Here is a 913,015-nt window from a genome sequence, read left to right as displayed (position 1 = left end):
CGCCGGCGATAGTGCCCCAACTGTCGGTCGACCTCGTCGCGGCGCCGCTCAGCCGCTGGCGTCGCGGACAGCCGACTGCGACTCCACCCGCGATTTGATCCGGATTCGCGCGCGGTCGGATCGGTGGTAGTCGCGGGAGAACTCGACTGCGACTCCGTCCTCGGTGAACGACGTACGGGTGATCAACAGCAGCGGACTTCCCGTTGCGACACCGAGGATTTCGGCCTGCTCGTCGGTGGCCTGCGTCGCCTCGAGTTCCTCATCAGCGGCGAACGGGGACGCGTTGTACTCGCGCATCACCGCGTACAGCGAGCCGGTGAGATCGGCGGACAACAGCCCCGGGAACACCGCCGCGGGCAGGTAGGCCTCCTCCAACACGATCGGCTCACCGTTGGCCAGTCGCGCGCGCAGCACCTCATGCACCTGTGCTTTGCGGTTGAGCCCAAGGGCCTCTCGTACATCGGCCTCGGGCCTGCGGGTGGTGGCGCGCAAGACCCGCGCGCCCGCTTCGACACGGATTCGGCGCATCTGCTCGGTGAAGCCGGGCAGACTCGCGTGGTCGAACTCGAACCGCGGCGCGGCCACGAAGTTGCCGCCGAACCGGCCGCGTCTGCGGTCGATCAGGCCCTTGGCTTCGATGGCGCTGAGCGCCTGGCGAAGGGTCATTCGGCTGACGCCAAGCGCGTTGGCGATCTCCACCTCGGAGGGCAGCTTGTCGCCGGGCTTCAATGTGCGGGACACGATCAGCTGCTCGAGCCAACTGCCGATGCGGGAGTGGGCGGGCAATTCGGCTGCCCCCGCCAGGTCGGGCCGCTCCGCCAGCAGCGGATCGTCCATCGTCAACACGCGCATATCGCAGCTTTCAGCCGTGCCTGGCGCCGATCCGGTGCAGCAGGTCGTGCACGATCTCGTCTTCGAGCCGATAGCTGACGAGCCGACCCACGCGAGTCGAGGAGACCCAGCCCTGTTGCCTCAGTACCCGCAATGCCTGGGACACCGCGTTCTCCGATCGGCCAAGGGCCGCCGCCAGGTCGCCGACGCAGATTCCCGGCGTGCGGTGCAGGACCAGCAGTATCTCCAGGCGGTTGGGGTCCGACAGCAGGTCGAAGCGCTGCGCCCAGCCGGCGGTGTCGACATCGGCGAGCGCCGACGACGCCCGTCGCACCGTCTTCTGGTCACCGGGTTGCGCCACCCGTCAAGGCTAATCCCTCGCACGTGCCAGACGCTGTAACCACGAGCGGCTCCCGTCGGGATGGCTAGGCTGGATGATCGGCTTCGGCATAGGAGAAGCTCGTGGTCACCTTGGACCGCCTGGTCAATGTGCTGGGTAACTATGGCGTGCGGCTGCGGTTCTGTCCGGTACCCCGGACCACCGAGTTGCGCAGCGTGGTCATGCATGAGCGCACCGAAGATCGCGTCGTTGTCGGTGACGTGCTGTTGGGTGTCGGTGCACGCTCGGTCGCCGAAGCGGTGCGCTGGGCGGCCTCGGCACGCGCGGTCGTCGTGCTGTTTCGCGGCGAGGACGACAGCGCCTTCGAGGGTCTCGCCGAGGGCGTCGCTGTCATGCTGGTCGACCCCGCGATGTCGTGGAGCGAGTTGGCCGCCGTCATTTACGGATTGGTGCTGGAGGGCCGTGAAACCGAATCCGGCCGCGGCCCAACGGACTTGTTCGCGCTTGCCGACAGTCTGGCTGAGGCCACCGGAGGTGCGGTGACCATCGAGGACCGACTCTCGCGGGTGCTGGCATATTCCCGGTTGCAGCACCAGGCCGACCCGGCGAGGGTGCAGACCATCATGGATCGGCAGGCGCCATCGCAATTGCGCGAATTCTTCGACGGCCGGGGCGTTTTCAAACATCTTGCGGTCTCAGACGAGCCGCTCTTCGTAGCTGCCGACACCGAGCATGGCGTGACCGGTCGCATGGTGGTGGCTGCGCGCTCCGGTCGAGAACTGATCGGCTCGGTGTGGGTCGCGTGTTCGGCGCCATTGGAAGGCGCCGCGCTCACCGCTTTGGCCGACGGAGCCCGCATTGTGGCCTTGCATTTGTTGCGGTCACGAGCGAGTGCGGATCTGGAGCGACAGGTGGAGTCCGAGCTGGTGATCCGGCTGCTGGAGGGCCACCCGGATGCCGCCACCGCCGCCAGCCGACTGGGCCTGCAGCGCGGTCAGCTGCGGGTGATCGCGGTGCAGGCGTTCATCGGCGCCGATCGCGATGCCGCGCTGTTGTTGGCGTTCGAGCGTGCCACTGCCGGGTTCGGCTGGTCTAGGCCCGGGCGCAGCGCGCTGGCCGGCAACACCGTCTACACCTTGCTGCCCGGCGAGCCGTCCGCTGCGGCGCGACGCTGGGTCGCAGGCCTGCAGGCGGCGCTTCCTGAAGACGCGACTGTATCGGCCGGCATCAGTGGACCCGCGGAAGCGGCCGATCTGGTCGCGGCGCGCCACGAGGCCGATGAATGTCTGGCCCTGCAGGAGGGGCGGTCTCCGGGCACGCCGCCTCCGGTTTATGACGAATCGTGGGACGACATCCTGCTGCAACGGCTGCGCACGGCGGCGCGGACGGGTCGGATGCCGGACCGCGGCCCAGTCGCGGAGCTGTGCCACCACGATCGCGCGAACGGCACCGAGTATGTGCTGACGCTTCAAGCGTGGCTGGAGGCGCAGGGAGATCCAGTGGCGGCGGGTAAGCGGTTGGGGGTGCACGAGAACACCGTGCGCTACCGGCTACGCAAGATGGCTGAGATCACCAACCTCGCGCTCGACGACGCCAACAAGCGGCTGGCGATGATGATCGAATTAGCCGCCACCGACGCCGATCAGCGGTAGACGCTGTCGAGATCCGACAAAGCGCGACGAGGTCTTTGTCCGACGCGGGCAAGCCCGGACAACCGCATCCCGCACACCATGGACTTAGGGCTGCAGGCGGTGCAACTGCCGCAGCCGGCAATCAATCCAAGGCGAGAAGGGGCTATTCGATGCTGGGTAAAGAGAGGCGATGGATCGGGTGGGCCGCGGTCGCAGTGGGCGTGTGCGCCGTCGTGGCAGCTGTCACCACAAGTTCCACCCGGGTCGGCGAAGGTTTTGCGCTCGGTTTCGGCGCGTTCATCGCCTTCTTCGGGATGCTGACCGTGCTGGCGCGCAACCGCAGGCCCGATCACTGGGGCCTTGTCGTCGTCGGCCTCGCGATGTTCATCGTTCCGTTCCTCGGTAACGGTTACACGGCCGATCCCGCGGCGTCGTGGACGTGCTGGGTCGCAGGCAGCGCTGCGATGGTCCTCGGCGGTATCGGCTGGACCAGCAGTCAGTCACCAATTGCCAACGGCCTCAACAGAATCGGTAGCGGCCAGGCTCTGCGCAGCGCGTCGAGTTTCTGGGTCGGGCGCGTGGCTCTGGTGATCGGCCTGACCTCGGTTGTTTTGGGGTTGACGAGGACCAACACGACCGGGACCGCCGTGACGATTGGGCTGGGCGGGTTGATTGCGGTGATCGGTCTCTGGTCGTTGCTTGCAGTGGATCCGACTTACGACTTCCTGACGTTGGCTATCACAGGCTTCGCACTGTTCTTGTCGCCGTGGGTCGCCGGCTTCCTCGGGGACGGCGCCGCAGCGACGGCCTGGGTCGTCGGCGCACTGGTGACGATGCTCGGCGCCGCCAGTTATCTGCGTGGGGAACACTTGAATTTCGCGGCGATCCTCCGCCGCGATGCAGCGCAGCGATACGAGACGCGGTTCCGCTGAACCGCCGTTACTTTTCAACGAATTTCAACTATGGAGGTATGTCATGACAGGCGTTGCGCGCCTTGACGGCGGACCGCGATCGGTGATCGTGGTCGGTGCGGGAATCGTGGGGTTGTCGACGGCGTGGTTCCTGCAGGAGCGCGGAGTCGACGTCACCGTCGTTGACCGCAGTGGGGTGGCGGCAGGTGCGTCGTGGGGTAACGCCGGATGGGTCGCGCCGGCATTGACGATTCCGCTGAACTCCCCTGCGGTGCTGCGCTATGGACTGCACTCGCTGCGAAATCCGGCTTCACCGCTCCACATTCCGCTGACCGCCGACTCGTCACTCGCTGTCTTCTTGATTCAGTTCGCCGCGAACTGTCGGCGGTCGTCGTGGAAGCGGGCGGTACGGGCCAACGTCCCGCTTAACGAGGAATGCATCGAAACATTCGACGTCCTCGTCGCCAACGGCGTCGACGCGCCAGTGACCGACGCACCAATCACCGCGCTGTTCCGCAATACGGATGAAGCGGAGCACATGTTGCGTGAGCTTCGCCAACTCGAGAAGGCGGGCCAGACAATCGATGTCACCGGTCTATCCGGTGAAGCGCTGCGTGAGCAGGTGCCGCTTGCCTCGCCTGCAATCGCAGCGGGCCTGAACATCAACGGTCAGCGCTTTGTCGACCCGGGGCGGTTCGTGCATGCGCTTGCGCGCGCAGTCGTCGACCGTGGCGCGGTGATCAACACACTGGAGATCAACGGCGTATTCAGCTCCGGCAGCGGCGTTTCCGTGTACCCGCGCAGCGGTCCGCCGTTGACCGCGGACGCCGTTGTCCTCGCCACCGGCGCATGGCTACCGCGGTTGGCGGGCGGTCGGGTACGCGTTCCGGTACAAGCCGGCCGCGGTTATTCGTTCACCGTCCCCGTGGACCGCCCCATCCCAGGCCCCATTTATCTGCCTGATGTTCGGGTGGCGTGCACGCCGTACAACGGCGAATTGCGGGTGTCGGGCACGATGGAGTTCCGCGATCCAGCTGAGCCGGTGCTGCCCGAACGGGTCGGGGCCATCGTCGCCTCAGCCAGTCCATTGCTAGACGGCGTGCAATGGGCAGAGCGCCGTGACGTCTGGGTTGGGCCTCGACCAGTCACTCCCGATGGCAGACCCCTGATCGGCGAGGTGTCGCGCGGCGTCTATGTCGCCGGGGGCCATGGCATGTGGGGACTGGCACACGGCCCCGTGACGGGCCGTCTGCTGACCGAACAGATCACCACCGGCAAGCAGCCTGAAGCTCTGCGCGAGTTCAACCCGCTACGCCGCGTCGGCCGCTGAGCGCCGATGAAGTTTCGAAGGAGATGTCCAAAATGACTGACAGCGAACGTGTTTGGATGACACGGAAGGCATACATCGGCCTCCAGATGGAGCTCGCCGCGTTACGTTCTCAACCCACCGTCGAGGTGCCCGATGACTTGATGGAGTGCGATGACTCGCTGGTCGCGGGTCAGCGGGCAAGGCAGGCGCGCATTCATCAGATTCACGAGTTGTTGATGAATGCGGATGTCGGCGAAGATCCGCCCGACGATGGCATCGCCGAACCCGGCATGGTGCTGACCGTCCGCTTCGACAGCACCGGCGAGATCGAAACGTTCCTCCTCGGCCTGCGGGGTGCCGAAGAAGCCGATATCGAGGTCTACTCGCCGCGGTCTCCGTTGGGCGCCGCCATCATCGGAGCACGCACGGGCGAACAACGCACATATGCCCTTCCGAGTGGCATCAACGTGCCGGTGACGCTGCTGGAAGCGGTGCCCTATCGCGCCAGATCCCTCACCTATGCGTAACGAAAGGACAATGACAATGACTGAGACGCAACGCGTCTGGATATCGCCACAGGCCCATGAGCGGCTGCACCGGGAGCTGGCGACCCTGCGCCAGTTGTGCGCAGGAACCGTTGACGACGGCGTGGACGAGAACACGGCTGCCGTCAAACGTGGCTGGCAAGCGCGCATTCAACAGATTCACGATCTGTTGATAAATGCCGTCGTCGGGGAGGATCCACCCGACGACGGGATAGCCGAACCCGGAATGGTCGTCACCGTCCGCTACGACGACACCGGCGACACCGAAACCTTCCTCCTCGGCGTGCGTGGCGCCGAATACGGCGAGATGGAGGTCTATTCCACCCATTCGCCGCTCGGCGCAGCCATCGCAGGAGCGCGGCCCGGCCAGAAGCGCTCCTACAGCTTGCCCAGCGGGGTCACGCTCACGGTCACCGTGCTCAGCGCCGTGCCTTACGGCCTTCACACCGCGGAGCTGAACTGATGTGCCCCGCAGGCGAAGTCGCTCTGCACCGCTGGGAGTCGGAAGGAGGCGCTTTGCCTACACCACGGGTCCGACATTTGGGTGAGGTTATCCCCAGGCGTGAATTCATCCACAGACTGGCGGGTGGTGGTGGCGAGATGTCAATGGCGCCAGAAGAATCGGATATGTGTTCGAGGGGTGTGGTGATGGCGAGTTGCTTGATCTGATGGGTGATGCCCAGCAGGTCGAGCGGGCCGCGTCGGCTCAGCGGTTGCTGGCCATCGGCCAGTACACCGTGCGCCGCATCGCCGAGCAGACCGATGAACACAACTTCTGGGCAGTCGATGGCTGGGAGCAGATCGCCGCGGAGATCAGCGCGCAGTTGGGCATCAGCCGCAAACGCGCGTCGTCTCAGATGAGCGACGGGCAAAGCCTCATCGAACGCCTGCCCAAACTGGCCGCAGTGTTCGCCGCAGGGCAGGTGGATTTGCGGGTGATCGCGGCCGCCATTTACCGCACCGATTTGATCGTTGACGAGGCCGCGTTGGCGAGCGTTGATGCGCAGTTGGCGGTCAAGGCGCCCTCGTGGAACAAGCTGTCCCGTGAGAGGGTCGCCGAGTTGGTCGACTGGATGGTCATCGCCGCCGACCCCGAGGCGATCCGGGTCGCCAAACAGGCCGATGCCGATCGCCACATCGCGGTGCGCCCCGGCGCCAACGGGACCGCCGAAATCTATGGCCAGGTCCGCGGCCCGGACGCCGCGGTCTTCGACACCGCGTTAGACGAACTAGCGGCCACGGTGTGCCCCGATGATCCACGCACCCACAAACAGCGCCGCACCGACGCACTGACACCGCTGGCCGCCCGCGCAATGAACATGGCGTGTCTGTGCGGATCCCCGGACTGCCCCGCCACCGCCGAGGTGCCCTCGAGTCCGATGGTGATCAATGTGATCGCCGAGGCCGCCACCGTCGACGGCACCAGTAGCAAGCCGGGGTATCTGCCCGGCTACGGCGCCGTCCCGGCGGCCACGGTCGCCGAGTTGGCCAACAGCGCCTCGGTGCGCCCGATCCCGAGTGCGAAAGACCTAGTTGCTGAACCCCATTACCGCCCGTCGGCGGCACTGACGCGGTTTGTTCAGTCCCGGGATCTGACGTGCACGTTCCCCGGGTGTGATCAGCAGGCGGTGGGTTGCGATATCGACCACAGCGTGCCCTACCCGCACGGCCCGACTCATCCCTCCAACACCGGGCTCAAATGCCGCATCCATCACCTACTCAAAACCTTCTGCGGCTGGCGCGATCGCCAACTGCCCGACGGCACCATCGAGTGGACCTCACCACGCGGGCGCACCTACACCACCGCACCGGCCGGCGCCCGCTTCTTCCCCCAACTCGGCCAACCCACCGAAACACTGACCCTGCTCAACAGTCCACCGCCCGACCCGAACCGCGACCTGGCCATGCCCAAACGCAAACGCACCCGAACCCAAGACCGCCAATACCGCATCGACTACGAACGCGGCCTCAACCGCGCCCGCTACGAAGCCGACCCACCACCGTTCTGAGTGGTTGGCGCGTCGAGGAAGGCTTCTTTGATCTCCTTGGGCCCGAACGGCCAGGTGTCTTCGGCCTTGGCGTAGATCAAGAACGCGATGGCGCCCACCACGATCCAGCCCAGCGACAGCCCGATCGACAGCCAGCTGGCGGAGACGTAAATGTAGAACCACCCCACAAACGCGATGATCGTCGGCAGCGGATACAGCCATTGCCGGTATGGGCGAACAAGATTCGGCTGGCGAACCCGCAGTACGACGATCGCGGCGACCTGAGCCAACGATTGGATGAGCACCAGCGTTGCAACGGCAGCGTTGATGATGGTGGTCAGCGTGAACAGCGAACCGATCATCGTGATCGCGCCCATCGTGAGCACACCCGCGGTGGGCAGGTTCAGCTTGGGATGAAGCTTGCCGAACACCGGCAGGAATACCTTGTCGCGGGCGGCTTCGAACGGGACGCGCGAACCGCCGAGCAATCCGGCGAAAACCGAACCGATGGCCGCGATCACGATCAGCGCGGTGATCGCTTGCGCGACACCGGATCCCCACGCCTGTTCCAGCACCGTGGACGCGACCGACGTGGCGCTCTTCAACTCGTCCAGCGGCACTGAACCGAGTACACCGATCTGCAGCAGGAAGTACAGGCTCATGATGCCGAGGATCGAGAAGACGATCGACCGTGGGATGTTGCGGCCGGGATCGCGGATCTCGGCGCCCAGGTAGGCCGTCGTGTTGTAGCCGAGGTAGTCGTAGATCGCAATGATCAAGCCGGCGCCCAGTCCTGCCCAGAACGTGCCATGGCTGCCGAACGCGCCCGGCGTGAATGCGAACGCCTGCGCTCCGCTGAAGTGGCTGAACGCCGCGACGATGGTGCTGAGCACCGCGATCAGCATGACAACGAACAGTGCCGTCGTGAGCTTGCCGATCTGCCCGATCTTGCGGAACAGCGCCACCATGATCAGCAGCGTGATGCCGACTCCGATGATCTTGCCCAGCGCGGTGTTCCCGGACGCATCAGTCACGCCGGGTATCAGGTAGCCCAGGTACTGGACCAGCCCGATGATGCCCGTCGACATGATCAGCGGAATGAAAAGGACTGCGCTCCAGACGAATAGGAACGGCGCCAACCGTCCGGTCCGGTACTGAAATGCCTCGCGCAGGTAGATGTAGGTACCGCCGGCACCGGGCATGGCGGCGCCGAGTTCGGCCCAGATGAGGCCGTCGGCCAGCGCCACGATGGCCCCGATGATCCAACCGAACATCGCCTCCGGCCCGCCGATGGTCGCGACCATCGCCGGGATCGTGACGAACGGACCGATGCCGCACATCTGCGTCATGTTGATGGCCGTGGCCTGCAACGGCCCGATCTTGCGTTCGAGCGCCGGCTGACCGGACACCGACACGGAGTCGAGGGATGGGGAACTCACGAGATCCTCCTAAACACTTTGTTAGGAAAGTTTCTTAACATACTATCGGCGGGTCTGGAAGAGTCGGTTTGTAAATTCCCTGCGACTGGAACGGAGACGGTCACGGTGGTGGGTCAAGCCGCGCCGCAGGCGGGCACGCCGGCGAGCATGCGGGCACTGAACCAGCGACTGGTGTTGGAGCGACTCCGGGTGCATGGCGAAGCAACCCGTCCTCAGATCGCCAACGACACCGGCCTATCGAAACCAACAGTCGGTCAGGCGCTGCTGGATCTGGAGCAGCATGGCCTGGTGCGCGCGATCGGACGAAGCACCTCGGGTCCCGGGCGCGCCGCGGTCATCTACCAAACCGCCCCTGACGCCGGACATATCGTGGGTGTCGACATCGGGCGTCGCGTGATCCGGGTCGCGGTCGCCGACCTCGACGGCACGGTCGTCGCCAGGGTTGATCAGCCGAACCAGAGCCGCTCTGGCGCTATGTTGCAGCGCACCGCATGCGAATCCGTCGAGCGTGCAATCGCCGACGCCGGGCTGAAGCCCGACGGCATCGTCGTCACTGTGGTTGGCACACCGGGCATTCCCGACGTCAGTGCCGGAACCGTGCACCGCTCGCCAAATCTGCCCGGTTGGGAACGCCGCGGACTCCTCGGCCAGTTGGTCGACGCGCTCGGCGCGGCGGGCTCCGAAGTGATCGTGGAGAACGACGCGAATCTCTGCGTGGTCGGTGAGCACGCGCGCGGCGCCGCGCAGGGCGTCGACGTCGTCGCGTGCCTGACGGTCGGCACCGGCATCGGAATGGGCCTGCTGCTCAACGGAAAACTCTTCCGCGGCGCGCACGGCGCCGCAGGCGAGATCGCGGATCTACCGTTCGACAGGGTGCCCGCGGGGGTGGCGCAACACCGACCGGGACCGGTGGAGACCGCGGCCGCGGCAGAGGCGGTGGTTTCGGCCGCCAACGAGGCCGGCTTGAAGCAGGTGCGCTCTGCGAAGGCGGTCTTCGACCTGGCTCGCGAAGGCGATCAGCTGGCCATGCAGGTCGTCGCGGAGGAAGCCGCCAAACTCGCCCATGTGGTTTCGATCGTCACCGCGGTCCTCGACCCCGGTCTTGTCGTGCTGACAGGCGGCATCGGCCGCAACGCCGACCTGCTGGCCGGGCCGATGCGCCGCGAGTTGGCCCAGAAGATCCCTGTCGTCCCCGACATCGTCGGAGGCCATCTCGGCGCGGATGCCGTCCTCGTCGGCGCGATCGCGTCGGCGAAGAACACCGCGTGGGACCTGGTCTTCGACCGCCGGGTACGCAAAACCGCGAGTGGGGAATAGCCAATGGAAGTCGTCATCAGGAATCACGAAACGCAGTGCGGCGCAACTGCAGCCGACATCATCGCCGACGCGATCACCTCGGGTGCTGCGACGCTGGGGCTGGCCACCGGCTCATCGCCATTGTCGGTCTACCGCGAGCTGATCCGCAGGCATCGCGAGGAGGGCCTCAGTTTCGCCGACGCACAGGCGTTTCTGCTCGACGAGTACGTCGGCTTGCCGCCTAGCCACCCGCAGTCCTACGCACATGTCATCCGCACCGAGTTCACCGACCACGTCGACATGGATTCCGAGCGGGTGCACAGCCCCAACGGCGTCGCCGACGACATCTTCGCCGCCGCAGAGGAATACGATGCGCTGATTCGCGACTTCGGCCCGGTCGACGTTCAACTGCTCGGCATCGGCGGCAACGGCCACATCGGATTCAACGAACCGGGATCGTCGTTGCGCTCGCGCACCCGGGTCAAGACCTTGACCGAGCAGACACGGCGCGACAACGCCCGATTCTTCACCGGCATCGACGAGGTGCCACGGCATGTCATCACTCAAGGTCTCGGAACCATCTGCGACGCGCGCCATCTTGTGCTGATCGCGACCGGCGGCCATAAGGCTGAGGCCATCGCGGCCGCCGTCGAAGGTCCGTTGACCGCGAGTTGCCCGGCGTCCGTGCTGCAGCTACACCCACACGTCACGGTAGTGGTCGACGAGGCCGCCGCCGGTCAGCTCAAGAACGCCGACTTCTACCGGTATGCGCTGAAACACAAACCGCCCCAACAGAAGTACTGAGCCATTCAGTCCAGGAAGCCATGCAGCAGTGCGGCCGAACCCGCGACGTGCGCACGCATCGCCGCGGCCGCACCGTCACCGTCGGCGGCCAGTATCGCGACGACGATCGCCTCATGCTGTTCGTCGGAGTGCGCGATATTGCGGGGCAACAACGGAATCTGGTCCAGCAGTCCGTTCAGTCGCATCCGGTTCTCGGCAACCAGCGGAACCAACGACGGCGAGCCTGCCGCCTCCGCGATCGCCAGGTGCAGCCGCGAATCCAGCCGACGGTAGTCGTCCGGCGGCGCACCGCGGACATCGGTCATCCGCGACCACAACACTTCCCGCTCCGCCGCGGTCAGCGTGCGGCTGGCGGCCATCCGCGCCGCCCCGACCTCGAGAATTTCACGCAGCCGCAGCGCGTCGTCGATTTCGTCGCGGGTGACACGCGGGGTTTCGGTGTGCCGAGGCAACGCGTCGGCCAGGAAAGTGCCGCCGTACCGTCCCCGGCGCGAAACCAGGTAGCCCGCGTCAGCCAATGACTTGATGGCTTCGCGGACCGTGTCACGGCTTACTCCCAACCGCGAGGCCAATTGTCGTTCGGGCGGAAGTGATTCGCCCGGCTGCAGCACACCGAGCCGGATGGTCTGCAGCAGCCGTTCGACGGTGTCCTCGAAGGGGTTCCCGGGCCGCACCGGGCGCAGCAATGCCTCGCTGGCCAATGGGACGTCCGGGTCGGCGGTCATTAGATCGGCGTGACGTAGTGGCCGCTGATGCCACCGTCGACCAGGAAGGTGGCCCCGGTGATGAACGACGAGTCGTCGCTGGCCAGAAATGCGACCGCGGCCGCCAATTCCTCCGGTTCGGCGAACCGGCCCATCGGCACGTGCACCAGGCGACGCGCCGCACGCTCGGGATCCTTGGCGAACAGCTCCTGCAGCAGCGGGGTGTTCACCGGTCCCGGACACAGCGCGTTGACCCGGATCCCGCTGCGCGCGTACTGAATTCCGAGCTCGCGCGACATCGCCAGCACCCCGCCCTTGGACGCCGTGTAGGAGATCTGCGAGGTCGCCGATCCCATCACAGCGACGAACGAGGCGGTGTTGATGATCGAGCCCTTCTTGGCGGGCACCATGTAGCGCAGCGCCGCCCGGCAGGACAGGTAAACCGACTTGAGGTTGATGTCCTGCACCTTCTGCCACGCCGGCAACTCGGTGGTCTCGATGACGTCGTCGTCGGGCGGCGAGATGCCCGCGTTGTTGAACGCGATGTCGACCGAGCCGTACGTGTCTGCGGCGGTGTCGAACAGGTTGTCGACGGCCGCTTCGTCCGAGACATCAACGGGGACAAACAATCCGTCGAGCTCGTCAGCCGCGGCCTTGCCGGCCGTCGGGTCGATGTCACCGACCACGATTCGCGCGCCCTCGGCGTGCATCCGCCTGCCGGTGGCCAGGCCGATGCCTCCGGCCCCGCCGGTGATCACCGCAACCTTGCCTGCCAGTCGTTGGGTCAAGTCCATCTAGCTATCTCCGATCGCGTAAAAGACGTTCTTGGTTTCGGTAAACGACAGTGGCGCGTCGGGGCCGAGCTCGCGACCCAATCCGGACTGCTTGAACCCGCCGAACGGCGTGTTGTAGCGCACCGACGAATGCGAATTCACCGACAGATTGCCGGATTCCACGGCGCGCGACACCCGAAGCGCCCGCGACAGGTTGTCGGTCCAGATCGATCCCGACAGGCCATAGGGGGTGTCATTGGCAAGCGTGATCGCGTCGGCCTCGTCCTCGAACGGCAGCACCGTCACCACCGGGCCGAAGATCTCTTCGGTGACGGTGCGGTCGGTGCGCGACGGCGTCAACACCGTCGGAGGGAACCAGTAACCCGGGCCGGACGGCGCATCGCCGCGGAACGCAACCGGTGCGTCGTCGGGTACATAGGAGGCCACGGTGGTCCAATGCGGTTTCGACACCAGTGGACCCATCTCGGTCTTCTTGTTGCGCGGGTCGCCGACGACCACGCCCTTGACGGCAGGCTCGAGCAGTTCCATGAAACGGTCATAGACGCTGCGCTGCACCAGTATTCGGGACCGCGCGCAGCAGTCCTGCCCGGCGTTGTCGAACACCCCGTACGGCGCGGTGGCCGCGGCCTTCTCCAGATCGCAGTCGTCGAACACGATGTTGGCGCTCTTGCCGCCGAGTTCCAGCGTGACCCGCTTGACCTGGGCCGCGGCACCGGCCATCACCCGGGTGCCGACCTCGGTCGACCCGGTGAACACGATCTTGCGGATGTCGGGGTGGCTGACGAAGCGCTCCCCCACCACCGAACCCTTGCCCGGCAACACCTGGAACAGGTCGGCAGGCAGACCGGCCTGCACAGCGAGCTCGCCGAGCCGGATCGTGGTCAGCGGCGTCCACTCCGCCGGCTTGACCAGGACCGCGTTACCCGCGGCAAGCGCGGGCGCGAACCCCCATGAGGCGATCGTCATCGGGAAATTCCACGGCGTGATCACGCCGACGACACCCAGCGGCTCGTTGAACGTGATATCGAGCCCGCCCGCTACCGGAATCTGCTTGCCGGACAACCGCTCCGGAGTCGCCGAATAGTACTGCAACACATCGCGAACGTGGCCGGCCTCCCACTCGGCATTGCTGATCGGGTGCCCGGAGTTGGCGACCTCCAGCTGCGCGAGCTCGTCGACGTGCGCGTCGACCGTTGCAGCGAACGCCCGCAGCGCGCCCGCCCGCTCGGCGGGGGCCAGCCGCGCCCACTCGCGTTGTGCCGACTTGGCGCGGGCCACCGCATCGTCGACTCCCGCCTCATCGGTCTGCTCGACGGTGCGCAGTACCTCTTCGGTGGCCGGGTTGATCAATTCGCTTGCAGTCACGCGTTCACTTTCTCCTCGGCGTATACGGCGGCCGCCTGCACCACCGCTGCGAACAGTCGCAGGTCATCCAGGCGCTCCTCGGGATGCCACTGCACCGCCAAAACGAAGTCCTCGCCGGGGATTTCGACACCCTCGATGACGCCGTCCGAATCCTGGGCCGACACGATCAGGCCGTTGCCCAACTTGTCGATGGCCTGGTGGTGATAGCACTGCGCGTCCGACGACTCGCCGATCAGCGAGGCCAGCCGGGTTCCCGGCACAGTGCGCACTGCCGAGGTGGCGAACACCGCGTTGCCCTGCTGGTGGTGTGTGTGCCCGATGACGTCGGGCAGATGTTGGTGCAGCGTCCCGCCCAGCGCGACGTTGATCACCTGTGCCCCGCGACAGATTCCCAACACAGGAATGCCCCGCCGGATCGCCTCGCCGACCAAGGCGAACTCCAGTGCGTCCCGCATGCGGTTATCGGCCACCGCCTCATCTGTAGCCGGATGTGGTTGCTGCCCATAGCTTTCCGGACCGACATCCCGGCCCCCGGTGACGATCAACCCGTCCAGTCCGTCGAGGATCCGCGATGCGATCTCGCCATCGACGGGCTGCGGCGGAAGCAACGCCGCAATGCCGCCCGCCAGGTTCACCCCTTCGATGTAGATCGCAGGCAGGAAGCTGGCCCGCACATCCCACACCCCGGTCTGCGCCTGCTGCAGGTAAGTCGTCAACCCGAGAACGGGTCTAGAGCCGCTCAAAACCACGCACCCTTTCCCAATCCGTCACCGCCCCGTTGAACGCGTTCAGCTCGATCCGTGCGTTGTTCAGGTAGTGCTCGACCACGTCGTCGCCGAAGGCCTCACGGGCCACCTCGGACTTGCCGAACAGCGCCGCCGCTTCGGCCAGCGTCGTGGGCAGCCGCTCCGCGCCCGACGTATACGCGTTGCCCTCCAACGCTTCCGGCAGGTCGAGTTCGCGCTCGATGCCGTACAGCCCGCCCGCGATCAGCGCCGAAACGGCGAGGTACTGATTGACGTCGCCGCCGGGCGCCCTGTTCTCCATCCGCATGCCGTAGCCGTGGCCGACGACCCGCAGCGCACAGGTCCGGTTGTCGAGGCCCCACGCGATCGCGGTCGGCGCGAAGCTGCCCTCCACGAATCGCTTGTAGGAGTTGATGTTCGGTGCGTATAACAGCGTCAGCTCGCGCATCGTCGCCAGCTGCCCGGCGATGAAGCTGCGGAACATCGGCGACATGCCGAGCTCGTCATCTGAGTCGGCGAACACCGCAGCGCCGTCGTCGCCACGCAGCGAGATGTGGATGTGGCAGCTGTTGCCTTCACGCTCATCGAATTTGGCCATGAAGGTCAGGCTCTTGCCGTGCTGATCGGCGATTTCCTTGGCGCCGTTCTTGTAGATCGTGTGGTTGTCGCACGTGACGCGCGCGTGGTCGTAGCGGAATGCGATCTCCTGCTGGCCGTAATTGCACTCGCCCTTGACGCCTTCGCAATACATGCCCGCGCCGTCCATCCCCACCCGGATGTCGCGCAGCAGCGGCTCCATCCGGGTCGACGCGAGCATCGCGTAGTCGACGTTGTAATCGGTGGCCGGGGTCAGCCCGCGGTAACCCTTCGCCCAGGCTTCGCGGAAACCGTCGTCGAACACGATGAATTCCAGCTCGGTGCCGACGTAGGGCACCAGTCCCCGCTCGGCGAGCCGGTCGATCTGGCGGTTGAGAATGCTGCGCGGCGCCTGGGTGACGGGGTTGCCGTCGGTCCAGGACAGGTCGGCCATCACCATTGCGGTGCCGGGCAGCCACGGCAGCAGCCGCAAAGTGGTGAAATCGGGCGTCATCACCATGTCGCCGTAGCCGGTCTCCCAGCTCGAGATCGCATAGCCGTCAACCGTGTTCATATCGACGTCGACGGCGAGCAGATAGTTGCAACACTCGGCGCCGTGGGCGGCGACATCCTCGACGAACAACCGGGCCGACACCCGCTTGCCGGTCAGCCTGCCCTGCATGTCACAGAAGGCGACGATGACGGTGTCGATGTCGCCTGCGGCCACCAGCGACTCGAGCTCGGATTGCGACAGCATGCCAGTCATGACGAGAAGTCAACCATTAGAAACCGCATCTCGCCTGCCTGACCTTGGACATTTACCGAATTCTCACCCTAAAGGTAGGGCATCAGACCATTAGAATTCAATAACGCTGCTCAGACCGTCGTCGATGAGGGGGCAGTGCGCACCGTGTTGGCCCTCCGGTTGATCCGGACGTCGAAGGCTTCGGACACATGCCACTCCCGTGACAGCATGACCGGAGTGCCGTCGCGGCCGTAGTCGACCTCCTCGATGTAAAGCAGCGGTCTGCCCCGCCGCACACCGAGCACCTTCGCGGTCTGGCCGGTGCTTGCGACTGCGCGAAGCGTCGCGGTGGCGTGGTCCGCGGCGTGGCCGCAGGCGCTCAGCAACGCGAACAGCGACGGGTCCAGGTTCTGCAGATCGAGCTCGGTGCGCAGCAGTCGCGCCGGGATGCGATCGAGCGAGTAGATCACGGGCTGCTCGTCGGCGGTACGCACTCGTTCGACCGCCAATACGGTCTCCCCCGGTTCGAGTTGAAGTGGTGCATCGTCGAGCCCACCCGGCTCGAAGGCCGCTTGCAGGATGCGCATGCCGGCGCGGGCACCGGCCGTCTCGATCATCGCCAGGTAGCTCAGCGTCGCGTCGAGTCCGTGCGGCATGCGCTGACGCTCGGTGACGTAGCTGCCCGATCCACGACGACGGCTGACGTATCCGGCCTCGACCAGTCCACGCACCGCTTCTCGCACCGTCGCGCGAGATACGTTGAAACGCTTGGCGAGTTCGCCCTCGCTCGGCAACTTGGCTCCCGGCTGCAACTGCGAACTGGAGATCTCCTCCAGCAACTCGTCACGCAGCCGATCGGCGAGCAGAGTACGGCCGGACACGCTACAAAGCCTACGTCCGGCCCTCGCGTGCGGCACCCGCGGTCGTCGCCTCCATGACGTAGCGAACCTGGTCCACCACCGACGGCGCACCGGGCAACAACCCGTCGAAGATGGCGCTGCCGATGGTGAAGCCCCACGCCCCCGCGTCGCTGACCGCGAGCACTCGGTCGATGGTCGCGATCGATCCCGCGACGATCACCGGGCCACTCGAGCGCCCCACCACTTCACGGATCAGCTGCTCGTGATCGGCGCTCGGATGGCGATACGCCAGCAGGTCGAGCCCGCTGACGTGGTCAAGCGCGGTGAGCCGTGCGGCATCGCCTGCGATTTCGTCGATGCTGCCGAGCAGCACGCTCGGATGGTCGACGACCTTGCCAGGGAACGGGCAGTACCGCACGCCATCCGGCAGCAGACCGGCCGCGTCTGCCGCGTGGGTGCCTCCGAGCACCCAGTCCACGCCCGCTGCGGCCGCCGCGTTCAGCGATGCCAGCTCGTCTTCCTTGCTGGTCGAGACCACCTCCAACATCACCTCGAAGCCCGTGTCGTGGGCCAGCGCGGTGAGCTCCCGCTGCCGTGCGGCATCCGCGCCGACGTCCTTGAAGCCGATGTAGCGCAGCCCGGTGTCGGCCAACTGCGGCACCACCTCGGCGGCGTTTTCGATGGTCCGGTCACCGTGGGTGAGCATGAACACGAATTCAGACACGGCAGCGCTCCTATTCCATTGCTTTCGCGGCGTCGGCCACGATCGACCGCGCCGTCTCGTCCGACCACACGCCGAGCACGTCGGCGAGGTCCGCGATCGAAATCCGTTCCCGCAGCAGGTGGGAATTCCGCAGCGCCCAGAACAACAGGTCGTCGTCATAGCCTGCGCCCAGATCTTCCGCCCGGGTGGGCAGGCCGCTCGCGTGGCTGATCTCGTCGAACTGTTCCGGTGAGGACAGTCGCAGCGACCGGGCAAAGCCATCCCACTCCGAAACCACCGACTCGAGCTCGGATCGATTCGCCAGCAACCAGTCTCGTTTGGCCGAATACGCCGTCCAGCACTCTTCGGCGGTCTGCGGGTCGAATTCGGCGAATGCCCGACTCACGGCGTCGCGGCTCTTCTCTTCGTCGGGTATCCGCACCTTCGCATCGCCAGACCGGATCGTGGCATCGACGAGTTGCCAGACCCGAACGGCCAGCCGGGTCGCGACCGTGACCTGCATGCCGTGCGCCGCGGCAGGACGGCCCTGGCGACTGCGTGCCATTTCCATCAAATGCGAGACCGCATGCTCGGTACCCGAGGCAGGCGCCGTCGAACCGACTATCCCCATCGACAATCCGCTTGCCGCCAGAAGCCGGGCCAGATCGGCGATTCCGCCGGGCTCGGCGTCACGCGCCGCCCTGGCAAGCCTCGGCAGCACCGGGTTGGCACCGAGGATGTCCTCGACGACCGCTGCGTTGTACGGCGGTCCGTGGCCGAGCCGGGCGGCCAGCCGCCACTCGGCGACCGCGTTGGGGACCGTCGAAAGATCGCCAACCCCGGCGAGATTCAATTGCCATGGCGCCGAGGCGAGGATATCGGTGTCGGCGACCAGCACGTCGGGCCACCTCGACTGCACCGTTCGCTTCGCCCCTGCGATGACGAGCACACTGCGGTCAGCGATGAAACCGTTGATACTGCAAGCGGTTTGGACGGCGACGTGATGGTTGCCGGTGCGCTGTGCGGTGACCTTGGCGATGTCGGTGAGCGTGCCGGACCCGACCGAGATCAGCAGCCGGCGCTCCCCCACTTCGGCGACGGCCCGCTCGACGGTCACCTCGTCGGCCCTGACCGTTCCCGCGCCGAGCTGAACCACCCGGCAGCCGAGCCGGCCTGCAAGCCGCTCCACCACCGGCCCGGCCGGGGTGCGATACGGCGCGCCGTCGCTGAGGATCAGCGGATCCCTTCCGATGAATCTCTCGACGCTGTCCGCAATCGCGCCGTCCAACACCGACGCGCCGACCCGGACATCGACATTGGGCAGGCCGTCGTGGCCGTCGGCGCGCAGCGTCGACAACAGCGATGCCGGATCGGGGACGGTGATCACGTTGGCCCAGCCGATGAACGAGGCTGCGCCAACGCCGATTCCACGGCATCGAAGGCAGCGAGGTAGCGGCGGTAGGCCTCCGCGTAGGTCTTGGTGGCCTCCGGCTCGGGCTCGATCGCGGCCGGAGCGAGCCGGACGGCGACCGATGCTTCGGCGAAGTCAGCGAAGAATCCGCTGCCGACGCCTGCGACCATCGCAGCGCCCACGGCGGTGGCCTCCTCGGTGAGCACCCGGCGCACCGGTCGCCCGAGCACACTGGCCTTGATCATCGCCCACAGGTTGTCGCGGGCGCCGCCGCCGACGATCCGCACCTCGCCGCGACCGAGACCCAGCGCGTCGAGGCGTTCGACGATGTCGCGCAACGCAAATGCGCAGCCTTCCAGTACTGCGCGGGCGACGTGAGCCGGGGTGTGGTTCATCGCAAGGCCGAGCAGCGCGCCGCGCATCTGGTCATTCCACCGCGGTGCCGTGGCCCCCGACAGGGCAGGCAGGAACAACACGCCTTCACTGGCGGGCGGCGCCTTGCACGCCAACGGAAACACCTCTGCCTGCGGCATGCCGAGCACGCCGGCAAGCCAGAGGGTGCTTCCGCCGCTGACGAATCCGGGATTCTCGATCAGCCATGCGCCGGGAACCGCGTGGCCGTGCGTCTCGACCAGACCGAGCGGGTCGCGCACCGGCGTCGCCGAAACCGTCGTCACCGGTTCGGCGGTGCCGGTGACGTCGACGACGACGCCGGCCTCGATCGCGCCTGCCCCCACCGATGCGGCGTGCTCGTCACCGGTGCCGACGACCACCACGCATTCCGCGGGCAGGCCGAACGCTGCGGCGATGCCCGGCAATAGCGTGCCAACCACGTCGGTGGAGCGGCGCACCGGGGCGAACATGGACGGATCCAGATCGGCTGCGGTGCAAAGCGATTGGTCGAAGCAGCCGCGGGTGACGTCATACATCATCGTTGACGACGCATTCGCGGCGTCCTGGGCGTGAGAACCGGTCAGGCGATGCAGCAGATACGACCCGACGGGCGCCAGCGTCGCGGTGCGCTGCCAGACCTCGGGTTCGTGGTCGCGGATCCACATCATCTTCGGTGCGCTGTGCGAGGCGTCGGCCACCAGGCCCGTTCGCTCGGCCAGCGCCTCCTCCCCGACCGCAGCGACCAGCCGGTCGCACTGCTCGGTCGCGCGTTTGTCCAGCCAGATGATGGCCGAACGCAGCGGCTCGCCATTGACGTCGCAGGCGACGATGCCGTCGACCTGGCTGCCGAGACCCATCGCAACGACCCGGGAAGGATCGACGCCGTCCATTGCCGTCCGTACGGCGTCTTGCAGTGCAGCGCAATAACTCTGGGGGTCCTGCTCCGCCCAGCCGTCGTGCAGGTGCGTCATGCTCAGCGCTGCCGACCCGGTGGAGACGACGTCGCCTGCCTCGTCGACGAGGACGACCTTGATGCTCTGCGAGCCGACGTCGACTCCCAGCACTAAAGACACGGCTGTCCTCAGCTCACGGCGAGCGGGTCGGCGTCTCGTCGGCCGCGATCTGGGTCGCGGACATCGTGCCGTAGCCCTCCTTTTCCAGGTTCACGCCGTACTGCCCATGCGAAAGCGCGAACTCCTCTTCAGGTGAGAGCACCAGCTTGTGCCGGCCCACGATCCCGAAGTACAGCAGACCGATCACGAAATAGATCAGTGTTCCGACGACACCGGGCCGATAGTCCGGATTGAAGAACAACGAGACCAACGCGACGAGCGCAATGAAAGCGGCGACGGCCGCACCCCCGACGCCCCACGGACTGCGGTATGGCCGTTCGATGTTCGGCAGCTTGCGCCGCAGCATGATGAACGCGGTGCACTGCATGAAGTACGAGATCACCGCACCGAAGACGGCCATGTACAGCAGTGCACCGACGATCTTTCCGGCGAGGGCATTCTCGCTCTGGCCGAGCAGATACATCAGCCACACGAGCAGGAACCCGACAACCGCTCCCGCGATCAACGCGACGTACGGCGTATTCCGCTTCGGGTGTGTTATCGAAAGGACCTGCGGGAAATAGCCTGCGCGCGAAAGCGAATACGTGTTGCGCCCGTAGGCGTAGATGATCGTGAAGAAGCTCGCGATCAACCCGATCAGCCCGATCGTGGCGAGAATCGCGGCCCCGGTGCCTTCGCCGAAGACCGCCTTGAACCCGTCGAACAACGGGGTCGCCGACGTGCCGATGCTCGCTGCGCCACCCCCGACACCGGTATTCAGGAACAAAGTCAGCACGGCGAACAGCACCAGCGTGTTGAGACCCCAGATCGTGGCACGCGGGATGTCGCGCTTCGGATCGTGCGACTCCTCGGCGGCCAGCGGCAGTTCCTCGATCGCCAGGTAGAACCAGATCGCGAACGGCAAGGCCGGGAAGATGCCCCAAAGTCCCTTGGGCAGGAAGCTGTTTCCGCCCTCGTCCGGGGGGATGTTGGTGAGCAGGCCGAAGTCGAACTTGCCCGAGAAGAGCACGGCGAGGAAGAAGAACCCGAGGATGCCGAGCGCCAGCAACGTGATCACCACGGTGAACCGCATCGTGATCTCGATGCCCATGATGTTGATGCCGACGAAGATGATGTAGAAGACCGCCGCCCACAGCACCGGACTGTTCCACCACCCGTCGGCACCGGCCAACTCGAAAACGATGTCGTGGGACAGGAAGCCCATGGCACTGACGACCACCGCGGGTGTGATCACGTATTCCATGTTCTCGGCAAGGCCGGTCACGAATCCGCCCCACGGTCCCATCGCCGACCGGGAGAAGGAATAAGCGCCACCTGTGTGAGGCAAGGCGGGTGACATCTCGGCGATGCTGTAACACAGGCCGTAGTACATGACCGTGATGATGACGCCCGCGATGAGCAGGCCGCCGAACCCGCCGGCGTCCAGACCGACGTTCCAGCCGTAGAAATCTCCGGAGATGACGGCGCCGACACCGAGCGCCCACAGCGACCAGAACGCGGCGTGACGGCGCAGCTTGCGCCGTTCGAAGTAACCGTGTTCTGCGTCCCGATAGGTGACCGATCCGACTGCCCGCTTGTTATCCGCCATGGCGGCCTCCTCGGCAATTGGCCAAAGTTGTCAGACAACTTGGACAATAATGACGGTGAATCCCCACGTCAATATCGAGACGGAGACAGTTCGGAAACAGCCGAAATACCAGCTAGCTGCCCCGCCGGGCCACCTGCGGGGAAGTTTTACGCGGCCGTCATCTCCAAAGGTAGGACGCCAGACCAATAGCGGCCTATTGTCTCCTACGGAACTGCGCTGTCCCCATCGGTGAAGGAGAACCGTCGTGCCAGAGGGCCATGAGCATTTGAATGACGACGAGCAGCATCTCGCCAAGCTCGGTTACGTGCAGGAGTTGTCGCGGTCGTGGTCGGGCTTCTCCAACTTCGCCATCTCGTTCTCGATCATCTCGATCCTGGCGGGCTGCTTCACCTCATTCGGCCTCGGCTGGAACAACGGCGGCCCCGCGGCGATCGCATGGGGCTGGCCACTGGTTTCGGCGTTCATCCTCGTCATCGGGCTGTGCATGTCGGAGCTGGTGTCGGCATACCCCACCTCGGGTGGAATCTATTGGTGGGCAAGCAAACTCGGCGGGGCGAAGGCCGGCTTTTACACCGGCTGGCTGAACCTGATCGGGTTGATCGCCATCCTGGCATCGGTCGCGTACGGCTGTGCGACGTTCCTGGACCTGACGCTGAGCACCTTCAGTGAGAGTTGGGCCGCCGGCTACAGCCTGACCAGGGTGTTCTACATGTTCGTCGGCATCCTGGTGATCTCGGCGCTGATCAACATCTTCTCGTCGCACCTGTTGGCGGTCATCAACAACATCTCGGTGTGGTGGCACGTGGCAGGCGCCGCGGCCGTCATCCTGATCCTGTTCCTGATTCCCAAGCGGCACGCCAGCTTCAGCGACGTCTTCGCCACCACCGTCAACAACACCGGGATGTTCAACGGCGAGAAGGGCTTTGGCTGGCTGATCTTCGTGCTGCCGATCGCGGCGATCCTGACGCAGTACACGATCACGGGCTATGACGCGTCCGCGCACCTGTCCGAGGAGACCAAGAGCGCCGCCGACGGTGCGGCCAAGGGCATCTGGCGTTCGATCTTCTACTCGGCCATTGGTGGCTGGATTCTGCTGCTGTCATTCCTGTTCGCGGTCCAAGACGTGGACGCGGTGACCAAGGGCGGCGGCCTCGTGCAGGTCATCTTCGCGCAGGCCCTGGACAGCAAGTGGGTCGCCATCGTCTTGCTGATCTCGACCGCGGGCCAGTTCTTCTGCACGACCGCCTGCCAGACCAGTGCGTCGCGGATGTTGTTCGCGTTCAGCCGCGACCGGGCGGTGCCGGGTCATCAGCTCTGGTCGAAGGTGAGCTCGAACAAGATCCCCGCAAACGGTGTCATGGTCACCGCGTTGCTCGCCGGGATCATCACCCTGCCGGCCCTGAAGAACGTGGATATCAACGGAGCGCCGGCGCCGATCGCGTTCTACGCGGTGGTCTCCATCGGCGTCGTCGGGCTGTACCTGTGCTTCGCGGTGCCGATCTATTACCGGTGGAAGATGGGCGACTCGTTTGAGGTCGGTCGATGGAACCTGCGGGGGCACCACAAGTGGATGGCGCCCGTCGCGCTGATTGAGATCGCTATCACATCGCTGATTGCGCTCTTCCCGACATCGATCGGCGGCGTGCCGTTCGGCGGCAGCTTCGATTGGAAATTCGTCAACTACACCCCGCTGCTGGTCGGCAGCGTGTTGATCCTGCTGTGGATCTACTGGCACGCCTCGGTGAAGAACTGGTTCACCGGGCCGATCAAGCAGGTCGACGAGACGGGCGAACAGCTCGAGGGCGTGTCCTAGCCGCGGCGCAGAGGTTTGACAATCCTCGCCAGTGGGTAGGGTCGGCTGAGTGTGCGGAGCCGCTGGCGAGGTGCGTCTGGACGGTCGGACACCCGATGTTGCTGCCGTTTCGGCTATGGCCGAGGCGATGGCTCCCCGGGGTCCCGACGCCGCCGGAGTGTGGTCTCAGGGCCGGGTGGCGCTCGGCCACCGACGCCTGAAAATCATTGACCTGTCCGAAGCGGGCGCGCAGCCGATGGTCGATTCCGACCTGGGCTTGGCGGTCTGCTGGAACGGCTGCATCTACAACTACAAGCAGTTGCGGCGCGAACTGAGCGAGCAGGGCTATCGGTTCTTCTCGCACAGCGACACCGAGGTATTGCTGAAGGCCTACCACCACTGGGGCGATCGCTTCGTCGACCGCCTCTACGGCATGTTCGCGTTCGCGATCGTCGAGCGCGACAGCGGCAGGGTGGTGCTCGGCCGCGACCGTCTTGGCATCAAGCCGCTGTATCTCAGCGAGGATGCCAAGCGCATCCGGTTCGCGTCGTCGCTGCCCGCGCTGCTCGCGGGCGGCGATGTCGATACCCGCATCGACTCGGTAGCCCTGCACCACTACATGACCTTCCACTCCGTGGTCCCCGCGCCCCGCACGATCTTGCGTGGCGTGCGGAAGGTGCCGCCCGCGTCGCTGGTCGCCATCGAGCCGGACGGGCGCTGCACCACCACGACCTACTGGGAACCGGACTTCACGCCGTGCGACGACCGCGCCGATTGGTCCGAACGTGATTGGGAGGACGCGGTTCTCGAGGCGTTGCGGGTGGCCGTCGATCGCCGGTTGGTGGCCGACGTGCCCGTGGGGTGCCTGCTGTCGGGCGGCGTCGACTCGAGCCTGATCGTCGGCCTGCTCGCCGAGGCCGGCCAGCACGGGCTTGCCACGTTCTCGATCGGCTTCGAGTCCGTTGGCGGCGTCAAGGGCGACGAGTTCCGCTACTCCGACATCATCGCCGAGCGCTTCGGCACCGACCACCATCAGATCCGCATCGGCACCGATCGCATGCTGCCTGCGCTCGACGGCGCGATCGGCGCCATGAGCGAACCGATGGTCAGCCACGACTGCGTCGCCTTCTACCTGCTCAGCCAGGAGGTCGCCAAACACGTCAAGGTCGTGCAGTCCGGGCAGGGCGCCGACGAGGTGTTCGCCGGCTACCACTGGTATCCCCCGATGGCCGACGCCACCTCGGTCGAGGGGTCCGTTCGCAAGTATCGCGAGGCGTTCTTCGACCGCGATCCGGCCGGCTACCAGGCGCTTGTCGCACCGACCTATCTGGTCGACGGTGATCCCAGCGAGCAATTCGTCACCGAGCACTTCGCCAACCCCGGCGCCGCGACCGGTGTTGACCGCGCGCTGCGGCTCGACACCACGGTCATGCTGGTGGACGACCCGGTCAAGCGCGTCGACAACATGACCATGGCGTGGGGCCTGGAGGGCAGGGTCCCGTTCCTCGACCACGAGCTGGTCGAGCTGGCCGCCACCTGCCCGCCCGATTTGAAGACCGCACACGACGGCAAGGGTGTGCTGAAACAGGCTGCGCGCAAGGTGATTCCGGCCGATGTCATCGACCGCCCCAAGGGTTATTTCCCCGTGCCCGCGCTGACTCACCTGGAAGGCCCCTATCTGGACCTCGTCCGTGACGCGCTCTACGCGCCCGCCGCCAAGGAGCGTGGCCTGTTTCGGCCGGAGGCCGTCGACCGGCTGCTCGCCGACCCCAACGGCAGGCTCACCCCGTTGCGGGGCAACGAGCTTTGGCAGATCGCGCTGCTGGAACTGTGGTTGCAGCGCCACGGCATCGCCGGTGCCGCGGCATGACGGCGCTGGATCCCGACCATTCCGAGGCGATCACCCTCGGCCTGCACGATGCGTCGCCGCAGCACATGGTCGACGCCATGGCCGACGATGTCGTCGTCGAATTGGGTTGGGGGCGGCTGATTTTCGGTCAGACGTTCGCCGATCCACACAAGCTTGCCGAGGTGCTGCGGCACGAGGGGCAGGGCAGACGCGACATCTGCATGTACGCCCGCGAACCGCAGGTCCTCGTCGCGCTCGCACCCGCCGAATTGTTCATCGACCCGAGCCACACCTATCGGCTGCGGTTCTCCGATGACGAACCGGATGGCGCGCCAACCGGTTTCTCGGTGCGCACGCTGCAAGGCATCGAGGACGCCGACGCGATGAACCGCGTGTACCTGCAATGCGGGATGGTGCCCGCACCTGTCGATGTCATCTGGGACAACCATCTTCATCGCGATCCCGTCGACTATCTCGTCGCCGTCCGCGACGACGACGGGACCATCGTCGGCACCGTGACAGGCGTCGACCATCAGCGACTGTTCTCCGATCCGGAGAACGGCTCGAGCTTGTGGACACTGGCCGTCGACCCCACGTCGAGCCTGCCCGGCGTCGGCGCCGCCCTGACCCGCGCTCTCGCGGCGATATACCGTGACCGCGACCGGGCATACATGGATTTGTCTGTGGCGCATGACAATGCGGCAGCGATCGCGTTGTACGAGAAGCTGGGATTCACGCGTGTCCCGGTGATGGCGGTCAAGCGCAAGAACGCGATCAACGAACCGCTGTTCACTCACCCACCGGAGACCGTCGACGACCTCAACCCGTACGCCCGCATCATCGCCGACGAAGCCATGCGACGCGGTATCTGGGTGGAGGTGCTCGACGCCGAGGCCGGCGAGATGCGGCTGAGCCACGGCGGGCGCAGCGTCGTCACGCGAGAGTCGTTGTCGGAGTTCACTTCCGCGGTTGCGATGGCCCGGTGCGACGACAAGCGACTGACCCGGCGCCTGGTCGCCGAGGCCGGAATCGCCGTGCCGAAGGGCCGATTGGCCACCTTCGACGACGAAGACTACGCATTCCTCGAAGAGGTCGGCGACGTCGTGGTCAAGCCGACCCGAGGCGAGCAGGGCAAGGGCATCACGGTCGGCATCGACGGCCACGACGAACTCGACGCCGCCCTGGCCAGGGCCCGCGAACAACACCCGGACGTGCTCATCGAGCAGCGGGCACCCGGCGACGATCTTCGGCTGGTGGTGATCGACCACAAGGTGGTGGCAGCCGCGCTGCGGCGCCCGGCGGAAGTGATCGGCACCGGGCATCACACGGTCCGCGAGCTGATCGAGGCGCAGAGTAGGCGCCGGGCGGCGGCCACCGGCGGCGAATCCCGCATCCCCATCGACGAGGTCACCGAAGCGACGGTGGCCGAAGCCGGTTGGTCGTTTTCCGATGTGCTGCCCGAAGGCGTGCGGCTGCGTGTTCGCCGGACCGCGAATCTGCATCAGGGCGGCACCATTCACGACGTCACCGCCGAGGTGAACCCGGAATTGTGCGCGGTCGCGGTGACCGCCGCCGAGGCGATCGGCATCCCCGTGACCGGCATCGACCTGCTGGTTCCCGACGTCACCGGAGCCGACTACGTGTTCATCGAGGCCAACGAGCGGCCAGGCCTTGCCAACCACGAGCCGCAGCCGACCGCACAGGCGTTCGTCGACTTCCTGTTCCCCCAGAACCCCGGCCTGCCGCAGGCGTGGACGCCGGATCAACCGCCGCAGTAACCCGCTACCAGGTGCTGGTGCGCATCACGATCTCGGCGGCCAACTGTGCGGTCGACTCCTGGGCATTGCGCCTGCCGAGCAGATCGACCAGCCGGAAGTCGCCGTACACGTAGCGCTGGCTGGCCTTGGCGACGGCTCGCGCCGCAGGGGTGCTGACCAGGGCGGTCGTGTTCATCTCGACGGGCGGGCAGTGCTCGTCGCGGATCACGCCGGTGAGGTCGGCGACCCGCGGATGGCCGCGGTCGATCACCACCAGCCCGATGAACCGGTCCAGTCGGGTGGCGGCCAGCTCCCACGCCAGTTCGCCGCCGATGCGGTCGCCGACCAGCAGCGCCCAGCGCACATCGAGCGAGTCGAGGATGCCGACCACGGATTTGGCAGTCAGCCGCGGATCGGGGCCGATCACGACGGTCCGCAGCGAGGCCGTGTGCAGTCGCTGGCATATCGCCTCGTAGGCCGAGGGTGCGTGATGCGCTGCGCCGAGCACCACCACTACCGACCCCTTGTCGGGGCCTGCGACGTCGACAGGCACGGGAATCCCGTCGACGGTCACCATGGTGGGAGGCATTCGGTCACGCTACAGTGACCGACCGCGTTGGCGGGCGGATTTTCCCGGTCTCAACCCGTGCATCAGACGGCTTCGGCACGCTCGGCCTGCTTTGCCGCGATGTCCAGAAACGTCTGTGGCAGCGTGGCTTTGACGGTGATCGAGGGGTTCGGTGTCGCGAACACAACCCCGAAGACGGCCATCCGCCCGACGTTCTCGAACGAGAAATAGGCGCTGTTGCTCTGGTTGCCCAGCCGCATCGTCTGCTCGTACACGAGCGCGTCCGGGCGCGAGGTCTTGAGCCGGGTGGTCGTCATCGGGATGCCGGGTGTCGACGGGTCGAAGAACGTCTGGAACCGCGAACAGCGCTCGGCGGTCGCGGCCAACCGGTCGAGGTCCAACCGCGAGGTCAACACCGTCACCACCATCCGGGCGCCGTCGTAGGCCGCCACGTACTCGGCCGCGGCGCCAGGACCCCGCTCGGCCGTGTCTGCGATGGCGCGAGTCAGCCCGTCCGAGCAGCCTTCGGGGTCGGACAGCATGGCGGGTGGACCACCGGCGCCGTCGGACTGACCGGGCGACCTGGTGATGCGGTCGTATTGCACGCCAGGCGGGAAGTCCGCCGCGGTCAGCACCACTCGTTCCAGCGTGGCTCCGGGCCACGTCGGCGTGCCCGACACCACGTGTCCGCAGCCGGTGGCCAGCGTGACGAGCAGCGCCAGCACTGTTCGTCGCATCATGAAATCAGGCTACCGACGCTAGCGACAGGAATAGCCGCCGTCGACCGGCAGGCAGGCCCCGGTGACCATCGACGCGTCGTCGCTGAGCAGGAAGCAGATGGGAGCGGCGACCTCGTCTCCGGTGGCCCACCGACCGAGGGGCATCTGCTCCAGGAACCGGGGACCGACGTCCGGCCGTCCCCAGTACGAGGCCGACATGTCCGTCATGACCACCGTCGGGTTGACACTGTTGACCCGAATGTTGTGTCTGCCGAGTTCCAGTGCGGCCACGCGGGTGATGTTGTCCAGCGCCGCTTTGGACGAACCGTAGGAGATGTGGCCCGGCAACGCGACCAGGCTCGCTTGGCTGGACACATTCACGATCGACCCGCCAACACCGCGCTCGATCATGCCGGGCGTCGCGTGCTTGATGACCAACAGGCTTCCCCTGGCGTTGATACTGATCACCTTGTCGAATACCGCGATGTCGGTGTCTTGCGGCGTCGCGATCTCCCCGCCGAAGCCGCCACAGTTCACCACGCCCCACAGTTCGAGGCCCGCGACCGCGGATCGGATCTCGTCTTCCGAAGTCAGATCGAACGGAAGAGGCCGGGCGCCCGTCTCGTCACACAGCTTTGTCAGCTGCTCGACGTTGCGTCCGCCGGCATAGACCATCGCACCCCGATCGACCAGCCTGCGCACGGTCGCGGCTCCGATCCCACCGCTCGCGCCCGTCACCAGAACCCCGCGACCCGTGAAATCAGCCATACCAATGTCATACCCTGCTTGCTCGTGACCGGGAACGCGCTGCGAGTCGACGGGCTGTTACTCGACTGCGACGGCGTCCTCGTCGACTCGCACAACGCGGCGGCGGTCGCATGGAACCAGTGGGCGCGACGCTGGGCGCCGGGCTTCGACTTTCATCGCGATATCGAACACGGCAGGCGAATACGCGACGTCGTCGCCGAATTGGTAAGCGCCCCAAGCGATGTCGAAGCGGCCACCGCTGAGCTGATTCAGCTGGAGGTGGACAACGCCGCCGACGTAGTACCGATACCGGGCGCACGCGAACTGCTCGCGTCGATTCCGGCGGGGCGCTGGGCCGTGGTCACCTCCGGCGGTCGGGCCATCGCCACCGCACGCATGGCGTCGGCCGGTCTGGCGCCCGCCCACGTGCTGGTCACGGGCGAAGACGTCGAACGCGGTAAACCCTTCCCCGATCCCTATCTGCTCGCCGCCGAGCGCCTGGGCCTACCGCCCGAACGCTGTGCGGTGTTCGAGGACGCCCCCGCCGGCATCGCAGCGGCGCGCGCCGCCGGCGTCGAAACCATCGTCGGCGTCGGCACCGCAGCGGCCGCCGAGAATGTGACCGTCACGATCGCCGACCTGCGTGGTGTCCGCTTCGACGGACGGTGCCTGCGGGTGGATCAGCAGCTGGACTTGTAAGCCGCCGCGCCGCCGTCACCGTTGAGGTTCTGCTGCGTGATGATGGTGAAGCCGGTCTGCACCTTCTTGGTGTTCTGGCCGCCGTCCAAAGCGGAGACCGCCTCGTCGACACCGTATTTGCCGATGATTCCGGGCTCCTGCGCGACGAGCGCCTGCACGGTGCCGTCCCGCAGCGCCTGGATCTGGTTCGGGCCTGCGTCGAAACCGACGATCTTCACCTGACCGCTCTTGCCTGCCTGCTTGACGCCGGTCGCCGAGCCCTCGGCAGAGAAGATGTTCGTCGCGAACACCCCGATGAGGTCGGGGTCCTTCTGCAGCTGCGCACCGATGAGTTGTGCTGCCGTCGCCGGGTCGTCGTGGCTGTACTGCACGCCGACGTAGGTGAATTTGCCGTCGGCCTTGACCGCGTCCTCGAAGCCCTTCGCCCGCGCGTCGGTGGTCGAGATACCGGGATCGACGTTCATGACCATGACCTTGCCGCCCTCGGGATGCAGTTGCTTGATCGCGTCGAAGGCCGCCTTGCCGCCGCCTTCGTTGTCGCTGGCGATCGACGAGACCGCATAGGACGGGTCCTTGGTCGTGGTGTCGACGAGTACGACTTTGATTCCGGCGGCGGCGGCCTGCTGCAGCGGCTGCTGCATGGCCTGGACATCGGTTGGCGCGACGAGCAGCGCGTCCGGCTTGCCCGCGACGATGGAGTCGAGGATCGGCTTCTGCAGCGTCGGATCGAACTTCTGTGGGCCCTGGGTGTTGAGCGTGACGCCGAGCTTGGCCGCCTCCTCCTGCGCGCCGCATTGCATGGTGATGTAGAACTGATCGCCGACCACACCCTGCAGGAGTTGGATCTTGTAGTTCTTGCTGGCCTTCGCAGGCGCGGTGACGGTGGTGGCTGCGGCCGCAGAAGTCGTGCCCGTCGCGCCGTTCGAGGTTTCGCCCGAGCCGCCCGATTGCGGCTTGGAGGATGTGCAGCTCGTCATCGACAGGGTGAGCACTACCGCCCCGAGAGCACCGGCAACTGACGTTACGCCCTTGCGGTTCACTGGTTTTCCTTTCATTTGGATCAGTTGGATCGTTTGCGTTTGAAGAGCCCTCGCGATTTCGCGCTGCGCATCGCGGCGGCGCGGCGCGTCTGGTCGACATAGACGGCCGCGATCAACACCGACCCCACCGCAACGCCCTGCCAGAACGGTTGGACACCGATGATCACGAAACCGGATTGCAGCACGGCGGGGATGAAAAGGCCGACGACCGTGCCGAAGATCGTGCCGAAGCCGCCGAAAATCGAGGTGCCGCCGATGACCACGGCCGCAATGACATTGAGGTTGGTCAACGACTGACCGGCGATCGTGGTGGTGCCGTACTGCGCGAGCGACAGCAGCGCGCCGAGTCCGGCGAGAGTTCCCGCCAGGGCATAAACGGCGACCAGGTGGCGCGTCACCTTGATGCCGGTCCGGCGCGCGGCCTCCTCGTTGCTCCCGATGGCATACGTGTAGCGACCGAATCTCGTTTTGTGTAACAGCACCGCGCCGGCGATGATCACCACCAGCGCGACGAACGGCAGGCCCGGGATGCCCAACACCTTTGTGTAGGCGCTGAAGTCGGTCAGTTCGCTTGGCACCGAACGGATGTCGATGCCGCCGGTGAGGACCTGCGCGAGGCCGAGCGCAACCGACAGCGTCCCGAGCGTGACGATCAACGCGGGCACCTTGGCCATCGCGACAAGCACGCCGTTGACGACGCCCCATGCCGTACCCGACAGAATCGCAGCGGCGATCCCGGCCGCCGCGACACCAATTCCACTGCCGCCCATCGCTTCCATCACCTTGGCTGCGACCACGGAGGAGAACACCAGCACGGAACCGACTGAAAGGTCGATGCCCGAGGTGATGATGACGAACGTCATCCCGACCCCGAGCACCGCCCAGACAGCGACGTTCTGCGAGATGAGCGAGAAGTTACCCGCGGACAGGAAACGGTCACCGGCGATGATGGTGAAGAAGACGCAGATGACGATCAGCACGCCGAGGATCCAGAACGCCTGCAGCCCCACAACGCGTTTCAACAGCGACTGGGTGCCGTCGAACCCGTTCTGCTCGTCTGCGACGACGGCCTGCTGATCGGCCACCGCGCTCACGCCGCGCCTTCCTTCGTGTCGAGCGCACCGGTCATGGCGCCGACGAGCGTCTCGACTGTCGTGGTGCGGCCGGGAAAGGTGGCGACACGCCTGCCCAGCCGCAGCACCTGGATGCGATCGCACACCTGAAGCACATGTGGCATCGAGTGGCTGATGAACACCACCGCGATTCCCTTGTCGCGCACCCGTTTCACCGACTCGAGGACGTTCTTCGTCTGGACGACACCGAGCGCGGCGGTCGGCTCGTCGAGGATGACGACCTTGTCCGCCCACGCGATGGCCCTTGCAATCGCGATGCCCTGGCGTTGCCCACCGGACATCGAACCGACCGGCGAATTGAGCGAACGCACCGTGGCTCCGAGCGCCTTGAACGACGCGGCGGCTTGGCGACGCATCTCCTTTTCGTCCATGAAGCCGAGCCTGCCGAGAACGCCTTTGCGCGAGATCTCCCTGCCCAGGAAGACGTTCTGGACGGGGTCGAGATGCGGTGCGAGGGCCAGGTCCTGATAGACCACCTCGATGCCGAGATCATTCGCCTGCCGCGGAGAGGACAGTCGCACCGGCTTGCTGTCGAAGTAGATCTCGCCCTCGTCCAACTCGAGGCTGCCCGACAACGCCTTGATGAGCGTCGATTTGCCTGCGCCGTTGTCGCCGATCAGTCCGACGACCTCGCCGGGGTTGATGTCGAAGTCGGCGCGGTCGAGCGCGCGGACGTGACCGAAACTCCGCGAGACGGCGCGCGCCTCCAGCAAGGTCATGCTGCGTCTTCCTTCGTGTTCGGCGGCCAGGTGGTACCCGGCCTGCAGACGAGTAGCCGTGCGTCGCCGTCGACGTGCCAATCCCCCGAAGCCGCTGGCACGACGAGCGTCTGGCCGCGTTCGACGTCGACGGGGTCGCTGTTCGTTGCCCTCAGCGCACCGGCGCCCGACACCACCACGGCGACCGCGAACCCGCACGGCACGTCGGCACCGGGCGTCAGCAAGTTCATCAGGAAGAAGGGCTGCGCCTCCTCGGGCAGCACGTCGACGAGGCCGTCGGCGCCGGCGCCGGTGTGGCGCGTCAGCACGGCGACATCGACGCGGCCGGTGGTCTCGACCACCGAAAGCGCCACGTCGCGGGCGAGGCCGAGAAAGACTTCGTCATCGGAAGCGGCGGTGTTGGTGCGCTCCAACAGAATTGACTGATCGGTGGGTTCCTGTGCCTCCACGAGCAGGATGCCTGCCCCGATGGCGTGCGGCGCTCCGCCCGGCACCAGCACGCTGTCGCCCGGTCGCACCCGAATCCGGTTCATGAGCGCCAGCATCGCCTCGGCGTCCTGCGTTTCCACCAGCATCGAGAGCCGGTCGTGACCGACCTGCTCGCGCCAGCCGACCCACACCGCGGCGTCCTCGTCGGCTTCCAGCACGTACCACGCCTCGGTCTTGCCGTAGACACAGCCGAGGTGTTGGGAGGCGTAGGCCCGGGTGGGATGCACGTGTACCGGCAGGCGTTGGCCGGCATCCAAGAGCTTGACGAGCACGCCGGTGTCACCTGGGTCAGCGTCGTCACGGCCGAGCCAGCCGAGCGGGTCGGCGCTGACCGCGTCGCGCAGCAGCGTGCCGTCGGCCAGGCGCGCCGGCCCGAGTTCTGGCTCGCCGAAGCGGGCCACCGTCGCGCCTATCCACTCTTCGGGCGAACGGTCACCGACTGGTGGCAGCCCGCGCCAGGCAGCCAGCGCAGGCCCGCCCGCATACCAGTGCCGCACCACGTTGGGAGGCAGGAGCTGAGGCTTCACGGTCGTCGTGGTCTTCTCCTCGGTGTTACCTGAGTCACGCCGGACAGTACGCCACAAACGGGTCTATGTCACCGGTGTCAGAGAATCTCGCTCCGCCGATATGACATCGGTGACATACTGGCCGCTGACCGACCCGCGAAAGGATGCTCGATGGCGACCATGCGCGACGTTGCCGACCGGGCGGGGGTGAGCGCCAAGACGGTCTCGCGCGTGGTCAACAACGACCGCTACGTCTCCGCGGACGTCAGGGAACGCGTCGAGCGCGCGATCGACGAACTGCAGTACGTGCCGAACATGCTTGCGGTGACGTTTCGCAGCGGCCGGGACGCCGCGATCGGCGTTGCGGTGCCCGGAGTGGCCGACCCGTTCTTCGCAAGCATCATCGGCGCGGTCGAGCGCGAGGCCAGCAGAAGGGGCGTCGCTGTCATCGTGACCGCAGTCGGCTGGGAACCGTCACACGAGCAACAGTCCATTGAAGCCGTGCTGAAGCGTCAGGTGGCTGGCATGATCATCTGCCCGGTCGGCAAGGACATGTCGTATCTGCGACCGTGGCAAAAACGCACACCGCTGGTGTTCGTCGACCGTGAACCCGTTGGGGTGACGGCGGATACGGTCCTGCAGGACGACGTCGGTGGCGGGTATGACGCGGCGCGGCACCTGATCTCGCACGGACACCGCAGCATCGCGTTCATGGGAGACGACACGTTCACCGGCTTGTTGCGGCTGAAGGGTCTGCAGAACGCACTGGATGAGGCGGGGCTGCCGCAGCGCAGCGATCTGGCGCATGTCGGTGCGATCGATGCCGCCACGCTGACGGCGGTGCTGCGTCGCATGCTGGCGACACCGGACCCGCCGAGCGCGGTGTTCTCTTCGAACGCACGCGTCACGATCGCGATGGTGACGGCGTTGCAAGCGTTGCGCCGCAAGGACATTGGGTTGGTGGGCTTCGGCGACTTCCCGACCGCGGCCGCGCTCAAACCTGCCGTCACGGTCATCCATCAGGACGGTGACGAGATGGGCCGCTTCGCCGCCGACCGGCTGTTCACGCGGCTGGACCACCCGACCCGGCGGCTGCGCCGACGGACCGTGCTGCCGGTTTCACTGGTGACGCGGGCGTCCTGCGCGGCACCAGGCGAGAAAGTCAGCGCCGGCCACGGCGACGTCGTCAGCCCTGCAGCGTCGTGATGATGGTCGGGCGTTGCGGCGCAGCGCCTTCCAGCAGCGCCAGGACGGCGTCGATGTCGAGGTGGGCCGTCAGCAGATCGGCCATCAGATCGAGCTGAGCTTCGCGGCGCGCGCCGACGTCGACGTCGTCGGCGACGACGAATCCCCGCTTTCCGAGGTCTGCCAGCCACTGGCGGCGCACGTCGTCGTTGTCGAACAACCCATGCCAGTGGGTGCCGTAGACGTGACCGCGCCGGATCCCGACACCGAGCCAGTCGTCCTCAGTGTGACGTTCGAGTTGGCCGTGGTGGATCTCGTAGCCGTGCAGCGGGTCTTCCCAGTGCCGCAGGGTTTTGTCCGGCGCGAAGGCGATGTCGGCGTCGAGCAGGCCAAGACCCTCGACCTGTCCTGCCTTGGATTCCACGGGGTCGTCGATGCGCTTGCACAACATCTGGAAGCCGCCGCAGATGCCGAGCACCGACTTGCCAGCCGCGGCGTGGGCGGCGATGCCGTCGGCGAGACCGCCGTCGCGCAGCCACCCCAGGTCGGAGACGGTCGCCTTGCTGCCCGGAAGCACCACGACGTCGGCGTCGGCGACGTCGGCGGGATCGGTCACCCACCGCACCAGCACGCCGGGCTCGCAGGCCAGCGCCTCGACGTCGGTGGAATTGGAGATGCGCGGCAGCCGGATCGCTGCCACCCGCAGCCAGGCCGTCCCTCGCGGTGGCTGAGGAACACCGAGCGAGCCGTGCACCGAAAGCGAATCTTCGGTGTCCAGCCACAGCCCGTCGGCAAACGGAATGACGCCGTATGTCGGCCTGCCGGTCAGCTGTCTCAGTTGATCGAGTCCGGGCTGGAGCAGCGCGGCGTCGCCGCGAAACTTGTTGACTACGAAGCCGGAGATGAGTCGCTGGTCGTCGGGCTCGAGAACGGCGACCGTGCCGTGCAGGTGCGCCAGTAGCCCCCCGCGGTCGATGTCGCCGACCAGAATGACGGGCAGCTCCGCTGCGCGGGCCAGCCCCATGTTAGCTAAATCGGTTGCCCGCAAGTTGATTTCGGCCGGCGAGCCGGCGCCTTCGCAGATGACCGCTTCGAATTCGCTTCGTAGCGAATGTAATTCGTCGGCCACGAGCGCGGCGAGGCGGTCACGATGGGTGAAGTAGTCTGCTGCGCTGACGGTGTCGACGACATGACCGCGTAGCACCAGCTGTGACGTACGGTCGCTGCCCGGCTTGAGCAGGATGGGATTGAACCGCACGCTGGGCGCAAGTCCTGCGGCGCGGGCCTGCATGGCCTGCGCGCGGCCGATCTCCCCGCCTTCGACGGTGACCGCCGAATTGTTGGACATGTTCTGCGCCTTGAACGGCGCCACCCGAATACCCTTGCGCGCCAACAGCCGGCACAGTCCCGCCACGACCATGGACTTCCCGGCGTCGGAAGTGGTGCCCGCGACCAGCAGCGCGCCGCTCACAACTGGGTCAGGATCTCCGCGCCGTCGTCGGTGACAACCAGCGTGTGCTCGAACTGCGCGGTCCACTTCTTGTCGATCGTGGCGACGGTCCAGCCGTCGTCCCAGATCTCGTAGTCCAGCGCGCCGAGGTTGATCATCGGCTCGATGGTGAACGTCATCCCCGGCTCCAACACGGTCTCGACCGCAGGCTGGTCGTAGTGCAGCACCACGAGCCCGTTGTGGAAGGTGGTACCGATGCCGTGCCCGGTGAAATCGCGAACCACGTTGTAGCCGAACCGGTTTGCATACGACTCGATGACCCGGCCGACGACCGAGAGCTGCCTGCCGGGTTTGACGGCCTTGATCGCGCGCATCGTCGCCTCGTGGGTGCGCTCGACGAGCAGGCGGTGCTCCTCGGACACATTACCCGCCAGGAACGTGGCGTTGGTGTCGCCGTGCACACCGTCGAGATATGCGGTGACGTCGATGTTGACGATGTCGCCGTCCTCGATCACCGTCGAGTCCGGGATGCCGTGGCAGATGATCTCGTTCAGCGACGTGCAGCAGGACTTCGGGTAGCCCTTGTAGCCGAGCGTCGAGGGGTAGGCGCCGTGGTCGACCATGTACTCGTGGGCGATGCGGTCCAGCTCGTCGGTCGTGACACCGGGCGCGACGGCCTTACCCGCCTCCGCAAGCGCGCCCGCCGCGATACGTCCGGCGACGCGCATCTTCTCGATCACCTCGGGCGTCTGCACCCAGGGTTCGCTGCCCTCCTTGACCGTCGGCTGCCACGCGTACTCGGGAGGCGCGATCGAGCGGGGCACCGGCAGTGTCGGCGAGACGACGCCGGGGCGAAGTGCAGTGCGAACAGGCATGACGCCAGAGTAGCTGGACCCGGTGAGTGGCAAAAACGGACGGCGACCCCAGAGATCCGGACAACTTCGTCTTCGGCCAAGCACCGCGTCACTAGATTCGGGTGCCATGACCATCGACGCGGTCGACGAGAAGTTCGCGACGGAGTTCGCCGCACGATTCGCCGACACCTGGCGCACACCCGACCTGGCCAAGCATGAGGCGCTGTGGAGCGATGACATCGTGCTCATCCAGCCGATGATGGGCACCCTGCGCGGCAAGCAGGCGTGCCGGGAATCGTTTCAGCGGTTGTTTGCGCTCGTGCCCGATCTACACGCCGACGTGCATCGGGTCGGCCACGGCAAGCACGAGGTGTTCATCGAGTTCACGTTGAGTGGAACCTATGGCGGCAAGCCGATCGCGTGGGACGCCGTCGACCGTTTCATGTTCACCAACGGCCTGATCGCCGAACGGGTTTCATACTTCGACTCGACGCCGTTGATCGGCAAGTTGGTCGCCCGCCCTGCCGGTTGGGACCGGCTGGTGCGTATCGGTTCTGCGCTGTTCAAGCGCTGATCACTAGACGCGCACGGACGATATCGCCGCGCGCACCCGAGATGGCAGCGGGCCGCCGTGGGCCAGCCAGTCGTCGAGTGCGATCCGGATCGACGCCATTGCCAGCGCGCCGAGTAGTCGCGGCCGCGGATCGTCGGGCACGGCGTCGCCAAGCCGCGGGGCAACCAGGTCCGCGATGGCCGCCTCGTACCGAAGGTAGATCTGCAGAGTCCACGCGGACAGCACGGGCGACGACCGCGTCAACGCCGCGAGCTCGCGGACCTGGCCGCTGATCGCGTCGAAGCCGTCGCCCAGATCCTCGAATGCCGCGACGACGGCTTCCGTGGCCGACAGTTCGGCCGGCTGCTGTGCGATCGCGGCGGTGATCAAGTCCAGCCAATGCGTCGTCAGCCCTTCGGCGACTGCGTCCTCTTTGGAGCTGAAGTACCGGAAGAAGGTCGCGCGGCCGATCTCCGCTGCGTGCGCGATCTGCTCGATGGTGGCCCCTGCCAGGCCGTTTTCGGAGACGGACTGAGCCGCCGCGGCGGCGATCCTGGCGCGGGTTGCCTTCTGCTTGCGCGCGGTCAGGCTTTCGCGCGGATTCTGCCGTGAGACGACGTCCATGGTGAGACTATGTCTCACCATGGAGAAGATTGGCAACGATTGGGCGCCGAAAACACTCGAGGCGTGGCGCTTCGTGCAGCAGATGCTGGCCGATGTCACCCAGATGGTCAGCGACGATGCGGTGGACGAACGCGAACTACTGGACGGGCTGCGTGTCATCGCCAAGGTGACCGGCCTGTGCTCAGAACTGTCGGTACAGGCCGACGCCGAGCGCCCGCACTTCTTCGACATGTGCTCGCCAACCCGGATGGTCGGCGGACCCAACCCCGACGGCAGATACCTGCTGGCGATGATCCGCGGCGACCGCACCTACCGAGTCACCGGAACCCGCGGCAGCACCGCCTATCTCGGGTTCCAGGTGCTCGCGGGCACGGGCCTGACGCCGCGACGGATGGCCGCCTATCTCAGCGACACCGACCTCAAGCTCGACTCCGGATCGTTCACGCTCGTGTTCGCCGCGACCGAGCCTGCCGATCTAGCCGACGCGCAGTGGGTACCCATCCCGGCCGACGCCTCGTCGATCGTCGTGCGCGAGTACATCGGCGACGCCGCCACCGAGGAACCCGCAACCATGCACATCGACTGTATCGACGCCGCACCGCTGCAACCCGTCACCGACGCCGACGCGGCCGAGCAGTTCACCGCGATGGCATGGACGATCGTCAAGCTCGCGACGCTGCACCGCACCGTGAAACCCGAGTTGATGACGCGGCCCAACGAGCTACTGACCGCGGAGGCCGCCGAATTGGGCAGCGCCGACACCACACCCGACAACCTGTACATGATCGGCACATTCGCATTGGAGCCCGACGAGTCGCTGGTGCTGGAGTTCCGCCCGCCCCAGACGCGGTACTGGAACATCACGCTCGAAAGCATCTGGCACGAATGTCTGGAGCCGCGGCATCGGCACAGCTCAGTCACCAACAAAGGTCTACAGCCGGACGCGGACGGCAGTACGCGAATCGCGATCGGCGCCAACGATTTCGGGCGAGGACACTGGCTGGATACCGGGGGTCGGCGCCGCGGCTTCGTCGTGCTGCGCTGGCTCGACAACCCGGAACCGTTCGCGGTGCGCACCACGGTCGTGACAGCGTGACCGCCGAGCGCTTTCGATCCGACCGCCTCATCGAGCAGGCGTGCGAGCTTGTCGGCAGCGATGACTTCGGCACCGACGACACCTGGCGCGACGGGCTGAGTCGGCTGTGCGAGGGGTTCGTCTCGGAGGCCCGGTTGAACGACATCGGCGTCGAGATCGCGGTTCTCGACATCGTCCGCGCAATGACGAGCCGTCTGCAGATCATCAAGTGGCGCAACGAGAATCCCGACGTCGCTGCCCAGCCCATCACCCGGCCGATCTTCATCGTCGGTCAACCGCGGACCGGGACGACGATCCTGTTCGACCTGCTCGCCCAGGATCCCGCGCTACGCCCGCCGCTGACGTGGGAGGTCGACAATCCGTTCCCGCTGCCCCAACCCGATACCTATGCGACCGACCCACGAATCGCCCAGACACAGGCCAGTATCGAGATGTCCGAACAGATTGTTCCCGGTTTGCTGACGTGGCATCCGATGGGTGCGCTGGTCGGTCAGGAGTGTGTCCGCATCACCGCCGGCCAGTTCTGCAGCATGATCTTCTCGGTGCAATACCACCTGCCCAGCTACTACCGGTGGCTGCTCTACGAGGCCGATCATCACCCGGCCTACGCCTATCATCGAATGTTCTTGCAGCACTTGCAGTCTGGCGTGCCGGGACAGTGGCTGCTGAAGTCGCCCGCGCACCTGTGGCAGCTCGATGCGCTGGTGGCCGAGTACCCGGACGCGCTGATCGTCCAGACCCACCGCGATCCGCTCAACGTCATCTCGTCGATCAGCGCGCTCACCCACCACCTTCGGCACCTCGCGTCGGACGAAAGCTCGATCACCGAATGTGCCGCGCAGTCGCGAGAGGAGATCGTCGTCGGCCTCGAGCGCGGCATGAAGCTGCGGGATTCGTTGGCGCAGCGGGTAGTCGACGTGCAGTTCGCCGACTTCGTCCGCGATCCATTCGCGACGATCCGGGCGCTGTACGGCGAACTCGGCCGTGAGCTCGAGCCGGTCGCCGAGCAGAACATGCGCGCATTTTTGGCGGCCCATCCGGGTGACGGTGGTGGCGGCCGGTATTCGTGGGCCGACACCGGGCTGGATGCGGGGCTGGTGCGCGAGGAGGTCAGGGCGTACCAAGAGCGCTATTCAGTGCCTGACGAGCCGCTCAAGTAGACCGGCCGAATCGAAACGAGCGGCGGGGGCCGCGGATGTCGACCGACCCGCAGACCACCTTGCCGGTGAGGATGACATGCGGCCTGCCCTCGGCGGGCGCGTCCTTGCGGTGATCGTGTGCGCTGCCGACGATGACCTCGACGTCGTCGATCGAGGCGCTGGCGCCGTCGGGCAGCCGCAGGTCGAGACCGCCGAATTTCAGGTCGAGTTCGACGACGACCATCGGGCCCGCGAACCGGGCCCGAGTCAGATCCAGGTCGACGGAGCCCATCCGCCGATGTAGGGCCAGCCGGGTCGGCACGATCCACTCCCCCTGGCGCTTGAGCGAGCCGAGCACGCCACGCAGTTCCACCCGGTCGGTGGCGGTGGTGACGATCGCGCCGGGTCCTGGCAGATCGCCGACGAGCGAATCCAGGTCGGTCCGCAGCCGCGCCTGCGACACCAACGCCGAACGCTCCTCGAACTCGTCGATGTCGATCAAGCCGAGGGCAACCGCGTTGTGCAACCGCCGCAGCGTGCCGTTACGGTCCGCATCGGAGATGCGCATCGCGTACTCACCGTTGATGTCCGTCATAGCCGCCACCAACGGTACCGCCCGTCAGCCCGGGCTCAAGACCTCCACCGTCGCACCCGTGGAATATGCACGTCGAGCACGACCGAGCGCATCGGCCTTAGAGAACGTGCTGACCAATCAGCTTGCCGATGGTCTGGATATCGACGCGGCCCTTGAAGTCGAGATGGACTTTCCCCAGCCCGGAGAACCACAACTCCAGTTCGGCGTCGAGGTCGAAGGTGCCTGCCGTCTCGACACTCCAGGCCTGAATCTTGTTGTAGGGCAACGACGAGTAGTCCCGCTTCTTTCCGGTCAGCCCCTGCACGTTGACTGCGATCAATCGCTTGTTCGTGAAAGCAACGAAATCGCGGACGCCCTTGAAGCTCAGGTACACGCCCTCTCCGTCGACCAGAAGCGGCGCCAACTGCGCTTGTATCTCCTGCGGGTTGCACGGGCTGAGCTTGAAGACCGCACCGTTCTGGAAGTCAATCATGTTCGGTCACGCCAGATAGTCCGGCGGCAGCTGGGCGAACATGCCTTTGAGCATCCGCACCGCGTACTCCGACGATCCGCCGCCGACGATCAGCGCGGCGAACGCCATGTCGCCACGGTAGCCGGCGAACCACGAATGCGAACCGCCTTCGAATTCGGCCTCACCGGTCTTGCCGCGGACGTCGCCGGAACCATCGAGATCCTTGGCGGTGCCGTTGGTGACCACCAGCCGCATCATCGGCCGCAGCCCGTCGAGCATCTTCGACGTGATCGGGGTGCGGTCCCCGGTGATGACCGTCTGCCGACCCTCGATCAATTGCGGCACAGGCGTTTTCCCGGCAGCGACGGTAGCGGCGGCCAGCGCCATCCCGAAGGGGCTGACCAACACCTTGCCCTGCCCGAAGCCGTCCTCGGTGCGCTCGGCGAGGTTCACCGTCGGCGGCACCGAACCGGAAACCGTGCTGATGCCCTCGATCTGATAGTCGGGTCCGATGCCGTACTGCGCCGCAGCCATGGTCAGCCCGCGCGGCGGCATCCTGCTCGCAAGCTCGGCGAACGTGGTGTTGCACGAACTCGCGAACGCCCGCGACATCGGGACCGTGCCGAGATCGAAGCCGCCGTAGTTGGGGACCGTGCGGTGCCCGATGTCCAGCGTGCCGGGACAGCCCAGCAGCGTGTTGGGCGTAGCCATGTCGCGGTCGATCGCCGCACCCGCGGTGATGATCTTGAACGTCGACCCCGGCGGGTAGAGCCCCGTCGTCGCCAGCGGTCCCTCGGTATCGGCGCTGCCGTTCTGGGCGACGGCCAGGATCTCGCCCGTCGACGGCTTGATCACGACGATCATCGCCTTCTTGCCGGTGGTGTTGACGGCGTTCTGCGCGGCGTTCTGCACTGCCCGATCCAGGCTGATGGTCACCGACGGCGCAGGCGCACCCGCGACTTCGTTGAGCACGTCGACGTCGGCACCGTTCTGGTTGACGGTGACCACGCGCCACCCGGCCTGGCCGTCGAGATCGTCGATTACCGCGGTCTTGACCTGATTGATGATGTCGGGCGCGAACGAGTCGTCAGTGGGCAGCAACTCGGCCTGCGGCGTCACCACGACACCGGGCAGCGCCCCGATCGCCCCTGCCACCCTGTCGTGGTCGGACTGACGCAACGTGATCAGGTCCAGCGGGGTCTTCGACGAACTGGCCTGCTCGGCGAGCCGCTGCGGATCCAACGAGTTGTCGAACGGCCGCAGCGCGTCGACCACTGCCCTGGCCGTCGACATCAGTGCTGCGCCAGCCGATTTCGCGTCCAACGCGAAGTGATACAGGTTGCCGGGCACCAACACGTCGCTGCCGCCCCGCTCGTTGACCGACGCCCGCCGGGGCGGGTCGGCGCGCAGCGCGAAGGTCTGGTGTTCGCCGAGCCGCGGGTGCAACCCCGTGGTGCTCCACCGGACCTCCCACTTGCCTTCCTCGCGGACCATGTTGAGCTGGCCGTCATAGCTCCACGTCCGGTTCTTCGGCAGGTGCCAGGTGTAGCGGTACGTGATGCTGCCGGTGTCGTCGGCGTACTTGGACCCGAGGATCTGCGCGTCGAGCCGCTGCGCCTGCAGCCCGGCCCATGCTTCGTTCAGCGCGGCCCGGGCGTCGGCCGGCTTGTCGCTCAGCTCGGATGCGGCCGCGGTGTCACCGGTTGCCAGGGCGGCGAAGAACTTTTCGGCGATCGGTTCGGGACCGTTCGGTTTCGGGGTGCACGCGTTGAGCGACCCCGCCAATGCCACGGCCATCAACAGGCTGGCCGTGCGTGTTGCAGTTGAGAGCCAAGTTGCCATTGAGGCAGATGTTACGAAGTCGAGACCTGAATCTCAGGTAGGCGCACCGAGTGCAGCGCCGACTAAGCCCCTGCGGCAGGAGCGCGGACGACCAACGGGACCGCCGGGAAGTAGGCGGCCATTTCCGAGCGTGACTTGCGGAGCGCAGCCGTGCCGTAGCCGAGCTTCCGGAACGCTGGGTGAATCCAGATCCGGACATTGACTTCGCCGCCCGCCAATTCGCCGAACACCATGCCGACCTTGTCCGAACCGTCAACGGCCACCAGCCACGCCGCCTCTTCGGCGTCGACTCGACTGATGGCTGCGCGGATCTCGTCATCGAGATCACCTGCGGGCGCCCCCGAGCCGTCGCCTGCCGCGCGCACGTCGTCGGTCCGTGCGGCGAAGATGTCGCGATCCTTGTCCGCAGCGAACGGCCGCAGCACCAGGTTGTGGCCATGGCGCGCCGGCTGCTCCGACATGAAGCTGAGCTGGCTGTTCAGGTCATCGAGTTCGGCCGCGATCCTGTCGCGCGAAACCCTGGTGAGCCGATCGAACGACAAACGCAGGACCGCTTCGGCAGCGACCAGCGACGTGCCGACCAGCGTGGCGATCGCCTCGATCGCGGCGTCGTAGTCCTCTGACTCGACGACCGCGTCGAGCAGCTCATGTCTGCATTCAAGCGCCCGTACCATCGCGCGGGCGATCTCCCTGCGCTCGACCTTGTTGTCCGACTCCGCCATGACGCCAGACTAGCCAGCGGCACGCGTGACCCAAGTGGGACTTCGAAAACCGGGGGTCACGGCGTGTAGGCGTATTGCCGGGCCCACGCAATCTTGAACTTGCCGCCTGCGGCGATGTCGGACCCGCCGACGTCGAGCTGCATGGCCAAATGCATCGGCCCCGGCGGGAAGTGGCTGGTGTCGGTCGACGTGAAGTACGGCACTCCGTCGACATAGGCCGTGATCTCGGTCGGCGTCCATTTGACGGCGTAGTTGTGCCACTGGGTGGCGTCAACCTGCACTGAGCTTGTTTCCCAAAGGTTTTGCGCCGAATAGTGAAGGGCCGTACTGGTATAGGTCCGGTTCGGGTCGTTCTGGATCTCCATGAAATCGATCTCGCCGCCCTGGGGCCAATTCTCCGCGTCGGGCCATGTCAACAGCACCGGGTTGTAATTGGCCGCGCCTGCAGGCGCTTTGGCCCGTACCTCCCACATGCCGTACTGCTGGCCGGTGCCGCCGGGCCAGTACGCCAAGCCGCCCGTATTGCCTTGTGCGTCACCGGTGATCACCAAGGTGTGGCTGCTGAACGTCAGCGCATTCGGGGTGCGACGCCATTGGCCCCCGTCCATCGGGCCGTCGTAGATGGACCAACCCGAAAGATGTGACGAGTCAATGAAATTGGTCATCGTCGGCGTTGAGCCCCAACCGAATTTCGCCGCGGCGGTGGTGGACTTGTCGACGGTGACCCAGGTGGTTGCCGACTTGCCGAGGTAGGTTTCCTTGACCGTGACCTTGAACACGTCCGTGCTACCCATGTTGCCCCAGCCGGACGGGGGCGTGTAGACGAACTTGCCCGTCTTGTCGATGACGACCGAGCCGCCGTTGGCCCGCGCCCCGACGGAGTACTTCAACGCATCACCGTCGGGGTCGAAGCCATGCACGACACCGCGAATCTTGCCGTCGGTGCCTACGACGTTCTCCGACGGGTTGAACGTGATCGTCGGGGCCCGATTGGCCGTCGCCGCGGCGCGTTGGCTCGTGGTGAGCATCGCTGCCGGCTGCACGGTCGCGGCTTGCGCGGATCCGTCGAATTGGCGGCGAACTGCGTCGAAGAAACCCCAGACCATGCCCATCAAGTCGATCGGGGCCGCCGGCGTACCGCTGGTCGCCGACGGGTTGTGACCGAACACCGACAACAGACTCGTGACGAGAGTCGTCAACGGGTTCGTTGCGGGGGCCGTCTTAGGGACAACGGTTAGCGACTCGGTCTGCGTTGTCGGTGCTGCGATTCGTTGGAGTCCCGACGATGACGACATTGTTTGCGTTGTCGCGCCTGCCGATTCGCCCGTGGATTGTGTGGTCACCGTTGTATTGGCCGACGGCCCAGGCGTTCTGGCAGTCACCGTGTTGGCGCTGAGAGAGGTCGGGACAGACGGGCCGGGATCGGAGACGGCCGCCGCGGATGACCGCCGCGATTTCTTGTTCGTCGTCGATTGGGTGACCGCGGATTCACCGGACGTCTTGGTGGTTTTCTTGCGTGTTCCGGTTGGCGGACCCGGCGGTGTGGTGGTGGTGTCCTTCGCAGTATCGCCCGCGGGCGCCGTCTGATCATCGGCACCCGAAGCGCTTGGGCCGGCAGCACCTGCAGTGGATGCGGTCGAGTCCGTCGACGCCGATGCAGTCGTATCCTTCGTGTCCGTTGTTGCCGCGCCATCTGCCCAGGCGACGGCCGCTCCCCCTGCGCCCGCAGCACCGATTCCCAGTGCGACAGCTAATCCACCAACCCGACCGACGAAAGATGCGGCATTCACGACGCCCCCTACTTGCCTCGCTTGCTCGATGTAACCACGGTCGCGATTGACGTATCGGTCATTTCACCGTTTCGAGACAGATTGGCCCAGCTCTCACGCCATGCGCAGCGGAGATAAGCGGGAGATCTGTGAATTGTCAACAGCTGGCGCACATTTCGCCGGATGATCACCGGCCCGCGTTCCGCGGTCCTGCAGTACTTGCCGAGGCAATCAGTCCAGCAACACTGTCGAGAAGCTGCCGACCTGTTTGAAACCGATGCGCGCATAGGTCGCGCGGGCGACGGTGTTGAAGTCGTTGACATACAGGCTCGCGATGCGGCCGCTGCGCACCACCGCCGATGCGAGTGTCGCAGTGCCTGCCGTGCCGAGACCGTGCCCGCGCCAATCCGGGTGCACCCAGACGCCTTGAATCTGTCCGACCGACGGCGACTGCGATCCGACCTCGGCCTTGAACACCACCTTGCCGCGCTCGAAGCGCGCCCACGCCCGGCCCGCGGCGATCAGGCCTGCGACCCGGCGCCGGTAGCCGCGGCCGCCATCGCCGAGTCGCGGGTCGATGCCGACCTCGCCGATGAACATGTCGATGGCAGCCACCAGATAGGCGTCGAGTTCGTCGACACGCACCGGGCGCACCGCGGGATCCATTGCTGATTGCGGTGCCCCGTCGAGCGCCATCAGCGGCTGGTGCTCGCGGACATCGCGGGCCGGACCCCAGGCGTGCTCGAGTCGGCGCCACATCGGCATCACATGTTCGGCGCGGCCCACCAGCGACGAGCAGCGCCGCGCGGTACTCATCGCCTTGTCCGCGAACGCATTCAGATCGGTGAGGTCGCCGCGCAGCGGGATCAGGTTCGCTCCCGCGTAGCACAGCGATTCGCTGACCCGCCGCCGCGTCCATAGCTCGCCGCCGATCGCCGAGGGTTCGACGCCGTGCTCGGCAACCCGCGAGGCCACCATGCAGCTACCCACGGGATCCTCGTCGAGCACTTGGCGCACCGCCGCGGCGTCACGCACCACCGACACCCGTCGCTCATCGACGAGGCGGAATAGCGGCGGAGCCGACATGGAGACTCTTTTCAACCGGTCCCGGGGGCGGTGACCCCGCTCACGGGGTCATGCTCAGCTTACGGTGACAATCGGCGAACCGCTGGCAGATGCCTCGTCGCCCCGCTCTTCTGCGATTCGCAGCGCCTCTTCGATCAACGTCTCGACAATCTGCGCCTCGGGCACGGTCTTGATGACCTCGCCCTTTACGAAGATCTGACCCTTGCCGTTGCCGGATGCGACACCGAGGTCCGCCTCACGTGCCTCCCCGGGACCGTTGACAACGCAACCCATCACGGCAACGCGCAGCGGGAAGTCGAGCCCATCGAGTCCGGCGGTGACCGCATTGGCCAGTGTGTAGACGTCGACCTGCGCGCGCCCGCACGATGGGCACGACACGATCTCGAGTCCGCGTGGCCGCAGGTTCAGCGACTCCAGGATCTGGTTGCCGACCTTGACCTCTTCGATCGGCGGCGCCGACAGCGACACCCGGATCGTGTCGCCGATGCCCTTGCTCAGCAGTGCGCCGAATGCGACGGCGGACTTGATGGTGCCCTGGAACGCAGGGCCTGCCTCGGTCACGCCGAGGTGCAGCGGGTAGTCGCACTGTGCGGCCAACTGCTCGTAGGCAGCGACCATGACGACCGGGTCGTTGTGCTTGACGCTGATCTTGATGTCGCCGAAGCCGTGCTCCTCGAACAGCGACGCCTCCCACAGCGCGGATTCGACGAGCGCCTCGGGCGTCGCCTTGCCGTACTTCTCCATGAACCGCTTGTCGAGGCTGCCGGCGTTGACCCCGATGCGGATCGGGATGCCTGCGGCGCCCGCGGCCTTGGCCACCTCGCCGACCCGGCCGTCGAATTCCTTGATGTTGCCGGGGTTCACGCGCACGGCTGCGCAGCCCGCGTCGATCGCGGCGAAGATGTACTTCGGCTGGAAGTGGATGTCGGCGATCACCGGGATCTGGCTGTGCTTGGCGATCTCCGACAGGGCGTCGGCGTCCTCCTGCCGCGGGCAGGCCACCCGGACGATGTCGCAACCGGACGCGGTCAGTTCGGCGATCTGCTGAAGTGTGGAGTTGACGTCATGCGTCTTGGTGGTGCACATGGACTGCACCGCGATCGGATGGTCGCTGCCGACGCCGACGTTGCCGACCATCAGCTGGCGGGTCTTGCGACGCGGCGCGAGAGTGGGAACAGGCGGAGCCGGCATGCCCAGCCCGATTGTCTGGCCAGTCATTGTGTCTCCTACTGGAACGGTCTGATCGGGTTGACGAAGTCAGCGGTCACCGTGAGCGCCATGTAGCCGATCACCACGACGAGGATGACGTAGGTGGCAGGCATGAGCTTGAGGTAATTCACCGGCGGTGCAGCGTCGATGCGGCGCGCCTTGCGAATCATATTGCGGATCTTCTCGAACACGGCAATCGCGATGTGGCCGCCGTCGAACGGCAGCAGCGGGACCAGGTTGATGGCGCCGAGCACGAAGTTCAGCTGCGCCAGGAAGAACCAGAACGCCATGAAGTAGCCATGCTCGAACGCGTCGCCGCCGATGATCGACGCGCCGACGACGCTGATCGGCGTCTCGGGGTCGCGCTCGCCACCGCCGATGGAGTGCACCAATGCGCCGATCTTGGTGGGGATCTTCGCCAGCGACTTGCCCAGTTGGACGGCGAGGTCACCGGTGAACGCGACGGTGCCCGGTATCGCCGTCACTGGGTTGAAGTGCTCGTACTTCACGGGGCCGAACTCGGCGGCGGAGACGCCTACCGCTCCCACAGTGGACGGAGCCTGGGCGTCCTTCGAGGTCCACCGCTGGGTGCGGGTGACGTCGACCATCGTGGTGATCTTGGTGCCGTCGCGTTCTACGACGAACTGCGTCGGACCGGTGAGCTCGCGCACCGCAGCGACCATCTCGTCGGGGTTGCTCACGTCCTTGTCGCCGACCTTGACGATGATGTCGCCGGCCTTGATGCCCGCCGCTGCCGCCGGACCGATCCCCTCGCAATGGCCCATCTGGTCCTTGCTCAGTTGTGGTGCGACGCAAGAAGTTTCGGCGACATGGGCGGCGGGCTGGGGATGCAGGTTGGGCAGTCCCCACACCAGGGCCATGCCGTAGATCAGCACCAGCCCGATGACGAAGTTCATCGCGGGGCCCGCGAATAGCACCAGCACCCGCTTCCAGGTCTTCTGCTTGTACATCGCGTAGGGCTGGTCCTCGGGCGCGATCTCGTCGATAGCGGTCATGCCCGCGATATCGCAGAAGCCGCCGAGCGGGACCGCCTTGACGCCGTACTCGGTGTAGCCGAGCTTGTTGGGCCGCCGCGTCGACCACAGCGTCGGGCCGAAGCCGACGAAGTAGCGGCGCACCTTCATCCCGGTCGCGCGGGCCGCCCACATGTGCCCGCATTCGTGCAGCGCCACCGACACCAAGATGAACAGCGCGAACAGCGCGACGCCGATGATCCACATCATTTGGTGGTGACGACCTCCCGGGAAACTGCGCCCTTTGCCCGGTCGCGGGCCCAGTGCTGCGCATCGAGTACGTCTTCCACGGTAGCGGGTTCGGCGGCCCACTGGTCGGCAGCGCGCAGGACCTCGGCAATCGTTCGCACGATCGCCGGGAATCTGATCCGACCGTCGAGGAAGGCCTTGGCGGCCTCTTCGTTGGCGGCGTTGTAGACCGCAGTCAGGCAGCCGCCCTTCGTGCCCGCTTCTTTGGCCAGCTCGACGGCGGGGAACACCGCGGCATCGAGCGGCTCGAAGTCCCACGTCGAGGCGGTGGAGAAGTCGCAGGCCAGCGCCGCCCCGGCGACGCGCGACGGCCAGCCCAGCGCGAGCGCGATGGGCAGCTTCATGTCCGGCGGGCTGGCCTGCGCCAGGGTCGACCCGTCGGTGAAGGTCACCATCGAGTGCACGATCGACTGGGGGTGCACGACGACGTCGATGCGGTCGTACGGAATGCCGAACAGCAGGTGGGTTTCGATCAGCTCCAGTCCCTTGTTGACCAGCGACGCCGAGTTCAGCGTGTTCATCGGGCCCATCGACCAGGTGGGATGCGCGCCGGCCTGTTCGGGCGTGACGTCCTCCAGTCGCTCGGCCGGCCAACCGCGGAACGGTCCACCCGATGCGGTCAGCACGATCTTGGCGACCTCGTCGGGGGTGCCGCCGCGCAGGCATTGGGCCATCGCGGAGTGTTCGGAGTCGACGGGCACGATCTGGCCCGGCTTGGCGGCCTTGAGCACCAGCGGGCCACCCGCGACCAGTGACTCCTTGTTCGCCAGCGCCAGGCGGGCGCCGGTCGCCAGCGCCGCCAGCGTCGGCTTGAGACCGAGAGCGCCCACCAGGGCGTTGAGTACCACGTCGGCCTCGGTGCTCTCGACGAGCTGGGTGGCGGCATCGGGACCTGCGTAGGTGACGTCACCGACCTCGGCGGCCGCTGCGTCGTCGGCGACGGCGATCGACGTCACACCGGTCTGGGCGCGCTGCTGGGCCAGCAGAGCGGGGTTTCCGCCGCCGGCCGCCAGCCCGACGACCTCGAACCGGTCGGGGTTGGCGGCGATGACCTCCAGCGCCTGGGTTCCGATCGAGCCGGTGCTGCCGAGTATCAGCACGCGCGTTCTGCTCACCGACCCATTGTCCCGCATCCACAACCCCCGCGAACGTGGGTTACCCGCACGCAAAAAGCCGCTGAGGCGTGCGGGTAACCCACGTTCGCGATTGGGAGAAAGAGAAGTGTGACGCAAATGTGACGTCAGCGGTCCGCTTCCATCCGTGAGGCGCCTCACGCCGAATCCCCCTTGTCAGCACAAAGGCGGGCACCACGCCCGTCACGACAAGGGAGTCACAACGTCATGAAAATTACTCACCGTCAAGCAATCTCGGTGGCAGGCCTGACCGCCGTCGCGGTTCTCGGCCTCTCGGCGTGTTCGAGCGACCCGTCCACCGCCGCTCCGGCGTCCGTCACCAGCTCGACGATGGCGGCCAGCAGTCCGGCGCCAAAGCCCATGGATCAGCCAATGGATCCCGGCGCAGGCCTGGTCGGACCGGGTTGCGCCGATTACGCCGCGCAGAACCCCACCGGCCCCGGCTCGGTGACGGGCATGGCGCAGGATCCGGTGGCGGTGGCGGCGTCCAACAACCCGCTGCTGACCACGCTGACCGCGGCGTTGTCGGGCAAGCTCAACCCCAACGTGAACCTCGTCGACACCCTCAACGGCAGCGAGTTCACGGTGTTCGCACCGACCGACGCGGCGTTCGCGAAGATCGACCCGGCCACCATCGAGAAGCTGAAGACCGACTCGAATCTGCTCAGCAGCATCCTGACCTATCACGTGGTGCCCGGACAGGCGAGCCCCGCGCAGGTCGTCGGCATGCACAAGACCGTGCAGGGCGGTCAGGTCGACGTGACCGGCATGGGCAACAACCTGAAGGTCGACAATGCAAGCGTGGTGTGCGGCGGCGTCCGCACGGCCAACGCGACCGTGTATCTCATCGACACCGTCCTGATGCCCCCGGCCGCCTAGGTCACCCACTCCCCGAGCTGGGCCTCGCGCGAGCAGGCCCAGCTCGGTCATGAAAAAGAGCGGACATGTTCACCCTCGTGCTCATCGGCTTTCTCGGTGGGTTGATCACCGGAATCTCGCCGTGCATCCTGCCGGTACTGCCGGTCATCTTCTTCTCGGGCGCCCAGGCCGGCGAGCCGAAAGCGCGGCCATACCGCGTGATCGGCGGCCTGGTGCTGAGCTTTTCAATCGTCACGCTTGCCGGCTCGGCGCTGCTGTCACTGCTGCACCTGCCGCAGGACGCGATCCGCTGGGTCGCGTTGGTGGCATTGGCAGCGATCGGAGTCGGCCTGATCTTCCCGAGAGTCGAAGCGCTGCTGGAGAAGCCGTTCTCACGGCTGCCGCAGAAGCAATTCGGTTCCGGCAGTAGCGGTTTCGGGCTCGGTCTGGCGCTTGGCGTGCTGTACGTGCCGTGTGCGGGTCCCGTGCTGGCTGCCATCGTCATCGCTGGCGCGACGGGCACCATCGGTCTGCCGACGGTGGCGCTGACACTGTCGTTCGCGGTCGGCGCCGCGCTGCCGTTGTTGTTCTTCGCCTTGGCAGGTCGCCGTGTCTCAGAACGCGTGGCGGCGTTTCGCCGACGTCAGCGCGAAATCCGCATCGCCGCAGGCATTGTCACGATCCTGCTCGCCGTGGCGCTGGTGTTCAACCTGCCCGCCGCGCTACAACGCGCCATTCCCGACTACACCGCCAAACTTCAGGAAACCGTCGGCGGCGACGAGCAAGTGCGCGAAAAGCTGAATCTGGGCGGCCTTGTCAACGACCAGAACAAGGAGCTGTCCAACTGCACCAACGGCGCGCCCGAGCTGGAAAACTGCGGGCCCGCCCCGGATCTCACCGGGATCACCGGCTGGCTGAACACGCCGAACGAAGCCGCCGTCGATCTGAAATCGCTGCGGGGCAAGGTGGTTATCGTCGATTTCTGGGCGTACTCGTGCATCAACTGCCAGCGCGCCATCCCCCACATCGTCGACTGGTATCGGGCCTATAAGGACGCCGGCCTGGAGGTGATCGGTGTGCACACACCGGAGTACGCATTCGAGCGCGTACCCGCCAACGTGGCCAGCGGCGCCAGGGATCTGGGCATCACCTATCCTGTGGCGCTCGATTCCAACTACTCGACGTGGAGCAATTACCGCAATCGGTATTGGCCCGCCAAGTATCTGATCGACGCCAATGGAGCCGTGCGCCACATCAAGTTCGGCGAGGGCGACTACGCGCAGACGGAAACCCTTATCCGCCAACTCCTTTCCGAAGCGCACCCCGGCATCACACTGCCGGCTCCCACCGATGCGTCCGACACGACTCCCCCATCGGACTTGACGCGGGAGACCTATCTGGGCGTCGGCAAGGTGGTGAACTACGGCGGGGCCGGTGGCTATGACGAGGGCACAACGACCTACGACTATCCAACGCTCCTGCCCGACGACACGTTCGCCTACAAAGGCGATTGGAAGCTGGACTACCAGGGCGCGACGGCCAGCGGTCCGAACTCGGCCATCGAACTGAACTACCGCGCGCGCGATGTCTACCTGGTGGTCGGCGGGACCGGCACGGTGACTGTCACCCGCGAGGGCGAGTCCAAGCAGATACCGGTCAGCGGTCCGCCTACCTTGCGCCAGATCGCCGCCGACGGCGAGGTCGACCGCAAGACGCTCGAGGTGCAGCTGAGCCAAGGGCTGCAAGCGTTTTCATTCACCTTCGGGTAGGTCAGAGGGCACGGAAGTTCATCGCGACGCCGTTCATGCAGTAGCGCAGCCCGGTCGGTTGCGGACCGTCGTCGAACACGTGGCCGAGGTGACCACCGCAGCGCCGACAGAGCACCTCGGTGCGTGCCATGCCGATGCTGTCGTCCTGGCGCTCCAATACTGCATTGTCGAGCGGCCGCCAGAAACTCGGCCAGCCGGTGCCGCTGTCGAACTTGGTGTCAGAGGAGAACAGGTCGAGCGCGCAGCCCGCACAACCGAACACCCCATGCCTGTGCTCATCGTTGAGCGGGCTGCTGTACGGCATCTCGGTGCCTGCCCTGCGCAACACGTTATACTGCTCGGTGGTCAACAGCTGCTTCCACTCAGCGTCGGTATGAGTCACCTCGAAATCGGCCGGCGGACTAGCCGACGCCGCCCGCGCGCACGCCGCGGTCGCAACGAGGGTCGCCGACGCCGCGCCGACCAGGAATTGCCGTCGCTTCAGGCTCATCAGAGGAATCTATGCCCGCAGTGGCGGCCATAACCGTTGTCCTAGAAGCAGTGTCACAGTTCGGTAAGGAATGATCCGATCGCTTGCGCAACTAGAGTCGCTAGCCTGAACCGATGAGGTTGACCGCCAAGACGGCCGGAATCACCGCGCTCGCCGTGCTCGTGGCACTGGGTTTCGCGCTGTTCCCGGCAAGCGCCTCGACAACGGTTCCGAGTCCTGTGCTCGACGAGCCTGTGGGTAGCCAGGGGGCGAGCGAGACCGCGGTGCTGGCAGGCGGCTGCTTCTGGGGTGTTCAGGGCGTATTTCAACACGTGAAGGGCGTATCGGCGGCGGTCTCCGGCTACGCGGGTGGCGACGCGTCGACGGCCCAGTACGAGACGGTCAGCAATGGTTCCACCGGGCACGCCGAGTCCGTTCGCATAACCTACGACCCCAGCCAGGTGACGTTCGGCCAGCTGCTGCACGTGTTCTTCGCCGTTGTCCATGATCCGACGGAACTGAACCGGCAAGGGCCCGACGTCGGCGAACAGTATCGCTCGGCGATCTTTCCCCAGAACGACATGCAACAGCGGGTTGCCGACGCCTACATCGCTCAACTCAATCAGGCGAAGGTCTTCGATAATCCCGTCGTCACGCAGACCAAACCGGACTCCGGTTTCTTCCCCGCCGAGGATTACCACCAGGATTACCTCAACTCGCACCCGACCGCGGCGTACATCGCGGTCAACGACATGCCGAAGCTAGCCGCGCTGCGGCAACAGTTTCCGCAGCTGTACCGCGACCAGCCTGTGCTGGTGCACGCGGTCACCCACCAATAGCTGCGGACGGATCGACGGTCGCCTCGATCTTGATGATCCGGTCACCGCGGACCGTCAGCACCAGCACCACGGCGAGCCTGCGGTCGGTGAAGCCAAGCACCTCGCCGGCTGGCCCGGCGACGAGCGTCGCACCATGGCCGAGGAAATGAAGAAGGTTGGGCGCCACCGAATCCCGCCCGTGGTTGATCTGCGGGGGCGCACCGCTGACAAAGGTAGCCATCCCCCACACCGCGGGATCCAGTACCGCCGTCAAGGCTTGTAAGTCGCCGTTCGCGCACGCGGTGATGAACTTCTCGGTGACGATCCGGTGCTCGACATCTGTCACATCGGCGGGCCGAGGCCGTGAGCCCGCCGAATCTGCGAATTTCGCTCTCGCACGTCTGGCAAGCTGACGACAGGTGCCGACCGGCCTGCCCACCGTCTCGGCGACCTCTTCGAACGGCATCTGAAAGACGTCGTGCAGCACGAACGCCACCCGCTCGCCGGGGCTCAGCCGCCGCAACACCTCCAGCAGCGCGGAGCGCACCTCGTCGTCGAGCGTGACCCGGTCGGCCGGATCGGCGTCCCGCGACACGGCGGCGTCGAGCGCCCCTGACTCATCGGGTTGTTCGTGGCGGGCGCGCGCGGACCGCATCTGGTCCAGGCACAGCCGACCGGCGACCACTGTCAGCCAGGCGCGGACGTCGTCGACTTGCGACGCGCGTGACAGCCGAAGAAACGCCTCCTGTGCGACGTCCTCGGCGTCGCCGACGTCGCCGAGCATCTGGTAGGCGAGATTCACCAGGTACGGACGGTGGCTGCGCCACGCCGCGTCCACCTCGGGTGCAGAACTCATGAGACTAAGACGAAACGTCGGTGCGAAAAGTTACAGCCGCCTGTGCACGGACGCCTGTGTAACTTTTCTCGACGCGACGTCGTCCTTGACTCCATGAACGCAATTCTCGTCACCGGCGCAACCGGCAACGTCGGCCGCCCACTCGTCAACGAACTCGCAACAGCCGGCGTGGAGGTGCGCGCCGTCACCCGACAACCCGATGCCGCCCGCTTTCCCGATGGCGTCAAGGTGGTGCGCACCGCAGCAGAGGGACTGGCCGGCGCCTCGGCGGTATTCCTGAACTCGCGTGCGTTGGGCGACGAGTTGGAGGCGGTCGTCCGCCAGGCGCGCTTCGAAGGTGTCAGCCGACTCGTGGCGTTGTCGGCGATCAACGCCGACGACGACTTCGCGCGTCAGCCCTCACGGTTTCGCGGCGACCGCAACAAGGAAGTCGAGCAACTCGCGGTCGACTCGGGCTTGGAGTGGGTCAGCCTTCGTCCAACGGTGTTCATCACCAACTTCTTTGGCATGTGGGCGCCGCAGATTCAGACGGGCGACGTGGTCAACGGACCGTATGCGACGGCATCGACAGCACCGATCGTCGACCGCGACATCTCCGCCGTGGCGGCCAAGGCCCTGCTCACCGATGAACTCGTCGGCCGCAAGATTCCGATGACCGGACCGCAGGCTTTCACCAACACCGAAATGGTCGAGATCATCGGATCGGTGATTTCCCGACCGCTGCGCTATCAGGAAGTCCCCGCGGACCTTGTTCGTCAGCGCTTCATCGGACTCGGTTTCTCGGCCGAATTCGCCGACGCCTATATCGCGTTTCTGGAGGCGACCGTCGAAAAGCCGGCGTTGGTCACGCACGAGGTGGAGAAGATCCTCGGCAGGCCCGCCCAGACATTCGCCGACGCGGTATCCGCCAATCAAGACCTGTTCATCAAACAGTAAGGGAGACAAGCCATGTCCGACTTTCGCCCGCCGCGGTATCTCAAACCGATGAACAAGTTCATGATGGCCGTGCAGAAGCTCGGCATCCCTACCGGCCCGGCGATGGTATTGACAGTGCCGGGACGGAAAAGCGGAAAGCCGCGCAGCACGCCGATGACGCCGTTCGAGCATGACGGCGGCCTCTATGTCGTCGCCGGTTATCCGGGGGCCGACTGGGCGTCCAACGCGCGCGCCGCAGGCGCGGGGACGCTGTCGCGAGGACGCAAGTCGCGGCGCGTAAAGATCGTCGAACTGGATCCGGCGCAGTCGCGGCCCGTGCTGCGAGCGTTCGCCGTCAAGGTGCCGGTCGGTGTCGGCTTCGCCAAACGCGCGGGCCTGGTGCGCGACGGCGCCCCTGAGGAGTTCGCGGGCTTGGCGGGCCAACTCGCGGTGTTCCGGTTCGACCCCGGCGACTAGCCTCGTCTGGGTGGAGCTGACGACCGCCCGGCTGTCGTTGACTCCGTTGGATCCAGACCGCGACGCCGAGGCGCTGCACGTGGCCTACAGCGATCCGGACGTAATGCGTTGGTGGGACGCACCGCTATGCGTCGACGTCGCTGAAACCCGCGAACACTTGGCGCGCTACGTCCTGGGCGACGGCGCCCAGGCGTGGACCGTGCGGGAGGCAACCACTCCCGTCGGCGTGGTCGGGCTGCTCGGCGACGTAGCAGTGCCCGGTCTGAGTTGGATGTTGTGCAGGCGAGCGTGGGGTCGCGGGCTGATGACCGAGGCGGCGACGGCGGTCATCGAGTATGCATTCGGCCCGCTGGGACTTGCCCGCGTCGAGGCCTGGGTCGACACCACGAACGTCCGATCGCTGGCCACTGCCCGCAGGCTGGGCCTGACCGAACACGGCAGACTGGCGCAACGGTACCCGCATCGCGAGGATGCGCACGAGTCGATCGTCCTGGGTCGGTCGCGTGCACCGGAGCCCACCGCCGTGCTCGGTGTCGAGGTCACGCTTCCGGTGCACGATGTCACCGCCGAGCTCGAGCTACTGCGGTGTGTGCTCGGCGCCAGGACGCGCTACCACGTGGGCGATCCACCGACGATGGTCGGCGTGGTATTCGGTCCGTGGAGCGTCGGCCCTGTCATACGGCTGGTGGCGGCGTCGTCGAGTGCGCCCATCACCGTAAGCGTCGATGTTGGCATCGAGTTCGATGCGTCGTATGCCCGCGCCGTTACCGCAGGAGCATGCATAGCCTCGCCTCCCGTCGAACAGCCTTGGAGCATGCGGGAATTCGTTGTCCGGCTGTCGAACGGGCATCAGCTGGTGGTAACCGGGCCGTCCTGAAGCGCGCGCTGAATGACGACGTCGCCGGAGCGGGTCCGCGCGTGCACGACTAGCGTCTGATCACCATCGGCCGGACCGTCGGTCGACGCCAGCGAATTGCGCACTTCGCCCGATCCCGTCGTCAAATCCAGTTGGGCCGCCGTACCTTCGGCGACACCGACGAGGAGTTCACCGCTGGCGGTATGCACGGACACACCGCCGTTGACGGCCGTTGCCACATTGATGTCACCGGAAGCCGTCTGCGCGTCGACCTTGCCCTGTAGGCGTTTGACGGTCAGCGAACCGCTTGCGGCGCGGAATTTGATATCGGCATGCAGGTCTCCGATCACAACATCACCGGATGCCGTCGAGACGGCCGCCGAGCCGTTGATCTCGCGAACGGATAATCCTCCAGATGCGCTGTCCGCCTTCAGGTTTCCGTGTACACTGCCGACCTCGACATTCCCGCTCGCCGACGCGAACTTGCAGTCGGCGTATCGACCCTCGGCGGTGATGCACGCCGACGCCGACGATGCGTTGACCCGCGAACCGGCGGGCAGCGCGATGTCGACAACGACCGCTCCCCGGCGCGGGAACGCGAACCCGCGCTGACTCGACACCCGCAGCGCACCGTTGCTGAAGTCGACCGACACCTGTTCGGCCGCCTTGACGTCATGGCTGCGGGATTCATCGCGAGGCCGCACCTCGACGACCGTGTCGTCGCGGTCACTGGCGACCAGTTGCACAGCGCCTGCGGAAATTTCGACCGTCGCGGTGATCGGTTGGGGCGTAGCGAAAGTGGGCATCGTTTCTCCTCCTGGGTGTTGTGGGCTAGCGGACCCAGCCGCTGAAGTGCTTGCCGGAATCGCCGCGTGGACGCCGGGACCCCCCGAGCGCCGCCGACACCGCGCGGACAAGCCACGCGTTCACCGAGAGGCCGTCGCCGCGCGCGGCAGCGTCGACGCGGGCACGCAGGTGTTCGGGAAGCCGCAGCGTCACCCGCCAGGTGCCGCCGTCGTCGTCGGATTCGGGTACGACGGCGGGCATGTCCGGCCCGTCCTCTATGCCGGTCGACACACTGAACTCGGGATCGCGCCCCCGCAGTCGCACGTCGACCGAGCGGGGCGCGAGGTCGCGGGTGATCTGTTGCGCCGCCTCCGACAGCGCCTCGAGCAGGGCCAGCCGAATCGCCGATTCCAGGGGTGCGGTCAGTCGCTCGGCAAGCGCCTGCGCATCCTGTCCCCCGGCGGCTGCCGCCACAGACAACTCGTGGCGCACCGAATCCACATATGGCTGCAAGTCCATGGTGTCATGATGACACCACTATGGTGTCACTGCAAGCGTCAGTTTGACGCAACAGCCAGCTAGGACCCCTTGAGCTGCTCCAATAGCCCGTGCAGATCGAGTTGGCCGCGATGCGCCACCAGCGAATCCCCCTGGAAGCGGTCGATGTGAATGCCCGCGATCGAGACTTTGGTGCCGGTCGGCGCGATGCCACGGAATTCACCGGTATGGGTGCCGGTGAATCGGCAGCGCGTTATGCCGTGCGAGCCGTCGACGAGGACTTCCTCGATTTCGTGTTGACCATCGGGAAAGCCCCGAATGAACTCCTCCAGATTCGCCCGCCACTCGGCCCACCCGAGGGGTTCCGAACTACCGACCTCAGCGATCAACCGAGGCGAGACCAACGCCTCGATGGTGTCCCAGTCACGTCTGTCCAGCGCCGCGTAGAAGCACTCCACCAGTTCCCGGACCGCGTCATCGTTCGAATCAGGCACGAGGCCAACGATATTTACCCACGAACCTTGGCGATGATCGTTTCGGCGAACCGCTCGATCGGTGCGCGGTAACGGTCGACGCCGCCGGGCGCCAACTCCGCCCCCATCCACGGCGCCGACATCACCTGGGTGATGCCGACATCCTCGGCCCGCTTGTACAGGTCAGGCGTCGGCGGTTCGAGCAGCGCCAGCAGGACGTCGAACGGCTCGTTCTCGCGGCCGTATTCGCGGCGCAGTTTCGTCAGCCTCTCGGCGTAATGGACCGCGTCGTCCCATGCGTACGCGTAGCCGACCCAGCCGTCGCACAGTCTGGCCGCGCGCCGCAGCGCGGCTTCGGATTCACCGCCGCACAGGATAGGCACCGGCGCCTCGGGATGGGGTTCGATCATCAGCTCGGGAACCTGGTAGTACTCACCGCTCCAGGACACCCAGCCGCCGCGCCACAGCGCCCGCAGTGCGGGGATCATTTCGTTGAGCCGCTTGCCACGGGTTTCGAAGTCCTGGCCCAGCAGGTCGTATTCCTCGCGCATCCACCCGACGCCTACACCCAGTGACACCCTGCCCTCCGACAGCACCGCGGCCGTCGCGACCTGTTTGGCGACCTCGATCAACGGCCGTGCGGGCGCCACGTAGACCGCGTTCGAAAAGCGCAGCCGATGCGTCACCGCCGCCATCGCACCAGTCAGCACCCACGAATCCGGCCAGGCGGTTTCGGGTGCCCACCCTGGCCTTCCCGTCGATGAGTCCGGGTACGGCGAGGACAGCTCGCGGGGATAGATCAGGTGGTCGGAACAGATCAGCCCGTCAAAGCCGGCCTCGTCGAACATCCGGGCCACCGCGATGATCTCGGTGGTCTTCATGAACGGTGTGCCGCTCCAAAACTGCATCCTGTTTCTTTATCTCGAAATTCGGGCAGCATCAATGGATGCCAACACTGCTGTGGTTTCGGCGCGATCTGCGGCTGCGTGACCTGCCTGCGCTGCTCGACGCCGCCGCCCAGGACGGCGAGGTGCTGGCCTGCTACGTGCTGGACCCTCGACTGACGGCTTCGGCTGGATCGCGCCGGCTGCAGTATCTGTACGACGCGCTACGGGATCTGCGTGGCTCCCTCGATGGGCGGCTGCTTGTCACGCGCGGTCGTCCGGAGAAGCGAATTCCCAAGCTAGCCAAGGATATTGGTGCCCCATCCGTGCATGTGTCGGCGGAGTATTCGCCGTTCGGCCGCCGACGCGACGACGCGGTTCGCGACGCGCTGGGTGACGTATCGCTCGAGGAGGCCGGGTCGCCGTATCTGGTTTCGCCAGGCCGGGTCGTCAAGAGCGACGGCACGCCCTACAAGGTGTTCACCCCGTTCTACGACGCTTGGCGGCGGCACGGCTGGCGTCCGCCCGCCGACTCGAGCGCGAGCTCAGCGCGCTGGATCGACCCGGCCGACGTGCCCGGCGGGGTGGACATCCCCGACGCCGGGGTGGAGCTGGAGCTGCCTGCCGGCGAGACGGCCGCCCGCAAGCAATGGGCGAAATTCGTTGACAGCGAACTGGACAATTACGCCGAGCAACGCAACCGGCCCGACCTCGACGCCACCAGCCGGATGTCGGCGCACCTGAAGTTCGGCGCGATCCATCCGCGCACCATGGCCGCCGATCTCAACGGCACCACGGGCGCCCAGGCTTATCTACGCGAACTGGCGTTCCGTGACTTCTATGCCGCGGTGCTTCACGAGTGGCCCGACAGTGCGTGGTGGAATTGGAACAAGTCGTTCGACGCGATCCAGGTCGACGATGACCGAGAGCTGTTCGAGGCGTGGAAGGCGGGCCGCACCGGTTTTCCGATCGTCGACGCCGGCATGCGCCAACTCGCTCAGACCGGCTTCATGCACAACCGGGTCCGGATGATCGTCGCGTCGTTTCTGGTCAAGGATCTGCACCTGCCCTGGCAGTGGGGCGCCCGGTGGTTCCTGGAGCAGTTGGTTGACGGCGATATCGCCAACAACCAACACGGTTGGCAGTGGGCCGCCGGCTGCGGCACCGACGCCGCGCCGTACTTCCGCGTGTTCAACCCCGCTACGCAGGGCAAGAAGTTCGATCCGGACGGTGCCTATGTTCGCCGTTGGGTGCCCGAGGTGGACGACGACGACTATCCCGAACCGATTGTCGACCATGCGGCAGAGCGGAAGGAAGCGCTGCGCCGCTACAGCCAGCTCACCTGACCAGAAAGCCCGCGTCGATGGGAAGCTGGATGCCGGTGATGTAGCGGCCCGACGGTCCGCAGAGGTAGAGCATGGCCTCACTGATGTCACTGGCCTCGATGAGGGGGACCGGCAGCAGGTTTTCGAATGCCGCGGCGTACTCGGGCTGCTCGGCCAGCAGCTGTTCGACTTGCGGGTTGACGATCATCCCGCTGTTCAACCCCGTCGGGTGGACGGTGTTTACGCGAATGTTCTTCTCGGCGAGCATGTTTGCGTAGCCGCGCATGATGCCGACAACCCCATGCTTGGCGGCTAGATAGCCTGCCCCGCCGTGAGTCTTCTGGCTCAGCTTGACATGCATACCGGACAGCCCGGCAACGGAGCTGGTGATCACGATCGCTCCGCCATCGTCGTGGGCGAGCAGTGCGGGCAACGCCGCCTCGATCGTGTAATACACGCCGTTGAGCATCACGGCGATCGCGTCGTTGAAAGCCGAAATGTCCTGTGCCTGTTGACCGACCATCGGCAGAATCCCGGCGTTGGCGAGAACGAAGTCCAGCCGACCGAGTTCGGCTACGCCGTTGGCGACCGCCGCCTTCAGCCGTTCGAAATCACGGACGTCGCCCTGTTCGGCGACGATGCGGCGACCCGTCTTCTCGACCAGGTTCACTGTTTCGTCGAGATCCTCCGGCGTGGCCATCTGATAAGCGACGCTGTCGATCTGGTCGCACAGGTCGAACGCGATGATGTCGGCGCCCGCTTCGGCGAACCGAACCGCATGCGAGCGGCCCTGCCCCCTGGCGGCGCCGGTGATGAACGCGACTTTCCCCTCCAACTGCAATGCCATCAGACTCCCCCTTCGGCGCGAAGACGACGCTACGCTCCGCCAGTCCGCGATGCCGGCAAACGGAAAAGGCGACGTCAACGGGTGTACTGCCGCGCGTAGTAGGCCTGTGCCAGAATGTCTGCAGACTCAGCCCGACCATGAGGAGTAGCCGTGGCCAACACCGAGGTGGAACGACACACCGGCAGGGAAGCTCCGGACGTCGAAGATGTGCCCTCCGCGGAGTGGGGTTGGTCCAAGGAGAACCACAAGGTGATCCACATCGGGGGGCTGCTGGCCGCCGGATTCATGCTGCTGATGCTGCGGGGCAATCACGTCGGCCACGTTGAGGACGGCTTCCTGATCGCGTTCGCGATCCTCATCCTGATCGCGGTGGCGCGTGACTGGTGGTTGCGCCGCCGGGGCTGGATTCGGTAGCGCCCTCAGACCGAGTACAGCGGGCGGAAGGCCCCCGAGCCGATCCGGAAGAGCGTCTCGCTCGATGTGGCGTTGTCGCCTGAGACGTCGGCGGCGACAAGCGCCTGCGATTTGAAGGCCCGCGCAGCCGAACTCACCCGATGGTGGATCGCATCAGTCTGGCGACCCAGCTCGGCCGGCCACGGCGAACCCCACACGGTGACTTCGGTGAGTCCGCGCTTCAGCACGTGGACAACCTCGTCGCGGACCAGCTGATCGGCAGCCAGCAGTTCGGCGCTGACGGCCAGTGCACCGACGCGCGATGAGCTGCGAACCATCGACAGGAAACCCTCGTTCGCGTCTCGTGCCGTCGCACCCAGAATCGTCAGCGGCCGGGGGTCGGCTCCGTCGGCGACCATCACATTGACATCCCAGCCGGCCCTCGCGCGGTCATACAGCCAACCGCCCGCCGACCGCACGACATCCTCCGCGCTGGCTGCGAGAACGTTGAGTTGGTACCGGAGCACCCTGCTTGCGGCCGCGCGATCGATACCCGCGGCGGTCTTGTCGTCGGCGATGACGGATCGGGTAGCCATGCCTAGAGCGTGACACTTCTGTCATGATCTGTAAAGGTTAGATTTTCCTGGCCAACCGCCGTCCGGCCAACCGGCTGGTCGAAAATCCTGGCTTGTGCCGAGCGGTCAGCCGGCCGCAGCAGCCAGCGGCATGGCCGCACCGATCCGTGTCAGGTCGGTGGATAGCCCTGCCGCGCTGCGTATTTCGATGAAGGCGTCGACCATTGCGTCGGTGGCCTCATGCGGGTCGTCGAGAGTGAGATCGTCGGTCAACACCGAGATCGCGAGCTGGTCGACATAGCTCCATACCGTGATGTTCATCCCGCTGCCCACGACCACCGGTCCAACGGAATAGATTTCACTGACCGTCGCGCCCTCGATGTTGCCGCGTTCCCGCGGACCGGGCACATTCGAGATGACCAGATTCATGACGCTGGCCGACTCGAGCCGGCGGGCCTGGCTACGAAACAGTCCCGGCGCGAGCGCAGGAGGAAGATAGGACAGCCACGCGGGCAGGACTGTCGGCCCCAGAAGTTGGTTGTTTTCCTTCGCGATGGCGGTCGCCACCGACGTCAACTCCACCCGCTTGAGCGGATCCTCGATGTGCACCGGCAACGACGGCGTCATATATGTGAATTCGTTGCCCACCAACCGCTCCGGCGAAGGGTTGTAGCTCACCGGGACTCCGGCGATCAGTGGTGAATCGGCCGTACCGTCGTAGCGCAGCAGCAGCTGACGAAGGGCTCCCGCCGCGGTCGCCAACACGATGTCATTGAGGGTGACGCCGAGATGCTTGCTCGTTTCCTTCACGTCGGCCAGCGCCAGCGGTGCCGTCGCGAACCGGCGGCCAGGGGACACGACATGGTTGATGAAGCACTGGGGTGGCGCGAAGTTGCGGGCGAGATCCGGATGCTGACCGCGCTCCTTCGAGCGACTCCGGACCCGCGACACGCCGCGGGCCGTTTCGCGCACCAGCCGAGGCAGTTTTCCGATCAGGCGCAGGTGATCGCGACCGGCCGCCTTCAGCAGGCTGCCGCTCGCCTGCGCCGACGAGGGAGGTGCCGTGACGGGCAGCGCTTCCGGCGGCGCCATCGCCTTGGCCATCTGGTTGGCCGAGGCCACCCCGTCGGCCAGCACATGGTGGACCTTGTGAATGATCGCGATGCGGTTGTCGGCCAGCCCCTCGGCGACATACATCTCCCACAGGGGACGGCTGCGATCCAGCGGCGCACTGGCGATCTCGCCGATCAGCTGATCGAGTTCGCGGCGTCCACCGGGAGCGGACACCCGCGCGCGGCGCAAGTGATAGTCGAGGTCGATGTCGTCGTTCTCCACCCACATCGGGTGATGCAGCTTCAGCGGTATGTCGACCAGTTGGTAGCGAAGCGCGGGCAACGTCATCAACCGCGGATAGGCGACTTCGCGGAACAGATCGAAGGTGAATCCGCCCTCGACGCCGGACACGTCGAGGATGCCGATCTTGAGCGTGTGCATATGAACCTCGGGCGTCTCGCTGTACAACATCAACGCGTCGACGCCATTGAGTCGCCTCATACCCCACCCCGTTCTCCCTTGCCCTATTGCACTCCCTACAGCTGCCCGCCATGCGGCTTCGGCGAACATTCACCACGGCAGTGACACTGCACGCGCACTCTGTAAAGCTTTGGCAATGAGTCTCGTCGCCGGACGCGGTCCACTCAGTAAGGACCCCGCAGGCTGGTTCTCGCCTCCCCTACCCGGAGAGGTGGTCTTCGTCGAGCCGCACCCGCGCCGTGTGCAGGCCATCCGCAACGGGCAGACGGTGATCGACACCGAGCGGGCGTTGCTCGTGCATCGGCGCGATCACCCACTGAGCTACGCGTTCCCGGCCGACGACGTCGGCGACCTGCCCACCGAAGCCGAACCGCAGGCGCCCGGATACGTCCACGTGCCGTGGGACGCGGTCGACACCTGGCTCGAGGAAGGCCGCCAACTCGTCCATTACCCGCCCAACCCGTACCACCGCATCGACTGCAGACCGACTCATCGCCAGTTGCGGGTCGACGTCGCAGGCGCCACCCTGGTCGACACCGCGGACACGGTGATCGTGTTCGAGACCGCGCTTGACCCTCGCCTCTATGTCGACCCTTCGCTCGTTCGCACCGACCTGTTGCGCCGCACGACGACGACGTCCTATTGCAACTACAAGGGCCACGCGACGTACTGGGCGGCGGTCGTTGGCGACACCGTGGCCGACGACGTGGCGTGGAGCTACGAGGATCCCCCACCCGAATGTCTGCCCATCAAGGGATATCTGAGCTTCGACGCGGCCCGAGCCGAGGTAGTCGCCGAGCTTCCCGCTATGTGACGCCCATCACAGCAAGCTGCCTGACCTCGTACCCTACGGTTCCGTCACCGTAGGTTGCCGTGGTTACGGTTGCGTACGTTTTGCCTGGCCCGCCACACTTTTCGCAGTTTGCCAAGCGAAGGGAAAAGCGTTGGGCCACTACCTCACCAACCTCCGTGACATCGAGTTCAACTTGTTCGAGGTGCTGAACCTCGGCGGTGTTCTCGAGTCCGGGGGCTATGGCGATCTGGACGCCGACACGGTGCACACGATGCTCGACGAGGTCGCGCGGCTTGCAGAGGGACCGGTGGCCGAATCCTTCGCCTCGGCTGACCGCAAGCCGCCGGTCTTCGACCCTGAGCACCACACCATCAGCGTGCCAGGCGAATTGGCCAAGTCGGTGCAGGCAGTCAAGGACGCCGAGTGGTGGCGTATCGGTCTGCCCGAGGAGATCGGCGGGGTGCCCGCGCCCAGGGCATTGGTGTGGGCGGTCAACGAAATGCTGCTGTGCGCCAACCCGTCCGCCGCGTTTTGGTGGGCGCTGGGGCCCGCGATGGCGCTCGCGCTGTACGAAGAGGGCAACGACCAGCAAAAGCATTGGGCTGCAGTGGGTTTGGAGCGCGGCTGGGCGGCCACCATGGTGTTGACCGAGCCTGACGCGGGCTCCGACGTCGGCGCTGGGCGTGCCAAGGCAATTGCCCAACCCGACGGCACCTGGCACATCGAGGGCGTGAAGCGGTTCATCTCCGGTGGTGACGTCGGAGATAGCGCTGAGAACATCTTCCATCTGGTGCTGGCCCGGCCGGAGGGCGCCGGCCCGGGGACCAAGGGCCTGAGCCTGTTCTATGTGCCGCAGTTCCTGTTCGACCCAGACACCTTCGAGCTCGGCCCACGCAATGGCGTCTTCGCAACAGGGCTGGAGCACAAGATGGGGTTGAAGTCCTCCCCCACATGCGAATTGACGTTCGGCGGCCATGGCATCCCTGCCGTCGGTTATCTGGTTGGCGACGTCCACAACGGCATCGCGCAGATGTTCACCGTCATCGAGAACGCCCGGATGACAATCGGTGTCAAAGCCGCGGGCACATTGTCGACGGGCTACCTCAACGCGCTGGCGTTCGCGAAGGAGCGCATCCAGGGTGCCGACCTCACTCAGATGACCGACAAGTCGGCGCCGCGAGTGACGATCATCCACCACCCGGATGTGCGCCGCAGCCTGATGACGCAGAAGGCGTACGCCGAGGGGTTGCGGGCACTGTATATGTACGCCGCCGCGCATCAGAATGATGATGTGGCTCAGCAGGTTTCGGGCGCGAGTGCCGAGATGGCGCACCGCGTCGACGACCTGTTGCTTCCGATTGTCAAGGGCGTGGGATCCGAACGCGCATATGAACTGCTCACCGAGTCGCTGCAGACGCTCGGGGGTTCGGGCTTCCTGCAGGACTACCCGATCGAGCAGTACATCCGCGACGCCAAGATCGACTCGCTGTACGAGGGCACCACCGCGATCCAGGCGCTGGACCTGTTCTTCCGCAAGATCGTTCGTGACCGTGGTGAGGCGCTGGCACATGTCGCGACGCAGATCAGCCAGACGATCGACAGTTCCGATGCAGCGTTGAAGACCCAGGCCGCCCAACTGCGCACCGCGCTGGAGCACGTCCAGGCGATGACCGCAACGCTGACCGGCTACCTGATGGCCGCCGCCGAGCAGCCAACGGAGATCTACAAAGTCGGCCTCGCGTCGGTCCGGTACTTGCTCGCAGTCGGCGACCTGGTGATCGGGTGGCGCCTTCTGGTCCAGGCCAACATCGCACAAGCCGCGCTCGCTGCCGCCAAAGGCGACGAGGCGTTCTATCGGGGCAAGATCGCCACCGCGGCGTTCTTCGCCGCCAACATGCTGCCGAACCTGGCGGCGGTGCGCGAGATCGTCGAGAACCTCGACGACGACATCATGAGCCTGCCCGAGGCAGCGTTCTGACCTGACGAATCACCGAAACTGCGGTGAGATCGCGATTCTCTTCGAAAGTGCGATCTCCCCGCAGTTTCGAGCGTCAGTCAGCGATTGCGGGCGCGGTGCCGAGCCGCGGGAACAGCTTGCCCGCGGCCACGGGTGCGGGGGCAACAGCGAGGGCGGGGCTGCGTCCGGTATCGCTCACGATCGCGACGGCCATCCGATGCGACGCATAGGGACGAAGCCGCCCGAATGGCCGAGGATAAAACGGACGTTCGGATATTTGTGGCGAATAGCGTTGCGCACCTATGGTGGTGATGGGTATCGATACGCAGCACGGTTGTCCTCAATTGTCAGAAATGCCGGCACCAGCCAGTGCCGAAATGCTTTCCTCCCGGCGCAGCAGCGACTGGACACCTGTCTTGAACATGGCGAGCTTATCGACGATCGTCTGCCCTTCCGGGGTGTGTCCCCAGATGCTGATGCCTTGGTAAGTCGTTGGCTCCCAGGTGTTCTCGGCCTCATCGTCTACGACAATCGGATTCCAGCCCACTTCCCATTCGAACCCCGACGGCGTCATCGCGTAGTAGGACAGCTCCTTGTCGTTGGTGTGCTGCCCGACACCCAACGCCATGTCGAACCCGAGTTCCTTAAGACGCTGATACGACGCGGTCATATCGTCGAGCTCGGCGACCTGGATGTTCAGGTGCTGCACATGGGTGCGGACCGGGTTGACGGGCAACCGGTTGACCGCGGCGATCGCCACCGAGTGATGGCGCTGATTGACCCGAAGGAAACGGATCTTGAGCTTGATGCCGCTGATCGTCTCATCGATGAAGTCGGACAGGCGGGCATCGAAGACGGTGTTGAAGTAGCCGTGCATCTGTTGCGGTTTCTTCGAGGTGATCGCGACGTGGCCCATGCCGCTCTCGCCGGTGACGAAGCCGCCGACCCGGATGTCAAGCGGCGCATCGGTGGTCTTGGCTGTCGTGAAGATCTCCTGCGCCAGTCCGTTTGGGCCGGGGAATCGCACGAGCCGTTCCACACCGCGCAGCGCCGTTTCCTCCGCGGTTCCCTCGACGACGGGCACGCCGTGGCTGATGACACGGGAGACGACCTCGTCGAAAGTCGCGTGGTCGTCGAGTTGCCAGCCGAGGGTCGTGACGTCCTCGGCCGGCCCGCGCTGCAGCAGGAACCGGCACTCGTTCTCGTCGAGTCGGAATCGCATGACGTCGCTGAGGGTCTCGTCGAGGTGCATGCCGATGGCGTCGCGGCCAAACCGCCGCCAGTCCGCGAACTTGTCGGTCTCGATGACGATGTAACCGAGGTGGACATTGCCGAAGATGTCAGGCATGTGCGAGTCTCGAATCGGCGCTGAGGAATTCGGTGACGAGCTCGTTGAACAACTCGGCTCGTTCCCACTGCATCCAGTGGCCGGTGTGCGAGGTCATCACCAGTTCGGCGTTCGGCATGGCGTTCAGTAGCATCGGCCCGCCAGTGGGTCGGTTAACCTTGTCGTCGCGGCCCCACAGGACAAGCGTCGGCGTCCGCAGTGTCGCCAGCCGGCTGTCGCGGGTGAGGTCCATCCGCCACAGGGTGCGCAGACCCGACGGGCGGCGCAGCGGCGGGTCGGCCACCACGTCCGGATCGATCGAGGCACGGTAGCGCAGCTCGATCAACTCGTCGGGCACCGAAGCGCCGTCGTAGACAAGGTAATTGCGGATGAACGCCTCCAGCTTGTCGCGGCTGGGCCCGTCGCCACCGTAGTAGGACAGCAGGCTCTTCAGGCCTGCGGTCGGGACACCTCGCGTCGTCCCGATCCCGCCCGGTCCCATCAGCACCAGCTTGTCAACGCGGTGCGGAGTATCAAGGGCGAGGCGAAGCGCAGCCGCACCGCCATACGAGTTGCCGATCATGTGCGCGGTGTCGATCCCGAGTTCGTCGAGCAGACCGCGGATCGTGTCGGCGAGGTAGCCGAACGGGTCGTCCTGATCCACGCCCTTGACCGAGCGGCCGTAGCCGGGCATGTCCGGCACGATGACGCGGAAATGCCCTGCGAGCGCATCGATGTTGCGCGAGTAGTTGGATACCCCCGAAGCACCCGGGCCGCCGCCGTGCAGCATCACTACCGCAGGTCCGCTACCGGCTTCGGCGAAGAAGATCGGCTTTCCGTTGACGGAGACGGTGCGTTCGGTGAGGTTGGTGGTGGTCATGCCGGTACTCCAGTCTTGATGGGCGCGATGGCGCGAGGGGCGGGTAGCGACTGCCCGGATTGACTTGAGGCGTAAATGAATCCATCGGGACGCACCACAACCGCGGCTGCCTTCCTGCGGTGCAGCCAATGGCTGAGCGTGGGGTCGCTGATCCGGATCACCTTGGCGCCCACCTGGGTCCACGCCGGGGTACCGGCCGGCGGTGTTCCGGTGTGCAGGACGGCCCACTGTCCGTCGAGCACATCGTCGAGGCGAATCCTGGTGCCGGTCTCGTCGGTGACCCACGGTTGCGGTATCTGCCAACCAACCGCGCCGCCTTTCCCCACGAAGAAGCCGTCCTCGTAGCGGGCATCGGGAATCCACGTCAGCTTCTGCAGCCCCGCGTCCACCCTGGGCACGCGGGTCAGCGCACGGAACGCGTGATTGCGGATCGCGGCGATGGCGCGGTTGCGCTCGGTGATGATGCGGCCGACGAAGCATGCGCGGCGGGTCACCTCGGTGACGTGCGGCTTCCGTTCCGCCTGATACGAATCCAGCAGCGAGTCCGGCGCCTGCCCCCGCAGCACGGCGGCCAGTTTCCAGCACAGGTTGGCTGCATCGCGCACGCCGGCCGACATGCCCTGGCCGATCCACGGCGGCATGGCATGCGCTGCATCGCCGGCAAGAAAGACGCGGCCCACGCGCCAGCGTTCGGCGACCCGGACGTGGTGGCTGTAGATCACCGCCCGCAGGATCTTGACATGTTCGTCTGTGATGCCCTGATCGTTGAGGACCTTCCAGATGTTCTCTTCGCGCAGGAGCGTCTGCTCATCCTCATCCGTGCGGGCTGGGTACTCCCACCGGTGATGCCCCAGCGGCGTTGGGCAGTCGACCGTCGGACGAGCTGGGTTGCAGTGGAAACGGAGTCGGTCGTGGGCATCCCATTCCTTGAGCACCTTGGTGTCGATGACCACCCACCGCTCGGTGTAGGTGCGGCCCGAATAGCCGACACCCAATTGCCCCCGGGTAGGTGACGAGCCACCGTCGGAGGCAATCACATAGGACGCACGGACTCGCTTGAAGACATCGGCGCGAAGGTCGGCAAGCATGAGTTCGACCTCGTCGTCATCTGTCAGCACGCGCAGGCATTCGTGCTCGAGCAGTATGTCGACGTTCGGAAAGCGGGCCACACCCTCGCGCAGCACGTGATCGACAGCTGGCTGATACAGGAACTGCTGCGGCGGATGCCCGGTCCCCCGTGACGTGATCTTCAGGTCGATGAACGGCACACCGGCGGCATCGACGAAGTTCAACGGACGGTCGGGCAGCATGTCCTGCTGCAGGCGATCCGCAAGGCCAACCGACTGCCATACCCGCATGACTTCCTCGTCGGTGGAGATCGCCCTGGCGCGGCTGTACACGTCGGGGTCACGCTCGACGACGAGCACCTTCAACCCCAGTTGGCCTAGCAGGTTGGCAGCGGTGGCACCGGTGGGACCGTAGCCGATCACCGCCACGTCGTAGGTGTTGCTCATTTTCTGCTCTCATCGTCGATGGGCTTGTTCTGTAGTGATTGCTACGGTACTGTAGTGATCACTACGGAGTCAATAGGCGATACCGGGGAGCTGACATGGCAGAGAAGAAGCAGCCGACGCGGCGCAAGCGCGCGGACGGCGAGCTGTCGCGCGAGCGCATCCTCGACGCCGCCACCGAGATCGCTGCGGAGCGCGGGTATGAGGGCACGAGCATCGCGCTGGTCAGCAAGAAGTGCGGCTTGCCTGCGAGCTCGATCTACTGGCACTTCAAAGACAAGGACGACCTGATCGCCGCGGTCATCGAGCGCAGCTTCGCCCACTGGCTGGCGGCTTGGCAGTTCCCGGACGAGGGCGACGCGCCCGACCGCATGAAAGGCATGGCGATGCAGATCGCCAAGGCATTGCTCGACTCCCCCGACTTCATCCGCCTGGGGCTGATGCTGGCGCTGGAACGGCGGCCGGTTGAAGCGCGGGCACGGTCGATGTTCCTGCAGGCTCGGGCGCAGGCGTATGGCCAAATGATCGACGTCATCCGTGAACTCACCCCGGACCTCACCGACGCCCAAACGCATCAGCTGGCCACCTATGCGATTGCGGGCGCCGACGGTCTGTTCATCGCCAAAGAGATCGGGGGCGATTCGATCGACCTGGTCGCCCTGTTCGAGATGCACGCCCGCGTCTTGTACGACACCGCGCTGCGGATGATCACCGAAAAGGAAACACCATGACACGACAACGCCATTGGCCCGTCGCCATCATCGGTTCGGGCAACATCGGCACCGACCTGATGATCAAGATCCTGCGCGGCGACGGGCCGCTGACCGTCGGCGCGATGGTCGGCATCGATCCCGCCTCCGATGGTCTTGCCCGCGCCGCCCGGATGGGCGTGCCGACCACCGCCGACGGTGTCGACGGGCTCGTGGCCATGCCGAACTTCGGCGACATCAAACTGGTCTTCGACGCGACTTCCGCTGGCGCACACCGCGCCAACTGGGCCCGACTGCGCGAAACCGGTGTGCGGGTACTCGACCTCACGCCTGCGTCCATCGGGCCGTTCTGTGTGCCCGTGGTGAACCTCGACGAACACCTCGACGCCCCCAACCTCAACATGGTGACCTGTGGCGGACAGGCCACGGTGCCGATCGTTGCGGCGGTCGGACGGTCGGGGATCGTGTCGTACGCCGAGATCGTGTCGTCGATTTCGGCGAAGTCGGCAGGCCCCGGCACCCGCGCCAACATCGATGAGTTCATCGAAACCACATCTACCGCACTGCAAGCCGTCGGTGGCGCCCAGCGCGCCAAGGCGGTGATGATCATCAACCCGGCCGATCCGCCTGTCCTGATGCGCAATACCGTCTACTGCCTCGTCGACGGCGATGCCGACCACCACGCGATCGAGAACGATGTACTGACGATGGTCGAAAAGGTCAACTCCTACATCCCTGGTTACCGCCTGAAACAGCGGGTGCAGTTCGAGACTTTCAGCGCCGAGAGTCCGCTCTACATCCCCGAGACCGGGAAGTTCAGTGGCACCCGGGTCACCGTGATGCTGGAAGTCACTGGCGCCGCGCATTATCTACCCGCCTATGCCGGAAACCTCGACATCATGACCTCGGCCGCGAAGGCCACCGCCGAGCGGATCGCCACCCACACCACCGAAACCGCCGGAGTGCCAACATGATCTATATCAGCGACGTCACCCTGCGTGACGGCATGCATGCCGTACGCCATCAGTACAGCGTCGAGCAGGCGGTGACGATCGCCAAGGCGCTCGACACCGCCGGCGTGAACTCGATCGAGGTCGCCCACGGTGACGGCCTCGGCGGGTCGAGTTGCGTCTACGGCTTCGGTGCGCACACCGATCTGGAATGGATCGAAGCCGTCGCCGGCGTGGTGCAGCGGGCCAAGGTGGCCACCCTGCTGTTGCCCGGCGTCGGCAGCGTGCACAACCTCCGGGACGCACACCGCGCCGGCGCCACCGTCGTGCGGGTAGCGACACACTGCACCGAAGCCGACATCTCAGCCCAGCACATCGCCGCGGCGCGGGCGCTCGGCATGGACACCGTCGGCTTCCTGATGATGAGCCACATGACAACACCGGCCGCGCTGGCCGAGCAGGCCAGCCTGATGGAGAGCTACGGCGCGACGTGCGTGTACGTCGTGGATTCCGGCGGCGCCATGACCATGGCCGACGTGGCGGACCGCGTCGATGCGTTACGCCAAAGCCTTTCCCCCGCAACGGAGATCGGTATTCACGCCCATCACAATCTCTCGCTGGGGGTGGCCAATTCGATCGTGGCTGCCGAGCATGGCGCGAATCGGGTTGATGCCTCGCTGACCGGCATGGGCGCCGGGGCGGGCAACGCGCCGCTCGAGGTGTTTGTGGCCGCTGCCACCAAGCTGGGCTGGCAGCACGGCTGCGATCTGCATGCGCTGCAGGACGCCGCCGACGACATCGTCCGGCCGCTGCAGGACAGGCCCGTACGTGTCGACCGCGAGACGCTGACGCTGGGCTATGCCGGGGTGTACTCGAGCTTCTTGCGGCACGCGGAAGCCGCCGCCGACCGATACGACGTCGATGCGCGCGCTCTGCTGGAGGAGGCGGGCCGTCGCGGGATGGTGGGCGGCCAGGAAGACATGCTCGTCGACATCGCGCTGGACCTGATCGCCAGACCGGAGGCGGTCCCGCGCTGATCTGAAGCGTCGGCAAGTACCCTTTACCAATGAGCAGTCCGGCAAACGCCCCTGTGCGACAGTTCTCGACGCCAGTCACGGCAGCGCAGAGTCGCATCCTCGATGCCGCACTGGACCTCATCGCCATTCACGGCGTTACCGGAACTTCGTACCAGATGATTGCCGACGCGATTGGCATTACCAAGGCCGGGGTCTATCGCCAGTACAAAGCCAAGGACGACCTGGTGATCGCCCTGATCGAGAAGCAACTGGGCCAACTGGAAGATGCGTTGATCGTCGCCGAACTATCGGAGGGTCTTCCGCGTGCCCGATCCATGCTGCTGTCAACCGTTGTGGATGTTGCCGTCGCTGAGCGCCAGCGGGCCAGCACACTTCAGTTCGATCCCGTCGTAGCGCGGCTGCTGGCTGAACATCCACCGTTTCAACGATTTAACGAGCGGCTTTACTGCGTGCTTGTCGGCAACTCCAGCGAAGAGGGCCAACTGGTCGCCGCGATGCTTTCCGGTGCCGTCGCCGTTGCGGTGACGCACCCGTTGTCGACCCGCATGGACGACGACGCGCTGCGCGCGCTACTGCTGAAGCAGGCGCGTGCGTTCATCAATCTCGACGTCAGCTGATTCTGGTGATCTTCACCGGCAGGTTGAGCACCAGCGAGCGGTTCCTGCCGCAATTGCCACTCACCCCGGTGGTCTCGTCTTCGCCCAGCCACAAGTCTGAAATGCGCTGAGACATGCCCTCCTCGGTGGCCGGATAGAACTTGTACACCTGAAGACCAGGTGCGCTGGTGCCGTCCGGGCATGGAATCCAGTCCGGAACAAGGTGTTTGACGTACCACAAGTTGCCTGCACCAGTGTAGATATCTTCGGTCCATCCCAGACTGCTGGTGACCTTGCCCGAGCAGGTGATCGCCGACGAACACACCGTGTCGACGGTCCAGGTGCTTCGTACTGTCGGTTCGTCCTGGTAGCGGTCATTCATCCTGGCCCACTCGCCGTTCGAGACCACCGAGAAGGTTCCGTTCATCGCGTACTCTTCGTACTCCGCGCCGGCACTAGGCGCGAGCAGCAGCGCGACCATGGTGAATATTGCTGCGGCAGAATGCACTCTGATCGGATTCATTGCGATCTCACATTCGGATGAGTGAGAAGTCATAGGTGGCCGTGCCTCCAGGTGCGCCGTAACAGCCGGCGTCGAACGTGGACACGATGGTTCCCGCCAAGGACGCCGCATCCCAGTTGTACACATCGTGGGACGGCAGGTTGTAACCGATACAACGCACGCCATCGATCACGTCGACTGTCAACGTGTAGCGACCATCGGCGTAAAATGCTGTGTTCTGGAATCTTTGGCTCTTCAAAGGCCGCGGAATGGCAAGCACGTTGAGGTTGTCGGTCGCGGGCGCGATCACGGGGTCCACGATGTACGTCCCGCATTCGGGATCGTTTCGACATGAGTGAGTGACCGACCACACCCATGAGTGATCATTCCATCGATCGTTGGCCACCTCGTAATTGCCGATCTTCATCCCCGCAGCCCCTGCGGTTGGCGCCAGCGCTATGGTGGCCGACGCCAGAACGACAGACCCCACTACCGGTGCGACTGCGTTGACCATTGTGACCACGGTTATCTCCCATCGCGCGCACCACACCTAGTGGGGCAGCATGTCCTTCCACGTCTTGTCGATCGGTGTATCGGCAGCCAGGTTCGTCACCTTGTACAACTGGCCATCGGATCCGACGTACTCCCCGGTGCGCGGATTGTATTGAGCCACAGCCACTGTGGGTTTTACATCGGGGTTCGCAGCCCCAAACCCGCTCGGTGCAACCGGTAGCGCGCTGCCGTCGGGTACTGGCGGGGCGTCCGGTGCGGGAGCCGGCGGTGGTGGTGCCACGTCGGCGATCGGCGCCTCCAGCGGCGAATTCGTGACAGGGACTGGCTGCCCGGCGTCGGGAGGGGTACCGGACGGAACAGCACCCGGCGGCAACGGCGTTCCCTCAACCGGAGCGTGGATATTGTCGTTGAACGTCGTTCGGTCGTCGATCGGGATGCCCTGCGCGACCAGGCTCGGGTCGATCGGGTACGGCCCGGTCGCATGCTCACGCATGGCGAGCGGCACGAAAGGCTTGTCGCTGTTGCAGATCTGAACCGTCGGCGCTCGCTTGCCGGGGTGCCGGATACACGGAAAGTTTCGTACCCCTCGCACCGAGATCGGCGAATCCTGCGGCAATTTGCAGTAGAGCCCGTCGGGCGTGTCGATGTCGGACTCGTCGGCGGGCGACCGCCACGACGACGGCGGAAGAAACCCCACCGTGCATGCCGGCGGATCGCTGACGGTAGAGGCGAAATCCCCGCGCGCTTGTCCCGTGGAATCGCTGGTGACGGTGTATGACTGCTGCTGGGCGATGTAGGGCGGCAACAACACCATGAGCTGTTCCAACGATGCGTTGTACGTCATGAGGATTTCGCCAACGGTGCCGAAGTTCGCCAGGAGTATCGGCAGCGTCGGCTTGAGCTGGCTCAGCAGGCCGGAAGTCTGGTCGGCGAAGCCCGGGAAGCGTTGCAGCACAGCGCGCAGCTGTGGGTCGTTGGCCCTGACCTGGCCCGTGAACCCGGCCAAGCTGCGTGCCCACGTGCGGATGGGGTCCGCGGTCGCGGCCTGGCCTTCGAGCAGTGGTCGAGCGTCGTCGGCCAGCGTTCGAGTCTGATCGGCCGCACCCTTCAGCTGCGCGCTCAACGTTGCGCCCGAATCCAACAGCGATCCGAAATCGTATCCCGCGCCGTTGAATCCCTTGTACGTCTCGTCGAGAAGTGCGCTCAACCTGTCCTTCGGGAAGGTTTCCACCAGCTTGCTGACACGGTCGAGCACGGGTCCCACCGGCGTGGGTATTTCGGCCTGCGCAGCGGTGATGATCGAGCCGTCGTGGAGATAGGGCCCCGAGTCGCCACGTGGCTTGAGCTCGACGTACTGTTCGCCGATCGCAGAGACACTCGCGACCTCGGCCTGCAGATCCGCGGGAATCTTCGGCGAGGACGCCAGCGACAGCGTCGCCTCTGCGCCCGTGCGGGTCGATCGCACCTCGGTGACCTTGCCGATCTGCACTCCGCGGTAGGTCACGTTGCTGAACCGGTAGAGGCCGCCGGACGTCGGCAACTGCAGGGTTACTTCGTACCTGCCGATTCCGAGCAGCGTCGGCACCTGGACATAGCTGATCGCCATGACCACTATGCCGATGATGCCCACGGTGGTGAATATCGCAAGTTGGGTTTTGACGAAGCGTGTCAGCATCAGTTGCCTCCACCCGTCTGTGCGTACGGCCCGGCGAAAATCGGTCCGCCGCGGATCGCTGCGGGATCGATTGTCGTGGTGTCCAGACCGTCTTGTTGCGGTACCACCGGCAACACCGGACCGGTGATCGGTGGCGGCGCCTGTGGCGTCTGAGCTTGAGCGGCAAGCGAACCCGGGCCTGGCAGGCTTGCAGCCGCACCGGGCGGGTCGGCCTGCAATCCCGCGGTCGGCGGTGTCCCTGGCAGCGCTGACAACGGCCCGCCGGGAGGCGGCGGATCGATGGGCAGGCCCACCGGGTCATAGGTGTAGCGCTGGAAATACGGTTCGCCCGGCAGCGGCACCAGGTCGCGGCCCTCCTGGCCACCTCGGGTACCAAGGAAGATCGACTTTCGCAGCCGAGGCCCCGAAAGATCAACGGTGGCAAAAAGATTGATGTAGTCGCCGCGGACCGCTCTGTCGATGAGGTTCTGCCCGTACGGAAACACGGTCGCGTACGCGAGGCTCGCGTCCAGGTCGGGCCCGACATCGGCCAGCGCCTGAATGGTCGGCTGCAGATTCTGCAGGTTCTTGACCAGGTCGGCCTGGGTGTCGTTGACGAGCCGGTTGGCTGTTCGACTGAATTCGCCGAGCTTGGTGAGCGCAGTGGTCAGCTGCGGTCGCCTTCGGTCAAGGACCTCAAGTGCGCGTGGGATCCGCTGCAACGCCTGATCGATCACGTCACGTCTACCCGCGAAGTTCGACGCGATCGTGTTCATCGCTTCGAGCGTGCCGACCAGGCTCTGCCGCTGTTGATCGAGTGTGCCGACGAACGCGTCGAGTTGGGTGAGCAGATCGCGGAAATCGGCTTCCCGACCCGACAGCGCCCGGTTGAAGGTGTGCACGATCTCGCCGATCTGGCCCAATCCCCCGGCATTGACCACCACCGAAAGCGACGACAGGGTCTCCTCGGTCGTCGGATAAGTCGACGACTCGTTGAGTCCGATCGTGGCCCCCGGCGCCAGCCTGCCTTGCGGCTGCTGTCCCAACGGGGTGTTCAGCGCGAGATGCATTGAGCCAAGCAGACTGGTCTGCCCAACACTGGCAACGACATTGGCGGGGATGACGACGTCAGGCCGAACCGAGATGTCGACATTGGCGTGCCAATCTTGGGCGTCCATCTTGCCGACACTGCCCACCACGACGTCGTTCATCATCACTGGCGAATTCGACTCGAGCGTGGCCACATTGGCTATCTGCACGTGGTAGACCGCCGCGCCAGGCCCACGACCGACCGCGCCGGGCAACGGCAGCGAGTTGACGCCTTGAAACGCGCAACCCGTCGCACTGATCACCACGCACATGCCGACGGCAAGAAGTCGATACACGGCCCGTCCACTCATTGGGATCCACCTTCTGCGGGCAGCAGCATCCCAGGAAGACCCGGTGTGCCCTGTTCGGTCGGCGCGGCTGCGTCTGGAGCGGGCGGACCGATGCGCGGTGGCCCAGACGGTACTGGCGCACCGGGATACAAGGCGGGGAACGGAGACACCGGTTGGCGATCGTTGACCGGCAGCGGCACGTCGGGCGGCCCCATCCCGGGCGGCGGCGGCACATCGTCAGCGCCCGTGTATGCCGAAACCGCCGGCGGTATTTCAGGTGCGGACGGTGCGCCGCCTTCGCCTCCGGGCGCGAGCCTGGGGTCGGCGTAGACGATGTTTTCGGGGCTGGCCGATTTGGCCAGGTACGGATTGATCGGTACCGGAATGTAATTGAGGTTGAGCAACCGCAGCGCTGGACCCAGGTATTGCGCCCAGAGCTTCGCCGTCTCGGCCGCGGTGGTGTTCTGCGTCGCGCCGATCATGCCGCAGACGAACTGCATCGGGCTGGCGAGGTTGGGAATCGTGAACCCGCCTCGGACGGCCCCGGTGTCCGGGTCAAAGATGTTGTAGGCGTTGGCGAAGGCGTTCGGTGTCACGTGCAGCACCTGTTCGAAGTCGTCCTTCTTGTCGGCCAGGACCTGGGAGACTTGCGCTAAATCCTGGACCTGTTTGACCGTCTGGTTGCGGGTGCCTGCGACGAACCGTTTCACCTCATCGACCGCGACGGAAAGGTTGGTCAGGGCGCCGTCGAGGTCGGACTTGCTTCCGTCGAGCACACTGGACAACGTCGCGAGTCGATCATTGAGCGACACGATCTGCTCATTGCTGTCGCGGAGGGCCGTGACAAAGACCTGAAGGTTCTTGATGATCCCGACGAAGTCGCCGCTGCCCTCGGCCAGAATGCGGCTGACCCCGGACAGTTGCGCCAACGTCTGGCGCAGCTTGTCGCCATTGCCGTCGAGGGCATTGGCGGCGCTGTCGATGAACCTCCCGACGGAACTGGTGGACATGTCACCGGTCGGTCCGAGATCTGTTGCCAGACGTTCGAGTTGCCGTTTGACCTCGTTCCACTCGACCGGCACCGCAGTCCGATCCTGTGGGATGACGGCACCGTCGGTCATCTTCGGCCCCCCGACCGCAGATTCATACGGCGGCGTCAACTGAACGTAACGAGCGGCGACCAAGTTCTGGGCAACCACCACTGCCTTCGCATCGGCACGCACTGGGACCCCGTGATCAATCTTGAGCACCATCTTGGCCCGCGTGCCCTGCGGCTCAATGGAATCGATGGTGCCGACCTTCACACCGGCCACCTTCACGTCGTCACCCGGATAGACGGCCGTGGCCGCGGAGAAGTAGGCGACGATCGTGGTAGGCGCGAACAGCGTTGCACGCAGCGCCAATATGCCGCCGACGAGCGCAACCGTCAGCATCACCGCCACCGCAGATAGCACCCACCTTCGAGACCGGCCGGTCATCGCGATCCTCCTGGAATCGCGTTGTACGGCAACGGCAATTCCGCACGCGGGCCCGCAGTGGCCGGCGGCTGCCCAGCACCGAAAGCGCCCCTGCGGAAACCGAAGGCGTAGTCCAGGAAGGGCTGCAATATCTGCATCGGGTTGAAGTTCGGCACATACGCGGTGTAGTACGCCCCGCTGGAAACCGCTTCACTGAGGGTGGTTTGGTACTTGGCCGCCCCCGGGATTGCCTTGGCGAGGTTGTCACGGTTGCGCACCAGGACGTCGTTCACCTGGTTGAGCCGGTCAAGGGTAGGGGCCAACTCCGCCTCGTTGTCCTTGACGAGGCCAACCAGTTGCTTGGAGACGACAGAGGTATTGGCAAGGAGATCGACGATCGCTTGGCGCCGTTCGACCAGCACCGCCATCAGATCGTTGGCGTTGAGAATCAGGCTGTTCACTTGCTGGCTTCGTTCCGACAGAATTCCCGTCACGTCAGAGGCCGACCGCAGGACATCGCTGAGGGTGCCGTCACGACTGTTCAAAGCCTGCGACAGTCGGGACAGTCCGTCGAACGTCGGACCCAATTGGGGCGCAACGTCGTTGAGGGTCTGCGTGAGGGTGTCCAGAGCCTGATTGAGCTGCTGCGTATCGGTGCCCGCAGTATTCGCCGTGAGTTCGTTGACGGCATCGCTCAATGAGTACGGTGACGACGTCCGCGTGGCCGGAATCGGCTCGTTGCGCTCCCACATGCCGCTTCCGGTCGATTTCAGCGTCAGCACCCGCTCTCCGAGCAGCGTTCCGGTCTTGATGTGTGCCGATGTTTCGGACTTCAGCGAGTGCTCACTGGTGACCGTGAACCGGACGAGCGCCTTCCCGTCGTCGAGTACGACATCGGTTACCGCGCCGACTTTGATGCCTGCCAATGTGACGTCATTGCCGACGGCGATGCCGCCGGCCTCGGTGAAAAGCGCCTGATATTGCAACGACGTCGCGTACGCGAGTAGTCGTTCGGGTTGGAGGCCGACTGCGATGATCAGGATCGCCAGCACCACGCCGATGAAGCCGGCCCGGGCGAGACGTCCTCCTCGGTACTTCAGCATCAGGGCTCAGCGCACCTTCCGTTTTCCTGCTTGACGAAGGGGAACAGCGAGGCTCTGCCCTGCAGATCCGTCACGCGGATCGTGAGTTCGCAGATGTAGTACTGGACGAATGCTCCATAGGTCCCGATCCGGGCGAGTTTGCGGTAGTTGCCCGGCGCCCGCTGTAGCGCACCGTCGAGGTAGCCTTTACCGCTTTCCAGGTTGGGCGCCAACCGATTCAGTTGATCCACCGTGCCCGCGAGCGGGGGCCTGGCCTGGGTGAGCAGATCTGCAATCGAAGCGGTTCCGCTGTCGAGCGATTCGATCGCGGTGGCGATCGGGTCGCGGTCCTGCGACAGGCCGCCGATGAGTTTCTCGAGGCGGTCAATCGCGGTGGCGAACTGGTCACCGTCCTTCGAGATGGTGCCGAGCATGTTGTTCAGATTGCCGATCAATTCCTCGACGGTCTGGTTGTGGTCGGCCAATGTGTTGGTGAACGACGAGGTTTTGGTCAACAGGGAGTTGATGGTTCCACCCTCGCCCTGGAACACCTGCACCAGTGAGGACGTGAGCGCGTTGACGTCCTGCGGGTTGAGTCCCTTGATGACCGGTTTGAGCCCGCTGAGAAGGACGTCCAAATCGAGTGCGGGCTGGGTTCTTTCGACGGGAATCTCACTACCTGGCGGCACCAGCCGTGTCGAGCCAGGACTGTCGATCAGGTCCAGGTAGCGATCGCCGGTCAGGTTCAGATAGCGGATCGCGGCCCTCGTGCCTGCGGTCAGTTTTACGTTGCGGTTGGCGTCGAACTCAACTCGCACTTCGTCGTCGGAATGCAGCGAGACCGCCGTCACCGTTCCCACGCGAATCCCCGCAACGCGGACGGTGTCACCCTCCTGCAATCGCGAGGCGTCGGTGAAGATCGCCGAGTAGCCGTTGGTGGATCCTGTCCGGTATTGCCCAAAGGTGAAGAACAGGAACACCGTAAGCAGCGACATGATCGTCGCGAAGATGCCGAACTTGACTATGACCTTCCATGAGCCTGTCATCCCGGCATGCCGATCTGCGCGCTGTTTCTCGGCGGCCCCTGGATCGGTCCGAACAGCGCCTGCTTGAGTGCATCGGCGTTGAGCAGGATCCCCTGGTTTCCGTATCGCCACGGGTTGGCGCCGACGTCGGCGACCAGGAACGGGGGCCGTTTGCCGTTGGGCACGATGGGCAGCATCTGGTCATGGCAGGACGACCCACTCTTGGCAGCGACCTTGGGCAGATCCTCGGGGTAGTGGTATCGGTCGACGCCGAGCGTGAAGTTGGCCGAGACGTCGACACCAGGCTTCTCCGGCGGCGGCGCGTGGACAAATGCGTTGAGGCCCTCGATTCCACACCGAAGGTTGTCGTTGTACTGATCGAGGACCGTGGTGGTGGGGACCAACATATGCAGAACATCGGTCAGCGCTTGGCGATTCGCGCCAACGACGTCGTTCCCGGCGTCCGCAAGTCCGACGGCACTGACCAACAACTGATCAAGGCTCTGCTCCTGGTCCACCAAGGTGTTTCCCACCCGGGTGCTGTTGTCCAGGATGTCGACGAGGTCGGGGGCGGCGTCGGCATAGGCGTCCAGTGCCACGGGCGCCGCCGCGAGATCGGCATCGATGTTCTCCAAACTCGGATTCACGGTCTTGAGAAACTGGTCGAAGTCGGTCACTGTCTGGCCGAGTTTGTCAGCGCGCCCGTTCAGTGCGCCTGACATCGCGGCGAGCGTCTCGTTGAGCTTGACCGGGTCGATCGCGTGCAGCACCGAGTTGAGTTGTTGGAAAAGGGTATTCGTCTCAACCATGACATGCTGGGCATCCAGCTGTTGGCCTTCTTGGATCGCGTTCGACGAGGGAACGGCGGGCGCAAGCAGGTCGACCGACTTGGCGCCGAACACCGTGGGGGACATGATGTCAACGGTCACGTTGGCCGGAATGTTCTGCAGTTGCGATGAGTCCATCGCCAGGTGCAGCACGGCCCTGCCGTCGGGTCGGGCCTCGATCCGCTCCACTTGACCGACCTGTACCCCGTGCCACTTGACCTTGGCGTCGGGGTTCATCACAAGTCCAGCCCGCTCTGAGACAACGGTGATGGGCACTGTCTGACTGAAGCCACCTTGGAACAGATAAACAGCGAGACCGAGTGTCGCCAGCAACGAGACGACCAACGCCAAGCCGGCGAGCGGCCGCGCAAAAGAATTCGGTGCCGAAGGTTCGTCCCCCGCCGCAGACGCCGACTGTGCTGTTAGACCTGCCCCCGGCCGATGGCTCAAGGGGCGACTCCTGCGGGGATACGAATTGGCCGGCCGGGCATGAGCTGTTCCATGTCGACTCCCTCGCACCAGGTCTAGTTGACGATCGGCAACTGTTTGAGTGACGATCGGCAACCGTACAGTAGCCGAGCGTAAACACCGGCACAAGAGGATCAGTAGCGTGCGGCTACCGGACTAAGCCGAGTCGGGCAGCGCCAGTTCGGCGATGTCCGGAAGCGGACGAGTGCAAACATCGTGCGCCTCGTCTGCGGGAAGTCCGAACAGCCGCAACACATCTTCGGTCACGCGATCGGCGGCAGCCGCGTCGTCACGTTCCGGCTCGTCCTGCAGCAGCTTGCCGAGTCCAAGCAGGGCACCGCCCGCGACGGCCAATGCCAGTTTCGGATCGTCGACCGTGAACCGGCCGGCGTCGGTGGCCTCGGTGATGTCGCGTAGCGCGCGGGGGCCGAGGCCGCGCTCCGATCCCATCAGATTGAGCCCGCTCACAAGCAGGATCCGGCTCTCCTGCGGGCGGCGCCGAAAGAGTCGGCCAGTCAGCCGGAAGCTGCATGCGAAGGTTTCGGCAGGGTCGTCGATCGAGGCCGTCAGCTGGTCGAGCAGCGCGCCGTGGGTGTCGAGCACATCGGCAACGGCCGCCTCGAACAGTTCTTCCTTGCTGTCGAAGTGGTTGTAGAACGACCCCATCCCGACGTCGGCGGCCTGGGTGATCTCGAGCACCGGCACGTTGAGCTTGCCCGCGGCGATCAGTGCCTGTGCCGCCTGGATCAGTGCCGAGCGGGTGCGTTGTTTGCGCCGCTCGAGCCGGTTGACCGGCCCCTCCAGCTGTTCGCTCACAAGCGCAGGATAGCAGACTTAGTCAGTTTTGAGGATTTCGTCAGCAACGCTTGACTGATCATTGCGTCGTATGTGACGATTTCGTCAGTACGAGAGGAGACGGCATGAACGACCTGTTCGGCGCCCACAATGAGCTGCACAGCGAGCAGGGCGCACGCAAGGGTGAGCACGCAGGACGGTCAGCCGACCCGGTCATCAAGGTCGCCGACATCGCCTGGTTGGAGTTCGAGAAGCCCGATCTGGTGCGAGCCGAGGCGTTCGCCCACGCCTTCGGTTTCGCCACCGCGCTGCGGACTCAGAACGAGCTACTGCTCCGGGGCAGCGACGCCGGTGCACCGTGCGTGATCGTTCGCCGCGGCGCGGGCACCCGATTCCTCGGCGCCGCCTACCGAGCCCAGGACGAGACCGACCTGCTGCGCCTTGGCGACGCGACCGGAACCCGACCCAAGCCGCTGCCCGACTTCATCGGCGGCCTGACCGTCGATCTGATCGACCCGAGCGGTGTCCCCGTGCATGTGGTCGCGGGCATGCATTCGATGGAATCGCTGCCGGCGCAGGCCCCGCACACCTTCAACTTCGGACACGACCTGCGCCGGGTGAACGCGACTCAGCGCCCGCCGCGCGCACCCACCAAGGTGCAGCGACTCGGGCACCTCGTGCTGCAGACCACCAAATACCTCGAGACGCTGAACTGGTATCTCGACACCCTCGGCATGATCGTCAGCGACTTCCTCTATTACCCCGGCCAGCGGGACCGCGGACCGACGATGAGTTTCATCCGCTGCGACCGCGGAACCGTACCCGCCGATCACCACACGCTGGCGCTGGCGCTCGGGCCGGCCAACCGCTATGTGCATTCGGCCTACCAGGTCTGCGATCTCGACGCACTGGCTGCAGGCGGTGAATACCTCAGGGAGCGCGGCTATTTCCGGTCGTGGGGCATCGGCCGCCACATCGAGGGCAGCCAGCTGTTCGACTACTGGCGCGACCCGGATGGCTTCATGGTCGAGCACTTCGCCGACGGCGACATGTTCGACTCGACATTGGAGCCGGGTTGGGCGCCATTCACCGCCTCCGGCCTGGCGCAGTGGGGCCCGCCGGCAAGCAAGGACTTCCTGGGCACCAACCCGAAAGCCATTCCCCACGAAGTGCGGTCGACGATCACCGCGCTGCGCGAGGACAACGAATTCGATATCAACCGCCTGCTCGGCCTACTGAAAGTTGCGACTTCATGACCGTCTCCGTACTTCGCACCGCCGATGCCTGGTGGGTCCAAACAACCGCCGGCGCAGTCAAAATCGATACCGACGCGATGACCACCGGTGAGCTGTTGTCGGACCGGTCCGCCATCGATGCCGCTTCGCATGGCGCCGTGAGCGTCCCGGTCGAAAGCCTCGACCTCGTCTCCCCCGTGACCGCGCCGTGCCGCGTCGTCGCCCAGATGACGAACTTCGTCTCACACGTCAAGGACGCGGGAATGGACCCAAAGACCATTCCGCTCACGTTCTTTCGCAAGGCGTCGGCATCCATCAGCGGACCGTTCGACGACATCGTCAAGCCGGCACACGTCAAGTTCCTCGACTACGAGGTGGAGATCGGCCTGGTGATCGGCCGGGACGTCCCGGTGGGCACCGAGATCGCCGAGTCGAATCTGGCCGACTACGTCGCGGGTCTGGTTGTGACGAACGATGTTTCGGCCCGCGATATCCAGTTGCCGCAAACACAGTTCTACGAGGCGAAGTCGTACCCGACCTTCACTCCCGTCGGGCCCGCCTTGGTGCTGCTGGACGCCGATGAGCTCAAGCGGTTTGGCGATCTGCGCCTGCAGCTTCGAGTCAGCGGCGAGGTACGACAGAACATGCTCGTCGACGGAGACATGATCTACGGACCGCTGCAGGCGCTGCAATCGCTCACCCGATTCCAGAGCCTGAACGCCGGCGACCTCATCATGACGGGCACTCCCGTCGGCACCGCGCTCAGCGCCCCGCCCAAGCTCATCCAGACGATCAGTGCCCTGCTGCCGCCTGCGGTCAAGTGGAAGGCGTTCTTTGCCCAACAAGCCAAGAACGACAAGTATCTGCAGCACGGCGACATCGTCGAGCTGTCGGTAGCCACCGACGACGGCGCCATCGATCTCGGCACGCAACGCACCGCGGTGAAATACGCGTGACCGACCTGCTCTGGCCGTCCTACGCCGTCCCGGCCGACATCGTCGCCATCGAATCAATTCCTTTGGCAGACAGAGGCCTTCCGGAGTCGACGTACGCAGCACTGCAGCGTGCAGCCACCCTGTGGCCGCAGCGCATTGCGTTGACGGCTCTGCCCGATGCCAGCCGGTGGGCCGAGCCGGAGTGTCGCACTTTTTCAGAACTGCTCGCCGACGTGCACAAGACCGCGAACCTGCTGCGCGACGTGGGTGTCCGGCGGCACGACGCCGTTGCGATCATCTCCCCCAACTGCGACGAGTTGATCACCGTGACGTTGGCAGCCCAGCTCGCGGGTATCGCCGCACCGATCAACGGCGGGCTGTCGGTCGACCACATCGCCGAACTCGTCACGAGGGCCGGCGCACGCGTGCTGGTTGCCGCCGCACCGGAATTGGACACGGCCAGCTGGGACACGGCCCAGCACCTGATCAATGCAGGCGTGGTGGATACCGTTCTCGCTCTTCGCCCAACCGGCGCAGTCACTCGGGCGGACAGCGGCGTGAAATACCTTGGCGATCTCGCCGAAAAGTACGATGGCACAGCGTTTCACGGGCAGCCGCCGGTCGCGCAGGATATTGCTGCGTTGTTTCACACCGGTGGAACGACAGGCAAACCGAAAACCGCAGCACACACGCATGCAAATGAAGTCACCGATGCGTGGATGATCGCCGCCAACACCCTGCTCGACGAGAACTCGGTGCTCTTCGCCGGCCTGCCGCTGTTTCACGTCAACGCCTTGGTGGTGACGCTGTTGGCCCCGCTGCTGCGTGGCCAGCAGGCGGTATGGGCCGGACCGCTGGGCTACCGCGACACGGCGCTGTACGCGACCTTCTGGAAGTTGGTGCAGCAGTATGGGATCGGCGCGATGAGCGCGGTGCCGACGGTCTACTCCGTCCTGGCGCAGTGTCCGGTCGACGCCGACATCACGAGCCTGCGCTACGCCTTGGTCGGAGCCTCGGCGCTGCCCGCCGCGGTGCGTTCGGACTTCGAATCGCACACCGGGGTCCCCCTTGTCGAGGGGTACGGCCTCACAGAGGCCACCTGCGCCAGTGTCCGCAGCTTCCCAGACCATCCCAGGCCCGGTTCGGTGGGCCAACGACTCCCCTACCAACACGTCAAGACCGTGCGAATCGACGCCGATGGTCGTTGGCACGATCTGCCCAGCGGCGAGGTGGGCAACCTCGTGATCAGCGGACCCACCGTCTTTCCCGGATACGTCACGGCTCGCACCGGCGACTCGTACGTGCTCGACGGCCTGGGGAAACTCAACGACGGGTGGCTCGACACCGGTGACCTCGCATGGGTCGACGCCGAGGGCTTCGTCCACCTCACCGGACGGGCCAAAGACCTCATCATCCGCGGCGGCCACAACATCGACCCGGCAATGATCGAAGACGCGCTGCTCGCCCATCCAGATGTCACCGGCGCTGCAGCTGTCGGCCGACCCGACGCGCACGCCGGTGAGGTACCCGTCGCCTATGTCGTCGTGAATCGCACTGCTTCGGTCACCGAGCTGGAGCTGGAGGCCTGGGCCGCAGGACATGTCGCAGAGCGCGCCGCCGCGCCCAAATCGGTGACGATCGTCGACGCGCTGCCTGTCACTGCTGTCGGCAAGCCGTACAAGTTGAGCCTGAAAGCCGACGCGGCCCGCCGCGCTATCCAGGACGCCCTGGCAGGAACCGTCGGTGTGGACCGCGTCGACGCCACCATCGACGACGGATCGATTGTCGTCATGGTCGCTGTCGACGCCGCAACGGATGCCGAAGCCGTCAAAGCCACGCTCGGTCGCTACGCGATCGCCTGGGACATCAAGGAGCGGTCATGACGCTGGAGTCCGTCCCAGTGGTGGTCATCGGCGCCGGCCCTACCGGCGTCACCGTGGCGACTTTGCTTGCCGATTACGGTATTTCGTGCCTGGTTCTCGACCGGTGGGAATCGGTCTACCCGCAGCCGCGGGCGGTTCACCTCGATGACGAGATCTACCGCCTCGTCGCGCGACTCGGTGTGGCCGAGCAGTTCGCCGCGATCTCACGACCTGCGCTGGGTCTGCGACTGCTCGACCATGACCACCGGGTGCTGGCCCAATTCGACCGTGACCCGACCGAAAGCATCCACGGCTTCCCCCAGGCCAACATGTTCGACCAGCCCGAACTCGAAGCACTGCTGCGATCCAACTTGACGAAGCGCTCGGCCGCGGAGCTCAAGGGCAACGCGGAAGTCACGGACATCACTCAGCACGAACCCGGTCGGGTACGGGTGACCTACACCGATCGCGTCTCTGGCGACGAGCACATCGTCGACGCAGAGTATGTGCTCGGATGCGACGGCGCCAACAGCGTCGTTCGCGCCTCCATCGGCGCGATAATGCAGAATCTGCGATTCGAGCAGCGCTGGCTGGTCGCCGACGTGATCACCGATGCAGAGCTGAACCAATGGGACGGCGTACATCAGGTGTGTGATCCCGCCCGCGCCGGGACCTACATGCGGATCGGCCCGAACCGGTACCGCTGGGAGTTTCGCTTGCTCACCGATGAGACGGCCGAAGACTACGGCACACTGGAAGCCCTTCGCGGCCTGATTACCCCGTGGGTCAACGCAATACCCAACGACAGACTCGAGTTGGTGCGGGTAACCGAGTACACCTTCCGTGCACAGATTGCGGACCGATGGCGCGATAGAAACGTCTTTCTGCTTGGCGACGCCGCCCACCTGACACCGCCCTTCATCGGCCAAGGAATGGGAGCAGGACTTCGCGATGCGATGAACCTGGCCTGGAAGCTCGCCGGCGTGCTCAAAGGCGACCTCGGCACGAATGTGCTGGACACCTATGAGCAGGAGCGAAAGCCGCACGCGCGCACGATGATCGGCCTCGCGTTGGGCATGGGTTGGGCGATGACCGCGGGCGGCAGCATCGGAAACGCAGCCCGACGCTTCATCGCCCCGCGTCTGCGCCTGGTTCCCGGCCTGCGAGAAAAACTGGTCAACGGCACGACGCCGGCGCTGCACCGATCCGCACTGGTAGTCAGGAGCCGCCGTCCGCGTCAGCTGGCCGGGACACTTTGTCCCAATCCGGTTCTCGCCGAGGGCGAAAGCCTGGATGAGGTGTTCGGTAATGGCTTCGCACTCGTCACGACCACGCGGCCGTCGGCGTTCCAGTACGAGCTGCTCGAAGCGCACGGTGCCGTTATCCACGTCGTCCAACCCGGCAGTGAACTGGCGCAGTGGCTCCGCCGCGGACACGCGACCGCTGCGATCATCAGGCCCGATCGAACGGTCATGTACGCGGGACGGAACCTATCGCGACTGTGCGCGGCGATGCCCGCGTTTACGCCGGCCGTTCGCAGCAATCAGGTCTCCCCCGCCACATAGAAAGGCACACGATGGTTGAAACACGCAACGCTGTTCCGCAGTACCGCAGCAACATATACACGACCGACGCGATCATTGACCCGTATCCGCATTACGCGCGGCTGCGGCAGCTCGGGCCGGTGGTATGGATGTCGCGCCATCGCGCATTTGCGCTGCCGAGGTACGCCGAATGCAAAGCGGTGCTGCGTAACGACAAAACGTTCGTCTCAGGGAACGGCGTTGCACTGAACCGCCTCACCAACCGGCTGTCCCGCGGCACCACGCTCAACAGCGACGGCACCGAACACGATGAGCGGCGAAAGCTCGTTGCCCACCGGTTGTTGCCCCGTGCGCTCCGCTCCGTCAGTGACAACATCGAGGAGCAGGCCGCACAGGTGGTGCACACCGCGTTGCGTCAAAGCGAAATCGATGGCGTCGAGGATCTAGCATGTGCGCTGCCGTTGGCGGTCGTCCCTGACCTCGTCGGATGGCCACGCAGCCAGCGTGACAATCTCTTACCCTGGGGCGCAGCGACATTCGACATTCTCGGCCCGCTCAACAAGCACGCGGTCAGGTCGCTACCGGCCAGTTTGCGAATGCTGAAATTCGCCCGTCGAGTGGTCAGACAACGCAGCCTGATCAAAGGCAGCATCGGCCACGAGGTCCTTCTCGCCGCCGACGACGGCAAGGTTTCACCCGAAGTGTGTGCAGCCCTGATGATCGACTACATCGCACCATCGCTTGACACCACCATCAGCGCCATCTCGCACGCCTTGCACCTCTTCGCCACCCATCCCGAGCAATGGCAGGTCCTCAGGCAGGATCCCACGCGAATCCCTAACGCCATCAACGAGATTCTCCGTTATGAATCTCCGCTGCGCGCGTTCTCCCGCGAAGCCAAGGAGACGACAGAGATCGCCGGACACCTGGTTCCAGCCGGAGCACGCGTGCTGGTCATCTATGCTTCGGCGAACCGAGACGAGCTCGAATGGGATGACCCCGACAGCTTCAACATCGAACGGGACGCCACCCGTCAACTCGGCTTCGGCCACGGAGCCCACGCCTGCGCTGGACAAGGTCTGGCCCGCCTCGAGACATCCGCGATGCTTCGGGCGCTTGTGGAACGCGTCGACCGAATCGAACTCGCGGGCACGCCCACATGGGCGGTCAACAACATCATCCGCCGACACGAAAGCCTGCCGGTCAAACTCATTCCGGCCTAGGGCTGTATCGGAAGACGCTGGCACTCAGCGGATCTGACTGAGTCCCTTGATGAGCAGATCCAGCCCGAAGGAAAACTCGACGTCCAGCGGCACAGGCATCGCCTCGGCCACAGACAGCGTCGCCGGGAATTGCGACGGGTCGACGTGGTGAAACGCCGCCGCGTCATGCGCCGCATGCGCGTCGGGGTTTCCGGAGAATTGGATGGCGAAGCCGAGCACGTAGCGCGACAGCGTGGCGTAGATGCGGGCGGCAAGGTCAGGGGCGAAGCCGCTGTCGAGGAGCATGGACAGACAAGTTTCGCGGATCGCCATCGCGTTGGGGCCGAATGGAGTCTGATCGAGCATCAGGCGGGTGACATTGGGATGGCGGTTCAGCGCTTCATACATGGTGCCGGCGACAGCTTCACACGAGCGCTGCCAGCTCTGGCCGGCCAACTCGGCGGCATCCAGATGCACTTCTCCGTAAACGCGGTCCACCACGTGGGCGATCAGTTCTGAGCGGTTGGCGAAATGGCGGTAGAGCGTGGCCGTACCGGAGTTCAGCTGCTGGGCCAGTGTCCGCATCGACAGCGCTTCGGCACCCTGGGCGTCGACAAGTTCGAGAGCGGCGGCGACGATCCGGTCCGGCGGCATGGCCGGACGCCCCCGGGAGCGTCGCGTCGACGCTTGCTCCGTGCCGGCCTTGGCGGTGTTCACGCTGCTCAGTATGCCCAGCATTGACAGCGAAAGCAATATCGGCAACACTGTATCCATTATGTCGGTACACTCCACCACGCGGTCGCAGTTCATGGACGTCGACGGCCTGCGTCTGCACTACAAACGTGCCGGGCGCGGTCCTGCACTGCTGCTGCTGCACGGCACCACCTCCTCGCTGGAGCACTTCGACTGCGCCGCGGTACTCCTGCAAAAGTCCTTCGATGTCATCCGTCCAGACTTGCCCGGCTTCGGACTCACAGGGCCGCGGCCGCACGGCGACTACCGAGTGGTGACCTATGCCGCCACCATGGCCCAGTTCATGAAGAAGTTGAACATTCCGCGCTACGCGGTGGCCGGAAACTCGTTGGGCGGCAACGTCGCCTGGAATCTGGCGCTCGATCACCCGGAACGTTTACGTGCGCTCGTCTTGGTCAACGCCACCGGCTACCCGGAGAAGTCGATGCCCGTGGGCATGCGGTTGGCCCGCAATCCCGTTGTGCGGCCGCTCATGCGCGCATGGATGCCGCGACGAATGGTCGAACGCGGCCTACAACAAGCGGTCGGACCGCACTGCACCATCGTCGATGACGCGATGGTCAGCCGGGTACACCACCTGTGGAACCAACCCGGAAACCGTTCGGCGTTCGTCGATTTCGTCAACACCGACCAGCCCGACCGCAGCGCCGAAATCACCCGCATCACGGTGCCGACCCTGGTGCTGCGCAGCGCCGGCATCGACGGCCAACACTTCGCCAGGGACATTCCCGGCAGCCGCGAAGCCATCCACCCCGACAGCGGGCACCTACTGCCCGAAGAAGATCCCGTCTGGTTTGCCGATCAGGTCACCACATTTCTGGACGGCCTCACTGACAAGGACGTGTCTTGAGGTACTTCACGGTCAGCAGCGAGAACCGCCACCTCGACGACGTCACACGCCGCGAGTTGCGCGGCAGCTTCATCGAACTCAGCGACGGTGTCACGCATTACGAACTGCGCGGTCCCGAGGAAGGTGCGCTCGTCGTTCTCGTACCGGGATTGACCATCCCGCTGTTCTATTGGGACGCCTTCGCCGACGAACTGCACGCCCGCGGCCTGCGCACCCTGGCCTTCAGCGCCTACGGACGCGGCTACTCCGACCGGGTGCCCGGCCGTTACGACGACGCGCTGTTCGGCCGTCAACTGCGCGAAATCATCACCGCACTGGACTTGCCCGCGCGCCACCACGTCGTCGGCACGTCAATGGGCGCCTTGATCGCCATGGGGTATGTGGCGGAGCACTCCGAGTCCGTGGGGACGCTGACATTGGTGGGACCGGCAGGGTTATCGGATGCCACCGCGCGTCAGCAGCGACTGTTGCGCAGCGATGTGGTCGCCAGAGCCGCGGCCAAACTGTTGGGGCGGCGCATTCTGTTGGGCCACCTCGGGCACAACGTGGCCGACCCAACGCTGGCACCGCAACTGACGGCGATGATCGCCGACACTTACGTCTATCAGGGATCGATGTTCGCGTTCTTCTCGACGCTGCAGAACTTTCCGCTCTCCGGACGAAAGCCGTTGTACCGCGGTATCGGTGACCGAAAGGTGCCGACAATGCTGATGTGGGGCACCCAGGACAAGGTCACCCCGATTTCGGACATGGACACGGCATGCACGCTGCTGCGCCCCGCCGAAACCCATGTAATCGACTGCGGCCACATGGCGCCCTATGAGCGGCCCATCGAGGTCGCCGAACATCTCGCGGCTTTCGCAGCCTCATACACCGATCGGATCACCCCATGACCACACCCATCCTCGATGTCCTCATCGTCGGCGCAGGCCCCGTGGGCACCGCGCTGGCCATCGACCTGACGCGACGCGGCCTGACCGTGCGCATCATCGACAAGGCAGATCACGCCTTCGACGGCTCCCGCGCCAAAGGCATTCAACCCCGTACCCTCGAAGTGCTCGAGGATCTCGGCGCCCTCGAGGAGATACTGGCCGGCGGATCGACCTATCCGCTGATGGGCATTCACCTCGGACCTTTCACCGTGCCATGGCGGATGATGCGAAGCCGGAAGGCCGGCGACGACGTGCCGTTCCCAGACACGTGGCTGATTCCGCAGTTCCGCACCGACAGCGCGCTGCACAACCGCCTGCGCGCGCTGGGGGGCGCCGTCGAATTCCACTGTGAGATAGCCGAACTGACACAAACACCTGACGCGGTGGTGAGCTCGGTGACGACCAGAAACGGCGTGGAGACGATCACCGCTCGCTTCGTCATCGGTGCAGACGGGGGCGGTAGCGTCGTGCGCAAACAGGTCGGCATCGATTTCGTCGGGTCGACCGACGAGGCCGACCGTGTCCTCATCGTCGACGCCGCCGTCGACGGCGGCCTGTCGCGCGACCGCTGGCACGTGTGGCCCGGGCTACGCGGCCGCTTCGTCGGAGCGTGCCCGCTGCCCCACAGTGACCAATTCCAGTGGATGATCCGGCTGGCCCCCGACGAGTCACCGCCAATCGACGAAGCGCAAATCACCGAGGTCGTCCGTGCGCGCACCGGCGACAAGCGGCTGGCCGTGCATGACATCGCGTGGAAGTCGGTGTTCCGTCCCAATATTCGGCTGGCGCAGAGCTATCGGCGCGGCCGGGTTTTCCTCGCAGGCGATGCCGCACACGTGCATACCCCCGCGGGCGCCCAGGGGCTGAACACCGGCATCCAGGACGCCTACAACCTCGGCTGGAAACTCGGCCAGGTTCTCGCCGGCGGCCCACCTGAACTGCTCGACACGTACGAGACAGAACGCCAACCCATCGCGGCGGGTGTGCTCGGCCTGTCCACCAAGAAGTACAGCGGGCTGGGAAAAATGGACCCCTCCAGCATTCGGCGGGGCGAGGACGAACAGCAGCTGTCACTGAGCTACCGTGGCGGCCCGCTCGCCGCGGACACCGACGAACGCACCGCGACGCTGCAAGCGGGTGACCGCGCCCCCGATGCGGTGCTGCGTGACGCAGACGGTAAGCCGGTGCGACTGTTCGATGTCTATCGGGGAACGCATTTCACGGCGCTGGCGTACGGCGAACGGGCGGCGCGCGAACTCGCGCAGCTGTCGTGGCCCGCCATTGGCGCCCCGCTCCGGCGAGTCACCATCGGCACTGACACCGCCCTCAGCGAGAAGCTATTGCAAGACCCGGCTGCAACATTCAAGAAAATCTACGGCCTGGACGCCGACACTCTCCTGCTCATCCGGCCCGACGGCTACATCGCAAGCATTGCCACCCGCGACATGCTCACCCGGGCCAGGGCAGCCATCAGCAGACTCGCCCCTCCGGTGCGGATCGTCGCCCCTTCGACGCGGGAGGAATCGCAACCATGACCCGCATCCTGCTGCGCAACGCCACCGTGCTGACAATGGACGACGACATCGGTGATTTCGCGCGCGGCGATGTGCTCGTCGAGGACGCCGTGATCAGCCGCGTCGGGGTCGATCTCACCGCCGACGCTCACGTGCTGGATTGCACTGACAAAATCGTGTTGCCGGGTTTCGTCAATTCTCACCTGCACATGTTTCAGACAGCACTGCGAGGTTACTGGTCTGATGCGCTCGCCGACGACTATTTCGCTCAGTCGCGGACAGGACGCGACGCGATCTTTCACCACTACACCCCAGAGGATGTGTATTGGAGTGAGTTTGTGGGCGCCCTGCAGAACCTCTCCGCCGGAACGACGACGGTCGTTGACACATCTCAGTGCTCTTACACCCCTGAGCACACCGACGCCGCGCTCGACGCCATCCGGCGTTCGGGGATTCGTTGCGTTTTCAGTCTCACCCCGGTTATGGGCCACGATGCGGCGCCGACGTACAACTATCCCAACGATATTCGACGATTGGTCGAGGCGGCAGGCGCCGCTGACACCGGCACGCGCGTGAGTTTGGCCATGGGCTACCTACCCGATGCCACGGACTTTCGAATCGCGCGAGAACTGAATCTTCCCGTGTTCGCACACATCAACAACGAATGGTTCGGTCGCGCGCTGGAAGAACTCGAGAATGAAGGACTGTTGGGTCCGCGCAGCACCTATATCCACTGCATCGGTCTGCACGACTCGACCTGGCAGGCCATTGCGCGCACCGACGGCAAGGTGTCGCTGTCGTGCTTCGTCGAGCACGCCCTCGGCATGGGAACCCCCGCGATACAGTCGGCGATCGACTACAACGTCGCCGCCGGCTTGAGCACCGACGGCGCCAGCTTGGGACCGGTCGACATGTTCTCCCAAATGCGCGCGGCGTTCCAGTCGCAACGCAACGTGAATCCTGATAATCCGAAGCCGGTCACCACCCGCGACATTCTGAGGATGGCGACACTTGGCGGCGCGCAAGCGGCTCACCTCGACCATCTCGTCGGATCTCTCACACCCGGCAAGATCGCAGACATCGTCGTGCTCAACGCCCGTACGCTCAACACCGCCCCGATGTCGCACGCGACCGGTGCTGTAGTCCACCACATGGACACCAGCAACATCGACACCGTCATCGTCGGCGGTGAAATCGTGAAGAGCGATGGACGGCTTCGGGGGGTCGACGTGGACGCCGCCCTCACCGCGCTGTCCAGATCCGCCGAAAGCCTCTTCAGCCGTTCACAATACCCAGACGTTCTGCTGACCTCATGTCGCCACTTCGGCTAACCCTGGGCGATCACCGATTTGCCGAAGCGTTCGATCGTCTCGAGAACATGAGCGAGGCTGTCGCCGGGCAGGCCAACCTGTAACCAGGTAACACCCAGTGCTGCAAGCTTTTCCACGCCGCCGAGATAGGCATCGGCATTGAATTCTTCGGCCCCCGGGTTGCCGCCCTCGGCATTGGTGAAGCTGATGTCGATCGCATCCGGATTCCGGCCCGCTGCCTCCAGTCGCCGACGTAGGTCGTCGATGCCCGCACCCAAGACCTCCGAGTTCATCTCCGCGGTGCGGGCAGTTTGGGCGAGCATCGCTGGCGCCGGGAACGGGCACCAGCCGTCGCCGTGTGTGGTCACTCGCCGACGCGCGGCCGCGGTGTTGCCACCGATCCAGATCGGCGGATGCGGTCGGCTCACCGGCCGCGGATGGGCGGTGATGCCGGTTGCGGTGAAATGTGTTCCCTCATAAGAGAAGTCATCGGTGGTCCAGATGCCGCGGATCACTTCCAGCGCCTCGTCGAACAGCTGGCCCCGCTCGTCGAAGTCCACGCCCACCGCGGCGAACTCGCGCTTGAGGTAGCCGACGCCGACGCCGAGGATGAACCGGCCATCGGACAGCAGATCCAGCGTCGCGCCGGCCTTGGCCACCACGAACGGATTCCGGTAAGGCAGCACCACGATGTTCGGGATCAGCCGCAGCGTTGTCGTCCTCGCCGCCGCATAGCCCATCGCCACGAACGGGTCCAGCGCGTCGTGTCCGCCCGATTCCAGCCACCTCTGGGTGGGCGCCGGATGATCGGTGAACCCGAAGCCATCGAAGCCCGCCGACTCGGCAGCGGCTGCGACGGCCGCGATGCCCGAGCCAGTCACCAACTCCGGGTTGTACGGATGGCTGTGCATCGGGTGAGTGACCGTGAACCGCATGTAGGAGCTCCGCTTCAGAACAATCTTCTCGTTTTCTGAGAATGTCGTTACCATGCGAACGTCGGAAAGTACAGAGCTTCAGCGTCAGAAGAGGTCAGGGCATGAGCGAGTTGGTGCTGGCACCCGGCCGGCACGGCCCGTTTCCCGGCGCTCTCGCACTCAACGCCATCGCCGCCTATGCGGCCGCCACCGGAGATCGAACCGCGGCGGTGCTGGATGGTCGCGCTGTGCCTGCCGTGTTCCCGGCAATCCTGATCTTCGAACCGCAGGAGGCCGCCAGGTCCGACCTCCCTGAATCGGTGTGGCGGCACGTTCGCGGCGGCGTGCACGGTGAGCACGACATCGTGATTCATCGGCCACTGGTCGCCGGTGAGCAACTGGATACGTCGTCATGGATCTCGGCGGTGCGGACGTCGCGCGCGGGCACACAGATCGTCATGCAGTTCGAACAGCTCGACGCGGACGGCGCCGTCGCTGTCGAGCAGTGGTGGACGATGGTGCTGCTCGGCCTGCACGATGTCGCCGACCTCGGCGCGATGCCACCCGACCACCGCTTCCCAGACAATGCACGCGCCAAGCCCGTCGGGTCCGCGAGTCAGTACATCGACAAGGACGTGGCACATCGCTACGCCGAAGTGTCGGGTGACTGGGCGGCGCATCACTTCGACATCGAGGTGGCGCGAGCGGCGGGCTTCGACTCCGTGTTCACGCACGGGCTGTGCACGATGGGTATTGCGACGCACCTGCTACTCGGCCTCGTGGACGCCGACCCGGGCCGGGTCCGACGGGTAGCGGTCCGGTTTGCCTCACCGACGCCGCTGGACTCCGAGCTAGCCGTCAATGCCTTTGGCATCGACGAGAATTCGTTCGCTTTCGAAGCCATCGCCAACGGCACGACCACGATCACCCACGGAAGGCTGGAACTGCGATCATGAGTAAACCGGAGATCGGCGTCTATCTGCCCCAGATGGGCTTTACCTACGAGCAGATCCTGCACCGCGCGCAGCGCTGCGACGAACTCGGCATCGACTCGCTGTGGCTCTACGACCACCTCTACGGACCAGGCGCTCCCGGCTACCCCTCAATGGAAGCCTGGACGCTGGCCACCGCACTGCTCAGCCGTACCGAGCGCATCCAGGTCGGACATATGGTGCTGTGCAACCAATTCCGTCATCCGGCCGTGTTGGCGAAGATGGCCACGACGCTCGATCAGATCTCGGCAGGCCGGCTGCAACTCGGCATCGGCAGCGGTTCGATCGAAGACGAGCATCACCGAGTCGGGCTGGAGTGGGGAACCTTCCGCGAGCGCTCGGAACGACTGGGCGAGACGCTGGCGATTCTGCATCAGGCGTTCACGAACGAGGTAATCGATTTCACGGGCAAGCATTTCACCGTTCGCGACATGCCGATCAAGCCCGGCCCCGTGCAGCAGCCGCGACCGCCGATCGTCGTGGGTGGTGTCGGCGAGAAGTACACGCTGCCTCTGGTCGCGCGCTACGCCGATGTGTGGAACGTCCCCACCTACGCGCTGGGAGAACTCGACCACAAGGTGTCGGTGCTGCGGTCGATCTGCGAGGAGATCGGCCGCGACCCGTCGAGCATCGTGCTCTCGGTGGAGGCGGTCATGGCCCTGGCCCCAGACGATGCCGCGCTGCCTGCGGTGCGGGAGCTCGCCGAAAAGCGTTTCGGGGTACCGGCATTCGGCCTAAATGAGGGTGGCCTGGTCGGCACGCCACCTGCCGTCGTCGATCGTCTGCATGAGTTGACAGATCTCGGCTTCGGCCAAATCGTGTTGTTCACCCACGACCGAGGTTCGGACGAAACGCTCGAACTGCTGGCGTCACAGGTGATCGCTCGACTTTAGCTGCCTCAATTTTGCACCGAGGGCTGTGGATATCCGACACGTCACGACCCTCACTGCAAAAACGAGCCTCCTAGGTCTTCGGCGGCGCGTAGCTCGGCCGTCCCAACCCGAGAGCGTGCTGGGCGATCATGTTGCGGAACACCTCCAGGGTGCCGCCATAGATGCCTGTCGGCCCCGCTAGCCGAAAGATGTACTCCGCCGCTTCGTGGGAAACACTCGAAGCCGTGCCGAGGATGTCCATCAACTCCGGTGCCACGTCGCGCATGGTCTGCGCAATCGCTACGCGGCCAAACATATCTGGAGTGCTCGTCGCCGCTTCCATTCGGGCGATGCTGCGGCCAAGGCGATACTTCACCGCGTCGTCATTGCCCGCGCGGGCCGCCACGTTGTCGACGGCCTCAGCCAGTAACAGCAGATGTTCGGACATGGCGGCGAGTTTCTGCAGACCGTCGTCCTCGCGTTCCACCGTGCCGTGCTCGTCGTTGAGTGCATCCCGCAAGACGGACCACCCACGGTTGACCTCACCGACGCGATACCTGTCCTCGATGCGCACGTCGCTGTAGTAGGTGATGTTGGTGCGATCGCCGTCGACCGTGCGGATCGGTTGGATCTCCACGCCGGGTCTGTCGAGCGGTACCAGAAACATGGTCAGGCTCTGATGTTTCGGAGCATCCGGGTCGGTGTTGGTGATCAGATAGACGTACTGCGCGTTGTGGGCGTTCGACGTGAACATCTTGGAGCCATTGATAACCCAGCCGTCCCCATCGCGCACCGCACGCGTTTTGCACGTCGCGACATCCGATCCGCCCTCGGGTTCGGTGTAGCCGAGGCACAGCCGAAACCGCCCCGACAGCACGTTCGGCATGACCTCCGCCTTGAGTTCGGGCGAACCGAATTGCTCGACCGCCCGCGCGACCATCGCGGTGGTGCCCCAGTGGAACCAGGGCGTGTGCCGGCGGCCGATCTCGAGATTCCAGATCCGCCGTCGCACCCGGCTGAAGCCACCGTCGGCCTCGTCGTTGAAGTCGGCTGCCAGATATCCGGCGTCGCCGAGCGCCAGATGCACACCTTCATCGAAGTTCTCACCCGTCTGGCGGTCCCTGGCGATGACCTCGTCAGTCACAATCCTGCCGAGGAACGCCCGCAGCTCATCGCGAACCGCCCGGTCGTCCTCGGACAGTTCCACGCGCGCGAAGTCCACCCAGACACCGTGACACTTTTAGGTCATTCTGTAAAGTAGGGCGGTCAAACAAGCAGAGAGGCACGACGTTGGGCATCGTCACCACGAGTTCGGAAACCGCGTTCAGCCATGCGCCGGAGACGATCTACGACTTCGTCACAAACCCGGCGAACTGGACGAAGACCTACCCCCACAGCACGCACGTGGGCGGTCTGCCTGAGTCGCTGCCCCTCGTGGTCGGCGACACATGGACCGAGTCGGGGCCGGACGCCGAACGGATCTTCACATGGCATCTCGCCATCGCGATGCGGCCGACGTTGTGGGTCTTCAATTCGGTCGGCCGCCTCGGTCATGACCGCGACGGCAACGGTGGCATGGAAGGCCGAATCACCGTCCAATACCACTTCACCCAGCCTGGCGAAGACATCACGTTGTTCAGCAGGACCATGACGATCGAGGCCTACAAGCACGCTCCGCTGCCGGACGGTTTCTTTCGAACCGTCAACCCCGCCAATATCGACGCCTACCACGCCGCCATTGCGCGCGAACTCGCCACATGATGCAACGCCCGGCGCAGCGCCGCGCCCTGCAGCTCGAATAGCTGCCTGCTTGTCTCCCACTCCGGCAGCAGCGAGTCGAAGCCATGGCAGGTGCCGGGAAAGACATGGAGCTCGGTGGCGACGCCGGCCCACATCAGCCGCAGCGCGTAGTCGACGGCCTCATCCCGCAATGGGTCCAGCTCCGAACACGAGATGAATACGCTTGCAACACCAGCCAATTCATCGGCACTGGCCGGAACAGCATCGTCAGGTACCGATTCGCCAGCCGCGTAGTGCTGCCACATCTGCGCCACCGCCTGGCCATCGAATCCCGGCGTGGTGACGAATTCGTCCTTCGACGGCGTCGGGCGATCGTCGAGCACCGGCTGATGCAGCAACTGAAACACGACCGGCGGCGCGGTTCCTTCGGCGGCGCGCTGAGCGAGCAGCGCCGCCAGAGCTGCGCCCGCGCTGCTGCCCCCGACCGCCAGCCGTGCGGGGTCGACACCCAGGTTCGATCCTTCGGCCGCGACCCAGTCCAGCACGGCCGCCGCATCGTCGAGTCCAGCGGGATACGGATGCTCCGGCGCCAACCGATAGTCGACGGAGATCACCGCGCACGCTGCGCGTCGTGCTAACTCCACGCACTGGTGGTGGTCGGTGTCGAGATTTCCCAGGACGAAAGCCCCTGAGTGGCAATAGATCAACGCCGGCGACGGTGCCGGACTCGCGCGGTAGATCCGTACCGGGATCCCTGCGATTTCGCGGTTCTCGATCTCGACTCCGACCGTGTTGACAGCGCGGGCCGCTTCGGCGCGCCGCTGGTTCAGCGAATCACGGACGACGCCGAGCAAGGCAGGCGACAGGTCGGTGCGCGCCGCGGCGAATTGCCGCAGCGCGGGGTCTAGACGGTCGGCGAACATGAGGCGTCGACCTGCTGCATGGACCGCTTCTCGGTTGCGGGATCAAACGTGTAGTCCGCAGGCCTGAATCGACGGGTCATCCCCCAGAACGCTCGCGCGCTGCGGGGCCACTGGGTGACCACTCGACCGTTGGCGGCGCGGAAGTAGTTGCTGCACCGGGTAAGCCACACGGTGCCCTCCATCCACTTGTCGATCTTGGCGATGAAGTCCGCCATGGCTGTCGGCCGCACCGCGACATACTGTTTACGCCTGCGCCGCATGTACTTCAGCGCGCGCACAATGTAATGGGCTTGTGCCTCCAGCATGAAGATCACGCTGTTGGAACCGACGTTGGTGTTGGGCCCGTAGAGCATGAAGAAGTTCGGGAAGCCGGGAACCGCCATGCCCAGATACGCGTATGCCCCCTCGCTCCACGTCTCCCGCAGCGTCACCCCGCGCTCACCGGTGACATCGATCTGCCCCAGGTAGTCGGCCGCCGCATACCCGGTGGCACACAGCACCACGTCCACTTCGAGTTCGGTGCCGTCCTCGGTGACCAACGACCGGGCGCGCAGCGAACGCGCCGGACTTGAAACCACCTCGACGTGTGGCTGCGTCAACGCCTGCAGATAGTCCGTCGCGAAGACGAGCCTTTTGCAGCCGAACGGATGATCCGGAGTCAGCTTGCGGCGCAGGTCTTCACCGGGCACCGTCGTTTCCAGCACACGCAGCGCGATGTCCTTGAACTCCTGCGTTTTGTCGCTGCCGTTCTCGATCACCGAGATGTTCGACTCGCTGCGCAGCCATAGTCTGGTTCGATAGACCTTCTTGGCAAACGGAACTCGATGGAAGAGCCACTTCTCCCGCTCGGTGTAGGGTCGGTCCGGTTTGGGCAGGATCCAGGTCGGCGACCGTTGCACCGAGTACACCTTCTTCGCCACCTTGGCGACCTCCGGAACCAGCTGCGCCGCTGTCGATCCGGTGCCGAGCACGGCCACGCGGGCATCTCGCAGATCGACGGAGTGGTCCCACCGGGCGGTGTGCATCAGCGTGCCGGTGAACCTCTCCTCTTCGAGCAGCTCTGGCAGCACCGGCTGGGTGAACAGGCCGATGGCCGACACCACGACATCGAAGGTGTACCGCTGCCCGGTGCTCGTCGTTAGCTGCCATGCCGCACCATCCCAGTGGGCCGCAGTGATTTCGGTGTTCAGTTTCAGGTTCGGTGCGAGTTCATAGCGCCTCGCACACTCTTCGAAATACTCCAGAATCTCGGCCTGCCCCGACCACATTCGCGACCAGTTCGCGTTGAGCTCAAACGAGTACGAATACAAGTGTGACTTCACATCGCAGGCCAGGCCCGGATAGGTGTTGATCCGCCACGTTCCGCCGACACCGTCTTCGCGGTCGAAGATCGTGAAGTCCGAAAAGCCGGCCTTGCGCAGGAAGATTCCCAGCGCGAGCCCGCCAGGACCTGCGCCGATGATGCCGACCGATAGGTTCATCCCATTCGCAGACATTGACCTCCGTCCACGACGACTTCGGCCCCTGTCATGAATGATGCTTGGTCAGACACCAGGAACGCGACCACGTCCGCGACCTCTGCGGGTTCACCGAGTCTGCCGAACGTGGCGGACAGCCTGTGCTGTGTCACATCGTCGAGCATCGGCGTCGAGATCGGCCCTGGAAACACAGCATTCACCCGGATTCCGGCTGGCGCCAATTCCGCTGCGGCAGCTTGGGTTAGGCCCCGCAGCGCCCATTTCGACGAGCCGTACGCCGCGTGGTACGGAAACGGGCGGATGGCGCTGGTGCTGCAGGTGTTGACGACCGACGCGCCGGCGGCTTCTCGCAGGTGTGGCAACGCCGCCTGAATGCCGAGGAACGGGCCGAGGCAGTTGACCCGCCAGCTGCCCTCGAAGCCGGCTGCCGTTTCGTCGGCCAGCGAAGCCCGGTGCAGGACACCGGCGTTGTTGACCAGCGTGGTCAACGTGCCGAACCGCTCGACTGTCGTCGCGACGGCGGCGGCCCACTGGTCCTCGTGGATCACGTCCAGAGATATCGGGATCACGTCGCCGTCGTCCTGCAAGTCAGCGGGCAGCAGATCGCAGGCCGCGACGCGGAATCCGTCTTTGCGCAACCGCTTGACGATCGCCGCGCCTTGACCGCGCGCGGCGCCGGTGACGAGCGCGACCCGATCCGCTGTCATGGCGCATTCCGCCCTTTGGCTTCGTTGAGATGGTCGGCAGCTCCCCGCCTCAGCGCCTGGGACTCCGAGGCGAGCGTGATCATCTGAAAACCCGTCTCCGCCATGGCTTTACCGCGGATTCCGGTGCTCGCGTGGACTGCGGACACCAGTCCCGCAGCCGACGCCGTCTTGTGGACGCGGGCCATCGCATCGCGAACGTCGACCTGTGTCCATGCTTCGGCAGGCCCGTATCCGAGCGAGATCGCGAGGTCGGCGGGGCCGACGTAGACGCCCGTCAGTCCCGGCACCGCGCAGATCTCGTCAACTGCCGCCAGTCCCCGTGCGGTTTCGATCATCGCGAATACGCTGACGCGCGCCTCGAGCGCAGCGGGGTCGAGTCCGAGGCCGGCCCGCAGCGGGCCGTAGCTGCGCACGCCGTCGGGCGCATAGCGCGTCGCAGCGACGGCGGCGGCAGCCTGCTCGGCCGACTCGATCATCGCGATGATCACGGCGTCGGCGCCTGCGTCGAGCACCCGACCGATCGGGGCGGGATCCGTCGACGGCAGTCGCACCGCGGTGGCGATGGGGACGTGCTCGAGTCGACGCAGCAGCAGTGCGACGTCGGCGTCGTCGAGATAGCCGTGCTGTAAATCGAATCCGACATAGTCATACCCCGCGGCGGCGAACTCCTCGGGGCCGATGATTGTCGGGCCGACTACCCATCCGCCCCACACCTGCGCCTTGGTGGCCAGCGCGTCCTGCAGCCTCGATGTCATCCGACGATCGCTATCTTGATGCGCTCCGGCGTCGGGCGGCATGCCAGTTCGAACGCGGCCTGCACCTCGTCGACACCGAAGGTGTGGGTGACATACGCGCCGAGCAACTCGGGATGCCTGCGCGCGAATTCGTTGGCGGAGCACAGCACGCGTCGGCGGTCCAGCGTCACACCCGATTTGAGAGTCAGGTTGTTGCGCAGCATCGTCCGCATGCTGATCGGATAGCTGTCGTCGTCCGGGACGCCGAAATAGAAGACCGTGCCACCGAACGCGGCCGCTTCGATCGCGTGGCCGAGCGTCGCGACCTGGTGGCCGACGGCCTCCACGACGATGTCGGGCTTGGCGCCGGGATCCAGGTGGCTGATCCACCGGTCGCTGGTGGCGCGGACGATGGTGTCGACGCCGAACTCCTTGCCGATACCGTCGCGGTCGATCGGATCGACACCCGTCACCTGCCGGGCGCCGAAAGCCTTTGCCGCATAGGAGAACAGCAGGCCGATGGAGCCCTGCCCGATGACGGCGACATGACTTCCCTTGAGGTTGGGAATCTGTTCGAGCGCGTACAGCACGCACGCCAACGGTTGCAGCGCCACCGCGTGCTGCGGCGTGAGCCCGGGATCGAACGGGGCCAGGCCGTCGCCGTCGGCTACCACGTGTTCCATCAGTCCGTCGAAGCCGGACGCCCAGCCGACGACACGATCGCCGACACCATGGCTTCGATGCCGGCTGGCGATCACCTCACCGACCACCTCGTGGATCGGGAAGCCGTCCATCTCGGCGGCGCTGAGCCCGGTGTCACCCGGCAGCTTGCCCTTGGTGCCGCGGAAGCCGGGCAAGTCGCTGCCGCACACCCCTGCGACGAGGAAACGCAACAGCACCTGCCGGTCGCCGAGGTCTTCCGGCGTCTTCGCCGGAATATCCACTCGCTCAAAGGTGTACGGGGCGACCAGCCGATAAGCCCACATCGTCAGACCTCCACCGGGATGGTGTTCCAGCCCCACTGGAAACTTGACGGCGGTCGCGATGCGGAGTCACCGTCGATCCGCCACTCGTCGACCCGCTTGAGCCACTCGGTCACCATGATCGCGATCTCCAGGCGCGCGAGATGGACGCCGAGGCAAAAGTGCTGCCCGCGGCCGAACGCCAGCAGTCGCTCGATGGGCCGATTCCAGACGAAGTCGTCGGGTTCGGTGTACTCGCGCTCGTCACGGTTGGCCGACGCGAGGAGCGTGATGATCCGCTGGCCCGGCTCGATTGTGGTGCCGTGGATGGTGAACGGCCTGCGAAGGGTCCGCGCGAACCACTGTGCAGGCGCGCAGTACCGGATCATCTCTTCCCGGGCCGCGGGTACGTTGGCGTCGAGGTCTGCGCGCACGGCGGCCATCTGGTCGGGCCGCAGGCCCAGTTCCCATAGCCCGTGCGCGACGATCTTCGGCACCGTTTCCGTGCCGCCGATGAAGATGCCAAGCAGTTGCGTCGCGGCCTCGATGTCGCTGAACCCGGAGCCGTCGGGCAACCGGTAGCCGATCAGGTTGTCGACAATCGTCTGGGCGCCGTCGGACGCGTCAGCGCGTCGCTGTTCAACGAGCGGCACGAGATACGACAGGTAGCCCGGCCGGGCGTTGGCGACCTCCACTCCGCTGCCGGGTTGCGCGAGGCTGCCCGCGTTGACCGTCGCCAGCACCTCGGCTGCGAGATCGACAGGCAGACCAAGCAGTTCGCACACCACGGATGCGGCGACGATTCCGCCGTACTCCTGCGTCAGGTCGAAGCTACCGCGCGGCAAGAGCTCGTCGAGGCGTTCGTTGGCAAGGGTGCGAATCCGGTCAGCGAGCTGCGACACCGACTTCGGTCGGAACGGGCCCGAGGTGCACCGCCGCACGCCGTCATAGATCGGGGCATCGAAGTTGGCGTGGAAGGGCATCGGGTGCAGCGGCGGCTCGGGTACAGGCCCGTCATTTCGCTGTGCCAAAACGGTTGCGGCCGGCAGCGTTCCCTCTGAGGCGACGAAGGTGCCGTCGTTGATCTCGAGCACATCCCAGATGTCTGCGAACCGCGAAAGTGCGTAAGTGTCCCACTTTTCGATGTAGTACACGGGATGCTCGTCGCGCAGAAACCGGTAGTACGGCAGCGGGTCGGCCATCACCGCCGGATCGAACGGATCGTATGAAAATTCCTGCATCAGTGGTGAATTCATTGCAGCGGTGACGGAGGTAGGGCCTGCAGGATCGAATCCTCCCAGTCGTCACGCAGCGCGGGCGCGACGCTCATCCACGTCACGATCTCGGCGGGCGGGCTGTCCTTCCACGACGGGTAGTGGTTGGCGAAGCAGTCCCAGTCGCCGTCGAGCGCCCAATAGTGGATCACCTCGTTGAACCGGAAGGTGGTGATGAACGAGCCAAGCCAACGCTTTCCGGTGCGCTCCGACCACGGGACGTACAGCCGCTCGAGTTCACGGATGTAGTCGTCCTGACGGCCCGGCTTGGTCTGCATGATCTCCTGGATCACCAGTCCGGCCGCGAAATTGGACTCCTTGAGTTCGGCGAGCGGCTTGTTGCTCGCACCGGCGTACATGATGCGCCCCTCCCCCGCGGCACCGATCTCGGAAAGGAACGCCGCCCACTTCGCCGCGGACGCTTCGTGGCTGCCACCGCGCGCCTGCGCCTTGCCGATGCGCGAATAGTCGGCGAACGCGTCGATCTCCCAGATGATCGTCACCTGCGGCCAATGCCCGTTGTAGGTCGTCGTCTCCCACATCGCGAACAGCCGTGCGCCAAGCTCTTCCATCATCGGGTGGTACACGTCGCTGAACATTTGAGTGAATATCCCGCTGCCCGATGATCCCAGGTCGATCGTCTCGTGCAGGTACAGAAGTGTGTGGCCGTGGTAGCGCTTCATGCTCACCAAAGACCGCAAGTGGTTGACAGTGGCACCCAGCGAGCGTGACACTTACGGCGTGATTTGTAAAGGTGCGACGCTGACGCCGCTGGCCGATGGTTTCTGCTTCGGGGAGGGAGCCAGGTGGTTCGAGGGGCTGCTGTGGTTCTCCGACATGCTCGGCGAGGCGGTGCACACCGTCAACCTGCATGGGGACATGACCAAGCTGCCGTTGCCGGGCCATGCCCCGTCGGGCCTCGGGTTTCGGCAGGACGGGTCGCTGCTGATCGCGTCGACCGAGAAGCGCCAAGTGCTGCGCTACGACGGCGACGCCGTCTCGACCGTCGTCGACCTCTCCGACATCGTGCCCGCGAACCTCGGCGACATGGTGATCGACGGCGTCGGGCGCGCGTACGTCGGATCGCAGGCCCGCGAGGGCGGCATCATCGTGCGCGTGGATCACGATGACACCCCGACCGTCGTCGCGACCGACCTCGACTTTCCGAACGGCATGGTCATCACACCCGACGGCGACACGTTGATCGTCGCGGAGTCGATCGGCAGGCGGCTGACGGCATACACAATCGGAGCCGACGGCTCACTGTCGGATCGACGAATCTTCGCCGAAGGACTCGACGGGCCGCCCGACGGCCTCTGCCTCGACGCGCAAGGCGGAATCTGGACGTCGATGACCTTGGCCAACCGGTTCGACCGGATTGTGCAGGGCGGCAATGTCACCGACCGCATCGACATCGGCGACCGCACCGCAATCGCGTGCATGCTCGGCGGACCCGAACGCCGCACGCTCTTCATGCTGTCGAGCACAAGCGCCTATCCGGACCGACTGGTCGGCACGAAACTCGCGCGCCTGGACGCGACCATCGTCGACGTCCCCGGAGCAGGCCGGCCGTGAGCGACTCGTACTACGAATCGGTCGACGCAGAAGACGAACTCGGCGAAAAGTTCATAGCAACGGACATGGTGCGCAGCACATGGTCGGCCGCGATTCAGCATGCGGCGCCCGTATCCGCCCTGCTGGTACGGGGATTGGAGCGCTGCGAGCGCCGTGACGACACCCGGCTGAGCCGCGTGATGGTCGACCTGTTGGGGCCGGTGCCCGCCGAAGGTGACCTGTGGGTGCGTGCGCAACGCGAACGCTCCGGCAAGCAAATCGAATTGGTGACCGCAGAGATGCTGGCCCCGGGCCCCGACGGTGCACCGCGACCGGTTGCGCGAGCCAGCGGATGGCGGTTGCAGACATTGGACACCGCCGAGGTCGTCCACACGTCAGCGCTGCCGCTGCGTCCGGTGGCCGAGGCGCGCGGTCGCGACATGAAGAAGGACTGGGATCCGAACTACGTGCACAGCCTGGATTGGCGTTGGCTGACCAAGCCCCTGAGCGAAGGGCCTGGCGAATCGTGGATCAGGCCCGAGGTCGATCTGGTCAAGGGCGAGAGCATGACTGCGCTGGAGCGACTGTTCGCAGTCGCCGACGACGCCAACGGCATAGGCGCGAAACTGGACATCCGCCGATGGACGTTCCTCAACACGGATCTCGTCGTGCACATCCACCGGGTACCCGACGGCGAGTGGATCGGCATTCGCGCGGAAACGAATTACGGCCCTGACGGTATCGGCACGACGATCGGCACGCTGTTCGACGAAAGCGGACCCGTCGGCGGTATCCAGCAGTCCGTGCTGGTTCGCCGGCGATCCTAGCGCCGCTAGTCCACGAGACGCAATGCCGCTGCGGGGCACTGCGTTACGGCCTGCTGCATGCGATCGCGGTCCGATTCCGGGCGCTCATTGTCGAGGATCGACACGGTGCCGTCGTCCTGCACTTCGAACACGTCCTCGGCGATCGACTCGCAGATGCCGTGTCCGGTGCACTTGTCGAGGTCGACTTCGACCCGCATGATGTCTCCTACTTGACGAATGCCGGGAGGCGTTTGACGCCGTGGACGAAGCTGCTGTGGAGCAGATCGGGTGCACCGAACTCCACGGTCGTCAGCCGGGTCAGCAACTCGCGGAACAGGTTTCGCAGTTCAGCTTTGGTCAGCTGGTTGCCAAGACAGAAGTGCGGGCCGCCTCCGCCGAAGCCGAGATGCGGATTGGGCGAGCGCTGCAGATCGAACCGGCCCGGCTCGTCGAAGACCGCCTCATCGCGATTGGCCGAGCAGTAGAACAGGCCGACCTTGTCGCCCGCGCTGACCGGCTGACCGTTGATCTCGGTGTCTTCGGTGACGAACCGCGCGAACTGCAGGACCGGCGACGACCACCGCACGAACTCCTCGATGGCGGGGCCGATCCGGTTCTCGAAATCCTCCATCAGCCAAGCACGTTGGTCAGGGTTCTCGACCAGCGCCATCATCGTGTGCGTCGTCGCCTGCTTGGTGGTGTCGTTGCCTGCGGACGCCAGCAGAATCAGGAATGCGCCCATCTCCTCGTCAGTCAGGCGGTGACCGTCGACCTCGGCGTTGACGATGCTCGTCATCAAATCGTCGCCGGGGTTGGCGCGCCGGAACTTCGCCAGCTCCTGACCGGTGGTGTTCAACAGCATGATCTCGTTGATCGTGTCCTGCGCGCGTTCCTCGAGCGAGCTGTACTCGTCATCGCTGAGCCCGAACAGCTTTTCGGCGGCCTTGGCAACCGCCGGCTGATCCGCCTTCGGGACGCCGAGCATCTCCATGATCGTCAGCATCGGCAGGCGCGCCGAGCAGGCTTCGACGAAGTCGACATCGCCCGCACCGACGAGGTCCTCGACGATGCTCACCGCGTTGGTGTGGATCTGCTCCTCGATCTGGCGCACGTGTCGCGGCGTGAAGGCCGAACTGATCAGCCGTCGATACACCGTGTGCTGCGGCGGATCCATGGTCAGGAAGAACGAGGCGAACTGCTGGATCTCGGCGGGCATCGGGTCGAGCGCGACGCCCTGCGTCGATGTGAACAGCTCGGGGTGCTGGCTGACGAACACGATGTCGGCGCGCCGCGTCAGCGCCCAGTAGCCCGGCTCCTCCATCGGGAACATCGACGGAAACGGCCGGTGCCAGCTCAGCCCCTCGGCGGCGCGGAGCTGCGCGAACGTCTCGTCGCGTACTGCGAACGGCTGACTCCAGAAGTCATGTGACGTGATGTCGATCGGACTGTATTCACGCGCCTGCACCGGTGCCGCTGTCACCGAATCAGCGTGACACTTGAGCGAAAATTTGTAAAGCTGTCACCGTGCAGCCGGTCGACAACTCCAGTCGCGAGCGAATCCTCCTCGCGACCGCAGAGGTGCTCGGCAGGATGGGCAAGACCAAGCTCAGCCTGTCGGAGGTCGCGCTGCAGGCCGGGGTATCCCGGCCGACGCTCTACCGCTGGTTCGCCTCCAAGGACGACTTGCTCGATGCGTTGGGCATCTGGGAACGGCACATGTACGAACGCGGCGTCGCCGACGCCTGCGCGGGACTGCCCGCGAACGAGAAGCTCGACGCGACGTTGCGCTACATCGTCGAGTACCAACATTCGTATCCCGGGCTGCGCGTGGTCGACATCGAACCTGCACACATGATCCGACGGCTGTCGCACATCATTCCGCTGATGCGGGCACGGCTCGAACGGCTCATCCCCGGACCCGATAGCGCCGAAGCCGCGGCGACGGCGGTGCGCGTTGCGGTCTCGCACTATCTGGTGCGCAGCGACGACGACGCAGATTTTCTGGATCAACTACGGCACGCGGCGCGGGTCAGGCATCACGCGCCTTGAGCTCGGCGAGGATCTCGTCGGAGTGCTCGCCGAGTCGCGGTGCGGCAGAACGGGGTTCCCATGGCGTGCCGTGGAAATCGGCAGGCGTCGCGATCATCGGCCCGCCACCGTCGGCGTCCGGCACGTAGACCACACCGCCGGCGGCGTGAAACTGCTCGTCGGCCACCACATCCTCGATGGAGTTGATCGGCGACCAGAAGAACTCAGGTTCTGCCGCAAAGATTTTCGCCCATTCGTCGAGTGGCCTCGTCGCGAAGATCACGTCCAACTCGCCGACGAGCTCGGTGGCATTGGCGGCGCGGGCATGTGCGGTGTCGTAGCGCGGATCGGTCAACCACTGAAGCCGATCGACGGCACGGCACAGCGCAGGCCAATGCCGGCTGCCCTGCAGGCCGACGATCCAGAACCGCCTGCCATCGCCCGCGGTGTAGTTGTTCATGCACGGATTTCCCATCGTCTCGCGTTGGCCGATCGCGATGGAATGCCCGGTCATCAGGAACGTATTGAGATCGAAGCTGACGGTGTACGCGCCCTGCCGGTACAGCGATGTGCTGACCAATTGCCCGGCGCCGGTTCGTGTTCGCGCGACAAGCGCCGCACAGACCGCAGCCGCCAGCGTCATACCCGCCGAGTGGTCACCCATGCCGCCCCGCTGAAACGGCGGCGTATCGCCAGGGCGGGTCAGCAGATGCGCCAGGCCGGCCCGCGCCCAGAATGCGGCGACGTCGTATGCCGCGCGGTCGGCGTCGGGTCCGGTCTCGCCGTACCCGGTGATCAGGCCGTAAACCAGTCGCGGATTGCGCGCGGCGACTGTTTCAAAGTCAAGGCCGACCCGCGCCAATGCACCCGGGCGGATGTTCGTCAGGAAAACGTCTGCGCCGCTGAGCAATTCGAATGCCGTGTCGCGACCGTCGTCGGTCGTCAGGTCCAACACGATGCTGCGCTTGGAGCGATTGTCCATCTCGAAGGGCGGGCTGACGTCGTCCTCGATGCCGAGCATCCGGCCGAACATGCGCGCGGGATCGCCGTCCGGCGGTTCGATCTTGACGACGTCGGCGCCCCAGTCGGCGAGGATGCCGCCCGCCGCGGGGCCGGCCACCCAGACGCCCAGTTCGACGACCCTGATGCCCTCCATCGGTCCGGCCATGGACATCCTTCCGAATCGCCTTACAAAATCCCGCTAGTTCGTAAACTCACCAGGTGGATCGGGGTTATGTCGATCTCGACACGGTATCGCTGCTTGAGAAGTCACTGTGACCGCACCATCTAGGATCAGCTGGACCAAACGATTGAGGTCTGGGAAGTGAACGAACCGCTGCGCGACGCATCCGGAGGCGTCGAGGACACCTCGACGCGGCACCGGATCCTCGTCGCGACCGCGGAAGTGCTCGGTCGCAGCGGTCAGACGAAGCTGAGCCTCTCCGAGGTGGCGCTGCAGGCCGGGGTGTCCCGTCCAACGCTGTACCGGTGGTTTGCCTCGAAGGGCGAGCTGCTCGACGCGTTCGGGGTCTTCGAGCGCGAGATGTTCGACAGCGGCATCAGCCGCGCGACATCGGGCCTGCGCGGTACCGACAAGCTCGACGGTGCGCTGCGATTCATCGTGGAGTACCAGCAGTCGTACTCCGGTGTGCGGCTCGTCGACATCGAACCCGAGGTCGTCATCGCCCAACTGGGCAGGATCATCCCGATGATGCGGGCCCGCCTGCAGAAGCTGATGCCCGGGCCGAACGGTGCCGTCAAGGCCGCGACGGTGATCCGCGTCGCGGTGGCGCACTACATCGTGCGCAGCGACGACGGCGATCAGTTCCTCGCACAGCTGCGGCATGCGGCAGGGATCAAACAGAACGGGTGACATTCTCCCGCTAGTTTGTAAAGCTGTCCCCCATGACGGGAGTGCAGACCGAAACCGGGGTGCTCGCCGGTGACGAGCGGATGCTCATCGACGGCGAATTGCAGATCACAAGAAGCAAAGCGACATTCGACGTCGTCCACCCGGCCAGCGAGCAGGTGGCCGGGCAGGCCACCGACGGAACGGTCGACGACATGGCGCGCGCGGTCGCAGCCGCGCGTCGGGCGTTCGACGAAACCGACTGGCCGCGCGATCTGGAATTCCGCTACCACTGCCTGACCCAGTTGCACGAGGCGCTGGAGCGCAACAAGGAACGGCTGCGCAGGGTGCTGATCACCGAGGTGGGCTGTCCCGTCACGGTGAGCGGCAGCCAGATCGAGAGCCCGATCGCGGAGGTCAAACACTGGGCCGAGCACGGCAAGGCTTTCGAGTACCTCGTTGACAACGGGCTGCATGAGACGCCGCTGGGCCCGGCGCGGCGCAAGATCCACTACGAGCCGGTCGGCGTGGTCGGGGCGATCACGCCGTGGAACGTGCCGTTCTACCTGAACGTCGCCGAGACAGTGCCTGCGCTGATGGCGGGCAACACCGTGGTGCTCAAGCCGGCGCAGCTGACACCGTGGTCGGGCAGCGAGTACGGCCGCATCGTGGCCGAGGAGACCGACATTCCGCCGGGGGTGTTCAACGTCGTGGTGTCGAACGCGAACGAGGTGGGCGCGGCGCTGTCGGCCGACCCGCGCGTCGACATGATCACGTTCACCGGTTCGACGGCGACCGGCCGCGCGATCCTGGCTGCGGGCGCGCCGACGGTGAAGAAGACGCTGCTGGAGCTGGGCGGTAAGTCGGCGCACATCGTGCTCGACGACGCCGACTTCAACTCGGCGCTACCGATGGCGGCGATGATGGCGTGCGTGATGTCGGGCCAGAGTTGCATTCTGCCGAGTCGAATCCTGTTGCCGCGCAGCCGGTATGAAGAAGGTCTCGCGATACTCAAGGGCGCCATGGAGAATTTCCCGGTCGGCGATCCGTGGACGCCGGGCAATATGCAGGGACCGCAGATCAGCGAGACGCAACGGCAGAAGGTGCTGGGGCTGATCCGCAGCGGCCTGGACTCGGGTGCGCGCCTGGTGACCGGCGGTGGCATTCCGGAGAACCTGCCGACGGGTTATTACGTGCAGCCGACGCTGTTGGCTGACGTCGATCCCGATTCGCAGGTGGCGCAGGAGGAGATCTTCGGACCGGTGCTGACGGTGACGGCGTATGACAGCGACGACGAAGCGGTGGCGATCGCCAACAACACGATCTACGGGCTCTCGGGTGAGGTCAGCAGTGCGGACGTCGACAGGGCGTTCGAGGTGGCCAAGCGGATGCGGACCGGCAACGTGACGATCAACAGTCGCAGCCACTTCGGGATCGGCAGCCCGTTCGGCGGAACGAAGCAGAGCGGGCTTGGCTACCGCAACGGCGAGGAAGGCTACAAGGAGTACCTCGAGGCCAAGACGATCGGCATGCCCGACTAGTGGGCCAGGCGGCCGCGGCCGGCGGTGTTGATCTCGCCGGCGGGCGCGGCCCAAACCCATATGTGAAAGTGCCCGCGTAGCGAGCGACAACGCCCCGACATGTCGGACATGCCTGCTTCGGTTCGACGATGCAGACCAGACATCTGTTGCGGGGCATCGACCTGCGATACGCGCTGACGATGTACCTGTTGCAACACGGCCCAACAACCGTCGACGAACTTCTCGAGGCGTTGGAGTGGCAGGGCTTCGACTTCCCCGGGCGCGCTTCGAAACAAGTATCAGACGCGCTGCGGTGGGAGCGGGGTCGCGGCCGTGTCCGTCGAACAGCGCGAGGACTCTACGGCCCCGGATACGTACCACGCGGCACCGAGCATCGGATATACACGCGCATGATGGTATGCGCGCCGCGGCGAAACCCTTGTACTTCCGCGGTTTCCGGTTATGAGCTCGAGTTGTCGCTCAGTACGTGGGCACTTTCGTATATGCCCCCGCGCCAGCACGGGACCACGGGACCCGCTGTCTGAAGATCAGCTGGCCAGGTCGGGTGTCTCGCTCAGGCGAGTGACTCCGCGGGGAAATCCGCGCTACGCGAGAGCGTTTCGTTCGCCCGGATGTCGGCCAGGGCCTGCTCCAGCGCATCGATCACCGCGTCGTATCCGCTGTTGCCCAGGACCAGCCGACGGGGCGGCGGATCTTGGGTCATCGCCGCGATCACCGCACGGGCACCGCGGCGCGGATCGCCGGGCTGCACACCGTCCATCCCAACGAAGTCGGCACGGACCTGCTCCAGCATGTCGTGGTACTCCGGAATGGTCTCCATGACAGGTTCGTTGGCGAAGCCGGCGTAGGCGTTCGTGCGAAACGCTCCGGGTTCGACCGTCAACACCGAGATCCCCTGTGCGGCAACCTCGTCGCGCAGCGCATCGGTGATGGCTTCGATGGCGAACTTCGTCGCACTGTAATAGCCAAATCCGACCGCCGACACAAGCCCGGCCACCGAGGACACGTTGACGATCCAACCGTTTCCGCGGGCGCGCATCCCCGGCAACACTGCACGCGTCACCGACAGCACCGCGAAGAAGTTCAGCTCGAACATCGCCCGCAACGAGGACTCGTCCATCCCCTCGACCGACCCGTACCAACCGCGGCCGGCATTGTTGACCAGCACGTCGATGCCGCCGAAGTGGTCCTCGGCGGCATGCACCGCGCGCTGCACCTGCGTCGCATCGGTGAGTTCCAGTGGCACGACGAGAACCCGGTCGCCGTACTGGTCGGCCCACGCCGCCAGCTCCTGCGGGCGCCGAGAGGTGAGCGCCACGCGGTCCCCCGTCTCCAGCGCCGCCTCGGCGAACGCCACCCCGAAGCCGCCGGGCGTGCCACCTGTGATGAACCATCTCCTGCTCATGGCTCAATCACCAACCGGCTGATCGACGCACCGTCCATGGTGAACCGGTAGTGCAGGTCGGCAACGCCGCCGGGGAAGTCGCCCTCGAGGTGCTGTGCGACATCGATGGTCGTGTCGGTCGTGGTCGCGCCAGTGACCTTGGTGGTGTAGGTGTACTCGCTGGCCGCAGTGGCGATCCAGGACCCGATGTCATCATGGCCCGTGTAGTCACGGCCCTCGTCGGTAACGGTTGCGTCGGCGGTGATCGTGGCGAGCGCTCGTTCGGTCTCTCGGTTGTCGAGTGCGGTCATGAACGTCTTGATGGTGTCCGGGAGTGCATCCCATTCTGTGGTCATGGCCCCACGGTGGAGGTTCCCCTAACGGGAAAGTCAACCTTTGACCATTCCCTAGGGGGAAGCTGCACGATGGCCTTACCCGATACCGCGGGCGGCGGATCGCAGAGGAGGACGCCATGGGAGCACGAGTATCGATCGGTGACTTCGCAGTGATGACCACCCTGAGCAGGAAGGCGCTACGGCACTACCACGACATCGGCATTCTCGAACCAGCTCACATCGATTCCCACACCGGCTACCGCTTCTACGACACCGGCCAGGTCGACCATGCACACATCATTCGCCGGTTCCGCTCGCTGGGCATGTCCATTCCCGACATCAAGGCGCTGCTGAGCACCGACGACGCCGCGGCTCGCACCGAGATCATCACGAGTCATCTCGAGCAGATGGAGGTGCAATTGCAGCAGACTCGTGACACCGTGGGCGCGCTGCGCGAACTACTGTCGCCTGTAAACACTCCTCCCCATGTCGAGTTGCGCACTGAACCCGCGCTGGCGGTGTGGTCCATTGGCGCCACCATCGAGGTTGCCGAGATCGACAACTGGTTCATGGCGACATTGAGCCAACTGTGGGACGCGGTTGCCGCGGCAAGAGGCGCTCCGTCGGCGGTCGTGCCGGGTGGCCTATACGAACGATCGATATTTCTCGAATCGTACGGCGACGCAACCTTATTCGTACCCGCGCCGCAGTCCGCGGAACCACCGAAGGGCATCCGCGCCGAGGTCTTACCGCAGGCCCAATTCGCCGTGCTCACCCACTCCGGTGGTCACGAAGGAATCGACCGCAGTTATGGGGCGCTGGGAATATACGCAAACGAGCATCTGATCAGCGACCAGGGGCCGATTCGCGAGCACTACATCGGCGGCACGCCCTCAGATCCGACAGCGTTCACCGCCACAGAGATCTGTTGGCCGATCTTCAGCACCACTCCTCCGACAAACTGACAGCAGACCTACCCTCAGCCCTCGGCCGCCAATTGCCCACAGGCCGCGGCGATTTCGCGACCTCGGGTGTCGCGCACTGTGCATGACACGCCGCGCCCCCGCACCCGCCGCACAAATTCGCGTTCGGCCGCCTTCGGGCTGGCATCCCACTCGCTGCCCGGTGTCGGATTCAACGGGATCACGTTGACGTGTGCCAGCGGACCGAGCGCGCCGTGCAGGCGCTTGCCCAAAAGGTCTGCCCGCCAAGGCTGATCATTGATGTCGCGGATCAACGCGTATTCGATGGACACCCGCCGCCCCGTCACGTCGGCGTAATACCTTGCCGCATCGAGCGCTTCGGACACCTTCCACCGATTGTTGACCGGCACCAGCGTGTCGCGCAGTTCGTCGTCGGGTGCGTGCAGAGACAACGCCAGCGTCACGCCGAGCCGTTCGTCCGCGAGCTTGCGGATCGCGGGGGCCAACCCCACCGTCGACACCGTCACCGACCGCGCCGAAATGCCGAACCCATTCGGCGCTGCCGCGGTGATGCGCCGCACCGCGGCCAACGTCCGGTTGTAGTTGGCAAGGGGCTCACCCATGCCCATGAAGACGATGTTGGACAACCTGCCGTGGTCTCTATCGCGTAATTCGACCGCCGCGGCACGCACCTGCTCGAGAATCTCCGCCGTCGACAGATTGCGCGTCAAACCGCCCTGCCCCGTCGCGCAGAACGGGCACGCCATGCCGCAACCGGCCTGCGACGAGATGCACACCGTGTTGCGCTCCGGATACCGCATCAGCACCGACTCGAAGGTCGTACCGTCAACCGCCCGCCACAGCATCTTCCGCGTCTCGCCGGCGTCGCACTCGATCTCGCGCACCGCATCGAGCAGTCGCGGGAACAACGCGTCGGCGACTTGCTCGCGCACCGCAGCGGGCAAGTCGGTCATCTCCCGCGGATCGGCGATCAGGCGGCCGTAGTACTGACTGGCCAACTGCTTGCCCCGAAACGCAGGCAGTCCCAGCTCAGCGACGGCGGCCGCGCGCCCCTCTTCGTCGAGGTCGGCGAAGTGCCGCGGCGGCATCGCGCGACGCGGGGCATCGAAAACCAAAGGTAAAGACATGTCTTGTCAGTATCTCACCCGTGGCTGGCCGAAATTGATTGGCTATGACAGACGTTGATCGCAACCATGGGAACCATGCCCCTGCCACCGATGCCGCTGCGCGCCGCGTCGAATCTGACGTTTTTCTACGCGCTCGGTTATCCCATTGGCGCACTAGCTGTTTCAGCGATGTCGCCGATGGCGGTGCTGACTTTCCGCTTCGGATTCGCCGGCATGATCCTGTCCGGCTGGGCACTGCTTTCCCGTGTGACGTGGCCCACTGGCCGCACCCTGGCACACGTTCTGGTCGCCGGGTTGCTCACCAACGCGCTGCAGTTCATCTGCCTGTACCTGGCCCTGATGCACGGTGCACCTGCCGTGCTCGGCGCGGTCGTCATTTCGATGAATCCGGTGGTCACCGCTGTGCTCGCGACGCTATTCCTGGGCGAGGGCTTGACGTGGACGCGGGTCGGCGCGTTGGTCCTCGGTGTACTCGCGGTGCTGGCCGCCTGCGCGGGACGCCTGATCGCCGTCGGCAGGGTCGACACCGTCGTACTGCTGTTGCTCGGGGCGCTGCTGGCCATCTCCGCCGGTGGGGTCTACCAGCAGCGGTTCTGCTCGGGCGTCGACTTCCGGGCCGCCGCGGCGCTGCAGAACGGCGTTGCCCTGCTGCCCGTCGCGGTGCTCGCCGCGGTCACACCGTTCACGGTCGCCGATCCGTGGAAGGCCGCCGGTGCGGTCGCGGCCGTCGTGCTGTTCAACGCCACCCTGTGCATGACGCTGTACGTCCGCGCGATCAACAACTTCGGTGCCGCCGCGGTGGCGATGCTGTTCGCTGTCATTCCCGCGGTCGCCGGTGTGTTGTCGTGGCTGATGCTGGGCCAACGGCCCGATATCGGGATCGCGGTCGGTCTCGTCGTCGGCGCGGCGGCGTGCTGGCTGAACGCCAGGGTGTCACGCCAACAGCGTGAGAACGATCCAGCCGGCGACGGCGGACGGCAACATCGCGTCGATCCGGTCCATGAGGCCCCCATGACCGGGTAGCAGCGTGCCCATGTCCTTGATGCCGAGATCGCGCTTGACCTGAGACTCGACCAGGTCACCGAGAACGCCGGTGACCACCAGCATCAGTCCCAGTGGCACGCCGACCCACGCGGGTTTGTCGAGCAGGAAGGTCACCGACAAGACGGCCGCAGTGATGCCGAACAGCAGCGAGCCGCCCAGTCCCTCCCATGATTTCTTCGGGCTGATCGCCGGCGCCATCAGGTGCTTGCCGAACAACACCCCGGCGACATACCCGCCGATGTCGGCGAAGACGACGGTCACGATCACCGTGAAGGTTCGGAAGCCGCCGTGATCCTGGAAGATCAGCAGTGCACTGAAGCTGCCGAACAGCGGCACCCACGTCGCCAGCAGCACGGTGGCCGAAATATCGCGCAGGTAGTTGACCGGCTGCTCGCCGAGACCCTGCCCGACGAGGCGCCACACCATGCACACCACGATCGTGCCGCCGTAGGCGCCCAGCAGCCCGGTCGGGCCGAACGGCCACGTCAGCCAGATCATCGCCTGCCCGCCGACCAACAACGGAATCAGGGGTAGCGCGTAACCGGCCTCGCGCAGCCTGCGGACGACCTCATGGGTAGCAATCGGCATCGCCACCGCCAGGACCGGCAGCCAGCCGATCGGAGCGAAGAACAAGACCGCAATGGCCATTCCGCCCAAGAGGACGCCGACGGCGATGGCAGCCGGCAGATCGCGGCCGGCGCGGGACGCTTTCTTGGGCGGCTCAGTCGGGCCGGCTTCGGTGTCTGCCACGGGAGTCGCTTGCTGCTGGGTCACTAGACCTCCAGCAACTCGCCTTCTTTGTGCTTGACCAGCTCGTCGATCTGAGCGGTGTAGGTGTGCGTGGTCTTGTCGAGATCCTTCTCGGCGCGGGCCACCTCGTCCTCCCCTGCCTCGCCGTCCTTCTTGATGCGGTGCAGTTCCTCCATCGCCTTACGACGGATGTTGCGCACGGTGACGCGGGCGTCCTCACCTTTCGCCTTGGCCTGCTTGACGAGATCGCGGCGACGCTCCTCGGTCAGTTGCGGAATCGAGACCCGAATGACGTTGCCGTCGTTGGTCGGATTGACCCCGAGGTCGGAGTTGCGGATCGCGTCCTCGATATGTTTCAACTGGTTGGCCTCATAGGGTTTGATCACAACCAGCCGGGCCTCTGGCACGTTGATGCTCGACAGCTGGGTGATCGGAGTCTGCGACCCGTAGTAGTCGACGCTCACGCGGGCGAACATCCCGGGGTTGGCCCGGCCGGTGCGGATCGACGACAGGTCGTCGCGCGCTACCGACACCGCCTTCTCCATCTTCTCTTCGGCGTCGAAGAGGGTTTCGTCGATCACTGCTGCTCCTTAGGTGGTGACCAGTGTTCCGATCTTCTCACCTGCCACCGCCCTGGCGATATTGCCGTCTGTGAGCAGGTTGAACACCAGAATCGGCATACCGTTGTCCATGCACAGGCTGAACGCGGTGGCGTCGGCGACCTTCAGCCCCCGATCGATGACCTCGCGGTGGCTGATCGCGGTGAGCAGCTGGGCCTCGGGGTCGACCCGCGGGTCGGCGGTGAACACGCCGTCGACGGCCTTGGCCATCAGCACCACCTCGGCGCCGATCTCCAGTGCGCGTTGCGCGGCCGTGGTGTCGGTCGAGAAATACGGCAGGCCCATGCCTGCACCGAAGATCACCACGCGACCCTTCTCCAGGTGTCTGCGGGCCCGCAGCGGAATGTAAGGCTCGGCGACCTGTCCCATCGTGATCGCGGTCTGCACACGCGTCGCGATGCCTTCCTTTTCCAGGAAGTCTTGCAGCGCAAGGCTGTTCATCACGGTGCCGAGCATGCCCATGTAGTCGCTGCGGCTGCGCTCCATGCCGCGCTGCTGCAGCTGTGCGCCGCGGAAGAAGTTGCCGCCGCCGATGACGACAGCGACCTGCACGCCGCTGCGCACCACCTCTGCGATCTGTCGTGCCACCAGGTGCACGACGTCGGGGTCGAGGCCGACCTGGCCGCCGCCGAACATCTCACCGCCGAGCTTTAGCAGCACACGGGTGTACATCGGCCTGATCGATGATGGTTCGGCGCCGTTGGGGTTGGTGAGCTCGGGGTCCGCCATCCGACTCCTTCGGGGTCCTCACATGAGATCACCCCTAATCCTGCCCCATAGCGGCCCGAAAGCCGCTATGGGGTCGGTGGCGCGTGGCGGGTCAGCTCTGCGGCAGGTGTGCGGTCAGCAGGAACGCGGGGACCGACTTGCGACCGTTGGGTTCGTCGCGCAGGTCGCCGAACGCCATCGGCATGTGCTCGGGAAGCTGCGCAGGGAAGTTGGCGTGGATTCTGGCCGGGCGGATCTCGTCGATGGTCCAATACTTCGACACCACGGCGCGCAGTTCGTCCTCGGTGACGGGGTTGGCGGGCCCATTGGGCAGTCCGGCGCGATCGAAGACCAACACGAAGTACGACGCCCCGGGCGCTGCCGCGCGCACGATCGACTGCTGGTAGCCCTCGCGGGCCTCCACCGGGATCGAGTGGAACAACGTCGAATCGACGATCGTGTTGAACCGGCCGTCGTAGCCGCCGAACGCGCTGATGTCGGCGACCTCGAAGCTGGCGTTGGTCAAGCCGCGCTTGGCCGCTTCGGCCCTGGCGAGCTCGATGGCCGTCGGCGAGAGGTCGAGGCCGACGGTGGTGAAGCCACGCTCGGCGAGATAGAGATCGACCGCAGCCTCGCCGCAGCCGACGTCGAGCACCTCACCGCGGAACTTGCCCTGCTCGATCAGCGCCGCGATTTCCGGCTGCGGTTCACCGATGCTCCACGGCGGCTTGGTGCCGAGACCCATTTCGGGCGCCTCGCCCTTGTATGCGTTTTCGAACAAATCCTGTGGTGTGGTCATGCGTCCGGTATATCAACCTAGTTGATATGTGTCAATATGATTGACATGAGCGACAACCTCGAGGACCAGCCGCTGGGTTACCTGCTGCACCGGGTGATGCATGCGCTGAAGACCGACGTGTCGGCGGCCGTCCTCGATCCGCTCGAGGTGGCCTTCCCCGAGTACCTGTGCATGCGGGTGCTCTCGAAATATCCCGGCCACTCCAACGCCGAACTGGCCCGCGCACTGAACGTGTCGCCGCAGGCGATGAACATGGTGCTGCGCGGCCTCGAGAATCGCGGTCTGGTCAGCCGGCCGACGAGTGTTTCGTCGGGCCGATCGCTGCCCGCGCAGCTGACCCGCGACGGTGAAGAACTGCTGAAACGCACCGACGCTGGTGTGGTTGCGGCCGAGGACCGGCTGATGACCCACCTGACCGAGAAAGAGCGCCGCGAGTTCAGGCGCATCCTCGCCACGCTGGGTTCGGATCCGCTCTGAGCGATTGAGCGAAGTGTTTGACGCACCAACAAAACTTCGCTGACGGGGTCGAGCACGTCGCCCAAGCCGCATACCGCACGATGGTAATTGGGTTCGCTACCGCCGATGCTCTCTCGCCATAAAACGTTCTTGAAAAGGAAAGATACCTTCAAGAGGTACTTTGCGGTGTCAATACCTATTTGCATACGCAACTATATTCGCAGTAAGCGTGTAACAAGCATCCCGTGGGGCCGTTAATTAACGCTACCTTTAGCAGGCGGACTTCAAATGAAGCGGGGATCCGCATTTGACGACGGGCCGTCGAATAGGGGGAGACAAATGAGGTACCGATGGATATTGATCGGCTTGCTCGCGGCAACAGTCATCGTCGGGACTTTTGAGTCCAGTGGACGCGCTTCCGCGATTCCGCCCTGGAACGATCCTTTGTGTGTCCTACGAACGTATGAGTCCCCTTCTCTGGCGGACTCGTCCCCAACTTACGAGTCGATACCAGGATCGGAGGTTCTGAACGACGCCGATGGGCCTTCCTCGCCACCGCCTGAAGGCGTCGTGTCCCCTCCACCTGCAAGCGTTCCATCGCCTCCGCCTCAAACGTGGGAAGGCGTACCCGGCATCAAAATCTATATTATTGATGACCACACCTACTACACATGCCTGTAAAGGAATATCGCTCGTGGCGGAGCGGGAGTACACACGGCAACGGTAACGCTGCAGAGTCGCCCGAATCAATGGCCGGACAATCGGCGGGTGTTGATACCACCATCAAACGGGTCGTTGAACTAATCACGACGATTACGGGGTATGCCGCAGTTCTGTCAGCGCTTATGCTGTACTTCGGTTATGCCCGTACCCGCATATTCTATGAATACTTTGGCATTCCAGTAGGTGCGCTTCACTTCAGCACAACAGATTATCTATTACGTAGCCCGGACACATTTTTTCGTCCGGTTATCTGGGCAACCGTAGCGCTTGCGGTTATTTCAGCTTTGTCCCTGGCCGCGGGGCATGTCGAAGCAGAAATGAGCGCAAAGTGGCGCGTTACCTTCCGTTGCACGCTAGGTATAGTAACCGCGCTCGCAGCCATATACGCCTTGTCGGCCTTGTCATTCGTTACCGCAAGTCAGAATTCCACTCTCAAGCTAAGTGCACCGATTGCATTAGCATTCAGCGGAGCGCTCCTGATTATTCAATATCAGATGTATCGCTCACGGGCAGGACTAAAGCCGCCCATCGCTACAGTGGCGATTGCAGTTTTGCTGATAACAGGCGCCGCTTTCTGGGCAACTTCAATTTATGCACAGAAAGTAGGGTCCGAATCGGCGCAGAGCATCGCACACACCCCCCACGCGCTTCCCGAGGTTGTGATCCTCAGCAAGAAAGATCTCCCGTTCAGCGGCGGTATACCAATACAGTCAGCCAAGAGTGACTCCCAGCAGCCGTGGCGATCCATGTTCACGGGCTACAGAGTTTTGATCTATGCCAGCGACAGGTGGTTCTTAGTTCGCACGGACTGGAACGAGAAAGCCCCTACCGTGATTCTCCCCGACGGCGACGAGTCAATCCAAGTCAAGCTCTTACCCAAGGGATGAAAGCGAGTTCGGCCGAAGGACGCCCATAGATCCCGAGGGTACGCGGGGACCGGATGCAACTAGACAACTCCGTTCCGACACGCGAGCTCTACAAGACTCAGAAGACCCGGATTCGTCGTGAAATGAGACCTTTTGCGTTCCCCAACTTGCGCGTGGGCCGGGTTCCTAGTGGTGGTGGCAGGCCGCAGGCGGTGAGGGTGGAATGTCCAGCGCCGGATTGCCATCGAAGAAGCCGATTGGCTTCAGGTGGAAGCCGGTATAGGCGCATGGCATCACCGGCCAGTCCTCCGGCCGCACAACGTGATGCGCGCCGACGGTGTACCACAGCACCACATCGGTGTTCTCCAGCGGCGCGTCATCGGCGATGAACTGCGGCAGGCCCTGAACGTCCGCGGACTGATACATGTAGTCGCCTGCCGCGAACTTCTCCGCGGGGTCGTAGCGCGTCACCCACAGGTTGTGCTGCACGAACCGGGCCCTGTCATAGATGTAGGAACCCTCCTGCACCATCACCGGCACAACGTCTCTCGGCGTCAGCTTGTAGGCCACCGGATTGCCCAGTTCGTTGCGCTTGGACGGGTTCGCGATCTTCCAATAGCGGCCCTTGGACCAGTCCCAGTCTCTGGCCCCGTCGGCTTCCGACGCGACCAGCGTGTCCTGCGTGATCCATGCGTTGTGGTGCGGGTTGAGGTCTGGATCGGGTTCGGGGATCGAGTCGACCTCGTAGACGCTGTTGTTGGCGCCGTCGACGCTCATGTCGAGGCGGAAGCTGAAGAAGTGTTGGTGATTAGGCCCATAGATGTTGGGGGCGACCAGCTTTCCCCATCGCGGCTCCTCACCGTCCTTGACCGCCCCGGTGGTGAGCACCCCGGAGAGCTTGACCTCCACCTCCATCGAGGCGTCGTTGTAGAAGTACCAGAAGAAGCCGTACTCGTAGTTGCCGACGGTGCAAATCATCGAGATGACCAGCCGCCTGGCCCGCCGCACCTCCACCTCACCGGTCCGGAAATCCGTATGCTTCCAGGAGATTCCGTAATCCTCCTCATGCATGCAGATCGCATTCGGGATGGTCACCGCATTGCCCGAGGAATCGTTCACCGTCCCATCGAAGTAATAGATCTCGCCGAGGCAGTCGCAGCCAAGCGTCAGCGGGTTGGCGGAGAAGCCCATCCCGACCTCACCCATGTCGAAGACGTTCTTGTTCCAGTGTGTGGGTGCGGTATCGCCATACGGCACAACCATTTCCGACAGTGAAGCCCGGTAGATGATCGGCCGCGTCTCGCGGCGATCGGTGTAGGTGACCTCATGCAGCGTGATGCCTTCTCGCGGGTTGAAGCCGACGCGCATCGACCACTTCTGCCATTGCACCTTCCAACCGTCGACAGTGAAGCTGGGGCCGTCGGGTTGGGTGATCTCGATGGGCTTGACATCGTCGCGAAATTGTTTGAAGGCGGGCCGGTTGTTCTCGTCGAACATGAACTTCTCGGCGTAGTTGCCCGCGGTCGGCGGCAGCGGAACCACGCCGTGGTCCTCGATGTCGATCACCTTCATGGCGTCCAGATCGAATGTGACGATCAGGCCCTCGACGGGCCGCGCGTAGCCGTGCTCGGAGGCCGCGGCACGCATGAATGTCAACGGCCGACAGATCAGCGGGGAGTTGTCGTAGTGGTCTCCAGCGCCGTAATAGCCTGCGGGCCAGGGGTCGATCATCGCCAGGTCGAAGTCGGTGACGCCACGCTTGAGCATCGCCTCTTGCCAGCGTGGGTCGGCCCGCACCACCTCCTCCACACCGGTCATGTGCTCCACGAGATAGGACGGGAACCGGCCCGGCACCGCCGTCCACGAATCGATGATCCGCGCGCCGAGGTCGACGACCGCCTCATAGATCAGCTTGGCCGCACCGTCGTACATCGTGACGAACGCGCACCGCGGCACCTGCGAACCCTCGAATGTCAGCTCGGCGGTCTTGTCCGGCTCCGCCAACTGGATCATCACGAATCTCAGTGTCGGCGTGGCATATTCGGAGTCGGTGATCACCGCGGCTGCGGCTTCGATCTCTGCACCGGTCAGTGGATCCAGCGCGTATGGAGCCGTATTGTCGATCGCCTCCGTGCCGGGCACGGTGCTTTCCATCGTCATTTGGCTTCGTCCTTCAACTCGAGTACCGCCAGGTGTGCCAGTGCGTCTTCCGCGGAGGTCTTGTGCGCCGCCCGGCGGCCGAAGATGTAGACGACGACGCCGAGCAGGAACATGCCCACCGCGATGCTGCCGGTCCACATCATCCATGTGCCGTCCGGGACGTCTTTTATCCACGACTTCGCGAACGAGTAGTAGATGCCGCCGATGGTGCCCAGGCTGCCGACGACGACTGTGACCCACACGCCCGCCATGCCACCGGGAATGCGCCAGAACTTCTCGGTGGCGTACCGGTCGGCGTACTTCTTGCGCGCCAGCACGACGGGCACCAGGAAGAAGAACCCGGAGATCAGCCACGCGATGGACAGACCGCCCTGCAGGAAGATGGTGACGTTGGCCATGCTGCTCTGCGAATACAACCCCACCAGGATGAGTGACGACAGCACGCCCTGAATCAGCACTGCGGTGACCGGGTTTCGCGTGCGGGGGTTCAGGTGGGTGAAGATCCGCGGCAGGTGACGCTCCAGTCCGGAGACGAAGATCAGTCGCGAATAGGTGACCTGGTAGGACATCAAAGCGACGAACACGATGCACGCGAGCACGATCGCGCACACCTCCATCACACCCTTGGGCGCCGCAGTTCCCAGCATCCCGATCACCCCGGTGACCGGGTTGATCTGATCGGCGGGCAACACCATCACGGTGCCCAGCGTGGTCAGCAGGTAGATGACGACCAACGCGATCGACCCCCACACCACCATCTTCGGTCCGCTCTTGCGCACCGAAAGGAACTCCGCACCCATGTTGTAGGGCGTCTCGACGCCGACGAGGTAGAGCAGGACAGTGCCGTAAAGGAAACCGGCACCGGCGAAGTCAGGCACCAGTGCGGCGTGTGCGCTGAACGGCTGGGCCGAACCGTTGCTCAACGCGTACACCAGGCCTGAGATGAAGATGACCGCGGTCAGTGCCAGGTAGACGACGAAAACGACGTTCATGATGCGTTGATTGGCAGCGAGTTTCGCCAGCGCCAGACCCACCACGGCCCACAGCAGCGCCAGTTGCAGGATGATCGTCAGCGTCAAGCCGAGTTCCGCGTGGAACGCCAGCAGCAGGAACTGCAGAATGATCGCCGGCGACGACGCTGAGTTCAGCACCACCGGTATCCACGACAGATAACCGCCGATGAACCCCCACGTCTCGCCCATGGTGCGGGTCGCCCAGATGTAGACGCCACCTTCACCGGGCCACAGGTTGCCCAGTTCCGCGACGGCCATGCCCGCCGGCACCAGGAACGTGATGATGCCCAGCACCCACATGGGGATGGCTGTCCAGCCACCGGCCGCCATGATCGACGAGCCGGTGATCCAGCAGATGATGAAGACGTAGGTTGCGGTCAGACCGAACGTGGTCATCACCTTGGGCAAAACCTGCTCAGGGACCAGTTCGGTGGTCAGCAGCTTGTCGCGCCCGGCCGGCGGGGCTGCCTCGAGTTCTTGCGTCATAAATGGCTCTCCCAATACCGTTGGGTCAGTTGGCGATTTGTCCGTCTCTCATGCGGACGACACGGGTCGCTTCTTCGGCCACCGTGGGATCGTGCGTGCTGGCGACAACGGTGACGCCGAGCGTGGAACACAGGTCGCGCAGCATGCGCACCACCGTTTCCCCGGTGCGGTGGTCGAGGTTGGCGGTCGGCTCGTCTGCGAGCACCAGCGTCGGGTTGCTGATCAGCGACCGCGCGATCGCCGTGCGTTGCTGTTCGCCGCCCGACATCTTCGTCGGCTGGTGGTGAATCCGATGTCCGAGACCGACGAGCTCGAGCAGTTCGACCGCCCGCTTACGCAACGACTTGCGGTCGTAGGGCTCGAACATGAGTGGCAGCTCGACGTTTTCAACCGCCGAAAGGAACGGAATCAGGTTGTAGCTCTGAAAGATGAACCCGATGGTGTCGTGCCGCAGCGCCGCGAACTGGCTCTCGGTCAGCAGTGCGGTGTCGCGACCCGCGAGCTTCACCGTCCCCTTGGTGGGACGGTCGAGGCCGCCGATGATGTTGAGCAACGTCGACTTGCCACTACCGCTGGGTCCCATCAGGCAGACGAATTCACCTGGCATCACTTGTAGTTCGGCCGCGACGAGTGCACGGACCACCTCGTCACCGAGTTTGTGCAGCTTCCATACGTCCGAGATCTCGATGACCGGGGACTGACCGCCGGCCGCGATGGTCGTGTCTGCGGTTTCGTCGAGCTTGTCGATGGTGGTCATCTCTTAACCTCCTGCGGTCAACGAACGGATCGGCGGGCGCGAGGCGGCGTTCCAGGTGGGCACGATGCTGGTGGCCAGTGCCGCGACGATACTCACGCCGATCGAGATCACCGCGCCGAGCGTCAGCCCCTCGACCGACACTCCCGTCGCCACCAAACCGGCTGCGCCAAGCACGATCCCGGTCACAGCGGCGAGCAACGCCCCGACGAGCGCGCCGAGTATCGCCGCGATCACCGGCTCAACCAGCAATGCGGCTACCACTGGTGTGCGCGGCACGCCGTTGGCGCCGAGCACCCCGAGTTCGCGGGTGCGATGAGCGACGGTGCGTGTGGTGGCCACCGCGACCTCGACCACGCCCACGAGCAGAACCGTCACCGCGATCAGCACGACGGCGCGGCCGATCTCGGCCGCGTGGCCCAATGACGCGGACTGTGCGCGGATTCCGTCGGACATACCGAACACGATCACCACGAGGAATGCACCCGTCGCTGTCGTGGCGACAGGAAGCACCATCTCACCGATCCGGCGCCGCGCGGCCAGCCACCCGTAGGACAACCCTTTGCGCAACATCACCTGTCCCCCAACAACGAGACCGGACGTTGTTGCAACAACCGGTGCACCGGTACCAGGGCGCCGACGATAGCCATTGCCGGGAGGAACGCAGCAACCATGCCGGCCGCCTGCAGCCATGCGATAGGTGTTGCGATACCGGGGATCACCAGCGCCACAGCGGCTCCCGCGCCGAGGACTCCGACCACATAAGCGGTGACGAACACGATCCCCGACTCGACGAGGAAGAAGTAGAGCACCTCGTCGGCCAGTCCGATGCTCGACATGATGCCAAATTCGCGTCGTCGCTCCTGCACCGCGGCCAGGAACGACGACACGGCGATCACGAAACCGAGACCGAGTCCGATCGTCGAAATCAGGCCGAGGGTCGAACTGGTCACCTTGCCGGAGAACAGTGCGGAGAACTTCTGCTCGAACGTGAGCGGTCCTGTGCCCCCGACGGTGTCGTAGATCAGCCCGTTCCCGGCTGGATCCGGCTTGACCGACGGATCCGATGTCGATGGCAGCCTGACTGTATCGCCGATGATCTGCCCCAGATCGCGGCGCTTCTGGTCGGCCGCGGGTGCGAAGATCAACCACCAACCCTTGTCGCCGACAACCGAACGGGCAAGAGGAGTGGCGACGATGATCGATTGGCCGCTGCCAGTGACGTTCACGACAAGGCTCTGGCCGCCGATCACGAGCCGATCGCCCGGGTGCAGATCCAGCCGGCCGGCCACCTCTTCTCCCAAAGTTGCTTGGCCACTTGCGATTTCGTCGCTGCCGCGTAGCGATACCTTGTTGCCGTTGATATCGGTGATGCCCGACGGCACACGGGTCGCGGTCCAGCCTGCGGGAACGCTGACGCTAGGAGCGGGCCCGTCGGCGACGAGGGCCTGCGCATCGGAGTCGTAGTGCACACCGGCGGCGGGCACCGCCCACAACTGGGCATCGCCCAACACATCGGTCACCGAATCTGCGCCGGTGATCGCAAAACTCGCCGAGATCGTCCGGACAACCATCACACAGGCGATCGCCAGCGCAATACCGAGCACCGACAGCACGAAGCGCTCTGGGCGACGGCGGATGTTGGCAAGAGCGAAGCGGATGAGGCACATGAAGGTGTTCCCCGACGCGGCGGCTATCGCGGGCGTTCGAACGCCGGTGGGTGCAGTACTGACCGGGATGGTCTCCACAAAGAGGGATGGTCGGCCTGCAAAGTTTCACCCGTAGCTACGCGCAATGTCGACAGCGTTAACTCGAACGTGGTGGGGTTACGGCGCGATTGCGCAGGCGCAACGGATTTCGTTGTCTGTTCAGCCGCGGCGGCCGATACCCGCCATCATCATCGGCGTGAGCAATCGACGATCTTCCTGAAATACGGAGGCCGCGGCTGCTGCTTGCTCGGCCGACAGCAGTCCGGCCTTCACGATGGCTTCGCGCAGGCTCTCAAAGGTCAACCGAAAGAAATCGAAGCCGGGCGACGCCGAATCGATCAGCCTGGCCCGTCCCTCCCCCCGCATCTCGGTGAGACCGGCAGCTTCCATGTCACTGACTACGCGCCGTCCGTAGTCACGCTCGAATCCTGCCGTCGTCATGAAGTCGAAGATGACCTCACCGATTTCACTGAATCCGACACTCCCGTCCTCGAATCCGTAGTTGGTCCAGTCGTAGTCCTCGATGACCATCCACCCGCCGGGCTTCAGCGTGGCGACCAAGCGCTCGAGAATCTGCCTGCGATCGGCGAGATGTTCGAGGACCAACCGCGAATGGACGAGGTCGTATTCGGAGGTCGGCAGTTCGTCTTCGCGGAGATCGACGCGGCGCACGGTAATCGAATCGGAAGCCAGCTGCTCGATGAAGCGGGTGTCGATGTCGATCGCGGTGACATGGGCGCCACGAGACGCCATCCACTCGACCATCGACCCGCCGCCCGCGCCGACCTCGAGGCAGTTCCAGCCGGCACCGATGCCGAGTTCGTCGAGCAGCGCCTGCGTGCCGGGATCCCAGAGTGCTTCCATGCCGGATAGCCTGGCCCGCTCCTTGCTGAAACCCGGGTCGAGGACGTAGTCGCGCGTCATGCCTGGATTCTGGCCCAGGGCCGCGCCTCCTCGAGTTCGTATGCCAATTCCAGCAGCCGGGATTCTCCGCCCCACACCGTGGACAGCATCATGCCGACCGGCAGGCCCGACGCGGATTCCCCGAGCGGAAGCGAGATCGCCGGGTCGCCGGTGGCGTTCTGGAACGGTGTGAAGGCTGCCCAGTCGATGAGTCGGTCCATGACCTGTTCGTAGTCGGCCGTCGGATCGAGATGGCCGATACGCGGAGTCACCTCCGCCAGCGTCGGCAACAGAAGCGCGTCGTAGGTGCCCGACAATCCCTGTGTGATCCGGCGCGACGCTGCCAGCCTTCGAATGGCGAGCGGCATCCTGTGCAGGTTGCGGGTCGCGCCTCGCTCCAACCCGAGCGTCAGGTTGTCGAGCCGCGTGCGATCGAAACTGGGCCCGAACATGCGGCGGCCGCCCCGCACCACCGCCAAAGCCAAGAACATCCAGTACAGATGGAAGTCATCCTTGAACCGCGCAGGCACCGGATTGTCGATTTCGGTCACCTTGTGGCCGAGCTCCTCGAGCAGCGCCGCCGTCTTGAGGGTGATCTCGCGGATCTCCGGGCTGGCCTCTCGCAGAATCGATTTGGTGCAGAACGCGATGTGCAACCGTTGTGCGCCGGGTCCGCCGACATCGCCAACCGGACGCAATTTGGGGTTGCGGTACGCTCGCTCGGCCTCGCGAAAGAACGCGGCGGTATCACGCACCGAGCGCGTCACCACTCCATTGGCGACGAGGTGCAGCGGCATCCGCGCGGTCTCTTTGTCCAACGGAAGGCGGCCGCGGGTCGGCTTCAGACCAACTAATCCGTTGCAGGAGGCGGGAATTCGAATAGAACCGCCGCCGTCGTTCGCGTGGGCGATCGGCACCACGCCGGCAGCCACGAAAGCGGCCGAACCTGACGACGACGCTCCGGCTGTGTATTCCGGGTTCCACGCATTGCGCACCGGGCCGATCCGAGGATGCTCAGCTGAGCCGCTGAAGCCGAACTCCGACATCTGCGTCTTGCCGAGCGGTACCAGACCGGTACTCAAGAACACGCGCGCCCACGCGCCATCGGACGGCAGCGGTCGCGGCTCCCATGCATCGGTGCCCTGCATTGTCGGCATGCCGCCGACAGCGACGTTGTCCTTGATGAACGACGGCACCCCGTCGAAGTAACCGCCATACGGTCGCCGCGCTTCGGCCCTGGCCCGCGCACGGTCGTATGCCTCGTAGGCGAGACCGTTGAGCGTCGGGTTGACCATTTCGGTGCGGACGATGGCGGCCTCGACCAACTCGCGCGGCGACACCTCGCCGCCGCGCAACTTCTCGACAAGGCCGACAGCATCGTGGTCGCCGAGGGCGTCGTCGCCGAAGGCGTGAATGCGGTTCATGCCCAGACGGTACCAAGTCGTACCGCGTCTGTGGTTGCCGACGCAAAAGGCCCCCGGGAATCCCGGGGGCCTTCGCGTGTGCGTGCGGCGACTAAGCCTGGCCGACCTCGAACCGGACGAACCGGGTCACGGTCACACCGGCCTCGTCGAGCAGCGCCTTGACAGTCTTCTTGTTATCGGACACCGACGGCTGGTCGAGCAGCACGACGTCCTTGTAGAAGCCGGTCACGCGACCCTCGACGATCTTGGCCAGCGCCTGCTCGGGCTTGCCCTCGTTGCGGGCGGTCTCCTCGGCGATGCGGCGCTCGTTGGCGACGACATCCTCCGGAACGTCCTCACGCGTCAGGTACTTGGCCTTCAGCGCGGCAATCTGCAGGGCGACCGCGTGCGCGGCCTCCTTGTCAGAGCCTTCGTACTCGACGAGGACACCCACGGCGGGCGGCAGGTCAGACGCCCGCTTGTGCAGGTAGGCCTCGACCGTGCCGTCGAAGTACGCGACCCGGCGCAGTTCCAGCTTCTCGCCGATCTTCGCGGACAGGTCGGCGATGACCTGCTCGACGGTGGTATCACCGACCTTGGCGGCCTTCAGCGCGTCGATGTCGGTCGCCTTGGCGGCAGCAGCCGCCGCGACGATCTGATCGGCGACCGTCTGGAATTCGGCGTTCTTCGCGACGAAGTCGGTCTCGGAGTTCAGCTCGATCAGCGCGCCGTCCTTGGCGGCAACCAGGCCCTCGGCGGTTGCGCGCTCGGCACGCTTGCCGACGTCCTTGGCGCCCTTGATGCGCAGCAGTTCGACGGCCTTGTCGAAATCGCCGTCGGCATCAACCAGCGCGTTCTTGGAGTCGAGCATGCCGGCGCCGGTCAGCTCCCGAAGTCGCTTGACGTCGGCAGCGGTGTAGTTAGCCAATGTTCAGCCTTTCCTACTAAGCGTCTGTGGTGGGTTCAGTTTGGGTGCCCGCCCCGGCCGTCTCCGTCGACGCCGTGGCACCGGCCAGCAGCTCCTGCTCCCACTCGGCGAGCGGTTCGGCGCCCTCGGTCTCGGCCTCGCCGTCGCCCTTGCCGACGCCTGCACGGGCCTGCAAGCCCTCGGCGACCGCGGACGCGACGACCTTGGTCAGCAGCGCGGCCGAGCGGATCGCGTCGTCGTTGCCCGGGATCGGGTAGTCGACGAGGTCCGGGTCGCAGTTGGTGTCGAGGATCGCGATGACGGGGATACCCAGCTTGCGGGCTTCACCGACGGCGATGTGCTCCTTATTGGTGTCGACGACCCAGACGGCCGAGGGCACCTTCTGCATGTCCCGGATACCGCCGAGGCTGCGCTCGAGCTTGTTCTTCTCGCGGGTCAGCATCAGGATTTCCTTCTTGGTGCGACCCTCGAAACCACCGGTCTGCTCCATCGCCTCGAGTTCCTTGAGGCGCTGCAGCCGCTTGTGCACGGTGGAGAAGTTGGTGAGCATGCCGCCCAGCCAGCGCTGGTTCACGTAGGGCATGCCGACGCGGGTCGCCTCTTCGGCGATGGATTCCTGCGCCTGCTTCTTGGTGCCGACGAACATGATGCTGCCGCCGTGGGCAACAGTCTCCTTGACGAACTCGTACGCCTTGTCGATGTAGGTCAGCGTCTGCTGCAGATCGATGATGTAGATGCCGTTGCGGTCGGTGAAGATGAACCGCTTCATCTTGGGATTCCAGCGACGGGTCTGGTGCCCGAAGTGGGTGCCGCTGTCCAGCAGCTGTTTCATGGTCACTACGGCCATGGGTTTATGCCTCTTTTGTTGTCGGTTGTCGCGCAGCGCCGGGTGGCGCCGAGCCCTGGTGTCTGCGGGATGCCGAACCCGTCCTGAGTACGGGACCGACGGCATCCGGATATGACCGCCATTGGGTGGCCATGGGTAGACACGCGAAGTCAGCCCGCGCGAGCGAGCTGCGATTAGGAGTTTACACGCTGGACAGGGGTGCTTTTTCCACACTGCGACCGCTATCCACAGTTTGGCGATCAGGGCTGGATTTCTTCAAGGTCGGCGCGCTGAGCTGGGAGTATGCGGTTTCTGGCGGTGTTGTCGGCGATGGTCCTGCTATGCGCACCGGCGGTCCGGGCTGACGACGGCAGGCTGGACTGGCCGCTGCGGCCGCGACCAGCCGTGCTGCGGGTATTCGACGCGCCGTCGCCGAACTGGAACCGCGGCCACCGCGGCGTCGACCTCGCAGGGGTCGCCGGCCGGCCGGTGTACGCCGCTGCAGCGGGCACGGTGGTGTTCGCCAGTGAGCTTGCCGGGCGGACGCTGGTGTCGATCGCGCACCCCGGCGGGCTGCGGACCACCTACGAACCGGTGCGGCCCGCGGTGCGCGCCGGGCAGCTCGTCGAGGCGGGCACCGTGATCGGCGAGCTGCTCGCCGGCCACGCCGGTTGCTCGGCCGCCGCATGTCTGCACTGGGGCGCGATGTGGGGCGCGGCATCGCGGGCCGATTACGTCGACCCGCTTGGCCTGCTGGCCAGCACCGAGATCCGACTCAAACCGCTCGGCTAGCGATTTCGGCGCGCTAATCCACGCTCAGCGACGGTTTGCGCGCCGAAATCGCTCAGGCCCGGGGGTGCGCCTGGTCGTGCACCGCGCGCAGGCGCGCCACCGTCACATGGGTGTACAGCTGTGTGGTGGCCAGCGTCGAATGACCGAGCAGTTCCTGCACGACGCGCAGGTCCGCCCCACCCTCGAGCAGATGCGTTGCGGCGCTGTGCCGCAACCCATGTGGACCGATGTCGGGCGCGCCGTCGACCGCGGTCATCGTCTGGTGAACCACAGTGCGCGCCTGTCGCGGATCCAGTCGACGGCCGCGCGCACCCAACAGCAGCGCAGGCCCCGAATCGGAGGTGGCCAGCGCGGGGCGTCCGTTGGACAGCCACGCCGTCAACGCCGCCTGCGCCGGTTCGCCGAACGGCACGGTCCGCTGCTTGTTGCCCTTGCCGAGAACGCGCAGCACCCGCCGGGGCCGGTCGATGTCATCGATGTCGAGTCCGCACAGCTCACTGACGCGAATCCCGGTGGCGTACAACAACTCAACGATCAACTGGTCACGCAAGGCAAGCGGATCGCCTTGCTGCGCACCGGATTTCGCCGCAGCCATGGCGTCCAGCGCCTGATCCTGCCTCAACACAGAAGGCAACGTCCGTCGCGCTTTGGGCGTCTGCAACCGGGAGGCGGGATCAGTCGCCATCAGGCCGCGGCGCGTGGCCCACTTCGTGAAGGTCTTGACGGCCGACGTCCGCCGCGCCAGCGTGGTGCGCGCGGCGCCTGCCGACGCCTGGGCAGCGAGCCAGGACCGAAGGATCGGCAGGCTCAGCCCGTCCAGTCCGGTGCCGGGAACCCGTTCGGAGAGAAAGTCGAACAGCGAGCGAAGGTCGCCCAGATACGCCCGACGCGTGTGGTCGGAGCGGCCGCGCTGCAGCGCGAGATACTCGTCGAACTCCTCGAGAATCGCGTCCACTCCCCTACCGTCGCAGACGCCGGCGCCCTGTCTCAGGTGACGCGCCGCAGCACGTCTGGCGTCAGATCCTTCAGGGTCGGATAACCGTCGACGGCCATGATGAGGTCCGTCTCGGCTAACAGCGAGCGCAGCACGTGCACAACCCCGTCCTCGCCGCCGATGGCCAGCCCGAATGCGTAGGGGCGACCAATACCCACGGCTGTGGCGCCCAGCGCCAGCGCCTTGACGATGTCGGCGCCGCTGCGAATGCCGGAATCGAAAAGCACCGGCAGGCCATCGGCCGCCGCCACCACATCTGGCAGGCAGTCGATGGCCGGAATGCCGCCGTTGGCCTGACGTCCGCCGTGGTTCGAGCAGTAGATGCCGTCAACGCCGCCGTCCCTCGCGCGTCGCGCGTCGTCGGGATGACAGATGCCCTTCACGATCAGTGGCAGCTCCGTCAGGGATCGCAGCCATGGCAGGTCGTCCCATGTCAGCGGATTGCCGAAGACCGAAACCCAGCGCAGCACTGCGGCTTGTGGATTCTCTTCTGGTGTTTGTTGCAGGCTGGCGCGAAACACCGGATCGCTGGTGTAGTTCGCGAGACAGCGGCCGCGCAGCTGCGGGAAGTTCGATGTCGACAAGTCACGTGGTCGCCAACCCGGCACCCAGGTGTCCAGCGTGACGATGATGCCCTTGTAGCCGGCGGCCTCAGCACGCGCGACCAGGCTTGCGGCCAATTCGCGATCGGTCGGCGTGTACAGCTGGAAAAAGCCTAAGGTGTCACCGAATTCGGCGGCGATGTCCTCCATCGGGTCCTCGGTCAGCGTCGAAATGACCATCGGCACACCGGTGCGCGCGGCGGCTCGGGCTGCGGCCAGGTCGCCGTGGCCGTCTTGCGTGCAGATGCCGGTGACGCCGATCGGCGCCATGAAGACAGGCGACGGCAGCGTCAGACCGAATGCCTCGACCGACAGGTCACGCTCGCGGTGGGCGTTGAACATCCGCGGCATCACGCCCCAGTTGTCGAAGGCGGTGCGATTCACTCGCTGGGTGCGTTCGTCGCCCGCGCCGCCTGCCACATACGACCAGATCGACGGCGGCATCGCCGCTTGCGCCTTCGCCTCCCATTCCGCGTAGGCCATCGGGAGCGACGGCACGATGCCGGACAATCCCTGCAGGTAGATCTCGAACTGGTAATCGCCGAATGCCATCCGCCTAGCGTGCCAGCCCGACGCGGGCGATGGTCAGCGAACCAGTCGCTCCGCCACCCCCGCGTACACCAGACCGAGCTTCTCGGCATCGCGGTGCTGCCGCGAGGGGAACCATCGGCACACGTCGACGCACAGCGACGAGATCGCCATCACCACCTCGTCGACGTTGTCGACGTCGAACTCCCCCGCGGCCACACCGCCTGCGACGATGTCGGTGAGTACGTCGGTCACCTGGTGTCGAAGCGGTGCGATGGTGCGGTAGTGAGCCGAAGTCAGGCCGTGCAGTTCGTATTGCACGACGCGGGCCTGTTTGTGGTTCTCGGCGTGCCATGACGCGAACGCCGCGACGACCGCGCGCAACCGCTCGGTGAAGGTAGCGACCGGCTTGTCGGCCTTTTTCAACGCTGCCAGCAGACTGCTGTGACCCTCGAGCGCGATCGCGTACAGCAGCTCTTCCTTGGAGCGGTAATGCGGGTACATGGCCGTCGCGCTCATGTTGAGTCGCTTTGCGATCTGACGCGTGGAGCTGCCGCCGTATCCCGACTCCGCGAAGGCTTCGATTGCGGCGCGCCGCATGCGTTCCGCTGCAGCTGAATCCGCAGCTCGATCGATGGTCATGACGGTCGGGATCCTACACGTGATTGACATATTCCGGCGGTCGGCGCATTATTAGCGAGCGCTCATAAAATGAGCGCTCGCTTATGTGATGTACATCTCGGAAAGGCTGTCCCGACATGGCGGAGTTCTTCTCCAGGCGTGATGTCGACTTCCTGCTCTACGAGTGGCTAGACGTGGTCCAGCTGACCAAGCGCGACCACTTCGCCGAGCACTCCCGCGACACGTTCGACGCCGTCATCGACCTGTCGGCCGACATAGCGACGAAATGCTTTGCGCCACATAACAAAAAGGGCGACCAGAACGAGCCGACCGTCGGCCCCGACGGGAAGGTCGTGCTGATCGACGAGATCAAGGACGCGCTGAACACGTTCAGCGAAGCGGGCTTGCTGGCCGGATCGTTCGACGACGCGGTCGGCGGCATGCAGCTGCCGACAGTGGTGGCGCAGGCCTGCATGGCGTTCTTCCGGGCCGCCAACCCGAGCACCACGTCGTACGCGTTTTTGACCGTCGGCAACGCCAACCTGCTTGTCGAGTACGGGACCGAAGAACAGATCGACACCTGGGTCCGCCCGATGCTCGAGGGACGGTACTTCGGCACGATGTGCCTGTCGGAACCCGACGCCGGGTCCTCGTTGACCGACATCACGACCAAGGCCGTCCCCGCAGCCGACGGCACCTACCGGATCACCGGAACCAAGATGTGGATCACCGGCGGCGACCATGAGCTGACCGAGAACATCGTGCACCTCGTGCTGGCCAAGGCGCCCGGCGGTGGCCCGGGCGTCAAGGGTATCTCGTTGTTCATCGTGCCGAAGTACCTGCCCGATGGCACCCGCAACGACGTCGCTCTGGTCAGCCTGAACCACAAGATGGGCAACCACGCCACCACGAACGCGTTGCTGAATTTCGGCGACGGCACGCATCAACCGGCTGAAGAGCCCGGCGCGGTCGGCTATCTCGTCGGTGAGGAGCACAAGGGCCTCGCCTATATGTTCCACATGATGAACGAGGCGCGGGTCGCCGTCGGCTACCAGGCGATGGCCACGGGATACGCCGGTTACCTCGCGTCACTCGAATATGCCAAGCAGCGCACGCAGGGTCGGCCCGTTGGCGACAAGGACCCCAACCGCCCGCAGGTGGCGTTGATCGAGCATGCCGACGTCAAGCGAATGTTGTTGGCGCAGAAGTCTTATGTCGAGGGCGCGTTCGCGCTCGGCCTCTACTGCTGGATGCTGGTGGATGAGGGGCGCACCAGCGTCGGGGCCGAGCGCGAACGCGCCAATCTTCTGCTCGAGGTGCTGACTCCGATCGCCAAGAGTTGGCCGTCGCAGTGGTGCCTCGAGGCGAACAGCCTGGCGATCCAGGTACACGGTGGCTATGGCTACACCAAGGAGTTCGACGTCGAGCAGTGCTACCGCGACAACCGTCTCAACGCGATCCACGAAGGCACGCACGGCATCCACGGCCTGGATCTGCTGGGCCGCAAGGTGGTCATGCAAGACGGTGCGGGCCTGAGGTTGTTGGCCGAGCGGATCAACGAAACCGTCGACAAGGCGTTGCAGACCGAGAGCACGGCGGGCTATGCCCGGCAGTTGCGTGAGGCGACGCAACGGCTGGTCGACGTCACCGAAACGCTCTGGGCCGCAGGCGATGTCGCCACCACGCTCGCCAATTCCAGCGTCTACCTCGAGGCGACCGGGCATGTCGTGATCGCGTGGATGTGGCTGGAGCAGCTGATTGCCGCCAACGACCATCAGGGCGACTTCTACGACGGCAAACGCGCTGCGGCACAATACTTCTACGCCTTCGAGCTGCCGAAGGTCGGCCCGCAGTTCGACCTGCTGGCCAGCCTGGACCGCACCACGGTGGACGCGCAGCCAAGCTGGTTCTAGGCCGACGACTCCGCTTCGGCCAGCTCGCGCTTCCACTGGCGGAAGGTCTCCTCGGTGCGTCCGCGTCGCCAGTAGCCGGAAATGGATGCCGCCCACTTGGCGTCCACACCGCGTTCCTTGCGGATGTAGGGCCGCAGGTTGTGCATCACGGTCTGGGCCTCACCATGGATGAACACCTGCACCTGGCCTGGCAGCCAGGCCGCCTCCTTGACCGCGGCGATCAGCGGTGCGTTGTCGCCGGCCATGTCTTCGGGCACCAGGTCGGCGCGACCGCCGCGGTAGATCCACCTCACGTCGACACCCGCCGGTGCCCTCAGTGCGATCTCGTCCTCAGGTCCGGCGACTTCGATGAAGACTTGGCCAATGGCGTTGTCGGGCAACGATTCCAACGCGGCGCTGATGGCCGGCACGGCGGCCTCGTCACCGGCGAACAGGTGCCAGTCGGCCGCGGGATCCGGTGTGTACGCCCCGTTGGGGCTCGTCAGGTAGGCGGGTTGTCCCGGTGTGGCCGATGCCGCCCACGGCCCGGCCACACCGTGCTCACCGTGCACGACGAAGTCGATCGAGATCTCGCGGCGCTCGGTGTCGACACGGCGCACGGTGTAGGTGCGCACAGTGGGCCGGTTATGGGCAGGTAGCTCGTTGAAGCTGTCCATCGTCAGCGGCTGCGGCAGCGCGGCGACGTCGACGCCATCGGGTACAAACGCGATCTTGACGTAGGCGTCGGTGTTCTCGTTCGGGACGAACGTGTCAAAGCCCTTGCCCCCCAAGACGACACGGATGAGGTGCGGGGTCAACTGCTCGGTGCGCACCACCTCGAACGTATTCAACGGACGTCCTGCCACAACTCCTCCAAATTGATTAGCCAAACTTATGGTTGTGTTTTCACAACTATATGCGATCGGGCGCCCGCTCGGTGAGCTACCTGGCCAGCACGCTGGCTGCTAGCTTCGGCTGCCAGTCCGACGTCACCAGCGCGCCGAAGTTGTCCTGCTCGTTGTCCTGGTCGGCGGTGTCGACATCACGGATCGAGAAGATGAACGCCGGACCACTGAACCCGGACTCCGCGGCCTTCCACAGTATGTCGGTGATCTGGCGGGCCTGCTCCTGCTGGGTGACGCCGGCGGCCGAGGGCGCGCTAGTCGGCGCGCCGATTTCAGTCATCCAGATCTTCTTTCCGCCGTCGCCGTTGTCGATCATGAGTTCGTGTACCCGCTCGACGTCGGACCACCCGTTGTGATCGTCGACGGCCAAACCGTTGGGATAGACGTACGGGTGCATCGCCATCGCGTCAAACGATCCCTTCGCGCCGAGTTCGTACATCGATTTCACGAATGCGGGCGGGTCGTCGGGCGCCCATGCGCGGCTCAATCCGGCAGCGATCACGGTGCTGTCCGGTTGGGACGCCTTGATCGCGGGATAGGCCACCTTGAGCAGTTCGGTGTAGCGGGCCGCGCGATCGGGAATCTGCCCGAAGAACAGCGGGACGTTGGGCTCATTCCAGATCTCCCAGTCGCTGACTCGGTCGCGGTACCGCTGCACCACCTTTTCGGCGAAGGCCGCAAACGTGTTGGGGTCGATCGGTGGAGCGCTGAAGTAGCTTCCAGGCGTCCGCGCCCAGTCGGGGGTGTACGCAATGAGGCCAAGCACTTTCAGGCCGCGCTGCCGCGCGCCGTTCACCCAGTGGTCGACGTAGCCCCAATTGAACGCGCCGGGCATCGGCTCGACGAGGTGCCAGTCGATGAGCACGCGCAGCCAAGAGGCGTTGGTCTTGGCCGCGGCGTCGAGTTCGCGATCGGCGTCGACGGTACTCATGTACGTCATTGGCGCGCCGACGCTGAACCCGTAACCGTCCTGCGGCGGGGTCACCGCTTCGGCGATCACCGCGCGCTGGCCGACGACCGTCATCGCGGCGACGAGCAGGACGATGGTTGCGGCGCGGGCAACGATCCTGCTCGTCACGCTGTGCATGGAGCCAACCTACCGAAGCGCCAACTTCCAACGCCCACCTTGACAGACGACCAGGCCCGCGATCTCCAGCATGGAAAGCGGACCCAAGACCTGCGTCGGTGGCAAACCGGACCCAACGGCGATCTCGTCGACGGTGCGCGCACCGCGGGCGGGCAACGCCTCGTACACCCGACGCTCGTCGTCGGCAAGACCGTCCAGCGGCGACGTCGGACGCACGGGATCGGCGGCCAACTCGCCTACGTGGCCAACCTGTTCCACTAATTCGTCTGCGCGTGTGACGAGGATTGCGCCCGAGCGCAACAACACATGGCAGCCGACGGACGCCGACGATGTGACCGGCCCCGGCACCGCGCACACTCCGCGCCCCAGCGCCTTGGCCCACGCGGCGGTGTTGGCCGCGCCGCTGCGGGCACCGGCCTCGACGACAACCGTGGCGCCCGACAATGCCGCGACGAGTCGGTTGCGGGTGAGGAAACGATGCCGCTGGGGCCGCAGGCCCGGCGGGTACTCGGTGACTATCAACCCCGCTTCGCGGATCCGATGCAACAGCGCAGCATGGCCCGCAGGGTAGGCCACGTCCATGCCACCGGCGAGCACCGCGGCAGTCAATCCGTCGGCCGCCAGCGCCGCACGGTGCGCCGCGCCGTCGATGCCGTATGCACCACCGGACACGACCGCCACGTCCCGTTCTGCCAAACCGGCGGCCAACTCCCCAGCGACATGTTCTCCGTATGTGGTTGAGGCCCGAGTGCCCACGATCGCCGCCGCACGTTCGGCTATCTCGTCGAGCCGCTCCGGACCCGTCACCCACAACGCCAGCGGTGGATGCGCCTCCTGGCGCTGCCTCGAATCGATGCCATGGAACGACGCGAAGGCCAGCAGCGGCCACTCGTCGTCTTCAGCGGTGACGAGGCGGCCACCCAGCCGTGCCATCACCTCCAGATCATCTGCAGCGCAGTCGATCTGGTAGCGCGCCTCAGTCAGCCGGAGTAACGGCCCCTGCACCTCGCGGCGCTTCACCTTGCCCGCGGCGTCGACGGGGCCGACGCTGGCCACCAGCGCCGCGAGTTGCGGGCATGGCGGCTCTGCGACGCGGGAGAGGTATGCCATAGCGAGCAGGACGGGATCGCTCATCGCGCACCGCCGGCCTGACGGAAACTCAGCGCAGTGGTGACCTGCTCGACTCCAGGCGACGTCCGGCCGTCCAGATCGGCCAATGTCCAAGCCACACGCAAACTTCGGTCGAATCCCCGCGGACTCAACTGACCACGGTCGAGTGCCGTTCGCAGCGGCTTCATGGTGTTGAAGTCAAGCCGAAATTTTCGGCGCATAAGCGAGCCGCTGACTTCGGCGTTGGTGCGGACGCCGTACGGCCGCCATCGCTCGGCGGCCGCCATCCGGGCCGCGGCTACGCGCTTGCGGACGGCGGCGCTGGACTCTCCGTCCTCGGCCGCGAATGCTCCGGCCCGTGACGTATGCATCTCGACGCGCAGGTCCACTCGGTCCAACAGCGGCCCAGAGAGCTTGCCCAGGTATCGCCGCTTGACCATCGATCCGCACGTGCAATCCTTGGGGTCTGCGGGCGCGCACGGACATGGATTGGCGGCGAGCACCAGTTGGAAACGCGCCGGATAGCGAGCCACCCCGCCACGGCGGGCAATCCGAATCTCGCCTTCCTCCAATGGAGTTCGTAAGGCTTCCAACGCGGCCACCCCCATCTCGGCGCACTCGTCGAGAAACAGCACGCCGCGGTGTGCTCGGCTGACCGCACCCGGTTGGGCCATCCCCGACCCGCCGCCTACCAATGCCGCAACGCTTGACGTGTGATGCGGTGCAACGAAGGGCGGCTGGGTGATCAACGGTGTGCCGCCCGACAACAAACCAGCCACCGAATGAATCGCCGTCACCTCGAGCGCTTCTTCGTGTGTCAGTTGCGGCAGCAGGCCCGGAAGCCGTTGTGCCAGCATGGTTTTGCCGACTCCGGGCGGACCGGTCAGCATCAAGTGGTGTGCACCTGCGGCCGCGACCTCGACGGCGTACCGAGCGTGGGACTGGCCGACCACATCGGCGAGGTCGACCGACGAACTCGGCGCGGAAGCGGGCACCTCCACACGGTCGTCGAGCTCGGTCTTGCCCACCAGCCAGGCCAGCAACTGCCCCAGACTGCTCACACCCCATACATCGATACCGTCGACCAGGCTGGCCTCCGCGAGATTTTCGGATGGGACCACGACGGCGGGCCATCCCTCACGCTTGGCGGACAGCACGGATGGCAACACACCTTTCACGGGGCGAACCCGGCCGTCGAGGGCGAGTTCGCCCAACAGCAGTGTCTTATCGAGCCGTGGCCAGGCCGTCTTTTTCTCCGCGGAGACGACGGAGGCCGCCAAGGCCAGGTCAAAGACGGAGCCCATCTTCGGCAAGGTGGCTGGGGACAGTGCAAGTGTCAGCCTCGCCTGCGGCCAATCCATGCCGCAATTGGTGATCGCGGCGCGCACCCGGTCGCGGGACTCCTGCAAGGCGGCATCGGGCAGACCCACTAGATGCACACCCGGCAGCCCGGAACTGATGTCGGCTTCGATCTCGACGATCACCCCGTTGAGTCCGCGTACGGCCACCGAAAAGGCCCTCCCGAGCGCCATCAGCCGACCCCCTGCACGTGTGTGATCTCCGGCGTTCGGCTACGCCCGATGCGCACACCGATCACGTCGATGCGCACCGCACCCCAGTTGCCGGGCTGGGTTGCCAACCACAGCCCGGCGAGACGACGAAGACGACGCACCTTCACAGGTGTCACCGCCTCGGCCACACCACCGAACTGGTCGGTGGTGCGCGTCTTGACCTCAACGAACACCACCGCGCGAGCGGCGTCGTCAGCCGCAATCACGTCCAATTCGCCGTACCGGCATCGCCAGTTGCGCGTCAATACGCGCAGCCCCAGCGATGTCAGGTAATCGACCGCCAATTGCTCACCCAGCGCACCGATTTCGGCCCGCGTCAACGAAGTCATGGCTTCACAGTGCGGCGCAAGGCCGACACGTCAGTGCGCTCAGGACCCGGCACCCGCGTGGTTTCCCGCCTAAAGCGGAGTTATCCACAGTCATGACTTCATCCACAGCAGAAGCCTGATTCGAAAACCGCTTGCAGCAGCAAGTTTCGCCTTCGTCAAAATGCGGGTACACGGGGCCATGGTCGACGACTCAGTTCACGGCGTAGTCGATAGGGCTACCGACAGCGACGCCTTCGAATACGCAGCCCGCGCCGGGTTTGCCGTCAGCGGTGTCCTGCACATCGTCATCGGATACCTGATTGCGCACATCGCCTTCGGTTCCACGGGCAACGCGGATCAATCCGGCGCGTTGGCCGCACTGGCCAGTCAGACCGGTGGCCCGGTGATCCTCTGGGCCGTAGCGGCGGGCCTGATGGCACTCGGCCTGTGGCGCATCGCCGAAACGATCGTCGGCTCGAAACCCGGTGAAGGGTCTGGGCCCACGCAGGACGACACCCCGGTGTGGAAGCGCGCGAAATCCCTCGGACTGGCGATCGTGAACTTCGCGATCGCGTTTTCAGCAGCGCGCTTTGCGATGGGAAGCGGCAAGCAGAGCAGCGAACGGAATGCCGGACTGAGCGCGCGCATGATGCAATCCGGTTGGGGCAAAAGCATTCTCATCGCCGTCGCATTAGGTCTGGTCGTGGTCGGCTGTTACCACATCTACAAGGGAGTGACGAAGAAGTTCTTCAAGGATCTGCGGGTCAGCGGTGGATCGATGGTCACCGCTGTCGGAATCGCCGGCTATGCGGCCAAGGGCGTCGTGCTGGCGGGCGCCGGGGTGCTCGTCGTCATCGCGACGGTGCAAGCCGACCCGTCGAAGGCGACAGGGCTCGACGCGGCGGTCAAGGCGCTCGGCCATGCTCCGTTTGGGAAGGTGCTGCTGGTCGTCGCCGCCCTTGGGATCGCCGCGTTCGGCTGCTACAGCTTTGTCCGCAGCCGGTATGGCCGGATGTAGCGCGCTACATCGGGGCGCCGGATTGGGACAGTGCTTGGTACAGCGCGGCGATCTGCATCGGCTGGATCGCTGCGTTGCAGCCATGCTGCAGGTCGATCAACGGCGCCGCGATGCCGCGCAGCTCCGCAAATTCCTGCGGTCGGCCGGTGAAGTAGTCACGGACCGACTGCTCGGCGCCAGCGCCCTGCATGCCGGCCGCCGTCAGCACGTTGTTGGCGTCCGGATGGGCATCGAGCCACGCACCCGCCGCGGCGAGGACCCCGCTGGCGGTATGGGAGAAGCCACTCGCAGTGCAGTCGGGCTGAGCGCCCGCCGTCGGGACAGCAACCGTCACGGCTGCAACGGCGCAAGTGGCAAAGGCGCCGAACAGGCCGCGGCGCACGGCAGTAGCTGACGTTGTCATGTGGGCACATATACCCCCGGGGGGTCAAGATCAAGCCAGGTGCGCGCCTCCTTCAGCAACCGTGGGTAACCCATATTCGGGCACCCGCCCAGATCAAAAGTCCGCTACGGGTAAATTCGCTTAGGCAAAGCTCAGCTAAAAGCGTGCATACGGAAGGATCTGACTGGATGCGACGAGGTTGGAGCCGTATCGCCGCACTGCTATCAGTTCTGGCCGTCGTGCTCGGCGCCACTGCATGCTCGGGCTCCGAAGACAAGAACGAGCTACTGATCTACAACGCCCAGCACGAGTCGCTGACCAAAGAGTGGATCGACGCCTTCACCAAGGAGACCGGCATCAAGGTTTCCTACCGTCAAGGCGGCGACACCGAGCTCGGCAACCAGCTGATCGCCGAGGGCGACGCCTCGCCGGCCGATGTGTTCCTGACCGAGAACTCCCCCGCGATGGCCGCCGTTGAGCGCGCCGGGCTGTTCGCGGACCTCGACGGCGAGACCTTCAAACAGATTCCGCCGCAATTCCGTCCGGCCAGCGGCAAGTGGACCGGCGTCGCCGCGCGCACCACGGTGTTCGTCTACAACACGGCCAAGCTCAAACGTGGTCAGCTGCCGAAGTCACTGCTGGACCTCGAGCAGCCCAAGTGGAAGGGACGCTGGGGTGCGCCGCCGGCCAAGGCGGACTTCCAGGCGATCGTCGCCGCCCTGCTGCAGCTGAGAGGTGAGCCCGCGACCGCGCAGTGGCTGGCGGCGATGAAGGCCAACGCGGTGATCTACAGCGACAACATCGCCACGCTCAAGGCGGTCAACGCAGGTGAGGTCGACGGCGGCGTGATCTACCACTACTACTGGTTCCGCGATCAGGCGGAAACCAAAGAGATGAGCGGGAATACGGCGCTGTACTACTTCCGCAACCAGGATCCCGGCGCCTTCGTCAGCATCTCCGGCGCGGGCGTCCTGAAGTCCAGCAAGCGGCAGAAGGAAGCCCAGCAGTTCATCCGCTTCATCACGGGCAAGACCGGCCAGGAGGTCCTGCAGAAGGGCGATTCGTTCGAGTACCCAGTGGCCGCTGACGTCCGCCCGAACCCTGCTCTCACCCCGCTGGTCAAGTTGGGCGCCCCTCTTGTGGACCCGTCGACGCTTGACGCGCAGAAGGTGACGGACCTGATGACGAAGGCCGGGTTGTTATAGGTGGTCGCTCCCCCGGTCGGCCGAGCCGACGATCAGACCCAGTCGCGCCCGGCGGCGCCGGTCTCGAGGCCCGACAGGGCCGCTCGACCCGGCAGGCTGGTCAGCGCGGCCGTCACGATCCTCGTCGCGGCCACCCTGATTCCACTCGGCTATGTCGCGTGGGCAGCGGTGTCGATCGGGTGGACGAAGGCCTATCACCTTGTCGTGCGGCCCCGGGTCGGCGAACTGTTGATCAACACCGTGGCGCTGGTCGCGATCACGGTGCCGGTGTGCGTGGTCATCGGTGTCGGGGTCGCGTGGCTGGTGGAGCGGACCGATCTTGCGGGCCGCGCGTTCTGGCGTCCGTTGTTCGTCGCACCCCTCGCGGTCCCGGCTTTCGTCAACAGCTATGCGTGGGTGGGCGTGGTCCCGTCGCTGCACGGGTTGTGGGCGGGGGTGCTGGTGTCGACGCTGTCGTACTTCCCGTTCATGTATCTGCCGGTGGCCGCGACTCTGCGCAGGCTCGACCCTGCCATCGAGGAGTCCGCCAGGGCGCTGGGCTCGAACTCTGCCGGGGTGTTCTTCCGCGTGGTGCTGCCACAGCTGCGGCTGGCCGTCCTCGGCGGCGGCCTGCTGATCGGCGTCCACCTGCTTGCCGAGTACGGCGCTTTCGCGATGGTGCGGTTCGACACGTTCACGGTCGCCATCTTCCAGCAGTTCCAGGTCACCTTCGACGGCGCGGCGGGCAGCATGCTCGCCGGGGTGCTGGTGCTGCTGTGTCTGGCGCTGCTGGTCGCTGAGGCGCTGGCACGTGGCAGGGCCCGATTCTCCCGCGTCGGGTCGGGTGCGCCGCGCGCGGCGACACCGATTCGGTTGGGACACAACATGCTAACCGGGCAAATCGCTCTTGCCGCCCTGGCGGTCCTCGCGCTCGGCGTGCCGGTGTGGACGCTCCTACGCTGGCTGTGGATCGGCGGGGCCGACGTCTGGGTGTTCGATGACATCCTCACCGCGCTGGGCCAAACCATCGGGCTCGCAACGGCTGCCGCGGTGCTGACGACGGTGCTCGCCTTCCCCGTCGCCTGGGTCGCCGTGCGCTCCAGCGGCCTGCTCGCCCGTGCCGTCGAAGGCGCGAACTACGTCACCAGTTCACTTCCCGGCATTGTCACCGCGCTCGCGCTTGTCACAGTGACCATCCATCTCGCGCCGCCGCTGTATCAGAGCATCGCGTTGATCGTGTTCGCCTACGTGCTGCTGTTCATGCCGCGCGCGCTCGTCAATGTCCGCGCCGGACTTGCTCAGGTGCCGCCAAGCCTCGAGGAGGCGTCGCGGTCGTTGGGTAGTTCACCGGCGGCCACCTTTCTTCGGGTCACGCTGCGACTGACCGCACCCGCGACCGCGGCGGGTGCATCGCTGGTATTCGTCGCTGTGGCAACCGAATTGACCGCGACGCTGCTGTTGGCGCCGACGGGAACCAGCACCTTGTCGATGAGGTTCTGGTCGTTGTCAAGCGAACTGGACTATGCGGCCGCCGCGCCTTACGCCCTTGTGTTGGTGGTGCTCGCCGTCCCCGTCACGCTGGTGTTGTTCCGGCAGTCGACGAAGGTGGCCGCGCTATGACCGCCGCGACGCTCGAGGTCAATGGAATCGCCAAGTCTTTCAGCGGACATACGGTGCTGCATGACATCGATCTGAGCCTGCAGCCGGGTACCACCACCGCCGTCGTCGGCGCATCGGGCTGCGGCAAGACCACGCTGCTGCGCCTGATCGCGGGGTTCGAATCCCCCGATGCGGGCACGATCTCCATCGACGGACGGCAGGTCGCCGGTCCGCAGCGCGCGGTGGCCCCGCACCGTCGCAGCGTCGGCTATGTCGCGCAGGACGGCGCGCTGTTCCCGCATCTGACGGTCGGGCAGAACATCGCCTACGGATTGCGCGGCACGGCGCGTGACGAAGTGCGCGCCCGCGTCGCCGAGCTCCTCGAGACCGTTGCCCTCGATCCGTCGTACGCGGCGCGCCGACCCCATGAACTGTCCGGAGGACAACAGCAGCGGGTGGCACTCGCACGCGCACTCGCAAGGCACCCGGTGTTGATGCTGCTCGACGAACCGTTCAGCGCGCTGGATACGGGCCTTCGCGCTTCGACCCGCAAGGCGGTCGCCGGTCTGCTCGCCACCGCAGGCGTGACAACACTTTTGGTGACGCACGACCAGGAAGAGGCACTGTCGATCGCGGATCAGGTGGCGGTCATGCGTGACGGACGGTTCACCCAGGTGGGTACCCCGCAGCAGGTCTATCGGCAGCCGACCGACCGATTCACCGCCGAATTCCTCGGCGACTGTATCTCACTTCCCTGCACGGTCGCGTCGGGCTTCGCCCAATGTGCACTGGGCCGGGTGCCGGTCCAGGCCGGCGACGGGCCGGCCACTCTGGTGCTGCGGCCCGAACAGCTTGTCGCGACGGTGGTTTCGGACAGCGAGCACCTCGACGGCGTGGGTACGGTGATCGCCACCGAATTCCTCGGCCACGATGTGCTGTTGACCATCGATCCGGCGGGTGGGGCCGCGCCGCTCGTCGTGCGTCAGCACAGCTTCAACCCGCCGCCCATCGACGCCAAAGTGCGGATCGAGGTGGTGGGCGCCGGGATTGTGCTGACGTGAGCCGAATTCTCGACCACCTTCGCGCCCGTGGCGAGAAGGTGGCGATCCTGACGGACACCCAGCAGCTCACGTATCACCAACTCGCGGATGCGGTCGCCGACGCCGCCAGCGAACTCGACGGGCCCCGTCGCCTGGTCCTGCTCGAAACGCACAACGACGTAAGCACTTTGGTGCACTACCTGGCGGCGATGACCACCGGCCACGTCATCCTGCCTGCCTCTGCCGGCCACGACCACACGGCGATCCTGCAGACGTACGAACCGGGCGTCGTCATTGACGCCGACGGCATCCGCCACCGCCACCAACACCACCGACTGCACGACGATCTCGCGTTGTTGTTGTCCACTTCGGGCAGTACCGGCTCCCCCAAACTCGTGCGGCTGTCCCACCGCAATCTGTGCAGCAACGCCGCGGCGATCGCCGACTACCTCGACATCCGCGAAACCGACAGGGTCGCAACGACGTTGCCGATGTCCTACTGCTATGGGCTTTCGGTGATCCACAGCCACCTGCTGCGCGGCGCGGGTCTGATCCTCACCGATCGCTCGGTCGTCGACGACGAGTTCTGGGACCTGTTCCGCGCACACCGAGGCACCACCTTCGCAGGCGTGCCCTATACCTTCGAGCTGTTGGAGCGGGTCGGCGCGCAGGCGCTGGATCTGCCGCATCTGCGCTACCTCACCCAGGCGGGCGGCCGGATGCCACCGGAGCGTGTCCGCCACTTCGCAGAGCTCGGCCGACAGCAGGGCTGGGACTTGTTCGTCATGTACGGCGCGACGGAGGCCACCGCCCGAATGGCTTACCTGCCACCGCAACTCGCCTCGTCACGTCCGACCGCGATAGGCAATCCGATACCGGGCGGAGCGTTCAGCATCGAACCGAGCGGAGAGCTGGTGTACCGCGGTCCCAACGTCATGATGGGGTACGCACACCGGCCCGACGACCTCGCTCTCGGCAAGACCGTCGATGCGCTACACACCGGAGACATCGCGCGCCGCGGGCCTGATGGCTTGTACGAAGTGATCGGACGCAACAGTCGTATCGTCAAGATGTACGGGTTACGGATCGATCTGCAGCGCGTCGAGGCGACGTTGTCCGACCATGGTGTGACGGCGTTCTGCGCCGACGTCGACGACCGCCTCGCGGTGCTGACGGCCGGGCACGATCGCAACGAGGTGCAACACATCGCCGCGTGCGCAGCGGGCATCCCAGCCGCGAGCGTACAGACCGTCACCGTCGCCGAGTTGCCGATGTTGCCGTCGGGCAAACCGGACTACCAGAGGGCGCGGGCCCTCGCACGCATGTCGGACACCAAGCCTCCCGGTGTGATTGGACTGAGCAACCTGTTCGCCGACGTGCTGGGGCTTGACGCCGAGAGCATCGACCCCGCCGCAAGCTTCGTGGACCTCGGCGGCAATTCACTGACGTACGTGACGATGTCGGTGCGGCTGGAGCAGGCACTCGGTCGGCTACCCGCTGACTGGCAACGGCTGCCGCTGCGGGAATTGGAAGCCATGCCGAAGCCGGCACGGCGGCGGTGGCGTTCGACGCTGGAAACCACTGTCGCGCTGCGCGCCGCCGCGATCCTGCTCATCGCCGGTTCGCACGCCGGGCTGTTTGAACTGTGGGGCGGAGCGCACGTGCTGCTCGGCGTTGCCGGATACAACTTCGGCCGGTTCTGCCTCACACCTGTGTCGCGCACCGAGCGGGTCAGGCACCTGCGCAACACGATCGCATGGATCGCCGGACCGTCGGTGGCGTGGGCCGCGATCGCGCTGCTGATCACCGACGACTACGCGCCGACAAATCTGCTGCTGGCCAACAAATTCCTCGGCCCGCACGACAGCATGACCGCAGGCCGATTGTGGTTCGTCGAAGTGCTGGTGTGGATCCTGGTTGCGCTCGCCGTGCTGTGCTGGCTACCGGCGGTCGACCGATGGGAACGGCAGTGGCCCTTCACCGTCGCCGTCACAGTCCTGGCCGTCGGGCTTGCGCTGCGCTACGACATCCTCGGACTGCATCTCGGCGACGGCGCATGGTTCACGATGCTGGCGTTCTGGTTCTTCGCGGTCGGCTGGGCCGCGGCCAAATCCTCGACGACATTGCAGCGGGTGGCGGTGACCGTCGTGCTGATCGTCAGCCTGCACGGCTATTTCGACCGCACCGAACGAGAATTGCTGGTGCTGGCCGGGTTTGTCCTGCTGATCTGGTTGCCTGCGTTGCGCTGCCCGCCCGCGGCGTCAGTCGCCGCAGGCGTCATCGCGGAGGCGTCGCTGTACATCTACCTGACGCACTACCAGGTCTATCCGCTGTTCAAGGGTCACCCGCTGCTTGGCGTACTCGCATCAGTGGTGGTGGGTGTCGTTCTCACGCAGCTTGTCTCGACACTGCGCAGGCGGCTAACGGTCGGCGATAAGGCCTTCTTGCGCCAACGTCGCCGCGATGAAACCGTCGGCGCGGACCATGCTGGCGGTCACGACACCACGCCCGCGCGCCGCCGCCGGTGAGCGGCACTCCAGCAGATTCCATTCATCGGCCCGAACGGCCCGATGAAACCAGATCGACGAGTCGGTGGTGCCACTGCGATGGGTACGGGCCTTCATCGAATGCCCGTGCACCTGCAGCGCGGGGTCGATCATGTAGACGTCGGTGACGTACACCGCGACCAACGTGTGCAACACCGGATCGTCGGGTAACGGAATCGTCGCCCGCCACCACAGCCGCCGGACGAACTCCCCGCTCGAACTGTCGTCGGCGATCCTGATGTCGAGTTCCTCCAGCGGCATCGACGGCGCGGGGCCGGCGGGCCCGGTCCGGGGCAGCGCCTCGGGATCACCGGGCATGTCCGCAACGTGCCCGTGCTCGGGGCCGGGCAACTCCGCCGCGAACGACACTGTCGCGGTCGTCAAGAGTCGCCCACCCTGGTGAGAGTCGACTCGACGCGCCGCCGCGGTCCTGCCGTCGAACACCCGTGTGACGGTGTATTCGACGGGATCGCCTGCCTCACCGCCGCGCAGGAACTGCAGATGCATGTTGGTCGGCAAGCGGTCCGCGTCGACGGTGCGGCACGCGGCAGCCAAGCTCTGGGCGACGAATTGTCCACCGTAGGAACGCTTTCCGGTCGGTCCGCTGGCGGGACCGATCCAGGTGTCCACGGCGGAGCCTGGAGCAACCTCGAGCAGCTTCAACAGGGCGCTCATGCCACGGGCGCTCATGCCACGGTGCCCGATTCGGTGAGGTTTCCGATCTCATCGGCAGTCATCCCGAGCCATTCGCCGAGTACCGCGGCCGTGTCGTCGCCGAGCGCCGGTGCCGCGACCGCGGGCGGGTAGTCGCCGTTGATCTCCAATGGCAGGCCCGGTGCCAGATACTGCCCGATCCGAGGCTGATCGAGCGAGGTGAACATCGGGTTGGCGGTGACTTTTTCGTCGACGGCCGTTTCTGCGAATGTGCGGTAGCGCTCCCACAATACGGAGGTGCTCGCCAACCCCGCGCGGACCTCTTCTGCGGTGTGTTGGGAGAACCATTCGGTGAACAACCCGGACAATGCGTCGCGGTGGCGGTACCGCTCCCCCTCATCGGAGAAGTCCGCGCCGAGTGTATCGGCCAGTGCAGCAACGGCTTTCGTCGTACCGGTCAGCTCGGTCAGGTCGCGGAAGTGTCGACCCGTCAGCGCAACGATCATGAACGACGCCCCGTCGCTGCTGGTGAAGTCCTGGCCGTACTGGCCGTACACCGAGTTGCCGATCCGCTCGCGGGCAGTGCCGTTCACCATCACCTCGGTGAACAGGCTGAGATTGCCCGCGGTCGCCAGCGCGACGTTCTCCAGCGGAATGCCGATCCGCTGACCCTGCCCTGTCGCATCGCGATGCCGCAACGCGGTGACGACCGCCAGCGCCGCGTAAATGCCGCACGAGACATCCCACGCAGGCAGCACATGATTCACCGGTGTCGCGAGTTCGGCGGGACCGGTGACCAACGGAAAACCAATGCCCGCGTTGACGGTGTAGTCGACCCCGGTGCCGCCGTCGGCACGCCCGGACACCTCGACCTGAATCAGATCGGGACGCAACCGCGTCAGCGTGTCGTACGAATGCCATTCCCGGCCCGCGACATTCGTGATCAGGATGCCACTGTCGGCGATGAGCCGCTGCACCAGATCCTGGCCCTGGGCCGAGCGGAAGTCGGCGGCAACCGAACGCTTGCCCTTGTTCAGGCCGGCCCAGTAGATGCTCTCCCCGTCAGCCGTGACCGGCCAGCGATGGTAATCGGCGGCACCACCGATCGGGTCGACGCGGATCACCTCGGCGCCGAGTTGGCCCAGCGTCATCCCAGCCAACGGCACCGCGACGAAGCTCGAGATCTCGACGATCCGCACCCCGGCCAGCGGGCGGGCCGCATCTACAGTCACCCGGCCAAGCTATCAAGCGCCCGACAAACCCCCGCGAGACTGCGGGGAGATGGTGAAATGCCGACGAATTGCGATCTCCCCGCAGTTTCGGCGGATGGTCAAGCGCCCGCGCCGGCGAGTTTGGTCGCTGCAGCTTCGATGGTGTCCTCCGACAGCAATACCTGCAAAGCGGCCTCGCCCAGCGGAATGAAGCTGTCGCTGCTGGCCACCCGCTCCACCGCGCCGGTGTAGCCGTGCTCGAGCAGCGCAGCGAGCACACCCTCGCCCACCCCACCGGTCGCGCGGGTCTCGTCGACGATCAGCACCCGACCGGTCGCGTTGGCCTCGCGAACCATGTCGTCCACCGGCAACGGCGCCAGCCACCTCAGGTCGACGACGCGCACACGGATGCCAACCGACTCCAGCTTGCGGGCCACCCGCAAACTCATCCGCAGCCCGTTGCCGAACGTAAGCATCGTCAGGTCCGTCCCGTCGCCGTATGTCCGGGCCCGTCCGAGCGGCACCGCTTCCTCCGGATACGGGGCGAGCCAGCCGTCGTCGCCCTCGGCGTACAGATCGCGAGTGTGATAGAGGGCGATCGGTTCGAGGAACACGCACACGACGCCTGCCGCTTTCGCCGCGGCCGCGCAGGTGTGCAGCATCGCGGCGGCGTCATCGGGTCGCGCCGGTGACGCGATGACGACTCCTGGGATGTCGCGGAGCGCGGCAATCGAGTTGTCGTTGTGAAAATGCCCGCCGAACCCCTTCTGATACCCATAGCCCGCCACCCGCACCACCATCGGATTGCGGTACTGCCGGTTGGAGAAGAACTGTAGCGTCGCGCCCTCCCCGCGAATCTGATCCGAGGCATTGTGAAAGTACGCCAGGTACTGGATCTCTGGGATCGGCAGCAGTCCCGACACCCCAGCACCGAGCGCAAGGCCGAGGATCGACTGCTCGTCGAGCAGCGTGTCGAACACCCGCGCCGAACTGGTCTTGCCGAGAAGCCCACGGGTGACGCCGTACACGCCTCCCTTGCGGGCGACGTCCTCGCCGAAGATCATCGCCTCTGGAAAGCGGTCCAAGATGTCGTGCAACGCGCGGTTGATCGCAAGGGCGACCGTCAGCGGCGCATCTGGCTCACCTGATCTCACCGTCGCGGCCAGCGACGCCGGCGACGCGGCAGCGGCATCCGAGAGGCTGTCGTGCAGCGGCCTCATTATCGCCGCCGCGCTGTCCAGCTGCGGCTCCAAGGTGACCTCTTCGGCGAGCTGAATCACGTTGGCGCGCATGGCCTCATAACGGTCGAGCACCTGCTCAGGCGTCAACACACCAGCCTCGATCAGAGCCAAAGCCGTACACAGCACCGGGTCTCGGTCGTAGTCGGCTGCTATCTCGGCAGGACTGCGGTAGGCGGGCTCGAAGTCCGAACCGGCGTGTCCCATCAACCGGACCATCCGAAGATGCAGGAACGCCGGGCGTCGGTGTGTGCGCACCCATTCCGCTGCCGCGGCCGCCGCCTCCGACGTCGCCGCCACATCCCAGCCGTCGGCGCCGAAATACCGCAGCCCGTCCCGATTTCCGTAGGTGTGTCTGATCCAGCCCCGTGGCGTTGCGACACTGATGCCGATCCCATTGTCCTCACAGACGAACAGCAACGGCATCGGCACGCCCTGATACGCCGCATGCAAGGCTGCGTTGATCGCGCCGACCGCGGTCGAATGATTCACCGACGCGTCGCCGAAGCTGCACACCGTGACGGCGTCGTCGGGCCACGGGCATGCCACGCCAAGCTTGCGGGCGCGGGCGATGGAGAACGCGACGCCGAGCGCGCGCGGCAGGTGAGACGCGATCGTCGACGTCTGCGGGATGATGTTCAGGTCGTAGCGCCCGAACACCTTGTGCCTGCCGCCGGCGATCGGTTCCGCAGTGGCCGCCACCAGCCCAAGAAGCACGTCGCGCAACGGGTCTCGGCCACCGGCCTGCGCGGCGCGCGCCAGAAAGAACCCGCCCGAGCGATAGTGCAGCAACGCGGGATCGGTCGGGCGCAGCGCGGCTGCTACCGCGGCGTTGCCCTCATGCCCCGATGAGCCGATGGTGTAGTAGCCCTTGCCTTTCGACCGCAGCCAGCGCGCGGCCAGATCGAGGTGCCTGCTTGCCAGTTGAGCGTCGAACACACCGAGCAACGAATCGTCCTGCGAGGAGCGCACACCGGCACTAAGCGCAGAGACGGTCGCGGTGAAATGCTCATCGATCGGTTCGGCCAACCGGGCTCCTAAGGACTGATTGTCGGACGTACCAACACATTTCGGATGAACGCGACGATCTGCGCGGCACCGGCGCCGTCGGGGTCCTGATCCGGATCGTAGATCGCGAGGCTGCCGCCGACACATGGCGCGGGTCCGGTGAACAGCGCCGAGACGAGATCGGTGAGCTGATCCCACGTCAGGCCTCCGGGTTCATCGTCGACATCCGGTAGACCCTGCGCCGGAAACTCGACGGGATCGAGCACATCGAGGTCGATATGCAACCACCACCGGTCCACCCGGCCCGCCAGCTGTTCGATCGCCTGACGTCCAGTGCCAGAAGGGTCGTCGGCGACTTCGGCCAGCGGTGCCAGCCACACGCTTGAATCAGCAAGCGTTCCGACGTTGAACTGCCGCCGCCAGTCGTCGTCGCGCGGACCGAGGATCACCAGTTGTTCGGGCCTCAGCGCAGGCAGCCGATCGCCGAGCTCGCCGGTCAGCAGCCGACCGGTCAATCCGAGCAACAGACCGATCTCGGCGTTGGCCGCCTCGCCGTCTTCGGACACATCCAGCGGCATGGTGTCCTCGTGGCCGTCGATGAAGACCAGCCCGACACCGCCGACATGATCGCGCAGGCCGGTCACGATGCCGAGCAGCGTCGAACAGTCTCCGCCGTAGACGAACGGGAACCGGCCCGCTCGTATGACTTCGCCGACCTTGCGGTTGAGCGCGTCGGTCATCGCCAGCAGCGCACGCTCGTTGATCAGGCTGGTTGACTCGCCGCGGCCGGGATCCGGATCGGGCAACGCCAAGTCGTCGTCATCGATGACGTGGTGATGATCGAACGCGTCGAGAAGGCCGGCGTCGCGCAGCGCAGCAGCCGCACGCGCTTGATGCCCGTTGCGCCCGTAGCCGTCGAACGGCACCCCGATCAATTCGATATCCGAGATTGTTTCGCTCCTTATGTCCGCGGCATGCGACTCAGCCCTCGATGACCAGGGCGCTATCGCCCCTGCCCGTCAGCAACACGCCGCGATCACCTTCGACGATCACCCCCCGAACATAGGTCGTATAGGGGGTGGCGCCGTCGTAAATCTCGTTCTTGACCTCCTCGGCCAAAATCGACCTGCCGGCTTCGGTCCACTGGTACCGGTACGACGTTCGCGTCTCGCCCTGACCGAGGCCCTCATCGCATCGCGGTGGCGGCGTGCCGCGGTCTTTCATGGCACGCAGCGACGCATGCACTTGTGGGGCGAGTCCGACGCGCGTCAAACCAGTTCGATGCAGTCGGCGATCGAGTCGAGCACGCGGCCGGGCCGGAACGGATACCGCGCGATGTCGGCGACGGTGGTCGAGCCCGTGAGCACCAGGACGGTGTCCAGGCCCGCCTCAATACCCGCGACGACGTCGGTGTCCATCCGGTCGCCCACCATCATCGTGCTCTCCGAATGCGCCTCGATCCGGTTCATCGCGCTGCGGAACATCATCGGATTCGGCTTGCCGACGAAGTACGGCTCGCGGCCGGTGGCCTTGGTGATCATTGCCGCGACCGAGCCGGTGGCGGGCAGCGGCCCCTCAGCCGACGGCCCGGAGACGTCCGGGTTGGTCGCGATGAACCGCGCGCCCCCGAGGATCAGCCGGACCGCCTTGGTGATCGCGGTGAACGAATATGTGCGGGTCTCCCCGAGCACGACGAAGTCGGGTTCGGTGTCGGTCAGCGTGTAGCCGACCTGGTGCAACGGCGTGGTCAGGCCGGCCTCACCGATCACGTAGGCCGACCCACCGGGCTGCTGAGCGTCCAGAAACGCGGCGGTGGCCAGGCCCGACGTCCAAATCGACTCCTCAGGCACAGTCAGCCCCGACCGTTTCAGCCGGGCGGACAGATCCCGCGGCGTGAAGATCGAGTTATTCGTCAGCACGAGAAACGGCCGCTCCCGCTCTACCAGGCGTTGCAGGAATTCTGCGGCGCCGGGCAGCGCGTGTTCTTCGCGGACGAGGACACCGTCCATATCGGTGAGCCAGCACTTCGGTGTTGAGCGCACCGGTCCACCCTAGGCTGATATTCGTGGATCAGACGTCTATCCGACGAGCCGCAACGGCTGACCTGGGGGCGATTCACCAACTGATCACCGACGCATACACGAAGTACGTTCAGCGCATCGGGCGGCCGCCTGCCCCGATGACCGCCGACTACGCCGCCGTGCTCGAGCATTGCCGGGTCTGGGTGCTTGTCAGCGACCGGGCTGTCATCGGCACGCTGGTGACAGAAGACCGCACAGACCACCTGCTGCTGGAGACGGTGGCCGTCGCGCCCAGCGCCCAGGGACGCGGCCACGGTGCGCGGTTACTGGCCCGCGCCGAACGTGATGCTGAAGAGCTCGGGCTGCCCGAGGTCCGGCTGTACACCAACGAGGCGATGACGGAGAACCTCACCTTCTACCCGCGCCATGGCTACCGGGAAACGGCCCGTGCCGTCGAAGACGGATTCCGGCGCGTTTACTTCTCAAAGGCAATGCGCCGCCGCGCTTCGTCGGGCTAACGCGCACTCAAATCGCCGGACGGGACGGACGCCCAAAACGCTTGCGCCAAGCCCGAGCACGGTCACCAGCGCCGTCACCGCGAACCACTGCGCATGGAGCCACGCGAGTCCGCCGAGCCAGCCGAACGCACTGGACCCGGCGTAATAACTGATGTTGTACATCGCAGTCGCCTGCGCGCGACCGTGATTCGCCCGCGCCGCGACCATGCTGGACGCGACCGCGTGCCCGACGAACAGTCCGGTCGTCAAGACGACGAGTCCCAGCAGGATCATCGATACCGGCCGCGCAAGCGTCAGCGCGGCGCCGCCCGCCATCAACAGCCCGGCCGCTGCGAGTACCGGTGGCCCGCCGACGCAGTCGGTCAGCCATCCGGCGGCCCGCGAGCCGACAGTGCCCCCGAGGTAGGCCAGAAAGATCAGCGAAACCATTGTCGGCGCAAGCCGATACGGGTCCGCTTCCAGCCGGAACGGCAAATAATTGAAGACGATCACCATCCCGCCGATCAGCAGTGCGCCGATGGCGAACAAGCTCAGCATCGCCGGGTCACGCAGGTGCGCAAGCACGGCGCCGTGTTCAGGCTCGTTCGCTGACGCGCCGGATGGCCGCGGGATCACGCCGATCAGCGCCACCATGAGCACGGCGACGAGACAACCGAGGATGAAAAGTGCGGCGCGCCAACCGAGGTGATCCGCGATGGGCACCACGAGCAGGCGCCCACTGAGACCACCCAATGACGTTGCCGCGACATAACTTCCAGCCATTGTGGCGACCCGCTGCGGCGCAGCGGAGTTGTGCAGCAGCGCCATAGCGAGTGCCGGGATGCCACCGAGCGCGATTCCGTGCAGAAATCGGCCCGCGAGCAACGTGTCGAAGGTCGGCAACCAGGGCACCGCGATCGCGGTGACGGCTGTGCCCGCGGCGGCCAAGCGCATCGCCGCTGTGGTCCCGATGCGATTCGACAACCACGCCCACGGCAGCACCGACAGCGCGAGGCCCAACGTCGCCGCCGAGACCAGCAGTGCCGCTTGCGAGGGGTCGACGGAAGCGTCGCGCGAGATCTGGGTGAGCAGCCCTTGCGGCGCGTACATCGTCGCGAATGCCGCCAGCCCGGCGCACCACAGTGCAGCCGACAATCGCCAGTGTGAGCTGTTCATACCTGCCATTGCACCCGGCCAGATATATATTGTGAAGGACCGATTCAGTCATGCAGTGATAGCGAATGGATATCAATGGTTGAGGTGCGAGAAGCGAGGTATTTCATCGCCGTTGCCGAGGAACTCAACTTCGGCCGGGCGGCCGAACGACTGCACATGTCTCAGCCGCCGCTGTCGGCGGCAATCAAGTCAGTCGAAAAGCGACTCGACGTCGAACTTCTTCACCGCACCACGCGTGAGGTCCGCCTGACCCCGGCCGGAGCTGTTTTTCTCGACCACTGCCGCATCCTCGTCGCAGCCGCGGAGACCGCCGATGCCGCCGCGCGGCATGCGGCCGACGGCCAAGCGGGCGAACTCCGCATCGGTGCCGTCAGTTCGGCGTTCACCGACCCGCTGCCCACCGCGCTGAGCACCTATGCGGACACTCATCCTCGTGTCGACGTGCGGGTGCGCGAAGTCGACACCCACGTCGGCATCGAGCTACTCCGGCGCCGCGAGATCGACATCGCGCTGATTCGGCAGTTCGCGCCCCCACATGATTGCGAACACGCTGTCCTGCGGCGCGAAAGACTCGTGCTTGCTACGCCAATTGATTGGCAACTACCGCGGGGGTTGAGCCGTGACCTGGCGCTGGCGGCAGAGCTGCCATGGATCTGGGTGCCTCGCGACATCTCGCCGGACTATCACGATCAAGTGGCCGCCTGTTGTCGCGCTGCGGGTTTCACCCCGCGCGGTCAGCACTGGGCAGGATCCATCAACAGTCAACTGGCGATGGTCGCGTCGGGTCTCGGTGTCGCGCTGGTTCCCGCGAATTCGGTAGGCGCCCATCAGCTCAGAAGTTCGGTCAGGGTCATCCGGGTCTCGGGGTCGACGACCATCGACCTCGCCGCCGTCTGGCGGCCGGCCGCCAACCGACTGGTCACCGACTTCCTGGCCGCGATCAAACAGGCTGCCGCCTAGGCTCTTCCGCTTACGACTGCGCGGGCAGCGCCACGGTGTCCGGGTCGTCCTGCGACCGCCGCCTGGTTTGCGGCGGCAGGAAGTGATAGTCGCCGCGCGGATAGACGACTTGCGGCCACCAGAACCAACGGCCCAAAAGCGTTGCGATGGACGGCATCAGGAAGGAGCGGACAACGAACGTGTCGACCAGCAGGCCGATCGCGATCGTGGAGCCCATCTGCGCCAGCACGACCAGCTTGCTGCCCATCATTCCCGCCATGGTGGCCGCGAACACCAGTCCGGCCGACGTCACCACACCACCGGTGCCTGCCATGGACCGGATGAGGCCGGTCTTCAGGCCCGCGTGGATCTCGTCCTTGAATCGAGAGACGAGCAAGAGGTTGTAGTCCGAGCCGACCGCCAACAGGATGATGACGGACATCAGCATGACCAGCCATTGCACCTGAATGCCGAAGAGGTCCTGCCAGATCAGCACCGAGATGCCGAACGACGCCGCGATCGAACTTGCCGCCGTGCCGACGATGACGGCAGCGGCAACGGCGCTTCGGGTCAGGATCAACATGATCGTGAAGATCAGCGTCAGCGACGAAACCACAGCGATCATCAGGTCGTATTTGGCGCCTTCCGACATGTCCCGATAGGTCGCCGCCACGCCACCCAGATAGATCTTCGCGTTCGACAGCGACGACATCTTCAGCGCTTCCTGCGCGGCTTTGCGTTCCGAGTCAACGCGTTTGATGCCGTCGACCGTTGCGGGATCGCTCTCATGGGTGATGAACATCCGCGCGGACGTGCCGTCAGGCGAAAGGAACATCGTCAGGCCACGTTTGAAGTCGGGGTTGTCGAAGGCTTCCGGCGGCAAGAAGAACAGGTCGTCGTTCTTCGCCCCATCGAAGGCCTCGCCCATCGCCAGCGCGGTGTCGTTGGAGGCCTCCAACTGGTCCAGCAGCGCCTTCTGTGAGTTGTAGGACGCCAGGGACAGGTCCCTGCTCGCCTTCATCGACGCGATCGTCTGCGGCAGGAGCGCGGTCAGCTTTGGCGCAAGGTCCGCCAGTTTGTCGGTGTTGACCTGCACCGCCCCCGTTTGGTCGGTCACTCGGTCTATCCCGTCGAGGGCGTCGAACAGGTTTCGTGTCGCATTGCAGAGCGGGATGTCGAAACAATGCGGTTCCCAGTAGAAGTAGTTCCGGATCGGCCGGAATTGGTCATCGAAATTCGCGATGTTGTCTCGCAGTTCTTCGGTGGTCTGCAGGAGCGCCTGCGACTTGGCCGCAGAATCCTGCGTCAGCTTGGTCTGCTCGAGGGACAGTTGGTACTGCTGCTCCAAGATGTCGATCGAGCGGTTGGTCTCATCGATCGTTTTGAGCTGATTGGCCAATTGATCCCGCTGGAACGGCAGGTTCATGTTGTTGGTCTGGCCCTGGATGCTCGTCTGGAACGGAATGGAGCTGTGCTGGATCGGAATTCCCAGCGGCCGCGTGATGCTCTGCACCATCGCAATGCCCTCGGTGTGCATGACATTGCTTGAAATCTTGTTCAGCACAAGCATGTCGGCGGGATTGCGCATGTCGTGGTCGGCTTCGACCTCGAGGATGTCGGGGTTCATCCGGGCCTGACTGAAATGCCGGTCGGCTGCCGCGAAACCGACGTTGACCGGAGCGTCCTTCGGCAGATAGTAACGGTCGTTGTAAGCCGGCTTGTACCCCGGGATCGCCACGAGGCCGATCAGCACCACGAACAGGCTCGCCACGAAAATCGGTGCGGGCCAACGCACTACCGCGGTACCGACACGGCGCCAGAACCTGCTCTGGGGAGGCCGCTTCGATTCGTAGAGCCCGACACGGCTCCCGAGGAAGAGTACGGCCGGACCGAGCGTGACCGCGATCGCCACGACCACGATCATGCCGATCGCGACGGGCGCACCCATGGTGGAAAAGTACGGCAGTCGCGCGAAGGACAGGCAGTACGTCGCTCCCGCGATCGTCAGGCCGGAACCCACGATGACGGGTGCGACGGATTTGAAGGTGGCGTAATAGGACTCGTCCCTGTCCAGCCCGATACCGCGGTCTTCGCGATACCGACCGAAAATGAAAATGCCGTAGTCGGTGGCCGCGGCAATGGCCAACATCGTCAGGATGTTTCCTGCGAATGTCGTGAGTCCGAACGCTCCGTGGGTGGCCAGCATCGACACCACGCCTCGCGCGGTCAACAGCGCGAGAAATGTGAGGAACAGCTGGATCAGCGTGGTCCGTATCGAGCGGTAGACCACCAGCAGCATGGCCGCGATTGCGACCAGCGTTATCAGGGTGATCTGTGCCAGGCTGGCGTTGCCGATGACGTGCAGGTCGTCGGTGAGCGCAGCCGGACCTGCCACATAAGCCTGAACTCCAGGCGGCGCCTTCGTCTCCTCTATGACCTTGCGGACGGCTTGAACGCCTTCGTTGGCCAGCGTTTGGCCTTGTTCGCCTGCGAGGTTGATCATCACGTAGGACGCCTTGCCGTCGGGGCTCTGCGCGCCTGCGGCGGTCAGCGTATCGCCCCAGAAATCCTGAATGTGCTGGATATGCTCGGGATCTTGCTGCAGCTTGCGGATGATCTCGTCGTAGTAGGCGTGTGCGTCGGGGCCCAGTGGCTTCTGGCCCTCCACCACGATCATGATGGTGCTGTTGGAGTTGAATTCCTTGAAGTTGGCGCCCATCCGCTTCATCGCGACCATGGACGGCGCGTCCTCCGGAGCCATTGGCGCCGAGTGCTGCTCACCGACGACTTCGAGCTGCGGGGCCAGCACATTCACCCCGACAGCGACGACGAGCCAGAACAGGACGATCGGCAGAGCAAGGATTCGGATCAGGTGCGGCACGACGGCCCGCTTCGGCTTTGGCATACCAGCGGTTTCGGGCCCAGCGGCGTGGGTCATGCGGACTTCACCAAGCAGTAGGTCTGAGCGTTGACTCCGTCGGCTGATTGCTCTTCACGGACGGTTCCGTTCACGGTGACGCGGCATCCAATCTGATCGCCGTCGGTCTGCGCCATGAGATTGGCGCTGACGGTCGGCAACGTCGTTGACAGGGTGATCGACCACGGCAGCGGCGCGGTTATCGAGTGCACATGCGCATCCGTGTCGAAATAACTGATCTGGGCGGTGGTCCCGGGTGCGCCGTAAACGTCGTACACCATGACCTTGGGGTTGAACTGAACGATCTCGATGCCTGCACCCGCGCCTGCGTTGAGGTCCGCCGAGGCGAACATCTTGTGCAAACGAGAGACCACCAGGCCCGAGACCGCCAACACGACAATCAGCAGCAGCGGAATCCATACGCGCTTCAGCACGCGACTCGCCGGAATAGCCTTCACCCCAACACCTTTCGTGTCACCTCAGCGGACTGTGCGGCGCCGACATCGGCCGGACAGTCCACGTTCGCGATCAGCCGACGCAGAATCGGCAGCGCGACCCGCGCCGAAAGCAACAACGCAGATTCCTCCTCAGGTGTCAGCGTTTCCATCAACGCTGTCAGTCGTTCGCGGCGCATTCGCTTGCGCTCGTCGAGCAACGCTTGGCCGTGCTGGGTGATTCCGATCAGGGCGGCCCTGCCGTCGTCAGGGTCGGCAAGCCTGGCCACTAGGTCCAGCCGTTCCAACCGCTGAATCAGCTGAGTCATCGACGGCTGGCTGACGCCCTCCTTGGCGGCAAGCGTCGTCAGCCGGATGGGACCTTCCCGACACACCCTGTTCATCGCAAACGCCGCAGACGCACTCAAATCGGCGCGATCGGACAGGAAACGCACTGTCAGGTCCACAGCCTGGTCGAGAAGCTCGCCAACACAGTCGCCGGCGGGTTCGTCAGCTGACCTAACTTTCACATCGTATCTATATCACTCGACCTATATAGCGGCAATATTTGGCTCGGTTCGCCCAGTTCACAGGCACTTCACAGGGTCGCCTGCGTCGCGTGCACCAGGTGCACACACCTGCGGATTCGGCCAAGGTAGAGGGTGGCTGCCACGGATGGTGATTGAACGCTGTTGCGGTACAGCTGTTCTCAGACCGTCCGGCCGTCCCGACCGCAACCGCCCCGGCAACTACATTCTTCCGGCTATGTATTGTCGGGCCACAGTCGCGCCGGACTGACGCGTAACGTTCGGCTCATGCTTGACCGCACCGCAGGCCTCCGCGTTGCCGCCCGGCACGCGGAGGCGTTTCTCGCCACCCTCGACGAGCGGCCGGTGGCGGCCCGTGCCGACGCCGCAGCCCTCCGCGCCGTCCTGGGCTCACCGCTGCCCGAACACGGCGAAGAGCCTGCCGCAGTGATCGAAGCGCTCGCTGCAGGCGCCGAACCGGGCCTCGTCGCCACCCCGGGGCCACGGCACTTCGGCTTCGTCATCGGTGGCGCATTGCCCGCTGCGCTGGCCGCAGACTGGCTGGTGTCGGCATGGGACCAGTGCGCGGCCTTTCATTCGTTGTCCCCCGCCATGGCGGCCATCGAGGAGATCACCTCGGCGTGGGCGCTCGAACTGCTCGGCCTACCGGCCGGCGCGAGCGTCGGCTTCGTCACCGGAGGCCAAGGCGCCAACACCACATGCCTGGCCGCGGCGCGGCACACCGTCTTCGAGCGCGCGGGCTGGAATGTGGAGCGCGACGGCCTGATTGGCGCGCCGCGGGTGCGCATCGTGTGCGGCGAGCAGGCCCACGCGACGATCTACACGTCCCTGCGGTTGCTGGGCCTCGGGGAGCAGACCGCCATCCGGGTGCAGGCCGACGCACAAGGCCGGATGGATCCCGACGAGCTGGCAAAAACGTTGGCCGCCAACGACGGTCCGACGATTGTGTGCGCGCAGGCAGGCAATGTCGCCACCGGTGCGTTCGATGCGTTGGGACCGATCGCCGACATATGCGCGCGGCATGACGCGTGGTTGCACGTCGACGGCGCGTTCGGGCTGTGGGCCGCGGCATCTGCGCGGACCCGACACCTGACCGACGGCATCGAGCGCGCGGATTCCTGGGCCGTCGACGCCCACAAGTGGTTGAACGTCCCGTACGACGGCGCAATGGCGATCGTCGCCGATCCGGACGCTCACCTCGCCGCGATGCGCCTGTCGGGCCCGTACCTCGTCGCCGATCCCGGTCAGCGCGACAACACCAACTATGTGCCGGAGAGTTCGCGCAGGGCGCGCGCGGTTCCCGTCTACGCGGCGATCCGCTCTCTTGGCCGCGCGGGAATTGCCGAGATGATCGACCGCAACTGCGAGCAGGCGCTTCGAATGGCCAAGCAGCTCAGCGCTATTCCCGGTGCCGAGGTGCTCAACGACGTCGTGCTCAATCAGGTGCTGGTCCGCCTGCCCGGCGGCGATGAGGCCAACCGTGCCGCGGTCGCCGCGATTCAGCGTGAGGGCACGTGCTGGCTCGGAGGGACCACCTGGAACGGCGAGTATGTGCTGCGGGTGTCGATCTCGAACTGGGCGACGACGGACGACGACATCGACCGTTCGGCGGCCGCAATCGCCGCAGCCGTCACGGCATAGTCATTCGTCGCGCCGGCCTTCCCTAGCGTGGCTGGTTGGCAATTCCCGGGAACAATTGCACATCGGGGCCCGAGGTCACGTAACCCAGCTGTTTGGTGACGAGATGTGGCGCGAAAACCGCACCGTAGAGCACGTTTCCGATGACGACGACCGCGGCGACGGAGAGCAGCGCCGACTGCAGACGAGTCTTCGACAACCTGTCCGACCACACTTCGATGACATTGCGGCCTTGCGAATCCGTCCGGCCCAGCAGGTAGGTGAAGACCATCATCTGGATGCCCATCGCGATCGCGTCGTAGATCGGATACTGATGCAACGTCCCCTCGAAGAGCCCGAGCCCGGGAATCACGTACGCGTAGTGGAAGACTCCGAGCCGGGCACCGAGGCCCCCGTTGAACAGCAGTGCCCAGCAGAACCCGACGACCAGGCCAACGATCAACAGCGTGATCGGTCTGCGCCAGCCGAACCGTGCGCTCAGCGCTCTGCCGAGCGCGGCGCCGACGACGGCGGGAATGCAGAAGTAGCCGATGTAACCCAACGGCACCGACGACGGCAATCCGCCCCACGTCATGTTCAACGGCCACCACGACGGCATGCGTGGAAGCGCCGGCGGAAATTGCGCATACATCGCCCAGTCGTAGGGCGCTTCGATCCACGAGAACGAAATCGCCGATATGCACAAGAGCAGCAGCGGGTGCAGCCGTCCACGGCGAACGCTCAGATAGATCCCGGCGACAGTGAACACGATGCCGCTGAGCCAGCCGAAGGCGTTGGCGGCCGTCAACAACGGCGTCAACGCTTTCGCGCCTCGGGGTCGAAATAGATGACCAGGCCGAAGATCAGCGCGATCAGCCCGACCAGTGTGCCGAGCATGATGAATTGGCCCACAGTCCCTTCCCTTCCGCACGACCACCAAACAAGTAATAGTGGATACTATTACTTGTGATGGGTCAAGGAGCGCTATCGTGGGACCTTCGTCAGCCGCTGAGCGCGGACCTAGGAGTGACTACCGTGCCCCAGCGAGGTTCCGTCAAGAAGCAAACGGCCACCGAGTCGGTGCGGCGCCGCCGCGGCGAAGCGCGGCGGCTGCTGCTCGACGCGGCACGAGAACTGTTCGCCCGTCGGGATTACCGGACAACCACGACCCGTGAGATCGCCGAGGCCGCCGGCGTCACCGAGTACTTGCTCTTTCGCCATTTCGGCTCGAAGGCCGGATTGTTTCGCGAAGCGCTCGTGCTGCCGTTTACGAACTTCGTCGATGACTTCGGCAAGACGTGGCATGCCGTCGTCCCCGAGGAGACGGACGAGGAAGAGCTCTCGAAGCAGTTCGTCGGCCAGTTGTATGACGTTCTGGTGCAGCACCAGGGTCTGGTGTTGACACTGGTGGCGGCGGACGGGCTGAGCGAGGAAGAGATCGAGAGCGCGGGCATCGCGGACATCCGACGAGCCCTCACCGTGCTCGGGCAGATCAGCGCCGAAGGTATGAGCATCCGCGGAATGCGGTCTACCCAGCCCGACCTGCCTGCGCATTCGACGGTCGCGATGATCGTGGGCATGGTCGCGCTGCGCTCGACCTTCTACGGAGCCGATCCGCCACCGCGGGAGGCTATCGTCGACGAGCTCGTGCAGGCGATATTGCACGGCTTCCTGCACCGGCCGTAGCGATTTCGGAGCGCTGACGTCGAGACACTCTCGCGCGTGCTCGCCTCTTCCAAACCCCTTCGGCGACTCTGGGAGTGGAGCACCGATACCGAAGGCACCGCACTGCAGATCGAGGCGCGCCGACTGAAGCGTATGCAGGTCTTGCCTACTGACGACCTTCCCATATAGTGTTCGGAACAAATGTTTGGGCGCCGGGTGTCCGGTGGATTCAGGAGGTCCGGATGCCGGGTCGGCTCGAAGGAAAAGTTGCTTTCATCACCGGCGCGGCGCGCGGGCAGGGACGCGCCCATGCGATCGCGATGGCCCGGGAAGGCGCCGACATCATCGCCGTCGACATCTGCCGCGACATTCCGTCCAATCCCTATCCCCTCGCCACACCAGACGACTTGGCCGAGACCGAACGCTCGGTGAAGGAACTCGGCCGGCGGGTCGTTGCGCGCGTGGGCGATGTCCGAGAGCGACATGAACTGCGGGACGCGGTCGAAGCGGGACTGGCGGACCTCGGCAAGATCGATATCGTCCTCGCGAACGCGGGCATTCTGCCGATGGCGATGGGCCGCCCACACGACGCGATGGCGTTCGTCGACGCCAGCGATGTCGATTTGCTCGGCGTGATGAACACTGTCGCCGTCACGGTCCCACACCTGCCGAACGGTTCGTCGGTCATCATTACGGGTTCGACCGCAGGCATGATCCGCGGCACCACCGACAACCCGAACATGGGTCCCGGCGGCAGGGGGTACGGCTGGAGCAAGCGGGTGCTCATAGAATACGTCGAAGAGATGTCACTGGCATTGGCGGACCGGCTGATTCGGGTCAACGCCATCCACCCGACCAACTGCAACACCCACCTGTTGCAGAACGACGGGATGTACAGCATGTTCCGACCCGACCTCACCCAGCAGGGCAAGCAGGCCACCCGCGAGGACGCCGAACCGTTGTTCACGATCTTCCAAGCCATGCCGATTCCGTACATTGAACCGGACGACATGGCGAACTTGAGCGTTTTCCTGGCCAGCGAGGAGAGCCGCTATATCACCGGACAACAGATCCGGGTCGACGGCGGCTCGTTGCTCAAGTGGCCCAACGGTCCTGGCGGCTAGGCCATCTCCGATGTTTCGATACAACCCGCATCACTGTCCGGCCTGTTGTCGCGTGTCATCAGCGCAACGGTCGCTGGCTTGATTTCCAGCTGCAGTGAATCGAACACCTTCGCCAACGTGTCATATCCGCCCACGGTGAAGATCACGTCGAGAAGCTGTTGGGTTGCTTAGTTGTTCAGCTTCGGAATATTCCTGGCCGGCAACGGTTCTATACGCATCACACGAGTCGCAAGCGCATTGTCGTACTCACGTTCCGATCACCAGGCCTGACATGCTGTCATCCGAACGCCAGTCCTCGAGAAGCTGTTCAAATGCGTAGTACCCCAGGCCATATGTCTCCCCAAGGTACGTTCTTGGCCGCAGCTTGCCGTCCTCGTCCGTTACTTCCTGCCCGTCGTTGTTGAAGTAGCCCGGTGTGCATTCTCGAACAAAATCAGTGGTATCGATGGCCACTTCACGGACATGATGTACATATGCGTCCTGAGCCTCGAGGCTGGGTTCGACGAACGTCGCGCTACGCTGGAGTGCCTGGCTGACAATCCATGCGATATGACGACCCTGGTTGTTGAATGTCTCAGTGGTCGAAGCGTTGAAGCCGCCCTGGAAGAAGCCCATGTAGAACTGATTGGGAAAACCGTGTGTCATGACACCGTGCAGGGTTCGAAATTCGTGCGCCCACTGATCATAGAGAGATCGGCCCCCGCGGCCGGATACCTTATCGATTCCCCATCTCCGTTGGAGATCGCTGGTCACCTCGAACCCGCTAGCGAAAATCAAGCAGTCAATCTCGTACTCGATGGACTCATGAATGAATCCGCGGGCGGTGATCCGTTCCACCCCTCGCGTTCGTGACACGTCGAGAAGCTTCACGTTGGGCCTGTTGAATGCCGGATAGAACTCGTCGCTCGAGGCGGGCCGCTTGCACATGTGTCGATACCATGGCTTCAGGATCGCCGCCGTCTCTTTGTCTTTCACCACCGCATCGACGCGATTGCGCAACCGCTCCATGACCCGATAGTCCATCAACTCCCGCATCGCGAGGAAGTCCTCCGGTGATTGCGGCCAGCCTGTCTGTTCGAACTCTGCCGAGAGGTTCCGGTTGATTTCGGTCCAGATGTCACAGACTCGATCCGACTCACCGGGCATCAGACCGTCTATCGCCGCGCGGTGAAAGTTCATCTGGCGTTCGCGTTGCCAGCCAGGCTGTAACGTCGCTAGCCATGCTGGATCTGTCGGCGTGTTGTGCCTCTCATCTACGGTCGAAGCGGTTCGCTGCAGCACGTACAGCTGCCCGGCGAATTTGGCCAGGAACGGCACTGCCTGAATAGCCGAGGCGCCAGTGCCGACAATCGCAACCCGTTTGTCAGCTAGCTTGTCGAGAACCGGCGCTTCCTGACTGCCGCCGGTGTACTCGTAATCCCAACGGGCAGTGTGAAACATCCTGCCCTCAAAATCATCGAGGCCCGGTACGCGGGGCACCTTCGGCGTATTGATCGGCCCGAGGGCCATCACCACGAAGCGAGCCCGCAGGTCATCGCCCCGGTCGGTTCCGATGCGCCACCTACTGATCGATTCGTCCCAACTCAGCGCATTCACGCAGGTGTGAAAAAGTCCACACCGATAGAGGTCGAATCTGGCTGCGACGCTTTGGCAGTACTCACGAATTTCGAGTCCTTCCGCGAACTTCTTCGTCGGGAAGAATTCCATCTCCTCCAATAGGGGCAGATAGCAGTACGAGTCGTTGTCACATGAGAGTCCGGGATATCGGTTCCAGTACCATACGCCACCGAAATCGCCTGCCTGCTCGATGATTCGAACATCCTCGACGCCCGCCTTGCGCAGATGATACGCAGCCAAGATGCCCGCCCAGCCGCCACCGAGAATGGCCACATCGAAGCTTTCACTCACTGCGCTTCGCGGCATGCGGGGCATATGCGGATCGCTGTAATCAATCGCATCTATGCCCTCGACGGCCGGGGCGTATTGCTCCTGACCTTCAGGACGAAGGCGTCGATTCCGTTCGTCGCGATACCTTTTGCGAAGGGCCGCGATATCGACATCCTCCGGGTCAGGCAGATTCGTCGGATCACACGTCATCGGCACGTCCTTCGGGCATAGGAGAGAAGGTCAGGGGAAGTCGTTCCATCGCCAGGAGCGCGGCGTTGGGTAGGTAACGGATCTCCTCGACAGGTATCGCGAGATCGAGATTTCGCAGCCGCCTCGCCGTCTGTTTCGCCGCGACCAGCAACTGCATCCGCGCGAGAGAGACGCCAAGGCAAAGGTGGACCCCCGCGCCGAAGGTCATGCTCTTGCGGATATTGATTCGGCTTGGATCGAACCGGCGTGGGCAGTCGAACACTGACTCGTCGTCGTTGGCAGATGCAAACAGCACGAGAAGGTGCGCGCCCTTTGGCAGTTCCGTACCTCCCAGGGTCACCGACTCGGTGGTGACTCTGGACAGCGCTCGCACCGGTGGATCGAGACGCAATAGCTCCTCGATGAATCGTCCCATCTGGGAGTCGTCGTCGACAGCGTCGTAGAAGTGGGTGGCTATCTGCGGATCGGTCACCACGTGGAACAGGATGTTGGTGAACGCCGTCGACATCGAATCATGGGTGTTGATGAGAAGCGCGCGAGCGGTGGCAACCAATTCGTCGAAGCTGAGTGGTTCCTCGTCGGGCGTTCGGGCCGTGATGATGTCGGACAACATGTCGTCCTCGGGATTGTCCATGCGTCGCCGGACCAGCGCGATCAAGTAGTTCTGCATCTCGGCCAACTCGCCGGCGGCACGCACCATGTCTTCACGCGTGTTCGCAAGACTGAATTGCGACAGATAGGCACTGCCCCATTTCTTGATTGTGGCCATGTCGAGATCATCGACCTGGAGCTGCTGCATGCTGAAGGCAATCGCCATCGGCAATGCGAGTTCGTGCAGTCCGTCTACCTCCCCGCGCCCAACAAAGCCATCGATCAGTCCATCAACAATCTGTTTAAACTGCGGCTCAAGGGATTTCATTCGTTTTCTGCTGAAGGCCTGTGACAGCAGACGGCGTACCCGCGTGTGGCGCGGCGGATCGATGTTGGCGACGTCGGGGAAAAAACCGCCGCCATCTCGCTCGAGTATGGCCTTCACTTCATCAAGGTGGCCGTGTGCCATCTGCTGGTAGTAGCCGAGTTCCTGCGAGAACACGACAGGATCACGAAGTACTTCAGTGAGGTCTTCATGCCGTGACACCAGGTACATACCCAGATCCTTTTCGAAATGGACCGGGGCGTCATAGCGGAGGGTGCGGTAGTAGGCGAACGGCTTCTGTTGAATAGCCGGATCAACGAAGGACGCCCCGTCGAGGGAGTCCAGACGCTCGGCGCCAACCGGGCAACCGGTCTCCACTGCTGAATTTTCGGTCGTCACAAGATGTGCCCTCCGTCCGTCACGTGTTCACACCCGCGCTCGCTTGTGTGCGAGGCGACTGTTGTTTGCCGTCCCACGTGTCGGGACCGACTCCCCGCCGCCGTAAGTCGGCTTTGATGACACGCAGGGTCGCTTGGGTTTTCGGCAGCTCGTCGACGAATTCCAAGTAGCGGGGAATCATGAACCTGGTCATCCGACTTTGGAGATCTTCGTATAGATCCTGCGGACTGATCGTGGACCCCTGCCTTCTCACCGCGAACAACATCACCTCGTCTTCGACGCTGTCGGCGGGTACCGCGACCGCTGCGCACTCGACGATCTCCGAGTTGCGCAACACCTCCGCCTCGACCTCGAACGACGAGATGTTCTCGCCCCTCCGACGGATCGCGTCCTTGAGACGATCGACGAAGATGTAGTCACCATCCGGGGTGCGGACGAGCGCATCCCCGGTATGGAACCATCCATTACGCCAAGCGGTTGCCGTCGCTCCGTCGTTGTTCAGGTAACCCGCATTCATCACCCATGGCACGCGAGAGCGAACCACACACTCACCGACCGTTCCATCGGCGACTTCGTAGTCGTTCGCATCCACCAGTCGGACTTCGAACCCGGGATAGCCATCCCGCAGCCGGCCGACAGTGCGACTGTTCGAAGGATTCCAGCCGGACCTGATGGCCACACCGCCTTCCGTGCTGTTGTACACGGTGCAGATGCGGACGCCGAACCTGTCGCTGAATTCTCGATAATTCGCACCCAGCGGCGCCATGAACACGTTCTTGAGACTCGTTGGGCATGTCGGACTTTCGGGATTACGCAGGAGCACGTCGGCCATTGAGCCGACGAGCATGCCGGTGGTGATCCCGAAGTTCAGCACATCGTCCCAGAAGCTGATCAACGCGAAGCGCGATCTCATGACTACTTGCCCACCGACCATCGCGGCGTTGTACGGAATCGACTTCGAACCAAAGTGGGCATGTGACGTCGTGCAGTAGAAGACGTCCGCCGACGTGAGGTCCTCGATCGGAAATGTCCCAGAGTTGATGGAGTGCAATTGGCCCCACGGCAGCTTCACGGCTTTGGATGGTCCGGTGGTACCCGAGGTGTAGGTGATGCAGGCGATATCGTGAAACTCGGGCACGCTGACTCGTTCGCGCGTTGCCATCATGTCAAGTCGCAGACTCGAGTCCCGTGTGATGCCGGGCAGAGGTGAGTTCTGTTCGGCGTCGTACGGCTCACCGTCGATTACGAGCACGTGTTCGACACTTTGCAAGTCGGCGGCGACGGTCTCGACAACGCCGACATATTTTGGGGCCACCACCAGTAACGCGGGAGCGCAGTTGTTGATCGCGTAAGCGAGCATGCGCCCACGGAACTCCGGATTTGTCGCCGCGTCGATCGCGCCCAGACTCGCCAGCCCTAGCCAGACGGCCACCGAGTCCAGACCCGCGTCGAGGATGGTGACAACGACGTCGCCTCGCTGTACTCCGAGTGCTACGAAGCGAGCCGCCCATTCGTCCATCGACGACTGCAGTTGACCCCACGTCGCGGACTCACCGTCCACGGTCCGGATGAACGTCCGGTCAGGATCCTCCTTCGCCATCCGATTCACGATGGCGGGCAGCGTTTCCGCTGACGATGATGTCACGCGTACTTCCAGAACGCACGCATCATCTTGATCTTCCCGCTGTCGTCAAAGGTGAAGTGATCGACGAGCGGACCAACGTGCTGCATTGCACCCTCGCGCGTCACCACACCCTGCAAGATGGCGATGGCCTCGTTGCCACAGACAATGACGTCGCGCTCGAGCCACAGCTTCATCGGTGAAAGATCCGTGACCAACTTCCAGAACTCTGCTCGCAAACTTTCGATACCGGTGTAGGTATCCACTCCAACCGGATCCTCCAAAACGGTGTCATCAGCCCAAAGCGCCAACCAACCTTCCTTGTCGTGGTCGCTGAGGGTGTCGCAATGCGCATTGATCGCCGCGACGATCATATTGGCGTCTGGCATTCTGGTTCCCTTCTAGCACTGTCGAGTCGTTCGGCGGTTCACGCGGTCAAACTTTGCTTACATCGTCATCCCAGCCCGTATCACGCTCTCTGACAGCGGCTTTCACGCCCTTCTCGTGTATCAGACGGAGGTGATGCTCTTTGGCGAGTGCTGCTTGTGCGCTGGGAGCGTAGGGATCTCGGCCGACGTCGACCATCGCCGAAAGTCCAGCAGCCTCATAGAGGCGATGCGTACCACGCTTGTTCGCGATGAGGTCACCGGTTTCCATCCGCGCGATCTGCTCGGCAAAACGCATCGCCATGTCCTCTTCTTCGCCGAGCGCGACGACCCTGTTGACGTAGAACAGGCGATGGGCGGTATCGGCGTCCAGCCAACCCCCGGTCATCCACAGCTGTTTCATGACGCGGATGGGAAAGTGGAACGGCATGAGCGCATAAGGGCCGTACGGCGCACCGACCCCGACGCGAGATTCCTCCCAGCTGAAGCGCGAATTGTCAGCGGCGATGACCACGTCGGCGGCTAACAAGAAGGTATTCGCGTGAGGTCCCACGAATCCCTTGGCGGCGACCACAAGTCCCTTTCTGAAACGCCACGGTGGGAGCAAATCGCCCGTATGCACCCAGTACTTGTCCTCTATCGTCGCCGGTGTCTGACCGCCGATTGTTTCGGCGGCAACCTGCGCAATGTCATGACCGGAGGAGAAGTTCGGACCTTCCGCCGTCAGCACGACACACTTGATGTCCTCCGTGCGGTCACAGTCAGCGAGTACCGAGTAGAACTCCTTTTCCATCGTGCTGTTGATGGCGTTCATCTTCTCGGGTCGATTCAAGCGTACGGTGACAATGCTCGACTGCCGTTGCACCTTCACGCACGTCATGCCAGCCCAATCTGCTTCAGGCAAAACATGTCTCCTATTCGCTCATGTGCTAAATCGGCACGACCACGGTCTCAGGCGCGCGGAAGGCCGAGAACTTGCTGGGCGATGATGTTGCGTTGGATTTCGGACGTACCTCCGGCGATGGTTGCCGCGATACCTCGTGTGTAGCGCTCGAAACTGCTTGCGAAATACTCGTCGTAGTTCATGTGTTCGTAGCGACCGGTCACTGGATGCAGCAGACCTTCGATGCCCGCCGTTTCCAATAAGACATCGGCTGCCCGCCTTTCGGCTTCCGAACCGAAGAGCTTGAGTACCGACACGGAGGCAGTATCTGCCTCTCCGCGTGCGGCACGGGCCAGCGCTGCTGACCCCATGGCGCGCAATGCGTGATAGTCCATGATCATCGACGCGTACTGGTCGCGCTCGACCGAGGTGCGCGGCCGGCAGTCCGCGATGAGATTGTCGATGCGGTCGGCGAACAGCAGCCACATCATCGTTCGCTCGTGGCCGAGGGACCCGTTGGCCACCCGCCAGCCCTTGTTGAGCTCGCCGACAAGGTTTTCCGCGGGCACCCGGACGTCGGCGAAGAAGACTTCGTTGAAGTCCAGATTGTCCTGACTGGCGATATCAGCGAACGGACGACACTCCAGGCCCTGGCTGTTGGTAGGGACTACCAACACAGACATCCCCTTGTGTTTGGGAGCATCCGGGTCGGTGCGCACGAAAGTGAGCAGGAAGTCCGCGTGGTGCGCGCCTGACGTCCATACCTTCTGACCGTTGACGACGAATTCGTCTCCTTCGAGGACAGCCCTCGTGCTCAGCGACGCAAGATCGGAGCCAGCGCTCGGTTCGCTCATTCCCAGCGACGCGGTCATCTCTCCACGAAGAACTGGTATCGCCCATCGCTGCTTTTGCTCTTCGGTGCCAAAAGCGATCAGCGACGTTGCAATGATGTTGACGCCCTGCGGGTTGAAGCTGTGATAGATCCTGCGCCTGCACAACTCGTCGAGATGCACGAATTGCTGTAGCACAGTGGCGTTTCGGCCCCCGAACTCCGGCGACTGGGCGGGCAACAACCAGCCGTTGTCATATAGCAGACGTTGCCAGTCCCTGGCCCACTGCGGCATATGAGAGACCGATTGCGGGCGCTCGAGCGTGTCCGACTCGGCTGGCAGGTTGTCGTCTAGAAATGCCGAGAACTCCGCACGAAACGCCTCGACGTCCTCGTCAAAAGTCAGCTGCACGATACTCCCTTGCGATGACCGCGCGGTGTTCCGCCGCTCCTCCAAGCATCAGGTCACCCGCCTTCGCACGTTTGATCGCGAACTGCAGATCGTTCTCCCACGTGAGGCTCATCGCGCCGAAGCATTGCATACCGTGTCTCACAACGTGCGACTGCGCCTCTCCTGCAGCGGCTTTCGCCATTCTGGCGGTCAGACGGCGCCTCGGATCGTCGGCCGCGATGGATACCGCAGCAAAATACGCCAGCGCGCGTGCGCGTTCGATGAACACATGCATATCGGCGGCCTTGTGTTGAATGGCTTGAAATGAGCCGATAGCGACTCCGAACTGGTGCCGCTCCCTGACGTGTTGGAGCACCATGTCCAGAATCCGTTGGCAGGCACCGACGGTATGTATGGCCATGCCGGTGAGTGCAATTTGTCGTGCGCGCTCGGTGTCGGTGGCGGTCCGGTCTTCCTCGCTGACCTCGACTCCGTCGAACAACACGTCGACCACGTGCAGTGCGGGATCGAATACGGCTGCGCGCCGGGCTTTCACGCGATCGCCGTCGACCACGAAGACGCCTGCTTCTGTGACGACCGCAAGATGCTGGGCGCGGTCTGCGTCGAGGACGTACCGCGCTACGCCGTCGAGCACCCATCCGACGCCCTTGCGATGTGCAGACACGCCCTCGTAGACGGCCGCGCCCGATCTTTGCGGATCCACGCGGTCACCAACTAGAGGCGCGAATTGCGTGGTGGTGGCCAAGAACGGAGTCGGGTCCGTTGCTCGCCCCAACTCCTCGAGAACAAGGGCGAGTTCTATAAAGCTCTCTGCGCCGGTGAGTTCCGTCCACCCCTGGTCGCGGTACCACTGCCAGAGGTCATCACCGTCATCCTCGCCCTGCGCGATCGCCCGAACCACAGACGGCGGGCACTGTTTGGCCAGGGCCTCCTCGACAGTTTGCCGCCAAAGACGCTGGTCGTCGTCGAGCTCTAGAAGCACTGGCGCCCCATCTCGTTCGAACGTGCAACGTGAGAATAACGTTCTCGTTCTGTGAAAGTCAACGTAGGCAGATCTTGACAATCGAGATGATCCAATAGCAGCATCCATGCTTGACACCTTTGTCCAGGAAGGGATCGGAGAGGCGGCGCCGCCATGGACCGCCGACGATTATGGCGTGGAACGTGATTTGCTATCGCCACACATATGGCTGCACAAGTGGTCGCATGCCGTTAGCCGGAGCAGCCCCGGAAGCCACGCCATCAGCCACCGCAGGAGATCACTATGGCCAGCAAGCCCACCGTTAAGTCGCCGCAAGTCGAGCTCGACCTATCCGACGTCGACCATCGAGTAGGCCAGCCCGTCGGCGGCGGTCAACTGTGGGATCCATGCAGTTCGTCTGACATCCGCCGGTGGGTGATGGCGATGGATTATCCCAACCCGATCCACTGGAACGAGCAATTCGCTCGCTCGTCGAAGTTCGGCGGCCTCATCGCTCCGCAGTCCATCGCCGTCGCGCTCGACTACGGACACGGCGCGGCACCGGCATGCGTCGGTCACATCCCGAACAGCCATCTCATCTTCGGTGGAGAGGAATGGTGGTTCTACGGTTGCCCGGTGCGTCCAGGGGACAAGCTGTTTCAGACTCGGCGCTTCCACGATTACAAAGTGGTCGATACAAAGTTCGCCGGACCCACCATGTTTTCGCGTGGTGACACCGTTCACAAGAACCAGAACGGTGTACTTGTCGCCCGCGAGCGCTCGACTGCGATTCGTTACCTCTACGAAGAAGCGGTGAAACGGGGCATGTTCGAGAGCCAGCTCGGAGAGGTCAAGCGATGGTCACAACACGAGATGGACGAGATCGATAGAGTCCGCCGCGATTGGCTGGAGTCGAATCGGCTCGGCGTATCACCGCATTTCGACGAAGTCAAGGTCGGCGACACCCTACCCCGCCGGGTCATCGGTCCGCACAGCATCGCGACCTTCACCACCGAGTACCGCGCGTTTGTCTTCAATATCTGGGGCGGCTTCGAGTGGGTGACGCCGCCCGACGTCGAGGATCCGTGGGTCTACCAGGATCCCGGTTTCGGCAAGGATTTCGCGTTCGACGAAGACGACGCGTTCATTGATCCCCGCAAGCGCGACGGGCTCTATCTCGGACCGTCACGCGGTCACATCGATGCCGAGAGAGCGACCGAAGTGGGCATGGCCCGCGCGTACGGCTACGGCGCGACGATGGGTGCTTGGTGCACAGACTATCTCGCATACTGGGCCGGCCACGATGGGATGGTCCGCCATAGTAAAGCCGATTTCCGCGGTCCCGCATTCGAGGGTGACGTGACGTACTTCGACGCCGAGATCATCGGTAAGGAGGCCGACTCGTCTTGGGGTGTCCCCCTCGTCCAGATACAACTTCACCTGACAAACCAGAACGGCGAAGAACTCGTGAAGTGTGTAGCCGAGATCGAGTTACCCGCCTGACGAGAACTCCTGCCACGTGAATTCTAAAGCGGGTCTGCCGCTTTCGATAGTGTCCGGCCCGTCGCTGCGCGATGAGCCAGGACTTGGGACCCTTACATTGCCCGGCTTTCTGCGCGATGTGACCACGATGTACCGCGACAGAGAAGCATTGGTTTTCCGCTCAGCCGACGCCTGCACTCGGTGGACCTACGCCGATCTATGCGATCGCGCCGTGGAAGTAGCGCGCGCGCTGCGCGCGATTGGGATCGGCAAAGACGCTCGGGTCGGCGTCTTGATGACCAACCGGCCCGAGTGGATTTCCGCCTTCTTCGGGATCTCGCTCGCCGGCGGCGTCGCTGTCACACTCAGCACGTTCTCGACGGCGACCGAACTCGAGTACTTGCTCACCGCGTCAAGTGTCGCCGTGCTGTTGTTCGAGCGGCAGGTGCTCAAGACGGACTTTGCGGCAGTGTTGTCCGAGATTGCCCCCGAAATCAGCACGTCCGCGCCCGGCACGCTGCAATCGGAGAAGTTTCCGTTCCTTCGTTACCTGGCAGCCTTCGGCGATGCGACCCCTGGCATCGACACATGGGACGCCTTCGTTGCTCGCGGCCGAAAAGAGCCGCACGAACTTATCCGCGCGACAGGCGAGGCAACGCGCCCCAGCGATGCCGGAGTGCTGTTTTTCTCATCCGGCACGACGAGCAAACCCAAAGGTATTCTCAGTGCACATCGCGGCGTCACCATACAGATGTGGCGCTTTCGGCGAGTGTGTGAGTTCGAACCAGAGGACAACATCCGGTGCTGGTCGGCGAACGGTTACTTTTGGTCTGGCAATTTCGTGATGTCGCTTGGCGCAACGCTTGCGGCGGGTGGGTGCCTGGTTCTGCAGTCGACGTTCGATGCGATTGAAGCGCTCGAGTTGATGGCTGCCGAACGAGTCAATTATCCGTTCGCGTGGCCGCACCAGTGGGCTCAAGTCGAGGCCGCACCTAATTGGTTGACGGTCGACCTCAGCAGCATGAAGTTCGCTGACGTCAAGACACCAATAGCCCGCCATCCGACGGTCTCTCACGAATGGCATCTCCCCGATCACGCCTACGGTAACACCGAAACCTTCACTATCTCAACTATTTTCGAGCTGAACGCATCACAAGAGGTGCATGCCGACAGTTGGGGTTTACCCTTGCCCGGGGTAACCCTCAAGATCGTCGATCCGATCACCGACGTGGTGCTTGCGCGTGGTGAAAGAGGGGAGATCTGTGTCAAGGGCCCCACTTTGATGCTGGGCTACCTCGGCGTCCCGTTGGACGAGACGCTGGATTCGGAAGGGTTCTTTCATACCGGTGACAACGGTTATCTCGATGACGCCGGCCGCTTGTATTGGGAAGGCAGGCTGTCGGACGTCATCAAAACAGGCGGAGCGAATGTTTCACCGCTAGAGGTCGACGATGCACTCTCGAAGCACCCTGGTGTGAAGGTAACCAAAACGGTTGGCGTGCCGCATGACACGCTTGGCGAGATCGTCGTTGCCTGCGTCGTGCCGCGCGAAGGCACAAGCTTGGAACCGGAGGCGATTCGCGAATACTTGCGTGCCCGGCTGGCGAGCTACAAGGTGCCCCGCCGCGTGCTGTTCTTCGACGACGCCGACATCACGCTCACCGGCAGCGACAAAATCAAGGCAAGTGATCTGCGCGATCTGGCCATGCTGAGGTTATCCGAATCCGTTACAGAGCAATGACTTACACGCCGGGCTATCAGTCGCTGGTTGACGACTGCCCAACCGGTCCATGGTCCCCGAGCACAGCCGCCGACGGCATGATCGCCTGACGACACCAGGACCAAACAACGTCCTCAGTGAGGCTGGCGCCCTCCATCCCCTCATGCAACGCGTTGAACTGGCCGAAAGATGTCAGCGTGTAGCCCAACAGTGAAGTCAACTGCGGCAGCGTGAGATCGTTTCGAATCAAGCCAGCTTCCGAGCAGGCAGTCAGGATCTCCGTCAGCAGCTTCCGGTGCGGCTCCCATACTTTGGCGAATGCCTCTGGATTATCCAACTCGAGGCTCAGGTTGTAGATCAAAACCAAACGGCCGCCTACTGCTTTCGATGCGCCCGGGCGCGACAAGACACCTCGGCACCACGCCTCCAGCTGCCCCATCGGGTCCTCAGCGGCCTCGACCTGGGTCCTGATTGCCTCGGTGTACTTCGAAGTGACGTCTTCATACAGCGCCAGCAACAGCTCGTCCTTGCCGGCGAAGTGCTGATAGAACGTTCGCAGGCTGAGGTTTGCTCGATCGGCGAGTGCCTGCAAGGTGAAATTGCCCGGCCCCGACTCCTGAACAAGCTCGAGTGCGGTCGCCATGAACTGGGTACTGCGCTCAACGGCCCGCGCCCGCGCCTCGCCGAGCCGACGCTCGACTGCACGCTCTTGCCAAGTACTACCCGCTACGCCGTTTGGACCCGACGCCCCGTTGGGTGTGTCCCCCGCTTTCATCGGCGACCATCCCCAGCGAGTGCGTGACCGGATCGCCACTGCGAAATGCCGCGACAACGTATGCGGCCGCGGGGATATGCGACTAGTGGCGGCATACCGCCACCATATCGGCATCGCGCGACTGATCCGATGTTCGGATCGCCATCCGCCCGACAAGCACTATCGCCACCGCCCCAAGGACATCTCAAGTGAGAAGATGACTCTCTGAAATAGATTACTCGGTTCTTCTAACGAAGAAAAGTGTATTTGCATTTCGGTAGTACAGCCATTGGCATCAACCTGCTAAGCTCCATAGGCGTACCGGCGCAAGTGGTGGCTGGGCGTGCAGTCGTCTGTCTCGCCGATGCACACCAATCATCGCGGGCTGCTGATGCGGCTGATCACGCGCCGCGAAGCGGATGCAGCAGAGGACAACACATGAAGGTCACCGTCGACGAGGACCGCTGCGCCGGCCACGGCATGTGCCTGACGCTGTGTCCGAAGGTTTTCCAGATGACCGATGACGGCTGGGCGGTCGCGGACCCGGGTGAAGTGCCCGCGGCTCTGGAGAGCGCGGTTACGGACGCCATCGCGAACTGTCCCGAACACGCAATCACTGAAATACTCCCCTAGAGAAAAGGGCAACTGTTCATGAGTTCCTCAGACAGATTCAGGGCATTGGTTGCCCGCCAGGACGATGACGGCATCACGACGGCGGTCGAGACATTGGGAAGTTCTGACTTCCCGCCCGGGGAGGTCACCATCCGGGTGCACTATTCGAGTGTCAACTACAAAGACGCGCTAGTGCTGACGCCGAAAGGCAGTGTCGTGCGCAACTATCCGATCGTGCCGGGCATCGACCTCACCGGCGAGGTCGTATCGTCGGAAGCCGACGAATTCGCGGTCGGCGAGTTGGTATTGGCGCACGGCTACGAGATTGGCACGGGCAGGCATGGTGGCTATGCGGAATATGCACGGGTGCCCGCGAATTGGGTTGTTAAGCTCGGCTCCCTGAGTCCGCATGAGGGAGCCGCCATCGGCACCGCAGGCTTCACCGCCGCGATGAGCGTGCAGGCACTGCGGCGGCACGGCATCACGCCGGAGGACGGACCGATCGTGGTGACAGGCGCGACGGGCGGAGTGGGCTCGGTGAGCGTCGATCTCTTGGCTGCAGCGGGTTACGAGGTGGTGGCCTCGACGGGAAAGCCGGAGGCGGAAGCACGTCTGAAGGCATTGGGCGCAACGGAGGTCATTGGCCGGTTACCCGAGGATCCGGACGCGAAGCCGCGACCACTGGGCAAGACACGATGGGCAGGCGCAATTGACTGCGTCGGCGGGGCCACGCTGGCCGACGTGCTGAGCACCATCCGTTACGGCGGTGCCGTGGCGGCCAGCGGGCTCACCGGAGGCGCGGGCTTGCAGACAACCGTGATGCCCTTCATCCTGCGGGGTGTCTCCCTGCTCGGCATCGACTCGGTACAAATACCCATTGGACCGCGCCGCGCACTATGGGAGCAACTCGGCAGTTCGCTTCGCCCACAACACATCTCGGATGTGCTGCATGATGTCGATGCCAAAGACGTTGTCGGGGTGCTCGATGAAGTTCGCGCGGGCCGATACTCCGGGCGCGCGGTGGTGCGCATCGCCGGCGGTTTCTAGCCGCACGGTGGTTTGACACGTGATGGTGATCCGATTGCACCCGACGAACGAAGCCGCTCGATTCCGGCCGCGTCGTAGCCCGACAGGGCGCCAAGTAACTCTTCCGTGTGCTGTCCAACGTGCGGCCCGGGTGGCGGCGCGCAGAGCTCGTCCGGCTTGGTCTTAATGCATATCACTTGATACTTCGACGCGTCGGTTCGCGATGCGCTATACCGTTGGCGGCGAACTGATATGAGCGATCCCACTCACTGGGCGACGCGGGCACCCGGGGTGAAATTGACGGGTAGGGCCCGGTAGCCGCGAGTGACCGAGTTCCCGTGGAAGTCGACTTCCGACTCCGGGCCGATGGCGTAGTCGGGCATCCGATTCAGAACCTGTTCGACACCCACCCGGAACTCGAGTCGGGCGAGATTGGACCCCAGACAGCGATGGACGCCGACTCCGAACCCGAGGTGCCGATTTGCCTGTCGATCGATGATGCACTTGTTCGGCTCGTCGAACTCGCGCGCGTCGCGGTTGGCGGCCGCATAGTTCAAGACGACCGTCTGGCCAGGACAGAACTGGTGGCCGCTGAGTTCGACCTCGCGGGTGACTGCGCGGTTCATGCCGTGGATCGATCCGGCGAACCGAATGAATTCCTCGATCGCCCTAGGCATCAACGCAGGGTCGCTGACCAACCGGTCACACTCCGCAGCATTGGTACCCAGGTAGAAGAAGGCGAAAGACATTGCGCTGGAGGTTGTTTCGAGCCCGGCCTGCACCAGTAATATCACGTTCGCGACCACGTCGTCGAATCTCAGCTTCTCACCGTCGATCTCGGCATCGAGCAACACACTGATGAGGTCGTCACGCGGCGGTTCATCGCGACGCCTGTCGATCTCAGCGCGTACGCGCTGGTACAGATCGTTCATTGCCGCCTGTCGGACCTCTTCACTCTCACCGTTGATCGTGACGTCCGTCGTCTCGATGTACAACGCCACGTCTTCGACGGGCATGCCGAGCAGATACCTGAAAAACACGATCCCGGGCTGCCGCCACGCCACGTGGGCGAGGTCGCCGCGCCCCGACTCGATGAAGTCGTCGATCAGATCATCGGTGACCGTGCGCACCTGAGGTTCCAACTGCTTCATCCGCCCCGGGGAGAAATACGGGTTCAGAATCTTGCGAAGCTGCTGTTGCCGAGGCGGATCGATGGTGATGACGATGTCGCCGAACCACATGAGGGAGCCATCTGGATCCACGGGCTTGCTGGAGAAGCTTTGCCAATCACGAGCGACCTCAAAACAGTCGTCGTACCGGGTAGCGACCCACGCGCCGCCCGGCGTGGGTCCCACGAATGGGGAATCCTGATGACAGAACGGCGCGTTTTCCCGCATCACCTCGTAGACCTCGTAGAGGTATTCCGGGTCGTTGAAATCGTCGTGTCGAAGGTCGAGGTTACGGGCGTGCTCCTCCGGGGATTTGCTCACCATGGCTAATCCTTTCCAACTAAGCGGTTTTCGTCAGGACCAATGCAGCTTCGCTGTAGGGGAACAAGCGATAAAACAGCCGGGGCACCGGCATGACGAGCGGTGCGGCAACAGCCTTCTCGACGATCTGAGGGTTGGTCAACGTGACTGCCTTGCCCGCCTTGTGCAGTACTGTCGGTCCTCCCGCAAATATGTTCTTGAGCCAGTCGGTTTCCGGCCCGTAGCCGATCAGGATGACGAACCCGTTCTTGGTCCGGAACACCAGGAGGGGACTTCGATATCGTCTGCCGGACTTGCGTCCGGTGTGTTCGAGTGTGCCCAAGCACGGAAGCCACGGCGTAAGCGAGCGAGCCACGGGATTGGTGACTCGACGATTGAAGTTTGCGACAGCACGAGGTACGCGCATGAATGTCCCTCTCCAATTGCCAAATCTATTCAACCCGAACACTTCACGGCGCGAAGAATGGGGTCGGGATCACACTCGAGGCCGATCCCACAAGGGCTCGCCCAGCTTGGTGCGTATCTTTCCCCATGGATCCGCGTACTGACCCGGTGCGTTCCGATAGGGCGACTGCAGCCCCATGACCAGTCGCACGAGCGGTGCGACGAGCCGGCCCGGATAGCGCAGCAAGCGGTATTTCTGCGCTAGTTCGGCTTGCAGGTCGGGCCACGAATGATTCTGAAACTGCAACGCCTCTTGGGCGCGAGTGGTGTCCATCCAGTCGGTGACGAACCAGTCGTCGTCGCTGTTCGGATCGCCGGGGCGGCCGGGCGGCATGGCTCCCGGTAGACCAAGAGCCGCAACGAGGCTCGAGGTGACTTCGGCGTAGGTCAGTCGGTGGGAATCGTCGCCGCCGATCAGCAGGATTTCGCGAGCAACGTCAGCGGTGGTTGCAGCAGCGAACGCCCATGCGACGTCGCGAACATCGACGGTCTGCACTCGGCCGTCGCTGGGCAGTGCGGCTTGAAAGTACATCGCGTCGGTGGTCACCGGGAGTGACCCCATGTCGGGGCTCAGCACGGCGCCCAGGCGCAGTACCACCCACTCGAGCGTCGATGATCGCACGATCTCTTCGGCCTCGGACTTCTGGCCGCTGTAGACGTCGTAGGGCCGCATCGGGTCCTCCGCCGTCAGCGGAGCGGTGGTGCGGTGCGGATTTCGGGGACCCATCACGGTGATGCTCGACGCATGGACGAACCGTGGTGGCTTCGGTAGCCCCTCGACAACGCGGACAAGATGTGCAGTGGCATCAACGTTCACCCGTCGCGCAAGCTTGGGTATCGGATAGATCGCCGGTGCGATGACCGCCGCGAGATGCACGATCGCGTCCGGGGCGACGTCGGAAACGAGACGCTGCACTTGCGCGGAATCGGTCAGATCGACCCCCCGGAACTCGACGCCGCTCGGCAGTTTCGCGGCCGCCTTCCGGTTGGCGGGGGTGTCGAGATCCGTTGCCACCACCCGGCGACCGAGGTCAGCCAATCTGCGGACTGTCTGCGAGCCCACTAAACCCAAGCCGCCAGTGACGAGGACAGTGTCTGCCATGATTTCTCCCGGTGATGTCAGTCGCTTGTTCACAGATCGGGGTCATGTCCTGGGCGCTGCGGGAACCAGCTCGCTGATGTCTTCTCCTTGAAGGAGTTTGACGGTGAGGTTGACATCGAAATAGTCAGTCCATCGTGTGATCTTGCCGTCATCTCCGACCACGAAGGTTCCCATCACCGGAATTGCCGGCTTGGATCCATCGGGGGCTTGGATGTAGTCGAGGCGTTCGGTCAGCACGACTGAACCGTCACTGGCGATGTTGACTATCTCGAACGCATAGGCGTCTGGAAACATCGAGAACTGCGCGCCGATGTTCTCCACGATGGCGTCGACTCCGGTGAAGGCGGGCATACCGACGTTTTGGTAAACAGCGTCGTCGGCAAGCAGGGGACGCAGAGCTTCGGGATCGCGACGTTCCATCAGGGCGCAGAACTCGCGGACCACGTCAACAGGATCAGACACGGGGAAACCTCCATTTCGGACGGAATTAGGCAACGCCACATGGTTATTGCGTTCAGCCGATCGGGGTGAAGGTCACGTGCAGTTCGCGTAGACCCCGCAAGATGAAGGTCGGGTCGTATTCGTAGTGCCGCTGGTCCGCCGGGCCATGATGCGCCTCAGAAATCGCGATGTCCCCCATGCGATCCAACACTCGAGTCATCGTTATCCGACCTTCCGCCCTGGCCAACGGAGCACCCGGGCAGGAGTGCACCCCGCGGATGAAGGCGATCTGCTCACGGACGTTCGGCCTATTGATATCAAAGGTGTTCGGCGACTGGAACTTTCGTTCATCGCGATTGCATGCACCGGGCAGCAGCATGACCGTTGTTCCCGCACGCACCTCCACTCCTCCCACCGTGGTGGTCTTGCTGGCCATCCTGAAGTGAGCCTTGACAGGGCTTTCCATGCGTAGCGTCTCCTCGAGGAAGGTCGGAATCTTGGCTCGGTCCTTGCGTAGGGACGCTTGGAGTTCCGGATTCTCAGCGATGACCCGTACTGCCGCGCTGACCAGCTTTGTCGTCGTCTCCGTCCCTGCGGCGAAGAGGAACGTCGACAAGTTCATGACGTCCTCGATCTCGGGCGTCGACCCATCGTCGTACTTCGCCTGGGCCAACTCGGTCAGCACGTCACCGCGCGGCGAGCGCCTCCGGTCCTCGATGTAGGCGTGGAACTTCTCGTTGAGCCATTCCAGGGGATTGAGATCCGTCGTTCCCTCGCCAAGCTCTCCAGCCACCTGAGTACCGAACTGCGCTTTGAATTCTTCATGATCCTCTGGTGGGACACCCAACAGATCAGCGATGACAAGTAGGGAAAATGGCTTTGCGTAGTCTGCCAGCAACTCGCAGCTACCTCGCTCGAGGAATGTGTCCAACTGCTCGTCGGCAAGCCGCCACATGAACTCCTCGTTCTCTTTCAGGCGCTTCGGAGTGATCAGCTTGTTCATCAGGCTTCTGGTCCGACTGTGCAGCGGGGGATCTTGATTCGAGATGTGCTCTGCCATGGGGGCGACATGGCGATGCTTCTCGATCAGGTCGGTGACGTCGTCGGCCCCATCCGGGCCAAAGGGCAGACCGGAGAACGGGCCCGCCAGCGAGTTGCATGATGAGAAGTCAACGTTGTTCTTGTAGACCGCCAGAGCTTCCTCGTAGCCCGTCACCGCCATCACGTCGAAGGGGGTTGCCGACGCTACCGGACATTTCGACCGAAGATGGTCGAAGTAGCCGTACGGGTCAGCAACAAGGCCTTCGTCAGTGAAAAAGTCCACGGTGTCAAAGTCGGTCATGCGCTTCTCATTCCTTTCAATGTTCATTGCCTGCAATCGGACTCGCACCCACGCCGAGCCGCGAACCCTCTCAAGCCGGGTCGAACAGCACCGGCAGTGACGTTGGTGAGCGGAACACCATGCCGCGGATGTGCGGATCGTCGCCGTCAGGGTCGAGGCGGAGGTTCGGTAGTCGGTCCAGGAGCAGGTTGATGGCGGTACGCATTTCCAACCGGGCCAGGTGCATGCCCAGGCATACGTGGACTCCGTGCCCCCAGCTGATGGGCACTTTCGCCTGCCGGAAGATGTCGAAGGCGTCGGGTTTGACGTAGCGATCTTCTTGGCGGTTGGCCGCACCGAGCATCGGCATGACCGAAGATCCCTGGGGAATGGGCACTCCCGCCAACTCGGTGTCGCGAGTGGCGACGCGAGTGATGTTGAGCAGCGGCGCATCCCAGCGCACGCCTTCTTCGATGGCTTGGGGTAACAGCGAGCGGTCGGCGCGGATCGCATCGAGTTGGTCGGGATGGGTCAGTAGCGCGAATAGCAAGCTACCCAGCGACCGGTAGGTGGTTTCCACACCAGCCGGAAGAAGGAGCCGGATGAAGGAGTAGATGTCCTCGTCGGCGAGCTTTTGTCCATCGATTTCGGCGGCCGCCAAGCTGCTGATCAAATCCTCGCGAGGTTCGGCTCGGCGCGCCTCCAGGATCGGGGTGAAGTAGTCGACAAGGGCCTTCGACGCCGCCAGACCGCGTTCGGGGTTGATGGTGTAGCTCAGCATCGAGATCGACCAACGCTGGAACTGCGGGAAATCCTCCTCCGGCAGGCCGAGCAGGGCGGCGATGATGCGGCTCGGGTACGGAAATGTGAACGTCTTGACCAGGTCCGTCTTGCCGTCCGAAGCGAACTGGTCGATCAGCTCGTTGCCGATACGCCCCACGATCTCGTCTTCCCAACGCGCCAGGGCCTTTTGGGTGAACGCCTTCGTCACCAAGGAGCGGAGCCGACCATGGATGGGTTCATCCATACCCAGCATCACCCCATGACCCAAGACGTCGCCGAAGATCTGGATCACGGCCTGCGACGAGAAGGTCTCGTGATCGCGCAGCATGGTCTGGATGTCCTCGTGCCGGTAGACGATGAAGACAGGTTTGCCCTCCTCGCCGGGCATCGTCGACATATCGATGCGCTGGATCGGAGTGTCGTGGCGTTGTTTGGCCAGCTCCGGGTAGGGGTCGCGGACGTCGCCCGATACGACATCATCGAACGCCGCGAAGTCTTCGAGCTGGTCGAACAGTTCTGACATGCTGGCTCCTATCAAGTCGCCGGGTAGGCGACGGATTTCACTTCTGTGTATTGGCTGAAGCCGACCAGGCCGTTCTGGCGTCCGACCCCGCTGTCCTTATAGCCCCCGAACGGTGTATCGGCGCTGTATCCAGCGGTGCCATTGAGGCCGATGAACCCGGCACGCAGCCGACGCGCGACGGCCAACGCGCGATCCGTCGAGCCTGACATCACATTTCCCGCCAACCCGTACACACTGTCGTTGGCGATCCTGATCGCGTCTTCTTCGTCCTCGTAGGCGATGACAGCAAGCACGGGCCCGAAAATCTCTTCCTGAGCAATCGTCATCGAGTTGTCGACGTCAGTGAAAAGTGTTGGGGTGACCCAGAAGCCCTTGTCGAATTCCTTCGGCGGCTCGGCGCTTCCGACGAGCATCGTCGCTCCCTCGTCTACACCCTTGCGGATATAGCCCAGGATGCGCTGTTGCTGCTTCGCCGAAATCACCGGTCCGCAGATGGTGGCCGGGTCCTGCGGATCGCCTGCTTTTATGTTCTCGTACAGACCCTTGAGAATCGCCACACCCTCGTCATAACGGCTGCGCGGCAACAGCATTCGGGTGGGCGTCGCGCAACCCTGGCCGGCGTGCATGAGCGGGCCGATTCCGATCAGGCAGGCGGTATTGAAGTCCGCGTCATCGAGCACAATCGTCGCCGATTTGCCGCCGAGTTCGAGGAACAGCCGCTTCACCGTAGCCGCGCCCTTTTCCATGATCCGCTTGCCCACGACGGTCGAACCGGTGAACGAGATCATGTCGACCTTCGGCGACAGGGTCAGTTCCTCACCGACGAAGTGATCTGATGCGGTCACGACGCTGACCACACCCGCCGGGATGTCGGTCTTCTCGGCAATGAGCCGGCCCAATCGGGTGGCGTTGAAGGGTGTGTTCGGTGCGGGCTTGAGGACCACGGTGTTTCCGGTGGCCAGGGCTTGCCCGAGCTTGTTGATGGTGACTTCGAAAGGGAAGTTCCATGGAACGATCGCGCCGACGACGCCCACCGGCTCATGCCAGACCTTGCGCCTGGTGTTGACGCCGGTCACGGAGATGACCTTGTCACCGAGGTCGGTTTCCCATTCGAAGGAATCAATCAGTCTGGCAGGGTATTTGAGGCCATCTTCAAGAGGAGCATCCAACTGCGGACCATGGGTCACCGCCCTGGGCGCGCCGACCTCGAGGATGAGTTCCTCACGCAAATCCTCCAATTCGCTCTCGATCGCGTCGTGGAGTTGCAGCAGGCAACGCTTACGCAGCTCTTTGTTGGTCGACCAGTCGGTCTTATCGAACGCACGCCGCGCTGCGTCGATGGCACGGTTCATGTCGGCCTTCGACGCGTCTGCGACCTCGCCGAGCACGTCCTCGTTGGCCGGGTTGATGTTGGTGAACGTGCCTGACTCACCGTCGACGAGCTTGCCGTCGATCAGCATCCTCGACTCGAACGAAACCTTCGGTGTGTCAGCCATTGCTCTCACTTCCATTTGGAGCGTGCGTGGTGGCTGAACGCCGCGCCGCGAGCGACGCCAGTCGGTGTAGCACGGGCTGGGGAAGAACCTTCGCCGCGAAGACCATTGCCCGCTGGCTCGCGGTCAACGGATATGCTCCCCCGCGCATGGCGCCGAACCGCGGTATGCCCATCATCAACCGCGTCATGCGATGCATCGCGGCGCCGGACAAAAGGCGGTTGGCGACCAATAACATTCGCGCGTCATTGTCGATCCCCCGCTTGACGAACGGCGCCGAATCATCGAGGGCCTCGGCCAGTCTGACGGCAAACTGCTCCGGCGGCCTTGCCATACGTACGGCCAATTGTTCGAAACCACGCTTGTCCCAGGCGCTGTGGTGGGATGCATACGGCCCGTCGAAATCGCAGTAGCTTGCGGCACGCGGATTCGTGATGATCTCGGTCTTGTAGAAGCCGGCGACCAGGATGGTGACCCCGATCCCGAATGCTGCGACCTCACCTGCCATCGACTCGCCCCACCGTTCGAGCGCACCCTTGACCGCGGAATAGGTTGCGGTTACCGGCATTCCACGGACTCCAGCTGCGCTGGACACCAGGACGATGCGTCCCTGCCCGGCATTGCGCATGGAGGGAAGTAGCGCCTTGGTCAGCTCCACCGGACCGAAGATGTTCGTCGCGAACGTCTGTTCCCATACGCTCATCGGCGTCTCTTCGACCATCCCTGTCGGGCTAATACCGGCGTTGTGCACCAATCCATAAGGAGCGCCAACCATCTCTAAGATCGACTTCCCCGCGGCTGCCACGGACGCTGCGTCGGTGAGATCGACGGTCACCCCGATCAAGCGTGGATCACCTTCGCGCGCTCCAGTCGCCTCACGTAGTTGCTCCATGCCCGCATCGACTGACCGCATCGCGGCCACCACCTGCCAGCCCTGCTTGTACAGATGGCACGCCGACGCGAACCCGAGTCCTCGTGAGGCGCCGGTGATGACGACGCTGCGCGGCTCAGCCATGCTGACTTCCTGCCGCACAACGCATGCTCTTCGACCCCAGCTCGACGTCGACATTGCGGAACGGTCCCTGCTGCCAGGTGGCCCACTTACCGACCGAATACGGCCCCTCGGCTCCATTGGCCCGGTAATACCCCTGCGGGTCATACACTTTCGCCTCGGGATACGGCCACGGGCACGCAACCGATGTCGCCAACCCGCTCGCCTTGATCGCCCAGAACCATCCGCCGTAGGCAAAGTACGCAACGTTGATGATCGCAAACATCACCAAGAACGTGCCCAGCACCGGCTTGGTCGGAAACAGCTTGGCTCTCGCGGCCAGCTTTTCGGCCACCGACTTCCCCGTGTCATCGCGGTAGACGAGGATGGCCGCCGGGATCATCACGAACGTCACCGCGAGGGATTCCCAAATCAGCGGGAATTGGAATGGGGTGCCGTTGAATATCGACCCGAAGGGAATCACCTGGGAATAGATGTACAGACCGGTGCGGATCGATCCGACTTCAAGCATTGCATCGAACACGAAGCCGATAACCAGCACCAGTCCGCCCAGGCTGATGAGCGGATGCCTGCTGACAAATGCTTCGGGACCGCGTTTGGCCTGCCATCTGCGAAGAATCCAGACTGCCGGGAAATACGGTCCGAAATAGAATGTCACATAACCGAATACGATGAACGGCTCGACCGTCGGCGACATCATGATCAGATACCAGGACTCCGGCCAGTGCAGCAGGTCGGGGTTGTACACCGCGTACGGCGCCCAGTTCATGATCGGGTCCTGCCAGACGATCAACGTCGTGACCAAGAACATCAACATCACCGGACTGCCGGGATTACGTCGCCAGCCCACGATGAAAACGACCACGAGGGTCACCAGCATCAGCGCCGTGGCGACCTGGATGAACCCCATCCACCCGGTGAAGTCGAAGAGATAGTCCACCGGACGCGGCCTGCCGACAGTGTTGGGATTGGCCACTCGCGGATCGAGCGCAGTACGCGAAACCGCGATGAACAAGCCGATGAATGCGAGCAGGCCGATACCGGCCAGCCACGACCCCAGGCTTCCCTTTCCTCTTCGCCCCCTGGGTGGTTGCTTTCGGGAATCAACCAGTAGCGGCGTGGATTCTTCGGTGCTCATGCGTTCACTCCTGACCAAATCGGTCGACCAAATGCGAATTGACGCCGTCGGCGTCCAAGGTCCGGGCGACGAGGTACCCCGCGCCCATCCAGGCCCGGCGGGTCCACTTGCCAAATGACACGCGCGTCCCGGGCGCACCGGAGGCCGCGGGCATCATCTTCACCCGCTCGATTGCCTCCTTGACACCGCGAGGACTCAACGGATGCGCATCGGCGAAAGCACGCACCAACGTCGAGGCGATATCGTGATTGACCACGGAAACGCAATACTCGGGACGGTTGCCGTACTTGGCCTCGTAGCGGTCGAGGAAGTCCTGGCCGAGCTTGTTCTCCTCGTCGTACTGGTCGACACCGATCCACCCCATGAACGCCTTCCACATCACGGGATTGATCCACGCGTTCTGGAAGGCGGTGGTGGTGAAGCGCGGCGGATCCCAATTGAGGGCTTCGAGGGCCGGGTTGATGAAGACGACGCCAAACCCGAAGCCGAAGTGGACGATCGCCTCGGCCCCTGCCGCATGCAGCGAGGCCACTGCAGCACTGCAGTCCTGCGCCGTCTGAGCGATGGGCGCCTCGGCAACAATCCGAATACCCTTGCGAACACAGGCTTTTCGCATGTTGCTCAAGTACGACTCGCCGATCAGGTTCTGCTCGACCAGGATGCCGACCGTGGTCAATCCCCGCTTTGCCACGAGGTCGGCGATGAAGATGGGCTCATCGGTCATCGAACCCTGCGGGAAGGAGAACGTCCACTCGCCCAACCAGTCGTCGGTCCCGGTGACACTGATCGCCGGCACCTTGAAACGCTCTTCGATCGCCTCGCGCGTCGGAACCACGTTGTCGGTGATGTTGGGCCCGAACACCACAAGGCAACCCTCGTCGACAAGCTCGGCATAAGCGTCGATCACCGCTTTCACGGTGCCCTTGGGAAGACCCTCGACCTCCTTGTAGATCACCTCCACGCGCCGATCCAGAATCCCCTTTTCGAGGGCATCCTCGAAAACGAGGTCTAAGGACTGGACGAACGAATCCAGCAATTCCTTCGGAAAGTCCGCGGCAAGCGTGAAGTCCATCAAATAGCCGACTTTGATCGGCTCCGCCCCGCTGACATACGACATGTGGCCTCCGCTGCACCAAACCTAATATTTGTTCAGACCCTAGCGTCCCCCGCCGCGCAACGTCAATCACTGCCTGTCGCGCGTGGCCCCGCCCAGATAGACATGGATCATCTCGTCGAGCCCGCGACCCACCGTGGGGTCGTCGGTAAGTGGTCCCGCGATCGCGGCTCTCGCCGCATCGCTGATAGACAGCCCTTCGGAGATCAGCTGACCTGCAGCGATGAGCACGCGGGTGGACGCCACCTCGCGCAGTCCCCCGGTCTCCAGTCGGCGGATCGCCTGGGCGAACTTGACCAGCTCGGCCGCAGTCGGCGCATCGACACCCGATTCGTGGACGACGATTGCCTCCTCGACCTCCGGGGCGGGATAACCGAATTCGATGGCGACCATGCGCTGCCGGGTCGAGTCCTTCAAGTCCTTCAGCACACTCTGATAGCCGGGGTTGTATGACACGACGAGGCCGAAGCCCGGTGCCGCGTCGAGGGTGATGCCCAGCCGCTCGATCGGTAGCTGCCGCCGGTGATCGCCCAGCGGGTGCAACACGACGGTCGTATCCTGCCGGGCCTCCACGACCTCGTCCAGATAGCAGATGGCCCCTTCGCGCACAGCACGGGTCAGCGGGCCGTCGACCCAGACCGTTTCATCCCCCCGCAGTAGATACCGGCCCACCAGGTCGGCCGTGGTCAGATCGTCGTGACAGGACACCGTGATCAACTGTCGGCCGAGATCGTGCGCCATCGCCTCCACAAAGCGGGTCTTGCCGCAGCCCGTAGGGCCCTTCAGCACCAGCGAAAGTCCCTGACGGTAGGCCGCCTTGAAGACCGCCTCCTCGTTACCCACCGACTGGTAATACGGGCGCGCCGATTCGGTGTGCGGCCTGGCGCCGTTCTGCTCCGCCAGCCCGGCCTCGTTTGCCATAGTGCCCTTCCGTATCAGCCGCATCGATGCGACCACCCACAGCCTAATCGGAACAGATGTTTGTTTCAAGCATGTGAAGGCTACGGTTTCTCGGTGACCGCATACATTGAATAGTGTTGTTGGGCAATACATTTCCGAGTTCGCGGACGAATCTCACGACACCCGTCTCCGCATCTCGGCGGCGCGCACCGCCGATCTGAACAGCGGACCGACGACACCTGCGAGTTGTTCGGGCCTGCCGATGGTGGCGTGCGCGGAGCTGCCGAAGACCTTCTTCAACGATCGCACGTCGGTGCCCGCTCCCACCGTGAGGCACACGCACCCGATCCCCCGGCGCCGCGCCTCGTTCAGAGCTCGACGCGAGTCCGCGGCGCCGTAGTCACGCTCGTATCCGTGGTCGTAGGCCAGGCCGTCGGACAGCACGACCAACAACCGCCGGGAAGTTCCCCCACGCTTCTCCAGCACCGACGACCCGTGTCGTATCGCCGCTCCCAGTCGCGAATATGCACCCGGCTCAAGGCTGTTGAGTCGTCTGAAGATGCCTGCGTCGAGGTGCTCATCGAACCGTTTGACCGGCACCATGCTCACCGCCGCCCGGCCCTGCGAGTAGTAGGCGTACAACGACACCCGGTCGCCCAGATCGTGCAGTGCGACCGCGAGGTTGGCGACCGCGGTCCGCTGTTGCTGGTGCACAGTGCGTCCGAGTGTCCCCGGTTCGGCGGTCGACCCCGAGATGTCCAGCAGCAGTAGCACCGACAGGTCGCGGCGCCTGCGGAGGCTGTCGAGGTAAACGGCTTCGTCAGGCACCGAACCGGCCATCACCTCGACCCGCGACTCCACAGCCGCGTCGATGTCGATGTCGTCCCCCTGCGGCTGACGGTGCCTGCGGTGCAAGCCCATACCGAGCCGGGCCAGCGGTCGGCGCACCCCGATCGCACTCTCGATGGCCTGCGTCGCGAACGGCTTGATCTTCGGCTCGACTTCGCGCACCGTGCACCAGTCTGGGCGGTAGACGCCGCGGGAGGCGTCCCACTCCGGATACTTCAGCCCGTCTTGCTTGATGTCGGCGGCGTCCTCTCCCGTCGCCACTGCGGTCGAGGACACCGCGTAGACGCCCCGATTGGCCGAATTCGTTCGGTGGGTCGGCGTGTCCGCGCCGGGAGGTCCGCCGCCGTCGCTCCCCGTCTTACGCGCCGACGACAACATCTTCTTCAACAATTTCCCGATGAAGCCGCCGCCACCGACCGGGTTGGTGAACACATCGGGCTCGTCACTGTCGTCGACAGCCTCCTCGTCGAGCGCCTCCAGCTCGCCCTTGGCCTCTTTGCGCGCCACGTGACCGGCCTTCGGGTCGTCGGCCTCGGTGCGCTTGATGGCCGCCGCCAGCTTTTTCGCGCGAATGACACCGAACCCGGTTGGCGGGTCGGAAAGCGGATCCTTGGCGGTCGCAATGCGAAGAGACGATGCCGCTGAATCACTGAGCGATGCGAGCTTGCGATCGGCCAAGGATGTAAGTACGCCGGGCAGCAGATCATTGTTGGCAACCAGCGCCCGGTGTCCCTCGACGGCCAAGTAGCGCTTGGCCAGTTTGGGTCGCCGTATCAGCTGGTCGACGACGTCGGGCGTGAGACTGTCCGCGGCGAGCAACGACGCGTGTACGGCTACCGATTCGAGATTGGCGCGGGCGCGTACGGACGGATCGACGAACACTGTCTGGCCGTCGGTCCACGACGGTTCGCCCGCGCCGCCGGCGGCCACAGCCAGCGGACGGCCCGCAAGTGCGGAGGCCAACATTCCGAGCAGCTGCAAACGCTCGGTGTCGACATCAGCGACCATCGGGCCACCTCCTCACACACCGGCGCAATGTTGACCTAATAATTGTTCCACCGTAGAGTCCGCTTGAAGTGGAGTCAATCAAGCACCAAGTCAGATGAGGTTGTTCGGACACGTGGATTTCTCGTACCCCTGGCCCGATGCCGACTTCGCCGAGGTTTTCTTCAACGACGACTGCAGTGACCAATTGGTAAGAAGTCCGCGATGATCGAGTTCGATGGCAAGGTTGCGATCGTGACCGGAGCGGGACGCGGGCTCGGCCGGCTCTACGCCCTCGACCTGGCGAAGCGGGGCGCCGCGGTGGTGGTCAACGATCTGGGCGGCACCATGGGCGGTCAGGGTGTCGACCCCAGCGTCGCCGACCAGGTGGTCGAGGAGATCACCAACGCCGGTGGCCGGGCGGTCGCATCTTACGACTCGGTCGACAGCCCCGAGGGTGGGCAGACAATCGTCGCCACCGCAGTGGAGACCTTTGGCCGACTCGATGCCGTCGTCAGCAATGCCGGCATCTTCAACAGCATCCCGTTCGACGAGATCTCGCCCGACCGCTGGCGGCAGATGTTGCGAGTGCACCTCGACGGCGGCTTCTATCTGAGCCAGCCCGCGTACAAGGTGATGGCGAAACAGAAGTACGGGCGCTTCGTCTTCATCTCCTCGTCGGCGGGAAATTTCGGCCAGCCGATGGAAGCGCATTACGCTGCCGCTAAAGCCGGCCTTGTTGGACTATCCAACGTCATCGCCATCGAAGGCGCCGCGCACGGCATTCTTTCCAACACCGTTCTTCCGACCGGCTTTTCGCGGATGGTCACCGAGACCGTCGGCGACGAAAAGTTCCTCGCCGAATCAGGGTTCATGCGCGCGATCAGGCCGGAACTCGTGGTGCCCCTCGTAGTCCTCCTTGCCAGCGCCGATTGCGACTTCACCCATCGCAACTACTCGGCATGCGCAGGGCGCTACGCGCGCGTGTTCATGGGACTCGCTGACGGCTGGTTGGCGGACTCAGAAACCGAGCCCACGGCCGACGATGTCCTCGCACACATCAAACAGATTTCGGCGACCGACAAATTCATCGTGCCCGACTCCATCGTCGACGAAGTCCTCGAGGTGTGCGACCGCCGCGGCATCAGCGCAATGCCCGACAACGCCGACGTCTCCTTTCCGGAACCCACAAGGAATTAAGGAGTGCCCGTGAACATGAACGACATGGTTCTCGTCTCCGTGGACAACCACATGGTCGAACCACCCGGCCTGTTCGACAACCACATTCCCGCCAAGTACAAGGACGACGTTCCCAAGCTGATCCAACGCGAAGACGGCACGGACGCTTGGGTTTTCGAAGGTGCGGAGGCCACCAATGTCGGTCTCAACGCCGTCGCCGGCCGTCCTCCCGACGAGTACGGCGCCGAACCGACGAAACTGTCCGAGATCCGCGAAGGCTGCTACAACATCGACGAGCGGATCGGTGACATGAACGCCGACGGGGTGGCGGCAGCGCCGAACCACAAGATTACCCACGGGAATGCCTTGCGGCTGTACAACTTTGATATGTTCAGCCACATTCCGAAGGAGCAGCTGACCGTTGGTGCCCTGCGCGCCCAGGCCACCGACGTCGATCTTGGCGTCCGATCCTCGGAGCGGCTGAAGAAAGAAGGCACCGACACCGTTACCGTGCTCGACCTCGCGTCGAAGATCGCGACGTAGTCGAGGCAGCCGTGGACATCGACCAATTGCTCACCACGACGAGGTCCGCACGCAAGGCGCTAAATCTGGCGGCTCCGGTCGCCCTGGATGAGATCCGCGAATGCTTGCAGATCGCGTTGCACGCGCCGAACGGCTCGAACCAGCAGGCGTGGCGGTGGATGGTCGTCACCGCACCGTCGCTGCGGGCACGAATCGCCGAGATCTACCGCGACACCTACCTGAAAAAGGTAGGCGGTCAGCTGGTTTCCGGCCTGATGCCCGCAGGCACGTCGGAGGCCAAACTGATGTCCTCGACGGAGTTCCTCGTCGAGAACCTGCACCAGGTACCGGTGCTCGTGATCCCTTGTTACGAGCCAAGCTACCCGCGCACCGACGGCGACGAGTCCTTCTACCTGGCAACCCTCTACGGATCGATGTTCCCCGCTGTGTGGAACTTTCAACTCGCGCTGCATTCGCGCGGTTATGGCACGTGTATCACGACGATGCACCTCGAACACGAGCGAGAAGTCGGCGAATTGCTGGGCATTCCCGCGACCTTCGTCCAGGGCTGCCTCCTTCCCGTCGCAAGGTTGCGCACCGGACACGTATTCGCGCCAACGCCTCGTCGCAATCTGGAAGAAGTTATTGCCGTCAACGAATGGGGTTGCCAATGAATGCAGATCTGCAGGAGCGCCTAGCCCGCCTCGAGGCTCGCACCGAGATCCGGGATTGCATCGAACGTTATGCGCGAGGGATGGACCGCCGCGATCGCGAGATCCTCCGGTCTGCGTACCACGACGGGGCTGTCGACGATCACGTCGGCTTCGTCGGTGAGGTGGACGACTTCATCGATTGGGCGTTCGCTTATCACTCGACGCAGACCAGGTACCAGCACTACCTGCTCAACCACACCGCCGACATCGACGGCGACCAGGCGCACGCCGAGACGTACTACCTGTTCGTCGGCACCGACAAGGAGCCTGCGAATCACCTGACGCTGTCTGGCGGTCGATACGTGGACCGGTTGGAGCGAAGGGATGGGCGGTGGGCGATCGTCGACCGCGTCTGTGTGGTCGAGTGGAACGCCGAGTCGACGTCGTTGGTCACCGACGAGGTGATCGCGATGATGGCACCGACGATGAGGGTCGCCACCCATGACAGGTCCGATGCCTCGTACGACCGTCCGCTGGTGGCCGTGCGGCACGCGACACCGGAGTGAGCGCCGACCGTTCCGCGCTCGGTAGGATCAATTCTCAGGTCCGCACCCGCGACGACCGGCGAAGGAGGACTCAGCGATGGCCGACGCCGACGCCGTGAAGCGGAGGTCCGTCCGCGGCCGTCCCGCGAGCGAGAAGGGCCATCGCACCGCCAAGCTCTCTGCCGTCACGGAAGAGCCAACGGTGGATGCCACCAGGCGCACCGAGATCCTGAGAACGGCCGACACTGTCATCGCCACGACGGGACTACGGAGCTCGCTGCAGCAAATCGCCGACGCCGCAGGCATCCTCGCCGGCAGCCTGTATCACCATTTCGAATCCAAGGAAGCGATCCTGGTCGAACTGATCCGGCGTTACCACATCGATCTCGACCGCGTCGGTGATCGCGCCCTCGAACGCATCGATCAGCCCGATCCCCGTCCGGCCTCCGAGCAGATCACGGAACTCGGATGCGAGATCGCTCGCTGCGCGGTGGAACATCGCGCAGCTCTTCAAATGTCGTTCTACGAGGGTCCGAGCACCGACCCGGAGCTCGTCGAATTGGCGAAACGGCCGCCGACGAAAATTCAGGCCGCGATGTTGCAGGCGTTACGCGCCGGCCGCTGGAGCGGATACATCCGAGGAGACATCGACCTCCCCACGCTGGCCGATCGCCTCTGCCAAAGCATGTTGCACGCCGGTCTCGACGTCGTTCGCCACAACGCCTCGGCCACTGAGGTGGCCAGGCTGAAAAGCCGGATCGCCCTGCAAGGACTCGCCGTCGACCCGCCCACCGACACCGAATTGGACAAGTCGAACGCGTTCGCAGTGGCGCAGCAGGTGATCGACAGCTGGGTCGACACCGAGAATGACACGGACCTGAAGGCCGCTCATGTGCGCGCGGTGGCACGGGCCGAATTCGGTCGCCGCGGCTATGAGATGACCACGATCCGCGACATCGCGGCGGCCGCGGGGTTGGGGACGGGCACTGTGTACCGGGTGATCGGTTCGAAGGACGAGCTGTTGATGTCGATCATGCTCGAATTCGGGCACAAGGTCGGCGGCGCATGGACCGACATCGTTCGTTCGGATTCGACCACAGTCGAGAAGCTGGATGCGTTGAGCTGGTTGAACGTCAACGCGCTCGACCAGTTCCCCGACGAGTTCCGAATTCAGTTGGCGTGGTTGCGGCAGACGCCTCCGGACACGTCCACCCCGGCATGGTCGTTCACCACACGAATCCGGCAGATGAAAGCACTCCTTTCCGAGGGCATGCGCGCCGGCGAGATACAGGTGGACAGTCCGACCGCCGACCTGCTCGCCCGGTGCATCATCGGCGAGCAGTGGATTCCGGAGAACATCCTTCAGGAAATCGGGACGCGGAACGCATTGATTCTCGCGCGAGACACGACCCTGCGGGGAATCGCTGTGCGCGACATGTGACCATCCCTTCTCAACCCGTGATCAGCGGCAGTCTCCCCCACCCACGGACACTGGATGTGTGCGCCATCTCCGCGTCGTCAAGGTCGATCTCCCACTCCGGCCACCGCGTCAGCATCTCTTCGAGCGCGACCCGCGCCTGCATCCGCGCCAGCGACGATCCGAGACAGAAGTGCAGTCCCTGACCGAAGGAGAGATGCGATCCGGTGCGGTGGATGTCGAAACTGTCTCCGTCGGGGTACTGCCGCTCGTCCCGGTTGGCTGAACCGTTGAGTAGCAACATGATCGAACCCTCCGCGATCGTCTGCCCGTGCACTTCGGTGTCGCGGGCGACTGTGCGGGCCTGCACCGGCGACGGCGACTCGTAGCGCAGCACTTCCTCGATCGCGCGGGGAATCAGCGAGAAATCCTCGACGAGTTCGCGTCGCTGGTCGGGGTGCTCGGCGAGTAGTTGGCCGATGAAGCCGATCAGCCGAGTGGTCGTTTCGTTGCCCGCGCCAGCGATCATGCTCGTATATGTCAGCACCTCGATGCGCGTCAGCGGTCGCAGCTCACCGTCCTCGACCACCTCCGCGTTGAGCAGTTGCGTCATCACATCGTCGGACGGATGCTCGGCACGCCATTCGATGTAGTCGGCGAACAGTTGGTACGCATTCTCGAAGGTGGCGCTCGACACCGACAGGAAACTACCGTCTTTGAGGCCGATCGACGCATCAGTGTTGTCCCGGATCTGCTGCTGTCCCTCTTCGGGGATGCCAAGCAGGTAGCCGATGGTCCGCATCGGGATGAGCGCCCCGAAGTCGGTGATCAAGTCGAATCGCGAGGCACCTGCCAGCTCATCGAGCGCGCGTACGCAGTACTGACGAGTCAGCGGCTCGATGGCCTCCATCCGGCGCGGCGTGAAAACCCTTGACAGCACACGCCGATGAAGATCATGTAGCGGTGGGTCTTCGAAAAGGATTACGCCGGGCGGCACCTCGACACCACTCATGATGATGTCCATGGTCGTGCCCTTGCCTGACCGGTAGGTATCCCAGTTGTGCAGTTCACGCGCAACATCGTTGTACCGGCTCAGCGCATAGAAGTTGTACTTCTCGTTGTGGTAGAGCGGAGCCTCGTCCCGCATCCGCCGCCAGATCGGGTACGGGTTGTCATCGATGGCGAAGTCGAACGGGTCGTAATAGAGATCGGTGGCGTTCGCGCCGGTCGTCATGTCGGCCTCCTCTTCATTCGAATGCATAGCGCGGCAGGGTGTTCGGCAAGTCGAGCGAGCTCAGCAGCCCTGCCGGCGCTTCGACCACATAGCCGTTCTCAGCGGGGATGTCACAGGCCTACCTCTCGTTCACACCAAACTCGGCACGGACTCTAACCTAAATTTTGTTCCCCTCGCATATAATAGTGATTACTATTCTAAAGCGATCCGACAGTCGTACGCGATAGCTCTCGAGGAGTCGACATGGCAGAAGGTCAGCACCGCGTCGTGGTGTGGGCGACGGGCGGCATCGGATCGATCGCCATCCGCGCGATCCACCAGCGGCCCGACCTCGACCTGGTCGGGGTGTGGGTGCACTCGCAGGAGAAGAACGGCAAGGACGCCGGCGAACTGGCCAACGGCGAGCCGATCGGTCTGCAAGCCACCACCGATGCCGACGCGCTGATCGCGCTCAACCCCGACTGTGTCGTGTACGCGGCCAGCGGTCCCGAACGCGACGCCCTCGCGGTCCCCGACTACGTCCGACTGCTGCGCGCCGGAATCAACGTCGTGACGACGAGCACCACTCGATTGGTGAACCCGCACGCCTACGAGCCGGCCGAGTGGCGCGATCAATTGACCGTCGCCGCGAAAGAAGGCCAGGCGTCGCTGTACGCGTCGGGCATCGAACCCGGATTCGCCGCCGACTACCTGCCACTGGTGCTGACCACGCAGTCGTCGCGGATCGAGAAGATCCACGCGTATGAGATCGGCCTGTACGACGACTACGGCGTGCCCGACATCATGAGCGACGCAATGGGTTTCGGTCGCCCGCTCGACTACCAACCGTGGATCGCTTTTCCCGGTGCCATCGCAGGAGAGTGGCAGGGACAGATACGGATGGTCGCCGAGGCGCTCGGTGTCGAGGTTCAAGAGGTGCGCGAGACGTTCGATCGCGCGGTGACGGATCGGACACTCGAGGTGGCGATGGGCACCGTCGAATCCGGCACCTGCGGCGCATTGCGGATGCAGGCGATCGGCGTGGTCGACGGCCGCGAAGCCATCGTCATCGAACACGTAACCCGGCTGGCGCCCGACGTCGCGCCCGACTGGCCCACGCTGCCAGGCGCGCTCGGCTACCGCGTCGTGATCACCGGCCAACCCGACATTGACTGCACCATGGCGGCCACGGTTCGCGACCGCAAGGCGGCGGGCATCGAGGGCATGACGTCTGGGGCGGGCGCGATGGTTGCCACCGCCATGCGGGTTGTCAACGCCGTGCCGTACGTCGTCGCGGCACCCGCCGGCTTACTCAGCTCGGTCGACCTGCCGTTGACGATCCCGCGGGGCGCGTTCGGCTGACTATTCGGGCAGTCGGAGCTCGGGCTTCTCGACCTCTTCGATGTTCACGTCCTTGAACGTGATGACCCGGACCTGCTTGACGAACCGGGCCGGTCGGTACATGTCCCACACCCAGGCATCGGCCAGCCTCAGCTCGAAGTAGACCTCGCCCTCGGAGTTGCGCGGCACCAACTCGACGCTGTTGGCCAGGTAGAACCGCCGCTCGGTCTCCACGACGTAGCTGAACTGACCGACGATGTCCTTGTATTCGCGGTAGAGCGAGAGCTCCATCTCGGTTTCATACTTCTCGAGATCTTCGGCACTCATCGGCTCAGCTGTCCTTCATATCGGCGACGCCATCGGCTCTTCGCGCAAGCGCTCATCGCAACTTCCAATTCTCCCCTACCCCAATTGGCTCTGCTGCTCGGGTTCGGTCTCCAGGGCGGATTCCGGCACGAGCTCACCCCCGACCGGCACCAGCCGGCGCACGTTGATGAACGAATATCGGTGCTGGCTGCAGGGCCCGAGCTGGGCCAGCGCCGCACTGTGGGCCGGGGTGCTGTAGCCCTTGTGCTCGGCGAACCCGTAGCCCGGATGTTCGGCCTCCATGTTGACCATCAACCGGTCGCGGCTGACCTTCGCAAGCACGCTGGCCGCCGCGATGCACGCCGCGGCCGCATCGCCGCCGACGACGGGAAGCGACGGGACCGGCAGGCCCGGCACCCGAAACCCGTCCGAAAGCACATAACCAGGCCGCACCGACAGACCGGCCACCGCCCGCCGCATGCCCTCGATGTTCGCGACATGCACGCCTCGCCGATCCACCTCGACGGACGGGATGAATACCACGTGATAGGCCAGCGCGTACCGGCGGATCAGCGGAAACAGCCGCTCGCGCTCCTTCTCGTTGAGCTTCTTGGAGTCGTCGAGCGCCGCAAGGCTCTCCAGCCGGTTCGGCCCGAGGACGCATGCCGCGACCACCAGCGGACCGGCGCACGCGCCGCGGCCGACCTCGTCGACGCCCGCCACCGGACCGAGTCCGCCGCGGTACAGCGCGGACTCCAGGGTGCGCAGGCCTGAGGACTTCCGGATCACAGTTCGCGGAGGCCATGTCGCCGGCAAGAGCAGCTCCCCCTGAGCTATTGAGTCTGCGGGTTCACCGCGTGGACTCCACCCCATCGCGACGGGGGCCAGGCGATGAACCGTGCTTTTCCAATCACATTGTCTACCGGCACCGTGCCAGGCGTCGGGTCACCCGTGCAGATCAGTCCCTGCTGCGCCTCGGCGGGCGTATTGCCGCAGTGCGCACGGGAATCCGCTGAGTGGGTGCGGTTGTCGCCCATCACCCAGAGCCGCCCATCGGGCACCTTCACCGGCCCGAACTCCGGACCCAGGCAGGGGTAGATCTTCGGGTCGGCCAACATCGTCGACGGATCCAGATACGGCTCGGTCAGTTTCTTGCCGTCCACCGTGAGCCCGGTGTCGGCGCGACACTGGACAGTCTGTCCGCCCGTCGCGATCACCCGTTTGACCAAGTCGTTCTCGTCGGGCGGCACGAAACCGATGAACGACAGCGTGTTCTGCACGAAGCGCACGGCGGTGTTCTTCGAGCGGATCGACTTGTAGCCGATGTTCCAATTGGGCGGGCCCTTGAACACGATCACGTCGCCGGGCTGCGGTGTGCCGAACCGGTAGGTGAGCTTGTCGACCATGATCCGGTCACCCGTGCAGCCCGTACAGCCGTGCAGCGTGGGCTCCATCGACTCCGACGGGATCAGATAAGGCCGCGCGACGAACGTCAACATCACGTAATAGAGCACCACCGCGATGGTGATCAGCAGCGCCGCTTCGCGCACCGCACCGCGCTTCTTGGGTTCTTCGACCTTTTCGTCGCTGACCGGGTCGGTCGCGTCGTCGGTGACCGAATCGGAGCCTTCGGGCGTTGGGTCGGAAGACGAATCCTGCGGGTCCGTGGAGTCGGTCACCGCATCAGAGTAGCCAGCGCGGTGCTTACCGCCGGGCTCGTCGGTTGCCAAGGATCAGACCTCGTCGATGCGCGAGATCAGCGCTTCTCCTTGATCTTGGCCTTCTTGCCGCGCAGTTCGCGCAGGTAGTACAGCTTTGCGCGGCGCACGTCGCCGCGGGTGACGACGTCGATGTGGTCGATGTTGGGCGAATGCACCGGGAAGGTCCGCTCGACGCCGACGCCATAGCTTTCCTTGCGCACGGTGAAGGTCTCACGGACGCCACCGCCCTGGCGGCGAAGGACGACACCCTTGAAAACCTGGATGCGCTCCTTGGAGCCCTCGATGACCTTGACGTGCACGTTAACGGTGTCGCCGGGGCCGAAGTCCGGGATGTCGTCGCGCAGCGACGTCTGATCGACGAAGTCCAGCGTGTTCATCGGTGACACTTCCTTGTCGTTGGCGACTGCGGGCGCCTACGTCACGATGTGACGGGTAGCCGAGCCGATCTGTTCGGGCGTTCAGGGCGTCTCGCAGCGGGCGGCCTAGGCCCGCGCGGACAACTGCTCAATTGTGCCAGACGTACTTCAATCTCTGAAATCGAGTGAAATCGCCGCCCGACGACGCGAGCCAGACCCTTCCGAAACGCGCTGGCGCTAAGCACGCGACGATGCGAGTCAACCGCTACGCTTGAGGCCACCGACAGGGCGGTTGGCAAACCTGATCCGGGATTGGGAAACGCAAAGGGAGGACCATGCGACGGCCGTCGCCGACACTGGTGAAGGCGACCGCTGCCGTCGCCATCCTGGCGCCCTTGCTGGCCGGCTGCGAAGCCAGGGTCTACGGCGACACCGACGCGCCCGCCGCGCCCCAGCTCACCGTTATCGCCCCGATGGGCACCAGGGCCCCGCTGCCCGAATCCCCGCCCGACGAGCCCGCGGCCACGTTCGCCGGCCTTGACGCCCGGGCCAAACAGGCGACGGCCGACGCCGCGAAGGCCGGTGCAGACGTAACCATCACGGTTCTCGACCGAAACACCGGGCAAATTGTCACCAACGGCAACAACAAACCAATGCCGATCGCCTCGGTGGTCAAGTTGTTCATCGCCGACGACCTGATGCTGCAGGAGGCGAAGGGACAGACCCAGCTGTCACCCGAGGATCGGCAGTCGTTTGACGCCATGCTGCGGTCGTCGGACGACAGCGCTGCGGAGGTCTTCTGGAATCGAAGCGGCGGAAGCGCGATCGTTTCGCGAGTCACCGGGCGGTACGGCTTGGGCGCGACAACCACCCCCTACGACGGTCGCTGGTACAACACGTTGAGCACGACCGGTGACCTCGTCCGGTACTACGACAAGCTGCTCGACGGCACCGGCGGGTTGCCGCAGGAGCGGGCAAACATCATCATGTCCAACCTGGCGGCTTCCACACCGCTGGCGATCGACGGCACCATGCCCGGCGGTGTGTATCCGCAGCGGTTCGGCATCCCCGAGGGGCTGTATTCGGAGCCGGTCGCCGTCAAGCAGGGCTGGTTCTGCTGCTGGAACGGCGGTAATTGGGTGCACCTGTCGACCGGCGTGATCGGACCGGACCGCCGCTACGTCGTGGCCATCGGCTCGATGCAGACCACCGATGCGGACACCGCCCGCGCCACCATCACCCAGGCCGTCAAGACGATGTTCCCTGGCGGCCGGATCTAGCCGCGATTTGTGTGCGTCTTGTTGCGCTCAGCGCTCTGAAACGCACACAAGTCGCCTTAATTGAGCAGGTCGGGGCGGCGCTCCCGCGTGCGTTGCAGCCCTTGTTCGTATCGCCACGACGCGATCTTCGCGTGGTCACCCGACAGCAGTATTTCGGGCACATCGAGTCCACGCCAGCTCGGCGGCCGAGTGTAGCTCGGCCCCTCCAGCAAGCCGTTGGAATGCGAATCGTCTTGGTGTGACGCAGGATTGCCGAGCACGTCGGGCAGCAGACGAACGATCGCCTCGATCATCACCAGCGTGGCTGATTCACCGCCCGGCAACACATAGTCGCCGATCGAGACTTCTTCGACGCGCATCCGGCGGGCCGCGTCGTCGACGACGCGCTGATCGATGCCTTCGTATCGCCCGCATGCGAACACCAAATGCTTCTCGCTGCTCCATCGCTGCGCGTCGGCCTGTCCGAACAGCCGGCCCGCAGGCGTAGGAACGATCAGAAGTGTTTCCTCCGAGCAGATTTCGTCGAGCGCCTCGCCCCACACCGGCGCCTTCATCACCATGCCCGGGCCGCCACCGTACGGCGAATCGTCGACCGATTTGTGGACGTCGTGGGTCCAGCGCCGCAGGTCGTGCACCGCAAGCTCGATGATGCCGGCTTCAATCGCCTTGCCCGGCAACGACTGTCGCAGCGGGTTCAGGTAGTCCGGAAATATCGTGATGACATCGATGTGCATCAGCCCAGCTCCAGCAGGCCGTCTGGCGGGTCGATCACGATCGTCTGGTCGGCGAGCGAGACCGACGTCACGATGGCGCTGACGAACGGCACCAACACCTCGCCCTCGTCGCTGCGTACTGACAGCAATTCGCCTGCGGCGGTGTGCAATACCTCTTCGACCGAGCCGACGACAGTGCCGGTTGCCGTCACGACCTGCAGCCCCTCGAGCTGATGGTCGTAGAACTCATCGGGGTCCTCGATCGGCGGCAGGTCCTGCGAGTCGACGAGAAAAAGCGTGCCCCGCAACGCGTCAGCGGCATTGCGGTCGGCAACGCCTTCCAGCCGCACCAGCAGTCGCCCGCCGTGTTCGCGAACGGAATCGATGACATATCGGCTTTCCGGGCCACCCCGAGATGGCCTGCCCCGCAGGGACGAACCGGGCGTGAACCGGATGTCCGGATCGTCGGTGCGGATCTCGACGACGACTTCGCCGGTGACGCCGTGCGCTTTGGCGACGCGCCCGACTACCAGGTCCATCGGGACACTACTGGTCGGTGTCCACCACGTCGACGCGGATGCCGCGGCCACCGATGCCTGCGACCAGCGTGCGCAACGCGGTTGCGGTGCGACCGCCGCGGCCGATGACCTTGCCGAGGTCGTCAGGGTGCACGTGCACCTCGACGGTGCGACCGCGCCGGCTTGTCACCATGTCGACCCGGACATCGTCCGGATTGTCCACGATGCCGCGGACCAGGTGCTCCACGGCGTCAACGACGACAGAGCTCATGGCCGCGGTCAGCTCTCGGTGTTCTCGGTGGCGCCGTCGACAGTGGCGTCCGCGCCCTCAGCGGCAGGCTCGGACTCGTCCTTGACCGGCGCGACTTCAGCCTCAGCGGGGGCCTCGGCGTCGGCCTTCTCGGCCTTCTTGGCGGGCGCCTTCTTCTTCTTGGGCGTGGTGGCCTCGGTGCTCGGGCCACCCTCCGCCTCGGCAAGCGCGGCGTTGAACAGGTCCAGCTTGGACGGCTTGGGCTCCTTGACCTTCAGCGTGCCCTCGGTGCCGGGCAGCCCCTTGAACTTCTGCCAGTCACCCGTGATCTTCAGCAGCTGCAACACGGGTTCGGTGGGCTGGGCGCCGACGCTGAGCCAGTACTGGGCGCGTTCCGAGTTGATCTCGATCAGGCTCGGCTCTTCCTTGGGGTGGTAGCGGCCGATGACCTCGATGGAGCGGCCGTCGCGGCGGGTGCGCGAGTCGGCGACAGCGATGCGGTACTGGGGATTGCGGATCTTGCCAAGCCGGGTGAGCTTGATCTTGACAGCCATGATGAAACGATCTCCTGTGGTTGCCACGCTGCAATTCGGCGATGCGGGCGGAATGCCCGGATCCGGTTTTGCCTTACGTGTGTGACCGCCGCACAGCCGTAGTCGTGCGCCAGACAGCCGCCCATTGTGCCAGAACAGGCGCTACCGGCGAAAATCGCGGTCAGTCGAGCTTTACAACTTCTACCCATAGTGTCACGCTTCGGCTATGGATGACGCCGCCGCGCTGATCGAGATCGAGGCGATCAAACAGTTGAAGGCCCGCTACTGCCGCTACCTCGACACCAAGGACTGGGCGGCGTGGCGTGGGATTTTCAGCGACGACTTCCTCAGCGACACCTCGCAGGCGGGCGGCAAGGTGATCCGCGGCGCCGACGATTTCGTCGCGTTCACCAGCAAGAGCCTCGGAAACCGGGCCACCGCCCATCAGGTGCACGCGCCCGAGATCGAGCTGACCTCGGCCACTACCGCCCGCGGCATCTGGGCCCTCGAGGACGTGGTCCGGCTGGCGCCAGGAGTGAACCTGCGCGGTTACGGCCACTACCACGAGAGCTACGAGAAAACCGACGGCCAGTGGCTGATCACCAGCTCCACGCTGACGCGGCTGCGCGAGGACATCTTCAACATGTTCATCTCCGTATACGTCTCTCCCCGCCTCCGGGATGTGATCGGGAAGGTCGCGCGCACAGCGATGCGTTGAACCGGGCATGCTGGAGCCATGACGTCCTTGCGCGAGCGGTTGTTGTCCGCGGTGGCCGGGCAACTCGGCCGCCCCCACGGCATCTTGAGCCCTTTTGTGGCGCGGGCGCTCAACCGGGGCAATGAGAAGGCGATCGTCGCTGCGGTGGACGCGGCGCAGGCTGCGCGCGGCGGCGTCGTGGCAGACATCGGTTTCGGGGGTGGCCTCGGACTACAACTGCTGTTGGACCGCGTGGGCAACGACGGCGTGGTGCACGGCATCGAGATTGCCGACGACATGTTGAGCAGGGCCAAAGCTAAGTTCGGCAGCGACCGCCGACTGCGGTTGGCGCGTGGCTCGCTGACCGAACTGCCGTTGGACGACGGCACGGTCGACGCGCTGATCACCGTCAACACGGTGTACTTCATCTCCGAGCTCGACGGCGCCTGCCGCGAATTCGCGCGCGTGCTGCGGCCGGGTGGGCGCGCGGTGATCGGCATCGGCGATCCGGACGTGATGGCGCGGCTGCCGTTCGCGAAGCACGGCTTCACGATCAGGCCAGTCGGCGAAATTGCTGCGGCACTGCAGAATTCGGGCTTGCAAGTGGAGCAACGACGGATTGAGGACAAGCCGATACCGCGTTACCTGCTCATCGGCACACGCGGCTGACTCACACCACCTTGTCGAAGCACTTCTCTTCGACGCGACGAGTCATGCGCCAGCCCTCTGGTGTGCGCGCGAACTCGTCGACGTACCACAGCCCGCAGAACATGACCTGATTCGTGTCGCCTTCGAACACCATCGGGTTGAAGCAGAACGTCCGTGACGACGCGGTGTCGCCGGAGATGCGGACATCGAAGTTGCCCAGCATGTGTGCGTGGCTCCGGAAGATCTTCGGCAGGGTGTCCGCCAGCCACGCCTTGACGTCCGGGAAGCGGCCGTCGATGCCGCCCATGGCCCGGTAGTCGATGTAGGCGTCCGCGGTGAACACCCGGTCCAGATCGTCGAATCGTCGAGAGTCGATCGCCGTCGAGTAGTCGATCAGCAACTGCTGGATTTCGAACCGGTCGGAGATCTCTTCCAGGCTCAACATGAGTCGATTGAACACGATCAGGCGCCGCGGTTAGGCTGCAGACCCCATGGGGAGGTTCTTCGCGGTCATCACCGCATGCCTGAGTCTGATCCTGCTGTCCGTGTCGCCGCTCGCGGCCGCCGATCCGGATATCCAACCCGTCGGCAGCGTGCCGATTCCCGACGGGCCCGCTCCCGCGTGGATCATCGCCGACATGGATACCGGCCAGGTGCTGGCCGGCCGCGACATGGACGTCGCCCACCCACCCGCCAGCACGATCAAGACGCTGCTGGCGCTCACCGCACTGGACGAGCTGCCCAGCCTCGACGCGACGGTCGTCGGCACCGAGGCCGACACCCACGTCGAATGCAACTGCGCGGGTATCAAACCGGGCCGTGTGTACACCGCGCGCCAGCTGCTTGACGCCGTGCTGCTGGCGTCCGGCAACGACGCCGCCAATGCGCTCGCCGACATGATCGGCGGCTACGACACCGCAGTCGCGAAGATGAACGCCAAGGCCGCGTCCATCGGCGCGGTGAACACGCACGCGTCGACGCCGTCGGGGCTGGACGGGCCGGGCGGCTCGGGATTCACCACGCCGCGGGATCTGGCGATCATCTTCCGCGCCGCGATGGCCAATCCGACCTTCGCCCAGATCACGTCGCAGCCGGTGGCCATGTTCCCCTCTGATACCGGCGACAAGCCGCTGGTGAACGAGGACGAACTGCTGCATCGCTACCCCGGAACCATCGGCGGCAAGACCGGCTTCACCGACGCGGCAAAGAAGACGTTCGTCGCGGCGGCCGACCGTGGCGGGCGTCGATTGGTGATCGCGATGATGTACGGACTGATCAAAGAGGGCGGCCCGACGTACTGGGATCAGGCCGCGGCGCTGCTGGACTGGGGCTTCGCCCAGGACGGCGGGGCCGGCGTCGGCACGCTTTAAGTTGCGCAATCGCAACTGATCCGAGATCTCGTCGGCTACCGCGCTGACTAGGCTCGGCGGCCGTGCGAAAGTTATTGGCCGCGTTGAGCATCACGCTGTCTGCGGCCGTAATGGTCGCGCCTCCAGTGTGGGCCGAGCCGGCCATCCAGCCAGCGGGCGCGGTGGATCTGCCCCAGGGACCTGCGCAGGCCTGGCTGCTCGCCGATCTCGACAATGGCCGAATCCTGGCCTCCCGCAATCCATATGAGCCGCACGCGCCCGCCAGCACCATCAAGGCTTTACTCGCGATGGTGGTGCTGGACCAGCTTCCGCTCACCGCCGTGATCACCGCGACACCCGCGAACACCGATGTCGAGTGTTCATGCGTCGGGGTCAAAGACGGCCGGTCGTACACGGTGCGTCAACTGCTGGACGGGCTGATGCTGGTGTCGGGCAACGATGCGGCCAACACCCTGGCCGAGGGACTCGGCGGCTATCAGGCTGCCGTCGCGAAGATGAACGCCAAGGCCGCAGCGCTCGGCGCACGCAACACGCACGCCTCCTCACCGTCGGGTCTGGACGGCCCAGGGATGGAGTCGGTCACGACGCCTGCCGACCTCGCGGCGATCTACCGTGCGGCGCTTCGCTATCCGGCGTTCGCCGCGATCGTGCGGCAGCCGTCCTCGCTGTTCCCCACCGACGACGGACCCAAGAAGATCATCAACCAGAACGAACTCCTGTCGCGCTATCCCGGCACGCTGGTCGGTAAGACCGGCTACACCGACCTGGCGCAGAAAACCTTCGTCGGCGCCGCGCAACGCAATGGCCACAACCTCGTCGTCGTGCAGATGTACGGCTCGGGCGACATGTACGACCAGGCGATCGGCCTGCTGGATTGGGGCTTCAGCCAATACCGCTGAGAGACTGGTGAGGCGCTAGAAAACGCGGCCGCGCAAGATGATTCGTGCCGGGTTGGTCAGCACGTCGACGCCCGACCGCGGATCGTCGGCGTAACAAACCAGATCGGCCGATGCCCCGTGTTCCAGCCCGGGTCGCCCCAACCACTCGCGCGCGGTCCAACTGGCCGCGCCGAGCGCTTCGGTCGGGCTCATGCCGATGCCCTTGAGCGCCTCGATTTCGTCGGCGATCCGGCCGTGCGCGACCGTGCTGCCCGCATCCGTGCCGGCGAAGATCGGAATGCCCGCTTCGTGCGCGGCACCGATGCGTGGATAGCAGGTGGCGTAGAGATCGCGCATGTGCCTGGCGTAGGCCGGGTACTTCTCGGCCGCCGCGGCGATGCCGGGGAAGTTCTCGATGTTGATCAGCGTCGGCACCAGCGCGGTGCCGTGTTCGACCATCAACTCGATGGTGTCGTCGGTGAGCCCGGTGCCGTGCTCGATGCAGTCGATGCCTGCGTTGATCAGACCCGGCAGCGCATCCTCGCTGAACACGTGCGCGGTGACTCGCGCGCCGTTGGCGTGCGCGGCGTCGATCGCCTGCTTCAGAATCTCGTCGGACCACAGCGGCGCCAGGTCGCCGGTGTCCCGGTCGATCCAGTCTCCGACCAGCTTGATCCAGCCGTCGCCCCAACGCGCCTGGTCGGCCACGGCGTCGGGCAGTTGTGACTCGTCCTCCAATTCGAGGGCGAAGCCGCGCTGATAGCGCTTGGGCTTGGCCAGATGCCGCCCCGCCCGGATGATGCGGGGCAGGTCGTCGCGGTCGTCGAAGCTGCGGGTATCGGTCGGCGAGCCGGCGTCGCGCAGCAGCAACGCACCCGCGTCGCGCTCGGTCTCGGCCTGCGCGATCGCTTCCTCTATTTCCACGACGCCGTGCTGGCCGAGCCCGACATGGCAATGCGCGTCGACGAGGCCGGGCACGATCCAGCCGCCATACCCATCAGCACCGAACACGGTCTCCGCATCGGCCACCGGTTCGGCGCTCAACACCCCGTTGACAATCCACCACTCGATCGGCTCGCCGTCCGGCAAGCCACGGCCGCGGACGTGAAGCGCGGGGTGAGCGACCACTAGTTCTTGGGGAACTTCAGCTTCGACAAGTCGATGTCCGCTAGGCCCGGCGGCAGCTCGTCGAGGCCCTTCGGCATGTTGGACAGGTCGGGGAATCCGGCTGGCAACCCACCCGCGGCGAGCGGATTGCGCACCTTCGGCGGTGTCGGTCCCCTACCCTTCTTCTTGCCGGCCTGCTTGTTCTTGCCCTTCCCGCCCTTGCGCGCAGAACCCTTGCGGCCGAACGGCATTCCCATCTGGCCGGCCATCTGCGACATCATCTTCCTGGCTTCGAAGAAGCGGTCGACAAGCTGGTTGACCTCCGAAACCGTGACGCCGGAGCCGTTGGCGATGCGCTGCCGCCGCGAGGCGTTGATGATCTTCGGGTCGGCCCGCTCTGCGGGCGTCATACCGCGGATGATCGCCTGCACCCGGTCGAGCTGGCTGTCGTCGACGGCGGCCAGCGCATCTTTCATCTGACCCGCGCCGGGCAGCATGCCGAGCAGGTTGCCGATCGGGCCCATCTTGCGGATGGCCAGCATCTGCTCGAGGAAGTCCTCGAGCGTCAGCTCGCCGGAGCCGATCTTGGCGGCGGCCTCCTCGGCCTTCTGCGCGTCGAAATGCTGCTCGGCCTGCTCGATGAGCGTGAGCACATCGCCCATGCCAAGGATCCGGCTGGCCATGCGGTCGGGGTGAAAGACGTCGAAGTCCTCGAGCTTCTCGCCCGCGGACGCGAACAGGATCGGCACCCCGGTGATCTCGCGGACCGACAGCGCGGCGCCACCGCGGGCGTCGCCGTCGAGCTTGGTCAGCACCACGCCGGTGAACCCGACGCCCTCACGGAAGGCTTGGGCCGTGGTCACGGCGTCCTGGCCGATCATGGCGTCGAGCACGAAGATGACTTCGTCGGGGTTGACGGCCTCGCGGATCGCCGCCGCCTGGCCCATCAGCTCGTCGTCGATGCCGAGCCGGCCGGCGGTGTCGACGATAACCACGTCGTAGTGCTTGGCTTTGGCCTCGGCCAGGCCCGCTGCGGCGACCGCGACCGGATCGCCGTTGCCCGCCTGCTCCGAACCTTCGGTCGACACGCCAGGGTGCGGCGCGAACACAGCCACGCCCGCGCGCTCACCGACAATCTGCAGCTGGTTGACGGCGCCTGGCCGCTGCAGGTCGCATGCGACCAGAAGCGGCGTATGTCCTTGGTCGCGAAGCCATTTCGCGAGCTTGCCTGCCAGCGTCGTCTTACCGGAGCCCTGCAGACCGGCGAGCATGATCACGGTCGGCGGGGTCTTGGCGAACGCCAGCCTGCGGGTTTCCCCGCCGAGGATTGCGATCAGTTCGTCGTTGACGATCTTGACGACCTGCTGGGCAGGGTTCAGCGCACCGGAGACCTCGGCGCCCTTGGCGCGGTCCTTGATGCGGGCGACGAACGAGCGCACCACGGGCAGCGAGACGTCGGCTTCGAGCAGCGCCAGCCGGATCTCCCGGGTGGTGGCGTCGATGTCGGCGTCAGTCAGCCGCCCCTTGCCGCGGAGTCCCTGCAGGGCACCGGTCAACCGGTCGGACAGCGATTCAAACACGCCGACCAGCCTAGCTGGCTTCAGATACCGGTTTCGCGGGCGCTGGCGCAGGCAGCACGGCGTACAGATCGCGCTCCAAGGCGTCACGCACCGAGCGATCCCCCGTCGCGAGCGTCGGCACCAGAATCCCGAACACGTCGACCACCGACGATCCCAGCGTGGTGACCTTCGCCCATGCGATGTCCACACCATCACGTTCGAATACCACCGTCAGCCTGGCCAGCAGGCCGGGGCGGTCGGTCGCGCGGATCTGGACGACCAGCTCGCCTGGCTCGGTGCCGTCGGTCCACAGGATCCTCGGCGGCGCAGGCACGTGGTTGATCGGCACCGCGTCGGGCACCTCACCCGCTCGCCTGCTGCCGTGCTGGGCGGCGTCGCCGTCGCGCTTGTCCAATGACGACATCACATCGAGTTCGCCCTCCAACGCGAGGATGAACTGCTGCCGCAACAGCTCCGCCGCGGGCGGCGAACCGAAGTGCGGTGACACGACGAACGTGTTGATCGCCGAACCCTGATGGCCGTTCACCGAAGCCGAATGCACCCGAAGCGAATTGAGCGCCAGCACACCGGCGGCCTTTGACAGCAGGCCGCGCCGGTCGGGGGCGATCATCGTCACGTTGTAGATGTGCGGGCTGTCCCCTGGCGTCATGTCGACGTGCACGCCGACATCAGACGCCAACGAAAGGTAGTGCGGGTCAACGGGATCAGGCTTGGGCAGTGTCTCACCTGCCATCACCAACCGGCAGCGGCGGACCAGATCGCCTATCAGTGACGACTTCCAGTCGCCCCACACGCCGGGGCCGGTGGCTAGTGAATCCGCCTCAGCCAGTACCTGCAGCAGCTCAAGCAGAACCGGGTCGCCGTCGAGCGCGTCGACCACCATGGCAATGACCTTCGGGTCCTGCAGGTCGCGTCGCGTGGCGGTGTGCGGCAGTAGCAGGTGGTGGCGCACCACCTTCGACAGCAGCTCGACGTCCGACGGCCACAGCCCCAGCCGGGTGCCGATCTGCGTGGCCAACTCGGCACCGATCACGCTGTGGTCCCCTCCGCGCCCCTTGCCGATGTCATGACAGAGCGCGCCGAGCACAAGCAGGTCGGGCCGCGATACGCGGGTGGTGAATGCGCTTGCCCGCGAGACGGTTTCGACGAGGTGGCGGTCGACGGTCCAGATGTGCACCACGTCGCGCGGCGGAAGGTCGCGCACCGCACCCCACTCGGGAAACAGCCTGCCCCACAATCCGGTGCGGTCGAGCGCCTCGATGGTGGCCACCGCCGCCGGCCCGGCGGCCAGCATCACCAGCAGGTCCTTGAGCGCCTGACGTGGCCACGGCGTGCGCAGTTCGGGAGCGGACTCGGTGAGGCGGGCGAGCGTTGACGCCGCGATCGGCAATCCGGTGGTGGCCGAGGCGGCCGCGACCCGCAGGATCAACCCTGGGTCGCGTTCGGGACGCGCGTCGCGCGCCAGAATCACTTCGCCGTTGAACTCGATGACGCCCTCGTCGAGCGGCCTGCGGGCGGGACGCTTGAAGGCCGCCAAGCCGCGGCGGGGCAACGCATTTGCGGCAGTGCGCAGTCCGGCGTCGACGTAGTAACTGACGGTGCGCGCGGCGTCAGAAAGCGTACGCGCCAAGTCGAATCGGTCGCCGATGTGCAATGCGGCGCCGATCTCGTCGGCGTGCTGGGCCAGCAGCAGTTCCCTTCCTCGTCCGGACACGCGGTGCAGTTCGGTGCGGACGTTGAGCAGCGCAAGATGCGCCTCGCCAAGAGTGCCGATCGGCGAGGCGAGCGAGCGGCTGGGATAGACGTCGGCGAGTTGAGCGATCGCAAGTGCATTGAGCAACTGCACATCGCGCAGCCCGCCGCGACCGCATTTCAGATCGGGTTCGGCCCGGTGGGCGATTTGACCGCTGCGGTCCCACCGCTGCTGGGTGTGCGCGACGAGTTCGTCGAACCGCGAGGCGATTCCGGTGCGCCACTGTCGTCGTGCTCCGCTGATCAACAACGACGACAGATCGGAGTCGCCCGCAATGTGTCGCGCCTCGAGCATCGCCAAGCCCGCCGAGATGTCCTCACCGGCGACCTTCAGGGCCTCGGGCACGGTGCGAACGCTGTGATCGATGCGAATGTTGGCGTCCCAGAACGGATACCACAGCAATTCGGCGACTTGGGCGACGACGTCGCGGGGCATGTTGTCATGCAGCAGGGTCAGGTCGAGGTCCGAGTACGGCAGCAACTCGCCCCGGCCCAGGCCGCCGGTGGCGACGATGGCGAATCCACTGGTGGCGGTGACGCCGATCTCGGTGGCCTTGGTGGTGAGCCAGAAATCATGCAAGTCGAGCAGTGCATCGCGAAGCGCGGCCGAATCCAATTGCCGCGCACCGCCCGCGAGCAGCTTTTCGCAAGCGGCCACCAAATCCGTTGCGGGACGCGGAGACGAGCCCGCCGCCGGAGCTTCCCATCGGGAAGCGCCGGCGGCGGCCTTCTGTTCCTCGCGCAAGCGCTCGTCAGCGGAATCTGGTGTCTGCTCTGTCATTTCGAGTCCTCCCCCGGCCTTTACCTGTAGACGCTCACGGTGCACGCCGGGAGACGACGTTGCATTTCAGATGCGGCTCAGAGGGCGTCGGCCCCCCGCTCTCCGGTGCGTACCCGGACCACGGTGTCGACGGGGCTGACCCACACCTTGCCGTCGCCGATCTTTCCGGTACGAGCAGCCTGGACAATGACATCCACCACCTTGTCGACGGCGGAGTCATCGACCACAACCTCTACCCGGACCTTCGGCACGAAGTCGACCGAATATTCAGCGCCGCGGTACACCTCGGTGTGACCCTTCTGGCGGCCGTAGCCCTGCACCTCGCTGACGGTCATGCCGAGAATACCCGTCTGTTCGAGGCCGGTCTTGACGTCCTCGAGCGTGAACGGCTTGACGATCGCAGTAATCAGCTTCATATTCCCTTATCCCTCCGCGCCGGAACGCGCCAGCACTGAGCTACCACCCACTGGCACGAAATCGTAACCAGTCTCGGCGTGTTCGGCTTCGTCAATGCCGCTGACCTCATCCTCTTCACCCAGGCGCAAGCCAATCGTGTACTTCAGGATCAACGCCAAGATAGTCGTAACAATGAACGAGTATGCGAGAACCGCGAACGCACCGACCGCCTGACGCCACAGTTGATCCAATGAGTGGTCGCCGTAGAACAGGCCGGCGACTTTGGCGGGTGCCTCCGGGGTGGCGAGGAAACCGATCAGCAATGTGCCCGTGAGACCACCGATCATGTGCACCCCGACCACGTCGAGGGCGTCGTCGTAGCCGAACTTGAACTTCAGCCCGGTGGCCAGCGCGCAGATCGCGCCGCCCAGGAGACCGACGATCAGCGCGCCCAGGACGTTGACCGACGAGCAGGACGGTGTGATCGCAACGAGGCCCGCGACGATGCCGGATGCGGCACCCAGCGAGGTCGCCTTCCCATCGCGGATTCTCTCGACGAGCAGCCAGGCGAGCATCGCGGTACCGGTGGCCACGGTGGTGGTCACGAACGTCGACGCGGCGATACCGCCGGAACTGAGCGCCGATCCGGCGTTGAAGCCGTACCAACCGAACCACAGCAGGCCGGCTCCGAGCATCACGAACGGCAGGTTGTGCGGCCGCATCGGCGTTCCCGGCCAGCCCTTGCGCTTGCCGAGAACGAGGGCCAATGCCAAGCCGGCGGCACCCGAGTTGATATGCACCGCGGTACCACCCGCGAAGTCGATTGCCTTGAGCTTGTTGGCAATCCAGCCACCGGTCTCACCGGTGAAGCCGTCGAACGCGAACACCCAGTGTGCGACCGGGAAGTAGACGAACGTCGCCCACAGGCCCGCGAAGACAAGCCAGGAGCCGAACTTCAGGCGGTCGGCTACCGCACCCGAAACCAGGGCAACCGTGATGATCGCGAACATCAGCTGGAACATCACGAACACAAGCTGCGGGATGGTGCCCGCCAGCGGGATGTGCACCGCATCGACAGCGGCAGTCCCGGTGGCGGGGTCCGCAGCAACCGCGGCGGTCGCGTTACCGGCGATCAGCCCCTTCAGTCCGAAGTACTGCGTCGGATCGCCGACGAAGTCGAATTTGTCGTTGCCGAAGGACAGCGAGTAGCCGTACAGCACCCACAACACGGTCACGACGCCCATGGCGCTGATGCTCATCATCAGCATGTTGAGCACGCCCTTGGCGCGAACCATGCCGCCATAGAAGAACGCCAGGCCTGGCGTCATCAGCAAGACAAGCGCTGAGCTTGCCAGCATCCATGCCGTATCCCCGGTGTCGGGGATGCCCATTATTGGAAAGCCATCCACTCGCAGTTTCCTCCTTCAACATGCCACGGCCGCAGCTTTTTACGTCCGTTGACCTGTTGCAAGACAATGCTGAGTGGTTGTTTCGTCTAAGACGCTGCGGTGTTTCGCTCGTGTGAACGGATACGCAGACGACGTTTCGACGGTGTTACATCACGCGTTTCTTGACGACGCTTTGTTACCCGAGCAGCGCATCGACGAACGCCGCGGGCTCAAACGGGGCGAGATCGTCGGGGCCTTCACCGAGACCGACGAGCTTGACCGGAACACCCAACTCCTGCTGCACGCGGAAGACGATCCCACCCTTTGCCGTGCCGTCGAGTTTGGTCAGCGCCACCCCGGTGATGTCGACGACTTCGGCAAACACGCGCGCCTGGGGCAAGCCGTTTTGCCCGATCGTGGCATCGAGCACCAGCAGCACCTCGTCGACCTCGGCGCGCTTACTCACCACCCTTTTGACCTTGCCGAGCTCATCCATCAGGCCCGTCTTGGTGTGCAGGCGGCCCGCGGTATCGATGACGACGACGTCGGCGCCTGATTCGATGCCCTTGTCGACGGCATCGAACGCGACCGATGCGGGATCGGCCCCCTCGGCACCCCGGACCACCTCCGCGCCCACTCGCGATGCCCAGGTCTGCAGCTGGTCGGCCGCGGCGGCGCGGAAGGTGTCAGCGGCGCCGAGCACCACGCGTCGGCCGTCTGCGACCAGCACGCGGGCCAGCTTGCCGACCGTCGTCGTCTTGCCGGTCCCGTTGACGCCGACAACCAGCAGCACGGACGGCTTGGCGTCATGCGGCAGCGCTTTGATCGAACGGTCGAGGTCGGGCCGCAGCTCTTCGATGAGCACCTCGCGGAGGACGGCCCGGGCATCGGCCTCGGTGCGCACGCGACTGCTGGCCATCCGCGACCGCAGCGCGGTGACCACCGACTCGGTGACGACGGGACCGAGGTCGGCGATCAACAGGGTGTCCTCGACGGCTTCCCAGGATTCCTCGTCGAGGTCGCCGCCGCCGAGCAGGCCGAGCATGCCGCGGCCGAGCGTGTTCTGCGATTTGGCCAGTCGGCCGCGCAGTCGATCGAGGCGGCCCTCTGCTGGTTCGATCGCTTCGATGGCCGGCGCCGCAGGCTCGGCGGCTGCGGCGGGCGCCGGCTCGGGAGTGGGCGGAGCCACCGGTGCCTCGGGAGCCTCGGGCAGCTGAATGTCGGCGATGGGACGTTTCGGCGCGTCCCGTGGAACGGTGGCATCATCGCCGACGGCGGGCAGCCCGCTGGTGTCTATGCGTTCGACCGGCTCCGCAGGCGCTGACTTGGTGAAAGTGATGCCCGAAGACGCGGTATATCCGCCGGAGCGGTCGATCGGAGTGGCAGTGTCGGGAGAAGACAGGTTGATCCGTCGACGCCGGTATCGCACCAGCCCGACGACCAGCGCAACCACGACCAGAACGGCAACGACCGCGATTGCGATCCACAGAGCATCCGACACGACGCCATTGTCTCAGGGGGGTTAGGCGGTGACTCTCGACCCCGGGGGCATGGAAACGCGCAAACAGCGCCACATTGACGTGTGCCTGTCGGACGCGGTCGATTATCAGACCGTCACCACCGGGCTGGAGCGCTACCGGTTGCCGTACAACGCGCTGACCCAGACAGATCTGGGCAGCGTCGACCTGAGCACGAATTTTCTCGGTGCGAGGCTACGGGCACCCGTGTTGATCGGCGCGATGACCGGCGGCGCCGAGCTGTCGGCCACGATCAATCGCAATCTGGGCGCGGCCGCTCAGCAGCTCGGCATCGGCATGATGCTCGGCTCGCAGCGCATCATGCTCGACAACGGCATCGCGTCCACGTCGTTCACTGTTCGCGATGTGGCGCCCGACGCACTGTTGATCGGCAACATCGGGCTGGCCCAACTCAACGAGGTCGTGGTCGCCGACGTGGTCAAGCTGCTCGATGCCGTCGGCGCCAATGCCCTTGCGGTGCATACCAATCCGCTGCAGGAAGCGATGCAGCACGAGGGCGACACAGACTTCTCCGGCTCGATTGCCCGCTTGCGCGATATCGCGAGATCGATCGACTATCCGGTGATCCTGAAGGAAGTCGGACACGGCATCGGCGCGGCCGCGGCAGCGGAGTTGGTCGACTGTCCGATCGCCGCCGTCGACGTGGCAGGCGCGGGTGGCACCTCATGGGCGCGGGTCGAGCAGTTCGTGCGGTTCGGCGAGATCCGCTACCCGGCGCTTGCCGAGTGGGGCATCCCGACAGCGGAGGCGCTGCTGGAAGTGCAGCACACACTGCCCGATGTGCCGATCATTGCGTCGGGCGGCATTCGCACCGGCATGGATGCGGCCAAGGCATTGGCGATGGGCGCCGACGCCGTGGCGGTAGCGCGCCCCCTGCTGGCACCTGCGATCGAATCGCCTGCCGCCGTTGTGGATTGGCTGCAGCGGTTCATCGGCGAGCTGCGGGTGTGCCTGCACGGCTGCGGTGCGACCAACCTGGTGGCGTTGCGGCGTCGCGGCGTCACCAAGATCGGTTAGTTGGCGGCGGCGCCGACCAATTCCTGGCCGCGCATGCGCTGCGAGATCACCTGCGTGATGCCGTCATCGCGCATCGTGACGCCGTAGAGCGCGTCGGCGACCTCCATCGTCGGCTTCTGGTGCGTGATCACGATCAGCTGCGACTGCGATCGCAGCATTTCGAACAGCCCCAGCAGCCGGCGCAGGTTCACGTCGTCGAGCGCCGCCTCCACCTCGTCCATCACATAGAAGGGAGACGGCCGTGCGCGGAAGATGGCCACCAGCATCGCCACTGCGGTCAACGACTTCTCGCCACCGGAGAGCAGCGACAGCCGCTTGATCTTCTTGCCCGGGGGCCGCGCCTCGACCTCGATGCCGGTGGTCAGCATGTCGTCGGGATCGGTGAGCACCAGCCGTCCCTCACCACCGGGGAACAGCGACGAGAACACGTCGCGGAATTCACGTTCCACGTCGGCGAAGGCCTCGGTGAACACCTGCAGGATGCGCTCGTCGACATCGGCGATGACGTCGAGCAGGTCTTTGCGGGCCGCCTTGACGTCCTCGAGCTGGGTGGACAGGAAGTTGTAACGCTCCTCGAGTGCTGCAAACTCTTCCAGCGCAAGCGGATTCACGCGACCGAGCTCGTTGAGCTCACGCTCGGCCTTCTTGGCGCGGCGCTCCTGGGTTGGCCGGTCGAACGGCAGCGGCGCCGGCATTGTGACCTGTTCGCCGCGTTCACGTGCCTGCTCGTACTCGGCCATCTCCGGCTCCGACGGCGGCAGTGCCACGTCGGGACCGTATTCGGCGATCAGGTCGGCGGTCGCCATCCCGAACTGTTCCAGGACGTGTTCCTCGAGCTGCTCGATGCGAAGTGCTGCTTGGGCTTTGGCGACCTCGTCACGGTGTAGCGAGTCGGTGATCGCGGTGATCTTGGCCGACAGTTCGTTGACTTCTTCGCGCGCCTTGGTCAGCGCCCCTGCGCGGTGCTGCCGTTCGGCGGCCACCTCGTCGCGGGAACGCGATGCCACGCCCACCGCTGCGCTCAGCCGCAGTGCCACCAGACGTCCGGACTCCGCCACCGCGGCCGCGACCGCCGCCGCATGTTCGCGTGCCTCCCGCGCCCGCTGGGCCCGCAACCTCGCCTCGCGTTCGGCCGCAGCCGCCCGTCGCAGCGAATCCGCCCGTCCGCGAACGGCATTCGCCCGCTCTTCGGCGGTACGCACGGCCAGCCGGGCCTCCACCTCGACGGCGCGCGCCTCTTCTGCGGCCGCCATCGACGCCTGGCGGTCGACGGGTTCGGACTCGAACGTCGGTTCCTGCTGGGCGTTGTGCAGCCTCTGCTCGAGTTGAGCCAGTTCCTCGACAGTCCTGTTGCGGCCGGCCTCGAGCTCGTTGCGCTGCTGGATGAGCCGCTGCCATTCGTCGTCGGCCGCCCGGGCATCCTGCCCGAGCCTGCCGAGTTGCTCGTAGATCGCCGAGATCGCCGCATCGGATTCGTTGAGCGCCGCGAGCGCCTGCTCCGCTGCGTCCTGGCGGGCCCCCTGCTCGACGAGGGCACCCGACAGCGCGGCGGACAGCTCGCTGGTCTGCCGTTCGGCGTCGGCCAACTCGGCGCGGGCCTTCTCGACCTCCGAAGTGATTTCCAAAGTGCTGGGCTTGCGGTCCGAACCGCCGCTGATCCAGCCGGCACCGACAAGGTCGCCGTCGGTGGTGACCGCCCGCAATTGCGGGCGCGAAGCGACGAGATCCAGCGCAGCGGACAGGTCCGAAACCACCGCGACGCCGGACAACATCGCCGTGATTGCGCCCTGCAGCCGGTGCGGCGCCTCGACGAGATCGACGGCCCAGGACGCGCCGTAGGGCAACGGATCATGTGGCACCGATTGGTGCGGCCAGTCGCTCAGCACGATGGCCGCACGGCCCCCGTCGGATTCCTTCAGCGCCCTGACGGCCGACCGGGCCGCGCCGAAGTTCTCCGCAGCCAACGCGTCCGCGGCAGCGCCCAGCACCGTCGCAACGGCTGCCTCATAGCCGGGCCGCACCTTCAGAAGGTCGGCGATGGAGCCGAAAAGCCCTGCGCCGCCGTGGTTTCGCTGCAGCCAGGCCGCGCCGTCCTTGCGATCGAGCCCGACCGACAGCGCCTCGATGCGTGCCCGCAGCGAGGCGACCTGACGTTCGGCGCCGCGCTCGGCGGCCTGTAGTTCGGCAACGCGCTCGTCGGCAAGGCGCAGCGCAGCCACCGTGCGGTCGTGGTGCTCGTCGAGGCCGACCTCGCCTTCGTCGAGCGCAGTCACGCGGCTCTGGACGGTTTCGAATTCGGCCTGCATCTGCTGGGCCTTGGCCGCGGCTTCGTCGATGCCGCCGGTGAGCCGGGCCACGGTCTCGTCGATGGACTCGACGCGGGTCCGCATCGTGTCGACCTGCCCCGCCAGCCGCGCGAGCCCTTCCCTACGGTCAGCCTCGGCGCGGGCAGCGGCCAGGTGGGCGCGTTCGGCCTCGGCCGCAGCGCGCTCGCACTCCGTCAACTCGGCGCGCGCGGACTCCAACCTGGCGCGGGATTCTTCTAGTTCGGCGAGCAGCTGCCGCTCCTGCTCAGCCATCTCTTCTGCTTGCGCCTCAAGGGTTTCCGGGTCCGGACCGGTGGATGCCTCGGGCTCGGCGTCGAGGTACTGTGCCCGCTCGCTCGCAATGCGCACTGTCGCGCTGACGCGTTCGGCGAGCGCCGACAGCCGAAACCACGTCTGCTGCGCGGCATCAGCGCGCTCGCTCAGCGTATTGACCGCCGCCTCATGGGAATTCAGCTCGACGGTTTTGGCTTCGAGTCGGGCGGCGGCCTCGTCGTGCTCGCGGCGCAGGGTGGTCTCGGCCTGATCGGTGTTGTCGAACTCGGCCTTGCGCGTCACCAGGTCATCGGCGGCCAGTCGCAGCCTGGCGTCGCGCAGGTCGGCCTGGATGGTCTGGGCGCGACGGGCCATCTCGGCTTGGCGGCCCAGCGGCTTGAGCTGACGGCGCAGTTCGGTGGTCAGGTCGGTGAGCCGGGCGAGGTTCGATGACATCGCGTCGAGCTTGCGGACCGCTTTCTCTTTGCGCTTGCGGTGCTTGAGCACACCCGCGGCTTCCTCGATGAATGCCCGACGGTCCTCGGGCCGCGACTCGAGGATTTCAGACAGCTTGCCCTGACCGACGATGACGTGCATCTCACGCCCGATGCCTGAGTCGGAGAGCAACTCCTGCACATCCATCAAACGGCAACTGCTGCCGTTGATTTCGTATTCGCTTCCGCCGTCGCGGAACATCCGCCTGGTGATCGACACCTCGGAATACTCGATCGGCAGCGAGTTGTCGGAGTTGTCGATCGTCACCGTGACCTCGGCGCGGCCCAGCGGGGCCCGCGACGATGTGCCCGCGAAGATGACGTCTTCCATCTTGCCGCCGCGCAGGGTCTTGGCGCTGTGCTCACCCATCACCCAGGTGAGCGCGTCGACCACATTCGACTTGCCTGAGCCGTTGGGGCCGACGACGCAGGTGATGCCGGGCTCGAAACGCAGAGTCGTGGGTGCGGCAAAGGACTTGAAGCCCTTCAGCGTCAGACTCTTGAGGTGCACAACGCGCCACACTACCGTCGCAGAGGCTAACGTTCGGTGAACCCCGAAAGCGAGTCGCCCGGTTCTGACCAGTCCGCGATGACTTTGTCGACCTGACCCGGCGTGTTGCCGCTTTCTAGCAGTTCAAGCAGCTTTTCGCAGGCCTCGCGGGGGCCCTGCGCGACCACCTGGACGCGGCCATCGGGCCTGTTCGAGGCGTATCCGGCCAGGCCGAGCTCCAGCGCCCGGGAGCGTGTCCACCACCGGAAACCGACCCCCTGGACGTGGCCGTGCACCCAGGCGGTCAACCGGACGTCAGCTAACTCCTGCATCACTGACCTCAAACGTCACTTTGGTCCCAGACTTGAGCGTGCGCCCGACCGTGCACACCTGATCGATGGCCCGCTCGACGACCGTCAGCACCCGCGCCACCTCGTCGGCTGAGAGCCCGGACAGGTCGAGTTCCATGCGTTCTTCGAGCAGCGGGTAGCGCTCCTGCTCACGGTCGGCAGGCCCGGACACCTTGATCGTCGTCTGGTAGTCGTCGCCGAGCCTGCGCCGCAGCGGCGCGTCGCTGGCCATTCCGCTGCACGCCGCCAACGCGATCTTCATCAGTTCGCCCGGCGTGAAGACGCCGTCGACGTCCTCATTGCCGACGAGCACCTCGGCGCCGCGTGTGCTGCGGCCGGTGTAGCTGCGGACGCCGGTGCGCTCAACCCACAATTCGGTCATGACTCCTCTTCCTCGTGAGCGACCGCAAAATGCCACGCGTTGACGGCGTGTCCACGTACAAACACGGTCGCTCGCGGCAGTTTATTCCCGGGAAACCCGGGGCCGCGGTTGGCATTTCGGGCAGTAGAACGACGACCGGTTCATGAACTTGTCCCGCCGCATCACGGCGCCGCACCGCCGGCACGGCTCGCCCTCGCGGCCGTATGCGTCCAGGGACCGATCGAAATAGCCGGATTCACCGTTGACGTTGACATAGAGCGAGTCGAACGACGTGCCCCCCTGCCCGAGCGCGTCGGACATCACTTCGGCGGCGGCGTCGAGCAGCGCGCCCAGCTTCGCCCGCGACAACGACGACGCCAGCCGCGCGCCGTTGACGCGGGCCCGCCACAGCGCCTCGTCGGCGTAGATATTGCCGATGCCTGAAACGACGGTCTGATCCAGCAGCTGTCGCTTGATCTCAGAGTGCTTGCGCCGCAACACCGTAACGACGCCGTCGCGATTGAACGCAGGGTCCAGGGGGTCGCGGGCCAGATGCGCGACCGGCATCGGAACGTCGGTGCCGCCCACCGTGACCAGGTCGGCGAGCATCCAGCCCCCGAACGTGCGCTGGTCGACGAAGCTCAGCGCGGTGCCGTCGTCGAGCAGCGTCGCAATGCGCAAGTGGTTTTCGTTCGGCACCTCACCGAGCAACATCTGTCCGCTCATGCCGAGGTGCACCACCAACGCCGATCCGTCGTCCAGCGTGAGCCACATGTACTTGCCGCGCCGCCCGGTTCCGGTGATCTTCGCGTCAAGCAGTCGCGCCGTCAGGTCGGCGGGGCCTGCCTCGTGACGACGCACCGCGCGCGGATGATGCACCCGCACCGCGGTGATGGTTTTACCCGTCACATGGGCAGCCAATCCGCGCCGGACGACCTCGACTTCGGGTAGTTCAGGCATCTACGCCTGAGGCTGAGAGCGCGGTCCACGCCGCGGCGGCCGCCTTCAACTCGGCCTCCTTCTTCGTCCGTCCGACGCCCCTGCCGTACTCGACATCGGTGACCAGGACTGTCGCGGTGAACTCCTTGTCATGGTCGGGACCAGTGGACGTCACCACATACGACGGAGCACCCATGCCCCGCGACGCGGTCAACTCCTGCAGGCTGCTCTTCCAGTCCAGCCCTGCGCCCAGCGTCGGCGCGGTGTCCAGCAGCGAGGCGAACAGCCGCATGATCACCTCTCTGGCCACCGCGATGCCGTGCTCCAAATAGATTGCGCCCAACAAGGATTCGACACCGTCGGCCAGGATGCTGGACTTGTCGGCCCCGCCCGAGTGTTCCTCGCCCTTGCCGAGCAGAAGGTAGGCGCCGAGTCCGTCGTCGGACAGCTGCCTGCCGACATCTGCCAGCGCCTGGGTGTTGACGATGCTGGCGCGCAGTTTGGCCAAGTCGCCCTCGGAGCGGTCGGGGTGCCGGTGGTAGAGCTCTTCGGTGATGGTCAGCCCGAGCACCGCATCACCGAGAAACTCGAGGCGCTCGTTGGTCGGCAGCCCACCGTTCTCATAGGAATAGCTGCGGTGGGTGAGCGCCATGGTCAGCAGTTCTGGAGGCAGGTCGACGCCCAACGCCTTGAGCAGGGCCGCCCGATCCGTCACTGCTTGTCCTCGTCGAGGAAGCCCGAGAGCTTGGCCCACCGCGGATCGATCTGCTCGTGGTGGTGACCGGGCTCGGCGGTGGCCAGCGGCACCCCGCAGTTCGGGCACAACCCCGCGCAGTCGGGCCCGCACAGCGGTGAGAACGGCAGCGCGAGCCCGATCGCGTCGATGATCGGCTGCTCCAGGTCGACGGTATCGGGCTCACCCGATCCGCCGACCCGGCCGATCTCATCGGATTCGGTGGTCTCGTCGGTGGCGCTGTCGGGGTAGGCGAACAGCTCGGTCAGGTCGATCTCGACGTCACCGGTGACCGGGGTAAGGCAGCGGGCGCATTCGCCTGCCGTCGGCGCGGACACCGTCCCGCTGACCAGCACTCCCTCTGACACGGACTCGATCCGCAGGTCAAGCGTCAGCGGCGCGCCCGCCTCGACGCCGATCAGGTCCAGCCCGATCCGCGACGGGCTGGGCACCGTCTCGGTGAAGGTCATCATCGACCCTGGCCGCCGGCCAAGCCGGGAAATGTTGATAACGAGCGGCGATCGTGAGGCGCGGCGCGCCGCCGCGTTCGCATGCGTCGCCATGGATGTCGATTCTACGGCGACAGCGCCGAGCTACCGCGCCGCGTAGTCGTGGGTGCCCGCAGCGGTGCGCAGCTGGTGACGACCGCGGCCCACCGAGCGGATGGTTCCGTTGAGGAATTCCTCGAACTCGGCGAGCTTGCTGTCGACGTAGATGTCGCACTCTCCGCGCAGACGGTCGGCCTCGGCGTGCGCGGAGTCGATCAACCGGGTGGCCTCGGCCGTTGCGGTCTGCACGATCTCGGTCTGCGAGACCAGGCGCTGCTGTTCCTTGATGCCTTCCTGCACGGCCTTCTCGTAGGCCAGGTTGCCGTTCTCGATGAGCCGGTCGGCCTCGTTCTTCGCGCGCCCGGTGGTGGCCTCGTACTCCCGCTTGGCGGTTGCGGTGACGCGGGCCGCTTCCTCGCGGGCCTCGCCGACCATCCGCTCGCTGTGCTGACGAGCCTCGGCGACCATCCGGTCTGCCTGGGCCTTCGCGTCGGCCAGCAGCCGATCCGCTTCGGCGCGCGAGTGGTTGATCAGGGAGTCCGCCTCGGCGCTGGCCGTGGCCACCATCTGATCGGAGTGGTCCTTGGCTTCGCGCAGCATGCTGTCGCGCGCATCTAGGACGTCCTGAGCATCGTCGAGCTCGCCGGGGATGGCGTCCTTGATGTCGTCGATCAGCTCGAGGACATCACCGCGTGGGACCACGCAGCCGGCCGTCATCGGCACGCCGCGTGCTTCTTCGACAATCGCACCCAACTCGTCGAGCGCTTCAAAAACTCGGTACACGGCAACACCCTCCAGGCGTAGTTGACAGTTACTAGTGTGCCTGGTGTTACCGGTGTGACTCAGTTTCCGGGCCGGTGTGTCGTCGTTTGACCCTTTTGCTGTGTCCCGCGCTCCCCCAGGCCGCAACTCCCGCTTGAATTGCTTCGCTGACATTATGTCAACACGCCGGCAGCATCGGCCCTCGCCAGCTCGTAGCAAAATCGAAATCGCCCGCCACCGCGAGGTGGCGGGCGATTTCGCTTCAGCTCAGCACACTACGATGTGGCCTGCTTGATGAGGTCGCGGGCCCGGTCCAGCATCGAAGCGAACGGCCCGGCAGCAAAGTTCATCTTCGCCGACTCGACGCCAGGGTGCGGCCGGGTCGGAGCGATCGCCTCTGCAGCCTGAACGGCCTTGGCCATCCGCTCCCGGTCGTTGGCATCGAGCTCGCGAGCCAGCTTGGTGAACTCCTCGTTCTCCTCATGCTCGGCATGGTCGATCACCGCGTCGCGGAACTTCGACAACTCGTCGAGGAACTCTTTTGACGAAATGTCCATGCTCTCCAGCTTGGACAGCTGTTCCTTGGCCTCGTGCTCCTCCTTCAACCGGGCGTCCACGATCGTGTCGCCGTCGGCGACCTCGCGGCGGGCCCGTGGATGAACCACCATCTCCTCGGCGGTCTCGTGCACCGCGAGCAGCGTGCGCAGGTCGATGAAGGCTTTCTCGCGGGCCTTCGGATCGGAGGCCGAGAAGACCTCCTCGAACATGTCCTTGATCAGGTTGTGCTGGTCTTTGAGGAACTTGACGACATCATCGGTCGACTGGACGAATGTCTGAACCACGGCAATACACCTCCGCTGGTCGTGGGTTGGTCTAGGCGCTGACGGGCTGTACGCCAACCCCAGTCCTACCCACGCCGAGCGTCAATTAACCCTTCAGCTTTGCCTGCAGCCGCTCATTGACGGGCGCGGGCAGCAGTTCTGAGACGTCGCCACCGAGCGTTGCCACCTCTTTGGCCAGTGACGACGACACGAACGAGTACCGCGGCGTGGTCGCGACGAAAAACGTGTCGACGCCGGCGATGTGTTTGTTCATCTGTGCCATCTGCAGTTCGTACTCGAAGTCGGTGCCGGTGCGCAGACCCTTGACGATTGCGGTGAGCCCACGGGACTTCACGAAGTCGACGACCAGACCCTCCCCCGACTCCACGCGCAGATTCGGCAGATGCGTCGTCGACTCCTCGATCATCGCGATGCGCTCGTCGGGGGTGAACATGCCCTTCTTGTTGGGGTTGATCAGCACCGCGACAACGACCTCGTCGAACTGTGCGGCCGCGCGCTCGAGGATGTCCACGTGGCCGAGGGTGACCGGGTCGAACGATCCAGGGCACACGGCGCCACTCATGGTCGATGACGCTAGCAGGGCGGTTAGCGCGAGTGGGCCCCGCTCTTCAGCATTCCCACACTCACCCAGCCCCAATAGACCCGGTGGCGGGCGATCAGTCCGTCAAGGATCTCCATCACCTCGACGATGTCCATCTGGTCGCCCTCCGGCGTCTGGCGCGGATACTCCCAGACCAGTCGGCCGCCGTCGGTCAGAAAGCCGGCGCGGTGGCGACGACGCTTGGCCGGCTGGTGTTCGAAGACCTTGGACACGAAGCGCCGCAAGTCTTCTCGGCCCCGCACGATGCCGTCCTCGGTGCCCAGCAGGTGGCAAACCAACGGACTCTCCAATGTCGCGTCGGGCTGATAGAGCGCTAGCGCGGCGTCGACGTCTTTCGCGCCGAGAGCCGCGTCCCATGCGGTGAAGATGTGCTCGATCTGTTCGGTGCTTGCGTTCATGGGGTCGACGGTAGGTCCGCGATGTTTTGGTCTGGACCGAAGTGTGATTGTGCGATGGTGGCGGTATGGCGCAGCCACACGACACCGGCCGAGTTCTCGACCGGGATCTCGCACCTGTGGCGTCGTTGATCGGTGATCCGACGCGCATCGCGATTCTGTGTGCGCTGGCCGAGGGCCACTGCCTGCCCGCGGGCGAACTCGCCCATCGCGCCGGAGTGCATCCCGCCACCGCCACCGCTCATCTACGCCAACTGGTCGACGGCGGGCTGGTGACCGTGCGGGCCCAGGGCAGGCATCGGTATCACGAACTGGCCGGGCCACACGTGGCGGCCGTGATCGAAGCGCTGGCACAGCTGGCGCCGCCGACCCCGGTGCGTTCGCTGCGGACGGATCGTGCGGCCAGATCCCTCGCCGAAGCCAGGACGTGCTACGACCACATCGCGGGAAGGCGTGGGGTCGAACTGCGCGAGCGGCTGCTGGACGCCGACGCACTGCACATGGTCGACGGCCGCGATCACCGGCTGACCGCGCACGGGCACGATCTGATGAACGCTCTGGGAATCGATGCGGCACAACCGAATACGAAGCGGCGGGTGTTCGCCCGCGACTGCGTGGACTGGACGCAGCGCAGGCCCCATCTGGCAGGTGCGCTTCCTGCGCTCCTGACGCGTCGCTTTCTCGAACTGGGCTGGATCTCCCGCGGGACGGGACGCAGCTTGCGCGTTGCGCGCGACTACGACGATCGGGTCGACGCGTGGCTGGCGAGCTCGATGCGGGTGTCGCCGTAGCGGCGTGAGCGCCACGCTTCCCACCCGGCGGGCCAGGCCAGCTCCGGCCCTGATGTCCCGCGTTCCACGATCGCGACCGACCCGTCGCGCACCCAGCCGCCGTCGACCAGCGCGGTCAGCATCGCTTCGATCTCGGCGGCAGGGACCTCGTAGGGCGGGTCGGCGAACACCAGATCCACCGACCGGCCGGCGCGCCCAGACAGCACAGCGGCGACGGGTGCACGCCGCACGTCGGCCGCTACTCCCAGCGACGCGATGTTCTTGGCGATGACGGCCGCGGCGCGCTGATCGGATTCGACGAACACCGCCGACGTCGCGCCCCGCGACAGCGCCTCGAGACCGAGAGCGCCCGAACCCGCGTACAGGTCGAGCACCGAAGCGCCCGCGAAATCGACGCGTGACGCCAGCACATTGAACAGCGACTCCCGCACGCGATCGGTGGTCGGCCGAGTTCCGGTGCGCGGCACAGCGATTCGCCGCCCGCCGAACGCGCCGGCGACGATGCGGGTCAGCTGACCACCACCAGCAGGTCGCCGCCTTCGACCTGCGCGGTGGCCGATACGGCCACGCGGCTGACTTTGCCTGCTTTGGGGGCGGTGATCGCGGCCTCCATCTTCATGGCCTCGATGGTGGCGATGGTCTGTCCGGCCTCGACCTCATCGTCGGCGACGACGTTGACCGTGACGACGCCTGCGAACGGGGCTGCGACGTGGTCGGGGTTGGACCGCTCGGCCTTCTCGGCGGTCGGAATTTCGCTGGCGACGCTGCGATCCCGGACCACCACCGGGCGCAGTTGTCCGTTGAGGATGCACATCACCGTGCGCATTCCTCGTTCGTCTGGTTCGGAGACCGCTTCCAGCCCGATCAGCAACTCGACACCGCGTTCGAGCCTGACGCGGTGCTCTTCGCCACTGCGCAGCCCGTAGAAGAACTGGTTGGCGCTCAGACTCGAGGTGTCGCCGAAGGCTTCCCGGTGGGCCTCGAACTCCTTCGTCGGAGCAGGGAACAGCAGTCGGTTCAAGGCAGCCTGGCGGGTCTCGCCAGACTGCCCGAGCACTGCCTCGTCCTCCGGGGACAACTCTTGCTGGGCCTTGGCCGGCGGGCGCCCCGCAAGTGCCTTGGTGCGCAACGGTTCCGGCCAGCCGCCGGGCGGGTCGCCGAGCTCACCACGCAGGAAGCCGATCACCGAGTCGGGAATGTCGAACTTCGCTGGGTCCTCGGCGAATTCTTCGGCGGACACGCCGGCGCCGACCAATGCCAACGCCAGATCGCCGACCACCTTCGAAGACGGGGTCACCTTCACCAGCCGGCCCAAAATCCGGTCCGCGGCAGCGTAATTCGCCTCGATCTCCTCGAACCGGTCACCGAGGCCGAGCGCGATCGCCTGTTGACGCAGATTCGACAGCTGACCGCCGGGGATCTCGTGGTGATACACCCGACCCGTCGGTCCCGGAATCCCAGATTCGAAGGGCGCGTACACCTTTCGCAGCGCCTCCCAGTACGGCTCCAGGTCGCACACCGCCGACAGCGACAACCCGGTGTCGTACTCGGTGTGCGCGGCCGCCGCGACGATGGAGGACAACGCGGGCTGACTGGTGGTGCCCGCCAGCGGCGCCGACGCCCCGTCGACGGCGTTGGCGCCGGCCTGCCAGGCCGCCAGATAGGTGGCCAACTGCCCGCCCGGGGTGTCGTGGGTGTGCACATGCACCGGCAGGTCGAACCGGCTGCGCAAGGCCGACACCAATTGGGTGGCGGCCTGTGGGCGCAACAGCCCGGCCATATCCTTGATCGCCAGCACGTGTGCGCCTGCGTCGACGATCTGCTCGGCGAGCTTGAGGTAGTAGTCCAGCGTGTAGAGGTTCTCGTTCGGGTCCGAAAGATCTCCGGTGTAGCTCATCGCGACTTCGGCCACCGCCGTACCGGTTTCGCGTACCGCGTCGATGGCAGGCCGCATCGAGTCGACGTTGTTGAGCGCGTCGAAGATGCGGTAGATGTCGATGCCGGTCGCCGTCGCCTCCTGCACGAACGCGTACGTGACGGACTCGGGGTATGGCGTGTAGCCAACCGTGTTGCGGCCCCGCAGCAGCATCTGCAGGCAGATGTTGGGCACCGCTTCGCGAAGCGCTGCCAGCCGTTCCCACGGATCTTCCTTCAAAAACCGAAGTGCCACATCGTAAGTCGCACCACCCCAGCACTCGATGGACAACAGCTGCGGGGTCATCCGCGCGATGTACGGGGCGACCATCAACAAACCGGTGGTGCGCAGCCGCGTAGCCAGCAACGACTGGTGCGCGTCGCGGAACGTCGTGTCGGTGACGCCGACGGACTTGGATTCGCGCAGCCACCGAGCGAAGCCCTCCGGGCCCACCTCGGCCAGCAGTTGCTTGCTGCCGCGTGGTGGCGCCGCGTCGAGATCGATCTGGGGAAGTTTGTCTTGCGGGTAGACCGTCGACGGCCTTGGCCCGTGCGGCTGGTTGACGGTGACGTCGGCGAGATAGTTGAGGATCTTGGTGCCGCGGTCGGCGGGCGTGCGCGCGGTCAGCAGATAGGGCCGCTCGTCGATGAACGACGTCGTCACACGTCCGGCGCGGAAGTCCGGGTCGTTGACCACCGCCATCAAGAACGGGATGTTCGTCGAAACACCGCGGATCCGGAACTCGGCCAACGCTCGGCGGGCCCGGGCGATCGCAGCGGAGAAATCTCGTCCGCGACAAGTGAGCTTCACCAGCATCGAGTCGAAGTGCGCGCTGATGTCCGCACCCAGATGCGAACCGCCGTCCAGCCGGATGCCGGCACCGCCGGGCGATCGGTAACCGGTGATCCGGCCGGTGTCGGGACGGAAGCCGTTGGCTGGATCCTCAGTGGTGATCCGGCACTGCATAGCGGCCCCGTGCAGCTGCAACGAATCCTGGCTCAGCCCAAGCTCTTCCAGCGTCTCACCGTCGGCTACGCGCAGCTGGCTGGCGACCAGGTCGACGTCGGTGATCTCCTCGGTGACGGTGTGCTCGACCTGGATGCGCGGGTTCATCTCGATGAACACGTAGTGGCCGCGCTCGTCGAGCAGGAACTCCACGGTGCCCGCGTAGCTGTAGTTGATCTGGCGGGCGAACGCGACCGCGTCGGCGCACATCTTGTTTCGCAAGTCCTCCGGCAGATTCGGCGCCGGTGCGAGTTCGATGACCTTCTGGTGCCGACGCTGCAGGCTGCAGTCGCGCTCGAACAGGTGCATCACGTTGCCGTGGGTGTCGGCCAGGATCTGCACCTCGATGTGACGCGGGTTGAGCACCGCCTGCTCCAGGTACAGCGTCGGGTCACCGAACGCCGACTCGGCCTCGCGAGACGCAGCCTCGATGGCCTCGGGCAGCGCCGCGGCGTCGGCCACCCGGCGCATGCCGCGTCCGCCGCCGCCGGAGACCGCCTTGACGAACAACGGGAACTCCATGTCCGCCGCGGCCGCTATCAGCTCGTCGGCCGATGCCGACGGCGCCGAGGAGTTGAGCACCGGCAATCCCGCGGTCCTGGCGGCGGCGATCGCGCGCGACTTGTTGCCCGCCAACTCGAGGATTTCCGCACCGGGCCCGACGAACGTGATGCCTGCCGCCGCACACGCAGCGGCCAGATCTGGGTTCTCCGAAAGGAAGCCGTAGCCCGGGTAGATGGCGTCGGCGCCGGACTGCTGCGCAACGCGCACGATCTCGTCGACCGAGAGATACGCCCGGACCGGGTGGCCCGTATCCCCGATCTGATATGACTCGTCGGCCTTGAGACGATGCAGGGAATTGCGGTCCTCGTGCGCGTAGACCGCGACCGTCGCGATGCCCATCTCGTAGGCCGCCCGAAACGCGCGGATCGCGATTTCCCCGCGGTTGGCGACCAGAACCTTCGAAATCACGAGACGACCCTATCCCCCGATGACGCCGACTAGAGCAGCGTCGACCAGTAGTCCCAAAAACGCACCAGGATCATCAAGACCAGCGCGGTGAACCACAACGCGACCAGCGACCACCGCCAGGTGTAGAGCACCCGGGCGACCGCGTTCGATTCCACCGGCTGCAGCGCGATCGAGGCGACCACGACGAACAGCGGGATGGTGACCGCCCACACGCCCATGCAGTACGGGCACAGCGCGCCGATGCGGTACAGGCTCTGAAAGATCAGCCAGTGGATGAACGCCACGCCCAGCAGCGTGCCGGTGGCCAGACCGACCCAATACCAGCGCGGCAGGCTCACCCTGGCCAATGCGAGCACCCCGCTCACCACCACGACGCTGAACGCGACGATGCCGATCAGTGGGTTGGGAAAGCCGAACGCCGACGCCTGCGGAGTGATCATCACCGAACCGCACGACAGCACCGGGTTGATGCTGCACGACGGCACATAGGCGGGGTTGATCAGAATCTCGATCTTCTCGACCGTCAGCGTCAGCGCAGCGGCGAGCCCGACGACGCCGGCGAGAAGAATCCACACCGCGCTGGCCCGCCCGACCGGCACCCGGTTCGGCCCGTCGGCCGCGGGTTCACTCGGCTGGACGTCGCTGGGCGCGGCCACCGTCATCGCGTTGTTGTCGGCGGTGTGATCGACGGGGCCGGCGCAGGAGCGGGAGCGGGAGCCTGCGGCGCGGCCGCCGGCGTCGGAGCGGGAGCGGCCGGCGCAGCGCTCAGGCCCGGAATGTCACCGACGGTTTCCTTGATCTTGGCGATCAACGCGTCGGGTGTGCTGAATTGGTAGTCCTGGCCGTTGATCCGGATGGTCGGGGTGGCCTGGATGCCGGTCGCCTTGGCCAGGCCTTGCACCATCTCGGTGTAGCGGCCCTTGTTGATGCAGTCCGGAACGCCGCCCGCGGCACCGGCCTGCCGAGCGACCTCTATCAGCCGCGCGTTGTCCGGGTACACGCCCGCGCCCTCTTGGGGCTGCTGCGCGTAAAGCGCGGCGTGGAAACGACGGAACGCATCGGTGGATTCGTCGGCTACGCAGTAGGCGGCGTTCGCGGCGCGCGACGAGTATCCGTTGCCCTGCCGGTCCAGGATCGCGACCATGTAGTAGTCGGCGGCTACCGCACCGCTGTCGATCAGCTTGCTCACCGTGGGTCCGAACTGCTGCTCGAACTCGCCGCAGTGCGGGCACAGGAAGTCTTCGTACATCGACAGCACGACCTTGGGGTCGTCGCTGCCTTCCTTCTTGATCACATTGCTCGAGGCGACGCGGATGGCTTTGGCATCGCCCGACACCGGCTTCTTGTCGCCTGACATCACGATGTAGAGCACCAGTGCGACGGCGAAGACCACGACGACCGCGGTCAGCCCGATCTGGATCGCCAGGTTGCGCTTGCGGTCGGCTGCCTTCAGGTCGTAGCTGGCTTGCTTCTTCGGTTTGGTCGCCACGGCGTCAAGAGTACCGGCGGCTCATCCGAGCCTTTTCACGCGCGGGCGAGATGGGCACGCAGGGCAGAGATGGTTTCGGCCATCGCCGTCGCGCTGCCGCCGCCGAGCGGGAAGAAGTTGGCAAAACCATGGATGAGCGAACCGAACTCGCGATGATCGACCGGCACCCCCGCATTTCGCAGTGCGTCCGCGTACTGCCTGTCCTCGTCGCGCAGCGGGTCGAAGCCGGCGCTCAGCAGCAGCGCAGGCGGCAGACCGGTGAAATCATCGGCCAGCAGCGGTGACACCCGCGGGTCCGAGGCGTCGATGTCCGCGCCGTCCAGGAATTGGTGGCGGCAAAAGTGCAGATCGGCCTTGGTGAGGAAGAACCCGTCGGCGAACAATGTCTGCGAACGGGTTTCGTCGCGGTAGTTGACGACCGGATAGAGCAGGAACTGCAACACCGGCGGTGGCGCGCCCTCGTCGCGCGCACGTAGCGATACGACTGCCGCGAGGTTGCCTCCTGCGCTGTCGCCGCCAACGGCCACCCGGCTCGGGTCGGCGCCCACCTCCTGGGCGTGGTTCAACGCCCAACTGAACGCGGCATATGCGTCCTCCGATCCTGCGGGCGCCTTGTGCTCGGGAGCGAGCCGGTAGTCCACGGACAAGACGTGCAACGCGCCTTCGCGGCAGATGTGCCGGCACAGGTCGTCGTGCGTGTCGAGGTCACCGGTGACCTGACCACCGCCGTGGTAGAAGACCAACAGCGGTTGGCCGTCGCCGTCGGTGGGCCGGTAGTGGCGTGCCGCGATCGGCCCCGCAGGCCCCGGTATCGAGAGATTGGTCACCGAGCCGACGGCAAGGTGCCGTTTGAAGCCGGCCGCCGTCACGCGCAACTGTTGCCTGGCCACGGGGACGTCCGGACTGGCGACGAGACGGTTGAGGCCGGTGGCGGTCATGCCTGCGAGCATCAATTGCAGTGTCGTGTCCAGAGTGTTGCCGTCGATCGTGATCGAACGGCCGCCCAGCAGAAGGCGTTTGACGGGCTGCGGTATCCGGGGCAGCGACCGCATCGTCAGCCCCGCGGCGGCGTTGACGATCGGGGCCTTGGCGGGTCGAGCCGGTCCGACAGTCGTCGCCTGTCCTGGCAGACTCTGAGTCATGGCTGCTCCCTTGATCACGCTCAACGACGGTTATTCGATGCCCCAGGTTGGACTCGGCGTCTGGCAGACGCCCGCTGAAGACACCGAGCGCGCGGTGGCGACCGCACTGGAGGCCGGGTATCGGCACGTCGACACCGCCGCAGGGTACTTCAACGAGCGCGAGGTCGGTAAGGCCGTCGCAGCATCCGGCCTACCCCGCGAGGACGTCTTCGTCACCACCAAGTTGTGGAACGCCGACCAGGGCTACGACAACACGCTCGCGGCGTTCGACGCCAGCATGGAACGCCTCGGAATGGAATACCTGGATCTCTACCTGATCCATTGGCCGATGCCGGCGAAGAACCTGTTCGTCGAGACCTTCAAGGCGTTTGCGCAGCTACGCGACCAGGGCCGAATCCGGTCGATCGGGGTGAGCAACTTCGAACCCGAACACCTGCGAATGCTGGTGGACGCCACCGGAATCGTCCCAGCCGTCAACCAGATCGAGTTGCACCCGCTGCTGCAGCAGGAGGAGTTGCGGGAGGTGCACGCCCAACTCGGCGTCGCGACCGAAGCGTGGAGCCCGCTTGGACAGGGCTCGCTGCTGAGCAATCCGACCGTCACGGCCGTCGCGGATGCCCACGGCAAAACGCCAGCGCAGGCACTGATTAGGTGGCATATCCAACTCGGCAATATAGTCATCCCGAAGTCGGTGACCCCCGAGCGAATTGTGAGTAACTTCGACGTGTTCGATTTCGAGCTGAGCGAGCAGGAGATGGCGACCATCTCTTCGCTGGGCGACGGAACGCGACTGGGTCCCGATCCACGGACGTTCAACTTCACAGGATAGGTGCCATGACGCCGCCGGCTGCGATTCCCACCATCACTCTCAACGATGAGAACACGATCCCCGTCATCGGTCTTGGCGTCGGCGAGTTGTCGGACTCCGAAACCGAACAGGCCGTTTCGACAGCGCTCGAAGCCGGCTACCGGTTGATCGACACTGCGGCCGCCTACGGCAACGAGGGGGCTGTCGGCCGGGCCGTCGCCGCGTCGGGTGTGCCCCGCGAGGAACTGTTCATCACTACCAAGCTGGCCACCGCTGATCTGGGCTTCCAGTCGTCGCAGGACGCGCTGAAGGCGAGTCTTGAGCGGTTGGGTCTGGAGTATGTCGACCTGTACCTGATCCATTGGCCCGCAGGCGAGCAGGGCAAATATGTGGACAGCTGGGGTGGCCTGATGAAGCGCAAACAGGACGGCGACACCCGCTCGATCGGTGTGGCCAACTTCCACGCAGAGCACCTTTCCGACATCATCGACCTGTCGTACTTCACGCCTGCCATCAACCAGATCGAGCTGCACCCGCTGCTGAACCAGGCCGAGCTACGGAGGGTCAACGCGGAGTACGGCATCGTCACCGAGGCCTACGGACCGCTCGGCATCGGCCAGCTGCTGGACAACCCGACGATCGGGACCGTCGCGCAGGCACACGGCAAGACACCGGCGCAGGTGCTGATCCGCTGGAGCATTCAGCTGGGCAATGTGGTCATCCCGCGCTCGGCGAACCCGGAGCGCATCAAGTCGAACCTCGACGTGTTCGACTTCGAGCTGACCGACGACGAGATGGCCACGCTGAACGGCCTCGACGACGGCACCCGCTTCCGCCCGAATCCAGACACCTACACGGGAACCTAATCGTCGGGCACGCTAACGGGCAGGACCGCGGTCGGCGGGTCAGGCAATGCCGACGCGTGAGCCAGCGCGGCGGGCCAATAGGCCAGCACCCCAGCCCATTCCCGCTGCGCCCAGGTCAGCCGACCGGTGTGGTTGACGTAGACGCCGCGATACACCTGCGTCAGTTCGCGGCGACGCAGTAATCGAGTGATGTCGCCGTCGGTGCCGCCGGCGGCGAGGATCTGACGGCGCCCGACGACTCCATCCTGCACCCCGGCCAGGTGCTCGACGTGCCCGAGATGCCAAGCCCGTCGCGCCATGGTCGTTAGGGTTGCACCACAGGCTGGGTCGCGGCCAGCGCGCGACGCCCATTCTTGTGGACAACTTCGATGAGGCGGGCTTGGCGGGTTGATTACTCACGCCTGGCATGAGTAATCAACCCGTTAACCGGACAGTCAACCCGTCGGGCAGGTGGCTGCCGCGTCACGCAGTGCCGTCGCCGACGGCGCATCGACCGGCAGACCGTAGCCGCGCAATACGTTTGCGAACTGCACCGCGTACTGGCACCAGAATGCGTGGTTGGGCGGCAGCCAAACCGCAGGCTCCTTGTCGCCCTTGTCCTGGTTCGCCTGGCCTTCTACCGCAATGAGATTCGCCGGGTCGTTGGCGAACCGCACGCGCATGTCGTCGGGCCAGTTGCGGGCGCCGAGGTCCCACGCCAACGCCAGCGGGACGATGTGGTCGATCTGCACCGCCGCGCCGATCTGCGCGCCGCGCGTGAACGCCACGGTCGTGTTGGTGTACGGGTCGTGCAATATGCCCGTCGCAACGGCCTTGGGACACCGCTTGATCGACACATACGTCTTGTCGACGAGATCGCGGTCGAGGATGTCGTTTCGGGTATCGCAGCCGTTGTGACCGCCCGGTGCCGGGTTGTCGTCGGTCCACGAGTCACCGAACGCATCCCGGTGATAGTCGTAGCTCCGAATTCGGAACGGCACCTCCGGAATGTCCGCGAGCACATCGACACCCGGCGCGACTGTGGGGATGTCGGCCTGAGCGACGAATTGCCCACGCTCGTCCGATGTCGTCACCTGAACGGCGACCACGACGGCCAAAGCAACCGAGAGCACCAACCACAACAGGCGGTTACGCGTCATGCCTTGTCCAGGTATTCGACCCGGTCGTTGTCGACGAATTGCGCGGCCAGCAACGCCATACCCGGATCGGCCGGGTTCTTCTCATAGAGCTCCTCGCAGAGCTCACGTGCGTCGAGGATGACACCGAGGTGCTCGGCGAGCAGCAGGAACCGCAGTGTGACGGGTCGGCCGGATTGCGTGAGCCCCAACACATCTCCCTCTTGGCGTTCGGCGAGGTCGAGGTCGGCGAGCTTGAAACCGTCCAGCGTGCCCGCGACGGCCTTCAGCCGTTGCCCGGCTTTCGAATCCTCGGGTAGCTGCGTGGCCAGCAGGCACAGGCTGGGGTGCTGGCCGCGGCCGATGCGGCCCCGAAGCTGGTGCAGCTGGCTGATGCCGAACCGGTCGGCGTCGACCACGACCATCACGGTCGCATTCGGCACATCCACGCCGACCTCAATGACGGTGGTGCACACCAGCACATCGATCTGGCCCGCGCGGAATTCGGCCATCACGGCGTCCTTCTCGTCGCTGGGTAGCCGCCCGTGCATCAAGCCCAGCCGCAAGCCTGCAAGCTGTCCACGGCGCAGCTGATCGAACAACTTGACCACCGTGGTCGCGGGCGGACCTTGGTCGTTCTTGGCGGGCTTGTCATCCTCGTCGATCCGTGATGCGACGACATAGGCCTGACGACCGCCGCGCACTTCTTCGACGACGCGCTGCCAGGCCCGTTCGAGCCACGCCGGCTTTTCCCTGACAAAGATCGGGTTGGTGGTGATCGGTTGGCGGCCTCGCGGAAGCTCGCGCAGCGTCGACGTTTCCAGGTCACCGTATTGAGTCAGCGCGACCGTGCGCGGAATCGGCGTCGCAGTCATCACCAGCAGGTGGGGCGTCAGTCCGTCAGGAGCCTTGGCGCGCAACGTGTCTCGCTGCTCGACGCCGAACCGGTGCTGTTCGTCGACGACCACCATGCCCAGCCGATGAAACTCGACCGACTCCTGCAGCAGCGCGTGGGTACCGATGACGATGCCTGCTTCGCCACTCGCGATCTCGTCGCGCACCTCGCGTTTTTGCTGTGCCGACATGGATCCCGTCAGCAGCGCGATGCGAGTCGCCCGGTCCGCTCCGCCGAGTTGTCCCGCCATCGCCAAGGGGCCAAGGACATCGCGGACCGACCGAGCATGTTGGGCGGCAAGGACTTCCGTCGGCGCCAACAATGCGCATTGGTAGCCGGCATCGACCATCTGAAGCATGGCGAGGACGGAGACGATCGTCTTACCCGAACCCACCTCGCCCTGCAGCATTCTGTTCATGGGCCTGCTGGCCGCAAGCTCGGCCGTCAGCACCTCGAGCACTTCCTTTTGGCCGTCGGTCAATTCGAACGGCAGTTGTTCGCGCATCGCGGCCAGCAGACCGCCCGGTTGCGGAGGTGCGACAGGGCCGGATTCGCTCAGTTCGCTGTATCGACGCCCCACCAAGGCCCATTGCAGCCCAACCGCTTCGTCGAACCGCAGCCGTTCCTCGGCACGCTCCCGTTCAGCCGCCTTCTCGGCCAGATGGATGGCACGTAACGCCTCGTCCTCGGTTATCAGATTGCGCTGCTGCAGAACAGCTTTCGGCAACGGTTCGGTGACGGGATCGAGCACGTCGAGGACCTGGCGCACACACGCGTAGATATCCCAGCTCTGGACCTTGGAGTTCGCGGCATAGATCGGGAAGAATTCCCGCTCGAATACCGAGAGCAAGTCCTCGCCCGTCGCGTCCGACGTCGCAGCGATGGTCTTCAGAGACTTGGTGCCGAATTGCCTGCCGCTGGGCGACTCCAGCACCAGAAACGCCGGATGGGTCAATTGCATTGTCCCCTTGAAGTATCCGACCTCTCCGGACAGCATCAAGCGAGTGCCCTCGACCAGACCCCTCTTCAGATACTTGGCGTTGAAGAAGGTGGCCGTCACCTTCGGTCGGCGATCGCGCAGCGTCACAACGAGGTACTCACGCTTGGGCGCGCGGTTGGTCCACCTGGTCTCCGCCTTGGCAATGACGTCGACGAACGTGACGTGTTCACCTTCCTCGAGTTCCTCGCCCTCTTCGAGCACCGTCATGCCGTCGCTGTATTTGCGTGGGTAATGGCGCAGCAGGTCGTTGACCGTGCGCATGCCGAAGTGTTCGGCGAGCGGATCCGCGGCCTTCTTGCCGAGGACGAACTCGAGCCGGTCGGTCAACGCGGCCACGGCTACTCCACCCCGATCAGCAGCGCATCGCCGCGGTGGTCGGTCTGATAGGTCACCAGCTCGGTCCCCGGGTGATGACGATGTGCGTGCTCCTGCAACGCTTTCCCGACACTGCCGTCGACACCGGCTCCGGTCAGGACGGTCACGAGTTCACCGCCGGAGGCCAGCAGCAGATCGATCAGGCCCGCGCCGGCCTCGGTGATGTTGTTTCCGACGATCAGCACCTCGTCACCGGAGATCGCCAGCCCGTCGCCCGGCTTACACATGCCCGCCCATGTCAGCGCCTCCTCGGTGGCCACGCGGACAGAGCCGTGCCGGGCGCTCGCGGCAGCACGGGCCATGGTGTACCCGTCGTCAACGGCCTGCCGCTCGGCGTCGTGCACCGCCAGCGCCGCGAGCCCCTGAACCATCGATCCCGCAGGCACCGGCACGACGTCGATGCCCCACCCGATCGCGGCGGTGCAGCCAGCGACGAGTTCCTCGGCTGCGACATAGCCGTTGGGCAGCACCATGATCTGTGCGGCGCCGGTGTTGACGAGCGCGTGCAGCAGTTGCTTGGCGCTCACCGGCGCATCGGCTTCCTGTCGCAACACGTGTGCGCCCTCGCCGTCGAACAGTTCCGCCGCGCCGTCGCCGTCGACCACGGCCAGGACCGCCCGTTCACGGGTCCACCCGCCGGCAGGCCGGGCACCCGAACCCCCAGACAGCGAGGTGATCTGGATCCGGCTCGGCCTGCCGACCGATAACGCCGCCTCCACCGCCGCGCCGGCATCGTCGGTGTGGACGTGCACCGAGTAGTGGCCGGCACCGTCGGCCGACGCCGCGATGGCAACTGATTCGCCCAACTGGTCCAGCCGATCGCGCAGCGTCTCGACGCGGTTGGCGTCGCAACCGCTGAGCAGGTACATCACCTCGAATTGCGGCGCGGCCGCCGCGGCGACGGCGGCGTCGGCTTGGGGCGGCGACGGCTGATAGGCATGCCGGTGCGGCGCGCGCCCGGTCAGCGTCGTGCTCATCGCGTCCAGCAGTACCAGCAGGCCACGGCCGCCTGCGTCCACCACGCCGGCCTCGGCCAGCACATCGAGTTGTCCTGTGGTCTTGTCCAACGCGACCGCCGCCGCTTCGGCTGCCGCATTCACCACGTCAGCGAGGCCTGCCCCGTCGGCGCCTGCGTGTTCGGCCGCACCCGCAGCTTCCTGCAGTACCGAGACGATGGTGCCGGGCACCGGCTCCCCCATCGACGCGACGACAAGGCCGATCGCATGCCGAAGGGCCGCTGCGAAAAGGGGGCCGTCGATGTCGGCCAGCGCTCCTCGGGTGTCAGCCGCCGCGGTGGTGACGACGTCGGCCAGGCCCCGCAAGATCTGCGAAAGGATGACGCCCGAATTGCCCCGCGCGCCGTGCAGCGCGCCCGCGGCCAGTGCTGCCGCGATCTCGGCGACGTCGTCGCTGTCGGCGTGCGTGTCGGCCTGCGCCCACGCGGAACGCATCGTGAACAGCATGTTTGTCCCGGTGTCGGCGTCCGCGACCGGGAACACATTGAGCCTGTTGATCTCGTCGGTATGGGAAATGAGGTCGCCGACGGCGGTATGTGCCCAGTCCCGCAGAGCGGAGGCATCGAGCCGCCGAGCCGACATTCAAAACCTCCCCGTGCGCCGTGCCGCCGTGGGCGCCAGCCTAGCTAGGATCGCTGACAGGCTCGTCACAACGTTCGCGCCGGTGGATGCGTTTTTGGTGTTCGATCATGTGGCCGGTATCCTGGTCAGGTTGTCGGGTTCACCTGCTGGTCTCCAGCGAGAAGCCCAGACCCCCCAAGTACTGATTCGAGGAGTTTCTAGATATGGCTGCCGTCTGCGAGATCTGCGGAAAGGGCCCCGGCTTCGGCAAGTCGGTGTCGCACTCCCATCGCCGGACCAGCCGTCGCTGGGATCCGAACATTCAGACCGTGCGCGCCGTGACCCACCCCGGCGGCAACAAGAAGCGCGTCAACGTGTGCACCTCGTGCATCAAGGCGGGCAAGGTTTCGCGCGGCTGACCGCTGGCTCACGCGGGCTGACGCGCCAAACGGACAAATAGGCGGGAAAGGCCGAGTAGACGCCGCTAAAACGTCGATTTCGGCGAGCTTCGATAACGCGGAACCTATCCGTCGGCGCCGGCAGCGCCTGCCGTGCCCGGCGTCTCACTTCCCGTAGTACTTGTGGCTGGGCCGCCCGCGCCGCCCGCGCCCCCAGGGGCACCCTTACCGCCGTGCCCGCCGGTGCCACCATCGCCGCCGAAAGCATTGCCGGAGACATCGACGGCGCCCCCGCCACCGCCTCCTGCGCCTCCCGCTTTACCGGTGCCGCTTGGCCCACCGGCGCCGCCCATGCCACCCACTGCATCGCCGGACTGGCTGCCGGCCGCGCCGCCGAAGCCGCCATCACCACCGCTTCCGCGCGAACCGCCCGCGCCGCCGAAGCCGCCGCCGCCGCCGAATGCGTTGCCGCTGTTGCTGTTACCGGATGCGGCGCCACCGCCTGCGCCGCCGCTTCCGCTGCCCTTTCCATCGCCGCCTGAGCCGCCGTTGCCGCCCACGCCCTGGCCCGACGTGCTGATGCCAATGCCGCCGAAGCCGCCGGCACCGCCGTCGCCGCTAACAGTCGCATTGCCGCCGTCGCCACCGGAGCCGCCGAACGCATTGTCGGTTTTACTGAGGCCCTCGCCGCCGGGCCCGCCGTCGCCACCACCTCCGCGCGCACTGTCACCGCCGTCACCGCCGTGGCCGCCCTGGGCTTCGCCGTTGGTGCTGTCGCCCAGCCCACCAAAGCCGCCCGCACCGCCCGCGCCGCCAAACAGCCCGGACTTGCCACCGTCGCCGCCTCCGCCGCCGCGGCCAATACCGTCGACAGTGATCCCCTGGCCGCCGTCGCCGCCGGCACCGCCGTTGCCGAAGAGCAGGCCGCCTGCGCCCCCGCTACCGCCGCTGCGCCCGCGTGCGTCGGCCGTGGTCTCCAGGTCATCGCCACCGCGTCCACCGGCGCCGCCGTTGCCGATGAGTCCCGCGTGCCCGCCGTTGCCGCCCTGCTGTCCGGCTGCTCCGTCGCCGCCTTTGCCGCCGTTACCGAAGAAGAGGCCGCCGTTGCCGCCATCTTGGCCGGGGCCACCGTCGGCGCCGTTGCCGAAGAGAATGCCGCCGTTCTGGCCGGGCAGCACGCCGTTGCCGATCAGGAATCCGCCCGGCCCGATCAGCCCGAGGAACGCCGTCGATCCGCCGAGAGGCACCAGCGGCGCGAAGGCCGGGGCAAATGCTGACGATCCGCCGGACGACGGTGTCACCGACGCCGACAGGTCAGCTGGCGCGAAGAACAGGCTTGGATTGGAAGTAGCTGCGCCGGTTGGGCTTTCGGCTCTCCGCGCAGCGGAGCCGTCCGAAGCCGGCGCTGCGGTGTCGACCGAAGCCGGCGCTGCGGTGTCGACCGCTCCGCCCGCAGAGCCCAGATACGACAACGCCGCCGAAAACAACTTGTTCGGTGTGACGGCCGCCGCCAACATTGGGTCCGGCGTCGTGACGACGCTCCGCACAGGAACAGGCGTCGACACTGACTCGGTTCGGACCTGGCTGGCTGCGGCGCCGCTCGCGACGAGCACACCCGTGGCGAGCGCAGCGGTAATAGTGCGGTGTGTGGCCATTGGTACGCCCCCTCCTCTAGACGGCGGCGAGCGGCACAGTCGCTGCTCCGCTGCCAAACCTTGAATGGGCAAACACTACGAGGCGGCTTGGCAAGGTGTCTTTCGGTCGTTTCAGTCACTGAAACGGCCGTCGGACCCCCTGGCGGCTGAGCGGCCCATCGTCGGCGGCTATTGCGTTGAATGCCCGCAGAAGTGCACGCAGAACTTCGCGCGAATTGGCGCGGCCGACCTGCAGCGTGACGCCGATGACGGCGAGCGTGTCAGTGGTGCTTGGCAATAGCGCCGCCGCGCAACTCCATCCGCGAGTGCTCTGCTCGGACTCCACGGCGAATCCGTCTCTGCGTACTCGATCCACGGTGGCCGACAACTCGCTCACCTCACGCAGTGAATTCGGGGTCGACGGCGCCATCCCGCGGCGGGCAACCTGTTCAAATAATTCGGGCCGCTGCGCCAACGCCAGATGCCCTCCGGCGGTATTCGCCAACATCGCCGAGGTGCCTGGTGCGGGCCAGAGCGCCCGCGCAGCTGCCACAAGGCCTTTGTCGCACACCATCACAACCGGCTGCACCTTGTCCACTTCACGTCCGGCGGTCAGCCACGCAGCCCCTCCGTATGCCGCATGCAGGTCCTCGAGTACCGGAATATAACGCTCGAAATCTCTTTGTAGAGAAGCCGTTTCGCCCAGCCGACTCAAGGCAGGGCCTAGCGCGTAGCCGCGGTCGGTGCGCTTCAGGAGCTCGCGTGCCACCAGGTTGTTGACGATGCGATGCGTGGTCGGCTTGGGAATCCCTGTTATGTAGGCCAATTCGGCTAGTGACACCGGCGGCCCGTGCGCGGCGACGGCCTCGATGACAGCGAAGGCGCGGCCGACCATGGTGCGGTCGTCGGATACAACCTCACCTGCCACGTCGGTTCGACTCCCGCTTGGTGATGCGTCGTTTCAATGAGCGAAACGATCCACAGAGATTCTGACAGACAACTCGTACAGTTTGCTCAGTTTGACAACAGGGAGGGTTTGCTGTGAAAAGCCTTGGAATTCACTGTAGGTGGCATGTCCGAGGGAGTAGCGCCTTCGGTCGCCGATCACACCGATTCGCGGCTGCTGCCGTGGTCATCGTCGCGGTTAGCGTTGTCAGCTTCAATTCGGCCGAAACCGCCGACGCCAAGCCAAAACCGCCGGCCGGGGTGAATGACTACTACGGCTGCATCAGTGACCAGATCCAACAGGTCAAGAAGAAGAATGGCGGCAGCTACACAGCGAGGGACATGTATAACGCTCGATTCGATTGCTGCATCACGCTTGGAGGCACGTCTAACCCAGGGCCGGATGCCAACGATCCTCTGATTGGCGCGACATGCACATTGCCTGACGGGTCCGTCGCACGCCCCGACGATCAGTCTTCCGGAGGTCCGCCTCTACCGGGAGCGACGGTGGTACTGCCTCCCGGCGTCGACACACGCGCTGGGATTCAGTAGCGAATCAGGGAAGGCGCCAGTCGATCGGCTCGGCGCCCATCTTCTCAAGCAATTCGTTGGCTCGGCTGAAGGGTCGCGAGCCGAAGAACCCGCGCGATGCCGAGAGCGGCGACGGATGCGGCGACTCGATCGCCACGCAGTCTTCACCCTCGAGCCATGGCTTCAGCGTGGATGCGTCGCGGCCCCACAACACCGCAACCAGCGGCTGCTGACGGGCAACCAGCGCCCGGATCGCACATTCGGTCACGGCCTCCCACCCCTTGCCGCGATGCGACGCCGGAGTACCAGGCCGCACGGTGAGCACTCTGTTCAGCAGCATCACGCCCCGCTGCGCCCACGGCGACAGGTCGCCGTTGGCAGGCGGCGGAAACCCCAGGTCCTTGCCGTACTCGGCGAAGATGTTGTCCAGGCTGCGCGGCAGCGGCCGCACGTCGGGCGCGACCGAGAAGCTCAACCCGACGGCATGGCCCGGTGTCGGGTACGGATCCTGCCCGACGATCAGCACCCGCACCTGGTCGAACGGAAAGGTGAAGGCGCGCAACACGTTCGGACCTTCAGGCAGGTAGCGGTGGCCCGCCGCGATCTCAGCACGCAGAAACTCGCCCATCGCCGCGACGTTCGGCGCGACCGGCTCCAGCGCGGCGGCCCAGCCCTCTTCGACGAGTTCGGTCAGCGGACGTGCGGTCATGACTCGTCAACCTAGCGTGCGCGGGGGTCGCTCAGAACGACTGCCAACCCGTGTCGCCGTGCCATTGCTCACCATCCAGCAGAACGCGGGGTGCACCGCCCAGCACGCTGCCGATCGTGGCCCAGCCGGTCGGCGGTTCGCCGGAAAACGTCGCCACCAACGCGTGGTCCTCACCCCCGGCAAGCACCCACGCCCAGGGGTCCATCGCCGTCGCGGCGGCTGCGGCCGAGAGTGCGTCACGGTATGACCCAAGCGCATCACCCGACAGATCGATGCCGACCCCCGAGGCTTTCGCAATGTGTCCGAGGTCGGCGACGAGGCCGTCGGAGATGTCGGTCATCGCGGTGGCGCCGGCTTCGGCGGCGACGCGACCCTGCCCGTACGGTGGCTCGGGCACGAGATGACGACGGCGCAAGGCCTCGAAGCTCTCAATGCCGTTGCGCAGCAACGCATATCCGGCAGCAGACCAGCCGAGGTCGCCCACCACCGCGACTGTGTCACCGACGGAAGCTCCGTCGAGCCGTACCGCTGCACGCCCTGCCAGATCCCCCAGCGCGGTCACCGAGATCACCCACTGCGGAGCGCTCACCAGATCACCACCGACAATGCCTGCGCCGAGCAGCCCTGCCTCGTGCCACATACCGTCGGCCAGTTCGACCGCCAGCTGTGTCGGCGTATCACCGGGCGCGCCGAAGGCGACGACGAAAGCGGTGGTGGTAGCGCCCATCGCCTCGATGTCGGCGGCGTTCTGAGCGATCGCCTTTCGCCCGATCTCGTGCGGGGAGGACCAGTCCAGCCGGAAATGTTTTCCCTCGACCAGCATGTCGGTGGAGACCACCACGCGGGCATCGGTAGCGCTGACAACCGCCGCGTCGTCTCCTGGGCCCAACTGCACCGTTTCGGGCTGACGCCTGCCCGCGACCAACCGGTCGATGACGGCGAACTCCCCCACGCCGGCCAGGGTCTCGGCCTCGTCGCTCGCCATGTCACCTCCCCGGGGCTGCGGTACGTTTGGGCCCTGCGGCCAGCAGTCTATGCAGCGAGATGGAGGGGAACCGGGTGGTCGAGGCTTTCATGCTGATCCAGACCGAGGTGGGCCGCGCCGAGGTCGTCGCCAAGCAACTCGCCGCGCTGCCTGGCGTGTTGTCCTCGGAATACGTCACCGGCCCCTACGACGTGGTGGCCCGAATCGGCGCCGACACCCTGGCCGACCTGCAGGCCGACATCGTTCCAAGCGTGCAGCAGGTCACCGGCATCACCCGCACGCTGACCTGCCCGATCGCCAACGGGGTCGGCCCTTAGAGTTTGGGCCGTGGATGCCGAGACCCGCGACGGGCCCCCGCGGGCGCTACTGATCGCGGCGCTGGTGGTTGCGGTCGGGACGATGGTCGGCATCCTCGTCGTCGCCGCGCTGCGGCAGTCGCCGCCCGGCCAGCAGCCCGTCGCGATCGCATCGGTGCCCGCACCCAAGGGTGACAGCGCCGAATGCCGAACGCTTCTAGGCGCGCTTCCGGGCCAACTGGGTGACTATCGTCGTGCCCCGGCGCTACAGCCTGCGCCAGCAGGGGCGGCTGCCTGGACGGCGGGCGGCGAAGCGGTGATTCTGCGCTGCGGCCTTGACCGGCCTGCCGAGTTCGTCGTCGGCTCTCCCCTCCAAGTGGTCGACGCCGTGCAGTGGTTCGAGCTGGCCGATCAAGGCCGCAGCACATGGTTCGCCGTTGACCGGTCGGTGTATGTAGCGCTGACTCTGCCGCAGGGCTCCGGACCGACACCGATACAGGAGATCTCGGACGTCATCGCAAAAGCATTGCCCGCGAAGCCGATTGATCCCGCACCGGCGCGGTAGTACGTGCCTAAAGTCGGCAGGCGAAGTCGTTCAGCGGCTGATCAAGTTCCAGCACAATGTAATCGAAGTTGTCACTGGACTGCTCGCCGAACAGTTCGGCGGGCGACCGCACTTGTCGCAGACGGCATAGCGGCTCGTGACCGTCATTCGACGTTATGATTCGACGCGGTGTCGTCGTGCCGAAGTCCGAATCTCCGCCTACGACCGTGGTAGGAGGCCGGTATCGACCGCAGCATGATGTACGGCGGCCGCGAATCCTTCTACGATGGCACGATGCTGGGTGCGGTGATGCGCCACGTGCGCGATACTCTGCGCAAACGGGGTGAGCTGATTCCGCTTGGCTACAACTGGCCGTTCGTCATCGCCATCGACGTCACCCTGGTCACCACCGTGGTCATCGCAACGCTGCAGCGGCCCGCTGCCGATCTGCTGGTGGGGCTGCTCGGCGTCACGGTGGCCCTCTTCCCATTCGCGCTGTTCTTCGTCTTCGGCGTCAAGTGGGTAGCCGATGTGGTCGGCATTGCTTGGACGGCATCGGCCGCGATCCTCCTGTTCGCCACGGCGACACCGGTTCCGACCGACTTCGCCCCGCTGATACTTGCGCTGATGATCGGCGAGGTCGGAGCCATCTCGACGGCCGTCGCGGGTTTCATTGCCACCGCATCGGCCACCGCTCTGCTGCTTCTCGCCTCGGCGCTCGACCGCCTCGACTCGGTTGCCCTGTACCTCGGCATCGTCGGAATGGCCTGGCTGGTCGGCTATCTCATGCGCACTCAGCAGCAGTTGCTGCTCGAACAGCAGCAGGCGCAGGCACAGTTGGCCGAGCACGCCGCAGCCGATGAGCGCAGACGCATTGCCCGCGAAGTACACGATGTCATCGCCCACTCTTTGTCGGTCACGCTTCTTCATGTCACCGGTGCACGGCGCGGGCTGCAACAGGACCGCGACGTCGACGATGCGGTCGAGGCGCTCGAACAAGCCGAGCAGCTTGGTCGGCAGGCAATGTCGGACATCCGTCGCACTGTTGGGCTACTCGACGGCGCTCCGATGAAGCTGGCTCCCGAACCCACCGTGGCCGACATCAGCGGCCTCGTCGACGATTTCGTTCGCGCGGGTCTGGCGATCGATCTCGACATCGACGGGCGACTAGACCGCGTCTCGGCCGCTATCGGGCTGGCGCTGTATCGCATCACGCAGGAATCGTTGGCCAACATCGCCAAGCACTCCCCTGATTCGCGGTCCACGGTGAGGTTGGCCATCGCACGCGCGTCGGCGACGCTGACCATCGCGAATCGACTGCCCGCACCTGTGGTCGCCACGAGTGCCTGTGAAGGACGGGGCCTTCGGGGCATGCGGCAACGCGTTGAGCTACTCGGCGGCACCATCGACATCGGGCCGTCCGACGACGGCTGGCTGGTACGCGCCGACATTCCGCTGCCCGACGCCGACTCCGTGCACTTTCCGCCGTGGTGTACCCGGTGAACGACGACCCATTCGACGTCGCAGTGCTGCTGGTCGACGATCAGGATCTGGTGCGCTCCGGCCTGCGCCGAATCCTGCGCCGCAAGGACGGTTTCACGATCGTCGCCGAATGCTCCGACGGCGACGAAGTGTCCGACGCCGTCGCGAAGCACCGACCCGACGTCGTCGTGATGGATCTGCGGATGAAACGCGTCGGCGGCATCGAAGCGACGGGCAGATTGGCGGCCGACGGCGGTCCGCCGGTGCTCGCGCTGACCACCTTCAACGACGACGAGTTGTTGTCGGGCGCATTGCGTGCCGGCGCGGCCGGCTTCGTGCTCAAGGACTCGTCGGCCGAGGAACTCATCCGCGCCGTCCGAGCGGTCGCGCGCGGTGACAGCTATTTGGACCCGGCGGTCACCGCGCGCGTACTCGCCACCTACCGCAACGCGGCAGCGCCCTCACCCGCCAAGCCGGTCGCGGATGTCACCGCACGCGAACTCGACGTGTTGACGCTGATTGCGAAGGGGTGCTCCAACGCCGAGATCGCCGACGCGTTGGGCATTTCCAACGTCACCGTGAAGAGCCACATCGGCCGCATCTTCGTCAAGCTCGATCTGCGCGACCGCGCCGCGGCGATCGTGTACGCCTACGACCATGGCATCGTCACGCCGCGCTGAGCTTCACAGTCGCGACATTTCGCGCGCCATCGCGGCGTCCTCGATGAACGGTTCCCGATGTCCGTGCACAGGACCGGGCTTTGGCGGGCGCGGGGCGCTGCGGAAGGCGTGCGTGACAAGGCGGGCCACTTCGGCCAGCCAGCGTCGAATGTTGGTGTGCGGTACCGGCGTAGCGATTGCCCATGTCATGCTTTGACGCTAGAAAATCGGCACCGGACACACATCGTGCCCAAGTCCGGTCTTTGGTGTCCTACGGCGGTAGGAGCCGCTGCCGCCTACGGCAGGATGTTCAGCGCAGGCCGGTGCCGCGCCGCAGTGCCGTTTCGACCATGGTGGTCAACAGCGTCGGATAGTCGATGCCGCTGGCCGCCCACATCCGCGGGTACATCGAGATGGTGGTGAAGCCGGGCATGGTGTTGATCTCGTTCACCACCGGCCCCTCGTCGGTCAGGAAGAAGTCGACGCGTGCCAGGCCCTGGCAATCAACGGCGTTGAAGGCCCGAATAGCCAACTGCCGCACCGTGTCTGCCAGCTCGTCATCGATCTTGGCGGGCACGTCGAGCTCTGCGGCGTCGTCGAGGTACTTGGTCTCGAAATCGTAGAAGCCATCCTCACGGCCGCGCACGCCCGCGACCCGAATCTCGCCCACCGTGCTGGCCTCGATTCTGCTGTCGGGGAATTCCAGTACGCCGCACTCCAATTCGCGCCCCGGTATGGCCGCTTCGACGATCACCTTCGGATCATGCCTGCGGGCCAACTCAATTGCGGCGGGCAGCTGGTCCCACGCCGTGACGCGGCTGACACCGATGGACGAGCCGCCGCGTGCGGGTTTGACGAACACCGGCAGTCCGAGCCGCTCGCGGTCCTCGAGTTCGACGGTGTCCTGGCGCGGCCGCAGCACGACATGCTTGCCGACCGGCAGTCCCTCGGCCAGCAGCAGCTTCTTGGTGAATTCCTTGTCCATTCCCGTCGCGCTGGCCAGGACACCCGCTCCGACATACGGCACACCGGCGAGCTCGAGCAACCCCTGGATGGTGCCGTCCTCTCCATACGGGCCGTGCAGGACGGGAAACACCACGTCGACCGCTTCGAGCATCTCGCCACCCTGACCGAGGGACAGCAGCTGACCGCCGCGAACCGGGTCGGCGGGCAACGCCAATTCGGCGCCTGATGCCGCACTGACCTCGGGCAGCCGGCCGTCGGTGATCGCGAGCGTTTCGGGGCGACCGTCGGTCAGCACCCACGATCCGCCGGGCGTGATGCCCACCGCGACCACCTCGAACCGTTCGGGGTCGAGGTTGCGCAGGATGCTGCCAGCGGAAACGCACGATATCGCGTGCTCGGAGCTGCGCCCGCCGTACACGACAGCGACGCGGATGCGTCCGGTTGGACCGGACTGGTGGGCAGTCACAACCTAGAGAGGCTACCGCTCTGGCCCACGCACGCATGATGCAGCGCTCCGACCTGGCCGAATCTGAGCTTGTGTGCGAGATCTCGCGAATTTTTCGACCACACGCTCAGGTTGGGGCGGTTGCGCTACCGCAGCGCTTCCTCGAAATCGGCGATCAGGTCGTCGGTGTCCTCGATGCCTAGCGAGATGCGGGCGAACCCGTCGCTGACCGCATCTCCCCAGCGGGCGCGCCTGTCCACCGACGTGTGGATTCCGCCGAAACTGGTCGACGCGATCACCAGCGCGCTGCGCTCGACCAGCGTGCGCACGGCCGCGGCATCTTCGAGTTCCACTGCGACGAGCCCGCCGTAGCGTTTCATCTGCTGCGTGGCGATCGGATGCGACGGATCGTCGGGCAGACCTGGATACCGCACGGACTTCACTGCAGGATGCGCGCGCAGCATCACCGCGAGCGCCTGCGCGTTCTGGCATTGCCGCTCGAACCTCAGCCCCGCGCTGCCGAGGCTGCGCAACATCAGCCACGCCTCGAACGCACCGAGTATGGGTCCGGCGAGCAGCCGGTCGCGTTCGAGGGCCTGCATCAAATCGGGTTGGCTGCCCGCGACATAGCCGGCGAGTAAATCACTGTGCCCCGAAAGGGCTTTCGTTGCGCTGGCCACCACGAGATCGGCGCCCAAGGACAGTGGCTGCTGGCCGAGCGGCGTGGCGGTGGTGTTGTCGACGATCAACGTGGCGCCGCGGCCGCGGCAGTTCATCGCGAGATGGTGCAGATCGACGACATCCAATTCGGGGTTGGACGGCGTCTCCGCCAACACCACGTCGGCGTCCGCAGCGGCCTCGCACATGTTAGTGGTGGGCGCTTCGACCACCGTAACGCCCTGCGGTGCAAGGTATTCCGCGGCATAGCGGCGGACTTGGTAATAGCCGTCGGCGGGCACCACCAGTTTGGTGCCGGGTTTGGCGAGCACGCGCAGCGCCGAGGTGATCGCCGCCATCCCGGATGCGAACGTCAACGCCGTTGCCGCGCCTTCCAGTTCGGACAGTGCCGATTCCAATTGGCGCCAAGTCGGATTGGAACTGCGACCGTAACTATCCAGTGATTCGGTCTCGTCGGGCGACAGGTGATATGCCGAAGCCGGCACAGGCGGCGGTGTGACTGGACTGCCAGGAATCGCTTCCGAGCCAACGGCTTTGACGCTGCGGGTGGAATCGCCGTACGTGCCGTCCATGAATCTACTCCGGCTTCGTGCTGCGCCCCAGCAGCAGGGCGACCGCCTCGTCGACCGACAACCCTTTGTGGCAGACGCGCTGCACCGCATCGGTCAGCGGCATCTCGACGTCGTAACTTTCCGCAAGCGCGAGCACCGACTCGCACGAGGTGACGCCCTCTGCGATGTGGCCGCCCGCGGCCGCCAGCGCCGACTCCATGGTGCCGCCCCTGCCCAGGCGCTCGCCGAACGAACGGTTGCGTGAATGCGGGGACGTGCACGTGGCCACCAGGTCCCCGACACCGGCAAGGCCGGCCATGGTTGCGGGTTTGGCGCCCAACGCGATTCCCAGCCGCATGATCTCGGCGAGGCCGCGCGTGATGATCGCCGCCGCGGTGTTCTCCCCCAGTCCGACACCGGCGGCCATGCCGCATGCCAACGCGATGACGTTCTTGCATGCACCGCCGACTTCGGCACCGATCACGTCGGCATTGGTGTACGGACGGAAGTACCCGGTCGACAGCGCCCGCTGCAGCGTCACCGCCCTGCCCGAGTCGCTGCACGCGACAACGGTGGCCGCTGGTTGTTCTTCGGCGATTTCGCTTGCCAGGTTCGGGCCGGTGATCGCAGCGACGCGCGATGGGTCAGCTCCTGTCACCTGCACGATGACCTGGCTCATCCTCATCAAGGTATCCAGCTCGATGCCTTTGGCCAGGCTCACCAACGTGACGTCGTCGCCGATCAGCTCTCGCCAGCTCGTGAGGTTGGTCCGCATCGTCTGCGACGGCACCGCGAACAACACCGTGCAGGCGCCGGCCAGCGCGTCGGCCGGATCGCTGGTCGCGCGGATTGACTTCGGCAGCTCCGTATCACCTAGATAGGAGGTGTTGCGTTGTGTGTCGTTGATCTCGTCGGCCAATTCGGGACGACGCGCCCACAATCTGACGTTGTTACCTGCATCAGCCAGCACCTTCGCCAGTGCAGTCCCCCATGCACCGGCCCCCATCACCGCCGCCTCGACCACCGCTTCACATTAGTTGACCGGTCGAGGGGGCTGGCAGGATGGCGCTCATGAGCGGCACCGGAACCGGCGACGTCGCAGATGTGGCGCTGGTGATCGCCGTCAAGCGATTGACTGCGGCCAAGACCCGCCTGGCCCCTGTCTTCTCGGCGGCGACCCGCGAGAACGTGGTCCTGGCGATGCTCATCGACACCATCACCGCCGCCTCGGCCGTTCCCGCGTTGCGCTCCATCACCGTCGTCACCCCCGACGAGGTTGCCGCGGCCGCCGCGCGAGCGCTTGGCGCACGCGTGCTCGTCGACCCGACCCCGGAGGGGCACCCCAATCCGTTGAACAACGCCCTGGCGGCAGCCGAAAGCGCGGCCCGGCTCGAGACACCGAATGTCGTTGCGCTGCAAGGTGATTTGCCGGCCCTGCAGACGCAGGAGCTCGCGGAGGCGATCGCCGCGGCCCGTGGCTACCCGAGAAGCTTCGTCGGGGACCGGCACGGCACCGGAACCAGTGCGCTGTTTGCCTTCGGAGTCGGACTCGACCCTCAATTCGGCCCTGATTCGGCTCAGCGTCATCGACATTCAGGAGCCATCGAGCTGACCGGTGCGTGGCCGGGCCTGCGGTGTGACATCGATACCCCCGACGACCTGCTGATGGCCCGCCGCCTCGGCGTCGGCACCGCAACGGCGCAGGCCATCGGCCGCCCGAGATGAACAGCAGGCGACGGGATGCACCACGGCGGTAGCCGGGTAGCTGCTCAATAAGGAATCATCGGAAACATGACAGAAGCCGAAGCCCAGATCCGACCCGACGGCGCGGACTTGGTCGACTCGGCGCCAGAGGCACCACCGGCTGCCACGTCACCGGCCGTTGAGAACCCGCTGCCCGACGACAGGTACCTCAACCGCGAGTTGAGCTGGCTCGACTTCAACGCCCGGGTGCTTGCACTCGCGGCCGACACCTCGTTACCGCTGCTCGAACGAGCGAAGTTCCTGGCGATCTTCGCGTCGAACCTCGACGAGTTCTATATGGTGCGCGTCGCCGGCCTGAAGCGTCGCGACGAGATGGGGCTTTCGGTGCGATCAGCCGACGGCCTGTCACCGCGCGAGCAGTTGCGGCGCATCAACGAGCGCACCCAGCAGATCGCCAACCGGCATGCGCATGTGTTCCTCGACTCCGTGCGACCAGCGCTGGCCGACGAAGGCGTTGTCATCGTGACGTGGAACGAACTCGACGACGACGAACGGTCGCGGCTGTCGACCTACTTCCACGAACAGGTTTTCCCGGTGTTGACGCCGTTGGCCGTCGACCCGGCGCACCCGTTCCCGTTCGTCAGCGGGCTGAGCTTGAACCTCGCCATCACCGTCAAACATCCCGACGACGGTGGGCAGCACTTCGCGCGGGTCAAGGTACCCGACAACGTCGACCGGTTCGTGGAACTCGCACGCCGCGAAGGCAGTTCCGACGTCGTGCGATTCCTGCCGATGGAAGAGTTGATCGCCGCGTTCCTGTCGGTGCTCTTCCCTGGCTTGGATGTCGTCGAGCATCACGCGTTCCGTATCACGCGCAACGCAGATTTCGAGGTCGAAGAGGATCGCGACGAGGACCTACTGCAGGCGCTCGAGCGAGAACTGGCGCGGCGCCGCTTTGGGTCGCCCGTTCGTCTCGAGGTGTCCGACGACATGACCGAGAGCATGCTCGAGTTGCTGTTGCGCGAACTCGACGTCGACCCTGGCGATGTGATCGAAGTGCCTGGGCTGCTCGACTTGTCGTCGCTGTGGCAGATCTACGGCGTCGACCGCCCCGCGCTCAAGGATCCGCCATTCGTACCCGCGACACCGCCGGCCTTCGGTGAACGCGAAACACCCAAGAGCATCTTCTCCACGCTTCGCGACGGCGATGTGCTGGTGCATCACCCGTATGACTCGTTCTCCACCACGGTGCAGCGATTCATCGAGCAGGCCGCGGCCGATCCCAACGTGTTGGCGATCAAGCAGACGCTGTACCGCACCTCCGGTGACTCACCGATCGTCAACGCGCTCATCGATGCGGCGGAGGCCGGCAAGCAAGTTGTTGCACTCGTTGAGATCAAGGCCCGCTTCGACGAGCAGGCCAACATCAAGTGGGCCCGCGCGTTGGAACAGGCGGGCGTGCACGTGGTCTACGGCTTGATCGGACTCAAGACGCACTGCAAGACGTGCTTGGTGGTGCGGCGCGAAGGCTCGACCATCCGGCGGTACTGCCACATCGGCACGGGCAACTACAACCCGAAAACCGCGCGACTATATGAAGATGTCGGCTTGCTGACCGCCGCACCCGACATCGGCGCCGACCTCACCGATCTGTTCAACTCGCTGACGGGTTACTCCCGCAAGGAGTCCTACCGCAACCTGATGGTGGCGCCGTACGGGGTGCGCAAGGGCATCATCGAACGCATCGAGCGAGAAATCGCCGCCACCCGTGACGGCGCGGAGGGCCGCATTCGGATGAAGGCCAACGCGTTGGTCGACGAGCAGGTGATCGATGCGCTGTATCGCGCTTCTCAGGCGGGTGTGAAAGTAGAAGTGGTGGTGCGCGGCATCTGCGCGCTGAAGCCAGGCGCGCAGGGATACTCGGACAACATCGTCGTTCGCTCGATTCTCGGCCGATTCCTCGAACACTCGCGGATTATTCACTTCCGCGCCATCGACGAGTTCTGGATCGGCAGCGCCGACATGATGCATCGTAATCTCGACCGGCGTGTCGAAGTCATGGCTCAGGTGAAGGATCCGAGGCTGACCGCTCAACTGGACGAGGTGTTCGACTCCACGATGGATCCCGCGACACGATGCTGGGAACTCGGTGCCGACGGGCACTGGACAGCGTTGCCGAGTGCGGGCGAGACCGTACGCGACCATCAGGTTTCGCTGATGGAACGCCACCGACATCCGTGACCGAACAGACCAGCATGACGGCCCGTCGGGCCCGGATGACCTGCAGGAGTTGAGGTGCCGAAGGAACTGTCATCGGGTGCTGTCCCGGTGAGCAAGGCTGTTCTCGCAGCCGGTGCGGTGCTGTGGCGGCACAACGGCGACCCGTCGGCGCCAGAAGTGGCGATCATCCACCGCCCCCGCTACGACGACTGGTCACTGCCCAAGGGCAAGGTCGATCCCGGCGAGACCGAACCCGTGACGGCCGTGCGGGAAGTACACGAGGAAACCGGTTATGCGTCGATCCTCGGCAGGCGACTCGCCGCGGTCAGCTATCCCGTCGAGCAGGGCACCAAAAAGGTGCGGTACTGGGCGGCGCGCAGAGTCGACGGGGAGTTCAGTCCGAACGCCGAAGTCGACGAACTCAAGTGGCTTCCCGTCGCCGAGGCATTGAAGCACCTGGAGTATCCACACGATCGAAAAGTCTTGCGCCGCTTCGCAAAACAACCCGTCGATACCAAGACCGTGTTGATCGTGAGGCATGGGACTGCCGGCAGCAAGTCGCGGTACAAGGGCGACGACAGGAAGCGACCGCTGGACAAGCACGGCCGCGCACAGGCCGAGTCGTTGGTCGGTGTGCTGCTGTCGTTCGGCGCCGATACGCTCTACGCCGCCGACCGCGCCCGGTGCCATCAGACGCTTGAACCGCTCGCCGAAGAACTCGGCGCCACGATCGCCGGCGAGCCCGCGTTGACCGAAGAGGCATACGCTGACAATCGAAAAGCGGCCAGACACCGGATCCTCGAAATCGCGGCGGCCGGTGGGACGCCCGTCATCTGCACCCAGGGCAAGGTGATTCCCGATCTGATCGCATGGTGGTGCGAGCGGGACGGAGTCCGCCCTGACAAGTCGCGCAATCGCAAAGGCAGCACGTGGGTGATGTCATTGACCGATGACCGCTTGATCGCCGCCGACCATATCGGCAGCCCGCTGGCCTCTAAGAAGTAGTGCCCTGCTGAGTTAGAGCCAAAGTCCGCGACGTTCCGCTGAACTCACCACACACAGACACGCCGCGGGCCAGGTGACCCACGGCGTGCCCGATGACGAAATTTAGCGACGGCCGCGCTTGGCCGGAGCCTTCTTCGCTGCCTTCTTGACTGCGGCCTTCTTGACAGCCTTCTTGGCGGCGGTCCGCTTCACTGCCTTCTTCGCGGCAGTACGCTTCACGGCCTTCTTGGCTGCGGTCCGCTTTACTGCCTTCTTGACGGCAGTCCGCTTCACGGCCTTCTTGACTGCGGCCTTCTTGACGGCCTTCTTCGCGGCAGTACGCTTCACGGCCTTCTTGACTGCGGCCCGCTTCACTGCCTTCTTAACGGCCGCCCTCTTCACGGCCTTGCGGGCGCCGCCCGCGGTTGCGCCACGTTTCACTGCTGGTCCTTCCGCCGGGAGTTTTTGTGCGCCAGAGATAACCGCTTTGAACTGAGCGCCGGGCCTGAAGGCCGGCACGGATGTTGGCTTGACTTTCACGGTCTCGCCGGTACGCGGGTTGCGCGCGACACGAGCGGCACGACGGCGCTGTTCGAAAACACCGAAGCCGGTAATGGTGACGCTGTCACCCTTTTGAACCGCACGCACGATGGTGTCGACGACGTTCTCCACCGCATCGGTTGCCGACCGACGATCCGAGCCCAATTTCTCCGTGAGTACGTCGATGAGCTCCGCTTTGTTCATGCAAAACCTCCGAAACCAGTGGTCCTCTTTGGACCGACTAGAGGACACGGTAAACCCAATGACCACTGATTTCCAAGAGCCACGCGCAATTTCAAGCGAAACTAGCGAACTTTCTTGCCCCCCTTGGACTCCTGTCGAGGGCCCCGAGAAGCGGGTGAAAGGCGGCGATTTCGGCTCGCCGGAGCCATTGAGTCACGCGGGCAGAGTGCGCGGTTTCCAGTTCGGCCGACGCGCTTCGTAGGTCTCGATTTCATCGAGTTTCCGCAGCGTAAGACCTATATCGTCAAGACCCTCGAGCAATCGCCAGGCGGTGTAATCGTCAATCTTGAACGGCACCATGACCGTTCCCGCGACGATATTCCGATCTTGAAGGTTCACAGTGATTTCCACCCCCGGCTGCTCCTCAATGAGCTTCCACAGGAGTTCCACATCATCTTGCGCTACTTCGGCCGCCAACAGTCCCGCCTTGCCCGCGTTGCCGCGAAAAATATCGGCGAATCGCGATGAGATGACCACCCTGAAACCGAAGTCCATCAGCGCCCAGACCGCATGTTCGCGTGACGAGCCGGTGCCGAAATCGGGTCCGGCCACCAACACTGAGCCCTTGTCGAAAGGCGGCAGATTGAGCACGAAAGACGGATCGTTACGCCAGGCCGCGAATAGGCCGTCCTCGAAACCTGTTCGGGTGACCCGCTTCAAATAGACGGCGGGGATGATTTGGTCGGTATCCACATTCGACCGGCGCAGTGGAACGCCGATACCTTTGTGCGTGCGAAACGCTTGCATGACGATCTCCTATTACTGAGTCAGGTCGGCAGGGGACGACAGCTTGCCGCGCACCGCAGTGGCTGCAGCGACTGCAGGCGACACCAGATGGGTGCGACCACCCTTGCCTTGCCTGCCTTCGAAATTTCGGTTCGATGTCGACGCGCAACGTTCACCGGGCGACAGCTGGTCTGGATTCATTCCAAGACACATGGAGCAACCGGCTTGGCGCCATTCCGCGCCTGCCGCGGTGAAGATCTCCCCGAGCCCCTCTGATTCGGCTTGTGCGCGCACACGCATCGAACCGGGCACAATCAGCATCCGCACCCCGTCGGCCACCTTGCGTCCGCGCAGAACGTCGGCGACGACGCGCAGATCCTCGATCCTGCCGTTGGTGCACGACCCGACGAAAACTGCGTCCACCGCGATGTCACGCATCGCCGTGCCGGGACGAAGATCCATGTACGCCAACGCTTTTTCGGCCGATTGCCGTTCAGATTCGTCGAACATCAGCTCCGGGTCCGGGACCGAATCCGACAACGGAACACCCTGTCCTGGGTTGGTACCCCACGTGACGAAGGGGCTCAGCGTGGCCGCATCGAGATACACCTCGGTGTCGAATTCAGCGCCTTCGTCGGTGCGCAATGCCAGCCATGCGGCGACCGCTGCGTCCCATTCCGCACCCTTCGGTGCATGCGGGCGGCCGCGCAAGAATTCGAACGTGGTTTCGTCCGGTGCCACCATGCCGGCGCGCGCGCCGGCTTCGATGCTCATGTTGCAGATCGTCATCCTGCCCTCCATCGAGAGCGATTCGATGGCGCTGCCGCGGTATTCGATGACGTGGCCCTGTCCCCCACCGGTGCCGATTTTCGCGATCACCGCGAGAATGATGTCCTTCGCGCTCACTCCGGGCGGCAGTTGGCCGTCCACATTGACGGCCATGGTCTTGAATGGCCGCAGTGCAAGGGTCTGTGTTGCGAACACGTGCTCGACCTCGGATGTGCCGATGCCCATCGCGAGTGCACCGAATGCGCCGTGCGTCGACGTGTGGCTGTCACCGCACACCACTGTCATGCCGGGCTGCGTCAGTCCCAACTGCGGACCGATGATGTGCACGATTCCTTGTTCGGCGTCGCCCATCGGATGCAACCGGATGCCGAACTCTTCGCAATTTCGACGCAGCGTCTCGACCTGTGTCCGCGATATCGGGTCGGCGATCGGTTTATCGATGTCGACCGTCGGCACATTGTGGTCTTCGGTGGCGATCGTCAGGTCGGGCCTGCGCACCGTGCGGCCGGCCAGCCGGAGCCCGTCGAAGGCCTGCGGGCTCGTCACCTCGTGAATGAGGTGCAGATCGATGTAGATCAAGTCGGGCTCGCGGCCCGCGCCTTCGCCTGCTCCATGGGCGACGACGTGGTCCGCCCACACCTTTTCTGCCATCGTGCGCGGCGTGTGGACACTGGTCATACTTGACTATCTCACAATCTAGGACGTTAGTATCTCCTTGTGAGACAGGATAGCGGCATCGGCGTGCTGGACAAAGCGGTGGGTGTGCTGCACGCGGTGGCTGAATCGCCGTGCGGGCTGGCCGAGCTGGTCGAGCGCACGGGCCTGCCACGCGCGACCGCGCATCGGCTGGCCGCAGGCCTGGAGGTGCACCGACTGCTGAGTCGCAACGGCGACGGCCTCTGGCGGCTCGGCCCAGGGCTGACCGAATTGGCGGGACAGGTGAACGACCCACTGCTGGCCGCAGGCGCCGTCGTGCTGCCGCGGCTGCGGGAAATCACCGGCGAGAGCGTGCAGCTTTACCGCCGCGAGGGCACCGCCCGGATTTGTGTTGCCGCACTGGAACCGCCTGCGGGGCTTCGCGATACGGTTCCGGTGGGTGCCCGGCTGCCGATGACGGCCGGGTCGGGCGCCAAAGTGCTACTGGCATACGCCGACGCGGCGACCCAGCAGGCGGTGCTGCCCGCAGCGATGTTCACCGATCGCGCTCTTGCCGAAGTTCGCAAGCGCGGGTGGGCGCAAAGCGCCGCCGAACGCGAACCAGGCGTTGCAAGCGTGTCGGCCCCTGTGCGCGATGGCCGCGGCACGGTGATCGCCGCAGTCTCGGTGTCCGGGCCGATCGACAGGATGGGACGCAGGCCCGGCGCCCGCTGGGCGGCCGACCTGTTGGCAGCCGCGGACGCGCTGACCCGCCGCCTTTGAATTGAATTCAACTGGCGCCGATCGCCAAAATCGGCCCTCTACCCGGCCATTTACGGTAGCGTCAGCTACGCGGACCACAACGGCGATGGCCCACTCGCCGGGTTGGAGGCGGGGCGATGACCGTATGCAATCGCAGAACTCTTCGCGCCCTCGGCATCCGTCTGCTGATCGCCGCGATGTCCGCCGCGGTCGTTGCCGTTGCCGCCCAACAAGTCCCGCCAAAATCTGTGGCGCGCAATGTCGTTGAGACGGCAAGCATTGTTGAGGCACCGAGCGTTGTCGGCATCGCAGACTCGAACCTGTACAACCAGTCACAGGCCGACATCGACCGAACCCTCGACACCCTTCAAGCGATGGGCGTGCAAAACGTTCGAATCGTCATCCCGTGGGCAGGCGTGCAACCGCTCAACTTGCCGTTCTACAACTGGGTCAACGTCGATCGAATGGTCAATGCGGCGTCCGCGCGCAACATGGGTGTGTTGGCCGTCCTCAATTCCACGCCGGCATGGGCCAGCGACAGATATTTGAGCGGGCATCCCGACCCCAACGATTTCGCGGAATTCGCAGGCTTGGTCGCTGACCGGTACCAAGGCGACATCGCGGCTTACGAGGTCTGGAACGAACCGAACGCGATCACGTTTTGGAACCCCGTCGATCCGGTGGCCTACACCGAACTGCTGAAAGCGGGCTACACCGCGATCAAGGCGGAGGATCCCAACGCGGTAGTCGTCGGCGGCGTGGTTGCGTCGCTTTTCACCGCAGGCAACGTCACGATCAACCCGCAGGATTTCATCGCCGCGATGTATGACGCAGGCGCCAAGGGCTACTTCGATGCGATCTCATTCCATCCGTATCACTTCTCGTTGGAGTTCTCCGAGGGCAACAACCATCCGCTGTCGGCCGAGCAGCAGGTCGAAGAGATGCGGCAGGTCATGCTCGAGCACGGTGACGGTGCCTTGAAGATCTGGGCGACCGAATACGGCATGCCGACCTCTGCGCTTTCGACCGGTGAGGTCGTGACCGAAGAACAGCAGGCGGCGTTCATCGAGGATTTTCTGCACGCCTGGCAGAACGTGGACGGCGCGGGTCCTGCCTTCATCTATACCTTCCGCGATTCGTTCAGCGGCGATCCGGACATTCAGAAGAACTTCGGCATCTTCTATACCGACTGGACGCCGAAGCTCGCCGCTCAAGTCATCGCGCAGTTCGCCGGAGGTCAGCTCCCGGAACGCCCGGACCGCCCGCTCATTGACGCGGCGTTGGCGATCACGCGTGCGATCGTCAACGCGGCGTCCCGCGTGATCCACGCGGGCGCCCAATTGTTCGCCGCCGCAGTCGATGCGACGGTCAAGGTGATCGCCGGATTGGTCGATCTGGGTGTCCGCGTGGTGAAGGGTTTGGCCACCGCGACGGTTGCAGTGATTTCCGGTGTGGTCGACGCGATCGGCCGTGTCATCGACTCGATAGGCGATCGCGTCAGACCCGACGACGCCGTGTCCCCCGCCACGACAGCGCTGCACGTCCCCACCGCTATGACCGCGGATACGGCCAAAGTATCCGTCCCCACGCAGCGCCATGCGTCTTCGGCAGCCAAGCCGGATTCGAGTACGAACATCGCCGATACCAAACCGGCAGCGGTAGAAGGAGATAACGACTCCGGCACCCCCAAAGCCGATGCCAATGCCAATGCCGACACAACCGACACTGCTGGCTCGAAGCCCGATCGCGATGCTGTCGACAAGCCGGCCGACAAAGTAGCGGCTGCACCGAAGGAGGACCCGACGCCGAAGAAGGGCGCGGAGTCATCAGCCAACGCGACCGACACGATGACCGCGAACGACAACGTGACGAAGCCGAACGATCGGGACGCCGAGCAGGGCACCAAAGATCCGATAAAGCAGCCCTGAACCCGGCTCTCAGCGGAGACACAGCGACAGCTGTTCGGCTGTGTCGACTCGCGGGAGGGCCTATCGTTTTCCGCTAAGCCAGGCGATACTTCAGCTTGGGGGCACGCACCACAGATCTGATGGGGGTCAGAATCTTTGTCGTCGCAATCATCTCGGTGGATTGCCACCGCACGCCTGCTGCGGCGTGCCGGCTTCGGCGCGACCGGGCCGCAGATCGACGCGGTTGCGAATCAGGATTGGTCGATCTACCTCGACCAGGCGTTGGGCCTCGATCCCGATGCCGACCCAGGAGCAGTGGCCACACCGCGTCCGATGCCCGTCACCCCTGACATGCCCGACGACAACGCGGGCGACGCCGCGTTCAACGAGTTCAGCAGCACCCTGTCGGATCAAATGACCGAGTTGACGTCGTGGTGGGTGCGGCGGATGGCCGCGGTGAACGAACCGATACACGAGAAGCTCACTCTGGTGTGGCACAACCACTTCGCGACCTCGGCGCAGAAGGTGCCTGCCGCCGAATGGATGGGACACCAGAACCAGAAGCTGCGCACGCTCAAACTCGGCGATTTCCGCACGCTGGCCTACGCAATGCTGACCGACGCGGCAATGCTGTTCTGGCTGGACGGCGTTCGAAACAGCGCAGGCGCGGCCAACGAGAACCTGTCGCGTGAGTTCATGGAGCTCTTCACCCTCGGACACGGAAACGGTTACACAGAACGCGATGTCAAGGAAGGCGCCCGCGCACTAACCGGCTGGTTCATCGGTCCCGGCGGCAAGGCCGACATCTCACCCACCCATCACGACAGCACGCCGAAGACAGTCATGGGTGTGGCAGGCGATCTCGACGAAGCCAATTTCTGCGACATCGTTCTCGGCCACCCGAAGTCAGCGCAGTTCGTCGCCGCCAAACTGTGGCGAATGCTCGCCTCCGACACCGATCCGTCCACGGCGACGCTCGACCGCCTCGTGTCGGCCTATGGCCAAGGGCGCGATCTCAAAGCTTTGACGAAGGCGATCCTGCTCGACCCCGAATTCTCCGACCGCGCAGGCACCGTGGTGAACACCCCGATCGAATGGCTGATCGGCGTCATCCGTTCGCTCAAGGCGCCCATCGATGATCCCGATCTGCTAGACGCCATCGTCGTCGCGCTGACGGTGATGGGTCAGCGGCCCTTCTATCCGCCGAACGTCGGTGGTTGGCCCAGCGGCCAGGCGTGGCTGTCGACCAGCAGTATCTCGGCGCGGGCGTGGGCCGCCGACAAGTTCACCAAATCCGGTGACCTGTCTGTCGTTGAGCAATCCGCTCGGGGTGACCGCGTCGACGCCGTGGGGTATCTGCTCGGGATCGGCGCGTGGACCGATCGGACTGCGGCCGCACTCAAGCCTCTTGTCAACGATCCGCAGCAGTTGGTAGCCGCCGCGGTCAACACACCCGAATACCTGACGTCGTAACGAGATTCGATGGCCGAGTTCAACCGCAGGAAGTTTCTGATCGCCAGCGCCGGAGCAGGCGCGGTGGGAGTGTTGGGCGGGGTGGGTGCGCTGACTCTTCCGGACCTGCTGCACCGCACTCAAAATCAGCCGCCGCTCGCGGCCGACAGCGGCATCCTCGTGATCGTCACACTGTACGGCGGCAACGACGGACTGAGCACGTTGATTCCCTACGCGGACAATGCCTATCACGACGCAAGACCCGAACTGTCTTATGCGCCCGGCGAAGTCCTGCACCTAGACGGTCAACTGGGTCTGAATCCGGCGCTACCAGGGCTGAATTCGTTATGGTCGGAAAACCAGCTCGCGATCGTGCGAGGCGTGGGATATCCGAAACAGGACCGCAGCCATTTCCGGTCGATGGACATCTGGCAGACAGCGTCTGTCGACGAGCCCGTGAAGACGGGGTGGATCGGCCGCTGGCTGGATGCGACGGGCGACGATCCCCTGCGCGCGGTCAATGTCGGAGCCGTGCTGGCGCCGTTGGGAATTGGGCAAAAACACGTGTCGGCAGCCCTCTCCAACTGGGTGCCGCCAGTGCCCGACGACATCGCCAAAACGCTGGAGGCGCTGAGCAAGGACGACCCGAGGGACACCGCGGCGATGGCCGCAGTGTGCGAGGCGTACCGGGCCAACAGCAAGACGACACCCGAGTTCGCACGGGTCGTCAAGGGCGCGACCCCTGGTGCCGAAACGACGGGCAGCGGTAACGCACAGACATTGGCGGCCGACCTCGATCTGGTGGCCACCTGCATCAAGGCCGGGGTGCCGTCGCGGGTGTACATGGTTTCCCTTGGCGATTTCGACACCCATGCCGACGAGCGTGCCGCACACCAGTCACTGCTGAAGGTTCTCGACGACGGCCTGACCACCTTCCTGCAGCACATGAGAAGCAGCAGCTTCGGCAAGAACGTGGTCGTCATGGCCTACTCGGAGTTCGGGCGGCGGGTAGCGGCCAATGCGTCTGCGGGCACCGACCACGGCACGTCGGGACCGGTCTTCATCGCAGGCGCACACGTCAAGGGTGGCTTCTACGGCGACGAGCCCAGCCTGACCGACCTCGACGACGGGGACCTGAAGACGACGACCGACTTCCGCGACATCTACCACGAGCTGCTGCACAAGACGCTGCGCGCAGATCCGGAGCGGGTGGTCGGTTCTGGCAGAAAAGACATCGGATTCCTGTGAAGAATCCGATTTTGTAGCCCCGATGGGATTCGAACCCACGCTACCGCCGTGAGAGGGCGGCGTCCTAGGCCGCTAGACGACGGGGCCAGAACCGGATTGCCAGCATAACGCACGGGGTTACGCGGACCTAATCCGTTACAGACGCTGGGGTACCAGGACTCGAACCTAGAATGGCTGAACCAGAATCAGCTGTGTTGCCAATTACACCATACCCCATTGGCTGCCTATAACCGCAGGTCACAGGCTGTTTTCGGACCGGCCAAGCGGAGAGATGCTCCCGCCGCCTGTTGTATCGGGCCGACGTGCAGACTACCAAAGATTTCAGGCTGTCTTTTCACGCCTCCGCCGTGGCGGCGGCCGCCGCGTGGTCTCTGCCCGCGCGCAGCCGCTGCAGGCTGCGATCGCGGCCGAGCAGTTCCAGCGACTCGAACAACGGTGGGCTGATCGACGCGCCCGTTGCGGCCACCCGGATCGGACCGAAGGCCTTTCGCGGCTTGAGCGCCAAGTTCTCCAACAGCGCCACCTTGAGCGCAATTTCGATCTTGGCCGTGGTCCATTCCCCGACGTCCTCTAGCGCTGCGATCGCTGCGTCGAGCACCGGGGCCGCATCACCGCGCAGTTCCTTGCCTGCGGCCTTCTCATCGAGCTGGTATTCGCCGTCGTTGAGGAACTTCAGCAGATCCCACGCATCGCCGAGCACGACAATTCGCGTCTGCACCAGACTGGCCGCCTCTGCGAACTGCGCGGTGTCCAGACCGGTCTCGTGACCGTGAGCTAGGAAATACGCGCCAAGGCGTTCGGCGAAATCGTCCTCACTGAGCAGCCGGATGTGTTCGGCGTTGATCGCGTCGGCCTTCTTCTGGTCGAAACGCGCGGGGTTGGAGTTGACGTTGACGACGTCGAATGCGGCGACCATCTCGTCGAGGCTGAACACGTCGCGATCCTCGGCGATGCCCCAGCCGAGCAATGCCAAGTAGTTCAGCAGACCCTCGGGGATGAAGCCGCGCTCGCGGTGCAGGAACAGATTCGACTGCGGATCACGCTTGGACAGCTTCTTGTTGCCCTCGCCGAGAACGCTTGGCAGATGCGCGAACTCAGGAACACGCTCGGCCACGCCGATGCGGATCAGCGCCTGGTACAGCGCGATCTGACGCGGCGTCGACGGCAACAGATCTTCACCGCGCAGCACATGCGTGATTTTCATGAGTGCATCGTCGACCGGATTGACCAAGGTGTACAACGGATCTCCGCTGGCGCGCGTCAGCGCGAAATCCGGAACGGTCCCCGCGGCGAAGGTGGTGTCGCCACGCACGAGGTCGTGCCAGGTGATGTCTTCGTCGGGCATTCGCAACCGCACGACGGGAGCGCGTCCCTCGGCGACGAACCTTGCCCGTTGCTCATCGGTGAGGGTTCGGTCGAAGTTGTCGTAGCCGAGCTTGGGATTTCGGCCTGCGGCGATATGCCGGGCCTCGACCTCCCCCGGCGTCGAGAACGCCTCGTAGGCTTCGCCGGCATCAAGCAGTCGCTGCACGATGTCGCGGTAGACGTCACTGCGCTCGGACTGCCGGTACGGCGCATACGGGCCGCCGATATCCGGACCCTCGTCGTAGTTCAGTCCCAGCCAGCTCAGCGCGTCCAGCAACGCCAAATAGCTTTCTTCGCTGTCCCGTTCGGCGTCGGTGTCCTCCAGCCGGAACACGAACGAGCCACCAGTGTGGCGCGCGTACGCCCAATTGAACAACGCGGTGCGGATCAACCCGACGTGCGGCGTGCCGGTGGGCGACGGGCAGAACCTTACCCTTACGGTCATCACTTTCCTTTGCGCACAACAGGATTGCTCAGCGTCCCGATGCCCTCGATGGTAACGCTGACGGTGTCGCCGTCCTCGATCGGCCCGACACCCTCCGGTGTTCCGGTGAGGATGAGATCGCCGGGCAGCAGAGTCATCACCGCCGAGATCCACTCCACGATTGCGCCGATGTCATGAATCATCAGCGACGTTCGGCTGTGCTGCTTGACCTCACCGTTGACCTCGGTGCGCAGATCCAGATCGGTCGGGTCGAGATCGGTGACGATCCACGGGCCGATCGGGCAGAAGGTGTCATAGCCCTTCGCGCGGGTCCACTGGCCGTCCTTCTTCTGTTGATCCCGCGCGGTGACGTCGTTGCCGATCGTGTATCCGAGGATGTTCTCGGCGGCCCGCGCCGCGGGAACGTCCTTGCACGGGCGCCCGATGACCACGGCCAGTTCGCCTTCGAAGTGCACGGGGTCGGCGTCGGCCGGCATCTGAATCGGCACGTTCGGACCGATGATCGACGTGTTGGGCTTCATGAAGATCACGGGATCGGGGAAGTCGCCGCCGCCCATCTCTGCGACGTGGGCGGCATAGTTCTTGCCGATGCAGACCACCTTGCTCGCCAGAATCGGCGCCAGCAGACGCACATCGGCGAGCGGCCATTGACGACCCGTGAAGTTGGGCGACCCGAAGGGGTGCTCCGCGATTTCCCTGACGACCGCCTCTGCCGGGTCGTCGATGGGTCCTTCGATGCTGACGAAAGCAACTCCGTCGGGGCTGGCGATTCGACCAAGGCGCATGGTCCCAGCCTAGTGGCCGTGGTCGCGACGCCCGCCTGCGGTCGTCGTCTCACCATCTGGAAAGATGGTTCAGCATTCTGAGACAGCTGTGCGACGATGATCGCGTGTCCATCGAGACGATCAGCACAGTGCGGCGCTGGTCGATGCTGGCCATCGCGCTGGGTGCGACGTTGTTCGCGAACGTGTTCATCAACGGGGCGGCCTTCCTCATCCCGACGCTGCACACCGAACTCGGGCTGGATCTGGCGAAGGCCGGCCTCCTCTCGTCGATGCCGAGCTTCGGCATGGTGGCGACGCTGATCGCATGGGGTTACCTCGTCGACAGGGTCGGCGAGCGGATCGTGCTGGCGCTGGGTTCGGCGCTGACGGCAGCCGCGGCGTTCGCAGCGGCGTCGGTGCACTCACTCGTCGCGGTCGGCGCGTTTCTGTTGCTCGGCGGCATGGCGGCGGCAAGCAGCAACTCTGCTAGCGGCCGGCTGGTGGTCGGATGGTTCCCACCGGAGCAGCGCGGCCTGGTGATGGGCATCCGGCAGACGGCACAGCCGCTGGGAGTCGGGTTGGGAGCGTTGGTGATTCCGCGTCTTGCGGAAAGCCACGGTGTCTCCGTGGCGTTGCTTTTCCCAGCAGTGGTGTGCGCGGCGTCGGCGGTGGTGTGCGCCGTCGCGGTGATCGATCCGCCACGGCCACCGCGGCACGAGGCCGACGAAGCCGATCTGGCCAACCCCTATCGGGGCTCATCGGTGTTGTGGCGCATTCATGCCGTGTCGTGCTTGTTGGTGGCGCCGCAGGTGGTGGTGTGGACGTTCACGTTGGTGTGGCTGATGGCCGACCGCGGTTGGTCGGCCGCGTCGGCGGGCGCGATGGTGACAGGCGCGCAGATACTCGGTGCCGGTGGACGAATCGCCGCGGGCCGCTGGTCGGACGTGGTTGGCTCGCGACTGCGACCGATCCGCGCCATCGCGCTGGCGGCTGCTGCGGCTATGGGCCTGTTGGCCCTTACCGACTGGCTGCACTCCCCCGTCAGCGTCGCGGTGATGGTGCTCGCTTCGGTGATCACCGTGTCCGACAACGGCTTAGCGTTCACCGCGATCGCGGAGATCGCCGGGCCGTTTTGGAGTGGTCGCGCTCTCGGCACCCAGAACACCAGCCAGTTGCTGACGGCCGGCGTTGCGCCTCCGTTGTTCGGCGCATTGATCGGCGCCGCGGGATATCCCGTCGCCTTTGCCGTGTGCGCGGTTTTCCCCCTCGTTGCGATACCACTCGTCCCTGTCGATCAGCGACGAGCGAAGGCACGCTGAACGCCGCCTGAGAGTTACCTGGATGCACCCCGCGTTAGGCGCTTTTGTCGCAAGGGATTACAAATCGGCGTTTTAGGCTACTAACTAAAGTCGTTGTCCCGCTTCGCTATTTGACGTCCAGGTAAGGAGAGGATCGGTATGAACGTGTCCGTTCCAGCTGTGTTCGCAGCCGGGTTGGCCACTGCAGGAGTCAGTGTCGCGCTCGCCGTGCCCGCCGCGGCCGCGCCGTCGAGCACGACAAACTCCACCGCGTCGAGCCAACACGTCGTCCGCAATTCCGCCAAAGCGACGCCGAACGGCGGCACTTCGCACAAACCGGCGGCATCGTCGTCATCAACGAAAACCGCGTCTGCACCGGGTTCGGCGCCCACATCCAACAAACGGGTCTTGTCGTCCGACCCAGGCACGCCGGTCGCCGTCAAGCACCATTGGGGCACACATCACGGCCACGGGCTCTTCTAGCCCGCCGGTTACGCGCTCGACTGCCGCGGAAGGATCAGCAGTGCGGCAACAAGAAAGCACAGCGCCCCGACGAAGGTGCCGACGTTCGCGAGCAGCGCATCCTCGGTGACCCCCGATTTCGTGACGAAGGCGGCTAAGGCGGATACGCCGAACGCGAGGCAGCCGATCATGTTGATCCACTCCGCCTGCCAGTCTCGGGATTTCAGCTCGAAGATCCCCACGACCGCGGTCACTGCGACGACCCCGAGCGCGCCGCTCACCAGAAAAGCCAGCGATCCGACAAAGTCCGGCGCCCACACCAAACGTCGCTCCGGCTTCACGGCGTGAGCCCACAACGAGGCCCCGGTGCTGATGTTGAACAGGATCGTCCCGGCGAATTGCGCGGCCGCCGAGAGCCATCCGATGCGCAGCGCCGGCCCGGACAGCACCAACTGCATCCACCCCGCGGTGGTGAAAAACCAGGAGCCGACGAAACACAACAGGTTGACGAGCCCCGCACCTGCGACGGCGGACACCCCCGGCAACGTGGCGATCGCGAACAATGTCGAACCGACCGCGAACAGCCAGCACTGCCGAGACAGTGTCGCCACTTCGCCGACCTAGAGGCCCGCCGCGATCCGCTCGCCGACCTCTGAGGTGGACATCTTCTGGTCGCCGCGGGTGGCGAGGTGTTGCTCGACGGCCTTGTCGATGCGGGCCGCAGCGTCGTGTTCGCCGACATGGGACAGCAACAGCGCGACCGACATGATCGCCGCGGTCGGGTCCGCGATGCCCTGGCCCGCGATATCCGGCGCGCTGCCGTGCACCGGTTCGAACATGGACGGATTGGTCCGCGTCGCGTCGATGTTGCCGCTCGCGGCAAGCCCGATGCCACCGCACACGGCCGCAGCGAGGTCGGTGATGATGTCGCCGAACAGGTTGTCGGTCACGATCACGTCGAACCGGCCCGGATCGGTGACGAGGTGAATCGTCGCCGCATCCACGTGCTGATAGGCGATTTCGACGTCGGGGTACTCGGAGGCGATCTCCTGCACGGTGCGCCACCACAGTGCGCCTGCAAACGTCAGCACGTTGTTCTTGTGCACAAGCGTGAGATGCTTGCGGCGCTGCTGGGCGCGGCGGAACGCGTCATGCACCACGCGCTGCACGCCGAACGCCGTGTTGACGCTGACCTCGGTGGCGATCTCGTTGGGCGTGCCGACGCGAATGGCCCCACCGTTTCCGGTGTACGGACCCTCGGTGCCCTCGCGGACCACGACGAAATCAATGTCGGGGTTGCCCGCCAGCGGGCTGGCGACGCCTGGATACAGCCGCGAGGGACGCAGATTCACGTGGTGGTCGAGCGCGAACCGAATACGCAGCAGCAGGCCACGTTCCAGCACACCGCTGGGCACCGACGGATCACCGATGGCACCGAGCAGGATCGCGTCGTGTCCCCGCAGCTCGTCGATCACCGAGTCGGGCAGCACCTCGCCGGTCGCGTGGTAGCGCCGCGCGCCGAGGTCGTAGTTGGTCTTTTCGACGCCCGGCACGACCGCGTCGAGCACCTTGAGCGCCTCGCCTACGACCTCGGGGCCGATACCGTCGCCGGCAATGATCGCCAGTTTCACGAAAGGTCCACCACTTCCAGCAGTTTGGCGCCGACGGCCTGGGTGATCGCGGCGCGAACGTCGGCGGGCACTTCGCGGTCGATGCGCAGCAGGATCGTCGCACCCGGCCCTTCGGCGTCTTCACTCAATTGCGCCGCGTGAATGTTGATGTCAGCGGCGCCCAGCAGGGTGCCGATCTTGCCGAGTGTGCCGGGCTGATCGACGTAGTTGACGATCAAATAGACACCCTCGGCGCGCAGATCGAAGTTGCGGCCGTTGATCTGGACGATCTTCTCGACCTGCTGCGGTCCCGACAGCGCACCGGCGACGTTGGCCACTGACCCGTCGCCGTAGACGGCGCGGACGTCGACCACGCTGCGGTGGTTGGGACTTTCGGTGGCCGTGCTGATGTCGGCCTCCACGCCACGCTCGGCGGCCAGCGCAGGCGCATTGACGAACGTCACCGGATCTTCGATGACGGCGGAGAACAGTCCCCGTAGCGCCGAAAGTCGTAGCACCTCAACGTCTTCCGACGCCAGTTCGCCGCGCACCTGCACCGACAACGACACGGGCAGCTCGCTGCACAGCACACCGACGAGCACGCCGAGCTTGCGGACCAGATCGAGCCAGGGCGCCACTTCCTCACCGACGACCCCACCGCCGACGTTGACGGCGTCTGGCACGAATTCGCCGGCCAGCGCAAGCTTCACGCTCTCCGCGACGTCGGTGCCGGCGCGGTCCTGCGCCTCGCCGGTCGAGGCCCCGAGGTGCGGCGTGACGACGACCTGCGGCAGCTCGAACAGCGGGCTGTCGGTGGTCGGCTCGGTGGCGAACACGTCGATGCCCGCAGCGCGGACATGTCCGGAGCGAACCGCGTCGGCCAGCGCTTCCTCGTCGACCAGTCCACCGCGAGCGGCGTTGACGATGATCACGCCCGGCTTGGTCTTGGCCAGCGCTTCCTTGCCGATCAGCCCGGCGGTCTCCGGTGTCTTCGGCAGATGCACGGAAATGAAGTCCGACCGGCTCAGCAGTTCGTCGAGGGTCAGCAGCTCGATCCCGAGCTGCGCGGCCCGCGCAGCCGAGACATAGGGGTCATACGCCACGACATGCGTGCCGAACGCGGCCAGTCGCTGCGCCACCAGCTGACCGATGCGGCCCAGGCCGACCACGCCAACTGTCTTGCCGAAGATCTCGGTGCCGGAGAACTTGGACCGCTTCCAGGTGTGCTCGCGCAGCGATGCGTCAGCCGCGGGGATCTCCCTTGCCGCGGCGAGCATCAACGCCACCGCATGCTCGGCGGCACTATGGATATTCGACGTCGGGGCGTTGACCACCAGCACGCCACGGGCAGTCGCTGCGTCGACGTCGACGTTGTCCAGGCCGACGCCCGCGCGGGCGACGATCTTGAGCTTGGACCCCGCGGCCAGCACCTCGGCGTCGACGGTGGTCGCCGAGCGCACCAACAGCGCGTCGGCCTCCGGCACCGCGGCCAGCAGCTTCTCTCGGTCCGGGCCGTCCACCCAGCGGACCTCTACCTGGTCACCAAGTGCGGCGACGGTCGATTCAGCCAGTTTGTCGGCGATCAGTACAACGGGAAGGCTCACGCCCACACAGCGTAGTGGGCTTGAATCATGAGGTGGACGTCACCGTCGTAGGTAGTGGACCCAACGGCCTGGCGGCCGCCGTCATCTGCGCCAGAGCCGGTCTTTCAGTGCAGGTGTTCGAGGCGCAGCCAACTCTGGGCGGCGGCGCGCGCACGCTGGCTGATCCCGAGTTTCCCGGGGTCAGCCACGACATCTGTTCGGCCGTGCATCCGCTGGCATTGGCATCGCCGTTTCTGGCGGCGTTCGATCTGCCGGCCCGCGGTGTGACTGTGACGGCGCCGCAGGTGTCCTACGCCAACCCCCTTCCTGGGCGCCCCGCCGCGGTGGGCTACCACGATCTGGACCGCACGTGCGCGGAGCTGACCGACGGGCAGTCTTGGCGTCGACTGCTGGGTCCGCTTGTCGAGCGCGACGCCTCGGTGCTCAAGGTGTTGCTCGGCGACAAACGCTCTATTCCGACCACCGATCTGATCGCCGCGGTACAGGTGGCCAGCCGACTGGTCGAGCAGGGCACGCCTGCCTGGCGGGCGTTGGCGGGGACGGATGCTCGCGCTTTGTTCACCGGTGTTGCGGCGCATACGATTTCACAGATGCCGTCGCTGGTCTCTTCCGGCGCGGGGCTGATGCTGGCCACCTTGGCGCACACAGTCGGTTGGCCGATCCCGGCTGGCGGTAGCCAAGCCATTCCAGACGCGCTCATTGCCGACCTGCAAGCCCACGGCGGCACGGTGACCTCGGGTGCGGAGATCACCGAACCTCCTTCGGGTGTGGTGCTTTACGACACCGCACCGACAGCGCTGCTGTCCATCTACGGTGACCGGTTGCCGTCGCGGTATGCAAAGGCGTTGCAGCGCTACCGTTTCGGGCCAGGCGTGGCGAAGGTCGATTTCGTGCTGTCCGATGAGATCCCCTGGGTCGACCCGCGGCTGGCCGAGGCTCCGACACTGCACATGGGCGGCACCCGCGAGCAGATGGCGCACGCCGAGGCCGAAGCCGCAGCCGGCCGCCACCCGGAATGGCCGATGGTGCTGGCCGCGCTGCCGCATCTTGTCGATCCCGGCCGCATCGATGCAGCTGGCCGGCGGCCGTTGTGGACGTACGCGCATGTGCCATCGGGCTCGACTGTGGACCAAAGCGAAACTGTCACAAAGGTCTTCGAGCGTTTCGCCCCGGGCTTCCGCGATGTCGTGGTGGCGGTCCGGTCGATACCTGCCGCAGGGTTGGCCGATCACAACGCCAATCTGGTCGGCGGCGACATCGGGGTGGGCGGCAACACACTGTTTCACGCGCTGGCGGGCCCGACGCCGCGGCTCAACCCATGGAGCACACCGATTCCCAAGGCGTATCTGTGCTCATCGGCGACGCCACCGGGCGGCGGCGTGCACGGCATGTCGGGGTACTACGCGGCGCGCACGGTGTTGCGCCGCGAGTTCGGTATCAAGAAGCTGCCGAGGCTGGCGCCATGACGAAACTCGCGGTCATCTACTACTCAGCAACCGGCCATGGGACGTCGATGGCAGGGCGGGTAGCCGCCGCGGCCGAAGCCGCCGGCGCCGAGGTGCGCGTCCGTCCGGTCGCCGAAACCCGCGACCCCGCGTCGTTCGCGCAGAATCCCGCGTGGACGGCGAACTACGAATCCACTAAGGACCTGCCACACGCGACCGGCCACGACATCGTGTGGGCCGACGCGGTGATCTTCGGCTCGCCGACCCGATTCGGTTCGGTCGCTTCGCAATTGCGCGATTTCCTCGACTCGCTCGGCGGCCTGTGGTCGCAGGGCAAGCTGGCTGACAAGGTTCATGCCGGCTTCACGTCGACGAACACCGCACACGGTGGCCAAGAGACCACACTGCTCACGCTCTACGTCACGCTGATGCACTTCGGCGGCATCATCGTCGCCCCGGGGTACACCGATGCGCTGAAGTTCGTCGACGGAAACCCGTACGGCGCGAGCGTCATCGCCGACCACGACAACATCAGCGAGTTCGACGACGCAACGAACAACGCGCTCGACCATTTGGCCAAGCGCGTTGTCGCGGTCGCAGATCGCCTTACTTCTTAGCGGTTGTGTGCACTTTGTGGCGCTGAGCGCAACCAACTGCACACAACTCGATTAGGCCGTGTCCGTCAGCGGGCGGTCGACCCAGCTCATCAGTTCGCGCAGCTTCTTGCCGGTCACCTCGATCGGGTGCTCGGCGTTCTGCTTGCGCAGGTCTTCGAGCTCCTTGTTGCCGCCCTCGACGTTCGCGACGAGGCGCTTGACGAACGTGCCGTCCTGAATCTCGGTCAGCAGCTGCTTCATCCGGTCCTTGGTGCCGGCGTCAATCACGCGCGGACCCGACAGGTAGCCGCCGAACTCCGCGGTGTCGGACACCGAGTAGTTCATCCGCGCGATGCCGCCCTCGTACATCAGGTCGACGATCAGCTTGAGCTCGTGCAGTACCTCGAAGTAGGCCAACTCGGGCGCATATCCCGCCTCGACCATCACGTCGAAGCCGGTCTTGACGAGTTCCTCGGTGCCACCGCACAACACGGCCTGCTCACCGAACAGGTCGGTCTCGGTCTCGTCCTTGAACGTGGTCTTGATGACGCCTGCGCGCGTTCCGCCGATGCCCTTGGCGTAGGACAGCGCGAGCGCCTGGCCCTCACCCTTGGGATCCTGGTCGACCGCGATCAGGCACGGCACACCCTTGCCGTCGACGAACTGACGACGCACCAGGTGACCCGGGCCCTTCGGCGCCACCATGCCGATGGTGACGTTGGCAGGCGGCTTGATCAGATTGAAGTGGATGTTCAGGCCGTGGCCGAAGAACAGCGCGTTGCCGTCCTCGAGGTTCGGCTCGATGTCGTTCTTGAAGATCTCGGCCTGCGCGGTATCGGGTGCCAGCAACATGATCACGTCGGCCCACTTGGCAACCTCGGCGGGCGTATCGACCTCGAGGCCCTGCTCGGTGACCTTGTCGCGCGACTTTGAGCCTTCCTTGAGGCCGACCTTCACCTGCACGCCGGAATCGCGCAGCGAAAGCGAGTGCGCATGGCCCTGGCTGCCGTAGCCGATGACGCCGACCTTGCGACCCTGAATGATCGACAGGTCCGCGTCGTCGTCATAGAACATCTCTACTGCCACTGAATTTCCTTATCTCGTAACTGACTTGGGGCTTACTTGGCGGTGCCGATGCCGCGCGGACCGCGCGACAGCGAAACCACACCGGACTGGACGAGCTCACGAATGCCATACGGCTCCAGCACCCGCAGCAGCGCCTCCAGCTTCTCGGGAGTGCCGGTTGTCTCGATGATCAACGACTCCGTAGACACATCAACGACTTTGGCGCGGAAAAGATTCACCGCCTCGATGACCTGACTGCGGGTGGCGGCATCAGCGCGCACCTTGATCAGCGCGAGTTCACGGTCGACGGAGTTGTCGGGCTCCTGCTCCACGATCTTGATCACGTTGACAAGCTTGTTGAGCTGCTTGGTGATCTGCTCGAGCGGAGAGTCCTCGACGCTGACGACGATCGTCATCCGCGACATGTCCTTCTGCTCGGTCGCACCAACAGCCAGCGACTGGATATTGAAGCCGCGCCGCGAGAACAGCGACGCCACGCGCGCGAGCACGCCGGGTTTGTCTTCGACCAGAACGCTCAAGGTGTGAGTGGAAACGGTCATCACGCGTGCCCTTCTTCGGGATCGTCGAACAGCGGCCGGATTCCCTTGGCCGCCTGGATCTCGTCGTTGCTGGTGCCCGCGGCCACCATCGGCCACACCTGGGCGTCGGCGCCGACGATGAAGTCGATCACGACCGGCCGGTCGTTGATCTCCCGCGCCTGCCGGATGACGTCCTCGACGTCTTCGGCACGCTCACAACGCAATCCGACGCAGCCAAGCGCCTCGGCCAGCATCACGAAGTCCGGGATGCGATGCGAGTGGGTGGCCAAATCGGTTTGGCTGTAGCGCTCTTCGTAGAACAGTGTCTGCCACTGCCGCACCATGCCCAGGTTGCCGTTGTTGATGATGGCCACCTTGATCGGCGCGCCTTCGACGGCACAGGTGGCCAGTTCCTGATTGGTCATCTGGAAGCAGCCGTCGCCGTCGATGGCCCACACCTCAGCCTCCGGGCGGCCGAACTTGGCGCCCATCGCCGCGGGAACCGCGAAGCCCATGGTGCCGAGGCCGCCGGAGTTGAGCCACGTCTTCGGGTTCTCGTATTTGATGAACTGCGCGGCCCACATCTGGTGCTGCCCAACGCCTGCGACGTAGACGGCGTCGGGGCCGGCCATCTTGCCAAGGGTTTCGATGACGTACTCCGGCGACAGGCTGCCGTCACTCTGCGGGCCGTAGCTCAGCGGGTAGGTCGACTGCACCCCGCGCAGGTACTCCCACCAGTTGTCGATCGTGATCGAGCCGATGGTGCCGTCACGGCGCAGCGCCTCGATCAGGTCGGTGATGACCGCCTTGACGTCGCCGACGATCGGGACGTCGGCGTGCCGGTTCTTACCGATCTCGGCGGGGTCGATGTCAGCGTGAATCACCTTGGCTTCTGGCGCGAAGGAATCCAGCTTGCCCGTCACACGGTCGTCGAAGCGGGTACCGAGTGCGATCAGCAGATCACTGCGCTGCAACGCCGCGACCGCCGAGACCGTGCCGTGCATGCCGGGCATGCCCATGTGCTGCGGATGGCTGTCGGGAAACGCGCCGCGCGCCATCAGCGTGGTGACGACCGGGATGCCGGTCAGCTCGGCCAGATCCAGCAGTTGCTCGGTGGCCTCGCCGCGAATCACCCCGCCGCCGACGTAGAGCACCGGCTTGCGGGCCGCCGCGATCAGCTTGGCCGCCTCGCGGATCTGCCGGTTGTGCGGCTTGGTGTTCGGCTTGTAACCGGGCAGATCGATCTGCGGCGGCCAGCTGAACAAGCACTGTCCCTGCAGCACATCCTTCGGGATGTCGACCAGCACCGGGCCCGGGCGACCGGACGAGGCGAGGTGGAACGCCTCAGCGATCGCCTGCGGGATGTCGTCGCCGTTGCGCACCAGGAAGTTGTGCTTGGTGATCGGCATGGTGATGCCGGAGATGTCGGCTTCCTGGAAAGCGTCGGTGCCGATCAGCCCGCGGCCGACCTGACCGGTGATCGCGACCATCGGGATCGAGTCCATGTGCGCATCAGCCAGCGGGGTGACCAGGTTGGTGGCGCCGGGCCCCGACGTCGCCATGCACACGCCGACCTTGCCGGTGGCGTGCGCGTAGCCGCTGGCGGCGTGCCCGGCACCCTGCTCGTGGCGGACCAACACGTGGCGCAGCTTCTGCGAGTCGAAAAGCGGGTCGTAGACCGGCAACACGGCGCCGCCCGGGATGCCGAAGATGACGTCGACGTCGAGTTCCTCTAGTGACCGGATTACGGCCTGCGCACCGGTGAGCTGGTGCGGCGCAATACGTTTCGGCTGCGCGGTGCTGGTCTTCGGCGCTGGCTTGGCGGCAGCAGGCACGGGTTGACCCCCATTCGTCTGCTCCGGCGGTCGCGTGGTTGGTGCGCTCACGGTGTCCTCGTCATCTCCGTCGTCGTCTCTAGGATCTCAAATCGGTGTTCGGGCAAGAAAAAACCCCCGTCAGCTGGCCGCTGTACGAGGGTCGCGCGTTGATGCTTGTGCTATGCCCGGCAGAAGGCAAGCGCGGCATCAACGCGCTTCCCAATTACTACGAGCAATGCCAGGGTCTGCATAACAGACGACCGTAGCCTCCGCACTGGTAGCGGGTCAAATCACCACCCAATGCGAAGATGGCTGAGTGCCCGCCCACCCCGAGCAGACCCGCGTCGTCATCCGGATCTCGCCGATGGCGCATTTCGCCGTTGGCTTCATCGCGCTCGGCATGCTGGCCGTCGTGTTCGCCGGCCCGTCGTGGTTCGCGCCGCTGCTCATCATTCCTATCGGGCTGTCGGCGTTCATCGTCCGCTACCGCACGGCGGCCGACCGCGACGCAGTCACCGTGCGCACGTTTCTGGCCAGTCGGACCGTCTCATGGGACGACATCGCCGGTCTGCGGTTCGGCAGGAGTTCGTGGGCATACGCGCAGCTCAAGGACGGCAGCGAACTGCGACTGCCTGCGGTGACGTTCTCGACGCTGCCCCTGTTGACCGAGGCAAGCGGCGGTCGCGTGCCCAACCCGTACGGCTAGGCCAGCGGGTTGCCGCCGTTCAGCAGCACCCACACCGCGACGCCTGCGCCGATGCCCAGCACCAGCGCAATGAAGGACCCGACGAACGGTCGACGCGCCCAGCCCCGGCCGGCGTCCAGCCCGTAGCGACCAGGTCCGATCAGGATGATCGCGGCGATCGCGCACGCGAAGATGACCTTGTATTCGTGGCCGTCGGTGAGGAAGGACGCCAGCCTGGCCTCTTCGTGGGCCATCATCGCCTCGGCCAACAGGCCGGTCACCGAATATGCGAGCGCCCCGGCGGCCGCCACAGGAGTAAAGAGGCCCAGTACGAGAAGCACGCCCGCGGCAAGCTGCCCGCCGGCCGCCACATAGGTCAAGATGTCGGCGTACTTGAAACCCTGGTCGGTGAGCGACGTCTGGAGCCCACCGAATCCCGGGCCGCCCCACAAGCCGAAGGCCTTCTGAAGGCCGTGCCCGATGAGCACCGCCGCAACCGCGAGGCGCAGCAGGAGCAGTCCGAAGTCCTGGGTGCCGCGGCGGTCGCGGGCCTGATCATTGGCATCCGGCTCGATCTCGACGGGCTCGGCGCCATACGGGCCGAGTGAATGTCTGCCGCCGGGCTGCACGTAGGGCAACGGCTCTGGGTCGCTGATCAGGCCGAACGGCTGCTCGGCCGACTTGGCAGCGTCGTAGCGCGGGATCGCGGTGGTCTCGAAATCACCGGCGTAGTTCGAGGTCGGCAGATCGTCCTCGGGGTCGACCAGGCTCGCAGACGCCGGACGCTGCCAGGTGCGTGGATCAGGTTGACTGGTCACGATTGCCAGGGTAAGTGCTCGTCACCCGCAATTCGAGCATTGGCGCGGCGCTTTGGCGTCCCTATTCGCGAGGTCGAATCGGCCACGCCGTGACAGGCGCGTGGCGCGTATCGCCAAACAATCCGTAACCTGGCCTGCATGACACGACGCCGGCCCATGCGGGGTGTGATCGTCCTGCTGTGTGCGGCGTTGCTCGTCGGCTCCGGATGTGCCCGCTTCGATGAGGCGCAGTCGCAGCCGTTCACCACCGAACCGGAACTCAAGCCGGGTCCCTCGTCGACCCCGCCGCCCCCGCCGCCGCTGCCGCCGAAGCCGTTTCCGAAGGCATGCCCGGCGCCCGGCGTCATGCAGGGCTGCCTGGAGAGCACCAGCGGGCTGATCATGCTTCCCGACAGCCAGTCGGCGCTCGTGGCCGAGCGGACCGCCGGCGCGGTCAAGGAGGTGTCGACCCACGCCGAACCCAAGGTCAAGTTGGTGATCCCGGTCGATCCGTCCGGTGACGGCGGCTTGATGGACATTGCGCTGTCGCCGACGTACTCACAGGACCGGCTGATGTACGCCTACGTCAGCACCCCCACCGACAATCGGGTCATCCGCATCGCCGACGGCGACGTTCCGAAGCCGATTCTGACCGGCATTCCCAAGGGTCCGACCGGTAACACCGGCGCGCTGATCTTCACGAGTCCGACGACGCTGGACGTGCTCACCGGTGACGCGGGCAATGCCGCGCAGGCGGGTGACCCGGGCTCGCTGGCCGGCAAGCTGCTTCGCATCGAGCAACCGACCACGATCAATCAAGCGCCGCAGACCACCGCGCTGTCCGGGTTGGGCGCGGGCGGCGGCCTGTGCATCGACCCGTCGGACGGTTCCCTGTATGTCACCGACCGCAGCCCGACCGCCGATCGACTACAGCGAATCACCAAGGACTCCAAGGTGTCGACGGTGTGGACGTGGCCTGACCGTCCGGGCGTAGCGGGCTGCGCGGCGCTCGACGGCACCGTGCTCGTGAATCTCGTCAACACCAAGCAGACGGTCGCAGTTCGGCTGGCACCTGACACCGGCGCTGTGACCGGCGAACCCGAAGTGGTCCGCCAGGATCAGCACGGTCACGCGTGGGCGTTGCAACTGGCGCCCGACGGCAACGTGTGGGGCGCCACGGTCAACAAGACTTCCGGTGACGCCGAGAAGCTCGACGACGTCGTCTTCCCGCTGTTCCCGCAGGGCGGCGGCTTCCCGCGCAGCAACGCCGACAACACTTAAGGCGCAACGGATTTCAGCTCTCGACGAGGCGCAGCCCGACGATCCCTACGACGATGAGTGACAGGAACAGGGCCCGCGCCGCGCTGACGGTTTCACCGGACAGGACCACGCCTGCGATCACGACGCCGACCGCGCCGATGCCGACCCACACCGCATAGCCAGTGCTCGCGGGCAGATGCCTCAGCGCGAGCGCGAGCAAGATGAAACTTGCCACCGCCCCGCCGACGCCGATCGCGCTTGGCCAGGGCCGGGTGAACCCGTACGAGTGCTTGAGCGCTGTGGCCCAGACGATTTCAAGCAGACCGGCGCCGACGAGGAGCAGCCATGGCATCGCGATCAGGCGTTCGTGCCGCCGTCGACGGTGACCACCGAACCGGTGATCATCCGCGCGCCTGAGCCCGCGAGGAAACCGACTGTGTTGGCAATGTCCGTGGGATCGGCGTACTGCCCGAGCGCAGAAAGTTCACGCTGACCGTCGGCGGTCGGGCCGTGCGCGGGATTCATATCGGTGTCGGTGGACCCGGGTTGCACGAGGTTCACGGTGATCCCGCGCTCACCGAGGTCGCGGGCCAAGCCCTTGGTGAAGCCGATGAGCGCGGACTTGCTCATCGAGTAGAGGGTGACACCCGAAAACGGCACGCGCTCAGCGAGATTGCTGCCGATGCTGATGATCCGACCGCCACTGGCCATGTGCTGCACCGCGGCCTGGCTGGCCAGAAATACCGCGCGGGCATGGATGCCGAGCGTGCGGTCGACCTCTTCGAGCGAAACATCCTCGATTGGCCCGAACGGGAAGACGCCCGCGTTGTTCACCAGAACGTCGAGGCGGCCGAACTCATCGACGACCTGTCCGACGGCAGAGACGACGTCGTCCGCGACCGCGCTGTCCGCCTTGATGGCCAACCCACGGCTGCCATGCGCCTTGATGGCGTCGACGACCTCGTCGGCGCGTTCCTTCGACTGGGCGTATGTGATGGCCACGTCCGCACCGAGTTGCGCCAACCGCGCGGCGATCGCCGCTCCGATCCCCCGGCTGCCGCCGGTCACCAACGCCACCTTGCCTGTGAGTTCAGACATTCGCATTCTTCCTTTCTGTGTCGTTCGATACATAATTACTCACGCCAGGGTACACTCGTCAATAGATTTCGTGTCGTTCGATACAGAAATGGGGTGTGACATGGCGGCTCGCGGCAGGCCACGCAGTTTCGACCGCGCTCATGCCCTGCGCCAGGCCATGGAGGTCTTCTGGAAACACGGCTATGAGGGCGCGTCGATCTCGGACCTGACATCAGCGATGGGAATCAACTCGCCGAGTCTGTATGCGGCGTTCGGTTGCAAAGAGGCGCTGTTCCGAGAAGCGGTCGCCTATTACGACGAAACCGAAGGCGTCGACGCGGTCAAGGCGTTGCGGGAACTACCCACTGCCAAGGAAGCGATCGGCGGGTTTCTGCGCCAGAACGCGATCTTCTACACCACACCGGACAAGCCGAGTGGGTGCATGATCGTGCTGACCGCGACCACCTACACCGAGCAGAGCAAGGCCGTGCACGCGCACCTCGCCGAGTGGCGCATCGCCACCGAGCACGACTTTCGAGAACGCATCGAACGCGGCATCGCCGAGGGTGACGTCCCGGCAGGCGCCGATGCCGCGACGATCGCCGCGTTCTACAGTGCGGTCAACCAGGGCATGGCAATTCAGGCGCGCGACGGCGCTGATCGATCAAAGCTTTCGGCCGTCGCCGAGTCGGCGATTTCCGCGTGGGACGGGCTCATTGGTCAAGGGGTACACCGCTAGACGTTCACGCCTTCAGCTGCAAGCCGCGAGCACCAGTTCGCGCACTCGCGCGGCGTCGGCCTGACCCTTGGTCGCCTTCATCACCGCGCCGACGATCGCGCCGGCCGCTTGCACCTTGCCGCCGCGGATCTTCTCGACCACGTCCGGGTTGGCGGCCAGCGCCTCGTCGATGGCGCTCTGAAGCGCCGAGTCGTCGCGCACGACCTCGAGCCCGCGATCCTTCATCACCTGCTCGGGTTCACCCTCGCCGGCCAGCACACCCTCGATGACCTGGCGCGCCAGCTTGTTCGACAGCTTGCCCTCATCGACAAGCTTGACCACCGCGGCCACCTGCGCGGGGGTGATGGCGAGCGCGTCGAGTTCGACGCCTACTTCATTGGCTTTCTGCACCAAGAAATTTCCCCACCATGCGCGGGCCGAGTCGCTGGACGCACCGTGTGCGACGGTGGCGGTGATCAATTCGATCGCACCGGTGTTGACCAGGTCGCGCATCACCTCGTCGGAGATGCCCCAGTCCTCTTGAATTCGCTTGCGCTGCAACCACGGTAGTTCGGGAATGGTGCCCCGCAGTCGTTCGATCAGCCCCGCATCGGGTGCGACGGGCTCCAGATCCGGCTCGGGGAAGTAGCGGTAGTCCTGCGCGGTCTCCTTGCTGCGACCCGGCGAGGTGTAGCCGTCCTCGTGAAAGTGCCTGGTCTCCTGCAGAACTCGGGCACCCGAATCGAGAACGGCTGCCTGACGGCGCATCTCGTAGCGGACCGCCACCTCAACGCTCTTCAGCGAGTTGACGTTCTTGGTTTCGGTGCGGGTGCCGAACTCCTGTTGACCCGTCGGCTTGAGCGAGACGTTGGAGTCGCAACGCATCGAGCCTTGATCCATCCGCACATCGGAAACACCCAAGCCGCGCAACAAGTCCCGCAGAGCGGTCACGTAGGCGCGGGCGATCTCCGGGGCACGCGAGCCGGTGCCCTCGATCGGCTTGGTGACGATCTCGATCAGCGGCACACCGGAACGGTTGTAGTCGATAAGCGATGTCGTCGCGCCCTCGATGCGGCCGGTGTCGCTGCCAAGGTGGGTGAGCTTGCCGGTGTCCTCTTCCATGTGGGCCCGCTCGATGTCGACCCGCCAGGTGGTTCCGTCGTCGAGCGGGACGTCGAGGTAGCCGTTGATCGCGATCGGCTCGTCGTACTGGCTGATCTGATAGTTCTTCGGCATGTCCGGATAGAAGTAGTTCTTCCGCGCGAACCGGCACCACGGCACGATCTCGCAGTTGAGCGCCAACCCGATGCGGATGGCCGACTCCACCGCCGTCTGGTTGAGCACCGGAAGCGACCCCGGGAGGCCGAGACACACCGGGCACACCTGGGAGTTGGGTTCGGCGCCGAACTTGTTGGCACAGCCGCAGAACATCTTGGTTTCGGTGGACAGTTCGACGTGCACCTCGAGGCCGAGCACCGGCTCGTAGCGTGCGACGACGTCGTCGTAGTCGACCAGTTCAGCAGCGGCGATCGTCATGGCTCGATCCTAGTGGCAGCGTGCTAGCCCAATTTGGGGTGCACACCGGGGATCAGACCCGCCGCTCTCGACATCCGTTGCAGGTAATCCAACACAGCGCGGCGCTCGACGTCCGTCAGCGATGCGGTGATCTCGTCTTCCTGCGCGCTGCCCTGTGCGTCCAGTTTCGGCAGCAACTCGCGGGCTTTGTCGGTCAGCGTCACCGCGAACGCACGCCGGTCCGCGGGGTGGGGCATGCGCTTGACCAGCCCGTCGCCTTCCAGCTTGTCGACGACGGTCACCATCACGTTGCGGTGGATGCCCAGTTGGGTCGACAGTTCGCGCTGTGATCGTCCGTCGTCCTCGCTCAACGCCTTGAGCACCGCGTATGCCCGCGGTTCGACGCCCAACGGCCCCAGTCGATGCACGAAATCGTCGGCGAGGTGCACGCCGAGCTGCGAAAGCAGGAACGGAATGCGCTGGTGGAGTCCGGCGATACCGGCTTCGCGGTCGGCCATGCGCTCGACATTAGCACTTCGGATGATAGTCACGTAGAGTGATAATCATGTCCAGGGATCAATTAGGAGGAGCGATGAGCATCGTGGTTTTCGGCGCGAACGGCCAGACCGGCAGATTGGTGACCCGGCAGGCCCTCGACAAGGGGCACTCCGTCGTCGCCGTCACGCGGCACCCGGATGACTTCCCGATCGCCGACCCGCACCTCACGGTCGCCCGCGCCGACGTGCGCGACCCGTCGTCACTTTCCGACGTCGTGCGCGGCGCCGATGCAGTGGTGTCCACGTTGGGCGTGCCGTTCAGCACCCGGCCCATCGACACATACTCGGTCGGCGTGCGCAACATCGTCGACGCGATGCGATCGACAGAGGTCCGCCGACTGGTCGTGGTGAGTTCGACTGGCGCATACCACTACCCGAACCGGATCGGCACACCGATGTCGTTGCGGATCTTCGAACCGGTGATCACGCGCACCATCGGCAAGTCCACGTATGACGATCAACGCCGCATGGAGGACATCGTGCGGGCGAGCGGCCTGGACTGGACCGTCGTACGGCCGTCGGGGTTGTTCGACTTGCCGGAGGTCACGAATTACGTTGCAGGCGAGGTAGATCCGGTCGGCGGGTTCACTGCTCGTATCGACTTGGCGGATTACCTGATCGCCTTGGCTTACGATGCATCCCCCGCGGGCAAGACCGTTGTCGTCTCCACCACCGAGGGCACGCCGACGATGTGGCAGATGATCCGCCGAGAAGCGTTCAAGAGTGCCTCATGACGACCGCCTACCTCGTCGTCACACTGACCGCCATCGCCGCGAATGGATTCTCAGGGACCGCAGCGCTGCTGCACTTTCAGCCGATCATGCCGGGCATGGCGAAGGCAGGCGTCCCCGTCTCGTGGCTGACCTTTCCCATCGGAACGCTGAAAACGCTTGGTGCACTGGGACTAGCGGCCGGACTGGTGTTTCGCCCACTCGGTGTTTGCGCGGCGATCGGATTGGTGCTGTTCTTCGTCTGCGCCATCTATACGCACATCCGGGCAAGCGATTACGGGGCGCAGTTCGGGCTCGCGATCGGATTTCTGGGCCTCAACGTGGCGGCGCTTGCTCTGGCACTGCCATAGCTGAAATCATTGGGGAGCAGCACATTTCCGCAACTCATTCAGATAGTCGACGATGGCGTCGCGGTTGCGCGTCAAGAAATCGATGCGCTCGGTCATGCGGTCGCGCTCGCGCTCCAACGTCGCGATGATCTCCGGCGACGCTTCAGCGAAGTGAATTTCGCGCGGGGTCTTCAGGCAGGGAAGTATCTGCTTGATCAGCCGCGTCGGCAGTCCGCCTTCGAGCAGGCCCCGGATCTGGATCACTTGATCGACCAGGCGCGCGTCATGGTCGCGATAGCCGTTGGCGCAGCGCGCGACAGCGATCAGTCCCTGCTCTTCGTAATAGCGCAGAAGCCGACGGGAAACTCCAGTACGTTGGGAAAGCTCACCTATCCGCATGTGGTGCACCTCACACGACGACTCTTTGACCCTCACATAGGTGTGAAGGTTTGAGCATAGAGGCATGGACAACCAACTCTTCGCGTACTCCCCCATTGTTCAGCGGCCAGCACTGCAGTGGCCCCACGATGCGAGGGTCGCGTTCTATGTCGGGCTCAACGTCGAGCACTTCAACGTCGACAGACCAGCGACGAGCATCTACTCCGACACCTCGAACCTGGTTCCCGATCCGTTGAACTACGGCTGGCGCGACTACGGGACGAGGGTCGGCATCTGGCGGATGATCGAGAGCTTCGACCGATACGGCATCCGACCCAGCGTGTTGCTCAACTCCGATGTTGCCGAACGCTATCCGCAGATCATCCATGCCGGGCAGGCCCGCGACTGGGCATGGCTGGCGCACGGCAAGAACAACTCCACGCTGCAGGCCGACATGACAATCGACGCCGAACGCGGTTATCTCACTGACGTGGTCGACACCATCGAGAGAGCGACCGGCCGCCGTCCACGGGGATGGCTGGGGCCCGCGCTGACTGAGACGTTTCACACCCCACAACTCCTCGCCGACCTCGGCCTGCAGTACGTACTCGATTGGACCAATGACGACCAGCCGTACCCGCTGTCTGTGCCAGGGATGCTCAGCGTCCCGTATTCGGTGGAGCTCAACGATATTGGGCTCTTCGTCGGCAAGAGCCTCAGTGGGTCCGACTTCGTGCAGATCGTCAAGGACCAGCTCGACCAGCTCTACGAAGACTCCATCGGCAGCGGCCGGGTGATGGCGCTGGCGTTGCATCCATTCGTCATCGGGCAGGCCTTCCGCCGGAAGTATCTGGACCAGGCACTCGATTACGTTGTCAACCACCCAGGTGTGTGGATCACCACGGCCGACGAAATAGCGGACCACTACGCCCGGACACTCGCTGAGTCAGCGGAGTGCGCGTGACGCTCGCGCGAAAGAACTCAGCCGAAGAATTCGGCGGCGTCGTCGTAGCGGCCCTGCGGCACCAGCTTCAGCTGACGGGTCGCGTCGGCCAATGACACCCGGCCGATCTCCTGGCCGCGCAACGACACCATCATTCCGTACTCGCCTGCGTGCGCAGCGTCGGCGGCGTTGACACCGAAGCGAGTGGCCAGCACCCGGTCGTAAGCCGTTGGCGTGCCACCGCGTTGCACATGGCCGAGAACGGTCACGCGAACGTCTTTCTTGATCCGCTTCTCCACCTCGACGGCCAATTGCGCGGCCACGCCGGTGAACTTCTCGTGTCCGAATTCGTCGGTGCCGCCCTGTCGCAACTTCATCGTGCCCTCGGCGGGCTTGGCGCCCTCGGCGACCACGCAGATGAAGTGCGAATCTCCGCGCACGAAGCGCTGTTTGACGAGCCGGCACACCTCTTCGACGTCGAAGGGCTGCTCGGGAATCAGCGTCATGTGCGCGCCGGACGCCAGCCCCGAATTCAATGCGATCCAGCCGGCGTGACGACCCATCACCTCGACCAGCATCACGCGCTGGTGCGACTCGGCAGTGCTGTGCAACCGGTCGATCGCCTCGGTCGCAACCTGCAGTGCGGTGTCGTGTCCGAATGTCACATCGGTGCAGTCGATGTCGTTGTCGATGGTCTTCGGCACCCCGACCACTGGCACGTTCTCCTGCGACAACCAGTGCGCCGCCGTCAGCGTGCCCTCGCCGCCGATCGGGATCAGTACGTCGATGCCGTTGTCTTCCAGTGTCTGTTTGATCTGCGGCAGACCGGCCCGCAACTTGTCGGGGTTGACGCGCGCGGTACCGAGCATGGTGCCGCCCTTGGCCAGCAGACGGTCGTTGCGATCGTCGTTTTTGAGCTGCACGCGGCGGTCTTCAAGCAGACCGCGCCACCCGTCCAGGAAGCCGACGACCGAGGATCCGTAGCGTACGTCGCATGTCCGCACCACCGCGCGGATGACCGCGTTCAGGCCAGGACAGTCGCCGCCTCCGGTGAGAACTCCGATGCGCATATCCCCCATCCTCCCCTGTCAGATCGCGGTTGGCAGCGGACCTCGGGCAGCCTCATATGCAGCGCCCACCCGGTAGAGCCGGTCGTCGGCCAGCGCAGGGGCCATGATCTGCAGACCGACCGGCAGGTTGTCGTCCGGCGAAAGACCCGAGGGCACCGACATCCCGCAGTGCCCCGCCAGGTTCAGCGGCAGCGTGCACAGGTCGAACAGGTACATCGCCAGCGGGTCGTCCACCTTCTCCCCCAGCGGGAAGGCGGTGGTCGGGGTCGCAGGCGAGATCAACACATCGACCTTTTGGTAGGCCTCGTCAAGGTCACGCGCGATCAGCGTGCGCACCTTCTGCGCCTGGTTGTAGTACGCGTCGTAGTACCCCGCCGACAACGCATATGCGCCAATCATAATGCGGCGCTTGACTTCTGGGCCAAAACCGGCAGCCCGCGTCATGGCCATCACCTCTTCGGCGCTGTGCGTGCCGTCGTCGCCGACGCGCAGTCCGTAGCGCATCGCGTCGAATCGGGCCAGGTTCGACGACACCTCCGACGGCAGGATCAGGTAGTACGCCGGCAGCGAGTAATCGAAGTGCGGGCAGTCCACCTCGCTGACCTCTGCGCCCAGTGCCGTCAACTGCTCGACCGCCGCGTTGAACGACGCGAGCACACCGGGCTGATAGCCGTCGCCGCGCAACTGCTTGACCACACCGATCCGCAAGCCCTTGAGGTCACCGGACGCCCCGGCGCGCGCGGCGGCGACCACGTCAGGCACCTCGGCCTCGACCGACGTCGAATCCTTCGCGTCGTGCCCGGCGACCACCGCGTGCAGCAGCGCGGTGTCGAGCACCGTGCGCGCACCCGGCCCGCCCTGGTCCAGCGAGGACGCGCACGCAATCAGCCCGTAGCGCGACACCGTGCCGTAGGTGGGCTTCACCCCGACGGTCGCCGTCAGCGCTGCGGGCTGACGGATCGACCCACCGGTGTCCGATCCGATGGCCAGCGGCGCCTGGAATGCCGCAAGCGCTGCGGCACTGCCGCCGCCCGAACCGCCGGGCACCCTGTCGACGTTCCACGGGTTGCGGGTCGGACCGTACGCGGAGTTCTCGGTGGAGCTACCCATCGCGAACTCGTCCATGTTCGTCTTGCCGAGGATCGGGATGCCCGCCGCGCGCAACCGTGCCGTGACCGTGGCGTCGTACGGCGACGTCCAGCCCTCGAGAATCTTCGACCCGCAAGTCGTCGGCATATCGGTGGTCGTGAAGACGTCTTTCAACGCCAGCGGCACACCGGCAAGCGGCGACGGCAGCGACTCGCCTGCGGCGACGGCTTCATCGACGGCAGCTGCCGAAGCCAGCGCCTTGTCCTCTGCCACATGCAGAAACGCGTGGTATTTCTCGTCGGTTTTGGCAATTTGGTCCAGGCACGCCCGCGTGACCTCAACCGACGACACCTCTTTGGCTGCGATCTTGCCCGCGAGCTCGGCGGCCGACAGCCGAATCAGCTCGGTCATTCCGCCTCCCCCAGAATCCGCGGCACCGCGAACCGGCCCTCGGCCGACTTCGGCGCCTCGGCAAGCGCCTGCTCCTGGGTCAGGCACGGCTCGACGACGTCGGGGCGGAAGACGTTGACGTCCTTCAGCGGGTTGTCGGTGGCTTCCACGCCGGTGACGTCGACTGCCTGGATCTGGCTGACGTGGCCGAGGATGGCGTCCAACTGGCCGGCGTAGCTGTCGAGCTCGTCATCGGTCAGCGCCAGGCGCGCGAGCCGCGCCAGGTGGGCAACCTCGTCTCGGGAGATCTGGGACACGACAGGCAAGCCTAGTCACCGCCGCGGCCGCACCTGCGAGCCATGTGGCCGGAATGCTGAGCCGCTGGTGCTGTGGAACAGTGTGCGCGTGCCTTCGTATCTGCTGCGGGTCCAGCTGGAGGATCGCCCGGGCAGCCTCGGCTCACTCGCCGTGGCGCTCGGCTCGGTGGGGGCCGACATCCTGTCCCTCGACGTCGTCGAACGCGCTGCCGGATACGCGATCGACGATCTGGTGGTCGAGCTACCGGCCGGGGCGATGCCCGACATGCTGATCACCGCGGCCGAAAACCTCAACGGTGTGTACGTCGACGCCATCCGCCCGCACACCGGACTGCTCGAGGCACACCGCGAGCTGGAGCTCATCGACCATGTGGCCGCCGCCGACGGCAAGCAAAAGAGATTGCAGGTGCTCGTCGACGAGGCCCCGCGGGTGCTGCGCGTCGGCTGGTGCACGGTGATCGAGCTGACCGAATCGGGACCTAAGCGCGTCGTCGGCAGCCGGGGCGCTCCCGAAACGCAGGCTGCCGAAACTCCGTGGCTGCCACTCGACCACGCGAAGGCGCTCGACGACGAGTGGGTGCCCCAGCTGTGGCGCGACATGGACACCACGCTGGCGGCTGCGCCGCTGGGTGATCACCGCACCGCCGTCGTGCTGGGACGCCCGGGTGGCCCACAGTTCCGTCCGTCCGAGGTGGCCCGGCTCGGCTACCTGGCCGGGATCGTCGCGACGATTTTGGGCTGACTCGCCTCAGGCCCCGGCGGGCACCGGATAGCGGTCGTTGACATCGGCATTGGTGTCCTTACGCGCGCAATGCGCACAGCAGAAGATCCCGTCGGGTGTCTCGATGCCGTGCCCGAGGATCCGGCAGCCGCAGTGCAAACACTCCGGGGCCAGTTGCACCGCAGCGCATTCGACGCTGTCGAACGTCGCGGTGCGGCCGTCGTGAAAGGTCACGGTGAACGACTTGTCGTAGTGGTTGCCGCAGGTATCGCATATCGCCATAGGACGCGGGTGCCCGGTCGATGCGGCAGACAAACTCAGACGCCGTCGGGCCCGCTCTCCAACAGCCTGCGGAAGCCGTCCTCGTCGAGGATCGGCACCCCGAGTTCGACGGCCTTGTCGTACTTCGACCCAGGTGAATCACCGGCCACCACATAGGCGGTCTTCTTCGACACCGAGCTGGCGGCCTTGCCGCCGCGCGCGACGATGGCCTCCTTCGCGTCGTCGCGGGAGAACGCGGGAAGCGATCCGGTGACGACGATCGACAGGCCCTCCAGTGTGCGCTCGACGCTGCTGTCACGTTCGTCGGCCATGCGGACTCCGGCGGCGCGCCACTTGTCGATGATCGCGCGATGCCAGTCGACGGTGAACCATTCGACGACGGCAGCGGCGATGGTGGGGCCCACACCCTCGACCACCGACAACTCCTCTTCCGACGCCGCCATGATCGCCTCGAGGCTGCCGTACTCGGTGGCCAGTGCGCGCGCAGCCGTGGGCCCGACGTGCCGGATCGACAACGCCACGAGCACTCGCCACAGCGGTTTCGACTTGGCTTCATGCAGATTCACCAGCAGCCGCTTGCCGTTTGCGGAGAGTTCACCGATCTTCGTTTTGAACAGCTCGGTCCGCAGCAGGTCGCCGCTGCCGAGGGTGAACAGGTCGCCCTCGTCGGTGATGACGCCGGCTTGCAGCAGCGCGACCGCCGCCTCGTAACCGAGGCCCTCGATGTCGAACGCTCCGCGGCCTGCGACGTGAAACACCCGCTCCCGCAACTGCGCCGGGCACGACCGGGTGTTCGGGCAGCGGATGTCGGCGTCACCCTCCTTGGCCGGTGCCAGCCTGGTTCCGCACTCGGGACATGTTGTTGGCATGACGAATTCGCGCTCGCTGCCGTCGCGAAGATCGACCACGGGACCGAGCACCTCGGGGATCACGTCGCCGGCCTTGCGGATGACCACGGTGTCGCCGATCAGCACACCTTTGCGCTTGACCTCCGACGCGTTGTGCAGCGTGGCCTGGCTGACCGTCGAACCGGCCACCTTGACGGGCTCCATGAACGCGAACGGGGTGACGCGACCGGTGCGTCCGACGTTGACCTTGATGTCGAGCAGCTTGGTGGTGGCCTCTTCCGGCGGGTACTTGTAGGCGATCGCCCAGCGTGGTGCCCGCGACGTAGAGCCGAGCCTGCGCTGCAATGCGATCTCGTCGACTTTGACTACTACGCCGTCGATTTCGTGTTCGACGTCGTGGCGGTGTTCACCCCAGTAGGCGATGTGTTCGGTGACCGCGTCGATGCCCTGCACGCGGGCGGTGTGTTCGGAGACGGGCAGTCCCCACGACGCCAGCGCGCGATAGGCGTCGTGCAACGACTTGGGCTTGAAACCCTCGGCGTGGCCGAGGCCGTGGCAGATCATCCGCAGCTTGCGCCGGGCGGTGACGGCTGGATTCTTCTGCCGCAGCGAGCCCGCGGCGCTGTTGCGCGGGTTCGCGAACGGCGGCTTGCCGTCGGCGACCAGGCCGGCGTTGAGGTCCTCGAAATCGGCGACCCTGAAGAACACCTCGCCGCGCACCTCGAGGACGGCAGGCACCGGAAACTCCTTGGAACCAGTGAGCTTCTCCGGCACGTCGTCGATGGTGCGCGCGTTGAGCGTGACGTCCTCACCGGTGCGGCCATCGCCGCGGGTTGCGGCGCGCTCCAGCCTGCCGTCGCGGTACACCAGCGCCAGCGCGACCCCATCGATCTTCAGCTCGCACAGGTAGTGCGCCTTCTCGCCGATCTCGCTCTTGGTCCGCGCGGCCCAGGCAGCCAATTCGTCGGGCGAGAAGACGTTGTCCAGCGACAGCATCCGTTCGAGGTGCTCGGCCTGGGTGAAGTCGGTGGCGAACCCCGCCCCGCCGACCAGTTGCGTCGGCGAATCCGGAGTCCGGAGTTCCGGATGCTCGTCCTCGAGCCCCTGTAGTTCGCGCAGCAGCTTGTCGAACTCAGCGTCGGAGATGATCGGCGCGTCGCGCACGTAGTACCGGAACTGATGCTCGCGCACCTCGTCGGCGAGTTCCTGCCAGCGGCGGCGAAGGTCGGCATCGGGGGCTTCGTCGGCCTGCTCGGCAAGCACGGTTTCCGGCTTCTTCGGACTCACTCTGGTGAGGCTATCCGAGCAGGCCGACACCCGAACGGCAGCGGTTACGCTGGCTCCCATGCCGCACCCGATCATGTTCCGAGACGACGACCTCGGGCTGGCGGAAGTGCGAAAGATCTGCCTTGGCTTCCCGGGCGCCTTCGAGAAGATCTCCTGGGGCAGACCGGTGTTCTGCGCGCCGAAGATGTTCGTCATGTACGGCGGCAGCGCCAAAACCGGCGTCAAGGGCGAGTACCAGCAATACCCCTACTCCATCCTGGTCAAGGTCGATGACAGCGACCGCAAGGCTCTCGAACAAGACACCCGCTTCTTCTTCCCGGCCTACATGGGGCCGTTCGGCTGGCTGGGTATGGACTTCACGGCACGCAAGAAAGTCGACTGGGACGAGGTGCATGAGCTCGTCGATGCGTCATTCCGGTTGATCGCACCGAAGAAACTGGTCAAACAGCTCGACGAAGTCTGATCGGAGGCACCTTGAGTTTCGCCAGCCCCTTTCCCGAAGTCGACATCCCGTCGACGAGCGTCTACGACTTCCTGTTCGGCGACATCGCCGACGCCGACCTCGATCGCGTCGCGCTCGTCGACGCCAAGTCCGGCCGGGAGACCACCTACCGCGAGATGATCGGGCGCATAGAGGCGTTCGCAGGCGCGCTGGCCGGCCGAGGCATCGGTGTCGGCGACGTCGTCGGCCTGCTGTCCCCGAACAGTTCCGGTTTCGCGGTGGCCTTTCACGGCATCCTGCGATCCGGCGCGACGGCCACCACGATCAACGCGTTGTTCACCGCCAAGGACATCGCCAAGCAGTTGACCGACTCGAATGCCAAGATGCTGGTGACAGTCACGGCGCTGCTGGCCCAGGCCAAAGAGGGTGCGGCGGCGGCCGGCATATCGGACGCCGATCTGGTGGTGCTCGACGGCGAGGGACAGGACGCAACGGGACATCCGAACGGCGCCGACCTGATGGCGAACGGGCTGCCCGCGCCGGACGTAAGCTTCGCGCCGTCAGCGCATCTGGCCGCGCTGCCCTACAGCTCCGGCACGACCGGCAACCCCAAGGGCGTGATGTTGACGCACCGCAACTTGGTGGCCAACGTCGCACAGATCAGGCCGCTGCACGGCATGGTCCCCGACGACGTGGTCCTCGCGGTGCTGCCGTTCTTTCACATCTACGGAATGACGGTTCTGCTCAACGCCGCGCTGCACGCCCGGGCCCGGCTGGTGGTGATGCCGAGCTTCGACCTCGGCGACTTCCTCGGCAACATCGCCGACCACAAGTGCACGATCGCGTTCATCGCGCCGCCGGTGGCCGTCGCGCTGGCCAAACATCCGCTGATCGACGAGTACGACCTGTCATCGCTGAACGTCGTGATGTCAGGCGCCGCTCCGCTGGATGCCGACCTCGGTCATGCCGTCGCGAAGCGGCTGGGCTGCCGGGTGGTGCAGGGCTACGGGATGAGCGAGCTGAGCCCCGTCAGTCACATCACGCCGTTCGACGGCGGCGAGCAGAACATGGGCATGGTTGCCCCGTTGAGCTCCGTCGGCTGGACGGTGTCCAATGCGGCATCCAAGCTGATTCATCCAGAGACCGGTGACGAAATCGAGCTTCCCGCAGAGGGTCTCAGCGAGACCGGCGAACTGTGGTTCAAGGGGCCCAATGTGATGGCCGGCTACCTCGGCAACGAGCAGGCCACGCATGAGACCATCGATGACGACGGCTGGTTGCACACAGGCGATTTGGCGCAGGTCGACGCCTGCGGCTGTGTGTACATCGTCGACCGGCTCAAGGAGCTGATCAAGTACAAGGGCTACCAGGTGCCGCCCGCCGAACTCGAGGCGGTGCTGCTCTCGCATCCCGCGATCGCCGACGCCGCGGTCATCGGGGTCAACGATGCCGAAGGCGAAGAGGTGCCAAAAGCGTTCGTGGTCAAGCAATCCGGCGCCGAGCTGACCGAGGCCGAGGTGATGGAGTTCGTCGCAGGCCAGGTCGCTCCGTACAAGAAGGTGCGTCAGGTCGCGTTCATCGACGCGATCCCGAAGTCCGCGTCCGGCAAGATCCTGCGCAAGGACTTGCGTACGAGCTAGACAGGTTCGACAGAAGCTATTTCGAAGAGTGCTGCCGCATCAGCGCCACGAGCTCGTCGCGGCTGGCCGCGCCAGTCTTTCCCATCGCCCGGTACATGTGGCCCTCGATGGTCCGAACCGAAAGGCTCAGTCGAGCGGCGACCGCGCGATTGGACAACCCCTCTCCGATCAGCGCGACGATCTCGCGCTCTCGATCCGACAGTGGTGACCGCTCCTCTGCCCTGCGCAGCGCCGGGGTGACCGCGCCGCCGCACTTTTCGGCAAGCATGGCCGCCCGCGACGCGCACCCGTAAGCCGAACCTCCCTTACCGTCGCGTCGATGCGCGACGGCGGCAAGGGCGGCCGCGTCGATGGCGGCTATCACGTCACCCATCTGTTCGTATTCATCCGAAATCACCTCGAGGCCCGACGCGTCGAACGCGGTCGATGCCGCGGCGAACCTCGCGGCCAGGCCGACCCGTGGACCTTCGACCAGGTCTTCGAGTTCGCGCAGACGCGCCGCGCCCGAACGATCCCCAAACTGTGTGACGGTCTGCAGGCACATCACCTCGGCCGCGAATTGCGAATTCTCCCTTGCTATTTCAGCACCATTCAAGGCCAGTGCGATGGCTTCGCTGATCGCTCCATGGCCGGCGGCCACCCACGCCCTGGCAAGCGCGTACTCGTAGTCCAGACATCCCCAGCTCGGATGTCGCGACTCCTGCGAGGCCAGAAGTGCTGTGTCGGCCTCGTCGCGCGAACCGCGGATCGCAAGTGCGGTGGCGCGCGGGAGTTGATACCGGTAGCTCCAGCCGTTGGTCTCACCCGAACCGATCAACGCCTCGACGGTTGGCTCGAGCATCGCAGCCGCGCTCTCGACTCGGCCCGCCCCCAGCACAGCGCGGGCCGCTACTGCCCCACTGAATAGCCTTGCCGCGCCTGGGAGGTCGGCGGCTTGACGGCTCAGCACATCGGCAGCGTCACGGGCTTCTGCGATTCGACCCGACAGCACCAGCGCGCCGATGTGAGCATCGGCGATGACGAATCGCATGTGCGCTGCCTCGTAGGACCGACCGACGATTGCGTAGCCGGCATCGGCGGCGGCCAGTGCCTCGTTGAGACGCCCGCTGTCGCCCGATGCGGCGGTGATGGCCCAAGCGGTTACCGCGCCGACAGTGGTCGGTAGTTGCTCCAGGACAACGCTTTCCGCCGCTTTCAGTGCGGCCTTCGGCTTGCCCATCGCCGCCCAATACGCGGCCAGAAACGCATCGACGCAGGCCCGTCCTGAAATTGCCACGGTGGATGCCACCGTGTCTATCAGCTGCTTCGCTCGGCCGGGATCGGCGAGTGTCCACAACATGTTCGTCGCCCTCAGAAACGCAACGCGCGCACGGTCCTTGTCGGTGAAGCCGTCCGTCGGGATGTCGACAAGTGCGCTGTCGGCTTCCTCGCCGCGGCTGAGCCACGACAAGGCATGCGCGCGAACGAAGTTCGCTTCCGCGACACCTGCTGCTCGAATCGCGGCATCGGACAGCCGTTCAGCCAGCGGCAGGTCCGCCAGCCACACGGCGCCCTGCGCGGCGGTGACAAGCAGGTCCGCATCCGGTTCCAGGTCCGAATCGAGGCTCAACGCCGCGCGACGCACCACCAGCCGGATGTCGTCCTTGTCACCTGCCGCCAGTTCGGCGACGAGCAATCCCCGCAAGCGTCGTAGCCGCGACGATGGGGCTCTGCTGCGTCGCAACTCGGCGTAGAGCGGGTGCGCCGCACGCACTTCCACGCCTTCGTCGCCGCGGTCGAGCGTGACGAGGCCGCGTGTCTCCGCCTCCTCGACCGCTTGCCGATCGGTGATCCGGGCCAGTGCAGCCAGATCGATCGGCTCACCCACCGCGACGATGTCGAGAACATCGCACACGGCATCCGATAGCGCGCCGAATCGCGACTCGATGAGTTCGATCAGGCTGTTCGGCAGGATCGGATCACCGCTCCAACGCCAGTATCCGCGCTGGAGTGCAAGGCGCCCGTCACCTGTTTCCTGCTCGACGATGTTGCGCAGGTACAGAACATTGCCGCGCGTCAGCTTCCACAACCGTTCGGCGGCATCGTGGTCCACGGAAGCGCCGAGCGTCGCTGACAGCAACTCCGTCGTTTCGGCGCGCGACAGCGGCTGCAGGTCGAGCCGGTCGAATTGGCCGCTCTTCCAGAGCTCTTGCACCGCTGTGGAAATCGGTTCACCGTCGCGGACGGTGAGAACCACCTTGGCGGCGCGGCGCTGGACAATCTGATGCAGTACGAACGCAGACAGGTCGTCGAGCAGGTGCGCGTCGTCGATTCCCAGCACGACGCGGCTGCCCGGCGGGGACGACGTCAATGCATCGACCACGCCGCGCACGAGCTCGAGTTGGTCCGCGACGGCCGAAGGCGCCCACGCGGCGAACGCACCGAGCGGAAGCGTGCGGGCCGACGATGTGCCAACCGCCCATCGGACCACGTGGCCCCGGGTGGCTGCCGCCGACAGCGCGTCGCGCGCGATCCGGCTCTTCCCGACGCCGGCCGCCCCGGCGACCACGATCCCGGACACATGCGCGGCAGACAGCGCCACATCGATGATCCGCATCTCTTCGGAGCGGCCCGTCAACGGCCACGCAAAGCGCACGAATGCAGCGTAGAAGCGCGGGCAATGCCTGCGCAGCGAGTTGACCGCTAGCTACGGGTGGCGACCTAGTTCCGCCGCCGCGTGCGCGCCTCGCGCCTGCCGGTAGCCGAGGACGGCGCCCGCGGCGGGTATCAGCAGCAGCCCGGCGACGCCCCACAGCGGGTCTGCGACTCCCGCCGTTGGCGCCACCAACTGCTGGACCACGCCCGGGTGGGTGTCCACGGGGGCGACGCTCGGCGGATTCAGCGGCACGGTGATGATCTGCGGCGGCGGGGGCGGCGGAGGCGGCTGCGGGGCATCCCAGCCCCAGCGTGGTCCGGGCTCGTGGCCCTGAACCCCGGGTGTGCGACCGTCGCCGAAGGTCACCTTCGGCGACCTGCTTTCTCCTGGCGGGTCCGGGCTGTAGTCGTTGCTGGGCCGCTCCTGGGACGTACCGGATTCGCGGCCCGAACCCACTCTGCTCGAAGGACGGCTGTCGGTGGCCCCACTACCGCCACCGCTGCGCACGGTGTCGCTGTAATCCGAGCCCCGCGAACCTCCGCTCGATCCGCTTCTGCTGTTGTTGTCGGAGCGGCCGGAATGCCCGCCACCAGGGTCGGCAAACGCGACGGCCGCACAGGGCCCGCCGACGAAAAGGCATGCGGCCAGGACTCCAACACCTGCCGTTAGGCGGATGCTCGGTGGGGCCACAGTTCCTCTCCTGCGAGTGGCAAAGATTTGCAGAGGCATGCGGACTGAATTCTTGCATGCCCATGCCCCGTCGAGCCAGAGCTTCGCAGAATGCATGCAAATTTACGTTAGCCGTGCTATTCGTCTTCGACGTAAGCCCGCAACCGGTCAATGGCGGCGTCCCAGCGTCTCGACAGCGCTGTGAGGTAGTCGCTCGCATCGCCGAGGGGTTTGGGTTCGATCCGCCAGATACGTTCCCTGCCATGGCGTTCACTGCTCACCAGGCCCACCGCCTCCAGCAACAACAGATGCTTGGTCGCCGCCTGCCTGCTGACCGACATCACCTGCGTGACTTGCGTCGTCGAACACGGCCCGCCGTCGCACAAGCGCGTGACAATGCGCAGACGATTCGGATCGCCGAGCGCATTGAAAACCGGGGACAGCGGCTCCGCATGAACCCCGGCCGCGGACGTGCTCACACCTTCTCGCTGAGCGCCAAATACTTGCTCACGAGTTCGGTCTGCTTGGCCCAGCCTTCGCTGTTGCCCTCGAAGGCCGACGCCCGATGCTCGGCCGGAATCTGGTCGAACCCGGATTCGACGATGCGCAGCAACACACCGCCCTCGGTCTCGGCGAGGGTGAACTCGACCAACGTCGTCGGCTGCTCGGATCCGTCGGCCTCTCCGGGATACGGATGCCAGCGGAACGCCAAGCGGCGCTGCGGTTCGATCGCGACGATCTGCCAGGTGTCCGCCTTTCCCGCGTGCTCTTGCTGCCTACGGGCGACGTCCTCGTCGACCGTCGTCGGCGTGATCACCCCGGTGACCGACGCGCCTTCGGTGAATGGGCCGTCGAACCGGACTCCGAACCACTGGCCGAACTCGTCGGCGTTGCTGATCGCCTGCCACACGCGGGCAAGCGATGCCCGCAGAACAACTTCTTTTTCGATTCGATCCATACTCATGTGCAACCTCCTGGTTGCCTATCACGGTATCGCGACGCGGATCGAAGCGCAACCTTTTGGTTGCTTTTATTAGATCGCGTCCGGATCGTCGGCGAACGCGTCGGCGGCCTTCTGCGCCAATTCGACGGCGATGCGCGCCCACTGGGGGGTGGCGCCTGCCAGTCCGCACGCGGGCGTGATGCCGATGCGCTGGCGTGCCACCGAGCGTGCGAAGCCGAGGCGATCGGTGACCGCTACCGCGGCTTGCGCGACTTCTTCCGCTGACGGCCGCATTTCCGGAGCGGTCGGCGCGACGACGCCGAGCATCACTGTGCGCCCGGAGTCCACGAAGTCGCCAACCCCGTCGAGGTCGGCAGCAGTCAGCGTGCCGACGTCGATCGACACCGCACGAATACTGCTGCGCTGCAACGCCTTCCATGGCAGCCCAGCAGCGCAGCTGTGCAGTGCGACCTCACCACCGACGACGGATACGCAGTCGTCCAGCAGTCCGATTGCCACCGACTCGTCGACCGGGTGCACCGGCGTCAGGCTGGTCACCCCGGTCAACCTGCCCTCCAACGCAGCAGGCAGCGACGGCTCGTCGAACTGCACCACGACGGGAGTTTCGAGGCGCTTTTCGAGCTGCGCGCGATGCACCGCCAATCCCTCGGCAAGCGAGCCTGCCAGGTCCCGCAGCGCGCCGGGGTCGGTGATCGCGCGGTGACCGCCGGAGAGTTCAAGGGCAGCGGCAAGCGTGATGGGCCCCGGCGCCTGCACCTTCACGGTGCGCGCCCCCCCGCGCAAGCCTGCCTTCTCCCACGCCTCTTCGAGCGCGTCGATGTCCTCATCGAGCAGGCTGGCGGCCCGGCGCGCAGCGGAACTACGGCCGCCGGCGATGCGATACCCGCGTGGCACCGTGTCGATGCCGATGTCGACCAACAGTGCGCCTGCCCGCCCGATCATGTCGGCCCCGACGCCGCGGGCAGGCAATTCGACCAGATGGGGCAGCGTATGCAGCTCGCCGATGACGATCTCGGCGGCTTCGCGCGGCGACGACCCCGGCCAAGACCCGATCCCGGTCGCTGCGGCGAAAACACTCACTCGTTTGACGATATTCGATCCGGATAGCCTGGCCGCATGCCCGTATGGCCGAGACCGCTGACGGTCTGCTGTGCGGCTGTCCTGGTGGCCGCGGGCTGTGCTCAGACGGTCGGTGGCCGTGCGTTGCGGGCAGCGCCCGAGATCGACGACGGATCCCGGTCGCCGGTCGATGTCGAGACGGTGATGCTGGACCAGTCGCAGATGCGGGCCATCACCGGGGCCGGCGACGACTTGACGATCATCCCGAGCATGGACGGCAAGTCCCCCGTCGACATCGACCAGCTCGCGAAAACCACTCCCCCGCAATGCCAATGGGTCTTCGAAGAGACGCAGACGTTCGGATCCGACGTTGAGGAATTTCACAAGACGACGTTTCAGAACCCACCCCGCGGCGGGCTGATCTCCGAGGGCGCGGCGGCTTACCGTGATCCCGCGACGGCCCGACGTGCCTTCGTAGGCTTGGTTGCACTTGCCGACGGCTGCGCCTCCACACCGTTGGGTGCGATGTTCGTCGGCGACTGGACCGCGTCACCGGATTCACTGCAGATGCGGCCAGGCAATGGCTGCGGCCGCGACTATCGGGTGAAGGGCGTCGTCTTGGTCGAGGTCACCTCGTGCGCGTTCCCGGATTCGGTGCCCGAGATCGTGCTGACGAACATGCTGGCGAAGGTGCCCGGCTAGCTCGGCGCGCGAGCTAGCGCGTGATTGTCGCGCTGGCGATGACCTCGTCACCGTCAGGGTCGCGACGGTAGAGCACCATCGTCTGCCCCGGCGCCACCCCGCGCAGCGGCGCGCGCAGATCGACGACCAGACGCCCGTCGTGCAGTTCGGCCACGCCGTCGACGATGCCGCCGTGTGCCCGCACCTGCACGTCGCACTCCACCGGTCCGTCTGATGCAACGCCGGAGGTGAACACCGGCCGCTCGCCTGTGAGCGTCCACACGTCCAACTCGGCCTTGCCGCCGACGCGCACGGTTCCGGTCTCGGCGTCAATTCCGGTGACGTAGCGGGGCAATCCATCCGGGCCGGGGCCCGCGATGCCGAGTCCCTTGCGCTGTCCGATCGTAAAACCGTGCACGCCATCGTGTTCGGCGAGCACCGTGCCGCCCGAGTCGACGACCGCGCCGCGCCGCACGCCGATGCGGGCGCCGAGGAACGCGCGGGTGTCCCCCGACGGGATGAAGCAGATGTCATGGCTGTCCGGCTTTTCCGCCACCGCCAGGCCGCGACGCGCTGCTTCCTCGCGAATCTGCGGCTTGGGGGTGTCACCGATCGGGAACACCGCATGCCGCAACTGCTCGGCGGTCAGCACGCCCAGCACGTACGACTGGTCTTTGTCGGCGTCGACGGCGCGGCGAAGGCGGCCGTCGGTCAACCGTGCGTAGTGACCCGTGGCGACGGCGTCAAAACCCAGGGCCAACGCGCGGGCGGCCAACGCGGAGAACTTGATTCGCTCGTTACACCGCACGCACGGGTTCGGTGTCTCGCCGCGCGCATAGGACTCCACGAAGTCGTCGATGACGTCTTCGGAGAAGCGGTCGGCGAAATCCCAGACGTAGAACGGGATGTCGAGCACATCGGCGACGCGGCGAGCGTCACCGGCGTCCTCTTTCGAGCAGCAGCCGCGCGACCCGGTGCGCAGCGTGCCCGGAGCCGCAGACAACGCCAGATGCACGCCGACGACGTCGTGGCCGGCGTCCACCATCCGCGCGGCGGCGACCGAGGAGTCGACGCCGCCGCTCATCGCGACGAGCACCCTCATTGTTCGGCAGCTCCCGCGCTGGCCAGCGCCGCCTGGCGGGCACGATCGACGGCGGCCGGCAGGACAGCCAACGCGGCGTCGACATCGGCCTCGGTGCTGGTGTGACCCAACGACAATCGCAGCGATCCGCGTGCACTGGCCGGATCGGCGCCCATCGCCAGCAATACGTGTGACGGCTGTGCGACGCCTGCGGTGCACGCCGAACCCGTCGAGCACTCGACACCCTTGGCGTCGAGCAGCATCAGCAGCGAATCTCCTTCGCAGCCGCGGAAGGTGAAGTGCGTGTTGCCGGGCAGCCGCGCGTCACCGGCAGCGCCGTTGAGATACACGTCGTCGATCGCCGAAAGGACACCGTCGATCAGCCGGTCGCGCAGCTGCTGCACACGCGCACTGTTGGCGGCGAGGCCTTCGATCGCCACCTTCGCGGCAGCGGCCATCGCGACCGCACCTGCGACATCCGGTGTGCCGGAACGCACGTCGCGCTCCTGGCCGCCGCCGTGCAGCAGCGGCACACAACTGGTGTCGCGCCGCAGCAGCAGGGCGCCGACGCCGGTCGGGCCGCCGAACTTGTGGGCTGCGACGCTCATCGCCGACAGGGCGCTCGCCGCGAAGTCGACAGGGATCTGCCCGACGGCCTGGATCGCGTCGCTGTGCATCGGCACGCCGAATTCCGCTGCGATGGTTGCTAATTCGGAGATCGGCAGGATGGTGCCGACCTCGTTGTTGGCCCACATGATCGACACCAGCGCGACGTCGTCGTTGGCCTGCAACGCGTCCCGCAGATCGGCTGGTGAGACGGAGCCGTCATCGCCAACCGGCAGCCAGGTGACCTCGGCGCCCTCGTGTTCGGCCAGCCACTGCACCGCGTCCAGGACCGCGTGGTGTTCGACGGGCGTGGTGACGATCCTGCGGCGTCGGGGTTCGGCGTCGCGGCGGGCCCAGTAGATGCCCTTGACGGCGAGGTTGTCGCTCTCGGTGCCGCCCGCGGTGAAGATCACCTCTGACGGGCGCGCGCCGAGCAACTGCGCCAGCGACTCGCGAGCTTCTTCCATCCGACGGCGCGCCATCCGGCCCGTGCCGTGCAGTGACGACGCGTTGCCGACGGTCGCGAGCACAGCCGTCATCGCCTCGATGGCAGCGGGGTGCATCGGGGTGGTTGCGGCGTGATCGAGGTAGACCGTCTTGTGAGAGGTCATAACCAGTCCATGCTAGCGGCCACGGACTGGCAGGCCCGAATCCGAGGTCAGGCCACCAGGGCGTGCCCGTGACTGCGCCGCGCCGTGTCTCCGCGGACCGCCGCCTCGCAGCGCGCCGCCAGATCACGGCGGGATGTGCCCGGCAACTGCAGCGACTCGACCTGCACGTGGACCACCGTGCGTCTGGCCGTGACCAGGCGGCGGATCGACGTCATCAGGGTGTCGTCGCCGACGTAGGCGGCCAGCGTCGAGGGTCGGCCGTCGCGGTGGTGATAGCTCAACCGCAGCGGCTGCACAGGCCTGCCCGCGTCGACGGCCGCCTGGAACATGGCTGGGCGGAACGGGCCGTAGGCCAGCCCGCACCAGGTTGTCCCCTCGGGAAACGCGACCACGGTGTGGCCGGCGCGCAGCCTGCCCGCGACCGTGCTCACCACGTCGGGCAGGCGTCGCAGGCTGGACCGGTCGATCGGGATGACCTTCATGATGCGGGCCAGGACGCCAAGGGCTGGCCAGTCGATGAGGTCGGCGCGGGCGACGAACGAGCCCGGCATCACGGCGCCGATCGCGAAGATGTCCACCCAGGACACATGTCCGCTGACCACCAGCACGCCGCGCAGGTTGCGAATAGGCCCGCCGGACACCGTGATTCGCACACCGAGACAGCGCAACATCATCCGGCAGTAACCGCGTTGGATGTGCGAACGGCCCGGCATCGGGATGGCCAGCAACGGCAGCGCAAAAAGCAGTACGACCGCGAAGGTGGCCCGCACAGCGATGCGCCACGCGACGATCACCGAATGGCCGGCCGCGGTGTCGGTGTGCACACAGCTGGCGTCACACGTCGCGCGCGGCACCCAGGAATGCTCGACGGTCATGACGACATCCCGTCGGCCATGGCGGCCGCCGCCCCCACCGACCGCAGCCGTTTCAGGTAACGGACGTCGGCCTTGCGCTTGTCGAGCAGGGCGGGAAAGTCGCCGACGCCGAACTCCGGGTCGTGGGCGGGCTCGCCGCAGACCTGGGCGCCCAGTCGCAGGTAACCGCGCATCAGCGGCGGCACGCCGACCCGGCGTGGCGGCTCGATGTCGTCGAGTCCGCGTCCGTCGACCGTCACCGGCCGGTACGGATACACGGTGTACTGCTCGGGTGCGGCGTGCCTGCGCCGCACGAAGTCGCGTACGCCGCGGATCTGGGCACCCGGCGCCGCGTCCTCGGGACCGTGGACGGGAACCGACACGCAGCCGGTGACGTAGTCGTAGCCGCAGCGGTCCAGGTAGGCCAGGATGCCCGCCCACATCAGCAGCACCACACCGCCGTTGCGATGGTCTTCGCGCACCACGGCACGGCCCATTTCGACCAGCGACGGCCGCAGCGTGTCGAGCCCTCCGACGTTGAATTCCGTTGCGGTGTAAAGACCTCCGGCTGCGATCGCACCCGGCGGCGGCAGCATCCGGTAGCAGCCGACGAGTTCGCCGGAGTTGTCCTCGCGGACGATCAGATGATCGCAGTGTTCGTCGAACCGATCGGCGTCACGGCCGGCTTCGAATCCGGGGCTCGCGTCCGACACTTCGAAACCCGGCTCGGAGGTGAACACATCGTGACGGAGGCGCTGCGCAGCCTCGATGAGCGCAGGATCGGTGGTCAACAGCAGGGTGTAGCGGGGGGTGTCTGAGGAAAGGGTCGGCGGATCTGCGGCGATGAGTACAGAAGCAGTGCTCATGGCTGCACGGTCGCGTAGCCGCATCTCCGGATGGCATCGCGGCGGTGACGTGTCCGTGAGCGCTAGGTGACGACTTGAAGCGGCCCGCTGTCAGCTATCGAGGAAGACCACGTTCGTCTCGACCGGATTGCGTGGGGTGAAGAGACTATTGCCTGCGAACGCGGGGTCCGGGTAGCCGATCGCCAGTCCGCAGAGCACGGTCAGGTCATCCGGGATGCCCAGTTGGGCGCGCAGGATCTCGGGATACGCCGCGATCGACACCTGCACGCAGGTGCCGAGGCCGCGTTCGGTCAACGCAAGCACCAGCGTCTGCAGGAACATGCCGACGCCGAGGCTGTCGACCAGCCCGAGGTCGCGGTGCATGCACACCACGGCGCCGACGGGCGCGCGGAAGAACTCCCAGTTGCGCAGCTGCGCCAGCCGCCTGCCGTCCTTGTCATGACGTGCGATGCCCATGGACCCGTAAACCAGGCCGCCGAGCTCTTGCCGAAGCGGCAGGAACGTCTCCGGAATGCCCGTAGTGACCGGCAGGTCGACGGAGGCCTCCTCCAGAAGCGCCTCGACCAGCCGGTCCCGGCGCGGCCCCGAGGCGATGAACAAGCGCCACGGCTGGATGTTGGAGTTCGACGGTGCCCGCATCGCCAGCTCGACGGCTTCCTCGATGAGTTCGCGCGGAACGGGCTTGTCGCGCAGAAACATGCGCGTCGAATTACGTTGCCTGACAACGTCATCGAACTCAGTCATCGCGGCACCCGCCGGTCTTTGCGCGCTTGGAGTTCTTCCTCGTCGACCACCACGAGCATCGGCACGCCCGGCGTGCACACCATCGTGACGAGGAACCGCAGCGGGACATCTGAACGGTTGTTGGCGTCCGAATAGTGGATTACGTCGCCGCCTGGCTCCCAGAAGGCTTCACCGGCCTTGATCACCCGCGGCGCTTCGCCTTCCAGCTCGAACAGCATCTCGCCCTCCAGCACGTAGCCGAATGACGGGCCGCCGGGGTGGCGGTGCGGCGGCGCTCCCGCGCTACCGGCAGGCCACTCGATGATCGACGTCATCACCTCGGCGTCGGTGGGAATGAACGGGGGCGTGACGGTCTGGATCGTCGTGATGGCCTTCATCAGATCAGCGGTATCAGTCATACGTTCAGACTCGCGGTCACGGCCCGTGGCCGAACCCTTGAAAGTCCGTAGTCTTCGCCGACCCCGATGCCGCTGCACGCAAAAGCCCCCGAACACCGTGGTGTCCGGGGGCTTCGCGCGGCGGCGATTAACCCTTGCGGGCCTTGACCGCTTCGGTCAGCTGCGGTGCGACCTTGAACAGGTCGCCGACGATGCCGAGGTCGGCGATCTCGAAGATCGGCGCCTCTTCGTCCTTGTTCACCGCGATGATCGTCTTCGACGTCTGCATGCCTGCGCGGTGCTGGATCGCGCCGGAGATGCCCAGCGCGATGTACAGCTGCGGCGACACGGTCTTGCCGGTCTGGCCCACCTGGAACTGGCCCGGGTAGTAGCCGGAGTCGACGGCCGCACGCGAGGCACCGACGGCGGCACCGAGCGAGTCGGCCAATTCCTCCACCACGCTGAAGTTCTCGGCGCTGCCGACGCCACGACCACCGGAAACCACGACGGTGGCCTCGGTGAGCTCCGGACGGTCGCCTGCGACCGCGGGCTCACGCTTGGTGATCTTGGTCGCATTCTCGGCCTGCGCGGGCACGTCGACGTTGACCACCTCACCGGCGCCCGCTGCGGGCTCGGCCTCGATCGCACCCGGACGGACCGTGATCACCGGGGTGTCGCCGGTGGTCTCGGCCTCGACGGTGAACGCGCCACCGAAGATGCTGTGGACGCCGACCGGCCCTTCGCGGACGTCGACGACGTCGGTCAAGATGCCGGAGCCGATTCGGGCGGCCAGCCGGCCCCCGATCTCCTTGCCGTCGGCGCTGGCGGCCAGCAGCACACCAGCCGGAGTGGCCGACTCGACCAGCGCGGCCAGCACGTCGACGTAAGGGGTGATCAGGTAGTTCTCGGCGTCATCGGATTCGGCGACGTAGATCGTGGCGGCGCCGGCCTCCTTCAACGCGTCGGTCAGCGCCGCAGCGGTGCCCGGCTTGCCCACCACAACGGCGGACGGCTCGCCCAACTTGCGCGCGGCGGTGATCAATTCGGCGGTGATCTTCTTCACCGCGCCCTCGGCGTGCTCAACGAGCACAAGTACTTCAGCCATATGTCTTCAAAGTCTTTCTGGGTCTATCGGCTAATGGGTTATCGGCTAGATGATCTTTTGAGCAACCAGGTACTCGGCGACCTTCGTGCCGCCGTCGCCCTCGTCGGTGACCTTCTCGCCGGCCGTCTTCGGCGGCTTCGGGGTCGACGCGGTGACCTTGGAACCGGCATTGGCGACGCCGACCTCGTCGGCCTCGACACCGATCTCGGCCAGCGTCAGCGTCGTCACTTCCTTCTTCTTGGCGGCCATGATGCCCTTGAAGGACGGGAAGCGGGGCTCGTTGATCTTCTCGTTGACCGAAACCACCGCAGGTAGCGGCGCCTCAACGGTGAACACACCGTCATCGGTCTCGCGCTCGCCGGTCACCTTGCCGTCCTCGACCGACACCTTGCGCAGGTGCGTCAACTGCGGCAGGCCCAGGTACTCGGCGATCACCGCGGGAACCGCGCCGCCGACGCCGTCGGTGGCCTCGTTGCCCGCGATCACCAGTTCGGTGCCCTCGATGGTGCCCAGCGCGCGGGCCAACGCCCAACCGGTTTGGATCATGTCCGAGCCGTGCATGCCGTCGTCGAGCAGGTGCACGGCCTTGTCGGCACCCATCGACAGCGCCTTGCGGATGGCCTCGGTCGCCCGCTCCGGTCCGGCTGTGAGCACTGTCACAGTGCTCTCACCGCCATTGGCGGCTTCCTTCTCCTTGATCAACAGCGCCTCCTCGACGGCGCGCTCGTTGATCTCGTCGAGCACGGCGTCGGCCGCCTCACGGTCGAGAGTGAAATCGCCGTCGGTCAGCTTGCGCTCCGACCACGTGTCAGGGACCTGTTTGATCAGGACCACGATGTTCGTCATGAGTCTGGTTCGTCCTCCTCAGCAGAGGCCGGGCGAGCCGGCCTGCATTACCACGCTTGAAGCAACCACCACCATGTTACTCGCCGGTAACTTATGGCGGTTCGCAGGAACACCATAGCTGGTCGAAGTTTGCGTTCTAGCAGCCCGTAGTCGGCGAACCGTTCGCCATCGGGCCGATCCGCGTTAGCCTGCCTTGCAATGAGCGCCTCATTCGTTAGCAACGGTCCCCTTGGGTGCCCCGACGAGGGTGCCGCGTTGCCCCTGACCGGCGAACGCACCATCCCCGGGCTGGCGGAGGAGAACTACTGGTTCCGCCGCCATGAGGTCGTCTATGAGCGACTGGCCGATCGTTGCGCCGGTCGCGACGTGCTCGAGGCCGGATGCGGCGAAGGCTACGGCGCTGACCTGATCGCCGCTGTGGCGCGCCGGGTGATCGGGCTGGACTACGACGAGTCCGCCGTGGCCCACGTGCGGGCGCGGTATCCGCGGGTGGAGATGTTGCACGGCAATTTGGCCGAGCTGCCACTGGCGGACGGCACCGTCGATGTCGTCGTGAACTTCCAGGTGATCGAACACCTGTGGGACCAAGGGCAATTCGTGGCCGAGTGCTTGCGGGTGCTGCGGCCCGGCGGTGTACTGCTGATGTCGACGCCGAACCGGATCACCTTCTCTCCCGGGCGCGACACTCCGATCAATCCGTTCCACACCCGTGAACTGAACGCTGCGGAGCTCACCGAATTGCTGACGGCAGCGGGCTTTTCGCTCGAGTCGATGCTCGGGGTCTTTCATGGTCCACGGTTGGCCGAACTCGATGCGCGGCACGGCGGATCGATCATCGACGCCCAGATCGCTCGCGCGGTGGCCGACGCCCCCTGGCCCGAGGACCTGCTCGCCGACGTCGCCTCGGTGACCACCGACGACTTCGACCTCAACGACACGGCCGACATCGACGCCAGTTTGGACTTGGTCGCAATCGCGGTGCGGCCGTGACTCAGTCGGACCCGGTTCCCGGGCTGTTCACCCTCGTGCTGCACACCCACCTGCCGTGGCTGGCCCATCATGGCCGCTGGCCGGTCGGCGAGGAATGGCTCTACCAGTCGTGGTCGGCGGCCTATCTGCCGTTGCTGCGGGTGCTGCGCACGCTGGCCGACGAAGACCGCAAGCACGTTGTGACGCTTGGCATGACGCCGGTGGTGACGGCACAGCTTGACGATCCGTACTGCCTGTCCGGCATGCATCACTGGCTGGCGAACTGGCGGTTGCGGGCACTGGAAGCCACGACGCTGCCTGAGCCGATGGGTGCGTTCGGGATTCGCGAGCAGACAGAAGCCGAGCGCGCCCTCGACGACTTCGCGACGCTGTGGCGCCACGGCGGCAGCCCACTGCTGCGCGGGCTGATCGACGCAGAGACCATCGAACTGCTCGGCGGACCGTTGTCGCATCCGTTCCAGCCGCTGCTCAGTCCGCGGCTGCGCGAGTTCGCATTACGCGAGGGCCTCGCAGACGCAGGCCAGCGGTTCGCCCACACGCCGAGGGGCATCTGGGCACCCGAGTGTGCGTATGCGCCCGGCATGGAAATCGATTACGCCGCAGCAGGTGTCGGCCACTTCATGGTCGACGGGCCGTCGTTGCACGGCGACACCGCGCTTGGCCGGCCGGTCGCCGATTCGGACGTCGTCGCATTCGGGCGCGATCTACAGGTCAGCTACCGCGTGTGGTCTCCGAAGTCGGGCTACCCCGGGCACGCCGCGTATCGCGACTTCCACACCTACGATCACGTCACCGGCCTCAAGCCGGCCCGCGTGACGGGCCGCAACGTGCCCTCGGATGCCAAGGCGCCCTATGACCCCCAACGCGCGGACCGGGCGGTCGACGCGCACGTCGAGGACTTCGTCGGGATGGTGCGCGATCGCCTTGTCAGCGAGTCAGAACGCATCGGCAGACCGGCGCATGTGGTGGCGGCGTTCGACACCGAACTGTTCGGGCATTGGTGGTATGAGGGCCCGCTGTGGCTGGAGCGCGTATTGCGTGCGCTGCCTGCGGCCGGGGTGCGAGTGGGGACGCTGTCCGACGCGGTCGCCGACGGATTCGTTGGCGCGCCCGTCGAATTGCCGCCCAGCTCTTGGGGTTCCGGCAAGGACTGGCAGGTATGGGCCGGCGAGCAGGTCGCCGATCTGGTGCAGTTGAACGCCGAGGTCGTCGACACCGCGCTGACCACAGTGGACAAGGCACTCGGTGAGACCGACGCACCGCCCGCCCGCAACTTCGTCGCCGACCAGATCCTGCGCGAAACGCTGCTCACCGTCTCCAGCGACTGGCCGTTCATGGTCAGCAAGGACTCCGCCGCCGACTACGCGCGCTACCGCGCACATTTACACGCCCACGCCACCCGCGAGATCGCCGACGCGCTCGCGTCAGGCCGCAGCGAGCACGCTGGGCGCCTCGCCGAGGGGTGGAACCGCGCCGACGGCCTGTTCGGCGCGCTCGACGCGAGGCGGTTACCGAGGTGAAGCTTCTTCCCGCGAGCGTCCGTGTCTGTACACGACACGCCGCGAATTGTTGGCATGTTGGGGTCGCTCGCGCATGAAAGTACTGATGGTGTCGTGGGAGTACCCGCCGGTGGTGGTCGGCGGACTCGGCAGGCACGTCTACAACTTGGCGACGGCGCTGGCCGCGGCCGGACACGAGGTCGTGGTTCTCAACCGCAGACCCAGCGGCACAGACCCGAGCACGCACCCGTCGACCGACGAAATCGCCGAGGGCGTACGAGTTATCGCCGCCGCGCAAGACCCGCACGAATTCGACTTCGGCGCCGACATGATGGCGTGGACCCTTGCCATGGGCCACTCCATGGTTCGCGCGGGCCTCGCCATCAAGGACCGCCGCGGCCGAGCATGGCGCCCCGACGTCGTACATGCCCACGATTGGCTCGTCGCGCACCCGGCGATCGCGCTAGCCGAATACTTCGACGTCCCATTGGTTTCCACGATCCACGCCACTGAGGCCGGCAGGCACTCGGGCTGGGTTGCGGGTCCGATCAGCCGCCAGGTGCATGCCGTCGAATCCTGGCTCGTTCACGAATCCGATTCGCTCATCACGTGTTCGCACTCGATGAGCGACGAGATCACCGAGCTCTTCGGGCCCGGCCTCGTCGAGACCCGCGTCATCCGAAACGGGATCGATGCGGCACTGTGGCCGTTCGCGCGACGCCGACCCCGCACCGGGCCCGCGCAGCTGATGTACCTGGGTCGGCTCGAGTACGAGAAGGGCATACACGACGCGATCGCGGCACTCCCCCGCATCAGGCGCGCACACCCCGGCACGACGCTGACTGTCGCAGGTGACGGCACACAGCTCGACTGGCTCGTCGAGCAGGCGCGAAAGTACAAGGTGCTCAAGGCCGCAACGTTTGTCGGCCGACTCGACCACGACGAGCTCGTGAAGCTGCTGCACACCGCCGACGCGTGCGTGCTGCCCAGCCACTATGAGCCGTTCGGCATCGTCGCGCTCGAGGCGGCGGCCACCGGCGTCCCGCTCGTCACGTCCAATGTCGGCGGCCTTGGCGAAGCTGTGATCAACGGTCAGACCGGAATGTCGTATGCCCCGCGCGATGTGGCGGGTCTGGCCACGGCCGTGCGCGCGGTGCTCGACGATCCCGACGCTGCCCAACAACGAGCGATCGCTGCCCGTGAGCGCCTCACGTCCGACTTCGACTGGCACACCGTCGCCGACGAAACCGCGCAGGTATATCTCACCGCCAAGCGCCGCGAACGCGAACCGCACCGGCGTCGCGTCATCGTCGAGCACCCACTGCCTGACCGCTGACGGTCAGACGTCTAGCGTTGCCTTTTCTTCGCTTGTGATCGGCCCTTGCCGCCTTTGGCACGACCGTCGGCGGAGGCGAGCGCGGCGTTGTCGGTCTTCAGCTGACTGTTGGCCGTTCTCAACTCGGTGTTGTGCGTTTCGAGTTGGGTGTTGCGATCTTGGAGGTGCAGGATCTGGGCAATGCCGGCCACGTTGACTCCATCGGAAAGCAATTCGGCGATCCGCTGCAGGCGAATCAGGTCGTCGTCGCTGTAGCGGCGGGTGCCCCCGGCCGTCCGGGCGGGGGTGATCAGTCCGCGTTGCTCGTAGAGCCGCAGTGACTGCACCGGGATGCCGGACAACTCCGCGGCCACCGAGATGCTGTAGACCCCGCGCCGAGATCGGGCGCCCGATTGCTGACTCAACTGGCTATCCATTCGGTCGAAATCTGTTCTTGCACGAACCTAGCACCAGTGCTATATACAAATCTATACCAGATCACATAGATGATCTCTGGGATTCAAGGGAGGTGGAGATGATGTTGATGCGCACCGATCCGTTCCGCGATCTCGACCGCTGGACCCAGCAGGTGTTAGGTACCGCCGCCCGCCCCGCGGTGATGCCGATGGATGCCTGGCGCGAGGGTGACGAGTTCATCGTCGAGTTCGACCTGCCTGGTGTGACCGAAGACTCGCTGAATCTCGACGTCGAACGCAACGTGTTGACCGTGCATGCCGAGCGCCCGGCGCTGAATCAGGACCGGGAGATGGTGTCCGCGGAGCGCCCACGCGGGGTGTTCAGTCGCCAGTTGTTCCTGGGCGACAACCTCGACGCCGACCGGATCCAGGCCAGCTACCACAACGGGGTGCTCCGGCTATCCATCCCGGTCGCCGAGAAAGCCAAACCGCGCCGCATCAAGATTGCCGGTAGCGACGAGAAGAGATCTATCAACGCCTGACCGCAACGGCCGCGCGTCCAAGCAGGAGCTTATCGAAAGGTGCTGTCCCGCAAGGGAGGTGATGCTATCGGCGATGAGCACAAGCGGGCAGTGACTCGCGCACCGTCCAACACACCAATCACTGTGCATTCGCGCAGACGCAGTGTCGCGTCCTCGACCTGCGCGCGCACCGCCACCGGCAGTGGCACGTGGTGAATGGGTCGTGCGTGATGTCACTGCGCAGCCCGGGTCCGCCCGCCGCCGGGATTCCCCATCGGCGGCGGGCCCGGTGGCATGCAGGCGGATCAATCCCGGCGGGGAGACTGTCGATGATCGAGCGTTCCAATCCCTACGCTGTGTTGGGCGTGACACGCACGGCCACACCGGCCGAGATCACGCACGCCTTTCGCGCCAAGTTGCGGTCGCTTCATCCCGACACTCGTTCAGCAGGGGTCGGGGATGCCGAGCTGCGAGAAGTCTTGGCCGCCTACGCTCAACTGCGCGACCCGGCCCGCCGCGCCGAATACGATCGCGCCGCCACCGAGCCTCCCCCGCCACGACCGCGCGAATCGAATCCCCCGGTGCGTCCGCGCACGAATTCTGTTGGCCCAGTCCAGATTCCGGTTACCCATCGCCACGCCGACCAGCCGCCGCGTGCCGAGCGCCCACTGTGGGCCGGGCCGGTGCGCCGGCATCCGTGAGCTCAACTCCCTCGATGCTGCTGCGGGCCGCAGAAAGTTCGATGCGCGTCGAATCATTCCAGGCCTACCTTCGAGGTGTGGGACGCGAAATGAAGCAGGAGGACCGCCATGCGTAACGCTGCCGAGTTGCCGACCGGCGGTGACGCCGACATCGCCGCGGTTGCGTCACTGCTGGCCGACCCGGCACGGTGCAAGGTACTGCTCGCCCTCGACGACGGACGAGCCCTGCCTGCGAGCGTGCTCGCCGACGAAGCGGGCATCAGCAGGCCGACGGCCAGTAGCCACCTCAACAAACTGACCAACGCCGGCCTGCTGACGGTCGAAACGCATGGCAGGCACCGCTACTACCGGCTGTCCGGCCCGGAGGTCGGCGAGCTGCTGGAGCAGTTGGGACGCCTCGCGCCGTCACGGCCGGTGCGATCATTGCGCGAAGGCACCCGTGCGGCGCGGCTGCGCTCGGCCCGCACCTGCTACGACCATGTCGCCGGCCGTCTCGGGGTGGCCGTCATGGGCAGCCTGCTTGACCGCGAGGCGCTCGTCGGCGGCGACGGGCGCTACGACCCGTCTCGCGACGGCCACGATGCCCTCAGCAAGCCGGGCCGCGATCTGCACTACGAACTGACCGACGTCGGCCGCGATTTCCTGGCCGGCATCGGCGTCGAAATGCCAACGGGCAAAAGGCCACTGGTGCGCTACTGCGTGGACTGGACCGAGCAGCGGCACCACCTCGGCGGCGGGCTCGGCCGCGCGGTGCTGGATCGGTTCCTGTCCGCAGGTTGGGTGAAGCGAGTGCCACGTGGACGCGCGCTCACCGTCACCGATCAAGGGCGTACTGCTCTTGCCGACGCGTTCGACATCGACTGGGCCGGCTACTGAGCGCCCAGCGCGACGAGAATCGCGGCGACCGCAACGACCCCAACCATGAGAGCGATCTGCAGGTAGCCGCATGCCATTGGTGGGCGGGATCGCCACGTTCGGTTCACAGCGAGCGTGCAGGGAATGCTCAAGTTTCGCGGCGTGTCGACGTACAAACGCGCACGCTCGCGGGAGTAGGGCTTAGCGGGAGGCCTTCTTGCGCTCGATGTCGGCGAGCGCCGCGGCCAATTCCGCGCGTTGGGCCGCCGACGTCTCCCACGCCAGCTGCCGGTTCTTGACGACCTTCGCCGGCGCTCCGACGGCGATCGAGAAATCGGGGATGTCGCCCTTGACCACCGCGTGCGAACCCAGCACGCAGCCGCGGCCGATCGTCGTGTTGCGCAGGATCGTGACCTTGGTGGCGATCCAGGTGTCCGGCCCGATCCGGACCGGGCCCTTGATGATGCCCTGGTCCTTGATGGGCACGTTGATGTCGTCCATCTTGTGGTCGAAGTCGCAGACATAGACCCAGTCCGCCATCAGCACCGAATCACCAAGCTCGATGTCGAGGTAGGTGTTGATGACGTTGTCGCGGCCGAGCACGACCTTGTCGCCGAACCGCAGCGAGCCCTCGTGACAGCGGATCGTGTTCTTGTCGCCGATGTGCACCCAGCGACCGATCTCCATCGTCGCCAGCTCAGGCGTGCACTGGATTTCGACACCCTTGCCGAGGAACACCATGCCGCGGGTGATGACGTGCGGGTTGGCTAACTTGAACTTCAGCAGGCGCCAGTAGCGCACCAGATACCACGGCGTGTACGCCTTGTTCGCGATCACCCACTTCAACGAAGCGAGGGTCAGAAAGTTGGCCTGGCGCGGATCACGCAGCCGGGACCCCCGCCACCGCTTGTGTAGCGGCGCGCCCCACATCGTCGTCATGGCCGGAAAGCCTACGCGAGCGCTCGTACCGTCAACGGTTACCCTCACGTGGACCGAACGGTAGGAATGGGAAAGGATCCAGTGTTCCGGCGATTGATCGTGCTCACGTCAACGGCGCTGATCACGGGTGTACTTGCCGGGTGTGGCACCACCGATTCCTGGGTCGAGGCGCACGCGGCGGACGGCTGGCCCGCTCAGTACGGCAACGCGGCCAACAGCAGCTACACGACGGTCGGCGGTGCCGGCGCCCTGCGACTCGAGTGGCGACGTTCGGTGAAGGGCAACCTGGCCGCCCAGGTGGCGCTCGGGTCGGGCAGCTACCTGGCGATCAACGCACAGTCGGCGGGCGGATGCTCACTGATGGTGTGGGAGACCGACAACAAGGCCAGACAGCGCTGGTGCACCCGACTGTGGCAGGTGCCGGGAACCGGAAGCCCCCTGTCCAGTCCGCTTTTTGACGGTTTCGACAACCTCTACATCGGCCAGCCCGGCGCGATGCTGTCGTTCCCGCCCACCCAGTGGATTCGATGGCGTCAGCCGGTGATCGGAATGCCCACCACGCCAAGGATTCTCGAGCCGGGTCAGCTGCTCGTGGTGACACACCTCGGGCAGGTGCTGGTGTTCGAAGCCCACAACGGTCGCGTCCTCGGCACGCTGGATCTGGTCAGCGGTGTCAATCCGACCGACTCCAATCGGGGGCTCGCCGATTGCCAACCCGCCCGGCGGGGTTGTCCGGTGGCCGCGGCGCCCGCGTTCTCATCTGCCAACGGAATCGTCGTCGTGAACGTATGGCAACCCGACGCGCCCGCGCCGACGCTGGTCGGTCTTCGTTACCGTGCGGGCGATCCCCCCACCATCACCCGCGAGTGGACAACCGACGCGGTTGGGCAGGGCCCGATCTCCAGTCCTGTGCTGTCCGCCGACGGGTCGACCGTCTACGTCAACGGCCGTGACCAACGTCTGTGGGCAGTCAACTCGGCGGACGGCAAGCCGAAATGGTCGGTGCCGCTTGATTATCTGGCGCAGACGCCGCCGTCCGTGACGCCCGACGGCTTGATCGTGGCAGGCGGCGGGCCGGGCGCCAAGCTGATCGCGGTCCGCGACAAGGGCGATCACGCCGATGTGCTGTGGACCCGTGACGACGTCGCCCCACTGGCCACGACCAGCCGGGCAGGCGACGGCATCGCCTACACCGTCGCCAAGGACGGCGAGAACGGTCAGGCGCTACTGGCGTTCGATCCGAACGACGGCCACACGGTGAACAACTATCCGCTGCCGCAGGCGACGGGCTGGCCGGTCGGAGTTTCCGTCGGCCACGACCGCCGCGTCGTCACCGCGACGAGCGACGGTCAGGTGTACGGGTTCGCGCCCGAGTAGGTATTAGGCCAACAGCGCCGCGACCGTCGCGCGCGGCACTGTCGCCTCAACAGGACCCGCCGACTCCGGGAACAGCTCGCCCTGGCCGAAGAAGAACAGCAGCGAATCGTCTGTCAACGCGAAGTTCTGGTACTTGGCCGCATCGAGGCCGATCGCGGGCGGGATGCCGTCCATCAAACCCTGCTGCTTCTGCAGGTACTGCTCGACGGCAGGAAAGATCACGTCGAGCGGCTTGGTGCCGGGCTTGAACAACGTGTCGAACGTGATCGGCGCCTTCTTGCCGACGTCCCAATTGAACGACTTGTACCACGTCTGCGGGTGCGCACCGCCGACGTTCTGCCACATGGTGAGCACCACGCTCTGCGTACCGCCCGTCGGCGGGCCGGAGCGGTATCCGGTTCCCTTGGCGTCGAGTTCGTACGGCAGGTTGTATGACCCAGGCATCTCCGAGACGTTGACGAAGCCGTCGCGGGCCTGCGTCAGATAGGCCGTCAGCGCCTGCTGGTCGGGATAGTCGTTGGGGAACGTGAGGTCCATCGTGTAGGTGGAGTTCGCGCTGTGGACCGTGCAGATGCCGTCAGGCCCGACGGTGCCGTTCAGATCGACACAGGCCGACTGCGCCGCGGCAGGCGCCGAGCAGGCCAGCAGACCGGCCACGAGAATCGCAGCCACCCTGAGAATGCGCATCGTCGGACGTCCTCGCGAGCCGGCACCGGCTTCGGCACCGGCGCATTGATTCCAGGGTACGTGGCGTTTTCACCGAGCATGCGCGGAGCACGAAATCATCGGGACGGGCGACAGATGAATGCCGTTGCCCGGCTTGCCGCCCCGGATCCGATGCGGGTGATGACGACCGAGACCGGTTGCGTTCCGCGCAGCCGCAGCCGGGTCCGCAACGCGTCGGGGTCGACGTCGACTCCGCGAACCAGGATCTCCACGGCGCCGACATCACGGGCCGAAAGCGCTTGGCGCAGTCGCCGTTCGCTGAAGCTGAGCTCCTCGACAACTTCGAACCCACGCACGTTGTCGGGCAGCCGATCCCCCGAGAGGTAGGCGATCTCGGGATCGAGCTGCCACAACCCGTGCCTGGTGGCGTAATGCCGCACCAGGCCTGCGCGCACCACAGCGCCGTCGGGGTCGACGATCCACCGCCCTGTGGGCGCCACTGGGCAGTCGTCCGGATCGGCGTCGGTGACGACTTCGCCGGTGTCGAGCATCGTCGCCCTGCGGGTGACTTCACCGAGACCGCCCGACCACAGACAGGCCTCGCGCACACTGCCGGCCAGCGAGGTGACCTCGATCTCGCCGCGAAAACCAAGCCGCGACAACTCGTCGAAAGCGATTCCTGGAGCGCACTTTACGACCAGATCGCGGTCCTGGTACACCTCGAGCAGGGCGTCAAGAGCTGGGGTGTAGTCAGCCGGGTTGAAGCGCCGCCGTCCCCCGCTGCGCCTGGCCGGATCGACGAGAACGACCGCGTCGCGAGTGACCGGCCGCAGCGCGTCGGCGCGACACAGGTCGACGCCAGGAACATTGTGCGCGGCCATCGCCAGTCGCACGGGATCGATATCGCTGCCGACAACATAGGACGCCGAATCCCGAAGCACGGCAAGCTCGGTACCGATCGAACACGTCGCATCGTGCACGGTCAGCCCGGCCAACCGCCGCGCCCTATGCACGGCGACCTGTTCGGCGGTCGCCTGCTGCAGCGCCTCATCGGTGAACAGCCACCGCGAGGCGTCGGCGAACTTGGCTGCGGCCCTTCGCCGCAACAGTGTGGTCTCCACCAGGACGGCGGCACGGTCACCGAATCGCTCACGCACCGCGGCAATGTCGGCAAGCCGCGACGCTTCGGTGAGCCGAAACTCGTTGACCTCGCTGAGATCCCGTGCGCCCGCGTCGGAGTGCAGGTAAGCGACGGTTTCGATATCAAACGCTACGACGGCTTGACCCCGGTCACCATGACGTTGTAGTACCAGCTCTTCGGCACCACGCGGCGCCACAGGTTGTGGTCGACCCAGCTCAGCGTGATCCAGCTGTGGAACGCGAATTTGGCGTAGCCCCAACCCAATCGGCCGGGCGGCACAGCGGCTTCGAGCGTGCGCAGCGGCCAGCCGAGCATTGCCGCGGTGAACTCGGTCGTGGCGGTCGACACCTCAACCGCCCCGGCATTGCGGGCCATCCGCTCCAGATCGCCGGGATTGAAGGTGTGCAGATCGACGATCGCCTCCAGCGCTGCGGCGCGCGAGGACTCGTCGAGCTCGGCTTGCGGACGGCGCCAACCGCCCAGCCCCGGGAGCTTGGTCACGTTCGTCACCGCCCGCCAGGTCAGCGTCGACAACGGGCGTGCGTAGTTCTCCCCCGCGTTCGTCGGCTCGCCGGCGAACACGAAGCGGCCGCCCGGCTTGAGCACCCGCACGACCTCGCGCAGTGACAGCTCGACATCGGGGATGTGGTGCAGCACCGCGTGCCCGACCACGAGGTCGAAGGTGTTGTCCTCGTACGGGATGCCCTCGGCATCGGCGACGCGGCCGTCGATCTCCAGGCCCAAATTCTCGCCATTGCGCGTGGCCACCTTCACCATGCCCGGCGACAGGTCGGTCACCGAGCCGCGCCGCGCAACGCCGGCCTGAATCAGGTTCAGCAGGAAGAATCCACTACCGCAGCCCAGCTCGAGCGCCCGGTCGTAGGGCAACTCGCGCAGCTCGCCGGCGGGCACGGTCGCGTCGAACAGATCGCGGGCGTAGTCGACGCAGCGCTTGTCGTAGCTGATCGACCACTTCTCGTCGTAGCTCTCGGCTTCCCAGTCGTGGTAGAGCACCTGCGCGAGCTTGGAGTCGTGGCGGGCCGCCTCTACCTCTTCCGCAGTAGCATGCGGGTTCGGCTTGGGGTCGGTACTCGTCATAACAGGGCAGCCTAAACGTCGAAGGTTGCCTTGGCGGCAGCCAGTGTCTGCGGTGAGTGGTTCAAGAAGCGCTTGGCCCAGGCCACCGCGGCGTCATAGACCCCGTCAGGCGCCACCATCTCGTCGATCAGGCCGAGCGCGAGTGCCTCCTTGGCGTCGACGAACCGCCCGGTGAAAACCAGATCCTTGGCCTTGCTCTCACCGGCCGCGCGGGCCAGCCGGGCAGTGCCACCCTGCGGCACCCGCCCTGCCAGGATCTCTGTCGCGCCGAACTTCACGTTGTCGCCGGCCACCCGCCAGTCCGCCGCCAGCGCCAGGTTCAGCCCGCCGCCGAGCGCGTAGCCGGTGATGGCTGCCACGGTCGGCTTGGGGACAGCGGCCAACGCGTCGACGGCATCACGACACACCCCCGCGGCGACCTCGGCCTCGGAGACGTTCAATGTGCTCAGCTCATGCATATCGTCTCCGGCGGAGAAGATCTCGTGGCCGCCGAACACGATGACGGCGTGGATGTCGTCTCGCCGACTGAGATCGCTTGCAGCAGAGGTGATTTCACGATAAAGCTGACGGGTCAGGCCATTGCTGGGCGGTCGGGACAGCAGCAGCGTCGCGATGCCGGGCTGGTCATCGCTGGTGTGGATGGAGACGAATTCGTTCATGACTTCTCGACGTAGCCCTGGGGTGCGCGACGGTTGCGCGCAGCGTTGTAGCGGTCGCTGTTGAAGAACTCGATCTCCCAGTTGCCGGTGTCCTTGTTGGCGGCCAGGTGCGGCTCAACGGCGACGATCTGACGTTGCACCGCAAGCACTTCGGCAACGGTGCGGCCGTTCAGCGAGTCCAACTGCGTCCAGGTCGGCGGCAGCAGGAACGTCTTGCCGTCGGCGAATTCGTCAAGTGCGGCCTGCGGCGTGGTCCAGAACGCGCGGTCGGTTTCGGTGTTGTCCCCGTCGGCGCGCTGTCCTTCCGGCAACGCCCCGACAAAGAAATAGGTGTCGTAGCGGCGGGTCTGCTCTTCCTTCGGCGTCACCCAATTCGCCCACGGCCGCAACAGATCCGCGCGCAACACCAGCTTCTCCCGCTGCAGGAACTCCCCGAACGACAGCGAGCGGTCTTCCAGCGCCGCGCGCTGGTCGCGGTAAATCGACGCGTCGCCGACGATGCCGTCCGGGTCGTCGGCTGGTCCGGCGAACAACACACCGGACTCTTCGAACGTCTCGCGCGCGGCGGCGCACACCAACGCCTCGGCGAGATCCGGTGCGACGCCGAACCGCTCGGCCCACCAGCCGGGCTGCGGGCCGAACCACGCGATGTCGGCGTTGCGGTCGCGGTCGTCGACCCCGCCGCCGGGGAACACCATCACGCCCGCCACGAACTCCATCGCGGAGTGGCGCCGCATCAGAAAGATTTCGATGCCCGGGCCCTTGTCGCGCACCAGCATCACCGTCGCCGCAGGCCGAGGCACCAATGGATGGTCAGTCATTTCGCCTCCTGTGCGCGGCCCTGCTTCGCGTGCGACGGGCGAAGTAGCGTCCGTCGACCACCTCGAGGGCGATGGACTGCCCAAACGCCTTCGACAGATTCTCGGACGTCAGCGTGTCCGTCAGCAGCCCGGAAGCCACGACCTTGCCCTCAGAAAGGATCATGCAGTGCGAGAACCCGCGCGGGATCTCCTCAACATGGTGGGTCACCAGCACCAGCGCCGGAGAGTCGGGATCGCCTGCCAGATCCTCGAGCCGCGCCAGTAGCTCCTCGCGCCCACCGAGGTCGAGTCCGGCGGCGGGCTCGTCGAGCAGCAGCAGTTCGGGATCGGTCATCATCGACCGGGCGATCAGCACCCGCTTGCGCTCACCTTCGGACAGCGTGCCGTAGGTGCGGTCGGCCAGATGTTCGGCGCCCACGCTTTCGAGCATGTCGATCGCCTGGATGTAGTCGACGTCTTCGTAGGACTCGCGCCAGCGGCCCAGCACCGCGTAGCCGGCGGAGACGACGAGGTCGCGCACCAACTCGCCGTCGGGCACCCGCTGCGAAAGCGCCGAGCTGGAGAGGCCGACCCGCGAGCGCAGCTCCGACATGTCGACGCGGCCGAGGCGCTCGCCCAGCACGTACGCCGTCCCAGACGACGGATGCTCCAGGGCGGCCGCGATCCGCAGCAGCGACGTCTTGCCTGCGCCGTTCGGGCCGATGACCACCCAGCGTTCGTCGAGCTCGACCGCCCAGGTGACGGGCCCGACCAGGGTCTGGCCGCCACGTCGCATAGAAACTTTGGCGAAGTCGATCAGCAGGTCGGGGTCGGCTGCATCTGCTTCGGCGTCGGCCACCCGACCATCGTGCCGTACTCGACGGGGGTCGCTTACCCGAGGCCCCATCCTGCGGCGCCGTTGACGATGACGCGATCGGCCCTGCCTGCCGTGCCTGCCACCAATTCCGAGTTGGGTTGGTCGGTGGTCGCTACCCAGGCGCGGGCCTGCTGGGGCGACTTTCCGAACTCGATGTGACGCGCGACGAGGCGCTCCACCCGCGTGGCCTCCTCGCTCGCGACGAACCAGACGGCGTCCATGGCCCGGCGCGCCCGCACCCACTGCGGATCGTCGAGCAGCAGATAGTTGCCCTCGGTGACGACCAGCCGTGCCGACGGCAGCACGACGAGCGCGGCCGCCAGCGGCTGTTCCAGCGTGCGGTCGAACCCCGGCACGTACACCGGGGCGTCGATTTCGCGCCTTACCCGCTCGAGCAGATGCGCATAGCCGGCCACGTCGAACGTGTCAGGCGCGCCTTTGCGGCCACGGGCGCCGATGCGGTCGAGCTGGGCGTCGGCCAAGTGGAAGCCGTCCATCGGGATGTGTGCGACCCAGTCGTCGCCCTTGATTGCGCGGATGCGGTCGAGAAGCTCCTCGACGAGCGTCGACTTCCCGGCACCGGGGCTGCCCGCGATGCCGAGGACCGCGCGCGCCGAATCAGACGCCAGCGCGATCGCGTCGCGAGCCAGCAGATCCGCTATCGCCATCTGCTGAGTATTGCGCGCCCAAGTCGCTGGCCTCGGCGACGGAAGCCCAGCCGCTGACAGCGAGCACGCGCCTTGGCGTGATGCGCACGAACATTTGCACCAGCGGGCCGATGCCGAACGCGTACAGCACGGTGCCGACGCCGACGGTCCCGCCGAGGAGCCAGCCGACGGCGAGCACGGTGGCCTCGATCGACGTGCGGACCAGGCGCACCGAAAGGCCGGTGCGCACAACCAATCCGGTCATCAGGCCGTCGCGCGGTCCTGGCCCGAGCGCGGCGCCGATGTAGAGGACAGTGCTGAACGCGTTGAGCACGACTGCGCCCACCATCATCGCGATGCGTAGCGGAAGTGCCGTCGGCGTCGGCAGCAGCCACAGCCCGGCGTCGACGGTGACCGCGATGACGATGACGTTGGCGATGGTGCCGATGCCCGGCCGGTTTCGCAGTGGGATCCATGCCAACAGCACCGCGACACCGACCACAGCAGATGCGACACCGATGGTCATGCCGGTGTGCCGGCTGAGGCCTTGGTGGAACACGTCCCACGGATCCAGGCCGAGCCCGGCCCGCACCATCACCGCCATCGAGAAGCCATAACCGCACAGCCCGACCAGCAGAGCCAGGCCGCGCAGAGTGGCTTTACGCATGGTGGGGAAAGCGGATCCGGATCAGTTCTAATTCCCGGCGGATGCGTTCGGCGTCGCGGTCGAGGAACTCGGCAGGGATGGCCTCCGCCGGTTGGAAGAACCGAGCCAGCGGCCGGGCCACTTTGGATGTCCAATTCATGCTCATGACTCGATAATCCGACCGACTGGCTTGCTTCTCAATATCCAGTTGGCGCATACTGGCCTGTAATGTCGATTGAAATGGGAGCCAGAGCGCTCGATGAGGACCTACTGGCCCGCGAGCTCGGTAACTGGCGCACGTCCAGTCGTAGCGGACCCGCATACCTGGGGCTGGCCGACGGCATCCGGATGCTGATCGTCGACGGGCGACTGCCCGTCGGCGCCCGACTGCCAAGCGAGCGGGCGCTCGCCGATTCGCTGCGTGTCTCGCGCACGACCGTCACCGCCGCCTACACGCAGTTGCGCGAGGACGGCTACCTCAATGCGCGCCGCGGCGCGCGCAGCACCACCGCGCTGCCCGTCTCCGGCAGCACGCCCGTCGCGGCACAAGCTGCAGCCACCGCAAGCCTGGCCGAGGCAACGCTGGCCGCGCCGGTTGGCCCGATGATGGACGCGTTCTCCGACGCGGCGCGCGACGTGATGCCGTACCTGCACGACATCGGGGTCGAACTGGTCGGCGTCGCGCCATTGCGTGAGGCGATCGCCGAAAGATATTGCGCAAGAGGATTACCCACTGAGCCGGACGAGATCATGGTGACGACGGGTGCACTGCACGCGATCGGGTTGATCCTGGCCACCTACACCCAACCCGGTGACCGCGTCCTGGTCGAGCAGCCGACCTACCACGGCGCGTTGTCCGCGATCACCACCAGCGGGGCCCGGCCTGTCCCCGTGGCGATGGTCGACGACGGTTGGGAACTCGACGCGATCGACGCGGCGGTCCGTCAACTTTCACCCAGCCTGGCATACCTGGTCGTGGACAATCACAACCCGACCGGCATGACTCTTTCCGAGGCGGGCCGTCGACGCCTTGGCACCATCATCGCCGAAACCCGCACTCGCACAATCATTGACGAGACGATCGCCGACATGTGGCTCGACCGGCCGGTGCCCGCGCCCATGGCGGCATTCATGTCGTCGCGGCGCGATCTGGTGTTGACCATCGGGTCGGTGTCGAAGTCGTTCTGGGGCGGCCTGCGCATCGGCTGGATCCGCGCCGAGCGCAGCACACTGGCGACCATCGCCGCGGTACGGCCCTCGATCGACATGGGCACTGCAATCGTCGAACAGCTTGCCGCGGCGCGCGTGTTCAGCAAGGCCGACGAGCTCCTGGCCGAGCGCCGCGATATCCTGCGTCATCGCCGCGAGCTACTGAGAAGGCTGCTGCACGAACACCTTCCGGACTGGTCGGCCAGTGAAAGCCACGGCGGAATGTCATTGTGGGTTCGGTTGCCCGCGCCAACCAGTTCGGCGTTGTCGGCAGCGGCATCGCGGCTGGGGCTGATCATCCCGCCGGGGCCGCGCTTCGGCGTCGACGGCACGCTGGAGCGGTTCATCCGGGTGCCGTACACGCTGCCCGACGAGCGGCTGGAGGAGGCGGTCGAGCTACTGGCCCGCGCCTGGCACAGCGTCACGGGTACGGCGGCGCCCGAGCCGACCGCGCTGGTCGTCTAGCCCTTCATCAGTTCGCCGACATGGGCGCTGACCGAATCCGCAAGGCCGACAAGGTCATAACCGCCTTCGAGCACCGCCACCAGCCGACCGTCGCAGTTCTTCTCGGCCGACTCCATCAGCGCGCGGGTCACCCACGCGAAATCATCGGCCGTCATTTGCAACGACCCGAGCGGATCGCGCTCGTGCGCATCGAAGCCCGCGGAGACGATGATCAACTCCGGACTGAACGCATCGAGCGCAGGCAGGATCCTGTCCTCGAAGGCTTCGCGGAGTTCGGCGCCACCATCGCCCGCGGCAAGCGGCGAGTTGAAGATGTTGCCCACCCCGGTTTCGCGGACTGCCCCGGTGCCGGGGAACAACGGCATCTGATGCGTTGAGGCGTAGAGCACGCTGGGGTCGGAGTAGAAGATCTCCTGAGTGCCGTTGCCGTGGTGCACGTCGAAGTCGACTATCGCCACCCGCTCCAGGCCGTGGTGACGCTGTGCATGTCGAGCACCGATGCTGATGTTGTTGAAGAGGCAAAACCCCATGGCCCGTTCGGTTTCCGCGTGGTGACCCGGCGGACGGCATGCGACGAACGCGTTCTGCACTTCGCCGCTGCACACCTTGTCGACGGCTTGCACCGTCGCTCCGACGCCACGCAGCACGACTTCCCATGTTGACGGCTCCATCATGGTGTCGCCGCCGTCGAGGTAGACGTAGCCGGCGTCCGGGCGCACGGATTCCAGTCCGTCGACGTAGCGGTTGCTGTGCACGTAGCGCGCTGTGTCGAGATCGGCCAGCTCGGCCTCCTCGCGCATCAGCGGATCGAACTCGGGCCGCCCGAGCACCGACTCCACCACCCGGTAGCGGTCCGGCCGCTCCGGATGGCCGTGTGCGGTCTGATGATTGGCGAAGCACGAATGGTGCAGAAGCAGGGTGGCCATGGAAATTCCCTCGTCGAATACTGTATGCAAAGCCTAGCGCATACCGACAGCCAATCGCAGGTTTTAGTCGTCTTCAGGGATCTCGACCCGGCGCACTACCCCGTCGCGCGAGTCGGCGGCTTCGATCTCACCACGCGTGATACCGAGCAGGAACAGCACCGTGTCCAGGTACGGATGGCTCAGGGATGCGTCGGCTACTTCGCGCAGCGCGGGCTTGGCGTTGAACGCCACCCCCAGGCCCGCGGCGGAGAGCATATCGATGTCATTGGCACCGTCCCCGACGGCCACCGTTTGTTCCATCGGTACGCCGGCCTGAGCGGCGAAGTTCCTCAGCGCCTTGGCTTTTCCCGCACGGTCGATCACGGGGCCGATCACCCTGCCGGTCAGCTTCCCGTCGACGATCTCGAGTTCGTTGGCGGCGACGAAGTCCATCTTCAGCTCGTGCGCGAGCGGGTCGATGACCTGACGGAAGCCGCCGGACACGATGCCGCAGTGGTACCCCAGTCGACGCAAGGTGCGCAGCGTGGTGCGCGCGCCCGGCGTCAATTCGATCTGTTCGGCGACATCGTCGAGCACCTCGGCGGGCAGGCCTTCCAGTGTCGCGACCCTGCGGTGCAACGACTCCGCGAAGTCCAGTTCGCCGCGCATCGCCGCTTCAGTGACCGCGGCGACGGCGGCCTCCGCCCCCGCCCGGGCGGCCAGCATCTCGATGACCTCACCCTGGATCAGCGTCGAGTCGACGTCAAAGACGATGAGCCGCTTGGCCCGTCGCGACAGGCTGTAGTCCTCCAGCGCGATGTCGACGCTCTCGTCGACGGCCACCTTCGCCATCGCGGCCTGCAGTCGTTCGTACACGCCGTTCCGCGGCACCGACACCCGCAACTCCAAACCTGTTACGGGGTAGTCGGAGACGCCACGGATGAAGTCGATGTTGACGCCGAGCGCCGCCAGTTCGCGGGCCACCACGCCGAACGACTCGGCCGTGATCGGCCGGCCCAGCACGACGATGGTGTGCGTCGACGGCTCGCGCATCACGGGCAGCCCGTCACTGCGCTCGATCGTCACGTCGAGCAGGCCGATGCCGTGGATGGCGTCCTCCACCTCGCGGCGCAGCTGCGAACCGCCCGCCACGTCTTGCGGGCCGACCACGAGGACGCCCAGCGTCAGACGGCCGCGGATGACGACCTGTTCGACATTGAGGAGTTCGACCTTGTGCCGCGACAGCACCTCGAACAACGCCGAAGTGACACCCGGTTGATCGTGTCCGGTGACGGTGATCAGCACCGACACCTTTGACATGCTCACCGCCTGAATGTCAGGTGCGGACGTTCTCGTTGTCCAGTCGCGTCACATCGCCGTCATCCGGCCCGTGAGCGCGGCCGACGTGGGCCTCGGCACGCATCCGATCAACCATGTGCGGATAGTGCAGCTCGAACGCCGGCCGCTCCGAACGGATTCGGGGCAGCTCGGTGAAGTTGTGCCGCGGCGGCGGGCAGCTGGTGGCCCACTCCAGCGAGTTACCGTAGCCCCACGGGTCGTCGACCATGACCGGCTCGCCGTAGCGCCAGCTCTTGAACACGTTCCACACGAACGGAATGGTCGACACACCGAGGATGAACGCGCCGATGGTCGACACGACGTTCAGCGTGGTGAAGCCGTCGGTCGGCAGGTAGTCGGCGTAGCGGCGCGGCATGCCCTCGTCACCCAGCCAGTGCTGCACCAGGAACGTGGTGTGGAAGCCGATGAACGTCAGCCAGAAGTGCAGCTTGCCGAGTCGCTCGTCGAGCAGTCGACCCGTCATCTTCGGGAACCAGAAGTAGATACCCGCATAGGTGGCGAACACGATGGTGCCGAACAGCACGTAATGGAAATGCGCCACAACGAAATACGAGTCGGTGACGTGGAAGTCGATCGGCGGGCTGGCCAGCAGCACGCCGGACAGGCCACCGAGCAGAAACGTGACGAGGAAGCCCACCGAGAACAGCATCGGTGTTTCAAACGTCAACTGGCCCTTCCACATCGTGCCGATCCAGTTGAAGAACTTGATGCCGGTGGGCACCGCGATCAGGAACGTCATGAAGGAGAAGAACGGCAGCAACACGGCGCCGGTGGCGTACATGTGGTGCGCCCAGACCGCGACCGACAGCGCGGCGATCGACAGTGTCGCGTAGATCAGCGTGGTGTAACCGAAGATCGGCTTGCGGGAAAACACCGGGAAGATCTCGGTGACGATGCCGAAGAACGGCAGCGCGATGATGTACACCTCGGGGTGACCGAAGAACCAGAACAGGTGCTGCCACAACAACACACCGCCGTTGGCGGGGTCGTAGATGTGCGCGCCGAGGTGGCGGTCGGCGGCCAGGCCGAACAGCGCGGCGGTCAGCAGCGGGAAGGCCAGCAGCACCAGGATCGAGGTCACCAGGATGTTCCAGGTGAAGATCGGCATCCGGAACATCGTCATACCTGGGGCACGCATGCAGACCACGGTGGTGATCATGTTGACGCCACCCAGGATGGTGCCAAGACCACCGACGGCCAGGCCCATGATCCACAGGTCACCGCCCGCGCCCGGCGAGTGAATCGCGTCGGTCAACGGGGTGTAGGCGGTCCAGCCGAAGTCGGCCGCACCGCCGGGGGTGATGAAGCCGGCGATCGCGATCATCGCGCCGAACAAGAAGAGCCAGAACGAGAACGCGTTAAGCCGCGGGAACGCCACGTCGGGCGCGCCGATCTGCAGCGGAAGCACCAGGTTCGCGAACCCGAACACGATCGGCGTCGCATAGAACAGCAGCATCACCGTGCCGTGCATGGTGAACAGCTGGTTGAACTGCTCGTTGGACAGGAACTGCAACCCCGGCAGCGCCAGTTCGGTGCGCATGAACAGCGCCATCAACCCGCCGATGAAGAAGAAGATGAAGCAGGCGACGCAGTACATGATGCCGATCATCTTGTGATCGGTCGTGGTGATGAGCTTGTAGACCAGGTTGCCCTTCGGGCCGAGCCGGGCCGGGAACGGGCGGCGAGCCTCGAGTTCTCCGATTGGGGGCGCTTCGGCTACCAACAGGTCCTCCAAATATCTGGTGGGGACATCCCCGCGGTCTTCAAGTGAATCCTAGCTCCCGGAATACCCGGAAGTCGGGGTGGTCCTACAAACTGTCGTAAATGCTGCCAGACGCGGGCTCACCAGCGGCAAGGTGGCCGGATGTTAACGTCGGCGGCGTGCTGATCAGCCGAGCGCGGGTAGGTGTGGCGGCGGTCGTCACGGCTTTCGCGGTCACCGCGGTCAGCGGGTGCGGATCCCAGAGCGCCCCGTCGCAAGCCGGCGAACAGTCAGTCATCACCAGCACCACCAAGATCGCAAGCGCCGGCGTGCTCGGCAACCAGCGCAGGCCCGACGAATCGTGTGCACCCGATCCCGCGGCGCTCGATCCGGGCCCGCCGGATCGTGAAGTTCGCCACGCGGCAGGCACCACCACCGTGCGGGCCGACCCGCAGCGCATCGTCGTGCTGTCGGGCGACCAGCTCGACGCGCTGTGTGCGCTGGGCCTGCAGTCGCGCATCGTCGCCGCCGCCCTGCCCGACGGCTCGAACACCCAGCCGTCCTATCTGGGCAAGGTCGTGCACGACGTCGCAGGGGCGGGGACGCGCAGCGAGCCCGACATGCAGGCCATCAAGGCCGCCAACCCCGATCTCATCCTGGGCTCCGCAGCGCTGACACCGGACGCCTATCCGCAGCTGACCGCGATCGCGCCGACGGTGTTCACCGGTCCACCGGGGGCGAAGTGGGAGGACAACCTGCGCACGGTCGGGGCGGCGACCGGACGACTCGATGCCGCCAACGGATTGGTCGACGGCTTCGAAAGGGACGCCGACAAGACGGGCGCCGACAACGACGCCACCCACTTCCAGGCGTCGGTGGTGCAGTTCACCGACACCACGATGCGGGTGTATGGAGCGGATACCTTCCCGGGCAGCGTGCTGGCGGCCGTCGGCGCGGATCGCCCTGCGGCACAACGCTTTACCGACAAGCCATATATCGAGATCGGAATCACCGACTCCGCCATGGAGGAGTCGCCGGACTTCTCGGCCGCCGACGGTGACATCGTCTACATCTCGTTCGCCTCCGCTGCGGCGAAGGATCGCGCCCCCACGGTGATGAACAGCGACGCGTGGAAGAAGTTGTCCGCCAACCGCGACAACCGGGTGTTCGCGGTCAACAACGAGGTGTGGCAGACCGGTGAAGGCATTGTCGCCGCGCGCGGGATGCTGGCGGACCTGAAGTGGCTCAACGCCCCGATCAACTAATGTCGCGGTCGTGATCCACGTCCTCAAGTCGACGTACCTGCAAGCGCCGGACGTCGTCGAGCAGACCCGGCCTGCTCACCTGAAATTTCTGGAGGCCGAGATAGTGGCGGGCCATCTGCTGCTGGCGGGTCGTCAGGAGGACGGGTCAGGCGGCGTGCTGATCACCGCCGATATGACAGGCGAAGAAGCACAGGCGCTGCTCGATCGCGACCCGTATGTGCAGGCCGACGTCGCCCGCTACGAGCGGGTGTCCTTCAACGGCGCATTCCGCGCGCCCGGGCTCTAGGCTCTAATTCACAGGCACAACCGGGATTAAGGCCGACGGGTCAACCGTTGTCTCCGGTGGGCCGCACCGTTGCGGCAATTCCAATCTGGCTTCGCTAATTCCTTAGCGCTTGCTGTGAAGACACCAAAGAGGATCGTGATGAGCACTGTTACCGCATATGCCGCTACGTCGGCCACCGAACCACTGACCAAGACCACGATCACCCGCCGCGAGGTACGACCGCACGACGTTGCGTTCGACATTCATTTCGCGGGCATCTGTCACTCCGACATTCACACCGTCAAGGCGGAGTGGGGTCAGCCCAACTACCCCGTCGTCCCGGGTCACGAGATCGCCGGCATCGTCACCGAGGTCGGTTCCGAGGTGACCAAGTACAAGGTCGGCGACCGCGTCGGCGTCGGGTGCTTCGTCGACTCGTGCCGCGAATGCGACAACTGCAAGGCCGGCCTCGAGCAGTACTGCACCGGCACCGGCATGGTCGGCACCTACAACGCCTTCCTCTCCGACGGTGAGCCGACCTACGGCGGCTACAGCGGAGCCATCGTCGTCGACGAGAACTACGTGCTGCGTATCCCCGACAGCCTTCCACTCGACGCCGCCGCGCCACTGCTGTGCGCCGGGATCACGCTGTATTCGCCTCTGCGGCACTGGAATGCGGGCCCAGGCAAGCAGGTCGCAGTCATCGGCCTCGGCGGTCTGGGCCACATGGGGGTCAAGCTCGCGCACGCGATGGGCGCACATGTGACGGTGCTGAGCCAGTCGCTGAAGAAGATGGAGGACGGTCTTCGCCTCGGCGCCGACGAGTACTACGCGACAGGCGACCCTGACACCTTCACCAAGCTGGCCGGCCGCTTCGACGTAATCCTGAACACGGTGTCGGCCAACCTGAACATGGGCGATTACCTGAACCTGCTCGCCGTCGATGGCACCCTGGTCGAACTGGGCATCCCCGAACACCCGATGGCCGTGCCTGCCTTCCCGCTGGCCGGCGGGCGCCGCAGCCTGTCGGGCTCGATGATCGGCGGCATCGCCGAGACTCAGGAGATGCTGGACTTCTGCGCCGAACACGACGTGCGGCCCGAAATCGAGGTCATCGCACCGGATTACATCAACGAGGCATACGAGCGCGTGTTGGCCAGCGACGTGCGGTACCGCTTCGTTATCGATACGTCGTCACTGCGGGGCTAGCGGAAACGCCGCCAAGCCGGCCAGCGGTCATTGCACCGCGGCCGGCTTGGTCGTTTGTTAACGCCGTGTGTCTTCGGGTTGTCGAGATGGTCGCGGGATGCGACGCTCATGTGCGGACTGCAGCATCGCAGGCCGCTTTCGCACTCCGATCCGAACCAGGAGGCCCGCGGTGACCACTGAATCCGCAGCCGTCGAACCTGTCGCCGCGCCACAGGCGGGCCTGAAAAAGGGCGCCATCGGCATCGTCGCGGTCATCTTCATGGCCGTCGCCAACGCGGCACCGATCACGGCGATGACGGGCAACGTCCCGATCGCCGTCGGCTTCGGTAACGGGTTGGGCGCCCCTGCGGGCTTCCTGTTCGCGACGATCGTGTTGACGGTTTTCGCGCTTGGCTATGTCGCGATGGCGAAGCACATCACCACCACGGGAGCGTTTTACGGCTTCATCTCCCACGGGCTGGGCCAGGTCTGGGGCATGGCCAGCGGCCTGCTCGCCACGTTCGCCTACGTGATCTTCGAGGGCTCGCTGATCGGCGGGTGCGCGTACTTCGCGAACGACGCCGTCAACACCATTGCCGGAGTGAACATCCCGTGGCTGGTCTTCGCGATCGGCGCGATCGTGATCATCGGGGTGCTGTGCCATTTCCACATCAGCCTGACCGCGGCGATCCTCGGAGTCACTCTCATCTCCGAGGTGTGCGTGCTGTTCGCGCTGGCCTTCTCGGTGATCTTCAAGGGCGGCGGCCCCGACGGGTTCATGCTGAACCAGACGGTGCTGCTGAACAACGCATTCGAGAGCCTGCCTGCGGGCGCATTCGGCACAGCGGCGGCGGCGGGGTCGATGGCGATCGGTCTGTTCTTCGCGTTCTGGTCCTGGGTCGGCTTCGAGACGACCGCCGTCTACGGCGAGGAGTCGCGCAACCCGAAGAAGATCATCCCGAAGGCCACCCTGATCGCGGTGATCGGGCTTGGCCTCTTCTACACGTTCATCTCGGCGATGGTGGTGGCGGGCAACGGCGCCAAGACCTCGATCGAGACCTCGATCAGCGCGTCGCCGCTCGACCTGTTCTTCGGGCTGGTGAAGGACAACCTCGGCAGCGTGCTGCTCGACGTATACAAGATCCTGCTGGTCATCGGGTCGTTCGCGTGCGCACTGGCGTTCCACAACGCGGCGTCCCGTTACCTGTATGCACTTGGCCGCGAAATTCCTTCTAAGGCAATGCGTTCCACCGTCGGTGCGACGCATACCACGCACGGGTCGCCGCACATCGCTTCGGCCGTACAGGCCGTGATCACGCTGGTGATCGTGCTGCTGTTCGCCGGTTTCACCGCGGTGCAGGTACCCGATGCCAACGGCGTTCCGGTGGACACCCCGTCACTGGTGCCCTACACCAACATCTACGGCCTGCTGGCGATGATCGGTACGGCGGCGATCCTGCTGGTGCAGGCCATCTGTTCCGCGGCGGTGATCTGGTATTTCTGGGTGCGAAAGACCCACCGCGGCAACGTGATCACCACCCTGATCGCTCCGCTGATCGGCGGAGTGGCGATGCTGTACGTGGTGTGGTTGCTGTGGGACAACCGTGCCTTCGCCGCGGGTTATGCCGCCAACTCGCTGGTGTTCAAGACAGGCCCGTACCTCATCCTGGCGGTGTTCGTGCTCGGCCTGGCCTACGCGGTCTGGATGCGATTCGTCAAGCCGGAGGCGTACGCGGAGATCGGTCGGACGGTCATCGAGGACGCCCACGAGCGCGTGGAGACCTGATACCGCGAACAGACGCAGAAGGCCCCGCACGCTCGGCGTGTCGGGGCCTTCTGCGTCTTCTCGCGGGGACGCGCTAGCGCTAGATTGCTAGCATGCTAGCATCGGTCATGTGGGCGACGAGGACGTCAAGCAATTCAACGTGTACCTGCCGGTCAGCTTGATCAGGCGGGTCAAACACCATGCGATCGAAACGGAGTCCTCGCTCTCGGCGCTGGTTGCCGAAGCGCTACGGACCTACCTCGACACCCACGGGCAATCGACGAAGGAGGACTGAATGACAACCGACGGCATCGAGGCCGTTTTCCTGGAAACCCACAACTGGGGCAAGTCGGCCAAGTTCTTTCAGACACTTGGCTACGAAATCGAGTTCGCGACCGACCACAACTCCGGGCAGCTGCGCCGCGGCGACGGGCCGTACCTGTTCATCGCGGAGGTTCCGGAGACTGAGCCGACGCGCAGACATGTCGTGCTGGCGGTGGCCGATGCCGACGCGTTCGAGCTGGACGGCTCCATCGAGGTTGTCCGTCCGTGGGAGGACACCCATTGGGGCACAAGGCTTATGACGGTTCGCGATCCTGACGGGCGCGAGTGGAAGCTGCAGGCGCCGGCCAAATGAACCAGGCAACGTCAGCACCCGACAGCACCGCCGTCCGGACTGCGCTGTGGCGCGCCCTGCACGTCGAAGTCGACGCGCCGCCGCATGTCCTCGACGACACCATCGGTCTACAACTGGCCGACCCCGATCCGCACTGGCGCGAGCGCGGCGACATGCATCCCGACGCGACGCGCCCGTTTCGCGCCTCGATCGTTGCGCGTGCCCGATATCTGGACGATCTCGTGATCGATCGCGCGGCAACAGGCGTGAAGCAGTACGTCATTCTCGGTGCCGGGCTGGACAGCTTCGCCCAGCGCCACCCCGATGTCGCGGTACGGATCTTCGAAGTGGACCAGCCAGGAACGCAGGATTGGAAGAGGCGCAGACTCACGGAGATCGGCTATCCGCCCGCAGAGAATCTGCAGTTCGTGCCGGTCGACTTCGAACACGGTGATACGTTCCCGGATGCCCTGCAGGCCAACGGCTTTGACGCTCATCAGCCAGCGGTGGTCTCGTCGATGGGCGTGAGCATGTACCTGACCAAGGAGGCGACCGAAGCGACACTGCGGCAGGTCGCCGCCCTCGCGAGCGGTACGGTCCTGGCCATGACGTTCATGCTGCCGGTGGACTTGGTCGACCCGGTCGAGCGCCCGGTGCAGGAATCCGTCGAGGCTGCCGCGGCACAGTCAGGCACGCCCTTCATCAGTCACTACACACCCGGCGAGATGGTCGAAATGTGTCTCAGCGCAGGCTTTTCCACGGCGCAGCATGTCGGCCCCGAGGAACTCACGGCCCGCTACTTCGCCGGACGCACCGACGGGTTGCGGCCGCCGAGCGCCGAACAACTGATCGTCGCGACCGTCTGAACTCTGGCCCGCAATTAGGTCGCAGGGGTTTAGCGGGCTCTGCGGGTGGGTATGCAGCCAAAAGGTTCATTCTGAGCCCACACCCACCTTCAACCAAAGGATGAATAATGGGCGCCCAAGACAAAGCCAGCAACAAGATCGACGACCTCGGCGGCAAGGCCAAAGAGGCTCTCGGCAAGGCGACCGGCGATAAAGACACCGAAAACCGGGGCAAGGTCGATCAGGCGAAATCCAGCCTGAAAGACGCCGGCGAGAAGGTCAAGGACGCGTTCAAGAACTAGGTTCAGCGCCTCTTCTGTTGCGGCCACCGAACTGCGGGACAGTTCGGTGGCCGTACTCGTTTCGACCTATAGCTCCTAGAAGTCCCAGTCCTCGTCTTCGGTGTTGACGGCCTTGCCGATCACATACGACGACCCCGAGCCCGAGAAGAAGTCGTGGTTCTCGTCGGCATTCGGTGAAAGTGCCGACAGGATAGCGGGATTCACGTCGGTCTCATCGCGCGGGAACAGCGCCTCATAGCCGAGGTTCATCAGCGCCTTGTTTGCGTTGTAACGCAAGAATTTCTTGACGTCCTCGGTCAGCCCGACCTCGTCGTACAGATCCTGGGTGTACTCGACCTCGTTGTCGTAGAGCTCGAACAGCAACTCGTAGGTGTAATCCTTGAGCTCGGCCCTGCGGGCGTCGTCCTCGAGCGCCAAGCCCTTCTGGTACTTGTAGCCGATGTAATAGCCGTGCACGGCCTCGTCGCGGATGATCAGCCGGATCATGTCGGCGGTGTTGGTCAGCTTCGCGCGCGACGACCAGTACATCGGCAGATAGAAGCCGGAGTAGAACAGGAAACTCTCCAGCAGCGTGGAGGCCACCTTGCGCTTGAGCGGCTCGTCACCCTTGTAGTACTGCATGACGATCTCGGCCTTGCGCTGAAGGTTCGGGTTCTCCTCCGACCAGCGGAACGCGTCGTCGATCTCGGCAGTCGAGCACAGCGTCGAGAAGATGTTGCTGTAGCTGCGCGCGTGGACCGACTCCATGAACGCGATGTTCGTGTAGACCGCTTCCTCGTGCGGCGTGAGCGCATCTGGGATCAGGCTCACGGCGCCGACGGTGCCCTGGATGGTGTCCAGCAGCGTGAGGCCGGTGAACACCCGCATCGTCAGCTGCTTCTCGTGTGCGGTCAGCGTGTTCCACGAGGGAATGTCGTTGGACACCGGAACCTTCTCTGGCAACCAGAAATTACCGGTCAGCCGGTCCCAGACCTCGGCGTCTTTTTCGTCCTGTAGGCGGTTCCAGTTGATGGCCGAAACACGGTCGATCAGCTTCATGCCATCACTCACGAGAACCCCATTTCGCCGCAGAAGTAGGTTGCCGAACCGGCATCCCCGACACTACCCCTGGGGTGCGACAACGGCCGGAACCGCGACATCTTGTGGCCGCGTGTCGCCTCAGTTTGTCGAGCCCGCGCCGATGAACTTGTACTCCGACGCCTTGAATCTGCGGGTCGCCAGCCAGTACTGCCAGGTCATCCCGCTCCACAGGGTCCGGTTCACGCCGTGCTCGTCCATGTACCAGCTCCGGCAACCTCCGGTGCTCCACACCGTGCCCGCCAAGTCGCGCTGCAATTCGGCGTTGTAGGCGTCGGCCGCGGCCCGTGTGGGCGCCAGCGCCTGCGCGCCCGCTTTGTCGACGGCTGCGATTGCGTGCGCCGCGTACCGGATCTGCGACTCGATCATGAACACCACCGAGTTGTGGCCAAGCGCAGTGTTGGGCCCGAGCAGGAAGAACAGGTTCGGCATGTCGGCGATCGTGATGCCGCGCAGCGCCGACACCCCCTCGCGGGTCCACCGGTCGCCCAGGTCCTCGCCGCCGGGTCCCTTGATGTCGACGTAGGTGTACGAGTCCGTGACATGGAATCCGGTGGCGAAGACGACCACGTCGACGTCGCGCTCGGTGCCGTCGGAGGTGACGATGCCCCGCGGGGTGAACCGGGTGATGGCGTCGGTGACGACTTCGGTCTTGGGGTCGGCCACACCCCGGTAGTAGGTGTCGGAGTTCAGGATTCGCTTGCAGCCGGCCCGGTAGTTCGGCGTGAGTTTTCGGCGTAGCTCGCGATCTTTGACCGAACGCCGGATGTTCCACTTGCCCATCAGCTCACCGATTTTGAGCAGCCGCGGCTGCTTGGTCATGGCGAAGCCGACGGCCTCATGAATCCAGTAGATGCCCGCCCGCATCGCCGCCCGAGTGCCCGGGACGTTCGTGAACGCGTCGCGCATCCACTCCGGGATCGGGTTGTTGGGCCGCGGCATCACCCAGGCCGGAGTGCGCTGATACAACTGCAGCGCGCCGACGTCCTTGACGATCTCGGGGACGATCTGGATCGCGCTCGCGCCCGTCCCGATGACCGCGACCCGCTTGCCGGTCAGATCGACGGTGTGGTCCCACTGCGCGGAATGGAATGCGGCGCCGGCAAATTCGTCGAGCCCCTCGAACTCCGGGATCAACGGGATGTGCAGACCGCCGACACCGGAAACCACGAACTGCGCGACGTACTCGCGGCCGTCCTTGGTGAAGACATGCCAGCGCAACTCGTCGTCATCCCAGTGCGCGCGGTCGACGTGGGATCCGAAGGAGATGTAGCGACGCAGCCCGTACTTCTCGGTCACGCCCTTGAGGTAGTCCAAGATCTCGGGCTGAAACGACCACATGTGCTGCCAGTCGGGCTTCGGCTCGAACGAGAACGAGTACATGTGCGACGGGATGTCGCACGCGCATCCGGGGTAGGTGTTGTCGCGCCAGGTGCCGCCGATCTCGTCGGCCTTTTCCAGGATCAGGAACTCGACGCCGCGGCGCTGTAGCTCCATGGCCATGCCGAGACCGGAGAAGCCGGTGCCGATGATCAGTGCGCGGGTGTGCACGGGCTGTTCGGTGCTAGACGCAGCCTGCTCGGGGGCAACCGTCATCGATCGGTCCTTCCTGGGAACGCCGGTACCGGGTACTTCAGCTTCCCAGGTTAGCCGTCGCGGCCAGCGGAGCCAACGGCGCGCCGCTCAGGCATATGACATGGCGCGCTCGGCGGACAGGTGCCGATCCGCGTCGAAGGTCTCGAAGTGGCCCGATCCGACCATTGCGATACCGCGTTGCGGCATCCGGAAGTCCCCGAGCCGGGCTTGCCGCAGCAGCGGTCCGGACGGGCCGAGGTCACGACCGTGCAGTACCGCGGCCGAGTCGGCGACGATCCACAACTGCTTCGGCGCCATCGTGTAGCACTGCCCGTTCGGGGCGCGGCCGGTCAGCCGGACATCGCCGACGCCCAGCGTGCGGCGGGCGACGCGGCTCAGCCGGCGGGAGACCGTCGGATCGGCCCATGTCTCGTCCGGCAGCCGACCGCCGATCCTGCTCATCAGCCGAGTGGCCCTCGTCGTGTCGACATCGGCTGCCCACCGCAGCACTCCCGGTATTTCGATGAGCACCGAAGACGGGCCGGTCCAACTGACATCGATATCGCATCGAACCGCGTCGTTCGGAGTGGCCGAGCCGAAGTAGCGTGCGCAGCTCTGCTGGCCCGGCGTCGTTGCGTAGAACGTCCAATTACACGACGGGTCGCGATGCCACACCGAGATATAAGGCGGCGCAAAGGAAGTCGCGGGAAACTGGCGCATCGCCAGGTAGTGCCCGTTGGCGAACGGCAGGCCCATGATTCCGAAACCGACGAATCGTTCGTCGTCGCCAGGGGGCAGTATCGGGTTGGCCAGCACGGCCGCGACGGTCTGTTGTGGGGTGAGTTGTTTTGTCATGCACCGATGGTCAGGCGCGGCACGGACTCAGCACATGAGGCGTCTGCCTCAAATTCGTCAGGCGACGTGTTCGCGACGCCGCACACCCTCGTGCAGCGGGAGGTCCGGGTCGATCTTGATGCCGAGCAATTCGCAGGTGCCGTTGATGGAGCCGACCATGATCGTCGTCAGGTGCGCGACGTACTCCTCTGACGGCATGCGGCGGGGACTGTCTTCCTCGGGGCCCAGCCACCAGTCCGTCGCCGAAGCGATCGACCCGAACGCCGCGTAGGCCGCCAGCTCCATCGCCGTGGCGTCGAGTTCCATGTCATGCAGCTCGTTGTTGAACATCTCGGCCATCGCGAGGGTGATTTCGCGGCCCTCGTTGAGCGCCTTGACCGCAGAAGCGCTCTGCTCGGCGAAGCGGCCCTCGAGCAGGAACCGGATGACGTTCGGGTGCTCGTCGACGAGTCGCACGTACTGCTCGACGCTGCGGCGGATGACCTCGCGCGCCGGGTCGCTCGACAAGTTGATCGACGGGAAGATCGCGGCCCACAACATGTCCCGCAGACGCTCACCGACCGCCTGGAAAAGATCCGACTTGTCGGTGAAATGGCGGTAAATCTTTGGCTTCGCGGTGCCCGCCTCTTCGGCGATTTCACGCAGGCTCAATTCGGGCCCGAGTCGGTCGATCGCCCTGAAAGCGGCGTCGACGATCTCCGAGCGCACCTTCTTGCGATGCTCGCGCCAGCGCTCGCTGCGGGCGTCTACTTTGACACCCGGCTCACTGCTGGAACGTGACCTCGACCCTCGTCGCACCCGCTTACTGTACCGCCCGGACGTCGCTGACCTGCTCAGACCGTCCCGCAACATGGCGTTTCGCTGCCCTGGCCAGGCAAATTTGCTTGCCGACAACCGACCAGTCACGCTGGGTAATATTTGTGCGACAGCCAATTAACGAGAGAGACGTATGACGCAGCGATACGACCTGGTCATCGCGGGTGGCGGACCATCCGGTTCGGCGGCCGCGTGGCAGGCCGCACAGACCGGCGCCAAGGTAGTGGTCCTGGACAAGGCGGAGTTTCCGCGGGCCAAGCCGTGTGGCGACGGCCTGACCGCGCGCGCCGTCAGCTATCTGCAGAAGATGGGCCTGGCCGACGAGGTGAACACCTTCCATCGGGTGAACCGGGTCACGGTGTTCAGCCCGTCTCAGTGGGAGCTCTCTTTCCCGAAGCGCCCAGGGATGCCAGACCACGGCCACACCGTGAGCCGCGAGCACCTGGACACGCTACTGCTCAAGCACGCGGAATCCGCGGGCGCCGAGGTGCGTCAGGGCGCCGAGGTGGCCGGGCCCGAACTCGATGCGAACGGACGCGTAGTCGGCGTCGTGTTGAAGAGCGGTGAGAAGGTGTACGGCGATGCGGTGATCGCGGCAGACGGCGCCTACTCCCCCATCAAGCGGGCCTTGAAGATCGATTCGGAGTACAACGGCTACTCGGCGATCGCGATCCGATCGGAGATGCACGCCAACCGGCCGGATTCCGACAGCCTCGACATCTATTTGAAGCTCGCGTTCCAGGGCGATCAGCTGCCGGGCTACGGCTGGGTGTTCCCAATGGGCAACGGTCTGTTCAACATTGGGCTCGGCTACGTGAACAGCTACAAGAATTGGCAGTCGATCAATGCGACGCAGTTCCTTGGCGATTTCCTGCGCACGCTGCCGCGCGAGTGGGAGTTGCCGCCGATCGAAGAGCTGAAGAAGAACAAGAGCGTGCGGGCGTGGCGACTGCCGATGGGCTTCACTGCGTGGCCGCCGTGGCGACCCGGCGTGCTGTTCACCGGTGACTCGCTGGGCGCGGGGAAGCCGGCATCGGGTGCGGGCATCTCCAAGGCGCTCGAATCTGGTTTGGCCGCAGGCGAATGTGCGATCGCGGCGCTGCAGAACGGTGGGCCCGACGACTTCACCAACTACGCGCTTCGGATGGAAGACGCGTGGGGCAGGGAGTATCGGCGTGGCCGCTACTTCCACAAGCTGCTGGGCTATCCGCGTTTTGCGAACGCCGGAATCAAGCTGATCGACAACGCGGCCTTCCGCGATCGGATGCTCAAGGCCTTGTACAAGAAGGCACAAGGCCCGCAGCACACCGTCAAGAAGTAGGTTCGACGCGCGTCGAGCGGCCACTTATGGCACGCGATTTCGGGATTTGCGTGTCATAACTGGCCATTGGCCGCGCCCCTAATCCCCTACCGGGTGCGGCCGCCACAACCCTGACGCGTGATCGGTGTCGAGCGGAGTTCGCCCCGTTTTGGCGACGACGGCTGCGCTTCAGGCTTAGCGCATGAACATCAAGGGACTTCTGGTTACGGCCGCAATGACGGCAGGCCTGGCCATCGGACTGGCCGCCAACGCGAGTGCACAACCAGTCAACGCCGCGGGCGACGACTTCTGGCAGTGCGCAGCCGACCACCCGGACGACATTGGCGTCTGCTGCGTGTTCTACGGCGGCGACTACGACGAGCGCACCGGCGAGTGCTGGATAGACGACGAGGCGAAGCTAGAGGAGGCCCACCCCGGCCCCAGCGTTCCGCCGAAGCACGCAGTGCTGACGCGGGTTGATCGCCTGCCCGTCTACGCGATGGGTTAGCGCGGCCGCATCATCGGCGAGTGTGGACATATTGCACGCCTACTTCCCGCATCGCGTGTATCAAGTCCACACTCGCCGGCGGCGCATTACCAAAAACTGTCACCATGCTGGCCGCTCGTGACGCTTACCGGTGTCAGCGACCCGCAAGGGTCTAACCCGCCACATGGCCAGCACCGAAAGAACAATCAGAATGACAACTCACGACTCAACAACTGTTTGCAGTCGCGCCCGTATACGGCGACTAGTGCCCACGTCGCTCATCGCGGCCGGGCTAGCACTCGGCGCAATCGGAGCTCCCGCAATCGCCCACGCGGACAAGGCGCGAGACAAGAGCGACTACATGGATTGCATCAATGAGCACAATGGCCTGGACGACCCGGTGACGCAGGAGACTTGCTGCATCCTGCACGGCGGGGAATGGATCATTCAACCTTCGGGTGCTGGGTGGTGCCACTGGGCTGGTGACGTGTATGGACGCCAAATCCCTGGCGATATTTCAACCGTGACCTTAACGCCGGTCCCCACCAAGACGCCTCAGGTGGGGTCTAGCAGGGTGAGGTAGCAAAAGGCGCGGTCCTACAGCATGCAGGACACGCAGCCCTCGACTTCGGTTCCCTCCAGCGCCATCTGGCGTAACCGGATGTAGTACAGCGTCTTGATTCCCTTGCGCCACGCGTAGATCTGCGCCTTGTTCACGTCACGTGTCGTCGCGGTGTCCTTGAAGAACAGCGTCAGACTCAGCCCCTGATCGACGTGCTGCGTCGCCGCGGCGTACGTGTCGATGACCTTCTCGTAGCCGATCTCGTACGCGTCCTGGTAGTACTCCAGGTTGTCGTTCGTCATGTACGGCGCCGGGTAGTACACGCGCCCGATCTTGCCTTCCTTACGAATCTCGACCTTCGACGCGATCGGGTGAATGGACGACGTCGAATGGTTGATGTAGGAAATCGAGCCGGTCGGCGGAACCGCCTGCAGGTTCTGGTTGTAGATGCCGTGCGCCTGCACCGACTCCTTCAGCCGAACCCAATCCTCTTGCGTCGGAATGCGGATGCCGGCGTCTGCGAACAACTCCTTGACGCGATCGGTCTTCGGCTCCCACACCTGCTCGGTGTACTTGTCGAAGAACTCCCCCGACGCGTACTTCGACTTCTCGAAGCCCTTGAAGTGCGAACCACGCTCGATCGCAATGCGATTCGACGCTCGCAGCGCGTGATACAGCACCGTGTAGAAGTAGATGTTGGTGAAGTCGACGCCCTCTTCGGAGCCGTAGAAGATCCGCTCGCGCGCCAGGTAGCCGTGCAGGTTCATCTGCCCCAGCCCGATCGCGTGCGAGTCGTTGTTGCCCTGCTCGATCGACGGCACCGACCAGATGTGCGTCTGATCGCTCACCGCCGTCAGCGCCCGGATCGCCACCTCGATGGTCTGCGCGAAATCGGGCGAGTCCATCGCCTTTGCGATGTTCAACGAGCCCAGATTGCACGAGATGTCCTTGCCCACTTGGGCATACGTCAGGTCTTCGTTGAACACCGACGGCGTCGACACCTGCAGGATCTCCGAGCACAGATTGCTGTGCGTGATCTTGCCCTCGATCGGGTTGGCCCGATTCACCGTGTCCTCGAACATGATGTACGGGTAGCCGGACTCGAACTGCAGTTCGGCCAGCGTCTGGAAGAACTCACGCGCCTTGATCTTCGTCTTGCGGATCCGCGCATCGTCGACCATCTCGTAGTACTTCTCGGTCACAGAGATGTCGGCGAACGGAATGCCGTACACGCGCTCGACGTCGTACGGCGAGAACAGGTACATGTCCTCGTTCTTCTTGGCCAGCTCGAACGTGATGTCCGGAATCACCACACCGAGGCTCAGCGTCTTGATCCGGATCTTCTCGTCGGCGTTCTCGCGCTTCGTGTCCAGGAAGCGGTAGATATCCGGGTGATGGGCGTGCAGGTACACCGCGCCTGCGCCCTGCCGCGCACCGAGCTGGTTGGCGTAGGAGAACGAATCCTCCAGCAGCTTCATGATCGGGATGACGCCGGAACTCTGGTTCTCGATGTTCTTGATCGGCGCGCCGTGCTCGCGAATGTTGCTCAGCAGCAATGCAACTCCGCCACCGCGCTTGGACAGCTGCAGCGCCGAGTTGATGGAGCGGCCGATCGACTCCATGTTGTCTTCGATGCGCAGCAGGAAGCAGGACACCGGCTCACCGCGCTGCTTCTTACCCGAGTTGAGGAACGTCGGCGTGGCCGGCTGGAACCGGCCGTCGATGATCTCGTCGACCAGCTTCTCTGCCAGGGTGGTGTCGCCCGCGGCCAGCGTCAGCGCCACCATGACGACGCGATCCTCGAACCGCTCCAGATACCGCTTGCCGTCAAAGGTTTTCAGCGTGTAGGACGTGTAGTACTTGAATGCGCCGACAAACGTCGGGAACCGGAACTTCTTCGCATACGCGCGGTCGATCAGGCTCTTGACGAAGTTGCGGCTGTACTGATCGAGCACCTCGCGCTCGTAGTACTCCTTTTGGATCAGGTAGTCGAGCTTTTCGTCGTAGTTGTGGAAGAACACCGTGTTCTGGTTGACGTGCTGCAGGAAGTACTGGTGCGCGGCCTCGCGGTCCTTTTCGAACTGAATCTTGCCGTCCGCGTCGTACAGATTCAGCATCGCGTTGAGGGCGTGGTAATCCGTTTCGCCCGGAAGCGCGTGCGCGCCGGTGGTTACAGGCTCTGCAGCTGTGACGGTTGGTGGCACGTCTGTTCCTTCCAGAAATCTTCCAAGCCCGCACGGACGGCTTCCACGTCCTCGGGAGTACCCATGAGTTCAAAGCGATAGAGGTACGGCACTGCGCATTTGCGGGACACCACATTGCCCGCGTATGCGAATTCGGCGCCGAAGTTGTTGTTGCCCGCGGCGATGACGCCGCGGATCAACGACCGGTTGTGTTCGTTGTTGAGGAAGGCGATGACCTGTTTGGGGACATAGCCGCCGTCATTGATGTCGGGAGTGACGCGCCCACCGCCGTAGGTGGGCAGCACCAGCACGAACGGCTCGTCGACCTCGATGCGTCCGTGCAGCGGAATCCGGACGGCGGGCAGACCCAGCTTCTGGACGAAGCGGTGGGTGTTTTCCGACACGCTGGAGAAGTACACGAGATTGCTCATCGGTCGTCTCCTCTCTGCTGTCGGGATACCCCTTATGCCGTTACCGCGACCGCGCCGCTCAGCGCCTTGATGCGATCGGGACGGAAGCCGGACCAGTGGTCGTTACCGGCCACCACGACGGGCGCCTGAAGATATCCGAGCGCCATGACATAGTCACGGGCCTCGCTATCCAGGCTGATGTCGACCTTCTCGTAGGCGATGCCCTGCTTGTCCAGCGCCTTGTAGGTGGCATTGCACTGCACGCATGCGGGCTTGGTGTAGACGGTGACGGTCATCTGCGGTACGGCTCCTCTACAACTGGCACTGACTGACACTGCACTGAGACTGGCAACTGCTCTGGTACTGCATCTCGCTGAAGTTCAGCGACCCTTGGGCCCTCAAAATTCCAGGTGCCCTGCGGCCACGCGCCCGGGGGGTCTGGGAACCGACACCGCCGGATTTGTGGCCTCCGGCCGACCCTGGGGTACTGGTACCGGTGGGGGTCTGTCGGTGTTCGAAACACTACACCTGGTGTCCGACATTGCGAAGGGATACAAGATGTTCTGAATAACATTTTTGAAATTCCCTGGTCGTAAGCATTCCGGCGTCAACACGCCCGGCGTGTCGCACATCACACTGCGGTTGTGTCGCGCCTGACGTCTGGTCTACCACCGGGCACCGACACGTGACCCGACGCGAACCGTCACGGTGACGTAACAGCAAACCGACCGAAGGGGCACGGCAAGTAGTGTACGTTTGTACATGTACATACGTACACTAAGGAGAATCGTGGCTTACTTGTTGTTGGCCGTCGCGATCGTGGCCGAAGTGCTCGCGACCAGCCTGCTGAAGTCGACCGACGGCTTCACTCGGCTGTGGCCGACGGTGGCGTGCCTGGCGGGGTATGCGGTCGCCTTCGCATTGATGGCGATGGCGATCGCCCGCGGCATGCAGATCGACGTGGCATACGCGCTGTGGTCGGCGCTGGGCACGACCGCGATCGTCGTGATCGCCGTAGTGTTTCTCGGCTCCCCGATGTCGCTGGGCAAGGTCGTCGGCATAGCGCTGGTGATCGGCGGCGTGGTCACGCTGAACATGGCAGGCGCCCATTGACCGCGCCGCCGCGGCGCAGGCCGCGTGATCCCGTCGGCCGTCGACAGCTCATCGTCGAAGCCGCGACCCGGGTCATCGCGGAAGCCGGGCTGGCCGGGCTGACGCATCGTCGGGTCGCCGAGGTCGCCGGCGTACCGGTCGGCTCCACGACCTACTACTTCAGGGATCTCGACGAACTGCGCGAGGCCGCCCTCGCCGCCGCGGCTCGCGGTTCCATCGAGGGTCTCGACGAATGGGCAGAACAACTGCGTGCCACTGCCGACCTACCCGGCACGCTCGCCCGACTCACGGCCGACTACCTGACCGACCACGACCGCTACCGCGCCTGCAATGAGCTGTACACAGCGGCCAGCCATCGGCCCGAACTGCGGCCGCACGCCCGCTTGTGGCTGGACGGTTTGATCGCGATCCTCGAGCCGAAGACAGGTCACAACGCTGCGCAGGCCGCGGCGATCTTCATCGACGGCGCCCTGTTGCACGCGCTGATCACCGGTGAGCCACTGAGCACCGATGTCTTGACCGACGCCCTGGGCAGGCTGCTGGCGAGCTGACGCTGTTCGCGCTCAGGCGATTTCGGCGGCGAGCTTGCCGACGATGTCGCGCAGGTTCGCGGCCACCTCGGCGTTTTCGCGCGGGTGCTTACCGTCGAATACCGGCGTCGGCACCGACAGCTTGAGATCCTCGACCACCCGAACTCCGGCGATACCGAACGACTTGCGCGTCTCGTCGTGCGCCCACACGCCGCCGTACTGGCCGTGTGAGGCACCCACGACGGCGACGGGCTTGCCCTTGAGCGCGCCGTTGCCGAACGGTCGCGACAGCCAGTCGATCGCGTTCTTCAACACACCCGGGATAGTCCCGTTGTATTCGGGGGTGACGACGAGCGCGGCGTCGGCGTCGGCGGCAGCGGCACGCAGTGCCTGCACCGGCTCCGCCACCTCCTCGGTGTCGACGTCCTCGTTGTAGAACGGCAGCTCGCCAAGCCGGTCGAACAGCTCCAGGCGCACGCCGTCGGACGCGGACTCGATCGCGAGCTCAGCCAGCTGACGGTTGATCGATCCGGCGCGCAGGCTTCCCAACAGCACCAAAACCTTGGTGTCGGACATCTCTCGTTCCCTTCGGTCTCTGCAAGATCCTCGCACGCCGCAACCGGACCATGGTCCGATTTATTCCGCCTGAACTAAACTGCTGATATGACCGCTACTCCCCCGCTGCGTGAGTTGCCGGTCACGGATCAACCGCCGCAGGAACGCGGCGACGCCGCCCGCAACCGAACGCTACTGCTCGACGCTGCGCGGCGCCTGATAGCCGAGCGCGGCCCCGATGCGGTCACCACCGACGACATCGCCGCGGCCGCGGGCGTCGGCAAGGGCACGCTGTTCCGGCGGTTCGGCAGCCGGGCCGGCTTGATGATCGTGCTGCTCGACGAGGACGAGAAGGCCGAACAGCAGGCGTTGATGTTCGGCCCGCCGCCGCTTGGCCCCGGTGCGCCGCCGCTGGACCGGCTGCTCGCATACGGCGCCGATCGGCTCGAGTTCGTCAACACCCACCACGCGCTGCTCTCCGACGCCAACCGAGATCCGCAGATGCGGTTCATCGCCCCGGTGATGTTTCACCACAGGCACATCCGGGTGCTGCTGGAGGCCGCCGGGACGACCGGTGACCTGGATGCCCAGGCGTTCGCGTTGCTCGGCCTGCTCGACCCCGACTATGTCCAGTTCCAGATGATCGAGCGCGGCCAGACCCTCGAGCAGCTCGGCGCGGCGTGGGAAAGCGTGGCGCGCAAGCTCTGCGGCCGATGAATCAGCGGTGGATCCTGCACGTCGACCTCGATCAGTTTCAGGCCGCCGTCGAGGTGCGCCGCAGGCCCGAACTTGCCGGCCTGCCGATCATTGTGGGCGGCAACGGCGATCCGAACGAGCCGCGCAAGGTCGTCACATGCGCGTCGTACCCGGCACGCAAGTTCGGAGTGCATGCAGGCATGCCGCTGCGCACCGCTGCCCGCAAGTGCCCGGACGCGACGTTTCTACCGCTCGACACCGCGACCTACGACGAAGCGTCTGAAGAGGTGATGACGCTGCTGCGCGACCTCGGCCACCCCGTCGAGGTGTGGGGTTGGGACGAGGCCTATGTCGGCGCCGACCTGGAAGAGTCTGACAACCCCGTCGCGCTGGCCGAGCAGATCCGTGAGGTGATCGGGCAGACGCAGTTGTCGTGTTCGGTCGGCATCAGTGACAACAAGCAGCGCGCCAAGGTCGCGACGGGATTCGGTAAGCCGGCAGGCATTTATCAGCTGACCGATGAGAATTGGATGGCGGTGATGGGTGATCGCGAGGTCGATGCGTTGTGGGGTGTCGGCCCGAAGACCGCGAAAAAGCTTGCCGGAATGGGCATTACGACGGTGGCCGATCTGGCTGCGACCGGTGCGACGGTGCTCACGTCGACATTCGGCCCGACGACCGGGCTGTGGATTTTGCTGCTGGCCAAAGGCGGCGGCGACACCACCGTCAGCGCCGAACCATGGGTGCCGCGCTCGCGCAGCCACGTCATCACCTTCGCCGCCGATTTGACCGATCGAGGCGAAATGGACTCCGCTGTAAGAGATCTCGCGCAGCAGACGCTCGACGAGATCATCGCTCAGGGTCGAATCGTCACCAGGGTGGCGGTCACCGTCCGCACCAACACGTTCTATACCCGGACCAAGATTCGCAAGCTTGCCGCCCCGACCGTCGATGCCGAACCCATCAAACAAACGGCGCTGGAGCTTCTCGCTCAGTTCGAACTCGACCGCCCCGTCCGGCTGCTCGGCGTCCGGCTGGAACTTAACCCTCCGGACGGCGGGTACTGAGCCAGATGCTGCAGACGGTCGCCATCCGCGGATACCGCTCGCTGCGGGAAATCGTGCTGCCTCTTGCGCGGCTCACGGTCGTCACAGGCGCGAACGGCACCGGAAAGTCGTCGCTGTATCGCGCGCTGCGACTGCTCGCCGACTGCGGCCGCGGCGAGGTGATCGGCTCGCTGGCCCGCGAGGGCGGCCTGGAGTCGGTGCTGTGGGCCGGACCGGAACACCTGTCGGGCACGCGTCGTACCGGAAAGGTCGAGGGCACAAGGCGCACCGGGCCGGTTTCGCTCGAACTCGGGTTCGCGTCCGACGATTTCGGCTACCTGGTCGACCTCGGGCTGCCGCAGATGGCGGGCCACAATTCGTTGTTCGCACGCGATCCGGAGATCAAGCGCGAGGCGGTTTTCGTCGGCCGCGTGATGCGGACCAGTTCGACGCTGGTGCGTCGCACCCGTGAATTCGCCGAGGCCGGCGCGGAATCCGGGCGGGGCTTCGACGAGATGACGCGATCGCTGCCCACCTACCGCAGTGTCCTCGCCGAATACGCCCACCCGGGTGCGCATCCGGAGCTCGCCGCCGTTCGGCATCGGCTGCGCAGCTGGCGGTTCTACGACGGCTTCCGGGTGGATGCGACAGCACCGTCGCGACTGCCCCACGTCGGCACTCGCACACCGGTGCTTTCCGACGACGGCGCCGACCTCGCCGCCGCAGTGCAGACGATCATCGAGGCCGGATTCGAGGACCTCCAGCGTGCCGTCGCCGACGCCTTCGACGGTGCGACGGTGTCGGTGGCCGTCCGTGACGGCCTTTTCGATCTGCAGCTGCAACAGCGCGGCATGCTGCGCCCGCTGCGCGCAGCCGAGTTGTCTGACGGCACACTGCGTTTCCTGCTGTGGGCAGCCGCGCTGACGTCTCCTCGACCGCCCTCTCTGATGGTGCTCAACGAGCCGGAAACGTCACTGCATCCCGACCTGGTACGTCCGTTGGCGTCGCTGATCCAGGCGGCGGCCAGTCAGACGCAGGTCGTCGTGGTCACGCACTCGAGGGCGATGCTGGAGTTTCTGGACACCGTGCCGGTGAGCGACGCCGACGAGGGCAGCGCAGTGGAGATCGAGTTGTACAAGGAACTCGGCGAGACCCGCATCAAGGGCTTGGGCATGCTGACCGCGCCCCCATGGGACTGGGGTAAGCGCTAGACGCGAGACGACGGCCGAAGCGCACGACTGAACAGAACATTGACTTGCCGCATCGCCACGCTATACGGCCACCACGCAACACGTTTGAACGCATACAGGGCCCGGATGTCCGGCGACGTGTAGATCAGGAACCGGTTCTTCGACACGCCGCGCAGAATCTTGTCCGCGACGTGCTCGGGCGAGACCGCATGCCCGCTGAAGCGGTCGGTCCACCGCTTCACATTGGGATCCTCGCGATCCACTCCGGCGATCTGAACCGTCTGCACCAGAGGCGTTTTCACCGCACCTGGCACCACCACCGAAACGCCGATGCGGTAGCGGGCCAAGTCGAAGCGCAGTACCTCCGAAACTCCGCGCAGCCCATACTTGCTCGCGCTGTAGGCGGCGTGCCAGGGCAGCGCGACCAAGCCGGCGGCCGATGACACGTTGACCAGATGCCCACCGCGACGGGCGGCCAGCATCGGCGGAATGAAGGTCTCGATGACGTGGATCGGGCCCATCAGATTGATGTCGACCATCGAGCGCCAATGTTGGTGCGTGAGCTGATCGACCGTCCCCCACGCCGATACGCCCGCAATGTTCATCACCACATCCATCGGCGCATGGTTGGCGTGGATGTGGTCGGCGAACGCGGCCACCTCGTCGTAGTCGGAGATGTCGAGCACGCGGTGCTCTGGCACGTTGGCGCCGAGCGCACGCGCGTCGGCGACGGTTTTCTCAAGGCCTTCGGCATCACGGTCGGTCAAGTAGAGCTCGGCGCCTTCGGCCGCCAGCTTCAGCGCGGTGGCGCGGCCGATTCCGCTCGCGGCACCGGTGAGAAAACAACGCTTTGCCGCAAAGCTCCGCTGTGCCATGGCGGTGAGACTACCGGTCACCCCAAAACGCGCTCAGCCACAATCGCTCGACGATGTCGATGGCGCGCGCAGGGTCCTCGCCGCGGCCAACGAACGCACTGTCCTCGGTCAACGTGAACGACGTCACCGCAGCCAGCGTTCGCACCAGCGCGGGCAGATCATCCGAGATCGGGCGCGCGTCGGAGTCCTGCTCGAGGAGCGTGATCAATTTGTCGATGATGCCGTCGTAGAAGTCGTCCATCATTTCGCTGATCTGGGCATCGGTATTTCGCGCCACCGAGCACGCCTTCAGCACCGGATCGTCGTTGTTGTATACCGCAGCCGCGCTGCCGACCATCCGCTTCGCGAACGCTTCAGGCGTCTCGCCGGGCTCACGCGGCGCGAAGTGATGCGTCAGCTCGTCGAGCAGCTCGCTGGCGTCGGCGAGGATCACCGCCAGCACCGCGTATTTGGAGTCGAAGTAAAAGTAGAAGCCGGACCTGGCGACGCCGGCCCGCTCGCTGATCGTGCTGACCGACAGATCGGCGAACGATCCCTCTTGAAGAAGCTCGCGTACCGCGTTGACGATGGCCTCGCGCTGCCGGTCCCCGCGGCTGCGGCGAACCTGCTGTGGAGCGGGCTGGGCGGTCATCGCCCTAGACCTTTGCACCCACGCCGCGCCGAAACAAAACTTGACATGCGTCAAGTCTGCCATCCAGGATGAGGATCAGGAGTGACAACGGCCACAGTCTTTTGCCCAGGGAGAATTCATGGCGACCATCAGCACCAAGGATTACCTGCTTGACCAGGCCAAGCGTCGGTTGAAGCCGACCCCGGTGACCATCCCCGGCATGGGCCTGGCCGAGAAGCGGCTCCGCAGGCACGAGTGGAAGCAGTTCGCGCTGGCCCAGCCACCCGCGGGCAGCGGTCTCAAGCCGGCGATGGGTGACTCGGGGCTGCCGATCATCGGCCACATGATCGAGTTCTTCCGCCTCGGGCCGGAGTTCGCCGTCGAGGTCTATCGCAAGTACGGCCCGATCCACTACCAGTACTCGCCCGCCCTGGCTTCGGTGATGGCGCTGGGCCCCGACGCCACGCAGGCCGTCTTCTCCAACCGCAACAAGGAGTTCTCGCAGCGGGCCTGGGACCCGGTCATCGGACCGTTCTTCGAGCGCGGCCTGATGCTGCTCGACTTCGACGAGCACATGTTCCACCGGCGGATCATGCAGGAGGCGTTCACCCGCTCGCGCCTGGCCGGCTACGTCGAGCACATCGACTCGGTGGCCAGCAAGGTGGTTGGCAACGACTGGGTCGCCAACGACGCCCGGTTCCTGTTCCATCCCGCCGCCAAGGAGCTCACGCTCGACATCGCCTCGGTGGTGTTCATGGGCCATGAAGCAGGCACCGATCACGACCTCGTCACCACGATCAACCACGCGTTCACGACCACCACCCGCGCCGGCAACGCGATCATCCGCAAACCGGTCAAGCCGCTGACCTGGTGGCGCGGCATCGAGGCACGCAAGACGCTGGAGAACTATTTCTCTGCTCGTGTCGCCGAGACGCGCGGTCACGAGCGCACCGACATGCTCAGCGTGCTGTGCCAGGCCGAAGACGAGGACGGCCAGCGATTCACCGACGACGACATCGTGGCGCACATGATCTTCGTGATGATGGCGGCCCATGACACCTCGACGTCGACGATGACGACGATGGCCTACCACTTGGCGGCCAACCCCGAATGGCAGGAGCGCTGCCGTGACGAGTCGGCTCGCATCGGCGACGGCCCGCTGGACATCGAGGCGCTCGACAAGCTGGAAACCTACGACCTGGTGATCAACGAGGCCCTGCGGATGGTCACGCCGCTGCCGATGAATTTCCGGCGCGCAGTCCGCGACATCGACCTGCTCGGTTACTTCATCCCGGCCGGCACCGACGTGGTGACGTGGCCGTCGCTCAACCATCGGCTGCCCGAACTGTGGACGAACCCGGACAAATTCGACCCCGAACGCTTCGCCGAGCCGCGCTCGGAGCACAAGAAGCACCGTTACGCGTTCGCCCCCTTCGGCGGCGGAGCGCACAAGTGCATCGGCATGGTCTTCGGTCAGTTGGAGATCAAAACCGTCATGCACCGGTTGCTGCGGAAGTATCGACTCGAGTTGCCCCACCCGGGGTACAAGCCGCGCTACGACTACGGCGGCATGCCGGTGCCACTCGACGGCATGCCAATTGTGCTGCGCCCCTTGCGATAACGCTATCTCGGCGGAAATCAGGCCTCGGTCAGCAGCCGGTTGGCGCAGGCGATCACCGCGCGCAGAGCGGACTGCGTCGGGTCGTCGGACCAACCCATCGCCCAAAGCGATCGGGCACCGTCGGAGCCGCGGACGAATGTCGCGGTGTGCTCGCCGGCCGGAACCTGATGAAACGCCGTCATCTCGACCGCAATGCCGCGGTCATACAGCATCTCGGTGAGCGCCGCGACAGGTCCGCACGCGGCAGCAGACGACGTGGTGATGCGATCGCCGACGGCCAACGTGGCTTGGTAGTGGCGGGCCTGCGGGCCCAGCCGGGTCGACGGACATTCGGCGTCGGTGCACTGCCAATTACCGAGCCGCAGCGGCCCCGAACTGGACGCATATCGGTCGTGAAACGCTTCGAAAGACATCGCGTCGGCCTCCTGGCGCAGACCGCGGGGCATCGGGCCGGTGATGCGGGCCGCGAAGGGCGTCGGCGGCGCTGCGCTGATAGCGGATCGAGTAGCAATAGAGCTTGTCATGTGCCGGTCTTCTCACTCAGGTGGAAATGACCGACGAGGTAGCAACGACCCACAGCGAGGGGTCGGTCTGGATCAGACCCCGCTGCGGGTTGCTACTACGAGTCGCCTCGGCACGTTGGCGATGTTAGGCGCCCCACCCCGCGGCATGCAAACCTTTTTGGCTCAGTCCAGCCAGAAACAAACCCGTCGCGGCGAACTAGTGAAGTGCATCGGCGAACAGCGGCAGGAACGGCCGGTGGTTGGGTGCGCCCTCGCGACGAAACGGCATGCTGTCGCGCGACGCGACGTACCACTCCTCGCGAGAGACCGCCGACAGGTCGAGACGACGACCGCACAGCGTGGCGATGGTGTGTAACAACAACGCACCCGCCCGACCGTTGCCCTCGCGGAATGGGTGGATGAGGTTGTAGTCGGCGTAGAGCCGGGCCAGCCGATACGCCAGCCCCGGCCGATCGAGTCCGGCGCCGTTGATCGCAAGGGCCCGCGCGGTTTCCTCGAGCAGTGCCGTCAGCCGGCCTAGTGTCGATTGCCACGCGAAAAGCGAGTCGCCGCGCCGCAATTCGGTGATCCGGTAGTTGCCCGCCCACGAGTACACGTCGGCGAACAGATGCAGGTGGATCGCGCGGATGTCGACATCGCTCGCGGCGATGGCGCCCTCGGCCAGCATCCGATGCCATATCACCATCCGGCCGGCCGTCGCGACGAACTCGAGGTCGGAAAGCACCGCCTGGTTGTCGACGCCGAAGTTGTTGCGCAGCACAGTCGTTCCCGGTATCAGGTAGGGCCTGTTGCGACGGAAGATCCTCCGGTGCTCGCGCGGTTGTTGCGGGGGTGTCGTCGGGTTGTCGGCCCGATAGGACGCCAAGTACTCGCCGAAGGACACCTCGTCGCAGAGCAACCGCACCAGCGCGTCGACGTGGTCGTCGGTCGGTCGCCAGCCCTCGAGGCGTTCTGCCGCGATGGTCTGGTCGATGGCGTGCCGGAGAGAATCGGGCAGCCCGTCACGGGCGGACACGGCCTGTCAGCGAAACGTCGACGTCGAGGCGAGGTACGTCAGCTTGCGCCGGATGCCACTCACTTCACGCGCCACCGTACGTACGGTCGCACGGTCGGCAGGCGCCAACGCGGACAACGACACTCGCTCGGTAACGGGTTCGCCTTTCATCCAGGCGCCGGCGCGCACCCGCCAGCGGATCCGCGACAGCGACACGTAGCACTCGCGCAGTATTGATGCATCGTCGGTGTCGAGCAGGCGCCCCGTGGCCGCATCGGTGAGCCGCTGCAGCGTCGAGATCTCCGAGGAACCCGCCGACAGCGCGCCCCACCGCGCGATCTTCACGATCGGGTCGACCGCAGCCAGCTTCAGATCGACCGTGTCGTCTTGAGTCGCGAACACCCGCAGTCGCGACGGGATGGTGGCCCGCACCGCGGTCGCGTCCTGCAACATGGCGTGCCGCGCCTGCGGGTGTCGCTTGGCGGCCTCGACCGTGCGTGACCGAAGCTCGTCGCCGAGGTCCGCCACCGCGGCGGTGTCGGCCAGCAGCCCGGTCATCACCACGCCGCGATCCTCAGCGGGCTCGGCGCACCACCGGTCGATCGACTCGTCCCAGTTGGCGCGCCTGCGGCAGAACCGGCCGCGACTGGCCAGCACTCCGTTGGCGTCCGGCGCCACGTCGCATCGCTCGAGCAGCGCGTGCACGTCCGCGGCCAGCGCCAGCGCCTCGGCCTTGTCCTCATCGCCGAGCCCATCGTCGAGCGCGATCAACGTCTCGACGTCTGACCCCGGTATCGCTTCGCCGCGCGCCACGCTGCCCGAGACGAACCACGTCCATCCCAGCGGTCTGCCATCAGCGATCAGCCGCGCGGCGGCAGCGACCGACCGCCGCAGCACCTCCGACCAGGCCGCCGCCAAGGTCAGCGTTGGCGTGTGGGCAGCCAATTCGGCTGCCACCGCCTCTCGGGCGCCCAGCACGCCGGCGCGCAGCGCGGGTTCATCGACGGCGGCATCGATGTCACCGATCGTCGCGGCGATCCCCAACTTGCTGGACACGGCATCGATTCTCACCGATCAGCGGCTTGGTCACACAGTTGTGACAACCAGGAAACCTGCGAAACAAAAACCACCGCTAATTTCTATCGCATGACAGGTATTGGACGTCAGGAGACCGCCCGTGACTGCGACCGCTGACCCGGTGGACCCCGCGATCTCGTCGGCGGAGGACGCCGACTCGCTGGCCGAACTCGGCTACACCCAGGAACTGCACCGCGGCATCGGCGCATACGCCGCCTTCGCGTCCGGATTCTCGTTTGTATCGATCCTGACGACGGTGTTCGCGCTGTTCGCACTCGGCTTCGGGCTCGGCGGCCCCGCGTTCTTCTTCACCTGGCCGATCGTGTTCGTCTGCCAGTTCTGCGTGTGCCTGGTGTTCGCCGAATTGTCGGGAAAGTTCCCCGTCGCGGGCGCCATCTATCAGTGGTCGCGACGGCTGGCCGGTAACGCCGTCGGCTGGTTCGCCGGGTGGTTCATGCTCATCGGCTACATCGTCAGCGTCTCGGCCTTGGCCATCGCCATGCAGAGCGTGCTGCCCTCGATCTGGAGCGGCTTCCAACTCGTCGGCGACGACCCCTCGCTCACCTCGGTCAGTGGCGCCACCAACGGCATCATTCTCGGCACCGTCACCATCGTGTTGTGCACGGTCATCAGCAGCGTCAGCGTGTCCTTCATGGGCAAGATCACGGTCACGGGCGTGACCATCGAGATCATTGGTGTCGTGCTGATCGTCGTGGCGATGTTCCTCACCGCCGAACGCAATCCGGCGCAGGCCGTGCTGTCCACCGGCGGGCACGGCTCCGGCCTTGGATATGCGCCGGCGTTCCTCGCCTCGATGCTGATGGCCGCCTACGTGATGTACGGATTCGACAGCGCCGCAGAGCTTTCCGAAGAGACGCGCGATCCACGCAAGACCGCCCCGAAGGCGATCGTCAACGCGCTGTTGGTGTCGTTCGTCGGTGGCGGGCTGATGATCCTCGCCGCGCTGATGGCGGCGCCGTCGCTGGATGATCCGATGCTGTCCACCGAAGGCATCGCATGGGTGATCACCAGCCAGCTCAACACCGGGCTGGGCAAGGCTCTGCTGATCACCGTCGCTGTCGCGATCTTCTCGGCGACGCTGGCGATCCAGGCGTCGGCGTCGCGGGTGATGTTCTCGATGGCGCGCGACAACCGGCTGCCGCTCGGCAAGTTCTTGTCAAAGGTGAACAAGCGCACCGGAACTCCGCTCATCACCGGAACGACGGTCAGTGTGCTGGCGATCCTGGTCCTGCTGGTCAACCTCGGTCAGGCCGGGGTTTTCGCGGCCATCACCAGCGTGTCGGTGGTGATCGTGTACCTGGCCTATCTGATGGTGACGGTGCCCGCTCTGCTGCACCGGTTGCGCGGCACCAGCCTGAGCTACGGCCCTCCGATCATGGACCTCGGCAAGTGGGGCATCCCGGTGAACCTGACCGCGGTCGTCATGGGCGCCGCGCTGTGCATCAACATCGCGTGGCCCCGCCAGGAGGTGTACGACCCGGACGGCTCCTCGCTGGTGCTGCAGTATTTCGCCGCGATCTTCGTGGTGATCACGCTGATCGCGGGGTTCTTCGCCTACCGAGTCGTCAAGGACCGCGAGGGCGCACCGGAGCCCGTCGACGCGCTGGTTCGCGGCAAGAAGTAACGTGGGCGGCCCATGGACTGGGCCTTCCTCGCAGCTGCCGGCGTGCTCGGCGGTCTCACCGGCAGCATCGCGGGCCTGGCGTCCGTGGCCACGTATCCCGCCCTGCTCGTGTTCGGCCTGCCGCCGGTTACCGCCAACGTCACCAACACTGTTGCGCTGGTGTTCAACGGCATTGGCTCCATTGCGGGGTCGCGACCCGAGCTGGCGGGGCAGGGCGCGTGGATCAAGCGAATCCTGCCCGCCGCGGCGGCAGGCGGCGCCATCGGTGCGGCTCTGCTGCTGACCACGCCCGCAGAGGGTTTCGAGAGGATTGTCCCGCTCCTACTCGGGTTCGCCTCCGTCGCGATCCTGCTGCCGACGTCGTCCCGTCAGGAAGCCAGAGTCGCGCATCACCAACGCCATACCCTGCGGGTGCTGCTCGAATCCACGGCCATTTTCGTGATCTGCATCTACGGCGGCTACTTCGGCGCAGCGGCAGGAGTGCTGCTGCTGGCGATGCTGCTGCGCGCAGGAGGCGCGACGCTTGCGCACGCCAATGCAGGCAAGAACGTGATCCTGGCCGTCGCGAACGGGGTTGCGGCACTGATCTTTACCGTCTTCGCACCTGTCCACTGGCCTGCGGTCATCGCTGTCGGCATCGGCTGCCTGATCGGGTCGCGGCTCGGCCCCGTGGTCGTTCGGCATGCCCCGACGGGGCCGCTGCGCGTGGTGATCGGCGCCGCGGGTCTGGCACTCGCAGTCAAACTGGGTATCGACGCCTACGGGTGATTCACTGAAATGGGCTGTCGCCCTTGGCAACCCGAGTGCCGATATCGATCAGGTTCTGCGCGTTGGAATGCAGTCGCTCGCCTGCCTCCCGGCTCGCCTGCCCCACCAGATACCGCGACCAGGTGCCCTCGATGACGATGCCCAGCTTGAAGCACGCCATCGCGACATACCAATCCAGGCTTGACGTTTCGCGACCGCCGGCAGCCAGGTACGCGTCGAGCAGCTCACGCCTGCTGGCCAGCCCACCCAGCGCCGCGAGCTGACCGCCCGCGGTGATCGTGTTTGTCTCCAGCGGCCAGCAGATCAGCATCCAGCCCAAGTCCAACAGCGGGTCACCGACAGTGCACATCTCCCAGTCGACGAATGCGGCCAACTCCGGTTTGTCGCGGCGCAGCAGCACGTTGCTCAGATGCGGGTCGCCGTGCATGATTCCCGGCTTCGAATCGGCAGGACGATTCGCCTCCAGCCAATCCGCCAACTCCGTCACCGCCAGCGACTCGGGCGAATAGCGTTCGTGTCGATAGCTTTCCAGCAACCCGAGAAACTGCGGCACCTGCCGTTCCAGAAACGAACCGGGCCTCTTGAGTTCCGCGAGCGGGCTGCCCTCCCACTCGACGTTGCCCAGCTGCGCGAGGCTGGCTGCATACGACAGGCCGACCTGATGCCGCCAGCCGGCGTTGCGAACATACGCCTCGTCCATGGTGTCGCCGGGGTTGAAGCCGTCGACCTCTTCCATCAGGTAGAACACCACGCCGAGCACGTCGGGGTCGTCGGTGCCCGCGATGAAACCTGGATGCGGCACCTGCGTGCCCGCCAGCGTCTGCAGCGCCGCCATCTCCCGCAGCATGGTCTTGTTGCTCGTCGGCCGCGGGTGAAGCGGCGGCCGTCGCAATACGACCGGCCTGCCGTCGATGTGCAGCCGTACCACGATGTTCTGGGTTCCCCCGGTCAAGGGCTCGACGTCAGTGACCTCCGACCCGAGGCCTTGCTTTTGGACCCAGCGCTGCACCGCAGCCTGGTCCTCGGCGGTCAGGGTCGGCAGCTGCTGGGCGTCGTCGGCCATGCCGACATCGTGTCAGGCCTTGCGCGCCGTCACGAGCAGGTACTCCCATTCCATGGCGTTCCCGCCCTTCAAAACGTCGTCGCCGACCCGTGCGATCGCGTCATCGAGCTCAGCCACCCGGTCCGGGTCGCCCTCGATGTTGCGGTACACCGCGATCGTCGGCCCGTATACGGCCTTGAAGTAGTCGCGGAAGGCGGCGCCGTCCGGGAAATGGTGGACCGGCAGCGTGCGACGCTCGGTCACAAGGTCGGTGACGCGGTCGCCCAACAGCTGCCGGACGTGGTCCTCCTGCCCCCACAACGGCGGGGGCTGCGCGCCAGGCGGCGGGGGCGGTGCGTACGGCTTCATCGTGGCCCACAACTGACCGATGTGACCCTCTGGCGTCCAGCTGATCAGGCCGATCCTGCCGCCGGGTTTGGCCACCCGGACCAGCTCGCCTGCGGCCTGCTGATGAAACGGCGCGAACATCACGCCGATGCACGACATCACGACGTCGAACTCGTTGTCCCCGAACGGCAATGCGTGAGCGTTGGTCTCGCGCCACTCGAGTTCGACGCCCTGTTCGGCCGCGTCTGCTCGGCCGCTCTCCAACAACTCGGGAACCAGGTCGCTGGCGACCACGCGGGCCCCTGTCCGCGCAGCGGGAATCGCCGCGTTTCCGGTGCCGGACGCGACATCGAGGACGCGGTCGCCAGGGCCGATGCCGGTGGCTTGCACCAGCACGGGGCCAAGGGGTGCGACGAGTTCGGCGGCGAGCTTCGGGTAGTCGCCCGATGCCCAGATGGCTCGGTGTTTGGCCGCAATCTGACTGTCGTCGACGGCCGCGGTTGGGTTGCTCATGGCTGACATCGTCGCCTGATCGCCCCGACCAAACCAGTAACAGATCTGTACTACGCCTGGTTCTATATCTGTACTGGGATGTTGCCAACCGGGGAGGCACCGCGATGTCCGGATACGGCCAGTTCTGTCCGGTGGCCAAGGCGATGGAGTTGCTCGACGAGCGCTGGACGATGCTCGTCGTGCGGGAACTGCTGTTGGGCAGCAGGCACTTCAACGACCTGCGCCGCGGCGTGCCGAAGATGTCGCCTGCTCTGCTGTCGAAGCGGTTGAAAACGCTGACCCGCGCAGGCGTCGTCGAGCGCAATGAAATCGACGGGCGCACAACGTATTCACTGACCGAGTGTGGCAAAGAGCTCGCCGACGTCGTCGACGCGCTCGGCGCATGGGGGGTGCGCTGGATCGGCGAACTCGGCGAGCAGGACCTCGATCCGCACCTGTTGATGTGGGACATGCGCCGCACCATCCCGATCGACGCGTGGCCGCGCACCCGCACCACGCTCGCTTTCCGTCTCGACGGCGTGGCGGCGAAGGCGTCGCGGTGGTGGCTGGTGGTGGCCGACGGTGAAGCCGACGTGTGCGATTTCGACCCCGGTTACGAGGTGAACGCCACCGTCGAAACGAGCCTGCGCACGCTCACCCATATCTGGCGCGGTGACGTCAGTTGGCAGCATGCGCTGCTCGACGGCACCGTCAAGGTGTCCGGCCCGGCCGATGTGCGCCGCGCTATCCCCGGGTGGATCGGACAGTCGGCCCTCTCGTCGGTGCCGCGGCCCGCCTGAAATTCTTCGCCGCACCTGCGCCGAAATAAGGGTCCGGTACGCAAATCGGCGGTTTAGCGTGTCACAATTCTGATCTCGCCCGCCTGGCCTACTTGTCCTCGTAGTTCAGGCAGGACTCCGCGCCGTCGATGACGCCCGAGCGGAACGCCTTGATCCGTGACCAACCCGCGCCCTGGCGTTCGACGTCGCCCTCGCCGCGGAAGACCAGCAGCGCCTTGATGCCTTCGTCCAGGTCACCGGGCGAGACGGACCAGGTGCTGGTATCGGCGCGGTTGTGCAGGATGACGCTGGCCGTGTAGCCGCCCGCCATACAGTCGGCGCGCAGCGTCGACGTCTTCTCATCGGATTGGTCGCCAAGCCGGGTCAGCGCGGCCAGCCCGTACTGGGTGGCGAGCAGCGTCGCGACGGCATAGTCGCCGCCCTGCTTGTACACCTCGGGCATCGCATCGACGTTGTCCCAGCCGACGTAATCGTCTGGCACGCAATAGAACAACGCGAACCCTTCAGCGGACTGCCCGCCGCAGGCCGGCGGATGGTTGGGGTCGAAGGGCTCCAGGCCCTTCACCGGCGGCCACTGCTTTCCGTCGGTCAGTTCGGGATACAGGTGCGTGTAGTAGTCCTCGAGGTCGTAGGGCACGCCGTTGATGATCGAGTCGTAGGGCGCATCGCCGCCCTGCGCCGCATCCTGCTCGTCGTTGAAAGGAAGTTCGAGCACCATCGGCTCGTCGTCGCGGTAGCCCTTGCACTTCTCGGGCCCGTTGTCGAAACCGTCCTGATAGGCGCTGACCCGGTCGAAGCCGCTGCCGTGCGCGTTCGGGTCGATGTTGGACGTGCCGGGCGTGTCACGCAGGTCGAGGATGCCGGCCAGCGCGGTGTCCATATCGGCCGCGGTCACCTTGAACACGCCGTCGTCCTTGGCGTGTTTGGACCACGCCCCCGCGAAGCAGTCGGCCTGCAACTCCTTGGTCACCGTGCGGGCGGTGAAGTTCGACCGGCCCTGGATGGCGTGCCCCCACTCGTGGGCCAGCACCACCGGGATGACGAAATCGCCGTACTTCTCCTTCAACTCGGGCAGCAGCCCCTCGGCGTCCCATGCCACGACGTCCTTGGTCGCGCAGTAGAACGCGTTGCCCGAGATCTCGCTGGCGTCCTGCGCGCACGGCGGGAAATCGCCCGAGGACGGGATGACCGCGTAGAAGCCGCCCTTGACCGGTTCGTAGTCCTTGCCGTAGAGCTCCGGGAATTCCTTACCCCAGTAGTCCTGCAGATCGGCGATCGCCTCGATCGCCAGCTTGTTCACAGCTGCCGAGGCGTCGCCGTTGATCTGGATGTTGCTGGTGTCGGGAGGCGACCCGGTCTTTTGCGCCATCCCGGAGACCTGCGGCTTGGGGCCACCACAGGCCGCCAAGAGCAAAACGACAGCAGCCACTGACCACACCCTCATTTGCATGGGCAAACAGTAGCGGTGATGCTTGGAATTGGCTTGGAAAGCCCCAAAACCAAGATCAGTCCAGGATGCGGCGCGCGACGTTGGTGGTGATCAGGTCCAGCAACTCGTCACCGCGGCCCGCCAGGATGGTCCGGATTGCGTACAGGGAGAAGCCCTTGGCCTGTTCGACGGTGATCGCCGGCGGTATCGACAGCTCCTGCCGGGCGGTCACCACGTCGACGACCGCGGGTCCGTCGTAGGCGAAGGCATCGGCGAGTGCCTGCTGCAGATCCGACGGCTGCTCGACGCGCCTGCCGAAAATTCCCATCGCCTGTGCGACGTCGGCGAAGTTCGGATTGATCAGGTCGGTGCCGAAGTTGACGATGCCGGCCGCCTTCATCTCCAGTTCGACGAAATTCAGCGACGAGTTGTTGAACACAATCACCTTGACGGGCAACCGATTCTGGATCAGCGTGACGAGTTCACCGAACATCATCGTCAGGCCGCCGTCGCCGGCCAACGCGACCACTTGACGGTCGCGGTACGCCGTCTGCGCGCCGATCGCGTGCGGCAGCGCGCAGGCCATGGTGCCGTGGTTGAACGAGCCGACGAGTCGCCTGCGGCCGTTCATCTTCACATACCGTGCCGCCCACACCACCGGCGATCCGACGTCGACGGTGAAGACAGCGTCGTCAGAAGCCAACTGATTGGCAAGTCCCGCAACGTATTCCGGTCGAATCGGGGTACGGTCGCGATCATTGACCGCCAGCTCGTCGAGCGTCTTGCGGGTCTTGCCGTAGTGCCGAAGCGAGCGGTCGAGGTGGCCGCGGTCCCCCTTCTGAGTCAGCAACGGCTGCAGAGCGGCCAGCGTGTCCTTCACCGTGCCGACGAGGCCGAGGTCGATCGGAGTGCGACGGCCGAGGTGGCGGCCGCGGATGTCGACCTGCACGACTTTGGCGTTGTCGGGATAGAACTGCTGATACGGGAAGTCGGTGCCCAGCATCAGCAGCGCGTCGGCTTCCTTGATCGCCTTGTATCCCGAGGCGAACCCGAGCAGTCCGGTCATGCCGACGTCGAACGGGTTGTCGTATTCGATGAATTCCTTACCGCGCAACGCATGCACGATCGGCGCGCCCAATGTCGCTGCCGCCTGGATCAATTCGTCATGCGCGCCCTCGGTGCCTGCGCCGCCGAGAATCGTGACGGCCTGCGCGCCGTTGAGGATGTCGGCGGCCGCACGCAGCGATTCGTCGTCGGGTCGCACCACCGACCGGGTCGGCGTGACCGGACGGGTCAGGTATCCCGATTCCTCGGCACGCTGAAGAAAGATCTCGCCGGGGATGACGACGACGGCGACCCCGCGTTCTTCGACTGCTGCGCGCATGGCCATCTCGAGAATGCGCGGGGCCATCTCCGGTGTGCTGACCAGTTCGCGGTAAACGCTGCACTCGCGGAACAACTCCTGCGGGTGCGTCTCCTGGAAATAGTCCGAGCCGATCTCGGTACGCGGAATGTGCGCCGCGATGGCGAGCACCGGAACGCGACTGCGCTGCGCATCGAACAGCCCGTTGATCAGGTGCAGATTGCCAGGGCCGCAACTGCCCGCACAGACCGCGAGCGCTCCGGTCAGTGCGGCGTCGGCCGCAGCGGCGAACGCGGCCGTCTCCTCGTGACGGACATGCTCCCAAGTGATTTCACCGGAACGCCGCAGCGCGTCGGTGAATCCGTTCAGGCTGTCGCCAGGCAGCCCGTAGACGCGGCGAACGCCGCTGACCCGTAATGCATTGATGACGTGATCGGCAACGGTCGCCACGTGTGGCAGCCTAGCGTCGGGCGACCTACTTCGGGGCGAAGCGCTGGCCGGCGTCCAACCGTAGGCATTGGCCGTTGAGCATCGGGTTCTCGACGATCGCCAGCACGAGCTTGGCGTATTCCTCCGGCCTACCAAGTCGCTTCGGGAACGCTGCGTCTTTGGTGAGGGCCTTGGCGAACTCGTCGGGGATCCCTTCGGTCAGCCCGGTCGCGAACAGGCTCGGCGCGATGGCCAGCGCCCGGATGCCCAGGCTGCCCAGATCGCGCGCCATGGTCAGGCACATGCCGGCGATCGCGGCCTTGGAAGCGGTGTAGGCGACCTGACCGATCTGACCTTCGAACGCGGCGATCGACGCGGTGTTGATGATGACGCCGCGCTCCTCCTGCTCGTCGTCGACGAGGTCCTGCTTGCTCATCTGCCAGCCGGCGAGCCTGCTGATGTTGAAGGTCGCGATCAGGTTGAGATCGACGGTCTTGCGGAACGACTCCAGGCTGTGCGGCCCGTCCTTCTTGACCGTGCGCTCGCCGATGCCGCCGCCGGCCGTCGTCACGATGATGTGGAGAGCGCCCAGGGCATCGATCGCCTGCTGCAGCACCTTTTCGGTGCCGTCGAAGTCGGTGACGTCCACCGCGTGGAACGTGCCGCCGATGGCGTCGGCCACCTCCTGGCCCTTCGACTGAGGCCGGTCCAGCACCGCGACGCTGGCGCCACGCTTGGCCAGCGACTCGGCGGTCGCCTTGCCGAATCCCGACGCACCGCCGACGACGACGGCCTTCTTGCCCTCGATCTCCATCTAGCTCCCTTTCACGCCTGTGGTCGGACCGCTTCGCAACATATCTCATCGTCCATCCGGTAAGCCTTTCGGGTGCCGTCACAACTTCGTAAGCCCTGGCGATCCGGCGCGCAGGTAGGTTCTGGTTATGGCCAGACCAGCTGCCGAATCACGGATGCTGGCGGGCATTGCGGCTGCCGCTGTAGCCCTCGGCGTCACGCAGCTGCTTGCCGTCGCGTTCGGCCCGCAGGCCGACGCCCGCACGGCAATCGGCTCGGCGATCATCGACCTGACGCCAGGTCCGGTCAAAGAGTGGACTATCCAGACCTTCGGCACCGCGGACAAGCTTTTCCTGACGATTGTCGTGCTCGGCGTGATCGCGTTGATCGCCGCTGTCACGGCGCGATGGGAGACGCGCCGCGTCCCTGTCGGCAGCGCCGCAATCGTTGCCGCCGGGATTGCGGGCTGCGCCGCCGTGCTGTCTCGGGCGGGGGCGACGGTCGCCGACATCGTGCCAACGGTGATCGGCACCGTCAGCGGGGTGGCCGTGCTGCGACTGCTGATCTCCGGGCGGTTCACCAACGCACCGGAGCCTGAAGAGGGTTCCGACGCCCCCGACCGCGGCCGCCGACTGTCGCTGGTGACGCTGGGTTTTCTCGGCGCAGGAGCGGTGACGGGCGTTGGCGGCGTTGTGTTGTCACGCATGCTGTCGTCGGTCTCTGGTGATCGCGACGCGTTCGCGCTGCCGAAGGTCGACGTCGCAGCGCCGCCGGTGCCGCCGGCCGTACTGCCCAAAGGTGTTGCGCTGCCGTCGTTTGTCACCAGCAACGCCGACTTCTACCGGATCGACACGGCGCTGAGCGTGCCACAGCTGAGCCGCGCAGATTGGCAGCTCAAGATCCACGGCATGGTGGACCGCGAGGTCACCTACCGCTTCGAAGACCTGGACCGGTTCGACGTCGTCGAGAAATTGGTGACGCTCACGTGTGTGTCGAATCCGGTTGGCGGCGACCTCATTTCGAACGCGACGTGGACGGGCTACCGGGTGCGCGACTTGCTGGCCGACGCGGGTGTGCATCCCGACGCCGACATGGTGCTGTCGATGTCGATCGACGGGTTCACCGCGGGCACACCCGTCGAGGCGTTGACCGATAAGCGGGACGCATTGCTGGCGGTGGGGATGAACGGCCAGCCGCTGCCCACCGAGCACGGCTATCCCGCCCGGCTTGTCGTCCCCGGGCTGTACGGCTACGTATCGGCCACCAAGTGGGTCGTCGACCTGGAGCTGACCCGATTCGATCGCGCCGAGGCGTTCTGGACGCAGCACGGCTGGTCGGCAAAGGGCCCGATCAAGACCGAGTCGCGAATCGACGTGCCTCGCAGCGGACAAGAGGTGGCCGAGGGGCCGGTCACATTCGGTGGCATCGCGTGGGCGCAGAACCGCGGCGTGCGCAGCGTCGAGGTGCGCATCGACAGCCCAAATAAGCAAGGCCCCTGGCTACCAGCCGATCTCGGCGCCTCCTACTCCAATGACACCTGGCGGCTGTGGAGCTTCAACTGGCAGGCCACGCAGCCCGGCGAGCACACCATCTCCGTGCGCGCGACCGACAACACCGGCGCGGTCCAGACGGCCGACGAGGCGTCGCCGGTCCCCGACGGCGCCACCGGCTGGCACACGGTCTCGTTCGCAGTGAAATAACTACCGCGAGCGTGCGTGTCTGCACGCGGACACGCCGGAAAATGACGTGCAAACATGCACGCTCGCGGCTAATTTGGCGTGCCATGTCGCACGCAACGAATTGGCGGACCAAGCTGCGCGACGCGCTGATGGCCGCACGCAAAGACCGGGACGCGATCCGCGTCGCGGCGCTGCGCTCTGCGCTCAGTGCGATCGACAACGCCGAAACGCCGGAGGGCACGCAGCTGGATGCCCAGCCGAGCGGCACGATCGCCAACGCCGTCATCGGCCTCGGCTCGGCCGAGGTGGCGCGCCGGGAACTGTCCGACGACGAAATCCGCGACTTGATGCGCGCCGAGATCGACGAGCGGATGACGGTGGCCGCGGCGATCGAGACAACGCACACCGAACGTGCGGACAACCTGCGCGCCGAGGCGGCCGTGCTCACCGGACTCCTCGGAGATGTCTGACGCGCGTGCGAGGCTTGGCTGGTGCAGCTGACTGACGTCGCCGCCGCGTCGGTCGAGGTCGGCGCGACCTCGGCGCGGCTGGCCAAGATCGCCCGCATCGCCGACCTGCTGCGTCACGCGGGCGACCAGGACAACGCGAAGCTGATCGCGGTCGTGGTGTCCTGGCTGTCGGGCGAGCTGCCGCAACGCCAGATCGGCGTCGGCTGGGCCGCGCTGCGCTCGCTTCCGCCCCCGGCCGCCGAACCGTCGCTGACCGTGCTGCAGGTCGATGCGGTGTTCAGCGAAATCGGCCAGGTCGCGGGAAAGGGCTCGCAGGCGCGGCGCGCCGAGCTCGTCAACGGACTGTTCTCCGCGGCCACCGAACCCGAACAGACATTCTTGCGACGGCTGCTCAGCGGCGAGTTACGCCAGGGCGCGCTGGTCGGGGTGATGGCCGACGCGGTCGCCAAGGCCGCCGAGATCGCCGCGCCCGTCGTGCGGCGCGCGGCGATGCTGGGCGGCGACCTGCCCGCCGTCGCCGCCGCCGCGTTGACCGGCGACGAAACCGCACTCGAGCAGTTCACCCTCAAGGTGGGCCAGCCGGTCGGTCCCATGCTCGCCCAGACCGCAACCGGCGTCCGCGAAGCGCTCGAACGTCTCGGCGGCACAGCGGTTTTCGAAGCCAAGCTGGACGGCGCTCGGGTGCAGATCCACCGCGCGGGCGACGCGGTATCGATCTACACCCGCAGCCTCGACGACGTGACCGAACGCCTGCCCGAGGTGGTCGAGGCGACGTTGGCGCTACCCGTCACCGATCTGATCGCCGACGCGGAGGCCATCGCGCTGCGACCCGACGGACGCCCGCATCGATTCCAGGAAACAGCCTCGCGGTTCGGGCGCCGAGTCGACATTGCCGCCGCCCGCCAGGCGCAGCCACTGTCGGTGTTCGTCTTCGACTTGCTGCATCTCGACGGCGAAGACCTGCTGGACCGGCCGGCCAGCGAACGCGTCGATGCGCTGGACGCGATCGTGCCAAAGGCCCATCGCGTCGACAGACTCATCACCGCCGACGCCGACGCCGCCCAGCGGTTTCTCGACATCACCCTCGAGGCCGGACACGAAGGGGTGATGGCGAAATCGCTGACCGCACCGTACGAGGCCGGCCGACGCGGGGCGGGCTGGCTGAAGGTCAAGCCGGTACACACACTCGATCTCGTCGTCCTCGGCGTCGAGTGGGGTTCGGGCAGGCGCACGGGGAAGCTCTCCAACATCCACCTCGGAGCACGCGACCCGGAAACGGGCGGATTCGTCATGCTGGGCAAGACTTTCAAGGGCATGACCGACGCGATGTTGGAGTGGCAGACCACCCGCTTCATGGAATTGGCCGACGGTCCCACCGACGGCTATGTGGTCAAGCTTCGGCCCGAACAGGTCGTAGAGATCGCGTTCGACGGCGTGCAGGGCTCGACGCGCTATCCCGGCGGCATGGCCCTGCGATTCGCGCGCGTGCTGCGCTACCGTGACGACAAAAGTCCAGCTGAGGCCGACACGATCGACACTGTGCGCGCCTTCTACGAGCGCGGTTCATGACCAACGTCGTCAGCGCCGATGAAACGACGCTTGTTGCGCGAAGTTTCGGCCACGGCATACCCGTCGTCCTGATTCACGGTTCGGCCGGCGGGCTGGATTCGTGGGATGGTGTCGCACCGTTTCTCACCGATGCGTTCGAGGTCTGGGTCTACGCCCGTCGCGGCTATGCACCCAGCGGAACAGGTGCGCAGGCGAAGACATTCGCCGACGAGGTGGCCGACGCGCTTGCGGTCGTGGACGCCGCAGGCGGCGATGCCCACCTCGTCGGTGCCTCCTACGGCGGCACGGTCGCCCTTCACGTAGCGCGCAACAACGCCTCGGCCGTGAGGAGCCTGACAATATTCGAGCCGCCGTTGTTTGCGTCCGGTGCCGCACTGCTTTCGGTGCTCGAGTCATACGAGTCACTGATCGCCTCCGGCGAGTTGGCTGCCGCCGCGCGACTGTTCGCCGAGAAGGTCGCGCGCGTCCCCACCGAACTGCTCGTGACGCTGCAGCCCGAGGACGACGATGTTGCCGAGGCTGCCGGCTGCCTGAGTGATCTACGCGCGATGGCACGCGACGAAACAGACGTCGATCGCTGGGCCGATATCACCATTCCGACCCTGCTGATGCAGGGTGCGAACTCCTGGCCGCCCATCCCGTCGACGATGGAGCGGCTCGCGAGCGTGCTGCCTGCCGCCGACCGCTGCGTACTCGAAGGTCAATCGCACTTCGCAACCCACACCGCACCAGAGCTATTCGCAGCGGAACTCCTGCGATTCCTCTACAAACACAGCGGTTAAGCAGCCAAAGCCCAGATTTCCCCCAACGCTGTTTTGCGCGGTGGAAGGATCGGTCCATGGCCACACCCACTGCCACACCATCTGACCGCGTCGAGGAAACCGACGGCGACATCACCTATATCCGCACCGATAAGGACCTGCCGCCGGTAGCGATCATCGACCGCTCCCCGATCACCACCAAACACAAGATCGTTTTCGGCGTCATCGCGTTGCTCGGCGCGATCGCGTGGGCGATGATCGCGTTCTTCCGCGGGGAGACGGTCAACGCGGTGTGGTTCGTCATCGCGGCAATCTGCACCTATGTGATCGGCTTCCGGTTCTACGCGCGGCTGATCGAGATGAAGATCGTGCGTCCGCGCGACGACAACGCCACTCCGGCTGAGCTTTTCGAAAACGCGACCGACTACATGCCAACCGATCGGCGCGTGCTCTACGGCCATCACTTCGCCGCGATCGCAGGCGCAGGTCCACTTGTCGGCCCGGTCCTCGCGATGCAGATGGGCTATCTTCCCGGCACCATCTGGATCATCATCGGCGCAGTCGTGGCCGGCTGCGTGCAGGACTATCTCGTGCTGGCGATTTCAGTAAGGCGACGCGGCCGTTCGCTCGGCCAGATGGCGCGTGACGAACTCGGAGCCATCGGCGGTGCCGCCGCAATCATCGGCGTGCTCGTCATCATGGTGATCCTGCTCGCGGTGTTGGCCTTGGTGGTCGTCGGCGCGCTCGCCGAGAGTCCGTGGGGCGTCTTCTCCATCGCAATGACCATTCCGATCGCGCTTTTCATGGGTGTTTACCTGCGGTTCCTGCGCCCCGGCCGGGTGTCGGAGGTGTCGCTGATCGGTGTCGTGCTGCTACTGCTCGCAGTCATCTCCGGCGGATGGGTCGCCGAAACATCTTGGGGCGCAGACTGGTTCACGCTGTCGAAGGTGGCGCTGTCGTGGTGCATCATCATCTACGGCTTCGCGGCCTCCGTGCTGCCGGTGTGGCTGCTGCTGGCCCCGCGCGACTACCTGTCGACGTTCATGAAGGTCGGCACCATCGCGCTACTGGCGATCGGCATCCTGTTGGCCCGCCCCATCATGGAAGCGCCCGCGATCTCGCAGTTCGCCACAAAGGGCACCGGGCCGGTCTTCGCCGGTTCCCTGTTCCCGTTCCTGTTCATCACGATTGCGTGCGGCGCGCTGTCGGGATTCCACGCGCTGATCTCGTCGGGCACCACACCCAAACTGCTCGAAAAAGAAAGCCAAATGCGCCTGATCGGCTATGGCGGCATGCTCACCGAGTCGTTCGTCGCCATCATGGCGCTGATCACCGCGGCCATCATCAACCAGCACCTGTACTTCGTGATGAACGCGCCCGCGGGCCAGACCGGCACTACCGCGCAGACGGCCGCGGACTACGTCAACAAACTGGGGCTGTCCGGCGCCCCGATCACCGCTGGGGAGATCACGGACGCCGCACAGGGTGTCGGTGAGAAGTCGATCGTGTCGCGCACGGGCGGCGCGCCGACGTTGGCGTTCGGCATGTCCGAAGTGCTGCACCAGGTCTTCGGAGGCACGGGCCTCAAGGCGTTCTGGTACCACTTCGCGATCATGTTCGAGGCACTGTTCATCCTCACCACCGTCGACGCAGGCACGCGCGTCGCCCGGTTCATGCTCTCCGACGGACTCGGCAATCTCGGTGGCCCGATGAAGAGGCTGCAGAATCCGAGTTGGCGGGTCGGCGCGTGGATCTGCAGCGTGATAGTCGTCGCCGCGTGGGGCAGCATCCTGCTGATGGGTGTCACCGATCCGCTCGGTGGCATCAACACGCTGTTTCCCTTGTTCGGCATCGCCAATCAACTCCTTGCCGCGATAGCGCTCACGGTCGTCACGGTCGTTGTGGTCAAACGGGGCCTGGTGAAATGGGCTTGGATACCGGCACTTCCGCTGTTCTGGGATCTCATCGTCACCCTCACCGCGTCGTGGCAGAAGATCTTCTCCGCCGATCCGAAGGTCGGCTACTGGAAGCAACACAGCATCTGCCAAGCGGCACAACAGGCCGGAAAGCTGTGTCTGACCGCCAAATCCCCCGCTGACGTCGACAAGATCGTGCGCAACACGTTCATTCAGGGGACATTGTCGATCATCTTCGCGTCGCTTGTCGTCATCGTGTTCATCGCCGGAACAATGGTCGTACTCAAGTCGATTCGAGGCTCGGGCCGACCGCTGGCCGAGGACGAACCGGTGCCGTCGCGCATCTTCGCGCCATCGGGGCTCATCCCGACAAAGACGGAACGGGAGGTGCAAAAGCAATGGGACGCGCTGCCAAAATCGTCCACCAGATCGGTTGGTACTGGGGTTCATTGATGGGCGATAACCACTATCGCCGCTACGTCGAACATCGCCGCCGCATCCACCCGGGTGAGGATGTCATCTCGGAACGCGAGTACTGGCGCATGCGTCATGACGCAACGGAGAGCAATCCCAATCCACGGTGCTGCTGATCGCGGGGCGCCGAAGCGGCATTCCTGCACGCCCAATCTCGGCGCGCCATCGGACCTGACGCCGTACGTTGGTACCCAGGACCAACTCATAGCTAAACTGTTGCCCATACGGTAAGGGCATCCTCTGGAGGGACCGGGCATGAACAAAGACGACATGATCCTTGTCAGCGTCGACGACCACATCGTCGAACCGCCCGACATGTTCCGCAATCACCTGTCGAAAAAGTACTTGGACGAGGCGCCCCGACTGGTGCACAACCCGGACGGGTCTGACACCTGGCAGTTCCGCGATGTGGTGATCCCGAATGTGGCGCTCAATGCTGTCGCGGGCCGGCCGAAGGAGGAGTACGGACTGGAGCCAACGGGCCTCGATGAGATCCGCCCCGGCTGTTACGACGTCGATGAGCGCGTCAAGGACATGAACGCAGGCGGCATCCTCGGCTCCATCTGCTTCCCCTCGTTCCCCGGCTTCGCCGGCCGCCTGTTCGTCACCGAGGACCCGGAGTTCTCGCTGGCGTTGTTGCAGGCATACAACGACTGGCACGTCGAGGAATGGTGTGCCGCCTACCCGGCACGTTTCATCCCGATGTGCCTGCCGGTGATCTGGGACGCCGAGGCCTGCGCCAAAGAGGTGCGCCGCAACGCCGAGCGCGGCGTGCATGCGCTGACCTTCACCGAAAACCCCGCCGCCATGGGCTATCCCAGCTTCCACGACGACTACTGGACGCCGCTGTGGGAAGCGTTGGTGGACACCGACACCGTGATGAACGTGCACATCGGCTCCTCCGGGAAACTCGCGATCACCGCGCCGGATGCCCCGATGGACGTGATGATCACGCTGCAACCGATGAACATCGTGCAGGCCGCCGCGGATCTGCTGTGGTCCAAGCCAATCAAGAAATATCCGGATCTCAAGATCGCCCTTTCCGAGGGCGGGACCGGCTGGATTCCCTACTTCCTCGAGCGGGCCGACCGCACCTATGAGATGCACTCGACCTGGACCGGTCAGGACTTCAAAGGCAAGAAGCCGTCAGAGGTGTTCCGTGAGCACTTCCTGACCTGCTTCATCTCCGATCATGTTGGGGTGGCACTGCGTAACGACATCGGCATCGACAACATCTGCTGGGAAGCCGACTACCCACACAGCGACAGCATGTGGCCCGGTGCCCCCGAGCAACTGCACGAGGTACTCGAGAAGAACAATGTGCCCGACGACGAGGTCAACAAAATGACCTTCGAAAACGCGATGCGCTGGTATCACTGGGACCCGTTCACACACATCAGCCGTGAGCAGGCCACCATCGGCGCGCTGCGCAAGGCCGCCGAGGGCCACGATGTCTCCATCCAGCCGCGGTCGCATGGCAAGAAGGATTCGAGCCTCGGCGCCAACACGTTGCAGGCGCAGCTGGACAGGAGCAACGCTTCGGGCTGAGTTGCCGCCCAGCAGATTGCTACTGACCGCATAGCTGGCTCTTAGGGTGCCTACCTAACCTCGCCTTTGGGTTGGGGCGTCAACCGACGCGCGAAAGGCCAGGTTATGAAGCTCAAACAAGTGGTCGCCGGAGCGGCGATCAGCTGCGCTCTTGGCATGACAGGATTCAGTCTCGGGTCAGGCGTTGCCAGCGCCGCACCGCCTCAATGCAACCCGGCGCCCGGGGTGCAGTGTGGCCCGGGTGGTCCGGGCGGGCCGCCGGCGCAACGAGGACCGGGTGGCCCGCCGCCCGAGCAGCGCGGGCCCGATGGGCCGCCGCCGGGTGACTTCCGCGGTCCGGGTGGTCCCCCGCCTGGCGACTTCCACGACCGCGGCGGTCCGGGTGGTCCCCCGCCTGGCGACTTCCACAACCCAGGCGGCCCCGACTTCCACACGCCCGACAACCACGATTGGCGACCACCGTGGAATCCCGGCGACAACGACTGGCGCGGCCGATTCCACGGTGCGCCATGGGGTGGCGATCTGCCGCCATGGGGCTGGGGCGCGCCGCCGCCGCCTGCATGGGACGGTCCGCTGCCGGATCCGTGGGGGCCGCCGCCACCGCCGATCAACTACTGGGGCTTCCAGGAGCAGCCGATCTGGGATCCGGGCTACAACCAATGGGGCTTTTGGTTCTTCGGGATCTGGATCCCGCTCCCGGTCTGATCTGACGACGGCCGCCTCGAAATCTTCGGGGCGGCCGTCTAATTCACCTGAGCGAGTAACGAATCGGCAGGTGCTTGAGGCCGCCCACGAAGATCGTGGCGATGTGGCTTGGATCGCCCGTCAACTCGATCGACTTCAGTCGAGGGACCAGTTCGGAGAAGAAGCTGTTGACCTCCATGCGGGCCAGCGCGGCTCCCAGACAGAAGTGCACGCCGTAGCCGAACGCGTTGTGCCGGTTCGGGTCACGGCCCACGTCGAACTGGAACGGGTCGTCGAATACTTCCTCGTCCCGATTTGACGAGGCGTACGACAGCAGTACGGATTCGCCGGCCTTGATCGGCACACCGCGTACGGTGGTGTTCTCGCGGGCCGTGCGCATGAACTCCTTGACGGGAGTGACCCACCGGATCATCTCCTCGGTGGCAAGCGGCATCAGCGTCGGGTTATCGCGAAGGCGGGCAAGCTGATCGGGGTGTTCGATCAAGGCCTGCAGGCCGCCGGAGATCACGGCACTGGTGGTGTCATGGCCCGCGGTGGCGATGATGACGTAGTACGACACCGTATCGATATCCGAAAGGGGTTCGCCGTCGATCTTTGCGTTTGCGATGGCCGACGCCAGATCCTCCGTCGGGTCGGCCCGGCGCGAGGCGGTCAGTGCGGTGAAGTAGCCGAACATGTCGAGCAGCGCGGTCATCTGCTCCTCTTTGGAGGCACCGCGCTGCAATTCGGCGTCGTCGTTTCCGAATAACTCCTGGGTGTACTTGAGCAGGCGCGGAAAGTCGGATTCGGGCAAGCCAAGCAGCGACATGATCACGTAGAGCGGATAGTTCACCGCTACCTCTTGGACGAAGTCGCACTCGTTGCCCGACTCCATCATGTTGTCGACGAAACGCTTTGCCAGTTCGTCGACACGAACCTTCAACGCCCGCATGGCTTTCGGGCGGAACCAGTCGCCGCCGATGGCCCGAACCACACGGTGCTGCGGGTCATCCATGTGAATCAGCGTGCTGATTCCGATCGCCGCCTGTTGTTCGTCGGCCTCGGCCGTCATCAGCACCGGTCGCGGCGAGTTGGTGAACAGTGTGTTGTTTCGTTCGATCGCCATGATGTCGGCGTGTTTGGTGATGGCCCAGAACGGTTTGTAGTTGGGCATGTCCACCCACGCCACCGGGTTACGGGTCCGCAAATGGGTCAGTGCCGCATGGAGTTTGGCCTCGTCGGTGTATGCCAACGGATCAACGAAAACCTTGGCGGCCTCATCCATCGTCGGCGCGGTCACGGGCGACTCCTCACGGGTTGGCCGCGCAACTCCTCCAGCACGGCGATGACGGTGTCCTCGCCAACCGAGGACGGGAAACCGACCAGCACACGATCAATCACCCCGGCGCAGCGGTCGCGGATCTTGCTGGCCACCGTGTCGATGGGGGCGACGACCGCGAACGCCTCGAGGATCTCGTCATCGATCAGCGTGCCCATGATGTCCCACTCGCCCTGCAGGCTCAGCCGGTGCAGTTCGGAGTGCAGATCGCCCCAGCCGTGTAACTCGAGCACCTTTCGGTACGCCGGGGTGGAGCCGTAGAAGGCGATCTGCTTGCGGGTGCCGACGCCGGCCGCCGCCAACTCGTCGTCGGTCTCCCCCGTCACCACGAAGATCGGGGCCGACAGCTGAAAGTCCTTGCGCTGGCGGCCAGACCGCTGCATGCCGCGCAGCAACGCCGGGGTGGTCACCTCTTCGAAATACCGCTTGGTGGTGAACGCATGAGCAAGCAGACCGTCGGCGACCTCGCCGCACATCTCCGTCATCGCCTCGCCGACCGCGGCGACGAACACCTTCGGGGAGGAATGCGGTTGCGGCTCGGGGGTGAACATCGGCGTCATCAGTTTGTGGGTGTAGAAATCGCCCTCGAAGCGCAGCTTTGTGCCCTCGCGCCAACACGACCAGATCTCATGCAACGCCATCACGAACTCACGCATCCGCCGGACGGGCTGACTCCACGGCATGCTGAACCGCTTCTCGATGTGGGCCTGCACCTGCGAGCCCAGGCCGAGTATGAATCGGCCGCCCGAATACTCCTGTAGATCCCACCCGACATTGGCAACCGTCATCGGGTTGCGGGCGAACGCCACGGCGATGCTGGTGCCCAATTCGATGCGAGTGGTGTGCTCCGCGGCCAGCACCAGAGGCAGGAACGGGTCGTGATTGATCTCGGCGGTCCAGCAGCAGTCGTAGCCTCGCCGCTCGAGCTTGGTCGCTGCCTGTGCGACGTTGGTGAGCCCGCTGGCCACGGCTGCGTCGACCTTCAGGCCGCCGTCGCTACCCATACTCGCAGACGCTACAGTAAGCAATTCAGTATGGTCAACGTGAACATACCGGTGCGACGATCGCCTTCTGACGACAGGAGCTGCGGCATGACCAAGTCCGAAGACTGGACGGACACGCTCGACGAGCTGTCCCGCCGACGTCGACACGCCCACGCGATGGGCGGCCCGGAACGCCTCGACAAGCACCACGGCAAGGGCAAGCTCGACGCCCGCGCCCGTCTCGAGCATCTTCTCGACAAGGGTTCGTTCCGTGAGTTCGGCACGCTCGTCGGCGGGGACATCGCAGCCGACGGGATTGTTGCCGGCTCCGGGCTGATCAACGGCTCGCCGGTGATGGTCGGCGCGGAGGACTTCACCACCCTGGCGGGCAGCATCGGTCCGGGCGGCAACGCCAAACGCTACCGGCTCGCCGAACTCGCGCTGCGCGACCGGATCCCGCTCGTGATGCTGCTCGAGGGCGCGGGGTTCCGGCCTAGCGGTGAGCATTACGGCCGCACCCCGACCGACCTGCTGGCGCAGGCACAGTGTTCCGGCAAGGTACCGATGATCGGCGGACTGCTCGGCCCTTCGGCTGGCCACGGCGCGCTGGTGGCACCGGTCTGCGACTTCACGATCATGAGCAGGCAGGGCGCCATCTTCACCGCCGGGCCGCCAGTGGTGAAAGAGTCAACGGGCGAGGACATTTCGAAGGAAGAGCTGGGCGGCCCGAGCGTGGCGCTGGCCAGTGGAGTAATCCACAACCTGGCCGAGGACGACGAGGCGGTGCTCGACGACATCCGCCGGTACCTGTCGTACTTCCCGCCCAGCGCGTGGTCGTATCCGCCGTCGCTGCCCGAAGACGAAGCCGCCGAACCACGTTCGACCCCCGAACTGCTCGACATCGTCCCGCGGGGCAACCGCCGGGTCTACGACATGCGCGCGGTGCTCGACGTGGTATTCGACGCGCGGGGCTGGTTCGAGGTGCAACCGAAGTTCGGGCCCGCGATCATCTGCGCGCTCGCCCATCTCGGCGGCCATCCCGTCGCGGTGGTAGCCAACCAGCCGCAGGTGATTGCCGGTTCGATCGACGCCGACGCCGCCGACAAGGCAGCACATTTCATCACCGTTGCCGACTCGTTCCACCTGCCGATCGTGTTCCTCGCCGACAATCCCGGAATGCTGCCCGGCAGCCGGTCCGAGAAGAGCGGGGTGTTACGCAGTGGCGCAAGGATGTTCGCCGCGCAGACCGCCGCGACAACGCTCAAACTGCATGTGACACTGCGAAAGGCCTACGGGTTCGGGTCAATGGTGATGTCGCTGTTGGGGTTCGACAATCAGAGCGCGACATTTGCCTACCCGGGCGCCACGATGGGCGCGATGAGCGCTGCCGCACTCAGTCGCGCGTCTCACGCCGCCGAAGATGTCGAGGCCAAGCTTCGCAAGGCAGAGGTCGAGGCGTCGTTCCGCTCGGCCGGCCACCTCGGATTCGACGACCTCATCCATCCCGAGGAAACGCGCAACGCGCTGCTGTCGGCGCTGCAGCGGGGCATCTACGCCAGGCAGGCGGCAGCGGAACCGGTGTCCCGCACGGTGATCACACCCTGAGTTTGCGATTTCGGCGCGCTGATCCACGCTCAGCGACGGTTTGCGCGCCCAAATCACAACGCGCGGTACGCGTCGACGATCGGCTCGAGTTCGTCGGGCGTGGCGCCGTGCATGATCAGCGTGTCGGCGCCGTAGTCGAACTCCTTGCGGATCCGGTCGACGCACTGCCGCGCCGATCCGGTCGCCGACGGCTCCAGCCATTCGTCGGGGATCAAGGTCGCGATGTGTTCGATCTGCTCGGGCGTGGCCTTGTGATCGATGCCGCCAGGTATCGACGTGACGACCGTATCCTCCCGAAAGCGTTGCAGCACAGCAGGATCCCAGCCATTCGTCGCCACCATGAGATCGCCGTAGCCCTGCAGATACGTCGCCAGTCGCGCGACGGTCTTCTTCAGTCGCAGCTCCTCGGGCAGGTGATCACCGACTGTTGCGAAGCACGACCACACGCGGACACTGGCCGGATCGCGGCCGGCCTGCTCCGCGGCGTCCTTCACCGTCTTCACGCACCGCTGCAGCGTCTCCGGTGTGAAGTAGGTGTGCAGGATGACATCGTCAAAGGCCCGGCCACCGAGTGCCAACGTCTGTGGTCCGAACGCGACCAACGCCAACCGGATGTCTTCGTTGAAGTCCGGATCCAGAAACAGCACCGGGTACTTACCGATGGGTCCGTCGTGGTTGAAGATCAGCTCGCCGTGCCACAGCCGACGCATGACCTGCGCGAAGTCCTCCATCTGCGCGGTGGTCACCGCCGATATTCCGAACGCCGCATACATGGCCGCCACACCACGACCGATGCCGAGCGTGAACCGCCCGCCGGACAAGCGGTGCATCGTCGTGGCCCACGAACCGGTGATCAGTGGATGGCGCGTGTTGTGATTGGTTGCCGCCGTGGCGATCTGCATCCGGTCGGTCACCGCGCATGCGGCGCCGACGAGTGACGATGCCTCCTTGACGTTCCACCGCTCGGAGATGAAGGCGGTGCCGAAACCGAGTTCTTCGCCCCGCCGGGCCTCGGCCATCAGCGTGGCCGGACCTTCACCGCCGGCTCCGGCCAGCAGGTAGTAGCCAAGCTCATCGAGTACTCGCGTCACTGCCAAACCCCTTGCTTGTAGCCGCAATTCCACACTTCGGTGATCCTGCCGTCGACCACACGAAAGATCTCCATGCTGCCGACGGTGGTCTCGGTGCCGTCTTTCAGCCGTATCGGCGATTCATAGACGATCGCCACGTGTTCTCCGTCGTCGCCGGCGACTACGAGGTTCAGGTCGAAGCGGAGTTCCTCCGATACTTCCCACATGTCGACGATGCGATTCACCGCTTGGTCATGGGTCAAGGTGTGTGCCTCGCCAACTTCATGCCGGATTATCGTGTCACCGATCAGCTCGTCGGCGAGCGCAAAATCCTTCTTGTTCCAGACGACGAGGTTGTAGAGCTCCACCACCTCCCGTGCGGTGCGGGTCATGAAAACACCTCCAGTGCGCCTATGTCTTCGATTGTTGCCACCGCGCGTTCAGTGAGCTTCAGGCACAGCGCACGCGACCGCTCCGGCATGGCGTCCCAGCCGTTCAGCGTGATGACGGGCAGAACCATCAGGTAGGCCACGGCGAATCGGTAATGGCGCCACGCCTCGTCGAACGAATAGTCGGTCACGCCGTCGGCACTGAGGTACGCGAGGTATTCGCAGACCAGCTCCTCGTCGTGACCGCGGCGCACCTCCGTCGGCAGTCCCTGGCTCACCAGGTAGGCGATGTCGGCGGCTCCTGCGCCGCGGGCGGCGAATTGGAAATCGACCACCTTGAGTCGATCGCCTTCGAAAAACATGTTGTCGGCTCTGATGTCACCGTGCAGAAGCATCGAGCGTGCGGACAGTGCGTCCAACGCCTGGCCCGCGGCCTCGGTGAACCGTTCAGCGAAACCCTCGACTGCAGCCGAAACCGGCTTCGACGAGTGCTCGAGGTAAATCTGCCAGCCCGGCCCGAACGCCGGTATCAGCAGGTCGCGCACGATCGCGGTATCGATGCTCGGAAATGCTTCCAGCACAGCGGCATTCCTGCTATCACTCGACCAAGCGTGCAAGCCCGCGAGTTGCTCGATGCACACCCTCACGCGATCGAGCGACAGCCCGGCGAGGTGATCGGCGTTTTCCCAGTCGCACAGATCCTCGAGCACCAACACGAATTCCGCGGAGCCGTCGACCATGTGCGCCGCGTAGACATGCGGTGTTTGTATCGGCGCACTCCCGGCCACATGCCGGTAGAACGACAACTCACGCTGGTAGCCGCCCAGCAACTCCATGGCACCCCGCGCCTCCGACAGAGCGGGCAGCTTGACGATCACAGTCGACGGCACGCCATCGCCTTCGAGGTGCAGCCGGTACAACAACGACGAAAACCCGGTGTCCTCGGCGATCCTTTCGGCCCGAACGTCGGTCACCGTTCCGCTGTCGAGCGCGACGGTCAACCACTGCGCGGTGACGTCATCGATAGTCGACGGCCACGCCATCCCCGAAGTCACCATCGACCCCCTCGCAAAGAAATTTGACGCAGAACAACTAAGTTAGTTGTCGAGCGTCTAATATGCAAGAGTGCCTTCTCCTGCCCGCAGGTTGACGCAGCCGGAGCGCGTTGAGACCTCGAACCGGCGGATGCTCCAGGCTGCCGCGGAACTGATAGTCGAAAAGGGCTGGGAGGCAACGACTGCCGCGGAGATCGGACGTCGGGCGGGCTACAGCCGGGCCATGGTGCACGCGAGGTTCGGCAGCAAGGATGCCATCCTGGAAGCCTTCCTTCACGAATACGTAAAGCGACTCAATCCCGAGCCAGACCCCAGGGCCAGCGGCATGGATCAGGTACTTGCGCACTTCGACCGCATCGAAGAGATCTACACCGAGGACCAGGGTTTGCTGCTTGCGATGTTCGTCGCGACCTTCGAGGCGGTGAAGACCACCTCGCCCTTGCGTCAGCGTGTGCGGGATCAACTGCAAAGCGGCGCTTCGAAAGTCGAGAAGGGCCTGCACAAGGGCATCCACGACGGTTCGATTCGTTCAGGTGTCGATATCGCCCGCGCCGTCAGTGACATCAGCACGTCGGTGTTCGGCATCGCATTCTGGTGGACCGCGCTGCCCGACCGGTGCGACCTCGGGCGCGAGCTGACGAAGGTCCGGGAGCGCATCGTGGACACCTACGGCAACGCCACCTAGCGCACCCTTACCTCATAAAACCGCAGCTCGGGCTCCCTGCTGCTCGATGTCTTGCTTATATCGTGGGTTCATGCTCATAATATGAATGCGCTGTAGGTCACACCTCTGAAGGGGCCGTATCCATGTCACATACCGCAATCGTCCTCAATACCGCGGTCGCGATCATCGCGGTGGTCGTGATGATCGTGCGGTTCAAGTTCAACCCGGTCGTTTCGTTGGTGGTGGGGTCCGCCTACCTCGGCCTTGCGGCTGGCCTTGGCGTTGAGAAGACGATCGACGCGATCATGAAGGGGTTCGGCGACATCATGGCCGAGGTCGGCTTGCTGATCGCGTTCGGCGTGTTGATGGGCGCAATACTGCAGCAGACACGTGCCATTCAGCGACTCGTTCAGACACTGCTGAAACTGTTCGGGCCAAAACGCATGCCTTATGCGATGTCTCTGACGATCGCCACGCTGCTTCAGTCGATCTTTCTCGATGTGCTGCTTGTCATTTCAGCACCACTGGGCCGCAGTCTGGCCAAGAAGATCGGCAAGAACGGCACCCCGCGCATGGCCACAGCAATGGCCATCGGCCTGGAATGCGGAATCGTCCTGACCGTGCCTGGCGTCGGCGCACTTGCGCTGGCCGGCCTGCTCGGCGTGCCACTCGGCAAGTACCTGTTGTTCGGTGTCCTTCTCGTCATCCCAACTGTCGCGATCTCGGTGGCGATCATGTCGTTCCTGTTCAACCACGGCTGGTGGAACCCGGAGCGCGACGAGCAGGAGTTCCTCGGCGCGGATGCGGAACCGATCGATTCGGACGACGAATCCGCAAGCGGGGCAACCACACCGGACTCGGGTGGCGGCGTCGCCACCAAGACGGCGACGGTCACCCGTACTCAGACGCCGCTGATTGTGCTATTCGCACCCATGCTGACCGCACTGGTGCTCATCGCGACGGGTGCCATTCTCGACGCCGCCGACATCCATAACCCGGTCGTCAAGTTCGTCTCCTCCCCCGTCATCGCATTGCTGATCGGTCTGATCGGCACGAGTTTCGTCGGCCGTCACGCATTAGGCGCGGAGCCCATCCAGCGCGCGATCGCCACCGGCTTCAAGGAGAGCGGTCAGATCCTGATCCTGACCGGCGTTGGCGGCTCACTTGCCGCAACCATCAAGGCCGCCGGCCTCGGCGACATCCTCGGTGAGTACTTCACCGCCAGCACGGCAGCACCGCTGCTCGTCGTATGGGCGATCGCCGCCGCACTGCACGTCGCTGTCGGCTCCGTGACAATCTCCGCGATCACGTCGGCAGGCATCCTGGCACCCGTCGCGCCGATCATCGGACTCGACCCGGTACTGATCGCCCTGGCCGCCGGCGCGGGTTCGCTGTTCGCCGTACACGTCACCAGCAATACGTTCTGGTTGCTGCAGTCGCTGTTGGGCCAGTCGACCCGCGGTGCGCTCAAGACCGTCACTGTCGGGGTATCGGTCGCATCGGTCGTGGCCATCCTGCTCATCCTGCCGATGAGCGCCCTGTTCTGAGGGGCAGGAACACCGTTGAACACCAATGACATTCGCCCACTGGCCGGGGTACGAGTGCTCGAGCTCGGCAACTACATCGCCGCGCCGACTGCGGGCAGGATGCTGGCCGACTTCGGCGCCGAGGTCATCAAGGTGGAGCGGCCGGTCACCGGCGACGAGCTGCGCAACTGGCGGTTGTACTCCGGAGGCACCTCGATGCTCTACCGCACCATCAACCGCAACAAGAAGTCCGTCGTGCTCGACCTCAAGACCGACCGCGGCAGGCAGACCGTCCTCGACTTGGTCTCCCATTGCGACGTGCTGCTTGAGAACTTCCGCCCAGGCACACTCGAGAAGTGGGGACTCGGGCCCGACGAACTCGACCGGGTGAACCCGGATCTGGTGATCACCCGCATCTCGGCATTCGGCCAGACTGGCCCGATGTCCCAGCGACCCGGTTTCGCCGCTGTTGCGGAGGCGTTCGGCGGCCTGCGTGAACTTGTCGGCGATCCGGACCGGCCGCCGGTGCGTACCGGCGTGTCGATCGGCGACTCGATTGCCGGCATTTACGCCGCCTTCGGAACGGTGATGGCCCTCTTTCAGCGCGAACGCGTCAAAGTGCCTCTACCCCAGCGTGTTATCGACGTGGCGCTGAACGAGTCGGTGTTGTCTGTGATGGAGTCGCTCGTGCCCGACTACCTCGCCTACGGGGTCACCCGGGAACGCGCAGGAGGCCGGATGGAGGGCATCGCTCCCAGCAACGCCTATCCCTGCGCGGACGGCGCCAGCATCATCGTCGCAGGCAACGGCGATGCGATCTTTCAGCGCTACATGCACACAATCGGCAGGCCAGACCTCGCCGAGGATCCGGAACTGCAGACCAACGCAGGCCGCTGGCGTCGGCGCGACGAACTCGACGAAGCGATCGGGCAATGGACCAGCCAACGCGGCCGCGATGAGGCGCTCAAATTGCTCGACGAGGCCGGCGTACCGTCCGGCCCCATCTACACCGCCGCCGACATCTGCGCCGACGAGCAGTACGAGGCACGAAACATGATCCAGCACTTCGACGTTGACACCGGTGCAGCGCAGCCCAAGACGGTCGGCTTTCCCGGCATCGTGCCGGTGATCGGCGGGGAATCGCTGCCCATCCGCAACGTCGGCCCCGATCTCGGCGAGCACACCCGCGAAGTGCTTTCGTCGGTGCTCGGCCTCAGCGACGACGAGATAGGAGCACTGACATGACACCCCGCCCCTACACCCCCCGCGCCGAAGTGCGTGATGTCACGCTGCGCGACGGCCTGCAGCTCACCGCCAAGATGCTGCCCACCGAGCGCAAGGTCGAGATCATCCGCGAACTGTTGGCGCTCGGCGTTTCGGCACTCGAGATCGGTTCGATGGCCCGCCCGGATCTCGTTCCGCCGCTTGCCGATACGCTCGACGTGATCACGGCTCTCGAACCCGGCGAGTTGGACCGCTGTTGGATCTGGGTGGCGACGCCACGACATGTCGAGAAGGCGGCGGCAGCGGGCGCGCGGAACTTCCAGTACTGCTTCTCGGCGTCGGACTCGCACAACAAAGCCAACATCGGGCGCACCACCGAGGACAGCGTCGCCGCGATGCCCGACGCGGTTCGGATCGCGCAGGACGCCGGTGGTGCCATCCAGCTGTGCATCGCGACGGCTTTCACGTGCCCGTTCGAGGGCCTCACCGACCCCGAACGGGTGATCGGCATTGCCGCCGATCCGCGCACCTACGGAGCCGAGGACATCGTCGTCTGTGACACCATCGGGCAGGCGATTCCCACCCAGGTGACCGACCTGATCACCGGTGTCAAGGCGCGAACCCCCGAGCGGCGCATCGTGTTTCACGGTCACGATACGTGGGGCCTCGGAGTCGCGAACACGCTTGCTGCGATCGACGCTGGCGCCTCGATGGTCGACGGATCCCTCGGCGGTCTCGGCGGCTGCCCCTTCGCCCCCGGCGCCAGCGGCAACACCTCGACCGAGGACCTGTTGTTCGCGACCCGCCCGGACTGGTTCACTCCGGCCACGCTCGCTTCGATGGTGGACCTCACCGACAAAATGCTGGCCGAGCTTGGCGAGCCGAACCGCTCGCGGACGGCTCAGGGCGCGCGGGCCAAGGCCAAGGCTTTCGAGTGGGTCATCGACCGCGGGTAGATTCTCGTCATGGCAACCGAAGACGTGGCCAAGCAGCAACCGCTACTGGTGCTCGGCAAGATCACCGAGATCCTCGACGCCTTCTCGCTGACCCACCCGGACATGTCGCTCGGCGAGATCCAGCAGGCGACCGGACTGCCCACGTCAACCGTGCAGCGCCTCGTGAGCAACATGGTCGCCCAAGGCCTGCTGGACAGGACGGGTGATCGCATCAGGATCGGCGTGCGGATGTCCTACTGGGCCGCCACCGCGCTGAAGGACCTCGACGTGTTGGCGATTGTCAACCCGGTACTCAAGGAGATCCGCGACAAGACCGGTGAGACGGCGTGCTTCTTCAAGATCGAACAGAACTTCAGGGTCGCCGTCGCGGTCGCAGAGACTCACCACGCTTTGCGTCGAGACATGTACGTGGGCAAGGTCATTCCCTTACATGTCGGCTCTGCGTCGCGCGTGCTGCTGGCCTGGAGCCCAGACCTCGCGGACAAGATCCTCGCTGCGCCGCTCGAGCCGATGGCGGGCGGGACGGTCACCAGTGCCGACGAGTTACGCAGGCTCATCGCACAGGCCAAGGCCGACGGCTACGCGATCACAGCCGGCGAACGCGAAGACTCCGCTTCGGGGCTCTCCGCACCGGTCTTCGATGCCGCAGGCGACATCCTCGGCGCGATCACCATCAGCGGCCCGACCGTGCGCATGCCGCAGTCCCAGTGCGAGGCATGGATCGATCTCCTTGTCGGATACGCCGAGCAGGTCACCCGGACGATCGGCGGGCGCCTTCCGCACTGAGCCCGGCCAGGAACCGCTCCGACGCCGCCTGCACGCGTCGTGACAGCAAGTGCCCCGCGTGACCGCCGTCGTGCCAGTACAGTTCGCCGCCCCACCGTGCGTGGAGGGCAATTGCGGGTTCCCGCAACGCCATTCGGTCGTGCCAGGCACCGACGATGAGGCGGCGCTCGGGTGGTGGTGTCGGTTCCGTGGCCAGCAGATCGACCGGTGCCGCCAGCTGTGCCACAGTCGATGATCGCAACAGATCGCTGACGTCGACGACCGACGGCCCCCACCGCCCGAGGTGCTGCGCGATCATCGCGTTGAGCCCGAAGATCGGTGTGTAGACCGCAACGGCATCCACCGCCTCCAGGTGCGACACCAGCGCCGCGACCGGACTGCCCATGGACACACCCGATATCGCGATCGCGGTGGACTGCGGTCGCAGCCAACGCACGACGGTTCGGACCTCCGACACCGCGCGCATCATCCCCGCGATGTTGGCCAACGGATCCATGTTGGGATATGCCGGCCATGCTTGGCGTCGAACCCCGTGGCCGGGCTGAACGGGTAGCGCGACGTTGAAGCCGAGTTCGTTCTGGATGCGCCGCGCCCGCGAGAACAGCAGATCCAGCGGCTGCCCCTGACCCGCACCGTGCACCCACACCAACCAGGGCCGCCGGTCGTCGCCGCGCCGACACAGGTGCACCGCGGCGGTGGCGGACCCGCCGAAGTCCGTCAGCGTGCCCGGCAGCTTCGGGTCGTGTTCGAAGGTCAGCCGCTCATACACTGTGCGCCCGAACCGCCGGCTCCGAATGTCCCTCACGCGCAACGGTTCCGGGTCGGCGTGAGCACCGATTCCCAGTTCCGACAGCTCGCCGGCCGCGGCGGCGCATGCCTGCTCCGAGCGCTCCAGCTTCGGCGGCGGCGCCGTCAGGGTCATGCCCGTCAACGCCGCCTCGTCCATCACTACTTCAGCCAGCAGGCGAAGACCATTCGATGACAGCGGATTCCAACCGTCAGACCTCAGCGCCGCGTGCGCGCGCGGCACCACTCCCGCGACATCGGTTCCGATCCGCCAAACGCGCTCTGAAGTCTTCATCGGCTAACCGAGCTTGAAGCCGCTGTATCCGGCCGCCGCGATCTCGTCACACCTGCGACGATATTCCGGAATTCCCGCCGTGTAGCCCATATACATCCGCTTCTTGCCGGGCACGTTGCCACCGTTGTACCAGGAATTGCAGCTCGGGTGGACGAGCACAGTGGGCGCCACCAACGAGGTGGTGTGTTCGATCCACTCCCGCTGGGCGTCGGGCAGCGCCTCGATGGTCTGGTAGTCGTGTCCGCGCAGGTATGCGATGCAATCGCCGATCCATTCCACGTGCTGCTCCAGCGCGGCGACGAAATTGGTCGCTGCAGAAGGACTTCCAGGCGCCTGGATGATGAACAGGTTGGGGAATCCCGCGATCGCCAGCCCGAGATAGGACAGCGGGCCCTCGCTTGCCCAGAACTCCCGCAGCGAGATGCCGTTGCGACCGCGGATGTCCATCCGCGTCAGCGCGCCCGTCATCGCGTCGAATCCGGTCGCGTAGACGATGACATCGAGCTCGTGGAAGCCTTGCTCGGTGTCGATACCCGTCGGCATGACGCTACGGATCGGGCCCGTGCGCAGGTCGACAAGGGTCACGTTGTCGCGGTTGAACGTTTCGTAGTAGCCCTGGTCGATGATCGGGCGCTTGCATCCGAACGGGTGGCTTGGCGTCAGCGCAGCGGCAGTCGAGGGATCCTTGACGATCCGCGCGACCGCTTCGCCGTACAGCTTCGCCGCCATGTGGTTGGCCTCGATGTCGAAGAACACATCACCCCAACTGAGCGCGCCGATCACCCCGTGCTCGTCGATGGCCCGCAGCTGTTCCTCGCGGGTGGCCGACTTCAGCGGCGGCCGCTGGATCATCTCGAGCATCACCGAGAAGGCGCTCAGTCGCGCGGCCCCGACCGGGTGTTGGCGCTGCGCCGCGCGAATCTCGTCGTAGCGGGACTTCATCTCGTCGAGCTCACCGGGCTCGAGTGGCCGCACCTGCCACGGCAGTGTGTAGGCAGGCGAACGCTGAAACACCGTCAAGTGCGCGGCTTGCCGTGCCACGACTGGAATCAATTGCACGCCGGTGGAACCGGTGCCGATGACCCCGACGCGCTCGTCGGCGAGATCAACGCCCTCCCTCGGCCAGCAGCTGGTGTACAGCGACTGGCCGGCGAAGGTATCCATGCCCGCGATCTGCGGTTCGAGCGGCACCGAGAGGATGCCGGACGCTGCGACCACAAAGGGAGCGACGAAGGACTCCCCCGCCCATGTCTCGACTAACCACTCACCGGCGTCTTCATCGAAGGTCATCGCGACGACTTCGGTGTTGAACGAGATGTCCCGGCGCAGATCGAGCCGGTCGGCGACGAAGTTGAGGTACGCCTCGATCTCGGGCTGGCCAGGCATCGTCTCGGTCCACACCCACTCCTGCTGAATCTCCTCGGAGAAGCTGTAGGAGTACTCGATGCTCTCGATGTCGCAGCGCGCACCCGGATACCGGTTGAACAGCCAAGTCCCGCCGACGTTTTCGGCCATCTCCAGCACACGGGTGCGGACGCCGAGTTCGCGCAGACGGTGCAGCGCATATAGACCTGAGAAGCCCGCGCCGATGACGATCGCTTCGAAGCGTGTCGACGTGGTCGTCATTGCTCCTCCTCGGCCCCGGCTCAACACGACATGTTACTGTAACTCTTACAGTATGAGTCCGGGTTCTGGTGCGATTTTCCGGGGGACCGATGAAGTACACGCTGGAGTATCCGAGCGAGTTGCCAACCGCATCCGAGGAATTCCTGGAGCCCGACGTCATTCGACAGCTCGCCCGACAAGCCGAGATCTCCGGCTTTTCTGCGGTGGCGCTGTCCGAACACCCGGCGCCCTCGGTCAAGTGGCGACGCAACGGCGGCCACAACACGCTCGATCCGATCGCCGCGCTGAGTTTCATGGCGGGCGTGACCGCCCGCATCAAGCTGATGACCAACCTGTACGTGCTGCCGTTCCGCAATCCCTATCTATCGGCGAAAGCGCTGGGCAGCCTGGACCTGATCTCCGGTGGCCGGTTGATCGCCGGTGTCGGCGCCGGCTATCTGCGGTCTGAATTCTGTGCGGTCGGCGTCGACTTCGACCGTCGCGCACAGCTGTTCGACGAGGCCCTCGGCGCCTTGTGGTCGATCTGGGTCGACCCCGACGCGCCGGTCAACGGGACAGCTTTCAACACGCCCGGCCCGGTCTGGCTGCAACGGCCCGCGCAACGTCCGCATCCGCCCATCTGGATCGGCGGCAACGGCAAGGCGGCGCTGCGCCGGGTCATCGACTACGGGACCGGGTGGATGCCGATCATCGCGCCGGCCGGAATGGCCACGACGATCCGCACCGCGGCCATCGAGAACGCCACGCAGTTCGGTGCCATGGTCGACCAACTCCGGGACGGGATGGCCGAATCGGGGCGGGACCCAATGTCGATCGACGTGCAGGTGGTGTGCCCCCACATCGAGATCGACGACCCCGCATCACTGCAACGTGCCTGCGACGTGCTCGACGAGTTGGGCGCCTACGGAGCCACCTCCGCCGTCGTACAGGCCGACGGGTCGAGTCCGCAGGCTGCCGTCGACTTCATCAAGGCCTTCGGCGAAGCCGTGGTTGCCCGCGGCTGACGCGTCAGCGTCCGGACGGTGCGCCTGCGCCTGCCATCCGTTCTTCGCGACGCTGGTCGTAGTACGAGGCCTTTTCCTCCACCAGGTCGAGAAACGCCGCCAGTTCGTCGCGAGCGCGCGCGCCTTCACCGTCGAAATCCTCACGCTCGAACACGCCCCAGAACCGCAAGACCGGACGCACGACGTCGTCCAAATGCGAACGCAGGTCATAGATGCCGGCCTTGGCGATCTTCAGAGCATTCTCTGCGAACCCTGGCATGGTGCTTCCCGGCATCTGGAAGTTGATCACTTCGCGAGCGATCGCCCGCATCGTCGCGTTCGGTGCGATATCGAGCGCAGCGCTCACCAGGTTGCGATAGAAGACCATGTGCAGGTTCTCGTCGGTCGCTATCCGGGTGAGGAGTTGTTCCGCGATCGGACATCCGGATGCCCGGCCGGTGTTGCGGTGGCTGATCCGCGTCGCCAGTTCCTGAAAGGACACATAGGCCAGGGCCTCTATTGGCGATTTGTCGCCGGAGTCGTAGCCGGCCGCCGTGTGCACCATGCGACCGTGCTCGAGCTCCACGGGATCGACGCCTCGGGTGACGAGAAGATAGTCGCGTAGCGCAATGCTGTGCCGACCCTCTTCAGCCGTCCACTGACCGACCCACTGACCCCAGGCGCCATCGCGCCCGAAACGCGTCGCGATTTCGCGGTGGTAGGAGGGCAGGTTGTCCTCGGTGAGAAGGTTCACGATCATGGCGGCTTTGGACACCTCGTCGAGCTGGGAGTCCTCCGGTGTCCAGTCTTGGCCGCCCAGCAACGCGAAGTCGCGACCACGACTCCACGGCACGTAGTCGTGCGGATTCCACGGCTTCGCCTTCTCGAGGTGTCGGTTCAGGTTGGCCTCCACCACGGGTTCCAGCTCAGTGAGCAATGCCTCTTGGGTTGATGTCATCAAGACTCTCCCGGCTTGTCTGATACCTACGGCTGCGTAACCTACGCTAGCGTAGGTTTTGGGAAAATCAAGTGTCTCTTGAAAGGCGCTGAACGACAGCCGTTTCGGGCGGTTACCAGCGCCTCGGCCGCCCGATGTTGCTGTTTGCGGAAATCTATACTGTAATCGATTTAGTATCTGCGACCCTGGAGGCGTCACCGTGAAGGTCCCCTTCACCTGGAAGGTCACCGGCTGGTTCATGATCGGCTGGTCGGCTGAGTTCGCCGTCGGCGAGGTACGTCCGCTTCGATACTTCGGCGAGGACCTCGTCGCTTATCGCGACGAGTCCGGTGCGTTACATGTGATGACGGCCCACTGCCGCCACCTCGGTGCCCACATCGGTCACGGCGGCAAGGTCGTCGGCGACTGCGTCGAGTGTCCATTTCACGGCTGGCGATGGGGACCCGACGGCACCAATCAGTACATCCCCTACCAGCCGGATCGACCTAACAAATCGCTGCGGCTACGCGTCTTCCCGGTGCGCGAACAATACGGTTGCGTGTTCGCCTGGCACCAACCCGAGGGCAACGAACCACACTGGGAGATGCCCGACCTGTTCGGAAAGTTCCCACAGTTTCCCACCGACCCCGAAGCGTATTACCGCCCGTATCCCGAGTTTTCGAGTCGAGCCGTGCGCGAGCCCGTGCATCCGCAGATCGTCGCGGAGAACGGACCGGACAGCGCGCACTTTCACTACGTGCACGGAGCCACTGTCACGCCGGTGTGCCTGAACTGGGAGGCCGTCGACGAGGAGTGGCGGTTTCTGACCGGCTGGCCCGACACGCGCAGTGACGATCCGAACAAGATGGCGCTGTACATCCACAGCCACTTCTCCGGCCTCGGGTTTGCGATCAGCGCGTTCGAGGGATCGTCGAACCACCGGCTGATCTTCGCCTGCACGCCTGTCGAGGACGGATACTCGGACATGTTCTATTCCATCTGGTGGCCGCGACTGCCCGGCGACACCTCCGACGTGCCACCCGACAGCGTGCGCGAGCAGGTCCAGCGCCAGTTCATGGGCACCGTGTGGGATGACCTCAACATCTGGCGCTATCAGGAATACATCGAGCGACCGGCACTGTCGAAGGTAGACGCGAAACCCTATATGGCACTGCGCAAATGGGCGACGCAGTTCTATCAAGTCCCCCCGACCGCCGCGGTCGTGTCCGGGTGAAACCCGACCTCGCGGAGGTCGCGGCGCCCGGCCACACCGCGATCGTCACCCAGGAGTGCCAGGGTGCCGTCGTCGGCCCCAACGCAGGGCTGGCGGTGCTCGCGAACGAGGCGCGTCGCGAGGCTTTGCCCAACATCGAACGCCTTCTTCCTGCGGCCCGCGAAGCGGGAGTGAAGATCGTGCACTGTCTGGTGCAGCGGCGGCCCGACGGCCTTGGCGGCAATCACAACGCGAAGATCTTCGCGGTCGGCAGCGGTGTCGACATCGCACCGGGTAGTCCCGGCGCGGCCCTGCTCCCCGAATTAGGCCCTGCCCCAACGGATGTGGTGCTGCACCGATCGCACGGCATCGGGCCGATGGGCGGCACCGACCTCGACATCACACTGCGCAACCTCGGGGTCTCGACGATCGTTGCCGTCGGCGTCTCGGTGAACGTGGCGATCACCAACCTCGTCATGGATGCCGTGAACCGGGCCTACCGCGTTGTGGTGCCGCGCGATGCGGTCGCGGGCATCCCGACCGAGTACGCCGCCTCGATCATCGACAACACGCTGTCGCTGCTTGCCACCATCACCACCACCGACGACCTCATCGAGGCATGGAAATGACCGACACCGAGGACGATATCCGCGAATTCGCAAGGGTCACACCGGTTGACGCAACGCCGGAGCTGGCCCGATTCATGGCGGCGATGCGGCGGCTGCAGGACATCGTCGTGTCCACGAGCCCCGACGCCACAGTGTGGAACGAAACGGCCGCGCTCGTCGAGGACGTCTGTGCCCGTCTGGAGAAGCACAAGGCACCAGCCGGCGTAGCGCCGGGCGGACGTACCAGGGACCTTCCGGGAAACGGACATCCGCTGATGCCGCCGTGGCAGGTGGTGCAGTCAGGCCCCGACGAGGTGACCATGCGCGGGCACTTCACCCGCTTCCATGTCGGAGGCAACGGCGCGGTGCACGGCGGGGTGATCCCACTGTTCTACGACTGGCATTTCGGCATGGTCGTCTCAGCAGCAGGTCGACCTGACAGCCGGACCGCTTACCTGCATGTCGACTACCGCAAGATCACGCCCACTGACGAGCCGTTGCTGTCGCGAGCTTGGGTCGACTCGGTCGAGGGCCGCAAGATGTTTGTGAGGGCGGAAATGACCGACACGGACGGCAACGTACTATCCGAGGCCAAGGGCCTGATGATCAAGCTGCTGCCCCACCAGCCCTGAGAGGCACGATGTCCGACTCCGAAACACAATTCACCGTCCCTGCCGCCGCAGACACCGTCGCGGCTGTGATCGGCGACAGGGAATTCCTCATCCAAGGCCAGCGCCGCTACACGTACGCGCAGGTCGTCGAGCGATCCAACCGGCTCGCGGCCTACCTGCATTCCCGCGGACTGGGGTGTAAGACCGACCGGTCGACGCTGCGCGGTCACGAAGTCGGTCAGGACCTCCTCGGCATCTACGCATACAACGGACCCGAGTACGTCGAGGCGATGCTGGGCGCGTGGCGCGCTCGGGTGGCGCCGTTCAACGTGAATTACCGGTACGTCAAGAACGAACTGCATTACCTGCTCGCCGACTCCGGCGCGACCGCGCTCATCTATCACGCGACGTTCGCGCCGCGGGTCAACGACGTGCTTCGGCAACTGCCCAAACTGCGGGTGCTCATCCAGATCGCCGACGGATCGGGCAACGATCTCGTGCACGGCGCGGTGGACTACGAGTCCATCGTCGGCTCGGGCATTCCGGTACTGCCGCCCGACGAGCCGTCGCCCGACGACTTGTACGTGCTCTACACCGGCGGCACGACGGGCATGCCGAAGGGCGTGCTGTGGCGCCAGCACGACATCTTCATGACCTCGTTCGGCGGCCGCAGCCTCTACACCGGGGAGCTTGCCAGGTCCTACGACGACATCGCGAAACGCGTTGCGGACGCGCCGGAATCGAGGCTCATGATCCTGCCGCCGTTGATGCACGGCGCGGCGCAATGGGCCGTGATGACCGCGATGACGACCGGCCAGTCGGTGGTCTTCTCCACGGTCACCGACCGCTTCGACGCCGACGAAGTCGTCAACACCATAGAGCGCGAGAAGATCATGGCGGTCACCGTCGTCGGCGACGCCATGGCGCGACCACTCGCTGCGGCCATCGAACGCGGTGGTGCCGATCTCTCGTCGTTGGCGGTGGTGGCCAACGGCGGCGCGTTGCTGACGCCGACGGCCAAGCAACGCCTCATCGACGTCAAGCCCGGCCTGATCGTCGTCGACGGTGTCGGGTCGTCGGAGACCGGCGCGCAGATGACGCATATGTCGGCCCCTGGCGCCGTGGCAACAGGCACGTTCAACGCGGGACCCGACACATTCGTCGCGGCCGAAGACCTCGGCGCGATCCTCGAGCCGGGTCATGACGGCATCGGTTGGCTCGCGCAGCGGGGCTATGTGCCGTTGGGCTACAAGGGAGATGAGTCGAAGACGGCCGCGACCTTCCCGGTCATCAACGGCGTGCGGTACTCGGTGCCCGGCGACCGCGCCCGTCATCTGGCGGACGGCACGATCGAGTTGCTCGGTCGTGACTCGGTGTGCATCAACTCCGGTGGCGAGAAGATCTTCGTCGAGGAGGTCGAGACCGCGGTCGCGTCTCATCCCGCGGTGGCCGACGTCGTGGTGTCGGGCCGGCCCAGTGAGAAGTGGGGCCAAGAAGTCGTTGCGATCGTGGCACTCGCCGAGGGCGCCACCGTCGACGAGCAGGAACTGATCGACCACGCCGCCGGCTCGATCGCGCGCTACAAGCTGCCGAAGGCGATCGTGTTCCGGCCGGTGATCGAACGCAGCCCCGCCGGAAAGGCCGACTACCGGTGGGCCCGCGAGCAAGCGATCAGCGCCGGCGCCTGAGCCGTCGGCGAGTGCGGCTGCGCGCCATGCACAGCGCCATCCTCGCGCCTACGCGCGTTGAGCCGGTGAACGGCGGCGCCGCCGCACCGGTGACACTGAACGGCAAGTCGGTGCCGACCACCGTCCGATGGTGGCTGAACGCGTCGAAACCGGCCTTGCCGTGATAAGCGCCCATCCCGCTGCGGCCTACGCCACCGAACGGCGCGGCCGATGGGATCATCTGCGCGCCAAAGTCGTTGCGCGCAACGCCGCCACTGCGGGTATGCCGGACAAAGCGTCGGAAGTCGTCGTCGTCCGGGCCGTACCAGTACGCCACCAACGGCGAGGGCCGCTGGTTGATGTGCTCGATGACATCGGTCAGATTCTCGTACGGTCGAACGTCGAGGACGGGCCCGAACACCTCTTCGTTGGCGATCCTCATGGTCTCGTCGACGTCCCGAACGATCGTTGGTGCGATCTTGCGGGTGGCGCGGTCGGGCAGCGATTCGGCTGAGGGAGCGATGGTTTCGACGGTGGCGCCGTTGGCCTTGGCGTCCTCGATCAACCCGACGACGCGATCGAAGTTGGCGTCGTTCACCGACGAGCAGTAGTCGTCGTTGGGCACGATCGACGGGAACATGCCACGCAGCGTCTCACGGGCGATGTCGACGAATGCGCCGATGCGATCGGCAGGCACGAAAACATAGTCCGGGCAGATACACACCTGTCCCCCGTTGATCATTCGCGCCGCGGCTATGCGCCTTGCCGATCGCTTGAGGTCCGCATCGGGCGAAACCACCACCGGATTCTTCCCGCCCAACTCGAGGGTGACCGGAACGAGATTCCGCGCGGCGGCCTGCTGAACCAGTGAACCGACCGACGGTGAACCGGTGAAGAACAGATGATCGAACGGCAGGCTCGCGAACGCCGCCGAAACCTCGGTGCCCCCGGTGACGATGTCGAGCTCGGTCGCGTCGAAATACTTCGGTGCCGTCGTTTTCATCAGTTCCGCTGTGCGGGGGGTTATTTCCGACATCTTGATCGTGACCCGATTGCCGGCGGCGAAGGCCGCCGATGCGGGCAGCACGACCAGCTGCAGCGGGAAATTCCACGGGCCGATGATCCCGACCACACCCAGCGGCGAGGGCTGCACCTCCGCCTTGAGGCCGACCAGCCGCGCTGCGCGCATCAGTTTTGTCGCGCGCATCCATTGCGGCACTTGTGATCTGGTGTGCTCGATGACCGAAACCATGCCGAGCACCTCGGTGAACAGCGTTCCCGTCGCGGGTCTGGTGCCGAAATCGGCCTGCATCGCGTCGACGAAATCGTCGGCGTTTTCGAGCACCAGTGCGAGCAGCCGGTCGATGCGATTGCGCCGCACCGCCGCGGTGGGCGGGCCATCGGCCAGGAACGCGGCACGCTGACGTTCGAGCATCGCGCGCAGCCCAATAGCGCCGTCGACCCGCTCCTGCGTTGTGCTCATTCGCCCGTCCCACGGTCATTGTCTGGCGAACCAGAATTGTTTACTGTCGACCTTACTGTCGGCCGTTCGATGATACGCAGGCTGGTCGGTGCGTTGGGAAGGTTGGGTCATATGACACGCAGGATCGTGGTGGTCGGCGCGGGATCAGGTATCGGGGCAGCGGTCGCGAGACTGTTTCATGACCGCGGCGACCACGTGCTTGCCGTCGACGTTCGCGAGCACCACACTCCGGCTGCCGAGTACATGCGGTGCGATCTGCGCGACGCGGCCGACATCGACGCGCTGCTCGGTCAGATCGGTTCGGGCTGGGACATGCTCGCCCACGTCGCGGGCATCCCCGGAACGGCGCCTGCCGCCGACGTGCTCACGGTGAACTACCTCGGCATGCGGCTGATGACCGAGGGCATGCTGCCGCTGCTGCGCGAGGGCGGATCGGTTGTCGCGGTGGCGTCGACGGCCGCGCTCGGCTGGGAGCAGCGCCTGGAACTACTGTCCGGCCTCCTGGAGCTCACCGACGCCGGGGCCGTCGAGAAGTGGCAGGCCGAACAGGACCCGAGCTACCCGGTGTACAGCACCTCCAAGCAAGCGGTGATCCTGTACAGCAAGCGCCTCGCAGGCCCCGCCTGGACGAAATACGGGGTGCGGATCAACACCGTGAGCCCGGGGCCGGTCGAGACGCCGATCCTGACGGATTTCGAGGCCACCATGGGCAAAGAGGTGCTCGACGCATGTCGCGCCACCGTTGGCAGGCACGCATGCGTCGACGACATCGCGCCGATCATCGCGTTCCTGGGGTCGCCCGAGGCGGGCTGGATCACGGGGCAGGACATCCATGTCGATGCCGGCTTCATCAACTCGATGCTCGCGGGACCGCCGATTCAGCTCTAGGTTTACAATACTGTAAGCTTTACAGTACCTAGAGCAGGATGCGTGTCCGATCGACGATGCTGGAGATCAGCGGTGGAAAGCCCAGTCACGGCCGACGAGACGTTTGACCTCCATCGTGACCCCTATCCGCTGTTCGCACAGAAGCGGAGCCAGGCCGGGGTGTTCGAGGGCAGCGTCATGGATTGGTCCAAGACACCCGAATCGATGAAGCCCGAACACCTATATGCAGCAGTGTCGTTCGACGCCGTCAACCGCGTCTTCCGGGATGGCAAGGTGTTCAACTCGCACATCTACGACAGCACCATCGGGCTGTTCATCGGCCCGACCATCCTTGCGATGGAGGGCAAAAAGCATTGGGAACACCGCAATCTCGTGTCGGCGGCCTTCAAGTCGCGCTCGTTGGCGCGCTGGGAGCCGGAGATCGTTCGGCCCGTCGTCAATAAACTGATCGACGAGTTCATCGAGACCGGGGAGGCCGACCTGGTCAAGGACTTCACGTTCGAGTTTCCGACGCGAGTCATCTCGAAGCTGCTCGGCCTGCCTGAAGAGGACCTCGCATGGTTCCGCAAACGCGCCGTCGAATTGATCAGCTACACCGTCCGCTACAAGCGGGCCTTCGAGGCGTCGGCGGAGCTGAAAGACTACTTCCTGCAACAGATCGAGCAGCGCAGATCCAAGCCGACTGAGGACATCATCGGCGATCTGGTGACCGCGGAGATCGACGGCGAGAAGCTCTCCGACGAGGCCATCTACTCGTTCCTTCGGCTGTTGCTGCCCGCTGGACTGGAGACCACCTATCGGTCCTCGGGAAACCTCTTGTATCTGTTGCTCAGTCACCCTGAGCAGTTCCGGGCCGTGCAGGAAGACCACGAACTGATCGCGCCTGCGATCGAGGAAGGCCTGCGCTTCGAGACACCGTTGACCACGGTGCAGCGCTACGCGAGCGAGGCGACTGAGATCGAAGGCGTCGAACTGCCCGCGGGCGCGGTCGTCGACGTCTGTATCGGCTCAGCCAATCGAGACGAAAAGCGTTGGGAGCGTTCAGAAGAGTTCGATATCTTCCGCAGGCGCGTCCCGCACCTCTCCTTTGCCGCCGGTGAGCACACCTGCATGGGACTGCACCTGGCGCGGATGGAGACGCGGGTAGCGGTCGAAACCCTGCTGGCCCGGCTGACCAACATCGAGTTGGTCACCGACGACGACCCGCACATCTTCGGCCAGCCGTTCCGGTCGCCTACCGCGATTCCGGTGACGTTCGATGCGGTGGCCTGATCGCCGAAAGTGAGCTTGTTGTCAGACTCCACGAGGCTTAGCTCTTTCGTGGCACTCGGCAGCCGATGGTCTTGGTTTCCAGATACTGCTGAAAGCCTTCGATGCCGCATTGTCGGCCCACACCGCTGTTCTTGTAGCCGCCGAACGGCGCGTCGGCGCCGTAGAACATGCCGCCGTTGACGCCGAACGAGCCGGTGCGGATGCGACGCGCGATGTTCATGCCGCGTTCCATCGATCGCGACATGACCGCGCCCGCAAGGCCGTACGCGCTGTCGTTGGCGATACGCACCGCCTCGTCGTCGTCATCGAACGGCATCACGATCAGCACCGGGCCGAAGACCTCTTCCCGGGCGATCGCCGCACTGTTGTCGACGCCGACGATCACGGTCGGCGCCACATAGTGGCCGCCTTTCAGATGCCCAGGCAGGTCGTCGACTTCACCGCCGCCGACAGCTATTTCGGCACCGTCGCGACGTGCCTGGTCGATGGCGATCAGCACGCGATCCTTCTGCGCCGCGCTGATCAGCGGTCCGACAAGGGTTTCAGGCTGCATCGGATCGCCGACGGGCACCGCCGAGTAGGCAGTGGTGATCGTGGCGACCGCTTCGTCGTACAGCGAGCGGTGGACGAGCATGCGCGTGGTCGCCGCGCACGCCTGCCCCGCGTGGACGCACACCCCGATAGCGGCGCCGAGGACCGCGGCGGGGTTCGCGTCGTCGAGCACAATCGACACCGACTTTCCGCCGAGTTCGAGGAACATCCGCTTCATGGTCTCGGCGCCCTGGCGCATGAGCACCTTGCCGACGGCCGTCGAACCGGTGAACGAGATCATGTCGACGCGCGGATCGGTGCCCAACAGTCCGGCCACGTCGTTGGACGGCGTCGGCACGACGTTGACCACGCCAGCAGGAATGTCGGTGTGGTCTGCGATCAGCCGACCGAGTCGGGTCGCGTTCCACGGAGTGTGCGGATCCGGTTTGAGCACAACGGTATTGCCCGCGGCCAGCGCTGGGCCGAGCTTGTTGAGGATGACCTCGATCGGGAAGTTCGACGGCGTGATCGCCGCAACGACGCCGACCGGCTCCTTGACGACGGTTCGCACATTGCGCTCACCGAACAGGCCGCCACCCTCCAGCGTGCGCTCCCACTCGAACTCGTCGATAAGCCGGCCGGGATAGCGCAGTGCCTCAGCGAGTGGCCAATCCAGTTGTGCGGACTGGGTGATCATCGCGGGACAACCGACCTCGGCGATCAGTTCCTCGCGCAGATCTTCCTTGTCCGCCTCGATAGCCTCCTGAAGCTGATGCAGGCAGCGCTTGCGCAGCACGCGGTTGGTCGGCCAGTCCGATTCGTCGAAGGCGCGGCGCGCGGCCGCGATGGCGCGGTCCATGTCGGCCGGTTGGGCGGCGGCGGTTTGGCCGAGCAGCAGTCCGGTGGCCGGGCTGAAATTGTCGAACACTTCACCGGTTGCCGCGAGCGTGAGTTCGCCGTCGATCAGCATTCGGGCTTCCGCGCGTTCGGCCACCCGCCCGCCGAGCTCGACGCTGGTCTGGGTCCGTTCTTCACGATTCTCGGTGGAGCTCACCCTGCTACCTCGTACAATCGGACTCTGCGGGACGATCAACTGTAAACATTACAGTAAGATATTTCAACAGCTAGAGAGGCTCACTTGATCAAGGTGATGGAGGGCGTCCGCGTCCTCGAAGTCGCACAGTTCACGTTCGTTCCTGCGGCCGGGGCGATCCTCGCCGACTGGGGCGCCGACGTCATCAAGGTGGAACATCCCGTGCGTGGCGACACCCAGCGCGGTTTCATCAACATGGGCGGCTTCCAACTCGACCCGAACCGGCACCCCTTGATGGAGCATCCCAATCGCGGTAAGCGCAGCGTCGGCATCGATGTGTCGACGCCGGGCGGTCAGGACGTGCTGTACGAGATCGCCAAGACCGCCGATGTGTTCCTGACGAACTACATGCCCGCACAGCGGCAGAAGAACAAGTTCGACATCGAGCACATTCGCGCGGTCAACCCGAACATCATCTATGCGCGCGGTAGCGCCTACGGCGACAAAGGGCCCGAGCGCGACACCGGTGGCTTCGACGGCACCGCGTTCTGGACACGTAGCGGCGTGGGTCATGCGCTGACGCCTGAGGAGTTGGGTGGCGCGCTGTCGCAAGGCATTCCGGCGTTCGGGGACTCGATCGGCGGGATGAACATCGCAGGCGGAATCTCTGCGGCCCTGTTCCACCGCGAGCGCACCGGCGAGGCGGTCGAACTGGACGTCTCGCTGCTCAGCACAGCCTGGTGGGCCGGCGGGGCGAGCGTCACGCAGGGCATGGAAACCGGAGAGACGATGCGTTCGGTCATGCCGGACGCAACAGGTCCGAGTGTGAACCCGTTCATGGCGAACTATTTGACCTCCGACGGTGGCACCATCAACCTGTGCATCGTCAGCCCGACGGGCTACATTCGCGACGCGTTCGAACATCTCGGGCTGCCGGAACTGGCCGATGATCCGCGGTTTTCCGATGTCATGCCGCTGATCGAAAACGCCGCAGCCGCAGCCGAACTCATCAGGGAACGGATTCGCAGCAAGCCCTTCGACTACTGGCGCCAGCACCTCAAAACGATGAAGGGGCAGTGGGCGCCGTTCCAGAGTTTCATCGATCTGACGTCCGACGAACAGGCGATCGCCAACGACATGATCGTCGAGGTCGAGGCGAGCGACGGCGGCAAGCCGTTCAAGGTCGTTCGCGGACCGGTCCAGTTCAACCACGAACCGCTCGTGACCACGCGTGCCCCGCAGGCGTCCGAGCACACCGAGCTCGTGCTGATGGAACTCGGCATGGAATGGGATCGGATCGAGGAACTCAAGGACTCCGGCGCCATCGCCTGACTTCCCTCTTTTCGCCGAGCGTGCGCGTCTGCACGTCGACACGCCGCAAATCGTGTACATTCTGCGCACCTTCGTGGCGCCATCACCGTGCGCGAAATGTGCACAGCACCCGGCGTGTTGGCGTACAGACACGCACGCTCGCGGTAGTTGGATATAGCGTGGCTGGGTGCGGTGGATCGTCGACGGCATGAACGTGATCGGGTCTCGCCCCGACGGCTGGTGGCGTGACCGCAACCGCGCGATGACGGCATTGGTCGAGCGGCTCGAGCAATGGGCAGTGATCGAAGGCGCCGACGTCACCGTGGTGTTCGAGCGGCCTCCGTCGCCACCGATCGAATCGGCGGTGATCACCGTGGCGTATGCGCCGCAGCCCGCCGCGAATTCGGCGGATGATGAAATCGTCCGGCTGGTGCACGCCGACGCCCATCCCGAAAACATCTGCGTCGCAACCTCGGATCGCGCTCTGGCCGAACGTGTTCAGGCCGCGGGTGCGTCCACCTTTGCGGCGGAACGTCTGCGCAACCTCATCGATCCTCGCTGAGACCCACTCAGCAGGGATACTGTAATATTTACAGTTGCTTCCACTTGACCGGGCTGAACGGAGGATCGTCGCATGCAGAAGGCGCTGGCGCCGGATATTTCGACCTGGCCTGACGATAACCCCCAGCTCATCGGAAGCACCTGCGGTGACTGTGGCGCCACCGCGTTCCCGGTCCAGCCGCACTGCCCCAATTGCAGTGTCGGTGAGATGTCGCGGGTGCTGCTCCCCCGCCGCGGCACTCTGGTCGCCTGGACGACACAGGGCTTTCCGCCAGGGCCGCCCTATCGAGGCCCGACGGGCGAGGACTTCGTTCCGTTCGGGGTCGGGCTTGTCGAACTCGGTGACGTCATCCGCGTCGAGGGTCGGCTGACCGAGAACGACCCGGCCAAGCTCGAGTTCGGCATGCCAGTCGAGCTCACCATGATCCCCTTGACCACCGATGACGACGGCGACGAGATCGTCACGTTCGCGTTCAAACCCGTCTAGAGAGGATCCGCCCAATGAACGACGTAGCCATCATCGGAGTTGGCCTGCACCCGTTCGGGCGCTTCGAAGGCAAATCCGCAATGGAGATGGGTGTCGACGCGATCTTCGCAGCGGTTGCCGACGCTGGTGTGCAGTGGAGTGATGTGCAGTTCGCCACCGGCGGCAGCTGGACGGTGGCCAACCCCGACGCGATCGTCGGAATGGTTGGCCTGACCGGCATCCCGTTCACGAACGTCTTCAACGCATGCGCTACCGCGGCCAGCGCCGCGAAGGCATGCGCCGACGGAATCCGGTTGGGCGACTACGACATCGGCATCGCGATCGGCCTCGACAAGCACCCTCGCGGCGCCTTCACCGAGGATCCCGCACTCGTCGGCATGCCGAGCTGGTACGCCGAGAACGGCCAATACTTGACCACCCAGTTCTTCGGCATGAAGGCGAACCGCTACCTGCACGACCACGGCATCTCACAGGAGACCCTCGCCAAGGTCGCGGCGAAGAACTTCCGCAACGGGGCGCTGAACCCGAATGCGTTCCGGCGCAAGCCCATCAGCGAGGACGAGATCCTCAGCTCGACGATGCTGAACTACCCGCTGACGCAGTACATGTTCTGCGCGCCCGATGAAGGCGCCGCCGCAGTCGTCATGTGCCGCGCCGACGTCGCGCACCGCTACACCTCCAAGCCGGTGTATCTGAGGGCCGTCGAGGTGCGCACCCGACGCTACGGCGCCTATGAGGTCAATACGACGTTCGCTCCTGTCACCGAAGACGTGGCGCCGACGGTGTATGCCGCCAGGGCGGCGTTCGAAAAGGCCGGTGTCGCACCGGAGGACGTTGACGTGATCCAGTTGCAGGACACCGACGCAGGGGCCGAGATCATCCACATGGCCGAATGTGGCTTCTGCGCCGACGGCGAGCAGGAGAAGCTGCTGGCCGACGGGGCAACCGAAATCCACGGCGCCATGCCGGTCAACACCGACGGCGGGCTGATCGCCAATGGTGAGCCGATCGGCGCGTCGGGTCTGCGTCAGATCCATGAGCTGGTGCGCCAGCTGCGCGGCGAGGCGGGCGATCGCCAGGTGCCCGGCGAGCCGAAGGTCGGCTTCGCGCAGCTTTACGGTGCACCAGGCACCGCAGCGGCGACCGTCGTGTCGCTATGACCCAATTCATCCCGCCACTAGGCATGGTCAGCTGGGGCTGCGCGCAAAGATGACGGCTCCTGGGACGTCGTCGTCTGGCCTCAGAACCAGTTCGGCCTCGATCGTGAAGCCCGCGTCACGAAGCCATCCCGCGACCCTGCTCGGCGGCCGGTGGTAACTGTCGACATTGATCGAGCGACCCGTGTAACCCTCTGACGTGTGTTGTGTTTCGTCGCCGACATGAAATCCGACCAGCAGCGGACACCCTGGCCGCAACACTCGGCAGAACTGCTCGAAAACACCGGGCACGGCGTCGTCGGGCACGTGGATCACCGACCAGAACGCGAGTACGCCCGCAACGGAGTTGTCCGCCAAGGCGAGGTCGGTCATCGTCCCGACCTCGAAGCGTAGGTCGGGATAGTCCCGCCGCGCGATCGCGATCATCTCGGGTGACAGGTCAATGCCGAAAGCATCCACTCCGGCATCATGGAGGTAGCGAGTGACGTACCCCGGCCCACAGCCGACATCGGCGACTGGTCCACCTCCGACGTCGCGCACCAACTCAGCGAACATCGCCAAACTCAGCCGCAGATAAGGCTTCTCGCCAAGCAACCCACGTACCTTCTCGGCGTATCCGGTGGCGTCGGTGTCGTATGAGGAGCGGGTTTCGGACAGCCAGGTGTCACCCATGGACGACATGGTAGCCAGTCCGGCGGCCGCGGTGACCTTCTTGCGTCGAGCGCTAGGAGGCCTTCTTCTGCGCTGGGGGCGCGTACGCCGGCTTGCCAAGCCCGAGCACGTACTGGGCGATCATGTTGCGGAACACCTCGAGCGTGCCGCCGTAGATGCCGACCAATGGGGCAAACCGGTAGACGTATTCCGCGGCGCCGTCGTCGGCCGCGCCGTCCGTGCCGACCGGCAGCGACGCTGCCGTGCCGAGGAGGTCCATCAGGTCCGGCGAGATATCGCGCATCGTCTGTGCCAACGCCACTCGTCCGAAGATTGTCGTGGCGCTCAGCGCGGCCTCCATCCTGGCGACACTGCGGCCGAGCCGATATGCCACCGCGCCGTCGTCAATTAGCCTGCGCCCGTTGGGGTCCGGCTGGGCTACCTTCGCCGCGGCCTTGTCGACGGCGTCGGCCATGAACCCGGCCTGATGCATCATGATCGACACGTCCTGCAGCCCGTCCGGGGCGACATCGACGGCGCCGTGCTCGACGTTCAGCGGTTCTCGCACCACGGTCCAGCCGTTGTTCACCTCACCCAGGCGGTACTTGTCGTCGACGCGGACATCGCTGTAATAGACGATGTTGGTGCGGTCGCCGTCGACGGTGCGGATGCCCTGGATCTCGATGCCTGGTGAATCCAGCGGAACCAGGAACATGGTGAGGCTCTTGTGTTTTGGGGCTTCGGGATCGGTGTTGGTGATCAAGAAGACATACTGGCAGTTGTGCGCGCCGGTGGTGAACATCTTCGAACCATTGATGAGCCAGCTCGACCCATCCCGCACCGCGCGGGTCTTGCAGGTCGCGACGTCGGAGCCGCCTTCGGGCTCGGTGTAACCAAGGCACAACCGAATGTGTCCGCTGAACACGCCTGGCATCACCTCGGCCTTCAGCTCGGGTGAGCCGAACTTCTCCACCGACCGCGCGATCATCGCAGTGGTGCCGGAGGTTACCCACGGCACGTGTGCCCGGCGCTTCTCCAGTTCCCAGATCCGCCGGCGAACACGGTCGAAGCCGCCCTCGGCTTCGGACTTCCATTCTTTCGCCAGATACCCGGCGGCTCCCAGCGCGAGGTGCACGTCTTCGTCGAAGTTGTCGCCGGTCTCACGGTCGCGGCGGATGACGTCGTCGGTCACATGTGTGCGCAGGAAGTCACGCGCCTCCTGGACGAACGCCTGATCGTCCTCGGCCAGCTCAACCCGTGAGAAATCCACTTATTCGCCCTTTCCTGAACCGCTTTCGCGGGCCGCGACGAGCTCCGCGATGTACTTCGCACTCGCTCCGGGATCGCCCCCTGCCAAGGCCCAGCCACGCGCGCGAAGAAGATAGGCCGATGCCGCCGCCTCAGCTGAAACCCCAAGGCCGCCTTGCACGTGCACACACATCGTCGCGGCCTTGGAGGCTTCCTCGGCCATGAACACGAATGCCGACGGCGCGAGCTCCGGTCGCTCGTCGGGCTCGTTGTCCAGGAACCACGCTGCGCGACGGGCGAGATTGCGGCCGCCCTGCACGGTGATCGCAATGTTGGCCAGCGGATGCGAGATGCCCTGCAGCGTCGAGATCGGCACGCCGAGCGTGTATCTGTTCTTCGCGAATTCCGCGGCGATCGTGAGCGTCTCCTCGACCAGACCCACCAGCGCCGCAGCGGTGAGCACCCGCCATTCGTCCAGCGCGCGTTGGTATTCCGCCAGCGCCTCGGCACCACTGGCCAGCACTGTACGGCTGTCGGCGGCAGCTGGGTCGACCCACGCCATGGGCAGCCGGCCGATGTTGTCCACCTTGGCGGGACGGGTGCCGAACTTCAGCCGCACGATGTCTTGGCCGTCGCGCACGACGATCTGGTCGGCGATCGAACCCGTCGGGATCAGCCGTACACCGGTCACATTGTCGTGCTGCGGGTCGAACGAAGCCAACTGCTTGCCGTTGACGACGTCGGGCTCCAGCGCCCCCAGACGTGCGAGCAGCCGGGCCGCACAGACATGATCGATCCACGGCACAGGCGCCAGCGAGCGCCCGACTTCTTCTGCCACCAGGGTCAGGTCGACGAGCGTCGCCCCGTCTCCGCCGACGGATTCCGGCAACGCCATCGTCGTCGCCCCCATGGCGCACAGGCGTTCCCACAGGCTCTTGTCGAACCCGGACTCCTCTGCGGCCCGCACCGTTTCGATCGAACAGTGGGTCTTGAAAAAGTCCTTGTACGCAGCCTGCAGGGCTTGATGGTCCTCGGTGAGGCTGTAGTCGATTCTGCGCAGTTCGTAACGATCCATCAGTTCTCCTGTTTGGCGCCGAAGAAGAATTCGTTCGCGTTGTTGAAGAGGTAGTTGTCGAGTACGTCGGCAGGCAATTCCAGCGCGAGCGCCTCGGGCACGACACGGCGCATTTTGAGCACCGGCCAGTCCGAGGCGTACATCACCTTGTTGGATCCTCGAGTCCGCATGTAATGCAAGAGGCTGTCGGGCAGCCGCTTTGGTGACCACGCCGACGTCATCAGCCGCAGGTTCTGGTACTTGATCATCAACCGGATGGCGACGTCCCACCACGGGTCGGCCCCGTGGATCATGCACAGCTTGAGTTCGGGGAACCGTACGCACACCCGATCGAGATGAATCGGGTTCTGGACTTCACCCGGTATCGGCGGCCCCGGGATGCCGGTGTTGATGCACAGCGGCAGTTCGAGCTCCGCGCACTTGGTGTAGAGCGGGTAGTACACGGCGTCGCTGGGTGGATATTGGCCGTCGCCCCAGAAGCTCGGCCCCACAACGGTATACGCCACTGGCAGATCCGAGGCGACGGCGGCGAGCTCCCTCAGTGCCGGTATCGGCCGCAGCAGATTGACCCCGCCCATCGCCAGCGCGAACCGGTCCGGCTTCGCCTCGACGAACTTACGCGCGGTCACCGACGGCTTGGCGACACTGTCCATCAGAATCGCTTTCGCGACGCCCTGCTCGTCCATCTCGTCCAGCAACTCGGCCAGGTCGACCGGCGCGAACATCGACTCCGGTCCCTTGAAGTAGTCGTCGCGCACCTTGAGCATCCAGGTGGGTTGCTTCTCGGTCTCGCCGAAGTGCACGTTGACCAGTCCGTCTATCACTTGGGTTGTCATACCGAAGCCTTCTGTGTCGCAATGCCCTTCGCCCAGCGATAGTCCGCTTTTCCGTTGCCAAGCCGACGGACCTGCTCGACGAAGATGAACTCCTTGGGCGACTTGAACCGGGCCAGCCGCGACGCGCAGAGTTCCTGCAACGCTGCGCGATCCAGCTCGTCACGTAGCGCCACCAGAGCGACAACCTCCTGACCCCACCGTTCACTCGCCCGCCCGACCACCAGTGCGTCGGCGACGGACGGGTGCGCGCGCAACACCTCTTCGACCTCCTCGACGAACACCTTCTCCCCGCCGGTATTGATCACCAGCGAGTCGCGACCGAACAGCCGCATGGTGCCGTCGGCGGCAAGCGAGCCCCGGTCCCCGGAGATCACCACACGCTGGCCCTCGACGACCGGGAAAGTTTTCTGCGTGGCGGCGGCATCGTCGAAGTAGCCGAGCGGAATCCTGCCTGCGCGTGCCACATAACCGATCTCGTCTTCGCCGGGCTGCAGGAATCGGCTGTAGTCTTCCGACACCACCAGTGCACCCTCGCGCAATTCGAACGTGTCCTTCTCGTCGCCGCGCTGACTGCGCCCGAACCCGACGTTGCCGGTCTCCGACGAGCCGTAGCCATTGATCAGGGTGATCTGCGGGAGCAATTCCAGCAGCGCCCGCTGGTATTTCGGGTTCGTCGCCGCTCCCCCGGTGCCGATCGCGAACATCGATGACAGGTCGTAGGAACCGCGCCGCAACTCGTCCACCAACGGCCCGGCATACGCGTCACCGACCATCGTCATCATTCCCACCTTTTCGCGCTCAGCGGTCGCGAGCACGGCTGGAGGATCGAATTTCGCCTTGTCGTACAGGACGACAGGCAGGCCGTTGAGAAGGGCGGCGAACGCCGTCCACATGCCGGCCGCATGCATCAACGGGGACACGGCGAACCATGGCTGTCCGCCGTGGCGCACCTTGTCGTGTATGTCGCCGGCGGACTCGTGATCGGCGCCGTTCATGGACACGACGTAGCTGTCGCTCTGCCGCCACATCACCCCCTTGGGCCGCCCGGTGGTGCCGCCGGTGCACACCATGAGCAGATCATCGGGACACGGGGTGATCGGATGGTCGGTATCCCCTTGCGCCAGGGCGTCTTCCAGCGTGATGGCGCCGGACAGCTCCGCAACGTCGCTACCGTCGTCCACCGAAATCAGGAGGTCGGCCGAGGCGGGCGACAACACTTCGGCGAACTTCGGCCCCAACGACCGGTGGTAGATGACCGCCCGCGGTCGCAGGTACTCCAACAGCTCGGCGACCTCGCGCGGCGTGTAGTTGTAGTTGACGTTCGCCGGAACGGTGCGCGCCTTCAGGCAACCGATCACCATGTCGGGATAGAGGTCGTTGTGCATGATCAGTGCGACGCGATCCTGTCCGCATTCCCAGTTCTCGAGCTCGGCGCGCTCACGGTGGGCGCCGAACCCGTTATCTGCCAAAAAGTTTGCCAGCCTGCGGGTCCGGTCCGCCGATTCGCCGAACGTGCTGCGCCGCGCGCCGCAGACCGTCATCAGGCGGTCGGGAACCGTCTCCGCTATGGCGTCCAGAACCGCGCCGATGGTCCACTCGCTCATCGGAGGGCTATGCCGAAACCTTGGCGCCGAGTAGGTCCAATGCGTTGTCCCGCATGACTTTCCGGGTGTCCTCGGCGCTGAACTCGGGGAACTGCGGGATGTCGGCGGTGAACGACATCGGATCCGCCAACCCCTCGCCGTGTGGCCAGTCCGAGCCGAACAGGATCTTGTCGACGCCGATGGTTTCAGCGAGCAGCTTCACGTCGTCCTCGTAATACGGTGCGATCCAGACGTTGTTGCGCAGCTGCTCGACCGGGTCCTCCTTGAAGTGGTAGGGCGCGGTGTTCGCCGCCTTCTTCAGCCGCTTGATCAAGCGGTAGACGAAGTAGGACCCGTTCTCGATGCTGGCCACCTTCAGCGTCGGGTGCCGAGTGAACACCTGGTGCACGATCATCGAGGCCATCGTGTCGTGGATGGCGCGGTCGTCGAGCAGTACCTGGTCGAGCGGGTCCTTCTTGCCGAATCCCTCGAAGGTTGACTTTCCGCCCCACAGCGCCGCGATTGCCAGATAGCCGCTGTCGGAAAGATGGAATCCCACCGGAATCCCTGCTTCCGCCAGCCGTGCCCAGACCGGGTCGTGCAGTGGATCACCCAACGACCGCGGCTTGACCACGCCGGGCACAGGTGCCGGCCGCACCAGCACCATCTTGGCGCCACGGCCGATCACGAACTCGACTTCCGCAACGGCCTTTTCCGGATCTGCCAGCGAGATGATCGGTGCGGCGATGATCCGGCGATCCGGACGGTCGAAACCCCAGTCCTCGTCGAGCCAGAGGTTGAACGCGTGCACCGTGGCCATCGTCGCCTCGATGTCGTGCTTGAGAGCTTCTTCGACGCCGCACGCGAATGTCGGAAGCATGAACACGGTTTCGAGGTTCTGCTTGTCCAGAATCTTCACCCGGGCATCGCGGTTCTGGTATTCGGGATGATCGGCCAACCGGTCGACCTTCATCAGCGACGCGGGATCGACGCCTTCGGGGATCTCGCCGCGAAACAACAGGTCGAGGCAACCCGGTTCGATGATCGGATCGAAGGTCGGATTCGGGATGAAGTGATTGACCTTCTCGGCCATCACCGCCAAGGTGCGCTTGCCGTCCTGAACCATCTGCACGCCGCGGCGCTTGAACTCCTTGGGCAGGTGCCGCGTACAGGAATCCACCGTCTCGTAGTAGTGGTTGTCGACATCGATGGCCCGGTAGTCCAGTGTCATGTCTCCTCCTTGAGCGGCGGGAAGTTGGGTGGGCGCTTCTCGAAGAAGCTCGTGATGCCCTCGATGAAGTCGGGTCGAAGCATCGACTCGTGCATCAGCTTCTCGGCCACCGCGCTCGCCTCGAAAACATCGCGCATGGTGTCTGCGTACACCTGTTGCTTGATTACGGCTAGAGAACTGGGCGCACAGTTGGCCGCGATGTCCTCGGCGTAGCCGATGGCCCGCGGCAGCAGCTGGTCGGGGGCGACGACGTCGTTGACCAGTCCGAGTTCCGCCGCCTCGTCGGCGAGCAAGACGCGACCGCTCAGCAGCAGATCCATGGCCACGCCCCAGCCGACGACGCGCGGAAGGATCCACGAGATGCCGTACTCGGCGATCAGGCCGCGCCGGGCGAACGACGTCGTGAACTTGGCGCCCTCGGCGGCGAAGCGGACATCGCACACGAGCGCCATGGTCAGCCCCATGCCGGCACACGCGCCGTTGATCGCGGCGATGACGGGCTTGCGCATGGTCATCACGTGGTGCGGATGGTGCGAGCCGACCAGCTTGGTGACATCGGTGTCGCCTGCGCTGTCGATGGTGGCGTTGCCGATCGTGTTCAGGTTGCCCATATCGGCGCCAGCGCAGAAGGCGCGGCCGCTGCCGGTCACCACAATGGCCCGCACGCCGGGGTCGGCCTCCGCTTCGTCGAGGCGTTCGTAGAACGCGGAGGCGAGGCCTCCGCCCCAGCCATTCATCCGCTCAGGCCGATTCAGGGTCAACACCGCGACACCGGTATCGCGAACCTCGTACAGGACCGGATCGGTGTCGCTGGCCGCACTCACCCGGCGAACCTCCTCAGTAGCGGCTTCGAGCTCGGTGTATCCCCATACTGTACACCTATCGGTAGCGCCTTCCGCACCGGGTTGCGCGCCCTCGAAGCGGGACGGGCCTGCGTCGAGACCACCTCCAGAAGGCCTTCGCTTTGTTAAGCTCGCGCTGCCGCTCCTGTTCTGGGGCGCAGTCGAATGTCGGGCTTTCGCCTGACGGTCGTTTCCCTTCATTCTGCCGCGACGAGATGCGGCATCGGGCGCCGGCAGCAGCTCTGCAGGAATCGACATCATCTGGCCAATCATTTTCGGCCGCAACACAACTCGCTAGAAGGAGACAATCGATGAACCCTCCTGCCCGGATCACCGTTGGGCCCGAGCGGGCGCTGCTGGAAAACATGCTGGACTACAACCGGGCTGCACTGATCGAGACCGTGCGGGGACTCTCGGAGGCAGAGGCGCGCCGTCGTCTCGTTGCTTCGGCGACCACGCCGATAGGCTTGATCAAACACGCCGCCGCCGCTGAACGGATTTGGTTCCAGCACTACCTGTTTGGACTGCCCGAAGCCGAGTGCGACGGTTACGCACGGCGGGGCGAGGGCAGTTTCGCGGTGTCCGACGACGAGACGCTCAGCGACGTGATCGCAGAGTTCCAACGCGCCAGTGGCAGATCCCGAAGCATTGCCGCGCAGTACGACCTCGATCACACTGTGCAACATCCCCGCGCCGGCACCGTGAGCCTGCGGTTCATCTACCTGCTCGGGATCGAGGACTTCGCACGTCACGCCGGCCACGCCGACATCCTCGTCGAGCAGATCAACCACCCGACAGAGCCGTGAAAGCGCCGAGACGCCGCCACCTCTATTCGGCAATCAATCCGAAGCGCTGATACGCCGTACGGATCTGCGCTCTGCCCTCTTCGGGCAACACCGCCTGCGGCGGCCTCGAGTGCGGATAGTCACCGATGGGCAGGCCAAGCACAGACGCGGCGTACTTGAAGGCGCCGCCCCAGTGCGTGAAGTAGTCGGGCCGCCCGGGATAGCAGGTGAACCATGAGCGCATATCGACCCCGAACTGGTCGAGCCCGGACTTCTCTGCGAAGTCCATCGCCTCCACCAACCTGTCGTTCCACACCAGCTGCCAGTACTCGGAAAGGATTGGCTGTCGCGGGGTTTCGTACAAATAGCCGGCCGTGCCCAGCTGAGCTGGACCGACGATGCCTGCGCGCAGCCAGCCGGCGCGATAGACGGTCGTATCGCATTCCCAGATGACCAGATCGGGTGCGAATTCGTGCAGCATCCGGCTGGCGGCAGGCCGGAAGGCTCCTTCCTTGGTGGCGCAGACGGCTGGAATCTCGTCGTAAATCCGTGCGCTTTCAGCGGGAGACAACACGTACCCCGATGACGGCGAATTGAACATGCCCAGGGCGATGTCGGTGCGCTCGGCGACGTAGCGGAAGAAGTTCAGCACACCTTCGCCTCCGTGCGCCTCCATCATCGGCGTCTGGATGTAGACGATGTCCGCTCCGGCTTGCTGGGCGTGCAGCGTCAGCTCCAAACAGTCCTTGGCCGACATGGCTGCCGTGCAGGCCTGCACGACGACATCTGGATCGGCCGCGCGTCCCTCGTCAATCGCGACCTCCAGCAAGCGCTTTCGCTCGCCGAGGGTAAGCGACCAGAATTCGGCGATGCCGCTGGTGCACCACAACATCGGGTGGCGAAGCTCGCCGACGCAGTAGCGCACCAGCGCCCGGTAGGCGTCCCAGTCGATGTCGTCGCCGTCGGTACCGCTGAACGGTGTGTAGAGGCTGTTGCCGATTCCGCGCAGCGCGGCGTGTGCCCATACGCGAGCATCCTTGGCAGTCGCCATAATTCACTCCCTAGGTGAAGTCGCTACCGCCGTCGACGTTGATGTTGGCGCCGGTCATGTACGAGTTGCGCTTCGAGGCGAGAAACGCGACGACGGGCCCGATCTCCTCGGGCTGGCCGGCGCGCGGCAGGTGCGCCGGATGCCCGAAGTGCTCGTCGATGGCGGCCATCAGCGCATAGGGATCGGCGCCGTCGACGCCAACCGACTCGGCCCAGCCGCGCAAGGCTTCTGACGCGATGCTGCCCGGGGAGACGACGTTGACCATGATCTCGTCCTTCGCCAGCAGCAGCGACAAGTTCTTCGAGGCGCTCGTCAGTGCCGCCTTGGCGGCCGTGTACGCGGGCAGGATGACGGTCTGCCGTTGGGTTGAGTGTGCGGAGAAGTTGACGATCCTGGCCCACTGCGCTTTTCGCAGCAGCGGCAGCGCGGATCGCACGCAGCGCACCATCCCCAGCACGCCGTCGTCGAACGCCGCCCGCCATTGCTCGTCGCTGAGATCTTCGAATGAGCCTATCGACCCGGGGCCGACCGCATTGATCAGCGCATTGAGCTCGCCGTCCCAGCGCACGCTCAGCTCGTCGAAGACACCCTGTACTTGATCCGCGTCAGTGGTGTCGGCGACCAGTCCCACCGCGTCCGGACTTCCGCGCTCGGTCAGTTCTTTCGCCGCTCGCTCGATGACATCCTTCGTCCGGCCGACAACGGCCACCCGCGCGCCGTCCTCGGCAAGGCAGCGTGCCGCCGCGAAGCCCATCCCGCGACCGCCGCCGACGACGACGGCCGTCGCGTCCCTGAGCCCGAGATCCACGGTGCTACTCCTAGGAGCCGGTCCAGTTGGGAGCGCGCTTTTCGGCGAACGCGATCGCGCCCTCCTTCGCGTCGTTGGACGTGAAGATCGGAATGATGTGTTCGAGTTGCTTCTTCCACATCTCCTCTTCACTCCAGTCCGCGGACTTGGTCATGATCTCCTTGGTGGTGGCAATTGCCAGCGGCCCGTTGGCCGTAATGCGCTCGGCGAGTTCGATCGCCCCGTCCAGCGCCTTTCCCGGTTCGGTGAGCACGTTGACGAAACCCCATGCCTCACCCTGTTCGGCGGTGAAGCTCTCACCGGTCAGCGCGAGTTCGAGCGCCTTTTGGTAGGGGATGCGTTTTTGCAGCCGCAGCAGTCCACCGCCTGCGGCCACCAGGCCACGCTTGACCTCGGGGATGCCGAATTTCGCGCTGCGCGACGCGACCACCAGGTCGGTGGCCAGCACGACCTCGGTACCGCCTGCCAGTGCGTAACCCTCGACGGCGGAGATCAGCGGCTTGCGCGGCGGCCGTTCGGTGAAGCCGATGCCACGGCCGGGGATGGCGACGACCTCCCCGGCGGCGAAGGCCTTCAGATCCATGCCCGCGCAGAAGTTGCCGCCGGCACCGGTGATCAACGCGACGGAAAGGTCCTTGCTCTCGTCGAGTTCGTCGACGGCGTCGGCCAGCCCTTGGCTCACCGCGAGGTTCACCGCGTTGCGCGCGTCCGGCCGATTGATGGTGATGACAAGCACCCGCCCGCGGCGCTCGGTGAGAATTTCGTCCGACACTCTTGGCCCCTTCACCTTTCGCACGTTTTGCTAGAAACGCTTACTATAGGTCTTACAGTAGAAGAATGAGAATGTGAAGACGCCGTCGCACAGATGGCTACCGGTAAGGTTGACGGCAACGGCCGATTCGCGACACGCATGCAAAGACGCAGTTCAGAGGTGTGGCTGCCGGTAAATTCGAGTCCACCAACACTTGATGGAGGTGCCCTTCGTGGCCAAGCAGGCAACCGCTGAGAAGCGTCAGCGACGCGAGCGCGGGTCCATCAATCCCGACGACATCATCAAGGGTGCCTTCGAGCTCGCCGAAGAAGTTGGGATCGACAACCTGAGCATGCCGTTGCTCGGCAAGCACCTCGGCGTCGGTGTCACGAGTATCTACTGGTACTTCCGCAAAAAGGACGATCTGCTCAACGCGATGACCGATCGCGCCTTGCGGCAGTACGTGTTCGCGACCCCCTACGTCGAGGCCAAGGACTGGCGCGAGACGTTGCGCAACCACGCGCGCGTGATGCGAAAAGCCTTCATGGGCAACCCGATTCTGTGTGACCTGATCCTCATTCGGTCGGCCCTTTCCCCGCGGGCGGCCAAGCTCGGCGTACAAGAGGTGGAGAAGGCGATCGCCAGCCTGGTCGAGGCGGGGCTATCGCCCGAGGACGCGTTCGACACGTACTCCGCGGTGTCGGTGCATGTGCGCGGGTCCGTGGTGCTGCAGCGGCTGCGGGAGAAGAACCGGGCGGCCGACGAGGGCCCGAGCGACATCGAAGAGACGATGACGATCGATCCCGAAACCACACCCCTGCTGGCGCAGGTGACGGCGAAGGGACATCACATCGGCGCGGCCGACGACCAGAACTTCGAGTTCGGCCTCGAGTGCATCCTCGACCATGCCAGCCGTCTCATCGAGGGGGGCGGCAAGCGGCCGGCCAAGGCCGCGAAGACGACCGGGCCCCGCACGCGGAGCAAGGCCGCGGCCGCACGGTAGGCAGAGCCCTGGGCAGGACGTCGTTTTGCCCACCTCGAAGCGACACTGTCGCTCCCCGCGACAAAGTCGCCCAGAGCCGAGCATTCCGATAGTTGGCCCCTGAGCCGATCCGACCGTTCCGGCCCGGTTAAACGGCCACGGGAGCCCAGGGACCATGTCGTTTCTGCCCACCTCGGAGCGACACTGTCGCTCCCAGCGACAAAGTCGCCCAGAGCCGGGCATTCCGATCGTCGGTCCTGAAAGGTCGAACCCTGCGACTCGCTGGTGGTTTCGGCCTGTCCTAGACCTCGATGACGACGGCGCCGCCCTGGCCACCGCCAGCGCACATCGCCGCGACGCCGATGCCGCCGCCACGCCGCTGCAGCTCGTAAACCAGCGTCGTGACCATCCGCGCGCCCGATGCGGCGATGGGATGCCCAAGGCTGCAACCGCTTCCGGAGAAGTTGACGAGCTCCTCGTCGAGCCCGTACTCGCGGCACGCCGCGATCGGCACCGACGCGAACGCTTCGTTGATCTCCCACAGCGCCACATCAGAGGGCTTCAGGCCAGCACGTTGCAATACCTTGCCGATCACCTTCACGGCACCCAGTCCGCAATCGCGCGGCGCGACACCCGCTGCGGCCCAAGCTTTTACGGTCGCCAGCTTGGTCAGCTTCTCGGCGTCGGCGTAGTCAGCGTCAACGAGTGCAACAGCAGCCGCAGCGTCGTTGGTGCCGCTGCTGTTGCCCGCGGTGATCGAGAATCCTTCGATCTCCGGATGCAGGACCTTCAACCCCGCCAGCTTCTCGACGGTGGTGTCGCGCCGCGGGTGCTCGTCGACGCTGAAGTCGACCACCGAACCGTCGAACTGCTGCACCTTCAGCGGGATGATCTCGTCGACGAACTTGCCCGCGTCGATGGCCGCGATCGCCCGCTGATGCGACCGGGCCGCCCAGGCGTCCATCTCTTCACGCGTGATGCCGACGGCCTGCGCCGTGTTCCAGCCGACGGTGATCGACATGTCCTTGCACGGAGCATCCGGCGTCTCGGGATGCGTAGGCGGCATCCACCGCTCCTCGAACTTCAGCTCAGGCCCAGGGATGCGCTGGTTCATCAGCGGCGTCATCGACAGCGACTGCACCCCGCCGGCGATGAGCGCACGCTCCATGCCGGAGCCGATCTGTGCGGCCGCGTTGCCGATCGCGGTGAGACTGCCCGCGCAGTGCCGGTTCACCGACTGGCCGGGGATGTCCTCCATGCCGGTCGCTGCCGCCGCGTAGCGCGCGAGATCGCCGCCGCCGTAATGCGATTCGGCGAAGATGATGTCATCAAACGCGCTCGGGTCGACGCCGGAGCGGCGGACCACCTCCGGCAGCACTGTCGTGATCAACGTCTCGGGGGGCGTGTTGACCAGCGTCCCTTTGAACGAGCGGCCGATGGCCGTCCTGGCGGCACTGACGATCACAGGTGTTGGCATGTTTCGACCTCGGCTTTCGGCGTTACGACTTTACAAAAGTAGCAGATACTGTATCGCTGCCAGTACGTGACCGGCGTCACTCCGGCTCGGGTACGTAGAAGTGCTCGTCACGCAGCCGGAACGCCTCCTTGGTCCCGTGTTGCGCCCGCGTCTTGACGAAGTTGAACTCCCCCGGCGCGAACTGCAGGTTCGTCCCGAACGCGTGGAACAGATAGCTGGCGACTTCCTCGCCCTGATACGCCTGACTCTGCTCGACGAGCCGGAAGGCCTCCTTCGCGATCACGACGCCGTCGGCAGGCATCTTCGCTGCCTTCTCCGCCCAATATCTCGCCCTGGCCTGCACAGCGGCGGGATCGCACGTCTCGGTGAAGACGCCCAAGTGCTCGACCGCCCCCGCCTCGATGATGTCGCCGGTCAACAACAGGCGCCGGGCCAGCACCGGCCCGAGCCGGTGGAAGAACATGTGCAAACTGCCCAGTGCCGGTCCGAGAAACCGGGTGGCGGGCATACCGATCTTGGTGTCGCGACCGATCACCGAGATGTCGGTCATCAACGCGATCTCGAAGCCGCCGCCCAGCGCGTATCCGCTGATCTCCCCCACTGTGACCTTCGGGAAGCCCATCAGGTTGTGGTAGAAGCCGAACGACTTGCGGTCCACGGTCAGACGGCGCCGTTGACTGGGACGACTCTTCGCCTGCGGCTTATCGCCATACCAGCCGTACGCATTGTTCATGTCTGCGCCTGTGCTGAACACCCCGTCCGCGCCTCGCAATAACACGACGGTGATGTCGTCGTCTTCGGCGACTCGGTCCAGGTGGCGCGCGACGGTATCGCGCATCGCCGCGTCATACGAGTTGCGCTGGGCGGGATTGTTCAGCGTTATGGTTGCGATTCGCTTCTCGGCGTCCACGTCGAAGAGCACGCGATCGTCTGTCATCTGCCGGGCTCCTGATGGTTGCCGTTCGAAATCAATTTGGCCTCAATGGTTTTGTCACTGCCGACCGCGAGTGTGTTGCGCCTGGCAACCGCAAGGTGGTCCTGTGCGAGCCGCACCGCCCTCGCCGAGTCGCCGTCACGGATCGCGGCAAGCAACCGTTGGTGATCACGCAACGCCGCGCGCATTGTCTTGCGGGACATCGGATCGGCAGGGTTGTTGTCGTCGCTCCACACCGACGACTCGTGTGCCGACCAGATCAGTTCCAGCGAGCCGATCAGCAGGATCATCGGCTCGTTGCCACAGCGGGAGACGATCGCTTCATGAAATCGCCTCGCGTTAGGCACGTATCGGGACAGATCGTCGAATTGCTCTGTCTGCAGATCGATTTCGGCCTCGAGGTACGGCAGCACCTCGGTCGACCGGTCTTCCCGGGCGGCGCACATGCCTGCACATATCGGCTCCAGGTGCAGCAGCGCGCCGCTGACATCCGCGGGTGTCGAGGCCCGCGACTGCAACACCATGCTGATCATGTGCGCGGTCCGCTCGGCCGACGGCTGATGAACCACTGCCCCACCCACGTTCCCGCGTCGAACCGAGATCAGCCCGTCGGTTTCCAGGATGTGGATCGCCTCACGCAGCGCCGGTGGACTCACGCCGAATTCGGAGAACAAGCTCTCCTGCGACGGCAGCACATCGCCTTCCTTGAGGCGCCCGGACAGGATGTCCTCCCGCAACTGCGAGGCCACGATCTCTGCCACGCGGGGCTGACGAATCCGTTGAACCACCATTAGAACTTGGCCCGCCGCTTACCGAACTGGAAGCCGCTCAGCTTGTCCGGCGAGTTCACCGCTGTCTTGAGCTCACCGATGCAGAGCACCTCGTCGCCTAGGAGCAGTCGCGCCGTCGAGGTCACCCGGCCCTCTTCTTCGAGCCGCTCGATGTCGAAGCGCAGTTCGGTGAGGACCGGTGTTGGGCGGCGGAACGTCACCGTGAGTGAGCGGGTCTTGCCGGTCCGGGCGGCTGCGCAACTCTGATGCTGAGTGATGCAGTCGAAGAATACGGCCAGGAAGCCTCCGTTCACCAGCCCCGGTGGCCCTTCGTATACCACCGGGAATGTGACACGCCCAGAAGCGGTTTCGTCGTCGAGATGATCGAAGGCGTACTCGGGGAAGCACGGGTTGTACGCCCCCACGTCGAAGGCATGATCCAGATAGATGCGCTTCTCCTCGCCGCCATCGCCGATGCGGGGCATGGGATCGGGAGGCACCGCGGGCGCCAACTCTCGCTCCCAGTCCGCGAACTGCGCAAGCATGGCGTCCACGGTCGGATGCTCGTGCTCCAAGGACAGCAGTAGCCCGGTCAGCCGCCGCAGCGCACCCGCGGCCGCGACCGTCTGCGCCAGCGGTTGCTCGCCGTACCGAGGAATGCCTTCCGTCATGCGCCCTTTCCTTGCTAACTTGTACAGGATAGCAATACTGTATGGCTAACCGTATAGCTAAGGACAGGCGGATTCAACGGTGAGCGACGACGGCTCGGTGACGACATCGCGGGACGGCGATGTCCTGCGGCTCACGCTCGATCGCCCGTCCAGGCACAACGCGCTCAGCCATTCGATGATCGATGCCCTGGTCGCTATCCTGACCGACGCCGCGGCCGACGATTCGCTGCGCGCCATCCACCTCCGCGGGGCTGGAACCGATTTCTGCGCAGGCGCGGACTGGGTGGCGACCAACAGCTCCGGACAGCGCCCGCGCACAGGCGATCTCGTCCGGCGCATTCCGCACACCGCCAACCGCGTGATCGAACTCGTCCAAACAATCCAGCTGCCGGTGGTCTGCAGTGTGCGGGGCTGGGCCGTCGGCCTTGGCTGCAATCTGGCGCTGGCCGCCGATTTCACCGTCGCCGCCGACGACGCGGTGTTCTGGGAACCCTTCGTCGGGCGCGGGTTCTCCCCGGATTCGGGTTCGACGTGGCTGCTGCCGCGGCTCATCGGCGTGGCCCGGGCCAAAGAGATGCTGCTGCTCGGCGAGAAGGTCAGCGCGAGCGACGCCGCAGAGTGGGGCCTAGTGCACCGGTGCGTCAGCGCCTCCGAGCTCGAAGCCGTCGCGGAAGAATTAATGAGCCGGCTGGCGTCGGGACCTACCGTCGCTATCGGGCTTGCCAAGCAGGCAATCAACTACGGCCAGCACGCGACACTGCAGCAAGCCATGACCCAAGAGCTGTTCAACTTGGAGTTATCCTGTCGGACAACCGATTTCAAAGAAGGTCTGGCGGCATTCCGCGAGAAACGCACACCGAGGTTCGGCGGAAGGTGACCGGATGAAATTCATCACGTACGAAGTCGACGCGCATACGGCGACGATCACGCTGAACCGGCCCGACGCGCTCAATGCGCTCAGTCCGGCCATGATCGCCGAATTGCGCGCCGCGTACGATGAGGCCGAAAATGACGACAACGTCTGGACGCTCATCGTCACGGGTACCGGCCGGGCGTTCTGCACTGGGGCCGATGTCGGCGAGATCCCGGAAGACGGCCGGGTGATCTACGAGCGCCCGTACCTGTCCACCTATGACCAGTGGGAAGCACCCCAGGAGGGCACGCCACCGTTTCGTCGGATGGCCAAGCCCGTCCTGACCGCCGTCAACGGATTGTGTTGTGGGGCAGGGCTGGACTGGATCACCACCGGGGACATCGCGATCGCATCCGACAAGGCGAGTTTCTTCGACCCACATGTCAGCATCGGCTTGGTGGCTGGTCGCGAAATGGTACGGCTCGCCCGTGTCCTGCCCCGCAACATCGCGTTGCGGATGGCGCTGATGGGCAAGCACGAGCGAATGAGTGCACAGCGCGCCTACGAGCTCGGCATGATCAGCGAGGTCGTCGAGCACGACAAGCTGCTCGAACGTGCTCATGAGATCGCCGATGTCGTGAATTCGAACGCGCCGCTGGCCGTGCGCGGCACGCGACTGGCCATCCACAAGACGCTCGACCTGCCGCTGCACGAGGCCGAGATCCTCGCCGAAACCTTCCGCGAGCGCGTGGTTCGCACCGAGGATGCACTCGAAGGACCCAAGGCGTTCATGGAGAAACGCGCGCCGAATTGGCAGTGCCGGTGACGGCGTTCGAGACGATCCTCCTCGACGTGAACGCCACCACCCACGTCGCGACCATCACGCTGAACCGGCCGGATTCGCTAAACGCGTTCAATCGGACCATGTGCGAGGAGATGGCCGAGGCGTGGCGCCTCGTCAAGCTCGACGAAGCGGTACACGCTGTGGTACTTCGAGCGGCGGGCGACCGCGCGTTCAGCGCCGGCCTGGACATCAAAACCTCCTACGGCCAACCGGACAACGTGTGGAACCACGAGGATCCCGGCGAAGCGCTCAGCCCGAAATGGCAGAAGATGTGGAAGCCCGTCGTGTGTGCCGTTCACGGCATGTGCACGGCGGGTGCTTTCTATTTCGTCAACGAGTCCGATGTGGTGATCTGCTCAGAGGATGCGACGTTCTTCGACTCGCATGTCAGCGCCGGCCTGGTATGCGCCTTGGAACCGATCGGGTTGATGCGACGCGTCGGTCTTGGCGAGGCGTTGCGAATCGCGTTGATGGGCAACGACGAACGCGTCGGCGCCGAAACCGCACTACGTATCGGCCTGGTGTCCGAGGTCGTGTCCCGCGAAAGGCTCTGGGCTCGCGCCGACGAAATCGCGGCGGCGATCGCAGCCAAACCCCCGTCGGCCACCCAGGGCACAGTGAAGGCGATATGGGAGTCGCTGGACAAGCCGTATCGGGCTGCCCTGGAGCAGAATCTGATTTACACAAGGCTGGGCAATCCGCTCGGGCAGGCAGAACTGGCGGCCGGCGGCAAAGGTGCAGCGGCGAAACCGAGGGTCCGCTGATGCATCCGCTCACCGGACGTATCGCGGCCGTGCTGGCACTGCAGCCCGACGCCCGAGCGATCGAGTACAACGGCGACTGGTCGACATGGCAGCAGATCTCCGAACTGGCAACGCGTATCGCCGTCGTCGGCGATACCCAGGTCGGGATCTTGCTGCGCAACACCCCCGCCCATGTCGCGGCGCTGCTCGGTGTTCTGCTTGGTGGCGGCACTGTGGTGACCATCAATCCGTCGCGGGGCGAAGACCGTACGCGCAACGACATTGCCGCGCTTGACCTGCCGATCGTGATCGGCACACCTGACGACCTTGCGTCACTGGTTCCGGATGGCCCCGCAATGATACCGATCTCGGGCCTCGACGATCCGTCACAGATCGCATCCGTCGGAACCGCAGCCAGCCGCCCCGGCGTCGCGGTGCGGATGCTGACCAGCGGAACGACCGGGCCGCCCAAGCGAATCGACCTCACCTACGACATGCTGGCGCGCAGCGTGATCACGTCGCCGGCGCCGACCGAACTGCGGAAGGGCATCGCAATCGTCAATGCCCCGCTGGTGCACATCGGTGGAGTCTTCCGCGTGCTGCAGTGTGTCTGCGAGGCAAGGCCGTTCGCGCTACTCGACCGATTCGAACTGAACCAGTGGGCCGACGCGGTCCGCAGGCATCAACCGCGCGCGGTCTCGTTGGTGCCGGCCGCGCTGCGGATGGTGTTGCATTCGGATTTGACCCGCGAGGATCTGGCCGGCATCCGAGCGGTGACGTCAGGCACTGCGCCGCTGTCGGCCGCCGACGCCGATGCGTTCACCGCGAAGTTCGGCATTCCGGTCCTGACATCCTATGCCGCAACTGAATTCGGTGGCGGCGTCGCTGGCTGGACGCTGGCGGATTACCAGAAGTACTGGCAGGACAAGCGCGGCAGCGTGGGCAGGGCAACCCTCGGCGCACAAATGAGGGTCGTCGACGACGACGGCACCCCGCTCGGCCCCGACCAACCCGGCCTCCTGGAGGTCAAGCCGGGACAGCTTGGGCCGTCGGCAGATTGGCTGCGCACCACGGACCTGGCCCGCATCGACACGGACGGCTTCCTTTGGATACTCGGACGGGCCGATCAGGCCATCATTCGCGGCGGCTTCAAGGTGATGCCCGACGACGTCCGCGCCGCGCTGGAGAGCCATCCAGCCGTGGGCGGGGCCGCCGTCGTCGCCAGGCCCGACGACCGTCTCGGTGAGACTCCGGTCGCGATGGTGGAGTTGCGGCACGACGCATCGGTCGAAGGCGATGCGCTGATCGATTTCCTGCGGACGCGGTTGGCGCGCTATGAGATTCCTACCGAGATCGCGATCGTCGAGCAGATCCCCAGGACACCCTCCGGCAAGGCGGACCTCGGTGCGGTCCGGCAATTCTTCAGCCAGCCCGTCCAACATGCCAAGTGACTCGTTGACCGTCGGCGACGTGCTGCAGCGACAGTCGCGCGCCCGCGGCGAACACCCGCTATTGGTCTGCGATGCCGAGCGGCTCAGCTACGCGGAGGCGGATCGCCGCTCGGCGCGGTTGGCGCGTGGCCTGATCGCCCTCGGCGCGGGCAAGGGCACCCACGTCGGTCTGCTCTATCCCAATGGCGCGACCTGGATCGTCGGGATGCTGGCCGCCGCGCGCATCGGCGCGGTCGTCATCCCGTTTTCCACGTTCGCCACCGCCCCGGAGATCACGGCACAGTTGATGGACAGCGACACCGAAATCCTGCTTGCCGCTGCATCCTTCCGCGCTCACGACTACCGACAGCGACTCGCAGGCATCACGGCCCCGCTACTAAGACATGTCCTGATCGACGCCGAACCCCGCGACGTGGCCGAGTCGTGGCGACTGGAAGCGCTGGAACACGACGTCGATGATTCGGATCCGCTGGCCATCGTCTACACGTCGGGCTCGACGAGCGCGCCGAAGGGTGTGGTCCACACACACTTCTCGTTGCTTGCCCACCAGCAGGTGCTCAATGAGATCCGCGGGTTGACGGCAGAGGACAAGTTGTTCTGCAACTCGCCGTTCTTCTGGATCGGCGGGATCGCGTTCGCGGTGCTGGCCACCCTGCTCGCCGGTGCGACGCTGGTGTGCTCCAACGCGGTCGATGCAGGCGAAACGCTGGATCTGCTCGAGGCCGAAAAGCCAACGATGACCAATGGTTTCGTCGCGGGCATCGCAAATCTGGCCCGTCACCCCAGCCTGCCCGACCGCGACTTGTCGTCCATGCGGCGCGGAAACCTGTACCCGATCATGGCGCCCGACGTCCGCCCCGCAGACCCCGAGTTGCGACACACCATGCTGGGCATGACCGAAGCGGGCAGCGTCATCACGATCAGTGCGGACGAATCCGACCAACCCGAACACCGGCGTGGCTCGTTCGGCAAACCCGCCCCCGGCTTCGAGACCAAGATCATCGACGGCGAATTGTGGATTCGAGGACCGTACCTGATGCAGCGGTACTACAAACGCAGCCGCGAAGAATGCTTCGATGACGACGGCTGGTTTCACACGGGCGATCTCGTTCGAACGGATGCCGACGGTTTCGTGTACTTCCTCGGTCGACGCGGGGCGATGATCAAGACCGCAGGCGCCAACGTCGCACCCGCCGAAGTCGAGCGGGCCATCGCCAAAGTGACCGGCGGTGCCGTCGCACATGTGCTTGGCCTTCCCGATGCCGAGCGCGGGCAACTGGTCGCCGCCGTCGTCGAGGTGGAAGACGGCGCGGAGTTCGACGAGGCCGCGGTGCGCGACCGACTGAAGGCCGAGCTGTCGTCCTACAAGATCCCGAAACGTTTTGCCGCCGTGCCGCGGTCCGACATTCCAGTGCTCTCGAGCGGCAAGGTCGACCTCGTTGCGCTACGGCAGGTGTTCGATGGCTGACACCATCGACCAGCTGGTCAGAGTCCGCGCAGAACAGCACGGTGACAAGCCGATGGTCGTCGACACCGAGTCGCGGCTCAGCTACGCCGACCTCGACGAAACCACCCGTGCGATGGCCGCCGGTTTCGTCGACGCCGGCATCGGCAAGGGCACCCGAGTAGGGCTGATCATGCCCAACCGCGTCCAATGGGTGCAGATCGCGTTGGCGCTGACACGCATCGGCGCGGTTCTGGTCCCGTTGAGCACCCTGCTGAAGCCTCCGGAGCTGGTGGCACAGTTGCGGGTTGCCTCCGTTCAGGCCCTGATCACGGTCGACGAGTTCCGTGGCCATCGTTATCTGGATGATTTGGCCGGTGGGGTAGATACCCCGGAACTGCCTGCACTGCAGAGGATTTGGACTCTAGACGAGTTGACGTCCAGCGAGCGGGATATCGACTCCGTGACAGCGACCGTGACACCGAGCGACACGCTGGTGATCATGTTCACTTCGGGAAGCAGTGGGCCGCCAAAGGGCGTCATCCACTCGCACGGCAACGCGTTGGCCGCCGTGCGGTCCGGACTGGTGGCGCGGTGCATCGACGCGGACACGCGGCTGTATCTGCCGATGCCGTTCTTCTGGGTCGGCGGTTTCGGCAGCGGGGTGCTGTCGGCACTGGTGGCGGGTGCGACGCTCGTCACCGAGGAGATCCCCGGACCCGAGACGACCCTGCCGCTGTTGCAACGTGAGCGCGTCACGCTGTTCCGCGGCTGGCCCGACCAGGCCGAGGCGCTGGCACGCCAATCTGCCTCTGCGGGAGCCGATTTGTCAGCCCTACAACCCGGCAGTCTCGAGGCGCTGCTGTCACCCGAGAAACGCGCGGCGCCCGGTGCCCGCGCGAAATTGTTCGGCATGACCGAGTCGTTCGGGCCCTATTGCGGCTATCCCGCCGACACGGACATGCCGCGGTCAGCATGGGGCAGCTGCGGCAAACCGTTCGACGGCATGCAGGTGCGTATCGTCGACCCGGACACCGGCCAGCCCGTTCCCACGGGAACGATCGGCATGATTCAGTTACGGGGACCGCATATGTTGCGCGGCATCTGCCGTCGTAGCCGCGAAGAGGTGTTCACTCCGGACGGCTACTACCCCACCGGGGACCTCGCGCATCTCGACGACGGCGGTTTCCTGTTCTACCACGGCCGATCCGACGACATGTTCAAGGTCAGCGGGGCCACCGTCTATCCGAGTGAGGTCGAGCAGGCGCTGCGGACCATCGACGGCGTGCAGAACGCTTTCGTCACCGACGTCTCCGGCGCCGTCGGTGCCGTCGTGATAACAGACCGCACCGTCGATCAACTGCGGTCCGAAGCTCGAAAGCGGCTGAGCTCCTTCAAGGTTCCGACACTCTGGTTGCTCGTCGGCTCTGACGACGACATCCCGCGCGGCACGACTGGCAAAGTGGACATGCGCAGACTGCAAGCCTCACTGCGCGAGCAGACGTAAAAATGGCCGACACGCCGATGAAATAGCCACTTTCGCGTCTGCTCGTGCAGCTAGTCGACGACGCCGCGTTGGGTGAGGTGTTCGATCAACGGCTCGGCGCCTGCGGCGAGGTGCTCGGACATCACCAGGCGCGCGCGCTTTTCGTCGTGCGCTTCCAGCGCCGCCAACAAACTGCGGTGATGCTCTGTCGACTGCTCAGGCCAGCCGGCGATGGTGGGAAACACCGATTCGGGTGCGTAGCGCGTGATCTGGGACATCAGCTGAGCGAGCTTCGGCGAGTCGGCGGACACATTGATCGCCTTGTGAAACTCATGATTGAGCCGCACCGCACGCTCATCGTCATCGCTGGCGTATGCATCCTCCAGCTCGGCCTGAATCTTCTCGAGTTCGCGCAACTGCTCGTCGGTGATGTTGGCCGCCGCCCGCGCCGCGAGCTCGCCGCCGATGTGCGCCTGCACGTTGGAGACGTCGGTGAGGTCACGCGCGGTCACCGGCACCACCGCAAAGCCGCGCCGAGGCTGCTGAACCAATAGGCCTTCAGCGGTGAGCATGAACAGCGCCTCCCGCACCGGCGTAACGCTGACCCCCAGTTCCACGGCCAACTGATCCAGCCGGATGTATTGGCCCGCAGCGTAGGTGCCGTCGAAGATGCGCTTGCGCACATATCGCGCGACGTCATCTGCCAGCTGGGGCCGAAACGCGAATTCCGCTGTGGTCATGGTCAGATCCGATAATCGGCGAGCAGTCGCTTGCTGATGATGTTCTTCTGGATCTCGCTGGTGCCCTCACCGATCAACAGGAACGGGGCGTCGCGCATCAACCGCTCGATCTCGTATTCCTTGGAATAGCCGTAGCCGCCGTGGATGCGGAAGCTCTGCTGGGTCACCTCGGCGCAGAACTCGCTCGCCAGGTACTTGGCCATGCCCGCGGCGACATCGTTGCGTTCCCCGGAATCCTTCAGCCGGGCCGCATTGACCATCATCAGGTGGGCGGCTTCGATTTTCGTTGCCATCTCGGCCAATTGGAAGGCGATCGCCTGGTGGTCGGCAATCGGCTTGCCGAACGTCTGGCGCTGCTGCGCATACCGCACCGCGAGTTCGAACGCGCGGATTCCGACACCGCATGCCCTGGCGGACACATTCACCCGCCCGACCTCGATGCCGTCCATCATCTGGAAGAAGCCCTGGCCCGGCGCCTCACCCAAGATGTCGTCGGCGCTTGCGGCGTAGCCGTCGAAGATCAGCTCGGTGGTGTCGATGCCCTTGTAGCCGAGCTTGTCGATCTTGCCCGGAATGGTCAGCCCTGGCGCGACTTCGCCGAAGCCGGTGGGCTTTTCGATCAGGAAAGCGGTCAGGTTGCGGTGCGGCTTGTCGGCTCCCTCGTCGGTGCGCACGAGCGTTGCGACCAGAGTCGAGCTGCCGCCGTTGGTCAGCCACATCTTCTGGCCGTCGATGATGTACGTGCCATCGGGGTTGCGTCTGGCCCTGGTCCGGATCGCTGCGACGTCGGAGCCGAGTTCGGGCTCGGACATCGAGAACGCGCCGCGCGTCTCCCCCGTCGCCATCCGCGGCAGGTAATGCTGCTTCTGGCGATCGGTGCCGTGCTGCCGAATCATGTACGCGACGATGAAGTGGGTGTTGATCACACCCGAGATGCTCATCCAGCCGCGGGCAAGCTCCTCGACGCACAGCGCGTAGGTGAGCAGCGATTCGCCGAGCCCGCCGTACTCCTCCGGGATCATCAACCCGAACAGGCCCATCTCCTTCATCGCATCCACGATGGCCTGTGGATAGGTGTCGGAGTGCTCGAGTTCCTGCGCGGTCGGGATGACTTCCTTGTCGACGAATTGCCTGACCGTGCTGATGATTTCGGTCTGGAACTCGGTGAGGCCCAGCGTCTGCGCAAGTTTCGTCATGCGCCGACCCTCTCGAACACGGCAGCCAGTCCCTGCCCACCGCCGATGCACATCGTTTCCAGGCCGTAGCGGGCGCCGCGGCGGTTCAGTTCGCGGGCGAGCGTGGCGAGCATCCGGCCACCTGTCGCGCCGACGGGGTGCCCGAGCGAGATGCCCGACCCGTGCACGTTCGTCCGCTCGAGGTCCGCCGCACCGAACTGCCACTCGCGCATCACCGCAAGCGCCTGGGCTGCGAACGCCTCGTTGAGTTCGATCAGATCGATGTCCGACAACTTCAGCCCAGCCTTGCGCAGCGCCACCTCGGTCGCGGGCACCGGCCCGATACCCATGATGTTGGGGGCGACACCGGCCGACCCCCATGAAACCAGCCGTACCAACGGGGTCAATCCGAGTTCGTCGGCCTTCTGCGGAGTCGTCACGATGCACATGGATGCCGCGTCGTTTTGACCGCTGGAGTTGCCCGCGGTGACGGTGGCCTCCGGATCCTGCTTCAACAGAACGGGTTTCAGTTTGCTCAGCGACTCGACCGAGGTGTCCGCGCGCGGATGCTCATCGGTGTCGATCAGTTCCTCACCCTGGCGGGTGCGCACGGCGACCGCAATGATCTCTTCGGCGAGGATGCCATCCTTCTGCGCGGCGACCGCGCGTTGGTGCGACGTCACCGCCAACTCGTCCTGCTCCTGGCGAGGGATGCCGTACTGCTTGCGCAGATTCTCCGCAGTCTCGAGCATGCCGCCTGCCACCGGATAATTACGCCCGCCTGCGGTGGTGCGTCCGCGCGCGAGACTGTCGTGCACCTTCACCCCGGTGCGGGCGCCGCCCCAGCGCATATCGGTCGAGTAGAAGGTGACATTGCTCATGCTCTCGGCACCGCCCGCGACCACAATGTCGTTGTCGCCGTTGGCAACCTGCAACGCGGCCTGGATGACCGCTTGCAGACCCGAACCACATCGGCGGTCGACCTGCATGCCCGGAACGGTCACCGGCAGTCCCGCATCCAGCGCCACCACACGCCCGATCGCCGGTGCCTCGCTGCTGGGATAGCAGTGGCCGAGGATGACGTCGTCCACTGCGCCACGCTCGATTCCGGTGCGCTCCAGCAGTCCGTTCAGCGCTGCGACGCCGAGGTCGACGGCCGTCAGTGATTTGAACATGCCGCCGTAGCGGCCGATCGGTGTTCGAACGGGTTCGCAGATAACGGCCTCGCGCATCAGATGTGCCTCCCGCCGGTCACCTCGAGGACGGTGCCGGTCATGTACGACGACAGATCGCTGGCGAGGAACAACGCAACCTTGGCGACTTCAGTCGGCTCGCCTGCTCGGCCCATCGGCACCTCTGCCAGCTTCTGGTCCCAAATGTGTTGGGGCATGGCTTCTGTCATCGCGGATCGGATGAGTCCCGGCTGGATCGCGTTGACCCGCACACCGAGGTGGGCCAATTCCTTGGCTGCGGCCTTGGTCATGCCGACGATGCCTGCCTTGGCCGCGGAATAGTTGGTCTGCCCGATCAGGCCGACCTTGCCGGATATCGAGGACATGTTCACGATCGCGCCGCGCTTGTTCTCGCGCATGATCGCCGCGGCGGCCTTGAGACCGTTCCAGGTGCCTTTCAGATGCACGGCGATGACTTGGTCGAACTGTTCCTCGGTCATCTTTCGCAACGTCGCGTCGCGGGTGATTCCCGCGTTGTTGACCATGATGTCGAGGCCGCCGAACCGTTCGACGGCGGCGCCGACGAGCGCGTCGACCTCGTCGGCCTTGGTCACGTCGCAGCGCACGGCGAGGGCAACTTGATCTTTCGAGTCGCCGCCAAGCTGTTTGGCCGCCGCCTCTGTTGCGCCGAGGTCGAGATCGCCAAGCACGACCCGCGCGCCCTCGGCGATGAACTGCTCGGCGATGGCCAACCCGAGACCCTGCGCACCGCCCGTGACAACCGCGGTCTGACCGGTCAGCAACGACACCTGATCACCCCTTTTTCGCTGGTCAGGCCCCGAAGAGGGCCCCGTCAATCGAACATCATATTTCATATATGATTTTGCGAGCACCTGGCCCCACTCGTCGCAGAGGAGCGCGATGACCACCGAAGTCAGCGATGACGATTTCCAGGAGATCCTGGCCCAGACCCGGCACTTCATCCGCACGGCCGTGGTCCCCCGGGAGCAGGAGATCCTCGCCGAGGACCGCGTCCCCGACGACCTGCGCGACCACGCCAAGAAAATGGGGCTGTTCGGGTACGCGATCCCGCAGGAGTGGGGCGGCCTCGGACTCAACCTCGCCCAGGACGTCGAACTCGCGATGGAGCTGGGCTACACATCGCTGGCACTGCGGTCGATGTTCGGCACCAACAACGGCATCGCCGGCCAGGTGCTCGTCGGCTTCGGCACCGAGGAGCAGAAGGCACGCTGGCTGGAGCCGATGGCGTCAGGGCTCGTCGCCTCGTTCGCATTGACCGAACCCGGTGCGGGATCGAATCCGTCCGGCCTGCGCACGAAAGCCGTTCGTGACGGCCAAGATTGGATCATCAACGGGCAGAAGCGGTTCATCACCAATGCGCCGATGGCCGACCTGTTCGTCGTGTTCGCCCGCACTCGGCCCGCCGACGACGAGGGCCCAGGCATCGCCGTGTTCCTGGTGCCCGCCAACGCGGTCGGTGTCGTCGTCGGCGCCAAGGACGCCAAGATGGGCCAAGAAGGCGCATGGACCGCCGACGTCAGTTTCGATGACGTCCGCGTCCCCGACGAGGCGCTGATCGGCGGAAGCGAAGACATCGGCTACCGGGCCGCGATGACGTCGCTTGCGCGCGGTCGCGTGCATATCGCCGCGCTGGCCGTCGGAATTGCGCAGCGTGCCCTCGACGAATCCGTTGCCTACGCCGCCACCGCCACGCAGGGCGGCACCGCGATCGGGAACTTCCAACTGGTGCAAGCCATGCTCGCCGACATGCAAACCGGAGTGCTGGCGGGGCGCGCACTCGTCCGCGACACCGCACGGGCCTGGATCAGCGGCGAGGATCGCAGGATCGCGCCGTCGGCAGCCAAGCTCTATTGCACCGAAATGGCCGGCCACGTAGCCGATCTCGCGGTGCAGGTGCACGGCGGCAGCGGCTACATGCGTGAGGTCCCCGTCGAGCGGATCTACCGCGACGTACGGCTGTTGAGGTTGTACGAAGGCACCAGTGAAATCCAGCGACTGATCATCGGATCGAATCTGGTCAAGGCGGCACAGAAGGCGGCCAAGAAATGAGCGGACGGCTCGAGGACAAGGTCGCGTTCATCACCGGAGCGGCGCGCGGACAGGGCCGCGCCCATGCCGTCCGGATGGCCACCGAGGGCGCCGACATCATCGCCGTCGACATCGCGGGCAAGCTTCCGCCCTGCGTCCCTTACGATTCCGCTACACCTGACGATCTCGCCGAGACGGTTGCGCTCGTCGAAGCGACCGGCCGCAAGATCCTTGCCTCCATTGTCGACGTACGCGATGGCGAGGGACTCCGCAACGCCGTCGATGACGGCGTGACCGCACTGGGCCGACTCGATATCATCGTCGCCAACGCCGGTGTATCCGCTCCGCAGACGTGGGATGCCATCTCCGCCGAGGACTTCCGCGACGTGATGGATATCAACGTCACCGGCACCTGGAACACCGTCATGGCGGGAGCGCAGAAGATCATCGACGGTGGCCGAGGCGGATCGATCATCTTGATCAGCTCTGCCGCCGGAATCAAGATGCAGCCGTTCATGGTGCATTACACCGCGAGCAAGCACGCGGTCACCGGGATGGCCCGCGCGTTCGCCGCCGAACTGGGCAGGCACTCGATCCGCGTCAACAGCGTGCATCCCGGCGCGGTCAACACGCTGATGGGAAGCGGCGACATGATCGGCTCGCTTGGCCGCGCCATCGAGACCTATCCGCAACTGGCGCAGATGATCACGCCGTTTCTGCCGACCTGGGCCGCAGAGCCAGAAGACATCGCCGACGCGGTGTGCTGGCTGGCCAGCGAGGAGTCGAAAAACGTTACCGCGGCGGCGATCTCAATCGATCAGGGCATGACGCAGTATTGAGTCAGCCGATGAAGCGGACGATCGACTCGGCAACCGCGGCCGGCTTGTCCGATCCTTCGATTTCCACAGTGGTAGTCAGCGTCGCCTGCACCGCGCCGTCGAGCTGGTCGACCTTGGCGATCTCGGCACGCGCCCGAAGTTTCGCCCCTACCTTGACCGGGGTGATGAAGCGGACCTTGTTGTAGCCGTAGTTGATGGCCATAGCGATGTTGCCGACCGTGTACATCTGCGATGTGAAATGCGGCAGCAGCGACAACGTCAGCAGGCCATGCGCGATGGTGCCGCCGAACGGGCCGCCGGCGGCACGCTCCGGATCGACGTGGATCCACTGATGGTCATCGGTGGCGTCGGCGAACAGATTGACGCGCTCCTGCGTGACCTCCAGCCAATCGGTCGGACCGAGCTGGCTGCCCTGGGCAGCGACGAACTCGTCCAACCCACTGAACTTCTTCACCACTTCTCTCCTTCACCGCCTAAAAGACCACCGTCTGGTTGCCGTATCGGATGATGCGGTCCTCACAGTGCCACAGCACCGCGCGCGACAGAACAAGGCGTTCGACATCGGCACCGAGGCGGACCAGATCTTCGACGCCGTGGCGATGGTCCACCCGCACCACGTCCTGCTCGATGATGGGACCGTCGTCGAGGTCCTCGGTCACGTAATGAGCTGTCGCACCGACGAGTTTGACGCCGCGCTCCTTTGCCCGCCGATACGGCGCTGCCCCGATGAAGGCGGGCAGAAACGAATGATGAATGTTGATCGTCGGACAGCCGACTTCTGCCAGAAATTGCGGGGTGAGGATCTGCATGTAGCGTGCCAACACCACCAGATCGACGTTTCCCCGTAACAAGTCGAGTTGTCGTCGTTCTGCGTCGGCGCGAATATCCTTCGTCGAGGGCACATGCAGGAATGGCACAGAAAATGGCCGCACCTGATCTGCAAGATCCGGATGGTTGGAAATCACCATCACGACCGACATGTCGAGCTCGCCCCTGCGATTGCGCCACAACAGATCAAGCAGGCAGTGGTCCTCCTTCGACGCCATGATTGCGACCCGTTTTGGCTTGGCGGCCTCGGTCAAGCGGAAATCCATATCGAACTGCAAGGCGACCTGCTCACGGAAATCCCGTTCCAGTCCATCGCGCGCGGCCGTCAAACCAGGCAGATTGAATATCGTCCGCTGCATGAACGTGCCGCCGGACTGTTCGGTGGAATGCTGATCCAGCGACACGATGTTGGCGCCCGCGTTCGCCAGGAATGCGGTCACCGCCGCCACCAGCCCCGGTCGATCGTCGCAGCGCAGCAGTAATCGACCCACGTCCTTCACCCGCACGTCCCCGCGACCTGGGCTCGGGTAGCCCTCCTCCACGGGCTTCAGGGTTCCATCCCGTTGGGTATCCGGTCGTAAAAACTGCACATCTCACGCCGGCTGGGGCCGCTGTCACGCGACTGAGCGTGATCCCGCACGTTGCCGACGGGCAGCGGGTTAACGAGTCGGCAGGGTCCAAACCCGATAGTGCCGCGCAAGTGCGGGACCCCGTTCGCACCCGAATTCCACTGGCTCAATCAACGCACAGCGAAAAGATGGCAGAAACCCTTACGCTGCCGTCAACGCAATTAATGTTATTGGCTGACAACTTCGCCAAGGAGACGCCCCGAGGATGATCACCAGTGGAAATTCAACCAGGCACGATTGCCAAGAAGCTGCCAACAGCTTGCTGCGAGGCACATTATTTGTGAGCCGACATCGACGTACAGGAAAAGATTCTATTGCTAGCTGGAATCCAAGTAAGTCGTGGCGAGATACTGATCTGCGACAGCCGGCCACAACGCCGTTGTTGGCCGACTGCCCGAGAAGGGACAAGAATGACCGTTCCCAAGTCTGAGGCCGCCCGCCGCAACTTTGTCAGCCTGAAGCGGACTCCAAGTTGTTGGGATCCGGACAGTGAAACCACGGTCGTATTCGCACAACCGGCGACCGAACGAGACCTCTGGTTGGACTACGTCCGTGGTGCGTGCGAGAACTACCGCAAACACGGCGTGGAAAGGGCACTCGATATGGATGCGCTCCGCAGTGGTGCCGACACGGTCATATTCGCCGCCTGTGTGAATGACGCGGGCAGGGTCGTTGCCGGTTTGCGTGGACGGGGCCCCTATCAATCCGCCGATGAATGCCACGCACTTCTCGAATGGAGTGGTCAGCCCGGCCTCGCCGCTGTCCGCAAAATGGTCGCCGACCGGATACCGTTCGGCGTAGTTGAAATGAAAACCGCATGGGTGGCCGACGATCCCGAGCGCGGCCGGCAACTCACCAGTGCCATCTCCCGTACTCCCCTTCACGCGATGCCACTTCTCGATATTCAGTTCATCGTCGCGACGGCGGCAGAGTATGTGCTGAAGCGCTGGCTATCCTCGGGTGGGCAGCTGGCGACGAAGATCCCCGCGACGCCCTATCCGGACCACCGCTACCAGACGAAGCTCGCATGGTGGGACCGCAGCACATTCGCCAAACACGCTGACCCCAAACAGCTTTCATTGTTCTTTGCCGAGCAGAAAGAACTGGCCAAACGAGTCGACCAGTCAACCGACATCGTTACCGCCGGAACCATGCGATGATCTCTGGCTCCGACGATGGCCAGCGGTGCAACGGAATAGTTCTTGACACCGACGATCCCGCGAGTGCCGCACTGCTAGACAACCTGCGCGCCGACGCACGGATCGAGTTCGTCGACAATGTGCGCCAACAGTCGGCGACACTGTTGGAACTCAGGCCATCGCCCTCGCCCGAGCTGACGGCCGAGCCGACCCGGTGGGTGTACTACCCCTGGCGGCGGACGGTGGTCAGTGTGCTCGGGCCACGCGCATTTCGGCTGGTGCGGCTCGACCGAAACAGGAACTTGATCACCGCCGAGGAGCTCGATCAGTTGAGCCGGCTCCGCATCGGCGTCGTCGGTCTGAGCGTCGGGCACGCGATCGCCTACACCCTTGCGGCCCAAGGGTTGTGCGGTGAGCTGCGGCTGACTGACTTCGACGACATGGAGCTGTCCAACCTGAATCGGGTGCCGGCGTCGGTCTTCGACCTCGGCGTCAACAAGGCAGTGGTGTGCGCCAGGCGGATCGCCGAGCTCGACCCGTACCTGCCGGTGACTGTAATGACGACCGGTATCACGCCGCAGACAGTCGATGACTTTCTGAACGGTGTTGACATCGTCATCGAGGAATGCGACTCACTCGACGCGAAAGTCCTTGTCCGCGAGGCTGCCAGGGCGCGACACCTTCCCGTGTTGATGGCAACCAGTGACCGCGGTCTACTCGATGTGGAGAGGTTCGACATCGATCCTTCTCGTCCGCTCATGCACGGGCTGCTGGGCGATCTGAATGTCGCACGCCTCGCCAATCTGACCGCCAAGGACAAGTTGTCCTATGCGCTGCGCATGACCGATGCGACGCGCGTGTCCCCTCGGATGGCCGCATCTCTTGTCGAAATCGGCAAGACGTTATCGACCTGGCCGCAGCTCTCATCGGAGGTGGCGCTCAACGTGTCGGTCGTCGCCGAAGCGGTCCGGCGAATCGGACTGCACGAGAAACTGCCCTCTGGCCGGGTTCGAATTGACACCGCAGCCGCGCTCGATGCGCTCACAGAGCCCCCGATGGTGGCCCCCGATCCCCCACCTGTCGAGGAACCGGGACAACAGGAGGCGCCGGCCGGGCCTTCGGAAATCGTCGCCGCCGCGGCGGGCCGCGCACCTTCTGGTGGCAACGCCCAGCCATGGCGCATCGAGGCGCACGACGGCGCGATCCGCATCCGGCTGGCCCCAGAGGACACGACGGCGATGGACGTGCAGTACCGCGCAAGCGCCGTGGCTCTTGGCGCGGCGACGTTCAACGCAAGGGTCGCCGCGGCAGCACATGGCTTTGTCGGCGACGTCGACTTCCAACCGGGCGACGAAGCATCTCCCATCAACGCAGTCGTGCGCCTCGCGCCCGGCGACCAACCAGAACTCACCGCGATGTATGACGCAATGCTGCGCCGAGAGACGAATCGTCGCAAGGGTGAACGCATCCCGATCGCGGCGCAAACCCGCGAGCTGCTCGCTTCGGCCGCACGCGCCGAAGGCGCCCGGCTTCAGATCCTCAGCGAATCAACGGATCTCGACCGCGCAGGAAGTGTTCTCGCGGCAGCAGACCGCATCCGTTATCTGACGCCGCGGCTGCACTCGGAGATGTTCGCGGAGCTTCGCTTCCCAGGGGATCCCGCACCGGAGTCGGGTATCGATATCCGCACGCTCGAACTCGATCCTGCCGATCTGGTGATGCTCGACATCTTGCGGCGCTCCGAGGTGATGGCGAACCTGGCGGCATGGGATGCCGGGACCGCGCTTGGCGAGGACACGTATCAGCGGGTGATCGCGAGCGCCGCGATCGGCATCATTTCCGTGTCCGGTCAGCGACTCACCGACTATGCCCGCGGCGGGTCGGCCGCCGAATCGGTATGGATCACAGCACAACAGCACGGCCTTGCCGTCCAACCCGTTTCACCGGCCTTTCTGTATGCGCACGACGACGAGGATCTGCGTGAGCTCTCGCCGGCTTTCGCCGGGGAACTGCGTGATCTGCAATACAATTTCCGCAAGCTGGCCAATACCGAGGCAACCGAATCACAGGTCTTGGTACTCAGGTTCAGTCGCGCACGGAGGCCATCGGTGGCTAGCCGGCGTCGTGGGCCACATCACGTCTCGTCCCCAACGGGCTGACCCGATACGGAGGATCTAGGTGCCAAGCAGCCTGGAGCTGGTCGTCACGTCAGTCGCTACCCAACTGATGGGCGTCAACGCAGCCACCTCGGTCCAGGTGAGTCAGCGCGTGTTGGCGGATCTCGTCGAGTACTTCGATGTCGACGTCAGCTTCTTGCGTCGCAACGATCACAGCATCCGCGCGTCGATATTGGTCGCCGAATGGCCGGTCCGCCCTGGAATCCCCGACCCGGACCCGCTGGCCGTCGTCTACTTCGCCGATGCCGATCCGGTTTTCGCGCTCGCCGAGCATCAGAAGGAACCCGTCGTCTTTCGTCCGGAACCCGCGACCGATGACTACCAACGCACGATCAACGAGAGCAGGCAGGTCCCGGCGACGTCGATGGCGTGTGTGCCGTTGCTGTCTGGCGACGAAACATCCGGCGTGCTCGGCTTCGTCAAGTTCGGTGACCGCGACTGGTCCGCGGAAGAACTCAACGCACTGAAGGCGATCGCATCGCTGTTCGCTCAGGTGCAGGCCCGTGTGCTCGCCGAAGAACAACTGCGCTACCTGGCCGAACACGACGACCTGACCGGTCTGCACAACCGCCGCGCGCTGCTGGCGCACCTCGACGCGCGACTGGCGGCCGGCCAGCCGGGTCCGGTGTCGGCGTTGTTCTTCGACCTGGACCGGTTGAAGGCCATCAACGACTACCTCGGCCACACCGCGGGTGACTGGTTCATCCGCGTTCTGGCCAAACGCCTGCGTGAAGGAGTCGACGGCCCGAGCCTGATCGCCCGGCTCGGTGGTGACGAGTTCGTGGTCGTGCCAGCCAATTCGATGGACGCGGATACCGCAGAGCAGCTGGCTTATCGCCTGCAGTCGACGCTGCGCAAACGGGTTGCGATCGACGGCGAAATGCTGACTCGGACTGTGAGTATCGGTGTGGCACTTGGCGTTCCGGGCCGCGATACCACCTCGGACCTGCTCCGGCGCGCCGACCAGGCGGTGCTGACCGCGAAGGGCTCCGGCGGCAACACGGTTGCGGTGTTCTCCGACGAGATGTCGTTGGAAAGCGAGTTCCGCAACGACATCGAGCTTCATCTGCAGAGTGTGATCGAAAGCGGATCGCTGCTGCTGCACTATCTGCCCGAAGTGGACATGCGCACCGGCGAGATCCTGGCCGCCGAGGCGCTGGTGCGATGGGAGCATCCCACCCGCGGGCTGCTGTCCCCCGATTCGTTCATCGGGGTGGCCGAATCGATAAATCTCGCTGGCGAATTGGGCCGTTGGGTGATGCGTTCGGCCTGCGCGGAATTCGCGCGATGGCGCTCGCGTGGCGTAGGACTTGACGCAGTGTTGCGCATCAACGTGTCACCGGTTCAACTGGTCACCGACGGCTTCGTCGAGTCGGTCGCCGACATCACCGCCGAATTCGGCCTCGCCCGCGGATCGGTGTGCTTGGAGATCACCGAAAGTGTTGTGGTACAGGACATTGAGACCACACGGATCACCCTCGCCGGCCTGAAGCAGGCCGGAGTGCAGGTCGCGATCGACGACTTCGGCACGGGGTACAGCGTGCTGTCGCACCTGAAGTCGCTGCCCGTCGACACCCTCAAGATCGACAGAGGATTCGTCCGCGACCTCGGAGCCAATCCCGGCGATCTCGCGATCGTGCGCGCCATCATCGCGCTGGCGGATGCGTTCGGTTTGCAGTTGGTGGCCGAGGGTGTGGAAACCGAGGCGGCAGCCCTCACGCTGCTGCGCCACGGCTGCTACCGCGCGCAGGGATTCCTGTTGTCGCGCCCCATCGAGGGCAATGCAATGGAGGCCCTACTGGCCAGGGGACGGATACCCGTCGACTTTTCCGCAGCGCCACGTCTCTAGATGGCTGTGTGTCTCGTGCATGTTGACGAACAAGCGTCGAGTCACGGAGCGGCAGTTGGATGCGGCACTTTTGGTGAAGGGCTGCGATGTCAGCAGTTCGACGCGACCGAAGCGACTGGCGGTCTGGCCGACCAGGCACAAGCGCAGTGGAGCGTCGTCGGCGGGCAATGCCTGACCGGTCGCCGGAGCCACGTACGGTCCGCCGCTGGCGACGGTCACACCGTGTCGAGCGCGAACCGCCAGCGGGCCAGTCGGGGTCGTGAACTCGGCACCGACCACGGCGCCTTCCTCGAACACGAGCCGCTCGAGCGAGGTGCCGTGATGAATGTCGATGTCGCGCTCTACAGCCTGTGCAGTGAGCCAATCCAGAACGGAGCCGTTTACGTTGGCGGGATCGGGTGTGATCGAGCCGATTTCGGCGACCTCGATCGAGTCACCGTCAACGGTGCGTAGCGTAGTTGACTGCCAATCAGCCACGCGGGTGTAGAGATAGCCGTACGGCGATACCAGGCAACGCGCGGCCCAATCTCTGAGGCGGGCGCCGACGAACGGCATGACGACCCCACGCGGATCCACGGGCTCGGCGTGATCAACCACCCTGATCGGTACGTCAGCGTCCCGCGTCGACCTGGTCAGCGGACCAAGGTCAGCAGACAGCGAGGAGAAGTATTCGTTTGTGTCGGGATCCGAAGTGTCGATGTCGAGCCAATGCAGCCGGTCGATCCTGGACCGGACCGCGACAGCCGCCCCTCCGGGGCCGTGCGCCTCGCGGGAGCTGGCGAGGAAAACGTCGCCGCCAAGGTCGACGACCGCCACCGAGTGCGCCAGTCCGGCGACCCCTGTACCGGTACATATGACGTCGACTTCTTCGTCCCAGTTCACCGTTAATTACCTCGATATTGCTAAATCGTCTGATAGCGGCACAGACAACGGGAACGCCGTTGTCGTCCTGACTGCGCCGAGAGCCGAGTTTTGGCGGTCACGCTCGATGAATCGGGTGAGTACTTCAAACGTTCGACATGACGTTGCCACAGCCCGCGCAGGGGTTCGAGGGGGTTTGCCAACGCGGACTATGGCAACCGTATGAAAATACCACTGGGATTTGCTCGGTGATAGGGCAATCCGGCGTGACATAGGCCCACTGACCTCGGAATCAGCTGTCCGCGGCCGCCCGGCGAACGCCGGACCAAGAGTCATCACAATGTGTACCTTACATACCTTTTGGCTGATATGCAGACCAAAATGTGACCTAAAGTATTGACGTTCTGATTTGCCCCATGAGCCGCGCGCGGACTGCGCCGAGGAGGACCGTTGACGGCTTTGCCCTGAAAACCGGCGCGCCTACTCCTGCCGCTTATAGGCAACGGGTGAAAGAATCTCCAGAATTGACTAATTTACGGAAACCACGATTATCCGACCACCGGCGCCACCACTTTCCAGATTCCGAGGCTCGGCAGTGACCGAACAGCTCGACAGGCGAGCGGACACCACGCGGCAACAGATTCTGCGCGCCGCGTCGCGGCAGTTCGCGCGCAGGCCGTATAGCTTGGTCAGCCTCGATGACATCCTGGCCGACGCGGAAGTCACCAAGGGCGCGATGTATTTCCACTTCCGGTCCAAGCACGCGCTGGCGATGGCGATCATCGAACACCGGTTTGTGCTTGCGTCGGCGGCGGTCAACGAGCTGCTGGCGCGCAAGCTTTCGGGGCTGGAGACGCTGATCGACATCGTGTACCTGGTCGCGATCGAAGACATCGGCGACGAGATCGCCCGCGCCGGCTTGAATCTCCTGGAATCCATTGGCCGCACCGACGGTCTGCAAGCAGATGTGCTGACGCAGTGGGTAGACGCGTTCGCCGCGATCGCAGGCAAGGCCATCAAAGACGGCGACATCATCGCCGACCGCGATGCGCATGGCATCGCGAAGCTCTTGGTGTCGATGTACCTCGGTCTGCGCCAGACAAGCAATCTCGCTTCGCCCGACCAGTTTCTGCGCGACCTGGAGAAGGTCTGGGCACTTGTGTTACCCGGTTTCGTCAAACCTGACCGGATCGACTATCTCAACCAGTTCATCAAGCGGCGCACGGCCGTTGCGCAAAAGAAGGCGACACCGCTTGCAGCGGATGCTCTAGGTTAGGATGCCCTTCAGGCCGTAGCCCACCCTGGATAGGCCGACGGAACCTCCGGAGGTACTCGGACGATGGTGCGCCAAGCGCGATCCGAGGCTACTCGCAAAAAGATCATCACATCGGCGGTCGAACTCTTCAACGAAATCGGTTATCCGGCTACCGGATTGGGCGACATCATTGAACGGGCCGAGATGACCAAGGGCGCCCTGTACTACCACTTCGACTCAAAAGAATCGCTTGCGACCGCGATCATCGAAGAGGGCAGCACACGCCTCGCCGAGGCTTTCCGGAGCATCTCCAGCTCCTCGGCGCCGGCACTGGAAAGCATGATCCACGGTGTGTTCGTCGTTGCCGACCTGATGGCCACCGACCAGATCGCCCGCAGCGGAACGCAACTCTTGCGGGCCTTCGGTGAATTCAACGATGTGGCCGAACGGACGTACAGCGGATGGACGGCCGAGATGACGAGGCGCACGCGTCAGGCCATCGACGAGGGCGACGTGCGTGCTGAGCTCGACCCGCAGGCGATCGGCGAGACGATCATCGGCGCCATGCTGGGGGTGGAGTTGCTGGCGAGTGCGATTACCGCGGGAACCGACGTGTTGGAGCGGGTGGCTCGGGCTTGGCAGGTACTGCTGCCTGGGATCGTGAGCCAAGATTCGCTGGCGTACTTCGAGGAGTTTCTGGCGCGCGAGTCGATGCGGCACTCCAGTGCGCCGCTGGCCGACTGACTAAATCTCGTCAACCCATAGTCGTTCGGTCAGGTCCTGGAACGTGGCCAGCGCCAGGGGGTCATCACCGCGCAGCAGGGCTGACTTGCTCATCCGGGCACGCACGATGGAGCCGTCCTGGTGTACGAGCTCCACGATCAGCTCAGCATGGGCGCGCACGACAGATACAACGGAATCATCAGCGGGCATGGTGTGGAAGATCTGCCGGAACTGCAAAGCCTTGACCGCATCGGGCGGGTAACCGAGCATCTCGCCGAACGCCGCATTGGCGAACAGGATGTTGCCGTGCTCGTCGATCGCAAGCACCGGGACCGGAAACCGTTCCAGCACCACCAACGCCGGGAGCTCCTGGAGAAGGGCCATCGGGTCCTGGCGTTCCTTGCCATCTCGTCGCCGCTCCACGCCCCCGATTATGGCCGTTGTCTCGAGGCTCGTCACCGTGAACGCGCTGAGCGTTTAAGCGGCGGCATCCGGGGTAGCTCGCAACCACGAATCGAGGAGGGGCCATGACCACCGCACACCAGCAGGACATCATCGACGATGTCATCACCGATCATCGCGAGGTCGAAGAGGTCTTCGCCGAAATCGAGAAGGGCGGCGGCGGCAAGAAGCGCGACCTCGTCGAGCACGTGATCGCCGAGTTGGTCCGGCATTCCGTCGCCGAAGAGCAGTACCTCTACCCCGTCGCGCGGCGGGTCCTGCCCGACGGCGACAAGATCGTCGAACACGAGTTGGAAGAACACGCCGAGGCCGAACAGGTGATGAAGTCGCTCGAAGAAACCGATGCCGAGGACCCGAAGTTCGACGAGTTGACCCGCAAGCTGATCGACGCGATCCGCCACCACGTCGAGGACGAGGAGAAGGATCTGCTGCCGAAGCTTCGCGAGGCGTGTGATTCCGCGGAGCTTCGTGACCTCGGCGAGAAGTTCGAGAACAGCAAGAAGATGGCCCCGACGCGACCCCACCCCTCAGCGCCCGATCGCCCGCCTGCCAACAGGATCCTGGGGCCGGGCCTCGGTCTCATCGATCGGATGCGGGACGCGCTGAGCGGGCGCAACACCTGAATGGCGATTAACTTAACCGGCCCCCGGACTTGGTCCACTTAACTAACTAGGTTTACTGTGTCTGAATGGACTTGGCATGGTCACCTGCCGACGTGGAGTTTCGCGACGAAGTACGCGCCTTCCTGGCTGAAAAGCTGACGCCCGAACTCCGGCAGGCCGGACGCCTGATGACCAGCGTGTACGCCGATCACGAGGCGAGCATGGAGTGGCAGCGGATCCTGCACGAGCGCGGCTGGGCGGCGCCGGCGTGGCCGGTTGAGCATGGCGGCTGCGATTGGAGCCTTACGCAGCACTACATCTTCAGCCGTGAGTCTCAGTTGGCCGGCGCGCCCTCGCTGTCGCCGATGGGCATCCGCATGGTCGCCCACGCGATCGTCAAGTTCGGCACCGACGCGCAAAAGGACTTCTTCCTGCCGCGGATCCTCACCGGCGAGGTGTTCTTCTGCCAGGGCTACTCCGAACCCGAGGCGGGCTCGGATCTAGCGGCGCTGACGATGGCCGCCGTCATCGATGAATCGGCCGGTGATCTCATATGCACCGGCAGCAAGATCTGGACGACACATGCCGGCGAAGCGAATTGGATGTTCGCCCTTGTTCGCACATCGAAGACACCGAAGAAACAGCAGGGCATCACGTTCGTGCTGATCGACATGAGCACGCCGGGCATTCAGATCCGTCCGCTGGTGATGACATCGGGTGAGGAGATTCAAAACCAGGTCTTCTTCGACGAGGTGCGGGTGCCGAAGGCCAACGTGCTCGGTCAGATCGACGACGGTTGGACCGTCGCGAAGTATCTGCTCGAGTTCGAAAGAGGTGGTGGTGCAGCGTCCCCCGCGCTGCAGGTGATGGCCGAGGAGATCGCCACCGTGGCCGCGGAGCAGCCCGCAGCGGGCGGAGGCAGACTGCTCGACGATCCGGCGTTCGCGCGCAAGCTCGCCGATGCGCGGATCCGCACCGAAGTGCTCGAGATTCTCGAATACCGCGTGCTGGCCGCGCTCGCCGGAGGCGGTCACCCTGGACCAGGTGCGTCGATGCTCAAGGTGCTGGCGACCGAACTGAGCCAAGCGCTCACCGAACTGGCGATGGAGGCTGCCGGTACGCGCGGACGGGTCTATCAACCGCACGCAACATGGCCGGGTGGGCCGGTGTCTGACTACGAGCCACCGCCAGACGGTTACGTCAGCGGCGAGGCGTGGCAGGCGGTGGCACCGCTTCGCTACTTCAACGACAGGGCCGGATCAATCTACGCCGGCAGCAACGAGATTCAGCGAAACATTCTCGCCAAAGCGGCTCTGGGGTTGTGATGGATTTCAATCTGAGCAAGGAACAGGAACTGCTGCGCGACGGGCTCGGCAGGTTCCTGTCGACCCGGTATGACCTCGAAAAGAGTCGCGCCGCAGCGAAAACCGGGGCTGGCTGGCAGCCCGACATCTGGCGCGGCTTCGCCGACGAACTCGGCATACTCGGCGCGGCACTTCCCGAAGACATCGGCGGAATCGGCGGCGGCCCAGTTGAAGTCATGGTCATCGCCGAGGCGCTCGGCCATGCGCTGGTGATCGAGCCCTACGTCGACACGGTGGTGGTATGCGGCGGCCTCCTGCGAAGGGCCGGCGATGCAGCGGCCACTGCGCTGCTGGAGAACGTGGTCGCGGGCACCGCGATCGTGGCGTTGGCTGCTGCTGAACCTGGCTCCGGTGAGCGTTGGCAGGAATTGTCGACGGTCGCCGAACGCGCCGGCGACGAATGGGTTCTGCGTGGCAGCAAGATCGTCGCGATGAACGCGCCGATCGCCACGCATCTGCTGGTCACCGCCCGCACGCCCGGTGGCTTGTCACTGTTCCTGGTCGAGGCCGACTGGTCGTCAATCGAGGCGCACCACTACCGAACCGTCGACGACCGGCGCGCCGCCGATCTGCAGTTCGACGGGGTGGCTGCGGTCCTGCTTGGCGAGGAAGGCCAGGCGTGGCCGTCGCTGGCGCAGGCACGAGACGAGGGCGCGGCAGCGGTTTGCGCTGAAGCCGTCGGCTGTATGCGAAAGGTGCTGGCCGACACCGTCGAATACAGCAAGCAGCGGCACCAGTTCGGCCAACCGATCGGCAGCTTCCAGGTGCTTCAGCACCGCATGGTCGACATGTTCATGGAAGTCGAGCAGGCAGTCGCCGCGGTGTATCTCGCGGTGCTCAACCTCGAAGCGGACCCTGACACGCGTGCGCGTGCGGTTTCGGCTGCCAAGGCAACGATCGGAAGGGCCGCCCGGTTCGTAGGTCAGCAGGCCGTGCAACTGCACGGCGGGATGGGCATGACCGAAGAGTTGGCGATCGGCCACTACTTCAAGCGGCTCACCGCTTTACAGTACGAATTCGGCTCGACCGACTACCACGTCGCCCGTTACGCGGAACTGACCCGAAACTAGCCGCCGAACGTGGGTTACCCGCACACTTTTCGCGCTTAAAGCGTGCGGGTAACCCACGTTCGCGCAGGGTCAGCGCACCGCCATCGCCTTTCCTTCGGTGAGCAACAGCAGCTGTTCGTACGTCATCGACATCACCGAATCCGCGGTGCCGGCCGCGGTCCAGATGACGGGGTACTGCACCAATGTCTCGTCGACGACGGTGCGCAGCCGGCTCGGGTGACCCGTGGGGGCCACGCCGCCGATGACCTGACCGGTCGCGTTGAGCACGAACTGCGGATCTGCCTTGCGTATCTCGGTAGCGCCGAGCGTGCGGGCCAGCAGGTCGGTGTCGACGCGGTGTGCACCGCTGGCCATCACCAAGAGCGGTTCACCGTCGCAGTCGAACACCAGGCTGTTGGCGATCGCGCCCACTTCGCATCCCAGCTGTGCGGCGGCCGCGACCGCGGTCTTCGCATCGGCGTCGAGGATCCTGACGTTCGGCTCGACACCCGCGGCGGTCATCGCGGCCGTCACCCGTGAAATTCGTTTGTCCACGTTTCGTAGGGTAGGGAGGTGACTTCGCGCGGATGGATCCTGTTCCTCGCGATGAGCATCATCTGGGGCATCCCCTACCTGATGATCAAGGTCGCCGTCGAAGGCGTGTCGGTTCCGGTGCTGGTCCTCGCCCGCACGGCCGTCGGTGCCGCGGTGCTCCTGCCCATGGCGTTTTCACGGCAGACCCTGACGATCGTGCGCAACCACTGGAAGGCGCTGCTGGGGTTCGCGTTCTTCGAGATCATCGCCGCATGGTGGCTGCTCTCTGACGCCGAACGTCACCTGACCAGTTCGATGACGGGCCTGCTGATCGCCGCCTCACCGATCATCGCCGCGGTCCTCGACCGTCTCACCGGCGGTGAGCGGCTGGGCTACAAGCGCATCATCGGCCTCGGCATCGGGATCTGCGGCGTGGCGGTGCTGGCAGGTCCACACATCGGCGGCAGCACCTGGCCGATCATCGAGGTGTTGATGGTGGCCACCTGCTACGCAATCGCGCCGCTGATCGCCGCCCGCTACCTCGCCGATGTACCGGCGTTACCGATGACCGCGGTGTGCCTCGGCTTCGCCGCGCTGGTGTATGCCGCGCCCGCCGCAGCCACCTGGCCTCACGAGATGCCGTCCACCCGTGTGCTTTTGGCCCTCGGCGGCCTTGCCATCATCTGCACCGCACTGGCGTTCATCGTGTTCTTCGCGCTCATCCGCGAGGTAGGCGCCGCACGTGCGCTCGTCTTCACCTACATCAACCCGGCCGTCGCGCTGGCCGCCGGCGTCCTCGTCTTGCACGAGCCACTGACGGCGTGGAACATTGCCGCGTTGGCCCTGATCATGACGGGTTGCGTCTTTGCCACCCGGCGACACCCGGAACAGGAACCCGACATCGTTACCGAGGCGACGGCCGCACCGCGGTAAACCGGCGTCGCATTCCGCAAACTTGCCCGACCTCGGTATGCGATGCTGGGCGCGGGCAAGAATTGAGTTTGGTCGGGGGACCCTATGCAGACCTTCGCTCGTGGCCGGGCACACCCGTGAAGCCAGCCCCTTTCGACTACCACTGCCCCGGCGAACTCGCCGAGGCGATCTCGATACTGCAGCAGTACGGCGATGAGGCCAAGGTGCTAGCTGGGGGACAAAGCTTGATTCCCCTTCTGTCGCTGCGTCTTTCGCGATTCGACCAGCTGGTGGATCTGCAAGCGATCGAGGACCTGCGCGGGATCACAACTGTCGATGACTCGATACGCGTGGGAGCCATGACACCCCAGGCCGCCATCGCGCGCAACGGGAACGCCGCCGCCGTCCCCTTACTGGCGAAGGCGACGTCGCACATCGGGCACTACCAGATCCGCAACCGCGGCACCGTGGGCGGCTCACTCGCACATGCCGACCCCGCCGCCGAGTATCCCGCCGTAGCAGCGGCCCTCGACGCGTCGCTCGAGATCGCCGGGCCAAACGGCACTCGCCAGGTCTCCGCAGCCGACTTCTTCATGTCGACGTGGGTAACCGCCGTGGAACCCGAAGAGGTGCTGGTGGCGGCCCACTTTCCGGTGTGGTCCGGCACCACCGGGTGGGCGGTCGACGAGGTCGCCCGCCGCGCAGGTGACTTCGCCATGTGCGGCGCCGTCTGCGGAGTCCAACTCGACGGCGACCGGTTGAACCGGGTGGCGCTGGCTCTGTTCGGAGTCGGCAGCGTTCCGGTGCGAGCCCGCGCCATCGAAGCGACGCTCACCGGCGCCGCAGTGGAGGATCTCGACCTGCCGGACATCGGGGCGCAGGTCGCGGCGACACTCGATCCGCCCGGCGATCTTCACGCGACGGGCGAACAACGTAGGAGCATGGCCAAAATGCTTGTGCCACGGGTACTTTTGGCCGCAATCGACGAGGCGAAACATGCGTGAAGTTGCACTGACACTGACGGTCAACGGTGAACGAATCGCGCGCTCCGTTGAGGCGCGGCGCACGCTTGCGGACTTCTTGCGCGACGATCTGAGTCTGACCGGCACACATCTGGGCTGCGAACACGGCGTCTGCGGCGCGTGCACCGTGTTGTTCAACGGCGACGCGGTGCGTTCCTGCCTGATGTTCGCCGCACAGGCCAACGACGCCGAAGTCACCACGATCGAAGGCCTTTCCGACCCAGCGGGAGGTCTCACCCCAATCCAAGCGGCATTCCAAGCCGAACACGGCCTCCAATGCGGCTACTGCACACCAGGTTTCGTGGTTTCGGCCCATGCGTTCCTCGCCGAGCATCCGAATCCGTCTGACGAGGAGATCCGCGAGGCAATGTCTGGAAACCTGTGCCGCTGCACGGGATATCAGGGCATCGTCGCCGCGGTGAAGCGCGCCGCGAACAACGGGAGTTCGTCATGACCGCCGGGCGATTCATGGGACAGGCTGTTGCACGATCGGAAGATCCGCGCTTGCTGGCAGGACGCGGCCGCTACATCGCCGACGTCGTGGTCCCCGGCGCCTCCGACGCGGCCTTCCTTCGTAGTGAGGTGGCCCGTGGCCGCATCGTCAGTCTCGACGTCGAGGCTGCCAGGTCGGCGCCAGGGGTCCGCGCTGTGTACACCGCCGCCGACCTCAACCCTTTGGTGCACGAGACCGCGGTGGCCGGGCTGCCGGAGGGCCCGTTCCCGCCGAAGTACTGCCTCGCCGAAAACGACGTCCGCTTTGTGGGTGACCCGATCGCCATCGTGATCGCCGAAAATCGCTACCTCGCAGAGGACGCCGTCGAGCTGATCGACATCGACATCGAGCCGCAGGAGCCGGTGCTCGACGTCGACGCGGCGCGCAACGGCAACGGCGCATTGGTTCATCCGGAGATCGGCACCAACACTCCCCAGGTCATTCCGTTGTTCGGTGACCCAGATCTAGCGCAAGCGTTCGCCGACGCAGCGCACGTGGTCAAAGACACCATCGTCATGCATCGCTACGTGCAAGCACCGATGGAGTGCCGTGGCATCATCGCGGACTGCGACCCGTACAGCGATGAGCTGACCGTGTGGAGCGGCACCCAAAGCGTGTACGGGGTACAGAGCATGATCGCCGGTCTGCTCGGCATCGGCACCAATCAAATACGGGTGGTGCAACCGGACGTCGGCGGCGGGTTCGGTCAGAAGATGGCGATCATGCGGGACGAGTGGGCAGTGGTACTGGCCGCCAAGCTGCTCGGCCGCCCAGTGCGCTGGATCGAGGACCGCCGCGAGAACCTGACCGCGGCAGCGCACGCCCGCGACGAGCGAATGGATCTCTCGATAGCAGTGGACAGCGACGGCAACATCACCGCTATCCAAGGCGAATACATCGAGAACATCGGGGCCTACCAGACGATGGGGTCCAGCGGCATGGGCGCCTTTATCGCCCCGTTCCTCACGAATGCGTACAAGATTCCGAAGATCGGCTTCGCCAGCGAGACCGTGTACACCAACACCTGCGGCAAGGCCCCGTACCGCGGCCCCTTCCTGATGTACGCGGTGGGCATCGAGCAGTTGATGGACACGGCGGCCCGCCAACTCGGTGTCGATCCGCTTGAACTGCGCCGCCGCAACGTGATTCGGGCCGACGATCTGCCCTACACGTTGCCCAGCATGTTGTGCTTCGAATCGATCACCCCGGCCGAGACACTCGAGCAGGCGGCGTCGATGATCGACTACGACGGCTTCCGGGCCGAGCAGCAGGCCGCCCTGGAACAGGGCCGCTACCTCGGCATCGGAATCAGCCTGTGCGTGGAGCCATCGGGAATCGCAGTCGGCTCGATGGCTACCGAGGCGGCGGAAATCCGCATGGACTACACCGGCAAGGTGACGGCGGCGGTTGGCAGCTCGAGCACCGGGATGAGTGTCGTGACGACCATGAAGCAGGTGGTCGCCGAACACCTGGGTTGCGCCCCGGACGACGTCAACGTCATCCAGGGTGACACGGCAGCCACCCCGTGGGGAGCGGGAACCGGCGGCAGTCGCAGCGCGGTCCTCATCGGCAACGCGGTCGCCGCGGCCAGCACCGAACTCCGGACGAAACTGCTCGAGATCGCCGCGGACGCTCTGGAGGCGTCCGTCGAGGACCTCGAGATCGACAACAGCCGGGTGTTCGTCCGCGGCACGGCCACCAAGGGAATGAGCTTCGCCGAAGTCGGCCAAATGGCGTACCACAATCCGGACATGCTCGGACCCGGCACGACGCCAGGACTCGAGGCGTCGCACCGCTTCAAAGCGCCGCCATTCACGTTTTCCAACGCATGCCACATCTGCACATGTGAGGTCGACGTCGACACGGGCCGGGTGAGCATCCTGCGCTACGTCGTCAGCGAGGACTGCGGACGCATGATCAACCCAAAGGTGGTCGAGGGCCAGGTCTTCGGCGGTGTGGTCCAGGGAATTGGCGGGGTGCTCTACGAGCACATGGTCTACGACGACGACGGCAATCCGCTTACCAGCACCTTCGTCGACTACCTACTGCCGACCGCGTGCGAGGTGCCGACGATCGAGGTCGGCCATATCGAGTCCGCTGCCCCAAACCCGTTGGGAGTCAAGGGAATGGGAGAAGGTGGCGCGATCGCGTCGCCCGCCGCGGTCATCAACGCCGTCGCCGACGCTCTGGCGCCGCTCGGCGTACGAATCTCCGGCTCGCCGCTAGGTCCCAGACAGATCCTCGACATGATCGCAGCGGCCGGCCGCTGACCGTCGAGACTCACTTGGCGTCGATCTCGTCCTGATACTTCTTCGTCATGTGGTCGATCGCCTGAAGCTGCGTCTGGGCCAGGTCGTCACGCACGTCGCTGGCTCGCGCCGCCGCGTCCAGCGTCGGCTGCGCCTGCCCCTGAAAGTGCGGGATCACCTCGGCGGCGAACAGCTCGGCGGACCGCTTCGTCGCCGCCGGGTTCGCCCACTCATGACCCATCTGCAGGAAGCAGCCGAACCCTCCTGACTGATCCCACAGCCGCTGCACCTGCGCGCGCGCCTGTTCGGGCGTACCGATGACGCCGGCTCCCGCGGCGTTGATGATGTCGACCATCTCGTCGACCTGATCTCCAGGCATGGTCATCTGTGGGAACGCGGCGACCTTCTGGAAGTACCGAAACCAGGGCCCGATTCCGAACCGCACATCGGCGCGGGCCTGCTCCTCCGTCTCGGCGATGTGCATCGGCCCGACCAACGTCCAATTGTTGCGGTCGACCCGCGTGCCGAACACGCCCGCTCGCTCTTCCACGATCCCCCAGTGAAATGCGAGCGCGTCGAAGCCGTCGACCACGAGCGTCGCGCCGATCGACAGCAGGCCGATGCCGTGCTTACCCGCCAGTCGCGCGCCTGTCGGCGAGGCCACCGCCGCCACGGCAAGCGGAATGCCGCCGTCGGAATACGGCGCGAGTTGCAGTCGCGCGTCGATCAATTCGTGCGTTGGGGTTTTCGCCGAAACGGTCTCCCCCGCCAGCAGCCGCACCACGATGTCGAGGTTGGTCTCCAGCAGCTCGCGCGTATCGGTCGGCGTCAAACCGATCATTGCGCTGTCGCTGGGCAGCGAGCCCGGCCCCATCCCGCCGATGATGCGGCCATGGGTGAGGTGGTCGAGCAGCATCAACCGGTCGGCCACCCAGAGCGGGTTGTGGTACGCGAGCGAGATGACCCCGGTGCCGAATCGGATCCGCTTCGCCCGTTCGGCTGCTGCGGCGATGAAGATCTCGGGCGAGCTGATGATCTCGCTGCCTGCCGAATGGTGTTCGCCGTACCAGACCTCGTCGAAGCCGAGCGCGTCGAGATGCTCGGCGAATTCGAGGTCGCGCTGCAGTGCCAACGTCGGGTTGGTGCCCGCGCGGTGGAACGGTGCGATGAAGTATCCGAACCTCAACCTGGCCATTACTCACTTTCGCACGGCGTCGTCACTTCATGTGCGACAGTTCGCCGATGGCGGCAAGCGTCGCGGTGATCGGTGCCGGACCCGGCGGATTGGTGGCGGCGCGCTGGCTGCTGTCCAAGGGCTTCGCGCCGACGATCTTCGAGCAGGCGCCGATGTTGGGCGGCCAGTGGACCGGGCTGGACGGCCGCAGCGGCGTGTGGCCGACCATGCACACCAACACCAGCCGAATCCTGACGGCGTTCAGCGGTCTCGACCACGGCAGCGACGTCGTCTACCCGTCAGCCAGGGACGTCCTCGCCTATCTGCATCGCTATGCCGAGACGTTCGATCTTGTCTCGCGCATCCGGTTCGGCACTCACGTCGAGCTTCTCAGTCGAGGCGACACCACCTGGCTGGTGCACCATTCGGGCGCGACCGAGGACTTCGATCGTGTGGTCGTGGCTACCGGTAGATTCCAATCCCCCTCTCTCCCAACAATTCCCGGACTTGACACGTTCACCGGCCCGGCCGGTGTGAGTTCCACATACCACTACCGCGGGCCCGCGCCCTTCCGCGGGCAACGAGTGTTGGTGGCAGGCGGCGCGATCAGCGCCATGGAAATCGCCAGCGAGCTCGCCCAACTCGGCGCGGCGCGCGTCGTCGTCACTCAGCGTCGTCAGCGATACGTGCTGCCGAAATTCGCAGCGGGCGTCCCTTCCGATCATCGGATGTTCACGCGGTACAACGCCGTCGCGAGCGAATACCTCCCCGCAGCGGAGATCGACCGGCAACTGAAGGAGATCGTCGTCGAGGCGGGCGGAAGTCCCGAGCAGTACGGGGCGCCCGCGCCTGCCCCGTCGCTCTTCGCCGCAGGCGTCACCCTGTCCCAGCACTATCTCCCCCTCGTCGCCGAGGGTTTGATCACCGTACGGCCGTGGCTGACCAAAGTTGCCGGCGACGTCGTGACTTTCGCCGATGGGACCGCCGAGGAGTTCGACGGCATCGTGTTCGGCACCGGGTTCGACCTGCACCTGCCGTTTCTGGACGAGCGCACCCGCGCGGTCCTCGACCTCGACACGGTGCATCTGGACGCCGACCGCTTCACGTTTCATCCCGACTTGCCGGGGCTGGCCTTCGTCGGCATGTGGGAGCAGTCCGGCGGATACTTCGTCCCGCTCGAGTTGCAGGCACGCTGGATCGCGTACACGTGGGCCAACACAATCGCTGCGCCAAGTGCGGACCGCCAGCGGACAGCCATCGACGCGTATCGGTCGCGGCGCGGCATGCCACAGAAGACGCGGATGAACCTGGTGGCACTGGCCTTCGCGCGAGCGGCAGGCGTCGACCCCAGTCCAGACAGGTGGCCGCAGCTGCGCCGCGCCCTGCTCTTCGGCCCCCTGGCGCCGAGCTGCTTTCGGCTCGAGGGTCCGGATGCGCTGCCGGAAGCCCCTGCCCGGTTCGCTCGCGACGCCGCCGCGTTCGGCGCGATCACGTCGAACGACCTGACCGAGCGCGAGCAGCGCTACTGGTCGCTGCTGCAGAGCGCTGTGGTGGACAAGCTAACTTCCCAAGATCGTTCCAGCTAAGGGCGACGATCGAACGTTTCCCGGCGAATTTTCCGCCAATTCCCATGGCTGTGCGCTAGCGTTCGAGCCGGGTCGGGATTTCAGGCGACCGTGAGGGGGCCTTCGTGGCAAAGCATCGCCATTCCAAGAATCGTCCAGCGTTCTCGTCGAACCGGACGGCGCGACGACGACGGAAGACACCCTCGGTGATCTACCTCGGGACGATGGCGGCAGCGGTGTCGACGACGCTCGTGTTCGGTCATGCGACCAACTACACGGCAGACATCCCCCAGGTGGACCTGACAGCTGCCACCATCGGCATCGGCGGGCGCGGCGACCCCGACTCGGTCAACATCCCGAACAAACTCCAGGGCAACGTGCTCCCGCCGACGTTCAGCTACATTCCGATCCACTATCCGGCGGGCTTCGACATCGACAACAGCACGAATGCCGGAGTTCCGGTGCTGGCCGACGCGATCGCCGACAACTCCGGTCAGTTCCTGATGGTGGTCGGCTACTCGGAGGGCACCGTCGTCGCGGAGAAGGTGCGACGCAATCTTGATCCGTCCGACCCCGGCGCGCCGCCGCTGAACCCGACCAACGATCCGACGAAGCCGGGTTTGCTCTGGGTGATGATCGCATCGCCGAATGTGCCAAACGGCGGGATCTTCAGTCGGTTCCCCGGGCTGAACATCCCATTCTTCGTCTCCTCGAACGGGGCCGCGGCACCGTCGGAATACAACACCACGTACGTGACGGACGAGTATGACCCGTACGCAGATTTCCCTGCGTACTTCAACCCGCTGTCCCTCGCCAACAGCCTTGTCGCGGTCATGTACGTCCACCCTGACCAGTACTACGACAGCGTCGACTACGACCCGCTGACCGACACGACGAACGATCCGAACGTCTTGATAAAGCCCGTGACGCACATGGTGAACGGTCATCCGGTGACGGACACGTATGTGTTCGTCAAGGCCGAACACCTGCCCCTGTTCGCACCCGTGCGGCAGATCGCGGGCATTCTGCAATTGACGCCACTCACCGAACCGGCGCTGGGCGCCGTCGAGCCGCTGGTGCGGTTGCTCGTGGACATGGGCTACACCGATCGGGCGAACCTGAATCCCGAGAAGCCCGTTCAGTTCTCGTTGATCACACCGCCAGGAAAGGTGCTCGAAACCGTTGCCGGCGTCCCCGGCGCCATCGGGCAGGGCGTGACCAACCTCGTCACCGGTGTCGAGTCGATCCCCGGTTCGTTGCCCTCGCCGTTGTCGACGACGAACTCGCCGTCGATCGCCGCGAAGTCGGAGCCCGGGGAGCAGAAGGCTCCACCTGCCGATGATCCAACGCAGGGGCAACAGCTCTCCGAGGCGGCAACGACCACGACCGAACCGCCGGTCGCCACTCCGGACACCTCTGGACCGACGCTCAGCGCGGTCACCGGAGACGGCAACAAGGTCACGCCGGATACCACCACCAAGACCACGACGCCCAAGAAGAACCCGTTGACGCAGATCGCCGATTCGATCAAGGGGTTCTTCAGTCCGAAGAAGCCGACGACCACACCGAGTTCGAGCGACCCGAAACCGGCCGACTCGAGCTCGCAAGGTTCAACGAGTAACGCCGCCTAGGTTTTACGCGTTGAGCGCGGTTTCGCCGATGATGTGATGCGCACGCAGATCCGCGATCTCGTCGTCGACATTGAAATTTTCACTTTCCGCCGAGTGACCCAAGGAGACCGCTGAGCAGGGCCAGTATGGCCACGAGCGGATTGCCGGCCGGTGGCGTGGTTGTCGGCGGTGTCGTCGTCGTGGTGACAGGAGGCGTAGTCGTCACCGGCGTTGTCGTGGTCGGGATCGTGGTGGTGGTTGTCGTTGTCGTGGTGGACGTCGGCGTCGTGCCCGGGCCGTGGCCGTCGGCCCAGATGATCTTCGCGCCGGCAAGCGGGCTCCAGGTGATCTTGCCGTACTGGAATTCCGTCGTGGTACCTGTTGGGCCGCCGCTTTCGTCGCTGATGGCCAAGCCCAACTCCGGTACCCACACCTTCGCGGTGTGACCTGCCGCGGAATGCGCACCCGTCGCCTGCGAATACCACACCCGCAGCCCAGTCGACTTGTTGAAGTCCTGCCAGCCGTTGGCGAACGGCCCGATCGGACTGAGCAGATACGAACCCGCCTTGAACGCAACGGGATTGGGTGAACTGATGAATCCGCTCGTAGTCTGGAACACGGTGCTGACCGTGCGCACCTGGCCCCAGACTCCGTCGGTGGTCTTGTACACCGGAGACAGCACAGTGCCCAGTGCGGAGTCGGTAACCGTCGAGAACTGCTGATATTCGGCCGATTTCGCAATGGCGCCCGATGCGCCGGCCTTCACTGTCTGCTGAGCGGTCTTGGGCGTCCAGTCAGTCCGGAAGATGCCGAATGTCGACTGAGCGCTGGTGCTGCCGGTCTGACGATCTCGTGTGGTGTAGATGAACATCGGGCCCGTGTAGGGCATCTCCTGCCACTTCAACAGGATGTCGGCGATGTAATCGTTCTCTTTGGTCTCACCGCCGCTGGACGCGGGCTGACCGTATTCGGTTGCCCAGATCTTCTTGTTGGCATCACCGTTGGCGATCATGACCTGCCGCATGTCCATCAGCTGCTGCAGCGGTGAATTCGCCTTGCCGACGCCGCCGGAGAAGTTGAGCGTGTACAGGTAGGGGTGGAACGACATTGCGTCGAAGTACGGTTTAGCGCCTGCGGCGTACATCTGGGTCAGGTACGCGACGGGGTTGATGGTGACCGACCCGAAGCTTTGAATGGCACCGAGGCCCGCGCTCACCACGACGACCGACGGATCGACCGCTTTGACCTTTGGATAGGCGGCCTTGAGCAGCTCGGTGTAGGCCGCCGGGTCGGGCGTCGGCGTCCAGAACGTCACCGAGTTGGGTTCATTCCATATCTCGACGGCCGCAATCTTTCCCGCATAGCGCTGCACGAATTTCGCGACGAAGTCGGCATAGGCGGCCGGCGACGCGGGACGTGAACTGAGGTACTGCCCTCCCGACACCACGGCCCACCGTGGCGTCGAGTTGACCATGCCGACGACGGCGATGTTTCGGGCCGCGGCCGAGTTCACCGTCTTGTCGATGCTGGTCCAGTCCAACGTTCCCTGCGTGGCTTCGACTGCCGCCCAGGGGATCAGCAACCGCACGGCGGAGACGTTGGTCGCCTTGATCATGTCCATCGTCTTGTCGACGCCCGCCTGGTCTTGCCCCCAGACGTCCGAATCGGCAATGCCGGTGGTTGTCGGCGCCGGGTTGATGGTGGCCGCCATCTCCACGAAAACATCGCGCGGACGGTTGTGTACGAGGTCCTTGCTGATCGTTGTCGTGCACACCAAGCCGACCAGTACCGCTATTGCGGTGGTAATCAGTGCTCGGCGATACCCCCGGCGTCTTCTTATGCCCACGGTCCACCCTTGAGGTCGGTCCGCGCGAAGCGGAGGTCAAATCCACCTACCTTTGCTCGATCATGATCTTGACCGACAAAGTGGCGCATGCGACGGATGTGGTCGGTGTGTCGTGTGTGCTGACATTGCCTACGCAAAGACTTGCACCCCGACGGAGGACCCCGGCAAGCAGCGCTGACCTGGATTTACCCATGCGCCGTTCACCGGCCAGAACGGCATTTTGCGGCCGGCGCCTTTTGCAACCTATGCGGGACGGAGCAGCGGTGGCGCCGCATTTCATCGCAGCAATCGCAGTTCACCGGCCTAACGTGGTACTGCACTATGGGCGAATTCGACATCCGAGCGGACTACGACAGCGAGACCATCGTTGTCTACCAGGCGTACCGGCCTGCGATCGCCAAGGCGGCGGTGGCGGCCCAGCGGTTCGTTGCTCCGTACAGCCTCAGCAGGATGACGTGGATCAAGCCGTCCTTTCGGTGGCTGATGCACCGCAGCGGCTGGGCGAGCAAACCCGGCCAGGAACACGCCCTTGCTGTGCGCATCACGCGCGCCGGTTGGGAGGAGGCGCTGTCGCAGGCGGTGCTGACGACTCCCGACCCCAGGGTGTACGGCAGCCATGAGCAGTGGCGGGATGCTTTTGCTCACGCGGTCGTTCGCGTGCAGTGGGATCCCGAGTACTCGGTGCGCGACGAGAAACTGGACCATCGCAGCATCCAAGTGGGTCTGTCTCGCGACATCATCGGCCGCTACGTCAACGACTGGACTGTCGAGATCCGCGATCTGACCTCGTTGGCGCACAAGATATCTGAATGCTTGCGTCGCGGAGACGTCGAGGGAGCGCAGGCGCTGTTGCCGCCCGAAAAGCCGTATCCGCTCGATGATGAGCTGGCGAGGCTGATCGGGGCGTTGCCCTAAAGGCGTCGGTGCCATGGCAAGTGTTCGGGCTTCGGAGTTTTGCTCATTTTGCTCAGCCCGACGCGTACTCTCTGCCCATGGCGCGAAAGCTGCACATAGACGTGCGGCTCGCTACGCAGGTGCTGTTGCTGCAAGTGGCCGTGGTGACGCTCACGCTGGGCATCGCGGGCGGGCTGCTGGCCTTCATGAGCCACCAGCGACTCGCTGCCCAATACGAGGACCGTTCCCTGGACATGGCGCGTGCCATCGCGTTCGCCCCCGCGGTCCGCGTCGACGTCGCGCGCTATGAGAATGCACCGTTGACACCAAGCCCCGAGCTCACCGACCAGTTGGCGAGCGGGCAGTTGCAGCAATTGGCCACCGAGATCCAGCAGCGCACCAGCGTGTTGTTCGTGGTGATCACCAACAATCAGGGCATCCGGCTGTCGCATCCCAATCGCGATGAACTCGGTAAACATGTCAGCACCGATCCCTCCCAGGCACTGGCCGGCCACGAGGTCGTGACGAGGGAATCCGGCCCGCTCGGGAGATCGGTTGGCGCGAAAGTACCTGTGTACGCGCCGGATTCGAACCGGGTCATCGGCGAGGTCAGTGTCGGCATCTCCACCGCCGCTGTTCATCAGCAGTTGTGGACTGACGTCCGGACGGCGTCGGCTCTGGTGGGCTTGGCATTGCTCATCGGTGTCGTGGGCTCCGTGTTCCTCGCCAGGCGGTGGCGAGGCCTGACGATGGGGTTGCAGCCCTCCGAGATGGCCGAGTTGATACGCGGTCAGTCGGCAGTTCTGCACGGCATCGACGAGGGTGTGCTCGCCGTCGACACCCATTGGAAGACAACTTTCGTCAACGAGAAGGCCTGCCGCCTACTGGACGTCAGCAGCGAGGTGGGCAGGCCGGTGGAAGAGGTCGGTCTGACGCCAAGGGTGCTCGAGGTGTTTCGTTCGGCCGATCCGACGCCGACGATTGCGACCGTCGGCGATCGCATTGTGGTGGTCTCGGCGCGACGTGTGGCGCGTGAAGGCCGCGATCTGGGAACGGTGTTGGTGGTGCGCGATCGCACCGACGTCGAATCGCTGACCCGCCAACTCGACGCCGTGCAGCTGATGAGCACAGTGCTACGCGCCCAACGCCACGAATTCGCCAATCGGCTGCACCTGATCAACGGTCTGCTCCACGGTGGCCATACCGAGGAGGCCGCTTCCTACGTGGAGGAGTTGTTGGGGTCGGGCCCGCTGGGATCGGCGGTGCCTGGCATCGAAAACGTCCGCGATGCCTTCCTGCAGGCGTTCCTGGCGGCGAAGGCTGCTTCGGCCCGCGAAGCCGGGGTGACGCTGACCCTCGGCGAGAACACCTGGGTGCCAGGTCGGCTCGCGCTGCCCGTCGACGTGACAACCGTGCTGGGCAATCTGGTCGACAATGCCATCGACGCTGCCAGAACAGGTGCCAGCCAGGCCAAGGTGGTGGAAGTCGAACTGCTGCAGGATGGTTCGACGCTACACATCACGGTCGCCGACACCGGAGACGGTGTCGCCCCCGATTTCGTCGAGCACGTGTTCACCGAAGGCGCGTCGACGAAGCCGGAATCCGGGATACCCGGCGGCCGTGGCATCGGGATGGCGTTGGCTCGACAGATCAGCCGCGCGCTGAGTGGTGATATCCGGCTGTCCAGCCCGGGCAACCCGGACGCTCAGCTGTGCGGCGCAGAATTCATCGCCCGATTGCCGGGCGTCATGGCGAAGGAGGAAGCCCAATGGGTGGCTCAGAACTGACCGTGCTCGTTGTCGACGACGACTTCCGAGTCGCCAACATGCACGCGGGTATCGTCAACGCGTTACCGGGCTTCACGGTCACGACGACGGCGACCACACTCGCCGCCGCCCGTAAGGCCGACCCTGTCGATCTGGCCCTGGTCGACGTCTACCTGCCCGATGGGTCGGGAATTGACTTTGTTCGCGACTTGCGTTGCGACAGCATGGTTTTGAGCGCAGCGACCGACGCCCCGACGATTCGGGCCGCGATCGCGGCAGGAGCATTGAGCTACCTCGTCAAGCCGTTCGCGCCCACCGATCTCGTGGCACGGTTGTCGGGCTATTCGCGCTACCGCAAGATTCTGTCGGGCACCAATCTTGGTGGAGCCGAGGTGGATTCGGCACTGGATGCCCTGCGTCCTCGCATCGCTCCTGCCCAGTCCCCGACCGCCGTGGCCTCCCCCACCAAGCAGTTGGTGCTGGACTCGCTGCGCGCGGCAGGCCAGCCGATGTCATCGGCTGAGCTCTCCGCCGAGATCGGCGTATCGCGGGCCACTGCGCAACGGTATTTGTCGACACTGGCCAATTCGGGCGAGGTCAAGATCCAGCTGCGGTACGGCACGACCGGACGGCCCGAACAGGAATTCGTCGCCGTGGACAAGCCGCCCAGCCGTCCGCAGCGCTGAACGTCACGATCTGATCGCGGCCGCCGCAACCGGTCACAGCTCCCGACTGCTTCGGCTTCAGGCAAACGTCTCGAACCGCTTTACCTCGTCTACTCATCCTTATAGCTAACCCGGGTCGGGGCCCGAATCCGACCTTCAAGGATCTGCCAAGGATCCGCCAAGCCCTCGGCCGCAATCTTTTCGTGACCGGCCCCACAGGCCGAAACGACAACGAAAGGAACGACCAATGCTCGGCCTGTACGCACTGAAGCCCTGGTACACCAGGCGACTGACGCCCGTTCTCAATGCCGCGGTCGCGCACAACGTGTCCCCTGACGTCTTCACCGCCGCAGGCGTCGTCGCTGCCGGCGCCGCCGGAGTGACCATCGCGCTGGGCTGGTGGCCGCTGGCCGCACTGTTTCTCGCGCTGCGACTGGCCGGCGCCAACCTCGACGGTGCTGTCGCTCGGGCCCGTGGCGTGAGCCGGCCGTGGGGGTTCGTGGTCAACGAGATCGGCGACCGCGCCTCGGACCTGCTGACCTTCGCAGGCCTGGCGGTCTTCGCGGCGCGCCTGCACGGCCCCGGCTTCCACTGGCTGTCCTGGACGGTGATTCAGGTATTCGCCGCCGCACTGGCCGCGACGCTGCCCACCTTCGCCTCGCTGGCCGCGGCGGCCGCAGGAGCGACCCGCCGCAACGGCGGCCCGTTGGGCAAGACCGAACGCTGCTTGCTCACCGTGCTGGCCACCGCGATTCCGTTCATCATGCCGGTGCTCTTGATGCAGATGGTCAACGGTTCGATCCTCACCACGGTGCTGCGGCTGCGCGCCGCCCGCCGCGAGCTGGCACAGAAGCGCGAGCAGGAGCAGGCCGACCTGATCGACCTCCCGACCCGCCCGATCTTGACGGCGGTGGCAGCATGACCGCGATCTCCTACGTGCTGCGGCACTGGATGTGGCGCCTTGCGAGCGCGGTATCTGGCGGGCTGACCGTGACCGGCAAGTGGCGCGGCTCCGGTGGCTGCATCGTGGTGGCCAACCACTCGTCGCATGCCGACACCGCGGTCCTGCTGGCCGCCCTTCCGCCCAAGGCCAAGCCGGTGTTCGGCGCCGCCGCTGACTACTGGTTCGACGTGCGTGTGCGCCGCTTCATCGCGACCTCGCTCGCCGGCGTCCTTCCGGTTCGGCGCAACGCTGAGGGCTCCTACGCGGCGCTCCTCGCCGCGGCCCGCCCCGCGCTGAAGGCCGGACGCACCATCGTCCTCTACCCCGAGGGCACCCGTTCGACCGACGGCACCATCGGCGAGTTCCGTTCGGGTGCACTGCGGTTGGCGCGCGAATGCGGTGTGCCGATCGTGCCGGTCGCAGTGACGGGCACGGCCGACGTGCTGCCCAAGGGCGGCCGCTGGTCCCCCGCCCCGATGCAGGTCCGCATCGGCGAACCGATCGATCCCAACAGCACCTCGGCATCGGAGCTGCGGAGCGCGGTACTGGCACTGCGGGACAATCTGCAACCGGAGGTTGTCAACCGCTACGCGCTGGCGGCGTGACGACGGCTACTTGGTGGTCGCTTTGAACCGAATCTTCCACCGCGCGAAGGCCAGATAGCACACCGCGAGCACGCCGAGCATGACGATGTCGAACGACCACGCCGCCGCGGTGTGTTTCCAATGCGAGTCATGCGAAATCACCGCAACGGTGTTCGTCAGGTCCACCGTCGACGCCGTCGCCGCCAAACCCCACCGCGACGGTGTCAGCCAGGAGACCGGGTCCAGCGGCCGGCCCGTCACCGGGATGAAGCCGCCGGCGAGCACGAGTTGCGCCATGACCGTCACAACCATCAGCGGCAGCACCTGATTGCTGTTCTGCGCCAACGCCGATACCAGGAGTCCGAGTACCGCCGCCGCCACACACGTTGCCGCGATGTCAACGAACAGCTCGAATCTCGCACTGCCGAGCATTGACGCGCCCAGCGGTGCGCCCTTGCCGATCGTCGGTGCCGTGACGATCAGTACCAGGATGGCCGACTGAATCACCGCGGCCGCTGCGAACACCACGACCTTGGCCGCTAGATACGCCGACGTCGACAGCCCTGCCGCCTGTTCGCGGCGGAAGATGGTTCGCTCGCCGACCAATTCACGAATGGTGAGCGCGGTGCCCATGAAGATCGCGCCGAGATTCAGCAACACCACGATCTGTTTGGCTTCGTTGGGCGCAGCGCTGTCGATTGCCGCCCTGCCGAAGCCGTTTTCGCCGGCCACCGCCAGCGGCAGCAACCCGAGCAGGAACGGCAGCAAGACCAAGAAGACGAAGTAGCCGCGGTCGGCGCGAACCAGTCGGACCTGGCGGCGGGCGATCGTCCAGAACTGGCGTGCTATCCCGGTATGTGCCGGTTTGGCGACGGGCTGCTTCGGCTGCGGGTGCTCGCGCGACTCAGCCGTGCTCTCAGCGCGCTCGAGGAATCGCTGGTGGGCCCCTTCGGGATCGGCCTCGATGGCGGTGAAGATGTCGGCCCAGTCGGTGCTGCCCATTGCATCGCCGAGCTCACCGGGTGGTCCGCAGCACGCGGTCCTGCCGCCGGGGGCCAGCAGCAGGACCTGATCGCAAACGTCGAGATAGGCCAACGAGTGGGTCACCACCACGACGATGCGACCGGCATCGGCAAGCTGGCGCAGCATCCTCATCACCAGCTGGTCCAAGGCAGGGTCCAGCCCGGTCGTGGGCTCGTCGAGGACAAGCAGTGACGGGCCGGTCAACAATTCCAGCGCGACCGACGCTCGCTTGCGCTGGCCGCCCGACAGATTCTCGATCCGTGTGCCGGCGTGTGGCGTCAGCTCGAGTTCCTCGAGAACTTGCCGGACCACCCATTGCCGTTCTTCCTTGGTGGTGTCTTGCGACATTCGCAATTCGGCCGCGTAACCCAGGGCTTGGTTGACGGTGAGTTGGCGATGCACCACGTCGTCTTGTGGCACCATTCCAATTCGATTGCGCAACAACGCATAGTCGGTGTGGATGTTGTGCCCGTCGAACGACACCAACCCGCCGTGCGGCCGCATCGTCCCGGCGATGACGTTCAACAGAGTGGATTTGCCCGATCCCGACGGCCCGATCACCGCCGTCAGGGTGGCGGGCTTGGCGGTGAACGAAACCTGTTCCAGCAGAGTGCGATTGCCACTGACCGTCAAGCTGATGTCACGGACGTCGAGGCCGGCGGAGTCCGCGGCCGGCGCGGTGCGACGGACCAAGGTGCCGTTGACGAAGACCATGTCGACATTGGCGATCGTGACGACGTCGTTCTCGGCCAAATAGGCGTCCTTGATCCGTTGGCCGTTGACATAGGTTCCATTGCTGCTGATGTCCTGGATCTGCACTCCCTGCGCGGTGGGAATCAAGCGCGCGTGATGGCGCGAGGCAATCAGATCCGGGATGACGATGTCGTTGTCGACTTCGCGGCCGATGGTCGTCGAACCCGGTGGTGGCTCCACGGGCACGCCCGGCCGCAGCACCCGGATCAGGGACGTCACGGCGTTGAACGCCTCGGTCTTGCCGTCGGCGTCGTGTTTCGTCGGGATCGTGGTCCTGTCGTCCGGCGGTCCGCTGTCGCGGCCGAGCTCGAATGTCACCGTCGGACCGTCGGGTTCGCCGATGTGAATGGTCTGGCCGTCGCGAATGTCCACCGACGACACTCGCTGCTTGTCGACGTACATTCCGTTGGTGCTGGAGTTGTCGACCGCGACCCAGTGACCGTCGAGGTATCGCAGCAGGACGTGAGCGCGCGAGACGCCCGGCTGAGGCAGTCGGACATCGGCGTGGACGTCGCGTCCGATCACGAGATCCCCACCAGGCCCGAAGGTGCGATGCCAGCCATCGGCGTAGACGGTGATCGTGGGCGGCGGTTGCTGATTCATCATGACCACGCAGCAATTACAGCGGAGAGTCCTACGGTGAAAACCACGGCCGCGATGATCAGATAGACCCCGTACAGCCGTCGCAGCAAGGGGTGCAACATCTTTGACAGACCCCATACCACCAAGCCGACCGATGATATTCGCAGTCCACGCTCCAACAGAGTCCAGGCCGCCAGTCGCCACAGGTCGATGTGGTGCTCACCGGCCGCGCGGGCGTACACCTTGACCGGAATGCCCGACAATGCCTGGTGCATGATCGCGCTCGGTCCGGCAGACAGTTGGCCGAATGCCGTCGCCGCCATTCGCGGTGTGGTCAGCGGCGCCGGTAACAAAACGCCGCGAGATGCCAGCCAGGCGTTGGTGAGTACGCCGAGCACCGATCCGGCGATCACCGCGGCGGCCCACGGCATCACGCGCCGCGGGACTGCGGCGGCAAGCAGTATCAGCGCCATCTCCGCGACGATGAACCAACTCAGCGCTTCGGCGTATCCCCACACGAACGCCACAGCCAACCCGTACGGGCCGGCGACCAGCGCCGCGATCACAGTCCAGATACGTGATTGCCGATCAGAATGCGTTCCCGCAGAAAGGAACCCGCTGTCGCCGCTCATCCGAGGAGGTAGGCCAGCGGGAGTACGAGCAACAGTGAGTCGATCCGGTCGAGCAGACCTCCGAATCCGGGCAGCCAGGTGCCCGCGTCTTTGACTTGTGCCTGCCGCTTCACCATCGACTCCAACAGGTCGCCGAGCAGGCCGCCAAACGCCACCGCGATGAGCAGACCGACCGAAATCGTGCCCAACAACGTGAGCACGATGAAGGCGCCGATGAAGGCGCCGACCAGTCCGCCGATCGTCTTGTTCGGGCTCAACGGGGACAACGGCGCACGCGCCCAACCGAAGCGGCGCAACCCTTTTCCACCGCACCAGGCCGCGACATCGGCGGCTGAGGCGGCGAAGGCGACCAGGAAGGTATCGGGCCACACCATCACAAGGTGGGCCAGGGACCAACAGATCCACACCGAACCGAACGCGGTGAACGCTGTGCGTCTGCCCCCGTGTTCGACGTCACCGCCGAGAACCGACGGCAACGCACAAGCCAACACGACGATCGGCGCCAGTCCCAGCAGCGTTGGATGCAGCCATGCCGCCAATGGATAGAGGACGCTCAGCGCCAACAGGATGCCGGTGTCGATCTTGCTGAGCTTCACCAACCGCGCGTACTCGACCACCGCGACCACCGCCAGCGTCGCGGCCAGTGCGGCGGTGGGTCCACGCCCTATCCAGACCGGAATGCCGACGATGGGTGCGATGAGCACCCACGTGGTCCACTTCTGGATCAATTCGCGCTTGCGGGACGCGAACACGGCGATTCCGCCGACCACCAGGATTGCCACGGTGATCCACATGAAGAACACCGCGCGGGCGTAGAGATGGATGTGCAGTGGGCCGAGGTCAAGGTTGAGAGGCATGCGCCGATCGAAATGAACGATCGACAGGTACCAATCGACGAGCGTCAACGTGCCCGGCCTTCCGGCAGTCTTCAGTTCAGGACACGATATGCCGTGTCGGCCGATCCGGTAGCCGAAACGGAGTTCGGTTATTCCTTTTGCAGGTTTATCGTGAGGCCGTGGACGGCACGCCTTTTGGCCGCTACCAGTTGATTGAATTGCTGGCGCGCGGGGGAATGGGCGAAGTGTGGCGCGCCCATGACACCACGATCGACCGGGTGGTGGCGCTGAAAATGCTGCTACCGCACTACGCGCAGGACCCGGATTTCGAAAGGCGATTCCGCCGCGAGGCCCGCGCCGCGGCACGTTTGGATGACCCGCACGTCGTGCCGATCTATGACGTCGGCGAAATCGACGGCCGACTGTATGTGACGATGCGATTGATCGACGGCGTCGATTTGCAAACCCTGTTGAACCGCGGCCCCTTGGAAGCTCGGCGCGCGGTACACATCGTCGAGCAGATCGCCTCAGCACTGCACAGTGCGCATCAGGCCGGCCTGGTGCATCGCGACGTCAAACCGTCCAACATTCTGTTGACCCGCAACGACTTCGCCTATCTCATCGACTTCGGCATCGCGCGCGGCGCGACCGACACCGCGCTGACATCGGCCAACACCACCATCGGCACGTGGGCCTACATGGCTCCCGAACGCTTCAGCACCGGGGAGTCCAAACCGAGCGTGGATATCTACGCATTGGCATGCGTGCTCTACCAATGCCTCACGGGCCACCCGCCCTACCCAGGCGACACCCTCGAACAAGTCGCCGTCGGACACATGGTCGCCCCGCCACCACATCCCTCCGAAGACAGCGACACCGTCCCGACGGCGATGGATCACGTCATCGTCACCGGCCTGGCCAAGCAACCCGACGACCGTTACCCCACCGCTATCGAAATGGCCGCCGCCGCACGACATGCCATCACCGCGCCTGTGAGTCGGAGCAGCCGAGACGCGCAAACCCAGCGATGGCCTGCAGATCCCGCCTACGCCGGCGAAACGGTCGTGCAACCACCACGGCCGCCCCCGCTGCCGCCGGCACCACCGGTCGGCACGGGCCGGCGGCCCGGCATCCTGATCGGCGCAATCGCAGTCGTCGCACTACTGATCGCAGGCGGCGTCTTTGCAGTCGTGAAGTTCTCGCGCGACGACAAACCGGCCGCCGCCAAACCCACCGGCACTACCGCTGCCGCTGCTGCGGTCCCCGCGCCCAACAGCGGGCCGTTCACTGGGATGTACCGCGCCGACTTCGGCCCGATCAGCACTCTCGCCGGGGTCGCGGATCCAAGCGCTAAGCCGTCGACGGCTACGTACGGGGTCCGCTCGGTGTGCCGCGCGACGGGATGCGCCGCGACGGCGTCGCGACTGAGCGGTGACTCGTCGTTCGCCCCGACGGTGGAATTCGACGACGTCGGTGGGAGTTGGTTGGCGGTGACCCTCGCCTCGCAGCAGTGCCGGGAAAATCCGGGCGCCGAAGCCTGGCAGGTGTTCACGCTGCAGCCGCAACCTGACGGCCGCCTGACCGGCGATTGGACCGGAACAACCGGCAATTCCTGCGAGGCCAAGCACACGGTGACGTTCACCCGCACCGGTGATATCGACATCGGCAGCCTGCCCGACCCTGCCAACCTGCCACCACGGGTGGTCTCGCCCGCCGAAGCGCTCCACGGCAGCTACCACCAAACGAGGACTTTCACCGACGGACAGAAACAGCAACCGGCCGACTTCGTCGTCACCACGAACTGTCTGCGCACCGGCGACCGGTGCATGAGCTACTTGCACAACCAGCAGGGCATCGTCGAACCGTTGGTATTCGCCGACAGCAGCTGGTCTTTGGCCACCGAGTTCGACGCCAAGTGTCCGACCAGCGGCGAGTCGATGCGTGTCAAGAAGACCGGGCAGTATCCGTTACCCAAACCCTTGCAGAATCCGATCACGCTGCTCACCGGGCACGGCGTCCAGGAACAGGCCCAGCCGTGTGCAGTCACCATCGAGTTCGACGAAACAATCACGCGCACTGGCGATTAGCGCAAGCATGTGCCAATCACACCCACAGACGTGGTAATTGGCCGTTATCGTGAGCCGGTGGAGGGCACGCCTTTTGGCCGTTACCAGCTCATAGAGTTGCTGGGCCGCGGTGGGATGGGCGAAGTGTGGCGTGCCCACGACACCGAGATCGACCGCGTCGTAGCGATAAAGATGCTGCTACCGCACTACGCCAAGGATCCCGACTTCGAGAAGCGGTTCCTGCGGGAGGCGCGCGCTGCAGGACGCCTGGATGACCCGCACGTCGTGCCCATCTATGACGTCGGCGAAATCGACGGCCGCCTCTACGTCACGATGCGACTGATCAACGGCGTTGACCTACAAACCTTGCTCGAGGCAGGACCGCTGGAACCCGCACGCGCGGTGCACATCGTCGAACAAATCGCCTCGGCACTACAGTGCGCGCATCAGGCCGGCCTGGTGCACCGCGACGTCAAACCGTCCAACATTCTGCTGACCGACAACGACTTCGCCTATCTCATCGACTTCGGCATCGCCCGCGGTGTGACCGACACCGCGCTGACATCGGCCAACACCACCATCGGCACCTGGGCCTACATGGCCCCCGAACGTTTCAGCACCGGCGAAACTCAGCCCGCCTCCGACGTCTACGCGCTGGCTTGTGTGCTCTACCAATGCCTCACGGGCCACCCGCCCTACCCAGGCGACACCCTCGAACAAGTCGCCGTCGGACACATGGTCGCCCCGCCGCCGCATCCCTCCGAGGACAGCGACACGATCCCCACCGCCATGGATCACGTCATCGTCACAGGCCTGGCCAAACAGCCCGCCGAGCGCTACCCCACCACCACGGACCTGGCCGCAGCCGCTCGCCTTGCCCTCACCACATCCAGCACTCGGCTTGACGCCACACACCCAACGCGACCGGCTGCCCTGAGCGCGATCAGCTCCGGCGCGCCGGTGACCGTGCCACCGCAGTACGCCGGACCACCGCCGGCAGCCGGAAAAGGGCGGCGCCCCGCTGTCGTGATCGGCGCCTTGGCGACCGTCGCGGTGCTCGTCGCCGGCGGCGTCGTCGCGGCCGTGATGCTCTCGCGCGACGACAAGCCGGCTGCCGGGCCACCGCCCACGACCACCGCGGGACCCGCGCCCAACACCGGACCTTTCACTGGTATCTATCGAGTCGACTTCGGTCGCGCCAGCACACTCGACGGCGCCGGCAATCCCAGTTCGACGGCGGTGACGGGTAAGTACGGTGTGCGCTCGGTGTGCCGCCAGGCCGGGTGCGTTGCGACAGCCCGAAAATTCAGCGGGGATGCGGCGTTTGCACCCACGATGGTCTTCGATCAGGTCGGTGCAAATTGGGTCGCAGTGGCGGTGGCCCCAAGCCCGTGCAAGGGCGCGACGAGCCAGGCCTGGCAGGTGTTCACGCTGCAACCACGTCCCGACGGAAGCCTCGCAGGCGATTTCGTCCGGCTCACCAGCGAGCAGTGCCAGGAAACACGACCCGTCACCTTCACCCGCACCGGCGATGTCGACGTCGACGCCGACTTCCGTGGCGTCGCCGACCCCGCTGAACTGCCAGCGCGGGTGGTGTCGCCTGCCGAAGGTTTACGCGGCCGCTACCGCGTCACGCGCACCTTCGCGGGGCGGCCCCCTCAAGAGCTGGGCGAGTCCCCTGTCACCACTTACTGTCTGCGCAGCGGCGACCGATGCATGAGCTACTTCCCGATCAACTCAGGTGATCTAGCGCTGGTGTTCGGTGGCGGAAAGTGGGAATGGAAGGACGAGAGCGACGGTCCGTGCCCCGCAGGCGAAATGTCACATCTGAAAGCCAGCGCGCAGTTTCCGCTGCCTCAACCACCACAGAATCCGATTCCGTCGCTCACCGGTCACGGCACCTGGGTTCAGACGGGCGGATCGTGCGGCGTCAACCTGAACTTCGACGAAACCTTCACGCGCACAGGCGATTAGCGTTTACGGCGGAAACACCTTCTTGATGCTGCCGTCCGCGTTGACTTGCATGTAACCCGTCCCGGGGGCCGCGGAATGGATCGCCAGTTCCAGTCCACCGCCCTCGGCGCCCTCCACGATGAGGTAGGTCTGGGCGTTGTCGGGCGGCGCGCCTAGGGCCTGCGGCGCACCAGCCAACGTGGCGGCCACCGCGTTCGCGTCGAATGCACTGAGATCGGCGAGCACGTCGAACGAACTAGTCGTCGTATCCGAACCCCAACTGTTCCACTGCCCGTCGCGATACATGAAGTCCTGCTCGACATGGCTGTTGGTCGGCGAGACGCGTTCGAGCACCGCATAAGTCGGATAGATCACCAACTGGAATCCCATGGTGTCCCCGAAGTGGCCGCGCATGGTGTCGAGCAATCCGCGCAACCCGTCAGCCGTCTGAAGCTGCGATGGTCCCGAGGGCGTCGACTGGGTCGAGGTAGGCGCGGACGTCGTGTTCGTGACAGTCGTGTTGGTTCCCGGTGCGGACGGTTTCGTGCTCGGCGCGGACGGAAACTGCTGCCCGGTCGGCTGAGCGCGCGTGGTCGGGCGACTGGTTGAACCACCGTCGGGCCAAACGATGACAGCGACGACAGCGATGACAATGACGACGACGGTGGCCAGGCCCGCCAAGATCCACACGGCGGGGTTCTGCCACCACGCAGAAGAACCCTGCGCTTGTTGGGGTGCGGCTGGCGGGGACCACGGCGCGGGTTGGGGAGGTGCGCCGTATGCCGGTGCGGCGTATTGGGTGGCTGCGCTTGCATCTGCCGGGCGCGGCCCCGTGTCGGGGTATGGGACCGGCGACGACCAGGCCGGCGCGGGCGGGGGCACGGAAACCGGCGGCGGGGGCTGGCTGGGCAGAATCGGCGCGGTCAGTGCGGCGCGGGCCGCGACAGCGAGGTCTTTGGTCGTCGCGTAGCGCTGGTCGGGGTTCTTGGCCATACCCGTCGCGATGACTTGGTCCATCTGAGCGGAAATTCCCGGCTGCATCGTCGATGGGCGCGGCGGCGGCATGGTCAGGTGGTTGGTGATCTGTCGTTCCAGACTGTCGCCGGGAAACGGCTGCGATCCGGTCAGACATTCGTGCAACACGCATGTCAGCGCATAGATGTCGGCCCGTGCGTCGGTGCTGTCGGTGGTGAAGCGCTCGGGCGCCATGTAGGCCAAGGTGCCGATCGTGGCGCCGGTGCTGGTCAGCTTGGTCGCCTCGGCCGCGCGGGCGATACCGAAATCGATGAGGTAGGCGAAGTTGTCGTCGGTCACCAAGATGTTCGATGGTTTGACGTCGCGGTGCACCAGCCCGATTTTGTGGGCGGCGCCGAGCGCTGCGGCTATCTGCTCGACGATCGAGACGGCGCGTTCGGGCGGCAGTGGACCGTCGGCGACCAAGGCATCGATGGTCTTGCCGTCAATCAGCCGCATCGTGACGTAGAGGCGTCCGTCGATTTCGCCGAAGTCGTGGATCGGGACGATGTGGGGCTCATCCAGGCTGGCGGCTGCCTGCGCCTCACGGCGGAACCTGGCCTGATATTGCGCATCGTCGGCGAGGTTTGCGGGTAGCACCTTCAACGCGACCACCCGGTTCATGGCGGTGTCGTATGCCCTCCACACCTCGCCCATGCCGCCGCGGCCCAGCATCTCGACCAACTGGTAGCGGCCGAACGGGGTCCCATCCACCGGCTAACCATAAAAGGCAGTCGGCTTAGCTGCCAGCAGATCGCCGGGGTGGCGGCCGCCGAGAACTGAGTACGTCCGCGACACGGCGATCGAAATTGCAGTAGGCGGCTACTGCGCTCGCCCCACGTATCGCGCGACACGATCCCTTCACATCGGCAATGCGGGTCTGGAGGCTGTCATGAGGGCTGGGCGTTTTGTGGGTCGCGTAGGCGGGTTGGCTGTCGCGTTGGGTGTCGGTGTCGCGGTGGCAAGTAACCCAGCAGTGGCCTGGGCCGAGGACGGTAGTTCGCCGAGCGCCGACTCGGCACCACCGTCATCGACGGCTTCCGAGGGCACCGATGGCGCCTCGACAACCACGGGCGCGTCGACCGGTTCCGGTACTGGTGCTTCCACGCCGCCCGATTCCGTGCAGAGCTCGGAGGCCGACACCTCGGCATCGACGGCCGGTTCGGTGCGAACGGCGCCGCCGGGAACGGCGGTGAGCACCGGTGGCGCGGACTACTCCTCGAACGAGTCGTCGGCGAAGCCCGACGCAGCGCGGACAACGAAGCGCGGCTCGAAAAGACAGCAGCGTCACGAGGCCCCGACCGATGCGCCAAGCGTGAGGACCGACGAAGCGCCGTCGCGGCCGAAGACTTCGGCACCTCCGCACACTGCGGTGCAACCGTCCGCTACGGCACCAGACGTCGGCACAGCATCGCCTGCCGTGGCTAACCTCGTTGCTACGCAATCTGTCTCGACTGTTGCGGAGGATATGACCGAGCCTCCCGAGACGGTCAGCTCCGTCCCGCTGGCCGTCTCAGTGGGGTCGGATCCCCTTGCGCCCGGCGGCCCGCTGACACCAGTCGACTCGCCGGTGGAATTGGTCCTGCTGGCTGCGGGTTCGCGAACCCGCAACGAAAGCATCGACGGTGTCCAAACTTTCACCGCCGCAGCCATGCTGACGGTGAATTCGGCGCCGATTGTCCCTGCACAACCCGTCGGGATACCGGACCCGGTGACAGGCGTGGTGGCCGGTACGGTGATCGCCACTGATCCCGAGAACAACCCGCTGACCTACACAGTCACAACCGCCCCAACACAGGGAACGGTGCAGTTGAACTCGCAGACGGGCGCATACACCTATACCCCGACCCAGGCCGCGCGCCTGGCTGCCGGTGCGACGAGCACGGTCGACACCGACTCCTTCAGCGTCGCGGTCAGTGACGGTCAACAGGCCACCACAGCACCGGTGTCGGTGTACATCTCGCCGATCCGGTTTGAGAATCAGGCTCCGATTGCGGTGGGTACCAATCCCTCTGCCGCGGTGATCGGGACCGACGGCCGGATGTGGGTGGCCAACACCGGCAGCAACACGGTGTCGGTGATCAACACCATCACCGGTCAGCGGATCGATGCCAACTCGAGTTACTTCTCGAAAGACATTTCGGTCAGTTCCTCGCCGAGCGCGTTGGCACTGAGCGCTGACGGCAAGCGGTTGTACGTGGCCAACACCGGCAGCGGCACGGTGTCGGTGATCGACACGGCGACGTACAAGCGCATTGACACCAATCCCAGCGCCTGGGGAACTCAATCGATTTCTGTGGGTTCCTCACCCAGCGCGTTGGCAGTCGGCTCCGATGGCCGCCTGTATGTGGCCAACCGCGGTAGCAACACCGTGTCAGTCATCAACACCACCACCTACAAGCTCGTCGATGTCAATCCCAATGTGTCTGGCGTACAGTCAATTTCAGTGGGAACAGCTCCGAGCGCGCTAGCGTTCACCGGCGGTCGACTATATGTAACCAGCCGCGGCAGCAACACGGTGTCGGTGATCGACCCCAGCAGCTACAGCGTCACCAACATCGCAGTCGGAAGCCAGCCCTCCGCCCTGGCTGTCGGCGGCAGTGGCCGGCTATTCGTGGTCAATACCGGCAGCGGCACGGTCTCGGTGATCGATACCGCTACCAATAGCGTTGTCAAGCAGGCTATTTCGGTGGGCCCGTCGCCCAGCTCGGTGGCGTTCAGCCCCAACGGCAGCCTGGCATACGTCACCAACACGAACGACACCGTGTCGGTGATCGACACCGCTACCAACAAGGTCGTCAGCACGGTGGCGATCGATACCGATACAACCGGCGGGCACGTCGGCGCGGTGAGCTCAAAAGGCACGCTGTACGTCACCGATGCCGTCGACAAGACCGTGCGCGTGTTGACCATCCGCTACGGCAACGCTGCACCGGTGGCAGGCACCCCGACCGTCGGCACGCCGAATGTCGGCAGCGGAGCGGTCACGGGCGCCCTCAATTTCACCGATCGGGACGGAGATATCCTGTCCTACAGCGTGACTCAGCCGTCCTCCGGCACGGTCGCCATCACCGGCGCTGGCGCCTATACGTTCACGCCTACGTTGGCCGCCCGCCAGGCAGCGGCCACCGGTGGACCAACCAGCACGACCTTCACCGTGAAGGCAACCGACGGTCAGGCGATCGCATCCGTCAACGTCACCGTGCCCATCGTGGCGCCCGTCGCCGCAACGAGCGTGAGCACCCTTGGCAGCGTTAGCGTCAACGGCTACGCATGGGGCCCTCCGCTTTTGAGCCCTGACGGCACTCGAGCCATGCTCACCACCTACCTTCCAAGTCTGAGTGGAACCACCACGCGGGTGGCGGTAGTCAACACCACCACCGGCAAGCAGGTCGGCAGCACCATCACCCTTGCCGGTTCCCCAGGATCACCGGGGTTGAGCGCCGATGGCACCCACGCCTCGATTGCCACCTCGGTCTACAACCCGACAACGGGTATCTACACCACTCAGGTCACAACGATCGAACTCGCGACTGGCGCTCAGGTCGCCAACGACACCGGCACGCAAGCCGGCACCGGCGCTGCCGGCAACTCCTCCCCATATGCCGACTCGACGCTGAATGCCGACCACAGCCGCGCCCTGATCACCGCCCTGGTCACCGACCAAACCACGGGCGCCGAGTCCACCCGAGTCGCGGTGGTGGACACCGGCACCAACGCTGAAATCGGCACGCCGTTTGTCCTCGCCGGCAACGTCCAACCGATCTGGAGCGGCGATCGCACCCGCGCGGTGTTCATCACACCTGTGTCCGATCCGAGCACTGGAACGTCCACTCAGATTTCGGTGGTCAACCTGGACGCCGGGACCTATACCAGCACGACCCGCGCCGGCGCATGGTCCATACCGCTGATAGGCCCCGATTACAGCCCGCAGCTGGTCAGTGCCGATGGCAGCCGCGCCTTGATCGCAAATGCGGTTACCAACCCGACCACGGGCGCAGTGAGCACCCGGGTCGCGGTGATCGACACGATCACCGGCGCCCAGACCGATACCACGCTCACCCTTGCGGGTGGCGAGTTTGGTTCAAAACTGGTGAGCGCCAACGGCAGCCGCGCGTTGATCGTCACGAACGTCTATGACGGGCGTACTAGCGTCAACACCACCCGGTTGACGGTGATCGACACTACGACGGGCACCCAGATCGGGCCCACCACCACACTCACGGGTTTCCTCAACGGGCCCGTACTGTTCAGCGCCAACACTGGACGCGCCGTGATCGCGACAATCAGCTCGAACTTTGCCACGACCGGCGTCGGCACAACCGAGGTGGCGGTGATCAACACCACCACCGGCGCGCAGGTCGGTTCCATCTTCACCTACAAGCCTGACACTGGCTCCGCACTGCTGAGCGCCGACGGCACCCGCGCTCTGATCAACACCGGCAGCCAGCTGGCAGTGATCAACACCCTCACCGGCACCCAGGCCGGCGCCACGGTCACTGGCGGCAACTATCCGCTGTTGACCCCAGACGGGACCCGCGCCCTGATCGTTACGGGCTACAACCCCACCAAACTGACAGTCCTGCAGATCAGGTAGACCGTCCACTGGCGGCCACGGAATCGCCGTTCCGCACGAGGGTTGTGATTCCTGGCGCCGTCGACGCCCTCTCTACGCGGGGTCGACGAAAACCGGCCGCTCTCCCGACATTCCACCCATGACAGCCGCGATCTGGTTGGGCTTACCGATCAGCCCGGTCTGCAATTCGGATTCGAGCACCAGCGACGCCGCGGCGTCGCTACTTGTCCACGTCTCGTCGTACAGACGCTTGGCCGCGCGCACAGCGTCGGGCGACTTCTGCGAAATCTCCTCTGCGAGTGACAATGCCGCAGCAACTGGATCCTCGGCAGTCCGCGTCACCAGCCCGAGCTCGAAAGCCTCACTCCCCGAAACGATCCGACCGCTGAACGTCAACTCTTTCGCGACGTCGATCGGTACGAGTCGCGGGAGTGTCTGCGTGATACCCATGTCGGGGACGAGACCCCACTTGACCTCCATGATGGACAGCTTCGAGTCCGGCGCCGCGATCCGGATGTCGGCACCGAGCGCTATCTGCAGACCGCCGCCGAAGCAGTTGCCATGGATAGCGGCGATCACCGGTGCCGGCACCAATGACCAGTCGTAGGCCACCCGCTGGGCCAAATTGGCCAGCCGCCCTTCCTCGCGCGCCAGCAGAACGCCCGTGCCACCTTCTCCCGACATGAAGCTTGCAACGTCCAAGCCGGAGCAGAAGCTCTTCCCCTCGCCATGCAGCACGACCGCGCGCACCGACGCATCGCCTGCGACCTGCTCGGCGGCGTTGACCAAACCTTCGAACATCGGTCGATCGAGTGCGTTGTGTTTATCCGAGCGCACCATGGTCACCGTTGCCACGCCATTGGGGGCTGTTTGCACCCGAACCCTGTCTTCGCTCACGCGTCGCAATCTACCGCGACGCCTCGGCACCTCGTTTTCACCGATTCTCAAAAAGTTGTCCCCCACGCGCGGGCTGGTTGCACCTATCTACAGCGCGGCCGCCCGGGCCGCTGCACGAGAAGAGAAGGACACACCATGACCACCCACAACTTCAAGGCAAAAGGGCTTGTCGCGGCACTGGGCGTAGCGGCAGCGGCGGCAGTTACGCCCGCCGTGCTGTTCGCCGGCGCAGGAACCGCGCAGGCTGATGACTGTTACGGCGAACTTTCCTACTCGTACTACTGCTCCCCCGCGAGTAGCGCGTCAGACCCGAGTGCGCTCTACCCGGCGCCGGAGGCTCCGTCCTACACACCACCTTCGACGAACCTGTGGTCGTCCCTGCCCGGGTGCACCGGTGGGGTTCTCGAAGCTCTCGACGGTTCGTGCTAACAGCAAGCCATCCCCACGGTCGACCCGTCAACGCGTCCTGTTGGCGGGTCGACCGTCTTCGTTCCGTCCTCCGCGAGTCGCGCGGCTCAACGTTCGACGAACTGCTTATTCTCGGCGAATGGACGACGTCGTAATCATCCACACCGACGGCGGCTGCAGGCCCAATCCCGGGCCCGGCGGCTGGGGGGCGGTGTTGCGGCAAGGCCGGCATGTCCGCGAGATGTTCGGTGGCGAGTCCGGCATGACGAGCAATAACCGCATGGAACTGACGGCGCCGATCATGGCGCTCGAAGCGCTCACCCGACCGGTGCTTGTGCACCTGCACACCGACAGCACCTATGTCCGCAACGGCATCACCAAGTGGGTTCTCGGCTGGGAGCGCAACGGTTGGCTGACCGCGGCCAAGCTGCCGGTGAAAAACGTCGACCTGTGGCAACGGCTCCAGGCAGCGTGCGCGCGACATCACGTCGAGTGGTTCTGGGTGAAAGGACACGCAGGGGTCGCCGACAACGAACTCGCAGACAGTCTGGCGACGAGGGGTATGCAAGAAGCGATCGCACTGTCGGTAGCTCAGCCCGCGATCTAGCAGCCCGAGAAGACTTGCGATTTCAGTGAATTCGAGCGCTGCCACCGAGCCCGATCTCGAGGACGCTGCCGGTGATGACGCCGGGATCCGTGACTAAATACAGGAGCCCGCGGCTGACATCGTCGGGCGCAAGCCACGGCTGAGGAATCGGGTTGGCCTTCATCATGCGGCGGACCAGGTCGTCGGGAACATCGTCGCCGCCCGCTGGCTGCACCATCGGTGTCTGCACGGTGGTCGGGCAGATGACGTTGACTGTGATGCCCTCCTTGGCGACTTCCAGGGCAAGCGACTTGGCGAGCCCGATGACTCCCCATTTGGTTGCGTTGTAGGCCGCGAGTTCTGGGATGCCCATGCGGCCGCCCATTGACGACGTGACGACAATTCGGCCGAAACGCTGCCGTCGCATCACCGGTATCGCGGCCCGCAGCGTGTGAAAAGCACCCGTCAGGTTGGTGTCCATCAGCTGCTGCCAGATCTCGTCGGTCACTTCTTCCAACGGCCCGGTACTGACGATCCCGGCGTTGGCCACCACGATGTCGAGGCTTCCCAACCTGTTGACCGTCTCCTCAACGGCCGCAGCTACCGCGACCGGATCCCGCACATCCATCGCGACCGGAAGACAGACGCTGCCCAGCGCCTCGACCTGCTTGGCCGTGGCGCGGAGATCATCCTCAGTGCCGAGCGGATACGTCAGACCCGACATCGGAGCGGGTGCATCGGCAATGACAATGTTCGCGCCTTCGGCGGCGAGGGCCAAGGCATGGGCACGCCCTTGCCCGCGCGCACCTCCGGTGACAAATGCGACCCGACCGTCCAGAGCGCCCATAGCCGGCTACGTTAACCCGCCGAACTCAGCCGAGCTTCGTCTTGATCGGATGGCTGTCGGCCGGACCCGAAACGTGAACGTCAGCGCCGCCCGGTGTCGATCCGGCCTTCGGGCCCTTATGGCGAGTCGGCGACGCAGTCGACGGCGTGGCCTTGGGGACCGTGGTCGGCGGCGTGGCTTTGCGCACCGTGGTCGGAGCGGCCGAGGTGGCGGGTGCGGAGTCCGTTGTTTCAGACGGCGCCGCCGGTAGCGTGACCGGAATTGGTGGCGCAGTGGTGGTTTCGACGATGACTTGCGGCGGCAATTGCACAGTGGTGCTCGGTGCCGCAGGCGTGGTCGTCACGCTGACGGACGGAGTCGGCTGCGCCGACACACTCGGCTCAGCGGGCAATACCGCAACGGACGACGACGTAACCGCAGTGGACGATGCCACCGGCGCGGGGCTGATGACTACGTCCTGAGAGCTCGGCTGTTCCTGTAGCCCGCCGATGCCCAGCACCGCTATCCCGGCCAGAGCTGCCAGGCCAAGGCCGCCAAGTCCCCAACGACGGCCGTGGTGTGACCCGTCGCGGTGGCCGTGCGGCGATCGTCGGGCGCCGTGACGTGCAGGCTCGGGGGCCGTGATGGTTGCGCCGAGTCCTTCGAAACCCTGGTCCGCTGTGCTGGCGCGTGGGGCGCCGTACTTGGCCCAGCCTGCTCCACCGCCTACGTAGTCCTGGTCGTCGACACTGCCGAGAAGGGCTGTCGGGCCGCGCCCGGCATGGCCGGACGAAGAGTGGCCAGACCCCGGGTGATGCCCGTGGCCGGGTCGCTCGTCTCCGCCGCCTTCGTCGCCGTCGTCCTCGCGGGGGCTGCCGAACTGGGCCCAGCCGAAACCGCTTTCGCCAGTGTCGATGTCACCTAGGCCGGCGCCAGCGCGCCCGCCACCAAAATAGGAACTGGCGCCGAAGTGTCCGCCCCCCGACGAGTGCCCCCCACTTGGCGAGTGGCCGTGGTGGGATGGCCCTTCGTTGCCGTCGGGGTCGTCGTCGCCGTCGGGATCGCCGGGGTCCGGTCCGGGATCGGGATCGCCTGGCTCGGGGCCGGTGTTGGGATCCTTGGGGTCGGAGTTGTCGTCACCGTCTTTGGGGTCATGGTCGTCTGGACCCTTATCGGGGCACGGGCCGTCATTGTCATTTTCACCAGTGGGATCGTCTGGGAAGTCCGTGCCGTCGGTACACGGCTGGAGGATATTCATATTCCAGTCGTAGAGGACGCCGTCGTCGTCCATCGTCTTGCCGTCTGGGAAGTAGAGGATGCCGTCTGCACCGCGGACGGGGTCGCCGCCTCCGACCTCGTTTGGAATAAGGGCGCTGCCATCGGGACCACGCACCGTGCCATCCCGATCCTGGCTCTTGCCGTTTGGAAAATAGATAGTGCCGTCAGAACCAATGACGCGGACGCCCCCCTGTGGCATGTCGTGCTCTCTTTCCTTGCTCGCAGGCGGTGCATTTCACCACCTCGCCACAAAGGAGACGACGGGCGCCTTGGCGACTTCTTGTGCCACAGCTCAAGTTGGGTAGACGGCAGCGGTCTCAAGCGAATCGCCGAGCCCGACATTTTCTCATTCGCGCAATAGAAATCGATCGCCAAGATTCTGCCAAGGCAAGCATTTCAATCTTTACGCTGCAGCCAGCACCTCCGAGATAAGGACCACCTCAACATGTTTCGAACCCCGCCGTTCCGCGCCCGCCGACGTGCCGCCGTCTTCGCAGTGCTCGTCCCGGTTGTGATGGCAAGCCTCAGCAGCACCGCGTGCAGTGCACCGCCGCCGTCTGCGCCTGCACCGGTGCCGCCGACCACGTCGGCTCAGCCTGCCCCGACACCCGCAGCCCGGCAAACCGCGTTGCCTTTCACGGGTCTCTCCAATCCCCAAGGGCTGGCGGTGAATTCGGCCGGCGACGTGTACGTTGTCGACTACGCCGGTGGTTATCACGGCGCGCCGGGCCATCTCCTGAAGTTGGCGGCCGGAACGAACACCCAGACCGTGGTACCCCTCGACGGGGTCGACCGCCCAGGCGCGATCGCGGCGGACACCGCAGGCAACGTCTACGTCTCCGACTACGCCGACCGCCGGGTAGTGAAGTTGGCGGCCGGAACGAACGTCCAGACCGTGCTGCCCTTCACCGATCTGCAAGGACCTGGCAGCGTCGCGGTCGACACCGCCGGAAGCATCTATGTCATCGACGGTGGGAGTGACGCTGCCCCGCAGGAATATCGGGTCGTGAAGTTGGCGGCCGGAACGAACGCGCAGACGGTGCTGCCGTTCTCGGGCTTGCTGCTTCCCTTCAGCGTGGCAGCGGACACCGCAGGCACCGTGTACGTCGTCGATGCTGCCAGCGGCACGGCCATGACCCACGGGGCCTGCTGCGCATCACCGCGTGTCTTGTCCTTGTCGGCTGGCTCGGACGCTCAAACCGTGCTGCCGATAAAGGACCTCGACACCCCGACCGGTATGGCGGTGGACAGTGTGGGCAACCTCTACATCGTGGACCGCAACCACAACCGGGTGGTGCAGTACATCCCCGCATCGAACACCCAATCCGTGCTGCCGATCACCGGCCTCAAGTCGCCGGCCGATGTCGCAGTGGATTCCGCTGGCACCGTGTACGTCTCCGACCAGGATCGCCAACAGGTGGTCGAACTGACGCAACACTGAACTCGCCATACCCAAACGCTCCAAGAATTCGACAAGCAGCCGGTCCTACGTTCGTGTTGTCAACAACTAGCGGTCCGCTCAAAAGCGCTAAACCCCAAAGGTAAAACACAACATGAACGTCACCAACAACCTTCAAAAGGCGATCGTCGGGGCCCTGCTGTCAGGCGGCATCGCTCTGGCGGGACTGACTTCGGGGATCACGCAGGCGTCAACGCAGCCAATTGACCCGTCGATCAACTCTTCGGACTTCAATATCCCGTTGGTCGAGTGCACGCAGTGCCAGCAGACCCTTCCCGGCCGACCGGAAGTTCACCCGAACGGCGGCAATAAGGGCGGCAGCCAGGGCAGCGGCCTTCCGGGACGACCCGAAGTGCGCCCCAATGGCGCCAACAAGTACGACAGCGACCACAAGCCGTAGCGCCACTCCTCAGAGTGCACGTAGGCCCACCAGGGTCCTTGTGATCAGTTCACGTCGTTCGTCGATGGTCATCGAGTCACCGAGGGGCGCGCGCACCCGCAAGTAACCCTGTGTCACTAAGTCGTCGACCAGGAACCGCGTCGCGCCCAGCGGCAACGACAGACGAGCGGCGATCTCGGCAACGGTGGTGCTGTGCACGCACCACGTCAGAATCTGGCCCCGCACATCATTTTTCGGCCAGTGCGGCGGCTTCGCTGTCGTGTTCAGCGCTTCGATCGGAGCGTCGGGTGCCAATTCGAGACCAGAATCAATGCGGTCTGGCGTCACTAGGTGTGGCCGGGCCAAGCTCGGCTCGTCCTTGGCTTCCGAATGCTGACGCTCGTCGGTGTGCTGTGGCACGTTGTAGTTCTCCAAGAACCGCAAGGCCTGATCGGCATGCACCGATGCGCGCACCTCGTTGGAGACGACCTCGAGCACGGTGCGGTCGGTGTCGATGACGAAGGTGGTCCGCCTGACCGGCAGCACCCGGGCCAGCAGACCGCGGCGCCGGGTGTGCCGGCTGTGCCGGGCCGCCTCGCGTGCCAGGACGGACCTACGCAGCCTGGCGAACCTGCCTCGGCGCACCCCGAACAGCTCGGACACCACACCGTCCTCGTCGGAGAGCAGCGGATAGTCAAGCGAGCGCTGTTGGGCGAAGTGCGCCTGCCTGTCAACGGTGTCGGTGCTGATACCGACCCGCTGGGCGCCCACCCTGGCGAATTCGTTGCTCAGGTCCCGGAAATGGCAAGCCTGGGCTGTGCAAATCGGTGATGACGCCAATGGAAAGAAGAACAGCACGACCGGCCCATCGGAGAGGAGCGCAGACAGCGTCCGGGGTCGACCGGTGTGATCACACAGGGTGAAGTTAGGCGCCTTCTCGCCCGCGATCATCGGCAAAGACTAACGCGGGGAAGGTCTGGCAGCGCCGTGTTCCTGGTCTGTGTGTTTCCTCGCGGACGGATTGTCGAGGTAGCGGTTGCGCGCCAACAACGTCAGTTCGAGATCCTCGACAAGCGGATCTAGAAACTGGTGTCGGTACTCGCCGTCGCCGACAGAACGCGCGCTGACGTACATGAAGGTGAGGGCGCCCAGAAAGAGCAGCATCTGGATGAACGCCTGCGGCACCGGGATCTGGTAACCGAGCAACGTTGCATGGGTCAGCCGGTGCTGGGTCCAATCTCCCAGCAGCTCAGGGGTGAGCCAAACGAGGCCCACCACGAAGAACAACAGCTGCGCGACGAAGGTCACCGCGAGTATCCGGGCGAACTGTGACGCCGCCAGTGTGAAGAACACGTTGATGCGCTCGTTTCGCGACAGCGGCTGGACCTCAATGGGGTCTGGCAGGTCCTCGAAGGGCGTTCCGGCCAAACGCTGCACGCGACCCGGTGCGGCGGTAGCCGCTGCCAGCGTCGGCTTGGCGTGTTCGATCGTGCCTTCAACGACAAAAGCCGCTGCGATGACAACAAAAATGCTCAGCCCGAACGCGAACCGGGATGGGCTCAGGCTCGCTGCCGTGTTCCACACGGTGGTGTTGAAAAACACCAACACCGAAAACAAGACCACCGGTAGCGCCCGGACCAGCAGCGCCCACGCGGCGACGAACTGCGAGAGCGCCAAACGGACCCCCCAGCCGATCACCGAGCCGACCCCCACAGCGGTGAGTAGCAGCGTCACCGAAAGGGAAACTATCGCCTCGCTCAGGTACGCCAAATGTTGTTCGGGCGTAAGGCCTTTGACCACGGCGCTCGCGAGGCCGATCGGCACTGCAACTGTCGAGACGATCGCCTGCGCACGGTCGGTGATCTTCCGCGCAACGAACCAGCCGACACCCGCTGCCACGGGCAAGGTCAGCAGGGCGACGAGCAAACCGATCCGCTGCACATGGAGGGGGGCGCCAAACCATTCGAGCCGGCCCGTCATCTGATAGGTCGCCGCCGACGAGACCTCCAGGGTTGCGAAAAAGGCCAGGCAAGGCGCGGAGCGAGACCAGACTGCTTGCAGGCGCGCCCCTGGTGTCAACACCGAGGGCAGGCCACGGTCGAGAAACCAGCGCTCTGCGGCGCGGTCGGCGGCAAGTGTCGTGCGCGTGGTGAGGCGAAGCGACATGGCATTTCCCCCTTGCCCATCATTCTGGGCGTGATTCACGGCTACCACACCGCGTTCGCTAAGGGTGGTCATCAACCAAAAAGCTTGGACCCCGTTTTGCATCGTCGGCGGCGACGGCGACATCGAGCGCACGCGACCGGCTTATTCATTGGTTACTGTACCGTCCGGTCGGTACAGTAACGCGGGTCATCGAGGTGCGGCGCCCGTCTCAGACGAGGCTCACTGCGCCTGTTCTTTGCCCATCTAAGGAGGATCCGTGGGCACGTATGTGCGGTTACTCCGAACACCCGGCTTGTTCCGAGTTACCGCAACTCAACTGTTCGCGCGACTGCCGCTCGGCATGCTGTCGCTGGCCATCCTCATGCACCTTTCGCAGAAGACCGGGTCATACGGACAGGCCGGCCTCGTCGTCGCCTGTGTCAGCCTTGCCGAGGCGGTTGCCATGCCAATCAGCGCTCGGCTCACCGGGCGATTCGGTGTGACACCCGTGGTGCTGTCGGCCGCGACAATGAACAGCGTCGGTTTCCTGGCGTTGGCGCTGGCTCCCCCGCATCTGATCTTGCTGGCTGCACTGGGAACCCTTGTGGGAGCGACGATCCCACCGTTGATGCCCGTCGTGCGCGCGCTGTACCCAAGGATGGTTCCGGCTGACACGGTGCGCGCGTTGTTCGCATTCGACACCACCGCACAAGAACTGATTTGGGTTTTCGGCCCGGTCGTGGTGACCGTGTTGACCTCACTGATTTCCACCGCCGTGCCTCTGCTCGCCGCGGCAGGTATCACCCTGACCGGATCCATCGCTTTTGTGCTGAGTCTGCAACTGAAACAACCCCGGATCGCCCGTAACACTTCGTCATTCGGTCGGGTACTGGCGCGCCAGGAGGTTCTGCTGGCCCTTGTCGCCAACCTTGCTCTGGTCGCATCGTTCATGGCGATGGAGGTCGGAGTGGTCGGTCAATTGGGGCACTCAATGGCCGGCGTGGCGATCTCGGTGTCGAGCCTTGGATCACTGATTGGCGGCCTGCTGCTTGGCAACCGCCGACTCGGCCTCGGCGCGTTGGTGGCGACGATGTCTGTCGTCGTGGCGGGGACGGCACTGACGGGCTTCGTCACCGGCCCGCTGCAGTTCGTGGCGCTGTTCGCCGCTGGATTCGGATTCGCACCTGCGATGGCAGTGCTGTACCACGCCGTCTCACGCGGAGTCGCTGAAAACGTTGCCGCCGAAGCCTTCGGGTGGCTCAACACCGGCGCACTGGCTGGCGGCGCGGCCGGCACCGCGCTGTCGGGTGCTCTCAACGACACATGGGGACCAGGCGGGTCATATGTCGTGGCCACTGCCCTGGCCGTCGGCGCGGCGGTCAGCCCGCTTGTCGCGCGGTTGGCCGGTCCGGTCCGCGGATTCTCGGCGGAAAGCCCGACGGTGAACATCGCCACTCGACGAACACCGGTGGGCGTTACTGTTGACCGCGACACATCGCATATCCACGCCTCTCAGGAGGCAGACGACGAGAGTGCTCAGTGCCACGAGGGGACCGACGCGACGAACTGCTGGACGCCGCCGAGCAGGTGTTGACCCGAGGCGGCCCACAGGCATTGACGCTGCAGGCCGTCGCCGATGAGGCTGGGGTGTCCAAAGGTGGGCTGCTGTACCACTTCTCGAACAAGAGTGAGCTCGTTCGGGGGCTGGTGGAGCGGCTAGTCGACGATGTGAACAGTAACTACGCCCAGTGGGATGACGGCGAACCCGGCTCGTACACCCGTGCATACATCGCATCGACCTGCCACAACCTGACCACCGCCGACGCCGACCGGGTGCTGCGCCGGTGGTCGGTCATCCTGGCTGCCAGTACCGAACCGGAGATGCAGGGGCCGATCGCGGAAGCGTTCGAGGCGTGGATGTGGCCGGAGCCGGGGGTGGACCGTCACCCGCTACGCGCGCAAATCGCCCGGCTTGCAGCCGACGGCCTGTGGTGGAACGCCATGTTCGTCAACGCCTTTCGCGATCCCGAACTCAACAAGCGGATCAGTGCCGCGCTGGTCGACTACGCCGAGGGGCGGGACCACCCGGAGGAATAGCCCAATCATGTTGTCGCGAAGGCGCTTCCAATCGCCAGCCGACTAGTAAAGACCTTGCGCACGAAGGTCGGCGAGCATGGCGGTGACCGCCGCAATGATGTCGGCATCTGGGCTGTGGAAGCGCCCTCCCAGGGCCTGGACAGCGGCGTCGATGCGTTGCAGCAGCGCGCGATAGGCGTCAGTCGCGGCCTCCGCGTAGCCAGAGGCGGAATGGTCGGCCAACTCGCGAGTTAGGCCCTTGGCCTGCTCCTGCACCTTCCAGATGAGGTTGCGCGTGAACTCGAGATCGGGCTCGAAATGCGTCTGCTCGTCCTCGGCCAGTCCGACCTCCAGCACGTAATCGATCTGGTAGAGCGCGTCGATTGTGGTCTCGGCAGACCCGATTCGGGTACGCACTTCCATCGGCGGGACGGGAATCGTCAACAATTGGGTCGACACTTCGGCCCGCGCCCATCGCTCCATATCCCCGGCATGGGCCTGCCAGCGGGCGACCTCGGCCTCTGCAGCCTCCCGCGCGGCGGCGATCTCGGCTTCTGCTGCTTCTCGCGCGGCAGCGACGTCACCGCTCGCCTGCCCACGAGCCGCTGCCACCTCGGCGGCCGCGTCCGAGCGCACCTTTTCCAGTTCACGGCGCACGCGCTGCACGGCTTCCTCGCCCGTCGCCCGCTCGGTCGTCCGTTCGGTGGTCCGCTCGGCGGCGCGTGCCTCCGCTGCTCGAACCTTCTCCTCGGCCGCCGCCACTTCCGCCGCCGCACTGGCGCGGACCCGCTCGATCTCGGCTTGAAGCTGCTGCACGGTTTTCTCCGCCGCCGCCCGATCGGTAGTGCGTTCCGTACCGCGCTCGACAGCACGCGCCTCAGCAGCCCGAACCTTTTCCTCGGCGGCCGCCAACTCGGCCGCCGCTCCGGCGCGGACCCGCTCGATCTCGGCTTGCAGTTGCTGCAACTTCTCTCGATCGGCTGCCCGCTCCGCTGTCCGCTCAGCATCTCTGCGCGCGGCCTCGGCCTCGACAGCGCGGATGCGCTCACCCGCCGCAGTGGCGACGCGCGCGGATTGCTCCGCTTCATCCCGAGCTAGCGAGGCAGCCGCCTCGGCGTCCAGCCTGCCCTGGTGCGCCTCGCGCGCCTGCTCCTCGGCGACCCGGCGCAAATGGTCGGCCTCGACGAGCTGCATCGCCAGCGACCGGCGCGGCGCGGGAGGTCCATTGCGTTCGCGGTGTTGGGCGAGTTCACGCTCGCTCATTGCGGCCAATGCGACCGACTCAGGCCGTGGCTCTATCCCCAACCGCTTCGCGGCCGCGACCGAATCCGCCGCCGCGCGTCGCGTCAATGTCGCCCACTTATCGACGTCGAGGTCCTCGATGTGTTGCCGAGTGGTCGTCATCGGCGCCGCCGCCCTCCACTGCTTTCGGTCACCGTGGCGGAAGGCGTTGCAGCGGAAGATGTTTCAGCGGCCAACGACGGTGTTCGCTCCTTGGCAGTCCCCGCGATGCCAGAAACGGGACCGGCCTGCTGGGCCAGCACCAGCACGAGCTGCTCCTGGTACACGGCCACAGCCTTGGCTAGCGTCTCATCGCCGAGCCGCTCGGCTTCACCGAGCAGCCCACCGAGCAGCTCCAGCGTCACCGCGGGGCCGAGACCCAAGGTGGCGCCCTCGCTGGCGGCGGGCTCTATCCCGGCGGTATCGACCACCCACTGCCACCGCTCCCACGCCAGCGCGTTCGCCGCGTCGTCACGGGTCTGATCTTGACGACGCTCCTGCTGCTCGCGTTGCTGCTCGAATCGCTGACGGGCTCGTCGCGATGCATAGAGCACAGCACCCGCGACGATGACCGCTGCCAACAGCGCCACTACACCGGCAAAGCCAGGCGAGACCACGAAGTCCCGCACCGGTAGATCTCCTAGAACACCTGCTCGCAGAACATGGTTCACCGTGCCAGTCTTTCACTTCGAGAACAATGCTGACGACGGCAATGCTGTTGCGCGTGGACTCCGCATCGAGGACCCGACGGGACTATTTCACTTGGAGCGGTCGTTGGCGCAACAATGACCGTCGTATTGCTGATCTCAGGAAGCACGCGGCTGGCTTCGACCAATACCGCCGCGCTGCGCACCGTTGCGGCGCTCGCTCCGGCTGGCGTCGAAACCCGGTGGTACGAGGGCCTCGCTGACTTGCCGGCCTTCAATCCAGATGACGACGGAACCGCTCATCCATCGGTCGTCGCGCTGCATGAACAGATTACGGGTGCCGACGCCGTCCTACTCTGCACGCCCGAATACGCAGGCACCCTGCCCGGCAGTTTCAAGAACCTGCTTGATTGGACCGTCGGCTCGGCCGACCTGTACGAAAAGCCGATCGCATTCCTCAACGTCGCCGCTCCGGGCCGCGGCGATGGGGCTGTCGCCACCCTGATCGCCGTGCTCGGCTATGTCGGCGCGCGGGTCCAGTCTGATGCTTGCGTCCGACTGCCCGTCGCCAGGGATGAGGTCGGACCCGACGGCCTCGTCATGAGTCCTGAATTCCGAACCGGCGCACTCGATGCGCTGATCCGTCTGACGGATTCGTAGGCGCGCCTGTTCCGTGCGTTGGGATCGTAGCGAAGTCGCAGTTCAAGCCGTTGGGTCCGTTGGCGCGGTCGAATGGTTCGCGAAGCTACTGCGGACGCTGCCCAATGGCGTTCTGGCCGGAGAGAAACGACGCTGGGCCGCGCGAAGCGTATGAAGTTGCTCAACACAGGGCACCCCCGCCCCCTACAAACCGTCGTGGACAGCACTATCGGCGGAACGGTGAGGCGGTCGATCCCACCCGCGTCTGGACGTGTGATTAGTTGGCCAAGGCGCGCTGCCTGTGCAGCAGGCTGGCGTTGAAATAGGTCAGGTAGGCAAGTGTGGCTGCTAGGGCGGGTCGACGAGTCCGCGAGTTGAGCAGCGCTAGACCGAGTGCCGCTTCGATGCTGCCGTTGATGAGAACGTGGGCACGGATGTTGTCCTTGAAAGCCAACCGATTTACCGGTTCGAACGCAGGTGGGCACACTAAGTGCGCGACGCCGGACAGAGCGATAGCAAGTCCGCCGAACAATGCCCATCGTTCAGACAGCTTGCGCTTCGACTTCATATGGTCGACCCCTCGTGGAGAACGACGGGCAGTTGGGTAGGCCCACGAAGCGAGCTATTGGTGGACCACGTTGTGGGTCCGGTGGTTTCGATTCGTGACACGCGGTCGACCAGTTCACGGAGTACGGCTTGTGCCTCCATGCGTGCCAGTGGCGCTCCGAGACATAGATGTGGACCGTAGCCAAAACCGACGTGGGAGCGTGGGTTTCGGTCGGCGCGGAAGGTGTTGGGGTCGTCGAAGGCAAGCGGATCGCGGTTGGCCGCTCCGAATGACATCAACACACGCGAGCCCGATGGGATGGTGACCTCGCCTACCTGATAGTCAGCACGGGTATAGCGGTAGAGGTTCTGAATGGGGCTGGTGTAGCGGACATGTTCTTCGACGGCCTGCGGGATGAGGTCCGGATTGGCACGGATCATGTCGTATTGATCGGGGTGCTCGGCGTAGGTGTGCAGCATCCCGCCGAGCAGGTTGGTCGTGGTCTCGTTACCGGCGATCAGCAGCAGGATGGCGATATAGAACAACTCGTTGTCCGTGAGCGCTCCGTCGGTGTTGTGCTCCAACAGGCGTCCGAGGACGGTGTCCGATCCCTTGAGGTCTCCAACTGCGAGGTGCTTCAAAAAGTAGCGGTGCAGCGCTAAAGCGGCCCGCATGGATCGTGCGGTACTCACGACGCCACTCACCGTGGGGGTGAAGTTGATCAGTTGGGTGCTGTCGTCTGACCAACGGCGGAAGTCGGCGATGTCGCTCTCGGGGACACCCAGGATGGCCGCGATCACCCGAAGCGGCATCGGCATTGTCAGCCGCTCCACGGCATCACAGTTGCCAGCAGCGATCATGTCGTCGACGAGTTCGGCGGCAAGCTTGTCGATGATGTTGCGCCAACTGTCCAGAGCACCTTTTGTGAACGCCGGCTGGACTTGTTTACGCAGGCGGCTGTGCTGCTCGCCATCGGTGACCACGACCAGATCGGCGACCATCCGTACTCGGGTCACTCCATGGCTGCTGGTTACCCGGTCTGTGTCGCGTAGGGCTGCGCGGACATCGTCGAGTCTGTGCAGAATCCAGGTCGCGCGCCGGGGGTTGTAGTGAACACGTCCGCTGCGGTGCAAAGCGTCGTAGGCAGCGTGGGGTTGTGCGGCGACGGCTGGGTCCAACGGGTCATAGTCGGTATTGACCGCACCCGTCCAGCCGCCGTAGCCACGTCTGTGCGTGCGGATCGCCGCAGAGACGTTCAATCGCCCCGCCGCAATGAGGGGCGAGAACATCGAGGCCGCACCGTCAGCGACCCTTCCAAGCTTCAAGATCAGCACACCCTTTCGACAGCACTCCCCTCAGAGTCATTTCCTGCCGACCGGGAGGTCAATGGTTGGCGTCAAAGTTGAAAGGCTTACTACATTGCCGGTTACCACTTCTGTCCTCGGGAATTGCGCAGAGCTGCGAACATCGATGAGGCATATCACCGAATATGTCTCGTGGTGAGAGAACGAATTTCTTGTCTGTCTGCGCCTCAGCGGGAAGGCTGGTAGCCGTGGGACGGAAAGACTGGGTCCTCAGAGCGGACCGTAGCGCGGAAGCGCGTGACCGGATTATGTCGACGGCCTCAGAGTTCGTCTCGCGCAATGGTTTTGAAGCGTTCACCATCAATGCGCTGGCGGCGCAGTTGAATTGCTCGCCGGCAACGATCTATCGCCACGCCGGAGGGAAGGCGGAGATCCTCGAACGTCTCATCTTCGCGTTTTCCCAGCGGATAATCGGCGCGATAAGGCAAGCCATAGCCGGGATGGAGGGAACTGAGCGCGTCGCGACTGCCATCATCGTCGCGCTCGACCTCATGCGGGGTGAGCCGCTCGGAAAGCTGATGATAGGCGGCCTTGGCCACGACGGCGGGACCGTGACCGCATCACCCTTCGTGGTCAAAATGGCCGAAGAAATGATCGGACGCAGCGACCCGCTGGCCGCGCAGTGGCTTATCCGCATCACCTTTGCCTTGTGGTACTGGCCCGCCAAGGACAAACACACCGAGCACGAACTGGTGAAGCGGTTCGCCGCACCATCGGTGACAATGGGACTTCGCTAAAAAGCGGACCTGTAAACCACCTTTGAGCTGCGAATATGGTGGAGCTGAGGGGACAACTATCCAACCCCGACAACGCGATCGTATCCATCGTCTGGCCAGGTCAGGGCAAATGAGTTGACTCCGCAGCTCAAGGCAGGCGCATGGATAATCTGCATTATCCCGAAAGGGCTCCGCGAGCCGGATCGGAAGCTTCGTCGGCGAGCCCGGCTACCTTCTGCCGCGAGGACAGGCGGAGTGACGAGCTTTCGAGGGGCAGCTGCCCCCGATGCCGACCATTCTCAATGGGGCGCAGGCAGCTCTTGCGCAGCGGATGTATGCGAGCGGCGAGTCGGCCATCACCATTGTGAACACCCTCAAAGTCAGTCGAGCCAGTGTCTATCTCTCACGTAGCGGTCGACGGGACCTGACCTCGCACGTCAGCGGCGACGTCGTCTTCAGCGAGGAGGCCGATGGGGGCGGTGAGGCGAGACCGCGCGGTGGCGCAGCACCAACAGCAGATGGCGAATTTCATCCTCCGACAAGGTGACTAACTTAGATTCGGCCCGGCAGTTGGATTCGGGACGTGCATTCTCCTGCGACTCATCGCGCGCGTCCAAATGAGGTTTCTCATTTTCACTCTTCACAACTGCCCACCCCTAGATGCGTGCGTGCGGCGAGTTGCGCGAAGCGATGAGTCAGGTGTGATCCACATGCCCGAAACGAAACACCGCCCGGCCGCTGGCCGAAAGCCATTGCGTCGGGCGGTGTTCGGTGACAATGGTCTGTTTCAGACGCCGATTGCAGTCGTGCGGCGGTCGGGCGCAAAGTTGTCAACCGGCGCGGAGACGGTCTTGCGGTAGAGGTAGCCCAACTGCTTGGCGACGAAAGGCAGGCTGACGATGGGCGCGATCATCCACGGCAGGTTCTCGTAGATCAGCACGATCGCGACATCCCAGAATCCATGGCGGGGAAAGTTGGGGAACCCGTGGCGTGCTTCGGCGACGAAGTAGATGAAGAACACCGTCAACATCGCCGACATGGTCGCAAAACTCCACCACAGTGGCTGGATGCGCTTGTGGGGGTCGTTGCCCGCCTTCCTCAGCTTCCACCACGAGAACAGCAAAATGGCAGCACCGACCACGACGACCAGTTCCATGGCCCACAACGGCCCGTCGCTATTGAGATACCGCACGTCGTTAATGCCGTAGTACCAAAAGACCCATCCCCACCGCTGCTGGTCGTTGATGTGCATCCAACCCGCAAGATCACCGACCAGCCAGGCCACTTCCCACCACAACTCGCTCGCCGCGCCCGCGATGCAGAACCAAAGCATCTGAAACTCGTTGGCCTTTTCCAGCGTTGTTCGCGTCTCGCCCGGAGCGTTGATCCACGATGCCCCGAACATGACGAAAACTGGCGTCATGAACAGGAAGCAGGCAATGACTCCTGTCAGGGGCACCATGGGAATCCAGCCGACACCGACACCGATGATGCTTCCGACAGCGACCGTGGCGGTGATCGCAGAGCACCACGCGTAGACCTTGACGCGCTGCTTAGCCCATGGTCTAGCGAAGTCGTGTTCTTCCTCGCGCATCGTCACGCCAATTCCTTCCGATCTTGCTGATCTGAGCTGCTCAGCAGCCCGAAACAGAACAATGCTACTGTTAAACAGAATCAAGATTCTGCTAAGTTAGCAGTGCGTTCAACGCAGCGCAATGGGCTGTTCCGCCGTGGACCGCATCCAGCCTGGCGACAAACTGTCATCCGCGCGGCGTGGGCAGCGGTCGGTCCACGCCTGCGGCCGACGTGCCTATGATTCGAACGTCAGACCCTCAGCCGAGAGGCCCCACGTGGTAGCGCAGGAATTCGCGAAAGTTCCCAATATTCGCGATGCACGCCGCGATATGTACCGCCAGCAGATCGTCTCTGCCGCAGAGTTCGAGTTCGCGAGATCGGGCTTCGACAAGACGAAGGTCGCCGACATCGCCCGCAGTGCCGATGTGTCTCTGGCGACGGTGTACAAGAACTTCTCCGGCAAAGACGAGATTTGGGATGCGCTCAATCGTCAACGAATGGACGAGTTCATCGCAGCGGGACAGCATGTGGCACAAGACATGGATTCGCCGCTCGACCGGCTCTACGCCGCAATGCGGGTGCTGGTTATCTATTTCACTGAACACCCAAACTTCCTGCGGCTCCACATCAATGAGGGATTGAACTGGGCCACCGCTGGCGTCGACTCGTGGCGTGGAAACCAACGCGACGCGTGGCAGACGGGTCGGGGCATCATGGTCGCGTTGGCTGAGGACGTAGTCGCTTCGGGCGAGACGCCATCGATGCGTCCGTCCATATTGGCCGGCCTGGTGGTGTCGGCGCTGCAGGTCTGGCTGACGGATTGGGCGAACTCTGGATGCGACCGCCCCGCCGAAGAAGTTGCGAGCGAACTGGTCGAATATCTGAAGCGGTCGCTAACAATCCCTAGCGTCGCAAGAACCCGCTAGCTGATACATGGGGGTTGGGTGTCCCCTGAGGCCACCGAACGGCTCAGCGCCCACTCTCTGTCCGGGTATGTAGCGCGACGTGGCGTCCGCGATGCGTCCGCAGCAGCTCCGGCAACGCGCGGCAAACGGCCAACCTGGCCAACCTCTTGACCTGCGGTTTGTTAACGATGCCAACGTCTTCGACTATGGCAAACGTCCAGTTCGACTCGTCCGCATCGAGTAGGTCAGCACATGCTTAATCGCGTCGTGCGACACAGCTGAATTCTGGGAAGCGTAAGCGATTCGCTGACTTCGAGTAAGGACACTTAGGTGTCGAAAAAGTGGAGCTAAGGGGACTCGAACCCCTGACCCCCACACTGCCAGTGTGGTGCGCTACCAGCTGCGCCATAGCCCCGTGAAGTTGTGCTCATCGAAGTTACACCACCTGCGGGTTCGCATTCAAAACAGCAGGTCAGGGTAGTTCGCCGCCGGCCTCAGGCCCCAGCGCGCGGGCCGGCGTGTGCTCACCTGGCCGGACGCGGGTCTCCGGCGCCAGCACCCAGCCAACGGCCGCGACGAGCAGAATCCCGCCGCTGATCACGAAGGCAGCGCCGAACGAGACGTGCTGCGCGATCTCACCGACCGCGAGCGAACCGACGATCGCACCGGCGTCGGCCATCATCTGATAAGTAGCGACGGCCGTGCCGCCCCTGGCCTTGCTGCCGATGATGTCCGCGACGGCCGCCTGCTGCGGCGAGCTGAACATGCCCGCTGCCGCGCCCGCCACCAGCGCACCGGCCAAGAACAACGTCAGCGACGAGGCCAGCCCTACGGCCATCGTCGCCACCCCGGACACCGAAAGCCCCACGATCAACAGTGTGCGGCGCCCGATGCGGTCGGACAGATAGCCGCTCGGGATGACTGCTGCCACGTTGCCGACCGCGAATGTTGCCAACGCCAGACCTGCGACCCGCGGCCCGCGGTGCAGCAGTTCGGTGACGAACAACGGCACCAACGCAATTCGCAAGCCGAAAACAGACCATCCTGTCGCGAAGTTCGAAAACAGCGCCGACCAATACGCCCTGTTGCGCAAGGCAATTCGCAATGTCACGGGTTCTTCGGTGTCGGCCGCGGGCGCGGCGACCGCCGAGTGCCTCAGGTTGATGAACACCACGGCCGCCGCAATCAGCAGCGCCACACCGTAAATCGCGAACGGTGCGGACAAACCAAGCCCTGCGGTCAGGCTGCCCAACACCGGGCCACCGACCGAACCGACCAGGAATGCGCTCGAGAACAATCCGGCGACGCGGCCGCGGGCGTCGGGCGGCGAGATGCGGATCATCAGCCCGAGCGACGACACGGTGAACATCGCCGACCCGAATCCGCCGAGCGAGCGGAACAGCAACAGCTGCCAGTACGTCTGTGCGAACGCGCACGCGCCCGTCGACAACGCGACGATCAACAGCCCGCTGACGTAGACCCGCCGCTCCCCGAACTTCTGGACGAAAAGCCCACTCGCCGGCGCTGACACCAGTCGCATCAGCGAAAACGCGGTAATGACGAACGTCGCGGCACTGATGCTCACTCCGAAGTTGCGGGCATACTGCGGCAACACGGGCGAAACCACGCCATACCCGAGGGCGACCACCACGTTTGCGGTGATCAGCACCCAGACTTCGCGCGGGAGTTTCGGCTTGACGTCAGCCGGACACTCACCCTCCGTAACACTCACGCTATGACTGTATTCACTACGTCCTTGGCCGCTTGCTGCACCTCCGCCAGATGCTCCGGGCCCTTGAACGACTCCGCATAGATCTTGTAGACGTCCTCGGTACCCGACGGGCGCGCCGCGAACCACGCGTTTTCCGTCGTCACCTTCAGGCCGCCCAGCGGCGCGCCGTTGCCCGGCGCGGTGGTCAGCTTCGCGGTGATCGCCTCGCCCGCCAGTTCAGTGGCGGTCACCTGCTCCGGCGACAGCTTGGCCAGGCGTGCCTTCTGCTCCCGGTCGGCGGGCGCGTCGATGCGCGCATACGTTGGCGCACCGTACTTTTCGGACAACTCGTGGTACCGCTGCGAGGGGGTCTGCCCCGTCACCGCGAGGATCTCCGATGCCAGCAGCGCCAGAATGATGCCGTCCTTGTCTGTGGTCCACGTCGACCCGTCGCGACGCAGGAACGACGCGCCTGCACTCTCCTCGCCGCCGAAACCGATTGTGCCGCCGATCAATCCGTCGACGAACCATTTGAATCCGACCGGGACCTCGAGCAGTTTGCGGCCCAACCCGGCGACTACCCGGTCGATGATCGACGAGCTGACCGCCGTCTTGCCCACCGCCGTCGAACCCGGCCACTCCGGCCGGTTGGTGTAGAGATAATCGATCGCCACCGCGAGATAGTGATTCGGGTTCAGCAGTCCGCCGTCGGGCGTGACGATCCCGTGCCGATCTGAGTCAGCGTCGTTGCCGGTGGCGATCTGATAGGAGTCCCGGTTGGCGATCAGCGAGGCCATCGCGTTCGGCGAGCTGCAGTCCATCCTGATCTTGCCGTCGGTGTCGAGCGTCATGAACCGCCAGGTCGCGTCGACCAAGGGATTGACCACCGTCAACGCCAGGTTGTGCCGCTCGGCGATCGCCCCCCAATAGTCGACGCTGGCTCCGCCCAGCGGGTCGGCGCCGATGCGGATGCCCTCGGCGCTGATCGCGTGCAGATCGACGACGTTCGGCAGGTCCGCGACGTAGGCGTCCATATAGTCGTGCCGTTGTGCGGACTGCAGCGCCCTGGCCAGCGGCACCCGCTTCACACCCTTGAGCCCGTCGCGCAGGATCTCGTTGGCCCGCTTGGCGATGACACCCGTCGCATCGGTGTCGGCGGGGCCGCCGTTGGGTGGGTTGTACTTGAAACCGCCGTCGCGCGGCGGGTTGTGCGAGGGCGTGACCACGATGCCATCGGCCAGATCGCCGTCGCGGTCGCGGTTGAACGTCAGGATCGCGTGACTGACCGCAGGCGTCGGGGTGTAACGGTCGGCCGAATCGATCATCGCGACAACGTCATTGGCGGCCAGCACCTCGAGGGCAGAAGCCCACGCCGGCTCCGACAGCGCGTGCGTGTCGCGGCCGATGAACAGTGGCCCCGTGGTGCCCTGCGCCGCCCGGTACTCGACGATCGCCTGGGTGGTCGCGACGATGTGCGCCTCGTTGAACGCCGCGTCCAGACTCGAACCGCGATGCCCGGACGTGCCGAACACCACCTGCTGATCCACGTTGTCCGGGTCGGGTTCGACGGTGTAGTAGGCCGTCACCACCTGGGCCACATCGATGAGGTCTTCGGGTTGGGCCGGGGTGCCGGCACGTGGATTCGCAGCCATGTCCCCGATTCTGCTCCTCTCAGATTCGCGTCGTTGGCCGGAGCGAAAGCTCGACGGCGATACTTTGGCTCATGTTCAGTTTCGACGGCCGGGAGCTGGCCGCGGTGTTCGTCGGTGGCGCGCTCGGCACGCTCGCGCGCGCGGCCCTGGCGACCGTCGCGGCGCCCGAGCCCGGGCACTGGCCATGGCCGACCTTCATCGTCAACATCGTCGGCGCATTCCTGTTGGGCTACTTCACGACCCGACTGCTCGAGCGGTTGCCCGTGTCGAGCTATCGGCGTCCGCTGCTCGGCACAGGGGTGTGCGGGGGCCTGACCACGTTCTCGACGATGCAGGTCGAAATCGTCAGAATGCTCGAGCAACATCACTATGGCCTCGCGGTCTGCTACACCGCGGCGAGCCTCGCGGCGGGGCTGCTGGCCCTCTATCTCGCGACCGCGCTGGTGCGACGAGCCCGGGTCCGCGCGTGACCGTCGCCGTGTGGGCGGGCGTCGTCGTGATCGGGGGCCTGGGCGCGGTGCTGCGCTTCCTGGTTGATCGCACGGTGTCGACTCGCGTAGGTGGATCGTTCCCGTACGGCACGTTCGCGGTCAACATCAGCGGCGCGCTGCTGCTCGGCTTCCTGTCCGGTCTGGCTCTCAGCCCGCACCTGGCGCTGCTGGCGGGCACGGCGTTCGTCGGCTCATACACCACGTTTTCGACGTGGATGCTGGAGACTCAGCGCCTGGCCGAAGAACGCCAGTTGCGGCCGGCCGTCGCGAATATCGCCCTGAGCGTGGTGTTCGGTGTGGCCGCCGCGTGGCTGGGGTTGTGGATCGGGGGCCGGCTGTGAGCACCGAGTACCTCAAGCTGACCGCCTACTTCGCCGAACGCCTTCGCAGCGGCGACCGCTTTCTCGCTGACGCTCTGCTCGGTCTCTACGGGCAGAGCGCCGTGGCCACCAGCGTGGTGCTGCGCGGCATCGCCAGCTTCGGTCCGCACCATGTGCTGCGCGGCGACCAGACGTTGAGCGCGTCGGAGGATTCACCGATTGTGATCGCCGCGGTCGACCGGGCCGACAAGATCGCTTCGCTCGCCGACCGCGCCGTTGCGGCGACGACGCGCGGTCTCGTAACTCTGGAGCGCGCACGAATGCTCGGCGGTGTCGAGGCGCCGCCGCAGTCAGACACCGTCAAGCTCACCGTTTACATCGGGCGCCAGGACCGGGCGTCGGGGCAACCCGCACATCGAGCCGTCTGCGACGTGCTGCATCGCCGCGGATTCGCAGGCGCATCAGTGTTTCTCGGTGTCGACGGCACCAAACACGGGCAACGGCAGCGCGCGCGCTTCTTCAGCCGCAACGTCGACGTTCCGGTCATGATCATCGCGGTCGGCACCGCACCTCAGGCCACCGCGGCGATCCCTGAACTCGAAGCCATGCTTCGCAAACCCCTGATGACGCTGGAACGCGTGCAGTTGTGCAAACGCGACGGACAAGTGGTGGGGCGGCCCGCCGCGCTGCCCGCCACCGACGACGTCGGCCGGGCGCTCTGGCAGAAGCTGATGGTCTACACATCGGAGGCGACGCTGCACGACGGCGTCCCGATCCACCGCGCCATCGTCCAGCGGCTATTCGACTCGGATGCCGCTCGCGGTGCGACGGTGCTGCGCGGCGTCTGGGGCTTTCACGGAGACCATAAACCCCACGGCGACAAGCTGATTCAGCTCACTCGCCAAGTTCCGGTGACCACGATCGTCGTCGACAGTCCTGACCGCATCGCTGCCAGCTTCGACATCATCGACGAGGTGACAGATCGACACGGATTGATCACCAGTGAGCTGGTGCCTGCATTAGTGTCGATCGATGACGGTGAGCGTGTGGGCGGAACGACGCTGGCCCGTTACGACTACTGACCGTCCGCGACGGGTGTCGCCGGCCGCGGCAACGCGTAGAGCGCCATCCGGCGGTTGGACATATCGTGCTCGCCAAGGAACTCGCACCCGGTGTATTCGCACAGTCGTCGCGCGGCGCTGTTGCGATGGTCGGGATCGAACATGATTCGGGTGCACCGGGTTTCGAGCTCGAAGAGACTGGCGACAATGCGTGGCAACAACAAGGATGCGGTCCCCCGGTTCACGGCTTCCGACTCGGCGATCGCACCGTGCAATCCGATGTCGTAGGGATCGGCTTCGTACCGCTCGGCGATGGAATCCTTTGCCGCTCGGTACAGTTCGACGTAGGCAAAGTCGCTGTCGCCGAAGCTGCAAATGAACGGCCGCGAGTACTGACCGGCGAGCTGCGCACGCAGGTAGCGCCGCCAACGCTCGGGCGGCCAGTCGTACTCCCACGCCTGCACCAGATGCGGGCGGTTCATCCACTCCGAGATCATCGCCGCGTCGGCGTCCGGATCGACGAGGCGAAACCGGTAAGGCTCGGCCAGCCGCGGCGTCGGGGGCGCGGTTACCGCGCGGAGGGCGTCGGAGATCTTGGTGCGTTCGCGCGGCAGCACCGGCGCGGGCGCTTGCTCAATCTCAGTCATTTGAGCGGGAGGCTACCGCAGAAATTAAGGCTAGGGTGACCTCCCTTTTGACGAGCCCGCGATGTTTCACCGACTGCGCTTGCGGGGAGCCTTTCGGTATGGATGAAGTGCTGGAACGCGAACTGAAATGGGACGTCGACGAGCATTTCGAGCTGCCTCGCATCGACGACATCGTCGCCGGAGCCGACGTCAAACGCAGCACCGTCACGCTCAGCAGCGCCTATTACGACACTGCCGACGGGGATCTGCAAACCCACGGCGTACTACTGCGGCGGCGCGACGGTGACGACGACACCGGCTGGCAGCTCAAGGTGCCCGCCGCCGAAGGACGCGTCGAGATCCGCACCGCGCTGTCCGAAGCGCCACCGGCGGAACTGGCCGACGCTCTCACGGGCATGCGGCTTGGCAAGCCATTGGTGAACGTGGCGACCATCCGCACCACCCGCGAGCGGTATCGGATCACCGACCGCAAGCGTGATCGGCTTTGCGCCGAGGTGGCCGATGACTCGGTGCTCGCCTCGGTGGGCCATCGCCTGCTGGCGTGGCGCGAGATCGAAGTCGAACTGGGCCCCGCCGCGCGTTCGTTCCCGCGTCAGCTCACCAAGCGACTCACGAACGCGGGTGCAACGCCGTCCCAGTACCCATCGAAACTCGCCCGCGTCGCGCGATCGACCCGCCGTGAACCCGCTGTCGAGTCCGCCGCGGGCCAAGCCGTCGTGGCCTACCTGGCAGAACAGATCGATGCCGTCTTTGAGGGGGATCTCGGCCTGCGCCGCGGAAGCGACCCGATTCACGACACACGGGTCGCGATCCGTCGGCTGCGCAGCACCTTGCGGGTGTTCGGCAAACTGCTCGACCAGGACGCCATCGGCGATGTCGACGCCGAACTCAAGTGGTTCGCGGGGCTGCTTGGTGAGGTCCGCGACTGTCATGTGCAGCGTCGCCGCTTCCGCGACGCACTGAACGAACTACCACCCGAGCTGGTCCTCGGCCCGGTGGCCAATCGGATCAACAACGACTTGCAGTCGTACCAATTGCGGGCCCGCAAGGTCGTCACCGAGGCGATGGACTCTCAGCGCTATCTGAGACTGCTCGCGACGCTGCAGAGTTGGCGGACCGATCCCCCACTTAATGAACCGCCGAGCCTCAAGGCGCTGACCAAGCGGGCGCGTCGCGCCGAGCGCAAGGCTGATCGCCGGCTGGCCGAGGCCGTCGAGGCCGGTGACGACACGTTGCTGCACCGTGCCCGCAAAGCCGCCAAACGCGCGCGCTACGCCGCCGAACTCCGCCTACCAGTCGACAAGGAAGGGAAGGCGACGGCCAAGCGCTACAAGCAATTCCAGCGGGTGCTCGGGGATCATCAAGACGGCGTGGTTGCCTCCTTGACGCTGCGACGGTTGGCACTGAGCGCCGGCACAACGCCGGGCGAGAACGGCTTCACTTTCGGCCTGCTGTACCAGCGCGAGCAGCAGGCCGCCGAGACGGCTCGCGCGCGAGTCCGGGAACTGCTGAGCTAGGCGGCGAGCAGCCAGACCCCCGCGATGAGCAGCGCGACAACCTTGACGATTTCGAGGCCGACGTACACCCAATGCGCATGTGAGCGTGGGCCCTCGCCGCCGGCGAGCACCGCGTCGGATCGTCGGGTGAGGCGCGGCCGCACAGCCAGCACCTGAGCCAAAAGGGTGACAACGGCGACGGCCACCGCGACCGCGATGCCGGTAGCCGGCGGGCTAATGACGAAACACGCGATGACAACGGCACCCAGGGCGAGCTCGCAGGCGTTAAGCGCACGAAAGACCAAGCGGCCGATGCCAAGTCCGAGCTGCAGCGTCACACCAGGTGCCCGGAACTTCAGCGGAGTCTCGATGAATGAGATTGCCAACAACATGCCCAGCCACACGAACACGGCGGCGACACTGACCGCCACAGCTGCACCCACGGCTGGAGCCTATGACAACAGCCGGGCGAGAACGGCTACGTGGCTGCCGTCCAGATCTTTGACGGCCGTGACCAACGTGACCGGTCCCGACTCGAGCGCATCGCGCAGCTCGGTCAGCGCCGCGGCGCCCTCCCCCGTTTCCAGCTCTGCGGCGTAGCGCGCGGCGAAATCGTCGAATCGCGCCGGCTCGTGGGAGTACCACTTGCGAAGCTCGGTCGACGGTGCGACCTTCGGTATCCACCGGCCGGCCCGCGGGTCGGCCTTACGGAAACCTCGTGGCCACAGCCGGTCGACCAGGATCCGCTCACCATCGCCGGGCGCGGGATCGTCGTACACGCGGGCGACGTTGATGCGGCGACGGACGCTCATGGGGTGGAATCGTAGAAGCATGCACATCGATCGAACCGCAGAACTGCAGCGCTGGCAGGACTCCGGCGCGGTGTGGGAGGTGATCGCCCGCACCCGCGACAGCGTCACCATCGGGCTGTTGCGCTGCGACGGCGGCGAGGAAGTCGACCGGTTCACCTCCGACGACCCCCGGCTGCTCGAGTTCATCGGCGATCGACGGAGCAGCGCGGAATGACCGTCGAGCTGGGAAGGCTGACGTTTGTCCCGGCGACCGAAGCGCCCGAGCTCGTCGCCGCACCGGTGCGGCCGCACTTACGCGACGGGTCATGGGTCAGCCCCATCGATCCCGACCTTGCCGATACGGCAGCATTCTGCGAGCACTACGACATCGGCTTGGACATCTCTGCCAACTGCGTCGTCGTCGAAGCGCGCCGCGCCGATCGGCTGTGGTACGCGGCCTGTGTGGTGCTTGCCACCGCGCGGGCCGACATCAACGGCATTGTCCGCAAACACCTTGGCGCTCGCAAGATTTCATTCGCCTCGATGGATAGTGCGGTCACACTGAGCGGTATGGAGTACGGCGGGATCACGCCCGTCGGCCTGCCGAGCGACTGGCCAATTCTCGTCGATGTGAACGTCATTGACCGTGAGCGGGTCATCGTCGGAAGCGGCATCCGCGGTTCGAAGCTTCTACTCGCCACAGAAGTGCTGGCGTCACTGCCGAACGCCGAGGTGCTCGCGATCACCAAGCCCGTTGCCTGACAAGCTTTTACCCAGTTTCGTCACAGCGACATCGCAGACTCGCCGAGCAAACACAGTTTTCTTTCAACTTGAGTCGAAGCTTTGTCATTGCTGTGTCATCGTTATGCGTCGGTTGGCATGACGAAAGGACGTGACATGGCACGATTGATGACGCGGGGCGCGATCGTGGCCGTCGCGGCGGTGAGCATGGCCCTTGCGGGCTGTTCCTTTTCCGTTGGCAGCAACCAGGAGAAGACGGTCGCGAAGGCTGATGTCGCCGACCAGATCAGTGCCAAGGTGAACGAGAAGGCCGGGCACAAACCGCAATCGGTGACCTGCCCCGACGATTTGAAGGCCACGGTCGGCGCCTCCCTCGACTGCCAGATGACCGACGACGGTCAGACCTACGGCGTGAACGTGACCGTGACGAGCGTCGACGGCAGCAAGGTGAATTTCGACATCGTCGAGACGGTCAACAAGGACGACGTCGCCAAGTCGATAACCGAACAGCTGACCCAACAGTTCGGGCGCACGCCCGACATCACCTGTCCTGACGACCTCAAGGGCGAAGTCGGGGCCACCACCCGCTGCCAGCTCACTGACCAAGGCACCACCTACGGCGTGACAGTCACCGTCAACAGCGTCGACGGCGGTGACGTCAAGTACGGCTTCAAAGTCGACGACCAACCAGAACAGGGATAACCGTGACCACCACGCCGCCTCCGCAGACGAAGGCCTACCTTCTGCAGAACCGCGCCAACTCTTTCTTCGCCGTCGGCGAACTCGAACTGACCGACACCACGTTGCGCTGTCGGGTGACCGGCAACGCCGGCTGGATCGCCAAGGAGCTCGGGATTCCCGACCTCAAGGAGCGCCTCGCCGCCGGTGAGTCGATCACTGCATTCGAATTTCCCAGGGACGGCCTGAAGGTCAAATGGCTAAAGCAGTTCATGGGAGCGGGATTTCAGGTCAGCAACGGCGATGGCAAACAGTGGATCGTGTCGCTGATCTATCCGAGCGGGTTCCTTGCGCTGCTGGAGATCTTCGAGGCCCGCAGCGCCCGCAAGGAATGGCGCGCGGCGCTTCCGAGTAGCTAGCTGCCGCGCGAGAGCTAGACGCGACGCGGCGGCCACACCGGTGATCCGAGTTCGCGTGACACCGTGCGGGCCGTGTCACGCAACGCGTCGATGGCCTCGGCCTCCAGCGGCCAACGCCCGGCAGGCACCACCAGGCTGACCGCCCCCGTCGCCTCGCCGGAGGAGTCGAAAACCGGTGCAGCTGCAGCGCATTCACCCAACACAGCTTCTTCCACCTCCAGCGCGATGCCAGACGAGCGGATCTGCTCCAGCTGATCGGCCAGCACCGCGGGATCGGTGATGGTTTCTCCGGTCATGCTGCGCAACTCGTCGGCCTTGTAGTCGGACTGAAAGGCCAACAGCGCCTTGCCAAGAGCGCTCGCGTGCGCGGGGATTACGATCCCCACCTCCGGCATCTGGCGCGTGCCGTCGGGCCTTGGCTCGTGGGCAACCACCACAACCTCGTCGAAGAGCAACACCGCGGTGCGGACCGCACAACCCGTACGCCGCGCCAGGCCCTCGGCCCAGATCGCAACCCGTGAGCGCAGTTCGAGCGTGTCGAGGTAAACGTTGCCCAGGCGCAGGGTCGCCGGGCCGAGGCGGTAGCGGCCGGAGTCGATCTCCTGCTGGACCATGCCGTGCGCCAGCAGAGTGCGCACCAGACCGTGCACGGTGGAGGGCGCCAGGTCGATGGCGGTCGCGATCTCGCCAAGGCTCATCCGCCGGCCGCCCTGCAGCACCGTGAGGATGCGCAGCGCGCGATCCACGGCCTGGATCATGCGTCCACCTTTCCTCGACGGCCCGGCATCGGCCTCTTGTGTTGACCGAAGCATAAGCGTATGTTCCAGATCACATTCGACATTATCGAATGCTATCCGAGATAGTCGACAACCACACGGTCTCAGGAGAACGTCATGGACGAACCTTCGCTCACCCAGAAACTCGCGGCCGAGGCATTCGGCACCGCCTTCCTGGTCTTCATCGGCGTGGGGTCCGTGCCCGCCACGATCATCGTCAACGGCGACGCGCCGTTCACCATGGCCGACCTCGGCATGATCTCGTTCGCGTTCGCCACCGTGGTGGTGGCGACGATCTACGCGTTGGGGCACATCTCCGGAAACCACATCAACCCCGCGGTCACGCTCGGCCTCGCCGCCACCGGCAAGTTCCCGTGGTCGCGCGTGCCGGCCTACATCGCCGCGCAGGTCGTCGGCGCGATCGTCGGGGCGGCCGCGATCATCGGGGTGCTCGGCACCGCCGCCCGCAACGCCGGCCTGGGCGTAGCCACCTATTCGAGCAACGTCAGTGCAGTACAGGCCTTTTTCGCCGAATTCGTGGGTACGTTCATTCTCGTGTTCACCGTCTTCGGCGTGATACACCGCAAGGCCTCGGCGGGATTCGCCGGTGTCGCCATCGGTTTGGTGGTGTTCGCGGCGATCATCCCGGTGGCGCCCACCACGGGCGCATCGATCAACCCAGCCCGCACCGTCGGCCCGATGCTCGTCCAGCAGATCGCGGGTGGCTCGGTTTCATGGAGTCAATTGCCGGTCTATCTCGCAGCCGAGTGCCTGGCCGGTGTCCTTGCCGGAGTCGCCTACGTCGCGATTTCCAGGACGAGGGCCGACGAATCACCCGCGCCCGTTGCCGTACCCGCGACCAGCACCACCGCCGCCTGAGGAGTCCGGACATGAAGAAGCTCATCAATGATCCCGCCGACGTCATCAGTGAGGCCCTGCGCGGGATGGCCATCGCGCACCCCGAATTACGGATCGACCAGGCAAACCGGATCATCTACCGCGGCGACGCACCGGTCTCGGGCAAGGTGGGGCTGATCTCCGGTGGCGGCTCCGGCCACGAACCGCTGCATGGTGGCTTCGTCGGGAAGGGAATGCTCGACGCGGCTTGTGCCGGTGAGGTTTTCACCTCTCCCGTGCCCGACCAGATGCTCGAAGCCACGAAGAACGTCGACGGCGGCGCGGGCGTGCTTCACATCGTCAAGAACTACACCGGCGACGTGATGAACTTCGAGATGGCCGCGGAACTGGCCGACGCCGAGGGCATCACCGTCGAATCGGTGGTCGTCGACGACGACGTGGCCGTGCAGGACAGCACCTTCACCGCGGGCCGACGCGGTGTCGGGGCGACGGTGCTTGTCGAAAAGATCGCGGGCGCCGCCGCGGACCAGGGTCGGACGCTGGCCGAGGTCGCGGAAGTCGCGCGCCGCGTCAACGCCGCCTCGCGCAGCATGGGCGTCGCGCTGACATCGTGCACGGTACCGGCGGTCGGCCATCCGACCTTCGACCTGTCCGACACCGAAATAGAGGTTGGCATCGGCATTCACGGCGAACCGGGTCGGCAACGCATGCCCATGCAGTCCGCCCGGGCGGTGGCCGAGCTCATGCTCGACCCGGTGCTGACCGACCTCGACTTCTCGGGCGATGACGGCGTGGTGCTATTAGTCAACAGCATGGGCGCCACCCCGTTGATCGAGCTCTACGTCATGTATTCGGAGTTCGCCGCAATCCTCGACAAGGCCGGCGTCAGGATCGCCCGTTCGCTGGTGGGTCCATACATCACCAGCCTCGACATGGCTGGCTGCTCGGTCACGCTGCTGCGCGCGGACGACGAGCTGTTGCGGCTGTGGGATCACCCCGTCAACACGCCTGCGCTGCGGAGGGGATGCTGAATGGATCTCGCCCAGCTCACCGTATGGATCCGTGAATACGCGCGCGTGGTCAGTGAAAACGCCCAATTCCTCACCGATCTCGACGCGGCCATCGGCGACGCCGACCACGGCATCAACATGGATCGCGGCATGACGGCGGTACTCGCCGCGCTGGACGAAGCCACGCCTGCCGACACATCCGCGCTGTGCAAGCAGGTCGGCATGACACTGGTGAAGTCGGTCGGTGGCGCCAGCGGTCCGCTGTACGGCACGTTCTTCCTTCGGATGGCAGGTGCCCTCGGCGCGGACGACGGCGCCGACGCGGCGGGCTTCGCGAAAGCGCTGCGCGCCGGCGTCGAGGGCGTGGTGCAGCGTGGTCGTGCCGAAGCAGGCGACAAGACGATGTTCGATGCGCTCGCACCGGCGCTCGACGCACTTGACACCGCGCTGGCATCCGGCAGCAGTCTGGCCGTCGCACTCGTCGACGCCACCGCAGCAGCCGAAAAAGGCCGCGACGCAACCGAATCGATGGTTGCCCGGAAGGGTCGCGCCAGCTACTTAGGGCAACGCAGCGTCGGCCATGTGGATCCAGGCGCGACATCCGCGGCCATGCTGATCGCCGCCGCCGCGTCGGCGTACGCCACCGGTGGGTGACGCCATGACAGTCGGACTCGTCGTCGTCTCGCACAGCAGGGCCTTGGCCCGCGCCGCGGTTGCGCTGGCCCAAGAGATGTTGCACGGCAAGCAGATTCGCATCGCGATCGCTGCCGGCCTTGACGAGACCACATTCGGCACCGATGCCGCGCAGATCGTCGACGCCATCACTGCAGCTGATCAAGGCAGCGGTGTCGTGGTGCTGATGGATCTCGGCAGCGCAGTCCTCTCCGCTGAGCTCGCGCTCGAGTTGCTCGAGGACGCTGTGAGCGAGCGGGTTGTCTTGTGCCCTGCTCCCCTCGTCGAGGGGTTGGTGGTCGCCGCGGTCGCCGCGGCCAGTGGCGCGTCTAGCGAGGAAGTCGCCGCCGAAGCCGCCGGCGCCCTGGCCGGAAAGATCGGCCACTTGGGCACGGCCACTGTCACGGAGGCGTCGGTGGTGGCCAGTGACCAGCCTGACGAATTGACGGCGCGCTTCGTTGTCACCAATCCACACGGCTTGCACGCCCGGCCCGCCGCGCGACTGGTTCAGGAAGTGCGGCCACGCGACGCCCACGCGAGGATCCGAAACAATCGCACCCAGTCGGAATGGGTTGACGCAGGCAGTCTTTCGAAGATCGCCACGCTCGGCGTACGGTCCGGCGACGAGGTGGAGGTCCGGGTGTCTGGTACTCAGGCCGTCGAGACCCTCGACCACATCCTGGCACTGGCTGCCCGCAACTTCGACGAGTCGACGGTCGACACGGCACCCGCACCGGAGCCCACTGCCAGACAAGCGCCCATCGGCGCTGCTCCTGGGCTGGGCATCGGGCCGGCATGGACCGCCCGATCCGGCGTCATCACCATCCCGGACACGCCCGCCGAAGAACCGGCCGTGGAATGGCGTCGGCTCGGCAAGGCGATCGCGGCGGTGCGACGCAACATCGGCCAGTTGCGGACCCGTACCGCGCGTGACGTCGGTGAGGCCGAGGCGGCGATTTTCGATGCGCATCAACTTCTGCTCGACGACGCGGCGCTGCTCGACGACGTGCGGGGCCGGATCGACACCGGCGACTCCGCCGTGGTGGCGTGGTCAGCCGGGGTCAAAGATCTGACCGCCGCGTTTGCGGCGGTGCCGGACCCTTACCTGCAGGCGCGCGCCGACGATGTGCGTGCGGTGGGCGATCAGGTTCTTCGCGCGATGCTGGGCACTGGCGAAAGATCAACAGGCCCAACGGGTGTGCTGGTGGCCGCCGACCTCACGCCTGCAGAGGCCGCCGAACTCGAACCGTCCCGAGTAGCCGCCGTGGTGCTGGCGTTCGGCAGCCCGCACGCCCACAACGTGATCCTGCTGCGCGCGAAGGGAATTCCCGTCGTCGTCGGCGCAGGCGCGGCAGTGCTGTCCATCGCCGATGGCACGGTCGTCGCGGTGGACGGCAGTCGTGGCGAGATCGTGATCGACCCGGCGCCGAGCGTCCGCGAGGACTTTCAGTCCAGAGTCGCCGCGCTTGCCCGGCGGCAGCGCGAGGCGCACGCTCGCGCTGCGGAGCCGGCACGCACACGCGACGGGGTGACGATCACGGTCGGCGCGAACGTCGGCTCGGTCGACGACGCCCGCGCGGCCGCCGCCCACGGGGCGGATTACGCGGGATTGGTCCGCACCGAGTTTCTGTTCCTCGGCAGACAGGACGCGCCGGACGTCGAGGAACAGGTCGCCGTCTACCGCAAGATCGCCGAATCATTGCAGGGGCGGCGAATCACCTTGCGAACTCTCGATGTCGGCGGCGACAAACCATTGGAATTCCTGCAGACGCCTGCCGAGATCAACCCTTATCTAGGCGTTCGCGGCATTCGGCTGTCGTTGACACACCCGGCGTTGTTGACCGACCAGTTGTTGGCGATGGTGCGGGTCGCCCACGACACGCCCATCAGCATCATGTTCCCGATGGTCGCCACCCTCGACGAATTATTCGCGGCGCGTGAGCTTTTGGAGGACGCAGTCACCCGCGCAGGGGGACGTCCCGCCGGTTTGCAGGTTGGCATGATGGTCGAGGTGCCCGCCGCGGCGCTGAAGGCCGAGGCCTTCGCCCGCCACGTCGACTTCTTGTCGATCGGCACCAACGATCTGACGCAGTACGCACTTGCTGCCGATCGCAACAACGACGCGGTCGCCTCGATCGGCGACACGTTTGATCCCGGCCTGCTGCAACTGATTCGGGCAACGTGTCGCGGCGCGGCGGGCCAAGCCTCGGTGTCCGTGTGCGGCGAGTTCGCAGCCGATGAAAGGGCAGCGGCGCTGCTGGTGGGCATGGGCGTCGATGCGCTGTCCGTCACTCCCCCCGCCATCCCGGCGACGAAGGAGGCCGTGCGCGCTGTGAACACCGTTGAGGCGCAACGAATCGCAGCAGAGGCGATCGCAAGCGACAGCGCGGCAGCCGTACGTGCGCTTCTTGGCGGCAACTGAACACAGAACGGCCGCCCCGCGAAGGCGAGGCGGCCGCTCTGTAAGCCGGTTACAGCGTCTGGAAGCTACCGTTCCACCAGACACCCCACGCGTTGAGCTCCGTGTTCCAGCTGACTGGCAGCCACGGCGCCCAGGACGGTGGTGGCGGAGCCGGCGGGGCCCATACAGGCACGACCGCGTCCTGCGACCCCGGTCCAGCGTGGCCAGGAGGCGGCATGTAGCCCTGTCCAGGCGGGAGCGGGTTGCCCGGCGCACCGGCATTGACACCAGGCCCGTCCGCTGCCGGAGTCGGCCACGGTGGCGGTGTCGGGAACGGCGGATCGGCCTGTGCCAACCCTGCTCCGAACCCTGCCGCGGCGATGCTCATCACACCGATCAGGGTTGCCTTGGCCGCGGTTGTTTTGAGCTTCATACTTCTCCTTCGATCGGCGCGCCAACGACGTGCGCGGGCACGCTGGTCAGGACTGACCCCCCGAGCGCATAGGGCTACCCACCGGTCCCCGAGGGCTAAACCCCTCGACAGAAATGTGTGACTGACGCGTAAATCAGTGAGCTCACAGAAGCGATTCAGTGATCCCTACGAATACGGCGCGACTATCCCCTTATGAACACGAAACGAACGCCGACCAGTCGTCGCGGTGTGAAGTTGATAGGAGCGGCGTGCGCCGCAACAGCAGTAGTCGGAGCGGGCATCTTCACCGTGGCCCTCGATAACAGTGGTGGAACCCACACCAGCACGCTGGCCGGATCCGGTGACGCACCGACCAATACGGTCTACGTCCAGCCGTCGGTTTCGGCGATGACCATGGGGGCGACAGCCACGTTCACCACACCCACCACAGTGGAGCCGACGACCGAAGCGGTCCCGCCGGTCAAGGCAGGCTCCTGATGGGCACACGTGCTGTCCTCGGTGTAGGCGGGGCAGCGACAGCCCTTGCCATGCTTGCCATTTCGGGCAGCGCCGTGGCCTCGGCCGCCACTGACGTGACGGGACAGAAGTACTCCGACGCTCAGAGTGCACTCAGCAGCGCCGGGTTCAAACCTGTGGTGGTATCGACCGTCGGCGACCAAAAGGCATGGCCAGACTGCATTGTCACGCGCACGCAGAAGCGCACGGTGCAGCCACCCGCCGACAGCAGCGGCTCGGCAACCAGTGAAATGCTTGTCTCGCTGAACTGCGACGCGGGCGTCGCCTCGGCCACCTCACCCGGGAATTCGGCTGCCAGTCCAGAAGGTAAGGCCGCTGCCGCCGCGGCTGCTCAGCAGTCGAGCGGGGGTTCGAGCTAGCCAGACCCGCGTCGAATCAGGTCGACGAAGGCCTGCGCTGCGGCATCGACACCCGCGTGATCATCGGTGCCGACGAGGTCGAGCAGCAGGCCGCGCATGACGGCTAAACCCAGGCGTACCAATGCCGGATCTGCTGCGCCGGCTTCAGCGAGCCACGCCTCGACCGCACCCGGCAGCATCTGGTCGAACGGCCGCTCACCCTGTGCGCCGCGCGCATAGCACTCGAAGAACAGTCGCTCGAATGGGCGCAATTCGTCTCGGCGAAGGTCGGCCCACATGGCCGCCATTGCCGCGGCCGGCTCGCTCGGCAACTCAGGCAACAGGGCTCGCTGGCGACGCTCGACCTCGTCGACGATCGCGAGCAACAGCTCATCGCGTGAGCCGAAGTGGTGCAACAGCATTCGGTGACTCGTGCCCACCGCGGCCGCGACGTCGCGCAACGACCGGTCACCGATGCCGCGCTCCGCGCACTCCTTGACCACCGCGTCGAGCAGCTCCTGGCGCCGTTCGAGGTCAGGCGGTCGGGCCATCGACGCGCCGGTGCTCGCTTGCGGCCTTGAGGCCTGCCGCCTCCAAATCCAGGTAGCGCCTTGTCATTCCACGCATGAGCAACCCCACCAGGGCACCGAGCGGTCCGCGCTGATCGAGCTGCTGTCGGACTTGGGTCCGAATGTCGGACTCGGCAGTGACGTCGTGGCGGGCCACGGTGCGGCCGCCCGGCGAGCGCTGCACCCAGGTCCACGACGAGCCCGGCACGAGTTCGGTGACCTCCCAGACGAGCTTCGGCATGCGTGGTTGCTTGATCTCGAACCGCTTGCCGACCGCGAGCCCGGGCCCGTCAAGCGCGACGATCCGGGTGACCGACGCCGTCCATTCGGGCCAGCGCTCGACGTCGCTGAACACTTCCCAGACGACATCGGCCGGCGCATCGATCGCAACGCCGCAATCGGTAATCATGTACCAAATGGTACATGATTACCCAAGCCCTCGATAGTGGTCCAGCCAGTCGTTCAGTAGATTGACCACGTCGAACAAGGACCGGTCCCAATGGCCCGTGATCACGCCGTCCGCCCTGGTTCCGTCCCTGCTGACCAGGCCGCCGAACAGCCGGGGCGCTCCGGCGTGATGCCCCGGGGTGCACTCGAAGCCAACGTAGAACCTCGGACGTCGGCCCTGGCTGGCCTTGAAGGCGTCGAACCACGTCTTCGGGGGGTCCACCACTGCGGCGCTGGTCTGACCCCGCTCCGCAACGAGCATGAACTGGTTGACCTGGTGCCAGCCATAACGACGGGGGACGAATATCCGATCGTTGACCTCGAAACCCGTCGGTGTCAGCCGCAGCATCCATGTCCGCCGCAGACGCCTCCACCAGAGCAAGTACGCGCGGGTGGTGAACCAAACCAACAGCGACGACACCGCCAGCCACGCAAGCGCGGAACCGGCGACGGGAAGCCATCTCGTCTCGTTATGTATCAGGATCAAGTTCCCCCAGCCCCGACCCGCGAGCACCATGAGCTGGTTCACGGCAAGGAACAACAACCACAAACAGCCTGCGGTGAAAATGCACAACACAGGAGCGAACGCGACGACGCCCCGGCGGCTGACCCCGAATTGCCAGTTCAGCGGCGGGTAATACACGACGAGTTCTTGGTCCGGCTCCACATTGGCAATCATCGCGGCCGCGCAGACGCAAAGCTTCCTATTTTTGGCTGAACTCGAGCAGTTCGGCGTTGCCCAGCTCGTGCTTTAGAACCAGCCGTCCGGCGCGCGGCCGGATAGTGCCTGGGTCAGCTGTCGGGCCGCGCCGCGGACCGCGTCGACCAACACCGGCAGTGCGGTGTTCGGGCGGTCTTCACGACGGGTCGCGCTGAACGCCGCAACCGGACGGCCGGCGTGGTCGAATGCGCACGCCGCCACCGATTGCAGCCCCTCGGTGATCATGCCGGCCTCCTCGGCCCAGCCCTGCGCGCGTTCGGTCTGCAGGATCTGCCGAAGCTCTGCAAGGGAATTGGGCCCGCGTTCCGTGCGATGGATGAACGACGCCGACGACGGGAACAGCGCCCGCACCTGAGCCGCCGACAGATGCGCGAGGATCGAGCGACCGTTCGCGGTCAGATGCGCGGGCAGTCGTACGCCCACATCGGTCACCAGGGTGACCGGCACGCCCGCTGTCTGCGGTTGCTCCTTGAGCAGATAGACACTCTCTGCGCCGTAAAGGATTCCGAGATGTGCCGTCTCTCCGACGGCGGCGACCAAACGCTTGAGAATGGGCCGCGCGATGTGCTCCAGGGGCTGATGCCGCAGATACGCCGAACCCACCTCGAATGCCGAGACCCCAAGCGCGTACGCGCGCTGGTCGGGCAGATGCACGACGAACCCACGCTCGATCAGCACCTCGAGCAAGTGATACGCCGACGACCGCGGCATCCCGATATCCCGGATCAACGCCGAACCCTGCACGGGCCCCGGCCGCGACGCAAGGTGGAGCAGCACATCGAGGGCCCGCCCGACTGCTGGTGACGTGCTGGACACGGCGCACCTCCTTGAATCTCGGATACGAGACACTATCGCCGGGTTCTCCCTACCGCAATGGGCGCAGGTGCGGTGTTCTGGAAGCACACCGAGTTTGACCAGCGAAAAGGAACCACCATGACCTCCACCGCGCGCCTCGTGCGGGCCCCCCGCGGCACCGAGTTGTCCTGTAAAGGTTGGCAACAGGAGGCCGCGCTGCGAATGCTGATGAACAACCTCGACCCTGAGGTGGCCGAGCACCCCGAGGATCTCGTCGTCTACGGCGGCACCGGCAAGGCCGCGCGCAGCTGGGAGGCCTTCGACGCGATCGTGCGGACGCTGCGCAACCTCGAGAACGACGAGACCATGCTGGTGCAGTCGGGCAAGCCGGTCGGCGTGTTCCGCACCAACGAGTGGGCACCCCGCGTGCTGATCGCGAACTCGAATCTCGTTGGCGACTGGGCAAATTGGGAGCAGTTCCGCAAGCTCGAGGCCGAGGGCCTGATGATGTACGGCCAGATGACCGCGGGCTCGTGGATCTACATCGGCACCCAAGGCATCTTGCAGGGGACATACGAGACCTTCGGTGCGATCGCGAAGAAGAAGTTCGGCGGCACACTGGCAGGCACGATCACGCTGACCGCGGGCCTTGGTGGCATGGGCGGCGCGCAGCCGCTGGCCGTCACGATGAACGACGGTGTGGCGATCTGCGTTGACTGCGACGAGTCCCGCATCGACCGACGAATCGAACACCGCTACCTCGACGCCAAGGCCGCCGACATCGACGACGCGCTGCGGCTGGCGGTCGAGGCCCGCGACGCCAAGCGGCCGCTGTCGATCGGCCTGTTGGGCAACGCCGCCGAGGTGCTGCCCGAACTGCTGCGCCGCGACGCCCCGATCGACATCGTCACCGACCAGACCTCCGCGCATGACCCACTGAGCTACCTGCCCATCGGCATCGACTTCGACGACATGAAGAAGATGGCCGACAAGGATCCCGTCTACTTCACCGAGCAGGCCCAGCAGTCGATGGCCAAGCACGTCGCCGCAATGGTCGGCTTCAAAGACCGCGGCGCCGAGGTGTTCGACTACGGCAACTCCATCCGCGACGAAGCCCGAAAAGCCGGATACGACCGGGCATTCGACTTCCCCGGCTTCGTGCCCGCCTACATCAGGCCGCAATTCGAAGAAGGACTCGGGCCGTTCCGCTGGGCGGCACTTTCGGGTGATCCGAAGGACATTGAGGCCACCGACCGGGCGATCCTCGAGCTGTTCCCCGACAACAAGCACCTCACCCGCTGGATCGAGATGGCCGGCGAGAAGGTCACGTTCCAGGGCTTGCCCGCACGCATCTGCTGGCTCGGCTACGGCGAACGCCATCTTGCCGGACTGAAGTTCAATGAGATGGTGGCATCCGGTGAACTGTCCGCGCCGATCGTGATCGGCCGCGACCACCTCGACTCCGGCTCGGTCGCATCCCCGTACCGCGAGACCGAGGCGATGCTCGACGGCTCCGACGCGATCGCCGACTGGCCGCTGCTAAACGCCTTGGTCAACACCGCCTCCGGCGCTACATGGGTGTCGATCCACCACGGCGGCGGCGTCGGGATGGGCCGCTCCATCCACGCGGGTCAGGTGACGGTGGCCGACGGCAGCGACCTGGCCGCGCAGAAACTCGCGCGAGTGCTGACCAACGACCCCGGCATGGGCGTGATCCGCCACGTCGACGCCGGCTACGAACATGCGGCCGAAGTCGCCGCCGAACGCGGTGTGCGAATTCCCATGCAGGAGAACGTGTGACGGCCTTTGACAGGCTCTGGCCGCAGATCCTCGACGTCGGCAGGCACCCCGCGACCGGGGGCTACCGCCGCTTCGCATGGTCGGATGCCGATCTGGCCTTGCGCGAATGGTTCGCCGGCTGCGCCGCCCAGCGCGGCATGGATGTTGAAGAGGACCGCAACGGCAACCTGTGGGCGTGGTGGATGCCGCCGGGCTGGTCCGGCGACCCGAGCGATGCCTTCGTCACCGGCTCACACCTGGATTCGGTGCCCGACGGCGGCGCCTTCGACGGGCCGCTCGGTGTGGCGTCCGCGTTCGCGGCCATCGACATCGTCCGCGAACGCGGTGTCGTACCAAAGGTTCCCGTCGCGGTCACCGCATTCTCCGACGAAGAGGGCGCCCGCTTCGGCGTCGCATGCATCGGCTCGCAACTGTCCACCGGCGCGTTGAGCGCCGAGCGTGCGCGTGGGCTGCGCGATGTGCACGGCATGACATTGGATGAGGCGATGACGAAGGCGGGCAGGCGGCCCGACCACCTCGGCACCGATCCCCGGCTGACCAAACGCGTCGGTGTCTTCGTCGAACTTCACGTGGAACAGGGCCGTGCGCTGGATCTCGTCGACCGCCCGATCGCCGTCGCATCGGCCATCTGGCCGCACGGCCGCTGGCAGTTCACGTTCTGCGGCGAGGCTAACCACGCGGGCACCACCCGGTTGCCCGACCGGCGCGACCCGATGCTTGCATTCGCCTCGTCGGTCCATTCCGCACGGTCGGCCGCGGCCGCCCACGACGCGGTGGCGACATTCGGCAAGGTGATCGTTGCACCCAACGGGGCCAACGCGATTCCGTCGTCGGTGCATGCGTGGCTGGATGCCAGGGCAGCGGACGAGGCGACGCTGCGGTCGCTGGTCGACAAGATCACGGCCGAGGCCCGGCAGCACGCCGCTGCCGACGGCATCGAACTCGGCGTCGATGCCGAATCGGTCACCCCGATCGTCGAGTTTCCCGAGGGCCCGCGGGCGCGGCTGCAGCAGGCGCTGGCCCACCTCGGCGACATACCGGTGTTGCCAACGCAGGCGGGCCACGATGCAGGCATCCTTTCCGCGGTCGTGCCGACGGCAATGTTGTTCGTACGCAATCCAACCGGGGTTTCGCACTCCCCCGACGAATTTGCCGAGGCGTCTGACTGCAACACCGGAGCGGTGGCGTTGGCCGACGTCATGGCCGACTGGGTGGCATCGTGACCGAGGCGTGGTGGTGTGAGCATGCCTGGCTCGGCGATGACGACGTGGCGCATGGCGTCCAGGTCACCGTTGCCGACGGCCGCATCACGGCGATCGACACCGACACCACCGCGCGACCCGACGCGCACCGGCTGCGCGGGCTTGTCATTCCCGGCCTGGCCAACGCGCATTCGCATGCGTTTCATCGAGCGTTGCGCAGCCGCACCCAACAGGATCGCGGATCGTTTTGGACCTGGCGTGATCTGATGTACCGCGCGGCCGAGCGGCTCAACCCCGATCGGTACCGCCGCCTGACGCGCGCGGTGTACGCCGAGATGGCGCTCGCAGGAATCACCTCCGTCGGCGAGTTTCACTACGTGCACCACGACAACGGCGGCACCCGATATACCGAACCCAACGCGATGGGACACGCCGTCATCGCCGGCGCGGCCGACGCCGGCATCCGCCTGACCCTGCTCGACACCTGTTATCTGAGTTCCGCGCCGGACGGCACACCGCTGGCCGGCCCACAGCAGCGATTCGGCGACGGGACCGGCGACCAGTGGGCCGGCCGCGTCGAGGCGCTGCGACAGCAGGTAGACGATCAGCACGTTCTGGTCGGTGCTGCGCTGCATTCCGTACGGGGCGTTCCCGTCGAGCACATGGGCGCTGTCGTGGAATGGGCTGCGGTGCACGGTGTTCCATTGCATGTGCATTCCTCAGAGCAGATCCGTGAGGTCGAGCAATGCCTCGCGGTACACGGTCGCACGCCGACCGCGGTGCTTCGCGATGCCGGCGCCTTGGGACCGCGGACGACTGCCGTGCACGCCACCCACCTCACCGCTGAGGACATCGCCGACATGGACGCGACGTCGACCGGCGCGTGCTTCTGCCCCACCACCGAACGTGACCTCGGCGACGGCATCGGCCCGGCGCCCGCGCTCTTGGCCGGGCACGGACTGTTCTGCCTGGGCTCCGACAGCCACGCCGTGATCGATCTGTTCGAAGAGGCGCGCGCCGTCGAACTGAACGAACGTCTCGCCTCCCACACCCGCGGCGCCATCACCGCCGACCGACTGCTGCGCGCCGCCACCTACGACGGCCACCGCAGTCTGGGCTGGGCCGACGCCGGCGAGCTGAAGGTCGGCTCCCGTGCGGATCTCGTTGCCGTACAGCTGGATTCGGTCCGGACAGCGGGCGGTGGTGCGACCGCCGAAACCGCGGTGTTCGCCGCGGCCGCACCCGACGTGACCGATGTGGTGGTCGACGGCCGCGCCGTGGTCGTCGACCGCAAACACGTCGCCGTACCCAATGTCGAGGCCGAACTCTGTACGGCCATCGCCGACCTGATGGATGCCCGATGACTGTCCTGTACACCGACATCGGCGAGCTGGTCACCAACGATCCCGCGAACGCCGACGGCGATCCGCTCGGCATCATCTCCGACGCTGCCCTGATCGTCGATGGCCGGCAGATTGCCTGGGTGGGCCAACGTTCGGCGGCCCCCGACGCCGACGAGCGGGTCAGCTGCGGCGAGGCCAGCGTGATCCCCGGATTTGTCGACAGCCATTCCCATCTGGTGTTCGCGGGCGAACGGTCGGCGGAGTTCGCAGCGCGGATGAGCGGTGAACCATATGGCGCGGGCGGGATCGCGTCGACGGTCACCGCCACCCGCAAGGCCGACGACGCCACCCTGCTCGCCGGTGTCGAGCGGCTGGCAGAAGAGCTGCTGGCTGCGGGCGTCACCACGTTCGAATGCAAGAGCGGCTACGGGCTGACCGTCGAAGACGAGGCCCGCTGTCTGCGGATCGCCAAAGCCGTCACCGACGAGACGACATTCCTTGGCGCGCACGTCGTTCCGTCGGAGTTCCGCGACGACCGCGCGGCGTACATCGACATGGTCACCGGCCCGATGCTGCGGGCCTGCGCGCCACACGCCCGGTGGGTTGATGTGTTCTGCGACCGCGGCGCCTTCGACGTCGACGAGGCCCGACACATCCTCACCGAAGGAATGAAGGCCGGGCTCGTCGCGCGACTACACGCGGGCCAACTCGGGCCGAGCCCAGGCATCCAGCTCGCGGTGGAACTGGGTGCGGCGTCGGTGGATCACTGCACCTACGCCACCGACGAGGATGTCGAAGCGCTCGCGGCGGCGGCCGACACGACCGTCGCCACTCTGCTGCCTGGCGCCGAATTCTCGACGCGCGCACAGTATCCAGACGGTCGAAGATTGATCGACGCGGGGGCGACCGTCGCATTGGCGACCGACTGCAACCCCGGCAGCTCGTACACCACCAGCATGCCGTTCTGCATCGCGGTCGCGGTGCGGGACATGAACTTCACTCCGGCCCAAGCGTTGTGGGCGGCGACCGCAGGCGGCGCGGCGGCGTTGCGCCGCGAAGACGTCGGCGTCCTCGCCGTTGGGCGGCGGGCTGACTTCGTGGCGTTGGCCGCCCCGTCCTTCATCCATTTGGCGTACCGCCCGGGTGTGCCACTCGTCCGCGACGTTGTGCGAGCGGGCAAGCACCTGACCGAAAGAGTGGAGTCACGATCGTGAGTACCGAAACCGTCGTCGTGGGCGTCGGCCCCGTCAGTTTCGACGAGGTGGTCGCCGTCGCACGCGGCGGCGCCGCAGTGAGCCTCTCCGATGAGTCGCTGGACGTGATCGCCAAGAGCCGCGCCCGCATCGAGGAACTCGCGCACAACCCGAAGCCCGTCTACGGGGTGTCAACGGGATTCGGCGCACTTGCCACCCGACACATCCCGCTGGAACTGCGAACACAGTTGCAGCGCAGCCTGATTCGCTCACACGCCGCCGGTTCAGGCCCCGAGGTCGAGCCAGAGGTCGTCAGGGCCATGATGCTGCTGCGATTGTCGACCCTGGCCACCGGCCGAACCGGGGTGCGGCCCGAGGTGGCGCAGACGTACGCCGCGCTGCTCTCTGCGAACCTGACGCCCGTCGTCTACGAGTACGGCAGCCTCGGCTGCTCCGGCGACCTCGCCCCGCTCGCCCATGTCGCGCTGGCGGCCATCGGTGAAGGCCACGTGCGGACGGCCGACGGCGAACTGCTGCCCGCCGCCGACGCGCTGGCCCGCCACGGGATCGAACCGGTTGTGCTTGCCGAGAAGGAGGGGCTGGCACTGATCAACGGCACCGACGGCATGCTCGGCATGCTGGTGCTTGCGCTGCGAGACCTGGACGGGTTGCTGAAGCTGGCCGACGTCGCGGCGTCGATGAGCGTCGAGGGCCAACTCGGCACCACCCGGGTGTTCGCCGAGGACCTGCACGCCCTGCGGCCCCATCCGGGCCAGGCCGCCGCTGCCGCCAACATGCGCCGCGTGCTCGCCGACTCACCGATCGTGGCAAGCCACAGCGGCCCGGACTGCTCACTGGTGCAGGACGCGTACTCGCTGCGCTGTGCGCCCCAGGTCGCCGGCGCAGTGCGCGACACCGTCGAGCATGCTCGCACCGTCGCGGGCCGCGAATTGGCCAGCGCCGTGGACAACCCAGTCGTCACGCCGGACGGCCGGGTGGAATCGAACGGCAACTTCCACGGCGCCCCCATCGCGTATGTGCTGGACTTCCTCGCCATCGCGGTTGCCGACCTGGCCAGTATCAGCGAGCGTCGCACCGACCGATTCCTCGACGTCGCCCGCAGCCACGGCCTCAACCCGTTTCTGGCCGACGACCCCGGGGTGGACAGCGGCCACATGATCGCGCAGTACACCCAGGCCGCGATCGTCTCCGAGCTCAAGCGGCTCGCCAACCCGGCCAGTGTCGACTCGATCCCGTCGTCGGCGATGCAGGAAGACCACGTGTCGATGGGATGGTCGGCGGCGCGCAAGCTCCGCAGGGCCATCGACGGCCTGGCCCGCGTCCTGGCGATCGAGGTCTACACCGCCGCGCGCGGCATCGAGATGCGCGCCCCGTTGGCGGCATCGCCTGCGACCGCGGCGGTCATCGCCTCGGTCCGAGAATCCGTTCCAGGGCCGGGCACCGATCGGTACCTGGCGCCGGAGATCGACGCGGTCGTCGGTCTGGCGGCGTCGGGCGCGTTGGTCACTGCCGCCGAAGCGGTCGTCGGCCCGCTGGCCTGAGAACTAGCGACGACTCAGAAAACGCTCCACCCCAACTGTTCGGCCCGAAGCTCCTTGATGGTGTGAAGGAGCTTCTTGTCGCGCATCGAGCGGGCCAGTTCAGCGGGTGTGGGCAGACGCAGTTCATGTCCTTGGAAGACCGACAGACCGCTGCAGTTGGCGCAAACCGAGATGTCGCCGTCGTGCGGTGTGTTGTCGGGATCCCGCGGATCGACGTATGTATTCACGATGTGCTGGCAGAACGGACAGCGCCGTGCCTCGACGACGTGGACATTCATCTTGATTACGTTAGGCCCGATGCGTACGCCTGCAAATGCATTCAGCGAATCTCTTACGGTTTTCTTGCATGTGAAATGAATGCTTTCGATTGTCAGAATCGGTTGCGGCAAAGCCGATTTCGCGCGCGTAAACGGTTTCAACTGCGTTGCGAGCGATGAACTGGCCAGGCAGCGAAATGCCGAGCTATGTGGCGGTCGGCTCCGCGGGTTCGAGAATCCGCGCCACGGCGTTGCCCACCGAGCGCGCAAACGTGCGATCGTCGAGGTCGTCGAGCCCAGTCGACGCGCGGAGGAAGTCGCCGAACAGGCACCAGCCAAGTTGCAGGGCGATGGTGTGCGCCGCGGCCAGCTGAGCGTCGAGTTCGGACACATGCCGGGCGCGGACGCTGTCGAGCAACACCTCCATCGTCGGAAAGCGGCTCTGCAATTCCCCGATCGAATATCCGTCGAGCGAAGTACGGGCGATCACGCGCAGTTGACGGTCGACGGCCTCGCCCACCGCACTGCCATCGGCGTTCACGGCGAGCAGACCCGCCAAGTGCTGGCCGAGATGATCGAGCACCGCCGCTACGAGTCCGTCCTTGCTGCCGAAGTGCCGGTGGATCAGTCCGTGGTTGACATTCGAGCGAGCCGCGATGTCCCGGATGGACGTTGCTCCAGGCCCGCGCTCTGCGAACAGATCGGCGGCTGATTCGAGGACCGCGGCAACGACCTCGGCCCTGCCAAGCGGTGCGCCGGCGCGGGCGGATTCGACCCTTGCCCGGACTGTAGTCATGTGACTACAGTACCCGGAAGGCGTTTGCGGTAGGCAGATGCCCTGCGGAAGGACTCGCCCCGTGGCAACGACGCCATACAGATACGGTCGATTCATCGGCAGGGTCGGCGGACTCGCAGTCGCATTGGGCATCGGGGCGGCAATCGCCAACAGTCCGGCTATCGCAGCAGCCGACGACGGTGCGAACGCGTCGGACTCCTCGAGTTCGAGCGCGAGTTCTCATGACGGCGGGACAGAGAAGACCACAAGCAAGGCCGAGACGAGCGAGGCGCCAGCCACACCGTCGTCGACCGACGCCCAACCGTCTGCCACCCGCAAAAAGAAGAAGAAGGCAACTGCGCCCAAGGCCGCCGACAGCACGGCCTCGACAGCGCAGACGACGGTCAGCGACCCTGCGCCGAAGCCGGATGCTCCCGCCCAGACCCTGGCCATGGTGTCGACGTTGAGTGCGGCCAGTCGCGAGGTCGTGCACACCTCGGGCGCGTCATCGATCACAGCGACACCGGCGGCCACCACTCAGACACTCGCTGTCAGCCCGCTAGGGACCCACGAACAACTCTCCGCAGAACAGCGCGCCGCCCAGACCGTCAACACGCTTCCCGTTCAGTTGATGAAGCTGGTGCTCCAATTCGGTTGGCGCTCAACCGCGAAGCAACAGTTCAATCTCGTCGGCGGACCGGATCAGGAAAACCTCGACGCGCTGAACGAAGCCGTCAACGAATACGCCATGGGTGCGGCGTTTCAGCAGCAGTTGCTCAACCCGATGACCCCGACAGCCGTGATGCAAGTGGCTCCCCCACACACCTGGTACGGACAGGACGTCAACGGATCGCGCATCCTGTACGACAACCCGGACACCATCTACCGCTTCATGGCTGTCAACAAGACCTCGACGTACGTGATCACGGGCCGCTTCACCGGCGACGACCCGGCCGAGACGACGTTCAGCGTGCTGACCGGTTTGTCGGGCAACACGGCGTCGATGCTCAACGGCAAGGATCTTGTGCGCAACCCCGACGGCTCCTTCACCATCACCGTGAGCGGCTCACCGACCGGGCCGGGCCCCAACCACATCCAGATCACCGACGACACCACACTGATAGCAGCACGAAATACATTGTCGGACTGGAATAATCAGGATCCGATGAGCTTGTCGATCGAGCGCGTCAGCGGGCCGCCCAACAGCCTGTTCGCCCAACTGGGCGGATTCGCCATTCCATTCATCGGTCCGACGGTGACGAAGAACCCGTTGTTGACGACGTTGGTATCGCTGATTCCGCCGCTGCCCGACACGCCGCCGTTGCTGCGGGGCACGGTCACCGCGGTCATCATGGCGCTCGGTCTGCAGATGGAAGCCAAGTACATCAAGGTGGCGACGGTCGACCCGACCACCGGCGAACGCAGGCAACCCAACGTGTTCACCAACCCGACGCGCAACGCCGAATTCCTTGCGACACAGATGCAGAGCGCCGGCTACTTCCAGCTCAACGATGATCAGGCGCTGGTCCTCACCATCAATCCCGGCGACGCCGGCTACTTCGTCGTGCCGGTGACCAACGACTGGACCATCACGGACAACTACTGGGATCAGCAGACCAGCCTGAATATCTCCCAAGCCAAGAAGAACGCCGACGGAACCTACACAATCGTGGTTTCACCGCAGGATCCAGAGATCTGGAACTGGGTGTCCACCGGCGGACTGAACCAGGGCACGATCTCGATCCGGTTCCAAGACATCGACCCGCAGGCCACGAATCTGCCCACCGTCAGTTCGCAGGTGGTCTCCCTCGATCAATTGGCCAGTGTGCTGCCCGCGGGAACCGTCCCTGCCACTGCGCAGGATCGGCTGGACCAGATAGCGCTACGAAAGTCCGGTTTCAACAACCGATTCGCGCCCTACCCGCAGCCATAGCTGTTCACGGCGCCGGACGAGGATACTCGGCAGCCACGGCCCGACCTCCAACGTGTCAACCCACGACGTTCGGTCGAGGACCGCCCGCAGAACGACCTGAGCTTCCAGCCGCGCGAGCGCCGCGCCGACACAGAAATGCAGGCCCTTGCCGAAAGTGATGTGCCCCTTACCGCCTGGCCTGTCGAGCCGGAACTCATTGGGTTCGTCGAACTGGGCGGGGTCGCGGCTCGCCGCGCCCCACAGCAGCAACAGCCGCGATCCGGCAGGCAGGTCCACGCCGCCAAGGGTGGTATCGGCGACGACGTGGCGATAGTGGCCGCGGAAGGGCGGTTCATACCGTAACGCCTCTTCGATGAACGGGCCGAGTAGGTCAGGGTTTTCGCGCAGTTGCTCCTGAATGTGGGGTCGTGTCGCCAAGATCTCCATTGAGCTACCGAGCAGCGACGCGGTCGATTCTCCGCCTGCGCTGAACAAGATGACCATCATCAGCTGCGCGGTGATCTCCTCGACCTCGTTGGCGCGACGGCTGGCGGCAAGGGCACCGAGGAAATTGTCCTCCGGATCGGTTGCCGCGCGCAGAAACTGGCGATGGATGTAGTTACCCATTTCCATGCCCGCGGTGCCCGCTGCGATGAGCCGTTGCTCGTCGACCAGTCCGTCGAGCAATTGCGTGCTCGCATAGGCCCACTCGATCAATTGGTCGACATCCTCGGCGGGAACGCCGATCAGATGGGCGACGACCATCATCGGAAGCCTGTTGGCCACCGCTCCCATCCACTCAATCCGTCCATCGCGCAATCCGTCCGCCCATCGCTCCTCGAACGTGGCGCTGATGAACGCCTCCATCTCGCGTATCCGCTTCGCAGCCAGCTGCGGCACGAGCATCTTTCGGTGCGCAGCATGGGCCGGATCATCGGCAGTGGCGAGGATTTGTGTTGGTCCGCCGAGCCGGTCCAACTCGAACGGAACGACGGTGCCGTCGGCAGTGAACATCATTGCGGCGGTCAGGTTCGACGAAAAGTCGTCGGGACGGTTGACGGCGTCGTTGATCGCGGCCCAGTCGCACACCACGTAGAAGCCGGAGTCGCCGATCCGATGAACCGGCCCTTCGGCACGCATGCGGTCGTATAGCGGATAGGGGTCCTGAATCGCGTCGGTGTCGAAGAACGCGAGCGCATCGTGAAGCACCGTCATTTGTACAGGTTGACCAGCGTGAATTGGGTCGGTCAATGACCTGGACAAGAGTCGATAACGCCACCGACGGGACCAGACTCGTCGGCGTCTCACCAAGGGCAGCGGACCTGCACAGACCGCTGAGAATTTCTATAAGTCTGTCTCAGGAATGAGATAAGTTCAAACACATGTCGCGCGACGATTGGCTGTTCGACGACGGCCGCCGCGCCGCCGCGATCGAGCGGATCTATGCCGCGGCGACCGAGATGATCTATCGCGACGGCATCGGCGCATTCAACGTCGACGCATTGGCCGCGCAGACCCATTGTTCGCGTGCCACCGTGTACCGCTACGTCGGCGGCAAGAAGGACATCCGCGAAGCAGTGCTGGCGCGAGCAGGCGCCCGCATCGTCGGAACCGTGCGGGCCAGCGTCAAAGACCGCACCGGGCCGGACAGGGTGCTGACCGCAATCGAGGTGGCGGTCAAGGAGATCCGCGCCGATCCTGCGGGACAGCTGTTCCTGGACTCGGCCCGCAGCGGTGGCTGGAACTGGCTGACCGCCTCAGACGCCGTCGCCGACTTCGCCTCAGAGCTCACCGGGATCACCCATGACGACCCGCAGGCCGCGCAGTGGATCGTGCGCATGGTGTTGTCGCTGATGTTGTTGCCGGGCAGCGATTCCCGTGCCGAACACCAGATGCTGCAGCGCTTCGTCGCACCGGCTTTCACGGAAGGCGTTGGGCATCAGCCGTAAAGGTGATTAGGACACTCGACGTCGACGTACACGGTCGTGAAAGTTCCGGCAGGCGGCGCCGAGTCGTCGGGGTTATTGATGTTCTCTACCGTGCACACTGACAGCGGGACGGTGTCGTAGCCCGTCAGCCAATTGATCACGACGTTGTAGCCCTCGGCCTTCAGGCCGTCGATCACCGACTGTGCTGACTCGCCGCTGTCCGTCGGTTCAGCCATCGCGGGGGAAGCAAACATCAGCGCACCGGTGATCGTAATCAGCACAACAGCCAAGTACTGCACGGCAATACTTTCAGTGGGAAGCCGCACCGAACTACCCGTCCCCCCGGTATGCAGACCACACCATGTCGACATATTCCGCGGCCAGCCGATGGCAATCACCGGGCCAGCGGGCCGACAGGTAGTTGCCGTCCTTCACGGTGAAGCCGCGGCTGAGGTGATTTGGGCTGTCGCGCAGCGTGACTCGCGGCCCGGGTTGAAAGTCGGTTGGTGAGGCCAGGGCCGCAGTGACCTCGGCCTGAACTGTCGTCGGGTAGGTGCGGTAGTAGTCCCCCAGCCACAGTCGGGTCATCGCCCAGCCGCCCAGCTCGAGCGCCGCGGTCAGCGCTGTGGTTCGCCGGCCATGGAGCACCGATCGCCCAGTCGCCGGGTCGATCGAGCGTGCCAGCAGCAGCACCCCGTGGCAGACCGCGCCGACGGAGATACTCCGCGACATCGCAGCCACCGTAACCGCTTGTGCCGCTGAGGATTCGAGCAGCGTTCGGACGCCCTTGGCATGGCCGCCGGGAACGAAAACGCCGTTGGCACTGTCCACGTCCACGTCTTGGTAGGCGCATGGCTCGGCGAAGCACGGGTCGTCGACCATGCGCCGATATGCCCTCAAATCTTCGGGGCGCGTCATGAGCACCGGCGACAGCACCGAGAATCCCTTGTCCACCAACCGCGCGTCGGCATAGGCGGGCCGACCGTCCGGCGTGGCGAACCGCACCCCAATGCCGGAATCGGTCAGTGCGTCCCAAATGACAGCGGATTCGGTTGGGTCGTAATCGACTGCGGGCAGCAGCATCACAACGGCCGGTCGCGACTCGTTCATCCCAACGCCTCCCACGATCCGCGATGCAGTACGGCGGTCACCACCAGATCGGAGTCCAACACCACCAAGTCGGCGCCTGCGCCGGGAACAAGACCCGAGCATGCCAGCCCAAGCGCGCGGGCCGGGTTGATCGAGGCCTGCCGCACGGCCAGCGTCAGAGCCTCGTCGCGAGGCAGCCCGCAATGCATGACCGCGAACCGGAATACCCGATCCATGGTCGCCGTGCTGCCGGCAATGGTGTCTGTGCCCGCCACCCTGGCCACCCCGCCTACGACATCGACCTGGACCGGGCCGAGGTGATAGGCCCCGTCGGCCATTCCGGTCGCGGCCATCGCATCGGTGATGAGCGACACCCGGTCGGGGCCTACGCTGCGCGCGACATGCCGGTACAGCGCGGGGTCGACGTGCACGCCATCGGTGATCACTTCGACTGTCACGCGGGTGTCTTCGAGTAGCGCGATCACCGGGCCGGGCTCACGAGTGTTGATCGGACGCATCGCGTTGAACAAGTGCGTGCCCACCGTCGCACCCGCCCCGATCGCCGTGCGCGTCTGCTCGTAGGTGGCCTCGGTGTGACCGACGGCGGCCACCACTCCGCGATCGACGATGCGCTCGATCGCCGCCGGGGCGCCGTCGCGTTCCGGCGCCAAGGTGATCATGCGAATCGCGCCCGCCCCCGCGTCAAGGAGGCGGTCCAGCTCTCCGAGGTCAGGGTCGCGCATCAGGGATGCCTGGTGGGCTCCGCACCGTTTGGTGGACAGCCACGGCCCTTCCAGGTGGATTCCGGCGAGCACGCCGGCGTGCACGTCCTCAGCCAATCCCTTTACCTGCCGCAATAATTCGTCGGTGCTCGCCGTCACGAGGGACGCGACGAGCGTCGTGGTGCCATGCCTGCGATGCAGCGCCACCGCGGTGGCCGTTTCTGCCGCAGAAGCCGTCGAGAAGTTGGCTCCACCCCCTCCGTGGAGGTGCGTGTCGACGAACCCCGGCACCACGGTGACAGCGCCGAGGTCGCGATCTACGGCACCGGGCGGCGGGCCGCCGCCGACAGCGGCGACGCTACCGTCGACAACGTCAATCCACCCGGGCCGCAACAGCTCTCGGCCCGTCAGCAAGGTGTCGGCGGTCAACAGCACTCAGATGCCCTGCCAATCCGGCTTGGCTCGGTAGGTCTCCCGGTAATAGCCGGCGAGCTGAAGTCTGTGTGCCGCAGCATCATCCAACAGAACAGTCACATGCGGGTGATGCTGCAGAATGGTCGCGGGCCACATCGCGCTCACCGCACCCTCGACGAGGTGATGGACGGCTTCGGCTTTACCTCCGCCCGTGGCAACCAGAATCACATGCCTGGCCGCCATGATGGTGGCCAACCCTTGGGTCAGGCAGTGCGTCGGCACGGCGTCGACGTCACCGCCGAAGAACCGGGCGTTGTCGATCCGCGTCTGCCTGGTCAGCGTCTTGATGCGGGTGCGCGACGCGAGGGAGGACCCCGGCTCGTTGAACCCGATGTGTCCGTCGGTGCCGATACCCAGAATCTGCACGTCGATGCCACCCGCGTCCCGGATCGCCGCCTCGTACGCCGCACAGGCGGCGGGGATGTCACGCGCCAGACCATCGGGACCGTCCACCACCCCTGGCGCGAAGTCGACGCGCGAAACGAAGACCTTGTCGATGACGTTGCGGTAGCGCTCGGGGTGGTCCGCGGGCAGCCCGACGTACTCGTCGAGCGTGAATCCCCGTGCCTCCCGGAACGAAATCAGTCCGGCTTCGCAGCGCGCCGCCAACTCGTCGTAGATCGCAACCGGCGATGACCCCGTCGCGAGACCGAGGACGCCGGCCGGCTTGCGCGCCATCAACGCGCCGATCGCGTCGGCCGCGACAACACCGATCTCCTTGGCGTCTGCGAGAATTACGACTTCCATCTACTTGCTCGCAGTGAAAAGACTTGCGCCGGAGGCTATCTCCGCTCCCTCGAAAACCGCATCGGCTGGCACGATGTTCGAGGACTCGCGCTCGTCCATCACCACGACGGGAACAATCGGATTCAGCCCCTTGGCCTCGACCGAAGCTACGTCGTAGGTGATCACGAGTTGGCCGGCGCTGACCTCGTCGCCCTGGCTGACGTGCGTCGTAAAGCCCTCGCCGTTCAGTCGGACGGTGTCGATACCCAGGTGCACCAGCACTCCGACACTGTCCGGTGTCATGACGATGTAGGCGTGCGGCAGCAACTTCAAGATCTTCCCGCTGACGGGCGCGACCGCCTCGATCACGCCTCGCGGCGGGTCCACCGCCGCTCCGTAGCCCACCATGCCCTGCGAGAACACCGGGTCTGGCACGTCCTGCAACGGAACCGCGCGGCCGCCAACCGGGGCCAGGACTGACGTCATACTCACGCACCAACAATACGAGCGTGTGAGCAAGACGGTCTCAAGTTCACCCGTTCTCGTCTAGGCTTCCGCTCAGCTTCGGCAGAGGAGGGTCACACAAGTGAGCGACGCGGCGAAACCTCAAGGGACGGCAGCAAAGTCGGGTCGACGCATTCCCGGCTTCGCCCAACTGCAGCGGCTCGGCAAGAGTCTGATGCTGCCGATCGCGGTGCTGCCCGCGGCGGGAATCCTGCTCCGACTTGGCCAGCCCGATGTGCTCGGCAGAATTCACGCCCCCCTCATCAGCTCGTTCTTCAAGGCGATGAGCGCCGCGGGCGACGCGCTGTTCAGCAACCTCCCGCTGCTTTTCGCCGTAGGCGTCGCCATCGGATTCGCCAGGAAGGCGGACGGTTCGACAGCATTGGCCGCTGTCGTCGGCTATCTGGTGGTGCAAGCGGTGTTCAAGACGATGTCGCCGATCGTGCTCGCCGGCCAGGTCGACAAGGCGGGCGAGCAAGCCCAGATCAACTACAGCGTGTTCGCGGGCATCGTGGTCGGTCTGGTGAGCGCGTGGCTGTTCGACCGCTACCACACCATCCAATTGCCGTCCTACATCGGATTCTTCGGCGGCCGACGCTTCGTTCCCATCGTGGTGTCGCTGGCCTGTCTGTTCATCGCGTTTGCAATGAGTTACTTCTATCCGATCTTCGACGCAGGTCTCACCGGGCTCGGCAAGTTCATCGGCGGCTCCGGAGCGCTCGGCGCTTTCGTCTACGGCTTCGTCAACCGGATGTTGATTCCGTTGGGCCTGCACCACATTCCGAACTCGTACATCTGGTTCCTTTACGGCGACTATCAGTCGCCAGACGGCAAAGTCGTCACCGGTGAGCTCACGCGGTTCGCCGCTGGCGACCCGACCGCGGGCCATCTCACCTCGGGCTTCTACCCGATCCTGATGTTCGGGCTGCCTGCCGCCGCGCTCGCGATGATCCAGGTGGCCAACAAGAGACAACGGAAAGTCGCGGTCGGCATTCTGGCGGCGGCGGCGCTGACCGCGTTTCTGACCGGCGTGACCGAGCCCCTCGAGTTCGCGTTCATGTTCGTGGCATTCCCCCTGTACCTCATCCATGCAGTGCTGACCGGCCTGTCGCTTGCGATCGCGTACTTGCTCGACATACACCTTGGCTTCTCGTTTTCCGCGGGGCTTATCGACCTGTTTCTGTGGGGCGGTGCTCCAGCGGCGAAGAACATTCCATTGCTCCTCGGGATGGGCGTCGTGTTCTTCGTCGTTTACTACCTGCTGTTCCGGTTCGCCATCACGCGATGGAACCTGCGGACGCCTGGCCGCGAACCCGAAAGCGAGTTCGAAGCGGAGGAAGCGGCGAATCTCGGCGAGGGCACCGAGTCCGCGGCGGCCATCACCGTCGGTGGGGCGGGCACCGCGACTGCCGTCGCTCCTGCCGCGGTCGACAGCAAGGCCGAACAGGTCATCGCGGCGTTCGGCGGCAGGGAGAACCTCGTGAATGTCGATGCCTGCATCACCCGGCTGCGCATGGAGGTGGCCGATGCGAGCAAGGTGGATCAGGCTCGGCTCAAGGCTCTCGGCGCCGCGGGCGTTGTTGAAGTCGGCAACAGCGTGCAAGCGGTGTTCGGGACCGAAGCCGAGGCGCTGAAGAACGACATCAACGACATCCGTTAAAAGGAGCGGGCGTTGGCTCCGGTGGGGGTCCTGCCGGACGGACTGAGGCGAGCCACCGTGCGCAGCATCCACGGCGATCGGCGGGCGATCACCTCTACTGCGCGATCCGACCGGCGCATCGCCGTCCGGGGCCCGGGAGTGGGCAGCGACGCCAGTTGCGCCTCCACCGATTCCGACGGTGCGCCGTGACGATCGACGGCGAGCAGCTGCCAACTGCCGGGCACACCACGCAAGTCGACACTGCCACGATCCTCAAAACCCGTACCCGAGCCGACGACCAGGTCGCGAACGGTCCTTGAGACGAGGATTTCTCCGGCGCCGGCGTGGCCGAGAATCCGCGCAGCGATATGCACTGCAATTCCGCCGATGTCGGCGTCCAGCAATTCGCACTCGCCGGTGTGAATTCCTGCGCGAATCTCGATGCCCAGCCTCTCGGCATCAGACCGCAGTCCCTCCGCGCAGCGAATTGCCTGCGTTGGCCCCTCGAACGTCATGAGGTGGCCGTCGCCGGTGCCCTTAACTACCGTGCCGCCGAACCTTTCGGTGAGTTCGGTGGTGATCTCGTCAAACCGGTGTAGGAGTGCGCGCCACCGTTCGTCCCCGGTCGCCGCGGCGCGCTGCGTCGAGGCAACGATGTCGGTGAACAACACGGTGCGCAGCGCCCGGTGCGATTGCGCGGGCGCGGCGTGGCTCCCGGTGAGGAACTCCTCGATTTCCCCAGTGATGTCGTCGGGACCCGTGAACCACGGAACGTGATCGCGCCCATCGACTTCGAACAACCGCGCGCCGGGGATGTGGTCGGCAAGATACCGGCCGCCCTGCACCGGAATGGGGTCTTCGCGGGCATGGATGACCAGAGTCGGCGCGGTGATCGTCGGCAGGATCGGCCGAATGTCCAAATTGAACACCGCTTCTATCGTCGCGCGCGCCATGCCCGGGCTGGCGCTCATGCGCTCCAACATCGCCAGCTGACGAGTCGACCGGACTGACGGAACGAGGTAACCCAGCGCCTCACCACTGCCCCAGGCCGATCGGATCGCGCGGCCGAAGCTCTGCACGCCGGCAATCTGCTCTGCGGAGGGCGCGTATGCCTCGCCCATGTCCGACACCATGCGCTTCCGGATCTCGGACGGGTCTCGCTCGATGTCGTCCCATCCGGTGATGCCGTTGTATGCGCCGGTGCCCGTGAGGATCAAAGCCCGTGTTCGTTGTGGCCGTGTCGCCGCGAACACCATGGCAGCCGGGCCGCCCTCGCTGACCCCGAAGATGACGGCCTTCTCGAAGCCGACCGCGTCCATCACAGCCTCGATCTCGCCCGCCCGCTCTTCCAGAGTGCGAACCTTCGGCACCGGGTCGGACAAGCCGACGCCCGCCTTGTCGAAGAGCGCTACCCGACAGAAGGCGGACAGCTGGTGGAAGAAGGCCTCGAATTCGGGCATGGTCCAGAAGAGCTCGACGTGGCTGACGAACGACCCCGCAAAGACCAGGTCGACCGGCCCCTCGCCGAACACCTGATACGCGATGCTGAGATCGCCGCACGTTGCATACAACGTGTCCCCCACCCATGGAGCGTAACGACGCGGTGTGGTGCAAAGCGGCACTTCGTCCATACTGGCCAGCGGGGTGAGGTGAAAGGAAGCGATCGCAAATGTCCACCTGGCTCATCACCGGTTGCTCGACGGGGCTTGGCCGCTCGCTGGCGGAAGCCGTCATCGACGCAGGCCACAACGCCGTCGTCACCGCCCGCGATGTCAGCAGGGTCGCCGACCTGGCGGATTCCACACCCGACCGGGTCCTTGCCGTCGCGCTCGACGTCACCGATCCGAATCAGGTGACGACAGCAGTGCGCCAGGCCGAAGATCGGTTCGGCGGCGTCGACGTGCTGGTCAACAACGCCGGCTATGGCTATCGCGCCGCCGTAGAAGAGGGTGAGGACGCCGAGGTGCGGACGCTCTTCGAGACACACTTCTTCGGCACCGTCGCGATGATCAAGGCCGTGCTGCCCGGCATGCGCGCCCGTCGCTCCGGAGCGATCGTGAACATCTCGTCGATCGGGGTTCAGCTCACCCCGGTCGGCTCCGGCTACTACGCCGCGGCCAAAGCCGCGATCGAAGGGGTAAGTGGCTCCCTGCGCGGTGAGCTTGCGCCCCTTGGCATCTCGGTCACCGTCGTCGAGCCGGGCGCGTTTCGCACCGATTTCGCGGGACGGTCGCTGACCCAATCGACAACAATCATCGATGACTACGCGGGCACCGCCGGACAACGCCGCAAGGAGAACGACACGATGGACGGCACCCAGGCCGGTGATCCCGCGAAGGCAGGCAGCGCGATCATCGAGGCGGTCGAATCGAGTGAGCCGCCCGCATTCCTGCTCCTCGGGCCCGACGCGCTGGCCGCCTACCGCTACATCGCCGACACCCGCGCGAGCGAGATCGCCAAGTGGGAAAAACTCACCGCCAGCACGAACTTCGATGCCTGACGTCGATTGCGGCAGCGGATCCGGCATGTCCGAAGGCGAAACTGTCACCACTCTCAGTCGACGCCGTCACATCGTGCGACTGGCGCTGTTCGCGGCGTTCCTGTTGGGGTTGTTCTATCTGGTTGCCGTCGCCCACATCGTCGATGTCGAGGACGTGCGGCGCGCGGTCGCCGCGACCGGGCCCGCCGCGCCGCTGACCTACGTCGTGGTGGCCGCTGTGCTCGCCGCGGTGTTCGTGCCGGGCCCGATCCTGGCGGCGGGCAGCGGGCTACTGTTCGGGCCCGTCCTGGGGGTCTTCGTCACGCTGGGCGCGACGGTCGGGACGGCGATCATCGCCAGTCTGGTCGGCCGTCGCGCCGGACGCGACAGCGCGCGAGCCCTCCTCGGGCCGCAACGGGCCGACCGTCTGGGCCGGTTGATCGACCGCCGAGGGCTGTGGGCCGTGGTCGGTCAACGGTTCGTCCCCGGCATCTCGGATGCGCTTGCCTGCTACGTGTTCGGCGCGTTCGGAGTTCCGTTGTGGCAGATGGCTATTGGCGCATTCATCGGCGCGGCGCCGCGCGCGTTCGTCTACACCGCATTGGGCGCGTCGATCGGAAACCTGTCGTCGCCGTTGGCTTACTCCGCGATCGCGGTGTGGTGTGTGACCGCGATCATCGGCGCGTTCGTCACGCATCACGGTTGGCGGAAATGGCGTGCGCGGCGTCGGGCGTCGGATTCGACGCCCTAGACAGTTACAGCCGGCTATGTCGCAAAGCCAAGCGTCGATCGCCCGGCTGGCGTTACTGTCGTGTTCGTCGCGACCGGCGGCAAGGAGGCGACCATGAGTGGCTATCGAACGGTGATCGTCGGGACCGACGGTTCAGACTCGTCAATGCGTGCGGTCGAGCGAGCGGGAGCGTTCGCGGCGCAGGAGAACGCGAAGTTGATCGTGGCGAGCGCGCATATCCATCACGAGGAAAAGGGTGGCTGGTCGAGGCCACCGTCGCCCGATCCGGCGAGCGACAGGCGCGCCGAGGATGCACTTGGGCGCGAAGGTTACAAGGTGCACGGTGATGCGGCCGTTTACGACATCCTCCACGACGCCCGCGACCGGGCCAAGGCAGCAGGCGCCAAGGATGTCGAAGAGCGCGCAATCGTCGGCGCCCCTGTCGAGGCGCTGATCAAGTTGGCGGGAGAGGTGAAGGCGGACCTGATCGTCGTCGGTGATGTGGGGTTGGATTCCGTCGCCGGGCGGCTTCTAGGGTCGGTTCCCGCCGACGTCGCCCGCAAGGCGAAGATCGACATTCTGATCGTCCACACGGCTAGCTAGTCCGGAAGCCGGGACTGTAGGACGGGCACGCCGGGGCCGGCGAGTTGGTCAAGCGCGACCGTGCGTCCGCACACCGCCAACATCACCGCCGCTCCCGGTCCGCGGATGGATTCGCCGTCGCCCCACGTTCGTCCGGTGTCCTGGTCGTGTAGCGCGATGCCCCGCAGGCGTCGGTGCGGGAAGAAGCCGAATTGCGTTCGACTGGTAAGGAAATCGAGCACCCGGGCGACATGCTGTGGATCCGGCCGGTGCGGGATTCCCAGCGGTATGCGCATATCTGCACCGTGTACCAAGACGTCCGTGAGGCCCGATAACGGGCCGGTCACCGGCGGACTGAGCCTGTGGTCAGCGCGACGACGTAACGTCTCGGCGATCTCGGTGGCTGAGGCTCGCGCCCGGCGACGGGCCAGCGCGTCGATTCCCCGATCGATGCCGCCGTGTCGAATACCGCTGGCAATGAAGCCCCAGAATCCGTCGGCGAAATCGCTGACCAAATGCGCGGCAACGGTTTTGACATCCCACCCGGCACATAGGCTTTGGGTCGCCAACTGGTCGGCGTTGAGACTTTCGATCAACGTGGCGATCGACCGCCGCTCATCTGCCACCGCCGCGTATACCCACTCGCGTTCCGCTCCGTTCAGTCGCACAACGGCACAATAACCCGCTCCAGACAGTCGCAATCACACTCTGACCATCGACGATCCGGCACGGCGCAACTGCCTGAGCCGAGACGGCGCGATCGCCCTGGCCCTGACCCAGTACAACCTCGTCGCGGTTTGACTCGCAGGCCGGCGGGTACCTGACGATCAGACACGAGACGGGCGGGTCAGGGGAACGGGAGGGGACATGAGCGCACGCACGCTACCGGAGCTAAATAGTCTGAAGCCCAAGCGCTTTCGGCCGATCTGGAAGACGATTCCAGCTCTGCTTCTCGCCCTTCTCATGGCCGCGGCTCTCGCGCTGACTGGCTGTGCGCATCAGTCGGCGCCGACTGGCGCCCCGCTCCCGAACCCGGCGGAACCTGCGTCGCTCAAGATCGAACCCGCACCGGGCGCCCACGACGTCGACCCCGTCGCGCCTGTGTCGGTCAGTGCGCAAACCGGGACGCTGACCGACGTGGCGATGGTCAACGACACCGGCAAGCCCGTCGCAGGGATTCTCACTCCCGACGCGAAGTTCTGGCATCCCGTCGTCCCGCTGGGGTACGGGCGAACCTACACGCTGACCATCACCAGCCGCGGACCGGGCGGAAAGACGGCGACACAACCGGTTTCATTCACCACACTGACTCCGCCCAACCAAACCAAGGTGTCGTTTCAGACCACATCGGAGGCACCGCTTGCCGACGGCGCCACCTACGGTGTGGGCGTCGTCATCGTGGCCCACTTCGACGAGCCGATCACCGACAAGGCCGAAGCCGAGCGGCGGCTCGTCGTCACCCCTTCGCCACCGGCAGCGGGATCATGGAACTGGGTCGACGACCAGAACGCACATTGGCGCCCCGAGCACCACTACACGCCCGGAACCACGGTCATCGTCGATGCGAAGATCTACGGAATCCCGCTGGCCCAAGGCGTGTTCGGGCAACAGGACGAGCACCTCAAGTTCACCATCGGTGAATCGCATGTCTCTGTCGCCGACGACCACACGCATCAGGTCAGCGTCTATCGCAACGGCAGCCTGATACGGACCATGCCGACGTCGATGGGCATGGGCGGCACGCAGGAAGTGGATGGACGGACCCTGTCGTTTTGGACCCCGCCGGGCGTCTACACGGTTCTCGACAAGGGCAATCCGGTGGTGATGGACTCCTCCACCTTCGGGCTGCCGAAGAATTCTCGGCTGGGGTATCGCGAGACCATCAATTACGCCACCCGCATCAGCACCGACGGCATCTACCTACACCAGCTCGACGCCACCGTATGGGCGCAGGGCAACACCGACACCAGCCACGGTTGCCTGAATCTCAACGGCGACAACGCCAAATGGTTCTACGACTTCTCGATACCAGGGGATGTCGTCGAAGTCCGCAACACCGGTGGCCCCCCGCTGACCCCCGCACAGAACGGTGACTGGACCATTCCGTGGGATCAATGGCGCAACGGCAGCGCGCTGAAGTGACGCCCGCCTTGAGCGGCACGTTGCGCCTTGGCGCCTAGAGATCGCCGGTGAAGTCGGCGGTGAGCCAGCGGTCGGGGTGGATGGTGAACAGCACTTCTTCGACGCCTTCCATGCTGCGCGCGAATGCCCGGCCGCCTTCCTCGCCGAGGTAGCGGATCGCGATGGATTCCTGCAGTCCCGCCGGAACCTGTTTGGTGGTCTCGACGACGGTGCCCTCCACTACGACGTATTGATACGGCGGCTCCTCGCGCTGAACCACGAGCGTCACGGCTCCGGCGCGCTCGATCAGCCGTGCTTTTCGGCTGGACGCCCCAGTCATGATGCGGATGTTCCCGCCAGGGGTGTAGTCGTACCAGATCGGGACGCTGGCGGGCGGCCGGCCGTCGGCGGCTGCTACCGAGAGGACGGCGACGTGGGTGTCGGCGAGGAAATCCTGGCGTTCGGTTTCGCTGAGGCTTCTCATGGGGACTATGAACGTCCATTCCGGCGTGCTATTCCCACGGCATCGGCTGATCTCAAGGGCGGGGAAGCCGATTTGGAGGCGACGGAGGCGACGTGGCGACGCCAATTCACGTGAGGCGGGACATCAGACATTGCTCATCAGATGAATCAATCAGTGCCGCACGGGATCTAGCCTGGTCCGCGGTGTTGTCCGCCAGGCGCCTCAGTACACGTTCGCAATGTCGCCGAACTGCGTGAGAAACGGCAGTACAGTGCTGCTCGTGCACAAAAAGCTGTTAGCCGACGGCCGTGGCCGCTGGTTGGCACTCGCCGCTTCGATAACCGTGGCGGGCGGGATGCTCTACGTACAGAACTCAGAGCATGCCCACAGCGCCCAACCATCGTGTTGCGCGCCGACCCCGGCTGCAGCTTCGGTGCCGGCGAGCCCGGAACTTCCGCCGCCCGGCGCACCTAAGCTCGCCACTCCGGCAGAGGCCCAAGTGTTGGCGGCAAGTGCGCCTGCCACTCCCGCCACCGCCATGCCATTCGAACTGCCACCTGGTGTCGCGCCCGAGAACGGGTTGCAGGTGGACACCATTCGGGTGGCCCGCGCCATCAGCGTGCTGTTCCCACAAATCACTACGATCGGCGGTTGGCGACAGGATGCGTTGAAATGGCACCCCGAGGGGTTGGCGATCGACGTGATGATTCCCAATCCCGACTCCCCCGAGGGCATCGACCTCGGCAATCAGATCGCCGGTTTCGCCCTGGCGAACGCGCAACGCTGGGACATCGACGATGTGATCTGGCGACACGCCATATACCTGGGCCCGAAGTCGGGCCAGTACATGCCCGAAATGGGATCAGAAACCGCGAACCACTACGACCATGTCCATATCGCCACCAATGGCGGTGGCTACCCGACCGGAAATGAGAAGTACTTCATCTGATTCTCCAGGGTTCGGCCGACCGTGCCGACGAGACCCCAAGCACGCGGTAGATACCTCATCAGCGATGTCGACTATCAATTAGTGAGATTCCACCTGCCATGGCTCGCCGTTGTGCAAGTGGTGATTGACTCGAAGAACTCCGCGGCCGCACGAGCCGCGCAGTCGGGCACGCGTGCCCCCTATCCCTCTGTGTCGGTCTCCTTCGTTTCGTCGACCTAACAGGTCCGCCGATGCGCCCGCAGCACGTGACGCTTGACCTGCACGGCAACGGGGTACTCCGGAGAACTTCCCGCCGAACCAACGAAAGTGCCAACTTGACAAGCGGTACCGGAGTTCGCGGCACAGCAGTCGCCGTGCTGCGGGCACTGCTGCGGTCTTCAGTGAATCGACCAGTGGCCGCCAGACGGGCGGCCAGCGAACTAGGCCGTGGGCTGGGCGCGGCGGTGCTGGCCGAAATCCGGTGGGCGTTGAGCCCGCCCCGCGCCTGGTTGTCCGGCGTCGCAGTCAACCTTGTGCTCTCGTTGGCTTGGCTAGTGGTCCAGCCGGTCGAACACGAAGGTGGCCGGGATTGGGTAGTGCTGGTCGCGGGCTATTTCTCGTCGTTCATTCTCGCCGACGTCACGACGACCAACATGCTTGGGGTAGACCATATTCGCGTCGAGAAGAGTCTTCGCGATGCCATCCCCATCCGCCGTCTGCTCTTGGTCAAGAACCTCGCGCTGGCCGTCATCGTCGGCCTGCCCACGATGGCGTTGGCGAGCGCAATGACGTTGTGGATGGAGACCCCTGCACGACTGCTGACGACTGTGCCCGACGTCGCTGTCCCGATCCTGTGTTGGCTTGGGCTGGGCAACCTTATCTCGGTGCTGTTTCCCGTGCCCTATGAACCGCTGCTGCGCCGATGGCGCCAGCGCCGGCACATCAAGCGCACGATCAGGTGGCTGCTGCATCTCGCGCTGCCCTATGCGTTGTACTACCTGGCCGACCCCGTCTACGGGCTGCCGCGGATCATCGTGTGGACAGTACTGCCGGCCGCTTTGGGATCCACGCTGGGCCCGGGCGCCGGTTACAGCCTCATCCACATCGGCTTCGCCGCAGTGGTGTGGATGACAGGGTTGGCTCTGGCTGAACTCGTCGCACGCAGTCGCTCGTTGCAGACCAGCCCTGAAGAATGAGTACCGCAGCTCAGGTGACTGCAGTCGTGGCCTGCAGGACCGACTCGACAAGCGACTCGGTACGCAAATGCTCGAACTGCTGGTAGGCCGGGTCCTCGATCATGTTGGCGAAGTGCTGCCGACTGGGATAGCGCACTAGTACAACCATGTCCCAGGCCTGGCCGTCGTCGGCCACCAATGCCGTGCTGCCTAGGCCGGCGTAGAGAACCTCGAGGCCATATTTGGCGGTGATCCCGGCGGCCTCGAACTGTTCGGCATACGCAGTGTATTTCGCCTCACCGCCGGGGCGGAACCGCAGGAGGTTGAGCATGATCACCGGTCCCCCAACATCTTCGGACAGGTAGCGGTCCAGCGCGGCGCGGTCAAATGTGATCACTCGTGACCTTCCTGCGATCGTGAGGGAGCTTGCGGGGGTTCATTTTCGGCATCGGCGTGAGCGCTGCACAGGTCGGAGTGCCGGATGCGGTGATTCGGTCTGCGGCACCTCGGCTAACCATTCTCCCTGGCGCGTTCTAATTCCGCGCCCAAGCGGAGAAGGGTCGCCTCGTCGTACCAGCGAGCGACGATTTGGACCCCAATCGGGAGGCCGTCATGACTGAGGCCGAAAGGAATCGTCATCGCGGGAAGACCTGTCAGATTAAACGGCACGGTTGCGCGCATTACCCCCTGCGCCGCTACCGAGACGCCTTCTCGGACTGTGAGGCTGCGCTGGGCGTGCAGCGGTGCGGGGACAGGGGCGACTGGACACAAGAGCGCGTCGTAGTCGGCGAAGAATCCGCTCAGCTTGGCGGCTAAACGCTCGGTTTCCTGTTGAGCCGCAATATAATCCGCCAGCACCGGCTGCTCTCGCGCCAATATCGCGGCGGTCACGGGGTGCAGTTCAGCTTCGCGTCCCTCCGCGATCTGCTTGAAGTATGGGACGACCTCGGCGGAGTACAGCACAGCGCTCAGGGCGACACCGTCGATCGCTTCCAGTTCCGTCAACGGTGCCGGCTCGACCGTGCACCCCAAGCCTCGTAGCGCGTCAGCGGCGGCCAGCACTGTGGCGGCGACGTCGTCGCCGATTGGCCCGAATCCCGGTTCGACGAGGTATCCGATGCGCATATCTGCCAGACGTTTGACGTCATTGAGGTCGAGCGGGACGTCGCGTGTGTAACCATCGGCGCCGTCGGGGCCAGTCAGAATCTGAAGCGCTGCGGCGATGTCGCGAACGCTGCGCGCCATCGGTCCAACATGCCAATACCTTGCAGGGACAGCGGGCCAATGCCCGGTAATCGGGATACGCCCGCGCGTGGCCTTGAGGGCAACTATTCCCGTGTCATGGGCCGGCCCCCGCACTGAAATCGCGACATCGCTGCCGAGCCCGATCGGCGACATTCCCGCCGCGATTGCCGCGGATTCCCCGCCGCTCGAGCCCCCAGGCGTGTGATCGATGTTCCACGGATTAGCCGACCGGCCGACGACCCGATTGTCGGTCTCGGTCCAGTAGGAGAATTCGGGCAGGTTCGTCTTCGCCAGCAGTATGGCGCCGGCCGCACGGAACCGCGCGACAACCGCGGCATCCACGGTCGGCACGTGCTTCTGGAAAAGCAACGATCCACGAGTCGTGGCGACGCCCGCCGTGTCGAGTGCGTCCTTGACCGTGAACGGCACACCATGCAGGGCACCCAACTCGCCGCCCGCCCGCACCGCCTCATCAGCGACTCGCGCGGCGGCGAGAGCCGACTCAGCCAAAACCGTCACCGTCGCGTTGATCTCGGGATCCACTGCTGTGATTCGCTCTAGGTGGGCCGTCACGACCTCCACCGATGACAGCCGGCGAGCGCGGATTGCTTCTGCCAAGGCCGTGGCATCGGCGGCCACGATGTCGCTCGACTCATCCATCAGCTTGGCTTTCAGTTCGAAGGACCACCGGCGAGGGCTGCACGCGGCACCTCCGGACTACTACTCGACGAAGGCCGAAAGTATTCCCCGCGAAGGTGGTCCCGCATAAACCTTCAGTGGCTGAACACATTCGAGCATCCACCGCATGGGGTGTCGGGACGTCATCGCGACCCAGGATTGCGCAAAAGCTACGGCCCGGTTCCAAGTGTTACGGGTGGGGTCGCGCTAATCTTCGTGTCGATGCGTCTCACATCGGTCAAAGCAATTTATTCGCACCTCGCGAAAACCTACGACTGCGATCTGCGCGACGCCATGAACTACACGGCACATGTGGAAGTGCCGCGGCTGATCGTCGATGTGCTGGGCTCCAGACGAGCCAACGTCCTCGACCTCGGGTGTGGCACGGGGCTTTCCTCGCTGGTGTTCTTCGAACAGGGGTATGACGTAACAGGCATCGACGGTGTCGGCGCCATGGTCCGCCGCGCGCGAAAGTTGCCGTACAAGAAGGTCATTCAGCAAGACCTGGAGTCACCGTGGCGCGTCAAAGATCAATCGTTCGACGCCGCCGTGATGATCGGAGTGATGGAGTACATCATCTATCCCCAAGTGCTGCTGCGACAGGTCCGCGACAAGCTTGTCCCCGGTGGCGTATTCGGGCTGACCGTGCCGCGAAAGAACAAGCTCTATGAGCAAGATGGATTGAAGTCGTACTACGCGAAGGAGATCGCCCCCGTCATCGACAAAGCTGGCTTCGAAGTCATGATGTCGGAGAAGACCCTCGGCTACGAAGACCAAGGCAGAAAGATCATTTACTGGAACTACCTGCTGCGCAGACCGACCCTCTGAGGTCCTGCGTCCGAAGTGGTTCGTTACGTTCAACCGAATCGACAAAGCGCTGCTGCACTTCACGGTCGACGTGCAGCAGCACTTGTCTGATCAGGCTGCGGCGGAGCGGCTACCCGTGCAGCAGGCCCTGGACTGCGAAGCGCACGAACGAGTTGCCCTGTCCGACGAAGTACTGCACAGCGTGATTGCCGGCCGCGACGTTGTCCTGCAGCGCCTGGTTACCGGCCGCCACGTTGTCCTGCAGAGCCTGGTTACCGGCACCGACGAAGCCCTGCAGCTGGTGATTACCAAAATTGACGAGGTCCTGCAGACCATCTGCAGAGGCCGTGCCCGTGGGTGCGAAGAGCACGAGCCCGCCGGCGATAGCACCGATCCCGACAGCCTTCACGGCGGTGCGCTTCGAGATCGTTAGGGGGTTTGCCATCGTTCCTTTTCCTTTCCTGATATCCGGACGAGTCAGGACCGAAGAGGCTCCAACTCGACCAGCCGTATCCTTATCTCCCGATTTGCTCGGCATATCCAATACGGCGATTGGCTAAACCTCAAAAATCGCTATACCTAGGAACAAGATCAGGATCAGACGACGCACCGCGGCACAAGCCGCAACGGGAATCCGTTAGCCAATCTCGGGTTTACCGGAGCGCTGTCGCCGCCACGGGTCCACGGTCGACCCGACCGATCCATCGACCTCGATGTATTTGCGGCTCGCAGGAAAGCCTGGAGCGCCGGTTCCACTGAGGACCCACACGCCAAGGCACTCTTGACTGTGACGACGCTCACAGTAATATGACCACTGGTCATATTGGCGCGAGGAGGTGCCGGTGCCGACGGTCACGTGGGCTCGTCTCGATCCGCTTCGACGCGCCGCAGTAATCGAGGCTGCCGAGGCCGAATTCGGGGCACACGGCTTCTCCGCGGGCAGCCTGAACGTCATCGCCCGCCGCGCGGGCGTCGCCAAGGGCAGCCTGTTTCAGTATTTCGCCGACAAGCGCGACCTCTATGCGTTCATCGCCGATGTCGGCAGTCAGCGGGTCCGCGCCTACATGGAAGCCCGCATCGTCGAACTCGACCCCAACAGACCGTTTTTCGACTTCCTGACCGACCTGATGGACTCCTGGGTCGCCTACTTCGCCGACCATCCGCACGAACGCTCCCTTCACGCGGCGGCGAGCCTGGAGGTCGACACCGACGCCCGCATCAGCGTCCGCAGCGTCATTCACCGGCACTACCTGGAAGTGATGCGGCCACTGGTGCGCGACGCGCACGCACGCGGCGACCTACGCGAAGACGCCGACACCGACGCGCTGATATCGCTTCTGCTGCTGCTCTTTCCGCACCTGGCGTTGGCGCCGTACGTACGCGGCATGGATCCGGTTCTCGGACTCGACGAGCCCACCCCCGAGCAGCCCGCGTTGGCGGTGCGCAGGCTCGTCGCCGTGCTGAAGGACGCATTCGCCACCGCTCCCCGAAACGCATCGATCACCGCACGATCTAGGAGGTCACTGACATGACACGCACCCGCTCACATTCGCTCGACGCAGGCGGCCTCAACTGGGACAGCTTGCCGCTCAAGCTGTTTGCAGGCGGTAACGCGAAGTTCTGGAACCCCGCCGACATCGACTTCTCCCAAGATCGAGCCGACTGGGAGTCGATGAGCGACCTCGAGCGCGACTGGGCCGCCAGGCTGTGCGCCGAGTTCATCGCAGGCGAGGAAGCGGTCACCCAGGACATCCAGCCGTTCATGGCGGCGATGCGCGCCGAGGGCCGACTCGGTGACGAGATGTACCTGACACAGTTCGCGTTCGAGGAAGCCAAACACACGCAGGTGTTCCAGATGTGGCTCGACGCCGTCGGCATGACCGACGATCTGCAGCACTACCTCGACGACCTGCCCGCGTACCGGAAGATCTTCTACGAGGAACTTCCGGAGTCTCTCGACGCGCTGGCGACGGATCCGTCGCCGGCCGCCCAGATTCGTGCGTCGGCCACCTACAACCATGTCATCGAAGGCATGATGGCGCTAACGGGATACTATGCGTGGCACCGGATTTGCGTGGATCGAGGCATTCTTCCCGGCATGCAGGAACTGGTGAAGCGCATCGGCGACGACGAGCGACGCCACATGGCGTGGGGCACTTTCACCTGCCGGCGCCACGTCGCCGCCGACGAGCGCAATTGGGCCGTCTTCGAAACACGTATGAACGAGCTGATTCCGCTGGCGTTGCAGAACACTGAAGACGCCTATGCCCTTTACGACGAGGTGCCGTTCGGGCTGGAAAAGGACGAGATGCAGCAGTACGCCGCCGACAAGGGGATGCGTCGGTTCGGCACCATCAGTAGCGCGCTGGGTCGTCCGGTGGCCGAGATCGACCTCGATTACACGCCGCTGCAGCTGGAGGACACGTTCGCCAGCGAGGACGAAAAAGTCTTCGCCGCACTGGCGTAAGACCGCACTGTCCCCCGATTGGGGGACGGACCAATCCCCCGGTGAATGGGCAGATCGCCGGACAGCCATGGCACCGCGGCAACGAAATACTCAATTCATGACAACAGCGCTCGCCACCGCCGCCAAGCCTCGCGTTGACACGGCACGCCCGACGATCCCGTCGCGCGTCGCCGCCCGCATGTGTGCCCGCCACCTGGACCGACTGGTGCAAGCAGGCGCCACTCCCCGACCCGGCACCGCGCTGGAGGCCCATCTGCTCCGGTTGACCGATATCGCGTATCGCGAGCGCCTTGCCGCGGAGTTGCGTCGCCGCGGCACGGCCGTGCTGTGCGATCGAGTCGTGCTGTCGGCGTCGCGCCTGAACGCCTCCGCTGTATGGGACGCGGCCGACATGATCGAGCGTGTGGAGAAGCGATTGCAGAGCCGTCACGTCAGCCCGCGCGGCGTCGCACGGCTTCGCCGCCTGCTGGCGGATTGGAACGGTCCGTTGCGGCACGGCTGCGGCGACCTGTGCGGCGAACTGCGAGCAGTGCTTGCCGCGCTGTGAGCGCTATCCAAGGGTGGGACAAGCGATAACTGAATTGCCCGGCTCTGGGCGACTTTGTCGCTGTCGACGACTTTGTCGCCCAGAGCCGGGCATTACGGGTATTGAACCCCGGCGCCGCACTACCCGGCCTCCGCCGCGTCGCACCCCAAAGCCCGATGCCGATACCGACGGCAGCCGCTGCGTGGGCCGTGGATCAGCAGACGGTGAAGAGTTCGAGCTGAATGTTGTCCGGGTCGCGAAACACCAATGTGGCGAACGGGAACGGTTGGTCGCCGGTCCTGATCCCCGAGTGCTCGACGCCGAGTTCGTCGAGCCACGCCGCCCAGGCCTCCAAGTCCTCGCGGGAGGCCACGTTGAATCCGACGTGGTCCAAACCCGTACGGGCCTCGTCGAATTGCTCACCGTCGTTGCCGGCGTTGGTGTGTAAACCGATCGCCAGCCCCGAACGGGAATCGACGAGCAGCACGCCGTATCCGGTGTCCTCGCGTTCGTAGTGTGGGAATGTCATCGGAACACGGTCCGCGCGGAACACCCGCTGATACCAGGCCACGCTCGCCTCGAGGTCGCGCACCGTGACCGAGAAGTGGTGTATGCCCGTAATCGCGGGGGCCTCGCTCATGCCTCGTCCTTTCTCGGCGCAAACACGGGAACAAACACGCTCTCACCGTCGACATCCTGCGGTTCGAACCGGACTTCGACGGCAAGGCCGATATGAACCGAGTCCGGCTCACAGTCAACGATATTCGAAGCGATGCGCAAATCGGGCTGCTCGTCCAACTGGACGATCGCGATCACGTACGGCACGGGTACGTCAGGGTTGAACGGCTGATGGTTGACCGTATAGGTGAACACCGTCCCACGTCCGGACACCGGCCGCGCCACCAGTGCTCCCTCACAATCGGGACAGTCCCCGGCGGGAGGGCTCACCCACGCCTCGCACTGCGTGCACCACGAGATCAGCAGGCGCCCGTCGGCGCCGCCGGTCCAGAACGCCCGGTTGTGGTCATGGAGCTTGGGCAGCATTCGCCCCGGAATTGCGGGTGGGGCCCCATCTGCCATGACAAGGAAAGTACAGTCCAATCGACTGTCATTACAAAAATAGAGGTTTGAACGGGGTGCCCAGGGGTGAGCTACTTCGAGAAGGACGCGATCATCAGCGGCCTGGGCATCTCCCGGATCGGCCGCCGAACGGGCGTTCCCGGGTTGGAACTGACGCTGGAGGCGGCCCGCGCCGCCATCGAGGACGCCGGTCTGACTGCCGACGATATCGACGGAATCGGCACACTGGGTGATACGCCGCCGTCTGACGTGATGACCTCGCTGGGCATCGAGGCGACAGACCAGACCTTGGGCTTCGACACCGGCGGCGTGCTCATCCCCGTCATGTCCGCGTTCCGCGCGGTAGCGGAGCGACGAGCCCGTCACGTGCTCGTCTACCGGACCGTCGCGATGCTGGGCGGAGCGATGAATCAAACCACGGCATCGCCGATGCTCAACCCGCTGGCCAACCCGCCGGCCGAACCCCGTGCGCCGGGTACCCGGCGCAAACTCAAGCCGTTCGAGGACATCGACGCGTTGGTGGCCACCCACGCCTACTCGGCGGCGAACTGGGTCGCGATGCACTGCCGACGCCATATGGAGCTGTACGGCACGACCAAGGAGCAGTTGGGCTGGCTGGCGATCAACAGCAGGCGCAACGCCGGACGCAATCCGCTTGCGGCATACCAGGATCCGATGACCATGGACGGCTACTTGGGCGCCCGGCCAGTGTCGACGCCGTTAGGGCTGTTCGACTGCGACGTGCCGATCGACGGATCGATCGCGCTCGTCGTCTCACACGCTGATTACGCACCGGACTGCCCGAATCCCGCGGTGTCGGTGGAGGCTATCGGCGGCGCGTACGGCTCTGGCGGATGGTTCCATCGCGATGACTTCCCGAAGATGGCGTCATCCGAAGCGGCGGCAGAGATGTGGTCGCGCACGGATTTGCGGCCGTCGGATGTGAATGTCGCCGAAATCTATGACGGTTTCACGTTTCTGACGTTCGCGTGGCTCGAGGCGCTGGGGTTCTGCGCCGACGGCGAAGCAGGACCATTCGTGGAGGGAGCGGCGCGGATCGCGCTCGATGGCGAATTTCCGCTGAACACGTATGGCGGCCAACTGTCGGCGGGGCGCATGCACGGCTACTGGCTGCTGCACGAAGCGTGTCTTCAGCTACGCGGGCAGGCCGGCGATCGACAGGTGGCACGACGGCCCGAGGTGGCCGTGGCCGCGGCAGGCGGCGGGCCGATCGCGGGGTGCATGGTGCTCACATGTTGACACGACGCGACGCTCTCAAATACGGCCTCGCGGCACCGGTTGCACTGGGGCTGGCCACATTCGGTGCATCGAGGGCGTCCGCCGACGGCCTTCGGCTGGTCGACTTCACCCACCGACTGGTCGCGCCGGAGCTGATCAAATCCGCGGGATTCGACGGCGCACTGGTCTATGTGTCCGAGTTGCGGCCGGGAGCGGACTTTGATTTCAAACCCGTCACCCGCGAGTATGCCGATGGGCTACGCGCAGCCGGTCTGCACATCGTGAGCTGCTATCAATACGGCAAGCCCGGCTGGCCCACCCCGTCCGATTACACCCGCGGATACGACGGCGGTGTGGCAGACGCTCAGACGGCGTTGCGGTGGCACGGCGCGGCGGGCGGCCCGGATTCCGCCCCGATCTTCTTCAGCGTCGACGAGGACATCGACCTCGACACCTGGAAAGCCGTTGCACTTCAGTGGTTTCGGGGCCTCAACTCGGTCCTGGGTGTGAACCGCACCGGCATCTACGGCCATGCTCGAGCGTGCGGGTGGGCGATCGCCGACGGCGTCGTCGGGCGCTCAACCTCTGCTGGACACTCCTGGGCGTGGCAGACGAAGGCTTGGTCGCACGGTGAACGCGAGCCCGCGGCCGTGCTCTTCCAGTCCGTTGTCGTCACGCCGTCGGACCCGGGTGTCGTGGTCGGTGGCATCAGCCTGGATGTCGACGACGTCCTCGCACCCGACTTCGGACAGTGGGATTTCGCCCGATGAGCGCGACCCCAGAGTCGTTCAGCGTCAACGGTGTTGACGGCGTTCGCATCGCCGCCGACCGCCTCGGTGATCCGCTTGCACCGGCCGTGGTGTTCCTGCACGGCGGAGGCCAGACCCGCCGTTCGTGGGGTCGGGCCGCCGCGGCGGTGGCCGAGCGCGGCTGGCAGGCCATCACTGTCGACCTGCGCGGCCACGGCGAGTCCGACTGGTCGGAGGACGGCGACTATCGCGTCATCACCTTCGCGGGCGACGTCCTAGAGGTGCTGCGACAACTTCCCCCAGAAACGGTCCTGGTCGGCGCCTCGCTGGGCGGATTCACGGCAATGCTTCTGGCAGGCGAACTTTCGCCGGCCACCGTGCGCGCAGTCGTCCTCGTCGACATCGTGCCGAACATGGATCCCTCCGGCGCCACCCGCATACACGGCTTCATGAACGACCGCATGGAATCAGGATTTGCCTCGCTCGACGAAGTCGCCGATGCCATTCAGGAATACAATCCGCACCGACCGCGACCCAGCGATCTCGACGGCCTTCGCGCCAACCTCCGTGAACGTGACGGCCGCTGGTACTGGCATTGGGATCCGAAGTTCATCGACGGCACCTCCGCGCTGCCGCCCATCGAGGTGACCGAGGTCGATCGCCTGTACGCCGCCATCGAGGAGATCCTGCGCACCAACGTGCCCATGCTTTTGGTGCGCGGTCAGATGAGCGATCTGGTCACCCAGGAACGCGCCGACGAATTCATCGCGCGTTTCCCCCAGATCGACTTCGTCGATGTCGGCGGCGCGGGGCATATGGTGGCCGGTGATCGCAACGACCTCTTCGCCGGGGCCGTTGTGGAATTCCTCACGCGGCACGCACAAGTGAAGGACTGAGTATGCAAGCCAAGCGAATCATCGCGAATCTTCGAGTGGCGGACATCGAGGCGGCTAAGAGTTTCTACACGGACTTTCTCGGGCTGAAAACCGAAGAGTTCAACATGGGCTGGGTGGCCCGCTACACCTCGCCCGACGGCAGAGCCAACGTCCAGTTAGTCACGCGCGATGCGACTTCTGCCGAGGACTCGGTGATCTCCGTGCACACCGACGACGTCGACAGTGCTTACGACGAAGCGCAGCGCCTCGGCTACGAAATCGTGCACCCCTTGCGCAAGGAGCAATGGGGCGTGCGGCGGTTCCTCGTGCGTGCCCCGGACGGGAATGTCGTCAACGTCGTGGACCATCGCGACTGATTCAGCGCCCGTGGGTGGCGAAGAACTGCCCACTTTGTTGCGACGCGTCCGCCGGCCACGTGTGGCCGCCGCCGTCGATTTGGACGAAAACGACCTCGGTGCCGCCCGCACACCCCGAGGCAGTGAATCGATGCTCAGCACCGGCCGGACCGTTGTCGACCGGAGCGGGACAGCGATCCACGTCTCGCCACCGCTGGGCCATCGCAGGTGCCGCGACGACGTCGCTGTAGCCGCCCCTGCCGAGCATCGTGCCACCGGTGAACGGCACCACCGCATCGGCGGTCCCGTGCATCTGCAGAACCGAGACCGGTCGCGAGGGCGCGCAAGGAAATGCGGCGCCCAACGTCCCTGCGACCGGTGCGATGGCTGCAACCAGATCCGCACGTTCGCAGGCCAGTCGGGTGGCCATGAATGCACCGGCCGACATGCCCGTCACAAAGACCCGGCCACGGGGGATGCCGTAATCGCGAGAGAGTTGATCGATGAGCGCGCTCACGAAGCCGACGTCGTCGACGCCCTGACGGTCGGGCACCGACGCGCCGCGGCCGTCGGCCCAGCTGAAGTCGATGCCGTCGGGATACGCGACGACGAACCCGTTCTGATCGGCGACGGCGTTGTAGTTGGTCACTGCGGCCTGCTCCCCGCCGGTCTGCCCTGCGCCGTGCAGGTTGATCACCAACCCCGCAGGGTGGTCAAGCCCGGCGGGCACATGCAGCTGATAGGTGCGCGGCAGCCCGCCGAACACCAGCTCACCGGGGACGTCGCCACCGGGAAGGGCCGACGCGGGAGCAGGACCGTAGGCGACGAAACCGAAGAGCACGGCGGCGACGGCCGTCATGCGGGCGATGGCATTCAGACTGAGCATCAGCGACCGAGACTATGGGATCTGGCGACCACGGTCATGCAAATTCCCGCGCTACTTGTCGTCTTTCTTTGGCTTCTTCGCTTCGGCCGCGTCGGCCTTCGGCTTCTTGACCGGTTTGGGCGCGTCGACGCGCGGATGGTCGACTGGTTTGCGTACGTCATCGGCGCTGGCCGTCGCCCGGTGCGTTGCCTTGGTTGTGCTGGCGGTCGAACCGACGGCATCCTTGAGCGGCGCATCTCGGGTTTTCTTCACGACTGTGGGCGCCGCCGTTGCGGGTGTTTCGAGTTTGAAAACCGTTGCTGTGACTTGCTTCTCGGTTGACGTAGTGGCCAGGCCCGGCGTGACGAGACCGACGAGATAGTCGAGCTGCGCACGACCCCAGTCGGCCAATGCCTGAACGGCCTGACCGCCGCGTGTGCCGATCGAAGCGAGGGTGGTTTGGACCGCGGTGACCGTCGCGGCGATCAGCCCATCGCCGTGGACGGTGTCGACGACGAATTGATCTCCGGCGTTGATCAGGTCGTGCGCGAAACCGGTGATCGCGTCGCCCTCGCTGGCGATCAGTGTCCAACCCTCGTTCAGTTCGAAATTGATCAGCGGAACGAAGGGGATCCACGCAACGGCGTCCAAGATGCCACTGATGGATCCGACTGCGTTGTCCACGCCGCCCTTGAGGGGCTCCCAGATGTTCCAGATTCCGTTGGCCGCATCGGCCAACGCGTTAGATACCGCGACCAGGACATCGCCGAACATTCCCTCCGGGATGTCGGCGTACGGGGGACGCGGTGGGTAGATAGGCAGTGGCGGAAGCGGAATCCATGAATCGATTTCGTCGATTCCGAGCCACACCAGCGCCAAGCCGGCGTCGACGATCCAGTCGGCGATGTTCTTCAGCGCGCTACCGTCTCCGCGCAGCCAGTCGGTGGTGTTGAAAACGCCACTGTTGATGAGGGATTCGACGAAGTTGTACACCACGTCGACCTGGTTGATGACGATCCAGCCGACATACGGAATGATCCAGGCCGCAACGTAAGCGGCAACATTGACCGCGTAATGGACCCAGGGTTCGATCAGGACGTAGGCGGCGTCGATGAAGTCGGCGAGCGCGGTCAGCGGCGGTGAGGGAGCGATCGCCGGGGTGACTGCCGTGCTGAGTGCGTGTCCGACGGCCAATACCTGTGCGGGCGACAGCGAGGACAACGCAGCCATTGCCCCGCCAGGCGCCAGCGGCTTCGTGGCGGCTCGCAGGTCGACGGCATGTGCTGCGACGGGCCTGTTGGCAGCGGCGGTCGACGACTGGGGTAAGGGGGCGACCGCCGATGCGAAAACGATGGCGACGGCGCTGATCGCCACCACGGTGACCCTTGACACCACGCGAAGCAGAACAGCCATTTCAACGAGCCCCCTGCGAGGAAGTGTCTCACTTGGGCAGCGGGCGGCGGGCAGATTTGTGCACAAGTAAGCGGACCGCACGAGGTCAGGCGCTTGACTTCAGTTCGACCACGGGTTCTCGGTTTACCGAGCCCCCATGCCGGGGACGAGATACGTATGGCGAAGAAGCCGAGGCCGTGGGCTGTCGCAAAACATTTGTCGGCCGCCGACAAACGCTTCGAACTGCGACTCGGCGCGGGTGTGGTCGCCGCACCCGCGGCTGGGGTCGCGTTCGCGCTTCTTCTGCTGCTCGTCCGCGGCGGATGGCCGCCACTGCGGAGTTTCGACCTCGCGACAGCAGAAGCCCTGCACCGGCTAGGCATCGAGCATCCGGAACTGGTGAAGTCAGCCGAGATCGTCAGCGACGTCTTCGACCCGAACGTGTTCCGCGTCGCGCTCACGTTGATCGCACTGCTGTACCTCGTCCATGGCGAACGACACCATGCGATTTGGCTTCTCGTCACGGTATTCGGCGGGGCGGCAATCGGTTTCGTGCTGAAGGTGATCGTCGGCCGGGCCCGGCCGGTGCTGCCGGATCCGCTCTCGACAGCGCCCGGCATGTCGTTCCCATCCGGCCATGCGCTTGGCGCGTCGATCGGCTGCTGTCTACTGCTGCTGATCACTCTGCGCTTCCTGCCGCGCCGCGGTCGCATCGCCGCCGTCATCGGGGCCGGCTTGATCGTCAGCGCCGTCGCGCTCGCGCGGGTCGTGCTGGGAGTCCATTTCGTCAGCGATGTGCTGGCCGGCATCACGCTCGGCATCGGCTGGGTGGCCGTGACGACATGGGCTTACGTCGCGTGGCGTCGCGAGACCGGACAGCCGATCGAGCGGCCAGCCGACGTAGGCAATCCAGAGCAGCCGATAGCACACCCCTGAACTGCTGGTTTTCGACACCGATCAGCACCGAGTTAATTAACGGCAACGTGGGGTATCCCACAGCATGACCGCACAGCGTTTCCGTGGTGTCGCCCGCGACGTCGGTTGGCTGATTGTTCCGGCCGTCTGCCTTCTCGCGATGATGGTCGGGCTGGGCTATCTCCTCACCGATGTTGTCCCCGCGACCGCACTCGGGAAGTGGGACGCCGACGTGCCGAGGCAGCTTGTGGCGTACCGCCAGCAGGAGGGCATCGCGGGAAGCAAGCTCATCACGACGCTGTCCGAGACGCTGACGATCGTCATCCTGACGGCGTTGGCTGCTGCCACGTTCCGCTGGAAGTTCGGCCGCTGGCGCGAGTCCCTCGTCGTCATCTACGCGGTGGTCGGCGAGACGGTCATCTTCGTCGCGACAACGCTTTTCATCGACCGACCACGGCCGGGCGTGCCGCACCTCGACGTTGCGCCGCCGACGTCATCCTTCCCGTCCGGCCACACCGCAGCCGCTGTTTGCTTTTACGGCTCCGTCGCCGCAATTATCCTCTGGCACAGTCGGTATCGATGGATCAAGGTGGGAGTAGTCGTCATCTGTGCTGCCGTGCCGCTGTTGATCGCGGCCAGCCGCGTGTATCGCGGAATGCATTACCCGACCGATGTGTTCGCGGGGATGCTGCTCGGCGCGATCTGGCTAAGCGTCGTCCTTTTCTATGTGCGCACTCATGAGCCGGCGGCAGGCAGGACGCGGCCGTCGACGCCGACCGGCCTTCGCGCCCTGATCGATCGAGGAGTCTGAGATGAGCACTGCTACCCGCGTGCCCGAGACGGTCACCATCTCTGGCGACGAGCTGTCAGCGGACGACGCCGTCACGACGTTGCGTCGCTACGGGCGCTGGAAACTGGTGAAGAACTCGTTCATTCGCTTCAGGTACGCCGACGGATTCACCAATGCGCGCGCCTTGGCGCTGCAGTTCTGTCTGGCGTTCATTCCGCTCATCATTGCAGTGGTCGGACTGTCCAGCGCCCTGCATCACGAGAAGTTCGCCCGGGTCGTCACTGAGACCTTGGGCCGGGTGCTCCCCGGCAGGGACAACGGCGACATGATGCAGGAGGCGGCGCAGCAGAGCAGCGATCGAGGAGCCACCGGCGGTCAGCTCGCACTGTGGCTCGGTCTGCTCGCTGCGATCATCGCGCTGACCACCGCGATGGGCCAGATCGAGCGGGGCGCAAACCGCATCTACGGCATCGAGCGAGACAATCCCGCCCTGCGCAAGTACGGCCGGGCGTTGCTGATGGCGGTGACCGCCGGCCTGCTGTCGCTACTCGGATTCCTCGTCATCATCGCCGGCGACGCTCTCGGCGAATCGCTCGCAACGGTGTACCGCTGGAACGACCTGTCGGAGACGCTGTGGCGCCTTGGCCGCTGGCCGCTGGGCGTCATCCTCGCCTGGGCCTCGTTCACCGTCGTCTTGGAGCGCTCACCGCGACGCCGGCAGCCGGGGTACTCGTGGCTGGCGTTCGGATCCGCTGTGTCGCTTGCGCTTTGGCTGCTCGTCACCGGCTTGCTGGCGCTCTACGTGGCGTGGGGCGCGTCGTTCGGCACCACCTATGGCCCATTGACCGGAGTTTTCGCCCTGTTGCTGTGGGCCAATCTGTCGTCGGTGGCGCTCTTCCTCGGTATCGCATTCGCCGCCCAGCTCGAGGCTGTCCGCGCAGGTGTACCGACGCCGATTTTGGCTGACCCCGAGAAAGGACGTGTACGCGAAGGGGGTGAGATCGGTGGGCCGAGGAAATTCGAACCAAGCCTCACCTGAGCTCCCTTCTGCCTCGCCGAAACGGATCGCCGTCATCGCTCACCGGAAGAAATCACTGGGCGGCGGCCTCGACGAACTGCGAAAGCTGCTCGCAGAGGAGGGATTTGACGACCCCGTCTGGCACGAGGTGTCGAAGAGCCGCAAAGCGCGCAAGCGGGCACGGCGCACGCTCGAGGATGGTGTCGATCTGGTCCTCGTGTGGGGCGGCGACGGCATGGTCCAGCGGTGCGTCGACGCGATGGCCGGCTCGGACGCCGCTGTCGCGATCATCCCGGCAGGCACCGCGAATCAACTTGCTAACAACCTCGGTGTCCCGACCGATCTGCAGGAGGCCGTGCAGATAGCGTTGCACGGCGCACGCAGGCGCCTCGACCTCGGCACGTTGAATGGCGAACACTTCGCCGTCATGGCCGGAGCCGGCTTTGACGCGCAGATGATCAGTGACGCCGATGGACGATTGAAGGACCGCGCCGGGCGGCTGGCCTACGTGTTGACCGGGCTGCGGCACGTGCGAGACAACCCGGTGCGGACGAAGATTCGAGTCGACGGGCGGAAATGGTTCGAGGGGCCGGCAACCTGCGTCCTGTTCGGCAACGTCGGCACCATCACCGGCGGCATCCGCGCTTTCGACGACGCCGAGCCCGACGACGGCTACCTTGACGTCGGGGTCGTCACCGCACAGGGTGCACTGCAATGGGCCCGCACCCTCGGCCGCGCCGCGACGGGTCGGTCGGAGGTCTCGCCATACGTCGAGATGACGCGGGGCCGGACGATGGACGTCAAGTTCGCTGAGCCGATCACGTATGAGCTCGACGGCGGGGAGCGCGGTTCCAGCAAGAAGTTACACGCGACGATAGTGCCTGCGGCGCTTACCTTTTGCGTGCCTGAGGAGTAAGCGCCACGCGGCACACTTCGTCCATGACAGCCGGGCCGCGTGGCTGTTCGAAAAGCACCTCTGCGCTGCGGCCGTCCACTTGCAAGGTAGCGATGGTGTTCCCGAACAGTGGACCGCACGCGTTGGCCCACGACAGCGGAAGCGCAGGTACGCCGTGTTGGCGTGCCCACCATCGAGCGAGCGCGGCCGCGGGACGCGACCAGCTCACGGTGAACACCGGCTTGAGAAACAGCGGCACGTAGTTGTTGACCGGCGAGCACACGAGTTGATGGACCGTTGCGCCCCACTCGTCCGAGGCACTCGACCACTCGGCCCGCGCGGCGTAGCTATGGTGAACGTCCCCGGACAGCACGCTGACAGTTGCGGGTCCGCTCGGATGACGTGCGACGCGGGCGATCATCTCGGCGAGACGCAGGAATGACTTATAAAAGGCCGGCCAGTGTTCGAGATCGGCTGCCCTGCGAGTCTTTTCGGCGAGTCTCCCGCGAAGACCGGCCCGATCTGCGCTTCGCTCGTTGGCCGCCTCGAGGTCCCCGATGGCGGGTGGCATCAGCCACGGCACCGACGACGCCAGCATCAGGTGGTCCATCTCATCGAGTGTGTCTGTGGCCTGGGCCTCCAGCCATGCGAACTCGCGTTCGCCGATCATCATGCGGTCACCGGAATCGAGAATTCGGCCGTTACGTGAGTCAATCATGAGGAGCCGACTGCGGCCCAGATCCCATCGATAGCTGAATCTGATGCCCTTGGTGGAATCCACTTCTCGATCTGCTCGGTCGGCTAGATCGACGAGTAGCGGCCACGTGTCGCCGTCCGCCGTCACCAGGCGCCGATAGTCCTCGTCGTCGGCCAACTCCGCCGGGCTCAAATTGCCTAGGTGCTGATACACCCAGTACGAGGCCAGTCCGGCTCGGATCCGGTCACGCCACCATGGTTTCTGCTTCATGTCGGCGCGCCAGGACGCCGACGTGTTCCAGTCGTCTCTGATGTCGTGGTCGTCGAAAATCATCGCGGTCGGAACCGTGGACATCAGCCACCTGATCTCAGGGTCACCCCACGAGTGGCGATACAACCGTTCGTATTCGGCGAACGTGACCACCTCGTCCGGCGGCCGAAGGCCACGCTTTCGTATCCGTTGGCGGCGCCCCGCCAGGCGTCGTCGGGTCTCGGGTGTGAGTTCGTCGGCGTACAACTGGTCGCCGAGCAAGATCAACGCCTCGGGCCAGTCGTCGACCGGATAGGTGGCCATCCTCGTGGCGTACACGTCCAGCGCGTCGAGCCCGAGGTTGCCGTCTACCTTCTGATCACCGGTTTTGGGGTACCGGCACGATCCGAAAATGGCCTGGAGCCGGTGAGTCGATTCAGGGCCGCGGGTGCGGATAACGCTCGCCGGAAACGTCGAGTCCGCGCGCGGCCAGACCCGTGCTCCGTCGAGCGTGACGTCATATTCGGTCGCGGTGTCCGGCGCCAGCCCCGTGACCGTGACGAGGGCGTAATGGTGGTCCTGCACAGTGAACGTCCGCGCTGCGCAGCCGAGAACCTCCGCTGTTCCCGGGCGGGCGGTTTGGACCCAGACCAGCGCCGTTGTGTCTGAAACGTGCCGCAGGACCGGGCCGAGCAACAGCGTCACCACGCCACCTTACGAGCGGGCGTTGGACGCTTTAGCCATTTCGACGATGACCGCCAACGACGGAGTTCGCGACCGGGGCGTGCTGGTTTGTAGGCTTTCGGGATGCCGTTCAACAACGGTGAGGTCTTCGCTGGTTACGTCATTCAGCGGATGATCGGCACCGGTGGAATGGGCGAGGTCTACCTCGCCCAGCATCCACGCCTGCCTCGTCGGGACGCGCTGAAGATCTTGTCGTCGGCCTCGACAAGGGACGACGAGTTTCGAGCCAGATTCACTCGCGAGGCCGAGTTGGCCGCGACGCTGTGGCATCCGCACATCGTGCGCGTTCTCGATCGTGGCGAGTTCAACGGCCGACTCTGGATCTCCATGGACTATGTAGACGGCACAGACGCGGGTCGTTTGATCCGGGAGCGCTACCCGAAAGGCATGCCAGAAGAAGACGTCGCGGAAATCGTGACAGCGATGGCCGATGCGCTCGACTTCGGCCACGAGCGCCGTCTGCTTCACCGCGACGTCAAACCCGAGAACATTCTCGTCAACGCATCCGACGGTCATCGACGCAGAGTGCTGCTGACCGACTTCGGCATCGCCCGCCGCATCGATGACGTCAGCAACCTCACCGACGCCGATGTCGCCGTGGGAACGATCAGCTACATCGCCCCGGAGCAGTTGCTGGGCAAGCCGTTGGACGGCCGGGCAGACCAATATGCGTTGGCGGCCACGGCTTTTCACCTACTGACCGGCTCGCCACCGTTTGAAGACTCAAATCGCGCCGTTGTGATAAGCCACCACCTCGGCACGCCGGCCCCTCGGCTATCTGAGCGCCGACCCGACCTCGCGCACCTTGACGCTGTGCTCGCAAGGGCGCTGGCCAAAGACCCAAGTGACCGATACCCGACGTGCCTCGACTTCGCCCGAGCCCTGACCCAGCAGGGCCCACTCCCCGATGCCACCGCACCGCTCGCCCAATCCGGCCAGATATCGGCATCGGGTGGTCGTCCGCACACGCAGCGCCTCGAGCGTTTGGTTGTTCACGGCACTGCTCGCGGAGTGCAGCACAGCGGCGCTCACGGTGAGGTCGGGATCTTGTCGTTCCACGTGCTGCCACGTGAGCCAATAGCCGGTCGACATGCGCCTGTACCCGTCGAGATTCCAACTCAGCTCAGCGCGGGTCAGCTCGCAGACGGCGACGAGGTGGAGGTCAGCGGCGTCTGGGACGGCAGCCTGCTGGACGCCGACACGATCGTCAACATTTCCGCGACACCTGGTCCCAAGCGAAGGCGGTCGAAGGCACCGCGCGAGAAGTCTCCGCGCGACAAAGCACCGAAAGGCAGGACCAGGACCGTCATCCTCGGCGCACTCGTCGGTGTGATCGTGTTGGCGGCGGCTGCGGTGCTGTGGTTCACCGACGGGTTCGGCCTGTGGAGCCGTCCGGGACCGATCGTCAAGCCGATGAGCGTAACCGTGTTCTCGCCCAGCGGCGCCCCGGACAACCCCGACAAGGCAGGCTTGGCCATCGACGGCAACCCCGACACGGCGTGGTCGACGGTCACCTACAAGGACCCCGTCCCGTTCCCGAATTTCGTTGAGGGCGAAGGACTTTTGCTGCACCTGTCCGAACCGACCGCGCTGAGCGCAGTCACGATCGACTTGTCCAGCACCGGCACCGAGGTGCAGATCCTGTCGTCGTCAACCGAAACCCCAACCAAGCTGCCCGCCACCGAACTTGCCCCGACGACGGCACTGCAGCCGGGACACAACCGCATCGAAATCCACGACGAAACCAAGACCTCGAATGTGCTCGTCTGGATCACGAAACTGGGCACGACCGACGGCCAAAGCCGCACATCTATTTCCGAGATCACGCTGCAGGCGAGGGCCTGACGTTCCGCGGCGCGGGTAACGCCAGACCCTCGGTTTGGTCACGACAACGGCTGCGTGCTTCCGCCACGACGACCGAGGTGATTAGGTCGCCACATGAGTGCGGCTGGACCGCTGCAATTGCTTCTGCTCGCGGCGATCGCCGGCACTGGCGCGATGTGTGGTTTCCTCGCGGCGGCCGTGGTTCTTCGGAAGAAAAAGCGTGCGCGCGGTTATTTCGTCCTCGGCGTCCTCACCGGGTTGACGGCGGCTGCGGTGACGCGCGGCAGGTACCGCAAGCTCGGCGCGCTCAATTCCCTGGCGCGTGGCTTCGCACGTCAGTTTTCTGTCGTCGCCGTTCCCACGGCCAGGTCATCAGCGCCCATACGGCGAGGACGATTGCGATCTCGGCGATCAGATAGACCGGCCACGGGCCTAGTACGTCAAGCACTGACGCGGTGGGCGGCTTCCGGTTGAGATAGCCGTAGTCCGTTCCGGTGATCGCGTTGAAGGTGAACGTGAATGCCGCCCACACGAGGGTCACGACGACGGTGAAGCGGTAGTCACGCCAGCTCGGCCGGTTCCGTTGCCCCCACGTGAGATAGATGGCAGCCCACACCACGAGAACGTGAAGCGTGAAGAACGTCAAAAAAAGATGGTGTGGGAAATCCGGCGCACCTTCGGCCGGCGTGCCGACGTCCGGGGTGATCAATGCCTGTGAGCTGAGCACCAGACCCCAGTAGTAGGCGAGCGCGAAAGCCCAATGCCGCCCCGACCACAGCGCGTAGGCGGCTGCGAGTTCCGCGATGTCGCACAGCTGCAGCGGCACCGACGTTTGGATGTCGGGCCGAATCAGCTTGTACACCAACGCCACCGCGAACGCGGCGAGCAGCAGAACCGCCAACACGCGGCCGAGGATGCGGGCCTGCGCTTCGGTCTGCCGTCGGCCGATCCAGACCAGAAGCACAGCTCCTACGACGAAAATGGCGAGTACGACCAAGTGCGACGGCCCATACGCCGTGAACTCCCGCTGCGCGGCCAGCGCGACCATCAGTTCGCGATTCCGACGGCTTGCTCCAAATCCGTCAGCGAGTCCTCGAGGTGAATCAGCAAGCGCTGCAGGTGTGGAACGCTACGGCGGCATCCGACGAGGCCGAAATCGAGGTTGTCGGCGTTGTTGGTCAGGGTGATGTTCAGGGCCTGCCCGTCCAACGCGATCGACAGCGGGTAGTTGCCGTCCAGCCGGGCGCCTTTCCAGTACATCGGTTCGCGGGCACCGGGAACGTTCGAGATGACGATGTTGAACGGCGGCGGCGCCGACGAAACGAATCCCGGCACCAATGCCAGTGCGATACCGGACATCAGGAACGCCGACAACGCGAGCGCCTGGGTTCGTGGCAGTTCGGCGAACACCTTCTTGTTGTCGCGCATGGAGGTGTTGATCGCGTCGAGTCGTTTGGCCGGGTCGGCCATGTCGGTGGCGAGGTTGCACAGAATCGTGCCGACCATGTTGCCACCGGCGTCCTGCTCGTCTGCGGCGCGGAGACTGATGGGAACCATTGCCACCAAAGGGGTTTCGGGCAGGGCGTGGCTTTCGATCAAGTATGCACGAAGCGCTCCCGAGCACATGGCCAGGACGACATCATTGACCGTGACGCCTGCGGCGGACTTGATCGCCCTGATCCGCGCAAGCGGCCACGACTGGGCAGCCACCCGCCGCGCTCCCCCGATCGGCACGTTGAACATCGTCTTGGGCGCGCGAAACGGCAGAGTCAATTGCTGTTCCAGCAGCGCGGCCCTGGTGACCGCAAGAGCGGACGGGGCCAGCGATGCGACCGAACCGACCGCACCGGTGATCGACTGCAACAACGACCGTGACTCTGCCAACTCCTTCTTTGCGCGCTTGGGCCCGAGCGTCCACGGCACGCGGATTTCGCGGTCGTCTGGATCGGTCGTCATGGACCGGATCGTGAGGCGCTGCGCGGAGATGCCGTCGAGCAGCGCGTGATGGATCTTGGTGTAGACGGCGAAGCGGCCGTCTTCGAGGCCCTCGACAAGGTGCGTCTCCCATAACGGCCGGTGCCGATCGAGCAGCGTGCCGTGCCACCGCGACGTCAGCTCGAGCAGCTCACGAACACGTCCTGGCCTCGGGACCGCCGACCTGCGCAGGTGGTAATCGATGTCCACCTCGTCGTCGATCGCCCAGGCGAGGTTGGCGATTCCGCCGAGAAGGCTGCCTGGGTGCTTTCGAAACGTCGGCTGAAAGTCCTCGTTCTTGACGATCGTCTGGTGCAGGTCGCGGACAAAGTCCCGACCGCTGTCCGCTGGCGGTTCAAACAGCTGCAGGCCAGCGACGTGCATCGGATGCTCACGGGATTCACCGATAAGGAACATCGAATCGGTCGGCGATATCAGTTCCATCGACGTGACGGTACCCACCCTGCGGCGGAATCGTGCAAGGTATAGGGGCTATTCCTTCGTCACGAGAGGCAACGATGTCGAACACGGTTGGCAGGGTGGCCGGCAAGGTCGCGTTCATCACCGGAGCGGCGCGCGGACAGGGCCGCGAACACGCGGTGCGGCTCGCAGAGGAAGGCGCCGACATCATTGCCGTCGACGTGTGCGACGACATCGACGCCGCCGGATATCCCGGCGCGACGGAGGCAGACCTCGACGAGACCGCGGCGCTGGTGGAGAAGCTGGACAGGCGCATCGTCACCGCGAAGGCTGACGTCAGGGACCTGGAGGGACTGCGCGCGGCGCTACAGCAGGGCGTAGAGGAGTTGGGCCGCCCCGATGTGGTCATCGCCAACGCGGGTATCAGCGGCAACCCCACTCCCGCCGCCTTGATCGACGAGTCCGCTTGGCAGACAACGCTCGACATCAATTTGACCGGCGTCATGCACACGGTCAAGGTGGCCTTGCCACACATGTCCGACGGCCGCGGCGGGTCGATCATCCTGGTGAGCTCAATGCTCGGATTGCGGGGCGGAGGCTATATGGCCGGCTACGCATCGGCCAAGCACGCCGTGGTCGGCCTGATGCACTCGCTCGCCAATGAGCTTGCGCCGCAGTGGATCAGAGTGAACTCGATTCATCCCGGCAACATTCTGACGCCGATGCTCGACAACGACCACTTCCGTCGCACCGTGCGACCGGACCTCGCAGAGCCGACCATGGCCGATGCGACACAGGTGATCGGGCACTTTCATATGTTGCCGAAACCGATAATCGAGGCCCGAGCGGTGAGCAATGCCGTCCTTTTCCTTGCCTCCGACGAATCGCAGTACATCACCGGAGCGGCGCTGCCGGTCGACGCCGGCGCCGTTGCGAAGTTCTGAACGACAGTGAGGGGCTGCTGGCTGCGCAACCCCTCACTGGTATCACATGCCGGAACCGGCCAGGCGCGAAAGCCGTTGCGTGTCAATGAATGTATTGCTCGATCTCTTCGAAGACCGTGATGGTGACCATCACATCCAGTGGCGAATCCGTGTCGACGTGGAGCAGGAACTCCACGCCGCCTCCGCCGCCTTCGTCTCCGTGTACGCCGACATTCGAGACCCAGATGGGCGCTGCGCCCAGTAGCGGTCGAATGTCCTCGAGGCCGCCGAAACCCCCTGGCCATTCGAACTGCGCGGCGGTGATGACGACCGCCGACTTCTTGTCGATCGCGCCGGCCAAGTTGACGTTCTGGCGCACGACACCTTTCTGGTTGTCGTAGAAGATACGGAATGAACGGGCCATGTCAGAGTCCTCTCAAGTTGTTGCGTTTTCAGACGAATCAAGCCTGCGCGGCTGACGGGCCGCTGCCACGCGTAGGGGAGTACTCGACTCACCGAGCTCGATTACTCGAATCACTGAGGCTGCGAGAGGCTCGCCTAGTTCGGCGGCGTTTCCTGTCGGCCTGGGCTTGTCGCCGCGGCGGCGGCCTCAGGCGTTTCCGGCGTTGTCCGGCCGATGAATTCGAGGCTGGCGTTGATGGCGGGGCGGTGCCGCAGAATGCGGTAGTGCGCCAGGCGGCCCAGTCCGCGGGTGGTCACCAGCGTCGATCCGGGCCATACGTCGACGAGTTTCTCGCTCATGTCGTAGGGACTGTCGGGATCATCGGGGTCGTGGACCACCAGAAGAGGCGGCGGATCGTCGAGAGTCGCGGCCACCCGGCTGATGTCGGTGTCGACCAACGGCATACCTATCCGTCGGTCGAGCCGGCGATGCAGGCCACCGAGGATCCGCGGTCCGAAGCCATGGCGATCGGCGAAAACGTCCAGGTACCAAGCGAAGTCGCCCATCGGCGCGAGAAATACCAGACGTTCGGCCTGAGCGCCGCGCGACACCGCGAGAGCGGCAGCCTTGGCGCCGAGGGAATGCCCCACGATCGCGCGCGCAGGCCCATGCGCGCGCACGAATGCCCTCACCGCTTCGGCACACTCGACGATCGTCGTCCGTCCCGGCGCGAGATCACCAGGTTCGGACTCGTTGTGGCTGGGCAAATCGAACGCGATGACACGGTGTCCCGCTTCGACGAGTGGTTTGACGAAGACACCGAGATGCGCACGGCATCCGCCCCAGCCGTGCACGAGATACACCGCAGGACCGTCGCCCCAGGACTCCCCCGCGATCCGGTGGCCCGACCAGCTCGCCTCGACAGGTTCGCTCGCAGGCACGCCTGGCGGCATGCGCAAGCTCGCGTCAACCGCCGGCGGCGTGCACCACAACTCGACAGCCCACCTCGACCCGAGCGCGGGCGCGAAGCGCTCGAGCAGCCCGAGCGCGCGCCGAACCCGTGGCTCGACAGGCGGCTCGATGCCAGATCCCGCTTCATTCCCGGGCGTTGCGGATTCGCCGACCATGCGGCCAGATCTTACCGGTGAGTAAGTTCAATTCCGCCGACGGGTCGGTCCGGCTGTGCTGCTTGACTGTCGTGATGACCGCGTCTGAGTCCCTGCTGCAGGAGATGCTCGATGAGTTTGCGCTGCGCAAGCTCGTCCATACCTACTGCCGCGCGGTCGACCGCGGCGACTTCGCGACCCTGCAAGAGCTCTACCACCGGGAGGCGGTGGACGCCCACGGCCAGATTTCGTCGGGGTCCGTCGACGAGTTCCTCAAGACGCTGGAAGCCTCGCGCCCGCACATCCGGTCGATGCAACACAATGTCACCACCGTGAACTTCGTCATCGACGGCAACCGTGCCGAGGGCGAGATCTACACGATCGCAACGCACACTTTCGGGGCGGGCGATAGGGACGTCGATGTGATCGTCGGTGGGCGCTATCTCGACAAGTACGAAAAGCGGGACGACGTCTGGAAAATCATCGAGCGGACGATCGTGACCGACTGGGCACACCTGAACGATCCGTCGTCGGTCGATCTGAGCCACCCGATTACCCGCGGCACCCTCCAGGGCAGCCCTGGTGCCGATGATCCGTCACACCAATTCTTTTCGCTTTTTACCCGCTGATCTGCCGAACCCTCAGGTCGGGCAGTAAGCAGTCTTCGCAATGGCGACCAGGCGGACCACCAGGTCGGGCTGTACGCCGGGCTTCTGGCGAAGGATCTGTTGTGACACCGCCAGCGACGAATTCCCATGCGTGAGTTGCCTGCAGATCGCACGCCCGATCTGAATCATGTCGCTGTCTCCGGTGGGACAGGCGAAAGGCCCTTGGCCACAACCCAATCCGCTGGCATTGATCAAACCGAGGTAGTTGTCGTCGTTAGCATCGGCGCCTGCCGTTCCTGCCAACGCCAACGACGCGGCTGCCGCGACGACGATCGATACGAACACGCCTTTCACACCAACAACATAGTTGGCCTTCTCACGCTCGGCCAGGTGGCGGGCCGAGAGGGCAAGTTCAAGCGTCGAGCGCGCTGACTGGCGTAGGTGCTGGGCCGCGGCCGGTGGCCGGAGCGAGGCGAGCCATTCCGCGCAAGATCCACGGTGTGCGCCTGGCCATCGCGGCCACGGCGCGGTCTGAGCGGCGCATCGCGGTGCGAGCGCTGGGGGTCGGAGTTGACACCAACTCGGCCTCGGCCGATCCCACCGGAGGCCCGTTGCGATCGACCGCCAGTAATTTCCAGGTGCCGGGCACCCCACGCAGTTCCAGAGTGCCGCGGTCCTCGAAGCCCGTGCCCGAGCCAACGACCAGGTCACGAACTGTGCGGGAGACGAGGATCTCCCCGGCGCCGGCCTGCTCGAGAATTCGCGCCGCGATGTGTACTGCGATTCCGCCGATCTTGTTGTCGAGCAGTTCGCACTCGCCGGTGTGAATGCCCGCACGGATCTCGACACCGAGTCTCTCGGCGTCAGCATGCAACGCTTCGGCGCAGCGGATCGCATGCGTCGGGCCGTCGAACGTCATGAGATGTTCGTCGCCGGTGGCCTCGACCACGGAGCCGCCGAACTGTTCGGTCAGCGCTGCCGTCGTCTCACGAAAGCGGAGCAGCACCGCACGCCACCGTTCGTCTCCGGCGTTCGCGGCGCGTTGCGTGGAGCCGACGATGTCGGTGAACAACACGGTGCGCAGGGCGCGACGCATCGGCGACGGCGCGGTATGGCTGCCGGTGAGGAACTCCTCGACTTCGGTCAGGACCTTGTCGGGATCGGCGAGCCAGGGCGCGTGGTCGCTGCCCTCGACTTCTAGCATCCGCGCACCGGGGATGTGGTCGGCGATGTAACGGCCACACTGCACCGGAACGACCTCGTCGCGCGCATGGATGATCAGGGTCGGCACGCTGATCGTCGGCAGGATCGGGCGCACATCCATCCGGAACATCGCTTCCATTGCCGCACGCGCCATCCCGGGGCTGGCGCTCATTCGCTCCACCATTGCCAGCAGGCGTATCGAGCGCACCGACGGCAGCAGGCCCTTGGCCGCCTCGCCACTGCCCCACGTCGAGACGGCGGCGCGGCACCAATCCTGCCAGCGGACCAGTTGCTGCATCGAGGGCGTGTAATCCGCACCCAGCTCGGGCAGAAGGCGTGCCCGCACCTCGGCCGGCTCACAGTCCAAGTCATCCCAGCCATCGGCGAATGCCTACGCGGAGGTGCCGGTGAGAATCAATGCCCGGGTTCGCTCCGGTCGTGTTGCAGCGAAGAAGATGGAGGCCGGGCCGCCCTCACTCGCCCCGAAGAGGACCGCCTTTTCGAAGCCGACGGTGTCCATCACAGATTCGATCTCGGCCGCTCGATCATCGAGCGTGGGAATTTGCGGCACCGGGTCCGACAGTCCCGCGCCGGCCTTATCGAACAAAAGGATGCGACAGAACGTGGAGAGCCGCTCGAAGAAGGCCACGAATTCAGGCATCGTCCAATACAGCTCGATGTGGCTGGCGAAGGATCCACCGACGACGAGCTCGATCGGCCCCTCGCCGAACACTTGGTATGCCAGGCTGAGATCGCCGCAGGTAGCGTACGCAGTTTCTGGCATGACATGAGCGTAATTGACGGGCGTGCTGGCACTCTCGACTTTGACATAGCCGCAACGTGAAAGGTGTTGACGGCAACAACAGAAAACCCGATACCGCCCGGACCGTCACATGACGGCCCGGGCGGATCGGGTTAAGGGCGACTGCGGATCAGAAGTATGTCGTCGCCGTCGTGCTGGTGCCGTTGTCACAGGTGATCGTGACGGTCCAGTTCCGGAACTGCGGGACGGCCGGAACAATCCTCAGGTCGTACGAGGAGTTGGCCGCCAGCGCGAAGCTGCGGTTCACGTTGTCCGTCGCGTAGGTGCACTGCGACGGCACTCCGCTGCGGTCGGTGATGTGAGCCTGAAGACCACCCAGGATCGTCTTGAACGAGACCGTCGGCCCCAGCTTGGGCGCGGGGGGTTGCGGCGGATCGATCGGCGGCGGCGGCGGAGTCGTGGATCCGTTCGAGCAACCCGACACGATGACCTTCGCGCCCGTCTGGTTCTGCAGCATGCCCAGAGCGGCGCTCGAGGCGGCGGCAACAGTCGAGCCTTTCGCCCCGACCTCTTCGCCGTAGTTGTTCGAGGCGGCCGCTGCGCACTCATTTGTGCCGATGACGACGGTGACGCAGTGGCTGCCACCGTTGTTGACACAGTTGGTGAGCGCACCCTGAGCGGCGGCATCCTGGGTGCCGGCGATCGATGAGCCTCCGGCCATCGTGACTGGCGGGTTCTCGTTGATGTACCCGAGTGCCAGTGCGACGTACTGGTCTGCTGCATTCGCGGGTGCGGCGGTGCCGACCAAGCCGGCGACGGTCGCGGCCGCAGCCAGCAGGATGGCGGCGTTGGTCCGGCCTCGCCGGCTCGGACAGACCTTGTTGGTGATTGTCATGATTTCTCCTGTAGGTAGTCGCTCCCCGGTCGTGAGGCGCGGGTTGGTCGAGTGGCCCTTCGGTGCGGGGTTGGTATGCGTATTGGCCGAATCTTCGGCCCTACTCGGCTGTTTCCCGCTGCTCCAATAGTCGTGCTCAGCGAACGCCCTGGTAATGGCCGGACAGCCAGAATCCCCTGGCTCAGGGGGAGGGTTTCCTATCCGCCGGGTAAGGATCCCGCGGACAAAAAAGAAACAGGCCAGGCCTTTCGGCCTGACCTGTCTTTCTCTTGTGGAGCTGCCGGGAATCGAACCCGGGTCCTACGGCATTCCCTCGAGGCTTCTCCGTGCGCAGTTCGCTATGTCTCTACTCGGATCTCCTGATCACGCGAACAAGTCAGGATGACGATCCCAGTCGCTGTTTGATTTCCCGATGCGTTCCGCGACCGAACTCATCGGTTGATCCCTCTAGACGACGCCAGGGTCCGGGTCGAGGGCGTTCCCGGTCTGACGGACCAGCTATCGCTTAGGCAGCGAGAGCGTAGTCAGCGCGATTTGTATCGGCGCTTAATTGGTTGCAACGACGCTTACGGTGGTCTCTTGCCTGCACCGGCACGCTTCCCTTGATTCGATGCGCGAAGTCGAAACCGTTCAGCCCCTCGCATCCCCGCCGACGTTCGGCAGGACATCTCATTCTACCGGGCGGTACAACAAAGGCCAGCGAGTAAATAATCCCAGCTAGATCACGAATTTGAGGTGCTCGACGATCCGCCGTCCAACCGCTTCGTCGCCGCTGTAGGTGACCGCGTCGTGGTCGACGGCTTGCCGACCGCCCGCCAACCGGGTGAACAGCAGGCCATCGAGCGTGATCGTCGCCGTCGGCTCCTGACCGCCGAAGTCGTCGACCACCTTGGCCCTGCCGTCGACGGCGACGTTGATCGTCCGGGCCAGCGGCCCGGTCAGGACGATGGCCACCCGCGATCCCTCCGGTGCACCGCCGAGCTTGCCGACGACGAACCCCATGCTCGCCGTCATCTCGTCGAGGGCCAGCCGCGACGCCCGTCCGGTGGAGTCCGCGGCAGGTTGACCAAGCGCATCGCGAATGTCCTGCAGATGCATCCAGCAGTCGAAGTCGCGCACCCGCATGAACCGGCCGTATGTGTCGGGACCGGCGGGCGTCAGGATGACCTCGTTCCAGTCGGACTCGCTCATTGCCGTCAACTGCTCGCGGCGCTTGGCAGTCGTGCTGCGAAAACGGTCGAGCAGGTCGGCTGGGCTGCTGCCGCGGAACTTGAGAATCCACCGCTCGTTCAGCACGCCGATGTCATTGCAGACGTGTTCGAGCGTCGAGATGTCGATGTCGACATCCGGCGTCGCAACACCCTGCAGCATCGACTCCGCGCCGATCAGGTGGGCCGTCACATCGTGGACGGTCCAGCCCGGCAGCGGGGTCTGAGCCTGCCACTGCTCGTCGTCCAGATCGGCGAGCACCCCGTCGATCTCGTCCCACACGGCGAACAGGCCGGCAAGTACATCGGATTTGTCGAGGGTTGTCACGGGGCGCGGGCTCACCTGGCCGAACGTAGCGGTCGCGACGCACCCGCGCGCATGGATTGCGTCACTACCATCCGAACCCCACGCCGCGACGAATCCCCTTCGAACGACGATGCGGCAAAAAGGCGAAATGGACGTGAGGAGAGAGATTGCGATGGCCCTGATGCCGAAGCCGGAGCCCGCCGAGGCCGGCCAGGAGTCGGTGTGGGATTACCCGCGGCCGCCACGCGTGGAAGAGTTCGTCGGCTCGATCACGATCGAGCTGGGTGACCAGCCCATCGCTATCGCCGCTCGCGCCTGGCGAGTGCTGGAGACAAGTCACCCACCCACCTACTACCTGCCGCCGGCCAGTTTCGCCGAAGACGCGTTGCGGCCCGCCACAGGCTCGTCGTGGTGTGAATGGAAGGGCCACGCCAACTACTACGACCTGGTGACCCCGGCGAAGACTGCGCCACGCGCTGCGTGGAGCTACGCGAATCCGTCGCCCGCATTTCGCGTCATCGCCGGCGCCGTCGCCGTGATGGCCGCGCTCGTCGATCGGTGCACGGTCAACGGCGAGCAGGTGATCCCGCAACCGGGCGGCTTCTACGGTGGCTGGATCACGAGCCGGGTGGTGGGCCCGTTCAAAGGAGTAGCCGGCTCAGAGGGATGGTGAGGGTCCCCCCGTGCTCAAGAGTCGTCGGTTAGCAGTCGATAAACGACGTATGCCGCGAACCACGTGATGACAAGGGTGATTAGAACCAGCAGCACCTCGTAGAAGAGGGTCATACGTCCGATGCTAGGCCGCTCGCGGCTGGCGAGCGTGCGCGAAATGCTCGCCAAACGCGGCGTGTCGACGTGCAGACGCGCACGCTCGCGGTAGTTGGCGCTCGCGGGGCTGGTCAGCCGGTGGCGATCATCGCGACGGCCCCGAGTGCCAACACCATCCCGGCCGCCTGCCAGCGCGTCACTCGTTCGCGCAGCACCACGATCGCCAACAGCACCGTCGCGGCGGGGTACAGCGACATCAGCACGCCGGCCAGCGACAGATAGGAGGCGTGCAGAGCCAGCAACATCGCGACGTTGGCACCCGCATCGAGCAGCGCCGCTAACACCGCGAGCCGAAGTGGCGTTCCGCTCGGCGGCCGCAGGTTTGCGCTCACTGCGGCGATGATCAAGACCAGCACGCTGGCCGATAAGCGAGCGAAGACCAGCGGCCACAGCTTGGCAGCCACCGGCGCCTGATGAATCAGCACGAAGTTCAGCCCGAATGCGATGCCAGACCCGACCGTCATCCACGCCACCTTGGCCGTGAACTTGTGCGGCGTGACGTCCTTGTCCGTTGTCTCCCGCGAGACCAACACCACCGCCACCAAAGCCAGCACCACTCCGACCGCGGCGACAGGACTCGGCCGCTCCCCCAGCACCAACCCGGCGCCGACGGGGATGCCCGCCACCAGAATCGCCGTCAGCGGCGACACCATCGAGATCGGGCCCGAACCGAGCGCCGCGTAAAACCACCAGATGCCGAACGCCTGGGAGACACCGCACAGCGCACCCCAGAACACCGCCCGCTGGTCGATCTCTCCGCCGACGAGAGAGGCCAGGACGGTCAGCACCACCAGCGCGATCGGATAGGACACCAGTACGACGCGCAGCGCCGCCACTCGCCGCGACGCCAGACCGCCGATGAAATCGCTGATGCCGTAACCGAACGCCGACAACAGCGCGAGGACTGGGCCTGCTAAGCCCGTCAGCTCATGCCCTTGGCACGCCGACCCAACTCGCGCGTCACTTCACGCTGTGCGTCGCGTCGCGCCATGTCTTGGCGCTTGTCGTGCGCCTGCTTACCGCGGGCCAACGCAAGTTCGACCTTCACCTTGCCCTCGGAAAAGTACAGCGACAGCGGCACCAGCGTCAGGTTGCCGTCCCTGATCTTGCCGACCAGGTTGTCAATCTGCTTGCGGTGCAACAGAAGTTTGCGGTTGCGCCGCGGCGGGTGGTTGGTCCAGCTGCCGTGGTGATACTCGGGGATGTGTAGATTGCGCAGCCAGATCTCGCCGTCGTCGACGGTGGCGAACGCATCGGCCAGCGAGGCCTGGCCGTCGCGCAGGCTCTTCACCTCGGTACCCACTAACTGGATGCCCGCTTCGTAGGTATCGAGGATCGAATAGTTGTGCCGCGCTTTGCGATTCGTCGCGACAACTCTGTTGTTGCTTGACCTCGTCGGGTCGGCTTTCTTTGCCATGGCTATCTTCGGACGTAGAGCCGTAGCGTGACGTAGCCGGTGACGCCTGCCATCGCCACGCCGACGAACAGCAAGATCGGAGCGATATAGAGGATGTCAGCGTAGTCGATCCTGGCGATCAGATTCGCTTGATAAAACTGGTTGAGCGCATTCTCCAGGAACATTGCGCGAACAACGACCAGGCCGATGATCGAAATGACCACGCCGATGAACGCCGCCAGCATCGCCTCGACCAGGAACGGCAACTGCGTGTACCACCGGCTGGCACCAACCAGTCGCATGATGCCGATCTCGGTGCGACGGGTGTACGCCGCGACTTGAACCATGTTGGCTATCAACAGGATTGCGCCGACCGCCTGCACTAGCGCCACCGCGAAGGCGGCGTTGGACAGCCCATCGAGCACCGCGAACAAGCGGTCGATCAAGTCCTTTTGGTTCAGCACATTGAGCACCCCCGGCTGGCCGACCATCGCCTTGTCGAAGTCCTTGTGCTGTTCGGGGTTGTCGAGCTTGACGATGAACGACGCCGGGAACGCCTCTTTGCCCGCGACGTCCTTGTATTGCGGGAACTTCTTGATCGCATCGTTGTAGGCGTCGTCGCGATTCAAGAACCGCACCGACTTCACGTCGTCGCGACCTTCGATCTTGGCGCGCAGGGCCTTACACGCGTCGCCGTCGCATGTGGGGTCGTTCGCGGAGACGTCGTTGGTCAAGAAGACCTGGCTTTCGACCCGATCCAGGTAGATCTTGCGGGAGTTGTCCGCCAGGCGCACCACCAGCAGCCCGCCGCCGAACAGGCCGATGGAGATCGCCGTGGTCAGGATCATCGCAATCGTCATGGTGACGTTGCGACGAAAGCCGGTCAGTACTTCATTTATCAGGAAGCCGAAGCGCACTTAGCGGTCCATTCCGTAGACGCCGCGCTGCTCGTCTCTGATGAGCCTGCCGAGCTCCAGTTCGACGACGCGCTGACGCATCGAGTCAACGATGTGGTGGTCATGTGTGGCCATCAGCACCGTGGTCCCGGTGCGGTTGATCCGCTCGAGCAGATCCATGATGTCTTTACTGGTCTCCGGATCGAGATTTCCGGTCGGCTCGTCGGCCAACAGCACCAGCGGACGGTTGACGAATGCGCGGGCGATGGCCACGCGCTGCTGCTCGCCGCCCGACAGCTCACCGGGCAGCCGATTGGCCTTGCCGGACAGCCCGACCATCTCCAACACATCGGGCACCACCCGGTTGATCACCTCGGAACGCTTGCCGATAACTTCCAGCGCGAACGCGACGTTCTCGAAGACCGACTTCTGCTGCAGCAGCCGGAAGTCCTGGAACACGCAGCCGATCACCTGGCGCAGGCCGGGGATGTGGCGGTCGCGAAGCTTGTTGACGTGGAATTTGGACACCCGGATGTCACCGGCCGACGGATGCTCCTCGGCCAGCAGCAGCCGCATGAACGTCGACTTGCCCGAGCCCGACGGCCCGATCAGGAAGACGAATTCACCCTTGTCGATCTTGAGTGACACGTTGTCGAGCGCCGGCCTGGCCGACGACTTGTACTGCTTTGACACGTGGTCGAGGGTGATCATCACGGCTCGCCAGTGTAGCGGTGGCGCGAGCGAAGGCCGCTCAACGTCAGCTCGGCGCAGCCGGCGTGGTCGGCGTCGGTCCCAGGCCTGCCGCAGGCGGTGTCGTCGGCGTGAGGGTGGGCGGCAGCGTGACGGTCTGTGGCCCCAACGGACCGGGGATGACGGTCGTCGTCGGCGTGGACGATGTCGGCGACGTCGGGCTGGTGGTCTCCCCGGGTGACGTCGTCGTGGTCTCGGTCGGGCTGGTGGTGGTGGTTGTCGTGGTCGTGGTGGTGGTGGGCTCGGGTTCCTTCGGCCGCCGCACGTTGGTCCGGGGCACCCACGTGTAGTTCGGGTCGGGCACGAAGCCGGGCGGGACGACCGCGGTCGGCGGCGCTTCGGTGCGCGCAGGCCCCGGCTCGAAGTTGTGATACACCCAGAACAGCGCAAGGAACACGACGATCAGCACGATCGTCGAGACCCGCATCCGCCCGAGCCGGGCGGTGAACCACGACCTCATGTCTGCTTCTGCTCCGGCGGGGCCTGCGATTCTTCGGCGCCGCCCGCGGTCGCAGGATGCACGATGGCCTCGACCATCGGGGTGTGACCGTCGGCCGGCGTCACGACGCCTGCGCGGCGCAGTGCGCGGACCACCAACACCCGGATGCGGCGGCCCACCTCGAACTGCTTACCGGGCAGCGTGCGCGCCACCATGCGCAGGTTCACGGTGTCCAACTCGATGCTCTCCACACCCATCAGCTGGGGCGCATCCAGGAGCAGCGCGTTGAGGCTGGGTTCTTCCATCGCCTTCTCGGCTACCCCGTGCAGCACGTCGTTCACCAAATTGAGGTCCGCCGACGTCGGCACCGGGATGTCGATGACCGCGCGAGCCCAGTCCTTCGAGAGGTTGACGGTCTTCACGATCTGGCCGTTCGGGATCGTGTACATCTCACCCTCGGTGGAGCGCAGCTTGGTGACGCGCAGCGTCACGTCCTCGACCGTGCCCTCGGCGGGCGAGTTGATGCCTGCCACCGTCAGGGAGACCAGGTCACCGAAGCCGTACTGCTTCTCGGTGATGATGAAGAAGCCCGAGAGCAGGTCCTGCACCAGTCGCTGCGCGCCGAAACCGAGCGCGGCGCCGAGCACTGCGGCAGGTGCGACGAGCGAGCCGACCGGAATCGCCAGAATCGTGGTGACCTGCACCGTCACGATGACGAACAGCAGCGCGACCGATACCCAGGAAATGACCGAAGCCACGGCTTGCCGATGCTTGGCACTCTCGGTGCGCACCAGCTGGTCGCTCTCCTGGTACTCGGCGTCGATACGGCGCACGATGCGGTTGGCCAACCAGTTGATGAACCGGGCCGCGAGCAGACCGCCGATCAGATAGAGCGCAATCGGCACACCGCGCAGAAGCAGCCATTCGCCGATGCTGCCGGCCCAAAAGCCATGCCAACGGTCGGCGAAACTCATTGCTAATTCGGTGCTATTCGTCATCTCGTCTGTTGCGCCACCGGATTCCCGCTTCGAGGAACCCGTCGATGTCTCCGTCCAGTACTGCCGCTGGATTGCCGACTTCGTAGTCGGTGCGCAGGTCCTTCACCATCTGGTACGGATGCAATACGTAGGAGCGCATCTGGTTTCCCCACGAACTGCCGCCGTCGCCCTTCAACGCATCCAGCTCAGCACGTTCTTCTAAACGCTTGCGTTCCAACAACTTTGCCTGAAGCACTCGCATCGCAGAAACTTTGTTCTGCAGCTGCGACTTTTCGTTCTGGCAAGTCACCACGATACCGGTCGGGATGTGCGTGAGTCGAACCGCCGAGTCAGTGGTGTTCACCGACTGGCCGCCAGGTCCGCTGGAGCGGTACACGTCAACGCGCACATCGCTTTCCGGAATGTCGATGTGGTCGGTGGTCTCGGTGACCGGCAGCACCTCGACTTCGGCGAACGATGTCTGGCGGCGGCCCTGGTTGTCGAACGGGCTGATGCGCACCAGCCGATGGGTGCCCTGCTCCACCGACAACGTCCCGTACGCGTACGGCGCGTGCACGGCGAACGTCGCGCTTTTGATCCCCGCCTCTTCGGCGTAGGACGTGTCGAACACCTCGACCGGATACTTGTGCGCCTCCGCCCAGCGGATGTACATCCGCATCAACATCTCGGCCCAGTCGGCGGCGTCGACGCCGCCTGCGCCTGAGCGGATGTTGACCAGCGCCTCGCGCGCGTCGTACTCACCGGACAGCAGCGTGCGCACTTCCATCGCCTCGATGTCCTCGCGCAGCTTCTTGAGCTCGGCATCGGCTTCGACCAGCGCCTTGTCGCCTTCTGCGCCTGCTTCCTCGGTGGCCAGCTCGTACATGACGGGCAGGTCGTCGAGGCGCTGCCGGAGTTCTTCGACCCGGCGCAGCTCACCCTGGGTATGCGACAACTCGCTGGTGACCTTCTGAGCGCGGGCTTGGTCGTCCCACAGCTTCGGGTCGGACGCCTCGTGCTCGAGCTTTTCGATTCGACCGCGCAGCCCGTCGACATCGAGCACCCTCTCCACCGTGGTCAAGGTGGAGTCGAGGGCAGCGATGTCGGCTTGACGGTCAGGATCCACGGGAGTTCAGGGTACCGGCGGTTTAAAGTCGGACTGGTAACCAGCCTGGCCACGACGCGACAGCCCCTTGCGCGTGGCTCGGCAGCGACAGAAAGCTGTATATGCGCCCATATCACGTCGCGATCGTCGGCTCAGGGCCTTCGGGCTACTTTGCCGCTGCCTCGCTTCTGAAGTTCGCTGACGCCAACGAGGATGCCGACGTGCGCGTCGACATGCTGGAGATGCTGCCGACCCCGTGGGGTCTGGTTCGGTCGGGTGTGGCGCCCGACCATCCGAAGATCAAGTCGATCAGCGCCCAGTTCGACAAGACGGCGCTCGATCCGCGGTTCCGGTTCTTCGGCAACATCGTGGTCGGCGAGCATGTGCAGACCTCCGAACTGGCCGAGCGCTACGACGCGGTGATATACGCGGTCGGCGCGCAGTCCGACCGGGCACTGGGCATTCCCGGCGAGGAACTGCCCGGCAGCGTCGCCGCGGTCGACTTCGTCGGCTGGTACAACGCGCACCCACACTTCGAGGAGATGGCGCCCGACGTGTCGAGCGGTCGCGCAGTCGTGGTGGGCAACGGGAACGTCGCACTGGACGTGGCGCGAATCCTCGTCACCGATCCCGACGTGCTGGCGAGCACCGACATCGCCGATCATGCGTTGCAGTCGCTGCACGACCGCGGCGTCGAAGAGGTGCTCATCGTCGGGCGGCGCGGGCCGCTGCAGGCCCCGTTCACGACGTTGGAACTACGCGAGCTCGGTGACCTGGAAGGCCTAGGCGACGTCGACGTGATCGTCGACCCGGCCGACCTCGCCGACATCTCCGACGCGGACGTCGAGGCCGCGGGTAAGACCGTCCGCAACAACATCAAGGTGCTGCGCGGCTATGCCGAACGCGAGCCTCGCGGCGCCAAGCGTCGCATCGTGTTCCGGTTCCGCACCTCGCCGATCGAGATCAAGGGTGACGGGCGCGTCGAATCAATCGTGTTGGGGCGCAACGAACTTGTCGACGAGGACGGTCGCATCACTGCCAAGGACACCGGTCAGCGCGAGGAGGTGCCAGCGCAGTTGGTGGTACGCGCGGTCGGTTACCGCGGCGTGCCGACGCCGGGCCTGCCGTTCGATGAGCGCAGCGGCACCATCCCGCATGCCGACGGCCGGATCGAGGGCAGCCGCAACGAGTACGTCGTCGGTTGGATCAAGCGCGGTCCCACCGGCGTGATCGGCAGCAATAAGAAGGACTCGCAGGAGACCGTCGACACGCTGCTGTCGGACTTGGCAGGCGCGGAGCTCGCCGAGGTCGACGCGGATTACCCGGACACCTTGGTGGAGTGGCTGCTGTCGCGGCAGCCCAAGTTGATCACCGACGACCACTGGAAGCTGATCGACGAGTACGAGCGCTCAGCGGGCGAACCCCATGGCCGCCCGCGCGTCAAGCTGACCAGCGTCGCGGACCTGCTGCGCATCGGCCACGGCTAGCCCTTTTCGCGCGAACGTGGGTTACCCGCACACAATCGGCGCCGAAGGTGTGCATCAAGGCCACACTCGGCGGGGTGAGCTACGCCGTCGCGTTACGCGAACGTCCATCGGTCGGGGTTGTTCGGCGCATACATCACCGGGAACAGCTGGCCCATGCTCGGCCAGTCGTTGACGTCGATCGCGAGTTGTTGGTAGACGACGTGCTCGTCGACCGTGGGGCCGTTGATCACGCCGGTGATCGTGACGAACTGTTCGCCGGTGGCGTCCGGTTTCGGGCTGACGCCGGTGACCACCAGGTTGCCGTGCACCCAGTCCCCGCCTGCGCCGCGACGCCGCATGATCCAGGGTCCGGCGAGCGCGGCCAAGGCCCCGATGAGCACGATGATGATCACGAACTCCAACACAGGGCCATGGTAGGACTGCTGCCATGACCACGATCCAGGATGACGTCGAACTCGCGTTGCGGCTGGCCGACCACGCCGATGCGTTGACGATGGAACGCTTCGGCGCACTGGATCTGCATATCGACACCAAACCCGACCTGACTCCGGTCACCGACGCGGACCGCTCGGTCGAAGGCGCGGTGCGCGACACGCTGTCGGCGGAGCGGCCCGACGATGCGGTGCTCGGTGAGGAGTTCGGCGGCACAGCGGTTTTCACCGGACGCCAGTGGGTGATCGACCCGATCGACGGCACCAAGAACTTCGTGCGCGGGGTCCCAGTGTGGGCGACGTTGATCGCGCTGCTGCACGACGGGGTTCCGATCGCAGGAGTCGCGAGTGCTCCTGCGCTGCAACGGCGTTGGTGGGCAGGCGCGGGCGAAGGCGCGTTCACGTCCTTCGCGGGCGGTGCACCGCGACGGATCGCGGTGTCGTCGGTGGCCGACGTCGAATCGGCCAGCCTGTCGTTCTCGAGTCTTTCCGGATGGGCGGAACTGGGGCGGCGCGACCGTTTCATCGAATTCACCGACATCGTCTGGCGCGTACGCGCGTACGGCGACTTCCTGTCGTACTGCCTGCTCGCCGAGGGCGCTGTCGACATCGCCGCGGAGCCCGAGGTGTCGCTGTGGGACCTCGCCGCGCTCGACATCGTCGTGCGTGAAGCGGGCGGCGCGTTCACCAGCCTGACCGGGGTGGCGGGCCCGCACGGCGGCAGCGCCGTCGCGACCAACGGGCTACTGCACGAATCGGTTCTGAACAGGCTCAACGGCGGATAGCTGTGAATTGGATAACTACTTACTCCAGAGTCAGTTCCGATACCTTACTCTGGAGTCAGTTGGGTATTCGCCCACGTCAACCAGCAAGCGAGGCAGCTGACAATGACCAACACACTGCCGTCCAAAAACCGCTCGGGAAAAGAGAGCGCCGTCGGCATGCACAAGCACAAGCGGACGGCCACCGACATCGGTTTGGCGCTGATCACGCCGATCGTCGGGCAGGAATTCCTGGACCGCTACCACCTCCGTGACCCGCTGAACCGCGGCCTGAAGTACGGCGTCAAGCAGGTGTTCTCCGCCGCCGGCGCGGCCAACCGACAGTTCAAGAGGGTCAAGGGCTCCCCCGGCGGCCCGACCCGGCTGAAGCGCAGCGGCGCCGACTACTTCGACCTGACGCCCGACGAAGAACAGCAGATGATCGTCGACACCGTCACCGAGTTCGCCGAAGAGGTGATCCGGCCTGCGGCTCATGACGCCGACGCGGCCGCGACGTATCCCGATGATCTCGTTACCAAGGCGACCGAACTCGGCATCACCGCGATCAACATTCCCGAGGACTTCGATGGCATCGCCGCGCATCGTGCCGCGGTGACCAACGTGTTGGTGGCCGAAGCGCTGGCGTACGGCGACATGGGTCTGGCGCTGCCGATCCTCGCGCCTGCCGGCGTCGCTTCCGCGCTTACCCACTGGGGCAGCGCCGATCAGCAGGCCACCTATCTCAAGGAGTTCGCGGGCGAGAACGTACCGCAGGCCTGTGTGGCGATCGCCGAACCGCACCCGCTTTTCGACCCCACCGCGCCGAAGACGACGGCGGTACGCACGCCGAGCGGCTACCGCCTCGACGGAGTGAAGTCGTTGGTGCCCGCAGCAGCGAAAGCCGAATTGCTCATTGTCGCAGCGCAACTCAATGGCAAGCCGGCACTGTTCATCGTCGAGTCCTCGGCGAAGGGAATCACGGTGACGCCGGAGCCGAGCATGGGCGTCCGTGCCGCGGCGCTCGGCCGTGTCGAGCTCGACAGTGTCACGGTGCCCTTGTCCGCTCGGCTCGGTGAGGACGGCGCCACCGACCAGGATTACTCCGAAGCCATCGCGTTGTCGCGACTCGGCTGGGCGGCTCTTGCGGTCGGGACCGCGCATGCGGTGCTCGACTACGTGGTGCCATATGTCAAGGAGCGCCAGGCCTTTGGTGAGCCCATCGCCCATCGGCAGGCGGTGGCGTTCATGTGCGCCAACATGGCGATCGAATTCGACGGGCTGCGGCTCATCACGTGGCGCGGGGCGTCGCGCGCCGACCAGGGGCTGCAGTTCGCCCGCGAAGCCGCGCTGGCGAAGCGGATGGCGACCGACAAGGGCATGCAGATCGGCCTTGACGGCGTCCAGCTCCTCGGTGGCCATGGCTACACCAAAGAACATCCGGTCGAACGCTGGTACCGCGATCTGCGTGCTATCGGTGTGGCCGAGGGCGTCGTTGTCGTTTAGCGGAATCATCTAGCCGGAAAGTCGAGTCATGGCAATCAATCTGGAACTTCCGCGCAAGCTGGAAGCTGTAATCGAAAAGGCCCATCAGGGCGCCGCGGAGATGCTGCGGCCGATCTCGCGCAAGTGGGATCTTCGCGAGCACGAGTATCCCGTCGAGCTGGACACTCTCGCCACGCTCTTCGAAGGGATCTCGGCGGCCAACACGATCTCGTTCGCGGGCGCGGAGGCCTTCGCGGGCGGCGACGAGCCCCGAGGTGCCAACCACAACGGCGCCAACATGTCGGCCGTGCTCAACGTGATGGAAATCAGTTGGGGCGACGTCGCATTGATGCTCTCGGTCCCGCGCCAGGGCCTGGGTAACGCCGCCATCTCCAGCGTCGCCACCAAAGATCAACTCGAGCGTCTGGGCAAGGATGTCTGGGCAGCGATGGCGATCACCGAGCCGGGCTTCGGTTCGGACTCTGCCGCCGTGTCGACGACAGCGAAGCTCGACGGCGACGAGTACATCATCAACGGCGAGAAGATCTTCGTCACCGCCGGGTCGCGGGCCACCCACATCGTGGTCTGGGCGACGCTCGACAAGTCGTTGGGCCGCGCCGCCATCAAGTCGTTCATCGTGCCGCGCGAGCATCCTGGCGTGACCGTCGAACGGCTCGAGGACAAACTCGGCATCAAGGCATCCGACACCGCGGTGATCCGTTTCGACAACGCCAGGATCCCGAAGGACAACCTGCTCGGCAGTCCGGACATCCAGGTAGAGAAGGGCTTTGCCGGGGTCATGGAGACCTTCGACAACACCCGACCGGTTGTCGCCGCGATGGCCGTCGGCATCGCCCGCGCGGCGCTCGAAGAATTGCGAAAGATTCTCACCGAGGCCGGTGTCGAGATCTCGTATGACAAGCCAGCCCACGCGCAAAGCGCTCCCGCTGCAGAATTCCTTCGCATGGAAGCCGATTGGGAAGCCGCCTACCTGTTGATGGTGCGTTCGGCATGGCAGGCCGACAACGACATTCCGAACTCCAAGGAAGCGTCGATGGGCAAGGCGAAGGCAGGCCGCGTCGCCAGCGACATCACCCTCAAGGCTGTCGAATTAGCAGGGACCACAGGCTATTCCGAACAAATGCTGCTGGAGAAGTGGGCACGCGACAGCAAGATCCTCGACATCTTCGAGGGCACTCAGCAGATCCAGCAGCTGGTGGTGGCCCGCAGGTTGCTCGGCCTGTCGTCCGCGGAACTGAAGTAGGTCAGAACCCGTCCTTCACCACGACGCGGGTGCGGCCCGTGACACCGCCGCCGATGATGGTGCGCAGCGTCTCGGGCGCCTCGAGGATCGAGACGTCGCGCGTGATGTCGTCGAGGTGAGGGGGCAGGAGGTCCGTCGCAATCGACTGCCACAGCTCGCGACGCTTGTCGATGCGCAGCAGCACCGAATCTATGCCGGCCAGCGTGACGCCACGCAGGATGAACGGCATCACCGTCGTCGGCAGGTCCGCCGACCGGGCCAGCCCTGAAATCGCGGCCACCCCAGCGTAATTCAGGATGCTCAACGCGTATGCGAGCGTGTCGCCGCCGACGCTGTCGACGACCGCCGCATAGGCGGACTTGCCGAGCGGCCGGACCTTCTCCCCCTCGGCCGGCAGTCGGCCAACGACCTCGGTGGCGCCCAGCCCCATCAAGTAGTCGTGCGCCTCCGCCTTACCGGTGGACGCGATGACCTCGTACCCGAGGCCGGCCAGCAGGTCGACGCTGACACTCCCGACCCCGCCCGTGGCGCCGGTGACCAACACGGGGCCATCCTGCGGCCGTACACCATGCGCACGAATTGCGTTGACGCTCATGGCCGCTGTGAACCCTGCCGTACCGATCGCGGCCGCCTGAGCGGTCGTCAACGTGTCGAGCTTGACCAGGTAGTCGGCCGGAAAGCGGGCGGTGTCAGCGTATCCGCCGTGCCGAGCGGTGCCGATGTCGTAGCCGTGGGCGACGACGCGGTCGCCCACTGCGAAGTCGCCGGAGGAGCTCGCAGTCACTGTCCCTGCGACGTCGATGCCGGGGATCAGCGGATAGGACCGCGCCACACCGCCCTTCGGCGTGACGGCCAAGGCGTCTTTGTAGTTGACGCCGGAGTACTCGACAGCAATGGTGACTTCGCCCTCGGGCAGGAAGCTGTCGTCGACAACTTCATGGGAAAGTTCGATGGACCCTTCGGCGTCTTGGTGTGCGACCAATGCGTTGACTGCGACCATGACGGCCATTCTTCACCAAACGCAAAAGCCCCCGACTAGGTGTCGGGGGCTTTCGCGTCTTCGGTCGTCAGCCGAGGTAGGAGATGAGGTCGGGCTTCATCTGCTGAAGCTGCGCACCCCAGTAGCCCCAGCTGTGGGTGCCGTTGGCCGGGAAGTTGAACACGGCATTGTGACCACCCGCGGCGATGTAATTGTCCTGGAAGGTCTGGTTGGTACGGATCGTCAGGCCCTCGAGGAACGTGGCAGGAAGATCACCGCCGCCCAACTCGTTGGGTGTGCCGTTGCCGCAGTACACCCAGAGGCGGGTGTTGTTCGCCACCAACGTCGGGATCTGGAGCATCGGGTCGTTGCGCTTCCAGGCGCTGTTGGGGTCCTCGGTCGGGCCCCACATGTCGTTCGCCTTGTACCCGCCTGCATCGCCCATCGCCATGTTGATCAGGAATGGCCAGCTGCCCTCGGAGGGGTTGAGGAACGCGGACAACGAGCCTGCGTAGATGTACATGTCGGGGTGGTAGGCCGCCAGGATCATCGCGGAGTTGCCCGCCATCGACAGCCCGACCGCTGCATTGCCGGTAGAGGCCACACCCTTGTTGGATGCCAGCCACTGCGGCAGCTCACTGGTCAGGAACGTCTCCCACTTGTACGTCTGGCAGCCGCTCTTACCGCACGCAGGCGAATACCAGTCGGAATAGAAGCTCGACTGGCCGCCGACGGGCATGACGATCGACAGCGGGGTGTCCAGGAACCACTCGAACGCCTGGGTATTGATGTCCCAGCCGTTGTAGTCGTCCTGAGCACGCAGGCCGTCCAGCAGGTAGACCGCGTGCGAGCCGGTCCCCTTCTGGAACTGAATCTTGATGTCCCGGCCCATCGACGGCGACGGCACCATCAGGTACTCGACCGGCAGGCCCGGCCGGGAGAACGCACCTGCGGTGGCTGAGCCTCCGGTTAGACCGACCACGCCTGGTAGGACGGCCGCCGCGATGGCTGCGACCGCAAATCGGCGCGCCCAATGGCCACGAATCTTGTCAACGAACCTCATAGAGCAATTCCATCCATCTTCCGGTTACGCCGTAACACGCTTCCCCCGACGATCACAGATCGTCATTCGGCACCGCAGCACTTGCTTTACTGCGCTGTCGCGCCCGCTCCGCTGAGCCCGGTTCGGCGGAAGAGCGGACCGAGAAAATTTCAGTTGTGCGTGTGCAGTAAAACATGTGACCAGCTCGCGAGGACACCCGACTGGCGCTGACTGTCATTTTCCTGTGATCAAACAGAAGTATCGTCAGCGTTAGTTTGTGCCGCCCGCCAGGGCCGTAGGCTGCCGCTCATGGGGAGGGCGAAGGCCTCGGCGAACACCCGGTTATCCGTCGACGACTGGATTCAGGCGGGGTTCGCGATTCTGGCCGAAGAGGGCATCAAGGCGCTCAAGATCGATCGGTTGTGTAGTCGCCTTTCAGTGACCAAAGGCAGCTTTTATTGGCATTTCGCCGACATCGCGGCCTATCGCGCCGCGCTGGTGCAGGCATGGGGTGAGTTACGCGGCGACGACCGGCGCGACCTGGGCGAGCTGGCCGGGCTACCGCCGCGCCAACGCCTGTCGGAAATGATGTCGTCGTTGGTCAGCCCCCGACATTGGACGCTGGAGCGGGCGATGCGCGAATGGGCCCGTACCGACGAGGACGCCGCAGCCAGCGTGCGTGCGGCAGACCTGCGCGTCTTCGCGGCGGTCCGTCAGGCGTACCTGGACTACGGGTTCGACGCCGAACAGGCCGAGTTGCGCGCCGGGGCGACTTTTGCCGCCGGCGTCGGCTTCCTGCACATCGCGGGCCCGCAGCCGAGCGCACGCGCGGCCGCGAGCCGGGAAGGCTTCCTCGAGATCATGCTCAAGCGCTGACATTCGTCGAGAAACAGTGCTCACACTAGGTATGAAGGTGCCACGGACCGCCATGGTGTGAAAGGACTCCCATGCCCGACGACACACGTGACCGCGTTACCAACTTCTTCCAAAAACGGGTGGCCAACCCGCTGATGCGGCGGCTGCCCATTCAGACACTGCTGGAGACGACGGGCCGCAAGTCCGGCGAACCCCGGCACACCCCGCTGGGCGGGAGCCGGATCGGCGACCAGTTCTGGTTCGTCTCGGAGTTCGGCGACAAGTCGCAATACGTCAAGAACATTCAAGCCAACCCCCGCGTGCGGGTCCGGCTTCGCGGCCGCTGGCACAACGGGACCGCGCACCTCGTACCCGACGACGATCCGACCGAACGGCTGAAATCGTTGCCCCAGTTCAACAGCTTCGGCGTGCGCACCTTCGGCACCAACCTGCTGACGATCCGGGTCGATCTCGAGGATTGACTCTGCTCGTAAAGTAAAACTAACATCACTTTTAGTTCGCCCTGTCACCGTCGATGGAGCCCCCATGGAATCGTTTGTTCACCTGCGGAAGGGGCGGACACCCAAGCGTCTGCACGCGGACCTCGACGGCCTGAAGGACGACGAACTGGGGCGCGGTGGGTTCACCGGTCGCACCGCCAACATCTACCGGCGCAACGATCCGACCGCGTATCGCGCTTCCGGTCCGCTGCGCCCTGTTGACGTGCTGGCGGATCAGCTGAAACCCAGCGACGCCACCGATGCAGCGGGCGGCCCCCTGCTGATGTTCTCGAACGCCGACTGCCAGGTGCTGCTGTCGATGCGGAGCGAGGCGATGCCGTTCTTCGTCCGCTACGTGGACGGCGACTTGCTCAGCTTCGTGCACAAGGGTTCGGGTCTGTTGGAGACGGAGTTCGGCCCGCTGCGCTATCGAGCCGGTGACTGGGTGTACATCCCGAAGGCATGCACGTTTCGCCAAGTACCCGATCAAGATTCGATGCTGTTGATGATCCAGGCCACCGACGAGTTTCGGGTGCCGCCGCCGGGATACCTGGGCCGTCACTTCCCGTTCGATCCTTCGCAGGCGACGATCCCCGGCCCGGTGCCGCTCGAGGACGGCGACGGTCCGCACGAGGGCGGAGTGTACGAAGTCCGGCTGATCCACGAAGGTGGGCCGACTTCGCTGTTCTACGAACATCATCCGCTCGACGTGGAGGGGTGGCGCGGCGACAACTTCGCGTTCACGTTCAACATCGACGACTACAACGTGGTGACCTCCAATAGCGTGCACCTGCCCCCGACCGTGCATCTGTTCATGCAAGCCACCGGGGTCTACGTGATGAACTTCCTGCCCAAACCGGCCGAGGGCGTGCCCGGCACCGAGCGCACGCCCTGGTATCACCGCAACGTCGACTATGACGAGATCGCGTTCTTCCACGGCGGGTCCCTGTACGGAATCCCGATGCCGCCGGGGTTGATTTCCCATGCCCCGCAAGGGGTTCATCACGGTGCGCCGGAGAAGGCGCGCGAGCGAGCGCGCCGCAAGTTCGACGACTACGACTCGGTGGATTGGGCGGTGATCGCGATTGACACGCGGCGTCGCCTGGTGCCGTCGGCTGAAATCCTTGCGAACGATTTGGGGCAACACTGATGACGACGACTGGATCTGTCGCGGCACCGCCGCGCCACGAGTACGACCGCATCCCGTATCTGCTTGCCTACCAGAATCTTTCGGGTGTTCGCGACGTCTACGGCGGAGTCTCCGAACTCATCGTGTTGGAGAGCTATCTGCTCAAGCCGAAGACCAAACCATCCGATACCGTGCTGGTGTTCATGCACCCGATCGGCGGCGGCGCGTATCTGCCGATGATCAACGCGCTGGCACGCGCGGGCCATCATGTCATCTACTGCAACAGCCGATTCCGCGGCACCGACTCCGCGCTGCTGATGGAAAAAGTCGTCGAGGACCTCGGCGAGTGCATCAAAGACGCCAAGAACCGACTGAGTTACGACAAGGTGGTGCTGGCCGGATGGAGTGGCGGGGGCTCACTGTCGGTGTTCTATCAGCAGCAGGCCACTCATCCGACGGTGACGGCCAGCCCCTCCGGCGATGGCCCCGACCTGACGAAACTGGGGCTCATCCCCGCCGACGGCATCATGATGCTGGCCGCGCACATCAGCCGCCACGGCACACTCACCGAGTGGCTGGACGCGTCCGTCCTCGACGAGTCGGACCCGTCGAAGCGTGACCCGGAGTTGGACCTCTACAACCCGGACAACCCGAACCAGCCGCCGTACACCCCGGAATTCCTGGCGCGCTACCGGGAAGCACAGATCGCTCGCAACCGACGAATCACCAAGTGGGTCAAGGACAAACTGGCCGAGCTGAAGGCCGCCGGGCGCCCCGATGACGAGTTCTCGTTCGTCGTGCACGGCACCATGGCCGATCCCCGCTGGCTGGACCCCACGGTCGACCCGAACGAGCGTGAACCGCGGACCACCTATCTGGGCGATCCGCAGGTCGTGAACAACGGACCCTTCGGCCTGGCCCGGTTCTGCACGCTGCGCAGCTGGCTCTCGCAGTGGAGCTACGACGACGCCAACGGCGATGCCGTCAAGGCCGGGCCCGAAATCGACGTGCCCACGCTGGTGATCGGTAACCTGGCCGACAACGCATGTACCCCGAGCCACACCCGCAGGCTCTTCGAGGCCATCGGGCATCCTGACAAGGAGATGCACGAGATCCCCGGCGCCAACCACTACTACTCCGGCCCCGGCCAGCGCGACACGCTGCGCCAGGCCGTCGGAATCTGCACGGACTGGCTGCACCGACACGGGTTTTCGTTATGACGGTGACCGGTCCGCTCGACGGCATCAGGGTCATCGAGGTCGGCACGCTGATCTCCGGACCGTTCGCGGGACGCCTGCTCGGCGACATGGGGGCCGAGGTCATCAAGATCGAGCCGCCGGGCGCACCAGACCCGCTGCGGACGTGGGGTCAGGCCGAACTCGACGGCCATCACTTCTTCTGGACGGTGCACGCGCGCAACAAGAAAGCCGTCACGCTGAACCTGCGCGAGGAGGCGGGCCGGACACTGTTTCTCGACCTGGTCGAGCGCTCCGACATCATCGTGGAGAACTTCCGGCCGGGCACGCTGGAGAAGTGGAACCTCGGTTATGACGTGCTGCATCAACGCAATCGCGGCATCATCCTGGTCCGGGTCTCCGGCTACGGCCAGACCGGACCAGAGGCACACAAGGCCGGCTACGCGTCGGTCGCCGAGGCGGCCAGCGGGCTGCGATACATGAACGGCTTCCCCGGGGGCCCGCCACCGCGGTTGGCCCTTTCGCTGGGCGACAGCCTGGCGGGCATGTTCGCCGCGCAGGGGGCGCTGGCAGCGCTGTACCGGCGCACTGTCACCGGCGAGGGGCAGGTGGTCGACGCCGCGCTGACCGAATCCTGTTTGGCTGTACAGGAATCCACGATCCCCGACTATGACGTCGGTGGTGTGGTGCGCGGCCCGTCGGGCACCCGGTTGGAGGGCATCGCGCCGTCGAACATCTACCCGACCGCGGACGGCAGCTGGGTGGTGATCGCCGCCAACCAGGACACGGTGTTCCGCCGGCTGTGCGCGGCGATGGGGCAACCCGAGCTCGCCACCGACGATCGGTTCGCCAATCACGTTGCCAGGGGCCGCAATCAGGACGAGCTGGACAAGATCATCGGCGCATGGGCCGCCGAACGACAGCCCACCGACATCATCGCCACGCTGTCCGAGGCGGGGGTGATCAGCGGACCGATCAACACGGTCGCCGAAGTGGTCAACGATCCGCAGCTGCAGGCCCGCGGCATGATCGCTGATCACTGGGACCAGCGAATCGAGCGAAACGTCAAGGGCCCCGGCGTGGTGCCAGTGCTCTCGGACACACCGGGAACGATCCGCAGCGCCGGACCCGCCGCACCGGGCCAGCACAACGACGAGATCTATCGCGGACTGCTCGGCAAGACCGATGCGGAGATGGCTGCGTTGCAGGAGAAGGGCGTGCTATGACGGGGTTACCGCGCCATGTCGATATCCGGGACGTCTCGCTGCGCGACGGCCTGCAGATTGAAGAACCGATTCCGTTGTCGGCCAAGCTCGAATTGCTTGCCGCCGTCGCAGCGACCGGCGTGCGGGAGATGGAGGCGACGGCGTTCGTCTCGCCGTCCAAGGTGCCTGCGCTGGCCGACGCCGCCGAGTTGGCAGCCGAACTGGGCCGCTACCCCGACATCGAGTTCTCAGCGCTGGTCGCCAGTCCCAACGGCGCCAAGAGAGCGGTCGCGGCGGGTCTCGGGTCGATCGAGTACGTGGTGTCGGCGGCCGACGGACACAGCCACGCCAACGTGGGGCGATCGACAGCCGAGTCCACCGCACTGATTCCGGAGATCGTCGCGATCGCACACGACAGCGGCGCGACCGTCGAGGTCATCGTCGCCACGGCGTGGGATTGCCCGTTCGACGGGCAGACATCGCCCGAACGGGTGGTTGACGTCGTGACCGCGGCGCGCGACGCCGATGCCGACCGACTCGCGATCGCCGACACCATCGGGACGACCACCCCACGGCGGGTGAGCGACCTGATCGCACGGCTCCGACCCGTGATCGGCGACATCCCGCTGGGCGCACACTTTCACAACACCCGCGGCGCCGGACTGGCCAGCGCGTACGCGGCAGTCAGCGCCGGGGTCACCCGGCTCGACGCGTCGGTTGGCGGACTCGGCGGCTGCCCTTTCGCTCCCGGCGCCAGCGGCAACATCGCTACCGAGGACCTCGTCTACCTCTTGCGGGACAGCGGAATTCACGTCGACGTCGATCTGCAGGCCGCGATCTCCGCGGCGGAGGTGGCGCAGCGTGTCGTCGGCCACGACCTGCCGAGTTCGCTGCTGCGAGCAGGCGACCGCCTCGTCGGCGAGTGATGCCGTGCCAGTCGACACGCTGAGCGCCAAGGGCCGCCAAACCCGGGAGGCCATCGAGCAGGCAGCACGGAAGTTGTTCGCCGAGCGCGGGTTTCACGGCACCACCCTGGCCGACATCACGTCTGCGGCCGGCAAATCGCCCGCGGTGTTCTACCGCTACTTCGCCGACAAAGAGGACCTGCTCGCCGCGCTGGCCGAGTCGTTTCTGCACGACATCGTGGCCCCTTCGGGTGGCAGCCTTCAGCTTCCGGATTCACCAGATGACGACAGCTTCTTCTCGACGGCTGTCACCGGCTACTGGAACATGTTCAAGCAGAACATCGGCATCATGATCGCCATGGCACAACTGGCTGCGACGCAGCCGCGGTTCGCCATCGTGCAGAACGAGTTTCGCCGTTTCGGAATGGACATCGTCGCCGCATCGGTGCGCCGCGCCCAGGACCAGGGCTACGGCGCCGAACTTCATCCCGAGCACACCGCAGCGGCAATCGCGCTGCTGTTCGAGAACTTCACCACCGTTTTCGCGGGCACGTCCGGGCTTGGTCTCGAGCTGAGCGACGAGGACGCCATCGCCACCCTAGCGAGGATTTGGAAGAAGACGCTGTACGGGGTCTGACCTACCAGAGGAGAATCACCGTGGATTTCACCCTCCCAGAGCATCTTCCGGGACTGCTCGCCGAGATGGACGCGTTCATCGAGGCCGAGATCAAGCCGCTGGAACGCGAACACCTGCAGTATTTCGACCACCGCAGGGAAAACGCCCGCACGGACTGGGACAACGGCGGCATTCCCAAGCGTGAGTGGGAGGACCTGCTCGGCGAGATGCGCAAGCGCGCCGACAAGGCCGGCTGGCTGCGCTACGGACTGCCGTCACAGTTCGGCGGCCGCGACGGCACTAACATCGACATGGCGGTGATCCGCGAACACCTGGCGCACAAGGGTCTCGGGCTGCACAACGATCTGCAGGACGAGTCGTCGATCGTCGGCAACTTCCCGCAGGTGATCATGATGGACCGATTCGGCACGGACACCCAGAAAGCCGAATGGACCGAGGCGCTGATCACCGGTGAGCGCTCGATGGCCTTCGGCCTGACCGAGCCGAACCACGGCTCGGACGCCACCTGGCTGGAGACGCGGGCTGTGGCAGACGGTGACGGCTGGGTGATCAACGGCGCCAAGCGGTTCAACACCGGTGTGCACCGTGCGACCCACGATCTGGTGTTCGCGCGCACATCAGGTGAACCGGGGCAAGCCCGCGGCATCACCGCTTTCCTCGTTCCCACCGATGCGCCGGGCTTCTCCGTGCCCTACTACTGGTGGACGTTCAACATGCCGACCGACCACGGCGAGGTCGAACTGAACGATGTCCGCGTTCCGCATGACGCTGTGCTAGGGGAGGTTGACCGCGGCCTCGAGGTCGGTCAAACCTTTCTGCACGAGAACAGGATTCGGCAGGCCGCCAGCAGCCTGGGGGCCGCACAGTACTGCATCGACCGCGCCGTCGGCTACGCGAACGACCGCTCGGTGTTCGGCAAGCCGCTCTCGGTCAACCAGGCTGTGCAGTGGCCGCTCGTCGAACTGCAGACCGAAGCGCAGATGGTGCGGCTGCTGGTCTATTACGCGGCGACCCAACTCGACGGGAACCACCACATGGAGGTCTCCGACAAGGTGTCGATGGCCAACTACCGCGCCAACCGACTGGTGTGCGAGGCGGCTGACCGGGCGATGCAGGTGTTCGGCGGTGTCGGCTACAGCAGACACGAGCCGTTCGAACACATCTACCGGCACCACCGCCGCTACCGCATCACCGAGGGCGCCGAGGAAATCCAGATCCGCCGGGTGGCCCAGCGGCTGTTCGGATTCGGGCGCAAGTGAAGGAACGGCTCGAGGCTGTTCTGCGTCCGGTGCTCGGCGATGTGAACGTCGCGAACCTGCGCGCGCTCACCGGCGGTGCCAGCCGGACCACGTGGGCATTCGATGCGGATGGCCGTGCGTTGATCCTGCGTACCGGCCCACCCGATGACATGCACGCCGGGATGGAGTTGGAGGCCGCGGTACAGCAGCGCGCCGCCGCGGCTGGTGCACCTGTCCCCCACATCCTTGCTGCAGACAATTCGCCTGCCGCACTGGGCAATCCGTATCTCATCTGCGACGCGATCGCAGGCGAGACGATTGTCAGAAAGATCTACCGTGGTCTCGACGACAGCGGCCGGGCGCGATTGTTGCAGCAATGCGCGCAGGCGCTGGCCGCCATCCACCGCGCCGACCCTGACGGGATCGGACTGGCTCCATCGGATCAGCTCGGCGAGTGGCGCGACCGTCTCGACGAAATGGGCGACACCACAGCCACATTCGAGTGGGCGTTTCGCTGGCTGGACGCCAACCGTCCCCCGCCGTCACCGCAGGTGCTTGTGCATGGCGATTTCCGGATGGGCAACGTGATCGTCGACGAGTCGGGTCTCGCGGCCGTCCTGGATTGGGAACTGGTGCACACCGGCGAGGCCTATGAAGACCTGGCCTGGTTCTGCATCCGGGCCTGGCGTTTCGGTGCGCCCGAGCATCTCGGTGCGGGCGGGCTTGGCAGCGTCGAAAGCTTCCTCGCTGCCTACGAGGCGGCGGCGGGCGTCGCCCTTGATCGTGACGTGTTCCGGTGGTGGCTCACCGTCGCCACCCTGCGCTGGGGCGTCATCTGCCGCTTCCAGGCCGAGCGGCACCTTTCTGGGCAGACACCGTCGGTGGAACTGGCCGCGATCGGCCGTCGCGTCGCCGAAACCGAGTGGGACGTCTTGGATCTGCTCGAGGGAGGTGGCCCGCGATGAGCTGGCTGTACGGACGGCCGACGGCGGCCGAACTCGTCGCGGCGGTCGCCAACTTCCTCGACAAGGACGTGCGATCCTCGATGGACGGGCCGATCAACTTCCACGCCCGCGTCGCCGCCAACGTGCTGCGCATCGTCGAGCGTGAGCTGACGGACACCTCAACGGCAGACGCCTCCGACAGGCTGGCCGAGTTCGGCTTCGCCGACGAGGCACAACTCGCGGCGGCGATTCGCGCCGGGGAACTGGACGACCGAGCAGCGGACCTCTTGCCCGTGCTGCGCATGCTCGTCCGTCATCGGCTGGCGGTAGCACATCCGGGCTATGACCAGTCGACGCCCGACAACTCCTGAAGTATCCGCAGGAACGCAGCACGATCGCTGGCCGACAGCGTGCCGAGCCAACGTTCCTCACCCCGCTGAATCGCGGCCTGCGTCGCGTCTTTCAGCCTGCGGCCTTCTTTGGTGATCGCCAACAGCCGCGCCCGCCGGTCCTCGGGGTCGGGCACGCGCTCGATCAGGCCCTTGTCCTGCAGCTCGTCGAGTATCGCGATGATGCGCGTCTTGTCCGCGCCGATCGCCTCCGCGAGCGCGGCCTGCGTGCGGATCGCCGACCGGTCAAGGGCGACGAGCACGCTGTAACCCCACATCGACAGCCCGTTTGCCTCCAGCACAGGAAGCTCGGCCGCCATCATGTCGCGCACCAACGGGGCCAACATGGCGGCGAGGTCGGGCCGCTTACGCCGGGACGTCACATCCGGATATTAAACATTGACCGATAATATGCATCCGCATATGATCTGCGCATGCTTACTAATCAGGACATCCGATCATTTCACCGCGTCGCGGTAGTGGCCTCCGTTGACATCGTCGACAAGGTTCGCCCCACAGATTTGCAGCGCTCGACGCCTTGCGAGGGCTGGAATCTGACTCAGCTGTTGGCGCACATGACGGTGCAGCATCGCGGTTTCGCGGCGGCGGCGCGCGGTGACGGCGCCGACCTTGCGCACTGGGACGCGTCCGCCGTGGCCGAGGCTGTGGCGTCCGACCCGGCGGCCACGTATGCCGCGGCCGCGGCCGACGTCCTCGAGGCCTTCGCCGCCGACGGCGTGTTGGAAGCGACGTTCGCCCTGCCCGAATTCGGTCCCGGCGCCGCGGTTCCCGGCGCGCAGGCGATCGGCTTTCACTTCGTCGACTACGTCGTCCACGGCTGGGACGTCGCGCGGGCGATCGACGTCCCGTTCACACTGCCGGACGAGGTGATCTCCGCGGTCCTGCCGCTGGTGTTGGCGGTTCCCGACGGCGACTTTCGAACTGCACCCGAGTCCCCCTTCGCCCGAGCCATCGCCGCAGGCGAGGGAGTCAGCGATCTCGATCGGGCGCTGCTGCACCTGGGCCGCTCGCCGGCCTGGACGCCGTCATAGCGACTTGTGTGCGTTTTGTTGCGCTGAGCGCTCCTGGACGCACACAAATCACTCAGACCCGGCGGGCGCGCGCCAGCCAGGCGGGCTCGTCGACGCGCGTGCCGACGGGCAGGCCGATCGCCTCGGCTTGAGCCTGCTGCACGACACCGCGGTAGGTGGTGGTGTCCAGTGCCTCGAGCGTCCAGCCGTCGCCGAAGGCCCCGCGGATCTCGGCCTCGCTGACCTGGGGACCGAACCCGCGGCCGGCATCGGACAGCGCCAAGACATGCACCACTCCTCCCGGCCGGAGCGCGGTATGCAGGCTGCTCACGTATCGCGCACGATCGGCGTCGTCGAAGATGTGGAACAGCGCGCTGTCGACGATCGTCTGATAGCCCGGTTCGGGGCCGAGGTTCATCGCGTCCGCCACCTCGAAGCGCGCATCGACACCCTGCTCGGCGGCATTGGCCCTGGCCTGCTCGACCGCGTGCGGCGCGAAGTCGATACCGAGCACGTCGTACCCCAAGCGGGTCAGCATGATCGTGTGTTCGCCTGTCCCACAACCGATGTCGAGCACCTTGCTGTTGATCTGGCCGGCGCGTTGCAGCTCGACGATCGCTGGCTGCGGCTGACCGATCACCCACGGCGCGGTTCGGGTCTTGTAGGCATCGTCGAATCGGGAGAGGGTTGGTGTTGAATCCATACAGACCAGAGTTCTACCTCAACCCAACTTGAGGTCAAGGGGGACGACGAACATGCCCGTCGCGGATATCGATGCAATCGCAGACCGCCTGTTCCACGCGATCGAGAACGGCGACATCGCCACGGTGCAGCAGTTGTGGGCCGACGACGTCGTGGTGTGGAAGGTTGCCGACCGGGGCCGGGACCGCGTACGCGCGCTGCGCGTCATCGGCTGGTTCGTCGACGCGACGACCGAGCGCCGCTACGAGATATTGGAGCGCCAGTTCTTCGAGGGCGGATTCGTCCAGCAACACATCCTGCATGCCAACGGCCGCAACGGTGGATCGATCTCAATGCGCGTCTGCATCGTGATAAAGGTGGGTGCCAACGGTTTGATCAATCGCGTAGACGAGTACTTCGACCCCGCAGAAATGGGCCCACTGCTGGAGTCGGAGCGGAGGTGACATGCCAAGCACACAGGCACTTCTCAGCGATCCCGCATCCGTCGGAGTCTGGAACGTCGACCCGAACCGGTCGACGATAACGTTCAAGGCCAAGTCGATGTGGGGTCTCGCGCCGGTCAAGGGGCGATTCACCGAATTCAGCGGCGACGGCCAAATCACGGACAGCCGAAAGATTTTCGGCCGGATCGATGTCCAGGCCGCATCTGTGGATACGAAACTCCGCAAGCGCGACGACCATCTGCGCTCGGCCGACTTCCTCGAGGCCGACAAGTTTCCCGATATCAGTGTGGTGGTGACCGACGCCGAAGCCATCACCGGCGACACCGTCGACCTGCGAGCACAACTCACCGTCAAGGGCACTACCGCGCCTCTGCCTTTGCGAACAAAAGTCGCGGTGCTCGACGACGGCTCGGTGCGTGTCATCGCGCAGGCCACTATCAACCGCAAAGACTTCGGCGTCGACGGCAACCTGATGGGGATGGTCACCGACCACGTCACCATTTCGGGCGACGTCGTGTTCCGGCGAGCCGGCTAGCCGTACCATCAGCCGCATGGCGGAACGTGCACTGCGGGTCCTTGTCTACAGCGACAACCCCAGAACCCGTGAGCAGGTGCGGCTGGCTCTGGGCAAGCGGGTGCACCCCGATCTCCCCGAGCTGACCTATGTCGAGATCGCGACCGGTCCGATGGTGATACGCCAGATGGACGAGGGCGGCTTCGATCTGGTGATTCTGGACGGTGAGGCCGCCCCGACCGGTGGCATGGGGATCGCCAAGCAGCTCAAGGACGAGATTGCCGACTGCCCGCCGATCCTGGTGCTGACCGGGCGGCCGGACGACGCCTGGCTGGCGAACTGGTCGCGCGCGGAGGCCGCGGTCCCTCACCCGATCGACCCGATCCGGTTGGGCGACGCCGTGGTGTCCCTGCTGCGCGCACCTGTGCAGTAGTCACGGCGCCAAAAACCCTGTTGCCCTTGCCTTTTCGGGGCACGGCAACATGGCTGCAGGCAGCTAATAGCGACTCTAACCAAAATGCGTGGCACCCGTCTCAAAGCTCGATAGGGTGTGGGTAAGCTCACATCGACAGCCCACGAGGGAGCGTTTGCTCGGTATGGATTTGTACACGCCAATATTGGTTCTTGGCGCCATTGCGGCTGCGTTTGCAGTCGGTTCGGTCGGCATTGCTCTGCTGGTCGGACCACGGCGCTACAACCATTCGAAACTAGAGGCCTACGAGTGCGGCATCGAGCCGGTGCCCGAGATGGCTTCGGCCCACGCGTCGGGCCAGCGATTTCCGATCAAGTACTACCTGACCGCGATGTTGTTCATCATCTTCGACATCGAAATCGTGTTCCTCTACCCGTGGGCGGTCGCGTTCGACAGCCTGGGGCTGTTTGCCCTGGTAGAGATGCTGCTGTTCATGGTCGTGGTGTTCGTGGCCTACGCCTATGTATGGCGGCGGGGAGGCCTGACATGGGACTAGAGGAAAAGCTGCCCGGCGGAATCCTGCTGTCGACCGTCGAGAAGGTGGCCGGCTACATCCGCAAGGGCTCGCTGTGGCCGGCGACCTTCGGACTGGCGTGCTGTGCCATCGAGATGATGGCCACCGCGGGACCGCGCTTTGACATCTCGCGCTTCGGGATGGAGCGGTTCTCGGCGACGCCGCGGCAGGCCGATCTGATGATCGTGGCCGGTCGGGTCAGCCAGAAGATGGCGCCGGTGCTGCGCCAGATCTATGACCAGATGGCCGAGCCCAAGTGGGTGCTGGCGATGGGGGTGTGCGCCTCCTCGGGCGGGATGTTCAATAACTACGCGATCGTCCAAGGCGTTGATCACGTCGTCCCGGTGGACATCTATCTGCCTGGCTGCCCGCCGCGGCCCGAGATGCTGCTGCACGCAATCCTGAAGCTGCACGACAAGATTCAGGAGATGCCGCTGGGCGTGCACCGCGAGGAGGCGATCCGCGAAGCCGAGGCCGCAGCGCTGGCGGTCACGCCGACCATCGAGCTCAAGGGTTTGCTGCGGTGACCGAAAACAATGGCGGTCAGGCTGACCTCGATCCCCCCGAGGTCATCGGTGTGCGCCGCGGAATGTTCGGCGCCAGGGGCACCGGCGACACCTCGGGATACGGGCGCCTGGTCCGACCGGTGGCGCTGCCCGGCGGTTCGCCGCGCCCGTACGGCGGCTATTTCGACGACGTCGTCGACAAGTTGACCGCCGCGCTGGGAGACGACGGTTACGCCGCTTCCATCGAGCGGGTGGTGGTCTACCGCGACGAGCTGACCCTGGAGGTTCGGCGCGAGCAGCTGCCCGCGGTGGCTCAGACCTTGCGCGACGACCCCGCCCTGCGGTTCGAGCTGTGCTTGGGGGTCAGCGGTGTGCACTATCCCGACGACCAAGGCCGCGAGCTGCACGCGGTCTACCCGTTGATGTCGATCACCCACAACCGCCGCATTCGCGTGGAAGTCGCCGCACCAGACGAGGACCCGCACATTCCGTCGCTGTATTCGGTGTATCCGACCGTGGACTGGCATGAGCGCGAGACCTACGACTTCTTCGGCATCGTCTTCGACGGCCATCCCGCCCTGACGCGCATCGAAATGCCCGACGACTGGGTCGGACATCCGCAGCGCAAGGACTATCCGCTGGGCGGCATCCCGGTGGAATACCACGGCGCCGAGATTCCACCGCCCGATCAGCGGAGGGCCTACAACTAATGAGCGCACCAACCAACCCGCCCGAAAGGGTGGTCGTCGTCGGCGGCCAGGATTGGGACCAAGTCGTTGCTGCGGCAAGGGAAAACGCGGCATCGCACGTCGGCGAACGGATCGTCGTCAACATGGGACCGCAGCACCCGTCCACCCATGGAGTGCTGCGCCTCATCCTGGAGATCGAGGGCGAGACCATCGTCGAGGCCCGGGCAGGCATCGGCTATCTGCACACCGGCATCGAGAAGAACCTCGAGTTCCGCAACTGGACCCAGGGCGTCACCTTCGTGACCCGAATGGATTACCTCTCACCGCTTTTCAACGAAACGGTGTACTGCCTTGGCGTGGAGAAGCTGCTCGGTGTCACCGAGGACATCCCGGAGCGGGCCAGTGTCATCCGCGTGATGATGATGGAGCTCAACCGCATTTCGTCGCATCTGGTCGCGCTGGCCACCGGCGGAATGGAACTGGGCTCCATGGGCGCGATGTTCTACGGCTTCCGCGAGCGCGAGCAGATCCTGTCGATCTTCGAAACCATCACCGGGCTGCGGATGAACAACGCCTACATCCGGCCCGGCGGGGTGGCGATGGATCTGCCCGAGGAAGCTGTGCCCCAGATCCGCGACATGCTCAAGCTGATGCCCCGCCGGCTCAAGGATCTCGAAGACCTGCTGTCCGAGAACTACATCTGGAAAGCGCGCACCCAGGGCATCGGCTACCTGGATCTGACCGGATGCATGGCACTGGGCATCACCGGTCCCTGCCTGCGCTCCACCGGTCTGCCCCACGATTTGCGCAGGGCAGAGCCGTATTGCGGCTACGAGAACTACGAGTTCGACGTCATCACCGACGACGGCTGCGACTCTTACGGCCGCTACCTGATCCGCGTCAAGGAGATGCACGAGTCGCTGAAGATCATCGAGCAGTGCCTCGACAAACTGCAGCCAGGCCCCGTGATGATCACCGACAAGAAACTCGCGTGGCCGGCCGATTTGAAGCTCGGGCCCGACGGCCTGGGCAACTCACCTGAACACATCGCCAAGATCATGGGCCACTCGATGGAGGGACTCATCCACCACTTCAAACTCGTCACCGAAGGCATCCGGGTGCCCGCCGGTCAGGTGTACGTCGCGATCGAATCGCCGCGCGGCGAACTCGGCGTCCACATGGTCTCCGACGGCGGCACCCGCCCCTACCGGGTGCACTACCGAGACCCTTCGTTCAACAACCTGCAGGCGGTTGCCGCCATGTGCGAAGGCGGCATGGTCGCCGACGCGATCACTGCGGTGGCGTCGATCGACCCGGTGATGGGCGGGGTTGACAGGTGAGCGTCTTTCTCGAGTTGGGCCAGCGGCCAGACGAGCCCGGCCCACCGATCCAAGGCGCCAAGACCTATCCGGCCGACGTCGAAGCGCGGCTGGCTGCCGATGCCGAGCAGGTGATCGCCAAGTATCCGCAGGGTCGGTCGGCCTTGTTACCGCTGCTGCACTTGGTGCAATCCCAAGACGGCTGCCTCACCGCGGCTGGTATCGCATTCTGCGCGAAGCAGTTGGGATTGACCGACGCCGAGGTGACCGCCGTCGCCACGTTCTACTCGATGTACCGGCGCACGCCGACGGGCGAGTATCTGGTCGGCGTCTGCACGAACACGCTGTGCGCGATCATGGGCGGCGACGCGATACTCGAAGCGCTGCAAGACCATTTGGGCGTTCACGCCGGCGAGACCACCTCCGATGGCCGCGTCACACTCGAGCATGTCGAATGCAACGCCGCGTGTGATTACGCACCGGTCGTGATGGTCAATTGGGAGTTCTTCGACAACCAGACGCCATCGTCGGCGCGCGATCTCGTCGATCAGTTGCGGGCAGGGCAACCGCCGGCGCCGACTCGTGGCGCGCAGCTGTGCACTTTCAAGGAGACCGCGAGAGTTCTTGCGGGACTGCCCGATCCGGAGCGGGCCTCCGCGCAGACCGGGCCTGGCGATGCAACCCTGGCCGGGCTGCGTGTCGCGCGCGAGCGTGGCATGGAGGCACCCGAGGTCGAGGTAGCGACGGATTCGCACAGTGGCCCCGACGACGAGAAGGTGGCGAAGGAAGCCACGCGAAATCAGGCGGCCCCCGACCCAGCGGCTAGCGTGCCGCCCGAGCCGAAGGAACCCGAGACGGACCCGAGCGCAACGGACTCGAAGACATGACGCAACTCACTCCGGTGTTGAGCCGGTTCTGGGATGAACCCGAGCCATGGTCGCTTGATACCTACCGCCGCCACGATGGCTACAAGGCGCTCGAGAAGGCGCTCGGCATGGCCCCTGACGACGTCATCTCCACGATGAAGGATTCGGGTCTGCGCGGCCGCGGCGGCGCAGGGTTCCCGACCGGTACGAAGTGGTCGTTCATCCCTCAAGACGACACGGGCGCCGGCGCCAAACCGCACTATCTGGTTGTCAACGCCGACGAGTCGGAACCTGGTACGTGCAAAGACATTCCGCTGATGTTGACGACGCCGCATTTTCTTGTCGAGGGCGTGATCATCGCGTCGTACGCGATCCGGGCGCACCATGCGTTCATCTATGTTCGCGGTGAGGTCGTGCCGGTGCTGCGCCGGCTGCAGGCTGCGGTCGCCGAGGCCTACGACGCCGGATATCTCGGCTCCGATATTCAGGGGTCCGGGTTCGATCTCGAACTGATCGTGCACGCAGGCGCGGGCGCCTACATCTGCGGCGAAGAGACCGCTCTGCTGGACTCGTTGGAGGGCCGTCGCGGCCAGCCGAGGCTGCGGCCCCCGTTCCCGGCGGTGGCCGGCCTCTACGCATCCCCCACTGTGGTCAACAATGTCGAATCGATTGCCAGTGTGCCGCCGGTGCTGCTGAACGGCGTGGACTGGTTCCGGTCGATGGGCACGGAGAAGTCGCCGGGGTTCACGCTTTACTCGCTGTCGGGGCATGTCACCAATCCCGGGCAATACGAAGCTCCGCTTGGGATCACGCTGCGCGAGCTACTCGATTACGCGGGAGGTGTCAGGGCCGGCCATTCCCTGAAGTTCTGGACACCCGGTGGTTCCTCGACGCCACTGCTGACCGACGAACACCTGGACGTACCACTGGATTACGAAGGCATGGCCGGTGTCGGCACCATGCTCGGCACCAAGGCGTTGCAGATCTTCGACGAAACGACGTGCGTGGTGCGCGCCGTCCGCCGCTGGACCGAGTTCTACGCACACGAGTCATGCGGCAAGTGCACGCCATGTCGCGAGGGCACCTACTGGCTGGCGCAGATCTACGAACGACTGGAAACGGGTGCCGGTACCGAAGCTGATATCCAGAAGCTGCTCGACATCGCCGACAACATCAACGGGAAGTCGTTCTGCGCGCTGGGAGATGGGGCCGCCGCGCCTATCATCTCGTCGCTCAAGTTCTTCCGCGATGAATACGTAGCGCACCTCTCGGGCGGTTGTCCGTTCGATCCGCATGCGTCGACGCTGATGGCAACGGAAGGGGTGGGTGTCTAGATGACGGTGACCGAGCCAGCACATGACGCCCCGTCGGTCGAGATGGTGAACGTCATCATCGACGGCGTGGAAGTCAGTGTGCCGAAGGGCACCTTGGTGATTCGGGCCGCCGAACTCATCGGTGTGCAGATCCCGCGGTTCTGCGACCATCCGCTGCTGGACCCGGTTGGAGCGTGTCGGCAGTGCCTGGTCGAGGTCGAGGGCCAACGCAAGCCGATGGCGTCGTGCACCACGACGTGCACACCGGACATGGTGGTGCACACGCAGTTCACGTCCGAAGCCGCAGACAAGGCGCAGCAGGGGGTGATGGAACTCCTGCTCATCAACCATCCGCTGGATTGCCCGGTGTGCGACAAGGGCGGCGAGTGTCCGCTGCAGAATCAGGCGATGTCCAACGGCAGACCTGAGACGCGGTTCGAGGACGTCAAGCGGACCTTCCCCAAGCCGATCAACATCTCCTCCGAGGTGCTGCTGGACCGGGAACGCTGCGTGTTGTGCGCACGGTGCACCCGCTTCTCCGACCAGATCGCCGGCGACCCGTTCATCGAACTGCTCGAACGCGGTGCGCTGCAACAGGTCGGCATCGCGCCGGGCGAACCGTTCCAGTCGTACTTCTCCGGCAACACCGTGCAGATCTGCCCCGTCGGTGCGCTCACCGGCGCCGCGTACCGGTTCCGGGCCCGCCCGTTCGACTTGGTGTCCAGCCCCAGCGTCTGCGAGCACTGCGCGTCGGGCTGCGCCCAGCGCACCGACCATCGCCGTGGAAAAGTGATGCGCCGCTTGGCCGGTGACGATCCGCAGGTGAACGAGGAGTGGAACTGCGACAAGGGCCGCTGGGCGTTCACCTACACCACCCAGGGCGACCGGATCACCACTCCGCTGGTCCGCGACGAAGACGGCAAGTTGCGGCCGGCCTCCTGGTCGGAAGCCCTTGCCGTCGCCAGCGCGGGCCTGGCCGCGGCATACGGCAGCACCGGCGTGCTGGTCGGCGGGCGCGTGACCGTGGAAGATGCCTACGCATACTCCAAATTCGCTCGAATGGCGTTGGGCACCAACGACATCGACTTCCGCGCCCGCTCGCACAGCGCCGAGGAAGCTGATTTTCTTGCCGCGCATGTCGCGGGCCAGCCGATGACGGTGACCTACGCAGACCTGGAGAATGCGCCGTCGGTGCTGCTCGCCGGATTCGAACCCGAGGAAGAGTCGCCGATCGTGTTCCTGCGGCTGCGCAAGGCGGTCCGCAAGAACGCTGTGCAGGTCAAGTCGATTGCGCCCTTCGCCACCCGCGCACTGACCAAGATGCGGGGTGAACTGATCCCGACTGCACCGGGTAACGAGGCGGCCGCCCTGGACAGTCTGGCCGACGATGCGAAGCTGAGGATGCCCGGCGCCGTAATCCTCGTCGGCGAGCGGCTGGCCGCCTCACCCGGAGCACTTTCTGCCGCAGCGAAATTGGCGACGGCTACCGGTGCCCGGCTGGCGTGGATACCGCGACGGGCCGGTGAGCGCGGTGCGTTGGAGGCCGGCGCCCTGCCCGGGCTGCTTCCTGGCGGACGGCCCGTCAGCGACGCGGCAGCCCGCGAACAGACTGCTGCCGGGTGGAATTTCGACGAGCTGCCGTCGACGCCTGGCCGTGACACCGCAGGCATCCTCGAGGCGGCACGAAGCGGTGAACTCGGTGCGCTACTCATCGGCGGGATTGAGCTCGCCGACCTGCCCGACCCCGACGTGGCACTGAAGGCGATCGACGCTGCACCATTCGTCGTGAGCCTCGAGCTGCGCGAAAGTGCCGTCACCGCACTCGCCGACGTCGTGTTCCCCGTCGCACCGGTCGTGGAGAAGGCCGGCTCGTTCATGAACTGGGAGGGCCGCATTCGCCCGTTTGCGCCGTCGCTGCAGACCAACGCGTTGCCGGACCTGCGGGTGCTCGCGTTCCTGGCCGATGAGCTCGGGATTGACCTCAACATGGCGTCCGCGTTGGTCGCGGGCGACGAGATGGCACGCCTGGGTCTGTGGGCAGGGCAGCGACCCGCTTCTCCCGAAGGGACACCGCCACGCCCGGCGTCCCCGGGTAAGGGGCAGGCTGTGTTGGCGAGCTGGCGGATGCTGCTCGACGCGGGTCGACTTCAGGATGGCGAACCGCATCTCGCGGGCACCGCACGAGAGCCGGTCGCACGGTTGTCGGCGGGGACCGCGGCCGGAATCGGCGTAGCAGAAGGCGATCTGGTGACCGTGAGCACGGACCGCGGCACGATCACCCTGCCGCTGACGATCACGGAGATGGTCGACGACACTGTGTGGTTACCGCTCAATTCCCCTGGCTCAGCGGTATATCCGCAACTCGGCGTGACTGCAGGTTCTGTCGTGACGATCGGACGGGCGGCCTGATGACATATCCGGATCCCACTCTCTTCGGCCACGATCCGTGGTGGCTGATGATCGCCAAGGCGCTCTTCATTTTCGTCTTCCTGATGTTGTCCTTGCTGGTGGCGATCCTCCTCGAGCGAAAGCTGCTCGGCTACATGCAGAACCGGCCAGGCCCCAACCGGGTCGGGCCGTGGGGGCTGCTGCAGTCACTGGTCGACGGAGTGAAGCTGGCCCTCAAAGAGGGCCTCATTCCTGCGGGTGTGGACAAATTCATCTACCTTGCGGCGCCGGTCATCTCCGTGGTTCCCGCGTTCATCGCGTTCTCCGTCATTCCCATGGGCGGTGAGGTGTCGATATTCGGACACCGCACCGCGCTGCAACTGACCGATATGCCCGTCGCGGTGCTGTTCGTACTCGCCGCGACGTCGATCGGGGTGTACGGAATCGTGTTGGCGGGGTGGGCGTCCGGTTCCACTTATCCGCTGCTGGGTGGCCTGCGGTCGAGCGCCCAGGTGATCTCCTACGAGATCGCGATGGCGTTGTCGTTCGCCGCGGTGTTCATCTACGCGGGCACCATGTCGACCTCGGGCATCGTCGCGTCCCAGCAGGGTCTCTGGTACATCTTCCCACTGCTGCCGTCGTTCCTTGTCTACCTGACGTCGATGGTCGGCGAAACCAACCGGGCGCCTTTCGATCTGCCCGAGGCCGAAGGCGAACTGGTAGGCGGGTTCCACACCGAGTACTCGTCCATCAAGTTCGCGATGTTCATGCTCGCCGAGTACGTGAACATGTTCACGGTGTCGGCGCTGGCGACCACGTTGTTCTTCGGCGGCTGGCATGCGCCATGGCCGATCAACATGTGGGACGGGGCCAATCACGGTTGGTGGCCGCTACTTTGGTTCGTCGCGAAGGTCTGGACGTTCATGTTCGTCTTCTTCTGGCTGCGCGGCACGCTCCCACGGATGCGCTATGACCAGTTCATGGGGTTGGGCTGGAAGGTGCTGATCCCGGTCTCGCTGGTGTGGATCATGATCGTGTCGAGCACGCGCGCACTGCGCAACCACGGTTACGGCCAACTGACGACCGGGCTGATCACGGTCGGCGCTGTGGTCGCGCTCATCATCCTGTTCCTGTTGGCCAGATCGCTGCGGTCGAGAACCGTCACGAACGTTCCAGAGCAAGCCGTTGATGCCGGAGCGTTCCCGGTGCCACCGCTGCCGGCGGCGGCGAAGAAGATCTCAAAGGAGAAGGCCGATGCCTAAGTTCCTGGACGCGATCGCCGGCTTCGGTGTCACGTTCTCCACGATGTTCAAGAAGCGGATCACCGAGCAGTATCCGGAGAAGCCCGGCCCCGTCGCCAAGCGTTACCACGGCCGCCATCAGCTCAACCGGTATCCCGACGGGCTGGAGAAATGCATCGGCTGCGAGCTGTGCGCATGGGCCTGCCCCGCCGACGCCATCTACGTCGAGGGCGCGGATAACACTGAGGAAGAACGCTTTTCGCCCGGGGAACGCTATGGCCGGGTTTATCAGATCAACTACCTGCGGTGCATCGGCTGCGGATTGTGCATCGAGGCCTGTCCTACGCGGGCACTGACGATGACCAACAACTATGAAATGGCCGACGACAACCGCGCCGACTTGATCTGGGGCAAGGACAAACTGCTGGCCCCACTGCAGTCGGGCATGCTGCCTCCGCCCCACGACATGGCGCCGGGAAGCACCGACGAGGACTACTACCTGGGCAACATCAAGCCGGTGACCGAGGACGTCAAGTGACGATCGACATCCTCGCCGCGCTTCCTTCGGAAGCTGCGGGGCACACCTCCACGACGGAGGCGGTGCTGTTCTGGGTCCTGGGTACGGTCGCGGTGCTCGGCGCAATCGGCGTGGTATCCGCACCGAAGGCCGTGTATTCGGCGATGTTTCTGGCCACCACGATGATCGTGCTGGCGGTGTTCTACATCGCGCAGGGCGCGCTCTTCCTTGGCGTCGTGCAGGTAGTGGTCTACACCGGCGCGGTGATGATGCTCTTCCTGTTCGTGCTGATGCTCATCGGTGTCGACTCCTCCGAGTCGCTTGTCGAAACCATTCGGGGACAACGTGTCGCGGCCATCGTCGTCGGACTGGGTTTCGGTGTCCTGGTCATCGCAGGCGTCGGCAGCGTGTCGGTGAACGGCTACGCCGGGCTGGCAGAGGCCAATAGCGGCGGCAACGTCGAGGGGCTGGCCGTGCTGATCTTCACCAAGTACTTGTGGGCGTTCGAACTGACCGGTGCCCTGCTGATCACCGCTGCGCTCGGCGCGATGGTGCTGGCCCACCGCGAGCGGTTTGAGCGGCGTAAGACCCAACGTGAGTTGGCGCAGGAGCGGTTTCGGCCCGGCGGACATCCGACCACGCTGCCCAATCCCGGTGTGTACGCCCGCAACAACGCCGTCGACATCGCCGCCCGCCTCCCCGACGGGTCCGCCTCGGAGCTGTCGGTGAGTGCGATTCTCCAGACACGAACCGTCAGTCAGACCAACGGCAGTGGGGGTGACGAGTGAATCCCGACAATTACCTGTACTTGTCGGTGCTGTTGTTCACCATTGGTGCGGCGGGAGTGTTGTTGCGCCGCAACGCAATCATCATGTTCATGTGTGTGGAGTTGATGCTGAATGCCGCGAATCTGGCGTTCGTCGCGTTCTCCCGCATGCACGGCCATTTGGATGGTCAAGTGGTGGCGTTCTTCACCATGGTGGTGGCCGCGTGCGAGGTCGTGGTCGGTCTCGCCGTCATCATGACCGTCTTTCGCACCCGCCGGTCGGCTTCGGTCGACGAAGCCAGTCTGCTGAAACACTAAGGCCGCCATGACAACTCTTGTGTGGCTGGTGATCGCCCTGCCGCTGGCCGGCGCCGCCGTCCTGCTGCTTGCCGGCAGAGCAACCAACAGCTGGGGTCACCTGCTGGGCTGTGCCGCCTCGTTGGCCTCCTTCGGTGCGGGTGTCGTGTTGTTCGTCGACATGCTCGGGCGCCACGCAGAAGACCGAGTGATCCACCAGGCCCTGTTCTCCTGGGTGCCCGTCGGCGGGCTGCAGGTGGACTTCGGCCTGCAACTCGACGCGCTGTCGATGTGTTTCGTGCTGCTGATCACCGGCGTCGGCTCGCTGATCCACATCTACTCGATCGGCTACATGGCCGAAGATCCGGAACGCAGACGGTTTTTCGCCTACCTCAACCTTTTTCTCTCGGCGATGCTGCTGCTGGTGCTGGCCGACAACTACCTCGGGCTCTACGTCGGCTGGGAAGGCGTGGGCCTGGCGTCGTATCTGCTGATCGGTTTCTGGCAGCACAAACCCTCTGCCGCAACGGCGGCCAAGAAGGCGTTCGTGGTCAACCGTGTCGGCGACATGGGTCTGGCCATCGCGCTGATGGTGATGTTCGCCTACATCGGGTCGATCTCCTATGCCGGCGTCTTCTCCGCGGCCCCCAAACTCAGTGAAGGCGTCCTGACCGCGATCGGGCTGCTGCTGTTGCTCGCCGCGTGCGGCAAGTCCGCCCAGGTCCCGCTGCAGTCCTGGCTGGGCGACGCGATGGAAGGCCCCACCCCGGTCTCGGCGTTGATTCACGCCGCCACCATGGTCACCGCCGGCGTCTACCTGATCGTGCGGTCGGGGCCGGTGTTCAACCTGGCGCCGGGAGCTCAACTGGGCGTGGTGATCGTCGGGGCGGTAACGCTGTTGTTCGGGGCGATCATCGGCTGCGCCAAGGACGACATCAAGAAAGCACTCGCGGCCTCCACGATGTCGCAGATCGGCTACATGGTGCTGGCCGCCGGGCTGGGCCCGGCCGGGTACGCGTTCGCGATCATGCACCTGCTCACCCACGGCTTCTTCAAAGCCGGGCTGTTCCTCGGCGCCGGGTCGGTCATGCACGCCATGGGCGACGAGGTGAACATGCGCCGCTACGGCGGGCTGCGGAAGGCGCTGCCGATCACCTTCGCCACCTTCGGGCTGGGGTACCTGGCGATCATCGGTGTCCCACCACTGGCCGGGTTCTTCTCCAAAGACGGCATCATCGAGGCCGCGCTGGGCAGCGGCGGCATCAAGGGCCCGATCCTGGGGGCGGCGGCGATCCTGGGTGCAGGCATCACCGCGTTCTACATGACCCGGGTGATGTTGATGACGTTCTTCGGCAAAAAGCGTTGGGCTTCCGAGGCGAGCGAAGCGACGGGGAACCAGTTGGTGGTACATCCGCACGAATCACCAGCGGTCATGACGTGGCCGATGATCCTGTTGGCCATCGGCTCGGTGTTCTCCGGCGGCTTCTTCGCCATCGGCGGCACCCTGCAGAAGTGGCTGGAACCCGTCGTCGGCGCCCACGAAGAGGCACACGCGACCCCGGTGTGGGTGGCTACCACAGTGATCCTCGTCGTGGTCGCCGTCGGAATCGCGATCGCCTACCGCATGTACGCCAGCCGCGCCGTACCAGAAGAGGTGCCGGCGGGCTCCGCGCTCACCGCAGCGGCGCGCCGGGATCTCTACGGGGATGCCTTCAACGAACGGGTGTTCATGCGGTCGGGGCAGCAGCTCACCGAGGGTCTCGTCGAGATCGACGACGAGGTGGTCGACGGGGCCGCCAACGGACTCGCCGCGGTCGTCGGTCGAATCTCGGACGGATTCCGGCAATTGCAAACCGGATTCGCCCGCTCGTATGCCCTGTCGATGTTGGCCGGTGCGGCCCTTGTGGTCGCCGCGATCCTGGCGGTGCAGCTGTGGTGAACAACATTCCGTGGCTCACGATCCTGTGGGCGATCCCGATGCTCGGCGCGGCGCTGGTGATGGTGTTGCCCGCCTCGCAGCGCGTGACGGCCAAGTGGCTCGCGTTGGTGACGTCGTTGGCCGTGCTCGGGGTGACGTTGGTGATCGCGGTCGGCTTCAAGCCGGGCGGCGAGCAGTACCAGTTCGTCGAAAACCACAAGTGGATCCCGTCTTTCGGCACCGGCTACATCCTTGGCGTCGACGGCATCGCCCTCGCCATTGTCGTGTTGACCGCTGTCCTGGTGCCGCTGCTGATCATCGCGGGCTGGAACGACGCCAGCGACCAGATCGGCTGGGGCGGCCGCTCGGTGCACACGTACTTCGCGCTCACGCTCGCGGTCGAGGGCATGGTGTTGATGTCGCTGGTCTCGCTGGACGTGCTGCTGTTCTACGTGTTCTTCGAGGCCATGCTCATCCCGATGTACTTCCTGATCGGAGGATTCGGCGGCGAAAACCGATCCAAAGCAGCGGTGAAGTTCTTGCTGTACAACCTATTTGGCGGCCTGATCATGCTCGCCGCGGTGATCGGCCTCTATGTGGTGACCGCGCAGAGCAACGCGTTCGCCGCAGGGACGTTCGACTTCCGCGCGATCGTCACCGCTGTGTCCAGTGGTCAGTTCGTGATGAGCCCGGCCGTGATGAACCTGTTGTTCGGCGGGTTCATGTTCGCCTTCGCGGTCAAGGCGCCGCTGTGGCCGTTTCATCGGTGGCTGCCCGACGCCGCAGTTGAGGCCACTCCGGCCAGCGCAGTGCTGATGATGGCGGTCATGGACAAGGTCGGCACCTTCGGCATGCTGCGCTACTGCCTGCAGCTGTTCCCTGACGCCTCAATGTATTTCCGGCCGCTGATCATCACACTGGCGGTCATCGGCATCGTCTACGGCGCGATCCTCGCGATCGGCCAGGTCGACGTCATGCGGCTGATCGCCTACACGTCGATCTCACATTTCGGTTTCATCATTCTCGGCATCTTCGTCATGACCAGCCAAGGCCAGTCCGGGTCAACCCTGTACATGGTCAACCACGGCATCTCCACCGCTGCGCTGTTCCTGATCGCCGGATTCCTGGTGTCACGCAGGGGAACCCGCTTGATCAGCGCATACGGCGGAGTGCAGAAGGTCGCGCCGGTGCTGGCCGGCACGTTCCTGGTCGCCGGTCTTGCGACATTGTCACTGCCCGGTCTGGCGCCGTTCATCAGCGAATTCCTGGTCCTGATCGGAACATTCACGCGCTACCCGGCATTCGCGGTGTTTGCGACGTTGGCCCTGGTGCTCTCAGCGCTCTACATCCTGTGGGCCTACCAGCGGATGATGGGCGGCCCGGTCAAGGAGGGCAACGATCGGTTGCGCGACTTGGTGCCTCGCGAAATCTTGGTCGTCGCACCGCTTATCGCGCTACTGCTGCTGCTCGGGGTGTATCCGAAACCCGTTCTCGACGTGATCAACCCCGCGGTCAGTCACACGCTGACCACCATCGACCAACCTGACCCGGCACCGAAGATGGCAGAAGGGCCGGCACGATGAACATACCTACCCCCACAGTCGAATACGGCCTGCTCTCTCCCATGCTGATCGTGCTCGGGGTGGCCGTCGTCGGTGTGCTCGTCGAAGCGTTCCTCCCACGCCAGCAGCGCTACGCCGCGCAGTTGGTCCTCAGCGTTGGCGGCCTGGCCGCCGCGTTGGTGGCGGTCATCGGGCTTGCCAGGGATCTGAAGGGCAGCCCAGGACGAACGGCAGTGGGCGGCGCCATCGCCGTCGACGCGCCAACGCTGTTCCTCCAGGCCACAATCGTGCTGGTCGGTGTGCTCGGCATCCTGCTCATCGCCGAACGCCGCATCACCGCACCTTCCGACGAAGAACCGGGCCCGGGCCTGGATGCGTTCACTCCGCAAGCCTCGGCGATCGCGGGCAGCGTCGTGGAAAAGCTGGCCACCAAAGCGGGCGTGATGCAGACCGAGGTGTTCCCGCTGACGATGTTCGCCATCGGCGGCATGCTGATCTTCCCCGCAGCCGATGATCTGCTGACCATGTTCATCGCGCTCGAGGTGCTGTCGCTGCCGCTGTACCTGTTGTGCGGCCTTGCCAGAAGGCGGCGTCTGCTCTCGCAGGAAGCCTCGGTGAAATACTTTCTGCTCGGGGCGTTTTCGTCCGCGTTCTTCCTGTACGGCGCCGCCATGCTGTATGGGTACGCGGGCACGCTGAACCTCGCCGGCATCGCCGATGCGGTGGCTGCGGGGTCCGGCAAGACGTCGCTGGCGCTGATCGGCACCGGGCTGCTGCTCGTCGGTGTGTTGTTCAAGGTCGGGGCGGTGCCGTTCCACTCCTGGATCCCGGACGTGTATCAAGGCGCTCCCACCCCGATCACCGCATTCATGGCCGCCGCCACCAAGATCGCCGCGTTCGGCGCGATGCTGCGCATCTTCTATATCGCACTACCGGGTCTGCACGACGACTGGCGACCGGTGATGTGGGCGATCGCGATCCTGACGATGGTGATCGGCACCGTCACCGCCGTGACCCAGAACGACGTCAAACGGATGCTTGCCTATTCGGCGGTGGCACACACCGGCTTCATCCTGACCGGCGTCATCGCCCAGAACGAAGCCGGCGTGTCATCGACGCTGTTCTATCTGTTCGCTTACGGTTTCAGCACGGTCGGCGCCTTCGCCGTGGTGGGCCTGGTGCGAAATCCAGCAGGCGAAGAGGACACCGCGCTGGCCCGGTGGGCCGGCCTGGGCCGGCGCTATCCCGTTGTCGGCATTGTGTTTTCGTTGTTCTTGCTCGCCTTCGCCGGTATCCCGTTGACGAGCGGCTTCGTCAGTAAGTTCGCAGTGTTCAAGGCCGCGGGTGAGGGCGGTGCGATTCCTCTGGTCGTCATCGGCGTCGTTGCCAGCGCGGTGGCTGCCTACTTCTATGTGCGGGTAATCGTGTTGATGTTCTTCACCGAACCGCCCGACGACGCGCCCGCCGTGGTGGTGCCCAGCGTATTGACCACCGCGGTCGTCACGATCACCGCGGCGGTGACGTTCGCGCTCGGCGCGCTGCCGCAGCCGCTACTGGACCTGGCGAACACCGCCAACCAGTTCTTGCCGTGACCGAATCTCTTGTCCTGACGGCGGATCACGGCGCCGTCAGGTTGCTGACGCTCAATCGGCCCGAAGCGCGAAATGCGTTGAGCCGGGACCTGATCAGGGCGGCATACACCGCACTGACCCAAGCCGACGCCGACGATGCCGTGCGAGCAGTAGTGCTGACCGGCGCCGATCCGGCCTTCTGCGCCGGCGTCGACCTCAAGGAGGCCCAGCGCGACGGGCTGAAGTATTTCGAGGAGTTCCGCTCGCAAAGCTGCATCGCGGCGGTCGCCAAGATGCGCACGCCCATCGTCGGCGCGATCAACGGGGCGACTTTCACCGGCGGCCTCGAGATGGCACTCGGCTGCGACTTTCTCGTCGCATCGGAGCGGGCGGTCTTCGCCGACACGCATGCCCGCGTCGGCATCCTGCCGGGCGGGGGGATGACGGCGCGACTCCCCCAACTCGTCGGCTTGGGGATGGCGCGGCGGCTGTCGATGACGGGTGAGGTCGTCGACGCGGCCCGCGCCGAGCGCATCGGTTTGGTGACCGAGGTGGTGTCGCACAACAGCCTTCTCGACCGGGCGCTGTCACTCGCCGCACAGATCGCCGAGGTTCCCGGTCCGGTCATGTTGGGGCTCAAGGAGATCTATACGGCAGGCTCCGCCGCAGTAATCGATCCCGGGCTTGCCGCGGAGGAGAAGATCGCCTTCGCGCAGCACCGGAATTTCGAGGGCCTCGGCGACCAGTTCCACGCCGTCTCCGAGCGCAACAAACAGCAGATCGAACAGCCGGAATAGCGCTGCGGACGCCGAGGTTGTGGACCACATGACCTCACTGACTGGTAAGACAGCACTGGTAACCGGTGCCTCTCGCGGCATCGGCCGTGCCATCGCCCAGAGACTTGCGCAGGACGGCGCCACAGTAGCCATCCACTATGGGAGTAACGAAGCCGCGGCGGCCGATACCGTCGCCGCGATTGAAGCCGCCGGCGGCCAGGCATTCCCCGTGCGTGCCGAACTCGGGATCGATGGCGACGTGGACACCTTGTTCGCGGCGCTGGAGAACGGTCTCGGCGGGCGTCCGCTCGACATCCTGGTGAACAACGCGGCCATCGTCACCTATGAGGGCACGATCGACGGAGCCACGCCCGAACAGTTCGATCGGGAATTCGCCATCAATGTACGAGCGCCACTTTTCATCACCCAGCGAGCATTGCCGCTGCTGCGTGACGGCGGCCGCATCATCAACATCACCTCTGGCGTCACCTGGTTCGCGACGCCACAGATCGTCTATTCAATGACAAAGGGCGCTCTCAATGTGCTCGGCCGTTCGTTGGCCAATACGGTTGGGACCCGCGGTATTACGGTCAACAACGTCTCCCCTGGCATCACAGACACCGAGATGAACTCGTGGCTGCACGAGTCGGACGAAGCGGTTTCCGGCGTCGCAGGTATCACCGCACTGAACCGTGTCGGAGCATCGGCCGACATCGCCGACGTCGTCGCGTTCTTCGCTTCCGACGACAGCCGGTGGGTCACCGGTCAGACCGTCGAGGTCAACGGGGGCCTGTGGCTCGGTGAGCGCACCGCGTTGATTCCGAACGCAGCCAACGGATAGATGGTCGTCATGACCTGAATCGCCGCAGATTGAACTCCACGGTGCGTCTGCCGCCGAATTCCGGGCGCGGAGTCGTCGTCATGTCGACCTGCTTGCGAGCCTGCTCCAGCACCGGCGTGTCCGGGTCGAGCACCGAGAGATAGACCTCGTGTGCGGCCAGCGAGGCGACGGCCCGGTCGAAGCAGTCGTCGTCGATGACTTCGGCATGGGTGACTTCCGGCCCGTTCTCGAACAGCCAGCGCGGCGGATCAGGCAGCGAGTCATAAGCCGCTGCAACGGCATTGGAGAACTCGATGTGGTCGCGCTGGTTCGGCTCCCCCGGCGCCCATTCCGGGCCACTGTAGATCGTCAGCACGACGTCGGGCGCCAGCGCGGTGATCGTCTCGGCAATCTTGGCGCGCAGCTCGGGTGTGTTGTGAATCTGACTGTCCGGGAAGTCCCAGAACTGCAACTCCTCGACACCAACGATGGCAGCCGATCGGCGTTGTTCGGTTTCCCTCAGCGGGCCGGCTTGCTCGGGCGGCATACCAGCGATGCCCACCTCACCGCGACAGGCGAGCGCGTAGTGCACGACCTTTCCCTGTGACGTCCATTTGGCGACAGCCGCCGCGCAGCCGTACTCCGGGTCGTCGGGATGTGGCACCAGAAGCAGCGCGGTGTGCCAGTCAGTCGGAAACCGCTCGAGCATCGCCCAATGCCACCACACCGTGGACGACAATGGCGCTGGTCTGTGCGACCCAGTCCTCGCCGAGCGGTTCGTCGGGCTGCAACAGGACGCGCAACATCGTGGCGCCGCCGATCACTTCGACCAGCCGGTCGGGATCGACATCGGCGTGCACCTCGCCGCGACGGACCGCGTCGGCCAGCCGTGTCCGCACGGCGTCGAACACGTCGGTGAATCGGCTCATCACCCTCGCGTTCAAATCGGCATCGCCTGCCATGTCGGCGATCAGCCCCGGCAACGCGGCGCGCACCAGGGGGCTGGTGAACACATCGCGGGCCGCGGCGATCATCGCGTGGACATCGGCTGCGATGTCGCCCGGTGGCGTCTCGATTGCAGTCGGCGCCGCAGGGAAAGCCGCCTCGTGCACAAGTTCGGCCTTGCTCGACCACCGCCGGTACAGCGCGGTCTTGGTGGTTCCCGCGCGCTCGGCCACCGCCGCCATGGTCAGGCTCGAATAGCCGATTTCCACAAGCAGATCCGCCGCGGCGCGCAATATGGCAGCGTCGATTCGCGGATCCCGGGGCCGCCCAGGGGTCTTGTCAACGACGGACACGTCTGCTTTCATAACGCTACCCACCGTATCGTAATTATCGGCCGAAGGAAGAATTTGTGGCTACTGAACCGGCTGTCGAAGATGTCAGCCGCCTCGAGCACTCCAGTCGCGACCTGAGCACGCTGCCCGACGTGATGTCGGGCTGGTTGTCCACCGTGATGCCAGCCGGCGTAAAGCCCGAGATCACTGTGGAAAGCGGTGTCGATTCCAACGGCATGTCGTCGGAGACGATCATCTTGACCGGCCGCTGGAACGACGACGGCCAACCGCGGGAAGAGAAGTGGGTGGCGCGGGTGGCCCCCACCGCACAGGACGTGCCGGTGTTTTCGTCATACCGAATGGACCACCAGTTCGACGTGATCCGCCTGGTTGGCGAAATGACCGATGTTCCGGTTCCGCGCGTGCGCTGGCTGGAGCCGACGGGCTCGGTGCTGGGGACGCCGTTTTTCCTGATGGATTACGTCGAGGGCCAAGTGCCGCCTGACGTCATGCCGTACACCTTCGGCAACAACTGGTTCGCCGACTCTCCCGCCGAGCGGCAGCGCGAACTGCAGGACAGCACGGTCGAGGTGATCGCCAAACTGCATTCGATCCCGGACGCCGAGACGACGTTTGGGTTCCTTGCCGACGGATCGGAACCAAATGCGTTGCGGCGCAATCTCAACTGGTTGCAGTCGTGGTATCAGTTCGCGGTACCCGATATCGGCCGTTCGGAACTGCTGGAGCGGGCGCTGGACTGGCTCGAGTCGAACTGGCCCGCCGACGTCGCCGCAACGGATCCGGTGCTGGTGTGGGGCGACTCGCGAGTAGGCAACGTGCTGTACTCCGACTACCGGCCGGTGGCCGTGCTGGACTGGGAGATGGCGGTGCTCGGTCCGCGTGAGATGGATGTGGCCTGGATCATCTTCGCCCACATGGTCTTTCAGGAACTCGCTGGAATGGCCGGGCTGCCGGGGCTACCCGACTTCATGCGCGAAGAGGATGTCAAGGCGACCTATTCACAGCTCACCGGCGTTGAACTCGGCGACCTGCACTGGTTCTACGTCTACTCCGGCGTGATCTGGGCGTGTGTGTTCATGCGGACCAGTGCGCGGCGCGTGCGGTTCGGCGAGATCGAGAAACCAGACGATGTGGAGTCGCTGTTCTACCACGGCTCGGTGCTCAAGCGACTGATCGGAGAGGCGTAATGCTCGGCCCCATGGACGAATACCCGGTACATCAGATTCCGCAGCCCATTGCATGGCCGGGTTCGAGCGACCGCAATTTCTACGACCGCTCCTACTTCAACGCACACGACCGCTCCGGCGACATCTTCGTGATCTCGGGTATCGGCTACTACCCGAATCTCGGTGTCAAAGACGCATTCCTGTTGGTGAGGCGGGGTGACGTGCAGACGGCGGTGCACCTCAGCGGTGCCATCGATCAGGACCGGCTGAACCAGCACGTCGGCAATTACCGCGTCGAGGTGATCGAGCCGTTGCACAAGCTGCGCATCGTGCTCGACGAAACCGAGGGCATCGCAGCGGATCTGACGTGGGACGGGCTGTTCGACGTCGTGCAGGAGCAACCGCACATCATGCGGCGCGGCAACCGCGTGACTCTCGACGCGCAGCGGTTCGCTCAGGTGGGCGCCTGGAGTGGACACCTGGTGGTCGACGGCGAAGAGATCGCTGTCGATCCGTCCTGCTGGATCGGCTCGCGCGATCGGTCTTGGGGTATCCGGCCGATCGGCGAAGCCGAGCCCGCGGGACGCCCCGATGATCCGCCGTTCGAAGGCATGTGGTGGCTGTACGTGCCGATGGCGTTCGACGACTTCGGCATCGTGGTGATCATCCAGGAGGACCCGCAGGGCTTCCGGTCACTCAACGACTGCACCCGCATCTGGAAGGACGGCCGCGTCGAACAGTTGGGTTGGCCGCGGGTCAAGATCCACTACCGCTCCGGTACACGGATCCCGACCGGTGCGACCATCGAGGCGACCGCATTCGACGGCAGCCCAGTGCATTTCGACGTCGAGTCGAAACTGCCGGTGCCCATTCACGTCGGCGGCGGGTACGGCGGAGACTCCGACTGGCTGCACGGAATGTGGAAGGGCGACAACTTCACTGAACGCCTCACCTACGACATGACCGATCCTGCGATCGTCGGGCGCGCCGGCTTCGGCGTCATCGACCACGTCGGCCGGGCGGTATGCCGCGAAGCCGACGGCGTCGAACGCGAGGGTTGGGGCCTGTTCGAACACGGCGCGCTCGGCCGGCACGATCCGTCGGGCTTCGCCGACTGGTTGACCGTCGCGCCTTAACCAAATGCCGGGTCCCGGAAACCTTCCGGTGGGACCATTCGCTGGTGGACCAAGATGACCCCGAGCGGCGGATCGACGAGCTGGAAAGCCAGTTGGCCGACCGGAATCACGTCGCGCAGCCGGAACGAGCAGCCGATGGTTTGGGACTAACCCCAGACGATGTCCATAACCAGGCATTCTCGAGTGCGAAGGGCGGACGTCGCGGCTACCACGAAGACGAGGTTGACGCGTTTCTGGACCGCGTCGAGGCAACGCTACGAGATCCGACAAGTGACCGCCTCACTGCGGCGGACATCGGCAACGCGGCGTTCTCCAGGGCGCCGATCGGAAGGCGCGGATATGACGAAGAGGAAGTTGATGCGTTTCTTCATCGCGTGGCGGTTGAGGTGGCGCGCCGCTCCGGGCAACCGCTAGCGGCCGATCCCGGACCCCGTCACCTTCGACAAGCGGACGAGTCAACCGCGGAGAAGATCGTCAACCACGTTGCCGCGTTCGGAGTGGAACTTTTCGGCCATCACTCCGCCGTGACGTGGCGAGCGCCGCTGGTACTCGCGTTGGTGTTCCTTCTGCTCGGCTTCGCCACCCATCCCGCTTACTTTGTCGTCGCCGGTTTTCTGTTGCTTTGGGCGACCGTTGCGTGGCGGACCGATCGGTGACGGCAGGTGATTCGGCGCGCGTATCCACGCGCAGCGACGGTTAGCGCGCCGAAGTCGCAAAGAGCGCGCCGGCAGCCAGTGATTCGACCAAGAAGTAGAACCAGTTCGGATAGAACGCGGTGCGGTCGCCGAGGATCGCAGCGGCCACGCGGCCAACGGCCATCCCCACCAAGGCGGCCGCAACGGTGATCAAGATGCCCCGTCGCAGGTCGCCGTCCGCGGCCGCCGCGTATGCGAGCACAGCCGCGATAGCCAGCCCGAAGCCGCCGTAGACCGCGCGCACCTCCGACCGTGATGCGTCTCCCCCGAGCGTCGTGCCGAATGGGCGCACCAGCGCGGCGGGCGCGGCAAGCGCGTACACGCCCATACCGACGAAGAACACGGCGATGACGCCGATGACTGCAGTGCCGACTGGGCTGGCCACGATAACCTCCTGTCGAGTTGACGTGAGGAGGCCAGCATGACGGCAAAGGCCGGCGCGGCGCTTCCACAAACCTGCTATCCGTCGATCTGGCTGTGGCCGGGCCAGGCGCTCTATGCAGGTCCCAGCCTGAACCTCGCACCGCATTCGGGCTCGGTGTGGTGCCTCGCGGTCGGCATCGACGGTCCGCTGACCGTCGCGACGGAAGACGGAGTCAAACGCACGGCGCTCAGCGTCCTGATTCCGCCGAGGATGGTCCACCAGCTGACCTGCCACGGCGCCGGGCTGGTCTCCTGCTATCTGGAGCCGACATCGGAGCGCGCCAACGCGAGCAGACCCAAGTTCAACGACTGGCAAGGCGAAGTCGGCCTACGACACGTCGACGAAGAACGCCTGCAGTTCAGCCCGACCGACGACGAAACCGCTTCGCACTGGCTCGATTTGGCGGCGCCCGCCGCGCCGCGGCACATCGATCCCCGCATCGTCGCCGCGGCGCGCACAATACGTGACGACCCCGCGGGATCGGTTGCGTCGCGCGAACTCGCCGCTGCCGCAGGACTTTCCGAATCACGGTTCCTGCACCTGTTTCGCGACGAACTCGGCACCAGTTTGCGCCGCTATCGGCTGTGGGTGCGGTTGACGCACGCGGGAGCGGCCATCGCGGCGGGTGACAACCTCACCACGGCGGCGATGAAGTCGGGTTTCGCCAGCCCGTCGCACCTGGCCGACAGGTTCAAGACGACATTCGGGTTGTCCGCGTCCCAGTTGCTCGGGACGGGACTGACCCTGCGGACGCCGTAGCCGCACGCCCGAACACCATCGATTCCTCGATGGACTCGAATGGCCGGCGAAGCACGTCGAGCAGGAAGTTCTGCGACATCTGCCACGGCCTGCGATTGCCCGTCTTCGGCAGCATGTGCAGTCCCCGCTTCACGTAACCCGATTCCAGTTTGAACGCAGGCTCCTCGGACATGCCAACGGTGCCGACATGCGGATAGGCATGGGTGTAGCCATGAGAATCCATGTACGCCAACAATTTTGCGAACGACTTCGCGGTCAGATCGGCGCCCAGGGTCCACGAAGCGTTGGTGTAGCCGACACACCACGCGGCGTTCGGAACGTCCTCGAGCATGTGGCGGCGATACAGAAACCGATCATGCGGGTCGACCTGCCTGCCGTCCACTCTGATCCGCGCGCCGCCAAGCGACTGCAACTGCAGTCCCGTCGCGGTGACAATCACGTCGGCGTCCAAATGGCGGCCCGAGCGCAAAACGATGCCCGTGGCATCCATGTGGTCGACGTGGTCGGTCACCATCTCGACCCGGCCCTTGGCGATCTCCTTGTACAGATCGGCGCCGATGATGAAGCACAACCGCTGATCCCACGGGTTGTACGGCGGATTGAAATGCGTGTCGATGTCGTAGTCCGCCGGCAGCGTGCTCTCGGCGGTGCGGCGGAGAAAACGCCTGCTGAACTCGGGCGCCCGGCGGGCGACGACCCACATGACCACCCCGACGATCGCGTTGCGCCAGCGGACGATCCAGTGAGCGAGCTTCAGCGGCAAGAACTTCCGGAGTGCCACTGCCGTCGGCTCGACCTTGACTGAGGAGATCATGTACGACGGCGTGCGCTGCAACATCGTCACGTGGGCGGCCCTGTCCGTCAGCGACGGGATGAGACTGACCGCGGTCGCCCCGCTGCCGATGACAACGACTCGTTTGCCTGCGAAGTCCAGCGATTCGGGCCAGTGCTGGGGATGCACGACCTGGCCATTGAAGGACTCCATTCCGGGAAACGTTGGCGCATAGGGCTCGTCGTAGTTGTAGTAGCCGGTGCCGAAGAACACGAACCGGCTACGGTACGTCGCGGGGTGGCCATCCTGGTCAACCTGCAGTGTCCACGTGTCGGTCGTCGAGTCCCAGTCAGCGCAACGGACGTAGGTGCGGTAACGAATACGCTTGTCGATGCCGTGCTTGCGCGCGGTCTGATCGAGGTATTCCCAGATATGCTCCCCGTCGACGATCATCTCCGGCCGGGTCCACGGCTCCCACGGAAAGCACAGCGTGTAGATGTCGCTGTCCGATCGAATTCCCGGATACCGGAACAGGTCCCAGGTACCGCCCAACCGCTCCCGCCGCTCCAAGATCGTCAACGACAGGTGCGGATTGCGTTCGCGGATCCGGTACGCGGCGCCGATGCCGGATATGCCGGCACCGATGATCAGGACATCCGAATATTCGGGTTCGCTCACCTTGGCACCTCCTAGGCGGGTTTCGCCTCCCGAGCCTCCGCGCGGCCGAACACCATCGACTCCTCAATGCGGTCGAGACGATGGTCGATGGCATCGAGTACGTAGTTGTGCCGCACGTTCCACGGTCGGCGCGTGCCGGACTTCGGCAGCGCGTGCAATGCGCGCTGCACATAACCCGCGTTGATGTTCCACGCCGGCTTCTCCGGCATCGGCTTGTCGCCAAGGTGCGGGTAGGCGTGGGTGTACCCGTGACCGTCCATGTAGGCCAACAGTTTTGCGACCGAACGCGCGGTGAGGTCGGCGCGCAGTGTCCACGATGCGTTGATGTAGCCGACGCACCACGCCATGTTCGGGATGTCTTCGAGCATGTGCTCCTTGTAGACGAACCGGTCCTGTGGCTTGACCTCGGCGCCGTCGATGCTGATCGCCACCCCGCCCAGCGCCTGCAACTGCAGGCCGGTCGCGGTGACGATGACGTCAGCGTCGACGTGTCGGCCGGACTTCAGGACGATCCCACTGCTGTCGATGTGATCGACCGTGTCGGTGACGACTTCGGCGCGGCCTTCGCCGACAGCGGTGTAGAGGTCGTTGTCGAGGATCAGGCACAGCCGCTGGTCCCACGGGTCGTATCGCGGCTTGAAGTGCACGTCCACCGGATAGTCTTCCGGCAGATTCCTTTTCGCCATCGCCCGGATCAGCCATCGACTGAACCTCGGCGCCTTCCGTGCGACCACGTATGTCAGCACGGTGAACAGCGTGTTGTACAACCGGACGGCGTGGTTGGCGGCGCGCAGCGGCAACACTTTTCGGATCGCCTGCACCACCGGATGGATGCGCGGCATCGACAACATGTACGTCGGTGAGCGCTGCAACATGGTCACGTGGCCGGCCTTCTCGGAAAGCGACGGGATCATGCTCACAGCGGTTGCACCGCTGCCGATCACCACCACCCGTTTGCCCGTGTAGTCGAAGCCTTCTGGCCAGAACTGGGGGTGTAAGACTTCGCCGGTAAACGTCTCGATGCCGGGGAACTCCGGGCGGTAGGGCTCGTCGTAGTTGTAATAGCCGGTGCCGAAGAAGACGAACCGGCCGCGGTAAGCCTTGGGACTGCCGTTCTGCTCGGTCTGCAGCGTCCACGTATCGGTGCTCGAGTCCCAATCGGCGGAAAGCACCTTCGTGTCGAACCGGATGTGCTCGACGATGCCGTGTTTACGGGCGGTCTCGGTCAGATACGCGCGGATGTCGTCGCCGTCGGCCACGTTCTCGGGCCGACGCCACGGCTCGTAGGGATAGCTGAGCGTGAAGATGTCGCTGTCGGAGCGGATACCGGGATAGCGAAACAAGTCCCAGGTGCCGCCGATTCGCTCGCGCCGTTCAAGCACCGTGTACGACAGCCCGGGATTCTTCTCATGGATCCGGTATGCGGCGCCGATTCCCGAAATTCCTGCGCCGATGATCAGCACGTCGGAGTATTCGACGTCTATCGCGGTCATACCCAACCCCCTTTGGTCCGGCTGGGTACCACGATAGGGGCTCAGCGGTTGAGTGCGTCGACGATCGCGGCGAGCGACTCCACCGCGATCGGTCCTGGCTGGTAGATGCAGATTCGGTCGGACACTCCTGCCACCCGGTCGCGGATGTGCGCGGCGATGTCGGCGGGGCTGCCGCATGCCGCGATGGTGTGCAGCACCTCGTCGTCGATCAGCGCGCCCATGTCCTCCCACCGGCCCTGTTTGGACAGCTTGTTGAGCTCGGGCTGCAGCTCACCCCAGCCGTGCACGTCCAGGACGGGCCGGTAGGCGGGCGTCGACCCGTAGAACGCAAGCAGCCTGCGGGTGGCGGCGTGGTCTTCGTCTTTGTCGCCTGCAGACACGATGATCTCCGGCACCACCGCGAAGTCGCCCTCGGCGCGGCCGGCAGCGGTAAGTCCCTCCCGCACGGCCGGCATCGTCGCTTCCTGCAGAAACCGCTTGGAGCCGAACGGCATGACAAGCAAACCGTCGGCGACCTTGGCGGTGGCCCGTGTCAGCCGCGGCCCGAGCGCTCCGACGTAGATCGGCGGCGGGCCGTACGGGTTGGCGCCGGGGCTGAAGGTCGGCGTCATCAGCGTGTGGCGGTAGTACTCCCCGCGGAAGTCGAGCCGTTGGCCGGAGTTCCACGCCGCGAAGATGGCCCGCAATGCGCGCACCAATTCCGTCATCCTGGCAACCGGCCGGTCGAACTCGGCGCCGAACCGCTTCTCGATCTGCGCCCGCACCTGCGTGCCGAGGCCGAGCGTGAACCGACCCTTGGTCAGCAACTGCAAGTCATTGGCTTGGTGGGCGAGATGAATCGGGTTGCGGGGAAACGCAATCGCGACGTTGGTCATCAGATCGAGGCCTTCGACAGCCGCGGCTAGGGCCAGCGGTGTGAACACGTCGTGCGGCCCCTCGAAGGTGAACACCCCGCTGGCACCGGCTTCGTGCAGCACGTGGGCGCGTTCCTTGGCATCCGTCGGCCCGAACAGCGCTGTCATCACCCTCACGACGTGAGAGCCTAGTGGCGTGAGCATTGCAGCCGGCGATGAGCGCTCGCGCGAAGAGCAGACAGCCAATGTCGACGTCGTCGTCGTTGGTGCCGGGTTCGCGGGGCTGACGGCCGCACGTGACCTGGTGCGGTTGGGTCACGACGTCGTGGTACTCGAAGGCCGTGACCGCGTCGGGGGACGTTCGTCAACAAAGACGATCGCGGACACACCGGTCGATCTCGGCGGAACATTCGTCGGGCCGACCCAGGATGCCGTCGTTGCCCTGGCCAAGGAACTCGGCTGTGAGACGGTGCGGACGTACAGCCGAGGCAAGAACCTGATCCGGTGGCACGGCAAGGTGCGGTCGTATCGCAGCACGATTCCGAAGTTGTCGATCATCGAACTGCTCGACGTGTCCCGGATTCAGTGGCGATTCGAACGCGTCTGCAGGCGGGTTCCGGTGGACAAACCATGGACGTCGCCGATCGCCGAGATCCTCGACTCCAAGACCCTTGATGAGTGGCTGCGCTATGTGCATGCGAGCGCATCGACGCGGAATCTGATGGCGATCATGTCCCGCGTGACATGGGGGTGCGAACCCGAGGAAGTCTCCATGTTGCACGCCACCCGCTACATCAAGGCTGCGGGTGGACTCGGCCGAATGCTCGATGTCGAAAATGGCGCCCAGCAAGACCGCTTTCCCGGTGGCACACAACAGATTGCGCTGCGGATCGCCGACGAGCTCGGCGGTCGCGTCGTGCTGAGCGCGGTGGTGCGCAGCATCGAACGGCGTTCCGACGGAACACTTGTCGTCAGCTCTGACCGTGGCGACGTCAGGGCCAAGGCCGTCATCGTGGCGATACCTCCACAGCACCGGGCAGGCATCGCGTTCGACCCACCGCTGCCGCCCGAGTACGAAAAGCTCACGGAGCACTGGCCGCAAGGCAACTTGAGTAAGGCGTATGTGGCCTATGAGACCCCGTTCTGGCGCACCAACGGTTGCTCCGGTGAAGCGCTCTCTGACGAAGGGCCGGTGTTCATCACCTTCGACGTCAGCCCCGGCGACGCGGGGCCCGGCATCTTGCTCGGCTTCACCGACGCGCGCACATTCGACCCCCTTCCTGCCGAGCAACGGCGCGCCCAGGCGCTCGACGGGTTCGCGGCGCTGTTCGGTGACAAGGCCCGCCAGCCGATCGACTATCTCGACCATTGCTGGGGCGCAGAGGAATTCGCGCCAGGCGGCCCGACGGCCGCTGTTCCACCAGGGTCATGGACGACGTATGGGCCGTGGCTGCGCAAGCCGATCGACGGCATCTACTGGGCGGGGACGGAGACCGCCGACGAATGGACGGGATTTCTCGACGGCGCGGTGCGCTCGGGTAAGCGGGCAGCCGACGAAGTGCACCGGGCGCTGACCGGTTAGGCGCTGCGCTGCCGGCTCGCCGACTCGATCAGCATCCGCAGATGCTTGTTGACGTCGTCGGGACGCTCGACGATGGCACAATGCCCGCCTGGTAGCTCGACGAACGACGCCAGGTTCGGCGCCATCCTGGCGATGTGCCGCGACGAAACCATCGGCAGCAGACGGTCTTTCGTGCTTCCGATGACCAGCGTCGGCGCGGTCAGGTTTTTCAGCCCGATGTGCTCGGGACCGAGGTTGTCGACCAGCGCGCGGGCCCAACCGCCACGGCCCGCCGGCGGCGTCGAGGTGAACAACTCGTAGATGAAGTCGACGATGGCGGGATCGGCGTCGCGTCCGACCGCGATCGTCGAGACAAACCGCCGACTCGGGCGATCCACTGCGCGCAAAAGCGGTGCCGCACCGAAGGTTCTGAGCAGCGTGCCCGCCGCACGAACCCTGGCATCGGCCAGCGGTGGTGGCACCGGAAGAAATTTCACGTTGCGCAGCAGATCACCGGTCGTGGTGTTGATCAGCGCGACGGCGTCGACGCGTTGCGGGACCCGGTCCGGGAACCGGTCGGCCCACGACGTGATTGCGATGCCGCCCATCGAGTGGCCCGCGATGACTGCGCGCTCACCGGGCGCCAGCGTCGCGTCCAGCACAGAGTCGAGATCCTCGGCGAGGATGTCGAGGCTGTAGCGGTGGCGGTGGGGCGGTACCGCGCTCTTGCCGTGGCCGCGGTGGTCGAATGCGATGACGCGGTAATCGTTGGACAAATCCGCGATCTGGTAGGCCCACACCCGAAGAGCGCAGGTGATGCCGTGGGCGAGCACGATCGGGTAGCCGTCTTCTGGTCCGAAGACCTCGGCGTGCAGGCGGATGCCGTCTTTGGAGCGAACGGGAACGACGCGGCCCTTGGGTAATGCCTCAGCCGCGGCGAATTTTCTGGCCGGCGAACCGGCCTCCTGGCCACGTCCCATACGTGCTCCCATCGAGTTCGGCAACGCTGCCGTCAAAACCAGCCTACCGGTCGGTTGGGCGCTGTCGCCGCAGGAGTTAAATGGTGCGATGCGCGCGATTCAAATTGCCCAGCTCGATGGCCCGCAAGCTGCGAAGATCGTCGAGATCGACGAGCCGACTGCCGGTGACGGCGAGGTCCTCATCGACGTATACGCCGCGGGTGTGGCGTTCCCCGACGCCCTGCAATCACGCGGGCTTTACCAGTACAAGCCAGAGATGCCCTACACACCGGGCGCGGAGATCGCGGGCGTGGTGCGCAGCGCACCTGATGGCGCGCACGTGGCGGCGGGTGATCGCGTTGCGGCACTGACCATGCTGTGCGGCGCGATGGCGGAAGTCGTTGCGCTGCAACCCGATCGAGTGTTCAAGCTGCCGGACACGGTGTCGTTCGAGGCAGGCGCGGGCCTACTGTTCAACGACCTGACCATGCATCACGCGCTGCGCACACGCGGTCGGCTCGCCGAGGGCGAGACGGTTCTGGTGCACGGCGCGGCCGGTGGCATCGGGACATCGACGCTGCGGCTGGCTCCGGCGTGGGGCGCTTCGCGCACGATCGCGGTGGTCAGCACCGAGGACAAGATCGCGATCGCGAAAGCGGCGGGCGCGTCGGACGTGGTGCTGGCCGACGGGTTCAAAGACGCCGTCAAGGAACTGACCGGCGGGCGCGGCGTCGACATCGTCGTCGACCCAGTTGGCGGCGACCGGTTCACCGACTCGCTGCGGTCGCTGGCACCCGGCGGACGACTACTGGTCATCGGCTTCACCGGCGGCGACATCCCGACCGTGAAGGTCAACCGGCTGCTGCTGAACAACGTCGATGCCGTCGGCGTCGGCTGGGGCGCCTGGAGCCTGACTCACCCCGGTTATCTGGGCGAGCAGTGGGCCGAGCTGGAGCCACTGCTGGCATCGGGCAGGGTGTCGGCGCCCGAGCCGATCGTCTACCCGCTCGAGCAGGCCGCCGACGCGATCGCCTCGCTGGAGGACCGGACCGCGAAGGGCAAGGTCGTCGTCAAGTTGCGATGAGCGCTAGCGCGAAGAGCCGACGGCCCGATGAGCGCTAGCGCGAAGAGCCGATAACCCCGATGAGCGTGGGCGCGAGCCTCTCCCCCACCTTTGTGAGCAGCTCGGCCGCATGTCTCATCGACCGCACAGGGTCGGGCTCCAAGTCGCTGAGCGTGTACACCCCTGCGAACCCCGCGGCGTTGACTTCGGCCGGAGTCAGCGCCGATACGCCCGCGACAGCGAACGTGGGTACGCCGTGCGTGCCGGCGCGACGACACACACCGATTGCAGCCTTGCCGCGCAACGACTGTCGATCCAGTGAGCCCTCACCGGTGACGACCGCGCATGCACCCGTCAGATACCTGTCCAACTCGATGCGGTCGATGATGACGTCGATGCCGGGCCGCATCTGTGCGCCGAGTACGGCCATCGCCGCGAAGCCCACGCCGCCTGCGGCGCCTGCGCCTGCGGCGTTTCGGTAATCCACTTTCGTTTCGCGCTCGAGGATGTCGGCCCAGCGACGAAGGGCGCGGTCGAGCTCGAGGACCTGATCCGGTCCGGCCCCCTTCTGTGGCGCATAAACGCTGGCCGCGCCAAGCGGACCATACAGCGGGTTGTCGACATCAGACGCGAGAGTGAATGAGGCACAGGAGATGTCGGGGTGTAACGCGGTGAGATCCAGGTGCGCTGCCTCCCCGAGGGGCGTGCCCGCGGGAAGACGTACCCCGTCTCGATCGCGAACTGCCGCGCCGAGGGCGCTGAGGAACCCCGCGCCGCCATCAGTGCTCGCACTTCCGCCGACGCCGATGATGATGTCGCGGCAGCCGTGATCAAGGGCCTGCACAACGACTTCACCGAGGCCACGGCTGGTAGCGGTCATCGGGGCGGGCCTGCCACCCGGAAGCCGTTGTAAGCCACAGATTTCCGCCATTTCAATGACGGCAGTCCTACCGCTTCGCGCGTACGCGGTGTGGACGACCTGACCCGTCGGCCCCTTGGCATAGATCGGTATCCGCTCGAAGCCCGCCGCCAACACGGTGCCGAGCGTGCCGTCTCCGCCGTCCGCGACCGGGCAGTGCACCGTCGCCACCGTAGGGTCTGCCCGTTTGAGACCCACAGATATCGCAGCGGCAGCCTCCGCGGCCGTCAGTGAGCCCTTGAACTTGTCGGGCGCGATCACCACATGGCCACGCATCAGACCACCATCCATCTGCATTATTCCGTATTACGGAATTATAATTCCGATGTTTAACGCTGACATACCGGCCATGGTCCCGTCAACAGCATCGCAGAACGAGCTCGCGTTACCGCGGGTTCGCCCTTGACAAGGAGTCCGGACGACCGGTTCACTATTTTGTATAGCGAGATATTCATTCCGCAATGCGGAATAGCTGGACATCAACGTATGCGACGTCCCGAGAAAGGAACATCGAGATGACGGCCTATACGGTCAACTGCTCGATCCTGCTGACCGATCTACCCCTGCTGGATCGGCCGCAGGCGGCCCGGAACGCCGGGTTCGAGGCAGTCGAGTTCTGGTGGCCCTTCGACACCCCGACACCACCGGACGCCGATGTCACTGCCTTCGTCCGGGCCATCCAGGATGCGGGTGTCCAGTTGACGGGTCTCAACTTCGCCGCAGGCGACATGCCCGCCGGCGATCGCGGTATCTTGTCGAATCCGACTCTGACGCAAGCGTTTCGCGACAACGTCGAGATTGCCGTCGGAATCGCCGAAACGCTCGGCACCCGTGCGTTCAACGCGCTGTACGGCAACCGCATCGATGACAACTCGGCCGCGAACCAGGATGACGTCGCCGCCGAGAACCTTGGCTATGCCGCACGGGCCGCGGACCGGATCGGGGCCACGGTCCTCATCGAACCGGTAAGCGGGGCACCCCGGTATCCGCTGCTGACAGCGGCCGACGCGATCCGTGTGATCGACCGGGTGCACGACCAGCACGGCGCGACCAACCTGCGATTGCTCGCCGACTTCTACCACCTGCACGTCAACGGCGACGACATCGCAACCGCCATAACCGATTACGGCCCCCGAGTCGGCCACGTCCAGATCGCCGACGCCCCGGGGCGGGGCGAACCAGGGACCGGGGAAATCCCGCTGCGTACCTATCTCGAGCAGTTGGCCGCGCAGGGCTACCAGGGCTACGTCGGTTTGGAGTACAAGGCGACCAAACCCGACACCTTCGAATGGCTGCCGCGGGCAGAACGCGGCGCGTTGCAAGCACAAGCAGAAACGAGGATTTAATGAGCACAATCGCTTTCATCGGACTGGGCATCATGGGCAGCCCGATGGCGACCCACTTGGTCAAGGCCGGTCATACCGTCGTCGGGGTGGACACGTCGCCCGAGCGCACCGGCGCGTTGGTGGAAGCCGGAGGCGCGGCGGCCGACTCCATCGAACAGGCCGTCAAGGACGCCGACGTGGTGGCCATCATGGTGCCCGACTCCCCACAGGTGCAGGCTGTGCTGCTGGGAGACGACGGGGTGTTCGCTCACGCACAGCCCGGCACGCTGGTGATCGACTTCTCGTCCATCCGGCCCGATGTCACCGCAGAGTTCGCCAAGATCGGCGCCGAGCGCGGGCTGCGCATCCTTGACGCGCCGGTGTCCGGGGGTGAACCCGGCGCCGTGAACGCCACGCTGTCGATCATGGTCGGCGGATCGGAGGACGACTTCGCCGCAGCCAAACCGATTTTCGACACAGTCGGCAAGACCATCGTGCACGTCGGCGCCAACGGCGCCGGCCAAACCGTCAAGGCAGCCAACCAGTTGATCGTCGCGGGCAACATCGAACTGCTCGCCGAGGCCATCACGTTCTTGAAGGCATACGCCGTGGACATCGAGGCCGCCGTCAAGGTGCTCGGCGGCGGGCTGGCCGGTTCGGCCGTGCTCGATCAGAAGGCCTCCAAGATGCTGACCCGAAACTTCGATCCGGGGTTCCGGATCGCGCTGCACCACAAGGACATGGGCATCCTCACCGCCGCGGCACGCGAAGCGGGTGTGGTCACGCCGCTCGGTTCACTGGTCGCCCAACTGATGGCCTCGGCGTTGGCCAACGGCGATGGCGGACTGGACCATTCGGCGCTGTTGTTGGGTGTCGAGCGACTGTCAGGCAAGGAAACGGCTCAATGACACGCATGCGAACGGTCGACGCAGCCGTCAAGATCCTCGAAATCGAGGGGGCGACTCATGCGTTCGGCCTGCCCGGAGCGGCGATCAACCCGTTCTACTCGGCCATGCGCGCACACGGCGGCATCAAGCATGTGCTGGCCCGCCACGTGGAGGCGGCCAGCCACATGGCCGAGGGCTTCACCCGCGCTGCGGCGGGCAACATCGGCGTGTGCATCGGGACCTCCGGTCCCGCGGGCACCGACATGATCACCGGGTTGTACTCGGCCTCAGCGGATTCCATTCCGATCCTCGCGATCACCGGCCAGGCTCCTGTCGACAGGCTGCACAAGGAGGACTTCCAGGCCGTCGACATCGCCTCGATCGCTGCGCCCGTCACCAAGATGGCGATGACCGTGCTCGAACCCGGCCAAGTGCCAGGCGCTTTCGCGCAGGCGTTCCACTTGATGCGGTCGGGACGACCGGGCCCCGTGCTCATCGACCTGCCCATCGACGTCCAGCTCGCCGAGATCGACTTCGACCCGGAGGCCTATCAGCCGCTACCGGTCTACAAGCCCGCGGCGTCGCGGGCTCAGGCCGTCAAGGCGATCGACATGCTGGTTTCCGCCGATCGGCCCTTGATCGTCGCCGGCGGCGGCATCATCAACGCCGACGCCTCCGATCTGCTGGTCGAACTCGCCGAGATCCTCAATGTCCCTGTGGTGCCGACCCTCATGGGGTGGGGCAGCATTCCGGACGATCACGTGCTCGCAGCAGGCATGGTCGGCCTGCAGACGTCGCATCGCTACGGCAACGCGACCATGCTCGCCTCCGACTTCGTTCTCGGAATCGGCAACCGGTGGGCCAACCGCCACACCGGCGGACTGGACACCTATCGACAGGGCCGGCGGTTCGTTCACGTCGACATCGAGCCGACACAGATCGGCCGTGTCTTCGCACCGGATTTCGGGATCGTCTCGGATGCGAAGGCCGCGCTCGAGCAGTTCGTCGCCGTCGCCAAGGAGCGACGCGCGGCTGGCACCCTGCCGGATTGGACCACCTGGGTCGAGGACTGCAGGCAGCGCAAGCAGACCATGCACCGCAAGACTCACTTCGACGACGTGCCGATCAAGCCGCAGCGGGTCTACGAGGAGATGAACCGGGCATTCGGCCGCGATGTCCGGTACGTCACCGCGATCGGGCTGTCGCAGATCGCCGGCGGACAGTTTCTTCAGGTGTACGGACCGCGGAACTGGATCAACTGCGGCCAGGCCGGTCCGCTGGGGTGGACGGTGCCCGCTGCGCTCGGTGTCGTCGCCGCCGATCCGAAGGCGACAGTGGTCGGGCTGTCGGGCGATTACGACTTCCAATTCCTCATCGAGGAGCTCGCGGTCGGCGCGCAATTCAACCTCCCGTATGTCCATGTGGTGGTGAACAACTCGTATCTGGGTCTGATCCGTCAGGCGCAGCGCAACTTCGACATGAACTACCACGTGTCGCTTGGCTTCGACAACATCAATGCGCAAGAGTCCGACAGCGACGTTCCCAAGGGCTACGGCGTCGACCACCTTCGCGTGGCGGAGGGCCTGGGCTGCAAGGCAATCCAAGTGGTCGAGCCTGCCGATATCGGCCCGTCGCTGGTGCGGGCGCAGCAACTGGCCCATGAGCACAAGGTTCCTGTGGTGGTGGAGATCTTCCTGGAGAAGATCACCAACATCGCGATGGGCACCGAGATCGACAACATCATGGAGTTCAACGATCTCGCCGAAACACTCGAGGACGCACCGACAGCCGCCGCACTGCTCTTATTGGACTAGCGCCGAACGTGGGTTACCCGCACGCTTACGCCGCTTGAAGCGTGACACAAGCCCACACTCGGCGGGAGCTAGGCGGGCGCTTGGTCGAACTCCGAGGCGATGTCGCGGGCGACGCGCTTCAGCAGCGGCGTCACCTTCATCGCCGACTTCAGGGTGAGGCGCGCGGCCGGCCCGGAGATCGAGATCGCGGTCGGGGTGGGGGCGTCCGGTACGGGAACGGCGAAGCACCGGACGCCGATCTCCTGCTCGCCTTCGTCGACGGCGTAGCCGCGAGACCGGCTCAACTCGATGTCGCGGATCAGCGCTTCCGGGGTGGTGTACGAATTCTCGTTGGACGCCGGCATCCCCGCGCGCTTCATCAACGCCTCCACGCTGTCGTTGGGGAGTTGCATGAGCAGCGCCTTGCCGACGCCGGTGCAGTGCAGGTGCACCCGGCGACCCACTTCGGTGAACATCCGCATCGCGTGCGGTGACGGCACCTGCGCGACGTAGACCGCCATGTCGTTGTCGAGCACGGCCATGTTGGCGCTCTCGCCCGTCCGCTCGACCAGTTCGGTCAGGTGGGGCCGCGACCACGCCCCGATCAGCTGGGCGGCGCTTTCGCCCAACCGAATCAGCTTGGGCCCCAGAGCGTATCGCCGGTTCTCGAGCTGCCTCACGTAGCCCATCGCCAGCAGCGTGCGTACCAGCCGGTGAATCGTCGGCTGTGGTAGCTCGGCGCGTGCGGCCAACTCCCCCAGCGCCACGCTGCCGCCCGAGTTCGACATGATCTCGAGCAGCTCGAAGGCGCGCTCAACCGATTGCACACCGTCTGCCACCAGCGTCCTCCGATTCGCCGCGAAGTGACAAGCTTATTCCGTATAGCGAAATTATCGGGGACCTGTGTCCACCCCAGCAACCTTGCGTGGATTGGATCCTGACGACTGTATGCTGTTAACACCCTGCCGCGACTAGAAAGGCGGCCCAATGGTCCACCCGCTAGCACCGACCGCCGCCCTCGATGGCGGCCCGGCGCGGAAAAGGACGCCGGTTGTCGAGCGTCCCGCACCGCTGCGCGAGGCTGTCTTCGAGGCCCTCGTCGAGATGATCATCACTCGCGAGTTGCAGCCAGGTCAGCATCTGGTCGAAAAGGATCTGGCCGATGCGCTCGGAGTCAGCAGGCAACCTGTTCGAGAAGCGTTGCAGCGCATGCATACCGAAGGCTGGGTGGACCTGCGCCCTGCGCTCGGCGCGTTCGTCCACATCCCCACCGAGTCCGAAGCAGACCAACTGCTCGCCGCACGCAGCCTTTTGGAGGCCGAGTCAGCACGGCTGGCAGCCGAGCACGCGACGCCCGAACAGATCGAGCACCTGCACGAGCTTCAACGCATCGGTGAGGAAGCGCTGGCCGTGGACGATGAGGAGGTCCTCGTCTCGGCGAACGCGTCGCTACACACCCATATCGTGACGATGTCGGCCAACAAGGTTCTCGCCGACCTCAGGGCTTCGGTCGAGCACCGGGTGCGGTGGTATTACCTGCCCATTGCCCAGGTGCGTTCGAAAGCCGCCTGGGAGGAGCATGCCGAGTTGATCGAAGCGATCGCCAATCGAGACGCGGCACGCGCCTGCACCCTGATGCGACTGCACACCGAGCGCACCAGGGAGATTTATCAGGAACAGCGGCGCCAGAAGGCGGCCAAGGGGAACTAGCCGTTCACCCTTGGCCGCCTCGGCACTCCGTCAGTCGGCCAACGCCGGCGTTGGCGACCTCTCCGCGACGGATGCGCTTGACTGCGCCGATACTCGGGTGCGCCCGGGCTGCCGGAGGAAGGCCGCGATCGCCGCTGACACCAGCGCACTCGTCGCGGCAAGCCAGTAAGCACCGGCGTAGCCCCACGAGTCGATTACGCTGGCGCCCACGCCAATTCCCACGATCGAGCCAACCAGCTTGGAGCTGTAGACCAGGCCGTAGTTGCTGGCGTTGTTGTTCTCGCCGAAGTAGTCAGGCGTGAGCGAGGCGAACATCGGATAGAACGCGCCGCCGCCGAAGCCGACGAGGAACGCGAAGCCGAGGAATGCGATTTCGCTCTCGGCCTTGCCCGCATACAGCAAGCCCACCAACGACAGGGCCTCGATGAGCAACACTACGAGCAGAGTCTGCTTGCGCCCGAACTTGTCGGACAGCCAGCCCGTCACCGTTCGTCCCGTACCGTTGATGACAGACAACACACCAGCAGACGACGCCGCGATCAGCGGGCCGAACCCGAGGTCCTTGGCGAACGGCACCATGTAGCTGATGCCGAAAAGCGAGACACCGGCGCTGATTCCGAGCGAAAGCCACATCAGCGGCAACATCCCGGTCTTGATCGCCTCCATCGGGGTGTATTGCCGCGCAGCAGGCGGGTTCTTCTTCAGGCTCGCCGCGCCGCTCTTGCTGTCCGCCCACTTCACCGGGTCGACGTCGGAAGGCCACCAGTTCTTGGGCGGGTCACGGAACAACCAGCCACATGCGGCGCACACGATCAGCATGTAGGCGGCCACCAGGTCGAGCACCCACACGTAGGTGTTGGGATGCAACGCGTAGCTGAAGATGAAGATGAACGGCACTGCACCATAAGCGAATCCACCGTTGACGAAGCCCGTCTTCCCGCCTCGTCGTTCCGGGTACCACTTGCCGACCAGGTTGATGCACGTCGCATAAACCAGGCCCGCGCCGATGCCGCCGCATACCGCGAAGCCGGCGTAGGCGAGCATCAGGTTGCCCTGGGTGATGCTGGCGAATCCGAGCGCCGAAAGGACCGCGCCGATCAGCATCGCCGCACGGGGCGACAGAATGCCCTTCTCCCGCAACTTGCCTGCCGGGAAGGCAATGCCGGCCTGGAAGAACGCCCAGATCGACAGCAGCCAGAACGTCTGCGGCTGGCTCCAATGATGGGCTTCCCGAATCGATTTCGCGGCGGCACCGTAGCCGTACTCGTACACGCTCACTGCCATCATGGCCATCCACGGCAACCAGATCATCCACGACCGCGATCTACCGAGCAGTTCACGGTCGGTTTCGCCGACCCGGTAAACCCGCCCGTTCGCGTCGATGACCTCCCGATAACTTGCGAAAGTTGACGACATGCTTGAATCTCTTTCTACGAATTGATGAAGACTCGCTTCACCCGGGTGCCAGCCCACGTGAAGCAATCGCTCACCGCTGTTGCGGCTTTCGTGCGGCACGCGCCGCCCGGTCTATCCCAATACTGTTCTGTCCTTTCCTCGCAGCGCGCATTGCTCAGATGACGCCGGCACTTCTGAACAGCTCGAGCTGCTCAGGCGAATAGCCGAGCTCAGTGCAGATCTCTTCGGTGTGCTCACCGAGCAGCGGCGAGCGGACGATGTCGACCGGGGAATCAGACAGCCGCAGCGGAGAGCCGACCGTCTTGAAGGCGCCGCGCTCAGGATGTTCGACAGTGACGATGGCTCCGAGTTCGGTCAGCGTCTCGTCCTCGATCAGCTCCCGAGTCGAGAGCACCGGACCACACGGGATGTTCAGCACGTTGAGTGCTTCCAACGCCTCCCATTTGGTGTGCCGCTCCGACCAGTCTTCGATCAGCGCGAAAACCTTGTCCAGCTTCGGAAGCCGGTCCTCCGGCCGCGCCCAATCAGGGTGATCGGCGAGGTCGGGTCTGCCGATCAGTTCCGCGAGCGGCGCCCAGCCCACCGGCTGCACGATCACGTAGATGTAGTCGTTGGGGCCCCCGCCCTTGGTCTTGACCGCCCACCCGGGTTGGCCTCCGCCCGAGGCGTTGCCCGACCGCGGGACCTCGTCGCCGAAGTGCTGGTTGGGATACTCGCGAAGCGGGCCCGCAGCGAGCCGTTGCTGATCCCGAAGCTTGACACGGCAGAGATTGAGCACCGCCTCCTGCATGGCGACCTCGACACGCTGTCCGCGACCGGTGTTCGTGCGCTGGTACAGCGCGGCCAAAATCCCTGACACCAGATGGATTCCGGTGCCCGAGTCACCGATCTGCGCCCCTGTTGCCACGGGCGGACCGTCCTCGAAACCGGTGGTGGCCATCGAGCCGCCCATCGCCTGCGCGATGACTTCGTAGGCCTTGAAGTCGAAGTACTTCCCCGGACCGAACCCCTTGATGGACGCATAGATCAGCCGCGGGTTGATGTCGCGCAGCCGCTCCCACGAAAAGCCGAACCGGTCGACGACGCCGGGTCCGAAGTTCTCCACGAGGATGTCGACACGCGACACCAGATCGGTGAAGATCCGCTTGCCCTCTTGGGACTTCATGTTCAGCGTGATGCTGCGCTTATTGCAGTTGAGCATCGTGAAGTACAGGCTGTCCGCGTCGGGCACATCGCGCAGCTGGGTGCGGGTGACGTCGCCGGTGCCGGGCGCCTCGAGCTTGATGACATCGGCGCCCAGCCATGCGAGCAACTGGGTGGCCGAGGGACCCGACTGCACGTGCGTCATGTCGAGCACCCGAACGCCGGAAAGAGCCTTACCTGTCGGCGGACCGGATTCCACGATGCCCGTCTCGCTGGCTGAGGGGACCTGAACCATGTGCACTCTTCCTTCACTCGAGCCGGTTGCCTCCTCGTGCGGAGAAGCTCGTCACAAGATTGCATACCGTATGAGGTAGACAACAGTGTGGTGTACGCAACACGGCGTTGTCCAGCGATCCGTCAGTTCTCACAGACTTCTCTGTCAGGGATGAAAACCATGTCCCGTTGACACCCAGCGGCAGACGAATTTCGTCGCGCGTCCAGCCCAGGTGCGGGGAGCCAAAATGGCGCGGCGCCGGCCGGATTGTCCGATGGCTTTCTCACGCAAAAAGCCTGTGCCGCAACGCATTACGTTTTCGGATCCGACGACCCGATCCCTGCAACTGGCGATTCCCGATAGCGGTGTCGTGCAGACGGAGATGCGCGCAATGCTGCGGCATCGTAGGCGGCCGTGGCGGGCAATTGAAGAGACGTCAGCCGATTGACAGGAAACTAGGGGCTTGCGTCCAGATTGTATGAGGTATACCGTACGCCGTGTGATGTCGGTTACTTTCTGACACAGCGAGTGACTGCCTTCACAAACCATTCGATAGCAGCGAGCTGTGCCGGGTCCGGCAAGCGGTCACTGATCAACGTGTGGTCCGACTTCGGCGCGCAAAACTGCGCAGCCTGTGCGGTTGCCGGGGTCGCTAACCACACGTCCACCAATAAGGGGACTGTCTTGGGTAAGGCACTCGAAGGCGTGCGCGTCCTGGATATGACGCATGTCCAGTCAGGGCCGTCGTGCACCCAGATCCTGGCCTGGCTGGGCGCGGACGTCGTAAAGCTCGAGGCACCCGCCGGCGACGTGACACGCAAGCAGCTGCGCGACATCCCGGGCGCCGACAGCCTCTACTTCACGATGCTCAACTGCAATAAGCGCAGCATCACGCTGAACATGAAGTCCCAAGAGGGCAAGCGCATCTTCACCGATCTGCTCCCCCGGTTCGACATCCTCGCCGAGAACTTCGGCCCTGGCGCCATCGAGCGCATGGGCTTCGGGTGGGAGGAATTGCAGCGCATCAACCCTCGGCTGATCTTCGCCTCCATCAAGGGTTTTGGTGACGGCCCGTATACGCATTACAAGGCGTACGAAGTCATCGCGCAGGCGATGGGCGGATCGATGAGCACAACCGGCTTCGAAGACGGACCACCACTGGCCACCGGCGCGCAGATCGGCGACTCCGGCACCGGCATCCACACGGTGGCCGGCATTCTCGCCGCGCTGTACCAGCGCGAGCACACGGGTCGCGGGCAGCGCGTGACCGTCGCAATGCAACATGCGGTGCTGAACCTGTGCCGGGTCAAGCTGCGCGACCACCAACGGTTGCAGCACGGACCGCTCGGTGAATACCCCAATGAGGATTTCGGAGACTGCGTGCCGAGATCGGGCAACGCCTCGGGTGGCGGCCAACCGGGTTGGGCGGTGAAATGCGCACCCGGCGGGCCCAACGACTACATCTACGTGGTCGTGCAGCCGGTGGGCTGGGAGCCGATCGCGCACCTGATCGGCAGGCCCGAGCTGGTCACCGATCCCGAGTGGAGCACGCCGCAGGCGCGACTGAACAAGTTGGACAAGATGTTCCAGCTCATCGAGGAGTGGACGATGGGCCTCGGCAAGTGGCAGGCGCTCGCGCAGCTGACCGAGCACAACATCCCCTGCGGCCCAATCCTTTCCACCAAGGAAATCATCGACGACGCCTCGTTGGCAGCCAACGACATGGTCGTGCGGGTGGATCACCCCGAGCGCGGCGAGTTCACCACGGTCGGCTGCCCGATCAAGCTGTCCGACTCCCCTGTCGACGTCGAACGCTCCCCTTTGCTGGGCGAGCACAACGCACACATCTACGGCGACGAGCTCGGGCTTGGCGACCAGCTCTCCGCGCTGAAGGCGAAGGGAGTCATCTAACGATTCCGCCACCAAAAAAGCAGACAGTCGGCAGTATACAGAGACGAAAAGGAGATTCGACAGGCATGAACGCGTCAGCTCAGCCGGCATACCGCGAGGTAGTCGACGATAACGGCCGGGTGTATCGAGTCGGCGAGACCGACCGCGACATCCTGGGACGGTCCCGGGCCTGGATGGTGTGGCTCCCGTGGATCTCGATGATGGCCATCAGCTCATCCGAATATGCATTCACCTCAGCCGACGACACGCTGTCGGAGGCCCACGGTTGGCACGGCGCCCATATCTTCTGGTTGCTGGGTGTATGGGTGATGTTCCAGGCCGCGGTGGCATTCCCCGTCGGTCAAATGCGGGAGAGCGGCAAGCTGTCGGCTCGTTCCGCGATGTTGCTCGGTGCGGGCGGGGCGTTCCTCGGATACCTGTCGCTGGCCTACGCCCCGCACGTCCTCCTTGCCTACCTCGGCTTCGGGTTGTTCGGCGGCGGCGGCGCCGGCTTCGTCTACGCCACGTGCATCAACATGGTGGGCAAGTGGTATCCGGAACGCAAGGGCGGCAAGACGGGCTTCGTCAACGGCGGCTTCGCCTACGGCTCAGTGCCCTTCATCTTCTTGTTCACCAACTACATGGACCTGGAGAACTACGAGGGCATCCTGCTAGCGGTCGGCATCTTCCTGGCGGCCGTCGTCGCGCTCTGCGGTTTCTTCTTCATCGACCCCCCGAAGAACTGGTGGCCGCCGCACGTCGACCCGCTGAAAGTCAACGACGACCCCAAGATTCGCCGCGCACTGCGGAAGAACCCACCAGCGGTCAAGCAGTACACCCCGAAGGAAGCCATCAAGACCGGCATCCTGCCGCTGATGTGGTTCGTGCTGCTGTGCACCGCGGGCATCAACATCTTCGGCATCGCAATGCAGGTGCCGTTCGGCAAGGAGATGGGTTTCGCTGGCGGCATCGTCGCGCTCGCGATGAGCTTCAAGGCGATCGTCAACGGCACCGGCCGCGGCGTGATCGGCTGGATCTCCGACCGGGTCGGCCGCAGAGACACGCTCATCATCGTGTGCGTGGTGCTGGGCCTGGCCCAGTTCGCGGTGTACTTCTCCGGGTCGATTGGCAGCATGCCGCTGTTCCTGTTGGCGTCGATGGTGTCCGGCTTCGGCGGTGGCGCGATCTTCCCGTTGTTCGCGGCGATGACGGCCGACTACTTCGGGGAGAACAACAACGCCACCAACTACGGCCTGGTCTACAGCTCGAAGCTGGTGTCGGGTCTGGTCGGCGCCGGTTTGGGTGCGGTCGTCGTGGATACGTGGGGTTACGGCGCCGCATTCGGAATCGCCGGTTCGGTCGGCATCGCCTGCGCCTTCCTGTCGATTCTGCTGCGTCAGCCCAAGCTCAATGAGCCAACACCGACGCGGTCATCCGATCCGACGCAGGTCGAGGCCAAGGTCCTCGTAGTCGATTAATCGGCTTCGGCGCACAGCACCCCGGGTGATGAGAAGGCCTGCTCAGGGCCTCACACCCGGGGTGTTGCGTTGCTGACCGACGGGGTACGACCACCACAGTGTTGCGGCAATGGCGGTTTATTGCATACGAAAGCCGGTACTCTGTTGTCCGCAGCCACAGATAGCGGAGGAATGCGCGATGTCACTTCCCACCCCGAGTCCCCGTAAGCGCGCGCCTACGCTGACCGACGGCGCCTCACGCCGCGTGCAGCGCCCCGCTCCCCTGCGCCAGGCCGTCTACGACGCGATCGTGGACCTGATCGTGCAGGGCACACTGCAGCGCGGCCAGCATCTGGTCGAGAACGAACTTGCCGAGTATCTGGGCGTGAGTCGGCAGCCGGTACGCGAAGCACTGCAGCGGTTGCAGACCGACGGGTGGATCGACCTTCGGCCTGCGCAGGGCGCGTTCGTCCACACACCGTCCGAAGACGAGGTGGATCAGCTGCTCGGTGTCCGCACCGTGCTCGAGACGTACTCGGCCCGCCTGGCGGCGGAAAACGCCACCGCCGAAGACGTCAACCGGCTGTGGGAGTTGCAGCAGGACGGCCTCAACGCGTTGGCCGCCAACGACTCCGAAGCGCTGGTGACCGCGAACGTGAACCTACATGAGGCGATCACCGAGATAGCGGGAAACTCGGTGCTGGCCAGGCACATTGGACTAGTCGAACGGCGGTGGCACTGGTATTACCTGCCGATCGCACAGCCGCGCGGTCAGGGTGCGTGGACCGAACATGCCGAACTGATCAAGGCCATCGCGGCCGGTGACGCCGATCTGGCGAGCAGCATCATGCAAAACCACACGGAGCACACGCGGAAGGTCTACCACGACCAGCGGCAGACCAAGTCAGAGTCCGAGTAGCTGCTCCGACTGGATCCGCTCGGCGCCGGCATAGACATTCATCGATGAGCCGCGCAGAAAACCGATCAGCGTAAGGCCCATCTCCCTTGCCAGATCGACCGCAAGAGATGACGGCGCGGATACAGCTGTCAGCGCAGGGATTCCGGCCATCACCGCCTTCTGCACCAACTCGAATGAGGCTCTGCCACTGACCATCAGGGTGGTGCCCGTCAGCGGCAGGTGGCCCTGATCGAGTGCCCATCCGACGACCTTGTCCACCGCGTTGTGCCTGCCGACGTCTTCTCGCACGCACCACAGGTCCCCTGTCGCATCGAAGAGTCCGGCCGCATGCAATCCGCCCGTGCGGTCGAAGACACGCTGTGCAGCCCTGAGTTTGTCCGGCAGGGCGGCAATCGTTGCGGGGTTGAGCTGCAACGGATCTCGGTCGACGTGCCACCTGCTGATCGTGCGCACTGCCTCGAGGCTGGCCTTGCCGCACAAGCCGCACGATGACGTCGTGTAAAAGTTGCGCTCCACGGACACGTCAGGCGGTGGCACGCCGTCGGCCAGCAGCACGTCGAGCACGTTGTAGGTGTTGACACCGTCGGCCGTGGCGCCCGCGCAATACCGGATCCCGGCGATCTCGGAGGGGGCCGAAACGACTCCCTCGCTGACCAAAAAACCGCGGGCGAGGTCGAAGTCGTTGCCAGGGGTTCGCATCGTGACCGTGAGGGGGCGGCCTGCGACGCGAATTTCCAGCGGTTCCTCCGCAGCGAGGGAGTCCGGACGGGCGCTGGCGACTCCGTCGGCCAGTCGAACGACTCGATATCTGCTGGTTACGCGTCCCATGCCGAGCCTCTCCCAAAAGGGTGGACAAGTGATCCACGTCATAGTTATGCTAGTCGCATACTGTATGCAATAATATCCCGTGGAGGCCGGCATGACCAGCAGCGCACGCGGAGTCGCAGTCGCCGAGGTTCGGGATATGCACGGACGCTCCTACCGGGTCGGGGAACGACCACAGGACATCATGGGGCGCTCCCGTGCCTGGATGTTCTGGCTCCCCGCGGCGGCCATGGCAGGGATCAGCGTGCTGCAGTACGGCTACAGCGTCGCTGCCATCGCACTGCAACCGTCCGGTGCCGCCGCGTTCTGGGTGCTCGCACTCTGGGTGATGTTCCAGGCCGGCGCGGCTGCCCTGACCGCCGCACTGCGTCATCACGCGGCTGTGCACCCGTCGCGCGCGATGCTTGTCGGCGCGGTGCTGTGCGCCGCCGGACCGCTGACACTCGCCTACAGCGATAGCTTCGGCCTGGCTGTGCTCGGCTACTCCGCGCTGTGCGGCAGTGGCGCAGGCATCGTGTACGCGACGTGCAGCTCAACGGTCGCGAAGTGGTATCCCGAAGCGCGGGGCCTGCGAATCGGTTTCGCCACTGGCGCATTCGGCTACGGCGCCGTGCCGTTCATCATCCTGTTCGCTAGCGGTCTGACTCCCGCCAACCATGGCGACCTCTTCACCGGTGTGGCTGTCGTCGTCTTGGCCGTGGTGGCGTTGTGCGGCATCTTCTTTCGCGATCCCCCGCAGGGCTGGTGGCCGCCCGACGTCGACCCCCGTTTGTGGGCCATCGACAAGCGAATCAATCGCAGTCTGTGCAGCAATGCCCCCGCGGCTCGGCAATACGCGCCGGGACAGGCCGTGCGGACGACCCCGTTCGTGGTGATGTACCTCATCATGGTGTTCGCCGCCGCCACCTTTCTGCTAGCCGTGGCATACGTCCCAACCATCGCCGTTTCCAACGGATTCGGACCGGTGGTGGCTGCGTCGGCCGTCGGGCTGCTCGCCGTCGTCAGTGGCGGCGGGCGCGCGATCGCGTGTCGCATCTCCGACCGCTTCGGACGACGGCAGACGCTCAGCGTTGCACTGCTGCTGGCGGGGTGCGCACAGCTGGGCCTGGTGTACTCGGCCTCTGTTCATCAGGCCGAGGCTTTCGTGACGTTCGCCGGGCTCAGCGGGTTGGCAGGCGGCGCGTTCTATCCGCTGCTGGCAAGCCTGGTGGCCGACTATTTCGGCGAGCGCAACGCTGTGCGAAATTTCGGAGTTGTCTACAGCGCCAAGCTATTTGGCGGTCTCATCGGGATCGGACTGCCTGCGTTCGTGGTGTCCTCCCCTGCACTGATGCATGTGTTCGTCACCGCAGGGCTCATCGGCCTCTGCGCAGCTGTCACCACGCGACTGCTGCGTCAGCCCGGGCATCTCATTGCCCGGTTACCGCGGTAGGCCCGAATTACTAATCATCACAAGGAGATCCAATGTCCCTGGCGCTAAAAGTAGACGAGCTGCAGCGGCTGATCGACGACCTGCGGGGATCAGTGACAGGGCTTGCCGCGACGTATGGCGACTGCCGGGCAACCCGTCGTATTCTGAACGGCATACACCGGTTGGAGATCGACGTCGAAGAGCTGGAGGCGACCAGAGGGCTCGCCCGGCCCGTGGCATCGAGGCAACTCATCCAGATTCCCGACACCCAGTACGACCACGACTTCTGGCGAGACGTCGACCACGAGGGAATAGGCGGACTCCGCGCCTGAGTGAAGAAACTACGCTCAGCGGCACTTCACCTCGAATGTCCGCGTGAAACAGCACTTCTTGTGAAATCCTGTGCATGACAGGGCCAGGAGGACCGGAGGATGCACCGAGTCGTCGCCTTACGGGCAAGAGCAACTGCGTCGGTGCGCGCCCACGTGCACCGGCCGCTGGTGTTGACCGCGGCTGCGTGCTTGGCAGTGATGACGGTTTCGTGCTCGTCGGCAATCCCCGAGTCCGCGGCGCCGAGCAGCGACGAGACACCACACAAAGCAGATCTCACACAGGTGACCAACTCAATGTTCGTCGATCGGTCGGCCGTCCCCGCAAACCTCCCGATGCGGTTCGCCGGACCCAGCATACGTAACGACACAGGCCCGAACCCGCCGGTTTATCCGTCCGAATGCGGTCCGATCTTCAGCGGCCCAGCCGACACGCAATCCGGAGACGTGAAGTGGGCGACGGTGAGCGCGACCGGCGAAGCTCTGAACGCCGACCATGGAGGTTATTTGCTGTCGATCTCGGTTCCGCGAGAGCGGCCGGACCTCAAGAGCCTGCTGAGCAGATGCGCGAGTATCGAGCACGAAGGCGTCACCGCTACGTACTCGCCGCTACCCGCACAGGGACTGCCGGACTGGGCCGTCGCAACGCGCGTGGCCACTCGGGGAGCTACCGGCGCCGACATCATGGGCTATTGCCGTGGTCTTTACATTTCTGCGAACTTCATCCAGCGCCCGGCCGCAGACATGTCGCCCACCGACACCGACACCCTGGTGAAGCTCTTCAACGAGCAGGCGGCCAAGCTAGAAGCGATTTAAGCCGGGCGGCGCCGCTAGCGCAGCAGCCCCGCTGCGGCCACCGAAACCGGATCGAGATCCGTTGTGTCCGAGGCGACGAGCAGCAGCAGCCGTTGCTTCATCCGCGGGTCCCAGAACCGTCTGATGTGGTCTGCGACCGCGGTCGCAGCCTGGTCGGTGTGCAGGTAGCCGAAGTGCGCAGCGATATTGTTGATCATCCTGATCTCAGCAGGAGCATTGAGCCCCATATCAATCCACCAATTCCGCAGTCAGCACGCCATCCAGTTCTTGTTCTCTGATCACGGGATGCGCCAGGGCGACCTGCACAGCCGTCACCTTGTATTCGGGGCAGTTCGTGGCCCAGTCCGAGTTTTCGGTGGTGACGACGTTCGCTCCCGTGACCGGGTAGTGGAACGTCGTGTAGACGACGCCGGTCGGCATCCGGTCTGAGATCTTCGCGCGTAACTTCGTCGTGCCGACGCGGCTGGCCAAGGTGACCTCGTCACCGTCGGTGATTCCGCGGTCCTCGGCGTCGTGGGGGTGGATCTCCAGCAGATCCTCCTGGTGCCAGGCGATATTGGCCGTCCGGCGGGTCTGCGCTCCGACGTTGTACTGGGACAGGATGCGACCCGTCGTGAGGATCAACGGGAAGCGGCGGGTGCTGCGCTCGTCGGTGGGCACGAACGGGGTCGGCACGAACCTGCCTTTGCCTCTGGTGAACTCGTCGATGTGCATGATCGGCGTGCCCTGCGGGGTCTCGTCGTCGCAGGGCCATTGGATGCTGCCCAGCTCGTCGAGCCGTCGAACGACACCCCGGCGAACGTCGGTGTCAGAGCGGCGATCTCATCCATGATCTGGCTCGGGTGGTCATAGTGCATTGGGTAGCCCATCGCAGTCGCGACCCTGCACACGATGTCCCACTCGTGCATGCCGTTCTTCGGTTTCATCACCGCGCGAACCCGGTTGATCCGCCGCTCCGCGTTGGTGAACGTGCCGTCCTTCTCCAAAAACGATGCCCCTGGCAGAAACACGTGCGCGAACTTCGCGGTCTCGTTGAGGAACAGGTCCTGCACGACCACCAGTTCCATCGCGGCCAGCGCGGCGGTGACGTGGCCGACGTTCGGGTCCGACTGGGCAATGTCCTCGCCGTGGACGAACAGCCCCCGGAACGTGCCCTCGATCGCGGCGTCGAACATGTTCGGGATGCGCAGCCCAGGCTCGGGTAGAAGCGCTGTTCCCCAGAGGTTTTCGAAGATGCCGCGCACCGCGTCGTCCGATACATGCCGATAGCCGGGTAGTTCATGCGGGAACGAGCCCATGTCGCAGGAGCCCTGCACGTTGTTCTGGCCGCGCAGTGGGTTCACACCGACGCCGTCACGACCGATGTTCCCGCACGCCATCGCCAGGTTCGCCATGCCCATTACCATCGTCGAACCCTGGCTGTGTTCGGTCACGCCGAGGCCGTAGTAGATGGCACCGTTCGGCGCCTGCGCGTAGAGGCGCGCGGCGGCCCGAACCTCGGAGGCGGGCACGCCCGTGATCGGCTGCACGGCCTCCGGGCTGTTCTCGGGGCGAGCGATGAACTCCGCCCACTCGGCGAATCCCTCGCAGCGGTCCGCGACGAACGATTGGTCCACAAGGCCTTCGGTGACCACCACATGCGCGATCGCGTTGACCACCGCCACGTTCGTGCCCGGCGCCAACTGCAAGTGGTGATCGGCTTCCACGTGCGGCGAGCGCACGAGGTCGATGCGACGCGGGTCGACGACGATCAGCTTTGCGCCCTGTCGTATCCGCTGCTTCATCCTCGACGCGAACACGGGATGCCCGTCAGTGGGATTGGCGCCGATCACCATGATCACATCGGCTTGCGCGACGGACCGGAAGTCCTGCGTGCCAGCCGATTCACCAAAAGTCTGCTTCAATCCATAACCAGTCGGCGAATGGCACACCCGCGCGCAGGTGTCGACGTTGTTGTTGCCGAACGCGGCACGCACCATCTTCTGGACGACGTAGACCTCTTCGTTCGTGCACCGCGATGAGGTGATCGCACCGATCGCGCCTGCGCCGTGCCGTCGCGTGATGTCGAGCATTCGGCGCGCGACGGTGTCGATCGCCTCGTCCCACTCGACCTCGCGCCACGGCTCGGTGATGGTGTCGCGGACCATCGGCTTGAGTTTGCGGTCCGGATGGGTGGCGTAGCCGAAGGCGAAGCGGCCCTTCACACATGAGTGACCCTCATTGGCGCCGCCGTCCTTGTGGGGCACCATGCGAACCAGTTCGTCACCGCGCAGCTCAGCCTTGAACGAACACCCGACGCCGCAGTAGGCGCACGTGGTGATGACCGAGCGCGAGGGCATGCCCAGTTCGATCACCGAACGCTCCTGCAGCGTGGCCGTCGGGCAGGCCTGCACACACGCGCCGCAGGACACGCATTCGGAGTCCATGAACAACTCGCCCGCGCCCGGTGAGACTTTCGAGTCGAAGCCGCGGCCCTCGATGGTCAGCGCGAACGTGCCCTGAATCTCGTCGCAGGCGCGCACACAGCGTGAGCACACAATGCATTTCGACGGATCGAAGTCGAAGTAGGGGTTGCTTTGGTCCTTGACAGCGTCGAAGTGGTTCTCGCCCTCATAGCCATACCTGACCTGCCGCAGCCCGACAGTGCCTGCCATGTCCTGCAATTCGCAGTCGCCGTTGGCGGCGCACGTAAGGCAGTCCAGCGGGTGGTCGCTGATATAGAGCTCCATGACGTTCTCGCGCAGCTTCGCGAGTTTCGGTGTCTGCGTCCGCACGACCATGCCCTCGGCCACCGGCGTGGTGCACGAAGCCGGGGTGCCACGGCGACCGTCGATCTCCACCAAGCAGAGCCGGCACGAACCGAACGCGTCGAGCCGATCGGTGGCACACAGCTTCGGGACGTCGACGCCCGCGAGCGCCGCCGCGCGCATGATCGACGTGCCCTCGGGAACCGCGACGGGCAGCCCGTCCACTTCGAGCGAGAGCGTCGCCTCGCCCTCTTTGGCCGGAGTGCCGAAGTCGGGTTCCTTGAGCAGACTCATGTCGTACCTTCCGTCCTCGCAATCGGCTGCCTGGCATGGAAGTCGTCTGGGAAATTGACGATCGCACTGCGCACCGGCATCGGGGTGAGCCCGCCCATCGCGCACAACGAACCCTCGGTCATCACATCGCACAGGTCTTCGAGCAGCGCCAGGTTTTCGTCGCGGTGTTCGCCGGAGGTGATGCGGTCGATCACCTCGACGCCGCGCACCGCTCCAACGCGGCACGGTGTGCACTTGCCGCACGACTCCGCCGCGCAGAACTCCATCGCAAACCTGGCCTGCGCCGCCATGTCGACGGTTTCGTCGAACACCACGATGCCGCCGTGGCCGACCATCGCGTTGGCCGCTGCGAATGCCTCGTAGTCCATGGGTAACTCGAACTTTGTTCTCGGCAGATAGGCCCCGAGCGGCCCCCCGACCTGGACCGCGCGCACAGGCCGACCGGATCGGGTGCCGCCGCCGTAGCCGTCCACGAGTTCACCGAGCGTGATCCCGAAAGCGGTCTCGACGATGCCGCCGTGTTTGATGTTGCCGCCGAGCTGAAACACCTGTGTGCCGCGCGAACGTTCAACGCCGAGTTCTTGATACGCCTGCGCGCCGTGCGCAAGAACCGTCGGCACGGTGGCAAGCGTGAGGACGTTGTTCACCACCGTCGGCTTGCCGAACAGGCCGTGGATCGCCGGAATCGGCGGCTTCGCGCGGACCATCCCGCGCTTGCCCTCGAGGCTTTCCAGCATCGAGGTCTCCTCGCCGCAGATGTAGGCGCCGCCGCCCACCCGCACATGAAGATCGAAGTTGAGCGACGAACCGAGCACGCTGTCGCCCAGCCATCCTCGTCCGTAGGCGATCTCGATGGCGGCGCGCATTGTCGCGATCGCGTCGGGGTATTCGGACCTGATGTAGATGTAGCCCTCGGTGGCGCCGACGGCGTAGGCGGCGATCGTCATGCCCTCGATGAGCAGAAACGGATCACCTTCCATCAACATCCGGTCGGCGAAAGTCCCGCTGTCGCCTTCATCGGCGTTGCAGCAGACGAACTTCAGTTCGTCGGCGCAGTCAAGCACTGTCTTCCATTTGATGCCCGCCGGAAAGCCCGCACCGCCCCGGCCGCGTAGACCGGATTCTGCGACCTCGGCGACGACGTCGGCAGGTGAATTCTCCAGTGCGCGAACCAGTCCGACCAGCCCGCCGTGACGCAGGTAGTCGTCGGGCGACAGCGGATCGGTGACGCCCACCCTGGTGAAGGTGACCCGATTCTGCGCGGCGAGCCACGGCAATTCGTCGACAACGCCCAACCGCTGCGGGTGCGCCGCTCCGTCCAACATGCCGGCCGCCACGAGGTCGTCGACGTCGCGCGAAGCCACCGGGCCATAGCCGATGCGCCCGTCGGGTGTCGCCACCTCAACCAGGGGCTCCAGCCACAGCATGCCGCGAGAGCCGTTGCGCACCAACCGAATCGAGCGACCATACCGTGCCGCGGCACTCACAATTGCGTCGGCGACGTCGTCAGCGCCGACCGACCGCGCCGCAGAATCCCTCGGCACATACACGGTGACCGGTGTCATCATTGCGCGGCCGCCTCGTCGAGTATCGCCGACAACCGCGCCTCATCGAGCCGGCCGCGCAGCCTGCCATTCACTTGCGCGGCGGGCCCGAGCGCACAGTTGCCAAGGCAGAAGACCTGCTCGACAGTCAGTGACCCGTCGCGGCTTGTCTCACCCAAGGACATGCCGCACGCTTCTTGCACATGGTTCACCAGTCGCTCCGCACCGACCGACTGGCACGCCTCCCCACGACAGATGCGCACCGTGGTGCGGCCTGCCGGTGCCGAGCGGAAGTCGTGGTAGAAGGACACCACTCCGTGCACGTCCGCACGGGACAGATTGAGCTCCTCGGCGAGCACCGGAATCGCTTCGGGCGGAACATAACCCAGCGTCTCCTGTACCGCGTGCAGGATGGGGAGCAGGGACCCGCGCTGCCCTCGATGGGTGGCAACGATATCTCGGACAAGCGCTGTACTCATGCCTCGACTCCCAAAGGAAGGAAAAGGGTGGAACCGCCCCAGGGGGGAACTGGGGCGGTTCTCACCGGGCGGGCGGGTTAGACGACGATCTTCTTGTCGTGCCAGGCGGCGATGGTGTCCGCGTCATAGCCGAGTTCGGCGAGAACCTCGTCGGTGTGCTCACCGAGCAGCGGTGCGCCCTTGATGTCGGGCTTGAATGCCGAGAACTTGATCGGGCTGCCGACGGTCAGGTAAGTACCCCGGCCCGGCTGCTCCACCTCGACGATGCTGCCGCTCTTGCGCAGATCCTTGTCGTCAGCGAGGTCCTTCATCGACATGACCGGCGCACAGGGCACTTCCCACTCGCGCAGGATGTCGACTGCCTCCCACTTCGTCTTGTCGGCCAGCCACTTCTCGATCTCGGCGAAGATGTCGAAGATCTTGTCTTGGCGGGCACGCGCGGTGGCATAGCCGGGGTCGTCCACCCACTCGGGCCTGCCGATCGCCTCGGCGGTGCGCTTCCAGTTCTGCTCCTGGATGGTGAAGTAGATGTAAGCGTTGGGGTCGGTCTCCCAGCCCTTGCACTTGACCACCCAGCCGGGCTGACCGCCGCCGCCGGCGTTGCCGCCACGCGGAACGGCCTCACCGAACTCGCCGTTCGGCCACTGCGGGTATTCCTCCAGATAGCCGACGCGTTCCAGGCGCTGCTGGTCACGCAGCTTGACCCGGCACAGATTCAGCACCGCGTCCTGCATTGCGGCCGAGACCTTTTGCCCCTTGCCGGTCTTGTCCCGCTGGATCAGCGCCGTGAGGATGCCGATCAGCAGGTGCATTCCGGTGTTGCTGTCGCCGAGAGCGGCGCCGGCCACCGTCGGCGGACCATCCCAGAATCCGGTGGTGGAGGCGTTGCCGCCTGCGCACTGCGCGACATTCTCGTAGACCTTCAGGTCGTTCCAGGACGAGTCGTCGTTGAATCCCTTGACCGAGCCGAAGATCAGCCGCGGGTTCCATTCCTGGATCTTCTCCCACGAAAGGCCCATGCGGTCCATGGCGCCCGGCGCGAAGTTCTCGACCAGTACGTCTGCCCCGCGGATCAGCTTCTCCATCACCTCCAGGCCCTCGGGTGACTTCGTGTTGATCGCCAGTGAGCGCTTGTTGCTGTTCAGCATGGTGAAGTACAGCGCGTCCAGATCGGGGATGTCGCGCAACTGATTACGCGTCACGTCGCCCCCGCTGGTGCGCTCCACCTTGAGTACGTCGGCTCCGAACCAGGCGAGCATCTGAGTGCACGCCGGGCCCGCCTGGACCCCGGTGAAGTCGATCACCTTGATCCCGGAGAGCGGTAAATCGGTCATGACACGTTTCCTTTCGTTTGTTGATCGTGTCGGTGTTCAGTGCTTTGCGGTGATGCCCTTGGGATTGAGGTGCGCGATATTGCCGCTCTCGGTGCCGTCGGAGGGGTCGATGACGCAGTCGATGAGCGCAGGCCGGCCCGAGGCGAGGGCCTCGCGCAACGCCGCGCCGACCTCCGCGGGTGTGGTGGCCTGATATCCCTTGCCGCCGAAGGCTTTGATCATGTACTCGTGCCGGGCCTGCAGCACCGTCGGAGCGGGGTCGGCCGTGGTTGACGCCTCGTCGCCGCGGTAGACACCGCTGTTGTTCAAGATGACGGTGACGATGGGCAGGTTGTAGCGGCAAACCGCCTCCAGCTCCATTCCGCTGAACCCGAATGCGCTGTCGCCCTCGATCGCAACGACTGGCTGACCGGTCTCGACCGCGGCGGCGATGGCGTAGCCCATGCCGATACCCATCACACCCCACGTCCCGCTATCCAGCCGGTGCCGCGGTACCTGCATGCCAATGGTGTTGCGCGCCAGGTCGAGTGCGTTGGCTCCCTCGTTGACGACGTAGGCTTGCGGGTTGTCGTGCAGGACGTCGCGGATGGCCTGCAGTGCGCCGAGGAACTTCATCGGGTGTGCGGTCAGCGCTGCTTCCAACCGACCCGCCATCTTTGCGACGTTCCCGGACGACTTGGCCTCGAGCTCTTCGCGCCACTCGTTCTGAACCGTGATCTGGCCGGGCTTCGCGCGCTCGAGAAGCGCCTCCATCACCGAGCCGACATCGCCGACGAGGGGTGCGGCGATCGGTTGGTTGCTGTCCATCTCGTTGGCCGCGATGTCGACCTGGATGAACTTGGCATCCGGATTCCATTGCGGCGCATCGCCGTGTCCGAGCAGCCAGTTCAGCCGGGCACCGACGAGCATCACGACGTCGGCCCGTTTCAGGGCCAGCGAGCGGGCGGTGGCGGCCGACTGCGGATGGTCATCGGGCAGCAGTCCCTTTGCCATCGACATCGGCAGGTACGGCACACCGGTCGTCTCGACGAACTCGCGGATCTGCTCGTCGGCCTGCGCGTAGGCCGCGCCCTTGCCCAGCACGATCAGCGGCCGCTTCGCATTCGCCAGCAGATCGATTGCGGAGTCGACCATCTCGGTCTCCGGCAACTGGCGCGGCGCAGGGTTGACGACACGCCACAGTGTCTTGGCCGCCTCCTGCGCATCGATCACCTCGCCGAGCACGGCGGCTGGGATGTCCAGGTAAACCCCGCCGGGACGACCGGAGGCCGCGGTGCGGATCGCGCGGGCGATGCCGCGGCCGACGTCCTCGGCGCGCGATACTCGGTACGCCGCCTTGGCGAACATCCTGGCCGCCGCCAGCTGGTCCATCTCCTCGTAGTCACCGCGCTGAAGGTCGACCAGGTGGCGCTCGCTCGATCCGGAGATCTGCACCATCGGGAAACAGTTCGTGGTCGCATTGGCAAGCGCGACAAGCCCGTTGAGGAAGCCAGGAGCCGAAACCGTCAGGCAGATGCCGGGCTTCTTGGTGAGAAAGCCGGCCGCAGCGGCGGCGTGGCCCGCGTCGCTCTCGTGACGAAAGCCGATGTAGCGGATCCCAGAGGCTTGCGCGAGGCGGGCCAGGTCGGTGATCGGGATGCCAACGACCCCGTAGATGGTGTGCACATCGTTGAGCTTGAGCGCGTCGACCACCAGGTGGATCCCGTCGGTGAGAGCACCTGGCCCTTGCGGATCTGGGGTGCTGTCTACCTCCGTGTCCGGCAGGGAAGCAATGGTCATGGTGTGAGCCCTTCCTGGCTGTTTCGCGCTTATTGCTTTGTTGGAGTTAACTTTCCGCGTCGCGACCTTCGGCGTCCAAGACTTGTCTGTGATCGCGTGATAACCGCCGGTTATCACCGTGAGACACGACAGTGCCCGCGCATTGCGTCATTACGCGACGTGGACGAGGTCCTTTCCGTGGAGTTCAAAGATGTCGTTCAGCGGTGTTCCGATCGCGACGTTCAGAAACGCCCTGGCGGCAACCGAACCCGGCGTGCCCGCGTGGATCGCCATCGAGATCTTCGCTCTGGTATCCGGTTCGACGAGGCGAATGGCCCGTGCCGCTCCGTTCACCGGCATCGCCCGCAACCAGGTGTGTGGCACCACGCTGGCCCAGGCGCCGGTGGCGACATGCGCGTAAAGCGATGCGACAGAATCGGTCTCCACTTGTGGCGCCGCCGTCGCACCGCTGTCGGCGAACGCCTTGTCGATGAACTGGCGGAACCGCATGTCCGGCGTCAGCAGCGCCAGCGGCAGCTGCGCCGCTTCGGCCCACGTGATGGTTCGCTCGGCGGGCACCAGCTGATCGCCCGATACCAGCAACACGTACTGCTCTTCGTAGAGCGGCACCACCTCGAGGCCTGACTGGTCATCGGGGCCGAAATGCGCAATGGCGACGTCCAACTCGAAGTCACGCAGCTGACGAAGCAACTCGGTTGAGGAGAGCCGCGAACAGACCTTGACCCTGGCCAGCGGGTGCAGCGCGCAGAACGCCGCGACGGGAAGCGCGGCCGTCGTCGAAACGGTGGGGCCTATCCCGAGTCGCAGCGTCGCGGAGATACCTGACCGCATCGCGGCCGCCTCCGCTTTGAGGGCATCGTGTTCGGCGAGTACGCGCTTGGCCCAAACGACGAGGCGCTCCCCCTCGGGCGTCAGGCCCTCGAAGTTCTGGCCACGATTGATCAGGGTGACGCTCAGCTCCCGTTCCAGCTTGGCGATCGACGTCGACAGCGCAGGCTGCGACACGTAACAGCTCTCGGCCGCGCGTGCGAAGTGCCGCTCCCTGGCCACGGCCACGAAGTACTCCAGCTGGCGCAGCAGCACAGGTCCTCCTTCAGGCGTCATGCAGGATTGTATTCAGTATTCGATATTGCGTATGCTAGGGCTCCGCTGCGCGGATGTCCAGCGAGTGACGGATAAGGAACGGGGTGTGATGTGACTGAAGGCGCAAACGTGGCCGGTGTGACCGAGGAATGGCTTGCCACGGCGGTCGTGAAGGAGTCAGCCGAGGCCATCGTGGTGACCGACCCGGCGGGGATCATCCGACTGTGGAACGAAGGGGCCGCCCGAATGTTCGGCTACTCCGTCGAAGAGGCGATCGGCCAGAACCTCGACATCATCATTCCGGAGAAGCTGCGCGACCGGCACTGGAAGGGCTACTTCCAGACGATGGCCACCGGCTACACCCGTTACGGCGACAAGCTGTTGAGCGTGCCCGCCACCCATCGCGACGGCCAACGGTTGTCGATCGAGTTCAGCGTGGCGCTGTTGCGCGACGGCGCCGACCAGATAGTCGGCATCTCGGCGATCATGCGTGAGGTCAGCGAACGACGTAACGCAGAACGCGAGTTGCGCGCGAAGATCTCCGAACTCGAAAGCCGGGTGGGGCCGGCCTGACCGGCCCCCACCCCTTCGTCATTCGATCCGAAGTACACGCATCCGGTCGGTGTAACCGGCCACCCCGCTGCGGCTTCCGGACACCACGACCACGAGGCTGCCCGGATGGGAGACACCCAAGGCGGACAGACCCCGGCTCACGTCGGCGGGCATGGTCTCGGGCGTGCTTGACGGCGCCAGCACCGCAGACTGAATGCCCCAGGAGAACGCCAACCGCGCCCTGACAGCGTCGTTGTGCGTGAAGGCGATCAACGGCAGGGGCGATCGCTGCCGAGCCAGCCGCATCGCCGTGTCGCCGGAACGGGTGAAACAACACAGCGCCACCGCCCCGATCCGCCTGCCCAGATCGCAGGCGGCTGCTGCCACGGCATCGCTGATGCCGGCATCCTCGTCTTCCCGCAGCACGGCTTCGGCCACATTGCGTTGGCGCAGTGCATCTTCGGCCGTCACCACAATGCGACCCATGGTCTCGACGGTGTGGGCGGGATAGGCGCCGACGCTGGTCTCTGCGGACAGCATCACCGCGTCGGCACCATCGAAAACCGCGTTGGCGACGTCGGAGACCTCGGCCCGAGTCGGACGCAGATCGGCGACCATCGAGTCGAGCATATGAGTCGCCACGATCACCGGCTTGGCCGCTTGCCGGCACAGGCTGATCGCCCGCTTCTGAACCAACGGAACCTGCTCCAACGGCATCTCGATCCCGAGGTCGCCGCGGGCAACCATCAATCCGTCGAACGCGTCGACGATCGCACTCAGGTCCGAAACCGCCTCCGGTTTCTCGAGTTTCACCATGACAGGAACACGCTTGCCCATCTCGTCCATCACCGCATGCGCGAGCTTGACCTCCTCGGGAGCGCGGACGAATGACATGGCCACCATGTCGACACCAAGCTCGAGTGCGAACCTCAAATCCTCGATGTCCTTCTCGGACAGGGGCGGAACGCTGACCGCGACACCCGGCAGTGAGATGCCCTTGTTGTCGCTGACGGGCCCGCCATGGACAACCTCGCAGCGGACGTCGTCGATATCCACATCGAGCACCCGCAGTTCGATCTTGCCGTCGTTGACGAGCAGCCGATCACCAGGCCCGACGTCGGAAGCCAGGCCGTCATACGTCGTCGACACCCTGTCGTGGTCGCCGGCACAGGGCGCGGTGGTGATCACGATCTGCTCGCCGTCGGCCCAGAACACCGGCCCGTCGGCGAAGCGGCCCAGCCGGATCTTCGGGCCCTGCAGGTCGGCGAGCACGCCTACCGCGCGACCGCGCTCGGCAGCGATCCGGCGCACGGTGTCATAGACAGCGGAATGCTCTGCCCGTGTGCCGTGGCTGAAGTTGAGCCGCGCCACATCCATGCCGGCGTCGATCAATTCAGTGAGTCGCGAAACAGAGGATGTGGCAGGCCCGAGCGTGCAGACGATCTTTGCGCGTCGATTCACGGTATTCCTTTCAGCGCAGGGCGGGGATGGCGTCGGCGTGCCACGCGCCCGGCACGCATGTCCGTGAGAGCAGGTCGGTGGCCGCGTGGACGGTGCGTAGCGTCGGAGCAGGCGCACCGGTGAGGTCGGCCATCTCGACGACCGCGGTGACGATCGCGTCGAGTTCCAGTTGTTTGCCCGCCTCGAGGTCCTGCAGCATCGACGTCTTGTGGTGGCCGACGTTCTCCGCCCCGCGCAGCCGCTTCTCGATCGAAATGTCCGGCTTACTACCAACTCTCGCGGCGATGTCGAGCGTTTCTTCCATCAGTTGAGTGACGATCTGACGGGTGTGCGGGTTTTGGCAGATCTCGACCATAGTCGCTCTGGTGAGCGCACTGATTGGGTTGAACGCGACGTTGCCCATCAACTTGATCCAGATGTCGTCACGCAGATTCGGCTCGACCGGCGCCTTCAGCCCACCGACAATCATGGCGTCGCTCAACGCTTTACAGCGCGGCGAGACCTCCCCGGACGGCTCGCCGATGGAGAACCGGGTGCCTTCCAGATGCCGGATCACGCCCGGCGCCTCGATCGTTGTCGCCGGATACACCACGCAACCGATGGCGCGCTCGGGTGACAACACGGCACTGGTCGCCCCGCCCGGATCCACCGCCTCGATGCGACGACCCTCGTATGGGCCTGCCAGTTGGTGGAAGTACCACCACGGGATCCCGTTCTGCGCGGGAAGCACCGCGGTGTGCTCGCCGAGGAGCGGTTCGACCAGTGGACCGCACGTCGGGTAGCTGTGCGCCTTGAGTCCGAGGAAGACGTAGTCGACGGGGCCGATCTCGGCGGGGTCGTCCGTGGCGTGCGGGTGAGCCACGAAGTCACCCCGCGGGCTGAGAACCCGGACGCCGTTCTCGCGCATCGCCCGCAGATGCTCGTTGCGCGCGATCAGGTGCACCTCCGCACCACCCCGGTGCAGTGCAGCACCCCAGTAGGCGCCGATCGCTCCGGCCCCGACGACTGCAATTCTCACGGCGACTCCTTGGGTATGGTCTGGACTGGTTGCATACAGTATGCGATCTCCTCTACTGTGGCAATGGTCCCGCCCTGCCAGGAAGAGGAATATGACGCTGATCGGAGTGCCGCGTGAGACAGCGGCGGATGAACGTCGTGTCGCGTTGGTCCCCAAGGTCGTCGAGAAACTGCATGCCGCGGGCATTGCCGTCGTCGTCGAAAGTGGTGCTGGCACAGGAGCATTGATTCCCGACGAACAATACGAACAGGCGGGCGCCAGCATTGGCGACCCATGGCCGGCAGACCTTGTGGTGAAGGTGAACCCTCCGACCACCGATGAGATCGCGCTGCTGAAGCCGGAATCCACCGTCGTCGGGTTTCTGGCACCGCGAACTCGCCCCGAGGTCGCCGACGGCTTACGACTGGCTGGGGTGACCGGCTTTGCGATGGAAGCGATTCCCCGCATTTCCCGCGCGCAGGCCATGGATGCGTTGTCATCGCAGGCCAACGTCGCGGGATACAAGGCGGTGTTGCTGGCGGCGTCGGAATCCACCCGGTTCTTCCCGATGCTCACGACGGCCGCGGGCACCGTGAAGCCGGCTACGGTGCTGGTGCTCGGCGTCGGGGTGGCGGGTCTGCAGGCGCTGGCGACGGCGAAGCGACTGGGCGGTAAGACCACCGGCTACGACGTACGTCCCGAAGTGGCCGACCAGGTGCGCTCGGTCGGCGCGCAATGGCTGAACCTCGGCATCGACGCGGCCGGTGAGGGCGGCTATGCCCGCGAACTCACCGAAGCGGAGCGGGCGCAGCAGCAGGACGCACTGGAGAAGGCGATCACCGGGTTCGACGTCGTCATCACCACCGCGCTCGTGCCCGGCCGCCCTGCCCCGCGGTTGGTGACTGCGGCCGCGGTGGAGGGCATGAAACCCGGCAGCGTCGTGGTCGACCTGGCCGGCGAGACCGGCGGCAACTGCGAGCTGACCGAACCGGGACAAACCGTCGTCAAACACGACGTGACGATCGCGTCTCCGCTGAACCTGCCAGCCACCATGCCCGAGCACGCCAGCGAGTTGTATGCCAAAAACATTGCGGCACTGCTGGATCTGCTGATCAAAGACGGCGAGGTAGCACCGGATTTCGACGACGAAGTCGTCGCCGCTTCCTGCGTCACACGCGAGAGGACGAACTGACGTGTACGACCAGTTGTTGGCGAATCTGGCGATCCTGGTGTTGTCGGGATTCGTCGGTTTCTCGGTGATCTCCAAGGTCCCCAACACCTTGCACACGCCGTTGATGTCGGGCACGAACGCCATTCACGGCATCGTGCTGATCGGCGCGCTGGTGGTGCTCGGCCGCGTCGAGCATCCGTCGCTCGCTATCCAGGTCATCCTGTTCGTCGCCGTGGTGTTCGGAACGCTCAATGTGGTCGGCGGTTTCGTGGTCACCGATCGGATGCTGGGCATGTTCAAGGGCAAGAAGGCCGCGCGATGAACTATCTCGTCACAGTGCTCTACATCATCGCGTTCGCGATGTTCATCTACGGCCTGATGGGACTGACCGGTCCCAAGACCGCGGTGCGCGGCAACTGGATCGCCGGTGCGGGCATGGCCCTGGCGGTGGTGGCGACGCTGATCGCGATCCGGCACACCGAAAACTGGGGGCTCATCATCGCGGGCCTGCTGCTCGGCGTGGCACTGGGAGTGCCACCCGCGCGGTTGACGAAGATGACCGCGATGCCCCAGCTGGTCGCTCTGTTCAACGGGGTGGGCGGCGGTACGGTCGCGCTGATCGCACTGTCGGAATTCATTGATACGTCGGGCTTCTCGAACTTCAAGCACGGTGAGTCGCCGACGGTGCACATCGTGGTGGCCTCGATGTTCGCCGCGATCATCGGCTCGATCTCGTTCTGGGGCTCGATCATCGCGTTCGGCAAGCTGCAGGAGATCCTGCCAGGCCGCCCGATCGGCATCGGGAAGCTGCAGCAGCCGTTCAACCTGTTGCTGCTGTTGGGTGCGGTGGCCGCCGCGGTCGCTATCGGACTTGGCGCGCATCCCGGCAGCGGCGGGGCGGCGCTGTGGTGGATGATCGGGCTGCTGGCGGCCGCGGGCGTGCTGGGCCTGATGGTGGTGCTGCCGATCGGAGGCGCCGATATGCCGGTGGTCATTTCATTGCTCAACGCCCTCACCGGATTGTCGGCCGCTGCAGCGGGTTTGGCTCTGAACAACACATCGATGATCGTCGCAGGCATGATCGTCGGCGCGTCCGGTTCGATCCTGACGAATCTGATGGCCAAGGCGATGAACCGCTCCATTCCCGCGATCGTGGCAGGCGGCTTTGGCGGCAGCGGAATGGCAGCGTCGAGCGATGACGGAGTCGAGAAGGTGGTGAAGGCGACCTCGGCGGCCGACGCCGCGATCCAGATGGCCTACGCCAACCAGGTCATCGTCGTGCCCGGTTACGGCTTGGCGGTTGCCCAGGCGCAGCACGCCGTCAAGGACCTGGCCGGCATGCTCGAACAGCGCGGCGTGCCAGTCAAATACGCGATCCACCCCGTCGCGGGACGGATGCCTGGGCACATGAATGTGCTGCTGGCCGAGGCCGACGTCGAGTACGACGCGATGAAGGAGATGGACGATATCAACGATGACTTCTCGCGCACCGACGTGACCATCGTCATCGGAGCCAACGATGTCACCAACCCAGCGGCGCGCAACGACCCGTCGAGCCCAATTCACGGCATGCCGATCCTCAACGTCGACCAGTCCAAGTCGGTGATCGTGCTCAAGCGGTCGATGAACTCCGGCTTCGCGGGCATCGAGAACCCGTTGTTCTACGCCGACGGCACCACCATGCTGTTCGGCGATGCGAAGAAGTCGGTCACCGAGGTCGCCGAGGAACTCAAGGTTCTCTGACCATGGGCGTCGAGAACCCGAAGATCAAGGCGCCCAAGAAGTCAGCCGCAGGCGTGCCCGCCGTGATGCACGCGCTGGAGTACTCGCTCGGGCAGACGTCGCTGGTCCGAACGGCGATCAATCTGCTCAGCATCAATCAGGCCAACGGGATCGACTGCCCTGGCTGCGCCTGGCCGGAGCCCGAGGCGGGCAAGCGACACAAGAACGAGTACTGCGAAAACGGTGCCAAACACATCAACGACGAGGCCACCACGCGCCGGCTCACGCGGGAGTTCTTCCGTGAGCACTCGATAACCGAGCTCGCCACGAAGTCCGACATGTGGCTCAACGAGCAGGGTCGGCTGACCGAGCCGATGGTCAAGGCGCCAGGGTCAGATCACTACGAACCGATCAGCTGGGACGGAGCCCTCGACCTGCTGGCTGCCGAACTGCGCAGCCTCGATTCACCCGACGAGGCGCTGTTCTACACGTCGGGCAGGCTCAGCAACGAGGCGGCCTTCCTGCTGCAGTTGTTCGCCCGGGCGTATGGCACCAACAATCTGCCCGACTGCAGCAACATGTGTCACGAATCCAGCGGCGCCGGCCTGAACGAGACGCTCGGCGTCGGCAAGGGCAGCGTGAGCCTCGACGATCTGCACGAGGCCGACCTGGTGCTCGCAGTCGGCCTCAACCCCGGCACCAACATGCCGCGGATGCTGTCGGCGCTGGAGGAGACCAAGCGCAACGGTGGCCATGTCATCGCTGTGAACACGTTGCCCGAAGCGGGGCTGATCCGGTTCAAGAACCCACAGAAGCTCAGCGGAATCGTCGGCGGCGGAACGCCGATTGCCGATCAGTTCCTGCACATCAAACCGTGCGGCGACCTGGCGCTGTTTCAGGCCATCAATGCGCTGCTGCTCAAGGCCGAGGACGCCGCACCCGGGACAGTGCTGGACTTCGCGTTCATCGACACCCACACCTCGGGCTTTGCCGAGTTCGCCGATCACGCTCGGCAGATCGCATGGTCGGATGTCCTTGACGCGACCGGCCTTTCGCGTGAGGAAATCCAGAGCGTGGTCGACCGTGTGCTGAAGAGCACGAAGGTCATCGTCTGCTGGGCGATGGGGGTCACCCAACAGAAGCACGGCGTGGCAACAGTCCGCGAGATGGTGAATTTCCTGATGCTGCGCGGAAACCTGGGCAGGCCGGGAACCGGCGTCTGTCCGGTCCGCGGGCACAGCAATGTCCAGGGTGACCGCACAATGGGCATCTGGGAGAAGATGCCGCAGTCGTTCCTCGATGCCCTCGAAGCGGAGTTCGGCTTCACTCCCCCGCCGCATCACGGCTTGGACGCGGTCGACTCCATCCGGGCGATGCGCGATGGCAGAGCCAAGGTGTTCGTTGGCTTCGCAGGCAATTTCGTGCGCGCCACCCCGGATAGCGATGTGACCGAACGTGCGATGCGCAACTGCCGGTTGACAGCACACGTCTCGACGAAGCTCAACCGCTCGCACGCGGTGTGCGGCCAGACGGCGTTGATACTGCCGACATTGGGCCGCACCGACCGCGATGTCCAGTCAACCGGCGAGCAGTTCGTCACGGTCGAAGACTCGATGAGCATCGTGCATCAATCCCGCGGCAGGCTCACGCCCGCATCTGACACTCTGCTGAGTGAGGTGGCGATCGTGTGCAGGCTCGCCCGTCGCACGCTGGGCAGCGGGCCGGAAATTTCTTGGGAGAAGTTCGAATCCGACTATGACGTGATCCGCGACGCGATATCCCGGGTGGTCCCCGACTTCGAGGACTTCAATGATCGGGTGCGTCGGCCGGGCGGCTTCGCACTGACCAATCCGGTCAACGAGTACCGGTTCAACACGGCATCGGGTAAGGCGCAGTTCACGCGTAACACCTTCGACAGAATCCGGGTCCCCGCAGGGCATCTCGTACTGCAGACCATGCGGTCACACGACCAGTGGAATACTGTGCCGTACGCCCCGAACGACCGGTACCGCGGCATCAAGAACGCCCGCCGGATCGTGTTGGTCAATCCCGTCGACATCGATGCGCTCGGATTGGCCGATGCGCAGCGGGTCGATTTGGTCAGCAGTTGGGAAGACGGTATCGAGCGGCGGGCGAAGGACTTTCGCGTAGTTGCCTATCCCGCTGCGCGAGGTTCGGCGGCGTCGTATTACCCGGAGACCAACGTGCTCGTTCCGCTCGACAGCGTCGCCGACATCAGCAACACCCCAACCTCCAAAGGGGTTTTCGTTCGCTTGGAACCGGCGGCGTGCCAAGGCGAGGCGTCGGATGCCTGACGCCGTCGCCGCCACCGACAGTTAGTCGAGTCAGACGTCGCTGCTGATGTACCGCTTCTTGACGGGCGGCTCGGCGAGCAGTGGAGGTAAATCGGTGATTCGGCCGTCGCCCGCGCGAAAACTGCGGTAAGCCTCATCGTGCTCGACCGTCTCCCAGATTTCGTAGATGAGCCAGTGCGCGTCGTCGTCCTCATCGACGAGGACGTCGGTTCGGAGATTGCCGTCGAAGGCGCGGGTGTCTTGAAGCGCCCGGCCCATGACATCGCGGCCCGCCGCGACCGACTCAGGCTTGAATTTCAGTTCGAGTATCACGGTGACTGCCATAGAAATCTCCTCGTTGTTTGACGGTGCCGGTAGTCAATGCTGATTGGCTGACAGGAAATTGCGGATGTGGTCCGCCATTTCTGACGCGGCGGTGTCGAGCGCGAAATGGCCTCCGTCGACGATGTGCAACTCCGCGCCGGGAATGTCCCGTTGGTCCGCGGCGGTCTCCGCGATGAGGAACGACGGATCGTACTTTCCCCACAGCACCATGGTGCGCGGCTTGTGCTCGCGCAGCCACGCATCCCAGGCGTCATAGGACGAGACGTTGGTCCGGTAGTCGTAGAACAAGTCGACCTGAATATTGCCCTGAGCCGGGTCGGTCAGGAAGCGGTATTCGTCGGTCCACAGATCGGGGTCGTAACGCTCGATGTTTGGATCGGTGCCGACGTGCCGCTGCCGGGTCGCCTCCAAGGAAAGAAAGTTCCTCCGGAACTGGGCCTCATGGCCCACGCGGTCGGCCCAGAACGCTCGCCTCGCGTCCCACAGCGGCCCGAGTGCGTCAGCATGCAATGCGGCGTTTTGGATGATGAGGCTCTGCAGTCGTTCTGGATGCGCGACAACCATTCTCATGCCTACGTCGGCGCCGTAGTCCTGGAACGAGAGGTTGTACTGCGACAGGCCGAGCTTCTCGGTGAAATGGTCCACCACCGCGGCCAGGTGATCGAAGGTGTAGGCGAACTTCGCTGGATCGGGCCAGTCGCTGTGGCCGAAGCCGGGAAGGTCGGGGGCGATCAGATGGAAGCGGTCTGAAAGCCGGGCGAACAGCGGATCGAACATCCGCGATGACGACGGGAAGCCGTGCAGCAGAAGCACAACGGGCCCGTCAGTCGGACCGGCTTCGCGATAGAAGATCGAAAGGCCGTCGACATCCGCAGTCTTGTACGCCACGGGCCGTTGCTCGGTTGGAGGCAGATTCGCCGCACTGCCTGAGTTCGAGCACGCCGAAACCAATATGGCGAGCAACGCGGCCGCGAGCCACACACCCAGCGTCCTACGCATGATCCGTTTCGCCGAGTTGACCGACGTGGTAACCCAACCGCGTCTCCACGTCTCCGGGCTTCTGCAAGCCGCGTTCGATCAGCGTCTGCACCCGCTGTTGGGCGGCGGGCCTGGCCAGTGCAGCGAGGAAAGCCTCCCACTCCGGTGCGATCTCGGCGTCGGACGGCAAGGTGCTCACATTCGCGAGGTGCTTCGTTTCGGCGATGGCCTGCTTGTCGAACGACGAGATGCGCAGCGCCAGCGCGTCGACGAAGGTGTCGAGTTCCGCGTCGGGCAGCGCGCGGTTGACGTAGCCGTACCGCTCGGCGAGATCCCCGTCGATGTCGTCCGCGCCGAGCAGTACTTCCAAGGCGCGCCCGCGACCGATCAACCGGGACAGCCGTGCGATCGGTCCGCCACCCGGCACCAGGCCGGCGCCGACTTCCCATTGCGACAAGACGGCCTTCTCCCGGCTGGCGAAACGCATGTCACTTGCGAGCGCCAGTTCGCTGCCCACACCCGTTGCCCTGCCGCGAATTGCGGCGATCGAGACGAACGGGGCCCGGCTCAGTCTGGCGAGAAGATCAGGCAGATACTGCAGACCGGTCGTGCCGACCGGTAGCCGGGTCGACTCCTCCAGCGGTGCGTCAAAGTCGTAGTGCGTCAGGAAGAACCCGTCGACGGCGCTGTCGAAGACGACGACCTTGACGTCCTCGTCGTTCTCCAGATCGGCGATCACCCGCCCGAGTTCCAGGCTGCTCTCCGGCCCGAAGATGTTCAGCGGCGGGTGGTCGAACGTCACTCGCCAGTACGCGGGCGATCGGCGCGTAACGGAGATTCGCGTAGAGCTCACGATGCCTTCCTGCGTCGAAGCGCTAGCTGAGTGCTTTCATGAACTCGCGCGCCAATGGGCCTGCGGACGCAGGGTTCTGACCGGTGTACAGGTTGCGGTCGACGAGCGTGTAGGGCTTCCACATCTCGCCACGCTGGAAATCGACGCCCATCTTCACCAATTCGTCCTCGGCCGTCCACCTTGCCTTGGCGCGCAGGCCGACCCCGTCCTCCTCATCATTGGTGAACGCCGTGACACGGTATCCAGCGAAGGGGGAAGTACCGTTGCGGCGAGTAGCCATCATGGCGACCGGTGCGTGACAGACGATGGCAAGTGGCTTACCGGATGCGAGCGCCGCGATCAGCAGTCGTCCGGAGTCGGCGTCCTCCCACAGGTCCTCCATGGGCCCGTGCCCGCCGGGATAGTAGACGGCGTCGTAGTCCTCGACGCGTGCGTCGGCCAACTCGATCGGGTGGCGCAACTCCTCCGCCGAACGAAGGATCTCCTCGAGTTCGAGGGCGATCTCCGCGCTGCCCGCCATCGCGGGACGCAGGCTCATCACGTCGACGTGGGGCACCACACCACCGGGTGTCGCGACGACGATCTGGTGGCCGGCTTTGGTGAGTTCGCTGTAGGGAGCGGCGAACTCCTCAGCCCAGTAGCCCGTCGGATGCCTCGTGCCGTCTGCGAGTGTCCAATAGCTCGCGCCGGTCACGACGAAAAGAACCTTGGCCATGGGGAAGTCACCTCGCGTCTCGGGATGGACTGATGAACCCACAGTCTCGCATCGGTCCCTGGCTCCCACCAGGTTCTCGTTCGACAGAAACGAAGATAGGTGACCGGTCGGCTACTATCGAAGGTATGCCACGCCCGCCGAATCCCGAAGTGCGCCAGCGTCTGCTGGCCGCAGGCCTGGACCTTGTGCACTCACGCGGCTTCGCCGCCAGCGGCGTCAAGGACATCACCGACGCGGCCGGTGTGCCGAAGGGCTCCTTCTACGCGTACTTCCCGAGCAAGGAGGCGTTCGGCGCAGCGATCCTCGACCACTACTGGTCAGACATCGAGGCGCGACTGCTGCCGATCCTCGATTCGGACGGTCGGGCGCAGGACAGAATTCAGCGCTTCTTCCATGCACTTGCCGACGAACACGCGGCAGGCGATTTCCTGCTCGGCTGCCTCATCGGCAATCTGTCGCTAGAACTCAGCGGAACGAGCGAGCCTGTCCGCGCCGAGCTCACGCGCATCCTCGACGGCTGGGGCGGGGCTCTCACCGCATGTGTGCGTGCCGGCCAGCGCCGCTCCGGTGGCATTCGCTCGGACCTCGACGCGGCCGAACTCGCCGCCCTGTTGATCGAGTCGTGGGAGGGCGCGGCCCTTCGCGGCAAGGTGACGCGCAGTCGCGCGCCCTATGACCGGTTCGAAGCCATTACCGTCCCAGCCCTGCTCCGCTGATCCCCTGCCGTTCACGACGTGACCCTTCGCACATTGATTTATAGACGACTGGTCATCTATTCTCAAAGACGTGTCCACATACCAGGAACCACAGCATCCGGCGCTCCCGCCGTCCGGCTTCGAGCTCGACCACGCGCACGCCGCACTGGTCATCACCGATCCGCAGATCGACTTCCTCAGCCCCGCCGGGGTCTCATGGCCGGTGTTCGGTGACAGCATCCGCGACAACGACACCGTCGCTCACATCGGCGAGCTGTTGGATGCCGCGAAGCTGTCAGGCATCACGGTCGCGGTCTCGCCGCACTACTTCTATCCCACCGACAAGCAGTGGTTGTTCGGCGATCCGCTCGAACAGTTCATGGGTTCCGTCGGCATGTTCACCCGCCAGGGCGCGTACACGACGCAGGGTTTCGCGGGTTCGGGTGCCGACTTCCTGCCCGACTACCAGCACCACATCCACGACGGCCAAACCGTGATCGCGTCGCCGCACAAGATCGTCGGTCCCGAGTCGAATGACCTTGTGCTGCAGTTGCGTAAGCGCGGCGTGAACCAGGTCATCCTGGCGGGCATGGCCGCCAACCTCTGCGTGGAAGGCCATCTTCGCGAACTCGTCGAGCAAGGGTTCGAGGTGGCTGTGGTCAAAGACGCCACCGCAGGCCCACGGCTTCCCGAAGGCGACGGCTATCTGGCCGCGCTGGTGAACTACCGATTCCTCGCGAGCGCGGTCTGGACCACAGCCGTAGCCGTCGCACAGATGAAGGAGAACGATCGACATGGCGTTGAGTGACAAGCTGTTTCAGCACGGCAAGGCCTTGAACAACGGCGACGAGATTCCCGCGCTGGGGTTCGGAACGCTGGTTTCGGACCAAACGAAGACGCGGCGCGCGACCAAGTCCGCGGTCGAGGTGGGGTTCCGTCACCTCGACTGTGCCGAAAGGTACCGAAACGAAACGGAAGTCGGCGCAGCGCTCAAAGAGCTGTTCGAGGACGGAACCGTCCGGCGAGAGGACCTGTTCGTCACCACCAAGCTGTGGAACAACAACCACCGTCCGGACCGGGTCAGGGCCGCCCTCAAGGCCAGCCTGGAACGACTGGGACTCGACGCGGTCGACCTGTACCTGATGCACACGCCGTTCGCGTTTCAGCCAGGAGACGACCAAGACCCCCGCGATGCCCACGGAGCAGTCATCTACGACGACGGCGTCACGCTGGAGCAGACCTGGGCCGCGATGGAGGATCTCGTCGACGAGGGACTCACCCGTGGGATCGGCCTGTCCGACATCGGCGTCGACGGCACTCGTCGGATTGTCGATTCGGCCCGGATCAAGCCGACGGTCGTCGAGGTCGAGTCGCATCCCTATCACCCACAGTGGGATCTCCATGATTACTGCAGGTCTGAGGACATCGTCCTGCTGGCATTCGCACCACTCGGACACGCGCTGGAGCCGCGCCTGCTCGACGATCCTCTCATCCTCGATATCAGCGCGCGCTACGGAAAGACGCCCGCCCAAGTGCTGTTGGCTTGGGGCATTCAGCGCGACTCCGCGGTCCTCACGTCGTCGGTGACGCCTGCACGCATCGTTGAGAACTTCGATGTCACCGCGCTTCCCCAGAGCGCGGTCGATGAGATCACCCGCCTGAAGACTCGAATTCGATTCAATTCGGTTGTCGACGCCGGGGAGCCGGGATTCGAACAGGTGCCAAAGGGCAGTTGCCTGACAGCTGAACCACAGGAAACGGGTTCAGAGTGAATGCCGGCCCGCGACCAAGATCCCGATTAGTCGAACGAACCGTGTGCGTTCTGACGCAGTGTTAGGCAGTACAAGTACGACGGAGAGGTCACTCTGATGGGTCGCGTTGCAGTAATCACTGGAGCCAGCCGAGGAATCGGCGCGGCCACCGCATTGGTCCTCGCGGAGCGAGGCTTACGGGTGGTCGTCAATTACAGGTCCAGTGCTGACGAGGCGGATGAAGTTGTCCGAGCCGCGAAGGCGGCGGGTGGCGAAGCTGTGGCGATTCGGGCCGACGTCACAGACGCCGATGCGGTCACCGCGATGATGGAAGAAACCGTGCAGCGGTGGGGCGGGGTTGACGTGCTGGTGCACAACGCCATGATCCCGTTCAAGGTCACCTCATTCGCCGATCTGACCTGGGAGCAGCTGGGTGACAAGCTGGATGGCGAGCTGCGCGCTGCCTTTTTGGTCACCAAAGCTGTTGTGCCAAACATGATTTCCCGCGGGTATGGCCGCCTGGTGTACCTGAGCACCGGATTGTCCCGGCGCCCGCGCGAGGGCATGATCACGTTGGGCACCGCCAAGGCCGCGCTGGACCAATTCGTCAGATACGTCGCGCTCGAGGTCGCGCCACACGGAATCACCGCGAACCTCGTCGCCCCGGCCACGGTGGACGAGACGAAGGTTACCGAGCAGTTGACAGACGACCAAGTTCATCATCTCGGCGCGACCAACCCCATGGGTCGACTCGTGCGCCCAGACGAGGTGGCCAGGACGGTGGCGTTCCTGGCAAGCGACGATTCAGGGTTCACCACCGGCCACTACCTCACCATCAACGGTGGCCTGTCCATGGATTGAACTTCGCTGTGAAGCAATAGATTTGGAAGAAGGCAGGCTCATGCAGACGATCGATCTGGCTTTTGTCGGGCGTGGTATCCACGAGGAACTCGTGGCGTACGTCGCCGACCAGGAGGGGTACTACCAAGACGAGGGGGTGCACGTCGCCGTGCGCGACGGCGTCGAGTGGCCAATCGAACGGGTGCGCCTCGGCGCGACGATCGGTTTAGGCCGAGCACTTCTGTCGCGGCTGACAGACGGCACCGAATGGAAGATGCTGTGCGTCAACACCCATCGTCCGCTGTTCTGGTTCCTCGGCGGCCCCGATGTGACGTCGATGGCTGATCTTCGCGGGCGGCGCCTGGCCGTCCACTCCCCTCATTCTCCACCCGGTTGTTTCGCCAGGATCGTGTTGCGTGCACACGGTCTTGACCCCGACCGTGATGTGGAGTCTGTGGTGCGCGCGCCCGCCGACTACCAGATGGACCTGCGACGCCTTCGCCAAGGCTCCATCGATGCCGCCTACGTGGGCAGCACGCTTTCTCCCGAACAAGTCGCCGAGGAGGAAGGCTTCCACGTGCTCGCGTGGGTCGGCGATCATTTCCAGATTCCCACCGTGGGTGTTGCCGTGGCTCCCGCTTATACGCCGCCGGACAGCCCAGCGCTGCAGGCGGTAGTGCGGGCCAACCATCGTGCGCTTCACACCATGGCCGAAAAGCCCAATCTGGCAATCGATTACGTCGCCGCATTATTACCGCGGCTGACCCGGGAGGAAGCGCAGAAGCACTACGAGCGCTACATCGGCCCGTACTTCACCGCCGACGGGGGCGTGGATCTCGCCGTCGCACAGCGAGGAATCGACGCCGTCGCCGGCGAACTCGGCGTTGCCTCGGTAGCCGCCGAAGAGTTGTTCACGCCTCGCTAACGGCGATCAACTGAGAGGCTCAAGCCATGACAGGCGCGTTCATTCTGGGCGGGATCGGCACACCGTTCGGGCGCACGGTCACACCGGTAACACCAGCCGCGAGCTCCCGTGCGCAATGGTGTGGGTCGACGGCTTGAGTCGGCTGCCGGTGAGTGGCGGCTCGCCGGTGCCGAGGTTGCGCGCATAGCGCGGATGAGACCCGCCCGCGATGAGTAGCCGGATTCGGTGGCCCGCGCCGAATCGATGCGCGATGGCGTCGAGGTCCAGCCGAAGCGGTTGCGCCCGATCGGATGGGAGGCGGACGTAGCCGTCGCTGACGTTGCGGGAGCGGCCCTTGGGGTCGACGTCGCTGACCCGCACCCATACGTCGGCGTACGGGATGTCGGTGCTGTGAACGAGTTCGACGAACGGTGTCCCGATCACTTCGAGGTCTTCGGTGAGCGCGGGGCCGGTGAAGCTGAGCACGTCGCCGCGCTTGGCGAGGCGTGCATCATTGCGGTATCCGGCCGCTGTGGACAACAGCCGCCCACCGATCGTCGGTGTCGGGTCGGCGGGGTTGTAGACGAACTGCGACGACGAGGCGCGCGGGGCGGGCGCTTGCTTGCTCAATGTCGAATCAGGGTGCAGGTAAAGCACTTTCGTGTCGTATTCGGGCGGCCAGTGCGCCAAGTCGCGCCACTCCTGCGCTCCGGTGACAAAGATGCGGACACGATCTCTGCGCGCGCGTGAATGCGTTTGGGCCAGATGTTCGGCGAGCCAGTCCAGGGATTCACGAGTGGTCTGGCCCGCCCCGCCCAGGCCGATCTGTCCATGCGTCCACGGGCCGACGGTGAGGCCCACGTCGACGCCACGCGCCCGCAGGTGCCGGAATTGATACAGCGTCTGCTCGAGGAACAGGTCCTGCCATCCGGTGATCAACCGGATGGGGACATCGACCTTGTCGAGCGCCGACCGCAACTGTGTCGGGTGCCAGTACTCGGCGGTCGTGTCCGGGTGCGCGACCCAGGACTGGTACCACGGAGCGGTCTCGCCAAGCAGTGACTTCGCAGCATCGCCCAGTGGTAGGGCACGCAATGCGGGATCCACGCGCCAACGGCCCGCAAGGCCGACGATGAACGGTTTGAATCTGCCGTCCTCCTGACGGGCCACCAAATCGCTCCAGCCAAGGAAGTCGCCGAGCAGAAACGATCCGGTGCCCCATACGGCGTCGCTTATGTCGTGCGGGCCAACGGAAATCACCGCTGCCGCCAACTCTGGTGGCGGATCGGCGAGCATGGCCCACTGGGTGAAGCCGAGGTACGACCCGCCCATAGTGGCAAAGCGCCCGGTGAACCACGGCTGCGCCCGAAGCCAGGCCACGGTGTCGGCGCCGTCCTCGACCTCTCGCCTGCCGGGTTCGAATTCACCGCCGGAGCCGAAAGTGCCACGCACGCTTTGCAAGATGACGTGGTATCCGCGCGAGGCAAAGGCCCGCACTGTCTGGAATGCGGCCAGCGGGCCGCGACCATAGGGGCCGCGGATGAGGATCGTGCCCGCTGGTGTCGTCGTCGACGGCGCGTAGTGATCGGCCAGCAGATCTATCCCGTCGCGCATCGGCACGACGACGTCGCGAGTCACCGTGAAGGCATTGGTGGGCGGCGGGAGCCGCAATAGCCGGGTGATGACCCGGTCGGCCAATCGAATTGATGGCATCGCCAACCGGCACCTCCCCCTGTGGCCCTAGACGCCAGAATGACAGAGGACCCCTGGGTTAGTCGCCAACTCCGACCATTGTTGCGTGAAGACCAACACGCACCCCGATACGCAACAAAATCGCTCGCAAGTGACCCAGCCGACACCGTCGCGCCAGGGCCGGACCCGTCGCCCAGCGAATTCCTCAAGAAATGGTTGTTGGGCGGCTGCTCAACACTTAGTCTGCCTTCGTGTCCAGCACTGCAGCTGACGAGCGACCGCGCGTCCGACGCGAGGCGACTCGGGCTGCGCTAATCGAGGCAACCGCCCAAATCATGCTCGACGAAGGCTACGCCGCGGCGACGTCACGGAGGGTCGCGGGCAAGGCCGGCGTCAAGCCCGCGCTGGTGCACTACTACTTCCCAAGCATGGACGATCTGTTCGTCGCCGTTCTGCGTGACAAGGCCGAGGACAATCTGGCACGCCAGCGTCAGGCAATCGCCGAGGCTCAACCGCTGCACGCGCTGTGGCAGCTGAGCAGCGCCCACGATGCGCAGTTGTTCACCGAGTTCCTCGCGATGGCTAACCACCGCAAAGCAATTCGAAGCGAAATCGTGGCCTATGCCATGCGATTCCGCGACCTAGAAGAAGGTGTAGTCACCTTGGCGTTGAAGGCCCGCGGCATCGACATCGAACAGTTCCCGCCGGTGGTCATGACCATGATCATGGGCGGCCTGGCGCGGATGGTGCTCCACGAGCAGGGACTTGGCATCACCCGCGGGCATCGCGAAGCCGCCGCGTTCATCGACCGCTGGCTTGATCGCTTCGAAATGCCTGCGTGGGATGCGTCCGGGGCGGGAACGGAGGGCCCCTGATGCTGCGTTTCGCCAAGCGTATTTGGGTGCTGCTGGTCATCCTGCTGGTCGTGGCCATCGCGGTATTCGTGGTTGGCCGTTTCCGCGGTTTCTTCGGCCACACGGTGCTGACCAAGCCGGGCGCGGGTCTGGTCAATGACCCGGAGCCGTTCAACCCCAAGGTCGTCAAGTACGAGATCTTCGGGTCGGGCTCGGTCGCGACCATCAACTACCTGGATCTGGACGCTCAACCGCAGAAGGCCCTGAATGTGCCGTTGCCGTGGGAGCTCACCCTGACGACCACCGCTCCGGCAGCCAGCCCCAACATCATCGCGCAGAGCGACGGCGGCACCATCAGTTGCCGAATCACCGTCGACGGCGTGGTCAAGGATGAGAGGACGACCAACGGCGTGAACGCCCAGACCTTCTGCTTGGTGAAGTCGGCATGAGCGAAGCTTGCGAGCGAATCATCGGCACAGAATGCGGTAACCGAGCCTGCGAGGTGACCGCATGAGTAATACGCACGTCGGCGCGCACCCGATGATCCCGCGATTCATCCGACTGTTCTGTGTGCCGATCTTCTTGGGCTGGATCGCACTGGTCGTGATCGTCAACGTCATCGTCCCGCAGCTGGAAGTCGTCGGCGAGGCGCACGCGGTGTCGTTCGCTCCCAAGGACGCACCGTCGATGCAGGCGATGCAGCGCATCGGTCACGATTTCCAGGAGTTCAATTCCAACAGCTCGGCGATGATCGTCCTGGAGGGCGACCAGCCACTCGGCGACGCCGCGCACAAGTACTACGACGGCCTGATCAAGAAACTCGAAGCCGACACCAAGCACGTCCAGCACGTTCAGGATTTCTGGGGCGATCCGCTGACCGCAACGGGCGCGCAGAGCGCCGACGGAAAGGCCGCCAACGTCCAGGTGTACCTGGCGGGCAACCAGGGCGAAACCCTGGCCAACGAGTCCGTGCAGGCCGTGCGGACGATCATCGACCAGTCGTCCCCGCCGCCTGGAGTCAAGGTTTACGTCACCGGCCCTACGCCGCTCTCGAACGACCAGCACCACGCCGGCGATAAAAGCGTCAAGCTGATCACCGCCATCACCATGGGCGTCATCTTCGTGATGCTGTTGCTCGTCTACCGGTCGATCGTGACGGTGCTCCTGGTTCTGGTGATGATGTTCATCGAGTTGTCCGCTGCCCGGGGAATCGTTGCGGCCCTTAGCTATTACAACTTGATCGGGTTGTCGACGTTCGCGGTCAATCTACTCACCACGCTGGCGATAGCGGCAAGTACGGACTATGCGATCTTCCTGTTGGGCCGCTACCACGAAGCGCGCAACAACGGCGAGGACCGCGAAACCGCCTTCTACACCATGTATCACGGCACCGCTCACGTCATCTTGGGCTCGGGTCTGACCATCGCGGGTGCGACGTTCTGTCTGCACTTCACCAGGCTGCCCTACTTCGAATCGTTGGGCATTCCGTTGTCCATCGGAATGCTCGTCGCGACCATCGCCGCGCTGACGATGGCACCCGCGCTGCTGACGATCTGCAGCCGCTTCGGCCTGTTCGACCCGAAGCGGAAGACCGACACCCGAACTTGGCGGCGGGTCGGCACCGCCGTAGTGCGTTGGCCCGGACCGATTCTCGCCGCATCCGTCGCCCTTGCGCTTATCGGACTGTTGGCGCTGCCGTCCTACAAGCCGGGCTACTTCGACCGCGATTACCTTCCACCGGACATCCCGGCCAACATCGGCTACGCGGCCGCCGACCGGCATTTCCCCAAAGCCCGGATGAACCCCGAGTTGCTGATGGTCGAGACCGACCACGACGTACGCAACCCCGCCGACATGCTGGTGATCGAGCGGATAGCAAGGGCGATCGCCCACACCCAGGGCGTCGGACGGGTGCAGGCCATCAGCAGACCGCGGGGCGTCCCGATTGAGCACACCTCGATTCCATTCATGGTCGGTGCGCAGGGCACCACCCAGCAGATGAATCAGGACTACATGGACAAGGTCATGGCCAACATGCTGACGCAGGCCAATGACATGCAAACCTCCATCGACACGATGGAGAAGATGCAGAACATCACCATGCAGATGGCCGCGACCACGCACAACATGGTCACCAAGATGGTCGTCACCACCGCCGATCTCGAGGAGTTACGCGACCACATAGCGGATTTCGACGATTTCTTCCGCCCGATCCGCAACTACCTCTACTGGGAACCGCACTGCTACGACATTCCGATCTGCTGGTCGATGCGCTCGATCTTCGACACCCTCGACGGTGTCGACACGATGACCGACGACATCAAGAACCTCTTGCCAGACCTGCAAAAGCTCGACACGCTCATGCCGCAGATGGTCGCGATCATGCCCGCCCAGATCGAGTCGATGAAGAGCATGCAGCAGATCACGCTGACGATGTATCAGAGCCAGAAGAGTCAGCAGGATCAGATGAAAGCGATGCAGGAGAACCAGGGCGCCATGGGCCAGGCGTTCGATCAGTCGAAGAACGACGATTCGTTTTATCTGCCACCGGAAGTCTTCGACAACGCCGACTTCAAGCGCGGCCTGAAGATGTTCGTCTCGCCGGACGGAAAAGCCGTGCGGTTCATCATCTCTCACGAAGGTGATCCCGCCACTCCTGAAGGCATCAAACTTGTGCCACAGATCAAGAGTGCGGCGTTCGAGGCCATCAAGGGCACACCGCTGGAAGGTTCGAAGATCTACATGGCGGGCACCGCCTCGACCTACAAGGACATGCAGGAAGGTGCCAACTGGGACCTGCTCATTGCCGGAATAGCGTCGCTCTGTTTGATTTTCATCATCATGTTGTTGCTCACCCGGGCGGTGATGGCGTCGGCGGTCATCGTGGGCACGGTGTTGATGTCGCTGGGCACATCGTTCGGCTTGTCCGTGCTGATCTGGGAGCACATCCTTGGCAGGCCGCTGCATTGGCTGGTGCTGGCGATGTCGGTGATCATCCTGCTGGCGGTGGGCTCCGACTACAACTTGTTGTTGGTGTCCCGATTCAAAGAAGAGATCCATGCCGGCATCAAGACCGGAATCATCCGGTCGATGGCGGGCACCGGCGCGGTGGTCACCTCGGCAGGCCTGGTGTTCGCGTTCACCATGATGACGATGATGGTGAGCGACCTGGTGGTGGCGGGGCAGGTGGGCACGACGATCGGTCTGGGTCTGCTCTTCGACACTTTGGTGATCCGGTCTTTCATGACGCCGGCGATCGCGGCGATGATGGGGCCCTGGTTCTGGTGGCCACAGATCATCCGGATGCGGCCAAGACCGTCGCCGTGGCCCAAGCCGAAAGAGCGCGCGCCCGATACACCGGTCAGCGTCGGCGCTTCCGACGAGAATCCAACGGGCCCAATCGGATAGGGATGATATGAAGACCAAACTGGCAGCGGTCGCCGCGGGGGCGATAGCGACGGCGCTGGTGTTGGCCCCATCCGCGTTGGCCGATCCCGACACCGATTTCACCAACGAACTGCACACCTATGGCATCTACGGCGGCAAGGACTACAACGCGTGGATCGGGAAGATCACGTGCAAGCGACTCGACAAGGGGCTGGACCAGGACGCCGACAAGTCGGCGAAATTCGTGTTCCTGCAACTGCCGAAGGGCAGCACAACGGAGCAGGCGTGGCAGTTTCTCGGTGGCGCGCTGCGCTATTACTGCCCCGAAAAGCTGCCGATCCTCGCGTCCGCCGCGCAGCAGTGAGAAACGGGGCGACTCACCGCGAGTGTTGGGTGGCTTGAGAGTCGAACATATGTTCCAATGGGCTCTCGCAGGCCCGCTCACTGCGGGCGATGTTCAAAAAGGAGATCGCCGCAACAATGACTGTAGACACTCTGGCACCCGAAGCGCTGTCCACCGAGTTCGACACCCCCGCCGTCGTCGTACCTTCCAGCGAGAGCTCCGCGCCTGAGACCAGGCCGGCGCCCGAAGCGCCCGCCGCTGCCGCCCCTGCCGACGAGAAGCCGAAGAAGGCGCCGGCCAAGAAGGCCGTCGCCAAGAAGACCAAGACTCTGGAGCTGACTCTTACGGTCACGGGTACCGCTGACGGTGAATGGCGCGCCGAACTCAAACGGGGCACCACATACCTGGCCCGCAACGTCGCGGTCGCCGCTGCCGCTGTTTCCCGGGCGGCTAAGGAACTGCATGAGGACCTGTCCATGCCGATCGACGAGGTCATCGAAGAGGCACGCGCCGTGCAGGCCGCCAAGGTTGCCGCACTCGAGGCCGAACTGGAAGCGGCCCGCCAGGCCCTCGCCGACCTGGACTGAGCCCGCCGCGTTCGGTTGGGATGATCTCGAGGACCAGCTCGCGTAACACCAGAAGGGAGGGTGACACCGTCGCCGGGTATGGCGGCCAGGAGAAGAGGAAACATGAGCGTGGACAACGTTTCTCAGCTGGGTAGCACGGGACTCGACGAGTTGGTTCCGTCGCGCTACGCGCAGCAGGTCGGCGATATCGAAGTGCTGGTGATCAGCGATGGCGTGTTGCCGATTACCGCCTCGACGTTGGCCACCAATGCCGACCCGGCCGACTTGACGGGCTGGCTGACGGACATGTACCTGGCGCCCGACGTGGTCGACTGGCCACTCAACGTGGTCGTGGTTCGTACTGGCGGCAGGACCATCCTCGTCGACGCCGGGCTCGGGGTGGAGTTTCCCGACTTCCCGCGGGCCGGGCAGACAGTCCACCGGCTGGAGGCAGCCGGCATCGACCCCGGATCGGTGACCGACGTCGTGCTCACCCACCTGCACATGGACCACGTCGGCGGCCTGCTCACCGACGGACTCAAGGCACGACTGCGTCCCGACCTGCGAGTCCACCTGGCGGCCAGGGAAGCCGAATTCTGGGAGGCGCCTGATTTCTCGCGGACCGTCATGCCACAGCCGATACCCGACGTGCTGCGGCGAACCGCAACGCAGTTCTTGGACGAATACCGCGGCCACCTACGGCCGTTCGAGACGGAATACGAGGTCGCGCCAGGAGTCCTCATCACTCGCACCGGCGGCCACACTCCGGGGCACAGCGTGGTGCGTGTGGAGTCCAAGGGCGAGCGGTTGACGTTTGCCGGCGACGCCGTGTTTCAGGTGGGGTTCGATAATCCCGAGTGGCAGAACGGTTTCGAACACGACCCCGACGAGGCGGCGCGCGTCCGGGTCCGTCTGTTGCGGGAGCTGGCGTCGACCGGGGAGGCGCTGGTGGCCACCCACCTGCCCTTCCCGTCCGTTTGCCGGGTGGCGGCCGCCGGCAACACATTCCGCTGTGTACCGGCCGTGTGGGATTACTGATCCCACAACGCTGACAAGAAACGGCCGCCAGCTGATGCTGGCGGCCGTTACTGCGCTGGAGACCCAAGGACCAATGGCACTGCAAGTCAGGGGCGATTGGATCTGATTGGGAGCAACTGCCGGCGCGTAGCGTCCGCCGTAGCCCATGGAAAGGATCGACGGATGACCGAGGCGACAACGACGTATTGCAAGGTCTGCGGGCACGCGAAAGAGCATCACGACTTGAATGTGCATCTAGACCCGAAGCACCATGTCAGGGCTCGCGAAAAGGCCGCGGAGGGTCACGGCGCCTGTCGCGACAATTCCTTTGGCGACAACCACTGCATCTGCGTCGAGTTCGAAAGCTGGACCTGACGGACCATCTCCCACCTGGTGTCAGATGCGAGGGATGGTCGTCGCTGGCGCCTTCCTGCGCACAGGCCGTCTGGGAATACTGACCTCACCAGTTTCATCTGGGAACCGTGATCGACAGTCGCTGGCGTGGCCGCGCCGATCCGGATACCGGTAGATCGGCTACCAATAATCGCGGATTGGTAGAGCCCGAAGGCAGGGACCGCCTGTTCGATCGACGTGATCCCGCGTGGCCGCCGGCGACGCGGGATCCTCGTCACACCTCACTTCATTGATGTCACGCCGACACCCGCAGCCGCGTGTCCGCCCGGTTCGGAGTTGTGCGTCGAAGAATGTTAGCCATGGCAGCTGGATTGCGTTTTTCTCGCTGGCGAAGGCCCCCTAGAGTGCGCGAAGCGCAGATAACTGAACCTCTGTACAAGCGCGCTGCAGATTGCTGAGCTGAGCGATCGCGCAGCAAGTGCGGCATGCGCAGAGGGTGTGCTGCCGGCTAGCAAGGTTAGCCGCGATTATCGCGCTAAACCGTCTCCGCACCGCGGACAGATGCGTTGACCTGGGAGGACAGCCCACCCGACGAGTTACAGAGTTGCGGTATTCCCCAATCCATGCGATTGCTTGCGCAAGTGTATGGCGAGGCGCAGTATGGGGGTTGTAGCCGCGCATGAAGTTCGCTGCGCCGCAGAATGCTTCATCGATAGCCCTTAGCAAGTCAGGGGCGGGATCACTGAAGTCCAGTGTTTTCTGATCTTGAAAGTCAGGGGTGAGATCGTTGATTGACACAGAGCTCTCGGAGGTAGGCGACCTCATCAATGCAGCACGCCGCTATGGGAAAACGGGCGGGAACCGCGTGTTGCCACATCTGCGGTGGGAGCTAGCACAGGTGATGTCTCGGGTGCGGCCGGACGATCTGTCAGCCGTTGAGATCGCCGCCCTGCTCGCTGTTCTCATGCCGGCCCATTCCCGGGTTATCGGCGGACCAGCCAGGCGGCCAAGGCTGCGCGTGCTCGGGATCCGCGGCGAGCACCCGGCGCCTGACTTCGCTTAACAAGGAGTCGATCGACACGCCGGTCAGGTCGCCGGTGAGCGTTGTCAGCTCAACCACGCCCAGCTCGCTGCCGGAGAGGTAGCCCGCGGCGACCAGTGCTTCGACCGGAGACCGGCCGTACACGCGTGCGAGGGCGACGACGGCTTCGGCGCTTGGGGTGTTGGTGCCGCGTTGCCAGCGGGAGATGCTGGATTGATCGATACCGGTTGCGGTGGCAATTTCCTTCTGGGCAGCGTTGCCAGTCACAGTCATGACATACCGCCACCACGTCACCTGTGTCACCCCGTCAGGGTAGGGCATAGCCGCAGCAAGGCGGGGCGTGGACTCGTCGCGCGATTTCGGCATTGTGCCCCTGACCTTCGTCCCCAATAACCCAAGTGCGGCATCGCCGGTAGCGGGCTATCACTACGATCGCATGTTGCGTGTAAGCATACATAGTTGTATGGTCACATGCATACACGTGCGACTGGCGCGGCGACGACTGTTCATGGCCCTGGTTTCGACAGCGAGAGCGTGGGTGACGGGTCACGTCACAACCAGCGGTCCGGCTCTGTGGAGCCTGAATTGGAGTTTCAAATGAATAGGTACGTCTACCCATACGCAACGGGCATCGTCATCGCCGGCGCGGGCGCCGCATTGGCAATTGCGTCGTCCGGCGCGGCACAGGCTGCGCCAGTACTGGCCCCGCCCCTTTCACCAGACACGAGCGTCCAGTCAACGACAGCGGGCATCCAGTGCCTGATGCTCACGACTGGGTGTTCAACGGGGTCTAGCAACTTTGCGCTGTCGTCCAACGCGCCGACTCCGAATGCGCTGGCGGCCGCGGTGTTCAGCCCCACGGGCCTCAACGATCCGTTGTACAACCTGATCGGCATCGGCAACTTGATCCCAATTGTCAACATCTTCGTCAGCAACGGCGCTAATGGCGCGCCGGGAACTGGCGCTAACGGCGGCAACGGCGGGCTGTTGATCGGCTACGGCGGCTCCGGTGGATCCGGCGCAGCGGGCCAAGTCGGCGGCAGCGGCGGCAAAGGTGGGCTGTTCTTCGGCAACGGCGGTGCCGGCGGTGCCGGCGGGATCGGCGCGAACGGCGGCAACGGCGGCAACGCCGGAACGCTGGCGCTGTTCGGTCACGGCGGTGCCGGCGGCGTAGGCGGCAACGGCGCGCCAGGTACGGCAGGCGTAGCGGCCACAGGCGCGGCCGCAAACGGCACGACCGGCACGACGGGCACGACCGGCACCACAGGCGTCGACGGTGTTAACCAGGCGCCTGCCGGCGCTGCGGGCACTGAGGGGGCTGCCGGTGGGGCGGACACAGTCACCGGCGGCAACGGGCTTCCGGGCACTGACGGCAACCCCGGCGGCGCCGGCGGAGCAGGCGGCGCAGTAGCGGGCACAGCGCCTCTGGCGACCGGTGGCACCGGAGCTAACGGCGGCAACGGCACACCAGGTGCTAACGGCGGCGCAGGCGGAGCAGGCGGCGCCTCGTCGACCACCGGTGCTGGCGGAACGGCCGTTGGCGGTGACGGCGGCAACGGCGGCAACGGCGGAACCGGCGCGACCAACGGCGGAGCCGGCGGAGCAGGCGGCGCTGGAGTGAGCACCAGCGGTGTGGGCTACGGCGGTGACGGCGGCGACGGCGGTGACGGCGGAATCGGTGCTGCGGGTCAGGCCGGTGGAACCGGCGGAACCGGTGGTGCTGGCACTGCCGGCGCCAATGGGACCGTTGTAGGCGGGACAGGTACCGCCGGCGGAGCCGCAGGCTCGGGCGGTAACGGTGGCAGCGGCGGCCTCTTCGGTGGCGGCGGCGCGGCCGGTAGCGGCGGCACGGGCGGCACGGGCGGGACCGGAGGCACCGGCCAGGCCGGTGGTGACGGCGGCACGGGCGGCACAGGCGGCACAGGCGGTACGGGCGGTAACGGCGACGACGGCGGTAACGGCGGAGTCGGCGGTGCTGGCGGGGCCGGCACGGGAGCTGGCGGAACCGGCGTCGGTGGAGTGGGCGGTCAAGGCGGCTCGGGCGCTACAGGCGGACCGGGCGGCGCAGGCGGCACCGGCGGACTCGGCGGTCCAGGTGGCGCGGGCGGAACCGGCGCTGCGGGCGGAACCGGCGGCACGGGCGGTACCGGCGGCACAGCCGGGACAGCTGGTAGCGGCGGGATCTTCGGCCACACCGGCAGCAGCGGCACGAGCGGTGGCACCGGAGCGACCGGAGCCACAGGTGCGACCGGTGCAACCGGCAGCACGGGAGCGACTGGCAGTACCGGCGCGACCGGCACCAGCGGCACCAGTGGCGCTGGCGGCACTAACGGCGGCCCCGGGGCCGATGGGGCCTCGTCATAGCCGGCGAGTAGTGCCTGGTGTTAAGCCACTGCGATAGAACACTCGGGGCGTCGGCCAAGCCGGCGCTCCGAGTGTTGCGCAGTCGACCAGCCAGTGGTGAAGAAGTGAGACCGATGCCGACCCGAAATAGCGTCAGCGCCGCAGCAGTTGGTGCACAGCTTCCCAGGGTGCTGCACTACGCAGTCCGTGCCGCGCTGCTGATGCCGGTTGCCCGATCGATCGTGAATTTCCTGCTCTCTCAAGCACTTCAGCACCAAGGTCGATCACCACTTATCCCCCGCGAAACGATTCCTTACGACAAATGGTTACGGCTCGTGATCAGTGCAACCGAACCGCGAAAGGATGACCGCTCATGAATGAACTCGAGGACGGCGCCGCGTTTCGCAAACGTCTGGAGCTCGACGACTTCCGATCGGGTCCGTCTAAACCGCGGGAGCGCTACCTGGAGATCACTTGCCACATGCGCGCTCGCTCGACTGACGTGAGGGGCGCTCTCGCCGCGGGGCAACCGCAGCCACAACCTCAGATCGACTGGCGCAACGTCGCTGTCTGGGGTTGCATCACAACGGTTTCCGTGCTGGAGATGATTGCCCCCACGTGGGGTCTGCAAATGCTGATTCAGATGATGGTGCGCTGATATGAACCGTTCGTCGCCGACGAATTACCTCGGCACCCTCAAGCACGCAGCGACGCGCCGGATACTGCGCTCGACGGGCCGAGCGCACAGTATGGCGGGCCTTGTTGCAACACAACACTTTTTACCTGCGGTCTGGTCAGGACGTGTGCCGTCATATGTGTTGACCCACCGACTGCCCGATTTGGTTGTAGCCCTCCGGCGCATGCGTCCACAGGCCCGGGATGGCCGAACCATGAAGGAGTTCGAGATGCAGAAGACTACGCTGCCCACCTGGCGCGACTACGCCGCGTGGCTCACGCCTGACGAGATAGAAATTCTGGAGCGCTGCGACCGGAACCCGAACCACCCCAATGGGTTGGAGGGTCACCGAAGGGGGCAGATCGCAACGGCCCACATGTACATCATGGAGCGACGGTCGCCGCGGTGGCGAAGGTGGCTGAGGTAGGGGAACGGGGCCATACACGACCAACTCGACCCGTCGCCCCCTCCCCCTGGCGGCGGGTCGAGGTCATCTCCACGGGCAGGCCTGTGGCACTGCCAGCACCGCATCATGCAACGCGGCTACCAGGCTTATCTTTCCGACCCCGACCACCGAGACGCGCGCGAGGTTCCCGTAAGCACCGGTTCGCATTGATTCAGGGCGGCTTACCAGCGTTTGGTTCCCAAGTCGGGTCACCAACGAGCGGGCACCGGCGTATCGATAGTCAGTGGTCGCTGGTAAGAGAGATCGGTGCGGTCACGGGTACCGGTTGAGTATCCCTTCTCAGTGAAGAAGGGCGACTTGAGGACTCGCGCGTCGGCGATGAACATCCCTTCGACCGTCGACCGGCGGACCGCAATGCGCCATTGTCCGTTTCGTCGCTCGAGACGATCGATGTAGCGGCCGGTGATGAACTGGGCACTTTTCGTGTCGGACCCGATGAGGACGACGATGACATAGCTTTCAGCGTGCGCGGTCTCGCCGTCGATGTCGCAGGTGTGGGTTGTGATGTTGTGCGTGTGTACCCGTGAGGTCTCGGCATGGGTCTTGTTCGCCCACTGCGCATACTCGGGGCCCGCGTTGATCGCGTCGCCGTGCTCGTCGACACCATCTGAGTGATATGCCGACGTGAGCAGGTCGACGTCATGGCGGTCATGGCCGCGCGCGTGCCGGCAGATGCAGTCCAGGATTTCGGTGCGGTCCAGGAGATATCGCACGTCGCGGTGAAGCGTTGCGAAGTCGGTGTCTACGGTCATGGTTCTCCTCAAGGCGGCTCATGGGTACGCCACTGCCCACTATACGACTGTATAGCAGACGGGCGTATAGCAGAATAGGAACCAACCGATCGAACGGAGCAGCCATGGCGACGGCGGCGCGGCGCGTGGGCGCCGAGACATCGAAGACCCGCGAAGTCCTTCTCGACTGCGTCGAGAAGATGATGCTCGAAGAGGGCTATCCGAGCGTCACCTATCGGGCGCTCGCGACGAAGGCGGGTGTCACACCCAGTCTGGTGCAGTACTACTTCCCCAGCCTCGATGACATCTTCGTCGCTGCCATCAAGCGTTACTCAGAACGCGGTTTGACATATCTCGCCGAGTCGCTGAAGCGTCGTGCCGAGGATCCGCTGCGCGCTGTGTGGGAGTACTCCTGGGATGAGGCGTCGGGCGCGCTGATCACCGAGTTCATGGCGCTGGGCAATCATCGTGAGTCCGTGCGGACCGAGATCGCGGCGGTGACCAAGAGCGTGCGCCGAATGCAGTTGGATGCACTGGTCGCCAAGTATGGCAAGGACGCTCGACCGATCGGCGACCTGTCCCTTCCGGCGCTACAGCTGTTGATGTCGGGTCTGCCGAAATTCCTCAACCTCGAGAAGGGCATCGGGGTGAAGTCCGGACATGATGAGGTCACAAAGGCTTTCGAGCGCTACATCGGATCCGTGGAGCCGCCGGCCGATCCGCCCAAGCGAAAGTCGAGCACGCGCCGGCGCGCAGCGGGGCGGACCCGCTAGGCCGGTCTCAGCGGAGGACAGTCCCGCCGTCGATGTTGATCACCTGCCCATTGATCCACGCACCCTCTTCGGACATCAGGAAGGCAACCAGCGCTGCGACGTCGCCGGTCTCCCCCACCCGCGGACCGCGAATGCGCCTCAGCGCGCCGGCTTCGAGTTCGGCCCACTGCGGGGCGGCGCGGATCGCCTCGGTGGCGGTGAAGCCCGGAGCGACTGCGTTGCAGCGGATTCCGTCTTTGCCCCAGCGAGAGGCGACGTGTCGTGTCAGGGCCCCGATTCCGGCCTTGGCGGTGGCATAAGCAGGCCGCACAGGCTCGCCCTGGAACGCCGCCGCCGAGGACATGTTGACAATGGCGCCGCCGCCGCGAGCCAGCAGCTTTGGGATGACGTATTTCATGGCGGCGACGTAGCCGCGAAGGTTGACCGCCATCACGCGATCCCAGAGGTCCAAGTCGATGTCGACGACATCGGTGTCAGACCGCAGCGCGCCCATGTCCGCTCCGACGGTGAACAGAAAGTCCACGCCGCCGAAAGTGTCCCCAGCGGAGTCTACGAGTACTGCGATGGATTCAGGTTCGGCTAAGTTGAAGGCCACTGGATGCGCGGATCCGCCTGCGTCACAGATACTCTCAGCGGTGCGTCGTGCGTTGCCGATGGCAATGTCGCCGACGACGACGTGGCAACCCTCGGCGCCGAGCCGAACGGCCGTGGCTGCGCCGATACCGGTCGCACCACCGGCCACGATCGCAACCCGGCCAGCCAATCCCTGCAGGGACATTCCCGCTCCTCCAGTTGCTCTCCTGACCGCCGACCAGCTGAGGCGGTGCTTTCTACTGCTGTACGATCGTACGGCAGTAGGTCACCGCATCACATGCGGGTACTGACGATGCGGGTGCACGTCGAACATGTCGCGGTAGGACGGCGGCTGACGACCATCCTCGTCGGTGATGCCGTACTTTTTGGCAAGCTCCGCCCCGATTACGGTGTGGCCGCTCAGCGCCATCAGATCGGGATCGTTGTAAAGCGCCCAGATGACATGCCCGGTCAACTCTGGCGTTTCGGCGGTGTCGAGGATGTGTCCATGTTTCTCGGGGCTCCTTGCGATGATCGTGCGAACCCGTTCAGTGAGAAGCGATCCCATCCAGATGGATATGGCGGCGATACCGTATTCGCGGAAGTCGTAGCCCATGTCGGCGGCCATCTTGTCTGTGCCGGCTTTGGGGACCCCATACGCGGGGCCGAAAGCGTAGTGAACTGCCCCTGACGAAGACGAAAAAGCAACTAACCCTTTGTCTTGCGGAATCATCAGCGGTGCTGCATACACGGTGGCGACATAGCTGCTGCGCAGACCGACGTTGAGCGTGTCGATGACGCTGAGGGGTTCGGCCCAGAACTTCGTTCGCCCCATCATCGCATCGCGGATGATCGCTGCATTGTTGACCAGGATGTCGATCCGGCCATGCTGCCTGCGGATCTGTTCAAACAACGCCTCGACCTGAGCGTCGTCGCTGTGGTCGACGGCGACAGCGATACCGGTCCCACCGGCGGCGGTCACGCGCGCCGCCGTTTCGTCGATAGTGCCTGGCGCCGCCGCGGAACTAGAGTCGCTGGTGCGGCCGGTCACATAGACCGTGCAGCCATGGGCGCCTAGCGCACGGGCTATCCCTGCGCCCGCGCCGCGGCTGGCGCCTGTCACAACCGCGATGATGGTGTTGTCAGACATTGGTGTTCGTCGATTCGCAGTGCACGGTCTCCTGCTCTTCCTTATGTGGCTGGGCTCTTCGAATTGGTCGGTTCAGATGACGGCTCCACCGTTGACACCGATCACCTGACCGTTGATGTATCCCGCCTGCTCCGAGCACAAGAACGAGCACACTGCCGCCACGTCTTCGCCGGCGCCGAGCCGGCCCGCGGGAATGCCCTGTGTAAGTACCTCCGTGCCCGGAAGTTTGCCTTCGGCCTGCTGCTGTCGAAGCATCGGCGAGTCGATGACGAAGGGCGGCACGGTATTTGCGGTGATGCCCTTACGCGCGTAGTCCAGCGCGACCGTCTTTGTCATGGCGATGACTCCACCCTTGCTGGCCGAATAGTGGCCCTGCCGCGGCGCGCCCTGTTGTCCGGCGGCCGAGGAGATGGTGACGATGCGGCCCCAGCCCGCAGCCACCATGTCCGACAGCGCGGCTCGGATGCATAGAAACGTTCCCGTGAGATTGACTGCCAGATAACGGTTCCACTCGTCGAGCGTGATCTTGTCGAACCGCGTGAATCCGGCGATCGCCGCGCTGCTCGCGAGAATCTGCACAGGGCCCAGCGAGTCACGCACCTCTGCGAAGGCCGCTTCGACTGTTGCCTCGTCTGAGACGTCAACCCCTAACGCAACTGCACTGCCTCCAGCGACTTGGATTTCGACGGCAGCCTTTTCGGCAGCTTCGGCGTTCACGTCCAGCACGGCAACCTTGTGACCGTCGGCGGCAAGTTTGGCGCTGATCGCATGCCCCAGGCCAGATCCGCCGCCGGTCACCACCGCTGTTCGGCTCATTGACACCACTCCTCGACTGCGGCCAGCTGCACCAGGTGTGCTGTACGACTGTATAGCAGATGCCGATCCGGGCACAAGAAGCCTGTGCGGTCATACGCCCGCGGGGCCCGGTGCGCCGTGCATGTACAGCGTCTGACCCGAGCAGAAACTCGATGCGTCTGAGGCGAAGAACAAGACTCCGTAGCCGATCTCGTCGGGTTCACCGAGGCGGCCCAGACCGTTGGAGAGCGCAATCGCTTCCGGATCGAGGCCATACCGGGCCGCGTCGTCGGTCAGCGTGGCGGCGCGAACGGCGCCTACGGCAATGGCGTTGACCCGAATGCCTTTCTTGGCCCAGGCTGCGGCCATCGATCCGGTGAGGTTGTTGACTGCGGCCTTGGCAGCGCCGTAGGGAGCCGCCTGCGGCATCGCCAGAAGGCTGGCACCGGAGCTGATGTTGACGATCGCCCCCTTGCCTTGCGACATCATCGGCTTGGCTGCGGCCTTCGACAAGTGCCAGACGGCTTTGAAATTCAGCGCCAATACGTTTTCGAAGTCGTCGTCGGGCCACTTGAGGATGGATTTGGTTTCGGCGCCGCCTGCACAGTTGACGAGCACATCGAGTCGTCCGAACTCGGCGAGAGTGGTTTCGACCAGGTCGCGACACGCTTCGGCGCTGGTGACGTCGGTGGAAACCGCCAGGGCGCGCTGCCCCATGGCCATGACCTCTTTGGCTGTCGACTCCAGCGGGTCAGGTCGACGGCCGGCCAACACCACGTCCGCGCCGTGCTCTGCCAGGACAAGAGCAGCACCGCGTCCGATTCCCGTGCCTCCACCGGTGATGACGGCGACACGGCCGTCCAAGGCGAATCGACTAGACATTGCGCTCCTTGAAATTTGTGACGGGCGGCCGCTGGCGCGGCATCCGACGTGATGTTGTACGAGCGTATAGCACAGTCGACAGTCTGCGAAACATCAGTCGTGCTTGCCCACTGATCACTGCTCCTATACAGTCGTACAGCAGCCGTGGCATGCGCATGTGCTATACCGCATCGGAGGAGCCGACGTTGAGCGACTTGTACTACGACCCCTGGGATTTCGATATCGACTTGGATCCCTACCCGACCTATCGTCGTCTGCGTAATGAGTGCCCGGTCTACTACAACGACCTCCATGACTTCTGGGGAGTCAGCCGCTACGCCGACGTGGATGCGGCGCTGAAGGACACCGCGCGGCTGAGTTCGGCCAAGGGCGACATCCTGGAGGTGGTCATGACCGATCCCGTCATGCCCCCGGGAATCTTCATCAATGAAGATCCACCGCTGCACACGATCCACCGGGCGATCGTGTCGCGGGCGTTCACACCGAAAAAGATGCGCGCAATCGAGGACAAAATCCGCGCCTTCTGTGTCGCATGCCTGGATCCGCTCGTCGGTGGTGATCGGTTCGACTTCGTCGAAGACCTCGGTGCTGAACTTCCCATGCGGACGATCGGCATGCTCGCCGGTATTCCTGATGCCGAACAGCCCGCGGTACGCGCGCACGCCAATCAAGCGCTGCGCAACGAACCCGGTAAGCCGATGGAGATCAACAAGGATCGGTACTTCACCGGTGAGATGTTCGGCGAGTATGTCGAGTGGCGCGAGAAACACCCCTCCGACGATCTGATCACCGAACTGCTCAATGTCGAGTTCGAAGATGAGACCGGAACCACGCGCAAGTTGGCGAAGCAAGAACTCATCGTGTTTCTGGCCGTCGTCGCCGGAGCCGGTGTGGAGACCACGGGTCGCCTATTTGGCTGGATGGGCAAGGTGCTCGCCGAACACCCCGACCAACGCAAGGAACTGGCCGAGGATCATTCGTTGATCCCAACGGCCATCGAGGAACTTCTTCGCTTCGAGCCGCCGGGTCCGCACGTGGCGCGCTACGTCGCGTCGCAGGACGTGAGATTCCAGGGACAGGTCATACCGGCGGGTAGTGCGCTGCTGATGATGCTGGCCTCAGCCAACCGCGACGAGCGGCACTTCGAGGACCCTGACAAGTTCGACATCCACCGAAAGCCGGGTGGCCACCTCACCTTTGGTCGCGGAGCACACTTCTGCGTCGGAGCACCATTGGCTCGGCTCGAGGGCCGCGTCGCACTCGAAGAAGTTCTCAAGCGCTGGCCGGAGTGGGACATCGACATGACCGGTGCCCGACGGTCGCGCACATCGACGGTGCGCGGCTGGGACAGCATGCCCGCAATCGTCGGGTGAGCTGGCCGCCGGCGCCTCAGCGGATCCGGCCGAGTCCGCCAGCCACGACGAGAGACTCTCCGGTGATGTAACTGGCCTCCCCGCTCAACATGAACACCGTCGCGTAAGCGATGTCCCACGAGCTCGCCTGCCGTCCCAGCGGGAACTGAATCTGCCAGCGTGACTGCACATTCCCGCTTCGATAGCGGCCGAGCGGAGTATCCACCGGACCGGGGATGAAGACGACATCGATGTGGGGGCGTGGCACTCCCGAAGGCTCACTGGTCATGGTGCGCGAAACTAGGCGCGTCATGGAATCACTCGGCCGAGCGGACGGTGGCCGGCTACTTCTTGTAGATCGTGAAGCTGGATCCGGTCGCCAGGACGAAGTCGGTCGCGTTACCGCAGATGGTCGCCGAGACGGGCGAGCCGTCGTACTGCTTGGTTCCGGGATCAGTGGCCGAAATGACACCCGAGACGCCCACCGCAGGATGATCGGCCGGACACGTCGTCCCATCGGCCGGAGCACCGGTGGCGATATTGGTCAGCTGCAACGAAGCCCCGTTGAGGAACGGTGCGTCGAAGTAGATCGTTTCTGTTCCGGGTGCTGTCCTGGACGTATAGCCCGACCCTGGCTGCTGTTCACCACGGGCGACGCAGCCTCCCAGCGGATGGGGAAACGTTTGGTTGGGCCCCGAGAAGCTGCTGCATTGAATCCAGACATTGGGCGGTACCGGCGGCTCCGCACCGGCAGTCGCGCTCAGCATCACTGCCGATCCGAGAAGGCCTGCAGCAACCGCGACAACGACTGCCGCGGTGGGGATCTGGCGACGACTTGATGAAGTATTCATGCAATCCTCACTGGTGTGGTCATCGATTCGGAGGCCACCAGCGATCTGCTAGAGCGGGCCATCCCACCTCGCTGTACGGGCGTACAGCACGGTCGAGTCATTGGTAGCACACTTGTGATTCGCAGCACAAGCACGGTTGTCGGCTCACTGTCACGCGTGCTATACAGATGTACAGCGTCGTCTGATGGAGGCTCGAGGGGTGCTTCTGCGGGGACAACTGAAGCGACTAAACGGACTGGATTCGCCGTTGCCTGATTCCGAAGCGCACAACGCGAATGGCTAACCGCCGCAGAACTCGCCGGTCGCAGACATGGCCCGATTGTCGCGACTATGCCCTCTCAGCTGTTGCGCCGCCTTCCCAACGCGAATGAAAACGGCCCCCGGAGTCTCCTCCGAGGGCCGTTTTACCTGGTAGCGGGGACAGGATTCGAACCTGCGACCTCTGGGTTATGAGCCCAGCGAGCTACCGAGCTGCTCCACCCCGCGTCGGGTGAACGCAAGGTTACCGAAGCCGCAGGTGCACTTCCAAATCGCGTGCTCAGCCGCCACGCAATGTGACGTTTGGAGCGTGACCGTACGCCTGCCGGTAGAGCGCCGAGAAGCGGCCCGGGTGCGCGAACCCCCACCGGGCGGCGATTTCACTCACTGACGCCGACGCCGGTTTGGCGCCGGTTAGATCACGGTGCGCCTGATCGAGGCGCACCCGCCGCAGATACCCGGTCGGGGTCGTGCCGAGATGACGGCGGAACATCAACTGGACCGTCCGCGGCGTCACGTGGACAGCGCGCGCGATGTCGGAGACTCCGATGTCTCGGTAAAAATTCTCGTCGACGAACTCGACCGCGCGGCGCAACAAACCCTCGGACGTCCCCCGCTGATCTTTTCGGCAGCGCGCTGTGCGAACGGTGTCGGGGAAACACACGAGGATCGCCGCTGCAACTGTGCGTGCCACTGCGGCGACGACCAGCGGACTGTCGGCCGCTGGCGAGCTGACGACGCGCGCCACGTATTCGGCCGTCTGTCGCCACGTTCTGGCCAGCGCATCACTCGGTGGCTGGAATCCGCGGAACTGGATCGAAGCATCACCGACGGTCCCCGCCACGGCGTTGATCACATCGGTGCCAATGGCAAGCTGGCGAACGCGAGCATCGCGTGTCTGAAAGATCTGCGTCACATCGCGGCGTGCGCCCAGAAGCGGTCGGCCAACCGCCAATCGCTCGTCACGGCGCCCACATGTCAGCCTCAGCCGGCCGGCCGTCAGTTCGGCAACGAAGACGGCGTCCACCGGTTCACATGCGAAACGGAGCCGACCGGGTAGCGTCGTCTCGCTGATATTGAAAGAGCCGGCGTCGTAGATCACCTGACGCATCGTTGCACCCGACGCGACGGCCAACAGGCGGACTCTCGTGCCGTACGCGTTGCCGAGAAGTTCGCCGACTCGTGCAGGGTCCGCTGTCGCGAACTCCAGTCTTCGAACCACACTCATAACAATTGCCTCTAGGCAAATATTACAGCAGAACAAGCGATGGCATCACCGCGCCGATCAGATGATGTCTGGACCCGTCGGCTCCCCTGCCGCTTGCGCGAAAGTGTCCAGCGCGCTGGTGAGTGCCTCGCGTTCCCGTGCGGTCATCTTGCGCAACACACGCCTGATGGCCGTGCGCCGATGTGCAGTCACGCGTTCGATCAGAGCGCGGCCGTCGTCGGTGAGTGCAAGGGTGATGTTGCGCCGGTCTGAGGGGTCCTCGCTCCGGTCCAGCAGCCCGGCTTTCATGACACGGTCGCAAATCCGGCTGGCGTTCGGCGCACTGACGCCCAGACCGGCGGCGACCGAGGCGAGATTCATTGGGCCCCTGGTGAAGATCATCGTCAATACCCGCAGCTGCGGCACAGTCACTACGTCGTCGACTTCCGCGACCGACGCAGCGGCGATCCCGACCAACGCGCGCGAGGCCCGCATGACCGCCTCGATCTGAGCCTGCGAGACCGTCGTCTTCGAACCGTCGCTCATCTCCCAATCATTTCCTGACAATTGCCTGAAAGCAAATATTTCCGTTGGTTTGCGGTAGGCCTGCTTCGGCAACTCACGGTCTGTCACCAACAACAGGAGGTGTCTCGTATGCGCGCATTGACCGTTGAAGTCTCAAAGCCCAATTCACTACAGGTCCAAGAGGTCCCCGATCCCGACCCCGGGCCGGGAGATCTGCTCGTCGAGGGCCTCGCCGTCGGCGTATGCGGTACGGACAAGGAGATCGCGCGCGGCGAGTATGGCTGGGCACCACGGGGCCGCGAGCGACTGGTGCTCGGCCACGAATCGTTGGGCCGGGTGCTACGCGCACCCGACGGCAGCGACTTCAACACCGGCGATCTAGTGGTCGGCGTCGTGAGACGGCCTGATCCCGTGCCCTGTGGCGCCTGCGCCCATGGCGAATTCGACATGTGCCGCAACGGTCGTTATTCCGAACGCGGAATCAAGGAACTCGACGGCTACGGCAGTCAACAGTGGTGTGTCGAAACCGAATACGCGGTGCGGCTCGATCCGCACCTCGAGGACGTCGGCATGCTGATGGAGCCGACGACCGTGGTCGCGAAGGCATGGGAGCAGGTCCAGCTCATCGGCCAACGGGCGTGGTTCGAACCGCACACCGTCCTGGTGACCGGCGCAGGACCGATCGGCCTGCTGGCCGCCCTCCTTGGCGTGCAGCAAGGCCTGGACACCCATGTGCTGGATCGCGTGACCGACGGGCCGAAGCCCAAGCTGGTCACCGAGTTGGGCGCCACCTATCACCACACCGAAATCGACGACATTGCTGGCCGACTCCAACCCGATGTGGTGATCGAGGCGACCGGCGCGGGACCGTTGGTCTTCGGCGCGATCGCCAACACGGGGTCCTACGGCATCGTCTGCCTGACCGGCGTTTCACCGACCGGGCGCAAACTGAACGTGGACGCCGGCGCCGTGAACCGCGAGGTGGTGCTGGAGAACGACGCAGTCGTCGGTTCCGTGAACGCCAATTTGCGCCACTATCACCAAGCTGCCGACGCGCTGGCCAAGGCCGACCCGTCGTGGCTGGCCGGCCTGATCACCCGGCGAGTTCCCCTCAGCAAGGCCGCGGACGCCTTCGAGGCCGGGGAAGAGGACGTCAAAGTTGTCATCGAGTTGGCCGAAAACAGTTGAATCGCAACCTCTGGTGTTCGCGGTATACCGGGATTCATGGCGATCTTGTTGCTGTCGATCAATAGTTGCGCCGGCGCAAGATAGGAGGCTCGAGCTTGGCCGCTATTGAGGACTACGCGCTCCTCGGCGATCTGTACTCGGCCGCGCTCGTCTCTAACACTGGTGCGATCGACTGGCTATGCTTACCGCGGTTCGACTCCCCCGCGTGCTTCGCCGCCATGCTCGGCAACGAAAACGCGGGTAGCTGGCAGCTTGCGCCAGCGCACGGTGGACCCGCCACTCGACGCGCCTATCGAGGCGATTCACTTGTCCTGCAAACTGAATGGGACACTCCCGACGGCACTGTGCGGGTCATCGACTGCATGCCGCCGCGCGTTCAGGCGCCAGATGTGGTCCGCATCGTCGAAGGGGTCAGCGGACGGGTGCCGATGCGCATGACGCTTCGACTCCGTTTCGACTACGGAAACGTCGTGCCATGGGTGCGCCGACACGGGCAGGACTTGACCGCCATCGCCGGGCCGGACGCGATGTGGCTGCGCACCCCCGTCGAGCTTCACGGCAAGGATTTCACGACGTTAGCCGAGTTCGACGTGACGGCCGGCGACCGGATTCCCTTCGTACTGACCCACGCGCCGTCGTGGCAGCCCCGACCCGATGTGGTGGACGCCGAGAAGACAGTCGCAGACACCGAGAAGTATTGGCGTGATTGGATTTCTGGGTGCAAATACCGCGGTCGGTGGGAGCCAGAAGTCCGCCGCTCGCTGGTAATCCTCAAGGCGCTGACGTACGCCCCGACAGGGGGGATCGTCGCGGCGGCCACCACGTCGTTGCCCGAGCAACTCGGTGGCCCGCGCAACTGGGATTACCGCTACTGCTGGCTGCGCGATGCCACCTTCACCCTGCAAGCGCTGCTGGGAACGGGGTTTGTCGCCGAAGCCAAGGCGTGGCGCGAGTGGTTGGTGCGCGCCGTTGCCGGTGATCCATCGAAACTGCAGATCATGTATGGGCTTGACGGCTCTCGCCGGCTACCCGAACAAGAGCTGAGCTGGCTGGGGGGCTATGAGGGTTCGCGGCCGGTTCGCGTCGGCAATGCGGCCGCTCAACAGTTCCAGCTCGACGTGTGGGGCGAGGTTCTTGACGGCTTACATCTGGCTCGCGAAGCCGGCATGCACCCCGATGACACCGCGTGGGATGTGCAAAGGGCACTGCTCGATTATCTTGAAGGCCACTGGCGGAATGCCGACCGGAGTCTATGGGAGATCCGCGGGCCTACAAGGCAATTCGTGCACTCCAAGGTAATGGCGTGGGCGGGCGTGGACCGCGCGGTACGCACGGTGGAAAACCACGGGCTCGACGGACCGGTCGACCAGTGGCGGCGACTGCGCGACGAAATACACCATGACGTCTGCACCAACGGCTACAACGCCGAAGCCAACACTTTCACCCAGTCCTACGGATCCGACGAGATGGACGCCGCGCTCCTGCTCATCCCCCGGGTCGGCTTCCTGCCGTGGAATGACCGCCGCGTCGTCGGCACTATCGAAGCGGTGCAGAAAACGTTGTGCAGCGACGGCTTTCTGCTGCGCTACCGACCCCAGGAAAGCAACGACGGGCTTCCCGGCGGCGAAGGAGTGTTCCTGGCGTGCAGCTTCTGGCTTGCTGATGCGCTGGCCGGCATCGGCCGCACCGAGGAGGCAACGGCCTTGTTCGAACGGCTGTTGGAACTTCGCAACGACGTAGGCCTCCTCAGCGAGGAATACGACACCCAACAATGTCGACAGGTGGGCAACATCCCCCAGGCGTTCAGCATGGTCGGCCTGATCAACACCGCACGCCAACTGAGCGGTTCCCTCACCACCACGTCGGCGCATCACCACGAGCAGAATCTCAGCCCCGCTTCGCATTGATCTGCGACTCACCCGTGAGCGCCGACGGCGTAGTTGTTACTTGGCGGACTGATACTTCTTCATCGCGTCGTCCAGGCGCTGCAGCGCCTCCCCATACTGAGAGAAGTTGCCGCTCTGCTGGGCGGATCGCACACCGTCGAGCGCGGAGTTGACCTCTTGCAGCGCTGCGGCTTTCGCCGCCGACAACTGCGTCGCGCTGGCGTTCGGCGGCACCGCGATCGGCGTCGGCACCTCGGGCGCCTGGCCCTGGCTGGGCGGCGGCGCGTTCGGTGACTGACCGTCGGAGGGTGGTGGTGCCGCTGGCGGCTGCCCATTCACCGGACCGGCCGGCGCCGGACCCGTCGCCGTCGCGTCGGCACCCGGGCCGAACAACTCGGTCAGCGCGTCTCGCACCGTCGGCCCATAACCGACGCGGTCGTTGTACATCATCGCGACGCGGATCAATCGTGGATACGACGACGCCGCGTCACTGGCGCCTGGTGACGCGTACACCGGCTCCACGTACAGCAGACCGCCCTGCGCGACCGGCAGTGTCAGCAGATTGCCCCACCGGATCCTGTTCTGGTTGTCACGGCCGATGACACCGAGGTCCTGGCTGACCGCCGTGTCCGTCGTGATCGCATTGTTGGCCAGCTTCGGGCCGTTGACCTGGCCCGGGATGGTCAACACGGTGATCTTGCCGTACGTCGACGGATCCGAGCTCGCGCTGATGTAGGCGGCCAGGAAGTCGCGCTGGAACCGGTTCATCGCACTGGTCAGCTGGAAGGACGCCGAACTGTCGTTGGACGCAAGGTCTTTGGCGACGATGTAGTACGGCGGCTGGAAGCTGCTTGCAGTCGGGTTGGGATCCAGCGGCACGTCCCAGAAGTCCGAGTTGGAGAAGAACGTCACCGGATCGTTGACGTGATATTTGGCCAGCAGCGCGCGCTGCACCTTGAACAAGTCCTCCGGATAGCGCAGGTGCGCCTGCAGTTCCGGTGAGATGTCGCTCTTGGGCTTCACCGTGCCAGGGAAGACCTTCATCCACGCCTGCAGGACGGGATCTCGCTCGTCCTGCTCATACAGCGTGACGGTGCCGTCGTAGGCATCGACGGTGGCCTTCACCGAGTTTCGGATGTAGGACACCATCTTGTCGGGCGCCAGCCGGTTGATCGCCACCTCGTTGGAGTCGGCGGTCGCCGTCGACAACGACATCTGCTGCGAATACGGATAGTTGTCCAACGTCGTGTAGCCGTCGACGATCCACACCATCCGCTTGTTCACGATGGCCGGGTACACGCTGGTGTCGGTGGTCAGCCACGGTGCCACTGCCTTCACCCGCGCCGACGGGTCACGGTTGAACAGCACCTTGCTGTCCGGCCCGATCGGGTTGGACAGCACCAGCTTTCGCTCGGAGAACTTCACCGCGAACACGGCACGGGCCAGCCAGTTGCCGATCGGCACACCGCCCTTGCCGGCGTAGGTGTAGTTCTTGGTCTCGGTGTTGGTCTCGTAGTCGTACTCGCGGTCATTGCCGTTCTTGCCGACGATCGCATAATCATCGCCTGTGCTCGCGATGACCGGACCGAAGTACACCCGCGGCTGGTCGAGCGGGGCCGGGCCGGGTGAGACGACGCTGCCGTTGGCGCCCACGACGCTGGCGAGGAACTCCGGATAGCCGCCGTTCTGGTTGGGATCGTTGGCGACCCCGCGCACCGTGTTGGCGGGCGAGGCGATGAAGCCGTTGCCGTGGGTATAGACGAAGTGCCGGTTGAGCCAGTCACGCTGATTGTCGATCAGCCTGTCGGGGTTGAGTTCTCGCGCGGCGACCACGTAGTCACGCAGGTTGCCGTCGGGGCCGTTGTAGCGGTCGATGGACAGCTGGTCTGGGAAATAGTAGAAGTTCTTGCCCTGCTGGAACTGGGTGAAAGCGGGGCTGACGATGGTCGGGTCGAGCAAGCGGATGTTCGACGTCGTCGCCCGGTCGGAGGCGACCTGCTGCGCGGTCGTCTGCGTGTTGCCGCTGTAGTCGCGGTACGTGACGGTATCGGCCGTCAGCCCGTACGCCTGTCTGGTTGCCGTGATACTTCGACTGATGTAGTCGCTTTCCTTTTGCGCCGCATTGGGTTTCACGCTGATCTGCTCGACGACCAACGGCCAGCCCCAACCTACGACCAAGGAGCTCAACAGCAGCAGCACCACCCCGATCGCTGGAATGCGCAAGTCCCGCAACACAATTGCAGAGAACACGGCGGCCGCGCAGATCACCGCGATGGCCATCAGGATCAGCTTCGCCGGCAGCACCGCGTTGATGTCGGTGTAACCCGCACCAGTGAACGGCTTGCCTTGGCGTGTATTGCTCAACAGCGAGTAGCGATCAAGCCAGTACGCCGCTGCTTTGAGCAGCATCAGCAGGCCAACCAACGAGATCAGTTGGATACGTGCCGAGCGGCTCAGCGCCCCCGTGCGGCCCGACAGCCGAATGCCGCCGAAAAGGTAGTGCGTCACCAGGCTGGCGATGAACGCGATGAACGTCGCGCCGAACAGGTACCCGAGCACCAGCCGGTAGAACGGCAGATCGAACGCGTAGAACCCGAGGTCCTTGCCGAATTGCGGGTCAGCGATCCCGAAGCTGCCCCCATGCAGGAACAACTGCACCCGATCCCAGTACGTCTGCACGAGGAACCCGGTGAAGACTCCGACGATCACCGGCACACCGATGCCGATCAACCGCAGCCGGGTCATCACCGCGGTCCGGTAGCGCGCCACCGGATCGTTGGGACCGGTCGTCGGAACGAACACCGGCCGGGTGCGGTACGCCACGGCGAGCGCGGCGAACACGATGGCACCCATCAAAACGCCCGCCACCAGGCCGACGACGATCCGAGTGAGGATCTGGGTGGTGAACACCGAGCGATAGCCCAGTTCCCCGAACCACAGCCAGTCCACGTAGGCGTCGATCATGCGCGGGCCGAACAGCAATAGCACCAGGACGGCCAGCGCGACCCCGATCAGAATCCGGCTACGTCGTGTCAGCTTCGGCATTCGTGCCGCGGGCCGCATACCCACTCGTCAACTCCAGTCTTGGCTTGTCGAAAACGTCTACCGGCGACGTGGCCCCAACTCTACGCATTCGGTGCACGGCGACTTCTCAGCAACGAGGAGGTTCGCCACCGGCAGAAATCGCGTGCAGTGCGTCGACGGCCTGGGTCAGGCTGTCGACCTTGACCAGCTCCAGGCCATCTTCGTGTGCCGATTTGGCCTCGTCACAGTTGTCGGCGGGCACCAAGAACACGGTAGCGCCCGCCTCGCGCGCGGCCATCATCTTGTGCGTGATGCCGCCGATGGAGCCGACCTTGCCGTCGCTGTCGATGGTTCCGGTGCCCGCGATGAACTTGCCGTCGTTGAGATCTCCGGTGGTGAGTTTGTCGACGACCGCGAGCGAGAACATCAGCCCGGCCGACGGCCCGCCGATGTTGGCCAGGTTGAAATCGATGGAGAACGGCGCCCACGGCGCATCCTGCACGCCGACCCCGAGGTATCCGTAGTCGCGGTCGGGGTTGGAGCCGAGCGTGATGGTGGCGACGCCGGCAGGCGCGTTCTTGCGGCGGTAGTCCAGCACAATGGTCTCGCCGGGCTTGGTGGCCTTCAACAACGCCGTGAACTGCTCGAGGTTGGCCACCGGCTTGTTGTTGAACCCGTCGATCGCGTCGCCGCGTTGCAGCTTTCCAACCGACGGACCGGGGTCGCTGACGTTGGCCACGGTCACCGCCGACGGGTACTTGAGGTAACTCAGCGCTGCATACTCGGCGCTGTCCTCGGACCGCTTGAAGTCGGTGTTGTTGGCCTGGTCGATCTCGTCCTTCGACTTGTCCGGCGGGTAGACCAGATCGCGCGGCACCAGTTGCTCGCGGCCCGACATCCAAAACGTCAGCGCCTCCCCCAGGGTCAGGTCATCGCGCTGACTGACCGTGGTCATGTTCAGATGCCCCGAGGTCTTGTGCACGTCGGTGCCCTCGATGTCGACGACCTGTTTGCCGTCGACCTCGCCGAGGGTGTCGAACGTCGGCCCCGGCCCCAGCGAGACGAAGGGCACCGTCACCACCCACGCCAGCACGCCGAACACCAGCATCGGCACCAAGGCGACCAGCAGCGTCGAAATCCGCCTGTTCACGGCGACCAATCTACGGTTCGCTCTCGGCGTGACCTGCCGACCCACGCGATCGAGACCCGGTGAGTACCGTTGAGGGCATGGCTGACCTGCCTTTCGGCTTCTCACCCGGGGACGACCCCGACCCCGACAAGCGCAAGAAGGACCCCGATTCGGGTGGGGATCCCTTCGGGATGGGCGGGTCCGAATTCGACATGTCCCAGCTGGGGCAGATCTTCAGCAAGCTCGGCGAGATGTTCAGCGGCGCCGGCAACGTGATGACCGGCGGCAAGCAGTCCGGCCCGGTCAACTACGACCTGGCCCGCCAACTGGCGTCGAGCGCGATCGGTTTCGTGGCACCGGTTCCCGAGAAGACCAGCGCGGCGATCGCAGACGCGGTGCACCTGGCCGAGACGTGGCTTGATGGCGCCACTGCACTGCCGGCGGGCACCACGAAGGCGGTCGCGTGGACCCCCAACGACTGGCTCGACAACACGCTGGAGACGTGGAAGCGACTGTGCGATCCGGTCGCCGAACAGATTTCGACGGTGTGGGCCTCGGCGCTGCCCGAGGAAGCCAAGAGCATGGCCGGGCCGCTGCTGGCGATGATGTCGCAAATGGGCGGCATGGCGTTCGGTTCGCAGCTCGGCCAGGCGCTGGGCAAGCTGTCACGAGAAGTGTTGACCTCCACCGATATTGGGCTACCGCTGGGCCCCAAGGGGGTGGCTGCGCTGATGCCCGAGGCCGTCGAGTCGCTGGCCGAGGGGCTCGAACAGCCACGCAGCGAGATCCTCACCTTCCTGGCTGCCCGTGAGGCCGCGCACCACCGCTTGTTCAGCCACGTGCCATGGCTGGCCAGTCAACTCCTCAACGCCGTCGAGGCCTTCGCCAAGGGCATGAAGATCGACATGAGCGGCATCGAAGACTTCGCGCAAGGCTTCAACCCCGCGTCGCTGACCGATCCGTCGCAGATGGAAGAGCTGCTCAATCAAGGCATCTTCGAACCGAAGGCGACGCCGGAGCAGACCGCGGCGCTCGAGCGGCTGGAGACGATGCTGGCGCTGATCGAGGGCTGGGTGCAGACCGTCGTCGCCGATGCGCTCGGCGACCGGATTCCCGGCACGTCGGCACTTTCCGAAACCCTGCGCCGCAGGCGCGCCACCGGCGGACCCGCCGAGCAGACGTTCGCGACACTGGTCGGGCTGGAACTGCGGCCGCGCAAGCTGCGCGAGGCAGCGGTGCTGTGGGAACGCCTGACGCAGGCCGTCGGCTCCGACGCCCGCGACGGCGTCTGGCAGCATCCCGACCTGCTGCCCAGCGCCGAGGATCTCGACGAGCCTGCCGGTTTCATCGACCGGATGATCGGCGGCGACACCAGCGGCATCGACGACGCCATCGATCAGGCGATCGCCGATCTGCAAAAGGATTCCGACAAGGGCGACGACACCAAGGAGTAGCGCCGCGCCTGTGGATAACCTCCGGGGGCGTCGCTGACTTCGTGGCAGAGTCGGCGCATGGGGCGCTACACCCTCGATCCGGCGATGCCGGTGCTGCTGCGCCCCGAGGGCGCTGTGCAGGTCGGCTGGGATCCCCGCCGCGCGGTGCTGGTGCGGCCGCCTGCCGGGCTGACGCCGGGTGCCCTGGCCGACCTGTTGCGCACGCTGCAGGCCGGCGCGACACTGCCCGAACTGCAGGCGCGCTTCGAGGTCGACGCGGGTGAACTCGTCGAGTCGTTGACGCACGCCGGGGTGGTGACCGTTGCGGTGCGCACGCAGAAGCGCTGCGCGTCGATCCGCATCCATGGCCGCGGTCCGCTTTCCGACGTTTTGGCCAGCGCGCTGCGGTGCTCGGGCGCTCGGGTGACGCGGTCGACCGTCACTCAGGCTCCGCCGCCGGCGACGACGGATCTTGTTGTGCTGTCGGACTTTCTGGTCACCGAACCGCGGATCGTTCGCGACCTGCACAGTGCCGGCGTCGCGCATCTGCCCGTGCGACTGCGCGACGGCGCCGGTTTGGTGGGCCCGCTCGTCATCCCGGGCGTGACCAGCTGCCTGGATTGCGCGGATCTGCATCGCAGCGACCGCGACGCGGCGTGGCCTGCGGTCGCCTCGCAGTTGCGCAACGCCGTCGGCAACGCCGACCGGGCCACCGTGTTGGCGACGGCCGCGCTGGCGCTCAACCAGATCGACCGCGTCATCAGGGCGGTGGGATGGGACCCGAATGTCGAGACATCCACGGAGCCACCGCCGACCCTGGACACCACGTTGGAGTTCGACGTCAACGCCGGCGCGATCATGGCGCGCCGGTGGTCGCGGCACCCGCGCTGCTGGTGTTGAAAACGTTTGTTGCCAACTCGTTGCAGGCCACTCAGAAACGTCAGGGATGATGGTTTGGTGACTGACATCAAACGGGGTCGGGCCGCGCGCAACGCCAAGCTGGCGAGCTTGCCTGTTGGCATGGCAGGCCGGGCCGCGCTGGGGTTCGGCAAACGGCTGACCGGATCGTCGAAAGACGAGGTCAACGCCGAATTGATGGACAAGGCCGCACAGCAGTTGTTCACCGTGCTCGGTGAGCTCAAGGGCGGAGCGATGAAGGTCGGCCAGGCGCTGTCGGTGATGGAGGCCGCGATCCCCGAGCAGTACGGCAAGCCCTACCGCGAGGCGCTGACCAAGCTGCAGCGTGAGGCACCACCGCTGGCCGCGGCCAAAGTGCACCGCGTGCTGGACTCGCAGTTGGGCACCAAGTGGCGGGAACGTTTCGCCTCGTTCGACGACACCCCGGTCGCATCGGCCAGCATCGGCCAGGTGCACAAGGCGGTGTGGTCAGACGGCCGCGAGGTGGCGGTCAAGATTCAGTACCCCGGCGCCGACGAGGCGCTGCGCGCCGACCTGAAGACCATGAAGCGGATGGTCAGCGTGTTCAAGCAGCTCTCCCCGGGTGCCGACGTGCAGGGCGTGGTCGACGAGCTGATCGAGCGCACCGAGATGGAGCTGGACTACCGGCTGGAGGCCGACAACCAGCGGGCGTTCGCGAAAGCCTATGAGGGACACCCGCATTTCGTCGTGCCTCGCATCGTGGCCAGCGCACCGAAGGTCGTGATCCAGGAGTGGATCGAGGGCATCCCGTTGTCGGTGATCATCCGCGAGGGCACCACCGAACAGCGAGACCTCATGGGCACCAGGCTTTTTGAGCTGACCTACGACGCGCCGCGCCGTCTGGAGATGATGCACGGCGACGCTCATCCCGGGAATTTCATGCTGCTGCCCGGCGACAAGATGGGCGTGATCGACTTCGGCGCTGTCGCTCCACTGCCCGGCGGCATTCCGGTCGAGATCGGGCTGTCGACGCGCTATGCGCTCAACGACGACTACGAGAATCTGCTGACGACGATGCAGAAGATCGGCTTCGTCCAGAAGGGCGAGCAGGTCTCCAAGCGCGAAATGGACGAAATGATGCGGCAGTACGTGGAACCGCTCGAAGTCGAGGTGTTCCACTACACCCGAAAGTGGCTGCAGAAGATCACCGCCATGAACATGAAGCCGGACCGCGCCGCAGGCCAGATCAAGGCCGCCCGGCAGATGGACCTCCCCGCGAAATTGGCGATTCCGCTGCGGGTGATCGCTTCCAACGTCGCGATCGCTTGTCAGCTCGACGCGCACATCCCGGTCAGGCGACTGGCCACCGAACTGATCCCGGGTTTCGCTGAAGAAGCGGCCTGACACGACGGCTTCGAGCGACATTGTCGCCCAAGTTAATTGACGCCTGAGACGGGAAAACCCGGCAGCCCTTACGCGGCTGCCGGGTTTTCCTCGGTGTTCTTGCGTGGACGTCCACGCGGGCGCTTACGCGCGATGATCGTGCCACGCTCGAGGATCTCGCCACCCCAAACGCCCCACGGTTCCTGGCGTGCCAGCGCCGCATCGAGGCACTCGCGGCGGATCGGGCAATCCGCACACAGCGCCTTGGCGCGTTCGAGGTCAAGCGGGTTCTCGGCGAACCACAGATCGGGGTCCTCGACATGACATGGCACCGACAGCATCGGTCTTTCACGGCATGTCTCTGATTCGAAGCTCTTCGCGCGAGCGCTCATCGCCGTCGACATGACTGCACCTTCTGCTTCCTGGTCGTTGGTTTCGTCGGCCATCTGTCTTCTGATGGATCCTTGACCAGGTCTTTCGGTGTCCGAATGACTCCAAAAAAATTGGCCACGGATCCTTGACTTTGGGTCCGTGGCCTTTCGGCTTCGTTCGGGGCTCTACCTAGGTGGTGCCTCGATCCACGGACTGTCCAGTCGCGGTAGCGTTGCGACGCTTGCGCTGCGGCGCAATGGCGGCCGCCCTTCCCGCGCCTGGGTACGCCCAAAAAGCGGGATGCGCCGGGGCGACAGCCTCGGCGATGTGAAGGGTGCGCGACATGCCGGCAGCCATGACGTCAACGCCTACGCCGGGTAACGCTTTAAAGCTCAACATGATCCGGGCACCCTCCTTTCGACTCGCGGTGTGATCTTGAGGCTAACGGTATCAGCTTTCGATGACAATCAATTTTTGACCAGCGGTTTTGGCACGATTTTTACGACGATTGGCTGTCTCTTCAATGTCGCCTGCCTAGCGGCTGCGGCCTTTGACCAACGCCAGCACGTCGGGCCCGTACTGCTCGAGCTTGCGCGCGCCGATGCCGGGGATCGCGACCAGTGCGGCATCGTCTGCCGGGAGCGTCTCGGCGATCGCGATCAACGTGTTGTCGGTGAACACGACATAGGCCGGCACACTCATCTCCTTCGACGTGCGCAGCCGCCAATCCTTCAGCTGCGCGAGCAGCTCCTCATCAAGGTCGGACGGGCAGGATTCGCAGCGCCGCAGCATGATTGCGGGCGGGGTGGTCAGTGTCCCGTTGCAGACGCGGCAGCGCGGTGTGGGACCGCGGGGACGGCGCGGCCGGTTGAGGGTGGCGTCACTGGGTGACTGCGGAGCGATGCCGTTGAGGAAGCGCGACGGCCGTCGACTCTGCCGGCCACCCGGCGCCCGGGCCAACGCCCAGCTGAGCGCCAAATGCACTCTGGCTCTTGTGATTCCGACGTACAGCAACCGGCGTTCCTCTTCGACCGGTTCACTGTCGGGCCCATGCGCAAGCGCGTGTGAGATGGGCAGCGTGTTGTCGGCCAGCCCGACCAGAAACACCGCGTCCCACTCCAGGCCTTTGGCGGCGTGCAGCGAAGCCAGCGTGACGCCCTGCACTGTGGGTGGGTGGCGCGCATCGGCGCGCTGACGAAGCTCGACGAGCAGCGAGGCCAGGTCGAGCGTCGGGCGCAGGGCCACTTCCTCGTCGACGAGTTCGGCAAGCCCGGCGAGGGCCTCCCACCGCTCGCGGGCGCGGGTACCGGCCGGGGGTTCGGCGGTCAGGCCGAGCGGTTCGAGGACGGCGCGGACGACATCGGGCAGTTCGCCTTCGACATCCCGTTCGGCGGCGCGCTGCAGCGCAAGCAGAGCCTGGCGGATCTCCTGACGGCTGAAGAAACCCTCGCCGCCGCGCACCTGGAACGGCACCCCCGCGGCGGTCAGCGCCTCTTCGTACACCTCAGATTGCGCGTTGATGCGATACAGCACTGCGATCTCCGAGGCCGCGGTGCCCGACTCGATCAGGTTCTTGATCTTCTTGGCCACCGCGGCGGCCTCGGCGACCTCGTCAGGATGCTCGTTGAACGTCGGGTTGGGTCCGGGGTCGCGTTGACCGACGAGGTGCAGCTTGCTGCCTGCCATCCGGCCGCGGGCGGCGGCGATGACCCGGTTGGCCAGCGACACCACCTGCGGGGTGGATCGATAGTCGCGCTCCAGTCGCACGACCGCGGCGTCGGGAAAGCGCCGCGAGAAGTCGAGCAGATAACGCGGTGTGGCGCCGGTGAACGAGTAGATGGTCTGGTTGGCATCGCCGACGACGGTCAGGTCGTCGCGGTTGCCGAGCCACGCATCGAGCACCCGCTGCTGCAACGGGGTGACGTCCTGGTACTCGTCGACGACGAAGCATCGGTAGCGATCGCGGAACTCCTGGGCGACGGCGTCGTCGTTCTCGATCGCGGCGGCGGTGTGCAGCAGCAGATCATCGAAATCCAGGAGCGCCATGCCGTCGTGGCGGGCCTTGAGCTTTTCGTATCCGGCGTATACCGCCGCGATCTTCGCTGCGTCGAACGGGATGTCGCGGCCGGCCTGCGCGACTGCGGCGCCGTAGCCCTCGGGACTGATCAAAGATGCCTTGGCCCACTCGATTTCGCCCGCAAGGTCACGCACATCGTCGGTGCTGGTCGACATCCCGGCGCGGTTGGCGGCCTGCGCGACGACCGAGAACTTCGTGTCGAGCAGTTGCCATCCGGTGTCGCCGACGACGCGCGGCCAGAAGTAGGAGAGCTGCCTGCGGGCCGCGGCGTGGAACGTCATCGCCTGCACCGAACCGGTGCCGACGCCCTGATCGAGCGCCCGTAACCGGCCACGCATCTCCCCGGCGGCGCGCGACGTGAACGTCACGGCCAGCACCTGCTGGGGCGCGACGTGTCCGGCCGTCACGAGGTGAGCGATGCGGCGGGTGATGGTGCGAGTCTTGCCGGTGCCCGCTCCTGCCAGCACGCAGACCGGCCCACGCGGCGCGAGGACGGCTTCGCGCTGCTCGTCGTCGAGGTCGGCGAGGAGTGCGTCACGCGAAATGGGCGCCTCGACCGACATGCGGTCCATCTTGGCAGGGGGCTGTGACATATGCCGGGTGCGGCGCGGGCATGTTGTGGGTATCCGTTACGTTGGACGGCTTATGAGCGCTTTGACCATGTACAGCACCTCGTGGTGTGGCTACTGCTTCCGGCTTAAGAAGGTTCTGAAGTCGGAGGGCATTTCGTTCGCCGAGGTCGACATCGAAACCGACCCGGCCGCTGCGGACTTCGTGGCCTCGGTCAACGGCGGAAATCAGACGGTGCCGACGCTGAAATTCGCGGACGGCTCGACGCTGACCAACCCGAGCGGCGCGGAGGTCAAGGCCAAGCTGGCGAGGCTGGCCAGTTAGTCAGCCTGCGCAGGTTGGGCCATGCGGCGGCCGAGTTCTGCCCGTGAACGTACGCCGAGCTTGCGATAGACAGACGAGAGATTGGACTCAACCGTCTTCGGGCTGACGAACAGTGCCGCCGCGACGTCGCGGTTCGTCATGCCGGTGGCCGCGAGTTCGGCCACACGTTGTTCTGAGGGGGTCAGGCGGCTGTCACGGCTCGGGCTCACGTTGGTCCGGGCCAATTCGCTGCCGACACGCTCCGCCCACAATGGCGCTCCGATGTCTTGGAATGCGCGCAGCGCCTCCTGCAGCGTTGCCTCGGCGGCATGCTTCTGGCGCTGGCGGCGCTGTATTTGGCCGAGCACCAGCTGGGTCCGGGCACGTTCGAAAGGCATCGACAGCTTCGCGTGTTCACGCATCGCCTGATGAGCCTTGTCGGCGGCAGACGCCACGTCGCCGTGCGCAGCCAACCACATACTGCGACACCGGGCCCCCTCCGCCAACATCCACGGGCGATTCAGCCGAACACCGTTGCGCTCGAGTCTTTCGATCAACGGCTCGGCTTCATCGAGTCGACGCAGGTTGATCAACGCTTCGGCGGCATACGGTACGAACGCTGCGACGATGATCTCCGCGCCGTCCGGCGTCGCGTCGAACCGGGCCAACAGCGGGCCAAGCGCCGCCAGCACTTCCTCGTGGCGGCCCAGAGACAACTCGAGGAAGGCCAACGTCGTCAGCGACCAGCCCGCGAGCCTGAGCGATTCACCTCTTGCAGCCGCCGCCAGCGACTCGGCAACATCGCGCCTCGCGTCGTCGGCGTTTCCCGCGAACGCGGCGAGGGCGGCACGGGTCGTCAATGCCACAGACATGGCGACATCACCGCCAAGCAGTAACGCCCGTTCCATCGCTTCCGAGGCGATCTGATGGGCACGGTCGAGGTCGGCGCTCCAGATCTCCACCAAAAACCTGTGCATGGCGAGGAACATCAACTCGCCTTCACCGCCGTGATCCACGCAGTGGGTCCACACCTTCAGCAGCTCACCGCGAGCGTCCTCCAGCCGCCCGACCCAGGCCAGCAGCAACGCGTTATGGACGCTTGGGCGGAACGGCGCGGGGGTGGTCGCCACGTGATCTTCCAATTCGAGGGCGCGCCGCAGGCCGGCGTCGTCGAGACCCGCTCCATGCATGAAGCTCAAGAACACCCGCATGCTCAGCGATTGGCTGAGCAGGTGCGGCTGCCCAAGAGGGGTAGCAGTTGCCACCGCCTCTTCTGCATGCCGCAGGCCGACCGCCAGGTCGCCGGAATTGAGCAGGGCGTAGCACAGCATGACCAGCATCTGCGTTTTCAGCGCAGGATGATCACCGACCTCCGCGAGGCCGCGTTCCAACACCTTCGCGGCTTCGATGAAGCTGTCGTCGGATAACCGCACCACGGCGAGGAGCGTCAGCGCCTCGGCTCGCAGAGGGCCTGGCGGCAGCTGGCCGATCGTCTCGTCGAGCAGAGCCCGGGCCTGCGCGGCATTGCCGCCGTCGAGATGGTGCTTCGCCGAGCGGATCCGGCGCAATGGCGTATCCCCGCCGAGGTTTCGGGCGAGATCGATCAATTGGGCCGCCGCGGCGGGGGCGCCACGGATGCGGGCCATTTCGGCGGCTGTGTCGAGAGCCTCAAGGGTTGCCGGATCCTCGGTCGTGCAGGCCAATGCAAGATGCCGGGCCTTCAGTTCTGGCTGCGTTTCAGTCTCGGCGAGGACGCTGTGCATTCTGCGTCGCCGACTGGCAGCTGCGTCCGTGTAGATACCGTGCGCCAGCAGCGGGTGGGCAAACCGCACAAGATTGCCGTCGATCACGATGATGCCGTTGCTCTCGGCCACTTCGAGTAACTCCACGATGCGGTCGACTCCGGTGCCGACGACTTGCGCCAGCAGGTTCACGGTTGGAGCGGAAACACATGCCGCAGCGAGCAATACGTCGCGCGCCTGACCCTCGATGCGGCCGATGCGGGCGCGCATCAGTTCGGCCAATGTCGGCGGCACAACGAGGTCCGCGGCGGGCGATCGATCGTCTATCGCGCGTGCGAGTTCGAGCGCGAAAAATGGGTTCCCGCCTGAAATTTCGGCGATGCGCACAATGGCCGGGCGAGGCGGCGAAAGGTGCAGTTTTTGCGAAATCAGTTCGCGTAGGCCACCCATACTCAAGGGCCCGACATGCACGCGGTTCACCGCGTCCGGTCGACGCATCTGCAGCCATGAGGCCGCGCCGCCGCCGTTGGCGTGCGAACGCTCGGTGACCAAGACTCCAACCGAGCCATCGAGACGGCGCGCCGCGGAAGCGAGTACCGCCTTACTGGCCGGGTCCAGCCACTGCACATCATCGATCGCCAGCAGAACCGTTGCTTCTGCCGCGAGCCGGTTGACCACCGACAGCAGCGCAGCGGCCACCACACGCTGATCCGTGGCGGGGCCCTCCTCGATGGCGCGTAACATCACCCTGTCGACCGCGAGGCGTTGCGGCCCAGGCAATTTCGCCAAGATGGTGTCGTCCACGGCAGCGAAGAGATCGAACATCGCCGTATAGGCCATCACCGATTCGGCTTGCCCAGTCCTGGCGGACAGCACCTGCATGCCGCGCTCGCTCGCTTGCTCGGCAGCGGCCAGCCACAGCGTGGTTTTGCCGATCCCTGCCTCGCCCTCGATGACCAATCCCGACGGCTGGGTCTGTGCCGATGTCAGAAAGTCGGCGATCGCGGAGAACTCGACCGAACGGCTCACCACACCGGCAGACACGACCCCAATCGTGGCAGCCAGCAAACTATTCGACAGCTAAATCGCCAAATGTGGGGCGGCGACGTCAGTCCTGCGCGGCCCAGGACTCGATGATTTCCCTGGCGATCGAAATCGATCCGGGCAGCAGCAGCCTTGACGGTGAGTCGCTGCTCCAGTCGCCGTGTTCGAGCGCCTCGCGGATCTCGGCGCGGGTGAACCATGCCGCCTCGGCGATTTCGCCGTCGTTGAACGCGAACTCCTCGTCGGGATCGCCGAGTGCGTGGAATCCAACCATCAACGACCGCGGAAACGGCCACGGCTGGCTGCCCAGATAGCGAACGTCGGTCACGGTCAGGCCGATCTCCTCGCGGATCTCACGGACCACGCACGCCTCGAACGATTCGCCTGCCTCGACGAAGCCGGCGAGCAGTGAGAATAGCCGCTCGGGCCAGACGGTCTGGCGGGCCAGCACCGCGCGGTCGTGGCCGTCGTGCACCAGGCAGATCACGGCGGGGTCGATGCGGGGAAACTCCTCGTGGCCGTTGGTGGCGTTGACGCGCGACCACCCGCCCTTGATCGACTTGGTCGGCGCGCCGTCGACCGCGCTGAACCGTGCGTTGTCATGCCAATTCAGCAGGGCAGTTGCGGTTGCGACGAGGTGTGCGCTGACGTCGTCGAAGATCTGACCCGCGCGGCGCAGGTCGAGCACTTCGGTCTCCGCGTGCGGGTCCTCTGGTCCTTCGAGCGCGGCGCGAATCGCCCACACGTGCCGCCCGTCGGCGAGACGGCCGAGAAACACGGCGTTCTCCGGCGGCTTGTCCCCCAGCCCGGCGGCCTTGCCGAGCACCACCTGGCCGCCGGAAATCAGCACCTGGTTGCGTCGGTCGACCCGCAACACCAGGGCGTCGGGCCACCCGGCGATCGCCGCGTCGACGTCGGTGCGCAGCGCATCGGCTCGGTCGGCACCGACGCGGGACAGCAGCGGGACGTTGCGAAGCTGGAACCCGCCGGATGTCATCGGTCGGCTTCCGCGCTGCGGATGTACAGCAGCCGGTCACCGAGCTCCAACGCATCGACCTCGGGCGCGTCGACCCGCACGAGTTCGCCGTTTCGAACGACGCCGAGCACGATGTCGGTCAGATGCCGCGGCGAGCCGCCGGCTTCCTTCGCCTCGACCTCGCGCTCGGCCAGTGCGAAGCCCGCGTCCGGAGTCAGCAGGTCTTCCATCATCTCGACAACGCTCGGGGTCTGCGTCGCGATGCCAAGCAGACGGCCCGCAGTTTCCGACGACACCACCGTTGAGTCCGCGCCGGATTGCCTTAGCAGGTGCTGGTTTTCGGCTTCGCGGGCCGCGGCGATGATCTTCGCGTTCGGCGCGAGTTCGCGCGCGGTCAAGGTGACCAGCACGGCGCTGGCGTCGTCGTCGGTCGCGACGATGATCGACTTGGCGTGCTGGGCGCTGGCCAGCCGCAGCACCTCGGATTTGGTGGCGTCGCCGTGCACGGTGACCAACCCGGCGCTCTTCGCGCGTTCGAGGGCGGTGACGTTCTCGTCGACGACGACGATGTCGGCCGGTGCCACCTCGTCACCGACCATCGCGGCTACGGCCGTCCTGCCCTTGGTGCCGTATCCGATGACGACGGTGTGGTTGCGCACTCTGCTCCTCCATCGCTGGATCTTCAATGCCTGGCGCGACTGCGTGGTCAGCGTCTCCACCGTGGTACCGATGAGGACGATCAGGAATGCGATCCGCAGTGGCGTGATCACCAGGACGTTGACCAGCCTCGCCGACGAGGTGATCGGGGTGATGTCGCCGTATCCGGTGGTCGACAGCGAGACGGTCGCATAGTAGAAGCAGTCGAGGAACGACAGCTCCCTGTTGCCTGGCGAGTCGCCGATCTCATTGCGGACATCGCGGTATCCGTGGCGGTCCAGGTACACGATGACCACCGCCGCGAACAGCGCGAGCATCGCGTACACGATCCGGCGGAAGATGCGCTGGCCAGGGCTGACGAATGGCTCGGGAATGCGAAGGACGTCGACGAGCGCGGCATCCGGTCGCGACGTCAGATTCTCCTCGACGGCCGCCAGCCGACTTCGCAGTTTGCCTTTAGCCACAGGAACCCGTCATCGATCCGAGTTGGCGCACGCCACAATGTAACCATGACCTCACCCCCGCCTGAACTGCAGCAGCTTGCCAACCCGGCACCGGCCCTCCGGATGGGAGCGATGTTGTTGGGCATGGGCACCCTGCACTTCGTCGCGCCCAAGCCGTTCGACGACATCGTCCCCGTCGAACTGCCGGGCAGCACGCGGTTCTACACCTACGCCTCGGGGGTGGCGGAGTTGACGACCGGCGCCCTGCTTCTGTCGCAACGCACCCGCAAGCTCGGGGCACTGTCCGCGGTCGCCCTGTTTCTCGCGGTCTTCCCTGCCAACGTCAACATGGTGCGGCTGTGGCTCAAAGACCCTGCCAAGCCGCTGGTGATGCGGCTGGGCGCTATCGCCCGGCTGCCGCTGCAGATTCCGATGATCACCTCCGCGCTGAAGATCTACCGCAACTCCTAGGCCGCCTCGATCAGCGCGACGAGGTCGTCGGCGTCGGGCAGCGAGTCGGGGGTGACCGTTCGGCCGGACCGCACGTAGTGGAATGCCGCGCGGACTTCTTCGACGGGGCAATTGTGTAGTTGCGCCCATGCGAGCCGGTACACGGCCAGCTGAATTGCCGCATGCTGCTTGGCTTCTGGGGTGTCCGGCGGATCGCCGGTCTTCCAGTCGAGCACGGTGGTGCCGCCGTCGTCGTCGGCAAAGATCGCATCGATGCGCCCGCGCACGACACGCCCGCCGATGACCATGTCGAACGGGACCTCCACGTCGATCGGCGTGCGCGCCGCCCACGGCGACACCGCGAACGCAGCCTGCAACTCGGCGAGCTCCTCGGCGGCGCCGGCCTCGCGGTCGACGGCTCCTGGCAGATCGTCCAGGTCGAACAGCCGCTCGGCGTGGAAGAACCGCTGCACCCAATCGTGAAAAGCCGTGCCCAGCAACGCGTGCGGGTCAGGACGGGTCGGCAGCCGACGGCGCAACCGTTGCGCGACGCCATCAGGGTCACGACTGAGCTCGACGAGTGTGCTCACCGACAGCTGCGTCGGCAGCGGCGCAACGGGCGCGTCGGTCGCTTCGTCGCGTTCGGCCAGCAGAGCATCGACGTCGGCCACCCAGCCGTCGACATCGTCGGCGTTGAGGTCGATCTCCCCCGACATAGCCTTGGCCACCATCACCGCGCCGTTGTCGAGGTGTGTTCGTTGCGGGCCTGCCGGATCGGTGGGCCAGATGGCCTCGATAGCCCTGTCGCGCAACGGGTTCGGCGTACCGTCGGCCGGGGCGGGGACCCACTGCTCGATGATGCCGCACGGATCGCCCGCGGCCTCCGACGTCTCGATGATGTCTTTGAGTTCGCACAGAAACTCGGAAGGGCCGCGCGGTTTGGCCTCGGACACACCCCAGTGGTGACCCGACAGCAGCAGGGTGTCCTCGGCGCGGGTCAGCGCGACATACAGCAGCCGGCGCTCTTCGTCGATGCGGCGTTGCTCGAGGCTGCGCTTGTGCTCGGAGATCTTGTCGGACAGCCGCTTTCGATCGTTGACGTCCGATGTGTCCAGCACCGGGACGCCGAGTTCGGAGGCCGTGGCCCGGTCACCGCGTAGCAGCGGCGGCAGGTCGCCCGCGTCGGTGAGCCACGTTCTTTGCGACGCGGTCGACGGAAACACCCGGCCGCTTAGGTGCGGCACCGCCACGACCTGCCACTCCAGCCCCTTCGCGGCGTGCACAGTGAGGATCTGGACCCGGTCGGTCGCGACCGACGTCTCGGCGGGCGCCAGGCCGTTCTCCACCTGTTCGGCAGCGTCCAGATACGCCAGCAGACCCGGCACCGTCGCCCCTGACCGGCCCCCGACGTCGGCCACCACGTCGGCGAACGCGTCCAGATGTTCGGTGCCAGACCATCCTGCGGCCAGCGGCCTGGCCGCCCGTACTTCGGCGTCGAGCCCGAGCACCCGACGGACCTCGGCGACGAGATCGGGCAGCGGGTGCGTCAGATGGGCGCGCAGGGCAGTCAGCTCACGGCCGAGCGCGACGATCCGTGCATACCCGGCAGGCGAATACGCGTCCGACTGCCCGGGGTCACAGATCGCGTCGGCCAAGCACGCGGCATCGGCGTCGGCGGCGGCCTGCGCCACGATCTGTTCGGTGGTGGCTTCGAGGGTGGGCCGGTCATCGAGTTCGACGGCACGCCGCCACAGCGCAGCGATGTCACGGCCGCCAAGGCGCCACCGCGGTCCGGTGAGCACCCGCATCGCGGCTGCGCCGGCGGTGGGGTCGGCGACCAGTCGCAGCATCGCCACCAGGTCGGCGACCTCGGGCACCGCCAGCAATCCGGCAAGACCGACGACCTCGACGGGGACGCCACGGGCGGTCAGCGCATCCGCCATCGGTGCCGCGTCGGCGTTCCGGCGCACCAGCACCGCTGCCGTCGGTGCAGGGCCGTCCGCGCCGTGATAGATCGCCGCCAGGTGATCAGCGACCCAATCACGTTCGGCGACAACGTCATTCAGCAGCGCACAACGGATGACGCCGGGCTGGGCATCGGGTCGGGGTCGAAGGGCACGCACCGCGACGGAGCGCCGCCGCGCCTCCACGGACACGGCATTGGCCAGGTGCAACGCCCGCGGCGGATTGCGCCAACTGGTTCGCAGTTCCAGCGTAGGCGCCGGCGTGCCGTCGGCGTGGGGGAAATCGGTGGTGAACCGCGGCAGGTTGGTAGCCGAGGCGCCCCGCCAACCGTAGATCGACTGGATCGGATCCCCGACCGCCGTCAGCGCGAGGCCGTCGTCGACGCCGCGACCGAACAATGACGACAGCGCGACGCGCTGCGCGTGCCCGGTGTCTTGGTACTCGTCGAGCAGCACCACGCGGTACCTCTCGCGCAGCTGCTGGCCGACTTGCGGGAAGGTGGCCGCCAGCCGGGCGGCCGAGGCCATCTGCATGCCGAAGTCCATGACCTTCTCGGCCCGCATGCGCGCATGCAGGGCGTCGATCAGCGGAACCAGTTGGGTGCGTTCGGTTTGAGTGGCCAGCATGCGCAGCAGCCACTGGCTGGGTCCGCGGTCGCGTTGATACGGACCCGCAGGAAGGGTGTGTACCAGCCGCTCGAGTTCGACGTGGGTGTCGCGCAGTTGTTCGGTGTCCACGAGGTGTTCGGCCAGCTGGCCAGCCAGACGCAGCACCATCGCGGTGACCGCGGCTGGGGTCTTGTCCGTGTCGAGGTGCTCTGGATGCTCGCACACGACACGAAAAGCCAACTGCCACAGCTCCGTTTCGCTGAGCAGGCGGGTGTCCGGCTCGACGGGCAAAAGCAGTCCGTGTTCGCGCAGCAGGTTGCCGGCGAACGCGTGATAGGTGCTGACGGTCGCGGGGTCGTCGGCCACCTCGCCACCGCCGGGAACAAGACCGGCGCCGGCCAGCCGGGCCAGCCGCGTTCGGACGCGGCGCAGCAGCTGCCCGGCGGCCTTGCGCGTGAACGTCAGGCCGAGCACCTCGCCGGGACGGGCGTAGCCATTGGCCACCAGCCACACCACCCTGGCGGCCATGGTTTCCGTCTTGCCTGCACCTGCGCCCGCGATGACGACCAGCGGCCCGGGCGGGGCGGCGATCACCGCCGTCTGCTCGTCGGTCGGCGCGAAAAGGCCGAGCGCGGAGGCTAGTTCGGCCGGGCTGTAGCGCGGGGTCATGACCGCCCACCGGCGACGGCCTGGGCCGGACACATGGCGCGCACCGGGCAGTGTGAGCACCCGTCGTTGACCCGCGCGACGAACACCGGACCTTGAGTGGCGGCCGCCGCCTGCTGCACCAACGCGAGCCAAGCGGCGCGAGCGTCGACTGATTGCGGGTCCTGCTCGCGTTCGGTGGCCCCACCCGATCCGGTCTTGCCGAGATATACCAGCCGACCGCCGCCGGGAGTATCACCTTGTGGCAGCAGTCCTTCCGCGACGGCGAGCTGGTACATGGCCAACTGGGCATGGCGTTGCGCGTCGTCCTTGCTGACCGGCGTCTTACCGGTCTTGATGTCGACGACCACCAACCGGCCCTCGGCGTCGCGCTCGAGCCGGTCAAGGCGACCACGCACCCGCACCCCCGGACCGACTGTGCCGTCGATGTCGACCTCGGTGCCCACCTCAGTCAGCTCGCCGCGGGTTTGCGCACGCCACTGCGCGAACGTCGACAGCATCGCACGGTGGCGTGCCAGCTCGTTGTCGGAAAACCACTGCGATTCGAACGGCAGCTTGGCCCACAGCTTTTCGAGTTCGTTGAGCATCTGGTTTTCGGTCTTGCCCGGCTCGGCGACAAGAGCATGCAACAGCGATCCGATCGCTGAGCGGACATCGCGTCCGTCGGAGCCACCGTGGCGTTCGAGCAGCCAGCGCAGTGGGCAGTCGGTCAGCATCTGCAGCGTCGACGGTGAGAGCGTCACGACGTGGTCGTCACCGTCCCACAGCGGTTCCGCACTGGACAACGGCGTCATGCCGTACCACTGAGCCGGGTCGGCACCGGCGATACCGGCCTCCGCCAGCCGCGCGAGTTGCGCTGCTGCACAAAGCTTTTTGCTGTCGTCTATGTTTTCATCCGCCGCGCATACCACTGCGCGCAGCCGTCCGACCAGCGCAGGTGGGGCCAGCACGCGCGGGGCATGGATCGGCTGTGGCGGGTCGGGTTCCGGGTCGGTCGCGAGCGCCGCGAGTTCGTAGCAGAACGGCGACGGCAGCATCGACTCGTCGCCGCAGTCGCTGTCGACCGCGGTCACCAACAGGCGGGTGCGGGCGCGGCCCATCGCCGCGATCAACAGCCTGCGTTCCTCGGCCAGCAGCGGCGCGCGACTCGACAAGCCCCGATCGACCTGCGTCTCGACTCCATCCATCACGTCGACGAGCTGCTGGGTGCCCAGCACGCCGCCACGCGGGGTCGTGTTGGGCCACAACCCTTCCTGCACTCCCGCGATGACGACGAAATCCCATTCCCTGCCGAGCGCCGCGTGGGCGGACAGGACCGCGACCGCGTCGGGGTCAGGCCGTTGCTCGCGAGGTGTCGGAGGCAGGCCCATCGCCTCGACGTGGTCGACGAGCCCGCGCAGCGACGCGCCCGTCGTGCGACTCACGTATTGCTCGGCGATATCGAACAACGCGGTGACCGCGTCGAGGTCACGGTCCGCCTGCGCACCCGCAAGGCCGCCGCGTTCACTGGCCGCCAGCCAGCGTCGTTGCAGGCCGGACCGATGCCAGGCCTGCCACAGCGTGTAGCGGGGATCTTGGCCTTGTGCTGCGCTGCTGCGCGCGGCGGTGAGCACTGCCCGTACCCGGCGCAACGGCCTACCGAGTTCGGCGGACAGTCGGTCGGTGTCGTTGTCGAGCGCCTCGACAAGCAGATCGGTGAACTCCCGTGGCGGTTGGCTGCCGTCGGCTCTGCGCAACGCCCGTCGCAGCTGGCGCAGCGACACTGGATCGACACGGCCGATCGGCCCGGTCAGCAGCGACAGCGCGCGCTCGCCGTCCAGCCCGTAGTCGGTGGCGTCGAGGACAGTCAGAAGCGCGCGCACCGCGGGCTGATCGGCCAACGGGGTGCTCGGCAGCGGGGCGTCTACCGGCACACCAGCCGAGACGAGAACGCGGGCCAGCGGCGCGCCCAGCCGCGGCACCGACCGCACGATCACGGCCATCCGCGACCACGGCACACCGTCGACCAGGTGGGCGCGGCGCAGGGCGTCGGCGATCAACGCGGATTCCGCGTGTGGCGTCGCAGCGATCTGCACATTCAGCTCGCCCGGCCGGTCCTCGGCACCGGTCATCTGCCGCGCCGCGTCGGCACCCGGCAACCGGCGCGCAACAGCGGTGATCGCGTCGGCGATGACCGGCGCGCAGCGAAACGATCGCGTGAGCGTGATGGCGGGCTCGTCACCGCGCAGCAGCGACGGGTCGGCGCCGCGATATCCGAACACCGACTGGCTCGCGTCTCCGGCGATGACTGTCAGCTGCGCACCTGCCGACAGGACGCGAACAAGCCGGGCCGCCTGCGGATCGAGATGCTGCGCGTCGTCCACGAGAAGCAGCTTGATCCTGGCGCGTTCGGCCGCCAACAGGTCCGCGTCGGTCGCGAACGCTTCGAGCGCAGCGCCGACGAGTTCGGCGGCGCCCAGCGCGGGCACCGTGGCCTGCGGTGCCGCCATGCCGACGGCAGAACGCAGCAGCATGATCTGCTCGTAGGCCTGCGCGAACTTGCCAGCGGCCAGCCACTCGGGACGGCCGCTGGTTCGTCCGATGCGTTGCAGCGCAATGGGATCCACGCCGCGTTCGGTGCAGCGGGCCAGCAGGTCGCGCAGCTCGTTGGCAAACCCGACGGTGGACAGCGCCGGACGCAGTTGGCTGGGCCAGCCCACCGGTGACGCGTCACCGTCTTCCAAGTCACCTGCGAGCAGTTCACGGATGATGCCGTCCTGCTCGGCGCTGGTGATCAGTCGCGGCGGCGGATCGCCGTTGCGCTGCGCCGCCAACCGCAGTACGGCGAACGCGTACGAGTGCAGGGTGCGGACCAACGGTTCGCGGACGACAGCGCGGCTGCCCGCCGACAACAATGCCGACGTGATGGCTGCCCGCGCCTGGCTGCCGAGCCGCGCCGAACCCGTCAGCAGCAGAACCGATTCGGGGTCACTGCCCGCGGCGATGTGGGCCGTCGCGGCCTGAATCAGCAAGCTGCTCTTGCCCGTACCGGCGCCGCCGAGCACGCGCACCACACCGCGCATGCCTGGTTCGGTGAGGGCGGTGGGGGTCAGTTCGGTCTGCGGTGCGGACATGAATGCATGACACCATGGGGGTCCGACAAGCGACTGTCACCGACTGCTGGCAGCATCAATGCCGTGAGCCTGCATGTGCATCGTTATGGACCGAGCCGCCCGCCGCAGATCCTGGCCGTGCATGGGCTGACCGGGCACGGCCTGCGCTGGCAGACCCTAGCGGTCAAGCATCTGCCCGAACTCGCGATCGCCGCACCGGACCTGATCGGGCACGGCCGGTCGTCGTGGGCGGCACCGTGGAGCATCGACGCGAACGTCGACGCGCTGGCCGCGCTGCTCGACGCCGAGGCGGACGGACCCGTGGTCGTGGTCGGGCATTCGTTCGGCGGGGCGATCGCCTTGAATCTGGCTGCGGCACGCCCTGATCTGGTGTCGGGGTTGGTGCTGCTCGATCCCGCGGTCGGACTCGACGGCGGCTGGATGCGCGACATCGCCGACGACATGTTCGCCTCGCCGGACTACACCGACCGCGCAGAGGCCCGCTCGGAGAAGGTGAACGGGTCGTGGGGTGAGGTCGACTCCGACGAGCTGGATCGCGAGCTCGACGAGCACCTGATAGACCGGCCCAACGGGCGGGTGGGCTGGCGGCTCAGCATTCCGGCGATGTTGTCGTACTGGAGTGAGTTGGCGCGACCAATTGTGTTACCGCGCAATGGCATACCGATCACACTCGTGCTCGCCACCAAAACCGACCCGCCGTATGTCAGTGATGAACTGCTCGCCGGATTGCGCGAGCGACCCGACTTCACGCTGCTGGAGTTCGACTGCGACCACATGGTTCCCCAGGCGCGGCCTGCCGATACCGCGGCGGTGATCCGCAAGCAGTTGGAGCGCGGCTGACGTGCCTGCGGTCACCGACGAACAGGTCGAAACCGTGCGGGCTCTGGTCGCATCGATTCCCGCCGGGCGGGTATCGACCTACGGCGACATCGCCGACGCGGTCGGGCTTTCCAGCCCGCGCATCGTCGGCTGGATCATGCGAACGGATTCGTCGGATCTGCCGTGGCATCGGGTGATCAGGGCGTCGGGCCGGCCGGCGCCGCACCTGACGACGCGACAGCTCGAACTGTTGCGCGCCGAAGGAGTGTTGGCGAGCGACGGCCGCATCAAATTGTCAGAGGTCCGACACGAGTTCTAGCGCCGAGCGTGCAATAAGCCACACTCGCGCTACAGAACCAACCGCACCAACGCCGCCGTGCGCGCCAGACCCGGGAACGCCGCGCCCGTCGACCTCGGATGCAGTGCATGCACCGCGAGCCGGAACATCAACGCGCGCAACAACATCTGTGGCCACTCCGGCAGTGGGCTCCACCGCTCGATCAGCCCGTCGTCGGCCTCGCCCCACGACAGCGCGTCGACGACGACCACGCCCGCCGCCCACGACGAGGGCCGCCAGTAGGGCGTGATGTCGGTGATACCCGGAGCCGCGGTGCCCGCGAAAAGCACTGTGCCGTATAGGTCGCCGTGCACCAGCTGGTTGGGGCTCTTGGTCGGTCGGCGCAGCGAGGCCAGCTGGGTGATCAGCTCGACCGAACGCTGTCCGTCAGGAGATCCTGGCGACACTCGCGCTCCCTGAGGCAGCGAGTGCAGCGGGCGCTCTTCCCATGCCGCCCGATCGGCTGCGATGAAAACGTCGACGTCGGCCCACGGCGCGACGGGCGGCTGAGTCAGAAAGCGAGGCCGTTCCAGTTTGGCCGTCGCCTCGTGCAACCGCACCGCCGCCGAAACCACCTCGTCGTGGCGGGGCTCCGGCGTTCCGGCGACGTAGGTGTCGGCGCGCCAGCCCGCGACCACATAGCGGCCGTCGGTCGAGCGCACCGGCCTGGCCAGCCGGACACCGTCGACGAACAACGTCTCGCGAACTTTGGCGGACCACGCCGCACGCGCGTGATCGGCGACCATCGACAGCACGACTTCACCGCAGCGCCAGCCGCCCTCCCAGCTGGAGCCGAGCGCGACCGGGCGCACACCCGTCAATCCGAACGCCGCCAGCACATGATCCGGCGGCGGTTCGACACTCACCACCTCAGCCTAAGGCGAGGTACGGCAAACGAGCCGTTAGTACATCACCATGTCGGGTTCGAGTTGCTTGCCCCACGCGACGATTCCGCCCTGCACGTGCATCGCGTCGGAGAAACCGGCCTTCTTCACGATGGCAAGCACCTCGGCCGAGCGAACACCCGTCTTGCAGTAGAACACCGGGGTCTTCTCGACCTGCAGCTTTGCCAACGCCTCACCGGTTTCGAAGGCGCCCTTGGGGATCAGCTCCGCGCCGTCGATGTGGTTGATGTCCCACTCGACGGGTTCACGAACGTCGATCAGCGCCAACGGCTTACCGGAGTCCAGCAGCTCGCGCAGCTCGCGGGGCGTGATCGTGGAGTCGGCCGCGGCCTCGGCAGCCGCATCGGACACCACACCGCAGAACTCCTCGTAGTCGATCAGCTCGGTGATCTTCGGTGTCGCGGGGTCCTTGCGGATCTTGATGGTGCGGTACGTCATATCCAGTGCGTCATAGACCATCAGCCTGCCCAGCAGCGGCTCGCCGATGCCGGTGATCAGCTTGATGGCCTCGGTGCCCATCACCGACGCGATCGATGCGCACAGGATGCCGAGCACGCCACCCTCGGCGCACGACGGCACCATGCCCGGTGGCGGCGGCTCGGGGTAAAGGTCGCGGTAGTTCAGGCCAAGACCGTTGGGCGCGTCCTCCCAGAACACCGACACCTGGCCCTCGAAGCGGTAGATCGACCCCCAGACGTACGGCTTGCCGGCCAGCACCGCGGCGTCGTTGACCAGATACCGCGTCGCGAAGTTGTCGGTGCCGTCGAGGATCAGGTCGTACTGCTTGAACAGGTCGACGGCGTTGTCGGGCTCCAGGCGCAGCTCATGCAGCCGCACCTCGACGAGGGGATTGACCTCCAGGATCGAGTCGCGAGCGCTCTGCGCCTTGGACCTGCCGATGTCGGACTGGCCGTGGATGATCTGGCGTTGCAGATTCGACTCATCGACGACGTCGAACTCGACGATGCCGATTGTGCCCACGCCCGCCGCGGCGAGGTAAAGCAAAGTCGGCGAACCCAGTCCACCCGCGCCGATGACCAGCACCTTGGCGTTCTTGAGCCGCTTCTGTCCGGCCAAACCCAGGTCCGGGATGATGAGGTGACGGCTGTAGCGCTGAACTTCTTCGCGCGTCAGTTCGCCCGCCGGCTCGACCAGCGGCGGCAACGATGTCGACACGAAATCTCCTTGATTGACGGTCACTGCAGTACCCAGCACAACGGTAGTCCGGTCGCGATGCTTCCCGACGAGATGTCAGGCGATCGGATACGGCCAGGGATTGAACCGGCACGCCTTGCCGTCGGGTTTGACCGACTCCGGGTCGAACCGGGCTGCGTCGTTGTTGTTCGTCGAGAACGTCTGCTGCATCATCACCGGCGCCAGACCGCCGTTTTCGCCGCACGGCTCGTGGCGCTGATAGCCGACCGCGTGGCCCACCTCGTGGTTGATCAGATACTGCCGATACGAGCCGACGTCACCCTGGAACGGCACAGCGCCGCGCACCCAGCGGGCCTCGTTGATGAACACGCGCGGCTGATTGTCGTAGGCGGGGTTGTAGCAGGACGCCTCGAGCTGGATGTCGTAGCCGCACCCCTCGCGCACTGTCATTGGCGAGCTCAGCGAAACCCGGAAGTCGGGCACCCCGTTGTCGATGCGGGTGAACGCGAACTGCGGGTTGTGCGTCCAGCTCTTCGGATTGGAAAGGGTTTCGCTGACCATTCGCGCGAACCCGTCGTCCCCGCCGAATCCGGTCGTGTCGACGCCGTCCTCCACCTCGACGGTGTAGGTGAACACCTTGGCCGTGCCCTCCCCGACCTTCGGTGCGGCGCCCGGCACGATGTGCCACGTCTTGGCGCCCGCCTCGGTGAACGGGCCACCCTCGGGAAGGATTCCGGTGGGCAGGTTCGCGTCGAACTGAGTCAGCCCCTTCGGCGGTGCGCCGATGATCTGCGTGCTGGCCACGCCGATGGTCGGCGGCCCCTGCACCGGCCCCTCGGCTTGCTTGGGCGCGGGTGCACTGGTTCCGGTGACGGTCTGGTAGACGACGATCACGGTCAGCGCGATCAACACCGGCAGTGCATAGGCGCGCCATCCGTAGGTGTGGATGAAGCGGCCCAGCCATGTCTGCTTGCGGGCCCTGCGATGCTCGTCGCGATTGGACCTGACCCGACCGGAGCTCTCGGCGATCGGGTCGCGTTGCGCGCGCAATGGCTCTCGCCACTCATCACGCAACACGGGCACGCGACCGCTCCCGCGACGCCCCGGGTCGTAGGTCACCGAAACAGGATGGCACAGACTGCTGGGCTTGCACTTCCGGCGCGCCACCGCCACGGCGCGATGGCGTGGATCCGCAAAGCCCCAAGCAACGGTAGTAGTGTCGTTGCGAAACGCAGTCGGATGAAGGACGTGATGAGCGATCTCGCCAACACCGCCGCCAGAAAATCGGCGAACGGCGGCGCGGTGACCGGCGTCGGTTCCGGGGCAGGCCGGCGGGGGAACAGGCTGCCCCGCGACGAGCGCCGCGGACAGTTACTCGCTGCTGCCAGCGAGGTTTTCGTCGACCGCGGCTACCACGCCGCAGGGATGGACGAGATCGCCGACCGGGCCGGTGTGAGCAAACCCGTTCTGTACCAACACTTCACGTCCAAGCTCGAGCTGTATCTGGCCGTGCTGCAGCGGCACGCCGACAATTTGGTCTCCGGTGTGCGCCAGGCACTGCGCACCACCACCGACAACCGTCAGCGGGTGCGCGCGGCCGTCGACGCCTTTTTCGACTTCATCGAGCACGACGGCCAGGGCTATCGGCTGATCTTCGAGAACGACTACGTGACCGAACCTCAGGTGTCCGCGCAGGTCAAGGTCGCCACCGAGGCGTGCACCGACGCGGTGTTCGACCTGATCAGCCACGATTCCGGGTTGGAGCCGCACCGGGCGCGGATGATCGCGGTCGGGCTGGTCAGCATCAGCGTCGACTCAGCGCGGTATTGGCTGAACAACGACCGGCCGATCTCCAAGGACGACGCCGTGGAGGGCACGGTGCAGTTCATCTGGGGCGGCCTGTCGCACGTGCCGCTTACCCGGTCTTGACGGCCTCAGAGCCGACGGCGCCGACACCGAAACCGACCCTGCGCACGTCTGCGGCGCCGATCTCGACATAGGCGATTCTCTTCGCCTGCACCAGAAAACGACGGCCCTTCTCGTCGGTCAGGGCCAGCACGCCGGCATCCTTGCCGAGCGCGTCGGTGATGGCCTTCTCCACTTCGCTGGGTGTCTGCGCGCTGTTGAAGATCAGCTCGCGCGGGCTGTCGGTGACACCGATCTTGACCTCCACGCCTGGACCCTTTCGTTTGTGTGCTTCTGGTCAGAAGGCTAGTGGACGCCCGCGGCGCGGCGCCGCCCCGGCCACTTCGCGGTCAGCGAAACGACGATGTAGTGCGCTCAGCGAACGACGATGCGGTGCGAGTAGCGAAACCGAAGCAGCCGCGACCGAACCGAGTCCGGACCGTGACCAAAGGCCCAGCGCGTCAACCTCATTCGTCACATGGGTCTCGATAGCATCAGGCCCGGCATTAACCGAAACGACCGGGGTAGCTGCATGAACAGGCCATATACCGCACATTCACCGTATTCCTTGACCCCGACCGAACGGATTCGCAGCGATTGGGCGGACGGCGACGAAACCGTCGATCTCGACCGTGGGCGCTACGACGAACGCGAGCGCTACGACGAATACGAGGGTGTCGAGGGGTACGACGACGAGTACGGCGACATCGAGGAGTACTACGAGCCGATCGATCGCCGGTGGATCTGGGTCGCCGGGGTGGCAGGAGCGATTCTGCTCGTCGCGGTGATCTGCACGGTCGTCATCCTCGGCGGGGGCGACAGCGGCTCGGTCTCAACGACGGTCGCGCCGCCTGTCAGCACAAGCCAACCGGCAGCCACGTCGGCGCCGCCCGCGACCACGTCAGCCGCACCGCCGTCGGCGACGCTACCGCCGGAGACCGTCACCACCGTGACGCCGACTGCGAGCGCCCCACCGACCGATACGCCCGCCCAGGCGGCTCCCCCGCCCGCGGCGGCGCCGAACACGATCACCTACCGGGTCACGGGCAACCGCAACCTGCTCGACCTCGTGACGGTCATCTACACCGATTCCCAAGGGGCGCTGCAGACCGACGTCAACGTGGCGCTGCCGTGGGCCAAGACCGTCGTGCTTGATCCCGGTGTGACGCTGAGCTCCGTTACCGCGACGAGCGTGACCGGTCAGCTGAACTGCAGCATCACCGACGCGTCGGGCGCCACGATTGCGCTGCAGAACAACAACACGATGATCGCGAACTGCACGAAGTAGTAGCGGTTTCGGCGCGCTCATCCACGCTCAGCGACGGTTAGCGCGCCGAAATCGCGCTCAGGCCAGGCCCAGTTCGCGCATCCGGGTGCTGTGGGTGTGCTGCAGCCGATCGAAGAACTCGGTCATCTGCGTCAGACCCTCACCGCTGGACATCACCAGGTCGACGAGCTCGTCGTGGTCGGCCATGACGTACTGGGCCTGGGTGATGGCCTCACCGAGCAGTCGGCGCGACCACAGCGCCAGTCGGTGGCGCTGCTTCTCGCTGGCCGTCACCGCGGCCTGCACCTCGGCGACGACGAACTGCGAATGCCCGGTCTCCGACAGCACGGCGCGCACGACATCGGCCACCTCGTCGGGCATCGCGTCGGCGATCTCCAGATAGAAGTCCGCGGCCAACGCGTCGCCGACGTAGGTCTTCACCAGGGCTTCCAGCCAGGTGCTCGGCGTGGTCAGCCGGTGGTAGTTCTCCAGCGCCGAGGCGTAGCGCGTCATCGCGGGTACCACGTCGACTCCCCTGCGCTCCAACGCATCCCGCAGAACTTCGTAGTGGTTCATCTCCGCGGCGGCCATGGTCGCCATGTTGATTCGGCCGCGCAGGTTCGGCGCCATCCGCGCCTCTTCGGTGAGCCGGTAGAAGGCCGCCACCTCGCCGTAGGCCAGCAGCGCGAAGAGTTCGTTGACGCCAGGATGGTCGGCCGACACGCCCGGTGCGGTCTGCTCTGGAGAGGGCGCGGATGGCGTCGAATTCATGGCCCAACTCTAGACGGCCTTACCTGGTTGGCTGAGCGCACCGAGCGCCCGGCAAACCCGGCCAGCTATCATGGGTGCAGGCATTGGCACTGACAAGGTCGAAACTGACCGGCCATTACCTAAGAAATGTGCGTGCACCAGTCGGCCCGCGACCTCAACGCAGGGCCCTCGGCCGTGGCTTCGTCGAACTCGTGCGCGCGTGGAAATCCGCGAGGACTTACGAGGTTCGACCCAGAAAGGCTACGTACCCCAAGCATGACTCATCTGAATCCAAAATTTGCTGAGCTCGGCGTCCGCGACGAAATAGTGCGCGCATTGGCCGAAGACGGCAAGGAACACCCCTTTGCTATCCAAGAACTGACGTTGCCGCTCGCACTCGCGGGCGACGACCTGATCGGCCAGGCCCGCACGGGCATGGGCAAGACCTTGGCCTTCGGTGTGCCGCTGCTGCAGCGCATCACCACCGACGAGGAACGCCCGCTGACCGGTATCCCCCGCGCGCTGATCGTCGTCCCCACCCGCGAACTGTGCCTGCAGGTCTACGGAGACCTCGCAATGGCGGCGAAATACCTGTCCGCCGTTGACCGCAAGCTGACCGTCACCTCGATCTACGGTGGCAGGCCCTACGAGCCGCAGATCGAGGCGCTGCAGAAGGGCGTCGACGTCGTCGTCGGCACACCGGGCCGTCTGCTCGACCTGGCGCAGCAGGGCCACCTGCAGCTCGGCGGGCTGTCGATGCTGGTGCTCGACGAGGCCGACGAGATGCTCGACCTGGGCTTCCTGCCCGATATCGAGCGGATCCTCAAGCAGATTCCCGCCGAGCGGCAGGCCATGCTGTTCTCGGCGACCATGCCCGACCCGATCATCACGCTGGCCCGCACGTTCATGAACCAGCCGACGCACATCCGGGCTGAGGCCCCGCATTCGGCGGCCACCCACGACACCACCGAACAATTCGTCTACCGCGCGCACGCGCTGGACAAGGTCGAACTGGTCACCCGGATCCTGCAGGCCGAGGGACGCGGCGCCACGATGATCTTCACCCGCACCAAGCGCACCGCCCAGAAGGTTTCCGACGAGCTGGCCGAGCGCGGCTTCAAGGTCGGAGCTGTGCACGGCGACCTTGGGCAGGCCGCCCGCGAGAAGTCGCTGAAGTCATTCCGCACCGGCGCGATCGACGTGCTCGTCGCCACCGACGTCGCCGCGCGCGGCATCGACATCGACGACGTCACCCACGTCATCAACTATCAGATCCCCGAGGACGAGCAGGCCTACGTGCACCGCATCGGCCGCACCGGGCGCGCGGGCAAGACCGGCGTCGCGGTCACCCTGGTCGACTGGGACGAGCTGGCCCGCTGGGAAGGGATCGACAAGGCGCTGGGTCTGGCATGCCCCGATCCGTCCGAGACGTATTCCAGCTCGCCGCACCTCTACGAGGAGTTGGGTATCCCGACGGACGCGAAGGGCACCATCGGCGAGCCGCAGAAGGCGCAGGCCAAGCGTGCACCGGCGGACAAGCCCGCCGACAAGCCGGCACGCAACCGCACCCGCAATCGCAGGCGCACCCGCGGTGGCCAGGTGGCCGCCGGACATCCGGAGGCGACGCCCGAGCAGAGCGCACCGGCCGAGGACGATTCGACCGCTGACGGCGCATCACCGGCCAAGCGCCGTCGCCGTCGTCGCCCGCGCAAGGCCGCAGCCGCGAACGCCGGTTAGCCCGGCCCCGTCCGACGGATGGTCAAACCCGAACGCCGCACCAAGGCTGACCTGGTGGCGGCCGCGGTGATCGCCGCAGTGGTCGTCATCGTCGCCGCTCTGATCTGGTGGACCAGCGATGCCAGGGCCACGATCAGCAGGCCCGCTGCGACGCCCGCACCGACCCTGCCGTCGGCGAAGGCGGTGCCCACCGGGCTGCGGCAACTGTGGACGGCTTCGAGCCCGAAGACCACTACGCCGTTGGTGGTCGGCGGCAATGTCATCACCGGCGACGGCCGCGAGGTCGACGGCCGTGATCCGGCCACCGGGAACGCGCGGTGGACCTATGCGCGTGACCTCGAACTGTGTGGCGTCACCTACGTGTACAACTACGCGGTCGCGGTGTATCCGGACGTCCGCGGCTGCGGGCAGGTCAGCACGATCGACGCGAAGACCGGCCAGCGTGGACCGAGTCGCACCGCCTACGCCGACCCAGAGGTGAAGCTGTCCTCCGACGGCACCGTGGTGCTCGCGGCCGGCGACAGCCGCTTGGAGCTGTGGCGCTCCGACATGGTCCGGATGCTGTCGTATGGCGCGCTCGACGCTCGGATCAAGCCGAGCGTGCCGGCGTCGACGATCTGCCGGCTGGTGTCCGCCGAGTCGAGTTCGACGGCGGTTTCGGTGCTGGAGGCCTGCCCGAAGCAGGCCGATCTGCGGCTGACGTTGCTGCGGCCCGCGGACGAAGAAGACACGCCCGACCTGAAATACGTGCCGCAGCCCGGCGTCGCCGACGGCTCAGGCGCGCGCGTGGTCGCGGTGTCCGACACCACGACCGCGGTCTACGTGCCAACACCGAAGCCGACGGTCAACATCGTCGACGAGACCGGCGCTACCGTCGCCAGCACGCTGGTGGCCAAACCGCCGTCGCCGAACGCAGTGATGTCGCGTGCGGGCGACCTGATCACGTGGTGGACCGGCGACACCGTAATGGTGTTCTCCGCCAACGGACTTCACTACCGCTACAGCGTCAGCGCGGCGGGCAGCAACATCCCGCTCGGCCCCGCGACGATGATGGCCGGCCGACTGCTGGTTCCTGTCACCGGCGGCTATGACGTATTCGATCCAGCCACGGGAGCCGGCGTCGAACACATTCCGGTGCAACGCCCGCCGAGCTCGGCAGCGGTGGTACCGGCGGTGGCGGGGTCGACGATCATCGAGCAGCGCGGCGACCAGCTGGTCGCGCTGGGTTAGTCAGCGCCGAGCATTCCGGGCACTCGGAAATCACCGGGTGCTCGCAGTGTGCGATGTGTTCGAGGAACTTGTCGGCACGCCGAAGGTTCGAAACCTGTCGGGCGATCTGGGCACGCTTGCTCTCGATCAGCGCGATCCTGCGTCCACGGTCGCGCCTGGCGAGTTCCTTGATCTCCGCGAGTGACAGCCCCGCCTGCTGACAGATCTGGATCATCCGGGCCTGGCCGATCGTCTGGTCGTCGTAGGCGCGGTGCCCCGACGAGAGCCTGCGCGGCCGCAGCAGCCCGACATCCTCCCAGTGCCGCAACACGTGTGTGGCGACCGCGAGCGTGGCCGCCGCGTCGCCGATCCGCTGGCCGTTGTCGGTCACGATTTCCCCTTTACTTCAGGTCAACCTGAAGTTCTAGCGTGGCATACATGTCGAGTCCAGTCAGATCCCCGTCCTTGGCCGCCTGCTGCGGCGCGTTCCTCGGCGTCGGGATGGGCATGCTTCGCCCGCGCCGCGCCGACGCCCGGTTCCTTGCCTCGTTACCCGACGCCGGCCTGCCGAATGCCGCTGTGACAGTATCGGTTTCGCCGCTGCGCCAGGTGCCGCGCTCGGTTCCGACCGCATTGATCGTGGAGGGCCGAAGGCAGCCGAGGCGCATCGATAATGCGCTGACCTCCTTCGTCGTGACCCATCCGTCGGCAAGGTTCATTGTGGACCCCGGCGTCTGCGTCAACGTTTCAGAACGTGCCGTCGCGCAACTCCCCTCGGTGCTGCGCGCGGCGGTCCGACCGGGGGCCGACGTCGTCCCGACGGTGTCCGCGCTCGCCGAGCAGGGCTACGCGGCGTCGCACATCGATTTCGCGCTGCCGACGCACGCGCACTGGGACCACGTCTGCGGTCTCCTCGACCTCCCGGGCCTGCCCATCCACCTGCACCACGTCGAACACGCTTGGGTGACAACCGGATCCGTGGCTCCTGTGGGTGGAGTTCGCGATGCTCTGGAAGGCCGCACCACGGTCGAATACGACCTCGACGGTCCACCTGTGCTGACGTTCACCCGCAGCCACGACGTGTTCGGCGACGGCTCAGTCGTCATCGTCGACCTCGCGGGACACACTCCCGGCAGCGTCGGCGTGCTACTGCACACCGCGGCCGGTCCCGTACTGCTTGCCGGCGACGCCGCGTGGCACACCTACCAGATCGACGACATCCGCCAGAAGTCCAGCTATCCCGGAGGACTCGCGGACGAAGACCGCGACGAGGCGTTCCGCACGCTGCACCGGCTGCACGCCGTCAGAGATCGCGTGACGGTGGTACCGACGCACGATCCGAGCGCCGCCAACCCGCTGATCAGACCGAATTCGCTTGTGCCTTAGCGAATTCGGCAGCTGCCAATGCGGCGTACTGTCGCTCGAGCGCCTTGGCAGGTCCGCTGCGCCAGCCCTGCGCCATCGACACCGACATCGCATCGGGGAAGATGTCCTCTTCGCCGTTCTCCACACCGTCGAAGATCGCGCGCGCAACGAACTCTGGCGAAGCCTTCGGCGCTTCGAGGCCCCGCGTCATGTCGGTGTCCACGATTCCGGTCAGGACGGCATGAACGGTTATACCCTTGTCCGCCAACAATGTTCGCTGCGACTGCGTCAGCGAGAACGCTGCGGCCTTCGACACCGAGTAGGCGGGAATGAGCGGTAACGGAGCCAGCGCATTCACCGAGAGGTTGTTGATGACGGCGCCGCGTGAATTGCTCAGCAGCGGAAGGAAAGCCTGCGTGACCCGGTAGGTGCCGAACAGGTTGACGTCCAGGTGATGTTGCAGTGCGGCCTGGTCGCTGAGGTCGTCATAGGCGGCGATGCCTGCGTTGTTGACCAGAACATCGAGCGAGCCGATCTGCGCGACTGCCCGCTGGATCTGCTCCTCATCGGTCACATCCAGTTGCACCGGTACGGCATTGGAGTTGGGCACCGGCTTGCGGGTGCCGACATAGACCTTTCTCGCGCCCCTTCTCAGCGCGTCCTCGACGAGCGCGCGGCCGATGCCGCGGTTGCCTCCGGTGATCAGAACTGTCTTGTCCACGATTGTTGTCATGGCAATTCAGATACGCCGCAGGGCGCGGATTCATCGGGGCCGCTTACATCTCCGGGGTGAAGGTCGCCAGCGCCTTGCCGTTCTTCCAATGCTTGAGCAGCGCGCCTGCCAGTTCGCGGTACGCGAGCGCGCCTTTGTTCTTCCTGCCAGCCAACACCGAGCACCCCGACGCGCTGGCCTCGGCGAACCGCACGGTGCGCGGGATCGGCGGGGCGAGCACCGGCAGGTCGTAGCGGTCGGCGACGTCGAGCAGCACGTCGCGGCTGTGGGTCGTGCGCGAGTCGTAGAGCGTCGGCAGCGCGCCGAGCAGCTTGAGGTCGGAGTTGGTGATCTGCTGCACGTCGGTGATCGTGCGCAGGAACTGCCCGACGCCGCGGTGCGCCAACGTCTCGCACTGCAGCGGGACGATCACGTCGTCGGCAGCCGTGAGCCCGTTGAGAGTCAGCACACCCAGCGACGGCGGGCAGTCGATGATCACCACGTCGTAGGTGCCGCCGACCTTGGCCAGCGCCCGCTTGAGCGCATACTCGCGGCCGGCCCGCATCAACAGCATCGCCTCGGCTCCGGCGAGGTCGATATTGGCGGGCAGCAGCGTCATGCCCTCCGACGTGTCGACCAGTGCGGCGTCGGGTTCGACCTCGCCGAGCAGCACCTCATGGATCGACACGGCCAGCTTGTCGGGGTCCTGGCCCAGGGAGAACGTCAAACATCCCTGGGGATCCAGGTCGACGAGCAATACCCGTCTGCCCTTCTCCTCCATCGCCGCGCCCAACGACGCAACCGTCGTCGTTTTGGCGACCCCACCCTTTTGATTGGCGACCGCAAGTACCCGCGTCACGGTGTTCATCGTTGCACGGGTACCCACGCAGCAGCCGACGTGCGGCAGAATCAGTCCGCGTGGGCCTCGTGCAGCATCGGCTGTTTCTGCTTCGCCATGGCGAGACGGAGTGGTCGAAGTCAGGTCAGCACACCAGCAGGACCGAACTCGACCTGACCGAGACGGGCCGCGAACAGGCCAAGCTGACCGCCGACGCGCTTTCGGTGCTCACCCTGGACAACCCGCTGGTTGTCTCCAGCCCTCGGCAGCGGGCGCTGGTCACCGCCGAACTGGCCGGCCTGAAAGTCGACGAGGTGTCTCCGCTGCTGTCGGAATGGGACTACGGCGACTACGAAGGCTTGACCACCAAGCAGATCCAGGAGAAGGTGCCCGACTGGCTGGTCTGGACGCACGGCTGCCCCGGCGGAGAGAGCCTGCAGCAGGTCAGTGAACGGGCCGACAAGGCGATCGCGTATGCGTTGGAGCAGATGGAGTCGCGCGACGTGCTGTTCGTCGGGCATGGCCATTTCTCCCGCGCCGTGCTGACGCGGTGGGTGGAGCTTCAGATCTCCGAGGGGATCAGGTTCGCGATGGTGGCCGCGTCGATCGCGGTGTGCGGCTTCGAACACGGTGTGCGCCAGATCAGCGCGCTAGGACTGACGGGCCACCGCCACCCGTGCCTGCCGGCGTGACCCGCGAACCGGCCTTCGTGCTCGCGGGGCGCACCGGCGTGGTGGTCGCCGAGGGTGTGCACACCGCCTTTCCCCGGATTGCCGAAGCCAGAGCCGCGCTTGCCTCGCACAGCACACCAATCATCTTGGGCGCCTTGCCTTTTGACTTGACCAAGCCTGCGGCGCTGATCCGTCCGCAGGCGGTGCAGTTCACCGACGCGCTGCCCGACTGGCCGCTGCGCGAGCTGCCGACGGTACGTATCGCGCAGGCGATGCCCGATCCCGAGGAGCACCGCGCGCGCATCGGCGCGGCGCTGCGCCGACTGCAGGATCCCGCCAGCGGCCTGCACAAGGTGGTGTTGGCCAGGGCGTTGCGGCTGGTCGCCGACGGGCCACTGGATGCCCGCACCATCGTGCACCGACTGGTGACCAACGACGCGACAGCCAACGCGTATCTGGTCGACCTCACCGCCGCGGGCGGCGGATACTCGGGCGCCGCGCTGGTCGGCGCCAGCCCGGAACTGCTCGTCGCGCGGCGCGGTGACCAGGTGACCTGCCGCCCGTTCGCGGGCTCGGCACCGCGACTGCCCGATCCCGAGGCCGACGAGGCCAGCGGCGCGGCCCTTGCCGCTTCGGCCAAGGATCGCCACGAACACCAACTCGTTGTCGACGCGATGCGCGAGGCCCTCGAACCGTTCTGCGTCGATCTCCAGATCGCCCCGACACCGCAGCTGAGCAAGACCGCGGCGGTCTGGCACCTCTACACCCCCATCACCGGCACGCTGCGCGAAAAAACCACCACCTCATTGGATTTGGCGATAGCGCTGCACCCCACGCCAGCCGTCGGCGGAGTGCCCGCGTCGGCGGCGGCCGAACTGATCAACGAGCTCGAGGGCGACCGCGGCTTCTACGCCGGTGCGGTCGGCTGGTGCGACCAGCGCGGTGACGGCCGCTGGCTGGTGTCCATCCGGTGCGCGCAACTGTCGGCGGATCGGCGGACCGCCGACGCGCACTCGGGCGGCGGCATCGTCGCCGAATCCGATCCCGACGACGAAGTCGCGGAAACCACAACAAAATTCAACACGATCTTGTCGGCCCTTGGAGTTCACGGAGTACAGCCTTGACTGAAATCATCCGACCGGTGCAGCCCGGCGACGAGTCCGAACTGACCGCGATGATCCACGAACTGGCAGAGTTCGAGCGCGCCAGCGCGGACTGCACGGTTACCGAAAGTCAGTTGCGGGAAGCCCTTTTCGCCGATCACCCGACGGTATACGGGCACATCGCAGAGGTCGACGGTCAGGCCGCCGCCGGTGCGCTGTGGTTTCGCAACTTCTCCACCTGGGACGGCGTTGCGGGTGTCTATCTCGAAGACCTCTTCGTGCGCCCGCAGTTCCGCCGCCGCGGACTGGCCCGAAAGATGTTGTCCACGTTGGCCAAAGTCTGCGTCGACGGCGGATATACGCGGCTGTCGTGGGCCGTGCTGGACTGGAACGTCAATGCGATCGCGCTCTACGACGCCGTCGGGGGGCGGCCGCAGACCGAGTGGATCACCTACCGGGTGTCGGGCCCGGAGTTGTCGGCGCTGGCCGGATCCTGAGCACCCAGCCACTGCAGCGTCGACGGCGCGAACAAAAGCCCGAGCGTGGCCAGCGCGACGACACCGACCGGGACGGCATAAACCCAACGCTGTGAGCCGACGCCCATGTACCACGCCACGGGCAACAGCAGCAGCTGGGCAAACACCGCAATGCCGCGGCCCCACCGGCGGCCGGTCCACAACGCCCATCCTGCGGCCAGCACCCCGGCGCCCATGATGACGAACCAGGCGGCCGTGCCGTACCCGCTGAGCCACGGCTGATCCCGAACACCCCCGAGGTGACGCACCACCAGCACCGCTGCGACGCCGACCAGCGCGGCGCCCTCGAGCGCGACGGCGACGGCTGCCTGCCGAACAGTGGATGGCGAGGGAACGATCACGGAGTCGAGCCTAGAGGCTGGCGGATAGGCTCGGACCCCGTGCGCGCCGTGCTGATCGTCAACCCCAATGCGACCTCGACCACGCCTGCCGGCCGCGACCTGCTGGCCCACGCGCTGGAGAGCCGCGTGAAGCTGACCGTCGCCCACACCGATCATCGGGGTCATGCCATCGAGATCGGCCGTGACGCGGCGCGCGAGGGCGTCGACGTGCTGATCGTGCACGGCGGCGACGGCACGGTGAACGAGGTCGTCAACGGGATTCTCGGCGAGGTCGGCCCTGGCGGGCCCGCTCCCGCGGTCGGGATCGTTCCCGGCGGCTCGGCCAACGTCTTCGCCCGTGCGCTTGGCATCAGCCCGGACCCGCTCGAGGCGACCAACCAGCTCGTCGACCTGCTTTCGGCCTACAAGCGGCGCAAGACCTGGCGCCGCATCGGGTTGATGGACTGCGGTGAGCGCTGGTGCGTGTTCACCGCCGGTATGGGCGTGGACGGCGACGTCGTGGCTGCCGTGGAAGCCCAGCGGGACAAGGGCCGCAAGGTGACCGCTTCGCGCTACATCCGGGTCGCGGTCAGGGAGATGCTCTCCAGCGCCCGCGAGGAACCGTCGTTGACACTGCATCTGCCTGGCGCCGACCCCGTCCCCGGTGTGCACTTCGCGTTCGTGTCCAACTCGAGCCCGTGGACGTACGCGAACACGCGACCGGTCTGGACGAATCCGGCGACCACGTTCGAGACCGGCCTCGGCCTGTTCGCGATCACCAGCATGAACGTCTGGGCCAATTTGAGGCTGGTGCGACAGATGGTGTCCAAGAGACCACGGCTGGAAGCCGAACACTTGATCCGCCACGACGACCTGCCGTGGGTGCGGGTGACGAGCGACACGCCGGTGGCGTGTCAGATCGACGGCGACTATCTGGGTCCGAGGCGGTCGATGACGTTCACAGCGGTTCCCGACGCGCTTGGCGTGGTCGCACCGCCCGCCAAACAAGCGCTTGACCAGCGTTGATGGATTTCGCCCCTCCGATTGAGGGCGCAGATCGGTTGAGTGTAGTACAAACGAGTGGGGGTTCTGCTAACGACCCTCGTTAGTGAGATTACCCACTTGTTAACTCACGAGTATTGACATCTGTTCAGCCTGTGAAAGCATCGGATGCAACAGTGCAGAAACATTTCAAGTGCACGCGTTAACAGCCGAAGAAAATAGCTCGTGCGCCCTGCTGCGCACACAGTAAGGAGATTGGGACCTATGGATTGGCGCCACAAGGCTGTCTGTCGCGACGAAGATCCGGAGCTGTTCTTCCCCGTGGGGAACAGTGGCCCGGCGCTCGCGCAGATCGCTGACGCGAAGCTTGTCTGTAACCGCTGCCCGGTGACCACGGAGTGCCTCACCTGGGCATTGGATTCGGGCCAGGACGCCGGCGTGTGGGGTGGAATGAGCGAGGACGAGCGGCGTGCGCTCAAGCGGCGCAACGCTCGCACCAAGGCCCGCAGCGGGGTCTGACCGCCACCAGCGATTCGAATTTGGCTACGGCCCCGGCAAATCTTGTCGGGGCCGTAACTATGTGCAAATGCAATTTAATGAGAATTACGTCACACAACGACAATTTGCCAAAACGCATCACAAATTGTGACATTGCTGTGGAGTTACTGCGCTAGTCGCGCCTTGCGCCCGATCGGTACCCGCAGCACCACGTCCGTCCCGCCCGTCGGCACGTCATGCATGCCCAGCGAACCGTCCAGTTCGGCTGATACGAGCGTGCGCACGATCTGCAGACCGAGCCGATCGGACTTCTCCAGACTGAAGCCGTCGGGCAGGCCCCTGCCGTCGTCGTGCACGACCACATCCAGCCAGCGCGCTGAGCGCTCCGCCCGGATCGTCACACAGCCCTGTTGCTTGCTGCCGTCGAAAGCGTGCTCGATGGCGTTTTGCACGAGCTCGGTGATCACCATGATCAGCGCAGTGGCGCGATCGGCGTCGAGCACACCAAGGTCGCCGACGCGGTTGATGCGGATCGGAGCGTCCGTATTGTCCGGCGCCGCAACGTCATTCATGATCGGCAGGATCCGGTCGATGACCTCGTCGAGGTTGACTTCCTCATCGACCGACATCGAAAGCGCGTCGTGCACGAGCGCGATTGACGAAACCCGCCTGACGGATTCGATCAACGCTTCGCGACCCTCGGCATTGTTGGTGCGCCTGGCCTGAAGCCGCAACAGCGCCGCGACGGTCTGCAGGTTGTTCTTCACGCGATGGTGGATCTCGCGGATGGTGGCGTCTTTGGACAGCAGTGCACGGTCGCGGCGCTTCACCTCGGTCACGTCGCGAATCAGCACCGCGGCGCCAACGGCCTTGCCGTGCACCACCAATGGCAGCGTGCGCAGCAGCACCGCCGCTCCGCCTGCGTCGACCTCCATCCGCATGCTCGACCCGCCGGCCAGTGAGTCGCGGACATGGTTGGCCAGCTCCTGCGCCTCGAAGGGATCGCCGATCAACGGCCGCGTCACTGCGACGAGGTTGTGGCCCTCGAGTTCGGCGGCCAGGCCCATTCGGTGATAGGCCGAGATCGCGTTCGGGCTGGCGAAGGTGACGACGCCCGCCTCGTCGAGTCGGATGAATCCGTCGCCGACGCGCGGGCTCGAGCGTGACATCGCGAGGTCGCCGACGTTGGGGAAGGTGCCCTCGGACAGCATCAACAGCAGATCGCCTGCGCAGTCGAGGTAGGCGCTCTCCAGCGGACTCGCGTTGCGCGATCCCAGCGCCGTCTGATGCGTCAGGACCGCCACCACATCGTTGCCATACCGAACCGGCACTGCCTCCACCTTGAGGCCGCCCGAATCCTGTTGGCCCGCACCGTTTTCCCGGCCGATCGCACCGGACACGAATGCAGACGTCACCAACGGCATCTTGTCGGCGTGTTTCACGGTGCCCACCGCATCGGCCAGCAGCACCGTCGGCGCCGTGTTCGGACGAACCTGCGCGACGCACACCACCACCCCGTCGTCGCGGCGCACCCACATCAGGTAGTCGGCGAACGACAGGTCGGCCAGCAGCTGCCACTCGCCGACCAGCGCGTGCAGATGGTCGACGGCATTGCCGGGAAGAATCGTGTGCTCGGCGAGCAGATCACCGAGAGTGGACATCGGGGCTTACTCCGGCGCCGGGGCTAAAAGAGCGCGCGTCAGCTGATCACCGCGATGAGGTCGCCGGCCTGGATGACATCGCCAACGGACACACTCACCTTGCTGACGGTGCCCGCTACTTCGGCCAGCACCGGAATCTCCATCTTCATCGACTCCAGCAGCACCAGGGTGTCGCCCTCACCGATCTGGTCGCCCTCGTGAACCACAACCTCGAGCACACTGGCTACGATCTCGGCGCGAACATCCTCGGCCATCTTCACCCCTTTCGGCTGCTCCATGCCGCTCTATCGAACCACAACGGCACGGTTCGGGTGCTGCGGCAGGCCATGAGACAATGGACGCAAGTTCAGCAAGCCTTCAACAAAACGGGAGAATCATCATGGCCAAGCGTGGCCGCAAGAAGCGCGACCGCAAACACTCAAAGGCCAACCACGGAAAGCGGCCGAACGCCGGTTCGAAATCGGTGGGGCGCTAGCCGCGCCGGATGATCGTGGTGCGGCTGATCTCGACCCGCAGCCGCTCACGTAGCCCTTCAGGCGCCTTCTCACCGCTGCACTTCTTCGCAATCAAAGTTTTGACCCGCTCCTCTACGCCGTAATAGCGCAGGCACGTCGGGCACTCTTCTAGATGATGCCGGAGCTTGTCGCGGGTTTCTGCGGTGCATTCGCCGTCCAGCAGCGTCCAGACCTCCGCGATCACCGCCGCACATTCGGGGTGCTCGGGGTCTACCGGGCCGACCGGCGGGGACCAGCGTTCTTCGGCGTTACGGTCGCTCATGACGACACCTCCTCGGGTGTGTCGAGCTGCTGTCCGCGGATGAAGCCCCGGTCCCGTGCCACGTCGGCCAACAACTCGCGCAGTTGGCGCCTGCCTCGGTGCAACCGGGACATCACAGTCCCAATCGGCGTGTCCATGATCTCGGCGATCTCCTTGTACGGGAAGCCTTCGACGTCGGCGTAATACACCGCCATCCGGAACTCCTCAGGCAGCGCCTGCAGAGCCTCCTTGATCTCGCTGTCCGGCAGTGCCTCCAGCGCCTCCACCTCCGCCGAGCGCAAGCCGGTCGAGGAGTGCTCCGCGTTGGCAGCCAGCTGCCAGTCGGTGATCTCCTCGGTCGGATACTCGGACGGCTGCCGCTGCTTCTTGCGGTAGCTGTTGATGTAGGTGTTGGTCAGGATCCGGTACAGCCACGCCTTCAGATTGGTGCCCTCGCGGAACGAGCGGAAGCCGGCGTAGGCCTTCACCATGGTTTCCTGCAGCAAGTCCTCGGCATCCGCCGGATTGCGCGTCATGCGCAGCGCACCGCCGTAGAGCTGGTCGAGCAGCGGAATCGCATCGCGCTCGAACCGCGCCGTGAGCTCGGCGTCGGTCTCGTCCGGTTTGTCGGGCACCGGCGCGGGCGCCGAATCGGGCACCGGCGCGGGCGCCGAATCGGGCACCGGCGTTTCCGGCGCCGTGTCCGGCGCCTGCCCGTCGATGTCGGTCATTGTGGGGAACACCGTCCCTTCCGTTGCGGTGCCGCCAAACAGGCCCGGCACGTCGACCGGACGGTCCAGGCATATGGCAGGCACCAAAGACCCCTTCCTTGATCCTAGAGGCTGCAACGGACATGACCCCTTTGCGGGCCGAACTGCATGCAATAACAGCGCGGACGGACGCGATTGTTCCCGCATACGCTGAGCCGGTGGCGCGTGCGGCAACTCCGGCGATCGCGGCCTTGTTAGCCGCGCAAATTCCTCACCAGGTGCTTCAGTACCACCACGACCCCCGGACCGATTCGTTCGGCGAGGAGGCGGTCGAAGCGCTCGCAGGAGCGGTGGAGGGCAACAAAGGGATCGTGCCGGAGCAGGTGTTCAAGACGCTTGTCATCGCGCTGCCCAAGGGTCTGGCCGTCGCGGTGATTCCCGTGCCGTCGAAGTTGTCGTTGAAGGCCGCCGCGGCGGCGCTGGGTGTGCCCAAGGCGACGATGGCCGAGCGGGCGGCCGCCGAACGATCGACCGGCTACGTGATCGGCGGGATCTCGCCGTTCGGGCAGCGCAAGCGGTTGCCGACCGTCGTCGATGTGTCGGCGCTGGATTGGGACGAGGTGTTGTGCAGCGCGGGTAAGCGCGGCTGGGACGTCGCGCTGCATCCGCAGGACCTGATCGCGCTGACGAACGCGGTCACCGCCGACATCTGCGCCTGACGCTGTGCCGAACGTGGGTTACCGTCACGCTTTCTGGGGCGGGGACGTGTATTAATCCCACACTCGCGCCGTCGGTTGGCACACGCCGCCTAGGGTGACCCCATGTCGCTTTCGCAGAAGACCATGTTCATCTCCGGCGCCAGTCGTGGCATCGGGCTGGCGATCGCCAAGCGGGCGGCCGCCGACGGCGCCAACATCGCACTGATCGCCAAGACCGCCGAGCCGCACCCGAAGCTTCCCGGCACGGTGTACACCGCGGCCAAGGAACTGGAGGAGGCAGGCGGGCAGGCACTGCCCATCGTCGGCGACATCCGCGACGAGGAATCGGTCGCGGCTGCGGTCGCGCAGACCGTCGAGCAGTTCGGCGGCATCGACATCTGCGTCAACAACGCCTCGGCGATCAACCTCGGCTCCATCAAAGAGGTTCCGCTCAAGCGCTTCGATTTGATGAACGGCATCCAGGTCCGCGGCACCTACACGGTTTCGCAGGCCTGCATTCCCCACATGATCGGCCGGGAGAACCCGCACATCCTGACGCTGTCGCCGCCGGTCCGGCTGGAGCCCGAATGGCTCAAGCCCACCGCGTACATGATGGCCAAGTACGGAATGTCGTTGTGCGCGTTGGCGATGGCCGAGGAACTGCGCGAGGACGGCATTGCGTCGAACACCCTGTGGCCGCGCACGCTGGTGGCCACCGCCGCAGTGCAGAACCTGCTCGGCGGCGACGAGGCGATGGGCCGGGCGCGCAAGCCCGACGTGTACGCCGACGCGGCGTACGCGATCCTCAACAAGCCGGCCCGCGAGTACACCGGTAACGCCCTGCTGTGTGAGGACGTGTTGCTCGAATCCGGCGTGACCGACCTCTCGGTCTACGACTGCATCCCCGGTTCCGAACTGGGCGTGGACCTGTGGGTCGACACCCCGAACCCGCCCGGATACCAAGCGCCTTAGTCGAATTCGATGATTCCGCGGATGTTGCGTCCTTCGCGCATGTCCCGGATGGCGTCGTTGATCTGGTCGAGCTTGTAGCGCTTGGTGATCAGCTCGTCGAGCTTGAGATGACCGTTGCGGTACATGTCCAATAGCATCGGCATGCTCGCGCGGGGGTTCATGCCGCCGTAGATCAGCCCTTTGAGCGTCTTGCAGCTCTGCAGCATGTCCACGAGCAGCATCGGCACCATACTGAATTCGAACTTCGGGACACCGGTGATCAGGCAGGTACCGCCCTTACCGGTCAACATCAAGGCCGGTGCCAGCATGTCCGCTGTGACCACGCTGGGCGTCAGCACCACGCGGTCGGCCATCACCCCACGAGTCAGTTCCTTTACCTGCGGGATGGCCTCCTCCATCGACGGACTGGTGTCGGTGGCGCCGAAGAACTTCGCCGAATCACGCTTGAATTCAACGGGATCCACCGCGATCACCAGGTTTGCGCCCGCGGCGCGGGCCCCCTGCACGGCGTTGATTCCCACACCTCCCGTGCCGACTACGACAACGGTATCGCCGGGTTTGGTTCCCACGCCGACCGTGCCGGAACCCCACCCTGTCGTCACCCCGCAGGACACCAGCGATGCCGCTTCGAGCGGAGTCGACTCGTCGAGCTTGATCACCGATTCCTCTGCGAGGACGGCGTATTCGGCGAATGTGCCGAGCTGGCAGAAGGCCATCAGATCCTGGTCGCCGATGTGACGCCGCACGGTGTTGTCGGTGACCATTTCCCTGGCCAGCATGCTGGCGCCGTTGTCGCAGAGATAGGTCATCCCCGACACGCACCATCGACATGCGCCGCACGCGGCGATGAATGACAGGCCCACGTGGTCTCCCGGCTGCACGGACCGCACACCGGGACCGACCGCCTCGACGACGCCGGCACCTTCATGGCCTCCGAGCGCCGGGAAGTAATCCGGCGTGGGCATGCCCATCGCCTCCATCATCGCCGTCATGTCTGGAGTGGGCACCATGTCTCCGGTGCTGAAGTGATCGTCGGAATGACAGATTCCCGCGACGGACATCTTCACCAATACCTCGCCCTCGCGCGGCGGGTCGAGGGTGATCTCCGTGACGTCCCAGTCATGCCCGACTCCCCGCATCACCGCACCCTGACACTTCATCGCGCACCTCCCCGCGGTTTGACGCCGAGCCGTCGCAGACCGTGAGCCGCGCTCGCGCGCATCAGACCCAGCCCGAATCGGAACTTCCTGCGCGAATACGGGTACCACAGCGGCTCATTCGCCTGCGTCGGAATTCGCGGCGTTGTAATCGCTTGGACGCGACAGTATTTCAGGATCCCTTCGGCTCCGCCGTTGCGTGCCCCGATCCCCGAGTCTTTCCAGCCCGGCATCGGCACCGCGAACTGGAACCCGTTGGCCATCGCGTCGTTGATGTTGACGGCACCCGCCTCGATCCGGCGCGCAACCCGTTCACCGCGGGCGGCATCGCCGGTCCACACCGTGGCCGAAAGGCCGTAGCGCGAATCGTTGGCAAGCCGGACCGCCTCGTCCTCGTCGGCCACCTTCACCACCGGCAGTGTGGGTCCGAACGTCTCTTCTCTCATGCACGACATCGAGTGGTCGGCGTCGGCCAGCACCGTCGGCTCGAAGAACGTTCCGACTCCAGTCGGCTTGCCGCCGGTGGTTATCCGCGCTCCCCCGGCGACCGCTTCGTCGACGTGGCGCGCGACGATGTCGCGTTGCGCGGCGGTGGCCATCGCTCCCACGTCGAAGCGGTACCTGTTGTCGTCCTGACCCTGGCGCAGCTGGCTCACCTTGTCGGTGAGCTTGGCGACGAATTCGTCGTATATCGGCGCCTCGACGTAAACCCGTTCGATCGACACGCATACCTGACCGGAGTTCGTCATCCCGCCCCACGCGATGCCGTTGGCGGCGCGCTCGAGGTCGGCGTCGGCCAACACCACCGCGGGATCTTTGCCGCCCAACTCGAGGCTGTAAGGGATCAACCGCTCGGCACACGCCACGGCGACCTTGCGCCCGGTGGCTGTCGATCCGGTGAAGTGAACGTAGTCGGAATTGGCGATCACCGCGGCGCCGGTTTCGGCGTAGCCGGTGGTCAGCGCGAGCACCGGTGGCGCGCCGATTTCGGTCCAGCCGCAGGCGAATTCGACCGCGCTCAGCGGCGTCACCTCCGACGGCTTGAGTAGCAGGGCGGCCCCTGCGGCCAGCGCGGCGACGCCATCGAGTGCGGCGTTTGCGAACGGAAAATTCCACGGGATGATCAACCCGACGACAGGGTAAGGCCGGTAGGCGGTGGTCAACCGCTTGGTCTTCATCAGAATGTTGTGTGGCTTCGGATGGCGGTCGCGCAGGAAGGCCTCGGCGTTGCCGGCCCAGTAGTCCAGCAGTCCCGCGGTCAGGGGCGCCTCGAGCGAAGCGTCCGCCCGCACCTTGCCGGTCTCCGATTGCACGACATCCGTGAGATGTTCGGCGTTGTCGAGGACCCAGTCCTGGAACTTCAGTAGCCATGTCTTTCGGCCCCTGGCGCCGAGTGCCTCCCACTCGGGCTGGTACAGCCGAAGCTCACGAGCCTTGGCTGCGACGGTTTCTGCCGAATCGTTGGGTACTTCCCCGACGACGCTGCCGTCGGCTGGATTGCGCACCTCAATCGTGTTTCGGCGGGTGTCTGGCTGGATCGCGGTCATACAGGGGCCCCCATTTCGCGGCGCAGCGGGATGTGCGCCGTGTGGTCAGAATCCCATCGGCCGCACGCGCGGATGCAGGTATTCGGATACTCGTCTCGGCTACGCCACGCAGACGTCGACGCCGAACAGCCCCGCAGGCCAGAACAGAGCCGTCAGCCCGTAGGCCGCGATGTCGGAGCCTGCCGGCAGCCGGGTCTGCAGTTGCGTCTGGATCATGGCCACCTGCTCGGCGCGGAAGAAGGCGAACACCAACCCGGCCACGACGTAGGGAACCGCCATCCACAACGCGAACTCGATCATCGCCTCGACGCTGACTCGGCGACTCAACACCCGGCGCAGCACGGTCACACCAGCGCCCGGTGATCGCGAACCCGCCTGCGCACGTCGGCCAGCAGCACGTAACTGCCGCCTTGGCGGATGAACACCGGCAGGAACCGGTTCACGAGGGCAACCAGCAGAAACAGCCGCTCGAACTGACGCTGTCTGAAATCGCTCCACTGCACACCAAGGGCTTCGCGGAAAACCGGAGCAAGGAAGCCGACCGTGAGGAATTTCAGAAGTGGCCGAAACGCCCACGCCAGAACAGGTTTGATCATGCGCAGATTCAGCAGATCCTGCAGGTACGCGCGCACGTTGTCGTCGATTGAGACGCGCCCGCACGCGTCAACCCAGTAGGTGTCGAACTCCGCGCGAGTCGGCGGCCATTGGTCCTCGGTGACCTGCAGGGTGGTGCCCAACGTCCACGCCGACCGGTAGAACTGGTCAGCCTGTTCGGCCGTCATCTCGCCGCGCAGCAGCTGATAGGTGTCCTCGAGTCCGACGAAAAGGCATGCGGCGACCCACATCTGAAGTTCACGGTCGAAGGCGTTGTAGCGCACCGGGCTGTCCGCGGTGGACTTGACGTGGCGGTGGGCACCATTGACCGCCTCTTGGAATGCGGCGCGGTCGTCGGGGCCGCCGAGCAGTGCGACGGCCAGGTAACCAAAGGTCGTCCTCGCCCGCTTCCACGGGTGCTTGAGCAGATTGCCGGAGTCCACCTTGCTTTCGGCGACCCCGTAACCCACCTCGGGCCACGACAGTTGCATGACGACGTTGGCGGCCCCGGCGGCGAATGCCCAAAAGTCCATGGCCTCAGTGGCGCTGACATCGCCGATCGGATCCCAGCGCGCGGTGCGTCGACCGATACCGATGCGGCAGTCCGCTGGGTTCATGCCAGGCACGCCGTCGACACCAACTGCGCAGGCCACCACACGATCGCGGCGATCCCTCCCGAGTTGAGCAGCGCCCACAGCACTCCGACGGCCAGATACGGGACCGCGAGCATCGCCGCAGTGCCGATCCACTCGGCGATGGTCATCTCAAAGCTCAATACTCGGCGCAGCGGGGTGAGCACGGCGATTATGTTAATGACGATTCCGGCTGGCTGGTGGCCATTTGCGATTGTTTCAGTCGATAATCGGACCGGATGTGAACAGCTGTGCCTACTTCAGCATCGAGCGCACACTGTCGGCAAACGCCGCCGTGGTGAAGCACGCGGGCTCGGCGAATTCCTCCAACGTGATCGCATCGTTCCAATTCGCGTCGGCAGTCGCGCGCAGCAACGGCTTGCTCATCGCGACCGCATGCGGCGGCAAATCGGCGATGCGCGAACACCATTCGTCGGCGGCAGCCAGCAGGCGGTCGTGTTCGACGACCTCCTGCACGAGCCCGAGCCGTAACGCCGTCTCGGCGTCTATGTGGTCGCCGCGCAGGTAATAAGCCAGGGCGCCCTGGTAGCCCAGCCGCCGGGTCAGCGCCCAGCTGGTGCCGACCTCGGGGATGAGGCCGAGGCGGCCGAACGCGGGGACGATGACCGCGCGGTCGCTGGCGACGACCAAATCGCAGGTCAGAGCCCACGCCAGACCGACGCCGGCGGCCGCGCCGTTGAGCGCAGCGATGAAGATGGTGTCCGACCGGGCGATGAGCCTGGCAATGCCGCCGAACTCGCGGCGGATCCACCGCCACACGTCGGCGACGCCTTCAGGCTCGCCGAGCGATTCGATGGCCACGTTCATCATCTTCAGGTCGCCGCCTGCACTGAACCCGGGATCGGCGCCGGTCAGCACGACACTACGGACATCGGGGTCGGCGTCCACGGCTTCCAACGCCCGCCGCAGTTGACGCACCAACGGAGCGGAAAGCACGTTGAGACGGTCGGATTCGTCGAGCGTGATCACCGTGCGGTCGCCGCGGCGGTCGACGTGCACGCGCTGCGGCGCATCCGGGTCGTCACCGGACGCCACGATGGTGCGGTACATGGAATTCATTTCTTCTGCTCCTCAATATCGTTGGCGCGCAATACAGTCCATGCGGCTGACGCGAACGTCTCGACCACATCGCGTGGCAACTTGGCATCGCCGTCTGCGACCCAATGGCGGCTGAACTCCTGCGCGGGGCCGAGCCAGAGCGCGGCCGTGATCCCTACGCGCATCGGCCGCAACGCCCCGTACGTGTGATGCGGCCGCCACCAGTCGCTCACAGCGGCGAAGAACTCGCGATTGGCGTCGTGCAGTGCCGCACTGTCGAGCCGGTCGCCGAGCATCAGCCTGGCCTCGCCGCGATGCTCGCTCACCCACCGCAGGTGATACGCGACGCCGCCGCGGATGCCGCCCTCGGCGGTGTCGTGCTCGCGCAGCATCGCGACGAATCCCGCTTGGTATTCGGCCATCAACTGCGCATAGACAGCCGCGGCAAGCGCGGCCTTGTCGGGGAAATGGTGGTACAGCGCGCCGACACTGACCTCGGCTTCGCGCCGAACCTCGTCGAGCGTCGGCACCAGTGCACCGTCGACCGCGAACCGGCGCCGCGCCACGTGCAGCAACCGGTCCCGGGCATCTGACGTCCTCGCACCCGAACGCGGCACGAGGAATACTCTAACTCAACCGAGAAATCCTCGGCTACAGCAGTGTCGCCTGCTCAGGCTCCTGCTTGGCCGGCTCGATCAACTCGGGGCCGTTGTTTCGGATGCTGTTGACCAGGCGCGAGACCTCGCGAATCGCGATGCGATCGAGGTCGCCGTGGCCGCGCAGCAGCCCCTCATCCACGGGGGCGTTGGGGTCGAGCCAGCGGTCCCAGTCGTCGCGGCTGATGGTCAACGGCATCCGGTCGTGGATCTCGGCCAGCGGGCCCGCCGCGTCGGTGGTGATGATCGTGCAACTCAGCAGCGGCGGCGCATCCTTGGGTGCGTCTTTCGGCCGCCACGTCGACCACAGGCCCGCCATGAACAGCATCTCGCCGTCGCTGCCGTACATGTAATACGGAGTCTTCGGCGCCTTCTTGCCCGACGCGAGTTCGCCGTTGGGCTTCCACTCGTACCAGCCGTCCATCGGCACCAGGCAGCGCTTGCTCTTCGCCGAGTTGCGGAACGCGGGTGAGGTGGTGATCTTTTCGGCCCGCGCATTGATCAGCAGCGGTCCCTTGGTGTCGGGACCGCCGTCGTCTGTGGCCTTGGCCCACGGCGGGACCAGACCCCACCGCATCGACCGCACCCGCCGCGTCGACTCGTCATCCGGTTCGGTGTGCCGCTTGACCACCGTGCTGATCGTGGTGGTCGGTGCGACGTTGTAGTTGGCCCCGGGAGTGTCCTTGTCCTTGGCGGCCGCTGTGCTCTCGTCGATGGCCTTGATCTTTTCGGCCAGCAGGGCCGGATCGGTGGTTACCGCGAATCGCCCACACATGTATCCCATGGTGGCACGCGCAACCGACAGTGCAGGATAGAGCCGTGAGCAACTGGCAGGCACCGTCGACGTCGACCCCTGTGCATGCCACCGTGACGATCCCCGGCTCCAAATCCCTGACCAACCGGGCGCTCGTGCTCGCGGCGCTGGCGACGGCGAACGGTAAGTCGACCATCAGCGGCGCACTGCGCAGCCGCGACACCGACCTGATGATCGGCGCGTTGCAGACCCTCGGTGTCGGCATCGACGGCACCGGGAGCGAGCTGACCATCGGCGGTGCCATCGCACCCCGGCCCGAGGCCCGCGTGGATTGTGGTCTGGCAGGCACGGTGCTGCGCTTCCTTCCGCCGGTCGCCGCGCTGAGCACGCAGTCGGTGTTGTTCGACGGTGACGAACAGGCCCGGGCTCGCCCGATCACGCCGTTGCTCGACGGGCTTCGCGGCCTCGGTGTCGATATCGACGGCGACGGCCTGCCGTTCTCGGTGCGCGGCGCCGGTTCGGTGGTCGGTGGCACGGTCGAGATCGACGCCTCGGCTTCGTCGCAATTCGTCTCGGGTCTGCTGCTTTCAGGCGCGGCATTCGCCGACGGGCTGACGATCGTGCACACCGGCGAATCGGTGCCGTCGGCGCCACATATCGCGATGACGGTCTCGATGCTGCGCGATGCAGGCGTCGACGTCGACGACAGCTCGGCCAACCGCTGGCGCGTCGCGCGGGGCCCAATTGCCGCGCGGGACTGGACCATTGAGCCAGACCTGTCCAACGCGGTACCGTTCCTGGCCGCCGCAGTGGTCAGCGGTGGCAGCGTCAGGGTTTCGGGCTGGCCGGAGGCAAGCATCCAGCCAGTCGAGGACATCTTCGCGATCTTGGAGAAGCTGGGTGCCGTTGTGCGCCAAGGCGGTTCATATCTGGAGGTGCAGGGCGCACCGAGTTACGGCGGCTTCGAGGTCGATCTGCACGACGTCGGCGAGCTGACACCTGCGATCGCAGCGCTTGCCGCGTTGGCCTCCGACGGATCGGTGTCGCAGCTCAGCGGGATCGCGCATTTGCGTGGCCACGAAACCGATCGGCTCGCGGCGTTGTCGGCCGAGATCAATCGGCTCGGTGGGCGATGCGAGGAGACGCCCGACGGCCTTCGCATCACCGCGCGGCCGTTGCACGGCGGGGTGTGGCAGTCGTATGCCGACCACCGGATGGCGACCGCGGGAGCCATCGTCGGGCTGCGCGTGCCCGGAGTCGAAGTGGAAGACATCGGCACGACAGCGAAGACGCTGCCGGATTTCCCACGGCTATGGGATGAACTGCTCGCGGGCAATCCGCACGCGAGGAGGACAACCGGCAATTGAGTCCTCGCGAGTACGACGAGTCCGATGTCCGGGTGCGACCCGGTCGCGGCTCGCGGCCGCGGACCAAGACTCGCCCCGAGCATGCCGACGCGCAGGAAGCCATGGTCGTCGCCGTTGACCGTGGCCGGTGGGGGTGCGCGCTGGGCGGTGACCCCGAACGGCGCGTCACCGCGATGCGGGCCAGGGAACTGGGCCGCACGCCGATCGTGGTCGGCGACGAGGTCGGCATCGTCGGCGATATCTCCGGCCGACCCGACACGCTGGCGCGGATCGTTCGGCGCGGTGACCGGCGAACGGTGTTGCGGCGCACCGCCGATGACACGGATCCGACCGAGCGCGTCGTCGTAGCCAACGCCGATCAGCTGCTGATCGTGGTCGCGTTGGCCGACCCCCCACCGCGCACCGGCCTGGTCGAGCGGACACTGATCGCGGCGTATGCCGGCGGGCTCGAACCCATTCTGTGCCTGACGAAGACCGACCTGGCGCCGCCGGAACCGTTTGCCGCGCAGTTCGCCGACCTCGACCTGACCATCACCACCGCAGGCCGCGATGATCCGCTCGACGCTGTAGCGCCAATGCTGACAGACAAGGTGACCGTGCTACTGGGGCATTCGGGCGTCGGCAAGTCGACACTGGTGAATCGCCTTGTGCCGGATGCCGATCGGGCCACCGGTGCAGTGACCGACATCGGCAGGGGCAGGCACACGTCGACGCAGTCAGTGGCGCTACCGCTGAGCTTTGGCGGCTGGGTGATCGACACGCCGGGTATCCGGTCGTTCGGGCTTGCGCACATCGAACCCGACGACGTGATGCTGGCGTTCTCGGATCTGTCCGAGGCGATCAAGGACTGCCCGCGTGGATGCGGGCACATGGGTCCGCCTGCCGACCCGGAATGCGCGCTGGACACGCTGACCGGGCCCGCGGCGGGGCGCGTCGCCGCAGCGCGACGGCTGCTTGCGGTGCTGCGGGAGGCCGCACAAAACTGAGGCCCTCCCCGGGAAAGGGAGGGCCTCAGTCGGTCGTCGGCCTGTCAGGGGCGGTAGCCGGGCTCGAAGTGCTCGATGCGCCAGGCGCCGTGGTGGCCGTGCCAGCCCGGCATCGCATCGGGTGCGGGGTGCGCCTTGACGCTCGGGGTGAACATGTGGCCGGGGCCGGTCGGATGTGTCGAGGTGGAAGCGTTCGCCATGCCGGCCATGCCGAGAGCGGCGCCGCCGATGATGCCGGCCGAGACGACGGACAGTGCGAAGGTGCGGGCGATGTTGATGGTCATTGTGAATTCTCCTGTGTGAGTGGGCTTTTCGGTTTCTGCGCTGGTGCGTTCCGGCGATGGCTAAAGAATGCCCTGGCCTGCGCTCGCTGTATGTCCGGTGATCGGCCGTCGCAGCGGTGGAATCCGTTGTCCCCCGATCGGGGGAACTAGGCTGGCCGACGTGAGCCAGGTACCCGCCATCACGCTCAACGACGGCACTGTCATCCCGCAGTTGGGGTTCGGCACGTACAAGATCGCGCCTGATCAGACGGCCGCCACGGTGCGCACCGCGCTGGAGACCGGATACCGTCACATCGACACCGCGCAGATGTACCGCAACGAGCATGGCGTCGGGCAGGCCATCCGCGAGGTGGGAGTCGACCGCGACGACGTGTTCGTCACCAGCAAGCTCAACAATGGCGTCCACGAACCCGACGAGGCGCGCCGTGCCTTCGACGACACGCTGACCGCGCTGGGCTTCGACTACGTCGATCTGTTTCTGATCCACTGGCCGTTGCCGACGCGCTACGGCGCTGACTTCGTCTCGACATGGCGCACGCTCGAGAAGTTCAAGGAGGACGGGCGGGCCCGCAGCATCGGGGTTTCGAATTTTCAGGTCGCACATCTGAAGCGCCTGGCCCGCGAGGCCGACACCACGCCCGCGGTCAACCAGGTGGAGCTACACCCGTACTTCGGCAACGACGAAGTGCGCGCGTATGGCCGCGAGCACGGCATCGTGACCGAGGCGTGGGCGCCGCTGGCGCGCGGCGCGGTGGCCAATGATCCCGCCGTGGCGCGCATTGCCAAGGCGGTGGGCAGGTCGGCTGCGCAGGTGGTGCTGCGGTGGCACATCCAACGCGGCGACGTGGTGTTCCCCAAATCGGTGACACCGCAACGGATCAGGGAGAATCTCGCGCTGTTCGACTTCGAACTAAGCGACGCCGATGTCGCGGCCCTTGACGCGCTGAACAGGGGCGAGGCCGGACGAACGGGTCCCAACCCCGACCAATTCGACCGCCTCGACACCTGACACATTCCGCGAGCGTGCGTGTCTGCACAATGACACGCCGCCCGGCGCGGGCGTTTCATGCACGCTCGCGGCCGATGACCGTGCGTAGAGTGCGAAGGTGACCGATCTGGACTTCCTGGACACGACGCGCGAGGGCTACGACCTCACCGCAACCGAATACGCCGAACGGTTCCACGACCACCTGCACAACAAGCCGCTGGATCGCGCGATGCTGACCGGCTTCGCCGGGCTGGCCGGCCCTGATGCGCTCATCGCCGACGTCGGCTGCGGCACGGGTGCGACGTCGCGCATGTTGTCGGAGAGCGGGATGAACGTCGTCGGTATCGACTTGTCCCCCAACATGATTGCCACCGCCCGACGGCTCAATCCCGGCCTGCAGTTTCAGGTCGGCTCCATGACGAGTTTGGACTTCGAGGACGGCCTCTTCGACGGGATCTGCGCGTGGTACTCCGTCATCCACATACCCGACGAATTGCTGCCTCGGGTCTTCGCGGAATTCCATCGGGTGCTGCGACCCGACGGCGTCGCGCTGATTGCATTCCAAGTGGGCGATCAGCCACGCACATTCAAGGAGATGTTCGGCGAGCAGGTGTCATTGACGTTCTACCGCCGCCAACCAGACACCGTCGCACTGTTATTGGACGAGGCCGGGCTAGAGCCTTACGCGGGCCTGGTGCGCGAACCCAACGACGACGGCTTCGAATCGACGCCGCACGCCTACCTCATCGCGCGCCGAACCTGAAGCGAATCAGGCTGCCAGAGCCCGCTTTTCGCGCCTGCGCGCCCGCACTGCGGCGATGGCCGACTTGAGGCCCCGCCGCTGACTGGGCTCCAACTCGGTGAACATCCGCTCGCTGCGAGTCTCGGGCGCATCGTCGGCGGTATCGCGCAGATACTTGTCCGGCAGCGACAGCTTGGCGATCGTCCGCCATGTCTTGCCGTACTGCACCAGGAACGAACCCGTCGTGTACGGCAGGTCGTACTTGTCGCAGACCTCGCGCACCCGCAGTGAGATCTCATGAAGCCGGCTGCTCGGAAGGTCCGGATACAGGTGGTGCTCGATCTGGTGGCACAGGTTGCCGCTCATGAAGCGCAGTGCGGGTCCACCCTCGAAGTTGGCGCTGCCCAGCATCTGGCGCAGGTACCACTCGCCCTTGCTCTCGCCTGCCATGTCGGTCTTGGTGAATTTCTCTGCGCCATCAGGGAAGTGGCCGCAGAAGATCACCGCGTTGGCCCACACGTTTCGGATGACGTTGGCGACCGCGTTGGCCTTCAGTGTCGAGGAGAACGTCGCGCCGGGCGACAGCGACGTCACCGCGGGCCACGCCACGTAGTCCTTGGCAAGCTGGCGACCGGCCTTCGCCGAGAACTCGCGCAGCCGCACCATGGTGGCGTCGCGGTCGTCGCGGCCCTTGAACATCCTGCCGAGTTCCAAGTGCTGCAGCCCCACGCCCCACTCGAAACCGAGCGCGAGCATGGTGTTGTAGAACAGGTTGCCGAGGTTGAACGGCTTCCACTTGTCGTCACGGGTGACCCGCAGCAGGCCGTAGCCCACATCGTCGTCCATGCCGAGGATGTTGGTGTACTTGTGGTGCATGAAGTTGTGGGTGAACCGCCAGTGTTTGGACGCCCCACTCATATCCCACTCCCACGTCGAGGAGTGAATCTCGGGATCGTTCATCCAGTCCCACTGGCCATGCATGACGTTGTGGCCGATCTCCATGTTCTCGATGATCTTGGCCACACCCAAAGTCACAGTGCCCGCCCACCACGCCGATCGCTTCGAGCTCGCGGCCAGCATGAGCCGGCCCGCCACCTCGAGTGCACGCTGGGCGGCGATGGTGCGGCGGATGTAGCGCGAGTCGCGCTCCCCACGGGAGTCTTCAATGTCCTGCCGGATGGCGTCGAGCTCGACCGCGAGACTTTCGATGTCTGAGTCGGTCAGATGCGCGAATGCCGGTACATCGGTGATTGCCATTGTTCTGCCTCCCTTCTGATGCCAACCCTATCGTAACCTACGATACCGTAGGTTACCGGTCAGTAAACCTTAGACGTCGAGCACACAATCGCCAGAAGCTGCGGAAATGCACGTCTGCACCCGGCTTCCCGGCTCGTGCTCGACACCGGTGCGCAGGTCGCGGACGTGCCCCTCGAGCAGTGGGACGACACACGACTGACAGATGCCCATCCGGCAGCCGAACGGCATCTGGATGCCGACGCTCTCGCCGGCGTCCATCAGTGGCGTCGCCCCGTCCACGGTCAGCGTCTTCCCGCTGCGGGCGAACTGCACCGAGCCACCCTCGCCGTGCGCGGCGGCCTTCGATACGGCAAAGCGCTCCAGGTGCAACCGCTCGGCTATGCCGGCGGCCGTCCAAACCCCCTCGGCGTGGTTGAGCATGCCTTCGGGACCGCAGGCCCAGGTCTGCCGCTGACGCCAGTCGGGCACTTCCTCATCAAGCGCAGACAGGTCAAGGCGGCCTTCGGTGCGTGTCGACCGCAACTTGACCCGATAGCCGTCATGGCTGCGCTCGAGAGCGGCCAGCTCGGCGGCGAACATGACGTCGGATTCCGTTGGCGCAGAATGCAAATGGACCACGTCCGTGATCTGATCGCGGCGAGCCAATGTGCGAAGCATCGACATCACCGGTGTGATGCCGGAGCCGGCGGTGATGAACAACACCGAGGCGGGCGCAGGGTCTGGCATCACGAAGTTGCCTTGCGGCGCCGCTAGTCGCACCACCGTGCCGGGCGCCACTCCGCCGACCAGGTGGGACGACAGAAACCCCTCGGGCATCGCCTTGACGGTGATCGTGATGATGCGCGCCCCGGTCACCGGGCTGGACGTCAACGAATACGACCGCCATCGCCAGCGGCCGTCGACCAGGACCCCGATCCCGATGTACTGACCGGGCTCATAGTCGAAGGAGAATCCCCAGCCCGGCTTGATGACCAGGGTCGCGGAGTCCTCGGTTTCCCGGCGCACCTCGAGAATCCGGCCGCGAAGTTCACGCGCCGACCACAACGGGTTGGCGAGCTTGAGATAGTCGTCGGGAAGCAGTGGCGTGGTGATCCGCTCGGCAAGGGCCCGCGCCGCGTCCCACCCGCGATGCTTACCGGCACCGGCGACGGTCGGCCGCACGGTGTCCGCGAGCACGGCCGCGGGCCTGCTGCTGCTGTATTTCTTGCCCAACGAAAGCTCCTGCCCCAGTTTCAGGATCGCGTCTCCCGTCCTCCGGGAGACGTAACCTACGGTACCGTAGGTTCGCCGCTTGAGCCAAGGGAGAGCCATCACAGCAGCTCGAGCAGGAACGGCAGCTCTTGGGGCGCATACCAGGCGAGATCGTGGTCCTGGGCGTCGCCGACGATGAATTCCGCGTCCTCATCGCCCAGGTCAGCGGCGTCGACGGCCTCGATCGCAGCCACCACTGCGGGCTCGGCGTCCGCATTGTCGACATATGCGGCGATCACGTCGTCGTAGGCGATCGGCGCCGACAGTCGCACCACCGCGTCGTCGAGATCCGGGCGCGCAGTCACGCCCTCGACCTCGGCGACCACCACCGCTCGCCGCGGAGGCAAATCCGAGGCGCCCTCGCCGGACAACAGTCGCAGCGAGGCGAGTGCCGCATCTCGAAGCGCAACATCGGCAAGCTCTTCGTCGTCGCCTTCGGCATAGGACTCGCGCAGCGCCGGCGTGACCGCGAACGCGGTCCCACTGCGGGCGTGCAGCAGCCGATCGGCGACGAGCTGCTGCAACATCGCCAGGGTCGCCGGAACATAGACACGCACCAGGCGAGGTTAACTGCTACTGCGCGGCTTCCAGCAATTCGTCGAGCGACTCCCGCAGCAGCGAGGGAAACACATCGACATCGCTCATCGCGTCGCGGTCGGCGTTGATGCCGAAATAAAGCATGCCGTTGTAGGACGTGACGCCGATCGCGAGCACTTGGTTGTTCAGCAGCGGTGGCACCGCATAGGTCTCCAGCAGCTTGGTGCCCGCTATGAACATCTGCTTCTGCGCGCCCGGCACATTGGTGATCAGCAGGTTGAACTGCCGCGCCGAGAACGTGGTGGCCACCCGAATTCCCATGGCGTGCAACGTCGGTGGCGCAAAACCGGACAGCGTGACGATCGTCCTTGCGTCGACGAGGCTGGCGGCCGTCGGGTGTGACTCGGTGGCATGCGAAATCTGGGACAGTCGCACGACCGCGTTTCCCTCACCTACCGGCAGGTCGACGAGAAACGGCGCGACCTCACTGATGGCCTGACCCGGTCCGGTCGTGTCGAGATCTGCGTCGGGATAGACCGACATCGGCGCCATCGCGCGCACGGTCGTCGTCGACGTCACCGGCTCGCCCCGCGACATCAGCCAGTTCCGCAGCGCACCGGCGACCACCGCCAGCACGATGTCGTTGATGTCGCACTCGTACCGCGCTCGCACCGCTCGGTAGTCCTCGAGCCGATGGCTTGCCACGGTGAACCGACGGTTGCGCGAAACCGTGGTGTTCAGCGGGCTGTTCGGCGCGGTGCCCCGTGCGACGGTGCGCGCTACGTCGACGACGCGGCGGCCGACCTCGGCCAACTGACCGGCGTTGGTCGCCACCTCCGTCACCGCCGAGCGCACCGCGCCGAGTTGCTCTGCCGGCCGGGTGATCCACTCACCGACAGCGCCGAGCAACAGCTGACGGTCGCTGGGCTCGCGCGCCGGAATCCAGATGTCCTCGCCGAACTCCGGTGGCTTCTGCGTGGGATCGGCGATGACGTGGCCGAGCGCGAGCGCAGTCATGCCGTTCACCAACGCCTGATGTGACTTCGTGTAGATCGCGACGCGGTTACGGGTCAGCCCCTCGATCAAGTACATCTCCCACAGCGGCCGGGACTTGTCCAAGGGCCGCGAGCCGAGCCGGGCGATGAGCTCATGCAGCTGCGCGTCGCTGCCGGGCGACGGCAGCGCCGATCGTCTGACGTGGTAGGTGATGTCGAAGTCGCCGTCGTCGATCCACACCGGACGGGCCAACCCCAGCGTCACTTCGCGCACCTTCTGCCGGTAGCGCGGAATCTGCGGCAAGCGCTGTTCGACTGTGGCCAGCAGGGTTTCGTAGCTCAGGCCGTTGCGCGGCTTGCGCAGGATCGACAGCGTGCCCACATACATCGGGGTCGAGGTGTCTTCCAGGTGATAGAACGACGCGTCTGACGCCGACAACCTGGTCACCATCCGGTGCAGTCCCCCTCGTGATGTCGTCGCTGTCGATTGACCCCCGTGCAGGCTATCGGCAGGTTCCGTGCGCGCGCATCACGGGTGGATACCGGCGCCGTGAGGCCCTGGGAATCCGTGGGATCATGGACGTGTCTGCGACTCTCCAGCAGATGCCGTCTTGTCGTACCGAACGCTTGTCGCACCCAACGCTGGAGAGCACCGATGACCGCATCTCGGATTCCGCCAAAACCGCTGTCGTTGACGACGCCGATCATCGACTGCGAACCACCGCCCGTGGGAATCACCGCGTGCCCGCCGCCAACGTCCGCGGCGCTACACCGCCGCACCAACCGAACCCATCGGCCCGTGCCCCGTCCGGTGCCGCACGACCCGCTGCCACCGCGCGCCGCGGTGGTGTTCGCCGACGCGGCGTTGCGCCGCGTGCTGGAGGTGATCGACCGGCGCAGGCCGATAGCGCAGCTGCGTCCACTGGTGGCGCCGGCTTTGATCGACACGGTCACGACGTTGACGCGAATACCGCAGACTGCCGCCGCGACGCTGCAGCGATCCCGCCTGCGCATGGTCGACACCGATGCCTGCGAGCTGTTCGCGACCTACACCCGCGCGCAACGGGTCCGGGCCATCGCAGGACGGATCGAATGCCGCGACGGTCGCTGGCGAATTGTTGCCTTACAGCTGGGATGACGCGACTAGCGTTGCGGCGTGCAGGGAAACAGCATCAGTGTCGAGCGCGTCATCAATGCGTCCGCAAGTGAAATCTTCGCCATGATCGCCGACGCCGGGCAGCATTCCAGCTTCGACGGTTCCGGGACCGTCGACCATTCCCGGGAAAAGTCTCAACCGCTGGAACTCGGCTCGAAGTTCGGCATGTCGATGCGCGGACGGCCCGAAACACTGTTCGTGCCGTACCGCACCACCAACACCGTGATCGAGTTCGAGCCCGACCGCCGCATCGCGTGGCAGACCAGAACGGGACCGCTCGGGTTGATCGGCGGGCGGATCTGGCGCTACGAACTGAGCCCGGTCGAGGGGGGCACGCTGGTGCGCGAAACCTGGGACGTCTCGCGGGACCGTCAGCGACCGATGCTCAAGATGGGCGGCATGCCCAAGCAAACCGAGGACGGCATGCGCGCCACATTGGAGCGCATCGCCGCGATCCTCGAACCGCGTTAGCGCCTGCGCATACCCCTGGCGGACTTGGCCTGCTGGCGAGCGGCCTCGCGCCGCTCACGACGACTGGTGCCGCCCGTCGGCGCGGCGTGCTTGCCGCCGCCACCGTCACGCTTCACCTGTGCCGAGCCGTCCTCGGATGGGCCGGAGTAGGTCAGCGGCGGAGCGGAGTCTTCAATTCCCTTGGCGCGCAAGCCAGCTGGACGCTCCTTGGTGGCCAATCCGCCCTGGGTGCTGTCCTGTGCCTTCGCAGCGGCGTCGGCGGCGAACTGCGCCAGCCCTGACGGCGTGGCGACCGGCGCGACGGTCGGCGCCGGCGCGGCCTCCACCTGGACATTGAATAGGAAGCCCACCGACTCTTCCTTGAGCCCCTCGAGCATGCCGACGAACATGTCGTAGCCCTCCCGCTGGTATTCGACCAGCGGATCGCGCTGCGCCATGGCCCGCAGGCCGATGCCCTCCTTGAGGTAGTCCATCTCGTAAAGGTGTTCGCGCCACTTGCGGTCGAGCACGTTGAGCAGCACGTTGCGCTCGAGCTGCCGCATCGCGCCCTCACCCGCGATCTCCTCGAGCTGCTTCTCGCGTTCGGCGTACGCGCGCTCGCCGTCCTCGATCAGCGCGTCCAGCAGCTCCTCACGGGTCAGCTCGCCGGGCTCGCCGACCGCGTCGGAGTCGAGCAGGTCGTGATGGTCGATACCGACCGGGTAGAGCTGTTTGAGCGCCGTCCACAGCTGCTCGAGATCCCAGTCCTCGGCGTAGCCCTCGGCCGTCGCGCCGTTCACGTAGGCGGTGATGACATCGATGAGCATCCGGTGCGCCTGCTCGGCGAGGTTCTCCCCCTCGAGGATCAGGCGACGCTCCTCGTAGATGACCTTGCGCTGCTGGTTCATCACCTCGTCGTACTTGAGGACGTTCTTGCGGACCTCGAAGTTCTGCTGCTCGACCTGGGTCTGAGCGCTCTTGATCGCGCGGGTGACCATCTTGGCTTCGATCGGCACGTCGTCGGGCAACTGCAACCGGTTGAGCAGCGCCTCCAACGTCTCGCCGTTGAACCGCCGCATCAACTCGTCGCCCAGCGACAGGTAGAACCGCGATTCGCCAGGATCGCCCTGACGTCCTGAGCGGCCGCGCAGCTGGTTGTCGATGCGGCGCGACTCGTGCCGCTCGGTGCCCAGGACGTACAGGCCGCCGGTTTCGATGACGTCCTTGGCCTCCTCGGCCGCCTCCGCCTTCACCTGGGGCAGGACCTGGTGCCAAGCCGCCTCGTACTCTTCGGGCGTCTCGACGGGGTCGAGGCCCTGCGCGCGCAGCTTCTTGTCGGCGAGGAAGTCGACGTTGCCGCCAAGCACGATGTCGGTGCCGCGGCCTGCCATGTTGGTGGCCACGGTGATCGCGCCCAGCCGACCGGCCTCGGCGACGATGTTGGCTTCCTGCTCGTGGTACTTCGCGTTGAGCACGTTGTGCGGGAGCCGCCGCTTCTGGAATTGGCGCGACAGGTATTCCGAACGCTCGACGCTGGTGGTGCCGATCAGCACCGGCTGGCCCTTCTCGTACCGCTCCGCGACGTCGTCGACGACCGCGATGTACTTGGCCTCTTCGGTCTTGTAGATCAGGTCGGACATGTCCTGGCGGATCATGGCCTTGTTGGTCGGAATCGACACGACGCCGAGCTTGTAGATCTCGTGCAGTTCCGCCGCCTCGGTTTGGGCGGTGCCCGTCATGCCGGAGAGCTTCTCGTAGAGGCGGAAGTAGTTCTGCAGCGTGATCGTGGCCAGGGTCTGGTTCTCGGCCTTGATCTCGACGTGCTCCTTGGCCTCGATGGCCTGGTGCATGCCTTCGTTGTAGCGGCGGCCGATCAGCACGCGGCCGGTGAACTCGTCGACGATCAGCACCTCGCCGTCGCGGACGATGTAGTCCTTGTCGCGCTGGAACAGCTCCTTGGCCTTGATGGCGTTGTTGAGGTAGCTGACCAGCGGCGAGTTGGCGGCCTCGTAGAGGTTCTCGATGCCGAGCTGATCCTCGACCAGCTCGACACCCAGCTCATGCACGCCGATGGTGCGCTTGCGCAGGTCGACCTCGTAGTGGACGTCCTTCTCCATCAAGGGGGCCAGCCTGGCGAACTCGGTGTACCAGTGCGAAGAGCCGTCGGCAGGTCCGGAGATGATCAGCGGCGTGCGGGCCTCGTCGATCAGGATGGAGTCGACCTCGTCGACGATCGCGAAGTTGTGCCCACGCTGCACCAGGTCGGCCAGCGAGTGCGCCATGTTGTCGCGCAGGTAGTCGAAGCCGAACTCGTTGTTCGTGCCGTAGGTGATGTCGGCGTGATACGCCGCCCTGCGTTCTTCGGGGTTCAGCCCGGAAAGGATGACGCCGACGTTGAGCCCGAGGAAGCGGTGCACGCGGCCCATCCACTCCGCGTCGCGTTTGGCCAGGTAGTCGTTGACCGTGACGACGTGCACGCCTTTGCCGCTCAATGCGTTGAGGTACGACGGCAACACAGCGGTCAGGGTCTTGCCCTCACCGGTCTTCATCTCGGCGACGTTGCCGAAGTGCAGCGCCGCGCCGCCCATCACCTGGACGTCGAAGTGGCGCTGGTCGAGCACCCGCCACGCCGCCTCGCGGGCGACGGCGAATGCCTCGGGCAGCAGTTCGTCGAGGTCTTCGCCGTCGGCTACGCGCTTCTTGAATTCGTCGGTCTTGGCCCGCAACTCGGCGTCGGAGAGCTTCTCCACATCGTCGGACAGGGTGTTGACGTAGTCAGCCACCCCCTTGAGGCGCTTGACCATGCGGCCTTCACCGAGACGGAGCAACTTGTCCAGCACGCGATTTCCTCAATTTTCTCAATGGGTTCGATGGACCTCAGTCTTATTCAGACGAGGTCCATCGTAGGTGACCCGTTGAAATTGCTGGTCGAAGCGGCTGGAAAGGGCTAGGCGAGCCTGATCAGTCCGTAGTCGTAGGCGTGCCTGCGGTACACGACGCACGGTTTGTCGCTCTGTTTGTCGTGGAACAGGAAGAAATCGTGGCCGACGAGTTCCATCTGGGAAAGCGCATCGTCGACGGTCATCGGGGTTGCCGGGTGCTCCTTGACGCGCACCACGCGACCGGGTTCATGATCATCGATGGCGGCGCCGTCGACCTGCGGGTTTTCCTCGGCAAGCGGTGGGGCGGGCTGGAATGATTCCGGCTCTATCTTGGTGGCCTCGGCCAGCGAGACGGGCGTCTTGTCCCCGTAGTGGATCTTGCGGCGGTCCTTGTGGCGGCGCAGGCGGCTCTCGAGCTTGCAGACAGCCGATTCCAGGGCCGCGTAGAAGCTGTCGGCGCAGGCCTCGCCTCGGACAACGGGCCCGCGGCCTCGCGCGGTGATCTCTACGTGTTGACAGTTCTTGCGTTGGCGCCGGTTGCGCTCATGGTCTAGTTCGACGTCGAAGAGGTAGATGGTGCGGTCAAATCGTTCCAGGCGGGACAGTTTCTCTGAGACATAGATGCGGAAGTGGTCGGGAACCTCGACGTTGCGGCCCTTGACGACGACCTCAGCGTTCGGGGTTGGTTCGGGCGGCTCGTCCTCGATCACCATCGTTGTGCGGTCTGAGTCCACGGAATGGCTTGACATGCTTGGCAACTCGTTTCTCTACGGAGTCGCACGCTTCGCGTGCCCGGCTTGGCTTTCGGATTCCGCGCCGGCGGGCCTGCATGTCGCTTCGCCCTCCGGCGCAAGGTGTCGAGTACTCACCTCCTACCGCTGGTCGGCGATGCTGGCGCGTCGGGGTTGAGCGCCGCCGTGAGGCTTCACGGGTGGTTGTTGCCGACGGTAATCGTGTTCACCCGGTAGTGCCAGTAAATTCGCGGACCCGTTTTCAGTTCTTCACACAGGGTTGATTTGAATCTCGGTTGCCCGCGCGTCAGGCGTTGGCGATGGCAAGCACCGCGGCCACGTGAGCACCCGCGATGTGCAGGACGCGGACCGATTCCGAGGCGGTGGCGCCCGTGGTCACGATGTCGTCGACGACGAGCACCGCTACCGTTACGGGCTTCGTGATCTTCACGCGGCCGGCGATGTTGCGCTGACGGTCGGCGCCCGACAGGCCGACGGAGTCGCGGACCATACCCCGCAGCCGCAGGGCCTGGACGACGGCGATCCCGGCGTGCTGCTTGGTGGCCGCCAGCGCGATCCGGGTGACCGGGTCACCGCCGCGGCGCCGGGCCGACGAGCGCCGGGTGGGTGCCGGGACGACGGTCAGCGGCGTGTCGATGACACCCCAGTCGAGGAGGCGATCGATGGCTTGGGTAAGCGCGCGGGCCAGCGGTGCGACCAGGTCGGCGCGGCCGTGCTCCTTGACCGCGACGATTGCGTCGCGGCGCGGGCCTGCGTAGCGACCGAGCGACAGGACGGGCACGCCGGGATCGACGCGCGGGGTGATCAGGTGGGGCTGGTCAGGCTTGACGGCAAGGTCCTGGGCGCAGGCGCGGCACCATCGCGTCGATGGGGCCCCGCAGCCGCCGCACTCGAGCGGCAAGACGAGGTCGAGCATGTGCGAAGTGTGGCGGCGAGGTATGACACCGCCGTCGAGTGTGGGCTTGTGTCACGCCATTCGCCGTTTCGTGTGTATCAAGTCCACACTCGGCGAGGTCAAACTTGGCCGCTGGTCCTCTCAGCCAAGGACAATCGAGTCACCCTGAACCGAGATGTTCTCGGTTGCGAGCGGTTTGTCGGCAGGCCCCTTGGCCACTGTGCCGTCGAGGTTGAACTTGCTGCCGTGGCACGGGCAGTCGATGGTGCCGTCGGCCACCTTGTCCACCATGCACCCCTTATGTGTGCATTTCGCGGAGAACCCCTTGAAGACACCGGCTGAGGGTTGCGTGACCACGATGTCGTCGACGATCACGCCGGATCCCACCGGCACATCGGCGGTCTTGGCGATGGACTTCGCCGCCGGGGTCGCGGTGCCGCCCGCGGTCGGGGCCGCGGTCGTAGTGGCGGATTCGCTTGCCGCTTCGGTCTTTTTGCCGTAGGTGCTGCACGCGGCCACAACCGCCGTCACCAGACCCAGACCGGCACCGAGCAAAACCTTCTGCCGCGAGATGGGGAACTCTCCGATGTTCATACACAACCTTTCAGTTAGAACGTGACACCGTTGGTCTGGAAGAACCACAGGGCTGAGGTCAACCAGACATACACCAAACCGAAGAACACCAGGCCGCCGACAACCGGAATCACCCAGCTGCGAAGGCCTTTGCGGGTCAGCAAGATCATCTTCGTGACGAATGCGCCGTAAAAGAAGCACCCGAAAAGCGAATGGAACAGCACGCGGTTGTCGTAGGACTCAAACCCCAACGCGTACACGCAGTGCACGGCAACCGGAACACTGACGAGCACCGCCAGCCGACCCGACCACACATGCGCGGTGCCGATCCACGATGGCGCCTTGCCGCCCGGAACCAGCCGATACATCGCGAATGCCGAACCCAGCTGGAAAAGCGCCAATGCCAGGGCCAGCGTCGCCAGCCAAGCCTTGACCGCAAGTCCGCTGGAGAACCCGGCAAGGTTGATCGAAAAGAACTGTGGCTCATGTACTTTCCCGAACACCCCGAGCCCGACGGCGACGAGCGCACCGAGCCCAACGGCAATCAACACCGCAACTGCCGACGACTTCGCAGGCACCGCGGCAGTCGAGGCCTCGGTATCAGACATTGCTGTCGCCCTCCACCCGAATCGCCTTGACCTCTATGCCGTCGATATTCGCGATCCCGTCGGTCGTCAGCTTGGGGGCCGGGGCTGTCGAATTGTCTTCGCGCCGTTGCACTCCGGTCACCCCGCCCGTCGAGTCGACGATCCAGCTGTTGCGCACGCCCGCGTTCTCGTAGACATACAACCCAGCGGGTGGCTGCGCGACGGGCGCGTTGAAGTCCCACTTCTTTTCGCCGATCGACAAGGTTCCGACGATCGCACTGCCTTCGAGGTGGCCCTCGAGTCGGCTCGTCTTGTCCTTGTTCGCAAGGCTCACAGCGCCGTTGACGGCGCTACCCCGCAACCACGACTCGACGGCGTTGCCGTCGCAGGCATACGCGATGGCTTTGTCACCGTCGACGGTGATCTCCAACGTGAGCGTGCCGTTGGCGGTCGGCACCTTGCCGACGTAGTCGGCCTTGGCCGGGAACTCGGGCGGTGGCGGTGGCGTGCTCGGTGCGGGTGGCGGAGCGGCCGGCGTCGCGGCGGCTGTGGTGGTGGACTGGCTGTACGGATTCGCCGGCGCCGGGCCCTCCTTCGACATATTGATGAGCAATATGCCGACCCCGAGCACCGCCACCGCGGCGAGGGTGACTATCGGGCCGCGAATCTTCATCATCCCCTCCTGGGAGTTGAGCAAACACCTCTAGTGGTGTTTTGTCTGCACAACGGGCGATGCAGGGGGAAGGTTCAACGCAATTTCGCGCGAGGTTGGAAAGCTAGCCGGGCAACACGGGCAGCGCGTTTGGCATCATCAGCGGCCGCACCTCGGCCCACGCCGGATCGTTGTCGGCCGCCGAGCCGGATAGTTGAAGCACACCGCGCGCGTCGGCGACATAAACCGTCGACGGGTTGGCGGCCACAGTGGTGACCGGCATCAACAGGTTGCGGCTCGGGCCATCGGAGTTCACGCCGTCGAGGTTGACGTAGGACACCGGGTGCTGCGGGTCGGTGCGACTGACGACGATGTCGTCGCCGGTACGCCAGGCCAGCGAAACCGCGGTATTGCCGAGCCCGAAGCCAAGCCGCCGTGGATATGTCAGCGCGTAGCCGCCGCCCGCGGTCTGCTCGACAGCGGCAAGGATCACCTGACCCTCGATGACCATCGCGGCACGCGTTCCGTCCCGGGAGAGCTGGAGTTCGGCGATCACACCGGGGAAGCGCATCGACACCACACTGGAGTCGACGGGGATGCGGGCCGGTTGGCCTGAGGCATCTTGGATCGCGCGTACCACGTTGATGCCGTCGACCACCACCCAGATCGCGTCGTCGAGAGCCCAACTGGGCCGCGACAGCGTGCGTCCTTCCATCGCTTGTGTCGCATTGCCGTTCAGCGGGCCCACCCATAGCGACGACGCCATGTCGGGCGCGCCGGGCCGCAGCGTCACGATCGATGCCACTTCTTGTCCGGTGCGCGACACCGCCGCTGCGGTCTGGCCGGGCATCTGACCGAATTGGCCCGCCACCCGATTCGTCCGCTGGCCATCCAGTGACACCAGCGATCCGCCCACCAGCGCGTGCAGGCCGGCAGCGGCGCCGTCGGCCGCGCCGGGGTCGGTGGCCGCGACGTCGGAGGTGTCCCAGCCGTCGGCGAAGCGATCGTCCAGCGCCGCGCCGTCGGCGTTGATCACATACGGTCCGTTGATCCCGGCCCGGGACAGGGTCCAAATGATCTGTGCGGCAAGCAGTTGCCTGCTGTGCGGGTCTGTCGTGGATAGGTTTTCCAGGTCGACGCGGGCGCCGCCGTAGCCACGGCCCACACCCGTCTTGCCGCCGTCGGCGCGCGTCACCGGCCCGCGCAACTTGAGCGGCGGACCAAGCAGGTTGCGCACCGTGTTGGTCATCTCCGGACGGGGGCCTGCGATCAATTTGCTGACCAGTTCGGTGGCCAACTGGTCGGAGTCGGACACCGCGACGTACCGCGGGTCGGGTACGACGGTATGCCCGGTAGGGTCGGCGAAGTACAGCGTGTTGCGCTTGTACGTCGACTGAAACTGTTGCCAGTCAAGAAAAACACCGTTGGGCAGCCTGTCGATGCGCCACCCGCCGGGTGTCTTGACCAATTCGATGGGACCGGGATCGGGCAGCGCACCCTCCCCTGTTTCGAAGACACCGACATCCGACAGGGAACCGAGGATGTCGGCGCGCATGTTGACCGAAACATGTTCGGGGCCGCGAGTTTCGACGAAAACGACGTTGTCGATCAGCAGGGCGCTGCCGGCATCATCCCATGCGCGCGAAGCGGATTCGGTGAGAAACTGTCGTGCCGCGAGATGGCGGTTGGCGGGATCGGCTGTCGCCTTGAGGAATTCACGCAACAGGACGTCGGGATCCATGCCTGGGGTCGGCTTGGGAAGGCTGGGCGGCGCCGGGCGATCGACCGTGCCGATGGCCTGCGGCGCGGACGAACTGGGCACTCCCGCGCAGCCCGTGAGGACGAACGCAAGCAGCCACAGTGCGGCGAGGACGCGTTTCACACGTTCTCCGCTGCGGGTTCGCGCTCGCGGTTTCGGCGCGGATTACGTTCTGGCCCAATGGGTTTCATCGGCAACGGGCTTGTGGTCACCTTGTGGCCGCGTACCAGCGGCAGCGTCAGCCGGAAGCAGGCGCCCTTGCCTGGTTCACCCCACGCCTCGAGCCGGCCCTGGTGCAGCCTGGCGTCTTCGATGCTGATCGCCAGGCCGAGACCGGTGCCGCCGGAGCGCCGCACCCGCGACGGGTCCGAGCGCCAGAACCGGGAGAACACCAGCTTCTCCTCGCCGGGCCGCAGCCCGACGCCGTAGTCGCGGACGGTAACTGCCACGGTGTCCTCGTCAGCGGCCATCCGGATGCGCACCGGCTTGTGCTCGGCGTGGTCGATGGCGTTGGCGATCAGGTTGCGCAGAATGCGCTCGACGCGCCGCGGGTCGACTTCGGCGATCACTTCTTCGGCGGGCATGTCTTCGATCAGCTCGATGTCGGCGTCCTGAGCCAGGTGGCCGACGTTGTCGAGCGCGCTCTGCACGGTGGAGCGCAGATCCACGGACTCGACCGACAGTTCGGCGACACCGGCGTCGTGGCGCGAGATTTCCAGCAGGTCGTTGAGCAGCGTTTCGAATCGGTCCAGCTCGTTGACCATCAGCTCGGTGGAGCGGCGCAGCGCAGGATCCAAGTCCTCGCTGTGGTCATAGATCAGGTCGGCTGCCATCCGCACCGTCGTCAGCGGTGTGCGCAGCTCATGGCTGACGTCGGAGGTGAACCGGCGCTGCAGGTTGCCGAACTCCTCGAGCTGGGTGATCTGGCGGTGCAGGCTTTCGGCCATGTCGTTGAACGACACCGCCAGCCGCGCCATGTCGTCCTCGCCGCGCACGGGCATGCGCTCGGTGAGGTGGCCTTCGGCGAAGCGTTCGGCGATCCGCGACGCCGACCGCACGGGCAGCACGATCTGGCGGGCAACCAACAAGGCGATCGCGGCCAGCAGGCCGAGCAGCACCACGCCGCCGGTCAGCATGGTGCCGCGCACCAGCGCGATGGTGGATTCCTCGTTGTTCAGCGGAAAGATCAGGTACAGCTCGAGATTCGTCACCGGTGAGGACGTCGGGCTGCCGATGATCAGCGCCGGGCCGGAGAAACCGTCGGTGTGCACGGTCGCGTACTGATAGCTGACCTGCCCGGCCTTCACGAAGTCGCGCAACGCGTTGGGTACCTGCTGCACCGGGCCTGCCGCGGTCGCGGCGCGGGGACCGTCGCCGGGAACGACGAGGACCGCGTCGAAGGTGCCCGCAAGTCCTGCGCCGGTGTCGGCCTTGCGGTCGATCAGAGTGTTTCGCGCCAACTGCAGGCTGCTGTCGAGCGACCGTGTTTCTTCACCGCCGACGATGCCACTGACGGTGTTGCGGGCGCGCTCGATCTCTTCGGTGGCGGCGCGGACCTTGACTTCGAGGATGCGGTCGGTGATCTGGCTGGTCAGCACGAAGCCGAGCACCAAGATGACGGCGAGTGACAGCCCGAGCGTGAGCACCACCACCCGCAGTTGCAGGGAGCGCTTCCACGCCAGACCCATCGCTCGACTCAGCGCCGCGAATCCGCGTAGAAGTGGTGCAGAACGCCGATGGATACGTCGCTTCGAGCGAAAGATCACGGCGACCGCCAAGCGGCAAAATTCACGGCCACCGCCGAGCGGTCAAAATCGCGGCGACGGCGAGCCGTCCGATCACGGGGGTCCGGCCTTGTATCCCACTCCTCGAACGGTCAGGACCACCTGCGGGTTCTCCGGGTCTTTCTCAACCTTGGCCCGCAAACGTTGGACATGCACGTTCACCAAACGGGTGTCCGCGGGGTGCCGGTAGCCCCACACCTGTTCGAGCAGCACATCACGAGTAAACACCTGCCGCGGTTTGCGCGCCAACGCCACCAGCAGGTCGAACTCCAGCGGTGTCAGTGAAATCTGCTCACCCTGCCGGGTCACCTTGTGGGCGGGCACGTCGATCTCGACATCGGCAATCGACAACATCTCCGCGGGCTCGTCCTCGTTGCGGCGCAGCCGGGCGCGAACTCGCGCGACGAGCTCCTTGGGCTTGAAGGGCTTCATGACGTAGTCGTCTGCCCCGGACTCGAGGCCGAGCACCACGTCGACTGTGTCGGTCTTGGCTGTGAGCATGACGATCGGCACACCGGAGTCGGCGCGCAGCACGCGGCACACGTCGATGCCGTTCATGCCTGGCAGCATCAGGTCGAGCAACACCAAATCGGGCCGCAGCTCGCGGACCGCCGTGAGTGCCTGCGTGCCATCGCCGATGACCGCGGTGTCGAAACCTTCCCCGCGCAGGACGATGGTGAGCATCTCGGCCAGCGACGGGTCGTCATCGACAACCAGAATCCTTTGCCTCATGGTGTCCATGGTGGCACCAGATTGCGATAAAACGCTGCTAGCACGCCCGCGAGTCGGCTATTGAGCCAGGTCTGCGGCGAGCGCGGCGGCGTTCACGTCGGGTCCGACGACCAGCCAGCGCCCGCACCACTGCGCGGCGGCCAGCCCGGAGTAGACCTCGCCGGTGCGCCGCTGCAGCCCGTCGTCGCGTTCATAGGAGTCCTTGGCGCGGTCGGCCTCTTCGTTGGCGCGGCGCTCGGCGCGCTCGGCGGCCAGTTCGGTCGGCACGTCCAGGAGCACCTGGGCATCCGGCTTGGGCAGGTGCAGCCGCTCGTATTCGAGGGTGCGGACCCACTCGACGGCCTCGCCGTCGGCGCCCTGATGTAACCGCGCGGCGCTGTACGCGGCGTTGGAGGCGACGTAACGGTCGAGGATGACGACGTCGTAGGCGGAGGTGAGGCGCCCGATTTCCGTTTTGGCCTTCGCGCGATCGAGGGCGAACAGCACGGCCATGGCATAGACAGACTGCGCCAGATCGCCGTGGCCGCCGTGCAGTGCCTCGGCGGCGAGGTCGGCTTCCACCGAATGGCCGTAGCGCGGGAACGCCAGGCTGGCGACGGACTTGTGGGCGGCTTCGAATGCCGAACGCAGCCCGTTGGTCAGCGTGCGCTTGCCTGCTCCGTCGACACCCTCGATCACGATGAGCACGCGGGCAGCCTATCCGCCCGCCGTGAGGGCCTACCGTCGCCGAAACGTCCGCCGCCTGTGAGCACTGCCCGAATCTGCTGTGGAACTGCTTGCGATGACGGCGCATGAGTGCCGGTTGTGCGCAGACTGTGAGACATGATGTTGACTCGCTTCGCCGCCGCCGTATTCACGGGCGCAGGAGTCGGTGCGGCGCTGTTTGCCGGCAGTCCCCTCGCTCATGCCGACCAGGACCCCGCCGCAGATCCGCCGAACTGCAGCGCAGCCGATCTCGAAGGCGTGCGGTCAGGGGTCTCGGCAGCGACGTCGGCCTATCTGTTCACCCATCCCGACGTGAACTATTTCTACACAAGCCTCGAAGGCCTCACGCGGGCTCAGGTCGCCGAAAAGACCAAGGCCTACTTGAACTCTCACCCCGATGTCCAGGCGGACATGACCAATATTCGGCAGCCGCTCATCGATATCAAGCAGCGGTGCGCTGCTCCGCCCAGCCCTTAGTACGACCGGTATCGGCTCAGCACATGAGCGACGCGAGAAAACCTCTTCGCGCCTGCGATAAGAAGGTGATCGACGCGGTGTCGAAGAGGCTGGCCCACAGAGGCGTCCGGCCGCCATCGATTGATTAGCGGATCCTGGTCCGAGAGGGTCAACTGGGCGGCCCCGACTGTCCCGTCGACGCCCTTCAGCTTGTATTGCTGCCTTGTACCGAATTGAAATCCAGCGCCTGCGACGGCCGCTGACACAACGTCGGAAACGAGGATCGATCCGTCAGCGGCGGCGTCCATCAGCCGCGACGAGATGATCGTCGTGAGTCCGATGATGTATTGGCCTGCCGGCTGATACTCGCCTGCGTGCACGCCACAACGTATGGCGAACCCGAAGCGCGCCGCTGTGCGCTGTTGAGCAATCGCGCACCTCAACGCGTCCTCGCACGAATCGAACTTCGCGAGGTATCCGTCACCTGTGAATTGAATGCACTCCCCGCGATGGGCATCAACGTCATCGCGTACCGCCGCATCGTGGCGCACGAGCAGATCTGCCCACTCCGCATCGCCGATGCGGGTGGCCATTTCGGTGGAGGCAACAATGTCAGTCATCACAATCGCCCCGAAACGACTCTGGCGTGGGTGCGCCAAATCCCTTTGTTTGCTGATGAATTCGAGCACATGATCTGCGACGGCCTGGGATCCCGAACCGATGAAGGGCGCATGGTCCCCGCCTGGGAGTTCGACAAAGTCCGCATCGGGTATGGACGCTGCGAGGTACTTTCCCGAGCTCACAGGCATGAAGTCATCGGTGCAATGCATTACGAGTGTCGGCACACGGATACATTGCAGGGCTGCAGTCACATCGATGTCCAAGGTGGAAGCCACTGCGGCCCTGGCCATTCCGCGGCTGAGCGCGGCCCGTTCAAAGGTCGCGTATAGCTGTCGGTATAGCCGGTTCTCGTCGCGGCTCGGCATGAAATACGCCAAAGAGCGACCTTCGCCCCACTGTTCAGCCACCCGAATCCAATTGGCAAAATCCTCCTCAGCGAAGGCACCCGCCTCATCAGGATCCGTCGTTCCTTTGGCGAAGGTGGACATCAGGATCAAGCCCGTCACTCGTTCCGGGTGCGACGCGGCATACACGATTGCAGGAGGACCGCCGTGACATTGCCCGATGACGAACATCTTGTCCGCGCCCGCCGCATCCGCGACTGCCGCCATGTCGGCAGCGCGCTCGTCAATTGACGGAACAGTCGCGCATGGGTCGGACAGTCCGACGCCACGCTGGTCCATGACGATCAGTCGGCACGAAGCAGCCAACCGGCGAAGAAACCCCGCGTACAACGGGTCACACCACTGCAGATCCAGATGCGAGATCATGCCCTGAACGAAGAGGATGTCCACGGGACCGTCGCCAACGGTCTGATAGGCGATCGAATAGCCACCGCTGTCGGCGTATCTCGTCCGAGGCGCCATCGCGAACCCCCCAGTTCTAACTACGGCGTTGACTCGCAGTCTAGACCTACGCCGCGTAGCCACGCTCCGCGGCAACGCGCATGAGCAGCCTCCGCAGATTGGCGCGCCCGCGGTGCAGTCGTGACATCACCGTGCCCAGCGGCACGTCCAAGATCTCGGCAATCTCCTTGTACCGGAAGCCTTCTACGTCGGCGTAGTAGACCACCAACCGCTGCCCCTCCGGCAGAGCCTGCAGCGCATCACGCACGTCCTCATCGCCCATCGCCTCCAACACAGCCAGTTCGGCCGACGGGTTTCTGGCCGCAGCAGGCCACACTTCGGCAACGTCACCGGAGAGCACTTCGTCAACACGTCGCTGCGCGCTGCGATACGAACTGATCCAGGTGTTGGTCAGGATCCGAAAGAGCCATGCACGCGCATTGGTTCCGTCCGAGAACCTGTGAAATCCTGCGTACGCCTTGACCATCGTCTCCTGCACGAGGTCTTCAGCGTCCGCCGGCCGGCGCGTGTAGCGAAGCGCCGCGCGGTAGAGCTGATCGACCAACGGCAACACATCGCGGGCGAAACGTGCCGAGACGTCATCTGTCCAGTCGCTCATATGAGCAGCTTGGCACCTCAAGTGGACTTGAGGTCAAGCCATTTTGCCGAAGACGCAAAACCCCCGACGCGTTATGCGCCGGGGGTTTTGTCGCGTTACGTCAGTAGCGGTAGTGCTCGGGCTTGTATGGGCCCTCGACGTCGACTCCGATGTACTCCGCCTGCTCCTTGGTGAGCTTGGTCAGCGTGCCGCCGAGCGCCTCGACGTGGATGCGCGCCACCTTCTCGTCCAGGTGCTTGGCCAATCGGTAGACGGCGTTGTCGTACTCGTCGTTCTTGGTCCACAGCTCGATCTGTGCGATCACCTGATTGGAGAAGCTGTTGCTCATCACGAACGACGGGTGACCGGTCGCGTTGCCCAGGTTCAGCAAGCGGCCCTCGGACAGCACGATGATCGACTTGCCGTCGTCGAACGTCCACTGATCAACCTGCGGCTTGATGTTCAGACGCTTGGCGCCCGACTTCTCGAGTGCGGCCATCTGGATCTCGTCGTCGAAGTGACCGATGTTGCCCAGGATCGCCTGGTGCTTCATCGCCTTCATGTGATCGAGGGTGATGATGTCCTTGTTGCCCGTCGAGGTGATGATGATGTCGGCCTCGCCGACACCCTGCTCGACGGTCACCACGTCGAAGCCGTCCATCAGCGCCTGCAGCGCGTTGATCGGATCGATCTCGGTGACGGCCACGCGCGCGCCCTGGCCCGCCATCGACTCCGCGCAGCCCTTGCCGACGTCGCCGTAACCACAGATCAGCACCTTCTTGCCGCCGATCAGCACGTCAGTGCCACGGTTGATGCCGTCAATCAGCGAGTGTCGGGTGCCGTACTTGTTGTCGAACTTGCTCTTGGTAACCGAGTCGTTGACGTTGATCGCCGGGAACGGCAGCTCACCGGCAGCCTCGAACTGGTAGAGCCGCAGCACGCCGGTCGTGGTCTCCTCGGTGACGCCCTGAACCGACTCGGCGATCTTCGTCCACTTGTCCTTTTCGGTTTCGAAGCGCGTCCGCACCAGGTTGAGGAACACCTTCCACTCGGCGGAGTCGTCCTCCTCGGCGGGCGGCACCACACCGGCCTTCTCGTACTGCGCACCGCGCAGCACCAGCATGGTGGCGTCACCACCGTCGTCGAGGATCATGTTGGCCGGCTCGCCCGGCCAGGTCAGCATCTGCTCGGCGGCCCACCAGTACTCCTCGAGCGTCTCGCCCTTCCACGCGAAGACCGGGGTGCCCTTGGGCTCCTCGGGTGTGCCGTGCGGGCCGACGACGACGGCCGCCGCGGCGTGGTCCTGGGTGGAGAAGATGTTGCACGACGCCCAGCGAACTTCGGCGCCGAGGGCGACCAAGGTCTCGATCAGCACCGCGGTCTGCACGGTCATGTGCAGCGAGCCGGAAACCCGGGCTCCCTTCAGCGGCTGCACATCGTGATACTCGCGCCGCAGCGACATCAGGCCTGGCATCTCGTGCTCGGCCAGCCGGATCTCCTTGCGGCCGAACTCGGCCAAGGACAGATCAGCCACCTTGAAGTCGATGCCGTTGAGCACGTCGGCCTTCAACTCAGTCATGTATTAGAGCCCTTCTTCGTTCGTCATTGCCAATGTGCGCACGGACGTACGCAGCGGCGACACCCATGCGGAAACCCCCTTAGCCTGCGGGCTCGCGGGACAGGCGCTTGTGCGGTTGAACAGCAGGGGCGCTCTGACAGCTAAGGAGTATCTACAACACCGTAGCGTTCGGCGAACGGCGTCATCAAACGGGCGAGGTCGCGGGCGACGTCGTGGTCGGCCTCCGGCGGCATCGAAACGTAGCTCATGGCGAGCCTGACGATGGCCCGGGCAAGTACCCCCGCATCCTCCTCGCTCGTGCGCACCCAGCTATTCATGAAGGTCTCGGTCAGCCGTTCCGAACAGCGCGTGATGATCGGCGCGGAGTCCGTGGTGATCAGCTGTAACAGGTCTGGTTTGGTGGTACCGGTCAACAGCGAGATCACCAGCGGGTCTGCGGCCGACTCGGCGAAGAAGTCGCGGAATCCCTGCAGAAACGCGGCGTAGATATCGCCGACGTTGCCTCCGATCGCGTCTTCGATTTGATCCACCAGGCGGTCGGCGAGCCGCAGCGCATAGCCCTGCGCCAGCCCCTGGCGCGATCCGAATTCGTTGTAGATCGTCTGGCGGCTGATGCCTGCGGCCTTCGCGACGTCCGACAGCGTGATCGACGACCAATCACGGCTCACCAGGAGTTCCCGCATGCCGTCCAAAATCGAATCGCGCAGCAGCACCCGGGACGCCTCGGCGTACGGAATGCGCTGCGCGGTTCGATGGTCGCGCGGGCTAGTCACACGCGCAACCGTAGCGGTCACGACCGTGCGACCTCCACCATCTCGAAATCGGATTTCGCCGCGCCGCAGTCCGGGCAGCTCCAGTCGTCGGGGATGTCGTCCCACCGGGTGCCCGGGGCGATGCCGTCCTCCGGCCAGCCCTTGGCCTCGTCGTATTCGAATCCGCACTGCACGCAGATGAACAGTCTGTAGTCGGTCATTTCATTACCTCGTCCTTCTTTTCAGAAATCTCTTCGAAGTCGGCCTTCTCGCGTACTGCACAGTCCGGGCAGCACCAGTCTTCGGGGATTTCGCTGAACGGCGTGCCAGCGGGAAACCCTTCCCGCGGAGCGCCTTTCGTTTCGTCGTAGGTGTAGTCGCAGCCGGGGCATTTGAAGGTGCTCATGCCCGTGCTCCGTACTTGGCCATCACCTTGTCGCGCATCCGTGGCTGCACGTTGACGCGGGTGATGTCGCCGTCGTAGTGCTCGAGCACCCGGTGATCCATCACGCGACGCCATAGCGGCGGGAAGTACGTCAGCGCGATCATCGACGCGTATCCGCTCGGCAGGTTCGGCGCGCCCTCCATGCTGCGCAGCGTCTGGTAGCGCCGCGTCGGGTTGGCGTGGTGATCGCTGTGCCGCTGCAGGTGGTACAGGAACAGGTTGGTCACGATGTGGTCGGAGTTCCAGCTGTGCACCGGCGCGCACCGCTCGTAGCGACCGCTTTCCAGCTTCTGGCGCAGCAGGCCGTAGTGCTCGAGGTAGTTGACCGTCTCCAACAGCGTGAAGCCGAACACCGCGGAGATCACGACGTATGGGATGAGTGCCACGCCGAAGACCGCGATCAGGATGCCGTAGAACACCACCGACATCGCCCACGCGTTGAGCACATCGTTGGACCAGTGCCACGGACTCTTGCCGGCACGTCGCAGCCGCTGGGCTTCCAGTTCCCACGACGACTTCAGACTGCCAAATACGCTGCGCGGCAAGAACTCCCAGAACGTCTCGCCGAAACGGGCCGACGCGGGGTCCTCCGGGGTGGCGACGCGGACGTGGTGGCCGCGGTTGTGCTCGATGTAGAAGTGGCCGTAGCAGGTCTGGGCCAGCGTGATTTTCGACAGCCAGCGCTCGAGTTCGTCCTTCTTGTGGCCCATTTCGTGTGCGGTGTTGATGCCGACGCCTCCGAGCACACCCACCGAGAGCGCCAGACCGATCTTCGCAGGCCAGCCCAGGCCGCCGTCGAAACCCAGCCAGCTCAGGTCGGTTGCGGTGAACAGGTACGCGCCAAGGATCACGCTGGCGTACTGGAACGGGATGTAGATGTAGGTGCAGTAGCGGTAGTACTTGTCGTTCTCCAACCGCTCCATCACCTCGTCGGGCGGGTTCTGACCATCGGGACCGAAGCGAAGGTCAAGCGCCGGCAGCAGGATGTAGAGCAGGATCGGCCCGATCCAGAACGGCACCTGGGCCGCCGCGTGCCAACCCCACTGGTTGAACGCCCACACCAACGGCAGCATCACGAACAGCGCCGTCGGCGCGATCAGCCCCATCAGCCACAGGTGGCGCTTCTTGTCGCGCCACTGGGAGACCTCGAGGTCGGACATTTGAGTGGTCACTACATGCCTCCTGAAGTGAGTGCCATCACGTCCAGTTGACTATAGAGCCGATTTTGTCGGCTGTCTAGACACAGAGGCATGTTTTGTAAAGAACGAGCTAGGAGCTGGCAAGCACCTCTTCCCGTTGCGCCAGCGCCGAGTGCCTGCGCCCATAGGCGAAATAGATGACCACGCCGACGGCCATCCAGACCACGAACCGGATCCAGGTCAGCGTCGTCAGGTTCAACATCAGCCACACGCAAGCGAGGATCGACAGGATCGGCACCAGGGGAACCCCCGGTGCTCGGAAACCGCGCTCCAGGTCACCCCGCGTGCGGCGCAGGATCATCACACCGGCGGACACCAGGACGAACGCGAACAGCGTGCCGACGTTGACCATCTCCTCGAGCTTGGCGATGGGAAACAGCGCCGCCGTCAGCGCCACGACAACGCCGACCAGCACCGTGATGCGCACCGGCGTGCCGCGCTCACCGGTCTGCGCCAGACTGGCGGGCAACAGCCTGTCGCGGGACATCGCGAACAACACCCGCGACTGCCCCAGCATCAGCACCATGACCACGGTGGTCAGACCGGCCAGGGCGCCGATTGCAATCACTTTGGCCGCCCAGTCGACGCCGTTCAGTTCGAAGGCCGTCGCGAGGTTGGCGCCGGAATCCTCACCCGCGCTCTTCAGGTCGGAGTAGCGCACCATGCCCGACAGCACCACCGACACCGCAACGTAGAGCAGGGTGACGATGATCAACGAGGCGATGATGCCGCGCGGTACATCGCGCTGTGGCCGCTTGGTCTCCTCGGCGGTGGTGGCCACGACGTCGAACCCGATGAACGCGAAGAACACGATCGACGCGCCGGCCAGGACCCCATACCAGCCGTATGTGCTGCTGCCTGCGCCGGTGAGCAACGAAAACAGCGACTGCTCAGTCGCCTCGGAGCCGCCTGCCGCAGGCGGCGGAACGAACGGCGAATAATTGGCGGCCTTGATGAAGAAGGCGCCCACCACGATCACCAAGAGCACGACACCCACCTTGATCGCGGTGATGACCGCGCTGACGCGCGACGACAACTTGGTGCCCAACGCCAGCAACACTGTCAATACGGCGACAATAAGCAGAGCCCCCCAGTCAACCTTCAGTGGCCCCAATTCCACTGTCCCGCCGGAGAATCCGAAGACTGTGCCGAGATACGTCGACCAACTCTTGGAGACCACCGCGGCGCCGACCGCAAACTCCAGAATCAGATCCCAACCGATGACCCATGCGATGAACTCGCCGAACGTCGCGTACGAGAACGTGTACGCGCTGCCCGCCACCGGCACGGTCGATGCGAATTCGGCGTAGCACAGCGCCGCCAGGCCGCATGCGATGGCAGCGATGATGAACGAGACGGAGATCGCGGGCCCGGTGATGTTGCCCGCGGTCGAGGCGGTGACGGTGAAAATGCCCGCGCCGACCACCACGGCGACGCCGAACACCGTGAGGTCCCACCAGGTGAGGTCCTTACGCAACCGCGTCGAGGGTTCGTCGGTGTCCTCGATCGACTGCTCAACAGACTTGACTCGCCAACCCAAAGAACCCGTAGCCATCACCGGCCCCTTCCTGGTCCCGCCAGCCGGGATCTATTCGGTACTGTTCCCCCGATGGGGCGGAGTTATAACCACGCGATCGTGATAGGTGCCAGCCTGGCCGGCCTGTGCGCAGCGCGGGTGCTGTCAGACGTCAGCGAGCGGGTCACCGTCTACGAGCGCGACCCACTGCCTGCCGGCCCCGAGAACCGCGCCGCCGTCCCGCAGGGCAAGCACGTGCACCTGCTGATGGCGCGCGGCGCGCAGGAGTTCGAGCACCTGTTTCCAGGCCTTCTCGAGAAGATGGTGGCCGACGGTGTGCCGATCCTCGAAAATCGGCCCGACTGCATCCATTTCGGGGCCGCCGGTCACGTGCTCGGCACCGCCCATCGGCTGCAGGACGAGTTCACGGCATATGTGCCGAGCCGGCCGCAGCTGGAGTGGCAGATCCGGCGCCGCGTGCTGGCCATCGACAACGTCGACATCGTCTCGGCCGCGGTGAGCGAACCGATCTTCGACGCCGCACAACAGCGTGTGACCGGGGTGCGACTCGACTCCGGCGAGGTGGTCGACGCCGACCTGGTCGTCGACGCCGCGGGCCGCGGCACCCGGCTGCCGGTGTGGCTGGAGGCATGGGGATACGGGCGTCCACATGAGGAGACCGTCGACGTCGGCATCGCATATGCCAGCCACCAGGTGCGTGTTCCTGACGGTTTGCTGGCCGAGAAGGTCGTGGTGGCCGGCGCATCACGCGCACAACCGCTGGGCATCGGAATGCTCTTCTACGAAGACGGCAACTGGAACGTCACGACGTTCGGAATCGGCAGGGTCGAGCCACCGCAGACCTTCCCCGAGATCCTCGACCTCGCCGACGAAATCCTGCCCGCACACGTGTCGTCGGCCTTGCGCCGCGGCACTCCGCTCGGCGAGATGGCCTTCCACAAGTACCCGACCAGTCGGTGGCGCCGCTACGACAAGCTCGAGCGTTTCCCCGAAGGCATCATTCCGTTCGGCGACTCGGTGGTGAGCTTCAACCCGACGTTCGGCCAGGGCATGACCATGACGGCGATCCAGGCAAGCAACCTGCGCACGGTGCTGGCTCTTGGAGACGTCGATGTCGCGGGCCGACTGGCCAAGGCCACCGCCAAGACGACGTGGCCGGTCTGGATGATGACCTCGATCGGGGATCTCACGCTGCACAACGCGACCGGCGAGACGAAGTGGTGGTACAAGCCTGTCGGCAACCTGTTCGACCAATTCCTCGGCGCCGCGGAGACGGATCCCGTTCTGGCGGAATGGTTTTTACGTCGGTTCAGTCTGCTCGACAGCCTCTACATGGTGCCCTCGGCCCGGTTGATCGGTCGCACCGTCCGGCACAACATGCGGATGTGGCTGGCCGACCGGCGCCGACCGGCCGTTGCGCGGGCAAAAAGCCCGGTTGGCTGACGCACTCCCCTGCGTTTACCCCTCCTCTACAGGGGCTATTGGAGTTACCGTCGAGTAGGGCCAATTGCTAGGGAGGTCTGCGATGACCGCTACCGGGGAAATCAGCGAGAAACAGGCCAGGGAGACCGCCGAGCACGCGCGCGAGGCGCAGTGGCTGGCACCCAGTTTCGGCAAAGAATTGTTCCTCGGCAGATTGCGAATGGACCTGGTCCATCCGCACCCCAGCGGCTCATCGGAGGACAGCGAGCGCGGCGAGGCTTTCCTCGCCAAGCTGCAGGAGTTCTGCGAGTCGCAGATCGACGCCGCCGTGATCGAACGCGATGCCCAGATTCCCGACGAGGTGATCCTCGGGCTCAAGGAAATCGGCGCGTTCGGCATGAAGATCGACACCGAATACGGCGGTCTTGGCCTGTCGCAGGTGTACTACAACAGGGCTCTGGCCATGGTCTGCTCGGTACACAGCGCGCTGGGCGCGCTGCTTTCCGCGCACCAGTCGATCGGGGTGCCGCAGCCGATCTCGATGTTCGGCAGCGAAGAGCAGAAGCGAAAGTGGCTGCCGCGGTGCACAACCGAGATCAGCGCGTTCCTGCTGACCGAACCGGATGTCGGCAGCGACCCGGCCCGGCTGCGCACCACCGCGACCCCGGACGGCGACGACTATCTGCTCGATGGGGTGAAGCTGTGGACTACCAACGGCGTGATCGCCGACCTCATGGTCGTGATGGCCAAGGTGCCCAAGGGCGAAGGCCATCCCGGCGGCATCACCGCATTCGTGGTGGAGGCCGATACACCGGGCATCGCGGTCGAGAACCGCAACGCGTTCATGGGGTTGCGCGGCATCGAGAACGGTCTGACCCGGCTGACCGGTGTCAGGGTGCCCGCGGAAAACAGAATCGGCGAGGAAGGCGACGGCCTGCGCATCGCTCTGTCCACGTTGAACACGGGGCGGTTGTCGCTGCCCGCGACGTGCTGCGGCGTGGCGAAATGGTGTTTGGCGGTCGCCCGCCAGTGGTCATGCGAACGGGTGCAATGGGGCAGGCCGGTCGGCGAGCACGACGCGGTGGCCGGCAAGGTGGCGTTCATCGCCGCCACCGCCTACGGGCTGGAGTCGATGGTCGAGCTGGCCAGTGAACTCGCCGATGCCGGCCACAACGACATTCGGATCGAGGCGGCTCTGGCGAAGTTGTACGGCTCGGAGATGACCTGGCTGATCGCCGATGAGCTGGTGCAGATCCGCGGCGGTCGCGGTTTTGAGACGGCCGAGTCGCTGGCCGCCCGCGGCGAGCGCGGAGTCCCGGCCGAACAGGTGCTGCGCGACGTGCGCATCAACCGGATCTTCGAGGGCTCAACAGAAATCATGCATCTGCTGATCGCGCGCGAAGCGGTGGATATGCATTTGAGCGTCGCGGGCGACATCATCGACCCCGACGCCGACATGCGGCGCAAAGCTAAAGCGGCGGCCAACGCGGGCCTGTTCTACGCACGCTGGCTTCCCGCCTTGTTCGCCGGAAAGGGGCAATTACCAACATCATTCGGTGAATTCGGGCCTCTCGGCACGCATCTACGCTATGTCGAGCGGGCCAGTCGCCGGTTGGCGCGCAGCACGTTCTATGCGATGTCACGCTGGCAGGGCAAGCTCGAACACAAGCAGCGGTTCCTTGGCCGCATCGTTGACATCGGAGCCGAGTTGTTCGCGATGACGGCCGCCTGTGTCCGCACACAGCGGCCAGGGGTGGACGATTCGGCGATCGGGCTTGCCGACGCTTTCTGCCGCCAGGCGCGGGTGCGCGCCGACCAACGGTTCGCTGAACTGTGGCGCAACTGCGACGACAGTGACCGAACCTTGGCGAAAGATGTGCTCGGCGGTCAGTACACCTGGCTCGAGGAAGGAATTCTCGACCCGTCGATCGAGGGACCGTGGATCGCTCACGACGGTGGCACCACGAAGGAGGATGTGCACCGCTTCATCCGCGCGGCCGCCCGCCGCGGTGTTGCATGACCTCACAGATCCGGCCGCTGGACGACCTGGCGCAGTTCGGCATCGCCTACTGGTTGCCGCCGGGCGGCAGGGACAACGGCGTGTGGGCCGATATGTGGGTAGCCATCGCCGACCTCGAATCCGGTGACGCCGGTGCGGTTCTCGACCTGTTGGCCAAAGCAGAGGTCGGCGGCTACGTGGCCGTTCCCGGCGGCATCCGGGCCAGGGCGGGTGGCGGCCCGGTCAACTGCCGGGTGTGGGTTGATGCGATGCAGTACGGCGTCGCCGAGGACGTGCTGATCAGGTTCATGCGCACGCGCAGGTAGCCTTCGGTGCCATGGGGACGACGCGATGAGCGCTGGTCTGTTCGGGCTTCTTGATGACATCGCGGCTCTGGCCAGGCTGGCCGCCGCCTCGGTCGACGACATCGGCGCCGCCACCGGACGTGCGACAGCGAAGGCCGCTGGCGTCGTGATCGACGACACCGCCGTGACACCGCAGTACGTGCACGGGATCACCGCCGACCGCGAGCTGCCGATGATCAAGCGGATCGCGATCGGGTCTCTGCGTAACAAACTGATCTTCATCCTGCCCGCGGCGTTGCTGCTCAGCCAGTTCGTGCCGTGGCTGCTGACGCCGATCCTGATGGTCGGCGCGACGTACCTGTGCTACGAGGGCGCCGAGAAGGCGTGGGGTTATGTTCGCGGACACGACAGCCATGGCGCACCGACCACATCCGCGGGCGAAGACGCCGAGAAGAAAATGACGGCCGGGGCCATCCGAACCGATTTCATTCTGTCCGCCGAGATCATGGTCATCGCACTGAACGAGGTGGCCGACCAGTCGTTTTGGCCGCGGCTCATCATCCTTGTCATCGTGGCGATTGTGATCACCGTCGCGGTGTACGGGGTGGTTGGCGCCATCGTGAAGATGGACGACGTCGGATTGAACCTGGCCCAGCGCGGCTCCCGCTTCGCGCAGCGGGTCGGCCGCGGCTTACTCGCGGCAATGCCCAAAGTGCTGTCGACGCTTTCGGCCGTCGGCACGGTCGCGATGCTCTGGGTCGGCGGCCACATCCTGCTGCAGGGCACCGACACGCTCGGTTGGCACGCACCCTACGGCTTGGTCCACCACGCCGAAGATTTCGTCCACCACGCCGTGCAGGGCGTCGGCGCACTGCTGGCCTGGCTGCTCAACACCGCGGTGTCGGCCGTGGTCGGCTTGATCGTCGGCGCCGTGGTGGTCGCGATCATGCACGTGCTGCCGTTCGGCCGCAACGACGAGCAAGGGCATTAAATCCCGACGGTCGCCCGGAACAACTTCGTGGGCGTCTGCGCGACCAGCCGGATCGGCCCGTCGTCGGCTGCCACCCATGCGGCCATTCCGCGCTCCAGCGTCACTGCAGTGGATTTGGCGTGCACCACCGTCGAACCCTCTGTGCAGAGCAGGATCTGGGGCCCGTCGTGCTGGGTAGGGGCGTCGATCTCATGGCCAAGGTTCTCGCCGTCGATGCGCAACACCGACACCGCGAACTCCGGTGCGGGCGTGTTGTAGACGAGTTCCGTTCCGTCCCTGGTGATTTCGGGATGAATGACGTCGTCGGTGGCCGGCGTGAAGTCGAGCACCCGCAGCAACTCAGGCACGTCGACGTGTTTGGGGGTGAGCCCGCCACGCAGCACGTTGTCGGAGTTGGCCATCACCTCGACGCCGACACCGTGCAGATAGGCGTGCAGATTGCCCGCGGGCATGTAAATGGCTTCACCCGGCTTGAGGCTGATCCGGTTCAGCAGCAGCGAAGCCAGTACCCCGGCGTCGCCCGGATACCGCTCGCCGAGTTCGAGCACGGTCTTGGCTTCGGCCGCGAACTCCTTGTTGCCTGCTCGAATGTATTGAATCGCACCATCGATCACCGCGGGCACCAGCACATCGAGGTCGGGCTGCGGCGCGGTGATCCACGTGGTGAACAACGCCCTCAGACCGTCGGCGTCGGACTGCCCGGACAACAGGTTGACGAACGGGTCGAGGTCGCTGACGGCAAGCGCGCGCATCAACTCGACCGCGCTCTCGGCCGATCGGAATCCGGCCAGCGCCTCGAATTGCCCTAGCGCTACCAATAATTCGGGTTTGTGGCTGCGGTCGCGGTAGTTACGCGTGGCCGCCGTGATCGGGATGCCCAGCTTCTCCTCGCGCGCAAAGCCTTCCAGCGCCTGCTCGGCGCTCGGATGCGCCTGCAGCGAAAGCGGTTCGTCGGCGGCGAGCACCTTCACCAGGAACGGCAGGGTGTCACCGAACCGGCCGCGCACCGCGCCACCCAACTGGCCTTCGGGATCGCTTCGCAGCGTGTCGAGTAGCGAGACCTCACCATCGTCAGTCTCCAGCCACGCCGGATCACCCGGATGCGCACCGAACCACAGCTCTGCCTCGGGATGCGCTGTGGGACTTGGTCGTCCGGTGAAATCGGCAATAGCGGTTCGCGAACCCCATGCATAGGTCCGCACCGCTCCGCGTAGCAAGTGCACTTGCTTAACCTCGAACCAGTCGCAGATAGGTGGCCGCCATCTCCAACCGCACGGCCATCATCGCCAGTTGTTGTTCCGGCCGGCCGGGCGGCGCGGCTGCCACCGGAGCATCCACCATTCCCAATACTTCCGGTACGTCTTCGGCATTGATCACGTCGACGTCGTCGAACCCGCTGATCCGCGCGGCAACGACCGGCCGTTCGGCGTCGGTGGCCAACACGAACGTGCGCACTCGTCGCGGTGACGGGCCGTCGATCTGCTCGTCATGAAATATCGACGCTTCGCCATCGGCGGCAGCCCCACCACCGAAACCCGTGTGCAGTGCGACCAGCGCGTCTCCCAGCCCGACCGCTGCTACGGGTTGATGCGCGATCCGCAGCAGGACCGTCGCGGCGTGGCGGGCGAGCGCCACCGTCGCCGCGTTGTCACCGGCCAACACCACGTCGCGTCCCGACATGCGTTCGGCCAACGCCTTGGCGGGATTGGTGAACAACTCGCGCCCGGCGCTGTTGCGAAAAGCCTCCGCGTCGAGTTGGTCGGCCAGCATCGCGAGATCCACTTGCAGTCCGGGATCCACCACATGCAACACGGCAAGGCCCGCAGCCAGATAGCGGGCCAGGCCGAAGTCCTCCCGGACCCACAGGCGCGGCGCCAGCGATGCCGAGCGACCAGCGGTGGCGTCGCGCAGCGGGCCTTCGTTCGGCGCGACGACGACGATGCGCGCACCACGGCGCACCCCGGTGGCCGCCGCAGAAACCAGGGCGGCGTCGCCGGGGTCGTCACCGGCGAGGACCAGGACATCGAGTGCGCCGATCCACGGCGGGGCCTCGGATACGACGACGATCGGCGCCGCCACCGAACCGGCCAGTGTCGCCGACAGCATTGTTCCCGCCGTCTCGGCATTGCCGCGGCCTGCCACCCAGACGACGGTGCGCGGTGGTTGGTCGGACTTCAGCGCATCCAGGTCGCCCTCGTCCAGTGCCGCGGCAGTGGCACGCACCTGCGCGCCTGCCATCGACGCCGAGCGCAGCAAACCGTCACGATCGGCGGCGAGCAGGCCCTCCACATCGTCGAGGTCGATGGTGGCCTGCGTACCGTTCACGTGGCCGCCTTCTCGACGGAGGCGATTTGGGCACCGACGACTCCGACGATCTCCTCGATCTCGTCGGACGTGCGCGCTTCGACGTTGAGCCGCAACAGCGGCTCAGTGTTGGACATCCTGACGTTGAACCAGCTGCCGTCGCCCAGGTCGACAGTCACCCCGTCGAGGTGATCGATGGAGTGGATGCGGGTGCCGAACGATTTCAGCACCGCATCGACACACGCCTCGGCGTCATTGACCGTGAAGTTGATCTCGCCGGAGGCTTCGTAGCGTTGGTAGTCGGCCATGATGTCCGAAAGCGGCCGCTCCTGTTCGCCGAGCGCGGCAAGCACGTGCAGGGCGGCCAACATCCCTGAGTCGGCGCCCCAGAAATCGCGGAAGTAATAGTGCGCGGAGTGCTCGCCACCGAAAATCGCTCCGGTGTCGGCCATCAATGCCTTGATATAGGAGTGGCCGACGCGCGAACGCACCGGTGTGCCACCCCGCTCAGCGACCAGTTCCGGTACCGCCCGGGAGGTGATCAGGTTGTGGATCACCGTCGCCCCGATCTCCCTGTTCAATTCCCGCGCAGCGACCAAAGCCGTCACCGCCGACGGAGAAACCGGATGCCCCTTTTCATCGACCACGAAACACCGGTCGGCGTCGCCGTCGAACGCCAAACCGATATCGGCGCCGGTCTCGACGACGTGCGCCTGCAGGTCGACGAGGTTGGCCGGATCCAGCGGGTTGGCCTCGTGGTTGGGGAACGTGCCGTCCAGTTCGAAGTACAACGGCAGCAGGGTGATTGACGGGATCACGCCGAGCACCGCAGGCGTGGTGTGACCGCCCATGCCGTTGCCCGCGTCGACGGCGACGCGCAGCGGGCGCAGCTCGGCCAGATCGACGAGGGAGCGCAGGAAGTCCCCGTACTCGCCCAGCACATCGCGCTGCGAACTGCTGCCGCGAGGACCGTCGAATTCCGGCACCCCGGCGATGATGTCCTCGCTGATCTGGGTGAGCCCGGTGTCCTTGCCGACGGGCTTCGCACCTGCGCGGCACAGCTTGATGCCGTTGTAGGCGGCAGGATTGTGACTGGCGGTGAACATAGCGCCGGGACAATCCAGCAGCCCCGAGGCGAAGTAGAGCTGATCGGTCGAGGCCAGCCCGATGTGCACGACATCGAGCCCCTGGGCCATCACACCTTCGGCGAAGGCGGCCGCCAGCGACGGAGAGCTGGCCCGCATATCGTGGCCGATCACGACCTGAGATGCGCCGTCGCGCATCAACCGAGCGAAGGCACCGCCGACGTCGGCGACGAAACCCTCATCGATTTCCTCGCCGACCAAGCCGCGAACGTCATACGCCTTGATGACGCGGTGAACAGCCGCGGCGGGCCGAGACATAGAGCTCCTTGCGAAGGGGACCGTTGGCGTCAGCCTAGCCGTCGGGCGGTGAAGAGATCGCGGCTAGGCGGGCTCGAGGCCCGGGTTGGTCAGTACAGCTAGGCCCAATTAATCGGAGGGGTCCGGCAACACCCGCAGGTGGCCGCGTCTGCGCCCGTTGGACTCGGGCCGTCGGGCCGCGGGCGCCATCAGCGCACCGCCGTGCACGCCGGTGGCCGGATCCGAAAAGCCTGCCGCCACGCCGTTGATCGGTCCAGGGCTGTCGCGACCTTCGCGTACCGCGTCGGCAAGAGCGACCAGATCGTCCTCGTCGGGGTGGGTCGGCAACGGTCCCGCGTGGCGAACCAGCTCCCAGCCGCGTGGCGCGGTGATGCGGCCGGCGTGTGCCACGCACAGGTCCCACGAATGCGGCTCGGACACCGTCGCCAGCGGGCCGACCACGGCGGTCGAATCCGAGTAGACGAAGGTCAGCGTCGCGACCGCATAGTGGGGACACCCGGGCCGGCAGCAGCGACGGGGAACATTCACGAACGAGAGGTTATCGTGCGAAAACGCTGTAAGCCGCCGGACACGCGCAGCCATCAGACCGCCGATCTCCAACCGTTACGATCGGCTGCGTGACGCAGCGCAATCTGGGCCGATCACGCCGCGGCCGAGAGATGCGCGGCCCGCTGCTTCCGCCGACCGTGCCTGGCTGGCGCAGCCGGGCCGAGCGGTTCGACATGGCGGTGCTCGAGGCCTACGAACCGATCGAACGGCGATGGCAGGACCGGGTCACGGGGCTGGACGTCGCCGTCGACGAGATCCCCCGCATCTCGCCGAAGGACCCCGAATCTGTGCAGTGGCCGCCCGAAGTGGTCGCGGACGGTCCGATCGCGCTCGCTCGGTTGATACCGGCAGGGGTCGATGTCCGCGGCAACGCGACGCGCGCGCGAATTGTGTTGTTCCGCAAGCCAATTGAGCGACGGGCGAAGGACACCATCGAACTCGCCGAGCTGCTTCATGAACTGTTGGTGGCTCAAGTGGCCACTTATCTGGGCGTCGAACCGTCGGTCATCGACCCGACGATCGATGACGAGTGACCCGCTAGAGGTCAGATGATTCCGCGCTTGAGGCGGCGGCGCTCCCGCTCGGACAGGCCGCCCCAGATGCCGAAGCGCTCGTCGTGAGCCAGCGCGTACTCCAGGCACCGGTCACGGACCTCGCAACCCAGGCAGATTCGCTTGGCTTCGCGGGTCGAGCCGCCCTTCTCGGGGAAAAACGCCTCGGGGTCGGTTTGAGCGCACAATGCGCGCTCTTGCCATTGATCGTCTTCGGTAGTTGCCGGAGCAACTTCATATCTCTCGGGTTGTTCGGGTACCAAACTCAATTGAGGACGCCCGGGGACCCCAATCGGTGTAGGTCCGGTAATGGTGTGACGGGTGTCGCCTACTGAGCCGAGAATCCGGTTGTCGAATCGATCGTCGTGACTGGAATCGACCTGCTCATAAGCCATGCTCCGCCTCCTCACCTGGTCTCGTAGATCCCTTATTTGAGCCCCACCATTTATAAGTAGGGCCCACTTCAATTCGAACAAGTGATCGAATCTCGGTCTGCGCCACCGAAACCGGCCGTCCAACCAGGAAATGACACTGGTGTGATTACACACGCGTTAGCTGTCGCGGTCAAGCGCTGGAACAGAAATTCATACCATTCCGTGACACGAATTCGGCGCGTCGTCACGTCGGCGTGTCTGTCACAGCACCGCGGCGCACGGGCTTTGGCGCCACGGCCTAATGTCGGTCACGTGAAGGTCACGGTTCTGGTGGGTGGCGTCGGCGGCGCCCGCTTCCTGTTAGGGGTGCAGCGCCTGTTGGGCCTCGGCCAGTTCGGCGGGTCCCCATCAGACGACGAACTGACCGCGATCGTCAACGTCGGCGACGACGCCTGGATGTACGGCGTGCGGATCTGCCCTGACCTCGACACCTGCATGTACACCCTCGGCGGCGGCATAGACCCCGAGCGTGGGTGGGGACGTCGCGACGAAACCTGGCACGCCAAAGAAGAACTCGCCGCCTACGGCGTACAGCCGGACTGGTTCGGTCTCGGCGACCGCGATCTGGCCACCCATCTGGTCCGCAGCCAGATGCTGCGCGCCGGCTATCCGCTTTCGGATGTGACCGCGGCGCTGTGCGACCGGTGGCAGCCGGGCGCGCGTCTGCTGCCCGCCAGCGACGATCGCAGCGAAACCCACGTCGTCATCACCGATCCAAGCCCCGGTGATCAGGCTGGCGAGAAACGGGCCATCCACTTCGAGGAGTGGTGGGTGCGCCACCGCGCGCAAGTGCCGACGCACAGCTTCGCGTTCGTCGGCGCCGACAAAGCCACCGCGGGGCCAGGCGTCACCGAAGCCATCGAGACCGCCGACGTGGTGCTGCTCGCTCCCTCCAATCCGGTGGTGAGCATCGGCGCAATCCTGGCCATCCCGGGAATCCGTGGCGCGCTGCGCTCGACGACGGCCCGCGTGATCGGCTACTCCCCCATCATCGGCGGAAAGCCGGTGCGCGGCATGGCCGACGAATGCCTCTCGGTGATCGGGGTGGCCAGCACCTCGGAGGCCGTCGGCGGTTACTACGGACCCCGCTCCGGCGTCGGCATCCTCGACGGCTGGCTGATACACGAGGGCGATCACGCCGACATCGAGGGAGTCGAGGTGCGCTCGGTGCCGCTGCTGATGACCGATCCGGCGGCCACGGCCGAAATGGTGCGTGCCGGACTGGATCTGGCAGGGGTGAAGCCGTGACCGAGCATGGGTCAGCCGCGGCAGTCGAACTGCTCCCGGTGCCAGGACTTCCCGAGTTCCGGCCCGGTGACGACCTCGCAGCCGCCCTGGCGCAAGCGGCGCCGTGGCTGCGCGACAACGACGTCGTGGTCATCACCAGCAAGGTCGTGTCCAAGTGCGAGGGCCGCATCGTTGACGCCCCGATCGATCCCGAAGAGCGGGATGCGTTGCGGCGCAAACTGATCGACGCTGAGGCCGTCCGCGTGCTCGCACGCAAGGGCCGCACGCTGATCACTGAGAACGCACTGGGGCTGGTGCAGGCCGCCGCCGGGGTGGACGGTTCCAACGTCGACTCCGGCGAGTTGGCGCTACTGCCAACCGATCCCGATGGCAGCGCCGCGGCGCTGCGCACCGGTCTGCGCGAAAGGCTCGGCGTCACCGTCGGCGTCGTCATCACCGACACCATGGGCAGGGCCTGGCGCAACGGCCAGACCGATTTCGCGATCGGGGCCGCAGGACTGACCGTGTTGCACGGCTACGCGGGATCGCGGGACCGGCACGGCAACGACCTGATCGTCACCGAGATCGCCGTCGCCGACGAGATCGCCGCGGCGGCCGATCTCGTCAAGGGCAAGCTGACCGACATCCCGGTCGCCGTGGTGCGTGGACTCACGTTGTCCGACAACGGTTCCAACGCGCGCACGTTGCTGCGCCCGGGCGAAGACGACCTCTTCTGGCTCGGCACCGAAGAAGCCCTGGCCCTTGGCCGCAGTCAGGCACAGCTGCTGCGCCGATCGATCCGGCGGTTCAGCGCAGAACCCGTCGCCCCCGACCTCATCGAGGCCGCGGTCGCCGAAGCGCTCACCGCGCCTGCGCCCCACCACACCCGTCCCGTGCGCTTCGTGTGGATGCAGGACCCGCAACGGCGCCTGCGCCTGTTGGATCGGATGAAAGATCAGTGGCGCGCCGACCTGACCTCAGACAGGCGCTCTGCGGATTCTGTCGAGCGGCGTGTCGGGCGCGGCCAGATCCTCTACGACGCACCCGAACTCGTCATCCCGTTCATGGTCCCCGATGGAGCGCACAGCTATCCCGATCAGAGCAGGACCGCCGCCGAGCACACCATGTTCACGGTTGCGGTCGGTGCAGCCGTGCAGGCGCTGCTGGTGGCGCTGGCAGTGCGCGGCGTCGGCAGCTGCTGGATCGGCTCCACGATCTTCGCCGCCGACCTGGTACGCGACGAACTCGCGCTGCCCGGTGACTGGGAACCGTTGGGCGCCATCGCCATTGGCTACCCTGAAGAACCGCCTGGCCCTCGCGATCCGGTGGACACCGACGGGCTGCTGGTCCGCAAGTGAGCCTGCATGAATCGGCCGTCGACGCGTTGACGCGTTGGCACGCACCCGATCCCGCACAGGACACGCTGCGGCACGCCGTGCTGGCGTTTCTCGCCGCCCGGCCGGATGGCTGCCTGCGCGAGTGCGTACCGGGTCACGTCACCGGGTCCGCGCTGGTCCTGGACCACACCGGCAAGCGCGCGTTGTTGACGCTGCATCCACGCTTTGGTCGGTGGCTGCAACTGGGCGGGCATTGCGAGAAGACCGATGCCGACATCGTCGCCGCCGCGTTGCGTGAAGCCACCGAGGAATCCGGCATCGACGGCCTCATCATCGATCCTGAGCCTGCCGCGCTGCACGTGCACCCCGTCACGTGTTCGCTGGGCGTGCCGACTCGTCACCTCGACATGCAGTTCATCGTTCATGCGCCGGCGAACGCCGAAATCGCGGTCAGCGACGAGTCTTTGGACTTGCGGTGGTGGCCGCTGGATGCGCTACCCGAAGACTGCGACTACGGCCTCACGCAATTGGCGGATTCGGCGCGCAAACGCACGCTCAGCGACGGTTAGCGCGCCGAAATCGCTTAGACGTCGGTCGAGTAGCGGATGCCGCCGTCGGGGATGGCGACCCCCGGCCACACCCGCGCGCCACGCAACAGCTCACAACGCGCGCCGATGTCGGCCCCGTCGCCGATCACGCCGTCGCGGACCAACGCGCGCGGCCCGATGCGAGCACCGAAGCCGATGATCGAACGCTCGATGACCGCGCCGGCCCCGATGCATGCGCCGTCGAAGATCACCGCGCCGTCCAACCGGGCACCGGCGCCGATCTCGGCGCCGCGGCCGACGACCGTCCCGCCGATCAGCAGTGCACCGGGGGCGACAGCGGCACCGTCGTGCACCAGCTTTTCGCCACGCTGACCGCCGAGCGCAGGCGACGGCGCGATGCCGCGCACCAGGTCGGCCGAGCCGCGCACGAAGTCGTCGGGTGTGCCCATGTCACGCCAATACGTGGAGTCGACGTAACCGCAAACCCGCAGCCCGTCAGCCAGCAGCCCCGGGAAGACCTCCCGCTCCACCGACAGCGCCCGGCCCTTGGGGATGCGGTCGATGACGTCGCGCTTGAACACGTAGCAGCCCGCGTTGATCTGATCGGTCGGCGGGTCCTGCGTCTTCTCCAGGAAAGCCGTCACCACGCCCTCGGAGTCGGTGGGCACACAGCCGAACGCACGAGGGTCGCCGACGCGCACCAGATGCAGCGTGACATCGGCGCCGCTGTTCCCATGCGAGTCCAGCAGCGCCCGCAGGTCAGCACCCGAGAGCACGTCGCCGTTGAACACCAATGCGGTGTCATGGCGCAGCTTCTCCGACACGTTGGCGATACCGCCGCCGGTGCCAAGCGGCTCGTCCTCGACGACGTAGTCGATCTGCAGTCCAAGCTTGGATCCGTCGCCGAACTCCGACTCGAAAACACCCGCCTTGTACGAGGTGCCCAGCACGACATGCTCGATGCCCGCGTCGGCGATCCGCGACAGCAAGTGGGTCAGAAACGGCAGGCCGGCCGTCGGCAGCATCGGCTTGGGCGCCGACAGGGTCAACGGCCGCAGGCGCGTGCCCATACCGCCAACGAGTACGACCGCGTCCACTTCAGCAGGATTGACCACTAGTGCCGTCCCTTTCTCAGCTTGCGCTTCGAGTTACGGACCACGAGGCCCGCGCGCGCAGCTAGCGCGCCCCTGATGGTCCACCGCAGTGGCGCCTGCCACAGCTTCGGATGCCGATCTGACAGGAAAGTGTAGGTGCTCGTGTGGTGGGCCGCCAAGTTGCGGGCCGGGTCGCGGCCCGTGGCGTGGCCCTTGTCGTGCAAAATTTCCGCCGACGGCACATAAATGTTCTGCCAGCCCGCCTTGCCGAGGCGATCTCCCAGGTCGACGTCCTCCATGTACATGAAATAGCGCTCGTCGAAGCCCGACACCTCATCGAATGCAGAACGCCTCAGCAACAAGCACGAGCCGGAAAGCCAACCGACGGGGCGTTCGCTGGGCTCGGTTCGCTCCTGGCGGTATTCCGCGGTCCACGGGTTGGATTTCCAGAACGGGCCGACGACTGCGTGCATGCCCCCGCGGATCAGGCTCGGCAGGTGGCGCGCCGACGGGTAGACCGAGCCGTCGGGATCGCGGATCAACGGCCCCAGCGACCCCGCCTTCGGCCAGCGTTCGGCCGCTTCCAGCAACAGGTCGATGCTGCGGGGTCCCCACTGCACATCGGGGTTGGCGACGATGACAAACTCCGACTCCGGGGTGATCTCGGCGACCGCGCGGTTCACCGCGGTGCCGTAGCCGAGGTTTCCCTGCATGCGCAGCAAGCGCGCATTCGAGTAGCGCTCCGTCGCCTCTTCTGGCGCGCCGTCGGTCGAACCGTTGTCGGCCATGATCACCGTCACAGGCCGTTCGGTCGCAAGCGAGAGCGTCGCCAGGAATCGATCGAGGTGTGGCCCCGGTGAATAGGTTACCGTGACCACGGTCAGTCCATCGCTCACGCGGACAGACCCAGTTCGTCAATCATTGGCTAGAGGGTAGCGGCATCCCAATGGGCCACCGCAGCAACGGCAACCAACTCCGGTGTTGGCGCTTCAGCCCGGTAGTCTGTCTAACGGCCGCTAAGGGGGTGGACAACCGCGGCCTGAAAGGACGAGCAGTATGCCCGCGTTCGACTACGTCATCCTCGGCGCAGGAGCCGCCGGCTGTGTGCTGGCAAACCGACTTTCGGAGGATCCGCGAACCGAGGTGCTGGTGGTCGAAGCGGGTCCGCCTGCCCGCGGTCCCTACTTCGCGATCCCGATGATGGGCGCAGGCCTGTTCGAACAGCGCACCGATCACCCCGACCCCCTCTCCTACGAGGGACATAAGCACAGCTTCGTCTACCAACTCGAGCCCTACGGCGCCGCCGACAAACTCAATGAACGATGGGTGCGCGGAAAGGCGGTCGGCGGCTCCACCGCCATCAACGGCCTGGTCTACAACCGCGGCAACCGCGAGGACTACGACGAACTCGAGCGGCTGGGCAACCATGGCTGGGGCTGGGACCACATCCTGCCGATCTTCAAGGCCTTCGAGGACAACCAGTTCGGTCCCTCGCCGACGCGCGGTGTCGGTGGGCCACTGCATATCTCGCAGCCGAAGTTCCCAGATGAGTTGAGCCAGTACATCATTGACGCCGCCGCCAGCACCGGCCTCAAGAGCGTGCAGGACTACAACGAATCCGACGACGAGCGCGTCGGGCCTGCGATGGCCATGATCCACCGTGGCCTGCGGGTCAGCGCCGCCAAGGCTTTCCTCGATCCGGTTCTCAAGCGGCCCAATCTGCACCTGGCCACCGACACCTACGCGCAGCGGCTGATTTTCGAGAACGGGCGGGCAGTCGGTGTCCAGATCCGCAGCGGGGGCAACACCTCGGAGGTGCGCGCGCGACGCGAGGTGATCAGCGCACTGGGTGCGTTGCACACCCCGAAGATTTTGCAGCTGTCCGGCGTCGGCCCCCGCGAGGTGCTCGAAAAGGCCGGTGTGCCTTTGTATCTCGAACGCGACAACGTCGGCCGCCGGATGACCGAGCATTTCTGCGCCATCATGATGTACCGGCTGCGCGACGATCTGGGCTACAACCGGCAGCTGCGCACCACTGTCGGCAAGGCGATTGCGGCACTGAAGTTCGCGGCGACACGCAGGGGACCGCTTGCCACGCCGACGGGCGACGTGATGGCGATCTTCAAGACCCGACCCGAGCTCGAGCGCGTCGACGGCCAGTTCCTGGCTCGGCTGATGTCGGTTGCCGACGTCAGTGGCGGCGAGCGCGGCCAAATCGATTCCCACGGAGGCGTTTCGTGCGCGGCCGAGATTCTGCGGCCGACGTCGGAAGGCAGCGTGTGGATCACCTCAGCCGACCCGCACGCCAAGCTTTCGATCGACCCCAACTATCTGGCCACCGAGTACGACCGCACGACGATGGTCGGTGTGGTGCGCAAGATCAGGGAGATCTTCGAGCGTTCGCCGCTTGCCGAGCACGTCGAGCTGGAGACGACCCCAGGGGCCGGCGTGCAGACCGACGACGAAATCGTCGACGCCACAATCAAAACCGGCGCGACGGGCAGCCACGCGGCAGGCACCTGCATGATGGGCCCGAACGACGAGGACATCGTCGACGATCAATTGCGCGTCCGCGGCATCGAGGGGCTGCGCATCGTCGACTGCTCGATCATGCCGAAGCAGATGTCGGGCAACCTCGCCGGACCGATGCTGGCGATGGCAGGGCGGGCCGCGGAGTTGATCCTCGACACCGCGCCTGCCGAGAAGGCGCGCCGCGCCTGACTATTGCGCGAGCGCAGCGGCCAGCGCTTCACGCCACGGCCGCAGCGGTTTGAGGCCAGCCTCGGTGGGTCGGCGGGCGGACAGCGCCGAATAGGCCGGCCGCGGCGCGGGACGCGGATGGCGGTCGGTGCCCACCGGCCGGACTCGCTGGGGATCGGCACCGACGGCCTCGAACACCGCCTGGGCCTGCTCGAAGCGACTGGCAGCACCCTCGTTGGCGGCATGCAGCACCGGCTCGCGGATCGATCCGTCATCGGCCAGTTGCAGCAGGGCCTCGACGAGATCACCGACGTAGGTCGGCGAACCGACCTGGTCGGCCACGACTTCCACCTCCCCGTCACCGGCGGCCAGTCGCCGCATCACCGCAGCGAAATCCTTTCCATCGGCGCCCTCGTAGATCCACGCGGTCCGCACGATGTGCGCGTCGGGCATCGCGGCGAGAACCAGCAGCTCACCGGCCAGCTTGGTACGGCCGTACACGCTCAGCGGCCCGGTTTCGTCGTCGATCTCGTATGGGTGTTGTTGACCGCCGGAAAACACATAGTCGGTGGAGATGTGGATGAGGTCTGCCCCGGCGCGGGCGCAGGCGTGCTCGACGTGTTCAGGCCCGACGGCATTGACCGCGTGGGCCCGCTCCGGTTCCTGTTCAGCGGCGTCGACCTGCGTATAGGCCGCACAATTGATCACGACGTCGCCGGGCTCGATGAACCGCTCGGCGGCCACGGGATCGGTGATGTCCCAGTCCGCAGACGTCAGCGCCAGCACTTCACGGCCTCGCCTGCGCGCCGCAGCGGCCAGGGTGCGGCCCACCATGCCACCCGCGCCGGAGATAACAATTCGGTCAGGCTTACGGGAATTCACAGTCACGAGTCTGGCACGCCGACCTGCGCTACCGGATGTGCGGGCATCTCGCCAGTAGCCTGGGCAGATGCCCGCTCGCCTGTCCCGTGTCATCGCTGTGACGGTGGCGCTGGCCATCGTGGTCGGCACGGGTGTCGCGTGGGGCAAGATCCGGTCGTTCGAATCCGGCATCAACCACTTTTCCTCGGTCGCGCTGGGCGAGGGCGGCGCGGACGGCGCGATCGACATCCTGCTGGTCGGCTTGGACAGCCGCACCGACGCGCACGGTAATCCGCTGTCGGCGGAGGAACTGGCAACGCTGCGGGCGGGCGACGACGAGTCCACCAACACCGACACGATCATCCTGGTGCGCATCCCGAACAACGGAAAGTCGGCCACTGCGATCTCCATCCCCCGCGACTCGTACGTCCAGACGCCTGGCGGAAACAAGATGAAGATCAACGGTGTGTACGGCTCGGCGTATTTCGACAAGAAGACCGAACTCGTCGAGCAGGACGGTGTCGATCCGGCAAAGGCCGAGCCCGAGGCCGTCGAAGCCGGCCGCGAAGCATTGATCAAGACGGTCGCCAACCTGACCGGTGTCACCGTCGACCATTACGCAGAGATCGGCCTGCTCGGCTTCGCGTTGATCACCGACGCCCTCGGCGGGGTCAATGTCTGCCTGAAAGATGCTGTGTACGAACCCCTTTCGGGCGCCGACTTCCCCGCGGGCTGGCAGAAGCTGAACGGCCCGCAAGCGTTGAGCTTCGTGCGGCAGCGCCACGACCTTCCGCGCGGCGACCTGGACCGGGTGACCCGACAGCAGGCGGTGATGGCGTCGCTGGCCCACGACGTCATCTCCAGCAAGACGCTGTCGAGCCCGTCGACCCTGAACCGCCTCGAGGACGCCGTCCAGCGCTCCGTCGTGCTGTCCGAGGGTTGGGACATCATGGATTTCGTCAAGCAGCTGCAGCAGCTCGCCGGGGGCAGTGTCGCATTCGCGACCATACCGATCGTCGAAGAGGCCGGCTGGAGCGACGACGGCATGCAGAGCGTGGTGCGCGTCGACCCGGCTCATGTCAAGGAGTGGGTGGGCAGCCTGCTGCACGACCAGGACGAGGGCAAGACCGAGCAATTGGCTTACTCGCCAAGCAAAACCACCGTCGACGTGGTCAACGACTCCGACATCAACGGACTGGCCGCGGCGGTGTTGCAGGTGCTGACCAACAAGGGGTTCGCCGCAGGCAACACCGGCAACAACGAGGGCGGCCACGTGACAGGCAGCCAGGTGCAGGCGGCGAAGGCCGATGACCTTGGCGCGCAAGCGATCTCCAAGGAACTCGGAGGGCTGCCTGTGGTCGAGAACGCCTCGGTCGCACCCGGCTCCGCGCGGGTGGTGCTCTCGGCTGACTACACCGGCCCCGGGTCCTCGGGCATGGATCCAACGCTGACGACCGTCGACCCGGCAGCCGCGGGGTCGACCGATTCGGGCGACGCCGAGCCCACGCCGTCGCCGATTCTCACCGCAGGTTCCAACGACCCGGAGTGCGTCAACTGACCACGGTCACATCGGCGCTACTGGATCCGTTGATGGCGGCGGACCCGATGGGCCCGCGAATCACGTATTACGACGACGCCACCGGTGAACGCATCGAGTTGTCGACGGTGACACTGGCCAACTGGGCCGCCAAGACCGGCAACCTGCTGCGCGACGAAATGGGCGCAGGACCGAGCAGTCGGGTGGCGGTGCTCCTGCCGGCACACTGGCAGACCGCCGCAGTGCTTCTCGGAATCTGGTGGATCGGCGCCGACGCCGTGCTCGACGGCGACGCGGACATCGCGATGTGCACAGCTGATCGGCTGTCCGACGCAGACGATGCCGTCGGGACGGGCGAGATCGCGGTGCTGTCGCTTGACCCGTTCGGGAAGCCGGTGGCCGACCTCCCCGTCGGCCTCACCGATTACGCGACGTCGGTCCGGGTGCACGGCGACCAGATATCGCCGGAACGCCACCCGGGACCAGCACTCGACGGCCGGTCAGTGGCCGAAGTCCTCACCGCTGCCCAAACCTCGGCTGCCACACAGGGTTTCGGCCGTGACGACCGGGTGATGTCGACGGCCGGCTGGACGACGGTCGACGAATTGACCGACAACCTGCTGGCCGTGTTCGCCGCGGGCGCGTCATTGGTACAGGTGGCCAACCCTGATGCGGGTGCACTCGACCGTCGCCGCGAGATGGAGAAAGTCACCCGCGGCTAGCGCTCGCGAGCAGCCGCGCAGGTGCCCTGCAGCTGGGGGGCGATAGTTGATCGCAGGACTAACAGCGATTTCTGCGTCCGGGTCGTGCCACGCACCTGTTGTGCGGAATTGCACAGCCCTGGTGTCGAAATCGCGCATGGCATGCCGAACTGTCGGTGTGCGCTGCAGAGGACCTACTTGAGTAGCGCGCGCGACATCACGACGCGCTGAATCTGGTTGGTGCCCTCGTAGATCTGCGTGATCTTGGCGTCGCGCATGAACCGCTCGACCGGAAAGTCGGTGGTGTAGCCGTAGCCGCCGAACAACTGCACGGCGTCGGTGGTCACCTCCATCGCGACGTCGGAGGCGAAGCACTTCGACGCCGAGGAGATGAAGCCGAGGTTGGGCTCACCACGTTCGGCCCGCGCGGCCGCGGTGTACACCATCAACCGGGCGGCCTCCACCTTCATCGCCATATCGGCGAGCATGAACTGCACGGCCTGGAAATCAGCGATCGCCTTGCCGAACTGCTTGCGGTCCTTGACATATGCGATCGCCGCATCCAGCGCGCCCTGCGCGATACCCACCGCCTGCGCACCGATCGTCGGCCGGGTGTGGTCCAACGTTGCCAATGCGGTCTTGAAGCCCGTGCCGGGCTCACCGATGATGCGGTCGCCAGGAATGCGGCAGTCCTCGAAGTACAACTCCGTGGTGGGCGAGCCCTTGATACCCATCTTGTGTTCCTTGGCGCCCACCGTGAAACCGGGATCGTCCTTGTGCACGACGAACGCCGAAATACCGTTGGCGCCCTTGTCCGGATCGGTCACCGCCATCACCGTGTACCAGGTCGAGTGCCCGCCGTTGGAGATCCAGCACTTGGCGCCGTTGAGCACCCACTCGTCACCCTCGGCCTTAGCGCGGGTCCGCATCGACCCCGCGTCGCTGCCGGCTTCGCGCTCGGACAACGCATACGAGGCGATCGCCTCGCCCGCCGCGATCGAGGGCAGCACCTGCTTTTTGAGTTCCTCGGACCCCCGCATCAACAGGCCCATCGTGCCGAGCTTGTTGCAGATCGGGATCAGCGACGACGACGCGCACACCCGCGCGACCTCTTCGATCACGATGCAGGCCGCCACCGAGTCGCCGCCCTGTCCGCCGTACTCCTCGGGGATGTGGATCGCGGCGAAGCCTGACGACGTCAGCGCCGCCAGCGCCTCATCGGTATAGCGGGCCTTGGCGTCGACGTCGGCGGCGTACGGGGCGATCTCCTTCTCGCAGAGATCACGCAGCACCGAACGCAGTTCATTGTGCTCGTCGGCGAGCTTGAAAGCGTCGAACGACGGGTTACCGATGGCCATGGCGACTCCTTGCTACTCGCCGGTAACCTTACCTTTTCCGCCCGAGACGACCTGCAGCCCACGGACCATCTGCCGGTAGGTGCTGTGGTAGAGCGTGCGGGCGAGCTGGCTCTTGCGCAGGATGTCCTTCGGGCCCTGCGGTGCCACCAGCGAGACCTCGTGGCCGGCGAACTCAGAGGTCCCGGTCGCCAGGAGCAGCTTGCCTGCCAGCGCCGAGGACACCTCGCCGCGGTAGAACTCGCTGAACTCGGCGTGGGTGAAGAACACCTTGTTGAAGCCGATCAGGAACGGCACCAGCTTGGCGCCGTCATTCAGGTACCGCAGCGTGCCGGTCGCAACGCCGGGCCAGTACTCGTTGAACACGTCGTCTGCGATCACGATGCCGCCGCTGGCCAGCGTCTCCTCCGCAAGCTTCATGTCGCTGTACACGATCTCGTCGGTGTGGCCGCCGTCGACGGAGAAGAACCGGATGTCGCCACCGGTCAGTTCGCGCAGCTTCGCCGGTTCCAGCTTGGTGGAATCACCCTGGTGCACGGCGACGTCGTCCATCGACGACCACAGCTTGACGTTGTTCGCGAACTTCTCGTAGTCGCCGTGCCCGGAGCCGTCGACGTTGAGTTCCTGATCGCCGAAGATGTCGATCGCGACGGACTTCTCCCCCGGCCGCTGTAGCAAGCGCAACCCGATGAACAGCTTGCCGTGGTGAACGCCGATCTCGGCGACGGCGCCCGAGACCTGCTTAGCCCTCTGCGCCGCGTTGAGCACGTCGAGGATCAACAGGATCTCGGGTTGCAGGAAGCCGGTGACTAGCCGCTGACCAATTGCCCGGTATCGATTGAAGTTTGGCTGCATCGGTTGGCAGCCTACTGCCCGAGCAGCCGATTTCGCAGTGCGGCATCCTTTTGCAGCACCATGTCTGCCAAGTTGCTCTGAAATTCCGCCATACGCGTCCGCAACCCCGAATCCGAGGCGCCGAGAATGCGCACCGCCAACAATCCGGCGTTGCGGGCACCGCCGATCGACACCGTGGCGACCGGCACGCCCGCGGGCATCTGCACGATCGACAGCAGCGAGTCCATCCCGTCCAGGTTGGCCAACGGCACCGGAACCCCGATCACCGGCAGCGGCGTCGCCGAGGCGACCATGCCCGGCAGGTGCGCGGCACCGCCCGCGCCCGCGATGATCACCTCGATGCCGCGGTCGGCCGCGCTCTGGGCGTACGCGAGCATCCGGTCGGGGGTCCGATGTGCGGACACCACACCGACTTCGAACGGCACTTCGAATTCGGCAAGCGCATGCGCCGCTTGCTCCATCACCGACCAGTCGCTGTCGCTGCCCATGATCACGCCGACGCGAGGGCTAGTCATGTCCACTCCATCCATCGGTCCATTCGGCATGCGACAACCAGTGTGCGGCCCGATTCGCGCGTTCCCGCACATCTGCGACGTACGCGTCGTCACCGAGCGAGCCGCCAGGAGCGCCGAGAATGTTGACGTGGCCGATCTTGCGACCCGGCCGCTCCCCCTTGCCGTAAAGGTGCACCCTGGCCTCAGGCAGCCTGCCGAAGAGATGATGCAGTCGCTCGTCCATGCTCATCGTCGGAATCTGTTGTGCGCCAATCACATTGGACATCACCGTGACCGGCGCGATCGGCGAGGTGTCACCGAGCGGGTAGTCGAGCACCGCCCGAAGGTGCTGCTCGAACTGACCGGTGCGCGCACCATCCATACTCCAGTGCCCCGAATTGTGCGGCCGCATGGCGAGTTCGTTGACGACGAGGTGGCCGTCGACGGTCTCGAAGAGTTCGACCGCCAGCACGCCGACCACACCGAGCTCGTCGGCCAGTCGCAGCGCGAGTTGGCTTGCGGCGCTGCCTAATTCCGGGTTCAACTGCGGCGCCGGCGCAATCACCTCGACGCAGATGCCGTCGCGCTGCACCGTCTGCACCACCGGCCACGCCGCGCCCTGGCCGAACGGCGAGCGCGCCACCAGCGCCGCCAACTCGCGGCGCATTGCGACCTTCTCCTCGATCAGCACCGCCGCGCCGTCGGCCAGATACCGCCCGGCGACCTCCCGCGCCTCGGCGACGTCACGCGCCAGCGTCACGCCGCGACCGTCATAGCCCCCGCGCGCCGTCTTGACGACGATGTCGGTGCCGACGCGCGCAGCGAACGCATCCACATCGCCGACCTCGGTCACCTCGGCGAACCGCGGCACGGGTGCGCCCAACGCCTCGAGTCGGCGCCGCATCACCAGCTTGTCCTGCGCGTGGATCAGGGCAGACGGCGGCGGTGCGACGTTGACGCCGTCGGCGACGAGTTTCTCGAGCAGTTCGGTGGGCACGTGCTCGTGGTCGAACGTCAGCGCGTTCGCGCCTGCAGCCGCCTGCTGCAGCGCCTCGAGGTCGGTATGCGCACCGATCACCACGTCAGGGCTGACCTGCGCAGCCGGATCGTCGGGGCTGGCGGCCAGCACGCGCAGCGTCTGACCAAGCGCAATTGCGGCCTGATGAGTCATCCTGGCCAGTTGCCCACCGCCGACCATGGTCACGGTTGGAGGCGAAGTCGGGTTACGCGGCACAGCCATATGGTGTCATGGCGGCAATCAGCTTGTTTACACGCCGTGACCTGCACGGGTACGCGTGGCCTCCGGTATTTCCGTACACTGCGCTGTTGTGTCCTTTACTGATGCCACGATCGCACGGCTGCCCCGCCCGATCCGGCCGTACTTCGAGCGGCATCACGAACTGATCAAGTTCGCCATCGTGGGCGCAACGACTTTTGTCATCGACTCGGCGGTGTTCTACACGCTCAAGCTCACGGTGCTGGAGCCCAAGCCCGTCACCGCCAAGATCATCGCAGGCATCGTCGCGGTGATCGCGTCCTACATCCTCAACCGCGAATGGAGCTTCCAGAACCGCGGTGGCCGCGAGCGCCACCACGAGGCGCTGATGTTCTTCGCGTTCAGCGGTGTGGGCGTGCTGCTGTCGATGGCGCCGCTGTACTTCTCCAGCTATGTGCTGATGTTGCGCGTTCCCGAAGTCAGCCTGACGACGGAGAACATCGCCGACTTCGTCTCGGCCTACGTGATCGGCAACCTGCTACAGATGGCGTTCCGGTTCTGGGCGTTCCGCCGCTGGGTGTTCCCCGACGAGTTCGGCCGCCACCCCGACATGGCCGTCGAATCGCTTACCGCAGGCGGCATCGCCGAGGCGATCGAGGATGAGTACGAGCGCGGGAAGGTCACCCCGTTGCGCCGCCCCACCCGGCGGGCGCGCCGGCTGGCTCAGCTCGGCGATTCCTCCGAGCCCAGGGTGTCGAAGACTTCGTGATACAGCAGTGAGTGCACCCGTTCCACGCGCGGAATGTCGTGGAATTCAAGGGGATCCTGCGACGCGGACTCGATGATCAGCGTTCCGGTGCGCAGCATCCGGTTCAGCAGGCCGTGTCGGAACTCGACGCTGTTGATGCGTGCCAGTGGAATGTCGATGCCCGATCTGGTGAGCAAGCCGTGGCGGAACATCACCCGTCGATCGGTGATGACGAAATGCGTTGTCCACCAATTGAGGAACGGCCAGACCGTCAGCCACCCGATGATGACGAGCCAGACCACCCCGATGACGATCAGCACGACCCGCTTCGCGGTGGCGTCCCAGTCGAGGGTGTTGACGTAGCCAAGGCCGAACGCGGCGATTGCGGTGGCGATCAACAGGATCAGCACGGGGCCGACCAGCCGCTTCCAATGCGGATGGCGGTGTAGCACGACCTGCTCGTCGCCGGCGAGCACATTGTCCGGGTAGCCCACGGCTGGAACTCTACCCAGCCGCCACCCCGGCGAGCGGGACTTACCCCGACTTGCAGTCGTTGGTCGCGGGTTTGCCTGCAAACCGGTCGGCGATCCAGGCAATCACGGCGTCGCCGGTCGGCGGGTTGTGGCCGCCGTTCGGATCGAAGTCGACGGTGACCGTTCCGCCCATCTCGCATGCCTTCTCAATGCCGGCCTTCGTCCAGTCCGCGTCGATGAACGGATCCTGGCCGCCGTACCACACATATAGCGGCGCGGACAGCGGCTTCTGCGGCAAGGCCCATTGCTTCAGTAGATCGCGCAAGTGGATGGCCGCGTCGGCGTTGTCGGGCGCGAAGTCCTTGGGCCCGAGCCGCTTGATCGCCTCTCCGCGTTGGTATGCGGTGTCCTCACTGCAGGCGGACATGGCGTTCCAGAATTCCTTGGCCGTGCCGTGGCGGTACAGGTCGCGGTCGAGGTCCGGGTGTAGCCGGGCAAGCGATTCGATGATCGCCTGCATCACCGCACCCTGCTCCGTTGTCAGCTTGCCGTCCTGGGCCTTGTCGACGAGGTCGGAAAGATCGGTCGGCGGTGAGGTCGCGGCTGCGCCGACAAGTGTCAGCTCCGGCGCGTAACCGGCGGCTTGTTCGTCGGCTGCCCACGCGGCGCCGCCGCCCTGCGATCCGCCCATCGCCGCCCACCTGTTGGAGATGTCGGGAAACGTCCGGTGCAGCGCCCGCACCGCGTCGATCATGTTGAGCGCCGCGGTTTTCGAATCCGCGTATGGGTGAACGCCTTTCGCGCCGAGTCCCTGATAGTCGGGAAACGCGACCGCATAGCCGAGCTTGATCAGTACCCGCACCACCCCGATGTAGGTGGAGAGGTCCGGGGACAGCGACGGCGCGCACTCGTTGTCGATGCCAAGCGTGCCGTGGCCGAACCCGACGACGGGCCAGCCGCCGTCGGGCGCTTTGCCTTCGGGCACGAACACCGAACCCGATACGACGGTCGGCGCCCCGGTGTCACCCTCCGTTGATCGGTACAGCACCCTTGCAGCCTGCAAGTCCCTGCCCGCGAAGGTGCGGGTGACGCCGGGCATGGTGGTGGCCGACACCAGGCTTCCCGGCCCGGCGTCCGTCAAATCCGCCGTCGCCACATGAACCGGCGCACCGCCCGACGACGGAAAGATGTCGAGGAACTTTATGACGGAGGGTTGCAGATAGGGAAGCAGCAGCACCACCGCCACGATTTCCGCCACCAGAACAAGCGCCACACCGGACCAGAGCGCTTTACGGCGCATGCGCCTCCCTTGGCTAACCCCATCGACACCAGCCCCGGCACAACCTACCTGACCAACCTTCGCGTCGCCGGGCGCCAACGCCGCGCCGGGATTTCAGCGCAGATGCACCACGTCGCCCGCGGACACCGCGACCGTTCCTGCGTCGGAATCGATGTGCAGCCTGCCCTGCTCGTCGATCGATTGCGCGACGCCGAGCACCTCGCCTCCACCCGGAAGGATCGCGCGCACCCGCGAACCGATGGTCACGCTGCGCGCTCGATAGTCTGCGATGAGCCCCGCGTCGGCGCCGTTGGCTTCCCGCCAACGCGAGAAGCGCGTGCCCAACTCCCGCAGCAGCGCCGCCACGAGTTGACCCCTGTCGAGCGTCTCGACGCCGAGGGCGCGCAGTGAGGTGGCGTCCGCGTCGGGAACCTCGTCGCCGCGCAGCGTCACGTTGAGGCCGATGCCGACGACGATGAAGCGCTGGGCCGCGGCGACCTCGGTCAAGATGCCTGCCAGCTTGCGATCGCCGACCAATACGTCGTTGGGCCACTTCAGCCCCGCGGCGACGCCGTAAGGCGCGACGGTGTCGACGACGGCCACCCCGGTGGCCAGCGGCAGCCAGCCCCAGGAGTCGGGTGGCACCCCGCCGCCGTCGACGCCGACCGACATCGTCAGCTGCGCTCCCGGGGAGGTCCACACCCGCCCATTGCGGCCGCGCCCTGCGGTCTGGTGTTCGGCGATCAGCACTGCGCCTGCGATCTCCTCGCCTGCGGCGGCACGCGCAAGCAGGTCGGCGTTGGTGGACCCGGTCTGCTCGACCACGTCCAGTTGTCGCCAGTGCCGGCCGGGGCCAGCAACCTCGGCGCGCAGCGAAGGCGTATCGAGCGGTGGCAGTGCGTCGTATTCAGGCATCGCCGCCGATTATTTCAAGACCGTGCCCGCTGCAATTGATGCCCACTGCGGCCGAGCGATTTCCTGGTGTTTGCCATAGCGTTAATTTTGCGTACCGCGAGCGCCCGGCCGCAGTCCCAGTCGCGATGCCTGTGAGGTTGCTGGACGTCAGTACGCGCCGCTGCCGGCGAACACCGTGCGCACGGTCTTGGCCGCGATCAGCAGGTCGTTGGCGATCGACCAATTCTCGACATATGAGAGGTCGAGCCGAACCGAGTCCTCCCACGACAGATCCGAGCGGCCGCTGACCTGCCACAGTCCGGTGATGCCCGGCAGCACGAGAAGCCGACGGCGCACCTGGAAGTCGTAGGTGTCCACCTCACGCCGCAGTGGCGGACGCGGTCCCACCACGCTCATATCGCGGCGCAGCACGTTGAAGAACTGAGGCAGCTCGTCGATGCTGTACCGGCGCAGCACCCGGCCGACCTTCGTGACGCGCGGGTCCTGGCGGATCTTGAACAGCACGCCGCCTGCGCTCTCGTTGAGTGCCTGCAGCGCGTCGACCTGCTTGTCAGCGCCGTCGACCATCGTGCGGAACTTGATCATCTGGAACGGCTTGCCGTCCAGGCCGATGCGCTCGGAGCGGTAGAAGATCGGGCCACGGCTGGTCAGCTTGATGGCGATCGCGGCAAGAAGCATCACGGGCAGCGCACCGGCGAGCACGGTCATCGACACGCAGATGTCGAACGCGCGCTTCTGCAGCCGCTTGGTCCCGCTGTACTGCGGCTTCTCCACGTGAATGAGCGGAAGTCCGGACACCGGCTGCATGGTCAGCCGCGGGCCGGCCACATCGACGACGCCTGGCGAGACCACGAGGTCGACGCCGAGCTTGTCCAGCTGCCAGGACAGCTCGCGGATGCCTTCAGGGCCGAGGTGCTCGGTGGCGGTCAACGCGACCGTGTCCGCGCCGGTTTCGAGGATCGCGCGCTCGACGTCGTTCTCATCGCCAAGCACGGGCAGGGTCCCTGCGCCGGGGATCTCGATCGTTCCGCCGGTGCCACGACCGGTCAGGCAGACGCCGATGACGGAGTATCCGTAGCAGACTTCCCGCGAGAGGCATTGCACCAGGCTGCGCACCGCGCGGGGATCGCCGACGGCGAGCACCGAGATGACGGCCTTGCCCTTGCGGCGCTGCCTGGCGAGCACGCGACGGCACAAGCTGCGGCCAAGGAGCAGGGCGAACAAGCCGAGAGGAAGTGCGACAGCCAAATATCCGCGCGCGTATTCGGGGCGGAAGATCATCAGGCCGACGGCGATCACGCCGACCGTTGCGAGCGTGGCGGAAAAGACGCGGCGATATTCCTCGACACCAGCGCCGATAATCCGCGGGGAGCGCGTGCGGTAAGCCGCCAGCAGCGTCAACCAGATCGTGCCGACGATCAGCGAAGCCAATGTGTAGTAAGCCATCGCCAGGTCGAACTTGGTGAACGGCTGGCCAAGACGCACCATCTGGCCGCCGACGAGGGCGAGCGCGACGACGACGACGTCCGTGACGATCAGGGAGAGGCGATACCGACGCTGCCAATTCGTGCGAGACGCGGGGGTGATAGCCGTCGCCGGCGACTCGGTCGGAGCGAGAAATGTCTCAACCGCGGTCACAGCAGTGCGTACCTTCCGTTTGCTAAGAATCGGTAGCCCTGGCCGATCATAGCGGCCAATGACTAACTATTGCACTACTGTCAAGAGTTCGCTGAGCGAACCGGAAAAGACGCTGGTCAGTCACAATCCCCTCGGATGGCTTGATTGCTGTTCGCGGCGTTTTGAACGGCGAAGATAACGCTCCGCAACGGCGCGGACAGCCAATAGTAGCGTGTGCGGAGCCGTATTACGAAGCGAGAGCGAAGCCGAGTAAAAGCATTGCCCAGCCACACCCAGCTAGCGTTCAGCCGACGAATTCTTGTCACTACGAATCCCGCACAACGTGATCGCTGAGAGGCCGCAGGGGGCAGACGAGCGCCCCTTGTTTAATCGCTCCGGGGAGCGGGTCCGTTACGAAGCGCCCGGGGCGCCCGGCATGGGTACTGCAGGGACGCCCGGGGTGCCCAGTCGGCCCGCGAGCCACGGCAGCGCCATCGGGAACGCGCTCGCCGCCGAGGGCCAGTCGTGCTTGCCGGGGTCCGACACCACAGCACATTCGACGCCGTAGTCGCTGGCCAGTTCGCACAGGTACTGCGCCGCCCCGGCGTGGTCGCTGGCAACATCGGGCGGCTCAGGCAACGGCGCCGAGCCCGGATTCGGGTCAGGCGGGCGGTACAGGTTCGGCACCTGCTCCCCGACGACGAACCATCCGGCGGTGCCCGGGTACGGTCCGTGCGCCTGGATCACGCTGGCCGGTTCCCACGACTTGAACGCCTCCTCGTCACCGTCGAACAGTCGGGCGATTGTCTCGTCCCTGCCGCCACCGTCACGGGGGAAGAGGTCGCCGCCGATGTCGATGAATGCACTGAACAACTCGGGGTACTTCATCGCGAGCGTGACCGCGCACGTACCGCCCATTGAAAAGCCGGCCACACCCCAGTTTGCCGGGTCCGGGCTGACGCCGAACTTCGAAATCATGTAAGGCACAACGTCTTTGGTGAGATGGTCGGCAGCATTGCCACGGCCGCTGTTGACGCACTCGGTGTCGTTGAGGAACGCGCCGAGCACGTCGACGAACACCACAACGGGTGCGTTGCCGCCGTGTTTGGCCGCGAAGTCGTCAAGCGTTTTCTGCGCGTCTCCCGCGCGCAGCCAGTCTCCCGGCCTGCCGATCACGCCGCCGATCATCATCACGACCGGCAGCTTGGGAGGCGGATTGCTGGCGTACCAGACGGGCGGCAGGTAGACCACTTCGTCGCGGTGTTTGAACCCGGAGCCGTTGTCCGGAATCGTCACCGTCATCACGGTGCCCTTGTCTGGGATGCCACCTTTTTCCTGAATCGCCTTCACACCGGCCGCGTCGGTCTGACCGGCCACCGGCTTGCCGGTGAGTTGGTCGTAAGCGGTCTGCAGGCTCGGCACGTAGCCCGTCCACATGTTCAGCGCCAACGCGACGCACAACAGTGAAAGCGGAACCGCGAGCACCGATGCGCCGCGTCGCGACCAACTGGTGTCGCGCCAACCGAGCACGAGTACCGCGAGGGCCACACCGCCCAGTACCACCCAGATCCAGAAGTAGTACGGCGCCAACCGGCCGCTCGACAGATCGGACCACTGGATGTACCAGTACGTCAGCGCCGCTGCGATCAAACCGACGACCAGCGCCACCGGTAACCAGATCAGCCGCCAGCGCCGGGTGCGCCACCCGATCGCATAAACCAGCACTGCGGCGGCAATCGCCTGCAGCGCTATCGGCGCCCAGCCACCAAGAAGCGAGATGGGGGCCAGTGCCATTGGTTCAGAGTGGGGCACTACGCCACCGTACCTGCGTCATTACCGTGCCGCGTCCGTCGACGACGACGGTGCCTGGTCAACGGATTTGCAATCGCCCATCGCCTCCGCTTTCGCAAATGCGGCGTATTGATATGCATAGATGAATTGCCAGCGCGCCAACGAGAAGTCGTATCGGCGCGGAACGGCTTCCATCACAACCGCGTCTGAATTAGGGGAAAAGCATTGCTGAAAAATCAGCCGTGCCCGGGGTAGATGGTAGCGCCACGTGACCACGATGATCTTGGACCACGATCGCTGCGTGGCCAGCCGCTCCACCATCTGCGCCTCGCCGCGGGTGGTCAGCTCGCTCGCCCGCGCGCAGATCACTTCTATCGTCGGCTGCGACTTGCACACCCGCTGCATGACCGGGTCACCCTTCGGATAGGCATCCGAGATGACGACCGTCGGCGCCCATCCGCCGCGCGCCAGTCCGATGCCGTAGTCCTCACGGCCGTCGTGTTCACCGCCGAGCACCACCACCGCGTCGGCCTTTTGCAACGGGTCGGTCTTGGCGTTGGTGAACAGCGTGACACCGGACACCGCCATCACCACCGTCAGTGCGACGAGGAGTGCCGCGGCGACGACGACCGCGCGACGAAGATCATTGAGCGCCATAGTCGGCCAGGTCATCCACTGCGATGCTGCGGTACGCCGACCACATCGCCCTGCCCATGTCCCGCTGCCCTGCGGCGTTGTAGTGCCGGTCGGCGCCGCCGTTGATCGAGGAGCGGGCACCGGGAATGAACGCGGTACGTGGTCGGCGGTTGGGGGTGTCGGCGTGCACAGCGTTGATCGGCCCGTAGTTCTTGCCGCTCAATTCCATTTCCTCGGCAACCATTTGGCCGACCAGGAAAGGCAGGCCGGCACCGTAGCGACTGCGAAGGTCGTCGATGACCGAGTCGAGCTTGCGCTGATACTCCGGCGCTGCCATCAGCGGTACATCGGTCTCGCCCTGATGCCACAGGATCGCGGCGACCGTGCTGCCTGGATAACGGGCCAGCGCCGCGTCGATGGCGGCAATAGCGTTGCGGTACAAGTTCCTTCGGGTGCGGGTGTCAGCGGGGTCCCACGTCCACCCGTTCTTCGGAGTGAACGACGTATCGCCGCGCGCGCCGGGAATCAGCAGCACCGCGCGGCCGGTCTGTGCGGCGAGTTGCTTGCCGAACGTGATGCCGAATCCCACACCGCCGGCCGGGATTTCGTGCAGGAGCGGGTCGACGGCCAAGACGGCGGAACCTTTTGACGGCCCGCACATCGCCCACTGGTGCACCAGCGGGTCGGGTCGGTCCGGACCCTCGAGGTCGAGCCCGAGACCCATCCCGACGGCGTTGGACTGGCCGAGCACCGGCACGATCAAGTAGGGCGAGTCCGGCGGGTCGACCGGGGTGCCGGCGGGCGCCAGCCTGCGCTTGACGGCAGACTTGGCCTCCATCAATGCGCGACGCCACAGCGGGCTGTCGCCGTCGGGGTTCCTACGGGCACTCACTGGCCACCGGCTTCCCCGCGAATCGGTCTGCCAACCAATCGAATTGAGTGCTGATGTCCACGCTGCCGTGGTCCTTGTCCGGCTGGAAGTCCCACACGATCGGCCCGCCGAGCGCACAGGCCCGAGCGATCGCATCGGTGGTCCACTGCGGATCGATGAGAGTGTCCTGGCCGCCGTAGATGATCGACAGTGGGGCGGAGACCCGCTCGTGCGGCAGCGCCCATTGCTGGAGCAGGGTGCGCAGGCGATCGGCGGCTTCCGGCGTGCGCGGCACGAAGTCGGTGTCCTTGAGCTCGGCGGCAGCGGCGTTGCGGTCCAGCGATTTTGGACCCGAACACGACGTCAGGATGTCCCAGTACTTGGCGGCGGCGCCACTGCGGTAGTCGTCGCGGTTGAAGTCCGGGTGCAGCCGTCCCATCACCTCTACCAGTGGGAACCACGCCGGCGCTTGGTCGGTCGTCAACGTCTTGGCCGTCGCCTTGTCGACAATCCCGCTGACATCGGCGGCAGGCGACATCGCGACCGCCCCGACGAGGTCGAGTTCGGGCGCATAGGTGGCGGCCAGTTCGGCGGCAGCCCAGACCGCTCCCCCACCCTGCGATCCCCCGAACGCCGCCCAGCGGTTGGAGACGTCAGGGAACGTGTGTCGAAGCGCGCGCACCGAATCGATGACGTTGTAACCCTCGGTCTTGTTGTCGGTGTACGGATGCACCCCCGGCGCGCCGAGGCCTTGGTAGTCGGTGAACGCGACCGCGTAGCCCTTCCTGATCAGCGAGACGACCCACACCTTCATATTGAGCAGTGAAGGCGACAGCGAGGGTGCGCACGGCTCGTCGATGCCCACCGTGCCGTGTCCGAACGCCATCACCGGCCAGCCGCCCGCGGGCGCGGGAGCCTTTGGGACATAGACGGATCCGGAGACGACGGTCGACTGCCCGGTGTCGCCCTCGGTGGAGCGGTACAGCACCCGAGCGGAATTCCACAGTGAGCTGTCGGGGTCCTTGTCCAGTTGGTCCATCGTCGTCGCGCTGACCAACGAGCCCGGCTCTGAGCCACCGATCTGGGCGGTGGCAATCTGCGACGACTCCGACGACGCGTCCTTGAAGTGGTTGACGATGTCGGGCCCGAACACCCATGCCACCGTGATCGACCCGGCGACCAAAGCGACCCCGAGACCTGCGGCCACTGCAATGGCAACCCTGCGCATCAGCGCCACCGATACCGGTAGCGCCTCGCGAGGTTCATCGCGGGTTGTTCGACGGCGTAGTAGGTGACCGTGGACACCACCATCGTGACGGCCAGCACGGTCACGATGTTGGTGCCCATCCCGCCCATCGAGTCACCGGCCAACAGGCCGTATCGGTACATCATCAACATGATCGGGAAGTGCAGCAGGTACAGCGACAACGAGATTTTGCCCACGTAGCGGAACGGCGCCATCTCGAGTGCTTCGCCGATCTTCGAGCGCTGACCACGGGCCAGCGGCGCGACGATCACCAGGATCACCAGAGCCGACGCGAGCGCGATCCCCGACAGCCCGAACAGGTTTCCTGCGGCGATCAGCGCCAGTGAACCCACCAGCGAAACGACGATGCCGATGGCCGAATACAACTGCACCCGACGGCTTATCCGCTCACTGACGGTCCGCTGTTCCATTGCCACCATCAGCATCGCCGCGAGCATGCCGAATGCGAAGTTGTCCGCATTGGCCAGGAAGCTTCTCATGTAGACCGCGACCCAGTTCGGTCCCCACTGCATGAGCTCGGGGTCGGTGATACCGAAGTGCGTAACAACCAAGGGGGCCAAGGCTTTTCCGATGAACCCGATGGCGAGCAGGATGACCGGGCCGATGAGGGCCACCCGCATCGGCCGCATCGACGATCGCTTACGCGTGGCGAACAGCAGGTAGCCGATCAGCGGCAGCGACGCGTAGAACGCGAACTCCAGCGTCAGCGACCAGGACGGGTTCAAACCGGTCAGCGCGTACTTGGGAATGTAGGTCTGCACCAAGGTCAGGTTGGCCAGCAGCTGCCAGGGGTCGGTGATCATCCCGGTGCCCTTGTCGGTGCCGATCGGCTGCAGCGCCGGATTCTCGACATAGACGACCTGGAAGACGTAGTTGCACAGCAGGAAGATCGCGAGGTAGCCGGGCACGATGCGGGCGAACCGGTGGATGGCGAAGTTCTTGGTGCTGGGAATCGTTGCGACGGAAGGGTCTTCGGTCAACCGGCGGACGTAGGGCAGGAACAGCAGGAAGCCGCTGAGCACGTAGAAGAAGATCAGGCTCATGCCGACCAGCGTGATCTTCGTGGTCGCCGCGGCGTGCGGGGAGAAGTTGCCTGCCACGTGCATGACCGCCACGCCGACCGCGGAGAGCCCACGCGCGCCGTCCAACCCGATGATGCGTGCAGCGGTGCCCGGTGCGGCCTGCGGCGTTTTGGCTGCGGGCTGGTCCCGTCGATGACGACCGCCGCCCCGGCTAGAGGCGGCGGTCGTGGATTTCGGCTCAACCGTCATTGAGGCACTCCCAGCCCTTGAACAGCGATGGAGCCCAACCGTTGGGCGGCGGAGAACGACAAGCAGCTGTTCGGCGCGGGCTCACCCTTGAAACGGTTGTTGATCCAGCCGAACGCCGAGGAGACATCGATGTCGCTGTGGCCCTTGTCGGGTTGCGTCAGGATGTCGATGACGTCGCCCATGCCGCATGCGGCCGTCAGCGCGCGATCGGTCCACGGCGCCGGCACCAAATTGTCCTTGCCGCCGTAGATCACCAGCATCGGCGCCGCGGCCGGGCCCTGCGGGAGGCTCATCTTCTGCAGATAGCTGCGCAGGGTGTCGACCGCCTCGGGCGTGCTCGGCCGCAGATCGTCCGGGGTGATCTGGTCGGTGATCTTTTCGCGCTCAGCGGCTTTCGGTCCCGAGCATGCCAGCAGGGTGTCCCACTTGTCAGCCACGATCCCGCGCCGGTAGTCGTCGAGGTTGAGCTCGGGGTGGGCCTTCTTCAGCCACGACAGGATCGACGGCAACGCAGGCGCCTGCTCCGGGGTCAGCTGACCAGCCGCGGCCGCATCGGCGAAACCGGTGATGTCGGCGGCAGGCGACAGGCTGACGGTTCCGACCAGCGCCAGCCCACCGTTGTAGTTGGCCGCCAGTTCATTGGCAGCCCAAGTCGCTTGTCCGCCCTGCGAAAGGCCAAGTCCCACCCAACGATTGGATGACTCGGGCACCAGTTTGCGCGTCGCGCGCACCGCGTCGATGACGTTGTAACCGGCCGTCGTCGCGTCGAGGTACGGGTGATACGTCTTGTCCAGCCCCAGACCCTGGTAATCGGGCAGCGTCACGACGAAGCCGGCTTTCACCAACGTGGTCACGATCGTCGACGAATTCAGCAGTGTCGGCGACAGCGAGGGCGCGCACTCGGGCTCGATGCCCGTCGTCGCATGCGCATAGGCCACCACCGGCCAGCCGCCTTCTGGCGGCTTGCCCATCGGCACGAACACCGTGCCGGTCACCTGCTCGGTCCCTCCGGTTACGCCGGAGGTCGATGTGTACTCGATGCGAGCCGCGAGCGAGGTGGCCGCACGCAGCCTGCGGTCGACGGTCGGCAAGGTGGTGGCATCGGAGAGCGCACCCGGCTCCTGGCCGGCGCCCGTGTAGTCGGCTTCCAGGTGCATGCCCTGCGCGGCCGCCGGCTCCTTCTGCTCAGGCGCTTTGTTGCTGCACCCGGATACCACCATGCCTGCCACCACGGCCAGGCACGCCATTGCAGTTCCGAACTGAGCGCGGTTCATGCATCCCTTCCCGCGATAGCCTCACCGACGATGCGGTCGACGTGACCCTTGCCAAGCAGTTTGTTTCTCACCAAGCCGTAGCCGAGCACCAGAACAACGCTCAAAGCCAGGCCCAGCGCGCCGGCGTGGAACATGAACTGCCACATCGAACCTACTCGTACGGGCGCGCTGCCGCTGTCCACGAGCGTGAGGTCGACGTTGGAGGTGTCGATGCCACCGATTTCGCGCGTCAGCTGCATCAGGTTGGCCGCCACCGCGTTCGCGGTGCGCCTGGTGGACGTCGGATCGCTGCCCGTCACGATGATGTCCATCAGGGCGGAGTTGGTGACCACGACGGCTATCCGTCCGGCCAGGTCGCCAGGTGTGTCCTGAAGGCCCAGTTGGTCGATGGTGCGCATCGTGACCTGCGGACTGCGGGCCAGGCTTTGAATCGTCAGCGTCCGCGAGACCGAGTTCAGATGTCCGTAGTAGGCATCGACCGGCGTCGCGCTGCCCTTCGTCGTCGCGAACACCTTGGCGGTCGAGCTGTAGACCGGATCCGACGTCTGCCATGCCAGCCAGCCCGCGCCAACCGAAAGCACCGTCGCGCACAGGATCACGATCCATCCGTTGCGCAACAGCTGGGCGTAGTCCCGCACCAGAGGCGCGTTGGCCGGCGACTTCATGAGGCACCCACGCAGACGTCGTTCGGCTTCACCCCGTTGAAGCGGTTGGTCAGCCAACTCAGTGAGGTCTGGATGATCTGGTAGTTGGTGGTGGAGGTGTCGCCGATCTGCCTCATCACCACGATGGGATCGCCCTTGCCGCATGCGTTTTTCAGGGCGCGGGCGATGCCTGCCTGCGGAACCAGCGTGTCGTCGGTGGCGTAGACAACCAGGATCGGTGCGATCGCAGGACCCGCGTTCCCCGGTAATGCGCTGGCACTCAACAGATCACGCAGTGCGTTGGCCGCGGCATCGTCGCGCGGACGCAGGTCGTCGGCCTTCACCTGGGATGCGATCTTCTGCGCCCCGTTGGCGTCGGTCGGCGCGCAGTCCGTCAGCAGGTCCCAGTTGTCCTTCGCCACCCCCGAGCGGTAAAGGTCGAGATCGAAATCGGGCGTGTGCTGGGCGGTGTTCTGCAGCAGCACCATCATCAACCGCTCCTGCATGGCACTCAGCGCGCCCTTGTTCGCGATGTCGACCAGCGGCGAAAGATCCGAGAACGGCGAAAGAGAAACGGCGCCAACCATATTGAGCCCGCCGCCATAGTCTCGCGCTCGTTCCGCCGCCGCCCACGCCGCCAGGCCGCCCTGGCCGCTGCCGTCGGCCGCCCAGTTCACCCCGGCGTCGGGCGACACCTTGCGTGCCGCGCGGACCGCGTCAATCATGTTGTTGCCCAACGCCGTCCAGTCGGTGGCGTTGTGGTCCTCGCCCTTGACGCCGAGCCCTTGGTAGTCGGACATGACGACCACGTAGCCGCGATTGAGCAAGGTCACCATCGCCGACGAGTAGCCGCCGAGTTCCTTGGCCATCGACGGCGCACACTTCATGTCAAGCCCGGTCAGCGAATGCCCGAACGAGACGATCGGCCAGCCGCCCTTCGGCGCTACCCCCGCGGGCACCGCCACCACGCCCGAAACCTGAGTCGGCTCCCCGGTGCTCGACGTCGAGCGATACACCACTCGCACCGCTGACGCGTTGGCCGACTGCAGGACCGAACTCTCGGTGTACGGCCTCGCGTCGATCAGCGAGCCGGGTCCGTCGTCGGTCATGTTCGCAGGCGGCAACTGGGCCGCACCGGCAAACGCCGGGACCAACGCCCGCTGAGGCCGGTTGTAGTCGGGCGGCGGCGCCGGCGGACTCGGCGCGCAGCCGGCGAGAATCGACATCACGCCGACTACGGCTACGACTAGCCGCAAACGCACGATCAGCTGCTTCCGTGCCGAGCCCTGGGACGCCGCGGGCTCCCCGACCCCACGAGCTGACCTTCCTGGGAAGTGATCACGGCAGTGTCGTCGGAGCCGCCACCGCCGCCGCGCGAGGTCGCATCGCCCTGCGGGCCGCCGCTTCCTGCAGCGTCCTGCTCGATCTGCTTGCGGTGCGCACGCTTGCTCAGCATGCCGACCCGGTCGAAGGTCGCCACCGGCCCGAGGATCCGAACGTTGGCAGCCTGCAGGGTCTGGATGGCGCGACGCAGGGCCGAACTGGTGGTCCGGCCGATCCGGGACAGCACCAGGACGCCGTCGCACAGCGCGCCGACGTTGGCGCCGTCGGCGTAGGTGCCCAGCGGCGGCGTATCGACGATCACGTAGTCGAATCCGCGCGCAAGATCTTCGAACAGCGCACCGGCCCGGTCGTTGGCCCACAGCTCCCCGGGCCGCGGCGGCTTGGGTCCAGCAGGCAGCAGCGCGATGGCATGTGCGCCGACGGCTACCTCGCCGATCAGAACCTGAGGCAGTGCGTGCTCACCGGCGAGCACCGTGCTGACGCCGCGCTCGGACGCACCGATCCGGGCCTGCGGTTCGAGCGTGAGCCGGTCGGCGAGCACCGGATTGCGCAGGTCGCCTTCAACCAGCACGACGGAGCGGCCCGACTCGGCGAGCGCCGCCGCCAGGTCGATCGCGGTGGTGGTCCGGCCTTCATCGCTCGATGCGCTGGTGATCGCCACGGTCCGCGCAGGGCCTTGAGCGCCTGGCGGCACGGAGAAGCGAAGGTTGGTCCGCAGCTCACGCACACGCTCCGCGTAGAGCCCATTGCCGTCCAGGTCGACGACCTCGACGCGGGGCCGGGCCGAGTCTTCCGGCAGCGCGCCGATCAGGTTCGTTCCTGCGGTCCCCTCGATCGACTCCCGGCCGCGCAGGCGCTTGTCGAAGATGCCCCAGAGGACGGCGGCGATGATGCCGACGAGCAGACCACCCGCGGCGCCAAGACCCAGAATCGTCCAGAAGCCGAGGCCGTTGGCCTCGGTCGGATAGCTCGCCTCGTCGACGACGACAACGCCCGCGGCAGGGCTGCCACCGCGGCGTGAGGTTTCGAGTTCACTGACCAGGCCGACGAGCTGATCGGCGACGGCATTCGCGTAGGTCTGCGCCTGGGCGGGATTGGGGTCGGTGACGCTGACGTCGAGCAGGACGGTCTTGCCTTCCGGTGCGGCCGAGATCGCAGCGCGGAGGTCCTCCGGCGAAATGGGCGCCTTGAGCTGATCGACCGCTCGGGCTGCCACTTGTTCGCTGGTGGCCAAGCCAGCATATGAATTCACACGTTCCTGCGAAAAGAGATTGTTCTGGTACGCCTCTGTTACCGAAGTGCCGTTCTGAGTTGCCACGAACAGCCGGGCGGTGGATGAATATTCGGGCGTCAGAAAAAGCGTCGTTATGTAGCCGGCGGCCGTGCCGACGATCGTCAGGACTACTACCAGCCACCAGTACCTGCGAAATATGCGCAGGTAATCCATGATCTCCAAGATCAGCCCTTTCGAGAAACTCGGCAAACAATGACTAGGGTATCGGGTTGTCGCGCCCGCGGCGCCTATGAACTTCTTGGGGCAAGCTGGTGTCGCGTCGCTCGACCTGACACCATAGACCCCGTGAAGCCCCGCTGGAATCTGCTCGGCAAATACATGTTAGCCGTCGCAACGGTTGCTGCAGTCCCCGCAGGGGTCTGGGCGGTCATCAGCCAAGGCAGGATGCCGACCTTTGGCCTGGTGGCCCTCCTAGCGTTCGTCGTCGGGGTCTACGTCGGTTTGCGGCACCCGCTGTGGCTCTTCTGGGGCCTGGCCATCGTGATGGGCGCAATCCCGTTCGGATACCTGCCCGGCGTGCACGTGCCGATGTATCTGTTGTTCGCTGCAGGGGTTCTGCTCGCCGTACTGATTCATACCACCGAGCGCAGCTCGCTCAACAGGCTCGAAGTTGCGGTGTTGCTGTTGGTTCTCGCGTCGGGCATCTCTGTGATCGCCACCGGTATCTCGCTGTTCAGCTTGATGTCGTTCACCAGGTGGGCCATCGCCACCCTGCTGGTCGTGGCGCTGCTGCGGTTGTCGCGGGAAAACCTGGCCAAATTCGGGCGGGTTTTTGTGGTGTCGGCCTCGGTCAACGCCCTCGCCGGCATCGCCATGGCCACCGTTGACCAGCAACAACGCATCCTGAAACCACTCAAGGTATTCGGCTACGGCGTGGGCGCCGAACTGCGTCAGAACACCGCGCTCTACGTCTACTCCGATGAGGGCTCAGGCGTGGTCGGCAAGACGATCCGACTCGGCGGCACCTGGGTGCTGCCGAACAGCGCGGGCTTCTGCCTGACGATCGCCTTGGTGATGTGCCTCGTCCTGTTCCGCGGCTGGATCCGCGTGTCACTGTCGGTGATCCTGTTCGCGGCCATGCTGCTCACCTTGAGTAGGGCCACCCTGTTCAGCGTGGCCGCCGGGCTCGTGCTGGTGTTCCTGTTCCACAGCATGCGGGCGCGCGATCGCCAGGTCGCGATAGGCGTGGTGGCCGTCGGCGCCGCCGCCGCGTTCCTCACCCCGATGATCCGCGACCGCATCCTCGCGTCGTTCGCCAGCGAAGACAAAGGACGATCGGACCGCGTGGCGGCGCTGCACAATTTCCCGCACCAACTGTCCGGACATTGGGTTTTCGGCCTGGGCTGGGATCGACCCGAATTCCGCAGTGGACAAGCGGCCCAGTCGCTCAACTACGTGTCGAATGCACCGCTTTTGACGGTCTATCGAGGCGGCATCATCACCGGCCTGGTGTTTGTCACCATCCTCCTTATCGGCTGTTTCTTGGGGTACCGCGCGATGCGCTCCCCATCGCTACCGAATGCCGTTTTCGGCGGTGTCTTCATCGGCACAGCCGTCGTTTATATGAATTTGGCTCAGTCGGTCGTCGACATGCCGGTGATGGCATTGCAGTTCGCGATGTTCCTGGCGTTTATGGTCTACGTCGACCAATCGCGCAGATTGGCGAAAGACGAAGCGGCGCCTCGCGAAACCGCCGCCGGGCCACCGGCCGCGGCGCCGACGCAGCCGGTGCCTGCCGGCGCCCGATAGCGCGGCCGGCTACCGCTACGCCGTTCAGTCGAAGAGGCTGGGCAAGCCCTGCATCGAGGCCGCGGGTTCGACACCGAGCACGTTGGCCAGCAGCGAGGGAGCGACGTCCAGGACGTCGACCTCCTTGCGCGACGGATCGCGGGTCACGCCCGCTCCATAGGCCAGCATGATGCCCTCGGGGATGTGGTAAGCGGTGTTGTCGCCACCGACCCGCGACCGGATGATGAAGCCGAGATCCGCAGGGCTTGCGGTCACGTCGCTTTCGGCGCCTGCAGGGCGGAAATGCACCGGCAACGACAGCTCCTGCTGGTCGACCGGATTGTCGATCACGTTGGCGATGCCGAACGTCACCGTGCGGCCTTCCACCCGGAACCGGCCGAACAACTGCCCGATGCCTTCGACCACCACGGACTCGAGCGGCTTGATCGCGGCCTGCGCCTGCGCCTCGTCTGCGAACACCAACGACAGGTGTGGGTACATCGTCAGGCCAAGCTCGGCGGGTGGCAGCCCCAGCCGCGACACCAGCTTGTCGTGTTCGTCGAGGACGAAAAGGCCGATGTCGGTGAACCGCGGATCGACCGGCCCCTGCCCCATGCTCGCGGCCAGTACCAGCATCGAATCTTGGTGCGACGCCAGGTATTTGCGGATACGGCCCAGGTGGCGATCGGTGAAGTCCATAGCCGTCAGGATGAAGCTGCCGTACACCTCGTCGGCGGTGTAGTCATGCTCGTCGGTGTAGCCGGGCACCGCGTCACCCCAGAAGCGGTGCATCATGCTCGCGACGTGGTTGGTGAAGAAGATGGACAGCCGCGGCTGATGCTTGCGATGCAGTCGCCAGTACAGGTCGAAGCTGGGCAACACCTGCATGGAGGCTCGAAGCTGCTTGTAGCGCTCGTCGCGCACCTCGCGAACCAGATGGGTGCCCAGTGTCGTCGCTGAGTGCGGGGTGAGGCCCTGACGCAGCAGATCGACGCCAGTCCCCAAGAGCGACTTCGGATTAAGGGCGGCATCAGACGAGAAGCCGTTCTGGCCCGTCATCGCCAAGTTGAACGCCTGAAACCTGCTCAACGACTCCGGGTAGGTCTTGCTGTCCTGGCTGAAAGTGTCCGGAACGTAGAAGCCGCCGTGGCGGAAATGACGTGCGGGCCAACTTTGCAGCGGCCCGAACAGGCCGACACTCAGCCCCGCGCGCTCGGCCACGTCCCAGATCGGATCGCCGCGGAAGGTGGCCGGATCCTGGCCCAGGTCAAAGGAATTGTGGTCGTACGTCGAATTGTGAAGCGACGGCCACGTGCGCCACGGCTGCAGACCCTGCAACTTCGGGTCGTCGGAATGCCGCGTCGTCAGTGACTGTCCGTTGTCCAGCAGCGCCGCGAAATTCGACTTCGGACGACGCTGTACGTAGTAGTCGACGATGCTCCAGGGCACTTCGTTGAGCTCGTAGAGAATCACGTCTCGCTTACGGCCGGCCATCGGCGCGTCCCCCTCGGGGTCGGTGGTTGCTGTAGCTGGTTGCGCTGTCACGCATCGTATCGGTTCTCGCCTGTCTTCACCGCATGTGCTGGCGGGGCCGAATTTTTTGCGGCCGTGTGGCGGATGCGGTTGCCGCCGAAATGGCGCAAATGTTAACAGCGTGACTGCCGAGGAAACTGTGACAAGACCCCGCAAAGCGGATTTACAGATTCCAGTCAATGATCCCGAATTTGCTAGAAATGCAGTTGGTATGCGTCGGCAATACGGATGCGCCCGTCGCTGCATTCTTTTGCGACACGCCCGACGGCACAGAAGCTGTGAAATTGCTGGTGGATGACCCAAACTTGCCGTGAATCAAGATCGGAATCCACCGTCACTCCTCGCCAACAAGACTTGGAGACATACTTGTGCGACGCGCGCATTATTGGGGTTCTCACCGCACCTTCTTTACGGTCACCATCGCTGTGGCAATTGCGATTATCTGCGTAACCGCAATTGCCGTGGTAATGCCGTCGGGCAAACCGCGGCAGGTGAATGTTATTGACGCCGCAGCAATTAATCCGCTGCCGACAACAATCGGTTTTGCGGATGCCGACACTTACGGCATGACGCAGGCCGATGTCGACAAAACGGCCGCGAAGTGGGCGTTGACCAAAGTCGACACGGTACGGGTGATGATCCCGTGGGCCGGGGTGGAACCCATTCGCGGAGGCACGCTGAATTGGGCCAACGTCGACAAGGTCGTCAATGCCGCAGTGGCGAAGAACCTGGCCGTCATGGGATTCATCAACTCGACTCCATCGTGGGCGGTGGCGCCAGGTGGCCGACCACTCAGCGGTCGGCCGGCATCACCCGATGTGTATGCGGACTTCGCCGCGAAAGTGGCCCAGCGTTATCAGGGCAAGATCGCGGCATACGAAATCTGGAATGAGCCCAACGCGATCACCTTCTACACCCCGACCCCTGATCCGGCCGGCTATACCGATCTACTCAAGGCGGCCTACCCGAAAATAAAGGCGGTCGATCCCTCGGTCACGATCATCGGCGGTGTGCTGGGCGCGGTCATCGACTTCGGAAGCGCGACCATCAATCCGGTCCGCTTTGTCAGTGAGATGTACGCCGCGGGCGCCAAGGACTATTTCGATGCGCTGTCATTTCATCCGTACCACTACACACTGAAGTTCTCCGACGGCGTTCCCGCCGCCAATTCGCCGGTAAACCAGCTGATGGGTATGCGCCAGGCGATGGTCGCCAATGGCGACAGCGCCAAAAAGATCTGGTGCACCGAATACGGCCAACCGACGTCGAAGGTCAGTGAGGCCGATCAAGGCGCATTCATCAAGGACGTGCTGCTCAAATGGCAGGAAATGCCCTACACCGGACCGGTGTTGATCTACACGACGCGCGATCGGGCGACGGGTAGCACCGACGCGCAGGACACCTTTGGCGTTTACCACAGCGACTGGACCCCCAAGCCGGCTCAGCAGGTCATGTTGTTTGCGCCCGGTAAGTCCTTGGAGTTCACCAGGTTCGCCAAGCAGACCAGCCCTGATCTGGGTGAGGTGCTGAGTCCCGTGTTCCGGGCGACGCCGACCGTGTGGGCGCAAATGCGTTCTGTGAGCACGCTTTACGAAACCCCGAAGGCCAGCATGTTCATCACCTCACCGACGCAGGTCGCGCAGTTGCTGATACCCAAGAAGGTGGCGCCGACCACCCAGTTCGCCAACGGGATGCAGGAGTTCGAGAGCGGCATCAAGGCGTGGTGGTCCCAAGCAACCGGGGCGCACTGGCTCGACGGCCAGATGGCCGCGGCCTACTTGCCTGCACTCGGGCTGGCGACCAGCGACAAGTATGCGCCTCAAAGTGGAACCGCCAGAATGGATTTCGAACACGGCTACATCACCTGGGCGCCGTTTACCGGCGTCAAGGTGGTCCTCACCTGATCAGGCGGCGACGGCCTCGGCGCGCAGCAGCGCTTCGACCGCGCGATGAGGCCGTCGCTCCTCCCAGCGCCGCTTGTTGATTTCGTAGAGCCGGCCGGCGGCCTCGACTGCGGCCTGCTTGTCGAGCAGGTAGCGACGGCATTCGTCGACGAAACCGTCGTCGTCGTCGAAGGTTTGCAGGCCGAAGAGCGAGCCGAGGTCACCGACGGCCGCGCTGGTGCCAACGACGGGCAACCCCATCCGCAGCGAGTCGAGGATCTTGACCCGCACACCGCCGCCGGTCTTGATCGGGGCCACCAACGCTCGGCAGGTCCCGAGGAACTCCCCTAGGTCGTCCACGAATCCGAGGTCGCGCACCCCTTCGGGATAGACCGGGTCCGCGGCGCCGGGCTTCTTCTTCCCGATCACACACAACTCCGCGTCGGGAATGCCCGCCGCGATGCGCGGCCACAGCCGCAAGGCATACAAAAACGCCTCTTGGTTCGGCGGCCAGTCACGCAGGCCCATGAAAACCAACCGGCGCGGCGACGTCGAGACGTTCACGGGCTCGACCGGCGGAAGTGTCAGGTCGAGCCAGCGAGCGCGCGGCACCCCATTGGCGCGGTAGAACTCGGCCTCCGGTTCGTCATAGGTGCCGACGGCGTCGGCGGCGCGGGCGACGCGCACTTCATCTCGTCGCAGCCGCGGCGCCTCCAGCCGACCGAGCGCACCTCGACTCGCCCGCCACACCAGCGCCTCGCTGACGTTCGTGTTGACGATCAGCCGCGCACTACGAAATTTGTTGCTGCGCAAGAAAGATTCGGCCATATAGCTGTGCTCGGCGACGAAGACGTCGGAGTCGGCGGCGTCGATCGCGGCCACCAGAGGCGCGGTGTCGAAGCGGACGTGAACGAGGCTGCGACGCTTGCGAACGGCGTCGGCGAGCAGTTGCACGGGTTGCACCTTCGGCTTGGGGATCCGCGTAACGGCAATGCCGCCGGGCAGCTCCGCCGGACCCACCTCGCTGGACAGGCACACCGCCGACACGTCGTAGGCATCGGAGGCGAGCTGCATCATCAGCCTGCCGAGTTCGACGTCACCCGCCCTCTCGGTCACCGGGTCCTTCGACAACAGGAACGTCGCTCTTGGCATTCCACCTCCCCCCGTAGATCGCCATCGTGAAGGTCACCAACAGCAGGAGGTCGCTCACGGACGTCGCGATCGCGGCCCCGACCGCGCCAAGGGGTGATGCCAATGCGGCCAGGATGCCGAATTTGACTGGCACCAAACCGATCACGGACGTCAGCCGGATCACGTCTCGCCGCTGGGCATAGAGAATGAAGGTGAAGACCATGATGATCGTGCGGAACGTGGCGTATGCCGACATCACAATCATCGCGATCGCGAGTTGACGCGGAACCGGCGTGAACAACAACACGATCCCGGTGATCAGCACGATCACGCCGCCCGCCAAACCTATTGCGACAGTGAGGCGCAGCGGCGGCCCCGTCTTCACATCGCCACCGCTGTCGCGCAGGGGCTGGGTATACGTCGCGCCGAAGGCTTGGCCGACATAGCCGATGGCCGAGGCGAGCACCCACGTCAGGTTGTAGTACCCGACGACGGTGGTGTCGGTGAGCCAACCCAGAAGCAGGATGTCGCCCTGAAGGAAGGCCGCGGTGCCGAGCATCTCGCCCGAGAGCACCAGGATCGTCCGAATCGGCCCAGGCCACTGGGGGCGGTGGCCGCGAACGGTGACGGCGGCCAGCACTGCGATCACCACATAGGGGATGCAGTAGGCGATGCTCGCACCGAACAAGTTGGGTCCGTCTGCCGAAAACAGATGCGCACCGAACAGGTAGGCGCAGCCGGCCACGACGCTGCCGATCTGCCGGCTGGTGTCGATCCGAGAGGTGCGGTGAGGGTCTCCTTCGCGCAGTGCGCGCGCCTTGTAGGCACCCACACACAGCTCGCCTCCGGCCGCGAGGATGCCGAACCAGAGGATGTAGTTGATCGGCAGGAAGACCTGTGCGATCACCATCAGCGCGACACCGAGCAGATATCGGCTGGCGCGCTCCCGGACGAAGTCCTCCTCCGGTTCGCGAGCGGCACGCACCACGTACGGGTTGTTCAGGGTCTGCCCCAGCACCGATGTGACCGCGAACCCCAGGCTGTACAAGCCGTACTGGCTGATGCCCAGCTGGTGGATCATCGCCAGGGTCCACAGCAGGCCCGCGGCGCGGCCGCCGTAGACGAACATCAGCGACATCAGCGTCTTGACGGACCGGCGGGTGCCCGCTTCTGGCGCGGTCAGCTCAGGCCCCCTGTTTGCAAGCTGATATCAAGCTGACAATCCCTTTGAGTGGCGGTGCGGCCGTTTTCTGCGGCCGCGTGGCGATAGCGGATTATTTTTTCCGAACTAGATGGAACCGCAAACTCGCCATGGTGACAAGCCGGGCACAGTCGTTCACCCCATTTGCCCTGGCCACGAATGTCGACATGAAGTTGCTGTGAGTCTGCCTGCGCGCCTTCGCGGCATGATCGCAAAACGTGCCCGCGGCTCGGATTGGCATGGCCGATTATCGCGATCTTCCCTGCGCCCGGCCGATACCCGGCCCCTGCGGGCGACCACCGGGCCTATCGAGTAGGCTGTGCCGACCATCGTTCGCCTTCTGCGGGAGTAACGCGTGAGTATTGCTGGGACCCTGAAATTTCTCGTTCTGCAGCGGGTTATGGACTTCCCTGTCCCCGATAGTCCGTTTTTTTACGGCACCGACGGCAAGGGCGACGAAGGTCTCGCCTTTTTCCTCGAGACACTTAAGGGCTCGAAGCGCTACCTGGAATTCGGTACCGGCGGCTCCACGTATTTGGCCGCGAAACACGGCATCGAATTCATCGCCGTCGACTCGGACCCGTTCTTCTTGAAGAGCGTCCGCAAGAAGATCAGCAGCGCTGGGCTGGAGCGGCCGACCGGCCAGACGTACCGCTACGGCGACATCGGATTGACCGGCCATTGGGGTCGTCCCATCGGCTTGCGCGATCCGTCGCCGAAGAGGCTGGAGAAGTTCCGGCGCTACTCCGATCCCCCGGCCGAATGCCTCGAGGGCGGCCGCACCCCCGATTTCGTGTTGGTGGACGGGCGGTTCCGCGTTGCCTGCGTGCTCAAGTCGATTCGCATGCTGCAGAACGAGCGCGGCTGGACGATCGCGATGGACGATTACGGCGACCGGCCGCACTATCACGTGATCAATGAGTTCGCGAACATCGACCGCCTCGTCGGCGGCCGGATGGCCGTGATCACCTCTCTCAAGGACTTCAGCCCCGAGCAACTCGACGCCGCGATCCGTAAGTACGAAATCGATCCCGAGTAACTCAATTCGGCTGCGCGAGGATTCGCGTCCACAGCGCGGCAAACGCCTCTGCCGTGCGCGGTCCTGAGCGGTCCTGTCGCGTCTTCTCGGAATACTCGCCGAGCTCCGTCAGCCTCGCCTGATCATTGACCAGCTGCTCGATTGAGCGCGCCAATTCCGTTGCGACGGTTTCTGGTTGCGAATGGTCGACCGGCACGACGACGGCGCCGGCTTTGGTGTCGAGTTCAGCCAAAGCGCCGTAGCCGGTGGTCACGATCGGCGTGCGGTAGGCCATGGCGTGTGCTACGACACCCGACGCGGGATACGTCACGTCCTGCCAGTGCCGCTTGCCATAGGGCACCACGATCGCGCGGACGGACTCGAAGAACGCGTCCTCTTGGGGACCGTCGACGGCGCCGAGGACTTCGATTCCGTCCTGCCGCGGCAGCGCCTCGGTGCCGCGGCCTGCGATCCGGATCAATATGTCATCGGGCAGGTGCCTGCGAATACCTTCGATCTGCTCGAATCCCTTGCCGCGGTAGACATGTCCGAAGAAGCCGATGGCTTTCGGGCGCTCCTGGACGGGCCGGATCGTCGGCCGGTCGCGCACGATGTGCGGGATGTGAACAGCGGACAGGCGGGGGTAGCGCTCTTCGATGGACCGCCTGCCCGTTTCGGTGAGCGCGACGAGCGTGCGACCGGTGTAAACCCGGCCCTCCAGCGCTGTGGTCAGTTTCTGCGATGTGAAGTGCACACCGTGGAAGATCAGGCGGCTGCGGTGCAGGAATCGTGCCGACCACGGCCACCAAACCCCTTGGGGCGGATCGTGAATGGTCGCTGTCACCGGCACACCTGGTAGGCCCACGATCGACCAGAACGGCACAAACCCGCCGGCCGCCAACTCGGCGTGTACCAACACGCGGCCCTGCGGTGCGGTGGCGACGGCCTCCCTGACTTCCTTTCGGGCACGCCTGGCCTCGGCTACCCTGTCCTCGCCAGGCGACCCGCACCTGACCTCCACCACCTCGCCGAAATGCCGGCGAACCGGCGTGATGAAGTCTTCGGAATAGTCGCCGACCGCGGTCTTGCCGCGCGCGGGCGCGACGAAAACCAGCCGATAGTCCTTGAGGTCGGCCATCAGTGGAACAGCGGCCGATAGCTGGCGCTGTATTTCAGCGCCTCCGGGTCCCGCTTGCCGATCACCTTGGCAGGCACGCCGCCGACGACCTCGCATTCACCGACGTCCTTGGTGACCAGAGAGTGCGCGGCCACGACCGCGCCCCGATTGAGTATGCACGGCAACGTCATTGCCCTGCTGGCAATCCAGACGTAGTCGCAGATGACGGTCGGGATGCCCGGGATCGGCAGGAAGTCGGGCTGGTTGATGTCGTGGCCGCCGCCGACGACGTGCACGTCGCTGGCGAGCGTGACGTTGTCGCCGATCCACACGCTGGCGCGCGCGTCGATCATGCACCGCATGCCGATCGTGCTGTTCTCCCCGATCCTCAAGAACTCGGGATCGAGGATCGTCGTGGTCCGCATGATCGACGACCCCTTGCCGATCTTGGCGCCCGCCAGTCGCAGGAAGCCCAACCGCACTGTGTGCGACGGGATGTAGGTGACGAACATGTTGTACAGCAGCGTGGCGAGGCGGTTACGTACCTTCCGGGGCAGGCTGATGTCCTGCATCTTGTAGCCGACGAGCTTCTCGCCGTCTTCGGAGAGCTGGATGACCGGCCCTGGGACGATCGTCAGATCAGGAGCGACCTCGAGCTTGCGAGCTATGTCCGCGGGATCCGCCTTCTGAGGTTCTTTCCACATGTGCCTGCTCCTGTCGTAAATCGGAAATCACCATCGCCTTGACGATTTCGTCGAAGTCAGTGGTCGGGCGCCAGCCGAGGACGTCGCCCGCCTTGGTGGCATCGCCGACGACCGCGGCGCCCTCGCGAGGACGCAGAAATGCGGCATCGGTCTCGACGTATGCCTGCCAGTCAGGAATACCTGCGGCACAGAACGCCGCGGCGACGAAGTCGCGGACCGAGTGGGACACACCGGTGGCGACGATGTAGTCATCGCCCTTGCCGTGCAGCGCCATTCGATACATGGCGTCGACATAGTCGGGCGCCCAGCCCCAGTCGCGCTCGACACCGAGGTCACCGAGCACGAGCCGGTGCTGGCGACCCGCGGCGATCGCGGCCACTGCCTTCGTGATCTTGCGAGTCACGAATCGCTCTGGGCGGCGCGGTGATTCGTGGTTGTAGAGGATCGCGTTGCAGACGTCGAGTCCCTTGTCGCGGTAGACCTGACACAACATGTGGCCGAACGCCTTGGACGCGCCATAGGGTGAGATCGGCCTCAGCGGGGTCTCTTCGGTCTGCGGCGACGTGTCGGCGCCTGCGAAGATCTCGCAACTCGACGCGTTCACCATCGCGATCCGTTTGGCCGTGCGATCCTGCGCAACAATGCACGCGTCGAGAAGGGCGGCGGTGGCAAGCGAGTTCACCCGCGTCGTCGTCGCCGGGTCCTGCCATGACGCGGCAACAGAGGAAACGGCGGCGAGGTGAAAGACGACGTCCGGCTTGACAGTGGTCATCAACGCGATGAGTGCAGGGACATCGGTCAAGGCGTCGCGCGGAACGCCGTGCACGTCGAAGCCGTTGCGCTGCAACAACTGCGACAGGTAGTAGCCGTCCTGCCCGGTGATACCGGTGATCAGCGCCGTGCTGCTCGCGCCGACAATCGACATCAGTCGCCGGCCAATTCGTTCACGATGCCGTAGAGCCGCTCGGCGAAATGCTCTTCACTGAACTGCTCCACGTGACGTCGGATCTTGTCCGGATCGAACTGCATCTGCTCGAACCGGTCGATCGCCTCGGCGATGGCCTTGGGCTCCGGCTCGTCGAAGTACACCCCGGACAGGCCTTCGTCGACGGTGTCCAGGAACCCGCCCCAGCGCAGTGCGACGGTGGGCCGGCCGCGCAGCCCCGCTTCGATCGGCGTCAAACCGAAGTCCTCGTAGCTGGCCGCGATGAGCGCTTGGCAGTTCTCGTACAACCACGAGATCTGACCGTCGGTGAGGTCCGAGAGCATCAGCACATTCGGCGTCTTGATGCCGCGTAGCCTTTCGGCCTCGGGTCCACGGCCAACCACCACCAGTTTGCGGTCGGTGTCCGCGAAAGCCCGGATGATGACGTCGACGTTCTTGTACGGCAGCAGCCGGGAGACGCACAGGTAGAAGCCGCCGTTCTCCGCGCCGGTGCCATTCAGGGCTGGAATCGTCTCGGCTGCAGCAAGATTCGCCGTTTCGGCGGGACCAAAGACCAGCTCGGACTCGATGCCGTATGCCTCGGTGATGCGTCCCTTGATCAGCGTCGAGATCGCCAGATACTTGTCGGCAGAGCGCGCCATGCGCCGATCCCACGCCTTGAGGTATGGGCTCGTTGCGGCGAGGCCGACGCGCTTGGCGAAGCTGGCGTCCTCACCGAGGTACTTGTCCGGCAGGTAGAGCCAGCGCGCGGGAGAGTAGCAATAGACGAGCTTGCGTCCCCTGGTGCGGAAGCCGTGGGCCCATCCGCTGCTGCTGGTGAGGACCACGTCGGCATCGACGAACATCGACTGGGCGAACGCAGGCCAAATGGGGAGTCCCAGCCGATGGTGTTTGCGCAACGGCCCGATCTTGTTCGCCGCCGAAACCCGAATGTCGCGTTCGGCAAATTCCGGATAAGTCGTCGCCGGGTCGTATAGCAACGTGTAAATCGGTGCGTTCGGGAAGGCCCGGCTCATCGAAAGAACCATCTTCTCGGCGCCGCCCAACTGTGTGAGGTAGTCGTGGGCGATCGCCACCTTCGGGCCGTCGACACCGTCGTACCTGCGATCTGGTTGCACGCTGGTAATCCCCTTGAAAGGCTGTGCGGACGACGGACGGGAGTCGGCCGGGCCGGAGAGCGTGCCCGACGACTCCATTAGAACTGCAAACGTACCGTACTCACAACCCGTGCCAAAGATCGCCACGGCAAATCCCGGCAAATGGCGGATTGCGAGTTTCGGTCTACCGAGACGCCGTCCCCAACTGCCGCTTCGCGACCGTTACGAGCACGTCGTGCGGCAGCGTCACTCACACCCGTACACCTGGGCAAAACGGGCCGGTTGCGAATAGAATTCGGGCTGGTGCGTTGTTCGCCCACCGAAGGCCTGGCGCACTGGACTGGGCGCGATGACGGAGTTGACGTGGCCGACTGCTGCTCGCCGCTACGGATGAGTTCTTAGCTTGACGGTGAGGTAAATTTTGCAGGCGCGCACGAATGTAGCCGTCGTCAATGGCCATGGATTGGGAATCTGTCACGCGGTGAACGCAACTGCCAGACGTTTGCCCACCTGCCAACATCACGTCGAGCGGAGTCCCGCGGTGCGCTGGCCGAAAGCTGCTTTTGCGCACCCATCAAGTTACGGGTTATCGTGGATTCAATGGCGCGTGTGTTAGCCACCTGTGTGCGCGTCGGCCCGCAGTTTCGTCCAGCGGGAGAGCAAGGTCATTGCAACTCCGGCGTGCTAGCCTCGGGAGTCTGGCAATTAAGTTTCTTTGCTAGGCAACTAACCGGCAAATACGCCACAGCAAATGGCGCCCGTTACCATTGACGATCATTACAATTTGACGCGACAAGCCCTACGACCTTATTGGAGTGCGCATATGGGCAAGCCCGGCGGCAACGTTGTCTACCAAGACATCGATGAGCTGTGGAACGGCTACGAGGACCTGCTCGTCGACCTTGCCAAGCGGGAGGGCGTCAAGGCTGTCGCGGAGCTCGGAGGCGGTGCCAATCCGATCGTCGCCGAGTCCAAGTGGGATTTCGTACAGCAACGAGTGGTGCTCGACATCTCAGCGACCGAGCTCGACAAGAGCGAAGGCAATGTCGAGACCAGGGTGGCCGACCTTTGCCAACCGATCGAGGACGGCCACAATCAATACGACCTCGTGTTCTCGAAGATGTTGTGCGAGCACCTGCCGGACCCGGTCACGTTCCACCAGAACTGCTTCAAACTGCTGCGTCCAGGCGGCCTTTCGGTGCATTTCTTCCCGACGCTGCACAGCCTGCCGATTCTGGTCAACCACCTGATCCCGGAGAAGCAGGCCCGGGCGCTGGTCCAGGTTTTCCAGCCGTGGCGGATTTCCGACCCCAAGCAGCAGAAGTTCCCCGCCTACTACCGCTGGTGCCTCGGCCCGTCGCGGCGTACCGCTAAGCGTTACGAGAGTGTGGGCTTCGAGGTCGAGCGCATCAACGCGACCTTCGGGCATGGTTACTACCGCCGGCTTCCGCCGCTGCACGCGCTCGAACGCCTCAAGATGAAGCTGCTGCACCGTCACCCGGTGCCATACCTGGCGAGCTTCGTTGTGGTCATCCTGCGCAAGCCTCATGTCGGCTACGGCAGCGGGTCGCTGTCGGCGAGCGCCAAGGTCTCCGAAACGACTCTGAAGAACGCGTCCGGCTAAACCGTCGCCACGGCGCGCAAGCCTGCCTAAGAAGACTTTAAGGGCGTTCGTTAACATCAGCACCATGACGAGCGTTTCCGAGCATCGGGCTGAGGCTGCGGCAGAGCACGAGATCGATATCCACACGACCGCGGGCAAGCTGGCAGACCTGCGCAAGCGGACCGAAGAGACCCTGCACCCGGTCGGTGAGACTGCAGTCGAGAAGACCCACGCCAAGGGCAAGCTGACTGCTCGCGAGCGCATCCTTGCGCTGCTGGACGAGGACTCGTTCGTCGAACTCGATGCGCTGGCGCGGCACCGCAGCACCAACTTCGGCCTGCAGGACAAGCGTCCCCTTGGCGACGGCGTGGTGACCGGTTACGGCACCATCGACGGTCGCGAGGTCTGCATCTTCAGCCAGGACGCGACGGTGTTCGGCGGCAGCCTCGGCGAGGTGTACGGCGAAAAGATCGTCAAGGTCCAGGAACTCGCCATCAAGACCGGCCGGCCACTGATCGGCATCAACGACGGCGCGGGCGCCCGCATTCAGGAGGGCGTGGTCTCGCTCGGCCTGTACAGCCGTATTTTCCGCAACAACATCCTGGCCTCCGGGGTTATCCCCCAGATCTCGCTGATCATGGGTGCCGCGGCCGGTGGCCACGTGTACTCCCCCGCACTGACCGACTTCGTCATCATGGTCGACAAGTCCAGCCAGATGTTCATCACCGGACCCGACGTCATCAAGACGGTCACCGGTGAGGACGTCACGATGGAGGAGCTCGGCGGCGCGCACACGCACATGGCCAAGTCGGGCACCGTGCACTACGTCGCTTCCGGTGAGCAGGACGCCCTGGAGTACGTCCGTGAGCTGCTGAGCTATCTGCCGAGCAACAACTACGCCGATCCGCCGCGCTACAACGTGCCGGTGCCTTCCGGCGGTATCGAAGAGAACCTGAACGACGAGGACCTCGAACTCGACACGCTGATTCCGGATTCGCCGAACCAGCCGTACGACATGCACGAGGTGATCACCCGCATCCTCGACGACGACGAGTTCCTCGAGGTGCAGGCCGGTTACGCGACCAACATCGTGGTCGGGTTCGGCCGGGTCGAGGGCCGCACGGTCGGCATCGTCGCCAACCAGCCGACACAGTTCGCCGGCTGCCTGGACATCAACGCCTCGGAGAAGGCGGCCAGGTTCATCCGCACCTGCGACTGCTTCAACATCCCGATCGTGCTGCTGGTGGACGTGCCGGGCTTCCTGCCGGGCACCGACCAGGAATACAACGGCATCATCCGCCGCGGCGCGAAGCTGCTGTACGCCTACGGTGAGGCCACGGTCGCGAAGGTCACCGTCATCACCCGCAAGTCCTACGGCGGCGCGTACTGCGTGATGGGGTCCAAGGACATGGGCGCCGACGTCGTGGTGGCATGGCCGACGGCCCAGATCGCCGTCATGGGCGCGTCGGGCGCTGTCGGGTTCGTGTATCGCCAGCAGCTGACGGAGGCCGCCAAGAACGGCGAGGACGTCGATGCGCTTCGCTTGAAGCTGCAACAGGACTACGAGGACACGTTGGTGAACCCGTACATCGCCGCCGAGCGTGGTTACGTCGACGCGGTGATCCCGCCGTCGCATACCCGTGGCTACGTCGCCACGGCGCTGCGACTGCTGGAGCGCAAGATCACTCAGATTCCGCCGAAGAAGCACGGGAACATTCCACTGTGAGCCGAGCGAACGATTCAGCAACTGTGAGCGACGAAAACGAAGTTGTGGCTGCCGATCCGCACGCGCATGACCCGCACATCAAGGTGGTCAAGGGCGAGCCGACCGCTGAGGAGTTGGCCGCGGTGATCGCCGTGCTGGCCAGTGGTTCGGGCACCCCGCCCGAGCCGCGGGAAGCCGAGCAGAACCTGTGGGGCCATCCGGTGGACCGGCTGCGCTACGCAACCTTCAGCTGGCAGCGGGTGACGCTGCTGGAGCGGACACACATGCGGAAATGACCCGCTTGGTGCTTGCGTCGGCCTCACCAGGCCGTCGTAAGGTGTTGCGCCAGGCGGGAATCGATCCGCTGGTCATCGTCTCCGGGGTGGACGAGGACGCCGTCGTCGCGGATCTCGATCCATTGGCGACGCCAGGCGATGTGACGACGGCGTTGGCCACTGCGAAGGCGGATGCTGTCGCACATGTACTTGATCCGGAGGTTGGCGCCGATTGCGTTGTGATCGGCTGTGATTCGATGCTGTACCGCGACGGAGAGCTGTTGGGTAAGCCCGCGACTGCGGACGCGGCGCGTGAGGGCTGGCAGCGGATGGCAGGCAAGTCCGGCCAGCTCTATACCGGGCATTGCGTTATTCGGTTGTCAGGCAACAAGGTTACGTATCGCGCCGCCGACGCGGTCTGCACGACAGTCAACTTCGGCGTGCCCTCACCCGCTGATCTGGACGCGTATGTGGCCCGCGGCGAACCGCTCGCAGTGGCTGGCGGTTTCACGCTCGACGGGCTCGGTGGCTGGTTCATCGATGGCGTGGAGGGCGACCCGTCGGCGGTGATCGGCATCGGCCTGCCGCTGACGCGACGACTACTCGGCCATGCGGGCCTGTCGATTTCGGACCTCTGGGCGGCGAACCCGCTCCCCTCTTAAGCGCGAGCGACCGACTCCACTAGACCGTAACTGCGAGCAGAAGCCGGACCAGTTCGGCCTGTCGGTGCGTACCCGTCTTGTGAAAGACGTTTCTCAAGTGAGTCTTGACGGTGTCGCGGGAGAGCTGCAGCTGATCGCCAATCGGGCCGAGTCCTTGCCCGTTCAAGACAAGCTGGGCCACCGTCGCTTCGGTCTTGGTCAGTCCGAACAATTGACGAAGCGATTGGACGGCTGTCATTGGAGGCCGTTCCGGGTCGACGATCACCACCATGGCAGCTGGACTGTGCGAAACGAATTCGGATCGGTGAAATTCAAGCGGGAGAACATGAATCGCGTAGGGGCGCCGACCTGAAGACCGGTAACAAACGACCGATCCGCCGTGGCGGACACCGGATCTGTCGCCGTCAAGAGCGAAATCCAAAAGCGCATCGAGTTTGGCACGCGTGGCAGCCATTCCAGTCGCCAGACGTGCGCCGAATGTGGTCAAGCCATCGCCTTCCCGAAGGATTCGTTCGGCCTCGGCATTGGCGTGGACAATACGAAAGTCGGACCGCACGATGGCGATTCCATGCTCAACTGAGTCCAGCGCTGCGGCGAGTTCTCGCGCGTTGCGCGAAAGGTTCGACAATTTGTTCTGCGTACGCAGCGCCTGCTGCAGGTGCGGCACGAGCAGGCTCAGTAATTCGGTTCGTTCTTCGTTGTCGAACGGCTCGCAGCCCGGTGTCCCTGCGACCACAAAACTCGTCGGCTTCGCATCAGTCGTCAGTCGTACGAAGATGCCGTCACCCAGGCCGTTCGGGTGCACCCAATCGATATAGAACTCGCTGCGCGTCCGCGGGGCGATCAGTTCAGTTCCGGTGCGCAACTGACCGATTGGTCCCCGCTCAACGGCTTGCAGGACAAAATCCAACCGACCGTAATACTGGCCGTAGGCGAGGTCGGCTTCAGGCTCGAGATTGCCGGTCATCGATCGGCTCACGCCATCAGCGAACGCCAAAGTGGTAGAGCGCGGCTGTCCGATCCCCGTAGCGTCCGCCAACATGGCCTGATGAATATGAGCCACTGCATTGTCCCAACAGTCCGGAGAGACGGCAGCGGCGTAGATCATGGACACGATCTCAGAGAAAGCCGCGATAGTGATCATGATTCCGGGTGCTCCGCCCTCGCTACCCCTCGCCTGGCTGCTAGTCGATGTGAACCGCCAAGACTCAGTAAACCTCACCCAATTGGGTGAAGCGAGCAAATTGACGCGGTGATGTAGTTGAGCAGAGGTCGCGCACTAGCGCCGACTGGCTCGCATTACTTGTCGACGGGGGTATGCCCGAATGTTGACTATCAATCCCTTTCGGCTATGGCGCAGGCCAACGACGTCAAGCTCGGCGGTTCGCACATTGCAGCCTCGCCTCTGGGCACGCGGGTTTGCCGCCCAGATGGTTACACCCAAGTGATACGCATTGGAGTATCAAATGACGGATTCTTCCCATTCAGGCAAACCAAGCGGTAGGCAAGCGACACGTCTGAAGACTAGGCAGACCGTCGGAGCGGCGGTCTTCGCCGGAGGCCTGATTATCAGCGGGGCCTCGCTCCTTCAACCAGTTGAAGACTCGGCGCCGGTAGCTTTAACGGCCGGCACCTCGGGTAGCACCTCGGGCGACAACACCTCCGGGGGCACCAGCGGAGGCACCTCCGGCCAAACCTCCGGCGGCACCTCGGGCAGCACCTCGGGCGACAACACCTCCGGGGGCACCAGCGGAGGCACCTCCGGCCAAACCTCCGGCGGCACCTCGGGCAGCAACTCGGGCGACAACACCTCCGGGGGCACCAGCGGAGGCACCTCCGGCGGCACCTCGGGCAGCACCTCCGGCGACAACACCTCCGGCGGCACCTCGGGCACCAGCGGAGGCACCTCCGGCCAAACCTCCGGCGGCACCTCGGGCGACAACACCTCCGGCGGCACCAGCGGAGGCACCTCTGGGGGCACCAGCGGAGGCACCTCCGGGGGCACCAGTGGAGGCACCTCCGGCCAAACCTCCGGCGGCACCTCGGGCAGCACCTCCGGCGACAACACCTCCGGGGGCACCAGCGGAGGCACCTCCGGCGGCACCTCCGGCCAAACCTCCGGCGGCACCTCGGGCAGCACCTCCGGCGACAACACCTCCGGCGGCACCTCGGGCACCAGCGGAGGCACCTCCGGGGGCACCAGTGGAGGCACCTCCGGCCAAACCTCCGGCGGCACCTCGGGCACCAGCGGAGGCACCTCCGGGGGCACCAGCGGAGGCACCTCCGGCGGCACGTCGGGCAGCACCTCGGGCGACAACACCTCCGGGGGCACCAGCGGAGGCACCTCCGGCCAAACCTCCGGAAACAGCACCGGCACAACAGGAACCACTAGCGGTTCTACTACAGGCACTCCATCGTCCAACCCAATCGCGACTTTCTTCGCACGGGTCTGGCAGGCGACCACATCATTCATCGGTGGCCTGATTACGGCCTTCCTTGGACTCTTCTTTGGTTTCCGTCCTCGGGGCGGATGGTGGACGTGATCGTCGAAGACGTTCGCCCGCCCACTTTGTCGCACAGGTTCGAAATGACCGTTGCGGGTGAAGCTTTGATCAGTGCGTTAGTGACCGCTGCGTTGATCGTCGCCATCGTGTGCAACCTGCCCGACTCGGATATCAAGCGCTCCGCACAGCCCGCGCTGAGGCCGCTCGCCGTGTCCACCGGCACCGATCAGACCTGGACTATGTACTCGCCGGATCCAATTCGACGAATCGAGATCCTTGAGGTGCACGTGACTATGGCGGACGGCAGCGACAGAATGTGGTCGTTCAGCCAAGGTGATCGAGTCATCGGCCAATTGCATTGGTATCACTGGCAAAAACTCAAGGAACAGGTCATTCGCACGCCCGCCATTCGAGCGGGATTGGCGATGTGGGCCGTCCGCCATCTGACCACACTCGGCGAGCACCCAACTAAAGTGCAGATGATTCTCCGCACCGAGGAACTGCTGCCGCCCGGCAAGGCCGGCGTTCCGACAGTCGGGACGGAAGTCCTCTACGCGAAGACCCTCAACGGGTGGCGATGATCGCCAACAGAGATCGGCGTCACACGCGCCTCGCCGAGATGTTCACGGCCTGGCGGATTTTCTGGTTTCAGCCAGAGCCCGTCGAGGTGCTCGGCTTGGTTCGAATCGCATTCGGAGCCATGGTCATTGGATGGACATGTTCTTTCTTTCTTGACCTGCGGGAGTTGTTCGGGCTAAACGGCGTCGCGCCAGATGTCCCCTCAGATCCGTACCTGTGGACGCTGTTCAAATTCTGGCCCGATGACCGCGCACTATTTTTGGGATGGTTCGTGCTGTTGTTGTCGGCTCTCGCCATGACCGTCGGCTGGCACACTCGAGGGGCGTCGATTGCCGTGTTCGTCCTCGTCGTATCCTTCCAGCATCGCGACCCATCCGTCTTCAACGCAGGCGACGTGCTGGTGCGCATCGAGGCGCTCTGCCTCGCCCTGGCACCGAGTGGGGCGGCGCTTTCGCTCGATCAACGTCGTCGCACCGGTAGATTCTGGTCAGCTCAGGTGCGGGCGCCGTGGGCTATCCGCCTCCTGCAGCTGCAACTTTCGATTGTGTACCTCGCGTCGGTTCGCTGGAAGCTAGCTGGCACCGCATGGCCTGAGGGTACGGCGGTTTCCTACGCGCTTCGCCTACGCGACATGTTGGTACTTCCTGCGCCGCAATGGTTCATCCATAGTGCGTTTTTGATCAACGTGGCCACCTGGGGCGCTCTCGCCCTGGAGCTCGCGATCGGCACGTTGGTGTGGAACCGACGACTTCGGCCCTGGGTTCTTGGCGCGGGGGTGCTCATGCACACGTCGATACTGCTCACGATGGGAGTTGGCTTCTTCACACCGGCGATCTTCGTGCTCTATTGCGCCTTCGTACCCCCGCAACTCATCCGGCGGTGGACCTCTCAGCCCGCACGCCTGTTTCGTCGTTCGACGATTTTGAGTTTGGACAATGCCCCGCATGACCGCTCGGACAGCGAGCAACCCATTTCGGCCGCGTAACGAATACCGTTGCTACATCAGGTCGTTGGCGGGGACATCGTTGCGATGCTCCCGATACCAGGCAACCGTGCGCTCCAGACCCTCATCAAGTCCCACGACCGGCGACCAGCCCAGTGCGCGCATTTTCGAAATGTCCGGGCAGCGGCGCTTGGTGCCGCCGTGTTGCAGTTCGCCCGGCTGGATGTCCAAGTCGATGCCGACGATCTTGCCGATGCGCGCGGCAAGGTCGCGAATCGTGATCTCCTCATCGCTGCCGATGTGGTAAATCTCGCGGTGCCCGCCCTTTTCGTACATCGTCAGGATCCCCTGGACGACGTCGTCGACATAGCAGAAAGACCGCGTCTCGGTGCCGTCGCCCTGGATCGGGAAAGTCCCGTCACCTGCCTCCTGCGCCGCAAGCGCCCGCATGATGAATTGGGGCTCCACATGCTTCCAGCCCATGTTCGGCCCAAAGACGTTGTGCGGCCGGAAAACCTGCACCTGTCGATAGTGGTCTTGGCCGTAGTTGAATGCGATCAACTCGCTGACGATCTTGCCGCCGCCGTATGAATACCGCGGATTGAGGCTATCGGGCAGCATCAGCGGGATGGTCTCCGGCGTCGGGATGATCGACGGCGTCTGATAAACCTCGGCCGTCGACGCAACCACCAGATCGGGCACACCGACTTCGCGGCCGGCGTTCGCGACCGCCAGCATGCCGAGCATGCCGACCTCGAGCACGAGTTCCGGTTGCTTGTAGAAGTTCTCGGTGCCGTTGACCGCCGCCAGGTGCATCACGACCTCGGCGCCCTTGAACGCCTTTTCCAACGCGCCCTGGTCGCGCACGTCGCACGTGAAAAGCTCGACCTCCGAAGCGACTTCGGCGAATCGGCTGGCATCGCCGCGCACCATCGAGTCGACCACCGCGACGTTCCAGCCGTCGGCCACCAGTCGCTTGACCAGATACGCGCCGATGAAACCGCCACCGCCGGTGACGACTACCCGCTTAGCCATCGATCGGCGCCCATCCGCTGCGGCCCACCGCGAAGTACGAATCGCCGAGTTCCGAAGCCGGCAGGTGGCTGAAGTGGTTCCAGTAGTCGAACACGAAGCCGTCCGGGCTGATGAACTCACTGATGGTGCGCGGCCCGATGGTGCCAAGCGAGGGATGGTTGTTCGCGATCACCACCACCGACGCGCCGCTGACCGCATCGCCGAACCGGTTGAACACTGCCTCGTCCGGAAACTCCGACGCCAATACTTCCGGCGAGGTCACCGGGTCGTAGACGCCGATCTCGGCATTCGGGTGCGCCTTCTTCAACGCGTCGAGCACCTTGATCGACATCGACCCGCGCAGGTCGCTGGTTTCCGGCAGGCCCTTGAAGGCCATGCCGAGGATGCTGATCTTCAGCGGACCCGACGCCAGGTTGCGCCGGTTGATCTCGCTGCTGATGAACTGCACCGTCTCCTCGGGCTGGCGCTCGTTGACAAGTCTGCCCGCCGAGGTGATCTCCATCTCGATGCCCCGCGTGCGCGCACTCTCCATCAGGATGTGCGGATCCTTTTCCAGACATGGGCCACCGACGAGCCCCGGCAGCGGGATGTTCGTGCGGTTGTAGCCCAGCTTGCCCGCCGAGATCACCTCGTGCGCACTGACTCCGAACGCGTCGCACACCCGCGCGACCTCGTTGGCGAAGGCGAACTGCACATCACGGAACGTGTTGCTGACGAGCTTGATGATCTCGGCGGTCTCGATATCGGCGACCTGAACGATCGAAATGGTGAGCCGGCGAAATATTGCAGCGGCGCGATCTGCAACAGCCGGATCGTCGGCTCCGACAATTTGCGGCAATTCACGCAATTCCTGCAGCGCCTTGCCTTCCAGTGTGCGTTCCGGGCACATCGCGATATCGAATTTCTTACCGCTGGCCGCCAGAATCGGCGCCACCACGTTGCGCGTCGTCCCCACCTTCACGGTCGATCGCAACAGCACCAGCGCCCCGTCGCGCATGTTCTCCGCGATGTCGCGGGCCGCACTTTCGATCATGTCGAGGCGCGCCACACCGTCAGGCGACAACGGCGTGCCGACCGTGATGATGTATGTGTCGCAAGAGAAGCTGTCATCGAAGCGTTCTGCGGCCACCAACTTTTTCGACCTGGTCACGCCTGCCAACGCATCCGGCAGACCCGTCTCGGTGAAATGCGGCGTTCCCGCGTTTGTCATCTCGACGATGTCGGGGCGCTTCTCGACGCCGATGACCGTATTGCCGGCCTCGGCGAGAACGGTCGCCAAGGTCAGTCCCACATAACCGAGTCCGACGATTCCGACGTCGTAATTTGCTGGCCCAGCCATCATTCCTCAAGTTCCTTGCGCGGAGACGTTGCGACAACAGGTGTTCACAATACGTTGCCCCCATCCATTTGGAGCAGTGGGCGTGTGCTGTTTCGCACAGCGCCTGGGTAGGCTCGTGGTGTGCCGCTGCCTGCCGATCCCAATCCCGCCCTGCAGTCATATGCCCATCCCGAACGCCTGGTCACCGCCGACTGGCTCTCGGGCAATCTGGGCCGCCCAGGGCTCGCCATCGTTGAGTCCGACGAGGACGTGTTGCTCTACGACACCGGCCACATCCCCGGTGCGGTGAAGATCGACTGGCACACCGACCTCAACGATCCGCACGTTCGCGACTACATCAACGGCGAGCAGTTCGCCGAGTTGATGAACCGCAAGGGCATCGCCCGCGAAGACACCGTCGTCATCTACGGGGACAAGAGCAATTGGTGGGCGGCCTATGCGTTGTGGGTGTTCACGTTGTTCGGTCATCCCGACGTTCGGCTGCTCGACGGCGGCCGCGACTTGTGGATCTCCGACGGCCGCGACACCACGCTGGACGTCCCGTCCAAGCACTCCACCGGATACCCGGTCGTGGAGCGCGACGACGCACCGATCCGCGCCTTCAAGGAGGATGTGCTCGACATCCTCGGCAAGCAGCCGCTGATCGATGTCCGCTCACCGCAGGAGTACACCGGCGAACGCACCCACATGCCGGACTACCCCGAGGAAGGCGCGCTGCGCGGTGGCCACATCCCGACCGCACGGTCCATCCCGTGGGCAAAAGCTGCTCAGGACAACGGCAAGTTCCGCAGCCGCGCCGAGCTCGACGAGCTGTACGGGTTCCTCACCGCCGACGACAAGACGGTCGTCTACTGCCGCATCGGCGAGCGGTCGAGCCACACCTGGTTCGTGCTGACCCATCTGCTCGGCAAGCCGGGCGTGCGCAACTACGACGGCTCGTGGACCGAGTGGGGCAACGCGGTGCGCGTGCCCGTCGCCGTCGGGGAAGAACCCGGAAGCGCGCCATGACCATGCCGGCCGCGCTGGCCGAAGTCGTTTCGGACTTCCAGGACGTACAGGGACAGGACAAACTCGCCCTGCTGCTGGAGTTCGCCAACGAATTACCGCCGCTCCCAGCCGATCTCGAAGAGGCGGCGATGGAACCGGTGCCCGAATGCCAGTCGCCGCTGTTCCTTCACGTCGACGCGGGCGACCGCGACAAGGTCCGGCTGTACTTCAGCGCACCGGCCGAAGCCCCGACCACGCGCGGCTTCGCCGCGATCCTGGCCGCGGGCCTCGACAAGCAGTCAGCCGACGACATCCTGGCCGTGCCCGACGACTTCTACTCCGAACTCGGCTTGGCGAAACTGATCAGCCCGCTGCGGTTGCGCGGCATGTCCGCGATGCTGACGCGCATCAAGCGGCACTTGCGCGCGGCAACGCCTGCCTGACGATCAGAAGAACGGCAGCTTGTACTTGCCGCTGTACTGCAGGGCTTCCTTGTTGCGCTCACCGATGACCTTGGCAGGCACACCGCCGACGATCGCGAACGGCGGCACCTCTTTGTTCACCACCGAATGTGCGGCGACGACGGCGCCCCTGCCGATCAGGCTGGGCAAGACCATGGCGCGGCTGCCGATCCATACGTGATCGTCGATGACGATGGGATCCGGCGGGTTCGGCGCGGGCACGAAGTTGGGGTGGTTGATGTCGTGGCCGCCGGCGATGATCTGCGTGTCGCTGGCGATCACGACGTCGTCGCCGATCGCGATCCCTGCCCTGGCATCCAGCAGACAGCGGAACCCGATCGACACGTTGTTGCCGATCACGATGTATTGAATCGACCAGACGCCGGTGCCGCGGTTGATCGCGACGCCTTTGCCGATCTTTGCGCCGAACAGTCGCAGGTATCCCAGTCGGATGAAGTGGAACGGGATGTAGGTGACGACCGTGTTGTAGAAGTACGCCACGTACACGTCGGCGATCCTGCGGAACAGGGTTTCGCCCTCGAGCTTGTAGTTGACGATGCGACCGTCGGGTTCGGTCACCCACTCCATCTTCGGTGGGATCCGCACGTTCGGGTTGACTTGGCGCTTGCGGGCGATCATCTCGGGGTCTGAAGCTTGCGGTTCAACGAACAACGGGGCTCCCCTATGTGCATCAGCGATTTGCTGGACCGACAGCCACCTTAGCCCGGTGCGCGGTCAACCTTCCAAACTCACCGCGAATTTGCTCGCGGGCGTGCCGCACCCGCGGGTTGGGTAGGCAGTCATGCCCCTTAAACTGCGAGGCGCTACATTCTTAAAGACGTTTCTTAGAGAACATGCCATCAGGAGGCGAAGTGCCTAGTCACGCCAGCTCGAAGATCTCCAAGGTGCTCGTCGCCAACCGTGGGGAGATCGCGGTCCGGGTGATCCGGGCGGCCAAGGACGCCGGGTTGGCCAGCGTGGCCGTGTACGCCGAACCTGATGCCGACGCGCCTCACGTACGGCTCGCCGACGAGGCCTTCGCACTCGGTGGCCAGACCTCCGCGGAGTCCTACCTCGACTTCGCCAAGCTGCTCGACGCGGCCGAGAAGTCCGGCGCCAACGCGGTCCACCCCGGGTACGGATTCCTTTCGGAGAACGCGGATTTCGCTCAGGCGGTGCTCGACGCCGGGCTGATCTGGATCGGGCCGAGCCCGCAGTCGATCCGCGACCTCGGCGACAAGGTGACCGCACGCCACATCGCCGCGCGCGCCCAGGCCCCGCTGGTTCCGGGCACCCCCGACCCGGTGAAGAACGCCGACGAGGTCGTCGCGTTTGCCAAGGAGTACGGCGTGCCGATCGCGATCAAGGCCGCCTTCGGCGGCGGTGGGCGCGGCATGAAGGTGGCCCGCACCATCGAGGAGATCCCCGAGCTGTTCGATTCGGCGACGCGTGAGGCCGTCGCAGCGTTCGGCCGCGGTGAGTGCTTCGTCGAGCGCTACCTGGACAAGCCCCGCCACGTCGAGGCCCAGGTCATCGCCGACCAGCATGGCAACGTCGTCGTCGCGGGGACCCGCGACTGCTCGCTGCAGCGCCGGTTCCAGAAGCTGGTCGAAGAGGCGCCCGCGCCGTTCCTGACCGACGCGCAGCGCAAGGAGATCCACGAGTCGGCCAAGCGCATCTGCAAGGAGGCCGGCTACTACGGCGCAGGCACCGTCGAATACCTGGTCGGCCAGGATGGGCTGATCTCATTCCTCGAGGTCAACACCCGTCTGCAGGTCGAGCACCCCGTCACCGAGGAGACCGCGGGCATCGACCTAGTGCTGCAGCAGTTCAAGATCGCCAACGGCGAGGCCCTGGACATCACCGAGGACCCGACACCGCGCGGCCACGCCATCGAGTTCCGCATCAACGGTGAAGACGCAGGCCGCGGCTTCCTGCCCGCACCCGGCCCGGTGACCAAGTTCGAGCCGCCGAGCGGCCCCGGCGTGCGACTGGACTCCGGCGTGGAGAGCGGCTCGGTCATCGGCGGACAGTTCGACTCGATGCTGGCCAAGCTGATCGTGTACGGCGCCAATCGCGACGAGGCGCTGGCGCGGTCGCGGCGCGCACTCGCCGAGTTCAACGTCGAGGGCCTCGCGACCGTCATCCCCTTCCACCGCGCGATCGTGTCCGACCCCGCGTTCATCGGTGATGAGGACGGCTTCACCGTGCACACCCGCTGGATCGAGACGGAGTGGGACAACACCGTCGAGCCGTTCACCGGTGGCGACCCGATCGAAGAAGAGGACACCATCCCGCGGCAGACTGTCGTGGTCGAGGTCGGCGGCCGCAGGCTCGAGGTGTCGCTGCCCGGCGACCTCGCGATCGGCAACGGGGGCGCGCCCGCCGCCGGCGGCGGCGTAGTGCGAAAGAAGCCGAAGCCGCGCAAGCGTGGCGCACACTCCGGCGCGGCCGCGTCCGGTGACGCGGTGACCGCACCGATGCAGGGCACCGTGGTCAAGGTGGCCGTCGAAGAGGGGCAACAGGTTTCGGCGGGAGATCTCGTCGTCGTGCTCGAGGCGATGAAGATGGAGAACCCCGTGACCGCCCACAAGGACGGCACCATCACCGGGCTCGCCGTCGAGGCCGGTGCCGCCATCACTCAGGGAACGGTGCTCGCCGAGATCAAGTGATTCAGTCTGGAGTCACCAGGCTGCGTTCGGCCAGTTTCGCACCGAAGTACTCGGCGTCGGGGTCAACGACGACCGTCGTGTCGTCGTTGCGGCGCGCCAACGTGTCACGGGCCATCTGCTCGAACGAGATCTTCTGCGGCCCACCGATGTTCACGACGCCGTTGAGTGGGTCGGCGACGGCCGCACGGGCGACGACCCCGGCGACATCGTCCGCGGCGATCGGCTGAATCAACGCGTCCGGTACCCGGACCTGATCGTCGTCGGCCATCGAATCGGTGATGGCGTCGGTGAATTCGGTGAACTGCGTGGCCCGCACGATCGTGTATGGCAGGCCGGATTCGGTGATGATCTTCTCCTGCACCACCTTTGCCCGCATGTAACCGCTGTCGGGTAACCCGTCGACTCCAACGATCGACAGCGCCACGTAGTGGCCGACTCCGGCACGCGCCGCCACGACCACCAGATTGCTGGTCGACTTCTTGAAGAACTCCATCACGGGATCGTCCTCGAACGAGGGCGAATTGACGACGTCGACGAGCACGTCGGCGCCGCTGAGCGCCTCGGCGAGACCTGAGCCGGTCAGTACGTCGACGCCCGATCCGCGCGATGCGGCGACCACGTCGTGGCCCTCCGCGGTGAGGAGGTCGACGACCTTGGTGCCAATGAGACCGCTCGCGCCGATAACTGTGATCTTCATGCTTACCATCACACGCGTGGAGCCCGTCGAAATCAATGCAGGTGCTTGGTATTTGCGTATGCCGCGCGCGGACGACCGCGTTGACGACCGGCCCGCACTGGCCGAGCTGGGTGAGACCGACGACGACTACGTCCAGAAACGGGCTGCCCAGTGGGAGTCGGATACCACCTACACGTGGGCGGTGTGCGAGCCGACGACCGGCGAACTGCTCGCTGAAGTCACGCTGCAGCCGGCGACCGGGTTGATCGGCCTGCGCGCGCGCCACGGCCACGCCGAGGCGGCGCAGGCCGCAGGCGACGCGGTGCGGCGATTCGCCGACAGCCTCTAACGCGTGTCGATGTCCCGACCGGTCGCGAGATCCGCACAGTCGACCGCGATCACGTCCGTCCGCCTGCTCAGGAAAGGCCGCGCGCCCTCGTCACCGCGAAGCGTCGCCAACAACTGCGGCCAGTGCTCGCGCGCGATGACGACCGGGTGCCCGGGCCTGCCGTCGTAATGCGCGCGGGCCAAACCGGAGGACGACGAGCGTGCCGCGTCCAGCACCCGTCGTATCGCGTCGGGGCCGGCGTCGGGGGTGTCGACTGCGTGCAAAACCGCGTACTGCGCGTCGACGGCCGCGATGCCCGCACGCACCGACGCGCTGAGCCCGTCTGCCCAGTCGTGCGCCAGCACGGCCCGCGCGGGCGCAGGTACGTCGACGATTGCGGCACCCAGCACCACGACGACGTCGTCGCACCCCCCGTCGTTCAGCGCAGCCACACAGGCACGCAGCCACCGACCGTTCTCGGCACGCACTTTTGGCATGCCGTAACGCGTCCCCGCCCCGGCCGCCAGCAGCACACCCGCCGCGGTGCCGCTGTTCTGCATGTGAACAGTGTGAAACATCGGCGGCCACCGATCCAGGCGACCGTTCGTACTGTTTCGGGTCTGAGCTGGGGGAACGAAAAACCTGGTAGATCGATTGCGACATGTTCACGATTGGGCGTAGGGTCAAATCAGGTTGAGTTCACAGCCAGCGGAAGCGTCAGACGACGCGCAGGGTAGAGAAACCCGCCTTGTAGCGAGGCTTTGAGGACGCAGGGCCTAACAATTTGACGTGAACCACAGTACGAATCACGTATTCCCACTGATGGAGTCACAATGTCTACCCCCAATGTCCGTCCGGGCTCCCCGGGCGCTTTAATCGAACCCACCGACTGCCATGCGGCGCATTTCGCCACCCGGTGGTTGAAGCCTTCGATGGCCGTGATCACGGCGCATGGCGAACTCGATGCGGCAAATTCACAGCAGTTCGTCGACTATGCCTTGCGGCACGCACCGCACACCGACCGCTTGGTCTTGGACCTGACAGGCGTGGAGTTCTTCGGCACGGCAGGCTTTTCCGCCTTGCACACCCTGAACGTCCGCTGCGCTGCAGAAAAGATCGAATGGGCCATGGCGCCCAGCCCAGCGGTCAGCCGGCTCATGCGCATCTGCGATCCGGACTCGACGCTGCCCATTTGCGACGGCGTGGACTCAGCGCTGGCTGCCGTGCAGGGTGAGCCACGCCGGCTATTGCAGCTGGTCCCGAAGTCTCGCTAGGGATTTCGCCAACAACCGAGACACGTGCATCTGCGAGATGCCGACCCGCTCGGCGATCTGCGTCTGCGTCAACGATTCGAAGAACCGCAATAACAGCACGGTCCGCTCACGCTCCGGCAACGCAGCGAGCAAGGGCCGCAACGCTTCTCGGTTCTCGATCTGGTCCAGGCCGAGATCGACGTCGCCCAGCGTGTCGGCAATCGCAGGGGCATCCTCATTGCCGCTGCCACCGCCGCTGTCGATAGACAGGGTGTTGTAGGAGCTACCCGCGACCAGACCCTCGATCACCTCGTCGCGATCCATGTCGAGCTCGAGAGCGAGTTCGGTTGCCGTCGGGGCGCGGCCGAGTCGCTGCGACAGTTCCGCCGTGGCGGCACCCAGCCTCAAGTGCAGTTCCTTGAGCCTGCGCGGAACCTTGACCGACCAACTGTTGTCGCGAAAGTGCCTGCGAACCTCACCCATGATGGTCGGCACCGCGAACGAAACGAAGTCCGATCCCGCATTGACGTCGAATCGGATCACCGCGTTCACCAGCCCGACGCGGGCCACCTGCACCAGATCGTCGCGGGGTTCGCCGCGGCCGTCGAATCTGCGGGCGATGTGATCGGCAAGCGGCAGACAGCGCTCGACGATCCGGTCGCGCTGACGCTGGAACTGCGCCGACGAATCGGGCAGCCCTTCGAGTTCGCGGAACATGGCTGCGACGTCCGCATATTCAGAGTTCGATCGTGACGATGAACCCTGGGCCGACGAGGGGGTCACTGCAGCGAACTCGCTCGCCTTGCCGTCATCGAGATTCCGAACACCCGCTCCTCCTCGGGGCCCTGCCCGTCTTGGAAGGTGCGCACCTCGTCGGTGAGTGAGCTCAACACATGCCAACTGAAGCTGCCCGGGGCAAGGATGTCCGGGCTCTTACACGTGGTCGACGCGTCGATGACCACCGCGTCGTCTCGCGGGACCACCACCAGCGAGAGCGTGGAATCCGGAACGGCCGATCGAATCAGCCGGGTGCAGGCTTCGTCCACGGCGAGCCGCAGGTCGGCGACGGCGTCGAAATCGAGGTCCTCAAACGTCGCGACGGCCGCCACCAAGGTACGCAGCACCGCCAAGTTCTCCAGCTTCGCAGCGACCCGGAATTCGACGGAACGGGCGCTGCGCGCCTGCCCGTTGTCTGTATTCGTGTCGTCGGCCATGTGACCTCCCGGAAATTTCCTCGCGACACTACCCCAGGTCGAATCCCAGCTAGTCACCGGAGCACCAACGACCTGTCGGGGACGACGTGTGGCAACGACGGCGGCGGGGTAATCCCCCCGCCATGGACGAAGTTCGGCGACGCCGTGCGGTTGACAAGGTGATGACGCTGTGACGCCGATGGCGAGCAAGCCGACGCGCCAGTTGATGTCCTCTTCACCATGGTGCACGTGCAGTACCCCACCGTGGTTGCTCCTCAAACATGCGGCTTCGTCGTAGCGCCGTCCGCGGCCCCGGAATACGTCGGGTGCGCCGCGGCAGGGGTTTCGCCTACGAGCACCCGGACGGCACACCAGTCACCGATGCGGCCACACTGCAGCGCATTCGCGATCTGGTGATCCCGCCCGCCTGGAAGAAGGTCTGGATCTGCCCGTACCCGAACGGGCACATCCAGGCGGTCGGAACCGACGCCGCGGGCCGTCGCCAGTACCTCTACCACCAGCGATGGCGGCAGGAGCGGAACGAGGAGAAGTTCGACCGGGTGCTGGAGATGTCGGCGGCGCTTCCGGAGATGCGCCAGCGCATCGCTGCCGACCTGCGCGGCCGGGGAATGGGCCGGGATCGGGTGCTTGCCCTCGCGCTGCACCTGCTGGACCTCGGCTACTTCCGTGCCGGCGGCGAGCAGTACGCCGAGGAGCACAATTCCTATGGCATTGCCACGCTGCGCTGCGAGCACGTGGCGTTACAGAAGCAAGCTGTCGAGTTCGACTATCCGGCCAAGAGCGGGGTGCGCCGCACGCTGCTGATCGATGATCCCGAGGTGATCCGCTCGGTGCGCGCATTGATGCGCAGTCGGCCGCGGTCCGATCGATTGCTGGTGTGCCGCAACGGTTCTGACCGCATCGAACTGCATGCAGACGACCTCAACGCTCGGTTCAAGGAACTCGTCGGCGACGAGTACACGGTCAAGGACCTGCGCACCTGGCACGGCACCGTGCTCGGCGCCGCCGCATTCGCCGACGCGGACCCTCCCGTGAACAAGACTGTGATCAAGCGAGTCGAATCCGCTGTGATGAAGGAGGTTTCAGAAGAACTCGGCAACACGCCGGCGGTAGCACGGTCGTCTTACGTCGACCCGCGGGTGGTCGAGGGATACGAGGCCGGCTTGACCATTGCCGCGGGTGTGCGTCGAGCCGACCGCACCAGGGTCCCCGCCAAGCGGCAGGCCATCCTGGAAAGCAGCACCGCGAGGCTGATCCGCAAGGTGGCCAAGGGCTAGCCAGTGGCGGCTTCCGGCTTGCTCTCCGCCAATATCGACGCATGGTAGAGGCGGACGGTGTCCTCGGCGATCCGGTCCCAGTTGTAGCGGGCCACCACACGATCACGTCCGGCACCGCCGAGGCTGCGCCGCAAGAAGGAGTCGCGTAGCAGCAGGTTCACCGCGGCCGCGAGTTGCCGAGGATGCTGGTGTTCGACCAAGCGGCCCGTCACGTCGTCGATGACGATGTCGACCAGTGCGCCGGCCGCAGACGCCACCACGGGCACGCCGCAGGCCATGGCTTTCAGCGCTACGACGCCGGACGACCCGCCGGCAGGGGTACACGCGACCACATCGGCGGACCGCAGCAGCCCCGGCATATCGTCGGGTGCAACTGCACCGTGCAGTCGTAACCGGTCGGCGACACCCAACTGTGTCGCGAGGCCGCGAAGCCGGGACGCCTCGGCGCGGGACTCCCCGGCGACGCTCCCCCCGACGACGACGAATTCGGCGTCGGGGATGTAGGGCAGAGCGTGAATCACGGTCTCGAACCCATTGCCTGCCAACAGCTTTCCGACGCTGACAATGCGATGCATCTCGGTTCGCGGCGCTTGTGGCCCATTTGGGGTAAACCGGCTGACGTCGACACCGGACGGAATCACAGATGTGCCTCTTCGCGGCCGTCCCATCCGAGTCAACTCGAACGCCTCCGCCTGACAACTCGCCGACACCTGCGTCGCGGCCTTGGCCAGCTTCGACTCCAACCGGCGTCGCGGCCCATCCGTGCCCAAGCCGTGAAAAGTCAACACGGTCGGCAGTCCGAACTGACGTGCCACGAGTTCGGCCACGAGGCCCGACGTCCAGAAGTGCGCGTGGGTGAGATCGGGCGCGCCGTGGGTCCAGTCTGCCGCAAGATATTGGGCAAACGAACTCATCGCGGGCAGCAGCTCGTCGCCGACGAGGCGCTTTGGCGGACCGGCGGGCACCTGAATAACGTTGTAGCCCTGTGGTGTTTCGGCACGCTCGGGCAGATGAGGGTCGTCACGGCGGGTGTAGACCGTCACTCGATGTCCACGGCGGGCAAGTGCGGCGGAAAGGTCTGCAACGTGCGCACTTTGCTCGTCGGCCGCATCGCCCGCCGTCGCCGCGAGCGGGTTTGCGTGGGCCGAGATCATCGCGATGGTCACAGGCTCGTCGATGACGCCATGAGTCACGCCATCGGATAGCCGCGGCGTTTGATCCGCAAACTGTCGAGGGTTCGCTGTTCGCAATCCGGATTCACAGGTTCGCTTTCGGGATCAAAGGTGGGCCGCAGCGGTTTTCACCGAGATTGCACCGGGTATTCCGCGGCCATGCAAGACAACGAGCAGCTCCCCGACGACGTCCCGGTCGCCGATGCAGTCGAGCAGCACCGGCCAGCCAGCGAATCGGTTCCCGACGAAGAGGCTACCGTCGAGCCGTCGCAGGACGCGCCACTGGAGGTGGCGGACGCCGACTGGCAGGAACAGCTCGAAACCGTTGAGCTGGACCCGGAGTTCGATGAGGTCGACCGGCCATGACCGATCCCGACGGTGTCATTTCCTACCCGGGCGAGACGTCCGAAATGGACGAAAAGCCGCGCGACGAAATGCGCGAGTACGTCGGACGCGACCTGTTGCACGGCAAGTGCGCGCTGATCACTGGCGGGGATTCCGGTATCGGACGCGCGGTCGCGGTGGCGTTCGCGAAGGAAGGTGCAGACGTCGCGATCGCCTACCTGGAGGAAAACGACGACGCGGCGCACACCGCCGAGCTGGTCGAACAAGCTGGGCGACGCTGCGTGCGGTTGCCTGGCGACCTCGCAGATCCAGCGCACTGCCGCGCGATCGTCGAGCGCACCACCGAAGCGTTGGGTGGGCTCGACATCCTCGTGAACAACGTCGCGTATCAAAACCCGACCGACAAGTTCACCGACATCTCCGACGACCAGTGGCGCCGCACCTTCGCGGTGAACATCGACAGCTTCTTCCGTGTCACGAAAGCAGCGCTCGAGCACATTCCCGACGGCGGCGCGATCATCAACACGGGTTCGATCAACGGCCTTCGGGGCAACAAGACGCTGATTGACTACTCCGCGACCAAGGGTGCGGTGCTGGCGCTGACGTATTCGCTTGCCCAATCGCTTGCAGAGCGCCGCATCCGCGTCAACTGTGTTGCGCCCGGCCCGGTGTGGACACCTCTGATTCCCGCGACCATGGATGCTGAAAAAGTCGAATCATTCGGCGAGCACACGCCTTTCGGGCGCGCGGCTCAACCCGACGAGATCGCGCCCTCCTACGTGTTTTTCGCCGCGGCGCAGATGTCGTCCTATTACAGCGGCGAGGTACTTGCCCCCATCGGCGGTGAGACGCTTCCCGGCTGACAGGAGCCGCGATGGCACAACAAGGTGAGCGTCTGCGACGGTGGCGCACCCTGGCTCTTCTCGCGGCGTTCTTCGTCGGTCTCGGCCTGTTGTTGACGCAGTGTCCTGCGAACAGGGACGGTATGCCTGGCCAACTGGCGCAATCCATGGATGAGACCGTGAACTCTGCGCGCAGTGGCGCCCTTGCCATCGACCTCTGGCTGCAGCGACGGTCCACGAATCAACTTGCCAGCGTGCAGATCTCGGATGCCCGTGATGAAGTGGTGAAAGCGTACAAGGGAGTTGCGCAGCTGAAGGCCGAAGACCCCGCAGACATCAGGCGTCAGCAGATGCTGACGCAGTCGATGACCAAGATCATCGGCCAGCTCAATGCTGCATCGGCCACGCTGCGCACGATAACCAGGGAGCCAACCTTGGACTCGGTGCGTGCCAGCCTGCTGGCGTCGGCCGATGCACTGGAGTCGGGATACCGCTGATGAAGCAGATATTCGCGGTAGCCCTTGGCATCCTCACCGCAATCGGCGGCTTTCTCGACATCGGCGACCTGGTGATGAACTCTGTCGTCGGTTCCCGGTTCGGGTTGGCGCTAGCTTGGGTCGTGGTAGTCGGAATCGTCGGCATCTGTTTGTTCGCCGAGATGGCCGGCCGCGTCGCCGTCGTCAGTGGCCGGGCAACCTTTGAAATCATCCGGGAACGGTTGGGGCCCAAGATGGCCGGCGCGAACCTGGGTGCGTCGTTCTTCATCAACATGATGACATTGACGGCCGAGATCGGTGGCGTCGCGCTCGCGTTGCAATTGGCCACCGATGTGGGCCGATTCATGTGGATTCCGGTCGCTGCATTCGCGGTCTGGGTGGTGATCTGGCGCGTTGGCTTCCAGGTCATGGAAAACGTGACCGGTCTGCTCGGCCTGTGCCTCATCGTGTTCGCCGTCGCCGTCTTTCTGCTGCACCCGAATTGGGGCGATCTCGCCCACCAAGCTGCCGCGCCCGTGATTCCGGAAAAGGAATCGGCGGCCATGTATTGGTATTTCGCGATTGGACTGTTCGGCGCCGCGATGACGCCCTACGAGGTCTTCTTCTTCTCGTCCGGCGCGGTCGAAGAGCGTTGGACCGACAAGGATCTGGGCACCGCCAGGCTCAACGTGATGGTCGGCTTCCCATTGGGTGGCATTCTTTCGATCGCCATCGCGGCCTGTGCGGCAGTCGTGCTGCTGCCCGCCCAGATCGAAGTGACTTCGCTTTCGCAGATCGTCATGCCTGTCGTGGCAGCGGGCGGCAAGCTCGCCTTGGCCTTCGCGATCGTCGGCATCGTCGCCGCCACCTTCGGTGCAGCCCTGGAGACCACGCTTTCGGCCGGTTACATCATCGCCCAATTTCTGGGCTGGCCATGGGGCAAATTCCGCCGTCCGGCGCAAGCCGCGCGCTTCCACGTGTTGATGTTCGTCGCCATCGTGCTCGGCGTCGCGGTGCTGTTCACCGGCGTCGACCCGATCATGGTCACGGAGTATTCGGTGGTGTTCTCCGCCATCGCCTTGCCCCTGACCTATCTACCGATCCTCATCGTGGCCAACGATTCTCAGTACATGGGCGAAAAAACGAACGGGCGCCTGATCAATGCGCTCGGCTCGGTGTACCTGGTGATCATCCTGGCCGCCTCGCTGGCTGCCATCCCTCTGATGATCGTGACGGGAGCAGGACAATGACCACACTCGACGCGCGACTGCACCTACTGGACCGCCAATTGCTCGACGATGACGACGCTCCCGTCGGCATCGTCGATGACCTCGAGCTCAGCGATTTCGATGTGGACAAAGACATCCCGTCGGGCACGCCTGCCCCGCGGGTGACCGGCATCCTGTCTGGCCGAGTGGTCGCTACTCGCATCTTCGGCGGATCACCGCCGCGGTCGCGGCTCCAGGAAATTCCATGGAACCTCGTCGACTCCGTCGGCACGGTGATAAAGCTCAAGCCGACCGAGATGACATTCGACGTCGGGTGGGTCGAGCGGTGGTTGCGTGACCGCATCATCAAACACATCCCCGGGGGCAGGCATGCAACTGAGTAGCTTGTTGGGCCTGCGCGTCATCGACGCGGCACAACACCCCGTCGGCACCGTCGTCGATGTTCGGCTCACCATGACCGGCGACCGCGAGCACGGCCCGGCAGCGCCCCGGGTGCTGGGGCTGGTGATCAGCCCCCACACGAGGTCCGCGTTCCTGGGATACGAACGCTCCGATGCAGACGCACCTGTGATGCTTGCCTCACTGCTGCGCTGGCGGCATCGCGGCACCTTCCTCGCCGCCTGGGAGGACGTGGCGCGGGTCGGGTCTGACCTGGTCAAGCTGCGCGCCGGGTACACCCGCCAATCTGCGGTTCTCCGCCAAGGTGATTGATCGTCACGTTTAGCCCCCCGGCCGGACCGGGAACCCCGCAATCACGTGGGGAGATTCCCCTCGTGCCGCCCGCAAGGGCTGACGCTCAAGAAGTGGGCAACGACCGATCCAGCCAAATACGCGGAAAGGTAAGCATGACCGACAAGAAGAACACCGGTCCTGAAGAAGGCATCAAGGGCGTCGTCGAGGACGTCAAGGGCAAGGCCAAGGAAGCGGTCGGCACTGTGACGGGCCGCGACGACATGGTCCGCGAGGGCAAGGCTCAGCAGGACAAGGCCGACGCTCAGCAGGACGTCGCGAAGAAGGAAGCGCAGGCCGACTCGGCTCGCGCAGGCGCCAAGGCTGCCGAGAAACGCCAGGAAGCCGAGCAGCGTCCGTAAGCACTCAATGGAAAAGGCCCAGCCGATCGGCTGGGCCCTTTTCTTATGCCGTCAACTACTGGGGCGCTGTCGATGCGCATCGGGATGCTCTGCGTACCAACGCTCTTCGATACGACGCACGCGCATGTGCTCGATCAGCAGCCAGCCCGCGCCGATGATGAAACCCGCGCCGGCAAGCGACGACAGTGTCAATCCGACGTCATGGTGCCCGGTGGCGAACGCCGCAAGGCACGACACGAAAAGCACCAGGGCAACGCCGATCACGATGAGCCCAGGCATGATCTTGTTGTCCTTCATCGACTCGCCGGCATGTGGCCGTGTTGTCCTCGCGTGGTCGACGGGATCCTTTGGGCCCTTCATCGGTACTCCTCTCTCGGATACCTACACCCGCCAAACAGGGGCTGATTTCAACGGTAGGCCTACCCGACACCGTTATGGGGAAAACGCCAGGTAAAGCCGACTTCTCGTCGGTAATGGCGGCTCTCAGGCGCCGAAAACGGCAGGGCCCGCCAGGGTCGGCATGCTCATCGTCAGCACCACCAGCATCAAGGTGACCAGGAACCACCCTGCGCCCTGCCATGCCCACCAGTTCTTGTGGCTGCGCCAGGTCTGATAGGTGCGGACAAAGGACCGCAGTCCGCCGACCAGCAGGATGACCGGCGCACCGACGGCGAGCAGGGTGCGCTGAGGTACGCCGCACGCCGCGGTGTCCGCTGTCGCGCCGTTGCATGTGCTGACCCATAGGGCTGCGGTGACGAGATACGCCACCGCGAGCAACGCGACCACGAGAGCAAACCGCAGGGCCGCTCGCACGTTTGCGTCGTCGTGTTGCACGTCGTTGGGGCTATGAGAGACAGCCACTATCCGCACTCCAAATTCGCTGCTAGACCACCCGCAATCAGATGTCGGACAGAATTCCCTGTCCATACAGCGAATAAACCTCAGGATTCGACGCGGTAATGCGCCGTCAGCAGCAACCTGTCGTAGACCGCGCGGGCCGGCAGCACCTCGTCATAGGGGAGGTCGAGGAAGTCTTTCGCGATTTGCTCCGCCAGCGCGCGCAGTTTGGTGTTGGTTTCCTGCGAACGCCATTTCAGCAGCTCGAACGCGGAGTCGGCGCTGATCCGGTAGATCAGCATCAGCATGCCCTTGGCCTGTTCGATGCCGCTTCGGGCCTCGGCGATCTCGGCCACCGCCTCCGAGACGCTCTCATCGTGGGCCTCTTGGACGGTCGGCGTGACGTCGACGTAGAAGCCGTGGGTGCCGATGACCACACCGGCGTCGTCGAAGATCTGGTCACCGACGACCACGACATGGTGGACATCGCCTCTGGTGTCGATGATCCGATGCCGGGTCGAGAAAGCCCCCGCGGTGCGCCGGATCTCGTCCAACGTGTCGGCGACCTGTCCGTAGTCGTCTGGATGCTTGTGCGACAGCACAAGGTCGGTGGTCGGATGCACAGTCCCTGGCTGATAGCCGTGCATGTGCTCGACCTGAGGTGACCACTCCCAGCGCTCGTCGGCGAAATAAAACCGGAACCAACCGATGCGCTGGGGCTCGCCGCCCGCCAGTGCGTGCTCGACGGGCGTTTGCCCCTCGAGGTCGGTCAGCTCATCGGTCATGATGCGAGATTAACCCCGCTAACGACGGCGCTGCATCCAAGCTCGTCGAGTAGTTCGCTATCCGGACAGACGCTGCTGTCGGCCCTGGCTCGTAGCATTCGGCCCGTGAGGTTGAAGGTGTATCTCTTTGCCGGGGTCGTATCAAGTGTCGCCGCATACCTTCTCGGCCTCGCCCCGGCATGGAGTCTAGTGGTCGGCACACTCGCGCCTGCGGCGCTCGCGGCGCTGCCTCACTTCCTACGTGGCGCTCTGGCCGGCCTTCGCACTCACGACGACACCGCGGCCGAAATGTCGGGAATAGAATTCGAGGACTACGTCGCGCGGGTGGTCCGGTCGTGTGGCGTCCCGGTGATCATGACGTCGGTGACAGGCGACTGGGGCGTCGACATCATTGTCGGTCGACGGCCCAATCGTCTTGCGATTCAATGCAAGCGGCAGGCCCGGCCGGTCGGAACGAGTGCCATTCAGGAAGTGGTGGCTGGCGCGCCCATGCAGGATTGCGCAAAGACGATGGTGGTGACCAACCACGAATTCACGCCTGCGGCACGCAAACTCGCGGAGTTGCACGGCTGCGAGCTCGTCGGCCGAACCGAACTGACCCGGTTGCGGTCGACGATTCGCCGGCTCACCGCATCTGGTTGAGCACCTCGCGCACCGCTTCCACGGCGACGTCGATCTCCTCGCGCGAAACCGTCAGCGCCGGACGGAACCGCACGCTGTCGGCGCCGCTGGCCAGCATGATGACCCGGCGGTCCCAGAGCCGACGGATCAGCTCGTCGCGCTCAGCGTCGCTCGGCAGGCTGAACGCGCACATCAGCCCGCGGCCACGCACGTCGAGCACCAAGCCCGGGAATTCCGTTGCCAGATTCTCGAGTCGGTCCAGCAGATAGCGGCCCGCCTTGGCAGCCCGCAACATCAAATCCTCGGCCTCGATGGTCTCCAGGATGCGACGCGACCGCACCATGTCGACCAGGTTGCCGCCCCACGTGGAGTTGATCCGCGAGCTGACGGCGAACACGTTCTCGGGCACCTCGTCGACCCGGCGGCCGGCCATGATGCCGCAGACCTGAGTCTTCTTGCCGAAGGCGACGACGTCGGGCGCGACGCCCAATTGCTGGTAGGCCCAAGGGGTTCCGGTCAGTCCGCAACCGGTCTGCACCTCGTCGAAGATCAGCAGTGCGTCGAACTCGTCGCACAGCTCGCGCATTGCCGCGAAGAACTGCGGACGGAAGTGCCTGTCGCCGCCCTCCCCCTGGATCGGCTCGGCGATGAAGCAGGCGATGTCGTGTGGATGTGCCTCGAATGCCTCGCGGGCCTGACGCAGTGTCTCGGCCTCGACGGCGTCCATGGCCGCCTCATCCATGCCAGGCCGGATGACTGGCGCGTCGATGCGGGGCCAGTCGAACTTGGGGAACCGCGCGACCTTGTTGGGGTCGGTGTTGGTCAGTGACAGCGTGTAGCCGCTGCGGCCGTGGAACGCGCCGCGCAGATGCAACACCCTGGTGCCGAGTTCGGGATCCCGGCCGTGCGCCTCGTTGTGACGACTCTTCCAGTCGAACGCCACCTTCAGTGCGTTCTCGACGGCGAGCGCTCCGCCGTCGACGAAGAACAGGTGCGGCAACGCCGGGTCGCCGAGCACGCGGGCGAACGTGTCGACGAAGCGGGCCATCGGCACGCTGTAGACATCGGAGTTGCTCGGCTTGTTCACCGCCGCCTGTGCGAGCTCAGCGCGAAACGCCTCGTCGTCGGCCAACGCGGGGTGGTTCATCCCAAGCGCGGAGGACGCGAAGAAGGTGAACATGTCGAGGTAGCGCTCGCCGGTACGCGCGTCCACCAGATACGAGCCCGAGGACTGGTCGATGTCGAGGACGAAGTCCAGCCCATCGGCCAGGATGCTGCGGGCGAGCACGTCGCGGACGTCATCGGGGCGCAGGGCGGCAGGTGTCAGCACAGCGGTCATGAGACCATCTTAACAAACTTTTTACGGCATGCTACCCGGTCAGCAGGAACTATTACGGCATGATTTCGCGTCCGGAGTAAAAAGTCTGTAAGATGATGGTGCTTCGGGTGCGCACGTTCGCCGTCGTCCGGATCTGTTGCAACAAGTCTTCAAGCGCGCGCGGAGACTCGACACGTACGAGCAGGACGTAGCTCTCATCACCGGCCACCGAGTGACACGACACGATGGCCGGTATGTGTTCGAGCCGGGCAGGCGCATCATCGGGTTGAGAGGGATCGAGAGGAGTGATGGCCACGAACGCCGACAGCATCTTGCCGACGGCCTCAGGGTCGATCCGGGCGGTGTATCCGGTCACCACCCCGCGTGATTCGAGCCGGCGCACCCGGGACTGGACTGCCGACACCGACAGCCCGGCTGTTGCCGCGAGATGGGCCAGCGTCGCCCGCCCGTCGGCGACCAGTTCGCGCACCAAGATGCGATCGATCTCGTCGAGGTGTTCAGCGGCCTCCACCATGGCCGCACTGTATCCGAGGCGGTGCACATCGTGAGCCGCCGCATCGAAACTTGGCAGCTGCGCGCGAAATTCGCCGCAGCGCTGTCGCGCCTCTACGGCGCCGAGGTGCCTGCCTACACCACGCTCGTCGACGTCAGTGCCGAGGTGAACCGGGAACTGGGCGCATCTGATCGAGTGACGGCCGAACGCCACGGCGCGATCCGCGTCGGCGGCGTGCGTGAACTGGCCGACGCCGCCGACCTGTTCGCCGCGTTCGGCATGTATCCGGTCGGCTTCTACGATCTGCGCGATGCCGCCTCGCCGGTTCCGGTGGTGTCCACCGCGTTTCGGCCGATCGACACCGGCGAGTTGGCCCGCAATCCGTTCCGCGTGTTCACCTCGATGCTGGCGACTGCCGACGCGCGGTTCTTCTCCCCTGACTTGCGAGAGCGCGTCGAGCGGTTCATCGGCGCGCGGCAGTTGTTCGACCCCGCGCTGATCGCCGAGGCGCGACGCATCGCGGAGGACGGCGGGGCCGACTTCGCACGGGCCGAGCGGTTCGTGGCAGCGGCGGTATCCGCATTCGCGCTGTCTCGTGAGCCGATCGACCGCGGCTGGTACGACGAATTGGCGCGCGTCTCGGCGGTGGCCGCCGACATCGCCGGTGTTCGTACCACCCACATCAACCACCTGACGCCGCGCGTGCTCGACATCGATGAGCTGTACCGGCGGATGACCGCCCGCGGCATCACCATGATCGATGCGATCCAGGGCCCGCCCGCCGGGGATGGTCCCGATGTGTTGTTGCGCCAGACGTCATTTCGGGCGCTGGCCGAGCCGCGCCGCTTCAGAGAAGCCGACGGCACCGTGGTCGACGGCACACTGCGGGTGCGGTTCGGTGAGGTCGAGGCGCGTGGCGTCGCGCTGACCCCGAAGGGCCGGGAACGCTACGACGCGGCGATGGCCGCACCGAATCCTGCCGCCGAGTGGGCTGACTTCTTCCCAGTTACCCACGAGGAAATGGCGGCCGAGGGGCTCGCCTACTACCACGGTGGCGATCCGGCGAAACCCGTTGTGTACGAGGACTTCCTGCCTGCCTCCGCGGCCGGCATCTTCCGGTCGAATCTCGATACCGACACCAACGCCGTCGAGGCGGCAGATGATTCGGAGTACAGCCTGCACTGGCTTGCCGGCCGGCTCGGACACCACATCCACGACCCCTACGAGCTCTACGAGAAAGTCGCATCATCATGACCACTGCTCAGAAATCGAAGCTTCCGACCGCCGAGGACCTGCGTGCGCAGGCCCGCGATGCGCTCAGCGCCGTCGGCTCGCACGTATCGCTCGGCGACCCGGGCGGCGACGGATTGCAGGCCAGCACGCCCATCACCGGCGAGGTGTTGTTCACCGTCGCCGAGTCAACACCTGAACAGGCTGAGGCCGCGATAGCACAAGCCGCGCAAGCGTTTACGACATGGCGCACCACCCCGGCTCCCGTGCGGGGCGCGCTGGTGGCCCGGCTTGGCGAGCTGCTCGTCGAGCACAAGGCTGATCTCGCCACGCTCGTCACGCTCGAGGCGGGCAAGATCACGTCCGAGGCCCTCGGCGAGGTGCAGGAGATGATCGACATCTGCGAGTTCGCGGTCGGCCTGTCGCGACAGCTGTACGGCAAGACGATCGCGTCGGAGCGGCCGGGGCACCGGTTGATGGAGACGTGGCATCCGCTGGGTGTCGTCGGTGTGATCACGGCGTTCAACTTCCCGGTCGCCGTGTGGGCGTGGAATACCGCGATCGCGTTGGTGTGCGGTGACACCGTGGTGTGGAAGCCCTCGGAGTTGACGCCGCTGACCGCACTGGCATGCCAGGCGCTGATCGAGCGCGCCGCGGCCGACGTCGGGGCGCCGCCGGAGGTCAGCAGGCTGGTGCAGGGTGGCCGCGAGGTCGGCGAACGGCTGGTCGACGATCCTCGCGTGGCGCTGCTGAGCGCGACCGGATCGGTGCGGATGGGCCAGCAGGTCGGCCCGCGGGTGGCGCAGCGGTTCGGCAAGGTGCTGCTGGAACTGGGCGGCAACAACGCCGCGATCGTTACCCCGTCGGCCGATCTGGACCTTGCTGTGCGGGGCATCGTGTTCTCGGCGGCGGGCACCGCAGGTCAGCGGTGTACCACGCTGCGCAGGCTGATCGTGCATTCCTCGATCGCCGACGAGTTGGTCGGCCGGATCGCGAACGCCTACCGGCAGCTGCCAGTCGGTGATCCGGCGGCCGACGGCACGCTGGTGGGTCCGCTGATTCACGAGACCGCCTACCGCGACATGGTGCGCGCGCTCGAACAGGCTCGCGCGGACGGTGGCGAGGTGGTCGGCGGCGAGCGCCACGACGTGGGTGACGAGAACGCGTACTACGTGGCACCCGCGGTGGTGCGGATGCCGTCGCAGACCGCCGTGGTGCATTCGGAGACGTTCGCGCCGATTCTCTACGTACTGACCTATGACAATCTCGATGAGGCCATCGCACTGAATAATGCTGTGCCGCAAGGTCTTTCATCGGCGATCTTCACCCTCGACGTGCGGGAGGCGGAGCGTTTCATGGCGGCCGACGGGTCGGACTGCGGTATCGCGAACGTCAACATCGGCACGTCGGGTGCGGAGATCGGCGGCGCGTTCGGCGGAGAGAAGCAGACCGGCGGCGGCCGCGAGTCAGGTTCGGATGCGTGGAAGGCGTACATGCGTCGGGCCACCAACACCGTCAATTACTCGTCGGAGCTGCCGCTGGCCCAAGGCGTGCATTTCGGCTAACCCTGCGCGTGCCGCGGGCGTTTTGATGTCGGGCGGTCGGGTCACTCTACGACCATGCGAAACCACAATTCGCGCGTAATTGCCATGGTCGGCGTGGTGGTGGCGGCGGTCGCAGCGGCCCTTCTGGTGATGCCCGCCGCACGTCAACTCGGCCCGGCGAGTGGAATGTTGACGGCGGCCGCGATCATCGGGATACCGGTCCTTCTGGTGCTGGCGGCCACGGGTGCCCCGCACTATGGCGCGATCACCAGCTGCGTGATCGCCGTCGTGATAGCGGCCATCACCTGCGTGGTCTCCTGGGTCATCGCCGCCGTCGCGTTCGCGACGGCACTGTCGGGTTCGGCGACGGGGCTGCTGCCGGCCGTTGTGCTTTTCGGCGGTCCAGCACTGTGCGTGCTGATCCTGGGACTGGTTGCGCTGCGCGTCGTGCACCCCAGCATCAGCAGGGACGATGCTCGGGTTGCCTGACGGCGTGCGCGCCTGCCTGTTCGACCTCGACGGAGTGCTGACCGACACGGCGAGTGTGCACAAGAAGGCGTGGAAGGCCATGTTCGATTCCTACCTGCGGGAGCGGGCGAATCGAACCGGAGATCCGTTCGTCGAATTCGATATCGACTCCGACTACTTGACCTACGTCGACGGCAAGAAACGCGAAGACGGAGTGCGAACGTTCCTGTCGTCGCGCGGCATCACATTGCCCGAGGGCGATCCCGACGACGACTCGTCGCAAGAAACAGTGAACGGGTTGGGCAATCGGAAGAACGACCTGTTTCACCAGACCATTCGTGAGGACGGCGTCAAGGTATTCGAAGGTTCACGACGCTATCTGGAGGCGGTCGCCGACGCGGGCTTCGCGGTGGCCGTGGTGTCCTCCAGCGCCAACACCCGTGAGGTGCTCGAAGTCACCGGACTGGACAAGTTCGTTCAGCAGCGGGTGGACGGCGTGACGATGCGCGAGGAACACATCGAAGGCAAGCCGGCCCCCGACTCGTTCCTGCGGGCAGGCGAGTTGCTTGGCGTAGCGCCTGCCGAGGCCGCGGTCTTCGAAGACGCGCTGGCCGGCGTCGAGGCGGGCAAGCGCGGAGACTTCGGCTGCGTCGTCGGCGTAGATCGTGTCGGCCAAGCAGAAGCGTTGCGCCGCAACGGCGCCAGCGTCGTCGTTGCCGACCTGGCCGAATTGCTGCCGAACCGATGATCACCGAACAGACGTTCCCCGTAGAGCCGTGGTGCATCCGCGAGACGACACTCGATCTCAATCTGCTTGCGCAAAGCGAGTCGGTTTTCGCGTTGTCCAACGGCCACATCGGGCTGCGGGGCAACCTCGACGAGGGCGAGCCGTACGGGTTGCCAGGAACCTATCTCAACTCGTTCTACGAGACGCGGCCGCTGCCGTACGCGGAAGCTGGATACAGCTATCCGGAGGACGGTCAGTCTGTAGTCGACGTGACCAACGGCAAGATTCTGCGGCTGCTCGTCGACGATGAACCGTTCGATGTGCGCTACGGCGAACTCGAGGAACATGAACGCGTGCTTGACCTGCGCGCGGGCACTCTGACGCGGCAGGTGTGTTGGACGTCGCCTGCGGGCAAGCGGATACGGCTTCGCACCACCCGGCTGGTGTCGCTGGCGCAACGGAGTGTGGCTGCCATCGAATACGTGGTCGAGGCTGTCGACGAATTCTCGCGCATGACCGTGCAATCGGAGCTCGTCGCCAACGAGGACCAGCCGAAGCCCTCGGCCGATCCGCGGGTCGCCGCGATGCTGCTCAATCCGCTGGAGGCCGTGCAGCACGACGCCGGCAAGCAGGGAGCGCTGCTCGTGCACCGCACCAGGAGCAGCCGGTTGATGATGGCTGCCGCGATGCAACACCAGATCGACGTGCCGGGCCGCGTTGAAGCGGAAACCGAGGCCGGTGAGGACTGGGCGAGAACGACCGTCATCTGCGGCCTTCGACCCGGTCAGAAGTTGCGCATCGTGAAGTTCCTCGCCTACGGATGGTCGAGCCTGCGGTCGCGACCCGCGCTGCGCGATCAGGTGCTCGGCGCTGTCGCAGGAGCCGAGTACTGCGGCTGGGACGGCCTGCTGAAGTCACAGCGGGACTATCTCGACGAGTTCTGGGACTGCGCGGACGTCGAAGTCGAAGGCGACGCCGATTGCCAGCAGGCCGTGCGCTTCGGCCTGTTTCACGTGCTGCAGGCCAGCGCGCGGGCCGAGCGCCGCGCGATTCCCGGCAAGGGCCTCACGGGCACCGGCTATGACGGCCACACCTTCTGGGACACAGAAGGTTTCGTCCTTCCCGTGCTCACCTACACCGCGCCACACGCCGCCGCCGATGCATTGCGCTGGCGCGCCTCGACCCTCGATCTCGCGCGTGAACGGGCCGCAGAACTGGATCTCGCAGGCGCGGCATTTCCTTGGCGGACCATCCGCGGGCAGGAGTGCTCGGCATACTGGCCCGCAGGCACCGCGGCCTGGCACATCAACGCCGACATCGCGATGGCATTCGAACGGTATCGCGTTGTCACAGGCGATGATTCGCTGGAGGTCGAGTGCGGCCTGACGGTGCTCGTCGAAACCGCGCGGCTGTGGATGTCGCTGGGCCATCACGACCGGCACGGGATCTGGCACCTCGACGGCGTCACCGGTCCTGACGAATACACGGCGATCGTTCGCGACAACGTGTTCACCAATCTGATGGCGGCACACAACCTTCGAAGCGCCGCCGAGGCCTGCAACCGTCACCCCGAAGCCGCAGCCACCCTGGGTGTCGGGTCCGAGGAGACCGCCGCGTGGCGCGACGCGGCGGCCGCGGTGAACATCCCCTACGACAAGGAACTCGGCGTCCATCAACAGTGCGAGGGGTTCACCACCCTGCGCGAATGGAACTTCACGGAGAACACGTCCTATCCGCTGCTGCTGAACGAGCCCTATGTGCGGCTGTACCCGTCGCAAGTGGTCAAACAGGCCGATCTCACGCTCGCGATGCACTGGCGCAGCCAGGAGTTCACCGCCGAGCAGAAGGCCCACAACGTCGACTATTACGAGCGGCGCATCACCAGGGACTCGTCACTGTCAGCCTGCACGCAGGCCGTGATGTGCGCCGAGGTGGGCCATCTGGAACTGGCCCACGACTACCTCTACGAAGCAGCACTGATCGACCTGCGGGACCTGCATCACAACACCCGCGACGGGCTGCACATGGCGTCGTTGGCCGGAGCGTGGACGGCGTTGGTCGCCGGCTTTGGCGGTCTGCGCGACGACGGCGGCGACCTCGCGTTGGATCCGCAGCTGCCCGACGGCATATCGCGATTGCGATTTCGGTTGCGCTGGAAGAACTTCCGGTTGACCGTTGACGTCGACCACGACGAGGTGACCTACGCGCTGCGGGACGGACCCGGCCATCAGCTGACCATCCGCCACGCAGGCGAGAAGCTTGACCTGAACACCGACTCGCCGACGACCGTGGGTATACAACGTCGTAAGCCGCTGTTGCCCACGCCGACACAGGCCCCCGGCCGCGAACCGATTCGTCGACCGACCCTCGGCACGGTGCTCGACTAAAACGTGTTGCATTCGTCCTCGCCGCAGCGGACCATTTGTGGTTGCTACTCGGGGAGGGAAATCTACAGTGATCCAACAGCTCGAAGGGGGAAAGGTCCTCAACTTCGCCAGCCACATCGACGCGCGCACGATTGAGCAGGCCAATCAGACTGCCGCGCTTCCGTTCGTCTATCCGCATGTGGCATTGATGCCCGACGCGCACCTCGGAAAGGGCGCAGCCGTCGGGACGGTGATCCCGACGCTCGGGGCGGTCATTCCAGCGGCGGTGGGTGTCGACATCGGCTGCGGCATGATCGCGGCCCAAACACGGTTCACCGCAACCGATATCGAAGGCAAGGATCTTGCGCGCCTTCGCGGTTCGCTCGAGTCGGCCATCCCGCTGAGCGCAGGCAACTACAACCAGTCGCTGCGCCGGTATGCGTTCACTCATGCCCGCATCGACGAACTCGAACAACTGGCTGCCGACACCGGAACCGACCTGTCGCACTCCCCGAAGTGGAAGCTTCAGTTGGGAACCCTCGGCGGCGGAAACCATTTCATCGAGCTGTGCCTCGACGACGAGGACACGGTGTGGATGTTCCTGCATTCCGGATCGCGCGGCGTTGGCAACAGGATCGCCACGCGACACATCAACGTCGCCAAGCAGCTGTGCGCCAACCGCGGCGTCTCGCTGCCCAACGCCGACCTCGCATACCTCGAGGAAGGCACCGCTGAGTTCGAAACATACATCGCCGAACTCCGTTGGGCCCAACAGTTTGCACTCGCCAACCGCGCTGAGATGATGGACCGGTTCCGCCAGGCGTTGGCGCATTGGCTGAACGTCGAACCCGACGACGTCGAAACGGCGAGAATCAACACGCACCACAACTATTCGACGCCAGAACGCCACGGCGACAAGGATGTCTGGGTCACGCGCAAGGGCGCAGTCAACGCGCACGAGGGCGTGATGGGCATTATCCCCGGATCGATGGGCACACGCTCGTACATCGTGCGCGGCAAGGGCAACGCCGCCGCGCTGTGCAGCGCCCCACACGGCGCGGGCCGGCGGTTCTCCAGAACCGAGGCCAAGCGGCGGTTCACTGCTGCCGATCTGGCCGAACGGATGGCTGGCATCGAGTACCGCCACGGCGAGCAGTGGGTGGACGAGATTCCGGACGCATACAAGTCCATCGACGTGGTGATGGCGGACTCGAAGGAGTTGGTCGAGGTGGTCACGAGCCTGCGGCAGGTGCTCAACGTCAAGGGCACGTGATTCCGACGCTGTTGTACATGTGTTAACTAGAATGGCGGGATGGCTGAGTCCAGACGTCGGCTGTCTCCCGACGACCGTCGTAACGAGTTGCTGGCGCTGGGCGCCGAGGTGTTCGGCCAGCGGCCGTACGACGAGGTCCGTATCGACGAGGTCGCCGAGCGCGCCGGGGTGTCGCGGGCGCTGATGTATCACTACTTCCCGGACAAGCGGGCCTTCTTCGCCGCGGTAGTGCGCGCCGAGAGTGACCGGCTCTTCGAGGCCACCAGCACCCCGCCGGATCCCGGGCAGAGCCTGTTTGACCAGGTCCGCGAGGGCGTGCTGGCGTACGTGCGCTACGACGAAGAGCATCCTCATGGCGCCTGGGCCGCGTACGTCGGCATCGGCAGCTCAGATCCTGTGTTGCGCGGCATCGAGGACGTCGACAACGACCGGCAGGCCAACCGGATCATCACCCGCATCCTGGGCGCGGTCGGGGACGCGATGGACTCCAAGGTCGAACGCGACCTGCGGGTCACCATCTACGGCTGGCTGGCGTTCACGTTCGAGTTCTGCCGGCGGCGGATCATGGACCCGTCGATCGACGCCGACTACGTCGGGAATGCCTGCGCACACGCACTGCTCGACGCGATCGGCCGGGTGCCGGGCATCCCGTCGGCGCTGAGCGAAGCCGTCGCCCCCGAGCATCGCTGATATTTGTCGGTGCCCGTTGGCACCATGACTAGATGACCTCCGATCCGCTCGAACGCTTCAGCGCGCTGACCCGTGAGTGGTTCCGGGGTACCTTCGCCGAGCCGACGCCTGCCCAGGCGCAGGCCTGGTCAGCCATCGCCGACGGCGACAACACGCTGGTGATCGCACCTACCGGCTCCGGCAAGACGCTGGCGGCGTTCCTGTGGGCCATCGACCGGCTCGCAGCGTCTGCGCCAAGGCCCGCGAGGGCCGGCACGCGCGTGCTGTACGTATCGCCGCTGAAAGCGCTGGCCGTCGACGTCGAACGCAACCTGCGCACCCCGCTGACGGGTGTCGCCCGCATCGCCGAACGCCGCGGCGTGCCCGCACCCGACATCAGCGTCGGCGTCCGCTCCGGCGATACTCCCGCCGCCCAGCGCCGCACGCTGATCAGCAATCCGCCGGACATCCTGATCACCACGCCTGAGTCGTTGTTCCTGATGTTGACGTCCGCGGCCCGCGAGACGCTGGCCGAGGTGCAGACGGTCATCGTCGACGAGGTGCACGCCGTGGCAGGCACCAAACGGGGCGCGCACCTGGCCCTGTCGCTGGAGCGGCTCGACCAGATCCTGGCCACCCCCGCGCAGCGCATCGGGCTTTCGGCCACCGTCCGCCCACCCGAGGAGGTTGCGCGGTTCCTCTCCGGGCAGGCCAGAACGACCATCGTCGCGCCGCCCGCAGCCAAGACCTTCGACCTGTCGGTGCAGGTTCCGGTCCCCGACATGGCCAACCTCGAGAACAACTCGATCTGGCCGGATGTCGAGGCGCGCATCGTCGATCTGATCGAGGCGCATCGCAGCTCGATCGTGTTCACCAACTCGCGCCGACTGGCCGAGCGACTCACCTCGCGGCTCAACGAGATTCACGCCGAACGCTCGGGCGTCGAGTTGTCCGGCGCGCGCAACCCGCAGGTCGGCGGAGGATCGCCTGCGCAACTGATGGCCAGCGGCCAGTCACACGGAGCACCCACGCTGCTGGCCCGCGCGCATCACGGGTCGGTCAGCAAGGAGCAGCGCGCCCTTGTCGAGGACGACCTCAAGAGCGGGCGCCTGCGCGCGGTCGTCGCCACCTCCAGCCTCGAGTTGGGCATCGATATGGGCGCGGTCGATCTGGTGATCCAGGTCGAGGCGCCGCCGTCGGTGGCCAGCGGCCTGCAACGCATCGGCCGCGCCGGACACCAGGTCGGCGAGATCTCGCAGGGCGTGCTGTTCCCCAAGCACCGCACCGACCTGATCGGGTGCGCCGTCACGGTGAAGCGGATGCTGGCAGGTGAAATCGAGACCATGCACGTGCCGACGAACCCGCTCGACGTCTTGGCCCAACACACGGTGGCTGCTTGCGCCCTTGAGCCCATCGACGCCGACCGCTGGTTCGACGCGGTGCGGCGCAGTGCGCCGTTTGCGACCTTGCCGCGCAGCGCTTTCGAGGCGACGCTGGACCTGCTGTCCGGCAAGTACCCGTCCACCGAGTTCGCCGAACTGCGGCCACGGCTGGTCTATGACCGGGATGCGGGCACACTGACCGCGCGACCGGGTGCGCAGCGGCTTGCGGTGACGTCCGGCGGCGCGATTCCCGATCGCGGCCTGTTCACCGTGTACCTCGCCACCGACTCCGAAAAGCCTTCGCGGGTAGGCGAATTGGACGAGGAGATGGTGTACGAATCCCGCCCTGGCGATGTGATCTCGCTTGGCGCGACGAGTTGGCGGATCACCGAGATCACCCACGACCGGGTGCTGGTCATCCCGGCGCCCGGACAACCCGCGCGGCTGCCGTTCTGGAAGGGCGACGGTGTCGGCAGGCCCGCCGAACTCGGCGCAGCCGTCGGCGCGTTCACCGGTGAGCTGGCACGGCTGAAGCGTGATGAGTTCGTCGAGCGGTGCCGGGCAATGGGTTTCGACGAATTCGCCTCCGACAACCTGTGGCAGCTGCTCGATGACCAACGTCAGGCGACGGGCACGGTGCCCAGCGACAGCACGCTTTTGGTGGAGCGGTTCCGCGACGAGCTCGGCGACTGGCGGGTGATCCTGCACTCCCCCTACGGGCTTCGAGTGCATGGTCCGCTGGCGCTGGCGGTATCACGGCGGCTGCGCGAGCGTTACGGCATCGACGAGAAGCCGACCGCATCCGATGACGGCATCATCGTGCGGCTGCCCGACACCGAGGACGCGGCGCCCGGTGCCGACCTGTTCGTGTTCGACGCCGACGAGATCGAACCGATCGTCACCGCAGAGGTCGGCGGCTCGGCGCTGTTCGCGTCCCGGTTCCGCGAATGCGCTGCCCGCGCATTGCTCTTGCCGCGCCGGCATCCCGGCAAGCGCTCGCCGCTGTGGCATCAGCGCCAGCGCGCCGCCCAGCTGCTCGATGTCGCCCGCAAGTATCCGGACTTCCCGATCGTGCTGGAGGCGGTCCGCGAATGCCTGCAGGATGTCTATGACGTACCCGCGCTCACCGAGCTGATGCACCGGGTGGCGCAGCGGCGGCTGCGGGTGGTCGAGGTGGAGACCGCGACGCCGTCGCCGTTCGCGGCCTCGCTGTTGTTCGGCTACGTCGGGGCATTCATGTACGAAGGCGACAGCCCGCTGGCCGAACGCCGCGCCGCGGCGCTGTCACTGGACAGTGTGCTGCTGGCGGAGCTGTTGGGCCGGGTCGAATTACGCGAGCTGCTCGATCCACAGGTCATCGCGACCACCACCCAACAGCTGCAGCATCTGAGCTCCGACCGGTTGGCTCGCGACGCGGAAGGGATTGCGGATCTGCTGCGCGTGCTCGGTCCGCTGACCGAAGGAGAGATCGCCCAGCGCTGCACCACAACCGAGGTGGGCGGCTGGTTGGACGGCCTGCTGGCCGCCAAGCGGGCGGTCAGGGTGTCGTTCGCCGACCAAACCTGGTGGGCCGCAGTCGAAGACATCGGGCTGCTGCGCGACGGCGTCGGAGTGGCCGTGCCGGTCGGGGTGCCAACCGCGTTCACCGAATCGGTCGACGATCCGCTCGGCGAACTGCTCGGTCGGTATGCCCGCACCCACGGACCGTTCACCACCAACGACGCCGCGGCCCGCTTCGGGCTCGGGCTGCGGGTGACCGCCGACGTGCTGGGGCGGATGGCGATCGACGGCAAGCTGATCCGCGGCGAGTTCACCACCGACGCCGACGGCGATCAATGGTGTGACGCAGACGTTTTGAAGATCTTGCGACGACGGTCGCTGGCTGCGCTTCGCGCCCAGGTCGAGCCGGTCAGCACAGCGGCGTACGGACGCTTTCTGCCGTCGTGGCAGCACGTCGGCTCCCACAATTCGGGCATCGACGGTCTCGCCGCCGTGATCGAACAACTGGCAGGAGTGCCCATTCCGGCCTCTGCGGTCGAATCGCTGGTGTTCGGACAGCGGGTGCGCGACTACCAGCCCGCGATGCTCGACGAGTTGCTGGCCTCCGGTGAGGTCACGTGGTCGGGGGTAGGCCAGATCGGCGGCGGCGACGGCTGGATCGCGTTCCATCACGCCGAATCGGCCCCGTTGACGTTGGCCGCGCCGAAGGAGATCGAGTTCACCGACACCCACCGAGCCATCATGGCCACGCTTGGTGGCGGCGGCGCTTACTTCTTCCGGCAACTCGCTGACAGCGATACCGAACAGTTCAAACAAGCGCTGTGGGAACTGATTTGGGCGGGCTGGGTCACTGGCGACACCTTCGCTCCCGTACGCGCGATGCTCGTGGGCACGCGACGGGCCACCGGTCGGCGCGGGACGCCCGCACATCGGCAACGCCAGCGGCCGCCGCGGTTGAGCCGTTACAGCGTCGCGCATGCGCAGGCCCGCAGTTCCGACCCGACGGTGGCAGGCCGGTGGTCTGCGTTGCCGACGGCGGAGCCGGAGTCGACTGTGCGCGCGCATTTCCAGGCCGAGTTGTTGCTCGGCCGCTACGGCGTGCTGACCAAGGGGGCGGTCGGGGCCGAGGAGGTGCCGGGCGGCTTCGCGATGCTGTACAAGGTGCTGACCGCATTCGAGGATGCGGGCCGATGCCAGCGCGGTTATTTCGTCGAATCGCTGGGTGGGGCGCAATTCGCGGTCGCGTCGACCGTCGACCGGCTGCGGTCCTACCTCGACGGTGTCGACCCGGAGCGCCGCGAATACCACGCGGTCGTGCTGGCCGCCGCCGATCCCGCCAACCCGTACGGCGCCGCACTGCCGTGGCCGTCGCGCAAGCCCACCGACGAGGACGCAACGCATCGGCCTGGCCGCAAGGCGGGTGCGCTGGTCGCCATCGTCGACGGCGAACTGGCCTGGTTCCTCGAGCGGGGCGGACGCTCGCTGCTGAGCTTCACCGACCACGCCGAGGCGCATGCTTCGGCTGCACAGGCGCTCGCCGATCTGGTCACCGGTGGGCACATCGGTGCGCTGCTGGTCGAGAAGGTCAATGGCGTGCCCGTACTGGAACCGATCGCCGAAGGCGAGCGTGGGGCGGTGCAGGACGCGTTGATCGGCGCCGGGTTCGCACGTACCCCCAGGGGACTTCGGCTCCGCTGACATCGACGCCTACAGTTCGGGACATGGCCCTCCGTACGGCGCTGACGACAATGTTCGGAATCGACCACCCCATCGTGCTTGCCCCGATGGGCAGTGTCGCCGGTGGTGCGCTCGCCGCGGCAGTGTCAGAGGGCGGCGGCCTCGGACTGCTCGGCGCCGGTCGCGGCGGCCTGAACTGGCTCGAACGCGAGAGTGCGATAGCAGCGGCGGCCACCTCGAAGCCGTGGGGCGTCGGTTTCCTGACGTGGGCGATCGGCCAGGAGGCCGTCGAGGCGGCGATACAACTATCGCCTGCGGCGATCATGCTGTCGTTCGGCGATCCGAGCCCGTTCGCCGAGACCATCCTGGCCGCAGGCATTCCGCTCATGGTGCAGGTCACCAACATGGACGAGGCACGACGTGCGTTGGACGTCGGCGCGAATGTCGTTGTGGCACAGGGCAGTGAGGCAGGCGGTCACGGCGGCGGCCGGGCGACACTGCCGTTCGTGCCTGCGGTGGTGGACATCGCGGGTACCACACCGGTGCTCGCTGCGGGCGGGATCGCCGACGGTCGCGGCCTGGCGGCCGCGCTGATGCTCGGCGCGGCGGGCGCCATGATCGGAACCCGGTTCGAGGCAACCAACGAGGCGCTGCTCGACGACGAGGAAGTGCAGGCGATCATGGCGGCGGGGGCAGCGGAGACGGTCCGCGGCCGGGTGCTCGACATCGCCGCGGACGCCGGCTGGCCCGCGCGCTATCCGGCCAGGACGCTGCGCAACCGCTTCACCGACGCATGGGACGGCAAGGAGTCCGAACTCGAATCCGATCGCACCGCGTTGGCCGAATACCGCGCCGCGGCCGACCGCGGCGACCGCGACTACCTGCCGATCTGGGCCGGTGAAGCCGTCGACCTGGTGAACGAGCGCGACTCCGCGAGTGCCCTGGTCGTCCGCATCGCCCAGCAGGCCGAGGACGTGATCACGGCTACGGGGAACAGTGTCCTGGGGCCGCGGGTTGGCGATTGACATGAGCCCTGACTTGATCAAGACACCCTTCGGTTTCTCCTCCACGGCCGCCGAGGTCATCGCCGGCGTGGATCTGAGCGGTAAGCGAGCCGTCGTCACCGGCGCATCGTCGGGAATCGGCGTCGAAACCGCGCGGGCACTGGCCGCAGCCGGAGCGGCGGTCACGTTGGCGGTCCGAAACACGGAAACCGGCGAGCGGGTGGCCGCCGACATCCGCCAGAGCACGGGCAACGACGCGGTTGACGTCGCGGCGCTTGAACTGTCGGACCTCGCCAGCGTGAACGCATTCACCGCCGTGTGGAGCGGGCCACTGGACATCCTGGTCAACAACGCCGGTGTGATGGCGATTCAAGAGCTGACGATCTCCGCCAGCGGTCACGAAATGCAGTTCGCCACAAATCATCTCGGGCATTTCGCGCTGGCCCTCGGGCTACACGATGCGCTGGCCGCGGCCGGCTCCGCACGCATCGTCTCGGTCAGCTCCGGTGGGCACCTGCGTTCCCCGGTGGTGTTCGACGACATCGACTACGCGTTTCGCGACTACGACCCGTTCGGCGCCTACGGTCAGTCGAAGACGGCCAATGTGCTGTTCGCCGTGGAGGCCACTCGCCGGTGGGCATCCGAGGGAATCGTCGCGAACGCGCTGATGCCGGGCGGAATCGCCACGCCGCTGCAGCGACACCTGCCGGCCCACTACGCCGCCGACGCGCTCAAGGCGTTCCGGGCGGGCGGCAGCGACTTCAAGACGGTCGAGCAAGGCGCGGCGACGTCGGTGTTGCTGGCCGCTTCCCCGTTGGTGGAAGGCGTCGGCGGTCGCTACTTCGAGAACTGCAACGAGGCGGCGCTGGTTTACCGGCGCGGCGGGCCAGGCACCGGCGGTGTCGCGCCGTATGCGCTCGATGCTGCCAATGCCGAACGGCTGTGGGAACTCTCGCTGGCATGGGTGCAATGAAACATGCCTGAGGGCGACACGGTCTGGCACACCGCCACCATCTTGCGCGAAGCATTGGTCGGCAAATCGCTGACCCGGTGTGACGTCCGAGTGCCCAAGTACGCGACCGTCGACTTGACCGGCGGAGTGGTCGACGAGGTGATCAGCCGGGGCAAGCACCTTTTCATCCGTATCGGGTCGGCCAGCATCCATTCGCATCTGAAAATGGAGGGCAGCTGGAAGGTCAATCCGGTCGGCAAGCCGAGCCGGGCCGGTTATCGAATCCGGATCATCTTGGAAACAGCCGATATTCAAGCGGCCGGTATCGATCTCGGGGTGCTCGAGGTGCTCGAGCGCGAACACGATATGGACGCCGTCGCCCATCTGGGCCCCGACCTGCTTGGCGACGACTGGGATCCACGGCTCGCGGCGGCGAACCTGGCGGCCAATCCCGACCGCCCGTTGTCGGAGGCACTTCTCGACCAACGCGTGATGGCCGGTGTCGGCAATGTCTACTGCAACGAGTTGTGCTTCGTCACCGGGCACCTGCCCACCGCGCCGGTCAGCAACGTCAAGGACCCGCTGCGAATGGTGCAGCGGGCCCGAGACATGCTGTGGCTGAACCGCTCTCGATGGAATCGCACCACCACCGGCAACACCCGCCACGGCCAAGAGTTATGGGTCTACGGTCGCCGCGGGTTGCCCTGCCGGCGCTGCGGCACCCCGATCGAATCAGACAACACTGGCGACCGAATCTGCTACTGGTGCCCGGTTTGTCAGACCTGACATCGCCGAGAGTGGGATACATGACGGATTTCGGTCGAATTCCGTCAACTTCCCGACTCTCGGTGCCATATCTAGCCTCGTGACGGCAGCGCGAGTTTGACGATCTTGCGGACCACCGTGGCGAACTGCCTCGGCAGCGGGCCGGTGTTGTAGGGCACGCCGTAGCGCCTGCAGATCTCGCGCACCTCTTGCGAGATCTCCGCGTGCCGGTGGGCCGGGATGTCGGGGAACAGATGGTGTTCGATCTGGAACGACAGATTGCCGCTGAGGATGTGAAAGAGCTTGCCGCCGGTCAGGTTTGCCGATCCGAGGACCTGACGGAAGTACCACATGCCGCGGGTCTCGGCCTTGGTCTCCTCGATGGAGAACTCCTGGACGTCCTCGGGGAAGTGGCCGCAGAAGATGATCATGTACGACCAGACGTTGCGGATCAGGTTGGCGGTCAGGTTGCCGGCCAACACCCACGGCGCGAACGGGCCGGCCAGCAGCGGGAAAGCCACATAGTCCTTCAGCGTCTGGCGCTTGGTCTTGCGCCAGATGCCCTCGAGGATCTCCCGCTTGTCAGCGATGGAAATCTCACCGGCGCGGATCCGCTCGGTCTCCAACTCGTGCAATGCGACGCCGTACTGGAACAACACCATCAACAGGAACGCATAGACAGGGTTGCCGAGGAAGTACGGCCGCCACTTCTGGTCCTCGCTCATCCGCAGGATGCCGTAACCGATGTCGCGGTCCATCCCGACGATGTTGGTGTAGGTGTGGTGCATGTAGTTGTGCGAGTGGCGCCACTGGTCGGCCGGGCATGCGGTGTCCCATTCGAACTTCTTGCTCGACAACGCCGGGTCACCCGTCCAGTCGTACTGGCCGTGCATCACGTTGTGGCCGATCTCCATGTTGTCGAGGATCTTCGAGATGCCCAGCATCGCGGTGCCTGCGAGCCAGAACGGCGGGAAGATTCCGCCGAACAACAGCGCGCGGCCGCCGACCTCGAATGTGCGCTGCGCCTTGATGATGCGCCGGATGTAGGTGGTGTCGCGCTCGCCGAGGTCGGCGATCACCCGGTCTTTGAGGGCATCAAGCTCACGGCCGAACTCGTCGGCCTGCTCCGGCGTCATCGTGATGGTCTTGCCGCCGACGGTCTTGCTGATCGTCTTCGGGGCGGCAGTGATAGTGGTAGTCATTTCGAGCACCTTTCTCTTTAGAGGGCGATGTCGACGTCGCCGACAGGGACGGACACGCAGATCTGCACGTCCTCCTGCTCGGCACTCGACACCGCTCCGGTGATCAGGTTCTTCACCGCGCCGCGGGTCTTGCGGCGGGTGCAGCTGTGGCAGATGCCCATCCGGCATCCGCTTTCGGGGGTGAGGCCCGCGGATTCGGCCTGCTCGAGCAGCGGCCTGCCGTCGTCGGTGACCGCGACGCCGCTTTCGGCGAAGGTAACGCTGCCGCCGGAGGCCTCTGCTGCGAGGTCGAATACCGGCGGCACAAAGCTCTCCGAGCGCACGTTAATGCAATGTTCGCGAACGGCGTCGACCAAAGCCGGTGGGCCGCAGACGAACACAGCCTCGGGCTGCGGCATCGCGACAGCCAGGTGGTGGGCACCGAATCGGCCGTCGAGATCGGAGCCTGCGGTCACCCGCGTGTAGCCGTGCAGGACTCGAACCCCACGCATCGTGTCGAGTTCAGCGCGGTAGCACGCTTCGTCGGCGGACCGCGCGTAGTGAACGAACGCGATCTCACCGGTGTAGCCCTGCGTGCGCAGTGTGCGCAGCATCGACATCACTGGGGTGATGCCGCTGCCGCCGGACACGAACAGGATCCGTTGCGGCCGCTGCACCGGCAGCGTGAACTCGCCGCCGACGGAGTCGAGGCCGACGACCATGCCCGGCTGCGCATGCTCGTACAGATAGGTGGAGACCAGCCCGCCGTCGTGGCGGCCAATGGTCAGCTCGATGTGCCGGGAGCCCTCGGCGCTGGCCGGTGAGTAGGGCCGGGTGCGGCGACGACCGTCGATCTCGACGGTCAGGTTGATGTGTTGGCCGGCGCGAAAGCCGGTGAATGCCCGGTTGGGCTCGAGGGTCAGGGTGACGCTGCGGGGAGTCTGGCGACGGACCGCCACGATCTTGGCCCGGGCATCTCCCGTGGTCCAAGTCGGGGCAACCAGCTCGGTGTAGCGATCCACGCCGTGCGGCCCGGTCAGCAGGTCGACCAGCGGTGACGCCAGCACCCTGTCCCTGAGCCTCGGTGCCAAAGTTTGAGTGAACATGTGTACACCGTGCGCCATGGCAGCGGACCGCGTCAACCGATTCGAGCAGGTTGTGGTAGGTTTCACACAGTGAACAGTCGTACGCCCAGTTCACGAACGAGTAGATCGGTTCGTTCGAGTAAATCGCGCTCCCGCGACACCCTTTCTCGTGAGGAACGCAAGGAAGCCACCCGCCGCGCCATCGTCGCGGCGGCGCTCCGGCTGCTCGAGGACCGCAGCTTCGCCGCGCTGAGTCTGCGTGAGGTGACCCGTGAGGCCGGCATCGTGCCCGCGGCGTTCTATCGGCATTTCGAGTCGATGGAGGCGCTGGGGCTGGTACTGATTGACGAGTCGTTTCGCAGGCTTCGCGACATGCTGCGCTCCGCGCGGGCAGGCAAGCTTGACCCCAACCGCGTCATCGAATCCACTGTCGACATCCTCATCGACAGCTTCAACGAGGACCGAGAACACTGGCGCTTCATCGGACGTGAGCGCTCCAGCGGCGTGACGGTACTGCGTTATGCGATCCGCACCGAAATCCGGTTGATCACGTCGGAGTTGGCGATCGACCTGGCCCGGTTCCCCGGGCTGAACACCTGGACTAGCGAGGACCTCAACATCCTGGCGAGCCTGTTCGTGAACGCGATGATCGTGATCGCCGAAGCCACCGAGGACGCCAACGACGCGGCGGCAATCGATGAGATCAAGCGCACGGCAGTCAAGCAGCTACGGATGATCGCCGTAGGCGTCAGCGGGTGGCGCAGCGACGGATAGCGTGAGGCGCATGTCGCACCTCGAACTGGCCTACCCGCGTTCCGACATCGCCGTGCTCACCCTGAACCGTCCCGAGAAGCTCAACGCGCTGAACTTCGAGCTCGTCGAGGAATTGCACGCCGCGGTCGACGGGATCGCGGCCAACAACGACTGCCGCGTCGTGGTGTTGACGGGGGCCGGCCGGGGTTTCTGCTCAGGTCTTGACCTGTCCGATCCGAACCCGCCGCACGCGGGCGGCGGCACCGAATTCCCGCGGTCGGGCATGCGCTGGCAGGAGCTCATCGCGAACCTCACCGCGAAAATCCACCGGCTGCGTCAGCCGGTGATCGCGGCCGTCAACGGCCCCGCCTACGGCGGCGGTTTCGGGATCGCGCTGGCCTGCGACATCCGGATCGCCTCCGAGTCGGCGCGGTTCTGCACCCAGTTCATCAAGCTCGGTATCGGCGGCTGCGACATCGGCGTCAGCTACACACTGCCCCGAATCGTCGGCGCCGGAACCGCATTCGACTTGATCCTGACGGCGCGCGACGTCGATGCCGACGAGGCACTGCGGCTCGGCATCGTCTCGCGGCTGTCGGAATCGGTGGTCGACGACGCCCTGGCCATCGCCGAAACACTGTGCAGCTACGGCAAATTCGGGCTCGAGTCCACCAAACAGGTGATGTGGGCGAATCTCGACGCGGGAAGCCTGGAGTCCGCTCTGCACCTGGAGAACCGGAGCCAGATCCTGGCAGGCGCAGGCGGAATGCTCGGCGAAGCTACCGAGGCGTTCCGCCACCGTCGGCGATGATGACCTGCCCGGTGATATAACTGCCGGCGTCAGAGGTCAACAGCAATGCGGCGCCGACCATTTCGTCGGGAGCGGCCAGCCGCTTCATCAGTGTCCCGCCCTTCATGTACTCGATCGCCTCGGGCGGGTTGTTGCGCATCATGTCGGTGTCGACGGGTCCCGGCGCCAGCGCGTTCACCCGGATGCCGTGCGAAACGTAGGCGGCGGCCATCGACCGGGTGAATGACAGCAGCGCGGCCTTACCCGCGGCGTACATCGACACCTGCGGCGCAAACTGAAATGCGCCGGTGGACACCAGGTTCAGCACCGCGCCATGCGGGCTCTCCTTGAGATGAGGCAACGCGTGCTGCACCAGGAACACCGGACCGCGCAAGTTGACCTCGTAGGATTTCCCCCACGCGTCGACTGTCATCTGGCCCAGCGGTTGGGTGAGTGCATTCGCGGCGTTGTTCACCACCACATCGAGGCCGCCGAATTCGTCGACGGTCCGCTGCACCAGCGCGCCCAGAGAGTCGACGTCGCCGAGGTGAGTGGGCACGCCGATGGCCGCGCCGCCGAGCCCGCGCAGATGCTGCGCCGCCTGCTCACAGGCGTCGGGCTTGCGACTGGCCACCACGACGCGCGCACCGGCCAACACGTAGCCCTCGGCGAGGGCGAGGCCGATGCCCCTCGTACCACCCGTCACGATGACGGTGCGGCCGGTCATGTCGAAAAGACGCTCGAAGACTTCGCGATTCACGCGCTCAGTAGAACAGATCGGGATTGGCCGACACGTACTGCTCGACGCTTTGTGCGGGCTTGCCGGTGATCTGCTCGACGTCGTCGGTGCGACGGTCATAGCGGCCCTCGCGATGCAACCGCGCCATGGTGGCGAGGTGCTGTTTCAGGTGGTCGGGCAGGCCAAGCGGTGCGAGCACCACACGCTCCCACTCGTCGAGGGGCACGTCTTCGGCGGTGATCGGCCGGTTCAGCGCCCGGCTGTATTGCTCGGCGAGGCCGTTCATGTCGAGCACCTCTGGGCCGGTGAGCTCACAGACCTGGCCGATCCGGCCGCCGGGGTCGACAAGCAGTGCTGCCACCACGCGGGCGACGTCGTCAGCGGAGATCGGCGAGGTGCGCCCGGTGCCGAACGGCAATGGCAACACACCACGCTCGCGCACGGACTGCTTCGCCAGCAGGGTGAACAACGGATTGTCGAGAAAACTCGTTGGCCTGACGTGGATTACCGGTAGACCCGACCAGTTCAGTACATGCTCGGCGAGCCAGTGCAAGCGGTGCTGTTTGGATTCGCTGGTGCTGGTCAGCGTCATCTGCGACACCGTCATCTGCGACATGTTGACGATGACGTCGAGCTTTGCGCGTTCCAACGCGACCGCGCAGACCTCGGTGGTCGCACGCAGATAGTCCGGCGAAACGCTCATGTTGAAGAACATCCGGCGCACACCGTCCAGCGCGTCGACGATGTCGCCGGCACGGGTCAGGTCGCCGAGGATCACCTCGGCACCCATCGCCCGCAGTTGGCCGGCGCGCTCGTCGTCGCGGCGCACCATCGCACGCACCTGCGCGCCGCCGTCAAGCAGCGCCTCGACGACACGACGGCTGATGCTGCCGCTACCGCCGCCGGCTCCGGTGATCAGGTACACGGCTACTCCGCGCGAGTCCAAACGGAAGTGGCGATGAGATCGCCGCGGTCCAACCCGCCCACCCGATGCTCGTGCACGGAGAGGTACGACTCATTGGTCACCATGTCGAGGAAAGCGCCTGGCGTCGGGTACTCGACGACGATGATGGCGTCCCACCAAGGCTTTTCGCCCTCGCCGATGACGACGCCCGGCGATTCACCTGCATACCGGACGGTTCCGCCGACACGTTCGAGATGCGGGGTGACTTCTTGGATGTACCGGATATAGCTCTGCCTTCCTTCGTCGCCGCGGAACTGCAGCAGGTTGATCATCACCACGGGTTCGTCCGCCGGACGCGCTGCGAGCGCGGCGATCTGCTCCTGCGTCGGTTCAAGGGATGAGCTCATCCGACGCACCCGCTCACGTTGATGCGTCGACCCGCGTTCACGCAGACATTGACATTGGGAGCGGGCGGAGGTGGCGGCGCGTACAGCGCGTCGTTCAGTTCCGAGAACGGATCGGCGCACCCGCTGACGTCGACGAACCTGCCACCGACCGAACCGCATACGGTCGCGTGCGCCGTCGGTGTGACAGGCAGCATCAGAGCTGCGGCGGACACGACCGTCGCAGCGGACAGCCAGACAACTCGCACAGTGACCTCCCTCGGCTAGTGAGGCCTTATCCTGCCTGTGGTGCTGTCGCTGCACTCGCCGTTTGGCGATTCGAACCGGAAATCACGGCGAAAACTTGCATGGGCGTATATATTTTGCTCCCTGGGCAAGCACCACTCGCCTGTCCGCATCGAGGGGCACCCGCCATCGGGCGTGCCCAAATTCGACGGCTCGCTGTTTCGTCTGGCTTCCGGCGTTGCCACTTGACTTTCTCAGCCCGCACATATCCTGAAAAGTTCTTGGGCGAAACGCATTTGGATTAGTGGCGATCTTGATCGGTGCTAGCGTAGATTTGCCATCGGCAATCGCAAGGTCTCGACCCGTTTTCGACGCAGTTCGGTCGTAAGCACCGGATTTCGGCATCACCGATCGGCGCCGTGCGTTTGCTATGTAGAAGCGGTGCGCAGCCAGGCGGGGGCAGGCGCTGCACATCCGTCCTGTCCCGGCATCAAACCCTGGGGGTTATCGCTGTGCGCGCTGGCTTCGAGCCGTCCCATGCTGTTGAACGACGGAATCGCCTGTGGATCAGGTGCTTCGCGGCGGCGGGGTGCGCGCTGTTAGCTGTCTTCATGACCGGTAACGCGATTGCCAACGCGGCCGTGTCCTGGCATCCCAAAGCGGCGCCGTTGTCCACCCCATGGACGAATCTTGTGGGACCGGACAACGCACTGCCCGACTATCCGCGGCCGCAGATGACTCGGACGAATTGGCTGAACCTCAACGGTGTGTGGGACTATCTCGGTCGGCGCGACGGCGCCGGACCGACACCACCCGCGCCGCACGAATACGGCGAGCGGATCTTGGTCCCGTACCCACCGGAATCGGCGCTGTCCGGCATCCAGCGACACGACGAACAGATGTGGTATCGCAAGATCTTCAAGCTGCCGAGTTCGTGGCTGGGCCGACACGTGCTGCTGCACTTCGGGGCCGTCGACCAGATCGCGACGGTCTGGGTGAACAACCAGGAGGTGGCCCACCACGAAGGCGGGTTCACCGAGTTCAGCGCGGACATCACGAAAGCGCTGCGGTGGCCGGGGCCGCAGGAGATCACGGTACGGGTCGACGACCGCAACGAAACCAACCCGTTCCCGGTCGGCAAGCAGCGCAACAACCCGAGCGGCCTCTTCTACACCGGGTCATCGGGCATCTGGCAGACCGCGTGGCTCGAGCCCGTGCGCGCCACGCACGTCGAGAAGCTGGACATCACCACCGATCTGACGAGTCTGACAGTCACACCAAGGGTTGCGGCCACCAAGAACGAGCGCGCGATTGTGATGGTCTCCGCGCCGGGCCGCGGCGTGGTTTCGATCAGGTCTGGCAAAGCGGGTGAGCCGATTCGGCTTTCGATACCGAACGCACGGTTGTGGAGTCCCGACGATCCGTACCTCTACGACGTCAAGGTCGCACTGCGCAGCGCGTCCGGCAAGGTGATCGACGAGGTTTCGAGCTATGCCGGGTTACGCACCATCGGCACCGTCCGCGATGCGAAGGGTAAACCCCGAATCGCGCTGAACGGTAAGGTCACCTTCCTGCACGGCCCCCTGGACCAGGGGTACTGGCCCGACGGCCTCTACACCGCGCCCACCGACGCCGCGTTGAAGTTCGACCTCGAGCAGATCAAGAAACTGGGCATGAACTTCGTCCGCAAGCACGGCAAGGTGGAACCGGCGCGCTGGTACTACTGGGCCGACAAGCTCGGGCTGATGGTGTGGCAGGACATGCCGTCGCTGTCCGTGTCGCTCGACATCCCGACCGGACCACTTCCTGATCCGCCTCCGCTGGCGAAGGCGAATTTCGAGCGCGAACTGTTCGCGATGATCGATCAGCTGCGCAGCGTCACGTCGATCGTCGGCTGGGTGCCGTTCAACGAAGGCTGGGCCGAATACGACACCGCACGGATCACCAACGCGGTGAAAGCGGCTGACCCGACGCGAATGGTCAACGCCAACAGCGGCGCCAACTGCTGCAAATCACGACCAGACAGCCATGCCGGAGACATCTGGGACGACCACACCTATGTCGGGCCCGGCCGACCCGTGTTGCCCGATCCGCTCGACCCTCGGGTGACGGTGGACGGCGAATACGGCGGACTCGGACTGGTGCTCGATCACAACCGGTGGCCAGGACGACCCGAGTCCTACGAGATGACCGACAGCCAGGAGCACCTGACGCAGCGGTACATCAAAGTCAGCCAGGATCTCGAAGAGTTCATCCGCGGGGCCAACCTGTCGGGCGCGATCTACACGCAGACCACCGACGTCGAAAACGAGGTCAACGGATTTCTCAGCTATGACCGGCGAGTGGTCAAGATGGATATCGGGGCGGTGGCCGATCGGAACCGCGCGGTCATCGCGGCGGGGACGGAGTCTGCCGACCGTCGGTGATCAACACACGTCTGCTGACGAACTCACGCTCGTCGCCGCGGATCGGATCGGTGAACGCCAGGCTTTGCGCCAGCAGTTGTAACGGCCGCGAGAAGTCATCGGGCGGCACATCGAGGACAGCGGGGTACAGCGGGTCGTTGACGATCGGCAGGCCCAGCGAGGCCATGTGCAGTCGCAGCTGATGCGTGCGACCGGTTCGCGGAGTCAGCCGGTACAGGCCATCGCCCAAGTGCTCGATGAATGTCTCGGCGTTCGGCTCGCCCGGCTCTTCGATTGCTTGTAACTGCCCGCGCCGCTTGACGATTCGGTTGCGTACGGTGATCGGGAACTCGAACTTCGGGTCTGGAGTCGCTCGCGCCAGATATGTTTTCCGCACCTCGCCGCGCGAAAACAAGGTCTGATAGCGGCCCCGTATCGCGCGGCGCGTCGTGAACACCAACACGCCGGCGGTCAACCGGTCCAGCCGATGGGCCGGGCTCAGTTCCGTTAGGTCGAGTTCGCGGCGCAGCCGCACCACCGCCGTCTGCGCCACATGCCGGCCACGCGGCATCGTCGCCAGGAAATGCGGCTTGTCGACAACGACGATGTCGTCGTCGCGATACAGCACAGGGATGTCGAACGGCACCGGCACTTCGTCGCGCAGCTCACGATAGAAGAAGACGTGCGAGCCGGCCCGTAACGTCGTCGTCGCATCGACTGCGGTGCCGTCGGGCAGAACCACTTCTCCCGCAAGCACTTTCGCGGCAGCCGCATCGCCCCACCGGGACCGGAACTCGTCGACCACCAGTCCCCCGCGCAACCGCACCCGCGCCGGGCCGAGACCATCGCGCACCGGCAGCGGCGCGGGTCTCAATTGAGCGGCACCGGCTCGAGGATCTCTGCGCGCGCCTCCGGCGCCGCGGCCCGCAGCGCGTCGGCGGACTCGTCGTCGGGCTGCTGCTGCGACCGGACCTCCGCATCGACCCGCGCGCAATACGTATCCACCTCGCGGTCGATATCCTCGGCGCTCCAACCCAGCACCGGCGCAACGACTTCCGCGACCTCACGGGCACACTCGACCCCGCGGTGCGGGTATTCGATCGAGATCCGCATCCGGCGCGCCAGGATGTCCTCCAAATGCAGTGCACCCTCGGCCGCCGCGGCGTACCACGCCTCCACCTTGAGGTACACCGGTGCCTCGGTGATCGGCGTCAGCAGCTCCGGCCTGCCCTTGGCCAGGGCGAGCACCTCGCCGATCAGTGATCCGTACCGGTCCAGTAGGTGCCGGACCCGATACGGGTGCAGGCCGTAATGTGAACCGACGCTTTCGGTTTGGTTCACCAGCGCGAAGTAGCCGTCGGCGCCCATCAGCGGCACCTTCTCGGTGATCGACGGCGCGACGCGAGCGGGAATGAACTCGGCTGCCGCGTCGATCGCGTCCTCGCCCATCACCCGATAGGTGGTGTACTTGCCACCGGCGATGGCGACCAAGCCGGGAGCGGGGACGGCGACCGCGTGCTCACGCGAGAGCTTGGACGTCTCTTCACTCTCCCCCGCCAGCAGCGGCCGCAGCCCGGCATAGACACCGTCGATGTCGTCATGCGTCAACGGCGTTGCCAGCACGGTGTTCACGTGTCCGAGGATGTAGTCGATGTCGGCCTTGGTGGCCGCGGGGTGGGCCAGGTCGAGATTCCAGTCGGTGTCGGTGGTGCCAATGATCCAGTGCGTGCCCCAGGGGATGACGAACAGCACCGACTTCTCGGTGCGCAGGATGATCGCGACCTCGCTGACGATGCGGTCGCGTGGCACCACCACGTGCACGCCCTTCGAGGCACGCACCCGAAACCGGCCGCGCTGCTTGGAGAGTGCCTGGATCTCGTCGGTCCACACCCCGGTGGCGTTGACCACCACATGGCCGCGCACCTCGGTCGCGTGACCGTTCTCGGAGTCGCGCACACGCACGCCGATCACCCGGTCGCCCTCCCTCAGCAGCGCCACCACCTGCGTGGAGGTGCGGACGACCGCGCCGTAGTGAGCCGCCGTGCGTGCCACCGTCATGGTGTGACGCGCGTCGTCGACCACGGTGTCGTAATAGCGGATGCCGCCGATCAGCGAGCTGCGCTTGAGCCCAGGAGTCAGTCGCAACGCGCCCGCGCGGGTCAAATGCTTCTGCGCCGGAACGGATTTCGCGCCACCCAGCTGGTCGTACAGGAAGATGCCAGCGGCGATGTACGGCCGCTCCCACCACCGGTGGGTCAGCGGAAACAGAAACGGCAACGGTTTGACCAGATGCGGAGCCAACGTCCTGAGCGACAACTCGCGTTCGTGCAGCGCTTCGCGCACCAAGCCGAACTCCAGCTGTTCGAGGTAGCGCAGTCCGCCGTGGAACATCTTCGAACTGCGACTCGACGTGCCGGAAGCGAAGTCGCGGGCCTCGACGAGCGCCACCTTCAGCCCGCGCGTCGCCGCATCCAGCGCCGCGCCCGCGCCGACGACGCCCCCGCCGATCACGACGACGTCGAACTGCTCGCTGCCGAGCCGCTGCCAGGCCCGTTTCCGCTGCTCCGGGCCCAGCAAGGTCTCGCCGTCGGCCGAGATCGGGGCGCTCACGTCGAATGGATCCTTGTTACTCGTCGGTACGTTTCCATTCACAGGTTACTGGCGATCAGTCCAGATCGTCGTGCGCCATCAACCGTCGCGCCGCCTCCACGATCGAGCCGGACAGCGAGGGATACACCGAAAGCGTCTGCGCAAGGTCGGTGACCGTGAGGTTGTTCTGCACCGACAGCGCGATCGGCAGGATCAGCTCAGAGGCGATCGGTGCGACCACAACGCCGCCGATCACCACACCCGTCGCCGGCCGGCAGAAGATCTTCACAAAACCCAGCCGCAGCAGCGACATCTTGGCTCTGGCGTTGGTGTTCAGCGGCAGCATCAGCGTGCGGGCGGCCACCGTGCCGTCGTCGATCCGGGACTGCGGCACGCCGACGGCGGCGATCTCCGGCCTGGTGAACACCGCAGCCGCCACCGTCCGCAGCCGGATCGGGCTGACCGCCTCACCCAGCGCGTGATACATCGCGATGCGGCCCTGCATGGCAGCCACCGACGCCAGTGGCAGCAGCCCGGTGCAGTCGCCTGCCGCATAGATGCCCGCCGCGGAGGTCCGCGAGACGCGGTCGACGGTCAGGTAGTTGCCCGGCCCCAGTTCGATGCCGACGTTCTCCAGACCCAGCCGCGAGGTGTTGGGCACCGAACCGACGGTCATCAGCGCGTGGCTGCCCTCGACGGTTCGCCCGTCGGCCATCGTCACGAGCACGCCGTCTTCTGTCCGGGTCACCGATTCCGCCCTGGCGTTCTTCACCAGTCGGACGCCGCGTTCGGCGAATGCCTCTTCCAGCACCGCGGCCGCGTCGGAGTCCTCGTGCGGCAGGATCTGGTCGCGGCTGGCCACCACCGTCACGGGGACGCCGAGTTCGGTGTAGGCGTTACAGAACTCGGCGCCGGTGACGCCGGAGCCGACGATGATGAGGTGCTTGGGCAGCTCGTGAAGGTCGTAGAGCTGGCGCCAGTTCAGAATTCGTTCGCCGTCGGGCACGGCGTTGGGCAACACGCGAGGGCTGGCGCCGGTGGCGATCAGCACGACGTCGGCCTTCAGCGTCGCGACCCTGCCGTCGACCGTGGTGACCTTCACCCGGTGCTGAGCCAGGCCCGAGGAGTCGTCGACCAGTTCGCCATGTCCCTGCACCACATTGACGCCCGCGCGCAGCAGCTGATGGCCGATATCGGTCGACTGCGACTTGGCCAGGGTCTTCACCCGGTTGTGGATCTGGTCCAGCGAGATCTTGGCGTCCTCGATCGCGATGTCGAACCCCAGCGGTGACGCGCGACGCAGTTCGGTGCGCACTCCGGTCGATGCAATCAACGTCTTCGACGGCACGCAGTCCCAGAGCACGCAGGCGCCGCCGATGCCGTCGGAGTCCACGACGGTGACCTCAGCCACCTGTCGTCCCCTCGCGGCCGCGACGAGCGCCGCCTCATAGCCGGCGGGCCCGCCGCCGATGATCACGATGCGGGTAGCCACGGCCTAAACCTAGCCAAGCGTGCCGTTGATCGCGCAGCCAGTGAGCGAACCTCTAGGCTTTCCCCGTGCCGCTATACGCCGCGTACGGATCGAACATGCATCCGGAGCAGATGCTGGAGCGCGCTCCCCATTCCCCGATGGCGGGAACCGGGTGGCTGCACGGCTGGCGGTTGACGTTCGGCGGCGAGGACATCGGTTGGGACGGCGCACTGGCCACCGTCGTGCAGGACCCGGATTCGAAGGTCTTCGTCGTGCTCTACGACATGACGCGCGAAGACGAGGAGAACCTGGACCGCTGGGAAGGTTCAGAACTCGGCATCCACAAGAAGATCCGATGTCGGGTCGAGCGCACGTCGTCCGACACCACTACCGATCCGGTGCTCGCGTGGCTGTATGTCGTCGACGCGTGGGAGGGCGGCATACCGTCGGCGCGCTACCTCGGCGTGATGGCCGACGCCGCCGAAATCGCCGGTGCGCCAGCGGAATACGTCCACGATCTGCGCACCCGCCCAGCACGCAACATCGGCCCCGGCACCACGTAACGCCCTTTCCCGCGACCGACCGCGCCTGTACGCGACACGCCGCTGTTTGTCGGCATTTTGCGGTCGCTCACGCGGCGCGAACGCGGCGAAGCTGTCGGTCGATGCGGTTAACAAAGTCCCACGTCCGGTATCTGACGTCCTCGAACACGATCGGTATGACAGTCCATCGCACGTCCTGCAGGGCTGCTTGTCGTCTGCGATCGCGTCGCATGGCTTCAGCGCCGCTGTGCCAGTCTTCGCCGTCGTATTCCACCGCGACGCGTTCCTCTGGCCAGGCGAAATCGACACGGCGCAGTTCACCGTTTCCGTCGATGATCTCGTATTGCAGCTCAGGCATCGGCAGGCCGCCGTCGATCATGGCCAACCTCGCCTCGCTTTCCATCGGCGACTCGGCACGCCCGTCGGCCAGCGGGATCAACTCGCGAACGGCGACTATGCCCCGCCGTGCCGCTTGTTCGGCAGCAGCCCGCGTCAAATCGACGTGTTGGCACGACCCGCTGCGTAAGGCCGCATCCAACGTCGCCAGGGCACGGGGCCGGCGAAGGCTGCGAGCAACCTCGACCGCCGTCCACGCAGGCGATGTGGCCAGACGCTCGCCCACCTTGACCAACGGTGCGCCGTCGCGGCGGTGCACGACGAGCCCGTCTGCCGAGCGCAGCCGAGAGCCTGTCGGACTGAGTACATGGAGATCGGCAGGCTGCTCCGTGTCGAAGCCGTGAAGTGCTGCCGCCGTACCAAGGCAAACCGGGACAGCGGTACCGCAGGCATGATCCAGACCACGCAACCGTGTCAGGTCGTCCGGCTCGCCACGGCAGTAGATTCCCTGCCATATCCGTTCCAGCACACCGGAATTCACCATCGCCTCGAAGCCGCGACGTGTTGTGTAGTTCAGGATCTGACCGCTGCTCGCGACTCCATGCTGGCGATCGAACAACGCGTCGAGCTCCGAGTGCATGACTTAGATCGTCACGGCCCCAACCGCACCGAGGCAGCAGATACCACGCTAGCTGTGGATAACTACCGCCGAGCGACCGCGAAATGCCGACAGATCACGGCGTGTCGACGTACAGACACGGTCGCTCGGCGAAATCAGAACTGGGCGGCTTGGTCGATGATGTTGACCAGCACCCGAACCCCGACGGCCAGCGACCGCTCATCCAAGTCGAACGTGGGCTGGTGCAAGTCGAGCTGCGGGCCGCGGCCCGACCACACGCCGAGGCGTGCCATCGCGCCGGGCACCTCCTCGAGATACCAGGAGAAGTCCTCGCCGCCGCCGGACTGACGGGTGTCGCATAGCACGTCGGGGCCGATCGCCTCGACCGCATGCATCAGGATGCGCGTCGAGATCTCTTCGTTGACCACCGGCGGCACACCACGGCGGTACAGCAGGCTGTGCTCGATGCCCAGCGGCTGCATCAGCGACGAAACGATCTCGCGCACAATCGATTCCAGCGAATCCCAGGTGTCGCGGCTTGCCGTTCGGATGGTGCCGGCCAGCGTGCCGGTCTGCGGGATCGCGTTGGCGGCCACCCCCGCATTCACCGCGCCCCACACCATCACCGTGCTGTTTCGCGGGTCGATGCGGCGCGACAAGATTCCGGGCACTCCGGTGATCAGCGTGCCGAGCCCGTACACCAAGTCACCGGTCAGGTGCGGGCGCGACGTGTGGCCGCCGTGCGACTGCAGCGTCACCTCGAGCTGGTCGGCGGCCGACGTGATCGGCCCCGGCCGCAACGCGACCTTCCCGACGGCCAGCCGCGGGTCGCAATGCAGCGCGAAGATACGTGACACCCCGGTCAGCGCCCCGGCCGCGATCGCGTCGATCGCGCCGCCAGGCATCAACTCCTCGGCCGCCTGGAAGATCAGCCGCACGCCGACCGGCAGTTCGGGAACCGACGCCAGCGCCAGCGCAGCGCCGAGCAGCACCGCGGTGTGCGCGTCGTGGCCGCAGGCGTGCGCGACGTTGGGCACCACCGACGCGTACGGCGCACCCGTGCGCTCGGCCATCGGCAGCGCGTCCATATCGGCGCGCAGTGCGATCCGCGGCCCGTGCTCCGGCCCGAAGTCGCAGGTCAGCCCCGTTCCACCCGGCAGCACCTTCGGGTTGAGACCCGCATCGGCCAGATGCGAGGCGACAAACTGCGTGGTGGCGAACTCCTGTCGCCCCAGCTCCGGATGCGCATGGATGTGCCTGCGCCAGGCGACCATGTCGTCGTAGTGGGTATCCAGCCACAGTTCGGTGGCGTCCATGAGGCTCATGAGGCCCGCCTCGCCTGCAGTGCCAGCACCCGCTCCCGCTCAGCCGGCGTTTCGGCCAGGCTGACGACGGTGCGGGCGAGCATGATCGCGCCCTCGACGACGGCCTTGTCGGCACTGGGGCCGGCCGCGGCCGCGGTGAATGCCGGCTGGTGAATCGACGCGCCACCGGCCTCGACGCCGACGATCGGGTGGATACCCGGCATCACCTGCGTGACATTGCCCATGTCGGTGCTGCCCAGCGGCAACGCGGCTTCGAGATCGATGGCCACCGGGTTGCGGCCCAGCCGCACCATCTCTTCGCGGAACACCGACGACAGCCACGGGTCGGGCGCCAGCTCGGCATATGCGGGCGCGGTCTCGGTCACGGTGTGCGTGCAGCCGGTGCCGACGGATCCAGCGGCGAAGCAGCCGGCCATCTTGTCCTCGAGATCGTGCAGCGACTCGGAGTTCACGGCACGCATCGTGTAGCGCAGCTCGGCCCGCGCCGGAATGACGTTGGTGGCCTGCCCGCCTTCGGTGACGATGCCGTGCACCATTTGACCCGGCACCAGGTGCTGTCGCAGCAGACCGATGGCCACCTGCGCGACCGTGACCGCGTCGGCGGCGTTGACGCCGAGATACGGCGCGACGGCCGCATGCGACTCCTTACCGCTGTACCGCACCGTCACCTCCGACAGCGCCAACGAGCGTGCGGCCGCGATGTCGATGGGACCGGGATGCAGCATCACCGTCGCCGCGATGTCGTCGAACGTTCCCGCCTTGAGCAGCAACGCTTTTCCGCCGCCGGCCTCTTCGGCGGGCGTACCGATCAGCGCCACGGTCAGGCCCAGCTCGTCGGCCACCTCCGCCAATGCCAGCGCCGTGCCGACCGCCGAGGCGGCGATGATGTTGTGCCCGCAGGCATGTCCGATGCCCGGCAGCGCGTCGTACTCGGCGCAGATGCCGACGACCAGCGGACCGCTGCCGTAGTCGGCGCGAAACGCGGTGTCCAGGCCGCCTGCCGATGCGGTGATCTGAAACCCGCGCTCGGCCACCAATGCCTGGGTCTTGGCGCAGCTGCGGTGTTCGGCGAAGGCGAGTTCGGGCTCGGCGTGGATCGAGTGCGACAGTTCGACCAGATCACCGCTGCGTCGGTTGACGGCGTCTTCGACGCTTATCGACGCGGTGGCGGTGGGCATCTCAGCAGTATCTCACTGTCCCGACGACTAGCTGGCCGACGGCTAAGCTCGCAAACCGTGACAAGCCCGGCAGCGGTGGCGCAAGAAGCGGCGAGCGCCATCCGCGAGCGCACCGGCGTCGACGCGCACGACGTCGCCGTCATCCTCGGTTCGGGCTGGGCGCCCGCCGTGGCGCAACTGGGCGACCCGGTGGCGGTGGTGCCGATGGCCGAGTTGCCGGGGTTCGTCGCGCCGACGGCCGCGGGTCATCGCGGGGAGGTGTTGTCGCTGCATGTCGGCCCGCACCGGGTCGTGGTGTTCGTCGGCCGCATTCACGCCTACGAAGGCCATGAGTTGCGCCATGTCGTGCACCCCGTGCGGACGGCCTGCGCCGCAGGGGCGCGCACCGTCCTGCTGACCAACGCAGCCGGCGGACTGCGCGCCGACTACACCGTCGGCCAACCCGTGCTGATCAGCGACCACCTCAACCTCACCGCCAGGTCTCCCCTGGTCGGAGCGCAGTTCGTCGACCTGACCGACGCCTACTCGTCGCGGCTGCGGAGACTCGCCCGGGAGATCGATCCGGCCCTGGCCGAGGGCGTCTACGCCGCGCTGCCGGGACCGCATTACGAGACGCCCGCCGAGATCCGGATGCTGCGCACGCTTGGCGCGGATCTGGTCGGGATGTCGACCGTGCACGAGACGATTGCGGCGCGCGCCGCCGGTGCGCAGGTGCTGGCGATATCGCTGGTGACGAATCTGGCGGCGGGTATGACGGGACAGCCGCTGAGCCACGAGGAAGTTCTCGAGGCGGGCCGTCAATCCGCGACGCGGATGGGCTCTCTACTCGGCTCGGTGATCGCGCGGCTCTGACGGCCGAATCGCTTGCTGATCCACACCACGGTGCGCGCCATCAGCGGTGCGGCGAACAGCATCAGAAGGATGCGCACCACCTGCGCGGCGATGATGAACGTGACGTTGGACCCGGTCTCGACGGCGGTGGCGAGCACCGCGTAGACCCCGCCTGGGCTGGTGGCGAGGTAGCCCTCCAACGGCGTCAGCCCGGTGAAGTGTGCCAGCAACACACCGAGGCCGGCCGTCGCGACGCCGAGCGCGACGATCAGACCGATCGCGGCGGGCAGCATGCGGCCGATGGCGCGCAGCGATTCTCTGGTGAACGCCAGCCCGGCCTGCCAGCCGATCACCATGTAGCCGGCCTGAACCAACACCATCGGCACGGCCAACCCGAACGACAGGCCGGTGACCTCCAGGGCGACCGTCAGCGCCATCGGGCCAAGCAGCCCCGCTCCAGGGAGCCGGACCAGCTTGCCGACCGCGGCGCCGACGAGCACCAGACCTACGAGCATTGCGACGCTCAAATACCAAGGGGCTGAATCTGTTTCAGCGACGGGCGCGGCGCCGTGCGACTTGTCGGCGTGATAGATCAACGTCACCACCACCGGCATCGACGCGGTCACCAGGCCGACGCGCAGATATTGCACGACGGACACGACGCGGTCGTCGCCGCCCAGTTCGCGGGCGATGGCCACCAAACCTGATGCGCCGCCTGCCACCAGCGCCAGCGATCCGGTCAGCGGCGTGACGTCACGGTGCAACCCGAGCAGTGCGCCCGCGACGACGCTGAGCAAGAGGGTGGCGACGGCGATCGCCACAACTATCGGCCAGTCATTGCCCAGTGCGCCGACAGCGTCTTCGTGGACCATCGTCCCGATGTAGACGCCCAACACGCCTTGCGCCGCGACGCCACCGGGGCGCGGTATCCGGGCGGGCGCCAGTGAGGTCAGCGCCAGCACGATGCCGACGACCAGTGCGGCGAACAGCGCCGCCGAGGGCACTCCGACGCGGGTGAGGGGGACGGTGACCGCGACCGTCACCGCTATCAGTAAGGCCCACCTGAGCGTCCGTCGTATCCACTCCATATCGATTACAAGTATGCCCTTGCTATTCGGCCGCCTGCAACATGCAACGACGGCCGTGACATACAGGCTTTGCCAAGGTATACCTTGGTTATGACGCGTGTGGACTCCCCGGCCACCGAACTGCGGGAATCGATGATGGCGGTGACGCGGCAGATGCGCAGGCACCGCCCCGACCACGGCCTGACGCTGAGCCAGATGGAGCTGATCGGCGAGGTCAGCCGCACCGGCGTCACCACACCTGCCGAGCTCGCGAGCCGGTTGCACGTCCGGGTGCAGTCACTGACCGACAGCATCAACGAACTGGTTAGCCGTGACCTCATCGTGCGCCGCCCCGACGAAGCGGATCGGCGACGGCAGCTCATCGAGCTCACCGACGCCGGGACCGCGCTGCTGGAAGCCGACCGCGCCGAACGGGATGCGTGGTTGAACGCGACCATGCGCGACAACCTCACACCGTTGGAATTCGACCTGCTGATGCTCGTCGCCCCGGTGCTCCGCAAGCTCGCTTACACCGACGCGAAAGCGGGCACACTAGCCGTATGACTTCTTCGCCGCGCCAGGCGAGTATGGCGCCGCCGTCGGTCGCGCAGGAGTGGATCTCGCACGACCCCGATCCGAAGACCGCGGCCGAGCTAGCGGCGCTCAGCGAGGACGAACTCGAGGAGCGCTTCGCGCAGTCGCTGACATTCGGAACCGCGGGCTTGCGGGGTCCTTTGCGGGGTGGGCCCAGCGGAATGAACCTGGCGGTCGTTCTTCGGACGACGTGGGCGGTCGCCAAGGTGCTCAAGGCGCACGGCATGGCGGGAAAGCCGGTGGTGGTCGGACGCGATGCCCGCCACGGCTCCGAGGACTTCGCCCTGGCTGCTGCGGAAGTCCTTGCTGCCGAAGGCTTTGCAGTGACCTTGATGTTCGTGGCAGTGCCGACTCCTGTGGTGGCGTTCGCCGTACGTCACAACCGCGCGGCCGCGGGCATCCAGATCACCGCCTCGCACAACCCGCCCTCCGACAACGGCTACAAGGTTTACTTCGACGGCGGTTTTCCGATCGTGCCGCCCATCGACGAGGAGATCGAACGGGCCGTCGCGGAAGCGCCGCACGCGGACGAGATTGCCCGTCGGGACGTCACGCCGTCAGGTGTGGACGCGGTTCAGCACTACATCGACCGCGCGGCGCACGTCCGGCACACACACGGGTCGGTGCGCGTGGCGCTGACGCCGTTGCACGGCGTCGGCGGTGAGTTCGCGATGGACGCCTTGGTGCGCGCCGGCCTCAGCGACATCCATGTCGTCGAAAGCCAGTTCGCGCCCGATCCCGACTTTCCGACCGTGGACTTCCCCAACCCGGAAGAGCCAGGCGCGGTCGACGAGCTGCTGAAGCTGGCCGGCGAGGTAAACGCCGACGTCGCCATCGCGCTCGATCCCGACGCCGACCGGTGCGCGGTGGGCGTGCCGACCCCGCAAGGCTGGCGCATGCTCACAGGCGACGAAACCGGTTGGCTGCTGGGCGATTACATCCTTTCGCAGATCGATCCCGGCCCGGTCACCGACGCCATCGCGGTGGCCAGCTCGGTGGTGTCGTCGCGGATGCTGGCCGCTATCGCCAAGGACCACGGCGCCAGGCACATCGAGACACCGACCGGATTCAAGTGGTTGTCGAGGGCCGATGTCGGCCGACCAGGTTGCACACTTGTCTACGCCTATGAAGAGGCGATCGGCCACTGCGTCGACCCAGGCGCGGTCCGCGACAAGGACGGCATCAGCGCAATGGTGTTGGTCTGCGATCTCGTTGCGGCACTGCGGGATCAGGGCCGGACGATGCTCGACGCCCTCGATGAGCTCGCCCGTCGCCATGGGGTGCACACCACCACTGCGGTATCGCGGCGAGTCGCCGACGTCGACGAGGCCGAAGCGGTGATGGCCAGGCTGCGTGCGACACCGCCAGATCGGTTGGCCGGCTTCGAGGTAACGGCGACGGATCTGCTGCATGAGCCGGGAGACCTGCGAACCGACGCGCTGGTCTTCCTCGGTGGCGATGACGAAGTCTGGGTCCGTATGGTCGTCCGGCCGTCCGGCACCGAGCCAAAGATCAAGTCCTACATAGAGGTTCGCTGCGCCCACGCGAATAACCTCGAGGAGACGCGCACGAAGGCACGGGCGATCCGGGACGAGCTGGTGTCCGTCGCCCAGCAGTTCTAACGCGGGCCGAACTGCCGGTCGCCGGCGTCACCGAGACCCGGCACGATGTAGGCGATGTCGTTGAGCTGATCGTCGATGGTGGCGGTGAAGAGCCGCAGGTCCGGTGCGACCTTCTCCAGCGCCGCAATGCCTTCGGGTGCACAGACGACACAAATGGCCGTGATGTCTGCGGCGTTGCGGGAATGCAACAAACCGATCGTGTGCGCCATCGAGCCGCCGGTCGCCAGCATCGGGTCGAGCACCATCACCGGCTGTGCGCTCAGGTCGTCGGGCAGCGACTCCAAATACGGTGTTGGCTCGTGGGTTTCCTCGTCGCGGGCTACTCCGACGAAACCGACGCGGGCCTCCGGAATCAACGCGTGGGCCTGATCGACCATGCCCAGCCCGGCGCGCAGCACCGGCACCAACAGGGGCGGGTTGGCCAACCGGCAGCCGGTGGTCTCCGCCAGCGGTGTTCGCACGGGGATGGTTTCGCAGGCGATGTCGCGCGTCGCCTCGTACACCAACATCAGCGTCAGATCGCGCAGCGCGGCACGGAACGCCGCGTTGTCGGTGCGCTCATCTCGCAGGGTGGTCAGCCGTGCGGCGGCCAGTGGGTGGTCGACGACGCGCACATCCATGGGCCGACCCTAGTGGAACCGAACGGTCGCCGCGGCAGTCCTAACACCCATGTTCGCCGATACCGATGCCGTCCGCGCCCTCGGCGCCGCCAACTCGGCGCACGCGGCAGATCTCGCGAAAGTTGCGACCACCATGTCGTCGATTCCGGCGGCCACGGCGACGCTGGGCCCCGTCGGCGCCCGCTTTGTAGCAGCACTCGCCGAGGCCACCGCTGACGCGGCGCGCGCGGTCACGGCGCTGGCCGACCGCCTGGAGGCCGGAGGACACACGGCGAGCGCATCGGCGGCCGCGTACGAGAATGCCGACGAGCGCACCGGGATCCGGGTGTCCGGGGTGTACTGATGCCGAGTGCCCTGGTCGCGGCGCTGGCGGCGCCGATCCGTGAGGTGCAGGCTCTGGTCGGTCCCGGGTGGTCGGGCGACCCAGCGGGCACGCTGATGGGCGCGCGCGACGCGCTGACCGACGTCTCGGCGGCTGTCCGTCGCGCGTGGCGGCAGTCGGAGGTGGGGTGGTCCGGCACCGGGGCCGACGCCGCGGCGGAGTTCGCGGCCGCGACGGTCGCGGCCGTGGACGCGCTGTCCATGCGCGCCGCCCGTCTCGGCACTATGGCCGATCAAGCGGGTGCGGCGGTCGAACGGGCGCGAGACCGGTTACAAACCATCGTCGAGGAGTTCGAGGCTCGCGCTGCCGCGCTCGAGCCGTATCTGGATTCACCGGGCGGCGTCGAGGGGCTGATGGCCGAGGCGCGCCGGTCGCTCGAAGAGGCCGTCGCGGTGGTCGAGGAGCTTCGGGCCGAGTTGGACGGGCACGCCGCCGCGCTGGCCGCTCCGTCGCCGACGTCCACACCTGCCGCGACGACGCCAGCCGGCATGGGGTCTGCGCCGATGCCGTCGATGCCGATGGGCTCCGGCTCGGGCGGGGATGCGCCGGTCAGCCCGCTGTCCGGGTTGGGCGGCATGCCGAGTTCGGGCGACCTAGGCGACCTCGCGAAGTTCTCGGGATCTGACACGCCGTTACCGGATGCCGCGGCATTCGGAGATGGCTTCGCAATCCGACTGCCCGATGGCAGCACGGCGATGGCGCCGAATGCCTTGGCCGCCAGCGCGGTTCGGTACGCGCTGACCCAACTCGGCGTGCCGTACCAGTGGGGCGGCACCGCGCCGGGCGTCGGCCTGGATTGTAGCGGGTTGACGCAGTGGGCGTATCACGAAGCGGGACTGGAACTTCCGCGGCTGGCCCAGGAGCAGGACGTCGGCGCGGCCGTGAGTGCGGGTTCGTTGCGGCCGGGTGACCTGGCGGTGTGGGATGGCCACGTCGCGATGATTGTCGGCAACGGCACGATGATCGAGGCAGGTGATCCCGTCAAGCTGTCGCCGATTCGAACCACCAACGCCGGGCAGGGTTTTCAAGGCTTCTGGCGACCGACGGGGTGACCGGCGAAGGCCGCCATGGTCAACCCCACCGACTGTTCGAGTAGCTGATCGTCGATCGGGCGATCCAGCAGCAGCACCCGCAGGTACGCAGGCGCTACGAGGAACTCGACGAACTCGCCGGGGTCGGTGTCGGCGGGCAGCTCCCCGCGCTCAACCGCCCTGCCGATGATGACAGCAGAGCCCGCAAATCTGCTGCGCCAGAAGCTCTTACGGGCCTCGACCGCGCCGCTGTTTCGACTATCGAGGGCGGCAACTGTGCGCAGAATGCGCTCCACCTCTGGCCGTCGGAGCAGGACGAAGATCTGCGAGAGCAGCGCCCGCACGTCACCCTCGAGGGTCCCGGTATCCGGGATCGGGTTCTCGGCGTGTGTGAGGTGCGCGACCGCCGCGGCGGCGAGGTCATGTGTCGTCGGCCAGCGGCGATAGACAGTGGTCTCGGCGACCTCCGCCGCCCGTGCGACGTCGCGCACGTTGAGTCCGTCGTAACCCTCCTTCAGAAGCTGCGCGAGCGCGGCATCGAGGACTTTGACACGAACCCGTTCCGAGCGCCCACCCAGCCGGCGCTGCGTGACCATCGTCACCTCCGTTGACTTGCGCCTACAGACAGCCTAGCGTATCTAACGCAAGTTTTATAGCGTTAGGAACACGGTGTCCACTCCCTCGATCACGGCTCACCTACACGGCGAGACCGTCGCACGCGAGCAGATCCTCGACTGGGAGGATCGGCGAATCAGCGCAGCGGCCCGCAAGCTCGGCGTGCGCGTGCCTGAAGGCGAAGGCGTCGCGACGCGACGCGAAGCGCTGCTGCAGGCAAAGCTTGCGCTCGGGCCCGACGGAATCAGTGCGCGCCTCAAGAACGACACCCGATTGGCAGAACACGTGGCGCGGGTGGGAGCCGGGATGAGCAAGCGACGGCGACTCTGCGTTACGGACCTCCGCATCGGCGACGGCACTGCCGAGCGATTCGTCGAGGCCTTCGAGAGTTGGAGCAATACATCTGACGAAGAAGCAATGCTGCGAGCGTGCCCGGATCACTTCGTGATCCGAACCCGAATCGATGGACGACAGGAAGTTCTGGAGACAACCGGAGGCAGTCCACTGCCGTCCCACTTTTTCATCGACTACGACGATGTTTCGTCTTTGAGGACGCAGGCGGATCCGCGATTTCCCTACCAAATCGCAGGTGTGGCCAGAGCTTCCAATGGCACGGCGATCGGCGGTGTGCGTCACCAATTCCAAGACACCTCGGATGGATTCCACGCTCGCCTGACCGTCGAGTTCCCGCTGCCGACGCTGGACAGAATGGTGTCCGGGCACCGATGGCACCTCGCATGCGAGTTCTCCAACTGGATCGAAGCGGCGCTCGGATGAGCGGCGCACGCTGCACCGATATTGATGCCCAGTCGAGGCGGCTGATCCCGTCAAGCTGTCGCCAATTCGAACTACCAACGCCGGGAACGGTTTTCAGGCCTTCTGGCGACCGACGGGGTGACTACCCGAGTTCCCTACCGTCGCGCGAGATGCGGAAGTAGTGACCCGTGCTGGTGTCGGTGCAAGTCATTCCGGTGAACTCGCTGTCACAGGTGATCGATCCAAAGGATCGTGTCTGGCCGTATGCCAGGGTCTCGTTCACCGGGGGGAACTCTTGGCCGTAGCAGGCGAAGAGGGCGTTGTTGCCCTCGCTGAGCTCGAAACGGTCGCCCCAGTTCAGATGGCATTCCGGCTCTCGTGGCGGAGCGACCCAGGTGTGTTGAACCACCTCGCAGCGGGCAGCGATCTTGCCGCCCGGGGTGGACAGGCTGCAGTTGATGTTGCCTGACGGCGAGCGGAACGACGCCGGGCCATTCGCTGCTGCTTGCACCACGATCGTCGGTGCTGGCGCAGGCGCCGGTGCAGGGGCCGGCGCGGGTGCCGGTGCCGCCACCGTCACGGTCACGGGGGCCGGTGCAGGTGCGGGCGTCGCGGTAACCGTGACCGTCGGTGCCGCTACCGGGGTTGGGCTGTCGGATGCGGGATGGGTCGAGCCGGCCGACGAAGAGCACCCAGCCAGGGTCAACGCGGCGAGCGCGACGAGCCAAAGCTGCGGACGGTACAGGTTCTCTCTCATGCGAAGAAGGATCACGCGAAGGCCTTGGAGGATTCTTGATGCGACGACGGTGCCCGGTCCGCATCAGGCATGCTGCTGACGTGCTGCTGCTCAGTCGGATTGTGGGTCAGGACGTCCGCGGTCCGGATGAGCAGTCGCTTGGCCGCCTCGTCGACCTGACCGTCAGCCTTGCTGAGCAGAACGGTCCGACGCTCGTTGACCGGATCCTGGTGCGACGCGGCGGGGCTCGCGACTTGCTTGTTCCGTGGCCCGCGGTGGGGTCATATCGGCACGGCAGCGTCACGCTTGTCCAGGATCCGGACGCGTTCATCATCCGATCGATCGCTGAAGCCCTCCAACCCGACGAAATCCTATTGGCGCGAGACGTTTTGGATACTCAGGTCGTCGACATCGCAGGTCAGCGTCTGGCTCGTGTCGCCGACGTGGTGCTCACCCACGGCGCCGACGGCCGCCTCGAAGTCGTCGGCGCCGAAGTCGGTTTCGGCGCGGTGTTACGACGGCTGGGCTTGAGCGCAATCGCCTCCCGTACCCGCGCCGACGCCGTCGCCTGGACCGACTTACACCTCACCTCCGAACGCGGTCACGCCGTGCAACTGGCTACGCCTCGCTCCGCCGTGCATCACCTCGACGCGCGCGGCCTAGCGGTCCTGATCAGTCGACTCGACACCGAATCGGCCACCGAGGTGCTGGCGGCCAAGGCACCGGCCGTCGCGGCCGACGTCGTCCGCGTCAGCCATCCCGTAACCGCCGAGCGTGTGCTGCGGGCGTTGCCCGACGCCGCGGCCGCCGACATCGTGGCCGCCATGCCCGCAGAACATGCAGCACACTGGCGTACCCGCCTTGCGCATTCCCCGGCGTTGCGCGGACGTCGGCTGCTCCGTTCGCATGTGTGGCCGCGTCGTCGCCACAATCCGCGGGGAGCGAATACGTGAGGCGCAAGGGGCTGACCGTCGGTGCGCTGCTGACGGTGGTGGGCCCTGGCCTGCTGGCCGGGTTGTCCGACGACGACCCCGCCGGCATCACGACGTACTCGGTGCTCGGCGCTGACCACGGCTACCAGCTGCTCTGGGTGCTTCTGTTGTCCACGGTCGCGCTCGTGTTGTTCCACGGGCTGGCCGCCCGGATGGGCGTGGTAACCGGCCAGGGCCTGATCGGCCTAGTTCGGCAGCGTTACGGCGTCCGGCTGGGCGGTGCAGTGCTCGCCACGCTCGTCGTCGCGAATGTCGGCACGACCTGTGCCGAATTCGCCGGAGTCGCAGCGGGTTTCGAGATCTTCGGCATCACTCGTTATGTGAGCGTGCCTGCTGCTGCGGCCGTCGTCTCGTTGTTGGTGCTGCGCGGCAGCTTTCACCGCGTGGAGCATCTGCTGTTGCTGTTGTCGACAGTCTTCCTCGCCTACGTCGCGTCCGGTTTTCTTGCCCATCCGGACTGGGGCGCCGCGGCCGAAGGCCTGGCTGTGCCGACCATGCCGCTGGACACCGACACGATCGCGATCGTCACCGCCACCGTCGGCACCACGCTCGCGCCGTGGGGCCTGTCGTTCATCCAGTCGTATGCCGTCGACAAGAAGCTACGCACCGAGGACCTGGCACTGGAGCGCGTCGACGTGGTGACCGGAGCGGTGCTCACCGGGGTGATCGGCTTCTTCGTGGTCGTGGCCTGCGCGGCGACACTGCACCGCGACGGCCGTTCCATCACCGATGCCGCGGATGTGGCCGTGGCTCTGCAACCACTGGCCGGCGATGCAGCTTCGACGCTGTTTGCGGTGGGGCTGATCGGCGCGGCGCTGTTGGCCGCCTCGCTACTGCCGCTGTCGACGGCGTATTCGGTGTGCGAATACGTTGGCGTCGAGGCCGCACTCGACGACCCCTATGACGAAGCCAAGACCTTCTACCTGAGTTTTGGTCTTGTCACTGTGCTCGCCGCAGGTGTGGTGCTGATCCCCCACGTCCCGCTGGTGACGATCCTGGTCGCGACCCAGGTGCTCAACGCGGTGCTACTGATCCCGCTGCTGTTGGCAATGATCGGCATCGGCCGCGACGAGGACCTGATGGGCCGCTTTGCCGTCGGCCGGTCAGGCACCGCGGTATACGGTCTGACCGCTGCGACGGTGGTGCTGTGCGTAGTGGCGCTTGGACTAACGTCCCTGGTGGCTTAGCGGCCAGCTGTCGTCGTTAGGCTGTGCGCCATGGCTGCTGACATCGTGCCGATTCGGCTCGCGCTGACCAAGGGCGACCTGTACACACTGTGGGCTCCGCGCTGGCGCGATGAGGGCGACGAGTGGGAGGCGCTCCTCGGTAAAGACGAGGATCTGTATGCCTTCGAGTCGGTCGCCGACCTGGTGGCGTTTGTCAGGACCAACACCGACAACGACCTGGTCGACCATCCGTCCTGGGAGAAGTTGACCCAGGCGAACGCGCACAGCTTCGACCCGCCGGAGGATCGCCAGTACGACCTGGTCAGCCTCCAGGAGTTGGTCGCCGAGAAGCCCAGTGAGGAGACGGTCAAGGAGCTTCATCGCACGCTGGCGATCGTGTCCTCGATCGGGTCGGTGTGTGAGATGCCCGCGGTCACCAAGTTCTTCAACGGCAACCCCGTACTCGGCACGGTCGGCGGCGGCATCGAGGCCTTCGCGGGGCGGCCCGGCCGCAAGCGCTGGGCCGAGATCGAGGCCGTCATCGGCCGCGGCTGGGACAACGCGATCGACGCGATCGACGAGATCGTCACGATCCCCGATGTCGACAAGGCCGCATCGGAGAAGGCCGCGGCGGAACTGGCCGAGCCGGCACCCGAACCCGAGGAGATCGAGGTCGAAGAGACCACCGACTCCGAGGACACAACCGCCGACGAGGCCGACGAGACCGAGGCCGACGTCGAGGAGACCGACGACCTCGCCGACCAGGCCCAAGGCCTGGTGCTCGGCAGCGACGACGACTTCTGGATCAAGGTCGGCATCGACCCCGTGCGGGTGATGACGAGCGCGGGCACCTACTACACCCTGCGGTGCTATCTCGATGACGCGCCGATCTTCTTGGGCCGCAACGGACGCGTCAGCGTCTTCACTTCCGGCGGCGCTCTGGCGCGCTACCTCGCCGACGAGCACGATCATGACTTGTCTGATCTGGCGACCTACGACGACATCCGCACCGCCGCCACCGACGGCTCGCTGCGGGTCAACGTCAGCGACGAAAACGTCTACGTGCTCACGGGCATTGCCGACGACCTCGCCGACGGGCCCGACGCCATCGACCGGGACCAGCTTGAGCTTGCCGTCGAATTCCTCAGGGACGTAGGCGATTACTCCGAGGACACCACAGTCGACGAGACACTGGATGTCGACCAGCCGCTGGGTCGGGTGGTCGCGCATGTGCTGGACCCGGACACCGTGAAGCGCCCGAGCCCGCCGTACGCCAAGGCCGTCGAGCAGTGGGAGGCGCTGGAGGCGTTCGTCGAGTCGCGGCTGCGCCAGGAGTAGCGCGCTACCGGTTTTCGAGTTGCGTCAGGGCTCGCCGCACGCCGCTGTCGCTTGCCAGTCTTGCGTCGACGATCGGTCCAGCCACGCCACGAAGCGCCGCGACCGGTCGCCAGCGGCCAGGGACGGTGACGGAGGTTCGCCTGCGCTCCAGACCGTCCGCGATCGCCTCGGCGGCGGTCTGCGGCTGAATGCGCTTGAGGACGAACGTCGGCATCGCCGCGAGCAGCGCCGTCAGATGCGGATCTGCGTCAACGCCGTGGCGGATCATGTCGGTCTCGATGAGGGAGAAGTACGCCGTCATGGCCGACGCTCCGTGGCGTGCCAACTCGACGCCGAGGCCACGGCCCAGTTGCTCGACCGCCGCCTTGCTCATCGCGTACGGGATGGCGCCCGCGCCGTTGATGTAGGCGAACACCGAACTCACCAAGACGATCTGCCCGCGGCTGTCGATCACCGGATCCAGCGCGGCCGATACCGTGTTGACGACACCGTCCACGTTGACGGACATGACGCCGCACACCTGGCCGGGCGTGAGTGTGCGCATCGTGCCACCACGACCGAGCACGCCCGCATTGGCGATCACGACATCGATGCGGCCGTAATGCTCGAGAGTCTGGCGCGTCGCGCGTTGGACCGAATCGAGTTGCGTGACATCGCATTGCAGCGCTCGACCGTGGCTCGGCAGCGACTTGGCAACAGACTGCGCCGCGGTGAGGTCGATGTCCGCGATCACCACCTGTGCGCCGCGCTGAGCCAGTGCCGCGGCGGTGGCCGCACCAAGCCCGCGACCGGCTCCCGTGATCAGCGCGACCTTGTCGGAGAGTGAATATCGCATGTCACAGACCGCGCTTGCGTCCGAACGACGCACGGCCGTTGCGCCGCACCATCGCAAGTGTGGTGGCGGTACGGCTCCGATTCAGATCAGGTGTCAGACCGGCACCCACCCGGTGGAGTTGGTCTGTGTGCCAGGAAAGTTCGAGGATTCCGTCCAGCGACTTGAGGTCGAGAAACTTGCCCAGCACGCGGCGCAACCCGAAACGCACGCGGTGTGAGGTCAATGTCTCTGCGCGCCCGGCCAGGATCACCTCGGCGGCGTCGGTTGTGGTTACAGTCGGTCGGCCAAGGCCGATGACATCGCACTCGCCTGAGCTGACAGCGTCGGCCATGCCTGCACGGGAACGGAAACCGCCCGTGACCGCCAGCGGGATGTCGCCGACCAGGCTGCGCACCGTGCGGGCGTACTCCAGGAAATAGGCTTCGCGCGCCCTGGTGCTGTCGGCGGCCTTGCCCATCATCGCGGGCTGTTCGTAACTTCCGCCGCTGACCTCGATCAGATCGATACCTTCGCGCGCCAATGCCGCCAGCACGGCACGGGATTCATCCTCGGTGAACCCGCCGCGCTGGAAATCGGCCGAGTTGAGTTTGATACCAACGGCAAAGCTCGGCGACACGCTCGCGCGGATGCGGCGCACGACTTCCAGCGCGAACCGCATCCGGCGCTCGGGGTCACCGCCCCATTCGTCGTTGCGCTGGTTCGACAGCGGCGAAAGGAACTGCGCGACCAGGTAGCCGTGGGCACCATGTATCTGCACACCGTCGAAGCCCGCCGTCTCGCATACTTTCGCCGCCGTTGCGAAGCGCTCGATGATGTCTTCGATCTCGGCAGGTGTCAGCTCGCGCGGCGTCGCCGCACCGGGAAGGCTCAGCGGCACCGGGCTGGGCGCAACGGGTGTGTGTCCAAGTGCGAGCGGGTTCGATTGTCGCCCAGGGTGATTCAGTTGTACCCAGATCGGCACACCGGCGTCTTTGGTGGACTTCGCCCATCGGGACAACGCATCGAGATTGCGCTCGTCCTCGATCACGACGTTGCCCGGCTCACCGAGTTGCGTGCGGTGGACCATCACATTGCCCGTGATGATCAGACCGTATCCACCCTGACTCCAGGACGTGTAGAGCCGTTCGAGGCGCTCGTCGGGGGCGTTCTGCTTATCGGCAAGCGCTTCGCTCAGCGCGGCCTTCATGATTCGATTGGGCAGCACCTGCCCGCACGGCAGTGTCAACGGCTCGTGTAGCGATGTCATAGAGATGTTCCTTCCAGATGGGCGGCCCGCAGCGGCGCCTTGTCGGTCTTGCCAACCGCGTTCTTGGGAATTCCGGCTACGACGGTGATGGACGTCGGGCGCTTGTAGCCGGCCAGGTTGCGCGCGCACAGTGCTTGCAGCGCTGCAGGATCGACGGTCAGACCCGGCCGTGGCTGGACGTAGGCGGCGACGATCTCGCCCCACTTGTCGTCAGGCACCCCGATCACGGCGGCCTCGAGCACAGTCGGATCGCCCGCCAGGACGTCCTCGATCTCCTTGGGGTAGATGTTCTCCCCGCCGCGGATGATCATGTCTTTGGATCGCCCCACCAGCGTCAGGTATCCGTCGGCGTCCAGATGACCGATATCGCCCGTGTGCAGCCAGCCGTCGATGATGACCCGCGCGGTTTCATCGGGCCTGCCGAAATAGCCGCGCATGACATTGGGGCCTGCGATGACGACCTCGCCGTCGAGACCCGTGGCCACCTCGGACCCGGTTTCGTCGACGATCCGAATCTGCTGGCCAGGAAAGGCAATTCCCACGGTCCCGGCCCTTCGGGGTCCGGCGATGGGGTTGATGGTGGAAGCACAGGTGCCTTCTGACAACCCGTACCCTTCGATCAACGGAAATCCGTACCGAGACTCGAATCGCGTCAGCAGGTCCGGCGGTGCAGGCGCTGCGCCACAGACGGCGAACCGCACCGACGACGTGTCGGGTGCGACGTGGGCAGGCAACGCGGCGAGCATCGCGAAGATCGTCGGCACCGCACTGAAGAAGGTGGGCCGTTCGTATTCAACTGTGTCGAAGAATGTCTGGGGATCGAACTTGTCGGTGATGACTACGCTGCCGCCGGCCAGCAGCGGCATCAGGACGCTGACCACGATGCCGTTGACATGAAACAGCGGCAGGATCAGCAGACACCGGTCTGCCTGACCGATCTGCAAGGCCCGGCGCCCCATATCGGCCATCGCATCGATGTTGGCGTGATCCAGCATCACGCCCTTCGGGATCCCTGTCGTGCCGCTGGTGTAGATGAGCAGGGCCAGCCCAGAGGATGCGAGATGGGGCGGCTGAGCCGCGCCGTCGGGTTCGGTACGCAACTCGCCGACGGCGAGCGTGATGACGCCCGCCGGTGCGGTGGCGCCGTCCTCCACCACCAACAGGCGCGCACCGGAGCCGTGCAGTTGCCGAACGACCTCGGCGTCGGTCAGGCTCGGATTGACCGGTGTGACAGTGGCGCCCAGCCGCCATGCCGCGAACAACAGCACCACGAACTCGACCCGGTTCTTGAGCTTCAGGCCCACCACGTCATCGGGACCGATGCCGAGGCTGTTCATGTGAGCTGACGCCGCCAGGACGCGACGTAAGAACGCCGCGTTCGTAAGGGACTGTCGCGGGTCCGCGATCGCGAGACGATTCGGGTCGGCAGCAGCGCGGCGATCGGGTAGGGATGCGAAATTCATTACGACGTACTCACATCCACCGGATGGAGGTGGCGGGTGAGGAAGTCCACTTGGTCACGTACCAGCGTTTCGAAAGCCTCGCCGAGGTAGAACTCGAAGTGGCCGGCGTCGTATCGCTTGATCTCACCACGCGGCGCGGTGCGCGCGTAGCGCAATGTTTGCGCCGGCGGCGTGACGCTGTCGGTGTTGCTGACGCAGAAGAGGATTGGAAACTTGATGTTCTTCGCCGCCCGGCCGGGCCGGTAGGCCATGATCGTCGGGGTGACCCTCGCCGCCACCTCGTTCCGGAACGTCATGCGGGGCGGCAGCAGTGCCTGATAGCCGGGCAGAGCGTCCGGGGCGTTCATCAGGGCCACCGAACCTGGGGCGCCTGCGAGTGGGATCGTCACCGGGGCGCGGCCGCGGACCTTGGCGGCAAGGTCCCGCGCGACCAACGGCAACGCCTTCATTGAGGCACCCGGTCCGAGCGCCAGCGCTGAGGCAACACCGTCGGTGAACGGACACTGGGAAACCGCTGCCCGTAGTTCTGGGTGGCGCGACGCGACCGTGATAGCGTGACCACCGCCAAAGCTGCTACCCCACACCGCGATTCGCGTGCTGTCTACGTCGCGACGATCCTTCACCCACGCGATGGCGGCATCCCAGTCTTCCAACTGTCGCTTGATCGAAAGCAGTTGGCGCGGTTGGCCGCCGCTGTCGCCGAAGTGCCGATACGTGAAGGCCAGCGCGGCGATGCCGGCCGTGGCGAAACGTTCGGCGAAGGCGTCCAGACGCATCTCGCGCGTGGCACCGAGGCCGTGTCCGAGGATGACGACGGGCGGGGAGGTGACCCCGTTCGGCAGGTAAAGCCAAGCCGCACAGGTGTCTTCGCCGGAAAGAAACGAGACGTCGTGTCGCGTGAAGGTGGCCACTATCGGCTCACCGCCCCGTTGGTCGAGCCAACACTGGGCACCCGGCCCGATTCGAGCGCCTCCGCGTAGGTGTCCGGACGGTACAGAGGTAGCTCGCCGGTGGACGCCGTATCGGCGAGGTACTGAAGCATCAATTCCTGGCCCTCCTTGGACTGATCGGTGCCGAGGAACTCGGTGCGCTCCATGTGCAGGCCTTCCGTCAGCGACATCGAACCGCCGAAATACACCGACCGCTTGATGGCCTCGACCGATCCCTTGGTCCGACGGCCGAAGTATGCGGCGAGTTCGACCGCGCGCGGAACGACGTCGTCCGTCGGCACGACCTCATCGACAGCGCCGTTGGCCAGCGCCTGCGCCGGCGTGAACGGCTTGCCCTCGAGGATCGCCACCAACGACTTGTGGGTGCCAATCAGGCGGGTCAGTCGCTGGCTGCCGCCTCCCCCCGGCATGATGCCCAGCAGGACTTCTGGCTGGCCGATGAAGAAGTCACCGTCGGCCATCACACGCAAGTCGCACGCCCAGGCGAACTCCGCGCCCAGACCCAGAGCCGAACCGTTCAGGGCGGCAACGAATATCACCCCGCTCGCATTCATGCGCAAGAAAGTCGCGTGCAGGCGGTCGAGTTGCGCGACACCCCGCATCGGGGTTTTCTGCAGGAGTGGCTCAGGGATGCGGGCGCGGTCTACACCCCGGGCCAGTCGCAGGGCGGCCGATGCGCCGCGTCGGCCCAACTCAGGAACGGCAGCACCTTCGGCCTGCAGCCACCGCACGTCGGCATGGCTGACGAAGCGCCCGGCGCGCGCGCCGGTGAAAACCACCGCGTGGACGCTCGGATCGCGATCGACGCGGTCTACCAACTCATCAAGCTGGTTCGCGATGTCGACCCCGAACAGGCTGTGCGGCCCACCGTCGACCCGTACCACCAGGACGGCACCGCGGTCCTCGACCTCTAGGCGATTGTTCATTGCAACCCTCCGATAATAACTTCGTTATGGGGTAATATAACGAAGTTATATCCGATTGACAATGGGTGTAGGAGATGACTGCGGTTTCGACCCCTGACGCTGTACCGGAGCGGCTCATTCAAGCGACGGTTCGCCTGCTCGCCGAACAGGGCCCGTCCGCCATCAAGGCGAGAACGGTGGCGGCGGCAACCGGGCTCTCGACGATGGTGGTCTACCACCACTTCGGCGGGATCCCCGAGCTCACCCGCGCCGTGATCGACCACGGCTTCAACGAACTCGACAGGGCGTTCTCGGAACTGCCGGCCTCCGATGACCCGATCGCCGATCTGGCCCTGCAGGGCTTGACGTGTCGGCGCGTGGCCCGCCAGAACCCCCATCTCTATGACCTGATGTTCGGCCTGTCGAGCCGTGCGACGTACCGGCCGCTGACGGACACCGACGCGCGCTTGAGTGGCCGCTCGCCAGGCTTTCGCGCCGCCTATGCGCACGTCGCAGAATCGTGCCGACGCCTTGTCACCTCGGGCCGAGTCAGAAAACAGGACCATGAGGGCGTCGCGGCTCAGCTGTGGAGCTTCGTGCACGGGTTCATCACTCTCGAACTGGCGGAGACCTTCACCGGGTTCGACGATCCGGTACGCCAAGTGCTCCTGCCGCTCGGCGTGAATCTATCTGTGGGACTTGGCGATACGCGCGAGCGTGCCGAGGCCTCACACGAAAAGGCCGCCCGCATCTACGACTCGATCACGGGGGCCGGAGAATCGCAACCTGCCGCCAAATCATAGGTGCGCTCGACGCCGGGCAGGAGTTGGTCATGCCTGCCCAATGCCGCGACCTCACGCTCGAGAGTCGGCGTCACCTGCGCGGCAAAGCGCCTCATCCACGGCCAGGCGGCGGGTGAATTCAGCGCTGCCTTCGCCCAGTTGGCCACCACGACAGCGCGCGGCACGTACACCCGGCTACGCCTGCGCACGAGTCCGTTGACGATCGCGGTGGCTGCCCGGTCGACACTGGTTGTGACATTGCCCGGATAGGGCAACCGTTCCCGAAGTTGTTGGAACGAAGGAAGATCCGCTTCAGCACCGCGCACGAGGTCCGTGTCGATCCACGACGGATGGACCAATCCGACGGTGATGCCGAGGTGGGCCACCTCTTGGCGGTAGGCCAGAGCGAGCATTTCGACTCCGGCCTTGCTCGCCGCGTACGACGCAAGGCCGGCAAGCGGTGTGAAGGATATCGCCGACGCCACCACCGTCGCGTGCCCTCGCCTGCGCTCCAAGTGCGGCGTCGCATATTTGAGGGTGCGGAACACGCCGTTCAGGTTGATGTCCAGCACGCGTTCGAACGACGCCTCGTCGGCCTGCCGCACTGTTCCGTATGCAGCGATCCCGGCATTGGCGACGACGAAGTCGATGCCGCCCAGGGCCGTTGCGCAAGCGTCGATCGCAGACCGCAATGCGGCGCCGTCGCGCACGTCGGCCTCCCGCCACGACACGCGGGGTCCCAGGTCCTCGGCCAGTGCACGTAACCGATCGGGTTCGAGCCCAATCAGCGCTACGCGAGCGCCGCGGGCCGCGGCGATCCGTGCCACCTTCTCCCCGATGCCGCGCGCGGCCCCGGTGATTACCACCTTGCGGCCGGTGAGGTTTCGACGCATCAGAGGCGACATCACGCGATGCTCATGACCGACGCCCGCTGCTGCGGCGGAATGCGATAGCCGCCAAGCACTTCGGTGAGCAGAGCAGCGAACTCGACGGTGGTGCGGTCTCCCCCGGCAGGACCCATCGCCTGGAGGCCGATGGGCAGACCGGCCGCGTTGGTGGTGATGGGCATCGTGGTCGCCGGCGTACCGGCGATGTTGGCCACGGCGCTCCATTTCGTCTGATCCCAATATGAGCGGGTGACGCCGTCGACGTCGATCGTGCGGCCGAAGCGGTCGTGGTCCTTATTGTGGTGCCCGGGCGCGGCGGTGGGTGTCACCGGCAGCAGCAGCACGTCGAATTCCTTGAAGAATCCCGCCCAGCGGTACGCGATCTCCCGCCGGGCCGCGTCGCGGAACAACCACGCGCGGTGGCTTTGGATCGTCCCGCGCAGCGCGGCGGCGGCGTCGCCGCGCGGGCTCATCAGCGAGCGCAGGGCAAGGGCACCGGCGAAGCGCGGGCTCATCGTGGACCTGTCTATCGAGAACGCGGCCATGACCAAGCTCAGGAAGAGGTCGTGTGAGGTGGTCAGATCCACCGGGATGCCTGCGGGTTGCTCGACGACCCGCGCGCCGGCGTCTCGCAGCGCTGCGACCGCCTCATCGATGGCTCGGTGAGTGTCGTTGTCGATCGGACAGGCGGCATCGTCGGCCCACACCGCGACCCGGAAGTCCTTGAGCGCGGTGGCCCGCGGCGCGGCGAGGGTGTAGGAGAAACCGCCGTCGGGATTCAGCGGGCCGACGGTGGCGTCCAATGCCGGAATGATGTCGCGAGCGCCACGCACCTGCACACCGGCGCAGGCCATGTCGGCTTCTCCCCAACGCCCGGGGTCGCCAGGCCCGCCAGGAATGTGACCGACCAACGGAACGGACTGCCACGTCGACTTGTGACCGTAGAGACCGCAGAAGTGCGCCGGAATCCGGGTGGAGCCACCGATTTCGGATCCGAAATCGAAGCTGGTCAGCCCGGCGGCGGTCGCCGCGGCACCGCCGCCTGCCGAGCCACCGGAGGTGCGCGAAAGATCCCATGGATTGTTCGTCTTGCCGAACACAGGGTTGCTGGCCTGCACGTCGGCATTGCCGGTGGGCATGTTGGTCTTGCCGAGAATGATTGCGCCCGCGCGGCGAAGGCGTGCGACGGCCTCGGCGTCCTGCGTCGGCACGTAGTCGGCCAGGTCGGGGCGACCGCAGACCGTCCGCATGCCGGCCGTCTCGTAGCTGTCCTTGACGGTGATCGGCAGGCCGTGCAGCGGTCCCAGGCGCTGGCCGTTTGAGCGAGCCCCGTCAGCGTGCTTGGCTGCGCGACGTGCGCCGTCCGCGTCAACGGTGACGACTGCGTTGAGCGCAGCGTTGTGCTCGGTGATGCGGGACAGGTACAGCTCGACCAGCTCAGCGCTGGAGAGGTCCTTCGCGTTCAGCGCGGCCAGCTGTTCGGTCGCGGGCAAGAAGGCGAAATCGTGTGGGGCTGCGGAGGACACAGTCGCCCCTTTCCTTGGCAAAGAATGCGGTATACCGTTCGGTCTACCGCGTAAGTCGGACATTAGTAGACCGACTGGTATATTGCAACCATGCGGGTACGCGATCGACTCACGGCAGCCACGGCCACGCTGATGCAGCGACATGGTGTGGCTGGTACCGGCATCGCCGAAATCCTGGCGACCAGCGGCGTGACACGTCGCTCGATCTATCTCAACTTCCCAGGCGGCAAGGCCGAACTCGTTGCCGCGGCCACCCGTGCCGCCGGAGACGAGATGACGGCGACGGTGCGCGGCTACCTGGACGACCCCGATCCAATCGGGGCCTTCGCCGACATGTGGGGCGAGGTGTTGGTGAGCACGGACTTCGAAGGGGGCTGCCCGATCGTTGCCGCGGCGAGCAGTCGCGACGAATCACCCGAAGGCGCGTCCACCGCCGCGGATGTCTTCGCGGAATGGGGTCAGTTGTTGGCCGATCGGTTGCGGAAGGACGGCATCAATCGCGCTGCCGCCCAGTCGTTGTCGACGACGATCGTCGCCGCGGTCGAAGGAGCCGTCATCCTCTCACGCGCCGCGCGCTCGACGAAGCCTCTCGAGCAGGTGACGAAACACCTCAACGAGTTGATCTCCCAGCACCGTCCGGCTGAATCCCTCGGCAGACGTCGTTAACTCACTGCTTGGTCGAGCAGGGTCTGCACAGCCTTCCGCGCGTGCGTCCAGGGGGTGGGGTCGTCGAGGGACGTCGAAAGTGCAGCAGCGCCTTCGTAAATCAGCCCGAGTTGATTGCCCAGCAGTGTGGGGTTGCCGGCGCCCGCCTGTCGGGCCAGCTTGATCAGGCCCCTGATGTATTTGCGCTTGTGTTCTTGGACGATCTCGTGAATTTCGGGCATGGCGTCGGCAGCCTCGACGGCGGCGTTGTGGAACGGGCAGCCGCGCATCGTCGCGTCCGGTGATGGCGTGGCGAACAGGGCGAGTATGCGCTCGCGGGGGCTTTTGTTCGCGGCCTCCGGTCCCGGGTGAATCGGGTCGCCGACACCTTGCTGGATGCAGCGAAGATACTCCTCGACCACTGCCGTCTTACTCGGAAAGTGTTGGTACAGAGTCCGCTTGGATACTGATGCTTCGCTGGCAAGCCGCTCGACCCCGGTGGCATTGATGCCCTCCCGGTAGAACAAATCGGTGGCGGTGTTCAGGATGCGCTGTCGTGCACCGCGGCCGCCGCGTTGCGTGGTCATGGACAAAGGATACCGATGGGTTTACACCACGCGCAAAGGCGTGTAGCGTCGGCCGCTGTCAGTAAACCGTTCGGTATACCAGGAGTGTTCATGGCGCACAGTGACAGCAGTCGACGAGGATTGCAGCGGACATTAGCCGTGCTCGCTGCCATACCCACGGCCAGCGCGATCAGTGAGATCGTCCATGGCCCGCAGGGTGTTCCGGGCGGTTCTCCGGACGTGGCGCCGACGGTGGACAGCTCTCTGCGATATGCCAACGTGTTCAAACTGGCAGTCGGGCCGGCCATGTGGTCTCAGCTCGGACGTGTCGAGGGCTCTCGGGTCGTGACGTTCGCGCTGTCGACCATTTTCGTCGGTGGTCTCGCACGACTGCGGTCATGGCAGCAGCGCGGGAGGCCGCACCCCTTCACGGTGGGGGCAATAGCACTGGAGACGTTTGGCGTGGCAGGTCTTCTGGCATGGCAGAAGAGCCTTTCATCGAGTGAGGTCTGACGACATGCCTTCAGTACTGGTTACCGGCGCCGGCAGAGGCATCGGGCTTGCGATCACCAAGCACATGAGCGAACGGGGCTGGGACGTGTATGCCACCGCCCGATCCGAAGCGGCCCTACACAGCCTCGATGGCATGCCCCGTGTGCGCGCGGTCGCGCTCGACATCACCGACAGGTCTGCCATTGCGGCGCTTCCCGATCTCCTTCCCGCCGAACTGAACGGCGTCGTCAACAACGCAGGCATCATCCTGAACGGCCCCGTCGAGGGGTTATCCCTCGATGATCTGACACAGCAACTGGACGTCAACGTCATCTCGCAGATCGCGGTTACTCAGGCAGTGCTGCCGAAGATTCGCGCCGCCCGGGGCCGGGTGGTGTTCATGTCATCCGTCAGCGGGTTGATCACCACACCCGGCACCGGCGCCTACAACGCCTCGAAGTACGCAATCGAATCGTTGGGCGACGCACTACGTATGGAGCTGCGTCCGTGGAAGATTCGCGTCTCGCTCATCGAGCCGGGCCCCATTCGCACCGACATGTGGGGCGACGCTGTCGACGACTACGACCGCATGACCAAGCGATTGGCTGACGAGCACCGCGAACTCTATGCCGCGCATCTCGCCGGCAGCCGGAAGCTGTTGGGACGCATGCAGAAACTCGCCGCCGATCCGAAACGAGTCACCAAGGCCGTCGACCACGCGCTGACCTCGCGTCGGCCCAAGCGGCGCTATCTGTTGGACATCGCCAGCCGCGCCCAGAAGGCTGTCGTGACGATCACGCCCACCGCGGTCACCGACACGATCTTTGCAGCGGCGACGACGTCGAAATCGCCCGCCACAGCCTGATTCTCAGCCCGCGCGCCCTACCGCCTGGTCGATCAGGGCCTCGGCCGCAACGCGGGCGCGCGCCCACGGCGCCGGATCGTTGAGCGAGGTGGACAATCCTGATGCACCCTCGTAGAGCACTGCGATCTGATTGCCCAACATCTCCGGATCGGCAGCACCCGCCTGTCGTGCCAGCTCATTGAGGCCGTCTATGTAGTCCCGCTTGTGCAGGTGAACGATGTGCTCGACGCCGGGCAACGCTCCCGCCGCCTCCACGGCCGCGTTGTGAAATGGACAGCCCCGCATCCGACCGTTCTCGGAGTCCGAGAGCTCGAACAAGGCGAGCAGTCGCGCACGTGGCGTCCCCGCCGCCGACTCCCCGGCCTCTTGCCGGAGGCGCTGCAGGTACTCCTCCACCAAGGCTGCCTTGCTCGGAAAGTGCCGATAAAGCGTTCGTTTGGACACCGACGCCCTACTCGCGATCCGTTCGACACCGGTCGCGTTGATGCCCTCGAAATAGAACAGCTCTGAAGCCGCCGTCAGGATCCGCGCACGCGCCCCGCGGCCCCCGCGACCGCTCTGGGTGAGTGACGTCATAGTTCCAAGTATACCGATTGGTTTACACAGGTGCGAACAGCGTGTTACGGTCAACCGCAGGAAGTACACCAAACGGTTTACCAAAGGAAGCGATCATGGCAGACAAACGAACCACCCGGCACGACCCCACAAGTCATCTGCACGAGGCACGCAGCCGTTGGGGCGGCACGTCGTACAAGAACGCGCCGACGAAATCCGTTTCCGTGGACGGAACCAAGTTCGTCTACCGTGAACTGGGCATCGACACCGGCGTACCGGTGATCTTCCTAAATCATCTGGCCGCCAATCTCGACAACTGGGACCCCCGCGTCGTCGACGGCATCGCGGCCAAGCACCGGGTGATCACCTTCGACAACCGCGGACTGGGGGCCTCGGAGGGCAAGACGCCCGACACCGTCGAAGCGATGGCACACGACGCGGTGGCGTTCATTCGCGCGCTGGGCTTCACCCAGGTCGACCTGCTCGGCTTCTCGCTCGGCGGCATGGTCGCACAGGTGATCGCGGCCCAAGAGCAGGCACTTGTTCGCAAGGTCATTCTCGCGGGCACCGGCCCCGCGGGAGGTGAAGGCATCGTCAACGTGACGAAGTTGAGCTACCTCGACACCCTGCACGCCTACGCCACTTTCAAAGACCCCAAGGAACTGCTGTTCTTCACCAGAACGGCGCACGGCAAGTCGGAGGCAAAGGCATTCGTCAAACGGCTCAAGGAACGCACCACCGACCGGGACAAGGCGACCTCGATCCGCGCATTCCGCACTCAGCTCAAGGCCATTCACGCGTTCGGGCTGGCGAAGCCGGCCGACCTGTCACGCATTCAACAACCCGTGCTGGTGGCCAACGGCGACGACGACCGCATGGTGCCGACCAGCAACTCCTACGACCTGGCTCACCGTCTCCCCAATGCGACGCTGCGCATCTATCCCGACGCCGGACACGGCGGCATCTTCCAAGCCCACGAACGCTTCGTCCCCGAAGCGCTCGAATTCCTGGGATCGACGATCTCATGACCTCGCTGACCGGTCAGACGGTGTTGGTCACCGGAGCCAACCGTGGCATGGGCCGCGAATACGTTGTGCAGCTTCTCGATCGGGGTGCCGCCAAGGTGTATGCGGCCGCGCGCGACCCACGGACAATCGACATCGCGGACCCGCGCGTAGTTCCGCTACAACTCGATGTCACCGACGCCGCGTCCGTGGCCAGGGCGTCCGACGCGGCGTCCGATGTCAGCGTTCTGGTCAACAACGCCGGCATCGCCAGGGGCGCCTCCGTCCTTCGCAGCGACACCTCCCAACTGCGCGAAGAGATGGAGACGAACCTGTTCGGACCACTGGCATTGGCATCGGCTTTCGCCGACCGGATTGCCGAGAGGTCGGGCGCAATCGTCAACGTCGCGTCGGTGCTCGCATGGCTGCCCGTCGGCGCCAGCTATGGGGTGACGAAGGCCGCGCTGTGGAGCGCCACTGACTCGATGCGGCTTGAACTCGGGCCGCGTGGCGTGCAAGTGGTCGGCGTTTACGTCGGACTGGTGGACACCGATATGGGCGCGTTTGCGGATAGCCCCAAGTCCGATCCCGCCGACGTGGTCCGTCAGGTCCTCGACGGAATCGAGTCCGGCGCCGACGAAGTGCTGGCCGACGAAATGACTCTCGTCGTTCGCGCCCAACTGAACAAACCGATCCGCGAGCGCGTGGCATGAAGGCATTCGCCATCGACCGCTACAAGAGCAAGGACGGCGGCCGAATGGTCGACTTGGCGCAGCCGAAGGTCGGCGACAACGACGTACTGGTCCAAATCCATGCCGCGGGCGTCAATCTGGTCGACGTGAAGATCTCAGCCGGAGAATTCAAAATTTTTCTGCCGTACCGCTTTCCGCTCGTTCTAGGCAACGATGTGGCCGGCGTTGTGATCGAGGTCGGCTCCCGCGTGCGGCGCTTCAAGCCCGGCGACGAGGTTTATGCGCGTCCGGACACCTATCGCATGGGCACCTTCGCGGAGTTCATCGCGATGAGTGAAGACGACGTGGCGATCAAGCCGAAAGAACTCACCATGGCCGAAGCGGCGTCCATTCCCCTGGTGGGCCTGACCGCGTGGCAGGCACTGGTCGAGAAGGCCAACCTGAAGCCAGGACAAAAGGTTTTCATTCAGGCGGGCACCGGCGGCGTCGGCACATTCGCGATTCAGTTGGCCAAACACCTGGGTGCG

At 65.3% G+C, this 913,015-nt stretch carries 901 protein-coding genes, 4 tRNA genes, 1 other RNA gene and 6 pseudogenes (2 of these 912 running past the window's edge); 412 read left to right on the top strand and 500 right to left on the bottom strand.

Annotated elements, in window-relative coordinates; all coding sequences use genetic code 11:
* Nucleotides 1-98: the final stretch of an HAD family phosphatase gene (locus J3E61_RS21520; RefSeq protein ID WP_210084909.1), read on the top strand. 643 nt of this gene lie to the left of the window's left edge; the window shows 98 of its 741 coding nt (coding positions 644-741); its start codon lies off the left edge, out of view; the stop codon is at nt 96-98.
* Here J3E61_RS21520 and J3E61_RS21515 read toward each other — a convergent pair.
* Complete coding sequence (locus J3E61_RS21515; protein WP_210084908.1) at nt 49-852, bottom strand: GntR family transcriptional regulator; 804 nt, start codon at nt 850-852, stop codon at nt 49-51. The genes J3E61_RS21520 and J3E61_RS21515 overlap by 50 nt on opposite strands.
* Before the next feature lie 10 nt (nt 853-862).
* A complete protein-coding gene (locus J3E61_RS21510; RefSeq protein WP_192721038.1) occupies nt 863-1,192 on the bottom strand; it encodes a metalloregulator ArsR/SmtB family transcription factor in 330 nt (109 codons plus the stop codon).
* Nucleotides 1,193-1,293: 101 nt separating this feature from the next.
* Here J3E61_RS21510 and J3E61_RS21505 point away from each other — a divergent pair, with 101 nt between their 5' ends.
* From J3E61_RS21505 to J3E61_RS21480, 6 genes are all read left to right on the top strand, one after another.
* Complete coding sequence (locus J3E61_RS21505; RefSeq protein WP_210084907.1) at nt 1,294-2,823, top strand: helix-turn-helix domain-containing protein; 1,530 nt, start codon at nt 1,294-1,296, stop codon at nt 2,821-2,823.
* A gap of 149 nt (nt 2,824-2,972) precedes the next feature.
* A complete protein-coding gene (locus tag J3E61_RS21500; RefSeq protein ID WP_210084906.1) occupies nt 2,973-3,734 on the top strand; it encodes an SPW repeat protein in 762 nt (253 codons plus the stop codon).
* A gap of 43 nt (nt 3,735-3,777) precedes the next feature.
* Entirely contained in the window at nt 3,778-5,043 is a 1,266-nt protein-coding gene (locus J3E61_RS21495) for an FAD-binding oxidoreductase (protein ID WP_210084905.1), read from the top strand.
* Between the two features lie 32 nt (nt 5,044-5,075).
* Nucleotides 5,076-5,549, top strand: a complete 474-nt coding sequence (locus J3E61_RS21490) for a GreA/GreB family elongation factor (RefSeq protein WP_210084904.1) — start codon at nt 5,076-5,078, stop codon at nt 5,547-5,549.
* Between the two features lie 16 nt (nt 5,550-5,565).
* Complete coding sequence (locus J3E61_RS21485) at nt 5,566-6,030, top strand: GreA/GreB family elongation factor (RefSeq protein WP_210084903.1); 465 nt, start codon at nt 5,566-5,568, stop codon at nt 6,028-6,030.
* 166 nt (nt 6,031-6,196) lie between these two features.
* Complete coding sequence (locus J3E61_RS21480; protein ID WP_210084902.1) at nt 6,197-7,576, top strand: HNH endonuclease; 1,380 nt, start codon at nt 6,197-6,199, stop codon at nt 7,574-7,576.
* On the opposite strand, the gene J3E61_RS21475 is transcribed toward J3E61_RS21480, so the two are convergent.
* Nucleotides 7,549-8,994 (bottom strand): amino acid permease, encoded by a 1,446-nt coding sequence (locus J3E61_RS21475; protein WP_210084901.1) that lies wholly within the window; start codon nt 8,992-8,994, stop codon nt 7,549-7,551. The two genes, J3E61_RS21480 and J3E61_RS21475, sit on opposite strands and share 28 nt — an antisense overlap.
* 108 nt (nt 8,995-9,102) lie before the next feature.
* On the opposite strand from J3E61_RS21475, the gene J3E61_RS21470 reads away from it, so the two are divergent.
* Both J3E61_RS21470 and nagB (J3E61_RS21465) read left to right on the top strand, forming a co-directional pair.
* Nucleotides 9,103-10,311, top strand: coding sequence for an ROK family protein (locus J3E61_RS21470; RefSeq protein WP_210084900.1), 1,209 nt, complete (start codon nt 9,103-9,105; stop codon nt 10,309-10,311).
* A 3-nt stretch (nt 10,312-10,314) separates the two neighbouring features.
* On the top strand, nt 10,315-11,094 hold the full coding sequence (gene nagB, locus J3E61_RS21465; RefSeq protein ID WP_210084899.1) for a glucosamine-6-phosphate deaminase: 780 nt from the start codon (nt 10,315-10,317) through the stop codon (nt 11,092-11,094).
* Between the two features lie 5 nt (nt 11,095-11,099).
* Here nagB (J3E61_RS21465) and J3E61_RS21460 read toward each other — a convergent pair whose 3' ends face one another.
* The 10 genes from J3E61_RS21460 to J3E61_RS21415 form a co-directional block, all read right to left on the bottom strand.
* Complete coding sequence (locus J3E61_RS21460; protein ID WP_210084898.1) at nt 11,100-11,819, bottom strand: FadR family transcriptional regulator; 720 nt, start codon at nt 11,817-11,819, stop codon at nt 11,100-11,102.
* Entirely contained in the window at nt 11,819-12,592 is a 774-nt protein-coding gene (locus J3E61_RS21455) for a 3-oxoacyl-ACP reductase (protein ID WP_210084897.1), read from the bottom strand. Before J3E61_RS21455 ends, J3E61_RS21460 begins: the two co-directional genes overlap by 1 nt.
* Nucleotides 12,593-13,957, bottom strand: a complete 1,365-nt coding sequence (locus J3E61_RS21450) for an aldehyde dehydrogenase (protein ID WP_210084896.1) — start codon at nt 13,955-13,957, stop codon at nt 12,593-12,595.
* Nucleotides 13,954-14,700: a gamma-glutamyl-gamma-aminobutyrate hydrolase family protein gene (locus J3E61_RS21445; protein WP_210084895.1), complete on the bottom strand. Its 747-nt coding sequence runs from the start codon at nt 14,698-14,700 to the stop codon at nt 13,954-13,956. The genes J3E61_RS21450 and J3E61_RS21445 overlap by 4 nt, the downstream gene beginning before the upstream one ends.
* Nucleotides 14,687-16,045 carry a glutamine synthetase gene (locus tag J3E61_RS21440; protein ID WP_210084894.1) on the bottom strand — a complete coding sequence of 453 codons (1,359 nt, stop codon included), beginning with the start codon at nt 16,043-16,045 and terminating at the stop codon, nt 14,687-14,689. Before J3E61_RS21440 ends, J3E61_RS21445 begins: the two co-directional genes overlap by 14 nt.
* 110 nt (nt 16,046-16,155) lie before the next feature.
* Nucleotides 16,156-16,905, bottom strand: a complete 750-nt coding sequence (locus J3E61_RS21435; protein ID WP_210084893.1) for a GntR family transcriptional regulator — start codon at nt 16,903-16,905, stop codon at nt 16,156-16,158.
* 10 nt (nt 16,906-16,915) lie between these two features.
* A complete protein-coding gene (locus tag J3E61_RS21430) occupies nt 16,916-17,608 on the bottom strand; it encodes a 1-(5-phosphoribosyl)-5-((5-phosphoribosylamino)methylideneamino)imidazole-4-carboxamide isomerase (RefSeq protein ID WP_210084892.1) in 693 nt (230 codons plus the stop codon).
* A 10-nt stretch (nt 17,609-17,618) separates the two neighbouring features.
* Nucleotides 17,619-18,974, bottom strand: a complete 1,356-nt coding sequence (locus tag J3E61_RS21425; RefSeq protein ID WP_210084891.1) for an iron-containing alcohol dehydrogenase — start codon at nt 18,972-18,974, stop codon at nt 17,619-17,621.
* Nucleotides 18,971-20,464 (bottom strand): hypothetical protein, encoded by a 1,494-nt coding sequence (locus J3E61_RS21420; RefSeq protein ID WP_210084890.1) that lies wholly within the window; start codon nt 20,462-20,464, stop codon nt 18,971-18,973. Before J3E61_RS21420 ends, J3E61_RS21425 begins: the two co-directional genes overlap by 4 nt.
* 13 nt (nt 20,465-20,477) lie before the next feature.
* Nucleotides 20,478-22,052, bottom strand: a complete 1,575-nt coding sequence (locus tag J3E61_RS21415) for an amino acid permease (protein WP_192721050.1) — start codon at nt 22,050-22,052, stop codon at nt 20,478-20,480.
* Between the two features lie 244 nt (nt 22,053-22,296).
* Between J3E61_RS21415 and J3E61_RS21410 the strand changes: the two genes are divergently transcribed.
* From J3E61_RS21410 to ngg, 3 genes are read left to right on the top strand one after another with little or no spacing between them, the layout of a single operon-like run.
* Entirely contained in the window at nt 22,297-23,865 is a 1,569-nt protein-coding gene (locus J3E61_RS21410) for an amino acid permease (protein ID WP_210084889.1), read from the top strand.
* Nucleotides 23,866-23,914: 49 nt separating this feature from the next.
* Nucleotides 23,915-25,714, top strand: coding sequence for an N-acetylglutaminylglutamine amidotransferase (locus tag J3E61_RS21405; RefSeq protein WP_210084888.1), 1,800 nt, complete (start codon nt 23,915-23,917; stop codon nt 25,712-25,714).
* Complete coding sequence (gene ngg, locus J3E61_RS21400; protein WP_210084887.1) at nt 25,711-27,471, top strand: N-acetylglutaminylglutamine synthetase; 1,761 nt, start codon at nt 25,711-25,713, stop codon at nt 27,469-27,471. Before J3E61_RS21405 ends, ngg begins: the two co-directional genes overlap by 4 nt.
* Before the next feature lie 4 nt (nt 27,472-27,475).
* Here ngg and J3E61_RS21395 read toward each other — a convergent pair whose 3' ends face one another.
* From J3E61_RS21395 to J3E61_RS21385, 3 genes are all read right to left on the bottom strand, one after another.
* The gene (locus J3E61_RS21395; protein ID WP_192721054.1) at nt 27,476-28,039 is read right to left on the bottom strand and encodes an alpha/beta hydrolase; all 564 of its coding nucleotides are present in this window, start codon (nt 28,037-28,039) and stop codon (nt 27,476-27,478) included.
* A gap of 62 nt (nt 28,040-28,101) precedes the next feature.
* Nucleotides 28,102-28,758, bottom strand: a complete 657-nt coding sequence (locus tag J3E61_RS21390; protein WP_210084886.1) for a hypothetical protein — start codon at nt 28,756-28,758, stop codon at nt 28,102-28,104.
* A gap of 18 nt (nt 28,759-28,776) precedes the next feature.
* A complete protein-coding gene (locus tag J3E61_RS21385; protein ID WP_210084885.1) occupies nt 28,777-29,505 on the bottom strand; it encodes an SDR family oxidoreductase in 729 nt (242 codons plus the stop codon).
* Between the two features lie 24 nt (nt 29,506-29,529).
* Between J3E61_RS21385 and J3E61_RS21380 the strand changes: the two genes are divergently transcribed.
* Complete coding sequence (locus tag J3E61_RS21380) at nt 29,530-30,183, top strand: HAD-IA family hydrolase (RefSeq protein ID WP_210084884.1); 654 nt, start codon at nt 29,530-29,532, stop codon at nt 30,181-30,183.
* On the opposite strand, the gene J3E61_RS21375 is transcribed toward J3E61_RS21380, so the two are convergent.
* The 4 genes from J3E61_RS21375 to J3E61_RS21360 all read right to left on the bottom strand — a co-directional run bounded on the left by J3E61_RS21375 (nt 30,165) and on the right by J3E61_RS21360 (nt 34,091).
* Nucleotides 30,165-31,160 carry a substrate-binding domain-containing protein gene (locus J3E61_RS21375; protein ID WP_210085651.1) on the bottom strand — a complete coding sequence of 332 codons (996 nt, stop codon included), beginning with the start codon at nt 31,158-31,160 and terminating at the stop codon, nt 30,165-30,167. The two genes, J3E61_RS21380 and J3E61_RS21375, sit on opposite strands and share 19 nt — an antisense overlap.
* 83 nt (nt 31,161-31,243) lie before the next feature.
* Nucleotides 31,244-32,317, bottom strand: a complete 1,074-nt coding sequence (locus J3E61_RS21370; protein ID WP_210084883.1) for an ABC transporter permease — start codon at nt 32,315-32,317, stop codon at nt 31,244-31,246.
* Entirely contained in the window at nt 32,314-33,075 is a 762-nt protein-coding gene (locus J3E61_RS21365) for a sugar ABC transporter ATP-binding protein (protein WP_210084882.1), read from the bottom strand. The genes J3E61_RS21370 and J3E61_RS21365 overlap by 4 nt, the downstream gene beginning before the upstream one ends.
* The gene (locus tag J3E61_RS21360) at nt 33,072-34,091 is read right to left on the bottom strand and encodes a phosphoheptose isomerase (protein ID WP_210084881.1); all 1,020 of its coding nucleotides are present in this window, start codon (nt 34,089-34,091) and stop codon (nt 33,072-33,074) included. The genes J3E61_RS21365 and J3E61_RS21360 overlap by 4 nt, the downstream gene beginning before the upstream one ends.
* Nucleotides 34,092-34,241: 150 nt before the next feature.
* On the opposite strand from J3E61_RS21360, the gene J3E61_RS21355 reads away from it, so the two are divergent.
* Nucleotides 34,242-35,276: a LacI family DNA-binding transcriptional regulator gene (locus J3E61_RS21355; RefSeq protein ID WP_210084880.1), complete on the top strand. Its 1,035-nt coding sequence runs from the start codon at nt 34,242-34,244 to the stop codon at nt 35,274-35,276.
* On the opposite strand, the gene J3E61_RS21350 is transcribed toward J3E61_RS21355, so the two are convergent.
* Together J3E61_RS21350 and map are read right to left on the bottom strand one after the other, a co-directional pair.
* Nucleotides 35,257-36,726, bottom strand: a complete 1,470-nt coding sequence (locus tag J3E61_RS21350; protein WP_210084879.1) for a cobyric acid synthase — start codon at nt 36,724-36,726, stop codon at nt 35,257-35,259. The two genes, J3E61_RS21355 and J3E61_RS21350, sit on opposite strands and share 20 nt — an antisense overlap.
* A complete protein-coding gene (map, locus tag J3E61_RS21345) occupies nt 36,723-37,580 on the bottom strand; it encodes a type I methionyl aminopeptidase (RefSeq protein ID WP_192721064.1) in 858 nt (285 codons plus the stop codon). Before map ends, J3E61_RS21350 begins: the two co-directional genes overlap by 4 nt.
* Before the next feature lie 106 nt (nt 37,581-37,686).
* Here map and J3E61_RS21340 point away from each other — a divergent pair, with 106 nt between their 5' ends.
* Nucleotides 37,687-38,133, top strand: a complete 447-nt coding sequence (locus tag J3E61_RS21340) for a nuclear transport factor 2 family protein (protein ID WP_210084878.1) — start codon at nt 37,687-37,689, stop codon at nt 38,131-38,133.
* A 3-nt stretch (nt 38,134-38,136) separates the two neighbouring features.
* Here the strand turns inward: J3E61_RS21340 and J3E61_RS21335 are convergent, their stop codons facing one another.
* Entirely contained in the window at nt 38,137-38,736 is a 600-nt protein-coding gene (locus tag J3E61_RS21335; protein ID WP_210084877.1) for a TetR family transcriptional regulator, read from the bottom strand.
* A gap of 19 nt (nt 38,737-38,755) precedes the next feature.
* Here J3E61_RS21335 and J3E61_RS21330 point away from each other — a divergent pair, with 19 nt between their 5' ends.
* Nucleotides 38,756-39,832 (top strand): DUF1214 domain-containing protein, encoded by a 1,077-nt coding sequence (locus J3E61_RS21330; RefSeq protein ID WP_192721067.1) that lies wholly within the window; start codon nt 38,756-38,758, stop codon nt 39,830-39,832.
* Complete coding sequence (locus J3E61_RS21325) at nt 39,829-40,992, top strand: sulfotransferase (protein ID WP_210084876.1); 1,164 nt, start codon at nt 39,829-39,831, stop codon at nt 40,990-40,992. Before J3E61_RS21330 ends, J3E61_RS21325 begins: the two co-directional genes overlap by 4 nt.
* On the opposite strand, the gene J3E61_RS21320 is transcribed toward J3E61_RS21325, so the two are convergent.
* The 5 genes from J3E61_RS21320 to J3E61_RS21300 all read right to left on the bottom strand — a co-directional run bounded on the left by J3E61_RS21320 (nt 40,985) and on the right by J3E61_RS21300 (nt 45,780).
* Complete coding sequence (locus tag J3E61_RS21320) at nt 40,985-41,566, bottom strand: DUF1707 domain-containing protein (protein WP_192721069.1); 582 nt, start codon at nt 41,564-41,566, stop codon at nt 40,985-40,987. The genes J3E61_RS21325 and J3E61_RS21320 overlap by 8 nt on opposite strands.
* 97 nt (nt 41,567-41,663) lie before the next feature.
* The gene (locus tag J3E61_RS21315) at nt 41,664-42,038 is read right to left on the bottom strand and encodes a PH domain-containing protein (RefSeq protein ID WP_210084875.1); all 375 of its coding nucleotides are present in this window, start codon (nt 42,036-42,038) and stop codon (nt 41,664-41,666) included.
* 6 nt (nt 42,039-42,044) lie between these two features.
* Complete coding sequence (locus tag J3E61_RS21310; protein WP_210084874.1) at nt 42,045-43,859, bottom strand: penicillin-binding transpeptidase domain-containing protein; 1,815 nt, start codon at nt 43,857-43,859, stop codon at nt 42,045-42,047.
* 62 nt (nt 43,860-43,921) lie between these two features.
* Nucleotides 43,922-44,581, bottom strand: coding sequence for a GNAT family N-acetyltransferase (locus tag J3E61_RS21305; protein ID WP_192721072.1), 660 nt, complete (start codon nt 44,579-44,581; stop codon nt 43,922-43,924).
* A gap of 56 nt (nt 44,582-44,637) precedes the next feature.
* Complete coding sequence (locus tag J3E61_RS21300; protein WP_192721073.1) at nt 44,638-45,780, bottom strand: family 16 glycosylhydrolase; 1,143 nt, start codon at nt 45,778-45,780, stop codon at nt 44,638-44,640.
* A 136-nt stretch (nt 45,781-45,916) separates the two neighbouring features.
* Here J3E61_RS21300 and J3E61_RS21295 point away from each other — a divergent pair, with 136 nt between their 5' ends.
* A complete protein-coding gene (locus J3E61_RS21295) occupies nt 45,917-46,168 on the top strand; it encodes a hypothetical protein (protein WP_210084873.1) in 252 nt (83 codons plus the stop codon).
* 413 nt (nt 46,169-46,581) lie between these two features.
* Here J3E61_RS21295 and J3E61_RS21290 read toward each other — a convergent pair whose 3' ends face one another.
* From J3E61_RS21290 to J3E61_RS21275, 4 genes are read right to left on the bottom strand one after another with little or no spacing between them, the layout of a single operon-like run.
* Nucleotides 46,582-47,436, bottom strand: coding sequence for a GNAT family N-acetyltransferase (locus J3E61_RS21290; protein WP_192721075.1), 855 nt, complete (start codon nt 47,434-47,436; stop codon nt 46,582-46,584).
* A gap of 54 nt (nt 47,437-47,490) precedes the next feature.
* Nucleotides 47,491-48,654: a flavodoxin-dependent (E)-4-hydroxy-3-methylbut-2-enyl-diphosphate synthase gene (gene ispG, locus J3E61_RS21285; RefSeq protein WP_210084872.1), complete on the bottom strand. Its 1,164-nt coding sequence runs from the start codon at nt 48,652-48,654 to the stop codon at nt 47,491-47,493.
* Nucleotides 48,655-48,662: 8 nt separating this feature from the next.
* Nucleotides 48,663-49,889: a site-2 protease family protein gene (locus J3E61_RS21280; RefSeq protein WP_210084871.1), complete on the bottom strand. Its 1,227-nt coding sequence runs from the start codon at nt 49,887-49,889 to the stop codon at nt 48,663-48,665.
* Entirely contained in the window at nt 49,886-51,061 is a 1,176-nt protein-coding gene (locus J3E61_RS21275) for a 1-deoxy-D-xylulose-5-phosphate reductoisomerase (RefSeq protein ID WP_210084870.1), read from the bottom strand. Before J3E61_RS21275 ends, J3E61_RS21280 begins: the two co-directional genes overlap by 4 nt.
* Before the next feature lie 207 nt (nt 51,062-51,268).
* Here J3E61_RS21275 and J3E61_RS21270 point away from each other — a divergent pair, with 207 nt between their 5' ends.
* Complete coding sequence (locus J3E61_RS21270) at nt 51,269-51,940, top strand: fasciclin domain-containing protein (RefSeq protein WP_192721079.1); 672 nt, start codon at nt 51,269-51,271, stop codon at nt 51,938-51,940.
* A 65-nt stretch (nt 51,941-52,005) separates the two neighbouring features.
* Nucleotides 52,006-53,688 (top strand): cytochrome c biogenesis protein DipZ, encoded by a 1,683-nt coding sequence (locus J3E61_RS21265; RefSeq protein ID WP_210084869.1) that lies wholly within the window; start codon nt 52,006-52,008, stop codon nt 53,686-53,688.
* 1 nt (nt 53,689) lies between these two features.
* On the opposite strand, the gene msrB is transcribed toward J3E61_RS21265, so the two are convergent.
* Nucleotides 53,690-54,178, bottom strand: a complete 489-nt coding sequence (gene msrB / locus J3E61_RS21260; RefSeq protein ID WP_210084868.1) for a peptide-methionine (R)-S-oxide reductase MsrB — start codon at nt 54,176-54,178, stop codon at nt 53,690-53,692.
* A 113-nt stretch (nt 54,179-54,291) separates the two neighbouring features.
* Between msrB and msrA the strand changes: the two genes are divergently transcribed.
* Entirely contained in the window at nt 54,292-54,996 is a 705-nt protein-coding gene (gene msrA / locus J3E61_RS21255; RefSeq protein ID WP_210084867.1) for a peptide-methionine (S)-S-oxide reductase MsrA, read from the top strand.
* Here the strand turns inward: msrA and sigI are convergent.
* Nucleotides 54,983-55,831: an RNA polymerase sigma factor SigI gene (gene sigI / locus J3E61_RS21250; protein ID WP_210084866.1), complete on the bottom strand. Its 849-nt coding sequence runs from the start codon at nt 55,829-55,831 to the stop codon at nt 54,983-54,985. The genes msrA and sigI overlap by 14 nt on opposite strands.
* A gap of 93 nt (nt 55,832-55,924) precedes the next feature.
* Between sigI and J3E61_RS21245 the strand changes: the two genes are divergently transcribed.
* Genes J3E61_RS21245 through J3E61_RS21235 form a run of 3 tightly spaced genes read left to right on the top strand, consistent with a single transcriptional unit; the run spans nt 55,925 to nt 58,100 of the window.
* On the top strand, nt 55,925-56,767 hold the full coding sequence (locus J3E61_RS21245) for an NAD(P)H-binding protein (protein ID WP_210084865.1): 843 nt from the start codon (nt 55,925-55,927) through the stop codon (nt 56,765-56,767).
* A 12-nt stretch (nt 56,768-56,779) separates the two neighbouring features.
* The gene (locus tag J3E61_RS21240; RefSeq protein WP_210084864.1) at nt 56,780-57,223 is read left to right on the top strand and encodes a nitroreductase family deazaflavin-dependent oxidoreductase; all 444 of its coding nucleotides are present in this window, start codon (nt 56,780-56,782) and stop codon (nt 57,221-57,223) included.
* 10 nt (nt 57,224-57,233) lie between these two features.
* Nucleotides 57,234-58,100: a GNAT family N-acetyltransferase gene (locus J3E61_RS21235; RefSeq protein ID WP_192721086.1), complete on the top strand. Its 867-nt coding sequence runs from the start codon at nt 57,234-57,236 to the stop codon at nt 58,098-58,100.
* Here J3E61_RS21235 and J3E61_RS21230 read toward each other — a convergent pair.
* From J3E61_RS21230 to J3E61_RS21215, 4 genes are read right to left on the bottom strand one after another with little or no spacing between them, the layout of a single operon-like run.
* The gene (locus J3E61_RS21230; protein WP_192721087.1) at nt 58,073-58,885 is read right to left on the bottom strand and encodes a DUF4097 family beta strand repeat protein; all 813 of its coding nucleotides are present in this window, start codon (nt 58,883-58,885) and stop codon (nt 58,073-58,075) included. The genes J3E61_RS21235 and J3E61_RS21230 overlap by 28 nt on opposite strands.
* A 25-nt stretch (nt 58,886-58,910) precedes the next feature.
* A complete protein-coding gene (locus tag J3E61_RS21225; protein WP_210084863.1) occupies nt 58,911-59,384 on the bottom strand; it encodes a histidine kinase in 474 nt (157 codons plus the stop codon).
* 59 nt (nt 59,385-59,443) lie between these two features.
* Entirely contained in the window at nt 59,444-59,857 is a 414-nt protein-coding gene (locus J3E61_RS21220) for an ester cyclase (protein WP_192721089.1), read from the bottom strand.
* A 14-nt stretch (nt 59,858-59,871) separates the two neighbouring features.
* Nucleotides 59,872-60,744: a TIGR03619 family F420-dependent LLM class oxidoreductase gene (locus J3E61_RS21215; RefSeq protein ID WP_210084862.1), complete on the bottom strand. Its 873-nt coding sequence runs from the start codon at nt 60,742-60,744 to the stop codon at nt 59,872-59,874.
* Between the two features lie 38 nt (nt 60,745-60,782).
* Here J3E61_RS21215 and J3E61_RS21210 point away from each other — a divergent pair, with 38 nt between their 5' ends.
* Complete coding sequence (locus J3E61_RS21210; protein WP_210084861.1) at nt 60,783-62,066, top strand: deoxyribodipyrimidine photo-lyase; 1,284 nt, start codon at nt 60,783-60,785, stop codon at nt 62,064-62,066.
* On the opposite strand, the gene J3E61_RS21205 is transcribed toward J3E61_RS21210, so the two are convergent.
* Complete coding sequence (locus J3E61_RS21205; RefSeq protein ID WP_192722383.1) at nt 62,059-62,895, bottom strand: mycofactocin-coupled SDR family oxidoreductase; 837 nt, start codon at nt 62,893-62,895, stop codon at nt 62,059-62,061. The two genes, J3E61_RS21210 and J3E61_RS21205, sit on opposite strands and share 8 nt — an antisense overlap.
* 147 nt (nt 62,896-63,042) lie before the next feature.
* On the opposite strand from J3E61_RS21205, the gene J3E61_RS21200 reads away from it, so the two are divergent.
* Nucleotides 63,043-63,306 (top strand): DUF2631 domain-containing protein, encoded by a 264-nt coding sequence (locus J3E61_RS21200; RefSeq protein ID WP_192721092.1) that lies wholly within the window; start codon nt 63,043-63,045, stop codon nt 63,304-63,306.
* Nucleotides 63,307-63,311: 5 nt separating this feature from the next.
* Here J3E61_RS21200 and J3E61_RS21195 read toward each other — a convergent pair whose 3' ends face one another.
* Both J3E61_RS21195 and J3E61_RS21190 read right to left on the bottom strand, forming a co-directional pair.
* A complete protein-coding gene (locus J3E61_RS21195) occupies nt 63,312-63,881 on the bottom strand; it encodes a hypothetical protein (RefSeq protein WP_210084860.1) in 570 nt (189 codons plus the stop codon).
* A gap of 105 nt (nt 63,882-63,986) precedes the next feature.
* Nucleotides 63,987-65,414 carry a wax ester/triacylglycerol synthase family O-acyltransferase gene (locus J3E61_RS21190; protein ID WP_210084859.1) on the bottom strand — a complete coding sequence of 476 codons (1,428 nt, stop codon included), beginning with the start codon at nt 65,412-65,414 and terminating at the stop codon, nt 63,987-63,989.
* Between the two features lie 115 nt (nt 65,415-65,529).
* Between J3E61_RS21190 and J3E61_RS21185 the strand changes: the two genes are divergently transcribed.
* Nucleotides 65,530-66,207 carry a DUF427 domain-containing protein gene (locus tag J3E61_RS21185; protein ID WP_210084858.1) on the top strand — a complete coding sequence of 226 codons (678 nt, stop codon included), beginning with the start codon at nt 65,530-65,532 and terminating at the stop codon, nt 66,205-66,207.
* Between the two features lie 130 nt (nt 66,208-66,337).
* On the top strand, nt 66,338-68,164 hold the full coding sequence (locus J3E61_RS21180; RefSeq protein ID WP_210084857.1) for an acyl-CoA dehydrogenase: 1,827 nt from the start codon (nt 66,338-66,340) through the stop codon (nt 68,162-68,164).
* A gap of 76 nt (nt 68,165-68,240) precedes the next feature.
* Here the strand turns inward: J3E61_RS21180 and J3E61_RS21175 are convergent.
* From J3E61_RS21175 to J3E61_RS21160, 4 genes and pseudogenes are all read right to left on the bottom strand, one after another.
* Nucleotides 68,241-68,443 (bottom strand): annotated as a pseudogene (locus J3E61_RS21175) (hypothetical protein); the annotation flags it as partial.
* A 40-nt stretch (nt 68,444-68,483) separates the two neighbouring features.
* Nucleotides 68,484-69,491 (bottom strand): VOC family protein, encoded by a 1,008-nt coding sequence (locus J3E61_RS21170; RefSeq protein ID WP_210084856.1) that lies wholly within the window; start codon nt 69,489-69,491, stop codon nt 68,484-68,486.
* Nucleotides 69,484-70,350: an alpha/beta fold hydrolase gene (locus tag J3E61_RS21165; protein ID WP_210084855.1), complete on the bottom strand. Its 867-nt coding sequence runs from the start codon at nt 70,348-70,350 to the stop codon at nt 69,484-69,486. The genes J3E61_RS21170 and J3E61_RS21165 overlap by 8 nt, the downstream gene beginning before the upstream one ends.
* Nucleotides 70,347-71,864: a bifunctional 3-(3-hydroxy-phenyl)propionate/3-hydroxycinnamic acid hydroxylase gene (locus J3E61_RS21160; RefSeq protein WP_210084854.1), complete on the bottom strand. Its 1,518-nt coding sequence runs from the start codon at nt 71,862-71,864 to the stop codon at nt 70,347-70,349. The genes J3E61_RS21165 and J3E61_RS21160 overlap by 4 nt, the downstream gene beginning before the upstream one ends.
* Before the next feature lie 95 nt (nt 71,865-71,959).
* On the opposite strand from J3E61_RS21160, the gene J3E61_RS21155 reads away from it, so the two are divergent.
* The 4 genes from J3E61_RS21155 to J3E61_RS21140 are packed head-to-tail and all read left to right on the top strand — an operon-like array spanning nt 71,960 to nt 75,175.
* Nucleotides 71,960-72,592, top strand: a complete 633-nt coding sequence (locus tag J3E61_RS21155; protein ID WP_210084853.1) for a TetR/AcrR family transcriptional regulator — start codon at nt 71,960-71,962, stop codon at nt 72,590-72,592.
* Entirely contained in the window at nt 72,589-73,545 is a 957-nt protein-coding gene (locus J3E61_RS21150) for an acetaldehyde dehydrogenase (acetylating) (protein WP_210084852.1), read from the top strand. The genes J3E61_RS21155 and J3E61_RS21150 overlap by 4 nt, the downstream gene beginning before the upstream one ends.
* Complete coding sequence (dmpG, locus tag J3E61_RS21145) at nt 73,542-74,558, top strand: 4-hydroxy-2-oxovalerate aldolase (RefSeq protein WP_210084851.1); 1,017 nt, start codon at nt 73,542-73,544, stop codon at nt 74,556-74,558. The genes J3E61_RS21150 and dmpG overlap by 4 nt, the downstream gene beginning before the upstream one ends.
* A gap of 29 nt (nt 74,559-74,587) precedes the next feature.
* On the top strand, nt 74,588-75,175 hold the full coding sequence (locus tag J3E61_RS21140) for a TetR family transcriptional regulator (protein ID WP_192721097.1): 588 nt from the start codon (nt 74,588-74,590) through the stop codon (nt 75,173-75,175).
* Here the strand turns inward: J3E61_RS21140 and J3E61_RS21135 are convergent.
* From J3E61_RS21135 to J3E61_RS21095, 9 genes are all read right to left on the bottom strand, one after another.
* Nucleotides 75,168-75,677, bottom strand: coding sequence for a hypothetical protein (locus J3E61_RS21135; protein WP_210084850.1), 510 nt, complete (start codon nt 75,675-75,677; stop codon nt 75,168-75,170). The two genes, J3E61_RS21140 and J3E61_RS21135, sit on opposite strands and share 8 nt — an antisense overlap.
* Before the next feature lie 7 nt (nt 75,678-75,684).
* Nucleotides 75,685-76,146 carry a hypothetical protein gene (locus J3E61_RS21130; protein WP_210085650.1) on the bottom strand — a complete coding sequence of 154 codons (462 nt, stop codon included), beginning with the start codon at nt 76,144-76,146 and terminating at the stop codon, nt 75,685-75,687.
* 60 nt (nt 76,147-76,206) lie between these two features.
* Nucleotides 76,207-77,844, bottom strand: coding sequence for an MCE family protein (locus J3E61_RS21125; RefSeq protein WP_192721099.1), 1,638 nt, complete (start codon nt 77,842-77,844; stop codon nt 76,207-76,209).
* A complete protein-coding gene (locus tag J3E61_RS21120) occupies nt 77,844-79,223 on the bottom strand; it encodes an MCE family protein (protein WP_210084849.1) in 1,380 nt (459 codons plus the stop codon). The genes J3E61_RS21125 and J3E61_RS21120 overlap by 1 nt, the downstream gene beginning before the upstream one ends.
* Nucleotides 79,220-80,680: an MCE family protein gene (locus J3E61_RS21115; protein ID WP_210084848.1), complete on the bottom strand. Its 1,461-nt coding sequence runs from the start codon at nt 80,678-80,680 to the stop codon at nt 79,220-79,222. The genes J3E61_RS21120 and J3E61_RS21115 overlap by 4 nt, the downstream gene beginning before the upstream one ends.
* Nucleotides 80,677-81,762, bottom strand: coding sequence for an MCE family protein (locus tag J3E61_RS21110; protein WP_210084847.1), 1,086 nt, complete (start codon nt 81,760-81,762; stop codon nt 80,677-80,679). Before J3E61_RS21110 ends, J3E61_RS21115 begins: the two co-directional genes overlap by 4 nt.
* The gene (locus J3E61_RS21105) at nt 81,762-82,787 is read right to left on the bottom strand and encodes an MCE family protein (RefSeq protein ID WP_210084846.1); all 1,026 of its coding nucleotides are present in this window, start codon (nt 82,785-82,787) and stop codon (nt 81,762-81,764) included. The genes J3E61_RS21110 and J3E61_RS21105 overlap by 1 nt, the downstream gene beginning before the upstream one ends.
* Nucleotides 82,784-84,043 carry an MCE family protein gene (locus J3E61_RS21100; RefSeq protein WP_210084845.1) on the bottom strand — a complete coding sequence of 420 codons (1,260 nt, stop codon included), beginning with the start codon at nt 84,041-84,043 and terminating at the stop codon, nt 82,784-82,786. Before J3E61_RS21100 ends, J3E61_RS21105 begins: the two co-directional genes overlap by 4 nt.
* A 174-nt stretch (nt 84,044-84,217) precedes the next feature.
* Nucleotides 84,218-84,877, bottom strand: a complete 660-nt coding sequence (locus J3E61_RS21095; RefSeq protein WP_210084844.1) for a TetR/AcrR family transcriptional regulator — start codon at nt 84,875-84,877, stop codon at nt 84,218-84,220.
* A 104-nt stretch (nt 84,878-84,981) separates the two neighbouring features.
* Here J3E61_RS21095 and J3E61_RS21090 point away from each other — a divergent pair, with 104 nt between their 5' ends.
* The 5 genes from J3E61_RS21090 to J3E61_RS21070 are packed head-to-tail and all read left to right on the top strand — an operon-like array spanning nt 84,982 to nt 91,655.
* The gene (locus J3E61_RS21090; RefSeq protein WP_210084843.1) at nt 84,982-86,112 is read left to right on the top strand and encodes a VOC family protein; all 1,131 of its coding nucleotides are present in this window, start codon (nt 84,982-84,984) and stop codon (nt 86,110-86,112) included.
* Entirely contained in the window at nt 86,109-87,047 is a 939-nt protein-coding gene (locus J3E61_RS21085) for a fumarylacetoacetate hydrolase family protein (protein ID WP_210084842.1), read from the top strand. Before J3E61_RS21090 ends, J3E61_RS21085 begins: the two co-directional genes overlap by 4 nt.
* On the top strand, nt 87,038-88,909 hold the full coding sequence (locus tag J3E61_RS21080; protein WP_210085649.1) for an acyl-CoA synthetase: 1,872 nt from the start codon (nt 87,038-87,040) through the stop codon (nt 88,907-88,909). Before J3E61_RS21085 ends, J3E61_RS21080 begins: the two co-directional genes overlap by 10 nt.
* Nucleotides 88,906-90,453 (top strand): bifunctional 3-(3-hydroxy-phenyl)propionate/3-hydroxycinnamic acid hydroxylase, encoded by a 1,548-nt coding sequence (locus J3E61_RS21075; protein WP_210084841.1) that lies wholly within the window; start codon nt 88,906-88,908, stop codon nt 90,451-90,453. Before J3E61_RS21080 ends, J3E61_RS21075 begins: the two co-directional genes overlap by 4 nt.
* Before the next feature lie 11 nt (nt 90,454-90,464).
* Nucleotides 90,465-91,655: a cytochrome P450 gene (locus J3E61_RS21070; RefSeq protein WP_210084840.1), complete on the top strand. Its 1,191-nt coding sequence runs from the start codon at nt 90,465-90,467 to the stop codon at nt 91,653-91,655.
* Between the two features lie 24 nt (nt 91,656-91,679).
* On the opposite strand, the gene J3E61_RS21065 is transcribed toward J3E61_RS21070, so the two are convergent.
* Nucleotides 91,680-92,288 (bottom strand): TetR/AcrR family transcriptional regulator, encoded by a 609-nt coding sequence (locus tag J3E61_RS21065; RefSeq protein WP_210085648.1) that lies wholly within the window; start codon nt 92,286-92,288, stop codon nt 91,680-91,682.
* Between the two features lie 40 nt (nt 92,289-92,328).
* On the opposite strand from J3E61_RS21065, the gene J3E61_RS21060 reads away from it, so the two are divergent.
* From J3E61_RS21060 to J3E61_RS21045, 4 genes are read left to right on the top strand one after another with little or no spacing between them, the layout of a single operon-like run.
* On the top strand, nt 92,329-93,237 hold the full coding sequence (locus J3E61_RS21060) for an alpha/beta hydrolase (RefSeq protein ID WP_210084839.1): 909 nt from the start codon (nt 92,329-92,331) through the stop codon (nt 93,235-93,237).
* On the top strand, nt 93,234-94,130 hold the full coding sequence (locus J3E61_RS21055) for an alpha/beta hydrolase (protein ID WP_210084838.1): 897 nt from the start codon (nt 93,234-93,236) through the stop codon (nt 94,128-94,130). Before J3E61_RS21060 ends, J3E61_RS21055 begins: the two co-directional genes overlap by 4 nt.
* The gene (locus J3E61_RS21050; protein ID WP_210084837.1) at nt 94,127-95,704 is read left to right on the top strand and encodes an FAD-dependent oxidoreductase; all 1,578 of its coding nucleotides are present in this window, start codon (nt 94,127-94,129) and stop codon (nt 95,702-95,704) included. The genes J3E61_RS21055 and J3E61_RS21050 overlap by 4 nt, the downstream gene beginning before the upstream one ends.
* The gene (locus J3E61_RS21045; RefSeq protein WP_210084836.1) at nt 95,701-97,014 is read left to right on the top strand and encodes an amidohydrolase family protein; all 1,314 of its coding nucleotides are present in this window, start codon (nt 95,701-95,703) and stop codon (nt 97,012-97,014) included. The genes J3E61_RS21050 and J3E61_RS21045 overlap by 4 nt, the downstream gene beginning before the upstream one ends.
* On the opposite strand, the gene J3E61_RS21040 is transcribed toward J3E61_RS21045, so the two are convergent.
* Nucleotides 97,011-97,928 carry an LLM class F420-dependent oxidoreductase gene (locus J3E61_RS21040; RefSeq protein ID WP_210084835.1) on the bottom strand — a complete coding sequence of 306 codons (918 nt, stop codon included), beginning with the start codon at nt 97,926-97,928 and terminating at the stop codon, nt 97,011-97,013. The two genes, J3E61_RS21045 and J3E61_RS21040, sit on opposite strands and share 4 nt — an antisense overlap.
* 101 nt (nt 97,929-98,029) lie before the next feature.
* Here J3E61_RS21040 and J3E61_RS21035 point away from each other — a divergent pair, with 101 nt between their 5' ends.
* On the top strand, nt 98,030-98,863 hold the full coding sequence (locus J3E61_RS21035; protein ID WP_210084834.1) for a MaoC family dehydratase N-terminal domain-containing protein: 834 nt from the start codon (nt 98,030-98,032) through the stop codon (nt 98,861-98,863).
* The gene (locus J3E61_RS21030) at nt 98,860-99,792 is read left to right on the top strand and encodes an LLM class flavin-dependent oxidoreductase (RefSeq protein WP_210084833.1); all 933 of its coding nucleotides are present in this window, start codon (nt 98,860-98,862) and stop codon (nt 99,790-99,792) included. Before J3E61_RS21035 ends, J3E61_RS21030 begins: the two co-directional genes overlap by 4 nt.
* 70 nt (nt 99,793-99,862) lie before the next feature.
* Here J3E61_RS21030 and J3E61_RS21025 read toward each other — a convergent pair whose 3' ends face one another.
* Complete coding sequence (locus tag J3E61_RS21025) at nt 99,863-100,993, bottom strand: acyl-CoA dehydrogenase family protein (RefSeq protein ID WP_210084832.1); 1,131 nt, start codon at nt 100,991-100,993, stop codon at nt 99,863-99,865.
* A gap of 68 nt (nt 100,994-101,061) precedes the next feature.
* On the opposite strand from J3E61_RS21025, the gene J3E61_RS21020 reads away from it, so the two are divergent.
* A complete protein-coding gene (locus tag J3E61_RS21020) occupies nt 101,062-101,532 on the top strand; it encodes an SRPBCC family protein (protein WP_210084831.1) in 471 nt (156 codons plus the stop codon).
* On the opposite strand, the gene J3E61_RS21015 is transcribed toward J3E61_RS21020, so the two are convergent.
* From J3E61_RS21015 to J3E61_RS20985, 7 genes are read right to left on the bottom strand one after another with little or no spacing between them, the layout of a single operon-like run.
* On the bottom strand, nt 101,496-102,434 hold the full coding sequence (locus J3E61_RS21015; RefSeq protein ID WP_210084830.1) for an alpha/beta hydrolase: 939 nt from the start codon (nt 102,432-102,434) through the stop codon (nt 101,496-101,498). The two genes, J3E61_RS21020 and J3E61_RS21015, sit on opposite strands and share 37 nt — an antisense overlap.
* Complete coding sequence (locus J3E61_RS21010; RefSeq protein ID WP_210084829.1) at nt 102,416-103,930, bottom strand: NAD(P)-binding domain-containing protein; 1,515 nt, start codon at nt 103,928-103,930, stop codon at nt 102,416-102,418. The genes J3E61_RS21015 and J3E61_RS21010 overlap by 19 nt, the downstream gene beginning before the upstream one ends.
* Nucleotides 103,912-104,619, bottom strand: coding sequence for an SDR family oxidoreductase (locus J3E61_RS21005; RefSeq protein ID WP_210084828.1), 708 nt, complete (start codon nt 104,617-104,619; stop codon nt 103,912-103,914). The genes J3E61_RS21010 and J3E61_RS21005 overlap by 19 nt, the downstream gene beginning before the upstream one ends.
* Complete coding sequence (locus J3E61_RS21000) at nt 104,616-105,374, bottom strand: aldolase (RefSeq protein WP_210084827.1); 759 nt, start codon at nt 105,372-105,374, stop codon at nt 104,616-104,618. The genes J3E61_RS21005 and J3E61_RS21000 overlap by 4 nt, the downstream gene beginning before the upstream one ends.
* Nucleotides 105,371-106,339, bottom strand: a complete 969-nt coding sequence (locus J3E61_RS20995) for a zinc-binding dehydrogenase (protein ID WP_210084826.1) — start codon at nt 106,337-106,339, stop codon at nt 105,371-105,373. Before J3E61_RS20995 ends, J3E61_RS21000 begins: the two co-directional genes overlap by 4 nt.
* Before the next feature lie 2 nt (nt 106,340-106,341).
* Nucleotides 106,342-107,571, bottom strand: a complete 1,230-nt coding sequence (locus J3E61_RS20990; RefSeq protein ID WP_210084825.1) for a cytochrome P450 — start codon at nt 107,569-107,571, stop codon at nt 106,342-106,344.
* Entirely contained in the window at nt 107,568-108,272 is a 705-nt protein-coding gene (locus J3E61_RS20985; protein ID WP_210084824.1) for an NIPSNAP family protein, read from the bottom strand. Before J3E61_RS20985 ends, J3E61_RS20990 begins: the two co-directional genes overlap by 4 nt.
* On the opposite strand from J3E61_RS20985, the gene J3E61_RS20980 reads away from it, so the two are divergent.
* Together J3E61_RS20980 and J3E61_RS20975 are read left to right on the top strand one after the other, a co-directional pair.
* Nucleotides 108,271-109,164, top strand: a complete 894-nt coding sequence (locus J3E61_RS20980) for an SMP-30/gluconolactonase/LRE family protein (protein ID WP_192721126.1) — start codon at nt 108,271-108,273, stop codon at nt 109,162-109,164. The two genes, J3E61_RS20985 and J3E61_RS20980, sit on opposite strands and share 2 nt — an antisense overlap.
* A complete protein-coding gene (locus tag J3E61_RS20975; RefSeq protein ID WP_192721127.1) occupies nt 109,161-109,970 on the top strand; it encodes a thioesterase family protein in 810 nt (269 codons plus the stop codon). Before J3E61_RS20980 ends, J3E61_RS20975 begins: the two co-directional genes overlap by 4 nt.
* A 5-nt stretch (nt 109,971-109,975) precedes the next feature.
* Here the strand turns inward: J3E61_RS20975 and J3E61_RS20970 are convergent, their stop codons facing one another.
* Together J3E61_RS20970 and J3E61_RS20965 are read right to left on the bottom strand one after the other, a co-directional pair.
* Entirely contained in the window at nt 109,976-110,167 is a 192-nt protein-coding gene (locus tag J3E61_RS20970) for a ferredoxin (protein ID WP_192721128.1), read from the bottom strand.
* An 8-nt stretch (nt 110,168-110,175) separates the two neighbouring features.
* Entirely contained in the window at nt 110,176-111,429 is a 1,254-nt protein-coding gene (locus J3E61_RS20965) for a cytochrome P450 (protein WP_210084823.1), read from the bottom strand.
* A 26-nt stretch (nt 111,430-111,455) separates the two neighbouring features.
* Here J3E61_RS20965 and J3E61_RS20960 point away from each other — a divergent pair, with 26 nt between their 5' ends.
* A complete protein-coding gene (locus J3E61_RS20960) occupies nt 111,456-111,998 on the top strand; it encodes a TetR/AcrR family transcriptional regulator (protein ID WP_210085647.1) in 543 nt (180 codons plus the stop codon).
* Here J3E61_RS20960 and J3E61_RS20955 read toward each other — a convergent pair.
* Complete coding sequence (locus J3E61_RS20955) at nt 111,979-113,145, bottom strand: CoA transferase (RefSeq protein WP_210084822.1); 1,167 nt, start codon at nt 113,143-113,145, stop codon at nt 111,979-111,981. The two genes, J3E61_RS20960 and J3E61_RS20955, sit on opposite strands and share 20 nt — an antisense overlap.
* Nucleotides 113,146-113,301: 156 nt before the next feature.
* Here J3E61_RS20955 and J3E61_RS20950 point away from each other — a divergent pair, with 156 nt between their 5' ends.
* Together J3E61_RS20950 and J3E61_RS20945 are read left to right on the top strand one after the other, a co-directional pair.
* Nucleotides 113,302-113,850, top strand: a complete 549-nt coding sequence (locus J3E61_RS20950) for a TetR family transcriptional regulator (protein ID WP_192721132.1) — start codon at nt 113,302-113,304, stop codon at nt 113,848-113,850.
* A gap of 32 nt (nt 113,851-113,882) precedes the next feature.
* On the top strand, nt 113,883-115,367 hold the full coding sequence (locus tag J3E61_RS20945) for an aldehyde dehydrogenase family protein (RefSeq protein WP_210084821.1): 1,485 nt from the start codon (nt 113,883-113,885) through the stop codon (nt 115,365-115,367).
* A gap of 553 nt (nt 115,368-115,920) precedes the next feature.
* Here the strand turns inward: J3E61_RS20945 and J3E61_RS20940 are convergent.
* The gene (locus J3E61_RS20940) at nt 115,921-116,772 is read right to left on the bottom strand and encodes an SDR family NAD(P)-dependent oxidoreductase (protein WP_192721135.1); all 852 of its coding nucleotides are present in this window, start codon (nt 116,770-116,772) and stop codon (nt 115,921-115,923) included.
* Nucleotides 116,769-117,107 carry a nuclear transport factor 2 family protein gene (locus J3E61_RS20935; RefSeq protein ID WP_192721136.1) on the bottom strand — a complete coding sequence of 113 codons (339 nt, stop codon included), beginning with the start codon at nt 117,105-117,107 and terminating at the stop codon, nt 116,769-116,771. Before J3E61_RS20935 ends, J3E61_RS20940 begins: the two co-directional genes overlap by 4 nt.
* Before the next feature lie 116 nt (nt 117,108-117,223).
* Here J3E61_RS20935 and J3E61_RS20930 point away from each other — a divergent pair, with 116 nt between their 5' ends.
* A complete protein-coding gene (locus J3E61_RS20930; RefSeq protein WP_210084820.1) occupies nt 117,224-118,051 on the top strand; it encodes a MerR family transcriptional regulator in 828 nt (275 codons plus the stop codon).
* A gap of 14 nt (nt 118,052-118,065) precedes the next feature.
* Here the strand turns inward: J3E61_RS20930 and rlmN are convergent, their stop codons facing one another.
* Complete coding sequence (gene rlmN, locus J3E61_RS20925) at nt 118,066-119,157, bottom strand: 23S rRNA (adenine(2503)-C(2))-methyltransferase RlmN (protein ID WP_210084819.1); 1,092 nt, start codon at nt 119,155-119,157, stop codon at nt 118,066-118,068.
* Between the two features lie 90 nt (nt 119,158-119,247).
* Between rlmN and J3E61_RS20920 the strand changes: the two genes are divergently transcribed.
* Nucleotides 119,248-120,180, top strand: a complete 933-nt coding sequence (locus J3E61_RS20920; RefSeq protein WP_210085646.1) for a DMT family transporter — start codon at nt 119,248-119,250, stop codon at nt 120,178-120,180.
* Here the strand turns inward: J3E61_RS20920 and J3E61_RS20915 are convergent.
* The 4 genes from J3E61_RS20915 to J3E61_RS20900 form a co-directional block, all read right to left on the bottom strand.
* Complete coding sequence (locus J3E61_RS20915) at nt 120,091-120,975, bottom strand: phosphatidate cytidylyltransferase (RefSeq protein ID WP_192721139.1); 885 nt, start codon at nt 120,973-120,975, stop codon at nt 120,091-120,093. The genes J3E61_RS20920 and J3E61_RS20915 overlap by 90 nt on opposite strands.
* Nucleotides 120,975-121,532 carry a ribosome recycling factor gene (gene frr, locus J3E61_RS20910; RefSeq protein WP_192721140.1) on the bottom strand — a complete coding sequence of 186 codons (558 nt, stop codon included), beginning with the start codon at nt 121,530-121,532 and terminating at the stop codon, nt 120,975-120,977. The genes J3E61_RS20915 and frr overlap by 1 nt, the downstream gene beginning before the upstream one ends.
* Before the next feature lie 9 nt (nt 121,533-121,541).
* A complete protein-coding gene (locus tag J3E61_RS20905) occupies nt 121,542-122,300 on the bottom strand; it encodes a UMP kinase (RefSeq protein WP_192721141.1) in 759 nt (252 codons plus the stop codon).
* Between the two features lie 91 nt (nt 122,301-122,391).
* Entirely contained in the window at nt 122,392-123,078 is a 687-nt protein-coding gene (locus tag J3E61_RS20900; RefSeq protein WP_210084818.1) for a class I SAM-dependent methyltransferase, read from the bottom strand.
* A 36-nt stretch (nt 123,079-123,114) separates the two neighbouring features.
* Between J3E61_RS20900 and J3E61_RS20895 the strand changes: the two genes are divergently transcribed.
* Nucleotides 123,115-123,555 carry a MarR family transcriptional regulator gene (locus tag J3E61_RS20895; protein WP_192721143.1) on the top strand — a complete coding sequence of 147 codons (441 nt, stop codon included), beginning with the start codon at nt 123,115-123,117 and terminating at the stop codon, nt 123,553-123,555.
* A gap of 650 nt (nt 123,556-124,205) precedes the next feature.
* The gene (locus J3E61_RS20890) at nt 124,206-125,144 is read left to right on the top strand and encodes a hypothetical protein (RefSeq protein ID WP_210084817.1); all 939 of its coding nucleotides are present in this window, start codon (nt 124,206-124,208) and stop codon (nt 125,142-125,144) included.
* A gap of 165 nt (nt 125,145-125,309) precedes the next feature.
* On the opposite strand, the gene J3E61_RS20885 is transcribed toward J3E61_RS20890, so the two are convergent.
* From J3E61_RS20885 to rpsB, 9 genes are all read right to left on the bottom strand, one after another.
* Complete coding sequence (locus tag J3E61_RS20885; protein ID WP_210084816.1) at nt 125,310-127,283, bottom strand: primary-amine oxidase; 1,974 nt, start codon at nt 127,281-127,283, stop codon at nt 125,310-125,312.
* On the bottom strand, nt 127,280-128,782 hold the full coding sequence (locus J3E61_RS20880; protein ID WP_210084815.1) for an APC family permease: 1,503 nt from the start codon (nt 128,780-128,782) through the stop codon (nt 127,280-127,282). Before J3E61_RS20880 ends, J3E61_RS20885 begins: the two co-directional genes overlap by 4 nt.
* Before the next feature lie 25 nt (nt 128,783-128,807).
* Nucleotides 128,808-129,539: an ABC transporter ATP-binding protein gene (locus tag J3E61_RS20875; protein ID WP_210084814.1), complete on the bottom strand. Its 732-nt coding sequence runs from the start codon at nt 129,537-129,539 to the stop codon at nt 128,808-128,810.
* Between the two features lie 3 nt (nt 129,540-129,542).
* Nucleotides 129,543-130,109 (bottom strand): ABC transporter permease, encoded by a 567-nt coding sequence (locus tag J3E61_RS20870; protein ID WP_210085645.1) that lies wholly within the window; start codon nt 130,107-130,109, stop codon nt 129,543-129,545.
* Nucleotides 130,109-131,284: an ABC transporter permease gene (locus tag J3E61_RS20865; protein ID WP_210084813.1), complete on the bottom strand. Its 1,176-nt coding sequence runs from the start codon at nt 131,282-131,284 to the stop codon at nt 130,109-130,111. Before J3E61_RS20865 ends, J3E61_RS20870 begins: the two co-directional genes overlap by 1 nt.
* 120 nt (nt 131,285-131,404) lie before the next feature.
* Complete coding sequence (locus tag J3E61_RS20860) at nt 131,405-132,169, bottom strand: class I SAM-dependent methyltransferase (RefSeq protein WP_210084812.1); 765 nt, start codon at nt 132,167-132,169, stop codon at nt 131,405-131,407.
* Nucleotides 132,166-133,572 carry an amidase gene (locus J3E61_RS20855; protein WP_210084811.1) on the bottom strand — a complete coding sequence of 469 codons (1,407 nt, stop codon included), beginning with the start codon at nt 133,570-133,572 and terminating at the stop codon, nt 132,166-132,168. Before J3E61_RS20855 ends, J3E61_RS20860 begins: the two co-directional genes overlap by 4 nt.
* Nucleotides 133,573-133,663: 91 nt before the next feature.
* A complete protein-coding gene (locus tag J3E61_RS20850; protein ID WP_192721151.1) occupies nt 133,664-134,479 on the bottom strand; it encodes an elongation factor Ts in 816 nt (271 codons plus the stop codon).
* 16 nt (nt 134,480-134,495) lie between these two features.
* Nucleotides 134,496-135,326: a 30S ribosomal protein S2 gene (gene rpsB / locus J3E61_RS20845; protein WP_192721152.1), complete on the bottom strand. Its 831-nt coding sequence runs from the start codon at nt 135,324-135,326 to the stop codon at nt 134,496-134,498.
* 282 nt (nt 135,327-135,608) lie between these two features.
* On the opposite strand from rpsB, the gene J3E61_RS20840 reads away from it, so the two are divergent.
* Nucleotides 135,609-136,097: a peptidoglycan DD-metalloendopeptidase family protein gene (locus J3E61_RS20840; protein ID WP_192721153.1), complete on the top strand. Its 489-nt coding sequence runs from the start codon at nt 135,609-135,611 to the stop codon at nt 136,095-136,097.
* Between the two features lie 52 nt (nt 136,098-136,149).
* Here the strand turns inward: J3E61_RS20840 and J3E61_RS20835 are convergent, their stop codons facing one another.
* Genes J3E61_RS20835 through J3E61_RS20825 form a run of 3 tightly spaced genes read right to left on the bottom strand, consistent with a single transcriptional unit; the run spans nt 136,150 to nt 138,863 of the window.
* Complete coding sequence (locus J3E61_RS20835; RefSeq protein ID WP_210084810.1) at nt 136,150-137,052, bottom strand: tyrosine recombinase XerC; 903 nt, start codon at nt 137,050-137,052, stop codon at nt 136,150-136,152.
* A gap of 32 nt (nt 137,053-137,084) precedes the next feature.
* Nucleotides 137,085-138,245 carry an alpha-hydroxy-acid oxidizing protein gene (locus tag J3E61_RS20830; protein WP_210084809.1) on the bottom strand — a complete coding sequence of 387 codons (1,161 nt, stop codon included), beginning with the start codon at nt 138,243-138,245 and terminating at the stop codon, nt 137,085-137,087.
* A gap of 33 nt (nt 138,246-138,278) precedes the next feature.
* Nucleotides 138,279-138,863: a TetR family transcriptional regulator gene (locus J3E61_RS20825; RefSeq protein WP_210084808.1), complete on the bottom strand. Its 585-nt coding sequence runs from the start codon at nt 138,861-138,863 to the stop codon at nt 138,279-138,281.
* Nucleotides 138,864-138,979: 116 nt separating this feature from the next.
* Between J3E61_RS20825 and J3E61_RS20820 the strand changes: the two genes are divergently transcribed.
* Nucleotides 138,980-140,755, top strand: coding sequence for an acyl-CoA dehydrogenase (locus J3E61_RS20820; RefSeq protein ID WP_210084807.1), 1,776 nt, complete (start codon nt 138,980-138,982; stop codon nt 140,753-140,755).
* Here the strand turns inward: J3E61_RS20820 and J3E61_RS20815 are convergent.
* From J3E61_RS20815 to J3E61_RS20795, 5 genes are all read right to left on the bottom strand, one after another.
* Nucleotides 140,752-141,600: a siderophore-interacting protein gene (locus tag J3E61_RS20815; RefSeq protein ID WP_210084806.1), complete on the bottom strand. Its 849-nt coding sequence runs from the start codon at nt 141,598-141,600 to the stop codon at nt 140,752-140,754. The two genes, J3E61_RS20820 and J3E61_RS20815, sit on opposite strands and share 4 nt — an antisense overlap.
* Nucleotides 141,601-141,676: 76 nt before the next feature.
* Complete coding sequence (locus tag J3E61_RS20810) at nt 141,677-142,726, bottom strand: hypothetical protein (protein WP_210084805.1); 1,050 nt, start codon at nt 142,724-142,726, stop codon at nt 141,677-141,679.
* 9 nt (nt 142,727-142,735) lie between these two features.
* Nucleotides 142,736-143,860 (bottom strand): DNA-processing protein DprA, encoded by a 1,125-nt coding sequence (gene dprA, locus J3E61_RS20805; protein WP_210084804.1) that lies wholly within the window; start codon nt 143,858-143,860, stop codon nt 142,736-142,738.
* Nucleotides 143,857-145,368 (bottom strand): YifB family Mg chelatase-like AAA ATPase, encoded by a 1,512-nt coding sequence (locus tag J3E61_RS20800; protein ID WP_192721161.1) that lies wholly within the window; start codon nt 145,366-145,368, stop codon nt 143,857-143,859. Before J3E61_RS20800 ends, dprA begins: the two co-directional genes overlap by 4 nt.
* Nucleotides 145,368-145,736 (bottom strand): YraN family protein, encoded by a 369-nt coding sequence (locus tag J3E61_RS20795; protein WP_210084803.1) that lies wholly within the window; start codon nt 145,734-145,736, stop codon nt 145,368-145,370. Before J3E61_RS20795 ends, J3E61_RS20800 begins: the two co-directional genes overlap by 1 nt.
* A 178-nt stretch (nt 145,737-145,914) precedes the next feature.
* On the opposite strand from J3E61_RS20795, the gene J3E61_RS20790 reads away from it, so the two are divergent.
* Complete coding sequence (locus tag J3E61_RS20790) at nt 145,915-146,733, top strand: DUF1206 domain-containing protein (RefSeq protein WP_210084802.1); 819 nt, start codon at nt 145,915-145,917, stop codon at nt 146,731-146,733.
* A gap of 4 nt (nt 146,734-146,737) precedes the next feature.
* On the opposite strand, the gene J3E61_RS20785 is transcribed toward J3E61_RS20790, so the two are convergent.
* Nucleotides 146,738-147,136, bottom strand: a complete 399-nt coding sequence (locus J3E61_RS20785; protein ID WP_192721164.1) for a hemophore-related protein — start codon at nt 147,134-147,136, stop codon at nt 146,738-146,740.
* 167 nt (nt 147,137-147,303) lie between these two features.
* Here J3E61_RS20785 and J3E61_RS20780 point away from each other — a divergent pair, with 167 nt between their 5' ends.
* Genes J3E61_RS20780 through J3E61_RS20765 form a run of 4 tightly spaced genes read left to right on the top strand, consistent with a single transcriptional unit; the run spans nt 147,304 to nt 153,466 of the window.
* Entirely contained in the window at nt 147,304-148,320 is a 1,017-nt protein-coding gene (locus J3E61_RS20780) for an iron ABC transporter substrate-binding protein (RefSeq protein ID WP_210084801.1), read from the top strand.
* Complete coding sequence (locus tag J3E61_RS20775) at nt 148,321-149,919, top strand: iron ABC transporter permease (protein WP_210084800.1); 1,599 nt, start codon at nt 148,321-148,323, stop codon at nt 149,917-149,919.
* Nucleotides 149,916-150,959, top strand: a complete 1,044-nt coding sequence (locus J3E61_RS20770; protein WP_192721167.1) for an ATP-binding cassette domain-containing protein — start codon at nt 149,916-149,918, stop codon at nt 150,957-150,959. The genes J3E61_RS20775 and J3E61_RS20770 overlap by 4 nt, the downstream gene beginning before the upstream one ends.
* Nucleotides 150,956-153,466, top strand: coding sequence for an AMP-binding protein (locus tag J3E61_RS20765; RefSeq protein ID WP_210084799.1), 2,511 nt, complete (start codon nt 150,956-150,958; stop codon nt 153,464-153,466). The genes J3E61_RS20770 and J3E61_RS20765 overlap by 4 nt, the downstream gene beginning before the upstream one ends.
* On the opposite strand, the gene J3E61_RS20760 is transcribed toward J3E61_RS20765, so the two are convergent.
* The 6 genes from J3E61_RS20760 to J3E61_RS20735 form a co-directional block, all read right to left on the bottom strand.
* On the bottom strand, nt 153,359-154,159 hold the full coding sequence (locus J3E61_RS20760) for a thioesterase family protein (protein ID WP_210084798.1): 801 nt from the start codon (nt 154,157-154,159) through the stop codon (nt 153,359-153,361). The two genes, J3E61_RS20765 and J3E61_RS20760, sit on opposite strands and share 108 nt — an antisense overlap.
* 11 nt (nt 154,160-154,170) lie before the next feature.
* Complete coding sequence (locus tag J3E61_RS20755; RefSeq protein WP_210084797.1) at nt 154,171-155,370, bottom strand: CoA transferase; 1,200 nt, start codon at nt 155,368-155,370, stop codon at nt 154,171-154,173.
* A gap of 98 nt (nt 155,371-155,468) precedes the next feature.
* Complete coding sequence (locus tag J3E61_RS20750) at nt 155,469-157,616, bottom strand: MFS transporter (RefSeq protein ID WP_210084796.1); 2,148 nt, start codon at nt 157,614-157,616, stop codon at nt 155,469-155,471.
* Between the two features lie 8 nt (nt 157,617-157,624).
* Nucleotides 157,625-158,545 (bottom strand): arginase family protein, encoded by a 921-nt coding sequence (locus J3E61_RS20745; RefSeq protein ID WP_210085644.1) that lies wholly within the window; start codon nt 158,543-158,545, stop codon nt 157,625-157,627.
* Nucleotides 158,546-158,576: 31 nt separating this feature from the next.
* Entirely contained in the window at nt 158,577-158,867 is a 291-nt protein-coding gene (locus J3E61_RS20740) for a hypothetical protein (protein ID WP_210084795.1), read from the bottom strand.
* Nucleotides 158,864-159,637 (bottom strand): HAD family hydrolase, encoded by a 774-nt coding sequence (locus tag J3E61_RS20735; protein WP_210084794.1) that lies wholly within the window; start codon nt 159,635-159,637, stop codon nt 158,864-158,866. Before J3E61_RS20735 ends, J3E61_RS20740 begins: the two co-directional genes overlap by 4 nt.
* 23 nt (nt 159,638-159,660) lie before the next feature.
* Between J3E61_RS20735 and J3E61_RS20730 the strand changes: the two genes are divergently transcribed.
* Complete coding sequence (locus J3E61_RS20730) at nt 159,661-160,134, top strand: GNAT family N-acetyltransferase (RefSeq protein ID WP_210084793.1); 474 nt, start codon at nt 159,661-159,663, stop codon at nt 160,132-160,134.
* On the opposite strand, the gene J3E61_RS20725 is transcribed toward J3E61_RS20730, so the two are convergent.
* Complete coding sequence (locus J3E61_RS20725) at nt 160,099-161,298, bottom strand: MFS transporter (RefSeq protein ID WP_210084792.1); 1,200 nt, start codon at nt 161,296-161,298, stop codon at nt 160,099-160,101. The two genes, J3E61_RS20730 and J3E61_RS20725, sit on opposite strands and share 36 nt — an antisense overlap.
* A 66-nt stretch (nt 161,299-161,364) precedes the next feature.
* Here J3E61_RS20725 and J3E61_RS20720 point away from each other — a divergent pair, with 66 nt between their 5' ends.
* On the top strand, nt 161,365-162,249 hold the full coding sequence (locus tag J3E61_RS20720; RefSeq protein WP_210084791.1) for a LysR family transcriptional regulator: 885 nt from the start codon (nt 161,365-161,367) through the stop codon (nt 162,247-162,249).
* 10 nt (nt 162,250-162,259) lie between these two features.
* Here the strand turns inward: J3E61_RS20720 and J3E61_RS20715 are convergent, their stop codons facing one another.
* The 3 genes from J3E61_RS20715 to J3E61_RS20705 are packed head-to-tail and all read right to left on the bottom strand — an operon-like array spanning nt 162,260 to nt 166,034.
* Complete coding sequence (locus J3E61_RS20715) at nt 162,260-165,166, bottom strand: MMPL family transporter (protein ID WP_210084790.1); 2,907 nt, start codon at nt 165,164-165,166, stop codon at nt 162,260-162,262.
* The gene (locus J3E61_RS20710) at nt 165,163-165,603 is read right to left on the bottom strand and encodes a transport acessory protein MmpS (protein ID WP_192721178.1); all 441 of its coding nucleotides are present in this window, start codon (nt 165,601-165,603) and stop codon (nt 165,163-165,165) included. Before J3E61_RS20710 ends, J3E61_RS20715 begins: the two co-directional genes overlap by 4 nt.
* Nucleotides 165,600-166,034, bottom strand: a complete 435-nt coding sequence (locus J3E61_RS20705) for a MarR family transcriptional regulator (protein WP_192722389.1) — start codon at nt 166,032-166,034, stop codon at nt 165,600-165,602. Before J3E61_RS20705 ends, J3E61_RS20710 begins: the two co-directional genes overlap by 4 nt.
* Nucleotides 166,035-166,394: 360 nt before the next feature.
* Between J3E61_RS20705 and J3E61_RS20700 the strand changes: the two genes are divergently transcribed.
* Complete coding sequence (locus J3E61_RS20700; RefSeq protein WP_210084789.1) at nt 166,395-167,768, top strand: aspartate aminotransferase family protein; 1,374 nt, start codon at nt 166,395-166,397, stop codon at nt 167,766-167,768.
* A 22-nt stretch (nt 167,769-167,790) separates the two neighbouring features.
* Here J3E61_RS20700 and J3E61_RS20695 read toward each other — a convergent pair whose 3' ends face one another.
* The gene (locus J3E61_RS20695; protein ID WP_210084788.1) at nt 167,791-168,564 is read right to left on the bottom strand and encodes a spirocyclase AveC family protein; all 774 of its coding nucleotides are present in this window, start codon (nt 168,562-168,564) and stop codon (nt 167,791-167,793) included.
* 149 nt (nt 168,565-168,713) lie between these two features.
* Here J3E61_RS20695 and J3E61_RS20690 point away from each other — a divergent pair, with 149 nt between their 5' ends.
* Both J3E61_RS20690 and J3E61_RS20685 read left to right on the top strand, forming a co-directional pair.
* Nucleotides 168,714-169,430 (top strand): TetR family transcriptional regulator, encoded by a 717-nt coding sequence (locus J3E61_RS20690; RefSeq protein WP_192721181.1) that lies wholly within the window; start codon nt 168,714-168,716, stop codon nt 169,428-169,430.
* Between the two features lie 221 nt (nt 169,431-169,651).
* On the top strand, nt 169,652-170,533 hold the full coding sequence (locus tag J3E61_RS20685; RefSeq protein ID WP_192721182.1) for a mycofactocin-coupled SDR family oxidoreductase: 882 nt from the start codon (nt 169,652-169,654) through the stop codon (nt 170,531-170,533).
* Here the strand turns inward: J3E61_RS20685 and J3E61_RS20680 are convergent.
* The 8 genes from J3E61_RS20680 to J3E61_RS20645 all read right to left on the bottom strand — a co-directional run bounded on the left by J3E61_RS20680 (nt 170,530) and on the right by J3E61_RS20645 (nt 179,058).
* The gene (locus J3E61_RS20680) at nt 170,530-170,679 is read right to left on the bottom strand and encodes a hypothetical protein (protein ID WP_210084787.1); all 150 of its coding nucleotides are present in this window, start codon (nt 170,677-170,679) and stop codon (nt 170,530-170,532) included. The two genes, J3E61_RS20685 and J3E61_RS20680, sit on opposite strands and share 4 nt — an antisense overlap.
* Before the next feature lie 100 nt (nt 170,680-170,779).
* Complete coding sequence (locus J3E61_RS20675) at nt 170,780-172,630, bottom strand: NAD(P)/FAD-dependent oxidoreductase (protein ID WP_210084786.1); 1,851 nt, start codon at nt 172,628-172,630, stop codon at nt 170,780-170,782.
* The gene (locus J3E61_RS20670) at nt 172,620-173,945 is read right to left on the bottom strand and encodes a cytochrome P450 (protein WP_210084785.1); all 1,326 of its coding nucleotides are present in this window, start codon (nt 173,943-173,945) and stop codon (nt 172,620-172,622) included. Before J3E61_RS20670 ends, J3E61_RS20675 begins: the two co-directional genes overlap by 11 nt.
* Before the next feature lie 19 nt (nt 173,946-173,964).
* Nucleotides 173,965-175,590, bottom strand: coding sequence for an AMP-binding protein (locus J3E61_RS20665; RefSeq protein WP_210084784.1), 1,626 nt, complete (start codon nt 175,588-175,590; stop codon nt 173,965-173,967).
* Entirely contained in the window at nt 175,587-175,955 is a 369-nt protein-coding gene (locus J3E61_RS20660; RefSeq protein ID WP_210084783.1) for a nuclear transport factor 2 family protein, read from the bottom strand. The genes J3E61_RS20665 and J3E61_RS20660 overlap by 4 nt, the downstream gene beginning before the upstream one ends.
* 46 nt (nt 175,956-176,001) lie before the next feature.
* Nucleotides 176,002-176,832, bottom strand: a complete 831-nt coding sequence (locus J3E61_RS20655; RefSeq protein WP_210084782.1) for an enoyl-CoA hydratase/isomerase family protein — start codon at nt 176,830-176,832, stop codon at nt 176,002-176,004.
* A gap of 71 nt (nt 176,833-176,903) precedes the next feature.
* A complete protein-coding gene (locus J3E61_RS20650; protein ID WP_210084781.1) occupies nt 176,904-178,076 on the bottom strand; it encodes an acyl-CoA dehydrogenase family protein in 1,173 nt (390 codons plus the stop codon).
* A complete protein-coding gene (locus tag J3E61_RS20645) occupies nt 178,060-179,058 on the bottom strand; it encodes an acyl-CoA dehydrogenase family protein (RefSeq protein WP_192721189.1) in 999 nt (332 codons plus the stop codon). Before J3E61_RS20645 ends, J3E61_RS20650 begins: the two co-directional genes overlap by 17 nt.
* Nucleotides 179,059-179,340: 282 nt before the next feature.
* Between J3E61_RS20645 and J3E61_RS20640 the strand changes: the two genes are divergently transcribed.
* Together J3E61_RS20640 and J3E61_RS20635 are read left to right on the top strand one after the other, a co-directional pair.
* Nucleotides 179,341-180,540: a MaoC family dehydratase N-terminal domain-containing protein gene (locus J3E61_RS20640; protein WP_210084780.1), complete on the top strand. Its 1,200-nt coding sequence runs from the start codon at nt 179,341-179,343 to the stop codon at nt 180,538-180,540.
* A 49-nt stretch (nt 180,541-180,589) separates the two neighbouring features.
* Entirely contained in the window at nt 180,590-182,260 is a 1,671-nt protein-coding gene (locus J3E61_RS20635; RefSeq protein WP_210085643.1) for an acyl--CoA ligase, read from the top strand.
* A 16-nt stretch (nt 182,261-182,276) separates the two neighbouring features.
* Here J3E61_RS20635 and J3E61_RS20630 read toward each other — a convergent pair whose 3' ends face one another.
* Nucleotides 182,277-183,014, bottom strand: coding sequence for a TetR/AcrR family transcriptional regulator (locus J3E61_RS20630; protein WP_210084779.1), 738 nt, complete (start codon nt 183,012-183,014; stop codon nt 182,277-182,279).
* 417 nt (nt 183,015-183,431) lie between these two features.
* Between J3E61_RS20630 and J3E61_RS20625 the strand changes: the two genes are divergently transcribed.
* Together J3E61_RS20625 and J3E61_RS20620 are read left to right on the top strand one after the other, a co-directional pair.
* Nucleotides 183,432-183,626, top strand: a complete 195-nt coding sequence (locus J3E61_RS20625; protein WP_210084778.1) for a ferredoxin — start codon at nt 183,432-183,434, stop codon at nt 183,624-183,626.
* An 18-nt stretch (nt 183,627-183,644) separates the two neighbouring features.
* Nucleotides 183,645-184,652 (top strand): oxidoreductase, encoded by a 1,008-nt coding sequence (locus J3E61_RS20620; protein WP_210084777.1) that lies wholly within the window; start codon nt 183,645-183,647, stop codon nt 184,650-184,652.
* Nucleotides 184,653-184,897: 245 nt separating this feature from the next.
* Here J3E61_RS20620 and J3E61_RS20615 read toward each other — a convergent pair whose 3' ends face one another.
* The 12 genes from J3E61_RS20615 to J3E61_RS20560 form a co-directional block, all read right to left on the bottom strand.
* Entirely contained in the window at nt 184,898-186,124 is a 1,227-nt protein-coding gene (locus J3E61_RS20615; RefSeq protein WP_210084776.1) for a cytochrome P450, read from the bottom strand.
* 16 nt (nt 186,125-186,140) lie between these two features.
* Nucleotides 186,141-186,527, bottom strand: a complete 387-nt coding sequence (locus J3E61_RS20610; protein WP_210084775.1) for a nitroreductase family deazaflavin-dependent oxidoreductase — start codon at nt 186,525-186,527, stop codon at nt 186,141-186,143.
* 69 nt (nt 186,528-186,596) lie between these two features.
* The gene (locus tag J3E61_RS20605; RefSeq protein WP_210084774.1) at nt 186,597-187,667 is read right to left on the bottom strand and encodes an NAD(P)-dependent oxidoreductase; all 1,071 of its coding nucleotides are present in this window, start codon (nt 187,665-187,667) and stop codon (nt 186,597-186,599) included.
* A 42-nt stretch (nt 187,668-187,709) separates the two neighbouring features.
* A complete protein-coding gene (locus J3E61_RS20600) occupies nt 187,710-188,129 on the bottom strand; it encodes a nuclear transport factor 2 family protein (protein ID WP_192721197.1) in 420 nt (139 codons plus the stop codon).
* Nucleotides 188,130-188,181: 52 nt separating this feature from the next.
* A complete protein-coding gene (locus J3E61_RS20595) occupies nt 188,182-189,450 on the bottom strand; it encodes a cytochrome P450 (RefSeq protein ID WP_210085642.1) in 1,269 nt (422 codons plus the stop codon).
* A 70-nt stretch (nt 189,451-189,520) separates the two neighbouring features.
* Nucleotides 189,521-190,735, bottom strand: coding sequence for a cytochrome P450 (locus J3E61_RS20590; protein ID WP_192721198.1), 1,215 nt, complete (start codon nt 190,733-190,735; stop codon nt 189,521-189,523).
* A gap of 11 nt (nt 190,736-190,746) precedes the next feature.
* Nucleotides 190,747-192,231: an aldehyde dehydrogenase family protein gene (locus tag J3E61_RS20585; protein WP_210084773.1), complete on the bottom strand. Its 1,485-nt coding sequence runs from the start codon at nt 192,229-192,231 to the stop codon at nt 190,747-190,749.
* On the bottom strand, nt 192,224-193,243 hold the full coding sequence (locus tag J3E61_RS20580; protein ID WP_210084772.1) for an SDR family oxidoreductase: 1,020 nt from the start codon (nt 193,241-193,243) through the stop codon (nt 192,224-192,226). The genes J3E61_RS20585 and J3E61_RS20580 overlap by 8 nt, the downstream gene beginning before the upstream one ends.
* Nucleotides 193,236-194,378: a spirocyclase AveC family protein gene (locus J3E61_RS20575; protein ID WP_210084771.1), complete on the bottom strand. Its 1,143-nt coding sequence runs from the start codon at nt 194,376-194,378 to the stop codon at nt 193,236-193,238. Before J3E61_RS20575 ends, J3E61_RS20580 begins: the two co-directional genes overlap by 8 nt.
* Nucleotides 194,379-194,382: 4 nt before the next feature.
* Nucleotides 194,383-195,495: an ABC transporter substrate-binding protein gene (locus tag J3E61_RS20570; RefSeq protein ID WP_192721202.1), complete on the bottom strand. Its 1,113-nt coding sequence runs from the start codon at nt 195,493-195,495 to the stop codon at nt 194,383-194,385.
* A 66-nt stretch (nt 195,496-195,561) separates the two neighbouring features.
* A complete protein-coding gene (locus J3E61_RS20565) occupies nt 195,562-196,413 on the bottom strand; it encodes an AAA family ATPase (protein WP_192721203.1) in 852 nt (283 codons plus the stop codon).
* 153 nt (nt 196,414-196,566) lie between these two features.
* Nucleotides 196,567-198,249: a VWA domain-containing protein gene (locus J3E61_RS20560; protein WP_210084770.1), complete on the bottom strand. Its 1,683-nt coding sequence runs from the start codon at nt 198,247-198,249 to the stop codon at nt 196,567-196,569.
* 201 nt (nt 198,250-198,450) lie between these two features.
* Here J3E61_RS20560 and J3E61_RS20555 point away from each other — a divergent pair, with 201 nt between their 5' ends.
* The 5 genes from J3E61_RS20555 (at nt 198,451) to J3E61_RS20535 (ending at nt 202,565) form a co-directional block, all read left to right on the top strand.
* On the top strand, nt 198,451-199,425 hold the full coding sequence (locus J3E61_RS20555; protein ID WP_210084769.1) for an SDR family NAD(P)-dependent oxidoreductase: 975 nt from the start codon (nt 198,451-198,453) through the stop codon (nt 199,423-199,425).
* A gap of 9 nt (nt 199,426-199,434) precedes the next feature.
* The gene (locus J3E61_RS20550; protein WP_210084768.1) at nt 199,435-199,947 is read left to right on the top strand and encodes a hypothetical protein; all 513 of its coding nucleotides are present in this window, start codon (nt 199,435-199,437) and stop codon (nt 199,945-199,947) included.
* An 11-nt stretch (nt 199,948-199,958) separates the two neighbouring features.
* Nucleotides 199,959-200,600 (top strand): nitroreductase family protein, encoded by a 642-nt coding sequence (locus tag J3E61_RS20545; RefSeq protein ID WP_192721207.1) that lies wholly within the window; start codon nt 199,959-199,961, stop codon nt 200,598-200,600.
* Complete coding sequence (locus tag J3E61_RS20540) at nt 200,597-201,145, top strand: nuclear transport factor 2 family protein (RefSeq protein WP_192721208.1); 549 nt, start codon at nt 200,597-200,599, stop codon at nt 201,143-201,145. The genes J3E61_RS20545 and J3E61_RS20540 overlap by 4 nt, the downstream gene beginning before the upstream one ends.
* A gap of 181 nt (nt 201,146-201,326) precedes the next feature.
* Nucleotides 201,327-202,565, top strand: coding sequence for a TetR/AcrR family transcriptional regulator (locus J3E61_RS20535; RefSeq protein WP_210085641.1), 1,239 nt, complete (start codon nt 201,327-201,329; stop codon nt 202,563-202,565).
* Nucleotides 202,566-202,575: 10 nt separating this feature from the next.
* Here J3E61_RS20535 and J3E61_RS20530 read toward each other — a convergent pair whose 3' ends face one another.
* Nucleotides 202,576-203,775 carry a cytochrome P450 gene (locus tag J3E61_RS20530; RefSeq protein WP_192721209.1) on the bottom strand — a complete coding sequence of 400 codons (1,200 nt, stop codon included), beginning with the start codon at nt 203,773-203,775 and terminating at the stop codon, nt 202,576-202,578.
* Nucleotides 203,776-204,018: 243 nt separating this feature from the next.
* Here J3E61_RS20530 and J3E61_RS20525 point away from each other — a divergent pair, with 243 nt between their 5' ends.
* Nucleotides 204,019-205,116, top strand: coding sequence for a dihydrodipicolinate reductase (locus tag J3E61_RS20525; RefSeq protein WP_210084767.1), 1,098 nt, complete (start codon nt 204,019-204,021; stop codon nt 205,114-205,116).
* On the opposite strand, the gene J3E61_RS20520 is transcribed toward J3E61_RS20525, so the two are convergent.
* From J3E61_RS20520 to rplS, 4 genes are all read right to left on the bottom strand, one after another.
* Entirely contained in the window at nt 205,117-205,422 is a 306-nt protein-coding gene (locus J3E61_RS20520; RefSeq protein WP_015306240.1) for a DUF2469 domain-containing protein, read from the bottom strand.
* A 75-nt stretch (nt 205,423-205,497) separates the two neighbouring features.
* Complete coding sequence (locus J3E61_RS20515; protein ID WP_210084766.1) at nt 205,498-206,217, bottom strand: ribonuclease HII; 720 nt, start codon at nt 206,215-206,217, stop codon at nt 205,498-205,500.
* Between the two features lie 17 nt (nt 206,218-206,234).
* On the bottom strand, nt 206,235-207,131 hold the full coding sequence (gene lepB, locus J3E61_RS20510) for a signal peptidase I (protein ID WP_210084765.1): 897 nt from the start codon (nt 207,129-207,131) through the stop codon (nt 206,235-206,237).
* 26 nt (nt 207,132-207,157) lie between these two features.
* The gene (gene rplS / locus J3E61_RS20505; RefSeq protein WP_064351209.1) at nt 207,158-207,499 is read right to left on the bottom strand and encodes a 50S ribosomal protein L19; all 342 of its coding nucleotides are present in this window, start codon (nt 207,497-207,499) and stop codon (nt 207,158-207,160) included.
* A gap of 314 nt (nt 207,500-207,813) precedes the next feature.
* Here rplS and J3E61_RS20500 point away from each other — a divergent pair, with 314 nt between their 5' ends.
* Nucleotides 207,814-208,758, top strand: coding sequence for a hypothetical protein (locus tag J3E61_RS20500; protein ID WP_192721213.1), 945 nt, complete (start codon nt 207,814-207,816; stop codon nt 208,756-208,758).
* A gap of 56 nt (nt 208,759-208,814) precedes the next feature.
* Here the strand turns inward: J3E61_RS20500 and trmD are convergent, their stop codons facing one another.
* The 4 genes from trmD to rpsP are packed head-to-tail and all read right to left on the bottom strand — an operon-like array spanning nt 208,815 to nt 210,793.
* Nucleotides 208,815-209,492 carry a tRNA (guanosine(37)-N1)-methyltransferase TrmD gene (gene trmD / locus J3E61_RS20495; RefSeq protein ID WP_210084764.1) on the bottom strand — a complete coding sequence of 226 codons (678 nt, stop codon included), beginning with the start codon at nt 209,490-209,492 and terminating at the stop codon, nt 208,815-208,817.
* Nucleotides 209,492-210,010 (bottom strand): ribosome maturation factor RimM, encoded by a 519-nt coding sequence (gene rimM / locus J3E61_RS20490; RefSeq protein ID WP_210084763.1) that lies wholly within the window; start codon nt 210,008-210,010, stop codon nt 209,492-209,494. The genes trmD and rimM overlap by 1 nt, the downstream gene beginning before the upstream one ends.
* A 7-nt stretch (nt 210,011-210,017) precedes the next feature.
* Nucleotides 210,018-210,260, bottom strand: a complete 243-nt coding sequence (locus J3E61_RS20485; RefSeq protein ID WP_003881089.1) for an RNA-binding protein — start codon at nt 210,258-210,260, stop codon at nt 210,018-210,020.
* An 8-nt stretch (nt 210,261-210,268) separates the two neighbouring features.
* The gene (gene rpsP / locus J3E61_RS20480) at nt 210,269-210,793 is read right to left on the bottom strand and encodes a 30S ribosomal protein S16 (protein WP_192721216.1); all 525 of its coding nucleotides are present in this window, start codon (nt 210,791-210,793) and stop codon (nt 210,269-210,271) included.
* A gap of 205 nt (nt 210,794-210,998) precedes the next feature.
* Here rpsP and J3E61_RS20475 point away from each other — a divergent pair, with 205 nt between their 5' ends.
* Both J3E61_RS20475 and J3E61_RS20470 read left to right on the top strand, forming a co-directional pair.
* Entirely contained in the window at nt 210,999-211,490 is a 492-nt protein-coding gene (locus J3E61_RS20475; protein WP_192721217.1) for a nuclear transport factor 2 family protein, read from the top strand.
* Between the two features lie 18 nt (nt 211,491-211,508).
* Nucleotides 211,509-212,138 (top strand): methyltransferase domain-containing protein, encoded by a 630-nt coding sequence (locus tag J3E61_RS20470; RefSeq protein ID WP_210084762.1) that lies wholly within the window; start codon nt 211,509-211,511, stop codon nt 212,136-212,138.
* Nucleotide 212,139: 1 nt separating this feature from the next.
* On the opposite strand, the gene J3E61_RS20465 is transcribed toward J3E61_RS20470, so the two are convergent.
* Entirely contained in the window at nt 212,140-212,562 is a 423-nt protein-coding gene (locus J3E61_RS20465) for a nuclear transport factor 2 family protein (RefSeq protein ID WP_210084761.1), read from the bottom strand.
* A gap of 46 nt (nt 212,563-212,608) precedes the next feature.
* Here J3E61_RS20465 and J3E61_RS20460 point away from each other — a divergent pair, with 46 nt between their 5' ends.
* Both J3E61_RS20460 and J3E61_RS20455 read left to right on the top strand, forming a co-directional pair.
* On the top strand, nt 212,609-213,487 hold the full coding sequence (locus tag J3E61_RS20460) for a D-alanyl-D-alanine carboxypeptidase (RefSeq protein ID WP_210084760.1): 879 nt from the start codon (nt 212,609-212,611) through the stop codon (nt 213,485-213,487).
* Between the two features lie 62 nt (nt 213,488-213,549).
* Nucleotides 213,550-214,386, top strand: a complete 837-nt coding sequence (locus J3E61_RS20455) for a D-alanyl-D-alanine carboxypeptidase (protein ID WP_210084759.1) — start codon at nt 213,550-213,552, stop codon at nt 214,384-214,386.
* A gap of 15 nt (nt 214,387-214,401) precedes the next feature.
* On the opposite strand, the gene J3E61_RS20450 is transcribed toward J3E61_RS20455, so the two are convergent.
* From J3E61_RS20450 to ftsY, 6 genes are all read right to left on the bottom strand, one after another.
* Entirely contained in the window at nt 214,402-215,493 is a 1,092-nt protein-coding gene (locus J3E61_RS20450) for an amidohydrolase family protein (RefSeq protein WP_210084758.1), read from the bottom strand.
* Nucleotides 215,493-217,052, bottom strand: a complete 1,560-nt coding sequence (gene ffh, locus J3E61_RS20445) for a signal recognition particle protein (protein ID WP_210084757.1) — start codon at nt 217,050-217,052, stop codon at nt 215,493-215,495. Before ffh ends, J3E61_RS20450 begins: the two co-directional genes overlap by 1 nt.
* A gap of 10 nt (nt 217,053-217,062) precedes the next feature.
* The gene (locus J3E61_RS20440; RefSeq protein WP_210084756.1) at nt 217,063-219,585 is read right to left on the bottom strand and encodes a [protein-PII] uridylyltransferase; all 2,523 of its coding nucleotides are present in this window, start codon (nt 219,583-219,585) and stop codon (nt 217,063-217,065) included.
* A gap of 77 nt (nt 219,586-219,662) precedes the next feature.
* The gene (locus J3E61_RS20435) at nt 219,663-220,001 is read right to left on the bottom strand and encodes a P-II family nitrogen regulator (protein ID WP_003881099.1); all 339 of its coding nucleotides are present in this window, start codon (nt 219,999-220,001) and stop codon (nt 219,663-219,665) included.
* A 6-nt stretch (nt 220,002-220,007) separates the two neighbouring features.
* A complete protein-coding gene (locus J3E61_RS20430) occupies nt 220,008-221,390 on the bottom strand; it encodes an ammonium transporter (protein WP_192721225.1) in 1,383 nt (460 codons plus the stop codon).
* A gap of 175 nt (nt 221,391-221,565) precedes the next feature.
* Nucleotides 221,566-222,870 (bottom strand): signal recognition particle-docking protein FtsY, encoded by a 1,305-nt coding sequence (ftsY, locus tag J3E61_RS20425; protein WP_192721226.1) that lies wholly within the window; start codon nt 222,868-222,870, stop codon nt 221,566-221,568.
* 28 nt (nt 222,871-222,898) lie between these two features.
* On the opposite strand from ftsY, the gene fni reads away from it, so the two are divergent.
* Entirely contained in the window at nt 222,899-223,924 is a 1,026-nt protein-coding gene (fni, locus tag J3E61_RS20420) for a type 2 isopentenyl-diphosphate Delta-isomerase (RefSeq protein ID WP_210084755.1), read from the top strand.
* Here fni and smc read toward each other — a convergent pair.
* From smc to J3E61_RS20370, 10 genes are all read right to left on the bottom strand, one after another.
* On the bottom strand, nt 223,921-227,508 hold the full coding sequence (gene smc / locus J3E61_RS20415) for a chromosome segregation protein SMC (RefSeq protein WP_210084754.1): 3,588 nt from the start codon (nt 227,506-227,508) through the stop codon (nt 223,921-223,923). The genes fni and smc overlap by 4 nt on opposite strands.
* A 26-nt stretch (nt 227,509-227,534) precedes the next feature.
* A complete protein-coding gene (locus tag J3E61_RS20410) occupies nt 227,535-227,819 on the bottom strand; it encodes an acylphosphatase (protein WP_192721229.1) in 285 nt (94 codons plus the stop codon).
* Nucleotides 227,803-228,219, bottom strand: coding sequence for an OsmC family protein (locus tag J3E61_RS20405; RefSeq protein WP_210084753.1), 417 nt, complete (start codon nt 228,217-228,219; stop codon nt 227,803-227,805). The genes J3E61_RS20410 and J3E61_RS20405 overlap by 17 nt, the downstream gene beginning before the upstream one ends.
* Nucleotides 228,220-228,300: 81 nt before the next feature.
* Nucleotides 228,301-229,158: a bifunctional DNA-formamidopyrimidine glycosylase/DNA-(apurinic or apyrimidinic site) lyase gene (mutM, locus tag J3E61_RS20400; protein WP_210084752.1), complete on the bottom strand. Its 858-nt coding sequence runs from the start codon at nt 229,156-229,158 to the stop codon at nt 228,301-228,303.
* Entirely contained in the window at nt 229,151-229,852 is a 702-nt protein-coding gene (locus J3E61_RS20395) for a ribonuclease III (protein ID WP_192721232.1), read from the bottom strand. Before J3E61_RS20395 ends, mutM begins: the two co-directional genes overlap by 8 nt.
* Entirely contained in the window at nt 229,849-230,433 is a 585-nt protein-coding gene (locus J3E61_RS20390; RefSeq protein WP_192721233.1) for a DUF177 domain-containing protein, read from the bottom strand. Before J3E61_RS20390 ends, J3E61_RS20395 begins: the two co-directional genes overlap by 4 nt.
* Before the next feature lie 30 nt (nt 230,434-230,463).
* The gene (locus tag J3E61_RS20385) at nt 230,464-231,201 is read right to left on the bottom strand and encodes a DivIVA domain-containing protein (RefSeq protein WP_192721234.1); all 738 of its coding nucleotides are present in this window, start codon (nt 231,199-231,201) and stop codon (nt 230,464-230,466) included.
* A gap of 254 nt (nt 231,202-231,455) precedes the next feature.
* Nucleotides 231,456-232,022 carry a hemerythrin domain-containing protein gene (locus J3E61_RS20380; protein ID WP_192721235.1) on the bottom strand — a complete coding sequence of 189 codons (567 nt, stop codon included), beginning with the start codon at nt 232,020-232,022 and terminating at the stop codon, nt 231,456-231,458.
* Between the two features lie 85 nt (nt 232,023-232,107).
* Nucleotides 232,108-232,584, bottom strand: a complete 477-nt coding sequence (gene coaD, locus J3E61_RS20375; protein WP_192721236.1) for a pantetheine-phosphate adenylyltransferase — start codon at nt 232,582-232,584, stop codon at nt 232,108-232,110.
* A gap of 23 nt (nt 232,585-232,607) precedes the next feature.
* Nucleotides 232,608-232,991: a nuclear transport factor 2 family protein gene (locus J3E61_RS20370; protein ID WP_210085640.1), complete on the bottom strand. Its 384-nt coding sequence runs from the start codon at nt 232,989-232,991 to the stop codon at nt 232,608-232,610.
* 95 nt (nt 232,992-233,086) lie between these two features.
* Here J3E61_RS20370 and J3E61_RS20365 point away from each other — a divergent pair, with 95 nt between their 5' ends.
* Nucleotides 233,087-233,809 (top strand): winged helix-turn-helix transcriptional regulator, encoded by a 723-nt coding sequence (locus tag J3E61_RS20365; protein WP_210084751.1) that lies wholly within the window; start codon nt 233,087-233,089, stop codon nt 233,807-233,809.
* Here J3E61_RS20365 and rsmD read toward each other — a convergent pair.
* Genes rsmD through J3E61_RS20340 form a run of 5 tightly spaced genes read right to left on the bottom strand, consistent with a single transcriptional unit; the run spans nt 233,755 to nt 240,332 of the window.
* Nucleotides 233,755-234,321 (bottom strand): 16S rRNA (guanine(966)-N(2))-methyltransferase RsmD, encoded by a 567-nt coding sequence (rsmD, locus tag J3E61_RS20360; RefSeq protein ID WP_210085639.1) that lies wholly within the window; start codon nt 234,319-234,321, stop codon nt 233,755-233,757. The two genes, J3E61_RS20365 and rsmD, sit on opposite strands and share 55 nt — an antisense overlap.
* Nucleotides 234,318-237,701, bottom strand: coding sequence for a pyruvate carboxylase (locus J3E61_RS20355; protein WP_210084750.1), 3,384 nt, complete (start codon nt 237,699-237,701; stop codon nt 234,318-234,320). Before J3E61_RS20355 ends, rsmD begins: the two co-directional genes overlap by 4 nt.
* A 29-nt stretch (nt 237,702-237,730) precedes the next feature.
* Nucleotides 237,731-238,363, bottom strand: a complete 633-nt coding sequence (locus tag J3E61_RS20350; RefSeq protein ID WP_210084749.1) for a vitamin K epoxide reductase family protein — start codon at nt 238,361-238,363, stop codon at nt 237,731-237,733.
* Nucleotides 238,360-239,190 carry a DsbA family protein gene (locus J3E61_RS20345; protein WP_210084748.1) on the bottom strand — a complete coding sequence of 277 codons (831 nt, stop codon included), beginning with the start codon at nt 239,188-239,190 and terminating at the stop codon, nt 238,360-238,362. The genes J3E61_RS20350 and J3E61_RS20345 overlap by 4 nt, the downstream gene beginning before the upstream one ends.
* A gap of 35 nt (nt 239,191-239,225) precedes the next feature.
* A complete protein-coding gene (locus J3E61_RS20340) occupies nt 239,226-240,332 on the bottom strand; it encodes an alpha/beta hydrolase (RefSeq protein ID WP_210084747.1) in 1,107 nt (368 codons plus the stop codon).
* Here J3E61_RS20340 and J3E61_RS20335 point away from each other — a divergent pair.
* Together J3E61_RS20335 and J3E61_RS20330 are read left to right on the top strand one after the other, a co-directional pair.
* A complete protein-coding gene (locus J3E61_RS20335; RefSeq protein ID WP_210084746.1) occupies nt 240,331-241,161 on the top strand; it encodes an aldo/keto reductase in 831 nt (276 codons plus the stop codon). The genes J3E61_RS20340 and J3E61_RS20335 overlap by 2 nt on opposite strands.
* 5 nt (nt 241,162-241,166) lie before the next feature.
* Nucleotides 241,167-242,006: an aldo/keto reductase gene (locus J3E61_RS20330; protein WP_210084745.1), complete on the top strand. Its 840-nt coding sequence runs from the start codon at nt 241,167-241,169 to the stop codon at nt 242,004-242,006.
* A gap of 8 nt (nt 242,007-242,014) precedes the next feature.
* On the opposite strand, the pseudogene J3E61_RS20325 reads toward J3E61_RS20330, so the two are convergent.
* The 4 genes and pseudogenes from J3E61_RS20325 to J3E61_RS20310 form a co-directional block, all read right to left on the bottom strand.
* Nucleotides 242,015-242,305: pseudogene (locus J3E61_RS20325) on the bottom strand (type IV toxin-antitoxin system AbiEi family antitoxin domain-containing protein); the annotation flags it as partial.
* A gap of 135 nt (nt 242,306-242,440) precedes the next feature.
* Entirely contained in the window at nt 242,441-243,145 is a 705-nt protein-coding gene (locus tag J3E61_RS20320) for an HNH endonuclease (protein ID WP_210084744.1), read from the bottom strand.
* Nucleotides 243,142-245,352, bottom strand: coding sequence for an ATP-dependent DNA helicase RecG (gene recG, locus J3E61_RS20315; protein ID WP_210084743.1), 2,211 nt, complete (start codon nt 245,350-245,352; stop codon nt 243,142-243,144). Before recG ends, J3E61_RS20320 begins: the two co-directional genes overlap by 4 nt.
* 2 nt (nt 245,353-245,354) lie before the next feature.
* Nucleotides 245,355-246,989, bottom strand: a complete 1,635-nt coding sequence (locus J3E61_RS20310; RefSeq protein ID WP_210084742.1) for a DAK2 domain-containing protein — start codon at nt 246,987-246,989, stop codon at nt 245,355-245,357.
* A 203-nt stretch (nt 246,990-247,192) separates the two neighbouring features.
* On the opposite strand from J3E61_RS20310, the gene J3E61_RS20305 reads away from it, so the two are divergent.
* Nucleotides 247,193-247,387, top strand: coding sequence for a 50S ribosomal protein L28 (locus J3E61_RS20305; protein WP_015306200.1), 195 nt, complete (start codon nt 247,193-247,195; stop codon nt 247,385-247,387).
* 104 nt (nt 247,388-247,491) lie between these two features.
* Here J3E61_RS20305 and J3E61_RS20300 read toward each other — a convergent pair whose 3' ends face one another.
* The gene (locus J3E61_RS20300; protein ID WP_192721248.1) at nt 247,492-249,021 is read right to left on the bottom strand and encodes a hypothetical protein; all 1,530 of its coding nucleotides are present in this window, start codon (nt 249,019-249,021) and stop codon (nt 247,492-247,494) included.
* A 115-nt stretch (nt 249,022-249,136) separates the two neighbouring features.
* Nucleotides 249,137-249,928, bottom strand: coding sequence for a helix-turn-helix domain-containing protein (locus tag J3E61_RS20295; protein ID WP_192721249.1), 792 nt, complete (start codon nt 249,926-249,928; stop codon nt 249,137-249,139).
* A gap of 200 nt (nt 249,929-250,128) precedes the next feature.
* Between J3E61_RS20295 and J3E61_RS20290 the strand changes: the two genes are divergently transcribed.
* Nucleotides 250,129-250,497: a hypothetical protein gene (locus J3E61_RS20290; RefSeq protein WP_210084741.1), complete on the top strand. Its 369-nt coding sequence runs from the start codon at nt 250,129-250,131 to the stop codon at nt 250,495-250,497.
* Between the two features lie 4 nt (nt 250,498-250,501).
* Here J3E61_RS20290 and J3E61_RS20285 read toward each other — a convergent pair whose 3' ends face one another.
* Together J3E61_RS20285 and J3E61_RS20280 are read right to left on the bottom strand one after the other, a co-directional pair.
* Complete coding sequence (locus J3E61_RS20285) at nt 250,502-251,185, bottom strand: uracil-DNA glycosylase (protein ID WP_210084740.1); 684 nt, start codon at nt 251,183-251,185, stop codon at nt 250,502-250,504.
* Nucleotides 251,186-251,216: 31 nt separating this feature from the next.
* Nucleotides 251,217-252,170, bottom strand: coding sequence for a thiamine-phosphate kinase (locus J3E61_RS20280; RefSeq protein WP_210084739.1), 954 nt, complete (start codon nt 252,168-252,170; stop codon nt 251,217-251,219).
* 74 nt (nt 252,171-252,244) lie between these two features.
* Here J3E61_RS20280 and J3E61_RS20275 point away from each other — a divergent pair, with 74 nt between their 5' ends.
* The 4 genes from J3E61_RS20275 to J3E61_RS20260 all read left to right on the top strand — a co-directional run bounded on the left by J3E61_RS20275 (nt 252,245) and on the right by J3E61_RS20260 (nt 255,172).
* Nucleotides 252,245-252,487: an Lrp/AsnC ligand binding domain-containing protein gene (locus J3E61_RS20275; protein ID WP_192721252.1), complete on the top strand. Its 243-nt coding sequence runs from the start codon at nt 252,245-252,247 to the stop codon at nt 252,485-252,487.
* A 10-nt stretch (nt 252,488-252,497) separates the two neighbouring features.
* Nucleotides 252,498-253,031 (top strand): DUF3515 domain-containing protein, encoded by a 534-nt coding sequence (locus J3E61_RS20270; RefSeq protein ID WP_210084738.1) that lies wholly within the window; start codon nt 252,498-252,500, stop codon nt 253,029-253,031.
* A 273-nt stretch (nt 253,032-253,304) separates the two neighbouring features.
* Nucleotides 253,305-254,513: a two-component sensor histidine kinase gene (locus tag J3E61_RS20265; protein ID WP_210085638.1), complete on the top strand. Its 1,209-nt coding sequence runs from the start codon at nt 253,305-253,307 to the stop codon at nt 254,511-254,513.
* Nucleotides 254,510-255,172: a response regulator transcription factor gene (locus J3E61_RS20260; protein WP_210084737.1), complete on the top strand. Its 663-nt coding sequence runs from the start codon at nt 254,510-254,512 to the stop codon at nt 255,170-255,172. Before J3E61_RS20265 ends, J3E61_RS20260 begins: the two co-directional genes overlap by 4 nt.
* A gap of 3 nt (nt 255,173-255,175) precedes the next feature.
* On the opposite strand, the gene J3E61_RS20255 is transcribed toward J3E61_RS20260, so the two are convergent.
* From J3E61_RS20255 to J3E61_RS20240, 4 genes are all read right to left on the bottom strand, one after another.
* Nucleotides 255,176-255,361, bottom strand: a complete 186-nt coding sequence (locus J3E61_RS20255) for a hypothetical protein (RefSeq protein ID WP_210084736.1) — start codon at nt 255,359-255,361, stop codon at nt 255,176-255,178.
* Nucleotides 255,362-255,461: 100 nt separating this feature from the next.
* Nucleotides 255,462-256,583 carry a D-alanine--D-alanine ligase gene (locus J3E61_RS20250; RefSeq protein ID WP_210084735.1) on the bottom strand — a complete coding sequence of 374 codons (1,122 nt, stop codon included), beginning with the start codon at nt 256,581-256,583 and terminating at the stop codon, nt 255,462-255,464.
* A gap of 125 nt (nt 256,584-256,708) precedes the next feature.
* On the bottom strand, nt 256,709-257,812 hold the full coding sequence (locus tag J3E61_RS20245; protein WP_210084734.1) for a cystathionine gamma-lyase: 1,104 nt from the start codon (nt 257,810-257,812) through the stop codon (nt 256,709-256,711).
* A gap of 4 nt (nt 257,813-257,816) precedes the next feature.
* Nucleotides 257,817-258,797 (bottom strand): NAD(P)-dependent glycerol-3-phosphate dehydrogenase, encoded by a 981-nt coding sequence (locus J3E61_RS20240; RefSeq protein ID WP_210085637.1) that lies wholly within the window; start codon nt 258,795-258,797, stop codon nt 257,817-257,819.
* A 56-nt stretch (nt 258,798-258,853) separates the two neighbouring features.
* Between J3E61_RS20240 and cofC the strand changes: the two genes are divergently transcribed.
* From cofC to J3E61_RS20225, 3 genes are all read left to right on the top strand, one after another.
* Nucleotides 258,854-259,516, top strand: coding sequence for a 2-phospho-L-lactate guanylyltransferase (gene cofC, locus J3E61_RS20235; RefSeq protein ID WP_210084733.1), 663 nt, complete (start codon nt 258,854-258,856; stop codon nt 259,514-259,516).
* 66 nt (nt 259,517-259,582) lie between these two features.
* Nucleotides 259,583-261,736 carry an RNA degradosome polyphosphate kinase gene (locus tag J3E61_RS20230; RefSeq protein ID WP_192721259.1) on the top strand — a complete coding sequence of 718 codons (2,154 nt, stop codon included), beginning with the start codon at nt 259,583-259,585 and terminating at the stop codon, nt 261,734-261,736.
* Nucleotides 261,737-261,790: 54 nt separating this feature from the next.
* Complete coding sequence (locus tag J3E61_RS20225) at nt 261,791-262,720, top strand: NUDIX hydrolase (protein ID WP_210084732.1); 930 nt, start codon at nt 261,791-261,793, stop codon at nt 262,718-262,720.
* 102 nt (nt 262,721-262,822) lie between these two features.
* Here the strand turns inward: J3E61_RS20225 and J3E61_RS20220 are convergent, their stop codons facing one another.
* The 3 genes from J3E61_RS20220 to leuC form a co-directional block, all read right to left on the bottom strand.
* Nucleotides 262,823-263,443, bottom strand: a complete 621-nt coding sequence (locus tag J3E61_RS20220; RefSeq protein WP_192721261.1) for an HU family DNA-binding protein — start codon at nt 263,441-263,443, stop codon at nt 262,823-262,825.
* Between the two features lie 192 nt (nt 263,444-263,635).
* Complete coding sequence (gene leuD, locus J3E61_RS20215) at nt 263,636-264,229, bottom strand: 3-isopropylmalate dehydratase small subunit (RefSeq protein WP_210084731.1); 594 nt, start codon at nt 264,227-264,229, stop codon at nt 263,636-263,638.
* A gap of 12 nt (nt 264,230-264,241) precedes the next feature.
* A complete protein-coding gene (gene leuC / locus J3E61_RS20210; RefSeq protein WP_210084730.1) occupies nt 264,242-265,675 on the bottom strand; it encodes a 3-isopropylmalate dehydratase large subunit in 1,434 nt (477 codons plus the stop codon).
* Between the two features lie 39 nt (nt 265,676-265,714).
* On the opposite strand from leuC, the gene J3E61_RS20205 reads away from it, so the two are divergent.
* From J3E61_RS20205 to J3E61_RS20190, 4 genes are all read left to right on the top strand, one after another.
* Nucleotides 265,715-266,416 carry a helix-turn-helix domain-containing protein gene (locus J3E61_RS20205; protein ID WP_192721264.1) on the top strand — a complete coding sequence of 234 codons (702 nt, stop codon included), beginning with the start codon at nt 265,715-265,717 and terminating at the stop codon, nt 266,414-266,416.
* A 116-nt stretch (nt 266,417-266,532) separates the two neighbouring features.
* On the top strand, nt 266,533-268,323 hold the full coding sequence (locus tag J3E61_RS20200; RefSeq protein ID WP_210084729.1) for a cellulase family glycosylhydrolase: 1,791 nt from the start codon (nt 266,533-266,535) through the stop codon (nt 268,321-268,323).
* Between the two features lie 135 nt (nt 268,324-268,458).
* A complete protein-coding gene (locus tag J3E61_RS20195; RefSeq protein ID WP_210084728.1) occupies nt 268,459-269,775 on the top strand; it encodes a DUF1800 domain-containing protein in 1,317 nt (438 codons plus the stop codon).
* Nucleotides 269,776-269,784: 9 nt separating this feature from the next.
* Complete coding sequence (locus J3E61_RS20190) at nt 269,785-271,002, top strand: DUF1501 domain-containing protein (protein WP_210084727.1); 1,218 nt, start codon at nt 269,785-269,787, stop codon at nt 271,000-271,002.
* A 14-nt stretch (nt 271,003-271,016) separates the two neighbouring features.
* Here J3E61_RS20190 and J3E61_RS20185 read toward each other — a convergent pair.
* The 4 genes from J3E61_RS20185 to J3E61_RS20170 form a co-directional block, all read right to left on the bottom strand.
* Nucleotides 271,017-271,089: transfer RNA gene (locus tag J3E61_RS20185), tRNA-Glu, on the bottom strand.
* A 57-nt stretch (nt 271,090-271,146) separates the two neighbouring features.
* Nucleotides 271,147-271,218, bottom strand: a tRNA-Gln gene (locus tag J3E61_RS20180).
* 118 nt (nt 271,219-271,336) lie between these two features.
* Nucleotides 271,337-272,812, bottom strand: coding sequence for a glutamate--tRNA ligase (locus J3E61_RS20175; protein WP_210084726.1), 1,476 nt, complete (start codon nt 272,810-272,812; stop codon nt 271,337-271,339).
* Entirely contained in the window at nt 272,812-273,597 is a 786-nt protein-coding gene (locus tag J3E61_RS20170) for a fumarylacetoacetate hydrolase family protein (RefSeq protein ID WP_192721269.1), read from the bottom strand. Before J3E61_RS20170 ends, J3E61_RS20175 begins: the two co-directional genes overlap by 1 nt.
* Nucleotides 273,598-273,701: 104 nt before the next feature.
* On the opposite strand from J3E61_RS20170, the gene J3E61_RS20165 reads away from it, so the two are divergent.
* Complete coding sequence (locus tag J3E61_RS20165) at nt 273,702-274,895, top strand: MFS transporter (RefSeq protein WP_210084725.1); 1,194 nt, start codon at nt 273,702-273,704, stop codon at nt 274,893-274,895.
* Between the two features lie 80 nt (nt 274,896-274,975).
* Here the strand turns inward: J3E61_RS20165 and J3E61_RS20160 are convergent, their stop codons facing one another.
* From J3E61_RS20160 to J3E61_RS20145, 4 genes are read right to left on the bottom strand one after another with little or no spacing between them, the layout of a single operon-like run.
* Entirely contained in the window at nt 274,976-275,317 is a 342-nt protein-coding gene (locus J3E61_RS20160) for a hypothetical protein (RefSeq protein ID WP_210084724.1), read from the bottom strand.
* A gap of 48 nt (nt 275,318-275,365) precedes the next feature.
* The gene (locus J3E61_RS20155; protein WP_192721272.1) at nt 275,366-275,947 is read right to left on the bottom strand and encodes a hypothetical protein; all 582 of its coding nucleotides are present in this window, start codon (nt 275,945-275,947) and stop codon (nt 275,366-275,368) included.
* Nucleotides 275,948-275,956: 9 nt separating this feature from the next.
* Entirely contained in the window at nt 275,957-276,967 is a 1,011-nt protein-coding gene (locus J3E61_RS20150; RefSeq protein WP_210084723.1) for a 3-isopropylmalate dehydrogenase, read from the bottom strand.
* On the bottom strand, nt 276,964-278,550 hold the full coding sequence (locus J3E61_RS20145) for a phosphoglycerate dehydrogenase (RefSeq protein ID WP_192721274.1): 1,587 nt from the start codon (nt 278,548-278,550) through the stop codon (nt 276,964-276,966). Before J3E61_RS20145 ends, J3E61_RS20150 begins: the two co-directional genes overlap by 4 nt.
* A gap of 32 nt (nt 278,551-278,582) precedes the next feature.
* On the opposite strand from J3E61_RS20145, the gene J3E61_RS20140 reads away from it, so the two are divergent.
* Nucleotides 278,583-280,016, top strand: coding sequence for an NAD(P)/FAD-dependent oxidoreductase (locus J3E61_RS20140; RefSeq protein ID WP_210085636.1), 1,434 nt, complete (start codon nt 278,583-278,585; stop codon nt 280,014-280,016).
* Nucleotides 280,013-280,612: an NAD(P)H:quinone oxidoreductase gene (wrbA, locus tag J3E61_RS20135; RefSeq protein ID WP_210084722.1), complete on the top strand. Its 600-nt coding sequence runs from the start codon at nt 280,013-280,015 to the stop codon at nt 280,610-280,612. The genes J3E61_RS20140 and wrbA overlap by 4 nt, the downstream gene beginning before the upstream one ends.
* A gap of 51 nt (nt 280,613-280,663) precedes the next feature.
* On the opposite strand, the gene ilvC is transcribed toward wrbA, so the two are convergent.
* The 3 genes from ilvC to J3E61_RS20120 are packed head-to-tail and all read right to left on the bottom strand — an operon-like array spanning nt 280,664 to nt 284,081.
* The gene (gene ilvC / locus J3E61_RS20130; protein ID WP_192722397.1) at nt 280,664-281,665 is read right to left on the bottom strand and encodes a ketol-acid reductoisomerase; all 1,002 of its coding nucleotides are present in this window, start codon (nt 281,663-281,665) and stop codon (nt 280,664-280,666) included.
* Between the two features lie 44 nt (nt 281,666-281,709).
* Nucleotides 281,710-282,216, bottom strand: a complete 507-nt coding sequence (gene ilvN / locus J3E61_RS20125; protein ID WP_192721276.1) for an acetolactate synthase small subunit — start codon at nt 282,214-282,216, stop codon at nt 281,710-281,712.
* A complete protein-coding gene (locus tag J3E61_RS20120) occupies nt 282,216-284,081 on the bottom strand; it encodes an acetolactate synthase large subunit (RefSeq protein ID WP_192721277.1) in 1,866 nt (621 codons plus the stop codon). The genes ilvN and J3E61_RS20120 overlap by 1 nt, the downstream gene beginning before the upstream one ends.
* A 295-nt stretch (nt 284,082-284,376) precedes the next feature.
* Between J3E61_RS20120 and J3E61_RS20115 the strand changes: the two genes are divergently transcribed.
* The gene (locus tag J3E61_RS20115; RefSeq protein ID WP_210085635.1) at nt 284,377-284,718 is read left to right on the top strand and encodes a PH domain-containing protein; all 342 of its coding nucleotides are present in this window, start codon (nt 284,377-284,379) and stop codon (nt 284,716-284,718) included.
* Here J3E61_RS20115 and J3E61_RS20110 read toward each other — a convergent pair.
* Nucleotides 284,715-285,515: a DoxX family membrane protein gene (locus tag J3E61_RS20110; RefSeq protein WP_192721278.1), complete on the bottom strand. Its 801-nt coding sequence runs from the start codon at nt 285,513-285,515 to the stop codon at nt 284,715-284,717. The two genes, J3E61_RS20115 and J3E61_RS20110, sit on opposite strands and share 4 nt — an antisense overlap.
* A gap of 138 nt (nt 285,516-285,653) precedes the next feature.
* Between J3E61_RS20110 and J3E61_RS20105 the strand changes: the two genes are divergently transcribed.
* On the top strand, nt 285,654-286,775 hold the full coding sequence (locus J3E61_RS20105; protein ID WP_210084721.1) for a PQQ-dependent sugar dehydrogenase: 1,122 nt from the start codon (nt 285,654-285,656) through the stop codon (nt 286,773-286,775).
* Nucleotides 286,776-286,788: 13 nt separating this feature from the next.
* Here J3E61_RS20105 and J3E61_RS20100 read toward each other — a convergent pair whose 3' ends face one another.
* Together J3E61_RS20100 and J3E61_RS20095 are read right to left on the bottom strand one after the other, a co-directional pair.
* A complete protein-coding gene (locus tag J3E61_RS20100; protein ID WP_192721280.1) occupies nt 286,789-287,106 on the bottom strand; it encodes a multidrug efflux SMR transporter in 318 nt (105 codons plus the stop codon).
* A 5-nt stretch (nt 287,107-287,111) separates the two neighbouring features.
* On the bottom strand, nt 287,112-287,852 hold the full coding sequence (locus J3E61_RS20095; protein WP_210084720.1) for a 3-oxoacyl-ACP reductase FabG: 741 nt from the start codon (nt 287,850-287,852) through the stop codon (nt 287,112-287,114).
* A gap of 100 nt (nt 287,853-287,952) precedes the next feature.
* Between J3E61_RS20095 and J3E61_RS20090 the strand changes: the two genes are divergently transcribed.
* Nucleotides 287,953-288,570: a TetR/AcrR family transcriptional regulator gene (locus J3E61_RS20090; protein WP_210085634.1), complete on the top strand. Its 618-nt coding sequence runs from the start codon at nt 287,953-287,955 to the stop codon at nt 288,568-288,570.
* A 12-nt stretch (nt 288,571-288,582) separates the two neighbouring features.
* On the opposite strand, the gene gatB is transcribed toward J3E61_RS20090, so the two are convergent.
* Nucleotides 288,583-290,085: an Asp-tRNA(Asn)/Glu-tRNA(Gln) amidotransferase subunit GatB gene (gene gatB, locus J3E61_RS20085; RefSeq protein ID WP_210084719.1), complete on the bottom strand. Its 1,503-nt coding sequence runs from the start codon at nt 290,083-290,085 to the stop codon at nt 288,583-288,585.
* A gap of 23 nt (nt 290,086-290,108) precedes the next feature.
* Nucleotides 290,109-290,582: a MarR family transcriptional regulator gene (locus J3E61_RS20080; protein WP_210084718.1), complete on the bottom strand. Its 474-nt coding sequence runs from the start codon at nt 290,580-290,582 to the stop codon at nt 290,109-290,111.
* Between the two features lie 74 nt (nt 290,583-290,656).
* Here J3E61_RS20080 and J3E61_RS20075 point away from each other — a divergent pair, with 74 nt between their 5' ends.
* Nucleotides 290,657-291,355 (top strand): NAD(P)H-binding protein, encoded by a 699-nt coding sequence (locus tag J3E61_RS20075; protein ID WP_210084717.1) that lies wholly within the window; start codon nt 290,657-290,659, stop codon nt 291,353-291,355.
* Nucleotides 291,352-291,702, top strand: a complete 351-nt coding sequence (locus tag J3E61_RS20070; RefSeq protein ID WP_210084716.1) for a DoxX family protein — start codon at nt 291,352-291,354, stop codon at nt 291,700-291,702. The genes J3E61_RS20075 and J3E61_RS20070 overlap by 4 nt, the downstream gene beginning before the upstream one ends.
* A 6-nt stretch (nt 291,703-291,708) precedes the next feature.
* On the opposite strand, the gene J3E61_RS20065 is transcribed toward J3E61_RS20070, so the two are convergent.
* Nucleotides 291,709-292,080 carry a MerR family transcriptional regulator gene (locus tag J3E61_RS20065; RefSeq protein WP_210085633.1) on the bottom strand — a complete coding sequence of 124 codons (372 nt, stop codon included), beginning with the start codon at nt 292,078-292,080 and terminating at the stop codon, nt 291,709-291,711.
* 64 nt (nt 292,081-292,144) lie between these two features.
* Between J3E61_RS20065 and J3E61_RS20060 the strand changes: the two genes are divergently transcribed.
* Nucleotides 292,145-293,023 carry a polysaccharide deacetylase family protein gene (locus tag J3E61_RS20060; protein ID WP_210084715.1) on the top strand — a complete coding sequence of 293 codons (879 nt, stop codon included), beginning with the start codon at nt 292,145-292,147 and terminating at the stop codon, nt 293,021-293,023.
* Between the two features lie 17 nt (nt 293,024-293,040).
* Here the strand turns inward: J3E61_RS20060 and J3E61_RS20055 are convergent, their stop codons facing one another.
* From J3E61_RS20055 to gatC, 3 genes are read right to left on the bottom strand one after another with little or no spacing between them, the layout of a single operon-like run.
* Complete coding sequence (locus tag J3E61_RS20055) at nt 293,041-294,072, bottom strand: ATP-dependent 6-phosphofructokinase (RefSeq protein ID WP_192721288.1); 1,032 nt, start codon at nt 294,070-294,072, stop codon at nt 293,041-293,043.
* 18 nt (nt 294,073-294,090) lie between these two features.
* Nucleotides 294,091-295,572, bottom strand: a complete 1,482-nt coding sequence (gene gatA, locus J3E61_RS20050) for an Asp-tRNA(Asn)/Glu-tRNA(Gln) amidotransferase subunit GatA (RefSeq protein ID WP_210084714.1) — start codon at nt 295,570-295,572, stop codon at nt 294,091-294,093.
* Nucleotides 295,569-295,868 carry an Asp-tRNA(Asn)/Glu-tRNA(Gln) amidotransferase subunit GatC gene (gene gatC / locus J3E61_RS20045; protein WP_192721290.1) on the bottom strand — a complete coding sequence of 100 codons (300 nt, stop codon included), beginning with the start codon at nt 295,866-295,868 and terminating at the stop codon, nt 295,569-295,571. The genes gatA and gatC overlap by 4 nt, the downstream gene beginning before the upstream one ends.
* 88 nt (nt 295,869-295,956) lie before the next feature.
* On the opposite strand from gatC, the gene J3E61_RS20040 reads away from it, so the two are divergent.
* Nucleotides 295,957-296,610 (top strand): amino acid-binding protein, encoded by a 654-nt coding sequence (locus J3E61_RS20040; RefSeq protein ID WP_210084713.1) that lies wholly within the window; start codon nt 295,957-295,959, stop codon nt 296,608-296,610.
* Nucleotides 296,611-296,616: 6 nt separating this feature from the next.
* Here the strand turns inward: J3E61_RS20040 and J3E61_RS20035 are convergent, their stop codons facing one another.
* Nucleotides 296,617-296,871: a hypothetical protein gene (locus J3E61_RS20035; protein WP_192721292.1), complete on the bottom strand. Its 255-nt coding sequence runs from the start codon at nt 296,869-296,871 to the stop codon at nt 296,617-296,619.
* Nucleotides 296,872-296,906: 35 nt separating this feature from the next.
* The gene (gene ligA / locus J3E61_RS20030; RefSeq protein ID WP_210085632.1) at nt 296,907-298,982 is read right to left on the bottom strand and encodes an NAD-dependent DNA ligase LigA; all 2,076 of its coding nucleotides are present in this window, start codon (nt 298,980-298,982) and stop codon (nt 296,907-296,909) included.
* 82 nt (nt 298,983-299,064) lie between these two features.
* Here ligA and J3E61_RS20025 point away from each other — a divergent pair, with 82 nt between their 5' ends.
* Nucleotides 299,065-299,469 carry an MmcQ/YjbR family DNA-binding protein gene (locus J3E61_RS20025; protein WP_192721293.1) on the top strand — a complete coding sequence of 135 codons (405 nt, stop codon included), beginning with the start codon at nt 299,065-299,067 and terminating at the stop codon, nt 299,467-299,469.
* A gap of 11 nt (nt 299,470-299,480) precedes the next feature.
* The gene (locus J3E61_RS20020) at nt 299,481-301,088 is read left to right on the top strand and encodes a 4-coumarate--CoA ligase family protein (RefSeq protein ID WP_210084712.1); all 1,608 of its coding nucleotides are present in this window, start codon (nt 299,481-299,483) and stop codon (nt 301,086-301,088) included.
* A gap of 16 nt (nt 301,089-301,104) precedes the next feature.
* On the opposite strand, the gene J3E61_RS20015 is transcribed toward J3E61_RS20020, so the two are convergent.
* From J3E61_RS20015 to J3E61_RS19995, 5 genes are all read right to left on the bottom strand, one after another.
* Nucleotides 301,105-303,684, bottom strand: coding sequence for a helix-turn-helix transcriptional regulator (locus tag J3E61_RS20015; protein ID WP_210085631.1), 2,580 nt, complete (start codon nt 303,682-303,684; stop codon nt 301,105-301,107).
* A gap of 90 nt (nt 303,685-303,774) precedes the next feature.
* Complete coding sequence (locus tag J3E61_RS20010; RefSeq protein WP_210084711.1) at nt 303,775-304,413, bottom strand: hypothetical protein; 639 nt, start codon at nt 304,411-304,413, stop codon at nt 303,775-303,777.
* A 116-nt stretch (nt 304,414-304,529) separates the two neighbouring features.
* Nucleotides 304,530-304,835 (bottom strand): metalloregulator ArsR/SmtB family transcription factor, encoded by a 306-nt coding sequence (locus J3E61_RS20005; protein WP_192722402.1) that lies wholly within the window; start codon nt 304,833-304,835, stop codon nt 304,530-304,532.
* Nucleotides 304,836-304,867: 32 nt separating this feature from the next.
* Nucleotides 304,868-305,356, bottom strand: coding sequence for an SRPBCC family protein (locus tag J3E61_RS20000; RefSeq protein ID WP_210084710.1), 489 nt, complete (start codon nt 305,354-305,356; stop codon nt 304,868-304,870).
* A 69-nt stretch (nt 305,357-305,425) separates the two neighbouring features.
* Entirely contained in the window at nt 305,426-306,436 is a 1,011-nt protein-coding gene (locus J3E61_RS19995; RefSeq protein WP_210084709.1) for a methionine synthase, read from the bottom strand.
* A gap of 36 nt (nt 306,437-306,472) precedes the next feature.
* On the opposite strand from J3E61_RS19995, the gene J3E61_RS19990 reads away from it, so the two are divergent.
* Nucleotides 306,473-307,117, top strand: coding sequence for a sensor domain-containing protein (locus tag J3E61_RS19990; protein ID WP_210084708.1), 645 nt, complete (start codon nt 306,473-306,475; stop codon nt 307,115-307,117).
* A 13-nt stretch (nt 307,118-307,130) separates the two neighbouring features.
* Here J3E61_RS19990 and mnmA read toward each other — a convergent pair whose 3' ends face one another.
* From mnmA to J3E61_RS19950, 8 genes are all read right to left on the bottom strand, one after another.
* Nucleotides 307,131-308,198 (bottom strand): tRNA 2-thiouridine(34) synthase MnmA, encoded by a 1,068-nt coding sequence (mnmA, locus tag J3E61_RS19985; RefSeq protein ID WP_210084707.1) that lies wholly within the window; start codon nt 308,196-308,198, stop codon nt 307,131-307,133.
* A complete protein-coding gene (locus J3E61_RS19980; RefSeq protein ID WP_210084706.1) occupies nt 308,195-309,394 on the bottom strand; it encodes a cysteine desulfurase in 1,200 nt (399 codons plus the stop codon). Before J3E61_RS19980 ends, mnmA begins: the two co-directional genes overlap by 4 nt.
* A gap of 47 nt (nt 309,395-309,441) precedes the next feature.
* Nucleotides 309,442-310,269 carry a 1-acyl-sn-glycerol-3-phosphate acyltransferase gene (locus tag J3E61_RS19975; protein ID WP_210084705.1) on the bottom strand — a complete coding sequence of 276 codons (828 nt, stop codon included), beginning with the start codon at nt 310,267-310,269 and terminating at the stop codon, nt 309,442-309,444.
* A complete protein-coding gene (locus tag J3E61_RS19970; protein WP_192721302.1) occupies nt 310,266-311,114 on the bottom strand; it encodes a GNAT family N-acetyltransferase in 849 nt (282 codons plus the stop codon). Before J3E61_RS19970 ends, J3E61_RS19975 begins: the two co-directional genes overlap by 4 nt.
* A 90-nt stretch (nt 311,115-311,204) precedes the next feature.
* The gene (locus J3E61_RS19965) at nt 311,205-311,858 is read right to left on the bottom strand and encodes a nitroreductase (protein ID WP_210084704.1); all 654 of its coding nucleotides are present in this window, start codon (nt 311,856-311,858) and stop codon (nt 311,205-311,207) included.
* Entirely contained in the window at nt 311,855-312,256 is a 402-nt protein-coding gene (locus J3E61_RS19960; protein WP_192721304.1) for a cupin domain-containing protein, read from the bottom strand. Before J3E61_RS19960 ends, J3E61_RS19965 begins: the two co-directional genes overlap by 4 nt.
* Before the next feature lie 127 nt (nt 312,257-312,383).
* Nucleotides 312,384-313,340, bottom strand: coding sequence for an electron transfer flavoprotein subunit alpha/FixB family protein (locus tag J3E61_RS19955; protein ID WP_210084703.1), 957 nt, complete (start codon nt 313,338-313,340; stop codon nt 312,384-312,386).
* Between the two features lie 45 nt (nt 313,341-313,385).
* Entirely contained in the window at nt 313,386-314,186 is an 801-nt protein-coding gene (locus J3E61_RS19950; protein ID WP_192721306.1) for an electron transfer flavoprotein subunit beta/FixA family protein, read from the bottom strand.
* Nucleotides 314,187-314,384: 198 nt separating this feature from the next.
* On the opposite strand from J3E61_RS19950, the gene J3E61_RS19945 reads away from it, so the two are divergent.
* The 3 genes from J3E61_RS19945 to J3E61_RS19935 all read left to right on the top strand — a co-directional run bounded on the left by J3E61_RS19945 (nt 314,385) and on the right by J3E61_RS19935 (nt 318,011).
* Nucleotides 314,385-315,176 (top strand): class I SAM-dependent methyltransferase, encoded by a 792-nt coding sequence (locus tag J3E61_RS19945; protein WP_210084702.1) that lies wholly within the window; start codon nt 314,385-314,387, stop codon nt 315,174-315,176.
* Nucleotides 315,173-316,696, top strand: a complete 1,524-nt coding sequence (locus J3E61_RS19940) for a glycoside hydrolase family 57 protein (RefSeq protein WP_210084701.1) — start codon at nt 315,173-315,175, stop codon at nt 316,694-316,696. The genes J3E61_RS19945 and J3E61_RS19940 overlap by 4 nt, the downstream gene beginning before the upstream one ends.
* A gap of 73 nt (nt 316,697-316,769) precedes the next feature.
* Nucleotides 316,770-318,011, top strand: coding sequence for a glycosyltransferase family 4 protein (locus tag J3E61_RS19935; protein WP_210084700.1), 1,242 nt, complete (start codon nt 316,770-316,772; stop codon nt 318,009-318,011).
* Between the two features lie 11 nt (nt 318,012-318,022).
* Here the strand turns inward: J3E61_RS19935 and J3E61_RS19930 are convergent, their stop codons facing one another.
* On the bottom strand, nt 318,023-318,427 hold the full coding sequence (locus J3E61_RS19930; protein WP_192721310.1) for a MerR family transcriptional regulator: 405 nt from the start codon (nt 318,425-318,427) through the stop codon (nt 318,023-318,025).
* 101 nt (nt 318,428-318,528) lie between these two features.
* Between J3E61_RS19930 and J3E61_RS19925 the strand changes: the two genes are divergently transcribed.
* From J3E61_RS19925 to J3E61_RS19915, 3 genes are all read left to right on the top strand, one after another.
* A complete protein-coding gene (locus tag J3E61_RS19925; RefSeq protein ID WP_210085630.1) occupies nt 318,529-318,948 on the top strand; it encodes an Hsp20 family protein in 420 nt (139 codons plus the stop codon).
* A gap of 308 nt (nt 318,949-319,256) precedes the next feature.
* The gene (locus J3E61_RS19920) at nt 319,257-319,628 is read left to right on the top strand and encodes a J domain-containing protein (protein ID WP_210084699.1); all 372 of its coding nucleotides are present in this window, start codon (nt 319,257-319,259) and stop codon (nt 319,626-319,628) included.
* Between the two features lie 108 nt (nt 319,629-319,736).
* Nucleotides 319,737-320,504 carry a winged helix-turn-helix transcriptional regulator gene (locus J3E61_RS19915; protein WP_210084698.1) on the top strand — a complete coding sequence of 256 codons (768 nt, stop codon included), beginning with the start codon at nt 319,737-319,739 and terminating at the stop codon, nt 320,502-320,504.
* Between the two features lie 180 nt (nt 320,505-320,684).
* Here J3E61_RS19915 and J3E61_RS19910 read toward each other — a convergent pair whose 3' ends face one another.
* Nucleotides 320,685-321,422 carry an acyltransferase gene (locus tag J3E61_RS19910; RefSeq protein WP_192721313.1) on the bottom strand — a complete coding sequence of 246 codons (738 nt, stop codon included), beginning with the start codon at nt 321,420-321,422 and terminating at the stop codon, nt 320,685-320,687.
* 81 nt (nt 321,423-321,503) lie between these two features.
* Between J3E61_RS19910 and J3E61_RS19905 the strand changes: the two genes are divergently transcribed.
* Nucleotides 321,504-322,799 (top strand): PQQ-like beta-propeller repeat protein, encoded by a 1,296-nt coding sequence (locus tag J3E61_RS19905; RefSeq protein ID WP_210085629.1) that lies wholly within the window; start codon nt 321,504-321,506, stop codon nt 322,797-322,799.
* Nucleotides 322,800-322,802: 3 nt separating this feature from the next.
* On the opposite strand, the gene J3E61_RS19900 is transcribed toward J3E61_RS19905, so the two are convergent.
* The 9 genes from J3E61_RS19900 to J3E61_RS19860 all read right to left on the bottom strand — a co-directional run bounded on the left by J3E61_RS19900 (nt 322,803) and on the right by J3E61_RS19860 (nt 329,550).
* Nucleotides 322,803-323,486: a DUF3298 domain-containing protein gene (locus tag J3E61_RS19900; RefSeq protein WP_210084697.1), complete on the bottom strand. Its 684-nt coding sequence runs from the start codon at nt 323,484-323,486 to the stop codon at nt 322,803-322,805.
* Between the two features lie 95 nt (nt 323,487-323,581).
* Nucleotides 323,582-324,802 carry a class I SAM-dependent methyltransferase gene (locus tag J3E61_RS19895; RefSeq protein WP_210084696.1) on the bottom strand — a complete coding sequence of 407 codons (1,221 nt, stop codon included), beginning with the start codon at nt 324,800-324,802 and terminating at the stop codon, nt 323,582-323,584.
* The gene (locus tag J3E61_RS19890) at nt 324,736-325,704 is read right to left on the bottom strand and encodes a class I SAM-dependent methyltransferase (RefSeq protein ID WP_210084695.1); all 969 of its coding nucleotides are present in this window, start codon (nt 325,702-325,704) and stop codon (nt 324,736-324,738) included. The genes J3E61_RS19895 and J3E61_RS19890 overlap by 67 nt, the downstream gene beginning before the upstream one ends.
* 11 nt (nt 325,705-325,715) lie before the next feature.
* Nucleotides 325,716-326,363 (bottom strand): enoyl-CoA hydratase, encoded by a 648-nt coding sequence (locus J3E61_RS19885; RefSeq protein ID WP_210084694.1) that lies wholly within the window; start codon nt 326,361-326,363, stop codon nt 325,716-325,718.
* Nucleotides 326,360-327,184 (bottom strand): NUDIX hydrolase, encoded by an 825-nt coding sequence (locus J3E61_RS19880; RefSeq protein ID WP_210084693.1) that lies wholly within the window; start codon nt 327,182-327,184, stop codon nt 326,360-326,362. The genes J3E61_RS19885 and J3E61_RS19880 overlap by 4 nt, the downstream gene beginning before the upstream one ends.
* A complete protein-coding gene (locus J3E61_RS19875; RefSeq protein WP_210084692.1) occupies nt 327,177-328,070 on the bottom strand; it encodes an ABC transporter ATP-binding protein in 894 nt (297 codons plus the stop codon). Before J3E61_RS19875 ends, J3E61_RS19880 begins: the two co-directional genes overlap by 8 nt.
* Nucleotides 328,055-328,708 carry a nucleoside/nucleotide kinase family protein gene (locus tag J3E61_RS19870; protein ID WP_210084691.1) on the bottom strand — a complete coding sequence of 218 codons (654 nt, stop codon included), beginning with the start codon at nt 328,706-328,708 and terminating at the stop codon, nt 328,055-328,057. The genes J3E61_RS19875 and J3E61_RS19870 overlap by 16 nt, the downstream gene beginning before the upstream one ends.
* Nucleotides 328,659-329,354 carry a hypothetical protein gene (locus tag J3E61_RS19865; RefSeq protein WP_210084690.1) on the bottom strand — a complete coding sequence of 232 codons (696 nt, stop codon included), beginning with the start codon at nt 329,352-329,354 and terminating at the stop codon, nt 328,659-328,661. Before J3E61_RS19865 ends, J3E61_RS19870 begins: the two co-directional genes overlap by 50 nt.
* On the bottom strand, nt 329,347-329,550 hold the full coding sequence (locus J3E61_RS19860) for a hypothetical protein (RefSeq protein ID WP_210084689.1): 204 nt from the start codon (nt 329,548-329,550) through the stop codon (nt 329,347-329,349). Before J3E61_RS19860 ends, J3E61_RS19865 begins: the two co-directional genes overlap by 8 nt.
* A gap of 11 nt (nt 329,551-329,561) precedes the next feature.
* Here J3E61_RS19860 and J3E61_RS19855 point away from each other — a divergent pair, with 11 nt between their 5' ends.
* On the top strand, nt 329,562-331,007 hold the full coding sequence (locus tag J3E61_RS19855) for a PLP-dependent aminotransferase family protein (RefSeq protein WP_210084688.1): 1,446 nt from the start codon (nt 329,562-329,564) through the stop codon (nt 331,005-331,007).
* Here J3E61_RS19855 and J3E61_RS19850 read toward each other — a convergent pair.
* The 3 genes from J3E61_RS19850 to ctaD form a co-directional block, all read right to left on the bottom strand.
* The gene (locus J3E61_RS19850; RefSeq protein ID WP_210084687.1) at nt 331,004-331,933 is read right to left on the bottom strand and encodes a histone deacetylase family protein; all 930 of its coding nucleotides are present in this window, start codon (nt 331,931-331,933) and stop codon (nt 331,004-331,006) included. The two genes, J3E61_RS19855 and J3E61_RS19850, sit on opposite strands and share 4 nt — an antisense overlap.
* Nucleotides 331,934-331,996: 63 nt before the next feature.
* Complete coding sequence (gene serB, locus J3E61_RS19845; RefSeq protein WP_192722405.1) at nt 331,997-333,232, bottom strand: phosphoserine phosphatase SerB; 1,236 nt, start codon at nt 333,230-333,232, stop codon at nt 331,997-331,999.
* A 16-nt stretch (nt 333,233-333,248) separates the two neighbouring features.
* Nucleotides 333,249-334,994: a cytochrome c oxidase subunit I gene (ctaD, locus tag J3E61_RS19840; protein WP_192721325.1), complete on the bottom strand. Its 1,746-nt coding sequence runs from the start codon at nt 334,992-334,994 to the stop codon at nt 333,249-333,251.
* 158 nt (nt 334,995-335,152) lie between these two features.
* On the opposite strand from ctaD, the gene J3E61_RS19835 reads away from it, so the two are divergent.
* From J3E61_RS19835 to J3E61_RS19800, 8 genes are all read left to right on the top strand, one after another.
* A complete protein-coding gene (locus J3E61_RS19835) occupies nt 335,153-336,238 on the top strand; it encodes an iron-siderophore ABC transporter substrate-binding protein (RefSeq protein WP_210084686.1) in 1,086 nt (361 codons plus the stop codon).
* Nucleotides 336,239-336,248: 10 nt separating this feature from the next.
* Nucleotides 336,249-336,524, top strand: a complete 276-nt coding sequence (locus J3E61_RS19830; protein ID WP_210084685.1) for a GTP cyclohydrolase — start codon at nt 336,249-336,251, stop codon at nt 336,522-336,524.
* A gap of 138 nt (nt 336,525-336,662) precedes the next feature.
* On the top strand, nt 336,663-337,712 hold the full coding sequence (locus J3E61_RS19825; protein WP_192721328.1) for an alcohol dehydrogenase catalytic domain-containing protein: 1,050 nt from the start codon (nt 336,663-336,665) through the stop codon (nt 337,710-337,712).
* A 169-nt stretch (nt 337,713-337,881) separates the two neighbouring features.
* Nucleotides 337,882-339,477 carry an APC family permease gene (locus tag J3E61_RS19820; protein ID WP_210084684.1) on the top strand — a complete coding sequence of 532 codons (1,596 nt, stop codon included), beginning with the start codon at nt 337,882-337,884 and terminating at the stop codon, nt 339,475-339,477.
* Nucleotides 339,478-339,586: 109 nt separating this feature from the next.
* A complete protein-coding gene (locus J3E61_RS19815) occupies nt 339,587-339,751 on the top strand; it encodes a CopG family transcriptional regulator (protein ID WP_210084683.1) in 165 nt (54 codons plus the stop codon).
* Nucleotides 339,752-340,093 (top strand): VOC family protein, encoded by a 342-nt coding sequence (locus tag J3E61_RS19810; RefSeq protein WP_210084682.1) that lies wholly within the window; start codon nt 339,752-339,754, stop codon nt 340,091-340,093.
* On the top strand, nt 340,090-340,938 hold the full coding sequence (locus tag J3E61_RS19805; RefSeq protein WP_210084681.1) for a class I SAM-dependent methyltransferase: 849 nt from the start codon (nt 340,090-340,092) through the stop codon (nt 340,936-340,938). Before J3E61_RS19810 ends, J3E61_RS19805 begins: the two co-directional genes overlap by 4 nt.
* A 107-nt stretch (nt 340,939-341,045) precedes the next feature.
* On the top strand, nt 341,046-341,219 hold the full coding sequence (locus J3E61_RS19800; RefSeq protein ID WP_192721333.1) for a CsbD family protein: 174 nt from the start codon (nt 341,046-341,048) through the stop codon (nt 341,217-341,219).
* A 75-nt stretch (nt 341,220-341,294) separates the two neighbouring features.
* Here J3E61_RS19800 and nrdF read toward each other — a convergent pair whose 3' ends face one another.
* The 4 genes from nrdF to J3E61_RS19780 all read right to left on the bottom strand — a co-directional run bounded on the left by nrdF (nt 341,295) and on the right by J3E61_RS19780 (nt 345,578).
* Nucleotides 341,295-342,269: a class 1b ribonucleoside-diphosphate reductase subunit beta gene (nrdF, locus tag J3E61_RS19795; RefSeq protein ID WP_192721334.1), complete on the bottom strand. Its 975-nt coding sequence runs from the start codon at nt 342,267-342,269 to the stop codon at nt 341,295-341,297.
* 108 nt (nt 342,270-342,377) lie between these two features.
* A complete protein-coding gene (locus tag J3E61_RS19790) occupies nt 342,378-343,892 on the bottom strand; it encodes an NAD(P)-binding domain-containing protein (RefSeq protein WP_192721335.1) in 1,515 nt (504 codons plus the stop codon).
* A gap of 87 nt (nt 343,893-343,979) precedes the next feature.
* Entirely contained in the window at nt 343,980-344,726 is a 747-nt protein-coding gene (locus J3E61_RS19785; protein ID WP_210084680.1) for a hypothetical protein, read from the bottom strand.
* Nucleotides 344,727-344,783: 57 nt separating this feature from the next.
* Nucleotides 344,784-345,578 carry a TetR family transcriptional regulator gene (locus J3E61_RS19780; protein WP_192721337.1) on the bottom strand — a complete coding sequence of 265 codons (795 nt, stop codon included), beginning with the start codon at nt 345,576-345,578 and terminating at the stop codon, nt 344,784-344,786.
* Between the two features lie 97 nt (nt 345,579-345,675).
* Here J3E61_RS19780 and J3E61_RS19775 point away from each other — a divergent pair, with 97 nt between their 5' ends.
* Nucleotides 345,676-346,863 (top strand): geranylgeranyl reductase family protein, encoded by a 1,188-nt coding sequence (locus tag J3E61_RS19775; protein WP_192721338.1) that lies wholly within the window; start codon nt 345,676-345,678, stop codon nt 346,861-346,863.
* Nucleotides 346,864-347,044: 181 nt separating this feature from the next.
* Complete coding sequence (locus tag J3E61_RS19770; protein ID WP_210084679.1) at nt 347,045-347,350, top strand: hypothetical protein; 306 nt, start codon at nt 347,045-347,047, stop codon at nt 347,348-347,350.
* Between the two features lie 576 nt (nt 347,351-347,926).
* Here J3E61_RS19770 and nrdE read toward each other — a convergent pair.
* Genes nrdE through J3E61_RS19755 form a run of 3 tightly spaced genes read right to left on the bottom strand, consistent with a single transcriptional unit; the run spans nt 347,927 to nt 350,780 of the window.
* A complete protein-coding gene (gene nrdE / locus J3E61_RS19765) occupies nt 347,927-350,095 on the bottom strand; it encodes a class 1b ribonucleoside-diphosphate reductase subunit alpha (RefSeq protein WP_192721341.1) in 2,169 nt (722 codons plus the stop codon).
* Nucleotides 350,062-350,505 (bottom strand): class Ib ribonucleoside-diphosphate reductase assembly flavoprotein NrdI, encoded by a 444-nt coding sequence (gene nrdI, locus J3E61_RS19760; RefSeq protein WP_192721342.1) that lies wholly within the window; start codon nt 350,503-350,505, stop codon nt 350,062-350,064. Before nrdI ends, nrdE begins: the two co-directional genes overlap by 34 nt.
* Before the next feature lie 32 nt (nt 350,506-350,537).
* Entirely contained in the window at nt 350,538-350,780 is a 243-nt protein-coding gene (locus J3E61_RS19755) for a glutaredoxin-like protein NrdH (protein WP_192721343.1), read from the bottom strand.
* Nucleotides 350,781-351,273: 493 nt separating this feature from the next.
* Here J3E61_RS19755 and J3E61_RS19750 point away from each other — a divergent pair, with 493 nt between their 5' ends.
* Nucleotides 351,274-351,597, top strand: coding sequence for a multidrug efflux SMR transporter (locus J3E61_RS19750; RefSeq protein ID WP_210084678.1), 324 nt, complete (start codon nt 351,274-351,276; stop codon nt 351,595-351,597).
* The gene (locus J3E61_RS19745) at nt 351,594-352,148 is read left to right on the top strand and encodes a TetR family transcriptional regulator (protein ID WP_210084677.1); all 555 of its coding nucleotides are present in this window, start codon (nt 351,594-351,596) and stop codon (nt 352,146-352,148) included. The genes J3E61_RS19750 and J3E61_RS19745 overlap by 4 nt, the downstream gene beginning before the upstream one ends.
* A 12-nt stretch (nt 352,149-352,160) precedes the next feature.
* On the opposite strand, the gene J3E61_RS19740 is transcribed toward J3E61_RS19745, so the two are convergent.
* Nucleotides 352,161-352,703, bottom strand: coding sequence for an NAD(P)H-dependent oxidoreductase (locus tag J3E61_RS19740; RefSeq protein ID WP_210084676.1), 543 nt, complete (start codon nt 352,701-352,703; stop codon nt 352,161-352,163).
* 87 nt (nt 352,704-352,790) lie between these two features.
* Between J3E61_RS19740 and J3E61_RS19735 the strand changes: the two genes are divergently transcribed.
* The 3 genes from J3E61_RS19735 to J3E61_RS19725 are packed head-to-tail and all read left to right on the top strand — an operon-like array spanning nt 352,791 to nt 355,635.
* Entirely contained in the window at nt 352,791-353,399 is a 609-nt protein-coding gene (locus J3E61_RS19735; protein ID WP_210084675.1) for a TetR/AcrR family transcriptional regulator, read from the top strand.
* Entirely contained in the window at nt 353,396-354,445 is a 1,050-nt protein-coding gene (locus tag J3E61_RS19730) for a DNA polymerase IV (RefSeq protein WP_210084674.1), read from the top strand. Before J3E61_RS19735 ends, J3E61_RS19730 begins: the two co-directional genes overlap by 4 nt.
* Nucleotides 354,446-354,450: 5 nt before the next feature.
* The gene (locus J3E61_RS19725; RefSeq protein WP_210084673.1) at nt 354,451-355,635 is read left to right on the top strand and encodes an AAA family ATPase; all 1,185 of its coding nucleotides are present in this window, start codon (nt 354,451-354,453) and stop codon (nt 355,633-355,635) included.
* Here J3E61_RS19725 and J3E61_RS19720 read toward each other — a convergent pair.
* Both J3E61_RS19720 and J3E61_RS19715 read right to left on the bottom strand, forming a co-directional pair.
* Nucleotides 355,632-356,489, bottom strand: a complete 858-nt coding sequence (locus J3E61_RS19720) for an SDR family oxidoreductase (protein ID WP_210084672.1) — start codon at nt 356,487-356,489, stop codon at nt 355,632-355,634. The two genes, J3E61_RS19725 and J3E61_RS19720, sit on opposite strands and share 4 nt — an antisense overlap.
* 10 nt (nt 356,490-356,499) lie before the next feature.
* Nucleotides 356,500-357,120 (bottom strand): TetR family transcriptional regulator, encoded by a 621-nt coding sequence (locus J3E61_RS19715; protein WP_192721351.1) that lies wholly within the window; start codon nt 357,118-357,120, stop codon nt 356,500-356,502.
* A 118-nt stretch (nt 357,121-357,238) separates the two neighbouring features.
* On the opposite strand from J3E61_RS19715, the gene J3E61_RS19710 reads away from it, so the two are divergent.
* Nucleotides 357,239-358,720: a cytochrome P450 gene (locus J3E61_RS19710; protein ID WP_192721352.1), complete on the top strand. Its 1,482-nt coding sequence runs from the start codon at nt 357,239-357,241 to the stop codon at nt 358,718-358,720.
* Nucleotides 358,721-358,737: 17 nt separating this feature from the next.
* Here J3E61_RS19710 and J3E61_RS19705 read toward each other — a convergent pair whose 3' ends face one another.
* The 3 genes from J3E61_RS19705 to J3E61_RS19695 form a co-directional block, all read right to left on the bottom strand.
* A complete protein-coding gene (locus J3E61_RS19705) occupies nt 358,738-359,244 on the bottom strand; it encodes a homocitrate synthase (RefSeq protein WP_210084671.1) in 507 nt (168 codons plus the stop codon).
* 196 nt (nt 359,245-359,440) lie between these two features.
* Nucleotides 359,441-360,259 carry a Fic family protein gene (locus J3E61_RS19700; RefSeq protein WP_210084670.1) on the bottom strand — a complete coding sequence of 273 codons (819 nt, stop codon included), beginning with the start codon at nt 360,257-360,259 and terminating at the stop codon, nt 359,441-359,443.
* A gap of 6 nt (nt 360,260-360,265) precedes the next feature.
* The gene (locus tag J3E61_RS19695; protein WP_210085628.1) at nt 360,266-361,303 is read right to left on the bottom strand and encodes a hypothetical protein; all 1,038 of its coding nucleotides are present in this window, start codon (nt 361,301-361,303) and stop codon (nt 360,266-360,268) included.
* Nucleotides 361,304-361,415: 112 nt separating this feature from the next.
* Between J3E61_RS19695 and J3E61_RS19690 the strand changes: the two genes are divergently transcribed.
* Complete coding sequence (locus J3E61_RS19690) at nt 361,416-362,960, top strand: amino acid permease (protein WP_192721355.1); 1,545 nt, start codon at nt 361,416-361,418, stop codon at nt 362,958-362,960.
* A 12-nt stretch (nt 362,961-362,972) separates the two neighbouring features.
* Nucleotides 362,973-363,728, top strand: a complete 756-nt coding sequence (locus J3E61_RS19685) for a sulfite exporter TauE/SafE family protein (protein ID WP_210084669.1) — start codon at nt 362,973-362,975, stop codon at nt 363,726-363,728.
* A gap of 1 nt (nt 363,729) precedes the next feature.
* On the opposite strand, the gene J3E61_RS19680 is transcribed toward J3E61_RS19685, so the two are convergent.
* Both J3E61_RS19680 and J3E61_RS19675 read right to left on the bottom strand, forming a co-directional pair.
* Nucleotides 363,730-364,791: a phosphotransferase family protein gene (locus J3E61_RS19680; protein WP_210084668.1), complete on the bottom strand. Its 1,062-nt coding sequence runs from the start codon at nt 364,789-364,791 to the stop codon at nt 363,730-363,732.
* Nucleotides 364,792-364,803: 12 nt separating this feature from the next.
* On the bottom strand, nt 364,804-365,631 hold the full coding sequence (locus J3E61_RS19675; protein ID WP_210084667.1) for a methyltransferase domain-containing protein: 828 nt from the start codon (nt 365,629-365,631) through the stop codon (nt 364,804-364,806).
* A gap of 104 nt (nt 365,632-365,735) precedes the next feature.
* On the opposite strand from J3E61_RS19675, the gene J3E61_RS19670 reads away from it, so the two are divergent.
* On the top strand, nt 365,736-366,410 hold the full coding sequence (locus tag J3E61_RS19670; protein WP_210084666.1) for a helix-turn-helix transcriptional regulator: 675 nt from the start codon (nt 365,736-365,738) through the stop codon (nt 366,408-366,410).
* A gap of 88 nt (nt 366,411-366,498) precedes the next feature.
* Here the strand turns inward: J3E61_RS19670 and J3E61_RS19665 are convergent, their stop codons facing one another.
* Genes J3E61_RS19665 through J3E61_RS19655 form a run of 3 tightly spaced genes read right to left on the bottom strand, consistent with a single transcriptional unit; the run spans nt 366,499 to nt 370,445 of the window.
* A complete protein-coding gene (locus J3E61_RS19665; RefSeq protein WP_210084665.1) occupies nt 366,499-367,860 on the bottom strand; it encodes a neutral zinc metallopeptidase in 1,362 nt (453 codons plus the stop codon).
* A gap of 55 nt (nt 367,861-367,915) precedes the next feature.
* Nucleotides 367,916-369,652, bottom strand: coding sequence for a ubiquinone-dependent pyruvate dehydrogenase (gene poxB / locus J3E61_RS19660; RefSeq protein ID WP_210084664.1), 1,737 nt, complete (start codon nt 369,650-369,652; stop codon nt 367,916-367,918).
* Between the two features lie 25 nt (nt 369,653-369,677).
* Nucleotides 369,678-370,445 (bottom strand): SDR family NAD(P)-dependent oxidoreductase, encoded by a 768-nt coding sequence (locus tag J3E61_RS19655; RefSeq protein ID WP_192721362.1) that lies wholly within the window; start codon nt 370,443-370,445, stop codon nt 369,678-369,680.
* 127 nt (nt 370,446-370,572) lie between these two features.
* Between J3E61_RS19655 and J3E61_RS19650 the strand changes: the two genes are divergently transcribed.
* The 8 genes from J3E61_RS19650 to J3E61_RS19615 all read left to right on the top strand — a co-directional run bounded on the left by J3E61_RS19650 (nt 370,573) and on the right by J3E61_RS19615 (nt 379,545).
* Nucleotides 370,573-372,123 (top strand): molybdopterin-dependent oxidoreductase, encoded by a 1,551-nt coding sequence (locus J3E61_RS19650; protein ID WP_210084663.1) that lies wholly within the window; start codon nt 370,573-370,575, stop codon nt 372,121-372,123.
* An 83-nt stretch (nt 372,124-372,206) separates the two neighbouring features.
* The gene (locus J3E61_RS19645) at nt 372,207-372,572 is read left to right on the top strand and encodes a glutamyl-tRNA amidotransferase (RefSeq protein WP_210084662.1); all 366 of its coding nucleotides are present in this window, start codon (nt 372,207-372,209) and stop codon (nt 372,570-372,572) included.
* Nucleotides 372,573-372,593: 21 nt separating this feature from the next.
* Nucleotides 372,594-374,141, top strand: a complete 1,548-nt coding sequence (locus J3E61_RS19640) for an ATP-dependent DNA ligase (protein ID WP_210084661.1) — start codon at nt 372,594-372,596, stop codon at nt 374,139-374,141.
* Complete coding sequence (locus tag J3E61_RS19635) at nt 374,138-374,923, top strand: alpha/beta fold hydrolase (protein ID WP_192721366.1); 786 nt, start codon at nt 374,138-374,140, stop codon at nt 374,921-374,923. The genes J3E61_RS19640 and J3E61_RS19635 overlap by 4 nt, the downstream gene beginning before the upstream one ends.
* 56 nt (nt 374,924-374,979) lie before the next feature.
* Nucleotides 374,980-377,271 carry a carbon starvation protein A gene (locus tag J3E61_RS19630; RefSeq protein ID WP_210084660.1) on the top strand — a complete coding sequence of 764 codons (2,292 nt, stop codon included), beginning with the start codon at nt 374,980-374,982 and terminating at the stop codon, nt 377,269-377,271.
* On the top strand, nt 377,217-377,408 hold the full coding sequence (locus J3E61_RS19625) for a YbdD/YjiX family protein (RefSeq protein ID WP_210084659.1): 192 nt from the start codon (nt 377,217-377,219) through the stop codon (nt 377,406-377,408). Before J3E61_RS19630 ends, J3E61_RS19625 begins: the two co-directional genes overlap by 55 nt.
* 139 nt (nt 377,409-377,547) lie before the next feature.
* Nucleotides 377,548-378,840: an amidohydrolase gene (locus J3E61_RS19620; RefSeq protein WP_210084658.1), complete on the top strand. Its 1,293-nt coding sequence runs from the start codon at nt 377,548-377,550 to the stop codon at nt 378,838-378,840.
* Nucleotides 378,841-378,945: 105 nt separating this feature from the next.
* Entirely contained in the window at nt 378,946-379,545 is a 600-nt protein-coding gene (locus tag J3E61_RS19615; RefSeq protein ID WP_192721370.1) for a chitin-binding protein, read from the top strand.
* Nucleotides 379,546-379,588: 43 nt separating this feature from the next.
* Here J3E61_RS19615 and J3E61_RS19610 read toward each other — a convergent pair whose 3' ends face one another.
* Both J3E61_RS19610 and J3E61_RS19605 read right to left on the bottom strand, forming a co-directional pair.
* Complete coding sequence (locus J3E61_RS19610) at nt 379,589-380,809, bottom strand: cytochrome P450 (RefSeq protein WP_210085627.1); 1,221 nt, start codon at nt 380,807-380,809, stop codon at nt 379,589-379,591.
* 11 nt (nt 380,810-380,820) lie between these two features.
* Nucleotides 380,821-381,867 (bottom strand): LLM class F420-dependent oxidoreductase, encoded by a 1,047-nt coding sequence (locus J3E61_RS19605; RefSeq protein WP_210084657.1) that lies wholly within the window; start codon nt 381,865-381,867, stop codon nt 380,821-380,823.
* A gap of 87 nt (nt 381,868-381,954) precedes the next feature.
* On the opposite strand from J3E61_RS19605, the gene J3E61_RS19600 reads away from it, so the two are divergent.
* Nucleotides 381,955-383,451 carry an acetyl-CoA carboxylase carboxyltransferase subunit gene (locus J3E61_RS19600; protein WP_192721372.1) on the top strand — a complete coding sequence of 499 codons (1,497 nt, stop codon included), beginning with the start codon at nt 381,955-381,957 and terminating at the stop codon, nt 383,449-383,451.
* Nucleotides 383,452-383,504: 53 nt separating this feature from the next.
* On the opposite strand, the gene J3E61_RS19595 is transcribed toward J3E61_RS19600, so the two are convergent.
* Genes J3E61_RS19595 through J3E61_RS19585 form a run of 3 tightly spaced genes read right to left on the bottom strand, consistent with a single transcriptional unit; the run spans nt 383,505 to nt 385,968 of the window.
* Complete coding sequence (locus J3E61_RS19595; RefSeq protein ID WP_210084656.1) at nt 383,505-384,575, bottom strand: TIGR03857 family LLM class F420-dependent oxidoreductase; 1,071 nt, start codon at nt 384,573-384,575, stop codon at nt 383,505-383,507.
* On the bottom strand, nt 384,539-384,913 hold the full coding sequence (locus J3E61_RS19590; protein WP_192721374.1) for a nuclear transport factor 2 family protein: 375 nt from the start codon (nt 384,911-384,913) through the stop codon (nt 384,539-384,541). Before J3E61_RS19590 ends, J3E61_RS19595 begins: the two co-directional genes overlap by 37 nt.
* Nucleotides 384,910-385,968, bottom strand: a complete 1,059-nt coding sequence (locus J3E61_RS19585; protein ID WP_192721375.1) for a phosphotransferase — start codon at nt 385,966-385,968, stop codon at nt 384,910-384,912. The genes J3E61_RS19590 and J3E61_RS19585 overlap by 4 nt, the downstream gene beginning before the upstream one ends.
* Before the next feature lie 67 nt (nt 385,969-386,035).
* On the opposite strand from J3E61_RS19585, the gene J3E61_RS19580 reads away from it, so the two are divergent.
* From J3E61_RS19580 to J3E61_RS19560, 5 genes are all read left to right on the top strand, one after another.
* Nucleotides 386,036-386,650 (top strand): TetR/AcrR family transcriptional regulator, encoded by a 615-nt coding sequence (locus J3E61_RS19580; RefSeq protein WP_210084655.1) that lies wholly within the window; start codon nt 386,036-386,038, stop codon nt 386,648-386,650.
* 122 nt (nt 386,651-386,772) lie between these two features.
* Nucleotides 386,773-388,176, top strand: a complete 1,404-nt coding sequence (locus tag J3E61_RS19575) for a gluconate permease (RefSeq protein ID WP_210084654.1) — start codon at nt 386,773-386,775, stop codon at nt 388,174-388,176.
* 15 nt (nt 388,177-388,191) lie between these two features.
* Nucleotides 388,192-389,400, top strand: coding sequence for a CoA transferase (locus J3E61_RS19570; RefSeq protein WP_210084653.1), 1,209 nt, complete (start codon nt 388,192-388,194; stop codon nt 389,398-389,400).
* Complete coding sequence (locus J3E61_RS19565; RefSeq protein WP_210084652.1) at nt 389,397-390,335, top strand: hydroxymethylglutaryl-CoA lyase; 939 nt, start codon at nt 389,397-389,399, stop codon at nt 390,333-390,335. Before J3E61_RS19570 ends, J3E61_RS19565 begins: the two co-directional genes overlap by 4 nt.
* A gap of 9 nt (nt 390,336-390,344) precedes the next feature.
* Nucleotides 390,345-391,121, top strand: a complete 777-nt coding sequence (locus J3E61_RS19560) for a helix-turn-helix domain-containing protein (RefSeq protein WP_192721380.1) — start codon at nt 390,345-390,347, stop codon at nt 391,119-391,121.
* Here the strand turns inward: J3E61_RS19560 and J3E61_RS19555 are convergent.
* Together J3E61_RS19555 and J3E61_RS19550 are read right to left on the bottom strand one after the other, a co-directional pair.
* A complete protein-coding gene (locus J3E61_RS19555; RefSeq protein WP_210084651.1) occupies nt 391,087-392,202 on the bottom strand; it encodes an alpha/beta hydrolase in 1,116 nt (371 codons plus the stop codon). The two genes, J3E61_RS19560 and J3E61_RS19555, sit on opposite strands and share 35 nt — an antisense overlap.
* 3 nt (nt 392,203-392,205) lie before the next feature.
* Nucleotides 392,206-393,828: an NAD(P)/FAD-dependent oxidoreductase gene (locus tag J3E61_RS19550; protein WP_210084650.1), complete on the bottom strand. Its 1,623-nt coding sequence runs from the start codon at nt 393,826-393,828 to the stop codon at nt 392,206-392,208.
* 89 nt (nt 393,829-393,917) lie between these two features.
* Here J3E61_RS19550 and J3E61_RS19545 point away from each other — a divergent pair, with 89 nt between their 5' ends.
* Complete coding sequence (locus J3E61_RS19545; RefSeq protein WP_210084649.1) at nt 393,918-394,832, top strand: TIGR03619 family F420-dependent LLM class oxidoreductase; 915 nt, start codon at nt 393,918-393,920, stop codon at nt 394,830-394,832.
* Between the two features lie 4 nt (nt 394,833-394,836).
* Here J3E61_RS19545 and J3E61_RS19540 read toward each other — a convergent pair whose 3' ends face one another.
* Entirely contained in the window at nt 394,837-395,769 is a 933-nt protein-coding gene (locus tag J3E61_RS19540) for an acyl-ACP desaturase (RefSeq protein ID WP_210084648.1), read from the bottom strand.
* Nucleotides 395,770-395,968: 199 nt separating this feature from the next.
* Between J3E61_RS19540 and J3E61_RS19535 the strand changes: the two genes are divergently transcribed.
* From J3E61_RS19535 to J3E61_RS19520, 4 genes are read left to right on the top strand one after another with little or no spacing between them, the layout of a single operon-like run.
* The gene (locus tag J3E61_RS19535; protein WP_210084647.1) at nt 395,969-396,982 is read left to right on the top strand and encodes a Rieske (2Fe-2S) protein; all 1,014 of its coding nucleotides are present in this window, start codon (nt 395,969-395,971) and stop codon (nt 396,980-396,982) included.
* Complete coding sequence (locus J3E61_RS19530; protein ID WP_210084646.1) at nt 396,979-397,590, top strand: cysteine hydrolase; 612 nt, start codon at nt 396,979-396,981, stop codon at nt 397,588-397,590. Before J3E61_RS19535 ends, J3E61_RS19530 begins: the two co-directional genes overlap by 4 nt.
* Nucleotides 397,587-398,201 (top strand): PaaI family thioesterase, encoded by a 615-nt coding sequence (locus J3E61_RS19525; protein WP_210084645.1) that lies wholly within the window; start codon nt 397,587-397,589, stop codon nt 398,199-398,201. The genes J3E61_RS19530 and J3E61_RS19525 overlap by 4 nt, the downstream gene beginning before the upstream one ends.
* A gap of 8 nt (nt 398,202-398,209) precedes the next feature.
* A complete protein-coding gene (locus J3E61_RS19520; protein WP_210084644.1) occupies nt 398,210-399,868 on the top strand; it encodes an acyl-CoA synthetase in 1,659 nt (552 codons plus the stop codon).
* Here J3E61_RS19520 and J3E61_RS19515 read toward each other — a convergent pair.
* Nucleotides 399,852-401,282, bottom strand: a complete 1,431-nt coding sequence (locus J3E61_RS19515) for an aldehyde dehydrogenase family protein (protein ID WP_210085626.1) — start codon at nt 401,280-401,282, stop codon at nt 399,852-399,854. The genes J3E61_RS19520 and J3E61_RS19515 overlap by 17 nt on opposite strands.
* Before the next feature lie 159 nt (nt 401,283-401,441).
* On the opposite strand from J3E61_RS19515, the gene J3E61_RS19510 reads away from it, so the two are divergent.
* Together J3E61_RS19510 and J3E61_RS19505 are read left to right on the top strand one after the other, a co-directional pair.
* Nucleotides 401,442-402,218: a coniferyl-alcohol dehydrogenase gene (locus J3E61_RS19510; RefSeq protein WP_210084643.1), complete on the top strand. Its 777-nt coding sequence runs from the start codon at nt 401,442-401,444 to the stop codon at nt 402,216-402,218.
* Nucleotides 402,219-402,290: 72 nt separating this feature from the next.
* On the top strand, nt 402,291-403,490 hold the full coding sequence (locus J3E61_RS19505) for a cytochrome P450 (protein ID WP_210084642.1): 1,200 nt from the start codon (nt 402,291-402,293) through the stop codon (nt 403,488-403,490).
* A 37-nt stretch (nt 403,491-403,527) separates the two neighbouring features.
* Here J3E61_RS19505 and J3E61_RS19500 read toward each other — a convergent pair whose 3' ends face one another.
* Nucleotides 403,528-405,075 carry an aldehyde dehydrogenase family protein gene (locus J3E61_RS19500; RefSeq protein WP_210084641.1) on the bottom strand — a complete coding sequence of 516 codons (1,548 nt, stop codon included), beginning with the start codon at nt 405,073-405,075 and terminating at the stop codon, nt 403,528-403,530.
* 96 nt (nt 405,076-405,171) lie between these two features.
* Here J3E61_RS19500 and J3E61_RS19495 point away from each other — a divergent pair, with 96 nt between their 5' ends.
* The 4 genes from J3E61_RS19495 to J3E61_RS19480 all read left to right on the top strand — a co-directional run bounded on the left by J3E61_RS19495 (nt 405,172) and on the right by J3E61_RS19480 (nt 408,573).
* Entirely contained in the window at nt 405,172-406,386 is a 1,215-nt protein-coding gene (locus tag J3E61_RS19495) for a CoA transferase (RefSeq protein WP_210085625.1), read from the top strand.
* Between the two features lie 166 nt (nt 406,387-406,552).
* Complete coding sequence (locus J3E61_RS19490) at nt 406,553-406,927, top strand: NYN domain-containing protein (RefSeq protein WP_210084640.1); 375 nt, start codon at nt 406,553-406,555, stop codon at nt 406,925-406,927.
* A gap of 72 nt (nt 406,928-406,999) precedes the next feature.
* Entirely contained in the window at nt 407,000-407,413 is a 414-nt protein-coding gene (locus J3E61_RS19485; RefSeq protein ID WP_210084639.1) for an OB-fold domain-containing protein, read from the top strand.
* Nucleotides 407,414-407,427: 14 nt separating this feature from the next.
* Complete coding sequence (locus J3E61_RS19480) at nt 407,428-408,573, top strand: thiolase family protein (protein WP_192721395.1); 1,146 nt, start codon at nt 407,428-407,430, stop codon at nt 408,571-408,573.
* A gap of 27 nt (nt 408,574-408,600) precedes the next feature.
* Here the strand turns inward: J3E61_RS19480 and J3E61_RS19475 are convergent, their stop codons facing one another.
* Genes J3E61_RS19475 through J3E61_RS19445 form a run of 7 tightly spaced genes read right to left on the bottom strand, consistent with a single transcriptional unit; the run spans nt 408,601 to nt 416,018 of the window.
* Entirely contained in the window at nt 408,601-409,251 is a 651-nt protein-coding gene (locus J3E61_RS19475; RefSeq protein WP_192721396.1) for a methyltransferase domain-containing protein, read from the bottom strand.
* 43 nt (nt 409,252-409,294) lie between these two features.
* Complete coding sequence (locus tag J3E61_RS19470; protein WP_210084638.1) at nt 409,295-410,491, bottom strand: acyl-CoA dehydrogenase family protein; 1,197 nt, start codon at nt 410,489-410,491, stop codon at nt 409,295-409,297.
* Nucleotides 410,492-411,544, bottom strand: coding sequence for an acyl-CoA dehydrogenase family protein (locus J3E61_RS19465; RefSeq protein WP_210084637.1), 1,053 nt, complete (start codon nt 411,542-411,544; stop codon nt 410,492-410,494).
* Nucleotides 411,544-412,380 (bottom strand): amidohydrolase family protein, encoded by an 837-nt coding sequence (locus J3E61_RS19460; protein WP_210084636.1) that lies wholly within the window; start codon nt 412,378-412,380, stop codon nt 411,544-411,546. The genes J3E61_RS19465 and J3E61_RS19460 overlap by 1 nt, the downstream gene beginning before the upstream one ends.
* Nucleotides 412,377-413,984 (bottom strand): acyl-CoA synthetase, encoded by a 1,608-nt coding sequence (locus J3E61_RS19455; RefSeq protein WP_210084635.1) that lies wholly within the window; start codon nt 413,982-413,984, stop codon nt 412,377-412,379. The genes J3E61_RS19460 and J3E61_RS19455 overlap by 4 nt, the downstream gene beginning before the upstream one ends.
* A 7-nt stretch (nt 413,985-413,991) precedes the next feature.
* A complete protein-coding gene (locus tag J3E61_RS19450; protein WP_210084634.1) occupies nt 413,992-415,194 on the bottom strand; it encodes an amidohydrolase in 1,203 nt (400 codons plus the stop codon).
* The gene (locus tag J3E61_RS19445; protein WP_210084633.1) at nt 415,191-416,018 is read right to left on the bottom strand and encodes an enoyl-CoA hydratase; all 828 of its coding nucleotides are present in this window, start codon (nt 416,016-416,018) and stop codon (nt 415,191-415,193) included. Before J3E61_RS19445 ends, J3E61_RS19450 begins: the two co-directional genes overlap by 4 nt.
* Nucleotides 416,019-416,401: 383 nt before the next feature.
* On the opposite strand from J3E61_RS19445, the gene J3E61_RS19440 reads away from it, so the two are divergent.
* Nucleotides 416,402-416,842, top strand: coding sequence for a DinB family protein (locus tag J3E61_RS19440; RefSeq protein ID WP_210085624.1), 441 nt, complete (start codon nt 416,402-416,404; stop codon nt 416,840-416,842).
* Nucleotides 416,843-416,864: 22 nt separating this feature from the next.
* Here J3E61_RS19440 and J3E61_RS19435 read toward each other — a convergent pair whose 3' ends face one another.
* From J3E61_RS19435 to J3E61_RS19425, 3 genes are read right to left on the bottom strand one after another with little or no spacing between them, the layout of a single operon-like run.
* Nucleotides 416,865-417,872 (bottom strand): dihydrodipicolinate synthase family protein, encoded by a 1,008-nt coding sequence (locus J3E61_RS19435; RefSeq protein WP_192721404.1) that lies wholly within the window; start codon nt 417,870-417,872, stop codon nt 416,865-416,867.
* Nucleotides 417,873-417,882: 10 nt separating this feature from the next.
* On the bottom strand, nt 417,883-418,680 hold the full coding sequence (locus tag J3E61_RS19430; RefSeq protein WP_210084632.1) for an SDR family oxidoreductase: 798 nt from the start codon (nt 418,678-418,680) through the stop codon (nt 417,883-417,885).
* A gap of 10 nt (nt 418,681-418,690) precedes the next feature.
* Entirely contained in the window at nt 418,691-419,452 is a 762-nt protein-coding gene (locus J3E61_RS19425; protein WP_210084631.1) for a crotonase/enoyl-CoA hydratase family protein, read from the bottom strand.
* A 211-nt stretch (nt 419,453-419,663) separates the two neighbouring features.
* On the opposite strand from J3E61_RS19425, the gene J3E61_RS19420 reads away from it, so the two are divergent.
* A complete protein-coding gene (locus tag J3E61_RS19420; RefSeq protein WP_210084630.1) occupies nt 419,664-420,434 on the top strand; it encodes a TetR/AcrR family transcriptional regulator C-terminal domain-containing protein in 771 nt (256 codons plus the stop codon).
* Between the two features lie 280 nt (nt 420,435-420,714).
* Here the strand turns inward: J3E61_RS19420 and J3E61_RS19415 are convergent, their stop codons facing one another.
* The 4 genes from J3E61_RS19415 to J3E61_RS19400 form a co-directional block, all read right to left on the bottom strand.
* Complete coding sequence (locus tag J3E61_RS19415; protein WP_192721408.1) at nt 420,715-421,890, bottom strand: acetyl-CoA C-acyltransferase; 1,176 nt, start codon at nt 421,888-421,890, stop codon at nt 420,715-420,717.
* 76 nt (nt 421,891-421,966) lie between these two features.
* Nucleotides 421,967-422,827, bottom strand: coding sequence for an enoyl-CoA hydratase/isomerase family protein (locus J3E61_RS19410; protein WP_210084629.1), 861 nt, complete (start codon nt 422,825-422,827; stop codon nt 421,967-421,969).
* Nucleotides 422,824-423,615 (bottom strand): FadR family transcriptional regulator, encoded by a 792-nt coding sequence (locus J3E61_RS19405; protein ID WP_210084628.1) that lies wholly within the window; start codon nt 423,613-423,615, stop codon nt 422,824-422,826. The genes J3E61_RS19410 and J3E61_RS19405 overlap by 4 nt, the downstream gene beginning before the upstream one ends.
* Nucleotides 423,615-424,265 (bottom strand): hypothetical protein, encoded by a 651-nt coding sequence (locus tag J3E61_RS19400; protein ID WP_210084627.1) that lies wholly within the window; start codon nt 424,263-424,265, stop codon nt 423,615-423,617. Before J3E61_RS19400 ends, J3E61_RS19405 begins: the two co-directional genes overlap by 1 nt.
* Nucleotides 424,266-424,344: 79 nt before the next feature.
* On the opposite strand from J3E61_RS19400, the gene J3E61_RS19395 reads away from it, so the two are divergent.
* The 6 genes from J3E61_RS19395 to J3E61_RS19370 are packed head-to-tail and all read left to right on the top strand — an operon-like array spanning nt 424,345 to nt 431,107.
* Nucleotides 424,345-425,142, top strand: a complete 798-nt coding sequence (locus tag J3E61_RS19395; RefSeq protein ID WP_210084626.1) for an enoyl-CoA hydratase/isomerase family protein — start codon at nt 424,345-424,347, stop codon at nt 425,140-425,142.
* A 4-nt stretch (nt 425,143-425,146) separates the two neighbouring features.
* A complete protein-coding gene (locus J3E61_RS19390) occupies nt 425,147-425,944 on the top strand; it encodes an enoyl-CoA hydratase/isomerase family protein (RefSeq protein WP_210084625.1) in 798 nt (265 codons plus the stop codon).
* Nucleotides 425,935-426,726 carry an enoyl-CoA hydratase/isomerase family protein gene (locus J3E61_RS19385; protein WP_210085623.1) on the top strand — a complete coding sequence of 264 codons (792 nt, stop codon included), beginning with the start codon at nt 425,935-425,937 and terminating at the stop codon, nt 426,724-426,726. The genes J3E61_RS19390 and J3E61_RS19385 overlap by 10 nt, the downstream gene beginning before the upstream one ends.
* Nucleotides 426,726-428,156, top strand: a complete 1,431-nt coding sequence (locus J3E61_RS19380; protein ID WP_210084624.1) for an AMP-binding protein — start codon at nt 426,726-426,728, stop codon at nt 428,154-428,156. The genes J3E61_RS19385 and J3E61_RS19380 overlap by 1 nt, the downstream gene beginning before the upstream one ends.
* On the top strand, nt 428,146-429,624 hold the full coding sequence (locus J3E61_RS19375; RefSeq protein ID WP_210084623.1) for an acyl--CoA ligase: 1,479 nt from the start codon (nt 428,146-428,148) through the stop codon (nt 429,622-429,624). Before J3E61_RS19380 ends, J3E61_RS19375 begins: the two co-directional genes overlap by 11 nt.
* Nucleotides 429,617-431,107 carry an acyl--CoA ligase gene (locus J3E61_RS19370; protein WP_210084622.1) on the top strand — a complete coding sequence of 497 codons (1,491 nt, stop codon included), beginning with the start codon at nt 429,617-429,619 and terminating at the stop codon, nt 431,105-431,107. The genes J3E61_RS19375 and J3E61_RS19370 overlap by 8 nt, the downstream gene beginning before the upstream one ends.
* Before the next feature lie 50 nt (nt 431,108-431,157).
* Here J3E61_RS19370 and J3E61_RS19365 read toward each other — a convergent pair whose 3' ends face one another.
* Genes J3E61_RS19365 through fabG form a run of 4 tightly spaced genes read right to left on the bottom strand, consistent with a single transcriptional unit; the run spans nt 431,158 to nt 434,982 of the window.
* Complete coding sequence (locus tag J3E61_RS19365; protein ID WP_192721417.1) at nt 431,158-431,826, bottom strand: FCD domain-containing protein; 669 nt, start codon at nt 431,824-431,826, stop codon at nt 431,158-431,160.
* A 2-nt stretch (nt 431,827-431,828) separates the two neighbouring features.
* Nucleotides 431,829-433,022 (bottom strand): acyl-CoA dehydrogenase family protein, encoded by a 1,194-nt coding sequence (locus J3E61_RS19360; protein ID WP_210084621.1) that lies wholly within the window; start codon nt 433,020-433,022, stop codon nt 431,829-431,831.
* Complete coding sequence (locus J3E61_RS19355) at nt 433,019-434,233, bottom strand: acetyl-CoA C-acetyltransferase (RefSeq protein WP_210084620.1); 1,215 nt, start codon at nt 434,231-434,233, stop codon at nt 433,019-433,021. Before J3E61_RS19355 ends, J3E61_RS19360 begins: the two co-directional genes overlap by 4 nt.
* Nucleotides 434,233-434,982, bottom strand: a complete 750-nt coding sequence (gene fabG / locus J3E61_RS19350) for a 3-oxoacyl-ACP reductase FabG (protein ID WP_192721420.1) — start codon at nt 434,980-434,982, stop codon at nt 434,233-434,235. Before fabG ends, J3E61_RS19355 begins: the two co-directional genes overlap by 1 nt.
* A gap of 112 nt (nt 434,983-435,094) precedes the next feature.
* On the opposite strand from fabG, the gene J3E61_RS19345 reads away from it, so the two are divergent.
* Nucleotides 435,095-436,264, top strand: a complete 1,170-nt coding sequence (locus J3E61_RS19345) for an acyl-CoA dehydrogenase family protein (RefSeq protein ID WP_210084619.1) — start codon at nt 435,095-435,097, stop codon at nt 436,262-436,264.
* A complete protein-coding gene (locus J3E61_RS19340; protein ID WP_210084618.1) occupies nt 436,261-437,082 on the top strand; it encodes a mycofactocin-coupled SDR family oxidoreductase in 822 nt (273 codons plus the stop codon). The genes J3E61_RS19345 and J3E61_RS19340 overlap by 4 nt, the downstream gene beginning before the upstream one ends.
* 1 nt (nt 437,083) lies before the next feature.
* Here the strand turns inward: J3E61_RS19340 and J3E61_RS19335 are convergent, their stop codons facing one another.
* Nucleotides 437,084-437,536 (bottom strand): MaoC family dehydratase N-terminal domain-containing protein, encoded by a 453-nt coding sequence (locus tag J3E61_RS19335; RefSeq protein ID WP_192721423.1) that lies wholly within the window; start codon nt 437,534-437,536, stop codon nt 437,084-437,086.
* A 19-nt stretch (nt 437,537-437,555) separates the two neighbouring features.
* Nucleotides 437,556-438,452, bottom strand: coding sequence for a formyltetrahydrofolate deformylase (purU, locus tag J3E61_RS19330; RefSeq protein WP_192721424.1), 897 nt, complete (start codon nt 438,450-438,452; stop codon nt 437,556-437,558).
* Nucleotides 438,453-438,949: 497 nt separating this feature from the next.
* Here purU and J3E61_RS19325 point away from each other — a divergent pair, with 497 nt between their 5' ends.
* From J3E61_RS19325 to J3E61_RS19315, 3 genes are read left to right on the top strand one after another with little or no spacing between them, the layout of a single operon-like run.
* Nucleotides 438,950-439,699 carry a hypothetical protein gene (locus J3E61_RS19325; RefSeq protein WP_192721425.1) on the top strand — a complete coding sequence of 250 codons (750 nt, stop codon included), beginning with the start codon at nt 438,950-438,952 and terminating at the stop codon, nt 439,697-439,699.
* Nucleotides 439,696-441,837 (top strand): Rv1355c family protein, encoded by a 2,142-nt coding sequence (locus J3E61_RS19320; protein ID WP_210084617.1) that lies wholly within the window; start codon nt 439,696-439,698, stop codon nt 441,835-441,837. The genes J3E61_RS19325 and J3E61_RS19320 overlap by 4 nt, the downstream gene beginning before the upstream one ends.
* Before the next feature lie 19 nt (nt 441,838-441,856).
* A complete protein-coding gene (locus J3E61_RS19315) occupies nt 441,857-443,704 on the top strand; it encodes an EAL domain-containing protein (protein WP_192721427.1) in 1,848 nt (615 codons plus the stop codon).
* Here the strand turns inward: J3E61_RS19315 and J3E61_RS19310 are convergent.
* Nucleotides 443,651-444,586, bottom strand: a complete 936-nt coding sequence (locus J3E61_RS19310; protein ID WP_192721428.1) for an FAD-binding protein — start codon at nt 444,584-444,586, stop codon at nt 443,651-443,653. The two genes, J3E61_RS19315 and J3E61_RS19310, sit on opposite strands and share 54 nt — an antisense overlap.
* Nucleotides 444,587-445,160: 574 nt before the next feature.
* Here J3E61_RS19310 and J3E61_RS19305 point away from each other — a divergent pair.
* Nucleotides 445,161-445,841, top strand: coding sequence for a TetR/AcrR family transcriptional regulator (locus J3E61_RS19305; protein ID WP_210084616.1), 681 nt, complete (start codon nt 445,161-445,163; stop codon nt 445,839-445,841).
* Between the two features lie 63 nt (nt 445,842-445,904).
* Nucleotides 445,905-446,564 (top strand): TetR/AcrR family transcriptional regulator, encoded by a 660-nt coding sequence (locus tag J3E61_RS19300; protein WP_210084615.1) that lies wholly within the window; start codon nt 445,905-445,907, stop codon nt 446,562-446,564.
* On the opposite strand, the gene J3E61_RS19295 is transcribed toward J3E61_RS19300, so the two are convergent.
* Nucleotides 446,565-446,927, bottom strand: a complete 363-nt coding sequence (locus J3E61_RS19295; protein ID WP_192722410.1) for a PAS domain S-box protein — start codon at nt 446,925-446,927, stop codon at nt 446,565-446,567.
* Between the two features lie 143 nt (nt 446,928-447,070).
* Here J3E61_RS19295 and J3E61_RS19290 point away from each other — a divergent pair, with 143 nt between their 5' ends.
* From J3E61_RS19290 to J3E61_RS19280, 3 genes are all read left to right on the top strand, one after another.
* The gene (locus J3E61_RS19290; RefSeq protein ID WP_210084614.1) at nt 447,071-447,628 is read left to right on the top strand and encodes a hemerythrin domain-containing protein; all 558 of its coding nucleotides are present in this window, start codon (nt 447,071-447,073) and stop codon (nt 447,626-447,628) included.
* Between the two features lie 65 nt (nt 447,629-447,693).
* On the top strand, nt 447,694-448,932 hold the full coding sequence (locus J3E61_RS19285) for an acyl-CoA dehydrogenase family protein (protein ID WP_210084613.1): 1,239 nt from the start codon (nt 447,694-447,696) through the stop codon (nt 448,930-448,932).
* Nucleotides 448,932-450,041: an acyl-CoA dehydrogenase family protein gene (locus J3E61_RS19280; protein WP_192721433.1), complete on the top strand. Its 1,110-nt coding sequence runs from the start codon at nt 448,932-448,934 to the stop codon at nt 450,039-450,041. The genes J3E61_RS19285 and J3E61_RS19280 overlap by 1 nt, the downstream gene beginning before the upstream one ends.
* A 69-nt stretch (nt 450,042-450,110) precedes the next feature.
* Here the strand turns inward: J3E61_RS19280 and J3E61_RS19275 are convergent, their stop codons facing one another.
* A complete protein-coding gene (locus tag J3E61_RS19275; protein ID WP_192722411.1) occupies nt 450,111-450,542 on the bottom strand; it encodes a YbaK/EbsC family protein in 432 nt (143 codons plus the stop codon).
* A 51-nt stretch (nt 450,543-450,593) separates the two neighbouring features.
* On the opposite strand from J3E61_RS19275, the gene J3E61_RS19270 reads away from it, so the two are divergent.
* From J3E61_RS19270 to J3E61_RS19255, 4 genes are all read left to right on the top strand, one after another.
* Nucleotides 450,594-451,487 carry a DMT family transporter gene (locus tag J3E61_RS19270; RefSeq protein ID WP_210084612.1) on the top strand — a complete coding sequence of 298 codons (894 nt, stop codon included), beginning with the start codon at nt 450,594-450,596 and terminating at the stop codon, nt 451,485-451,487.
* Nucleotides 451,488-451,603: 116 nt separating this feature from the next.
* On the top strand, nt 451,604-452,470 hold the full coding sequence (locus J3E61_RS19265) for an FAD binding domain-containing protein (protein WP_210084611.1): 867 nt from the start codon (nt 451,604-451,606) through the stop codon (nt 452,468-452,470).
* Entirely contained in the window at nt 452,463-452,942 is a 480-nt protein-coding gene (locus J3E61_RS19260; protein WP_192721436.1) for a 2Fe-2S iron-sulfur cluster binding domain-containing protein, read from the top strand. The genes J3E61_RS19265 and J3E61_RS19260 overlap by 8 nt, the downstream gene beginning before the upstream one ends.
* Nucleotides 452,939-455,251, top strand: a complete 2,313-nt coding sequence (locus J3E61_RS19255; RefSeq protein ID WP_210084610.1) for a xanthine dehydrogenase family protein molybdopterin-binding subunit — start codon at nt 452,939-452,941, stop codon at nt 455,249-455,251. Before J3E61_RS19260 ends, J3E61_RS19255 begins: the two co-directional genes overlap by 4 nt.
* Nucleotides 455,252-455,261: 10 nt before the next feature.
* On the opposite strand, the gene J3E61_RS19250 is transcribed toward J3E61_RS19255, so the two are convergent.
* A complete protein-coding gene (locus tag J3E61_RS19250) occupies nt 455,262-456,425 on the bottom strand; it encodes an LLM class flavin-dependent oxidoreductase (protein WP_210084609.1) in 1,164 nt (387 codons plus the stop codon).
* 47 nt (nt 456,426-456,472) lie between these two features.
* Between J3E61_RS19250 and J3E61_RS19245 the strand changes: the two genes are divergently transcribed.
* Together J3E61_RS19245 and J3E61_RS19240 are read left to right on the top strand one after the other, a co-directional pair.
* Nucleotides 456,473-457,990: an NAD(P)-binding domain-containing protein gene (locus J3E61_RS19245; RefSeq protein WP_210084608.1), complete on the top strand. Its 1,518-nt coding sequence runs from the start codon at nt 456,473-456,475 to the stop codon at nt 457,988-457,990.
* Between the two features lie 104 nt (nt 457,991-458,094).
* On the top strand, nt 458,095-459,600 hold the full coding sequence (locus J3E61_RS19240) for a PE-PPE domain-containing protein (RefSeq protein WP_210084607.1): 1,506 nt from the start codon (nt 458,095-458,097) through the stop codon (nt 459,598-459,600).
* Between the two features lie 79 nt (nt 459,601-459,679).
* On the opposite strand, the gene J3E61_RS19235 is transcribed toward J3E61_RS19240, so the two are convergent.
* Nucleotides 459,680-461,353 carry a hypothetical protein gene (locus J3E61_RS19235; RefSeq protein WP_192721441.1) on the bottom strand — a complete coding sequence of 558 codons (1,674 nt, stop codon included), beginning with the start codon at nt 461,351-461,353 and terminating at the stop codon, nt 459,680-459,682.
* 393 nt (nt 461,354-461,746) lie between these two features.
* On the opposite strand from J3E61_RS19235, the gene J3E61_RS19230 reads away from it, so the two are divergent.
* From J3E61_RS19230 to J3E61_RS19210, 5 genes are all read left to right on the top strand, one after another.
* Complete coding sequence (locus tag J3E61_RS19230; RefSeq protein WP_210084606.1) at nt 461,747-462,340, top strand: DUF4291 domain-containing protein; 594 nt, start codon at nt 461,747-461,749, stop codon at nt 462,338-462,340.
* 77 nt (nt 462,341-462,417) lie between these two features.
* Nucleotides 462,418-464,106, top strand: a complete 1,689-nt coding sequence (locus J3E61_RS19225) for a sensor histidine kinase (protein WP_210084605.1) — start codon at nt 462,418-462,420, stop codon at nt 464,104-464,106.
* Nucleotides 464,088-464,771, top strand: coding sequence for a response regulator (locus J3E61_RS19220; RefSeq protein WP_210084604.1), 684 nt, complete (start codon nt 464,088-464,090; stop codon nt 464,769-464,771). Before J3E61_RS19225 ends, J3E61_RS19220 begins: the two co-directional genes overlap by 19 nt.
* Nucleotides 464,772-464,997: 226 nt before the next feature.
* A complete protein-coding gene (locus J3E61_RS19215; protein WP_192721445.1) occupies nt 464,998-465,672 on the top strand; it encodes a CDP-alcohol phosphatidyltransferase family protein in 675 nt (224 codons plus the stop codon).
* Nucleotides 465,669-466,298 (top strand): 1-acyl-sn-glycerol-3-phosphate acyltransferase, encoded by a 630-nt coding sequence (locus tag J3E61_RS19210; protein ID WP_192721446.1) that lies wholly within the window; start codon nt 465,669-465,671, stop codon nt 466,296-466,298. The genes J3E61_RS19215 and J3E61_RS19210 overlap by 4 nt, the downstream gene beginning before the upstream one ends.
* A 6-nt stretch (nt 466,299-466,304) precedes the next feature.
* Here the strand turns inward: J3E61_RS19210 and J3E61_RS19205 are convergent, their stop codons facing one another.
* From J3E61_RS19205 to J3E61_RS19195, 3 genes are read right to left on the bottom strand one after another with little or no spacing between them, the layout of a single operon-like run.
* Nucleotides 466,305-468,659 carry an ATP-binding cassette domain-containing protein gene (locus J3E61_RS19205; protein WP_210084603.1) on the bottom strand — a complete coding sequence of 785 codons (2,355 nt, stop codon included), beginning with the start codon at nt 468,657-468,659 and terminating at the stop codon, nt 466,305-466,307.
* Nucleotides 468,656-469,267, bottom strand: a complete 612-nt coding sequence (locus tag J3E61_RS19200) for a hypothetical protein (protein WP_210084602.1) — start codon at nt 469,265-469,267, stop codon at nt 468,656-468,658. Before J3E61_RS19200 ends, J3E61_RS19205 begins: the two co-directional genes overlap by 4 nt.
* The gene (locus tag J3E61_RS19195) at nt 469,264-470,124 is read right to left on the bottom strand and encodes a phosphatidate cytidylyltransferase (protein ID WP_210084601.1); all 861 of its coding nucleotides are present in this window, start codon (nt 470,122-470,124) and stop codon (nt 469,264-469,266) included. The genes J3E61_RS19200 and J3E61_RS19195 overlap by 4 nt, the downstream gene beginning before the upstream one ends.
* A 158-nt stretch (nt 470,125-470,282) precedes the next feature.
* On the opposite strand from J3E61_RS19195, the gene J3E61_RS19190 reads away from it, so the two are divergent.
* Complete coding sequence (locus J3E61_RS19190) at nt 470,283-472,190, top strand: serine/threonine protein kinase (protein WP_210084600.1); 1,908 nt, start codon at nt 470,283-470,285, stop codon at nt 472,188-472,190.
* 57 nt (nt 472,191-472,247) lie between these two features.
* Nucleotides 472,248-474,143, top strand: coding sequence for a protein kinase (locus tag J3E61_RS19185; protein ID WP_192721450.1), 1,896 nt, complete (start codon nt 472,248-472,250; stop codon nt 474,141-474,143).
* Nucleotides 474,144-474,146: 3 nt separating this feature from the next.
* Here the strand turns inward: J3E61_RS19185 and J3E61_RS19180 are convergent, their stop codons facing one another.
* Together J3E61_RS19180 and J3E61_RS19175 are read right to left on the bottom strand one after the other, a co-directional pair.
* Entirely contained in the window at nt 474,147-475,850 is a 1,704-nt protein-coding gene (locus J3E61_RS19180) for a serine/threonine protein kinase (RefSeq protein ID WP_210084599.1), read from the bottom strand.
* A 147-nt stretch (nt 475,851-475,997) separates the two neighbouring features.
* Nucleotides 475,998-476,336 carry a hypothetical protein gene (locus J3E61_RS19175; RefSeq protein WP_210084598.1) on the bottom strand — a complete coding sequence of 113 codons (339 nt, stop codon included), beginning with the start codon at nt 476,334-476,336 and terminating at the stop codon, nt 475,998-476,000.
* Nucleotides 476,337-476,604: 268 nt separating this feature from the next.
* Between J3E61_RS19175 and J3E61_RS19170 the strand changes: the two genes are divergently transcribed.
* On the top strand, nt 476,605-479,733 hold the full coding sequence (locus J3E61_RS19170; protein ID WP_210084597.1) for a VCBS domain-containing protein: 3,129 nt from the start codon (nt 476,605-476,607) through the stop codon (nt 479,731-479,733).
* Nucleotides 479,734-479,805: 72 nt separating this feature from the next.
* Here J3E61_RS19170 and J3E61_RS19165 read toward each other — a convergent pair whose 3' ends face one another.
* Complete coding sequence (locus J3E61_RS19165; protein ID WP_210084596.1) at nt 479,806-480,609, bottom strand: crotonase/enoyl-CoA hydratase family protein; 804 nt, start codon at nt 480,607-480,609, stop codon at nt 479,806-479,808.
* A 135-nt stretch (nt 480,610-480,744) separates the two neighbouring features.
* Between J3E61_RS19165 and J3E61_RS19160 the strand changes: the two genes are divergently transcribed.
* The gene (locus J3E61_RS19160) at nt 480,745-481,038 is read left to right on the top strand and encodes a hypothetical protein (protein WP_192721455.1); all 294 of its coding nucleotides are present in this window, start codon (nt 480,745-480,747) and stop codon (nt 481,036-481,038) included.
* Between the two features lie 118 nt (nt 481,039-481,156).
* Entirely contained in the window at nt 481,157-481,624 is a 468-nt protein-coding gene (gene rnhA, locus J3E61_RS19155) for a ribonuclease HI (protein ID WP_210084595.1), read from the top strand.
* 22 nt (nt 481,625-481,646) lie between these two features.
* On the opposite strand, the gene J3E61_RS19150 is transcribed toward rnhA, so the two are convergent.
* Nucleotides 481,647-482,450 carry a mycofactocin-coupled SDR family oxidoreductase gene (locus tag J3E61_RS19150; protein WP_192721457.1) on the bottom strand — a complete coding sequence of 268 codons (804 nt, stop codon included), beginning with the start codon at nt 482,448-482,450 and terminating at the stop codon, nt 481,647-481,649.
* Between the two features lie 25 nt (nt 482,451-482,475).
* Nucleotides 482,476-483,822, bottom strand: coding sequence for a hypothetical protein (locus J3E61_RS19145; protein WP_210084594.1), 1,347 nt, complete (start codon nt 483,820-483,822; stop codon nt 482,476-482,478).
* Between the two features lie 330 nt (nt 483,823-484,152).
* Between J3E61_RS19145 and J3E61_RS19140 the strand changes: the two genes are divergently transcribed.
* The gene (locus tag J3E61_RS19140) at nt 484,153-485,148 is read left to right on the top strand and encodes a hypothetical protein (RefSeq protein ID WP_210084593.1); all 996 of its coding nucleotides are present in this window, start codon (nt 484,153-484,155) and stop codon (nt 485,146-485,148) included.
* A 112-nt stretch (nt 485,149-485,260) separates the two neighbouring features.
* On the top strand, nt 485,261-485,566 hold the full coding sequence (locus J3E61_RS19135) for a hypothetical protein (RefSeq protein ID WP_210084592.1): 306 nt from the start codon (nt 485,261-485,263) through the stop codon (nt 485,564-485,566).
* Nucleotides 485,567-485,575: 9 nt separating this feature from the next.
* Here J3E61_RS19135 and J3E61_RS19130 read toward each other — a convergent pair whose 3' ends face one another.
* Both J3E61_RS19130 and J3E61_RS19125 read right to left on the bottom strand, forming a co-directional pair.
* On the bottom strand, nt 485,576-486,496 hold the full coding sequence (locus tag J3E61_RS19130; RefSeq protein WP_210084591.1) for a peroxiredoxin: 921 nt from the start codon (nt 486,494-486,496) through the stop codon (nt 485,576-485,578).
* Nucleotides 486,497-486,505: 9 nt separating this feature from the next.
* Entirely contained in the window at nt 486,506-487,711 is a 1,206-nt protein-coding gene (locus tag J3E61_RS19125; RefSeq protein ID WP_210084590.1) for a hypothetical protein, read from the bottom strand.
* Between the two features lie 256 nt (nt 487,712-487,967).
* On the opposite strand from J3E61_RS19125, the gene J3E61_RS19120 reads away from it, so the two are divergent.
* Nucleotides 487,968-489,284 (top strand): MFS transporter, encoded by a 1,317-nt coding sequence (locus J3E61_RS19120; RefSeq protein ID WP_210084589.1) that lies wholly within the window; start codon nt 487,968-487,970, stop codon nt 489,282-489,284.
* Nucleotides 489,230-489,787: a TetR family transcriptional regulator gene (locus tag J3E61_RS19115; protein WP_192721464.1), complete on the top strand. Its 558-nt coding sequence runs from the start codon at nt 489,230-489,232 to the stop codon at nt 489,785-489,787. Before J3E61_RS19120 ends, J3E61_RS19115 begins: the two co-directional genes overlap by 55 nt.
* Nucleotides 489,788-489,829: 42 nt before the next feature.
* Here the strand turns inward: J3E61_RS19115 and J3E61_RS19110 are convergent, their stop codons facing one another.
* Both J3E61_RS19110 and J3E61_RS19105 read right to left on the bottom strand, forming a co-directional pair.
* Entirely contained in the window at nt 489,830-491,170 is a 1,341-nt protein-coding gene (locus J3E61_RS19110) for a hypothetical protein (RefSeq protein ID WP_210084588.1), read from the bottom strand.
* Nucleotides 491,167-491,676 (bottom strand): hypothetical protein, encoded by a 510-nt coding sequence (locus J3E61_RS19105; protein ID WP_210084587.1) that lies wholly within the window; start codon nt 491,674-491,676, stop codon nt 491,167-491,169. The genes J3E61_RS19110 and J3E61_RS19105 overlap by 4 nt, the downstream gene beginning before the upstream one ends.
* Before the next feature lie 156 nt (nt 491,677-491,832).
* On the opposite strand from J3E61_RS19105, the gene J3E61_RS19100 reads away from it, so the two are divergent.
* Nucleotides 491,833-492,354, top strand: coding sequence for an NAD(P)H-dependent oxidoreductase (locus J3E61_RS19100; protein ID WP_210084586.1), 522 nt, complete (start codon nt 491,833-491,835; stop codon nt 492,352-492,354).
* Between the two features lie 256 nt (nt 492,355-492,610).
* On the opposite strand, the gene J3E61_RS19095 is transcribed toward J3E61_RS19100, so the two are convergent.
* Nucleotides 492,611-492,901: a hypothetical protein gene (locus J3E61_RS19095; protein WP_210084585.1), complete on the bottom strand. Its 291-nt coding sequence runs from the start codon at nt 492,899-492,901 to the stop codon at nt 492,611-492,613.
* The gene (locus J3E61_RS19090) at nt 492,898-494,169 is read right to left on the bottom strand and encodes a cytochrome P450 (protein ID WP_210084584.1); all 1,272 of its coding nucleotides are present in this window, start codon (nt 494,167-494,169) and stop codon (nt 492,898-492,900) included. Before J3E61_RS19090 ends, J3E61_RS19095 begins: the two co-directional genes overlap by 4 nt.
* 263 nt (nt 494,170-494,432) lie before the next feature.
* On the opposite strand from J3E61_RS19090, the gene J3E61_RS19085 reads away from it, so the two are divergent.
* Nucleotides 494,433-494,981 carry a TetR family transcriptional regulator gene (locus J3E61_RS19085; protein WP_192721468.1) on the top strand — a complete coding sequence of 183 codons (549 nt, stop codon included), beginning with the start codon at nt 494,433-494,435 and terminating at the stop codon, nt 494,979-494,981.
* A gap of 766 nt (nt 494,982-495,747) precedes the next feature.
* On the opposite strand, the gene J3E61_RS19080 is transcribed toward J3E61_RS19085, so the two are convergent.
* Entirely contained in the window at nt 495,748-496,554 is an 807-nt protein-coding gene (locus J3E61_RS19080) for an Emopamil-binding protein (protein ID WP_210085622.1), read from the bottom strand.
* Between the two features lie 310 nt (nt 496,555-496,864).
* Between J3E61_RS19080 and J3E61_RS19075 the strand changes: the two genes are divergently transcribed.
* Nucleotides 496,865-497,461, top strand: coding sequence for a TetR/AcrR family transcriptional regulator (locus J3E61_RS19075; RefSeq protein ID WP_210085621.1), 597 nt, complete (start codon nt 496,865-496,867; stop codon nt 497,459-497,461).
* A 321-nt stretch (nt 497,462-497,782) separates the two neighbouring features.
* On the opposite strand, the gene J3E61_RS19070 is transcribed toward J3E61_RS19075, so the two are convergent.
* The 3 genes from J3E61_RS19070 to pgm all read right to left on the bottom strand — a co-directional run bounded on the left by J3E61_RS19070 (nt 497,783) and on the right by pgm (nt 500,803).
* A tRNA-Ala gene (locus J3E61_RS19070) sits at nt 497,783-497,855 on the bottom strand.
* 57 nt (nt 497,856-497,912) lie between these two features.
* The gene (locus J3E61_RS19065; RefSeq protein ID WP_192721469.1) at nt 497,913-499,172 is read right to left on the bottom strand and encodes an MFS transporter; all 1,260 of its coding nucleotides are present in this window, start codon (nt 499,170-499,172) and stop codon (nt 497,913-497,915) included.
* Nucleotides 499,169-500,803, bottom strand: coding sequence for a phosphoglucomutase (alpha-D-glucose-1,6-bisphosphate-dependent) (pgm, locus tag J3E61_RS19060; protein ID WP_210084583.1), 1,635 nt, complete (start codon nt 500,801-500,803; stop codon nt 499,169-499,171). The genes J3E61_RS19065 and pgm overlap by 4 nt, the downstream gene beginning before the upstream one ends.
* Before the next feature lie 71 nt (nt 500,804-500,874).
* On the opposite strand from pgm, the gene crcB (J3E61_RS19055) reads away from it, so the two are divergent.
* From crcB (J3E61_RS19055) to J3E61_RS19045, 3 genes are read left to right on the top strand one after another with little or no spacing between them, the layout of a single operon-like run.
* Entirely contained in the window at nt 500,875-501,273 is a 399-nt protein-coding gene (crcB, locus tag J3E61_RS19055; RefSeq protein WP_210084582.1) for a fluoride efflux transporter CrcB, read from the top strand.
* On the top strand, nt 501,270-501,635 hold the full coding sequence (gene crcB / locus J3E61_RS19050; protein ID WP_210084581.1) for a fluoride efflux transporter CrcB: 366 nt from the start codon (nt 501,270-501,272) through the stop codon (nt 501,633-501,635). Before crcB (J3E61_RS19055) ends, crcB (J3E61_RS19050) begins: the two co-directional genes overlap by 4 nt.
* Nucleotides 501,632-502,696 carry a DUF190 domain-containing protein gene (locus J3E61_RS19045; protein WP_210084580.1) on the top strand — a complete coding sequence of 355 codons (1,065 nt, stop codon included), beginning with the start codon at nt 501,632-501,634 and terminating at the stop codon, nt 502,694-502,696. The genes crcB (J3E61_RS19050) and J3E61_RS19045 overlap by 4 nt, the downstream gene beginning before the upstream one ends.
* Here the strand turns inward: J3E61_RS19045 and J3E61_RS19040 are convergent.
* Nucleotides 502,690-503,322, bottom strand: coding sequence for an acetyltransferase (locus tag J3E61_RS19040; RefSeq protein ID WP_210084579.1), 633 nt, complete (start codon nt 503,320-503,322; stop codon nt 502,690-502,692). The two genes, J3E61_RS19045 and J3E61_RS19040, sit on opposite strands and share 7 nt — an antisense overlap.
* A 98-nt stretch (nt 503,323-503,420) precedes the next feature.
* On the opposite strand from J3E61_RS19040, the gene J3E61_RS19035 reads away from it, so the two are divergent.
* Nucleotides 503,421-504,839 carry a CYTH and CHAD domain-containing protein gene (locus J3E61_RS19035; protein WP_210084578.1) on the top strand — a complete coding sequence of 473 codons (1,419 nt, stop codon included), beginning with the start codon at nt 503,421-503,423 and terminating at the stop codon, nt 504,837-504,839.
* Here the strand turns inward: J3E61_RS19035 and J3E61_RS19030 are convergent.
* Nucleotides 504,836-505,261, bottom strand: a complete 426-nt coding sequence (locus J3E61_RS19030; protein WP_210084577.1) for a hypothetical protein — start codon at nt 505,259-505,261, stop codon at nt 504,836-504,838. The genes J3E61_RS19035 and J3E61_RS19030 overlap by 4 nt on opposite strands.
* Nucleotides 505,262-505,270: 9 nt before the next feature.
* The gene (locus J3E61_RS19025) at nt 505,271-505,630 is read right to left on the bottom strand and encodes a DUF488 family protein (protein WP_210084576.1); all 360 of its coding nucleotides are present in this window, start codon (nt 505,628-505,630) and stop codon (nt 505,271-505,273) included.
* Between the two features lie 19 nt (nt 505,631-505,649).
* Between J3E61_RS19025 and J3E61_RS19020 the strand changes: the two genes are divergently transcribed.
* The 4 genes from J3E61_RS19020 (at nt 505,650) to J3E61_RS19005 (ending at nt 507,447) form a co-directional block, all read left to right on the top strand.
* Nucleotides 505,650-505,844, top strand: a complete 195-nt coding sequence (locus J3E61_RS19020; protein ID WP_192721478.1) for a hypothetical protein — start codon at nt 505,650-505,652, stop codon at nt 505,842-505,844.
* Nucleotides 505,841-506,371, top strand: a complete 531-nt coding sequence (locus tag J3E61_RS19015; protein WP_210084575.1) for a YbaK/EbsC family protein — start codon at nt 505,841-505,843, stop codon at nt 506,369-506,371. The genes J3E61_RS19020 and J3E61_RS19015 overlap by 4 nt, the downstream gene beginning before the upstream one ends.
* 135 nt (nt 506,372-506,506) lie before the next feature.
* Nucleotides 506,507-507,052: a DUF4333 domain-containing protein gene (locus tag J3E61_RS19010; RefSeq protein ID WP_192721480.1), complete on the top strand. Its 546-nt coding sequence runs from the start codon at nt 506,507-506,509 to the stop codon at nt 507,050-507,052.
* A 2-nt stretch (nt 507,053-507,054) separates the two neighbouring features.
* Nucleotides 507,055-507,447: a hypothetical protein gene (locus J3E61_RS19005; protein ID WP_192721481.1), complete on the top strand. Its 393-nt coding sequence runs from the start codon at nt 507,055-507,057 to the stop codon at nt 507,445-507,447.
* 14 nt (nt 507,448-507,461) lie between these two features.
* On the opposite strand, the gene J3E61_RS19000 is transcribed toward J3E61_RS19005, so the two are convergent.
* The gene (locus J3E61_RS19000) at nt 507,462-508,205 is read right to left on the bottom strand and encodes a helix-turn-helix domain-containing protein (protein ID WP_192721482.1); all 744 of its coding nucleotides are present in this window, start codon (nt 508,203-508,205) and stop codon (nt 507,462-507,464) included.
* Between the two features lie 135 nt (nt 508,206-508,340).
* On the opposite strand from J3E61_RS19000, the gene J3E61_RS18995 reads away from it, so the two are divergent.
* The 4 genes from J3E61_RS18995 to ptsP are packed head-to-tail and all read left to right on the top strand — an operon-like array spanning nt 508,341 to nt 513,185.
* Nucleotides 508,341-509,102, top strand: a complete 762-nt coding sequence (locus J3E61_RS18995) for an aquaporin family protein (RefSeq protein ID WP_210084574.1) — start codon at nt 508,341-508,343, stop codon at nt 509,100-509,102.
* Between the two features lie 11 nt (nt 509,103-509,113).
* Nucleotides 509,114-510,112: a dihydroxyacetone kinase subunit DhaK gene (dhaK, locus tag J3E61_RS18990; protein ID WP_210084573.1), complete on the top strand. Its 999-nt coding sequence runs from the start codon at nt 509,114-509,116 to the stop codon at nt 510,110-510,112.
* On the top strand, nt 510,113-510,745 hold the full coding sequence (gene dhaL / locus J3E61_RS18985; RefSeq protein WP_210084572.1) for a dihydroxyacetone kinase subunit L: 633 nt from the start codon (nt 510,113-510,115) through the stop codon (nt 510,743-510,745).
* Between the two features lie 4 nt (nt 510,746-510,749).
* The gene (ptsP, locus tag J3E61_RS18980; protein ID WP_210084571.1) at nt 510,750-513,185 is read left to right on the top strand and encodes a phosphoenolpyruvate--protein phosphotransferase; all 2,436 of its coding nucleotides are present in this window, start codon (nt 510,750-510,752) and stop codon (nt 513,183-513,185) included.
* 49 nt (nt 513,186-513,234) lie between these two features.
* On the opposite strand, the gene J3E61_RS18975 is transcribed toward ptsP, so the two are convergent.
* The gene (locus J3E61_RS18975) at nt 513,235-513,597 is read right to left on the bottom strand and encodes a hypothetical protein (protein ID WP_210084570.1); all 363 of its coding nucleotides are present in this window, start codon (nt 513,595-513,597) and stop codon (nt 513,235-513,237) included.
* Between the two features lie 192 nt (nt 513,598-513,789).
* On the opposite strand from J3E61_RS18975, the gene J3E61_RS18970 reads away from it, so the two are divergent.
* Entirely contained in the window at nt 513,790-514,074 is a 285-nt protein-coding gene (locus J3E61_RS18970; protein WP_192721488.1) for a hypothetical protein, read from the top strand.
* Complete coding sequence (locus J3E61_RS18965) at nt 514,074-514,472, top strand: PASTA domain-containing protein (protein ID WP_210084569.1); 399 nt, start codon at nt 514,074-514,076, stop codon at nt 514,470-514,472. The genes J3E61_RS18970 and J3E61_RS18965 overlap by 1 nt, the downstream gene beginning before the upstream one ends.
* On the opposite strand, the gene J3E61_RS18960 is transcribed toward J3E61_RS18965, so the two are convergent.
* The 4 genes from J3E61_RS18960 to J3E61_RS18945 all read right to left on the bottom strand — a co-directional run bounded on the left by J3E61_RS18960 (nt 514,469) and on the right by J3E61_RS18945 (nt 517,004).
* Nucleotides 514,469-515,002: a TetR family transcriptional regulator gene (locus tag J3E61_RS18960; RefSeq protein ID WP_192721490.1), complete on the bottom strand. Its 534-nt coding sequence runs from the start codon at nt 515,000-515,002 to the stop codon at nt 514,469-514,471. The two genes, J3E61_RS18965 and J3E61_RS18960, sit on opposite strands and share 4 nt — an antisense overlap.
* Entirely contained in the window at nt 514,986-515,429 is a 444-nt protein-coding gene (locus tag J3E61_RS18955; protein ID WP_192721491.1) for an SRPBCC family protein, read from the bottom strand. The genes J3E61_RS18960 and J3E61_RS18955 overlap by 17 nt, the downstream gene beginning before the upstream one ends.
* Before the next feature lie 18 nt (nt 515,430-515,447).
* Nucleotides 515,448-516,134, bottom strand: coding sequence for a hypothetical protein (locus tag J3E61_RS18950; protein ID WP_192721492.1), 687 nt, complete (start codon nt 516,132-516,134; stop codon nt 515,448-515,450).
* Between the two features lie 84 nt (nt 516,135-516,218).
* Nucleotides 516,219-517,004 (bottom strand): helix-turn-helix domain-containing protein, encoded by a 786-nt coding sequence (locus tag J3E61_RS18945; protein ID WP_192721493.1) that lies wholly within the window; start codon nt 517,002-517,004, stop codon nt 516,219-516,221.
* Between the two features lie 117 nt (nt 517,005-517,121).
* On the opposite strand from J3E61_RS18945, the gene J3E61_RS18940 reads away from it, so the two are divergent.
* The 5 genes from J3E61_RS18940 to hutH are packed head-to-tail and all read left to right on the top strand — an operon-like array spanning nt 517,122 to nt 524,083.
* Nucleotides 517,122-518,783, top strand: coding sequence for a urocanate hydratase (locus J3E61_RS18940; RefSeq protein WP_210084568.1), 1,662 nt, complete (start codon nt 517,122-517,124; stop codon nt 518,781-518,783).
* On the top strand, nt 518,780-520,006 hold the full coding sequence (locus J3E61_RS18935; protein WP_210084567.1) for an allantoate amidohydrolase: 1,227 nt from the start codon (nt 518,780-518,782) through the stop codon (nt 520,004-520,006). The genes J3E61_RS18940 and J3E61_RS18935 overlap by 4 nt, the downstream gene beginning before the upstream one ends.
* Nucleotides 520,003-521,349 carry a formimidoylglutamate deiminase gene (locus tag J3E61_RS18930; RefSeq protein WP_210084566.1) on the top strand — a complete coding sequence of 449 codons (1,347 nt, stop codon included), beginning with the start codon at nt 520,003-520,005 and terminating at the stop codon, nt 521,347-521,349. Before J3E61_RS18935 ends, J3E61_RS18930 begins: the two co-directional genes overlap by 4 nt.
* The gene (locus J3E61_RS18925) at nt 521,346-522,542 is read left to right on the top strand and encodes an imidazolonepropionase (protein WP_210084565.1); all 1,197 of its coding nucleotides are present in this window, start codon (nt 521,346-521,348) and stop codon (nt 522,540-522,542) included. Before J3E61_RS18930 ends, J3E61_RS18925 begins: the two co-directional genes overlap by 4 nt.
* The gene (gene hutH / locus J3E61_RS18920) at nt 522,536-524,083 is read left to right on the top strand and encodes a histidine ammonia-lyase (RefSeq protein WP_210085620.1); all 1,548 of its coding nucleotides are present in this window, start codon (nt 522,536-522,538) and stop codon (nt 524,081-524,083) included. Before J3E61_RS18925 ends, hutH begins: the two co-directional genes overlap by 7 nt.
* A 14-nt stretch (nt 524,084-524,097) precedes the next feature.
* Here hutH and J3E61_RS18915 read toward each other — a convergent pair whose 3' ends face one another.
* Together J3E61_RS18915 and J3E61_RS18910 are read right to left on the bottom strand one after the other, a co-directional pair.
* A complete protein-coding gene (locus J3E61_RS18915; RefSeq protein ID WP_192721498.1) occupies nt 524,098-524,361 on the bottom strand; it encodes a hypothetical protein in 264 nt (87 codons plus the stop codon).
* 184 nt (nt 524,362-524,545) lie between these two features.
* Nucleotides 524,546-525,136 (bottom strand): TetR/AcrR family transcriptional regulator, encoded by a 591-nt coding sequence (locus tag J3E61_RS18910; protein ID WP_210084564.1) that lies wholly within the window; start codon nt 525,134-525,136, stop codon nt 524,546-524,548.
* Between the two features lie 37 nt (nt 525,137-525,173).
* On the opposite strand from J3E61_RS18910, the gene J3E61_RS18905 reads away from it, so the two are divergent.
* A complete protein-coding gene (locus J3E61_RS18905; protein WP_210084563.1) occupies nt 525,174-527,048 on the top strand; it encodes a DUF1214 domain-containing protein in 1,875 nt (624 codons plus the stop codon).
* Here J3E61_RS18905 and J3E61_RS18900 read toward each other — a convergent pair.
* A complete protein-coding gene (locus J3E61_RS18900; RefSeq protein WP_210084562.1) occupies nt 526,998-528,242 on the bottom strand; it encodes a cytochrome P450 in 1,245 nt (414 codons plus the stop codon). The two genes, J3E61_RS18905 and J3E61_RS18900, sit on opposite strands and share 51 nt — an antisense overlap.
* A gap of 167 nt (nt 528,243-528,409) precedes the next feature.
* On the opposite strand from J3E61_RS18900, the gene J3E61_RS18895 reads away from it, so the two are divergent.
* Nucleotides 528,410-528,976 carry a helix-turn-helix transcriptional regulator gene (locus J3E61_RS18895; protein ID WP_210084561.1) on the top strand — a complete coding sequence of 189 codons (567 nt, stop codon included), beginning with the start codon at nt 528,410-528,412 and terminating at the stop codon, nt 528,974-528,976.
* Here J3E61_RS18895 and J3E61_RS18890 read toward each other — a convergent pair.
* Genes J3E61_RS18890 through J3E61_RS18870 form a run of 5 tightly spaced genes read right to left on the bottom strand, consistent with a single transcriptional unit; the run spans nt 528,967 to nt 532,458 of the window.
* Nucleotides 528,967-529,254: a hypothetical protein gene (locus tag J3E61_RS18890; RefSeq protein ID WP_210084560.1), complete on the bottom strand. Its 288-nt coding sequence runs from the start codon at nt 529,252-529,254 to the stop codon at nt 528,967-528,969. The genes J3E61_RS18895 and J3E61_RS18890 overlap by 10 nt on opposite strands.
* Before the next feature lie 31 nt (nt 529,255-529,285).
* Complete coding sequence (locus tag J3E61_RS18885) at nt 529,286-530,065, bottom strand: DJ-1/PfpI family protein (protein ID WP_210084559.1); 780 nt, start codon at nt 530,063-530,065, stop codon at nt 529,286-529,288.
* Nucleotides 530,062-531,201, bottom strand: coding sequence for an N-acetylglucosamine-6-phosphate deacetylase (gene nagA, locus J3E61_RS18880; protein ID WP_210084558.1), 1,140 nt, complete (start codon nt 531,199-531,201; stop codon nt 530,062-530,064). The genes J3E61_RS18885 and nagA overlap by 4 nt, the downstream gene beginning before the upstream one ends.
* A complete protein-coding gene (gene nagB, locus J3E61_RS18875; protein WP_210084557.1) occupies nt 531,202-531,987 on the bottom strand; it encodes a glucosamine-6-phosphate deaminase in 786 nt (261 codons plus the stop codon).
* On the bottom strand, nt 531,988-532,458 hold the full coding sequence (locus J3E61_RS18870; RefSeq protein ID WP_210084556.1) for a PTS glucose transporter subunit IIA: 471 nt from the start codon (nt 532,456-532,458) through the stop codon (nt 531,988-531,990).
* Nucleotides 532,459-532,552: 94 nt separating this feature from the next.
* Here J3E61_RS18870 and J3E61_RS18865 point away from each other — a divergent pair, with 94 nt between their 5' ends.
* Nucleotides 532,553-534,130, top strand: coding sequence for a PTS transporter subunit EIIC (locus J3E61_RS18865; protein ID WP_210084555.1), 1,578 nt, complete (start codon nt 532,553-532,555; stop codon nt 534,128-534,130).
* Here the strand turns inward: J3E61_RS18865 and J3E61_RS18860 are convergent.
* Nucleotides 534,127-535,692: an adenylate/guanylate cyclase domain-containing protein gene (locus J3E61_RS18860; RefSeq protein ID WP_210084554.1), complete on the bottom strand. Its 1,566-nt coding sequence runs from the start codon at nt 535,690-535,692 to the stop codon at nt 534,127-534,129. The genes J3E61_RS18865 and J3E61_RS18860 overlap by 4 nt on opposite strands.
* A gap of 86 nt (nt 535,693-535,778) precedes the next feature.
* Between J3E61_RS18860 and J3E61_RS18855 the strand changes: the two genes are divergently transcribed.
* The 3 genes from J3E61_RS18855 to J3E61_RS18845 all read left to right on the top strand — a co-directional run bounded on the left by J3E61_RS18855 (nt 535,779) and on the right by J3E61_RS18845 (nt 537,921).
* On the top strand, nt 535,779-536,609 hold the full coding sequence (locus tag J3E61_RS18855; protein WP_210084553.1) for an SDR family NAD(P)-dependent oxidoreductase: 831 nt from the start codon (nt 535,779-535,781) through the stop codon (nt 536,607-536,609).
* A 25-nt stretch (nt 536,610-536,634) separates the two neighbouring features.
* Nucleotides 536,635-537,339: a TVP38/TMEM64 family protein gene (locus J3E61_RS18850; protein WP_210085619.1), complete on the top strand. Its 705-nt coding sequence runs from the start codon at nt 536,635-536,637 to the stop codon at nt 537,337-537,339.
* Between the two features lie 93 nt (nt 537,340-537,432).
* On the top strand, nt 537,433-537,921 hold the full coding sequence (locus J3E61_RS18845; protein WP_192721511.1) for a universal stress protein: 489 nt from the start codon (nt 537,433-537,435) through the stop codon (nt 537,919-537,921).
* Here the strand turns inward: J3E61_RS18845 and J3E61_RS18840 are convergent.
* Nucleotides 537,918-538,568 (bottom strand): maleylpyruvate isomerase family mycothiol-dependent enzyme, encoded by a 651-nt coding sequence (locus J3E61_RS18840; RefSeq protein WP_210084552.1) that lies wholly within the window; start codon nt 538,566-538,568, stop codon nt 537,918-537,920. The genes J3E61_RS18845 and J3E61_RS18840 overlap by 4 nt on opposite strands.
* Before the next feature lie 232 nt (nt 538,569-538,800).
* On the opposite strand from J3E61_RS18840, the gene J3E61_RS18835 reads away from it, so the two are divergent.
* Nucleotides 538,801-540,042 carry a L,D-transpeptidase family protein gene (locus J3E61_RS18835; protein WP_210085618.1) on the top strand — a complete coding sequence of 414 codons (1,242 nt, stop codon included), beginning with the start codon at nt 538,801-538,803 and terminating at the stop codon, nt 540,040-540,042.
* 34 nt (nt 540,043-540,076) lie between these two features.
* On the opposite strand, the gene J3E61_RS18830 is transcribed toward J3E61_RS18835, so the two are convergent.
* The gene (locus J3E61_RS18830; RefSeq protein WP_210084551.1) at nt 540,077-540,505 is read right to left on the bottom strand and encodes a pyridoxamine 5'-phosphate oxidase family protein; all 429 of its coding nucleotides are present in this window, start codon (nt 540,503-540,505) and stop codon (nt 540,077-540,079) included.
* A 259-nt stretch (nt 540,506-540,764) separates the two neighbouring features.
* On the opposite strand from J3E61_RS18830, the gene J3E61_RS18825 reads away from it, so the two are divergent.
* Together J3E61_RS18825 and J3E61_RS18820 are read left to right on the top strand one after the other, a co-directional pair.
* Nucleotides 540,765-541,433 (top strand): glycoside hydrolase, encoded by a 669-nt coding sequence (locus tag J3E61_RS18825; RefSeq protein ID WP_210084550.1) that lies wholly within the window; start codon nt 540,765-540,767, stop codon nt 541,431-541,433.
* Between the two features lie 353 nt (nt 541,434-541,786).
* The gene (locus J3E61_RS18820; protein WP_210085617.1) at nt 541,787-542,608 is read left to right on the top strand and encodes a hypothetical protein; all 822 of its coding nucleotides are present in this window, start codon (nt 541,787-541,789) and stop codon (nt 542,606-542,608) included.
* Between the two features lie 10 nt (nt 542,609-542,618).
* Here the strand turns inward: J3E61_RS18820 and J3E61_RS18815 are convergent, their stop codons facing one another.
* Complete coding sequence (locus J3E61_RS18815) at nt 542,619-542,918, bottom strand: DUF1330 domain-containing protein (protein WP_210085616.1); 300 nt, start codon at nt 542,916-542,918, stop codon at nt 542,619-542,621.
* A 179-nt stretch (nt 542,919-543,097) separates the two neighbouring features.
* On the bottom strand, nt 543,098-544,492 hold the full coding sequence (locus J3E61_RS18810; protein WP_210084549.1) for an amidase: 1,395 nt from the start codon (nt 544,490-544,492) through the stop codon (nt 543,098-543,100).
* Nucleotides 544,493-544,732: 240 nt separating this feature from the next.
* On the opposite strand from J3E61_RS18810, the gene J3E61_RS18805 reads away from it, so the two are divergent.
* Entirely contained in the window at nt 544,733-545,338 is a 606-nt protein-coding gene (locus J3E61_RS18805; protein ID WP_210084548.1) for a methyltransferase domain-containing protein, read from the top strand.
* A 109-nt stretch (nt 545,339-545,447) separates the two neighbouring features.
* Here J3E61_RS18805 and J3E61_RS18800 read toward each other — a convergent pair whose 3' ends face one another.
* Nucleotides 545,448-545,762 (bottom strand): hypothetical protein, encoded by a 315-nt coding sequence (locus J3E61_RS18800; RefSeq protein ID WP_192721517.1) that lies wholly within the window; start codon nt 545,760-545,762, stop codon nt 545,448-545,450.
* 397 nt (nt 545,763-546,159) lie between these two features.
* Between J3E61_RS18800 and J3E61_RS18795 the strand changes: the two genes are divergently transcribed.
* The 3 genes from J3E61_RS18795 to J3E61_RS18785 all read left to right on the top strand — a co-directional run bounded on the left by J3E61_RS18795 (nt 546,160) and on the right by J3E61_RS18785 (nt 548,331).
* Nucleotides 546,160-546,849 (top strand): helix-turn-helix transcriptional regulator, encoded by a 690-nt coding sequence (locus J3E61_RS18795; RefSeq protein WP_210084547.1) that lies wholly within the window; start codon nt 546,160-546,162, stop codon nt 546,847-546,849.
* Complete coding sequence (locus tag J3E61_RS18790) at nt 546,846-547,784, top strand: R2-like ligand-binding oxidase (RefSeq protein WP_210084546.1); 939 nt, start codon at nt 546,846-546,848, stop codon at nt 547,782-547,784. The genes J3E61_RS18795 and J3E61_RS18790 overlap by 4 nt, the downstream gene beginning before the upstream one ends.
* 97 nt (nt 547,785-547,881) lie before the next feature.
* Nucleotides 547,882-548,331, top strand: coding sequence for a hypothetical protein (locus tag J3E61_RS18785; protein WP_210084545.1), 450 nt, complete (start codon nt 547,882-547,884; stop codon nt 548,329-548,331).
* A gap of 193 nt (nt 548,332-548,524) precedes the next feature.
* Here the strand turns inward: J3E61_RS18785 and J3E61_RS18780 are convergent, their stop codons facing one another.
* Both J3E61_RS18780 and J3E61_RS18775 read right to left on the bottom strand, forming a co-directional pair.
* On the bottom strand, nt 548,525-548,950 hold the full coding sequence (locus J3E61_RS18780) for a VOC family protein (RefSeq protein ID WP_210084544.1): 426 nt from the start codon (nt 548,948-548,950) through the stop codon (nt 548,525-548,527).
* Nucleotides 548,947-549,390 carry an OB-fold domain-containing protein gene (locus tag J3E61_RS18775; RefSeq protein WP_210084543.1) on the bottom strand — a complete coding sequence of 148 codons (444 nt, stop codon included), beginning with the start codon at nt 549,388-549,390 and terminating at the stop codon, nt 548,947-548,949. The genes J3E61_RS18780 and J3E61_RS18775 overlap by 4 nt, the downstream gene beginning before the upstream one ends.
* A 66-nt stretch (nt 549,391-549,456) precedes the next feature.
* Between J3E61_RS18775 and J3E61_RS18770 the strand changes: the two genes are divergently transcribed.
* The 4 genes from J3E61_RS18770 to J3E61_RS18755 are packed head-to-tail and all read left to right on the top strand — an operon-like array spanning nt 549,457 to nt 552,630.
* Nucleotides 549,457-550,650: a thiolase family protein gene (locus J3E61_RS18770; RefSeq protein ID WP_210084542.1), complete on the top strand. Its 1,194-nt coding sequence runs from the start codon at nt 549,457-549,459 to the stop codon at nt 550,648-550,650.
* Nucleotides 550,644-551,399: a DUF1906 domain-containing protein gene (locus J3E61_RS18765; RefSeq protein WP_210084541.1), complete on the top strand. Its 756-nt coding sequence runs from the start codon at nt 550,644-550,646 to the stop codon at nt 551,397-551,399. The genes J3E61_RS18770 and J3E61_RS18765 overlap by 7 nt, the downstream gene beginning before the upstream one ends.
* Complete coding sequence (locus tag J3E61_RS18760; protein WP_210084540.1) at nt 551,396-552,274, top strand: alpha/beta hydrolase; 879 nt, start codon at nt 551,396-551,398, stop codon at nt 552,272-552,274. The genes J3E61_RS18765 and J3E61_RS18760 overlap by 4 nt, the downstream gene beginning before the upstream one ends.
* A gap of 2 nt (nt 552,275-552,276) precedes the next feature.
* Nucleotides 552,277-552,630 (top strand): VOC family protein, encoded by a 354-nt coding sequence (locus J3E61_RS18755; protein ID WP_210084539.1) that lies wholly within the window; start codon nt 552,277-552,279, stop codon nt 552,628-552,630.
* Between the two features lies 1 nt (nt 552,631).
* Here J3E61_RS18755 and J3E61_RS18750 read toward each other — a convergent pair whose 3' ends face one another.
* Together J3E61_RS18750 and J3E61_RS18745 are read right to left on the bottom strand one after the other, a co-directional pair.
* Nucleotides 552,632-553,495 (bottom strand): esterase, encoded by an 864-nt coding sequence (locus J3E61_RS18750; protein ID WP_210084538.1) that lies wholly within the window; start codon nt 553,493-553,495, stop codon nt 552,632-552,634.
* Between the two features lie 51 nt (nt 553,496-553,546).
* The gene (locus tag J3E61_RS18745; protein WP_210084537.1) at nt 553,547-554,887 is read right to left on the bottom strand and encodes a hypothetical protein; all 1,341 of its coding nucleotides are present in this window, start codon (nt 554,885-554,887) and stop codon (nt 553,547-553,549) included.
* 156 nt (nt 554,888-555,043) lie between these two features.
* On the opposite strand from J3E61_RS18745, the gene J3E61_RS18740 reads away from it, so the two are divergent.
* The 4 genes from J3E61_RS18740 (at nt 555,044) to J3E61_RS18725 (ending at nt 558,505) form a co-directional block, all read left to right on the top strand.
* Nucleotides 555,044-555,802 carry a phosphatase PAP2 family protein gene (locus tag J3E61_RS18740; RefSeq protein ID WP_210084536.1) on the top strand — a complete coding sequence of 253 codons (759 nt, stop codon included), beginning with the start codon at nt 555,044-555,046 and terminating at the stop codon, nt 555,800-555,802.
* Nucleotides 555,803-555,866: 64 nt separating this feature from the next.
* On the top strand, nt 555,867-556,592 hold the full coding sequence (locus J3E61_RS18735) for a phosphatase PAP2 family protein (protein ID WP_210084535.1): 726 nt from the start codon (nt 555,867-555,869) through the stop codon (nt 556,590-556,592).
* 1 nt (nt 556,593) lies between these two features.
* Nucleotides 556,594-557,610: a YihY/virulence factor BrkB family protein gene (locus tag J3E61_RS18730; RefSeq protein WP_192721532.1), complete on the top strand. Its 1,017-nt coding sequence runs from the start codon at nt 556,594-556,596 to the stop codon at nt 557,608-557,610.
* Entirely contained in the window at nt 557,576-558,505 is a 930-nt protein-coding gene (locus J3E61_RS18725) for a YegS/Rv2252/BmrU family lipid kinase (protein ID WP_210084534.1), read from the top strand. Before J3E61_RS18730 ends, J3E61_RS18725 begins: the two co-directional genes overlap by 35 nt.
* Here the strand turns inward: J3E61_RS18725 and J3E61_RS18720 are convergent.
* Nucleotides 558,480-560,135 carry an alkaline phosphatase family protein gene (locus J3E61_RS18720; protein WP_210084533.1) on the bottom strand — a complete coding sequence of 552 codons (1,656 nt, stop codon included), beginning with the start codon at nt 560,133-560,135 and terminating at the stop codon, nt 558,480-558,482. The genes J3E61_RS18725 and J3E61_RS18720 overlap by 26 nt on opposite strands.
* Nucleotides 560,136-560,237: 102 nt before the next feature.
* Here J3E61_RS18720 and J3E61_RS18715 point away from each other — a divergent pair, with 102 nt between their 5' ends.
* On the top strand, nt 560,238-562,019 hold the full coding sequence (locus J3E61_RS18715; protein ID WP_210084532.1) for a serine/threonine protein kinase: 1,782 nt from the start codon (nt 560,238-560,240) through the stop codon (nt 562,017-562,019).
* A 286-nt stretch (nt 562,020-562,305) separates the two neighbouring features.
* On the opposite strand, the gene J3E61_RS18710 is transcribed toward J3E61_RS18715, so the two are convergent.
* A complete protein-coding gene (locus J3E61_RS18710) occupies nt 562,306-563,046 on the bottom strand; it encodes a TIGR02206 family membrane protein (protein ID WP_210084531.1) in 741 nt (246 codons plus the stop codon).
* Nucleotides 563,046-564,416 (bottom strand): wax ester/triacylglycerol synthase family O-acyltransferase, encoded by a 1,371-nt coding sequence (locus tag J3E61_RS18705; protein WP_210084530.1) that lies wholly within the window; start codon nt 564,414-564,416, stop codon nt 563,046-563,048. The genes J3E61_RS18710 and J3E61_RS18705 overlap by 1 nt, the downstream gene beginning before the upstream one ends.
* A gap of 74 nt (nt 564,417-564,490) precedes the next feature.
* On the opposite strand from J3E61_RS18705, the gene J3E61_RS18700 reads away from it, so the two are divergent.
* The gene (locus J3E61_RS18700; protein ID WP_192721542.1) at nt 564,491-565,336 is read left to right on the top strand and encodes a mycofactocin-coupled SDR family oxidoreductase; all 846 of its coding nucleotides are present in this window, start codon (nt 564,491-564,493) and stop codon (nt 565,334-565,336) included.
* A gap of 82 nt (nt 565,337-565,418) precedes the next feature.
* Here the strand turns inward: J3E61_RS18700 and J3E61_RS18695 are convergent, their stop codons facing one another.
* Nucleotides 565,419-565,739 (bottom strand): hypothetical protein, encoded by a 321-nt coding sequence (locus J3E61_RS18695; protein WP_192721543.1) that lies wholly within the window; start codon nt 565,737-565,739, stop codon nt 565,419-565,421.
* Between the two features lie 209 nt (nt 565,740-565,948).
* A pseudogene (locus J3E61_RS18690) lies at nt 565,949-566,845 on the bottom strand (alpha/beta fold hydrolase); the annotation flags it as partial.
* Between the two features lie 74 nt (nt 566,846-566,919).
* Here J3E61_RS18690 and J3E61_RS18685 point away from each other — a divergent pair.
* A complete protein-coding gene (locus J3E61_RS18685; RefSeq protein ID WP_192722420.1) occupies nt 566,920-567,453 on the top strand; it encodes a nuclear transport factor 2 family protein in 534 nt (177 codons plus the stop codon).
* Nucleotides 567,454-567,465: 12 nt separating this feature from the next.
* Here J3E61_RS18685 and J3E61_RS18680 read toward each other — a convergent pair whose 3' ends face one another.
* The 5 genes and pseudogenes from J3E61_RS18680 to J3E61_RS18660 all read right to left on the bottom strand — a co-directional run bounded on the left by J3E61_RS18680 (nt 567,466) and on the right by J3E61_RS18660 (nt 571,844).
* Nucleotides 567,466-567,786, bottom strand: a complete 321-nt coding sequence (locus tag J3E61_RS18680) for a DUF732 domain-containing protein (RefSeq protein WP_192721544.1) — start codon at nt 567,784-567,786, stop codon at nt 567,466-567,468.
* 58 nt (nt 567,787-567,844) lie between these two features.
* Nucleotides 567,845-569,419 (bottom strand): annotated as a pseudogene (locus tag J3E61_RS18675) (adenylate/guanylate cyclase domain-containing protein).
* 148 nt (nt 569,420-569,567) lie between these two features.
* Nucleotides 569,568-570,293, bottom strand: coding sequence for a DUF4189 domain-containing protein (locus tag J3E61_RS18670; protein WP_210084529.1), 726 nt, complete (start codon nt 570,291-570,293; stop codon nt 569,568-569,570).
* Nucleotides 570,294-570,562: 269 nt separating this feature from the next.
* Nucleotides 570,563-570,931: a transfer-messenger RNA gene (gene ssrA / locus J3E61_RS18665) on the bottom strand.
* Between the two features lie 79 nt (nt 570,932-571,010).
* Nucleotides 571,011-571,844 carry a maleylpyruvate isomerase family mycothiol-dependent enzyme gene (locus J3E61_RS18660; protein ID WP_210084528.1) on the bottom strand — a complete coding sequence of 278 codons (834 nt, stop codon included), beginning with the start codon at nt 571,842-571,844 and terminating at the stop codon, nt 571,011-571,013.
* 136 nt (nt 571,845-571,980) lie between these two features.
* On the opposite strand from J3E61_RS18660, the gene J3E61_RS18655 reads away from it, so the two are divergent.
* Complete coding sequence (locus tag J3E61_RS18655; protein ID WP_210085615.1) at nt 571,981-572,481, top strand: DUF427 domain-containing protein; 501 nt, start codon at nt 571,981-571,983, stop codon at nt 572,479-572,481.
* A 226-nt stretch (nt 572,482-572,707) separates the two neighbouring features.
* Here J3E61_RS18655 and J3E61_RS18650 read toward each other — a convergent pair whose 3' ends face one another.
* The 7 genes from J3E61_RS18650 to prfB are packed head-to-tail and all read right to left on the bottom strand — an operon-like array spanning nt 572,708 to nt 578,220.
* On the bottom strand, nt 572,708-573,532 hold the full coding sequence (locus J3E61_RS18650; protein ID WP_192722423.1) for an EamA family transporter: 825 nt from the start codon (nt 573,530-573,532) through the stop codon (nt 572,708-572,710).
* A gap of 26 nt (nt 573,533-573,558) precedes the next feature.
* Entirely contained in the window at nt 573,559-574,053 is a 495-nt protein-coding gene (smpB, locus tag J3E61_RS18645; RefSeq protein ID WP_192721547.1) for an SsrA-binding protein SmpB, read from the bottom strand.
* A gap of 2 nt (nt 574,054-574,055) precedes the next feature.
* Nucleotides 574,056-574,949, bottom strand: coding sequence for a permease-like cell division protein FtsX (gene ftsX / locus J3E61_RS18640; protein ID WP_192721548.1), 894 nt, complete (start codon nt 574,947-574,949; stop codon nt 574,056-574,058).
* Nucleotides 574,950-575,639, bottom strand: coding sequence for a cell division ATP-binding protein FtsE (gene ftsE / locus J3E61_RS18635; protein ID WP_192722424.1), 690 nt, complete (start codon nt 575,637-575,639; stop codon nt 574,950-574,952).
* Between the two features lie 46 nt (nt 575,640-575,685).
* On the bottom strand, nt 575,686-576,138 hold the full coding sequence (locus J3E61_RS18630; RefSeq protein ID WP_192721549.1) for a hypothetical protein: 453 nt from the start codon (nt 576,136-576,138) through the stop codon (nt 575,686-575,688).
* A complete protein-coding gene (locus J3E61_RS18625) occupies nt 576,135-577,115 on the bottom strand; it encodes a mechanosensitive ion channel (protein WP_192721550.1) in 981 nt (326 codons plus the stop codon). The genes J3E61_RS18630 and J3E61_RS18625 overlap by 4 nt, the downstream gene beginning before the upstream one ends.
* Nucleotides 577,105-578,220, bottom strand: coding sequence for a peptide chain release factor 2 (gene prfB / locus J3E61_RS18620; RefSeq protein WP_210084527.1), 1,116 nt, complete (start codon nt 578,218-578,220; stop codon nt 577,105-577,107). The genes J3E61_RS18625 and prfB overlap by 11 nt, the downstream gene beginning before the upstream one ends.
* A gap of 101 nt (nt 578,221-578,321) precedes the next feature.
* On the opposite strand from prfB, the gene J3E61_RS18615 reads away from it, so the two are divergent.
* The gene (locus J3E61_RS18615; RefSeq protein WP_192721552.1) at nt 578,322-579,686 is read left to right on the top strand and encodes an FAD-dependent oxidoreductase; all 1,365 of its coding nucleotides are present in this window, start codon (nt 578,322-578,324) and stop codon (nt 579,684-579,686) included.
* 92 nt (nt 579,687-579,778) lie between these two features.
* Here J3E61_RS18615 and J3E61_RS18610 read toward each other — a convergent pair whose 3' ends face one another.
* The gene (locus tag J3E61_RS18610; RefSeq protein ID WP_192721553.1) at nt 579,779-580,090 is read right to left on the bottom strand and encodes a hypothetical protein; all 312 of its coding nucleotides are present in this window, start codon (nt 580,088-580,090) and stop codon (nt 579,779-579,781) included.
* Nucleotides 580,091-580,113: 23 nt separating this feature from the next.
* Between J3E61_RS18610 and hisN the strand changes: the two genes are divergently transcribed.
* The 3 genes from hisN to J3E61_RS18595 all read left to right on the top strand — a co-directional run bounded on the left by hisN (nt 580,114) and on the right by J3E61_RS18595 (nt 583,624).
* On the top strand, nt 580,114-580,902 hold the full coding sequence (hisN, locus tag J3E61_RS18605) for a histidinol-phosphatase (protein ID WP_210084526.1): 789 nt from the start codon (nt 580,114-580,116) through the stop codon (nt 580,900-580,902).
* A 102-nt stretch (nt 580,903-581,004) separates the two neighbouring features.
* Nucleotides 581,005-582,381 (top strand): acyl-CoA/acyl-ACP dehydrogenase, encoded by a 1,377-nt coding sequence (locus J3E61_RS18600; protein WP_210084525.1) that lies wholly within the window; start codon nt 581,005-581,007, stop codon nt 582,379-582,381.
* Between the two features lie 28 nt (nt 582,382-582,409).
* Nucleotides 582,410-583,624, top strand: coding sequence for an acyl-CoA dehydrogenase family protein (locus tag J3E61_RS18595; RefSeq protein ID WP_210084524.1), 1,215 nt, complete (start codon nt 582,410-582,412; stop codon nt 583,622-583,624).
* A gap of 1 nt (nt 583,625) precedes the next feature.
* On the opposite strand, the gene J3E61_RS18590 is transcribed toward J3E61_RS18595, so the two are convergent.
* Nucleotides 583,626-584,624 carry an oxidoreductase gene (locus tag J3E61_RS18590; protein WP_210084523.1) on the bottom strand — a complete coding sequence of 333 codons (999 nt, stop codon included), beginning with the start codon at nt 584,622-584,624 and terminating at the stop codon, nt 583,626-583,628.
* Between the two features lie 67 nt (nt 584,625-584,691).
* Nucleotides 584,692-585,666, bottom strand: a complete 975-nt coding sequence (locus J3E61_RS18585) for an esterase family protein (RefSeq protein WP_192721558.1) — start codon at nt 585,664-585,666, stop codon at nt 584,692-584,694.
* A 288-nt stretch (nt 585,667-585,954) separates the two neighbouring features.
* Here J3E61_RS18585 and J3E61_RS18580 point away from each other — a divergent pair, with 288 nt between their 5' ends.
* The 9 genes and pseudogenes from J3E61_RS18580 to J3E61_RS18540 all read left to right on the top strand — a co-directional run bounded on the left by J3E61_RS18580 (nt 585,955) and on the right by J3E61_RS18540 (nt 594,625).
* Complete coding sequence (locus J3E61_RS18580) at nt 585,955-586,521, top strand: TetR family transcriptional regulator (protein ID WP_192721559.1); 567 nt, start codon at nt 585,955-585,957, stop codon at nt 586,519-586,521.
* 71 nt (nt 586,522-586,592) lie between these two features.
* Nucleotides 586,593-586,982: a nitroreductase family deazaflavin-dependent oxidoreductase gene (locus J3E61_RS18575; protein WP_210084522.1), complete on the top strand. Its 390-nt coding sequence runs from the start codon at nt 586,593-586,595 to the stop codon at nt 586,980-586,982.
* A 64-nt stretch (nt 586,983-587,046) separates the two neighbouring features.
* The gene (locus J3E61_RS18570; protein ID WP_210084521.1) at nt 587,047-588,150 is read left to right on the top strand and encodes a homogentisate 1,2-dioxygenase; all 1,104 of its coding nucleotides are present in this window, start codon (nt 587,047-587,049) and stop codon (nt 588,148-588,150) included.
* Nucleotides 588,150-589,349 (top strand): alpha/beta fold hydrolase, encoded by a 1,200-nt coding sequence (locus J3E61_RS18565; RefSeq protein ID WP_210084520.1) that lies wholly within the window; start codon nt 588,150-588,152, stop codon nt 589,347-589,349. Before J3E61_RS18570 ends, J3E61_RS18565 begins: the two co-directional genes overlap by 1 nt.
* Nucleotides 589,346-590,551 carry a CoA transferase gene (locus J3E61_RS18560; protein ID WP_192721563.1) on the top strand — a complete coding sequence of 402 codons (1,206 nt, stop codon included), beginning with the start codon at nt 589,346-589,348 and terminating at the stop codon, nt 590,549-590,551. The genes J3E61_RS18565 and J3E61_RS18560 overlap by 4 nt, the downstream gene beginning before the upstream one ends.
* On the top strand, nt 590,548-591,456 hold the full coding sequence (locus J3E61_RS18555; RefSeq protein ID WP_210084519.1) for a hydroxymethylglutaryl-CoA lyase: 909 nt from the start codon (nt 590,548-590,550) through the stop codon (nt 591,454-591,456). The genes J3E61_RS18560 and J3E61_RS18555 overlap by 4 nt, the downstream gene beginning before the upstream one ends.
* Before the next feature lie 4 nt (nt 591,457-591,460).
* Nucleotides 591,461-592,072, top strand: coding sequence for a TetR family transcriptional regulator (locus tag J3E61_RS18550; protein ID WP_192721565.1), 612 nt, complete (start codon nt 591,461-591,463; stop codon nt 592,070-592,072).
* A gap of 20 nt (nt 592,073-592,092) precedes the next feature.
* Nucleotides 592,093-593,331: an acyl-CoA dehydrogenase family protein gene (locus J3E61_RS18545; RefSeq protein WP_210084518.1), complete on the top strand. Its 1,239-nt coding sequence runs from the start codon at nt 592,093-592,095 to the stop codon at nt 593,329-593,331.
* A pseudogene (locus J3E61_RS18540) lies at nt 593,328-594,625 on the top strand (phosphotransferase family protein). The gene J3E61_RS18545 and the pseudogene J3E61_RS18540 overlap by 4 nt, the downstream one beginning before the upstream one ends.
* Here the strand turns inward: J3E61_RS18540 and J3E61_RS18535 are convergent.
* Nucleotides 594,595-595,026 (bottom strand): MarR family transcriptional regulator, encoded by a 432-nt coding sequence (locus tag J3E61_RS18535; protein WP_192721567.1) that lies wholly within the window; start codon nt 595,024-595,026, stop codon nt 594,595-594,597. The pseudogene J3E61_RS18540 and the gene J3E61_RS18535 overlap by 31 nt on opposite strands.
* A gap of 51 nt (nt 595,027-595,077) precedes the next feature.
* Between J3E61_RS18535 and J3E61_RS18530 the strand changes: the two genes are divergently transcribed.
* On the top strand, nt 595,078-595,695 hold the full coding sequence (locus J3E61_RS18530) for a TIGR03086 family protein (protein WP_210084517.1): 618 nt from the start codon (nt 595,078-595,080) through the stop codon (nt 595,693-595,695).
* Nucleotides 595,696-595,747: 52 nt separating this feature from the next.
* On the opposite strand, the gene J3E61_RS18525 is transcribed toward J3E61_RS18530, so the two are convergent.
* Complete coding sequence (locus J3E61_RS18525) at nt 595,748-596,377, bottom strand: methyltransferase domain-containing protein (RefSeq protein ID WP_192721569.1); 630 nt, start codon at nt 596,375-596,377, stop codon at nt 595,748-595,750.
* A gap of 52 nt (nt 596,378-596,429) precedes the next feature.
* Between J3E61_RS18525 and J3E61_RS18520 the strand changes: the two genes are divergently transcribed.
* The 19 genes from J3E61_RS18520 (at nt 596,430) to J3E61_RS18430 (ending at nt 614,889) form a co-directional block, all read left to right on the top strand.
* A complete protein-coding gene (locus tag J3E61_RS18520; protein ID WP_210084516.1) occupies nt 596,430-596,819 on the top strand; it encodes a nuclear transport factor 2 family protein in 390 nt (129 codons plus the stop codon).
* A gap of 1 nt (nt 596,820) precedes the next feature.
* Nucleotides 596,821-597,354, top strand: a complete 534-nt coding sequence (locus tag J3E61_RS18515; protein WP_210084515.1) for a YceI family protein — start codon at nt 596,821-596,823, stop codon at nt 597,352-597,354.
* A gap of 16 nt (nt 597,355-597,370) precedes the next feature.
* Nucleotides 597,371-597,766 (top strand): response regulator transcription factor, encoded by a 396-nt coding sequence (locus tag J3E61_RS18510; protein ID WP_192721572.1) that lies wholly within the window; start codon nt 597,371-597,373, stop codon nt 597,764-597,766.
* Between the two features lie 163 nt (nt 597,767-597,929).
* Nucleotides 597,930-598,301: an NADH-quinone oxidoreductase subunit A gene (locus tag J3E61_RS18505; protein ID WP_192721573.1), complete on the top strand. Its 372-nt coding sequence runs from the start codon at nt 597,930-597,932 to the stop codon at nt 598,299-598,301.
* Nucleotides 598,292-598,846, top strand: a complete 555-nt coding sequence (locus J3E61_RS18500) for an NADH-quinone oxidoreductase subunit NuoB (RefSeq protein ID WP_192721574.1) — start codon at nt 598,292-598,294, stop codon at nt 598,844-598,846. The genes J3E61_RS18505 and J3E61_RS18500 overlap by 10 nt, the downstream gene beginning before the upstream one ends.
* Nucleotides 598,843-599,535 (top strand): NADH-quinone oxidoreductase subunit C, encoded by a 693-nt coding sequence (locus J3E61_RS18495; protein WP_210084514.1) that lies wholly within the window; start codon nt 598,843-598,845, stop codon nt 599,533-599,535. The genes J3E61_RS18500 and J3E61_RS18495 overlap by 4 nt, the downstream gene beginning before the upstream one ends.
* Nucleotides 599,535-600,854 carry an NADH-quinone oxidoreductase subunit D gene (locus J3E61_RS18490; protein WP_192721576.1) on the top strand — a complete coding sequence of 440 codons (1,320 nt, stop codon included), beginning with the start codon at nt 599,535-599,537 and terminating at the stop codon, nt 600,852-600,854. The genes J3E61_RS18495 and J3E61_RS18490 overlap by 1 nt, the downstream gene beginning before the upstream one ends.
* Nucleotides 600,851-601,720, top strand: a complete 870-nt coding sequence (gene nuoE, locus J3E61_RS18485) for an NADH-quinone oxidoreductase subunit NuoE (RefSeq protein WP_210084513.1) — start codon at nt 600,851-600,853, stop codon at nt 601,718-601,720. Before J3E61_RS18490 ends, nuoE begins: the two co-directional genes overlap by 4 nt.
* Nucleotides 601,717-603,033, top strand: a complete 1,317-nt coding sequence (gene nuoF, locus J3E61_RS18480; protein WP_210084512.1) for an NADH-quinone oxidoreductase subunit NuoF — start codon at nt 601,717-601,719, stop codon at nt 603,031-603,033. The genes nuoE and nuoF overlap by 4 nt, the downstream gene beginning before the upstream one ends.
* The gene (locus J3E61_RS18475; RefSeq protein ID WP_210084511.1) at nt 603,034-605,421 is read left to right on the top strand and encodes an NADH-quinone oxidoreductase subunit G; all 2,388 of its coding nucleotides are present in this window, start codon (nt 603,034-603,036) and stop codon (nt 605,419-605,421) included.
* The gene (gene nuoH / locus J3E61_RS18470; RefSeq protein ID WP_192721580.1) at nt 605,421-606,662 is read left to right on the top strand and encodes an NADH-quinone oxidoreductase subunit NuoH; all 1,242 of its coding nucleotides are present in this window, start codon (nt 605,421-605,423) and stop codon (nt 606,660-606,662) included. The genes J3E61_RS18475 and nuoH overlap by 1 nt, the downstream gene beginning before the upstream one ends.
* Nucleotides 606,655-607,179 (top strand): NADH-quinone oxidoreductase subunit NuoI, encoded by a 525-nt coding sequence (gene nuoI, locus J3E61_RS18465; RefSeq protein ID WP_192721581.1) that lies wholly within the window; start codon nt 606,655-606,657, stop codon nt 607,177-607,179. The genes nuoH and nuoI overlap by 8 nt, the downstream gene beginning before the upstream one ends.
* 8 nt (nt 607,180-607,187) lie before the next feature.
* A complete protein-coding gene (locus J3E61_RS18460) occupies nt 607,188-607,946 on the top strand; it encodes an NADH-quinone oxidoreductase subunit J (RefSeq protein WP_210085614.1) in 759 nt (252 codons plus the stop codon).
* On the top strand, nt 607,943-608,242 hold the full coding sequence (gene nuoK, locus J3E61_RS18455) for an NADH-quinone oxidoreductase subunit NuoK (RefSeq protein ID WP_192721582.1): 300 nt from the start codon (nt 607,943-607,945) through the stop codon (nt 608,240-608,242). The genes J3E61_RS18460 and nuoK overlap by 4 nt, the downstream gene beginning before the upstream one ends.
* A gap of 7 nt (nt 608,243-608,249) precedes the next feature.
* On the top strand, nt 608,250-610,160 hold the full coding sequence (gene nuoL, locus J3E61_RS18450) for an NADH-quinone oxidoreductase subunit L (RefSeq protein ID WP_210084510.1): 1,911 nt from the start codon (nt 608,250-608,252) through the stop codon (nt 610,158-610,160).
* On the top strand, nt 610,154-611,722 hold the full coding sequence (locus tag J3E61_RS18445; protein WP_210084509.1) for an NADH-quinone oxidoreductase subunit M: 1,569 nt from the start codon (nt 610,154-610,156) through the stop codon (nt 611,720-611,722). Before nuoL ends, J3E61_RS18445 begins: the two co-directional genes overlap by 7 nt.
* Entirely contained in the window at nt 611,719-613,293 is a 1,575-nt protein-coding gene (nuoN, locus tag J3E61_RS18440) for an NADH-quinone oxidoreductase subunit NuoN (RefSeq protein WP_192721585.1), read from the top strand. The genes J3E61_RS18445 and nuoN overlap by 4 nt, the downstream gene beginning before the upstream one ends.
* Nucleotides 613,290-614,069 (top strand): enoyl-CoA hydratase, encoded by a 780-nt coding sequence (locus J3E61_RS18435; protein WP_210084508.1) that lies wholly within the window; start codon nt 613,290-613,292, stop codon nt 614,067-614,069. The genes nuoN and J3E61_RS18435 overlap by 4 nt, the downstream gene beginning before the upstream one ends.
* Before the next feature lie 28 nt (nt 614,070-614,097).
* Nucleotides 614,098-614,889 carry an SDR family oxidoreductase gene (locus J3E61_RS18430; RefSeq protein ID WP_210084507.1) on the top strand — a complete coding sequence of 264 codons (792 nt, stop codon included), beginning with the start codon at nt 614,098-614,100 and terminating at the stop codon, nt 614,887-614,889.
* A 7-nt stretch (nt 614,890-614,896) separates the two neighbouring features.
* Here the strand turns inward: J3E61_RS18430 and J3E61_RS18425 are convergent, their stop codons facing one another.
* Both J3E61_RS18425 and J3E61_RS18420 read right to left on the bottom strand, forming a co-directional pair.
* The gene (locus J3E61_RS18425; RefSeq protein WP_210084506.1) at nt 614,897-615,577 is read right to left on the bottom strand and encodes a PIG-L family deacetylase; all 681 of its coding nucleotides are present in this window, start codon (nt 615,575-615,577) and stop codon (nt 614,897-614,899) included.
* Entirely contained in the window at nt 615,555-616,178 is a 624-nt protein-coding gene (locus J3E61_RS18420) for a TetR/AcrR family transcriptional regulator (RefSeq protein ID WP_210084505.1), read from the bottom strand. Before J3E61_RS18420 ends, J3E61_RS18425 begins: the two co-directional genes overlap by 23 nt.
* Nucleotides 616,179-616,222: 44 nt before the next feature.
* On the opposite strand from J3E61_RS18420, the gene J3E61_RS18415 reads away from it, so the two are divergent.
* From J3E61_RS18415 to J3E61_RS18405, 3 genes are all read left to right on the top strand, one after another.
* The gene (locus tag J3E61_RS18415; RefSeq protein WP_210084504.1) at nt 616,223-617,353 is read left to right on the top strand and encodes a phosphotransferase family protein; all 1,131 of its coding nucleotides are present in this window, start codon (nt 616,223-616,225) and stop codon (nt 617,351-617,353) included.
* Nucleotides 617,353-618,468, top strand: coding sequence for a hypothetical protein (locus J3E61_RS18410; protein ID WP_210084503.1), 1,116 nt, complete (start codon nt 617,353-617,355; stop codon nt 618,466-618,468). Before J3E61_RS18415 ends, J3E61_RS18410 begins: the two co-directional genes overlap by 1 nt.
* 140 nt (nt 618,469-618,608) lie before the next feature.
* Complete coding sequence (locus tag J3E61_RS18405) at nt 618,609-619,124, top strand: DivIVA domain-containing protein (protein ID WP_192722426.1); 516 nt, start codon at nt 618,609-618,611, stop codon at nt 619,122-619,124.
* A gap of 40 nt (nt 619,125-619,164) precedes the next feature.
* Here J3E61_RS18405 and J3E61_RS18400 read toward each other — a convergent pair whose 3' ends face one another.
* A complete protein-coding gene (locus tag J3E61_RS18400) occupies nt 619,165-619,692 on the bottom strand; it encodes a DUF4345 domain-containing protein (RefSeq protein WP_210084502.1) in 528 nt (175 codons plus the stop codon).
* Between J3E61_RS18400 and J3E61_RS18395 the strand changes: the two genes are divergently transcribed.
* A complete protein-coding gene (locus tag J3E61_RS18395; RefSeq protein ID WP_210084501.1) occupies nt 619,585-620,346 on the top strand; it encodes a helix-turn-helix transcriptional regulator in 762 nt (253 codons plus the stop codon). The two genes, J3E61_RS18400 and J3E61_RS18395, sit on opposite strands and share 108 nt — an antisense overlap.
* Here J3E61_RS18395 and J3E61_RS18390 read toward each other — a convergent pair.
* Genes J3E61_RS18390 through J3E61_RS18380 form a run of 3 tightly spaced genes read right to left on the bottom strand, consistent with a single transcriptional unit; the run spans nt 620,279 to nt 624,311 of the window.
* Nucleotides 620,279-621,796 (bottom strand): NAD(P)/FAD-dependent oxidoreductase, encoded by a 1,518-nt coding sequence (locus J3E61_RS18390; RefSeq protein ID WP_210084500.1) that lies wholly within the window; start codon nt 621,794-621,796, stop codon nt 620,279-620,281. The two genes, J3E61_RS18395 and J3E61_RS18390, sit on opposite strands and share 68 nt — an antisense overlap.
* Before the next feature lie 11 nt (nt 621,797-621,807).
* Nucleotides 621,808-623,289: an NAD(P)/FAD-dependent oxidoreductase gene (locus J3E61_RS18385; protein WP_210084499.1), complete on the bottom strand. Its 1,482-nt coding sequence runs from the start codon at nt 623,287-623,289 to the stop codon at nt 621,808-621,810.
* 41 nt (nt 623,290-623,330) lie between these two features.
* Nucleotides 623,331-624,311 carry a TIGR03617 family F420-dependent LLM class oxidoreductase gene (locus J3E61_RS18380; RefSeq protein ID WP_210085613.1) on the bottom strand — a complete coding sequence of 327 codons (981 nt, stop codon included), beginning with the start codon at nt 624,309-624,311 and terminating at the stop codon, nt 623,331-623,333.
* A gap of 34 nt (nt 624,312-624,345) precedes the next feature.
* Here J3E61_RS18380 and J3E61_RS18375 point away from each other — a divergent pair, with 34 nt between their 5' ends.
* Nucleotides 624,346-625,725: a flavin monoamine oxidase family protein gene (locus tag J3E61_RS18375; RefSeq protein WP_210085612.1), complete on the top strand. Its 1,380-nt coding sequence runs from the start codon at nt 624,346-624,348 to the stop codon at nt 625,723-625,725.
* Here J3E61_RS18375 and J3E61_RS18370 read toward each other — a convergent pair.
* Complete coding sequence (locus J3E61_RS18370) at nt 625,722-626,684, bottom strand: alpha/beta hydrolase (RefSeq protein WP_210084498.1); 963 nt, start codon at nt 626,682-626,684, stop codon at nt 625,722-625,724. The two genes, J3E61_RS18375 and J3E61_RS18370, sit on opposite strands and share 4 nt — an antisense overlap.
* 88 nt (nt 626,685-626,772) lie before the next feature.
* Here J3E61_RS18370 and J3E61_RS18365 point away from each other — a divergent pair, with 88 nt between their 5' ends.
* On the top strand, nt 626,773-627,747 hold the full coding sequence (locus J3E61_RS18365; RefSeq protein ID WP_192721599.1) for a zinc-binding dehydrogenase: 975 nt from the start codon (nt 626,773-626,775) through the stop codon (nt 627,745-627,747).
* A 34-nt stretch (nt 627,748-627,781) separates the two neighbouring features.
* On the opposite strand, the gene J3E61_RS18360 is transcribed toward J3E61_RS18365, so the two are convergent.
* The gene (locus tag J3E61_RS18360) at nt 627,782-628,921 is read right to left on the bottom strand and encodes a glycerate kinase (RefSeq protein ID WP_210084497.1); all 1,140 of its coding nucleotides are present in this window, start codon (nt 628,919-628,921) and stop codon (nt 627,782-627,784) included.
* A gap of 233 nt (nt 628,922-629,154) precedes the next feature.
* Here J3E61_RS18360 and J3E61_RS18355 point away from each other — a divergent pair, with 233 nt between their 5' ends.
* Genes J3E61_RS18355 through gcl form a run of 3 tightly spaced genes read left to right on the top strand, consistent with a single transcriptional unit; the run spans nt 629,155 to nt 632,671 of the window.
* Nucleotides 629,155-629,991 (top strand): TIM barrel protein, encoded by an 837-nt coding sequence (locus J3E61_RS18355; protein WP_210085611.1) that lies wholly within the window; start codon nt 629,155-629,157, stop codon nt 629,989-629,991.
* Nucleotides 629,991-630,878: a 2-hydroxy-3-oxopropionate reductase gene (locus tag J3E61_RS18350; RefSeq protein WP_192721601.1), complete on the top strand. Its 888-nt coding sequence runs from the start codon at nt 629,991-629,993 to the stop codon at nt 630,876-630,878. The genes J3E61_RS18355 and J3E61_RS18350 overlap by 1 nt, the downstream gene beginning before the upstream one ends.
* Nucleotides 630,875-632,671 carry a glyoxylate carboligase gene (gcl, locus tag J3E61_RS18345; protein WP_210084496.1) on the top strand — a complete coding sequence of 599 codons (1,797 nt, stop codon included), beginning with the start codon at nt 630,875-630,877 and terminating at the stop codon, nt 632,669-632,671. The genes J3E61_RS18350 and gcl overlap by 4 nt, the downstream gene beginning before the upstream one ends.
* Nucleotides 632,672-632,739: 68 nt before the next feature.
* On the opposite strand, the gene J3E61_RS18340 is transcribed toward gcl, so the two are convergent.
* Complete coding sequence (locus tag J3E61_RS18340) at nt 632,740-633,489, bottom strand: helix-turn-helix domain-containing protein (RefSeq protein WP_192721603.1); 750 nt, start codon at nt 633,487-633,489, stop codon at nt 632,740-632,742.
* Between the two features lie 148 nt (nt 633,490-633,637).
* Here J3E61_RS18340 and J3E61_RS18335 point away from each other — a divergent pair, with 148 nt between their 5' ends.
* Complete coding sequence (locus tag J3E61_RS18335; RefSeq protein ID WP_210084495.1) at nt 633,638-634,360, top strand: GntR family transcriptional regulator; 723 nt, start codon at nt 633,638-633,640, stop codon at nt 634,358-634,360.
* Between the two features lie 30 nt (nt 634,361-634,390).
* Here the strand turns inward: J3E61_RS18335 and J3E61_RS18330 are convergent, their stop codons facing one another.
* Nucleotides 634,391-635,776: an MFS transporter gene (locus tag J3E61_RS18330; RefSeq protein WP_192721605.1), complete on the bottom strand. Its 1,386-nt coding sequence runs from the start codon at nt 635,774-635,776 to the stop codon at nt 634,391-634,393.
* 154 nt (nt 635,777-635,930) lie between these two features.
* Nucleotides 635,931-637,214, bottom strand: coding sequence for a formyl-CoA transferase (gene frc, locus J3E61_RS18325; protein ID WP_210084494.1), 1,284 nt, complete (start codon nt 637,212-637,214; stop codon nt 635,931-635,933).
* 663 nt (nt 637,215-637,877) lie between these two features.
* Between frc (J3E61_RS18325) and frc (J3E61_RS18320) the strand changes: the two genes are divergently transcribed.
* The 3 genes from frc (J3E61_RS18320) (at nt 637,878) to J3E61_RS18310 (ending at nt 641,459) form a co-directional block, all read left to right on the top strand.
* On the top strand, nt 637,878-639,104 hold the full coding sequence (gene frc, locus J3E61_RS18320) for a formyl-CoA transferase (protein WP_192721607.1): 1,227 nt from the start codon (nt 637,878-637,880) through the stop codon (nt 639,102-639,104).
* Between the two features lie 65 nt (nt 639,105-639,169).
* On the top strand, nt 639,170-640,561 hold the full coding sequence (locus J3E61_RS18315) for an MFS transporter (RefSeq protein WP_192721608.1): 1,392 nt from the start codon (nt 639,170-639,172) through the stop codon (nt 640,559-640,561).
* A 178-nt stretch (nt 640,562-640,739) separates the two neighbouring features.
* Nucleotides 640,740-641,459 (top strand): GntR family transcriptional regulator, encoded by a 720-nt coding sequence (locus J3E61_RS18310; RefSeq protein ID WP_210084493.1) that lies wholly within the window; start codon nt 640,740-640,742, stop codon nt 641,457-641,459.
* On the opposite strand, the gene fdhD is transcribed toward J3E61_RS18310, so the two are convergent.
* A complete protein-coding gene (fdhD, locus tag J3E61_RS18305) occupies nt 641,445-642,287 on the bottom strand; it encodes a formate dehydrogenase accessory sulfurtransferase FdhD (protein ID WP_210084492.1) in 843 nt (280 codons plus the stop codon). The genes J3E61_RS18310 and fdhD overlap by 15 nt on opposite strands.
* Before the next feature lie 91 nt (nt 642,288-642,378).
* On the opposite strand from fdhD, the gene J3E61_RS18300 reads away from it, so the two are divergent.
* The 3 genes from J3E61_RS18300 to J3E61_RS18290 all read left to right on the top strand — a co-directional run bounded on the left by J3E61_RS18300 (nt 642,379) and on the right by J3E61_RS18290 (nt 644,840).
* Nucleotides 642,379-643,716, top strand: a complete 1,338-nt coding sequence (locus tag J3E61_RS18300) for an OFA family MFS transporter (protein WP_210084491.1) — start codon at nt 642,379-642,381, stop codon at nt 643,714-643,716.
* Between the two features lie 32 nt (nt 643,717-643,748).
* Nucleotides 643,749-644,027, top strand: coding sequence for a hypothetical protein (locus J3E61_RS18295; protein ID WP_192721612.1), 279 nt, complete (start codon nt 643,749-643,751; stop codon nt 644,025-644,027).
* Nucleotides 644,028-644,126: 99 nt separating this feature from the next.
* On the top strand, nt 644,127-644,840 hold the full coding sequence (locus J3E61_RS18290) for a hypothetical protein (protein ID WP_210084490.1): 714 nt from the start codon (nt 644,127-644,129) through the stop codon (nt 644,838-644,840).
* A 14-nt stretch (nt 644,841-644,854) separates the two neighbouring features.
* Here the strand turns inward: J3E61_RS18290 and J3E61_RS18285 are convergent, their stop codons facing one another.
* The 7 genes and pseudogenes from J3E61_RS18285 to J3E61_RS18255 form a co-directional block, all read right to left on the bottom strand.
* Complete coding sequence (locus tag J3E61_RS18285; protein WP_192721614.1) at nt 644,855-645,067, bottom strand: formate dehydrogenase subunit delta; 213 nt, start codon at nt 645,065-645,067, stop codon at nt 644,855-644,857.
* Between the two features lies 1 nt (nt 645,068).
* Nucleotides 645,069-647,881: pseudogene (fdhF, locus tag J3E61_RS18280) on the bottom strand (formate dehydrogenase subunit alpha).
* A complete protein-coding gene (locus J3E61_RS18275; RefSeq protein WP_210084489.1) occupies nt 647,878-649,449 on the bottom strand; it encodes an NADH-quinone oxidoreductase subunit NuoF in 1,572 nt (523 codons plus the stop codon). Before J3E61_RS18275 ends, fdhF begins: the two are co-directional and overlap by 4 nt.
* Nucleotides 649,446-649,904 carry a formate dehydrogenase subunit gamma gene (locus tag J3E61_RS18270; protein ID WP_210084488.1) on the bottom strand — a complete coding sequence of 153 codons (459 nt, stop codon included), beginning with the start codon at nt 649,902-649,904 and terminating at the stop codon, nt 649,446-649,448. The genes J3E61_RS18275 and J3E61_RS18270 overlap by 4 nt, the downstream gene beginning before the upstream one ends.
* Nucleotides 649,905-649,981: 77 nt before the next feature.
* The gene (gene frc / locus J3E61_RS18265) at nt 649,982-651,238 is read right to left on the bottom strand and encodes a formyl-CoA transferase (RefSeq protein WP_192721618.1); all 1,257 of its coding nucleotides are present in this window, start codon (nt 651,236-651,238) and stop codon (nt 649,982-649,984) included.
* 36 nt (nt 651,239-651,274) lie between these two features.
* Nucleotides 651,275-653,002, bottom strand: coding sequence for an oxalyl-CoA decarboxylase (gene oxc, locus J3E61_RS18260; RefSeq protein ID WP_210085610.1), 1,728 nt, complete (start codon nt 653,000-653,002; stop codon nt 651,275-651,277).
* A 165-nt stretch (nt 653,003-653,167) separates the two neighbouring features.
* A complete protein-coding gene (locus J3E61_RS18255; RefSeq protein ID WP_192722430.1) occupies nt 653,168-654,100 on the bottom strand; it encodes a LysR family transcriptional regulator in 933 nt (310 codons plus the stop codon).
* A gap of 111 nt (nt 654,101-654,211) precedes the next feature.
* On the opposite strand from J3E61_RS18255, the gene J3E61_RS18250 reads away from it, so the two are divergent.
* Complete coding sequence (locus J3E61_RS18250; RefSeq protein ID WP_192721620.1) at nt 654,212-654,673, top strand: PAS domain S-box protein; 462 nt, start codon at nt 654,212-654,214, stop codon at nt 654,671-654,673.
* A gap of 18 nt (nt 654,674-654,691) precedes the next feature.
* Here the strand turns inward: J3E61_RS18250 and pyk are convergent, their stop codons facing one another.
* Together pyk and J3E61_RS18240 are read right to left on the bottom strand one after the other, a co-directional pair.
* Nucleotides 654,692-656,113, bottom strand: a complete 1,422-nt coding sequence (gene pyk, locus J3E61_RS18245; RefSeq protein ID WP_192721621.1) for a pyruvate kinase — start codon at nt 656,111-656,113, stop codon at nt 654,692-654,694.
* Between the two features lie 10 nt (nt 656,114-656,123).
* Complete coding sequence (locus J3E61_RS18240) at nt 656,124-657,131, bottom strand: 2-dehydropantoate 2-reductase (protein ID WP_210084487.1); 1,008 nt, start codon at nt 657,129-657,131, stop codon at nt 656,124-656,126.
* Between the two features lie 91 nt (nt 657,132-657,222).
* On the opposite strand from J3E61_RS18240, the gene J3E61_RS18235 reads away from it, so the two are divergent.
* The 4 genes from J3E61_RS18235 to J3E61_RS18220 are packed head-to-tail and all read left to right on the top strand — an operon-like array spanning nt 657,223 to nt 662,318.
* Entirely contained in the window at nt 657,223-658,302 is a 1,080-nt protein-coding gene (locus J3E61_RS18235) for a Re/Si-specific NAD(P)(+) transhydrogenase subunit alpha (protein WP_210084486.1), read from the top strand.
* Nucleotide 658,303: 1 nt separating this feature from the next.
* A complete protein-coding gene (locus J3E61_RS18230; RefSeq protein ID WP_210084485.1) occupies nt 658,304-658,603 on the top strand; it encodes an NAD(P) transhydrogenase subunit alpha in 300 nt (99 codons plus the stop codon).
* Nucleotides 658,600-660,024: an NAD(P)(+) transhydrogenase (Re/Si-specific) subunit beta gene (locus J3E61_RS18225; protein WP_210084484.1), complete on the top strand. Its 1,425-nt coding sequence runs from the start codon at nt 658,600-658,602 to the stop codon at nt 660,022-660,024. Before J3E61_RS18230 ends, J3E61_RS18225 begins: the two co-directional genes overlap by 4 nt.
* A gap of 2 nt (nt 660,025-660,026) precedes the next feature.
* Complete coding sequence (locus tag J3E61_RS18220) at nt 660,027-662,318, top strand: FdhF/YdeP family oxidoreductase (RefSeq protein WP_210084483.1); 2,292 nt, start codon at nt 660,027-660,029, stop codon at nt 662,316-662,318.
* 30 nt (nt 662,319-662,348) lie between these two features.
* Here the strand turns inward: J3E61_RS18220 and J3E61_RS18215 are convergent, their stop codons facing one another.
* The 4 genes from J3E61_RS18215 to J3E61_RS18200 are packed head-to-tail and all read right to left on the bottom strand — an operon-like array spanning nt 662,349 to nt 665,188.
* Entirely contained in the window at nt 662,349-662,642 is a 294-nt protein-coding gene (locus J3E61_RS18215; RefSeq protein ID WP_192721627.1) for an antibiotic biosynthesis monooxygenase, read from the bottom strand.
* Nucleotides 662,643-662,675: 33 nt separating this feature from the next.
* Complete coding sequence (locus J3E61_RS18210) at nt 662,676-663,641, bottom strand: alpha/beta hydrolase (RefSeq protein ID WP_210084482.1); 966 nt, start codon at nt 663,639-663,641, stop codon at nt 662,676-662,678.
* Nucleotides 663,634-664,473, bottom strand: a complete 840-nt coding sequence (locus J3E61_RS18205; RefSeq protein ID WP_210084481.1) for an enoyl-CoA hydratase/isomerase family protein — start codon at nt 664,471-664,473, stop codon at nt 663,634-663,636. Before J3E61_RS18205 ends, J3E61_RS18210 begins: the two co-directional genes overlap by 8 nt.
* Before the next feature lie 22 nt (nt 664,474-664,495).
* Entirely contained in the window at nt 664,496-665,188 is a 693-nt protein-coding gene (locus tag J3E61_RS18200; RefSeq protein WP_192721629.1) for a DJ-1/PfpI family protein, read from the bottom strand.
* A 125-nt stretch (nt 665,189-665,313) separates the two neighbouring features.
* On the opposite strand from J3E61_RS18200, the gene J3E61_RS18195 reads away from it, so the two are divergent.
* The 5 genes from J3E61_RS18195 (at nt 665,314) to J3E61_RS18175 (ending at nt 669,399) form a co-directional block, all read left to right on the top strand.
* Entirely contained in the window at nt 665,314-665,904 is a 591-nt protein-coding gene (locus J3E61_RS18195) for a TetR family transcriptional regulator C-terminal domain-containing protein (RefSeq protein ID WP_210084480.1), read from the top strand.
* A 70-nt stretch (nt 665,905-665,974) separates the two neighbouring features.
* Nucleotides 665,975-666,691: a cysteine hydrolase gene (locus J3E61_RS18190; protein WP_210084479.1), complete on the top strand. Its 717-nt coding sequence runs from the start codon at nt 665,975-665,977 to the stop codon at nt 666,689-666,691.
* A complete protein-coding gene (locus J3E61_RS18185) occupies nt 666,678-667,655 on the top strand; it encodes an aldo/keto reductase (protein WP_210084478.1) in 978 nt (325 codons plus the stop codon). Before J3E61_RS18190 ends, J3E61_RS18185 begins: the two co-directional genes overlap by 14 nt.
* 96 nt (nt 667,656-667,751) lie before the next feature.
* Nucleotides 667,752-668,495 carry an SDR family oxidoreductase gene (locus J3E61_RS18180; RefSeq protein WP_210084477.1) on the top strand — a complete coding sequence of 248 codons (744 nt, stop codon included), beginning with the start codon at nt 667,752-667,754 and terminating at the stop codon, nt 668,493-668,495.
* A 40-nt stretch (nt 668,496-668,535) separates the two neighbouring features.
* A complete protein-coding gene (locus tag J3E61_RS18175) occupies nt 668,536-669,399 on the top strand; it encodes an ABC transporter substrate-binding protein (RefSeq protein ID WP_210084476.1) in 864 nt (287 codons plus the stop codon).
* Nucleotides 669,400-669,477: 78 nt separating this feature from the next.
* On the opposite strand, the gene J3E61_RS18170 is transcribed toward J3E61_RS18175, so the two are convergent.
* A complete protein-coding gene (locus J3E61_RS18170) occupies nt 669,478-671,091 on the bottom strand; it encodes a CocE/NonD family hydrolase (RefSeq protein ID WP_210084475.1) in 1,614 nt (537 codons plus the stop codon).
* A gap of 230 nt (nt 671,092-671,321) precedes the next feature.
* Here J3E61_RS18170 and J3E61_RS18165 point away from each other — a divergent pair, with 230 nt between their 5' ends.
* The 7 genes from J3E61_RS18165 (at nt 671,322) to J3E61_RS18135 (ending at nt 677,612) form a co-directional block, all read left to right on the top strand.
* On the top strand, nt 671,322-671,945 hold the full coding sequence (locus tag J3E61_RS18165) for a TetR family transcriptional regulator (protein WP_192721635.1): 624 nt from the start codon (nt 671,322-671,324) through the stop codon (nt 671,943-671,945).
* Entirely contained in the window at nt 671,945-672,373 is a 429-nt protein-coding gene (locus J3E61_RS18160; protein WP_192721636.1) for a hypothetical protein, read from the top strand. The genes J3E61_RS18165 and J3E61_RS18160 overlap by 1 nt, the downstream gene beginning before the upstream one ends.
* 61 nt (nt 672,374-672,434) lie before the next feature.
* Nucleotides 672,435-675,332: an MMPL family transporter gene (locus J3E61_RS18155; protein WP_210084474.1), complete on the top strand. Its 2,898-nt coding sequence runs from the start codon at nt 672,435-672,437 to the stop codon at nt 675,330-675,332.
* A 7-nt stretch (nt 675,333-675,339) separates the two neighbouring features.
* Nucleotides 675,340-675,675 carry a DUF732 domain-containing protein gene (locus J3E61_RS18150; RefSeq protein ID WP_210084473.1) on the top strand — a complete coding sequence of 112 codons (336 nt, stop codon included), beginning with the start codon at nt 675,340-675,342 and terminating at the stop codon, nt 675,673-675,675.
* A 116-nt stretch (nt 675,676-675,791) separates the two neighbouring features.
* Nucleotides 675,792-676,241 carry a hypothetical protein gene (locus J3E61_RS18145; protein ID WP_210084472.1) on the top strand — a complete coding sequence of 150 codons (450 nt, stop codon included), beginning with the start codon at nt 675,792-675,794 and terminating at the stop codon, nt 676,239-676,241.
* A gap of 102 nt (nt 676,242-676,343) precedes the next feature.
* Nucleotides 676,344-677,258 carry an MBL fold metallo-hydrolase gene (locus tag J3E61_RS18140; protein ID WP_210084471.1) on the top strand — a complete coding sequence of 305 codons (915 nt, stop codon included), beginning with the start codon at nt 676,344-676,346 and terminating at the stop codon, nt 677,256-677,258.
* 162 nt (nt 677,259-677,420) lie between these two features.
* On the top strand, nt 677,421-677,612 hold the full coding sequence (locus J3E61_RS18135; protein WP_210084470.1) for a hypothetical protein: 192 nt from the start codon (nt 677,421-677,423) through the stop codon (nt 677,610-677,612).
* Nucleotides 677,613-678,519: 907 nt separating this feature from the next.
* Here J3E61_RS18135 and J3E61_RS18130 read toward each other — a convergent pair.
* Nucleotides 678,520-678,936: a helix-turn-helix transcriptional regulator gene (locus J3E61_RS18130; RefSeq protein ID WP_210084469.1), complete on the bottom strand. Its 417-nt coding sequence runs from the start codon at nt 678,934-678,936 to the stop codon at nt 678,520-678,522.
* Between the two features lie 294 nt (nt 678,937-679,230).
* Here J3E61_RS18130 and J3E61_RS18125 point away from each other — a divergent pair, with 294 nt between their 5' ends.
* The 3 genes from J3E61_RS18125 (at nt 679,231) to J3E61_RS18115 (ending at nt 682,079) form a co-directional block, all read left to right on the top strand.
* Nucleotides 679,231-680,997 (top strand): PE family protein, encoded by a 1,767-nt coding sequence (locus J3E61_RS18125; RefSeq protein ID WP_210084468.1) that lies wholly within the window; start codon nt 679,231-679,233, stop codon nt 680,995-680,997.
* A gap of 352 nt (nt 680,998-681,349) precedes the next feature.
* A complete protein-coding gene (locus J3E61_RS18120; RefSeq protein WP_210084467.1) occupies nt 681,350-681,634 on the top strand; it encodes a hypothetical protein in 285 nt (94 codons plus the stop codon).
* Between the two features lie 247 nt (nt 681,635-681,881).
* Nucleotides 681,882-682,079, top strand: coding sequence for a hypothetical protein (locus J3E61_RS18115; RefSeq protein ID WP_210084466.1), 198 nt, complete (start codon nt 681,882-681,884; stop codon nt 682,077-682,079).
* Between the two features lie 227 nt (nt 682,080-682,306).
* Here the strand turns inward: J3E61_RS18115 and J3E61_RS18110 are convergent, their stop codons facing one another.
* On the bottom strand, nt 682,307-682,870 hold the full coding sequence (locus tag J3E61_RS18110; protein WP_210084465.1) for a nuclear transport factor 2 family protein: 564 nt from the start codon (nt 682,868-682,870) through the stop codon (nt 682,307-682,309).
* Nucleotides 682,871-682,974: 104 nt separating this feature from the next.
* On the opposite strand from J3E61_RS18110, the gene J3E61_RS18105 reads away from it, so the two are divergent.
* A complete protein-coding gene (locus J3E61_RS18105; protein WP_192721643.1) occupies nt 682,975-683,622 on the top strand; it encodes a TetR family transcriptional regulator in 648 nt (215 codons plus the stop codon).
* A gap of 7 nt (nt 683,623-683,629) precedes the next feature.
* Here the strand turns inward: J3E61_RS18105 and J3E61_RS18100 are convergent, their stop codons facing one another.
* The 4 genes from J3E61_RS18100 to J3E61_RS18085 all read right to left on the bottom strand — a co-directional run bounded on the left by J3E61_RS18100 (nt 683,630) and on the right by J3E61_RS18085 (nt 687,022).
* The gene (locus J3E61_RS18100; RefSeq protein ID WP_210084464.1) at nt 683,630-684,400 is read right to left on the bottom strand and encodes an SDR family oxidoreductase; all 771 of its coding nucleotides are present in this window, start codon (nt 684,398-684,400) and stop codon (nt 683,630-683,632) included.
* Between the two features lie 81 nt (nt 684,401-684,481).
* A complete protein-coding gene (locus J3E61_RS18095; RefSeq protein WP_210084463.1) occupies nt 684,482-685,345 on the bottom strand; it encodes an SDR family NAD(P)-dependent oxidoreductase in 864 nt (287 codons plus the stop codon).
* Between the two features lie 72 nt (nt 685,346-685,417).
* On the bottom strand, nt 685,418-686,161 hold the full coding sequence (locus tag J3E61_RS18090) for an SDR family oxidoreductase (RefSeq protein ID WP_210084462.1): 744 nt from the start codon (nt 686,159-686,161) through the stop codon (nt 685,418-685,420).
* Nucleotides 686,162-686,251: 90 nt separating this feature from the next.
* Nucleotides 686,252-687,022: an SDR family oxidoreductase gene (locus tag J3E61_RS18085; protein ID WP_210084461.1), complete on the bottom strand. Its 771-nt coding sequence runs from the start codon at nt 687,020-687,022 to the stop codon at nt 686,252-686,254.
* Between the two features lie 185 nt (nt 687,023-687,207).
* On the opposite strand from J3E61_RS18085, the gene J3E61_RS18080 reads away from it, so the two are divergent.
* A complete protein-coding gene (locus tag J3E61_RS18080; RefSeq protein ID WP_210084460.1) occupies nt 687,208-688,395 on the top strand; it encodes a cytochrome P450 in 1,188 nt (395 codons plus the stop codon).
* A gap of 16 nt (nt 688,396-688,411) precedes the next feature.
* Here J3E61_RS18080 and J3E61_RS18075 read toward each other — a convergent pair whose 3' ends face one another.
* The 4 genes from J3E61_RS18075 to J3E61_RS18060 all read right to left on the bottom strand — a co-directional run bounded on the left by J3E61_RS18075 (nt 688,412) and on the right by J3E61_RS18060 (nt 691,185).
* Nucleotides 688,412-688,891: an SDR family oxidoreductase gene (locus J3E61_RS18075; protein WP_210084459.1), complete on the bottom strand. Its 480-nt coding sequence runs from the start codon at nt 688,889-688,891 to the stop codon at nt 688,412-688,414.
* Nucleotides 688,892-689,634: 743 nt separating this feature from the next.
* Nucleotides 689,635-689,711 (bottom strand) — tRNA-Met (locus tag J3E61_RS18070).
* Nucleotides 689,712-689,763: 52 nt separating this feature from the next.
* Nucleotides 689,764-690,711 carry a helix-turn-helix transcriptional regulator gene (locus tag J3E61_RS18065; protein WP_210084458.1) on the bottom strand — a complete coding sequence of 316 codons (948 nt, stop codon included), beginning with the start codon at nt 690,709-690,711 and terminating at the stop codon, nt 689,764-689,766.
* Nucleotides 690,712-690,768: 57 nt separating this feature from the next.
* Nucleotides 690,769-691,185: a MarR family transcriptional regulator gene (locus tag J3E61_RS18060; protein WP_210085609.1), complete on the bottom strand. Its 417-nt coding sequence runs from the start codon at nt 691,183-691,185 to the stop codon at nt 690,769-690,771.
* Between the two features lie 159 nt (nt 691,186-691,344).
* On the opposite strand from J3E61_RS18060, the gene J3E61_RS18055 reads away from it, so the two are divergent.
* The gene (locus J3E61_RS18055; protein ID WP_210084457.1) at nt 691,345-692,403 is read left to right on the top strand and encodes a glucose 1-dehydrogenase; all 1,059 of its coding nucleotides are present in this window, start codon (nt 691,345-691,347) and stop codon (nt 692,401-692,403) included.
* 95 nt (nt 692,404-692,498) lie between these two features.
* A complete protein-coding gene (locus J3E61_RS18050; protein ID WP_210084456.1) occupies nt 692,499-694,310 on the top strand; it encodes a glycoside hydrolase family 15 protein in 1,812 nt (603 codons plus the stop codon).
* Between the two features lie 36 nt (nt 694,311-694,346).
* Here the strand turns inward: J3E61_RS18050 and J3E61_RS18045 are convergent, their stop codons facing one another.
* Together J3E61_RS18045 and J3E61_RS18040 are read right to left on the bottom strand one after the other, a co-directional pair.
* Nucleotides 694,347-697,358 carry a UPF0182 family protein gene (locus J3E61_RS18045; RefSeq protein ID WP_192721651.1) on the bottom strand — a complete coding sequence of 1,004 codons (3,012 nt, stop codon included), beginning with the start codon at nt 697,356-697,358 and terminating at the stop codon, nt 694,347-694,349.
* 82 nt (nt 697,359-697,440) lie between these two features.
* Nucleotides 697,441-698,463 (bottom strand): PDZ domain-containing protein, encoded by a 1,023-nt coding sequence (locus tag J3E61_RS18040; RefSeq protein WP_192721652.1) that lies wholly within the window; start codon nt 698,461-698,463, stop codon nt 697,441-697,443.
* Nucleotides 698,464-698,522: 59 nt separating this feature from the next.
* Between J3E61_RS18040 and J3E61_RS18035 the strand changes: the two genes are divergently transcribed.
* Genes J3E61_RS18035 through J3E61_RS18025 form a run of 3 tightly spaced genes read left to right on the top strand, consistent with a single transcriptional unit; the run spans nt 698,523 to nt 702,158 of the window.
* Nucleotides 698,523-699,896 carry a zinc-dependent metalloprotease gene (locus J3E61_RS18035; protein WP_210084455.1) on the top strand — a complete coding sequence of 458 codons (1,374 nt, stop codon included), beginning with the start codon at nt 698,523-698,525 and terminating at the stop codon, nt 699,894-699,896.
* A 57-nt stretch (nt 699,897-699,953) separates the two neighbouring features.
* Complete coding sequence (locus J3E61_RS18030) at nt 699,954-700,775, top strand: cyclodehydratase (RefSeq protein WP_210084454.1); 822 nt, start codon at nt 699,954-699,956, stop codon at nt 700,773-700,775.
* A gap of 9 nt (nt 700,776-700,784) precedes the next feature.
* Nucleotides 700,785-702,158 (top strand): AarF/ABC1/UbiB kinase family protein, encoded by a 1,374-nt coding sequence (locus tag J3E61_RS18025; protein ID WP_192721655.1) that lies wholly within the window; start codon nt 700,785-700,787, stop codon nt 702,156-702,158.
* Nucleotides 702,159-702,226: 68 nt separating this feature from the next.
* Here the strand turns inward: J3E61_RS18025 and J3E61_RS18020 are convergent, their stop codons facing one another.
* Both J3E61_RS18020 and J3E61_RS18015 read right to left on the bottom strand, forming a co-directional pair.
* Nucleotides 702,227-702,541 (bottom strand): WhiB family transcriptional regulator, encoded by a 315-nt coding sequence (locus J3E61_RS18020; protein WP_192722432.1) that lies wholly within the window; start codon nt 702,539-702,541, stop codon nt 702,227-702,229.
* Between the two features lie 502 nt (nt 702,542-703,043).
* Nucleotides 703,044-705,149, bottom strand: a complete 2,106-nt coding sequence (locus J3E61_RS18015) for an ATP-dependent DNA helicase UvrD2 (RefSeq protein WP_210084453.1) — start codon at nt 705,147-705,149, stop codon at nt 703,044-703,046.
* Nucleotides 705,150-705,231: 82 nt separating this feature from the next.
* On the opposite strand from J3E61_RS18015, the gene J3E61_RS18010 reads away from it, so the two are divergent.
* Nucleotides 705,232-705,480 carry a mycoredoxin gene (locus J3E61_RS18010; protein ID WP_210084452.1) on the top strand — a complete coding sequence of 83 codons (249 nt, stop codon included), beginning with the start codon at nt 705,232-705,234 and terminating at the stop codon, nt 705,478-705,480.
* Here the strand turns inward: J3E61_RS18010 and J3E61_RS18005 are convergent.
* The 3 genes from J3E61_RS18005 to J3E61_RS17995 form a co-directional block, all read right to left on the bottom strand.
* On the bottom strand, nt 705,477-708,245 hold the full coding sequence (locus tag J3E61_RS18005) for an AAA family ATPase (RefSeq protein ID WP_210084451.1): 2,769 nt from the start codon (nt 708,243-708,245) through the stop codon (nt 705,477-705,479). The two genes, J3E61_RS18010 and J3E61_RS18005, sit on opposite strands and share 4 nt — an antisense overlap.
* A gap of 64 nt (nt 708,246-708,309) precedes the next feature.
* Nucleotides 708,310-709,242, bottom strand: a complete 933-nt coding sequence (nudC, locus tag J3E61_RS18000; protein WP_192721659.1) for an NAD(+) diphosphatase — start codon at nt 709,240-709,242, stop codon at nt 708,310-708,312.
* Entirely contained in the window at nt 709,239-710,342 is a 1,104-nt protein-coding gene (locus J3E61_RS17995) for a potassium channel family protein (protein WP_210084450.1), read from the bottom strand. Before J3E61_RS17995 ends, nudC begins: the two co-directional genes overlap by 4 nt.
* Nucleotides 710,343-710,387: 45 nt before the next feature.
* Between J3E61_RS17995 and J3E61_RS17990 the strand changes: the two genes are divergently transcribed.
* On the top strand, nt 710,388-710,792 hold the full coding sequence (locus J3E61_RS17990; protein WP_210084449.1) for a hypothetical protein: 405 nt from the start codon (nt 710,388-710,390) through the stop codon (nt 710,790-710,792).
* Here the strand turns inward: J3E61_RS17990 and J3E61_RS17985 are convergent.
* Both J3E61_RS17985 and J3E61_RS17980 read right to left on the bottom strand, forming a co-directional pair.
* Nucleotides 710,789-714,013 (bottom strand): ATP-dependent helicase, encoded by a 3,225-nt coding sequence (locus tag J3E61_RS17985; RefSeq protein ID WP_210084448.1) that lies wholly within the window; start codon nt 714,011-714,013, stop codon nt 710,789-710,791. The two genes, J3E61_RS17990 and J3E61_RS17985, sit on opposite strands and share 4 nt — an antisense overlap.
* The gene (locus J3E61_RS17980; RefSeq protein ID WP_210084447.1) at nt 714,010-717,123 is read right to left on the bottom strand and encodes an ATP-dependent helicase; all 3,114 of its coding nucleotides are present in this window, start codon (nt 717,121-717,123) and stop codon (nt 714,010-714,012) included. Before J3E61_RS17980 ends, J3E61_RS17985 begins: the two co-directional genes overlap by 4 nt.
* Before the next feature lie 6 nt (nt 717,124-717,129).
* Between J3E61_RS17980 and J3E61_RS17975 the strand changes: the two genes are divergently transcribed.
* Both J3E61_RS17975 and J3E61_RS17970 read left to right on the top strand, forming a co-directional pair.
* Nucleotides 717,130-717,963 (top strand): alpha/beta hydrolase, encoded by an 834-nt coding sequence (locus J3E61_RS17975; protein ID WP_210084446.1) that lies wholly within the window; start codon nt 717,130-717,132, stop codon nt 717,961-717,963.
* 1 nt (nt 717,964) lies between these two features.
* Nucleotides 717,965-718,261 (top strand): MGMT family protein, encoded by a 297-nt coding sequence (locus tag J3E61_RS17970; protein ID WP_192721665.1) that lies wholly within the window; start codon nt 717,965-717,967, stop codon nt 718,259-718,261.
* A gap of 29 nt (nt 718,262-718,290) precedes the next feature.
* On the opposite strand, the gene J3E61_RS17965 is transcribed toward J3E61_RS17970, so the two are convergent.
* The 3 genes from J3E61_RS17965 to J3E61_RS17955 form a co-directional block, all read right to left on the bottom strand.
* Nucleotides 718,291-719,145: a TIGR02569 family protein gene (locus tag J3E61_RS17965; protein ID WP_192721666.1), complete on the bottom strand. Its 855-nt coding sequence runs from the start codon at nt 719,143-719,145 to the stop codon at nt 718,291-718,293.
* 36 nt (nt 719,146-719,181) lie between these two features.
* Nucleotides 719,182-720,360: an adenylyltransferase/sulfurtransferase MoeZ gene (gene moeZ, locus J3E61_RS17960; protein ID WP_192721667.1), complete on the bottom strand. Its 1,179-nt coding sequence runs from the start codon at nt 720,358-720,360 to the stop codon at nt 719,182-719,184.
* Between the two features lie 75 nt (nt 720,361-720,435).
* Nucleotides 720,436-721,458, bottom strand: a complete 1,023-nt coding sequence (locus J3E61_RS17955; protein WP_210084445.1) for a DUF3152 domain-containing protein — start codon at nt 721,456-721,458, stop codon at nt 720,436-720,438.
* Between the two features lie 132 nt (nt 721,459-721,590).
* Between J3E61_RS17955 and J3E61_RS17950 the strand changes: the two genes are divergently transcribed.
* Entirely contained in the window at nt 721,591-722,268 is a 678-nt protein-coding gene (locus J3E61_RS17950) for a TetR family transcriptional regulator (protein ID WP_192721669.1), read from the top strand.
* Here the strand turns inward: J3E61_RS17950 and J3E61_RS17945 are convergent.
* Nucleotides 722,255-722,512 (bottom strand): DUF3107 family protein, encoded by a 258-nt coding sequence (locus tag J3E61_RS17945; RefSeq protein ID WP_192721670.1) that lies wholly within the window; start codon nt 722,510-722,512, stop codon nt 722,255-722,257. The two genes, J3E61_RS17950 and J3E61_RS17945, sit on opposite strands and share 14 nt — an antisense overlap.
* Before the next feature lie 264 nt (nt 722,513-722,776).
* On the opposite strand from J3E61_RS17945, the gene J3E61_RS17940 reads away from it, so the two are divergent.
* On the top strand, nt 722,777-723,532 hold the full coding sequence (locus tag J3E61_RS17940; RefSeq protein WP_210084444.1) for a hypothetical protein: 756 nt from the start codon (nt 722,777-722,779) through the stop codon (nt 723,530-723,532).
* A 57-nt stretch (nt 723,533-723,589) separates the two neighbouring features.
* Here the strand turns inward: J3E61_RS17940 and J3E61_RS17935 are convergent, their stop codons facing one another.
* Entirely contained in the window at nt 723,590-724,282 is a 693-nt protein-coding gene (locus tag J3E61_RS17935) for a hydroxylase (protein WP_192721672.1), read from the bottom strand.
* A 255-nt stretch (nt 724,283-724,537) separates the two neighbouring features.
* Here J3E61_RS17935 and J3E61_RS17930 point away from each other — a divergent pair, with 255 nt between their 5' ends.
* Nucleotides 724,538-725,998, top strand: a complete 1,461-nt coding sequence (locus J3E61_RS17930) for a DEAD/DEAH box helicase (protein ID WP_192721673.1) — start codon at nt 724,538-724,540, stop codon at nt 725,996-725,998.
* A gap of 18 nt (nt 725,999-726,016) precedes the next feature.
* Complete coding sequence (locus tag J3E61_RS17925) at nt 726,017-727,228, top strand: PQQ-binding-like beta-propeller repeat protein (protein ID WP_210084443.1); 1,212 nt, start codon at nt 726,017-726,019, stop codon at nt 727,226-727,228.
* On the opposite strand, the gene J3E61_RS17920 is transcribed toward J3E61_RS17925, so the two are convergent.
* Nucleotides 727,188-727,598 carry a MerR family transcriptional regulator gene (locus J3E61_RS17920; RefSeq protein ID WP_210084442.1) on the bottom strand — a complete coding sequence of 137 codons (411 nt, stop codon included), beginning with the start codon at nt 727,596-727,598 and terminating at the stop codon, nt 727,188-727,190. The genes J3E61_RS17925 and J3E61_RS17920 overlap by 41 nt on opposite strands.
* A 47-nt stretch (nt 727,599-727,645) precedes the next feature.
* Between J3E61_RS17920 and J3E61_RS17915 the strand changes: the two genes are divergently transcribed.
* Nucleotides 727,646-728,593 carry an MBL fold metallo-hydrolase gene (locus J3E61_RS17915; protein ID WP_210084441.1) on the top strand — a complete coding sequence of 316 codons (948 nt, stop codon included), beginning with the start codon at nt 727,646-727,648 and terminating at the stop codon, nt 728,591-728,593.
* On the opposite strand, the gene J3E61_RS17910 is transcribed toward J3E61_RS17915, so the two are convergent.
* The gene (locus tag J3E61_RS17910; RefSeq protein WP_210084440.1) at nt 728,568-729,305 is read right to left on the bottom strand and encodes an SDR family NAD(P)-dependent oxidoreductase; all 738 of its coding nucleotides are present in this window, start codon (nt 729,303-729,305) and stop codon (nt 728,568-728,570) included. The two genes, J3E61_RS17915 and J3E61_RS17910, sit on opposite strands and share 26 nt — an antisense overlap.
* Before the next feature lie 43 nt (nt 729,306-729,348).
* A complete protein-coding gene (locus tag J3E61_RS17905; protein WP_192721678.1) occupies nt 729,349-730,152 on the bottom strand; it encodes an AAA family ATPase in 804 nt (267 codons plus the stop codon).
* A 50-nt stretch (nt 730,153-730,202) separates the two neighbouring features.
* Between J3E61_RS17905 and J3E61_RS17900 the strand changes: the two genes are divergently transcribed.
* From J3E61_RS17900 to J3E61_RS17890, 3 genes are read left to right on the top strand one after another with little or no spacing between them, the layout of a single operon-like run.
* Complete coding sequence (locus J3E61_RS17900; protein ID WP_192721679.1) at nt 730,203-730,814, top strand: acid phosphatase; 612 nt, start codon at nt 730,203-730,205, stop codon at nt 730,812-730,814.
* Entirely contained in the window at nt 730,811-731,917 is a 1,107-nt protein-coding gene (locus J3E61_RS17895) for an isochorismate synthase (protein ID WP_210084439.1), read from the top strand. The genes J3E61_RS17900 and J3E61_RS17895 overlap by 4 nt, the downstream gene beginning before the upstream one ends.
* Nucleotides 731,914-732,393 (top strand): GNAT family N-acetyltransferase, encoded by a 480-nt coding sequence (locus J3E61_RS17890; RefSeq protein ID WP_192721681.1) that lies wholly within the window; start codon nt 731,914-731,916, stop codon nt 732,391-732,393. Before J3E61_RS17895 ends, J3E61_RS17890 begins: the two co-directional genes overlap by 4 nt.
* Here J3E61_RS17890 and J3E61_RS17885 read toward each other — a convergent pair.
* Nucleotides 732,348-732,773 carry a hypothetical protein gene (locus J3E61_RS17885; RefSeq protein ID WP_210084438.1) on the bottom strand — a complete coding sequence of 142 codons (426 nt, stop codon included), beginning with the start codon at nt 732,771-732,773 and terminating at the stop codon, nt 732,348-732,350. The two genes, J3E61_RS17890 and J3E61_RS17885, sit on opposite strands and share 46 nt — an antisense overlap.
* Before the next feature lie 39 nt (nt 732,774-732,812).
* On the opposite strand from J3E61_RS17885, the gene J3E61_RS17880 reads away from it, so the two are divergent.
* Both J3E61_RS17880 and whiB1 read left to right on the top strand, forming a co-directional pair.
* Nucleotides 732,813-733,778 (top strand): diacylglycerol kinase family lipid kinase, encoded by a 966-nt coding sequence (locus tag J3E61_RS17880; protein ID WP_210084437.1) that lies wholly within the window; start codon nt 732,813-732,815, stop codon nt 733,776-733,778.
* 240 nt (nt 733,779-734,018) lie between these two features.
* Nucleotides 734,019-734,273 carry a transcriptional regulator WhiB1 gene (gene whiB1, locus J3E61_RS17875; protein ID WP_015305418.1) on the top strand — a complete coding sequence of 85 codons (255 nt, stop codon included), beginning with the start codon at nt 734,019-734,021 and terminating at the stop codon, nt 734,271-734,273.
* A gap of 143 nt (nt 734,274-734,416) precedes the next feature.
* On the opposite strand, the gene J3E61_RS17870 is transcribed toward whiB1, so the two are convergent.
* The 4 genes from J3E61_RS17870 to J3E61_RS17855 all read right to left on the bottom strand — a co-directional run bounded on the left by J3E61_RS17870 (nt 734,417) and on the right by J3E61_RS17855 (nt 737,328).
* A complete protein-coding gene (locus J3E61_RS17870) occupies nt 734,417-735,913 on the bottom strand; it encodes a histidine kinase N-terminal domain-containing protein (RefSeq protein WP_210084436.1) in 1,497 nt (498 codons plus the stop codon).
* A 38-nt stretch (nt 735,914-735,951) separates the two neighbouring features.
* Nucleotides 735,952-736,167: a biotin/lipoyl-binding carrier protein gene (locus tag J3E61_RS17865; protein WP_006245864.1), complete on the bottom strand. Its 216-nt coding sequence runs from the start codon at nt 736,165-736,167 to the stop codon at nt 735,952-735,954.
* Nucleotides 736,168-736,384: 217 nt separating this feature from the next.
* On the bottom strand, nt 736,385-736,690 hold the full coding sequence (gene rsrA, locus J3E61_RS17860) for a mycothiol system anti-sigma-R factor (protein ID WP_192721685.1): 306 nt from the start codon (nt 736,688-736,690) through the stop codon (nt 736,385-736,387).
* Complete coding sequence (locus J3E61_RS17855; protein ID WP_210085608.1) at nt 736,687-737,328, bottom strand: sigma-70 family RNA polymerase sigma factor; 642 nt, start codon at nt 737,326-737,328, stop codon at nt 736,687-736,689. The genes rsrA and J3E61_RS17855 overlap by 4 nt, the downstream gene beginning before the upstream one ends.
* A gap of 269 nt (nt 737,329-737,597) precedes the next feature.
* On the opposite strand from J3E61_RS17855, the gene J3E61_RS17850 reads away from it, so the two are divergent.
* Both J3E61_RS17850 and J3E61_RS17845 read left to right on the top strand, forming a co-directional pair.
* Nucleotides 737,598-738,098 (top strand): aminoacyl-tRNA deacylase, encoded by a 501-nt coding sequence (locus J3E61_RS17850; RefSeq protein ID WP_210084435.1) that lies wholly within the window; start codon nt 737,598-737,600, stop codon nt 738,096-738,098.
* Between the two features lie 102 nt (nt 738,099-738,200).
* Nucleotides 738,201-739,049, top strand: coding sequence for an NAD(P)-dependent oxidoreductase (locus tag J3E61_RS17845; protein ID WP_210084434.1), 849 nt, complete (start codon nt 738,201-738,203; stop codon nt 739,047-739,049).
* Here the strand turns inward: J3E61_RS17845 and J3E61_RS17840 are convergent.
* The 8 genes from J3E61_RS17840 to J3E61_RS17805 form a co-directional block, all read right to left on the bottom strand.
* The gene (locus J3E61_RS17840) at nt 739,046-740,209 is read right to left on the bottom strand and encodes an NDMA-dependent alcohol dehydrogenase (protein ID WP_210084433.1); all 1,164 of its coding nucleotides are present in this window, start codon (nt 740,207-740,209) and stop codon (nt 739,046-739,048) included. The genes J3E61_RS17845 and J3E61_RS17840 overlap by 4 nt on opposite strands.
* Nucleotides 740,206-741,753, bottom strand: coding sequence for an aldehyde dehydrogenase family protein (locus J3E61_RS17835; protein WP_210084432.1), 1,548 nt, complete (start codon nt 741,751-741,753; stop codon nt 740,206-740,208). The genes J3E61_RS17840 and J3E61_RS17835 overlap by 4 nt, the downstream gene beginning before the upstream one ends.
* 99 nt (nt 741,754-741,852) lie before the next feature.
* Nucleotides 741,853-742,101 (bottom strand): hypothetical protein, encoded by a 249-nt coding sequence (locus J3E61_RS17830; RefSeq protein WP_210084431.1) that lies wholly within the window; start codon nt 742,099-742,101, stop codon nt 741,853-741,855.
* Complete coding sequence (locus J3E61_RS17825) at nt 742,098-742,964, bottom strand: DUF2236 domain-containing protein (protein WP_210084430.1); 867 nt, start codon at nt 742,962-742,964, stop codon at nt 742,098-742,100. Before J3E61_RS17825 ends, J3E61_RS17830 begins: the two co-directional genes overlap by 4 nt.
* A complete protein-coding gene (locus tag J3E61_RS17820; RefSeq protein WP_210085607.1) occupies nt 742,961-743,152 on the bottom strand; it encodes a hypothetical protein in 192 nt (63 codons plus the stop codon). The genes J3E61_RS17825 and J3E61_RS17820 overlap by 4 nt, the downstream gene beginning before the upstream one ends.
* 82 nt (nt 743,153-743,234) lie before the next feature.
* Nucleotides 743,235-744,059, bottom strand: coding sequence for an enoyl-CoA hydratase/isomerase family protein (locus J3E61_RS17815; protein WP_192721692.1), 825 nt, complete (start codon nt 744,057-744,059; stop codon nt 743,235-743,237).
* Entirely contained in the window at nt 744,056-744,655 is a 600-nt protein-coding gene (locus J3E61_RS17810) for a TetR family transcriptional regulator (RefSeq protein ID WP_192721693.1), read from the bottom strand. The genes J3E61_RS17815 and J3E61_RS17810 overlap by 4 nt, the downstream gene beginning before the upstream one ends.
* 34 nt (nt 744,656-744,689) lie before the next feature.
* Nucleotides 744,690-745,469 carry an SOS response-associated peptidase gene (locus tag J3E61_RS17805; RefSeq protein WP_210084429.1) on the bottom strand — a complete coding sequence of 260 codons (780 nt, stop codon included), beginning with the start codon at nt 745,467-745,469 and terminating at the stop codon, nt 744,690-744,692.
* 44 nt (nt 745,470-745,513) lie between these two features.
* On the opposite strand from J3E61_RS17805, the gene aroA reads away from it, so the two are divergent.
* Entirely contained in the window at nt 745,514-746,815 is a 1,302-nt protein-coding gene (aroA, locus tag J3E61_RS17800) for a 3-phosphoshikimate 1-carboxyvinyltransferase (RefSeq protein ID WP_210084428.1), read from the top strand.
* Nucleotides 746,812-747,801 carry a ribosome small subunit-dependent GTPase A gene (gene rsgA / locus J3E61_RS17795; RefSeq protein ID WP_210084427.1) on the top strand — a complete coding sequence of 330 codons (990 nt, stop codon included), beginning with the start codon at nt 746,812-746,814 and terminating at the stop codon, nt 747,799-747,801. The genes aroA and rsgA overlap by 4 nt, the downstream gene beginning before the upstream one ends.
* Nucleotides 747,802-747,845: 44 nt before the next feature.
* Here the strand turns inward: rsgA and J3E61_RS17790 are convergent, their stop codons facing one another.
* Nucleotides 747,846-748,085 (bottom strand): hypothetical protein, encoded by a 240-nt coding sequence (locus tag J3E61_RS17790; RefSeq protein WP_192721697.1) that lies wholly within the window; start codon nt 748,083-748,085, stop codon nt 747,846-747,848.
* 160 nt (nt 748,086-748,245) lie between these two features.
* Here J3E61_RS17790 and J3E61_RS17785 point away from each other — a divergent pair, with 160 nt between their 5' ends.
* Nucleotides 748,246-749,094 carry an aldo/keto reductase gene (locus tag J3E61_RS17785; protein ID WP_210084426.1) on the top strand — a complete coding sequence of 283 codons (849 nt, stop codon included), beginning with the start codon at nt 748,246-748,248 and terminating at the stop codon, nt 749,092-749,094.
* Between the two features lie 97 nt (nt 749,095-749,191).
* Complete coding sequence (locus tag J3E61_RS17780; RefSeq protein WP_192721699.1) at nt 749,192-749,836, top strand: methyltransferase domain-containing protein; 645 nt, start codon at nt 749,192-749,194, stop codon at nt 749,834-749,836.
* 6 nt (nt 749,837-749,842) lie between these two features.
* Here the strand turns inward: J3E61_RS17780 and J3E61_RS17775 are convergent, their stop codons facing one another.
* From J3E61_RS17775 to J3E61_RS17760, 4 genes are all read right to left on the bottom strand, one after another.
* Nucleotides 749,843-751,072, bottom strand: a complete 1,230-nt coding sequence (locus tag J3E61_RS17775; RefSeq protein ID WP_210084425.1) for a fatty acid desaturase — start codon at nt 751,070-751,072, stop codon at nt 749,843-749,845.
* A 69-nt stretch (nt 751,073-751,141) separates the two neighbouring features.
* A complete protein-coding gene (locus J3E61_RS17770) occupies nt 751,142-752,284 on the bottom strand; it encodes a ferredoxin reductase (RefSeq protein WP_210085606.1) in 1,143 nt (380 codons plus the stop codon).
* A 98-nt stretch (nt 752,285-752,382) separates the two neighbouring features.
* Nucleotides 752,383-752,883 carry a hypothetical protein gene (locus J3E61_RS17765; protein ID WP_192722435.1) on the bottom strand — a complete coding sequence of 167 codons (501 nt, stop codon included), beginning with the start codon at nt 752,881-752,883 and terminating at the stop codon, nt 752,383-752,385.
* Between the two features lie 13 nt (nt 752,884-752,896).
* Entirely contained in the window at nt 752,897-754,306 is a 1,410-nt protein-coding gene (locus J3E61_RS17760) for a wax ester/triacylglycerol synthase family O-acyltransferase (protein ID WP_192721702.1), read from the bottom strand.
* A gap of 204 nt (nt 754,307-754,510) precedes the next feature.
* Between J3E61_RS17760 and J3E61_RS17755 the strand changes: the two genes are divergently transcribed.
* Both J3E61_RS17755 and J3E61_RS17750 read left to right on the top strand, forming a co-directional pair.
* A complete protein-coding gene (locus J3E61_RS17755; RefSeq protein WP_210084424.1) occupies nt 754,511-754,993 on the top strand; it encodes a hypothetical protein in 483 nt (160 codons plus the stop codon).
* Nucleotides 754,994-755,011: 18 nt separating this feature from the next.
* The gene (locus J3E61_RS17750) at nt 755,012-755,482 is read left to right on the top strand and encodes an SRPBCC family protein (RefSeq protein WP_210084423.1); all 471 of its coding nucleotides are present in this window, start codon (nt 755,012-755,014) and stop codon (nt 755,480-755,482) included.
* Here J3E61_RS17750 and secA read toward each other — a convergent pair.
* The 10 genes from secA to J3E61_RS17700 form a co-directional block, all read right to left on the bottom strand.
* Nucleotides 755,479-758,301 carry a preprotein translocase subunit SecA gene (secA, locus tag J3E61_RS17745; RefSeq protein ID WP_210084422.1) on the bottom strand — a complete coding sequence of 941 codons (2,823 nt, stop codon included), beginning with the start codon at nt 758,299-758,301 and terminating at the stop codon, nt 755,479-755,481. The two genes, J3E61_RS17750 and secA, sit on opposite strands and share 4 nt — an antisense overlap.
* A gap of 107 nt (nt 758,302-758,408) precedes the next feature.
* Entirely contained in the window at nt 758,409-759,056 is a 648-nt protein-coding gene (gene raiA / locus J3E61_RS17740; RefSeq protein ID WP_192722436.1) for a ribosome-associated translation inhibitor RaiA, read from the bottom strand.
* A gap of 325 nt (nt 759,057-759,381) precedes the next feature.
* Nucleotides 759,382-760,011 (bottom strand): ComF family protein, encoded by a 630-nt coding sequence (locus tag J3E61_RS17735; RefSeq protein ID WP_210084421.1) that lies wholly within the window; start codon nt 760,009-760,011, stop codon nt 759,382-759,384.
* Between the two features lie 120 nt (nt 760,012-760,131).
* The gene (locus J3E61_RS17730) at nt 760,132-760,584 is read right to left on the bottom strand and encodes a Rieske 2Fe-2S domain-containing protein (protein ID WP_192721707.1); all 453 of its coding nucleotides are present in this window, start codon (nt 760,582-760,584) and stop codon (nt 760,132-760,134) included.
* Nucleotides 760,585-760,598: 14 nt separating this feature from the next.
* Complete coding sequence (locus tag J3E61_RS17725; protein ID WP_210084420.1) at nt 760,599-761,171, bottom strand: hypothetical protein; 573 nt, start codon at nt 761,169-761,171, stop codon at nt 760,599-760,601.
* A complete protein-coding gene (locus J3E61_RS17720) occupies nt 761,164-761,823 on the bottom strand; it encodes a hypothetical protein (protein WP_210084419.1) in 660 nt (219 codons plus the stop codon). The genes J3E61_RS17725 and J3E61_RS17720 overlap by 8 nt, the downstream gene beginning before the upstream one ends.
* Nucleotides 761,824-761,926: 103 nt before the next feature.
* Nucleotides 761,927-763,684 (bottom strand): MtrAB system accessory protein LpqB, encoded by a 1,758-nt coding sequence (lpqB, locus tag J3E61_RS17715; RefSeq protein ID WP_192721710.1) that lies wholly within the window; start codon nt 763,682-763,684, stop codon nt 761,927-761,929.
* Nucleotides 763,681-765,327, bottom strand: coding sequence for a HAMP domain-containing protein (locus J3E61_RS17710; protein WP_192722437.1), 1,647 nt, complete (start codon nt 765,325-765,327; stop codon nt 763,681-763,683). The genes lpqB and J3E61_RS17710 overlap by 4 nt, the downstream gene beginning before the upstream one ends.
* A 72-nt stretch (nt 765,328-765,399) precedes the next feature.
* Nucleotides 765,400-766,086, bottom strand: a complete 687-nt coding sequence (gene mtrA, locus J3E61_RS17705; RefSeq protein WP_178360924.1) for a two-component system response regulator MtrA — start codon at nt 766,084-766,086, stop codon at nt 765,400-765,402.
* A 48-nt stretch (nt 766,087-766,134) separates the two neighbouring features.
* On the bottom strand, nt 766,135-766,764 hold the full coding sequence (locus J3E61_RS17700) for a dTMP kinase (RefSeq protein ID WP_210084418.1): 630 nt from the start codon (nt 766,762-766,764) through the stop codon (nt 766,135-766,137).
* Nucleotides 766,765-766,902: 138 nt separating this feature from the next.
* On the opposite strand from J3E61_RS17700, the gene J3E61_RS17695 reads away from it, so the two are divergent.
* Nucleotides 766,903-767,259 (top strand): heme-binding protein, encoded by a 357-nt coding sequence (locus J3E61_RS17695; protein ID WP_210085605.1) that lies wholly within the window; start codon nt 766,903-766,905, stop codon nt 767,257-767,259.
* Here the strand turns inward: J3E61_RS17695 and J3E61_RS17690 are convergent.
* From J3E61_RS17690 to J3E61_RS17655, 8 genes are all read right to left on the bottom strand, one after another.
* Entirely contained in the window at nt 767,256-768,725 is a 1,470-nt protein-coding gene (locus J3E61_RS17690; protein WP_210084417.1) for an adenylate/guanylate cyclase domain-containing protein, read from the bottom strand. The two genes, J3E61_RS17695 and J3E61_RS17690, sit on opposite strands and share 4 nt — an antisense overlap.
* 46 nt (nt 768,726-768,771) lie before the next feature.
* Nucleotides 768,772-769,323 (bottom strand): sigma-70 family RNA polymerase sigma factor, encoded by a 552-nt coding sequence (locus tag J3E61_RS17685; protein ID WP_210084416.1) that lies wholly within the window; start codon nt 769,321-769,323, stop codon nt 768,772-768,774.
* A 100-nt stretch (nt 769,324-769,423) separates the two neighbouring features.
* Entirely contained in the window at nt 769,424-770,881 is a 1,458-nt protein-coding gene (locus J3E61_RS17680; RefSeq protein WP_192721714.1) for an adenosylhomocysteinase, read from the bottom strand.
* Between the two features lie 140 nt (nt 770,882-771,021).
* Nucleotides 771,022-771,654, bottom strand: a complete 633-nt coding sequence (locus tag J3E61_RS17675) for a TetR family transcriptional regulator (RefSeq protein ID WP_192721715.1) — start codon at nt 771,652-771,654, stop codon at nt 771,022-771,024.
* Between the two features lie 17 nt (nt 771,655-771,671).
* On the bottom strand, nt 771,672-771,854 hold the full coding sequence (locus J3E61_RS17670; protein WP_192721716.1) for a rubredoxin: 183 nt from the start codon (nt 771,852-771,854) through the stop codon (nt 771,672-771,674).
* Complete coding sequence (locus J3E61_RS17665; RefSeq protein ID WP_210084415.1) at nt 771,851-772,039, bottom strand: rubredoxin; 189 nt, start codon at nt 772,037-772,039, stop codon at nt 771,851-771,853. Before J3E61_RS17665 ends, J3E61_RS17670 begins: the two co-directional genes overlap by 4 nt.
* A complete protein-coding gene (locus J3E61_RS17660; RefSeq protein ID WP_210085604.1) occupies nt 772,036-773,238 on the bottom strand; it encodes an alkane 1-monooxygenase in 1,203 nt (400 codons plus the stop codon). The genes J3E61_RS17665 and J3E61_RS17660 overlap by 4 nt, the downstream gene beginning before the upstream one ends.
* A gap of 109 nt (nt 773,239-773,347) precedes the next feature.
* Nucleotides 773,348-774,832 (bottom strand): amino acid permease, encoded by a 1,485-nt coding sequence (locus tag J3E61_RS17655; RefSeq protein ID WP_210084414.1) that lies wholly within the window; start codon nt 774,830-774,832, stop codon nt 773,348-773,350.
* Nucleotides 774,833-774,886: 54 nt separating this feature from the next.
* On the opposite strand from J3E61_RS17655, the gene J3E61_RS17650 reads away from it, so the two are divergent.
* The 4 genes from J3E61_RS17650 (at nt 774,887) to J3E61_RS17635 (ending at nt 779,531) form a co-directional block, all read left to right on the top strand.
* Nucleotides 774,887-776,257, top strand: a complete 1,371-nt coding sequence (locus J3E61_RS17650) for an oxidoreductase (RefSeq protein ID WP_210084413.1) — start codon at nt 774,887-774,889, stop codon at nt 776,255-776,257.
* 82 nt (nt 776,258-776,339) lie between these two features.
* Nucleotides 776,340-778,256, top strand: coding sequence for an acyl-CoA dehydrogenase family protein (locus tag J3E61_RS17645; RefSeq protein WP_210084412.1), 1,917 nt, complete (start codon nt 776,340-776,342; stop codon nt 778,254-778,256).
* Complete coding sequence (locus tag J3E61_RS17640) at nt 778,253-778,561, top strand: hypothetical protein (RefSeq protein WP_210084411.1); 309 nt, start codon at nt 778,253-778,255, stop codon at nt 778,559-778,561. The genes J3E61_RS17645 and J3E61_RS17640 overlap by 4 nt, the downstream gene beginning before the upstream one ends.
* 25 nt (nt 778,562-778,586) lie before the next feature.
* Nucleotides 778,587-779,531: a DUF808 domain-containing protein gene (locus tag J3E61_RS17635; RefSeq protein WP_210084410.1), complete on the top strand. Its 945-nt coding sequence runs from the start codon at nt 778,587-778,589 to the stop codon at nt 779,529-779,531.
* Here J3E61_RS17635 and manA read toward each other — a convergent pair.
* The 4 genes from manA to J3E61_RS17615 all read right to left on the bottom strand — a co-directional run bounded on the left by manA (nt 779,528) and on the right by J3E61_RS17615 (nt 783,766).
* Entirely contained in the window at nt 779,528-780,754 is a 1,227-nt protein-coding gene (manA, locus tag J3E61_RS17630) for a mannose-6-phosphate isomerase, class I (RefSeq protein ID WP_192721724.1), read from the bottom strand. The genes J3E61_RS17635 and manA overlap by 4 nt on opposite strands.
* A 4-nt stretch (nt 780,755-780,758) precedes the next feature.
* Entirely contained in the window at nt 780,759-781,856 is a 1,098-nt protein-coding gene (locus tag J3E61_RS17625) for a TobH protein (protein ID WP_210084409.1), read from the bottom strand.
* Complete coding sequence (locus J3E61_RS17620) at nt 781,853-783,238, bottom strand: phosphomannomutase/phosphoglucomutase (protein ID WP_210084408.1); 1,386 nt, start codon at nt 783,236-783,238, stop codon at nt 781,853-781,855. Before J3E61_RS17620 ends, J3E61_RS17625 begins: the two co-directional genes overlap by 4 nt.
* A gap of 108 nt (nt 783,239-783,346) precedes the next feature.
* Nucleotides 783,347-783,766, bottom strand: coding sequence for a DUF3499 family protein (locus J3E61_RS17615; RefSeq protein ID WP_192721727.1), 420 nt, complete (start codon nt 783,764-783,766; stop codon nt 783,347-783,349).
* A gap of 131 nt (nt 783,767-783,897) precedes the next feature.
* On the opposite strand from J3E61_RS17615, the gene J3E61_RS17610 reads away from it, so the two are divergent.
* Nucleotides 783,898-784,320: a metallopeptidase family protein gene (locus J3E61_RS17610; protein ID WP_192722440.1), complete on the top strand. Its 423-nt coding sequence runs from the start codon at nt 783,898-783,900 to the stop codon at nt 784,318-784,320.
* An 11-nt stretch (nt 784,321-784,331) separates the two neighbouring features.
* Here J3E61_RS17610 and J3E61_RS17605 read toward each other — a convergent pair whose 3' ends face one another.
* The gene (locus J3E61_RS17605) at nt 784,332-784,601 is read right to left on the bottom strand and encodes a WhiB family transcriptional regulator (protein WP_192722441.1); all 270 of its coding nucleotides are present in this window, start codon (nt 784,599-784,601) and stop codon (nt 784,332-784,334) included.
* Nucleotides 784,602-785,024: 423 nt separating this feature from the next.
* Here J3E61_RS17605 and J3E61_RS17600 point away from each other — a divergent pair, with 423 nt between their 5' ends.
* The 3 genes from J3E61_RS17600 to J3E61_RS17590 are packed head-to-tail and all read left to right on the top strand — an operon-like array spanning nt 785,025 to nt 787,905.
* Complete coding sequence (locus tag J3E61_RS17600) at nt 785,025-786,020, top strand: 2-phospho-L-lactate transferase (protein ID WP_192721728.1); 996 nt, start codon at nt 785,025-785,027, stop codon at nt 786,018-786,020.
* Entirely contained in the window at nt 786,017-787,357 is a 1,341-nt protein-coding gene (locus J3E61_RS17595) for a coenzyme F420-0:L-glutamate ligase (protein ID WP_210084407.1), read from the top strand. Before J3E61_RS17600 ends, J3E61_RS17595 begins: the two co-directional genes overlap by 4 nt.
* A complete protein-coding gene (locus J3E61_RS17590; protein ID WP_210084406.1) occupies nt 787,354-787,905 on the top strand; it encodes an NUDIX hydrolase in 552 nt (183 codons plus the stop codon). Before J3E61_RS17595 ends, J3E61_RS17590 begins: the two co-directional genes overlap by 4 nt.
* 14 nt (nt 787,906-787,919) lie before the next feature.
* On the opposite strand, the gene J3E61_RS17585 is transcribed toward J3E61_RS17590, so the two are convergent.
* Nucleotides 787,920-788,999, bottom strand: a complete 1,080-nt coding sequence (locus J3E61_RS17585; protein WP_192721731.1) for an NTP transferase domain-containing protein — start codon at nt 788,997-788,999, stop codon at nt 787,920-787,922.
* Nucleotides 788,999-789,874, bottom strand: a complete 876-nt coding sequence (locus J3E61_RS17580; protein WP_210084405.1) for a glycosyltransferase family 2 protein — start codon at nt 789,872-789,874, stop codon at nt 788,999-789,001. Before J3E61_RS17580 ends, J3E61_RS17585 begins: the two co-directional genes overlap by 1 nt.
* A gap of 160 nt (nt 789,875-790,034) precedes the next feature.
* On the opposite strand from J3E61_RS17580, the gene J3E61_RS17575 reads away from it, so the two are divergent.
* Complete coding sequence (locus J3E61_RS17575) at nt 790,035-791,699, top strand: GMC family oxidoreductase N-terminal domain-containing protein (RefSeq protein ID WP_192721733.1); 1,665 nt, start codon at nt 790,035-790,037, stop codon at nt 791,697-791,699.
* On the opposite strand, the gene rfbD is transcribed toward J3E61_RS17575, so the two are convergent.
* Nucleotides 791,700-792,653: a dTDP-4-dehydrorhamnose reductase gene (rfbD, locus tag J3E61_RS17570; protein WP_210084404.1), complete on the bottom strand. Its 954-nt coding sequence runs from the start codon at nt 792,651-792,653 to the stop codon at nt 791,700-791,702.
* Between rfbD and J3E61_RS17565 the strand changes: the two genes are divergently transcribed.
* Both J3E61_RS17565 and J3E61_RS17560 read left to right on the top strand, forming a co-directional pair.
* Nucleotides 792,628-794,097 (top strand): LCP family protein, encoded by a 1,470-nt coding sequence (locus J3E61_RS17565; RefSeq protein ID WP_192721735.1) that lies wholly within the window; start codon nt 792,628-792,630, stop codon nt 794,095-794,097. The two genes, rfbD and J3E61_RS17565, sit on opposite strands and share 26 nt — an antisense overlap.
* Nucleotides 794,094-794,798 (top strand): TIGR03089 family protein, encoded by a 705-nt coding sequence (locus J3E61_RS17560; RefSeq protein ID WP_210085603.1) that lies wholly within the window; start codon nt 794,094-794,096, stop codon nt 794,796-794,798. Before J3E61_RS17565 ends, J3E61_RS17560 begins: the two co-directional genes overlap by 4 nt.
* A 173-nt stretch (nt 794,799-794,971) precedes the next feature.
* Here J3E61_RS17560 and J3E61_RS17555 read toward each other — a convergent pair whose 3' ends face one another.
* From J3E61_RS17555 to J3E61_RS17540, 4 genes are read right to left on the bottom strand one after another with little or no spacing between them, the layout of a single operon-like run.
* Nucleotides 794,972-796,135, bottom strand: coding sequence for an acyl-CoA dehydrogenase (locus J3E61_RS17555; RefSeq protein WP_210084403.1), 1,164 nt, complete (start codon nt 796,133-796,135; stop codon nt 794,972-794,974).
* A 12-nt stretch (nt 796,136-796,147) separates the two neighbouring features.
* Nucleotides 796,148-796,987 (bottom strand): class I SAM-dependent methyltransferase, encoded by an 840-nt coding sequence (locus tag J3E61_RS17550; protein ID WP_210084402.1) that lies wholly within the window; start codon nt 796,985-796,987, stop codon nt 796,148-796,150.
* Nucleotides 796,988-796,998: 11 nt separating this feature from the next.
* Complete coding sequence (gene purE, locus J3E61_RS17545) at nt 796,999-797,502, bottom strand: 5-(carboxyamino)imidazole ribonucleotide mutase (protein ID WP_192721738.1); 504 nt, start codon at nt 797,500-797,502, stop codon at nt 796,999-797,001.
* On the bottom strand, nt 797,495-798,721 hold the full coding sequence (locus J3E61_RS17540) for a 5-(carboxyamino)imidazole ribonucleotide synthase (protein ID WP_210084401.1): 1,227 nt from the start codon (nt 798,719-798,721) through the stop codon (nt 797,495-797,497). The genes purE and J3E61_RS17540 overlap by 8 nt, the downstream gene beginning before the upstream one ends.
* Nucleotides 798,722-798,809: 88 nt before the next feature.
* Here J3E61_RS17540 and J3E61_RS17535 point away from each other — a divergent pair, with 88 nt between their 5' ends.
* On the top strand, nt 798,810-799,466 hold the full coding sequence (locus tag J3E61_RS17535; RefSeq protein ID WP_210084400.1) for a GtrA family protein: 657 nt from the start codon (nt 798,810-798,812) through the stop codon (nt 799,464-799,466).
* On the opposite strand, the gene J3E61_RS17530 is transcribed toward J3E61_RS17535, so the two are convergent.
* The 13 genes from J3E61_RS17530 to J3E61_RS17470 form a co-directional block, all read right to left on the bottom strand.
* Nucleotides 799,421-799,939, bottom strand: coding sequence for a PH domain-containing protein (locus J3E61_RS17530; protein ID WP_192721741.1), 519 nt, complete (start codon nt 799,937-799,939; stop codon nt 799,421-799,423). The two genes, J3E61_RS17535 and J3E61_RS17530, sit on opposite strands and share 46 nt — an antisense overlap.
* A gap of 40 nt (nt 799,940-799,979) precedes the next feature.
* Entirely contained in the window at nt 799,980-801,218 is a 1,239-nt protein-coding gene (locus tag J3E61_RS17525; protein WP_210084399.1) for an alpha/beta hydrolase, read from the bottom strand.
* 93 nt (nt 801,219-801,311) lie between these two features.
* On the bottom strand, nt 801,312-802,112 hold the full coding sequence (locus J3E61_RS17520; protein ID WP_210084398.1) for a biotin--[acetyl-CoA-carboxylase] ligase: 801 nt from the start codon (nt 802,110-802,112) through the stop codon (nt 801,312-801,314).
* 147 nt (nt 802,113-802,259) lie between these two features.
* Nucleotides 802,260-803,810: an exopolysaccharide biosynthesis polyprenyl glycosylphosphotransferase gene (locus J3E61_RS17515; RefSeq protein WP_192722443.1), complete on the bottom strand. Its 1,551-nt coding sequence runs from the start codon at nt 803,808-803,810 to the stop codon at nt 802,260-802,262.
* Between the two features lie 330 nt (nt 803,811-804,140).
* Nucleotides 804,141-805,523: an esterase family protein gene (locus tag J3E61_RS17510; RefSeq protein WP_192721744.1), complete on the bottom strand. Its 1,383-nt coding sequence runs from the start codon at nt 805,521-805,523 to the stop codon at nt 804,141-804,143.
* Between the two features lie 39 nt (nt 805,524-805,562).
* Nucleotides 805,563-806,177: a YdcF family protein gene (locus J3E61_RS17505; RefSeq protein ID WP_210085602.1), complete on the bottom strand. Its 615-nt coding sequence runs from the start codon at nt 806,175-806,177 to the stop codon at nt 805,563-805,565.
* Complete coding sequence (locus tag J3E61_RS17500; protein WP_210085601.1) at nt 806,164-806,994, bottom strand: sialate O-acetylesterase; 831 nt, start codon at nt 806,992-806,994, stop codon at nt 806,164-806,166. Before J3E61_RS17500 ends, J3E61_RS17505 begins: the two co-directional genes overlap by 14 nt.
* A gap of 40 nt (nt 806,995-807,034) precedes the next feature.
* Nucleotides 807,035-808,255 carry an alpha/beta hydrolase gene (locus J3E61_RS17495; RefSeq protein ID WP_210084397.1) on the bottom strand — a complete coding sequence of 407 codons (1,221 nt, stop codon included), beginning with the start codon at nt 808,253-808,255 and terminating at the stop codon, nt 807,035-807,037.
* A complete protein-coding gene (locus J3E61_RS17490; protein ID WP_210084396.1) occupies nt 808,255-809,565 on the bottom strand; it encodes an acyltransferase in 1,311 nt (436 codons plus the stop codon). Before J3E61_RS17490 ends, J3E61_RS17495 begins: the two co-directional genes overlap by 1 nt.
* Complete coding sequence (locus J3E61_RS17485; RefSeq protein WP_192722446.1) at nt 809,562-810,812, bottom strand: lipase; 1,251 nt, start codon at nt 810,810-810,812, stop codon at nt 809,562-809,564. Before J3E61_RS17485 ends, J3E61_RS17490 begins: the two co-directional genes overlap by 4 nt.
* Nucleotides 810,813-810,835: 23 nt before the next feature.
* Nucleotides 810,836-811,504 carry a hypothetical protein gene (locus tag J3E61_RS17480; RefSeq protein ID WP_192721747.1) on the bottom strand — a complete coding sequence of 223 codons (669 nt, stop codon included), beginning with the start codon at nt 811,502-811,504 and terminating at the stop codon, nt 810,836-810,838.
* Nucleotides 811,501-812,745 (bottom strand): alpha/beta hydrolase, encoded by a 1,245-nt coding sequence (locus tag J3E61_RS17475; RefSeq protein WP_192721748.1) that lies wholly within the window; start codon nt 812,743-812,745, stop codon nt 811,501-811,503. Before J3E61_RS17475 ends, J3E61_RS17480 begins: the two co-directional genes overlap by 4 nt.
* A 2-nt stretch (nt 812,746-812,747) precedes the next feature.
* Nucleotides 812,748-814,283, bottom strand: a complete 1,536-nt coding sequence (locus J3E61_RS17470; protein WP_192722447.1) for a protein tyrosine kinase — start codon at nt 814,281-814,283, stop codon at nt 812,748-812,750.
* A gap of 123 nt (nt 814,284-814,406) precedes the next feature.
* Between J3E61_RS17470 and J3E61_RS17465 the strand changes: the two genes are divergently transcribed.
* Nucleotides 814,407-815,870, top strand: a complete 1,464-nt coding sequence (locus J3E61_RS17465; protein WP_192721749.1) for an O-antigen ligase domain-containing protein — start codon at nt 814,407-814,409, stop codon at nt 815,868-815,870.
* Between the two features lie 24 nt (nt 815,871-815,894).
* On the opposite strand, the gene J3E61_RS17460 is transcribed toward J3E61_RS17465, so the two are convergent.
* Nucleotides 815,895-817,394 carry a hypothetical protein gene (locus tag J3E61_RS17460; protein ID WP_210084395.1) on the bottom strand — a complete coding sequence of 500 codons (1,500 nt, stop codon included), beginning with the start codon at nt 817,392-817,394 and terminating at the stop codon, nt 815,895-815,897.
* Between the two features lie 455 nt (nt 817,395-817,849).
* Between J3E61_RS17460 and J3E61_RS17455 the strand changes: the two genes are divergently transcribed.
* The gene (locus J3E61_RS17455; RefSeq protein WP_210085600.1) at nt 817,850-819,286 is read left to right on the top strand and encodes a cellulase family glycosylhydrolase; all 1,437 of its coding nucleotides are present in this window, start codon (nt 817,850-817,852) and stop codon (nt 819,284-819,286) included.
* Here the strand turns inward: J3E61_RS17455 and J3E61_RS17450 are convergent, their stop codons facing one another.
* Together J3E61_RS17450 and J3E61_RS17445 are read right to left on the bottom strand one after the other, a co-directional pair.
* Nucleotides 819,287-820,417 carry a glycosyltransferase gene (locus tag J3E61_RS17450; RefSeq protein WP_192721751.1) on the bottom strand — a complete coding sequence of 377 codons (1,131 nt, stop codon included), beginning with the start codon at nt 820,415-820,417 and terminating at the stop codon, nt 819,287-819,289.
* Nucleotides 820,362-821,534 carry a hypothetical protein gene (locus J3E61_RS17445; RefSeq protein WP_210084394.1) on the bottom strand — a complete coding sequence of 391 codons (1,173 nt, stop codon included), beginning with the start codon at nt 821,532-821,534 and terminating at the stop codon, nt 820,362-820,364. The genes J3E61_RS17450 and J3E61_RS17445 overlap by 56 nt, the downstream gene beginning before the upstream one ends.
* A gap of 463 nt (nt 821,535-821,997) precedes the next feature.
* On the opposite strand from J3E61_RS17445, the gene J3E61_RS17440 reads away from it, so the two are divergent.
* A complete protein-coding gene (locus J3E61_RS17440; RefSeq protein WP_210084393.1) occupies nt 821,998-822,636 on the top strand; it encodes a hypothetical protein in 639 nt (212 codons plus the stop codon).
* Between the two features lies 1 nt (nt 822,637).
* Here J3E61_RS17440 and J3E61_RS17435 read toward each other — a convergent pair whose 3' ends face one another.
* Genes J3E61_RS17435 through J3E61_RS17420 form a run of 4 tightly spaced genes read right to left on the bottom strand, consistent with a single transcriptional unit; the run spans nt 822,638 to nt 826,578 of the window.
* On the bottom strand, nt 822,638-823,753 hold the full coding sequence (locus J3E61_RS17435; RefSeq protein WP_210084392.1) for a glycosyltransferase family 4 protein: 1,116 nt from the start codon (nt 823,751-823,753) through the stop codon (nt 822,638-822,640).
* On the bottom strand, nt 823,753-824,436 hold the full coding sequence (locus tag J3E61_RS17430; protein ID WP_192721755.1) for an acyltransferase: 684 nt from the start codon (nt 824,434-824,436) through the stop codon (nt 823,753-823,755). Before J3E61_RS17430 ends, J3E61_RS17435 begins: the two co-directional genes overlap by 1 nt.
* Entirely contained in the window at nt 824,372-825,361 is a 990-nt protein-coding gene (locus tag J3E61_RS17425) for a GDP-mannose 4,6-dehydratase (RefSeq protein ID WP_210084391.1), read from the bottom strand. Before J3E61_RS17425 ends, J3E61_RS17430 begins: the two co-directional genes overlap by 65 nt.
* Complete coding sequence (locus tag J3E61_RS17420) at nt 825,361-826,578, bottom strand: glycosyltransferase (RefSeq protein ID WP_192721757.1); 1,218 nt, start codon at nt 826,576-826,578, stop codon at nt 825,361-825,363. The genes J3E61_RS17425 and J3E61_RS17420 overlap by 1 nt, the downstream gene beginning before the upstream one ends.
* Before the next feature lie 724 nt (nt 826,579-827,302).
* Between J3E61_RS17420 and J3E61_RS17415 the strand changes: the two genes are divergently transcribed.
* The 4 genes from J3E61_RS17415 to maf are packed head-to-tail and all read left to right on the top strand — an operon-like array spanning nt 827,303 to nt 830,724.
* Nucleotides 827,303-828,103 (top strand): methyltransferase domain-containing protein, encoded by an 801-nt coding sequence (locus tag J3E61_RS17415; protein WP_192721758.1) that lies wholly within the window; start codon nt 827,303-827,305, stop codon nt 828,101-828,103.
* A 55-nt stretch (nt 828,104-828,158) separates the two neighbouring features.
* Nucleotides 828,159-829,808, top strand: a complete 1,650-nt coding sequence (locus J3E61_RS17410; protein ID WP_210085599.1) for an acyl-CoA carboxylase subunit beta — start codon at nt 828,159-828,161, stop codon at nt 829,806-829,808.
* The gene (locus tag J3E61_RS17405; protein ID WP_210084390.1) at nt 829,805-830,083 is read left to right on the top strand and encodes an acyl-CoA carboxylase subunit epsilon; all 279 of its coding nucleotides are present in this window, start codon (nt 829,805-829,807) and stop codon (nt 830,081-830,083) included. Before J3E61_RS17410 ends, J3E61_RS17405 begins: the two co-directional genes overlap by 4 nt.
* The gene (gene maf, locus J3E61_RS17400) at nt 830,080-830,724 is read left to right on the top strand and encodes a septum formation inhibitor Maf (RefSeq protein ID WP_210084389.1); all 645 of its coding nucleotides are present in this window, start codon (nt 830,080-830,082) and stop codon (nt 830,722-830,724) included. Before J3E61_RS17405 ends, maf begins: the two co-directional genes overlap by 4 nt.
* Nucleotides 830,725-830,743: 19 nt before the next feature.
* On the opposite strand, the gene J3E61_RS17395 is transcribed toward maf, so the two are convergent.
* Together J3E61_RS17395 and J3E61_RS17390 are read right to left on the bottom strand one after the other, a co-directional pair.
* A complete protein-coding gene (locus tag J3E61_RS17395; protein ID WP_210084388.1) occupies nt 830,744-831,868 on the bottom strand; it encodes a helix-turn-helix transcriptional regulator in 1,125 nt (374 codons plus the stop codon).
* A gap of 444 nt (nt 831,869-832,312) precedes the next feature.
* Nucleotides 832,313-833,113: a hypothetical protein gene (locus J3E61_RS17390; RefSeq protein WP_210084387.1), complete on the bottom strand. Its 801-nt coding sequence runs from the start codon at nt 833,111-833,113 to the stop codon at nt 832,313-832,315.
* Nucleotides 833,114-833,263: 150 nt separating this feature from the next.
* On the opposite strand from J3E61_RS17390, the gene J3E61_RS17385 reads away from it, so the two are divergent.
* Nucleotides 833,264-833,809 carry a hypothetical protein gene (locus tag J3E61_RS17385; protein WP_210084386.1) on the top strand — a complete coding sequence of 182 codons (546 nt, stop codon included), beginning with the start codon at nt 833,264-833,266 and terminating at the stop codon, nt 833,807-833,809.
* 38 nt (nt 833,810-833,847) lie between these two features.
* On the top strand, nt 833,848-834,792 hold the full coding sequence (locus J3E61_RS17380) for an HTTM domain-containing protein (protein ID WP_210085598.1): 945 nt from the start codon (nt 833,848-833,850) through the stop codon (nt 834,790-834,792).
* 12 nt (nt 834,793-834,804) lie between these two features.
* On the opposite strand, the gene J3E61_RS17375 is transcribed toward J3E61_RS17380, so the two are convergent.
* Together J3E61_RS17375 and J3E61_RS17370 are read right to left on the bottom strand one after the other, a co-directional pair.
* The gene (locus J3E61_RS17375) at nt 834,805-835,785 is read right to left on the bottom strand and encodes an SDR family NAD(P)-dependent oxidoreductase (RefSeq protein WP_192721761.1); all 981 of its coding nucleotides are present in this window, start codon (nt 835,783-835,785) and stop codon (nt 834,805-834,807) included.
* Entirely contained in the window at nt 835,778-837,127 is a 1,350-nt protein-coding gene (locus J3E61_RS17370) for a nucleotide sugar dehydrogenase (RefSeq protein WP_192721762.1), read from the bottom strand. The genes J3E61_RS17375 and J3E61_RS17370 overlap by 8 nt, the downstream gene beginning before the upstream one ends.
* 117 nt (nt 837,128-837,244) lie before the next feature.
* Here J3E61_RS17370 and J3E61_RS17365 point away from each other — a divergent pair, with 117 nt between their 5' ends.
* Both J3E61_RS17365 and J3E61_RS17360 read left to right on the top strand, forming a co-directional pair.
* Nucleotides 837,245-838,132, top strand: coding sequence for a sulfurtransferase (locus J3E61_RS17365; protein WP_210084385.1), 888 nt, complete (start codon nt 837,245-837,247; stop codon nt 838,130-838,132).
* Nucleotides 838,129-838,554, top strand: a complete 426-nt coding sequence (locus tag J3E61_RS17360; protein ID WP_192721764.1) for a SufE family protein — start codon at nt 838,129-838,131, stop codon at nt 838,552-838,554. Before J3E61_RS17365 ends, J3E61_RS17360 begins: the two co-directional genes overlap by 4 nt.
* 3 nt (nt 838,555-838,557) lie before the next feature.
* Here the strand turns inward: J3E61_RS17360 and J3E61_RS17355 are convergent, their stop codons facing one another.
* Complete coding sequence (locus J3E61_RS17355; RefSeq protein WP_192721765.1) at nt 838,558-839,244, bottom strand: acyltransferase; 687 nt, start codon at nt 839,242-839,244, stop codon at nt 838,558-838,560.
* A gap of 200 nt (nt 839,245-839,444) precedes the next feature.
* Here J3E61_RS17355 and J3E61_RS17350 point away from each other — a divergent pair, with 200 nt between their 5' ends.
* A complete protein-coding gene (locus J3E61_RS17350; RefSeq protein ID WP_192721766.1) occupies nt 839,445-841,244 on the top strand; it encodes an ATP-grasp domain-containing protein in 1,800 nt (599 codons plus the stop codon).
* A gap of 1 nt (nt 841,245) precedes the next feature.
* Here J3E61_RS17350 and J3E61_RS17345 read toward each other — a convergent pair whose 3' ends face one another.
* The gene (locus J3E61_RS17345; protein ID WP_192721767.1) at nt 841,246-841,941 is read right to left on the bottom strand and encodes an NAD(P)H-binding protein; all 696 of its coding nucleotides are present in this window, start codon (nt 841,939-841,941) and stop codon (nt 841,246-841,248) included.
* A gap of 16 nt (nt 841,942-841,957) precedes the next feature.
* Between J3E61_RS17345 and J3E61_RS17340 the strand changes: the two genes are divergently transcribed.
* Nucleotides 841,958-842,269, top strand: coding sequence for a hypothetical protein (locus J3E61_RS17340; RefSeq protein ID WP_210084384.1), 312 nt, complete (start codon nt 841,958-841,960; stop codon nt 842,267-842,269).
* On the opposite strand, the gene J3E61_RS17335 is transcribed toward J3E61_RS17340, so the two are convergent.
* Entirely contained in the window at nt 842,266-842,826 is a 561-nt protein-coding gene (locus J3E61_RS17335; RefSeq protein ID WP_210084383.1) for a nucleotidyltransferase family protein, read from the bottom strand. The two genes, J3E61_RS17340 and J3E61_RS17335, sit on opposite strands and share 4 nt — an antisense overlap.
* A gap of 255 nt (nt 842,827-843,081) precedes the next feature.
* On the opposite strand from J3E61_RS17335, the gene J3E61_RS17330 reads away from it, so the two are divergent.
* A complete protein-coding gene (locus J3E61_RS17330; RefSeq protein WP_192721770.1) occupies nt 843,082-843,522 on the top strand; it encodes an STAS domain-containing protein in 441 nt (146 codons plus the stop codon).
* On the opposite strand, the gene J3E61_RS17325 is transcribed toward J3E61_RS17330, so the two are convergent.
* Together J3E61_RS17325 and J3E61_RS17320 are read right to left on the bottom strand one after the other, a co-directional pair.
* On the bottom strand, nt 843,493-844,284 hold the full coding sequence (locus tag J3E61_RS17325; protein WP_192721771.1) for a SigB/SigF/SigG family RNA polymerase sigma factor: 792 nt from the start codon (nt 844,282-844,284) through the stop codon (nt 843,493-843,495). The two genes, J3E61_RS17330 and J3E61_RS17325, sit on opposite strands and share 30 nt — an antisense overlap.
* Nucleotides 844,281-844,715 carry an ATP-binding protein gene (locus J3E61_RS17320; protein ID WP_192721772.1) on the bottom strand — a complete coding sequence of 145 codons (435 nt, stop codon included), beginning with the start codon at nt 844,713-844,715 and terminating at the stop codon, nt 844,281-844,283. Before J3E61_RS17320 ends, J3E61_RS17325 begins: the two co-directional genes overlap by 4 nt.
* Nucleotides 844,716-844,975: 260 nt before the next feature.
* On the opposite strand from J3E61_RS17320, the gene J3E61_RS17315 reads away from it, so the two are divergent.
* A complete protein-coding gene (locus tag J3E61_RS17315; protein WP_192721773.1) occupies nt 844,976-845,992 on the top strand; it encodes a DNA topoisomerase IB in 1,017 nt (338 codons plus the stop codon).
* Here J3E61_RS17315 and J3E61_RS17310 read toward each other — a convergent pair.
* On the bottom strand, nt 845,989-847,158 hold the full coding sequence (locus J3E61_RS17310; protein ID WP_192722450.1) for a glycosyltransferase: 1,170 nt from the start codon (nt 847,156-847,158) through the stop codon (nt 845,989-845,991). The genes J3E61_RS17315 and J3E61_RS17310 overlap by 4 nt on opposite strands.
* 165 nt (nt 847,159-847,323) lie before the next feature.
* Between J3E61_RS17310 and J3E61_RS17305 the strand changes: the two genes are divergently transcribed.
* From J3E61_RS17305 to J3E61_RS17275, 7 genes are all read left to right on the top strand, one after another.
* Nucleotides 847,324-847,530, top strand: a complete 207-nt coding sequence (locus J3E61_RS17305; RefSeq protein WP_210084382.1) for a hypothetical protein — start codon at nt 847,324-847,326, stop codon at nt 847,528-847,530.
* Nucleotides 847,527-848,372, top strand: a complete 846-nt coding sequence (locus J3E61_RS17300) for an SDR family oxidoreductase (protein WP_210084381.1) — start codon at nt 847,527-847,529, stop codon at nt 848,370-848,372. Before J3E61_RS17305 ends, J3E61_RS17300 begins: the two co-directional genes overlap by 4 nt.
* A gap of 11 nt (nt 848,373-848,383) precedes the next feature.
* On the top strand, nt 848,384-848,848 hold the full coding sequence (locus J3E61_RS17295; RefSeq protein ID WP_210084380.1) for a hypothetical protein: 465 nt from the start codon (nt 848,384-848,386) through the stop codon (nt 848,846-848,848).
* A complete protein-coding gene (locus J3E61_RS17290) occupies nt 848,848-850,077 on the top strand; it encodes an Nramp family divalent metal transporter (RefSeq protein ID WP_210084379.1) in 1,230 nt (409 codons plus the stop codon). Before J3E61_RS17295 ends, J3E61_RS17290 begins: the two co-directional genes overlap by 1 nt.
* The gene (locus tag J3E61_RS17285) at nt 850,074-850,439 is read left to right on the top strand and encodes a hypothetical protein (RefSeq protein ID WP_192721778.1); all 366 of its coding nucleotides are present in this window, start codon (nt 850,074-850,076) and stop codon (nt 850,437-850,439) included. Before J3E61_RS17290 ends, J3E61_RS17285 begins: the two co-directional genes overlap by 4 nt.
* Nucleotides 850,426-850,767: a hypothetical protein gene (locus tag J3E61_RS17280; RefSeq protein WP_210084378.1), complete on the top strand. Its 342-nt coding sequence runs from the start codon at nt 850,426-850,428 to the stop codon at nt 850,765-850,767. Before J3E61_RS17285 ends, J3E61_RS17280 begins: the two co-directional genes overlap by 14 nt.
* Nucleotides 850,768-850,901: 134 nt before the next feature.
* Entirely contained in the window at nt 850,902-851,147 is a 246-nt protein-coding gene (locus tag J3E61_RS17275) for a CsbD family protein (protein WP_015305316.1), read from the top strand.
* A 51-nt stretch (nt 851,148-851,198) separates the two neighbouring features.
* Here J3E61_RS17275 and J3E61_RS17270 read toward each other — a convergent pair whose 3' ends face one another.
* The 3 genes from J3E61_RS17270 to J3E61_RS17260 all read right to left on the bottom strand — a co-directional run bounded on the left by J3E61_RS17270 (nt 851,199) and on the right by J3E61_RS17260 (nt 852,769).
* Nucleotides 851,199-851,507: a LapA family protein gene (locus tag J3E61_RS17270; protein ID WP_192721780.1), complete on the bottom strand. Its 309-nt coding sequence runs from the start codon at nt 851,505-851,507 to the stop codon at nt 851,199-851,201.
* Between the two features lie 123 nt (nt 851,508-851,630).
* A complete protein-coding gene (locus J3E61_RS17265; RefSeq protein ID WP_210084377.1) occupies nt 851,631-852,008 on the bottom strand; it encodes a hypothetical protein in 378 nt (125 codons plus the stop codon).
* A gap of 80 nt (nt 852,009-852,088) precedes the next feature.
* A complete protein-coding gene (locus J3E61_RS17260) occupies nt 852,089-852,769 on the bottom strand; it encodes an ANTAR domain-containing protein (RefSeq protein WP_192721782.1) in 681 nt (226 codons plus the stop codon).
* Nucleotides 852,770-852,844: 75 nt separating this feature from the next.
* Between J3E61_RS17260 and J3E61_RS17255 the strand changes: the two genes are divergently transcribed.
* A complete protein-coding gene (locus J3E61_RS17255; protein ID WP_192722451.1) occupies nt 852,845-853,411 on the top strand; it encodes a restriction endonuclease in 567 nt (188 codons plus the stop codon).
* Here the strand turns inward: J3E61_RS17255 and lat are convergent.
* Both lat and J3E61_RS17245 read right to left on the bottom strand, forming a co-directional pair.
* Nucleotides 853,395-854,729, bottom strand: a complete 1,335-nt coding sequence (gene lat, locus J3E61_RS17250; protein WP_210084376.1) for an L-lysine 6-transaminase — start codon at nt 854,727-854,729, stop codon at nt 853,395-853,397. The two genes, J3E61_RS17255 and lat, sit on opposite strands and share 17 nt — an antisense overlap.
* A 52-nt stretch (nt 854,730-854,781) precedes the next feature.
* A complete protein-coding gene (locus J3E61_RS17245) occupies nt 854,782-855,243 on the bottom strand; it encodes an Lrp/AsnC ligand binding domain-containing protein (protein ID WP_192721784.1) in 462 nt (153 codons plus the stop codon).
* Nucleotides 855,244-855,273: 30 nt separating this feature from the next.
* Here J3E61_RS17245 and J3E61_RS17240 point away from each other — a divergent pair, with 30 nt between their 5' ends.
* From J3E61_RS17240 to J3E61_RS17190, 11 genes are all read left to right on the top strand, one after another.
* On the top strand, nt 855,274-856,476 hold the full coding sequence (locus tag J3E61_RS17240) for a DUF1338 family protein (RefSeq protein ID WP_192721785.1): 1,203 nt from the start codon (nt 855,274-855,276) through the stop codon (nt 856,474-856,476).
* The gene (locus J3E61_RS17235) at nt 856,473-858,017 is read left to right on the top strand and encodes an aldehyde dehydrogenase family protein (protein ID WP_210084375.1); all 1,545 of its coding nucleotides are present in this window, start codon (nt 856,473-856,475) and stop codon (nt 858,015-858,017) included. The genes J3E61_RS17240 and J3E61_RS17235 overlap by 4 nt, the downstream gene beginning before the upstream one ends.
* A gap of 54 nt (nt 858,018-858,071) precedes the next feature.
* On the top strand, nt 858,072-858,485 hold the full coding sequence (locus J3E61_RS17230; RefSeq protein ID WP_210084374.1) for a hypothetical protein: 414 nt from the start codon (nt 858,072-858,074) through the stop codon (nt 858,483-858,485).
* On the top strand, nt 858,469-859,212 hold the full coding sequence (locus J3E61_RS17225) for a beta-phosphoglucomutase family hydrolase (protein WP_210084373.1): 744 nt from the start codon (nt 858,469-858,471) through the stop codon (nt 859,210-859,212). The genes J3E61_RS17230 and J3E61_RS17225 overlap by 17 nt, the downstream gene beginning before the upstream one ends.
* Nucleotides 859,209-861,578, top strand: a complete 2,370-nt coding sequence (locus tag J3E61_RS17220) for a glycoside hydrolase family 65 protein (RefSeq protein ID WP_210084372.1) — start codon at nt 859,209-859,211, stop codon at nt 861,576-861,578. Before J3E61_RS17225 ends, J3E61_RS17220 begins: the two co-directional genes overlap by 4 nt.
* 70 nt (nt 861,579-861,648) lie before the next feature.
* Nucleotides 861,649-862,830 (top strand): RtcB family protein, encoded by a 1,182-nt coding sequence (locus tag J3E61_RS17215; protein WP_210085597.1) that lies wholly within the window; start codon nt 861,649-861,651, stop codon nt 862,828-862,830.
* Nucleotides 862,831-862,869: 39 nt separating this feature from the next.
* Complete coding sequence (locus J3E61_RS17210) at nt 862,870-863,520, top strand: TetR/AcrR family transcriptional regulator (RefSeq protein WP_210084371.1); 651 nt, start codon at nt 862,870-862,872, stop codon at nt 863,518-863,520.
* A gap of 32 nt (nt 863,521-863,552) precedes the next feature.
* A complete protein-coding gene (locus J3E61_RS17205; RefSeq protein ID WP_210084370.1) occupies nt 863,553-868,079 on the top strand; it encodes an ATP-dependent helicase in 4,527 nt (1,508 codons plus the stop codon).
* A gap of 23 nt (nt 868,080-868,102) precedes the next feature.
* Complete coding sequence (locus J3E61_RS17200) at nt 868,103-869,083, top strand: nitronate monooxygenase (RefSeq protein ID WP_210084369.1); 981 nt, start codon at nt 868,103-868,105, stop codon at nt 869,081-869,083.
* 1 nt (nt 869,084) lies between these two features.
* On the top strand, nt 869,085-870,035 hold the full coding sequence (locus J3E61_RS17195; RefSeq protein WP_210084368.1) for an SDR family NAD(P)-dependent oxidoreductase: 951 nt from the start codon (nt 869,085-869,087) through the stop codon (nt 870,033-870,035).
* A 3-nt stretch (nt 870,036-870,038) separates the two neighbouring features.
* Entirely contained in the window at nt 870,039-870,800 is a 762-nt protein-coding gene (locus tag J3E61_RS17190) for an Fpg/Nei family DNA glycosylase (RefSeq protein WP_210084367.1), read from the top strand.
* 71 nt (nt 870,801-870,871) lie between these two features.
* Here the strand turns inward: J3E61_RS17190 and J3E61_RS17185 are convergent, their stop codons facing one another.
* Both J3E61_RS17185 and J3E61_RS17180 read right to left on the bottom strand, forming a co-directional pair.
* The gene (locus J3E61_RS17185) at nt 870,872-871,981 is read right to left on the bottom strand and encodes a fatty acid desaturase (protein WP_192721795.1); all 1,110 of its coding nucleotides are present in this window, start codon (nt 871,979-871,981) and stop codon (nt 870,872-870,874) included.
* A gap of 17 nt (nt 871,982-871,998) precedes the next feature.
* Entirely contained in the window at nt 871,999-873,066 is a 1,068-nt protein-coding gene (locus tag J3E61_RS17180) for a ferredoxin reductase (protein ID WP_210084366.1), read from the bottom strand.
* 69 nt (nt 873,067-873,135) lie between these two features.
* Between J3E61_RS17180 and J3E61_RS17175 the strand changes: the two genes are divergently transcribed.
* Nucleotides 873,136-873,819 carry a TetR family transcriptional regulator gene (locus J3E61_RS17175; RefSeq protein ID WP_192721797.1) on the top strand — a complete coding sequence of 228 codons (684 nt, stop codon included), beginning with the start codon at nt 873,136-873,138 and terminating at the stop codon, nt 873,817-873,819.
* A 10-nt stretch (nt 873,820-873,829) separates the two neighbouring features.
* On the top strand, nt 873,830-874,609 hold the full coding sequence (locus tag J3E61_RS17170) for an enoyl-CoA hydratase/isomerase family protein (RefSeq protein WP_210084365.1): 780 nt from the start codon (nt 873,830-873,832) through the stop codon (nt 874,607-874,609).
* Here the strand turns inward: J3E61_RS17170 and J3E61_RS17165 are convergent.
* Genes J3E61_RS17165 through J3E61_RS17150 form a run of 4 tightly spaced genes read right to left on the bottom strand, consistent with a single transcriptional unit; the run spans nt 874,578 to nt 876,883 of the window.
* The gene (locus J3E61_RS17165) at nt 874,578-875,348 is read right to left on the bottom strand and encodes an SDR family oxidoreductase (protein ID WP_210084364.1); all 771 of its coding nucleotides are present in this window, start codon (nt 875,346-875,348) and stop codon (nt 874,578-874,580) included. The genes J3E61_RS17170 and J3E61_RS17165 overlap by 32 nt on opposite strands.
* Nucleotides 875,349-875,352: 4 nt before the next feature.
* Nucleotides 875,353-876,252 carry an NAD(P)H-binding protein gene (locus tag J3E61_RS17160; protein ID WP_210084363.1) on the bottom strand — a complete coding sequence of 300 codons (900 nt, stop codon included), beginning with the start codon at nt 876,250-876,252 and terminating at the stop codon, nt 875,353-875,355.
* 2 nt (nt 876,253-876,254) lie between these two features.
* Complete coding sequence (locus J3E61_RS17155; protein WP_210084362.1) at nt 876,255-876,638, bottom strand: DUF1330 domain-containing protein; 384 nt, start codon at nt 876,636-876,638, stop codon at nt 876,255-876,257.
* Nucleotides 876,635-876,883 carry an RNA-binding protein gene (locus J3E61_RS17150; protein ID WP_192721802.1) on the bottom strand — a complete coding sequence of 83 codons (249 nt, stop codon included), beginning with the start codon at nt 876,881-876,883 and terminating at the stop codon, nt 876,635-876,637. Before J3E61_RS17150 ends, J3E61_RS17155 begins: the two co-directional genes overlap by 4 nt.
* A 588-nt stretch (nt 876,884-877,471) precedes the next feature.
* On the opposite strand from J3E61_RS17150, the gene J3E61_RS17145 reads away from it, so the two are divergent.
* Entirely contained in the window at nt 877,472-879,286 is a 1,815-nt protein-coding gene (locus tag J3E61_RS17145; RefSeq protein ID WP_210084361.1) for a glycoside hydrolase family 2, read from the top strand.
* On the opposite strand, the gene J3E61_RS17140 is transcribed toward J3E61_RS17145, so the two are convergent.
* Genes J3E61_RS17140 through J3E61_RS17130 form a run of 3 tightly spaced genes read right to left on the bottom strand, consistent with a single transcriptional unit; the run spans nt 879,249 to nt 883,346 of the window.
* Complete coding sequence (locus tag J3E61_RS17140) at nt 879,249-880,118, bottom strand: pseudouridine synthase (RefSeq protein ID WP_210085596.1); 870 nt, start codon at nt 880,116-880,118, stop codon at nt 879,249-879,251. The genes J3E61_RS17145 and J3E61_RS17140 overlap by 38 nt on opposite strands.
* A 17-nt stretch (nt 880,119-880,135) precedes the next feature.
* Entirely contained in the window at nt 880,136-881,875 is a 1,740-nt protein-coding gene (locus J3E61_RS17135) for an FAD-dependent oxidoreductase (protein ID WP_192721804.1), read from the bottom strand.
* A 55-nt stretch (nt 881,876-881,930) separates the two neighbouring features.
* Complete coding sequence (locus J3E61_RS17130) at nt 881,931-883,346, bottom strand: NAD(P)H-quinone dehydrogenase (protein WP_192721805.1); 1,416 nt, start codon at nt 883,344-883,346, stop codon at nt 881,931-881,933.
* A gap of 65 nt (nt 883,347-883,411) precedes the next feature.
* On the opposite strand from J3E61_RS17130, the gene J3E61_RS17125 reads away from it, so the two are divergent.
* Nucleotides 883,412-883,888, top strand: a complete 477-nt coding sequence (locus J3E61_RS17125) for a gamma-glutamylcyclotransferase (RefSeq protein ID WP_210084360.1) — start codon at nt 883,412-883,414, stop codon at nt 883,886-883,888.
* A 67-nt stretch (nt 883,889-883,955) separates the two neighbouring features.
* On the opposite strand, the gene J3E61_RS17120 is transcribed toward J3E61_RS17125, so the two are convergent.
* The 3 genes from J3E61_RS17120 to J3E61_RS17110 form a co-directional block, all read right to left on the bottom strand.
* On the bottom strand, nt 883,956-884,843 hold the full coding sequence (locus J3E61_RS17120) for a hypothetical protein (protein ID WP_210084359.1): 888 nt from the start codon (nt 884,841-884,843) through the stop codon (nt 883,956-883,958).
* 134 nt (nt 884,844-884,977) lie between these two features.
* Entirely contained in the window at nt 884,978-886,147 is a 1,170-nt protein-coding gene (locus J3E61_RS17115; RefSeq protein WP_210084358.1) for an amidohydrolase, read from the bottom strand.
* Entirely contained in the window at nt 886,144-887,325 is a 1,182-nt protein-coding gene (locus J3E61_RS17110) for a M20 family metallopeptidase (protein WP_210084357.1), read from the bottom strand. Before J3E61_RS17110 ends, J3E61_RS17115 begins: the two co-directional genes overlap by 4 nt.
* A 57-nt stretch (nt 887,326-887,382) precedes the next feature.
* Between J3E61_RS17110 and J3E61_RS17105 the strand changes: the two genes are divergently transcribed.
* Complete coding sequence (locus J3E61_RS17105) at nt 887,383-888,177, top strand: purine-nucleoside phosphorylase (protein WP_192721810.1); 795 nt, start codon at nt 887,383-887,385, stop codon at nt 888,175-888,177.
* Here J3E61_RS17105 and J3E61_RS17100 read toward each other — a convergent pair.
* Nucleotides 888,123-889,244: an AbrB family transcriptional regulator gene (locus tag J3E61_RS17100; RefSeq protein WP_210084356.1), complete on the bottom strand. Its 1,122-nt coding sequence runs from the start codon at nt 889,242-889,244 to the stop codon at nt 888,123-888,125. The two genes, J3E61_RS17105 and J3E61_RS17100, sit on opposite strands and share 55 nt — an antisense overlap.
* A gap of 90 nt (nt 889,245-889,334) precedes the next feature.
* On the opposite strand from J3E61_RS17100, the gene J3E61_RS17095 reads away from it, so the two are divergent.
* Complete coding sequence (locus J3E61_RS17095) at nt 889,335-889,787, top strand: MarR family transcriptional regulator (RefSeq protein WP_210084355.1); 453 nt, start codon at nt 889,335-889,337, stop codon at nt 889,785-889,787.
* Nucleotides 889,784-891,439: a phospho-sugar mutase gene (locus J3E61_RS17090; RefSeq protein WP_210084354.1), complete on the top strand. Its 1,656-nt coding sequence runs from the start codon at nt 889,784-889,786 to the stop codon at nt 891,437-891,439. The genes J3E61_RS17095 and J3E61_RS17090 overlap by 4 nt, the downstream gene beginning before the upstream one ends.
* On the opposite strand, the gene upp is transcribed toward J3E61_RS17090, so the two are convergent.
* Complete coding sequence (upp, locus tag J3E61_RS17085) at nt 891,436-892,059, bottom strand: uracil phosphoribosyltransferase (RefSeq protein WP_192721814.1); 624 nt, start codon at nt 892,057-892,059, stop codon at nt 891,436-891,438. The genes J3E61_RS17090 and upp overlap by 4 nt on opposite strands.
* A 49-nt stretch (nt 892,060-892,108) precedes the next feature.
* Here upp and J3E61_RS17080 point away from each other — a divergent pair, with 49 nt between their 5' ends.
* Both J3E61_RS17080 and J3E61_RS17075 read left to right on the top strand, forming a co-directional pair.
* Nucleotides 892,109-892,402, top strand: coding sequence for a hypothetical protein (locus tag J3E61_RS17080; RefSeq protein ID WP_192721815.1), 294 nt, complete (start codon nt 892,109-892,111; stop codon nt 892,400-892,402).
* Entirely contained in the window at nt 892,402-893,493 is a 1,092-nt protein-coding gene (locus J3E61_RS17075; RefSeq protein ID WP_210084353.1) for a C40 family peptidase, read from the top strand. The genes J3E61_RS17080 and J3E61_RS17075 overlap by 1 nt, the downstream gene beginning before the upstream one ends.
* Here the strand turns inward: J3E61_RS17075 and J3E61_RS17070 are convergent.
* On the bottom strand, nt 893,466-894,068 hold the full coding sequence (locus tag J3E61_RS17070; protein WP_192721817.1) for a TetR/AcrR family transcriptional regulator C-terminal ligand-binding domain-containing protein: 603 nt from the start codon (nt 894,066-894,068) through the stop codon (nt 893,466-893,468). The genes J3E61_RS17075 and J3E61_RS17070 overlap by 28 nt on opposite strands.
* Nucleotides 894,069-894,141: 73 nt before the next feature.
* On the opposite strand from J3E61_RS17070, the gene J3E61_RS17065 reads away from it, so the two are divergent.
* Nucleotides 894,142-894,864 (top strand): hypothetical protein, encoded by a 723-nt coding sequence (locus J3E61_RS17065; RefSeq protein WP_192721818.1) that lies wholly within the window; start codon nt 894,142-894,144, stop codon nt 894,862-894,864.
* A gap of 121 nt (nt 894,865-894,985) precedes the next feature.
* Here the strand turns inward: J3E61_RS17065 and J3E61_RS17060 are convergent, their stop codons facing one another.
* Entirely contained in the window at nt 894,986-895,600 is a 615-nt protein-coding gene (locus tag J3E61_RS17060; RefSeq protein WP_210084352.1) for a hypothetical protein, read from the bottom strand.
* Nucleotides 895,601-895,680: 80 nt separating this feature from the next.
* On the opposite strand from J3E61_RS17060, the gene J3E61_RS17055 reads away from it, so the two are divergent.
* Genes J3E61_RS17055 through J3E61_RS17045 form a run of 3 tightly spaced genes read left to right on the top strand, consistent with a single transcriptional unit; the run spans nt 895,681 to nt 899,075 of the window.
* Nucleotides 895,681-896,532, top strand: a complete 852-nt coding sequence (locus J3E61_RS17055) for a PRC-barrel domain-containing protein (protein ID WP_210085595.1) — start codon at nt 895,681-895,683, stop codon at nt 896,530-896,532.
* Nucleotides 896,529-897,758 (top strand): divalent metal cation transporter, encoded by a 1,230-nt coding sequence (locus J3E61_RS17050; protein WP_210084351.1) that lies wholly within the window; start codon nt 896,529-896,531, stop codon nt 897,756-897,758. Before J3E61_RS17055 ends, J3E61_RS17050 begins: the two co-directional genes overlap by 4 nt.
* A gap of 30 nt (nt 897,759-897,788) precedes the next feature.
* Complete coding sequence (locus J3E61_RS17045) at nt 897,789-899,075, top strand: primosomal protein (RefSeq protein ID WP_210084350.1); 1,287 nt, start codon at nt 897,789-897,791, stop codon at nt 899,073-899,075.
* Between the two features lie 4 nt (nt 899,076-899,079).
* Here the strand turns inward: J3E61_RS17045 and J3E61_RS17040 are convergent, their stop codons facing one another.
* The 5 genes from J3E61_RS17040 to J3E61_RS17020 are packed head-to-tail and all read right to left on the bottom strand — an operon-like array spanning nt 899,080 to nt 904,495.
* Entirely contained in the window at nt 899,080-899,910 is an 831-nt protein-coding gene (locus tag J3E61_RS17040) for an SDR family NAD(P)-dependent oxidoreductase (RefSeq protein ID WP_210084349.1), read from the bottom strand.
* Between the two features lies 1 nt (nt 899,911).
* Nucleotides 899,912-901,156, bottom strand: coding sequence for an NADH:flavin oxidoreductase/NADH oxidase family protein (locus tag J3E61_RS17035; RefSeq protein WP_210084348.1), 1,245 nt, complete (start codon nt 901,154-901,156; stop codon nt 899,912-899,914).
* The gene (locus J3E61_RS17030) at nt 901,153-902,619 is read right to left on the bottom strand and encodes an AMP-binding protein (protein ID WP_210084347.1); all 1,467 of its coding nucleotides are present in this window, start codon (nt 902,617-902,619) and stop codon (nt 901,153-901,155) included. The genes J3E61_RS17035 and J3E61_RS17030 overlap by 4 nt, the downstream gene beginning before the upstream one ends.
* On the bottom strand, nt 902,619-903,530 hold the full coding sequence (locus J3E61_RS17025) for an alpha/beta fold hydrolase (protein WP_210084346.1): 912 nt from the start codon (nt 903,528-903,530) through the stop codon (nt 902,619-902,621). The genes J3E61_RS17030 and J3E61_RS17025 overlap by 1 nt, the downstream gene beginning before the upstream one ends.
* Entirely contained in the window at nt 903,530-904,495 is a 966-nt protein-coding gene (locus J3E61_RS17020) for an enoyl-CoA hydratase/isomerase family protein (RefSeq protein ID WP_210084345.1), read from the bottom strand. Before J3E61_RS17020 ends, J3E61_RS17025 begins: the two co-directional genes overlap by 1 nt.
* A 74-nt stretch (nt 904,496-904,569) precedes the next feature.
* Here J3E61_RS17020 and J3E61_RS17015 point away from each other — a divergent pair, with 74 nt between their 5' ends.
* Complete coding sequence (locus J3E61_RS17015; RefSeq protein ID WP_210084344.1) at nt 904,570-905,277, top strand: TetR/AcrR family transcriptional regulator; 708 nt, start codon at nt 904,570-904,572, stop codon at nt 905,275-905,277.
* Here J3E61_RS17015 and J3E61_RS17010 read toward each other — a convergent pair.
* Nucleotides 905,226-906,161 carry an SDR family oxidoreductase gene (locus tag J3E61_RS17010; RefSeq protein ID WP_210084343.1) on the bottom strand — a complete coding sequence of 312 codons (936 nt, stop codon included), beginning with the start codon at nt 906,159-906,161 and terminating at the stop codon, nt 905,226-905,228. The genes J3E61_RS17015 and J3E61_RS17010 overlap by 52 nt on opposite strands.
* Nucleotides 906,161-907,669 (bottom strand): amidase, encoded by a 1,509-nt coding sequence (locus J3E61_RS17005; protein ID WP_210084342.1) that lies wholly within the window; start codon nt 907,667-907,669, stop codon nt 906,161-906,163. The genes J3E61_RS17010 and J3E61_RS17005 overlap by 1 nt, the downstream gene beginning before the upstream one ends.
* A gap of 90 nt (nt 907,670-907,759) precedes the next feature.
* On the opposite strand from J3E61_RS17005, the gene J3E61_RS17000 reads away from it, so the two are divergent.
* A complete protein-coding gene (locus J3E61_RS17000) occupies nt 907,760-908,335 on the top strand; it encodes a TetR/AcrR family transcriptional regulator (RefSeq protein WP_210084341.1) in 576 nt (191 codons plus the stop codon).
* On the opposite strand, the gene J3E61_RS16995 is transcribed toward J3E61_RS17000, so the two are convergent.
* Nucleotides 908,332-908,901 carry a TetR/AcrR family transcriptional regulator gene (locus J3E61_RS16995; protein WP_210084340.1) on the bottom strand — a complete coding sequence of 190 codons (570 nt, stop codon included), beginning with the start codon at nt 908,899-908,901 and terminating at the stop codon, nt 908,332-908,334. The two genes, J3E61_RS17000 and J3E61_RS16995, sit on opposite strands and share 4 nt — an antisense overlap.
* A 90-nt stretch (nt 908,902-908,991) precedes the next feature.
* Here J3E61_RS16995 and J3E61_RS16990 point away from each other — a divergent pair, with 90 nt between their 5' ends.
* Together J3E61_RS16990 and J3E61_RS16985 are read left to right on the top strand one after the other, a co-directional pair.
* Entirely contained in the window at nt 908,992-909,393 is a 402-nt protein-coding gene (locus tag J3E61_RS16990; RefSeq protein WP_192721833.1) for a DUF4345 family protein, read from the top strand.
* A 4-nt stretch (nt 909,394-909,397) separates the two neighbouring features.
* Nucleotides 909,398-910,237 carry an SDR family NAD(P)-dependent oxidoreductase gene (locus tag J3E61_RS16985; RefSeq protein ID WP_192721834.1) on the top strand — a complete coding sequence of 280 codons (840 nt, stop codon included), beginning with the start codon at nt 909,398-909,400 and terminating at the stop codon, nt 910,235-910,237.
* A 3-nt stretch (nt 910,238-910,240) separates the two neighbouring features.
* Here the strand turns inward: J3E61_RS16985 and J3E61_RS16980 are convergent, their stop codons facing one another.
* Nucleotides 910,241-910,813 (bottom strand): helix-turn-helix transcriptional regulator, encoded by a 573-nt coding sequence (locus J3E61_RS16980; RefSeq protein ID WP_210084339.1) that lies wholly within the window; start codon nt 910,811-910,813, stop codon nt 910,241-910,243.
* Between the two features lie 95 nt (nt 910,814-910,908).
* Between J3E61_RS16980 and J3E61_RS16975 the strand changes: the two genes are divergently transcribed.
* The 3 genes in view from J3E61_RS16975 to J3E61_RS16965 are tightly spaced (each overlapping or abutting the next) and all read left to right on the top strand, a layout consistent with a single transcriptional unit that may run on beyond the window.
* Complete coding sequence (locus J3E61_RS16975; RefSeq protein WP_210084338.1) at nt 910,909-911,820, top strand: alpha/beta hydrolase; 912 nt, start codon at nt 910,909-910,911, stop codon at nt 911,818-911,820.
* Entirely contained in the window at nt 911,817-912,509 is a 693-nt protein-coding gene (locus tag J3E61_RS16970) for an SDR family oxidoreductase (protein ID WP_210084337.1), read from the top strand. Before J3E61_RS16975 ends, J3E61_RS16970 begins: the two co-directional genes overlap by 4 nt.
* Nucleotides 912,506-913,015, top strand: partial view of an NADP-dependent oxidoreductase gene (locus J3E61_RS16965; protein ID WP_210084336.1) — the 5' portion only. Its footprint extends 492 nt past the window's final position; only the first 510 of its 1,002 coding nucleotides appear in the window; its start codon is at nt 912,506-912,508; the stop codon falls past the right edge of the window. The genes J3E61_RS16970 and J3E61_RS16965 overlap by 4 nt, the downstream gene beginning before the upstream one ends.

Origin of the sequence: Mycobacterium sp. OAE908 (genome assembly GCF_017872775.1) — a bacterium.
GTDB lineage: Bacteria > Actinomycetota > Actinomycetes > Mycobacteriales > Mycobacteriaceae > Mycobacterium.
The sequence above is the reverse complement of the archived record's forward strand: the minus strand, read 5'-3'. Positions and strand labels throughout refer to the sequence as shown.

Bases quoted from the DNA above. Each gene is read 5' to 3' on its own strand.
- J3E61_RS21515 (WP_210084908.1), bottom strand. From the start codon at position 852: ATGCGCGTGTTGACGATGGACGATCCGCTGCTGGCGGAGCGGCCCGAC.
- J3E61_RS21500 (WP_210084906.1), top strand. From the start codon at position 2,973: ATGCTGGGTAAAGAGAGGCGATGGATCGGGTGGGCCGCGGTCGCAGTG.
- J3E61_RS21495 (WP_210084905.1), top strand. From the start codon at position 3,778: ATGACAGGCGTTGCGCGCCTTGACGGCGGACCGCGATCGGTGATCGTG.
- J3E61_RS21490 (WP_210084904.1), top strand. From the start codon at position 5,076: ATGACTGACAGCGAACGTGTTTGGATGACACGGAAGGCATACATCGGC.
- J3E61_RS21485 (WP_210084903.1), top strand. From the start codon at position 5,566: ATGACTGAGACGCAACGCGTCTGGATATCGCCACAGGCCCATGAGCGG.
- nagB (WP_210084899.1), top strand. From the start codon at position 10,315: ATGGAAGTCGTCATCAGGAATCACGAAACGCAGTGCGGCGCAACTGCA.
- J3E61_RS21460 (WP_210084898.1), bottom strand. From the start codon at position 11,819: ATGACCGCCGACCCGGACGTCCCATTGGCCAGCGAGGCATTGCTGCGC.
- J3E61_RS21455 (WP_210084897.1), bottom strand. From the start codon at position 12,592: ATGGACTTGACCCAACGACTGGCAGGCAAGGTTGCGGTGATCACCGGC.
- J3E61_RS21440 (WP_210084894.1), bottom strand. From the start codon at position 16,045: ATGACTGGCATGCTGTCGCAATCCGAGCTCGAGTCGCTGGTGGCCGCA.
- J3E61_RS21415 (WP_192721050.1), bottom strand. From the start codon at position 22,052: ATGGCGGATAACAAGCGGGCAGTCGGATCGGTCACCTATCGGGACGCA.
- ngg (WP_210084887.1), top strand. From the start codon at position 25,711: ATGACGGCGCTGGATCCCGACCATTCCGAGGCGATCACCCTCGGCCTG.
- J3E61_RS21395 (WP_192721054.1), bottom strand. From the start codon at position 28,039: ATGCCTCCCACCATGGTGACCGTCGACGGGATTCCCGTGCCTGTCGAC.
- J3E61_RS21390 (WP_210084886.1), bottom strand. From the start codon at position 28,758: ATGATGCGACGAACAGTGCTGGCGCTGCTCGTCACGCTGGCCACCGGC.
- J3E61_RS21385 (WP_210084885.1), bottom strand. From the start codon at position 29,505: ATGGCTGATTTCACGGGTCGCGGGGTTCTGGTGACGGGCGCGAGCGGT.
- J3E61_RS21375 (WP_210085651.1), bottom strand. From the start codon at position 31,160: ATGACGAGCTGCACATCCTCCAAGCCGCAATCGGGCGGCTCGGGCGAA.
- J3E61_RS21365 (WP_210084882.1), bottom strand. From the start codon at position 33,075: ATGACCTTGCTGGAGGCGCGCGCCGTCTCGCGGAGTTTCGGTCACGTC.
- J3E61_RS21355 (WP_210084880.1), top strand. From the start codon at position 34,242: ATGGCGACCATGCGCGACGTTGCCGACCGGGCGGGGGTGAGCGCCAAG.
- map (WP_192721064.1), bottom strand. From the start codon at position 37,580: ATGCCTGTTCGCACTGCACTTCGCCCCGGCGTCGTCTCGCCGACACTG.
- J3E61_RS21340 (WP_210084878.1), top strand. From the start codon at position 37,687: ATGACCATCGACGCGGTCGACGAGAAGTTCGCGACGGAGTTCGCCGCA.
- J3E61_RS21335 (WP_210084877.1), bottom strand. From the start codon at position 38,736: ATGGACGTCGTCTCACGGCAGAATCCGCGCGAAAGCCTGACCGCGCGC.
- J3E61_RS21330 (WP_192721067.1), top strand. From the start codon at position 38,756: ATGGAGAAGATTGGCAACGATTGGGCGCCGAAAACACTCGAGGCGTGG.
- J3E61_RS21320 (WP_192721069.1), bottom strand. From the start codon at position 41,566: ATGACGGACATCAACGGTGAGTACGCGATGCGCATCTCCGATGCGGAC.
- J3E61_RS21315 (WP_210084875.1), bottom strand. From the start codon at position 42,038: ATGATTGACTTCCAGAACGGTGCGGTCTTCAAGCTCAGCCCGTGCAAC.
- J3E61_RS21310 (WP_210084874.1), bottom strand. From the start codon at position 43,859: ATGGCAACTTGGCTCTCAACTGCAACACGCACGGCCAGCCTGTTGATG.
- J3E61_RS21305 (WP_192721072.1), bottom strand. From the start codon at position 44,581: ATGGCGGAGTCGGACAACAAGGTCGAGCGCAGGGAGATCGCCCGCGCG.
- J3E61_RS21290 (WP_192721075.1), bottom strand. From the start codon at position 47,436: ATGTCGGCTCCGCCGCTATTCCGCCTCGTCGATGAGCGACGGGTGTCG.
- ispG (WP_210084872.1), bottom strand. From the start codon at position 48,654: ATGACTGGCCAGACAATCGGGCTGGGCATGCCGGCTCCGCCTGTTCCC.
- J3E61_RS21280 (WP_210084871.1), bottom strand. From the start codon at position 49,889: ATGATGTGGATCATCGGCGTCGCGCTGTTCGCGCTGTTCATCTTGGTG.
- J3E61_RS21275 (WP_210084870.1), bottom strand. From the start codon at position 51,061: ATGCGGGACAATGGGTCGGTGAGCAGAACGCGCGTGCTGATACTCGGC.
- J3E61_RS21270 (WP_192721079.1), top strand. From the start codon at position 51,269: ATGAAAATTACTCACCGTCAAGCAATCTCGGTGGCAGGCCTGACCGCC.
- J3E61_RS21265 (WP_210084869.1), top strand. From the start codon at position 52,006: ATGTTCACCCTCGTGCTCATCGGCTTTCTCGGTGGGTTGATCACCGGA.
- msrB (WP_210084868.1), bottom strand. From the start codon at position 54,178: ATGAGCCTGAAGCGACGGCAATTCCTGGTCGGCGCGGCGTCGGCGACC.
- msrA (WP_210084867.1), top strand. From the start codon at position 54,292: ATGAGGTTGACCGCCAAGACGGCCGGAATCACCGCGCTCGCCGTGCTC.
- sigI (WP_210084866.1), bottom strand. From the start codon at position 55,831: ATGAGTTCTGCACCCGAGGTGGACGCGGCGTGGCGCAGCCACCGTCCG.
- J3E61_RS21245 (WP_210084865.1), top strand. From the start codon at position 55,925: ATGAACGCAATTCTCGTCACCGGCGCAACCGGCAACGTCGGCCGCCCA.
- J3E61_RS21240 (WP_210084864.1), top strand. From the start codon at position 56,780: ATGTCCGACTTTCGCCCGCCGCGGTATCTCAAACCGATGAACAAGTTC.
- J3E61_RS21230 (WP_192721087.1), bottom strand. From the start codon at position 58,885: ATGCCCACTTTCGCTACGCCCCAACCGATCACCGCGACGGTCGAAATT.
- J3E61_RS21225 (WP_210084863.1), bottom strand. From the start codon at position 59,384: ATGGACTTGCAGCCATATGTGGATTCGGTGCGCCACGAGTTGTCTGTG.
- J3E61_RS21215 (WP_210084862.1), bottom strand. From the start codon at position 60,744: ATGCAGTTTTGGAGCGGCACACCGTTCATGAAGACCACCGAGATCATC.
- J3E61_RS21210 (WP_210084861.1), top strand. From the start codon at position 60,783: ATGCCAACACTGCTGTGGTTTCGGCGCGATCTGCGGCTGCGTGACCTG.
- J3E61_RS21195 (WP_210084860.1), bottom strand. From the start codon at position 63,881: ATGGCTACCCGATCCGTCATCGCCGACGACAAGACCGCCGCGGGTATC.
- J3E61_RS21190 (WP_210084859.1), bottom strand. From the start codon at position 65,414: ATGAGGCGACTCAATGGCGTCGACGCGTTGATGTTGTACAGCGAGACG.
- J3E61_RS21185 (WP_210084858.1), top strand. From the start codon at position 65,530: ATGAGTCTCGTCGCCGGACGCGGTCCACTCAGTAAGGACCCCGCAGGC.
- J3E61_RS21170 (WP_210084856.1), bottom strand. From the start codon at position 69,491: ATGCCTGACATCTTCGGCAATGTCCACCTCGGTTACATCGTCATCGAG.
- J3E61_RS21165 (WP_210084855.1), bottom strand. From the start codon at position 70,350: ATGACCACCACCAACCTCACCGAACGCACCGTCTCCGTCAACGGAAAG.
- J3E61_RS21160 (WP_210084854.1), bottom strand. From the start codon at position 71,864: ATGAGCAACACCTACGACGTGGCGGTGATCGGCTACGGTCCCACCGGT.
- J3E61_RS21155 (WP_210084853.1), top strand. From the start codon at position 71,960: ATGGCAGAGAAGAAGCAGCCGACGCGGCGCAAGCGCGCGGACGGCGAG.
- J3E61_RS21150 (WP_210084852.1), top strand. From the start codon at position 72,589: ATGACACGACAACGCCATTGGCCCGTCGCCATCATCGGTTCGGGCAAC.
- dmpG (WP_210084851.1), top strand. From the start codon at position 73,542: ATGATCTATATCAGCGACGTCACCCTGCGTGACGGCATGCATGCCGTA.
- J3E61_RS21140 (WP_192721097.1), top strand. From the start codon at position 74,588: ATGAGCAGTCCGGCAAACGCCCCTGTGCGACAGTTCTCGACGCCAGTC.
- J3E61_RS21135 (WP_210084850.1), bottom strand. From the start codon at position 75,677: ATGAATCCGATCAGAGTGCATTCTGCCGCAGCAATATTCACCATGGTC.
- J3E61_RS21125 (WP_192721099.1), bottom strand. From the start codon at position 77,844: ATGCTGACACGCTTCGTCAAAACCCAACTTGCGATATTCACCACCGTG.
- J3E61_RS21120 (WP_210084849.1), bottom strand. From the start codon at position 79,223: ATGAGTGGACGGGCCGTGTATCGACTTCTTGCCGTCGGCATGTGCGTG.
- J3E61_RS21115 (WP_210084848.1), bottom strand. From the start codon at position 80,680: ATGACCGGCCGGTCTCGAAGGTGGGTGCTATCTGCGGTGGCGGTGATG.
- J3E61_RS21110 (WP_210084847.1), bottom strand. From the start codon at position 81,762: ATGCTGAAGTACCGAGGAGGACGTCTCGCCCGGGCCGGCTTCATCGGC.
- J3E61_RS21105 (WP_210084846.1), bottom strand. From the start codon at position 82,787: ATGACAGGCTCATGGAAGGTCATAGTCAAGTTCGGCATCTTCGCGACG.
- J3E61_RS21090 (WP_210084843.1), top strand. From the start codon at position 84,982: ATGAACGACCTGTTCGGCGCCCACAATGAGCTGCACAGCGAGCAGGGC.
- J3E61_RS21085 (WP_210084842.1), top strand. From the start codon at position 86,109: ATGACCGTCTCCGTACTTCGCACCGCCGATGCCTGGTGGGTCCAAACA.
- J3E61_RS21075 (WP_210084841.1), top strand. From the start codon at position 88,906: ATGACGCTGGAGTCCGTCCCAGTGGTGGTCATCGGCGCCGGCCCTACC.
- J3E61_RS21070 (WP_210084840.1), top strand. From the start codon at position 90,465: ATGGTTGAAACACGCAACGCTGTTCCGCAGTACCGCAGCAACATATAC.
- J3E61_RS21065 (WP_210085648.1), bottom strand. From the start codon at position 92,288: ATGCCGCCGGACCGGATCGTCGCCGCCGCTCTCGAACTTGTCGACGCC.
- J3E61_RS21050 (WP_210084837.1), top strand. From the start codon at position 94,127: ATGACCACACCCATCCTCGATGTCCTCATCGTCGGCGCAGGCCCCGTG.
- J3E61_RS21045 (WP_210084836.1), top strand. From the start codon at position 95,701: ATGACCCGCATCCTGCTGCGCAACGCCACCGTGCTGACAATGGACGAC.
- J3E61_RS21040 (WP_210084835.1), bottom strand. From the start codon at position 97,928: ATGCGGTTCACGGTCACTCACCCGATGCACAGCCATCCGTACAACCCG.
- J3E61_RS21035 (WP_210084834.1), top strand. From the start codon at position 98,030: ATGAGCGAGTTGGTGCTGGCACCCGGCCGGCACGGCCCGTTTCCCGGC.
- J3E61_RS21030 (WP_210084833.1), top strand. From the start codon at position 98,860: ATGAGTAAACCGGAGATCGGCGTCTATCTGCCCCAGATGGGCTTTACC.
- J3E61_RS21015 (WP_210084830.1), bottom strand. From the start codon at position 102,434: ATGTTCGCCGACCGTCTAGACCCCGCGCTGCGGCAATTCGCCGCGGCG.
- J3E61_RS21010 (WP_210084829.1), bottom strand. From the start codon at position 103,930: ATGTCTGCGAATGGGATGAACCTATCGGTCGGCATCATCGGCGCAGGT.
- J3E61_RS21005 (WP_210084828.1), bottom strand. From the start codon at position 104,619: ATGACAGCGGATCGGGTCGCGCTCGTCACCGGCGCCGCGCGCGGTCAA.
- J3E61_RS21000 (WP_210084827.1), bottom strand. From the start codon at position 105,374: ATGACATCGAGGCTGCAGGACGCGCTGGCCACCAAGGCGCAGGTGTGG.
- J3E61_RS20995 (WP_210084826.1), bottom strand. From the start codon at position 106,339: ATGTGGGCTTATCGGCTGGTCGCCCCGTACACCTTTGAGCGAGTGGAT.
- J3E61_RS20990 (WP_210084825.1), bottom strand. From the start codon at position 107,571: ATGAATTCACCACTGATGCAGGAATTTTCATACGATCCGTTCGATCCG.
- J3E61_RS20980 (WP_192721126.1), top strand. From the start codon at position 108,271: ATGCTCACCAAAGACCGCAAGTGGTTGACAGTGGCACCCAGCGAGCGT.
- J3E61_RS20985 (WP_210084824.1), bottom strand. From the start codon at position 108,272: ATGAAGCGCTACCACGGCCACACACTTCTGTACCTGCACGAGACGATC.
- J3E61_RS20970 (WP_192721128.1), bottom strand. From the start codon at position 110,167: ATGCGGGTCGAAGTCGACCTCGACAAGTGCACCGGACACGGCATCTGC.
- J3E61_RS20955 (WP_210084822.1), bottom strand. From the start codon at position 113,145: ATGGCCGGACCGATGGAGGGCATCAGGGTCGTCGAACTGGGCGTCTGG.
- J3E61_RS20945 (WP_210084821.1), top strand. From the start codon at position 113,883: ATGACGGGAGTGCAGACCGAAACCGGGGTGCTCGCCGGTGACGAGCGG.
- J3E61_RS20940 (WP_192721135.1), bottom strand. From the start codon at position 116,772: ATGAGCAGGAGATGGTTCATCACAGGTGGCACGCCCGGCGGCTTCGGG.
- J3E61_RS20935 (WP_192721136.1), bottom strand. From the start codon at position 117,107: ATGACCACAGAATGGGATGCACTCCCGGACACCATCAAGACGTTCATG.
- J3E61_RS20930 (WP_210084820.1), top strand. From the start codon at position 117,224: ATGGGAGCACGAGTATCGATCGGTGACTTCGCAGTGATGACCACCCTG.
- rlmN (WP_210084819.1), bottom strand. From the start codon at position 119,157: ATGTCTTTACCTTTGGTTTTCGATGCCCCGCGTCGCGCGATGCCGCCG.
- J3E61_RS20920 (WP_210085646.1), top strand. From the start codon at position 119,248: ATGCCGCTGCGCGCCGCGTCGAATCTGACGTTTTTCTACGCGCTCGGT.
- J3E61_RS20905 (WP_192721141.1), bottom strand. From the start codon at position 122,300: ATGGCGGACCCCGAGCTCACCAACCCCAACGGCGCCGAACCATCATCG.
- J3E61_RS20900 (WP_210084818.1), bottom strand. From the start codon at position 123,078: ATGACCACACCACAGGATTTGTTCGAAAACGCATACAAGGGCGAGGCG.
- J3E61_RS20895 (WP_192721143.1), top strand. From the start codon at position 123,115: ATGATTGACATGAGCGACAACCTCGAGGACCAGCCGCTGGGTTACCTG.
- J3E61_RS20890 (WP_210084817.1), top strand. From the start codon at position 124,206: ATGCCTGTAAAGGAATATCGCTCGTGGCGGAGCGGGAGTACACACGGC.
- J3E61_RS20885 (WP_210084816.1), bottom strand. From the start codon at position 127,283: ATGACGATGGAAAGCACCGTGCCCGGCACGGAGGCGATCGACAATACG.
- J3E61_RS20880 (WP_210084815.1), bottom strand. From the start codon at position 128,782: ATGACGCAAGAACTCGAGGCAGCCCCGCCGGCCGGGCGCGACAAGCTG.
- J3E61_RS20875 (WP_210084814.1), bottom strand. From the start codon at position 129,539: ATGACCACCATCGACAAGCTCGACGAAACCGCAGACACGACCATCGCG.
- J3E61_RS20870 (WP_210085645.1), bottom strand. From the start codon at position 130,109: ATGTTGCGCAAAGGGTTGTCCTACGGGTGGCTGGCCGCGCGGCGCCGG.
- J3E61_RS20860 (WP_210084812.1), bottom strand. From the start codon at position 132,169: ATGACGCGCGACTACGTCCTCGACCCGGGTTTCAGCAAGGAGCGGGCC.
- J3E61_RS20855 (WP_210084811.1), bottom strand. From the start codon at position 133,572: ATGAACCGCATTCACGCCTTCGGCGACGACGCCCTCGGCGACCACGAT.
- rpsB (WP_192721152.1), bottom strand. From the start codon at position 135,326: ATGGCCGTAGTGACCATGAAACAGCTGCTGGACAGCGGCACCCACTTC.
- J3E61_RS20840 (WP_192721153.1), top strand. From the start codon at position 135,609: ATGCGGTTTCTGGCGGTGTTGTCGGCGATGGTCCTGCTATGCGCACCG.
- J3E61_RS20830 (WP_210084809.1), bottom strand. From the start codon at position 138,245: ATGGCATTCGGCGATTACCAGTTCGAGATCTACCTGCAGGGATTGTCC.
- J3E61_RS20825 (WP_210084808.1), bottom strand. From the start codon at position 138,863: ATGACCATCGATCGAGCTGCGGATTCAGCTGCAGCGGAACGCATGCGG.
- J3E61_RS20820 (WP_210084807.1), top strand. From the start codon at position 138,980: ATGGCGGAGTTCTTCTCCAGGCGTGATGTCGACTTCCTGCTCTACGAG.
- J3E61_RS20810 (WP_210084805.1), bottom strand. From the start codon at position 142,726: ATGCACAGCGTGACGAGCAGGATCGTTGCCCGCGCCGCAACCATCGTC.
- dprA (WP_210084804.1), bottom strand. From the start codon at position 143,860: ATGAGCGATCCCGTCCTGCTCGCTATGGCATACCTCTCCCGCGTCGCA.
- J3E61_RS20800 (WP_192721161.1), bottom strand. From the start codon at position 145,368: ATGGCGCTCGGGAGGGCCTTTTCGGTGGCCGTACGCGGACTCAACGGG.
- J3E61_RS20795 (WP_210084803.1), bottom strand. From the start codon at position 145,736: ATGACTTCGTTGACGCGGGCCGAAATCGGTGCGCTGGGTGAGCAATTG.
- J3E61_RS20790 (WP_210084802.1), top strand. From the start codon at position 145,915: ATGGTCGACGACTCAGTTCACGGCGTAGTCGATAGGGCTACCGACAGC.
- J3E61_RS20785 (WP_192721164.1), bottom strand. From the start codon at position 147,136: ATGACAACGTCAGCTACTGCCGTGCGCCGCGGCCTGTTCGGCGCCTTT.
- J3E61_RS20780 (WP_210084801.1), top strand. From the start codon at position 147,304: ATGCGACGAGGTTGGAGCCGTATCGCCGCACTGCTATCAGTTCTGGCC.
- J3E61_RS20770 (WP_192721167.1), top strand. From the start codon at position 149,916: ATGACCGCCGCGACGCTCGAGGTCAATGGAATCGCCAAGTCTTTCAGC.
- J3E61_RS20760 (WP_210084798.1), bottom strand. From the start codon at position 154,159: ATGAGCGCCCTGTTGAAGCTGCTCGAGGTTGCTCCAGGCTCCGCCGTG.
- J3E61_RS20725 (WP_210084792.1), bottom strand. From the start codon at position 161,298: ATGGCAGGTATGAACAGCTCACACTGGCGATTGTCGGCTGCACTGTGG.
- J3E61_RS20720 (WP_210084791.1), top strand. From the start codon at position 161,365: ATGGTTGAGGTGCGAGAAGCGAGGTATTTCATCGCCGTTGCCGAGGAA.
- J3E61_RS20715 (WP_210084790.1), bottom strand. From the start codon at position 165,166: ATGACCCACGCCGCTGGGCCCGAAACCGCTGGTATGCCAAAGCCGAAG.
- J3E61_RS20700 (WP_210084789.1), top strand. From the start codon at position 166,395: ATGCTTGACCGCACCGCAGGCCTCCGCGTTGCCGCCCGGCACGCGGAG.
- J3E61_RS20690 (WP_192721181.1), top strand. From the start codon at position 168,714: ATGGGTCAAGGAGCGCTATCGTGGGACCTTCGTCAGCCGCTGAGCGCG.
- J3E61_RS20685 (WP_192721182.1), top strand. From the start codon at position 169,652: ATGCCGGGTCGGCTCGAAGGAAAAGTTGCTTTCATCACCGGCGCGGCG.
- J3E61_RS20675 (WP_210084786.1), bottom strand. From the start codon at position 172,630: ATGACGTGTGATCCGACGAATCTGCCTGACCCGGAGGATGTCGATATC.
- J3E61_RS20660 (WP_210084783.1), bottom strand. From the start codon at position 175,955: ATGCCAGACGCCAATATGATCGTCGCGGCGATCAATGCGCATTGCGAC.
- J3E61_RS20655 (WP_210084782.1), bottom strand. From the start codon at position 176,832: ATGACGTGCGTGAAGGTGCAACGGCAGTCGAGCATTGTCACCGTACGC.
- J3E61_RS20640 (WP_210084780.1), top strand. From the start codon at position 179,341: ATGGCCAGCAAGCCCACCGTTAAGTCGCCGCAAGTCGAGCTCGACCTA.
- J3E61_RS20630 (WP_210084779.1), bottom strand. From the start codon at position 183,014: ATGAAAGCGGGGGACACACCCAACGGGGCGTCGGGTCCAAACGGCGTA.
- J3E61_RS20625 (WP_210084778.1), top strand. From the start codon at position 183,432: ATGAAGGTCACCGTCGACGAGGACCGCTGCGCCGGCCACGGCATGTGC.
- J3E61_RS20620 (WP_210084777.1), top strand. From the start codon at position 183,645: ATGAGTTCCTCAGACAGATTCAGGGCATTGGTTGCCCGCCAGGACGAT.
- J3E61_RS20615 (WP_210084776.1), bottom strand. From the start codon at position 186,124: ATGGTGAGCAAATCCCCGGAGGAGCACGCCCGTAACCTCGACCTTCGA.
- J3E61_RS20610 (WP_210084775.1), bottom strand. From the start codon at position 186,527: ATGCGCGTACCTCGTGCTGTCGCAAACTTCAATCGTCGAGTCACCAAT.
- J3E61_RS20605 (WP_210084774.1), bottom strand. From the start codon at position 187,667: ATGGCAGACACTGTCCTCGTCACTGGCGGCTTGGGTTTAGTGGGCTCG.
- J3E61_RS20595 (WP_210085642.1), bottom strand. From the start codon at position 189,450: ATGACCGACTTTGACACCGTGGACTTTTTCACTGACGAAGGCCTTGTT.
- J3E61_RS20590 (WP_192721198.1), bottom strand. From the start codon at position 190,735: ATGTCAGAACTGTTCGACCAGCTCGAAGACTTCGCGGCGTTCGATGAT.
- J3E61_RS20585 (WP_210084773.1), bottom strand. From the start codon at position 192,231: ATGGCTGACACACCGAAGGTTTCGTTCGAGTCGAGGATGCTGATCGAC.
- J3E61_RS20580 (WP_210084772.1), bottom strand. From the start codon at position 193,243: ATGGCTGAGCCGCGCAGCGTCGTCATCACCGGCGCCTCACGAGGACTC.
- J3E61_RS20575 (WP_210084771.1), bottom strand. From the start codon at position 194,378: ATGAGCACCGAAGAATCCACGCCGCTACTGGTTGATTCCCGAAAGCAA.
- J3E61_RS20570 (WP_192721202.1), bottom strand. From the start codon at position 195,495: ATGTCGTATGTCAGCGGGGCGGAGCCGATCAAAGTCGGCTATTTGATG.
- J3E61_RS20565 (WP_192721203.1), bottom strand. From the start codon at position 196,413: ATGGCAAACGAGGCCGGGCTGGCGGAGCAGAACGGCGCCAGGCCGCAC.
- J3E61_RS20560 (WP_210084770.1), bottom strand. From the start codon at position 198,249: ATGGTCGCTGATGTCGACACCGAGCGTTTGCAGCTGCTCGGAATGTTG.
- J3E61_RS20555 (WP_210084769.1), top strand. From the start codon at position 198,451: ATGATCGAGTTCGATGGCAAGGTTGCGATCGTGACCGGAGCGGGACGC.
- J3E61_RS20540 (WP_192721208.1), top strand. From the start codon at position 200,597: ATGAATGCAGATCTGCAGGAGCGCCTAGCCCGCCTCGAGGCTCGCACC.
- J3E61_RS20530 (WP_192721209.1), bottom strand. From the start codon at position 203,775: ATGACGACCGGCGCGAACGCCACCGATCTCTATTACGACCCGTTCGAC.
- J3E61_RS20525 (WP_210084767.1), top strand. From the start codon at position 204,019: ATGGCAGAAGGTCAGCACCGCGTCGTGGTGTGGGCGACGGGCGGCATC.
- J3E61_RS20520 (WP_015306240.1), bottom strand. From the start codon at position 205,422: ATGAGTGCCGAAGATCTCGAGAAGTATGAAACCGAGATGGAGCTCTCG.
- rplS (WP_064351209.1), bottom strand. From the start codon at position 207,499: ATGAACACGCTGGACTTCGTCGATCAGACGTCGCTGCGCGACGACATC.
- J3E61_RS20500 (WP_192721213.1), top strand. From the start codon at position 207,814: ATGCGACGGCCGTCGCCGACACTGGTGAAGGCGACCGCTGCCGTCGCC.
- trmD (WP_210084764.1), bottom strand. From the start codon at position 209,492: ATGCACATCGATGTCATCACGATATTTCCGGACTACCTGAACCCGCTG.
- rimM (WP_210084763.1), bottom strand. From the start codon at position 210,010: ATGGACCTGGTAGTCGGGCGCGTCGCCAAAGCGCACGGCGTCACCGGC.
- J3E61_RS20485 (WP_003881089.1), bottom strand. From the start codon at position 210,260: ATGAGCTCTGTCGTCGTTGACGCCGTGGAGCACCTGGTCCGCGGCATC.
- rpsP (WP_192721216.1), bottom strand. From the start codon at position 210,793: ATGGCTGTCAAGATCAAGCTCACCCGGCTTGGCAAGATCCGCAATCCC.
- J3E61_RS20475 (WP_192721217.1), top strand. From the start codon at position 210,999: ATGGATGACGCCGCCGCGCTGATCGAGATCGAGGCGATCAAACAGTTG.
- J3E61_RS20470 (WP_210084762.1), top strand. From the start codon at position 211,509: ATGACGTCCTTGCGCGAGCGGTTGTTGTCCGCGGTGGCCGGGCAACTC.
- J3E61_RS20465 (WP_210084761.1), bottom strand. From the start codon at position 212,562: ATGTTGAGCCTGGAAGAGATCTCCGACCGGTTCGAAATCCAGCAGTTG.
- J3E61_RS20460 (WP_210084760.1), top strand. From the start codon at position 212,609: ATGGGGAGGTTCTTCGCGGTCATCACCGCATGCCTGAGTCTGATCCTG.
- J3E61_RS20440 (WP_210084756.1), bottom strand. From the start codon at position 219,585: ATGACAGAGCAGACACCAGATTCCGCTGACGAGCGCTTGCGCGAGGAA.
- J3E61_RS20435 (WP_003881099.1), bottom strand. From the start codon at position 220,001: ATGAAGCTGATTACTGCGATCGTCAAGCCGTTCACGCTCGAGGACGTC.
- J3E61_RS20410 (WP_192721229.1), bottom strand. From the start codon at position 227,819: ATGCAGGAGTTAGCTGACGTCCGGTTGACCGCCTGGGTGCACGGCCAC.
- J3E61_RS20405 (WP_210084753.1), bottom strand. From the start codon at position 228,219: ATGACCGAATTGTGGGTTGAGCGCACCGGCGTCCGCAGCTACACCGGC.
- mutM (WP_210084752.1), bottom strand. From the start codon at position 229,158: ATGCCTGAACTACCCGAAGTCGAGGTCGTCCGGCGCGGATTGGCTGCC.
- J3E61_RS20390 (WP_192721233.1), bottom strand. From the start codon at position 230,433: ATGGCGACGCATGCGAACGCGGCGGCGCGCCGCGCCTCACGATCGCCG.
- coaD (WP_192721236.1), bottom strand. From the start codon at position 232,584: ATGAGTGGCGCCGTGTGCCCTGGATCGTTCGACCCGGTCACCCTCGGC.
- J3E61_RS20365 (WP_210084751.1), top strand. From the start codon at position 233,087: ATGGCGCAGCCACACGACACCGGCCGAGTTCTCGACCGGGATCTCGCA.
- J3E61_RS20350 (WP_210084749.1), bottom strand. From the start codon at position 238,363: ATGACGGTGGCCGCGCCCAGCGACGTCCAGCCGAGTGAACCCGCGGCC.
- J3E61_RS20335 (WP_210084746.1), top strand. From the start codon at position 240,331: ATGGCTGCTCCCTTGATCACGCTCAACGACGGTTATTCGATGCCCCAG.
- J3E61_RS20340 (WP_210084747.1), bottom strand. From the start codon at position 240,332: ATGACTCAGAGTCTGCCAGGACAGGCGACGACTGTCGGACCGGCTCGA.
- J3E61_RS20330 (WP_210084745.1), top strand. From the start codon at position 241,167: ATGACGCCGCCGGCTGCGATTCCCACCATCACTCTCAACGATGAGAAC.
- J3E61_RS20320 (WP_210084744.1), bottom strand. From the start codon at position 243,145: ATGACGCGTAACCGCCTGTTGTGGTTGGTGCTCTCGGTTGCTTTGGCC.
- J3E61_RS20310 (WP_210084742.1), bottom strand. From the start codon at position 246,989: ATGTCGGCTCGGCGGCTCGATGCCTCCGCTCTGCGGGACTGGGCACAT.
- J3E61_RS20305 (WP_015306200.1), top strand. From the start codon at position 247,193: ATGGCTGCCGTCTGCGAGATCTGCGGAAAGGGCCCCGGCTTCGGCAAG.
- J3E61_RS20300 (WP_192721248.1), bottom strand. From the start codon at position 249,021: ATGGCCACACACCGCACTATTACCGCTGCGCTCGCCACGGGTGTGCTC.
- J3E61_RS20285 (WP_210084740.1), bottom strand. From the start codon at position 251,185: ATGACCGCACGTCCGCTGACCGAACTCGTCGAAGAGGGCTGGGCCGCC.
- J3E61_RS20280 (WP_210084739.1), bottom strand. From the start codon at position 252,170: ATGGCGAGCGACGAGGCCGAGACCCTGGCCGGCGTGGGGGAGTTCGCC.
- J3E61_RS20265 (WP_210085638.1), top strand. From the start codon at position 253,305: ATGCTGGGTGCGGTGATGCGCCACGTGCGCGATACTCTGCGCAAACGG.
- J3E61_RS20255 (WP_210084736.1), bottom strand. From the start codon at position 255,361: ATGACATGGGCAATCGCTACGCCGGTACCGCACACCAACATTCGACGC.
- J3E61_RS20245 (WP_210084734.1), bottom strand. From the start codon at position 257,812: ATGGACGGCACGTACGGCGATTCCACCCGCAGCGTCAAAGCCGTTGGC.
- J3E61_RS20240 (WP_210085637.1), bottom strand. From the start codon at position 258,797: ATGGGGGCCGGTGCATGGGGGACTGCACTGGCGAAGGTGCTGGCTGAT.
- cofC (WP_210084733.1), top strand. From the start codon at position 258,854: ATGGCGCTCATGAGCGGCACCGGAACCGGCGACGTCGCAGATGTGGCG.
- J3E61_RS20230 (WP_192721259.1), top strand. From the start codon at position 259,583: ATGACAGAAGCCGAAGCCCAGATCCGACCCGACGGCGCGGACTTGGTC.
- J3E61_RS20220 (WP_192721261.1), bottom strand. From the start codon at position 263,443: ATGAACAAAGCGGAGCTCATCGACGTACTCACGGAGAAATTGGGCTCG.
- leuD (WP_210084731.1), bottom strand. From the start codon at position 264,229: ATGCAAGCGTTTCGCACGCACAAAGGTATCGGCGTTCCACTGCGCCGG.
- leuC (WP_210084730.1), bottom strand. From the start codon at position 265,675: ATGACCAGTGTCCACACGCCGCGCACGATGGCAGAAAAGGTGTGGGCG.
- J3E61_RS20200 (WP_210084729.1), top strand. From the start codon at position 266,533: ATGACCGTATGCAATCGCAGAACTCTTCGCGCCCTCGGCATCCGTCTG.
- J3E61_RS20190 (WP_210084727.1), top strand. From the start codon at position 269,785: ATGGCCGAGTTCAACCGCAGGAAGTTTCTGATCGCCAGCGCCGGAGCA.
- J3E61_RS20175 (WP_210084726.1), bottom strand. From the start codon at position 272,812: ATGACCGTAAGGGTAAGGTTCTGCCCGTCGCCCACCGGCACGCCGCAC.
- J3E61_RS20170 (WP_192721269.1), bottom strand. From the start codon at position 273,597: ATGCGCCTTGGTCGAATCGCCAGCCCCGACGGAGTTGCTTTCGTCAGC.
- wrbA (WP_210084722.1), top strand. From the start codon at position 280,013: ATGACGAAACTCGCGGTCATCTACTACTCAGCAACCGGCCATGGGACG.
- ilvC (WP_192722397.1), bottom strand. From the start codon at position 281,665: ATGTTCTATGACGACGACGCGGACCTGTCGATCATTCAGGGTCGCAAG.
- ilvN (WP_192721276.1), bottom strand. From the start codon at position 282,216: ATGACCGTTTCCACTCACACCTTGAGCGTTCTGGTCGAAGACAAACCC.
- J3E61_RS20115 (WP_210085635.1), top strand. From the start codon at position 284,377: ATGGCGCATTTCGCCGTTGGCTTCATCGCGCTCGGCATGCTGGCCGTC.
- J3E61_RS20105 (WP_210084721.1), top strand. From the start codon at position 285,654: ATGACACGACGCCGGCCCATGCGGGGTGTGATCGTCCTGCTGTGTGCG.
- J3E61_RS20100 (WP_192721280.1), bottom strand. From the start codon at position 287,106: ATGCCATGGCTGCTCCTCGTCGGCGCCGGTCTGCTTGAAATCGTCTGG.
- J3E61_RS20095 (WP_210084720.1), bottom strand. From the start codon at position 287,852: ATGTCTGAACTCACAGGCAAGGTGGCGTTGGTGACCGGCGGCAGCCGG.
- J3E61_RS20090 (WP_210085634.1), top strand. From the start codon at position 287,953: ATGGCGGCTCGCGGCAGGCCACGCAGTTTCGACCGCGCTCATGCCCTG.
- gatB (WP_210084719.1), bottom strand. From the start codon at position 290,085: ATGACGATCGCCGCTGCTGAACTGGTCGACTACGACGACGTCGTCGCA.
- J3E61_RS20080 (WP_210084718.1), bottom strand. From the start codon at position 290,582: ATGGCCGACCGCGAAGCCGGTATCGCCGGACTCCACCAGCGCATTCCG.
- J3E61_RS20075 (WP_210084717.1), top strand. From the start codon at position 290,657: ATGAGCATCGTGGTTTTCGGCGCGAACGGCCAGACCGGCAGATTGGTG.
- J3E61_RS20070 (WP_210084716.1), top strand. From the start codon at position 291,352: ATGACGACCGCCTACCTCGTCGTCACACTGACCGCCATCGCCGCGAAT.
- J3E61_RS20065 (WP_210085633.1), bottom strand. From the start codon at position 292,080: ATGCGGATAGGTGAGCTTTCCCAACGTACTGGAGTTTCCCGTCGGCTT.
- J3E61_RS20060 (WP_210084715.1), top strand. From the start codon at position 292,145: ATGGACAACCAACTCTTCGCGTACTCCCCCATTGTTCAGCGGCCAGCA.
- J3E61_RS20055 (WP_192721288.1), bottom strand. From the start codon at position 294,072: ATGCGCATCGGAGTTCTCACCGGAGGCGGCGACTGTCCTGGCCTGAAC.
- gatA (WP_210084714.1), bottom strand. From the start codon at position 295,572: ATGACCGAGCTGATTCGGCTGTCGGCCGCCGAGCTCGCGGGCAAGATC.
- J3E61_RS20035 (WP_192721292.1), bottom strand. From the start codon at position 296,871: ATGGCGATATGCGATACCTGCGGCAACCACTACGACAAGTCGTTCACC.
- J3E61_RS20025 (WP_192721293.1), top strand. From the start codon at position 299,065: ATGCCGCACCCGATCATGTTCCGAGACGACGACCTCGGGCTGGCGGAA.
- J3E61_RS20015 (WP_210085631.1), bottom strand. From the start codon at position 303,684: ATGCGGATCATCGATGTGGCGCTGTCTGCCGCGCATGTGTCCGGGATC.
- J3E61_RS20000 (WP_210084710.1), bottom strand. From the start codon at position 305,356: ATGAGTATGGATCGAATCGAAAAAGAAGTTGTTCTGCGGGCATCGCTT.
- J3E61_RS19990 (WP_210084708.1), top strand. From the start codon at position 306,473: ATGCCCGTATGGCCGAGACCGCTGACGGTCTGCTGTGCGGCTGTCCTG.
- mnmA (WP_210084707.1), bottom strand. From the start codon at position 308,198: ATGAGGGTGCTCGTCGCGATGAGCGGCGGCGTCGACTCCTCGGTCGCC.
- J3E61_RS19980 (WP_210084706.1), bottom strand. From the start codon at position 309,394: ATGACCTCTCACAAGACGGTCTACCTCGATCACGCCGCAACCACCCCG.
- J3E61_RS19975 (WP_210084705.1), bottom strand. From the start codon at position 310,269: ATGACCGTCGAGCATTCCTGGGTGCCGCGCGCGACGTGTGACGCCAGC.
- J3E61_RS19970 (WP_192721302.1), bottom strand. From the start codon at position 311,114: ATGAGCACTGCTTCTGTACTCATCGCCGCAGATCCGCCGACCCTTTCC.
- J3E61_RS19965 (WP_210084704.1), bottom strand. From the start codon at position 311,858: ATGACTGAGTTCGATGACGTTGTCAGGCAACGTAATTCGACGCGCATG.
- J3E61_RS19960 (WP_192721304.1), bottom strand. From the start codon at position 312,256: ATGACTGATACCGCTGATCTGATGAAGGCCATCACGACGATCCAGACC.
- J3E61_RS19955 (WP_210084703.1), bottom strand. From the start codon at position 313,340: ATGGCTGAAGTACTTGTGCTCGTTGAGCACGCCGAGGGCGCGGTGAAG.
- J3E61_RS19950 (WP_192721306.1), bottom strand. From the start codon at position 314,186: ATGACGAACATCGTGGTCCTGATCAAACAGGTCCCTGACACGTGGTCG.
- J3E61_RS19945 (WP_210084702.1), top strand. From the start codon at position 314,385: ATGAGCGCCTCATTCGTTAGCAACGGTCCCCTTGGGTGCCCCGACGAG.
- J3E61_RS19935 (WP_210084700.1), top strand. From the start codon at position 316,770: ATGAAAGTACTGATGGTGTCGTGGGAGTACCCGCCGGTGGTGGTCGGC.
- J3E61_RS19930 (WP_192721310.1), bottom strand. From the start codon at position 318,427: ATGGATAGCCAGTTGAGTCAGCAATCGGGCGCCCGATCTCGGCGCGGG.
- J3E61_RS19925 (WP_210085630.1), top strand. From the start codon at position 318,529: ATGTTGATGCGCACCGATCCGTTCCGCGATCTCGACCGCTGGACCCAG.
- J3E61_RS19920 (WP_210084699.1), top strand. From the start codon at position 319,257: ATGATCGAGCGTTCCAATCCCTACGCTGTGTTGGGCGTGACACGCACG.
- J3E61_RS19915 (WP_210084698.1), top strand. From the start codon at position 319,737: ATGCGTAACGCTGCCGAGTTGCCGACCGGCGGTGACGCCGACATCGCC.
- J3E61_RS19910 (WP_192721313.1), bottom strand. From the start codon at position 321,422: ATGACGACGATGTGGGGCGCGCCGCTACACAAGCGGTGGCGGGGGTCC.
- J3E61_RS19900 (WP_210084697.1), bottom strand. From the start codon at position 323,486: ATGCGCATTCTCAGGGTGGCTGCGATTCTCGTGGCCGGTCTGCTGGCC.
- J3E61_RS19890 (WP_210084695.1), bottom strand. From the start codon at position 325,704: ATGACGAGTACCGACCCCAAGCCGAACCCGCATGCTACTGCGGAAGAG.
- J3E61_RS19885 (WP_210084694.1), bottom strand. From the start codon at position 326,363: ATGAACGAATTCGTCTCCATCCACACCAGCGATGACCAGCCCGGCATC.
- J3E61_RS19880 (WP_210084693.1), bottom strand. From the start codon at position 327,184: ATGACTGACCATCCATTGGTGCCTCGGCCTGCGGCGACGGTGATGCTG.
- J3E61_RS19875 (WP_210084692.1), bottom strand. From the start codon at position 328,070: ATGGGGCCTCGGGTAAGCGACCCCCGTCGAGTACGGCACGATGGTCGG.
- J3E61_RS19870 (WP_210084691.1), bottom strand. From the start codon at position 328,708: ATGGCGATAGCGGATCTGCTGGCTCGCGACGCGATCGCGCTGGCGTCT.
- J3E61_RS19865 (WP_210084690.1), bottom strand. From the start codon at position 329,354: ATGCGTAAAGCCACTCTGCGCGGCCTGGCTCTGCTGGTCGGGCTGTGC.
- J3E61_RS19860 (WP_210084689.1), bottom strand. From the start codon at position 329,550: ATGCGCCAACTGGATATTGAGAAGCAAGCCAGTCGGTCGGATTATCGA.
- J3E61_RS19855 (WP_210084688.1), top strand. From the start codon at position 329,562: ATGTCGATTGAAATGGGAGCCAGAGCGCTCGATGAGGACCTACTGGCC.
- J3E61_RS19850 (WP_210084687.1), bottom strand. From the start codon at position 331,933: ATGGCCACCCTGCTTCTGCACCATTCGTGCTTCGCCAATCATCAGACC.
- serB (WP_192722405.1), bottom strand. From the start codon at position 333,232: ATGTCAAAGGTGTCGGTGCTGATCACCGTCACCGGACACGATCAACCG.
- J3E61_RS19825 (WP_192721328.1), top strand. From the start codon at position 336,663: ATGAGCACTGTTACCGCATATGCCGCTACGTCGGCCACCGAACCACTG.
- J3E61_RS19810 (WP_210084682.1), top strand. From the start codon at position 339,752: ATGACAACCGACGGCATCGAGGCCGTTTTCCTGGAAACCCACAACTGG.
- J3E61_RS19805 (WP_210084681.1), top strand. From the start codon at position 340,090: ATGAACCAGGCAACGTCAGCACCCGACAGCACCGCCGTCCGGACTGCG.
- J3E61_RS19800 (WP_192721333.1), top strand. From the start codon at position 341,046: ATGGGCGCCCAAGACAAAGCCAGCAACAAGATCGACGACCTCGGCGGC.
- J3E61_RS19790 (WP_192721335.1), bottom strand. From the start codon at position 343,892: ATGACGGTTGCCCCCGAGCAGGCTGCGTCTAGCACCGAACAGCCCGTG.
- J3E61_RS19785 (WP_210084680.1), bottom strand. From the start codon at position 344,726: ATGACAAAACAACTCACCCCACAACAGACCGTCGCGGCCGTGCTGGCC.
- J3E61_RS19780 (WP_192721337.1), bottom strand. From the start codon at position 345,578: ATGTTGCGGGACGGTCTGAGCAGGTCAGCGACGTCCGGGCGGTACAGT.
- J3E61_RS19775 (WP_192721338.1), top strand. From the start codon at position 345,676: ATGACGCAGCGATACGACCTGGTCATCGCGGGTGGCGGACCATCCGGT.
- J3E61_RS19770 (WP_210084679.1), top strand. From the start codon at position 347,045: ATGAACATCAAGGGACTTCTGGTTACGGCCGCAATGACGGCAGGCCTG.
- nrdI (WP_192721342.1), bottom strand. From the start codon at position 350,505: ATGAGCAATCTCGTGTACTTCTCCAGCGTGTCGGAAAACACCCACCGC.
- J3E61_RS19755 (WP_192721343.1), bottom strand. From the start codon at position 350,780: ATGACCGTCACCGTCTACACCAAGCCCGCATGCGTGCAGTGCAATGCC.
- J3E61_RS19740 (WP_210084676.1), bottom strand. From the start codon at position 352,703: ATGTCCGACACCAAGGTTTTGGTGCTGTTGGGAAGCCTGCGCGCCGGA.
- J3E61_RS19735 (WP_210084675.1), top strand. From the start codon at position 352,791: ATGACCGCTACTCCCCCGCTGCGTGAGTTGCCGGTCACGGATCAACCG.
- J3E61_RS19730 (WP_210084674.1), top strand. From the start codon at position 353,396: ATGAATCAGCGGTGGATCCTGCACGTCGACCTCGATCAGTTTCAGGCC.
- J3E61_RS19725 (WP_210084673.1), top strand. From the start codon at position 354,451: ATGCTGCAGACGGTCGCCATCCGCGGATACCGCTCGCTGCGGGAAATC.
- J3E61_RS19720 (WP_210084672.1), bottom strand. From the start codon at position 356,489: ATGGCACAGCGGAGCTTTGCGGCAAAGCGTTGTTTTCTCACCGGTGCC.
- J3E61_RS19715 (WP_192721351.1), bottom strand. From the start codon at position 357,120: ATGACCGCCCAGCCCGCTCCACAGCAGGTTCGCCGCAGCCGCGGGGAC.
- J3E61_RS19710 (WP_192721352.1), top strand. From the start codon at position 357,239: ATGGCGACCATCAGCACCAAGGATTACCTGCTTGACCAGGCCAAGCGT.
- J3E61_RS19705 (WP_210084671.1), bottom strand. From the start codon at position 359,244: ATGACAAGCTCTATTGCTACTCGATCCGCTATCAGCGCAGCGCCGCCG.
- J3E61_RS19685 (WP_210084669.1), top strand. From the start codon at position 362,973: ATGGACTGGGCCTTCCTCGCAGCTGCCGGCGTGCTCGGCGGTCTCACC.
- J3E61_RS19680 (WP_210084668.1), bottom strand. From the start codon at position 364,791: ATGGCCGACGACGCCCAGCAGCTGCCGACCCTGACCGCCGAGGACCAG.
- J3E61_RS19675 (WP_210084667.1), bottom strand. From the start codon at position 365,631: ATGAGCAACCCAACCGCGGCCGTCGACGACAGTCAGATTGCGGCCAAA.
- J3E61_RS19670 (WP_210084666.1), top strand. From the start codon at position 365,736: ATGTCCGGATACGGCCAGTTCTGTCCGGTGGCCAAGGCGATGGAGTTG.
- J3E61_RS19665 (WP_210084665.1), bottom strand. From the start codon at position 367,860: ATGCAAATGAGGGTGTGGTCAGTGGCTGCTGTCGTTTTGCTCTTGGCG.
- J3E61_RS19655 (WP_192721362.1), bottom strand. From the start codon at position 370,445: ATGGAGATCGAGGGCAAGAAGGCCGTCGTCGTCGGCGGTGCGTCGGGA.
- J3E61_RS19650 (WP_210084663.1), top strand. From the start codon at position 370,573: ATGGCCAGACCAGCTGCCGAATCACGGATGCTGGCGGGCATTGCGGCT.
- J3E61_RS19645 (WP_210084662.1), top strand. From the start codon at position 372,207: ATGTCGCACGCAACGAATTGGCGGACCAAGCTGCGCGACGCGCTGATG.
- J3E61_RS19635 (WP_192721366.1), top strand. From the start codon at position 374,138: ATGACCAACGTCGTCAGCGCCGATGAAACGACGCTTGTTGCGCGAAGT.
- J3E61_RS19630 (WP_210084660.1), top strand. From the start codon at position 374,980: ATGGCCACACCCACTGCCACACCATCTGACCGCGTCGAGGAAACCGAC.
- J3E61_RS19625 (WP_210084659.1), top strand. From the start codon at position 377,217: ATGGGACGCGCTGCCAAAATCGTCCACCAGATCGGTTGGTACTGGGGT.
- J3E61_RS19620 (WP_210084658.1), top strand. From the start codon at position 377,548: ATGAACAAAGACGACATGATCCTTGTCAGCGTCGACGACCACATCGTC.
- J3E61_RS19615 (WP_192721370.1), top strand. From the start codon at position 378,946: ATGAAGCTCAAACAAGTGGTCGCCGGAGCGGCGATCAGCTGCGCTCTT.
- J3E61_RS19610 (WP_210085627.1), bottom strand. From the start codon at position 380,809: ATGGATGAGGCCGCCAAGGTTTTCGTTGATCCGTTGGCATACACCGAC.
- J3E61_RS19605 (WP_210084657.1), bottom strand. From the start codon at position 381,867: ATGGGTAGCGACGGCGGCCTGAAGGTCGACGCAGCCGTGGCCAGCGGG.
- J3E61_RS19600 (WP_192721372.1), top strand. From the start codon at position 381,955: ATGACCAAGTCCGAAGACTGGACGGACACGCTCGACGAGCTGTCCCGC.
- J3E61_RS19590 (WP_192721374.1), bottom strand. From the start codon at position 384,913: ATGACCCGCACCGCACGGGAGGTGGTGGAGCTCTACAACCTCGTCGTC.
- J3E61_RS19585 (WP_192721375.1), bottom strand. From the start codon at position 385,968: ATGGTGACTTCGGGGATGGCGTGGCCGTCGACTATCGATGACGTCACC.
- J3E61_RS19575 (WP_210084654.1), top strand. From the start codon at position 386,773: ATGTCACATACCGCAATCGTCCTCAATACCGCGGTCGCGATCATCGCG.
- J3E61_RS19565 (WP_210084652.1), top strand. From the start codon at position 389,397: ATGACACCCCGCCCCTACACCCCCCGCGCCGAAGTGCGTGATGTCACG.
- J3E61_RS19560 (WP_192721380.1), top strand. From the start codon at position 390,345: ATGGCAACCGAAGACGTGGCCAAGCAGCAACCGCTACTGGTGCTCGGC.
- J3E61_RS19555 (WP_210084651.1), bottom strand. From the start codon at position 392,202: ATGAAGACTTCAGAGCGCGTTTGGCGGATCGGAACCGATGTCGCGGGA.
- J3E61_RS19550 (WP_210084650.1), bottom strand. From the start codon at position 393,828: ATGACGACCACGTCGACACGCTTCGAAGCGATCGTCATCGGCGCGGGC.
- J3E61_RS19545 (WP_210084649.1), top strand. From the start codon at position 393,918: ATGAAGTACACGCTGGAGTATCCGAGCGAGTTGCCAACCGCATCCGAG.
- J3E61_RS19540 (WP_210084648.1), bottom strand. From the start codon at position 395,769: ATGACATCAACCCAAGAGGCATTGCTCACTGAGCTGGAACCCGTGGTG.
- J3E61_RS19525 (WP_210084645.1), top strand. From the start codon at position 397,587: ATGACCGACACCGAGGACGATATCCGCGAATTCGCAAGGGTCACACCG.
- J3E61_RS19520 (WP_210084644.1), top strand. From the start codon at position 398,210: ATGTCCGACTCCGAAACACAATTCACCGTCCCTGCCGCCGCAGACACC.
- J3E61_RS19515 (WP_210085626.1), bottom strand. From the start codon at position 401,282: ATGCTCGAACGTCAGCGTGCCGCGTTCCTGGCCGATGGCCCGCCCACC.
- J3E61_RS19510 (WP_210084643.1), top strand. From the start codon at position 401,442: ATGACACGCAGGATCGTGGTGGTCGGCGCGGGATCAGGTATCGGGGCA.
- J3E61_RS19495 (WP_210085625.1), top strand. From the start codon at position 405,172: ATGGAGGGCGTCCGCGTCCTCGAAGTCGCACAGTTCACGTTCGTTCCT.
- J3E61_RS19485 (WP_210084639.1), top strand. From the start codon at position 407,000: ATGCAGAAGGCGCTGGCGCCGGATATTTCGACCTGGCCTGACGATAAC.
- J3E61_RS19480 (WP_192721395.1), top strand. From the start codon at position 407,428: ATGAACGACGTAGCCATCATCGGAGTTGGCCTGCACCCGTTCGGGCGC.
- J3E61_RS19475 (WP_192721396.1), bottom strand. From the start codon at position 409,251: ATGTCGTCCATGGGTGACACCTGGCTGTCCGAAACCCGCTCCTCATAC.
- J3E61_RS19465 (WP_210084637.1), bottom strand. From the start codon at position 411,544: ATGGATCGTTACGAACTGCGCAGAATCGACTACAGCCTCACCGAGGAC.
- J3E61_RS19460 (WP_210084636.1), bottom strand. From the start codon at position 412,380: ATGACAACCCAAGTGATAGACGGACTGGTCAACGTGCACTTCGGCGAG.
- J3E61_RS19455 (WP_210084635.1), bottom strand. From the start codon at position 413,984: ATGAGCGAGTGGACCATCGGCGCGGTTCTGGACGCCATAGCGGAGACG.
- J3E61_RS19450 (WP_210084634.1), bottom strand. From the start codon at position 415,194: ATGACACTGGACTACCGGGCCATCGATGTCGACAACCACTACTACGAG.
- J3E61_RS19440 (WP_210085624.1), top strand. From the start codon at position 416,402: ATGCTGGACTACAACCGGGCTGCACTGATCGAGACCGTGCGGGGACTC.
- J3E61_RS19435 (WP_192721404.1), bottom strand. From the start codon at position 417,872: ATGGCGACTGCCAAGGATGCTCGCGTATGGGCACACGCCGCGCTGCGC.
- J3E61_RS19415 (WP_192721408.1), bottom strand. From the start codon at position 421,890: ATGCCAACACCTGTGATCGTCAGTGCCGCCAGGACGGCCATCGGCCGC.
- J3E61_RS19410 (WP_210084629.1), bottom strand. From the start codon at position 422,827: ATGACAGACGATCGCGTGCTCTTCGACGTGGACGCCGAGAAGCGAATC.
- J3E61_RS19405 (WP_210084628.1), bottom strand. From the start codon at position 423,615: ATGGTGGTTCAACGGATTCGTCAGCCCCGCGTGGCAGAGATCGTGGCC.
- J3E61_RS19400 (WP_210084627.1), bottom strand. From the start codon at position 424,265: ATGACGGAAGGCATTCCTCGGTACGGCGAGCAACCGCTGGCGCAGACG.
- J3E61_RS19390 (WP_210084625.1), top strand. From the start codon at position 425,147: ATGAAATTCATCACGTACGAAGTCGACGCGCATACGGCGACGATCACG.
- J3E61_RS19380 (WP_210084624.1), top strand. From the start codon at position 426,726: ATGCATCCGCTCACCGGACGTATCGCGGCCGTGCTGGCACTGCAGCCC.
- J3E61_RS19375 (WP_210084623.1), top strand. From the start codon at position 428,146: ATGCCAAGTGACTCGTTGACCGTCGGCGACGTGCTGCAGCGACAGTCG.
- J3E61_RS19370 (WP_210084622.1), top strand. From the start codon at position 429,617: ATGGCTGACACCATCGACCAGCTGGTCAGAGTCCGCGCAGAACAGCAC.
- J3E61_RS19365 (WP_192721417.1), bottom strand. From the start codon at position 431,826: ATGACCACAGCGGAATTCGCGTTTCGGCCCCAGCTGGCAGATGACGTC.
- J3E61_RS19360 (WP_210084621.1), bottom strand. From the start codon at position 433,022: ATGACGAAACTTGCGCAGACGCTGGGCCTCACCGAGTTCCAGACCGAA.
- J3E61_RS19355 (WP_210084620.1), bottom strand. From the start codon at position 434,233: ATGCGCGAGGCCGTTATCTGCGAACCCGTTCGAACACCGATCGGCCGC.
- J3E61_RS19345 (WP_210084619.1), top strand. From the start codon at position 435,095: ATGACCACCGAAGTCAGCGATGACGATTTCCAGGAGATCCTGGCCCAG.
- J3E61_RS19340 (WP_210084618.1), top strand. From the start codon at position 436,261: ATGAGCGGACGGCTCGAGGACAAGGTCGCGTTCATCACCGGAGCGGCG.
- J3E61_RS19325 (WP_192721425.1), top strand. From the start codon at position 438,950: ATGACCGTTCCCAAGTCTGAGGCCGCCCGCCGCAACTTTGTCAGCCTG.
- J3E61_RS19320 (WP_210084617.1), top strand. From the start codon at position 439,696: ATGATCTCTGGCTCCGACGATGGCCAGCGGTGCAACGGAATAGTTCTT.
- J3E61_RS19300 (WP_210084615.1), top strand. From the start codon at position 445,905: ATGGTGCGCCAAGCGCGATCCGAGGCTACTCGCAAAAAGATCATCACA.
- J3E61_RS19295 (WP_192722410.1), bottom strand. From the start codon at position 446,927: ATGGCCCTTCTCCAGGAGCTCCCGGCGTTGGTGGTGCTGGAACGGTTT.
- J3E61_RS19290 (WP_210084614.1), top strand. From the start codon at position 447,071: ATGACCACCGCACACCAGCAGGACATCATCGACGATGTCATCACCGAT.
- J3E61_RS19285 (WP_210084613.1), top strand. From the start codon at position 447,694: ATGGACTTGGCATGGTCACCTGCCGACGTGGAGTTTCGCGACGAAGTA.
- J3E61_RS19280 (WP_192721433.1), top strand. From the start codon at position 448,932: ATGGATTTCAATCTGAGCAAGGAACAGGAACTGCTGCGCGACGGGCTC.
- J3E61_RS19275 (WP_192722411.1), bottom strand. From the start codon at position 450,542: ATGACCGCCGCGGGTGTCGAGCCGAACGTCAGGATCCTCGACGCCGAT.
- J3E61_RS19260 (WP_192721436.1), top strand. From the start codon at position 452,463: ATGCGTGAAGTTGCACTGACACTGACGGTCAACGGTGAACGAATCGCG.
- J3E61_RS19255 (WP_210084610.1), top strand. From the start codon at position 452,939: ATGACCGCCGGGCGATTCATGGGACAGGCTGTTGCACGATCGGAAGAT.
- J3E61_RS19250 (WP_210084609.1), bottom strand. From the start codon at position 456,425: ATGGCCAGGTTGAGGTTCGGATACTTCATCGCACCGTTCCACCGCGCG.
- J3E61_RS19245 (WP_210084608.1), top strand. From the start codon at position 456,473: ATGGCGGCAAGCGTCGCGGTGATCGGTGCCGGACCCGGCGGATTGGTG.
- J3E61_RS19230 (WP_210084606.1), top strand. From the start codon at position 461,747: ATGGGCGAATTCGACATCCGAGCGGACTACGACAGCGAGACCATCGTT.
- J3E61_RS19225 (WP_210084605.1), top strand. From the start codon at position 462,418: ATGGCGCGAAAGCTGCACATAGACGTGCGGCTCGCTACGCAGGTGCTG.
- J3E61_RS19220 (WP_210084604.1), top strand. From the start codon at position 464,088: ATGGGTGGCTCAGAACTGACCGTGCTCGTTGTCGACGACGACTTCCGA.
- J3E61_RS19215 (WP_192721445.1), top strand. From the start codon at position 464,998: ATGCTCGGCCTGTACGCACTGAAGCCCTGGTACACCAGGCGACTGACG.
- J3E61_RS19210 (WP_192721446.1), top strand. From the start codon at position 465,669: ATGACCGCGATCTCCTACGTGCTGCGGCACTGGATGTGGCGCCTTGCG.
- J3E61_RS19205 (WP_210084603.1), bottom strand. From the start codon at position 468,659: ATGATGAATCAGCAACCGCCGCCCACGATCACCGTCTACGCCGATGGC.
- J3E61_RS19200 (WP_210084602.1), bottom strand. From the start codon at position 469,267: ATGAGCGGCGACAGCGGGTTCCTTTCTGCGGGAACGCATTCTGATCGG.
- J3E61_RS19195 (WP_210084601.1), bottom strand. From the start codon at position 470,124: ATGCCTCTCAACCTTGACCTCGGCCCACTGCACATCCATCTCTACGCC.
- J3E61_RS19170 (WP_210084597.1), top strand. From the start codon at position 476,605: ATGACCGAGCCTCCCGAGACGGTCAGCTCCGTCCCGCTGGCCGTCTCA.
- J3E61_RS19160 (WP_192721455.1), top strand. From the start codon at position 480,745: ATGACCACCCACAACTTCAAGGCAAAAGGGCTTGTCGCGGCACTGGGC.
- rnhA (WP_210084595.1), top strand. From the start codon at position 481,157: ATGGACGACGTCGTAATCATCCACACCGACGGCGGCTGCAGGCCCAAT.
- J3E61_RS19150 (WP_192721457.1), bottom strand. From the start codon at position 482,450: ATGGGCGCTCTGGACGGTCGGGTCGCATTTGTCACCGGAGGTGCGCGC.
- J3E61_RS19140 (WP_210084593.1), top strand. From the start codon at position 484,153: ATGTTTCGAACCCCGCCGTTCCGCGCCCGCCGACGTGCCGCCGTCTTC.
- J3E61_RS19135 (WP_210084592.1), top strand. From the start codon at position 485,261: ATGAACGTCACCAACAACCTTCAAAAGGCGATCGTCGGGGCCCTGCTG.
- J3E61_RS19130 (WP_210084591.1), bottom strand. From the start codon at position 486,496: ATGATCGCGGGCGAGAAGGCGCCTAACTTCACCCTGTGTGATCACACC.
- J3E61_RS19125 (WP_210084590.1), bottom strand. From the start codon at position 487,711: ATGTCGCTTCGCCTCACCACGCGCACGACACTTGCCGCCGACCGCGCC.
- J3E61_RS19110 (WP_210084588.1), bottom strand. From the start codon at position 491,170: ATGACGACCACTCGGCAACACATCGAGGACCTCGACGTCGATAAGTGG.
- J3E61_RS19100 (WP_210084586.1), top strand. From the start codon at position 491,833: ATGACCGTCGTATTGCTGATCTCAGGAAGCACGCGGCTGGCTTCGACC.
- J3E61_RS19095 (WP_210084585.1), bottom strand. From the start codon at position 492,901: ATGAAGTCGAAGCGCAAGCTGTCTGAACGATGGGCATTGTTCGGCGGA.
- J3E61_RS19090 (WP_210084584.1), bottom strand. From the start codon at position 494,169: ATGTTCTCGCCCCTCATTGCGGCGGGGCGATTGAACGTCTCTGCGGCG.
- J3E61_RS19080 (WP_210085622.1), bottom strand. From the start codon at position 496,554: ATGCGCGAGGAAGAACACGACTTCGCTAGACCATGGGCTAAGCAGCGC.
- J3E61_RS19075 (WP_210085621.1), top strand. From the start codon at position 496,865: ATGTACCGCCAGCAGATCGTCTCTGCCGCAGAGTTCGAGTTCGCGAGA.
- pgm (WP_210084583.1), bottom strand. From the start codon at position 500,803: ATGGCTGCGAATCCACGTGCCGGCACCCCGGCCCAACCCGAAGACCTC.
- crcB (WP_210084582.1), top strand. From the start codon at position 500,875: ATGTTCAGTTTCGACGGCCGGGAGCTGGCCGCGGTGTTCGTCGGTGGC.
- J3E61_RS19040 (WP_210084579.1), bottom strand. From the start codon at position 503,322: ATGACTGAGATTGAGCAAGCGCCCGCGCCGGTGCTGCCGCGCGAACGC.
- J3E61_RS19035 (WP_210084578.1), top strand. From the start codon at position 503,421: ATGGATGAAGTGCTGGAACGCGAACTGAAATGGGACGTCGACGAGCAT.
- J3E61_RS19025 (WP_210084576.1), bottom strand. From the start codon at position 505,630: ATGAGCGTCCGTCGCCGCATCAACGTCGCCCGCGTGTACGACGATCCC.
- J3E61_RS19020 (WP_192721478.1), top strand. From the start codon at position 505,650: ATGCACATCGATCGAACCGCAGAACTGCAGCGCTGGCAGGACTCCGGC.
- J3E61_RS19015 (WP_210084575.1), top strand. From the start codon at position 505,841: ATGACCGTCGAGCTGGGAAGGCTGACGTTTGTCCCGGCGACCGAAGCG.
- J3E61_RS19010 (WP_192721480.1), top strand. From the start codon at position 506,507: ATGGCACGATTGATGACGCGGGGCGCGATCGTGGCCGTCGCGGCGGTG.
- J3E61_RS19000 (WP_192721482.1), bottom strand. From the start codon at position 508,205: ATGATCCAGGCCGTGGATCGCGCGCTGCGCATCCTCACGGTGCTGCAG.
- J3E61_RS18995 (WP_210084574.1), top strand. From the start codon at position 508,341: ATGGACGAACCTTCGCTCACCCAGAAACTCGCGGCCGAGGCATTCGGC.
- dhaK (WP_210084573.1), top strand. From the start codon at position 509,114: ATGAAGAAGCTCATCAATGATCCCGCCGACGTCATCAGTGAGGCCCTG.
- dhaL (WP_210084572.1), top strand. From the start codon at position 510,113: ATGGATCTCGCCCAGCTCACCGTATGGATCCGTGAATACGCGCGCGTG.
- ptsP (WP_210084571.1), top strand. From the start codon at position 510,750: ATGACAGTCGGACTCGTCGTCGTCTCGCACAGCAGGGCCTTGGCCCGC.
- J3E61_RS18975 (WP_210084570.1), bottom strand. From the start codon at position 513,597: ATGAAGCTCAAAACAACCGCGGCCAAGGCAACCCTGATCGGTGTGATG.
- J3E61_RS18970 (WP_192721488.1), top strand. From the start codon at position 513,790: ATGAACACGAAACGAACGCCGACCAGTCGTCGCGGTGTGAAGTTGATA.
- J3E61_RS18965 (WP_210084569.1), top strand. From the start codon at position 514,074: ATGGGCACACGTGCTGTCCTCGGTGTAGGCGGGGCAGCGACAGCCCTT.
- J3E61_RS18960 (WP_192721490.1), bottom strand. From the start codon at position 515,002: ATGGCCCGACCGCCTGACCTCGAACGGCGCCAGGAGCTGCTCGACGCG.
- J3E61_RS18955 (WP_192721491.1), bottom strand. From the start codon at position 515,429: ATGATTACCGATTGCGGCGTTGCGATCGATGCGCCGGCCGATGTCGTC.
- J3E61_RS18940 (WP_210084568.1), top strand. From the start codon at position 517,122: ATGACCTCCACCGCGCGCCTCGTGCGGGCCCCCCGCGGCACCGAGTTG.
- J3E61_RS18925 (WP_210084565.1), top strand. From the start codon at position 521,346: ATGACTGTCCTGTACACCGACATCGGCGAGCTGGTCACCAACGATCCC.
- J3E61_RS18915 (WP_192721498.1), bottom strand. From the start codon at position 524,361: ATGAATGTCCACGTCGTCGAGGCACGGCGCTGTCCGTTCTGCCAGCAC.
- J3E61_RS18910 (WP_210084564.1), bottom strand. From the start codon at position 525,136: ATGACTACAGTCCGGGCAAGGGTCGAATCCGCCCGCGCCGGCGCACCG.
- J3E61_RS18905 (WP_210084563.1), top strand. From the start codon at position 525,174: ATGCCCTGCGGAAGGACTCGCCCCGTGGCAACGACGCCATACAGATAC.
- J3E61_RS18900 (WP_210084562.1), bottom strand. From the start codon at position 528,242: ATGACGGTGCTTCACGATGCGCTCGCGTTCTTCGACACCGACGCGATT.
- J3E61_RS18895 (WP_210084561.1), top strand. From the start codon at position 528,410: ATGTCGCGCGACGATTGGCTGTTCGACGACGGCCGCCGCGCCGCCGCG.
- J3E61_RS18885 (WP_210084559.1), bottom strand. From the start codon at position 530,065: ATGAACGAGTCGCGACCGGCCGTTGTGATGCTGCTGCCCGCAGTCGAT.
- nagB (WP_210084557.1), bottom strand. From the start codon at position 531,987: ATGGAAGTCGTAATTCTCGCAGACGCCAAGGAGATCGGTGTTGTCGCG.
- J3E61_RS18855 (WP_210084553.1), top strand. From the start codon at position 535,779: ATGTCCACCTGGCTCATCACCGGTTGCTCGACGGGGCTTGGCCGCTCG.
- J3E61_RS18850 (WP_210085619.1), top strand. From the start codon at position 536,635: ATGTCCGAAGGCGAAACTGTCACCACTCTCAGTCGACGCCGTCACATC.
- J3E61_RS18845 (WP_192721511.1), top strand. From the start codon at position 537,433: ATGAGTGGCTATCGAACGGTGATCGTCGGGACCGACGGTTCAGACTCG.
- J3E61_RS18830 (WP_210084551.1), bottom strand. From the start codon at position 540,505: ATGAGAAGCCTCAGCGAAACCGAACGCCAGGATTTCCTCGCCGACACC.
- J3E61_RS18815 (WP_210085616.1), bottom strand. From the start codon at position 542,918: ATGCTCAACCTCCTGCGGTTCCGCCCCGGCGGTGAGGCGAAATACACT.
- J3E61_RS18810 (WP_210084549.1), bottom strand. From the start codon at position 544,492: ATGGATGAGTCGAGCGACATCGTGGCCGCCGATGCCACGGCCTTGGCA.
- J3E61_RS18805 (WP_210084548.1), top strand. From the start codon at position 544,733: ATGCGTCTCACATCGGTCAAAGCAATTTATTCGCACCTCGCGAAAACC.
- J3E61_RS18800 (WP_192721517.1), bottom strand. From the start codon at position 545,762: ATGGCAAACCCCCTAACGATCTCGAAGCGCACCGCCGTGAAGGCTGTC.
- J3E61_RS18790 (WP_210084546.1), top strand. From the start codon at position 546,846: ATGACACGCACCCGCTCACATTCGCTCGACGCAGGCGGCCTCAACTGG.
- J3E61_RS18785 (WP_210084545.1), top strand. From the start codon at position 547,882: ATGACAACAGCGCTCGCCACCGCCGCCAAGCCTCGCGTTGACACGGCA.
- J3E61_RS18780 (WP_210084544.1), bottom strand. From the start codon at position 548,950: ATGAGCGAGGCCCCCGCGATTACGGGCATACACCACTTCTCGGTCACG.
- J3E61_RS18775 (WP_210084543.1), bottom strand. From the start codon at position 549,390: ATGGCAGATGGGGCCCCACCCGCAATTCCGGGGCGAATGCTGCCCAAG.
- J3E61_RS18765 (WP_210084541.1), top strand. From the start codon at position 550,644: ATGTTGACACGACGCGACGCTCTCAAATACGGCCTCGCGGCACCGGTT.
- J3E61_RS18760 (WP_210084540.1), top strand. From the start codon at position 551,396: ATGAGCGCGACCCCAGAGTCGTTCAGCGTCAACGGTGTTGACGGCGTT.
- J3E61_RS18755 (WP_210084539.1), top strand. From the start codon at position 552,277: ATGCAAGCCAAGCGAATCATCGCGAATCTTCGAGTGGCGGACATCGAG.
- J3E61_RS18750 (WP_210084538.1), bottom strand. From the start codon at position 553,495: ATGCTCAGTCTGAATGCCATCGCCCGCATGACGGCCGTCGCCGCCGTG.
- J3E61_RS18745 (WP_210084537.1), bottom strand. From the start codon at position 554,887: ATGGCTGTTCTGCTTCGCGTGGTGTCAAGGGTCACCGTGGTGGCGATC.
- J3E61_RS18740 (WP_210084536.1), top strand. From the start codon at position 555,044: ATGGCGAAGAAGCCGAGGCCGTGGGCTGTCGCAAAACATTTGTCGGCC.
- J3E61_RS18735 (WP_210084535.1), top strand. From the start codon at position 555,867: ATGACCGCACAGCGTTTCCGTGGTGTCGCCCGCGACGTCGGTTGGCTG.
- J3E61_RS18730 (WP_192721532.1), top strand. From the start codon at position 556,594: ATGAGCACTGCTACCCGCGTGCCCGAGACGGTCACCATCTCTGGCGAC.
- J3E61_RS18715 (WP_210084532.1), top strand. From the start codon at position 560,238: ATGCCGTTCAACAACGGTGAGGTCTTCGCTGGTTACGTCATTCAGCGG.
- J3E61_RS18710 (WP_210084531.1), bottom strand. From the start codon at position 563,046: ATGGTCGCGCTGGCCGCGCAGCGGGAGTTCACGGCGTATGGGCCGTCG.
- J3E61_RS18705 (WP_210084530.1), bottom strand. From the start codon at position 564,416: ATGGAACTGATATCGCCGACCGATTCGATGTTCCTTATCGGTGAATCC.
- J3E61_RS18700 (WP_192721542.1), top strand. From the start codon at position 564,491: ATGTCGAACACGGTTGGCAGGGTGGCCGGCAAGGTCGCGTTCATCACC.
- J3E61_RS18695 (WP_192721543.1), bottom strand. From the start codon at position 565,739: ATGGCCCGTTCATTCCGTATCTTCTACGACAACCAGAAAGGTGTCGTG.
- J3E61_RS18685 (WP_192722420.1), top strand. From the start codon at position 566,920: ATGACCGCGTCTGAGTCCCTGCTGCAGGAGATGCTCGATGAGTTTGCG.
- J3E61_RS18670 (WP_210084529.1), bottom strand. From the start codon at position 570,293: ATGACAATCACCAACAAGGTCTGTCCGAGCCGGCGAGGCCGGACCAAC.
- J3E61_RS18655 (WP_210085615.1), top strand. From the start codon at position 571,981: ATGGCCCTGATGCCGAAGCCGGAGCCCGCCGAGGCCGGCCAGGAGTCG.
- smpB (WP_192721547.1), bottom strand. From the start codon at position 574,053: ATGGCAAAGAAAGCCGACCCGACGAGGTCAAGCAACAACAGAGTTGTC.
- ftsE (WP_192722424.1), bottom strand. From the start codon at position 575,639: ATGATCACCCTCGACCACGTGTCAAAGCAGTACAAGTCGTCGGCCAGG.
- J3E61_RS18630 (WP_192721549.1), bottom strand. From the start codon at position 576,138: ATGAGGTCGTGGTTCACCGCCCGGCTCGGGCGGATGCGGGTCTCGACG.
- J3E61_RS18625 (WP_192721550.1), bottom strand. From the start codon at position 577,115: ATGACGAATAGCACCGAATTAGCAATGAGTTTCGCCGACCGTTGGCAT.
- J3E61_RS18615 (WP_192721552.1), top strand. From the start codon at position 578,322: ATGCGCCCATATCACGTCGCGATCGTCGGCTCAGGGCCTTCGGGCTAC.
- hisN (WP_210084526.1), top strand. From the start codon at position 580,114: ATGACCACGATCCAGGATGACGTCGAACTCGCGTTGCGGCTGGCCGAC.
- J3E61_RS18600 (WP_210084525.1), top strand. From the start codon at position 581,005: ATGACCAACACACTGCCGTCCAAAAACCGCTCGGGAAAAGAGAGCGCC.
- J3E61_RS18595 (WP_210084524.1), top strand. From the start codon at position 582,410: ATGGCAATCAATCTGGAACTTCCGCGCAAGCTGGAAGCTGTAATCGAA.
- J3E61_RS18590 (WP_210084523.1), bottom strand. From the start codon at position 584,624: ATGGTCGCAGTCAACGCATTGGTCGCACACCAAGACGCCGAAGGGTCC.
- J3E61_RS18585 (WP_192721558.1), bottom strand. From the start codon at position 585,666: ATGAGGTTCGTTGACAAGATTCGTGGCCATTGGGCGCGCCGATTTGCG.
- J3E61_RS18580 (WP_192721559.1), top strand. From the start codon at position 585,955: ATGGGGAGGGCGAAGGCCTCGGCGAACACCCGGTTATCCGTCGACGAC.
- J3E61_RS18575 (WP_210084522.1), top strand. From the start codon at position 586,593: ATGCCCGACGACACACGTGACCGCGTTACCAACTTCTTCCAAAAACGG.
- J3E61_RS18570 (WP_210084521.1), top strand. From the start codon at position 587,047: ATGGAATCGTTTGTTCACCTGCGGAAGGGGCGGACACCCAAGCGTCTG.
- J3E61_RS18565 (WP_210084520.1), top strand. From the start codon at position 588,150: ATGACGACGACTGGATCTGTCGCGGCACCGCCGCGCCACGAGTACGAC.
- J3E61_RS18560 (WP_192721563.1), top strand. From the start codon at position 589,346: ATGACGGTGACCGGTCCGCTCGACGGCATCAGGGTCATCGAGGTCGGC.
- J3E61_RS18555 (WP_210084519.1), top strand. From the start codon at position 590,548: ATGACGGGGTTACCGCGCCATGTCGATATCCGGGACGTCTCGCTGCGC.
- J3E61_RS18530 (WP_210084517.1), top strand. From the start codon at position 595,078: ATGCTTACTAATCAGGACATCCGATCATTTCACCGCGTCGCGGTAGTG.
- J3E61_RS18525 (WP_192721569.1), bottom strand. From the start codon at position 596,377: ATGGATTCAACACCAACCCTCTCCCGATTCGACGATGCCTACAAGACC.
- J3E61_RS18520 (WP_210084516.1), top strand. From the start codon at position 596,430: ATGCCCGTCGCGGATATCGATGCAATCGCAGACCGCCTGTTCCACGCG.
- J3E61_RS18515 (WP_210084515.1), top strand. From the start codon at position 596,821: ATGCCAAGCACACAGGCACTTCTCAGCGATCCCGCATCCGTCGGAGTC.
- J3E61_RS18510 (WP_192721572.1), top strand. From the start codon at position 597,371: ATGGCGGAACGTGCACTGCGGGTCCTTGTCTACAGCGACAACCCCAGA.
- J3E61_RS18505 (WP_192721573.1), top strand. From the start codon at position 597,930: ATGGATTTGTACACGCCAATATTGGTTCTTGGCGCCATTGCGGCTGCG.
- J3E61_RS18500 (WP_192721574.1), top strand. From the start codon at position 598,292: ATGGGACTAGAGGAAAAGCTGCCCGGCGGAATCCTGCTGTCGACCGTC.
- J3E61_RS18490 (WP_192721576.1), top strand. From the start codon at position 599,535: ATGAGCGCACCAACCAACCCGCCCGAAAGGGTGGTCGTCGTCGGCGGC.
- nuoF (WP_210084512.1), top strand. From the start codon at position 601,717: ATGACGCAACTCACTCCGGTGTTGAGCCGGTTCTGGGATGAACCCGAG.
- J3E61_RS18475 (WP_210084511.1), top strand. From the start codon at position 603,034: ATGACGGTGACCGAGCCAGCACATGACGCCCCGTCGGTCGAGATGGTG.
- nuoH (WP_192721580.1), top strand. From the start codon at position 605,421: ATGACATATCCGGATCCCACTCTCTTCGGCCACGATCCGTGGTGGCTG.
- nuoI (WP_192721581.1), top strand. From the start codon at position 606,655: ATGCCTAAGTTCCTGGACGCGATCGCCGGCTTCGGTGTCACGTTCTCC.
- nuoL (WP_210084510.1), top strand. From the start codon at position 608,250: ATGACAACTCTTGTGTGGCTGGTGATCGCCCTGCCGCTGGCCGGCGCC.
- nuoN (WP_192721585.1), top strand. From the start codon at position 611,719: ATGAACATACCTACCCCCACAGTCGAATACGGCCTGCTCTCTCCCATG.
- J3E61_RS18430 (WP_210084507.1), top strand. From the start codon at position 614,098: ATGACCTCACTGACTGGTAAGACAGCACTGGTAACCGGTGCCTCTCGC.
- J3E61_RS18425 (WP_210084506.1), bottom strand. From the start codon at position 615,577: ATGCTCGAGCGGTTTCCGACTGACTGGCACACCGCGCTGCTTCTGGTG.
- J3E61_RS18420 (WP_210084505.1), bottom strand. From the start codon at position 616,178: ATGAAAGCAGACGTGTCCGTCGTTGACAAGACCCCTGGGCGGCCCCGG.
- J3E61_RS18410 (WP_210084503.1), top strand. From the start codon at position 617,353: ATGCTCGGCCCCATGGACGAATACCCGGTACATCAGATTCCGCAGCCC.
- J3E61_RS18395 (WP_210084501.1), top strand. From the start codon at position 619,585: ATGACGGCAAAGGCCGGCGCGGCGCTTCCACAAACCTGCTATCCGTCG.
- J3E61_RS18400 (WP_210084502.1), bottom strand. From the start codon at position 619,692: ATGCGGTGCGAGGTTCAGGCTGGGACCTGCATAGAGCGCCTGGCCCGG.
- J3E61_RS18385 (WP_210084499.1), bottom strand. From the start codon at position 623,289: ATGACCGCGATAGACGTCGAATACTCCGACGTGCTGATCATCGGCGCA.
- J3E61_RS18380 (WP_210085613.1), bottom strand. From the start codon at position 624,311: ATGACAGCGCTGTTCGGGCCGACGGATGCCAAGGAACGCGCCCACGTG.
- J3E61_RS18370 (WP_210084498.1), bottom strand. From the start codon at position 626,684: ATGGGACGTGGCCAGGAGGCCGGTTCGCCGGCCAGAAAATTCGCCGCG.
- J3E61_RS18365 (WP_192721599.1), top strand. From the start codon at position 626,773: ATGCGCGCGATTCAAATTGCCCAGCTCGATGGCCCGCAAGCTGCGAAG.
- J3E61_RS18360 (WP_210084497.1), bottom strand. From the start codon at position 628,921: ATGCGTGGCCATGTGGTGATCGCGCCCGACAAGTTCAAGGGCTCACTG.
- J3E61_RS18350 (WP_192721601.1), top strand. From the start codon at position 629,991: ATGAGCACAATCGCTTTCATCGGACTGGGCATCATGGGCAGCCCGATG.
- gcl (WP_210084496.1), top strand. From the start codon at position 630,875: ATGACACGCATGCGAACGGTCGACGCAGCCGTCAAGATCCTCGAAATC.
- J3E61_RS18335 (WP_210084495.1), top strand. From the start codon at position 633,638: ATGGTCCACCCGCTAGCACCGACCGCCGCCCTCGATGGCGGCCCGGCG.
- J3E61_RS18330 (WP_192721605.1), bottom strand. From the start codon at position 635,776: ATGTCGTCAACTTTCGCAAGTTATCGGGAGGTCATCGACGCGAACGGG.
- frc (WP_210084494.1), bottom strand. From the start codon at position 637,214: ATGGTTCAGGTCCCCTCAGCCAGCGAGACGGGCATCGTGGAATCCGGT.
- J3E61_RS18315 (WP_192721608.1), top strand. From the start codon at position 639,170: ATGAACGCGTCAGCTCAGCCGGCATACCGCGAGGTAGTCGACGATAAC.
- J3E61_RS18310 (WP_210084493.1), top strand. From the start codon at position 640,740: ATGTCACTTCCCACCCCGAGTCCCCGTAAGCGCGCGCCTACGCTGACC.
- fdhD (WP_210084492.1), bottom strand. From the start codon at position 642,287: ATGGGACGCGTAACCAGCAGATATCGAGTCGTTCGACTGGCCGACGGA.
- J3E61_RS18300 (WP_210084491.1), top strand. From the start codon at position 642,379: ATGACCAGCAGCGCACGCGGAGTCGCAGTCGCCGAGGTTCGGGATATG.
- J3E61_RS18295 (WP_192721612.1), top strand. From the start codon at position 643,749: ATGTCCCTGGCGCTAAAAGTAGACGAGCTGCAGCGGCTGATCGACGAC.
- J3E61_RS18290 (WP_210084490.1), top strand. From the start codon at position 644,127: ATGCACCGAGTCGTCGCCTTACGGGCAAGAGCAACTGCGTCGGTGCGC.
- J3E61_RS18285 (WP_192721614.1), bottom strand. From the start codon at position 645,067: ATGGGGCTCAATGCTCCTGCTGAGATCAGGATGATCAACAATATCGCT.
- J3E61_RS18275 (WP_210084489.1), bottom strand. From the start codon at position 649,449: ATGATGACACCGGTCACCGTGTATGTGCCGAGGGATTCTGCGGCGCGG.
- J3E61_RS18270 (WP_210084488.1), bottom strand. From the start codon at position 649,904: ATGAGTACAGCGCTTGTCCGAGATATCGTTGCCACCCATCGAGGGCAG.
- frc (WP_192721618.1), bottom strand. From the start codon at position 651,238: ATGACCGATTTACCGCTCTCCGGGATCAAGGTGATCGACTTCACCGGG.
- J3E61_RS18235 (WP_210084486.1), top strand. From the start codon at position 657,223: ATGACGCTGATCGGAGTGCCGCGTGAGACAGCGGCGGATGAACGTCGT.
- J3E61_RS18225 (WP_210084484.1), top strand. From the start codon at position 658,600: ATGAACTATCTCGTCACAGTGCTCTACATCATCGCGTTCGCGATGTTC.
- J3E61_RS18220 (WP_210084483.1), top strand. From the start codon at position 660,027: ATGGGCGTCGAGAACCCGAAGATCAAGGCGCCCAAGAAGTCAGCCGCA.
- J3E61_RS18215 (WP_192721627.1), bottom strand. From the start codon at position 662,642: ATGGCAGTCACCGTGATACTCGAACTGAAATTCAAGCCTGAGTCGGTC.
- J3E61_RS18210 (WP_210084482.1), bottom strand. From the start codon at position 663,641: ATGCGTAGGACGCTGGGTGTGTGGCTCGCGGCCGCGTTGCTCGCCATA.
- J3E61_RS18200 (WP_192721629.1), bottom strand. From the start codon at position 665,188: ATGGCCAAGGTTCTTTTCGTCGTGACCGGCGCGAGCTATTGGACACTC.
- J3E61_RS18195 (WP_210084480.1), top strand. From the start codon at position 665,314: ATGCCACGCCCGCCGAATCCCGAAGTGCGCCAGCGTCTGCTGGCCGCA.
- J3E61_RS18185 (WP_210084478.1), top strand. From the start codon at position 666,678: ATGGCGTTGAGTGACAAGCTGTTTCAGCACGGCAAGGCCTTGAACAAC.
- J3E61_RS18180 (WP_210084477.1), top strand. From the start codon at position 667,752: ATGGGTCGCGTTGCAGTAATCACTGGAGCCAGCCGAGGAATCGGCGCG.
- J3E61_RS18175 (WP_210084476.1), top strand. From the start codon at position 668,536: ATGCAGACGATCGATCTGGCTTTTGTCGGGCGTGGTATCCACGAGGAA.
- J3E61_RS18170 (WP_210084475.1), bottom strand. From the start codon at position 671,091: ATGCCATCAATTCGATTGGCCGACCGGGTCATCACCCGGCTATTGCGG.
- J3E61_RS18160 (WP_192721636.1), top strand. From the start codon at position 671,945: ATGCTGCGTTTCGCCAAGCGTATTTGGGTGCTGCTGGTCATCCTGCTG.
- J3E61_RS18155 (WP_210084474.1), top strand. From the start codon at position 672,435: ATGAGTAATACGCACGTCGGCGCGCACCCGATGATCCCGCGATTCATC.
- J3E61_RS18150 (WP_210084473.1), top strand. From the start codon at position 675,340: ATGAAGACCAAACTGGCAGCGGTCGCCGCGGGGGCGATAGCGACGGCG.
- J3E61_RS18145 (WP_210084472.1), top strand. From the start codon at position 675,792: ATGACTGTAGACACTCTGGCACCCGAAGCGCTGTCCACCGAGTTCGAC.
- J3E61_RS18140 (WP_210084471.1), top strand. From the start codon at position 676,344: ATGAGCGTGGACAACGTTTCTCAGCTGGGTAGCACGGGACTCGACGAG.
- J3E61_RS18135 (WP_210084470.1), top strand. From the start codon at position 677,421: ATGACCGAGGCGACAACGACGTATTGCAAGGTCTGCGGGCACGCGAAA.
- J3E61_RS18125 (WP_210084468.1), top strand. From the start codon at position 679,231: ATGAATAGGTACGTCTACCCATACGCAACGGGCATCGTCATCGCCGGC.
- J3E61_RS18120 (WP_210084467.1), top strand. From the start codon at position 681,350: ATGAATGAACTCGAGGACGGCGCCGCGTTTCGCAAACGTCTGGAGCTC.
- J3E61_RS18115 (WP_210084466.1), top strand. From the start codon at position 681,882: ATGCAGAAGACTACGCTGCCCACCTGGCGCGACTACGCCGCGTGGCTC.
- J3E61_RS18110 (WP_210084465.1), bottom strand. From the start codon at position 682,870: ATGACCGTAGACACCGACTTCGCAACGCTTCACCGCGACGTGCGATAT.
- J3E61_RS18105 (WP_192721643.1), top strand. From the start codon at position 682,975: ATGGCGACGGCGGCGCGGCGCGTGGGCGCCGAGACATCGAAGACCCGC.
- J3E61_RS18100 (WP_210084464.1), bottom strand. From the start codon at position 684,400: ATGTCCCTGCAGGGATTGGCTGGCCGGGTTGCGATCGTGGCCGGTGGT.
- J3E61_RS18095 (WP_210084463.1), bottom strand. From the start codon at position 685,345: ATGTCTGACAACACCATCATCGCGGTTGTGACAGGCGCCAGCCGCGGC.
- J3E61_RS18090 (WP_210084462.1), bottom strand. From the start codon at position 686,161: ATGAGCCGAACAGCGGTGGTGACCGGCGGCGGATCTGGCCTGGGGCAT.
- J3E61_RS18085 (WP_210084461.1), bottom strand. From the start codon at position 687,022: ATGTCTAGTCGATTCGCCTTGGACGGCCGTGTCGCCGTCATCACCGGT.
- J3E61_RS18075 (WP_210084459.1), bottom strand. From the start codon at position 688,891: ATGGGACGACGTGTCCGGCCGATCATCCTGCGGTGGGCGTCTCGGGTG.
- J3E61_RS18065 (WP_210084458.1), bottom strand. From the start codon at position 690,711: ATGAGTGTGGTTCGAAGACTGGAGTTCGCGACAGCGGACCCTGCACGA.
- J3E61_RS18060 (WP_210085609.1), bottom strand. From the start codon at position 691,185: ATGCGGGCCTCGCGCGCGTTGGTCGGGATCGCCGCTGCGTCGGTCGCG.
- J3E61_RS18055 (WP_210084457.1), top strand. From the start codon at position 691,345: ATGCGCGCATTGACCGTTGAAGTCTCAAAGCCCAATTCACTACAGGTC.
- J3E61_RS18030 (WP_210084454.1), top strand. From the start codon at position 699,954: ATGGGGCGCTACACCCTCGATCCGGCGATGCCGGTGCTGCTGCGCCCC.
- J3E61_RS18020 (WP_192722432.1), bottom strand. From the start codon at position 702,541: ATGTCGACGGCGATGAGCGCTCGCGCGAAGAGCTTCGAATCAGAGACA.
- J3E61_RS18015 (WP_210084453.1), bottom strand. From the start codon at position 705,149: ATGTCGGTCGAGGCGCCCATTTCGCGTGACGCACTCCTCGCCGACCTC.
- J3E61_RS18010 (WP_210084452.1), top strand. From the start codon at position 705,232: ATGAGCGCTTTGACCATGTACAGCACCTCGTGGTGTGGCTACTGCTTC.
- nudC (WP_192721659.1), bottom strand. From the start codon at position 709,242: ATGACATCCGGCGGGTTCCAGCTTCGCAACGTCCCGCTGCTGTCCCGC.
- J3E61_RS17990 (WP_210084449.1), top strand. From the start codon at position 710,388: ATGACCTCACCCCCGCCTGAACTGCAGCAGCTTGCCAACCCGGCACCG.
- J3E61_RS17985 (WP_210084448.1), bottom strand. From the start codon at position 714,013: ATGACCCCGCGCTACAGCCCGGCCGAACTAGCCTCCGCGCTCGGCCTT.
- J3E61_RS17980 (WP_210084447.1), bottom strand. From the start codon at position 717,123: ATGTCCGCACCGCAGACCGAACTGACCCCCACCGCCCTCACCGAACCA.
- J3E61_RS17975 (WP_210084446.1), top strand. From the start codon at position 717,130: ATGACACCATGGGGGTCCGACAAGCGACTGTCACCGACTGCTGGCAGC.
- J3E61_RS17950 (WP_192721669.1), top strand. From the start codon at position 721,591: ATGAGCGATCTCGCCAACACCGCCGCCAGAAAATCGGCGAACGGCGGC.
- J3E61_RS17940 (WP_210084444.1), top strand. From the start codon at position 722,777: ATGAACAGGCCATATACCGCACATTCACCGTATTCCTTGACCCCGACC.
- J3E61_RS17935 (WP_192721672.1), bottom strand. From the start codon at position 724,282: ATGAATTCGACGCCATCCGCGCCCTCTCCAGAGCAGACCGCACCGGGC.
- J3E61_RS17930 (WP_192721673.1), top strand. From the start codon at position 724,538: ATGACTCATCTGAATCCAAAATTTGCTGAGCTCGGCGTCCGCGACGAA.
- J3E61_RS17925 (WP_210084443.1), top strand. From the start codon at position 726,017: ATGGTCAAACCCGAACGCCGCACCAAGGCTGACCTGGTGGCGGCCGCG.
- J3E61_RS17915 (WP_210084441.1), top strand. From the start codon at position 727,646: ATGTCGAGTCCAGTCAGATCCCCGTCCTTGGCCGCCTGCTGCGGCGCG.
- J3E61_RS17910 (WP_210084440.1), bottom strand. From the start codon at position 729,305: ATGACAACAATCGTGGACAAGACAGTTCTGATCACCGGAGGCAACCGC.
- J3E61_RS17905 (WP_192721678.1), bottom strand. From the start codon at position 730,152: ATGAACACCGTGACGCGGGTACTTGCGGTCGCCAATCAAAAGGGTGGG.
- whiB1 (WP_015305418.1), top strand. From the start codon at position 734,019: ATGGATTGGCGCCACAAGGCTGTCTGTCGCGACGAAGATCCGGAGCTG.
- J3E61_RS17870 (WP_210084436.1), bottom strand. From the start codon at position 735,913: ATGTCCACTCTCGGTGATCTGCTCGCCGAGCACACGATTCTTCCCGGC.
- J3E61_RS17865 (WP_006245864.1), bottom strand. From the start codon at position 736,167: ATGGCCGAGGATGTTCGCGCCGAGATCGTAGCCAGTGTGCTCGAGGTT.
- rsrA (WP_192721685.1), bottom strand. From the start codon at position 736,690: ATGAGCGACCGTAACGCCGAAGAACGCTGGTCCCCGCCGGTCGGCCCG.
- J3E61_RS17845 (WP_210084434.1), top strand. From the start codon at position 738,201: ATGTCGCTTTCGCAGAAGACCATGTTCATCTCCGGCGCCAGTCGTGGC.
- J3E61_RS17840 (WP_210084433.1), bottom strand. From the start codon at position 740,209: ATGAAGTGTCAGGGTGCGGTGATGCGGGGAGTCGGGCATGACTGGGAC.
- J3E61_RS17835 (WP_210084432.1), bottom strand. From the start codon at position 741,753: ATGACCGCGATCCAGCCAGACACCCGCCGAAACACGATTGAGGTGCGC.
- J3E61_RS17825 (WP_210084430.1), bottom strand. From the start codon at position 742,964: ATGAACCCAGCGGACTGCCGCATCGGTATCGGTCGACGCACCGCGCGC.
- J3E61_RS17815 (WP_192721692.1), bottom strand. From the start codon at position 744,059: ATGAATTCCATGTACCGCACCATCGTGGCGTCCGGTGACGACCCGGAT.
- J3E61_RS17805 (WP_210084429.1), bottom strand. From the start codon at position 745,469: ATGTGTGGGCGATTCGCGGTAACCACCGATCCGGCCCTGCTGGCCGAA.
- J3E61_RS17790 (WP_192721697.1), bottom strand. From the start codon at position 748,085: ATGACCATCAACATCGCCCGCACCTTCGCACTGTCCGTCGTCTCGGCC.
- J3E61_RS17775 (WP_210084425.1), bottom strand. From the start codon at position 751,072: ATGGCAATCACCGATGTACCGGCATTCGCGCATCTGACCGACTCAGAC.
- J3E61_RS17760 (WP_192721702.1), bottom strand. From the start codon at position 754,306: ATGGTGACCAGGTTGTCGGCGTCAGACGCGTCGTTCTATCACCTGGAA.
- J3E61_RS17755 (WP_210084424.1), top strand. From the start codon at position 754,511: ATGACCGCATCTCGGATTCCGCCAAAACCGCTGTCGTTGACGACGCCG.
- raiA (WP_192722436.1), bottom strand. From the start codon at position 759,056: ATGGTGATCGAGGACGAGCCGCCCGAACCAACCCCGAACGCTGAGGTC.
- J3E61_RS17735 (WP_210084421.1), bottom strand. From the start codon at position 760,011: ATGCTCGACCTCGTCTTGCCGCTCGAGTGCGGCGGCTGCGGGGCCCCA.
- J3E61_RS17730 (WP_192721707.1), bottom strand. From the start codon at position 760,584: ATGAACATCGGAGAGTTCCCCATCTCGCGGCAGAAGGTTTTGCTCGGT.
- J3E61_RS17725 (WP_210084420.1), bottom strand. From the start codon at position 761,171: ATGTCTGATACCGAGGCCTCGACTGCCGCGGTGCCTGCGAAGTCGTCG.
- J3E61_RS17720 (WP_210084419.1), bottom strand. From the start codon at position 761,823: ATGAAGATTCGCGGCCCGATAGTCACCCTCGCCGCGGTGGCGGTGCTC.
- mtrA (WP_178360924.1), bottom strand. From the start codon at position 766,086: ATGGACACCATGAGGCAAAGGATTCTGGTTGTCGATGACGACCCGTCG.
- J3E61_RS17695 (WP_210085605.1), top strand. From the start codon at position 766,903: ATGTTGACTCGCTTCGCCGCCGCCGTATTCACGGGCGCAGGAGTCGGT.
- J3E61_RS17690 (WP_210084417.1), bottom strand. From the start codon at position 768,725: ATGGCGCCTCGGACGAGATACGCCGACAGCGGTGGCTATTCGATCGCC.
- J3E61_RS17685 (WP_210084416.1), bottom strand. From the start codon at position 769,323: ATGAGCGACTGGACAGATGACGTCTCGGCACGTTTCGCCCGCGATGTG.
- J3E61_RS17680 (WP_192721714.1), bottom strand. From the start codon at position 770,881: ATGACTGAGTTGAAGGCCGACGTGCTCAACGGCATCGACTTCAAGGTG.
- J3E61_RS17670 (WP_192721716.1), bottom strand. From the start codon at position 771,854: ATGACCGACTACAGACTGTTCATCTGCGTGCAGTGCGGATTCGAATAC.
- J3E61_RS17665 (WP_210084415.1), bottom strand. From the start codon at position 772,039: ATGAGCACCTTCAAATGCCCCGGCTGCGACTACACCTACGACGAAACG.
- J3E61_RS17660 (WP_210085604.1), bottom strand. From the start codon at position 773,238: ATGTCCGACCTCGAGGTCTCCCAGTGGCGCGACAAGAAGCGCCACCTG.
- J3E61_RS17655 (WP_210084414.1), bottom strand. From the start codon at position 774,832: ATGGCTACGGGTTCTTTGGGTTGGCGAGTCAAGTCTGTTGAGCAGTCG.
- J3E61_RS17650 (WP_210084413.1), top strand. From the start codon at position 774,887: ATGGGGCGGAGTTATAACCACGCGATCGTGATAGGTGCCAGCCTGGCC.
- J3E61_RS17645 (WP_210084412.1), top strand. From the start codon at position 776,340: ATGACCGCTACCGGGGAAATCAGCGAGAAACAGGCCAGGGAGACCGCC.
- J3E61_RS17640 (WP_210084411.1), top strand. From the start codon at position 778,253: ATGACCTCACAGATCCGGCCGCTGGACGACCTGGCGCAGTTCGGCATC.
- J3E61_RS17635 (WP_210084410.1), top strand. From the start codon at position 778,587: ATGAGCGCTGGTCTGTTCGGGCTTCTTGATGACATCGCGGCTCTGGCC.
- J3E61_RS17620 (WP_210084408.1), bottom strand. From the start codon at position 783,238: ATGTCTCGGCCCGCCGCGGCTGTTCACCGCGTCATCAAGGCGTATGAC.
- J3E61_RS17610 (WP_192722440.1), top strand. From the start codon at position 783,898: ATGCGCGGCCCGCTGCTTCCGCCGACCGTGCCTGGCTGGCGCAGCCGG.
- J3E61_RS17575 (WP_192721733.1), top strand. From the start codon at position 790,035: ATGCCCGCGTTCGACTACGTCATCCTCGGCGCAGGAGCCGCCGGCTGT.
- J3E61_RS17565 (WP_192721735.1), top strand. From the start codon at position 792,628: ATGCCCGCTCGCCTGTCCCGTGTCATCGCTGTGACGGTGGCGCTGGCC.
- rfbD (WP_210084404.1), bottom strand. From the start codon at position 792,653: ATGACACGGGACAGGCGAGCGGGCATCTGCCCAGGCTACTGGCGAGAT.
- J3E61_RS17555 (WP_210084403.1), bottom strand. From the start codon at position 796,135: ATGGCCATCGGTAACCCGTCGTTCGACGCTTTCAAGCTCGCCGACGAG.
- J3E61_RS17550 (WP_210084402.1), bottom strand. From the start codon at position 796,987: ATGCAGCCAAACTTCAATCGATACCGGGCAATTGGTCAGCGGCTAGTC.
- purE (WP_192721738.1), bottom strand. From the start codon at position 797,502: ATGACTAGCCCTCGCGTCGGCGTGATCATGGGCAGCGACAGCGACTGG.
- J3E61_RS17540 (WP_210084401.1), bottom strand. From the start codon at position 798,721: ATGGCTGTGCCGCGTAACCCGACTTCGCCTCCAACCGTGACCATGGTC.
- J3E61_RS17525 (WP_210084399.1), bottom strand. From the start codon at position 801,218: ATGCGCCGTAAAGCGCTCTGGTCCGGTGTGGCGCTTGTTCTGGTGGCG.
- J3E61_RS17520 (WP_210084398.1), bottom strand. From the start codon at position 802,112: ATGCCTGAATACGACGCACTGCCACCGCTCGATACGCCTTCGCTGCGC.
- J3E61_RS17510 (WP_192721744.1), bottom strand. From the start codon at position 805,523: ATGGCACTGGCCCCCATCTCGCTTCTTGGTGGCTGGGCGCCGATAGCG.
- J3E61_RS17505 (WP_210085602.1), bottom strand. From the start codon at position 806,177: ATGGCGCTCAATGATCTTCGTCGCGCGGTCGTCGTCGCCGCGGCACTC.
- J3E61_RS17500 (WP_210085601.1), bottom strand. From the start codon at position 806,994: ATGGAGGCCAAGTCTGCCGTCAAGCGCAGGCTGGCGCCCGCCGGCACC.
- J3E61_RS17495 (WP_210084397.1), bottom strand. From the start codon at position 808,255: ATGCGCAGGGTTGCCATTGCAGTGGCCGCAGGTCTCGGGGTCGCTTTG.
- J3E61_RS17490 (WP_210084396.1), bottom strand. From the start codon at position 809,565: ATGACGGTTGAGCCGAAATCCACGACCGCCGCCTCTAGCCGGGGCGGC.
- J3E61_RS17485 (WP_192722446.1), bottom strand. From the start codon at position 810,812: ATGGCGTGCCTGGCCGTGGTGGCAGGCATGGTGGTATCCGGGTGCAGC.
- J3E61_RS17480 (WP_192721747.1), bottom strand. From the start codon at position 811,504: ATGAAGTCGCCGGCCAACGCGCCTCTGGTGCGGGACTACGCCCAGCTG.
- J3E61_RS17455 (WP_210085600.1), top strand. From the start codon at position 817,850: ATGCCGTCGGGCAAACCGCGGCAGGTGAATGTTATTGACGCCGCAGCA.
- J3E61_RS17450 (WP_192721751.1), bottom strand. From the start codon at position 820,417: ATGCCAAGAGCGACGTTCCTGTTGTCGAAGGACCCGGTGACCGAGAGG.
- J3E61_RS17445 (WP_210084394.1), bottom strand. From the start codon at position 821,534: ATGTCGCTGATGTTCGTCTACGGCGGCCGCGCCGCGGGCCTGCTGTGG.
- J3E61_RS17440 (WP_210084393.1), top strand. From the start codon at position 821,998: ATGGACTTCCCTGTCCCCGATAGTCCGTTTTTTTACGGCACCGACGGC.
- J3E61_RS17435 (WP_210084392.1), bottom strand. From the start codon at position 823,753: ATGGCCGACCTCAAGGACTATCGGCTGGTTTTCGTCGCGCCCGCGCGC.
- J3E61_RS17430 (WP_192721755.1), bottom strand. From the start codon at position 824,436: ATGTGGAAAGAACCTCAGAAGGCGGATCCCGCGGACATAGCTCGCAAG.
- J3E61_RS17425 (WP_210084391.1), bottom strand. From the start codon at position 825,361: ATGTCGATTGTCGGCGCGAGCAGCACGGCGCTGATCACCGGTATCACC.
- J3E61_RS17420 (WP_192721757.1), bottom strand. From the start codon at position 826,578: ATGGAGTCGTCGGGCACGCTCTCCGGCCCGGCCGACTCCCGTCCGTCG.
- J3E61_RS17415 (WP_192721758.1), top strand. From the start codon at position 827,303: ATGGGCAAGCCCGGCGGCAACGTTGTCTACCAAGACATCGATGAGCTG.
- maf (WP_210084389.1), top strand. From the start codon at position 830,080: ATGACCCGCTTGGTGCTTGCGTCGGCCTCACCAGGCCGTCGTAAGGTG.
- J3E61_RS17395 (WP_210084388.1), bottom strand. From the start codon at position 831,868: ATGATCACTATCGCGGCTTTCTCTGAGATCGTGTCCATGATCTACGCC.
- J3E61_RS17380 (WP_210085598.1), top strand. From the start codon at position 833,848: ATGTTCACGGCCTGGCGGATTTTCTGGTTTCAGCCAGAGCCCGTCGAG.
- J3E61_RS17375 (WP_192721761.1), bottom strand. From the start codon at position 835,785: ATGGCTAAGCGGGTAGTCGTCACCGGCGGTGGCGGTTTCATCGGCGCG.
- J3E61_RS17370 (WP_192721762.1), bottom strand. From the start codon at position 837,127: ATGATGGCTGGGCCAGCAAATTACGACGTCGGAATCGTCGGACTCGGT.
- J3E61_RS17360 (WP_192721764.1), top strand. From the start codon at position 838,129: ATGACCATGCCGGCCGCGCTGGCCGAAGTCGTTTCGGACTTCCAGGAC.
- J3E61_RS17345 (WP_192721767.1), bottom strand. From the start codon at position 841,941: ATGAAGATCACAGTTATCGGCGCGAGCGGTCTCATTGGCACCAAGGTC.
- J3E61_RS17335 (WP_210084383.1), bottom strand. From the start codon at position 842,826: ATGTTTCACACTGTTCACATGCAGAACAGCGGCACCGCGGCGGGTGTG.
- J3E61_RS17330 (WP_192721770.1), top strand. From the start codon at position 843,082: ATGTCTACCCCCAATGTCCGTCCGGGCTCCCCGGGCGCTTTAATCGAA.
- J3E61_RS17320 (WP_192721772.1), bottom strand. From the start codon at position 844,715: ATGGCCGACGACACGAATACAGACAACGGGCAGGCGCGCAGCGCCCGT.
- J3E61_RS17315 (WP_192721773.1), top strand. From the start codon at position 844,976: ATGCGGCTTCGTCGTAGCGCCGTCCGCGGCCCCGGAATACGTCGGGTG.
- J3E61_RS17305 (WP_210084382.1), top strand. From the start codon at position 847,324: ATGCAAGACAACGAGCAGCTCCCCGACGACGTCCCGGTCGCCGATGCA.
- J3E61_RS17300 (WP_210084381.1), top strand. From the start codon at position 847,527: ATGACCGATCCCGACGGTGTCATTTCCTACCCGGGCGAGACGTCCGAA.
- J3E61_RS17295 (WP_210084380.1), top strand. From the start codon at position 848,384: ATGGCACAACAAGGTGAGCGTCTGCGACGGTGGCGCACCCTGGCTCTT.
- J3E61_RS17290 (WP_210084379.1), top strand. From the start codon at position 848,848: ATGAAGCAGATATTCGCGGTAGCCCTTGGCATCCTCACCGCAATCGGC.
- J3E61_RS17285 (WP_192721778.1), top strand. From the start codon at position 850,074: ATGACCACACTCGACGCGCGACTGCACCTACTGGACCGCCAATTGCTC.
- J3E61_RS17280 (WP_210084378.1), top strand. From the start codon at position 850,426: ATGCAACTGAGTAGCTTGTTGGGCCTGCGCGTCATCGACGCGGCACAA.
- J3E61_RS17275 (WP_015305316.1), top strand. From the start codon at position 850,902: ATGACCGACAAGAAGAACACCGGTCCTGAAGAAGGCATCAAGGGCGTC.
- J3E61_RS17270 (WP_192721780.1), bottom strand. From the start codon at position 851,507: ATGAAGGGCCCAAAGGATCCCGTCGACCACGCGAGGACAACACGGCCA.
- J3E61_RS17260 (WP_192721782.1), bottom strand. From the start codon at position 852,769: ATGACCGATGAGCTGACCGACCTCGAGGGGCAAACGCCCGTCGAGCAC.
- lat (WP_210084376.1), bottom strand. From the start codon at position 854,729: ATGACCGCTGTGCTGACACCTGCCGCCCTGCGCCCCGATGACGTCCGC.
- J3E61_RS17245 (WP_192721784.1), bottom strand. From the start codon at position 855,243: ATGGTGGAGGCCGCTGAACACCTCGACGAGATCGATCGCATCTTGGTG.
- J3E61_RS17235 (WP_210084375.1), top strand. From the start codon at position 856,473: ATGACCACTGCTCAGAAATCGAAGCTTCCGACCGCCGAGGACCTGCGT.
- J3E61_RS17230 (WP_210084374.1), top strand. From the start codon at position 858,072: ATGCGAAACCACAATTCGCGCGTAATTGCCATGGTCGGCGTGGTGGTG.
- J3E61_RS17225 (WP_210084373.1), top strand. From the start codon at position 858,469: ATGCTCGGGTTGCCTGACGGCGTGCGCGCCTGCCTGTTCGACCTCGAC.
- J3E61_RS17220 (WP_210084372.1), top strand. From the start codon at position 859,209: ATGATCACCGAACAGACGTTCCCCGTAGAGCCGTGGTGCATCCGCGAG.
- J3E61_RS17210 (WP_210084371.1), top strand. From the start codon at position 862,870: ATGGCTGAGTCCAGACGTCGGCTGTCTCCCGACGACCGTCGTAACGAG.
- J3E61_RS17205 (WP_210084370.1), top strand. From the start codon at position 863,553: ATGACCTCCGATCCGCTCGAACGCTTCAGCGCGCTGACCCGTGAGTGG.
- J3E61_RS17200 (WP_210084369.1), top strand. From the start codon at position 868,103: ATGGCCCTCCGTACGGCGCTGACGACAATGTTCGGAATCGACCACCCC.
- J3E61_RS17195 (WP_210084368.1), top strand. From the start codon at position 869,085: ATGAGCCCTGACTTGATCAAGACACCCTTCGGTTTCTCCTCCACGGCC.
- J3E61_RS17190 (WP_210084367.1), top strand. From the start codon at position 870,039: ATGCCTGAGGGCGACACGGTCTGGCACACCGCCACCATCTTGCGCGAA.
- J3E61_RS17185 (WP_192721795.1), bottom strand. From the start codon at position 871,981: ATGACTACCACTATCACTGCCGCCCCGAAGACGATCAGCAAGACCGTC.
- J3E61_RS17180 (WP_210084366.1), bottom strand. From the start codon at position 873,066: ATGTTCACTCAAACTTTGGCACCGAGGCTCAGGGACAGGGTGCTGGCG.
- J3E61_RS17170 (WP_210084365.1), top strand. From the start codon at position 873,830: ATGTCGCACCTCGAACTGGCCTACCCGCGTTCCGACATCGCCGTGCTC.
- J3E61_RS17155 (WP_210084362.1), bottom strand. From the start codon at position 876,638: ATGAGCTCATCCCTTGAACCGACGCAGGAGCAGATCGCCGCGCTCGCA.
- J3E61_RS17145 (WP_210084361.1), top strand. From the start codon at position 877,472: ATGACCGGTAACGCGATTGCCAACGCGGCCGTGTCCTGGCATCCCAAA.
- J3E61_RS17120 (WP_210084359.1), bottom strand. From the start codon at position 884,843: ATGCACTCGGAGCTCGACGCGTTGTTCGATCGCCAGCATGGAGTCGCG.
- J3E61_RS17115 (WP_210084358.1), bottom strand. From the start codon at position 886,147: ATGAGCCTCATGGACGCCACCGAACTGTGGCTGGATACCCACTACGAC.
- J3E61_RS17110 (WP_210084357.1), bottom strand. From the start codon at position 887,325: ATGCCCACCGCCACCGCGTCGATAAGCGTCGAAGACGCCGTCAACCGA.
- J3E61_RS17100 (WP_210084356.1), bottom strand. From the start codon at position 889,244: ATGGAGTGGATACGACGGACGCTCAGGTGGGCCTTACTGATAGCGGTG.
- J3E61_RS17095 (WP_210084355.1), top strand. From the start codon at position 889,335: ATGACGCGTGTGGACTCCCCGGCCACCGAACTGCGGGAATCGATGATG.
- J3E61_RS17090 (WP_210084354.1), top strand. From the start codon at position 889,784: ATGACTTCTTCGCCGCGCCAGGCGAGTATGGCGCCGCCGTCGGTCGCG.
- upp (WP_192721814.1), bottom strand. From the start codon at position 892,059: ATGGATGTGCGCGTCGTCGACCACCCACTGGCCGCCGCACGGCTGACC.
- J3E61_RS17080 (WP_192721815.1), top strand. From the start codon at position 892,109: ATGTTCGCCGATACCGATGCCGTCCGCGCCCTCGGCGCCGCCAACTCG.
- J3E61_RS17075 (WP_210084353.1), top strand. From the start codon at position 892,402: ATGCCGAGTGCCCTGGTCGCGGCGCTGGCGGCGCCGATCCGTGAGGTG.
- J3E61_RS17070 (WP_192721817.1), bottom strand. From the start codon at position 894,068: ATGGTCACGCAGCGCCGGCTGGGTGGGCGCTCGGAACGGGTTCGTGTC.
- J3E61_RS17060 (WP_210084352.1), bottom strand. From the start codon at position 895,600: ATGAGAGAGAACCTGTACCGTCCGCAGCTTTGGCTCGTCGCGCTCGCC.
- J3E61_RS17045 (WP_210084350.1), top strand. From the start codon at position 897,789: ATGGCTGCTGACATCGTGCCGATTCGGCTCGCGCTGACCAAGGGCGAC.
- J3E61_RS17040 (WP_210084349.1), bottom strand. From the start codon at position 899,910: ATGCGATATTCACTCTCCGACAAGGTCGCGCTGATCACGGGAGCCGGT.
- J3E61_RS17035 (WP_210084348.1), bottom strand. From the start codon at position 901,156: ATGACATCGCTACACGAGCCGTTGACACTGCCGTGCGGGCAGGTGCTG.
- J3E61_RS17030 (WP_210084347.1), bottom strand. From the start codon at position 902,619: ATGAATTTCGCATCCCTACCCGATCGCCGCGCTGCTGCCGACCCGAAT.
- J3E61_RS17020 (WP_210084345.1), bottom strand. From the start codon at position 904,495: ATGAACAATCGCCTAGAGGTCGAGGACCGCGGTGCCGTCCTGGTGGTA.
- J3E61_RS17015 (WP_210084344.1), top strand. From the start codon at position 904,570: ATGACTGCGGTTTCGACCCCTGACGCTGTACCGGAGCGGCTCATTCAA.
- J3E61_RS17010 (WP_210084343.1), bottom strand. From the start codon at position 906,161: ATGTCGCCTCTGATGCGTCGAAACCTCACCGGCCGCAAGGTGGTAATC.
- J3E61_RS17000 (WP_210084341.1), top strand. From the start codon at position 907,760: ATGCGGGTACGCGATCGACTCACGGCAGCCACGGCCACGCTGATGCAG.
- J3E61_RS16995 (WP_210084340.1), bottom strand. From the start codon at position 908,901: ATGACCACGCAACGCGGCGGCCGCGGTGCACGACAGCGCATCCTGAAC.
- J3E61_RS16990 (WP_192721833.1), top strand. From the start codon at position 908,992: ATGGCGCACAGTGACAGCAGTCGACGAGGATTGCAGCGGACATTAGCC.
- J3E61_RS16985 (WP_192721834.1), top strand. From the start codon at position 909,398: ATGCCTTCAGTACTGGTTACCGGCGCCGGCAGAGGCATCGGGCTTGCG.
- J3E61_RS16980 (WP_210084339.1), bottom strand. From the start codon at position 910,813: ATGACGTCACTCACCCAGAGCGGTCGCGGGGGCCGCGGGGCGCGTGCG.
- J3E61_RS16975 (WP_210084338.1), top strand. From the start codon at position 910,909: ATGGCAGACAAACGAACCACCCGGCACGACCCCACAAGTCATCTGCAC.
- J3E61_RS16970 (WP_210084337.1), top strand. From the start codon at position 911,817: ATGACCTCGCTGACCGGTCAGACGGTGTTGGTCACCGGAGCCAACCGT.